Origin of the sequence: Streptomyces sirii (genome assembly GCF_045690365.1) — a bacterium.
GTDB classification, from domain to species: domain Bacteria; phylum Actinomycetota; class Actinomycetes; order Streptomycetales; family Streptomycetaceae; genus Streptomyces; species Streptomyces sirii.
This window is the reverse complement of the sequence record NZ_CP147982.1, coordinates 3,763,736-4,676,001: the sequence shown is the minus strand read 5'-3', so window position 1 is coordinate 4,676,001 and position 912,266 is coordinate 3,763,736. Positions and strand designations below refer to the sequence as shown.

Annotated in this window: 807 protein-coding genes, 17 tRNA genes, 3 rRNA genes, 9 pseudogenes and 3 riboswitches (2 of these 839 running past the window's edge); of the genes and pseudogenes, 502 read left to right on the top strand and 334 right to left on the bottom strand. The window is 71.4% G+C overall.

Annotation, left to right across the window (positions count from 1 at the left end):
* A protein-coding gene (locus WAB15_RS20955; RefSeq protein ID WP_399145882.1) for a MarR family winged helix-turn-helix transcriptional regulator crosses the window boundary here: on the bottom strand, positions 1-197 show its 5' end (the start). Its footprint begins 238 nt before the window's first position; the window shows 197 of its 435 coding nt (coding positions 1-197); its start codon is at positions 195-197; its stop codon lies beyond the left edge, outside the window.
* A gap of 138 nt (positions 198-335) precedes the next feature.
* On the opposite strand from WAB15_RS20955, the gene WAB15_RS20950 reads away from it, so the two are divergent.
* The 4 genes from WAB15_RS20950 to WAB15_RS20935 all read left to right on the top strand — a co-directional run bounded on the left by WAB15_RS20950 (position 336) and on the right by WAB15_RS20935 (position 5,508).
* Positions 336-1,586, top strand: a complete 1,251-nt coding sequence (locus WAB15_RS20950) for an ABC transporter permease (protein ID WP_407287169.1) — start codon at positions 336-338, stop codon at positions 1,584-1,586.
* Between the two features lie 282 nt (positions 1,587-1,868).
* Positions 1,869-3,335: a DUF2252 domain-containing protein gene (locus WAB15_RS20945; RefSeq protein ID WP_407287168.1), complete on the top strand. Its 1,467-nt coding sequence runs from the start codon at positions 1,869-1,871 to the stop codon at positions 3,333-3,335.
* Between the two features lie 738 nt (positions 3,336-4,073).
* Positions 4,074-5,153 (top strand): hypothetical protein, encoded by a 1,080-nt coding sequence (locus WAB15_RS20940; protein WP_407287167.1) that lies wholly within the window; start codon positions 4,074-4,076, stop codon positions 5,151-5,153.
* A 10-nt stretch (positions 5,154-5,163) separates the two neighbouring features.
* Positions 5,164-5,508, top strand: coding sequence for a rhodanese-like domain-containing protein (locus tag WAB15_RS20935; protein ID WP_399145886.1), 345 nt, complete (start codon positions 5,164-5,166; stop codon positions 5,506-5,508).
* Positions 5,509-5,527: 19 nt separating this feature from the next.
* Here the strand turns inward: WAB15_RS20935 and WAB15_RS20930 are convergent, their stop codons facing one another.
* From WAB15_RS20930 to paaA, 6 genes are all read right to left on the bottom strand, one after another.
* Positions 5,528-6,661 carry an acyl-CoA dehydrogenase family protein gene (locus WAB15_RS20930; RefSeq protein ID WP_407287166.1) on the bottom strand — a complete coding sequence of 378 codons (1,134 nt, stop codon included), beginning with the start codon at positions 6,659-6,661 and terminating at the stop codon, positions 5,528-5,530.
* Between the two features lie 153 nt (positions 6,662-6,814).
* Positions 6,815-7,858, bottom strand: a complete 1,044-nt coding sequence (paaE, locus tag WAB15_RS20925; RefSeq protein ID WP_407287165.1) for a 1,2-phenylacetyl-CoA epoxidase subunit PaaE — start codon at positions 7,856-7,858, stop codon at positions 6,815-6,817.
* Positions 7,858-8,355, bottom strand: a complete 498-nt coding sequence (paaD, locus tag WAB15_RS20920; RefSeq protein ID WP_407287164.1) for a 1,2-phenylacetyl-CoA epoxidase subunit PaaD — start codon at positions 8,353-8,355, stop codon at positions 7,858-7,860. The genes paaE and paaD overlap by 1 nt, the downstream gene beginning before the upstream one ends.
* Complete coding sequence (gene paaC, locus WAB15_RS20915; protein WP_399145889.1) at positions 8,349-9,065, bottom strand: 1,2-phenylacetyl-CoA epoxidase subunit PaaC; 717 nt, start codon at positions 9,063-9,065, stop codon at positions 8,349-8,351. The genes paaD and paaC overlap by 7 nt, the downstream gene beginning before the upstream one ends.
* Positions 9,065-9,403 carry a 1,2-phenylacetyl-CoA epoxidase subunit PaaB gene (gene paaB / locus WAB15_RS20910; protein WP_399145890.1) on the bottom strand — a complete coding sequence of 113 codons (339 nt, stop codon included), beginning with the start codon at positions 9,401-9,403 and terminating at the stop codon, positions 9,065-9,067. Before paaB ends, paaC begins: the two co-directional genes overlap by 1 nt.
* Positions 9,400-10,350: a 1,2-phenylacetyl-CoA epoxidase subunit PaaA gene (paaA, locus tag WAB15_RS20905; RefSeq protein WP_399145891.1), complete on the bottom strand. Its 951-nt coding sequence runs from the start codon at positions 10,348-10,350 to the stop codon at positions 9,400-9,402. The genes paaB and paaA overlap by 4 nt, the downstream gene beginning before the upstream one ends.
* Positions 10,351-10,517: 167 nt before the next feature.
* On the opposite strand from paaA, the gene WAB15_RS20900 reads away from it, so the two are divergent.
* The 3 genes from WAB15_RS20900 to WAB15_RS20890 are packed head-to-tail and all read left to right on the top strand — an operon-like array spanning position 10,518 to position 13,272.
* On the top strand, positions 10,518-11,189 hold the full coding sequence (locus tag WAB15_RS20900) for a DUF5819 family protein (protein ID WP_399145892.1): 672 nt from the start codon (positions 10,518-10,520) through the stop codon (positions 11,187-11,189).
* Positions 11,186-12,601: an HTTM domain-containing protein gene (locus WAB15_RS20895; protein ID WP_407287163.1), complete on the top strand. Its 1,416-nt coding sequence runs from the start codon at positions 11,186-11,188 to the stop codon at positions 12,599-12,601. The genes WAB15_RS20900 and WAB15_RS20895 overlap by 4 nt, the downstream gene beginning before the upstream one ends.
* Positions 12,598-13,272 carry a TrmH family RNA methyltransferase gene (locus WAB15_RS20890; protein WP_399145894.1) on the top strand — a complete coding sequence of 225 codons (675 nt, stop codon included), beginning with the start codon at positions 12,598-12,600 and terminating at the stop codon, positions 13,270-13,272. The genes WAB15_RS20895 and WAB15_RS20890 overlap by 4 nt, the downstream gene beginning before the upstream one ends.
* Positions 13,273-13,324: 52 nt before the next feature.
* Here WAB15_RS20890 and paaN read toward each other — a convergent pair whose 3' ends face one another.
* On the bottom strand, positions 13,325-15,007 hold the full coding sequence (gene paaN, locus WAB15_RS20885; RefSeq protein WP_399145895.1) for a phenylacetic acid degradation protein PaaN: 1,683 nt from the start codon (positions 15,005-15,007) through the stop codon (positions 13,325-13,327).
* Positions 15,008-15,154: 147 nt separating this feature from the next.
* Between paaN and WAB15_RS20880 the strand changes: the two genes are divergently transcribed.
* Together WAB15_RS20880 and WAB15_RS20875 are read left to right on the top strand one after the other, a co-directional pair.
* On the top strand, positions 15,155-16,666 hold the full coding sequence (locus WAB15_RS20880) for a 3-hydroxyacyl-CoA dehydrogenase (RefSeq protein ID WP_407287162.1): 1,512 nt from the start codon (positions 15,155-15,157) through the stop codon (positions 16,664-16,666).
* Positions 16,667-16,677: 11 nt separating this feature from the next.
* Positions 16,678-17,268 (top strand): TetR/AcrR family transcriptional regulator, encoded by a 591-nt coding sequence (locus WAB15_RS20875; RefSeq protein WP_399145897.1) that lies wholly within the window; start codon positions 16,678-16,680, stop codon positions 17,266-17,268.
* 11 nt (positions 17,269-17,279) lie between these two features.
* On the opposite strand, the gene WAB15_RS20870 is transcribed toward WAB15_RS20875, so the two are convergent.
* The gene (locus WAB15_RS20870) at positions 17,280-17,798 is read right to left on the bottom strand and encodes an Lrp/AsnC family transcriptional regulator (RefSeq protein WP_399145898.1); all 519 of its coding nucleotides are present in this window, start codon (positions 17,796-17,798) and stop codon (positions 17,280-17,282) included.
* Between the two features lie 224 nt (positions 17,799-18,022).
* On the opposite strand from WAB15_RS20870, the gene pdhA (WAB15_RS20865) reads away from it, so the two are divergent.
* The 11 genes and pseudogenes from pdhA (WAB15_RS20865) to WAB15_RS20815 all read left to right on the top strand — a co-directional run.
* The gene (pdhA, locus tag WAB15_RS20865) at positions 18,023-19,216 is read left to right on the top strand and encodes a pyruvate dehydrogenase (acetyl-transferring) E1 component subunit alpha (protein ID WP_399145899.1); all 1,194 of its coding nucleotides are present in this window, start codon (positions 18,023-18,025) and stop codon (positions 19,214-19,216) included.
* Positions 19,213-20,247: an alpha-ketoacid dehydrogenase subunit beta gene (locus WAB15_RS20860; protein WP_407287161.1), complete on the top strand. Its 1,035-nt coding sequence runs from the start codon at positions 19,213-19,215 to the stop codon at positions 20,245-20,247. Before pdhA (WAB15_RS20865) ends, WAB15_RS20860 begins: the two co-directional genes overlap by 4 nt.
* On the top strand, positions 20,247-21,692 hold the full coding sequence (locus tag WAB15_RS20855) for a dihydrolipoamide acetyltransferase family protein (protein WP_407287160.1): 1,446 nt from the start codon (positions 20,247-20,249) through the stop codon (positions 21,690-21,692). The genes WAB15_RS20860 and WAB15_RS20855 overlap by 1 nt, the downstream gene beginning before the upstream one ends.
* A gap of 118 nt (positions 21,693-21,810) precedes the next feature.
* Positions 21,811-22,737, top strand: coding sequence for a DUF6457 domain-containing protein (locus WAB15_RS20850; RefSeq protein ID WP_399145902.1), 927 nt, complete (start codon positions 21,811-21,813; stop codon positions 22,735-22,737).
* Positions 22,734-24,269, top strand: coding sequence for a molybdopterin molybdotransferase MoeA (locus tag WAB15_RS20845; RefSeq protein ID WP_407287159.1), 1,536 nt, complete (start codon positions 22,734-22,736; stop codon positions 24,267-24,269). The genes WAB15_RS20850 and WAB15_RS20845 overlap by 4 nt, the downstream gene beginning before the upstream one ends.
* Positions 24,266-24,673, top strand: a pseudogene (locus WAB15_RS20840) (potassium channel family protein); the annotation flags it as partial. The gene WAB15_RS20845 and the pseudogene WAB15_RS20840, both read left to right, overlap by 4 nt.
* 180 nt (positions 24,674-24,853) lie before the next feature.
* Positions 24,854-25,414, top strand: coding sequence for a hypothetical protein (locus WAB15_RS20835; RefSeq protein ID WP_399145904.1), 561 nt, complete (start codon positions 24,854-24,856; stop codon positions 25,412-25,414).
* A gap of 148 nt (positions 25,415-25,562) precedes the next feature.
* Positions 25,563-25,751 (top strand): annotated as a pseudogene (locus WAB15_RS20830) (helix-turn-helix domain-containing protein); the annotation flags it as partial.
* A 150-nt stretch (positions 25,752-25,901) separates the two neighbouring features.
* The gene (locus WAB15_RS20825) at positions 25,902-26,471 is read left to right on the top strand and encodes a hypothetical protein (protein WP_407287158.1); all 570 of its coding nucleotides are present in this window, start codon (positions 25,902-25,904) and stop codon (positions 26,469-26,471) included.
* A 209-nt stretch (positions 26,472-26,680) separates the two neighbouring features.
* A complete protein-coding gene (locus tag WAB15_RS20820) occupies positions 26,681-27,052 on the top strand; it encodes a hypothetical protein (RefSeq protein ID WP_407287157.1) in 372 nt (123 codons plus the stop codon).
* Between the two features lie 10 nt (positions 27,053-27,062).
* Positions 27,063-27,278, top strand: a pseudogene (locus WAB15_RS20815) (transposase); the annotation flags it as partial.
* Positions 27,279-27,897: 619 nt separating this feature from the next.
* Here WAB15_RS20815 and WAB15_RS20810 read toward each other — a convergent pair.
* Positions 27,898-29,016: a potassium channel family protein gene (locus tag WAB15_RS20810; RefSeq protein WP_407287156.1), complete on the bottom strand. Its 1,119-nt coding sequence runs from the start codon at positions 29,014-29,016 to the stop codon at positions 27,898-27,900.
* Between the two features lie 328 nt (positions 29,017-29,344).
* Here WAB15_RS20810 and WAB15_RS20805 point away from each other — a divergent pair.
* The 3 genes and pseudogenes from WAB15_RS20805 to WAB15_RS20795 form a co-directional block, all read left to right on the top strand.
* Positions 29,345-29,806 (top strand): annotated as a pseudogene (locus tag WAB15_RS20805) (FtsK/SpoIIIE domain-containing protein); the annotation flags it as partial.
* On the top strand, positions 29,803-29,997 hold the full coding sequence (locus tag WAB15_RS20800; RefSeq protein ID WP_407287155.1) for a hypothetical protein: 195 nt from the start codon (positions 29,803-29,805) through the stop codon (positions 29,995-29,997). The pseudogene WAB15_RS20805 and the gene WAB15_RS20800, both read left to right, overlap by 4 nt.
* Before the next feature lie 312 nt (positions 29,998-30,309).
* Complete coding sequence (locus WAB15_RS20795) at positions 30,310-31,692, top strand: replication initiator (RefSeq protein WP_407289261.1); 1,383 nt, start codon at positions 30,310-30,312, stop codon at positions 31,690-31,692.
* 134 nt (positions 31,693-31,826) lie between these two features.
* On the opposite strand, the gene WAB15_RS20790 is transcribed toward WAB15_RS20795, so the two are convergent.
* Positions 31,827-32,369: a recombinase family protein gene (locus WAB15_RS20790; protein ID WP_407289260.1), complete on the bottom strand. Its 543-nt coding sequence runs from the start codon at positions 32,367-32,369 to the stop codon at positions 31,827-31,829.
* Positions 32,370-32,393: 24 nt separating this feature from the next.
* Here WAB15_RS20790 and WAB15_RS20785 point away from each other — a divergent pair.
* The 4 genes and pseudogenes from WAB15_RS20785 to WAB15_RS20770 all read left to right on the top strand — a co-directional run.
* Positions 32,394-33,134 (top strand): annotated as a pseudogene (locus WAB15_RS20785) (potassium channel family protein); the annotation flags it as partial.
* A gap of 94 nt (positions 33,135-33,228) precedes the next feature.
* Positions 33,229-34,206 carry an NAD(P)H-quinone oxidoreductase gene (locus tag WAB15_RS20780; protein ID WP_393485650.1) on the top strand — a complete coding sequence of 326 codons (978 nt, stop codon included), beginning with the start codon at positions 33,229-33,231 and terminating at the stop codon, positions 34,204-34,206.
* 138 nt (positions 34,207-34,344) lie between these two features.
* Entirely contained in the window at positions 34,345-35,241 is an 897-nt protein-coding gene (locus tag WAB15_RS20775; protein ID WP_407287154.1) for a hypothetical protein, read from the top strand.
* A gap of 169 nt (positions 35,242-35,410) precedes the next feature.
* On the top strand, positions 35,411-35,971 hold the full coding sequence (locus WAB15_RS20770; RefSeq protein WP_399145909.1) for a bacterial proteasome activator family protein: 561 nt from the start codon (positions 35,411-35,413) through the stop codon (positions 35,969-35,971).
* Positions 35,972-36,052: 81 nt separating this feature from the next.
* Here the strand turns inward: WAB15_RS20770 and WAB15_RS20765 are convergent, their stop codons facing one another.
* Positions 36,053-37,714 carry a protein kinase domain-containing protein gene (locus WAB15_RS20765; protein WP_399145910.1) on the bottom strand — a complete coding sequence of 554 codons (1,662 nt, stop codon included), beginning with the start codon at positions 37,712-37,714 and terminating at the stop codon, positions 36,053-36,055.
* Positions 37,715-38,034: 320 nt separating this feature from the next.
* Between WAB15_RS20765 and WAB15_RS20760 the strand changes: the two genes are divergently transcribed.
* The gene (locus tag WAB15_RS20760) at positions 38,035-39,645 is read left to right on the top strand and encodes a protein kinase domain-containing protein (RefSeq protein WP_407287153.1); all 1,611 of its coding nucleotides are present in this window, start codon (positions 38,035-38,037) and stop codon (positions 39,643-39,645) included.
* A gap of 18 nt (positions 39,646-39,663) precedes the next feature.
* Here the strand turns inward: WAB15_RS20760 and WAB15_RS20755 are convergent, their stop codons facing one another.
* The 3 genes from WAB15_RS20755 to WAB15_RS20745 form a co-directional block, all read right to left on the bottom strand.
* Positions 39,664-40,707, bottom strand: coding sequence for a phosphotransferase (locus tag WAB15_RS20755; RefSeq protein ID WP_407287152.1), 1,044 nt, complete (start codon positions 40,705-40,707; stop codon positions 39,664-39,666).
* Between the two features lie 52 nt (positions 40,708-40,759).
* Entirely contained in the window at positions 40,760-41,179 is a 420-nt protein-coding gene (locus tag WAB15_RS20750) for a pyridoxamine 5'-phosphate oxidase family protein (protein WP_407287151.1), read from the bottom strand.
* 117 nt (positions 41,180-41,296) lie between these two features.
* Positions 41,297-41,956, bottom strand: a complete 660-nt coding sequence (locus WAB15_RS20745) for a response regulator (protein WP_399145914.1) — start codon at positions 41,954-41,956, stop codon at positions 41,297-41,299.
* A 327-nt stretch (positions 41,957-42,283) separates the two neighbouring features.
* Here WAB15_RS20745 and pdhA (WAB15_RS20740) point away from each other — a divergent pair, with 327 nt between their 5' ends.
* The 3 genes from pdhA (WAB15_RS20740) to WAB15_RS20730 are packed head-to-tail and all read left to right on the top strand — an operon-like array spanning position 42,284 to position 46,007.
* Entirely contained in the window at positions 42,284-43,501 is a 1,218-nt protein-coding gene (gene pdhA, locus WAB15_RS20740) for a pyruvate dehydrogenase (acetyl-transferring) E1 component subunit alpha (RefSeq protein ID WP_407287150.1), read from the top strand.
* A 2-nt stretch (positions 43,502-43,503) separates the two neighbouring features.
* Positions 43,504-44,487: an alpha-ketoacid dehydrogenase subunit beta gene (locus WAB15_RS20735; protein ID WP_399145916.1), complete on the top strand. Its 984-nt coding sequence runs from the start codon at positions 43,504-43,506 to the stop codon at positions 44,485-44,487.
* A 23-nt stretch (positions 44,488-44,510) separates the two neighbouring features.
* Positions 44,511-46,007, top strand: a complete 1,497-nt coding sequence (locus WAB15_RS20730) for a dihydrolipoamide acetyltransferase family protein (protein ID WP_407287149.1) — start codon at positions 44,511-44,513, stop codon at positions 46,005-46,007.
* A 121-nt stretch (positions 46,008-46,128) separates the two neighbouring features.
* Here WAB15_RS20730 and WAB15_RS20725 read toward each other — a convergent pair whose 3' ends face one another.
* Positions 46,129-46,305, bottom strand: coding sequence for a hypothetical protein (locus WAB15_RS20725; protein ID WP_399145918.1), 177 nt, complete (start codon positions 46,303-46,305; stop codon positions 46,129-46,131).
* 209 nt (positions 46,306-46,514) lie between these two features.
* On the opposite strand from WAB15_RS20725, the gene WAB15_RS20720 reads away from it, so the two are divergent.
* The 3 genes from WAB15_RS20720 (at position 46,515) to WAB15_RS20710 (ending at position 49,569) form a co-directional block, all read left to right on the top strand.
* Positions 46,515-47,387, top strand: a complete 873-nt coding sequence (locus tag WAB15_RS20720; RefSeq protein ID WP_407287148.1) for a GNAT family N-acetyltransferase — start codon at positions 46,515-46,517, stop codon at positions 47,385-47,387.
* Between the two features lie 146 nt (positions 47,388-47,533).
* The gene (locus WAB15_RS20715; RefSeq protein ID WP_399145920.1) at positions 47,534-48,217 is read left to right on the top strand and encodes a GntR family transcriptional regulator; all 684 of its coding nucleotides are present in this window, start codon (positions 47,534-47,536) and stop codon (positions 48,215-48,217) included.
* Positions 48,218-48,315: 98 nt separating this feature from the next.
* Positions 48,316-49,569 (top strand): nitrate/nitrite transporter, encoded by a 1,254-nt coding sequence (locus WAB15_RS20710; RefSeq protein WP_399146095.1) that lies wholly within the window; start codon positions 48,316-48,318, stop codon positions 49,567-49,569.
* 69 nt (positions 49,570-49,638) lie between these two features.
* On the opposite strand, the gene WAB15_RS20705 is transcribed toward WAB15_RS20710, so the two are convergent.
* Both WAB15_RS20705 and WAB15_RS20700 read right to left on the bottom strand, forming a co-directional pair.
* Positions 49,639-50,463 carry a maleylpyruvate isomerase family mycothiol-dependent enzyme gene (locus tag WAB15_RS20705; protein WP_399145921.1) on the bottom strand — a complete coding sequence of 275 codons (825 nt, stop codon included), beginning with the start codon at positions 50,461-50,463 and terminating at the stop codon, positions 49,639-49,641.
* 151 nt (positions 50,464-50,614) lie between these two features.
* Positions 50,615-51,145, bottom strand: a complete 531-nt coding sequence (locus tag WAB15_RS20700; RefSeq protein WP_399145922.1) for an LURP-one-related/scramblase family protein — start codon at positions 51,143-51,145, stop codon at positions 50,615-50,617.
* 65 nt (positions 51,146-51,210) lie between these two features.
* Between WAB15_RS20700 and WAB15_RS20695 the strand changes: the two genes are divergently transcribed.
* Positions 51,211-53,019, top strand: coding sequence for an NHL domain-containing thioredoxin family protein (locus WAB15_RS20695; protein ID WP_407287147.1), 1,809 nt, complete (start codon positions 51,211-51,213; stop codon positions 53,017-53,019).
* Positions 53,020-53,070: 51 nt separating this feature from the next.
* Here the strand turns inward: WAB15_RS20695 and WAB15_RS20690 are convergent, their stop codons facing one another.
* From WAB15_RS20690 to WAB15_RS20660, 7 genes are all read right to left on the bottom strand, one after another.
* Complete coding sequence (locus WAB15_RS20690; protein ID WP_399145924.1) at positions 53,071-53,727, bottom strand: hypothetical protein; 657 nt, start codon at positions 53,725-53,727, stop codon at positions 53,071-53,073.
* A 148-nt stretch (positions 53,728-53,875) separates the two neighbouring features.
* Entirely contained in the window at positions 53,876-54,766 is an 891-nt protein-coding gene (locus WAB15_RS20685; RefSeq protein WP_407287146.1) for a helix-turn-helix domain-containing protein, read from the bottom strand.
* A 176-nt stretch (positions 54,767-54,942) separates the two neighbouring features.
* Positions 54,943-55,968: a hypothetical protein gene (locus tag WAB15_RS20680; RefSeq protein WP_407287145.1), complete on the bottom strand. Its 1,026-nt coding sequence runs from the start codon at positions 55,966-55,968 to the stop codon at positions 54,943-54,945.
* 312 nt (positions 55,969-56,280) lie between these two features.
* Positions 56,281-57,069, bottom strand: a complete 789-nt coding sequence (locus WAB15_RS20675) for a DUF4232 domain-containing protein (protein WP_407287144.1) — start codon at positions 57,067-57,069, stop codon at positions 56,281-56,283.
* Positions 57,070-57,198: 129 nt separating this feature from the next.
* Positions 57,199-59,235: a BTAD domain-containing putative transcriptional regulator gene (locus tag WAB15_RS20670; protein WP_407287143.1), complete on the bottom strand. Its 2,037-nt coding sequence runs from the start codon at positions 59,233-59,235 to the stop codon at positions 57,199-57,201.
* A 1-nt stretch (position 59,236) separates the two neighbouring features.
* A complete protein-coding gene (locus WAB15_RS20665) occupies positions 59,237-60,529 on the bottom strand; it encodes a M18 family aminopeptidase (protein WP_399145929.1) in 1,293 nt (430 codons plus the stop codon).
* 280 nt (positions 60,530-60,809) lie between these two features.
* Entirely contained in the window at positions 60,810-62,636 is a 1,827-nt protein-coding gene (locus tag WAB15_RS20660) for an acyl-CoA dehydrogenase (RefSeq protein ID WP_407287142.1), read from the bottom strand.
* A 167-nt stretch (positions 62,637-62,803) separates the two neighbouring features.
* On the opposite strand from WAB15_RS20660, the gene WAB15_RS20655 reads away from it, so the two are divergent.
* From WAB15_RS20655 to WAB15_RS20645, 3 genes are all read left to right on the top strand, one after another.
* Entirely contained in the window at positions 62,804-63,277 is a 474-nt protein-coding gene (locus WAB15_RS20655) for an SseB family protein (RefSeq protein WP_030411509.1), read from the top strand.
* Between the two features lie 130 nt (positions 63,278-63,407).
* On the top strand, positions 63,408-64,361 hold the full coding sequence (locus WAB15_RS20650) for a pirin family protein (RefSeq protein ID WP_407287141.1): 954 nt from the start codon (positions 63,408-63,410) through the stop codon (positions 64,359-64,361).
* Between the two features lie 109 nt (positions 64,362-64,470).
* Positions 64,471-65,619: an AI-2E family transporter gene (locus tag WAB15_RS20645; RefSeq protein WP_407287140.1), complete on the top strand. Its 1,149-nt coding sequence runs from the start codon at positions 64,471-64,473 to the stop codon at positions 65,617-65,619.
* On the opposite strand, the gene WAB15_RS20640 is transcribed toward WAB15_RS20645, so the two are convergent.
* Positions 65,547-67,712 (bottom strand): SpoIIE family protein phosphatase, encoded by a 2,166-nt coding sequence (locus tag WAB15_RS20640; protein WP_407287139.1) that lies wholly within the window; start codon positions 67,710-67,712, stop codon positions 65,547-65,549. The two genes, WAB15_RS20645 and WAB15_RS20640, sit on opposite strands and share 73 nt — an antisense overlap.
* A gap of 273 nt (positions 67,713-67,985) precedes the next feature.
* On the opposite strand from WAB15_RS20640, the gene aspS reads away from it, so the two are divergent.
* Together aspS and WAB15_RS20630 are read left to right on the top strand one after the other, a co-directional pair.
* Complete coding sequence (gene aspS / locus WAB15_RS20635) at positions 67,986-69,749, top strand: aspartate--tRNA ligase (protein ID WP_399145934.1); 1,764 nt, start codon at positions 67,986-67,988, stop codon at positions 69,747-69,749.
* 143 nt (positions 69,750-69,892) lie between these two features.
* Positions 69,893-71,638, top strand: a complete 1,746-nt coding sequence (locus WAB15_RS20630) for a hypothetical protein (protein WP_407287138.1) — start codon at positions 69,893-69,895, stop codon at positions 71,636-71,638.
* 153 nt (positions 71,639-71,791) lie between these two features.
* Here WAB15_RS20630 and metG read toward each other — a convergent pair whose 3' ends face one another.
* Together metG and WAB15_RS20620 are read right to left on the bottom strand one after the other, a co-directional pair.
* Complete coding sequence (metG, locus tag WAB15_RS20625; RefSeq protein WP_399145936.1) at positions 71,792-73,507, bottom strand: methionine--tRNA ligase; 1,716 nt, start codon at positions 73,505-73,507, stop codon at positions 71,792-71,794.
* Between the two features lie 52 nt (positions 73,508-73,559).
* Positions 73,560-73,781, bottom strand: a complete 222-nt coding sequence (locus WAB15_RS20620) for a hypothetical protein (RefSeq protein ID WP_407287137.1) — start codon at positions 73,779-73,781, stop codon at positions 73,560-73,562.
* A gap of 411 nt (positions 73,782-74,192) precedes the next feature.
* On the opposite strand from WAB15_RS20620, the pseudogene WAB15_RS20615 reads away from it, so the two are divergent.
* Positions 74,193-74,627 (top strand): annotated as a pseudogene (locus tag WAB15_RS20615) (hypothetical protein); the annotation flags it as partial.
* On the opposite strand, the gene WAB15_RS20610 reads toward WAB15_RS20615, so the two are convergent.
* Positions 74,552-76,117 carry a VWA domain-containing protein gene (locus WAB15_RS20610; protein ID WP_407287136.1) on the bottom strand — a complete coding sequence of 522 codons (1,566 nt, stop codon included), beginning with the start codon at positions 76,115-76,117 and terminating at the stop codon, positions 74,552-74,554. The pseudogene WAB15_RS20615 and the gene WAB15_RS20610 overlap by 76 nt on opposite strands.
* A 664-nt stretch (positions 76,118-76,781) precedes the next feature.
* Here WAB15_RS20610 and WAB15_RS20605 point away from each other — a divergent pair.
* Entirely contained in the window at positions 76,782-78,068 is a 1,287-nt protein-coding gene (locus WAB15_RS20605) for an alpha/beta hydrolase (protein WP_399145938.1), read from the top strand.
* A 120-nt stretch (positions 78,069-78,188) separates the two neighbouring features.
* Here the strand turns inward: WAB15_RS20605 and WAB15_RS20600 are convergent, their stop codons facing one another.
* Entirely contained in the window at positions 78,189-79,004 is an 816-nt protein-coding gene (locus tag WAB15_RS20600) for a polysaccharide deacetylase family protein (protein WP_399145939.1), read from the bottom strand.
* Between the two features lie 277 nt (positions 79,005-79,281).
* Here WAB15_RS20600 and WAB15_RS20595 point away from each other — a divergent pair, with 277 nt between their 5' ends.
* From WAB15_RS20595 to WAB15_RS20585, 3 genes are read left to right on the top strand one after another with little or no spacing between them, the layout of a single operon-like run.
* Complete coding sequence (locus WAB15_RS20595; protein ID WP_399145940.1) at positions 79,282-80,031, top strand: ABC transporter permease; 750 nt, start codon at positions 79,282-79,284, stop codon at positions 80,029-80,031.
* Positions 80,028-80,702, top strand: a complete 675-nt coding sequence (locus tag WAB15_RS20590) for an ABC transporter permease (RefSeq protein WP_407287135.1) — start codon at positions 80,028-80,030, stop codon at positions 80,700-80,702. Before WAB15_RS20595 ends, WAB15_RS20590 begins: the two co-directional genes overlap by 4 nt.
* Entirely contained in the window at positions 80,699-81,649 is a 951-nt protein-coding gene (locus WAB15_RS20585; RefSeq protein ID WP_407287134.1) for an ABC transporter substrate-binding protein, read from the top strand. The genes WAB15_RS20590 and WAB15_RS20585 overlap by 4 nt, the downstream gene beginning before the upstream one ends.
* Positions 81,650-81,812: 163 nt before the next feature.
* On the opposite strand, the gene WAB15_RS20580 is transcribed toward WAB15_RS20585, so the two are convergent.
* Positions 81,813-82,970: an ATP-binding cassette domain-containing protein gene (locus tag WAB15_RS20580; RefSeq protein ID WP_407287133.1), complete on the bottom strand. Its 1,158-nt coding sequence runs from the start codon at positions 82,968-82,970 to the stop codon at positions 81,813-81,815.
* Between the two features lie 80 nt (positions 82,971-83,050).
* Positions 83,051-83,728, bottom strand: coding sequence for a response regulator transcription factor (locus WAB15_RS20575; protein ID WP_407287132.1), 678 nt, complete (start codon positions 83,726-83,728; stop codon positions 83,051-83,053).
* Positions 83,729-84,049: 321 nt separating this feature from the next.
* On the opposite strand from WAB15_RS20575, the gene WAB15_RS20570 reads away from it, so the two are divergent.
* Complete coding sequence (locus tag WAB15_RS20570; RefSeq protein ID WP_399145945.1) at positions 84,050-84,991, top strand: NADP-dependent oxidoreductase; 942 nt, start codon at positions 84,050-84,052, stop codon at positions 84,989-84,991.
* 7 nt (positions 84,992-84,998) lie between these two features.
* Here the strand turns inward: WAB15_RS20570 and WAB15_RS20565 are convergent, their stop codons facing one another.
* From WAB15_RS20565 to WAB15_RS20555, 3 genes are all read right to left on the bottom strand, one after another.
* Positions 84,999-85,949 carry a hypothetical protein gene (locus tag WAB15_RS20565; RefSeq protein ID WP_407287131.1) on the bottom strand — a complete coding sequence of 317 codons (951 nt, stop codon included), beginning with the start codon at positions 85,947-85,949 and terminating at the stop codon, positions 84,999-85,001.
* Between the two features lie 112 nt (positions 85,950-86,061).
* Positions 86,062-86,670, bottom strand: coding sequence for a hypothetical protein (locus WAB15_RS20560; RefSeq protein ID WP_399145947.1), 609 nt, complete (start codon positions 86,668-86,670; stop codon positions 86,062-86,064).
* Between the two features lie 108 nt (positions 86,671-86,778).
* Positions 86,779-87,810 (bottom strand): cation diffusion facilitator family transporter, encoded by a 1,032-nt coding sequence (locus tag WAB15_RS20555; protein WP_407287130.1) that lies wholly within the window; start codon positions 87,808-87,810, stop codon positions 86,779-86,781.
* 273 nt (positions 87,811-88,083) lie between these two features.
* Here WAB15_RS20555 and cbiE point away from each other — a divergent pair, with 273 nt between their 5' ends.
* From cbiE to WAB15_RS20540, 3 genes are all read left to right on the top strand, one after another.
* Positions 88,084-89,400 (top strand): precorrin-6y C5,15-methyltransferase (decarboxylating) subunit CbiE, encoded by a 1,317-nt coding sequence (gene cbiE / locus WAB15_RS20550; RefSeq protein ID WP_407287129.1) that lies wholly within the window; start codon positions 88,084-88,086, stop codon positions 89,398-89,400.
* A gap of 139 nt (positions 89,401-89,539) precedes the next feature.
* Positions 89,540-90,301, top strand: a complete 762-nt coding sequence (gene cobM / locus WAB15_RS20545; RefSeq protein ID WP_399145950.1) for a precorrin-4 C(11)-methyltransferase — start codon at positions 89,540-89,542, stop codon at positions 90,299-90,301.
* A 114-nt stretch (positions 90,302-90,415) separates the two neighbouring features.
* Entirely contained in the window at positions 90,416-90,781 is a 366-nt protein-coding gene (locus WAB15_RS20540; protein WP_399145951.1) for a hypothetical protein, read from the top strand.
* Between the two features lie 121 nt (positions 90,782-90,902).
* On the opposite strand, the gene WAB15_RS20535 is transcribed toward WAB15_RS20540, so the two are convergent.
* Entirely contained in the window at positions 90,903-92,117 is a 1,215-nt protein-coding gene (locus WAB15_RS20535) for a cobalt-precorrin-5B (C(1))-methyltransferase (protein ID WP_399145952.1), read from the bottom strand.
* A 17-nt stretch (positions 92,118-92,134) separates the two neighbouring features.
* Here WAB15_RS20535 and WAB15_RS20530 point away from each other — a divergent pair, with 17 nt between their 5' ends.
* Entirely contained in the window at positions 92,135-92,935 is an 801-nt protein-coding gene (locus tag WAB15_RS20530) for a cobalt-precorrin-6A reductase (RefSeq protein WP_407287128.1), read from the top strand.
* Positions 92,936-93,055: 120 nt separating this feature from the next.
* Here the strand turns inward: WAB15_RS20530 and WAB15_RS20525 are convergent, their stop codons facing one another.
* Positions 93,056-93,283, bottom strand: coding sequence for a hypothetical protein (locus tag WAB15_RS20525; RefSeq protein ID WP_407287127.1), 228 nt, complete (start codon positions 93,281-93,283; stop codon positions 93,056-93,058).
* 130 nt (positions 93,284-93,413) lie between these two features.
* On the opposite strand from WAB15_RS20525, the gene WAB15_RS20520 reads away from it, so the two are divergent.
* The 5 genes from WAB15_RS20520 to WAB15_RS20500 all read left to right on the top strand — a co-directional run bounded on the left by WAB15_RS20520 (position 93,414) and on the right by WAB15_RS20500 (position 97,244).
* Positions 93,414-94,235, top strand: a complete 822-nt coding sequence (locus WAB15_RS20520; protein WP_407287126.1) for a helix-turn-helix domain-containing protein — start codon at positions 93,414-93,416, stop codon at positions 94,233-94,235.
* Positions 94,232-94,453 carry a DUF397 domain-containing protein gene (locus WAB15_RS20515; RefSeq protein WP_407287125.1) on the top strand — a complete coding sequence of 74 codons (222 nt, stop codon included), beginning with the start codon at positions 94,232-94,234 and terminating at the stop codon, positions 94,451-94,453. The genes WAB15_RS20520 and WAB15_RS20515 overlap by 4 nt, the downstream gene beginning before the upstream one ends.
* Before the next feature lie 155 nt (positions 94,454-94,608).
* Positions 94,609-94,974, top strand: coding sequence for a type VII secretion target (locus WAB15_RS20510; protein WP_407287124.1), 366 nt, complete (start codon positions 94,609-94,611; stop codon positions 94,972-94,974).
* A gap of 6 nt (positions 94,975-94,980) precedes the next feature.
* Entirely contained in the window at positions 94,981-96,657 is a 1,677-nt protein-coding gene (locus WAB15_RS20505) for an alpha/beta hydrolase (protein ID WP_407287123.1), read from the top strand.
* A complete protein-coding gene (locus WAB15_RS20500; protein ID WP_407289371.1) occupies positions 96,654-97,244 on the top strand; it encodes a hypothetical protein in 591 nt (196 codons plus the stop codon). The genes WAB15_RS20505 and WAB15_RS20500 overlap by 4 nt, the downstream gene beginning before the upstream one ends.
* A 45-nt stretch (positions 97,245-97,289) precedes the next feature.
* On the opposite strand, the gene WAB15_RS20495 is transcribed toward WAB15_RS20500, so the two are convergent.
* Genes WAB15_RS20495 through cobG form a run of 3 tightly spaced genes read right to left on the bottom strand, consistent with a single transcriptional unit; the run spans position 97,290 to position 100,833 of the window.
* Complete coding sequence (locus WAB15_RS20495) at positions 97,290-98,834, bottom strand: precorrin-2 C(20)-methyltransferase (RefSeq protein WP_399145960.1); 1,545 nt, start codon at positions 98,832-98,834, stop codon at positions 97,290-97,292.
* Between the two features lie 2 nt (positions 98,835-98,836).
* Positions 98,837-99,469, bottom strand: a complete 633-nt coding sequence (locus WAB15_RS20490; RefSeq protein ID WP_399145961.1) for a precorrin-8X methylmutase — start codon at positions 99,467-99,469, stop codon at positions 98,837-98,839.
* A complete protein-coding gene (gene cobG, locus WAB15_RS20485) occupies positions 99,466-100,833 on the bottom strand; it encodes a precorrin-3B synthase (RefSeq protein WP_407287122.1) in 1,368 nt (455 codons plus the stop codon). The genes WAB15_RS20490 and cobG overlap by 4 nt, the downstream gene beginning before the upstream one ends.
* A 162-nt stretch (positions 100,834-100,995) precedes the next feature.
* Positions 100,996-101,149: riboswitch (cobalamin riboswitch) on the top strand.
* Between the two features lie 35 nt (positions 101,150-101,184).
* Here cobG and cobN point away from each other — a divergent pair.
* Positions 101,185-104,814, top strand: coding sequence for a cobaltochelatase subunit CobN (cobN, locus tag WAB15_RS20480; RefSeq protein ID WP_407287121.1), 3,630 nt, complete (start codon positions 101,185-101,187; stop codon positions 104,812-104,814).
* A gap of 116 nt (positions 104,815-104,930) precedes the next feature.
* Here cobN and WAB15_RS20475 read toward each other — a convergent pair whose 3' ends face one another.
* A complete protein-coding gene (locus WAB15_RS20475; protein WP_407287120.1) occupies positions 104,931-105,671 on the bottom strand; it encodes a DUF4097 family beta strand repeat-containing protein in 741 nt (246 codons plus the stop codon).
* Between the two features lie 231 nt (positions 105,672-105,902).
* On the opposite strand from WAB15_RS20475, the gene WAB15_RS20470 reads away from it, so the two are divergent.
* Positions 105,903-106,160, top strand: coding sequence for a DUF1876 domain-containing protein (locus WAB15_RS20470; RefSeq protein WP_399146096.1), 258 nt, complete (start codon positions 105,903-105,905; stop codon positions 106,158-106,160).
* A 197-nt stretch (positions 106,161-106,357) separates the two neighbouring features.
* Here the strand turns inward: WAB15_RS20470 and WAB15_RS20465 are convergent, their stop codons facing one another.
* From WAB15_RS20465 to WAB15_RS20450, 4 genes are all read right to left on the bottom strand, one after another.
* Complete coding sequence (locus tag WAB15_RS20465; protein ID WP_407289259.1) at positions 106,358-107,689, bottom strand: LCP family protein; 1,332 nt, start codon at positions 107,687-107,689, stop codon at positions 106,358-106,360.
* A 378-nt stretch (positions 107,690-108,067) separates the two neighbouring features.
* A complete protein-coding gene (locus WAB15_RS20460; protein WP_407287119.1) occupies positions 108,068-108,316 on the bottom strand; it encodes a hypothetical protein in 249 nt (82 codons plus the stop codon).
* A 329-nt stretch (positions 108,317-108,645) separates the two neighbouring features.
* Positions 108,646-109,611 carry a M56 family metallopeptidase gene (locus WAB15_RS20455; protein ID WP_407287118.1) on the bottom strand — a complete coding sequence of 322 codons (966 nt, stop codon included), beginning with the start codon at positions 109,609-109,611 and terminating at the stop codon, positions 108,646-108,648.
* 2 nt (positions 109,612-109,613) lie between these two features.
* The gene (locus WAB15_RS20450; RefSeq protein WP_407287117.1) at positions 109,614-110,117 is read right to left on the bottom strand and encodes a BlaI/MecI/CopY family transcriptional regulator; all 504 of its coding nucleotides are present in this window, start codon (positions 110,115-110,117) and stop codon (positions 109,614-109,616) included.
* A gap of 198 nt (positions 110,118-110,315) precedes the next feature.
* On the opposite strand from WAB15_RS20450, the gene WAB15_RS20445 reads away from it, so the two are divergent.
* Positions 110,316-110,891 carry a TerD family protein gene (locus tag WAB15_RS20445; RefSeq protein WP_399145968.1) on the top strand — a complete coding sequence of 192 codons (576 nt, stop codon included), beginning with the start codon at positions 110,316-110,318 and terminating at the stop codon, positions 110,889-110,891.
* Positions 110,892-111,038: 147 nt separating this feature from the next.
* Here the strand turns inward: WAB15_RS20445 and WAB15_RS20440 are convergent, their stop codons facing one another.
* Positions 111,039-111,494: a tellurite resistance TerB family protein gene (locus WAB15_RS20440; RefSeq protein ID WP_399146098.1), complete on the bottom strand. Its 456-nt coding sequence runs from the start codon at positions 111,492-111,494 to the stop codon at positions 111,039-111,041.
* Between the two features lie 253 nt (positions 111,495-111,747).
* Between WAB15_RS20440 and WAB15_RS20435 the strand changes: the two genes are divergently transcribed.
* The 4 genes from WAB15_RS20435 (at position 111,748) to WAB15_RS20420 (ending at position 114,339) form a co-directional block, all read left to right on the top strand.
* A complete protein-coding gene (locus tag WAB15_RS20435; RefSeq protein WP_399145969.1) occupies positions 111,748-111,975 on the top strand; it encodes a hypothetical protein in 228 nt (75 codons plus the stop codon).
* Complete coding sequence (locus tag WAB15_RS20430; protein WP_407287116.1) at positions 111,972-112,958, top strand: acyl-CoA desaturase; 987 nt, start codon at positions 111,972-111,974, stop codon at positions 112,956-112,958. The genes WAB15_RS20435 and WAB15_RS20430 overlap by 4 nt, the downstream gene beginning before the upstream one ends.
* Positions 112,955-113,389 (top strand): DUF5994 family protein, encoded by a 435-nt coding sequence (locus tag WAB15_RS20425; RefSeq protein ID WP_407287115.1) that lies wholly within the window; start codon positions 112,955-112,957, stop codon positions 113,387-113,389. The genes WAB15_RS20430 and WAB15_RS20425 overlap by 4 nt, the downstream gene beginning before the upstream one ends.
* Positions 113,390-113,814: 425 nt before the next feature.
* Entirely contained in the window at positions 113,815-114,339 is a 525-nt protein-coding gene (locus WAB15_RS20420; RefSeq protein WP_407287114.1) for a DUF6344 domain-containing protein, read from the top strand.
* 211 nt (positions 114,340-114,550) lie between these two features.
* Here WAB15_RS20420 and WAB15_RS20415 read toward each other — a convergent pair whose 3' ends face one another.
* The 3 genes from WAB15_RS20415 to fabI are packed head-to-tail and all read right to left on the bottom strand — an operon-like array spanning position 114,551 to position 117,375.
* Complete coding sequence (locus WAB15_RS20415; protein ID WP_407287113.1) at positions 114,551-116,059, bottom strand: class I adenylate-forming enzyme family protein; 1,509 nt, start codon at positions 116,057-116,059, stop codon at positions 114,551-114,553.
* Positions 116,056-116,598: a MaoC family dehydratase gene (locus tag WAB15_RS20410; protein WP_399145974.1), complete on the bottom strand. Its 543-nt coding sequence runs from the start codon at positions 116,596-116,598 to the stop codon at positions 116,056-116,058. Before WAB15_RS20410 ends, WAB15_RS20415 begins: the two co-directional genes overlap by 4 nt.
* A 6-nt stretch (positions 116,599-116,604) precedes the next feature.
* A complete protein-coding gene (gene fabI, locus WAB15_RS20405; protein ID WP_407287112.1) occupies positions 116,605-117,375 on the bottom strand; it encodes an enoyl-ACP reductase FabI in 771 nt (256 codons plus the stop codon).
* Positions 117,376-117,720: 345 nt separating this feature from the next.
* On the opposite strand from fabI, the gene WAB15_RS20400 reads away from it, so the two are divergent.
* Both WAB15_RS20400 and WAB15_RS20395 read left to right on the top strand, forming a co-directional pair.
* Complete coding sequence (locus WAB15_RS20400; protein ID WP_399145976.1) at positions 117,721-117,975, top strand: acyl carrier protein; 255 nt, start codon at positions 117,721-117,723, stop codon at positions 117,973-117,975.
* A gap of 682 nt (positions 117,976-118,657) precedes the next feature.
* Positions 118,658-119,179: a 4'-phosphopantetheinyl transferase superfamily protein gene (locus WAB15_RS20395; protein WP_399145977.1), complete on the top strand. Its 522-nt coding sequence runs from the start codon at positions 118,658-118,660 to the stop codon at positions 119,177-119,179.
* A gap of 39 nt (positions 119,180-119,218) precedes the next feature.
* Here the strand turns inward: WAB15_RS20395 and WAB15_RS20390 are convergent, their stop codons facing one another.
* A complete protein-coding gene (locus WAB15_RS20390) occupies positions 119,219-120,490 on the bottom strand; it encodes a helix-turn-helix domain-containing protein (protein ID WP_407287111.1) in 1,272 nt (423 codons plus the stop codon).
* A 385-nt stretch (positions 120,491-120,875) separates the two neighbouring features.
* On the opposite strand from WAB15_RS20390, the gene WAB15_RS20385 reads away from it, so the two are divergent.
* Both WAB15_RS20385 and WAB15_RS20380 read left to right on the top strand, forming a co-directional pair.
* Positions 120,876-122,117, top strand: a complete 1,242-nt coding sequence (locus WAB15_RS20385) for an aldehyde dehydrogenase family protein (protein ID WP_399145979.1) — start codon at positions 120,876-120,878, stop codon at positions 122,115-122,117.
* A complete protein-coding gene (locus WAB15_RS20380) occupies positions 122,114-123,838 on the top strand; it encodes a thiamine pyrophosphate-binding protein (protein ID WP_407287110.1) in 1,725 nt (574 codons plus the stop codon). Before WAB15_RS20385 ends, WAB15_RS20380 begins: the two co-directional genes overlap by 4 nt.
* 335 nt (positions 123,839-124,173) lie before the next feature.
* Here WAB15_RS20380 and WAB15_RS20375 read toward each other — a convergent pair whose 3' ends face one another.
* Together WAB15_RS20375 and WAB15_RS20370 are read right to left on the bottom strand one after the other, a co-directional pair.
* The gene (locus tag WAB15_RS20375; protein ID WP_407287109.1) at positions 124,174-125,007 is read right to left on the bottom strand and encodes an ABC transporter permease; all 834 of its coding nucleotides are present in this window, start codon (positions 125,005-125,007) and stop codon (positions 124,174-124,176) included.
* A 14-nt stretch (positions 125,008-125,021) separates the two neighbouring features.
* Complete coding sequence (locus tag WAB15_RS20370) at positions 125,022-125,690, bottom strand: DUF1707 domain-containing protein (protein WP_407287108.1); 669 nt, start codon at positions 125,688-125,690, stop codon at positions 125,022-125,024.
* Between the two features lie 334 nt (positions 125,691-126,024).
* On the opposite strand from WAB15_RS20370, the gene WAB15_RS20365 reads away from it, so the two are divergent.
* A complete protein-coding gene (locus WAB15_RS20365; protein ID WP_399145983.1) occupies positions 126,025-127,272 on the top strand; it encodes a helix-turn-helix domain-containing protein in 1,248 nt (415 codons plus the stop codon).
* A 60-nt stretch (positions 127,273-127,332) separates the two neighbouring features.
* Here WAB15_RS20365 and WAB15_RS20360 read toward each other — a convergent pair whose 3' ends face one another.
* Positions 127,333-127,512 (bottom strand): DUF5708 family protein, encoded by a 180-nt coding sequence (locus tag WAB15_RS20360; protein ID WP_393485512.1) that lies wholly within the window; start codon positions 127,510-127,512, stop codon positions 127,333-127,335.
* Between the two features lie 573 nt (positions 127,513-128,085).
* Here WAB15_RS20360 and WAB15_RS20355 point away from each other — a divergent pair.
* The 16 genes from WAB15_RS20355 to WAB15_RS20280 all read left to right on the top strand — a co-directional run bounded on the left by WAB15_RS20355 (position 128,086) and on the right by WAB15_RS20280 (position 144,480).
* On the top strand, positions 128,086-129,345 hold the full coding sequence (locus WAB15_RS20355) for a beta-ketoacyl-[acyl-carrier-protein] synthase family protein (RefSeq protein WP_399145984.1): 1,260 nt from the start codon (positions 128,086-128,088) through the stop codon (positions 129,343-129,345).
* Positions 129,342-129,473, top strand: a complete 132-nt coding sequence (locus tag WAB15_RS20350; RefSeq protein WP_407287107.1) for a hypothetical protein — start codon at positions 129,342-129,344, stop codon at positions 129,471-129,473. The genes WAB15_RS20355 and WAB15_RS20350 overlap by 4 nt, the downstream gene beginning before the upstream one ends.
* Positions 129,470-130,216, top strand: a complete 747-nt coding sequence (locus WAB15_RS20345) for a GNAT family N-acetyltransferase (protein WP_407287106.1) — start codon at positions 129,470-129,472, stop codon at positions 130,214-130,216. Before WAB15_RS20350 ends, WAB15_RS20345 begins: the two co-directional genes overlap by 4 nt.
* Entirely contained in the window at positions 130,213-132,870 is a 2,658-nt protein-coding gene (lanKC, locus tag WAB15_RS20340) for a class III lanthionine synthetase LanKC (protein WP_407287105.1), read from the top strand. Before WAB15_RS20345 ends, lanKC begins: the two co-directional genes overlap by 4 nt.
* Positions 132,871-132,957 (top strand): class III lanthipeptide, encoded by an 87-nt coding sequence (locus WAB15_RS20335; RefSeq protein WP_199812551.1) that lies wholly within the window; start codon positions 132,871-132,873, stop codon positions 132,955-132,957.
* A gap of 118 nt (positions 132,958-133,075) precedes the next feature.
* Positions 133,076-133,171 carry a class III lanthipeptide gene (locus tag WAB15_RS20330; protein WP_393485503.1) on the top strand — a complete coding sequence of 32 codons (96 nt, stop codon included), beginning with the start codon at positions 133,076-133,078 and terminating at the stop codon, positions 133,169-133,171.
* Positions 133,172-133,238: 67 nt separating this feature from the next.
* Positions 133,239-133,325, top strand: a complete 87-nt coding sequence (locus WAB15_RS20325) for a class III lanthipeptide (RefSeq protein ID WP_199812551.1) — start codon at positions 133,239-133,241, stop codon at positions 133,323-133,325.
* 111 nt (positions 133,326-133,436) lie between these two features.
* Positions 133,437-135,266 carry an FAD/NAD(P)-binding protein gene (locus tag WAB15_RS20320; RefSeq protein WP_407287104.1) on the top strand — a complete coding sequence of 610 codons (1,830 nt, stop codon included), beginning with the start codon at positions 133,437-133,439 and terminating at the stop codon, positions 135,264-135,266.
* Between the two features lie 228 nt (positions 135,267-135,494).
* The gene (locus WAB15_RS20315; protein ID WP_407287103.1) at positions 135,495-135,926 is read left to right on the top strand and encodes an SseB family protein; all 432 of its coding nucleotides are present in this window, start codon (positions 135,495-135,497) and stop codon (positions 135,924-135,926) included.
* Positions 135,927-136,084: 158 nt separating this feature from the next.
* Entirely contained in the window at positions 136,085-136,540 is a 456-nt protein-coding gene (locus tag WAB15_RS20310) for a hypothetical protein (protein ID WP_407287102.1), read from the top strand.
* A complete protein-coding gene (locus tag WAB15_RS20305; RefSeq protein ID WP_407287101.1) occupies positions 136,537-141,228 on the top strand; it encodes a putative T7SS-secreted protein in 4,692 nt (1,563 codons plus the stop codon). Before WAB15_RS20310 ends, WAB15_RS20305 begins: the two co-directional genes overlap by 4 nt.
* Positions 141,229-141,249: 21 nt before the next feature.
* The gene (locus WAB15_RS20300) at positions 141,250-141,471 is read left to right on the top strand and encodes a hypothetical protein (RefSeq protein ID WP_399145992.1); all 222 of its coding nucleotides are present in this window, start codon (positions 141,250-141,252) and stop codon (positions 141,469-141,471) included.
* Between the two features lie 524 nt (positions 141,472-141,995).
* Positions 141,996-142,337: a hypothetical protein gene (locus tag WAB15_RS20295; RefSeq protein ID WP_407287100.1), complete on the top strand. Its 342-nt coding sequence runs from the start codon at positions 141,996-141,998 to the stop codon at positions 142,335-142,337.
* Between the two features lie 162 nt (positions 142,338-142,499).
* Positions 142,500-143,705: a helix-turn-helix domain-containing protein gene (locus tag WAB15_RS20290; protein WP_407287099.1), complete on the top strand. Its 1,206-nt coding sequence runs from the start codon at positions 142,500-142,502 to the stop codon at positions 143,703-143,705.
* A 116-nt stretch (positions 143,706-143,821) separates the two neighbouring features.
* Positions 143,822-144,154 carry a hypothetical protein gene (locus tag WAB15_RS20285; protein ID WP_407287098.1) on the top strand — a complete coding sequence of 111 codons (333 nt, stop codon included), beginning with the start codon at positions 143,822-143,824 and terminating at the stop codon, positions 144,152-144,154.
* A complete protein-coding gene (locus tag WAB15_RS20280; protein ID WP_407287097.1) occupies positions 144,151-144,480 on the top strand; it encodes a hypothetical protein in 330 nt (109 codons plus the stop codon). Before WAB15_RS20285 ends, WAB15_RS20280 begins: the two co-directional genes overlap by 4 nt.
* 54 nt (positions 144,481-144,534) lie before the next feature.
* Here the strand turns inward: WAB15_RS20280 and WAB15_RS20275 are convergent, their stop codons facing one another.
* Both WAB15_RS20275 and WAB15_RS20270 read right to left on the bottom strand, forming a co-directional pair.
* Positions 144,535-145,263: a response regulator gene (locus tag WAB15_RS20275; RefSeq protein ID WP_407289258.1), complete on the bottom strand. Its 729-nt coding sequence runs from the start codon at positions 145,261-145,263 to the stop codon at positions 144,535-144,537.
* Between the two features lie 156 nt (positions 145,264-145,419).
* Positions 145,420-146,658: a sensor histidine kinase gene (locus WAB15_RS20270; RefSeq protein ID WP_407287096.1), complete on the bottom strand. Its 1,239-nt coding sequence runs from the start codon at positions 146,656-146,658 to the stop codon at positions 145,420-145,422.
* 485 nt (positions 146,659-147,143) lie between these two features.
* Between WAB15_RS20270 and WAB15_RS20265 the strand changes: the two genes are divergently transcribed.
* The 3 genes from WAB15_RS20265 to WAB15_RS20255 all read left to right on the top strand — a co-directional run bounded on the left by WAB15_RS20265 (position 147,144) and on the right by WAB15_RS20255 (position 149,187).
* Complete coding sequence (locus WAB15_RS20265) at positions 147,144-147,785, top strand: hypothetical protein (RefSeq protein WP_399145998.1); 642 nt, start codon at positions 147,144-147,146, stop codon at positions 147,783-147,785.
* Positions 147,786-148,028: 243 nt separating this feature from the next.
* Complete coding sequence (locus WAB15_RS20260) at positions 148,029-148,637, top strand: transglycosylase family protein (RefSeq protein WP_407287095.1); 609 nt, start codon at positions 148,029-148,031, stop codon at positions 148,635-148,637.
* 175 nt (positions 148,638-148,812) lie between these two features.
* Positions 148,813-149,187, top strand: a complete 375-nt coding sequence (locus WAB15_RS20255; RefSeq protein ID WP_407287094.1) for a hypothetical protein — start codon at positions 148,813-148,815, stop codon at positions 149,185-149,187.
* A 91-nt stretch (positions 149,188-149,278) separates the two neighbouring features.
* Here the strand turns inward: WAB15_RS20255 and WAB15_RS20250 are convergent, their stop codons facing one another.
* Together WAB15_RS20250 and WAB15_RS20245 are read right to left on the bottom strand one after the other, a co-directional pair.
* The gene (locus WAB15_RS20250; protein ID WP_399146001.1) at positions 149,279-149,686 is read right to left on the bottom strand and encodes a hypothetical protein; all 408 of its coding nucleotides are present in this window, start codon (positions 149,684-149,686) and stop codon (positions 149,279-149,281) included.
* Positions 149,687-149,835: 149 nt separating this feature from the next.
* Positions 149,836-150,123, bottom strand: a complete 288-nt coding sequence (locus WAB15_RS20245) for a hypothetical protein (RefSeq protein ID WP_399146100.1) — start codon at positions 150,121-150,123, stop codon at positions 149,836-149,838.
* An 84-nt stretch (positions 150,124-150,207) separates the two neighbouring features.
* Here WAB15_RS20245 and WAB15_RS20240 point away from each other — a divergent pair, with 84 nt between their 5' ends.
* The 3 genes from WAB15_RS20240 to WAB15_RS20230 all read left to right on the top strand — a co-directional run bounded on the left by WAB15_RS20240 (position 150,208) and on the right by WAB15_RS20230 (position 153,754).
* Complete coding sequence (locus tag WAB15_RS20240; RefSeq protein ID WP_407287093.1) at positions 150,208-151,377, top strand: site-2 protease family protein; 1,170 nt, start codon at positions 150,208-150,210, stop codon at positions 151,375-151,377.
* A 31-nt stretch (positions 151,378-151,408) separates the two neighbouring features.
* Positions 151,409-152,149, top strand: coding sequence for a PP2C family protein-serine/threonine phosphatase (locus WAB15_RS20235; protein WP_399146003.1), 741 nt, complete (start codon positions 151,409-151,411; stop codon positions 152,147-152,149).
* Between the two features lie 87 nt (positions 152,150-152,236).
* The gene (locus WAB15_RS20230; protein ID WP_407287092.1) at positions 152,237-153,754 is read left to right on the top strand and encodes a protein kinase domain-containing protein; all 1,518 of its coding nucleotides are present in this window, start codon (positions 152,237-152,239) and stop codon (positions 153,752-153,754) included.
* 63 nt (positions 153,755-153,817) lie between these two features.
* Here WAB15_RS20230 and WAB15_RS20225 read toward each other — a convergent pair whose 3' ends face one another.
* The 6 genes from WAB15_RS20225 to WAB15_RS20200 form a co-directional block, all read right to left on the bottom strand.
* Positions 153,818-155,374 (bottom strand): serine/threonine-protein kinase, encoded by a 1,557-nt coding sequence (locus WAB15_RS20225; RefSeq protein WP_407287091.1) that lies wholly within the window; start codon positions 155,372-155,374, stop codon positions 153,818-153,820.
* Positions 155,375-155,538: 164 nt separating this feature from the next.
* On the bottom strand, positions 155,539-156,930 hold the full coding sequence (locus tag WAB15_RS20220; protein ID WP_407287090.1) for an MATE family efflux transporter: 1,392 nt from the start codon (positions 156,928-156,930) through the stop codon (positions 155,539-155,541).
* A gap of 3 nt (positions 156,931-156,933) precedes the next feature.
* Positions 156,934-157,962 carry a cysteine synthase family protein gene (locus WAB15_RS20215; RefSeq protein ID WP_399146007.1) on the bottom strand — a complete coding sequence of 343 codons (1,029 nt, stop codon included), beginning with the start codon at positions 157,960-157,962 and terminating at the stop codon, positions 156,934-156,936.
* 28 nt (positions 157,963-157,990) lie between these two features.
* Entirely contained in the window at positions 157,991-159,364 is a 1,374-nt protein-coding gene (locus WAB15_RS20210; protein WP_407287089.1) for a Y4yA family PLP-dependent enzyme, read from the bottom strand.
* The gene (locus tag WAB15_RS20205; RefSeq protein ID WP_407287088.1) at positions 159,355-160,383 is read right to left on the bottom strand and encodes an ornithine cyclodeaminase family protein; all 1,029 of its coding nucleotides are present in this window, start codon (positions 160,381-160,383) and stop codon (positions 159,355-159,357) included. Before WAB15_RS20205 ends, WAB15_RS20210 begins: the two co-directional genes overlap by 10 nt.
* A 29-nt stretch (positions 160,384-160,412) precedes the next feature.
* Positions 160,413-161,408, bottom strand: a complete 996-nt coding sequence (locus WAB15_RS20200; protein ID WP_407287087.1) for a TauD/TfdA family dioxygenase — start codon at positions 161,406-161,408, stop codon at positions 160,413-160,415.
* A 390-nt stretch (positions 161,409-161,798) separates the two neighbouring features.
* Here WAB15_RS20200 and WAB15_RS20195 point away from each other — a divergent pair, with 390 nt between their 5' ends.
* From WAB15_RS20195 to WAB15_RS20130, 14 genes are all read left to right on the top strand, one after another.
* On the top strand, positions 161,799-163,343 hold the full coding sequence (locus tag WAB15_RS20195) for an ABC transporter substrate-binding protein (protein ID WP_407287086.1): 1,545 nt from the start codon (positions 161,799-161,801) through the stop codon (positions 163,341-163,343).
* Positions 163,328-164,350: an ABC transporter permease gene (locus WAB15_RS20190; protein WP_399146012.1), complete on the top strand. Its 1,023-nt coding sequence runs from the start codon at positions 163,328-163,330 to the stop codon at positions 164,348-164,350. Before WAB15_RS20195 ends, WAB15_RS20190 begins: the two co-directional genes overlap by 16 nt.
* Positions 164,347-165,225: an ABC transporter permease gene (locus WAB15_RS20185; protein ID WP_407287085.1), complete on the top strand. Its 879-nt coding sequence runs from the start codon at positions 164,347-164,349 to the stop codon at positions 165,223-165,225. Before WAB15_RS20190 ends, WAB15_RS20185 begins: the two co-directional genes overlap by 4 nt.
* A complete protein-coding gene (locus WAB15_RS20180) occupies positions 165,222-166,748 on the top strand; it encodes an ABC transporter ATP-binding protein (RefSeq protein WP_407287084.1) in 1,527 nt (508 codons plus the stop codon). The genes WAB15_RS20185 and WAB15_RS20180 overlap by 4 nt, the downstream gene beginning before the upstream one ends.
* Positions 166,749-166,880: 132 nt before the next feature.
* Positions 166,881-167,309 carry a nuclear transport factor 2 family protein gene (locus tag WAB15_RS20175; protein WP_407287083.1) on the top strand — a complete coding sequence of 143 codons (429 nt, stop codon included), beginning with the start codon at positions 166,881-166,883 and terminating at the stop codon, positions 167,307-167,309.
* 290 nt (positions 167,310-167,599) lie between these two features.
* Positions 167,600-169,327: a sensor histidine kinase gene (locus tag WAB15_RS20170; protein WP_407289257.1), complete on the top strand. Its 1,728-nt coding sequence runs from the start codon at positions 167,600-167,602 to the stop codon at positions 169,325-169,327.
* A gap of 122 nt (positions 169,328-169,449) precedes the next feature.
* Positions 169,450-170,103: a response regulator gene (locus WAB15_RS20165; RefSeq protein ID WP_399146016.1), complete on the top strand. Its 654-nt coding sequence runs from the start codon at positions 169,450-169,452 to the stop codon at positions 170,101-170,103.
* Between the two features lie 196 nt (positions 170,104-170,299).
* Entirely contained in the window at positions 170,300-171,871 is a 1,572-nt protein-coding gene (locus tag WAB15_RS20160) for an alpha/beta hydrolase (protein WP_407287082.1), read from the top strand.
* A gap of 163 nt (positions 171,872-172,034) precedes the next feature.
* Complete coding sequence (locus WAB15_RS20155) at positions 172,035-173,771, top strand: sigma-70 family RNA polymerase sigma factor (RefSeq protein WP_407287081.1); 1,737 nt, start codon at positions 172,035-172,037, stop codon at positions 173,769-173,771.
* Between the two features lie 176 nt (positions 173,772-173,947).
* Positions 173,948-174,142 carry a hypothetical protein gene (locus tag WAB15_RS20150; RefSeq protein ID WP_399146019.1) on the top strand — a complete coding sequence of 65 codons (195 nt, stop codon included), beginning with the start codon at positions 173,948-173,950 and terminating at the stop codon, positions 174,140-174,142.
* 76 nt (positions 174,143-174,218) lie between these two features.
* The gene (locus WAB15_RS20145) at positions 174,219-175,061 is read left to right on the top strand and encodes a DUF4190 domain-containing protein (RefSeq protein ID WP_407287080.1); all 843 of its coding nucleotides are present in this window, start codon (positions 174,219-174,221) and stop codon (positions 175,059-175,061) included.
* Between the two features lie 38 nt (positions 175,062-175,099).
* The gene (locus WAB15_RS20140) at positions 175,100-175,816 is read left to right on the top strand and encodes a DUF6333 family protein (protein WP_407287079.1); all 717 of its coding nucleotides are present in this window, start codon (positions 175,100-175,102) and stop codon (positions 175,814-175,816) included.
* 289 nt (positions 175,817-176,105) lie between these two features.
* A complete protein-coding gene (locus tag WAB15_RS20135) occupies positions 176,106-177,044 on the top strand; it encodes an NAD-dependent epimerase/dehydratase family protein (RefSeq protein WP_399146022.1) in 939 nt (312 codons plus the stop codon).
* A 92-nt stretch (positions 177,045-177,136) separates the two neighbouring features.
* Entirely contained in the window at positions 177,137-180,592 is a 3,456-nt protein-coding gene (locus WAB15_RS20130; protein ID WP_407287078.1) for an aminotransferase class I/II-fold pyridoxal phosphate-dependent enzyme, read from the top strand.
* A gap of 10 nt (positions 180,593-180,602) precedes the next feature.
* Here WAB15_RS20130 and WAB15_RS20125 read toward each other — a convergent pair whose 3' ends face one another.
* The 6 genes from WAB15_RS20125 to WAB15_RS20100 all read right to left on the bottom strand — a co-directional run bounded on the left by WAB15_RS20125 (position 180,603) and on the right by WAB15_RS20100 (position 185,923).
* Positions 180,603-181,172, bottom strand: a complete 570-nt coding sequence (locus tag WAB15_RS20125; protein ID WP_399146024.1) for a toxin — start codon at positions 181,170-181,172, stop codon at positions 180,603-180,605.
* A 13-nt stretch (positions 181,173-181,185) separates the two neighbouring features.
* Positions 181,186-181,626 carry a helix-turn-helix domain-containing protein gene (locus WAB15_RS20120; RefSeq protein ID WP_399146025.1) on the bottom strand — a complete coding sequence of 147 codons (441 nt, stop codon included), beginning with the start codon at positions 181,624-181,626 and terminating at the stop codon, positions 181,186-181,188.
* Positions 181,627-182,020: 394 nt separating this feature from the next.
* Positions 182,021-183,172 carry an MAB_1171c family putative transporter gene (locus WAB15_RS20115; RefSeq protein ID WP_407287077.1) on the bottom strand — a complete coding sequence of 384 codons (1,152 nt, stop codon included), beginning with the start codon at positions 183,170-183,172 and terminating at the stop codon, positions 182,021-182,023.
* Between the two features lie 40 nt (positions 183,173-183,212).
* Positions 183,213-183,947 (bottom strand): TetR-like C-terminal domain-containing protein, encoded by a 735-nt coding sequence (locus WAB15_RS20110; RefSeq protein WP_407287076.1) that lies wholly within the window; start codon positions 183,945-183,947, stop codon positions 183,213-183,215.
* Between the two features lie 113 nt (positions 183,948-184,060).
* Positions 184,061-185,299: a hypothetical protein gene (locus tag WAB15_RS20105; protein ID WP_399146028.1), complete on the bottom strand. Its 1,239-nt coding sequence runs from the start codon at positions 185,297-185,299 to the stop codon at positions 184,061-184,063.
* 90 nt (positions 185,300-185,389) lie between these two features.
* A complete protein-coding gene (locus WAB15_RS20100; RefSeq protein WP_407287075.1) occupies positions 185,390-185,923 on the bottom strand; it encodes a MarR family winged helix-turn-helix transcriptional regulator in 534 nt (177 codons plus the stop codon).
* A gap of 369 nt (positions 185,924-186,292) precedes the next feature.
* Here WAB15_RS20100 and WAB15_RS20095 point away from each other — a divergent pair, with 369 nt between their 5' ends.
* The 4 genes from WAB15_RS20095 to WAB15_RS20080 all read left to right on the top strand — a co-directional run bounded on the left by WAB15_RS20095 (position 186,293) and on the right by WAB15_RS20080 (position 189,834).
* A complete protein-coding gene (locus WAB15_RS20095; RefSeq protein WP_407287074.1) occupies positions 186,293-187,360 on the top strand; it encodes an alkene reductase in 1,068 nt (355 codons plus the stop codon).
* Positions 187,361-187,670: 310 nt separating this feature from the next.
* A complete protein-coding gene (locus WAB15_RS20090; RefSeq protein WP_399146031.1) occupies positions 187,671-188,024 on the top strand; it encodes a carboxymuconolactone decarboxylase family protein in 354 nt (117 codons plus the stop codon).
* A gap of 157 nt (positions 188,025-188,181) precedes the next feature.
* On the top strand, positions 188,182-189,183 hold the full coding sequence (locus WAB15_RS20085) for a hypothetical protein (protein ID WP_399146032.1): 1,002 nt from the start codon (positions 188,182-188,184) through the stop codon (positions 189,181-189,183).
* A 498-nt stretch (positions 189,184-189,681) separates the two neighbouring features.
* Positions 189,682-189,834, top strand: coding sequence for a hypothetical protein (locus WAB15_RS20080; RefSeq protein ID WP_407287073.1), 153 nt, complete (start codon positions 189,682-189,684; stop codon positions 189,832-189,834).
* Between the two features lie 109 nt (positions 189,835-189,943).
* On the opposite strand, the gene WAB15_RS20075 is transcribed toward WAB15_RS20080, so the two are convergent.
* Both WAB15_RS20075 and WAB15_RS20070 read right to left on the bottom strand, forming a co-directional pair.
* The gene (locus WAB15_RS20075; protein ID WP_407287072.1) at positions 189,944-191,146 is read right to left on the bottom strand and encodes a hypothetical protein; all 1,203 of its coding nucleotides are present in this window, start codon (positions 191,144-191,146) and stop codon (positions 189,944-189,946) included.
* 550 nt (positions 191,147-191,696) lie between these two features.
* The gene (locus WAB15_RS20070; RefSeq protein WP_407287071.1) at positions 191,697-192,647 is read right to left on the bottom strand and encodes a helix-turn-helix transcriptional regulator; all 951 of its coding nucleotides are present in this window, start codon (positions 192,645-192,647) and stop codon (positions 191,697-191,699) included.
* 193 nt (positions 192,648-192,840) lie between these two features.
* Here WAB15_RS20070 and WAB15_RS20065 point away from each other — a divergent pair, with 193 nt between their 5' ends.
* Entirely contained in the window at positions 192,841-193,602 is a 762-nt protein-coding gene (locus WAB15_RS20065) for an SDR family oxidoreductase (RefSeq protein ID WP_399146036.1), read from the top strand.
* 27 nt (positions 193,603-193,629) lie between these two features.
* On the opposite strand, the gene WAB15_RS20060 is transcribed toward WAB15_RS20065, so the two are convergent.
* The 3 genes from WAB15_RS20060 to WAB15_RS20050 are packed head-to-tail and all read right to left on the bottom strand — an operon-like array spanning position 193,630 to position 195,973.
* Positions 193,630-194,808 (bottom strand): winged helix DNA-binding domain-containing protein, encoded by a 1,179-nt coding sequence (locus WAB15_RS20060; protein WP_407287070.1) that lies wholly within the window; start codon positions 194,806-194,808, stop codon positions 193,630-193,632.
* Positions 194,809-194,821: 13 nt separating this feature from the next.
* On the bottom strand, positions 194,822-195,229 hold the full coding sequence (locus tag WAB15_RS20055) for a VOC family protein (RefSeq protein WP_399146038.1): 408 nt from the start codon (positions 195,227-195,229) through the stop codon (positions 194,822-194,824).
* A gap of 33 nt (positions 195,230-195,262) precedes the next feature.
* A complete protein-coding gene (locus WAB15_RS20050; protein ID WP_399146039.1) occupies positions 195,263-195,973 on the bottom strand; it encodes an NADPH-dependent F420 reductase in 711 nt (236 codons plus the stop codon).
* 102 nt (positions 195,974-196,075) lie between these two features.
* Here WAB15_RS20050 and WAB15_RS20045 point away from each other — a divergent pair, with 102 nt between their 5' ends.
* Positions 196,076-197,035 (top strand): helix-turn-helix transcriptional regulator, encoded by a 960-nt coding sequence (locus tag WAB15_RS20045; protein ID WP_407287069.1) that lies wholly within the window; start codon positions 196,076-196,078, stop codon positions 197,033-197,035.
* A gap of 667 nt (positions 197,036-197,702) precedes the next feature.
* Here the strand turns inward: WAB15_RS20045 and WAB15_RS20040 are convergent.
* From WAB15_RS20040 to WAB15_RS20015, 6 genes are all read right to left on the bottom strand, one after another.
* Positions 197,703-198,944 (bottom strand): PP2C family protein-serine/threonine phosphatase, encoded by a 1,242-nt coding sequence (locus tag WAB15_RS20040; protein WP_407287068.1) that lies wholly within the window; start codon positions 198,942-198,944, stop codon positions 197,703-197,705.
* A 399-nt stretch (positions 198,945-199,343) separates the two neighbouring features.
* Positions 199,344-199,766, bottom strand: a complete 423-nt coding sequence (locus WAB15_RS20035; RefSeq protein ID WP_399146046.1) for a YjbQ family protein — start codon at positions 199,764-199,766, stop codon at positions 199,344-199,346.
* 68 nt (positions 199,767-199,834) lie between these two features.
* Positions 199,835-200,107 carry a hypothetical protein gene (locus WAB15_RS20030; RefSeq protein WP_399146047.1) on the bottom strand — a complete coding sequence of 91 codons (273 nt, stop codon included), beginning with the start codon at positions 200,105-200,107 and terminating at the stop codon, positions 199,835-199,837.
* 91 nt (positions 200,108-200,198) lie between these two features.
* Positions 200,199-200,459 (bottom strand): hypothetical protein, encoded by a 261-nt coding sequence (locus WAB15_RS20025; protein ID WP_399146102.1) that lies wholly within the window; start codon positions 200,457-200,459, stop codon positions 200,199-200,201.
* Positions 200,460-200,554: 95 nt separating this feature from the next.
* Complete coding sequence (locus WAB15_RS20020) at positions 200,555-200,779, bottom strand: hypothetical protein (RefSeq protein ID WP_399146048.1); 225 nt, start codon at positions 200,777-200,779, stop codon at positions 200,555-200,557.
* 4 nt (positions 200,780-200,783) lie between these two features.
* Positions 200,784-201,344, bottom strand: a complete 561-nt coding sequence (locus tag WAB15_RS20015) for a DUF5994 family protein (protein ID WP_407287067.1) — start codon at positions 201,342-201,344, stop codon at positions 200,784-200,786.
* A 278-nt stretch (positions 201,345-201,622) separates the two neighbouring features.
* Here WAB15_RS20015 and WAB15_RS20010 point away from each other — a divergent pair, with 278 nt between their 5' ends.
* The 6 genes from WAB15_RS20010 to WAB15_RS19985 all read left to right on the top strand — a co-directional run bounded on the left by WAB15_RS20010 (position 201,623) and on the right by WAB15_RS19985 (position 206,637).
* Positions 201,623-202,147, top strand: coding sequence for a DUF5994 family protein (locus WAB15_RS20010; protein WP_399146050.1), 525 nt, complete (start codon positions 201,623-201,625; stop codon positions 202,145-202,147).
* A gap of 693 nt (positions 202,148-202,840) precedes the next feature.
* Positions 202,841-203,044 carry a cold-shock protein gene (locus WAB15_RS20005; protein WP_069775160.1) on the top strand — a complete coding sequence of 68 codons (204 nt, stop codon included), beginning with the start codon at positions 202,841-202,843 and terminating at the stop codon, positions 203,042-203,044.
* A 344-nt stretch (positions 203,045-203,388) separates the two neighbouring features.
* The gene (locus WAB15_RS20000; RefSeq protein ID WP_407287066.1) at positions 203,389-204,903 is read left to right on the top strand and encodes a DEAD/DEAH box helicase; all 1,515 of its coding nucleotides are present in this window, start codon (positions 203,389-203,391) and stop codon (positions 204,901-204,903) included.
* Positions 204,904-204,964: 61 nt separating this feature from the next.
* The gene (locus WAB15_RS19995) at positions 204,965-205,354 is read left to right on the top strand and encodes a CBS domain-containing protein (RefSeq protein ID WP_407287065.1); all 390 of its coding nucleotides are present in this window, start codon (positions 204,965-204,967) and stop codon (positions 205,352-205,354) included.
* Positions 205,355-205,414: 60 nt separating this feature from the next.
* Complete coding sequence (locus WAB15_RS19990) at positions 205,415-205,723, top strand: SCO5918 family protein (RefSeq protein WP_399146053.1); 309 nt, start codon at positions 205,415-205,417, stop codon at positions 205,721-205,723.
* Positions 205,724-205,983: 260 nt separating this feature from the next.
* The gene (locus WAB15_RS19985; RefSeq protein ID WP_407287064.1) at positions 205,984-206,637 is read left to right on the top strand and encodes a hemolysin III family protein; all 654 of its coding nucleotides are present in this window, start codon (positions 205,984-205,986) and stop codon (positions 206,635-206,637) included.
* Positions 206,638-206,927: 290 nt separating this feature from the next.
* Here WAB15_RS19985 and WAB15_RS19980 read toward each other — a convergent pair whose 3' ends face one another.
* Positions 206,928-207,266, bottom strand: coding sequence for a MerR family transcriptional regulator (locus tag WAB15_RS19980; RefSeq protein WP_399146055.1), 339 nt, complete (start codon positions 207,264-207,266; stop codon positions 206,928-206,930).
* 660 nt (positions 207,267-207,926) lie between these two features.
* Here WAB15_RS19980 and WAB15_RS19975 point away from each other — a divergent pair.
* Positions 207,927-208,331, top strand: coding sequence for an ATP-binding protein (locus tag WAB15_RS19975; protein ID WP_407287063.1), 405 nt, complete (start codon positions 207,927-207,929; stop codon positions 208,329-208,331).
* A 359-nt stretch (positions 208,332-208,690) separates the two neighbouring features.
* On the opposite strand, the gene WAB15_RS19970 is transcribed toward WAB15_RS19975, so the two are convergent.
* Positions 208,691-208,764, bottom strand: a tRNA-Gly gene (locus WAB15_RS19970).
* A gap of 683 nt (positions 208,765-209,447) precedes the next feature.
* Here WAB15_RS19970 and dcd point away from each other — a divergent pair.
* A complete protein-coding gene (gene dcd / locus WAB15_RS19965; RefSeq protein ID WP_407287062.1) occupies positions 209,448-210,023 on the top strand; it encodes a dCTP deaminase in 576 nt (191 codons plus the stop codon).
* 70 nt (positions 210,024-210,093) lie between these two features.
* Entirely contained in the window at positions 210,094-210,591 is a 498-nt protein-coding gene (locus WAB15_RS19960; protein WP_393485403.1) for a phosphoribosyltransferase, read from the top strand.
* 542 nt (positions 210,592-211,133) lie between these two features.
* On the opposite strand, the gene WAB15_RS19955 is transcribed toward WAB15_RS19960, so the two are convergent.
* Positions 211,134-211,937: a hypothetical protein gene (locus WAB15_RS19955; protein WP_407287061.1), complete on the bottom strand. Its 804-nt coding sequence runs from the start codon at positions 211,935-211,937 to the stop codon at positions 211,134-211,136.
* A 168-nt stretch (positions 211,938-212,105) separates the two neighbouring features.
* Positions 212,106-212,660, bottom strand: coding sequence for a hypothetical protein (locus WAB15_RS19950; RefSeq protein ID WP_407287060.1), 555 nt, complete (start codon positions 212,658-212,660; stop codon positions 212,106-212,108).
* A gap of 396 nt (positions 212,661-213,056) precedes the next feature.
* Between WAB15_RS19950 and WAB15_RS19945 the strand changes: the two genes are divergently transcribed.
* Positions 213,057-214,538, top strand: a complete 1,482-nt coding sequence (locus WAB15_RS19945) for a ricin-type beta-trefoil lectin domain protein (RefSeq protein ID WP_407287059.1) — start codon at positions 213,057-213,059, stop codon at positions 214,536-214,538.
* A 96-nt stretch (positions 214,539-214,634) separates the two neighbouring features.
* Here the strand turns inward: WAB15_RS19945 and WAB15_RS19940 are convergent, their stop codons facing one another.
* Both WAB15_RS19940 and WAB15_RS19935 read right to left on the bottom strand, forming a co-directional pair.
* Positions 214,635-215,564, bottom strand: coding sequence for a YIP1 family protein (locus WAB15_RS19940; protein WP_407289256.1), 930 nt, complete (start codon positions 215,562-215,564; stop codon positions 214,635-214,637).
* Positions 215,565-215,808: 244 nt separating this feature from the next.
* Positions 215,809-218,076, bottom strand: coding sequence for a (Fe-S)-binding protein (locus WAB15_RS19935; protein WP_407287058.1), 2,268 nt, complete (start codon positions 218,074-218,076; stop codon positions 215,809-215,811).
* A 299-nt stretch (positions 218,077-218,375) separates the two neighbouring features.
* Between WAB15_RS19935 and dnaK the strand changes: the two genes are divergently transcribed.
* Genes dnaK through WAB15_RS19915 form a run of 4 tightly spaced genes read left to right on the top strand, consistent with a single transcriptional unit; the run spans position 218,376 to position 222,557 of the window.
* A complete protein-coding gene (gene dnaK, locus WAB15_RS19930) occupies positions 218,376-220,235 on the top strand; it encodes a molecular chaperone DnaK (RefSeq protein ID WP_399146061.1) in 1,860 nt (619 codons plus the stop codon).
* The gene (gene grpE, locus WAB15_RS19925; protein WP_399146062.1) at positions 220,232-220,885 is read left to right on the top strand and encodes a nucleotide exchange factor GrpE; all 654 of its coding nucleotides are present in this window, start codon (positions 220,232-220,234) and stop codon (positions 220,883-220,885) included. Before dnaK ends, grpE begins: the two co-directional genes overlap by 4 nt.
* 45 nt (positions 220,886-220,930) lie before the next feature.
* Positions 220,931-222,103, top strand: a complete 1,173-nt coding sequence (gene dnaJ / locus WAB15_RS19920) for a molecular chaperone DnaJ (RefSeq protein ID WP_399146063.1) — start codon at positions 220,931-220,933, stop codon at positions 222,101-222,103.
* Position 222,104: 1 nt separating this feature from the next.
* Positions 222,105-222,557 (top strand): heat shock protein transcriptional repressor HspR, encoded by a 453-nt coding sequence (locus WAB15_RS19915; RefSeq protein WP_384424016.1) that lies wholly within the window; start codon positions 222,105-222,107, stop codon positions 222,555-222,557.
* 103 nt (positions 222,558-222,660) lie between these two features.
* Here the strand turns inward: WAB15_RS19915 and WAB15_RS19910 are convergent, their stop codons facing one another.
* The 3 genes from WAB15_RS19910 to WAB15_RS19900 form a co-directional block, all read right to left on the bottom strand.
* On the bottom strand, positions 222,661-223,065 hold the full coding sequence (locus tag WAB15_RS19910; RefSeq protein WP_399146064.1) for a hypothetical protein: 405 nt from the start codon (positions 223,063-223,065) through the stop codon (positions 222,661-222,663).
* A 408-nt stretch (positions 223,066-223,473) separates the two neighbouring features.
* Positions 223,474-223,878, bottom strand: coding sequence for a pyridoxamine 5'-phosphate oxidase family protein (locus tag WAB15_RS19905; protein WP_407287057.1), 405 nt, complete (start codon positions 223,876-223,878; stop codon positions 223,474-223,476).
* 25 nt (positions 223,879-223,903) lie between these two features.
* Positions 223,904-224,482 (bottom strand): Uma2 family endonuclease, encoded by a 579-nt coding sequence (locus WAB15_RS19900; protein ID WP_407287056.1) that lies wholly within the window; start codon positions 224,480-224,482, stop codon positions 223,904-223,906.
* A 176-nt stretch (positions 224,483-224,658) separates the two neighbouring features.
* Between WAB15_RS19900 and clpB the strand changes: the two genes are divergently transcribed.
* Positions 224,659-227,289, top strand: a complete 2,631-nt coding sequence (gene clpB, locus WAB15_RS19895; protein WP_407287055.1) for an ATP-dependent chaperone ClpB — start codon at positions 224,659-224,661, stop codon at positions 227,287-227,289.
* Between the two features lie 168 nt (positions 227,290-227,457).
* Positions 227,458-227,994 (top strand): YbjN domain-containing protein, encoded by a 537-nt coding sequence (locus WAB15_RS19890; RefSeq protein WP_384424011.1) that lies wholly within the window; start codon positions 227,458-227,460, stop codon positions 227,992-227,994.
* A 102-nt stretch (positions 227,995-228,096) separates the two neighbouring features.
* Here WAB15_RS19890 and WAB15_RS19885 read toward each other — a convergent pair whose 3' ends face one another.
* Positions 228,097-229,275, bottom strand: a complete 1,179-nt coding sequence (locus tag WAB15_RS19885) for a pyridoxal phosphate-dependent aminotransferase (protein ID WP_407287054.1) — start codon at positions 229,273-229,275, stop codon at positions 228,097-228,099.
* Positions 229,276-229,507: 232 nt separating this feature from the next.
* On the opposite strand from WAB15_RS19885, the gene WAB15_RS19880 reads away from it, so the two are divergent.
* From WAB15_RS19880 to WAB15_RS19815, 14 genes are all read left to right on the top strand, one after another.
* Complete coding sequence (locus tag WAB15_RS19880) at positions 229,508-229,810, top strand: hypothetical protein (RefSeq protein ID WP_407287053.1); 303 nt, start codon at positions 229,508-229,510, stop codon at positions 229,808-229,810.
* A gap of 358 nt (positions 229,811-230,168) precedes the next feature.
* The gene (locus WAB15_RS19875; RefSeq protein ID WP_384424008.1) at positions 230,169-230,690 is read left to right on the top strand and encodes a DUF2617 family protein; all 522 of its coding nucleotides are present in this window, start codon (positions 230,169-230,171) and stop codon (positions 230,688-230,690) included.
* Between the two features lie 271 nt (positions 230,691-230,961).
* Positions 230,962-232,680, top strand: coding sequence for a polyamine aminopropyltransferase (locus tag WAB15_RS19870; protein ID WP_407287052.1), 1,719 nt, complete (start codon positions 230,962-230,964; stop codon positions 232,678-232,680).
* A 131-nt stretch (positions 232,681-232,811) separates the two neighbouring features.
* The gene (locus WAB15_RS19865; RefSeq protein ID WP_407287051.1) at positions 232,812-233,672 is read left to right on the top strand and encodes an SRPBCC domain-containing protein; all 861 of its coding nucleotides are present in this window, start codon (positions 232,812-232,814) and stop codon (positions 233,670-233,672) included.
* 486 nt (positions 233,673-234,158) lie between these two features.
* The gene (locus WAB15_RS19860) at positions 234,159-235,013 is read left to right on the top strand and encodes an aldose 1-epimerase (RefSeq protein WP_399146072.1); all 855 of its coding nucleotides are present in this window, start codon (positions 234,159-234,161) and stop codon (positions 235,011-235,013) included.
* Between the two features lie 10 nt (positions 235,014-235,023).
* Positions 235,024-235,566 carry an orotate phosphoribosyltransferase gene (gene pyrE, locus WAB15_RS19855; protein WP_030066140.1) on the top strand — a complete coding sequence of 181 codons (543 nt, stop codon included), beginning with the start codon at positions 235,024-235,026 and terminating at the stop codon, positions 235,564-235,566.
* A 215-nt stretch (positions 235,567-235,781) separates the two neighbouring features.
* Complete coding sequence (fbaA, locus tag WAB15_RS19850) at positions 235,782-236,804, top strand: class II fructose-bisphosphate aldolase (protein WP_407287050.1); 1,023 nt, start codon at positions 235,782-235,784, stop codon at positions 236,802-236,804.
* 87 nt (positions 236,805-236,891) lie between these two features.
* Positions 236,892-238,406 (top strand): MFS transporter, encoded by a 1,515-nt coding sequence (locus WAB15_RS19845; protein WP_407287049.1) that lies wholly within the window; start codon positions 236,892-236,894, stop codon positions 238,404-238,406.
* Between the two features lie 490 nt (positions 238,407-238,896).
* Entirely contained in the window at positions 238,897-239,310 is a 414-nt protein-coding gene (locus WAB15_RS19840; RefSeq protein ID WP_399150524.1) for a DUF3151 domain-containing protein, read from the top strand.
* 148 nt (positions 239,311-239,458) lie between these two features.
* Complete coding sequence (locus WAB15_RS19835; protein ID WP_407287048.1) at positions 239,459-240,301, top strand: tryptophan 2,3-dioxygenase family protein; 843 nt, start codon at positions 239,459-239,461, stop codon at positions 240,299-240,301.
* Positions 240,294-241,565: a kynureninase gene (gene kynU, locus WAB15_RS19830; RefSeq protein WP_399150526.1), complete on the top strand. Its 1,272-nt coding sequence runs from the start codon at positions 240,294-240,296 to the stop codon at positions 241,563-241,565. The genes WAB15_RS19835 and kynU overlap by 8 nt, the downstream gene beginning before the upstream one ends.
* Positions 241,562-242,323 carry an alpha/beta hydrolase family protein gene (locus tag WAB15_RS19825; RefSeq protein ID WP_407287047.1) on the top strand — a complete coding sequence of 254 codons (762 nt, stop codon included), beginning with the start codon at positions 241,562-241,564 and terminating at the stop codon, positions 242,321-242,323. The genes kynU and WAB15_RS19825 overlap by 4 nt, the downstream gene beginning before the upstream one ends.
* 133 nt (positions 242,324-242,456) lie before the next feature.
* Complete coding sequence (locus WAB15_RS19820; protein ID WP_399150535.1) at positions 242,457-243,776, top strand: sensor histidine kinase; 1,320 nt, start codon at positions 242,457-242,459, stop codon at positions 243,774-243,776.
* Entirely contained in the window at positions 243,773-244,429 is a 657-nt protein-coding gene (locus WAB15_RS19815) for a response regulator (RefSeq protein ID WP_399150528.1), read from the top strand. The genes WAB15_RS19820 and WAB15_RS19815 overlap by 4 nt, the downstream gene beginning before the upstream one ends.
* A 115-nt stretch (positions 244,430-244,544) precedes the next feature.
* Here the strand turns inward: WAB15_RS19815 and WAB15_RS19810 are convergent, their stop codons facing one another.
* Together WAB15_RS19810 and WAB15_RS19805 are read right to left on the bottom strand one after the other, a co-directional pair.
* On the bottom strand, positions 244,545-246,185 hold the full coding sequence (locus WAB15_RS19810; RefSeq protein ID WP_407287046.1) for an ABC transporter permease: 1,641 nt from the start codon (positions 246,183-246,185) through the stop codon (positions 244,545-244,547).
* On the bottom strand, positions 246,182-247,141 hold the full coding sequence (locus tag WAB15_RS19805; RefSeq protein ID WP_407287045.1) for an ATP-binding cassette domain-containing protein: 960 nt from the start codon (positions 247,139-247,141) through the stop codon (positions 246,182-246,184). Before WAB15_RS19805 ends, WAB15_RS19810 begins: the two co-directional genes overlap by 4 nt.
* 93 nt (positions 247,142-247,234) lie before the next feature.
* On the opposite strand from WAB15_RS19805, the gene WAB15_RS19800 reads away from it, so the two are divergent.
* Positions 247,235-247,747 (top strand): GbsR/MarR family transcriptional regulator, encoded by a 513-nt coding sequence (locus tag WAB15_RS19800; protein ID WP_407287044.1) that lies wholly within the window; start codon positions 247,235-247,237, stop codon positions 247,745-247,747.
* A gap of 55 nt (positions 247,748-247,802) precedes the next feature.
* Here the strand turns inward: WAB15_RS19800 and WAB15_RS19795 are convergent, their stop codons facing one another.
* Positions 247,803-248,819: a hypothetical protein gene (locus tag WAB15_RS19795; protein ID WP_407287043.1), complete on the bottom strand. Its 1,017-nt coding sequence runs from the start codon at positions 248,817-248,819 to the stop codon at positions 247,803-247,805.
* A 206-nt stretch (positions 248,820-249,025) separates the two neighbouring features.
* Here WAB15_RS19795 and WAB15_RS19790 point away from each other — a divergent pair, with 206 nt between their 5' ends.
* Positions 249,026-250,312, top strand: a complete 1,287-nt coding sequence (locus tag WAB15_RS19790; protein ID WP_399150407.1) for an adenylosuccinate synthase — start codon at positions 249,026-249,028, stop codon at positions 250,310-250,312.
* Positions 250,313-250,466: 154 nt separating this feature from the next.
* On the top strand, positions 250,467-251,054 hold the full coding sequence (locus WAB15_RS19785) for a Uma2 family endonuclease (protein ID WP_407287042.1): 588 nt from the start codon (positions 250,467-250,469) through the stop codon (positions 251,052-251,054).
* A 32-nt stretch (positions 251,055-251,086) separates the two neighbouring features.
* Here WAB15_RS19785 and WAB15_RS19780 read toward each other — a convergent pair whose 3' ends face one another.
* Positions 251,087-252,895 (bottom strand): serine/threonine-protein kinase, encoded by a 1,809-nt coding sequence (locus tag WAB15_RS19780; protein WP_407287041.1) that lies wholly within the window; start codon positions 252,893-252,895, stop codon positions 251,087-251,089.
* A gap of 147 nt (positions 252,896-253,042) precedes the next feature.
* Positions 253,043-254,668, bottom strand: a complete 1,626-nt coding sequence (locus tag WAB15_RS19775) for a serine/threonine-protein kinase (RefSeq protein ID WP_407289255.1) — start codon at positions 254,666-254,668, stop codon at positions 253,043-253,045.
* A 630-nt stretch (positions 254,669-255,298) separates the two neighbouring features.
* Here WAB15_RS19775 and WAB15_RS19770 point away from each other — a divergent pair.
* From WAB15_RS19770 to WAB15_RS19755, 4 genes are all read left to right on the top strand, one after another.
* Complete coding sequence (locus WAB15_RS19770; RefSeq protein ID WP_407287040.1) at positions 255,299-256,093, top strand: polyphosphate polymerase domain-containing protein; 795 nt, start codon at positions 255,299-255,301, stop codon at positions 256,091-256,093.
* A 165-nt stretch (positions 256,094-256,258) separates the two neighbouring features.
* Entirely contained in the window at positions 256,259-257,623 is a 1,365-nt protein-coding gene (locus tag WAB15_RS19765) for an aspartate aminotransferase family protein (RefSeq protein WP_407287039.1), read from the top strand.
* 127 nt (positions 257,624-257,750) lie between these two features.
* Entirely contained in the window at positions 257,751-258,419 is a 669-nt protein-coding gene (locus tag WAB15_RS19760) for a GntR family transcriptional regulator (RefSeq protein ID WP_407287038.1), read from the top strand.
* A 139-nt stretch (positions 258,420-258,558) separates the two neighbouring features.
* Positions 258,559-259,209 (top strand): hypothetical protein, encoded by a 651-nt coding sequence (locus tag WAB15_RS19755; protein WP_399150401.1) that lies wholly within the window; start codon positions 258,559-258,561, stop codon positions 259,207-259,209.
* 423 nt (positions 259,210-259,632) lie between these two features.
* Here the strand turns inward: WAB15_RS19755 and WAB15_RS19750 are convergent, their stop codons facing one another.
* A complete protein-coding gene (locus WAB15_RS19750; RefSeq protein ID WP_407287037.1) occupies positions 259,633-260,394 on the bottom strand; it encodes an SLATT domain-containing protein in 762 nt (253 codons plus the stop codon).
* A gap of 326 nt (positions 260,395-260,720) precedes the next feature.
* On the opposite strand from WAB15_RS19750, the gene purD reads away from it, so the two are divergent.
* The 4 genes from purD to WAB15_RS19730 all read left to right on the top strand — a co-directional run bounded on the left by purD (position 260,721) and on the right by WAB15_RS19730 (position 267,932).
* Positions 260,721-261,995 (top strand): phosphoribosylamine--glycine ligase, encoded by a 1,275-nt coding sequence (gene purD / locus WAB15_RS19745; protein WP_407287036.1) that lies wholly within the window; start codon positions 260,721-260,723, stop codon positions 261,993-261,995.
* A gap of 366 nt (positions 261,996-262,361) precedes the next feature.
* Positions 262,362-264,176, top strand: a complete 1,815-nt coding sequence (locus WAB15_RS19740) for a hypothetical protein (protein WP_399150398.1) — start codon at positions 262,362-262,364, stop codon at positions 264,174-264,176.
* Between the two features lie 287 nt (positions 264,177-264,463).
* On the top strand, positions 264,464-265,942 hold the full coding sequence (locus WAB15_RS19735) for a N,N-dimethylformamidase beta subunit family domain-containing protein (RefSeq protein WP_407287035.1): 1,479 nt from the start codon (positions 264,464-264,466) through the stop codon (positions 265,940-265,942).
* Positions 265,943-267,032: 1,090 nt separating this feature from the next.
* Positions 267,033-267,932 carry a phosphoribosylaminoimidazolesuccinocarboxamide synthase gene (locus WAB15_RS19730; RefSeq protein ID WP_407287034.1) on the top strand — a complete coding sequence of 300 codons (900 nt, stop codon included), beginning with the start codon at positions 267,033-267,035 and terminating at the stop codon, positions 267,930-267,932.
* Between the two features lie 42 nt (positions 267,933-267,974).
* Here the strand turns inward: WAB15_RS19730 and WAB15_RS19725 are convergent.
* The 5 genes from WAB15_RS19725 to WAB15_RS19705 all read right to left on the bottom strand — a co-directional run bounded on the left by WAB15_RS19725 (position 267,975) and on the right by WAB15_RS19705 (position 271,953).
* A tRNA-Gly gene (locus WAB15_RS19725) sits at positions 267,975-268,047 on the bottom strand.
* A gap of 54 nt (positions 268,048-268,101) precedes the next feature.
* Positions 268,102-268,719: a response regulator gene (locus tag WAB15_RS19720; RefSeq protein WP_399150395.1), complete on the bottom strand. Its 618-nt coding sequence runs from the start codon at positions 268,717-268,719 to the stop codon at positions 268,102-268,104.
* Entirely contained in the window at positions 268,716-270,017 is a 1,302-nt protein-coding gene (locus tag WAB15_RS19715) for a sensor histidine kinase (protein ID WP_407287033.1), read from the bottom strand. Before WAB15_RS19715 ends, WAB15_RS19720 begins: the two co-directional genes overlap by 4 nt.
* 2 nt (positions 270,018-270,019) lie before the next feature.
* Complete coding sequence (locus tag WAB15_RS19710; RefSeq protein WP_407287032.1) at positions 270,020-270,841, bottom strand: ABC transporter permease; 822 nt, start codon at positions 270,839-270,841, stop codon at positions 270,020-270,022.
* Positions 270,838-271,953 carry an ABC transporter ATP-binding protein gene (locus WAB15_RS19705; RefSeq protein ID WP_407287031.1) on the bottom strand — a complete coding sequence of 372 codons (1,116 nt, stop codon included), beginning with the start codon at positions 271,951-271,953 and terminating at the stop codon, positions 270,838-270,840. Before WAB15_RS19705 ends, WAB15_RS19710 begins: the two co-directional genes overlap by 4 nt.
* Before the next feature lie 911 nt (positions 271,954-272,864).
* Here WAB15_RS19705 and WAB15_RS19700 point away from each other — a divergent pair.
* The 3 genes from WAB15_RS19700 to WAB15_RS19690 all read left to right on the top strand — a co-directional run bounded on the left by WAB15_RS19700 (position 272,865) and on the right by WAB15_RS19690 (position 273,959).
* Positions 272,865-273,146, top strand: coding sequence for a hypothetical protein (locus WAB15_RS19700; RefSeq protein ID WP_407287030.1), 282 nt, complete (start codon positions 272,865-272,867; stop codon positions 273,144-273,146).
* Positions 273,143-273,520, top strand: coding sequence for a hypothetical protein (locus WAB15_RS19695; RefSeq protein WP_407287029.1), 378 nt, complete (start codon positions 273,143-273,145; stop codon positions 273,518-273,520). Before WAB15_RS19700 ends, WAB15_RS19695 begins: the two co-directional genes overlap by 4 nt.
* 292 nt (positions 273,521-273,812) lie before the next feature.
* The gene (locus tag WAB15_RS19690) at positions 273,813-273,959 is read left to right on the top strand and encodes a hypothetical protein (protein WP_399150388.1); all 147 of its coding nucleotides are present in this window, start codon (positions 273,813-273,815) and stop codon (positions 273,957-273,959) included.
* 140 nt (positions 273,960-274,099) lie between these two features.
* On the opposite strand, the gene WAB15_RS19685 is transcribed toward WAB15_RS19690, so the two are convergent.
* The 3 genes from WAB15_RS19685 to WAB15_RS19675 all read right to left on the bottom strand — a co-directional run bounded on the left by WAB15_RS19685 (position 274,100) and on the right by WAB15_RS19675 (position 274,762).
* A tRNA-Gly gene (locus WAB15_RS19685) sits at positions 274,100-274,175 on the bottom strand.
* Positions 274,176-274,250: 75 nt separating this feature from the next.
* Positions 274,251-274,322: transfer RNA gene (locus WAB15_RS19680), tRNA-Gly, on the bottom strand.
* A gap of 119 nt (positions 274,323-274,441) precedes the next feature.
* A complete protein-coding gene (locus tag WAB15_RS19675; protein ID WP_026170169.1) occupies positions 274,442-274,762 on the bottom strand; it encodes an Lsr2 family protein in 321 nt (106 codons plus the stop codon).
* A gap of 300 nt (positions 274,763-275,062) precedes the next feature.
* Between WAB15_RS19675 and purS the strand changes: the two genes are divergently transcribed.
* The 6 genes from purS to purM all read left to right on the top strand — a co-directional run bounded on the left by purS (position 275,063) and on the right by purM (position 282,331).
* Positions 275,063-275,326: a phosphoribosylformylglycinamidine synthase subunit PurS gene (purS, locus tag WAB15_RS19670; protein ID WP_393499192.1), complete on the top strand. Its 264-nt coding sequence runs from the start codon at positions 275,063-275,065 to the stop codon at positions 275,324-275,326.
* On the top strand, positions 275,323-276,003 hold the full coding sequence (purQ, locus tag WAB15_RS19665; RefSeq protein ID WP_399150387.1) for a phosphoribosylformylglycinamidine synthase subunit PurQ: 681 nt from the start codon (positions 275,323-275,325) through the stop codon (positions 276,001-276,003). The genes purS and purQ overlap by 4 nt, the downstream gene beginning before the upstream one ends.
* Entirely contained in the window at positions 276,000-278,249 is a 2,250-nt protein-coding gene (gene purL, locus WAB15_RS19660; RefSeq protein WP_407287028.1) for a phosphoribosylformylglycinamidine synthase subunit PurL, read from the top strand. Before purQ ends, purL begins: the two co-directional genes overlap by 4 nt.
* 151 nt (positions 278,250-278,400) lie before the next feature.
* The gene (locus WAB15_RS19655) at positions 278,401-279,195 is read left to right on the top strand and encodes a sterol carrier family protein (RefSeq protein ID WP_407287027.1); all 795 of its coding nucleotides are present in this window, start codon (positions 278,401-278,403) and stop codon (positions 279,193-279,195) included.
* Between the two features lie 474 nt (positions 279,196-279,669).
* Positions 279,670-281,229 carry an amidophosphoribosyltransferase gene (gene purF / locus WAB15_RS19650; RefSeq protein WP_407287026.1) on the top strand — a complete coding sequence of 520 codons (1,560 nt, stop codon included), beginning with the start codon at positions 279,670-279,672 and terminating at the stop codon, positions 281,227-281,229.
* A 34-nt stretch (positions 281,230-281,263) separates the two neighbouring features.
* Complete coding sequence (purM, locus tag WAB15_RS19645) at positions 281,264-282,331, top strand: phosphoribosylformylglycinamidine cyclo-ligase (RefSeq protein ID WP_399150383.1); 1,068 nt, start codon at positions 281,264-281,266, stop codon at positions 282,329-282,331.
* A 170-nt stretch (positions 282,332-282,501) separates the two neighbouring features.
* Here the strand turns inward: purM and WAB15_RS19640 are convergent, their stop codons facing one another.
* Positions 282,502-282,753: a DUF3073 domain-containing protein gene (locus tag WAB15_RS19640; RefSeq protein WP_399150382.1), complete on the bottom strand. Its 252-nt coding sequence runs from the start codon at positions 282,751-282,753 to the stop codon at positions 282,502-282,504.
* Between the two features lie 330 nt (positions 282,754-283,083).
* Complete coding sequence (locus WAB15_RS19635) at positions 283,084-284,202, bottom strand: Leu/Phe/Val dehydrogenase (RefSeq protein ID WP_399150381.1); 1,119 nt, start codon at positions 284,200-284,202, stop codon at positions 283,084-283,086.
* 199 nt (positions 284,203-284,401) lie between these two features.
* On the opposite strand from WAB15_RS19635, the gene WAB15_RS19630 reads away from it, so the two are divergent.
* Positions 284,402-285,238 carry a hypothetical protein gene (locus WAB15_RS19630; RefSeq protein WP_399150380.1) on the top strand — a complete coding sequence of 279 codons (837 nt, stop codon included), beginning with the start codon at positions 284,402-284,404 and terminating at the stop codon, positions 285,236-285,238.
* 511 nt (positions 285,239-285,749) lie between these two features.
* The gene (gene bldC, locus WAB15_RS19625) at positions 285,750-285,956 is read left to right on the top strand and encodes a developmental transcriptional regulator BldC (RefSeq protein WP_003949541.1); all 207 of its coding nucleotides are present in this window, start codon (positions 285,750-285,752) and stop codon (positions 285,954-285,956) included.
* Positions 285,957-286,487: 531 nt separating this feature from the next.
* Here the strand turns inward: bldC and WAB15_RS19620 are convergent.
* The 3 genes from WAB15_RS19620 to hrpA all read right to left on the bottom strand — a co-directional run bounded on the left by WAB15_RS19620 (position 286,488) and on the right by hrpA (position 291,326).
* Positions 286,488-286,721: a DUF6274 family protein gene (locus WAB15_RS19620; RefSeq protein WP_407287025.1), complete on the bottom strand. Its 234-nt coding sequence runs from the start codon at positions 286,719-286,721 to the stop codon at positions 286,488-286,490.
* A gap of 349 nt (positions 286,722-287,070) precedes the next feature.
* A tRNA-Asp gene (locus WAB15_RS19615) sits at positions 287,071-287,145 on the bottom strand.
* A gap of 95 nt (positions 287,146-287,240) precedes the next feature.
* Entirely contained in the window at positions 287,241-291,326 is a 4,086-nt protein-coding gene (gene hrpA / locus WAB15_RS19610; protein ID WP_399150378.1) for an ATP-dependent RNA helicase HrpA, read from the bottom strand.
* Positions 291,327-291,510: 184 nt separating this feature from the next.
* On the opposite strand from hrpA, the gene WAB15_RS19605 reads away from it, so the two are divergent.
* The gene (locus WAB15_RS19605) at positions 291,511-291,744 is read left to right on the top strand and encodes a hypothetical protein (RefSeq protein WP_407287024.1); all 234 of its coding nucleotides are present in this window, start codon (positions 291,511-291,513) and stop codon (positions 291,742-291,744) included.
* Between the two features lie 50 nt (positions 291,745-291,794).
* On the opposite strand, the gene WAB15_RS19600 is transcribed toward WAB15_RS19605, so the two are convergent.
* The 4 genes from WAB15_RS19600 to WAB15_RS19585 all read right to left on the bottom strand — a co-directional run bounded on the left by WAB15_RS19600 (position 291,795) and on the right by WAB15_RS19585 (position 293,788).
* Positions 291,795-291,868, bottom strand: a tRNA-Phe gene (locus WAB15_RS19600).
* A 4-nt stretch (positions 291,869-291,872) separates the two neighbouring features.
* Positions 291,873-291,947, bottom strand: a tRNA-Asp gene (locus tag WAB15_RS19595).
* Positions 291,948-291,995: 48 nt separating this feature from the next.
* A tRNA-Glu gene (locus WAB15_RS19590) sits at positions 291,996-292,068 on the bottom strand.
* Between the two features lie 133 nt (positions 292,069-292,201).
* Positions 292,202-293,788 (bottom strand): metallophosphoesterase, encoded by a 1,587-nt coding sequence (locus WAB15_RS19585; protein ID WP_407287023.1) that lies wholly within the window; start codon positions 293,786-293,788, stop codon positions 292,202-292,204.
* A gap of 119 nt (positions 293,789-293,907) precedes the next feature.
* On the opposite strand from WAB15_RS19585, the gene WAB15_RS19580 reads away from it, so the two are divergent.
* The 4 genes from WAB15_RS19580 (at position 293,908) to WAB15_RS19565 (ending at position 297,809) form a co-directional block, all read left to right on the top strand.
* Complete coding sequence (locus tag WAB15_RS19580) at positions 293,908-294,258, top strand: metallopeptidase family protein (protein ID WP_399150375.1); 351 nt, start codon at positions 293,908-293,910, stop codon at positions 294,256-294,258.
* Positions 294,259-294,448: 190 nt separating this feature from the next.
* Positions 294,449-295,093 carry a hypothetical protein gene (locus WAB15_RS19575; RefSeq protein WP_399150374.1) on the top strand — a complete coding sequence of 215 codons (645 nt, stop codon included), beginning with the start codon at positions 294,449-294,451 and terminating at the stop codon, positions 295,091-295,093.
* Between the two features lie 238 nt (positions 295,094-295,331).
* Positions 295,332-297,524 carry a DEAD/DEAH box helicase gene (locus WAB15_RS19570; RefSeq protein WP_407287022.1) on the top strand — a complete coding sequence of 731 codons (2,193 nt, stop codon included), beginning with the start codon at positions 295,332-295,334 and terminating at the stop codon, positions 297,522-297,524.
* A 212-nt stretch (positions 297,525-297,736) separates the two neighbouring features.
* Positions 297,737-297,809: transfer RNA gene (locus WAB15_RS19565), tRNA-Lys, on the top strand.
* Positions 297,810-298,024: 215 nt separating this feature from the next.
* Here WAB15_RS19565 and WAB15_RS19560 read toward each other — a convergent pair.
* The 3 genes from WAB15_RS19560 to WAB15_RS19550 all read right to left on the bottom strand — a co-directional run bounded on the left by WAB15_RS19560 (position 298,025) and on the right by WAB15_RS19550 (position 300,326).
* A complete protein-coding gene (locus WAB15_RS19560; protein ID WP_407287021.1) occupies positions 298,025-298,360 on the bottom strand; it encodes a hypothetical protein in 336 nt (111 codons plus the stop codon).
* 250 nt (positions 298,361-298,610) lie between these two features.
* Entirely contained in the window at positions 298,611-299,753 is a 1,143-nt protein-coding gene (locus tag WAB15_RS19555; RefSeq protein ID WP_407287020.1) for an LCP family protein, read from the bottom strand.
* A 297-nt stretch (positions 299,754-300,050) separates the two neighbouring features.
* On the bottom strand, positions 300,051-300,326 hold the full coding sequence (locus WAB15_RS19550; protein WP_399150412.1) for a hypothetical protein: 276 nt from the start codon (positions 300,324-300,326) through the stop codon (positions 300,051-300,053).
* A gap of 586 nt (positions 300,327-300,912) precedes the next feature.
* Between WAB15_RS19550 and WAB15_RS19545 the strand changes: the two genes are divergently transcribed.
* Positions 300,913-301,701, top strand: a complete 789-nt coding sequence (locus WAB15_RS19545) for a calcium-binding protein (RefSeq protein WP_399150370.1) — start codon at positions 300,913-300,915, stop codon at positions 301,699-301,701.
* Positions 301,702-301,806: 105 nt separating this feature from the next.
* Here WAB15_RS19545 and WAB15_RS19540 read toward each other — a convergent pair whose 3' ends face one another.
* The 4 genes from WAB15_RS19540 to WAB15_RS19525 form a co-directional block, all read right to left on the bottom strand.
* Positions 301,807-302,685, bottom strand: a complete 879-nt coding sequence (locus WAB15_RS19540; protein WP_407287019.1) for a hypothetical protein — start codon at positions 302,683-302,685, stop codon at positions 301,807-301,809.
* 12 nt (positions 302,686-302,697) lie between these two features.
* A complete protein-coding gene (locus WAB15_RS19535; protein ID WP_399150368.1) occupies positions 302,698-303,441 on the bottom strand; it encodes a peptidoglycan DD-metalloendopeptidase family protein in 744 nt (247 codons plus the stop codon).
* Positions 303,442-303,443: 2 nt separating this feature from the next.
* Positions 303,444-304,736, bottom strand: coding sequence for a peptidoglycan-binding protein (locus tag WAB15_RS19530; protein WP_407287018.1), 1,293 nt, complete (start codon positions 304,734-304,736; stop codon positions 303,444-303,446).
* 385 nt (positions 304,737-305,121) lie between these two features.
* A complete protein-coding gene (locus tag WAB15_RS19525) occupies positions 305,122-306,108 on the bottom strand; it encodes a helix-turn-helix domain-containing protein (RefSeq protein ID WP_407287017.1) in 987 nt (328 codons plus the stop codon).
* Positions 306,109-306,377: 269 nt separating this feature from the next.
* On the opposite strand from WAB15_RS19525, the gene WAB15_RS19520 reads away from it, so the two are divergent.
* Positions 306,378-307,460, top strand: coding sequence for a PP2C family protein-serine/threonine phosphatase (locus WAB15_RS19520; RefSeq protein ID WP_407289254.1), 1,083 nt, complete (start codon positions 306,378-306,380; stop codon positions 307,458-307,460).
* A gap of 22 nt (positions 307,461-307,482) precedes the next feature.
* Here WAB15_RS19520 and WAB15_RS19515 read toward each other — a convergent pair whose 3' ends face one another.
* A complete protein-coding gene (locus WAB15_RS19515; protein ID WP_407287016.1) occupies positions 307,483-308,634 on the bottom strand; it encodes a DUF2332 domain-containing protein in 1,152 nt (383 codons plus the stop codon).
* Between the two features lie 280 nt (positions 308,635-308,914).
* Positions 308,915-309,070, top strand: a riboswitch (cyclic di-AMP (ydaO/yuaA leader).
* Positions 309,071-309,081: 11 nt separating this feature from the next.
* Between WAB15_RS19515 and WAB15_RS19510 the strand changes: the two genes are divergently transcribed.
* The gene (locus WAB15_RS19510) at positions 309,082-310,206 is read left to right on the top strand and encodes a M23 family metallopeptidase (RefSeq protein WP_399150364.1); all 1,125 of its coding nucleotides are present in this window, start codon (positions 309,082-309,084) and stop codon (positions 310,204-310,206) included.
* Positions 310,207-310,381: 175 nt separating this feature from the next.
* Positions 310,382-311,341 (top strand): aldo/keto reductase, encoded by a 960-nt coding sequence (locus WAB15_RS19505; RefSeq protein WP_399150363.1) that lies wholly within the window; start codon positions 310,382-310,384, stop codon positions 311,339-311,341.
* A gap of 119 nt (positions 311,342-311,460) precedes the next feature.
* On the opposite strand, the gene WAB15_RS19500 is transcribed toward WAB15_RS19505, so the two are convergent.
* On the bottom strand, positions 311,461-311,766 hold the full coding sequence (locus WAB15_RS19500) for a hypothetical protein (RefSeq protein WP_399150362.1): 306 nt from the start codon (positions 311,764-311,766) through the stop codon (positions 311,461-311,463).
* A gap of 111 nt (positions 311,767-311,877) precedes the next feature.
* On the opposite strand from WAB15_RS19500, the gene WAB15_RS19495 reads away from it, so the two are divergent.
* Positions 311,878-312,831: a YDG/SRA domain-containing protein gene (locus WAB15_RS19495; protein ID WP_407287015.1), complete on the top strand. Its 954-nt coding sequence runs from the start codon at positions 311,878-311,880 to the stop codon at positions 312,829-312,831.
* Between the two features lie 70 nt (positions 312,832-312,901).
* Positions 312,902-313,255 (top strand): annotated as a pseudogene (locus tag WAB15_RS19490) (IS5/IS1182 family transposase); the annotation flags it as partial.
* A gap of 86 nt (positions 313,256-313,341) precedes the next feature.
* On the opposite strand, the gene WAB15_RS19485 reads toward WAB15_RS19490, so the two are convergent.
* From WAB15_RS19485 to WAB15_RS19465, 5 genes are all read right to left on the bottom strand, one after another.
* Complete coding sequence (locus WAB15_RS19485; RefSeq protein WP_407287014.1) at positions 313,342-313,623, bottom strand: peptidylprolyl isomerase; 282 nt, start codon at positions 313,621-313,623, stop codon at positions 313,342-313,344.
* Positions 313,624-313,879: 256 nt separating this feature from the next.
* Positions 313,880-315,235, bottom strand: coding sequence for a PrsW family intramembrane metalloprotease (locus tag WAB15_RS19480; RefSeq protein WP_399150359.1), 1,356 nt, complete (start codon positions 315,233-315,235; stop codon positions 313,880-313,882).
* 28 nt (positions 315,236-315,263) lie between these two features.
* Entirely contained in the window at positions 315,264-316,142 is an 879-nt protein-coding gene (gene trmB / locus WAB15_RS19475) for a tRNA (guanosine(46)-N7)-methyltransferase TrmB (RefSeq protein WP_399150358.1), read from the bottom strand.
* A 62-nt stretch (positions 316,143-316,204) separates the two neighbouring features.
* Positions 316,205-317,416: an L-2-hydroxyglutarate oxidase gene (gene lhgO / locus WAB15_RS19470; protein ID WP_399150357.1), complete on the bottom strand. Its 1,212-nt coding sequence runs from the start codon at positions 317,414-317,416 to the stop codon at positions 316,205-316,207.
* A gap of 220 nt (positions 317,417-317,636) precedes the next feature.
* Positions 317,637-319,085 carry a hypothetical protein gene (locus tag WAB15_RS19465; protein ID WP_030088381.1) on the bottom strand — a complete coding sequence of 483 codons (1,449 nt, stop codon included), beginning with the start codon at positions 319,083-319,085 and terminating at the stop codon, positions 317,637-317,639.
* A 753-nt stretch (positions 319,086-319,838) separates the two neighbouring features.
* Between WAB15_RS19465 and WAB15_RS19460 the strand changes: the two genes are divergently transcribed.
* Entirely contained in the window at positions 319,839-321,938 is a 2,100-nt protein-coding gene (locus WAB15_RS19460) for an asparagine synthase-related protein (protein WP_407287013.1), read from the top strand.
* A 184-nt stretch (positions 321,939-322,122) separates the two neighbouring features.
* On the opposite strand, the gene WAB15_RS19455 is transcribed toward WAB15_RS19460, so the two are convergent.
* Both WAB15_RS19455 and WAB15_RS19450 read right to left on the bottom strand, forming a co-directional pair.
* Positions 322,123-324,066, bottom strand: coding sequence for a sigma-70 family RNA polymerase sigma factor (locus WAB15_RS19455; RefSeq protein WP_407287012.1), 1,944 nt, complete (start codon positions 324,064-324,066; stop codon positions 322,123-322,125).
* Between the two features lie 219 nt (positions 324,067-324,285).
* Positions 324,286-325,179, bottom strand: coding sequence for a TetR/AcrR family transcriptional regulator (locus tag WAB15_RS19450; RefSeq protein ID WP_407287011.1), 894 nt, complete (start codon positions 325,177-325,179; stop codon positions 324,286-324,288).
* A gap of 494 nt (positions 325,180-325,673) precedes the next feature.
* Here WAB15_RS19450 and WAB15_RS19445 point away from each other — a divergent pair, with 494 nt between their 5' ends.
* Together WAB15_RS19445 and WAB15_RS19440 are read left to right on the top strand one after the other, a co-directional pair.
* A complete protein-coding gene (locus WAB15_RS19445) occupies positions 325,674-326,999 on the top strand; it encodes an NAD(P)/FAD-dependent oxidoreductase (RefSeq protein ID WP_399150410.1) in 1,326 nt (441 codons plus the stop codon).
* Between the two features lie 311 nt (positions 327,000-327,310).
* The gene (locus tag WAB15_RS19440) at positions 327,311-329,119 is read left to right on the top strand and encodes a SpoIIE family protein phosphatase (RefSeq protein ID WP_407287010.1); all 1,809 of its coding nucleotides are present in this window, start codon (positions 327,311-327,313) and stop codon (positions 329,117-329,119) included.
* A 123-nt stretch (positions 329,120-329,242) separates the two neighbouring features.
* Here the strand turns inward: WAB15_RS19440 and WAB15_RS19435 are convergent, their stop codons facing one another.
* Complete coding sequence (locus tag WAB15_RS19435; protein ID WP_407289253.1) at positions 329,243-330,541, bottom strand: MFS transporter; 1,299 nt, start codon at positions 330,539-330,541, stop codon at positions 329,243-329,245.
* A 200-nt stretch (positions 330,542-330,741) separates the two neighbouring features.
* On the opposite strand from WAB15_RS19435, the gene WAB15_RS19430 reads away from it, so the two are divergent.
* The 12 genes from WAB15_RS19430 to WAB15_RS19375 all read left to right on the top strand — a co-directional run bounded on the left by WAB15_RS19430 (position 330,742) and on the right by WAB15_RS19375 (position 344,413).
* Positions 330,742-331,302: a MarR family winged helix-turn-helix transcriptional regulator gene (locus tag WAB15_RS19430; RefSeq protein ID WP_399150352.1), complete on the top strand. Its 561-nt coding sequence runs from the start codon at positions 330,742-330,744 to the stop codon at positions 331,300-331,302.
* A 728-nt stretch (positions 331,303-332,030) separates the two neighbouring features.
* Positions 332,031-333,559, top strand: a 16S ribosomal RNA gene (locus WAB15_RS19425).
* A 304-nt stretch (positions 333,560-333,863) separates the two neighbouring features.
* A 23S ribosomal RNA gene (locus WAB15_RS19420) occupies positions 333,864-336,983 on the top strand.
* A 76-nt stretch (positions 336,984-337,059) separates the two neighbouring features.
* Positions 337,060-337,176: ribosomal RNA gene (gene rrf, locus WAB15_RS19415) — 5S ribosomal RNA — on the top strand.
* The 16S, 23S and 5S rRNA genes sit together here, the layout of an rRNA operon.
* A 93-nt stretch (positions 337,177-337,269) precedes the next feature.
* Complete coding sequence (locus WAB15_RS19410; protein ID WP_407287009.1) at positions 337,270-337,920, top strand: HAD family hydrolase; 651 nt, start codon at positions 337,270-337,272, stop codon at positions 337,918-337,920.
* A 126-nt stretch (positions 337,921-338,046) separates the two neighbouring features.
* On the top strand, positions 338,047-339,309 hold the full coding sequence (locus WAB15_RS19405) for an MFS transporter (RefSeq protein WP_407287008.1): 1,263 nt from the start codon (positions 338,047-338,049) through the stop codon (positions 339,307-339,309).
* The gene (locus WAB15_RS19400; protein WP_407287007.1) at positions 339,278-340,453 is read left to right on the top strand and encodes an acetoin utilization protein AcuC; all 1,176 of its coding nucleotides are present in this window, start codon (positions 339,278-339,280) and stop codon (positions 340,451-340,453) included. Before WAB15_RS19405 ends, WAB15_RS19400 begins: the two co-directional genes overlap by 32 nt.
* Positions 340,454-340,785: 332 nt before the next feature.
* Positions 340,786-341,601, top strand: coding sequence for a phosphatase (locus WAB15_RS19395; protein ID WP_399146420.1), 816 nt, complete (start codon positions 340,786-340,788; stop codon positions 341,599-341,601).
* A 128-nt stretch (positions 341,602-341,729) separates the two neighbouring features.
* On the top strand, positions 341,730-341,939 hold the full coding sequence (locus WAB15_RS19390) for a helix-turn-helix domain-containing protein (protein ID WP_014144137.1): 210 nt from the start codon (positions 341,730-341,732) through the stop codon (positions 341,937-341,939).
* Positions 341,940-342,059: 120 nt separating this feature from the next.
* Positions 342,060-342,158, top strand: coding sequence for a 30S ribosomal protein bS22 (locus WAB15_RS19385; RefSeq protein ID WP_003948845.1), 99 nt, complete (start codon positions 342,060-342,062; stop codon positions 342,156-342,158).
* Between the two features lie 198 nt (positions 342,159-342,356).
* Positions 342,357-343,406 (top strand): NAD-dependent epimerase/dehydratase family protein, encoded by a 1,050-nt coding sequence (locus WAB15_RS19380; protein WP_407287006.1) that lies wholly within the window; start codon positions 342,357-342,359, stop codon positions 343,404-343,406.
* A gap of 14 nt (positions 343,407-343,420) precedes the next feature.
* On the top strand, positions 343,421-344,413 hold the full coding sequence (locus WAB15_RS19375) for a lysophospholipid acyltransferase family protein (protein ID WP_399146422.1): 993 nt from the start codon (positions 343,421-343,423) through the stop codon (positions 344,411-344,413).
* Between the two features lie 36 nt (positions 344,414-344,449).
* Here WAB15_RS19375 and WAB15_RS19370 read toward each other — a convergent pair whose 3' ends face one another.
* The 4 genes from WAB15_RS19370 to WAB15_RS19355 form a co-directional block, all read right to left on the bottom strand.
* Positions 344,450-345,655: a DUF5667 domain-containing protein gene (locus WAB15_RS19370; protein ID WP_399146423.1), complete on the bottom strand. Its 1,206-nt coding sequence runs from the start codon at positions 345,653-345,655 to the stop codon at positions 344,450-344,452.
* A gap of 293 nt (positions 345,656-345,948) precedes the next feature.
* A complete protein-coding gene (locus WAB15_RS19365) occupies positions 345,949-346,737 on the bottom strand; it encodes an ECF subfamily RNA polymerase sigma factor, BldN family (protein WP_399146424.1) in 789 nt (262 codons plus the stop codon).
* Positions 346,738-347,067: 330 nt separating this feature from the next.
* Positions 347,068-347,949, bottom strand: a complete 882-nt coding sequence (locus WAB15_RS19360; RefSeq protein WP_393498528.1) for an HAD family hydrolase — start codon at positions 347,947-347,949, stop codon at positions 347,068-347,070.
* Between the two features lie 277 nt (positions 347,950-348,226).
* Positions 348,227-348,505: a glutaredoxin family protein gene (locus tag WAB15_RS19355; RefSeq protein WP_399146425.1), complete on the bottom strand. Its 279-nt coding sequence runs from the start codon at positions 348,503-348,505 to the stop codon at positions 348,227-348,229.
* A 334-nt stretch (positions 348,506-348,839) separates the two neighbouring features.
* On the opposite strand from WAB15_RS19355, the gene WAB15_RS19350 reads away from it, so the two are divergent.
* The 6 genes from WAB15_RS19350 (at position 348,840) to WAB15_RS19325 (ending at position 356,719) form a co-directional block, all read left to right on the top strand.
* Positions 348,840-349,637 carry a redox-sensing transcriptional repressor Rex gene (locus WAB15_RS19350; RefSeq protein WP_407287005.1) on the top strand — a complete coding sequence of 266 codons (798 nt, stop codon included), beginning with the start codon at positions 348,840-348,842 and terminating at the stop codon, positions 349,635-349,637.
* 64 nt (positions 349,638-349,701) lie between these two features.
* Entirely contained in the window at positions 349,702-351,108 is a 1,407-nt protein-coding gene (locus tag WAB15_RS19345; RefSeq protein ID WP_399146427.1) for a glutamyl-tRNA reductase, read from the top strand.
* A complete protein-coding gene (gene hemC / locus WAB15_RS19340; protein WP_407287004.1) occupies positions 351,105-352,121 on the top strand; it encodes a hydroxymethylbilane synthase in 1,017 nt (338 codons plus the stop codon). Before WAB15_RS19345 ends, hemC begins: the two co-directional genes overlap by 4 nt.
* Positions 352,118-353,776, top strand: a complete 1,659-nt coding sequence (locus tag WAB15_RS19335) for a uroporphyrinogen-III synthase (RefSeq protein WP_407287003.1) — start codon at positions 352,118-352,120, stop codon at positions 353,774-353,776. The genes hemC and WAB15_RS19335 overlap by 4 nt, the downstream gene beginning before the upstream one ends.
* 175 nt (positions 353,777-353,951) lie before the next feature.
* Positions 353,952-354,941 carry a porphobilinogen synthase gene (gene hemB, locus WAB15_RS19330; protein WP_407287002.1) on the top strand — a complete coding sequence of 330 codons (990 nt, stop codon included), beginning with the start codon at positions 353,952-353,954 and terminating at the stop codon, positions 354,939-354,941.
* 209 nt (positions 354,942-355,150) lie between these two features.
* Positions 355,151-356,719, top strand: a complete 1,569-nt coding sequence (locus tag WAB15_RS19325; RefSeq protein ID WP_407287001.1) for a CocE/NonD family hydrolase — start codon at positions 355,151-355,153, stop codon at positions 356,717-356,719.
* Between the two features lie 24 nt (positions 356,720-356,743).
* On the opposite strand, the gene bla is transcribed toward WAB15_RS19325, so the two are convergent.
* On the bottom strand, positions 356,744-357,682 hold the full coding sequence (bla, locus tag WAB15_RS19320) for a class A beta-lactamase (RefSeq protein WP_407287000.1): 939 nt from the start codon (positions 357,680-357,682) through the stop codon (positions 356,744-356,746).
* Between the two features lie 98 nt (positions 357,683-357,780).
* The gene (argS, locus tag WAB15_RS19315; protein WP_399146433.1) at positions 357,781-359,547 is read right to left on the bottom strand and encodes an arginine--tRNA ligase; all 1,767 of its coding nucleotides are present in this window, start codon (positions 359,545-359,547) and stop codon (positions 357,781-357,783) included.
* A 187-nt stretch (positions 359,548-359,734) separates the two neighbouring features.
* Between argS and lysS the strand changes: the two genes are divergently transcribed.
* Entirely contained in the window at positions 359,735-361,507 is a 1,773-nt protein-coding gene (gene lysS / locus WAB15_RS19310; RefSeq protein WP_399146434.1) for a lysine--tRNA ligase, read from the top strand.
* Between the two features lie 124 nt (positions 361,508-361,631).
* Positions 361,632-361,847, top strand: coding sequence for a hypothetical protein (locus WAB15_RS19305; protein ID WP_399146435.1), 216 nt, complete (start codon positions 361,632-361,634; stop codon positions 361,845-361,847).
* 426 nt (positions 361,848-362,273) lie between these two features.
* Here the strand turns inward: WAB15_RS19305 and WAB15_RS19300 are convergent, their stop codons facing one another.
* The 3 genes from WAB15_RS19300 to WAB15_RS19290 form a co-directional block, all read right to left on the bottom strand.
* Positions 362,274-363,503, bottom strand: coding sequence for a DUF2637 domain-containing protein (locus WAB15_RS19300; RefSeq protein WP_407286999.1), 1,230 nt, complete (start codon positions 363,501-363,503; stop codon positions 362,274-362,276).
* 187 nt (positions 363,504-363,690) lie between these two features.
* Entirely contained in the window at positions 363,691-364,404 is a 714-nt protein-coding gene (locus WAB15_RS19295; protein ID WP_407286998.1) for a DUF3558 domain-containing protein, read from the bottom strand.
* A gap of 205 nt (positions 364,405-364,609) precedes the next feature.
* Complete coding sequence (locus WAB15_RS19290; RefSeq protein ID WP_399146438.1) at positions 364,610-365,491, bottom strand: hypothetical protein; 882 nt, start codon at positions 365,489-365,491, stop codon at positions 364,610-364,612.
* 162 nt (positions 365,492-365,653) lie between these two features.
* Between WAB15_RS19290 and WAB15_RS19285 the strand changes: the two genes are divergently transcribed.
* Complete coding sequence (locus WAB15_RS19285) at positions 365,654-366,847, top strand: RtcB family protein (RefSeq protein WP_399146439.1); 1,194 nt, start codon at positions 365,654-365,656, stop codon at positions 366,845-366,847.
* Positions 366,848-366,940: 93 nt separating this feature from the next.
* On the opposite strand, the gene WAB15_RS19280 is transcribed toward WAB15_RS19285, so the two are convergent.
* The 3 genes from WAB15_RS19280 to WAB15_RS19270 all read right to left on the bottom strand — a co-directional run bounded on the left by WAB15_RS19280 (position 366,941) and on the right by WAB15_RS19270 (position 370,193).
* The gene (locus tag WAB15_RS19280; protein ID WP_407286997.1) at positions 366,941-368,584 is read right to left on the bottom strand and encodes an alpha/beta hydrolase; all 1,644 of its coding nucleotides are present in this window, start codon (positions 368,582-368,584) and stop codon (positions 366,941-366,943) included.
* A gap of 437 nt (positions 368,585-369,021) precedes the next feature.
* Entirely contained in the window at positions 369,022-369,780 is a 759-nt protein-coding gene (locus WAB15_RS19275; protein WP_407286996.1) for an SDR family oxidoreductase, read from the bottom strand.
* 77 nt (positions 369,781-369,857) lie between these two features.
* Entirely contained in the window at positions 369,858-370,193 is a 336-nt protein-coding gene (locus WAB15_RS19270) for a YnfA family protein (RefSeq protein ID WP_407286995.1), read from the bottom strand.
* Positions 370,194-370,267: 74 nt separating this feature from the next.
* Between WAB15_RS19270 and WAB15_RS19265 the strand changes: the two genes are divergently transcribed.
* Complete coding sequence (locus WAB15_RS19265; RefSeq protein ID WP_407286994.1) at positions 370,268-371,011, top strand: AAA family ATPase; 744 nt, start codon at positions 370,268-370,270, stop codon at positions 371,009-371,011.
* Here the strand turns inward: WAB15_RS19265 and WAB15_RS19260 are convergent.
* On the bottom strand, positions 370,965-372,647 hold the full coding sequence (locus WAB15_RS19260; protein WP_407286993.1) for an FAD-dependent oxidoreductase: 1,683 nt from the start codon (positions 372,645-372,647) through the stop codon (positions 370,965-370,967). The two genes, WAB15_RS19265 and WAB15_RS19260, sit on opposite strands and share 47 nt — an antisense overlap.
* A 149-nt stretch (positions 372,648-372,796) precedes the next feature.
* Between WAB15_RS19260 and WAB15_RS19255 the strand changes: the two genes are divergently transcribed.
* Positions 372,797-373,408, top strand: a complete 612-nt coding sequence (locus tag WAB15_RS19255; RefSeq protein ID WP_399146444.1) for a TetR family transcriptional regulator — start codon at positions 372,797-372,799, stop codon at positions 373,406-373,408.
* 19 nt (positions 373,409-373,427) lie between these two features.
* Here the strand turns inward: WAB15_RS19255 and WAB15_RS19250 are convergent, their stop codons facing one another.
* Positions 373,428-374,276, bottom strand: a complete 849-nt coding sequence (locus WAB15_RS19250) for a DUF6597 domain-containing transcriptional factor (RefSeq protein ID WP_407286992.1) — start codon at positions 374,274-374,276, stop codon at positions 373,428-373,430.
* A 94-nt stretch (positions 374,277-374,370) separates the two neighbouring features.
* Here WAB15_RS19250 and WAB15_RS19245 point away from each other — a divergent pair, with 94 nt between their 5' ends.
* From WAB15_RS19245 to WAB15_RS19235, 3 genes are all read left to right on the top strand, one after another.
* Positions 374,371-375,021, top strand: a complete 651-nt coding sequence (locus WAB15_RS19245) for a TIGR03086 family metal-binding protein (RefSeq protein ID WP_407286991.1) — start codon at positions 374,371-374,373, stop codon at positions 375,019-375,021.
* 115 nt (positions 375,022-375,136) lie between these two features.
* Positions 375,137-375,685, top strand: a complete 549-nt coding sequence (locus WAB15_RS19240) for a cupin domain-containing protein (RefSeq protein ID WP_407286990.1) — start codon at positions 375,137-375,139, stop codon at positions 375,683-375,685.
* Positions 375,682-376,557: an SDR family NAD(P)-dependent oxidoreductase gene (locus WAB15_RS19235; RefSeq protein ID WP_399146448.1), complete on the top strand. Its 876-nt coding sequence runs from the start codon at positions 375,682-375,684 to the stop codon at positions 376,555-376,557. The genes WAB15_RS19240 and WAB15_RS19235 overlap by 4 nt, the downstream gene beginning before the upstream one ends.
* Before the next feature lie 77 nt (positions 376,558-376,634).
* On the opposite strand, the gene WAB15_RS19230 is transcribed toward WAB15_RS19235, so the two are convergent.
* Positions 376,635-377,195: a hypothetical protein gene (locus WAB15_RS19230; RefSeq protein WP_399146449.1), complete on the bottom strand. Its 561-nt coding sequence runs from the start codon at positions 377,193-377,195 to the stop codon at positions 376,635-376,637.
* Between the two features lie 322 nt (positions 377,196-377,517).
* Here WAB15_RS19230 and hemL point away from each other — a divergent pair, with 322 nt between their 5' ends.
* The 7 genes from hemL to ccsB all read left to right on the top strand — a co-directional run bounded on the left by hemL (position 377,518) and on the right by ccsB (position 385,216).
* Entirely contained in the window at positions 377,518-378,825 is a 1,308-nt protein-coding gene (hemL, locus tag WAB15_RS19225) for a glutamate-1-semialdehyde 2,1-aminomutase (RefSeq protein WP_399146450.1), read from the top strand.
* An 8-nt stretch (positions 378,826-378,833) separates the two neighbouring features.
* Entirely contained in the window at positions 378,834-379,514 is a 681-nt protein-coding gene (locus tag WAB15_RS19220; protein ID WP_399146451.1) for a histidine phosphatase family protein, read from the top strand.
* A gap of 146 nt (positions 379,515-379,660) precedes the next feature.
* Complete coding sequence (locus tag WAB15_RS19215) at positions 379,661-380,881, top strand: hypothetical protein (protein WP_407286989.1); 1,221 nt, start codon at positions 379,661-379,663, stop codon at positions 380,879-380,881.
* A 78-nt stretch (positions 380,882-380,959) separates the two neighbouring features.
* Positions 380,960-381,574 carry a TlpA family protein disulfide reductase gene (locus WAB15_RS19210; RefSeq protein ID WP_407286988.1) on the top strand — a complete coding sequence of 205 codons (615 nt, stop codon included), beginning with the start codon at positions 380,960-380,962 and terminating at the stop codon, positions 381,572-381,574.
* A 4-nt stretch (positions 381,575-381,578) separates the two neighbouring features.
* Positions 381,579-382,337, top strand: a complete 759-nt coding sequence (locus WAB15_RS19205; protein WP_399146454.1) for a cytochrome c biogenesis CcdA family protein — start codon at positions 381,579-381,581, stop codon at positions 382,335-382,337.
* 3 nt (positions 382,338-382,340) lie between these two features.
* Positions 382,341-384,131, top strand: a complete 1,791-nt coding sequence (locus WAB15_RS19200) for a cytochrome c biogenesis protein ResB (protein WP_407286987.1) — start codon at positions 382,341-382,343, stop codon at positions 384,129-384,131.
* Complete coding sequence (gene ccsB, locus WAB15_RS19195) at positions 384,128-385,216, top strand: c-type cytochrome biogenesis protein CcsB (protein WP_407286986.1); 1,089 nt, start codon at positions 384,128-384,130, stop codon at positions 385,214-385,216. Before WAB15_RS19200 ends, ccsB begins: the two co-directional genes overlap by 4 nt.
* On the opposite strand, the gene WAB15_RS19190 is transcribed toward ccsB, so the two are convergent.
* From WAB15_RS19190 to WAB15_RS19180, 3 genes are all read right to left on the bottom strand, one after another.
* Positions 385,201-385,902 (bottom strand): DUF4291 domain-containing protein, encoded by a 702-nt coding sequence (locus WAB15_RS19190; protein WP_407286985.1) that lies wholly within the window; start codon positions 385,900-385,902, stop codon positions 385,201-385,203. The genes ccsB and WAB15_RS19190 overlap by 16 nt on opposite strands.
* A gap of 67 nt (positions 385,903-385,969) precedes the next feature.
* Positions 385,970-386,515, bottom strand: coding sequence for a nucleoside deaminase (locus WAB15_RS19185; protein ID WP_384441596.1), 546 nt, complete (start codon positions 386,513-386,515; stop codon positions 385,970-385,972).
* 58 nt (positions 386,516-386,573) lie between these two features.
* Positions 386,574-386,993, bottom strand: a complete 420-nt coding sequence (locus WAB15_RS19180; RefSeq protein ID WP_407286984.1) for a PLD nuclease N-terminal domain-containing protein — start codon at positions 386,991-386,993, stop codon at positions 386,574-386,576.
* An 87-nt stretch (positions 386,994-387,080) separates the two neighbouring features.
* Here WAB15_RS19180 and WAB15_RS19175 point away from each other — a divergent pair, with 87 nt between their 5' ends.
* Positions 387,081-388,538: a menaquinone biosynthesis decarboxylase gene (locus WAB15_RS19175; RefSeq protein ID WP_407286983.1), complete on the top strand. Its 1,458-nt coding sequence runs from the start codon at positions 387,081-387,083 to the stop codon at positions 388,536-388,538.
* Entirely contained in the window at positions 388,535-389,437 is a 903-nt protein-coding gene (gene mqnP, locus WAB15_RS19170; protein WP_399146460.1) for a menaquinone biosynthesis prenyltransferase MqnP, read from the top strand. The genes WAB15_RS19175 and mqnP overlap by 4 nt, the downstream gene beginning before the upstream one ends.
* Before the next feature lie 31 nt (positions 389,438-389,468).
* Here mqnP and WAB15_RS19165 read toward each other — a convergent pair whose 3' ends face one another.
* On the bottom strand, positions 389,469-390,179 hold the full coding sequence (locus tag WAB15_RS19165) for a DUF4870 domain-containing protein (protein ID WP_399146461.1): 711 nt from the start codon (positions 390,177-390,179) through the stop codon (positions 389,469-389,471).
* 88 nt (positions 390,180-390,267) lie between these two features.
* Positions 390,268-390,861, bottom strand: coding sequence for a rhomboid family intramembrane serine protease (locus WAB15_RS19160; RefSeq protein ID WP_407286982.1), 594 nt, complete (start codon positions 390,859-390,861; stop codon positions 390,268-390,270).
* Between the two features lie 142 nt (positions 390,862-391,003).
* On the opposite strand from WAB15_RS19160, the gene WAB15_RS19155 reads away from it, so the two are divergent.
* A complete protein-coding gene (locus WAB15_RS19155) occupies positions 391,004-391,732 on the top strand; it encodes a UbiX family flavin prenyltransferase (RefSeq protein ID WP_399146463.1) in 729 nt (242 codons plus the stop codon).
* Between the two features lie 31 nt (positions 391,733-391,763).
* On the opposite strand, the gene WAB15_RS19150 is transcribed toward WAB15_RS19155, so the two are convergent.
* On the bottom strand, positions 391,764-391,898 hold the full coding sequence (locus WAB15_RS19150; protein ID WP_407286981.1) for a hypothetical protein: 135 nt from the start codon (positions 391,896-391,898) through the stop codon (positions 391,764-391,766).
* 121 nt (positions 391,899-392,019) lie between these two features.
* Between WAB15_RS19150 and WAB15_RS19145 the strand changes: the two genes are divergently transcribed.
* From WAB15_RS19145 to WAB15_RS19125, 5 genes are all read left to right on the top strand, one after another.
* Entirely contained in the window at positions 392,020-392,478 is a 459-nt protein-coding gene (locus WAB15_RS19145) for an Lrp/AsnC family transcriptional regulator (RefSeq protein WP_384441617.1), read from the top strand.
* A 174-nt stretch (positions 392,479-392,652) separates the two neighbouring features.
* Positions 392,653-393,816, top strand: coding sequence for an aminofutalosine synthase MqnE (mqnE, locus tag WAB15_RS19140; RefSeq protein ID WP_399146735.1), 1,164 nt, complete (start codon positions 392,653-392,655; stop codon positions 393,814-393,816).
* A 44-nt stretch (positions 393,817-393,860) separates the two neighbouring features.
* On the top strand, positions 393,861-394,385 hold the full coding sequence (locus WAB15_RS19135) for a GNAT family N-acetyltransferase (RefSeq protein WP_399146465.1): 525 nt from the start codon (positions 393,861-393,863) through the stop codon (positions 394,383-394,385).
* Positions 394,386-394,492: 107 nt separating this feature from the next.
* Entirely contained in the window at positions 394,493-394,783 is a 291-nt protein-coding gene (locus WAB15_RS19130) for a DUF4229 domain-containing protein (protein WP_399146466.1), read from the top strand.
* A gap of 518 nt (positions 394,784-395,301) precedes the next feature.
* Positions 395,302-396,663, top strand: a complete 1,362-nt coding sequence (locus tag WAB15_RS19125; RefSeq protein ID WP_399146467.1) for a dicarboxylate/amino acid:cation symporter — start codon at positions 395,302-395,304, stop codon at positions 396,661-396,663.
* 95 nt (positions 396,664-396,758) lie between these two features.
* Here the strand turns inward: WAB15_RS19125 and WAB15_RS19120 are convergent, their stop codons facing one another.
* Positions 396,759-397,634 (bottom strand): alpha/beta fold hydrolase, encoded by an 876-nt coding sequence (locus WAB15_RS19120; RefSeq protein WP_407286980.1) that lies wholly within the window; start codon positions 397,632-397,634, stop codon positions 396,759-396,761.
* A 145-nt stretch (positions 397,635-397,779) separates the two neighbouring features.
* On the opposite strand from WAB15_RS19120, the gene WAB15_RS19115 reads away from it, so the two are divergent.
* Positions 397,780-398,520, top strand: a complete 741-nt coding sequence (locus WAB15_RS19115; RefSeq protein ID WP_407286979.1) for a TetR/AcrR family transcriptional regulator — start codon at positions 397,780-397,782, stop codon at positions 398,518-398,520.
* Positions 398,521-398,532: 12 nt separating this feature from the next.
* On the opposite strand, the gene WAB15_RS19110 is transcribed toward WAB15_RS19115, so the two are convergent.
* A complete protein-coding gene (locus WAB15_RS19110; protein ID WP_407286978.1) occupies positions 398,533-398,943 on the bottom strand; it encodes a hypothetical protein in 411 nt (136 codons plus the stop codon).
* Between the two features lie 393 nt (positions 398,944-399,336).
* Here WAB15_RS19110 and WAB15_RS19105 point away from each other — a divergent pair, with 393 nt between their 5' ends.
* The gene (locus tag WAB15_RS19105) at positions 399,337-401,193 is read left to right on the top strand and encodes an AMP-dependent synthetase/ligase (RefSeq protein WP_407289252.1); all 1,857 of its coding nucleotides are present in this window, start codon (positions 399,337-399,339) and stop codon (positions 401,191-401,193) included.
* Between the two features lie 116 nt (positions 401,194-401,309).
* On the opposite strand, the gene WAB15_RS19100 is transcribed toward WAB15_RS19105, so the two are convergent.
* Entirely contained in the window at positions 401,310-401,537 is a 228-nt protein-coding gene (locus WAB15_RS19100; protein WP_399146471.1) for a hypothetical protein, read from the bottom strand.
* Positions 401,538-401,654: 117 nt separating this feature from the next.
* On the opposite strand from WAB15_RS19100, the gene WAB15_RS19095 reads away from it, so the two are divergent.
* Together WAB15_RS19095 and WAB15_RS19090 are read left to right on the top strand one after the other, a co-directional pair.
* Positions 401,655-402,509, top strand: a complete 855-nt coding sequence (locus WAB15_RS19095; RefSeq protein WP_407286977.1) for a Scr1 family TA system antitoxin-like transcriptional regulator — start codon at positions 401,655-401,657, stop codon at positions 402,507-402,509.
* Positions 402,487-402,702: a DUF397 domain-containing protein gene (locus WAB15_RS19090; RefSeq protein ID WP_407286976.1), complete on the top strand. Its 216-nt coding sequence runs from the start codon at positions 402,487-402,489 to the stop codon at positions 402,700-402,702. The genes WAB15_RS19095 and WAB15_RS19090 overlap by 23 nt, the downstream gene beginning before the upstream one ends.
* 4 nt (positions 402,703-402,706) lie before the next feature.
* Here WAB15_RS19090 and WAB15_RS19085 read toward each other — a convergent pair whose 3' ends face one another.
* The 4 genes from WAB15_RS19085 to WAB15_RS19070 form a co-directional block, all read right to left on the bottom strand.
* A complete protein-coding gene (locus WAB15_RS19085) occupies positions 402,707-405,331 on the bottom strand; it encodes a hypothetical protein (RefSeq protein WP_407286975.1) in 2,625 nt (874 codons plus the stop codon).
* 156 nt (positions 405,332-405,487) lie between these two features.
* Complete coding sequence (locus tag WAB15_RS19080; RefSeq protein ID WP_407286974.1) at positions 405,488-405,799, bottom strand: hypothetical protein; 312 nt, start codon at positions 405,797-405,799, stop codon at positions 405,488-405,490.
* A 17-nt stretch (positions 405,800-405,816) separates the two neighbouring features.
* A complete protein-coding gene (locus WAB15_RS19075) occupies positions 405,817-405,954 on the bottom strand; it encodes a hypothetical protein (protein WP_399146476.1) in 138 nt (45 codons plus the stop codon).
* 468 nt (positions 405,955-406,422) lie between these two features.
* Positions 406,423-406,626 carry a cold-shock protein gene (locus tag WAB15_RS19070; RefSeq protein ID WP_003984261.1) on the bottom strand — a complete coding sequence of 68 codons (204 nt, stop codon included), beginning with the start codon at positions 406,624-406,626 and terminating at the stop codon, positions 406,423-406,425.
* Positions 406,627-406,875: 249 nt separating this feature from the next.
* On the opposite strand from WAB15_RS19070, the gene WAB15_RS19065 reads away from it, so the two are divergent.
* Positions 406,876-407,772 carry a menaquinone biosynthetic enzyme MqnA/MqnD family protein gene (locus WAB15_RS19065; protein WP_399146477.1) on the top strand — a complete coding sequence of 299 codons (897 nt, stop codon included), beginning with the start codon at positions 406,876-406,878 and terminating at the stop codon, positions 407,770-407,772.
* Positions 407,773-407,794: 22 nt separating this feature from the next.
* On the opposite strand, the gene WAB15_RS19060 is transcribed toward WAB15_RS19065, so the two are convergent.
* Positions 407,795-408,778, bottom strand: a complete 984-nt coding sequence (locus WAB15_RS19060) for an alpha/beta hydrolase (protein ID WP_407286973.1) — start codon at positions 408,776-408,778, stop codon at positions 407,795-407,797.
* Positions 408,779-408,928: 150 nt separating this feature from the next.
* Between WAB15_RS19060 and WAB15_RS19055 the strand changes: the two genes are divergently transcribed.
* The 5 genes from WAB15_RS19055 (at position 408,929) to WAB15_RS19035 (ending at position 416,413) form a co-directional block, all read left to right on the top strand.
* Positions 408,929-410,782: a protein kinase domain-containing protein gene (locus WAB15_RS19055; protein WP_407286972.1), complete on the top strand. Its 1,854-nt coding sequence runs from the start codon at positions 408,929-408,931 to the stop codon at positions 410,780-410,782.
* A gap of 133 nt (positions 410,783-410,915) precedes the next feature.
* Positions 410,916-412,115 carry a cyclic dehypoxanthinyl futalosine synthase gene (mqnC, locus tag WAB15_RS19050; protein ID WP_399146480.1) on the top strand — a complete coding sequence of 400 codons (1,200 nt, stop codon included), beginning with the start codon at positions 410,916-410,918 and terminating at the stop codon, positions 412,113-412,115.
* A 7-nt stretch (positions 412,116-412,122) separates the two neighbouring features.
* Positions 412,123-412,668 carry a hypothetical protein gene (locus WAB15_RS19045; protein ID WP_407286971.1) on the top strand — a complete coding sequence of 182 codons (546 nt, stop codon included), beginning with the start codon at positions 412,123-412,125 and terminating at the stop codon, positions 412,666-412,668.
* Positions 412,669-413,039: 371 nt separating this feature from the next.
* Positions 413,040-413,738, top strand: coding sequence for a demethylmenaquinone methyltransferase (locus tag WAB15_RS19040; protein ID WP_407286970.1), 699 nt, complete (start codon positions 413,040-413,042; stop codon positions 413,736-413,738).
* Positions 413,739-414,121: 383 nt separating this feature from the next.
* Positions 414,122-416,413 (top strand): hypothetical protein, encoded by a 2,292-nt coding sequence (locus WAB15_RS19035; protein WP_407286969.1) that lies wholly within the window; start codon positions 414,122-414,124, stop codon positions 416,411-416,413.
* A gap of 134 nt (positions 416,414-416,547) precedes the next feature.
* Here the strand turns inward: WAB15_RS19035 and WAB15_RS19030 are convergent, their stop codons facing one another.
* The gene (locus tag WAB15_RS19030) at positions 416,548-417,066 is read right to left on the bottom strand and encodes a GNAT family N-acetyltransferase (protein ID WP_399146484.1); all 519 of its coding nucleotides are present in this window, start codon (positions 417,064-417,066) and stop codon (positions 416,548-416,550) included.
* A gap of 97 nt (positions 417,067-417,163) precedes the next feature.
* Between WAB15_RS19030 and WAB15_RS19025 the strand changes: the two genes are divergently transcribed.
* On the top strand, positions 417,164-418,471 hold the full coding sequence (locus WAB15_RS19025) for a geranylgeranyl reductase family protein (protein ID WP_399146485.1): 1,308 nt from the start codon (positions 417,164-417,166) through the stop codon (positions 418,469-418,471).
* A gap of 184 nt (positions 418,472-418,655) precedes the next feature.
* Complete coding sequence (locus tag WAB15_RS19020) at positions 418,656-419,111, top strand: carboxymuconolactone decarboxylase family protein (RefSeq protein WP_399146486.1); 456 nt, start codon at positions 418,656-418,658, stop codon at positions 419,109-419,111.
* Between the two features lie 91 nt (positions 419,112-419,202).
* Here the strand turns inward: WAB15_RS19020 and WAB15_RS19015 are convergent, their stop codons facing one another.
* Positions 419,203-420,000 carry a C40 family peptidase gene (locus tag WAB15_RS19015; protein WP_407286968.1) on the bottom strand — a complete coding sequence of 266 codons (798 nt, stop codon included), beginning with the start codon at positions 419,998-420,000 and terminating at the stop codon, positions 419,203-419,205.
* 724 nt (positions 420,001-420,724) lie between these two features.
* On the opposite strand from WAB15_RS19015, the gene WAB15_RS19010 reads away from it, so the two are divergent.
* The 14 genes from WAB15_RS19010 to nuoN are packed head-to-tail and all read left to right on the top strand — an operon-like array spanning position 420,725 to position 436,911.
* Positions 420,725-421,084 carry an NADH-quinone oxidoreductase subunit A gene (locus WAB15_RS19010; protein ID WP_006604811.1) on the top strand — a complete coding sequence of 120 codons (360 nt, stop codon included), beginning with the start codon at positions 420,725-420,727 and terminating at the stop codon, positions 421,082-421,084.
* Between the two features lie 9 nt (positions 421,085-421,093).
* Positions 421,094-421,648 carry an NADH-quinone oxidoreductase subunit B family protein gene (locus WAB15_RS19005; RefSeq protein ID WP_030416193.1) on the top strand — a complete coding sequence of 185 codons (555 nt, stop codon included), beginning with the start codon at positions 421,094-421,096 and terminating at the stop codon, positions 421,646-421,648.
* The gene (locus tag WAB15_RS19000; protein ID WP_399146488.1) at positions 421,645-422,403 is read left to right on the top strand and encodes an NADH-quinone oxidoreductase subunit C; all 759 of its coding nucleotides are present in this window, start codon (positions 421,645-421,647) and stop codon (positions 422,401-422,403) included. Before WAB15_RS19005 ends, WAB15_RS19000 begins: the two co-directional genes overlap by 4 nt.
* Complete coding sequence (locus WAB15_RS18995; RefSeq protein ID WP_399146489.1) at positions 422,403-423,779, top strand: NADH-quinone oxidoreductase subunit D; 1,377 nt, start codon at positions 422,403-422,405, stop codon at positions 423,777-423,779. Before WAB15_RS19000 ends, WAB15_RS18995 begins: the two co-directional genes overlap by 1 nt.
* Before the next feature lie 50 nt (positions 423,780-423,829).
* Complete coding sequence (gene nuoE / locus WAB15_RS18990; RefSeq protein ID WP_399146490.1) at positions 423,830-424,681, top strand: NADH-quinone oxidoreductase subunit NuoE; 852 nt, start codon at positions 423,830-423,832, stop codon at positions 424,679-424,681.
* A complete protein-coding gene (gene nuoF / locus WAB15_RS18985; RefSeq protein ID WP_407286967.1) occupies positions 424,681-426,063 on the top strand; it encodes an NADH-quinone oxidoreductase subunit NuoF in 1,383 nt (460 codons plus the stop codon). The genes nuoE and nuoF overlap by 1 nt, the downstream gene beginning before the upstream one ends.
* Positions 426,060-428,567 (top strand): NADH-quinone oxidoreductase subunit G, encoded by a 2,508-nt coding sequence (locus WAB15_RS18980; RefSeq protein ID WP_407286966.1) that lies wholly within the window; start codon positions 426,060-426,062, stop codon positions 428,565-428,567. The genes nuoF and WAB15_RS18980 overlap by 4 nt, the downstream gene beginning before the upstream one ends.
* Positions 428,564-429,952, top strand: a complete 1,389-nt coding sequence (gene nuoH, locus WAB15_RS18975) for an NADH-quinone oxidoreductase subunit NuoH (RefSeq protein WP_399146493.1) — start codon at positions 428,564-428,566, stop codon at positions 429,950-429,952. The genes WAB15_RS18980 and nuoH overlap by 4 nt, the downstream gene beginning before the upstream one ends.
* Positions 429,927-430,544, top strand: coding sequence for an NADH-quinone oxidoreductase subunit NuoI (gene nuoI, locus WAB15_RS18970; protein ID WP_407286965.1), 618 nt, complete (start codon positions 429,927-429,929; stop codon positions 430,542-430,544). Before nuoH ends, nuoI begins: the two co-directional genes overlap by 26 nt.
* Positions 430,541-431,407: an NADH-quinone oxidoreductase subunit J gene (locus WAB15_RS18965; protein ID WP_407286964.1), complete on the top strand. Its 867-nt coding sequence runs from the start codon at positions 430,541-430,543 to the stop codon at positions 431,405-431,407. The genes nuoI and WAB15_RS18965 overlap by 4 nt, the downstream gene beginning before the upstream one ends.
* Positions 431,404-431,703 carry an NADH-quinone oxidoreductase subunit NuoK gene (nuoK, locus tag WAB15_RS18960; protein WP_350730467.1) on the top strand — a complete coding sequence of 100 codons (300 nt, stop codon included), beginning with the start codon at positions 431,404-431,406 and terminating at the stop codon, positions 431,701-431,703. Before WAB15_RS18965 ends, nuoK (WAB15_RS18960) begins: the two co-directional genes overlap by 4 nt.
* A 13-nt stretch (positions 431,704-431,716) precedes the next feature.
* Positions 431,717-433,600, top strand: a complete 1,884-nt coding sequence (nuoL, locus tag WAB15_RS18955; protein ID WP_399146496.1) for an NADH-quinone oxidoreductase subunit L — start codon at positions 431,717-431,719, stop codon at positions 433,598-433,600.
* Between the two features lie 3 nt (positions 433,601-433,603).
* Positions 433,604-435,262 carry an NADH-quinone oxidoreductase subunit M gene (locus tag WAB15_RS18950; protein WP_407286963.1) on the top strand — a complete coding sequence of 553 codons (1,659 nt, stop codon included), beginning with the start codon at positions 433,604-433,606 and terminating at the stop codon, positions 435,260-435,262.
* Positions 435,259-436,911: an NADH-quinone oxidoreductase subunit NuoN gene (nuoN, locus tag WAB15_RS18945; RefSeq protein WP_407286962.1), complete on the top strand. Its 1,653-nt coding sequence runs from the start codon at positions 435,259-435,261 to the stop codon at positions 436,909-436,911. The genes WAB15_RS18950 and nuoN overlap by 4 nt, the downstream gene beginning before the upstream one ends.
* A gap of 83 nt (positions 436,912-436,994) precedes the next feature.
* On the opposite strand, the gene WAB15_RS18940 is transcribed toward nuoN, so the two are convergent.
* The 3 genes from WAB15_RS18940 to fahA all read right to left on the bottom strand — a co-directional run bounded on the left by WAB15_RS18940 (position 436,995) and on the right by fahA (position 440,005).
* Positions 436,995-437,480 carry a hypothetical protein gene (locus WAB15_RS18940; RefSeq protein ID WP_399146499.1) on the bottom strand — a complete coding sequence of 162 codons (486 nt, stop codon included), beginning with the start codon at positions 437,478-437,480 and terminating at the stop codon, positions 436,995-436,997.
* A gap of 658 nt (positions 437,481-438,138) precedes the next feature.
* Positions 438,139-438,783, bottom strand: coding sequence for a GPP34 family phosphoprotein (locus tag WAB15_RS18935; protein WP_407286961.1), 645 nt, complete (start codon positions 438,781-438,783; stop codon positions 438,139-438,141).
* Between the two features lie 4 nt (positions 438,784-438,787).
* A complete protein-coding gene (gene fahA / locus WAB15_RS18930) occupies positions 438,788-440,005 on the bottom strand; it encodes a fumarylacetoacetase (RefSeq protein WP_407289251.1) in 1,218 nt (405 codons plus the stop codon).
* 520 nt (positions 440,006-440,525) lie between these two features.
* On the opposite strand from fahA, the gene WAB15_RS18925 reads away from it, so the two are divergent.
* From WAB15_RS18925 to WAB15_RS18900, 6 genes are all read left to right on the top strand, one after another.
* Positions 440,526-441,677 carry an ATP-grasp domain-containing protein gene (locus tag WAB15_RS18925; RefSeq protein ID WP_407286960.1) on the top strand — a complete coding sequence of 384 codons (1,152 nt, stop codon included), beginning with the start codon at positions 440,526-440,528 and terminating at the stop codon, positions 441,675-441,677.
* Positions 441,674-442,879 carry an FAD-dependent oxidoreductase gene (locus WAB15_RS18920; protein ID WP_407286959.1) on the top strand — a complete coding sequence of 402 codons (1,206 nt, stop codon included), beginning with the start codon at positions 441,674-441,676 and terminating at the stop codon, positions 442,877-442,879. The genes WAB15_RS18925 and WAB15_RS18920 overlap by 4 nt, the downstream gene beginning before the upstream one ends.
* A 381-nt stretch (positions 442,880-443,260) precedes the next feature.
* On the top strand, positions 443,261-444,274 hold the full coding sequence (locus WAB15_RS18915) for a polyprenyl synthetase family protein (RefSeq protein ID WP_399146503.1): 1,014 nt from the start codon (positions 443,261-443,263) through the stop codon (positions 444,272-444,274).
* A 258-nt stretch (positions 444,275-444,532) separates the two neighbouring features.
* A complete protein-coding gene (locus WAB15_RS18910) occupies positions 444,533-445,804 on the top strand; it encodes an outer membrane lipoprotein carrier protein LolA (protein WP_399146504.1) in 1,272 nt (423 codons plus the stop codon).
* Positions 445,805-445,896: 92 nt separating this feature from the next.
* Entirely contained in the window at positions 445,897-446,943 is a 1,047-nt protein-coding gene (locus WAB15_RS18905; RefSeq protein WP_407286958.1) for an ATP-binding cassette domain-containing protein, read from the top strand.
* Positions 446,930-447,799, top strand: a complete 870-nt coding sequence (locus tag WAB15_RS18900; RefSeq protein WP_399146506.1) for an ABC transporter permease — start codon at positions 446,930-446,932, stop codon at positions 447,797-447,799. Before WAB15_RS18905 ends, WAB15_RS18900 begins: the two co-directional genes overlap by 14 nt.
* Here the strand turns inward: WAB15_RS18900 and rarD are convergent.
* The 7 genes from rarD to WAB15_RS18865 all read right to left on the bottom strand — a co-directional run bounded on the left by rarD (position 447,789) and on the right by WAB15_RS18865 (position 457,028).
* Positions 447,789-448,784 carry an EamA family transporter RarD gene (gene rarD, locus WAB15_RS18895; RefSeq protein WP_407286957.1) on the bottom strand — a complete coding sequence of 332 codons (996 nt, stop codon included), beginning with the start codon at positions 448,782-448,784 and terminating at the stop codon, positions 447,789-447,791. The two genes, WAB15_RS18900 and rarD, sit on opposite strands and share 11 nt — an antisense overlap.
* A gap of 159 nt (positions 448,785-448,943) precedes the next feature.
* On the bottom strand, positions 448,944-449,810 hold the full coding sequence (locus WAB15_RS18890) for an SDR family oxidoreductase (protein ID WP_407286956.1): 867 nt from the start codon (positions 449,808-449,810) through the stop codon (positions 448,944-448,946).
* 225 nt (positions 449,811-450,035) lie between these two features.
* On the bottom strand, positions 450,036-451,130 hold the full coding sequence (locus WAB15_RS18885) for a 2-oxoacid:ferredoxin oxidoreductase subunit beta (RefSeq protein ID WP_399146509.1): 1,095 nt from the start codon (positions 451,128-451,130) through the stop codon (positions 450,036-450,038).
* Positions 451,123-453,075, bottom strand: coding sequence for a 2-oxoacid:acceptor oxidoreductase subunit alpha (locus WAB15_RS18880; protein WP_407286955.1), 1,953 nt, complete (start codon positions 453,073-453,075; stop codon positions 451,123-451,125). Before WAB15_RS18880 ends, WAB15_RS18885 begins: the two co-directional genes overlap by 8 nt.
* 294 nt (positions 453,076-453,369) lie before the next feature.
* Positions 453,370-454,029 carry a LuxR C-terminal-related transcriptional regulator gene (locus WAB15_RS18875; RefSeq protein WP_407289250.1) on the bottom strand — a complete coding sequence of 220 codons (660 nt, stop codon included), beginning with the start codon at positions 454,027-454,029 and terminating at the stop codon, positions 453,370-453,372.
* A 249-nt stretch (positions 454,030-454,278) separates the two neighbouring features.
* A complete protein-coding gene (locus WAB15_RS18870) occupies positions 454,279-455,592 on the bottom strand; it encodes a sensor histidine kinase (RefSeq protein ID WP_407286954.1) in 1,314 nt (437 codons plus the stop codon).
* Between the two features lie 197 nt (positions 455,593-455,789).
* Entirely contained in the window at positions 455,790-457,028 is a 1,239-nt protein-coding gene (locus WAB15_RS18865; RefSeq protein WP_407286953.1) for a sensor histidine kinase, read from the bottom strand.
* A 235-nt stretch (positions 457,029-457,263) separates the two neighbouring features.
* On the opposite strand from WAB15_RS18865, the gene WAB15_RS18860 reads away from it, so the two are divergent.
* From WAB15_RS18860 to WAB15_RS18795, 14 genes are all read left to right on the top strand, one after another.
* Positions 457,264-458,382 carry a secretion protein snm4 gene (locus WAB15_RS18860; protein ID WP_407286952.1) on the top strand — a complete coding sequence of 373 codons (1,119 nt, stop codon included), beginning with the start codon at positions 457,264-457,266 and terminating at the stop codon, positions 458,380-458,382.
* Positions 458,383-458,521: 139 nt separating this feature from the next.
* Positions 458,522-460,147, top strand: a complete 1,626-nt coding sequence (locus WAB15_RS18855) for a hypothetical protein (RefSeq protein ID WP_407286951.1) — start codon at positions 458,522-458,524, stop codon at positions 460,145-460,147.
* 235 nt (positions 460,148-460,382) lie between these two features.
* Entirely contained in the window at positions 460,383-460,784 is a 402-nt protein-coding gene (locus WAB15_RS18850) for an NADH-quinone oxidoreductase subunit A (RefSeq protein ID WP_399146515.1), read from the top strand.
* On the top strand, positions 460,775-461,434 hold the full coding sequence (locus WAB15_RS18845) for an NADH-quinone oxidoreductase subunit B (protein ID WP_407286950.1): 660 nt from the start codon (positions 460,775-460,777) through the stop codon (positions 461,432-461,434). Before WAB15_RS18850 ends, WAB15_RS18845 begins: the two co-directional genes overlap by 10 nt.
* Positions 461,431-462,705, top strand: coding sequence for an NADH-quinone oxidoreductase subunit C (locus tag WAB15_RS18840; RefSeq protein ID WP_407286949.1), 1,275 nt, complete (start codon positions 461,431-461,433; stop codon positions 462,703-462,705). The genes WAB15_RS18845 and WAB15_RS18840 overlap by 4 nt, the downstream gene beginning before the upstream one ends.
* Before the next feature lie 73 nt (positions 462,706-462,778).
* Positions 462,779-463,744 (top strand): complex I subunit 1/NuoH family protein, encoded by a 966-nt coding sequence (locus tag WAB15_RS18835; protein WP_407286948.1) that lies wholly within the window; start codon positions 462,779-462,781, stop codon positions 463,742-463,744.
* Between the two features lie 107 nt (positions 463,745-463,851).
* Positions 463,852-464,394 (top strand): 4Fe-4S binding protein, encoded by a 543-nt coding sequence (locus tag WAB15_RS18830; RefSeq protein WP_399146739.1) that lies wholly within the window; start codon positions 463,852-463,854, stop codon positions 464,392-464,394.
* On the top strand, positions 464,391-465,005 hold the full coding sequence (locus WAB15_RS18825; protein ID WP_407286947.1) for an NADH-quinone oxidoreductase subunit J: 615 nt from the start codon (positions 464,391-464,393) through the stop codon (positions 465,003-465,005). Before WAB15_RS18830 ends, WAB15_RS18825 begins: the two co-directional genes overlap by 4 nt.
* Positions 465,005-465,376, top strand: coding sequence for an NADH-quinone oxidoreductase subunit NuoK (gene nuoK, locus WAB15_RS18820; protein WP_384429816.1), 372 nt, complete (start codon positions 465,005-465,007; stop codon positions 465,374-465,376). The genes WAB15_RS18825 and nuoK (WAB15_RS18820) overlap by 1 nt, the downstream gene beginning before the upstream one ends.
* A complete protein-coding gene (locus WAB15_RS18815) occupies positions 465,373-467,370 on the top strand; it encodes an NADH-quinone oxidoreductase subunit L (protein ID WP_407286946.1) in 1,998 nt (665 codons plus the stop codon). Before nuoK (WAB15_RS18820) ends, WAB15_RS18815 begins: the two co-directional genes overlap by 4 nt.
* Positions 467,371-467,468: 98 nt before the next feature.
* Positions 467,469-469,109 (top strand): NuoM family protein, encoded by a 1,641-nt coding sequence (locus WAB15_RS18810; RefSeq protein ID WP_407286945.1) that lies wholly within the window; start codon positions 467,469-467,471, stop codon positions 469,107-469,109.
* A complete protein-coding gene (locus WAB15_RS18805; protein ID WP_407286944.1) occupies positions 469,109-470,662 on the top strand; it encodes an NADH-quinone oxidoreductase subunit N in 1,554 nt (517 codons plus the stop codon). Before WAB15_RS18810 ends, WAB15_RS18805 begins: the two co-directional genes overlap by 1 nt.
* A 228-nt stretch (positions 470,663-470,890) precedes the next feature.
* Complete coding sequence (htpX, locus tag WAB15_RS18800; protein WP_399146523.1) at positions 470,891-471,757, top strand: zinc metalloprotease HtpX; 867 nt, start codon at positions 470,891-470,893, stop codon at positions 471,755-471,757.
* Positions 471,758-471,890: 133 nt separating this feature from the next.
* Positions 471,891-472,283, top strand: coding sequence for a YccF domain-containing protein (locus WAB15_RS18795; protein ID WP_399146524.1), 393 nt, complete (start codon positions 471,891-471,893; stop codon positions 472,281-472,283).
* A gap of 17 nt (positions 472,284-472,300) precedes the next feature.
* On the opposite strand, the gene WAB15_RS18790 is transcribed toward WAB15_RS18795, so the two are convergent.
* The gene (locus WAB15_RS18790) at positions 472,301-473,041 is read right to left on the bottom strand and encodes an antibiotic biosynthesis monooxygenase (RefSeq protein ID WP_407286943.1); all 741 of its coding nucleotides are present in this window, start codon (positions 473,039-473,041) and stop codon (positions 472,301-472,303) included.
* A gap of 148 nt (positions 473,042-473,189) precedes the next feature.
* Positions 473,190-473,678: a YajQ family cyclic di-GMP-binding protein gene (locus WAB15_RS18785; protein WP_393487376.1), complete on the bottom strand. Its 489-nt coding sequence runs from the start codon at positions 473,676-473,678 to the stop codon at positions 473,190-473,192.
* A gap of 190 nt (positions 473,679-473,868) precedes the next feature.
* On the opposite strand from WAB15_RS18785, the gene WAB15_RS18780 reads away from it, so the two are divergent.
* Positions 473,869-473,950, top strand: a tRNA-Tyr gene (locus WAB15_RS18780).
* Between the two features lie 100 nt (positions 473,951-474,050).
* On the opposite strand, the gene WAB15_RS18775 is transcribed toward WAB15_RS18780, so the two are convergent.
* Both WAB15_RS18775 and WAB15_RS18770 read right to left on the bottom strand, forming a co-directional pair.
* The gene (locus WAB15_RS18775) at positions 474,051-474,713 is read right to left on the bottom strand and encodes an NAD(P)H-binding protein (RefSeq protein WP_407286942.1); all 663 of its coding nucleotides are present in this window, start codon (positions 474,711-474,713) and stop codon (positions 474,051-474,053) included.
* Between the two features lie 92 nt (positions 474,714-474,805).
* Positions 474,806-476,068 carry an amidohydrolase family protein gene (locus WAB15_RS18770; RefSeq protein ID WP_407286941.1) on the bottom strand — a complete coding sequence of 421 codons (1,263 nt, stop codon included), beginning with the start codon at positions 476,066-476,068 and terminating at the stop codon, positions 474,806-474,808.
* Between the two features lie 182 nt (positions 476,069-476,250).
* Here WAB15_RS18770 and WAB15_RS18765 point away from each other — a divergent pair.
* From WAB15_RS18765 to WAB15_RS18740, 6 genes are all read left to right on the top strand, one after another.
* Positions 476,251-476,323 (top strand) — tRNA-Thr (locus WAB15_RS18765).
* 48 nt (positions 476,324-476,371) lie between these two features.
* Positions 476,372-476,444 (top strand) — tRNA-Met (locus WAB15_RS18760).
* Between the two features lie 89 nt (positions 476,445-476,533).
* Positions 476,534-476,698, top strand: coding sequence for a 50S ribosomal protein L33 (gene rpmG, locus WAB15_RS18755; RefSeq protein ID WP_006604855.1), 165 nt, complete (start codon positions 476,534-476,536; stop codon positions 476,696-476,698).
* A gap of 84 nt (positions 476,699-476,782) precedes the next feature.
* Complete coding sequence (locus tag WAB15_RS18750; RefSeq protein ID WP_399146528.1) at positions 476,783-477,235, top strand: MaoC family dehydratase N-terminal domain-containing protein; 453 nt, start codon at positions 476,783-476,785, stop codon at positions 477,233-477,235.
* 1 nt (position 477,236) lies between these two features.
* Entirely contained in the window at positions 477,237-477,671 is a 435-nt protein-coding gene (locus WAB15_RS18745) for a MaoC family dehydratase (protein WP_399146529.1), read from the top strand.
* A 64-nt stretch (positions 477,672-477,735) separates the two neighbouring features.
* Positions 477,736-478,800 carry a UDP-N-acetylmuramate dehydrogenase gene (locus WAB15_RS18740; RefSeq protein WP_407286940.1) on the top strand — a complete coding sequence of 355 codons (1,065 nt, stop codon included), beginning with the start codon at positions 477,736-477,738 and terminating at the stop codon, positions 478,798-478,800.
* A 75-nt stretch (positions 478,801-478,875) separates the two neighbouring features.
* On the opposite strand, the gene WAB15_RS18735 is transcribed toward WAB15_RS18740, so the two are convergent.
* Both WAB15_RS18735 and WAB15_RS18730 read right to left on the bottom strand, forming a co-directional pair.
* Complete coding sequence (locus WAB15_RS18735; protein ID WP_407286939.1) at positions 478,876-479,952, bottom strand: adenosine deaminase; 1,077 nt, start codon at positions 479,950-479,952, stop codon at positions 478,876-478,878.
* Positions 479,953-480,082: 130 nt separating this feature from the next.
* Positions 480,083-481,318: a pyridoxal phosphate-dependent aminotransferase gene (locus WAB15_RS18730; protein ID WP_399146532.1), complete on the bottom strand. Its 1,236-nt coding sequence runs from the start codon at positions 481,316-481,318 to the stop codon at positions 480,083-480,085.
* A 183-nt stretch (positions 481,319-481,501) separates the two neighbouring features.
* Between WAB15_RS18730 and WAB15_RS18725 the strand changes: the two genes are divergently transcribed.
* From WAB15_RS18725 to truA, 47 genes are all read left to right on the top strand, one after another.
* Positions 481,502-481,574, top strand: a tRNA-Trp gene (locus WAB15_RS18725).
* Between the two features lie 101 nt (positions 481,575-481,675).
* Complete coding sequence (gene secE, locus WAB15_RS18720; protein ID WP_399146533.1) at positions 481,676-481,972, top strand: preprotein translocase subunit SecE; 297 nt, start codon at positions 481,676-481,678, stop codon at positions 481,970-481,972.
* Positions 481,973-482,045: 73 nt separating this feature from the next.
* Positions 482,046-482,933, top strand: a complete 888-nt coding sequence (nusG, locus tag WAB15_RS18715) for a transcription termination/antitermination protein NusG (protein ID WP_407286938.1) — start codon at positions 482,046-482,048, stop codon at positions 482,931-482,933.
* Positions 482,934-483,108: 175 nt separating this feature from the next.
* On the top strand, positions 483,109-483,543 hold the full coding sequence (gene rplK, locus WAB15_RS18710; RefSeq protein WP_128507227.1) for a 50S ribosomal protein L11: 435 nt from the start codon (positions 483,109-483,111) through the stop codon (positions 483,541-483,543).
* An 80-nt stretch (positions 483,544-483,623) separates the two neighbouring features.
* Complete coding sequence (gene rplA / locus WAB15_RS18705) at positions 483,624-484,340, top strand: 50S ribosomal protein L1 (protein WP_399146535.1); 717 nt, start codon at positions 483,624-483,626, stop codon at positions 484,338-484,340.
* 150 nt (positions 484,341-484,490) lie between these two features.
* Positions 484,491-485,345: a hypothetical protein gene (locus WAB15_RS18700; RefSeq protein WP_399146536.1), complete on the top strand. Its 855-nt coding sequence runs from the start codon at positions 484,491-484,493 to the stop codon at positions 485,343-485,345.
* 317 nt (positions 485,346-485,662) lie between these two features.
* A complete protein-coding gene (gene rplJ, locus WAB15_RS18695) occupies positions 485,663-486,190 on the top strand; it encodes a 50S ribosomal protein L10 (RefSeq protein ID WP_399146537.1) in 528 nt (175 codons plus the stop codon).
* Positions 486,191-486,301: 111 nt separating this feature from the next.
* Positions 486,302-486,688 (top strand): 50S ribosomal protein L7/L12, encoded by a 387-nt coding sequence (rplL, locus tag WAB15_RS18690; RefSeq protein ID WP_384429875.1) that lies wholly within the window; start codon positions 486,302-486,304, stop codon positions 486,686-486,688.
* Between the two features lie 624 nt (positions 486,689-487,312).
* Positions 487,313-490,798, top strand: a complete 3,486-nt coding sequence (gene rpoB, locus WAB15_RS18685; protein WP_399146538.1) for a DNA-directed RNA polymerase subunit beta — start codon at positions 487,313-487,315, stop codon at positions 490,796-490,798.
* 99 nt (positions 490,799-490,897) lie between these two features.
* Entirely contained in the window at positions 490,898-494,809 is a 3,912-nt protein-coding gene (locus tag WAB15_RS18680; protein WP_399146539.1) for a DNA-directed RNA polymerase subunit beta', read from the top strand.
* 209 nt (positions 494,810-495,018) lie between these two features.
* Positions 495,019-495,501 carry a DUF1707 and DUF4190 domain-containing protein gene (locus WAB15_RS18675; RefSeq protein WP_399146740.1) on the top strand — a complete coding sequence of 161 codons (483 nt, stop codon included), beginning with the start codon at positions 495,019-495,021 and terminating at the stop codon, positions 495,499-495,501.
* Between the two features lie 388 nt (positions 495,502-495,889).
* A complete protein-coding gene (gene rpsL / locus WAB15_RS18670; protein ID WP_003948652.1) occupies positions 495,890-496,261 on the top strand; it encodes a 30S ribosomal protein S12 in 372 nt (123 codons plus the stop codon).
* Between the two features lie 2 nt (positions 496,262-496,263).
* Complete coding sequence (gene rpsG, locus WAB15_RS18665; RefSeq protein WP_004571813.1) at positions 496,264-496,734, top strand: 30S ribosomal protein S7; 471 nt, start codon at positions 496,264-496,266, stop codon at positions 496,732-496,734.
* A gap of 39 nt (positions 496,735-496,773) precedes the next feature.
* Positions 496,774-498,894: an elongation factor G gene (fusA, locus tag WAB15_RS18660; protein WP_407286937.1), complete on the top strand. Its 2,121-nt coding sequence runs from the start codon at positions 496,774-496,776 to the stop codon at positions 498,892-498,894.
* Between the two features lie 155 nt (positions 498,895-499,049).
* Positions 499,050-500,243, top strand: a complete 1,194-nt coding sequence (gene tuf, locus WAB15_RS18655; protein WP_052859607.1) for an elongation factor Tu — start codon at positions 499,050-499,052, stop codon at positions 500,241-500,243.
* A 419-nt stretch (positions 500,244-500,662) separates the two neighbouring features.
* Positions 500,663-500,971, top strand: a complete 309-nt coding sequence (gene rpsJ, locus WAB15_RS18650) for a 30S ribosomal protein S10 (protein WP_003948644.1) — start codon at positions 500,663-500,665, stop codon at positions 500,969-500,971.
* Between the two features lie 14 nt (positions 500,972-500,985).
* Positions 500,986-501,630: a 50S ribosomal protein L3 gene (gene rplC, locus WAB15_RS18645; RefSeq protein WP_393487424.1), complete on the top strand. Its 645-nt coding sequence runs from the start codon at positions 500,986-500,988 to the stop codon at positions 501,628-501,630.
* An 8-nt stretch (positions 501,631-501,638) separates the two neighbouring features.
* Positions 501,639-502,289, top strand: a complete 651-nt coding sequence (rplD, locus tag WAB15_RS18640; RefSeq protein WP_399146541.1) for a 50S ribosomal protein L4 — start codon at positions 501,639-501,641, stop codon at positions 502,287-502,289.
* Positions 502,289-502,612 (top strand): 50S ribosomal protein L23, encoded by a 324-nt coding sequence (gene rplW, locus WAB15_RS18635; RefSeq protein ID WP_399146542.1) that lies wholly within the window; start codon positions 502,289-502,291, stop codon positions 502,610-502,612. The genes rplD and rplW overlap by 1 nt, the downstream gene beginning before the upstream one ends.
* 39 nt (positions 502,613-502,651) lie before the next feature.
* Positions 502,652-503,488 carry a 50S ribosomal protein L2 gene (gene rplB / locus WAB15_RS18630; protein ID WP_128507206.1) on the top strand — a complete coding sequence of 279 codons (837 nt, stop codon included), beginning with the start codon at positions 502,652-502,654 and terminating at the stop codon, positions 503,486-503,488.
* A gap of 12 nt (positions 503,489-503,500) precedes the next feature.
* Positions 503,501-503,782: a 30S ribosomal protein S19 gene (rpsS, locus tag WAB15_RS18625; protein ID WP_018090899.1), complete on the top strand. Its 282-nt coding sequence runs from the start codon at positions 503,501-503,503 to the stop codon at positions 503,780-503,782.
* A gap of 44 nt (positions 503,783-503,826) precedes the next feature.
* On the top strand, positions 503,827-504,174 hold the full coding sequence (rplV, locus tag WAB15_RS18620) for a 50S ribosomal protein L22 (protein WP_004571827.1): 348 nt from the start codon (positions 503,827-503,829) through the stop codon (positions 504,172-504,174).
* A complete protein-coding gene (gene rpsC / locus WAB15_RS18615; RefSeq protein ID WP_069567069.1) occupies positions 504,174-505,001 on the top strand; it encodes a 30S ribosomal protein S3 in 828 nt (275 codons plus the stop codon). Before rplV ends, rpsC begins: the two co-directional genes overlap by 1 nt.
* 5 nt (positions 505,002-505,006) lie before the next feature.
* Positions 505,007-505,426 (top strand): 50S ribosomal protein L16, encoded by a 420-nt coding sequence (gene rplP / locus WAB15_RS18610; RefSeq protein ID WP_366329817.1) that lies wholly within the window; start codon positions 505,007-505,009, stop codon positions 505,424-505,426.
* Positions 505,426-505,650: a 50S ribosomal protein L29 gene (gene rpmC / locus WAB15_RS18605; RefSeq protein ID WP_046927445.1), complete on the top strand. Its 225-nt coding sequence runs from the start codon at positions 505,426-505,428 to the stop codon at positions 505,648-505,650. The genes rplP and rpmC overlap by 1 nt, the downstream gene beginning before the upstream one ends.
* On the top strand, positions 505,650-505,931 hold the full coding sequence (rpsQ, locus tag WAB15_RS18600) for a 30S ribosomal protein S17 (protein ID WP_030589651.1): 282 nt from the start codon (positions 505,650-505,652) through the stop codon (positions 505,929-505,931). The genes rpmC and rpsQ overlap by 1 nt, the downstream gene beginning before the upstream one ends.
* Positions 505,932-506,035: 104 nt before the next feature.
* Positions 506,036-506,404: a 50S ribosomal protein L14 gene (gene rplN, locus WAB15_RS18595; protein ID WP_003998823.1), complete on the top strand. Its 369-nt coding sequence runs from the start codon at positions 506,036-506,038 to the stop codon at positions 506,402-506,404.
* Between the two features lie 3 nt (positions 506,405-506,407).
* A complete protein-coding gene (gene rplX, locus WAB15_RS18590; RefSeq protein ID WP_030413017.1) occupies positions 506,408-506,731 on the top strand; it encodes a 50S ribosomal protein L24 in 324 nt (107 codons plus the stop codon).
* Entirely contained in the window at positions 506,731-507,291 is a 561-nt protein-coding gene (rplE, locus tag WAB15_RS18585; protein WP_030074789.1) for a 50S ribosomal protein L5, read from the top strand. The genes rplX and rplE overlap by 1 nt, the downstream gene beginning before the upstream one ends.
* Before the next feature lie 2 nt (positions 507,292-507,293).
* A complete protein-coding gene (locus WAB15_RS18580; RefSeq protein ID WP_004571834.1) occupies positions 507,294-507,479 on the top strand; it encodes a type Z 30S ribosomal protein S14 in 186 nt (61 codons plus the stop codon).
* Between the two features lie 239 nt (positions 507,480-507,718).
* Entirely contained in the window at positions 507,719-508,117 is a 399-nt protein-coding gene (gene rpsH, locus WAB15_RS18575; RefSeq protein ID WP_030413019.1) for a 30S ribosomal protein S8, read from the top strand.
* Positions 508,118-508,139: 22 nt separating this feature from the next.
* Positions 508,140-508,679 carry a 50S ribosomal protein L6 gene (gene rplF / locus WAB15_RS18570; protein WP_384429904.1) on the top strand — a complete coding sequence of 180 codons (540 nt, stop codon included), beginning with the start codon at positions 508,140-508,142 and terminating at the stop codon, positions 508,677-508,679.
* Positions 508,680-508,682: 3 nt separating this feature from the next.
* Complete coding sequence (rplR, locus tag WAB15_RS18565) at positions 508,683-509,066, top strand: 50S ribosomal protein L18 (protein ID WP_407286936.1); 384 nt, start codon at positions 508,683-508,685, stop codon at positions 509,064-509,066.
* A gap of 46 nt (positions 509,067-509,112) precedes the next feature.
* Complete coding sequence (gene rpsE / locus WAB15_RS18560; protein WP_006604888.1) at positions 509,113-509,715, top strand: 30S ribosomal protein S5; 603 nt, start codon at positions 509,113-509,115, stop codon at positions 509,713-509,715.
* Positions 509,715-509,897, top strand: coding sequence for a 50S ribosomal protein L30 (gene rpmD, locus WAB15_RS18555; RefSeq protein WP_384429910.1), 183 nt, complete (start codon positions 509,715-509,717; stop codon positions 509,895-509,897). Before rpsE ends, rpmD begins: the two co-directional genes overlap by 1 nt.
* 1 nt (position 509,898) lies before the next feature.
* Positions 509,899-510,354: a 50S ribosomal protein L15 gene (rplO, locus tag WAB15_RS18550; protein WP_393487431.1), complete on the top strand. Its 456-nt coding sequence runs from the start codon at positions 509,899-509,901 to the stop codon at positions 510,352-510,354.
* A 227-nt stretch (positions 510,355-510,581) separates the two neighbouring features.
* Positions 510,582-511,895 (top strand): preprotein translocase subunit SecY, encoded by a 1,314-nt coding sequence (secY, locus tag WAB15_RS18545; RefSeq protein WP_399146543.1) that lies wholly within the window; start codon positions 510,582-510,584, stop codon positions 511,893-511,895.
* On the top strand, positions 511,895-512,551 hold the full coding sequence (locus tag WAB15_RS18540; RefSeq protein WP_399146544.1) for an adenylate kinase: 657 nt from the start codon (positions 511,895-511,897) through the stop codon (positions 512,549-512,551). Before secY ends, WAB15_RS18540 begins: the two co-directional genes overlap by 1 nt.
* A gap of 163 nt (positions 512,552-512,714) precedes the next feature.
* Positions 512,715-513,557, top strand: coding sequence for a type I methionyl aminopeptidase (gene map / locus WAB15_RS18535; RefSeq protein WP_407286935.1), 843 nt, complete (start codon positions 512,715-512,717; stop codon positions 513,555-513,557).
* Positions 513,558-513,781: 224 nt separating this feature from the next.
* Entirely contained in the window at positions 513,782-514,003 is a 222-nt protein-coding gene (gene infA, locus WAB15_RS18530) for a translation initiation factor IF-1 (RefSeq protein WP_003956442.1), read from the top strand.
* Positions 514,004-514,063: 60 nt separating this feature from the next.
* On the top strand, positions 514,064-514,177 hold the full coding sequence (gene rpmJ / locus WAB15_RS18525; RefSeq protein ID WP_003956441.1) for a 50S ribosomal protein L36: 114 nt from the start codon (positions 514,064-514,066) through the stop codon (positions 514,175-514,177).
* 197 nt (positions 514,178-514,374) lie between these two features.
* Positions 514,375-514,755 carry a 30S ribosomal protein S13 gene (gene rpsM / locus WAB15_RS18520; protein ID WP_399146546.1) on the top strand — a complete coding sequence of 127 codons (381 nt, stop codon included), beginning with the start codon at positions 514,375-514,377 and terminating at the stop codon, positions 514,753-514,755.
* 64 nt (positions 514,756-514,819) lie between these two features.
* Positions 514,820-515,224, top strand: a complete 405-nt coding sequence (gene rpsK / locus WAB15_RS18515; protein ID WP_004571845.1) for a 30S ribosomal protein S11 — start codon at positions 514,820-514,822, stop codon at positions 515,222-515,224.
* 27 nt (positions 515,225-515,251) lie between these two features.
* On the top strand, positions 515,252-515,878 hold the full coding sequence (rpsD, locus tag WAB15_RS18510) for a 30S ribosomal protein S4 (RefSeq protein ID WP_384429928.1): 627 nt from the start codon (positions 515,252-515,254) through the stop codon (positions 515,876-515,878).
* Positions 515,879-516,010: 132 nt separating this feature from the next.
* On the top strand, positions 516,011-517,033 hold the full coding sequence (locus WAB15_RS18505) for a DNA-directed RNA polymerase subunit alpha (protein ID WP_003956430.1): 1,023 nt from the start codon (positions 516,011-516,013) through the stop codon (positions 517,031-517,033).
* Between the two features lie 127 nt (positions 517,034-517,160).
* Positions 517,161-517,637, top strand: coding sequence for a 50S ribosomal protein L17 (gene rplQ, locus WAB15_RS18500; protein WP_407286934.1), 477 nt, complete (start codon positions 517,161-517,163; stop codon positions 517,635-517,637).
* 82 nt (positions 517,638-517,719) lie between these two features.
* Complete coding sequence (gene truA / locus WAB15_RS18495) at positions 517,720-518,586, top strand: tRNA pseudouridine(38-40) synthase TruA (protein WP_399146547.1); 867 nt, start codon at positions 517,720-517,722, stop codon at positions 518,584-518,586.
* A gap of 45 nt (positions 518,587-518,631) precedes the next feature.
* On the opposite strand, the gene WAB15_RS18490 is transcribed toward truA, so the two are convergent.
* Positions 518,632-519,501, bottom strand: coding sequence for a hypothetical protein (locus WAB15_RS18490; RefSeq protein ID WP_407286933.1), 870 nt, complete (start codon positions 519,499-519,501; stop codon positions 518,632-518,634).
* A gap of 56 nt (positions 519,502-519,557) precedes the next feature.
* Between WAB15_RS18490 and WAB15_RS18485 the strand changes: the two genes are divergently transcribed.
* The 4 genes from WAB15_RS18485 (at position 519,558) to glmM (ending at position 524,002) form a co-directional block, all read left to right on the top strand.
* On the top strand, positions 519,558-521,186 hold the full coding sequence (locus WAB15_RS18485) for an ABC-F family ATP-binding cassette domain-containing protein (RefSeq protein ID WP_399146549.1): 1,629 nt from the start codon (positions 519,558-519,560) through the stop codon (positions 521,184-521,186).
* A gap of 300 nt (positions 521,187-521,486) precedes the next feature.
* The gene (gene rplM / locus WAB15_RS18480) at positions 521,487-521,930 is read left to right on the top strand and encodes a 50S ribosomal protein L13 (RefSeq protein WP_399146550.1); all 444 of its coding nucleotides are present in this window, start codon (positions 521,487-521,489) and stop codon (positions 521,928-521,930) included.
* Between the two features lie 42 nt (positions 521,931-521,972).
* Positions 521,973-522,485, top strand: a complete 513-nt coding sequence (gene rpsI / locus WAB15_RS18475) for a 30S ribosomal protein S9 (protein WP_399146551.1) — start codon at positions 521,973-521,975, stop codon at positions 522,483-522,485.
* 158 nt (positions 522,486-522,643) lie between these two features.
* A complete protein-coding gene (gene glmM, locus WAB15_RS18470) occupies positions 522,644-524,002 on the top strand; it encodes a phosphoglucosamine mutase (protein WP_399146552.1) in 1,359 nt (452 codons plus the stop codon).
* Positions 524,003-524,049: 47 nt separating this feature from the next.
* On the opposite strand, the gene WAB15_RS18465 is transcribed toward glmM, so the two are convergent.
* Positions 524,050-524,988, bottom strand: a complete 939-nt coding sequence (locus tag WAB15_RS18465; protein ID WP_407286932.1) for a DUF389 domain-containing protein — start codon at positions 524,986-524,988, stop codon at positions 524,050-524,052.
* 14 nt (positions 524,989-525,002) lie between these two features.
* Positions 525,003-525,992 (bottom strand): type I pantothenate kinase, encoded by a 990-nt coding sequence (coaA, locus tag WAB15_RS18460; protein WP_399146554.1) that lies wholly within the window; start codon positions 525,990-525,992, stop codon positions 525,003-525,005.
* A gap of 196 nt (positions 525,993-526,188) precedes the next feature.
* Here coaA and WAB15_RS18455 point away from each other — a divergent pair, with 196 nt between their 5' ends.
* From WAB15_RS18455 to WAB15_RS18415, 9 genes are all read left to right on the top strand, one after another.
* Positions 526,189-526,467 carry a hypothetical protein gene (locus WAB15_RS18455; protein WP_407286931.1) on the top strand — a complete coding sequence of 93 codons (279 nt, stop codon included), beginning with the start codon at positions 526,189-526,191 and terminating at the stop codon, positions 526,465-526,467.
* A gap of 25 nt (positions 526,468-526,492) precedes the next feature.
* On the top strand, positions 526,493-528,340 hold the full coding sequence (glmS, locus tag WAB15_RS18450) for a glutamine--fructose-6-phosphate transaminase (isomerizing) (RefSeq protein WP_399146556.1): 1,848 nt from the start codon (positions 526,493-526,495) through the stop codon (positions 528,338-528,340).
* On the top strand, positions 528,337-528,705 hold the full coding sequence (locus WAB15_RS18445; protein WP_399146557.1) for a holo-ACP synthase: 369 nt from the start codon (positions 528,337-528,339) through the stop codon (positions 528,703-528,705). Before glmS ends, WAB15_RS18445 begins: the two co-directional genes overlap by 4 nt.
* 10 nt (positions 528,706-528,715) lie before the next feature.
* On the top strand, positions 528,716-530,140 hold the full coding sequence (locus WAB15_RS18440; RefSeq protein WP_407286930.1) for an NAD(P)H-hydrate dehydratase: 1,425 nt from the start codon (positions 528,716-528,718) through the stop codon (positions 530,138-530,140).
* A gap of 109 nt (positions 530,141-530,249) precedes the next feature.
* Positions 530,250-531,098, top strand: coding sequence for a L,D-transpeptidase family protein (locus WAB15_RS18435; RefSeq protein ID WP_399146559.1), 849 nt, complete (start codon positions 530,250-530,252; stop codon positions 531,096-531,098).
* A 58-nt stretch (positions 531,099-531,156) separates the two neighbouring features.
* On the top strand, positions 531,157-532,362 hold the full coding sequence (gene alr / locus WAB15_RS18430) for an alanine racemase (protein ID WP_407286929.1): 1,206 nt from the start codon (positions 531,157-531,159) through the stop codon (positions 532,360-532,362).
* On the top strand, positions 532,359-533,711 hold the full coding sequence (locus WAB15_RS18425; protein ID WP_399146561.1) for an alpha/beta fold hydrolase: 1,353 nt from the start codon (positions 532,359-532,361) through the stop codon (positions 533,709-533,711). Before alr ends, WAB15_RS18425 begins: the two co-directional genes overlap by 4 nt.
* Before the next feature lie 85 nt (positions 533,712-533,796).
* Complete coding sequence (gene tsaE, locus WAB15_RS18420) at positions 533,797-534,318, top strand: tRNA (adenosine(37)-N6)-threonylcarbamoyltransferase complex ATPase subunit type 1 TsaE (RefSeq protein WP_399146562.1); 522 nt, start codon at positions 533,797-533,799, stop codon at positions 534,316-534,318.
* A gap of 134 nt (positions 534,319-534,452) precedes the next feature.
* Positions 534,453-534,650, top strand: a complete 198-nt coding sequence (locus tag WAB15_RS18415) for a hypothetical protein (protein WP_407286928.1) — start codon at positions 534,453-534,455, stop codon at positions 534,648-534,650.
* Between the two features lie 40 nt (positions 534,651-534,690).
* Here WAB15_RS18415 and WAB15_RS18410 read toward each other — a convergent pair whose 3' ends face one another.
* Positions 534,691-535,257 carry a hypothetical protein gene (locus WAB15_RS18410; RefSeq protein ID WP_407286927.1) on the bottom strand — a complete coding sequence of 189 codons (567 nt, stop codon included), beginning with the start codon at positions 535,255-535,257 and terminating at the stop codon, positions 534,691-534,693.
* A 90-nt stretch (positions 535,258-535,347) separates the two neighbouring features.
* On the opposite strand from WAB15_RS18410, the gene tsaB reads away from it, so the two are divergent.
* The 4 genes from tsaB (at position 535,348) to WAB15_RS18390 (ending at position 538,224) form a co-directional block, all read left to right on the top strand.
* Positions 535,348-536,007 (top strand): tRNA (adenosine(37)-N6)-threonylcarbamoyltransferase complex dimerization subunit type 1 TsaB, encoded by a 660-nt coding sequence (tsaB, locus tag WAB15_RS18405; RefSeq protein ID WP_399146565.1) that lies wholly within the window; start codon positions 535,348-535,350, stop codon positions 536,005-536,007.
* Positions 536,004-536,615, top strand: coding sequence for a GNAT family N-acetyltransferase (locus WAB15_RS18400; protein ID WP_407286926.1), 612 nt, complete (start codon positions 536,004-536,006; stop codon positions 536,613-536,615). The genes tsaB and WAB15_RS18400 overlap by 4 nt, the downstream gene beginning before the upstream one ends.
* A gap of 5 nt (positions 536,616-536,620) precedes the next feature.
* Entirely contained in the window at positions 536,621-537,751 is a 1,131-nt protein-coding gene (gene tsaD / locus WAB15_RS18395; protein ID WP_407286925.1) for a tRNA (adenosine(37)-N6)-threonylcarbamoyltransferase complex transferase subunit TsaD, read from the top strand.
* A gap of 107 nt (positions 537,752-537,858) precedes the next feature.
* Positions 537,859-538,224 (top strand): hypothetical protein, encoded by a 366-nt coding sequence (locus WAB15_RS18390; protein ID WP_393487473.1) that lies wholly within the window; start codon positions 537,859-537,861, stop codon positions 538,222-538,224.
* On the opposite strand, the gene WAB15_RS18385 is transcribed toward WAB15_RS18390, so the two are convergent.
* Positions 538,208-539,449 (bottom strand): THUMP-like domain-containing protein, encoded by a 1,242-nt coding sequence (locus WAB15_RS18385; protein WP_407286924.1) that lies wholly within the window; start codon positions 539,447-539,449, stop codon positions 538,208-538,210. The genes WAB15_RS18390 and WAB15_RS18385 overlap by 17 nt on opposite strands.
* A 62-nt stretch (positions 539,450-539,511) precedes the next feature.
* Complete coding sequence (locus WAB15_RS18380) at positions 539,512-540,915, bottom strand: FtsW/RodA/SpoVE family cell cycle protein (RefSeq protein ID WP_399146741.1); 1,404 nt, start codon at positions 540,913-540,915, stop codon at positions 539,512-539,514.
* A 466-nt stretch (positions 540,916-541,381) separates the two neighbouring features.
* Between WAB15_RS18380 and groES the strand changes: the two genes are divergently transcribed.
* Positions 541,382-541,690, top strand: coding sequence for a co-chaperone GroES (gene groES, locus WAB15_RS18375; protein ID WP_399146569.1), 309 nt, complete (start codon positions 541,382-541,384; stop codon positions 541,688-541,690).
* Between the two features lie 132 nt (positions 541,691-541,822).
* A complete protein-coding gene (gene groL, locus WAB15_RS18370; protein WP_399146742.1) occupies positions 541,823-543,448 on the top strand; it encodes a chaperonin GroEL in 1,626 nt (541 codons plus the stop codon).
* Between the two features lie 126 nt (positions 543,449-543,574).
* Here the strand turns inward: groL and WAB15_RS18365 are convergent, their stop codons facing one another.
* Together WAB15_RS18365 and WAB15_RS18360 are read right to left on the bottom strand one after the other, a co-directional pair.
* Positions 543,575-544,267, bottom strand: coding sequence for an ester cyclase (locus WAB15_RS18365; protein ID WP_407286923.1), 693 nt, complete (start codon positions 544,265-544,267; stop codon positions 543,575-543,577).
* 61 nt (positions 544,268-544,328) lie between these two features.
* Positions 544,329-545,381 carry a hydroxyacid dehydrogenase gene (locus tag WAB15_RS18360; RefSeq protein ID WP_407286922.1) on the bottom strand — a complete coding sequence of 351 codons (1,053 nt, stop codon included), beginning with the start codon at positions 545,379-545,381 and terminating at the stop codon, positions 544,329-544,331.
* A 91-nt stretch (positions 545,382-545,472) separates the two neighbouring features.
* Between WAB15_RS18360 and WAB15_RS18355 the strand changes: the two genes are divergently transcribed.
* A complete protein-coding gene (locus WAB15_RS18355) occupies positions 545,473-547,410 on the top strand; it encodes a DUF2264 domain-containing protein (RefSeq protein ID WP_407286921.1) in 1,938 nt (645 codons plus the stop codon).
* Here WAB15_RS18355 and WAB15_RS18350 read toward each other — a convergent pair.
* Positions 547,407-548,180, bottom strand: coding sequence for an SDR family NAD(P)-dependent oxidoreductase (locus tag WAB15_RS18350; RefSeq protein WP_407286920.1), 774 nt, complete (start codon positions 548,178-548,180; stop codon positions 547,407-547,409). The genes WAB15_RS18355 and WAB15_RS18350 overlap by 4 nt on opposite strands.
* Positions 548,181-548,336: 156 nt before the next feature.
* Positions 548,337-549,002: an MOSC domain-containing protein gene (locus WAB15_RS18345; protein ID WP_407286919.1), complete on the bottom strand. Its 666-nt coding sequence runs from the start codon at positions 549,000-549,002 to the stop codon at positions 548,337-548,339.
* Positions 549,003-549,163: 161 nt separating this feature from the next.
* On the opposite strand from WAB15_RS18345, the gene WAB15_RS18340 reads away from it, so the two are divergent.
* The gene (locus tag WAB15_RS18340; RefSeq protein WP_407286918.1) at positions 549,164-550,090 is read left to right on the top strand and encodes a LysR family transcriptional regulator; all 927 of its coding nucleotides are present in this window, start codon (positions 549,164-549,166) and stop codon (positions 550,088-550,090) included.
* 107 nt (positions 550,091-550,197) lie between these two features.
* Here the strand turns inward: WAB15_RS18340 and WAB15_RS18335 are convergent, their stop codons facing one another.
* Entirely contained in the window at positions 550,198-550,530 is a 333-nt protein-coding gene (locus WAB15_RS18335; protein ID WP_384430026.1) for a WhiB family transcriptional regulator, read from the bottom strand.
* A gap of 382 nt (positions 550,531-550,912) precedes the next feature.
* On the opposite strand from WAB15_RS18335, the gene WAB15_RS18330 reads away from it, so the two are divergent.
* The 4 genes from WAB15_RS18330 (at position 550,913) to WAB15_RS18315 (ending at position 555,352) form a co-directional block, all read left to right on the top strand.
* Entirely contained in the window at positions 550,913-551,524 is a 612-nt protein-coding gene (locus WAB15_RS18330) for a response regulator transcription factor (protein ID WP_003948568.1), read from the top strand.
* Positions 551,525-551,884: 360 nt separating this feature from the next.
* Positions 551,885-552,457 (top strand): sigma-70 family RNA polymerase sigma factor, encoded by a 573-nt coding sequence (locus tag WAB15_RS18325; RefSeq protein WP_393487483.1) that lies wholly within the window; start codon positions 551,885-551,887, stop codon positions 552,455-552,457.
* A 140-nt stretch (positions 552,458-552,597) separates the two neighbouring features.
* Entirely contained in the window at positions 552,598-554,100 is a 1,503-nt protein-coding gene (gene guaB, locus WAB15_RS18320) for an IMP dehydrogenase (RefSeq protein ID WP_399146577.1), read from the top strand.
* A gap of 136 nt (positions 554,101-554,236) precedes the next feature.
* Entirely contained in the window at positions 554,237-555,352 is a 1,116-nt protein-coding gene (locus WAB15_RS18315) for a GuaB3 family IMP dehydrogenase-related protein (protein ID WP_384430033.1), read from the top strand.
* A 79-nt stretch (positions 555,353-555,431) separates the two neighbouring features.
* On the opposite strand, the gene WAB15_RS18310 is transcribed toward WAB15_RS18315, so the two are convergent.
* Positions 555,432-556,679 (bottom strand): nucleotide sugar dehydrogenase, encoded by a 1,248-nt coding sequence (locus tag WAB15_RS18310; RefSeq protein ID WP_407286917.1) that lies wholly within the window; start codon positions 556,677-556,679, stop codon positions 555,432-555,434.
* Positions 556,680-556,928: 249 nt separating this feature from the next.
* Between WAB15_RS18310 and WAB15_RS18305 the strand changes: the two genes are divergently transcribed.
* Entirely contained in the window at positions 556,929-558,635 is a 1,707-nt protein-coding gene (locus tag WAB15_RS18305; RefSeq protein ID WP_399146579.1) for a glycerol-3-phosphate dehydrogenase/oxidase, read from the top strand.
* Between the two features lie 20 nt (positions 558,636-558,655).
* Here the strand turns inward: WAB15_RS18305 and WAB15_RS18300 are convergent, their stop codons facing one another.
* Positions 558,656-559,897 carry a serine hydrolase domain-containing protein gene (locus WAB15_RS18300; RefSeq protein ID WP_407286916.1) on the bottom strand — a complete coding sequence of 414 codons (1,242 nt, stop codon included), beginning with the start codon at positions 559,895-559,897 and terminating at the stop codon, positions 558,656-558,658.
* 188 nt (positions 559,898-560,085) lie between these two features.
* Between WAB15_RS18300 and WAB15_RS18295 the strand changes: the two genes are divergently transcribed.
* From WAB15_RS18295 to WAB15_RS18285, 3 genes are all read left to right on the top strand, one after another.
* Entirely contained in the window at positions 560,086-562,194 is a 2,109-nt protein-coding gene (locus WAB15_RS18295; protein ID WP_407286915.1) for a protein kinase domain-containing protein, read from the top strand.
* 222 nt (positions 562,195-562,416) lie between these two features.
* Entirely contained in the window at positions 562,417-564,651 is a 2,235-nt protein-coding gene (locus WAB15_RS18290; RefSeq protein ID WP_407286914.1) for a protein kinase, read from the top strand.
* Between the two features lie 126 nt (positions 564,652-564,777).
* Positions 564,778-565,275, top strand: a complete 498-nt coding sequence (locus WAB15_RS18285; protein WP_407289249.1) for a MepB family protein — start codon at positions 564,778-564,780, stop codon at positions 565,273-565,275.
* 24 nt (positions 565,276-565,299) lie between these two features.
* Here the strand turns inward: WAB15_RS18285 and WAB15_RS18280 are convergent, their stop codons facing one another.
* A complete protein-coding gene (locus WAB15_RS18280) occupies positions 565,300-566,826 on the bottom strand; it encodes a class I adenylate-forming enzyme family protein (protein ID WP_407286913.1) in 1,527 nt (508 codons plus the stop codon).
* A 171-nt stretch (positions 566,827-566,997) separates the two neighbouring features.
* On the opposite strand from WAB15_RS18280, the gene WAB15_RS18275 reads away from it, so the two are divergent.
* The 4 genes from WAB15_RS18275 (at position 566,998) to WAB15_RS18260 (ending at position 571,282) form a co-directional block, all read left to right on the top strand.
* Complete coding sequence (locus WAB15_RS18275; protein WP_399146584.1) at positions 566,998-568,197, top strand: amidohydrolase family protein; 1,200 nt, start codon at positions 566,998-567,000, stop codon at positions 568,195-568,197.
* Positions 568,197-569,351, top strand: coding sequence for an acyl-CoA dehydrogenase family protein (locus WAB15_RS18270; RefSeq protein ID WP_407286912.1), 1,155 nt, complete (start codon positions 568,197-568,199; stop codon positions 569,349-569,351). Before WAB15_RS18275 ends, WAB15_RS18270 begins: the two co-directional genes overlap by 1 nt.
* Positions 569,352-569,359: 8 nt before the next feature.
* Positions 569,360-570,349, top strand: coding sequence for an acyl-CoA dehydrogenase family protein (locus tag WAB15_RS18265; RefSeq protein WP_407289248.1), 990 nt, complete (start codon positions 569,360-569,362; stop codon positions 570,347-570,349).
* A gap of 474 nt (positions 570,350-570,823) precedes the next feature.
* The gene (locus WAB15_RS18260) at positions 570,824-571,282 is read left to right on the top strand and encodes an ATP-binding protein (protein WP_399146586.1); all 459 of its coding nucleotides are present in this window, start codon (positions 570,824-570,826) and stop codon (positions 571,280-571,282) included.
* A gap of 272 nt (positions 571,283-571,554) precedes the next feature.
* Here the strand turns inward: WAB15_RS18260 and WAB15_RS18255 are convergent, their stop codons facing one another.
* Entirely contained in the window at positions 571,555-572,481 is a 927-nt protein-coding gene (locus tag WAB15_RS18255; RefSeq protein WP_399146587.1) for a cyclase family protein, read from the bottom strand.
* Between the two features lie 82 nt (positions 572,482-572,563).
* On the opposite strand from WAB15_RS18255, the gene WAB15_RS18250 reads away from it, so the two are divergent.
* The 4 genes from WAB15_RS18250 to WAB15_RS18235 all read left to right on the top strand — a co-directional run bounded on the left by WAB15_RS18250 (position 572,564) and on the right by WAB15_RS18235 (position 577,285).
* Positions 572,564-573,469, top strand: a complete 906-nt coding sequence (locus WAB15_RS18250) for an SDR family oxidoreductase (protein ID WP_407286911.1) — start codon at positions 572,564-572,566, stop codon at positions 573,467-573,469.
* Between the two features lie 57 nt (positions 573,470-573,526).
* Positions 573,527-574,768, top strand: a complete 1,242-nt coding sequence (locus WAB15_RS18245; RefSeq protein WP_407286910.1) for an acyl-CoA dehydrogenase family protein — start codon at positions 573,527-573,529, stop codon at positions 574,766-574,768.
* Positions 574,765-575,835, top strand: a complete 1,071-nt coding sequence (locus tag WAB15_RS18240) for a Zn-dependent alcohol dehydrogenase (protein WP_399146590.1) — start codon at positions 574,765-574,767, stop codon at positions 575,833-575,835. Before WAB15_RS18245 ends, WAB15_RS18240 begins: the two co-directional genes overlap by 4 nt.
* A gap of 112 nt (positions 575,836-575,947) precedes the next feature.
* Positions 575,948-577,285 carry an MFS transporter gene (locus tag WAB15_RS18235; protein ID WP_399146591.1) on the top strand — a complete coding sequence of 446 codons (1,338 nt, stop codon included), beginning with the start codon at positions 575,948-575,950 and terminating at the stop codon, positions 577,283-577,285.
* Positions 577,286-577,404: 119 nt separating this feature from the next.
* On the opposite strand, the gene WAB15_RS18230 is transcribed toward WAB15_RS18235, so the two are convergent.
* The gene (locus WAB15_RS18230; protein WP_407286909.1) at positions 577,405-578,031 is read right to left on the bottom strand and encodes a flavin reductase family protein; all 627 of its coding nucleotides are present in this window, start codon (positions 578,029-578,031) and stop codon (positions 577,405-577,407) included.
* Between the two features lie 203 nt (positions 578,032-578,234).
* On the opposite strand from WAB15_RS18230, the gene WAB15_RS18225 reads away from it, so the two are divergent.
* Entirely contained in the window at positions 578,235-578,816 is a 582-nt protein-coding gene (locus WAB15_RS18225; protein WP_407286908.1) for an RNA polymerase sigma factor, read from the top strand.
* An 8-nt stretch (positions 578,817-578,824) separates the two neighbouring features.
* Positions 578,825-579,475, top strand: coding sequence for a hypothetical protein (locus WAB15_RS18220; RefSeq protein WP_399146593.1), 651 nt, complete (start codon positions 578,825-578,827; stop codon positions 579,473-579,475).
* 24 nt (positions 579,476-579,499) lie between these two features.
* On the opposite strand, the gene WAB15_RS18215 is transcribed toward WAB15_RS18220, so the two are convergent.
* Positions 579,500-580,381 (bottom strand): enoyl-CoA hydratase/isomerase family protein, encoded by an 882-nt coding sequence (locus WAB15_RS18215; RefSeq protein ID WP_399146594.1) that lies wholly within the window; start codon positions 580,379-580,381, stop codon positions 579,500-579,502.
* A gap of 97 nt (positions 580,382-580,478) precedes the next feature.
* Positions 580,479-582,737 carry an acetate--CoA ligase family protein gene (locus WAB15_RS18210; protein WP_407286907.1) on the bottom strand — a complete coding sequence of 753 codons (2,259 nt, stop codon included), beginning with the start codon at positions 582,735-582,737 and terminating at the stop codon, positions 580,479-580,481.
* Positions 582,738-582,959: 222 nt separating this feature from the next.
* Between WAB15_RS18210 and WAB15_RS18205 the strand changes: the two genes are divergently transcribed.
* The 3 genes from WAB15_RS18205 (at position 582,960) to WAB15_RS18195 (ending at position 584,509) form a co-directional block, all read left to right on the top strand.
* Positions 582,960-583,412 (top strand): DoxX family membrane protein, encoded by a 453-nt coding sequence (locus WAB15_RS18205; RefSeq protein ID WP_399146596.1) that lies wholly within the window; start codon positions 582,960-582,962, stop codon positions 583,410-583,412.
* 83 nt (positions 583,413-583,495) lie between these two features.
* Entirely contained in the window at positions 583,496-583,921 is a 426-nt protein-coding gene (locus WAB15_RS18200; protein ID WP_407289247.1) for a Zn-ribbon domain-containing OB-fold protein, read from the top strand.
* Positions 583,922-584,020: 99 nt separating this feature from the next.
* On the top strand, positions 584,021-584,509 hold the full coding sequence (locus WAB15_RS18195) for a GNAT family N-acetyltransferase (RefSeq protein WP_399146597.1): 489 nt from the start codon (positions 584,021-584,023) through the stop codon (positions 584,507-584,509).
* A gap of 66 nt (positions 584,510-584,575) precedes the next feature.
* On the opposite strand, the gene WAB15_RS18190 is transcribed toward WAB15_RS18195, so the two are convergent.
* The 4 genes from WAB15_RS18190 to WAB15_RS18175 all read right to left on the bottom strand — a co-directional run bounded on the left by WAB15_RS18190 (position 584,576) and on the right by WAB15_RS18175 (position 588,366).
* On the bottom strand, positions 584,576-585,619 hold the full coding sequence (locus WAB15_RS18190; protein ID WP_407286906.1) for an aldo/keto reductase: 1,044 nt from the start codon (positions 585,617-585,619) through the stop codon (positions 584,576-584,578).
* A gap of 8 nt (positions 585,620-585,627) precedes the next feature.
* Positions 585,628-586,092: a MerR family transcriptional regulator gene (locus WAB15_RS18185; RefSeq protein ID WP_407286905.1), complete on the bottom strand. Its 465-nt coding sequence runs from the start codon at positions 586,090-586,092 to the stop codon at positions 585,628-585,630.
* A 125-nt stretch (positions 586,093-586,217) separates the two neighbouring features.
* The gene (locus WAB15_RS18180; RefSeq protein WP_407286904.1) at positions 586,218-586,955 is read right to left on the bottom strand and encodes a pyridoxal 5'-phosphate synthase; all 738 of its coding nucleotides are present in this window, start codon (positions 586,953-586,955) and stop codon (positions 586,218-586,220) included.
* 1 nt (position 586,956) lies between these two features.
* The gene (locus tag WAB15_RS18175; protein WP_407286903.1) at positions 586,957-588,366 is read right to left on the bottom strand and encodes an FAD-dependent monooxygenase; all 1,410 of its coding nucleotides are present in this window, start codon (positions 588,364-588,366) and stop codon (positions 586,957-586,959) included.
* A 389-nt stretch (positions 588,367-588,755) separates the two neighbouring features.
* Here WAB15_RS18175 and WAB15_RS18170 point away from each other — a divergent pair, with 389 nt between their 5' ends.
* Positions 588,756-589,931 (top strand): macrolide family glycosyltransferase, encoded by a 1,176-nt coding sequence (locus tag WAB15_RS18170; RefSeq protein WP_407286902.1) that lies wholly within the window; start codon positions 588,756-588,758, stop codon positions 589,929-589,931.
* Positions 589,932-590,008: 77 nt separating this feature from the next.
* Here WAB15_RS18170 and WAB15_RS18165 read toward each other — a convergent pair whose 3' ends face one another.
* Positions 590,009-591,238 (bottom strand): thiolase C-terminal domain-containing protein, encoded by a 1,230-nt coding sequence (locus tag WAB15_RS18165; RefSeq protein WP_407286901.1) that lies wholly within the window; start codon positions 591,236-591,238, stop codon positions 590,009-590,011.
* A gap of 213 nt (positions 591,239-591,451) precedes the next feature.
* Between WAB15_RS18165 and WAB15_RS18160 the strand changes: the two genes are divergently transcribed.
* Positions 591,452-592,888 carry an acyl-CoA dehydrogenase family protein gene (locus WAB15_RS18160; RefSeq protein WP_407286900.1) on the top strand — a complete coding sequence of 479 codons (1,437 nt, stop codon included), beginning with the start codon at positions 591,452-591,454 and terminating at the stop codon, positions 592,886-592,888.
* Positions 592,888-593,358, top strand: coding sequence for a nitroreductase family deazaflavin-dependent oxidoreductase (locus WAB15_RS18155; RefSeq protein WP_399146605.1), 471 nt, complete (start codon positions 592,888-592,890; stop codon positions 593,356-593,358). The genes WAB15_RS18160 and WAB15_RS18155 overlap by 1 nt, the downstream gene beginning before the upstream one ends.
* A 248-nt stretch (positions 593,359-593,606) precedes the next feature.
* Here WAB15_RS18155 and WAB15_RS18150 read toward each other — a convergent pair whose 3' ends face one another.
* Entirely contained in the window at positions 593,607-594,254 is a 648-nt protein-coding gene (locus WAB15_RS18150; RefSeq protein WP_384430115.1) for a TetR family transcriptional regulator, read from the bottom strand.
* A gap of 892 nt (positions 594,255-595,146) precedes the next feature.
* Between WAB15_RS18150 and WAB15_RS18145 the strand changes: the two genes are divergently transcribed.
* Complete coding sequence (locus tag WAB15_RS18145) at positions 595,147-597,762, top strand: PQQ-binding-like beta-propeller repeat protein (RefSeq protein WP_399146606.1); 2,616 nt, start codon at positions 595,147-595,149, stop codon at positions 597,760-597,762.
* 59 nt (positions 597,763-597,821) lie between these two features.
* On the opposite strand, the gene WAB15_RS18140 is transcribed toward WAB15_RS18145, so the two are convergent.
* Positions 597,822-598,799, bottom strand: a complete 978-nt coding sequence (locus tag WAB15_RS18140; RefSeq protein ID WP_407286899.1) for a hypothetical protein — start codon at positions 598,797-598,799, stop codon at positions 597,822-597,824.
* A 197-nt stretch (positions 598,800-598,996) separates the two neighbouring features.
* Here WAB15_RS18140 and WAB15_RS18135 point away from each other — a divergent pair, with 197 nt between their 5' ends.
* Positions 598,997-599,554 (top strand): hypothetical protein, encoded by a 558-nt coding sequence (locus WAB15_RS18135; protein WP_407286898.1) that lies wholly within the window; start codon positions 598,997-598,999, stop codon positions 599,552-599,554.
* 4 nt (positions 599,555-599,558) lie between these two features.
* Here WAB15_RS18135 and WAB15_RS18130 read toward each other — a convergent pair whose 3' ends face one another.
* Genes WAB15_RS18130 through WAB15_RS18120 form a run of 3 tightly spaced genes read right to left on the bottom strand, consistent with a single transcriptional unit; the run spans position 599,559 to position 601,987 of the window.
* Positions 599,559-600,320 (bottom strand): enoyl-CoA hydratase/isomerase family protein, encoded by a 762-nt coding sequence (locus tag WAB15_RS18130; protein ID WP_399146609.1) that lies wholly within the window; start codon positions 600,318-600,320, stop codon positions 599,559-599,561.
* A complete protein-coding gene (locus WAB15_RS18125; RefSeq protein WP_399146610.1) occupies positions 600,317-600,799 on the bottom strand; it encodes a Zn-ribbon domain-containing OB-fold protein in 483 nt (160 codons plus the stop codon). Before WAB15_RS18125 ends, WAB15_RS18130 begins: the two co-directional genes overlap by 4 nt.
* 36 nt (positions 600,800-600,835) lie before the next feature.
* Entirely contained in the window at positions 600,836-601,987 is a 1,152-nt protein-coding gene (locus WAB15_RS18120) for a lipid-transfer protein (protein WP_407286897.1), read from the bottom strand.
* Positions 601,988-602,092: 105 nt separating this feature from the next.
* Here WAB15_RS18120 and WAB15_RS18115 point away from each other — a divergent pair, with 105 nt between their 5' ends.
* Positions 602,093-603,730, top strand: a complete 1,638-nt coding sequence (locus WAB15_RS18115; protein WP_407286896.1) for a FadD3 family acyl-CoA ligase — start codon at positions 602,093-602,095, stop codon at positions 603,728-603,730.
* Positions 603,731-603,766: 36 nt separating this feature from the next.
* Here the strand turns inward: WAB15_RS18115 and WAB15_RS18110 are convergent, their stop codons facing one another.
* The 5 genes from WAB15_RS18110 to WAB15_RS18090 all read right to left on the bottom strand — a co-directional run bounded on the left by WAB15_RS18110 (position 603,767) and on the right by WAB15_RS18090 (position 610,095).
* Entirely contained in the window at positions 603,767-604,354 is a 588-nt protein-coding gene (locus tag WAB15_RS18110) for a TIGR03086 family metal-binding protein (protein WP_407286895.1), read from the bottom strand.
* 139 nt (positions 604,355-604,493) lie between these two features.
* Positions 604,494-606,053 (bottom strand): class I adenylate-forming enzyme family protein, encoded by a 1,560-nt coding sequence (locus WAB15_RS18105; protein ID WP_407286894.1) that lies wholly within the window; start codon positions 606,051-606,053, stop codon positions 604,494-604,496.
* Between the two features lie 249 nt (positions 606,054-606,302).
* Positions 606,303-606,494, bottom strand: a complete 192-nt coding sequence (locus WAB15_RS18100; RefSeq protein WP_399146615.1) for a hypothetical protein — start codon at positions 606,492-606,494, stop codon at positions 606,303-606,305.
* A gap of 223 nt (positions 606,495-606,717) precedes the next feature.
* Complete coding sequence (locus WAB15_RS18095) at positions 606,718-606,921, bottom strand: hypothetical protein (RefSeq protein ID WP_384430147.1); 204 nt, start codon at positions 606,919-606,921, stop codon at positions 606,718-606,720.
* A 237-nt stretch (positions 606,922-607,158) separates the two neighbouring features.
* Positions 607,159-610,095: a BTAD domain-containing putative transcriptional regulator gene (locus WAB15_RS18090; protein WP_407286893.1), complete on the bottom strand. Its 2,937-nt coding sequence runs from the start codon at positions 610,093-610,095 to the stop codon at positions 607,159-607,161.
* 257 nt (positions 610,096-610,352) lie between these two features.
* Between WAB15_RS18090 and WAB15_RS18085 the strand changes: the two genes are divergently transcribed.
* Together WAB15_RS18085 and WAB15_RS18080 are read left to right on the top strand one after the other, a co-directional pair.
* Entirely contained in the window at positions 610,353-611,606 is a 1,254-nt protein-coding gene (locus WAB15_RS18085; RefSeq protein ID WP_407286892.1) for an amidohydrolase family protein, read from the top strand.
* 191 nt (positions 611,607-611,797) lie between these two features.
* Positions 611,798-612,295: a hypothetical protein gene (locus tag WAB15_RS18080; RefSeq protein ID WP_407286891.1), complete on the top strand. Its 498-nt coding sequence runs from the start codon at positions 611,798-611,800 to the stop codon at positions 612,293-612,295.
* Positions 612,296-612,427: 132 nt separating this feature from the next.
* On the opposite strand, the gene WAB15_RS18075 is transcribed toward WAB15_RS18080, so the two are convergent.
* On the bottom strand, positions 612,428-615,265 hold the full coding sequence (locus tag WAB15_RS18075) for a toll/interleukin-1 receptor domain-containing protein (protein WP_407286890.1): 2,838 nt from the start codon (positions 615,263-615,265) through the stop codon (positions 612,428-612,430).
* A 286-nt stretch (positions 615,266-615,551) separates the two neighbouring features.
* Here WAB15_RS18075 and WAB15_RS18070 point away from each other — a divergent pair, with 286 nt between their 5' ends.
* The gene (locus WAB15_RS18070) at positions 615,552-616,424 is read left to right on the top strand and encodes a DUF4231 domain-containing protein (RefSeq protein ID WP_407286889.1); all 873 of its coding nucleotides are present in this window, start codon (positions 615,552-615,554) and stop codon (positions 616,422-616,424) included.
* 7 nt (positions 616,425-616,431) lie between these two features.
* Here the strand turns inward: WAB15_RS18070 and WAB15_RS18065 are convergent, their stop codons facing one another.
* Positions 616,432-616,602, bottom strand: a complete 171-nt coding sequence (locus WAB15_RS18065; RefSeq protein WP_407286888.1) for a hypothetical protein — start codon at positions 616,600-616,602, stop codon at positions 616,432-616,434.
* Between the two features lie 179 nt (positions 616,603-616,781).
* On the opposite strand from WAB15_RS18065, the gene WAB15_RS18060 reads away from it, so the two are divergent.
* The 6 genes from WAB15_RS18060 to WAB15_RS18035 all read left to right on the top strand — a co-directional run bounded on the left by WAB15_RS18060 (position 616,782) and on the right by WAB15_RS18035 (position 625,125).
* Positions 616,782-617,690 carry a TIGR03619 family F420-dependent LLM class oxidoreductase gene (locus WAB15_RS18060; RefSeq protein ID WP_407289246.1) on the top strand — a complete coding sequence of 303 codons (909 nt, stop codon included), beginning with the start codon at positions 616,782-616,784 and terminating at the stop codon, positions 617,688-617,690.
* A 118-nt stretch (positions 617,691-617,808) separates the two neighbouring features.
* Complete coding sequence (locus tag WAB15_RS18055; RefSeq protein ID WP_399146621.1) at positions 617,809-618,594, top strand: SDR family NAD(P)-dependent oxidoreductase; 786 nt, start codon at positions 617,809-617,811, stop codon at positions 618,592-618,594.
* A gap of 146 nt (positions 618,595-618,740) precedes the next feature.
* On the top strand, positions 618,741-619,865 hold the full coding sequence (locus WAB15_RS18050; RefSeq protein WP_399146622.1) for an LLM class flavin-dependent oxidoreductase: 1,125 nt from the start codon (positions 618,741-618,743) through the stop codon (positions 619,863-619,865).
* Between the two features lie 50 nt (positions 619,866-619,915).
* Positions 619,916-621,655: an amidohydrolase family protein gene (locus WAB15_RS18045; protein ID WP_407286887.1), complete on the top strand. Its 1,740-nt coding sequence runs from the start codon at positions 619,916-619,918 to the stop codon at positions 621,653-621,655.
* 121 nt (positions 621,656-621,776) lie between these two features.
* On the top strand, positions 621,777-623,237 hold the full coding sequence (locus WAB15_RS18040; protein ID WP_407286886.1) for an aldehyde dehydrogenase family protein: 1,461 nt from the start codon (positions 621,777-621,779) through the stop codon (positions 623,235-623,237).
* A gap of 322 nt (positions 623,238-623,559) precedes the next feature.
* The gene (locus WAB15_RS18035) at positions 623,560-625,125 is read left to right on the top strand and encodes an APC family permease (RefSeq protein ID WP_407286885.1); all 1,566 of its coding nucleotides are present in this window, start codon (positions 623,560-623,562) and stop codon (positions 625,123-625,125) included.
* 256 nt (positions 625,126-625,381) lie between these two features.
* Here WAB15_RS18035 and WAB15_RS18030 read toward each other — a convergent pair whose 3' ends face one another.
* Entirely contained in the window at positions 625,382-626,905 is a 1,524-nt protein-coding gene (locus tag WAB15_RS18030) for a CehA/McbA family metallohydrolase (RefSeq protein WP_407286884.1), read from the bottom strand.
* A 196-nt stretch (positions 626,906-627,101) separates the two neighbouring features.
* On the opposite strand from WAB15_RS18030, the gene WAB15_RS18025 reads away from it, so the two are divergent.
* From WAB15_RS18025 to WAB15_RS18010, 4 genes are all read left to right on the top strand, one after another.
* Positions 627,102-627,926: a TIGR03619 family F420-dependent LLM class oxidoreductase gene (locus tag WAB15_RS18025; protein WP_407286883.1), complete on the top strand. Its 825-nt coding sequence runs from the start codon at positions 627,102-627,104 to the stop codon at positions 627,924-627,926.
* A gap of 355 nt (positions 627,927-628,281) precedes the next feature.
* Positions 628,282-628,683, top strand: coding sequence for a VOC family protein (locus tag WAB15_RS18020; RefSeq protein WP_407286882.1), 402 nt, complete (start codon positions 628,282-628,284; stop codon positions 628,681-628,683).
* A 135-nt stretch (positions 628,684-628,818) separates the two neighbouring features.
* The gene (locus tag WAB15_RS18015) at positions 628,819-631,479 is read left to right on the top strand and encodes a bifunctional FO biosynthesis protein CofGH (RefSeq protein WP_407286881.1); all 2,661 of its coding nucleotides are present in this window, start codon (positions 628,819-628,821) and stop codon (positions 631,477-631,479) included.
* A 325-nt stretch (positions 631,480-631,804) separates the two neighbouring features.
* Positions 631,805-634,993: a tetratricopeptide repeat protein gene (locus tag WAB15_RS18010; protein WP_407286880.1), complete on the top strand. Its 3,189-nt coding sequence runs from the start codon at positions 631,805-631,807 to the stop codon at positions 634,991-634,993.
* A 242-nt stretch (positions 634,994-635,235) separates the two neighbouring features.
* On the opposite strand, the gene WAB15_RS18005 is transcribed toward WAB15_RS18010, so the two are convergent.
* Both WAB15_RS18005 and WAB15_RS18000 read right to left on the bottom strand, forming a co-directional pair.
* Positions 635,236-635,490, bottom strand: a complete 255-nt coding sequence (locus WAB15_RS18005) for a hypothetical protein (protein WP_384430192.1) — start codon at positions 635,488-635,490, stop codon at positions 635,236-635,238.
* A 182-nt stretch (positions 635,491-635,672) separates the two neighbouring features.
* Entirely contained in the window at positions 635,673-636,632 is a 960-nt protein-coding gene (locus tag WAB15_RS18000) for a D-2-hydroxyacid dehydrogenase family protein (RefSeq protein ID WP_407286879.1), read from the bottom strand.
* A 449-nt stretch (positions 636,633-637,081) separates the two neighbouring features.
* Here WAB15_RS18000 and WAB15_RS17995 point away from each other — a divergent pair, with 449 nt between their 5' ends.
* Positions 637,082-638,203 carry an ADP-ribosylglycohydrolase family protein gene (locus WAB15_RS17995; protein ID WP_399146632.1) on the top strand — a complete coding sequence of 374 codons (1,122 nt, stop codon included), beginning with the start codon at positions 637,082-637,084 and terminating at the stop codon, positions 638,201-638,203.
* A 20-nt stretch (positions 638,204-638,223) separates the two neighbouring features.
* Here the strand turns inward: WAB15_RS17995 and WAB15_RS17990 are convergent, their stop codons facing one another.
* Positions 638,224-638,421, bottom strand: coding sequence for a hypothetical protein (locus WAB15_RS17990; protein WP_407286878.1), 198 nt, complete (start codon positions 638,419-638,421; stop codon positions 638,224-638,226).
* 42 nt (positions 638,422-638,463) lie between these two features.
* Here WAB15_RS17990 and WAB15_RS17985 point away from each other — a divergent pair, with 42 nt between their 5' ends.
* Positions 638,464-638,892: a DUF4345 domain-containing protein gene (locus tag WAB15_RS17985; RefSeq protein WP_407286877.1), complete on the top strand. Its 429-nt coding sequence runs from the start codon at positions 638,464-638,466 to the stop codon at positions 638,890-638,892.
* On the opposite strand, the gene WAB15_RS17980 is transcribed toward WAB15_RS17985, so the two are convergent.
* The 3 genes from WAB15_RS17980 to WAB15_RS17970 form a co-directional block, all read right to left on the bottom strand.
* Positions 638,879-640,492 carry a sodium:solute symporter family protein gene (locus WAB15_RS17980; RefSeq protein ID WP_407286876.1) on the bottom strand — a complete coding sequence of 538 codons (1,614 nt, stop codon included), beginning with the start codon at positions 640,490-640,492 and terminating at the stop codon, positions 638,879-638,881. The genes WAB15_RS17985 and WAB15_RS17980 overlap by 14 nt on opposite strands.
* A gap of 449 nt (positions 640,493-640,941) precedes the next feature.
* On the bottom strand, positions 640,942-641,727 hold the full coding sequence (locus WAB15_RS17975; protein WP_399146636.1) for an SDR family oxidoreductase: 786 nt from the start codon (positions 641,725-641,727) through the stop codon (positions 640,942-640,944).
* A gap of 146 nt (positions 641,728-641,873) precedes the next feature.
* The gene (locus WAB15_RS17970) at positions 641,874-643,097 is read right to left on the bottom strand and encodes a PLP-dependent aminotransferase family protein (RefSeq protein WP_407286875.1); all 1,224 of its coding nucleotides are present in this window, start codon (positions 643,095-643,097) and stop codon (positions 641,874-641,876) included.
* A 183-nt stretch (positions 643,098-643,280) separates the two neighbouring features.
* Here WAB15_RS17970 and WAB15_RS17965 point away from each other — a divergent pair, with 183 nt between their 5' ends.
* A complete protein-coding gene (locus WAB15_RS17965; RefSeq protein ID WP_407286874.1) occupies positions 643,281-644,246 on the top strand; it encodes a hypothetical protein in 966 nt (321 codons plus the stop codon).
* 109 nt (positions 644,247-644,355) lie between these two features.
* On the opposite strand, the gene WAB15_RS17960 is transcribed toward WAB15_RS17965, so the two are convergent.
* The 3 genes from WAB15_RS17960 to WAB15_RS17950 form a co-directional block, all read right to left on the bottom strand.
* Entirely contained in the window at positions 644,356-644,565 is a 210-nt protein-coding gene (locus WAB15_RS17960) for a DUF397 domain-containing protein (protein ID WP_399146639.1), read from the bottom strand.
* 244 nt (positions 644,566-644,809) lie between these two features.
* Positions 644,810-645,676: a helix-turn-helix domain-containing protein gene (locus WAB15_RS17955; RefSeq protein ID WP_407286873.1), complete on the bottom strand. Its 867-nt coding sequence runs from the start codon at positions 645,674-645,676 to the stop codon at positions 644,810-644,812.
* Between the two features lie 362 nt (positions 645,677-646,038).
* Positions 646,039-646,803, bottom strand: a complete 765-nt coding sequence (locus WAB15_RS17950) for a GPP34 family phosphoprotein (protein ID WP_399146641.1) — start codon at positions 646,801-646,803, stop codon at positions 646,039-646,041.
* 239 nt (positions 646,804-647,042) lie between these two features.
* Between WAB15_RS17950 and WAB15_RS17945 the strand changes: the two genes are divergently transcribed.
* Both WAB15_RS17945 and WAB15_RS17940 read left to right on the top strand, forming a co-directional pair.
* The gene (locus tag WAB15_RS17945; protein WP_407286872.1) at positions 647,043-649,925 is read left to right on the top strand and encodes a D-alanyl-D-alanine carboxypeptidase; all 2,883 of its coding nucleotides are present in this window, start codon (positions 647,043-647,045) and stop codon (positions 649,923-649,925) included.
* Positions 649,926-650,165: 240 nt separating this feature from the next.
* On the top strand, positions 650,166-651,611 hold the full coding sequence (locus WAB15_RS17940) for a glycosyltransferase family 39 protein (protein ID WP_407286871.1): 1,446 nt from the start codon (positions 650,166-650,168) through the stop codon (positions 651,609-651,611).
* Positions 651,612-651,716: 105 nt separating this feature from the next.
* On the opposite strand, the gene WAB15_RS17935 is transcribed toward WAB15_RS17940, so the two are convergent.
* On the bottom strand, positions 651,717-652,436 hold the full coding sequence (locus tag WAB15_RS17935) for an ArsR/SmtB family transcription factor (RefSeq protein ID WP_399146644.1): 720 nt from the start codon (positions 652,434-652,436) through the stop codon (positions 651,717-651,719).
* 63 nt (positions 652,437-652,499) lie between these two features.
* On the opposite strand from WAB15_RS17935, the gene WAB15_RS17930 reads away from it, so the two are divergent.
* Positions 652,500-653,330 carry an isocitrate lyase/phosphoenolpyruvate mutase family protein gene (locus WAB15_RS17930; protein WP_399146645.1) on the top strand — a complete coding sequence of 277 codons (831 nt, stop codon included), beginning with the start codon at positions 652,500-652,502 and terminating at the stop codon, positions 653,328-653,330.
* A 29-nt stretch (positions 653,331-653,359) separates the two neighbouring features.
* Here WAB15_RS17930 and WAB15_RS17925 read toward each other — a convergent pair whose 3' ends face one another.
* Positions 653,360-653,644, bottom strand: a complete 285-nt coding sequence (locus WAB15_RS17925; protein WP_399146646.1) for a hypothetical protein — start codon at positions 653,642-653,644, stop codon at positions 653,360-653,362.
* Between the two features lie 542 nt (positions 653,645-654,186).
* Here WAB15_RS17925 and WAB15_RS17920 point away from each other — a divergent pair.
* Positions 654,187-654,777 carry a hypothetical protein gene (locus WAB15_RS17920; RefSeq protein WP_399146647.1) on the top strand — a complete coding sequence of 197 codons (591 nt, stop codon included), beginning with the start codon at positions 654,187-654,189 and terminating at the stop codon, positions 654,775-654,777.
* Positions 654,774-656,048: a sensor histidine kinase gene (locus WAB15_RS17915; RefSeq protein ID WP_407286870.1), complete on the top strand. Its 1,275-nt coding sequence runs from the start codon at positions 654,774-654,776 to the stop codon at positions 656,046-656,048. Before WAB15_RS17920 ends, WAB15_RS17915 begins: the two co-directional genes overlap by 4 nt.
* 74 nt (positions 656,049-656,122) lie before the next feature.
* Here WAB15_RS17915 and recQ read toward each other — a convergent pair whose 3' ends face one another.
* Positions 656,123-658,159: a DNA helicase RecQ gene (gene recQ, locus WAB15_RS17910; RefSeq protein WP_407286869.1), complete on the bottom strand. Its 2,037-nt coding sequence runs from the start codon at positions 658,157-658,159 to the stop codon at positions 656,123-656,125.
* Between the two features lie 125 nt (positions 658,160-658,284).
* Complete coding sequence (locus tag WAB15_RS17905; RefSeq protein WP_399146650.1) at positions 658,285-659,484, bottom strand: PucR family transcriptional regulator; 1,200 nt, start codon at positions 659,482-659,484, stop codon at positions 658,285-658,287.
* 271 nt (positions 659,485-659,755) lie between these two features.
* Here WAB15_RS17905 and WAB15_RS17900 point away from each other — a divergent pair, with 271 nt between their 5' ends.
* Entirely contained in the window at positions 659,756-660,625 is an 870-nt protein-coding gene (locus tag WAB15_RS17900) for an SGNH/GDSL hydrolase family protein (RefSeq protein WP_407286868.1), read from the top strand.
* A gap of 30 nt (positions 660,626-660,655) precedes the next feature.
* On the opposite strand, the gene WAB15_RS17895 is transcribed toward WAB15_RS17900, so the two are convergent.
* The 3 genes from WAB15_RS17895 to WAB15_RS17885 all read right to left on the bottom strand — a co-directional run bounded on the left by WAB15_RS17895 (position 660,656) and on the right by WAB15_RS17885 (position 663,415).
* Positions 660,656-661,687 (bottom strand): DUF3048 domain-containing protein, encoded by a 1,032-nt coding sequence (locus WAB15_RS17895; protein ID WP_407286867.1) that lies wholly within the window; start codon positions 661,685-661,687, stop codon positions 660,656-660,658.
* 27 nt (positions 661,688-661,714) lie between these two features.
* A complete protein-coding gene (locus WAB15_RS17890; RefSeq protein ID WP_407286866.1) occupies positions 661,715-661,849 on the bottom strand; it encodes a hypothetical protein in 135 nt (44 codons plus the stop codon).
* A 429-nt stretch (positions 661,850-662,278) separates the two neighbouring features.
* The gene (locus tag WAB15_RS17885; RefSeq protein WP_407286865.1) at positions 662,279-663,415 is read right to left on the bottom strand and encodes a TIR domain-containing protein; all 1,137 of its coding nucleotides are present in this window, start codon (positions 663,413-663,415) and stop codon (positions 662,279-662,281) included.
* A gap of 166 nt (positions 663,416-663,581) precedes the next feature.
* Here WAB15_RS17885 and WAB15_RS17880 point away from each other — a divergent pair.
* A pseudogene (locus tag WAB15_RS17880) lies at positions 663,582-663,769 on the top strand (helix-turn-helix domain-containing protein).
* A pseudogene (locus tag WAB15_RS17875) lies at positions 663,769-664,276 on the top strand (tyrosine-type recombinase/integrase). The pseudogenes WAB15_RS17880 and WAB15_RS17875 overlap by 1 nt, the downstream one beginning before the upstream one ends.
* 68 nt (positions 664,277-664,344) lie before the next feature.
* Here WAB15_RS17875 and WAB15_RS17870 read toward each other — a convergent pair.
* From WAB15_RS17870 to WAB15_RS17860, 3 genes are all read right to left on the bottom strand, one after another.
* Positions 664,345-664,420, bottom strand: a tRNA-Arg gene (locus tag WAB15_RS17870).
* Between the two features lie 184 nt (positions 664,421-664,604).
* A complete protein-coding gene (locus tag WAB15_RS17865) occupies positions 664,605-664,907 on the bottom strand; it encodes a hypothetical protein (protein WP_399146660.1) in 303 nt (100 codons plus the stop codon).
* A complete protein-coding gene (locus WAB15_RS17860) occupies positions 664,904-665,119 on the bottom strand; it encodes a hypothetical protein (RefSeq protein ID WP_399146750.1) in 216 nt (71 codons plus the stop codon). Before WAB15_RS17860 ends, WAB15_RS17865 begins: the two co-directional genes overlap by 4 nt.
* Before the next feature lie 51 nt (positions 665,120-665,170).
* Between WAB15_RS17860 and WAB15_RS17855 the strand changes: the two genes are divergently transcribed.
* On the top strand, positions 665,171-665,812 hold the full coding sequence (locus WAB15_RS17855; protein ID WP_399146661.1) for a TetR family transcriptional regulator: 642 nt from the start codon (positions 665,171-665,173) through the stop codon (positions 665,810-665,812).
* Between the two features lie 60 nt (positions 665,813-665,872).
* Here WAB15_RS17855 and WAB15_RS17850 read toward each other — a convergent pair whose 3' ends face one another.
* A complete protein-coding gene (locus tag WAB15_RS17850) occupies positions 665,873-667,120 on the bottom strand; it encodes a M6 family metalloprotease domain-containing protein (protein WP_407286864.1) in 1,248 nt (415 codons plus the stop codon).
* A gap of 231 nt (positions 667,121-667,351) precedes the next feature.
* Here WAB15_RS17850 and WAB15_RS17845 point away from each other — a divergent pair, with 231 nt between their 5' ends.
* Positions 667,352-668,014 (top strand): TetR/AcrR family transcriptional regulator, encoded by a 663-nt coding sequence (locus tag WAB15_RS17845; RefSeq protein WP_399146663.1) that lies wholly within the window; start codon positions 667,352-667,354, stop codon positions 668,012-668,014.
* A 199-nt stretch (positions 668,015-668,213) separates the two neighbouring features.
* Positions 668,214-669,740, top strand: a complete 1,527-nt coding sequence (locus WAB15_RS17840) for an MFS transporter (protein ID WP_407286863.1) — start codon at positions 668,214-668,216, stop codon at positions 669,738-669,740.
* Positions 669,741-669,833: 93 nt separating this feature from the next.
* On the opposite strand, the gene WAB15_RS17835 is transcribed toward WAB15_RS17840, so the two are convergent.
* Positions 669,834-670,331, bottom strand: a complete 498-nt coding sequence (locus tag WAB15_RS17835) for a MarR family winged helix-turn-helix transcriptional regulator (RefSeq protein WP_399146665.1) — start codon at positions 670,329-670,331, stop codon at positions 669,834-669,836.
* Between the two features lie 155 nt (positions 670,332-670,486).
* Here WAB15_RS17835 and WAB15_RS17830 point away from each other — a divergent pair, with 155 nt between their 5' ends.
* Entirely contained in the window at positions 670,487-670,630 is a 144-nt protein-coding gene (locus WAB15_RS17830; protein WP_407286862.1) for a hypothetical protein, read from the top strand.
* Between the two features lie 69 nt (positions 670,631-670,699).
* On the opposite strand, the gene WAB15_RS17825 is transcribed toward WAB15_RS17830, so the two are convergent.
* Positions 670,700-671,218, bottom strand: coding sequence for a hypothetical protein (locus tag WAB15_RS17825; RefSeq protein WP_407286861.1), 519 nt, complete (start codon positions 671,216-671,218; stop codon positions 670,700-670,702).
* 532 nt (positions 671,219-671,750) lie between these two features.
* Between WAB15_RS17825 and WAB15_RS17820 the strand changes: the two genes are divergently transcribed.
* The 4 genes from WAB15_RS17820 to WAB15_RS17805 all read left to right on the top strand — a co-directional run bounded on the left by WAB15_RS17820 (position 671,751) and on the right by WAB15_RS17805 (position 676,829).
* The gene (locus tag WAB15_RS17820) at positions 671,751-672,752 is read left to right on the top strand and encodes an RNA polymerase sigma factor RpoD/SigA (RefSeq protein WP_407286860.1); all 1,002 of its coding nucleotides are present in this window, start codon (positions 671,751-671,753) and stop codon (positions 672,750-672,752) included.
* A 237-nt stretch (positions 672,753-672,989) separates the two neighbouring features.
* Positions 672,990-673,763 carry a DeoR/GlpR family DNA-binding transcription regulator gene (locus WAB15_RS17815; RefSeq protein WP_399146748.1) on the top strand — a complete coding sequence of 258 codons (774 nt, stop codon included), beginning with the start codon at positions 672,990-672,992 and terminating at the stop codon, positions 673,761-673,763.
* Entirely contained in the window at positions 673,760-674,707 is a 948-nt protein-coding gene (pfkB, locus tag WAB15_RS17810) for a 1-phosphofructokinase (protein WP_407286859.1), read from the top strand. The genes WAB15_RS17815 and pfkB overlap by 4 nt, the downstream gene beginning before the upstream one ends.
* A gap of 64 nt (positions 674,708-674,771) precedes the next feature.
* Complete coding sequence (locus tag WAB15_RS17805; protein WP_407286858.1) at positions 674,772-676,829, top strand: fructose-specific PTS transporter subunit EIIC; 2,058 nt, start codon at positions 674,772-674,774, stop codon at positions 676,827-676,829.
* An 87-nt stretch (positions 676,830-676,916) separates the two neighbouring features.
* Here WAB15_RS17805 and WAB15_RS17800 read toward each other — a convergent pair whose 3' ends face one another.
* Entirely contained in the window at positions 676,917-678,248 is a 1,332-nt protein-coding gene (locus WAB15_RS17800) for an Ig-like domain-containing protein (protein WP_407286857.1), read from the bottom strand.
* Between the two features lie 81 nt (positions 678,249-678,329).
* On the bottom strand, positions 678,330-679,535 hold the full coding sequence (locus WAB15_RS17795) for a CaiB/BaiF CoA transferase family protein (protein ID WP_407286856.1): 1,206 nt from the start codon (positions 679,533-679,535) through the stop codon (positions 678,330-678,332).
* Positions 679,536-679,788: 253 nt separating this feature from the next.
* Between WAB15_RS17795 and WAB15_RS17790 the strand changes: the two genes are divergently transcribed.
* Positions 679,789-680,103, top strand: a complete 315-nt coding sequence (locus tag WAB15_RS17790) for a hypothetical protein (RefSeq protein ID WP_399146672.1) — start codon at positions 679,789-679,791, stop codon at positions 680,101-680,103.
* Between the two features lie 31 nt (positions 680,104-680,134).
* Here the strand turns inward: WAB15_RS17790 and WAB15_RS17785 are convergent, their stop codons facing one another.
* Complete coding sequence (locus tag WAB15_RS17785) at positions 680,135-680,758, bottom strand: Yip1 family protein (RefSeq protein WP_399146673.1); 624 nt, start codon at positions 680,756-680,758, stop codon at positions 680,135-680,137.
* Positions 680,759-680,927: 169 nt separating this feature from the next.
* On the opposite strand from WAB15_RS17785, the gene WAB15_RS17780 reads away from it, so the two are divergent.
* Positions 680,928-681,644, top strand: coding sequence for a VIT family protein (locus WAB15_RS17780; protein ID WP_399146674.1), 717 nt, complete (start codon positions 680,928-680,930; stop codon positions 681,642-681,644).
* Positions 681,645-681,686: 42 nt separating this feature from the next.
* Here the strand turns inward: WAB15_RS17780 and WAB15_RS17775 are convergent, their stop codons facing one another.
* The 4 genes from WAB15_RS17775 to WAB15_RS17760 all read right to left on the bottom strand — a co-directional run bounded on the left by WAB15_RS17775 (position 681,687) and on the right by WAB15_RS17760 (position 686,356).
* Positions 681,687-682,793 carry a P1 family peptidase gene (locus WAB15_RS17775; protein ID WP_407286855.1) on the bottom strand — a complete coding sequence of 369 codons (1,107 nt, stop codon included), beginning with the start codon at positions 682,791-682,793 and terminating at the stop codon, positions 681,687-681,689.
* 13 nt (positions 682,794-682,806) lie between these two features.
* Complete coding sequence (locus WAB15_RS17770) at positions 682,807-683,640, bottom strand: L,D-transpeptidase family protein (RefSeq protein ID WP_399146676.1); 834 nt, start codon at positions 683,638-683,640, stop codon at positions 682,807-682,809.
* A 423-nt stretch (positions 683,641-684,063) separates the two neighbouring features.
* A complete protein-coding gene (locus WAB15_RS17765) occupies positions 684,064-685,230 on the bottom strand; it encodes a low temperature requirement protein A (protein WP_407286854.1) in 1,167 nt (388 codons plus the stop codon).
* A gap of 94 nt (positions 685,231-685,324) precedes the next feature.
* On the bottom strand, positions 685,325-686,356 hold the full coding sequence (locus tag WAB15_RS17760) for a methyltransferase (protein ID WP_407286853.1): 1,032 nt from the start codon (positions 686,354-686,356) through the stop codon (positions 685,325-685,327).
* A gap of 203 nt (positions 686,357-686,559) precedes the next feature.
* Between WAB15_RS17760 and WAB15_RS17755 the strand changes: the two genes are divergently transcribed.
* The 3 genes from WAB15_RS17755 (at position 686,560) to WAB15_RS17745 (ending at position 690,188) form a co-directional block, all read left to right on the top strand.
* On the top strand, positions 686,560-687,903 hold the full coding sequence (locus tag WAB15_RS17755) for an amidohydrolase (protein ID WP_399146679.1): 1,344 nt from the start codon (positions 686,560-686,562) through the stop codon (positions 687,901-687,903).
* A 144-nt stretch (positions 687,904-688,047) separates the two neighbouring features.
* A complete protein-coding gene (locus WAB15_RS17750) occupies positions 688,048-689,109 on the top strand; it encodes a MerR family transcriptional regulator (RefSeq protein ID WP_407286852.1) in 1,062 nt (353 codons plus the stop codon).
* Positions 689,106-690,188, top strand: a complete 1,083-nt coding sequence (locus WAB15_RS17745) for a hypothetical protein (protein ID WP_407286851.1) — start codon at positions 689,106-689,108, stop codon at positions 690,186-690,188. The genes WAB15_RS17750 and WAB15_RS17745 overlap by 4 nt, the downstream gene beginning before the upstream one ends.
* Before the next feature lie 34 nt (positions 690,189-690,222).
* On the opposite strand, the gene WAB15_RS17740 is transcribed toward WAB15_RS17745, so the two are convergent.
* From WAB15_RS17740 to WAB15_RS17730, 3 genes are all read right to left on the bottom strand, one after another.
* Complete coding sequence (locus WAB15_RS17740) at positions 690,223-691,437, bottom strand: FAD-dependent oxidoreductase (RefSeq protein WP_399146682.1); 1,215 nt, start codon at positions 691,435-691,437, stop codon at positions 690,223-690,225.
* 94 nt (positions 691,438-691,531) lie between these two features.
* Positions 691,532-692,440, bottom strand: a complete 909-nt coding sequence (locus tag WAB15_RS17735) for a sulfite exporter TauE/SafE family protein (protein ID WP_407286850.1) — start codon at positions 692,438-692,440, stop codon at positions 691,532-691,534.
* A 1-nt stretch (position 692,441) separates the two neighbouring features.
* Positions 692,442-693,293, bottom strand: coding sequence for a GntR family transcriptional regulator (locus WAB15_RS17730; protein WP_393487655.1), 852 nt, complete (start codon positions 693,291-693,293; stop codon positions 692,442-692,444).
* 290 nt (positions 693,294-693,583) lie between these two features.
* On the opposite strand from WAB15_RS17730, the gene WAB15_RS17725 reads away from it, so the two are divergent.
* Positions 693,584-695,107 (top strand): rhodanese-like domain-containing protein, encoded by a 1,524-nt coding sequence (locus WAB15_RS17725; protein WP_407286849.1) that lies wholly within the window; start codon positions 693,584-693,586, stop codon positions 695,105-695,107.
* A 23-nt stretch (positions 695,108-695,130) separates the two neighbouring features.
* Here WAB15_RS17725 and WAB15_RS17720 read toward each other — a convergent pair whose 3' ends face one another.
* Positions 695,131-696,528 (bottom strand): MFS transporter, encoded by a 1,398-nt coding sequence (locus WAB15_RS17720; protein ID WP_407286848.1) that lies wholly within the window; start codon positions 696,526-696,528, stop codon positions 695,131-695,133.
* A 314-nt stretch (positions 696,529-696,842) separates the two neighbouring features.
* On the opposite strand from WAB15_RS17720, the gene WAB15_RS17715 reads away from it, so the two are divergent.
* The 4 genes from WAB15_RS17715 (at position 696,843) to WAB15_RS17700 (ending at position 698,703) form a co-directional block, all read left to right on the top strand.
* Positions 696,843-697,388 (top strand): AMP-binding protein, encoded by a 546-nt coding sequence (locus WAB15_RS17715; RefSeq protein ID WP_407286847.1) that lies wholly within the window; start codon positions 696,843-696,845, stop codon positions 697,386-697,388.
* 181 nt (positions 697,389-697,569) lie between these two features.
* Entirely contained in the window at positions 697,570-697,749 is a 180-nt protein-coding gene (locus tag WAB15_RS17710; RefSeq protein WP_407286846.1) for a hypothetical protein, read from the top strand.
* A 39-nt stretch (positions 697,750-697,788) separates the two neighbouring features.
* Positions 697,789-698,265, top strand: coding sequence for a GNAT family N-acetyltransferase (locus tag WAB15_RS17705; RefSeq protein WP_399146688.1), 477 nt, complete (start codon positions 697,789-697,791; stop codon positions 698,263-698,265).
* Positions 698,266-698,436: 171 nt separating this feature from the next.
* Positions 698,437-698,703 carry a hypothetical protein gene (locus WAB15_RS17700; RefSeq protein ID WP_407286845.1) on the top strand — a complete coding sequence of 89 codons (267 nt, stop codon included), beginning with the start codon at positions 698,437-698,439 and terminating at the stop codon, positions 698,701-698,703.
* A gap of 40 nt (positions 698,704-698,743) precedes the next feature.
* Here the strand turns inward: WAB15_RS17700 and mscL are convergent, their stop codons facing one another.
* From mscL to WAB15_RS17675, 5 genes are all read right to left on the bottom strand, one after another.
* Positions 698,744-699,253, bottom strand: coding sequence for a large conductance mechanosensitive channel protein MscL (gene mscL, locus WAB15_RS17695; protein WP_399146690.1), 510 nt, complete (start codon positions 699,251-699,253; stop codon positions 698,744-698,746).
* A 1,204-nt stretch (positions 699,254-700,457) separates the two neighbouring features.
* The gene (locus WAB15_RS17690) at positions 700,458-701,291 is read right to left on the bottom strand and encodes an S-methyl-5'-thioadenosine phosphorylase (RefSeq protein WP_407286844.1); all 834 of its coding nucleotides are present in this window, start codon (positions 701,289-701,291) and stop codon (positions 700,458-700,460) included.
* A gap of 132 nt (positions 701,292-701,423) precedes the next feature.
* The gene (locus WAB15_RS17685; RefSeq protein ID WP_407286843.1) at positions 701,424-701,756 is read right to left on the bottom strand and encodes an FmdB family zinc ribbon protein; all 333 of its coding nucleotides are present in this window, start codon (positions 701,754-701,756) and stop codon (positions 701,424-701,426) included.
* Positions 701,757-701,868: 112 nt separating this feature from the next.
* A complete protein-coding gene (locus WAB15_RS17680; protein ID WP_399146693.1) occupies positions 701,869-703,161 on the bottom strand; it encodes an MFS transporter in 1,293 nt (430 codons plus the stop codon).
* A 327-nt stretch (positions 703,162-703,488) separates the two neighbouring features.
* Positions 703,489-704,970, bottom strand: coding sequence for a potassium/proton antiporter (locus WAB15_RS17675; protein ID WP_399146694.1), 1,482 nt, complete (start codon positions 704,968-704,970; stop codon positions 703,489-703,491).
* 239 nt (positions 704,971-705,209) lie between these two features.
* On the opposite strand from WAB15_RS17675, the gene WAB15_RS17670 reads away from it, so the two are divergent.
* Positions 705,210-707,927: a penicillin acylase family protein gene (locus tag WAB15_RS17670; protein WP_399146695.1), complete on the top strand. Its 2,718-nt coding sequence runs from the start codon at positions 705,210-705,212 to the stop codon at positions 707,925-707,927.
* A 214-nt stretch (positions 707,928-708,141) separates the two neighbouring features.
* Here WAB15_RS17670 and WAB15_RS17665 read toward each other — a convergent pair whose 3' ends face one another.
* The gene (locus WAB15_RS17665) at positions 708,142-708,744 is read right to left on the bottom strand and encodes a 5-formyltetrahydrofolate cyclo-ligase (protein ID WP_407286842.1); all 603 of its coding nucleotides are present in this window, start codon (positions 708,742-708,744) and stop codon (positions 708,142-708,144) included.
* A 111-nt stretch (positions 708,745-708,855) separates the two neighbouring features.
* On the opposite strand from WAB15_RS17665, the gene galU reads away from it, so the two are divergent.
* The 8 genes from galU to WAB15_RS17625 all read left to right on the top strand — a co-directional run bounded on the left by galU (position 708,856) and on the right by WAB15_RS17625 (position 715,018).
* A complete protein-coding gene (gene galU, locus WAB15_RS17660; RefSeq protein ID WP_399146697.1) occupies positions 708,856-709,758 on the top strand; it encodes a UTP--glucose-1-phosphate uridylyltransferase GalU in 903 nt (300 codons plus the stop codon).
* 4 nt (positions 709,759-709,762) lie between these two features.
* Positions 709,763-711,115 (top strand): gephyrin-like molybdotransferase Glp, encoded by a 1,353-nt coding sequence (glp, locus tag WAB15_RS17655; protein ID WP_407286841.1) that lies wholly within the window; start codon positions 709,763-709,765, stop codon positions 711,113-711,115.
* Between the two features lie 59 nt (positions 711,116-711,174).
* On the top strand, positions 711,175-711,657 hold the full coding sequence (moaC, locus tag WAB15_RS17650) for a cyclic pyranopterin monophosphate synthase MoaC (RefSeq protein ID WP_399146699.1): 483 nt from the start codon (positions 711,175-711,177) through the stop codon (positions 711,655-711,657).
* On the top strand, positions 711,654-712,157 hold the full coding sequence (locus WAB15_RS17645) for a molybdenum cofactor biosynthesis protein B (RefSeq protein ID WP_407286840.1): 504 nt from the start codon (positions 711,654-711,656) through the stop codon (positions 712,155-712,157). The genes moaC and WAB15_RS17645 overlap by 4 nt, the downstream gene beginning before the upstream one ends.
* Positions 712,158-712,171: 14 nt before the next feature.
* Entirely contained in the window at positions 712,172-712,786 is a 615-nt protein-coding gene (locus tag WAB15_RS17640; RefSeq protein ID WP_399146701.1) for a GNAT family N-acetyltransferase, read from the top strand.
* Positions 712,787-712,937: 151 nt separating this feature from the next.
* On the top strand, positions 712,938-713,957 hold the full coding sequence (locus WAB15_RS17635) for a hypothetical protein (RefSeq protein WP_407286839.1): 1,020 nt from the start codon (positions 712,938-712,940) through the stop codon (positions 713,955-713,957).
* 102 nt (positions 713,958-714,059) lie between these two features.
* Positions 714,060-714,132 (top strand) — tRNA-Ala (locus WAB15_RS17630).
* Positions 714,133-714,532: 400 nt separating this feature from the next.
* Positions 714,533-715,018, top strand: a complete 486-nt coding sequence (locus WAB15_RS17625; RefSeq protein ID WP_407286838.1) for a hypothetical protein — start codon at positions 714,533-714,535, stop codon at positions 715,016-715,018.
* A 5-nt stretch (positions 715,019-715,023) separates the two neighbouring features.
* On the opposite strand, the gene WAB15_RS17620 is transcribed toward WAB15_RS17625, so the two are convergent.
* The 12 genes from WAB15_RS17620 to WAB15_RS17565 all read right to left on the bottom strand — a co-directional run bounded on the left by WAB15_RS17620 (position 715,024) and on the right by WAB15_RS17565 (position 725,637).
* Positions 715,024-715,368: a hypothetical protein gene (locus WAB15_RS17620; protein WP_407286837.1), complete on the bottom strand. Its 345-nt coding sequence runs from the start codon at positions 715,366-715,368 to the stop codon at positions 715,024-715,026.
* A gap of 124 nt (positions 715,369-715,492) precedes the next feature.
* Complete coding sequence (locus tag WAB15_RS17615) at positions 715,493-716,035, bottom strand: LuxR family transcriptional regulator (protein WP_407286836.1); 543 nt, start codon at positions 716,033-716,035, stop codon at positions 715,493-715,495.
* A gap of 265 nt (positions 716,036-716,300) precedes the next feature.
* Complete coding sequence (locus tag WAB15_RS17610) at positions 716,301-716,480, bottom strand: hypothetical protein (protein ID WP_399146706.1); 180 nt, start codon at positions 716,478-716,480, stop codon at positions 716,301-716,303.
* A gap of 290 nt (positions 716,481-716,770) precedes the next feature.
* On the bottom strand, positions 716,771-717,922 hold the full coding sequence (gene solA / locus WAB15_RS17605) for an N-methyl-L-tryptophan oxidase (protein ID WP_399146707.1): 1,152 nt from the start codon (positions 717,920-717,922) through the stop codon (positions 716,771-716,773).
* Between the two features lies 1 nt (position 717,923).
* On the bottom strand, positions 717,924-718,601 hold the full coding sequence (locus WAB15_RS17600) for an FMN-binding negative transcriptional regulator (RefSeq protein WP_399146708.1): 678 nt from the start codon (positions 718,599-718,601) through the stop codon (positions 717,924-717,926).
* Between the two features lie 40 nt (positions 718,602-718,641).
* The gene (locus WAB15_RS17595; RefSeq protein ID WP_407286835.1) at positions 718,642-720,018 is read right to left on the bottom strand and encodes a lysine N(6)-hydroxylase/L-ornithine N(5)-oxygenase family protein; all 1,377 of its coding nucleotides are present in this window, start codon (positions 720,016-720,018) and stop codon (positions 718,642-718,644) included.
* 138 nt (positions 720,019-720,156) lie between these two features.
* Positions 720,157-721,431 (bottom strand): glycosyltransferase, encoded by a 1,275-nt coding sequence (locus WAB15_RS17590; RefSeq protein WP_407286834.1) that lies wholly within the window; start codon positions 721,429-721,431, stop codon positions 720,157-720,159.
* A gap of 87 nt (positions 721,432-721,518) precedes the next feature.
* Positions 721,519-722,304 (bottom strand): MerR family transcriptional regulator, encoded by a 786-nt coding sequence (locus WAB15_RS17585; protein ID WP_407286833.1) that lies wholly within the window; start codon positions 722,302-722,304, stop codon positions 721,519-721,521.
* Between the two features lie 202 nt (positions 722,305-722,506).
* Positions 722,507-722,902 carry a GntR family transcriptional regulator gene (locus WAB15_RS17580; protein WP_399146712.1) on the bottom strand — a complete coding sequence of 132 codons (396 nt, stop codon included), beginning with the start codon at positions 722,900-722,902 and terminating at the stop codon, positions 722,507-722,509.
* Between the two features lie 170 nt (positions 722,903-723,072).
* Complete coding sequence (locus tag WAB15_RS17575; RefSeq protein WP_407286832.1) at positions 723,073-724,098, bottom strand: ABC transporter permease subunit; 1,026 nt, start codon at positions 724,096-724,098, stop codon at positions 723,073-723,075.
* Positions 724,095-725,027 carry an ABC transporter ATP-binding protein gene (locus WAB15_RS17570; RefSeq protein ID WP_407286831.1) on the bottom strand — a complete coding sequence of 311 codons (933 nt, stop codon included), beginning with the start codon at positions 725,025-725,027 and terminating at the stop codon, positions 724,095-724,097. The genes WAB15_RS17575 and WAB15_RS17570 overlap by 4 nt, the downstream gene beginning before the upstream one ends.
* 94 nt (positions 725,028-725,121) lie before the next feature.
* Positions 725,122-725,637 carry a GNAT family N-acetyltransferase gene (locus tag WAB15_RS17565; RefSeq protein WP_399146715.1) on the bottom strand — a complete coding sequence of 172 codons (516 nt, stop codon included), beginning with the start codon at positions 725,635-725,637 and terminating at the stop codon, positions 725,122-725,124.
* 168 nt (positions 725,638-725,805) lie between these two features.
* Here WAB15_RS17565 and WAB15_RS17560 point away from each other — a divergent pair, with 168 nt between their 5' ends.
* Positions 725,806-726,609, top strand: a complete 804-nt coding sequence (locus WAB15_RS17560; RefSeq protein ID WP_399146716.1) for an exodeoxyribonuclease III — start codon at positions 725,806-725,808, stop codon at positions 726,607-726,609.
* A gap of 119 nt (positions 726,610-726,728) precedes the next feature.
* Here the strand turns inward: WAB15_RS17560 and WAB15_RS17555 are convergent, their stop codons facing one another.
* Both WAB15_RS17555 and WAB15_RS17550 read right to left on the bottom strand, forming a co-directional pair.
* The gene (locus tag WAB15_RS17555) at positions 726,729-726,938 is read right to left on the bottom strand and encodes a DUF397 domain-containing protein (RefSeq protein ID WP_407286830.1); all 210 of its coding nucleotides are present in this window, start codon (positions 726,936-726,938) and stop codon (positions 726,729-726,731) included.
* Positions 726,935-727,774: a Scr1 family TA system antitoxin-like transcriptional regulator gene (locus WAB15_RS17550; RefSeq protein ID WP_407286829.1), complete on the bottom strand. Its 840-nt coding sequence runs from the start codon at positions 727,772-727,774 to the stop codon at positions 726,935-726,937. The genes WAB15_RS17555 and WAB15_RS17550 overlap by 4 nt, the downstream gene beginning before the upstream one ends.
* 110 nt (positions 727,775-727,884) lie before the next feature.
* Here WAB15_RS17550 and WAB15_RS17545 point away from each other — a divergent pair, with 110 nt between their 5' ends.
* A complete protein-coding gene (locus tag WAB15_RS17545; protein ID WP_399146719.1) occupies positions 727,885-728,097 on the top strand; it encodes a hypothetical protein in 213 nt (70 codons plus the stop codon).
* Between the two features lie 575 nt (positions 728,098-728,672).
* On the top strand, positions 728,673-729,848 hold the full coding sequence (locus WAB15_RS17540) for a protein-L-isoaspartate(D-aspartate) O-methyltransferase (protein WP_407286828.1): 1,176 nt from the start codon (positions 728,673-728,675) through the stop codon (positions 729,846-729,848).
* A 182-nt stretch (positions 729,849-730,030) separates the two neighbouring features.
* Here the strand turns inward: WAB15_RS17540 and WAB15_RS17535 are convergent, their stop codons facing one another.
* Positions 730,031-730,540 carry a stress protein gene (locus WAB15_RS17535; RefSeq protein WP_399146722.1) on the bottom strand — a complete coding sequence of 170 codons (510 nt, stop codon included), beginning with the start codon at positions 730,538-730,540 and terminating at the stop codon, positions 730,031-730,033.
* Between the two features lie 318 nt (positions 730,541-730,858).
* Between WAB15_RS17535 and WAB15_RS17530 the strand changes: the two genes are divergently transcribed.
* On the top strand, positions 730,859-732,745 hold the full coding sequence (locus tag WAB15_RS17530) for a BTAD domain-containing putative transcriptional regulator (RefSeq protein ID WP_407286827.1): 1,887 nt from the start codon (positions 730,859-730,861) through the stop codon (positions 732,743-732,745).
* A gap of 24 nt (positions 732,746-732,769) precedes the next feature.
* Here WAB15_RS17530 and WAB15_RS17525 read toward each other — a convergent pair whose 3' ends face one another.
* Positions 732,770-733,588: a MerR family transcriptional regulator gene (locus WAB15_RS17525; protein WP_399146724.1), complete on the bottom strand. Its 819-nt coding sequence runs from the start codon at positions 733,586-733,588 to the stop codon at positions 732,770-732,772.
* A 208-nt stretch (positions 733,589-733,796) separates the two neighbouring features.
* Between WAB15_RS17525 and WAB15_RS17520 the strand changes: the two genes are divergently transcribed.
* The 4 genes from WAB15_RS17520 to WAB15_RS17505 all read left to right on the top strand — a co-directional run bounded on the left by WAB15_RS17520 (position 733,797) and on the right by WAB15_RS17505 (position 737,618).
* A complete protein-coding gene (locus WAB15_RS17520; RefSeq protein WP_407286826.1) occupies positions 733,797-735,323 on the top strand; it encodes a flavin-containing monooxygenase in 1,527 nt (508 codons plus the stop codon).
* Positions 735,320-736,327 (top strand): alpha/beta fold hydrolase, encoded by a 1,008-nt coding sequence (locus tag WAB15_RS17515; protein ID WP_407286825.1) that lies wholly within the window; start codon positions 735,320-735,322, stop codon positions 736,325-736,327. Before WAB15_RS17520 ends, WAB15_RS17515 begins: the two co-directional genes overlap by 4 nt.
* On the top strand, positions 736,324-737,214 hold the full coding sequence (locus WAB15_RS17510; RefSeq protein ID WP_399146727.1) for an SDR family oxidoreductase: 891 nt from the start codon (positions 736,324-736,326) through the stop codon (positions 737,212-737,214). The genes WAB15_RS17515 and WAB15_RS17510 overlap by 4 nt, the downstream gene beginning before the upstream one ends.
* Positions 737,215-737,363: 149 nt before the next feature.
* Complete coding sequence (locus WAB15_RS17505) at positions 737,364-737,618, top strand: hypothetical protein (RefSeq protein WP_407286824.1); 255 nt, start codon at positions 737,364-737,366, stop codon at positions 737,616-737,618.
* Between the two features lie 176 nt (positions 737,619-737,794).
* Here WAB15_RS17505 and WAB15_RS17500 read toward each other — a convergent pair whose 3' ends face one another.
* The gene (locus WAB15_RS17500; protein ID WP_399146749.1) at positions 737,795-741,169 is read right to left on the bottom strand and encodes a S41 family peptidase; all 3,375 of its coding nucleotides are present in this window, start codon (positions 741,167-741,169) and stop codon (positions 737,795-737,797) included.
* A gap of 317 nt (positions 741,170-741,486) precedes the next feature.
* On the opposite strand from WAB15_RS17500, the gene WAB15_RS17495 reads away from it, so the two are divergent.
* The 4 genes from WAB15_RS17495 (at position 741,487) to WAB15_RS17480 (ending at position 745,460) form a co-directional block, all read left to right on the top strand.
* On the top strand, positions 741,487-742,614 hold the full coding sequence (locus WAB15_RS17495; protein ID WP_407286823.1) for an energy-coupling factor ABC transporter permease: 1,128 nt from the start codon (positions 741,487-741,489) through the stop codon (positions 742,612-742,614).
* Between the two features lies 1 nt (position 742,615).
* Entirely contained in the window at positions 742,616-743,377 is a 762-nt protein-coding gene (gene cbiQ, locus WAB15_RS17490) for a cobalt ECF transporter T component CbiQ (protein WP_399146730.1), read from the top strand.
* The gene (locus WAB15_RS17485) at positions 743,365-744,138 is read left to right on the top strand and encodes an energy-coupling factor ABC transporter ATP-binding protein (RefSeq protein ID WP_407286822.1); all 774 of its coding nucleotides are present in this window, start codon (positions 743,365-743,367) and stop codon (positions 744,136-744,138) included. Before cbiQ ends, WAB15_RS17485 begins: the two co-directional genes overlap by 13 nt.
* Before the next feature lie 113 nt (positions 744,139-744,251).
* On the top strand, positions 744,252-745,460 hold the full coding sequence (locus WAB15_RS17480) for a serine hydrolase domain-containing protein (protein ID WP_407286821.1): 1,209 nt from the start codon (positions 744,252-744,254) through the stop codon (positions 745,458-745,460).
* Between the two features lie 488 nt (positions 745,461-745,948).
* Here the strand turns inward: WAB15_RS17480 and WAB15_RS17475 are convergent, their stop codons facing one another.
* The 3 genes from WAB15_RS17475 to WAB15_RS17465 all read right to left on the bottom strand — a co-directional run bounded on the left by WAB15_RS17475 (position 745,949) and on the right by WAB15_RS17465 (position 750,531).
* Positions 745,949-746,800 (bottom strand): EamA family transporter, encoded by an 852-nt coding sequence (locus tag WAB15_RS17475; RefSeq protein WP_407286820.1) that lies wholly within the window; start codon positions 746,798-746,800, stop codon positions 745,949-745,951.
* Positions 746,801-746,947: 147 nt separating this feature from the next.
* Positions 746,948-748,603 carry a penicillin-binding transpeptidase domain-containing protein gene (locus WAB15_RS17470; RefSeq protein ID WP_399149819.1) on the bottom strand — a complete coding sequence of 552 codons (1,656 nt, stop codon included), beginning with the start codon at positions 748,601-748,603 and terminating at the stop codon, positions 746,948-746,950.
* A 188-nt stretch (positions 748,604-748,791) separates the two neighbouring features.
* Positions 748,792-750,531 carry a dolichyl-phosphate-mannose--protein mannosyltransferase gene (locus WAB15_RS17465; RefSeq protein WP_407286819.1) on the bottom strand — a complete coding sequence of 580 codons (1,740 nt, stop codon included), beginning with the start codon at positions 750,529-750,531 and terminating at the stop codon, positions 748,792-748,794.
* 82 nt (positions 750,532-750,613) lie between these two features.
* Between WAB15_RS17465 and rsmI the strand changes: the two genes are divergently transcribed.
* From rsmI to WAB15_RS17435, 6 genes are all read left to right on the top strand, one after another.
* Entirely contained in the window at positions 750,614-751,480 is an 867-nt protein-coding gene (gene rsmI, locus WAB15_RS17460) for a 16S rRNA (cytidine(1402)-2'-O)-methyltransferase (protein ID WP_399149817.1), read from the top strand.
* A gap of 271 nt (positions 751,481-751,751) precedes the next feature.
* Positions 751,752-752,210 (top strand): hypothetical protein, encoded by a 459-nt coding sequence (locus WAB15_RS17455; protein WP_399149816.1) that lies wholly within the window; start codon positions 751,752-751,754, stop codon positions 752,208-752,210.
* Positions 752,211-752,243: 33 nt separating this feature from the next.
* Positions 752,244-753,119 (top strand): TatD family hydrolase, encoded by an 876-nt coding sequence (locus WAB15_RS17450; RefSeq protein WP_407286818.1) that lies wholly within the window; start codon positions 752,244-752,246, stop codon positions 753,117-753,119.
* A 167-nt stretch (positions 753,120-753,286) separates the two neighbouring features.
* A complete protein-coding gene (locus WAB15_RS17445; protein WP_407286817.1) occupies positions 753,287-754,441 on the top strand; it encodes a ubiquitin-like domain-containing protein in 1,155 nt (384 codons plus the stop codon).
* Between the two features lie 22 nt (positions 754,442-754,463).
* A complete protein-coding gene (gene rsmA / locus WAB15_RS17440; RefSeq protein ID WP_399149813.1) occupies positions 754,464-755,342 on the top strand; it encodes a 16S rRNA (adenine(1518)-N(6)/adenine(1519)-N(6))-dimethyltransferase RsmA in 879 nt (292 codons plus the stop codon).
* On the top strand, positions 755,339-756,238 hold the full coding sequence (locus tag WAB15_RS17435) for a 4-(cytidine 5'-diphospho)-2-C-methyl-D-erythritol kinase (protein WP_407286816.1): 900 nt from the start codon (positions 755,339-755,341) through the stop codon (positions 756,236-756,238). The genes rsmA and WAB15_RS17435 overlap by 4 nt, the downstream gene beginning before the upstream one ends.
* A gap of 74 nt (positions 756,239-756,312) precedes the next feature.
* Here the strand turns inward: WAB15_RS17435 and WAB15_RS17430 are convergent, their stop codons facing one another.
* Positions 756,313-756,900 (bottom strand): Uma2 family endonuclease, encoded by a 588-nt coding sequence (locus tag WAB15_RS17430; RefSeq protein WP_407286815.1) that lies wholly within the window; start codon positions 756,898-756,900, stop codon positions 756,313-756,315.
* Positions 756,901-756,967: 67 nt separating this feature from the next.
* Positions 756,968-757,732: an alpha/beta hydrolase gene (locus tag WAB15_RS17425; protein WP_407286814.1), complete on the bottom strand. Its 765-nt coding sequence runs from the start codon at positions 757,730-757,732 to the stop codon at positions 756,968-756,970.
* A 103-nt stretch (positions 757,733-757,835) separates the two neighbouring features.
* Between WAB15_RS17425 and WAB15_RS17420 the strand changes: the two genes are divergently transcribed.
* Positions 757,836-759,635 (top strand): ABC-F family ATP-binding cassette domain-containing protein, encoded by a 1,800-nt coding sequence (locus tag WAB15_RS17420; RefSeq protein ID WP_407286813.1) that lies wholly within the window; start codon positions 757,836-757,838, stop codon positions 759,633-759,635.
* Between the two features lie 254 nt (positions 759,636-759,889).
* Positions 759,890-760,612 (top strand): response regulator transcription factor, encoded by a 723-nt coding sequence (locus tag WAB15_RS17415; RefSeq protein ID WP_407286812.1) that lies wholly within the window; start codon positions 759,890-759,892, stop codon positions 760,610-760,612.
* 12 nt (positions 760,613-760,624) lie between these two features.
* Here WAB15_RS17415 and WAB15_RS17410 read toward each other — a convergent pair whose 3' ends face one another.
* The gene (locus WAB15_RS17410; protein WP_399149808.1) at positions 760,625-760,936 is read right to left on the bottom strand and encodes a hypothetical protein; all 312 of its coding nucleotides are present in this window, start codon (positions 760,934-760,936) and stop codon (positions 760,625-760,627) included.
* Positions 760,937-760,976: 40 nt separating this feature from the next.
* A complete protein-coding gene (locus tag WAB15_RS17405; RefSeq protein ID WP_407286811.1) occupies positions 760,977-762,656 on the bottom strand; it encodes a sodium:solute symporter family protein in 1,680 nt (559 codons plus the stop codon).
* 233 nt (positions 762,657-762,889) lie between these two features.
* Here WAB15_RS17405 and galT point away from each other — a divergent pair, with 233 nt between their 5' ends.
* The 4 genes from galT to WAB15_RS17385 all read left to right on the top strand — a co-directional run bounded on the left by galT (position 762,890) and on the right by WAB15_RS17385 (position 767,179).
* A complete protein-coding gene (gene galT, locus WAB15_RS17400; protein WP_399149806.1) occupies positions 762,890-763,939 on the top strand; it encodes a galactose-1-phosphate uridylyltransferase in 1,050 nt (349 codons plus the stop codon).
* Positions 763,936-764,910, top strand: coding sequence for a UDP-glucose 4-epimerase GalE (galE, locus tag WAB15_RS17395; RefSeq protein WP_407286810.1), 975 nt, complete (start codon positions 763,936-763,938; stop codon positions 764,908-764,910). Before galT ends, galE begins: the two co-directional genes overlap by 4 nt.
* Positions 764,911-764,965: 55 nt before the next feature.
* Positions 764,966-766,135 carry a galactokinase gene (gene galK / locus WAB15_RS17390; protein WP_407286809.1) on the top strand — a complete coding sequence of 390 codons (1,170 nt, stop codon included), beginning with the start codon at positions 764,966-764,968 and terminating at the stop codon, positions 766,133-766,135.
* A 273-nt stretch (positions 766,136-766,408) separates the two neighbouring features.
* A complete protein-coding gene (locus WAB15_RS17385; RefSeq protein ID WP_399149803.1) occupies positions 766,409-767,179 on the top strand; it encodes a LuxR C-terminal-related transcriptional regulator in 771 nt (256 codons plus the stop codon).
* Between the two features lie 25 nt (positions 767,180-767,204).
* Here the strand turns inward: WAB15_RS17385 and WAB15_RS17380 are convergent, their stop codons facing one another.
* From WAB15_RS17380 to WAB15_RS17370, 3 genes are all read right to left on the bottom strand, one after another.
* On the bottom strand, positions 767,205-769,199 hold the full coding sequence (locus WAB15_RS17380; RefSeq protein ID WP_407286808.1) for a beta-galactosidase: 1,995 nt from the start codon (positions 769,197-769,199) through the stop codon (positions 767,205-767,207).
* 61 nt (positions 769,200-769,260) lie between these two features.
* On the bottom strand, positions 769,261-770,055 hold the full coding sequence (locus WAB15_RS17375) for an SDR family NAD(P)-dependent oxidoreductase (protein ID WP_407286807.1): 795 nt from the start codon (positions 770,053-770,055) through the stop codon (positions 769,261-769,263).
* 315 nt (positions 770,056-770,370) lie between these two features.
* Positions 770,371-770,868: a MarR family winged helix-turn-helix transcriptional regulator gene (locus tag WAB15_RS17370; protein ID WP_393487760.1), complete on the bottom strand. Its 498-nt coding sequence runs from the start codon at positions 770,866-770,868 to the stop codon at positions 770,371-770,373.
* A 165-nt stretch (positions 770,869-771,033) separates the two neighbouring features.
* On the opposite strand from WAB15_RS17370, the gene WAB15_RS17365 reads away from it, so the two are divergent.
* Positions 771,034-771,855 (top strand): trans-aconitate 2-methyltransferase, encoded by an 822-nt coding sequence (locus tag WAB15_RS17365; protein WP_399149800.1) that lies wholly within the window; start codon positions 771,034-771,036, stop codon positions 771,853-771,855.
* 26 nt (positions 771,856-771,881) lie between these two features.
* On the opposite strand, the gene WAB15_RS17360 is transcribed toward WAB15_RS17365, so the two are convergent.
* Positions 771,882-772,484, bottom strand: coding sequence for a TetR family transcriptional regulator (locus WAB15_RS17360; RefSeq protein WP_384440393.1), 603 nt, complete (start codon positions 772,482-772,484; stop codon positions 771,882-771,884).
* 109 nt (positions 772,485-772,593) lie between these two features.
* Positions 772,594-773,607, bottom strand: a complete 1,014-nt coding sequence (locus WAB15_RS17355; protein ID WP_399149799.1) for an acyl-CoA desaturase — start codon at positions 773,605-773,607, stop codon at positions 772,594-772,596.
* Between the two features lie 303 nt (positions 773,608-773,910).
* On the opposite strand from WAB15_RS17355, the gene ppc reads away from it, so the two are divergent.
* Complete coding sequence (gene ppc, locus WAB15_RS17350; RefSeq protein ID WP_399149798.1) at positions 773,911-776,676, top strand: phosphoenolpyruvate carboxylase; 2,766 nt, start codon at positions 773,911-773,913, stop codon at positions 776,674-776,676.
* Between the two features lie 93 nt (positions 776,677-776,769).
* On the opposite strand, the gene WAB15_RS17345 is transcribed toward ppc, so the two are convergent.
* From WAB15_RS17345 to WAB15_RS17315, 7 genes are all read right to left on the bottom strand, one after another.
* Positions 776,770-777,288: a hypothetical protein gene (locus WAB15_RS17345; RefSeq protein WP_399149797.1), complete on the bottom strand. Its 519-nt coding sequence runs from the start codon at positions 777,286-777,288 to the stop codon at positions 776,770-776,772.
* 80 nt (positions 777,289-777,368) lie between these two features.
* On the bottom strand, positions 777,369-777,959 hold the full coding sequence (gene pth, locus WAB15_RS17340) for an aminoacyl-tRNA hydrolase (RefSeq protein ID WP_407286806.1): 591 nt from the start codon (positions 777,957-777,959) through the stop codon (positions 777,369-777,371).
* 111 nt (positions 777,960-778,070) lie between these two features.
* A complete protein-coding gene (locus tag WAB15_RS17335; RefSeq protein ID WP_407286805.1) occupies positions 778,071-778,667 on the bottom strand; it encodes a 50S ribosomal protein L25/general stress protein Ctc in 597 nt (198 codons plus the stop codon).
* Positions 778,668-778,852: 185 nt separating this feature from the next.
* A complete protein-coding gene (locus WAB15_RS17330; RefSeq protein ID WP_384440305.1) occupies positions 778,853-779,827 on the bottom strand; it encodes a ribose-phosphate diphosphokinase in 975 nt (324 codons plus the stop codon).
* A gap of 75 nt (positions 779,828-779,902) precedes the next feature.
* Positions 779,903-781,357 (bottom strand): bifunctional UDP-N-acetylglucosamine diphosphorylase/glucosamine-1-phosphate N-acetyltransferase GlmU, encoded by a 1,455-nt coding sequence (gene glmU, locus WAB15_RS17325; RefSeq protein ID WP_407286804.1) that lies wholly within the window; start codon positions 781,355-781,357, stop codon positions 779,903-779,905.
* Between the two features lie 120 nt (positions 781,358-781,477).
* Positions 781,478-781,549, bottom strand: a tRNA-Gln gene (locus tag WAB15_RS17320).
* Between the two features lie 29 nt (positions 781,550-781,578).
* The gene (locus WAB15_RS17315) at positions 781,579-782,433 is read right to left on the bottom strand and encodes a hypothetical protein (protein WP_407286803.1); all 855 of its coding nucleotides are present in this window, start codon (positions 782,431-782,433) and stop codon (positions 781,579-781,581) included.
* Positions 782,434-782,589: 156 nt separating this feature from the next.
* Here WAB15_RS17315 and WAB15_RS17310 point away from each other — a divergent pair, with 156 nt between their 5' ends.
* A complete protein-coding gene (locus tag WAB15_RS17310) occupies positions 782,590-784,035 on the top strand; it encodes a sensor histidine kinase (protein ID WP_407286802.1) in 1,446 nt (481 codons plus the stop codon).
* A 176-nt stretch (positions 784,036-784,211) separates the two neighbouring features.
* On the opposite strand, the gene WAB15_RS17305 is transcribed toward WAB15_RS17310, so the two are convergent.
* Both WAB15_RS17305 and WAB15_RS17300 read right to left on the bottom strand, forming a co-directional pair.
* Positions 784,212-784,775 (bottom strand): SUKH-3 domain-containing protein, encoded by a 564-nt coding sequence (locus WAB15_RS17305; protein WP_399149793.1) that lies wholly within the window; start codon positions 784,773-784,775, stop codon positions 784,212-784,214.
* A gap of 8 nt (positions 784,776-784,783) precedes the next feature.
* Positions 784,784-785,296 (bottom strand): YwqJ-related putative deaminase, encoded by a 513-nt coding sequence (locus tag WAB15_RS17300; RefSeq protein ID WP_407286801.1) that lies wholly within the window; start codon positions 785,294-785,296, stop codon positions 784,784-784,786.
* A gap of 298 nt (positions 785,297-785,594) precedes the next feature.
* On the opposite strand from WAB15_RS17300, the gene WAB15_RS17295 reads away from it, so the two are divergent.
* From WAB15_RS17295 to WAB15_RS17280, 4 genes are all read left to right on the top strand, one after another.
* Entirely contained in the window at positions 785,595-786,602 is a 1,008-nt protein-coding gene (locus WAB15_RS17295; protein WP_407286800.1) for an HNH endonuclease, read from the top strand.
* Positions 786,603-786,607: 5 nt separating this feature from the next.
* On the top strand, positions 786,608-789,457 hold the full coding sequence (locus WAB15_RS17290) for an SUKH-4 family immunity protein (RefSeq protein WP_407286799.1): 2,850 nt from the start codon (positions 786,608-786,610) through the stop codon (positions 789,455-789,457).
* Positions 789,458-789,591: 134 nt separating this feature from the next.
* The gene (locus WAB15_RS17285; protein ID WP_407286798.1) at positions 789,592-790,629 is read left to right on the top strand and encodes an LCP family protein; all 1,038 of its coding nucleotides are present in this window, start codon (positions 789,592-789,594) and stop codon (positions 790,627-790,629) included.
* 99 nt (positions 790,630-790,728) lie between these two features.
* Positions 790,729-791,703: a cellulose-binding protein gene (locus WAB15_RS17280; RefSeq protein WP_407286797.1), complete on the top strand. Its 975-nt coding sequence runs from the start codon at positions 790,729-790,731 to the stop codon at positions 791,701-791,703.
* 7 nt (positions 791,704-791,710) lie between these two features.
* Here WAB15_RS17280 and WAB15_RS17275 read toward each other — a convergent pair whose 3' ends face one another.
* Positions 791,711-793,372, bottom strand: a complete 1,662-nt coding sequence (locus tag WAB15_RS17275) for an MFS transporter (RefSeq protein ID WP_407286796.1) — start codon at positions 793,370-793,372, stop codon at positions 791,711-791,713.
* Between the two features lie 259 nt (positions 793,373-793,631).
* Here WAB15_RS17275 and mfd point away from each other — a divergent pair, with 259 nt between their 5' ends.
* Complete coding sequence (mfd, locus tag WAB15_RS17270; RefSeq protein ID WP_407286795.1) at positions 793,632-797,192, top strand: transcription-repair coupling factor; 3,561 nt, start codon at positions 793,632-793,634, stop codon at positions 797,190-797,192.
* A gap of 532 nt (positions 797,193-797,724) precedes the next feature.
* On the opposite strand, the gene WAB15_RS17265 is transcribed toward mfd, so the two are convergent.
* Together WAB15_RS17265 and WAB15_RS17260 are read right to left on the bottom strand one after the other, a co-directional pair.
* Positions 797,725-799,260 carry a DUF2079 domain-containing protein gene (locus tag WAB15_RS17265; RefSeq protein WP_407286794.1) on the bottom strand — a complete coding sequence of 512 codons (1,536 nt, stop codon included), beginning with the start codon at positions 799,258-799,260 and terminating at the stop codon, positions 797,725-797,727.
* Between the two features lie 211 nt (positions 799,261-799,471).
* Positions 799,472-800,245 carry a DUF4190 domain-containing protein gene (locus WAB15_RS17260; protein ID WP_399149784.1) on the bottom strand — a complete coding sequence of 258 codons (774 nt, stop codon included), beginning with the start codon at positions 800,243-800,245 and terminating at the stop codon, positions 799,472-799,474.
* 286 nt (positions 800,246-800,531) lie between these two features.
* Here WAB15_RS17260 and WAB15_RS17255 point away from each other — a divergent pair, with 286 nt between their 5' ends.
* The 4 genes from WAB15_RS17255 (at position 800,532) to WAB15_RS17240 (ending at position 806,027) form a co-directional block, all read left to right on the top strand.
* Positions 800,532-802,634 (top strand): N-6 DNA methylase, encoded by a 2,103-nt coding sequence (locus WAB15_RS17255; protein WP_407289245.1) that lies wholly within the window; start codon positions 800,532-800,534, stop codon positions 802,632-802,634.
* 222 nt (positions 802,635-802,856) lie between these two features.
* A complete protein-coding gene (locus tag WAB15_RS17250) occupies positions 802,857-803,498 on the top strand; it encodes a hypothetical protein (RefSeq protein WP_407286793.1) in 642 nt (213 codons plus the stop codon).
* On the top strand, positions 803,495-805,240 hold the full coding sequence (locus WAB15_RS17245) for a protein kinase domain-containing protein (protein WP_407286792.1): 1,746 nt from the start codon (positions 803,495-803,497) through the stop codon (positions 805,238-805,240). The genes WAB15_RS17250 and WAB15_RS17245 overlap by 4 nt, the downstream gene beginning before the upstream one ends.
* Positions 805,241-805,355: 115 nt before the next feature.
* Complete coding sequence (locus WAB15_RS17240; RefSeq protein WP_399149781.1) at positions 805,356-806,027, top strand: hypothetical protein; 672 nt, start codon at positions 805,356-805,358, stop codon at positions 806,025-806,027.
* A 312-nt stretch (positions 806,028-806,339) separates the two neighbouring features.
* Here the strand turns inward: WAB15_RS17240 and WAB15_RS17235 are convergent, their stop codons facing one another.
* Positions 806,340-806,669, bottom strand: a complete 330-nt coding sequence (locus WAB15_RS17235; RefSeq protein WP_407286791.1) for a hypothetical protein — start codon at positions 806,667-806,669, stop codon at positions 806,340-806,342.
* A 175-nt stretch (positions 806,670-806,844) separates the two neighbouring features.
* On the opposite strand from WAB15_RS17235, the gene WAB15_RS17230 reads away from it, so the two are divergent.
* The 5 genes from WAB15_RS17230 (at position 806,845) to WAB15_RS17210 (ending at position 812,066) form a co-directional block, all read left to right on the top strand.
* The gene (locus WAB15_RS17230) at positions 806,845-807,669 is read left to right on the top strand and encodes a Scr1 family TA system antitoxin-like transcriptional regulator (protein ID WP_407286790.1); all 825 of its coding nucleotides are present in this window, start codon (positions 806,845-806,847) and stop codon (positions 807,667-807,669) included.
* Complete coding sequence (locus WAB15_RS17225; protein WP_407286789.1) at positions 807,656-807,880, top strand: DUF397 domain-containing protein; 225 nt, start codon at positions 807,656-807,658, stop codon at positions 807,878-807,880. The genes WAB15_RS17230 and WAB15_RS17225 overlap by 14 nt, the downstream gene beginning before the upstream one ends.
* A gap of 127 nt (positions 807,881-808,007) precedes the next feature.
* A complete protein-coding gene (locus WAB15_RS17220) occupies positions 808,008-808,646 on the top strand; it encodes a SurA N-terminal domain-containing protein (protein WP_407286788.1) in 639 nt (212 codons plus the stop codon).
* Positions 808,647-808,752: 106 nt separating this feature from the next.
* The gene (locus WAB15_RS17215; RefSeq protein WP_399149776.1) at positions 808,753-809,766 is read left to right on the top strand and encodes a nucleoside triphosphate pyrophosphohydrolase; all 1,014 of its coding nucleotides are present in this window, start codon (positions 808,753-808,755) and stop codon (positions 809,764-809,766) included.
* Between the two features lie 35 nt (positions 809,767-809,801).
* Positions 809,802-812,066 (top strand): tetratricopeptide repeat protein, encoded by a 2,265-nt coding sequence (locus tag WAB15_RS17210; protein WP_407286787.1) that lies wholly within the window; start codon positions 809,802-809,804, stop codon positions 812,064-812,066.
* On the opposite strand, the gene WAB15_RS17205 is transcribed toward WAB15_RS17210, so the two are convergent.
* Positions 812,056-813,318 (bottom strand): MFS transporter, encoded by a 1,263-nt coding sequence (locus WAB15_RS17205; protein WP_407286786.1) that lies wholly within the window; start codon positions 813,316-813,318, stop codon positions 812,056-812,058. The genes WAB15_RS17210 and WAB15_RS17205 overlap by 11 nt on opposite strands.
* A 141-nt stretch (positions 813,319-813,459) precedes the next feature.
* Here WAB15_RS17205 and WAB15_RS17200 point away from each other — a divergent pair, with 141 nt between their 5' ends.
* The 10 genes from WAB15_RS17200 (at position 813,460) to WAB15_RS17155 (ending at position 825,433) form a co-directional block, all read left to right on the top strand.
* Entirely contained in the window at positions 813,460-814,335 is an 876-nt protein-coding gene (locus tag WAB15_RS17200) for a LysR family transcriptional regulator (RefSeq protein WP_407286785.1), read from the top strand.
* 159 nt (positions 814,336-814,494) lie between these two features.
* On the top strand, positions 814,495-815,769 hold the full coding sequence (locus WAB15_RS17195) for a cytochrome P450 (RefSeq protein WP_407289244.1): 1,275 nt from the start codon (positions 814,495-814,497) through the stop codon (positions 815,767-815,769).
* Between the two features lie 279 nt (positions 815,770-816,048).
* Positions 816,049-817,071 (top strand): transglycosylase family protein, encoded by a 1,023-nt coding sequence (locus tag WAB15_RS17190; RefSeq protein WP_407286784.1) that lies wholly within the window; start codon positions 816,049-816,051, stop codon positions 817,069-817,071.
* A 209-nt stretch (positions 817,072-817,280) separates the two neighbouring features.
* Positions 817,281-817,491: riboswitch (cyclic di-AMP (ydaO/yuaA leader) on the top strand.
* A gap of 7 nt (positions 817,492-817,498) precedes the next feature.
* Positions 817,499-818,149, top strand: coding sequence for a transglycosylase family protein (locus WAB15_RS17185; RefSeq protein ID WP_399149771.1), 651 nt, complete (start codon positions 817,499-817,501; stop codon positions 818,147-818,149).
* A gap of 317 nt (positions 818,150-818,466) precedes the next feature.
* Entirely contained in the window at positions 818,467-819,753 is a 1,287-nt protein-coding gene (eno, locus tag WAB15_RS17180; protein WP_399149770.1) for a phosphopyruvate hydratase, read from the top strand.
* A 244-nt stretch (positions 819,754-819,997) separates the two neighbouring features.
* On the top strand, positions 819,998-820,450 hold the full coding sequence (locus tag WAB15_RS17175) for a septum formation initiator family protein (RefSeq protein ID WP_399149769.1): 453 nt from the start codon (positions 819,998-820,000) through the stop codon (positions 820,448-820,450).
* Positions 820,451-820,551: 101 nt separating this feature from the next.
* Complete coding sequence (locus WAB15_RS17170) at positions 820,552-821,094, top strand: DUF501 domain-containing protein (RefSeq protein WP_399149768.1); 543 nt, start codon at positions 820,552-820,554, stop codon at positions 821,092-821,094.
* Positions 821,091-822,056 (top strand): exopolyphosphatase, encoded by a 966-nt coding sequence (locus WAB15_RS17165; RefSeq protein WP_399149767.1) that lies wholly within the window; start codon positions 821,091-821,093, stop codon positions 822,054-822,056. The genes WAB15_RS17170 and WAB15_RS17165 overlap by 4 nt, the downstream gene beginning before the upstream one ends.
* A gap of 466 nt (positions 822,057-822,522) precedes the next feature.
* Positions 822,523-823,911, top strand: a complete 1,389-nt coding sequence (locus WAB15_RS17160; protein WP_399149766.1) for an NAD(P)/FAD-dependent oxidoreductase — start codon at positions 822,523-822,525, stop codon at positions 823,909-823,911.
* Between the two features lie 199 nt (positions 823,912-824,110).
* Entirely contained in the window at positions 824,111-825,433 is a 1,323-nt protein-coding gene (locus WAB15_RS17155; protein ID WP_407286783.1) for a class I SAM-dependent methyltransferase, read from the top strand.
* A 117-nt stretch (positions 825,434-825,550) separates the two neighbouring features.
* Here WAB15_RS17155 and WAB15_RS17150 read toward each other — a convergent pair whose 3' ends face one another.
* On the bottom strand, positions 825,551-828,085 hold the full coding sequence (locus WAB15_RS17150; RefSeq protein ID WP_407286782.1) for an ABC transporter permease: 2,535 nt from the start codon (positions 828,083-828,085) through the stop codon (positions 825,551-825,553).
* Between the two features lie 51 nt (positions 828,086-828,136).
* Positions 828,137-828,919, bottom strand: coding sequence for an ABC transporter ATP-binding protein (locus WAB15_RS17145; RefSeq protein ID WP_399149763.1), 783 nt, complete (start codon positions 828,917-828,919; stop codon positions 828,137-828,139).
* Positions 828,920-829,398: 479 nt separating this feature from the next.
* On the opposite strand from WAB15_RS17145, the gene WAB15_RS17140 reads away from it, so the two are divergent.
* Positions 829,399-829,480: transfer RNA gene (locus WAB15_RS17140), tRNA-Leu, on the top strand.
* 102 nt (positions 829,481-829,582) lie between these two features.
* Here WAB15_RS17140 and WAB15_RS17135 read toward each other — a convergent pair.
* Together WAB15_RS17135 and WAB15_RS17130 are read right to left on the bottom strand one after the other, a co-directional pair.
* Complete coding sequence (locus WAB15_RS17135; protein WP_399149762.1) at positions 829,583-830,752, bottom strand: glycosyltransferase; 1,170 nt, start codon at positions 830,750-830,752, stop codon at positions 829,583-829,585.
* Positions 830,752-833,598, bottom strand: coding sequence for a CDP-glycerol glycerophosphotransferase family protein (locus tag WAB15_RS17130; RefSeq protein ID WP_407289243.1), 2,847 nt, complete (start codon positions 833,596-833,598; stop codon positions 830,752-830,754). The genes WAB15_RS17135 and WAB15_RS17130 overlap by 1 nt, the downstream gene beginning before the upstream one ends.
* A 577-nt stretch (positions 833,599-834,175) precedes the next feature.
* Here WAB15_RS17130 and WAB15_RS17125 point away from each other — a divergent pair.
* Complete coding sequence (locus WAB15_RS17125) at positions 834,176-835,039, top strand: Bax inhibitor-1/YccA family protein (RefSeq protein WP_407286781.1); 864 nt, start codon at positions 834,176-834,178, stop codon at positions 835,037-835,039.
* A gap of 132 nt (positions 835,040-835,171) precedes the next feature.
* Here WAB15_RS17125 and WAB15_RS17120 read toward each other — a convergent pair whose 3' ends face one another.
* Positions 835,172-835,399 (bottom strand): DUF4287 domain-containing protein, encoded by a 228-nt coding sequence (locus tag WAB15_RS17120; protein WP_399149760.1) that lies wholly within the window; start codon positions 835,397-835,399, stop codon positions 835,172-835,174.
* Positions 835,400-835,497: 98 nt separating this feature from the next.
* On the opposite strand from WAB15_RS17120, the gene WAB15_RS17115 reads away from it, so the two are divergent.
* Positions 835,498-835,857: a hypothetical protein gene (locus tag WAB15_RS17115; protein WP_407286780.1), complete on the top strand. Its 360-nt coding sequence runs from the start codon at positions 835,498-835,500 to the stop codon at positions 835,855-835,857.
* Between the two features lie 73 nt (positions 835,858-835,930).
* On the opposite strand, the gene WAB15_RS17110 is transcribed toward WAB15_RS17115, so the two are convergent.
* From WAB15_RS17110 to WAB15_RS17100, 3 genes are all read right to left on the bottom strand, one after another.
* A complete protein-coding gene (locus WAB15_RS17110) occupies positions 835,931-836,887 on the bottom strand; it encodes a hypothetical protein (RefSeq protein ID WP_407286779.1) in 957 nt (318 codons plus the stop codon).
* Between the two features lie 764 nt (positions 836,888-837,651).
* Positions 837,652-838,872 (bottom strand): acetyl-CoA C-acetyltransferase, encoded by a 1,221-nt coding sequence (locus tag WAB15_RS17105; RefSeq protein ID WP_407286778.1) that lies wholly within the window; start codon positions 838,870-838,872, stop codon positions 837,652-837,654.
* Positions 838,873-839,130: 258 nt separating this feature from the next.
* Positions 839,131-840,144: an SGNH/GDSL hydrolase family protein gene (locus WAB15_RS17100; protein WP_407286777.1), complete on the bottom strand. Its 1,014-nt coding sequence runs from the start codon at positions 840,142-840,144 to the stop codon at positions 839,131-839,133.
* A 193-nt stretch (positions 840,145-840,337) separates the two neighbouring features.
* On the opposite strand from WAB15_RS17100, the gene WAB15_RS17095 reads away from it, so the two are divergent.
* Positions 840,338-841,726, top strand: a complete 1,389-nt coding sequence (locus WAB15_RS17095; protein WP_399149755.1) for a cystathionine beta-synthase — start codon at positions 840,338-840,340, stop codon at positions 841,724-841,726.
* A 354-nt stretch (positions 841,727-842,080) separates the two neighbouring features.
* Positions 842,081-842,686 carry an antibiotic biosynthesis monooxygenase gene (locus WAB15_RS17090; protein WP_407286776.1) on the top strand — a complete coding sequence of 202 codons (606 nt, stop codon included), beginning with the start codon at positions 842,081-842,083 and terminating at the stop codon, positions 842,684-842,686.
* Between the two features lie 13 nt (positions 842,687-842,699).
* Here WAB15_RS17090 and WAB15_RS17085 read toward each other — a convergent pair whose 3' ends face one another.
* The 4 genes from WAB15_RS17085 to WAB15_RS17070 all read right to left on the bottom strand — a co-directional run bounded on the left by WAB15_RS17085 (position 842,700) and on the right by WAB15_RS17070 (position 846,158).
* Entirely contained in the window at positions 842,700-843,116 is a 417-nt protein-coding gene (locus WAB15_RS17085) for a hypothetical protein (protein WP_399149753.1), read from the bottom strand.
* 41 nt (positions 843,117-843,157) lie between these two features.
* Positions 843,158-844,570 carry a purine-cytosine permease family protein gene (locus tag WAB15_RS17080; RefSeq protein WP_399149752.1) on the bottom strand — a complete coding sequence of 471 codons (1,413 nt, stop codon included), beginning with the start codon at positions 844,568-844,570 and terminating at the stop codon, positions 843,158-843,160.
* Between the two features lie 113 nt (positions 844,571-844,683).
* Positions 844,684-845,244: a cysteine dioxygenase gene (locus WAB15_RS17075; RefSeq protein ID WP_399149751.1), complete on the bottom strand. Its 561-nt coding sequence runs from the start codon at positions 845,242-845,244 to the stop codon at positions 844,684-844,686.
* Positions 845,241-846,158 (bottom strand): amidohydrolase, encoded by a 918-nt coding sequence (locus WAB15_RS17070; protein WP_407286775.1) that lies wholly within the window; start codon positions 846,156-846,158, stop codon positions 845,241-845,243. The genes WAB15_RS17075 and WAB15_RS17070 overlap by 4 nt, the downstream gene beginning before the upstream one ends.
* 159 nt (positions 846,159-846,317) lie before the next feature.
* Here WAB15_RS17070 and WAB15_RS17065 point away from each other — a divergent pair, with 159 nt between their 5' ends.
* The gene (locus tag WAB15_RS17065) at positions 846,318-847,367 is read left to right on the top strand and encodes a LacI family DNA-binding transcriptional regulator (protein ID WP_399149749.1); all 1,050 of its coding nucleotides are present in this window, start codon (positions 846,318-846,320) and stop codon (positions 847,365-847,367) included.
* A gap of 39 nt (positions 847,368-847,406) precedes the next feature.
* Here WAB15_RS17065 and WAB15_RS17060 read toward each other — a convergent pair whose 3' ends face one another.
* Entirely contained in the window at positions 847,407-848,006 is a 600-nt protein-coding gene (locus WAB15_RS17060; protein ID WP_407286774.1) for a class I SAM-dependent methyltransferase, read from the bottom strand.
* Positions 848,007-848,151: 145 nt separating this feature from the next.
* Between WAB15_RS17060 and WAB15_RS17055 the strand changes: the two genes are divergently transcribed.
* Positions 848,152-849,231 (top strand): sigma-70 family RNA polymerase sigma factor, encoded by a 1,080-nt coding sequence (locus WAB15_RS17055; protein ID WP_407286773.1) that lies wholly within the window; start codon positions 848,152-848,154, stop codon positions 849,229-849,231.
* A gap of 28 nt (positions 849,232-849,259) precedes the next feature.
* On the opposite strand, the gene WAB15_RS17050 is transcribed toward WAB15_RS17055, so the two are convergent.
* The 4 genes from WAB15_RS17050 to WAB15_RS17035 form a co-directional block, all read right to left on the bottom strand.
* On the bottom strand, positions 849,260-850,186 hold the full coding sequence (locus WAB15_RS17050) for an ABC transporter substrate-binding protein (protein WP_399149746.1): 927 nt from the start codon (positions 850,184-850,186) through the stop codon (positions 849,260-849,262).
* 70 nt (positions 850,187-850,256) lie between these two features.
* Positions 850,257-850,928, bottom strand: coding sequence for an ABC transporter permease (locus WAB15_RS17045; protein ID WP_393487852.1), 672 nt, complete (start codon positions 850,926-850,928; stop codon positions 850,257-850,259).
* 7 nt (positions 850,929-850,935) lie between these two features.
* Positions 850,936-851,613 (bottom strand): ABC transporter permease, encoded by a 678-nt coding sequence (locus WAB15_RS17040; protein ID WP_399149745.1) that lies wholly within the window; start codon positions 851,611-851,613, stop codon positions 850,936-850,938.
* Complete coding sequence (locus WAB15_RS17035) at positions 851,610-852,803, bottom strand: ABC transporter ATP-binding protein (protein ID WP_407286772.1); 1,194 nt, start codon at positions 852,801-852,803, stop codon at positions 851,610-851,612. Before WAB15_RS17035 ends, WAB15_RS17040 begins: the two co-directional genes overlap by 4 nt.
* 237 nt (positions 852,804-853,040) lie before the next feature.
* On the opposite strand from WAB15_RS17035, the gene WAB15_RS17030 reads away from it, so the two are divergent.
* The 3 genes from WAB15_RS17030 (at position 853,041) to WAB15_RS17020 (ending at position 856,517) form a co-directional block, all read left to right on the top strand.
* Positions 853,041-854,525, top strand: a complete 1,485-nt coding sequence (locus WAB15_RS17030; protein WP_407289242.1) for an aromatic amino acid ammonia-lyase — start codon at positions 853,041-853,043, stop codon at positions 854,523-854,525.
* A gap of 195 nt (positions 854,526-854,720) precedes the next feature.
* Positions 854,721-855,704 (top strand): MurR/RpiR family transcriptional regulator, encoded by a 984-nt coding sequence (locus WAB15_RS17025; RefSeq protein ID WP_399149743.1) that lies wholly within the window; start codon positions 854,721-854,723, stop codon positions 855,702-855,704.
* 192 nt (positions 855,705-855,896) lie between these two features.
* A complete protein-coding gene (locus tag WAB15_RS17020; protein ID WP_407286771.1) occupies positions 855,897-856,517 on the top strand; it encodes a hypothetical protein in 621 nt (206 codons plus the stop codon).
* Between the two features lie 104 nt (positions 856,518-856,621).
* Here the strand turns inward: WAB15_RS17020 and WAB15_RS17015 are convergent, their stop codons facing one another.
* The 5 genes from WAB15_RS17015 to WAB15_RS16995 form a co-directional block, all read right to left on the bottom strand.
* A complete protein-coding gene (locus tag WAB15_RS17015; protein WP_407286770.1) occupies positions 856,622-857,956 on the bottom strand; it encodes a diaminopimelate decarboxylase in 1,335 nt (444 codons plus the stop codon).
* Between the two features lie 160 nt (positions 857,957-858,116).
* Positions 858,117-859,106, bottom strand: coding sequence for an ABC transporter permease (locus tag WAB15_RS17010; RefSeq protein ID WP_407286769.1), 990 nt, complete (start codon positions 859,104-859,106; stop codon positions 858,117-858,119).
* 46 nt (positions 859,107-859,152) lie between these two features.
* Entirely contained in the window at positions 859,153-860,058 is a 906-nt protein-coding gene (locus WAB15_RS17005; protein ID WP_407289241.1) for an ABC transporter ATP-binding protein, read from the bottom strand.
* An 80-nt stretch (positions 860,059-860,138) separates the two neighbouring features.
* A complete protein-coding gene (locus WAB15_RS17000; protein ID WP_393487864.1) occupies positions 860,139-860,525 on the bottom strand; it encodes a transcriptional regulator in 387 nt (128 codons plus the stop codon).
* A complete protein-coding gene (locus WAB15_RS16995; RefSeq protein WP_407286768.1) occupies positions 860,522-861,028 on the bottom strand; it encodes a hypothetical protein in 507 nt (168 codons plus the stop codon). Before WAB15_RS16995 ends, WAB15_RS17000 begins: the two co-directional genes overlap by 4 nt.
* Before the next feature lie 267 nt (positions 861,029-861,295).
* On the opposite strand from WAB15_RS16995, the gene hutU reads away from it, so the two are divergent.
* The 4 genes from hutU to hutI are packed head-to-tail and all read left to right on the top strand — an operon-like array spanning position 861,296 to position 866,740.
* Positions 861,296-862,966 carry a urocanate hydratase gene (hutU, locus tag WAB15_RS16990; protein WP_407286767.1) on the top strand — a complete coding sequence of 557 codons (1,671 nt, stop codon included), beginning with the start codon at positions 861,296-861,298 and terminating at the stop codon, positions 862,964-862,966.
* 17 nt (positions 862,967-862,983) lie between these two features.
* Positions 862,984-864,201 (top strand): allantoate amidohydrolase, encoded by a 1,218-nt coding sequence (locus tag WAB15_RS16985; RefSeq protein WP_407289240.1) that lies wholly within the window; start codon positions 862,984-862,986, stop codon positions 864,199-864,201.
* Positions 864,192-865,541, top strand: a complete 1,350-nt coding sequence (locus WAB15_RS16980) for a formimidoylglutamate deiminase (protein ID WP_407286766.1) — start codon at positions 864,192-864,194, stop codon at positions 865,539-865,541. The genes WAB15_RS16985 and WAB15_RS16980 overlap by 10 nt, the downstream gene beginning before the upstream one ends.
* A gap of 17 nt (positions 865,542-865,558) precedes the next feature.
* Complete coding sequence (gene hutI / locus WAB15_RS16975; protein ID WP_399149736.1) at positions 865,559-866,740, top strand: imidazolonepropionase; 1,182 nt, start codon at positions 865,559-865,561, stop codon at positions 866,738-866,740.
* Between the two features lie 129 nt (positions 866,741-866,869).
* Here hutI and WAB15_RS16970 read toward each other — a convergent pair whose 3' ends face one another.
* Positions 866,870-867,682, bottom strand: a complete 813-nt coding sequence (locus tag WAB15_RS16970; protein ID WP_399149735.1) for an RNA polymerase sigma factor SigF — start codon at positions 867,680-867,682, stop codon at positions 866,870-866,872.
* 389 nt (positions 867,683-868,071) lie between these two features.
* On the opposite strand from WAB15_RS16970, the gene WAB15_RS16965 reads away from it, so the two are divergent.
* From WAB15_RS16965 to WAB15_RS16940, 6 genes are all read left to right on the top strand, one after another.
* Positions 868,072-868,440: an STAS domain-containing protein gene (locus tag WAB15_RS16965; protein ID WP_393499903.1), complete on the top strand. Its 369-nt coding sequence runs from the start codon at positions 868,072-868,074 to the stop codon at positions 868,438-868,440.
* Positions 868,441-868,614: 174 nt separating this feature from the next.
* A complete protein-coding gene (locus tag WAB15_RS16960; protein ID WP_399149734.1) occupies positions 868,615-869,118 on the top strand; it encodes an ATP-binding protein in 504 nt (167 codons plus the stop codon).
* A gap of 258 nt (positions 869,119-869,376) precedes the next feature.
* Positions 869,377-870,081 (top strand): LPXTG cell wall anchor domain-containing protein, encoded by a 705-nt coding sequence (locus tag WAB15_RS16955; protein ID WP_407286765.1) that lies wholly within the window; start codon positions 869,377-869,379, stop codon positions 870,079-870,081.
* Positions 870,082-870,127: 46 nt separating this feature from the next.
* Complete coding sequence (locus tag WAB15_RS16950; RefSeq protein ID WP_407286764.1) at positions 870,128-871,117, top strand: hypothetical protein; 990 nt, start codon at positions 870,128-870,130, stop codon at positions 871,115-871,117.
* Entirely contained in the window at positions 871,114-872,244 is a 1,131-nt protein-coding gene (locus tag WAB15_RS16945; protein ID WP_407286763.1) for a hypothetical protein, read from the top strand. Before WAB15_RS16950 ends, WAB15_RS16945 begins: the two co-directional genes overlap by 4 nt.
* Positions 872,244-873,665, top strand: coding sequence for a hypothetical protein (locus WAB15_RS16940; protein ID WP_407286762.1), 1,422 nt, complete (start codon positions 872,244-872,246; stop codon positions 873,663-873,665). Before WAB15_RS16945 ends, WAB15_RS16940 begins: the two co-directional genes overlap by 1 nt.
* Positions 873,666-873,737: 72 nt before the next feature.
* Here the strand turns inward: WAB15_RS16940 and WAB15_RS16935 are convergent, their stop codons facing one another.
* Positions 873,738-875,267, bottom strand: a complete 1,530-nt coding sequence (locus WAB15_RS16935; RefSeq protein ID WP_407286761.1) for a peptide MFS transporter — start codon at positions 875,265-875,267, stop codon at positions 873,738-873,740.
* Positions 875,268-875,753: 486 nt separating this feature from the next.
* Here WAB15_RS16935 and WAB15_RS16930 point away from each other — a divergent pair, with 486 nt between their 5' ends.
* Positions 875,754-876,434: a response regulator transcription factor gene (locus WAB15_RS16930; RefSeq protein WP_033266590.1), complete on the top strand. Its 681-nt coding sequence runs from the start codon at positions 875,754-875,756 to the stop codon at positions 876,432-876,434.
* Between the two features lie 6 nt (positions 876,435-876,440).
* Positions 876,441-877,688: an ATP-binding protein gene (locus tag WAB15_RS16925; RefSeq protein ID WP_399149728.1), complete on the top strand. Its 1,248-nt coding sequence runs from the start codon at positions 876,441-876,443 to the stop codon at positions 877,686-877,688.
* A gap of 10 nt (positions 877,689-877,698) precedes the next feature.
* Here the strand turns inward: WAB15_RS16925 and WAB15_RS16920 are convergent, their stop codons facing one another.
* Positions 877,699-878,217, bottom strand: coding sequence for a GtrA family protein (locus WAB15_RS16920; protein WP_407286760.1), 519 nt, complete (start codon positions 878,215-878,217; stop codon positions 877,699-877,701).
* A gap of 136 nt (positions 878,218-878,353) precedes the next feature.
* Positions 878,354-878,782: a protease inhibitor I42 family protein gene (locus tag WAB15_RS16915; RefSeq protein WP_399149726.1), complete on the bottom strand. Its 429-nt coding sequence runs from the start codon at positions 878,780-878,782 to the stop codon at positions 878,354-878,356.
* 185 nt (positions 878,783-878,967) lie between these two features.
* Here WAB15_RS16915 and WAB15_RS16910 point away from each other — a divergent pair, with 185 nt between their 5' ends.
* The 3 genes from WAB15_RS16910 to WAB15_RS16900 are packed head-to-tail and all read left to right on the top strand — an operon-like array spanning position 878,968 to position 881,815.
* Positions 878,968-880,098: a 5-(carboxyamino)imidazole ribonucleotide synthase gene (locus tag WAB15_RS16910; protein WP_407289239.1), complete on the top strand. Its 1,131-nt coding sequence runs from the start codon at positions 878,968-878,970 to the stop codon at positions 880,096-880,098.
* Entirely contained in the window at positions 880,095-880,634 is a 540-nt protein-coding gene (purE, locus tag WAB15_RS16905) for a 5-(carboxyamino)imidazole ribonucleotide mutase (RefSeq protein ID WP_399149725.1), read from the top strand. The genes WAB15_RS16910 and purE overlap by 4 nt, the downstream gene beginning before the upstream one ends.
* Entirely contained in the window at positions 880,631-881,815 is a 1,185-nt protein-coding gene (locus WAB15_RS16900; protein WP_399149724.1) for a dipeptidase, read from the top strand. The genes purE and WAB15_RS16900 overlap by 4 nt, the downstream gene beginning before the upstream one ends.
* 399 nt (positions 881,816-882,214) lie before the next feature.
* Here WAB15_RS16900 and WAB15_RS16895 read toward each other — a convergent pair whose 3' ends face one another.
* The gene (locus tag WAB15_RS16895) at positions 882,215-883,555 is read right to left on the bottom strand and encodes a UDP-glucose dehydrogenase family protein (protein ID WP_399150900.1); all 1,341 of its coding nucleotides are present in this window, start codon (positions 883,553-883,555) and stop codon (positions 882,215-882,217) included.
* A 209-nt stretch (positions 883,556-883,764) separates the two neighbouring features.
* Here WAB15_RS16895 and WAB15_RS16890 point away from each other — a divergent pair, with 209 nt between their 5' ends.
* Positions 883,765-884,940 carry an acyl-CoA dehydrogenase gene (locus WAB15_RS16890; protein WP_393499870.1) on the top strand — a complete coding sequence of 392 codons (1,176 nt, stop codon included), beginning with the start codon at positions 883,765-883,767 and terminating at the stop codon, positions 884,938-884,940.
* A gap of 74 nt (positions 884,941-885,014) precedes the next feature.
* Here the strand turns inward: WAB15_RS16890 and WAB15_RS16885 are convergent, their stop codons facing one another.
* Positions 885,015-886,301 (bottom strand): LCP family protein, encoded by a 1,287-nt coding sequence (locus tag WAB15_RS16885; RefSeq protein WP_407286759.1) that lies wholly within the window; start codon positions 886,299-886,301, stop codon positions 885,015-885,017.
* Positions 886,302-886,543: 242 nt separating this feature from the next.
* Between WAB15_RS16885 and WAB15_RS16880 the strand changes: the two genes are divergently transcribed.
* Positions 886,544-887,098, top strand: coding sequence for an acyl-CoA thioesterase (locus tag WAB15_RS16880; RefSeq protein ID WP_399150898.1), 555 nt, complete (start codon positions 886,544-886,546; stop codon positions 887,096-887,098).
* On the opposite strand, the gene WAB15_RS16875 is transcribed toward WAB15_RS16880, so the two are convergent.
* The 3 genes from WAB15_RS16875 to WAB15_RS16865 form a co-directional block, all read right to left on the bottom strand.
* On the bottom strand, positions 887,049-887,630 hold the full coding sequence (locus tag WAB15_RS16875; protein WP_407286758.1) for a VanZ family protein: 582 nt from the start codon (positions 887,628-887,630) through the stop codon (positions 887,049-887,051). The two genes, WAB15_RS16880 and WAB15_RS16875, sit on opposite strands and share 50 nt — an antisense overlap.
* 38 nt (positions 887,631-887,668) lie before the next feature.
* On the bottom strand, positions 887,669-888,127 hold the full coding sequence (locus WAB15_RS16870) for a hypothetical protein (RefSeq protein WP_407286757.1): 459 nt from the start codon (positions 888,125-888,127) through the stop codon (positions 887,669-887,671).
* A 227-nt stretch (positions 888,128-888,354) separates the two neighbouring features.
* Positions 888,355-889,818 (bottom strand): LCP family protein, encoded by a 1,464-nt coding sequence (locus WAB15_RS16865; RefSeq protein ID WP_407286756.1) that lies wholly within the window; start codon positions 889,816-889,818, stop codon positions 888,355-888,357.
* Between the two features lie 275 nt (positions 889,819-890,093).
* Here WAB15_RS16865 and WAB15_RS16860 point away from each other — a divergent pair, with 275 nt between their 5' ends.
* Positions 890,094-891,125 (top strand): glycosyltransferase family 2 protein, encoded by a 1,032-nt coding sequence (locus WAB15_RS16860; protein WP_399150894.1) that lies wholly within the window; start codon positions 890,094-890,096, stop codon positions 891,123-891,125.
* A 137-nt stretch (positions 891,126-891,262) separates the two neighbouring features.
* Here the strand turns inward: WAB15_RS16860 and WAB15_RS16855 are convergent, their stop codons facing one another.
* The 4 genes from WAB15_RS16855 to WAB15_RS16840 all read right to left on the bottom strand — a co-directional run bounded on the left by WAB15_RS16855 (position 891,263) and on the right by WAB15_RS16840 (position 897,199).
* Positions 891,263-892,954 (bottom strand): LCP family protein, encoded by a 1,692-nt coding sequence (locus WAB15_RS16855; RefSeq protein WP_407286755.1) that lies wholly within the window; start codon positions 892,952-892,954, stop codon positions 891,263-891,265.
* A gap of 71 nt (positions 892,955-893,025) precedes the next feature.
* A complete protein-coding gene (locus tag WAB15_RS16850; protein ID WP_399150892.1) occupies positions 893,026-894,792 on the bottom strand; it encodes an LCP family protein in 1,767 nt (588 codons plus the stop codon).
* A 237-nt stretch (positions 894,793-895,029) separates the two neighbouring features.
* Positions 895,030-896,244: an LCP family protein gene (locus tag WAB15_RS16845; RefSeq protein ID WP_407286754.1), complete on the bottom strand. Its 1,215-nt coding sequence runs from the start codon at positions 896,242-896,244 to the stop codon at positions 895,030-895,032.
* A 193-nt stretch (positions 896,245-896,437) separates the two neighbouring features.
* Entirely contained in the window at positions 896,438-897,199 is a 762-nt protein-coding gene (locus WAB15_RS16840; protein ID WP_399150890.1) for a TIGR03089 family protein, read from the bottom strand.
* Positions 897,200-897,329: 130 nt separating this feature from the next.
* Between WAB15_RS16840 and WAB15_RS16835 the strand changes: the two genes are divergently transcribed.
* From WAB15_RS16835 to WAB15_RS16825, 3 genes are all read left to right on the top strand, one after another.
* The gene (locus WAB15_RS16835) at positions 897,330-898,670 is read left to right on the top strand and encodes an N-acetylmuramoyl-L-alanine amidase (protein ID WP_399150889.1); all 1,341 of its coding nucleotides are present in this window, start codon (positions 897,330-897,332) and stop codon (positions 898,668-898,670) included.
* Between the two features lie 343 nt (positions 898,671-899,013).
* Positions 899,014-900,096: a sugar phosphate nucleotidyltransferase gene (locus tag WAB15_RS16830; RefSeq protein WP_399150888.1), complete on the top strand. Its 1,083-nt coding sequence runs from the start codon at positions 899,014-899,016 to the stop codon at positions 900,094-900,096.
* 48 nt (positions 900,097-900,144) lie between these two features.
* Positions 900,145-901,050 carry a DNA-3-methyladenine glycosylase family protein gene (locus WAB15_RS16825; protein ID WP_399150887.1) on the top strand — a complete coding sequence of 302 codons (906 nt, stop codon included), beginning with the start codon at positions 900,145-900,147 and terminating at the stop codon, positions 901,048-901,050.
* Between the two features lie 9 nt (positions 901,051-901,059).
* Here the strand turns inward: WAB15_RS16825 and WAB15_RS16820 are convergent, their stop codons facing one another.
* The 3 genes from WAB15_RS16820 to WAB15_RS16810 form a co-directional block, all read right to left on the bottom strand.
* Positions 901,060-902,388, bottom strand: coding sequence for a coenzyme F420-0:L-glutamate ligase (locus WAB15_RS16820; RefSeq protein ID WP_407286753.1), 1,329 nt, complete (start codon positions 902,386-902,388; stop codon positions 901,060-901,062).
* A gap of 64 nt (positions 902,389-902,452) precedes the next feature.
* Entirely contained in the window at positions 902,453-903,463 is a 1,011-nt protein-coding gene (gene cofD / locus WAB15_RS16815; RefSeq protein ID WP_407286752.1) for a 2-phospho-L-lactate transferase, read from the bottom strand.
* Positions 903,464-903,496: 33 nt separating this feature from the next.
* Positions 903,497-904,006, bottom strand: coding sequence for a cysteine dioxygenase (locus tag WAB15_RS16810; RefSeq protein WP_407286751.1), 510 nt, complete (start codon positions 904,004-904,006; stop codon positions 903,497-903,499).
* Between the two features lie 706 nt (positions 904,007-904,712).
* On the opposite strand from WAB15_RS16810, the gene WAB15_RS16805 reads away from it, so the two are divergent.
* The 3 genes from WAB15_RS16805 (at position 904,713) to WAB15_RS16795 (ending at position 910,698) form a co-directional block, all read left to right on the top strand.
* On the top strand, positions 904,713-904,976 hold the full coding sequence (locus WAB15_RS16805; RefSeq protein WP_003983763.1) for a WhiB family transcriptional regulator: 264 nt from the start codon (positions 904,713-904,715) through the stop codon (positions 904,974-904,976).
* 317 nt (positions 904,977-905,293) lie between these two features.
* Entirely contained in the window at positions 905,294-909,106 is a 3,813-nt protein-coding gene (locus tag WAB15_RS16800; protein WP_407286750.1) for a glycosyltransferase, read from the top strand.
* Positions 909,103-910,698 (top strand): DUF5719 family protein, encoded by a 1,596-nt coding sequence (locus WAB15_RS16795; RefSeq protein ID WP_399150882.1) that lies wholly within the window; start codon positions 909,103-909,105, stop codon positions 910,696-910,698. Before WAB15_RS16800 ends, WAB15_RS16795 begins: the two co-directional genes overlap by 4 nt.
* 87 nt (positions 910,699-910,785) lie before the next feature.
* On the opposite strand, the gene WAB15_RS16790 is transcribed toward WAB15_RS16795, so the two are convergent.
* Entirely contained in the window at positions 910,786-911,244 is a 459-nt protein-coding gene (locus WAB15_RS16790; RefSeq protein WP_393499818.1) for a metallopeptidase family protein, read from the bottom strand.
* 268 nt (positions 911,245-911,512) lie between these two features.
* Between WAB15_RS16790 and WAB15_RS16785 the strand changes: the two genes are divergently transcribed.
* A complete protein-coding gene (locus WAB15_RS16785) occupies positions 911,513-911,956 on the top strand; it encodes a DUF3499 domain-containing protein (protein ID WP_399150881.1) in 444 nt (147 codons plus the stop codon).
* Positions 911,957-912,068: 112 nt separating this feature from the next.
* Positions 912,069-912,266, top strand: the start of a protein-coding gene (locus WAB15_RS16780; RefSeq protein ID WP_399150880.1) for a phosphomannomutase/phosphoglucomutase. 1,161 nt of this gene lie beyond the right edge of the window; only the first 198 of its 1,359 coding nucleotides appear in the window; its start codon is at positions 912,069-912,071; its stop codon lies off the right edge, out of view.

Below are 912,266 nucleotides of genomic sequence, written 5' to 3'. Positions count from 1 at the left end.
ACCGTGGACTTGTCCAGGAGGTAGTGCGCCGCGAGGTCCGTGGCGCGGCATCCGTGCTGGTCGTCGAGGTGTGCCAGCAGGGTGTAGGAGACCAGCGACAGCTCGGGATGCATCCGGGCGGCGGCCGCGCGGGCTCGTCGGGCGAACGCGGTCATCTCCTGCTGGATGGTCTCGACGGAGTCGTCGCGGTGGGCCACGGCTTGCCTTCCCTAGAGGTGGTTGTATAGTACAACGTAAATGAGAGTTGTATATGCCAACTAGATGGGGCGGTGGCCGGCGGCGACGGCTGACACCTAGTGGCGACAGCTGAGCCGACGAGCTGAGAAGGCCTGCCCATGAGTACGGTCCGACGTCCCGACCACCGAAGCGAACGACACGGCGACCACCGTTCCGCACGCCCCGCCCACTCCACCGGGCTGCGCCATGTCCTGACGCACCTGATCACCCCGCTGCTGATGTGCATCGGCATGGGGCTGGCGTATCTGGGCGCGTTCGCCAACCCCGCGCCGCACGACCTGCCCGTGGCGGTCGTCGGATCGAGCCGGAGTGCTCAGCTGCTCGCTCAGTCGATCAACGACAAGGCGCACGGCGAGCTGGAGGTGCGGACCGTCGGCAACCGGGCGGCGGCGGTCGAGCAGCTCAAGCACCAGGAGATCTTCGGCGCGTACGTGATCGACGCGAAGGCGCAGGGCGCGAAGGGGGATTCGGCTTGGGCGGGTGCCACAGGGGGTGCGGCGGCAGCGGCGGGCTCCGCGCGGCCGGCGCCCGAGCTGCTGGTGGCGACCGCCGGATCCGATACCAGCGCCTCCGTCGTGCAGAAGATCTTCACTCCCCTTGCCGCGCGGCAGGGCGCCCCGCTGAAGGTCACCGACGTGGCGCCGACCGCCGAGGACGACCCCACCGGGCAGGGTGTTTTCTTCCTCCTGGTCGCGCTCAGCATCGGCTCGTACGCCTCGGTCGCGGTGATCGGCGGAGCCGGAGCAGTGCTGCCGCTCCGGCTCCGGGCGGCGCTGGCGATCGGCACGTCCTTCGTGGTCAGCCTCATCGGCGCGGCGTTCGCGGGCCCCGTCTTCCACCTCGTCGACCACGGCCTGTGGGGCGTGTGGGGCATGGCGTGGCTCTACTCCGCCGGCATCCTGCTGATCGGCACCGGCCTGCACACCTTCCTCAAGCGCTGGACGACGCTCGGCGTGATGGCCCTCTTCGTGATGCTCAACTTCACCTCCTCCGGCGGGATTTTCCGCCCCGAGATGCAGAACGGGTTCTTCGCGGCCCTGCACTCCTTCTGGAACGGCGCGGGCTTCGTGGAGGGCACCCGCAGCCATGTCTACTTCGACGGCTACGGCCTGTCCGGGCACCTCTGGACGCTGGTGTGGTGGCTGGTCGTCGGCGTGCTGATGGTCGGTGCGGCGGCGCTGGCCGAGAAGCGGCGGCGCGCGGCGGAGGCGGAGACGGCGGCCAACGCGGCGGCGGTGGCGGCTGCCGCGGTGGCGGCGACCGTGCCGCCGCGGCAGCCGAGGGGGGCTGCGGGCGAGAGCCTGGACGAGGACTTGGAGGAGGAGTTGGAGGAGGCGGTGGGGGTGTAGCGGGCGGCGGTTGCCGTGGTCGTGGCGATTGTCGTGGCGGTGCTTTCGATTCGGCTGCTTGGTTGCTTGGTCTTGGGATTCGGCTTCGGCTTGGGCTGGAACTGCGGTTGGGGCTCTGGGAGTCCTGGTCCCTGGCGCCGCCGGATAGTTATCCACAGGCTGTGCGGGCTTTGGCGAAGTGTCGGTAACGTCGTTGCTCGTCGGCACGCCGGGACCGCTCGGCGGGCCGACGAGTACGCAGGACACGAGAGACGCAGGTCGTGAAGGGGGAGGTGGCCCGCCATGTCGCGTGTGCCGTATGTACCGGGGTTTGCGAGGGCGGACGCGCAGGGTCCTTCGGGGGCGTCGCCCAAGGCCGCCGGCCGGGCGCTGCGGGAGCGACTGCCCCGTTCCGAGCAGGGCGCGCTCTCGATCGCCGCCGGGCGGCCGGATCCGGTCGGGGCCGTCGAGGCGTCCAACGCCGGACGACTGCCCGAGCTGACGCCGATACGGGTCGGCCGGATGGCCGCCAGCCCCTTCGCCTTCCTCCGCGGCTCTGCGGGCCTGATGGCGTTCGACCTGACGAACAGCCCCGTGACCGGCATCGGCGCGCAGATCTGCGGGGACGCACACGCCGCCAACTTCGGTCTCTACGGCGATGCCCGCGGCGGTCTCATCATCGATCTCAACGACTTCGACGAGACCGTGTACGGGCCGTGGGAGTGGGACGTGAAACGGCTGGCGACGTCGATGGTGTTGGCGGGCCGCGAGGGGGGCGCCAGCGAGGACGACTGCCGCAAGGCGGCGCTGGACACGGTGGGCGCGTATCGGCGCACCATGCGGCTGCTGGCCAGGCTGCCGGTGACCGAGGCGTGGAATGCCATCGCCGACGAGGAGTTGGTCTCGCACACCGACGCCCGGGATCTGCTGGGGACGTTGGAGCGGGTGTCGGCCAAGGCCCGCAAGAACACCAGCGCGCGATTCGCGGCGAAGTCCACGGAGCAGACGGCGGATGGTGGACGACGGTTCGTGGACGCGCCGCCGGTGCTGCGGCGGGTGCCGGATGCGGAAGCCGCAGCGGTGGCCGCGTCCCTCACCTCCTATCTGGAGACGCTGCCCGATGACCGGCTGCCGCTGCTGTCCCGATACGCGGTGCACGATGTGGCCTTCCGCGTGGTCGGCACGGGCAGTGTGGGCCTGCGTTCGTATGTGGTGCTGCTGCTGGATCACCGGGGGGAGCCGCTGGTGCTGCAGGTGAAAGAGGCGCGCGCCTCGGTGCTGGCACCGTATGTGGAGAAGGCCGGGTTCCCCATGCCGTCGGCGATACACGAGGGGCGCCGTGTGGTGCTCGGGCAGCGCAGGATGCAGGTCGTCAGCGACATCCTGCTGGGCTGGACGACGGTGCAGGACATAGCGCCGCCGGGCCGGGCCGGGGCAGTAGCCGGAACGGGCCGCCCGGAAGACGGACTCCTGGACGGACTCCCCTTCCAGGTCCGGCAGTTCAGAAACCGCAAGGGCAGCGTGGACCCGGCGCAGCTGTCCGGCGACCAGATGGACGACTACGCCCGGATGACCGGCGCCCTCCTGGCCCGAGCCCACGCGCACAGCGCCGACCCGCGCCTGCTGGCCGGCTACTGCGGCAAGAACGAGGAGCTGGACGAGGCGGTGGCAAGGTTCGCCCTCGCCTATGCCGACCGCACGGAAGCGGACCATGCAGCCTTGGCCGCCGCGGTGAAGACAGGCCGGATCGCGGCTGAGCTGGGGGTGTGAGGGGCGGGCGTGGCTAGCAGAGGTGCGTGACCTTTGTGGCATGCACGATCTGCGTGAGACGCGTGAGGTGGGGCGTGACGGGTGAGAGCGCGGCTGGATGGCTGTGGTGATCGCTGGGGCTGGGCTGTGGGGCGTCGTCCGGGTTGAGGGGCTGAGCGAGCTGAAGGGGCTGGCTGGTCGTTCGGCTGTGCTTTGACCGGCTGCCCGGGAGGGGGCGCTGGGTCGGTCGACTGGCCCCGGGGCTGGGGATGGCCATCAGGCTGGGCCGGGGGCGTTGGGCGGGCTGAGTGGGCTTGAGGCCGCCGCCCGGGATGGGAGCTGGGTTCGCTGCCCTGGCCTGAAGAGACCGGAGCGGGCGTCCCGGCTGGGCTTCGGTTCGTCGTACGGGCCTGTGCCCTCGGCTGGTGGCACGGGCTGGGGACGGCGTGGGCTGGCCGTCCTGGCCCGGTGGGTGGGGGACGGCGTGGGCTGGCCGTCCAGGCCCAGCGCTCTGGGGACGATGCGGCACTGAGCGTCCGAACCCGGCGGCCTGGGACGATGCCGGGCTGGTTCGTCCAGGGGCTGGCAGGCTCTGGCGGTTGGCTGGGCTGAGGACGTTGGCGGTGGTGGCGGTGGTGGGTGGGGGAGGGGGAGGGCCCAGAGGAAGCGAAGCGAACCGGCGATCTTGAGGGCAGCGCAGGTACCAACCCCGGCATGGGGCGGACGTGCCAGCTCCGGCTTGGGCCGTACGCTGACCGGGTGACGAACTCGCACGCGGAGAACGCGCAGGACGGCCAGCACCAAGCGGACGCACCGGAGACATCGGGCGCCCAGGGTGGTTCGCAGGCACCCGACGCCCGCGGCGGTGGGCAGGACGGTGGTCAGGTCAGGTCCGGCGGCGGCCGGGAAGATCAGGTCGCGGGCTCGGGCGAGCCGGGGGCGCGCCAGGACGCCGAGGCGGGTTCGCCAGCCGGGCCGGCCGGGGCTGGGGACGAGCCGGACGTTGAGGCGGGTGCCGCACCGGGTGCCGCACCGGGCGTCGAGCCGGGTGGGCAGGCCGCTCAGGACGAGGCGACCCGGCGGCTGGCGAAGGCGGTGCTGGCCGCGGAGAAGGCGCTGATCGAGTTCGAGATCGCCGTGGAGACCTTCCGGGTCGAGGTGGAGAACTTCTCCCGCCTGCACCACCAGCGGCTCGGCCCCATGTACGCGCGGCTGGACGAGCTGGACGCGCAGATCGCCGAGGCCGTGGCGGCGCGTACGGGCGACCCCGAGGACATCCGTAAGGCGCGGGAGGCACGGGCGTCGGTGCTGCCGATGCCGGAGGTGGAGGAGTTGTTCCACGGCTGGATGGGGTCGGAGGGGCTGTTCCCCGAGGCGCAGGCGATGCTCACCGAGCGGTCGGTGCGGCCGCCGGAGAAGGTGCGGCCCAGCGAGGGGGCCCGCAAGGTCTACCGCGACCTGGTGCGCAAGGCCCACCCTGACCTGGCACGGGACGAGGCGGAGCGGGCACGCCGCGACGCGTTCATCGCGCGCGTCAACATGGCGTACGGCCAGGGCGACGAGGCGGCGCTGCGGGAGCTCGCGCGGGAGTGGGAGGCCGGTCCCGCGCCGGTCGAGGAGCGGCTCAGCGAGAGCGAGGAGCTCTACGCCCGCCTGGAGTGGTTGGCCGAGCGCAAGGAACTGCTGGCCGCCCTCGCCGCCGAGCTGGAGGACAGCGCGATCGGCTCGATGATCAAGATGGCGCCGGAGGACCCGGACGCGCTGCTGGACGAGATCGCCGAGAAGCTGCTCGCCGATGTCGCAGAGCGCGAGGCGTACCTCGCGCAGCTCGTCGGGTAGCGTCGTGAGCATGCAATTTGGTTCTGTACCCACGGTCGCCGTCGACGCGCTCTCGTCCGGCGACTTCCTCCTGGACGTGCGTGAGGACGACGAGTGGGCGGCCGGGCACGCCGAGGGTGCGCTGCACATCCCGATGAGCGAGTTCGTCGCCCGCTACGGGGAGCTGACCGAGGCGGCGCCCGAGGACGGCAAGGTGTATGTCCTGTGCCGGGTCGGCGGGCGTTCCGCGCAGGTGGCGCAGTATCTGCTCCAGCAGGGCATCGACGCGGTGAATGTCGCGGGCGGCATGCAGGCCTGGGAGGCCGCCGGCCGTCCGGTGTCGGACGGCAGGGGCGGCTCGGGCACGGTCGTCTAGCCGGGTCCCACGCTCCGGCTCAGCCCAGCGGATGCGCCGCCAGCAGGTTGCCGAGGGCTTCCTCGTGGGCGGCGGCGGGGCCGAGGGAGAGCTCGAGCTGTTTTGCCCAGGCGTGGTAGCGGTGCAGGGGGTAGTCGGTGTCCGCGCCGAAGCCGCCGTGCAGATGCTGGGCCGTCTGGACGACGCGGCGTACGCCTTCGGAGGCCCAGATCTTGGCGACCGCGATGTCTCCGGCGGCCGGTAGCGGGCCGGGGGCGTCGGTGGTGATGCGCCAGGCGGCCTGCCAGAGCGTGGCTTCCATGGCGCGCAGGTCGATGAAACGGTCGGCGGCCTGCACGGCGACGGCCTGGAACGTGGCCACCGGGTACCCGAACTGTTCGCGCTTGCCGGTGTAGTCGCCGGTCATCGCCAGCACGCGTTCGCCGAGGCCCAGGGCGAGCGCGCAGGTGCCGGTGGTCAGGACATCGCGCAGCGACTGCCATGCGGCGGGGTCGCCGATCATCTCGCGGGCGCTGATACGCACGGAGTCCAGCCGGACCTCGGCCTGGCGCTCTCCGCTGGTGGAGATCTGGTCGTCGAGCGTGACGCCGGGGTGGGCGCGGGGTACGAGGGCGAGTACGGCGTGGCCGTCGGTGGTGTGGGCGGGCAGCAGGATCCGGTCCGCGGTGCTCCCCCAGGGGACGGCGGTCTGGGTGCCGTCGAGGATCCAGCCGGCGCCCTCCCGGCGGGCGGACACGGCGAGCTCGGCCGGCTCGTGGCCGGTGCGGCCGGCGGAGGCGACGGTCACGACCAGGTCCCCGGCGGCGATGGGGGGCAGCACCTCGGTACGCAGCTCGTCGGCGGCGTAGCGCTGGAGGGTCAGCGCGGCGGCGCCGGACTCCAGCAGTGGGACCCGTGCCAGGACCTTGGCCGATTCGCGCAGGACCAGGCAGAGCGCGATCGGATCGAGGCCCGCGCCGCCGTGCTCGGGCGCGATCGGCAGACTCAGCAGGTCGGCGTCGGCGAGCTTGCGCCACAGGGGGCGATCGAAATCGTCGGCGACCGCGCCCGCGGTGAGCGCGGGGCTGGGCACGCCGTCGGGAGCGACCCCCGAGAAGACGGCCCTCGCCGCCTCTACGGCGGCCTGCTGCTCCTCGGTGAAGGTGAAGTCCACTGGTCTGTCCTCCCACGCGGCGCCTCGATCTGATGAAGCGTCAAGGTAGAACAGGTTGCAGGAATTGGGAATGGTGAGGGCGGGGGGCGGTCAAAGGCGCGGGGCTACGGGCGGGTTGAGGTGTGGTGTGTGCTCGGGGCGCCGCGCCGATTGCTACCGGTCGAAGTCCAGCTCGACCTTCTCCGTGACCGGGTGGGACTGGCAGGCCAGGACGTAGCCGGCGTCGACCTCGTCCGATTCCAGGGCGAAGTTGCGGTCCATGCGGACCTCGCCCGAGACCAGGAAGGCCCGGCAGGTGCCGCAGACCCCGCCCTTGCAGGCGTAGGGGGCGTCCGCGCGGTTGCGGAGCACCGCGTCGAGCAGGGGCTCGCCGTCGTGGACCGGCCAGGTGCCGGAGCGGCCGTCGAGGGTGGCGGTGACGGTGCTGTGCGCGGGGGTGGCGGCGGCCGGGACGGCCGGGGCGCCGTTGTCTATGTGGAAGATCTCTTCGTGGATACGGGATCGGGGCACGTCGAGGGCGCGCAGGGCGCGCTCGGCTCCTTGGACCAGGCCGTACGGGCCGCAGAGGTACCAGCCGTCGACGGAGTCGATCTGCAGGAGGGCGGGCAGGAGGGAGCGCAGTCGGGTCTCGTCGAGGCGGCCGGACGGCAGACCGGCCTGCTGCTCCTCGCGGGAGAGGGTGTGGATGAGCTGGAAGCGCTGGGGATAGCGGTCCTTGAGGTCGGCCACCTCCTCCAGGAACATCGTCGAGGCCGCCGTGCGGTCGCTGCGCAGCAGGCAGAAGCGGGCGTCCGGCTGCTGGGCCAGCAGCGTGGCGGCGATGGAGAGCACGGGGGTGATGCCGCTGCCGCCGACGATTCCGACGAAGTGGCCGGGGCGTGGTGCGAGCGTGAACCGTCCGGCCGGGGCCATGACCTCCACCGTGTCGCCGACCGCCAGTTCCTTGAGGGCGTAGGTCGAGAAGGCGCCGTCCTCGACGAGGCGGATGCCCACGCGCAGCACGGGCTCGTCGGTGGCGGGGGTGCAGATGGAGTACGTGCGGCGGATCTCCTGGCCGTCGACCGTTCTGCGCAGCGCGATGTGCTGCCCGGGGGTGTGCCGGAACGTCGTGCGCAGCTCGGGCGGGACCGCGAAGGTGACGGCCACCGCGTCGTCCGTGAGCCGCTCGATCTCCCGGACCTGGAGCGGGTGGAACATCACAACTCCTTGAAGTGGTCGAAGGGTTCACGGCAGGACTCGCAGCGGCGCAGTGCCTTGCACGCCGTGGAGGAGAACCGGCTCAGCAGGGTGGTGTCGGTCGATCCGCAGTGCGGGCAGCGGATCGTGAAGTCGACGGTGACCGGTCCGCCGGCCGGGCCCGCGGGGCGCGGTGGGGCGATGCCGAATTCGGCCAGCTTTCGGCGGCCCTCGGCGGTGATCGCGTCGGTGGTCCACGGCGGGCTGAGGACCGTGCGGACCTCGACCTCGGGTATGCCGCGGTCGTGCAGTACGCGTTCTATGTCGGCGGACATCGCCTCGATGGCGGGGCAGCCGGTGTACGTGGGCGTGAGCTGGACCTCGACGCGGTCCGGGGCCGTCAGCCGCACGTCGCGCAGTACGCCGAGCTCGGCGAGGGTGAGGACGGGCAGCTCGGGGTCGGGAACGGAGCCGGCGAGCGCCAGCAGTTCCTCTTCGAGGGCGGTGGTGGTCACCATGTCGCTCCCGGGTGGCTGCGGTGGAGGTGCTGCATCTCGGCGAGCAGTCGTCCGAACGGCTCGGTGTGCAGGCCCTGGCGGCCCGCGCCGGCGGTCCAGGCGCCGTGCTGGGGGCCTTCGGGGACGGCGAGGGTGGCCTGCCCGAGTGTGGCGGTGATGCGGGTCGTCCAGGTGTCGTGGAGGGTCGGCCAGGGCACCGACTCCAGTCCTTCCACCGGTGCGAACATCTCGCCGGTGAACTGCCACAGGGCGTCCAGGGCTCGCTGCATCCGGGTGTGGCTCTCGTCGGTGCCGTCGCCCAGGCGCAGCGTCCACTGCTCGGCGTGGTCGCGGTGGTAGGCGACCTCCTTGACGGCCTTCCCGGCCAGCGGGGCCAACTCGCTCTCGCCCTCGGCGAGTCGCTCGTACAGCAGCTCCTGGTAGGTGGAGAAGTACAGCTGGCGGGCGATGGTGTGGGCGAAGTCGCCGTTGGGCTGCTCGACCAGCTGGAGGTTGCGGAACTGCCGCTCCTCGCGCAGATACGCCAGTTCGTCCTCGTCGCCGGCCAGGGAGAGCAGCACCCGGGCCTGGCCGAGCAGGTCCAGCGCGATATTGGCCAGCGCGACCTCCTCTTCCAGGACCGGGGCGTTGCCGGCCCACTCGCCCAGGCGGTGGGAGAGGATCAGGGCGTCGTCCCCGAGGGGCAGGGCCGGGGTGGCCGTGGCGTTCATCAAAGGTGATGCACCCCGTCCGGGATCTCGTAGAAGGTCGGGTGGCGGTAGGGCTTGTCGCCGGACGGTTCGAAGAAGGCGTCCTTCTCGTCCGGGGAGGAGGCGGTGATCTGCGCGGAGGGCACCACCCACAGGGAGACGCCCTCGGAGCGGCGGGTGTAGAGGTCGCGGGCGTTGCGCAGGGCCATTTCGGCGTCCGGCGCGTGGAGGCTGCCGGCGTGGGTGTGGGAGAGGCCGCGGCGGCTGCGCACGAAGACCTCCCACAGGGGCCAGTCCGTGGGCGCGGTGGTCGCTCCCCCGTCGGCTGCCGGGGTCTCGGTGGGGCGGAGTGTCGTCATCGGCCGGCCTTCCCGTGCTTGGCCGCGTGTGCGGCGGCGGCTTCGCGCACCCAGGCGCCTTCCTCATGAGCCCGCCGGCGGCGGCTTATCCGCTGTTCGTTACAGGGGCCGTTGCCCTTGAGGACCTCCCGGAACTCGGCCCAGTCGATCGGGCCGAAGTCCCAGTGGCCACGCTCTTCGTTCCACACCAGGTCCGGGTCGGGGAGGGTGAGTCCGAGGGCCTCGGCCTGGGGGACGCAGATGTCGACGAAGCGCTGCCGCAACTCGTCGTTGGAGTGCCGCTTGATCTTCCAGGCCATGGACTGCGCGGAGTGCGACGACTCGTCGTCCGGCGGGCCGAACATCATCAGGGACGGCCACCACCAGCGGTTCACCGCGTCCTGCGCCATGGCGTGCTGGGCCGGTGTGCCGCGGCTGAGGGTCAGCAGGAGTTCGTAGCCCTGTCGCTGGTGGAAGGACTCCTCCTTGCAGATACGGACCATCGCGCGGGCGTAGGGGCCGTAGGAGCACCGGCACAGCGGGACCTGGTTCGTGATCGCCGCGCCGTCCACCAGCCAGCCGATGGCTCCGACATCAGCCCAGGTCAGGGTGGGGTAGTTGAAGATCGAGGAGTACTTCTGGCGGCCGGAGTGCAGCTTGTCGAGCAGCTCGTCGCGGCCCGTGCCCAGGGTTTCGGCGGCGCTGTAGAGATACAGGCCGTGGCCGGCCTCGTCCTGCACCTTCGCCATCAGGATCGCCTTGCGGCGCAGCGACGGCGCCCGGGTGATCCAGTTGGCCTCCGGCTGCATGCCGATGATCTCGGAGTGGGCGTGCTGCGCGATCTGCCGCACGAGTGTCGAGCGGTAGGCGTCCGGCATCCAGTCCCGCGGTTCGATGCGCTCGTCCGCGGCCACGGTGGCCTCGAATACGGCCTCGCTAGCCGTCTCCTCCGGCGCGATCGTCGTCATGTGGTGCCCCCTCGCTCCCGACCGACCGATCGTTCGGTTCAATGGTGAGTGGGCGGGCCGCGGGTGTCAAGCCTGTGGATAACCCAGGGGAGGGTGTGCCTGGTGCGGCCGCGTAGGTACGGTTCCGAGGCGGAGTCGACCGCATGGAATCTGGGAACGGGGCGGGAATGCAGTCATACGGGGACGAAACGCGGTCGGTGGCCGCGCTCTCGCTGCCCTCGCGGATCGTCATAGGCGTGGCCGCCTGCGCCGTCGCCGTCGCGGTCGCGATCCATCTCGCGATGATGTTTCTGCACGTCGCGCCGTCGAACACGCTCAGCAAGCAGCAGGGCGCCCTGATCAGCGACTACGTCTATCCCGAGTACGAGCAGAACTGGAAGCTGTTCGCGCCCAATCCCCTCCAGCAGAACATCGCGGTCCAGGTCCGCGCGCAGCTGCGCACCGAGGACGGCACCGCGCGGAACACCGGCTGGACCGATCTGACCGCCCGTGACGGCCAGGCCATTCGCCACAACCTTGTTCCCAGCCACACCCAGCAGAACCAGCTGCGCCGCGGATGGGAGCTCCTCGTCAACAGCCACGACGCGCAGAACCGCGCCGTCGGCCCGCGTGGGCAGCTGGCCGAGCGCTACATCCGGCGGATCGTGATGCTCCGAATGTCTCAGGAGTGGACCAGCGGCGGCGCGCGCGTCCAGCAGATCCAGGTCCGTTCGCAGACGACGCCGGTCAGCCCGCCCCCGTGGAGCGCCGAGAAGATCAGCGACAAGCCCGTGTACCGCGTGCTGCCCTGGTGGCAGGTCACCGCAAAGGACCTGCCCGAGGGGGCGAAGAACCAGTGACGTCACCGACGCCGCAGCAACCGCACAGCGCATCGCCCGCACCACTGCCCCCGCACCTCACGGAGTCGACCGACGTGCCGCAGCAGGCGCAGCAAGCCCAGCACGAGCAGCAGGCATCTCGGGAGTCGCAGCCGCCCCAGGAGACGCCCGCTCCCTACCAGGAGACCCGCATCGAGCGCGTGATCGGCCGCGCCTTCGGTCGTGTCACCAGCCGGGCGATGGCCCCGTACCAGACCGCTGTGATCCGGATCGGCTTCTCGGCGGCCTGGCTGCTGTTCCTGCTGCGCGAGTGGCCGCATCGTCAGACCCTCTATGGGCCCGACGGCCCCTGGAGCCTGGACATGGCGCGCCGGCTCCTGGACGCCAATCACGCCTTCTCCGCGCTGCTGTGGTCCGACGGGCGCGGCTGGTTCGAGATCGTCTACCTTCTGGCCATCGCGGCCAGTGCGGCGCTGATGCTCGGCTGGCGCACCCGCACCATGTCGGTGCTCTTCATGGTGGGCGTGCTCTCGCTGCAGAACCGCAGCGTCTTCATAGGTGACGGCGGCGACAACGTCATCCACCTGATGTCGATGTACCTCGTGCTGACCCGGTGCGGGCAGGTCTGGTCGCTGGACGCGCGTCGCGCGAAGCGGGCGGAGTCCGCCGAGGGGGAGCGGCCCGCCCGCGATCTGCCCGGCGTCGTGCTCTGGGCCGTGCTGGGCCTCGGTCTGGCCGTCGCTCAGCTGTCCGGCGGACACGGCCTGAACTGGTTCGACAACGGCCCGTTCCCGCACATCGGCTGGAGCCTGGTCCTGTGGGGCCTGTGGGCGACGCACGGCCTGTGGTGGGCGGTGCGGCGCTACGCCCCCGGGGAGCCGCGCATCGTCCTCGACACGCTCGCCAAGCTCGCCCACAACGGCGCACTGCTGGTGATCATGGTCGAGGTCTGCCTGATCTACGCCACGGCCGGCTGGTACAAGATCCAGGGCACGCGCTGGCAGGACGGCACCGCGGTCTTCTACCCGATGCACCTGGACTACTTCTCGCCCTGGCCGGGGCTGTCCGATCTGCTCGGCAGCAACGGCCTGATGGTCATGCTGCTCACCTACGGCACGGTGATCGTCCAGGTCGCCTTCCCGTTCACGCTCTTCAACCGGCGTCTGAAGAACGTGCTGCTGGTCGTGATGATCTGCGAGCACCTCTCGATCGCGTTCCTTCTGGGGCTGCCGTTCTTCTCGCTCGCGATGATCGCGGCGGATGCGGTCTTCCTGCCGACGAACTTCCTGACCTGGCTCTCCGCCCGCATCGGGGGCCTGCGCAAACGGCTGTTCTCGCGCGGCGGCTCCCCCGGGGCCGGCGCCGGATCCGGCGGCGGTGTGCCGCCGGCCCGTACCGAGCACGGCGGCGATGGCCATACGCTCGTGGGGTGAGCAGTGAGAAAACCGCCCCCGCCGAGCCCCTCCAGTACGACGAGGGCTACGGGACGCAGATCGGCGTCGGTCCGCACCCGGAGCCTTGGCCGCAGGACGCCCGCTACGACCCTGAGCTGCTCGCGCACGGCGACCGCCGCAACGTCGTCGACCAGTACCGCTACTGGACGCGCGAGGCGATCGTCGCCGACCTCGACACCCGCCGCCACGACTTCCATGTGGCCGTCGAGAACTGGGGCCACGACTTCAACATCGGCTCGGTCGTCCGGACCGCGAACGCGTTCCTGGCCAAGGAGATCCATATCGTCGGACAGCGCCGCTGGAACCGCCGCGGCGCGATGGTGACCGACCGCTACCAGCACGTCCGCCACCACCCGGACACGGCGGATCTCACCGCTTGGGCGGCGGCCGAGGAGCTGCCGATCATCGGGATCGACAATCTCCCCGGGTCCGTGCCGCTGGAGACCACCGAGCTGCCGCGCCGCTGTGTGCTGCTGTTCGGCCAGGAGGGGCCGGGGCTGACCGAGGAGGCACGCCGGCACGCCTCGCAGGTCTGCTCGATCGCGCAGTTCGGCTCGACCCGCTCGATCAACGCGGGGGCGGCGGCCGCCATCGCGATGCATGCCTGGATCGGCCGCCATGCGCGGATCGAGGGCCCGGGAGCCGTCTGACGGGCTCCGGGCCCTCACTGGGCCCGGAGGAACGGTCCGGGCCCAAGTCGTTTCACGCCTGCCGGCGCACCTCCACCGTCCGGAAGCGGTTCGCCACGAACGCGCCGTCGCACAGCGCCGCATTGGCCGCCGGGTTGCCACCGGAGCCATGGAAGTCCGAGAACGCCGCGGTCTGGTTCACATAGACCCCGCCGGTCAGGTTCAGCGACAGCTGGGCGCACTCCTCCAGGCAGGCCTGCTCCACCAGCTGCTCCACCTCGGCGGAGGTGGTGTACGCGCCGACCGTCATGGCTCCCTGCTCGCGGACCGTGCGCCGCAGCAGGTCCACCGCGTCGGCGGCGGAGTCGACGGCCACCGCGAAGGACACCGGGCCGAAGCACTCCGACAGATACGCCGCCTCGGAGTCCGGCTTGGCGCCGTCCAACTTGACGATCACCGGGGTACGGACCGTCGCCCCGGGGAACTCGGGGTTGGCCACCTCACGGGAGGCCAGCGCCACCTCGCCCAGTCCGGAGGCGGCCTCGATCCGCTCCTTGACCTGCGGATTGACGATCGCGCCCAGCAGGGCGTTGGCACGTGCGTCGTCGCCCAGCAGGCCGCCGACCGCGCCCGCGAGATCGCTGACCACCTCGTCGTACGACTTCGGTCCGGCGTCCGTCGTGATGCCGTCCCGGGGGATCAGCAGATTCTGCGGGGTGGTGCACATCTGGCCGCTGTAGAGCGACAGCGAGAAGGCCAGGTTGCTGAGCATGCCCTTGTAGTCGTCGGTGGACTCGATGACGACGGTGTTGACGCCGGCCTTCTCCGTGAAGACCTGCGCCTGCCGGGCGTGCGTCTCCAGCCAGTCGCCGAAGGCGGTCGAGCCGGTGTAGTCGATGATGCGGATCTCCGGGCGGACGGCCAGCTCCTTGGCCAGGCCCTCGCCCGGCCTGTCCACGGCCAGGCACACCAGGTCGGCGGGGAATCCGGCGTCGGTGAGCACCTCACGGGCCACCTCGACGGTCAGCGCCAGCGGCAGCACGGCTCGCGGATGCGGCTTGACCAGCACCGGGTTGCCGGTGGCCAGAGAGGCGAACAGGCCCGGATAGCCGTTCCAGGTCGGGAAGGTGTTGCAGCCGATCACCAGGGCGACACCGCGCGGCACGGCCGTGAAGGTCTTGCCCAGCTCCAGCGGCTCGCGCTTGCCCTGCGGCTTGGACCACGGCGCCTGCTCCGGGGTGCGGACCTGCTCGGCGTACGCATAGGCCACCGCCTCCAGGCCGCGGTCCTGGGCGTGCGGCCCGCCGGCCTGGAACGCCATCATGAAGGCCTGGCCGCTGGTGTGCATCACGGCCTGCGCGAACTCATGGGTGCGCGCGCTGATCCGGGCCAGGATCTCCAGGCACACCGCCGCACGGGCCTTAGGGCCCGCGTCCCGCCAGGCGGGGATCGCGGCACGCATCGCCGGCAGCAGCACCTCCACATCCGGGTGCGGATAACTGATGCCCAACTCCGGGCCGTACGGTGAGACTTCCTGGCCCGTCCAGTCGTCGGTACCGGGCTGGTCGAGCTCGAAGCGCTTGCCGCGCAGGGCCTCGAAAGCGGCCAGTCCGTCGGCGGCGGCGTTCTCGCCGTAGGCCTTCGGGTGCTCGGGATGCGGGGACCAGTAGGCGCGGGTGCGGATCGCCTCCAGCGTCTGGTCGAGGGTCGGGCGGTGCTTCTCGATCAACTGCGCTGCGGTCATTTCGGCGGCCATCGATGACCAACTCCTCGTCGAGCTGGGCGGAGAGTGGATAAGGGCTGGGAGCGGACAAGGCAACAGAGTTAGAGTAACCGAACGATCGGTCGGGGCAAGAGGGCCCGGCCAGCCTGTGGAAAAGTCGGTCGCGGAGGAGCAACTGGCATGACGGCAATCGGGACCAGCAGCACCGTGGCAGTGGTGGGGACCGGCACGATGGGCCAGGGGATCGCGCAGGTGGCGCTGGTCGCCGGCCATCGCGTACGCCTCTACGACACCGCCCCCGGGCGGGCGGAGCAGGCCGCCGAGGCGATCGGGGGAAGGCTCGACCGGCTCGTGGAAAAGGGCCGGATTTCGGCGGACGGGCGGGACGCTGCCCGCGCGCGCCTCTCCCCCGCGTCCGCGCTCGCGGAGCTGGCCGACGCCGCGCTGGTCGTCGAGGCGATCCTGGAACAACTCCCGCCCAAGCAGGAGCTGTTCACTGCCCTGGAGGACGTCGTGGCGGCGGACTGCCTGCTGGCCACGAACACCTCCTCGCTGTCCGTGACCGCGGTCGCCGGCCGGCTGCGGCACCCCGGTCGCTGTGTGGGCCTGCACTTCTTCAACCCCGCGCCGCTGCTCCCTCTGGTCGAGGTGATCAGCGGTTTCGCCACCGACGAGGCCGCCGCCACCACCGCGTACGACACCGCCGCCGCCTGGGGCAAGAAGCCGGTGCGCTGCGCCGACACCCCCGGGTTCATCGTCAACCGCATCGCCCGGCCGTTCTACGCCGAGGCCCTGCGCGCCTACGAGGAGCGCGTCGCCGACCCCGCCACCATCGACGCCCTGCTGCGCGAGGGCGCCGGCTTCAAGATGGGCCCCTTCGAACTGACCGACCTCATCGGACAGGACGTGAACGAGGCGGTCACGCACTCCGTGTGGACCGCCTTCTTCCAGGACCCGAAGTTCACCCCCTCGCTGGCGCAGCGCCGGCTGGTGGAGTCCGGGCTGCACGGCCGCAAATCGGGGCGCGGATGGTTCGACTACGCCGAGGGCGCCCGCCGGCCCGAGCCGCGGACCGCCGAGCCCGCCCCCGCCCCGGAGGCCGTCGCGCTGCACGGGCGGTTGCCCGGTCCGGCCGCGGTGCTGCGGGAGCTGATCGAGGAGGCGGGAATCAAGGTCACCCGGGACCGCACGCCCGGGGAGTCCGAAGGCTTCATCCGGCTGCCCGGTGGGGCGTGCCTGGCGCTGACCAACGGCTGTCCGGCGACGAGCGCGGCCTACGACGGGTACATCCGCTTCGACCTCGCGCTGGACTACCGCTCCGCCACCCGGATCGCCCTGTCCACCTCCAAGTCCTGCTCCGAGGCGGATCTCGCGGAGGCCGTCGGGCTCTTCCAGGCGCTGGGCAAACGGGTCAGCGTGATCGAGGACGTGCCCGGCATGATCGTCGCCCGGACGATCGCGATGATCATCGACTTCGCCGTGGACGCGGCGTCCCGTGAGGTGGCGACCGCGGAGGACATCGACACGGCCATGCGGCTGGGCGTGAACTATCCCGGCGGCCCCATGGAGTGGGTCGAGCGGCTGGGCGCCCGGTGGGTGTGGGATCTGCTGGACTCGGTGCACCGCCACAACGCCGGCGGACGCTATGTACCGTCCTGGGCGCTGCGGCGCCGTGCGGACCTCGAGGAATAGGTGCTCTAATCATGACCATGGCCAAGCGCGACACCTACACGCCCGATTCGCTGCTCGCGGTGGCCGTCGAGGTGTTCATCGAGCGCGGCTACGACGGCACGTCGATGGAGCACCTCTCCAAAGCGGCCGGTATCTCGAAGTCCTCCATCTACCACCACGTGCGCAGCAAGGAAGAGCTGCTGCACCGCGCCATAAGCCGCGCCCTGGACGGACTGTTCGGCGTGCTGGAGGAGCCGGGCGCCGGTCAGGGCCGTGCGATCGAACGGCTGGAGTACGTCACCCGGCGCGTGGCCGAGGTGCTGATGGACGAACTCCCCTATGTGACGCTGCTGCTGAGGGTGCGCGGCAACACGGACACCGAGCGGTGGGCCATGGAGCGCCGCCGGGAGTTCGACCACGAGGTCTCCGATCTGCTCCAGCAGGCCGCGGCCGACGGGGACCTGCGGGACGACGTGGACATCCGGCTGGCGACCCGGCTGCTCTTCGGGATGATCAACTCGGTTGTGGAGTGGTACCGGCCGGGGCGCGGGGGCGCGGCGAGCCGTGACGAGGTCGCCGAGGCCGTGGTGCGTACGGCGTTCGCGGGGCTGCGCAAGCCCTGACGGCGCCGGGCCTACTCCTCTTCCGGCCCCAGGTCGGTCTCCTCGAAGACCAGCAGGGTGCGGGTGCTGAGCACCTCCGGTATCGACTGGATACGGGTGAGGACCAGCTCCCGCAGCTCGCGGTTGTCCTTCGTGTGCACCAACAGCAGCACATCGAAATCGCCGCTGACCAGTGCGATGTGGGTGGCGCCCGGCAGCGCCGTGAGCTGCTTGCGCACGGTCCGCCACGAATTCTGGACGATTTTCAGGGTGATATAGGCCGAGGCGCCCTGGCCTGCCCTCTCCTGGTCGACGAGGGCGCTGAAGCCGCGGATCACCCCGTCGTCGATCAGCCGGTTGATCCGCGCGTAGGCGTTGGCGCGCGAGACGTGCACGCGCTCGGCGACGGAGCGTATCGAGGCCCGGCCGTCGTTCTGCAGCATGCGCAGGATCGAGCGGTCGATGGTGTCCAGCGGGCGCGCGGCCGTCGATGGCGCGGCGGGTGCCGCCGGCGGCTGTCCGCCGGTCTGGGCCATCTGTTCGTCCGGCATATGGTCCCGCCTCCCCTTTGTGGACGCCCTGTCTTCATCTCAAGCTGTGGAGAACCGTTTGTCCACAGGCTTGACCCGCCTGTAGCCAAATTGCACCGACGACCGAACAATCGGTAGGGAAGGGCGCACCCGCCCCGACCAGTTCCATCCTGCCCATCCGCCGTCCGCCCACCACCCACATGAGGCGCATCGCGCCACCCCTTCGATCCGAGGAGGTGCTCGACATGACGGTCCTCGAGCAGCCCGGCAGCAGCAGGAACAAAAGCAGCCTGGCCGGCCCGCCGCCCGCCTGGCGCCCACGCGTCGATCCCGCGCCCCTCCTGCCCGACGAGGCGCCGTACCGCGTCCTGGGGACGGACGCCGCCGCCCGGCTCGACTCCGGACTGCTGACCCGGCTCTACGCCCAGCTGGTGCGCGGCCGCCGCTACAACGCCCAGGCCACGGCCCTGACCCGGCAGGGACGCCTGGCGGTCTATCCGTCCTCCACCGGACAGGAGGCCTGCGAGGTCGCCGCCGCGCTGGCGCTCGAAGACCGCGACTGGCTCTTCCCCAGCTACCGCGACACCCTGGCGGCGGTGGCCCGCGGCCTCGACCCGGTACAGGCGCTCACCCTGCTCCGCGGCGACTGGCACAACGGCTACGACCCGCATGAACACCGCATCGCCCCGCTGTGCACCCCCCTGGCAACCCAGCTCCCGCACGCCGTCGGTCTCGCGCACGCCGCCCGCCTCAAGGGCGACGACGTGGTGGCGCTGGCGATGGTCGGCGACGGCGGTACGAGCGAGGGCGACTTCCACGAGGCGCTGAACTTCGCGGCGATCTGGCAGGCGCCGGTCGTCTTCCTCGTCCAGAACAACGGCTTCGCGATCTCCGTGCCGCTCGCCAAGCAGACCGCCGCGCCGTCGCTCGCCCACAAGGCGGTCGGATACGGCATGCCGGGCCGCCTGGTCGACGGCAATGACGCGCCCGCGATGCACGAGGTGCTCACCGAGGCCGTGCAGCGCGCCCGCCGGGGCGGCGGCCCCACCCTGATCGAGGCCGTCACCTACCGCATCGAGGCGCACACCAACGCCGACGACGCCACCCGCTACCGCACCGACGCCGAGGTCGAGACCTGGAAGGCGCACGACCCGATAGCCCTTCTGGAGCACGAGTTGGCGGCCCGCGATCTGCTGACCGACGCCTTCGTCGGCGCCACCCGGGAGAGCGCCGAGCAGCTGGCGGCCGACCTGCGAGACGGGATGAACGCCGACCCGGAGCTGGACCCGATGGACCTGTTCCACCACGTATTCGCCGAGCAGACCAGCCAACTGCGCGCGCAGGCGGCGCAGTTGCGCGCCGAGCTGGATGCCGAGGCCGCCGGAGAGACCGAGGACGCAGCGGGCACCGAAGGGTCCGCCAAGGAGGCCAGGCCATGACGACCACCGCTCCGGCGACCGCGCGCAAGCCCGCCACCATGGCGCAGGCGCTGACCCGCGCGCTGCACGACGCCATGGCCGAGGACCCGTCCGTCCATGTCATGGGCGAGGACGTCGGCACCCTGGGCGGGGTCTTCCGGGTCACCGACGGCCTGGCCAAGGAGTTCGGCGAGGACCGCTGCACGGACACCGCGCTCGCCGAGGCCGGCATCCTGGGCACCGCCGTCGGCATGGCGATGTACGGCCTGCGGCCGGTCGTCGAGATGCAGTTCGACGCGTTCGCCTACCCGGCGTTCGAGCAGCTGATCAGCCATGTCGCCCGGATGCGCAACCGCACCCGCGGCGCGCTGCCGATGCCGCTGACCATCCGCGTCCCTTATGGCGGCGGGATCGGCGGCGTCGAGCACCACAGCGACTCCTCCGAGGCGTACTACCTGGCCACCCCCGGTCTCCAGGTCGTCACCCCGGCGACCGTCGAGGACGCCTACGGCCTGCTGCGCGCCGCCATCGCCTCCGACGACCCGGTCGTCTTCCTGGAGCCCAAGCGGCTGTACTGGTCCAAGGCCGACTGGTCGCCCGACGCCCCGGCCCCGGTCGCCCCGCTGGGACGGGCCGCGGTCCGGCGCCGCGGCAGCAGCGCCACCCTGATCACCTACGGCCCGTCGCTCCCGGTCTGCCTGGAGGCCGCCGAGGCCGCGCGCGCCGAGGGCTGGGACCTGGAAGTGGTCGATCTGCGCTCGTTGATGCCGTTCGACGACGACACGGTCTGCGCGTCGGTGCGGCGCACCGGACGGGCTGTGATCGTCCATGAGTCCAACGGGTTCGGCGGTCCCGGAGGGGAGATCGCCGCACGGATCACCGAGCGCTGCTTCCACCACTTGGAGGCGCCGGTGCTGCGCGTCGCCGGCTTCGACATCCCCTATCCGCCGCCGATGCTGGAGCGGCACCACCTGCCCGGCGTGGACCGGATTCTGGACACCGTCGCCCGTCTCCAGTGGGAGTCGGAGTGGACCGAGGGACGTGGTGAGTGATGGCCGTGGTCCGCGAATTCACCCTGCCCGACCTGGGGGAGGGCCTCACCGAGGCGACGATCGTGCAATGGCTGGTCGAGGTCGGGGAGGTGGTGGCCATCGACCAGCCGGTGGTGGAGGTCGAGACCGCCAAGGCGATGGTGGAGGTGCCCTGCCCGTATGGCGGCGTGGTGACCGCCCGCTTCGGTGAGGAGGGCGCCGAAGTCCCGGTGGGCGCGGCGCTGGTGACGGTCGCGGTGGGCGCGGTGCCGGACGATCTGGCGGACAGCGATCCGCAAGGGGCGCCGCCGGCCGGTGCGCCCGCGGGTGGGGCCGGCGCTCCCCCAGCTGGCACGGCGGACTCCGGGTCGGGAAACGTGCTCGTCGGATACGGCACGAGCGCGGCGGCGGCGCGGCGGCGCCGCATCCGGCCGGGGGGCGGCGCGGGCCCCGAGGCCGGAGTGCCGCGGCCGCCGGAAGAGGCGGCGGCCGTGGCGGAGGCGTTCGGCGGGCAGGCTGCCGGGGACGCCGGTGCGCCCGGCCCGGCCGGGACCGGTGCGGTGGATGCCGGGAGCCGCACGGCGGCCGTCATCTCTCCGCTGGTGCGCCGGATGGCGCGGGAGCACGACCTGGATCTGCGGGAGGTGACGGGATCCGGGCGGGACGGCCTGATTCTCCGCACCGACGTCGAGTGCGCGATCCGGGAGCGGGAGACGGCCGCCGCCGAGGTGACGGGCGTGACGGCGGGCGCGACCGTCGCCGGGCCCGCCACGGCCGGTGAGGAGCGGATCCCGCTGCGGGGGATGCTCGGTGCGGCCGCCGAGAAGTTCAGCCGCAGCCGCCGGGAGATCCCGGAGGCGACCTGCTGGGTGGACGCCGATGCCACCGAACTCCTCGCCGCCCGCAGGGCGATGAACGTGGCGGGCGCTCCCAAGGTGTCGTTGCTCGCCCTGCTGGCCCGGATCACCACGGCCGCGCTCGCACGGTTCCCCCAGCTCAACGCCACGGTCGACACCAAGACCCAGGAGATCGTCCGGCTGCCCGCGGTCCATCTGGGTTTCGCGGCGCAGACCGACCGCGGTCTGGTGGTGCCGGTCGTGCGGGACGCCCAGGCCCGTACGGTCGAGGACCTGTCCGCCGAGATCGCCCGGCTCACGGAGAAGGCCAGGGCCGGCGGGCTGTCGCTGGCCGAGCTGACACACGGCACGTTCACTCTCAACAACTACGGCGTCTTCGGCGTCGACGGCTCCACGCCGATCATCAACCACCCGGAGGCGGCGATGCTCGGCATCGGCCGGATAGCCGCCAAACCCTGGGTGCACGAAGGCGAGTTGGCCGTCCGGCAGGTCGTCCAGCTCTCGCTCACCTTCGATCACCGGGTGTGCGACGGCGGTACCGCCGGCGGCTTCCTGCGCTTCGTGGCCGACTGTGTGGAGCGGCCCGCCGTGCTGCTGCGGGGGCTGTGACCACGCTCCGGACTGCGGTGGCCGGGGTGGGGGCGCCTGCGGCCGCTGTGGTGGAGCCGACAGTCGCGAGACGTACGCGGCCGGTGTGATCGCAGTGCCCCTTGGCGATACTCAGGGGGTGAGCGACCACACCGACCACGACGCCATCGTCCTGGCCGGAGGTGCGGCCCGGCGGCTCGGCGGGGCGGACAAACCCGCCCTGTCCGTCGGCGGCCGCCCCCTCCTGGACAGGGTGATCGCCGCCTGCCCCGATGCGGCGATCACCGTCGTCGTCGGCCCCGGCCGCCCGACCGCCCGCGCCGTGGTCCGCGCCCTGGAGGACCCGCCGGGCGGCGGCCCGCTCGCCGCGCTGGACGCCGGCCTTCGGCACACCACCGCCCCGACGGTGCTCGTCCTCTCCGCCGATCTGCCGTTCCTGACCGCCGCGACCGTACGCGGCCTGCTCGCGGCGGCGACGCGCACGGCGGGCGGCGGCGGGCCGGACGGCGCCGCCCGGCCCCCTGACGGCGCGCTGCTCCAGGACACCACCGGGCGGGACCAGCCGCTGGTGGCCGCCTACCGGGCCGCGTCGTTGCGCCGTGAGCTGGCGCGGGTGCGGGCCGAGCACGGCACCCTGGCCGGTCTGCCGCTGCGCGCCGTAATCGGCCGGCTGGCGCTGGCGCGGGTCCCCGACACCACCTCCACGGCCTCCTTCGACTGCGACACCTGGGAGGACGTCAGCGCGGCACGGGCCCGCATCAGGGAGCATGGGCACGTGTTGGACGAATGGATCACCGCAGTCAAGGCCGAACTGGGCATCGAGCTCGATGTCGACACGGCGGCGCTTCTCGACCTCGCCCGGGACGCCGCACATGGCGTGGCCCGCCCGGCCGCGCCGCTGACGACCTTCCTGATCGGCTACGCGGCGGGGCAGCAGGGCCGGGACGTGCAGGAACTGTCCGACCGGGCCGCCGCGCTGGCCGGCCGCTGGGCGGCGGAGGCCGAGGGGTCCGGGGGCGCTGCCGGGTCCGGCGCCGCGGGGACCGAAGCGAAGCCCGCCGAATGACCGACGTGGAGGGCGGCGACGGGCGCGGCGACCCGTTCGACGATGCACTCGCGCTGGTCAACGGCGTCCGCGCGGTGGTGGCGGCGGACGCGCCGGCCACCGGCGGCGGCGCCGGCACCCCGTCCGGCGACGCCCGTACATCCGCCAAGGGCCGCACGACCAGCGCAGACCACCGCTCCGGCCCGGACGGCCCCGCGGAGCCGTCCTCCCGGCGTACGCCGGCCGACCTGCCCTGGGAAACCGCCCGCCGGATCGCCGCGTGCGCCGTGTCCGGCCCGCCTCCGCCCGCCACGACGGCGCTCGGCGCTGCGCTGGGCCGTACGCTCGCCGCCCCGCTGTCCGCGCTCACCGATCTGCCGTCGTTCGACACCTCGGCGATGGACGGCTGGGCGGTCTCCGGCCCCGGTCCCTGGCGTGTCGATCACCCCGCCGACGCGGCCACGACCGGCCCGCATCACGGCATCCTCGCAGGTCACGCACCCGTCGACGTGCTCCCCGACGGCCATGCGATCCCGATCGCGACCGGCGCGCGCATCCCGGCCGGCGCCACCGCGGTGCTGCGCAGCGAGCACGGCGAGGTCCGCCGGCTGGGCGACGGCGGGCTGCGGCTGTACGCGCCCCGGCCCGCGCCGCCCGGCCAGGACATCCGCCCCCGAGGCCAGGAGTGCCGCCGCGGCGACCAACTCCTGCCCGCCGGCGCCCTGGTGACCCCGCCCGTCCTCGGCCTGGCCGCGGCCGCCGGCTACGACGAACTGACCACCCACCCCCGGCCCCGGGCCGAAGTGCTCGTCCTGGGGGACGAGTTGCTGGAGAGCGGGCTGCCCCGGGAGGGCCGGATCCGGGACGCGCTCGGCCCGATGCTCGCCCCCTGGCTGCGCGCGCTGGGCGTCGAGGCGGCCGCACCGCGCCATCTCGCCGATGACGCCGACGCGCTGTACGCGGCCATCGCCGAGTCCACCGCCGATGTGGTGATCACCACCGGTGGCACCGCGTCGGGCCCGGTCGACCATCTGCACCCCGCGCTGCGCGGCCTGGGCGCGGAGCTGCTGGTGGACGGCGTGGCGGTGCGCCCCGGCCACCCCATGCTGCTCGCCCGGCTCGCTCCGCGGCGGCACCTCGTCGGCCTGCCCGGCAACCCCCTCGCCGCGGTCTCCGGTCTGTGCACGCTCGCCGAGCCGCTGCTGCGTACGCTCTCCGGCCGCCGGCCGGCGGTCACGTACCGCACGCCGGTGAGCGCCGCCGTCCAGGGGCATCCGCGGGACACCCGCCTCGTCCCGGTCGTCTACCGCGACGACGCGCGCCGGGGCCTGCTGGTGGAGCCGCTGCGGTTCCACGGCCCCGCCATGCTGCGCGGGATCGCCGCCGCCGATGCACTGGCCGTCGTCCCACCCGGTGGCGCGGATTCCGGCAGCGAACTCGAACTGCTGGAACTTCCCTGGTCGGCGGGCTGGTCGACGGACTGGTCGCCCGGCTCGACAACGGACCGCACCGGCCCCGACGCCCCGCACGAACCCACTGGAGGCACCGCGTGACGCTGCCGTCCCACGACGCCGCGGCGCGCGAGGTGCCCGAGGACCGCTCCCATCGCGTGATGCTGCCGCGCCGCGCCCCCAAGGCGCCGCTGCGGCAGGTCGCCCGCCGTCTGCTGATGGCGCTGGTCGTCCTGCTCGCGACGGTCTTCATCGTCTGGATAGACCGCGCGGAGTACCACGACAACGCCGACGGCACGGTGGATCTGCTCGACTGCTTCTACTACGCGACCGTCACGCTCTCCACCACGGGCTATGGCGACATCGTCCCGTACGGGGACAGCGCGCGGCTGCTGAACATCCTGCTCATCACGCCGCTGCGGGTGATCTTCCTGATCATCCTGGTCGGCACCACACTGGAGGTGCTGACCGAGCGCACCCGCGAGCAGTGGCAATTGAAACGCTGGAGTCAAGGCTTTTGTGGATGTACCACGGCTCTGCGCTGGTGTTTGCCGTGATGGCTGGCCAGGTTGGTCGTTGGTGTGGTTGTTCTTCGCCCCAGGGAGGTTCCCAGCGACCGGCGCGGGCTCCGCAGATGGCGGCCTGACACGGCCATACCCGGAGCGGTGTAGAGAGGGTGGTGCCAGGTGAGCAGTACGGTGGTTCCGTTGGTGATCGCGTTCCTGGGTATCGTCGGCACGCTCGTATCAGGGCTCATGTCGCAACGGCTCGCCGAGAAGGTCAAGTCCAAGGAGCTGGACCATTCTGAGCGGCAGCGCGCCGAGGAGCGGCAGTACGAGACGGAGCGCGCGGTGGAGGAAGCCTTTCGGGCCTGCTACGTCACACTGAACACTGCTTCTCTGGACTACCACTCCGAGCTGAACAGCTTCTGGCACGCACTTCGGGTCGGCCGCGTCACGGACGACCTAAGGTCACGTCTGGACGACGCGCGGCGCGAGCACCGTGCGCGGTACTCCGAGGCGCAGATGCGGGTCCCGGACAACGTGCTCGCCACCATCGACAAGGTCCATCGGGGGCTCAACCGGATGTATGGGGTCCTCAAACGCCTCGACGGCGGAATCCCGCCCCACCGGGAGGACGAGTCCCTGGAGCAGGTACACACTCAGATTGTGGGGTTCTGGAACCAGCTCGGCGAGATGCGCCAGATCATGCGACGGAGCATTGGTGTCTCTCCAGACGGGGCTTAGTACTGCAACGGCGCCGGTCTCGGTGCCGTGTGGAAAGAGCGGGTGAAGTCGGCTGCCCGGGTGTCGCTGGACAGGACGCTGCCGGGCGGGTCCGGTGCAACTTCGGCCCCCGGCCGCCGCGGCATGAAACCGGGGTGGCCAGCACACCGTCCGCCGCCTGCGCCTGGAGGCGGCTCACCGCGACCTCGCCGACCCGGCGCTCCACGCCACGCCCATCCACGCCATCGCCACCCGCTGGGGTTTCCCTCGCGCAGCCGACTTCACCCGCGCCTTCCGTACCGCATGCGGACTGCCTCCCCGGGAGGATCGCTGTCAGGCGTCCAAGTTCCTGGAGTAGACGCATAGCTAAGCAACTTGTGCTCTGAGTGCTAACGACTTTCAGGTCCGGCACCGGCATCGTTCAGTCAGCCCGCCGAGCAACTCCGCGGCCCGTGACCATGAAGACTCGGGCAGCCTGCGAACGAGGCGGGCAGCCGAAGCAACATCCATGACCTGGGGGATTCTCTTGCTTTTCCGACGTTCTGCCACAGCTGCTGCCGCCGCCATGCTGGGATTGGGCGGGCTGGCAGGCACGGCCCACGCCGACAGCACCATGCCATCGCCGCCGGCGGTGACGAAGGCGGCTGCCTCCGTTCCCTCCGCCGCCGCTTCCCTGGCCAAGGTGCGGCACGCTGGAGAGGCCCGCACCCAAGCCATGTATGTCGAGAACGCCATGCCCGTTCATGGCGCTGAGCCGGGGCCGCGGCTGTCCTGCACTTGGGTCATGTCGGAGGGCGGCACGAAGACCCATGGGAAAGTGTGTTTCGATCCGATCAGCGACTTCTTCTGGGTCAAGGACATGAAGGCCGACGGAATGAGCATCTACATGCGCGCCTTGTACGCCGGCAACCCGCAAACCGTCTTCGACTGCAGGAATTTCGAAGGTGCGGCCGCGGGCTGGACGGCTTGCTCTTTCGACAGTGAGATGAGGGAGGGCCGGACTATCGCCTTCGCCGCCTTGGCTTACAAGGGCAACGTCCCCAAGTACAAGAGCGTGACCGCGACCGCGGAGAACTGAACGACCGAACGGGGCAGGACCTCTTGGTGACGCCGAGGGCGGCGGGACCGCTATGGACTCCAAGAGGTCTGCTTATCCCCTCCGCCGGTGCGGAAGCCGCCGGTTAGCGTGCTTTTCGCATAGGGGGAGCCTCTGACCATCGGTTGTTGCTCGACCATGCCAGGTAGCTGGCCTGTCACGATGCATCTTGCAGTCACTAGAGGGAAGCCATGACGCAAAAGTTCAAGAAGCGAATTGGGATTGCGGTCGCTGCTGCCGCGTTGGCCAGTGCGACAGCTGCCAGCGGCATCGCCTCAGCCAATGCTCCCTCCCTAGCAACCGCCCGACACGGACAAGTGGGAAAGCAGGAAACCATCCACGGCAAGGTCTTGGAAGAGCTCAAAATGCGCAAGATGCCCGACAAGTCTTTCCCTGTAGTCGGACTTCTGGGCAAGGGAGCTCACGTCTACGTCGACGATAGGTCGACCGGCGGTTGGTACACGGCATGCGGCCATCGGGATAATCGCTGGTACCACGCGAACAATGGCTGGGATAACACTTGGGGATGGGTCGCGGCCACCTGCGTGAAGTTCAACTACTAGGGGGTGTCCGATGGGTCCGGTGACCTGCCTGCTGGCGGATCGCTCCGTTCAGCGTGGGGGGGGGGGGGGGGGTGATCTTACGGACGCGCAGTGGGCTCGGCTGGGGTCACGCCTGCCGAAGAACAAGGGACGAGACGGGCGTCGGAAGAACCACCGGACGGTCGTCGATGGCATTCTCTTCCGGCAGCGGACTGGCATCCCGTGGCGCGACTTGCCCGCTCGATTCGAGGTCTTCGGACGTGAGAGGGGCGGCGCTGAGTGCTAACGTGACGCGTACTCAACATTTCGAGGGGAAGGCGCGCAGACAGCAATGTCTGCCGCCGTGTTGTGATGGAAATCGGGGAGGAAAGAATGAAGAATTCGAAGGTAAAGCGCGTGTTTGCAGCCGCGGCTGTGACCGTTGCTGCGTTCGCTGTTCCGATGGCGATGGCTGGACCGGCCGTAGCAGACTCCACTGGGTCGCTTGTCGCGTCTGGGAGTACTTCGACTGTACGTGCGGTCGACCCAAGTGACCCCGATGCGTGTCTCAAGTTCCTTGCGGGCAAGGATTACGCCATTGGCCCCAAGATAAAGAAGGCGTGCAGTATCCACGGGCCTCTTCATGGAGTTCCTGCTGCGGGTTGCGTACGTGGCTTGACTGCCATCGGAGTCAACCGCTTCGACGCCGTGGAAGCGTGCATCCTGGCTTGGTAATGACGCGCAGCACAACCGGTTGACGGGGCTAGGGGCTGTCCGTCGGATTATGACGACCCGACGGACACCCCCTAGAGCTAGCACCTGAGGATGCATCAGTTCCGGCGTCCCGCAAGTTGTGGCGACATTCCTTGCCTTCGGCGGAGTCCTGGTCAGTCCGCGCGATCCCCGGCCGGGGCCCGCTGAATAGTGATTAGTCGGTCCGTGAGCTGGAGCTTCGCGGTTTCCGGCTCGGTGTAGTCCAGCACCTTGCCCCCTCGTACGACGGCTACGACCAGGTCACTGCATTCGCGGGCGGACTTCCCTGTCTCGGCCGCTGACACGGGACGTTCGGTGAGATCCAGGTCGCTGCCGTAGGTCATGAGGCGTTCCAGGACCGCACCCGCGCTGGGGCTGGCCATTGCCACACCAAGCAGCCGACCCGCGGAGCTGGAACTCGTGATGACGGCGTCGGCACCGCTCTGTTTTAGCAGGGGCATGTTCTCGTCTTCCCGGACCGCGGCCACGATGGAGGCGTGCTTGTTGAGCTGGCGCGCGGTAAGCGTCACCAAGGCGGCGGTCTCGTCTCGGTGGGTGGCGACGACCACTTTCGACGCCCGGTGTAGTTCGGCCCTGCGCAGGGTGTCAGAACGAGTCGCATCCCCAAGGACGCCCACGAGCCCGTCATTGCTCGCGGCGTCCAGTGTCTGCTTCTGAGGGTCGACCACGACGATCTTCTGCTTCGAGACGCCCTGGCCGATCAAGCTTTGGGCGGCATGGCGGCCCTTCGTCCCGTACCCGATGACCACGATGTGATCCCGCATGCGGGACCTCCACCGATGAACCCGCACCTGTTGCCGGGTGCGCTCGGTAAGGACTTCCAGCGTCGTGCCGACCAAGATGATCAGGAACAGGACGCGCAGCGGCGTGATGACGAAGATGTTGGTCAGCCGCGCAGCATCGCTGACCGGGGTGATGTCCCCGTAACCCGTGGTCGACAGGGTCACTGTCGCGTAGTACGCCGAGTCAAGGAGACCAACGGCCCCGCCGGCGTTGTCGTGGTACCCGGCGCGATCGATCCACACGACGAACGTCGTGAGAGCCAACACCAGAAGGGCCATGACAAGCCGGCGTAGAACTTGGTGAAGTGGCGGCCTCATGCCTTGCACGGGCATGACGATGGACCGGCCGTCTTCGGCGTCCTCCCCGTTCTGGGTGCGTGAACGCGACCATAGCGAGCCGAGGATGGAGACCTTTCCGGGCCTGCGGGGCGGCCGCTGCTCTTCCCTCATGAGATCGGCCCCTCTTGTGCGGCCTGCGCTGTAGACGTCCGTGCGTAAGGCATACGGCCATCCTCGGGGATCAGCCTTTTCTTTATCTCCCGGTCAGGGGGTGTCGCGGCCCTACTTGCCCTTTGGCGGCTCACGGGGTGGTGGGTGGTCCTCTGGTCCCTGGGCCGTCAGGATTGGGCGCCCGCTGCCCGCTCGGCGGCCTCCAAGGCGAGGTGCCATGGGTAGGCATCCGGTCGTCCCTTGCCCGGCTCGTTGGGTACGAACCCGCCTTCGCCGTACAGAACGTTTACCCCCATGGCGCGAAGGGTCTCGATGCTGCGCGCGAACGATCGTCGATGAGCTGGCGGAGCTGTACTTGACCAATGGCAGCAAGGAGCAGCGCGCCGAAGCCGAGGAGTGCACGACCTACCTCCTGCGCATCGCTCAACTCGGCGCGGCCCTCGGTCTCCACCTGGTCGTCGCCGGCCAACGAGTCGGCTCCGATCTCGGGCCCGGGGTCACCGCGCTGCGGGCTCAGCTCAGCGGCCGGATCTGCCACCGGGTCAACGATCCCGGCACGGCGGAGATGGCGCTTGGCGACTTGAACAAGGACGCGGTGGTGGTCGCGCAGTCCATCGGTGAGGCGGAACGCGGAGTCGCCGTCACCACCGGCGACTTGGGCGGCTGGATGCGTGGCCGGTCCCATCTGACCACGCCGGCCGAAGCACGAGCGGCGGCGGCAGAGTTCGCCAGGATGACGCCTCGCCCGCCGTTCCTGGCACACACACCTGGAGGGGGGACGGTCGTATGAGTGAGCAGTCAGCCGTACTGCTGGCCCTGGTCTTCGGGATCGTCACCGTGCTCCTCGTCCGCTCCCGCGACGTCAAGTGGTGGGAAGCGGCCCTGATCGCCCTGTTCGGCATGTACGTGGGACAGACCCCCTTGGTCTTCGCCGCGGACGGCCTCGTGCACTGGTTCATTTCCATCGCCACCCGCACCTGACAACCAGGGAGGCGCCAAACGATGGCCATGCGCCGCGTCCGCTGCCCCATCTGCAAGGGGGAGCGCTCCCGCAAAACCCGCTCCGGCCGCCGCCAGCGCTGCCGCTGCTGCCGGGGCACCGGAACCATCCGCTAACCCACCCGCCCGACCGAGCACAAGGAGTGATCGCCGTGGACCCATCCCACCCAACCCAACCATCCGTGCCGCCTCGGCGGCCCACCCCGGGAGGTCCCCACCATCACCGCCGAGACCACCTCGGCTGACCGGCGCGCCGCCCTCGACCGCGCGGCGCGCCTCCGTCAGCTCTCAGAGATCGACCGCGACACCATCCTGCTGGCTCAGCATCCGCAGTTTTCCCGCTGGCTCGACCAGGTCACCGCTACCGGTGGCTGCGCCCACCCGATCCACCTCAAGGGCTCGACCACCACCCGCGACGCCTGTACCGGCGAGATCCTGCACCACTACGACACCGCCCACGAACCCGGTGAGCGGCTGCTCGTCCGGTGCCGCAACCGACGCGCAACCATCTGCGCCCCCTGCTCTCGGCTCCACGCCGGCGACACCTTCCACCTCGTCCGCGCCGGACTCCTCGGCGGCAAAGACGTCCCGGCCGACGTACGAGACCACCCCCGGCTCTTCGTCACCCTCACCGCCCCCTCGTTCGGGGCCGTGCACCGCACCACCACAGACAACCAGCGCTGCCGCCCCCGCCGTAGCGCCGGCCACTGCGAACACGGTCGGCCGCTCAGCTGCCCGGCCAGCCACGACACCGCCGATCCGCTCACCGGACAACCCCTGTGCCCCGACTGCTACGACTACCCGGCACACGTCCTCTGGCACGCACATGCCGGGTGGCTCTGGAAGGCGTTCACGGACAACCTCTACAACCACCTCGCCGCCCGCACCGGACGAACCCGCACCGGCCTGCGCCGTGCGGCCCGCATCTCCTACGCCAAAGTCGCCGAGTACCAGAAACGCGCCGCTGTCCATGTCCATGCGGTCGTGCGCCTCGACGGCGCGACCGGCCCCGACGATCCGCCTCCGGCGTGGGTCTCGGCCGAAGACCTGACCGCCGCCGTGCGGACCGCCGCAGCAGCCGTCCACCTGCACACTCCATGCAGCCGGGGCCTGGGAGAACATGAACTGCACTGGGGTTCTGAGCTCGACGTCCGGCCGCTCCGTGCCTTCGGCGGACACGAGGGCCTGGGCGACGACGCCGTAGCCGCGTACGTCGCCAAATACGTCACCAAGGGCTCGGCCGACACAGGCATCGGCCTGGACCACCCGATCACCAGCCCGGACGACATCACCACGGGCTGGTTGTCAGCTCACGTCCGGACCCTTATCCACACCTGCTGGCGGCTCGGCGGCCTCCCGGAGCTGGAGCCGCTGAGACTGCGGGCCTGGGCACACACCCTCGGCTACCGGGGCCACATCCTCACCAAATCCCGTGTGTACTCAACGACTTACGCAGCCTTGCGCGCCGAACGCGCCGAGTACCAAGGCGCCGCTACCGGGGCCGATGTTGCGGACGTCCTCGATGCCGTAACCGAGGCGTCCTGGCGCTATGTCGGTTCCGGTCACACACCTGGCGCCGCCCTCATCGCTGCTGGGATCGCGGAAGACCTGCTACGGAACGGCGAGGTGGCCCGTGTTGCGCTCAGGGAGAGGCGGGCCGATGAAGCTGCCTCTTGACGGCGACGATGACTGGGCGTGGGCTCGTGAACAAGCTCGCAAGGCTCCGGCCTGGTCGGATGCCGACTGGCGGCGGGCGAACGCGATACTTGGCCTTGATGTCGGCTCACACGTCGCCCGCCACTCCACGGATGTCACGGAGAGCCGTCCTGTGCCTGATCCCCCTTCGGACGCCATACCGTGATGTCGATGATCGGGCGCCCGAAGTTCTGCACGACCTCGATCGCGTCTTCGAGGTGCCGGTTGTCGCGGGTGAGTCGGTCGATGTCGTAGACGATCAGACCGTCGAGGCGCTCGCCGTTCGGTGTGATTCCTCGTTTGAGATCTTCCAGCGCACCTTCGAAGACGGGCCGGACGACGCGATAGCCGATTTCTCCGTTGGGCAGGCGGACACGCTTGCGCTTCCAGGCGCTCGTGTCCGGCTCCTCGTAGGTGTAGACGTACCGTCCGCCGCGCGACTCGACGAAAGACCGGTTGTCCTTCACCTGCTCGTCGCGGCTCTTGATGTCGCGGCCCGTCATGGGCCGGTAGGCGGGCTTTGCCTCGGTGTTCTCGGTAGCGTCGTTTCCAGTGGTAGCGGGACCCTCGTCGGTTTCGAACGACAGGCGGACCAGGCCCGCCCAGTTCTGTCCCTTGAGATCGCCCCAACGGGCCCGCTGCACAAGCTCGTTGTCCATGGGCTGCTTAGGTTACTTTCGTCAAAACGCTGGAGAACCGCTTTGCGCGACCACACCGTCATCGTCGGCTTCGGGACCAAGGGCCGCTCCGCCGTCCAGACCCTCTGTGCGACGGGGCTGAGCCGCGACCGCATCGTCATCGTCGACCCCAGCTCCAAGGTGATCGAGGCGGCGGTGGCCGAGGGCTTCGCGGGGGTGGTCGGCGATGCGACCCGCAGCGATGTGCTGGTGCGGGCCGAGATCCAGCGCGCGCACCAGGTCGTCATCGCCACCCAGCGCGACGACACCGCCGTGCTGGTCTCCTTGACCGCGCGTCAGCTCAACAAGAAGGCCAATATCGTCGCGGCGGTGCGGGAGGAGGAGAACGCCCCGCTGCTGCGCCAGTCCGGCGCCGACGCCGTGATCACCTCGGCCAGCGCGGCCGGCCGGCTGCTGGGCCTGTCCGTCCACAGCCCCAGCGCGGGCACCGTCATGGAGGACCTGATCCAGCAGGGCAGCGGCCTGGACCTGGTCGAACGCCCCGTGGTGAAGGCCGAGGTCGGCAGGTCGGTACGGGAGACCGACGACCTCGTCGTGTCCGTGCTGCGCGGCCACCGGCTACTGGGATACGACGATCCGGAGGCCAGCCCGCTGCAGAGCACCGACCGCCTGATCACCATCGTGCGCGCGGCGCCGACGGAGGAGCCGGACCTTCCCGGCAAGCAGTCCATGAAGCCGACACTCCCCGGTACCAGCGTCTCCCCGATGCGCCGGGTGGATGAATAACCGGACTTCGCGGGCGGGTGGGAGGCCGCCCCGGCCGTAGCCGGCGGCCCCCGCACCATCGCTCCCCGCGCGGACGGCGAGTAGCCTCGCGCCCATGCGAGCGATCACAATCCCGGAGCCCGGTGGCCCCGAAGCACTTGTCTGGGCGGAAGTGCCCGATCCGCTGCCCGCCGAGGGCGAGGTCCTGATCGAGGTCGCGGCCAGCGCCGTGAACCGAGCCGATCTGCTGCAGCGTCAGGGCTTCTACGACCCGCCACCCGGCTCCTCCCCGTACCCCGGTCTGGAGTGCTCGGGACGGATCGCCGCGGTCGGACCCGGCGTGCACGGCTGGGCCGTCGGTGACGAGGTGTGTGCGCTGCTGGCGGGCGGCGGCTACGCGGAGAAGGTCGCCGTCCCGGCCGGCCAGGTGCTGCCGCTGCCGACCGGCATGGACCTGGTCACCGCCGCCGCGCTGCCCGAGGTGACCTGCACCGTCTGGTCGAACGTCTTCATGATCGCGCACCTGCGGCCCGGCGAGACGCTGCTGGTCCACGGCGGCGCCAGCGGCATCGGCACGATGGCGATCCAGCTCGCCAAGGCGGTCGGCGCGCGGGTCGCGGTCACCGCCGGCGGCCCCGAGAAGCTGGCCCGCTGCGCCGAGTTGGGTGCGGACATCCTCATCGACTACCGCGAGCAGGACTTCGTCCAGGAGATCCGTAAGGCCACCGACGGCAAGGGCGCGGACGTCATCCTCGACATCATCGGCGCGAAGTATCTGCAGCGGAACGTCAAGGCGCTGGCCGTCAGTGGACGGCTGGCGATCATCGGGCTGCAGGGCGGGGTGAAGGCGGAGCTGAATCTCGCCGCACTGATGGCCAAGCGCGCCGCGATCACCGGCGCCGGGTTGCGTGCCCGCCCGCTGAACGAGAAGGCGGCCATCGTCGCCGCCGTGCGCGAGCATGTCTGGCCGCTGATCGGCAACGGCCAGGTCCGCGCGATCGTGGACCGGACGCTGCCGATGGCGGAGGCCGCCGAGGCGCATCGCGTCGTGGACGCGAGCGCGCACGTGGGGAAGGTCGTGCTGACAGTCTGAGCCGTCGCCGCCCGCCGCCTGCGCCCGCCCCTCCCGCACGGCGGCGGCTCCCCCCCGCCGACAGTCTCAAGATGCCGTGAATCTGATCACATGTGACGCTGGGCTGGTCACCCGACGGCTCGGCACGGGAGGGGCACTGTGGTCGCTCCAGGTTTCCGATCGCGCATCGCCACCGGTCTGTTGGTCGCCGCCGTCGTCCTGCCCGTCCCGGCGGGGGCCACCCCCGCGGCGGCCTCGGACCGGCAGGCCACCCCGGCCGACCACCCTCCGAAGCTCACCCACCCGGGCGATCTGCCCGACGACTACGCATCGGAGATCCTCGGTCCCGAGGACTTCGCACCCGAGGATTTCGGGCCCGGCGACCACCTGAGCGATCTCTCCTCGTTCCACGGGCGAAGCGGAGCGGGCCGGGGCCACGCCGGCCACCCGGGGGCCGCGATGCGCTTTCCTGAGCTGCCGGACGACTTCCCCCGTCTGCCGGACTTCCTGGCGGGTATCCCGCACCTGCCGTCGCACCACCACTTCGGGTACGGACGGTGGCGTCACCACCTGCATCACCCGTTTGGGCCCGGTTTCGCGATGCCGGATCTGCCGCGCTTTGCCCCCTTGCGTGGCGACGGTGAATCCCCGCGCTCCGGCGGCCCCCGGTCGGCCCGGCCGGCGGGTCCGCGGGGCACCGACCGTGCGCACCCCCGCCCCGGCCGGCACGCCCCGCCGCCGAAGCGCCGTGCGCGCTCGGGGGCCGAACCCCGTACCGGCCCCTCCCCCGCCCGGCCCTCGCCCCCGCGACACAAGGCCCCGAAGCGGCCGGGCGAGCGCCGATACGAGGCGATGTCGCCGCACCCCAGGCCGACTGCCGGGCAGAACGGGACCCCCATGCCGGGAAGCACGGATGACGAGTCGGCCGCGACGGCGACTCCGTACGCGCTGGAAGCCCCGCAGGCTCCGGTCGAGCGGGTCCTCCCGATGGGCGCCGGCCTTGCGCTGACCGGCCTGGGACTGGCCTTTCTCGCACTGCGCCTGCGCCGGCGCTGATCTTGCTCCGTTTCACGTGAAACGGGACGTTGCTTCGAACGTTTCACGTGAAACGGCGGGAAACCGTGGTTTCACGTGAAACACCGACCGCCGGAATCGTTCGGAGCGGTGGATCACCTTCTTCCGGGGGCACCACCGTTCAGAAGTCTCCGTACGAGAGAATGGCGGCATGGATATGCCGATGAACGAACGGTCGCAGGAGAACCCGCACGTCCTGGTTGTCGGGCCGGACGGCATGGCCCTCGGCGCTGCCGGCGCCGGTGGCGGGGACGACGGCGAGGAACCCCGCGAGATCCCGGTGACGGACATGGTCGAACAGCCTGCGAAGGTCATGCGCATCGGCAGCATGATCAAGCAGCTGCTGGAGGAGGTGAAGGCCGCTCCTCTGGACGAGGCCAGCCGGGTCCGGCTCAAGGAGATCCACTCCAGCTCGGTCAAGGAGCTGGAGGACGGTCTGGCACCCGAGCTGGTCGAGGAGCTGGAGCGGCTGTCGCTGCCGTTCACCGATGAGTCGGTGCCGACGGAGGCGGAGCTGCGCATCGCCCAGGCTCAGCTGGTGGGTTGGCTGGAGGGCCTCTTCCACGGCATCCAGACCGCGCTGTTCGCCCAGCAGATGGCGGCCCGTGCCCAGCTGGAGCAGATGCGCCGTGCGCTGCCGCCCGGTGTCGCTCCCCTGGAGGGCGATGACGGCCCCGGTCACGGCGGCGCCCGCTCGGGTCCGTACCTCTAAAGAACGGCCGAAGGGGCCGGCACGCAGTCCGCGTGCCGGCCCCTTCGGCGTGTCTGTCCGCAGGGCGTGAGCCCCGTGGCGTCAGCCGCTGCGACCGGTCGAGATGGTCAGCTCGATGGTGTCGTCCTTGCTGGGGTACCACCAGCTGATGGCGTCCGGCTTCTGCTGCGTAACGGTGTTCTTGCCCCAGATCGAGCTGTCCTCCTGCCCGACGATCTTCCACTTCCAGCCCGCGGCCTCGATGCACTTCTTCACCGAGTCCAGGTTCTTGAAGCGGAACGAGGGGATGAGGATCTTGTTCTTGTCCGAGTAGCTCTTGGTCGGGCTCGTGCACTGGGACGTCAGGATCGTCGCCGTCTTGTCCTCGGGCCGGACGCTCTCGCTGGGCGACGGGGTGTAGGAGTACGGCGTGTAGGTCGACGTCGGGGAGTCACCGCCGTTGTCGTCGCTGGAGCCGGCGCTCAGACCGATGCCGATCGCTATCGCGGTGACCACGATCACACCGACTATCGCCGAGACCACGATCACCGGGGTGTTGTTCTTCCGGTTGGCGGGGTTGCCGGCCGTCGGCATCGAGGCCGTCACGGGCGGCGGGGTGTAGGGCGGCGGGGCCTGGAAGCCGCCGGCGTTGAACGGCGCCGGGGCGGGGCCGGGCGCCGGGGTCGGGTAGGCGTTGTTCGGCGGCGCGGGCGTCGACGGTCCAAAGCCGACCGCCTGCGTCGGCTGGTACGGCTGCTGGACGCTCGGCGGCACCGGCGTCTGGGGATTGCCGGACGCGGTGGGGAACACCGCGGAGGACACCGACGAGCCGCTGGTGCGCGCCCGTGGGCCCTCGCCGATGATCAGCGGGGTCGCGCCGGACTGCCCGGACCCGGCGATCCGCAGGCACTCGTCCCGCATCGCCTCGGCGGTGGGGAAGCGTTCGTTGGGGTTCTTCTTCAGCGCCCGGGCGACCAGCGCGTCCACGGCCGGCGGCAGCGAGCGGTTGATGCTCGACGGGACCGGCGGCTCTTCCTGGACATGGGCGTAGGCGATGGCCAGCGGGGAGTCCGCGTCGAACGGCAGCTGGCCGGTCAGCAGCTCGAAGAGCATGATGCCGACGGAGTAGAGGTCGGAGCGGGCGTCCACACCGCGGCCCAGCGCCTGCTCGGGCGACAGGTACTGCGGGGTGCCGACGACCATGCCGGTCTGCGTCATGGACGTCACGCCGGACTGCATGGCGCGGGCGATGCCGAAGTCCATGACCTTGACGACGCCCCGCTTGTTCAGCATCACGTTGCCGGGCTTGATGTCGCGGTGGACCAGGCCCATCTCGTGGCTGACCTCGAGCGCCGCCAGCACATCGGCGGTGATCTTCAGGGCTTTTTCCGTCGGCATCGCGCCGTGCTGGGCGATGTCGGAGTCCAGATCGGAGCGCAGCGGCTGGCCCGCGACGTACTCCATGACGATGTACGGCACCATGCCGCCGTCGAGCTCGTCCTCACCGGAGTCGAAGACCGAGACGATATTGGTGTGCGTGAGTTTCGCCACGGACTGCGCCTCGCGGCGGAAGCGCTCGCGGAAGGCCTGCTCACGGCCGAGTTCGGTGTGCAGGGTCTTGATCGCGACATCGCGGTCGAGCACCGTGTCGTGTGCGAGGTGCACGGAGGCCATTCCGCCGGCCCCGAGAAGATCACGAAGCTGGTAACGTCCTCCGCCGACCGAACGGCCCTCGAATTGGCCCTGAGCGCCGTCCTGGCTCATCGTTCCGCTTCCCCCTAGGCGCACGGCCCACTACCCGCACGTGTAGCGATCAAAATCTGGAATTCCCAGCCAAGTCTGCCCCAGGCCTCGGACACGTCAAGCCGTGTGCCCGTTCCGTGACCAGATGTGCAAGATCCCGTCACGGCGGTGAGGCGTTTGCACCCTTGGTGACCTCGGGTGAACTTGCGATTTCAGGCATTCGGCAGGTTTGATGGCCGGTCCACGGCGGGACCGGAGGGTGCCGCGGAGCCTGTAGCGTGCTCTAGCGAAGACCGATGACCTTACCGCTCTCATGCGGATCGATTCGACGGCGAGGACCGATGGCACCGACGCAGAGCCCCCAGGGCCCGTCCGACCCTGAGGCCACCGGCTCCCATATCCCCGACGCACCGGAGATGTGGGGCAACGGCGGGCTGGTCGGCGATGGCCGCTACCGGCTCACGCGACGGCTGGGTCGCGGTGGCATGGCAGAGGTATTCGCGGCCGAGGACGTACGTCTCGGCCGTACCGTCGCCGTGAAGCTGCTGCGCGCCGACCTCGCAGAGGACCCGGTGTCCAAGGCCCGCTTCACGCGCGAGGCGCAGTCCGTGGCCGGGCTGAACCACCACGCGGTGGTGGCGGTCTACGACTCCGGCGAGGACCTGGTCGGCGGCAACACCGTGCCGTACATCGTGATGGAGCTGGTCGAGGGCCGCACCATCCGCGATCTGCTGCTCAACGCCGACGCCCCGCCGCCGGACCAGGCGCTGATCATCGTCTCCGGGGTGCTGGAGGCGCTGGCCTACAGCCACCAGCACGGCATCGTGCACCGTGACATCAAGCCCGCCAACGTGATCATCACGAACAGCGGCGCCGTGAAGGTCATGGACTTCGGCATCGCCCGCGCCCTGCACGGCGCCCAGTCCACGATGACCCAGACCGGCATGGTCATGGGTACGCCCCAGTACCTCTCCCCGGAGCAGGCGCTCGGCAAGACCGTCGACACCCGCTCCGACCTCTACGCCACCGGTTGTCTGCTCTACGAACTCCTCACGCTGCGGCCGCCGTTCACCGGCGAGACCCCGCTGTCGGTGGTCTACCAGCACGTCCAGGACATGCCGGTACCGGCCTCCGAGGTGGCCGACGCGGTGCCGCCGGAGCTGGACGGCCTGGTCATGCGCTCGCTGGCCAAGGACCCCGACGACCGGTTCCAGACCGCCGAGGAGATGCGCGGCCTGGTCCAGTACTCGCTGCAGATGCTGCAGGAGCAGGGCGGGCACACCGGCACCTGGAACACCGGCCCGGTCGCGCTGCACGAGGGCGGTCACACCCCGTCCATGGGCAACGCCGCCACCACCGCGCTGCCGCACCCCGACGCCGGCCAGACCACGGCCCAGCCGATCCTGTCGTCCCGTATGCGCGAGGACGACGGCGGGTTCGAGGGCGGGCACCGGCCGGCCAAGGGCGGCCGCGGCAAGGTCTGGCTGATCGCGGCGCTCGCGGTGATCGCCATCGCGGTGGGCGTGGCCTTCGCGATGCAGAACACCAAGGAGCCGGACACCAAGCGCCACACCCCCACCTCACAGTCGCCGACGCCGTCCAAGGACGACGAGACCAGCGAGCCGCCGACGGACGAGGCGACCACCCCGCAGACCGAGCCCGGTGGCATCGGCGGCGACGACGGTACCTACACGCCTCCGCCGTCGACGCAGCCGAGCACGCCGGAGACGTCCGAGCCGCCGACCTCGGAGCCCCCGACCTCGGAGCCCCCGACGTCCGAGCCGCCCACCGACGACACCGGCGGGACGGCCGACGGCGGGACCACGGACGGCGGGACGACCGACGGTGGCACCACGGACGGTGGCACCACCGACGGCGGGACGACCACCGGCACGGACAGCGGGACCACCACCGGCACGGACAGCGGCACCACGCTCGGTACGACCGGCTGACCTGCCCGCTCGCCCGCCTCAGCGGGTGAACGCGTCCCGCACGGCGCGGTATTCGCGGGTCCACCACACGGCCAGAGCGGCCGCCGCCGGGAACTGAGGGTCGGTGCGGCGGTCGCCGAGCTGGTAGCGCCAGGTGAGCATCCAGAAGTCGTTCAGCCGCTCCCACCACACCCGGTGGACGGCCGCGGCCAGCTCGTCGGCGTCGGCCCCGCAGGCGCTGCGGTAGGCGCCCGCGTACGCCGCGACCTTGGCCAGGTCCAGCGTGCCGCAGGGGCGTACGAAGAAGATCGCGGCGGCGCGGACCGCCTCCTCGGCGCGCGGCTGGACGCTCAGCCGGTCCCAGTCGACGATCGCGGTCGGTTCATGGCCGCGGTAGAGCACGTTGAGCGGGTGGAAGTCGCCGTGCACCCAGCCGGCGGCGGGTTCCGCGCCGGGGGCCGGGCGGCGGTGCGCCTGCCGCTCCAGCAGGGCGCGGCGTTCCAGCAGGCGGTGCTCGGCGAGTTCGTCGAAGCTGGTGCGCGGGCGGGCGCCGCGGGCCAGGGCCAGCAGTTCGTCGATCATCTCGAAGGTCCGCGCGGGGTCGGCCCCGGCGTCCGTGCAGGGCGGCCGCGCGGGGTGTCGTTCGTCCGCCATGACCTGCTCCAGCGCGGTGTGGACGAGCCCGAGCAGGGCGCCGAGCCGGCGGGACTGGCCGCAGGTCAGCGCGGCGCCGTCGAGGTGCCGGCCCTCGACCCAGGGGTGCAGGGCGTAGCAGCGGCCGTCGAGGACGGTGACCGTGCGGCCGTCCGCGTCGGCGACGGGCGGGGCGACCGGCAGGCCGAGCGCGGCGAGCCGGCGGGTGGCGCGGTGCTGGCGGTTGATGGCGGCCTGGTCGCCGTCGAGGTGGTGCTTGAGGAAGTAGCGGCCGCCGGTGGTGGCGAGGAAGTAGCCGTGGTTGAGCAGGCCTTCGGCGACGGGCTCGCAGGACAGTGGCGCGCCGGCGCCGGTGTAGTGGCGGAGCAGGGATCCGAGGGTGTCTCTGGCGGGCGTCACCGCCGGCCGGACTACAGATGAGCGCAGCACGCGCCAGATGTTAGATCAATTGCACCCGTCTGAGTGGGTCTGCCGGAAAGCCTTACGCAGAGTGCGCATGCCGGAAGGCGGGCACATCGGTGAGGTGGTGCAGGGTCACGAACTCCGGCTCGATGCGCAGGAAGACCGGGTCGAAGGGCACGCCGTCGGCCAGCCGGGGCGTGGGGCCGAAGAGCGCGCGTTCGGCGGGGGTGGGCTCGACGACCCGGCAGGTGCCGGTGAACTGGACCGACCAGGTGTCCGGCGCGCCGCTGTTGATGTTGTCGGCCTCGTACGCGACCACGCTGCCGTCGAGTGCCTGGTGGTAGTCGTAGCCGCGGTGCAGCCGCAGCATCAGGCGTCCGTCGTCCAGGACGAGATGTCGGGTGACGGTGGTGAAGGGCAGCGCCCGCCGACTGGCCGAGACCCGCCCGTAGGGGGTGTGGCCCAGCAGCTCGATGGCACGGAAGTTGTCGGTGGGCATGTCACCACCTTGCCGTTCGGGCCGGGCCGGCCAGTAGGGCCCAGCAGCCCCAGGAAACGGGACGATGGTCCCGAACCGCCAGGAGCCGGGCGGGTGTCGCCGGGCGCCCGCTGCCGGTCAGTGCCGCTCCGCCTGCCTCCGTGCGACATAGGCGGCGGCCTGGGAGCGGCGCTCCATGCCGAGCTTGGACAGCAGGCTGGAGACGTAGTTCTTGATCGTCTTCTCGGCGAGATGGAGCCGCTCGCCGATCGCGCGGTTGGTCAGCCCCTCGCCGATCAGGTCGAGGATCCTGCGCTCCTGTTCGGTGAGGCTCGCCAGCCTGTCGTCGCCCTTGGCGGTGCTGCCGTCGCGCAGCCGCTCCAGGACGCGGGCGGTGGCCACGGGGTCGAGCAGCGACTTGCCGGCCGCCACGTCGCGAACCGCGGAGAGCAGTTCGTTGCCCCGAATGGCCTTGAGGACATAACCGGCCGCACCGGCCATGATCGCATCGAAAAGGGCCTCGTCATCAGCGAACGAGGTGAGCATCAGGCATTTGATGTCCTCGTTCTGCGAGCGGATCTCACGGCAGACCTCGACACCGCTCCCGTCCGGCAGCCGGACATCGAGCACCGCCACGTCGGGACGCGTCGCAGGGATCCTGACCAGGGCGTCTGCGGCGGTGCCGGCCTCGCCGACCACCTCGATGTCCGCCTCGGTCGCGAGCATTTCGTGGACACCGCGCCGGACGACCTCATGGTCGTCGAGTAGGAATACCGTGATTTTTCCGTCTTCGCTCACCGAACCAGTCTCACACATCAAGTCTTCCCGTGCTCCAGGTCACCGATATAACGTGCCGTTGTCCCGGCGGCCTGCAACGCTGTGACCAGGAGTTGTTCCTAGCCTTCGCGATTTACTTGGAAATCCAAGCAAAATCGCAGGTCAGCGCCGTTTCCACTTCGGCTTTGACAATGGGTAACGTGCAATGAGCAGGCCACCTTCCGGGAGCTTTGTTCCACCCGGATCCGGCCGCGATCGCACACACCCCGTGCGCCGTATCGGATACCGGGTGAGCCGCAATACGGCCACCGGCGGACCCCGGGGGCCGGACAGACGGAGGAGCAGCACGTGACCGTGGAAGGCACTGCGCAGCGCAAAAACGCCCGCAGCAGCAGCAAGCGCACCACCGCCAAGAAGGCGGCGCCGGCAAAGAAGGCGTCCCCGGCCAAGGCCCGCACGACCGGCCCGACCGAGCAGGCGGAGCAGGATCAGCTCGTACAACTGCTGACCCCCGAAGGGGAGCGGGTCGAGCACCCGGACTACGCCATCGACCTGTCCCCCGAGGAACTGCGCGGTCTGTACCGCGACATGGTGCTGACGCGGAAGTTCGACGCCGAGGCGACCACCCTCCAGCGCCAGGGCGAACTGGGACTGTGGGCCTCGCTGCTGGGCCAGGAGGCCGCCCAGATCGGCTCCGGCCGCGCGCTGCGCGACGACGACTACGTGTTCCCGACCTACCGTGAGCACGGTGTGGCGTGGTGCCGTGGCGTCGACCCGACGAACCTGCTGGGCATGTTCCGCGGTGTCAACCACGGCGGCTGGGACCCCAACAGCAACAACTTCCACCTCTACACCATCGTCATCGGTTCGCAGACGCTGCACGCGACCGGCTATGCGATGGGCGTGCAGAAGGACGGCGCGGATTCCGCGGTCATCGCGTATTTCGGCGACGGCGCCTCCAGCCAGGGAGATGTCGCGGAATCCTTCACCTTCTCCGCGGTCTACAACGCCCCGGTCGTGTTCTTCTGCCAGAACAACCAGTGGGCGATTTCCGAGCCCACCGAGAAGCAGACCCGGGTGCCGCTCTACCAGCGCGCCCGCGGCTACGGTTTCCCCGGCGTACGGGTCGACGGCAACGACGTACTGGCCTGTCTGGCGGTGACCAAGGCGGCGCTGGAGCGGGCCCGCACCGGCCAGGGCCCGATGCTCATCGAGGCCTTCACCTACCGCATGGGCGCGCACACCACGTCCGACGACCCGACGCGATACCGGGCCGACGAGGAGCGGGCGGCCTGGGAGGCCAAGGACCCGATCCGCCGGCTGAAGGCGTATCTGGAGGCCGAGGGGATGGTCGACGACGCCTACCTCGCGTCGATCGAGGAGGAGAGCGAGGCCCTGGGCAAACGGGTCCGCGACGCCGTACGCGCCATGCCGGACCCGGACCACATGGCGATCTTCGAGAACGTCTATGCCGACGGGCACGCGCTCGTCGATGAGGAGCGCGCGCAGTTCGCCGCGTACCAGGCGTCGTTCGCCGACGCCGATGCCGTCGCGGAGGGGAACTGACCATGGCCGTCTTCGAGAAGATCACCATCGCCAAGGCGATCAACGAATCGCTCCGTGCCTCCATGGAGGCCGACCCCAAGGTCCTCGTCATGGGCGAGGACGTGGGCAAGCTCGGCGGCGTCTTCCGCGTCACCGACGGCCTGCAGAAGGACTTCGGTGAGGACCGGGTCATCGACACCCCGCTCGCCGAGTCCGGCATCGTCGGTACCGCGATCGGCCTGGCGCTGCGCGGCTACCGCCCGGTCGTCGAGATCCAGTTCGACGGCTTCGTCTTCCCCGCCTACGACCAGATCGTCACCCAGCTCGCGAAGATGCACGCCCGCGCGCTGGGCAAGGTCAAGGTGCCGGTCGTCATCCGCATCCCGTACGCGGGCGGAATCGGCGCGGTCGAGCACCACTCCGAGTCCCCCGAGGCGCTGTTCGCGCATGTCGCGGGCCTCAAGATCGTCTCTCCCTCGAACTCCTCCGACGCCTACTGGATGCTCCAGCAGGCCATCGCCGGCGACGACCCGGTCATCTACTTCGAGCCCAAGCGCCGCTACCACGACAAGTCGCGGCTGGACACCGAGTCGATCCCCGATCCGCTGCACAAGGCCCGGATCGCCCAGAGCGGCTCGGACCTCACACTGGCCGCCTACGGCCCGATGGTGAAGGTCTGCCTGGACGCCGCCAAGGTCGCGGCCGAGGAGGGCAAGTCCGTCGAGGTGATCGACCTGCGCTCGCTCTCCCCGATCGACTTCGACACCGTGCAGTCGTCGGTGGAGAAGACCGGCCGGCTGGTCGTCGTCCACGAGGCACCGGTCTTCTTCGGCTCCGGCGCGGAGATCGCCGCCCGGATCACCGAGCGGTGCTTCTACCACCTGGAGGCACCGGTCCTCCGGGTCGGCGGCTTCCACTCCCCGTACCCGCCCTCCCGGCTGGAGGACGAGTACCTGCCGGGGCTGGACCGGGTGCTCGACGCCGTCGATCGCGCGTTGGCGTACTGAGGGTTTGAGGAGAGTTCGTGACCATGACTGCAGGTACCGCCAACGCACAGCGCTTCCGCGAGTTCAAGATGCCCGACGTGGGCGAGGGGCTCACCGAGGCCGAGATCCTCAAGTGGTACGTCCAGGTGGGCGACACCGTCACCGACGGCCAGGTCGTCTGTGAGGTCGAGACCGCCAAGGCCGCCGTCGAACTGCCCATCCCCTACGACGGCGTGGTGCACGAGCTGCGCTTCGGCGAGGGCGTCACCGTCGACGTCGGCACCGTCATCATCTCCGTGGACACCGACCCCGGAGCCGGGCCCGCCGAGGCACCGGCCGCGGGCGGCGCCGCGCCGGCCGCCGAGGCGCCCGACGAGGAGGACGCCGAGCCGCAGGGCCGCCAGGCCGTGCTGGTCGGCTACGGCGCCGCGCCGTCCTCGACCAAGCGCCGGGCCCGCAAGCCGCAGCCCGGCGTGCCGGCCCAGCCGGCGGCCGCGACCGCCGGGCTCCAGGCGGAGCTGAACGGGCGGTCCGCACCCGCACCGATGGTCGCCCCGGTGGCTCCGGCCGCCCCCGCGGCCCCCGTCGTTCCGGCCGCGAGCGCCGCGCCCGCGGTCTCCGCCGGGCGGCCGCTGGCCAAGCCGCCGGTGCGCAAGCTCGCCAAGGACCTCGGCATCGACCTGGCGACCGTCGCACCGACCGGGCCGGACGGCATCATCACCCGCGAGGACGTGCACGCGGCCGCCGCCCCGGCAGCGGCCCCGGCGCCGGCGGTACCCGCCGAGGTCCCCGTGCCGACGGCGGTCGTCCCGGCCGAGCCCGGCATCGTCGACGCCGCCGCCCGCGAGCGGAGGGTCCCGGTCAAGGGCGTACGCAAGGCCACCGCCCAGGCGATGGTCGCCAGCGCCTTCACCGCGCCGCACGTCACGGAGTTCATCACCGTCGACGTGACCCGCACGATGAAGCTCGTCCAGGAGCTCAAGCAGGACCCGGACATGGCGGGGCTGCGGGTCAACCCCCTGCTGCTGGTCGCCAAGGCCTTCCTGGTCGCCATCAAGCGCCACCCGGAGGTCAACGCGGCCTGGGACGAGGCGAATCAGGAGATCGTCTACAAGGACTACGTCAACCTCGGGATCGCGGCGGCCACCCCGCGTGGGCTGATCGTCCCGAACATCAAGGACGCCGGAGTCAAGACGCTCCCCCAACTCGCCACGGAGCTGGGCGATCTGGTCGCCACCGCCCGCGAGGGCAAGACCTCCCCGGCGGCGATGGCCGGCGGCACGGTCACCATTACCAACGTGGGCGTCTTCGGCGTCGACACCGGTACGCCGATCCTCAACCCGGGGGAGTCGGCGATCCTCGCCTTCGGCGCGGTCAAGCTCCAGCCGTGGGTCCACAAGGGCAAGGTGAAGGCGCGCCAGGTCACCACGCTCGCGCTGTCCTTCGACCACCGGCTGATCGACGGTGAACTGGGCTCCAAGCTGCTCGCGGATATCGCGGCGGTGCTGGAGCGGCCGAAGCGGCTGATCACCTGGGGGTGATCCGGGACGCGGCATGGACAGGGCCGGGCGTCGTTTCCTGTGAAACGACGCCCGGCCCTGTTTCACGTGAAACGGTGCCTGAGGCCGGCTCGGCGGCTCGCCCCGGCGATGTCCGGGGTGGTCAGCCCCGGATGAGCTCCACGGCGCGGCTGAAGTGCGCCACCGGACCGGTCGGGCCGGACTGGTCGGTGTGCGCGGCGCCTCGCGTCAGCGTGAAGCCCGCCCACAGGCTGGCGACGATCAAAGCCAGTACGACGGTGTTCCGCGTCCGGCGGCCGGCGTTCGTCCTGGGCTGCATGGTCAACTCCCCTTGAGTGTCGGAGCCTCCCCGGCTCCATGCCTCCATTCACCCATGGGATTCGGGCCGATCCGTACGCGCCAGGTACGGACTCGCGTCAGACTTTAGGTGGACCCTACGTCCCTCTCCGGTCCCCCCTCCCGACGAAGGTGGGCCGCGGCGCCGGAAAGGGTTTGCCGCCCTCGCACACGCTGTCTACGGTCGGCGAAATGACCAACGACATGATCATCCGACGCTATCAGGCCTCCGACCAGGACGTTGTCACCGATCTGTGGTCGCGGGCCGCTCGGCAGGCACACCCCTTCATCGCGGGGGAGGGCGCCGGTGAGCGGGCCCGGGTCCTCCGCGAGGTGTACCTCGTCCAGGCGGAGAACTGGGTCGCCGAGCGTGCCGGCACCGTCATCGGCCTGCTCGGACTCCTGCCGGGCGGGAGCGGGGAGCGCACGGCGGACGGGTCCGGCGCCGAGGTCGGCGGGTTGTTCGTGGCGCCGGATGCTCAAGGCGGCGGCACCGGGCGGCAGTTGATCGAGCATGCGGCGGCCCGGCACGGTGCGCTGGCCCTGGAGGTCTTCGAGGGCAACGCCCGCGCCCGCCGCTTCTACGCGCACCTCGGTTTCACCGAGCGCGGGCGGCGGGTGGACGAGGAGACCGGCCATCCGCTGATCGCCCTGGAGCGGGTCGCGCCGCTGAGGTCGGTGGGCTGGCTGCATCTGCGCGAGGGTCGGCTGCTGAGCGTACGGACGCGGGGGAACGACACGTTCTACCTCCCGGGTGGCAAGTACGAGCCCGGGGAGACCGCCCGTGAGGCGCTGTCGCGTGAGCTCTCCGAGGAGCTGGGTCTGGTGGTGCCCGCCGAGGAGCTGTCGGAGGCGTTCGTCATCCACGACGTCGCGCACGGCAAGAACGGCCGCCGGCTCCATATGACCTGCTTCACCGGAGGACCGCAGGACATCGCGCCGGTCCCGGGCCGGGAGATCGCCGAGTACGCCTGGTTCGACCGCCGGGAGGCGCGTGAGCGCTGCGCCCCCGCCCACTCGCAGGTGGTGGACCGGCTGGTCGCACAGGGGCGGATGCCGGGCTGACGCACGGGGCCCGCCCCGGCCGGCCGGCTGCCGGCCGGCCGTCGAGCGGGGCCCAATAGGGCTGCTACCTGGACAAATACCCTTGTGATCGTCCGCATCGCGGAACCGGGTACCGGACGCATACCTGTTGTATCTATCCTGTGCGCATGCCCTCCGCGTCCGCACCCACCGCCCCCGCAACCGAGCCCGCCGCCAAGCAGCCGCCCGCCGCCGAGCGGGTCTATGCGCACATCAAGGACGCCGTCCTGGACCGCCGCTACGAGGGCGGGATGCTGCTCACCGAGGGTGAGCTGGCCGACGCGGTGGGGGTCTCGCGCACACCGGTGCGCGAGGCGCTGCTGCGCCTGGAGGTCGAGGGGCTGATCAAGCTCTATCCGAAGAAGGGCGCGCTGGTGCTCCCGGTCTCCGCACAGGAGATCGCCGATGTCGTCGAGACCCGGCTGCTGGTGGAGAAGCACGCCGCGGCCAAGGCGGTGCCCGCCGGCGAGCCGCTGATCGGTGAGCTGACCGAGCTGCTGGAGACGATGCGGGAGCAGGCCGCGGCCGGCGATCTGGCCGCCGTCTCCGTCACCGACCGCGCCTTCCACGCCGCCATCGTGCGCAGCGCCGGCAACCAGATCCTGGACCGGCTCTACGAGCAGCTGCGCGACCGCCAGCTGCGGATGGGTGTCGCGGTGATGCACGCCCACCCCGACCGGATCGCCAAGAACATCGCCGAGCACGCGGAGATCCTTCAGGCGCTGCGGGCCGGTGACGCGGCCGCTGCGACCGACGCCGTGCACCGCCACGTCAGCTGGGTCCGCAACCTCGCGCAGGGAGACGTGCGATGAGCGGCGGCACCGGCGGACCGGAGAGCGCCGGCAGCTCCGGCATAGGCGGCGGTCCCGTCCGTCCGCTGCTCGCGGACCCGCCCGGCGGCCGTAAGGCCATGGCGGTCTGGGGCATCGGCGTCGCGGTCTACTTCGTCGCGATCACCTACCGTACGAGCCTCGGCGTGGCCGGCCTGGACGCCGCCGAGCGCTTCCACATCAACGCCTCGGCGCTGTCGACGTTCTCCATCCTCCAACTGCTGGTGTACGCGGGGATGCAGATCCCCGTCGGCCTGATGGTCGACCGGCTCGGTGCCAAGAAGGTGCTGACCCTCGGCGTCGTGCTCTACACCCTCGGCCAGTTCGGCTTCGCGCTCTCCGCGTCGTACCCGATGGCGCTCGGCTCGCGTGCGCTGCTCGGCTGTGGTGACGCGATGACCTTCATCAGTGTGCTGCGGCTGGGAGCCCGCTGGTTCCCGTCCCGCCGGGGCCCGATGATCGCGCAGATCGCCGCGCTGGTCGGGATGGCGGGCAACCTGGTCTCCACGCTCGTCCTCGCCCGCTTCCTGCACACCTTCGGCTGGACCCCGACGTTCGCCGCCAGTGCGGCCGGCGGTGTCCTCGTGCTGATCGTGCTGCTGCTCTTCCTCAAGGACCACCCGGAGGGCTTCGAGCCGCCGCCGGCGCCCGCCGAGCACACCGGCGCCGGCTTCGTGCGCCGGCAGATCGCGGACGCCTGGCGGGAGCCGGGCACCCGGCTGGGCATGTGGGTGCACTTCACCACCCAGTTCCCCGCGATGGTGTTTCTGCTGCTGTGGGGCCTGCCGTTCCTCGTCGAGGCGCAGGGCCTGTCCCGTGGCACCGCCGGTGAGCTGCTCACCCTCGTGGTGCTCTCCAACATGGCGGTGGGTCTCGTCTACGGCCAGGTCATCGCCCGCCACCACGCCGCACGCATGCCGCTCGCCCTGGGCACCGTCGGTGCCACCGCCCTGATGTGGGCGATCGTGCTGTCCTGGCCGGCCGATCATGCGCCGATGTGGCTGCTGATCGCGCTGTGCGCGGTGCTGGGGGCCTGCGGTCCGGCGTCGATGATCGGTTTCGACTTCGCCCGGCCCGCCAACCCGCCCGAGCGCCAGGGCACCGCCTCCGGCATCGTCAACATGGGCGGCTTCACCGCGTCGATGACGACCCTGCTGGCCGTAGGAGTCCTGCTGGACGCGACCGGCGACAACTACCGGATCGCCCTCGCCTCGATCTTCGTCCTGGAGGCGGCGGGCGTCTGCCAGATCCTCCGACTGCGCGGCAGCGCGGCGCGGCGCGAGCGCGAGCGGCTGGTCGTCAGCCGGGTCGAGGCGGTCCACGTCCCGGCGTGAGGTGGTGGCGGGGGCTGTTTCACGTGAAACGACACCGCCGGGACGCCCCCGCCCGTCTCCCGGTCTGCGCTACGGCGTGACCGCGAAGTTGTTCAGGATCGCCTCGGCCAGCTCTTCGTCACCGTCGATCTTGACCTGCTCGGCGACGGCCGCCGGCCGGACCCGGCCGCAGGCCAGCTGGTGGAAGGTGTCCCAGTCCAGGGCGAACGTCACGGTCGGGCCGAGGGAGACGCTGCCGTCGATCGTGGCCTTGCCGTCGGAGCCGACGCGGACCGTGCGCAGGAACTCCAGCGGTCCGCTGACATCGAAGACCACCGCCGAATCGGCGGGCGCCTGGGCCCTCTTGGCGACGACACCGGGCAGCACCTTCACCAACAGATCGCGCGTGGCATGCGCGCCGGGGGAGTCGAGGTTGCCGGGCTTGCCGAGCGCCCGGCGCAGATCCTGCTCGTGGACCCAGACGTCGAACGCCCGCTGCTGCAGCACGAATTCCAGCGACCGCTCCTCGCCGAGCGGGCTGCGCACCACGGCGTCCGGCTGGCGGGACTCGTTGCGCAGCTGCCGGGAGCGCCGGATCACGGTGTATTCGAGCTCGCTGACCATCTCCGGCCCGGTGTGGTGCCGGCGGACGTCGACCTGCACCTCCATGCGGCGCGCCGACTCGCTGCGTACGTGGTAGAGGTCGCGCGGCAGCGTGTGGATCGGCCGCGGGTCGCCCAGCATCTCGCATTCCAGGCCGATGATGTGGGAGACCACATCGCGGACGGACCATCCTGGGAGGTCCGTCGCCCTGTTCCACTCGCCCTCGACGAGCGGAGTCACCAGCTCGGTTATCGCTTCTATGGAGTGAGTCCAGGCATCGATGGAGGACTGAAGGCTGGGATGGACGGTCACGGGACCCCTCGGACGGTTCGTACGCGGGCTGCTGTCTGTGCAGTTAAGTTACGCTGCGCACGGGCACCCCGGCAGTGCTTTCGGGGGACCATCGTAGGCCGATGTGCCACGGCCGTTGAGGGCTGCGGCACACGGTTTCGGCGCCCACGGCTCAGTCCTCCCCGCGCTCCCGCTCCGCCAGCCGGATCACACAGACCGCGATGGCGATCAGCAGTGCCGGATCCGCGTCGTCCCGTACGACATTGACCGCATACGTGTCGCGGACGGTCAGCCAGCGTCGCGAGATCTCGGCGAGCAGCTCGCCGTCGTACTCGATCGCGAACTCCCGGTCCAGGATCTTGCCGCTGACGTCCAGCTGGGTGCCGTCCACCAGCTCGACGCGGAAGTGGTTGCGCAGCAGCGAGAGCCGCTTGCGCTTGATCGTGGCCAGCGCCGCGTCGTCCCGCTCGATCGTCATGGTGTCGCGCAGGGCCAGCATCTTCTTGCGGATGGTGATCAGCACCCGCCGCTCGGGGTCCTTCAGCTCGAAGGTCTCCCGCAGCCGCAGTGCCTTGCCGTCCACGAGGAAGGCGCGTCGCCCGTGCTCGTCCTCGATCCAGTAGTCGTCGCCGATGCCGAAGATCCGGTCGCGTACGAGGTACTTGTGGGAGCGCGGGGGCTGCGCCCCGGGGTATTGCTGCATGTGCTGAGGTCTTCCCCGGTGCCCCTGCGGAATGTGCGGGCACCGGAGTGACGTTGAATGTCCACATGGCTTCACGTGCGCGCGTTCGGGCCCCCGAGCTGATCGGCGAGGGCGGCTGGCTGAACACCGGAAACAAGGATCTGACCCTCTCCGACCTGCGGGGACGCATTGTCGTCCTGGATTTCTGGACGTTCTGCTGTGTGAACTGTCTGCATGTCCTGGACGAGCTGCGGGAGCTGGAGGAGCGGCACCGCGACACCGTCGTGATCATCGGTGTGCACTCCCCGAAGTTCGTGCACGAGGCCGAGCACCAGGCGGTGGTGGACGCCGTCGAGCGCTACGGCGTCGAGCATCCGGTGTTGGACGACCCCGAGCTCGCCACCTGGAAGCAGTACGCGGTCCGGGCCTGGCCGACGCTGGTGGTGATCGACCCCGAGGGGTATGTCGTCGCCCAGCACGCCGGCGAGGGCCATGCCCACGCCATCGCGGGGCTCGTCGAGGAGCTGGAGGCCGAGCACGAGGCGAAGGGCACGCTGCGGCGCGGCGACGGTCCCTATGTGCCGCCTGAGCCGGTCGCCACCGATCTGCGCTTCCCCGGCAAGGCGGTGCGGCTGCCGGACGGCGGCTTCCTCGTCTCGGACACCACCCGCCACCAGCTGGTGGAGCTGGCGGCGGACGGCGAGCGGGTGCTGCGCCGGATCGGCAGCGGCGAACGCGGACTGTCGCCGGACTCCTTCAACGAGCCGCAGGGCCTGGCGCTGCTGCCCGACGGGCGGGTTGCGGTGGCGGACACCGTCAACCACGCGATCCGCGTCTTCGATCCCGCGACCGGTGCGCTGGAGACCGTGGCCGGCACCGGCAAGCAGTGGTGGCAGGGCTCACCGACCTCGGGACCGGCCCGCGAGGTGGCGCTCTCCTCGCCCTGGGACCTCGCCTGGTGGCAGGACCGGCTGTGGATCGCGATGGCCGGGGTGCACCAGCTGTGGACGTACGACCCGGCCACCGGCACGGTCGAGGTCGCGGCCGGCACGACGAACGAGGGCCTGGTGGACGGACCGGCGGCCGAGGCCTGGTTCGCCCAGCCGTCCGGGCTCGCGGCGGCCGGCGACCGGCTGTGGATCGCGGACTCGGAGACCAGCGCGGTCCGCTGGGCGGAGCCCGCCGAAGACGGCGACGGCTATGTCATCCGTACAGCCGTCGGCACCGGCCTGTTCGACTTCGGACACCGCGACGGCGCCGCCGGCCAGGCGCTGCTGCAGCATCCGCTGGGCGTGACCGCGCTGCCCGACGGCTCGGTCGCCGTCGCGGACACCTACAACCACGCGCTGCGCCGCTACGACCCCGCGAGCGGCGAGGTGACGACGCTGGCGACGGATCTGCGCGAGCCGTCCGCCGCGGTCCTCGTCGACGACGACATCGTCGTGGTGGAGTCGGCGCGGCACCGGCTCACCCGGCTGCGGCTGCCCGAGGAGGCGGTCCGCGTCGAGTCGGTGGCGCATCGCACCCAGCGCGCGGCGACCACGGTCGCCCCGGGCGCGCTGCGGCTGGAGGTGGTCTTCCAGGCCCCCGCGGGCCAGAAGCTCGACACCCGCTACGGCCCCTCGACCCGGCTGCTGGTGAGCGCGACACCGCCGGAGCTGCTCGCCGAGGGCGCGGGCGCGGGCACCGACCTCGCCCGGGATCTGGTGCTGGCGGACGGGGTGACCGAGGGCGTGCTGCATGTCTCGGCGATGGCGGCGTCCTGCGACGACGCTCCCGACATCGAGTACCCCGCCTGCCATGTGCACCAGCAGGACTGGGGCGTTCCGGTCGAGGTCGCCGAGGGCGGGGTGGCCCGGCTGGGGCTCGTCCTGGCGGGGCTGGACGCCGAGTAGCCGGCGGCGGGGGCCGTCACGGCCCCCGCCACGGTCGGCGACCGCCGCCGGTCAGTGGCCGGTGTCGGTCTTGAGCTCGGCCAGCTTGTCGGACAGGTACCAGTCGCCGACCTTGGCGGTCTTGCCGACGGACGGCAGGCTGGCGTACTGCGAGAAGTTGACGGTGGTCGACAGACCGCGCTGGGTGGGCTCGCTGGCGTTCATGAAGCCGATCTTCACCAGCTTCTGCTTGCTGCCCTTGTCCGCGGCGTTGGTGGTGGGGATGCTCGCATAGGCGTCCCCGCGCGCCGGGACCTCGATCCGCTGGGAGTCGCCGAACGACGGCGGGCCCTCGAAGTAGCCCAGCGGCTGCTTGGCGGTGCCGAAGTACAGCATCGGCGAGTTGTAGAGGTAGCAGGAGCGGCTCTTGCTGTTGTGGTACTTCACGATCACGTGGCTCGGGTTGGTCCGCGTGGTGAACTTGAAGTCCGCCGAGGTGCCGGTGGTGCAGTAGGTCGGCTTGCGCGACGCCGCCCCCGCGCCTGCTCCCGCCGCGGCCGCACCGCCACCGATGATCTTGCGCTTCTTGCTCTTGGAGGACGAGGAGGAGGACTTCTTCGACTTCTTCGAGGAGTGGCTGTTGCAGCCGGTCAGCGCGAGCGAACCGGCCAGCCCGAGGGCCAGCGCGGCGTACGCGGCGGAGCGGCGGCGGGAGCGGCGTGCGGTCATGGGTGGGTCCCCCAGTGGGTCACTGCGAACAATGCGGCGTGTCTGTCATGGCACGGCCACGATATCGATTGCGGTCCGGTACGCCAGGGCGGGTTCGCCCGGCGGGGTAGTGGTGCGGCGTCTCCGCAGGTCAGAGGGTCGGGAAGGCTCAAGATCCGTTCGGGCAGCTGGGCAGTGAGGTGTTTTCGAGCTGTTCGGGACGGATGCGGATGCCGGGTACCCACATCTGTTTCCCGGCGTGATCCACCCGGAACCAGATGCTGCTGTGCCCGCCCACCTCGTCGGTGACGGTGACCCCGTTGGCGACCCGGCACAGCGCGCGCAGCACATCGCCGTGCCAGACGTGGCCCACGACGTTGGAGCGCCGGTAGACCCGGTAGGGGTCGCGGGCCAGGGCGAGCGCGCAGTTCTCGGTGCGCTGGTGCTGACAGGCGCGTTCGACGTTGTGGACGGTGATCTCGGCGGATGCGGCGCCCTTCGCCCCGGCCTGCGTGCCCCGCGCATCGGCGCCACCGGCGTCCGGTGCATCGCCGGACGAGGTCAGCGCCGGCACCGCCAGCGCCGCGGCGGCGAGCACGGCGGCCGTCCCGAGCGCGGCGAGGACCAGCCGCAGCCGGCGCCGAGTGGCCGTCGGCGCGTCCTCGGCCTCGGTTCCGGCCGGGCGCTCCGCGTCGGAGGCCCCGTCCCGCTCGTGCGCGGGCGGGTCACCCCGCTCGCCCGCGTCCGCCGCTTCCTGGGCCCGGTGCAGGAGCTCGACGAGGGCGGGCAGTCGGTCCTCGCCGGTGAAGGAGAGCTTGCACCACTGCACCAGCAGCCGTTCGTCGGGCAGGCTCTGGCCGCGCAGATAGCGCGACAGGGACGAACGGCTGGCGGGCAGTCGTCCCTCCAACTCCTTCAGGCTGTAGCCGAGTTCACCGTGCATACGGCGCAGTGCGGCGACGAAGTCCCGTGCCGGACCGGAGAGTTCGTCGGGAAGAGGGGCCAGGGGCTTGCGGCGGGAGTTAGCGGCGTGGTTCCGATTGCCAGGCACGTCTCGCATTCCAGCACAGCGGACATGCGCGCGCGAGGGGCACTTCCGCTCCCCTGTGGCGGAAGTGCCCCTCGTTACACGATCCGGATCGGACCCGGATCGGTTGGTGACGTTTCACGTGAAAACCGCGCAGGTTTCACGTGAAACAGCGTGCGGTCCTGCGAGGACCACAGGCCCGGACCGCGTCAGTCGCCGAACTTCACGGGACGGTAGGGCGTGAACTCGGCGTCACCGCCGGGAAGTCCATAGGTCAGCGTCCGGTGGTCGGTGCCATGGTCGCCGCGCTGCTCGTAGGCGGTGTACGAGGAGTGTGCGTCGTTGTTCCACTTCTCGAAGATCACCACATGCCGGTTGTTGTTGTCGCCGGCCGCGTCGATGAGCAGGTCACCGGGCTTGAGTTCACCCAGCGAGATGGGCCGGGTGAGGCTGCGGTTGGTGGCCAGGCCGACGGTGTTGGTGCCGGGCGTCGGCAGTCCGAGCGCCATCGACGCATAGCCGGAGCAGTCCTGGCGGTAGCCGTCCTTCCAGACCTTGGCCTGGCTGTACGGCACCTGGGCGCCGTTGTCGGCGGTCAGCCAGGTGGCGGCGCGGTTGAGCGCCTCCTGACGGGAGCCACCGGGCTGCGGGAGCCCGCCACCGCCCTGGACCGGTACACCCGGCAGCCGGTCCTGCGGGATGTCCACCGCGACCACGCTGAGGAAGCCGGTGACCGGACCGGTGAGGTGCGCCATGTACGTCGAGCAGGCGTTGCCCTCGCACACCTTGCGGCCGGTGTCGACCTGGTAGTCGGCGGTGATCCGGTCCTGCCCCGGCGCGGTCTTGTTGATCAACCCGACCGAGGGGGAGTCGACGTCCGCGGTGGCGTGGACGACCCAACGGGTGCCCCAGGTGGGGAAGTCGGCGGCGGCCGCGGCTTGCCGCACCGACCCGGCGTCCGTGGCGCGAGCGGTGCGGACGGAGCCGGCGGAGGACGTGGCGGTGGTGTCGCGGGAGAGCGTGGTGCCGGCCGTCGCGGCTGTGCCGTCGCTGCCGTGGGCGAAGCCCGCGAATCCGGCGACGCCGATGCCGGCCGCGGCGACCGCGGGCAGGACCCTGCGGAGCACGGTCCGGCGGAACGGGGATCGGCCGCCGCCCGTGCCACCGTCCCCGGCGGTTGTGTGGTCCGCGGGGGTTGTGGAGTCTGCCGGGTGCGTGCCGCTGTGCTCGTACATGCCGAATCCCCTCCGTATGCGGCCGGTTGACCTGCTGGCCGTCGGCCGATGGCGAGCCGCCGGGCGGTCCGTTCGCGGCGACGGGGACCATCGTGGAGTGGGGTGCGGCGGCCGGCCGGAGGGTCTTCGTCCCATGAGATGTCCCGGGCCTGAGCACGGCTGTGACCTGCGAAGGCGTCAACGTCATGGGATATGGCGGGCCGTCGTGCGAGACATGAGGGGACAGCGGGCAGGCGAAAGGGCGCCCGCTGGGGGGATGCGGGCGCCCTGGTCTTGGGGAGGTCTCGCCGGAGGCGGCTCGGTGGAGCCGACTCACCAAGCGGTCGCCTCGCGCGGGTTCGCCTGCCAGTACGTCACCCACGCGCTGTCGTCGACGTACACCGAGCCGCCCGGGAGCGCCACCTGCACGGCGCCGCCGATGCTGCCCTTGCCGTCGCGGCCCGGAAGGCCGACGGACAGGCCGGTCGCGGTCCGGCCGTTGTGGCCGGAACCGTCGGCGGAGGAGGTCAGCACACCGGCGTAGCCGGACTCGCCGGGGGCGAGGGTGACCATGCTCTGCGGCTTGCTGTCCGTCAGCTCGGCGAGCGGGGACTGCTTCTGGCCGAACCGCAGATTCGGGGCGAAGTAGAGGTCGCAGGTGGCGCCGGAGGTGTTGGTGGCGATCAGCAGCAGATGGTTGATCGGCTCCTTGAGCGGCTGGGCGACGATCCGCACCGCGGCCGCGTCGCAGGCGCTGTGCCGGACGGCGGCTCCGTTGCCGCTGCGGCCCGCGTCACCGTTCCCGGTGCCCGACCCGGTGCCGCCGCGCCCCGCGGACGCCTGCTCCGCGACGCCGCCGTCGGGCCGGGTACCGCCCTGCGCGAAGCCGTCACCCTGCGGCGCCGGCTGCTCGCCCCCCTTGGCTCCCGGGCCCTCGGCGGTCCTGGGCGCCGGGTTGAACGGCTTGGCCGCACTGGTCTGGAGGGGGTTGTCCTGGCCACCGCAGGCGGTGAGGGCGAGCGCGGCCACGGCGGTCAGGCCGGCCGCGGCGATCCGGAGCCTACGGCGGCGCAGGCCACGGGACGTACGCGGGCTGCTGACGTGGTCCTGGCTGCGCGGCATGGTCGGTCTCCCCCGGGCGGCGGTCTGGTGCGGTCGGTCCTGCGAGCTGTCCACCAGACTGCCGTTCGCCGCTGCCGTGCCACTAACGTGCGCCTAACGTCCTCGCACGTGAGGCGGGGTGCGCACGGCTCAGCGGCGCCCGTCCCCCTCGTCGCCGGAGCCGCCGCGGTCCTCCGCACCGCCCTTGCCGCCCTCCCCGCGCTCGTCCCGCGCGAAGAGCTGGGTCAGCGTGCTGATCGTGTAGACGTCGGTGGCTTCCTCGTCCACCAGATGCATCTCGGCGAGCCGGTCCAGACCGTCCTGGGTGCGCTCCTGGTCCTGCCCCGCCAGAGCCGCCGCCACGGAGGCGTTGAGATGCCCGTCGGCGCTGGTCGCCAGTGCCCTGAGCAGCCGTGCGTCGTCCGCCGACAGCCGGGCGACGGACATCCGCAGCGCCGCCGCCATCCCGGTGTCCTCCGCCGACAGCAGTGCGAGGCGTCGCCGTTCGTCGCGCAGCGCCGCGGCGAGCCGGGCCAGCCGCCAACGGGGCCGGGCGGTGAGCTGGGCGGCCGCGGCCCGCAGCGCCAGCGGCAGACCCTCGCACAGGTCGACCAGCTCGCGGGCGGCGGCCGGGTCCTCGGCCACTCGCTGCGGGCCGAGCATGGCGCCGAGCAGCGCCGCGCCCTCCTCGTGTCCCAGCGCCTGGAGCCCGACCGGCCGGGCCCAGTCGGTGGCGACCAGGCCGTCGAGCCGGCTGCGGCTGGTGACGACCGTGGCGCAGTGCGCGCCGCCGGGGAGCAGCGGCCGTACCTGCGCCGAGCTGCGCGCATTGTCCAGGACGACCAGCAGTCGGCGCTCGGCGACCAGCGACCGGAACAGCGCCGAGGCGGCCTGCGCCGAGCCGGGCACCCGCTCGGCAGGGGTGCCGAGCGCCAGCAGGAAGTCGCGCAGGATCTCGGCCGGCGGTGCCTCGTCGCCCTCGCCGAAGCCGCGCAGGTCGGCGAAGAGCTGGCCGTCGGGGAAGGCGCTGGAGTACAGATGCGCCCACTGCACGGCGCAGGCGGTCTTACCGACGCCGGCCGGACCCGCGACCACGGCGAGCGGGCTCTCGCCGGTCGTACGGTCCGTCAACACCTCGGTCAGGTAACCCAGTTGCGCCTCCCGGCCGAGGAACCGGGCCGGTGCCCGGGGCAGCAGCCGCGGCGCCGCACCGGCCCGCCCCGAGCCGGGACCGGAGCCCGAGCCGGACCGCGAACCGTCCCGAGCGCCGTCGGCCGAGTCCGCGGACGTGCCCTTCGCGTCGGACCCACCGGCCGTGCCGGTGCTCTGCGCGGGCAGCGGCCCACCGGGGCCGTGTTTCACGTGAAACGCCGACGCGCCCTGGGAGTCGTCACCCGTCCTGTGCGCGCCCGCCGCGGGCTGGGCGGCCGTACGCCCGCCACCCGCCGCCTCTGCCCGCAGGATCTCCTCGTAGGCCGCGCGCAGCCGCTCGCCCGGGTCGACGCCCAGCTCTTCGTTGAGCAGCCGCCGGGTGCGGTGGAACCACTCCAGTGCGTCGGACTGCCGACCTGTACGGAACAGTGCCCGCATCAGCTCGGCGATCAGCCCTTCCCGCAAGGGGTGGTTGACGGCCGCGGAGTAGAGGATCGCGGCGGCCTGCTCATGTTCACCGAGCGTGCCGTGGGCCCGGCCCAGCGCCTCCACCGCCGTCAGCCGGCGCTCCTCCAGGGCGTGCGCCGCGGCCGCGAACGGCGGGCTGGTGACCGTGCCGGTCAGCGCGGGTCCGCGCCACAGCCCCAGCGCCTCGCGCAGCAGCGGTACGGCGTCGGCCGGCGCCGCCTCGGGGCGTGCCAGCGTTACCAGCTCACCGAACCGGTGGGCGTCGATCAGCTCCTCCGGCAGCCGCAGCAGATAGGCCGAGCCATGTGTGGTCAGCTCGATGCCGTAGGTCTGCGCTCCGCCCTCGGCGAGCGTGGCGCGCAGCCGTGAGACATGCCCTTGGACGACCGTACGGGCGTGCTCGGGCGGCTCGTCCTCCCACAGGGAGTCGATCAACTGCTCCAGTGGAACGGTGGTGTTGGGTTGCAGCAACAGCAGCGCCAGCACACTGCGCCGTTTGGCGGGCCCGAGCGACAGCTCTCCGGAGCCGGTCGTCACGGCGATCGGGCCGAGCAGTGAGAATTCCAACTCAGCCCTCCAGGAAGGCCGTCAGGGCGTTCGCCAGCAGGTAGGGGTCCTCGGCGCCGCACAGTTCGCGCGCCGAGTGCATGGACAGGATCGCCACGCCGATGTCGACCGTCGCGATGCCGTGCCGGGCCGCGGTGATGGGCCCGATCGTGGTGCCGCACGGCATCGAGTTGTTGGAGACGAAGCTCTGCCACGGCACATCGGCGCGCTCGCAGGCGGCCGTGAAGACCGCCCGCCCACTGCCGTCCGTCGCATAGCGCTGATTGACGTTCACCTTCAGGATCGGCCCGCCGTTGGGCATCGGGTGGTGTCCCGGCTCATGCCGTTCACTGTAGTTGGGGTGCACGGCGTGACCGGTGTCCGACGACAGGCAGATCGTGCCGGCGAAGGCGCGCGCCCGGTCCTCGTACGAGCCGCCGCGGGCGAACACCGAGCGCTCCAGCACCGTGCCGAGCAGCGGGCCGTCGGCGCCGGTGTCGGACTGGCTGCCGTTCTCCTCGTGGTCGAAGGCGGCCAGCACCGGGATGCTGGTCGGCGCGCCGCTGGCGGCCGCGGCGGTCAGCGCGGCCGTACCGGCGTGCACGGACAGCAGGTTGTCCATCCGAGGGCCGGCGACCAGCTCGTGGTCGCGGCCCAGATAGGACGGTGGCTCGATGCTGTGCACCATCAGGTCCCAGCCCTTGATGTCCTCGGCCGGTACGCCGGTCTCCTCGGCGACGAACGCGATCAGATCGCCCTCGGCCACCTCGCCCAGCCCCCAGATCGGCGTCATATGGCGCTGCTTGTCCAGCTTCAGGCCCTCGGAGTTCACCGAGCGGTCGAGGTGCACCGCCAACTGGGGTACCCGCAGCAGTGCCCGGTCGACGTTGACCAGACGGTTGCTGCCGTCCCGCAGCGTCACCCGTCCGCTGAGCCCCAGATCGCGGTCGAGCCAGGTGTTGAGCAGGGTGCCGCCGTAGATCTCCACGGCGATCTGCCGCCAGCCGCGGGCGCCGGTGTCGGGAATCGGTTTGACCCGCAAATTGGGAGAGTCGGTGTGAGCCCCCACAATTCGGTACGGAGTCGTGGCGCTCGCCCCCTCCGGCACGTACCAGGCGATGATCGCGCCGCCGCGCAGCACGTACTTCCCGCCGCTCTCGCCGTCCCAGGCGTCGACCTCCGCGACCTGCCGGAAACCGGCCTTCTCCAGCCGCTCCGCCGCGTTGGCGACCGCGTGGTAGGGCGACGGACTGGCGGCTAGGAAGGACATCAAGTCGTCGGTGTGGCCGCGATCGAAGCGGGCGGAGTTGGTCATGGATTCAGCATAAGGAGCAAGGCCCCGCATTCCCCGTGCGCGTGCGACGTGACTCCGCTCCCTTCCGGCCAGGATTTCTGCATTCCACGCCGAAAACCGCACTGGAGTGAACGATTCCGGTCGGCCGGTCGGCCGCACCCGCGGTCCGGGCCGCGCGGGTGGCACTCGGCGGACATGACGGAGCCCGCCTCTCCGGGGGAAGAGAGGCGGGCTCCGTCAGTCTGAACGGCGAATCTGAGAGACGTCTAAGAACGCCGCGGACCGGTCGCGGACGGCGCTCTTAGAACGCGGCCTCGTCCAGCTCCATCAGCGACTGGTCGACGGACTCGGCCAGCTGCCGCTGCATGGCGACGCCCGGCAGGACGTTGTGTGCGTAGAACTTCGCCGCGGCGATCTTGCCGGCGTAGAACGCCTTGTCCTTGGAGGAGGCGGCCGCCAGCTTGGCGCTCGCCACCGCCGCGCCCTTCAGCAGCAGGTAGCCGATGACGACGTCGCCCGAAGCCAGCAGCAGGCGCGAGGTGTTCAGGCCGACCTTGTAGATGGACTTGACGTCCTTCTCCGTGGCGGCGAGGTCGGTCAGCATGGCGCCGACGATCGCCTCCAGGTCGGCGGCGGCCTTGCCCAGCTCGCCGCGGGCCTGCTCCAGCTCCGCGCCGCCGGTGCCCTCGGCCAGGAACTTCTTGATCTCCTCGGCGAGGGTGTTCAGCGCCTGGCCCTGGTTGCGGACGATCTTCCGGAAGAAGTAGTCCTGGCCCTGGATGGCGGTGGTGCCCTCGTAGAGGGTGTCGATCTTGGCGTCCCGGATGTACTGCTCGATCGGGTACTCCTGCAGGTAGCCGGAGCCACCGAAGGTCTGCAGGGACTGCGCCAGCTGCTCGTAGGACTTCTCCGAGCCGTAGCCCTTGACGATGGGCAGCAGCAGGTCGTTGAGCGCGTGCAGCTCCGAGGCCTCCTCGCCCGCGGCCTCCTTGAGGGCGATCGAGTCCTGGACGGAGGCGGTGTACAGCACGAGGGCGCGCATGCCCTCCACGTACGCCTTCTGCGTCATCAGCGAGCGGCGCACGTCGGGGTGGTGGGTGATGGTGACCTTCGGCGCGCTCTTGTCCATGAAGTTCGCCAGGTCCGGACCCTGGACGCGTTCCTTGGCGTACTCGAGCGCGTTGAGGTAGCCGGTCGACAGCGTCGCGATGGCCTTCGTGCCGACCATCATCCGGGCGAACTCGATGATGCGGAACATCTGGCGGATGCCGTCGTGCTTGTCGCCGATCAGCCAGCCCTTGGCGGGGTGCTGGTCGCCGAACGTCATCTCGCAGGTGTTGGAGGCCTTGAGGCCCATCTTGTGCTCGACGTTCGTCGCGTACACGCCGTTGCGCTCGCCCAGCTCGCCGGTCTCCCAGTCGAAGTGGTACTTCGGCACGAGGAAGAGGGACAGGCCCTTGGTACCCGGACCAGCACCCTCGGGGCGGGCGAGGACGTAGTGGAAGATGTTCTCCGACATGTCGTGCTCACCGGACGTGATGAAGCGCTTGACGCCCTCGATGTGCCAGGAGCCGTCCTCCTGCTCCACGGCCTTGGTACGGCCGGCGCCCACGTCCGAGCCGGCGTCCGGCTCGGTGAGGACCATGGTGGAGCCCCACTGCTTCTCGACGGCGATCTGGGCGACCTTCTTCTGCGCCTCGTTGCCCTCGGAGTAGAGGATGCCGGCGAAGGCCGGGCCGGAGGAGTACATCCACACGGCCGGGTTCGAGCCGAGGATCAGCTCCGCGTAGGACCAGATCAGCGTGGCCGGAGCGGTGGTGCCGCCGATCTCCTCGGGCAGGCCCAGGCGCCAGTACTCGGAGTCCATGAAGGCCTGGTAGCTCTTCTTGAAGGAGTCCGGGATCGGCGCGGTGTTGGTCTCGGGGTCGAAGACCGGGGGGTTGCGGTCGGCGTCGACGAAGGAGTCGGCCAGCTCGTTCTCGGCGAGGCGGGCGAGCTCGGACAGCACGCTCTTGGCGGTGTCGGCATCCATCTCCGCGAACGGTCCGGTGCCGTACACGCTGTCACGGCCGAGCACCTCGAAGAGGTTGAACTCGATGTCGCGGAGATTCGACTTGTAGTGGCCCATGGGTACGGCTCCGTAAGGGTTCGGGAGAGGGCCCCAAGGGAGGGACCTCAGACGCAATACCGGCTAGTAGTTAAATGATGCTACCCGTGGGTAATAAGAATCAACCCCTTCCACCCATCTGTGACGAGCGTCCCCCGGCGATTCGCCGACTCAGTACGCTGTGGCGCATGTACGGCTACGACCAGAACGCGGGTGCCGGGCAGCAGTACGGTGCGCCACCGCCCCCGCCGCAGCAACCGGCCCCCGGGGGCTATGGCGAGCAGCCGCTGTATCCCGAGCCGTCGCCTCCCTCGCTCGCCGACGCGGTGCGGGCCTTCACCACCGGCTCGATGTCGGCCGAGGACTTCCAGGGCATCTTCTCCACGTCCAAGGTCTATTGTCCCCGCGGTGACAACCCCGGCTTCCTGGCACTGCACAACACCCAGCAGCCGGTGATCCCGATGTTCACCTCGCTCAAGGAGCTGCGGCGGTACGCGGGCAAGGAGTCCAAGTACTTCGTGATCACCGGCGCCGAGGTGCTCGACCTGCTGCCGACCGGTTACGGGTTCGTCCTCGACATGGAGGGCGATCACCGGATGGTCTTCGACGCCAAGGCCGTGGAGCAGATGGTCGACTTCGCGATGCGGCGGATGTACGGCTGACGGCGGCCGTCGAAACCCCGTCGATCCTCTTCCGTACCGACTTTCACCTGCGCAAACGCGGGTGGGAATGCCGCACGCCTTGCAGGTTGTTCAGGATTCAACTAAGTTTTGAGCGACCGAGGAGGCCGTCATGCCCGCTGTGACCGTAGAGAACCCGCTGACCCTGCCGCGTGTGGCGGCACCCGCCGAGGCACACCCCCGCCCCGTGCTGGCCGTCGCCACCGCGCCGAGCGGGTTCGAGGGCGAGGGCTTCCCGGTGCGCCGGGCCTTCGCCGGCATCGACTACAAGTACCTCGACCCGTTCATCATGATGGACCAGATGGGCGAGGTGGAGTACGCGCCGGGAGAGCCCAAGGGCACGCCCTGGCACCCGCACCGCGGCTTCGAGACCGTCACCTATCTGATCGACGGCACCTTCGTGCACCGTGACTCGCACGGTGGCGGCGGCGTCATCAACGACGGCGACACCCAGTGGATGACGGCCGGCTCCGGCCTGCTGCACATCGAGGCGCCGCCGGAGTCGCTGGTGATGTCCGGCGGGCTCTTCCACGGCCTCCAGCTGTGGGTGAACCTCCCGAAGAGCGACAAGATGATGGCCCCCCGCTACCAGGACATCGGCGGCGGCCAGGTCAAGCTGCTGACCTCCGGCGACGGCGGTGCGCTGCTGCGGCTGATCGCCGGTGACCTCGACGGCCACCAGGGGCCGGGTATCACCCACACCCCCATCACGATGATGCATGTGACGGTGAACCCGGGCGCCGAGCTGACCCTGCCCTGGCGCAAGGACTTCAACGCCCTCGCCTACGGCCTGGCCGGCCGCGGCTCGGCCGGCGCGGAGGGGCGCCCGTTCCGCATGGGGCAGGCGGTCGTCTTCGGGACCGGAGACTCGATCACCATCCGGGCGGACGAGTCCCAGGAGTCGCGCAGCCCGAACTTCGAGGTGGTGCTGCTGGGCGGGCGGCCGATCCGCGAGCCGATGATGCACTACGGCCCGTTCGTGATGAACACCCACGCCGAGCTGGCTCAGGCCTTCGAGGACTTCCAGGCCGGCCGACTCGGAACGATCCCGGCGGACGAGCACTGACGCCTCGTCGGATGCGCTGATGGGCCGGGGGCGGTGTTTCACGTGAAACACCGCCCCCGGCCCGTTCCACGCCCCGCTCAGGAGCCGTTCGCCGTGGTGGACTGTCCGGGTGCGAAACGACTCGGATCAAGACTCGCGCGGCGCCGAGGGCGAACGGCCGCCGCCCGGCAAGCCGTTGCTGCCGATCGAGGCCCGCCGCGCCGCGGCCTGGTGCGGGGTGCTGCTGCTGATCGTGGCCGTGCTGGCCCTCGGGGTGTGGCTGTGCGTCGTCCTGAGCGCCGCGGTCACGCCCGTGCTGCTGGCACTGCTCGGCAGTGCGCTGCTCGGGCCGCTCTACCGGCGGCTGGTGGCGATGAAACTCAACCGCTCGCTGGCGGCCGGGCTGACCTGCGCGGTCCTGGTGGTGGTGGTCGGCGGTGCCGGATACATCGTCGTCAGCGCGCTGGTGGACACCGGCGACCAGATCATCGCCTCGCTCAAGGACGCCGCCAAGGGCCTCTCCCAGCACTTCGGTACGGCCGGCACCTCGCTGGACGACCTCGCCTCCAACGCCAAGGGTCTGGTCACCAAGTTCGGAGGCACCGCGGCCTCCGGGGTACTGGCGGGCGTCAGCATCGTCGGCCAGTTCATCGCCGCTTCGGTGCTCGCCCTGCTGCTGACCTTCTTCTTCCTGCGCGACTCCGACAAGGCCGTACGCGCCCTGCACGACTGGGCGCCCGGCAAGTCCGCACCCCAGCTGGAGCGGATGGCCCGCCGCGGCTTCCAGTCCATCGAGGGCTTTATGCGCGGCACCACCTTCATCGCGCTGATCGACGCCATCTGCATCACCGTCGGACTGCTGGTCCTCCAGGTGCCGGGCGCCGTCGGGCTGGGCGCGCTGGTCTTCGTCGGCGCCTATATCCCCTACCTCGGTGCGTTCATCTCGGGGGCGGTGGCGATCCTGGTGGCGTTCGCGGACCGCGGCTTTGTGATCGCGCTGTGGGCGCTCGGCGTCGTACTGGCGGTGCAGGTGCTGGAGGGCCATGTGCTGCAGCCGATGATCCAGAGCCGCACGGTCCAGATGCATCCGGCGAGCGTGATGCTGGCGATCACCGCGGGCGCCAGCGTCGGCGGCATCCTCGGCATGCTGCTGTCCGTCCCGCTGACCGCGGCCGCCACCGGTGTGCTGCACGAGCTGCGCAAGCACTATGCGGCGGGCTCGGACTCCGACGCGGGCTCCGGGGACACCGGGCCGACCGCGTCCCCCGCGTCCTCGTAGAGCTCGAACCACGTCGACTTGCCGTCCCCGCGCGGGTCCACGCCCCAGGCACCGGCCAGCAGCTCCAGCAGCACCAGCCCGCGCCCCGAGGACGCCAGCTCGCCGGGGCTGCGGCGGTGCGGCAGCTCATCGCTGCTGTCGGAGACGTCGACGCGGATCCGCCGGGCGCCTCGGGGGCCGGAGATCTCGGCGACCAGCAGCGCATCGCCGTCGGTGTGCATCAGCACATTGGTGACGACCTCGGAGACCATCAGCACCGCCGAGTCGACCTGGTCGGCGTCGGCCCAGTCGTGGAGTACGTCGCGGATCTGCCGGCGCGCCTCGGCTATCCGCTGCGGCTCGGCCTGGGCGACGGCGAGCACGGTGCGCCGAACGGCCTGCTGGGCCGACGGGCCGCCGGCGCCCACCCCGCAGCTGGCGGCCTCGCGGCTCAGCAGCAGTACGGCGATGTCGTCCTCGCGGCGGTCCACCAGCGGTCCGGTGGTGTGGTGCGAGGAGGGGCCGTGCACAGCCTGGACCAGGGCGTCGGCCAGCCGCTCCAGGCTCTCGTCGCCCTCGCCGACCTCATGCGCCTCGATGATGCCGCGCAGCCGGGCCCAGCCGGTCTCCAGATCGTGGCCGCCGGTCTCGATCAGCCCGTCGGTGCACACCACCATGGTCTCGCCGGGCTCCAGGACGAGTCGGGTGGTGGGGTAGTCGGTGTCCGGGACGATGCCCAGCGGCAGCCCGCCCGCGGTGGGCCGCACCAGCATCGTGCCGTCGCTCAGGCGGATCGCCGGATCGGGGTGGCCGGCCCGCGCGATGTCCAGCAGCCCGGTCGCCGGGTCCACCTCGATGTACAGGCAGGTCGCGAAGCGCTGGTCCTCGCCGTTGCCGCGCAGCGCGGTCTCGTTGATCCCGGCCAGAAAGCGGGAGGCGCGCGAGAGCACCGCATCGGGATGGTGGCCCTCGGAGGCGTAGGCGCGCAGGGCGATCCGCAGCTGCCCCATCAGGCCCGCGGCCCGGACGTCATGCCCCTGGACATCCCCGATGACCAGCGCGATCCGCCCGGACGGCAGCGGGATCATGTCGTACCAGTCACCGCCGACCTCAAGCCCGCCGCCGGTCGGTACGTAACGGGCCGCGACCGTCATCCCGGGGATGTCGGGCTGCACCGTCGGCATCATGCTGCGCTGCAGTCCCAGCGCCAGCTCCTGCTGCTCCTCCTGCACACCGGCCCTGGCCAGCGCCTGGGCCAGCATCCGGGCGACGGTGGTCAGCACCGAGCGCTCGTCGGGTGTGAAGGCGACCGGCTGGGCGAACCCCGCCATCCAGGCGCCGATCGTCCGGCCCGCGTTGACCAGCGGCAGAAACGCCCACGACGTACGGCCGAAGCGGGCGGCCAGCGGCCAGGTGGTCGGGTAGCGGCGGCTGTAGTCCTCGGGGGTGGGCAGATAGATGGCCCGCCCGGTGCGGATGACCTCGGCGGCCGGGTAGTCGGTCGCAAGGCCCATGTTGAGGAACGGCTTCTCGTCGCCGGGGCGGTGGCCGTGGTGGCCGATGACCGAGATCCGGTCGCCCTCGATGCCGAAGACCGCCAGGCCGTCGGGCATGAACCCGGGCATGGACAGCCCGGCCGCCACCCGCAGCACCTCGGCCGTGGACCGCGCCTCGGCCAGCGCCCGCCCCGCGTCCAGCAGGAAGGCCTCGCGGGAGCGGCGCCAGTCGCCGGTTATCGGCGTGATCGCGGCGGAGGTCCCGGGCTGCGGTTCGGGCACCTCCTGGAGCGTGCCGACCAGTTCGAAATCGCCGTCGACGACCTGGGGGCGGGCGCGGGTGCGGACGAGGCGCTGCACCCGTCCGCGCTCGTCCACGATGCGCAGCCGGGCCTCGGCGAGGGTCTCCTCGGACAGCGCGAGCTGGATCACCCCGTTGATCTCGGCGAAGTCGACGGGATGAAAACGGGAGCGTACGGCGGCCTCGCTCAGCTCCGCCGGCTCGGCGGGGAGCCCGAGCAGCCGGGCCGCCTCGGCATCGAGGGTCACCCGGCCCGATGCGTTGTCCCAGCGCCACAGGCCGGTCGCGAGGGCGGCCAGGAGGTCCTTGGTGCGCATTGCCTCACTTTATGTGTGTTTGGCGGAGGCCGACCAGCGAGCGGAGCGTGACCGTCGTCCCCGCCGGGGCGCCCGCCCCGGCTCGGAGAAGCACTGATGCGTATATGTCAACGAAGGGGCGGGGGCCGGGACGGTAACCTGGAGCGGTTATGTCAATCCTGGGGTGGCCTTTCGGGTGACCGCCGGGGAGAGCGACCGGGCGTGCGAGCCCGTGTTCCGATCCCTCTCCTCCGCTCCCGCTCACCTCGACACTCGCGACGACTTGGATGAGCGATGCACCGGTACCGGTCCCATAACTGCGGCGAGCTCCGAGCCGCGGACGTCGACACGGACGTCCGCCTCAGCGGCTGGCTGCACAATCGTCGTGACCTGGGCGGCATCCTCTTCATCGATCTGCGCGACCACTACGGTCTCGTGCAGCTCGTCGCCCGCCCCGGCACCCAGGCCGCCGAGGCGCTGGACAAGCTGACCAAGGAGACGGTCGTCCGCGTCGACGGCAAGGTCGTCTCGCGCGGCGCCGACAACGTGAACCCGGAGCTGCCCACCGGCGAGATCGAGATCGAGGCCACCGAGGTCGAGGTCCTGGGCGCGGCCCAGCAGATCCCCTTCACGATCAACGCCGACGACGGCGTCAACGAGGAGCGGCGCCTGGAGTACCGCTTCCTCGACCTGCGCCGCGAGCGGATGCACCGCAACATCATGCTGCGCTCGGCGGTCATCGCGTCCATCCGTCACAAGATGACGACCCTGGGCTTCAACGAGATGGCGACGCCGATCCTCAGCGCCACCTCTCCCGAGGGCGCACGCGACTTCGTGGTGCCCTCCCGCCTCCACCCGGGCAAGTTCTACGCGCTGCCGCAGGCCCCCCAGCAGTTCAAGCAGCTGCTGATGATCTCGGGCTTCGACCGCTACTTCCAGATCGCCCCGTGCTTCCGGGACGAGGACGCCCGCGCGGACCGCTCGCCGGGCGAGTTCTACCAGCTCGACATCGAGATGTCCTTCGTCGAGCAGGAGGACGTCTTCCAGCCGGTCGAGAAGCTGATGACCGAGCTCTTCGAGGAGTTCGGCGACGGCCGCCACGTCACCTCTCCGTTCCCGCGCATCCCGTTCCGCGAGGCGATGCTGAAGTACGGCTCCGACAAGCCGGACCTGCGCGCCCAGCTGGAGCTGGTCGACATCACCGACGTCTTCGCGGACTCGGCGTTCAAGGCCTTCGCCGGCAAGCACGTCCGTGCGCTGCCGGTGCCGGCCGTGCAGGACCAGCCGCGCAAGTTCTTCGACCAGCTCGGCGAGTACGCGATCCAGCACGGCGCCAAGGGCCTGGCCTGGGTGCGCGTCGGTGCGGACGGCGCGCTGACCGGCCCGATCGCCAAGTTCCTGACCGAGGAGAACGTCAAGGTGCTCACCGAGCGCCTCGGCCTGGAGGAGGGCCACGCGGTCTTCTTCGGCGCCGGCGACTTCGACGAGGTCTCGAAGATCATGGGCGCGGTGCGCGTCGAGGCCGCGAAGCGGGCCGGCCACTTCGAGGAGAACGTCTTCCGCTTCTGCTGGATCGTCGACTTCCCGATGTACGAGCGGGACGAGGAGACCGGCAAGATCGACTTCTCGCACAACCCCTTCTCCATGCCGCAGGGCGGGATGAAGGACCTGGAGGAGAAGGACCCGCTGGACATCCTGGGCTGGCAGTACGACATCGTCTGCAACGGCGTCGAGCTGTCCTCCGGCGCGATCCGGAACCACGAGCCGGACATCATGATCAAGGCCTTCGAGATCGCGGGCTACGACCGTGAGACCGTCGAGGAGAAGTTCGCCGGCATGCTGCGCGCCTTCCGCTTCGGCGCTCCGCCGCACGGCGGGATCGCCCCCGGCGTCGACCGCATCGTCATGCTCCTCGCGGACGAGCCGAACATCCGGGAGACCATCGCCTTCCCGCTGAACGGCAACGCGCAGGACCTGATGATGGGTGCGCCGACGGAGCTGGAAGAGGTACGGCTCAAGGAGCTGCACCTGAACGTCCGCAAGCCGCAGGTCAAGTAGGCGTCACCGGCGAGGCCAGGCCTCGAACAACGGTCTGAGGGCGGTGTTTCACGTGAAACACCGCCCTCAGACCGTGTGAGCCGGGTGCTCCAACCGCACTACACGTGTGGCCGGGCTCGTGCACCGCACGCAGGGTGGTGCTCATGCAGCAAGCCAGCCTCCTCCCCCGGGCGCCCGGCCTCGTCTCACGGCCCCGTACGGCGCACTTCGCCCAGGTCCGCGACCTGCCCTGGATCATCGCCCTGGCCGTCGTCTTCACCGCCGGCCAGCTCTACCTCGCCCTCACCACGCCCGGCCTGGGATGGGACGAGACGGTCTATGTCAGCCAGGTCGACGCCCACGCCCCGGCCGCGTTCTTCAGTGCCCCGCGCGCCCGTGGCGTCACCCTCCTCCTCGCCCCGGCCGCCGTCCTGACGACATCGGCCACCGCCCTGCACTGCTACCTCGCGGTGCTCTCCGGCGCCGCGTTCCTGCTCACCCTGTGCATCTGGCGGCGTCTGCTGCCCGCCCCCGTGCCGGCGCTGGGCGGTGTGCTGTTCGCCGGTCTGTGGGTCACGCTCTTCTACGGCCCGCAGGTGATGCCCAACCTGTGGACCGCCTACGCCGCACTCGTCGCCACGGGCTGCTTCCTGCTGGCCGTACGCCAGCCGTCGGCCCAGCTGGCTCCCCAGGCCGGCCGGGGCGCGGCGGTCGGCCTGGCCGCCGCGGTGGCGCTGGCCGCGCTGATGCGCCCCCTCGACGCGGTGTGGCTGGCCCTGCCGCTGTTCGCCGCGGCGGTGTGCGTGCCCGCCTGGCGGCGTTCGACCGTGCTGCTGGCGATCCCGGCCGGTCTGGCTCTCGGGTGCACCGAGTGGGTCGTGGAGGCGTATGTGTCCTACGGCGGGCTGATGGAGCGGCTGCGCCAGGCCGGGGAGATCCAGGGCGGTCTGGGCTGGCACCCGTCCTTCGGCGACCACGCACGGGCGCTGCAGGGAAAGACCCTGTGCCGCCCCTGCGACCTGGACTGGAAGTACCCGTTGACGGCGGGCTGGTGGTTCGTCCTGCCGCTGGCGGCCGCCGGGGCGGTGTGGGGCTCGGCCCGTGCCCGCGAGCCCGGCGGCACGCTGCACCGGTACGGGCCGGTGTGGCCGACGCCGCGCGGGCGCGAGCCCGGCGGCCCCCACGAGCTGGGACTGGAGCCCGTACGGATGGACACCTTCGGGCTGCACCCCCTCCGGGTGGTCGGCCTCGGGCTTGACGGCGCGCTGCAGCCGCATGCGCCGGTCTGGCCGCCGAGCCTGCGCGATCCCGGCGGCGCGCGGCACCGCTACGGTCCGGGCCCCATCGCCCTCCCGGCCCTGGTCGGCCTCTGCCTCGCCGCCCCCTACCTGCTGACGGTGGACTACGCCGCGCCACGCTTCCTGCTGCCCGCCTACGCCCTGCTGTTTCTGCCCGCCGCGTGGTTCTTGTACTGGATGACGCTGCTGCCCCGCCGCCGGCACACCTGGGCGGTGGCCGTGCTGGTCGTCGCGCTGCTCGGCCATCAGGCGGTGCAGCTGGCGATCCTGCACAGGATGCAGGGGGGAACCGTACGCGCGCAGGCCGACATCGGCCGGATCGGCGACACGTTGCGTGCCGCCGGGGTACGGCCGCCGTGCGCGGTGAGCGGCGAGGAGGCGGTACGGGTGGCGTACCAGACGGGCTGTGCCTCCCGGCAGCCCGGCGGGCACGATGCCAGCATCACCCCCGCCGGCCTGACCCGGCTGGGCGCCCGCAGTCCCGCCGCCGTCGTCCTCGTCGCCGGCGGGGCGGTGCCGGGCTACGCCCGCGGCTGGCGTCCGGTCCGCCTCCCGCCGACGCCGGGCCTGAAGCGGTTGGACGCCTACGTGTCCCCGGCCGCCCGGCCCTGAGACGGGCGCCGCGCTTCCCGAGGAGCGGTCGCCCCCCACATACGCGCGCCCGCCCGGTCCCAAGGACCGGACGGGCGCGCGTATGTGCCGTACTCGTCTGTGCCGGCCACCGGCCGGACCGTCGGCGCTGCCGTGCTCAGCGCACCGCCGTGCCTACTGCTCCGCGCCGCCGAAGCGCTCGCGGTAGGACTCCAGGTCCTCTTCGGTGATCTTCGCGAAGAGCACCGGCGGCACCGTGAACGGGACCCCGGCCGGCACCGAGGCCAGCGCCTTCGCCTCGTCCTGGGAGACCCACACCGCGGTGTCGTTCTCCAGCGCGAACGCGCCCCGCATCGCCTTCGCCGTCGCCGGGATGAAGGGCTCGGAGACCACCGCGTACAGATGGATCAGGTTCATCGCCGTGCGCAGCGTCAGCGCCGCCGCGTCCTTGTCGGTCTTGATCTCCAGCCACGGGGCCTTCTCCTCCAGGTAGGAGTTGCCCGCGCTCCACAGGGCCCGCAGCGAGGCGGACGCCTTGCGGAACTGCAGGGCCTCCATGTGGCCCTCGTACTCCGCCAGCAGCCCGGCGATCTCCTCGCCCAGCTTCTGCTCGGCGGGCCCGGCCTCGGCGCCCGCGGGCACCTCGTCGCCGAAGCGCTTACGGGAGAACGACAGCACCCGGTTGACGAAGTTGCCGAGCGTGTCCGCCAGGTCCTTGTTGACGGAGGACGAGAAGAGCTCCCAGGTGAAGGAGGTGTCGTCCGACTCGGGGGCGTTGGCGATCAGGAAGTAGCGCCAGTAGTCGGCCGGCAGCAGCTCCAGCGCCGCGTCGGTGAAGATGCCGCGCCGCTGGGAGGTGGAGAACTTCCCGCCGTAGTAGTTGAGCCAGTTGAAGGCCTTGAGGAAGTCGACCTTCTTCCAGGGCTCGCGGGTCCCCAGCTGCGTCGCCGGGAACATCACCGAGTGGAACGGGACGTTGTCCTTGGCCATGAACTCCGTGTAGCGGACGTCGTCGGCCTCGTACCACCACGACTTCCAGTCGCGGTTCTCCGGGTCGACGTCCGCCCACTCCTTCGTCGAGCCGATGTACTCGATCGGGGCGTCGAACCACACGTAGAAGACCTTGCCCTCGGCCGCCAGCTCCGGCCACACGTCGGCCGGCACCGGAACGCCCCAGTCCAGGTCGCGGGTGATCGCCCGGTCCTGGAGGCCCTCCGTCAGCCACTTGTGCGCGATGGAGGAGGCGAGCGTCGGCCACTCCTTGCTGCCGTTGCCCGCCAGCCAGCCCTCGACCTCGTGCTGCAGCTTCGACTGGAGCAGGAAGAGGTGCTTGGTCTCGCGCACCTCGAGATCACCGCTGCCGCTGATCGCCGAGCGGGCGTCGATCAGGTCGGTGGGGTCCAGCACCCGGGTGCAGTTCTCGCACTGGTCGCCGCGCGCCTTGTCGTAGCCGCAGTGCGGGCACGTGCCGACGATGTAGCGGTCGGGCAGGAAGCGGTCGTCGGTGACCGAGAAGACCTGGCGGATCGCCCGCTCCTCGATGAAGCCGTTCTCGTGCAGCTTGCGCGCGAAGTGCTGGGTCAGCTCGACGTTCTCCTGGGACGAGCTGCGCCCGAAGTGGTCGAATTCCAGGCCGAAGCCCTCGTAGATCGCCTTCTGCTTGTCGTGCTGCTCCGCGCAGAAGGCGTCGACGGACTGGCCCGCCTCCTTGGCCGCCAGCTCCGCGGGCGTCCCGTGCTCGTCCGTCGCGCAGATGTAGAGCACGTCGTGTCCGCGCTGCCGCATATACCGGGTGTAGACGTCCGCCGGGAGCATGGACCCCACCATGTTGCCCAGGTGCTTGATCCCGTTGATATACGGAAGGGCGCTGGTGATGAGGTGTCGAGCCATTGCCGGCTGCTCCCAAGTCGCTACGGTGAGTGAGGATTTGCTTTACGGAACGTCAATATCGTACTGGACGGGTCGGGGGCTCCGGCGCGGGCTTTTCGGGGAGCGCGGAGGCGGTACCGGGCGTCGTCACCATCGCCCCGGCGACCACGGCGGCGACCAGCATGATCACCGACCCGGTCCCGATGGCCGCGGTGAATCCGTGCACCACCCCGTCCTTGACCAGGGCCTCCCGGACCGTCGGCGTGAGCTGCTGCCCCCCGCTCCTGCGGGCCACCTCGGCCAGTCGGTCCGCGAGATACGCGGCACTCGCCGACGTGGCGATCGTGTTCAGCAGCGCCGTACCGATCGAACCCCGATCTGCTGCGACGTGTTGACCGTCGCGGACGTGACCCCGGAGTCCTGCCCGCGCGACCCGTCGTGGCCGTCGCCATCACCTGGCCGCGCAGCGGCGGAGTTCTCTGCACATCGGTTCTGACCTGTACTTTCTCTGATTGTCAGTGGGCGGGGCTAAGGTCTCGATCATGGCGACGGCACAGGGAAAGGCTGAGGGGCCCGGGCACGCCCGGTACACCTTCCGCCTGCGTGTGTCGTCCACGGCCCGTACCGGTCTGGAAGCGGAGTGGGCACGGTGCCGGTGGGTGTGGAACGAGTGCGTGGCGGTCTCCCGCAAGGTCCCGACACCGCCGGGTATCGCAAAGCCCGTAAGGCCGCGGCGAAGGTGTCAAAGAAGATCGCCCGGCAGCGGCAGGACATGGGACGCAAGTGGGCCAAGAGGATCGTCCGGGACTTCGACCACATCGCGGTGGAGGACTTCCGCCCGAAGTTCCTCGCCAAGACCACGCTGGCTCGTAAGGCGGCCGACGCCGCGATCGGCGCGACGAAGGCGGCGCTGGTCGAGATGGCCCACAAGCACGGCCGTACCGTGCATCTGGTCCACCCCGCGCACACCACCGCCGCTGCCGTGCGCGCGGCGAAAGCGTCGGCCGCGGCGGGCCGTGGGGCCCGGCCGCGGCCGGTGGGGTGCTGGTGGGGGGTGCCTGCGGGTCAGTTGTCCTTGACGACGCCGGCGGCGCGGGCCTCGGTGAGCCACTCGGGGAACTCGACCATCAGCTGCTGGTAGAGCTCGTCGTGGGAGAGGCTGCGCGGGTCGCGGCCGGCGTGGAAGAAGCCGGCGTTGTCGACGGCGCGCTTCTCCGGGACGGCCAGGTCGTCGAGCTTGCGGAGGAAGTCGAAGCCCTTGGCGTCCGGGTCTCCGAAGCCGATGAACTGCCAGAAGATGGGGAGTCCGGCGGCCTCGCACAGGGCCCGCTCGGCGGCCGGCTTGGAGGTCGGGGCGCCGTCGGTCTGGAAGATGACGAAGGCCGGGGCGGTGCTGCCGGACTTCTTGTAGTGCTCGACGACGGCGTTGACGGCCCAGTGGTAGTTGGTGCGGCCCATGTGGCCGAGACCGGCGTGCAACTCCTCGATGCGGCCCTCGTAGTTGGTGAGGTCGATCTCGGCGGTGCCGTCGACGTCGGTGGAGAAGAAGACGACGGGGACGATGGCGTCGTCGTCGAAGTTGGCGGCGAGGCCGAGGGCCTGTTCGGCCAGGTTCTGGACCGTGCCGTCCTTGTAGTAGTTGCGCATCGAGCCGGAGCGGTCGAGGACCAGGTAGACGGCGGCGCGCTGGGTGCCGAGGCCGTGCTTCTCCAGCGTGGTGCCGGCGGCCTTGTAGAGGCTGACAAGGGCGGGGGCGGTGGTGGCCAGGGCGCTCTCGGTGCCCTTGGTGTCCTCGGTGACCGCGGGGCTTTCAGTGCCCTTGGTGTCCTCGGGGCTCTTGGTGCTCTCGCTCGTCTCGGTGGCCTCGGCCTCGGCCTCGGCGGGCTGGGGCTCCGGCTCGGCGGCGGCCTGCGGCTCCGGCTGGGCCTCCGGCTCGGGCTCCTCCGGGGCGGCCTCGGCGGTCGGCTGCTCCTCCGGGGCGGCCCCGGTCTTCGGCTCGGCCTCGGCCTCGGCGGGGGCTTCGGCCTCGGCAGGGGCTTCGGCCTTGGCCTCCTCCTTCGGCTCGGCCTTCTCCTGGGTCTTCTCCTCGGCCTTCGGCTCGTCCACCGCTACGGACTTCGCCTCGCCCTCGACCGGCACCGATTCCGTGGCGGATTCGGTGGCGGTCTCCGTGGCGGACTCGGCGGTCGCCGGCGACGCCGGGCTCGGGTTGTCGAAGGCCCGGCTCACGAGTTCGGAGACGGTGTCGGCCTTGTCCGCGGATGCGGTCGCGGGCTCCTCGTCGGCCTTGGCCGGCTCGGTCGCGGTGGGGGCGGAGTCGGCGGACTCCTCGCGTACGGACGGCGTCTCGGTCCGTACGGGCGTCTCCGCGCGGTCCACCGGGCTGCTCTGGGCCGGCAGGGTCGCGGTCGTCGGCGCCGGGCTCGGGGCCGCGTCCGCGTCCTCCGGGGGCGCCGTGCGGGCGGCGGGGACCTCGGCCTCCGGGGCGGGGGCCGGGGCGGCTTCCTCGCGGGCCTCCGGGATGGTCGCGGACTCCGGCTTGTCGGCCGTGCCGCTCGGGGCGCCGCCGGATTCTTCACGGGTCGCCTTGGAGCGACCGAAAGCGTTGCGCAGCAGACTCCGAATGCCCATCGGCGAACCTCTCTTGCGTGTGGGGTGCGGCGTATGTCCGTGAAGCACGGACATGTCCCTGACCAGGACGGATACGTAAGGGTAGCGGCCGGGGCCGGGCTCATCGTGGGACCCCGCGCCTCGCGTGGTGGGCCATCCGGGGGGTATCGCGGGGCAGGTGGTTTCAGCCGGCGCGCCGGTGTCCTGCCGGTGGTGCATCGCCCCTGCGTACGGGGCTGAACGGCGGTTCGTGCGGAGTGCCGTACGGCGTCCCGGCGGCCGCTCGCGAAGGTCTGCCGCGGTTCCGGATTCACCGCCTGTTCATGTGTGCCGCGTCGTGCCGGCCGGATGGGGTGACGGGGGACGGGGAGGCGAAAGTGGCGAATGGGGGGCATGTTGGCCGAGTTGGGGGAATTAGCGAAGTTAGTGAAGTTAGGAGAATTGGTACGAGTGGTGAGGGGTGGGGGAGTTGGCCGGAGTTGGGAGAGTGCGCCTTTGCGCGACGCCCTCACATCACGCCCCGGAAACGAAGTGGCAAGAGCTGGGTAAGAACTGAGTCGTTCAGGTATCCGATGCGCAGGTGTGCCCGTCTCCTCCGGTGACCATTGTCCTGAGCCGCCCGTTGTGCCTAGGCGGCCAATAAGAAGGCAAGAACCCTTCCGAGGGTGACGGGAGATGTGAGCGCATGGGGCTGACCAGTCAGTCGCTCGAATACATGGTGGTCGTGCTGGCGGTGGCCTGTGTGGCCGCCACGGTGTGGCTCTGGCCCCGGCTGGCCAAGCGCGGGATCCGTGCCGTACTGGGCAGGCTGGGCGCCATCGTGGTCACCCAGGTGTCGATCGTGTGCGCGCTCGCCCTCGCCGTGAATACGAACTTCGAGTTCTACGGCAACTGGGACGAGCTGCTGGGCAACAACGACGAGGCGCCGGTGTCCGTGAGCCAGGGCGGCGGGCAGTACGCCTCGGTCGGCAACCTCAAGGGCGGGCTGATCCAACCGGCGGGCCCGCAGGGTCTCGATCGGGTGACCGGTCTGCCCAAGGGGCCCGCCGACAAGGTGGGCAAGGTCGAGTCCGTACGGATCGTCGGGCGCCGCACCCGGGCCATCAACCCGGGATTCGTCTATCTGCCGCCGCAGTACTTCCAGCAGCAGTTCCGCCGGCAGCGGTTCCCCGTCATGGTCGTCATCAGCGGCTACCCCGGCGGGATCATGAACCTCGCGCAGCACCTCCAGGTGCCGCAGAACGCGGGCCGGCTGATCGCCCAGGGCAAGATGCAGCCGACGGTGATCGTGATGGTGCGGCCGACGATCGCGCCGCCGCGGGACACCGAGTGCGTGGACGTGCCGGGCGGTCCGCAGGCCGAGACGTTCTTCACCAAGGACCTGCCGGACGCCATGAAGTCGGCCTACCGGGTGGGCCGTGACCCCAGTGCCTGGGGCGCGTTCGGCTACTCGTCCGGCGGTACCTGCTCGCTGCAGCTGGCGATGCGCAACCCGAAGGTCTACACCTCGGCGGTCTCGCTCTCCGGCGACTACGCCATCAAGGACGACCTGACCACCGGCAGCCTCTTCGGCGCCGGTGCGGCGGGCGCCCAGCGGGAGCGCGAGCACGATCTGCTGTGGCGGCTGAAGAACCTGCCTTCGCCGCAGGTCTCCGCGCTGGTGGCCAGCAGCCGCAAGGGTGAGGCCAATTACGGCCCCACCATGAAGTTCCTCCATGCGGCCAAGTCGCCGATGACGGTCGACTCGATCATCCTGCCGCAGGGCAGCCACCAGTTCGCGACCTGGCGGCGCGAGGTCGTACCGGCCCTGGAGTGGCAGAGCCAGCAGCTGACGTTCCCGCAGGACACCGAGGCCGTCGTCCCGCCGCGCAAGCAGGGCGCCAAGCCGGGGCAGGGCGGATCGCCGGGCCAGGCGCCGACGTCCGAGGAGAGCGGCCGCCGCCGCGTGGAGGCCGAGCGCCCGCAGGGCTGACCTCACTCCGCGAGGCCGCTCGCGACCGCCGGATGCTCACGAGCCCGGCCCACGTCCCCTGTGCGTGGGCCGGGCTCGCGCGTACCCGCTCGCGGGCCCGGGGGCTGGTGGGGCCGCCCGTCACTCCGGCCGGTAGACCATCCCCGGCTCCGGCTTCGCCGGGGAGAGCAGCTGGGAGACCGTGACGACCGTGTAGCCGCGCTTCTTCAGTTCCTTGAGGATGCCCGGGACGGCCGGCACGGTGCCCTGGTAGATGTCGTGCAGCAGGATGATGCCGTCGCGCTCGGTCTGTTCGAGGACCCGCTTGGTGATCAGGGCCGAGTCGTTGGTCTGGTAGTCCTTGGCGGTCACGCTCCACAGGACCTGGGCCAGGCCGAGGTCCTTGCTGATCTTGGAGACCTCCCCGTCGGTCCTGCCCTGCGGCGGGCGCATCAGCCGGGGCGTCTTGCCGGTGATCTTGCGGACCGCGTCCTGCAGGCGGGACAGCTCCCGCTTCGCCTCGTCGGGCGCGATCTCGGTCAGGATCTGGTGCGACCAGGTGTGGTTGGCCAGCTCATGGCCCTCGGCGTCGATCCGCTTGACCTCGGCCGGGCGCTTGGCGACGTGGTTCTTGCCGAGCATGAAGAAGGTCGCGTGCACCTTCTCCTTCTTGAGGATGTCCAGCAGGCGGTCGGTGTTCTCGCTGGGGCCCGCGTCGAAGGTGAGCGCGACGCACTTGGCCTTGGCGCAGTCGACGTGCGCGTCGCCGCCGGCGGTCCCGTTCTCCGTCGCCTTTCCGTCCGTCGACTTCCCTTCCGCCGCCGAGGCGTCGGCGCGGGCGTCGGCCGGCGCGGTGACGTCGTACGTGGCGCAACCGCTGAGGGCCAGGACCAGGGATGTGGCCGCCAGCAGCCCGGCTGTGGACAGGCTGCGGGCCGTGGACTTCTGCTTCGGCATGCGGGTCTCTCTTCGGGCGCGGATGGTCGGCAAGGAGTCCGTGACCTGCGCTTTCGGGCATGGCGAAGCCGACGCGTACAGGGGTGTGCCCTGCCGCGCCGACCACCGGGTCGCACCGGTCCAACGGACTCCGGGGAACTATACATAGGTAGTACACACTGCGTGTATACGTGGGGTGTCTACATCCCCTGCGGAGGTCTGCGCGGGGTGGGCGAAGGGGTGCCCGATCGGACGCGTCCGCCGCGACACCCCGCCCCCGCCGGGGTGGACTCGTACCGTGACCGCACCGCCGCCGGACGACTGCCTGGCCCGTAACGAATGGATCTGCGGCGACTACCTGAGCACCCGCCGGCAGATCCTGCTCGACGCGGTCGTCCAGCACATCCAGCTGACGGTGGTCTCGGTGGCGCTGGGGCTGGTGATCGCGGTCCCGCTGGCGGTGCTGGCCCGCCGCCGGCGGTGGACGGCCGGGCCGGTGCTCGGCATCACCACGGTCCTCTACACGATTCCGTCGCTGGCGATGTTCTCGCTGCTGCTGCCGGTCTACGGGCTCTCCGCCACCCTCGTCGTGGCCGGCCTCGTCCTCTACTCCCTCACCCTGCTCGTACGGAACATCCTGGCGGGGCTGAACGGCGTCCCCGCCGAGGCCACGGAAGCCGCCCGCGGCATGGGGTACGGGCCGCTGCGCCAACTGCTGACCGTCGAGTTTCCGCTGGCCCTGCCCGCGGCGATGGCCGGGCTGCGGATCGCCACGGTCTCGGCGGTCGCCCTCACCACGGTCGGCGCGATCGTCGGCTACGGCGGGCTGGGCAACCTCATCTACGCCGGGATGAACGGGTACTTCAAGGCGCAGGTGCTCACCGCGTCCGTGCTGTGCGTGCTCATCGCGGTCGTCTTCGATCTGCTGCTGCTCGGCGCGGAACGGCTGCTCACCCCCTGGCGGCGGGCCGGCCGGCGGGCGCGGGTGCGGATCCGGGCCACCGCGGGGACCGAGCGACCGGTCGCGGCTCCCGGGCGGCGGACATGAACACCCTCTTCGAGGTCTGGGCATGGCTGACCACCGGCGCCAACTGGTCCGGTGAGAACGGCGTCTGGCACCGCCTCGAACAGCACCTCGTCCTCACCTTCGCGTGCCTGGTCATCAGCGCCCTGATCGCGCTGCCGATCGCGCTGACCCTCGGCCACCTCGGACGCGGCGGCGCGCTGGCGGTCAACCTTGCCAACGTCGGGCGCGCGGTGCCGACCTTCGCCGTACTCGTCCTGCTGCTGCTCACCCCCCTCGGGCGGCACGGGCAGTGGCCGACGATCATCGCCCTGGTGCTGTTCGCCATCCCTCCGCTGCTGACCAACGCGTACGTCGGGATGCGTGAGGTGGACCGGAGCGTGGTGCGGGCCGCGCGGGGCATGGGGATGACCGGGTGGCAGCTGGTGTGGCGGGTGGAGGTGCCGCTGGCCTTTCCGCTGGTGCTGACCGGCGTCCGGATCGCCGCGGTCCAGCTCGTGGCCACCGCCACGCTCGCCGCGCTGGTGGGCGGCGGGGGCCTCGGCCGGATCATCACCGCGGGGTTCAACCTGGCAAGTACCCCGCAGGTGGTCGCCGGTGCGGTGCTGGTCGCGGTGTTCGCGCTGCTGATGGAGGCCGGCTTCGAGCTCGTGGAGCGGTTCGCGCCGGGGTGGGTGCGGGGGCGGGTCGGGTGAGGGCCGCCGGCACGGCCGTCGCGGCCCTGGCGGTCCTCGGGCTCACCGGATGCGCCACCGGCCCCTCCCTGGAGACCCGCTCCGCGATCACCGCCTCGCCCGGGGACAGTAGCGAACTGGCCATCGGCTCGGCCGGCTTCACCGAGAGCGAGCTGCTCGCCCGGATGTATGCGGCGCTGCTCGACCACGCCGGCTACCGGACCCATGTCCTGACTGTCGGCAACCGCGAGCTGTACGAACCCGCGCTGGAGGCCGGGCAGATCGACGTCGTCCCCGAGTACGCCGCGACCTTCGCGGACTGGCTCAACGCCAAGAACAAGGGCGCCGAGGCGCCGCCCGTCGCCTCGCCCGACCTCGGCACCACCATGGCCGCACTGCGCCGGCTCGCCGCCCGCCGCGGTCTGACCGTGCTGCCGCCCGGCCGGGCCGTCGACCAGAACGCCTTCGCGGTGAGCGCCGCATACGCCCGCAAGCACCGCCTCAAGACGCTCGGCGACCTCGGCCGCGCCAAGCTGCCGGTGCGGCTCGCGGCGGGCGACGAGTGCGTCCAACGGCCCTTCTGCGCGCCGGGGTTGCGGAAGACGTACGGGATCGACGTCACCGCCATCGACCCGAAGGGGGTCGGCACCACGCCCGCCAAGCAGGCCGTGCAGAACGGACAGGACCAGATGGTGCTGACCACCAGCACGGACGCCACCCTCGACCAGTTCGGGCTGGTGCTGCTCGCCGACGACAAGAAGCTGCAGAACGCCGACTACGTCCTCCCCGTCGTCAACCGCGCCCGCGCGGGCGGCCCGCGCCCCGCCGCGGCGCTGAATCGCCTCAACACGGTCCTGACCACCGCCGATCTGGCGCACCTCAACGAACAGGTGGACAGCTGGCGGCGGCTCCCGGCGGACGTGGCACGCACCTACCTCATGGCGAAGGGGCTGCTGCCGAAGAGCTGAACCGCGCCATGTCCGGTGAGTGGGCCGGTGTCTCACGCGCGTCGACGTACCGGCGAGCGGGCCGCTGTTTCACGTGAAACGACGCGCAGGCAAGCACAGCGGACGTTTCACGTGAAACACGCGCCAGGGCCCCTCCGCGCACAGCCCCTCCTCGCCTCCCCCCTCACTCCGTGGGCACCGAGTCCACCCGCGCCCGCTCCCGCGGCACCCCCCGCTCGTCCGAGTCGATGGCGCGGCGCAGCGCCTCATGGAGCTTGGTCGGGGTGAGGACGCCCAGGAACCGCTCGCCGTCCAGGACCGCGATCCAGCCGGCATCGTGCTTGAGCATCTCGCTGAAGGCGGCCTTGAGGGTGCCGGTGACCGGCACCCAGGCCTCCATGCGGCGGGCGTGTCCGGCGACCGTGCCGGCGCCACCGGTCAGCTCCTCCGCGCCCACCCAGCCGTGCAGTTCGCCGTCCTCGTCCAGCACCACCGCCCAGCGGGCCCCCTCGGCCCGCAGTCGTCCCGCCGCCTGCGCGGCCGGCTCGCCGAGTCGGGCGAACGGCGGGCGTTCGAGGTCGCCGCGGTCGATGCCGGTCACCGAGAGCTGCTTCAACGCCCGGTCGGAGCCCACGAATTCGGCGACGTACGGCGTGGCCGGGGCGCCGAGGACGCTCGCGGGGGTGTCGTACTGCTCGATGCGTCCAGCCCCGTAGACCGCGATCCGGTCGCCGAGCCGGATGGCCTCCTCGATGTCATGGGTGACCAGCAGCACCGTCTTGTGGAGGGTGGACTGCAGCCGCAGGAACTCCTTCTGCAGCCGGTCGCGCACGACCGGGTCGACCGCGCCGAACGGCTCGTCCATCAGCAGCACGGGCGGATCGGCGGCGAGTGCGCGGGCCACCCCGACGCGCTGGCGCTGGCCGCCGGAGAGCTGTTCGGGATAGCGGGCGCCGTAGACGGCCGGGTCCAGCCCGACCAGCTCCAGGAGTTCGGCCGCCCGCTCGCGTGCCGCGGCCTTCTTCCAGCCGGTCAGAAAGGGCACGGTGGCCGTGTTGTCGAGGACCGTGCGGTGCGGGAAGAGGCCGGTCTGCTGGATGACATAGCCGATGCGGCGGCGCAGCCGGACCGGGTCGACGCCGGCGATGTCCGCACCGTCGACGTAGATCCGCCCCTGAGTGGGGTCGATGAGCCGGTTGACCATCATCATCGTCGTCGTCTTGCCGCAGCCGGACGGTCCGACGAGGGTCACCAGCTCCCCCTCGCCGACCTCGAAGGAGAGGTCGTCGACGGCGGTGGTCCCGTCGGGGTAGCGCTTGGTGACCGACTCGAACCGGATCATTGAGTCATTGAATCCCGCCACCCGCGACCGGTCCCGTCATGCGGGCAATCGGGTGTGGAACGCCCACGGCCAGGCACTTCTCACCGGCGCTCGCCCGGCGCGTCGCTCATCCGGTACCCGGCGCCGGGCACGGTCTCGATCACCGGCGGGTCGCCGAGCTTGGCGCGCAGCTGGCCGAGCGTGACGCGGACGGCGTTGGTGCGGTAGCCGGTGTGCTCCTCCCACACCTCCTCGATCAGGTCGTCGCCGCTGACCACGGCGCCCTGGGCGCGCAGCAGGACCTCCAGCACCCCGAACTCCTGGCGGGTCAGGGCCAGTGGACGGCCGTCGCGCACCGCCAGGTTGCGCGCGGTGTCGACGGTGACGCCGGCCCGCTCGATGACCGGCGGCAGGGCGGGCCGGGCCCGCCGGCCCAGCGCCAGGACCCGGGCGAGCAACTCCCCGTACGCGAACGGCTTGGTCAGACAGTCGTCGGCCGCCGGCCCGAGTCCGGCCGCCCGGGCGTGGGCCGTGCCGGACGCGGTGAGCATCAGCACCCGCGTCGGCAGCCCCTCCTCCACCACGTACCGGCACACCTCGTCGCCGTGCGGCCCGGGCAGATCACGGTCCAGGACGAGCACGTCGTACGCGCCGAGCCGCAGCTTGGCCAGCGCCTCGCGGCCGTCATGCGCGACGTCCACCGCGAGCGCGTCGCGGCGCAGCCCCGCGCCGATCATGTCCGCGAGGAACTCCTCGTCCTCCACCACCAGCACACGCATACGGTCATGTGTACCCGAGGGCCGCCCTTCCACGACGTAAGCCTCTTGCGCCGCGACGCCCCGGACCAGGGAATTCACCACGCTGGAGCCGGACGCCGCCGAGCGGTCGGGGAAACGAGGGGCGGTCCTGGGCTCCGGCGCCACCGGCAACTCACCACGGTGGCGCCGCGCCCCCGGGGCGGGAACGACTTTTCCGTCCGCCTCGGGGGGCCGTACGAGTTGCTTCCGCCGCACCGCCTTTGCACCTGCCGCGTCCGGCCGCACCGGCGTGCTTACGATCCACTTCGGCCACCGGTCGGAAGGGTGGAAGGGAACGCCACGATGAGAGCCGTAGCAGTCAACGCATTCGGCGCACAGCCGCAGCTCATGGAGCTTCCGCAGCCCGATCCAGGGCCCGGTGAGGTCCTGGTGCGGCTGTCCGCCGCCGGACTCAACCCCATCGACTGGAAGCTCGCCGACGGGATGTTCGGGGACGCCGTCCCCGCATCCTTCCCCCTGATCCTGGGCACGGACGGGGCCGGCGAGGTGCTCGCGATCGGCACCGGCGTACGGCGGTTCACCGTCGGCGACTCGGTGTTCGGCCAGTTCCAGCGCCCGGAGCAGGGTGGGGGCTCGTACTGCGAACTGGCCATCGCCGACGAGGAACGCATCGCGCACGCCGCCCGCAGCGTCACCTACGCGACCTCCGCGGCGCTGCCGACGGCCGGCATGACCGCGTACAACCTCGTCGAGGAGACCCGGATCGCCGACGGCAAGCGCGTGCTGATCGTGGGCGCGACCGGCGGCGTCGGCACCTTCGCCACCCAGCTCGCGGCCGGCCGCGGCGCCGAGGTGATCGCCACCGCCCGCCCGGCCATGGCGGAGCTGATGCGGAACCTGGGCGCGGCGGAGACCGTCGACCACACCGCGGGCCCGCTCGCCGACCAGGTCCTGGCGGCGCATCCGGACGGGGTGGACGTGCTGATCGACATGATCAGCGGTCCCGCGGAGTTCGGCGAGCTGACCCGGACCGTGCGCGACGGAGGCACGGCCGTCTCGCTGATCGGCTCGGCGGACGCGGACGAGCTGACCGAGCACAACCTGCGCGGCTTCAACTTCGTCAACCGGCCCTCCCCGCAGCTGCTGGAGATCCTGGCCGGTCATGTCGACGCGGGCCGCCTGACCGTCCTCGTGGGCCGCGAGGTCTCCCTGGAAGAGGCCCCGGAGGCGCTGGCGGCCAGCCGCACCGGCCGGGCGCAGGGCAAGACGGTCCTGGCGATCTGACCGGTCCTCAGCCGGGGCCGGCGGCGCGCCGTGCGCGCCAGGCCCGGACCGCCGGCGGCCCCGCCGCGGCCAGCACCGCGGTCAGCGTTCCCGCGCCGACGACGAGCCAGACGCCGGTCCGCAGCGGACCGGTCAGCGCGTCGGCGTACGCGTCGGCGGCGGGCCGGGAGACCATCGTGGGCAGCGCGTCCAGGGTGCGGCCGCGGAGCAGCGCGAGCGCCACGGCCAGCAGGGCGGCGGCCGCCGCGCAGCCCGCCCCGGTGCAGATCAGCGCCCGCCGCCGGCGCCGCGCCAGCAGCAGCCCGCCCGCCAGGCACAGCGCCGCGGCCGGCGGCAGCAGCCGAGCCCCGTGCTGGACGACGTCGTAGACGGCCCGGACCCGGGGTACGTACGCGGCCTCCAGCAGCACCACCTCCACGCCGGAGCGCGGCACCCGGCGGACGAAGTCCACCCCCATGCCGGAGCCGTTTTGGGACAGCTGGCGTTTGACCCGTTCCAGGACAGGTGTGAGGTCGAGGGTGACCGCCGAGTTGCCGGGGGCGGCCAGGGTGCCGTCCAGGGACCGGTGGGCGGTCCGGTGCACCCCGTTCCACATGGCGGGGAATCCGCTGCCGGTGACGACCTGGCGCACCTGTTTGGCGACGGATTCCCGGATGCCGTGGGTGAAGTGGCGGCGCACGGCCGGACGTTCCGCGCGGGGTACGGCTCTGAGCAGCCCCTTCAGCAGACCGTCGAGCTGGATGCGCGCCATCACCCCGTCCGTCACGTCGTCGACGACGGCCTGCTGTACGGCCGCGTCGCCGGCCAGCGGCGCCACCGTCTCCACATAGCTGTCGGTCTCGGTCAGTTCGGCGCGGGCCCAGGTGGCGGCCAGCCCGAGCGGCAGCAGGAGCGCACCGACCAGCAGCAGCACCCCGCCGGCCAGGCCCCGCGCCGACGTCGGGCCCCTCGCTGACATCGCGTCGTCCTCCCGTGAGCCCTGCCGTACGGCCACCTTCCAGGCAAGTCCGTAGGGCTGTCGCTCGCGAGCGGGGCCGGTGCCAATGGGTGACCCGGCGCGGGTGCCCGGCTCAGCGCGGGGCCGTCGCCGCCCGCCGCCGGCGCACCGTCCGCACCACCCCGGGCACCAGCAGCGCGGCGGCCGCGGCGGCCACCGCCCACCACCCCCAGCCGTCGTTGCCGTCGCCCGCCGGGCCGGTCTGCGGCAGGTCGTCGAGATCGCCCGAGCAGGCCACCGGAGCGTAGGAGCCGCCCACGTAGACGCAGGCCGTGGCGGCGGCGCGCAGGGTGCCGGGGGCGGCGGTGGTAGTGCGATCCGGGCGGTCGCCGAGTACGGCGGTGGCGGTGAACACCTGGATGTCGTGCGCGGGCAGATCGGCGCGCCAGGTGACCTTCTGGCGCCCCGTCCCGTGGCCCTGGACGGTGCCGCCGGGGGCGGTGGCGGACGTCGTGGTGGCCGGCATCCGCTGTTCGACCCGGGCCCCGTGGACCTGGTCGGCGCCCAGGTTGTGCACGGTGACGCGGTATTCGAGCCGTCTGCCGGTCTCGGTGTCGTCGGCGCCGTCGGTCACCGCGACCGACACCGAGACGGCGGGCGGTGCCTGCGGGGCGGGTACGGCGGCGATCAGACCGGGGGAGGCGGCGGCGCACAGCAGCGCGCGGACAACGGCGGTTCTCATGCCGTCATCCGAGCACCGCGGCGCCCGCCACCGGCGGCACGCGGCCCCTGGCCCGGGCCGGGTTCACCCGAGGGGCGGCGCCCTGGGGTCGCGCGGCGACCCTGGCGCTCAGTGCCGATGCGGCCCCGGTCGGTGCACCGGGCCGTGCGCGTTCTCGCAGTGGTCGGCGGCGGGCTCCGGGGCGGTTCCGGGAGCGGGGCGCGGCCCCAGCGTCAGCACCTCGTCGGCGTCGCCCTGTTCGCCGACGTGATCGACCTGGAGCGTGGCGTGGGTGATGCCGTACTCGCCGCTCAGCAGCTCCTGGAGGTTCCGGCGGACCTTGTGGCAGTCGCCGCCCGGGGCCACCAGGATGTGCGCGGACAGCGCGGGGTGCCCGGAGGTGATCAGCCAGATGTGCAGATCGTGGATCTCGACGACCTCGTCCTCGGCGACCAGGTGGTCGCCCAGCGCGTCCGGGTCGATCCCGGCCGGCGCGGCCTCCATGAAGATCCGCCCGGACTCCCGCACCAGCCCCGTACCGGCCCGCAGCATCAGCGCGACGACCACCAGCGTGGCGATCGCGTCGGCCTGGGCGAAGCCCGTCAGCAGCACGACCAGGCCGGAGACGGCGGTGGCCACGAACCCGAACAGGTCGGTGAGGATGTGCTGGTAGGCGCCCTCGACGTTCAGGCTGGAGCGGTTGGCCTTGGACAGCAGCCAGGTGCAGATCAGGTTCACCACGATCCCGGACAGTGCGGTGATCAGCACCAGCCCGCCGGTCACGTCGGGCGGCGAGATCAGCCGCTGGACCGCCTCGTAGGCCAGCCAGACCGACAGCAGCAGCAAGGTGATGCCGTTGGCCTGCGCGGAGAGGATCTCGGCGCGCTTGAGCCCGTAGGTGTAGCCGCCGCGCGCCGGCCGCGCGGACAGCCGCATCGCGATCAGCGCCAGCACGATCGAGACCGCGTCGGTGAGCATGTGGGCGGCATCGGAGATCAGCGCCAGCGACTGCGCCACCACGCCGATGACGACCTCGACCGCCATGTACGCGGTGAGCAGGACGAGTGCGGCGCGCAGCCAGCGCCGGTCCGCGTCCGGTGAGACCCCGTGGCTGTGGCTGTGGCTGTGGCCGTGCCCGTGGCTGTGGGCGTGCTCGGTCATGGGCGCGCTCCTTCCTGGCTCCTGGCTGCGAAGCAAACCGCACTTCGGCCAAAGATCCAAAGGCTGCACCGGTGACCGTTGTCATTACCGTCGAACGGCCCATCGTGCCTGGTCAGAGCGGTGAGAAGAGAACGGTGCCGCGATGCCCAAACGGAGGCCGACTGTCCGGTCGCCGGAGTCGTGGGGCCGTCCCCGGTCGCCGGCCCCACCCGACCGGTCAGTAGAGTTCGGCTCCCGCCACCGACCCCCATCCGAGGTAAGAGGTAATCGGCAGTGAGCCCCGCACCACCCGCCCCGGCCGCTCCTGAACCCCTCTGCGTCGTCGGCATCGGAGCCGACGGCTGGGACGGACTGCCCGCCGCCTCCCAGGAGGCCCTGCGCACGGCCGAGGTACTGATCGGCGGCGCCCGCCAGCTGGCGCTGCTGCCCGCGGACGTCCCGGGCGAGCGCGTCCCGTGGCCCTCGCCGCTGCGCCCCGCCGTCCCCGGCCTGCTCGCCGCGTATGCCGGGCGCCGGGTGTGCGTGCTGGCCAGCGGCGACCCGATGTTCTACGGGATCGGGCGGACGCTGACCGAGGTACTGGCGGAGCAGGAGGCGGGGGAGGTGCACGGCGCGGTCGCGCCCGGCGGCCACGAGCCGCCCGCCGCGCGGCCTCGGCTCCGCATCCTCCCGCACCCCTCCGCCGTCTCCCACGCCTGCGCGCGCCTTGGCTGGCCGGTCGAGGACACCGAGGTCGTCACGCTCGTCGGACGGCCCACCGACAACCTGGCCCGCGCGCTGTACGACGGCCACCGCCTGCTGGTGCTGTCCGCCGGCGCCGGCACCCCCGCCGAGGTCGCCGCCCTGCTGCGGGCCCGCGGATTCGGCCCGACCCGGATGCGCGTACTGGAGCAACTCGGCGGCGAGCGCGAGCGGATGGTGCGGGGGACGGCCGCCGACTGGGACGCACCGCCCGCCGACCCGCTCAACGTCATCGCCCTGGACTGCGTCCGCGAGCCCGGCACCCCGGCCCTGGCCACCGTCCCCGGCCTGCCCGACACCGCCTACGAACACGACGGCCAGCTCACCAAGCGCCATGTCCGCGCCGCCACGCTCGCCGCGCTGGCCCCCGCCCCCGGCGAACTGCTGTGGGACATCGGCGGCGGCTCCGGCTCCATCGCCATCGAATGGCTGCGGGCGCACCGCGGCTGCCGCGCCGTCAGCGTCGAGCGCGACCCGGTACGGGCCGAGCGGATCGGCCGCAACGCGGGCGCGCTCGGCGTACCGGCGCTGCGCGTGGTGCACGGCGCCGCGCCCGCCGCGCTGGCGGGCCTGCCGGCACCGGACGCGGTGTTCATCGGCGGCGGCCTGACCGCCCCCGGCCTGCTGGCCGCCTGCTGGGAGGCGCTGCCCCCGGGCGGCCGGATCGTCGCGAACACCGTGACGCTGGAGTCCGAGGCGCTGCTCACCGAGTGGTACCGGCGGCACGGCGGCGACCTGATCCGCCTCGCGGTCTCCCACGCGGTACCGGTCGGCGGCTTCACGGGCTGGCGGCAGGCGATGCCGGTCACGCAGTGGGCGGCCGTCAAACCCGTGACGGGGCGGCCGTGATGCCCACGGTGCGGCTGACGTAAGGCCGGCGCCCCAGCCGTACGGCCCGCCTCCCGACCCGGCCGGGCAGCCCCGCCCCACTCGCCCCCTTCCGCTCTCCGCCCGCTCTGTGCCCGCCCTCCCCAGGAGTCCACCCACCATGACCGTCCACTTCATCGGCGCGGGTCCCGGCGCCGCCGACCTGATCACCGTGCGCGGCGCCCGTACGCTCGCCTCCTGCCAGGTCTGCCTCTACGCCGGCAGCCTGGTGCCGCGGGAGCTGCTCGCCGAGTGCCCGCCCGGCGCCCGGCTCGTCGACACCGCGCAGCTGGACCTCGACACCATCACCGCCGAGATGGTCCGCGCCCATGAGGAGGGCCACGACGTGGCCCGATTGCACTCGGGCGACCCGTCCGTCTTCAGCGCGGTCGCCGAGCAGATGCGCCGGCTGGACGCGGCCGGAGTGCCCTACGACGTGGTGCCGGGCGTCCCCGCGTTCGCCGCCGCGGCCGCCGCCCTCAAGCGCGAACTGACCGTGCCCACCGTCGGCCAGACCGTCATCCTCACCCGCGTCGCCCAGCGCGCCACCCCCATGCCCGAGGGCGAGGACCTGGCCACCCTCGGCCGCAGCGGCGCGCTGCTGGTGCTGCACCTGGCCGCGATGTACGTCGACCGGGTCGTCGCCGAGCTGCTGCCGCACTACGGCGCCGACTGCCCGGCCGCCGTCGTCGCCATGGCCTCCCGGCCCGACGAACTCGTCCTGCGGGGCACGCTGTCCGACATCGCCGAGCAGGTGAAGGCCGCGGGCGTGGTCCGTACGGCCGTCATCATGGTCGGCCGCACCCTGGGTGCCGAGCAGTTCCGCGACAGCCATCTGTACTCGGCGGACCGGGAGCGGCCGCACGGATCCTGCGGCGTCTGACTGATCATATGACCGCATCGGGGTGAATATCCGTTATCCACCCTCCGGATGCCGGTAGGGACGGTGCACACCTACGGGGAACCCGCGTTACCCGAGTCAAAGGAGTACGCCGCGATGCGCACCAGACTGGCCGCCGGATCGGTGGCCGCCGCAGCCCTGCTGACCCTCTTCGGCACCACCACGGCCGGCGCCGACGACACCACCAGCCACGCCCGCCCGAAGGCCGCCGCCGCGCCGGCGGGCGACCAGGCGCGCGTGGTGCGCGACGACCCGGAGCGCAAGCACCACGGGAAGCGGCACGACGGCCGCGAGGAGCATCCCGAGCTGCGCGACAGCCCTCTACGGCTGACCGCCTGCGCCCTCGGGACGGCGCTGGGTTCGCTGACCGGATTGGACAACTCCTGCGTGCACGAGCGGCTCGGCGTGAACTACCCGCCCTTCTCGAACGAAGGACCCAGGACCGCCGAGTACCGCAGATGAGGAACCGGCGCCCCGGGGGCGGCCGGTAGGCGGGCGGATTCGCGACGGCAACGGCCGGTAGCCGGAGCCGAGACCGGAACGGCCGGTGAGGGGAGAGGGGAAGCCCTCACCGGCCCACGGATCAACCGCGGCGGCCGTCGTCCCCCGGTCCCCGCGGCCCCGCCTGCCCCACCACCATCCCCGCCCGGTCGATGCAGATCACATCGACCGCGACCGGCGCGCCCCGCAGCACGGCCAGCGCCTCGTCCCGCGCCACCGCCGCCACCAGATCCCCCAGCGGAACGCCGGCCGCCGCGCACAACTGCAGCGCCGCCAGCCCCGTGTTGGCCTCGGCCACCGCCGCCGCCAGCGCCTCGTCCGCCCCGCCCCGCCGGGCCAGCTGCGCGAGGAACCCCTTGTCCACCTGCGACCGCGCCGAGTGCAGATCCAGGTGCCCCGCCGCCAGTTTGGACAGCTTGGCGAACCCGCCGCAGATGGTGAGCCGGTCCACCGGATGGCGCCGGAGGTACTTCAGCACCGCGCCCGCGAAGTCCCCCATGTCCAGCAGCGCGTCCTCAGGGAGGCGGTGCAGCGCGACGGCGACCTTCTCCGACGTCGACCCCGTGCACCCGGCCACATGCGTCCGTCCCGCCGCACGCGCCACGTCCACCCCGCGCCGGATGGAGTCGATCCACGCCGAGCAGGAGTACGGCACCACGATCCCGGTGGTCCCCAGGATCGACAGCCCGCCCAGAATGCCCAGCCGCGGATTCCAGGTACTGCGCGCGATCTCCTCACCGTGATCGACCGACACCTCCACCTCGACGTCGGCCGCCGCCCCCGCACCGCCGTGCCGCCGCGCCACCTCCGCCAGGTGCTCCCGCATCATCTGCCGGGGCACGGGGTTGATCGCCGGCTCCCCGACGTCCAGGGGCAGCCCCGGCCGGGTCACCGTCCCGACCCCCGGACCGGCCTTGAAGCGCACCCCGGAACCGGCCGGCAGGGCCCGCACCCTGGCCCTGATCAGCGCACCGTGCGTCACATCCGGATCGTCGCCCGCATCCTTCACCACACCCGCCAGCGCGCTGCCGCCCTCGGCGTCCAGCTCCTCCACCGCCAGCGCGAAGGACGGCGTCTGCCCCTTCGGCAAGGTGATCGTCACCGGGTCGGGGAAGTCACCGCTGAGCAGCGCTGTGTACGCGGCCGTGCTCGCCGCCGTCGCACACGCCCCGGTCGTCCAGCCGTGCCGCAGCCCGGTGTGCGCGAGCTGCGCGCTGCGCCCGCCCGCGGCCGTGCCCTTGCCCGGCCCCGCACCCCGCGGCTGCCCTCCCGTACCCTTCGTTTGCTCTTCAGCCACGGAGGAACCCACATCCCATGCCCGACGCAGCCCGCCCGCCACGCCACGTACTGATCCTCGGCGGTACGACGGAGGCCCGTCGCCTGGCCGCCACCCTGGCACCGGAGCCGGCCCTGCGCGTGACGACCTCGCTCGCGGGTCGGGTCGCCGCGCCCCGCCTGCCCGACGGAGAGGTCCGCATCGGCGGGTTCGGCGGCCCCGAAGGCCTCGCCCGCTGGCTGTGCGAACACGCGGTGGACGTGCTCATCGACGCCACCCATCCTTTCGCCGGCACGATCAGTCACCACGCGGCCCTGGCCGCGGTCACCGCCCATGTTCCCCTGCTGGCCCTCCGCCGCCCCGGCTGGGTACCGGGACCCGGCGACACCTGGCACCAGGTCACCTCCCTGGCCGACGCGGCCGCCGCCCTCCCCGCCCTCGGCACCCGCGTCTTCCTCACCACCGGCCGCATGGGCCTGTCGTCCTTCGCCCACCTCACCGACCCGTGGTTCCTGGTCCGCTCCGTCGACCCGCCCGAGCCCCCGCACCCGCCCCGTATGACGGTGCTGCTCGACCGGGGCCCCTTCACCCTGGACGGCGAGCGCGAACTGCTGCGCACCCACCGCATCGACGTCCTGGTGACCAAGGACAGCGGCGCCGCGGCGACGGCCCCCAAGCTGACCGCCGCCCGGGAGGCCGGCATCCCCGTCGTCCTCGTCCGCCGCCCTCCGACCCCGGGAGGCGTACCGGAGGTACCGACCCCGGAGGGCGCGGCCACCTGGCTGCGAACCCTTTTCCCCGACCTCCCCGACCTCAACGAGGCCGGCACAACGAGCTGAACCGATTCGCTTCCCGGACCCGATCCTGCAATTCCACACGGCGGCGTGCCGCTGCCACTTCCCGTTCCTCCTCCGGGTCCCGGCCCGCATCGGAGTCCGCCGCCTCATCGCTCTCTTCGTTCACGTGGCGCCCTTGCGAATCGTCTCCGCGAGCCGCCGGGCGAGGTCAGGCGTACAGCGCCCCAGGTCCACGAGCGGACGTGGAATGTCCCCGGCCAGCGAGACACCGTCGAGCGAAAGCGATGGCAAGGTGATCCCCGCCCCCTTCAGAGCCGTCCGCAGATCGTCCCGCGCCTCCTCGGCGTCCTTGACCCGCTCGGCCGCCGGATCACGCTCCACATCTCCCATTCCTTCTCTTCTCCGTTCGAGTCCTGACTGGTCTTCCAATTCCCTTGTGCAGCCCTAGAGTTGTCGCTCCGACGCCGCTCGCGAAAGGGAGTCGGCGTTGTCGCGGGAAAGGGCAACAAGGGACTCGAAGATGGTCGAAAAGAATTCCGAGACCGAGGATTCCGCGCGCTGGGTCCTCGCCTGCGAACTCCGCCGGTTACGGGAGGCGTCCGGCAGATCGCTGGCCCAGCTGGCCGAGGAGACCAACTACGACCGCACGTACCTCCACCGCCTGGAGACCGGCGAACGCCTCTCCAAACTGCCGGTCATGGAGGCGCTGGACCGGGTGTACGGGACGGGTGAGCTGCTCGTACGGCTGTGGAGGCTGGCGCGGCTGGATGCGTTCAAGGACAGGTATCGGGCGTTCATGCGGTACGAAGCCAAGGCCACGATCATCCACAAGTACTCGTTGATCGTTCCTGGCCTGCTGCAGACCGAAGCCTTCGCCCGGCTCGCGTTGTCGCTGGGGCCTACGCCCATAAGCCCTGACGAGCTGGATGAGAACGTTGCGGCCCGCTTGGGCAGGCAGGACCTGCTGCGCCGCAGCCCGTCGCCCAGCGTGCGGTTCATTCTCGACGAGTCGGTTCTACGGCGTCCGGTGCTCGACGCCGAGGTCTGGCATGCCCAGCTGACTCGAATCGCGGATGTCGCCGAAGCGCCAGCCATCGCTATTCAGGTGCTTCCGTTCTCTGCTGGGGTACAACGCTTGTCGGGCAGCCCGCTCGCGCTCCTGTGGATGGCGGATGACAGTGCTGTTGCCTACCTGGAAGGCAACGGATCGGGCGAACTGATCGAGGATCCGGAAGAAGTCCAGCGTTACCGACTGTCTTACGATCACCTGCGGGATGCGGCGCTGACGCCCCGTAACTCATTGTCGCTGATCAGGCAGTTGGTAGAGGAGAGCAGGCCATGAAGACGACGCCCGACCTGACCGGTGCGGCATGGCGCAAGAGCAGCTACAGCGACGGCGGAGACGACAACTGCGTCGAGGTCGCGGACGGACTGGTCACCACCATCCCCGTCCGCGACAGCAAGAACCCCGCCGGTCCGGCGCTGTTCTTTCCGACCGGGGTCTGGTCGGCGTTCATACGCACCGTCAAGGCCGGCCGCCTCGGGTCGACTTCGAACTAGACACAGGTTGGCTGGATCGCGCGTCATTGCGACAAGGGCTCCCCCGACGCCATCACGTATGGTGACAGGTCGTCCAGCCCTGGGGGGGAGCTGGTGTGTGCCCTCCCCGATGCTGGGTCCAGAAGGCCGAAGAAAAACGGGGGATCGGGGAAATCATGTCGACCACCAACGTCGACCCGGCTGCGTTGCGCGCGGCAGCCGTCCACGGCGAAGAGATGCAAGCCGGCGTCGGAACTGCCCTGAGTAGTTTGAACGCGCATCATCAGGCCGTGCCTGGGCAGGCGGAGGGCTTCGCATTCGTCCAAGATCTGCTGAGAACCCAAAAGGCTTGGCATGAACGCCTCAATGATGTCCGGAAAGAGAGCGGTGAGATCGCCCGCTCGCTCCGGTCGTCTGCGGACAACTACGAGAAGAACGACGAAGAAACCGCCAATGCGTTCACTCGTCCTGCCGTCGGCAGCTCTGTTTCCGTCCGCCCGGCGATGCAGAGCGCTGCTCGCCACGACAGCCCCTTTGGGTGATGCCCGATGAGTCTGACCGTGCGAGACCTTCAGAACCTCCGTTTTTCCGCATTGGAGAGCGCCAAAGATGAATGGGCGCAGATCGCCCATCGGCTCGGCGGCTACACCGACCGCGCGGACGTCCATATGCGCCGGCCATTGGCTCATGCTTGGTCGGGCGAGGCCGCAATTGCCGCGCAGAAGCGCATGCGCAGGCTGAGCGATAATTTTCAGTTCGCCGGCGAGGAATGCGCTCTGATCCAGACGACGCTCGACGGGCTCATCACCGAACTCCGGGCGCAACAGAAGGCGCTTCATCAGGCAATGGACGAAGCCATCCGGCGGGGGTATCGGGTGGCTCCGATCGGTGAGGTCATGTACGCCGATGAGGGGGACATACCCACCGGAGACCCGGACGCGGGAGTGCCTGAGAAGGAGCGGGAGCGGCAAACTCTTGAGGAGCACATATTTGACGCCCTGCGGAGTGCAGTGGAGATAGACGGCCGTTATGGAGCCGCCTTCGCGAGGCTCCGGGTCGGCCGAGGGCTTGCCGTGAATGGCCTGGAGTCGCAGCGGGACTCCTCGGACATCTCCAAGATTGCGGGAGTGGCCGTCGGGCTCGATTCTGCCCCCACGAAGGGAACTGACCCGAAAAAGGTCCGGGACTGGTGGAACGGTCTGAGCAAGGAGGAGCAGGAGGAACAGATGGCGCTGAACCCGAGCGTCATCGGAAACCTCAACGGAGTCCCGGCGAAGACTCGCGACAAGGCTAATCGCGTCAACCTCGACCGATTGATCGCTATGTACCCGCCGGGCACACCTATGTCACCGACTGTTCAGCGGCAACGGCAGGGCTTCGAGATGATCAGAGCCCGCCTGGAGCGCGACACCGGAAAGGAACCGGAACCGCTTCTGCTCGGCATCGGGCCGGAGGGGCAGGGGAGGGCAATTCTGTCGTATGGAGATCCCGATACTGCGGACAACGTCGCGGCGTACGTTCCTGGGCTCAATACTCAGCTCAAGGATGTCGCAGACGAAGACGGGGATCGCGCCAAGAATGTGTGGGATTCGGCGCAGTATGCTGACAGGCAGCAGAAAACAGCCTCAATTGTCTGGCTTGGATATGACGCTCCGCAAGGGGGGCCGGACAGGCTCTCTGAGACCGACCTTTCGGTTGCTGACCGGGAGCGGGGCGAGAAGGGCGGGGCAGCCTTCGGGCAGTTCCTAGATGGCATCCAGGCCACTCATCAAGGTGAACGGCCACATGTGACGGCCATTGGGCACAGCTATGGTTCGTTCACGGTGGGGCAGGCTGCCCAGCGTGAGGGCGGAATCCCTGCGGACGACATCGTCCTCGTAGGCAGTCCCGGCACCGGAGCCCAGAAGGCTGAGCAGCTTGGCGTGGGTGCAGACCACGTGTGGGTGGGTGCGGCAGAGAATGACCCGGTTACACATGCTCCATCGCCGTACGAACTCGGCCCCGGCGCCGCCATTGCGCATCTCATGGATCCGCACGAGCTGCATTTCGGCCAGGATCCAGCCAGCAAGGAGTTTGGTGGTCAGCGATTCGGAGTCGCAGACGGGGACCTTGCGGGCTCTCATTCCAGTTACTTCGACGGTGAAGAGGGTGGCGACTCCCTCAATAATATGGGTGCGATTGTGGCCGGACACCCGGAACAGGTTTCCCATCAGGGGAGGCGATGAAGGCGATGAGGCGATGGAAATTTCCCCGGGTGGTCGCCAGCGTGATGCTTGCGTCCGGCTGCCTTGGTGGCTGTTCGGTCTTCGGGGGGGATGATCACGAGCGAGCCAACGTGAAACAGGCCGTCAAGCGGATCGACGCTGTTCTGGATGATACCTTCAAGGCAATACGCCCCAGGATCAAATGGCGCGAGGGTCCTGCCCACATATCGGCGCACAGGAATTCCTTCACGAATACGGCGAATGGTGAAGTGGGCGTTGACCGGAAACGCTATGTGCGCACCAAGGTGTCAAAGGCGAAGCTTGCCGAGCTGATCAAGGCCGTCTATAAGCACTGGTCGGCGGCTGGGTATGAGATCGGTGAAATGAATCCCCGAGGGCCGTCGTTTTCCGCCACGGCCTCAGACGGTTGCGTTGTTCATTTCAGCGTGGGTGGCTACGGCAATATTTCCGTCAGCGCCAGTGTGGATGTCTCATCTGACGCGGTCAGCGGTGACATTTGGGGAGAAGAAGGCGACAAATTTCCCAAGGCGCCCAATGGGGGACCGGACTACGCGCCGGACGTGCGTGACCCCTACTGGTCCAAGTGACGTCGTGTGGCCCCTGCCCATCACAGGGGCGGGGCCACAACCCGGCTACTCCTCCGGGTACCTCCGCGGTGTCCACACCACGTCCTCGTCCCGGCCGTCATCCCGGCGCACCACCTCTGTCTGCGATGAGCCGACGATGAGGAGGGTGCGCATATCGACCTGGTTCGGGTCCAGATCCGTCAGGGCGACGGTGCGGACCGACTCCTCGGGGCCGCCGATGTCGCGGGCGAGGATGACCGGGGTGTCCGGGGCGCGGTGTTCCAGGAGGAGTTCGCGGGCCTTGGCGACCTGCCAGGTGCGGCTGCGGGAGCCGGGGTTGTAGAGGGCGAGGGCCAGGTCGGCACCCGCGGCGGCGCGGAGGCGGGCGGCGATGACCTCCCAGGGCTTGAGGCGGTCGGAGAGCGAGATGACCGCGTAGTCGTGGCCGAGCGGGGCGCCGGCGCGGGCGGCGGCCGCGTTGGCGGCGGTGACGCCGGGCAGGACGCGTACCGGCACGGAGCGGTAGGGGTCCTGGGAGGCGACTTCGAGGACTGCGGTGGCCATGGCGAAGACGCCCGGGTCGCCGCCGGAGACCACGGCCACCCGCCGGCCGCGGCGGGCCAGATCGAGGGCGAGTTCGGCGCGTTCGGACTCGACCTTGTTGTCGGAGCCGTGGCGGCGCTGGCCGGGACGTACCGGGACGCGGTCGAGGTAGGTGGTGTAGCCGACGAGGTCCTGCGCGGCGGCGAGGGCGCCGCGGGACTCCGGGGTGAGCCAGAGCGGGCCGGCCGGGCCGGTGCCGACGACCACGACCTCACCGGGACCGGACGGCTCGGCGGCGGGGTCCGGCGCCGCCTCGGGGGCCTGGTAGGACTGCTCCGCGACGCGGCTGGCGACGACCGAGACGGAGAAGTAGGGGACGGTGTCGGAGTCGATGTCGGCCAGTTTGTCCGTGCGTTCGCCGGACATGGTGGCGCGCTCGACGTAGTGGGCCTCGGCGAGGCGGCCGGCACGTTCCATCGCCCGGCGGACGGTGGGGAAGGTGCGGCCCAGCTTCATCACGACCGCGGTGTCGGTCGAGGCGAGGCGGGCCGTCAGCTCCTCCTCCGGGAGCGTGCCGGGCAGGATCGTCAGGACCTCGTCGGCCTCGGCGAGCGGCTTGCCCAGGCGGGCCGCGGCGGCGCTGATCGAGGTGACCCCGGGGATCACCTCCGTCGGGTAACGGTGCGCCAGCCGCTTGTGCATGTGCTGGTAGGAGCCGTAGAAGAGCGGGTCGCCCTCGGAGATGACGGCGACCGTGCGGCCGGCGTCGAGGTGGACGGCGAGGCGGGCCGCGGCCTCCTCGTAGAACTCGTCGAGCGCGCCGCGGTAGCCGCCGGGGTGGTCGGTGGACTCGGTGGTGACCGGGTAGACCAGCGCCTCCTCGATGTGGTCGGCGCGCAGGTGCTCGGCGGCTATCGCGCGCGCGATGGACCGTCCGTGCCGGGCGCTGTGGTACGCGATGACGTCGGCCGCGGCGATGACCTGGACGGCACGCACGGTCATCAGGGACGGGTCACCGGGGCCGAGGCCCACGCCGTAGAGGCGACCGGTCAGCTGCTGCTCGCTCACTCTTACTCTTCCTCGCTTGCCAGGGCGTTGATCGCGGCCGCGGCCATGGCGCTGCCGCCCCGGCGTCCGCGCACCACGATGTGGTCCAGCTTCGACGGGTGGGCGATCAGCGCGTCCTTGGACTCCGCCGCGCCGATGAAGCCGACGGGTATGCCGAGGACGGCGGCAGGGCGGGGTGCCCCCTCCTCGATCATCTCCAGCAGCCGGAAGAGCGCGGTGGGCGCGTTGCCGACGGCCACCACGGCGCCCTCCATGCGGTCACGCCACAGCTCCAGCGCGGCGGCGCTGCGGGTGGTGCCCATCCGGGCGGCCAGCTCCGGCACCGACGGGTCGGCGAGCGTGCACAGCACCTCGTTGTCGGCCGGCAGCCGCTTGCGGGTGACGCCGCTGGCGACCATGTTGGCGTCGCACAGGATCGGCGCACCGGCGCGCAGCGCCTTGCGGGCGTTGGCCACCACCTCGGGGGTGAACGCCAGATCGCGTACGAGGTCGACCATGCCGCAGGCGTGGATCATCCGGACCGCCACCCGACTGACGTCGGCGGGCAGCCCGGCGAGGTCCGCCTCGGCGCGGATCGTGGCGAAGGACTGGCGGTAGATCGCCGCACCGTCCTTCTCGTAGTCGAAGGCGGTCACTGTGGCCTCGTTTCTTGTGTTGCTGGTGGTGCATCCGGCCGTACGACCGATATCTGGTAGCCGTCGGCCGTTGCCAGGACGTCGACCCAGGTGCCGTGAGGGTGGCCGCAGCGGCGCTCGCAGCCGGACCAGTGGACGGGCGCGCCGCCCGCCCAGGCGGCCGGGGCCGGGCCGCCGTCCGGCGTCCGCGCGCCCGCGGCGACCGCGGCCGCGGCGTCCGCGCGGACGTCCGTAAGGGACTTGGCGCAGCCGGGGCGGCCGGTGCACGCGCCGAGGCGGTGCCAGGGAGAGGACGGGTCGGTGACCAGGCCGGCGGCGGACAGCTCGGCCGACCGGGCGGCGGCCGCGGCGGCCGGCAGACCGGGCAGGACGATTCCGCGCCAGGGCGTCAGGCGCAGTGCACCGGAGCCGTCCTGGGCGGCGATGGCGGTGAGCAGGCGCCACTGGGCGGTGCTCAGCCGGCCCAGCGGAGCCAGCACGCACAGGGCCCGGCGGCCGTCGGCGCCCTCGACCACCCCCGGGGTGGAGGAGTCCGGGAACTCCTCGGCGTGCGCGGTCACCGAGCGCAGAGCCCCTGCCCCGTCCGTCACATGCTCCGCCGTGATGCCCGCCGCTCGTAGCCGCTCGGCGACGTGCCGGGCCGTCAGCGTGTGCTCGTCCGGCAGTTCGCGGATCCGCCAGGCGCCGCTACCGCTCGCCGCGGCGGTGTCCAGGAACGTCAGGGCGGCGGTGAGCGCGGCGCGCGGTGCGTCCGGGCCGGCGATCCGCAGCGCCGCCGGATCGTCACCGACCCGCAGCAGCGCGGTGCCACCGGCGCCGGAGCCGGTCCGCCCGGCCACCGTGGAGGGTTCTGCGACCAAGCTCACATCCCCGCCCAGCGCCGCCACATCGCCCCGTCCGTCGTCCAGGACGAAGAGGAAACGGCCGGACAGCGCGGTCGCCGACCGGCTCGCGCAGAGCGAAGAGTCCAGGTCACGGGCCCACAACCGCACGTCAGCAGGGGTGTGCCGGTCCAGCCCGGCCAGCGGGGAGGCGAGGATGTTGCGGATGCGTTCGTGGTGTTCGGAGGGGAGCAGACCGGCGTCGCGCAGCAGAGCGGCGAGCGGGCCGCCGCAGTCCTCGGCAAGGCCGCGCAGTTCCACGTTCCCCCGGGACGTCAGGGAGAGCCGGCCGTCCCCGAGAGTGTCCGCGGCGTCGGCCAACGCCTCGGCCTGACGTACCGTCAAGTCACCTGCGACTACCCGCACTCGGGCCAGTCGCCCGTCGGCCGCCGGGTGCAGCCGCAGCGCCCCCGGGCAGGCGTCACCGCGGTCCCGTAGGGGCGGTTCGGACCCCAGGGGCCGGATCGAGGGGGAGGGCGGCATGGCGGCGAGCATACCCACGACGCCGGGCGGCCGATCCGGGGCGGATCCGGCCACGGACCGGTCGCCGACCGGCCACCTACGCGGCCGCGGACCCGGCCCGGGCGGAGCGGAGCGGTCCGCGGCGGTCGGCCCCAGGGCCCGCTTACCTTGGCCGTCCGCAGCCCTTACTATGCAGGTCGGTGGGTCGGCTGGCCCACCGGACGCCAGCGACGGCGCCCAAGGGAGGAAGCCCGGTGAGAATCCGGCGCGGTCCCGCCACTGTGAACCCGGCCGGCGCCGGGTGAGCCAGGAACTCCCGCCGTCCATACGACCACCCGGGGCGCGGACACCCCGAGGAAGGCCTGCGCTCGCATGCTTCTGCTGCTGTCGACCTCCGACACCGACCTGCTCAGCGCCCGCGCGGCCACGGGCCCGGTGCCGTACCGTCTCGCCAACCCCGCCCGCCTCGACGTGGCCGAGCTGCCCGCGCTGCTGGAGGGCACCGACCTCGTCGTCGTACGCCTCCTCGGCGGCATCCGCGCCTGGCAGGAGGGGCTGGACCTGCTGCTCGCCGAGGACCAGCACCGGCCGGTCGTCGTGCTCACCGGTGAACAGGCCCCCGACGCCCAGCTCATGGAGCAGTCCACGGTCCCCGTCGGCATCGCGGCCGAGGCGCACGCCTACCTCGCGCACGGCGGCCCCGCCAACCTCGACCAGCTCGCCCGATTCCTCTCCGACACCGTCCTGCTGACCGGCCACGGCTTCGAGCCGCCGGCGCCCGCGCCCACCTGGGGCCCCCTCGACCGGGAGAGCCGCAACGACAGCGGCCCGCTGGTCGCCGTGCTCTACTACCGCGCTCACCACATGAGCGGCAACACCGCCTTCGTGCGGACCCTGTGCGAGCAGATCGAGGCGGCCGGCGGCCGCGCCCGCCCGCTCTTCGTCGCCTCGCTGCGCGCACCCGAGGCGGAGCTGATCGACGCCCTCCGCCCGGCCGACGCGATCGTCACCACCGTCCTGGCCGCCGGCGGCACCAAGCCCGCCGAGGCCTCCGCCGGCGGCGACGACGAGTCCTGGGACGCGGGCGCGCTCGCCGCGCTCGACGTGCCGATCCTCCAGGCCCTGTGCCTGACCGGATCGCGCAGCGCCTGGGAGGAGAACGACGAGGGGCTGTCCCCCCTGGACGCCGCCAGCCAGATCGCCGTCCCCGAGTTCGACGGGCGTCTGATCACCGTCCCGTTCTCCTTCAAGGAGGTCGACGAGGACGGTCTGCCGGTGTACGTCGCCGACCCCGAGCGCGCCGCCCGCGTCGCCGGCATCGCCGTACGCCACGCCCGGCTGCGCCACATCCCGGCCGGCGACAAGCGCCTGGCGCTGGTGCTCTCCGCCTACCCGACCAAGCACTCCCGCATCGGCAACGCCGTCGGCCTGGACACCCCGGCCAGCGCGGTCGCTCTGCTGCGCCGCCTCCGGGCGGAGGGCTACGACTTCGGCGACGAGACCGCCGAGCCCGTCCCCGGTCTGGAGTCCGGCGACGGCGACGAGCTGATCTACGCCCTCATCGAGGCCGGCGGCCACGACCAGGAGTGGCTCACCGAGGAGCAGCTGTCCCGCAACCCGGTCCGCATCCCGGCCGCGGACTACCGGCGCTGGTACGCCACGCTGCCGCAGGAGCTGCGCGACGCCGTCGAGGAGCACTGGGGGCCGGCGCCGGGCGAGATGTTCCTCGACCGCAGCCACACGGGCGAGCCGGGCCGCGACCCCGACGGCGACATCGTCCTGGCCGCCCTGCGCCGCGGCAATCTCCTGATCCTCATCCAGCCGCCGCGCGGCTTCGGCGAGAACCCGATCGCGATCTACCACGACCCCGATCTGCCCCCCTCGCACCACTACTTGGCGGCCTACCGCTGGATCGCGGCCTCCCAGGAGGACGGCGGCTTCGGCGCCGACGCCATGGTCCACCTGGGCAAGCACGGCAACCTGGAGTGGCTGCCCGGCAAGAACGCGGGACTGTCCGCCGCCTGCGGCCCGGACGCCGCGCTCGGCGACCTCCCGCTCGTCTACCCCTTCCTGGTCAACGACCCGGGCGAGGGCACCCAGGCCAAGCGCCGGGTCCACGCCACCCTCGTCGACCATCTCGTCCCGCCGATGGCCCGCGCCGAGTCCTACGGCGACATCGCGCGCCTGGAGCAGCTGCTCGACGAGTACGCGGCGATCTCCTCCATGGACCCGGCCAAGCTGCCCGCGATCCGCTCCCAGATCTGGACGCTGATCCAGGCCGCCAAGCTCGACCACGACCTGGGGATGGACGAACGCCCCGACGACGAGGGCTTCGACGACTTCCTGCTGCATGTCGACGGCTGGCTGTGCGAGGTCAAGGACGCCCAGATCCGCGACGGTCTGCACGTCCTGGGCGGCGCGCCCGCCGGGGAGGCCCGCGTCAATCTCGTGCTCGCCATCCTGCGGGCCCGGCAGATCTGGGGCGGCACACAGGCCCTGCCCGGCCTGCGCGAGGCGCTCGGCCTCGACGAGTCCGCCGCGACCCGTACGACCGCCGACGAGGCCGAGGAGACGGCCCGCGCCCTGGTCCAGGCGATGGAGGACGCGGACTGGGACCCGGCCGCGGTGGCCCGCATCGCCGATGGCCACCCGGACGCGGTCGCCGACATCCTCGACTTCGCCGCCCGCCAGGTCGTGCCGCGCCTCGCCGCCACCACCGACGAGATCGACCACGCCGTCCACGCGCTCAGCGGCGGCTTCGTCCCGGCCGGACCCTCCGGCTCCCCGCTGCGCGGGCTGGTCAACGTCCTGCCGACGGGCCGCAACTTCTACTCCGTCGACCCCAAGGCCGTCCCTTCCCGGCTCGCCTGGGAGACCGGCCAGGCACTCGCCGACTCCCTCCTGACGCGCTACCGCACCGACAACGGCGAATGGCCGCAGTCCGTCGGCCTCTCCCTCTGGGGCACCAGCGCGATGCGCACCAGCGGCGACGACGTGGCCGAGGCCCTCGCGCTGCTGGGCATCCGCCCCGTCTGGGACGACGCCTCGCGCCGCGTCACGGGCCTGGAGCCGATCGCGCTCACCGAGCTGGGCCGCCCCCGTATCGACGTCACCCTGCGCATCTCGGGCTTCTTCCGGGACGCCTTCCCGCACGTCATCGGCCTGCTGGACGACGCCGTACGGCTGGCCGCCTCCCTCGACGAGCCCGCCTCCGAGAACTTCGTACGGGCCCACGCCCAGGCGGACCTCGCCACGCACGGCGACGAACGCCGCGCCACCACCCGGATCTTCGGCTCCCGCCCCGGGACCTACGGCGCGGGCCTGCTCCAGCTGATCGACTCCCGCGACTGGCGCACGGACGCCGACCTCGCCGAGGTCTACACCGTGTGGGGCGGCTACGCCTACGGCCGCGGGCTGGAAGGCCGGCCGGCCCGGGACGAGATGGAGACCGCCTACAAGCGCATCGCGGTCGCGGCCAAGAACACCGACACCCGCGAACACGACATCGCCGACTCCGACGACTACTTCCAGTACCACGGAGGCATGGTCGCCACCGTCAAGGCACTCAAGGGCAAGGCCCCCGAGGCGTACATCGGCGACTCCACCCGGCCCGAGACGGTCCGCACCCGCACCCTCGTCGAGGAGACCTCCCGGGTCTTCCGCGCCCGGGTGGTCAACCCCCGCTGGATCGAGGCGATGCGCCGCCACGGCTACAAGGGCGCCTTCGAACTCGCCGCGACCGTGGACTACTTGTTCGGCTACGACGCCACCACGGGCGTGGTCGCCGACTGGATGTACGACAAGCTCGCCCAGACCTACGTCCTGGACCCCGAGAACCGCGCCTTCCTCCAGGAGGCCAACCCCTGGGCCCTGCACGGCATCGCCGAACGCCTCCTGGAGGCCGAGTCCCGCGGTATGTGGGAGAAGCCGGACGCCGAGACACTGGCGGCCCTGCGCGAGGCCTTCCTGGAGACGGAAGGGGAGCTGGAGGGCGAGGACTGAGCACCGGCGGCCCGTACGGCGGTGGCGACGGAGGGGGCCGGGCGGACGCGCCGGCCCCTGCCGGGTGCGCGCCCGGCGGGCGGGCCCTGCCGGTCGGGCCCGGGCCGCCCCGCTGACTAGCCGGCCTGGGCCGGCTCCGCGGTGATGTCCCCGTTGCTGGTGATCAGGTCCAGCCGGTACCGCGCCGCCGGGTCGCTCGCCACGTTGATGTCCTTGTCGCCGCTGCTGGTCTGTGCGGATATTCGGTAGGGGCCCTTGGGCACCTTCACCGTGACGGAGCCGTTGGAAGTCTTCGCCCGGATGTTCTGCGCGGTGGCGGGGGACAGCTCGATGCTCCCGTTGGAGGTCTCGGCGTCGATGCGCTTGCCCGACATGCCGCGGCCGGTGATCTGGCCGTTGGAGGTCCGTACGTCGACCGCGCCGGTGACGCCGTCCAGCTCGACCTCTCCGGAGCTGGTGGTCACCTCCACCGCGCCCACCTTGCTCAGGCTCACCGAGCCGTTCGAGGTCTCCCCGCTCACCGGGATGCCCGCCGGCACCTCGACGGTGTAGTCCACCGAGCACTCGTCGCCGCAGTCGCCGAGCACCAGGACGCCGTCCTCGACGCGGTACGTCTTACCCTCGGGCCGGTCGCCGTGGTAGGTGACGGCGCGGTGCACCGACACCGCGCCCCCGCCCTTGCCGCCGTGCACCGTGAGCCCGCCGGAGTCGCCGTCTATCCGGATGGCGGTGATCTTCTTCGACACCGTGGCGTCGTCCTTGAAGGTCTTGCTCGGCAGCAGTCCGCAGGCGCCGACGCCCCATGCCCCGACGCAGACCGTCGCGACGGTCCCGATGACGCGGACGCGCTTGCTCATGAAGTCCCCCGGTGTGCTGGAAAGTTGCTGAGGTAAGCGGCCCGGTCCCCACTCCGGCGCCACGAACCTCAGGCTAGGTCGCCCGCCGCGTCCCCCACCATGGGGAAAACCCCACACCTGAGGTGCGGTGATCCCCAGGTGCGGCCCGTCGGCGGTGGTGCGACGATTTTGTTGGGGGCAGGTCCTGTGCTGCGTATGGGGCGTATGAGGAGGCTTCCAGTGACCACGAAGATGTGGGATGCCGAGATCACCATCATCGAGACCGACAGCGAGGTCAGGGCCGAGGCCAGGCTGCGCGGCAAGGAAGGCGGACAGATGGTCGGCCAGGGGACGGCTCGCTGCAACCCCGCCGATGAGAACGTCCCGGCCATCGGGGACGAGTTGGCGGTGGCCCGGGCGATGTCGGACCTCAGCCATCAGCTGGTGCAGCGGGCCGCGCACGACATCGAGGTGCACACGGCCCGGCCGGTGGAGCACCTGCGGGTCTGACGTGGAGCAGCTGCGGGTCTGACGGCGTACGCCCTGCGCCTGCGGTGCCTTGGAGCTGGCCTGACCTGCCCTGTGTGCGTATGGCATGACGTGCCGGCCGGTGCGGACACAGGGCCCTTCGGCATGCGCGGCGACGGCAGTGCCGCACGGCGGGCAATGCCGCCGCACGGCACTGCCCGCCGCACTGCCTTGCGCGCCTACCCGCCGAACTTCGCCGCGAAGTCCGGCCCGATCGTGAGCGTCACCGCGCCCGGTGCCGCGCCGGCCGACTCGGTCGCCTTGGCGCCGGACAGGTGGGCGGCGAGCACCTCGCTCTGGACCTTGAGTCCGGCGGGGTAGGTGAGGGCGGTCTTGTCGGTCGCCGGGGCGTTGCCCGTGGCGATCACCGTGAAGCCGAGCTTGCGCAGCTGCTCGGCGGCGGAGGCGGCCTGGCCGGGGGTGCCGGTGCCGTTGAGGACGCGGACCTGCACGGAGTGCGCGGTGACGGGGTTCTTGGCGGCCTCGGCGAGCTTCTTCTTGCCGGCGGCGCCGATTTCGCGGTCATGGGCGAGGTCGCTGAACAGCTGGCTGGCCTGCGGGTACTGCCAGACCACATTGGCCTTGTCGGTGGGGACGTCGGCCTCGCGGTAGTAGTTGGGCACGGTCACGAAGGTGAGGCGGTCGCTGGGGATGTCCTTGACCGTCGAGGCGAGGTCGGTGAGCGCGTCGATGCCGTCCAGATCCCTGTCGGTGGTCACGGACTTGGTCGCGGAGTCGAGGAAGTCGTAGAGAGACCCGGGGCTGGTCAGCTTCTCCTGCGCCTTTTTGCCCAGCGCCTTCATGAACTCCTGCTGGCGGCCGATGCGGCCCAGGTCGGAGCCGTCACCGACGCTGTAGCGGGTACGCACGTACCCGAGCGCCTTCTCGTCCCGTACGGTCTGGCAGCCCGCCTCCAGGTCGAGGTGGGCCTTCTTGTCATGGATGGCGTGCTTGGGGCAGACCTCTATGCCGTCCAGGGCATTGACCATGCCCTTGAAGCCCTGGAAGTCGATCGAGGCGAAGTTGTCGATGCGCAGTCCGGTGTTCTGCTCGACGGTCTTGATGGTGCAGGCCGCCGCCTTGGAGATGTCGCCGCCGTCGCCGCCGATCGAGAACGCCTCGTTGATCTTGAAGTGGTGTGGGGACGACTTCGTGCCGTTGCCGCGGGTGCAGGCGGGGATCTGCACCCAGGAGTCGCGGGGGAAGGACAGCGCGGTGGCCCACTCGTGGTCGGCGGAGATGTGCAGCACCATCAGCGTGTCCGACTGCATGGTGGTCAGATCCCTGCCGTACTTGGCGTTGGCGCCCGCGCGGCTGTCGGAGCCGACAAGCAGGATGTTCTTGGAGCCGGGGCTGAGGTTGGTCGGCCGCTTGCCGTCGACGCTGATGTCCGCGCCGCGGATGTTGCCGTCCAGCTGGATATAGGCCCAGACGCCGACACCCGCCGCGCCGAGCAGCAGGACGCCGAGCACGCCGCCGGTCCAGGCGACGATGCGCCCGCGGCGGGTCATCCGCACCTTGCCGGTGCCGCCCGCCCGCCGGGACCTGCCGGCCGCGCGGGAGGAACCGTCGGCCGTGCGGGAGGAGCCGTCGCGCCTGCGGCGGGACGTGCCACCGCCCGCCCGGGAGCCGTCGCCGCGGGTGCGTGAGTCATCGTCGCGGGTGCGCGACTCGTCGCCGGTACGCAACGAGTCGGGTGCGCCGCCGCCCCGTCGGGCCGTCTTCTGGTGCGTCTGCCTGTCATGCACGCCGATGGCCCTTCTGGTCCTTCTGTTGCTGGTGATGCGAGCGGTGCTGGTAGTGCGAGTAGTGCTGTGCGGGGGACGGCACGGTTTCACGTGAAACCGCGCCCGCGGTCGGCCTCAGCGGTAACCGGCGGAGGCGGCCGGTCAGATGCCGGTACTGGGCAGGAGCCGGATGGAGTCGGGGTCGTAGCGATACCACTGCGGACCCGTGCCGCCGGGAAGCGTGCGCAGCCGACACCACAGTTCTCCCGCATCGTCGGTCCACCAGGCGCTGATCCGGCCCAATTCCCATGTGTCGTCCGGGTATTGGACCTCCACGGGCTGATAGACCCATCGCACCTCCGCCTCTGGAGGCGGGCAGTCCCAGCTCAGGAGTCCGCACCTCGTCGCCATCTCCCCCTCCGGACGCGCCTGTTGCGCATATGTCCGCGCAACTCTACCGGCGCGTCTACAAGGTTGTAGAAGTTGCCGGTTATGCGACCGCTCACAGCGGTCTGCGGGCGGGTCCCGGTGAGGGCCAGGGATCAGTGTGCCGCTAGAGCGGGCCGGCTGCTCCGGGAACGGCGAACCGGGCGCACTCTGGCGTGTCCGGTCCGGTCCGCCGACCATGCGCGGGTGAACGCACCGGTTGCCGCATCGGCGACCGGACCACCGACGGACCACGGACCGAGACAACCACCGCATCGCCGACCGGACCACCGATCACCCCGCGGCCCGGGGCGTCAGAGCGGCGTCGCCGCCTTGAGGACGAGGAACAGTGCCACCGCCGCGTTGAGCGCGGAGAGCGCGGAGGCGGCCGTGCCCGCGGCGGCTATCAACGCCGCCAGGCCCGCCGGGGTCAGCGCCGGCGGCCAGTGCCGGGCCGGCGGCACGGGCCCGAGCAGCGCCGCCACCCGGCGCGGCACCGGCCCCGGCGCGGGCGCCGCGAAGTGGGCCAGTTCCGGAGCCGGCCCGGGGCGCGAGACCAGCGCGGCCCGGCCCACGGCGCGCGCGGTCAGCCGCCGGTCGCCGACCACCCGCGCCGCCTCCTCGTCCGCCCAGCGCTCGGTGGCGAAGGCGACCGCGGAGCGCAGCGGCAGCAGCAGCGGATTGACGCAGCCGGCCAGGCGTACGGCGAGCAGATATCGGTGGTGGTGGCAGCGCAGATGCGCCCGCTCATGGGCGAACAGGGCGCGCCGCTCATCGCCGTCCAGGCTGCGCAGCATGCCGCGGGAGACCGCGATCCGGCCGGGCCTGGCGGGGCGGCCCGGGCGGCCCGGGGTGCCGGGCACGGCGTAGGCGTACGGATCGTCGTCGGGCAGCACCGCGGGGTCGGCGCCGGCCGGCAGGACGTCCAGCGCGCGGTGCGTACGGGCCCGGATCCGGCGGTGCCGGCGCAGTGCGGCGGCGCAGACGGCGAGCGCGGCGGCCAGCAGCGGGATCGCGGCGGCGCCGGCCACCTCGGCGTACGGGACCGCGGCCCGCACCTCGGGGTCCGACCAGCCGTCGGGCAGCGGATTGCCGGGCAGCTGGGCGGTGCCGACGACCATCAGCAGCGCCAGGCACAGGGTGCTGCACACGCCCAGGACGGTGGCGAGCAGCGTCAGCAGGCGGGTGGTGACGCGCGGGTGGAGGTGCTGCTCCGCGAGCCGGGCGATCGGCAGCGCGGTGAGCGGCAGGACGAGCGGCAGGAACACGAAGACGCCCACCGTCAGCCTCCGCGCGCTTCGTCCGAGGGGTGGTGCCGGGCGGGGGTCGCGGGGGCTTCCGCGGCCGTGGCCGTGGCGTCGGCCGGGTCGCCGTCACCGTCGTCGTCGCCGGTCGTGGCGCGGTCGAGGAGGGCGCGCAGCAACTGCTCGTCGTGTGCCGAGAGCGCGGAGACGAAGCTGGTCAGTACGGCATCGCGGTCCGGTTCGCCGTCCAGGACGCGGCGCATCCGCAGCGCGGCGAGCCCGGCCTCGTCGGCGGCCGGAGTCCACAGATAGGCGCGGCCGGACCGCTCGCGGGTGACGGCCTGCTTGGCGTGCAGCCGGGACAGGATCGTCATCACCGTCGTGTACGCGAGGTCGCCGCCGAGCCGCTCCTGCACCCAGGCGGCGGAGGCCGGACCCGGTGCGTGGTGCAGCGCGGCCAGCACCTGGGCCTCCAGCTCGCCCTGTCCGCGCCGGCGGGCACCCCCAGCGCCGGGCGCCTTCCCGAAGGGCTTGCCGCCCATGCCGTCGCCTCCCATCACGCCGGGTGTCCCGCTGGCCGGGACATCGGGGCATTTTACGGCGTGGCCGGTCGCCGAGTGGCTGGATCCGGGCGCTCGGACACCGGCCTGTCGCCCGGCGCCGCAGACTCGGCCCCTCTACTTCTACACTCCTGTAGATTTTGGCCGATCCCGGAACGCAGGCAACACCTGGAGGAAGCCATGGGAGTCTCGCTGGCCAAGGGCGGCAACGTCTCTTTGTCGAAGGAAGCGCCCGGACTGACCGCGGTCACGGTCGGCCTCGGCTGGGACGTACGGACGACGACGGGCGCCGACTACGACCTGGACGCCAGCGCGCTGCTGTGCACCGAGGCGGGCAAGGTCGCCTCGGACGCGCACTTCGTCTTCTACAACAACCTCACCAGCCCCGACGGCTCGGTGGAGCACACCGGCGACAACCTGACCGGTGAGGGCGAGGGGGACGACGAGTCCCTCAACGTCGCCCTGTCGGCCGTGCCCGCCGACATCGCGAAGATCGTCTTCCCGGTGTCGATCCACGACGCGGAGAGCCGGGGGCAGAGTTTCGGCCAGGTCCGCAACGCCTTCATCCGCGTCGTCAACCAGGCGGACGGGGCCGAGCTGGCCCGCTACGACCTGAGCGAGGACGCCTCGACCGAGACCGCGATGGTCTTCGGCGAGCTCTACCGGCACGGTGCGGAGTGGAAGTTCCGCGCGGTGGGCCAGGGGTACGCGTCCGGTCTGGCGGGCATCGCCGCGGACTTCGGCGTCAACGTCTGAGCGTCGGCGCCCGAGCGTCCCGCCCGGGTGGGAGAGGAGCGGTCGCCGCTGGGCGCCGCACCTCTCCCGCCCTCCCTGGGGGCCGGTCCCGCTTCCGCCCGCCCGGAGGCCGTACGGCGCGCGTGCTCGGGAACCGGACCGCGCGGGTCAGAGATCGAACTCGGCCGGCGCGATGCCCAGCGCGAAGCACACCTCGCGCACCAGCGCCTGCTCCGTCTTGTCGAAGTCCCCGTCGGCGCCGCCGATGACGATGCCGATCTGGATGACGGCGCGCGCCTCGGTCGGCTTCTTCTTCACCTTGCCGACCTCCTGGAGCACGCTGACCTTGCCGAAGTCGAAGTCGGCGGTCAGCTTGTCGAGGTAGCCGTCGAAGCGGCGCTGCAGATCGTCCGCGGCGAAGTTCTGCAGCACCTCGTTGGTCGCGATGAGCTGGGCGACCCGCCGGCGCTCGGCCGGGTCGACGGTGCCGTCGGCGGCGGCCACCAGGGCGCACATCGCCATGCTCGCGTCCCGGAAGGCGCCGCTCTTGAGGTCGTTCTTCCTGGCGACGAGCTGGGTCTGCATCGTCTGGGCGGAATCCTTGATCCGGTCCCACAGCGCCATGAGGGTCTCCTCCATGTGTGAAGCGATGGTCACGCGTGATGGTCATGCGTAAGTAAAATCTACAGTCTTGTAGAAGTTGCTGCGCCGCGGCCCCCGGCGTGGGGTGCATCGGGAGCCCGCGGGGTATCACCACCCATAAGGGGATGTACCGGGCTCCCGAGGGGTACCTTGGAGGCAAACCGGCACACCGAACGGCACCCAGGGACGCCCTGGACGCCCAGGGACCACCCAGGGATTCGGTGAGGTGAGCACGATGCAGACTCTGTTGACCGTGGTCGTGCTGCTGGCGCTGGTCGCGCTGGGGGCGCTGTTCATCGCCCGGGTCAATGCCCAGCAGGCCGGACGGATGGCCACCCACCGGTACGCGGACTGGAAGCAGTCGGTGCGGCATCGGCGGCACAAGCGGCCGCGGGGTGGCGGCCGCGCCGGACCCCGGGTGGCCGGCCCACCGCCCTCCGGTAAGGCGGGTAACGACCTGTGACCTGGACCGCCCGCACCTTCCCGTCGGCGCGGGACTACGACGGGACCTCGCCGTTCCCCGACAGCGGCGCGGACCCTCCGCCGAGCGGCGGCCGGCGGATGTACGTCACGGTCACCGGCATCATCGTCGTCGCCCCCTTCGTCGGCCTGGGCGTCGCCATCCCCCTGCTGTGGGGCAGCGTCGTCCACCTCACCGATCTCGTCCTGCTGGCCGTCTTCTACGTCGTCTCCGGCCTGGGCGTCACCATCGGCTTCCACCGCGGTCTGACCCACGGCAGCTACACCGCCGCCCCCGCGTTGCGCATCGCGCTCGCCATCGCCGGCTCGCTCAGCTTCCAGGGCGATGTCATCGACTGGGTCGCCACCCACCGCCGCCACCACGCCTACACCGACCGCCCCGGCGATCCGCACTCCCCCTACCGCTACGGCACCAGCCTGCGCGGCCAGCTGCGCGGACTCGTCCACTCCCATATCGGCTGGCTCTTCGGCAACGACCCCACCTCGCACCGGCGCTTCGCGCCCGATCTGCTCGCCGACCGCGGTATCCGCGCCGTGGACCGGGCCTTCCCCGCGCTGTGCCTGCTCACCCTCGGGCTGCCGTTCGCGCTGGGCTTCGCGCTCGGCGGCAGCTGGGTCACCGCGCTGACCGCCCTGCTGTGGGCGGGGTTCATCCGGATCGCGCTGCTGCACCACGTCACCTGGAGCGTCAACTCGCTCTGCCATGTCATCGGTGAGCGACCGTTCCGCACCCGGCGCCACGACCGGGCGACCAACCTGTGGCCGCTGGCCCTGCTGTCGTTCGGCGAGAGCTGGCACAACCTGCACCACGCCGATCCGACCTGCGCCCGGCACGGCGTCGACCGCGGTCAGATCGATGTGTCGGCAGCCTTCATCCGGCTCTTCGAACGCCTCGGCTGGGTCTGGGACGTGCGCTGGCCCGACCCCGCCCGGGTCGCCGCCCGTCGCATCAGGAGCACCGCATGACCACCGACTCCGGGAGCCCTGCCCACTCGGCGCACCCCGGGCACCACGCCCCACCGCTCGTCGCCCGCCTGACCATCGCGCCGCACGTCGCCACGGTGCGGCACATCGACGGTGTCTGGTGGCCGCACTCCACCGACCTGCTGGCCGAACTCCCCGAGCTGCTGACCGCGTTGCCCTTCGACTGGCCGCGGATCACCCACGCCACGGTGAACGGCGCGGCCTGGCCCGCCCTGCCCACCCACACCCTCGTCGACGGCCATGTCGTCCGCCTCCGCAGGACCACCGGCCGCCCCGGCCCGGACACCATCTGCCTGGTCTCCCCCGGCCACGGCCGCTGGGACCTACTGATCATCCCGCCCGACACCCCCGAACCCGAGGCCGTCCGCATCATGGCCGAGATGGCCCGCACGGGGGAGCCGGCACCGGCCTGAGCCGGGAGACCCGCCGCCATATCCCAGGAGTCCGCCGTGCGCATCCGCGGCGCTTCGTCCCGTGTGCGCGAAGAGGCCGCGACCGGTCGCCCGAGCGGCCGCCGACCCGCCGCCGACCTGCTGTCCGAGGGCTGCGGCTACTGCGTACGGGTGGTGTTCATCCGAAGAACGCCGATCCGGGGGCGTCGGTCCGCGAATCCTCCCATTGCGTACTCATCATAAGAAAACGCAACAGAAGCGGCGCAACGTAAGCGATACGGGCGGAGCTCCGCAACTGCAGCGACGCAGGAGAAGTACGCGCACCACGAAGCACACGCACGACGAAGTACCCGCACCACGAAGTACCCGCACCACGAAGACACGCACAACAAAGAAGTAGCGGCAACGGATCTCACGGGGAGATCCAGATCGAAAGCGAGGGGACCATGGCTGCGACCAAGGTCATGAAGTTCTGGGCGGTGTGCCTGGCGATGCTCGGCAAGCTGCTGGCGTCACTGGGCGTCTCCGCGGCGGCGTCGGCGGCGCGCCGGGAAGCCGCGCTGTACGAGCGGACCCTGGGCGACGAGAACGGGGGCTCCGACACCCCGGGTGACGAGACGCCCAAGGCGGTGCACCGCGTCGAGCCGGACCAGGACCCGGGAACGGGTGCCCGCAAGGTGCCTGCCGCCAGAGCCGTGCCCACCGTGCCCGGACCGCGCGCCGTACCGGGGCTCGGCCACACCTCGTCCAGCCTGCCGATGTTCGCCCGGCCGGAGCTGCCGCCGACGATCAAGCAGCGGATCAGCGCCGAGGCACACGGAGCCTCGCCCGGCCTGCGCAGCCGCTGCATCCGCGGCATGGAGCAGCTGCCTGCCGCCACGGCCGACGCCGCGCTGCACGCCGACATGGACGCGCGCTCCGCGGTCATCCCGGCGGCCCGTCGTCATACGCACATCAGCCGCAGCGTCTGAGCCGGTCAGCGGCGGTTCTTGAGGCATGCCCGCCGGCCGAAGCAGGCCCGGACACACAGCCGGCACAGCGCCGGCACAGCGCCGGTCGCAGAACCGGCACAGCCCCGGTGACGGCTCCGAGATGTTTCACGTGAAACCCCCGCAGAGCCGGTCACGGTCACGTAGCAGCAGATCCCCACAGACCTGAACGACCCCCACAGCGCCCGGAGTTCTAGCGGCCGCCCCCCTGCCGGGGCACCGGTTCCGGACCCACTCCCAGCTCCAGCCCCAGCTGAGCACGCAACGCGCGCGTGTCCGGCTTGTCGTTGGCCGTGAGCGGGAAGTGGCCCACGACATGAACAGCGTTGGGCTGTTCGTACTCCGCGAGGTGCTCGGCGAGCCGCCGGCGCCAGGTCAGCGGAGCCTCGCCCTCGGGGTCCGCGACGACGAAGTGCAGTGCGCTGCCGCGGCGTTGGTCCGCGACCGCCAGCACCTTGACCGGGCGCCCGCAGGCCTCGGCACGACGCTCCAGGCTCTCGGGGTAGAGCGTGAAGCCCAGCCGGTGCACGGCCTGATTGCGGCCCACCACCCGTACGATGCCGTCGGCGTCGACGCTGCCCAGATCCGCCGTCGGGTACCAGGCGTCCGGATCGACGGGTGTGAGCGAGCCGTCCTCCTGGAGGTAGCCGGCCATCAGCCCGGGGGAGCGCACCTCGATGACGCCCAGCTCGCCGGGGTCGGCAGCGGTGCCGTCGGGGCGCAGCACGCGCAGCCGCACGCCGGGCAGCGGACGCCCGCAGCCGTGCGGTGCGTCGGGGGTGGCCAGTGCGACGTTGCCGAGTTCCGTCAGGCCGTAGCCGTCCAGCAACGGGCGGCCCATTGTCGTGCGGAAGGACTCCGCCAGCGGGGCGGGCAGCGGTGCCCCGCCCACGCCCCAGACGCGGACGCCCGCGAGCCCGGCGCGCACCTCGGGCCGGCGCCGCACCACGCCCAGGAGCGAGTGGTAGGTCGACGGCGCGGCGTCCACGGCGGTGGCGCCGTGCGCGGCGGCCTGGGTGACGGCCGCGTCGAGCCGCTGGTAGGGCGTGACCAGCAGGGTGCAGCGGGCCAGCCACCACAGCAGGATGACGGAGAGGCCGTACTGGTGGGAGAAGGGCAGCAGCGGGGCGAGGACGTCGTCCGCGCGGTAGCCCATGGCCTGGATGGTGCGCAGCGAGTTGTCGAGGACCGCGTGGCCGGGTTTGACGATGCCCTTGGGACGGCCGGTGGTGCCCGAGGACCACAGGACGAGGGCGTCGGGGCGGCGGAACCAGGGCGTCAGATCGACCTCGGACGGGGGCGGCGGCGGGGCGTCGGCGGCCAGTCCGGGGTAGTGGATGACGCGGCGGTCGGGGATACCGGGGAATCCGGTGGCGTGGTCGGCGGCGGTGACCAGCCAGCGGGCGCGGGCCTGGCGGGCGGCCGCGGTGGCGTCGGCGGCGGAGAGCCGGTGGTCGACCGGGATGAGCGAGGTGTCCAGCCGCATCAGGGCCAGCAGCGTCACGACGTAGTCGATGCTGTTGTCGCCCTGGACCAGGATCCGGTCGCCGGTGCGGACACCGAGGCGGGCGAGGGCGTGGGCGGTGGTCTGCACCCGACGGGTGAGCGCCGGTCCGTCGAGCCGGCCGGTGCCGCCGAGCGCGGGCGCGGTGCCGTCGACGAGCCGGGCGGCGGCGACCGGAGGGGCGATGGTGTCGGTCATGGGTGCTCCGATCCCGTGGGGTCGAGGGGGTGCCGGGCACGGGGCCGCCTGCTGCCCGGCCGGGGCTGAGCGGGAGGCGGACCGGGGGCGACGCGGCACAGCAGTGCGGAGGTGGTGGTGGCCACCCACAGTCCGGCCGCGTCATGGAACTCGCAGTCCAGAGTCAGTAGTTCGCAGCCCGCGACGGCGCTGGCCTCGGTGAGGCGGACGGTGGCGTGGAGGGTGTCCCCGGCGTGTGCGGGACGGGCGTGGCGCAACGACTGGGAGCGGTGCACGGCGCCGTCGAGGCTGGTGATCTGGGGCCGGGCGCTGAGCAGGGCGTCCTCGGCGCGTGCGGCGAGGGTGACGAGGTAGGTCGGCGGGGCGATGGTGTCCGGGTGGCCGAGGGCGCGGGCGGCGGCCGGGTCGGTGTACGCGGGGTGGGGGTCGCCGAGCGCGGCGGCGAAGGCGGCGATCCGCTCCCGGTCGATGGTGTACGGGCCGCAGCGCAAGCCGGTGGGCGGTGTGGGGGCGGAGGTGCGCGGGGGCGCGGGCGTCATCGGCCGTCAGCCGCCGATCATGTGGCGGCCGCCGTCCGCGTGCACGATCTCGCCGGTGGTGGCGGGTAACCAGTCCGACAGCAGGGCCACACAGGTACGGGCGACCGGGCTCGCGTCCTCGGGGTCCCAGCCCAGTGGCGCGCGGGTCGCCCAGCTCTTCTCGAAGGACGGTCCGTCGCCGCCTATGCCCCGTGCGGCCAGGGTGCGCAGCGGTCCGGCCGCGACGAGGTTGGCCCGTATGCCCTGTCCGCCGAGGTCCCGCGCCAGATAGCGCGAGCAGGCCTCAAGTCCCGCCTTGGCGACGCCCATCCAGTCGTAGCCCGGCCAGGCGCGGGAGGCGTCGAAGTCCACACCGACGACCGAGGCGCCGGGGCGCAGCAGCGGCCGGCAGGCCATGGTGAGTGCCACCAGGGAGTAGGTCGAGGTGTGCAGCGCGGCGGACACCTCGTGCCACGGCGCGGTCAGGAAGCCGCCGTCCAGACAGGCCGCGGGGGCGTTGGCGACGGAGTGCAGCACACCGTCGATCCCGTCGAGGTGGGCGCCGACCCGGTCGGCGAGCGTGGCGAGTTGCGCCTCGTCGGTGACGTCCAGTTCCACGACGGGGGGCTCCTCCGGGAGCCGCCGGGCGAGCCGGGCCACCAGACTCGGCCGCCCGTACGCGGTGAGGACGATCTTGGCGCCCTGTTCCTGAGCGAGCCGTGCCACCGCGTAGGCGATGGAGCGTTCGGTGATCACACCGGTGACAACCAGCCGCTTTCCGTCGAGCAGACCGCCCATGCGGTTCCTCCGTCTGACTCGTCATCGACTCCAGAGTCACTGAAGATAACTCAGAAGTATTGTCTTGGCATGGTCTTGATAGGTCGTCATTGACAACCTATCGGACCTCCAGTTGACTGGAACTGTCAAGTGCAGTCAAAGGAATGACTCTGATGTCACGCCTTCCGGCCGGTGGTGTAGGCGCAGGCCTCGAACCCGCGCCGGTCCGCACTCGACCGCGCCGGGCCGCACAGGCTCCGGCCGCCCCGGCCGCCGTGCGCCGCACATCCTCACTACCCCGTGCGACCCCCGGGCCCCGCGGCCGACCGGTGACGCACTCCCCCATTCCGCAGAGAGGTGACCGCCGTGACCATCCCGACCCGCGAGGACATCGTTGCCCAACTCGCCGAGATCCTGCACGAGGTGGCCGGTGTCCTGCCGGCCGATGTGACCGAGGAGAAGTCCCTGGTCGAGGAGTTGGACGTGGACTCCCTGGCGATGGCGGAGGTCATCGTCGTCGCCGAGGAGCGATTCGGGATCGCATTGCCCGAAGAGGAGATGAAGGACATGCGTAGAGTTTTGGACATAGTGCTACGAGTCGAGAAGCAGCTGGCGTCCTGATCCCGGCGGCGCCGCGTACACGCCCGGTACCCGATCGGCGCGCTCCTGCCGGGCCGTCCGTCCGGCAGGAGCGCCATTGCCCACGGCGCATGAATAAAAGTCAGTTGCCCCGTTCTCCCTTGGTGCAACGGCGGCCACCCGCCGATCACCCCTCGGAAAGGCCGCAGTTCACCCGGCGCTCCCGTCGCCGTGTACCGGAGAACGCGGCGCCCCGACGAGGGCTCGGCCTGGCGAAATCTGGTAATGCCCGACAGTAAACCGAAGTTGATTTCCGGTCGTCGCTTGTTGACGCAGGCATAGACCAGGGTTACCTTGAGGATCTCCGGAGGGAAAACCAAATCGACTCACTGCACTGCTTTCCCGGATACGACGGTCCGCGGAAAGGAGACATGGTGCGAGGGGATCTATGCGGGGGGACCAGTCTTTCCATGGCGTGCATTCACTCAACCATGAGACCGGCCGCGACGGCGGCAGCGCAAACGGCGGCAGCGGTCGCGCCGACGGCCCGCACGGCACGGCCAACTCGCCCGACTGGTACGGAAGTTGGGACCCGTCCCGCTCCCCCGAATTAGCCGACGGCGGTTTACATATCTTCTCGCCCACGACCGGCGATATTCGAGAGAACGACTGTTTGGCGGCCTTTCTCGGGCGATTACTGCATTGTTCCCCACTTGATATTCCGGTGATCCGGGACGGCTTCGGCCGGCCGGCGTTCGCCGAACCGCCCGACGGCACCGGCTGGCCCCCGGGCGCCCGCCTTTGTCTCGGCGTCACCACCGACCCCGGACGGCAACTCCTCGCCCTGATGCGGGACCTCCCGGTGGCCCTGTCCGTGCACACCGTTCCGCCCGGTCCCGTCCGCGAACTGCTGCTCCCCTTCACCGCGTTGGAGCGCCGGCACATCCAGGAGGTGCCCGCGGACCGGCGGGCGCACCGGCTGGCCCAGCTGTGGACCCGTAAGGAAGCGGCTCTGCGACTGACCGGTCCGGGCGGGCTGGCCACCGTCGACGAGATCGACGCGCTGAGCGAGGCGCGGGACGGCAAGGTCGTGATCCCGGCGTCCCGCGCGCACCCCGGCGGCGTCGCCTACGTCCACGATCTGCCCGCCGGCCCGCAGACGGTGGCCTGCGCGGCCACCACTGCCCCCGCACCCGGCGTGCGCATGTGGCAGCCCGACTCCCCTGAGGCGCGGCCGAAGACGTGACGCCGTACGCCGGCCGCCCGGCTCCCGCCAGGACACGCCCTACGGCATCAGCACCGCATGCGGATCCGGCCCCTCGCCCGTACGGCCGCCGGCGCTCAGCTCGCGCCAGCTCTCCAGCGCCAGCCGGAAGGCGCCGGCCTGCTCGTACCCCTCGGCGGCCTGCTTGAAGTCGGCCTCCGCGGCCTCCTCGGAGCGGTCCGCGCGATGCGCGCGGGCCAGATGGAGCAGGCAGCGGGCGCGGTCCAGGGGCGGGAGTTCACCGGCGCCTAGGTCGATCGAGGCGGCGTGCCCGGCGGCCGCCAGGGCGTCGTCGTGGCGCAGCGCCGCGGCCGTCTCCAGCAGGGCCAGCCAGGTCCCGCCGGACGGGCTGTCGATCAGCGCGGCGGCCTGCCGGGCCCGCGTCATCAGGGCGTCCGCCTCGTCGTCCGGACCCGCCGCGAGCGCCAGCAGCGTACGGGCCCGGGCCAGCCGCAGCCGGAGCCGTACGCCGTCCGTCGCGGCCAGCTGCCGCTCCGCCTCGGCGAGCAGCTCCAGCGCTCGGTCCGCGTGCCCGCCCAGATACCGCGCACCGGCCACCGCCCACAGGGCGCTCGCCCGCAGTTCCCCGGCCGGCAGCGGCGCGATCTCCTCGCTCAGCTCCGCCCCGAGCTGCTCGGCGCGGTTCCACTCCCCGCTGTCGACGGACGCGGACAGCAGTGCCACCTTGGCCTGCGCCCGCTCCGGCCGGCCGGACTCCAGCTCGCCGGTGACCCGCACCGCCTCCTCCGCCAGGCGCACCCCGTCCGAGAGGCGGCCGGCGCAGCGCAGCAATTGGGAGAGTTCGACGGCGACCCGGGCCTGCAGCACGGGGGCGGAGCGGGTGAGCGGGTCGTCGAGCAGCCGGCGCAGGGCGGCCTCATGGCGCTCCGGTTCGTCGAGCCGGCCCAGGACCGTGGCCAGCTCCCAGTGCGCCTCCCAGCGCACCTCGTCCTGGTCGGCGCCGGCCTGCTCCACCACCGACTCCAGCTGGCGCCGCGCCGCGGGCCAGTCGCCGGCCAGCGCACTGGCGCGGGCGGCCACCAACTGGCCCACCAGGCCCAGGCGCTGGGCGAGCCGGTCCCCGACATCCTCGGTGGCGCTGAGCGCCTCGACCGTCGTGCCGAGACGTTCGGCGATGGACCGGGCGATCTTGGCGCTCGGGATTCTGCGGCCGTTCTCGACCAGCGAGACGTAGCTGGGGGAGAGATCGTCCCCGGCGAGGTCCCCCTGGGACAGACCCTGAGCGCGCCGGACCTCCCGCACTCGCTTCCCGAAAGCAGGCTGCTCAATCACCAAGAAAAACGCTCGCAGTTGAGTTGGGGGGACGGACAGTGACGTCTGCGGACGGCCCCGTACGGATGGAGCCAGATGACGGGGAGTCTACTCATCGCGTGCCCGCGCGGGGGTGTTCCGAGGGCGACCTTCCCCCGGTCGAGGAGTCACTTTTTGTCATGTTCGGAGGTCGACATTCCCCTTGCTTCGATGCGGGTGTTGCGACAGATGAGAGGCCGGTTCGAGGTTCTCGCGCAGGAAGATCGGGGGAGTGGCGGGCGCCGTGTGGCAGCCAGGGGTGGCGCCAGTTGTCACATGGGCTAGTCGAGAGCATTGACTTTGCTTGACAATAAATGACAATTGGCTGACGCTGACCCTCCATGGACTACGCCCCGAGGAGGGACATATGAGCTCCGCTCCCGCATGGCCGACCGTGGCCGCCGAGCCGGAGGGCAGCATCGAGCGCCGACGTGCGGCGGCCGTGCACCGGGTCCGGGACTTCCTGGTGAACGACGCCGGCACCGTGCACGACCTGCTGTGCGAGATCTCCACCCACCGCGCCGCGCGCTACGAGATCGAGTCGACCGTCGCCACCCTCGACGGGGCCCTGGACGAGGTGGCCGCCCACCGACCCGGCCGGGTCCCCCGCCTGGCCGCCTTCATGCCGTCGAACGTCATCCTCTACTCCTACGCCCTCTACCTCCTGGTACCCGCCCTCTACACCGACCACCTGGTCTTCCGCCCCTCCAGCCGCGTCAAGGACCAGATGCGCCGGCTGCACACCCTGCTCGCCGAACAGCACGGCCTGCCGATCACCCTCACCGGTGCCAGCCAGCGCGACTTCCTGCACGACCACGTGCTCCCCGCCGACGTCGTGGTCTTCACCGGTGCCTACGCCAACGCCGAGCAGATCCGCGCCCAGCTCTCCCCCGGCCAGCTGTTCGTCTTCCTCGGCTCCGGCGTCAACCCCTTCGTGGTCGCCCCCGGGGCCGACCCCGAGCAGGCCGCCCGCGACGCGATCGCCATCCGGGTCCTCAACACCGGCCAGGACTGCCTGGGCCCCGACCTCTTCAGCGTCCACGAGTCGCTGCTCGACCCGTTCGTCGACGCCCTGGTCGCAGAGCTCAAGGGCCTGCGCTACGGCCCGTACACCGACCCGGACGCCGACTTCGGGCCGATCTTCTACGACAGCGCGCTGGCGGACGGCGCGCAGTTCCTCGCCGGCAACCGCGGCGAGATCGTGCACGGCGGACACGTCGACTTCCGCGCCCGCCGCCTCGACCCCACCGTCGTCGTCGGCACGGAGGTCACCCCGCGCACCCACGTACCGGAGTTCTTCGCCCCGATCTTCAACGTCGCCGGCTACCGCGACGAGGACGCCCTCGCCGCCACCCTCACCACCGGCATGTTCACCGAACGCGCCCTGGGCTCCAGCGTCTACGGCCACGCCCCCCGCCTCGTCGAGGCGCTGCGCCGGCGCACCACCGTCACCCTCGACACCACCCTGATGTCCATCGACGACGGCAACGCCCCCTTCGGCGGCTACGGCCGGATGGCCAACTACATCTCCGACGGCCGGGAATTACGTGCCGAGCCCGTACTGCTCTCCAAGGCCGTCGCCGCCCACCGCCCGGGAGCCGGCCGATGACCGCAGTGACCACCCACCCCACCGCCTGGGCCGCGATCGCCGATCACCTCCGCCACCTCGGCACCACGGCGGTCTTCGGGCTGCCCGGCGACGACATGGCGCTGCTCGGCGAGCTGGAGCGGTCGGACACCGCCGTGGTGCTCTGCCGCGACCAGCGCAACGCCGTGTTCATGGCGACCGGTTACGCGCTCGCCGCGGGCCGCCCCGGGGTCTGTGTGATCGGCAAGGGCCCGGCGCTGACCAACGCGCTCACCGGCGTCCTGGAGGCGCGCTCGGCCGCCGCGCCGCTGATCCTGATCGCCGACGGCACCCGGCTCGACCGGCTGGGCACCGGCGCCTTCCAGGAGCTGGACCAGCTCACCGCGATCCGCCCGTACGTGAAGTGGGCGACCCGCGTCGACCACGCCGAGCGGCTGCCCGCCGCGCTGGAGAAGGCCGCCGCCCTCGCCGTCAACGGCACCCCGGGCCCCGTCTATCTGGAGCTCGCCGAGCAGATCGCGGCGGAACCGGTCACCCGCGGCGGGCCCTGGCGCCCGGTCGCGCCCCAGCGGCCGGCCCCCGACCCGGCCGCGCTGGCCGCCGCCGCGGAGCGGATCGCCGCCGCCGAACGGCCGCTGCTGCTGGTCGGCGGCGGCGCCCGGCACCGCAACACCGGCCGCCGTATCGAGCGGCTCGCCGAGCGGCTCGGCGCCGGCATCTTCACCACCGCCTCCGGCCGCGGCACCGTCGCCGAGGACCACCCCCTCTACTGCGGCGTCAGCGGCCTCTACACCGTCGCGCCGATGGACGCCCTGTGGCGCGAGGCCGGCCTGGTCATCGCGCTGGGCAGCCGCCTGGAGGAGACCGCCACCTTCGGCTGGCCCGACGATGCGACCCAACTGCCGGTGATCCAGGTCGTGTTGGGCGAAGAGAGTCTGGTCATGGAGCGGCCCGGGTCGTACGTCCTCGGGGACGCCGGACGGATCGTGGACGGCTGGACGGAACTGCTGGCCGACCACCGACCCGGCGGCGACTGGCCGGAACGGATCCGCACGGCGAAGACCGCGCTGGCGCAGCGCGCCGCCGACCGGGCCGAGGAGGCCGCGAAGGCGGCGCCAGAGGGCGCCGTGCCCGTCGCCCGGGTGCTGGCGGCCCTCGACCGCGCCGTCCCCGCCGACCGCGTCCTGGTCCAGGAGAACGGCCTGCAGGACATGTGGTCGTACTTCTTCCCGCACTACGCGCTCGGCGCCGGCGGCGGCTCCGTCGTGCCCAGCGAGCAGACGCCGCTGGGCTTCGGTGCGGCCGCCGCCGTCGGCGTACGGCTGGCCGAGCCGGCCGGGCGGCCGGTGGTCGCGGTGGTCGGCGACGGCGCGTTCAACCTGTTCCGCGGCGAACTGCCCACCGTCGCCGACGCGGGCGCCGCCGTGCTCTACGTCGTCCTCGACAACGGCGGCTACGGCTGGCTCCAGTCCAACCTCGACCGCGTCTCCGGCCCGGCCTCGCGCTTCGCCTTCACCACCCCCCGCCCCACCGGCACCGAGGGCCTGGCCGACGCGTACGGCCTGGGCCACCGCCGGGTGACGACCGCCGACGAACTGCCCGCCGCGCTGGCGGATGCCTGGCGCCGGGTCGCCGCGGGGACCACCGCGGTGGTCGAGGTGGCGGTCGCGCTGACCGACACCCCACCGGGGATGACCGGTTCGGCGGGCGACTTCCCGGAGCGGGAGGGCGGGGAGCCTTAGGGGGTCCCCCTCAGGGGCCGGGGCTGGCCGAGGGGGTGGGGCCGGGGAGACCTTAGGGCGTGGGGGAACAGAACCCGTAGGGGACGCGAGGGCCCCCTGCGGGGCCACAACGTGTGGGGCAAGGGCGGTATTCCCGAATCCCTGGCCCCCCGGCCCCCCCGGCCCCCCCCGGCCCCCCCCGTCCCCGATTCCCGGATCCCCGGCGGAAGTTCGCGTGACCCGGCTCCCTCTGGCCCGGGGGTGGCCGGGAGGGGGCCGGGTCACGACTTCTTCGTACGGAGAGTGCCACGCCGGGGGCGTGCACGGGGATGCACTCCGTTCCGTACGGATCGGTGTCAGGTCTTGGTGCGGAACTTGGCGACGGCCAGCGGCGCGGTGACGGCCGTGAGGCCCAGCGACCACAGCAGCGTCCAGGTCACCGGGCCGGCCACCGGGCCCTCGCCCAGGGCGAGTCCGCGGGCCGCGTCGGCCATATGGGTCAGGGGGTTGATACGGGTGAACGCCTGGAGCCAGTCCGGCATGGTGGCCGGCGAGACGAAGATCGAGGAGCCGAACTGCAGCGGCGTCAGGACCAGCACCGACAGGCCCTGGATCGCCTGTGCGGTGCGCAGGGTCAGGCCCAGCAGCATGAAGATCCAGATCAGCGAGGTGCCGAACACGGCGGTCAGGCCGATCGCGGCCAGTACGCCCGGCCAGCGGCCGCTGAAGTCGAAGCCGAGCACGGCGGTGACGGCCAGCAGGACAGCGATGGCGACCAGCATCCGGCCGGTCTCCACCACCACCTTGGCCAGCAGCACCGAGGAGCGGGCGATGGGCATCGTACGGAAGCGGTCCATCACGCCCGTACGGAAGTCGTCGTTGACGCCGAGGCCGACGGCCATCGCGATGGTCATCCCGAGGATGACCATCAGCCCCGGCATCAGAAAAGCGGTGTACTGCGCGCGGGAGCCGCCGATCGAGCCGCCGAAGACGAAGACGAACAGCACCGTCAGCACGATCGGCATCAGCAGGGCGTCGGTCATCGACGCGGGGTTCTGCCGGATCTGCAGGAGGTTGCGGCGGACCAGCGCGCCGGTGTGCCGGGCCGTGGCCCGCAGGCCGATCCGGCCCTCGTCGGCGAGGGCCGCCGGCGGGTCGGTGCGGGGCAGCAGGGCCCGATACGACGTCACGGCTTCCCCTCCGGTCAGGCCGCCCGTCCGCGGCGCTCGTCGAGCCACTTCTGCCAGTACGTGCGCCGGTCGGAGCTGGGGTGGGCGACGATGATGTCGCCGAGGACGGCGGAGCCGGTGACGCGCACGCGCGGAGTGACGGCCTCCGGGCCGGAGTGCGCCCGGGTCAGATCGCGCACATCGCCGAAGACGTTGCCGCAGTTCATCTCGACCCGCACGCCCTCGGGGAGGAGCAGATGCACATCGCCGATCAACGCGCGTGCCGTGACGGTCAGTTCGCCGGTCGGCGGCGCGGGGGAGGCGCACAGGTCGAGGGTGACGTCACCGAAGACCGCGGTGGCCTCGATGCCGTGCTCCAGGGAGGGGCTGTGGTGGACGATGTCGCCGAACAGCGCGCGGAAGCTGCGCTGTCCGGTCGCGGAGCCGGCCGACTCCGGGGGCGTCACATGCGGCAGGTCCTCGCCGATGGACAGCAACTCCTCGCGGGTGCGGGCCAGATACGCCGCCTCGGACCGCTCGGCCAGTTCCTCCAGGGTTAACCGGCCTTCGGCCGTGGCCTCCCTGAGCCGTTCGACCATGTCCTCGCGCTCGGCGTCCGAGGCCAGTACCGAACGCGACGAGGTGCCGGTGGCGGGCGGGGCGGCCGGATCCTTGTGCAGATCGGGGCGTTGGGGCTGCGTCATGGGTGGTGCCTCCGCAGGGTCCGGCGGTGAAGGGGTGGTGAGGGCTTCATCCGACCACGTCAGGGCGGGCCCGGACATCGGCGTGGGGTAGTACATCGAAAGGTTGACCCCGGGATCCGGCGCACATAGTTCGGTGTACTGGGCGGCCGGTTTTTCTGTCCCGGTCTACTCGGCGAAATGATCTCGGTAGGCCGGGTGAAGACCGGTGAAGGAATCAAAACATCGGTCGACTTCTTCTTGACTGGTTGGTAAAGTGCCCAGCACTCATTGTGACTCGCCGATTTGGTGTAGCCGGCAGGAGTCATCCACCGTTGAAATCCGGAGGGTTTGTCGAATGCCTGAGCTGGCGGACACCGGGCGGCGAATCAAAGAGCTTCGGGTCAGCGCGGGAATGACGCAGCACGACCTTGCCGGGTCCGAAATGTCGTCCAGCTACATCTCGCTCGTCGAACGCGGTAAGCGCATTCCCAGCGGCCGGGCACTCAAGATCCTGGCGGCCCGCCTCGGGGTCGGCGTCGACGAAATATCCGCGCCCGGCGCGCCGGTGGAAAGCACCGGCCGGGCGCGCAGGCTCGACCTGGTCGGACGATTGGTGGCGGCCCGTCGGCAATGGGAGGGCGGCGACGCCGAGGGTGCGCTGTCGGAATTCCGCGCACTGGCCGAGAGCGATCCGGCCGGCCGGCAGGACGACGTATTTACCGAGGCGCAGCTCGCCATTGCCGAAATACTGGGCACCCTCGGCCGCGCCGACGAGGGCGCCGAGGTCCTGCTGCGGATGCTGGACGCGCTCGCCCCCGCGCCGTACGCCGAGGCCCGGCTACGGGCCCTGATCGCGCTCGCGGACCTGCTGGAGTCGGCCGGCCGGGTCCAGGACGGGCTGCGCTATGCGCTCACCGGCTCGCTCGAATGCGCCGACCGGCACCCCGGTACCGGATTCCACTCGCTGCTCGTCCTCGATGTGCTCACCCGCTGCGCCTATTGGAGCGGCTGCCCCGACTGGGCGCCCGACACCGACCACGGCCGGCCGCCGGCGGACGGCGTGTTCCCGGGGCCGCGGGCCGTCGTCGATCTGCACCGGGCGCTCGACCTGCGCGACCGGGGCGAGGCGGAGCGCGCCGCGGCGCTGCTGGGGGAGTGCGCCCGCCGGGTCACCCCGGCCGCCGGCTTCCCGCTCTGGGAGAAGATCAACGGGCGTTACGCCCTGCTGCTGCTGGACCGCGGTGAGGCGGCGGCGGCCCGCGGTCTCGTCGAACGCGGCCTGGTCGTCGCCTCGGTGGCGCAGGAGCCGGACTTCCCGCTGTGGCTGACGACCGCCGAGGCGGTGTGCGCGGCGGCGGCCGGCGACCGGGGCCGGCTGGCGGAGCTGGGCGAGGAGGTGGCCGCGCTGCCCGACACCGGCCGCAGCCATGAGAAGGCCGCCGCGCTCCTGGAGATCGCGGCGGCGTGTGAGCGGGCGGGGGACCGGGAAAGGGCGGCCGGGCACTTCCGGTATTCCGCGGAGCTGTTCCGCCGGGCCCAGGCGTACCGGCACGCCGAGCGGGCCCGGGAACGGCTGGCGGACCTCCTCGAAAAACGGGGCTGACGCCCGCCCGGCCCCACGTGCCCAGGCGGCGCAAATGCCGTTATTGCGCGCAATGCGCAATTATTTATTGGCCTTCTTTCCCAGCCCCAGTAGCGCGAACAAGGCCTCCGCGCCACCGACGATCGCCAGCACCAGCCCGACCTTGGAAAGCGAGACGTACGGCGTCTCCACTTCCTTTGTGGTCAGCCACATGATCAGGCCGACGATCGCCAGGAGAATACCTACCGCAATACCCTTCATCAGTTCCCTCGTCCCTTGGGATGGAGCCCCGCGCAAGCGGGCGGGGCCGGTTGTAGGGACCAGCGTCCCGGTCGACCCGGGCATTCGGATCATCCGCAGGTAGGCACTTTCCACCCCGCCGTCTGTCACTTTCTATGTACGCCGGGCCCTGCTGGGGGGCGACGAGGGGCGATGGGGGCCGATGGGGCCTGACGAGGTTCGGCGAGGGGTCTGGACGGCGGCCGCCACCAGCCGCCACCGGCCGCCATCAGCCGTCACCCGGGCGGCACTTGGCCGGCGCTCGGGCGGACACCCCGGGGGCGACGGCCACCCTCCGGGCCTGCCAGGGCCGGCCCCTCGCGCACCCCCGCACACACCGCATAGTCAATTTTCATGACTCGACGAGTCACGTCCCTGAGAGCGTTTTCGCTGGTGCGAGGCCTGATGGCTGCGCGCGCCACGCCTCGGCTGAGAACGCTCCCCTGACTCCCCGTCGGTCAGCCTGTTGACAAGCCAATGACTCCCCTGTCATGTTTCTGGTCATGAGGACGCCCCAGAGGCAACAACGGGGCTGAAAATCAGGAGGCGGGTTTCATGGAGTTACGCACGGATCGGCGGCGCGTTGTCGTCACCGGCTGCGGCGTGGTGTCCCCCGTGGGAAACACCACCGCGGACTTCTGGGCCGCTCTGCTCGCCGGTCGCAGCGGGGTACGCGCCCTTTCCCGCTTCGACGCCTCCGGCCTCCCGGTCCGTATCGGCGGTGACCTCACCGGATTCGACACGACCGGCCACCTCACCCCGCAGGATGCTCGGCGCAGCGACGCCTTCACCCAGTACGCGGTCGTCGCCGCGGCCCAGGCGCTGCGCGCCGCCGGCCTCGAACCGCCGGCCGGCATCGACCCGTACCGCTTCGCCGCGGTCATCGGCTCCGGCTACGGCGCCGCGCCCGCGATCCAGCAGCAGTACGACGTACTGAAGGAGCACGGCCCGCGCCGGGTCTCCCCGTACCACTCGGTCCTCACCGCCATCGACCACCCGACGAGCCTGCTGTCCATCAAGTACGGGATCGCCGGCCCCAGTCACGCGGTCTCCGCGGCCTGCGCCACCGGAGCGGTGGCCATCGGCGAGGCGGCCGCGCTGATCCGCAGCGGCCGCGCCGACCTCGCGCTGGCCGGCGGCACGGACGACTCGCTGACCGCCGTCGACCTGGCCGGTACGGCCAACGCCCGGGCCCTGTCCCGCCGCAACGACGACCCCGAGGGCGCCAGCCGGCCCTTCGACCGGGACCGCGACGGCTTCGTGATGTCCGTCGGCGCCACCGTCCTGGCCCTGGAAGAGGCCGGGCACGCCGAACGCCGCGGCGCACGGATCCTCGCCGAGGTGGCCGGCTACGCCGCCACCACCGACGCCCACCACGCCACCGCCCCCGACCCCACCGGAGCCGGCGCCGTCCGCGCGATGCGCGGCGCGCTCGCCGACGCCGGCTGCGCCCCCGAGGACGTCGGGCAGATCAGCGCGCACGGCACCGGCACCGTCCTCAACGACCGCATCGAGGCGGCCGCCCTGCGCGAGGTGTTCGGCTCCGACCACCTGCGCCGTACGCCGGTCACCGCCGTCAAGAGCATGACCGGGCACATGCTCGGCGCCTCCGGTGCCGCCGAGGCCGCCGCCGCGGTGCTCTCGCTGCGGGACCGCCGGATCCCACCGATCCGCAACTGCGACCACCCCGACGAGGAGGACCTCGACCTGGTCGTCAAGGGCGCCCGCGACTGGGACGGCGACGTGGTGCTCAGCAACTCGTTCGGATTCGGCGGCCACAACGCCGTCCTTGTACTGAAGCGCCACGCCGCGTGAGGCACGCGGCTCCCGCTGCACCGCACCCCCAGATCCACGACACCCAGTTCCACGTCACGCAGAGCCACGACATCGAGATCCACGACACCACCGAGGAGGTAGACGCACCGTGCAGGGACGACTGGTGACCTTGGAATGGCCCGGCGACGACGACTGGGCCGCGATCGCCTCCTGGCTGCGGCCCGGTTCGCCGGCGGCCGTGCTCAGCGGCGACTGGGAGCTGTTGGGCGCCGCCGAGGTCGAGCAGGCCAACCGCTCGGGGCGGGTCCACCACCTGGTGATCCGCACGAAGGACGGCGAACGCATCGGCACCGTCAGCTACCAACGCTCCGGCCGGATCGGCGGCTTCACCGTCGGCGGCGCGATCGGCTCCCCCGAGCTGTGGCGCCGCGGCTACGGGGCGGAGGCCGTGGTGCTGCTCGTCGACTACCTCTTCCACCAGCTCGACGCGCACCGGGTGCAGGTCACCACCGCCGGCTACAACAAGGGCATCATCCGGCTGATGACCAAGACCCCGTTCACGGTCGAGGGCATCCTGCGCGACCACTGCTACCTCGACGGCCGGTACCACGACGCGATCGTGTGGGGCCTGCTGCGCGACGAGCACTACGCCTCGCTCAAGCCCAGCGACGACAACCGCGTACTGAACGTCGGGCTCGACGACTTCGTCCCCGAGGACGACAAGACCCAGGCCCGCGCCATCCTGGCCGCGCACCTGGCGACGCCCGGCCGCCGCACCGCGCTGACGGCCTACCTGGACGACCACACCAGGACCGCAGAGGCCGCAGAGACCACAGGGACCGCAAAGGCCATAGAGGCCACCGCGTCCGAAGAGGCCGACGGCCCCGCACCCGCCCGAGGTGCCGCATGAGAGACGGCGCCGAGAGCTTCGCCCTGGCCGACCGCACCTTCTTCGACTGGCCCGGCAACTGGGACCTGGAAGCCACCCGCTTCCCCGTCCCGCCCCTCCCCGACGGCTGGACGCACGACGAGAACGAGGCCTGGGCCTTCTGCCGCCCGCCCGAGGACCGACTCCCCGACCAGGGCTGGAAGATCCACGTCAGCGCGGCCCCCGAGGACGCCCACCGCACCATCGCCGACGTCGCCGCCCACTGCACCCGGCACGGCCTGACCTTCAAGTACCTCAAGAGCGCCAACGTCCTGCGAGCCCTGAGCCGCAAGTACGCCCAACGCTCCTCCGCCGGCAAGCTGCTGACCGTCTACCCGGCCGACGAGGCCGAGTTGGCCCGCACCCTCGACGGGCTGGAAGCGATCGTCGGCGGCCGCCCCGGCCCGTACGTCCTGACCGATCTGCGCTTCCGGCAGGGTCCGCTCTACGTACGCTACGGAGGCTTCCGCACCTCCTACATGGAGGACGCCGACGGCGACCTGGTCACCGCCCTGCGGCGCCCGGACGGCTCCCTGGAGCCGGACCGCCGCACCCCCGTCTTCCACACCCCGGACTGGGTCGCGATCCCCGACATCCTCAAGGACTCGCTGGCCGCACGCCAGACCGTGGACGACTTCCCGTACCGGATCACCGGGGCGCTGCACTTCTCGCACGGCGGCGGTGTCTACCGCGCCGAGCCGGTCGGCGACAAGGCGCTCGGCGCCGGGCAGCGCAGCGTCGTCCTCAAGGAGGGCCGCCCCTACTCCGGTACGGACGGCGTCGGCCGGGACGCGGTCAGCCGGCTCGCCCACGAGCACCGCATCCTGACGAAGCTGGCCGGACTGCCCGGCATCCCGCGCACCTTCGGCACCCTCCAGGTCCGCGACCACCTGTTCCTGGTCCTGGAGGACATCGAGGGACAGGACTTCCAGTCCTGGCTCGCCGGGCTCTACCCGCTGACCGTCCCCGAGCCCGACGAGGCGGCCGTGGCCGCCCACCGGGACCGCGCGCTGGCCCTGTTCGGTCGGATCGAGGCGCTGATCGCCTCGGTGCACGGACGCGGTGTGCGCATCGGCGATCTGCACCCGGGCAACTTCATCATCCAGCCCGGCGACATCCCCGTCCTCCTGGACTTCGAGGTGGCCGACGCGATCGACCGGGCCACCCCCAGCAGCCTCGGCGCCCCGGGCTTCCACCGGGCCGACGCCACCGGCACGGACGGCGACCACTACGCGCTGGCCGCCATCGCACTGTGGCTGTTCCTGCCGCTCGCCGCGCTCGGCGGCCTGGCCCCCGACAAGCCGCCGGCGCTGCTCGACACCGCGGCACGGCGGTTCGGCCTCCCCGGCCACCTGGTAGCCCGGCTGGCCCCGCAGCTCGCCCCCAACGACAACACCACCGCCGAGATCCGCGGCGTCCAAGGCCCGTTCCCGCCGTCCGACGTCCTGGCCTCGATCGGCCGCGGGCTGCGCGACAGCGCCACCCCGCACCGCACCGACCGGCTCTACCCCGGCGACTTCGCACAGTTCGCCGAGGGCGGCGCGGGCTTCGCACACGGCGCGGCCGGCGTCCTGTGGGCCCGGCACACCGTCCTGGGGGAGCGCGACGAGCAGGGCGCGGCCTGGCTGCGCGCCGCCGTCGACCGGGTCCCCGCCGAGCGCATCGGCTTCTACGACGGACTGCACGGATTGGCCTACGTCTTACGGGAGTTGGGCGAGAACGAGGCGGCCCTCGGCGCCCTCGACCGAGCCGCCGACCGGCTCCCCGTACGCCACTGCCCCAGCCTCTACCGCGGCCTGTCCGGCGTCGGCCTCAACCTCCTGCACTTCGCCGACGCCCTGGACGACGACGCCCTGCGCCGCCAGGCCCTCGACCTCGCCGACCGCGTCACCGAGCGGCTCACCGCGGCCCGCCGCGAACCCGTCGAGCGCAAGCGCCGACGCGGTTCCACCCACGCCGGCGGGCTGATGTACGGCTGGTCGGGACCGGCGCTCTTCCTGCTCCGTGCCCACCAGGCCACCGGCGATCCGGCCCTCCTGGACGAGGCGTTCCGCGCCGTCCACCGCGACCTGGACCGCTGCGCGCCGGGCCCGCAGGACACCCTCCACGTAGACGAGGGATTCCGCCTGCTGCCCTACCTGGACAACGGCAGCGCGGGCATCGCCCTGGTGGCGGCCGAACTCCTGCGCCACCGCGACGACGCGCGGCTCCGCGAGGCTCTGCCGGGCCTGCTGCGGGCCTGCTCCTCCGACTTCACCATCGAGTCGGGCCTGTGGGGCGGCCGCGCCGGACTGATCGGCGCCCTGGCCACCCTGCGCGAGCACGTACCGCTGCCCCCGGCGACCGCCGAGCGGCACCTGCGGCGCCATCTGACCAACCTCCACCAGCACGCCATGACGCTGAACGGCGCGACGGTCTTCCCCTGTGACGGCCGGGCCCGGATCTCCATGGACGTGGCCACCGGCGGGGCCGGCGTACTGCTGGCCCTCGCCGCCGCCGAACGGGGCACCGAGCTGCTCCCGTTCCTCACCGACCCGCGGTCCGCCGCGGCCGTTCACTCGGCCGTCCCGGAGCGCGCCACCACCGCCCCGTCCGGGGCGGCGGCCACTACGGACGACGGAAGGGAGGTGTCGTAAATGACCATCATGGATCTTCAGGGTCTGGAGGTGCCGGGCGAGCGTGAGGCCCAGGCGCTCGGCTCCACCGTCAGCACCGGCTGCTGACGCGGCGCCCGGCGGCCCGTGCACCGCTGTGCACGGACCCGGGGCTCCAGGTGTCCCGCAACGGCACCTGGCACGTCAGTACCGCTGTCCACCGTCACTGCCACACCACCGGAGGGAGGTGTCGTCAATGACCATCATGGATCTTCAGGGTCTGGAGGTGCCGGGCGAGCGTGACGCTCAGGCGCTCGGCTCCACCGTCAGCGGCGGCTGCTGACACCGAGTTCGGTGTCCAGTACGCACGGTACACATCAGGACCGGACAACGGAAGGGAGGTGTCGTCGATGACCATCATGGACCTTCAGGGCCTGGAGGTGCCGGGCGAGCGTGAGGCCCAGGCGCTCGGCTCCACCGTCAGCACCGGCTGCTGACCCGGCGCCCGGTGGTCCCGCGCCTCGGCGCGGGCCACCGGGCCCTTTGTCGTTCGGGGTAGGGAGGGCTGCAGAGTCCGAGGTCTGCAGCGTCCCAGGGAGGGAGGGCAGTTGAACAGCGGCCAGTTGAACAACCCGGCGGGCCCCGCCCGCTCCCTCTGCGTCATCGGCTGCGGCCCCCGCGGCGCCTCCATCGTCGAGCGGATCCTCGCCAACGTCCCCGCCCTGTACGGCGACCGGCCCCTGGACCTGCACCTCGTCGACCCCTACCCACCGGGCGCCGGCCGCACCTGGCGCACCGACCAGCCCGGCCTGCTGTGGATGAACTCCGCCGCCGAGCACGTCACCATGTACCCCGACGAGAGCGTCACTTGCGCCGGCCCGCCGCGCCCCGGCCCCACCACCGCCGGTTGGCTCGACGCCCCGCTGCACGACGGTGCCTACGCCGCCCGCCGCGACCAGGGCCGCTATCTGCGCCACTTCTTCGCAACGGTGACCCGCGACCGGCCCACGTCCGTCCGGCTGTTCCTCCACCGTGCACGCGCGGTCGACCTACGGCGTACCGATATGGACGGGAACTCGCCCTCCGGCCGTCGCCAGCAGGTGATCCTCGACTCCGGCCAGCCGCCCTTCCTCGCCGACCGGGTGGTCCTCGCCCAAGGCCATACCGGGGCCCGCGCCGAACCCGCCCCGTCTGGCCTGACCCGCATCGGCCCCGGCCCCGCCGACCCCGACGCGCTGGAGCGGATACCGCCGGGCGCACCGGTCCTCGTCCGTGGCCTGGGCCTGGTCTTCATCGACTGCCTGGCGCTGCTGACCGAGGGCCGCGGCGGCCGCTACGAACGCACCCCCGACGGCCGCCTGCGCTATCTGCCCTCCGGCCGCGAGCCCCGCCTCCACGCGGGCTCCCGCCGAGGCGTCCCGCTCCCCCCGAAACCGGCGCTCCTACCGGCCCCCTCAGCCCCACCGGCCCCACGCTTCGCCACCCTCGACGCCTGCCGCGCGCTGCTCGCCCGTCCCGGCGCCTCCTTCACCCGCGACATCTGGCCCTTGGTACTGGCCGAGTTGGCCTGGTGCCACTACCGCGCGCTCTTCGCCGAACAGCCCGACCGCACCCGTATGACCTGGGACGACTTCGACGCCCAATACGCACTGCTGCTCACCGACGCCGAACGACTGGCCAAACTCGCCCGCGAGGCGGTCCCCGACCCGGCCGACCGCCTCGACCTGGAGCGCCTGACCGCCCCCCTGGCCGGACGGAGCTTCCCCGACGCCGACGCTCTCCAGCGCCACTTCCACGCCCACCTCGCCGCGGTCCTGCGCAGCCGTACGGGAGCCGCGCGCGGCGTCGCCGCCGCCCTGGTCGATGCGCTCGCGCGACTCGGCACGGTCATCGAGGAACTGTGGCGCTCCGGCGCCCTGCCACCCGACCAAGTAGGCGAGGCACTGGCCAAGTTCACCCTCGGTAGCTACCTCAGCTCGGGCCCCCCGCCCCTGCGCGCCGAACAACTGCTGGCCCTCGCCGAGGCGGGCGTGGTGACGTTCGTGGGCCCCGACATGCGGGTGGAGATCGCCGAAGCGGGGCCGACCGGCGAGCCCGCCCGCTTCCGCGCAAGCAGCCCCGCCCTCCCCGACACCGTCCACGAGGCGACCGTCCTCCTCGACGCGCGACTGACGGACCCCGACCCCGCCCAGGCCGCCGACCCACTGCTGCGGGCGCTGACCTCCCGCGGCGAACTCGTCCCGGCCCGCGCCCCGGACGGCACCCCGACCGGCCAACTCCACCTCTCCGGCGCCGACCTGCACCCGGTCGACGCACAAGGCGTCGAGCACACGGACCGCATCATCGCCGGCCCGGCCCAGTTCCCGCGCCCGGGGTCGAACGCCGTGTACTTCCGCCAGAACGACGCGATAGCGCGGAGCTTGCTCGGCGTCGACTGAGGGCGAGGGTGACGCGGTGAGGTCGCCGCTTCCCTTGCGCCCGAAATCCGCACCCGATCCCAACTCACCCCATTTGCCACCCCAAACCGCGTCGCTTATTTGAAAACAAAAAGAACCGGTGGCCGGTTTTTCTGCCGAGTGTCCCCGGCGGCGTTGTCAGTGCCGTATGCCAAAGTGGGTGGAACAGTTGAGCGGGGTATCGGGAATCGGGGGAGGGGCCGGACTGTCATGTCATTGGCCGAAGAAGTAGCGGCAATTCACGCGGGACAGCCGGATCCAGCCGCGCTGGTAGGCGAATTCCGCCGCACCCATGTCCTGATTCCGACGGTCGACGACACACTCCTCTCCACGGAGTTGGACGGCATCCGCTGGCTGTACGCCTTCACCGACGAGGACGCCCTCTCGCGCTTCGCGGTCTCCCGCGGCAGTGAGCCCGGCGCGGAGTGGCAGTACGTCACGGTGTCCGGCGCCCGCGTCCTTGACGTGCTGATTCCTGCCGTCGAGGGCCCGACCGGGGTGGCACTGGACGCCGGCAGCGAGCACGGTGCGCTGTTCCCGCCGGTAGCCGGGATCGTCCCCGACAGCGCGGCCATCGACACCATCGACAGATCAACGGGTGACGGGTCGGACGACGTCGCGGCACGCAAGGGGGAAGCGTAGGAATGGGCCTGATAGGCGGGAACGGGTACCAGCTGGAGCCCGAGGCTTTCGAGCAGCTCACCAAAGGACTCAAGGCCGCGACGGCCGAACTCAAAGAGCTGGGCTTTGACGTGGAAGCCCAAATTGGGCGCGGTTTCGACAAATTGTCCCTGGATAACATGGAATGCGGCGACGACGGCCTGGCCACCGTCCTGGAGTCCTTCTGCGACCGCTGGGGCTGGGGCGTGCGCACCTTGATGCAGGACGCCAACCAATTCTCCAAAAAGCTGGGCCTGACCGCCGGCATTTACTACGAGCAGGAGCAGTACGTCTCGGACGCGCTGAAGCAGACCGCGAACGCCGCCATCGGCGACCCGTCCAAGACGGCCGAGCAGCTGCACAAGACGTCATGGGGCGACATAGCCGCCGACAACCCCTTCAACGTCGACTTCGACCCGACGTCCGCGGAGTCGTTGGAGTCCCGTGACCGGATGCTGCAGACGGCCGACAAGCTCGGCCAGGACGTCCAGTCGATCCCTGAACGGGTGAAGCACCCCTTCGACGACCCCGCCGACGTCACCACGGAGTTCCACGAGCCAAACGGTTCGCACGGTCAGAGGAGTGAGGCCAAGTGAACTGGCTCGGCGATGGTCTGAACGCGATAGGCGAGGGCGCGAGCAAGTTCACGAACGCCGTGGAGCGGGGTGCGGGCGAGCTGGTCGAGCACGGCTCCGACCTGGCGGGCGATGCCCTGGAGACCGTCGGCCTCGACGACGCCGGACACGCGGTCCGCTCCGCCGGCGCCGACGTGGCCGGCGCCCTGGGCGCCCACGTCGACGAACGCCAGCTCGGCGAGACCGAAGACCCCAAGGAACTCATCCACGGCGACGTCTCGAAGATCAACGAAACGGCGTCCCACCTCAAGGACTTCTCCGCCGCCTTCGACCGCGTCGCCGAGGGCATGCGCAAGATCGGCTCGCACCAGCACTGGAGCGGAAAGGCCGCCGACGCCTTCCGCGAGAAGTTCGATATGCACCCCAAGCAGTGGATGCACGCCGCCGACGCCTGCGACGACGCCTACAAGGCCCTGAAGTCGTACGCGGAAACCGTGTCCTGGGCGCAGGGCAAGGCATCCGACGCCATCGACAAGTACCGCGACGCGACGGAGGCCACCCGGCGCTCCCTCGACGCGTACAAGTCCAAGCTCGACACGTACAACGCGCAGGTCGATTCCTACAACTCGGCCATCGAGAACGGGCAGAACCCCGGCGCCCAGCCGCAGAAGCCCGGTGCCTATGCAGACCCGGGTGGCGAGGGCCGCGAGGCCGCCCAGGACATGCTCAAGAGCGCCCGCCACCAGCGCAACGAAGCCGCCGAGCGGGCCCGTAACGCCATCAAGGGCGCCTTGGCCCATGCGCCGGAGAAGCCCGCGTTCACCGAGCTGGCGGGGGCGGCCCTCAAGGACGGCGGCGAGGCGTTCGTCCTCCAGAACGCGCACATGGTCGGCGGAGCCCTCAAGGCCGGGGCCGAGACCATCAAGCTGGCCCGGACGGTCAACCCACTGGACCCCTACAACATCACCCACCCCTGGAAGTTCGCCAACAACGCCTCCACCCTGCTCATGGGCCTGGCCCAGGCCCCGCTCCACCCCATCGACACCGCCAAGGGCATGCTCGGCTCCGGTTGGGGCAGCGACCCCGGCGACGCGTTCGGGGCCCTGGTCGTCAACGCGATCGGCGGCAAGGGCGCGGGGGGACTGGCCAAGGGGGCGGCGAAGGCAGGTGCAAAGAACGCGGCCAAGACCGCGGCCCGCACCGCCGCCAAGGAGGGCGGCAAGCGCACCGTCCGGGACCGGCTGCGTACCGCCTGGTGCAAGACCTTCGGCAGCGACCCCATCGACATGGCCACCGGCCGCATGCACCTGCCGCAGACCGACATCACCCTCCCCGGCAGTCTCCCGCTCTCCTTCTCCCGCACCTTCGAGTCGTCCTACCGCCAGGGCCGCTGGTTCGGCCCGACCTGGATGTCCACGGTCGACCAGCGCCTGGAGATCGACTCCGAGGGCGTCATCCTCATCGGCGAAGAGGGCAACTTCCACCTCTACCCCCACCCCGCCGTCGGCGTCCCCACCCTCCCCGTCGAGGGCGACGGCGCACCCCTCGAACTCACCCCCGACGGCGACTACCTCCTCACAGATCCACTCACTGGCACCCGCCGCTACTTCACCACCTACACCGAAAACCTCGCCGTCCTCGACGAGATATCCGACCGGCACGGCAACCACCACACCTTCGACTACACCGAAGAGGGCACGCCGACCGCCATCACCCACAGCGCCGGCTACCGCCTCCTCCTCACCACCGACGAGGGCCGCATCACCGCCCTCCACCTCGCCGGCGCGGCCCCCGACGGCACCGACCAGCTCCTGAAGACGTACGGCTACGACGACGCGGGCAACCTCACCACCGTCACCAACTCCTCCGGCCTCCCCCTCCGCTTCACGTACGACGAAGCGGGCCGCATCACGTCCTGGACCGACACCAACAACAGCAGCTACCACTACGTCTACGACGAACAGGACCGCTGCATCTCCCAGGGCGGCATCGAAGGCCACCTCCGCGGCCACTTCACCTGGGGCGACCCCGACCCGGTCACCGGCCTACGCACGAACCTCCACTACAACTCCCTGGGCCAGCTCACCACCTACCAGGTCAACGACCACCACCAGATCGTCGCGACCACCGACCCGACGGGCGCCACCACCCGCACCGTCCGCGACGCGCGGCACCGCATCCTGGCCACCACCGACCCGCTGGGCCGCACCACCCACATCGAGTACGACGATGAGGGCCGCCCGGTGACGGTCACCCTCCCGGACGGGTCGACCTCCACCACCGCCTACAACCCCGGCGGCTACCCCGTCAGTGCCACAGGCCCGGACGGCACCACCTGGACCCACACCTACGACTCCGCCGGAAACCGCACCTCGTCGACGGACCCACTGGGCGCGACCACCACCTACACCCACGACAACCGAGGCAACCTCGCCTCGGTCACCGACGCCCTCGGCAACACCACACGCCTCTACTGCAACGCGGCTGGCCTCCCGGTATCAGTCACTGACCCTCTGGGCGCCACCACCCACTACCGCCGCGACGCCTTCGGCCGCACCACCTCCGTCACCAACCCCCTCGGTGAAACCACCCACATGGTGTGGACAGTGGAAGGCAAGCTCGCCGCCCGAATAGACCCCACCGGCGCAAACGAGGAATGGACCTACGACGGCGAGGGCAACCGCCTCACCCACACCGACGCCATCGGCCAAACCACCCACTACGAGTACGGCCACTTCGACCTGCTCACGGCCCGCACCGACCCCGACGGCGTCCGCCACGAGTTCACCCACGACACCGAACTCCGTCTCACCCGGGTCACCAACCCCCAGGGCCTGACCTGGAACTACGCCTATGACCCCGCCGGTCGCCTAGCCTCTGAGATCGACTTCGACGACCGCACTCTCACCTACACCCACGACCCCGCCGGCCAACTCACCACCCGCACCAACACTCTCGGCGAAGTCACGACCTACACCCGCGACACCCTCGGCCGCATCACGACCAAGGACGCCGCGGGCCTCATCACCACCTACGCACACGACGCCAGCGGCAACCTGGAGCAGGCAGCCAACCCGGACGCGACGGTCACCTACACCCGCGACATCCTCGGCCGCGTCACCGCCGAATCGGTCAACGGCCGCACCATGACGTTCACCTACGACGCCCTGGGCCGCCGCACCTCCCGCACTACCCCCACCGGCCACACCACCACCTACACCTACGACACCGCCGGCAACCGCACGGCGATGGACATCGCCGGCCACGTCCTCACCTTCGACCACGACGCCGCCGGCCAAGAAGTCACCCGCACCATCGGCGACACGCTCCAGCTCGCCCACACCTGGGACCCCACCGGCCGCCTCACCGCCCAATCCCTCACCACCATCGGCACAGGCACGATCCAGACGCCCGACACCGCCGCTGCAGAGGTCCAGAACGTCCTCCACCGCGCCTACACCTACCGCCCGGACGGCAACCTCACCGCGATCGACGACTCCCACACCGGTCGCCGCACCTTCGACCTCGACCGCGCCGGCCGCGTCACCGCTGTCCGTGCCACCGACTGGACCGAGACCTACGCCTACGACGCAGCCGGCAACCAAACCCACGCCACCTGGCCCGACCATCACCCCAGCTCCTCAGCACGAGGCGAGCGCACTTATACCGGCACTCGAATCACCCGCGCCGGCCGAATCCGCTACGAACACGACCCTCTCGGTCGCGTCACTCTCCGTCAAAAAGCCCGTGCTTCCCGTAAGCCCGACACCTGGCGCTACGCCTGGAACGCAGAAGGCCGCCTCACGTCGGTCATCACCCCGGGCGGCATCACCTGGCGCTATCTCTACGATTCATTCGGCCGCCGGATTGCGAAACAGCGCCTGGGTGGGGACGGGCAAACAGTCCTCGAGAAGACAGCCTTCACGTGGGATGGCCCCACCCTGACCGAACAGAGCACCCAGGTCGCTAATGCAGCTGAGGCGATCGTTCTTACCTGGGACTACCAGGCGCTAACCCCGCTTACCCAGACCGAACGCAAAACCACGGGCGCAGGCCGGCTGCATGACTCCCAACAGGTCATAGATCAACGTTTCTTCGCCATCGTCACCGACATGATGGGTACGCCGACCGAACTATTCGCACCCTCCGGAACAAGCACCTGGCAGGCTCGCGCAACTCTCTGGGGTACCACCGCGTGGAGCCGAGACGCAGAGGCCCACACCCCTCTCCGATTCGCTGGACAATACTTCGATCCAGAAACCCAGCTGCACTGCAATTTTCATCGGCATCACGAGCCGGATACGGCACGCTACCTCAGCCCAGATCCTCTCGGCTTGGAAGCAGCAGACAATCCAAACACCTACGTTAAAAATCCACATCGATGGGTCGATCCCCTGGGCCTGTCACCGTGTGAGCATCCAGCAATCCCCGAAACGCGGGCGGGCAAGGGTAGCATTGTCGGGCAACATCCCATGTCTCCCGACGAGGCCTTGACGGCTGGCGAGCAATTCCTGGGAGATGGATATAAGGAAATGGGGCGGAATCGAGGTGTCTTCCGGAGTGCAGATGATTTGAGGCAATTCCGCATGGATCAGGACTCTCTGGCTGGCGGCCATTGGCCGCATGTGCCGCACGTGCATTTTCAGATCTTTGAGAATGCAGGAGACAAGAAGTCATTCGTCAACAACCATGTACCGCTGATCGAATAGGCGGGGCAAAGTGAGGCAAGTGTGATCAAAATCGGAGTGATTGGGTACATCGCATCAGGTGATGATCAAGGGAAATATGTGAAGATCCAGGAGCTTCCAGATGACCCTCCCAGCTACCTGGTACTTACGGCGGCCGACCGTGAATTCATGGCGGAGGGTGGGGATGAATGGGTCGAGGATGAAGATTCCCTCCGTCAATTCTTCGAGGAAGCGCGATGGATTATCGAATGGGATAAAGGCTGATCCTGGAATCCGGGAAAAGATCCTGCGAGTGTTTCGCAATGGGAAGCATTCCGCGATTCGCGGGCGGGCCGCAGCCTGGGCCGCCGGGCGGGTATCAGGCGGGTATCAGCAGCAGGCGCCTGGTATGCAGGTGACGCCAGTCCCTGGGCCGTTTGCCCCGCAAGACCCCTATGGGGTGCCGCAGCAAGCTCCCTATGGATATGGCGGGCCGGGAGTGGTGCCGCCGCTTCCGTCGAAGAGTAATGCGGGGAAGATATGTGGGATTATCGGGGCAGTTGTTGGAGTGCTGGTCGTTGGGAGCGTGGCGTCGGCTGTGATTTTCGGGGGCCGCAGGATGGGGGTGTGAGCGGGCCTTCCGGCGGTCCGAAGTGCAAGCTCACGGTGCCGTAGTCCCTTGTCGGTGGGAAGTACACCCTCGACAAGGACATATCTCAGCAGGCAGATTCGCAGGTTCCGCATGACGGGGTGAATGCGCATGGTGTGCGCTCGGCTGGCGGTCAGTACATCGGGGCACCAAGTCATTGGTGCTGCTGGGTTTTTACGGCACCATCGATGACCCCGAAGAGGGTGTTGACCACATGATTCAAGGGATGATGAATTCCCCGGACGTCGACGTCGCCGTTCCTGAGAAGAAGTTCAGGCCTAGTGGAGGTGGGGATGCGCTGACCTGCGGGGTGGGCGTGAAGAGCGTGGCGGGGCAGAAAGTTACCCTGCCGTACTGTGCCTGGGCGAATTCCGGTACGTCTGCCAGCGTGGCTGAGACTGATTCCGTAGATTTGGCGAAGGATCCGAAGCCTGTCGATCTGCAAGCGTTTGCGGACAAGGTGAGCAAGATTCGCTCCGAGGCGCAGGCGTCAATGGGCTGAGGCAAAGCGGTCGGTCCGCGGGTGACACCGGACGTGTCAGGCGCCGTGGGCCAGGGCCGTCGTCGGTGAACACCGGTGGTAAGGGCGCGCGTTGACAACGCCTCGTTCCCCCTGCCCGACCCGCGGTACCTTCGGAGTGTCGAGATCCGGAGGGGTGCCAGGATGCCCTACGCCAGTGACAGCGCCAGCGAACGCATCGGACAGCGCATCGCGGAAGCACGTAAGGCGCGCGGCTTGACTCAGCTCCAGCTTGCGCAGCGCATCCCGTGTTCGAAGTCGCTGATTGCTCAGGTGGAGCGTGGACACAAGCCCGCCTCGCCGTCGCTCACCGCCGGTGCCGCTCGGGCGCTCGGTGTCCGGCTGGAGCAACTCACCGGGCAGCCGTACGAGGATCCGCAGCGGGGGCGGGTGCACGCGACGGTCCCGGACATCCAGACGGCCATGCTGTCGTGGGATCTGCCCGACGAGGATCTCCCCGTCCGTTCCTTCGACGAGCTGGCCGGCGATGTCGCACGCGCCTCCGCACTCGGCCGCAAGGCCCGCTACGCGAACCTCGGCCGGCTGCTCCCTCCACTCCTCGACGAGCTGTCGACCGCCTGTCATTCCGCCGAGGGCACCGAGCGGGAGAGGTTATTCGGGCTGCTCGCGGAGGCGTACAGCGGTGTGACCGCCATCGCGTACGCCGTAGGACTGTTTGATCTGCGCTCGCAGGCGATGGACCGGGTGCAGTGGGCGGCGCGGGAGTCGCAAGACCCACTGCGCATCGGCCGTACGCAGTGGCAGCGGGCGACCTTGTTCCTCCAAGCCTCCGCTTACGACCGCGGCATGCGGCTTCTCGACCGGTTACGGCACGACCTGGGAGAGGACATCGGCCGTATGGACGGACCGACGCTCAGCGTGCATGGCTCCGTACACCTGCGCTCCGCGATGTTCGCCGCGCGGGCCGGGAACGCGCCTACTGCGCGTGCACACCTCGACGCCGCAGCGGACGCCGCTCGGTGTCTCGGACGGGACGCGAACCACTACGGCCTGGAGTTCGGACCGACCAACGTCGCGATGCACCGGCTCGGGGTGGCCGTGGAGATGTACGACGGGCCTGAAGTCGTCCGGCGGACCCAGCGCACCCGACTCCCGGCGAACGTGGCACCCGTACGGGCGGGCCGGTGGTACATGGACGCCGCGAAGGGCTGGCTCGACTACGGGAATCGGGAGAAGGCGTTTGCCGCGCTCCAAGCTGCGCGCAGTGTGGCGCCTGAGCAGACCCGGAATCATCCCCAGGTGCGCGAGACCGTGAAGACGTTGATCCATCTGGAGCGATACGGCAAGCAATCCCTCTCAGGCTTCGCCTCGTGGCTCGGCATCACGTGATGTTTCACAAGGCGTGAAACTCGCTCCGCAGACGCGGCAGCAGCATGAGGCCGTCAGACCCCGGCGAGGTGGTGAGACCCCCCGGGGCGTGGTCAACGCTGCTAAGGAGCGTCAACATGGCAGAGCGTATCGTCCGAATCTTCGAGCCGCTGTTGCGGTTGTTATTTCCTGCGCCGGACCGTCATCGTGCGGCCGAGGAGTGCGTGTCCGTCCGACATGGGGAGGCATCGACGAACACGCTGCGTCGTGTACCCGTACGCGGGCCCGAGCTGCTGCGCGGCGAGGACACGGCTCTGCTTCGGCCGTACGTCCTCACGCCGGAGGAGCGGCGGGAACGACGGTTGGAGCGTGCGTCGCAGTGTGGGCGGCGGCGGGCCCTGTGGCTTGCGGTGAGCGGGATGGATGCCGGGTCGCGCTGGATTCACGGTGTGGAGGTGGCGGGCCGATGAGTCCCACGGACACCGCGCGGCTCCTTCCGTGGCTGAGCCCAGACGGGAACCCGTGTTTCCTTGTAGGTGACGGGGCGGGGTTCGTGTCGCGTCTTGCTGATGAGGTGGAGGCGGCGCAGCTTCACTTGGCCGCCGAACTCAGCGAGGAAGCACGATGCGTCCTGGACGCCCGGATGTGGACGCCCGGCGAAATCCACCTCTTGGCCGTCGAGTTGACCGCATCCCTGGTCGACGTGCGCCGGGTGGCCGAGAGCAGGGGTGCGCGGCTGCCCGTTCCGGACGATGACGGCCTCGATGCCGCCGTGGGGACACGACGACCGGGGTAGACGCCGGAGGGGCGGGCCCAGGGCAAGCAAGGGCCCGCCCCAGCCCCCGCCCCCTCACCCCCGCAACACAACCCCATGCTGCTGAGCCAAGATCGCTGCCTGTACTCGACTCCGCAGGTTCAGCTTGGACAGGATCCGGCTCGTATGTGTCTTCACCGTGCCCTCGGCCAGGTTGAGGGTCTCGGCGATGGCGCTGTTGGCCAGGCCCTGGGAGATGCAGGCCAGGACCTCCAGTTCGCGTTTGGTGAGGGTTTCGAGGGCCCGGGAGGAGCCGTCGGGCAGGGTGGGGATGGGGACCGCCGACGGGGGGCGGCCGGCGAATTCGGTGATCAGGCGGCGGGCGATGGCGGGGGTGAGGAAGCCGTCGCCGTGGGCGACCTCGCGTACGGCGCTCACCAGGACGGCGGGCTCCGCGTTTTTGAGGATGAAGCCGCCGGCTCCGGCACGTAAGGCGCCGAAGATGTACTCGTTGAGGTCGAAGGTGGTCAGGACCAGGACCTCGGCGAGACCGCGCTCGACGATGCGGCGGGTGGCGGCGACGCCGTTGAGCTGGGGCATCTGGACGTCCATGAGGACGACGTCGGGGCGTAGTTCGGCGGCCAGGCGGACCGCCGTCTCGCCGTCGCCGGCCTCGCCGACGACCGTGATGTCCGGGTCGGTCTGCAGGACCAGGACCAGTCCGGAGCGTACGGCGGCCTGGTCGTCGGCCACCAGGACGCGGATGCGTGGGGTGGGGCTTGACGATGTCGGCGCAGGGCCTGCTGTCGGTGTGGGTCCTGCCATCCGTTCGGGCGCGGCATCGTCGTTCACTAACTCGTCCACCGGCTCCTCCACTTGCTGATCCACCTCTCGTCCTCACCGCCCCCGTCCTGGTACCCGGAGCGGCACCGCCCCGGGAGTCTGTGTGTTGCCCTAGGGGACTGCCCTAGGTGCAGTGCCCTAGGTGTTCTGTGTCAGTGGCAGTACCGCCCGTACCCTCCAGCGGCCGGGGGCGGTGCGGTCCGGGCCCGCGTCGAAGAGGCCGCCGACCAGGGCGGCCCGTTCGGACATGCCGGTGAGGCCGGCTCCGGCGCCGGTGGCCAGCCGCTCCACGGGGTGCTGCCGGGTCCGGGGGTCGGGGCGGGCCAGCGGGCTGTCGACGGTGATCGTGAGCTGTTCGGCGCCGGCCTGGCAGCGGATCCGCACCCGCCCCGCCGAGGCGTGCTTGAGGACGTTGGTCAGCGCCTCCTGCACGATGCGGTACGCCGTCACCTCGATGACCGAGGAGACCTCGGGGAAGTTCTCGGGGAAGTCGGTGTGCAGGGTGAGGGCCGCGGCGTCGGCGGCCGGGCGGGCCTGTTCCACCAGGGCGCCCAGGGCGTTGAGTTGCGGGCGGTCCCAGTCGTCGTCCACGCCGCGGTCGGAGCGCAGCAGCACCACCATGCGGCGCATTTCGGCCAGTCCCTGCACGCTGTTCTCCCGGATCACGGCCAGGGCCTGCAGTATCGGGTCGTCGTCGGCCTTGACCCTCACGGTGGACTCCCCTCCCGCGTCGCTGTCGGCCTCGGCCACCGCCGCGCTCTGCGCCGCCCGCTTCGCCTCCGTCAGGGACAGCACCGCGCTGGAGTGGATGGCGATCGCGCTGAGGTGGTTGGCCACCAGGTCGTGCAGTTCACGGGCCATGCGGGTGCGCTCGGTCTGCAGGACTGTCTTGCGGTCCAGCTCCGCCAGGCGGTTGATCTGTGCGGCGCGCTCGCGCTCGGAGTCCGCGCGCTCCTTGTGGTTCCTTATCAACAGCCCGGTCCATACGGGGGAGATGAGCAGCATCGCGACGATGACGCCGGTCGTCACCCCCTCCGAGCGGTCGCTGATGGCGACCAGGGTGACGGTGGTGGCGATGGTGACGGCCACGGTTCCGAATTGCAGGACGCGGCACAGCCATTGGGCGCCGTAGAGGGCGGCCGCGTAGAGGAGGTCCGTATAGATCAGCACGGGGCCCAGGCCGCCGCTGGAGGTCATCTCCACGGTGACGGTGACGGTGCCGACGGCGACCGCCATGGGCGGCAGCGCACTGCGGAACGCCGTCGCCGTACACAGCACGAGCACCGGGAGGACCGCCTGCCAGGCGGGAATGTCGCTGCCCATGACCCGGGGGCCGCCCAGGACATACAGAATGAGACAGCCGGCGAAGAAACCCACCGCCATTCTGAGGTCACGGAGCGGTATGGGCCGGCGGCGTGCGTGCGTACTGGGGAAAGGGCGTAACCACACACGAGGACAGTACTTCGGTGCTCCGCCCGTTCTCTTGGCCCTGGCGCCCGAATTTGGGACGGTCTCCCGTACATCGAAGTATGTAGCCGTACATCAGCAGGAGGGAGGACCCGAAGGCTCCGGAGGATCTGCAAACCTTGGGCTGTCTGTATCGATCGATGTAGGCGAAAAAGGGGGAGACAGCATCTGTATGACGGGCCGCCACTCACCCAGTGCGGCCTTGGCACCGTTCAACTGTGGAGGACGGAAAGTACGTGGAAACGAACGCCGCTCTTCTCGAACTCTGTCCGGAGCGTCTTGACCAGGACGTTTCTGACCACCGGCACCACCAGCACCACCGGGCCCCGGCCCGCCCCGCATCGCTCGCACCCGCGCAACCGCCCGCTCGGCCGTACCCGCATCCGCACCCGGGCGTGGCAGCCACCCCCGTACCCGTATTCGTCGTCCCCATGGGTTCCCCGTCCGCCGCGTCCTCCCCGCGCGGCGGAGCCAAGGGCACGCTGTCGCCGGACAACTGCCTGGGCCTGAACGGCCATTCCAGAGCCACCCTCGACACCGCGTCCCGCCGCTGGCTGCTGGCCAGGCTCCCCGACCGGGTGAGCACCGCGATGGCCGCCGCCGGCCACTGGGAGCTGTACGGCACCCGTGGTCTGCTGGTCGTGGCGTGCGGTGAGGACGCCCGCCGGATGGGCTTCTCCGTGGAGTCCGTCCGCCGTGACGACTGCCCGCCCGACACCCCGTACGAGGTGCTGACGGCCCGGGAGTCGCAGCTGGCGGCGAGCCGCCCCGCCGACGAGCGGGAACGTCTGATCACGCGCTTCTGGGTGCGCAAGGACGCCGCCATGCAGGCCGTCGGGCGCGGTCTGTCCGTGTCTCCCGAGCGCATCGAGGCGGGTTTCGGCGCCGACCACGGCACGGTCACGGTGCCGGATCCCTACGGCCTCGAAGTCCGGGTTTCGGTAAGGAACTTCGCCTTCTCGGCGGCCTACGAGTTCGCCGTGGCGACCCCCGAACCGCTTCCGCTCACCCCGTCCTTCGCCTATTCGGTCACGTAATTGCCCGTTTCCAGCCGTGTCCGCGACCGCACCGCCGTCAATTCCCCGGTGATGGCCTGAATTCGGTCCTTGACGCGCTATCGGGGCGACGGCTCAGGCAATGGTCCACCCGGGTGAATCGCCCGCATGTCGCGCTCTCCCGGCATGCAGAAAACCATATTTCCGGGTTAGTTGGTGTGTGCCCACCGTTCGTGGCGTGCACTGCGCCGCGGCGCTGCCGGAGCACTGCGGAGGATGCCCGTGATGCCGTCGCCCCTCGCCAAGCGGTCCGCCGAATCGGTCCTGTCCGTGCTGCTGGCCGTGCTGGGCATCTTAGGCCCGGCCGGCCCGAGCGCGGCGCAGGAGGTGTCGTCCGGGCCGGTGCCCGACTGGGAGCGCATCGCCGCCTGCGAGAGCAGCGGCCGCTGGCACATCAACACCGGCAACGGCTACCACGGTGGCCTGCAGATCGCCCTCAGCACCTGGCGCGCCTACGGCGGCCGCCGCTACGCCCCGCGGGCCGACCTCGCCACCCGCGCCGAGCAGATCGCCATCGGCCGGCGCATCGTCCGCGACCAGGGCCTGTCCGCCTGGCCCAGCTGCGGCCAGGCCACCACCCGCACCACCCAGCGGACCCCCGCGAACGCCGGCGGGGACAGCGGGGACAGCGGGGACGGCAGGGACGGTGGAAGCCCGCGTGAGTGCCGTCGTGAGAGCGCCGAGCGCACCGAGGCCGCCGCACGTACCGAGAGCGCCAAGCGCATCGACAGCAGCGACACCCCCGACGGTCCCAGGACCCGCCAGGAGCAGAACGAGCACCGGCTGCCCGAGGGGCCGGACCACCTCTACCCGGGGCACCAGCTGCGGGGCTGAACGGGGCGGCCGGGCACGGCCGTGGCCAACCGGAGGGCCGTCACGGTGAATCCGGTGGTCGGAGAGGGTGAATACGGGCAACGGGCCGTTGCTCAGGCTTGGTGGAGACCGGCCCGCCCGGTAGCAAGTCCGCGGGTGACCAAACCGCGAGGTGCAGGAGCACACAGTGAAGAACATGGCACGCGTCAAATATGTGATCGCAGGAGCTTGCGGCCTGCTCCTGGCCGTCGGTGGGGCGTCGCCGGCACAGGCGTGGGACGGATTCGACGGGTACGGCGACGGCGTGTGGAACAGCGACACCATCGCCAGCTTCCACGCCATCCTCCGCTGCGGTCCCCGGGCCAAGATCTGTGTCAACGGGCCCGTGAACAGCGGTAACGTCAAGTACGCGCAGAACGTCGACATGACGGGCAACCCGAACAACAGCGGCAGCCCGACCAACGTCAACGGCAACACCAACGACGACGCCGGCGGTACCACCGGCGCCGAGAGCAAGACCAGCAACAACGTCCAGCACATCGGACGGGCCACGGGCTCCACGCACTTCTGACGTCCACGCGCAGCGAAGCGGCCCCGTTTTCCGGTACGTACCGGGAACGGGGCCGCTTCGCTGCGCCCGCTGTGACCGTGCTCGCTCGGTCTCAGTGGTGCAGGCCGAGGATCTTCTGGATGTGGTTGCCGCTGCCCTCCGAGGCGCCTGTGGTCGAATTGGAGCTGTTGGTGGAGCCGTTGGAGCTGTGGAGGTTGCCGCTGTTGTTCGGGTTGCCGCGGTTGAGGAAGTTCCCGCTGTTCTTGCTGTTGCCGCTGCGTACCGGGCCGTTGATGCAGGGGTGCGGCGCCTTGCGTACCGGTGACTTGTAATTGAAGTCGGCGAGGCGGTTGTTGCAGACCACCCCGGAGATCATGCCGGTGACGGTGCCGACATCCGCGCCCGCGACGGCCGACAACAGGGATTCGCCCGGGACGGTCACGGCCTGCGCGGCCCCGGCGCCGAACAGCACCAGTCCGCATGCCCCGATGACACTTCCCGCCTGTGCAATTCTTCTCACGGTGCTCCTCGCCTGTTCATCGTTTCGATGCCAGACGTATCGTGCTGCCGTTGTCCATCGGCATCGTCGTTCAACCCGCAGGGAATAAAACGCTCGAAGCCGAGAATCAGCCGGGTGGCCCAACCCCTCCTCAGAGCACCGCCCCCTCCTCAGAGCACCAGCCGCTCCGGCATCGGCTGCTCCACGCCGTCCAGCTCCAGCGTGCAGCGGGGCATGGACGGGACGAGGTGCGGCTGGCGGAGCAGCACGCGGAAGGGGTGGGCGGGCTGCTCGGGCAGCTCGCCGGCCAGGACGTTCATCCCCGGGCCGTGCTCCTTCTGGTAGGCGATCACCTTGCCGTCGACCAGCAGCTCGATCTCCCCGTCGCGGCCGGGGCCGACGTTCACGGTGATCGAGTGGCCGTCCTGATCCACGTGGAAGTGGTGGCTGTGCCCCATGGCGCACCTCCGGAGGTCCAGCGCTCCCGTCATTACGTCCAGCGTAGATTCCGCGAGCGACAATTGGGGTGGGTGAGGACAAAGATGAACGGATCGGTCCAGGTAGGACAGGTTGTCGGCGTACCACTGCGGATGCACTGGAGCGTTCCGCTGCTGGTGGGCCTGTTCGCGGTCGGACTCGGGCGGCAGGCCCTGCCCGCCTGGACCCCGGGCCGCTCCGGTGCGGTCTACGCCCTCGCCGGCGTCGTGGGAGCCGCGCTGCTCACCGGCAGCCTGCTGCTGCACGAGGCGGCGCACGCGGCGACCGCCCGCCGGAAGCAGATCTCGGTCGAGGACGTCACGCTGTGGGCGCTGGGCGGTATGACGCGGATGGGCCGGCCCAAGACCGCCGCGGCGGCCTTCCTAGTGGCCGTCAGCGGCCCGCTGACCAGCCTGGGCATCGGGGGCGCCGTGCTCGGTGCGGGCTTCGGCCTGCAGCTGCTGTCCGGCTGGGCGGAGATCCCCGCGGTGGTCGCGATGTGGCTGGGCTGGGCGAATCTGTTCCTGGGCGCGTTCAATCTGCTGCCCGCCGTGCCGCTCGACGGCGGACGGGTGGTGCAGGCGGTCATGTGGTGGCGCACCGGCGACCGGGAGCGGGCCGATCTGGCGGCCTCCCGCAGCGGCCAGGTCATGGGCGTGCTGATGGTGGCCGTCGGCTGGATCTCCGTGCTGCGCGGGGCGCCGGGCGGACTGTGGATCGTCTTCGTCGGCCTCTTCATCATGATCGTCGCCGGTGCGGAGCGGCGCCGGGCCGCGCTGCACACCGCGCTGCGCGGCGTAAGGGTCGCCGACGCCATGTCCAGCCCGGTGGTGACGGGTGCCGACTGGCTGACCGTCCAGCGCTTCATCGAGGACGTGGCGGTGCCCTCCCACCACTCCGCGCTCCCGCTGCTCGACTTCGAGGGTCGCCCCAGCGGCGTGGTGCAGCTGCGCCGGCTCGCGGTGGTGCCGCCGGCCGAGCGGGAGAACCTGCGGGTGCGCGAGGTGGCGACCCCGCTGTCCCAGTGCGCGATCGCCGCCCCGGACGACCTGCTGAGCGAGGCCCTCGAACGCCTCACCCTCCGAACCGGCACCCGTCTGCTGGTCGTGGACGGGGGCCGGCTGGCCGGGATCGTCACCGGAAAGGACGTCGCCCGGCTCATGCGGCGGCAGACCCTGGGCGGCGGTGAGGCGCCTGGTCCGACGCCCGGTCCGACGACCGAGCCGGGCGACTGAACCCGACGACGCAGAGAGGCGGCATCCTGCCATGCGGTACATCACCGTGACGGCCCTCAGCCACCCCGGCCTGCTCCGCGACCACAACGAGGACAGCCTGGTCGCCGGCCCCTGGACGTTGTGCGGCACCGCGACCGAGAACCCGCAGACCCTGGTCTTCCCGCTCGGCACCCCGCTCGTCGTCGCGGTCGCCGACGGCATCGGGGGCCAGCCGGCCGGCGAGGTGGCCAGCGCCCTGACCGTACGGCAGCTGGCCGCGCTCGGCCCGTCCCTCAGCAGCGAGCAGGCCGTCCGCGAGGCCCTGAACCTGTGCAACCGCGCGGTGTACACGGCGGCCGGCCGCGACCCGGACCTGATGACCATGGGGACGACGGTCGCCGGCGCGGTCGTCCTCGCGGAGTCGCTGCTGATCTTCAACGTCGGTGACAGCCGGGTGCTCGACGTGACCGGGGACGGTCTGCGCCAGGTCAGCGTGGACGACAGCCCGCCCCTGCCGCCCGGCCGCCGCACCACCTCCCTCGTCACCCAGGCACTCGGCGGCGCCACGCGGTTCAGCGCCATCACCCCGCACGTCGCCACCGCCCCGCTCACCGCCGGCGACCGCTATCTGATCTGCACCGACGGTCTGACCGACCCGGTGCCCGAGGACGAGCTCGACGACCTGCTGCGGACCCATGAGAACGGCCGGGCCGCCTTCGAACTGTGGAAGTCCGCCATCGAGGCGGGCGGCCCGGACAACATCACGCTGGCCCTGCTCGGCATCGGCGAGTGACCCCGCACCGTCCCTGGCCAGGGGAACCCCGCCGCGCTCCAGCCCGTCTTCCGCCGTGTTGGCGTTTTCGGTCCGTGGAGGAATCCGGTGGAGCACAGAATCCTGGGGGAGCGGTACGAGCTGGTGGAGCAGCTCGGACACGGCGGGATGGGGACGGTCTACCGGGCCGTCGACCGCCGGCTGCGCCGTACCGTCGCGGTGAAGACCCTCTCCGCCGAGCTGGCGCTGCAGCCCGAGTTCCTCGCCCGGTTCCAGCGCGAGGCGCACGCCGCGGCCGCGCTCAACCACCCCGGTGTGGCCACCGTCCACGACGTGGGCGAGGACGCGGGGGGCGGCGCCGCCGAGCCGTATCTGGTGATGGAGTACGTGGCGGGCCAGACCCTCGGCCAGGTGCTGAAGGACGGTGCGCTGCCGGTGGCGCAGGCGGCCGACATCGTGGGTCAGGTGCTGGAGGCCCTGGACCACAGTCACCGGCACGCCATCGTGCACCGGGACATCAAGCCCGCGAACGTCATGCTCACCGACGGCCGGAAGGTCAAGGTCGTCGACTTCGGGATCGCCAAGGCGCTCAGCGAGGCCGTCACCCGGCTGACCGGGACCGGCGTGGCGGTCGGCACCCCCGCCTATCTGGCGCCGGAGCAGATCAACGGAGCCGAGACCGACCACCGTACGGATCTGTACGCCGTGGGCTGCCTGCTGTACGAGCTGCTGACCGGGCGTCCGCCGTACACGGGGGACTCCCCGTTCTCCGTCATGCACCAGCATCTGGCCGCGGAACCCGTGCCGCCCTCCCGGCTGCGCCCGGAGCTGCCGCCCGCCGTGGACGAGGTGATCGCCCGGGCGCTGCGCAAGGACCGGCAGGACCGTTTCGCGGACGCCGCCGCGATGAAGGCGGCACTCACCGCGGCGGTCGCGGCCCCGCAGGCCGTCCCGCTGCGGACCCCCACCACCGTCGACCCCGCGGCCGGGGCGGCGGTCGCGGCACCGTCCGGCGCCGAGCGGGCGTCCGGTGGCGGGCGGGCGTCCGGTGGCGGGCGGGCGTCCGGTGGCGAGCCGGCCCCGCAGTCCCCGCCGCACTCGCAAGTCCCGCAGTCCCCGCCCGCCCCGCGCCGGAGCCCGGCGCGGGTGGTGTTCCGGCCGACGGCGGAGGGCGCGGTGGCGCTGCTCGGCTGCCTGCTGACGCTGGTGATCGCCCGGGCCGATGTGATCGAGGTCGGCCAGTTCTCCCGGGTCGCCCTGCTCGCCGGTGTGGCGGGGGCGGTGCTGCTGCTGTGGTCGGCGCGGCTGGCGTGCGCGGTGGTGTGGGGGCCGGTGGCGGAGGCGGTGGTGGTCTGGTCCGAGCTCGCCCGCGGCTACCTCGGCTGGGACACCCACTACGTCATCATCGCCCTGGTCCTGGGCGTCGTCGCCGCGCTCTGCCTCGTCGCCGGCTACAAGGACGCCCGCGCCGGCGGATTCGCGCTGGTGGCGTTCTGGTTCACCGGTCTGGGCTCCGTCTGGTTCTTCCTCGACGACCTGCAGAAGATCGGCGTCTTCTACGTCCTGCTGCTGGGCGTCACCCTCGCCATCGGCACCCAGGTCCTCAAGGCGCGCATCCGGGCGTGATGTCGGCATGGCGGGGCGGGCCCGCGGTGCGGACGCGGGGCCTCAGACCCACGTGCGAAGCACCTAGGCGCGCAGCCGGATCCCCTTGACCGCGTTGTCGAAGACCGGCCGGTATGCGTTCCACTGGGCGTTCGGCGCGGAGAGGTAGACGACGTACTGCGTGCCGTCCGTGCCGGTGAAGGACAGCTCCACGGCCCGGAAGTCCCGCGCCTGGCCCGGGAAGGTGAACTCCCAGTACCCGGCGGGCCGTCCCCGGAAGGTCGTCGGGCCCATCCGGACCCGCTCATAGCCCGGGTTGTCGCGGCGCGTCTGCTCCTCCTCGGTCTGCTCCCAGTGCCGGACCGGGTCGGATCCCCCGAACTCCACGACGTCGACGCGCAGTCCCACCAGCCGGGTCGGGTCGACGTAGGCGACCTCGCCGCCGGCCACGTCCTTGGGGGCCCAGCCGTCCGGTACGGGCACGGAGAAGCCCTCCCCGGCCTTCTCCAGGTGGTATCCGGCGGGCAGCGGTGGCGGGGGCGAGGGGCGGGGGCTCGGGCTGTCGGAGGCGGGGGCCTTGGACGGAGCGCTGGCCGTCGCATCGGTGTCGCCTTGGGGCCACAGCAGGGTGGCGCCGGTCACGGAGGCGGCGACCGCGGCCGCCACGGCCAGCCACAGTGCCGCCCGGCGGCGTCGGCCACCGCGCGCCGGGGCCACGGGGTCCGCCACCGGCTCCGGGCGCGTGGCCGGGTCGTCGGCGGCGGCAGGCGCGACAGAGGCGGTGGAGGCGGTGCCGGGCGCCGCCGTGGTCCGGCTGCCCGCCGCGGCCGCCTCGGCCAGCAGGCGTTCGGCCTCGTGCGCGTCCATCCGCCGCCCCGGCTCCTTCACCAGCAGCCCCTCGATCACCGAGGTCAGCGGTCCGGCGTTGCGCGGCGGGTGGTAGTCCTCGGCGGCGATCGCGTACGCCGTCTCGATCGCGGTGTCCCGCTGGAACGGGTGGCGCCCCTCGACCGCCTGATACAGCGTCGCTCCCAGGGACCACAGGTCGCTCGCGGGGCCGGGCTCGGCGATCCCGGGCCGCAGGCGCTCCGGCGCGAGGTAGTGGATCGATCCGACCAGCTCGCCGGTCTTGGTCAGCGTGGAAGTGCCGGACTCCACGGCGATGCCGAAGTCGGTCAGGACGATCCGCCCGTCGTGCCCGAGCAGGACGTTGGCGGGCTTGACGTCCCGGTGCAGCACTCCGACGTCGTGTGCGGCGCGCAGTGCGGCGGCCGTGCTGCGGCCGATCCGGGCCGCCTCGCCCGGCGACAGCGCGCCCTGCCGCTTGACCACGTCGCTCAGCGTGACCGAGGGGATGTACTCCATCACGATGCACGGCAGGCCCTCGTCGTCGACGACGTCGTGCACCACGATCACGTGGGGGTGGGTGACCCGGGCGGCGCTGCGGGCCTCGCGGCGGGTGCGTTCGTGGAGCCTGAGGACCTCGTCGTCGTGCAGCTGCGGCGGGATGTGCAGCTTCTTCACGGCGACGTGCCGGCCGAGCAGCTCGTCCTCGGCCCGCCACACGGTGCCCATACCGCCGCGGCCCACCCGCTCCACCAGTCGGTAACGGCCGGCTATGAGCCGCCCCGGATCGGACACCGTCAGACCTTCCCCTCATCGCATGCCTGAACAGTTCGCGGGAGCACCTTAGCCGGTGCGCGTGATCCGGCCAGGATGGCGGATTCCCTGCGATCCGGCAGGGCGTTCCACGCGCCGAGACGCAACCGGGCGGGGGCGGAGGCGGGCCGCCACGGCACGTGATGTCACGCTGGGTGATCGAGGGTCTGTCGGTGCAGGTGGCCGGGCAGATGGCTGTCGTAGCGGCGCAGGAGCAGTACGGCGGTGGTGGCCAGGCCGGTGAGCAGGCCGAGCCAGATGCCGAGCGTGTCCAGGTGCAGGGGGTAGGCCAGGAGCCAGGCCGCGGGCAGCCCGACCGCCCAGTAGCCGACGAGGGTGATGCGGAAGCCGCTCTTGGTGTCGTCGAGTCCGCGCAGCAGCCCGACGCCGATGTTCTGCGCGCAGTCGAAGAACTGGAGCAGCGCGGTGACCATGAGCAGCCGGGTGGCGAGGGCGAGGGCCTGGCCGGAGTCGGGGCCGGAGTCGAGGAAGGGGGCGAGGACGAGCCGGGGCACGGTCAGGTAGGCCGCGCCGACGACGGTCATGACGGCCGCCGCGCAGGCGAGCGCGGTGTTCTTGATGCGGCGCGCGGCGTCGGCGCGGCCGAGGGCGAGTTCCCGGCTGACGTGGATCGACGCGGCGTGGGAGAGGCCGACGGCGACCTGGAAGACGATGTAGACGAGCTGGTTGACGGCGGTGTGCGCGGCGAGGGCGGCGGGGCCGAAGGAGCCGGCCATCAGCGCGGTGAGGGAGAAGAACCCGGCTTCCGATCCGTACGTCGCGGCGATCGGTACGCCGAGGCCGACGAGCCGTTTGACGGTGGCCGCGTCGGCCCTGGCCGCGTTGAGCGTGAGCAGGGGCGCCAGCCGGCCGTCCTTGCGCGCCGAGGCGTACAGGGCGAGGAAGGACAGCAGGTGGACGGTGGTCGTGGCGACGCCGATGCCGGTCAGGCCCAGCCGGGGCAGGCCCCACATACCGTGGATCAGCAGCCAGTTCAGGCCGGCGTTGACGGCGATGGAGGCCAGCGTGATCCGCAGCAGGGCCTGGGGGCGGCGCATGCCGACGGTGAACTGGCGGACGGCCTGGAACCACAGGCAGGGCAGCAGCCCGGGGGCCAGCGCGAGCAGCATGGTCCGGGTGCGGGCGACGACGGCGGCGTCCTGGCCGAGCCAGGTCAGGCCCTGGCCGATGAGGATCAGCGCGACGGCGCCGGCGAGACCGGCGAGCGTGGCCACCGCCAGGCTCGCGCGGACGAGCGCCCGGACCTCCCCGTGCTCGCCTTGCGCGTCCGTCCGCTCGGCGCGCGCCGCCGCGGCCGCTGTCTGATTGCCGACGGCGGTCACCAGGCCGACGCCCATCGTGCGCAGCTGGTTGAACAGGACCAGGGCCAGACCGCCGGCCGCCAGCTCCTCGGTGCCGAGCAGGCCCATCATCACGGTGTCGGTGGTGGTCAGGGCGACTTGGGCGAGCTGGGTGAGGACCAGCGGGACGGCGAGCGTGGCCAGGGCGCGGCTGTCGCGCAGCAGAGTGGTCGGCATGGGTCAGCGGCTCCCGCGGAGCTTGCCCAGCAGCTCTTCGATCTCCCGCTCCGCGGCGGGGTCGAGGAGGCCGCGGTCCTGCATCCAGGCGTCGTCGAAGACGGTGTCCAGGTATTTCTCCCCGCCGTCGTTGACGAGCGCGACCATGGTGCTGCCGGGCGGCAGCAGGGGCAGCCGGACCAGGGCCTCGTGGACGACGCCGCCGGCGGAGCCGCCGATGAGCAGGCCGGTGCGGGCGACGGCCCGGCAGGTGGCGAACGCCTCGACGTCGCCGACCTTGACGCCCTCGTCGATGAGTCGGAAGTCGACCAGGGCACCGATCTCCGCGCCCTCGGGGGTGCCGGTGCCGGACTGGTAGTAGTCGTGGGCGGGGCCGCCGAAGGCGATCGACCCCTTGGGTTCGACGCCGATGGTGGTGAACGACGGCAGCAGCGTGCGCAGTTCGCGGGCCGTTCCGCAGAGCGCGCCGCCGGTGCCGACCGCGCCGATCAGCACGTCGAGCCGGCCGTCGAGGGCCTCGTACAGCTCGTGTGCGACGGGGAAGTAGCCGACGCCGTTGCTGGGGTTGTTGTGCTGCTCGGTGAAGACGGTGTTGTCCCGGCCGCGGGCGAGGTCCTCGGCGAGCTCCTCCCGTGCGGCGGTGGCGAGTTCGTCGGTGCCGCGGTCGGCGACGTGGACGAGCTCGGTGCCCAGGGCCTTCATGGCGCGCAGCTTGTCCGCACACGCGTGGTGGTCGACGACGGCGGTGAAGGTGTAGCCGCGTTCGGCGGCGATGACGGCGAGGCCGAGGCCGGTGTTGCCGGACGTCGACTCGACGATGCGGCCGCCGGGCCGCAGCGCGCCGCGCTCCTCGGCGTCGAGGACCATCTGGCGGGCCATCCGGATCTTCGCCGTACCGGTGGGGTTGAACATCTCCAGCTTCAGCAGCAGCCGGCTGCCGGTCTCGGAGGCGGCCACCTCCAGCAACGGGGTGCGGCCGATGAGGTCGGATATGAGGGAGACCACGGCGGGGCGGTGAAGTGCTCCGGGCATCGGATACTCCTGTGAGGGGGCGTACGGGTCAGCTGCGCTGCCGGTCCAGCCGCCAGCGCGGCCGCGGTCGTTCGGTGCGGTCGATGACGACCTTGGGCGGCAGCGGCAGGTCGTGGAAGGACGACTCGTTGGAGTCCATCTGGTAGCCGGCCGTGTTGGGGTAGACCAACAGGTCGCCGATGCGGGGCCGACGCGGGAAGGGGATCTTCCGCCAGCTGATCAGGTCCGACTCCAGGCAGGTGGCCGCGCCGACGCTGGCGGGGTGCAGGCCGGCGGGGGCGTCCGGGTCGTGGGAGAGCAGGTGGGGGTCGGGCAGGTACTCGCTGTGGAACCACTGCTCGGACAGGCTCAGGCTGGTGCCGTCGACGGTCAGCAGCTGGTAGCCCGCGCGGTCCTTGACCCCCTGGATGCGGAACACCGTCGCGCCCGCCTGGTCCAGCAGGGCGCGGCCGGGCTCCAACAGCAGGGTGAGCGCGGCGTCCTGGAGCAGTGCGGCCAGGTTGCGGTGGTGCCCTTCGGGCCGGGCGGCGAGCAGGGCCCGCAGCGCCCCGGCTCCGGCGGCCGGGGAGTGGTAGGGGTAGAAGTCGCCGGCGGTGAAGGACTTTCCCGCGTGGTAGTGCCCGCTGTGCTGACCGGCGAGGAAGCCGCGCCAGCTGACGGCGTCGGTGTAGCTGACCGCCAGGCCGCCGCCGATGCTGATCCGGTCGGCCACCAGCCCCCGGGCGCGGGCCTTGAGGCACCGCTCGACCAGGCGCCCGGCCAGATCGGCGCGGGGCTGCACGGCGTATCCGGACAGGTGGAAGCTGAAGCCCTCCATCCGCACCGCGTCGGCCGCCCGCGCACAGCGCTCCAGGGCGGCCTCCAACTCGGTGTCGTGCAGGCCGAAGCGGCTGTGCGGCTGGGCCGGCGGCAGGCAGCGCAGGACCACCCGCGCCGGGCGGACCGGGTCCGGCCCCACCGTGGCGATCAGCGCGTCGAGTTCGTCGAGCGCGTCCACGGCGATCAGCGCGCCCTGGCGCACCGCCAGGCGCAGCAGGGCGCCGTCCTTGGCCGGTCCGGTGACGACGAGGTGCTCGCCGCGGACCCCGTGTCCGAGGGCGTCGCGCAGCTCGCCGACGGAGGCGGTGTCGACTCCGGCGCCGTTCGCCGCGCAGCGTTCGCTCCACACGGCGGCCTTGTTGGCCTTCTTCGCGTAGTACACGAAGCCCGCCACGCCCGCGTCCGACAGCGCTGACCGCAGGGTCCGCAGATTGGCGTCGAAGGCGTCGGGCAGCAGGAAGTGGAACGGCCCGCCGAGTGCGTAGGAGAGCTCCGCCAGCAGTCCGCTGTCCAGCACCGCTCTGGTGGCGGGGTCGGGCAGGGCGGGCAGCGTCGGCCAGCCGGACGCGCCGCTCACCGCCACAGCGGCACCTCGGTTCCCAGGCCCTGTGCCAGCGCGAGCTGGGCGAAGCGGTGGCCGAGGGCGATGTCGGTGACGACCAGGCCGCTGTTGTACGCGAAGATCTGCTCCTTGTCCGAGCCCCGGCCGAGCGCGGCGCCGGCGAGCACGGGTGGGAACTCGACGTCCACCGAAGGGAGTTGGCCGTCGGAGTCGGCCATGTCGGTGCCGGTGACGTTCATCTGCGCCTCGCTGGTGGCGACGACCCGGTCGGCCCGGTGCAGCGTCGAGGGGGCGAGGCCGTGGCCGACCAGGACGGACAGCGCGCCGGGCCGCAGCCAGTCGGCCTCGACGGCGGCGGGGGTGTGGGCCCCGGCGGTGGCGACGATGACATCGGCGTCCGCGGCGGCGGCCCGCAGATCGCCCACGACCTCCACCTCGCGGTCGGGGAAGTGCGCGCGCAGCCGCTCGCGGACCGCGGCGATGCCGTCGGGGTGGGTGCCGGACAGCATCAGCCGGTCCAGGTCCGGCAGGGTGGTCAGCAGGAACGGCAGGGCCAGGCGGCCCTGGGTCCCGGTGCCGATGACCAGGGCGCTGCGGGCACCGGGCGCCGCGCATTCGCGGGCCAGCAGCGCGGAGGCGGCCGGGGTGCGCAGCGAGCCGATCCGGGAGCAGTCCATCATCGCCACCGGCAGGCCGGTGACGTCGTCGTAGAGCGTGAGCGCGGTGTAGTAGTGCTGCTCGGTGCGGTCCTTGTCCAGGCCGTGCTTGTAGGAGGTCTTGATCGCGACGACGTCGCGGGAGCCGTCGCGGCCCAGCATCGCGTAGGAGACCGAGTGCCCGTCCGGCGGTTCGACGGTCAGCTTGCGGGGGTTGTCGGACCGCCCGGCGTGCAGGGTGCGGTAGGCGCCCTCCACGGTGGCGACGACGTCGGCCAGGGAGATGTCGATCCCGGCCAGGTCGGTGGTGGTCAGGATCCGCAGGTGCCGGTCGCCGCCGGATATCGGGGGGTCGGCGGGGGCGGTGGTCGAGGTGCCGGTCATCGTGTGGTGCCTCCAAACCGTACGAGCTGTCAGCTGGTGTGCGCTTCGAGGGCGGCCTGACCGTAGCCGTGCTCGCCGGCTTCGGCCAGGGGGCGGCTGCGGCGTCCGGGAACGCGGACCAGGGCCCGTTTGAGCCACCGGTCGCTGCCGTCGTAGCGGGCCTGGAAGGGCACCCGTCCGTGCACCACCAGGTCGTTGTCGACGACGAGGACCTCGCCGGGGGCGAGCCGTACGGCGACCGACACCCGGGCGAGTTCGGCCGTGAGCCGGGCGTAGGCGGCCCGGTAGGCCGCGTCCGCCGGGTCGAGCGGGGTGTACGCGGGGTCGAAGCGCAGGGTCAGGCCCGCGTCGGTCGCGAAGAGGGCGGGCACCGCGGGCGGCGCCTGCGCGGTGTAGCTCTGCGCCGCGGTGTAGGCGTCGTCGGGGAGGATCGGGGCCACCGGCCGGGTCAGTACGGCGATGTCCTCGTCCGCGAGGCGGGTTCGGCGGATGCTGGCGGCGGTGGTGGCGACGGCGTCGTGGTTGCGCAGGCAGCAGAGCATCAGCAGGTGGGCGCGGCCGGGGTGGAAGGCGTCCTCGGTGTGCGGGCTGAGCAGCACGGTGCTGCTGGCGCCGGTCTGCTCGCTCTCGTGCCCGGCCGAGGGGACGATGTTGTGGACGAACCGGCCGTCCTGCTGGCCCTTCCAGGCGAGGGGGTTGCCCATCACGGCGGCTAGCAGCAGCAGTTGGACGTCGTAGCGGGCCCCGCTCTCGCCGGCGGTGGCCCAGTCGTCGGGCGTCGGCCCGAGGGCGTCGTCGTCGACGTCGATGCCGCGCAGGACGAACAGGCCGTCGGCGGTGTCGACGGGGCGGCAGTGGTGCCGCAGGGCGTCGCCGAATGCGGCGGCCGCCTGCTCAACTCGCCGCAGGAGCGGGGGTGATGGGGTGGAGGTGTCGGATTCGGCGAGGATCTGCTCAGCGGCCTCGCGGAGTTCGCTCACGGTGCGCTCGTCGAGCTGGCGGACAGGTGCGGCTGCCGTGCTCATGGCAAGGGTCCGTTCCGTCGTTCGGCAGGGGGAATCGCGGCCTGCGGGGAGCCGGGGTCAGGGGCGGCGCTGATCCGAAGTGGGCAGGGCGGAGCGGCCGCTCGGGGGCGGTCGGTGCGGTGGTTCGCCGACGAACGGCCCGAACGCTAGACAGTGGACTTAGGCAAGGCAACCCTTACTGGCCGGTCCGGTCGGTTTTTGGCTGAATCTCTGATGTGCCGTCAAAAAGTAGGTGTTGAACGGCACTTCGCCGACACCTCGGCAAGCGGAAGTGCCATTCGACCATCCGTTCATCGGCGCCGGACCCCTTGCGGCAATGGTTGTCATTAGGGTAGGCAAACCTAAGCACCGCCACCCCCCCAGTCGCCCCGAAGCGGATCGAGGACGAACGTGGATGTGAACAGGCGTCAAGTTCTGTGGGCCGGTGGAGCGATAGGCGCGGCGGCACTGCTGGCCGCATGCTCGGGAAGCGGCGAGACCTCCGCCGGCGCCACGGGCGGCACACCCCGGCGGGGCGGCACGCTGCGGGTCGGCGCCCTCGGCCGGGCCTCCGCCGTCACCCGCGACCCGCACGCCACCCAGGCCAACGAGAGCGACTACCTCATCATCGCCCTCGTGCACGACACCCTCACCGCCCCCGGGGCGAAGACCAACACCGTGCCCCGGCTGGCCGCGCGCTGGCGGTCCTCGGACGATCTGAGGACCTGGCGCTTCACCGTCGCGAAGGGCGCGACGTTCCACGACGGCAGCCCGGTCACCGCCGAGGACATGGCCTGGTCGCTGCGCCGGCTGCGCGCCACCCCCACCGGCGCCACCCGCCTGCCCGGCATCAGGGCCGAGAACATCAAGGCCGAGGGCGCCGACACCGTCGTCCTGGTCTCCGACTACGCCAACGCCGATCTTCCCCTGCTCACCCGTCTGACGACCTTCGTGCTCAAGAAGGGCACCACCGACAAGGAGTTGGGCAAGGCGCCCGGCGCCGGCCCGTTCAAGCTGGACTGGTTCCGCTCCGGCAACGCCCGACTCGTCCGCAACGAGCACTGGTACGGCGGCGAGGTCCTCCTCGACGCCATCGAGGTCAAGATCTTCGAATCCCCGCAGGCGATGTCCAACGCACTGCTCCAGGGGCAGATCGACCTCGCCTCCAACGCCGGCGCGGTGGCCGCGCGCACGGCGAAGAAGCGCAAGGACATCCAGATCGTCCGCCGCCCCGACGACATGGCGCTGCCGATCGTCATGCGGACGTCCGACGGCCCCTTCGCGGACGCGAAGGTGCGCCGGGCGCTGCGGCTGGCGGTGGACCGCGAGGCCATGGTCGAGCAGGTGCTGTCCGGCTACGGCACCGTCGCCAACGACATCCTCGGCACCGGGGACCCCGCCTACGCCGCGTCCGTCCCGCAGCGCACCCGCGACCTCGCCGGGGCCAGGTCCCTGCTGAAGGAGGCGGGCTTCGACACCTCGAAGACGTACCGGCTGCTGACCACCGAGGACATCCCCGGCCTGGCCGAGTCCGCGACCCTGTTCGCCACCCAGGTCCGGGAGGCCGGGGTGAAGATCGACGTGGTCCGGCAGGAGTCCGCCACCTTCTGGGACAAGACCTGGCTCAAGGCCGATCTCTACACCACGTACTGGGGCACCAACGACTCCGTCGTCTTCTTCGCCAGCAAGACGATGGTCTCCGAAGCGGCCCAGAACGAGGCGGGCTGGAAGAACGCCGCGTTCGACAAGGCGTACCGCGAGGCCATCGGCACCAAGGACACCGACCGGCGCGCCAAGGCGCTGAAGAGGCTGCAGCGGATCGAACACGACGCGTCCGGCTACCTGCTGTGGGGCATGGCCGACGGTATCGACCTGGCCACCGCCCCGGTGCGCGGCCTGCCGACCCTGCCCGGCTACGGACGTGTGCAGCTGGAACGGGCATGGCTGGACCGCTGAGCGGTACGGCGAGCGGACCGGCCGGAGGGCCGACCATCCTCCGACCGGCCCGGCCCGCGCTGTCCGCGGCGCTGCGCGCGGGCGGCCTGCTCGTCGTGCCGGCCCGCCGGCTGCTGCTGCTCACCGTGCTGCTCGCCGCCGTCTTCGCCGCCGTCGAACTGCTGCCGGGCGACGCCGCCACCGCCACCGCCGAACGCGGCGAGAGCGCGGCCGACCTCGCGCAGCGCCGCCACCTCCTCGGCCTCGACCGCCCGCTTGCCGCCCGCTTCGCGGACTGGATGACCGGTCTGCCCACCGGTGACCTCGGCACCTCGGCCCACGGCGAGACCGTCGCCGACCTGCTCGCCCGCCCCTTCCCCAACACCCTGCTGCTGGGCGGACTGGCCCTGCTGGTGACCCTCGCCGTCTCGCTCGGCCTGGGCTGCCTGGCGTCGCTCAAGCCCGGCGGCACCGCCGACCGGGCCGTGTCCGCCACCGCCACCGGCATCCTGGCGCTGCCCGAATTCGTCGTCGCGGTCGCCCTGGTCCTGGTGTTCGCGCTGACGGCGGGCTGGCTGCCCGCCGTCACCCTGACCGGCGCCGACGGCGCACCCGCCTCCTGGCGGATGCTCGTCCTGCCCGTACTGGCGCTGTCGATCCCGCAGATCGGCTGGAACACCCGCATCGTGCGGGCCGCCCTCGCCGACGAGGCCAAGGCGCCGCACATGGAGACCGCGGTGCTCGACGGGCTGCCGCGGCACCGGATCTTCATCCACCATCTGCTGCCCGGGGCGCTGCCCACCATCGCGGCGGGCATCGCCACCTCGACCGGCATGCTGCTGGGCGGCGCCGTCGTGGTGGAGACGATCTTCAACTACCCCGGTATCGGCGGGGTGCTGGCCGGCGCCGTCACCGATCGGGACAGCCCGGTCGTCGCGGGCGTCGTCGCGGTCACCGGAGCCGTCATCACCGGTGTGCTGCTGCTCGCCGACCTCGTACGCGCCTGGGCTTCCGGAGGCCGCGTATGACCGCCCCGACCGCACCGCACGCCACCGCCCCGCAGCCCGCGGTCCGCAGCGCGCCGCCGCGCCGCCGAGTCCGCCGCGGCCTCGTGCTGCGCACCCTGCCCGCCCTGCTGCTCATCGCCGTCGCCGTCGCCGGGCCGTGGCTCGCCCCGCACGCCCTCGACACCCCGGTCACCGCCCCGTACGCCGAGCCGGGCGGCCAGGCGCCCCTCGGCGGCGACCAGCTCGGCCGGGACGTGCTCTCCCGCCTGCTCGCCGGGGGCCGCGCGCTGATCTCCACCTCCCTGCTGGTCGCCTTCCTGGTCACCGCGGCCGCCGCGCTGCTCGGCGCGCTGGGCGCCCTGCGACCGGCCCTCGGCCGGGTCGTGGAACGCTCCGCGGACGTGCTGATGCTGCTGCCGGCCGTGCTCGGCATCCTCCTCGTCGCGCTGTCGTGGCCGGGCGGCGGCCGTCTGGCGGTGGTCGCCACCGCCGTCGTGCTGGGGGTGCCCTACGCGGTGCGCCTGGTCTCCGGCGCCGCGGCGCCGGTCGCGGCGTCCGGCTACATCGAGGCGGCGGCGGTCGGCGGCGAGCGGCTGTGGCACCTCGTCGTCCGCGAAGTCCTGCCCAACCTGCGCGCCACGCTGCTCGCCCTCTTCGGGCTGCGCTTCGTCGCCGCCGTCTACGTCGTGTCCACCGCCGGCTTCCTCCAGGTCGGCCCGCAACCGCCCACCGCCGACTGGTCGTTGATGATCCGGGAGAACGCGGGCGGCATCGTCCTCAACCCCTGGGCCGTACTGGCCCCCAGCATCGCCATCGGCCTGCTGGCCATGAGCGTCAACCTGGCGGTCTCGGCACTCGTACCGCAGACCGGCCGGAAGGCGGTGACCGCGCTGTGAACCACCAGCCCGACCGGTACCCCGAGGACCGGGCCCCCGCCGTGGGAACGGCGGTGACCGTCACGGACCTCACCATCGCCGCCCCGGACGGCCGGCTGCTCCTCGACGGCGGCAGCCTGTCGGTCCGCCCCGGCCGCATCACCGCCCTCACCGGCCCCTCCGGCTGCGGCAAGACCACCCTGCTGCGCGCCGTGGCCGGGGTGCTGCCCGCCGGCGCCCGGCGCACGGCCGGCCGGATCGACGTCCTCGGCCAGGACGTGCTGACGCTGGGCGCGGCCGAGCTGCGCGCGCTGCGCCGCCACCGTCTCGCCTACGTCGGCCAGGACCCCGGCCCCGGCCTCAACCCCCGGATGAAGGTCCGCCGGCTGCTCGCCGAGGTCGCCGTGGACCGCGGCCCACAGGCGCTGCACGACCTGCTCGCCGAGGTCCAACTGCCCACCGGCGAGGGGCTGTCGGGCCGTCGCGCCGGCGAGCTGTCCGGAGGCCAGCAGCGGCGCCTCGCGCTGGCCAGAGCGCTGGCCCGGCGCCCCGCCGTACTGCTCCTCGACGAGCCGACCGCCGGCCTCGACCCGGAGCTGCGCGACGAGATCGCCGCCCTGCTGCGGCACCTGGCGGCCCATCACCGGCTCGCCGTCGCCCTGTCCTGCCACGACGGGGACCTGGTCGCCCGGCTGGCCGACGACATCGTCGACCTCTCCCGGGCGACGCCCGTACCGCCCCCCGCGCCCCGTACCGCGGCCCGGCCGCTCCCCGCCGGCGAGCCGACGCTCACGGTCTCCGGCCTGCACGCGGCCTTCACCCGGCGCGGCGGCCGCCACCCCGTCCTCCACGGCATCGACCTCACCGTGGCCGCCGGCTCCAGCACGGGCATCGTCGGAGCCTCCGGCTCGGGCAAGACCACCCTGGTGCGGGCGATGGTCGGCCTGCACCGCCCCACCGGCGGCGCCGTGACCCTCGACGGAGTCCGCCTGGCCCCCACCGCCCACGGCCGCACCCGCGAACAGCGCCGACGCCTCCAGCTCGTACCGCAGGACCCGCTGGGCACCCTCAACCCCAGCCGTACGGTCGGCGCGGCGGTCGGCCGCCCGTTGCGCCTGCACCGGCGCACCTCCCGAGGGCAGACCGCCGCCCGGGTCCTGGAACTCCTCGAACGCGTCGGCCTGCCCGCCCACTTCGCCGACCGCTACCCCCACGAACTCTCCGGCGGGCAGCGCCAGCGGGTCTCCATCGCCCGCGCCCTGGCCGCGGACCCCGACGTCCTGGTCTGCGACGAGGTCACCTCGGCCCTCGACGCCGGCACCGCCACCGCGATCATGGACCTCCTCGGCGACCTCCGCGACAGCCGCGGCCTGGTCCTGATCCTCATCAGCCACGACCTCCATCTCGTCGCCGACCGCACCGACACCCTCCTGGTCCTCTCCGCCGGCCGGTCCGTCGAGTCCGGCCCCACCGCGCGGCTCTTCGCCTCCCCGGCCCACCCGGTGACGGCGGCGCTGGTGTCGGGGGCGACCCAGCCGGCGTAGGGCGATCCCGGGGACCGATGGGCTATTCAAGTTTGACTAGATCCTTCGGGGTCGGTATCTTCACCCGGAGTAGTCAAGCTTGAATAGCCCTGCCTGGGTGCTGGGCGCCTTCGACGACCGTGAGGAGTCTGTGTGACCTTCCTGCCCGACGCCGGGTACGTGCCGACCGCCGAGGACCGCGCGAGCCTGGAGGCCTGGTTCGCGGAGTACGACGCGCACAGCGCGCGGCGCGACGTGGCGCGGATGGCCGATATGGCGGTCTTCCCGCTCAACCTCGTCAGCGACGACACGGCCGGCGACGGCCGCTCGGCCCAGTGGGACCGGGAGCAGTTCGTCGCGACGATGACACAGGTCATGGGGGACGGCAGCGAGGACATCACCTTCGAGTCCACGCGGACGCCCGTCTTCCTCTCGCCCGCCATGGCCGTGGTCTTCTCGGACTCGGTCATGACGGCACAGGGCCGCACCCAGCGGCTGCGCTACGCCGACATCCTGATCAGGCGGGACGGGACCTGGGCGTTCCAGACCATGATCCAGGGCGGCTGGGGCGACAACCTCTAGGCCACGACATCCAGCGGATGCCCGTCAGGCGCCCGGACCCGGATAGCCGTATCCGGAATGCCGGGCGTCGACCGGTTCCGAGGGCCGGGCGGCCGCGGCCGTGGGACTTTGGTTGCTGCCGGTCGCGACGAAAGGCGATGTCGTCGGCGGGCGGGCTTGCCTAACGTAGCCGCGTGACAGGTGTGGAAGGCAAGGACCGTACGGAGCCGGCGGACCGGACGTCGGCGGCGAGGCTGGGCGCGGCGGCCCGGCGGCTGGCCGATCCGGTCAGGACCCTCCTCGACCCCGGTATGTGGCCGCCCAGGCGCATCGCGGGCGAGGTGCTGCTGAGCCTCACGATGGGGTTGATGGCGGCCGGAATCGAGGGCCTGGACGACAGCAGCGGCACCGTGCGCACCGTCGCCGTAGCCCTGGCCGCCGTACTGCTGCCGCCGCTGCGCCGGGCGCTGCCGGCGACCGTGCTGCTGGTGACCGCCGTCGCCTCCGCCGGGCTCGACGGCCTCGCCCCGCTGCTCCTGGTCGCCGGCTGGTCGGCCGGGCGGCGGATCGCCGCCGTCGGGCGGGCGACCTGCACCTTCGTCCTCGCCTACGTCCTCAACATCGGCCTGGCCCAGGTGTGGGAACTGCCGCACTTCTCGCCGGGAATCCTGATCATGAGTGCCCTGGCGACGCTGGTCGCGGTCATCGTGCCCGGCCTCGCCGGCCGCTATTGGTCGCAGCGCCGCACCCTGGCGGACACCCTCCGCGAGTACCACGCCCATCTGCAGCGCGAACGCGAGATGATCGCCGTTCAGGCCCGGATCCGCGAGCGCCAGCGCATCGCGCAGGACATGCACGACAGCCTCGGTCATCAGCTCGCGCTCATCTCGGTGCACACCGGTGCCCTGGAGGTGGACCGCGAGCTGACCGGGCGGCAGCGGGAGGCCGTGGGCGTGCTGCGCGAGGCGTCGGTGGCCGCGATGCACGAGCTGCGCGAGGTGGTGGGCCTCCTGCGGGACGGTACGGAGGCCCCCGGCCAGGGCCTCCCTCCGGTGGCCGCCGGGGGAGCCCCCACCCCCGCCCTCGCGGCGCTGGGGGAGGAGGAGGCCAAGGCGCCCTCGCGGGGCGTGGCCGGCATCGACGGCTTGATGGAGGCGTCCCGGGGCGCGGGTGCGGCCGTGCGGCTGCGGCGCTCGGGCGAGGTGCGCCCGCTCGCCCCGACCGCCGATCACGCGGCGTACCGCCTCGTTCAAGAGGGCCTGACCAACGCTCACAAGCACGCCCCGGGCGCCCCGATCACCATCGAGCTGCGCTACGAACCGGACTCGCTGGTCGTGGAGGTCACCAACGGTCCCGCACCCGAGGGCGGCGCCCGGAACGTGGTGAGCGGTGGTCAGGGGCTGACCGGCCTCGGGGAGCGGACCCGGCTCGTCGGCGGCATGGTGCACGCCGGCCCGACGGCGGACGGCGGCTTCCGGCTCGCGGGCGTGCTGCCCTACACCTCGCCGGAGGGCGCCCCGGGCCCCGCGCCCGGCGGCACGGCGACGACGTTCGTCGACGGCGCAGGAGACTTTCGGCAGCAGCTTCCGGCGGGCTCGCCGGGCGACGCTGATCCGGTCAACGACTGGAACGGCATGCCGAAGGAGCTGGCCAAGGCAATGAGCAGGAACAGGCCTGGACGTGGGATAGCCGTCGGCTGCGGGGTGGCGGCGTTGGTCGCCCTGTTGCTGGTGATCGTCGCGGTCCTCGGGCTGGTCGTCGCGGCGGGCGAGGCCGACAAGGCCATGATCGAACCGAAGTTGTACGACACGGTGACGGTGGGGCAGCCGGAGTCGGAGGTCCGCAAGAAGCTGCCCGACGGAGCCTCGTTCCTCACCGAGGGGCTGGAGAAGGGCGCCCCACCCGTGCCCAAGGGGGCGAAGTGCCTCAGCCTGAACTCCACGGAGTTCGGCAGCAGCCTGGACAAGAGCCCGGTGTACCGGTTCTGCTTCAGGGACGGCAAGCTGATCGAGAAGGAGTCCTTCGAGATCAAGGACTAGCGGAGATCGGAGCGACACCCCCCTGAGGGCGGCGCACAGGCCGCCCGGCGCTCCGGGCGGGCGGATCGGGGATGATGGCGAGTGGCCGCAGGCAGGACCGCTCAAGACCGCGCAGGAGAGTCGTGATCAGGGTTCTCGTCACGGATGACGAGCCGCTCATTCGGGCGGGCATCAGGATGATTCTCACCTCGGCCGACGACATCGACGTCGTCGCGGAGGCGGCCAACGGCCGCGAGGCGGTCGAACTGGCCCGCGCCCAGCGCGTCGACGTCGTACTCCTCGACATCCAGATGCCGGTCATGGACGGGCTGACGGCCCTGGCCGAACTCCGCCGGACCGTCCCCGACACCCGCGTGCTGATCCTGACGACGTTCGGGGAGCAGCAGAACGTGCTGCGCGCCCTGACCGAGGGCAGTGCGGGCTTCCTCCTCAAGGACTCGGCCCCCGCGGAGCTGATGGGCGCGGTACGGGCCGCCGCGGCCGGGGACGCGTACTTGTCGCCCGGCGCCACCCGCCACGTCGTGGACTCCCTGGCGTCCGGCCAGACCACGCGCCGCACCGAGCAGGCCCGCCGCAGGCTGGAGACGCTGACGGACCGCGAACTGGAGGTCCTGGCGCTGCTGGGCGAGGGCCTGTCCAACGCGGACGCCGGAGCCCGGATCCATATGAGCGAGGCCACGGTCAAGACGTATGTGAGCCGGATCCTGTCCAAGCTGGGCTGCGAGAACCGGGTACAGGCCGCCCTCCTGGCACGGGACGCCGGCCTGGGAACCTGACCGCCCCACCAGCGCACTCGATCACGCCCGCCGCGGGTCCGTCGGCAGTCGCGCAGCAGCTTCGGCGCCTCCTCACCCGTGACCTTCCTACCGGGCGGCGTACGGCACAGCACGACACGGCCTGCCGACCCGCCCCCTCCGAGCAACAGCCCCCAGCCGCCCCCCTGTCACAGAAACCTGTCACAGAAAGACGACCATGCCCGGATCGCGTTCTCTCCGTACCACCACACTCCTGTCCGCATCCGTCCTCCTCGCCCTCACCGCCACCGCCTGCGGCCCCCGCCAGGACGACACCGGCCCCCTGACGCCCCGCCCCACCGCCTCCTCCCCTGCGGCCGGTGCACTGCCCGCCTCGCTCACCGCCCAGAAGCTCAGATGGCGGCCCTGCCCGGCACCGTCCACCGCTCAGGGCGGCGGCACGGCACCCGGCAAGCTGCCGGACGGCACGGTGTGGGAGTGCGCGCACCTCAAGGCGCCCCTGGACTACGGCAAGCCGACCGGCGACACCCTCGACCTCGCGCTGATCCGCGCCAAGGCCGAGGGCGGCGGCAAGCGGATCGGCTCGCTGCTGTTCAACTTCGGCGGACCGGGCGCATCGGGCGTGGCCACCCTGCCGGGCTACCCGCCGGCCCAGTCGCTGCGCTCGCGCTACGACCTGGTCAGCTTCGACCCCCGCGGCGTCGGCGACAGCGCCGGTGTGAAGTGCCTGAGCGACAAGGAGTTCGACGCGCTGCGCGCCGAGACCCTCGATCTGGACGGGACGGCCGAGCAGACCAAGAAGGCCGCGGCGGCCTGCGCGAAGCACTCCGGCAAGGTGCTGCCATACGTCGGCACCGAGAGCGCGGCCCGCGACATGGACCTGATACGCCAGGTCCTGGGGGATGCCAAGCTCAACTACTTCGGCATGTCCTACGGGACCGAACTCGGTGGTGTCTACGCTCACTTGTTCCCGAAGAACGTGGGCCGTACGGTCCTGGACGCCGTGGTCGACCCGACCAAGGACCCCGTCCAGGAGTCCCTGGGCCAGGCGAAGGGCTTCCAGCTGGCGCTCGACGACTACCTCGCCGACTGCGCCGAGAAGCCCGGCAGCTGCCCGTACCCGAACCGCGAGGACGGCCGCAAGCGGATCGCCGCCCTGCTGGCGAAGACGGAGAAGCGGCCGCTGCCGACCCGGAGCGGGCGCAAGCTCACCCAGGAGCAGGCGGTCGTCGGCATCGTCGCGATGCTCTACTCCAAGGAGAGCTGGCCGAGCCTGTCGATCTCGCTGTCGGACGCGGAGCAGGGCAGCGGCGACAACCTGCTGATGATGGCCGACAACTACAGCGGCCGCGACGACAAGGGCCACTACAGCACCATGCAGACGGCCAACTCCGCGATCAACTGCGCCGACATCAGGCAGCGCCCCACCCCCGCGGAGGTGCGGACCAGACTGCCCGAGTTCCGCAAGGCGTCACCGGTCTTCGGTGAGCTGACCGCGAAGGGCCTGCTCGGCTGCACGGGTTGGCCGGTCACCGGCAAGAGCGACACCCCGGAGGTCTCGGCGCCGGGCGCCGCCCCCATCGTCGTCATCGGCAACGCGGGCGACCCGGCGACCCCCGTCGAGGGCGCCCGGAAGATGGCCGACAAGCTCGGCAAGGGCGTGGGGGTGCTGGTCACCGTCAAGGGCGAGGGGCACGGCACGTACGGCGTGAACCAGTGCGCCACCAAGGCCGTGAACGGGCATCTGCTCGACGGCAAGGTCCCGACGGACGGGACCGTCTGCTCCTGATCACGACGTGGCCGGCGGCGGGGGGCCCGCACCTGAGCCCCCCGCCGTCCGAGCATGCGCTCGGTTCGCGGCGCACTTTCCGTTATCGTGCACCGCCGCCGGCGGTCTCCCTTGTGCCGGGCAGGAAAGGCGAGGACCGGAAAGGGAGTGGGCAGGCGTGGGCGTGAGCACGGAACACGACAGCGTGGTGGAGGCGGCGCGGCGAGGGGACCAGCGGGCTCAGGACGAGCTGGTCGCCGGCTATCTGCCGTTGGTGTACAACGTCGTCGGCCGCGCGCTGAACGGGCATGCGGACGTCGACGACGTGGTGCAGGAGACCATGATCCGCGCGCTGGGCGGCCTCGGCTCGCTGCACGATCCGGGACGTTTCCGGTCCTGGCTGGTGGCCATCACGATGAACCAGATACGCAGCCACTGGCAGAAGCACCACGCCGCACCAACCGACTCCGGTCTGCAGGACGCCTACGACGTGGCCGACCCGGGTGCGGACTTCGTGGACCTGACGATTCTGCGGCTGGGGCTGGAGGGGCAGCGGCGCGAGGCGGCGGAGGCCACCCGCTGGCTGGACACCGACGACCGCGCACTGCTCTCGCTGTGGTGGCTGGAGGCCACGGGCGAGCTGAGCCGGGCCGAGGTGGCCGCGGCGCTGGAACTGTCGCCGCAGCACACCGCGGTGCGCGTACAGCGGATGAAGGCGCAGCTGGAGACGGCCCGACTGGTGGTGCGGGCGCTGTCCGCGACGCCCCGCTGTGTGCTGCTGGACGATGTGATCGCGTCCTGGGACGGCCTTCCGTCGGCGCTGTGGCGCAAGCGGATCGCGCGGCACGCCCGTGACTGCACGGTCTGTTCGGGCTTCGAAGCGGGACTGGTGCCCGCCGAGGGGCTGCTGGTGGGCCTCGGTCTGGTGCCGGTGGCCGGGGTGCTGGGAGGGCTGGCGGGGCTGGCCGCCCTCCACGGGGCCAGGGCGTCCGCCGAGACGGTGACCTTCGAGGCGGTAGGGCAGGTCGGCCACACGGACCTGGGCGGCCACGCGGACCTGGTCGGCCGCACCGTCCCGGTCGACCCCGCCGGTGCGCCCGGCTCACCGGGCGCGGGCCCGGGCGACACCGCAGTCACCCCCTCCGCGGGCGGTGGCCATCGAATACCGAACCGCACACAGAGCCCGGGCCGCGCACCGAGCCGCACGCAAAGCCGCAGGCAGAAACAGGGCCGGCGGCGGGCGTCCCGGACGGCCGCCGGTCTCGCCCTGCTGGTCATAGGCGGCACGGTCGGCGGGATAGCCATCCTGTCGCCGGGCGAGGAGCGGGAGACGGTGCGCTCGGCGCCCGCCAACGTGCCGGACCTCACCCGGCCCTCGACCCCCGCCGCCCCGCCGTCGCGCACCGCCTCGAAGTCCCCCTCTCCCAAGCCCGCCAAGTCCGCTTCCCGGAAGCCCTCGTCGGCCCCCTCGTCCGCCGCCCCGAGCCGGTCGAAGAGCAAGCCGCCGACGGCGAGGCCCGCGCCGCCCGCCACGCCCGAGGCGGACCCCGCCGACACCCCGGCCGAGAAGGTCCTGGCACTCGTCAACGACGAACGGGCCAAGGCGGGCTGCGGCAAGCTGACCTCCGACGACCGCCTGGCCCGCGCCGCCCAGCTGCACAGCGAGGACATGTCCGACAACGGCTACTTCGACCACGCCAGTCGGGACGGCCGGAGCTTCGTCGACCGGGCCCAGGCGCAGGGCTACCAGAACCCCGGCGCCGAGAACATCGCCCAGGGCCAGAGCTCCCCGGAGAGCGTGATGCAGTCGTGGATGAACTCGCCCGGCCACCGCGCGAACATCCTCAACTGCGACCTGAACACCATGGGCGTCGGCCTGGTCCAGAAGGACTGGACCTGGACCCAGCTCTTCGGCTTCTAGCGACGCCCGGTTCCCAGCCCTTGACGCCCGGCGCCCGAGGCCGGACGACGGCACCACACCCCGCCGACGAACGAACACCTCACCCGCGAAAGCCGGTTGGCCGGTAGTCGACCCATTCCTTACGATGTCCCGACCGTGCCCGACCGTCGGAGACATGAGACAGCGCCGAGGGAATAGTGAACGTCAAAAGGGTTCTTGGGATCGTCCTTATCGCCGTCGGGGCCGTCCTGGCGATTTTCTTCTGGGGCCTTGAGTACCTCTGGTTCCAAGGCGGACCGCTCGGTCTTGCGCTGGTGGTCATCGGCGCAATCGACCTGGCCGAGTCCTTCAGGTCCGCCGAGCGGAAGAAGAGGGCCGCGAGCGACTCGTGAATTCGCCCTCGAAATAAAGGCCAGGTAAACCGCTTGTTAGGGTGATCTGTCCAGGAGTTCCCGAGAAGGACCACGAATGACGATGCCCGAGAACACCCCCGGCCCGGACCCCTGGGCCCCGCCGGCCGAGGACCAGCCGCACGACCGGCCGCCCTTCGCGTACCCGGCGATGGTTCCGCCGGCGCCCGGGCAGACGGGCAACGGCCTCGGCGTCGCCGCGCTGACCACCGGCATCATCGGCACGGTCCTCGGCTTCATCCCGTTCCTGTTCTGGCTCTCGGGCATCCTCGGTGTACTCGCCCTGATCTTCGGCCTGGTCGGTCACAGCCGGGCCCGCAAGGGCCTGGCCACCCACAAGGGAATGGCCCTGGCCGGCGCGGTCCTGGGCGGCCTCACGATGGTGCTGGCGGTCGTCGGCCTGTTCCTCACCGTGCTGTTCGTGAAGAACGCCGTCGACGACGCGAGGGCGAAGAACCGAGAGTGGCACGGCCCGACCGCCGCCCCCTCGGACCCGGGTGCCGACCGTCCGCTGCGCTTCGGCCGGCCGCGGAGGTACGAGGACGGCGTCACCATCACCGTCGGCAAGCCCGAGCCGTACCGGCCGGACAGCGTCGCCGTCGGCCACGAGAAGGGCGATCTGGCGGTCCGGTTGAAGGTCACGATCGTCAACGGCGGCAAGAAGCCGATCGACATCACCAGCGCCCTGCCGTCCGTACGGGATGCCGACGGCGCACCGGCCGGGAACATCTTCGACGGCAACGGCGCGACCAAGCCGTTCTCCGGCACGCTGCTGCCCGGCAAGCGCGCGGTCAGCCAGTTCTCCTACTCCGTCTCCCCCGGCGGCGCCAAGGAGCTCCAACTGGAGGTCTCCCCCGACGGCCGCCACGAGGACGCCATCTGGACGGGGCCGGCCCGCTAGGGCGCTAGGCCGGGCGGACACCCCCTAGGGTCACCGTCATGACTGAGGAAAGCTTCTGGGATGCCGACGAGGACCAAGAGATAGTCAGACACGGTGAGTTCGGGCTCACCGTCGTCCACGCGCCCCATCCGGGGAACGCCGCGACGCTGCCCGCGCACGACCCGGACCGGGCCCGTGAGTTCGTCGCTTCCTTCGGCACCGTCGACGCCGTCCTGGAGGAGCTGGACCCCGTCCGTGCGGTCGACGCGGTTCCCCTGGAGACGCGCCGCGACCTGGACCTGGTCAGTGTCGGGTGCTGGGGCGGTGTGACCGAGATCGTCGACCCCGCCCTGGGGCACCGCGGAGACAGCTTCCCCGTCCTGGAGCAGGCGGAGGCGCTTCGCGTGCGCTTCCCCGACGCGGTGATCGTCGCGTCGGCCACCATCGACTACCACATGACCTACGGCGCCTGGGCGATCTTCCACCCGGACGGGGCCGGGCTCTTCGCCGCCGGCTGGCACGGTGAGGACCACTGGGACTTCGACGGAGACATCGCCGCCGTCGTCCGCTCCTTCGGCATCTCGCCGGAGGACCTTGCCGCGGCGGACGTCGACCTGGACGCCGACGTCAACGTCTTCCACTGGTCCGGACTGGCGCAACTCGCCCTCGCCAGTGTCGCACCGCTGCACAGGGGCGGCCGGACCATGTCCGCCTTCCGTGTCCGCCATACCGAAGACGCCACGTTCGACATGGAGGAGACCTGGCTCGAAATGTGAGGAGACCTGGCGCGAAATGGAGCGGCCGGCATGCGCGGCGGATCGGCGATTTCGAGACGTCATGCGAGACGTCTTCGGAGAATGCGTCAGGGGACCGTCAGCCGCTGATCGGCCACGTTTTCCCTGCCTTGGCCAGCGTCCTACGGCACGGATCCCAGAAGCACGGAGTCCCGGGGTAAGGATTCTGGCCGACGTGCGGCCGACCGAAAGCATCGGCATCCGGCCCCGCGTGGCGCGGCCCCGACTCACCAGGCGGAGGGCTCACAGGCGCCCGCGCTAGTGTGCGCTCGTGAGCCTTTATGTCGTAATAGGATTCGGGCCCGCCGGAATGGCCACCGCTCGGCTGCTGGTCGAAAAGGGTCATTCGGTGCGGGTGATCACCAAGACAGGCCGGAGCCCGGAACCCGGTATCGAACATGTCGCGCTGGACGCGGCGGACAGTGCGCGGCTGACCGAGGCGGCACAGGGCGCGACGGCGATCTTCAGTTGTGCCGCACCGCCCTACCACCGCTGGGCGAGTCAGTGGCCACCGCTGGCCTCGTCGCTCTGTGCGGCGGCCGAGGCGACCGGCGCCACCCTGGCCATGCTGGGCAACCTCTACGGCTACGGCCCGGTGGACGGCCCCCTGACCGAGGAACTGCCGCTCGCCGCGACCGGCCCCAAGGGGCGGGTGCGCGCCGCTGTATGGGAGCAGGCGCAAGAGCTGCACGGGCAGGGGCGTATCAAGGCGGTCGAGCTGCGGGCCTCGGACTTCTTCGGGCCGGGCGTGACCGACGCCGGACACCTGGCCGCCCGGGTCATGCCACGGCTGCTGCGCGGCAAGCCGGTCTCCACGCTCGGGGACCCGGACGCCCCGCACAGCTGGAGCTATCTCCCCGATGTGGCCCGGGCCCTGGTCGAGGTCGCGGGCGAGGAACGGGCCTGGGGGCGGGCCTGGCACGTCCCGACGGAGCCCGCGCGGTCCGTCCGGGAGATGGTCGACCGCCTCGCCGCCCAGTCGGGAACGGGGCCGGTCGCGGTGCGCGGGCTGTCGCCGGCGGTGCTGGGCGTCGTCGGGCTCCTCTCCCCGCTGATCCGGGAGATGAAGGAGATCCGCTACCAGTTCGACCGCCCGTTCGTGGTGGACGCGAGCGCCTACGAAGCCGAGTTCGCGGTCCGCGCCACCCCCGTCGACGAGCAGATCAAGGCGACGGTGGAGTGGTGGCGCGAGCGGCTGGGCACCGCGTGACGCCCGCGACGGCGAAGGACTCCCCAGCGGGTGCGGCTCCTTCACCCGCGGGGGAGGCGGGCGCGCGGCGCGATGACGTCGCGATCGTGGGGATGGCCTGCCGGTTTCCGGGGGCGCGGAACGTCAACCAGTACTGGCGGCTGCTCACCGCCCCGCAGCCGCAGTTCTCCCCCGTCCCGGACTCGCGGTGGCACTCCGCCACCTTCCTCAGCGACAACTTCCGCGAGGCGTCCGCGGCCTATACGGACACCATGGCGCTGCTGCCGGACGTCGGCCACTTCGACGCGGCGCACTACGGCATCCCGCCGCGCCGGGCCAGGTCGATGGACCCGCAGCACCGGCTGCTGATCGACCTCGCCCGTGAGGCGATCCAGGACGCGGGGTGGGAGGCCGACGGCTTCGACCGCGAGGAGACCTCGGTGATCACCTCGCTCACCGAGAGCGGCTACCGCGAGATCAGCACCCTGCAGATCCGAATGCGCCAGCTGGCCGGCGGTGAGTTCGGGGCGCGGGCGACCGACCCCGGGTGGCCGGAGACGGCCCGCGCGGTCGACGGGCTGCACGGCACATCCGTGGCCGGACTCCTGCTCAACATGGGGCCGAACACCATCAGTTCGGTCTTCGACCTGCACGGCGAGAGCTATGCGCTGGACTCGGCGTGCTCCGGTGGACTGATGGCCGTGGCCAACGCCGTGTACGCGCTGCGCGCGGGCCGGAGTCGGATCGCGCTGGCGGGCGGCGCCCAACTGATCCTCACCCCGGACCTGTTGGTGGGCCTGTGCCGGATCGGCGCCGTCTCGCGCAGCGGCCGATGCCTGCCGTTCGGCGCGGCGGCCGACGGCTTCGTCCTGGGCGAGGGCGCCGGAGTACTGGTGCTGCGGCCGCTGGCCGATGCGCTGGCGGCCGGCGATCGGGTCTACGCGGTGATCCGGGGAGTGGGCACGGCCAACGACGGGACCGTGCAGGGCGGTATGCACCCGCAGGCGTCCGGTCAGCTCCGCACGCTGCGGCGGGCCTACCGCGATGCCGGCCTGCCTCCGGACGCGGCCGGGTATCTGGAGGCGCACGGCACCGGGACCACGGTCGGCGATCCCGTCGAGGTCGAGGTGCTGCGCGAACTGCGCGGTGCCCGGGGCGCCCCCGCCTACCTCGGCGCGGTGAAGGCGGTGGTCGGCCACTCGCTCAACGCCGCGGGGACGGCCGGACTCATCAAGACCGTCCTGGCCGTGCAGCGGGGAGTGATCCCGCCCCAGCCGGAGTTCGACCTGGCCGACCGCTCCGGGCTCGACGCCGCGCGGCTGACCGTCCCGACGACGCCGACCCGATGGCCCGATGCCGACCGGCCGCGCCGGGCGGGAGTGAGCGCCTTCGGCTTCGGCGGTACCGGTGTCCATCTGGTGGTCGAGGAGTGCACCACGGCACCGGCCCGTCCGGCACCGGACGCGGGGCCGCGGCTGCTCGTGCTCAGCGCCCGCGACCGGGCCGGGCTGGCCCGCTACGCCCGGGAGCTGGCGCACACCCTCGCCGACGACCGGCCGCCGCTGGCCGGGGTGGCGGACACCCTGGCCCGCCGGGCCCCCTTCGCCGAACGTCTCGCGCTGGTGGCGGAGGACGCCGCCGACGCCGCCATGAAGCTGAGCGCCGCGGCCGAAGCCGTCGCGGTGGGCCGTACCGGAGAACTCGGGCCGGGGCAGACGACCGGCACGGTGCCGCCCGGCGAGCCGGAGGAGGTCGCCGTTCCCGCGCCGGGCTCGTTGTCCGCCGAGCCGCACAGGGCCGCGTTGGCGCAGCTCGCGGCGCGTGCGGTCACCGGCTCGGGGCTCCGCCCGGTGGGCGAGCGGATACCCCCGTGCACCCTGCCGCCGAGTCCACTCGCCCCGCGCCACCACTGGGCGGTGGACGAGTCGGCCCGCGAGGGCGGTGGTGTGTCCCCCGCTGCTGCCGAGGGCGCCCCCGTCCCCGCCCTTGCCGGCAAGGCCGTAGGGGAGGACCCGCCGGGGCCAGGTCCGGTGGAGCCGCCCGAGGACGCACCCGAGGCGATCCGGGCCGGTGGCGCGGCCGCCGCGTCCCTCGTGCTCGAAGAGGTCTCGCGGACCGGTGTCTTCCCGCTCTCCGACCTGGACGAGCGGATGGCGCTGGTGGCCGACCTCGGCTTCGACTCCCTGATGCTCCAGGAACTGGAGGTCAACATCGGCAAGCGGATACCGGACTTCCGCACCGAGGAGATCTTCTCGCCCGACCTCACCGTCGAGCGGCTGATCGCGCTGGTCGATCCGCACCTGACGCGGCCGCCGGCCCCGGGCGGGCTGCTGCCCGAGCAGACGCGGCCGGACTTCGACGCCGCGACCGCGAGCGTCGACGCCTTCCCGGAGGTGCGGCAGTTCGAGGAGCGCGCCCGCGCGATCGTCGACAGCGGTGCGGAGTTCCCGTACTTCCGGGTCCATCAGGGCAACATCCGCGATACGACCGTGATCGGCGAGCGGACGTATCTGTCCTTCGGCAGCTACAACTACCTGGGGCTCTCCGGCCATCCGGTGGTCAACGAGGCCGTGCACCGGGCGGTGGAGCGCTATGGGACCTCGGTCTCCGCGAGCCGGCCGCTCTCCGGCGAACGGGACCTGACCGTACGGCTGGAACGGGCGCTCGCCGACTTCCTCGGCGTCGGGGACTGCCTGACGCTGGTCAGCGGCCATGCCACCAATGTCACCGCGATCGGGCATCTCGTCGGCCCGGGGGACCTCGTGGTGCACGACGCGCTCGCCCACGACAGCATCCTTCAGGGCTGCGCCCTGTCCGGGGCGGCGCGGCGCCCGTTCGCCCACAACGACATCGACCGGCTGGAGCAGATGCTGCGGCTCAACCGCTCGCGGTTCCGCAGGGTGCTGATCGCCGTCGAGGGCGCGTACAGCATGGACGGCGACCTGGTCGATCTGCCCGCGGTGATCGAGCTGAAGCGGCGCTACGGCGCCCTGTTGATGGTCGACGAGGCGCACAGCATCGGGACCGTGGGCGAAGGCGGCCGCGGCGTCGGTGAGTTCTTCGGCGTGGACCGGTCCGACGTGGACCTGTGGATGGGCACCCTGTCCAAGTCCTTCGCCAGCTGCGGCGGTTATCTCGGCGGCTCGGCCCGGATGGTGCGGTGGCTGCGGCATACGCTGCCGGGCTTCGTCTACAGCGTCGGTCTGACCCCGGCCAACGCGGCCGCGGCGCTGGCCGCCACCGAGCTGATCGCCACGGAACCGCACCGGGTGCGGGCCCTGCGGCGCAACGCGGAGCTGTTCCTGGGCCTGGCCGCCTCGGCCGGTCTGGCGACGGGCTCCAGCGCCGGCACCCCGATCGTGCCGTGCGTACTCGGTGACTCGGCGCGGACCCTGCGGGTCGCGGACCGGCTGTTCGACCGGGGTGTCATCGCCGATCCGATCTTCCACCCCGCCGTGGACGAGGGGCTCGCCAGGCTGCGGTTCTTCGTCACCAGCGAGCACCGCGAGGACGACATCCGGCGTGCGGTGTCGATCCTGGCCGAGGAGGTGGCGTCCACCGGGGGGTAAGCAACTCACGTCAGATCAGGGTGCGTTCGATCCGATGAAGCATGGCGGTCCTGCCGGCCTCCGCGCCGTCCTCGGCCGGGGACGCGTCACGCCGCTTCTCGGCGCTGCCCACCTGCTGCGAGAGCAGATAGGCGATGATCTCCGCTTCCTGTTCCTGTACGTCGTCGTACGTCGCGCGCAGGAGCATGTCGCGGACGAGGTCGGGGTCGAGGTTGGGGAAGAGGAGGCGGGCGCTCGCCTCGTCCAGCCAACCCGCCCCGCGATGGCAGCAGATGATGTGACCCAGCTCGTGCAAGATGATGTGCTCCTGATGCGCGCTGGTCGTGTTGGCGTCGTAGAAGATCAGGTCCTCGTCGCGGGCGGCTACCCACATGCCGCACGGGTGCGACGAGGGCATCTGCATCGGGACCAGGGTGATCGGGCGGTCGCGCACCTCACCTAGATGGCGGCAGAGTTCGGCGACATCGGCGACCTTCGGCAGGTCGAGTTCGGCGATCTTTCGGGCGCCGGCCGTGCGGAGCTTCTTGAGCCGGCTGCGGCGGTCCTGATCGGCCGACCGTCCCTTCCTGGCGCCCCTCACTCCCCTGTGCCCCTTACTCCGCGTCGGAGTTGTCGGCGACGGGCGGCAGTCCCTGCATCTGCCGGTACTGATCCATGATGGCCGTGATGGCCTGGAGGTTCTCCTTCTTCATCCCGGCGGCCCGCATCGCCACGGAGCGGACTCCGGCCTGTCTCAGGGCCTCGATGGCGGCGACCTCGCTGAGCACCGACTCGGCGACCTCGTCGTCGAAGAAGTAGGCGACGGACACGCCGAAGAAGCGTGCCAGGGCGGCCAGTAGATCCGGTGAGGGGTTGGAGCGCTTGCCCGTCCGCAGCTGCGACAGATAGACACCCCCGACTCTGAGTTCGGGGTTGGCCTGCTTCAGTTCCTCCGCCACTTCGGCGTTGGTCCAGTGCTTTCCCTTGGGACGAACCGTCTTGAAGAGGTTGTCCAGACGCACTGCCAGCACGGGCCGGTCATCAGTCTCAGACATCGCGAATCTCCCTCCCGTCACCTCCCTGGCATTGCCCTCGGCTAATCGCCAGTTTCGCAGATTAGCGGTCAGTTGACAATCGGGCTGGACTCCGCCAACGTGGACCTTGCCGATAGCTGATAGCTAACTTTGCTTACGGGGGTAGCCGAGTTGGTTGCCGGTCTTGTCGGTCTGGCCCGGCTCTCGGGGGAGAGGCCGGGCCAGGGGCCGGGTGGGACACACCCACCCGGCACGACAGGAAAAACGGGGGAACACGGGGGAAGCACGGGGGATACGGGGAACCCCCCGGGGATCCACGGGGGATCCGCGGGGGGAACCACGGGGGAACGGGGGATCCACGGGGGAAATGGGAGAAACCCGCCCGGCCTGACGGGGGCAGACCGGGCGGGAGCTCTCATGCGCTACCGAGCTTCCGGTAGGCGGAGGCGACCTGGGTCAGCCAGGCGACCTCCGCGGTCAGGTTGTCCGTGTCGCGGTCGTCGAAGTCGCCGTCGTCCTTGTTGTCGTCGGGGATGGTGCCGGCCCGCTTGGCGTGCAGGGCCTGCCGGATCTGGGCCGCTTCGGCGAAGGCCTGCCGGGACTCCTCGCTCGCCTCGGGGCCCGCTCCGGCCGTGCCCGTGGCGGTGCGGTCTATATAGGGGCGCAGGTCCCGCCAGCCGTCCCGGATCTCGATCACCCGGCGGTGGAGGCGGTAGTTGAGGTCGGAGACCGCGGCCCCCGGCGGCTCCAGGACGATGTCCGGCGAGGACTCGTACAGATCCCGCCACAGCGGATACAGGACGCGGTAGGACCGGTAACTGCGCGCCCACGCCAGCAGTTTCGCGGCCGAGGTCCCCCAGGAGGAGATCGTCAGGGCGAGCGAGAGCGTGAGGATGCCCACCGCGCTGAAGACGTTGGAGGCCAGCTGCCAGACGCCGATGTCGATCCCGGCCGCGGCGGTGAGGATGTTCACCGTCCTGGCCAGGCAGTAGAGGAAGAGGATCACCGCGGCGACGGAGAGCATCCGCAGGGCCTGCCGCAGCTCGGCCTTGCCGGCCATCCGGGCATACGGGCCGCACTGGCGGAAGATGGTCACGCACGGAACCGCCTGGGAGAGGATGAAGACCAGGAGGTAGGTGAGGACCAGCGGTTGGCCGCTGCCGGTGTTGAAGTCGGTGGCGGGCCGGCCGGGGCCGTCGGCGATCAGGAAGAGCGCCAGCAGCAGCGCGTTGAGCGCGATGCCGGTGATCAGCCAGTAGCGGGTCTTGCGCACCGCCTCCTCGGCGTCGGTCGCCCAGCGCAGCAGGATGATCTGCGCGCTGACACAGAAGGCGACCGCCGACAGGTGCATCACCAGGATGGCGAGGTTGCCGACGCCCAGGAAGCTCTGACCTCCCATGGCGACGGCGCCCATCGTGAAGGTGAGGCACTGCAGCAGCAGAGTGATCACCAGCGTGCGGTAGGCGTTGTCCCGCCAGCTGCGGCGTACTTGGCTCAGCCGGTAGACGAGTGCGGCATACGACGAGAGTGCCGCGATGACGAAGCAGAGGGTTCTAGTGGTGTTCACGGCCTGATTCCCCGGCGGCGCCGCGCATGCGGCGGACGGTCTAGTCGGTGTTCTCGCCCAGGGGGACCACGAGCCCGATGCCTTCGGCCGCCACGGCGATGGCGTAGTCGAAGAACGCGGACTCGTCCCGGACGCTGTCGTGGGTACGGCTGAAGACCTGGAACACCAGGAGCCCGATCAGATTGCTCCACAGCACGATGCCGCGCTCGATGATGTCCGAGAAGGGAGCCTCGGGCACGCCGCCGAAGAGCTCCACGGCCTCGGGCAGCAGCAGCGGCGGACCAGGAGGCGCCACCGTCCGCCGGGGCGGGGTGAGGTCGCCGGCCTCCAGTGCCGCACGCACGATGCCGGCCAGTACCCCGGGGGTACGCGACGCGGGCGGGACCGTGGCCTGCGGGGCGTGGTAGCCCGGCACGGGCGAGCCGTAGATCAGCGTGAACTCGGCGGGGTTGGCGAAGGACCACCGCCGCAGCGCGCGCGTCACCGCCAGCAGCCGTGCGCCCGCCGCCCCACCGGCGTCCCCGGCGGCCTGATCGGCCTGCTCCATGGCGGCGCCGGACTCGTTGTAGGCGTCGATGACCAGCGCGGTCAGCAGATCGTCCCGATGCGGGAAGACGGCCGCCACGTCGGCGACGGCAAGCCCGCCCTCGGCGGCGACGGCCTCCAGGGTCAGCCCGCCGGCGCCCAGTTTCACCAGCAGTTGGCGCGCGGTGGCCTTGATGACCGCCGGCGGCCTGGTGTTGTCCTCGGCCGCGAGCGTTCCGGAAACATCCATGGCCAAACCGTACCTGTCTGCTACAACGGCCATAAGTGCGATCACCCGAGCACCTCGGCCCTACGCTGCGATCCGGCCACGCGCCGATCACGCCGCTACGGGGGCCCGGCCCGTCACCGACCCGTGCGACGCCACCCCTCCCCACGTCCCTCGTGCTGACGCCTCCGGGTGATCCACCACGTCCCGCCGACTATCAGCAGCGCGAACACCGCGAGGCCCACGCCCTGCGCGGCCAGCAGGTAGAGGCGGTCGGACAGTGGGAGCTTCCCGGTCAGGGTGACCTGGAGGGATCCGACGGCGAAGGCGATCGCGGCGGTGAAGACGGCGACGACTTCGACGGCCCGCACGGAGGACGTGTGCAAGGAGCGCTCCAACTGGGCGTTGGCGGCGATCTGCTGGTCCCAGCGCCGCTGCTGCTCGGCGTCCCGCAGGGCCCGCAGCCGCCCCTCCTGGATCGCGTCCCGCTTGGCGAGGTACTGGTCCTGCAGGATGTTGTGGCTGAAGGCGGGTTTCGTTCCCAGCAACGCGAGCGCGGTGTCGATGCGCGCCAGCGCGTCGTCGTGCCGTCCGCACATGTGCAGACCGGCGGCGAGCCGGGCGTGGAACATATGGTCGCGCGGATACTCCTCGACGGCCTCCTCGGCGTGCCTGCGCAGCAGCTCCCCCTGGCCCTCGAAGGGGACGGCGAGCGCCAGCCCGTTGAGGCAGAGGTCCACGGTGTCCCGGGTGCGGCGCGGCGAGGCCCAGGCCCGCGTCAGCAGATCGGTGGCGTACTCGACGGTCAACGCCCGGCTGCCGAAGGCGGCGAACGACCTGAGGGCCAGGAAGAGCGGCTCCTCGCGGTGGGCGCCGGCGGCGAGGGCCGGCGGCGAGGACGCGAGGAAGTCGTGCAGCTCGTCGAAGCAGAAGTTCGAGCGCAGCCTGCCGCCGTGGAAGAGGGCGACGAGGTAGGCGACGCGTTGCCCCGCGGTATCGCCGAGTTCGCCGATCTCCCGTGCCACCGCGGTGAGTTGACCCACCGACTCGGCACTGTGCCGGTTGATGAACCCGTTCCCCAGCCCCCAATGCTCTGCGACCGCGATCCAGCTCCCGTCCGTCACATGACCCGCTATCCACCGCCCGCATTCGAGCGCCGTGGCGACCGACGGCCGGTCCTGGAGCCGCTGCCGCCAGTACCGGCCGGCGGCCATGACGTACGGGTCCGTGTCGAAGTCGGCGGAGTCCACCTCGAACTCCGGCGGGGACCCGGCGGCCAGGAGCTCGGCGGCCACCTCGTCGCAGATCCGGTCGCGCGCCGTGGAATCGGCGGCGCGAGCCTCTTCCAGGCGGGCCAGGATGCTAGCCGTGTCCATACGTCCCCTCGTCCTCGGCGGCCCCGCCCCCGCGGCGGTGGCCGTTGCGAACATACCGGCCGACGTGGGGAGTCAAGGCTCGGCCGTGGGTCAGGGGCCGGTCCAGGAGCCGAGCGCCTGGCTGAGGTTGTCCTCCACTTTGCGCAGCAGGGCGGTGAGGGTGTCGCGCTCGGCGTCGGTGAGGCCGCTGACGGTGGTCTGTTCCAGCTCCTGCCAGGCGCTCTCGACCTGGCGGCGCAGGGCCTGGCTGGCGGTGGTGGCCTCGACCGTCATCACCCGCCGGTCGGTGGCGGAGGGCCGGCGGCGGACGAAGCCGCCCTGCTCCAGGCGCTTGACCATGCGGGTGACGGTGGACGGCTCGGCGTCCAGGAGGCGGACCAGCTCCGACTGGGTCTGCGGTCCGTTCTCCCACAGGTGCATCATCAGCAGCTCCTGCCCGGTGTAGAGGCCGGTGGAGCGCAGCAGGTGCGCTGCGGCCGCCCGGTGCAGGCGGGCGGTGCGGAAGACGGCGTGGCTGAGGGGGCCGCTGCGCGCCGTCGTGGGCAGGGCGCCGCTGGGCGGCGGGGCGGTGTCGCGGGCGGACCGTCGGCGTGCCGCGGGCGGCGGGGTGGGCTCATCGGCCACGAGTGACTCCTTACGTCTCTGGCGGGCGGACCAGAGGTTCGTCCCTGACGGGCGGACCAGAGGGCAGTGCGCGATGCGTCTGGGCATCGTACTTGCTCGGACAAGCGGAGACCCGCCTGCCCCGTGACGGGCCGGGTGTGCCCATGCCCATAGCCACACGTCCATGCCCATTCCCATGCCCATTCCCATGCCCATTCCCATGGCTGGCGTCGGAGGTGAGGCCCGGTGCGGCTACGGCGACAGCTCCGGCGGCAGCTCTGGCGAGCGTGCTCGCGAACGATGTTTGTTGCTCGGGCAAGTAATATGTGATGCTGGTGGTGCTGCAGCACCCGTTTCCCGCCCCTGCACCACCCCCTGGAGGAGTCAGTCATGTCCACCGCTTTCGACTCGTTCGATCTGGCCGGCGCCAAGCTGGCGAACCGGATCGCGATGGCCCCGATGACGCGGAGCCGCGCCTATGGCCCCGGCGCGACCCCCACACCCGAGATGGCCGTGTACTACGGCCAGCGGGCGTCGGCCGGGCTCATCGTCACCGAGGGCATCCAGCCCAGCGCCGTCGGACAGGGCTACCCGGACACCCCCGGCCTGCACAGTCAGGCTCAGGTCGAGGCGTGGCGGCCGGTGACCCAGGCGGTCCACGAGCGCGGCGGGGTGATCTTCGCCCAGCTCATGCACACCGGCCGGGTCGGCCACCCCAGCCTGCTGTCCGACGGCCTGGAGCCGGTCGGGCCCTCGGCCGTGGCCGCCCAGGGGCAGGTCTTCACCCATGAGGGCCCGAAGGACTTCGTGGTGCCCCGGGAGCTGGGCGAGCAGGAGATCGCGCAGACGATCGCCGACTTCGCCGCCGCGGCCCGCAACGCGATCGCCGCCGGCTTCGACGGAGTGGAGATCCACGGCGCGAACGGCTACCTGATCCACCAGTTCCTCTCCGTCAACGCCAACCAGCGCACCGACGGCTGGGGAGGCTCCGTCGAGGGCCGCATCCGCCTCGGCGTCGAGATCGCCGCGGCCGTGGCCGACGCCATCGGCGGTGAACGGGTCGGCTTCCGGATCTCGCCGGGCAACCCGTACAACGACATCGCCGAGGTGGGCCTCGCCGAGCTCTACGGTGCCCTGGTGGCGCGGCTGGCGCCGCTGGAGCTGGCCTATCTGCACCTCATGGAAGGCCCGGACCGGGAGCTGACCCGGCAGCTGCGGCGGGCCTGGCCGGCGGCCTTCGTCCTCAACCCCTTCACCCACCCGCAGCCCACCGGCCACGACGTGCTGCCCCTGGTCGAGGAGGGGCTGGCGGACCTGATCGCCTTCGGCGCGCTGTTCCTGGCCAACCCCGACCTGCCCCGCCGGCTGGCCGTGGGCGGACCGTTCACCACGCCGGACCCGGCCACGTTCTACGGCGGCGACGAGCGCGGCTACACCGACTACCCCACCCTCGGCTGACGCCGCCCCCTCCCTGCGCCGGCCATGGCGCCGGCCGGGACCCCGGGCCTCTGCGGAGATGTTTGCTCGGACACAAGATTGCGCGGCCCCTGTGGCGTCGGGAGCACCGGCCGCTCTCTCTGCTCCGGCTGCTCCCTCTGCCGCCTCCGCTCCCTCCGTCTCGCGAACCGGCAGCATTTGACGCCGAGCCCGCGAAGGAATGCCATGGACGTAGGGCACTTTCTGCGTTGAGGTCCATCCTGCTCAGCCTTCCCTGCTCTCGCGGCCTGTGTGGTTCTGCAGGACACATGGAGTGAGAAGGTCACTGATCATGACAGCAGCACGAACTCCCGAACGAGACCTGGGTGCCCTGGCTCAAGGTGAGCACCCCGTCTTCGAGCAGCTGGCTCGAATGACCATCGAAACGCTGCCCAACTCCGGCCTCGACGAGCGCACCTACCACCTCGTGCGGTTGGCGGCGCTCATCGCGATGGACGCCGCGCCCGCCTCGTACCTGGCCAATCTCAGCGTGGCGAAAGAGGCCGGTCTGACCGCCGAGGACGCCAAGGCCGTCTGTGTGGCGATCGCACCGATCGTCGGCAGCGCGCGGGTGGTCGATGCGGCAGGCAGCGTTCTGCGCGCGCTCGGCTTCGCGGAGATCGTCACGGAGCTGGAGACGGCGTGACGAGGCTGCCGGTCGAGGGCTGACGAAGCGGGCGGCGTCCCGTCTTCCGTAGCCGTAAACGGGGGGAAAGGGGGCGAGAGGCCGATGGTGCGTGCCAAGGGTCCACGGGGCGGCCGGGCCGAGGGCCCACGCGACGGCTGAGGAGAGCCGGCACCGGATGAACGGCGGCGAACGCAACAGTGCCAACAGCTCCGGGTCGCGCTCCGACCGCGCGGACGGGTCGGTGACGGTCGAGGCCCAGGCGCTGCTGCCGATGATCTGGGCGGACCCGCAGCACATGCCCGAGCAGCTGGCCTTCTTCGCCGTACGGCGGTTCGGTCCGCGGGCCGCTACCGCGGTGGCCCGCCGGAGAGAGCGAAAGCCGCAGGCCGGAGCCGATGAGCTCGGCCATGACGCCATTGCCAGCGGCACGCGGACGACGATCGTCGAGGGTGCCGCCCTGGGTGGACCGTTCATCGTCCTGATGCCCGTGAGCTTCGTGGCGGCCCTGCTGTCGCAGGCGACGATGGTGCTCGAACTGGCCGCCGTCGCAGGTCACGACCCCTGCAGCGAACGACGGGTGGCCGACATCCTGGTCCTGCAGGACGTGTACCCCTCGACCGAGGCGGCCGGCCGGGCCCTGACCGAGGTGAGCCGCCATCCCACGGGCGGACACGGCCACCTCCCCCGACGCACACGCTGGTCACTCATCGTCAGGATGGCCGCCGTGCTCGGCCTCACGGGCGGCGAGAAGCCCAGCAGACTGCGCCGAGCCCTGTCGACGGCCGTGATCAGCGCCCTGTTCCTGGTGGGCATGGTGCTTCCCCTGATCTGGGTGCCCGCGCTCGCCGTGCTCTACCGGCAGAGCACCCTGGGACTGGGGGACAAGGCCGTGCAGTACTACTCGCCCGGTGCCACCGGAGACCGGCTCAGGCACCGGAGGCCGTTCACCCGCCTGCCCAGGGTCGCCGGCGTGGCCGTCATCCTGCGCTTCCTGGCTCTGACCCTGCTGCCCTTCCTGGCCGCCGCCGGGATCGTCCTCGCGGGGGTCCGGCTGATCGGCGGCTTCTGGGGTACCGCGCTGATCGCCCTGGTGGTGCTCTCCCTGCTCCTGGGAGGCCTGTGGTTCCTCCACCGGCGCTCACACGGCACCGGCCGCCGGCAACGGCACGTGCTCTGAACGTGCTCCGCAACGCCACCTGCTCCGCAACGCCACCTGCTCCGACACGGCCCGGACGAACGCGGCACATGCCGACATCGGTGCGACGAGCCGATATCGCCGCATGAGCGGCTTGTGAGCCGGACATGAGCGACCTGGCCGAGCCTCGTGCTGTGAACCACAACGCCGGACGCGGTCCGCGCTGCAGGTGGAAGGCAAGGGGAGCAGCAATGAAAAGAACGACGCGCAACGTTCGCTCGTCCGGCAGGGGCTGGCGGGCAAAGGTCGCCACGGTGGGATCGGTGGCCGTCGCGGTGGCCCTGGGGCTGTCCGTGACCCCCGCGCAGGCGGACGGCGGCGGAGGCGGCTGGATCTCCCACGACCCGCTGCCGCCCGCCCCCCCAGGGCCCCGACTGGAGCACTCCGGAGGCGGTCGCGAGGTTCCTCTCCGACTGCGGCGACTCGTGCACCTTCACGCCCACCGAATGGGTCGGGGAGCCGACCGAGGGCACGCCGACGATGCTGGGCACCGCCCGCGACAACTGCACCACCGAGAACGCCGACTTCAACGACGTCGAGTCGGACATCAGCTACAAGGTCATCAGGGTCCAGTCCCGCCCGATGACCGAAGAGGAGAAGGTGTCGCGCTGCGGCAACGCGAGCCCCAGCTGAGGCGGTCGGCGCGTCACCAGCCCCAGGTCGCTGCCGACCTGGGGCTTTCGCATGGAGTGAGGAGCGGAGCGGGGAACGGCGCGGGGCGGAACCTGGCCGCCCGGAGCCGTCAGCCGCGCCCGGTGAACTGCTGACCCACCCCGAGCCGGCGCAGGTCGGCGAGGACCTTCGGGTCCTGGGCGTCCATCCAGTCGCAGAGCTGGCGGAAGGAGACCAGCCGGACGTCCTTGTGCTTCTCGTCGGCGATGTGCTTGATCGCCTCCTCGACGGCGTCCATGTAGATGCCGCCGTTCCACTGCTCGAAGTGGTTGCCGATGAAGAACGGCGCCCGGTTGGTCTCGTAGGCCCGCTGGAAACCGGCGATGTAGGCCCCCGCGGCCTGCTTGCGCCAGCCCGGGTAGTTGGCCGGCGGGGCCTTGGTGGAGCTCTTCGACTGGTTGGCCAGGATGTTGTAGTCCATCGAGAGGACCTCGAAGGAGTGGCCGGGGAACGGCATCGCCTGGAGCGGGAAGTTCCACACGCCCTGCTTCTTGTCGGGCCAGACCTGCAGGCCGCCGGGCGAGCTGGCGTCGTACCGCCAGCCGAGCTTGCGCGCCGTGGGAAGCAGGTTGTCCTGGCCGAGCAGGCACGGGGTACGGCCGCCGACCAGTTCCTTGCTGTAGTCGAAGGGCAGCGGTTCGACGTCGGTGAAGCCGGTGTTGGTCCGCCACTTGGTGACGAAGGACATCGCCTGCTCGATCTCGTCGTTCCACTGGGCGGGGGTCCAGTGCTTCACCGAGCCCCGGCCATCGCCGCAGAAGTGGCCGTTGAAGTGGGTGCCTATCTCGTGGCCCTCCAGCCACGCCGCACGCAGGTTCTTCAGCGTCGCCTTGACGTGGTCATCGGTGAGGAAGTCGATGGCGGCGGAGCCGACGGGGTTGTTCGGCGGGCGGTACATGCGCCTCTTCGACTCGGGCAGCACATACAGCCCGGAGAGGAAGAAGGTCATCGCGGCGTTGTGCTCCTTGGCGAGCTTGCGGAACCGCGGGAAGAGGCCGTTGCCCACCTCGCCCGCCCCGTCCCAGGAGAAGACGACGAACTGCGGCGGCTTCTGGCCCGGCGCCAGCTTCTCCGGCGCGGGCGGCTGGTTGGGCTGCTTTCCGGTGTACGCGGTCGAGCCGTCGCCGATGGGCTTGCCCTTCGGCGTCTTTCCGGGCTTGGTGCCGACCTTGTCGGAGGTCGACGACCCGGAGGAAGAGCAGCCGGCCACGGAGAGCGCGGCCGCCGCCCCTATTCCGAGCCCGACTATGCCCCGACGGCTGAATTCGCGCATCACGGTCCCCATCGCATTCGTTCGCAGTTCTGGTATGTGGGTCGCCCAGAGAATTGGGACGCCCAGAAAGATGGGGTGGCGGATGTCGAGGTTCCGCTACGGCCCCGAAAAGGAGAATTCTCAACGGAGGGTCGACGGAGGATTACGCTCCGAAGCCCGAAATGGTCGGCGAGGGCTCTTGGCGGCCCCGCACGCCTCCGCAACGCGGCTGAGCGCGCCCTTCGCCTCGGCGGACTACGCCGAGGTCACCTTCGAAATGGAAGTTCCGATTGCGCTGCCCGCCCCCGCGCCTGGAATCGACAACCTCGGTAACGCGCGCGTAGCACCGGCGCGACGGCCGGTGCCCGGCGCCGACGTCTTCGGCGTCTTCCGCATATCGTGCTCCCCCGGTCAATGGGCGGGCGAGAAGCCGAAGACCCCCGCGGCCCTCAATCAACGCCCTTGGACGCACATGACTCTGACGGAGATCACTAGCGCACCGATAACGCCTCACTAACAAGCGTTGCCATAGCCGGTTGCGGGACTCGGTTGCCGTACTGAGGGGTTCCCCCTACGGGGTGTCCGACAGGTCGGTCCGGTCGGTGGCGACCCGGACCGACCTGTCGGACCCGTCCGCTCCGTCAGCACCGTCGGCGCCGTCCGAGGGTGTCGCCGCCCAGCTGGCCAGGAGCCTGAGCCGCTCCTCCGTCTGCGTACCGGGCTTCGGCGTGTAGACCACCAGCATCTGATCCGGCTCGCCGGTCACGGTCAACGTCTCGTACGGCAGGGTGAGTTCGCCCACGACGGGGTGCCTCATGCGCTTCGCCCCGTAGGTCTTCTCCTTGACCTGGTGGTCCGCCCACAGCCGGCGGAAGTCCTCGCTGCCCAGCGACAACTCGCCCACCAGCGTGGCCAGTTGGCGGTCCAGCGGATGGTTCCCCGCGTCCAGGCGCAGCTGGGCCACCGTCTCCGCCGCCACCGCCGGCCAGTCCGGGTACAGCTCACGCGACCGCGGGTCGAGGAACACCTGGCGTGGCATGTTGCGGTCCTCGGGCGCCATCTGCGAGAAGCCGACGACGGCGTCGCCCAGGGCGTTCCACGCGAGCACGTCCATGCGGCGGCCGAGTACGAACGCCGGGGCCCGGTCGATGGTGTCCAGGAGGATTCGCAGGCCGGGGCGGACTCTCTGCGGCGCGGAACCGGGGGCGGACGTGCGACGGGCCGCGGAGGTACGGCGGGTGGCGGGCCGGGCCACCGTACGCAGGTAGTCCTGCTCGGTGTCGTCGAGGCGCAGGACGCGCCCGATGGCGTCGAGGACCGCGTCCGAGACCGAGGGGCCGCGGCCCTGTTCGAGGCGGATGTAGTAGTCGACGCTGACGCCCGCGAGTTGGGCGACCTCCTCACGGCGCAGGCCCGGCACCCGCCTCCTGCCGTGACCTGGCAGTCCGACCTCTTCGGGCTGGATGCGGGCGCGCCGCGAGCGCAGGAAGTCGCCGAGTTCCCGGCCGGGAGGTATGTCCATGCCGGCGATCCTAGGGTCTGTCCGATGGGTCAGGGACCGGCCCGTTCCTGGTACTGCCGGACCCAGGAAAACGGCAGCCCTGGGTACGCGCGGCGGCCGGCCGCAGGGTGGTGGTCGTGGCCGGGAGACACCCGGCGACACCCGTCACGGACCATCACGGACCACGTCCGACCCTCACCGACCAGGAGTCCCCATGTCGTACGACACCCTCACCGGCCGCACCGCAGTCGTCACCGGAGCCGCCAGCGGTATGGGCGAGGCCACCGCCCGGCTGCTCGCCTCGCACGGCGTGCGGGTGGCGCTGCTCGCCCGCCGGGCCGAGCGGTTGACGGAGCTGGCCGCCGAGATCGAGGCGGACGGCGGGCAGGCCCTCGCGGTCGCCACCGACGTCACCGACGCGGCTTCGGTGGACGCCGCGGCGGATCGGGTCCACACCGCGTACGGCGAGGTGGACCTGGTGGTCAACGCGGCGGGCGTGATGCTGCCGAACCCCGTCACCGAGGGCCGCGCCGACGAGTGGCAGCGCATGCTGGACACGAACGTGGCCGGCGCGCTGCGCGTCATCCGCGCGTTCACGCCGGACCTGATCGCGGTGGCGGCGGCCGGCCGGACCGCGGACCTGGTGAACATCTCCTCCATCGGCGCGCACGTCCCCTTCCCCAACTACGCGGTGTACGGCGCGACCAAGGCCGCGCTCACCTACCTCTCGCAGTCCCTGCGCACGGAGCTGGGCCCGCGCGACGTCCGCGTCACCAACATCGAACCGGGTCTCACGGACACCGAGCTGGGCGGCCACATCGACAACGCCGAGCTGTCCGGCCAGCTGGACGGCATGTTCGACGCGCTGCTCGGCCTGTCCGCGGACGACATCGCCGACCTGATCGCCTACACGACGAGCCGCGCCCGCCATGTGAACCTGCGCCAGGCGATCGTGCTGCCCACGCGGCAGGCCTGACGCCCGGCCGGGCGGGGTGTCATGTGGTCATGCCGCGAGGCTGCGTTCGAGCGGCGTGCGGTAGCAGGGGGTGACGCGGGTGCCGTCGAGGAAGGCGGTCAGGCGGGCGATCTCCCGGTCCACGGCGGTGCGGGCCGCGCGGCCCGGGTCGGCGAGGAGGCGGTAGCGGATGGTGGCGTCCGGGCGTTGGGCCCAGGCGCCGATGATGCGGCCGTGCCACCACACGGTGGGGCCGATGTTGCCGTTGCGGTCGAAGAGGGCCTTGGTGTGGTCGGGGTCGAGGTACCAGTCGCGGTTGCGCCAGCCCATGGCCGTGGGGTCGAGGCCGGGCAGCAGGGCCGCGGCGGGCTCCGCGGTGGCGGGTGCCGGTTCGAGGTCCTCGGGCAGGAGGTAGCCGGTGCCCTGGTCGAGTTCGGCCGCCTGGGCACCCGTGGCGGTGAGGGCCTTGCGGGTGTCGGTGAGATTCCAGCCGGTCCACCACTTCAGGTCGTCCACGGTGACGGGGCCGAACGCCTTGAGGTAGTGGCGGGCCAGCGTGGTCCTCGCCCCGGCGGCGGGCACGTCGGCCGGCGGCCGGGCCAGGGTCCAGCGGAACTGTGCGGACGTCCACGAGCCGGTCGGGCGGGCTCGGCGGATGCGTCCCTCGGCGGCGAGGACTCCCAGGACCGGTGTGCCGGCGCGCTGCCGGGACTCGTAGGACTTGCCGGGGAAGGTGGCGAACTGTTCGCGCAAGTCGGGTATCTCGGCGGTGAGTTGGGCGGCGGTGGTCGCGCCGCGGGCCGCGAGGGTGTCCAGGACGGCCCGTTCCGCGGTGGCGTAGCGGTGCTCGTCCCAGCCGAGGGCCTCGCGCAGTTTCGCCATGGCGTCGGTGCGGTGCCGGTGGCTGTCGCGGACGGTCGCGGACCGGACCGCGGGGGCCAGGTGGCCCGGGACGACGAACATGGTGCCGCGCATGCACCGAATGCGCTCCAGCGCCGGGCCGCCGGCGGGCGCGTCGTAGAGGGACCGGCCGATGGCGGCGGCGGTGGGGGTGTGCAGGCGCGCGGCCACCGCGAGGAAGACCGTGGCCGGGTCGGTGGCGTGCAGGCCTATCAGGGCCGCGGCCACCGCCTCGGCTGTCTTCTCCCGCACGGAGGGTGCGAGGAGATGACGGCGGACGAGGCGGGCGCGGCGCTGGGCTGCGGTGATGCGGGGCAGAACGGTCATGCTCGCTAACGGGTCAGTAGGTGCCATGGATGCAGAAGGGCTGGCCGGAGGGGTCGAGCAGGACCGTCCAGTGCTTTCCGCCGGGCTGGTGGGCGGGCTTGGTGGCGCCCGTCTGCAGCAGTCGCTTCTCCGCCGCTTGGACGTCGGGGAAGGAGAAGTCCATGTGGAAGGGCAGTTCCTCCTCGGGCCAGTTGGGGGCCTGGTAGGAGGCGGAGGTGTAGAAGAGGTACATCGCCCCGTTCACGTGGAGGGCGAAGGCGACGTCGTTGCCGTCCTTGTCGGGGAAGGTCTGAGAGACCTTGGTGCCGAGGGCGGTGGCGTAGAAGTCGGCGAGCTGTCGTCCGTCCTGGGCCCACATGGCGTGGCACATGATCTTCCCGGACAGGGCGAGGGGGCTGGTGCTGGTGTTCTCGTTGCTCATGGGAGTGCTTTCTCGCGTGGCGGGAGGAGTCGGTCAGCGGACGACCTTGACACCGAAGTGGGTGCCGAAGCCGAGGGCGAAGCCGATGGCGCTGTGCATGTGGGCGTACATCTCCATGCCGCGGGCGGCGACGATTCCACCGAGGTCGAGGACGTCGTTCCAGCCGTAGGACGTGAGCAGGTCGGTGGCCTGCTGCCGGGCGTCGGCGTCCTCGCCGGCGACGAACATGGTGTGGTCCCCGCCGCCGATGGCCTTCGGGTCGACGACAGTGGCCTGCTCCTGGGTGACGAACGCCTTGACGACCTTGGTGCGCGGCAGGGCGCGCTGGATCTGCTCGCCGAGGCTGTCGCTGTCGCAGGGGTCGAGGACGGGCATGGCGCCCCACGGGGTGGGCCAGGGGTGCTCGATGTCGGGGTTGTAGACGAACGGGACGGCGTAGTCGATGAGCGTCTTGCCGGCGAGCTGGTCGGCGATGGCGGACAGGGCGGCCACCGCGTTGTGGCCGTCGATGCCGTTGATGACGAGGTCGCCCTCGGCGGCGGCATCGCCGAAGGTGTGCAGCCCGGTGCCGGGGTGCTCGGCGAGGAACTGCTGATAGGGCGGGGTGCCCATCATGTCGGGCTCGGTGCGCGCCAGGGTGGCCTTCGGGGCACGGGTGCCGACGTGGACCTCGTGACCGAGTTCGGCGAGCTTGGCGATGTGGGCGCGGGCACCGCCACCGGTGCCGAGAACAGCGATCTTCATGGGGAGCCTTCCGGTTTGATCTGTTTTGATCCGTTCGGACAGGTCCACCGTAGAGGGCATTCAGGACAGTGGGTGTCCTTTGACGGCGGCATCATGGAATTCATGACCAGCGATATGACCGCCCGGGTGCTGCGGCTGCTGTCCCTGCTGCAGACCCGTCGGGAGTGGTCCGGCGCCGACCTCGCCGAGCGCCTCTCGGTGACCGTGCGGACCGTCCGCCGGGACATGGACCGGCTCCGCGAACTGGGCTACCCCGTAGACAGCGCCCGCGGCCACGCCGGCGGCTACCGCCTCGCCGCCGGCAGCGATCTGCCGCCCCTCCTCCTCGACGACGACGAGGCCGTCGCCATCGCCGTCGCCCTGCGCACCGCGGCCGGCGGTCTGACCGGCATCGAGGAGACCGCCCTGCGCGCCCTCGCCAAGCTGGAGCAGGTCCTGCCCCGCCGCCTGCGCGGCCAGGTCACCGCCCTCCAGACGTCCCTGGCCGACATCGGGTGGGAGAACCGGGGGCCGCGCGCCGACCCCGCTCACCTGGCCGCCCTCGCCGTCGCCTGCCGCGACCACGAGATCGTCGGCTTCGACTACACCACCCGCCACGGCGGCACCGCCGCGCGCCGCGTCGAGCCCTGCCACCTGGTCGCCTCCGGCAGCCTGTGGTACCTCCTCGCCCACGACACCGACAAGGACGACTGGCGCCTCTACCGCCTCGACCGCATCAGCCACCCCACTCCCACCGGCCGACGCGTCCCGCCCCGCCCGGTCCCCGGCGACGACCCCGCCGCCTTCGTCGCCGCCCGGCTCTCGGCCGCCCCCACCCGCTACCGCGCCATCGCCACCGTCCAGGCACCCGCCGAGCACCTCCGCACCCACACCCCCGGCCTGGCCACCCGCATCAGCCCCCTCACCGAACACACCTGCCGCGTCGACGCCTCCGACGACCACCTCCCCCGCATCGCCCGGACCCTCGCCGGCCTCGACACCGACTACAGCCTCGATGCGGACCGCGAGGTTCTCGATCACCTTCGCGACGCCGCCCGGCGCATGTTGCGGGGGGCGGGGTGATCGGCGCTCGGCGGAGTCGCGACGGTTAGGCGAAATCCCGGACGAGGTGCTCGCGAAGCGCGAGGAGGCCACCAAGCAGTGGCTGACCGAGCACGCGCCGGCCGGAGTCCACGGGCCGAATTCAGAAGCGCTCGTTCAACGCCGGCGGATGCGCACGCGGCATTCTGCTCGCGGTCGGCTCCAACATCTTCGCCATCGCCAAGGTCTACAAGGTGGCGTGTTCGCAGTGACCGGGCGAAGTCGGCATCGCTGCCGCAAGCAGTGGCTTGGCCTGCGGGGCTGGGCGGCGTGACGTACGCAGTGACAGTGGATTCGCAGATCCCTGGCGGCGCTCAGGAGTTGGGCGAGCTGCATCGGGTCGGTGCTGGGGCCCTCTTGGAGCAGGGCTTCGACTCGGTGGAGTCGATCGATGGCGACGGCGGTTGAGCCTTTGAACCCACGACCTCTTCGTCCCGAATGAGTTCGGAGCCGATACGGGGACGCAGCCCGTACGGGACCTTGGCCGTGCCGTCGTGTTCGCTCCACAGCCGTGTTCCCGAACGCATGAGTGCCCAACCGATCTTCTCGTAAGGCCTGAGCTCGCCGACAGGGCTCGTAAGCCGGCTTTGTGTGGCAAGGCAGCGTCCTGCGCGCTGTCGGCTCCGTCAACGATGATGCGAGTACCGGCTCAGTCCAGGACGGTGAGGTGGTCGGCGGCGCCCCCGCGCCACTCGATCAGGAAGAGGGTCGCGTCGTCACTGGTGCTCCCGCCCCGTTCCTCCTTCAGCCTGTGGGAGAGCGATCGCACCACTGCCCGCACTCCCTTCTCTGTGTGCTCGATGCGGTTGACCCAGTGGACGAGTTGTTCCTCGCCGAACTGTTCCTCGCCGGCTTTGTGCTCCTCGATCAGGCCGTCGGTGAAGCACAGCACACGGTCGCCGCGTTGCAGTCTCTGCTCGCTGACCTGGGGCTTTTCGCCTCCGAAGCCGACCGGCAAGGTGGTCGGGCTCTCCAGCTGCCGGAGGACCTGGTGGTTGCGGATCAGCAGCGGTGCGGGGTGGCCCGCGTTGACCCACTGCATGCGGCCCGTTGCGATGTTCAGGCGCATCATCTGCGCGGTGACGAAGTGTTCGGGCCCGAACTGCTCGGCGATGGCCTGATCCATGAACGCGTAGATCTCGGACAGGTCGATGCCGGCACGTCTGGAGTGCCGGTAGGCGCCGATGGCGACGGTGGCCATGGTGGCAGCGTTCAAGCCATGGCCCATCGCATCAACCACGGCCACGTGCAGGATGTCGTCGTTGAGTGCGTAGTCGAAGCTGTCGCCGGCGACGCTGTAGGCGGGCTCCAGGATTCCGGCCACCGCGACCTGCGGTACGGACATTGCCAGCGGCGGTAGCAGAGACCACTGGATCTCCGCAGCCACGCTCATGGGTGCGCGGCGCCGGGTGAGGAAGAACTGGTCGGTGTAGCTGTGCTTGGTGACCAGTATGTCGGCGATCAGGCCGGCGAGTCTGCGCAGCAGGCGCCGGTCGTGGTCATCGACGGTCTCCAGGGTGAGGGCCAGCACTCCCACCTGGTCACTGCCGTCCAGCAACGGTAGATACATCCGGACGCCGTCAGCCTGCGGTACCTCGATGGAGGTCGCGTTCAGGAAGGCCGTGCCGGCTTGGGAGTCACCGATCGGCTCGGGCTCGCCGACGGCCAGACGCCTACCCGGCAGCGGCACCAGTAGCAGCTGTGCATAGTCCTGCAGGAGGATCGAGATGTCCCGGCCACCGACCCTGGCGACCTCTTCCGCGATCAGCGGGGCGATCAGCTGCGGCGGCATCTCGTGTGCCCGGTCCAGCAGCACCCCCAGCAGCCGCTCGCCGAACCCCTCCGACCGGTCCACCGAGTCCTTGCCAGGCTGCCGATCACTCTCCGCCATAGCCTTGCCCTTTCGCCTCACCCGCCTGATTTCGCCTTCATCTGCCGAGCCGGCGGTCTCCAATGGGTGGGTCACAGGGCAGCCTGGTGCCGGGCTTCGGTGCATGTGCTCGGCCGGCATACGCGCCAGGATCCGCTCGTTCCCTGCCGTCGCGCCGACAGTGCGCAAGGCCCCGATGTCTACGCACCGGGGCCGACCCATTCATCATGTTATGCCTGTGCCGCTTATCCGGCATAAGGCGCTTTTTGGGCAATTCGATCCTTGATCGGAAAGGGCGGAGCTGAGCGAGGCCATGGTCACGTTCTTCGAGACGTTCGATCCGGGCAGAGGAGACTTTGGGGTGGTCGGCCGGAGAATCGCCTCGTCAAGGGGGCGAAGGCCAGGTGCAGGGTCGTGTGGTCAGCTGAGGAAAGACAGCCGGACTTGGCGTTCCGGGTTGTCCCGGTCGGTGTTCACCAGTACGACGGACTGTGACGCCCCCAGCTCCAGCTCACCGTCGACTACGGGCAATGTGGCGTGCGGTGGGACCAGAGCCGGGAGCATGTGGGCGCTGCCGTGGCCTGGACCGCCGTGGCGGTCTTGCCAGCGGTCGTCCGCCGGAAGAATGTCGCGGAGAGCCGCCAACAGGTCGTCGTCGCTGCCCGCGCCGGTCTCGATGACGGCCAGGCCGGACGTCGCGTGGGGGGTGAAGATGTTCAGCAGTCCGTTTCGCCCGTGAGCGGCCTCCCGGAGGAACGCGGAGCATGCGTTCGTGAGGTCGTGCAGGGTCTCGGTGGAGCCGGTTGTGATGTTGATCGTGCGGGTGGTGAAGGTGCCAGCCATGGTTCACCGGTACCCGTCGCGGAGCCTGAGCCCTGACGGCCGGATGGGTGAACAGCATTCGCTTCGCGTCAGCCCCGCTTCTCCTCTTCGGCTTCCATGAGCCGGATTCCCTGGTGCGTCAGTGTGACCATAATGGGTGTGTTTCCTTGTTCCCAGTCGACGGTGACGAGCCCTTCGCCCACCAGATATGCGCAGGCGGCGGCCAGGTCCTGCTCGGGGACCTGAAGATCGTCGCGTAGCTTTGCCCCGGTGACGCCAAGGAAGCGATTGCCTTCCGTGGTCTCGTACAGGGCCTTCATGATCACCTCGCGGTAGTGCTTCCGCTCGTGCAGTGTTGCCATGATCACTGTCCACTCTTGCCGGCGCCGACTCGGAGCCTGTGGGGCAGGCGAGGCAGTACGCCCGCCCCGCCGCCCGTCGCCGGCTCCGGCTTCAGATTTCATCCGCCTGTGTGCGGGCGTCCCCGGAGGATCGACTGGTCACCAGCCAGGGCCGCGCCGGCTCTGGCGTGTGAGCGGTGTCGACAGTGAGGTGGAGGCGGGTTCCGCCTGAGTCGTCGACGGGGTAGCTGCGCTGTTCGGTGGCGGCGAAGCGACGACGGAGAACGTCTGCGACCTGCCGGGCGGCTTCGGGTGACGCGGCGACGATGCGCACGTCAGCGCGCCCGGCTGTGGGGAGTTCCGGTGGCTTCATGGTGACCTCGCTCATTTGGGACGGCAGGATGACGTGTCGATGGGTGTGATGCCGTCGCGTCACACCCACCGCCCCCGATCAGGGAAAGGTCGGTGTCATCTGCGGCCCCCGGCGCGGTGCTCGTGGTGGGTGGCTACGGGCGGTTCAGTGGGCTCGGTCGGCTGTCGGTTCGGGCGGCTCCGCCGTCCGGATCCTCGCAGGGCTTCGCTGTAGGGGAAGGCCGCGATCCGCTCGTCGTGCTGCGCGTTGAGCAGATGGATCATCCTCATGCCCGCGACGATCATGAGGATGATCACGGCTACGGTGATGACCGTCTCCATGTCCTTACATCCCTCCGGCGGAGGTCAGGAGCTCGGCTGGGTTCCCTGTCGCCGAGGCAGCCCCGCCGTCGGTCTCCCACTCTTCTTCCTGCCACAGCGCCTCCTGCGCGTCATGGGCGGTGTCCTCGCTCGTCATCAGCGCGCTGGCGGTGCAGAGGCCGCCGGGGGTGGCCGCGGCGGACATCAGCCGGGCGGCGGCAGCAGCGTCGGTCTCCGGCGGGATCACCAGCAGGTCCCAGCGGCCCGCGGTGTAGGAGAGGAGGATCAGCTTGTTCGCGTCCTGCTCTTCGGCGAACCAGCCCACATGCACCGTGTGCCCGCTCACCGGCACCTTTCGCGGCACCACTGGCCAGTGAGTCGGGTTCACCGTGACATGAGTGATCCGGCCCCAGCGCGCGTCCAGCACGTCGGTCAGAGCGGGGAGTTCGCGGAAGAGATCGCGAGAGCGGGGCCACCAGGCGCCGTCCAGGAGCCCCGGAGGTGATCCTGCCGGAGTGAAGCAGAGGCGGGCCGGTGACGAAAGTACGCGCTCGCTGATGATCGTACGGTCGATGGTCGCGGCCATGGCGCGGACCTGTCCCCGGGGCTCGTCTTCGACGTCCCGGTATTGTTGCTCGCCGAGAACGACACCGGCGTGGCAGCCGGTGTGCGAAGTACTCCCGGTCTCTTCACTCTACTCCGGCCAGCGGTCCGAAGGTGCGCGTGACCAGGAACTTTCCTGGGCAACGCGGGTCCGGCTCCGCCACCGCGCGGCGCACCCGCGCCTCGGCGCGCGGAGTACGGTGAAGTGACGAGGTCACCTCGCCGGGCGGACGCACCGCCCGGGAAGACGGGTGAACACACATGGCTGACTCCGAAGCTCCCCGCGTCCCGCAGCTTCTGCCGGACGCGGTCCACCAGGCGGTCAGGCCCGGGACGGCCCTCTTGAGGCTGGTGACCACGCACGCCCGCGAGCAGGTTCTCGACGGCGCGTGGTGGCCGCGTTCACGCGACATCGGCGCCGAGCTCCCCGGTCTGATCACGGCGCTGACCGAGCACCTTGGCCCCGTCCTGCGCGTCGGCCTGGACGCCGGTGCCTGGGAAGAACTGCCGACGCGTCTGGTCATCGACGACCGGGTCGTGCACATCGAATCCTTCCCGATCGGTGACGACACCGTCCTCATCACCCGAGGCGACCAGGACTACTTCTCCCTGCTGGTGGTTCCGCCGCACGCGACACCTGAAGCGGCCCGCGCCGCGATGGCCAGGGCCGTCGAGGCCGGCAACGTCACCCAGGCCGAGCAGATCCTCATCGACACCGGCACCCGTCGCGCACACCCGGTTCTGGCGGAAGAGCCTCGGACGGGCCGCGAACGCGGCGAGCGGTGAGGAAGCCGTCGATGCTTCGACGCTCCTTAGACGACGGGGGATACAGGCTGCCTCGAAGGTGCGGCTCCGACAGGCCCCCTACGGATCGGCCGATTCGTACTGGCCAGATGGCGTTCGCGACTGCATCGGAACCGAGTCCACGGCAAGGAATGACGCAGACCACAGAAAGTCGCTCTCGTTCGTCGGGGTTTCGTCCTCCCGGGTGTGACCATGAGTGCTCTGACCTCGCGCCCGCTGGACTGCTGATTCGGCGGACCGGTACAGGCCGTGCCGCGCCGCGATCCGCCCCCGACGGTTGTGCGGTGTGGTGTGGTTCGGCCAGGCACGGCTGGTGCTCGGCCCGTACCTGCGGAGCCTGGGCGGTGGCCGAGGGGGTCGACGCATTTCCGGTCGAATAGGGGCGAGCGCCGATACTGAATATCTCATGCCGCAACTGCAGAAATGGCCACCGGTGCGGTAAGGGTTTTTTGCCCTCTCGAAACCGTCGGGGTCATGTGCCGCGCATGGCCGCCAGTACCGTGCTACCGTCGATCTCAGTTGCAGTTGTGGTTCCCAAGACTTCAAGCGTGCTCGCTGTCGTACAGGGCGGAGCGCTTTCGTATTTCCGGTGTTTATTTCCGGACGGGCAATCAACGCAGCGACACGGAGGCCGCATGGTGTGGGCTCCGGGCACTGCCCCGAAGGAGATATGACATGGCTACTGGCACCGTGAAGTGGTTCAACGCGGAAAAGGGCTTCGGCTTCATCGAGCAGGATGGTGGCGGCGCCGACGTCTTCGCCCACTACTCGAACATTGCTGCCCAGGGCTTCCGCGAGCTGCAGGAGGGCCAGAAGGTGAACTTCGACGTCACGCAGGGCCAGAAGGGCCCGCAGGCCGAGAACATCGTTCCCGCCTGACGCTGACGCGTACACCGTAGCTGGGGCCCGCACCTTGGGTGCGGGCCCCAGCTCGTTGCTTTTCGGTGTTTCCCGTGTGCCCCGCAACGGCCGCACAAGCGGCGTGGGGGCAACGAGTTCGATTTCCCGACCGCTATCCCGCGACGGGCAATCCGCCCGGATCCGTGATCCGGCAACTGCTTCGCTCTTCTTTGCGGCGTTGCCGGTCCCGCTTCGGCGTGCAGGGGCGACATATTCCGCCCCGCTTCGTTTCATCTCATTTCATCGGTTCGTTCTGGCGATTCTTGTGTGCGGCTTATTGTCACCTTGAATTCCTCGACGTATCGCATCGAGGAAGGTTCTCCATGAACCGCACAGCTCGCACGAATGACCGCTACTCCCGCTCTGCCGGCTCGTCCGGCTCAGGCCGCGGCGGCTACCGCTCCGGTGGGCCGAACCGCTCGGGCACGAGCCGTTCCGGAGGCCCTGGACGGCGTCCCGCGACTCTGCAGGGAGAGTTCGCCCTGCCCGTCACCCACACTCCCGCCCTGCCCCCGGCCGAGACTTTCGCCGCGCTGGACATGCCGCCGGCACTGCTGGCGGCCCTCGGCGCGGAAGGCGTGTCCGCCCCGTTCCCCATCCAGGCAGCCACGCTGCCCAACGCCCTCGCGGGACGCGACGTCCTGGGACGCGGGCGCACCGGATCGGGCAAGACACTCGCCTTCGGCCTGCCGCTGCTCGCACGGACGGCCGGGCGGCGCGCGGAGCCGAAGCAGCCCCTCGCCCTCATCCTGGCGCCTACCCGGGAGCTGGCCCAGCAGGTAACCGAGGCACTCGCGCCGTACGCCGAAGCGCTCCGGCTGAGGATGGCCACGGTCGTCGGCGGCATGTCGATCGGCCGGCAGGTCGCTGCGCTGCGCGACGGGGCCGAGGTCGTCGTCGCCACGCCCGGCCGCCTGCACGACCTCATCGAGCGCAGGGCCTGCCACCTGGGACGCGTACGGATCACCGTCCTCGACGAGGCCGATCAGATGTGCGACATGGGCTTCCTGCCGCAAGTCACCGAGGTGCTCGACCAGGTGCACCACGACGGCCAGCGGATGCTGTTCTCGGCCACCCTGGACCGCGACGTCGACCAGCTGGTCCGCCGCTACCTCCACGACCCGGTCGTCCACTCCGTCGACCCGTCCGCGGCCGCGGTCACGACGATGGACCACCACGTGCTGGTCGTCCACGGCCCCGACCGGTACGCCGTCACCACGGAGATCGCCGCCCGCGACGGCCGCGTACTGCTGTTCCTGGACACCAAGCACGCGGTCGACCAGCTCACCCGGCATCTGCGAGCCAGCGGAGTACACGCCGCGGCCCTGCACAGCGGCAAGTCCCAACCGCAGCGCACCCGCACCCTCGCACAGTTCAAGAACGGCCAGATCACCGCCCTGGTGGCCACCAACGTCGCGGCCCGCGGTCTGCACGTCGACGACCTCGAACTCGTGGTCAACGTCGACCCGCCCACCGACCCCAAGGACTATCTGCACCGCGCGGGCCGCACCGCCCGGGCCGGCGAGTCCGGCCGCGTCGTCACGCTGGTGCTGCCGGGCCAGCGCCGCGAGACGAGCCGACTGATAGCCGGAGCCGGCATCGAGCCGACGATCACCAAGGTGCGCTCGGGCGAGGCGGAGCTGAGCCGGATCACCGGGGCCAAGGCCCCCTCCGGCACCCCGGTCACCATCGCCGCACCAGTCGTCGAACGCGCCAAGCGCAGCGGCTCCTCCACGCGCGGCCGCCGCAGCCGCCCCGCCCAGGCCCGCCGTGCCGCCGGATCATCCCGAACCGCGACCCCGACGGCGCGGCAGACCTCCTCGGCCCCGGCCGCCTAGGCCGGTCCCGGACGATCACGCTCAGCTCGTCGGATCACCATCGTCACGGAGGCTTTCGTTGATGCTTCAGAGCTCCCCCCAGGCGGACCGCTCCGGCAAGTCAGCCGGCGACGTCATGACGTCGCCGGGACCACAGGTCGGCGACGACATGATCGTCGACCTGGCGCTGTCCGTCCTCATCGGGGCCCGTGCCGACCACCTCCTCGTCCGTGACGAGGACGGGCGATGTACGGGCCTGATCACCCGTTCCCAGATGGCAGCCCACCACCAAGGGGCCTGGTACACCGAGGAGACCCGGTTGCGGGACATCGTCTACGACCGGGGGCCCTTCACTTCGCCCGTGATGTCTGTACACGACGCCGAACGCGCCATGCGCCAACGCGCGCTGCGGGCCTCACCCGTGATCGGTGAGGACGGGCACGCCCTGGGCGTAGTCGTCCTCCCCCGTTGATACCTCTCCGCCCGGGCCGGTGATCCGTTTCCGGCTTCTCTTCGACCTTGTAGAGGCACTATGCGCGTCGTCATCGCCAGCTTCCCCTTCAACCTGCTCAAGACCGAGGTGCAGGATGCGATGAAGGGCATCAAACCCGAACCCGTCACGGGTGAGTCCGTGCTCATCGGCCGCCGCCTTTACCCCGTCAAACAGGTCGGGGAGATCATCACCCGGCAGGACCGTCGTGACTTCTCCGCCGGCGAAGTGACCCGAGCTCTGAGCCGCCTCGGCTTCGTGTGCCGCCCGGCTGCCGCGCTCGTGCCACCGACCGGTCTCACACCACTGGAGACGGCGTCGGCCTTGCTGGGGCACCCGGCCCGAGCCTGACCGGACCGCTGTGGCAATGCAGGCCCGAAGGTCCGAGGCTGACCTCCCCACACGGTGTTGCGGGGTGACTCCTGCCGTGGCTGCCTGGTTGTCAGCGAGGCCCGACAGTCCGAAGGAGGACGGAAGCTGTGTCCCGCGACGCCGCCGAATCCGGAAGTGTGCCCCTCGCCCCGGTGAGGGGAGAACGTGCTCCAGCCGGCCAACCCCGCGGAGCGCACCGTGACAGTGCCGGGGAGGGCTCTCACCCGGCTGCCGCTCTGGTGGAGCGGGCGGCCGGCCTGGTGGAGCCGATCAAGCCGAAGCTTCGTGGCTGGCTCCACGCCGCAACGGTCCCCGCCGCGCTGATCGCAGGCGTCGTCCTCATCAGCCTGGCCCGGACCCCGCAGGCCGCCCTGGCCTGCACCGTGTACTCCCTCACCGCGTTGCTGCTGTTCGGGACGAGCGCCATCTACCACCGCGGCACCTGGGGGCCGCTCGGCGAGGCCGTTCTGCGTCGTCTCGACCACGCCAATATCTTCCTCATCATCGCCGGCACCTGCACCCCCCTGGCCGTGCTCCTCCTCCCTACGGACCAGCGGTCCGTCCTGCTGTGGATCGTGTGGACGGGGGCGCTGGTCGGCATCGCCTTCCGCGTCCTGTGGGTCGCAGCTCCCCGATGGCTGTACACCCCCTGCTACCTGGCCCTGGGCTGGGCACCGGTGCGCTACCTGCCCGACTTCCTGCACACCGGCGGAGCGGCCGTACTCACCCTGATCGTGACCGGCGGTCTCCTCTACAGCGTGGGCGCGGTGGTCTACGCCCTCCAGCGCCCCGACCCCTCACCTCGCTGGTTCGGCTTCCACGAGGTCTTCCACGCCCTGACGGTGGCAGGCTTCACTGCGCACTACATCGCCATCTCCCTCGCCGCCTGCTGACCACAGCCGTGTCCTGGCGCGTGGGCCTCGTCCGTCGCACGTCCCGATGGCCCGCCCGGCTCCCGGTGAATCAGAGGCGCGGAGCCTCGGACGCTGCCGCGAGATCAGGGCATACCTCGACCGTGGCGCTCAACCCGGTTGGCGTCAGGCTGACGGCGAAGAGCTCCGGCGACGATATCGACGGAGCTCGTCTGCGTGGTTGCTGTGGGTCGGCTGTGACTCCGGCCTGTCCGACGGTGACTGAACGTCCCCGGGGCGCGGGCGGCCGTGCGCGGGCGCGGAAGCGGAGTTCAGGCGTCGGTCTCGCGGCGGGGCCCGGAGGGTGAAGCGCGCAGTTCTTCGTTGATGCGCTGAGCTTCGTCGAGCTGGTCTTCGAGGATGATGATGCGGCAGGCGGCTTCGACGGGGGTTCCCTGGTCGACGAGTTCGCGGGCGCGTGCGGCGATACGCAGCTGGTAGCGGGAGTAGCGGCGGTGGCCGCCCTCGGAACGCAACGGCGTGATCAGCTTGGCCTCACCGAGGGCCCGCAGGAAGGCGGGGGTGGTGTCGAGCATTTCGGCGGCTCGACCCATGGTGTAGGCGGGGTAGTCCTCGTCGTTGAGACGGTCGTGAGAGATTTCTGCGGTCATTTGCACCTCTGATGGGGGAATGCATCGTGGGGCCCTGGTGCCGAACACGCACCAGGGCCCCGAGGGATTGAACACCATCTGCCGGCTTACTGTGGTGCCGGCTTTCTGTTTCCGCACCGTCGCCCGGGAGAGGGCGGGAAGTGCGGGGATCGCGGATGTGTGACCGGGGACCACCTTCCATTCCGGGGCCTGCGGTACCCGAGCGGACTCACTTCCTCGCCCGGGCGATCCTGATGGCGTCTGCCTCCTTCTCATCCTTCTGCCGGCCTGCTTGCTACTGCGGATCCTGCGATTCCGCTCGCGGCCCCGGGGGCCGCCCGGCCCGGCAGTCAGTCGCGGGGCCCACCTGCATACCTTTCGGCCCCGCGACTCCACTGCCGTGCCTCTTCTGGCACTGCACGCGCGGCAGTTCGACCTCTGCCGCGCCTTTCGATCTCTTGGCTACGACGAAAAGCCTAAACCCCGAGAGGCCGCATGTCTACCGCCGCCATGACAGATTTTCTGTCAAGGTGATGGCCGAGCTTCTGTCATCCGCGCCTGATGGAAACGGCACCAGGAAGCGCGTTGTCCGGGGTGTGGGAACCGAAGGGGCGGGCACACTGCCTGCCACGGCAAAAAGGGCGCAACAGATCACAGGCGGGGTGTACGCGCATGAACGGTATGAAGATCACCAGCGCCCCTCATCCCGTGCCGACCGTGGTGCGGGGCGAAAGCCTGGACAGCATCCACCGGGCCCGCGAGGCGACCCGCGCATTCACTGACAGCCTCACTCCAGCACCGGATCCCGAGCGCGCGGACACCTTCCTCCTGGTGGTCTCCGAACTCGCCACCAACGCATTGCGCCACGGCGGTGGCCGGTACACCCTCCAACTCTTTGCCGGCCCGGACACGCTGACCGCCGCGGTCAGCGACCTCAGCTCAGCGGCCCCCCGCGAACGCGCACCTGATCTCAACGGTGGCGGCGGTGGCTTCGGCTGGCACATGGTCCGCCACCTCGCCAGCCACCTGGCCATCACCCCCGCCCCCGGAACCGGCAAAACCATCCATGCCCAACTCCCCCGGTAGCGGGGCCTGTCGACGAGCTGTGCATCGGGAGTCGTCCGTCGAACGGCAGATTGCCACGGTCGGCCAGGTCGACGAGTTGGCCAATGCCCTCGGGCCTCGCTGGCGTCCGATGGTCTTCCTCGGCGCGTACGGTCCTATGCGGCTGGAGGAACAGGCCGAGTTGCGCCGTAAGGGTGTGGGCCTTGAGGCGACGACCAGGCTCTTGAGCGGCAGCAGGAAGTCGCGAGCGGGCTGGACGACCTCGTGCGTGCTGCTCGCAGCGAGGCCCGCCAGAAGCCTTCTGGTGCGGATCTGGTGCGCGACGCCTGAACTGGTCCAGACAACAACAAGGCCCAGGTCGCTGACCTGGGCCTCAACTATGGAGCGGGTGACGGGAATCGAACCCGCGCTCTGAGCTTGGGAAGCTCATGTTCTACCATTAAACTACACCCGCGTAATCCCGCCTCGGATCGAGTGCGGAACATCGTCGCACACTCTACCTCATCGCCACCGGGCGGTGCATTTGGCATGCCCGGGTGGGGGCTGTTGGCATGTCCGGTGGGGGCTGCGAGGGGCCTGGTGAAGGTGGGGGCGGAGTGCGGCCCGTGGGTGGGATGCGGGTGCGGGGAGCGGGAGTTGAGGCGTACGGTTGGGCGTCGGAGTGCCGCGTGTAGTAGCACCCAGTTCATCCCCTAATGTGGCTTTTGTTGTCCACGCAGTTGGGAGAGGGACTTGATGGAGCGCACCGTCGTACGTTGTGCCGAGGGCCACGTGTTCAGCACCGCTTCGTTCCCCATGCAGACCACCGACCGGCTTGGTCCCGGACGGCTGTTGCGCTGCCCGCGCTGTGCTCGGCTGCGGCATTCGGTGCCCGTGGAGCACACCAAGCGGTAGAGAACGAGAAGACGTAGCGGTAGGGAGCGGCAGTAGGGGGGCCGCGGTGGTGACGAGGTAGCGGCGGAGGGCCGGCGGAGTCGCAAGAGGCGCCGGCAGAGCGGCGAGAAGAGTCGGCAGAGGTCGAGGGAGATCGACAAGGGTCCGGAAGGATCCGGAGATGGATGGGTGGGCCCGGTTCCCTGGTGGGGGCCGGGCCCTCGTCGTGCGGTGGGGGTGGTGCGGGCGCGTATCCTCGTGTGCGTGCTTCTCTCAGACAAGGACATCCGGGCCGAGATCGACGCTGGTCGGGTGCGCATCGACCCCTATGACGAGTCGATGGTGCAGCCGTCCAGTATCGACGTGCGCCTCGACCGGTACTTCCGGGTGTTCGAGAATCACCGCTATCCGCACATCGACCCCGCCGTCGAGCAGGCCGATCTGACCCGTGAGGTCGTTCCGGAGGGGGACGAGGCGTTCATCCTGCATCCGGGCGAGTTCGTGCTGGCCTCGACGTACGAGGTCATCTCGCTGCCGGACGACCTTGCTTCCCGGCTGGAGGGGAAGAGCTCGCTGGGGCGGCTGGGGCTGCTGACGCACTCGACCGCCGGGTTCATCGACCCGGGCTTCAGCGGGCATGTGACGCTTGAGCTGAGCAATGTCGCCACACTGCCGATCAAGCTGTGGCCGGGCATGAAGATCGGCCAGCTGTGCATGTTCCGGCTGACCTCGCCGGCCGAGCACCCGTACGGCAGCGAGCGCTACGGCTCGCGATACCAGGGACAGCGCGGTCCGACGGCGTCCCGCTCGTTCCGGAATTTCCACCGTACGCAGGTGTGAGGCAGGCGCAGGCGCACAGCGGGCGCCGGAGCGCGTGGGCACGGGGACACAGAAGGTCTGAGAGAGATACGTGAGTGACGTGCGGGAGAACCTGACGTACGAGCGCTTCGGCGGCGCGATCCGTGAGCTGGCGCAGATGGTCGCCGACGACGGGTACGAGCCCGATGTCGTGCTGTCGATCGCCCGGGGCGGGGTCTTCGTCGCCGGCGGCCTGGCGTACGCGCTGGACTGCAAGAACATCCACTTGGTGAACGTGGAGTTCTACACCGGGGTGGGGACCACCCTGGAGATGCCGGTCATGCTGGCGCCGGTGCCGAACGCGATCGACTTCTCGGACAAGAAGGTGCTGATCGCCGACGACGTCGCCGACACCGGCAAGACGCTGAAGCTGGTCCACGACTTCTGCGTGGGGACCGTGGCCGAGGTCCGCAGCGCGGTGATATACGAGAAGTCGCACTCGCTGGTGAAGTGCGAGTACGTGTGGAAGCGCACCGATGACTGGATCAACTTCCCGTGGAGCGTCGAGCCCCCGGTCGTGCGCCGTGAGGGGCAGATTCTCGACGCGTGAGGGCGGGTCCGCGGGGCCTGTGCGGAGCGATCTTCCGGCGCCGGCAACGCACTCCAGAGGCTCCGGTGATTTCTCACCAGAGCCTCTGGATCACTGTGCGTTCGGTGGGATGTGAACCTGCAATCTTCTGATCCGTAGCTTCGGGCTCACTCCCACGTCCGACTTCCCCGGCCTCAGGGTCGGGTCGTTCCGGGGAGTGGTTGTCGGCCGGGAACGCTCAAGCGGACCCTGCGGACGCCGGACAACCGGAACCAGTACTGGGTGTTCTCGGGCGGTCGGTTTGCGCAGGTGGAGATCGCTGATGGGGGTCATGCGGACAAGGTGGTGGTGGAGCCGCATCCGTTGAGCGACTGGAAGGACAGCTTTCCGCGATCGGAAGAGCGGGCACGCTAGGTGCTCGTCCTCGGGGCGCCGGTAGTCCTCCCCAGCACGCACGCCCTCGGTTCCTCGTCGGAATCGGGGCGTGCGTCACAGGTGACGGGCTGCGGTCCAGGCGGGTGATCTGGATCCCCACCCCGGTCCTGCCACCCCGCGGGTGACTGTCATGCGGGGTGCGGTTGCCGCATCTCGTTCCGAATCGTGAACGTGGCGTGGGTCAGTTCGTTGGTGTCCATCACGTCGGACTTGATGCCCATCCCCTGCTGCTGCACGATCCCGACGGCGCTGGTGTCACCCCACACGCAGCGGGTCACCGTCACGTCGTTGTCGAGGCCGTGCTCGGGCTGCATCATGATCGACTCGCACATCATGGTGGTCCCGTCGAACGTGTCGCCCTTCCACGCGGTCTTCTTGGTCCCTTCGATGATCTCGATCTTGACCCCGAGCGCCTTCGCCTTCTTCTTGTCGTCCTTGTGCATGCGCGTCAGGACCGCGTCCACCGAGGTGGTCGGGTTGGTGACCTGTCCCTGGATGCCGATGACGGTCATCGTCGGCCGCGTCTTGGGGTCGCCGACCGGGGGCGCGTAGGAGGCCGCCCAGGGGAACGCCTTCTTGATCCCCAGCTTCTTGATCTCGGTCGCGGACGTCAGGCAGTCGGAGTGGGGACAGACGTTGCTGATGTCCTTGTCCTTGTAGTAGTCGCCGCGGAGGATCTTGTTCGGAAGGGCGATGGTGTAGGGCACCATCTCGCTGTCCCGGTTCTGGAACCACACCACGCCACCGACCACGAGGGCGAGCACGAGCGCGGCCGCCACGGAGACGACGGCGATCAGTGCGCCCTTGCCTTTCCGCTGCGGGGGCGGGGCGACCGGTGGGCCGCCCCAGTTGTTCGGTCCGCCCGGTCCGCCGGGTGGCGGACCGCCAGGGGCGGGGTAACCGGACGGTGGCGGTGGGTGGTAGTTGCTCACTCGCGGGTCTCCTAACGGAAGATCAATAACCTGATCCTGTCATGTCAATCACTGGGGGAGACGGCGTCCGAGGAAGGGTCGGACGTGCCGGTTGTCGCGCAGGGGAATGCCTGTGGGGCGCGGCGGATCCGCAGCGACCCAGGGGGATTTCGTGGCGTACGCGGACGGTCAGAACAGCCAGGCCAGGTAGGCCGAGACGGCTATGCCGGCGACGGAGGCGAGGGCAAGTCGCTTGGCGAACCAGGCGGTTCGGGTGCCGCGTACGGCTGCGAAGACGTCCTGGCTCGGCGTGCCCCTGCGCGGCAGGACGCCGCTCACCGCTACGGGGAGCGCCGCCGAGCCGATCAGTAGGCCCAGGAAGGCGAAGGCGATGAGGGTCCAGGCCGCGCCCATGCCGGCGACGACGTAGCCGGCGCTGCCCTTGCGGACCTCGATCGTGTCGCCGGGGGCGGCCTCCCGGGTGTTCACGCGGGCGTGCGGGTCGCCGGGCAGATCGTCGCCGTCGTCGGCCGCGGTCGGGCGGAAGGTGCCGTAGCAGTGGCGTGTGCCTCCGCTTCGGCTGTGGCAGTCGCTGACGGTCAGCTTGCCGCCGGTGCCCGAGAGGCCGGTTGCGGCGGCGGCCTGGGAGAGGGATACGCCGCAGATGGCGAGGGCTACCAGTAGGCCGAGGATGCCGGCGGTGCGGCCTGCGAGGGTGGGCCACACGTCACTGGTTGTTGGCATGGACAGACCCTATGGCAGAGGCCGCGGATGATCGTGGTGGGGGCGGTGAGGATGGTGGGGGCGGCCCGTGGGGTGCGTGGGGTGCGTGGGGCCGGCGGGGCCGGTCGTGCGCTGTGGCGGCGGATCCCCGACTCGGGAGGGGCGAGGGGGGGGAGTCCTCGGGGTGCTGATTGTGCGTCGCGGTAAGGGAGTTGGCCGTTGGTCGGCTCCCTTTCGCATGTGCGTGGGTGGCAGGTTTCGGCCAATCGCGTTCCCGGTGTTCCGGAGTTGCTTACCTGCGAGTAAATACCGGCGGTAACAGCGGGCGCAGAGGGAACGGCTGACCCGCGGAACCGGAGGGGAGGCCCTGTGGTGCATGCGAGACGCAGGCGGCGGGTGAGGGCTGGGCTCGCGGTCGTGACCGCGGCCTTGGCGGTGGCGTTCACCGGGGTGGCGGGCGGGGCGAGCGCCGCCGAGCCCGGGGCGGCCGGTGCCACACCGCTGCCGCCCGACCTGGAGGCGGTCCGTGCGCAGCAGGCCGTCAAGCTCTACGGCGATCCGGCCGAGCGGCCCGTAGGGGAGCGGAAGACCTCGTTGATCTCGCTGGGGGACAGCGAGATCTCGGGCGAGGGCGTCGGGACGTACGAGCCGGGGACCGACGGGCCCGACAACTGGTGCCACCGGTCGCCGGACTCGGCGATCCACCGGACCGGGATCGCGGCGGATGTGACGTACAACGTCGCCTGCTCGGGCGCGTACAGCGGCAACATCGTGATCGGCGGGAGCAAGCAGTACGCCGACGAGCTGGTGCAGAGCGACAGCCTCGCGATCGCGGCCCGCAACACCCGGCTGAAGATGGTGCTGCTGGTGGCCGGGGCCAACGACGATCTGCAGTTCGGGCCGGTGATGACGGACTGCGTGGAGCGCTGGTTCCTGCTCCAGGGGACTTGCGAGCCGAAGTACCAGCCGGGCTGGCAGGCGCGGGTGGACGGGCTGGTGCCGAAGGTCGAGCGGACGGTCGGCGATCTGCGGACCGTGATGCGCGACGCCGGGTACGCGGACGGCGACTACCGGCTCGTGGTGATGTCGTATCCGAGCCCGATCGGACCGGACGTGGAGGACAACCCCCACTACCCGGGGAAGCTGCCGGGCGGCTGCACCGGTTACACCTCGGACGCGGCCTGGGGCCGCAACGCCGCGGTGCCGGCCTTCGAGCGGGGCGTGCGCAAGGCCGCGCGGGACTCCGGGGCGACCTACCTCGACGCCTCGCGGCTGTTCCACGGGCACGAGGTGTGCATGGAGGAGACCTGGGCCCGCGGGCTGTATGTGAACCTCTCCAACCCCTTCCCGCCGAACGCGAATTCGGTGCGGCAGTCCTTCCACCCGAACGCGCGCGGGCACGGCGCGTTCGCCTCGTGTCTGACCCAGCTGTACGCGGCGTCGGGGCTGCGCGAGGCGTCCTGCGCGGATGTGGCAAGCACCGGGCGGCCGAAGCTGTACGCGGGGGCCTGGGACGACGCGTACCGGCCGCTGAAGAACGCCGGTACGGGCAGCTGTGTGGACGCGACGGGCGGCTCCAGCCGCAACGGCACGGCGGTCGGCGGCTGGGACTGCAACGGGCAGCGGCATCAGGACTGGTGGTACGACGGCGAGCAGGGTTCGGTGCATGTGGGGCTGACCCAGGACCGGTGCCTGGACGTGCCGGGCGCGCGCTATGAGGCCGGCGCCGGGCTGGTGCTGTGGAACTGCTCGGGCGCGGCGAACCAGCGGTTCCAGCGGGCGGACGGCGGGTCGATCCGGCCGGCCGCGGCGCCGTCGCTGTGCCTGACGCTGGGCGGGGCGAAGGAGCCGCTCAGGCTGCGGGCCTGCGACGGATCGGCGGGGCAGCGGTTCGCCTGAGGCCGGCGGCGCGGGGAACCCGTCCGCGGTACGTCGAAGGGGCCCGTCCCGGAGTCGAGTGCTCCGGGACGGGCCCCTGACGTGGCCGGGTCGGGCCTACAGCGTGCCGAGCTTGACCAGGGCCAGCAGCGCCACCAGCTGGATCGCGGAGGCGCCCAGCGCCTTGGGCCACGGCAGGTCGTGCGACTTGCCGACCATGGACGTCAGCAGATAGCCGGTCGCGAGCCAGGTCAGCCAGCCCAGGACCTGGACCAGGGTGGAGTCGCCGCCGAGGAACATGGCGAACAGCAGGCGGGGGGCGTCCGGGATCGTCATGATCAGCATGGACAGGCCGACGGTCGGCTGCCAGGCGCCGTCGCCGCCGAGCTGGCGGGCCATGGTGTGGGTGACCGCGCCCAGGATCAGACTGCCGATGATGAACATGGCGGCCGTGATCAGCACCCAGGGGATGCTGTTGGAGAGGGTGGCGTTGAGCACATCCTCGCGGGCCTTGTCGAAGCCGAAGATCGCGAGCAGGCCGTAGACGAAGGCGACGATCAGCGCCGGGGTCCAGACCGAGTGGTCGCGCATCTGCCAGAACGTGGCGTCGGGGCGCAGCACGATGCCGGGCAGCAGCTGCTTCCAGTGCAGCCGGGGGCCGGCCGGCGGCGCGGAGGCCTGGCCGGCGCGGTAGGTGCCGCCGGCCGCGTACGCGCCGTCGTCGTACTGGTCGGGCTGGGCGCCGTAGGCGTCCGGGGCCTCACCGATGCTGAACTGCCGGGTGGCACCCGGGTTGTTGTCCTGGGCGTACGGCGCGTAGGACTGCTGCTGGGGCTCGTAGCCGCCGTCGCCGAAGTACTCCGGCTCGCCGTACTGCCCCTGCGGCTGCGGCCGCCCCTGCGGGCCGCCGCCGTACTGCTGCGGCGCCTGCTGCCACTGCCCATGCGGTGGTGGGGGCTGCTGCCCGTACGGTCCCTGCTGTCCGTACGGGGCCTGCTGCCCCTGCTGTCCGTTCTGCGCGGAGCGGGCATCCCGTCCGCGACCCATCCTGAATCCAGCCACGCCTTCGAAAGTACCTGGTCCGCGCGGAACACGTGGACGAGCCGGGGTATCGGGCCGGGGTTTGCTGCGGAGCTGTGACATCCCCTAGGGGGACCCCGGAGGGGTGCGGCGCCGGGTACGGAGTCCGGCGGCCGCCGAGGCCGGTGCGGCGGGCTTCCCGGATACGCCGACGGCCGGCCCCCCGTACCTCTGGGGGACCGGCCGTCGGTCAACGCTCCTACGGGCGCCCTTACTTCACCGGCTCGGGCTCCGGAGCCGTCTCCGACTCCTCGTCACCCGCCGGATCGATGGGGCTCTTGACGGAGTCCAGCAGCAGCTGGGCGACGTCGACGACCTGGATCGACTCCTTCGCCTTGCCGTCGTTCTTCTTGCCGTTGACGGAGTCCGTCAGCATCACGAGGCAGAAGGGGCAGGCCGTCGAGACGATGTCGGGGTTGAGCGAGAGGGCCTCGTCGACACGCTCGTTGTTGATGCGCTTGCCGATCCGCTCCTCCATCCACATGCGGGCACCACCGGCGCCGCAGCAGAAGCCGCGCTCCTTGTGGCGGTGCATCTCCTCGTTCCGCAGGCCCGGCACCTTGGCGATGATCTCGCGCGGCGGGGTGTAGACCTTGTTGTGGCGGCCCAGGTAGCAGGGGTCGTGGTAGGTGATGAGCCCCTCGACCGGGGTGACGGGGATGAGCTTGCCCTCGTCGATGAGGTGCTGCAGCAGCTGCGTGTGGTGGATCACCTCGAACTCGCCGCCCAGCTGGGGGTACTCGTTCGCGATGGTGTTGAAGCAGTGCGGGCAGGTCGCGACGATCTTCTTCTTGGCCTTCGGCTTCTTCGTCGACTCGTCCTCCGAGTCCTCGCCGAAGGCCGTGTTCAGCATCTCGACGTTCTGCTGACCGAGCTGCTGGAAGAGGAACTCGTTGCCCAGGCGGCGGGCCGAGTCACCGGTGCACGCCTCGTCGCCGCCCATGATCGCGAACTTCACGCCCGCGATGTGCAGCAGTTCGGCGAACGCCTTGGTGGTCTTCTTCGCCCGGTCCTCCAGGGCGCCCGCGCAGCCGACCCAGTACAGGTAGTCGACCTCGGTGAGGTCCTCGATGTCCTTGCCGACGACCGGGACCTCGAATTCGACCTCCTTGGTCCAGGCGAGGCGCTGCTTCTTGGCCAGGCCCCAGGGGTTGCCCTTCTTCTCCAGGTTCTTGAGCATCGTGCCCGCCTCGGACGGGAACGAGGACTCGATCATGACCTGGTAGCGGCGCATGTCGACGATGTGGTCGACGTGCTCGATGTCGACCGGGCACTGCTCGACGCAGGCGCCGCAGGTCGTGCAGGACCACAGCACGTCCGGGTCGATGACGCCGTTCTCCTCCAGCGTCCCGATCAGCGGGCGCTCGGCCTCGGCCAGCGCCGACGCGGGCACGTCCTTGAGCTGCTCCTCGGTGGCCTGCTCCGTGCCCTCCATGTCCTTGCCGCCGCCGGCGAGGAGGTAGGGGGCCTTGGCGTGCGCGTGGTCGCGCAGCGACATGATCAGCAGCTTCGGCGAGAGCGGCTTGCCGGTGTTCCAGGCGGGGCACTGCGACTGGCAGCGGCCGCACTCGGTGCAGGTGGAGAAGTCGAGGATGCCCTTCCAGGAGAAGTGCTCGATCTGCGAGACGCCGAACTGGTCGTCCTCGCCCGGGTCCTCGAAGTCGATCGGCTTGCCCTGGCTGGTCATCGGCTGCAGCGCGCCCAGCGCCACGTCGCCGGAGGCCTCGCGCTTGAACCAGATGTTGGGGAAGGCCAGGAAGCGGTGCCAGGCGACACCCATGTCGGTCTTCAGGGCGACCGTGATCATCCAGATGAAGGAGGTCGCGATCTTCAGGCCGGCGAAGAAGTAGGTGAGGTTCTGGAGCGTGGAGACGTCCATCCCCTCCAGCCACGAGACCACCGGGTACGAGACGAAGAACGAGGCCTCGTAGCCGTCCACGTGGTGCTGGGCGCCTTCGAGCGCGTGCAGCATGAAGATGCAGACGCCGACGATGAGGATCACGGCCTCGACGAAGTACGCCTGGCCGATGTTGGAGCCCGCGAAGCGGGACTTGCGGCCCGGCTTGTTCGGCCTGTTCAGCTGCCGGATGACGATCAGGGTCAGGATGCCCAGCGCCGTCATCGTGCCGAGGAACTCGACGAAGACGTTGTACGGCGTCCAGTCGCCGATGATCGGCAGGAGCCAGTCGGCCTTGAAGAGCTGCCCGATGGCGTTGACGATCGTCAGCAGGAGCGAGAAGAAGCCCACCGCCACGAACCAGTGCGCCACACCGACGATGCCCCAGCGGTTCATCCGGGTGTGGCCGAGGAACTCCTTGACCACTGTGACGGTGCGCTGCGTGGGATCGTCGGTGCGGGTGCCGGCGGGCACGGGCTGGCCTAGCCGCATGAAGCGGTAGATCTGCAGGATGGCGCGGCCGAACAGCGCGACGCCGACCGCGATTAGGACCAGCGACACGATGATCGCGGCGAGTTGCATGACGGGCTCCTCGAACCTGCGAGAGCGGAAGACTGAGAAAGCTGAGCGGTAACTACTAAGCGGTAACTTTTTAGTTCTGCGGCTGAGGTTACCCATTCTCCCGGGCGCCATGAAGCCGCCCGGCCGGTGATCTGTGTCGCGAAGGCAACCCTGTGCGGCGGTCCGACGTCTTCGCCGACGGCCGGGTGACGATAAGGGCGACATAAAAGTTGAGCGGCTCAGACTCAGGTCTGTTGACAGGTTTTCCTCGGTGTTGCACTCTTGAGCCTGTTCCACTCAAGTCAGCTGGAGGAATTGAAATGGCACGTGCGGTCGGCATCGACCTGGGTACGACGAACTCCGTCGTCAGTGTTCTCGAGGGCGGTGAGCCCACCGTCATCACCAACGCCGAGGGCGCCAGGACCACGCCGTCCGTCGTCGCCTTCGCCAAGAACGGCGAGGTGCTGGTCGGCGAGGTCGCGAAGCGCCAGGCGGTCACCAACGTCGACAGGACCATCCGGTCGGTCAAGCGCCACATGGGCACCGACTGGAAGATCAACATCGATGGCAAGGACTTCAACCCGCAGCAGATGAGCGCCTTCATCCTGCAGAAGCTCAAGCGGGATGCCGAGGCGTACCTGGGCGAGAAGGTTGTCGACGCGGTCATCACCGTTCCGGCCTACTTCAACGACTCCGAGCGCCAGGCCACCAAGGAGGCCGGTGAGATCGCGGGCCTCAACGTCCTGCGCATCGTCAACGAGCCCACCGCGGCCGCCCTGGCATACGGCCTGGAGAAGGACGACCAGACCATTCTCGTCTTCGACCTCGGTGGCGGCACCTTCGACGTCTCGCTGCTGGAGATCGGCGACGGCGTCGTCGAGGTGAAGGCCACCAACGGTGACAACCACCTCGGTGGTGACGACTGGGACCAGCGCGTCGTCGACTACCTGGTCAAGCAGTTCGCCAACGGCCACGGCGTCGACCTGGCCAAGGACAAGATGGCGCTGCAGCGTCTGCGCGAGGCCGCCGAGAAGGCGAAGATCGAGCTGTCGTCCTCGACCGAGACGACGATCAACCTTCCCTACATCACCGCCTCCGCCGAGGGCCCGCTGCACCTGGACGAGAAGCTCACCCGCTCGCAGTTCCAGCAGCTGACCGCGGACCTGCTCGACCGCTGCAAGACCCCGTTCCACAACGTCATCAAGGACGCCGGCATCCAGCTGTCCGAGATCGATCACGTGGTCCTGGTCGGTGGCTCGACCCGTATGCCGGCCGTCGCCGAGCTCGTCAAGGAGCTGACCGGCGGCAAGGACGCCAACAAGGGCGTCAACCCCGACGAGGTCGTCGCCATCGGCGCCACCCTCCAGGCCGGTGTCCTCAAGGGCGAGGTCAAGGACGTCCTGCTGCTGGACGTCACCCCGCTGTCCCTCGGTATCGAGACCAAGGGCGGCATCATGACCAAGCTCATCGAGCGGAACACGACGATCCCGACCAAGCGCTCGGAGATCTTCACCACCGCCGAGGACAACCAGCCCTCCGTGCAGATCCAGGTCTACCAGGGCGAGCGCGAGATCGCGGCGTACAACAAGAAGCTCGGGATGTTCGAGCTGACCGGTCTGCCGCCGGCCCCGCGCGGCGTCCCGCAGATCGAGGTCTCCTTCGACATCGACGCCAACGGCATCATGCACGTGACCGCGAAGGACCTGGGCACGGGCAAGGAGCAGAAGATGACCGTCACCGGCGGCTCCTCGCTGCCGAAGGACGAGGTCGACCGGATGCGCCAGGAGGCCGAGCAGTACGCGGACGAGGACCACCGTCGCCGCGAGGCCGCCGAGACCCGCAACCAGGGCGAGCAGCTGGTCTACCAGACCGAGAAGTTCCTCAAGGACAACGAGGACAAGGTCCCCGGTGAGGTCAAGACCGAGGTCGAGACCGCCGTCGCCGAGCTGAAGGAGAAGCTCAAGGGCGAGGACACCGCGGAGATCCGCACCGCCACCGAGAAGGTCGCGGCCGTCTCCCAGAAGCTCGGTCAGGCCATGTACGCCGACGCCCAGGCCGCCCAGGGCGCGGCCGGTGCCGAGGGCGCCGCTCCGGGGGCCGAGCAGGCCAAGGCCGAGGACGACGTCGTGGACGCCGAGATCGTCGACGACGAGAAGCCCAAGAAGGACGGTGCCGCGTGACGGAGGAGACCCCGGGTTTCGACGAGAAGCCTGACGTCCCCTCTGACGCCGCTTCCGAAGACGCGGCGCAGGAGGCCGAGTCCGCCGACAAGGCGGGCTCGGCCCCGGCCGGGGACGTACAGGACGTAGCGCTCCAGGCGCAGCTGGACCAGGTGCGTACGGCGCTCAACGAGCGCACCGCGGACCTCCAGCGGCTCCAGGCGGAGTACCAGAACTACCGCCGTCGGGTGGAGCGGGACCGGGTCACGGTCAAGGAGATCGCCGCGGCGAACCTCCTGTCCGAGCTCCTTCCCGTGCTCGACGACGTCGGCCGTGCCCGCGAGCACGGTGAACTGGTCGGCGGCTTCAAGTCGGTGGCCGAATCGCTGGAGACCGTGGTCGCCAAGCTCGGTCTGCAGCAGTTCGGCAAGGAGGGCGAGCCCTTCGACCCGACGATCCACGAGGCGCTGATGCACTCGTACGCGCCGGATGTCACCGAGACGACGTGCGTTGCGATCCTGCAGCCCGGGTATCGCATCGGTGAGCGAACGATCCGCCCCGCGCGGGTCGCCGTCGCCGAGCCGCAGCCGGGCGCGCAGAGCGCCAAGTCCGGATCCGAGGACGAGGCCAAGGCCTCGGACGAGGAGAGCGGTGGCCCGGACGAGGGCTGACGTGAGGACCGACGAGAAAACCGCAGGAAAGGAGGGACGTCGGGGATGAGCACCAAGGACTTCGTCGAGAAGGACTACTACAAGGTCCTCGGCGTCCCCAAGGACGCCACCGAAGCGGAGATCAAGAAGGCGTACCGCAAGCTGGCCCGGGAGAACCACCCGGACGCCAACAAGGGCGACGCCAAGGCCGAGGAGCGCTTCAAGGAGATCTCCGAGGCCAACGACGTCCTGGGCGACGCCAAGCGCCGCAAGGAGTACGACGACGCCCGGGCGCTGTTCGGCAACGGCGGCTTCCGCCCCGGTCCCGGCGGGGGCGGCGGCAGCTTCAACTTCGACCTGGGCGACCTCTTCGGGGGCTCGGGCGGAGCCGGCAGCGCCGGGGGCTTCGGTGGCGGGCTCGGGGACGTCTTCGGCGGCCTGTTCAACCGCGGCGGCGCGGGTACGCGTACCCAGCCGCGGCGCGGCCAGGACATCGAGTCCGAGGTGACGCTCAGCTTCACCGAGGCGGTCGACGGGGCCACGGTTCCGCTGCGGATGTCCAGCCAGGCGCCCTGCAAGGCGTGTTCGGGCACCGGCGACAGAAACGGTACGCCCAGGGTCTGCCCGACCTGTGTCGGCACCGGCCAGGTCAGCCGGGGCGCGGGCGGCGGCTTCTCGCTGACCGACCCGTGCGCCGACTGCAAGGGCCGGGGCCTGATCGCCCAGGACGCCTGCGAGGTCTGCAAGGGCAGCGGACGCGCGACGAGCGCCCGCACGATGCAGGTCCGCATCCCCGCGGGCGTGTCCGACGGGCAGCGCATCCGGCTGCGCGGCAAGGGCGCCCCGGGCGAGCAGGGCGGCCCGGCCGGCGATCTGTACGTCGTCGTGCACGTCGGCGGCCATCCGGTCTTCGGCCGCAAGGGCGACAACCTCACCGTCACGGTGCCGGTCACCTTCCCGGAGGCCGCGCTCGGCGGCGAGGTGAAGGTGCCGACGCTGGGCGGCCCGCCGGTCACGCTGAAGCTGCCGGCCGGCACTCCCAACGGACGCACGATGCGAGCCCGTGGCAAGGGCGCGGCCCGTAAGGACGGCACCCGGGGTGATCTGCTGGTCACCATAGAGGTGCTGGTCCCCGAGGACCTCGGCGACAAGGCGAAGGAAGCGCTGGAGTCCTATCGCGAGGCGACCGCGGGCCACGACCCGCGGGCGGAGCTGTTCCAGGCCGCGAAGGGAGACTGAGATGGACAGCCGGGGCGGGCAGCGTCGTAACCCGTATGAACTGACCGATGAGTCGCCGGTGTACGTCATCTCCGTCGCGGCTCAGCTCTCCGGCCTGCATCCGCAGACCCTGCGCCAGTACGACCGGCTGGGGCTGGTCTCGCCCGACCGCACGGCCGGGCGGGGCCGCCGCTATTCGGCCCGGGACATCGAACTGCTCCGTACGGTGCAGCAGTTGTCCCAGGACGAGGGCATCAACCTCGCCGGTATCAAGCGCATCATCGAGCTGGAGAACCAGGTCGCGGCCCTGCAGCAGCGGGTCGCCGAACTGCAGGGCGCCCTGGAGGGCGCGGCCAGCGCGATGCGGCAGCGGGAGGCGGCGGTGCACGCCTCCTACCGGCGCGATCTGGTGCCCTATCAGGACGTCCAGCAGACCAGTGCGCTGGTGGTGTGGCGGCCCAAGCGGTCCGAGTAGCGGACGGCCGGGGCGCGCCCCGCACCTACGTGGCGAAAAGGGCCGGGTGATCCCGGCCCTTTTTGTCATCCGCGTGAGTGTGCCCGCCGGCGCGCCGAGCCGGTCAGCAGCCGTTGTACCCGGCCGTCGGCATCGACAGCCGCCGGTGCACCTGCGACTTCATCGCCAACGTGTAGACCGGCTCGTCGAAGTCGGCGGTCTCCAGCCGTACGCCGGCTGCCGCGCACCGTGCGGAGAACTCGTCGGCGCCGTCGATGGCGTACTCCAGGGCCCGGCGGTTGGGCGTGACGAACACGTCGACCAGGCCCTCTTCGACGTCCCGCCACAGCGCGCGGTGGTCGGCGCGCAGCTGGTGCAGGCTGAGCTGGCAGGTCAGGTGGTAGTCACGGGCCGCCGCCCACTGCTTGCACATGTCGTGCTGGCTGCGGTCGTCGACCAGGAACGGATCCTCGTCCAGCTCGGACAGCGGCATCAGGCAGGCGATCGCCGTGACTCGGACCGAGTTCATCGTGCCCTCCGGGGCGTGGCGACTGTGGGGGCGACGATACCCCCGAGGGCGGCTCGTGGTGGAGGGGCTGTGCCGGGCGGCGAGGCGTAACCGCAGGCGTGGCAGATCTTCCAGCCGTCCTGGTTGACGGCGAGTTGGCCACCGCAGCGCGGGCAGAGCTCGGCGTGCGGGCGTGGTGGGGCGGGGCGCGGTGGGCGCGGAACGGTCGTGACGATGCTCAATGCCGACGCCATACGGCCTCCAGCTGCCGTCTCATGCACGGGACAGGTCCGATCCCGCCCGTTCATTGCGCGGAGCTGTTCGGTTTCCTGTCGTACCTGGGTACCAGTCGGGCGGTTGTTGCCTGCTGTGGAGGGTGTGTTTTCGGCCAGGTCCGGACCGGGGTGTGCGCCGTGCGGGTACGGGCTCTCAGGCCCGCCCCATCGCCCTGGTCACCGCGATCTCGATCATGACTCGATCGGGGTTCGGCGTCGGCGTCCGCCCGTACCGTTCGGCGTACCTGCCGACCGCGTCGGCCACCGTCTCCGCGTCCGTACGCACCCGCGCGATGCCCTCCAGGGTCGCCCAGCGCCCCTTGTCGACCTGGCACACGGCGACCGTCGCGCCGTCCGCCCCGGCGGCGAGAACGTTCTTGACCTTGGTGCTGTCCTTGCGGGTGATGATCCGCGCGATCTGCTGCCCGGCGTCGTAGGTGACGCCCACGGGGACGACGTGCGGCGTCCCGTCCGCACGCAGCGTGGTGAGCGTCGGCATCAGGTACTCGCCCCAGAAGGCGAGGTACTCGGGGGTGAGGGCGGAGAGGTCGTGAGGCATGGGGGCAAGGGTAGGCCCGGCCCACTCAGAGGAAGTCGGTGGTGTCCAGGTCGAAGGAGAAGGGGGCCTGGATGGGAACCGGCTTGCCGAAGGGGGACCGGTGGATTCCGGTGTAATCCTCGCCTGCCGGCTCGCTGAACAGCGTCATCGTCGACTTCTCGCGGTCGACGAGCAAGTAGAGCGGGATCCCGGCACGGGCGTAGCAATGCCGCTTCGTCACGCGATCCCCTCGGGGGCGGCTGGAGGTCACCTCGATGACCAAGGCGACTGCGGAATTGGGGATCCAGTTCCCCGGCAGATCGAAGATGTCCGCTTCGTAGGGCACGAACACGGCATCGGGGATCACGTAGTTCTTGGGGCATAGCCCCCCGCGCGGCATCTCCACGCCCTTGTTGCCGGAGAAGTCCATGGCGGTTTCGGACTTCGCCAGGATCTGCTGGGTGATCCTGCTGATGAACCGCTCATGCCTGTTGTCCGGCGATGGCGACAATACGATCTCCCCCTCGATCAACTCAGCCCGGAGGCCCTCGGGAGGCTCCAGGGCAAGGAAGTAATCCAGGAGGTTCTCGTCGGTCACCATCGGCTCATGTGCCATAGCCGTCATGCTGCCCCTCCTTATGGTCGAAGGCCAGTGTCACCGGCCATCACCGGCAGCGAAGGCGTGTTCGGCGCCGTTCCCTCATACGGGCAGCCTTGAGTGGAATAGACTCAACTTATTGCACGTTGGTACCTGCAAGTAGAAGCATCCGAACAGCACGCACACAGGGAGGACACCGGGCCGTGGACGCCGAGCTGACCAACAAGAGCCGGGAGGCGCTGAGCGCCGCCAATGACCGGGCGATCACCGCCGGGCATGCGGACATGACGTCCGCGCATCTCCTGCTGGCGCTGCTGGCCGGGCAGGACAACGAGAACATCATGGACCTCCTGGCGGCCGTCGAGGCGGACGCCGCCGTGCTGCGCAACGGCGCCGAGCGCCAGCTCGCCGCGCTGCCCAGCGTGCAGGGCTCGACGGTCGCCCCGCCGCAGCCGGACCGCGATCTGCTCGCCGCGATCGCGGACGCGACGCAGCGGGCCAAGGAGCTGGGCGACGCCTACGTCTCGACCGAGCACCTGCTGATCGGGATCGCCGCCAAGGGCGGCCGCACCGGCGAGCTGCTGGAGCAGCAGGGCGCCTCCGCCAAGAAGCTGCTGGCCGCCTTCGAGGCGAGCCGCGGCGGCCAGCGCGTGACCAACGCCGACCCGGAGGGCACGTACAAGGCGCTGGAGAAGTTCGGTACGGACTTCACGGCGGCCGCCCGCGAGGGCAAGCTCGACCCGGTCATCGGCCGGGACCACGAGATCCGCCGGGTGGTGCAGGTGCTCTCCCGCCGGACGAAGAACAACCCGGTGCTGATCGGCGAGCCGGGTGTCGGCAAGACCGCCGTCGTCGAGGGCCTGGCCCAGCGGATCGTCAAGGGCGATGTGCCCGAGTCGCTGCGCAACAAGCGGCTGGTCGCGCTCGACCTGGGGGCGATGGTCGCGGGCGCGAAGTACCGCGGTGAGTTCGAGGAGCGGCTGAAGACCGTCCTGGCGGAGATCAAGTCCAGCGACGGCCAGATCATCACCTTCATCGACGAGCTGCACACGGTCGTCGGCGCGGGCGCCGGCGGCGACTCGTCCATGGACGCCGGCAACATGCTCAAGCCGATGCTGGCCCGCGGCGAGCTGCGGATGGTCGGTGCGACGACGCTCGACGAGTACCGCGAGCGGATCGAGAAGGACCCGGCGCTGGAGCGGCGCTTCCAGCAGGTGCTGGTCGCCGAGCCGACCGTGGAGGACACGGTGGCCATCCTGCGCGGTCTCAAGGGCCGCTACGAGGCGCACCACAAGGTGCAGATCGCCGACTCCGCGCTGGTCGCCGCCGCCACTCTCTCCGACCGCTACATCACCTCCCGCTTCCTGCCCGACAAGGCCATCGACCTCGTCGACGAGGCCGCCTCCCGGCTCCGTATGGAGATCGACTCCTCGCCCGTGGAGATCGACGAGCTCCAGCGCGCCGTCGACCGCCTGAAGATGGAGGAGCTGGCCCTCAAGAACGAGACCGACGCCGGCTCCGTCCAGCGGCTGGAGAAGCTGCGCAAGGACCTCGCCGACAAGGAGGAGGAGCTGCGCGGCCTGACCGCCCGCTGGGAGAAGGAGAAGCAGGGCCTCAACAGGGTCGGTGAGCTGAAGGAGAAGCTCGACGACCTGCGCGGCCAGGCCGAGCGCGCCCAGCGCGACGGTGACTTCGACGCCGCCTCCAAGCTGCTCTACGGCGAGATCCCGGCCGTCGAGCAGGAGCTTCAGGCCGCGGCCGCCGCCGAGGCCGAGCAGGAGGCCTCCAAGGAGTCCATGGTCAAGGAGGAGGTCGGGCCGGACGACATCGCCGATGTGGTCGGCGCCTGGACCGGCATCCCGGCGGGCCGCCTGCTGGAGGGCGAGACCCAGAAGCTGCTGCGCATGGAGGACGAGCTCGGCCGGCGGCTGATCGGTCAGTCCGAGGCCGTACGGGCGGTCTCCGACGCGGTGCGGCGTACCCGCGCCGGCATCGCCGACCCGGACCGCCCCACCGGCTCGTTCCTCTTCCTCGGCCCGACCGGCGTCGGCAAGACCGAGCTGGCCAAGGCGCTCGCGGACTTCCTCTTCGACGACGAGCGGGCGATGGTCCGGATCGACATGTCGGAGTACGGCGAGAAGCACTCCGTCGCCCGCCTGGTGGGCGCGCCGCCCGGATACGTCGGCTACGAGGAGGGCGGCCAGCTCACCGAGGCCGTACGCCGCCGCCCGTACTCCGTCGTCCTCCTGGACGAGGTGGAGAAGGCCCACCACGAGGTCTTCGACGTCCTGCTCCAGGTGCTCGACGACGGACGGCTCACGGACGGCCAGGGCCGCACGGTCGACTTCCGCAACACCATCCTGATCCTGACCTCCAACCTCGGCTCCGCCTTCCTGATGGACCCGCTGCTGAAGGAGGACGAGAAGCGGGAGAAGGTGCTGGAGACGGTCCGGTCCTCGTTCCGGCCCGAGTTCCTCAACCGGCTCGACGACGTGGTGGTCTTCCACCCGCTCGGCACGGACCAGCTGCAGCGGATCGCCCGGCTCCAGCTCGACCACCTGCAGCGCCGCCTGGGCGAGCGCCGTCTGACGCTGGACGTCACCGACCGCGCCCTGACCTGGCTCGCCTGGCTCGGCCGGCAGCCGGTCGACGGCGCGCCGGCCCCCGACATGTCCTACGGGGCGCGCCCCCTGCGCCGCCTGGTCCAGACGGCCATCGGCGACCAGCTCGCCCGCGCCATCCTGGCGGGTGACGTGCTGGACGGGGACACCGTGCGGGTGGATGTCGACGGTGACCGGCTGTCGGTGCTGCCGGTGCGAGAAGGGGCGGCCTGAGCTGCGCGGACGGTCCGCCGGCGGGTCCGGCGGGCCGGCTCGGGTGCCTGATCGTGCCGCCGGATCGTTGCCTTGAGCGACACCTTGCCCGCACCCGCCCCTCTGGGGTTGCCAGGACGGGGCGGATGTGGGGGAGGATGGCAAGGACCATACGAAGGGAATTCCACGGTGAGCATCGACCCGTCCTCGATTCCGAATTTCGGGGGCCAGCCCGAACCCGAGCCGTCGGGGCCTGATGGTCCCGTCGTGCCAGACCAGGACCTGGTCAAGCAGCTCCTCGACCAGATGGAGCTGAAGTACGTAGTCGACGAGGAGGGTGACCTCGCCGCCCCGTGGGAGCAGTTCCGCACGTACTTCATGTTCCGGGGCGAGGAGGAGCAGCAGATCTTCTCCGTCCGTACGTTCTACGACCGTGCCCACGGCATCGACGAGAAGTCGAAGCTGCTGGAGGCGATCGACGACTGGAACCGCCGGACGCTGTGGCCCAAGGCCTACACCCACACCCATGACGACGGCACGGTCCGTCTGATCGGTGAGGCATCGATGCTGATCGGCACCGGCGTCTCGCTCGAACACTTTGTGTCGAGCACGGTCAGCTGGGTCCGCGCCTCGATCGAATTCGACAAGTGGATCGTCGAGCAGCTCGGCCTGGAGGCCGAGATCGAAGGCGACTCCGACGACAAGCCGGGCGACGACGAGGCCTGAGCCCCGTACGTCCCACACCCACCCGGCTGCGAAGGCCCCGGAGCTGCCGGCTCCGGGGCCTTCGTCTGTCCGGGGGCCGGAGAAGGGCGTTCTACGGACCCTTCACAGCCGCTTGAGCCGTCCCGCCGCCTCCTCCAGCAGATCGACGCTCTTGCAGAAGGCGAAGCGGACGTACGGGGCGCCGCGGTCCTTGTGGTCGTAGAAGACGGCGTTGGGGATGGCGACGACGCCGGCGCGTTCGGGCAGGGCGCGGCAGAAGGCGAAGCCGTCCGTTTCGCCGAGGGGGCGGATGTCGGTGGTGATGAAGTACGTGCCCGAGGGGCGGAAGACCTGGAAGCCGGCGTCGGCGAGGCCGGTCGCCAGGATGTCGCGCTTGGCGCGCAGATCGTCGCGCAGGCCGGTGTAGTAGTCGTCGGGCAGGGCGAGGGCCTCGGCCACGGCGTACTGGAAGGGGCCGGCGGAGACGAAGGTGAGGAACTGCTTGGCGGAGCGGACCGCGCTCACCAGTTCCGGCGCCGCGGTGACCCAGCCGACCTTCCAGCCGGTGAAGGAGAAGGTCTTGCCGGCCGAGCCGATGGTGACCGTGCGGTCGCGCATCCCGGGGAAGGACGCGAGGGGCAGGTGCTCGCCCTCGAAGACCAGGTGCTCGTAGACCTCGTCGGTGATGACGAGGAGGTTGCGTTCCACCGCCAGCTCGGCGATGGCCGTGAGCTCGGCGCGGGTCAGGACCGTACCGGTGGGGTTGTGGGGGGTGTTGAGGAGGATGAGGCGGGTGTCATCCGTGACGGCGTCGCGCAGTTCGTCGAGGTCGAGGCGGTATGTCGCGGATTCCGGATCGGCGTGCAGGGTCACCGGTACCCGCCGGCCGCCGGCCATCGCGATGCAGGCGGCGTAGGAGTCGTAGTACGGCTCCAGCGCGATGACCTCGTCGCCCGGCTCCAGCAGCGCGAGCAGCGAGGCCGCGATGGCCTCGGTCGCGCCGGCCGTGACCAGGACCTCGGTGTCGGGGTCGTACGCCAGGCCGAGGTGGCCGTAGAAGCGCTCCTGATGGGCGGCGACGGCGGTGCGCAGTTCCGGGACGCCGGGGCCGGGCGGGTACTGGTTGCCGCGGCCGTCGCGCAGGGCACGGACCGCTGCCTCTCTGACTTCCTCCGGGCCGTCGGCGTCGGGGAAGCCCTGGCCGAGGTTGATGGAGCCGGTCCGTAGGGCGAGTGCTGACATCTCGGCGAAGATCGTGGTGCCGAATTCGGCGAGGCGGCGGTTGAGCAGCGGTCGGTCCATGCGCGCCATCCTCCGCCGAACCTCTGGACTTCCTCAACTGTGCTTTGAGACTCCCGGGCTCGGGCATCAGCCCCGCATACAGGACTGAGACGGTCGTCGACGCGGACGGCCGGCGGCGCGAACGGCGCCGCGAGCGGCGCACGGGGCGCCGGACGGAGCGATGTGCCCCCACTGCCTAAAGGGCGTGGGAGGTGCCCCACGCTTCGGGGGACTGAAAAGGAGTGTGAGGCAGATGGGAATCGTGGTCTTCCTGGTGATCTGCGCGGTGGTGATCGGGCTGGTGGCCCTGGCCTCGCGGAGCGGCACCGGCGGGCGGAGCGGGAGCGGCTACCGCAAGTCGAGCGGTTCGAGCGGTGGCAGCTGGTGGGCCGCCGGTGGCGCGGGTTCGAGCGGCGGCCACCACGGGGGCGGCCACCACGGGGGCGGGCACCACGGTGGCCACTCGTGCGGCGGCTCCTCCTGCGGCGGGGGTTCCTCCTCCTGCGGCGGGGGCGGCGGTGGTGGCTGCGGCGGTGGCGGCGGCGGGGGTTGCTGAGTCGGACGCGGCACCGTCGCGCGGCGCCGACCGGACCGGCCGAGGGGCCCGTTCAGCTGCACACATGCGGGTGGCTTGTGCCCCTGCGCATATGCGCCCGGTGGATGGTGGCGAGGCGCCAACACCCGCCGGGCGTAAGAATGTTGAACAGTTGAACTGCATGGCCCTCTAGGGGATGGAAACCCGGCGAAGATGGGTAAAAACGCTGTGGGCGACCGGGCTTTCATGATTCCCTCTTCATAGAGAATCCCCCACGTTCTCCGATCCCACGTGGGCACGAGCCGGCAGGCAGACGTACATCCCTGGACCCTCGGGCGGGCCGGCCCACCCTTCCAATGCGTGCTTGCGGAGCCGACCCATGCTCACCACTTTGACGACGGCGTACACCGATACCCGTGCATCCGACCTGGCCTGGGCGCTGGGCAGGGAACCCCTGCCGGCCCTTGCCGTCCTCGATCTCCAACTCCATGGCGCCCAGGTGCAGTTGAGGCTGCTCGGCGCTTCTCATCAGGTGCTTCTCGAAGAGGAGCACGGCACCTGTTCCGAGACGGTCGCCTGTATGCCGGGCAGCAGCACCCCGCTGCCGCTCGGTGTGGCGAAGCGTCTGGGCGACTGGGAGTACGAATTCGCCGCGCATGTGGAGACGCTCTCGCGCGGCTCGTTCGCGGGCCGTGCACAGGAGTTGCTCGCGCTGGTCGCCGAGCATCCGCACGGCCTGGCCGGTACGTTCCCCGGCTCGCCGCACGCCTTCACCGCGATGCTGGCGCAGTGCCAGCAGGGGCAGGTGCGCTGGCGGACCTGGCACGCGTATCCGCAGGAGGGCCGCCTGGTGGCCACCCGTACCCGCGTGGGCGTACGCGCGGCGGTCGCGGCGGTCTAGCGGGCCACCGGCGAAAGTGGCCAGGAGGGTCCCGCGCCGCCGGCGGTCGTGCGGGGAGTGGGGGCGAGGGAGGCGTGGCGCGCACTGGGAGTGCATGCCCAGGGTGCGGAGGTGCGTTGAGGCGCGTGCGGCATGGTGTGCGCCGGGCGCGCGGCGCGGACGCCCCGCTCTGTCCCACGCATCGACATCGCTCCAACTGACGCGTGTAGCCCGCAGAGTGCACTCGTGTGGGTGACCTAGAGGCGTCGAATCGTCACGTAGCGTTCATTTCATGATCGACCCGCCAGAGTCCGCTCTTACCGGAGCCCTCGGGCCGCCGGAGGCCATGACGCCTGCGCGACTTCCCGTGCCGGCCGGGCTCGGCAGGCTGCTGGTCCTCGCCGTGGTCTTCGTCTGCGCCGCCTGCGGCCTGGTCTACGAACTCGAACTGGTCGCCCTGGCAACGTACTTGGTCGGCGACTCGGTCACCCAGGCGTCGGTCGTGCTGTCCGTCATGGTCTTCGCGATGGGCGTCGGCGCGCTGCTCGCCAAGCGGCTGCGCTGCCGGGCGGCGGTCGGCTTCGGCGCTGTCGAGGCCGCCCTCGCGCTGGTCGGCGGCTGCTCCGCGATGGCGCTCTACGCCTGCTTCGCCTGGTACGGCCAGTCCCGCTCCGCGCTCGTCGGCTTCTCCCTGGCCATCGGCGTGCTGATCGGCGCCGAGGTGCCGCTGCTGATGACGCTGATCCAGCGGGTCCGCCGGCAGGACGCGGGCGGCGCGGTCGCCGACCTGTTCGCCGCCGACTACGTCGGTGCGCTCGTCGGCGGACTGGCCTTTCCCTTTCTGCTGCTGCCGTGCTTCGGCCAGTTGACCGGCGCGCTGGTCACCGGCGCGATCAACGCGACGGCCGGCGGCGTGCTGGTGCTGTGGCTGTTCCGCCACGATCTGACCGTCCGTGCCCGATGGGCGCTTCTCGGCGTCAACGTCCTGGTGCTCGTGCTGCTGGCCGCGGGGGTGCTGCTGGCCACGCCGTTCGAACGCGCCGCCCGGCGGGCGGTGTACGGCTCGTCGGCGCGGGTCGCGGTGCAGACCGGCGTCCAGGAAGTGGTGATGACCGGTGGCACGGGGCCCGGAGTCGGTGCGGGGCGGGGGAGGAAAGGTTCCGGCCCGCCGCTGGAGCTGTATCTGGACGGGCGGTTGCGGGTCAGCGCGGACACCGAGTTCCGCTACCACGAAGCGCTGGTGCACCCGGCGCTCGCGGGCGGGCCGCACGCCCGGGTGCTGGTACTGGGCGGGGGCGACGGCCTGGCGGTGCGCGAGATCCTCCGCCACGGCGGGGTCCGCTCGGTGACCGTCGTCGAACTCGACCCCGGCGTCGTGCGGTTGGCGCGCACGGACCCCGGGCTCTCCCGCCTCAACCAGCACTCGATGGACGATCCGCGGGTGCATGTGGTCACCGCCGACGCCTTCGACTGGCTGCGGCGGCAGGGTGCGCACGGCCGGCACCCGGCGCCGTACGACGTCGTCGTCTCCGATCTCCCCGACCCCGGCATCACGGCCAGCACCAAGCTCTACTCCCAGGAGTTCTACGGCATGGCGGCCCGGATGCTGGCCCCCGACGGGCGGCTGGTGGTGCACGCCGGGCCGCCGGGCACGCGGGCGCGGTCGTATTGGACGGTGGAGGCGACGGTGCGGTCGGTGGGCCTGGCGACCGTCCCGTACCGCCTGCCGGGCCGGCCCGCGGACGTCTCCGGCGGCCCGGACCGCCTGGGCGGACCGGCCCGCTCGGCGGCCGAGGAGGAGCACACCGCCGCCCCGCCGCCCGGCGGGCCGCGCTACTGGGGCTTCGTACTGGCCGCCCGGCACCCGCCGCGGTTCGTGCACGCCTCTGATGCGCCGCATCTGGGCGGTCTCACCGTCGATGAGCTGCTGGCCGGCCGGAGCGGGGTGGCCCGGGCCCGGATCCCCGGCCTGCGGGCGTCGACACTGATGCACCCGCAATATCTGGACTGATACGACGGGCCACCGTGCGCGCGGGCGAAGGGCTCGCAGCAGGCCCTGGGGCGGGCGGACCCGACGCGAACACCGTCCACACCCGCCAGGGGGTCCCCTCGGCGCTGGAGAAGGAATTAGGCTCCCATGTCATGGAGCATGAGGTGTACGTTCCGTTTCCCGTCGGGACCGTGCGGCAGGCGCTCACCGAGCCGGAGCGGGTGGCGCGCTGCGTCCCGGGAGTCCAGCTCGACGCCGACGCGGCCCCGCACTGCCCCGAGGGCCGGCTGCGGCTGCGCATCGGAAGCTCCACCATCACCTATCGCGGCACGCTGACGGTCAGCGGCGCCGCGGACGACAGACCCGGCGAGGACGGCGCGCCCGCCACGGTGACCGTGGAGGCGAAGGGCACCGAGGCGCGGGGCGACGGCGCGGTCGTGCTGACGCTGGTCGTACGCCTCTCCCCGGCCACCGAGCCCGGGCCCGGTACGACCCTGGCCTGCTCCGGCACGCTGCACAGCGACGGCCGGCTCGCCGAGGCCAGCGACCAGGCCGCCCGATCCGCGGGCCGCCGGCTGCTGGACCGCTTCGCGGAGAACCTGGCGGCGGATCTGCGGCAGCGGCCGGTGACCGACGCCGACGACTCCGCCCGGCACAGCGTGTTCGACGCCGAGGTTCCGCCGCCCTCCCTCGATCCGCTCAGCGACGAGAACGCCATCGGAGCGACGGACGACCTGGCCGCGGACGCCGCGGCACAGGACGCGCACCCCGAGCACGCCTACGGCGAGGACGCGGACGGCGCCCCCGCGGAGGCCGCGCACGCCCGCCGGACGATGATCGGCCGCAGCGCGGAGGAGGTCGACCACGCTCCGCCCCGCGGCCGCTACGCGCCGGTGCCCGCCCCCGAGACGAACAGCACCTCCGCGACCCTGCGGTGGGCGGCCCCGGCCGCGGCGGTCGTTCTGGCGTCGGCGGTGGTGGTGGGGCGGGTTTTGCGGCGTCGACGTCTGTAGCTGCGGTTGGGGCTGCTTCCCACGTTGTCGGCTTTCCCGCCGTGGGGGTTTCGCGTGGTTCGCCTGCGGCGGGCTTGTTGCCGCTGCGCGGGGCTGTTCGGCTGCCGGTGACGGGCCGGAGGGGTAGGGGTGTGGGACTGCTGCGCTTTACGTCCCACACCCCTACCCCTCCGGCCCGCCCCCTCCCGTGGGTGGGTGGAAAAAGACCGTGGGGGTGAACGTCAGCCTTCGTGCGCGCGCGGTCGACGGATTCGGCCCGCCCCCACCGGGCCTTCCCACTCCCACCCACGGGAGGGGACAGACCGTAGGACGGAGTCCGTAGGGCTGTCACCGCACCCGACAACCCACGCCCGCCGCAGGCGCAACGGCGAACAACCAGCACGGCGCCGCAGCCGACAACGTGGGAAGCCAGCCAAGCGCAGCGAAAGGGCGAAACGGCGAACAACCCCCACGGCGCCGCAGCCGAAAACATGGGAGGGTCGGACCGTGAGCACCGACAACCCCACTCAGCCCGCGCCGCAGGCGGCGGGCGTGCGGCTGGCGGCCGGGGCCGCCGAAGTGACCGTTCAACCGGACAACGGCTGCCGCATCGGCAGCCTCCGTGTCGGCGGTACGGAGCTGCTGCGGCAGGGCGACCACTACGGCTGCTTCCCCATGGTCCCGTGGTGCGGCCGGATCGAGGACGGTCGGTTCCGCAACGGCGGGGAGCTGCACCAGATGCCGGTCGACGCCGCACCGCACGCCATCCACGGCACCGGCCGCAACCTCCGCTGGCGCACCGCGCGTTCGAGCGCGACGCAGGCGGTCTTCACCTACGACCTCGCGGACCCGGCGGCTCCGTGGCCGTACCCGGGGCAGGTCACCCAGATCGTCGAACTGGCCGAGGACGGCGGTTCGCTCACCCTCACCATGGGCGTCGAGGCGACTGCCGACTCCTTCCCGGCGCAGGCCGGCTGGCACCCCTGGTTCCGGCGGAACCTGGGCGAGGGCGGCGAGGACGCGCAGCTCGACTTCGCGCCGGAGTGGCAGGAGGAGCGGGGCGCCGACCATCTGCCGACCGGGCGGCGGATCATGCCGAAGCCGGGGCCCTGGGACGACTGCTTCGGTATGCCGCGGGGCGTCGATGTCACGCTCACCTGGCCGGGCCGCCTGGAGCTGAGGGTCGCCAGCCGCGCCGAGTGGGTCGTGATCTACGACGAACAGGAGGCCGCGGTCTGCGTCGAGCCGCAGTCCGGCCCGCCGAACGGCCTCAACACGGTGCCGTGCCTGGTCACCCCCATCGATCCGCTGGAGATCTCCACTACCTGGAGCTGGCGGAGCCTGTCCCCGGGCACCGCCTAAGCTCATGGGCATGAGTGACGACGTGCGTGGCGAGCTGCTGCAGCAGATCAAGGACAAGGCCGTGGTGCACGGCAAGGTGACGCTTTCCTCCGGCAAGGAGGCCGACTACTACATCGACCTGCGCCGGATCACCCTGGACGGCGAGGCCGCGCCGCTGGTCGGTCGGCTGATGCTGGACATCACCGCCGATCTTGACTACGACGCGGTGGGCGGGCTGACGCTCGGTGCCGACCCGGTCGCCACCTCGATGCTGCACGCCTCCGCCGCCCGCGGCCGCCGGCTGGACTCCTTCGTCGTCCGCAAGGCGCAGAAGGCGCACGGTATGCAGCGCCGTATCGAGGGCCCGGACATCAAGGGCCGCCGGGTTCTGGTCGTCGAGGACACCTCCACCACGGGCGGCTCGCCGCTGACCGCCGTCGAGGCGGCGCGCGAGGCGGGTGCCGAGGTCGTCGCGGTCGCAACGATCGTCGACCGTGGCGCCGCCTCGGCGATCGCCGAGGCCGGGCTGCCCTATATCACGGGCTACCAGCTCGGTGACCTCGGCCTGGCCTGAGACCGGCCAAAGGACCGGGAGAGCGGGTACATGCCGCTCTGACCTGCGCCATTGCTAAGGGGTGCGGTGTTTCACGTGAAACACCGCACCCCTTTCGCATGACGGCCGGATGGGCGATGTGGAGCTGCCGACGGAGTCTGGAAAGATGTGGCCCGGCGAAGTCCTCGCCTGGTCAGGGCCAAGAACGCACACCCGCATACACAAGGAGCGGACAGATGCCCATCGCAACCCCCGACGTCTACAACGAGATGCTGGACCGGGCGAAGGCCGGCAAGTTCGCCTACCCGGCCATCAACGTCACGTCGACGCAGACGCTGCACGCCGCGCTGCGGGGCTTCGCCGAGGCCGAGAGCGACGGCATCATCCAGATCTCCACCGGTGGTGCGGAGTTCCTGGGCGGCCAGTACAGCAAGGACATGGTGACCGGCGCCGTCGCGCTCGCCGAGTTCGCGCACGTCGTCGCGGCCAAGTACGACATCACCGTCGCACTGCACACCGACCACTGCCCCAAGGACAAGCTGGAGGGGTACGTCCGCCCGCTGATCGACATCTCCGCGGAGCGGGTGGCCAAGGGCCAGAACCCGCTGTTCCAGTCGCACATGTGGGACGGCTCGGCCGAGAACCTGGCCGACAACCTGGCCATCGGCCAGGAGCTGCTGGCCAAGGCCTCCGCCGCCAAGATCATCCTTGAGGTCGAGATCACCCCGACCGGTGGCGAGGAGGACGGCGTCACCCACGAGATCAACGACGAGCTGTACACCACGGTCGACGACGCGCTGCGCACGGCCGAGGCGCTCGGTCTGGGCGAGAAGGGCCGCTACCTGCTCGCCGCCTCCTTCGGCAACGTCCACGGCGTCTACAAGCCGGGCAACGTCGTGCTCCGCCCCGAGCTGCTGAAGGACCTCCAGGAGGGCGTCGGCGCCAAGTACGGCAAGGCCGCCCCGTTCGACTTCGTCTTCCACGGCGGCTCCGGCTCCACCGAGCAGGAGATCGCCACCGCGCTGGAGAACGGCGTGGTCAAGATGAACCTGGACACCGACACCCAGTACGCCTTTACCCGCCCGGTCGCGGACCACATGTTCCGCAACTACGACGGCGTGCTGAAGATCGACGGCGAGGTCGGCAACAAGAAGACCTACGACCCGCGCAGCTGGGGCAAGCTGGCCGAGGCCGGTATGGCCAAGCGGGTCACCGAGGCCTGCGCCAACCTGCGCTCCACGGGCACCAAGATCAAGTAGTCCCGTACGGCTCGAAGGCCCCGCATCTCGGGTGAGGTGCGGGGCCTTCGCCGTGCGCGGCTCGCCGCCGCCGGGCAAGCTCGCCGTATGAGCGAACGGCAGGGGTCCCAGGCTCCCGGCGAGGTCCGGCTGGCCTCGGCGCGGGGCCGGTGGGTGCTGACCACGGCCGTGCTGGGCTCCGGCATGGCGCTGCTCGACAGCACGGTCGTCAATGTCGCGCTGCCGAGGATCGGCGAGGACCTCGACGCGGATCTGGCGGTCCTGCAGTGGACCGTGACCGCGTACCTGCTCACGCTCTCCTCGCTGATCCTGCTGGGCGGGGCGCTGGGCGACCGCTACGGGCGGCGCCGGATCTTCGTGATCGGCGTGGTCTGGTTCGCCGCGGCCTCGCTGCTGTGCGGCCTCGCGCCGGGCGCCGGGGTGCTGATCGCGGCCCGGGCGCTGCAGGGCGTCGGCGGGGCGCTGCTCACCCCCGGCTCGCTGGCGCTGATCCAGGCCGTCTTCCACCCCGACGACCGGGCGCGGGGCGTCGGCGCCTGGTCGGGGCTGGGCGGGGTGGCGGCGGCGGTCGGCCCGTTCGTCGGCGGCTGGCTGGTGGACGGCCCCGGCTGGCGCTGGGTGTTCTTCCTGAACGTGCCGCTCGCGGCGGTGTGTGTGCCGGTGGCGCTGCGGCACGTACCGGAGACCCGGGAGCGGGACGCCCGCGAGCGTGGCGGCTTCGACGTACGGGGCGCGGTGCTGGGAGCGCTGGCGCTGGCCGGGGTGACCTATGCGCTGATCGCCGCGCCGGACCGGGGGGCCGCTCCGGGCGTGCTGGTGCCCGCGGTGGCCGGGATGCTGCTCGGGGTGGTCTTCGTGCGCGTCGAAGGGCGCCACGCCGACCCGATGCTGCCGCCCGCGATCTTCCGTATCCGGCTGTTCTCCGCCATCAACGCGGTGACGGTGTGCGTCTACGCCGCGTTCAGCGGCTTCTTCTTCCTCTCCGTGCTCCAGCTGCAGGTCGTGGCGGGCTATTCGGCGTTGCAGGCGGGTACCGCGCTGCTGCCGACGACCGTGCTGATGCTTCTGCTGTCCGCCCGCTCCGGGGAGCTGGGGCAGCGCGTCGGGCCGCGGATCCCGCTGACCGTCGGCCCGGTGCTCTGCGCCGTCGGGATGCTGCTGATGCTGCGGGTGGGCCACGAGGCGTCGTACTTCGCCGATGTACTGCCCGCGATGGTGGTGCTCGGCGCGGGCATGGTGACACTGGTCGCGCCGCTCACCGCGACCGTGCTGGCGTCGGTGGACGTGAACCGGGCGGGCCTGGCCAGCGGTATCAACAACGCGGCGGCGCGGGCCGCGGGCCTGATGGCGGTGGCCGCGCTACCGCTGCTGGCGGGCATGGGCCCGGAGGCGTACCGCTCGGCGGACGAGTTCGAGGCGACCTTCCGGCGCGCGATGCCGCTGTGCGCCGGCGTGCTGGTGGTCGGCGCACTGATCGCCTGGTCGACGGTCCGCCCCGCGGCGCTGAGGGGGCCTGAGCCGGCCCCCGAGAAGCGGTGCCATCCCGAGTGCACCTACCACTGCGGGGTGAGCGCACCACCGCTGGATCCGGGGGATCGCTAAGCCTGTCCGCTGCGCTTGGGCTTGCTTCCCACGTTGTCGGCTTTCCCGCCGTGGTGGTTGTTCGCCGTTGCGCCTGGCGGCGGGCGTTTGTTTGTCGGGTGCGGTGACAGCCCTACGGACTTCGTCCTACGGTCTGTCCCCTCCCGTGGGTGGGGGGGAGGACAGGCAGGTGGGGGCGGGCCCCGTCCGTCGACCGCGCGCGCACGAAGGCTGACGTTCACCCCCACGGTTTTTTCCCACCCCCAACGGGAGGGGGCGGGCCGGAGGGGTTGGGTGTCCGGACGTAAAGCGCAGCAGTCCCACACCCCTACCCCTCCGGCCCGTCACCGGCAGCCGAACAGCCCCGCGCAGCGGCAACAGCCCGCCGCAGGCGAACCACGCGAACCCCCACGGCGGGACAGCCGACAACGTGGGAAGCAGCAAAGCGCAGCGGAAGGGCGGGAAAGCCGACAACGTGGGAAGCAGCCCCAAGCGCAGCGATACTGGTCCCATGGCCATTCACGAGAACCTGCTCGGGGGACCGCCCCCGACCCATCTGCCCGACGACCCGGAGCCCCGCGATCTGCTCGCCGCGGGCACCGCACCGACCGATGTCGCCGCGAAGTACCCGACCTCCTGCCTGGCCTGGGCGCAGCTCGCGGACGACGCCTTCGAGCAAGGCCGGGTCGTCGAGTCGTACGCCTATGCCCGCACCGGCTACCACCGCGGCCTGGACGCACTGCGCCGGGCCGGCTGGAAGGGCCACGGCCCGGTGCCCTTCGAGCACGAGCCCAACCGCGGCTTCCTGCGTGCCCTGCACGCCCTGGCCCGCGCCGCCCAGGCGATCGGCGAACAGGGCGAGTACGAGCGCTGCACGACCTTCCTGCGCGACTCCTCGCCGACCGCGGCCGACACCCTCTCCTGAGCCGTGAACGGGCCCGCCTGGCTCTCTGACCAGGCGGGCCTTGCCATCTGCGGGGACCATTGCGGAAGATGCCCGGTGGGGACCGGGGCCCCCGTGCCGGCATGGCAGGGGCGGACCGCTACCCGGAGTACGTTTCGAGGAGACAGCGATGTCCCACGAGGTAACCGGCGGGGCTCAGGAGCCTGAGACCCCGAACCTCGACTTCGCAGGTACCACCCCGTACGAGGACTACGTCCAGGCGGACGTTCTCACCCACCTCCAGCACCCGCTCTCCGACGACCCGGGCGAGATGGTCTTCCTGGTCACCACACAGGTCATGGAGCTGTGGTTCACCGTCATCGTCCATGAGTGGCAGACCGCCGCCGCGGCGCTGCGCCGCGACGAGCTGACGGTGGCCATGGACGCGCTGCGCCGCTCCGCCTACGAGCTGGAGGCGCTGAACGCCGCCTGGAAGCCGCTCGCCAAGCTGACCCCGGCGCAGTTCAACGCCTACCGCAGCGCGCTCGGCGAGGGCAGCGGGTTCCAGTCCGCGATGTACCGGCGGATGGAGTTCCTGCTCGGCGAGAAGTCCCCGTCCATGCTGGTGCCGCACCGTGGCGCGCCCCGGGTACACGCCGAGCTGGAGAAGGCCCTCCACGAGCCGAGCCTGTGGGACGAGGTGCTGCGGCTGCTGGCCCGCCGCGGCCATGCCGTCCCCGAGGCCGTACTGCGGCGGGACCCGTCGCAGCGCTACGAGCCGGACCCGGCCGTCGAGGCGGCCTGGGGCGAGATCTACGCCGGTCCGCAGGAGTCGGAGCTGGTCCGGCTCGCCGAGGCGCTGACCGACGTCGGCGAGCTGGTGTGGCGCTGGCGCAACGACCATCTCGTCGCGACCCGGCGGGCCATGGGGGCGAAGATGGGAACAGGCGGTTCCGCGGGTGTGGCCTGGTTGGAGAAGCGGGCCCGCAAGAACGTCTTCCCCGAGCTGTGGACGGCGCGCAGCCATGTCTGAGACTTACCGAACCCCCGACAGCACCGGCGTCCCCGAGTCCGCCGGCGAGCGGGAACAGGCCGTCCGCGCCCGGCAGTTGGACGCGGCCGATCCGCTCGCCGCGATCCGCGACCGCTTCACCCTCGACGACACCGTCTACCTCGACGGCAACTCCCTGGGGGCGCTGCCCCGCGCGGTGCCCGGCCGGATAGCCGAGGTCATCGGCCGCGAGTGGGGCGAACTGCGCATCCGCTCCTGGACGGAATCCGGCTGGTGGACCGCGCCCGAGCGGGTCGGCGACAAGATCGCCCCGCTGATCGGGGCGGCCCCCGGCCGGGTGGTGGTCGGCGACTCGACCAGCGTCAACATCTTCAAGGCCGTGGTCGGTGGCGTCCGGATGGCCGGGAAGGGCTGCACGGAGATCCTGGTCGACGCCGCGACCTTCCCGACCGACGGCTATATCGCCCGGTCCGCGGCCCGGATGACCGGCCTCGCGGTGCGGCCCGTGGAGCCCGCGCGGATCGCCGACGAGGTCACCGAGCGGACCGCGTTGGCGCTGGTCAACCACGTCGACTACCGCACCGGCGAGCTCAACGACCTGCCCGGCATCACCCGCGCGCTGCACTCCGCGGGCGCGCTCGCCGTCTGGGACCTGTGCCACAGCGCCGGCGCCCTGCCGGTCGGCCTCGACGCGCACCACGTCGACCTCGCCGTCGGCTGCACGTACAAGTACCTCAACGGCGGCCCGGGGTCGCCCGCGTACCTCTACGTCCGCGAGAGCCTCCAGGAGCGGTTCGAATCGCCGCTGCCGGGCTGGAACTCGCACGCCGACCCGTTCGCCATGGACCCCGCCTACACCCCGGCGGACGGCGCGGTACGCGGCCGGGTCGGCACCCCCGACATCCTGTCGCTGCTCGCGCTGGAGGCGGCGCTGGAGGCCTGGGACGGCGTCGCCATCGAGGACGTCCGCGCCAAGAGCCTCGCCCTGACGGACTTCTTCCTGGAGTGCGTCGGCGCCTACGTACCGCCGGGCCGGGTCCGGTCGGTGACACCGGCGGACCACCGGCGGCGCGGCAGCCAGGTGTCGCTGGCGTGCTCGGGTGCCGGCGCGGTGATGGAGGAGCTGATCCGGCGCGGGGTGGTCGGCGACTTCCGCCGGCCCGACGTGCTGCGCTTCGGCTTCACCCCGCTCTACACCTCGTTCGCGGAGGCGGAGCGGGCGGCGTGGACGCTCGGCGAGGTGCTGGGGGCGCTGCCCGAGGGGGAGCCGGGAGCGGCCGGGTGAGCGTGACGGACGAGGAGACGGCGCTGCTGGGGCTCGCCCCGGTGGCGCCGGACCGCACGGTGGCGTACGGGCCGCATCCGGACCAGATCGTCGACCTCTACGAGCCGCGGGCGGACGCGGGCACCCCCTCGGGGGAGCCCGGTCCGCTGGTGGTGTTCCTGCACGGCGGGTTCTGGCGCGCGGCGTACGACCGCCGCCATCTGTCGCCGCTCGCCGCCGAGCTGGCCGGGCGGGGGCTGCCGGTGGCGCTCGCGGAGTACCGCAGGGTCGGTGCCGGGGGTGGTGCGCCACAGACGTTCGAGGACGTCGAGGCGGCCGTCGAGGCGGCGGTGCGCGAGGTCCCGGGCACCGAGGGCGTGGTCCTCGTGGGGCACTCCGCGGGCGGCCATCTCGCGTTGCTGGCCGCCGCCCGTCCCGGCACCCCCGTGACCCGGGTGATCGCCGTCTCGCCGGTCGCCGATCTCGCCCACGCCCATGAGCTGCGGCTGAGCAACGGCGCGGTCGCCGAACTCCTGGGCGCGGGCCCCGGGCTCCCGGAGCGGCTGGCCGCCGCGGACCCGGCCCGCCGCCCGCCACCGGGCGTCCCGGTGACGATCCTGCACGGCGCCGACGACGACGATGTCCCGCTCGGCGTCTCCCGGCGCTACGCGGCGGCGCACCCCGACGGTACGGACCTGCGCGAGCTGCCCGGTGTGGGCCACTACGCGCCGGTCACGCCCGGCACGCCCAGCTGCCGCCTGCTGTCCGCGCTGTTGTGACCGACGGGTAGTACTTGAGACGGACCCCCGGAGATCCCCACTGGTGGGGACGCCCGGGGGCCGGTCTCTGCTTACCGTTGTCAGCGTGAATGAGAAGACCCAGACGCAGAGCACCCTGCGCTCCGAGGCCCGGATGGCTCATGGCGCGCTGCACCGGCTGCGCCAGGACCTGTTCGTCGACGCCTTCGCCTTCCGCCCGATGCCGCCGCTGGAGGACGCCAAGGTGTCCCGGTGGGTGCCCTGGCTGCCCGAGCGGATCCGGTACTGGGCGCGTTGGCTGCCGCACTTCATCGTGGTCGGCTTCGCGGCGCTGGTCTTCCTCGCGACCTTCGCGATGAGCTACGGATACGGCCCGCTGCGGGGCGTTCTGGTGGCGGGCTACTGCCTGCTGGTGGCCGTCCCGCCCGCGCTGACGCTCTTCCGCCCGGTGGGTGCCTACTGGATCTCGCTGTTCGCGGTGGTCGTGGGGTGGTTCGCCACGTCGGCCTTCTCCCCGTACGGCAGTCCTTTCGGTGAGGCGGCCTTCCCCACCCACCTGGCCGTGATGACCCTCGTGGTGCTGCGGACCCGGCCGCGGCTGGCGATGGAGATGTGGCTGGTCACCTTCGGTGTGACGACCGTGCTGTCGGTGTTCAGCGGAAGCGGTGCGGGCGATGTGCCGCCGGTGGCGTTCTTCTCCGGCCTGGTGCTGATCGCCGCCGCGGCGGTGCGCGCCTGGCGCGAGGAGCGCCGACAGGTCGTCGAGACCCAGACCGCCACCGCCGAGGAGCGGTCCCGGCGCACCCTCCTGGAGGAGCGCGCCACCATCGCCCGCGAGCTGCACGACGTGGTCGCGCACCACATGTCCGTGATCGCCATCCAGGCCGAGGCCGCCCCGTACCGGGTCGAGAACACCCCGCCGGAGCTGGCCACGTCCTTCGCCACGATCCGGGAGAACGCCGTCGCCGCGCTCACCGAACTCCGCCGCATCCTGGGCGTGGTCCGCTCCGAGGACCCGGACGCCTTCGCCGAGAGCACTCCCGAAGCCCCGCAGCCGACGCTGGCCAGCATCGACTCGCTGCTCGACAGCGTCCGCAGCACGGGACTGAACGTGGAGGCCGTGATCACCGGCTCGCCCCGGCCGCTGCCGCAGGGCGTGGAGCTCTCCGCGTACCGGATCGTCCAGGAGGCCCTGAGCAACGCGCTGCGCCACTCGCCGGGTGCCGACGCCCGGGTGGAGATCTCCTACGTCCTGGGCGGGATCGGCCTGCGGATCGTCAACGGCACCCCGAGCCGGCTGGCCAAGCCGTCCCCGGGCGCGGGGCACGGCGTGCTGGGCATGCGCGAGCGGGTACAAATGCTGGGCGGCGAGATGACCGCAGACCACACCGAGGACGGCGGCTTCGAGGTCGCCGCGTTCATCCCGGTGTCGAACGCGGCGGGGGAGACCACGCCCAAGGGGAGCGGCGCATGATCCGGGTACTGATCGTCGACGACCAGGTGATGGTCCGCGAGGGCTTCTCCGTCCTGCTCAACGCCATGCCGGACATCGAGGTCGTCGGCGAGGCCGTCGACGGGCGCCAGGCGGTGAGCAAGGTCGCCGTCCTCAAGCCCGATGTCGTCCTGATGGACATCCGGATGCCGGAGATGAACGGCCTGGAGGCGACCCGCGAGATCGTCGCCGCCAACGCGGACGCCAAGGTCCTGGTGCTGACCACCTTCGACCTCGACGAGTACGTCTATCAGGCGCTGCGCGCCGGAGCCAGCGGCTTCCTGCTCAAGGACGCCTCGGCCGGCCAGCTCGCCGAGGGCGTGCGCATCGTCGCCTCCGGGGAGGCGCTGCTCGCCCCGACCGTGACCAAGCGCCTGATCTCCGAGTTCTCCCGCCTGGGCACCCCGCGTGCCCCCGCCCAGGAGCGCATCGCCGATCTCACCGAGCGGGAGACGGAGGTGCTGGTGCTGGTGGCTCAGGGGTTGTCGAACGGTGAGATCGCCGAGCATCTCGTCGTCGCGGAGTCCACGGTCAAGACGCATGTCAGCCGCATCCTGGTGAAGCTGGGGCTGCGCGACCGCACACAGGCGGCGGTGTTCGCGTACGAGGCGCGACTGGTGACGCCCGGGGGCTGAGGATCCGCCGTCCACAGGCTGTGGGCAAGCAGGGGTGCGCCGCCGGAGTCCGCTACGGCTCCGGCGGCGCACGCATGTGGGGGTGGCGGTTTCACGTGAAACCGCCACCCGGGGCTCAGCCGATGTCGCGCCGGCGGAAACCGGCGAGTCCGACGGCGGTGAAGACGGCGGTCAGGCCCAGGAGCCAGAGGAACGGGGCCGCGGTGGCCTCGGCCCCGGGGAGCTTGGGCAGATGGCCGTACGGCGAGAGGTCCATGACCCACTGGGGGAACTTGAGGCTGGGCCCGATCCACCCGATGGCCAGGCAGCCGCCCACCGCGGCCCAGACGGCGGTGGTGGCCTTGGGCAGCACCCCGAAGACCAGGACCGCCAGGCCGGTGAGCGTCCAGACGGCCGGTACCTGTGCGAGCGCGGCGGCCAGCACCGGACCCAGGTGGCCGCCGACATCGCCGACCGAGACGCCGTACGACAGGCCCAGGGCCAGGCCGCCGGACGCCAGGATCACGGCGGTGCCCGCGAAGGCGACGGACAGATGGCCGGCGGCCCAGCGAATCCGGCCCACCGCGCCGGCCAGCACGGGCTCCGCGCGCTCACCGATCTCCTCGCCGCGCAGCCGGAGCACCGCGCCGGCCGCGTAGATCGCCGCGATCATGCCGAGCATGCCCAGCATCGTGGCCAGGAAGGCGTCGGTCAGGCCCTGCTGCCCGCCCATCCGCTCGAAGATCTCCCGCGTCTGCCTGTTGTCGCCGACCAGGTCGGCGGCGCCCTTGGCGATGCCGCCGAAGATCCCGCCGGCGCACAGGAAGCCGAGCGTCCAGCCCAACAGGGTGGTGCGCTGCAGCCGCCAGGCCAGGCCGAAGGGGCCGCTCAGGGAGCGCGGTGCGGCGGCCGGTCCGGGACGGGCGGGCAGAAAGCTCATGCCGATGTCGCGGCGGGCGGTCAGGGCGTAGGCGGCACCCACCGTCAGCGCGGTCGCCGCGGCGAACGGCAGCAGCACCCACCAGCGCTCCCCGGCGTACGGGCGGAGGTTCTCCGACCAGCCGATCGGCGAGATCCAGGTGAGCGGGGAGGTGGCGTCGGCGGTGGCGGCGTCGCCGGCGGCGCGCAGCGCGAAGGCGAGTCCGAGGACCGCACCGGTCAGCCCCTTGGCCATCCGGGCGCTCTCGGTGAGCTGGGCCGCGATGGCGGCCAGGCCGGCGAAGAGCATGCCGGTGCAGCCGATGGCCAGGCCCAGCGCCAGCGAACCGGCGGCCGGCCGGCCGGACTTGGCAAGGCCGGCCGCGATCAGCACGGCGAGTACGGCATTGGCGAGCAGCGCCGCCAGCAGGGCCGCGGTCAGCGGTGCGCGGCGGCCCACCATGGCGGCGGAGAGCAGCTCCTGACGGCCCGTCTCCTCCTCCTCGCGGGTGTGCCGGACGACGATCAGCAGGCTCATCACCGCGGCGAGGACGGCGCCGAAGCCGGCCATCCGCCAGGCGATCAGGCCGCCGACGGAGTCGCTGAAGACCGGTCCGTACAGCGCCCGCATCGAGCCGTTGGCGTTCATCGAGCCGGCCAGCTCGACGCGCTTGGCGGCGGTGTCGTAGAGCGCTTCGAAGGACGACCCCATGGAGGCGACGGCGACGCCGAGCGCCAGCACCCAGGCCGGGATCATCACCCGGTCGCGGCGCAGCGCGAGGCGCAACAGGGCGCCGGTGCCCGCCAGATGGCGGGGGCGTGCCGGGCGGGCGGAGAGGTGTGCGGCCGCGGCGGTCATCGTGCGACCGCCCCTTCGGCGGCGACCTCGCCGTGCCCGTCGTCCTGGTAGTGCCGCAGGAAGAGCTCTTCCAGGGTCGGCGGGGTGCTGGTCAGGCTGCGGACGCCGGAGGTGCCGAGCGAGCGCAGTACGGCGTCGAGCTTGTCGGTGTCGACCTGGAGCCGGACGCGGTGCGCCCGGCCCTGCTCGATCGGCTGGGTGGCGAGGCCGTGCACGCCGGGGAGCGCGGCCAGACCGTTGGGCGGGCCCGAGAGTTCGGCGATGACCGAGGTACGGGTCAGATGCCGCAGCTCGCCCAGGGAGCCGGATTCGACGGTCCGCCCCTTGCGGATGATGCTGACGCGGTCGCAGAGCGCCTCGACCTCGGACAGCACATGGCTGGAGAGCAGGACCGTACGGCCGCGGTCGCGCTCCTCGGTGACGCAGTCCTGGAAGACCTCCTCCATCAGCGGGTCCAGCCCGGAGGTCGGCTCGTCGAGGATCAGCAGATCGACGTCCGAGGCGAACGCGGCGACCAGCGCGACCTTCTGGCGGTTGCCCTTGGAGTACGTCCGCCCCTTCTTGGTGGGGTCGAGTTCGAACCGCTCCAGGAGCGTGGCCCGCCGAGTGGTGTCCAGCCCCCCGCGCAGCCGCCCGTAGAGGTCGATGACCTCGCCGCCGGAGAGGTTGCGCCACAGGGTGACGTCGCCGGGGACGTAGGCGATGCGGCGGTGCAGTTCGACGGCGTCGTGCCAGGGGTCCTTGCCCAGGAGCCGGGCGGTGCCGCCGTCGGCGCGCAGCAGGCCGAGCAGGACGCGGATCGTGGTGGACTTCCCGGCGCCGTTGGGGCCGAGGAAGCCGTGTACCTCGCCGGCCTCGACGCCGAGGTCGAGGCCGTCCAGTGCGTGGGTCCGCCCGAACGACTTGTGGAGGCCGTCCACCCGGATGGCGGGAGCGGGAGCGATTGCCGTGGTCATGATTTGGAAGCTACGCTAGTTTCACAAATTTGTGAAGTTAAGAAACCGTATAAAGTCGGGGGAGCGGGTCTGATCAGGGGAGATGATGCGGATATGAGTGAGCAGCGGCAGCAGAGCGACGAGGGACGCACCCAGGAGGCGGTCTCGCAGTTCGTCGAGCGCTTCGCGGCCCAGCTGGTCGAGGCGGGCATGGCGCGGATGCCCGCCCGGGTCTTCGCCTGCCTGCTCTCCTCGGACTCCGGCGTGCTGACCTCGGCCGAGCTCGGCGAGCGCCTCCAGATCAGCCCCGCCGCCGTCTCCGGCGCGGTCCGCTACCTCTCCCAGGTCGACATGGTCAGCCGGGAGCGCGAGCCCGGCTCCCGCCGCGACCGCTACCGCGTCCACAGCGACCAGTGGTACGAGGCCATGGCGCGCCGGGAGAACGTCCTCACCCGCTGGGAGGGCACCCTGCGCGACGGCGTCGACAGCCTCGGCGCGGCCACCCCGGCAGGCCGCCGGCTCAACGAGACCGTCGTCTTCTTCGAGTTCCTCCAGAAGGAGCTGCCCGTCATGCTGGAGCGCTGGCGCGAGCACCGCGACGAGCTGCGCAGCCGGTACGAGGGCTAGGCCGTCTCTTCCCGCGGGGTGCCTCCCCGGCCCCCGTGGGCCGTGGCCCTCACCCTCACCCGTTGCGCGGGAGCTGAAGCCGCCAGGCCCCCGGCTGCACGGTCCAGGTCCGGGTCCTGACCGGGCCGCCGACCACCGCGTCCGCCCGGTAGTGGAAGTCCGCGCCGGAGACCGTCACCGCCCGCGCCCGGGCCCGTACCGGCCGCCCCTCGTCCGGCCAGTGCACCACGACCTCGGCCAGCTCCGGGCCGCCCTCGACCCGGCCGCACCGTGCCCCGGCCTGGGCGCCCGGGACCACCGACACCCCGCGCACCGGCCGGTCCAGATCCGCCAGCACCACCCCGTCCGCCTCGATCCGCAGCCGCTGGCCCGGCACCCGGGCGCGCCGCCCTCCCAGGCCCGCCGCCGGCGCCAGCAGCGACAGCGCCGTACGGGCGGTCCGCGCGGCCGGCCCCCACCAGGGCCGATGCTCCTCCGGGCTGCCGGTCCCGCTCGGGTGCGGGGACTCCCACCGCCCGTCCGCCGTCCCGCCCCGCGCGGCCCCCGGCCGCGTCGGGTCGGCCGGGGCCGCCGCGCCGGGCACGAACGCCCCGGGACGCCCGTGCCGGGCGCCGCTGCCGCCGCCCCCGTCGCTTCCGCACGGGATGCGCAGCCCGCCCAGCACGATGCCGTCGCTGTCGTCCGTGAGCAGGTCCATCGGCCGCTCCCCGCCGTCCAGGACGGCCCGGGCGGCGGCGACGGTGTCCGTGGGCACGCCCAGCGTCCGGCTCAGCGTGACGGCCGCCGGCGCCCCGACCGGGACCATCGAGACCGGCACCCCGGCCAGCTCCCGTTCCTTGTGCAGCAGGCCCACGATCCGTAGCAGCGCCCGGTCGTCGCCGATCACCACCGGCCGCCGCTGCCCCCGCCGGGCAAGAATCCGCGCGAATTCCTCCGGCCCCTCGGGCAGGCAGATTTTCGTCCCCGCGCCCGCGCACAGGACGTCCTTCGCGATCCGCACGGATTCCCCGTCGGTACTGCGGGCGACCGGGTCGATGACCACGAGCAGGGAATGCCCCCGAACGGAGTCCACGGGAGAGTGCCCAGAAGGCTGCGCCGACACCTCGGTCCTTCCTCAGGTAGCATCTCGGTGCAAGAGCCCCTTGCGCTATTGCGCCAGGGGCTTCGTCTATTCCGGGGCACCGGTTCGACGGCTCTAGCGATGACGGACGCGTGAACACGCACGCTGACGCCATCCACGCACGTTGGACATGCCCCGCCCGGAAGGGGTGTACGCCTGTGCCCGCACTTGTGCTGCTCGGTGCTCAGTGGGGTGATGAGGGCAAGGGAAAGGCCACCGACCTGCTCGGTGGATCCGTTGACTATGTGGTGCGCTACCAGGGCGGCAACAACGCCGGCCACACGGTCGTCGTCGGCGACCAGAAGTACGCGCTGCACCTTCTCCCTTCCGGAATCCTCTCGCCGGGGTGCACCCCGGTCATCGGCAACGGCGTCGTCGTCGACCCGGCGGTCCTGCTCTCCGAGCTGAGCGGACTCAACGAGCGTGGCGTCGACACGTCCAAGCTGCTGCTCAGCGGTAACGCGCACCTGATCACCTCGTATCACACGACGCTCGACAAGGTGACGGAACGCTTCCTCGGCAAGCGGAAGATCGGCACCACCGGTCGCGGCATCGGCCCGACCTACGCCGACAAGATCAACCGCGTCGGCATCCGGGTGCAGGACCTCTACGACGAGTCGATCCTGACCCAGAAGGTCGAGGCGGCCCTCGACGTCAAGAACCAGCTGCTGACCAAGCTCTACAACCGCCGCGCCATCGAGGCGCAGCAGGTCGTCGAGGAGCTGCTGGGCTACGCGGACCAGATCAAGGGCTACGTCGCCGACACCACGCTGATCCTCAACAAGGCGCTCGACGACGACAAGGTCGTGCTCTTCGAGGGCGGTCAGGGCACGCTGCTCGACATCGACCACGGCACGTACCCCTTCGTCACGTCCTCGAACCCGACCGCGGGCGGCGCCTGCACGGGTGCCGGCGTCGGTCCCACGAAGATCAACCGCGTCATCGGCATCCTCAAGGCCTATACGACGCGCGTCGGCGCCGGACCGTTCCCGACCGAGCTGTTCGACAAGGACGGCGAGGCGCTGCGCACCATCGGCGGCGAGCGCGGTGTCACCACCGGCCGTGACCGCCGCTGCGGCTGGTTCGACGCGGTCATCGCCCGCTACGCGACCCGGGTCAACGGTCTGACCGACTTCTTCCTCACCAAGCTGGACGTGCTGACCGGCTGGGAGCAGATCCCGGTCTGCGTCGCGTACGAGATCGACGGCAAGCGCGTCGAGGAGCTGCCCTACAGCCAGACCGACTTCCACCACGCGAAGCCGGTCTACGAGATGCTGCCGGGCTGGTCCGAGGACATCACCAAGGCGAAGACCTTCGCCGACCTGCCGAAGAACGCCCAGGCCTACGTCAAGGCGCTGGAGGAGATGTCCGGCGCCCCGATCTCCGCGATCGGCGTCGGCCCCGGCCGCGACGAGACGATCGAGATCAACTCGTTCCTGTCGTAGGACCGTCGGCCCGAGGGCCCGCCCACCGTCGTCCGGCGGTGGGCGGGCCCTTGTGCATGGGCGCGTGTGCTCGAACGAGTGGTCTGCTGGGGAACGCCCCTCCGGCCCCGACTGCGCCTGGCAACACTGGCTTTCGCTCAGAAAGGAGTGCAGCATGACGGTTATGGCCGAGCGCACGTCTCACATGTTGGTGGAGGAGTTCGAGGAGATCGCCTCCGCTGCGCCCGAGACCGTCACGTTGGAGTTCATCAACGGACGGATCGAGGAGAAGTGCATGCCGGATGGGGATCATCGGGAGATCGTCAGGTGGCTGCAGAAGCGCTGCATGCAGCACCGTCCCGATCTCTGGCTGTACGCGAACGACACCGGCCTGAAGGTCGAGGCGTACCGTAATGGCCGTGCCCGGCCGGACGGGGCTCTGGCGCCCGAAGGACACTTCGCAGGGCACGGTGAGTGGTCTGATCCAGACGGCGTCCTGATGGCCGTCGAGGTCACCTCGCACGACGGGGACACCGACCGCCGCGACCGGAAGGAAAAGCCGGCCGCCTACGCGGCGGCGGGGATTCCCGTCCATCTCCTCGTCGACCGAGACAACTGCGCGGTCGTGGTCCACACCGACCCCGACCCGGAGCAGGGCCGCTACCTCGATATCCATGAGGCGCCCTTCGGCAAGGAAGTGATCCTCCCCGACCCGGTCGGCATCGCCCTCGACACGGAAACCCTCAAGAACTACGTCCGCTGACGACGTATGCCACTGGAGCACCGGTCGCGCCGCTATCCGGCCCTGGAGTAGCGGCGCGGCTGTTCACCGCCTCCCAGGAACTCGCGGTCCAGGGTCCCGTCGCCGGCCAGGTGGAAGACGGAGGTGTTGCTCGGCGTGCAGCCGGGGGCGGCGGTCCGGTCGAGGACCGCCGGGCCGACGGTGAGCTTGCCGTCCTGGGCCGCATACAGCGTGGCGTGCGCCGTACAGCGCCCGGTAGGCCCCTCGACGACGGTGGTGAGGACGGTGCTGCCCGCCGGGGCCTGGCGGATGGTCAGGCGCTGGGCGGCGCCGGCGGCGGTGTCCTGCCAGGTGCCCAGGTAGCCGGCCTGGACGGTGCCGTCGGACGGCGCGGAGCGGTGCAGTGTCGCGGTGCGGCCGGCCGCAGCCCACTTCAGGGTGCCGGCGCTGCCCGCCTCCAGGGTGTGCTCGCCGAGCGCGGTGCAGCGGCCCTCCGGGACCGACCGGACCACCTTGGTGTCCAGCCGTAGCGCCGGGCGTCCGTCGTGCGCCGTGACGGACACCAGCGTGCCGTCGCTGCGGCACTCGTAGGTCGCGCCGAGGCTGGTGCTGTTGGCGACCACCTCGCCGACCGTGCCGTTGCTGATCACGAACCGCCGTTCCTGCCCGGTCGGTTCGCCGTCGCGCAGTACCGGGCCCGCCCAGGTGCCGAGGTAGCGGGCGGGGATGTCGGAGGCGCGGTCGCGGCTGTCGGCGTCCGCGCCGCTGATCAGGGGCACGGCGACGGCGGTCGCGGCGGCGGCGACCACGGCGGTGGCGGCGAGCGGCAGCCAGTGTGGACGGCGGCGGGGCCGCTCCGCCGCGGGCGCCGGGGCCGGCCGGGGCGCGACCCTGGTGGTCGCCGGCGTCGGCGGCTGGCCCCCGGGCGGGGTGTCGGTGTCCAGGAGCCGTACGGCGTGCTGCCCCAGGCTCGCGATCAGCTCGGCCGGCAGCCAGGGGGCGGACGACGCGCCGCCGGGGACCGGCCCGAGCCGGCCGGTGATCTCCTCGGGCGCGGGCCGCGCCGCCGGATCCTTGGCCAGGCAGTCCTCGATCAGACCGCGGATCCCCGCCGGCGCCCCGGCAAGGTCCGCCTCCTCCTGAGCGATCTTGAACATCACCGCGTGCACCCCCGAGGCGGCGCTGCCGAACGGCTGCCGCCCGGTCGCCGCGTACGCGAGCACCGAGCCCACGCAGAACACGTCGCTGGCCGGTCCGACGCGGTGCCCCTGGACCTGCTCGGGCGACATGAAGGCGGGCGAGCCGACGACCGTGCCGCTGCGGGTCTGGGTCTGGTCCCCGACCGCGTCCAGCGCCCGTGCGATGCCGAAGTCGATCACCCGCGGACCGTCGATGGTCAGCAGCACGTTGGACGGCTTCAGATCGCGGTGCACCAGCCCCACGCCGTGGATGTCGAGCAGCGCGCAGGCCAGCCCGTAGGCGAGCCGGCGCAGCGAATGCTCCGGCAGCGGACCGTGGCTGCCGCGGCGGCCGTAGGTACCGCCGACGACCTCGCTCAGCGTCGGGCCGGCGATGTAGCCGGTGGCGACCCAGGGCACCTCGGCCTCGGTGTCCGCGTCCAGCACCGGCGCCGTCCAGCGCCCGCCGACCCGCCGCGCGGCCGCGACCTCGGCGCGGAAGCGGTCGCGGAACTCCTCCTCGGCCGCCAGCTCGGCCTTCACCAGCTTCACCGCGACGGTCCGCCCGCCCTCGGAACGTGCGAGGTAGACCCGGCCCATCCCGCCGCTGCCGAGCCGGCCGATCAGCCGGTAGTCGCCGATCCACTGCGGATCGTCGGCCGTCAGCCCACGCAGGCCGTCCATCCGGGCGCCTCCCCCCGTCTCGTCGCCACGCCTGAGGCGCGTTCCGGCAGCAGGCGTCCCCCGAGCCTAGGCGGCCGCGGATCGCGGGCCGGACGACGGACCGTTACGAGGGGGGAACGATCCGGGCGGCGGCGCGGGCCCCCGCCGTCACCCCGTCCTGCGGTACGACAGCGCCTTGCCGTCGTCGGAGACCCGGCGCAGCGCCCCGCTCACCATCTCCAGGGTGCTCGGCCGGCCGGGGGTGCAGCTGTCGGACGGACCGGAGATCACGGTGGACGGGCCGAGCCGGACCGGCGGGCCCGCGCTGGTGAGGGTGGCGGTGAACTCGCAGCGGTAGCTGGCACCGGTGGCCGTCATCGTCAGCACGGTGTCGCCGGCCTTGCCCTGGGTGAGGGTGAAGCGCCGGACGTCGGTGCCGGAGTCGTCGACCGTCGTCTCCCAGGTGCCCAGGTAGTCGGTGGGAATCCCGTCGTGCGCGGGCTGCCCCGGACCCGAGTTCGGCTTGCCGCCGTCCTCCTCCGCCGACCGTACGCCGCTGTCCCGGTCGCTCAGCAGCGAGTACGCGGTGGCCGCACCGGCCCCGGCGAGCGCCAGCGCGGCCACCGTGAGCAGGGCGGTGCCGATCCGGCGGCGGGGCCGGGGCGCGGCGGGAGCGGGCGCCGGGGCGGCGAAGGCGGGCTGCCCCTGGGCGGCGGGCGGCGGGTGGGGCATCGGGGTGCGCGGGACGGGGCGGGGCGGCGGGGTGCCGCCGGGGGTGGGCGAGACGCTGGTGGGCAGGGCGTGCACACCGGGGTCCGCGGGCGCGGGGGGCGGTGTGCCGGCCGGGTCCGTCGCGCCGTCCGCCGACTCCTCCCCGTGCGGGTTCTCCGCCTCCAGCAGCTCCACGGCGTGCCGCCCCAGCCGGGCGGTCAGCGCACCCGGCAGCCACGGCTCCTCGTCCGCGCCCGGCCCGGCGCCGTCCCGCTCCGCCAGCTCCACCAGCCGGTCCGGGGTGGGCCGCTGTGCGGGGTCCTTCGCCAGGCAGCCGCTGATCAGCTCGTGCAGTCCCTCGGGCAGCGCGGACAGGTCCGGCTCCTCCTGGGCGACGCGGTACATCAGCGCGTGCGCCGCGCTGTCGGCCGTCCCGAACGGCTGCCGCCCGGTGGCCGCGTAGGTGAGCACCGACCCGAGGGAGAAGACGTCGCAGGCCGGCGTGAGCGCTTCGCCACGCACCTGCTCGGGCGACATGAAGCCGGGCGAGCCGACCGCCCCGCCGGTCCGCGTGACGCCGCTGCCGGTGAGCCCCTCCAGCGCCCGCGCGATGCCGAAGTCGATGACCCGGGGCCCGTCGATGGTGATCAGCACGTTGGACGGCTTGAGGTCGCGGTGGACGATGCCGGCGGCGTGGATCGAGCGCAGCGCGCGGGCCAGCCCGGCCGCCAGGATCCGCACCGTGCGCTCGGGCAGCGGAGTACCGCTGCCGCCGATGACCTGCTGGAGGGAGAGGCCGGCGAGATAGCCCGTGGCGAGCCAGGGGGTCTCGGCCTCGGTGTCCGCGTCCAGTACGGGCGCGGTCCACTCCCCGCCGACCTGCTGCGCGGCCCGCACCTCCCGCCGGAAGCGCGCCCGGAACTCCTCCTCGTCGGCCAGCTCCGCGCGCACCAGCTTGACCGCGACGGTACGGCCGCGGTCGGAACGGGCCAGGAACACCCGCCCCATCCCGCCCTCGCCGAGCCGCCCGATCAGGCGGTACTCACCGATCTGCCGCGGATCCCGCGCCCCCAGCGGCGCCAGCCCCGCGGGCCGCCCCTCGCGCCCCGGCTGCCCCTGCCGCCCAGCACGTCCCGGCTCTTCCACGATCCGTCGTCCTTCCCCCCGAATTCGCCCTGTGGGCGATCAGGCGCGGGCGCGTTCGCACACGGGTCCCCGCCACCCGCTTCCCTGGTGAGGATATCGAGGGGCCCCGGGCCGCCGGGAGTCCGTAGGCCCCGCCGGCGGCGGGATCTGATTCCGGCCCATCCGGCGCTGAACGTCGCGCTGTTCTCCGTGGTCGCGGCCCTCGCGCGGACGCCGGGACGGCGCTCGGCTTCGGGGTCGTGCACGCCGACCACGACGCCCTGCGCGCGGACTTGGCGCGGCGCCCGGGGGAGCCGCCGAGCCGGACCGCGCACACGGTGGATTTCGTCCGGGACTTGATGGTGGTGGATATCTGTTTCCGAGTGCCGGAACCTTCCCGGCCCGCCAGGCGTAGAACGCCTACGACGGCAACACCCACGACGGCAACACCCACGACGGCAACGCCCACGACGGCAACACCCACGACGGCAACGCCCACGATCCCCCTCCCTCCGGCTACCGACACTTCCCCAAGGGGACCCCGTGCGCCGGGGGAGACCCCCGTCACCCGCCCGCCAAGGAGACCGTGTGATCCCCGCCGTACGCGCCCTCGCCCGCGCCGCCATGGCCGCGCGCCCCGTGCCGCTCGCCGACGTCCAGGCACGGGCCGAACTCCTCGCCCGCTTCGACCGCAGCTACCTGGTCCCGGTGGAGGTCTTCGCCGCGTTCGCCGCCGAACTCACCGACCATCGCCGGCCCGGCGGCCCGTTCGCCGCGCTGTGCATCAACGGGCGCCGCTGGTTCCGCTACCACTCCGTCCACTACGACACCCCCGACCTGCGGTCCTTCCACGACCACCGGCAGGACCGCCGGCTGCGCTACAAGATCCGCGAGCGGCTCTACGAGGACACCGGGGAGCGGCAGTTCGAGATCAAGCTCAAGGGGCGGCACGGCGAGACGGTCAAGCACCGCCGGCCGCTGCTGCCGGGCGACGCGGCCCTCGGCGCGGCCTCGCGCGGCTTCCTGGCCTCCGTACTCGACCGTCGCTACGGCCTCGCGGCTCCCACCGAGCTGACCCGCTCGATCGAGACCGACTACATACGAGCCACCTTCGTCGCGGACGGACAGCGCGTCACCTGCGACGCGGCGCTGGAGTGCCGGGACCCGGCCACCGGGCGCACGGTACGGGCCGACGGCGGACTGGTCCTGGTCGAGATCAAGACCACCGGCCGTCTGACGGCGGCGGACCGGCTGCTGCACGGCCACGGCCTGTGGCCCGCCGAATTCACCAAGTACTGCGGCGCGTTGGCGGCACTGCGCCCGGACCTGTCCGCCGACCACTGGCGGCGGGCGGTCCGCACGGCCTTTCCCGCGGCCGCCTGATGCCGCCGGCGCGGGAAGCCCGCGGTACCGGACAGTGTGTCCGTCGGCCGTGGGTGGAGTCACACAGACTGTCGGTACCGATCGGCGGACGGTGATCCCTAGGCTGAGGCCGTTCGCCGCGACCGTCCCCGGCGGACCCGAGCGACCCGATCCGAGGTACTGACCGTGACCACGACGCACTCCGCTGCCGACCCTGCCGCCGGGCGGGCCGTAAAGGCCGACGACCGCGCACACGTCTTCCACTCCTGGTCCGCGCAGGGCCTGATCGACCCGGTGGCGATCGCCGGCGCCGAGGGCTCGTACTTCTGGGACTACGACGGCAACCGCTACCTCGACTTCTCCTCCCAGCTGGTCAACACCAACATCGGCCACCAGCACCCCAAGGTCGTCGCCGCGATCCAGGAGCAGGCCGCGAAGCTGTGCACCATCGCGCCCGGCTTCGCCGTGGACGTCCGCTCCGAGGCCGCCCGGCTGATCGCCGAGCGCACCCCCGGGGACCTCGACAAGATCTTCTTCACCAACGGTGGCGCGGAGGCCGTGGAGAACGCGGTGCGGATGGCCCGGCTGCACACCGGCCGCGCCAAGGTGCTCTCCGCCTACCGCTCGTACCACGGCGCCACCGCCGCCGCGATCAACCTGACCGGCGACCCGCGCCGCTGGCCCTCCGACACCGCCTCCGCGGGCGTCGTCCACTTCTGGGGCCCGTTCCTCTACCGCTCCGCCTTCCACGCCGACAGCGAGCAGCAGGAGTGCGAGCGCGCCCTCGCCCACCTGGAACAGACCATCGCCTTCGAGGGCCCGCAGTCGATCGCCGCGATCGTCCTGGAGACCGTGCCGGGCACCGCCGGGATCATGGTCCCGCCGGCCGGCTACCTCGCCGGCGTCCGCGAGATCTGCGACCGCCACGGCATCGTCTTCATCCTCGACGAGGTCATGGCGGGCTTCGGGCGCACCGGCCACTGGTTCGCCGCCGACCACTTCGGCGTCACCCCGGACCTGCTGACCTTCGCCAAGGGCGTCAACTCCGGCTACGTCCCGTTGGGCGGCGTGGCGATCAGCGCCGAGATCGCCGCCACCTTCGACCAGCGCCCCTACCCGGGCGGTCTGACGTACTCCGGCCACCCGCTGGCCTGCGCCTCCGCCGTCGCCACCCTCAACGCGATGGCCGAGGAGCGGATCGTGGAGAACGCCGCGGACCTCGGCGAGCGGGTCATCAGCCCAGCGCTGCGCGAGATCGCCGAGCGGCACCCGTCCGTCGGCGAGGTCCGCGGCCTGGGCGTCTTCTGGGCCCTGGACCTGGTCAAGAACAAGGAGACCCGCGAACCGCTGGTGCCCTACAACGCCTCCGGCGCCGCCAACGCTCCGATGGCCGAATTCGCCGCGGCCTGCAAGCGCGGCGGTCTGTGGCCGTTCGTGAACATGAACCGCACCCATGTCGTCCCGGCCTGCACGATCACCGAGGCCGAGGCGAAGGAGGGCCTGACCGCCCTCGACGAGGCGCTGACGGCGGCGGATGCGCACACGGGCTGAACCCACTGCCCGCAGCCGTACGGCGCCGACAGCCCACACTGTCCGAGACGCCCGCGCGGCCCTCGCCTATCGTGGGCGGGGGCCGCTCCCACCTGCGCGGTCATGGACGTCGAAGGAGACGCACACGATGGCCGCCGGCGGAGACAGCTCAGTCATACGTCGCAGCACCCTGCGCCAGCAGATCGCCGACGCGCTGCGCGACGAGCTGCTGGCGGGCCGGCTGCCCTCCGGCCACCCCTTCACCGTCAAGGAGATCGCCGACCAGTACGGCGTCTCCGCGACCCCGGTGCGCGAGGCCCTGCTCGACCTGAGTGCCCAGGGGCTGCTCGACGTGGAGCAGCACCGCGGTTTCAAGGTGCACGCCTTCACCGCCGGGGACTTCCGCGCCATGGTCGAGGCCCGCACCCTGATCATCGAGGGCATCTTCCGCAGCGACGCCGACCGGGCGCTGCGTGCCACCCCCGGGCAGGTGCTGATCTCCATCCGCCGCCGCGCCGAGGAGGCCGAACGGGCCGCCCGGGCCGGCGACCTGGACGTGCTCATCGGCTACGACCTGCGGTTCTGGCGCGAGCTGAGCAGCATCGTGAACAACCCCTACATCAGCGACTTCCTCGACCGGATCCGCGTGCAGACCTGGATGTTCGCGGTGCCGCTGCTGCGCCGCGAGGACGACCTCAAGGGTCACCTCTGGCAGGGCCACAGCGCCCTGGCCGACGCCCTGGTCCGCCACGACCTGCCCGCCGCGCAACGGCTGATCGCCGAGTACAACGAGCACTCCCTCGCGCTCGTCCGATAGTGGCCCACCGTCGCCCGACGCTCCCCTCGTCGGATCGCGCGGCTGGCACTACGCTGTCCCGACTCGGCCCTAATGGGCCGTACTCGTAGCTGTACGTGCGCCGGTGTCCCCGTCCCCGACCGGAAGCGAGCCCTCACTCGTGGCATGTGACCTGTGGCTGGTACCCCTCGTCGATGTGCTGTGCCACAGCCCCGACAACCCGTTCTCCGAAGAGATCGCCGCCTACGACAAGGCCCTGACGGAGGCGGGACTGCCACCGGTCCCGGTCTTCAGCTACATGCCGGGCCTGTCCGGTGACGTCGCCCCCATCGCCGGGTTCGACTACGACGCGCTGCACTTCCTGCGCCGCGCCTACCTGCTGCGCCTGTGCGGCCTGGAAGTGACTCCGGTCGACGAACTGGGCGGCGACTACGAGCAGTTGCTGGAGATGTTCGAGACCACCGCACAGCAGTCCCACCTGGTGTGGCACTACGACCACGCGGGCGCCTACGTCCCGGTCGACTTCCCGCATCCGCTCGCCAACGACGAGCTGTTGGAGGGCGGCGGCCCGCTGGGCTCCTCGCACGGCCTGCTGCGCGACCTCGAACTGGTCGCGCCGTCCCTGGGGATCGATCCGGCCAATCCTCCGGCAGCCCCCGCACCGCCGTCCGGTCCCACTTCCCTGGAGGAGCGCGCGGGCGCGGTGCCCCTGGACGACGGCCCCTTCGCCAGGGAACGCCATGTGTGGCTCGGACTGCACGCGGCCGCGACCCGAAGCCTGGGCCAAGGCTCGATGATCGTCTTCAGCTGAGGCGCTGCGCTTGGGGCTGGCTTCCCACGTGTTCGTCTGCGGCGCCGTGGTGGTTTCTCGCCGTGGCGCCTGCGGCGGGCGGTGCCGCTGCGCGGGGCTGTTCGGCTGCCGGTGACGGGCCGGAGGGGCAGGGGTGTGGGACTGCTGCGCTTTACGTCCCACACCCCTACCCCTCCGGCCCGCCCCCTCCCGTTGAGGGTGGAAAAGGACCGGTGGGGCTGAACGTCAGCCTTCGTGTGCCGACAGTCGACGGATCAGGCCCGCCCCCACCGGGCCTTCCCACTCCCACCCACGGGAGGGGACAGACCGTAGGACGGAGTCCGTAGGGCTGTCACCGCACCCGACAACCCACGCCCGCCGCAGGCGCAACGGCGAACAACCACCACGGCGGGACAGCCGAAAGCGTGGGAGGCAGGCCAAGCGCTAGCGACCCGGCTCCGGAGGCCGCTGCCGCGGCATGTTCGGCCGCGCCCGATGCGGCACCGCGAAGCGCCCCGGCGGCCCCGCCCCGTCCAGCCGCGCCGGCGCCCACGGCACCATCGCCTGCGTGGCCTGCGGCACCGGCCCGGCCCGGAACTCCGCCATCCAGTCGGCAGTCTCGGTCCGCACCAGCTCCCCGACGTCCTCGTTGAACCGCCGCAGCACCCCCAGGCAGCGCTCCACCGCCTCGCTCGCCGTCCCCTCCGTCGGCCCGAGCACCTCGCGTACGCCCTCCGACGCCCAGTCGAACTGCAGCGCCTCCAGCCGCCGGTGAATGGCCTGGGCGGTCGCCAGATCCCGCATCCAGCCGGCCGTCACCCCGAAGTACCGGTCGCCGGCCACGCACACCGCCGCCAGCAGCAGCGACAGACAGCCCCAGGACGCCCCGCCCTCCCAGACCCGGGCCAGATCCAGCAGCGGCAGCGCCCCGCCCACCGTCACCCCGGCCGCGGCGCCCAGCCGCAGCGCCCGCGCGCCGCGGCGCTTGGCCAGCCGGTCGTGCAGATACCAGTCGGCGGCGCGCAGCGCACCCTCCTCGGTCCAGAGATAGAGCGCCTGCAGGCGGCCGCCCGGCTCGCCCCAGTCGCCGAGCGGAAAGGCCCGCCCGGCGAGGTCCCGCCGGGCGCGGCCCCGCCTCCCGTACCGCCGAGGGGAGCGGCCGCCCTCCCGAGGGGGCCCCTCGGGCTGCATCTCCTGCTGACTCACCCGTGCACTCCCTCTCTGCGCTCTCTGCTCCACCCCGCCAGAACGTGCGGTGCGCGCGTGACATACGTGGTGCACGCGTGACATAACGTGACGACCGTCACGCACAGCACCCTTCCTACCGCCGAACGGCTGGCGTCGGCCGCAAGATCACGCTATTTCCGCCCAGAAGTGGTGCTGCGTCGGCTATAGGGACATCGGGGATCTCACCCGAAAGAGTTGCCGGGGCCGCGCAGGGACTCCGTTGCTTTCCGGCCGCCGCGCGGTCCTTGTGCGATCGGCGCAAGGCCGCCGTCGGGCCGCCTGGTGCATTCGTCTAGGCTGCCACCGTGAAGGTCCTCGTCATCGGCGGCGGCGCCCGCGAACACGCCCTGTGCCGCTCTCTGTCCCTCGACCCCGACGTCACCGCGCTGCACTGCGCTCCCGGCAACGCCGGTATCGCCGAGGTGGCCGAATTGCACGGGGTCGACGCCCTCGACGGCGCGGCCGTCGCCGAACTCGCGGCCGGCCTGGAGGCCGACCTGGTCGTCGTCGGCCCCGAGGCCCCGCTGGTGGCGGGCGTCGCGGATGCCGTACGCGCCCGCGGCATCCCGGTCTTCGGCCCCTCGGCCCAGGCCGCCCAGCTGGAGGGCTCCAAGGCCTTCGCCAAGGACGTGATGGCCACCGCGGCCGTCCCCACGGCCCGCAGCTATGTCTGCACCACCCCGGAAGAGATCGACGAGGCCCTGGACGCCTTCGGGGCGCCGTACGTCGTCAAGGACGACGGCCTGGCCGCCGGCAAGGGCGTCGTGGTCACCGAGGACGTCGAGGTGGCCCGCGCCCATGCGCTGGCCTGCGACCGCGTGGTCATCGAGGAGTTCCTCGACGGCCCGGAGGTCTCGCTCTTCGCGATCACCGACGGCGAGAGCGTCGTCCCGCTCCAGCCCGCCCAGGACTTCAAGCGCGCCTACGACGGCGACCAGGGCCCCAACACCGGCGGCATGGGCGCCTACAGCCCGCTGCCCTGGGCCGACCCCAAGCTGGTCGACGAGGTCATGGCCACGGTCCTGCAGCCCACGGTCGACGAACTGCGCCGCCGCGGCACCCCCTTCTCCGGGCTGCTCTACGCGGGCCTGGCGATCACCTCCCGCGGTGTGCGGGTGATCGAGTTCAACGCCCGCTTCGGCGACCCCGAGACCCAGGTCGTCCTCGCCCGCCTCAAGACCCCGCTCGGCGGTCTGCTGCGGGCCGCCGCCACCGGCGAACTGGCCGCCCTCCCGCCGCTGCGCTGGAGCGACGACGCGGCCGTGACGGTCGTCATCGCCTCCCACAACTACCCGGACACCCCGCGCACCGGCGACGCCGTCGAGGGGCTGGCCGAGGTCGCCGAGCAGGACGCCCCGGAGGCGTACGTCCTGCACGCCGGCACCCGGCGCGACGACTCCGGCGCGGTGCTCAGCGCGGGCGGCCGGGTCCTGTCGGTCACCGCCACCGGCGCCGACCTCACCACCGCCCGGCAGCGTGCCTACCGCGCCGTGGGCCGGATCTCCCTGGACGGCTCCCAGCACCGTTCGGACATCGCCGCCAAGGTCGCGGACGAGGCGGCGCAGGCACCGGGCGCGTAGGGCGTGTCCGCCGGGGCCACCTGCGGCCCCGGCCGCACGGCCCCAGGGGCCCACACCCCCTTGCCGCGGGTTCCCGGCTTTACCCAAAGCCATTCCATCGAGTGACCACACCAGATTCCGGCTGACGAGGGCCACACCCCCAACTAGGGTGCCGCGCAAGCGTCCTGCGAATGCCGTGCCTTGATACGGCGCGGTCGCCGCGGCGGCGTCCGGCAAGTGGCTCACCGGCATTGCGATGTCAGTGGCCAGTGCCACAGTGGTGATGGGCGAGCTCGCTCGCACCACTACAAAGCGCAATGTTCGAAGGCGTCCGTCCCGTGTTCTCTCCGTCCGGCTCCATCAGGACAGCAGGGGGTGTACAGGCTCGTGGCAAGTCCGGAAACAGGCGTCCTGGCGGCGCGTGCCCGCGCCCTCGCCGTGCTGCGGGTGCGCGGCGCGGCGCTGGCGGTGGCGCTGCTGCCCGCGGCCGCGGCGGTGGTGCTGTTCGCCGGCAGGGCGAGCGGCCATCTCGGCGCGGGCGGCGGCTGGGACCTCGCCCGCTGGATCGTCAGCGGTGCAGCGGTGCTCAGCCTGCTGCTCGCGGCCCTGGTGGCGACCGTCGTCGCGCGCGCCCGGCCCGCGCTCAGCCCCTCGGTGCCGATCTCCGAGAAGTCCGCCCCCGACCTCTACCGCCTCGTCCGCGACCTCGCCGAGCGCCTGGAGGTCCCCGCGCCGTCCGCGATAGCGCTCACACCGGACTGCGACAGCTGGCTGGAGGACCGTACGCACCGCGCCCACGGCCCGCCCGACCGAGGTGAGCGCCCTCCGACCGAGGCGCGCCGGTCGCCGAAGGCACCGGTCCTGGTCATCGGCTCCCCGTTCCTGTGGTGGATGCGCGTCGCGGAGCTGCGCGCCCTGCTGGCCCCCGTCGTCGCCGGCACCGGCCCCTCGGCCCACCCCGACATAGCCGCCGCCCGCCGCTTCATCCGCGGCCTGGACGCCGCGGCCGCGGTCTCGGCCCGCGCCCGCGGCCCACTGCGCGGCCCGGCGCTCCGCTTCGTCGGCCAGGTGGCACGGCTGCTGCTGCGAGCCTGCCGCGAGCACGCCACGATCATGGAACGGGCCGTCGCGGCCGCCGCCTCCGAGCGCGCCCAGACCGTCGACTACGGCCTGCGGATCGTCGCCCAGGAGCAGGTCGGCCTCGCCTACGCCGGCTGGGACCGGCTGCTGACCCGGGTCGCACTGCCCGCCTGGCGGATGGGCCGCTGGCCTTCCCGGCTCGACGCCGGCGTGGTCTCCGCCCTCACCGAACTCTCCCGCCGCGACCGCCTCGCCGACGGCTTCGCCTCCCGTCTGGGCGAGCGCCCCGCCTGCGACCTCCTGGAGGAGCCGGGCGCCATCGACCGCGCCGCCTCCCTGCTGGCCGCCCGCCTCTTCCACGGCGGCCCGGCCGAGCCGGGTCCCGACTGGTCACCGGTCGGCTGGCACCAGTACCCGGAAGAGGTCGTGGACCGCAAATGGCGCCTGGAGGCCGCCCGCCTCCACCGCGTCCTCGACGACCTCCCGGCGGCGCTCCCGACGACCCCGCCCGCGGCCCCGGAGGCGGCTCCCGCCGCCCCGACCCTGTCGTACGCCAGCACCCCGGCCCGCGGGCCCGCCGGCCGCCGCCCCGGCGACGGCCCGCCCACGAACCCGGCGGCCGCCGCCCCCGCCGACCGCCGGGCGGGCGAGCCCGCGGGCCCGACCCTGGCCCGGGTCATCGACCGGCTCGCCCATGACGAGCAGGCGGGCGACCTCGTCGCCGCCCGGCTGGGCGCCGAGGTCGAGCGCGAGGAGCGCGAGGAGGCGGCCCGCCAGGCCGCTCTCGGCAGCCGTGCGCAGGACGCCGCGGTGGGCGTGGCCTGGGGCGACGGCATGGTCGAGGGCGGCCTCCCGCTGTTCCCGCTGCAGCCGCCCCGGACGGGCCGCGAGCTGCTCGCCGACCACGTCACGGCCATGGTCTGCTGCGCCGCCGTCGACACCGCCGGCGCCGCCCCCGGCCTCGACTGGCTCGACGGCCCGGCGCTGCTGGTCGACGGCGCCCGCCGTGTCGACCTCGGCCGCCCGGTGCTCAGCCTGGTCGACGACGGTGACGCGGAACCGCTCCGGGGCTGGCTGACGACGGTCGGCGTACGCCCCGAGAAGCCGGTCCGGCTCGTATGACACGGGCGACCGACCGGAGCGTGCGCCGGGGCCCGCGCCCGCCCGTGCCCCGACCGCCGCTCCGATCGGCGAACACGAGCCCGAGGCCGTCACCCGCAACCGCCCGGAGAACCGGCTGAATGTTCCCTTCCAGTTCATGCTTCGGGGCGGTGGCATCTAAATTCACAACGAAGGGTGACGAAGTGAGTGCGTAATGTGATGTGCTGGGGGTGGCCGGGTCCGCTCAGTGGACGCAGCACCGGCCCGATCGGCCCAGGCCGACGGGGGACGCGGGAGGGGAGCGGAAGGTGGCGACGGAACAGATCAGGCGATGGGAATCGGGCGCCCTCGCCCACGCGGTCACGGACCCGTTCGGGCAGGGCCCGCTGCCCTGGCTGCGCGGCAGCGAGAACTACTTCGAATCCGGCCAGATCATTCCCTGGTACGTCGATCCCGCCGTCGCCCAGGGAGACCTGCGGCTGCCCGCACCCCGCAAGCACAACGGCCCGCGCAGCGCCGACGACGTCCACCGCCAGATCAAGGGCTTCGCCGGCACCGGCGCGGTGGCCCCCGGCGAAGCGATCGACTTCCGGGTCTCGGTCGACCCACCGCAGCCCTTCAGCATCGACGTGTACCGCATCGGCCACTACGGCGGCGCCGGCGCCGCCAAGATCACCACCAGCCCGCGGCTGGCCGGCATCGTCCAGCCGCCGCCGCTGACCGTCGACCGCACGGTCTCCTGCCACCACTGGTGGCTCTCCTGGCGTCTCCAGGTCCCCACGTACTGGCAGCTCGGCGCCTATGTCGCGGTGCTGACCACCGCCGACGGCTACCGCTCCCACATCCCCTTCACGGTCCGCGACGACCACCCCGCCGACCTGCTCCTGCTGCTGCCCGACATCACCTGGCAGGCCTACAACCTCTATCCGGAGGACGGCCGCACCGGCGCCAGCCTCTACCACGCCTGGGACGAGAAAGGCGCCCTGCTCGGCGAGCGGGACGCCGCCACCACCGTCTCCTTCGACCGCCCCTACGCGGGCGCCGGCCTGCCCCTCCACGTCGGCCATGCCTACGACTTCATCCGCTGGGCCGAGCGCTACGGCTACGACCTCGCCTACGCCGACGCCCGCGATCTGCACGCCGGCCGGGTCGACCCGTCCCGCTACCGTGGCCTGGTCTTCCCCGGCCACGACGAATACTGGTCGGTGCCCATGCGCCGCACGGTCGAGCTGGCCCGCGACACCGGCACCTCGCTGGTCTTCCTCTCCGCCAACACCATGTACTGGCAGGTCGAGCTCTCCCCATCGCCCTCGGGACCGGACTCCCTGCTCAACTGCCGCAAACGCCAGGGCCCCGGCCGCCCCGCCCTCTGGCGCGAGCTCGGCAATGCCGAGCAGCGCCTGATGGGCATCCAGTACGCCGGCCGGGTGCCCGAACCCGCCCCCATGGTCGTCCGCAACGCCGACCACTGGCTGTGGGAGGCCACCGGCGCCCACGAAGGCGATGAACTCCCCGACATGGTCGCCGGCGAGGCCGACCGCTACTTCCCGCGCACCAGCCTCCCCGAGCACACCGGCCGCATCCTCCTCGCGCACTCCCCGTACCGCGATGGCGAGGGCGCCCCCCGCCATCAGGAGACATCCCTCTACCGCGCCCCCAGCGGCGCCCTGGTCTTCGCCTCCGGCACCTTCGCCTGGTCCCCCGCCCTGGACCGCCCCGGCCACGTAGACGAACGCATCCAACGCGCCACCGCCAATCTCCTCGACCGCATCTGCAAACGGGATTAGCGCCCTGCCTGGCCAGGAGGCAGGCTGGCCTCCGGTGCCATCCGCGCGTCGGGCCCCTGGCCCTGGCCGCGCGCCGGACCTCTGCTCCCGCCCGCCCGATCTCTGGGCCCGGCCTTCGGCCCCGGCGGCCCGTCCGGTCTCCGCTCCCGGCCATCTACCCGGCTTGGGACGCCGACCGCCCGTCCAGCCTCCGGCCCCGGCTGCCCGGCTACCCGCCGGTCCTTCGGCCTCGGCGCCCCGTCCGGTCTTCAGTCCCGGTCATTCGTCCGGCCTCCGGCCTTGGCCACTCGGCTGCCGACCTCCGGCCCCGGCCGTCAGGTCTCCGGCCTTGGCCACCGGTCCACCCGGCCCCTGGCGTTAGGCCGTCTCTTCCGGCTCTTGCCTGACCCGTGGCGTCTGACACGGCACCTCTCCCCCACGCCTGAACGGCGCGGGGGGACCCCCATCGTTGTCGGGTCGCCCGAGTACGCCCAGTACGCGGGCGACCCTCCGCCTTGCGCTCCGCTTCGCTCCGCCTCGGCTCTTCATGCGACCTCCGGAAGCCGAGCTGCACCGCGCCAGCCCCCCACGGGCTCAACCGGCAAGATCCGAAAGAGACGGCCTAGCCGCCCGTCCGCTCGCTTTCCGGTCCCGGCCACCCACCGTCTGGCCTCCGGCCCTGTGGTCTCCCGCCCTGGCTGCCCGCGGCCTTCGGCCCCAGCCAGCTGCCCCGGCCGGTCTTCGGCCCCACCCACTCACCCCGGCCGGCCTTCGGCCCCAGCCACCCACCCCGGCCGGCCTTCGGCCCCACCCACTCGCCCCGCCCGGCCTTCGGCCCCAGCCAGCCGCCCGTCCGGCATTCAGCCTCGGCCCCCCACCCGCCCTCCGACTCCCGCCCGCCACAAGGGAATCCCCTCCGCCTCCACCGCGTTGTGGCCCGCAGGGGGCCCGCGTGACCCCTACGGGATCTGTTCCCCCACCCCCTAGAGGCCGCCCGCCCCGAACCAGAGGCCGCCCGCCGCCCCAGCAGAGCCCCCGCCCCCATGCGGCGTCGCCTCTCCGTATACGGGAGAATCAGACCGACTCCTGGATCAACCTACGCGGAGGAAGCGTGTCCGGTTTTGTAGAAAAGCCTGAGCCTGTGGAGGTCCCGGGGCTCACCCACCTCCACACCGGCAAGGTGCGCGACCTCTACCAGAACGCCGCCGGCGATCTGGTCATGGTCGCCAGCGACCGCATCTCCGCCTACGACTGGGTGCTGCCCACCGAGATCCCCGACAAGGGTCGCGTGCTGACCCAGCTGTCCCTGTGGTGGTTCGACCAGCTCTCCGACCTGGCCCCCCACCACGTCATCTCCACCGACCTCCCGGCCGGCGCGCCCGCCGACTGGGCGGGCCGCACCCTGGTCTGCAAGTCGCTGCGGATGGTCCCCGTCGAGTGCGTGGCCCGCGGCTACCTCACCGGCTCCGGCCTCGTCGAGTACCGCCAGTCCCGTACGGTCTGCGGGCTGGCCCTGCCCGAAGGCCTCTCCGACGGCTCCGAACTCCCCGCGCCGATCTTCACCCCGGCCACCAAGGCCGCCGTCGGCGACCACGACGAGAACGTCTCCTACGAGGAGGTCGCCCGTCAGCTCGGTGCCGAGGACGCCGCCGAGCTGCGGCAGGCCACCCTCACCATCTACAGCCGGGCCCGCGACATCGCCCGCGAGCGCGGCCTCATCCTGGCGGACACCAAGTTCGAGTTCGGCTTCGACGGGGAGCGGCTGACCCTGGCCGACGAGGTGCTCACCCCCGACTCCTCGCGCTTCTGGCCCGCCGACCAGTGGGAGCCGGGCCGCGCCCAGCCGTCCTTCGACAAGCAGTTCGTCCGCGACTGGCTGACCGCGCCCGCCACGGCCTGGGACCGTACGGGCGAGCTGCCGCCGCCCGCCCTCCCGGACGAGGTCGTCGAGCACACCCGCGCCAAGTATCTGGAGGCGTACGAGCGCCTCACCGGCCTCAGCTGGTCCTAACGGAAAAGCCCCCGGTCACCGACCGGGGGCTTTGTCACCTTGAGCGGACGACGAGGCTCGAACTCGCGACCTCAACCTTGGCAAGGTTGCGCTCTACCAACTGAGCTACGTCCGCATGCTCCGCGTCACGGCTCCTGAAACCAGTCGCCATCGTGCGGTGCGGGGTCCACTATAGCCAACCGCGCTCGCGGGCGAGGCGTGCCGCCGCATGACGATTCTCCGCGCCCAGCTTCGCGGTCGCCGACGAGAGGTAGTTCCGCACCGTCCCCGGCGACAGCGACGCCCGCTCCGCGATCTCCGTGACCGGGGCCCCGGCCTCGGCGAATTCCAGCACCTCCGCCTCCCGGACGGTCAGTGGCGAATCCCCGGCGCTGATCGCGTCCGCCGCCAACTCCGGGTCCACATAGCGGTTTCCGGCATGGACGGTGCGGATGATCTCCGCCAGCCGCTGCGCCGACACGGTCTTCGGCACGAACCCCCGCACCCCGGCTTCCAGCGACCGCTTCAGATGGCCCGGCCGCCCATGGCTCGTCACGATCATCGACCGGCACTCCGGCAGCTCACCCCGCAGAGATGTGGCCACCGCCACACCGTCCGCCCCCGGCATCTGCAGATCCAGCACCGCTATGTCCGGCCGGTGCGCTCGCGCCATCGCCAGCGCCTCGGGCCCGGTAGCCGCCTCGGCCACCACGAGCAGATCGTCCTCCAGGGACAGCAGCGCGGCCAGCGCGCCCCGGATCAGATGCTCGTCGTCGGCCAGCAGCACCCGGATCGGTGCCCCGCTCATATCGCCCCGCCTTCCTGTATGCCGGCGGCCGGCACCGGAAGCTGCGCCGTCAGGCGGTACGAGCCGCCCGGCCGCCGCTCCGCCTCCAGCGTGCCCCCCAGCGGCAGGAGCCGTTCCCGCAGGCCCTTCAGCCCGCTGCCCCCGCCGCTCGCGTTCGGCCCCGGCGCGGCGTCCCGTGCGCCGTCGTTCTCCATCACCAGTACCGCCTGCCCGGCGCTCACCCGCGTCCGGATCACACAGCATCCGGCGTCCGGCGCATGCCGCAGCACATTGGTGGTGCCCTCCCGCGCGACCCAGCCCAGCGCCGACTGCACGTCGGCCGGCAGTCCGGCCCCGCCGTCACCCTCGATCTGGCAGCCGACCCCGGCCGCCTGGAGTACGGAACGCGCCCCCGCCAGCTCCACCTGTAGATCGGCCTCCCGATAGCCGCGCACTACCTCGCGCACCTCCCGCTGCGACTCCTGCGCTATCCGCTGCACCTCCACCATCTGGTCCACGGCCTCGTCCCGCCCCCGCCGCGCCAGCTGCACGGCCAGCTCGCTCTTCAGCGAGATCACCGCCAGATTCCGCCCCAGTACGTCATGCATGTCCCGCCCGAACCGCAGCCGCTCCTCGGCGACGGCGAGGCGGGACTGCACGTCGCGGGCGGCCTCCAGCTTCCACATCACGGCGAGGAACCAGCCGACGGACCGCCCGGTGGAGCTGGCCATCAGCCCTACGGTGACCACCAGCGCCGCCACGATCCCCCAAAGCGGCCAGCCGCCGCTGAGCGCGCCGCCCGCGAGGAGCAGCGCCGCTGCGAACAAGCCGCATCCCCCCAGGAAGACCCGCTTGCGGATCAGCAGACTCAGTGCGGCGCCGCTCGGTATCAGGGCCGTCACCATCGTCCCGCCCACCAGCATGCCGAGGGTGCTGGCGTTGGCGCTGTCGGCCGGGCCGACGAGCGCGCTGAGCGCGGTCAGGGCGGCGAACACCGCGATGGTCAGCACCATCGAGACGGCGAGCAGGCCCCACGGCGCGGGCCCCTTCCCCATATACCGGTCCAGTGCCCGGCGCCCCAGCGGCACGAACACGACGGCCTGCAGAGCGCCCAACGCGAGGATGGTGCGGACGACGGCGAGTTGCGCGGCGGTGAGGTGGTCCGGGACCACCAGCATCAGCGAGGCGAAGGCCAGGCTCAGCCATGGCTGCCCCTGGAGCATCCAACGCGAGTAGATGTCGATCCAGACCAGGGTGCTGCGCCCCCGCCATTTCCGCCGCACCCGCCCGATCACACGATCCCCGCCCTCGTCGTCCATCTCTACCGCCGTGGCTCCCAGCGGAACCACCGCTGTCCAGCAAACACCGCGATTCCGCTCCACACCAACCCGATGACCAGCTGCTTCACCGTCTCACCCGGAGCGGCTCCACCGGTCCATCCGGCCTGCAGCAACCCCATCACCGGGGACAGCGGCAGCAGTTCGAGCACCTGGGCCAGGCGGTCCGGCAGCATCGCCAGCGGGAAGAACACCCCCGATCCCACCAGCGACACCATGAACAGCGGGGTCGGCGTCAGCTGTGCGGCCTCCGCGGACTTGGTGATGCCCGCGGTGAGGGCGGCCAGTCCGGCCATCACGACCACACCGATCACGATGCCCAGCGCGACCAGATGCGGAGCCTTGGGCATCCCCACCCCCAGCACCAGGCTGCCGCCGGCCACATAGAGCACGCACTGCGCCAGCGTGATCAGCACGGCCGGCAGCGCGCCGCCGGCGAGTATCTCCCAGTCGGCCAACTCACCGGTCCGCAGCCGCTTGAGGACCAGGTCCTCACGCCGGGTCACATACACCCCGACGAGGTTGTTGTAGACGGCCATGAGCAGAGCCATACCGAGCGCCGCGGGCAGCATCAGCGCTCCGATGGACAGCCCGGTTTTCTCCGGATCCAACTGCTCGCTGAAGTACGCCTTCATGCCATACGTGATCAGCAGGGGAGCGAACACCCCCGAATAGATCATGAGCTTGCTGCGCCCCAGCAGCGTCAGCTCCGCCCGTCCCAGCGCGATCAGTCGCCCCGCCGCGCTCGTCGCGCCGCTCGCCCGCGCTCCCGTACGAGCTCCCATCTCACCGCCGACAACACTCACTTGCTCTCCGCCCCCTTCTCCATTCCGTTCCCGAACCCGCCTTCGAAACCGCTGTCCGTGCCGTCGTCGATGCCGCGCGATATCTGCAGATACGCCTCTTCCAGCGACGCCGCCCGCACGTCCAGGCCGTGCAGTTCGACGCCCTTGTCGCGGGCCCAGACCAGCAGCCCGGTAGCGGCCCGCTGCAGCTCACCGGTCTGCAGCCGCACCGTGCGCCCTCTCTGCTCGTGCCCGGTGACCCCCAGCTCCGCCAGCGGCGGGAGATCGCCCACCAGGAACCCGGCGGGCAACTCGAAGGAGACCCGGGACGGCTGCGCGGCCACCACCTCACTGACCCGCCCGGTCGCGGCTATCCGCCCGGCATGCATGATCGCCAGCCGGTTCGCCAGCTCCTCGGCCTCTTCGAGGTAGTGCGTGGTCAGCAGCACTGTCGTCCCGACGTCGCACAGCGAACGCACCAACTCCCAGGTCTCGTGCCGCGCTTCGGCGTCCAGCCCGGTCGTCGGCTCGTCGAGGAACAGCACCTCGGGCCGCCCCAGCAGCGCCAGCGCCAGGTCCAGGCGGCGCCGCTCCCCGCCGGAGAGCTGCTTGACCCGTACGTCCTTGCGCGGGGTCAGCCCGACGATCGCCAGCGCTTCGTCCACCGGCCGTGCGCCACTGGTGCAGCCGGCCCACATCCGCAGGGTTTCGGCGGGCGTCAACTCCGAGGGGAAACCGCCCTCCTGGAGCATCACCCCGATCCGCGGCCGTACCTTGTCCCGCTCCCTGTACGGGTCGTGTCCCAGCACCCGCACCTGCCCGTCGCTCGGTGGGGCCAGCCCCTCCAGCAGTTCGAGAGTGGAGGTCTTGCCCGCCCCGTTGGTCCCCAGCAGCGCGAACAACTCCCCGCGGGCGACCGAGAAGTCGACGCCGCGCACGGCTTCGTATCCCTGCCTGCCCCCGCTGCGTTCCCCGCCCCCCTCGGCAACGGACCTGGGCCGCCCCCCGCGCGGTCCAGATCCGTTGCTCCCCCTGCCCCCGCCGCTGCGGCCCCTGCCCGACGTCCCATAGCGCCGCCGCAGTCCGCCGACCTCGATCACGGTCTCGGTTCCGCCGAATTCCCCGGTTTTCATGGCTCAAGACTCCCGTGCCATCGACGGGAAGACCGGTGAGCGGTGTCATCGCTATAGATGACAAATGTCAGTTGACCGCGCACAGGCCACGTTGACCGCGCACAGGCCACTTCGACCACGCACGGGCCCCCTTCGACCGGGCACAGGCCACCACCGCACCCCGCCGGCCACGGCCGTACACACGCCGACCCGGCCGCGATCCCATGTCCCCTGCGCCCGTCGGCCCCACCATCCGACGCGCGTCCGCTGCCGCCTCCTTGGAAAAGGGGGATTTGTTCCTATTTGCTTGATCGCCCCTGGCAGGGGCCGTTACGGGGAAGGCGGGGAAATTCCCCCGATGCACGACCCATGCGCGAACCCGTGTAGTACTCGTTGAGGCGCAGTGGACCGGGAATGATCGCGGGGGAGCTCTGCGATTCGGGTGCACATACTGGCGCGGAATCCATTGCTGCGAGCCGGTCTCATCAGCTCTCCTGGAAAGCGCAGTGACGCGGCAGTCGGCAAAGGCGCCGATCAGGGGCGTCCGGCGCTTCCCGGCGCCGGACTTCGGACTTCTCACGGCCCGCGAGCGCGAGGCGCTGCTGCTCCTGGCGGCGGCCCCGCGAACCGTTTGCCGGCCCGGCACCTCGGTGTCGCCGAGCGCACCGTGCGGGCCCATCTGGCCGGCATCACCCGCAAGTTGTGCGTCCGGCTCCGACTTGAGGTGGCCCTGCTCGCCGCCGTCCCTCATGACGCCCTCCGGCCGGAAGCGGCATAGCCCAAGAGGCAATGGAGCGGCCACCGCAATCGTGATGAGCTGCTGGTGGCCCGATTTCCTCCAGGCCTATCGGGTCGGGCGGGACCGGCTTCGTTTGGTCACGGACCTGCGGCCTTCACCGGCCGGGGTCGCGAATACCGGGGTAGATCGAGAAGTGCCGAGAAAGTCCGAGCAACCGCGAGAATCCACCTTCTCCCTGATCTTCCTGCGCGCCGGCCGCTACGCCGCCGTCATGCCGGCCACAACGGCGACCTTCCACGTGGTCAACGCCCGGGTGATGGGGCCGTCCCGGTTCGTCTGTGCGTTCCTGGCGACCTACTCGGCGGTGCTGTACGCGGTGCACGGCTCCCGGCCACCCGGCGGTGCTGTACGCGGTGCACGGCTCCCGGCCGCCCGCACCGCAGGCGTCCACAGCCTCCCGGCCCACCTCCGGTGAAGCCGCAGTCACCGCGCAGTGAGATCGCTCGGTGCGCGGCCGAGGCGAGCCCGGCCGGCTGGTTCACCGCGGCCGTCCTGAGCTGGCACCCGAACTCCACCCTGGACCGGCTGCGCCAGTACGACCCCTTCAGCATGCTCATCCCGAACTGGCGCTTCTTCGCCCCGAACCCCGCCCGGTACGCCTACCACCTGCTGTACCGGACGCTGTCCACCTCGGGCGAGCAGTCGCGGTGGCGCCCGGCCTCGGAGATCACCGTGCGCACCCGGACCCAGGCCGTGTGGTTCCCGCGCCGCCGCGAGAGCAAGGCGGTCTTCGACCTGTGCGGCCAATTCGCCCTGTACGTCAGCGCGATGGGCGAGTGGGCCCCGTAGTCCGTCCCCTTCCGGCTGCTGCGGGATTGCGTGCGCCGGCACATCCAGGAGTCGGACCCGGCGGCCTGGCCGACGGTCCGGCCTGATGCCCGGCCCCGGATCCGGCCCCGGCCCCGGCGCCGCCCTCGAACTCGGCGTCGGCACCGGCCCGGATCGCACTGCCCCGCCGCCGGCATCGGCTCCGTCGTGGGCGTGGACTCCTCGCCCGAGACGCTCCAGTGCCTGCGGGCCGCGGTCGCCGAGTCCGGCGCCGCCGTCGTTGGCGAACGGCACCTTCCGCATCGGCGCCGAGGTGAGCCGTCTCACAGCTCCCGGCGAGGTGGGTTCCCACGCGGCCGAGGTGGGCCTGGAGCCCGTCCGCCGCAGCGCCGACCGGGCCGGCACGCCGTACGTCGTCGGGTCGCCGATGTACGTCGCGATCTACCGGAAACCGAATTAGGGGACGTCCGCAAAGACGCCGGCCGGGCAAAGGCACTCGGCCGGCGGGGCCTGGCCCGTCACCGGGGGCCGAGCCTCGGGGCGGAAACCACCACTGGCGACAAAAAGGCCCCGGTCACGATGACCGGGGCCTTTTCTTTCTGGAGCGGACGACGAGGCTCGAACTCGCGACCTCAACCTTGGCAAGGTTGCGCTCTACCAACTGAGCTACGTCCGCAGGCATCCACTCGGCTTTCACCGAGCGGCGCGACAGCTACTCTACCTGATCCATTGGAGAGGTCGAGACTGTCAGAGCGGGTGACAGGGATTGCACACTGCGCCTCCCCCTTGGAAAGGGGGCGCTCTACTACTGAGCTACACCCGCGTGACTCCGTGAGGTCCGGCCTTCCGGCCTCGCCCCTCGGCGTGCTCCAGACTCTAGCTGATCAGTAGGGGTGCTGTGCAAGTCGGCTGTGCTCGCTCCGCGGGACGCCGGCAAGTCGGTTAGTGATTGGCGGCGTTGAAGGCCTCGTAGACCTTCTTCGGGATCCGGCCGCGCGGCGGGACGTCCATCTGGTTCGAACGGGCCCAGGCGCGGACGGCCGCGGGGTCGGGGGTCACCGCGGTCCGGTGGTAGGCCTTGCCGGACTTGGCCCGCTTGCGGCCGGCCTCGACGAAGGGAGCGAGCGCGCCGCGCAGTTTCTTCGCATTGGCGGGATTGAGGTCGATCTCGTACGACTTCCCGTCCAAACCGAAGGCGACCGTCTCTGCGGCTTCTCCTCCGTCGATGTCATCGGAGAGCGTTACTACTACGCGCTGCGCCACGGATATCGGTCCTTTCGTGGAGCAACCCCTTGTTGACATGGAGTGATGCTCCGGATCCGGCTGATTGGGATCAATGCTTTTTCATTTGTACAGCGATGGGCATTGCATTGTGAAGCCCAGTTAATTTTGTCAGCGTGTCTTCCCGCAATCCCGACTCTGGATCTTTTCGAGAATTTTCCCTGGGGTGCACTCCCGTCGATACCGGACCGTGATCGGGCGCCCAGGATATCTATGCGCGTAGATTTTCGAACGCGGTACTGTGATGTCACCGCCTTACGCACCACACCACCGGGAGTGCCAGTGGCACGCGTCGTAGTCGACGTCATGCTCAAGCCGGAGATCCTCGACCCGCAGGGGCAGGCGGTGCAGCGCGCACTGCCACGCCTGGGTTTCGAGGGGATCGCCGACGTCCGTCAGGGCAAGCGTTTCGAACTTGAGGTGGAGGGTCCGGTCGACGACGCGGCCCTCGCTCGCATCCAAGAGATGGCCGAGACCTTCCTCGCCAACACCGTCATCGAAGACTTCACCGTTCGCGTCGACGAACCGGCCGAGGCCGGATCATGACCGCTCGTATCGGAGTCGTCACCTTCCCCGGCACGCTCGACGACCGCGACACCCAGCGCGCTGTCCGGGTGGCCGGCGCCGAGGCGGTGCCGCTGTGGCACCGCGACAAGGACCTCAAGCAGGTCGACGCCGTGGTGCTGCCCGGCGGGTTCTCCTACGGCGACTACCTGCGGGCCGGGGCCATTTCCCGATTCTCGCCGGTGATGGAGACCGTTATCGAGCAGGCCAAGGCCGGTATGCCGGTCCTGGGCATCTGCAACGGCTTCCAGGTGCTCACCGAGACCCACCTGCTGCCGGGCGCCATGCTGCGCAACAACCATCTGCACTTCATCTGCCGCGACCAGAAGCTGCGGGTGGAGAACGCGGACACCGCCTGGACCACCGATTACTCGGCCGGCCAGGAGATCTCCGTACCGCTGAAGAACATCGACGGCCGCTACGTCGCCGACGAGCGGGTCCTCGACGAGCTGGAGGCGGAGGGCCGGGTCGCCTTCCGCTATCTCGACGGCAACCCGAACGGTTCGCTCCGCGACATCGCCGGCATCACCAACGAGGCGGGCAATGTCGTCGGCCTCATGCCGCACCCCGAGCACGCCGTCGAGCCGCTGATCGGTACGGGTCGTACCGACGGGCTGGGTTTCTTCACCTCGATCCTGAAGAAGTTGGTCAACGCATGACGCTGGACACGGTCAAGCACGCCGCCGAGACGCCGGACGTCGACCAGCCGTGGGCCGAACTGGGCCTGAAGCAGGACGAGTACGCGCGCATCCGGGAGATCCTCGGCCGCCGTCCCACCGGCGCCGAGCTCGCCATGTACTCCGTCATGTGGTCCGAGCACTGCTCCTACAAGAGCAGCAAGGTCCATCTGAAGCAGTTCGGCGAGAAGGCCCCGGAGAACGACGCAATGCTCGTCGGCATCGGGGAGAACGCCGGCGTCGTCGACGTCGGCCAGGGCTACGCGGTCACCTTCAAGGTCGAGTCGCACAACCACCCCTCGTACATCGAGCCCTACCAGGGCGCGGCCACCGGCGTCGGCGGCATCGTGCGCGACATCCTCGCGATGGGCGCCCGCCCGGTCGCCGTGATGGACCCGCTGCGCTTCGGTGCCGCGGACCACCCCGACACCAAGCGCGTCCTGCCGGGCGTCGTCGCCGGCATCGGCGGCTACGGCAACTGCCTGGGCCTGCCCAACATCGGCGGCGAGGTCGTCTTCGACCCCTGCTACCAGGGAAATCCGCTGGTCAACGCGCTGTGCGTCGGCGTGATGAAGCATGAGGACATCCACCTCGCCAAGGCGTCCGGCGCCGGCAACAAGGTCATCCTCTACGGCGCCCGCACCGGCGGCGACGGCATCGGCGGCGTCTCCGTGCTCGCCTCCGAGACCTTCGACGACAGCAAGCCCGCCAAGCGGCCCGCCGTCCAGGTCGGCGACCCCTTCCAGGAGAAGCTGCTCATCGAGTGCACCCTGGAGATCTTCAAGGAGAACCTGGTCGACGGCATCCAGGACCTCGGCGGCGCCGGGCTGTCCTGCGCCACCAGCGAGCTGGCCTCGGCCGGCTCCGGCGGTATGCGCGTCGAGCTGGACACCGTGCCGCTGCGCGACTCCTCCCTCTCGCCCGAGGAGATCCTCATGAGCGAGTCGCAGGAGCGGATGTGCGCGATCGTCGAGCCCGGCAAGGTCGACCGCTTCCTGGAGATCTGCGAGAAGTGGGACGTCATCGCCACCGTCATCGGTGAGGTGACGGACGGCTCGCAGCTGGAGATCTTCTGGCACGGCGAGCAGATCGTGGACGTACCGCCGCGCTCCGTCGCCCACGAGGGCCCGACCTACCACCGGCCCTTCGCGCGCCCCGAGTGGCAGGACGCCCTCCAGGCGGACGACGCGGCCGAGCTGGCGCGGCCGGCGAACGCCGAGGAGCTGCGCGCGCAGGTCCTGACGCTGGTGGGCTCGCCCAACCAGGCGTCCAAGGCGTGGATCACCGACCAGTACGACCGGTTCGTCCAGGGCAACACCGTGCTCGCGCAGCCGGAGGACTCCGGCATGGTGCGGATCGATGAGGAGTCGAACCTCGGCGTGGCGGTGGCCACCGACGGCAACGGCCGGTACGCCAAGCTCGACCCGTACGCGGGTGCCCAGCTGGCGCTGGCCGAGGCGTACCGCAATGTCGCCGCGTCCGGTGCCAAGCCGCTGGCGGTGTCCGACTGCCTGAACTTCGGCTCGCCCGAGGACCCGGCGGTGATGTGGCAGTTCGCCGAGGCCACCCGCGGTCTCGCCGACGCCTGCCAGACCCTGGGCACGCCGGTCACCGGCGGCAACGTCTCGCTGTACAACCAGACCGGTGACGTGGCGATCCACCCGACGCCGGTGGTCGCGGTGCTCGGCGTCATCGACGACGTCGACCGCCGCACGCCGATCGCGTTCGCGGACGAGGGCCACCTGATCTACCTGCTGGGTGACACCCGGGAGGAGCTGGGCGGCTCGGCCTGGTCGCAGGTCGTGCACGACCACCTCGGCGGGCTCCCGCCGAAGGTCGATCTGGCCCGCGAGCAGCTGCTGGCGGAGATCCTGATCTCGGCCTCGCGCGACGGCATGATCGACGCGGCGCACGACCTCTCCGACGGCGGCCTGATCCAGGCGCTGGTGGAGTCGTGCCTGCGGGGCGGCAAGGGCGCCCGCCTCGTCGTGCCCGACGGGCTGGACCCCTTCGTCCTGCTCTTCTCCGAGTCGGCGGGCCGGGCGATCGTCGCCGTGCCGCGCAGCGAGGAGCTCCGCTTCACCGACATGTGCGGTGCGCGGGGGCTGCCGGCCACCCGGATCGGTGTGATCGACGGCGAAGAGATCGACATCCAGGGGCAGTTCGGCATCCCGCTGAGCGAGCTCCGCACCGCCCACGAAGGCACCATTCCCGGCCTGATCGCCTGAGTGCCTGACCGCCTGGCGCCTCATGCCCGGCCGGCTGATCGGCCGGCCGGGATGGCGTCAGGCCCTGCGGATCGAGGCTCCCTCCACCCCCGAAACCTCCCGTCCCCAAAAGGGGAGGTTTCGGGGGTGGAGCCGCCAGTACCCTCGGCCCATGTCTCCCGCCCGCGGTACGTCCCGCACCCGTAGCTACGACCCCGCCAAGACCCGCGCCGCGGTCATCGCGCAGTTCGCGCAGGTGCGCACGGCCGTGGGGGAGTTGGCGCCGGAGCAGTTCGCGCTGCCGACCCGGCTCGGCGACTGGACGGTGCGGGAACTGGTGGCGCATCTGTCCATGGCGGTCGGCAGTGTGGCGCGCGGTCTCCGGCAGCCGGCCCCGGCTCCGGCGGACACCGCCTTGCTCGACTGGCCGTTCGCCACCGCGCCGCTGGCCTCCGGCATCGACGACGACACCCGGGCCGTCGCCGCCGACGAGCCCGTGGAGCTGCTCGCGCGCACGGCCGAACAGTTCGCCGAGGCCGTGCCGCCCTCCTTCGAGGACCGGCCGCTGCCCACCCGGGTCGGCGCGATGCGGCTGGCCGACTTTCTGGTGACCCGCTGTGTCGAGCTGGTCGTCCACACCGACGACCTTGCCGCGGCGACCGGCGTGCAGATCCCCTACGACCGCCAGGCTCTGGCCGTCACCACCCGGCTGCTGGCCGACGCACTGGCCGCCAAGGCGCCCGGCGGGTCGGTGGAGGTCCGGGTGCCGCCGTTCGCCGTCGTCCAGTGCGTCGAGGGCCCCCGGCACACCCGCGGCACCCCGCCGAACGTCGTCGAGACCGACCCGCTCACCTGGATCCGCCTGGCGACCGGCCGTACGACCTGGGCCGAGGAGCTGGCCGCCGCGCAGGTCACCGCCAGCGGCGAGCGGGCCGACCTCGCGGCGTATCTGCCCGTGATGAGCTGAAGCCCGGGCGGGCCGTCAGCGGGCGCCGTTCCTACGACCTCCCCCCTTCCGCGGGGCGTCGCGTATCTCACACGGCGGCGCGAGAGCGTGTATGCGATATAAGCCGCATACACGGAAAACCCGCCATACGGGGTGAGCGGCTGAAAGCGCGAGAAGGTGCAGCTCAGTGCGGGTGCCGAGGGCGGGTGGACGCGCGCGCCGTTACCCGCGGCCACCACGTCCTCGCTCAGTGGCAGGCGTCCCCGGTGGTGCGCCCGAAGCCGGCACGACGCCGTCGTACGGGGTGCTCGGCGCGGCGGCGCACCCGGCGACTGGCCAGGCGCGCCAAGGGCTGTGGGGTCTGCAGGGGGCGGGAATCCGGTCCGTATGGCCGTGCTCACGTCAAGTGCACCTCGCCCGCCGTTCATGCACTCCTCCAGATCCGCACCCATCCCCGGTTCGGATGAATCCGCGACCTGCCCTAGACTCGGGGGCGTGCCACGTGGTGACGGACGACTCAACCACGACCTGCTCCCCGGCGAGAAGGGCCCCCAGGACGCTTGCGGCGTCTTCGGTGTCTGGGCTCCGGGTGAAGAGGTCGCCAAACTCACCTATTTCGGGCTGTACGCGCTGCAGCACCGTGGACAGGAGTCCGCGGGCATCGCAGTGAGCAACGGCTCCCAGATCCTCGTCTTCAAGGACATGGGCCTGGTTTCCCAGGTCTTCGACGAGACTTCGCTCGGCTCCCTCCAGGGCCATATCGCCGTGGGCCATGCCCGCTACTCCACCACCGGTGCCTCGGTGTGGGAGAACGCCCAGCCGACGTTCCGTGCCACCGCGCACGGCTCGATCGCGCTCGGCCACAACGGCAACCTGGTCAACACCGCCGAGCTGGCCGAGATGGTCGCCGCGCTGCCCCGCGAGGGCGGCCGCGCGACGCAGGTCGCGGCCACCAACGACACCGACCTGGTGACGGCCCTGCTGGCCGGCCAGGTCGACGAGGACGGCAAGCCGCTGACCGTGGAGGAGGCCGCCCCGCGCGTCCTGCCCAAGGTTATGGGCGCCTTCTCGCTCTGCTTCATGGACGAGCACACGCTCTACGCCGCCCGTGACCCGCAGGGCATCCGCCCGCTGGTCCTGGGCCGCCTGGAGCGCGGCTGGGTGGTCGCCTCCGAGACCGCCGCCCTGGACATCTGCGGTGCCAGCTTCATCCGCGAGATCGAGCCCGGCGAGATGGTCGCCATCGACGAGAACGGTCTGCGCAGCAGCCGCTTCGCCGAGGCCCGCCCCAAGGGCTGCGTCTTCGAGTACGTCTACCTGGCCCGCCCGGACACCGACATCGCCGGCCGCAATGTGTACCTCTCCCGGGTGGAGATGGGCCGCAAGCTGGCCGCCGAGGCCCCGGCCGACGCCGACCTGGTGATAGCGACGCCGGAGTCCGGCACCCCCGCCGCCGTCGGATACGCCGAGGCCAGCGGTATCCCCTACGGATCCGGCCTGGTCAAGAACTCCTACGTCGGCCGGACCTTCATCCAGCCCTCGCAGACCATCCGCCAGCTCGGCATCCGCCTCAAGCTCAACCCGCTCAAGGAAGTCATCCGCGGCAAGCGCCTGGTGGTCGTCGACGACTCGATCGTCCGCGGCAACACCCAGCGCGCGCTGGTGCGGATGCTCCGCGAGGCCGGCGCCGCCGAGGTCCACATCCGGATCTCCTCGCCGCCGATCAAGTGGCCCTGCTTCTTCGGCATCGACTTCGCCACCCGCGCGGAGCTGATCGCCAACGGGCTGAGCGTGGCGGAGATCGGAAAGTCGCTGGGCGCCGATTCGCTCGCGTACATCTCCATCGACGGCATGATCGAGGCGACCACGATCGACAAGCCGAACCTCTGCCGGGCCTGCTTCGACGGCGAGTACCCGATGGAGCTGCCCGACCCGGAGCTGCTGGGCAAGCACCTCCTGGAGTCGGAGACCGCGGCGCCGACCAAGTCCGACGTGGACGGCGTCCAGACGCTCACGGCCGGGGTCGGCGGCGCCGATGCTCTGCGTCGCCCGTAGAGCTCGTACACACACGACACGAAAGTTCTCCGCCATGTCCGAGACCACTGGTGCCAGCTACGCGAGCGCGGGCGTCGACATCGAAGCCGGCGACCGCGCCGTGGACCTGATGAAGCAGTGGGTGAAGAAGGCCACCCGCCCCGAGGTCGTCGGCGGGCTCGGCGGCTTCGCCGGCCTCTTCGACGCGTCCGCCCTCAAGCGCTATGAGCGTCCCCTGCTGGCCTCGGCCACCGACGGCGTCGGAACCAAGGTCGACATCGCCCGGAAGATGGGCGTCTACGACAGCATCGGCCACGACCTCGTCGGCATGGTCGTCGACGACCTGGTCGTCTGCGGCGCCGAGCCGCTGTTCATGACCGACTACATCTGCGTCGGCAAGGTCTACCCCGAGCGGGTCGCCGCGATCGTCAAGGGCATCGCCGAGGGCTGTGTGCTGGCCGGCTGCGCGCTGGTCGGCGGCGAGACCGCGGAGCACCCCGGGCTGCTGGGCGCGGACGAGTTCGACGTCGCCGGCGCCGGTACGGGCGTCGTCGAGGCGGACCGGGTGCTGGGCGCGGATCGCATCCGTACGGGCGACGCGGTGATCGCGATGGCCTCGTCCGGACTTCACTCGAACGGGTACTCGCTGGTCCGCCACGTGCTGTTCGACCGGGCCGGCATGACCCTGGACCGTGAGGTCCCGGAGTTCGGCCGCACGCTCGGCGAGGAGCTCCTGGAGCCCACCAAGATCTACTCGCTGGACTGCCTGGCGCTGACCCGGACGACCGAGGTGCACGCCTTCTCGCACATCACCGGCGGCGGGCTGGCCAACAACCTCGCCCGGGTGATCCCGGACGAGCTGCACGCCACGGTCGACCGCTCCACCTGGACGCCGGGCCCGGTCTTCGACCTGGTCGGCACGGCCGGCTCGGTCGAGCGCCTGGAGCTGGAGAAGACCCTGAACATGGGCGTCGGCATGATCGCCGTCGTTCCGCAGGAGTCGGTGGACGTCGCCCTGACCACCCTCGCCGACCGCGGCGTGGACGCCTGGATCAGCGGCGAGATCGTCGAGCGCGGTGACCACGCGGAGGCCGTGACCCTGACCGGTGACTACGCCGGCTGATCACCTGGGCCGCACCGGCAGTCGTCGGTGCGGCCACCGCATCAGCGGTTCACGCCGCACCGGCAGTCTCTGCTGTGACAGCGGACTTCTGGGCAGCACAGAACCCGGTCCGGGCGATGCCCAGGACCGGGTCCGTGATGCTGTTATGGGTGCCGCTGGCGCACGGCGCGTCAAGCGCGACGACGCTGCTGGGACGAGTCGCCCTCGTCCTCATCGTCGTCGTCTTTGTTGTACAGATCTGCGTACCGTGCGTACGGGTCGTCGTCCTCGTCATCCTCGAACGGCTCTGCGTTCGGAGGCTGCTGGTTCGACGGTGATGCACCCAGCTCGTCGGCCAGTCGTGAGAGATCCGTCCCACCGCTGCTGTACTTCAGCTGGCGGGCGACCTTTGTCTGCTTGGCCTTGGCCCGGCCGCGCCCCATGGGTCGACCCCCTCAATGACGGGGCTCGATGGCCCCAGAGTCTTGACACGCGTTCATGGATCAGAGCGGGCTCTCGACAGAGAGACCGGCCCGTAGGGCTTTAACGGTACCTGCTTCCGCGGCCATACGGTACGTCGCCCGCATCACCCGCCGCTCGGCATGACCGGCAAGGCGCCCCGTCCCCGCTGGTCAACTGCGATTTTAACCTGTCCCGTACGGCGACCCGCCGACGGGTGGTGAGGGATGTCTCCTCGACCACCCGTGGCGGGCCGCGCAAGGCCGTGTTTCCGGCCGACGAGGCCGAATGGCTCCGCCGGTCGGGGCGCTCGGTCAGACGTGCCGCGCCTCCGCCATGCGCTGCTCGGCGATCCGGTCGGCGGCCGCGGCGGGCGGAATGCCGTCGGTCTTCGCACGAGCGAATATCGCCAGCGTGGTGTCGAAGATCTTGGCGGCCTTGGCCTTGCAGCGGTCGAAGTCGAAGCCGTGCAGCTCGTCGGCCACCTGGATGACGCCGCCGGCGTTCACGACGTAGTCGGGCGCGTAGAGGATGCCGCGGTCGGACAGGTCCTTCTCGACGCCCGGGTGCGCGAGCTGGTTGTTGGCCGCGCCGCACACCACCTTCGCGGTCAGCACCGGCACCGAGTCGTCGCTCAGCGCCCCGCCCAGCGCACACGGCGCGTACACGTCCAGGCCCTCGGTGCGGATCAGCGCCTCGGTGTCGGCCACCGCGGTGACCTGCGGGTGATCGGCCAGGACCCGCTCCACCGACGCACCGCGCACGTCCGTGATCACGACCTCGGCACCGTCCTTGAGGAGGTGCTCGACGAGGAGGTGCCCCACCTTGCCGACGCCCGCGATACCGACCTTGCGGCCGCGCAGCGTCGGGTCGCCCCAGGCGTGCTGGGCCGAGGCGCGCATGCCCTGGAAGACGCCGTAGGCGGTCAGGACGGAGGAGTCCCCGGCGCCGCCGTTCTCCGGGGAGCGGCCGGTGGTCCACTTGTTCGTACGGGAGACGACGTCCATATCGGCGACGTACGTACCGACGTCGCACGCGGTGACATAGCGGCCCCCGAGGGAGGCCACGAACCGGCCGTAGGCGAGCAGCAGTTCATCGGTCTTGATCAGATCGGGGTCACCGATGATCACGGCCTTACCGCCGCCGTGGTCCAGCCCGGCGAGGGCGTTCTTGTAGGACATACCGCGCGACAGATTCAGGGCGTCCACTACGGCCTCCTCCTCGGAGGCGTAGGCGTGGAAGCGGGTGCCGCCGAGGGCGGGCCCCAGGGCGGTGCTGTGGATGGCGATCACTGCCTTCAGGCCGCTGGCGCGGTCCTGGCAGAGAACGACCTGCTCATGGCCCCCCTGCTCCGTGCGGAACAGGGTGTGCAGAACGCCGCCGTCGGTGCCGGCGGGGGCCGGACGTACGTCAGTCACTGTGGTGACTCCCATAAGTCGCGAAGGACGCCCTCCTGTGGGTGGGGAGGGCCGGTTGAAAAGAGCGTAAGACCTGCGGGGCGGGTTGATCCGTCAGGTGCCGAGGATCACCCTCTCCCGGGGGACGGACGTGGGACGATCTGGTCGTATCGCAGGCCGGCCGGGGCCCTTGGGCGCGTCTCCCGGCAGTGGACTTCCCTATGGAGGAGCGGGCGTGGCCGTGGCGTCGTCGGTGAAGGTCCCGTACATGGCATATCTACGGGTCTATGAGCCGCTGGCAGCGTTTCCCGAGCCGGAGCGCTCCCACTGGGCGCGTTATGCCAAGCGGGCGGACACCCCCACCGCCCAGGACGAGCAGCGCCGGGCGCTGGCCGATCTGCTGCCGACCCCGCCGGTGCCGGTGCCGGTCCATGAGAGCGCGGACGCGTTCGTCACCGTCGTCAACGAGGTGATCTGCGTCTGCCCGTGGCGCACCCGGCTGCGCGGCTGGCAGGCCCTGGAGGGTCTGGAGGAGCTGCTGCCGACGGCCGTGCTGGACGCGGCGCTCCCTCCGGTGGTGCGCCGGCAGGCGGCCACCGACTACGAGCGGTGGCGGGAGCGCAATCCGGACGCCCGGCCCTGGATCCGCGGGGCGTCCTGGCACGTACCGGTCCGGTGGTTCGTCCTCTTCGACGACGGCGAGCGGGAGTACACGAAGGGTGAGCGGTCGCCTGTGCTGCGTTACCGGACGCCGATGGTCCAGGCCAGACGCCGGGTCGCGCGCGGGCTGCGTACGCTGCGGGACGCCCTGGAAGAGGGGCTGCTGATCGACGGCCTGGTAGATGTGGGGCGCTGGCTCGAGGAATTCCATCCGCGTTCGCTCGTGGAGCTGGACTACGGAGGGCTGGTGCACGCGGTGCCCGAGGGGCAGCTCGCCGAGGACCGTTCCGCCGCGGAAGTGGCGGAGGGGTTGGCGGCGCTGCGCGAGGGGGACGGCGAGCGGGCCGGGGTCGCGTACGAGAAGCTTTCTCAGCGGTGGCGTGCGGTGCGCGAACGCCAGTTCTCCAGCTGAGGGTCGAGAATGCCGAAGGTTCGGGGCGCGGAAGAGCGGTGTTCGCTTTTCGGTGGTCGGGCGGTAAGGGACGTAGGTCCTTAACCGGGCGATTGCCTCAAGCGTGACCTAAAGCACTGACTTCGGGTCTTGCGGCCAAGGCGCACCCTCGTGCCAAAATAGGACAAGGAGCCCGACCTGGGCTCCTTCCGTCCAACTAAGGGCGGGTAGATCGGTATTGCGGTCCTTGAGGGGTCTGTGGCGACTGATCACGCTGTGACTGATCGTCACGGCCGTGTGACTGTCCGCTATGGCACGGTCCATCGGCATCCGCCGAGGTTGAACACCTGAGAGGGCAATTCCATCGGTTTGGCCGACGTGGCTGGACAGATGGTGTAGTTGTAGTGCCGAGGACAAGCCGTTCGTCCTATAACCGACTCGGCCCGCGTCCGCCATTTCGGGCAACGTGGGTCAAGGTGCAGAATTTAGAGGAAAGAACCGTGATGGTTCGGTTCTCCCGAGGAGGCCGCTCATGACCGCTCGCACCCCTGACGCCGAGCCGCTGCTGACCCCTGCCGAGGTTGCCACGATGTTCCGCGTGGACCCGAAGACGGTCACCCGTTGGGCCAAGGCAGGCAAGCTCACGTCCATCCGCACGCTCGGAGGACACCGGCGTTACCGCGAGGCTGAGGTCCGCGCACTGCTCGCGGGTATCCCGCAGCAGCGCAGCGAGGCCTGAATAACCGCATAACCAGGCCGTTTTCGGGGCCCCCAACCCGAAAACGCCTACTTCGCACCACCTAGCTCGACCTGCTCCACCCACGCTCCATATAGCTCCATACGACGCGGTGTCTGCCCCAACAGGCCCCTCACCCGCTCCATCTGGGTACGTCATCGATCGCGCTGGACTCCGCCGGGTCCAGCGCGATTTTTTTGTGTGCGGCCGCTCCCGGGCCCGTCGGGGCGGTTGGGCCGGCGTGCCGCCGGAGTCACCCATGGCGGCGTCCAGGGGGCCTTCAGGGGGTCGTGGAGGGCCTTTCCGCGCGGACCCCGCGGCTCCCTTTTGAACCCGTTCGAGGGTGGTGCAATTGCATATATTAAATTGACTGGTTGTAGGGAGGGTGTAAGTTCCCTGGCCCGTCAAACTTGTTCGGTGACACCCGTCACACGGCGCGTCGCTTGAAGCCGATACGTCCCCTGGGGTAGTGAACTTTCCCCGTCCTCGCTCAACAGCCTGCCACCGCGCGGGCGGTGGCGCAGGCGCCCTTGGTCACCGGGTGGCGGGACTTTTGTCCTCGGTCGCGGGCGGCTCGGAGGCGGCCGGAGACGGGGCGGGGGCGGACGCGGGCGCCGGGTGCCCGGGGCGGGGCGTGTGCGGCTCCATGGCGAGCCGCAGCAGCTGGTGGCAGATGGGGCAGTGCCGCGTCAGATGGCGGTAGCCCGTGGCCGCGGACAGATGTGCCCTCAGCAGCGCCCTGGTCTCGTGCCGTACCGCAGTCGTCATCGCGAACCCCTCCCCGGCCCCACACCTTCCCATGTGAGTACCGGCGGGGGCGCCCGCCGTCAATACAGCGGGCGGCAAAGCAGTCACGCTGCGCTGTGCCTGCTTTGCGTGTTCTCGGCCGTTCCGTGGTGGGGGCTTGCCTCCCGTCGCCTCCTCGCCGCCTCACGGGCGTGGGAGGCAGCGCCACGCGGCGGGGAGGAGGCGCCACGGAGGGACGGCCGAAAAGAGCGGAAGTTGTGAACGCCGGAAGCCTGTGAACGTGGGAGGGCCATGGGCGTCGGCGGGCGGTGACCGTTCGAAGGGCCGCAAAAAAGAAGCGGCCCGCATCGCTGACGATGCGGGCCGATTGCGGTCCTGACGGGATTTGAACCCGCGGCCTCCACCTTGACAGGGTGGCGAGCACTCCAAACTGCTCCACAGGACCTTGCGTTTGCTTTCCGCTTGCGGCGGGCTGCGAAGCAAGACTGTACAGCAGGTCAGGGGGTGCGGTCGAACTCGATACCGGTGGCCACCCGCCGGTCAGGGCGCCGCGGCGTCCACCGCCTTCACGATGCGCTTGTCGGAGACCGGATACGCGGTCCCCAGAGCGTGCGCGAAGTAGCTCACCCGGAGTTCCTCGATCATCCAGCGGATCTCCAGGGCCGCGGCCGGCACCGGGCGGCCCGGCGGGAACTGCTCCAGCAGCCAGGCGTATTCGTCCTGCATCTCCTTGACCTTCGCCATCCGGGTGCGGTCCCGTTCGGCGTTGGTGGGCAGCTGCTGCAGCCGGCGGTCGGCGGCCACCAGATAGCGCATCAGGTCCGGCAGCCGCTTGGCGCCGTGCGTCGTCACGAAGCCCGGCTTGATCAGCGCCGCCAGCTGCTCCTTGACGTCGGCGAGCGAGGGCAGCAGCGAGGGGAAGGTGGTGTCCTTCAGCCGGCGCTCGCACGCCTGCCAGGCGGCGAGCACCTCCTGGACCTGCTGGATCGTCTTCAGCGTGACGTCCACCAGATCGGCCCGGACCGCGTCGAACAGCTTGCGGAAGGACTCCTCGTCCCACGCCGGGCCGCCCCGGGCCGCGATCAGGCGGTCGGCGGCGGCGGTCACGCAGTCCTCGAAGAGCGCCCCGATCGAGCCGTGGGGATTACGGGACAGCGCGAGCTTCTGCTGATTGCTCAGCTTGTCCTGGGCGAACTTGGCGGGGTTACTGGGGATGTTGAGCAGGATGAGGCGGCGGGTGCCCGCCCACATCGCCGTCAGCTGCTCGGCCTCGGTGTCGAAGAGGCGTACGGCGACGCTGCTGCCCTCGTCCACCAGCGCCGGGTAGGCCTTCAGCGGCTGGCCGGCGCGCCGGGTCTCGAAGGTGCGCGGCAGTGCGCCGATCGTCCAGGACGTCAGCCCGGTGCGCTGCTCCGGGCCGGCCGTGGCCGCCCCCTCGCCGGCGCGGCCCTTGCCGCCCTTGGCGGGCCGTTCGGCGGCCTGCTCGAAGGCCTTGGAGATCGCCGCGCGGGTCTTCGGCTTGAGCTTCAGCCGCAGCGCCTCCAGGTCCTTGGCCTCGGCGAGCTTGCGGCGACGCTCGTCGACCACCCGGAAGGTGATCTTGAGGTGGTCGGGGATCCGGCTCGGGTCGAAGTCCGCGGCCTCGACGGGGACGCCCACCATCCGCTGCAGCCCGGCCGCCAGAGAGGCCGTCAGGGCGCCCTGCAGCGGCACCGTGGAGTCCAGGAAGCGGGCCGCGAAGTTCGGCGCCGGGACGTAGTTGCGCCTGATCGGCTTGGGCAGCGACCGGATCAGCTCGGTCACCAACTGCTCGCGCAGGCCCGGGATCTGCCAGTCGAAGCCTTCGGAGGAGACCTGGTTGAGCACCTGGAGCGGGATGTGGACGGTCACGCCGTCCGCGTCCGCGCCCGGCTCGAACTGGTAGGTGACCTTGAACTTCAGCTTTCCCTGGCGCCAGGAGTCCGGGTAGTCGTCCTTGGTGACGGCCTCGGCGGACTCGTTGATGAGCATCGACTGCTCGAAGTTGAGCAGTTCCGGCTCGTCCCGGCGCTTCTGCTTCCACCAGGAGTCGAAGTGCGCCCCGGAGACGACGTCCGCCGGGATGCGCTGGTCGTAGAAGTCGAAGAGCGTCTCGTCGTCCACGAGGATGTCGCGGCGCCGGGCGCGGTGCTCCAACTCCTCGACCTCGCCGAGCAGTTTGCGGTTGTCATGGAAGAACTGGTGGTGGGTACGCCAGTCGCCCTCGACCAGGGCGTTGCGGATGAACAGATCGCGCGAGGTCTCCGGGTCGATCCGGCCGTAGTTCACCTTGCGCTGGGCGACGATCGGGACGCCGTAGAGGGTCACCCGCTCGTAGGCCATCACCGCGGCCATCTTCTGTTCCCAGTGCGGCTCGCTGTACGTGCGCTTGACCAGGTGCTGGGCGAGGGGTTCGACCCACTCGGGCTCGATCTTGGCGTTCACCCGCGCCCACAGGCGGGAGGTCTCGACCAGCTCCGCGGACATCACCCAGTGCGGGGGCTTCTTGAAGAGCGCGGAGCCGGGGAAGACCGCGAACTTGGCGCTGCGGGCGCCCAGATACTCGTTCTTGCCGGCCCCGTCCTTCCCGCCCTCGGTCCCGCCGTTCTTCAGTCCGATGTGCGAAAGCAAACCGGCCAGCAGGGAGGTGTGGATACGGTCCGGTGCCGCGTCCTCCTCGTTGAGGTGGATCCCCATGGTCTTGGCGACCGTACGCAGCTGGGAGTAGATGTCCTGCCACTCGCGTATCCGGAGGTAGTTCAGGAACTCGCTGCGGCACATCCGGCGGAAGGCCGAGGAGGACAGCTCCTTCTGCTGCTCGCGGACGTAGCGCCAGAGGTTGAGGAAGGCGAGGAAGTCGGAGCTCTCGTCCTTGAAGCGGGCGTGCTGCTGATCGGCCTGCTGTTGCTTGTCGGAGGGCCGCTCGCGCGGGTCCTGGATGGACAGCGCCGCCGCGATCACCATGACCTCGCGGACACAGCCGTTGCGGTCCGCCTCCAGCACCATCCGCGCCAGCCGCGGGTCGACCGGCAGCTGGGAGAGCCGCCGGCCCAGCTGGGTCAGCCGCTTCCCGGGGTCCTTCTGCCGGGCGTCGAGCGCGCCCAGCTCGCTCAGCAGATCGACGCCGTCCTTGATGTTGCGGCGGTCGGGCGCGTCGATGAACGGGAACTTCTCGATGTCGCCCAGGCCGGCCGCGGTCATCTGCAGGATGACGGAGGCGAGGTTGGTACGGAGGATCTCCGCGTCGGTGAACTCGGGCCGGGAGAGGAAGTCGTCCTCGGAGTACAGGCGGATGCAGATGCCGTCGCTCGTACGGCCGCAGCGGCCCTTGCGCTGATTGGCGCTGGCCTGCGAGATCGGCTCGATGGGCAGCCGCTGGACCTTGGTGCGGTAGCTGTAGCGGGAGATCCGGGCCATGCCCGGGTCGATGACGTACCGGATGCCCGGGACGGTCAGCGAGGTCTCGGCGACGTTCGTGGCCAGCACGATCCGCCGGCCCGTATGCCGCTGGAAGACGCGGTGCTGCTCGGCGTGTGACAGCCGCGCGTACAGGGGGAGCACTTCGGTGCGGGGCAGCGCCTTCTTGTTGAGCGCGTCCGCGGTGTCGCGGATCTCCCGTTCGCCGGAGAGGAAGACCAGGATGTCGCCGGGGCCGGCGGCCTGCAGCTCGTCCACGGCGTCGCAGATCGCGGTGATCTGGTCGCGGTCGGCGTCCTGGCCGCCCTCTTCCAGCAGCGGGCGGTAGCGCACCTCGACCGGGTACGTACGGCCGGAGACCTCGACGATCGGCGCGCCGGGCTTCTCGGCCCCGCCGTCGCCCTCCGGGGCGTCCGCGGACGCGGCCACAGAGGCGAAGGAGCCGAAGTGCCGCGCGAACCGCTCCGGGTCGATGGTCGCGGAGGTGATCACGACCTTCAGGTCCGGGCGCCGGGGCAGCAGCTGCGACAGATAGCCGAGGATGAAGTCGATGTTGAGGCTGCGCTCGTGCGCCTCGTCGATGATGATCGTGTCGTACTGGCGCAGCTCGCGGTCCGTCTGGATCTCGGCGAGCAGGATGCCGTCCGTCATCAGCTTGACGAGGGTGTCGCCGCCGACCTGGTCGGTGAAGCGGACCTTCCAGCCGACCGCCTCGCCCAGCGGGGTCTTCAGCTCCTCGGCCACCCGCTCGGCGACCGTACGGGCCGCGATCCGCCGCGGCTGGGTGTGCCCGATCAGGCCGCGTACGCCCCGCCCGAGCTCCAGGCAGATCTTCGGGATCTGCGTCGTCTTGCCCGAGCCGGTCTCACCGGCGACGATCACGACCTGGTGGTCGCGGATCGCGGCGAGGATGTCGTCCTTCTTCTGGCTGACCGGCAGCTCTTCCGGATACGTGATCTCCGGCACCGCGGCGCGCCGCTGGGCGACCCGCAGCTCCGCCTCGTCGACGCCGTCGGCGATCTCGGCGAGCACGGCGGCCCGGGCTTCGGGCTTACGGATCCGGCGCGCGCCGTCGAGCCGGCGCCCCAGCCGCTGCTGATCGCGCAGCGTCAGCTCGGGCAGACGCTCCAGCAAGGAGGGCAGGGTGGGGGCAGCGCCGTTGGGCAGGGCGGAGGCAGGCTGACTGGACATACGTCCCCCAGGATCTCACCTCACCGAATCGACTGGCGAACCATTTGACCGCACGGCCGATCGCGGGCGCCGGGGACGCGTCGGAGGCGGTACGTCCGCGCCCGCGGTGATCATGGGTGCGCCAGATGTCGCACCCGCGGCAATCGGGTGGAACCCGCCCCCGCGCACCAGGGACGATGTCCACATGGACAAAGGAATACGACGGATCGCGGGCGGTCTCCTGACGGTCGCCGGCATCGCTCTGGGCGCGTGGCTGGTCTTCGGTGCGCCGCACGACTGGGAGGGCGCGGGAGAGCGGCTGCTGAAGTTGGCGATGGGTCTGGGCTCCACGGGCGCCATCACCGGTGGCGCCCGGCTGATCTTCTGGCAGCCGGAGAGCGAGCTCGCCCGGTCCGCCGAGGAGGCCGCCGCCGAGTAGGCACGAAGAAGGCCCCGATTCGAGGAATCGGGGCCTTCTCCCAATGGGTGTGGCTGGGGCCGGGGTCGAACCGGCGACCTATCGCTTTTCAGGCGATCGCTCGTACCAACTGAGCTACCCAGCCGCAGCGGTCCTGACGGGATTTGAACCCGCGGCCTCCACCTTGACAGGGTGGCGAGCACTCCAAACTGCTCCACAGGACCTTGCATTGCGCGAGAGCGGCGTGAACCAGTCTCGCACACGGTGATGCGTGCCCCCAACGGGATTCGAACCCGTGCTACCGCCTTGAAAGGGCGGCGTCCTGGGCCACTAGACGATGAGGGCTGGTGGCCACCTTGGCGTCGTTACCGGCGCCGTCGGGGACGTGAGAAGCATATGGGATGGGAGGACCGTTCGCCAAAACGGTTTACCCGGGGCCTGCGGAGGGGCTCCCGGCCGGGTGCGAAAGGGCGCCCGATCAGGGCTTGGAGGAGGACGGGGAAACGGGCGGGGAGGCGGGCCCGGACGCGGGGCCGGACGGGTGAGGCGGGCGACTCCTCGCCGGTGTGGCGCCGGGCTGGTTCTCACGGGGGAGGTGGCGGCTGACCTCGGCCCGGGACAGCCCCAGCCCGCCGAGCGTGATCTCGTCCCACGCCTGCAGCCGCTTCGTCCTGCGGTCCAGGTAGAGCACCGACGCCTGGACCGGCGCGGGCTTGTCGTTCTGCACCGCGCGCAGCCCGCCGCCGCCCGTCGACCCCTCCACCATCAGCCGGGTGCCCTGGGGCAGTGTGGTGTTCTCCCGGTGGTGGACGTGGCCGGCCAGCGTCAGCGGGACCAGGCCGTCCGCCTCGGTCGCGGCGGCCGGGTTGTGGGCCAGCGCGATGTCGACCGGCGTACCGGCCAGCCGCTCGGTGCGCAGCGCGTCGGCGAGCCGGCCGCCGGCGGTGCGCTCCGCGGGGTCGCCGGCCGCCACCACGGAGCGGTCCGGGGTGAACTGCGGGTCGCCGACGCCCGCGATGCGCACCCCGGCGACCCGGGCGACCCTGCCGTTGTCGAGGACGGTGACGTGCTTCCGGCCGGCCAGGTACTTCTGCGTGGTGCGCGAGTCGTGGTTGCCGCGCACCCAGACGTACGGCGCGCCGAGGGTGGAGACGGGGTCCAGGAAGTGGTTCTCGGCGGCCGAGCCGTGGTCCATGGTGTCGCCGGTGTCGACGATCACGTTGATCCGGTACTGCTTCACCAAGGAGGCGATGATCTGCCAGCTGGCCGGGTTCAGATGGATGTCGGAGACGTGCAGGACCCGCAGGGTGGTGGGGTCGGGCTGGTAGGCGGGCAGCGTCGAGGTGGCGTCGTACAGCTTGGTGACGTTGGTGACCAGGCGGGCCAACTCCTTTTGGTAGACGTCGAATTCGCTGACGATGTTGCGCGCGTTGCCGACCACGGACGGGGCGGAGGAGAGCAGTCCGGAGAACTTCGGCTCCAGTACGGACTGGGGGTTCCAGGTGGCGTACGCGGTGCCCGCGCAGGCGGCGAGCACGGTGAGCGCCAGACCGCCGGCGGCCAGGGCGCGGCGCGGGCGGCGGTAGACGGCCAGGCCCAGCGCGGTGGCGCCGGACACCACGGCGACGCAGGAGTGCAGCGCCAGCCCCAGGGCGCCGCGGGTCACGTCGCGAGTGACCTCGGCCTGCAGGCCGGCGAACCGCTCGGGGTGGTCGACCAGCGCCTGGGAGCGGGCCGGATCCAGCCGGTCGACGTCGACATCGAGTCGTATCGGCGCGTGGTGGCTGCGCAGCTCCAGATCGCCGAGCGGCGAGACGTTGATCCTGGTGCCGCCGGCCAGTGAGGGGCGCAGGGCCATGGCGGTGTCCATCGGGCCGACGGGGACATGGAGGGTGCCGAGGAGCAGCAGTCCCAGCCAGGCGCCGAGGACGGTGACGGCCATCAGGCCGAGTGCGGAGTGCACAGGGCGGTGCGGGCCGCCGTCGAGCCGGGTGCGGAGCGGCGGGAGCGGCGGGGCTTTCGGTGTGCCGGTGTGCGGTGTCCGGGAGCGCGCTGCGCGGGCCATTGGTCCCGTATGCCCCGGCATGATGGTCGTTACGCCGGGGGCGGCGGCTCCGGTTTTGCGGCGGCGGGCGGACGGTCCGCGGCCGTCGGTTGCCGGGTCCGGTAGCGGAGAATGGTGGTGTGCTGGAAATGACGCGCGAGGAGTTCGAGGAACTGGTCGCCGAGGCGCTGGACCGGATCCCGCCGGAGCTGACCCGGCTGATGGACAACGTGGCGGTCTTCGTCGAGGACGAGCCCCCGGCCGCCGACCCCGAGCTGCTCGGGCTGTACGAGGGGACTCCGCTGACCGAACGCGGGGAGTGGTACGCGGGCGTGCTGCCGGACCGGATCACGATCTACCGGGGGCCGACGATACGGATGTGCGCGACGCGCGAGGACGTGGTCGCGGAGACCGAGGTGACGGTCGTTCATGAGATCGCGCACCACTTCGGGATCGACGACGAGCGGCTGCACGCGCTGGGCTACGGCTGACGGGCGGTCGCGGGCGGGACCGGACTCCGGCGGAGGCGATCTGCCGGGCGGTGCGTGGGCGATCGGCCCGGCCGTACGCGTGTCCTCGGGCGGGGGGCGGGAGTTGGGCAAGGCGTCCGTGCCGCCGTCCCTGCGCTCCGGATCCGGAGGTCCCGCCGTGCGCCCGAGCCCCTGCCGCTACCAGTCTTCGATGCCGCCCCCCGCTGTCCCGCTCCTTGACCCCGACCCCGCTCCCGCCGCCCGCCCGGCAGCACCGCCGGCGGGCCGGGTGCGGGCCCGTGCCGCGGCCGCCGCCCTGGCCGTCTCCGCGCTGGCCGCGTCGCTGGCCGGCTGCATAAGCGTCAGCGACGCACCGCAGCCCAAGCCGTCCGGCGCCACCGCACAGCCCGACGGAAAGGGCCCCGGGCCCGGCCCCGGCGGGGTCGCCCCGGACAGCCCCGGCGACGGGCCGCGGCGGATGGGGCGCAACGGCGAGGCGCAGCCGGCCGGCGGTGACGAGAAGGCGGGCGATCCCTCGGCCGACGCCGAGCCCACGCCGTCCGAGCCCGCCACACCGTCCCGCCCGGTGAAGCCGTCAGGCCCGGAGCCCGGTCCGGGACACGGCCACGGCGGCCACGGCGACCGCCCCACCGCGGACCCCTCGCCGTCCCACTCCGAGCAGCCGTCCTCCCCTCCCGTCTCGACCCCGCCCAGTACGCCCACCGCGCCGGCGACCCCGCCGCCCAGCAGCCCCGCGCCGCCCCCGCCGAGCGCCCACGCCTCCGGACCGTCGCCGGTCGCGCCGATGACGTCCGAGGGCGAGCTGGGCGCGGAGGAGGTGGAGCAAGGGGCGTAAGGGGCGCGGGGGCCCGTCAGGAAGGGGGTGGCGGGCGGTGGCCGGAAGGCAATTTGCCATCCGGGGGGCGGAGTGCGTATGGTGGTAGATCGTTTGATCCAATTTGCCCGGCGCCAGAAAAGAAGCGCGCCGCGTGGCGCGTTCTCTCCCTTGCCGTGGCTGACCGCATTGAGGCGGTCGTTGTGAAACACACGGAGTTTGGGCGCGTGCCGAGACTCCGGAAGGTTTCGCATTTCGCATGTCCATTTCCACTGAGCAGTCCGTCATGCCCGCGTTCGATGAGCACGACGAGCAGACGGCCCCCGAGGTGACCGAGTCGGCCGAGCCGGCCGAGTCCGCCGCCGACACCGACACCGTCACCTTCGCCGACCTCGGACTGCCCGAGGGCGTCGTCCGCAAGCTGGCCCAGAACGGCGTCACCACCCCCTTCCCGATCCAGGCCGCGACCATCCCGGACGCGCTGGCCGGCAAGGACATCCTCGGCCGCGGCCGTACCGGCTCCGGCAAGACCCTCTCCTTCGGTCTGCCCACCCTGGCCCGGCTGGCCGACGGCCGCACCGAGAAGAAGAAGCCGCGCGCCGTCATCCTCACCCCGACCCGTGAGCTGGCGATGCAGGTCGCGGACGCCCTCCAGCCGTACGGCGATGTCCTCGGCCTGAAGATCAAGGTCGTCTGCGGCGGTACGTCCATGGGCAACCAGATCTACGCCCTGGAGCGCGGCGTCGACATCCTCGTCGCCACCCCGGGCCGGCTGCGCGACATCATCAACCGCGGCGCCTGCTCGCTCGAGGACGTCCAGGTCGCGGTCCTCGACGAGGCCGACCAGATGTCCGACCTGGGCTTCCTGCCCGAGGTCACCGAGCTGCTGGACCAGGTGCCCGCGGGCGGCCAGCGGATGCTGTTCTCCGCCACGATGGAGAACGAGATCGGCACGCTGGTCAAGCGCTACCTGACCAACCCGGTCAGCCACGAGGTCGACAGCGCCCAGGGCAATGTCTCGACCATGACCCACCACGTCCTGGTCGTGAAGCCGAAGGACAAGGCGCCGGTCACGGCCGCGATCGCCGCCCGCAAGGGCCGCACGATCATCTTCGTCCGTACGCAGCTGGGCGCCGACCGGATCGCCGAGCAGCTCGTCGAGGCGGGCGTGAAGGCGGACGCGCTGCACGGCGGTATGACGCAGGGCGCCCGTACCCGCGTCCTCGCCGACTTCAAGGACGGCTACGTCAACGCGCTGGTCGCCACCGACGTCGCCGCCCGCGGCATCCACGTCGACGGCATCGACCTGGTGCTGAACGTCGACCCGGCCGGCGACCACAAGGACTACCTGCACCGCTCGGGCCGTACCGCCCGCGCCGGCCAGTCCGGCACGGTGGTCTCCCTCTCCCTGCCGCACCAGCGCCGCCAGATCTTCCGCCTGATGGAGGACGCGGGCGTGGACGCCTCGCGCCACATCGTCGGCGGCTCCGGCGCCTTCGACGAGGACGTCGCCAAGATCACCGGCGCGCGCTCGCTCACCGAGGTCCAGGCCGACGGCGCCAACAACTCCGCCAAGCAGGCCGAGCGTGAGGTGGCCGAGCTCACTCGCGAGCTGGAGCGCCTCCAGCGCCGCGCCACCGAGCTGCGCGAGGAGGCCGACCGGCTGACCGCGCGTGCCGCCCGTGAGCGCGGCGAGGACCCGGCCGAGGCGCTGGCCGCCGCCGCCGAGACCGCCGAGGCCGAGGCCGAAGCCGCCGCCGCGGCCGCGGTGCCGGCCCAGGCCACCGCGCCGGACGAGCGCCGTCCGGCCGCCCGTGACGAGCGGGGCAACTTCGAGCGCCGCGACCGTCGTGACGACCGCTCCGGTGGCCGTTCCTTCGACCGTGACCGTCGTGACGACCGCTCCGGTGGCCGTTCCTTCGACCGTGACCGTCGTGACGACCGCTCCGGTGGCCGTTCGTTCGACCGTGACCGTCGTGACGACCGTGGCGGCTTCAACCGTGACCGTCGTGACGAGCGGGGTGGCTTCAACCGCGACCGTCGTGACGACCGCTCCGGTGGCCGTTCGTTCGACCGTGACCGTCGTGACGACCGCTCCGGTGGCCGTTCGTTCGACCGTGACCGTCGTGACGACCGCTCCGGTGGCCGTTCCTTCGACCGCGACCGTCGTGACGACCGCGGCGGCTTCAACCGCGACCGCGGCGAGCGCCCCAGCCGCCCGTTCAACCGCGACGACCGCTCCGGCGGCCGCCCGTCCTCCGGTGGCTACCGCTCCGGTGGCGGCGACCGTCCGTTCAACCGTGACGACCGCTCCGGCGGCCGCCCGTCCACCGGTGGCTACCGCTCCGGTGGCGGCGACCGCCCGTACGGCCGCCGGGACGACCACCGCGGCACCACGACCGGTTCCTTCGGCCGCCGCGAGGACAAGCCGCGCTGGAAGCGCAACGGCTGATCGCCGGCGCTGACCGGCAGGGCGGCGTCCCGCGCTGACCCACCGCACCGAACAGGGCCCGTACGCACGCAAGTGCCGTACGGGCCCTGCGTGTTGTGCGGGTCAAACGCCCGGACGCCCGGCTCGAGGACGGGTCCGTGGCGCACTCATGACCGGTCCGATCCCTAATGCCTTCGGGCTGTGGCCGATCCTCGGGCTATGCTGCTCGGTGCGGGCCATTAGCTCAATTGGCAGAGCAGTGGACTTTTAATCCATTGGTTCAGGGTTCGAGCCCCTGATGGCCCACCGAATCCATCCCGCGGCAGGCTCTCCGACCTGCGGTCCAGCGCCTCGACCGGCAATCGCCGGCCGGGGCGCGTCGCTTTTCCCGCCGCATGCGCGCGGGAGGGGTGGGGCGTGCGTCTGCGTGGGCGGGCGGCCCGGCAGGCGGGGCGTCAGATGTCGGGCGGGGGCGGGGAACGAGCCCCGGGGCCGTTCCCGAGGGTGTGGCGAAGACTTGGTCAGAGGCGGCGTACCCGCCCGGCGATCAGATGTCCGGCGAGGAGGTAGATCGCGCCGGGCAGCGCGTAATTGAGGACGACGCGCAGGGCCTCGGTGTCCATGGTGAAGACGTCCCGTGCCCACCAGGCGAGCGCGTCGGCCACGCCCTGCACGAACTGGACGAAGACGTTGGCCCGGTTCGCTTCGAGCAGGTAGAGCAGGATCCACAACCCCAGGAACCCGGCAGCGATGTCGGCGATGGTGTGGATGATCAGGGCTGCCCGCTGTGCGGCGGTGCCGCCACGGCCGCCGCCGTAGTGGTCGCCCACGGGCATGGATTCGGACCGGTGGCTCATGGGAGTCGCAATCCGGCGCACGCTGCGCCTCGACGGCAGGGAAGTGCGACCACGGCCAGGGTGGCCACCCCCCACAGGAGTCACCCTGGCCGTGAGTGCACTCGGGGGCGTCGCGCGCACCCGTATGCAGTTCTGCGCCGCGGAGCGCCGTCGTGTTACCCGGCCGATCGGTACGTCCCCTGTGTGCGGACATATGCGCTCTACCGGGAGGTGCCTTCCGCGCGGACCGCTCGCGGCCGGACCGGTGTCGTCAGCGGTCGCTGGTGACGGTGACCGGGGCGTCGTTCTTCAGCTCGGCCACCAGCTGCCTGACCTTCGGCCGGTCCCACTGGAGGTTGCCGCCGACGCTGCCGGAGATCGGCACGTTCATGGACGTGCCGTCGCCGCCGGAGACCTCCTTCATGGCGAAGAACATCTTGCCGAGCAGGTAGGGGTTCATGTCCTTGTCGACGACGAGGGTGTCCAGGCCCGCGCCCGCGACCCGGTAGAACCTGAACGGGTTGAGGAGGGTGCTGGGGGTGGCCACCTGGCTGGCGAGCGTCGAGAGGAACTTCTGCTGGTTCTTGGTGCGGTCCAGGTCGCTGCCGACGAAGGCGTGCCGGGTACGGACGAACGCGAGCGCCTGGGCGCCGTCGAGGCTCTGCACGCCGGGCTGGAAGTCGGCTCCCGACCACTTGTCCTTGAAGCCCTTGCCGAGGTTCATCTGGACGCCTCCCATGGCGTCGACGATGTCGGCGAAGCCGGTGAAGCCGATCTCGGCGTAGTGGTCGATGTGCAGCCCGGTGTTGTACTCGACCGTGCGGACCAGCAGCTGCGGACCGTCGTAGGCGTAGGAGGCGTTGAGCTTGTTCGCGCCCATCGGGGCCCTGATCTTGCCGGACTCGGAGCCGCGGAACTCCGGGATGGTCACGTTCGAGTCGCGCGGCAGGGAGATCAGCGTCGGGCCGCCTGCGCCGACGTGCAGGATCATCATCGAGTCCGTCCGCTGCCCGGCCTCCGGGCTGCCACCGGTGTGCAGGCTCCTGCGCCGGGCCGCCGACATGCCCTTGCGGCTGTCCGAGCCGACGATCAGGTAGTTGGTGCCCTCGCCCGCGGCCGGGCGGTCGATGACCTTGCCGAGATCGACTTCCTTGCGCAGTTTGGAGTCGGCCCAGAAATACGTGCCGACCCCCACCAGGAGCAGGACGACGAGGAGGGATATCAGAAAGCGCCTGACCTTGCGGCCGCGGCGCGGCGAAGGCTCGTAGTCATATCGATCATCCTCTTCGTAGTGGGGCGGCACTCCGAGCCGCTGGCCGGGGAGGACATGGGCGGAATTCGGGGGGCGTGCGGCATGTGCGCCCTCATATGATTCCTGGAAGTCGGCGTACCTGCCGTGGGGCCTGTGATTCATGCCCGGCAGTGTGCATTCTCCGGTCGCCTCGAAGGCAAAGCGAGGGAGGGGCTCCGGGCAGACTGTGTCCGATCTGATGCACAGCGCCCGAGGGGAGCGGCTGTAATGTCCCGCCAAATGCGTAAGCGAGGCCACTGAACGGTCAGTCGCGGTCGATTGCGAGAATTCGGACAAGCCGAATTCGGCGCCCCCGTTCCCGGCTCGGCGCGGAACCGTCCGGCTCGGGGCGGGCGCCGGCCTCGTTGCTCAGGGGGCAGGGGCGGGCGGTCTGCGCCCCTGAGCTCGGCACCGGCGCGGTCAGAGGCGGCGCAGCCAGGCGGCTGCGCCATGACCGACCGCGAGGTAGATCAGCGCGGGGAGGGCGTAGTTGAAGAAGACCCGCAGCCCCTCCGTCTCCATGATGAAGATGTCCTGCGACCAGCCGGCGAGCCAGTCGGCCACACCGCGCACGAAGTCGACGAAGACATTCGCCTGATTCGCCTCGAGCAGATACAGCAAGATCCACAGCCCGAGGAATACCGCGGCGATATCCGCAAGGCTGTGAATGATCAAGGCGAGTCGGTCCGCTCCGATGCCCCGTCGGTTTCCTCCCCGACTTCTCCTGGAGTTCGCGCCGGAGTCCGGAACGGCGTTGTACGGGGCGGCCGGTGCGGGGTCGTAGTGCGAGGGCGGGGGTGAATTTCTGCGCGGCGGTGCGGGGGGACCGGTAACGGGCAGCGGAGCAGTATCGCCGCCATCCGGCGAGTTTGTTCCACCGTGGTAGGGAGAGTTTGGACTGGAGCCGTATGGGCGATTTCGCGGTATGCCGCCATTGGGGTAACTCATGGTCCCGCACATTGCCCATCAAGCGATTCCGAAACTCCCTTCACCGCTATTTCACATTGCTGCCCTGGGGCCGCCACCGCGCAGTCGGCCGGCCGATGGCGCGGACGGTCGGCTGGAGGCCGCCCGCGCCGCGCGCGGCGACCCGAGGCGGGGGGACCGCGGACATCGAGCCACCGCACGGCCGATGACGACCGGCACTCCCCCCTGCGGCGCGGCGGGCGAAAGTGTCACACCCGGCGGCTGCCTCGTAGGGGAGGGCGGCCCTTAAGCTTTGCGCTTCAACTACCCGCCGAGCCTGTTCGGCGGGGCTCTGTTCACTCCGTGAAGGAGATACATGCGCAAGCGCGCTGCCTTTGCCGTGCTCACCGCCGTCACCGCGCTGGCCGGGGTCGTCATCCCCGGTGCCTACGCGGGCGAGAGCCAGGAGGACGTCCAGATAAGCGACGTCGTCCTCGACGGCGGCAAGAACGTCGTGGTCGACGTCTACGACAAGACGATCACGGTGGAGGGGACCTTCACCCACCCGACCGGCATCCAGGACGCGGACTTCGTCCTGTGGCGCGGCCCGGACGGGGCGAACCCCTATCAGACCTACGACGACCGCATCATCTCGAACGAGTACTACGTCCACGCGGACTGCGTCGCCTCGAGCGCCACCACCTCCACCTGCTCGCAGACGTTCACCCTCCAGCCGGACTGGAACCTCACGAACGCCGACGCCGGCACCTGGAAGGTCAGCGTGCAGGGCGTGGCCAACGACGACAGCGGGACCCAGCTGGCGGACTACACCACGACCCGTCTGCAGCGGCACGCCGAACTGACCGTGAACGCGGGCCCGGAGCCGGCCGCCAAGGGGCAGCCCCTCAAGGTCACCGGCAAGCTCACGCGGGCCAATTGGGACACCCTCGACCACCGCGGCTACACCAACCAGCCCGTCAAGCTCCAGTTCCGCAAGGCGGGCACCACCACCTACACCACGGTCAAGACCGTGAACACCTCCAGCACCGGCGACCTGACGACCACGGTCACCGCCTCCGAGGACGGCTACTGGCGCTGGAACTTCGCCGGCACCTCCACCACCCCGGCCGTCAAGGCGACCGGCGACTTCGTGGACGTGCAGTAACCCCCAGGCCCGCCCGCGCCGTGGTCGGCGGCGCGCATCCGCACGGTGTCCGCGCGAACGCCCCCGGCTCTACGGGAGAGCCAGGGGCGTTTTCCCAGGGTGGCTTCAGCACTGCTTCCCTTGTGGGCACACCGGCGTGGTCATCGCCTGGAAGACGCTGGTGTCGGGCGGGCCGGGCCAGGCGACGTCGGGCTTGTTACCGCCGTCCTGGTGGTAGGGCGTTGCCCACAGGCTGAGTTCGAGCACGTTGTCGCCCACCACCGCGAGGTACTCGTGCAGCGTCGTGGGCCGGGCCGTGTCCTTGTCGAGGACGATGGTCGCGGCCACATGCCGGGAGTCCCGGGTGGTGTACGTCACCGAGGTGTGCGCGGACCCGCACGCCTGGAGTTCCTTGGCCAGGCCGCCGAACAGGGCGGACGCCTTCCGTTTCCCGTCCTGCAGGTGTGCGGCGATGGTCTCCTGGGCCAGCCAGTTCTGGTCACCGTCGTTCTTGCCCGGCCGGGCCTTCTCCATCCACGCGGCGCGCGCCAGGGAATCCGTCTCGGGCGTGCGCCGCGCCCCGCAGTGCTCCTCGAAGAGGAACTTCTCGCCGTCGGCGAGGCGGGCCGAGGTGTCCAGCATCGGCCAGTGGTACGACGCGTTCATCGGGATGGAGCCGGACTCCATCCACTGGTGGAGGCGGTCGTCCGGGTCGTCCGGGTCACGGCCGGCGGCCGGCGACGAGGACGCAGTGTGACGGGTGGTGGGCCCGGTCCCGGCCGTCTTTCCGGCGGCCGGGACCGACGGCGCACCCGGAGCCGACGGACCTGAGGCGGACGGGCTCGTGACGGACGGGCTCGTGACGGACGACGGCCGGGTGCCGTCGGCGTGAGGGCCGTCGTCGGTGGGACCGCAGGCCGTCAGCGAACCGACGGAGAGGATCAGGGCCAGGGGCGCGGCGAGCAGCCGGCCGGTACGGGACGAGGCGGCGGTGGTCTCGGGCATGGTTCTCCCCGCTCACCAGGCCGGCTTGCGATCGTGGCCGTAGCGGAACGGGCCCGCGGGGTGGTCCTCGAAGTGCAGGTGCGGACCGGTGACGTTGCCGGTGGACCCGACCCGGCCGAGCCGCTGGCCCGCCTTGACCTTCTGGCCGGGGTGGACGTCACGCCAGGACAGGTGGCAGTAGACGTAGACGCGGCCGTTGTCCGCCTGGAGACCGATCCAGTTGCCGTAGGCACCGCCCCGGGCGTCCGACCACTTGACGGTGCCGTTCCGGACGGCGACGACCGGCGTTCTCTCCGGTGCCGCGTAGTCGTCCCCGGTGTGATACCCCGTCTGGTACCGGGCGTTCGGCACGCCGTACGCATAGTTGACGCCGTGCCCCGGCACCGGTGAGCCGACCCGGCCGCCCGTCGAGCCTCCGTCGCCCTCCCGCACCTTGAAGCCGTACTCGGCCCCGAGCTTCTTGAGGGACGTCCTCCCCGGAACGCCGTCGGCCGCGCTGCCGGTGTAACCGAGGTGGCGCTGCCACTTGGCGTAGGCCTCCTTCGTACGCGGGCCGAAGGTTCCCGGGGCGGACGAGTAGTCCAGGCCCACGGCCTTCTCCAACGCCTCCTGCACCGTCAGGACGCTGCCGTTCCTCGCGCCGGGGTGGACGTCGGACAGGGACACCACTTCTGCTCGCTGCACGCTCGGCTCTCCCGTGAACAACTCGGCCACACTGCCGGCCACACTGTCGAATATCTCTCCGATGCCAGGCATGATCAGTAGCCCTTCGGAGGCCGGCTCGGGTCGAACTGCTGGACCCGGCCGGCGAGGTTGGAACCGTCGCGGTACACGCCGTACCTGACCATCACGTAGTTCATGGCCGCGCAGATGTTGGCCACACCGTCGTAGATGTTGTGCGAGGTCCCGGGCTGGTGGTTCTCGGCGAAGGTCTCCGGCATGACCTGCAGCAGCCCGCGCGTGCAGCTCTGCGGATGCCCGTCGCTCTGCTCGGGCCCGTGGGCGTTCGCGTCGTAGGTGTTCACCGCGTTGAAGCGGTAGGTCGACTCCCGCTTGGCCGCGGTCATGATGCCCTCCACCCAGTGGGTCTCGGGGACCTTGAGGATGTGGCAGGCCTCCTTCGCCGCCCTCGACGCGCTCCCGTCCGGTACGTGCTTGTACTCCACCGAGTCCAGGGGGATGGCGATGCGTCCGGTGCCCGGCTTGCCGTCGTCGTCCCGCTTGCGGTCGAAGAAGTCCAGCCCGTACACCCTGAACTTGTGCCGCTTGCCGAGCTCGACGAGCGAGTGGCGGCCGAAGACGCCGTCCGCGTCCGCGCCGGTGAAGCCGAGCTCGCGCTGGAACGCGGCCACCGCGGCCTTGGTCCGGGGGCCGAACGTTCCCGGCGCCGAGCTGTAGTCGAGCCCGACCTCCGCCTTCAGAGCGGCCTGCACGATCCGTATGGAGACGTTCCGCGCCCCGTAGACGACCTCGGAGGCCTTCACCTTGTGGTCCTCGTGGGGGAGCCGGTGCCCCTTCCAGCGCCACTCCTTGCGCGCCGCACCGCCCCGGTGATCGTGCGGATCGGCGGTCGGCGGGCACTCGTCGCCGGGGAACTTGGGCGCGAAGTACCCGACGATGCTCGCGCTCTTCCGCTCGGTCTTGTGCGAGTACACGCCGTTGCCCTGGTTGGCGTCCGTGGCGCCCGCCTCCACGGTGTTGCCGCCCTTGGTGTACACGTACGTCTCGTCGAAGCCGACCACGAGCTCCGTGTGACCGCCGTTGTGGAGGTTGACCCACGCCCCGACCGACGGGTACTCGGACCACTGGTCACGCTGCTTGGCCCAGTCGGTGAACCCGTTGACGTTGGCGATGTGCGGCACGAACTCTTCCAGGCCCGCGTCCGCGTACATGTCCCAGTCGAACATGACGCACCACGGCTCACCGTCCATGCCGTACTGCTTCCCGAACCGCGTCCGGTTGTTGTAGTCCCCGTCCACATTCGTCTCGTAGACGCCCTCCTTGATGCTCTGGACGTGATCGACCAGCTTTCGCCACTTCGGCGTCGTCATTACCGTTCCACCATCTGAAATAGTCGGCTTTCGCGTGTGCATGTTTCCGCCCCTTTTGAAGCGGAAAGCCGCGACTGGACACATGACGGGGGAAAGGGATGCGGGAGCGACCCCGGCGGGCAAAGTCCCCCTATGCCATCGGGAAGTTCGCCGCCTGCTGCGGACGGGACCGCCTTCGTCTCCTCCGTTGACGAAGACGGTCGGTTTTCCGCGTGCCCGGCGTCGGCCGGAACGCCAAGCCCCGGCGCACCGCCGGACGTTGTCGACATGCGCACTCAAATCCCCCTGTAGCACCGGTTCGACGGAAGCTTTTCGTCGAACCGGCGCCAGTCAAGAGTCCGGGAATCCGGCGGGGTTGTCGTTAGCGCCTGGTGCACAGGTTTTCTTAACCAGGAGTCGACTTCCCGGCAGTCAGTGCATGGCGCCGGTAGTCCTTCGGCGGAGTGCCGTACGCATTGCGGAAAGCGCGGCTGAAGTCGGCCGCGCAGGAGAAGCCCCGGCGGGCGGCGAGGGCGTGGATGGGGGCGGAGCGCAGCGCCGGGTCGGTGAGGTCGCGGCGGGCCGCCTCCAGCCGTCTGAGGCGTATCCAGGAGGCGACGGTGGCCTCCTCGTGCTGGAAGAGGCGGTGCAGGTAGCTGACGGAGATGTGGTGGGCGGCGGCGATCACGGCCGGGGAGAGGCCGGGGTCGTGCAGGTGCTCGTGGACGAAGCGCTTGATGCGCAGCATGAGGGTCCGCCGCCGGGTGTCCGGTGGGAGGGCGCTGTCGGTTTCGAGGGCGTGCGCGAAGAGCGCGATGACCAGGTCGGTCAGGACCGTGCCCAGCCGGGGGCCGTCGGAGGGCCGGTAGGGGGTGGTGTCCGCGCTCAGCCGGAGGAGGAACTGCGCCAGCAGCGCGCCGATCCCCGACCGGGTCGTCATCCGCCGTGGGACCGTGCGACGGGCCCCACCGCGCGGTAGGGGCAGCAGCGCCTTGGGGATCTCCGCCCCCACCGTGGTGACCGGGGCCCTGTCGCCGCGGATCTCCCACGGCAGCGAGGAATCGTTGATGACCAGGTCGGACGGCTGGTAGACGACCTCGTGGTCGTCCCACCTGCCCGCCCCCGTCCCGCCCACGACGAAGGAGAGGTGGTAGAGCTCCGGGTCGGACTGCCGGATCAGTCGCGGTGTGCGCCGCATCACCACCTGCGGGATCGTGGCCGGCCACACGGACACGGCGCCGAGGTCCAGCACGCGCTGGGTGGCCCGGAAGTCGTCGGAGTGGTCGCTGCTCAGGTGCATCGGAGCGTGGGTCTGCTCCAGACGCTCCGCCCAGTAGGACAACCGGTCCGCCGCCGGCACGTCCTCGCTCCGGAAAACCATCTCGTTCAGCATGTTTCCCCCTTCAAGCTGCACGCCCGAAGAGATGATCACGGACCCGGATAAGCGTCTGATGAACGTCTCCGACGGGGCCCGTCCCGTGACCCGTCCGGCCCCCGACGGCTCGCCGCACGGCCTCGCACCGGCAACCCTTGGGGAGTCGAGGCGGCCGACACGCCGCTGCTCGTACGGAAGACGGGCGGGAGCGGAAGAGGCCGGTGCGGATGCGGCAGGTCGACGGGCGCCCTACGGGCGACGGGGAGCGGCGGGCGCGCCGTGAGCGGATGCCCCCGCCGGTGCGGCGCCTGGCGCGCTGGCTCCCCGCCCTGCTGATCGCCGCCGGCCTCGCCTTCGACCTGGGGACCCCGCCCAGCTACACCGCCTCCCCCTTCTTCGCCGCCGCGCCCCTGGTCGCGGCGCCGCTGCTGTCGTTGGCCAGCACCGCCCTCACGGCCGTGGCCGCCATGGCCGGCGAGGTCTGGGGGGTGACGTACCGCAGCACCGCCCCGAACTACCACGAGTCGGTGACGGAGCTCGCCACGGTCTTCGTCGTCGCCCTGCTGGCGCTGGGCATCAACCGGGTCGTGCGGACGAGCGATGCCCATCTGGCGTCCGTACGGGACGTCTCGGAGGCCGCCCAGCGCGCCGTACTGCCGCTGCCGCCCGAGCGGCTGGCCGGGCTCGCGATCGCCGCCCGCTATGTGGGCGCGCGGGCGGACGCCGGGATCGGCGGCGATCTCTACGCGGTGCAGGACACCCCGCACGGCGTGCGGCTGATCGTCGGCGACGTACGCGGCAAGGGCCTGGAGGCGGTGGAGGCCGCGGTGGTCGTCATCGGCGCCTTCCGGGAGGCGGCGGAGCAGGAGACCACCCTGGAGGCGGTGGCCGGCCGGCTGGAGCGGGCGCTGCAGCGGGAGGGCAGGCGGCGCGGAGGGTTGGACCGGTTCGAGGGGTTCACCACCGCCGTGCTGGCGGAGATCCCCGCCAACGGGCGGCCCGCGCTGCGGGTCCTCAACCGGGGCCACCCGGCTCCCCTGATGCTCACCCCGGACGGCGGGCTGCGCGAGCTGGCCCCAGGGGCGCCGGCGCTGCCCCTGGGGATGAGCGAGGTGGCGAGCTGGCCCGACCGCTCGGACGAGACGTTCCTCCCGGCCGGCTCGCTGCTGCTGTTCTTCACCGACGGCATGACCGAGGCCCGCGACTTCCGCGGCCGCTTCTACGACCCCTCGAACCGGCTGCGCGGCCGCCGCTTCCCCGGCCCGGACGCCCTCCTGGACACCCTCGTCGAGGATGTGGCACGGCATACGGGCGGAGCCTCGGCGGACGACATGGCCCTGCTGGCGGTGCAGCGGCCCATGGGGGAGTAGGGGCGCGGCGCGTGGGGGCCGGTCAGCCTCTCCGTGCCGCCGCTTTCGGCAGCCGGTGCAGGCTCTCGCCGTGCGGGCCGGTGAGCGCGACCGGCCGCCCGTCCAGGGCGAGGGTCAGCCGTCCGTCCTCCGGGCGCCCGGAGTGGTGCTCCGGCGCGGTGATCCACGGCAGGACGGAGTGGTGCTCGTTGGAGATCCAGTGCCCACCGCCGGGCCGTCCGTCGAGCAGCGACCGTACGAGGCGCGCGAACTCCTCGCTGCGGGCGGGCGGAAGGTAGTTCAGCACGGCGCTGTGGAAGACGACCAGCGTCGCCTCGGGCGGTGCCGCGGCGGCCAGCGCGGGCAGCTCGTCGATCAGATCGCCGCGTACGATCCGCGGCCGCGGCGCCGCCCGTACGGCCTCGACGGCGGCGGAGAGCCGCGCCGTGCGCTCCCCCTCGCCCGGCCAGACGAGCGACTGGAGCCAGCGCAGATCGTCCGGTGCGCCGACGGGGTCGAGCGGGTTCAGATCGATTCCGGCCCGCCAGACGATCTCCGGCAGCCGGCCGGGCAGCTCCTCGGGCGCCCAGTCCGTGCGGCAGCGGAACTCCACCGGGCCGTCCGGCGCCCCCACCTCGACGGTCCGCGGGGTGCCCGCGGGCTGCCCCTCGTACCGGGAGGCGGACTCGTACCGGTACCGGTAACTGTCGGGATGCAGGCACAGCCCGGCCGACGCGCCGACCTCCAGCAGAGCCAGCGGCTGCGGCAGCCGGGCGAGCAGCGGCAGCAGCGTGGCACAGCGGGCCGGCTCGTTGGTCTGGGTGGCGCGCTGCATGATCACCGCGCGGACCTCGTCCCAGTGCCGGACCGTCCACTCGCGCCAGCGTCCGTACGCCGCCTCGTCGCGCGGGCCCTGCTCCGCGTGCGGGCCGTCGAGCTGGCGGACGGCGGCGAGCAGGAGGTTCGGCTGCTGCTTGTTGCCGGCCGGCAGCGACCCCGACAGCAGATCGCAGAACTCCGGGTCCTGGCTGATCCGCGCGGTCAGCTCCGCATGGGCGTCGGACCGTCCCCGCGCCTCCCGCCAGGAGAACTCCCGGTAGCGCTCCGCCAGATCCGCCGCCGCGCTCCGGCCGATACCGCCCTTGACGTTTCCGGAGCTCACGGTGTTCCCCGCGCTCTCGACGTTGACGACCATGATCCGACGTTACGCCCTCACGTTCCGTAACTGAGGGGCGCCCCTCCGCATAACGACTGACGCACAATCAGCACGAGATCGTTTAGGGGTGCATGGTCAACTCGCCCGCTTTGTTGGCATGGTGACCGAAAAAGTCCCCGCCACCTCTCATGCGGAACGGATAAGGATTCCCGGGAAGGCTTGGAAAACAGTCGCGACCTCTATTACTGTCCGATAACGCAGCGCGGTCGTCCCAGCCGTCGCAAGAGGCGGCACCGCGCGCCGACGCCGAATCCCGCATGCGCTTTTCACGCTCCTCCAGCACTTCGAACTGCACCAAGGGAACCGGGGAACCACCACCTTGGGGTGAATCGGGCGCCTCCGCCAGAGTGGCCCGTAGGAGACCTTCCTGCTCCGAACCCGTCAGCTAACCCGGTAGGCGAGAAGGAAGGAAAGGAGTGCGCCCCCGTGGCGTCCAACAGGCCTGCCCCCGAGGCTCCGTCCGCATACCGACTCGACCACCGAGGTGCCTTCGAAGGCCCGGGTGATCCGGAGGGCATAGCGGACATAGACGGCGACGGCGCATGGGAGGAGTGGAACCCCACAGAGGAGTCGCTCCGCCCGGTCCGCGGCAAGCACCGGGTGGCCAAGCAGCGCGGCGGCGGACTCGCCCGTAGCGGCACGGTCCTGGGTGTCGGCGTCATCGCGGCGGTCGGCGCGGGTGGCATGGCCACCGCCGAGGACCGACCGCCGGTCCCGATCTCCATGCCCGACATCGGCGGCATGGCCCACGAGATCTCCGACAGCCTCCCGGACGCCGAGGCCCTCCCGGGGATCGGCGGCCTCATATCCGACTCCGGCGGATCGGACTCCGGAAGCGACTCCACCGGCCCGCTCACCCAGGTCAGCCAGACCGGTACGACCGGTACGGGCGCCAACGCCGGCGAGGCGCTGCGCAGCCGCATCCTCCAGCAGGCCGACGCGCAGCAGGGCGCCGCCGAGGAGCAGGCCCGCGAAGCGGCCGAGGACGCCGCGGTCAAGCAGGCGGCGACGCGAGCGACCGCAGCCCAGAAGACGGCCCAGGACGCGGCGGACAAGGCTGCTGCCGCCAAGAAGGCGGCGGAGTTGGAGGCCAAGCGCAAGGCCGAGGAGGCGGCGCGCCGGAAGGCGGAGGCCGAACGGCTGGCCCAACTGGCGAAGAGCTTCATCACCCCCGTCGCCTCCTACACCCTGACCGCCAGCTTCGGGCAGGCCGGCGACCGCTGGGCCGCCGACCACACGGGCCAGGACTTCGCCGCACCGACGGGTACGCCCGTCAGGGCGGTGCACTCCGGCACCATCACCCAGGCCGGCTGGGCCGGTTCGTACGGCTACCGCATCGTCCTCACCCTCGACGACGGCACCGAGCTGTGGTTCTGCCATCTGTCCTCGATGGTCAAGACCTCGGGCAAGGTCAACACCGGCGATGTGATCGGCCGCGTCGGCGCCACCGGCAATGTCACCGGTCCCCACCTCCACCTGGAGGTACGCCCCGGCGCCGGCGACCCGATAGACCCGATGCCGTGGCTGCGCGATCACGGCCTGAACGTCTGAGGACTCGGCCCGCCGGAAGACGGGTCTGAGGGCCCACCGTGAGGTGGCGGCCTCAACGCGTCTCGGGAGGTTTTCCGAGTGCAAGCCCCGGGGGAATCCCCGGGGCTTCCCTCATTGCACCCCCCTTAACTCCTCCCCGGGAATAACTCCCTTCCTCCCCGCGCTGCAACAACGCATGACCTCGACACACCCCACCCCCCAGAACCGCCGGAACCTCGGCTCGCTCGCCGTCTCCCCGCTCGCCCTCGGCGGCAATGTCTTCGGCTGGACGGCCGACGAAGCCGAGTCGTTCGCCGTGCTCGACGCGTATGCGGCAGGCGGTGGCAACTTCATCGACACCGCCGACGCCTATTCCGCCTGGGCACCCGGCAACAAGGGCGGCGAATCCGAGGCCCTCATCGGCAACTGGCTGGCCTCCCGCCGCAATCGCTCCGAGGTCGTCGTCGCCACCAAGGTCGGTGCCCACCCCGACTACAAGGGCCTGAGCCCGGCCACCATCAAGTCCGCGGTCGACGAATCCCTCACCCGTCTCCGCACCGACTACATCGACCTCTACTACACCCACTACGACGACGAATCGGTCGAGGTCTCGGAGATCATCGGTACGCTCGACGAGCTCGTCCAGGCCGGCAAGGTCCGTGAGATCGCGGCCTCCAACATCTCCGCGCGGCGCCTGGAGGAGTCCCTGGCCTTCTCCGCCCGCGAGGGCGTGGCCCGTTACGTCGCCCTCCAGCCGCACTACAACCTGGTCTCCCGCGACACCTACGAGGGCGAACTCGCCGACGTGGCCGCCCGTGAGGGCGTGGGCGCCGTCCCGTACTGGGCCCTCGCCGCCGGCTTCCTCACCGGCAAGTACCGCCCGGGCACCGATGTCGACAGCGCCCGCTCCGCGAAGGCCGGCCAGTACCTCGCCACCGAGCGCGGGCTGCGCGTCCTTCAGGCCCTCGACACCGTCGCCGCCGCGCACCAGGCCGAGGTCGCCACCGTCGCCCTCGCCTGGCTGGCCGCCCGGCCCACCGTCGCCGCGCCCCTCGCCAGCGCCCGCACGGTCGGCCAGCTGGCGCCCCTCCTGGCCGTCGCCGACCTGACCCTCACGGAGCCCGAACTCACCCTCCTGAACGAGGCTTCGGCCTGATCCACCCACCGCGCACACGAGGGCGGGGGCAGGGCACGCCTGGTGCCCTGCCCCCGCCCTCGTCCGTGCGCCGGCCGCCGGCTTCGCTCACCCCGCCGGCCTCACTTCCCCCGCCGGCCTCACTTCCCCCGACGGTCGACCGCGGCCCACGACGCCAGCGCGACCCCGCCCGCGACCGCGAACACCGAAGGCCAGGCCCCGATCTTCTTCGCCAGCGGATGCGACCCCACAAAGGCCGCCACATACGCCCCGCTCAACGCCGCCGCGGTCTTCGCCCCGGCCTTCTCCTGCCACCCCTTGGCCGCCACGACCCCCGCCGCCGCGAGCGCCACCCCACCCAGGGGCCGCTTCTTGGTCCACCGGGCCACGCCGTAGCCGCCCAGCAGCCCACTCGCCGCCACCACACTCGTCGGTACGCCGGCCATCACAAACCTCCCACTCGGAGTCAACTGCCCCGAGCCTACGCGCGGGCGTAGTGCGTGGGGGGTACGGCGATCGGGGTGACGTGACGATCAAGCAGTTGGCAGTATTCATCTATGGCGAAGGCGAAATCGCGGAACCCCGTCACGTTTGGCGCCCCAGCGGGGGTCTATGAAGGTCAGCACTTCAAGGGGCATGCGGAGTTGCATGCTCGGGGCGTGCATCGGCAACTCGGACGGGGAATCTCCGGTACCGCGACGGAAGGCGTCGACTCCATCGTTCTCTCCGGTGGCTACCTCGACGATGAATATGGCGAAGACGAGATCACTTACACCGGCGAGGGCGGGCGCGATAGGTCTACCCAGAGCATGGTCGCCGATCAGACCATGGACGCGAGTGGAAACGCCGGCCTGTTGCTCAACCAAGCTCTTGGCAATCCGGTTCGTGTGATCCGGGGCTTGAACATCAAGCGCCAGAAGGCCACCGGTGGCTATGTGTACTGCGGCCTCTTCCGGGTGGCCGAGAGCTGGACCACGATGGGCAAGGAGGGCTTCCGGATCTGCCAGTTCCGACTCCTCAAGATCGAAGCTGGCGAAACGGTGAAGCCGCAACCCGTGTCGCCAGACGGTGACAGAGAAACCGACCTGGAAGAACAGTTCCGTCGGACCGTCGCCTATGAGCGCCTCATGCGCGACTCGAAGGTGGTTCGAAAAGTCAAGGACATGTACGACGATGCCTGCCAGGTGTGCGGTATTCGGCTGGTGGTCTCGCCCGATGGCAAAGCAATCAGTCAGGCGGCTCATATCCAGGCTCTAGGGAAGCCGCACAACGGTCCGGACACGGTGGGAAATGTGCTGTGCCTTTGCCCGAACTGCCATGCACTCTTCGACCGTGGCGCCCTCCAGCTCACCGACGGATTGGAGGTGATCGATGGGCTGACCCAGAAGTTCATTCGCGCGCTGACGCGGGTCAAAGGGCACCAGATACAGGTGAACTGTGTCCGTCAGCACCGAAGTCGATGGGCCGACCGGGCAGCGGTGCGCACCGCTGAGGGCGATGGGTCGTCGTAACGAGCCCCGTGCAGGGTGACACCCATGCCTAGGTCGCATCCGGTTGGTCGTGTAACGGCCTCACCAGCGGATCGTTCAACGCAGTAGGGGGCGGGGCGATCTGTCTGATCGAGAGCGGGCTCGGCTGGAGCCGCACCTTCCGAAGAACACCGGTTGGGGCGGACGTTGGAAGAAGCGCCGCATTGTCATGAACGACATTCTCTTCCGATTCCGGACCGGGACGGCACGTGGAACCAGGTCCTGCGTGCCGTCCAAGCTGCCGCGGATGCGGGAGGCCGGATCGACTCGAGCATGGAATTCCACGGAGTGCCGTGCACACCAGCATGCTGCCGGAGCTCGCCACCGGCCGGCCCGGATTCCGCGGCGACGCGTATCCCGGCGCGGCGTCTCCCGAGCTATGGCAACAACATCAGCCCACGCCGCGCCGTCCTGATGCCGACGAGCGCCTATCCGGTCGCTCTGTCAGGCGGAACCGGGCTACGCCTCCACGACGCAGCCTGGCCCATCGCCTCAGTCCTCCCGGCTGGTCACCTCAAGGAGGTGGAACCCGAACTGGGTCTTCACCGGACCCTGGACCGTGCCGACCGGGGCGGAGAAGACGACCTTGTCGAATTCGGGGACCATCTGTCCCGGACCGAACGAACCGAGGTCGCCGCCCTGGCGCGCCGAGGGGCACGAGGAGTGCTGCTTGGCGAGCTCGGCGAAGTCTGCTCCGGCCTCGATCTGCGTCTTCAGCTCCGACGCCTTGTCGGCGCTGTCGACCAAGATGTGACGTGCGGTTGCCTTAGCCATTTGTTACACCCTTTCGAGTACATATCAACGCTGCCAAGGGTTACGAGCCCAGGGACCTTCCAGGCGGTGGCGATCACGGCCCCAACCCGCCACAGGTCCCTTTGCCCTCCCATAGGCCGCCTTCGTAAGTCAGGCTGCACCATCTCATAGACGATCACACCTTGACCGATCAGGCAGGACCTTTCCCTGTTGTCGGTGCGGGGCCGCTGGTGCGAGGCGACGCCTCGGCGGCACCGCGTGATCCGCCGGACAGAACCTAGGCCTCCGGCGTTGGGCTCGTGTCGCAGTCCCCGTCCTTCTGCCCCAGCGCGCACGTCAGGGCCGGACGCCCCCACGGCTGGTAGTGCCGCAGGTGTTCCAGGAGGTGCTGCTCGCGGGTGGTGAAGTCGGGGGTGGGGCCGGTGAGGTGGGCGCGGCGACGGTGGAAGGAGAGGGCGGTGGCGACGGCGGTGTATTCGGTGACGGCGCGGGCAGCGGCGGGGCCCTGGGCGCGGTGGGCCAGGTCGCGGGCCAGGGCGCGGGTCGTGAGGGAGGACAGGGCGGCGGGCTCGGTGGGGGCGAGCCAGCCGGCGGTGATGTACGGGGCGAGGTAGCCGCGCAGGGAGAGGAGCTCCTGGCCGCGGGTCCAGACCGCCAGCCAGGTCAGGGCGAGCAGGACGGGGACCATGAAGAGCCCGTAGACGACCAGGAATCCGAGGTCGCCCAGTGTGGAGGCGGCGTTCCAGATGGCGTGCAGGAGGACGGCGGTCAGCAGGCCCAGGGCGGCGAGGGCGATACGGGCGGCGCGGCGGCGGGGGTAGCGGGTGGCGGCTATGCCGAAGGCGAGGCCCGTGAGGATGGTGAAGAGCGGGTGCGCGAAGGGGGAGACGACGATGCGGACGAAGAAGGTGCCGGCGGTGAGCGAGTCCAGGCCGGAGTGGCCCATGGACTGGTCCTGGCCGAAGGCGTTGCCCAGATAGAGGATGTTCTCGGTGAAGGCGAAGCCGGTGGCGGTGATGCCGGCGATGACGATGCCGTCGGTGATGCCGTCGAAGTCGGTTCGGCGGAAGCGGTAGAGGAGGAGGACGGCGGCGGCCTTGACCAGCTCCTCGATGACCGGGGCGAGCACCGCCGCGCCCCAGGCCTCGGCCTCGGTGGGGGACGTGGAGGCGATGTTGGCGGCCAGCCAGTCGGTGGCGAAGCCGTTGGCCAGCAGCGCGACCAGCGTGGCGGCGCAGGCGCCCCAGGTGAAGGCGAACGCGAGATTGCGCCAGGGCTCGGGCTCGATGCGGTCGAGCCAGCAGAACGCCGCGACGAGGAGCGGTACGGGGAAGACGGCCAGCCCGAGGCCGACGAGGAAGCCCTCGGTGCCGGTCTCCTGGCGGACCACGCCGACGATGATCACGCCGGAGAGCGCCAGCAGGGATATCAGCGCGACGGCGCGGATGGTCTTGCTGTGCCAGGGCGGTGTACGGCGGCGTGGACGGAGAGGCCTCTGCGCGGCGGCCGGGTCGGAGGTGTCGGACCCGTGGGCGTGGGGCCCCGGGGCGTGCGGTGCGTACGGCGGATGGGGTGTGTACGGCGGAGGGGCCGGCGGGCCGTGCGGGTGCGGGGACGGCTGGGACGAGTACACCCGTCGACCCTAACCAGGGCCGTGCGTCTTACTCGCCGAGGCGGCGGAAGAGCAGGTCGTGGACGACATGCCCCTTGTCCAGTCCCTGGCCCTCGAACTTGGTCAGGGGCCGGAAGTCCGGGCGCGGCGCATAGCCGGAGTGGAGGTTCTGCAGCGTCGGCTCCGCGGAGAGGACCTCCAGCATCTGCTCGGCGTACGGCTCCCAGTCGGTCGCGCAGTGGACCAGGGCGCCGGGCCTGAGCCGGGTGGTCGCCAGCGCGATGAACTCCGGCTGGATGAGGCGGCGCTTGTGGTGGCGCTTCTTGGGCCACGGGTCGGGGAAGAAGACGCGCAGGCCGGCGAGGGAGCCGGGGGCGAGCATCTCGCGCAACAGGATGATCGCGTCGCCGTTGGCCACCCGGATGTTGGACAGGCCGTTCCGCTCCGCGAGACCGAGCAGATTGCCCTGCCCCGGGGTGTGCACATCGCAGCCGAGGATGCCGGTGGCCGGGTCGGCGGCGGCCATCTGCGCCGTGGCCTCGCCCATGCCGAAGCCGATCTCCAGGACGACCGGCAGCCCGCCGAAGAACTCGTCGAGATCGATACGGGAGAGCCCGTCGATGTCCCGCCCCCACTGGGGCCACAGGCGGCGCAGCGCATCGGCCTGGCTGGGCGAGACCCGGCTGCGGCGGGGCTGGAAGGAGCGGATCCGCCGCTCGTGATGCGACCCCGCGGGGTCGGCTGCGGGACCGGTCCCGTCGGGGAACATGGGCGCACCGCGCCGGGGCGTGGCGGCGGATACGGCCGTGGCGCCGAGGCCGCGGGCCTCATGAGCGGCGGATGCCTGCGCGGGGGCCTGTGGGGCGCCTGCTTCGGCGGCACCGGCTTCCAGCGGGGTGGCTTCGGGGGTGACGGGGTTCTCGGACACAGTGTGTCGATTCTACGGATGGTGGCGCGGCGGGCGGGAACCGCCGACGGGAGGACCGCCGGTCACCCCCTCAGCACCCCTAGAGCCCGGCGTGCCACCTCCCTGCCGATGGGCAGCGAGGCCGTGGCCGCGGGGGAGGGGGCGTTGAGGACGTGGATCATGCCCGGGGACTCGCTGAAGAGGAAGTCGTCGACGAGGGTGCCGTCGGGCAGCACCGCCTGGGCGCGGACGCCGGCCGGCGAGGGGAGCAGGTCCTCCTCGCGGGCGGCCGGCAGGAGGCGGCGGACCGCGTCGGCGAAGGCGTGCCGCGACAGCGAGCGGTGCAGCTCGCCGGCGCCGTAGCGCCAGTGGCGGCGGGCTATCCGCCAGGAGCCGGGGTAGGCCAGGGTGCCGGCCAGCTCGGTGGGGCGGACCGTGCGCCAGTCGTAGCCCTCGCGGGCCAGGGCGGGGACGGCGTTCGGGCCGATGTGGACGGCGCCGTCGATGCCGCGGGTCAGATGGACGCCCAGGAAGGGGAAGGCGGGGTCGGGGACCGGGTAGACCAGGCCACGGACGAGGGCGGCGCGCTCCGGGGCGAGGGTGAAGTACTCGCCGCGGAACGGGACGATCCGCATGCCCGGGGCGTCGCCCGCCAGCCGGGCGATCCGGTCGCAGTGCAGCCCGGCGCAGTTGACCAGGGCGCGGGCCCGGTGGACCGTGCCGTCGGCGGTACGGACCGCCACCCGCCCCGGGCGGCGGCCGATCGTGGTCACCTCCGCGCCGTAGACGATCCGGGCGCCGGCGTCCGTGGCGAGCGCGGCGAAGCGGCGGGCGACGGCGCCGAAGTCGCAGACGCCGGTCGTGCCGACATGGATGGCGGCCAGGCCGCGCACCTCGGGTTCGTACTCCGCTATCTGGGCGGGGCCCAGCTCGCGCACCGGCAGGCCGTGCTCGCGGCCGCGCTGGATCAGGCCGTGCAGCCGCGGCAGCTCACTGCGGTCCGTGGCGACGATCAGCTTGCCGGTGACCTCGTGCGGAATGTCGTGTTCGGCGCAGAACTTCACCATCTCCGCCGAGCCCTGCAGGGCGAAGCGGGCCTTGAGCGAGCCGGGTGGGTAGTAGATGCCGCTGTGGATCACACCGCTGTTGCGCCCGGTCTGATGGCGGGCCGGACCGGGCTCCTTCTCCAGGACCACGACGCGCGTGCCCGGCGCGGCACGCGTGATCGCATGGGCCGTAGAGAGCCCGATGATGCCGGCACCGATCACCAGCACATCGCAGTCGTACGCCGCCACTGCACCTCCCCAACCGCATGACCGCAGGCCCGACCGTCGCCGCGGACCCGCGCATCATTCGCCGACGACGTATCCCATCATGACGGTCGGCACTGACAGCGCGGTTCGGGCCGTGGCGGACGAGCCCGCCTGCGGCCCGGCCCTGTCCGCCCCCGCTCCACCGACAACCCTGCTCCACCGACCCCCTGATCCGTCGGCGCCGCCATCCACCGGCCCGGCCCTATGCCGGCGCCGCCAGCAGCGGTCGCGCCCGCTCCCGCAGCTCCACCACCCGGGGCTCGTCGCCGTACGGCTCCAGGCGGTGCAGCAGATCGCGGACGTACTCCGTCGTGCGGGCCGAGGAGATCCGGCCGGCCACCTCGACCGCCCGGGTGCCCGCGGCACACGCCGCGTCCAGGTTGCCGGACTCCAGTTCGGCAACCGCCGACACCACCAGACGCAGCCCGTGGGAGCGTACGAACTCCTCCGTGGGGCGCGAGAGCGCCTGCTCGGTGAAGCGGCGGACCTGGCGGGGCAGCCGCAGATCCCGGTAGCACTCGGCGGCGTCGGCGGCGAAGCGCTCGTAGGAGTAGAAGTCCAGCCACGACGGGTCGGGGTCGCCGCTGCGGGAGCGCTCCAGCCAGCCCTCGGACGCCTTCAGCGCCACCTCGCAGGCGCGCGCCTCCCCGGCCTTGGCCTGCGCCCGAGCCTCCACCAGGCGGAAGAAGCTCATGGTGCGGGCCGTGGCCAGGCCGCGGTTGCGCTCCAGGGCGGCCTGGGCGAGGTCGACGCCCTCGTCGGCGAAGCCCCGGTAGGTCGCCTGGAGGGACATCGAGGCCAGTACGTACCCACCCAGGGGGACGTCGGCGGCCGCACGGGCGAGCCGCAGCGCCTGGATGTAGTAGCGCTGCGCGGCCTCCTGCTGGCCGGTGTCGAAGGCCATCCACCCCGCGAGCCGGGTGAGTTCGGAGGTCGCCCCGAAGAGCGCCCGGCCCACCTCGTCGCTGTACGAGGCGAGGAGCAACGGCGCCGCGTCCACGCGCAGACACTCCGGCACCATCGACGAACGCCAGTCCCCGCCACCGTACTTGGAGTCCCAGCGGCGCGCGTCCTCCGCGGCCTCGCGCAGCTTGCTGACGTCACTGTGGCCGACGTGCTGCGGGATTCCGCCGTCCCCGGCCGCCGCGGCGTCCTTGTCGCGCGCCTCGGCCGCCTCCCGCGCCACCGAGCTGTCGGCCGGGGATATCAGCCAGCGCGAGGCGGGAGTGGCGTACGCGCTGACGGCGAAGGATCCGGCCAGGCTCTGCCAGATGCCGCCACCGCCGGCCCGCCGTCCGGCCAGATCGAGACGGTAGAGCTCGGTCGCGGAGCGCACCGCGGCGCCCACATCGCGGGGGAACGCCAGGCCGACCTCGGGCGCCGGATCGGCGTCCGCCAGCCCGATCTCGTGCAGCGGCACCGGGCGGCCCAGTTTGCTGCCGATGGCGGACGCGATCAGATGGGGCGCGGCGCCCTGGGGCACCATGCCCTTGGAGACCCACCGTGCCACCGACGTCTTGTCATAACGCAGCGTCAGCCCACGCTGCGCACCGAGGTCGTTGACCCGGCGCGCCAGTCCGGCATTGCTGATACCCGCGAGGGCGAGTACGGTGCCGAGCTTTTCGTTCGGCCCGCGTATATCCCTGGACATGCGCACCCCTCGACACACCGACAGCCGCCCCGCTACCCCGGGGCATGCGTCCACCCAGAGTAGTTCGCTGAATCCCGACCGTTAAGAGCCGGTGTCCCGGATGGCGAGATTCATGTTCAAACAGGGGTACGGGAGTTGGCATGTGCTCCGGGTACGTGTGCCCGTGCGCCCGTCCGTGCGCGCTGGCCGCCCGTCTTCGGGAGCGCTTCCATGGCTTCTGCGTGGGTCGGCCCGCTGCACTGGATCCAGTGGGCTGGGGGACACCGTCACCTCATTCCCCGCGGGTGACGGTCCGGTCCGGGGGGCGAAGCCCGCCTCCCGGACCGTCGCGCAAGCCGGTCGCCGACCGGCCGCCCACGGGTTGACACGACGCCCGAACGTGTCAACTCGACTACAGGGAACGGACTTTGGCCGAAAATCGACGGATGGTGATTTCGCGCCGCGGCGCACTCGGAGCCGCCCCGGGGGCCACACGGGGGGCCTCCCGGGGTCGATGCGACGACGTACGCGTCCGAGTCCGTGGCGCATCGCTCCGCGGCCGCCCGTCCGTCCCGCGGCCCGCCGCCGGCCCGTCGATAGCGCGTCCGTACCGCGCGCCTGCCGCGAACTGCTCGTATACAGGCCCGCCTCGGCGCCTCCTCCGCGCCCCCGTCATGGCAGCATGGTCGCCGCAACGGCTTGGCGACAGCTTGGCAATCCGCTGTACGGGGCGGCCCTCGGCCCCGGCGGACGGGGAATCGGGTGGAGGCGGCGATGCGCTGGTTGGTGGGGTGGAGCAGTGCCCCCACGGGATCGTCCCCCACAGGGCCGGCAACGGGTGCGGAGAGCCGCACGGTCCTGCCCGTAGGCGCCCAACTCCTGTGGGGCGACCCGGATCCGCTGTGGGCGGTCGGCGACTGGCGGCCCGACGAGGTCCGCGTCGTACAGGCCGACCCCGAGACCCGGCTCGCCGTGTTCGGCGTCTGCGGGGCCACCGACGACCAACTGCGGGTCGGCCTCTTCGCGGCGCGCGGGGGCGCACTGCGCCACCTCACCGCCTGGGCCGGCAGCTACACCGCCGTCGTCCAGGTGGGACGGCGGATCACCGTCACCGGCGACCTGGCCGGCGCCCGCCCGGTCTTCCACGCCCCCTGGGCCGGCGGCACCGCGTACGCCACCGCCGCCCTCCCGCTCGCCGACCTGATAGAGGCCAGCCTCGACGTCGGGCACCTGGCCGCGCTGCTGGCCTGCCCGGACGCCCCCGAGGCGCTCGGCGCCGGCACGCCCTACGAAGGGGTGCGCAGGATCCCGCCGGGCCACGCCCTGGTGCTGCGCGGCGGCGTCCGCGACATCACCTCCTACGAGCCGACCGCCTCACTCGCCGTCGCCGCACCCCAACTCGCCCCGGAACAGGCCGTGGACGGCGTCCGCGACGCGCTGGTCGAAGCAGTCCGCGCCCGGCTGGCCGGACCCCGCCACGCGCCCGATCCGGACGGCCTCGACGGCCTCGACCCCGGCCCGGTGCCCGGTATGGGGCCCGCCGAGCGGCGCGCCGCACGGGGCGGGCCGGCCCCCGGCATCGGCGCCGACCTCTCCGGAGGAAGCGCCTCGGGGACCCTGGCACTCCTGGCCGCCGGCCTCCCCGGCCAACCCGGACGGCTCAACGGCCACGGCGAGCGCCTGCTGGCTGTCACCTTCAACGACCGTGCCACCAAAGGCGTGCAGGCCCACCGGGACGCCGAACTGGAGCGCGCCCGCAGCATCGCCGACAACCCCCGGCTGCACCATGTCGTCGTCGCGGCCGGCGAAGAGGCTCTCCCGTACGCGGATCTCGAAAGCGGCCCGCTCACGGACGAGCCGGGCCCGTCCCTCACCACCGCGAGCCGCCACCGCCGCCGGCTGCTGGCCGGCAGCGCGGACCACTTCGTCGGACACGGCGCCCGTCAGGTCCTCGACGCCCACCCGGCCCGGCTCGCCGACCTCCTCATGGACCGCCGTCGGCGCCACCTTCTGCGCCCGGTCACCGCGCTGGCCAAGGCGGACGGCCCGTCCGCGCACTCCGTGCTCGTGCCCTTCACCGTCTACCGCGCCGCCCGCAGGCTCGCCCGTACGCCGTACCCGGCCGGTGTCGCCGAGGCCGCGCGCCGCCTGCTGGAGCGGCAGTTCGCCGACGAGCCGGTGGCCGCCGGGGCGGTGGACGCCTCGCTGGCCGCGCTCGCCTGGTGCCGGCCGGGGCCCGCGGCGCGCTGGCTCACCGGAGAGGCGCTGGCCGAGGTGTCGGTGCGCCTCAGCGACGCGGCGAACCGCTCGTCGGCCGCGGGCCGCCCCGGCGAGCGGCGGGCCCGCGCGGCGCTGGCCCGCCAGGCCGCCGACCACCGCGTCTTCGAGCAGGCCGCCGAGGTCCGCAACCAGCGGCTGCACGCCCCCTTCCTCGACAATCAGGTGGTGCTCGCCTGCCGCGCCCTGCCGGACACCCTGCGGGTGCAGCCGGGGGCGCGGGCGGCCGTACTGCGCTCCGTACTGGCCGGCGCCGGCGTCCGGGACCTGCCGCCCGGATGGGGCGCCACCTCGCACCTCACCCAGGCGGCAGCGGTACGCGCCGGACTGCGCGGCGCGATCGGCGAACTGGTGCGGCTCTTCGACGCACCACTGCTGGCCGACGCGGGGCTGATCGAGGCGCGGGTGGTCCGCAAGGCGCTGCGGGCCGCGGCGGAGGGAGCACCGCTCCCGCTGGACGGGTTGGCCGAACTGGTCTCCACGGAGCTGTGGCTGCGACGGCTGGTCGCGCGACGGGGAACGTGCTGGACGGGAGCGGAGGGCGCGCGCCAACGGGCGCTCGCGCAGGGCGTGGTCCCCCGGGCGCGGTTGTCCTGAGGCGGGCGGGACGGGCCCGCGGCCCGGCGGCCCCGTCCCGCGGGACCCGGTAGCCCTCCCCGCAACGTCCCCTCACCGACAGCCGATCGCGGCCTCCACCTCAACGACAGCCGATCTGCGACTCCACCTCAACCGCAGCCGATCTGCGGTGCCATCTCAACGACAGCTGACCTGCGACCACGCCTCAACGGCAACTGATCTGCGACTGCGCCCAGTCCCCCACCACCGCCACATCGAGCGGCGACACCGGCTCGGCCACCAGCCGCAGCGTCTTGCGGCCCGCCAACGGGACATGCACCGGCACCGCGCGCTTCCCGCCGCGCACCACCGACGACCGCCACAGCCGCTCCCCGTCCGCGTAGACGGAGAAGCGCAGCGCACCCCGCCCCAGGTTCAGATCGTCGACGCCCACGACGGCGTCGTACGCGGTGCACTGGCGGTTCAGGTCGATGGTCACCGAGGACGGCGCATGCACGCTCACACCGTGCCCGTACGTGGTCCCGGCGATCTCCGGGGACTGCCGCTGCCACAGCCAGCTGCTCCCGAAGGTGCGCACCTCCGGTTTGCTGCCGTCGCCCATGAAGTCGTGGTCGAGCGTGTTGAGTTGGTACGCGGTCGGCTCGGGCAGCGGCGGCTTGGGGGAGGGCTTGGGCGGCGTGGGTGTGGGCGTCGGAGTGGGGGTCGGCGTCGCAGTCGGCGTGGGCTTCGGCGACGGCTGCTGCGGCGTCGGATCCGGCGTCCGCGTGGGGCTCGGCCGATGCGTCGGGGCCGGCTTCGGGGCCGGTGCGGCACCGGACGCCGGCGGCAGCGGCTTCGGCGGCGCCGGCGAGGGCTTCTGCGGTGCGGCCGGGGCCGGCCGCGGGGGTCTGGCCTGTGGCTGCGGCGCGGGCTGCGGGCTACCGGTCAGCGTCAGCGCGAGCGCCGCGCCCGCCACCACCACCGCCCCGACCCCGACACCGACCTTCACCGGCGCGCCGAGCCCCTCACCCAGGGCGGCACCACCGGCACCTCCTGCACCACCCGCACCGGAACCACCACTTGCGGCCGCGGCCGCGCCGGCACCGGCCGCCGCACCCGCCCCGGCGGCCCCCACCGCCGCGGCGGCCGCCTTGACGGCGTACCCGGCGGCGAACCAGCCGATGACCGCGACCGGCAGCAGCGCCCCGATCCGCTGATTGACGTCCGCGACCTCCAGCGCGGCCATCCGGCACCGGCCGCACTCGTCCAGATGCTTGCGCAGCCCCCGCTCGGCCCGCATCCGCAGCCCGCCACGGGCGTACGCGCCGAGCCGGTCGGCGTACCGGGCGCAGTCCCCGCCGGCCGTCAGCGACCGGCTGACGTGTGCCTGGAGGTACGCCTGCCGCAGTCCCTCCCGGGCGCGGTGCGCCAATACAGCGGTGGCGTTCGCGGTCAGCCCGAGCAGTGGGGCGACCTGGCTGGGCGACTCCTCCTCCACCGCGGTGTGCCACAGCACCGTCTGATAGCGCTCCGGCAGACTGCGGAACGCCTCTATGGCCATGGACTGCTCGGCCTCGTGCATGGCGCGCACATCCGCGCCCAGATCCAGCGTGTCGTCGTCCCTCGACGAACCGGCCGATGTCACCGCGAACACCGCGAAGTCCTCGACCAGCTGCTCGCGCCGCGAGGTCTTCGCCCAGGAGGCGGCGACCCGTCGGACCGCCGTCAGCAGATACGCGCGCACCGCGGAATCCGGGCCCGCGCCGCCGCGCACCGCCTGGAGCGTACGGGCGAAGACCTCGCCGGTCAGATCCTCCGCGGTGTGCACGTCCCGGCAGCACCGGCGGGCGTAGCGCCGGATCGCGTCGGCGTGCCGGCGGTACATCTCCTCGTACGCGCCGTCGTCGCCGGCCCGCATGTTCGCGATCAACTGGGCGTCGGACGGCGGGAGTTCACCACTCTCGGAGCCGACGGACGAGACCGCACGGCCACCCGGACCGCGCTGCGGCGGCACACTGTGGCCGTCGCCCGCCGGACCGCCGGCGCGGTCGTGCCGCTCGGCCGGCCCGGCCGCCGGGGGAGTGGCCCCCAACGGCCCGGTCTGGCCAGGAACCTGCCGCGACGGCGTCGTCCCGCTGTCGCGCCGTTCGTCCCGCCCGTCAACACCCATCGCCGAGGCCCCCGAAGCCGCCGTCACACCCGAATACCGCGCAAGAGTGCCACATCGCGCCCCGGCGCCCGAGGGGGCGGCCGGCCAACCACTCGTCCGGGGCGGGTACGCGGACGACCGCACGGGCGTTCACCCGTACGAGCCGCACCGACCCGCCCGGCCGCCCCGTCCGGCGGACCCGGCCATCGGGCCCGTCCGGACGCGGCCGGCCGGCGGACGTCACCGGGCGGGGCGCGAGCGCAGCCCCTCCAGCAGGATCTCCAGCAGCCGCGCGGAGGCGGCCTGCTGATGAGCGGGGTCGGGCAGCGCGGGCGCGCCCGTGGCGATCACCAACAGGACGTCGGAGACCGTCACATCGGCCCGCAGCTCACCGGCCGCCCGGGCCCGCTCCACCAGCCGCCCGACGACCTCCAGCAGCGCCTCGGCGCCGGCCGTGTCCCCGGCCGGGCCCGGCGCGCCCTCGGCGGCCGCCGGCTCCTCCCGCCGGTCGACCAGCCGGAGGTCGGCCGGCGCACCGTCCGCACCGGGCGCCATCCGCTGCTGCGGCACCCGGGCCTCGCCCAGGCCGTCCGGCAGCCGCGCCGCGTCCGCGCCGTCCGATGCGGGCCGCGCGGACCGGTCGGTCTCCGCACTCACCCGCAGGATGCCCGGCGGCAGCAGCCGTCCGGCACCCGAGGCGACCGATGTCCGCAGAAAGCGGGAGAGCGCCGACCACGGGTCCTCCTCCTGACCCAGCGCCGCGCGCGCCTGGTCCGTCAACCGGGAGGTCTCCTCCTCGGCTATTCGGCGGACCAGGATGTCCTTGCTCGGGAACCGGCGGTAGACCGTGCCGACCCCGACCCGGGCCCGGCGCGCCACGTCTTCCATCGGGGCGCCGTACCCCAACTCGCCGAAGACCTCGCGCGCGGCGCGCAGCACATGCTCCAGATTCCGCTGCGCGTCGACCCGCAGCGGCGTGCTCCGGCCGCCCGCGCCCGTACCGGCGCCGTTGCCGCCGACCCCGTTGGTGTTGCCGTTTCCCTTACCGGCGTTGCCGCCGATGCTGCCGCCACCGCCGTCCGAGGCATGTGCCATCGCGACGGCTGCCGGCCATTGAGAGCCCTGAATGTGCATATTGATCCCCCGGTTATGACGTCTCCCCCCGGAGACTCCCCGCCCTGACGGTCGGGGCGTACCGACGAGAGGGTGCACCCCAACGAGATACGAACATAGTTGAGCCCGGGTCAAGATTGAAGGGGGCGTTCCGCGCACTGCGCCCCCCGATCGGCCCAACGGGCCGGATCCGCCCGGATTTCGCCCCTGCCCACCCGTGCCACCCACGCCTGACCAGCACGCCTTCTCCAAGGTGCACGGAATCAGCCGTTCCGTCCCCAGAGCCGCGCCCGGTCACACATTTCGACGAGCCTGTGGACAAAGGCGCGCCGGCGGTGCGTCATGGAACAGTGCTGTGCTTTCCCGGGGGCACAGCGCCCGATAGGGGCCGCGCCGGCCGGCCTACGGATCGGTGGCGCCCCGGGGCTGGTCGACCCGCGAGGAGAACCCCTGTGAAGGCAGTGTCTTCGAACGATGTGGCGCGCATTCTCGTTGTCGGCGGCGGCTACGTGGGGATGTACACCGCCCTGCGGCTGCAGCGGAAGCTGAAGCAGGAGCTGCGCCAGGGCACCGCCGAGATCATCGTGGTCGACCCCGAGCCGTACATGACCTACCAGCCGTTCCTGCCCGAGGCCGCGGCCGGATCCATCTCCCCGCGCCATGTCGTCGTGCCGCTGCGCCGCGTGCTGCCGCAGTGCAAGGTCGTCGTCGGCGAGGTCACCGCCCTCGACCACACCGAGCGCAAGGCCACGATCACCACCCTGGCCGCGGAGGAGACCGGCACCGGCGCCATCGAGGTGGCCTACGACGAACTGGTCCTCGCACCGGGCTCGGTCTCGCGCACCCTGCCCGTCCCGGGCCTGGCCGACGTCGGCATCGGTTTCAAGACCGTCGAAGAGGCCATCGGACTGCGCAACCACGTCCTCGAACAGCTCGACATCGCCTCCTCCACCCGTGACCCCGCGGTCCGCGACGCCGCGCTGACCTTCGTCTTCGTCGGCGGCGGCTACGCGGGCGTGGAGGCGCTGGCCGAACTGGAGGACATGGCCCGCTACGCCGTCCGCTACTACCACAACATCCAGCCCGAGGACATGAAGTGGATCCTGGTCGAGGCCACCGACCGGATCCTGCCCGAAGTGGGCCCGGACATGGGTCGCTACGCCGTACGGGAGCTGCGCGGCCGCAACATCGACGTACGGCTGGAGACCAGGCTGGAGTCCTGCGAGAAGCGCGTCGCCGTCCTGAGCGACGGCTCCCGTTTCCCCACCAGAACCCTGGTGTGGACCGCCGGCGTCAAACCGCACCCCATCCTCGCCGCCACCGGACTGCCGCTGAACGGCCGCGGCCGCCTGAAGTGCACCGCCTCCCTCCAGGTGGACGGCGTCGAACACGCCTGGTCCGCGGGCGACGCGGCCGCGGTCCCCGACCTGACGGCCGAACCGCCGGACAAGCCCGACGAGCCCCGCACCGTCTGCGCGCCCAACGCCCAGCACGCCCTGCGCCAGGCCAAGGTCCTCGCCGAGAACGTCGCGGCGGCCGTGCGCGGCGGCCCGATCGTCGACTACGAGCACAAATACGCCGGCTCGGTGGCCTCGCTCGGCCTGCACAAGGGCGTCGCCCACGTCTACGGGCGCAAGCTGCGGGGCTACCCGGCGTGGTTCATGCACCGCGCCTACCATCTCGGCCGGGTGCCGACCTTCAACCGCAAGGCCCGGGTCCTGGCCGAATGGACCCTCGCGGGCCTGTTCAAACGCGAGATCGTCTCGCTCGGCTCGCTGGAGAACCCGCGCGCCGAGTTCGAACTCGCCGCTGGCACCGGCCGGCACAACGAAGCCAGCTGACGCGCCGGAACACCGGCGAAGTCGAGGCACCGTCACCCGTCCGGCGGCCGGAGAAGGCGGAGCGCGGAACTCCACACCGGCTCCCGGGTATCTGACGGATGACCGTCCGGTCGGCCACACTGGACGTGTGACCATGGGTGGGCTCGTATCTGCAAAGAGTGACAATCACGAGGATTCTGGACGTTTGCTGCATTCTGCAAAAGGGCGCCGAGAGTGTCCCCAGCCGCCCCTCCCCCGGCCGACGGCCGGGAGGTCCCGCCATGCCGACGGCCCGATCCCGCGCGACGACGCGAAGTAAGAGGTACCCCTCCGTGATCTTCACGCGCTGGAGCGCCAAGTTCCCCGGCACGCAGCGGCGCGCCGCCGCCCGGTCCGACCGCGCCGCACCCCGCCCCGCCCCCGGCACGCCGGCCGCCCCGCCCGCCGACGCCTCCGAGCCCGCCGCCGCGACCGTCGACGGCCCGCCGGTCCCCACCGCGGCCGCCACCGGCTCCGTCCCCGCGGCCCGCGACGAACGCGCCGACCCGGACACCTCCCAGGGCGCCACCCCCGTGGCCCTGCCGCCCACTGTCGACGCCCTGTCCGTCCATCAGATCCTCGGCACCATTCCCGCCCTCGTGGCCGTCGTCTACGGCCCCGAGCACCGCCTCGCCTACGTCAACGGCGCCTACGCCACCGTCTTCGGCTCCCGCCCGGCAGGCCGGACCGCCCGCGAAGCCCTCCCCGAACTCGACGCCCTGGGCCTGCTCCCCCTGATGGACCAGGTCCTGCGCAGCGGCAAGCCCCGCACGGTCAAGTCCCGCAAGGTACCCGGCGGCGCCGGCGGCGACCGCACCCGCGACGGCTACTACACCTTCACCTGCACCCCGATCGAGGTCGCCGCCAGCGGCCCGGCGCCCGACCCCGAAGTCGCCTGCGTCGCGCCCCACAAGGGCGTGCTGGTCTTCGGCGCCGAGGTCACCGACCAGATCGAGTCCGCCGAACGGCTGCGCGCCAGTGAGGCCCGCCAGCGCGAGGCCGCGGTCACCCTCCAACGCTCCCTGCTGCCCCAGGAACTGGAGCAGCCCGACGACCTCCGCGTCGCCGCCACGTACCAGCCCGGCGGCATGGACGCCGCGGTCGGCGGCGACTGGTACGACGTCATCACCCTCGGCGCCGGCCGCACGGCCCTGGTCATCGGCGACGTCATGGGCCGCGGAGTGCGCGCCGCCGCAGTCATGGGCCAGCTGCGCACCGCCGTACGCGCCTACGCCCGCCTCGACCTCCCGCCGCACGAGGTACTGCAACTCCTGGACGGCCTGGCCGCCGAGATCGACGCAAGTCAGATCGCCACCTGCGTCTACGCCGTCCACGACCCCAACGAGGGCCGTCTGGTCTACGCGTCCGCCGGCCATCTGCCGATCCTCGTACGCGACCCCGACGGCACGGTCCGCCGCGCCGCCGAACCCACCGGACCGCCCCTGGGGACCGGCGGCTGGCTGCACACCTCGGGCTCCGTCCCCCTCGGCCCCGGCAGCAGTGCCGTCCTCTACACCGACGGCCTGGTCGAGCGCCGCGACAAGGACATCGACCACGGTGTCGAGGCCCTGGAGCGCGCCTTCGCCGGCGCCGCCGGCGACCCCGACATCGTCTGCGACCGCCTGCTCCGCGCCCTGGGCATCACCGCCACACACGACGACGACGTCGCCATCCTCGTCCTCCAGCACCCCGAGCGGACCGGCCACGACGCCGAGCTGTTCCACAACGCCGCCCTCGAACTGCACGGCGGCGTCGAAGCGGCCCCGCGCGCCCGCGCCTTCGCCTCCGGCGTCCTGGCCTCCTGGCGCTTCTCGCCCGAGTTGCACGACCTCGGCGTCCTCGCGGCCAGCGAGCTGGTCGCCAACTCCCTGCAGCACGGCACGCCCCCCATGCGGCTGCGTCTGCGCCGCACCGACCGCCGGCTGATCGTCGAGGTCACCGACGGCGACGACCACCTGCCCCGGCGGCGCCGCGCCGAACCGGTCGACGAGGCCGGCCGAGGCATCTCGATCATCGCCACCATCGCCTCCTCCTGGGGCTCGCGCCGCACCCCAGGCGGCGGCAAGGCGGTGTGGTGCGAATTCGCCCTGCCCAGGGGGTAGCAGCCGCCCGCACATGCAGACGCCGCCCCGCCCCCCACTACAGGGGGACGGAGCGGCGCTTCCGCAGGGAACCCGGATCCCTTACGACTCAAGGCACCCACGGCTCCAGGCGCTCAAGGCCACTCAGGCCCGGCAGGCCACGGCCTCCGGCTCCACCGGAACCCGAGCCGCGGGCACCGGCGCGACCGCACGATGCGGATTGTCCTGCGCGGGCCGCAGCATCCGCCCCAGCCGCAGCGACAGCACACTGATCCCCACGGCGCACAGCGCCAGCATCCCGATGTACGCCGCGTACATCCCGTGCCCCACCATCAAGGCACCCACCGCCGGCCCCACCGCCAACGCCAGCTGCTTGACCAGCGCGAACGCCGAGTTGTACTGGCCTATCAAAGAGGCCGGCGCCAGATCGGCCACCAGCGGAGCCACCGTCGGCGACAACATCGACTCACCGATCCCGAACAGCGCATACGTCGAGATCAGCAGCGTTGTCGCCACCGCCTGCGCACCATGCACCAGCCCGGACAGCCCGGCGGCTATCCACGCCACGGTCCATATCAGCCCGACCAGCGCCATCACCCGGCTGCGCCGCCGCCGCTCCACCAGCTTGAGCACCACGAACTGCGCCGCCACGATCGCCGCCGTGTTGGCCGCCAGCGCGATCCCCAGGCTCGACGGCGGAATCCGCGTCACCTCGGTCGCATACGCCGCCAGCCCCGACTCGAACTGCCCGTAGCAGGCGAAGAACAGCACGAACCCCAGCACGCACAGCCACACCATCCGCCGGTCCGCGAACAGCGCCCGCCAGGCACCCTTGGCCCGCTCCTCACTGGGCACCGCGTCCTCGACCTTCGGCGCATGCGGCAACCGCACGGTCGCCACCGTCGCACCGAGCACCAGGAACATCACGGCCTCGATGGCGAAGAGCCGCATAAAGCTCGACGCATGCGACTCGTCGACCAGCAGTCCGCCGACCAGCCCACCGACGCCCAGGCCCAGGTTGTTCAGAAAGAACTGGGTGGCGAACGCCCGCGACCGGGTCACCGTCGTCGAACACCACACGATCATCGTCGCCAGGGCCGGTTGAATGACCGCTATACCCGCACCGAGCGCGACCGCGGACGCGATGACCAGCGGCTCGGTGGCGGACAGCCCGATACCCAGCGCACCGATGGCGGCGGAGACCGTACCGACGATGGCCACCGGCAGGGGACCGCGCCGGTCGATGACCCGACCGGTCAGCGGCAGGACGACCAGCGCGGCCACCGCAAGCATCGCCAGCACGACACCGGCCGTGTTCGCGCCGAGATCCCGCACCTTCGCCACATAGACGTACAGATACGGAACCGTGAAGCCGTTCCCGAACGCGCTCAGCGCGTTCCCGAGCTGGATCCGGCGCAACGCGGCGCCCATCGCGGTGGTCACACTCACCTACCTAGGTCAGGTCATCAGACGAACAAGGGGGACGAACCGACGAGTCGCACACGCACCAGGGCGAGACCGCGCGACCGGACAGTCCCAAGCCGGACAGTCTCACCCTGAAGACTTCAACTCTAAAGTTCGAAGCTAAAGAGTACACGGCGAAGAACTTCAACGCCAATGACTTCCATGTCATACTGCGCCGCATGCCTGAGCCCTCCGATGCGGCCGCCAGCGCCGCCGAGCCGAGCCTCGAGGAACAGATCGCGGCCTACCAGCGCGAATTCCAGGACCTCGACCCCCAGGTGGAGCAGGTCGTCTCCGCACTTCAGCGCCTCAACCGGCGGATGAACGTCGCCTACGGTCGGCAGACCGCCACCCTCGGCATGAGCAACGCCGAATGGGAGGTCCTCAAGGCCCTCGTCGTCTCCGGCGCGCCCTACCAAATGGGCCCCGGCGAACTCGCCAAGCACCTCGGCCTCACCCCGGCCGCCATGACCCATCGCATCGACCGCATGGCGAGCGAGGGCCTGGTCACCCGCGAGCGCGACGAGGCCAACCGCGTCCGCGTCATCGTCGAGCTGACCCACGAGGGTCGCCAGAAGTGGCTGGAGGCGATGCGCCTGGCGTCGGTCTTCGAAGAGGACCTCCTCCAGGACCTCTCCGGGGCGGAACGTCAACTCCTCGGCCAGGTGTTGACCCGTCTGCTGCGCCGTGTGGAGGACGCGCAGCCGGACGCCGGCGGACGTCTGAGTGACCTCGACTGACGCGAGTTGACACTGCTGTACCCGATCTGTAGTGTCCTCCGAGTTGCCACAGCGCCGGAACGGTTCTGCGGCAGCCATCCCGCCGCTTCGCGGCACACCACTACTGCACGGCCCCTCACCGGGAACAATTTCGGCATGCCGAAATTCGGACCGCGGCGCGATTATGCGCCGACGAGGAATTCCGCTAAAGTAGTGATCACGCCGAAAGGCGCGAACGAACCCCCTCCGACGGGGAATCGGAAACAAATTCGGACCGGCAACGGAACGAAACGGATCTGATAGAGTCGGAAAGGCCGAAAAGTGAAAGCCGAACGGCCGACCCCGCTCCAACAGGGGCCAGAGACGGAAACGGATCTGGTAAGGTTGGAAACGCGAAGAAGCCGAAAGGCCGAAACGCACCGGCGAAAATCGGAGCCGCAAGGATCTGATAGAGTCGGAAACGCAAGACCGAAGGGAAGCGCCCGGAGATCCTGGTGAAACAGGAACAAAGGAAGCGTCCGTTCCTTGAGAACTCAACAGCGTGCCAAAAGTCAACGCCAGATATGTTGATACCCCGTCGACCGGAAACATCCGGGAGATGAGGTTCCTTTGAAAGTCCTACCAGCACAATGTGCGGGTAGGCAACACACAGCGAGGACGCTGTGAACGAGCAGGCTTATTCCGCCTGCTTGTTCCGCTCAACGCGAGTGTCACCCGCCGTTTTTCATTAAACGCAGTCGGGTAAAGCATTCACGGAGAGTTTGATCCTGGCTCAGGACGAACGCTGGCGGCGTGCTTAACACATGCAAGTCGAACGATGAACCTCCTTCGGGAGGGGATTAGTGGCGAACGGGTGAGTAACACGTGGGCAATCTGCCCTTCACTCTGGGACAAGCCCTGGAAACGGGGTCTAATACCGGATATGACGCGCGACCGCATGGTCTGTGCGTGGAAAGCTCCGGCGGTGAAGGATGAGCCCGCGGCCTATCAGCTTGTTGGTGGGGTAATGGCCTACCAAGGCGACGACGGGTAGCCGGCCTGAGAGGGCGACCGGCCACACTGGGACTGAGACACGGCCCAGACTCCTACGGGAGGCAGCAGTGGGGAATATTGCACAATGGGCGAAAGCCTGATGCAGCGACGCCGCGTGAGGGATGACGGCCTTCGGGTTGTAAACCTCTTTCAGCAGGGAAGAAGCGAGAGTGACGGTACCTGCAGAAGAAGCGCCGGCTAACTACGTGCCAGCAGCCGCGGTAATACGTAGGGCGCAAGCGTTGTCCGGAATTATTGGGCGTAAAGAGCTCGTAGGCGGCTTGTCACGTCGGATGTGAAAGCCCGGGGCTTAACCCCGGGTCTGCATTCGATACGGGCAGGCTAGAGTTCGGTAGGGGAGATCGGAATTCCTGGTGTAGCGGTGAAATGCGCAGATATCAGGAGGAACACCGGTGGCGAAGGCGGATCTCTGGGCCGATACTGACGCTGAGGAGCGAAAGCGTGGGGAGCGAACAGGATTAGATACCCTGGTAGTCCACGCCGTAAACGTTGGGAACTAGGTGTGGGCGACATTCCACGTCGTCCGTGCCGCAGCTAACGCATTAAGTTCCCCGCCTGGGGAGTACGGCCGCAAGGCTAAAACTCAAAGGAATTGACGGGGGCCCGCACAAGCAGCGGAGCATGTGGCTTAATTCGACGCAACGCGAAGAACCTTACCAAGGCTTGACATACACCGGAAAACCCTGGAGACAGGGTCCCCCTTGTGGTCGGTGTACAGGTGGTGCATGGCTGTCGTCAGCTCGTGTCGTGAGATGTTGGGTTAAGTCCCGCAACGAGCGCAACCCTTGTTCTGTGTTGCCAGCATGCCCTTCGGGGTGATGGGGACTCACAGGAGACTGCCGGGGTCAACTCGGAGGAAGGTGGGGACGACGTCAAGTCATCATGCCCCTTATGTCTTGGGCTGCACACGTGCTACAATGGCCGGTACAATGAGCTGCGATACCGCGAGGTGGAGCGAATCTCAAAAAGCCGGTCTCAGTTCGGATTGGGGTCTGCAACTCGACCCCATGAAGTCGGAGTTGCTAGTAATCGCAGATCAGCATTGCTGCGGTGAATACGTTCCCGGGCCTTGTACACACCGCCCGTCACGTCACGAAAGTCGGTAACACCCGAAGCCGGTGGCCCAACCCCTTGTGGGAGGGAATCGTCGAAGGTGGGACTGGCGATTGGGACGAAGTCGTAACAAGGTAGCCGTACCGGAAGGTGCGGCTGGATCACCTCCTTTCTAAGGAGCACTTCTTACCAAGCCTGGCTTGGTCAGAGGCCAGTACATCAGCGAATGTCTGATGCTGGTTGCTCATGGGTGGAACGTTGACTATTCGGCACGGTTTCTGAGGGTTCATTAGTACTGCTTCGGCGTGGAACGTGGGTCTTGGGGGATCGTGTCGGGCACGTTGTTGGGTATCTGAGGGTACGGACTGTGAGTCTGGACCTTCGCGATGCCGGCCCCGGTGTAGCACCAAGTTGCTTGGTGTGTGACGGGTGGCTGGTCGTTGCTTGAGAACTGCACAGTGGACGCGAGCATCTGTGGCCAAGTTTTTAAGGGCGCACGGTGGATGCCTTGGCACCAGGAACCGATGAAGGACGTGGGAGGCCGCGATAGGCCCCGGGGAGCTGTCAACCGAGCTTTGATCCGGGGGTGTCCGAATGGGGAAACCCGGCAGTCGTCATGGGCTGTCACCCATACCTGAACACATAGGGTATGTGGAGGGAACGCGGGGAAGTGAAACATCTCAGTACCCGCAGGAAGAGAAAACAACCGTGATTCCGGGAGTAGTGGCGAGCGAAACCGGATGAGGCTAAACCGTATTGGTGTGATACCCGGCAGGGGTTGCCAGTGCGGGGTCGTGGGAGTTCTCTTTCATCGTCTGCCGGCGATGAGACGAGTCAGAAACCGTTGATGTAGGCGAAGGACATGCGAAAGGTCCGGCGTAGAGGGTAAGACCCCCGTAGCTGAAACATTGACGGCTCGTTTGAGAATCACCCAAGTAGCACGGGGCCCGAGAAATCCCGTGTGAATCTGGCGGGACCACCCGTTAAGCCTAAATATTCCCTGGTGACCGATAGCGGATAGTACCGTGAGGGAATGGTGAAAAGTACCGCGGGAGCGGAGTGAAATAGTACCTGAAACCGTGTGCCTACAAGCCGTGGGAGCGTCGCACAAGGACTTGTCCTTGTGTCGTGACTGCGTGCCTTTTGAAGAATGAGCCTGCGAGTTTGCGGTATGTTGCGAGGTTAACCCGTGTGGGGAAGCCGTAGCGAAAGCGAGTCCGAATAGGGCGTTGAGTAGCGTGCCCAAGACCCGAAGCGGAGTGATCTAGCCATGGGCAGGTTGAAGCGGAGGTAAGACTTCGTGGAGGACCGAACCCACCAGGGTTGAAAACCTGGGGGATGACCTGTGGTTAGGGGTGAAAGGCCAATCAAACTCCGTGATAGCTGGTTCTCCCCGAAATGCATTTAGGTGCAGCGTCGTGTGTTTCTTGCCGGAGGTAGAGCACTGGATAGGCGATGGGCCCTACCGGGTTACTGACCTTAGCCAAACTCCGAATGCCGGTAAGTGAGAGCGCGGCAGTGAGACTGTGGGGGATAAGCTCCATGGTCGAGAGGGAAACAGCCCAGAGCATCGACTAAGGCCCCTAAGCGTGTGCTAAGTGGGAAAGGATGTGGAGTCGCAGAGACAACCAGGAGGTTGGCTTAGAAGCAGCCACCCTTGAAAGAGTGCGTAATAGCTCACTGGTCAAGTGATTCCGCGCCGACAATGTAGCGGGGCTCAAGCACACCGCCGAAGTCGTGTCATTGCAGCAATACTCCCAACGGAGGCTGTGATGGGTAGGGGAGCGTCGTGTGCCGGGTGAAGCAGCCGTGGAAACGAGTTGTGGACGGTTCACGAGTGAGAATGCAGGCATGAGTAGCGATACACACGTGGGAAACGTGTGCGCCGATTGACTAAGGGTTCCTGGGTCAAGCTGATCTGCCCAGGGTAAGTCGGGACCTAAGGCGAGGCCGACAGGCGTAGTCGATGGACAACCGGTTGATATTCCGGTACCCGCTTTGAAACGCCCAATATCGAATCCATTAATGCTAAGGCCGTGAAGCCGGCCTGGAGTCTTCGGACAAAGGGACGTGGTGGAGCCGCCGATCCAAGGTGGTAGTAGGTAAGCGATGGGGTGACGCAGGAAGGTAGTCCAGCCCGGGCGGTGGTTGTCCCGGGGTAAGGGTGTAGGACGCTGTCTAGGCAAATCCGGACAGCATGAAGTCTGAGACCTGATGCCGAGCCGATTGTGGTGAAGTGGATGATCCTATGCTGTCGAGAAAAGCCTCTAGCGAGTTTCATGGCGGCCCGTACCCTAAACCGACTCAGGTGGTCAGGTAGAGAATACCGAGGCGTTCGGGTGAACTATGGTTAAGGAACTCGGCAAAATGCCCCCGTAACTTCGGGAGAAGGGGGGCCATTTCCGGTGATGGGATTTACTTCCTGAGCTGGGGGTGGCCGCAGAGACCAGCGAGAAGCGACTGTTTACTAAAAACACAGGTCCGTGCGAAGCCGTAAGGCGATGTATACGGACTGACGCCTGCCCGGTGCTGGAACGTTAAGGGGACCGGTTAGTCACATTTCGGTGTGGCGAAGCTGAGAACTTAAGCGCCAGTAAACGGCGGTGGTAACTATAACCATCCTAAGGTAGCGAAATTCCTTGTCGGGTAAGTTCCGACCTGCACGAATGGCGTAACGACTTCTCGACTGTCTCAACCATAGGCCCGGTGAAATTGCATTACGAGTAAAGATGCTCGTTTCGCGCAGCAGGACGGAAAGACCCCGGGACCTTTACTATAGCTTGATATTGGTGTTCGGTTCGGCTTGTGTAGGATAGGTGGGAGACTTTGAAGCCGTGACGCCAGTCATGGTGGAGTCATTGTTGAAATACCACTCTGGTCGTGCTGGATGTCTAACCTGGGTCCGTGATCCGGATCAGGGACAGTGTCTGGTGGGTAGTTTAACTGGGGCGGTTGCCTCCTAAAGAGTAACGGAGGCGCCCAAAGGTTCCCTCAGCCTGGTTGGCAATCAGGTGTTGAGTGTAAGTGCACAAGGGAGCTTGACTGTGAGACTGACGGGTCGAGCAGGTACGAAAGTAGGGACTAGTGATCCGGCGGTGGCTTGTGGAAGCGCCGTCGCTCAACGGATAAAAGGTACCCCGGGGATAACAGGCTGATCTTCCCCAAGAGTCCATATCGACGGGATGGTTTGGCACCTCGATGTCGGCTCGTCGCATCCTGGGGCTGGAGTCGGTCCCAAGGGTTGGGCTGTTCGCCCATTAAAGCGGTACGCGAGCTGGGTTTAGAACGTCGTGAGACAGTTCGGTCCCTATCCGCTGTGCGCGTAGGAGTCTTGAGAAGGGCTGTCCCTAGTACGAGAGGACCGGGACGGACGAACCTCTGGTGTGCCAGTTGTCCTGCCAAGGGCATGGCTGGTTGGCTACGTTCGGAAAGGATAACCGCTGAAAGCATCTAAGCGGGAAGCCTGCTTCGAGATGAGGGCTCCCACCTCCTTGAGAGGGTAAGGCTCCCAGTAGACGACTGGGTTGATAGGCCAGATATGGAAGCCGGGTAACCGGTGGAGTTGACTGGTACTAATAGGCCGAGGGCTTGTCCTCAGTTGCTCGCGTCCACTGTGTAGGTTCTGAAGTAACGACCGTTGAGTCATGCTCCGGTTGGTTAACTTCATAGTGTTTCGGTGGTCATAGCGTTAGGGAAACGCCCGGTTACATTCCGAACCCGGAAGCTAAGCCTTTCAGCGCCGATGGTACTGCAGGGGGGACCCTGTGGGAGAGTAGGACGCCGCCGAACTAATTTTGAAAAAGCCTCGTTCCCCGAGTTTCGACTCGGGGAACGAGGCTTTTTTGCGTTCTGGGACCGTGAGCCGTACATACAGTTCGGGGTATGCGCTATGACCTGGTCATCTTTGACAACGACGGTGTGCTCGTCGACAGCGAGCCCATCTCCAACACCATCCTGGCCGGTTATCTCACCGAACTCGGCCACCCCACTTCGTACGAGGAGTCGATATGCGACTACATGGGTTCGGCGATGCACCGTATCCACGAGCTCGTCAGGGAACGCACCGGACACCGCCTGCCGGAGGATTTCGACGAGGTCTTCCACGGCCGGGTTTTCGCGGCGTTCGAGCGTGAGTTGCAGCCGGTGCCCGGTGTGACGGAGACGCTGGAGAAGCTGGCCGCGGACGGTGTTCCGTACTGCGTCGGTTCGTCGGGAAGTCATGAGCGGATCCGGAGAGGGCACCGGAAGACCGGCCTGGACCGGTGGTTCGAGCCCGGGCGCGTCTTCTCCTCGCAGGATGTGGGGCGGGGCAAGCCGGCGCCGGATCTCTTTCTGCACGCGGCACGGGAGATGGGGGTGTCTCCGGAGCGGTGTGTCGTCATCGAGGACAGTCCGCTGGGGGTGCAGGCGGCGGTCGCCGCGGGGATGGACGTCTACGGGTTCACCGGGATGACGCCGGCGGAGAAGCTGACGGCGGCCGGGGCGACCGGGCTGTTCGGCCATATGGCGGAGGTGCCGGAGCTGCTGCAGTAACGGGGCTACGTGGCAGCGGGGGCGTGGGTGTCGTCAGTGACTCGGGATCACCTGTCGGGCATACGTCGGAATTGACGGTGTGCGGCATCTACCCAGCGGTAGGGGCGAGTTCTAGGCTGAGCGGCCATGACGGCTCCTCCGGCACCAACGGACCCTCTGGCACCAGGGGTGCAGCTGCGGCGCGGCCGGGCCTCGCTCGCCGTCAGCTTCCTCGTCCAGGGAGCGGTCTTCGCCCTCCTCGTGACCCGAATACCCGCGATCCAGGACCGCTACGGGATCTCGGACGGCCTGCTGCCGGCCTTCCTGGCCGCCGTGCCGGTCCTCGCGGGAGTGGGCAGCGTCGTCACCGAGCAGCTGGTGAAGCGGGTACGGCCGAGCCGGGTGTTGCGGCTGGTGCAGCCGGTGGTGTGCCTGGCGCTGCTGGCCGTCGGGGCGGTCCACTCGATGGCACAGGCGGCGGTGGCGCTGGCGGTCTTCGGGCTGGCGGTGGGGGCGTTGGACGCCTCGATGAACATGCTCGGGGTGAGCCTGCAGCGGGCCTACGGGCGCAGCATCATGCTCGGCTTCCACGCCGCGTACAGCCTGGGCGGCATCGTGGGGGCGTCGCTGGCCTGGGCCGGAGCGCACTGGAAGCTCTCGCTGGCGCTGCTGTACGGGCCGGTGGTGGCCGTCCTGGTACCGCTCGCGCTCGTCGCGGGCCGGTGGTTCGTGGACCGGCCACGAGGGCACGAGGCGCAGGGGCAGGACCCCAGGGGGACGGGGGAGGCCGGCGCCCCTGTCGCCATGAGGCTGCTGTTGCCGCTGTGTCTGGTGATGGCGTTCGCGTACATCGGGGACTCGACGGTCTCCAACTGGAGCGCGAAGTATCTGCAGGACGTCCTGGGGAGCTCGGAGCAGCTCGCCACGGTTCCGTACAACGTCTATATGGTCACCACGCTCCTCGGGCGGGCGGTGGGCGACCTGGGGGTGCGGCGCTTCGGGGCGGTCGCGGTGGTGCGGTGCGGGACGGTGCTCGCGGCGGGTGGCTTCGCGGTGGTTGCGGCCGCGCCGGGGGCCTGGGCGGGGATGGCGGGGTTCACGCTGCTGGGGCTCGGGCTGTGTGTGATCGTGCCGCAGACCTTTGCGGCGGTGGGGCGGTACGCCTTTGAGAAGCAGGGCGCCGGAGCTTCGGATATGGCCGTCGCACGACTGAACATCTTCAACTATGTCGGCTTCTTGATCGGTTCTCCGCTGGTGGGTGCGCTCGGCGATGCCTGGAGCTATCGGGGGGCGATGCTCGTACCGATGGCACTGGTGCTGGTGACGCTCGTGTATGCCCGCTCGTTCGGGGGGCCGGAGGCCCGATACGGTGACGGGCATGAGCGGCCGCGCACAGCTGATGTGGGATGAGGCAGTAACGGGCTACGACTTCGGGCCCGGGCATCCGATGGACCCGGTCCGGCTCGCGCTGACCATGCGTTTGGTGGAGGCGTACGAGCTCGACCGGGGGCCGCTGGAGGTGGTCGCGGCCAAGCCTGCCGGGGACTCGACCCTGCGGCTGGTGCATCGTGAGGACTACATCGCGGCGGTCCGCCGGGCCTCGGCCGATCCTGCCGCCGCGGACCCGTCGTACGGACTGGGCACGGCGGACGATCCGGCGTTCGCGGGGATGCACGAGGCGTCGGCGCTGATCGCCGGGCAGTCGGTCGGCGCGGCGGAGGCCGTCTGGCGCGGCGACGCGGCGCATGCGGTGAACTTCGCCGGCGGCCTGCACCACGCCATGCCGGGCGGCGCGTCCGGCTTCTGCATCTACAACGACGCGTCGCTGGCGATCGCCCGGTTGCTGGAGCTGGGCGCCGAGCGGGTCGCGTACGTGGATGTGGATGTGCACCACGGCGACGGGGTGCAGGCGGCGTTCTGGGAGGACCCGCGGGTACTGACGATCTCGCTGCACGAGCATCCGCGGACGCTCTTCCCGCAGACCGGCTGGGCGGAGGAGACCGGTGGGGAGGGCGCGGAGGGCAGCGCGGCCAATGTGGCGCTGCCGGCCGGGACTGGGGACGCGGGCTGGCTGCGGGCTTTTCACGCGGTGGTGCCGGAGCTGCTGCGGGCCTTCCGGCCGCAGGTGATCGTGACGCAGCACGGTGCGGACACCCACTTCGAGGATCCGCTGGCGCATCTCGCGGTGAGCCTGGACGCGCAGCGGATGGTGGCCGAGTCGTGCCATGAGCTGGCGCATGAGCTCGCGGACGGGCGGTGGGTCGCGCTCGGGGGCGGGGGCTATGCGGTGGTGGACGTGGTGCCGCGCAGCTGGACACATCTGACCGCGATCGCGGCGGGCCGGCCGATCGACCCGGGGTCGATGGTGCCGGAGGCCTGGCGGCACGAAGTGTTCCGCCGGACGCGGCAGTTGGCGCCGCAGCGGATGACGGACGGGCGCACGCCGAGCTGGCGGGACTTCGTCGACGACGGCTACGACCCGGCCGATCGGCTGGACCAGGCGGTGCTGGCGACGCGCCGGGCGGTGTTTCCGGCGCACGGGTTGCTGCCTTAGGGGTGGGGCGAACACTTCCCGTAGGGGATGCGAGCGCCCCCTGCGGGGCCACAGCGTCGGGGGTTCGGGGGGTATTCCCGGGTTCGGTGCGTGGCTTGCGCAGACGGTTCGTCAAGGTGTGTGCCTGAGGGGGCGGCTGGTCGACGTGCGCGCCCGAGAAGGCGGCCAGTCAAGGCGGAGTCGCCGGCAACGGGCATGCCTGAGAAGACGGCTGGCCCAAGCCGCCCAGTTGGCCGCTCCATCAGCCCGTTCCGGCGCCCCGTTGCCTCGGAGGTGTGACTACCCGTCGGTTGGGGCAACCGTAGGGCGGTCAACGGGACAGCATGGGGCCCGTGTTGGGCACCGGGGAACTGCGGGCGCATCTGGTCGAGGCGCGGCTCGCGGGGACGATCGCGACCATGCGGGAGAAGAGCCTGGGGCGATATCGGCTCTTCGCGGCGCGGGACCCGCGGGTGCTGTTGGGGCTGGATCCCGAACGGGACTGGCCGCTTGGTGAAGTACTGCGACTGATGGGGCAGAAGTGCGGGGTTGCGGTCGATCCCGCGCACACTTCCGGGCCGGATGTGATCGATCCGGACCGTACGATCGCGGCTCTCGATCGCTTCGCCGACCGGATCGGCGCGGCTGCCGGCCGTCGGACACCGGTGCTGCTCGGCACCGGTCATCCGCACCGGTTGCTGGAGTTCTACGCCGCCCTGGCAGACGCCCTCTCGGCGGCGGGCTGCCCCGTACTCACCCCGGCGTATGGCTCCTGTGTCGACATAGCGACCCGGTTCGGCGTACGTACCCGTGTCCTGGACTACGTACGGGGAGTCGCGCTGATGCGAGAAACCGGCGTGCGGGGCGCGCCCGGGGTGGGGGGCGTACACACCCATTCGCCGCTCCCCGTACGGACCGCTCTGGGGGTCGCCGCGGCTGCCGGAGGGCCACTGCCGGGGCTCGTGATCGGGGACCACGGCTGGGTCTGCGGGGCAGGTCAACTGGGCATCGAGGCGATCGGGCTGGCCGACACGGACGACCCGGCGCTGTTCGTCGGGCAGGCGGAGGGGCGGGTGGCCGAGGTAGTGCCTCTCGATGACGCCGCCCGGGCGGCGTCCTACCGACCGCTGATCCGTTATGTACTCAATCGGGCGTATCTTTCACGTTAGGCGGCAGTTCGCTGCTCCTCTTCCCCACTCGCATCACCCGCCCCTAATCTGGGGAGTGAGCGCATAGCGACGAAGAGTCACCGGAGGGGAAGCCGGTGACCGTCTTATGCGGAAGGTGCAGGTGTGGCATGGCTGCAGACCAGAGGCCTCTGAACGAGGTCGTGTTCCTGACAGTGGCGGAAGTCGCCACGGTGATGCGAGTGTCCAAGATGACCGTGTACCGCCTGGTGCACAGCGGTCATCTGCCCGCTATTCGCGTGGGGAGGTCTTTCCGGGTTCCGGAGCAGGCCGTTCACGACTATCTCCGTGAGTCCTATGTGGGGGTGGAATCAGCCTGACGGGTCCGTCGCCGACCCTCGGATTACGCCGTTCGCCCGGCGCCGGGTAGGCTGGCCCGATGTAGGTAGTGTGGGCTCGGACGCCCCGCACCGAGTGATTCGAAGTGAGCGAGGGTAGTCGTGGGCTCTGTTATCAAGAAGCGGCGCAAGCGGATGGCCAAGAAGAAGCACCGCAAGCTGCTCAAGCGCACCCGTGTTCAGCGCCGTAACAAGAAGTAAGCGGCGCTGATCGCGATTTCGCAGCCCCCCATCGCCTGTGTGCGACGGGGGGCTGCGGTGTTTGTGGGCCGTATGGACGGTGGTCGGACGGAAATGTCGCCGCGGGCATCCCGCGGTCATCACCGCGCAACACCGACCGGCTAGCGTGGTCGGCACAGCTGGGCCAGGGGAAGTCGCGGCGGGAAGGAAGGGCTGATCTTGGGCAAGGTCGTGCTCGTCACGGGAGTCGCACGGCAGCTGGGCGGCCGGTTCGTCCGCCGGATCCAGCGCGATCCCGATGTCGACCGGGTGATCGGGGTCGACGCCGTGCCACCGGAGCACCATCTGGGGGGCGCGGAGTTCCTCAAGGCCGACATCCGGCATCCGGCGATCGCCAGGGTCCTGGCCGAGACGGGTGTCGACACGGTCGTCCATATGGACATCAACGGCGCACCGCTGGGCAAGCGCGGCGGCCGCTCCTCGGTGAAGGAAACCAACGTCATCGGGACGATGCAGCTGCTCGGCGCCTGCCAGAAGGCCCCGAACGTGCAGCGCCTGGTCGTCAAGTCCAGCACCAGCGTCTACGGCTCCGCGTCCCGCGACCCCGCCGTCTTCACCGAGACCACCTCGCCGAAGTCGCTGCCGAGCGGTGGCTTCGCCAAGGACGTCGTCGAGGTCGAGGGGTATGTACGCGGCTTCGCGCGGCGCCGGCCCGATGTGGCGGTGTGCGTACTGCGCTTCGCCAACATCCTCGGGCCGTGCGCGGACTCCCCGCTCGCCGAGTACTTCTCGCTGCCCGTGCTGCCCACTGTCTTTGGCTACGACCCGCGGCTGCAGTTCGTCCACGAGGACGACGCCATCGAGGTGCTGCGGATCGCCGCCGCCGCGCCGCGCCGCGGCACCCTCAACAGCGGCACCTTCAACGTCGCCGGCGACGGCGTCCTGCTGCTGTCGCAGACCTCCCGGCGGCTGGGGCGGCCCACTCTGCCGCTGTTCCTGCCGACGGTGACCTGGGCCGGTACGGCGCTGCGGTCCATCGGCATCACGGACTTCTCGCCGGAACAGATCCGGCTGCTCACGCACGGCAGGGTCGTCGAGACGACGCAGATGCGCGAGACACTGGGCTTCCACCCGAAGTACACGACGGCGGAGACCTTCGCGGAATTCGCCCGCAGCCGCGGACCCGGGCTGCTGCCGCCCGAGTCCCTCGCCCGTACCGTCGACCGGCTCGCCGGCGTGCTGCCCGCACCCGGCGGCCCGACCCAGTGAGGAGTTCACCCACGATGGCGGACGCCAAGGTCATTCCCTTCGGCGAGGAGCCTCGGGCGCGCAGGAAGGCCCGGCGGGCCGGGCGCGCGGGGCGCGGAACGGCGCTGGCGCCCGTCCCGGAAGCGCGGACCGAGCACCCGCCGGCGGCACCCCCGCCGCCGAGCCCGCGGACCCTGGACCAGCGGATCGCGGGCGGGCTGGCCTTCCTGCGCCGCCGGATCACCGGCGACTACGAGGTCGACGACTTCGGCTACGACGAGGAGCTGACCGACCAGGTCCTGATGTCGCTGCTGCGGCCGTTCTACGAGAAGTACTTCCGGGTCGAGGTCAAGGGCGTCGAGAACATCCCCTCCGACGGCGGGGCGCTGATCGTCGCCAACCACTCCGGGACACTGCCGCTGGACGGGCTGATGCTCCAGGTCGCGGTGCACGACAACCACCCCGCACAGCGCCATCTGCGGCTGCTGGCGGCCGATTTGGTGTTCGTCCTGCCGGTGATAAACGAGCTGGCGCGCAAGGCGGGGCACACCCTGGCCTGCGCGGAGGACGCACAGCGGCTGCTGGAGCGCGGCGAGATCGTGGGCGTGATGCCGGAGGGCTTCAAGGGCATCGGCAAGCCCTTCGCGGAACGCTACAAGCTGCAGCGCTTCGGGCGGGGCGGCTTCGTCTCGACGGCGCTGAAGGCCGGGGTGCCGATCGTGCCGTGCTCGATCGTGGGCGCGGAGGAGATCTACCCGATGATCGGGAACGCCAAGACGCTGGCGCGGGTGATGGGGCTGCCGTACTTCCCGCTCACGCCGACGTTCCCCTGGTTGGGGCCGCTGGGCGCGCTGCCGCTCCCGACGAAGTGGACGATCCAGTTCGGTGAGCCGATCCCGACGGACGGCTATCCGCCGGAGGCGGCGGACGATCCGATGCTGATGTTCAACCTGACCGACCAGGTGCGGGAAACGATTCAGCACACCCTCTACAAGCTGCTCGTGCAGCGGCGCTCGGTGTTCTTCTGAGAGAACACCGAGCGCCGCCGCGGCGGGCCGCCCGAGCTACTTCGAGAGGTCCTCGCCGTCGATGCCCAGGCGGGGGAGCAGCCCCGGGAGCAGCGGCGGAAGGGTGACGTCGGGCCGGCTGTCGGCGTCATGGCCCTTGCCGCCGTCGTGCGGCGACGGGCTGCCGCCCTTGGCCGGCGGGTCGAGCAGGCCGCCCGTACCGCCGCCGAGCAGACCGCTCTCCTGCGACGGTGAGGACGACGGGCGCGGGGCGTGCGAGCCGCCCGCGTGCTCGCCGGAGCGGGCCCGGCTGCCGGACGGTGCCGGGCGGCCGTCGTGGCCGGAGCCGGCGCCCGCGGAGGCCGGCGTGTCGTGCGGGTGGTTCTTGCCGTCCGGGGCGGTGGGAAGCAGCGAACGCAGCGGACCGACCTCTTGGTCTATGGCGTCGAAGACCGAACTGACCTCGTCGCGGACGTCCATGAGCTGCAGCGGGAGCCTGTCGCGCAGCTGCGACCAAGTTCCGCGATGGGACTTGGTGAAGGAGTTCAGCGCCTGGATGGGGCCGAGCGAGCCATCGCGCTCGTACGCTTGGTGCAGCAGGCGGTGTCCCTCGCCCGCGTCGTGTTTGACGCCGGAGAGCGCCTTGCGGACCTCGCCGAGGGACTCGTGGTCGAGGTCGGCGACCCGGCCCCGCTCCATCAGCCGGCGGGCCTCCATCATGCGGGTGGAGGCCTGGTCCAGATAGAGCCGGCCGCGGTCGGAGTCGTCGTCGGCCATGCCGAGCTTGAGGTCCTCCATGCCGCGCTTGAGGCCGTACAGGGAGTCGCCCGGGAGGGCGTCGGAGCTGGCGGCGGCGACGCCGCTGAAGGCTCCGGCTGCGACGCCGACCGTCAGACCGCCCGCGGCCAGCCCCTTGGAGAGGCGGGAGCGCGGCCGTAGCCGGCCGATCGATTTCGTGGCGCGGTGCGCGCCCCTGTGTTCACGCTGCTCGGGTGCCCCGACGCCGTCGGACGGAGCGCCTTCGGCGAAGGCGGCCTCCATCGCGGCCAGGAGCTGTGCGCGCTGGACAGTCTTGACCTCGGTGGCCATCTCCGGCCTCGGGAGCTTCCCGAGGCCGTCGGCGACCGCCAACAGCCGTGCTTCGCCCGGCGCCGGCGCCGGATTGTCGACCTGTTCCTCGGCCGCCGCGCCCTCGAGGACCTGGTCCTCCAGGGCCTGGGCGAAGGCGTTGGCCCGCCGGTGCACCGAGACATTCGCGATCACGGGCGGCACCTCCTCTCGTCATCCCGCTCGACTCCCCGGACTGGCTTTGACTATCCAGACGGACCGGACGGTTGCACGCCGATTGTCCACGGCCACTCGATCGAGTGAGAGGCAGCGGGCATGGCGTGACCGCATGGAGCCTGCATCCCGCACAACGAGCGGCTCGGCACTCGGGTTACGCACTCACGATGATCTGACCGACCGGTCATGGTCGGTCACCAAACGTGAGCGAACAGCGGCGTGCGGGCGGTCGGAAGAGGGGCGTACGGGGGGTGGGGCGGGGGTGGGTCGGGTCAGCGGGCGTCTTCGGGCAGGAGGCGCGCCAGGGTGCGTACGGCGCGGTACTGGAGGGTCTTGATCGCGCCCTCGTTCTTGCCCATCACGCGGGCGGTCTCGGCGACCGAGAGGCCTTGCAGAAAGCGCAGCGTGACGCATTCCTGCTGTTGGGGGTTGAGCTTGCGTACCGCCTCCAACAGGGCGGCGTTGGAGAGGGATTCGAGGACCGAGTCCTCGGGGCTGCGCTCGACCTCGTTGGCGTCGAGCATCTCTCCGGTGGTCACTTCCAGGCGGAAGCGCGAGGACTTGAAGTGGTCGGCGACGAGATTGCGGGCGATGGTCACCAGCCAGGCGCCGAAGTCGCGGCCCTGCCAGGTGAAGGTGCCGATGCGGCGCAGGGCGCGCAGGAAGGTCTCGCTGGTGAGGTCCTCGGCCGTGGCGCGGCCACCCACGCGGTAGTAGATGTAGCGGTAGACCGTGTCGGCGTACTGGTCGTAGAGGCGGCCGAAGGCCTCGGCCTCGCCGGCCTGGGCTCGTTCGACGAGGTCCATCATGCGACGGCTGTCGCTGTCGGCGGGGCGTCGGGCGGTGGTCGTGCCGGCGCCGGAGCGGCGGGTCCGGCCGGCGGCGGGCTTGCTGACCGCGGCACTCCCGTCGGCCAGGGCGTAGCAGTGTCCGGAGGTGGGGACGGTTGAGGCGAAGGCGGGGACGGCGTACGCGGTGGGGACGAAACTGCGCAGGTGGTCGACGAGTGTCGTACGCAGCGTAGCCAGGCCCGAGGCGTCAACCCCGACGTGTGGGTACACGGGACTCCCAGAGGCAGAGCTTCCATCACGTGCAGTGCGGGACCGTTCACTCGTCGTAGGGACGTGTGGGTTCCGGATTGCGTCTGAGGAGAATAACGCTTCGTACAGGCAGCGCTACACCCAGTTGCTCAAATCATCGATTACTTACGGTCCGTGCCGGGTTGGTGGCAGATCAAGTATCGAATACTGAGCAACTTTTGATCGGAAGGGTGTGCAATCTGCCTGGTTGGAGGGCGTGTTGTGGCTGACTGCAAGCAACGGGACTGACGGGGCGGCGGAGGGGGTATGGAGGGTGGATGGTCCCCGCCGCCGCCCGGCGATCACGACTGGTCAGCGGCGGCGGCGCTGCAGGGCGACCGCGGCGGCGGCACCGCCCGCCAGGGCGCCCACTCCGGCCGCCGCCGGAATACCGATCTTGGCCGCCTTGCGGCCGGTGCGGTAGTCGCGCAGCCGCCAGCCGTGCGCCCGGGCGTGCTTGCGCAGCCGGCTGTCGGGGTTGATGGCGTAGGGGTGTCCGACGAGCGAGAGCATCGGGATGTCGTTGGCGGAGTCGCTGTAGGCGGCGCAGTGCGACAGGTCCAGGCCCTCGGCCGCGGCCAGTGCGCGCACCGCCTCGGCCTTGGCCGGGCCGTGCAGCGGCTCGCCGACCAACTTGCCCGTGTAGACGCCGCCGACGGATTCGGCGACGGTGCCCAGAGCTCCGGTCAGGCCGAGCCGGCGGGCGATGATCGTCGCGGTCTCGACCGGGGCCGCGGTCACCAGCCAGACCTTCTGGCCGGCGTCGAGGTGGGCCTGGGCGAGCGCGCGGGTGCCGGGCCAGACGCGCTCGGCCATGTACTCGTCGTAGATCTCCTCGCCGATGGACATCAACTCGGCGACGCGATGGCCCTGGACGATGGACAGCGCGCTGTTGCGGACGTCCGCCATGTGCTCGGGGTTCTCCGAGCCGGCCAGCCGGAAGTAGATCTGCTGCCAGGCGAAGCGGGCCAGGTCGCGCTTGTGGAAGAAGTGCCGCTTGTACAGGCCGCGGCCGAAGTGGAAGAGCGCGGCGCCCTGCATGACCGTGTTGTCGAGGTCGAAGAAGGCGGCGGCCGCGGTGTCCCCGACGACCGGGAACTCCGGCTCGGCGGGGGTCGCCTCGGCGGCCTGGGCCTCCTCGGCCTCCTGTGAGGTCTTGCGGGCGGCCTCGGCAGCGGCCTCGCCGGCGAGCACGCTGCGGGCCGTGGTGGGCTGTCGGCGGCGCGGGAACCAGCCCAGCGGGAAGAGCGCCCCGGAGGGCCTCCAGCCGGACCGGCGGGCGCTGGAGGCGCCGGAGGGCGTCCCGTGGGGACTCCTGCCGGGGTGCTGGTCGGGAGACGGGAGGGACATGGCGCTAGCGTAGCCAGTTTGTTCGGGGGTTCCGGTTACGGGCGCGTGTCCGCGAGGCCTGGAGCGGCGGACGGTTGCGTTACGGCCATCCGCGAGGCGTTCCTACCGCCGCCCGGGAGGCTCAGGCGCCCAGGGCCGTACGCAGCCGCTTGGGGTCGACGCGCCAGAAGTCGTGCTGGGCGCCGTCGACCAGGACGACCGGAATCTGCTCCCAGTACTTGTGGTGCAGCTCGGCGTCCTCGGTGATGTCCTTCTTCTCCCACGACGCGCCCGTCTCGGCGCACACCTGCTCGATCACCGCCTGCGCGTCGTCGCACAGGTGGCAGCCCGGCTTGCCGATGAGGGTGACCATCCGGTCGGCGGGGCTCTTGCGGGGGCTGCGGCTGAACAGAGGGGCCATGGAGCCCATTGTGCCGGGTCGCGGGCGGTGCTCCCGGGGGCCTGGGTCGACTACCATCGGTGGGCGATTTGTAGGCGTGTGGGGGTATAGCGGTGAGGAGTGAGGGCCCGTGCTCCCGTCGGTGCTGCCGTGTTTCACGAGCGGCGCGAGTGAACGGTGTGACGTGGGAGTTGGTTCCGCGAAGGCCCGTAAAAGCCGCGTGACCCCCATCACTTTGGCCGGGCAAAACGGACACCATCTTTGTGCACGCGTTCACAAAGACATAGCCTGCAGTGGACAGGGCGGTCGGGTTCCGTACGGGCGCCCGCAGCCCCGCTCTACCCGCAGGAGCACCGTGGCAACTGGCCGAACTCACCGACCGGCGACCCGAAGCCGAGGGATTCCCGAGGCCACCGTCGCCAGGCTTCCGCTGTATCTGCGCGCACTGACCGCGCTCTCCGAGCGCTCGGTGCCCACGGTCTCCTCCGAGGAGCTCGCGGCCGCGGCGGGGGTCAACTCCGCCAAGCTGCGGAAGGACTTCTCCTACCTGGGCTCCTACGGGACCCGGGGCGTCGGCTACGACGTGGAGTACCTCGTCTACCAGATCTCGCGGGAACTGGGCCTGACCCAGGACTGGCCGGTTGTGATCGTCGGTATCGGTAACCTCGGCGCCGCCCTCGCCAACTACGGCGGCTTCGCCTCCAGGGGCTTCCGCGTCGCCGCGCTGATCGATGCCGACCCGGCCATGGCCGGCAAGCCCGTCGCCGGTATCGCGGTCCAGCACACCGACGAGCTGGAACACATCATCGGGAGCAACGGCGTCTCGATCGGCGTGATCGCCACGCCGGCCGGGGCCGCCCAGCAGGTCTGCGACCGCCTGGTCGCCGCCGGCGTCACCTCGATCCTCAACTTCGCGCCGACCGTGCTGACCGTCCCCGACGGGGTCGACGTACGCAAGGTCGACCTGTCGATAGAGCTGCAGATCCTCGCCTTCCACGAGCAGCGCAAGGCGGGCGAGGAGGGCGGACCCGAGAGCGGCGCCGCGGCCCCGGCCGACCGTGCCGAAGCCGCCGCCGTCGGCGACGCCGCCGCTGCCGTCGGCGGCGACCGCAAGGGACCGGACGGGGACGTCCCCGCCGTGATGCCGGCATGAGCGAGCGAATCATCGAAAGGTGCGTCACAGGCGCAGGCTGTGCCTCGCGAAGCGAGGTGCGAGCATGAGCCTTCTTGTCGTCGGACTGAGTCATCGCAGCGCGCCGGTGAGCGTGCTGGAGCGGGCCGCGCTCGCCCCGGAGGCGCGCGGCAAGCTGCTGCAGGACGCGGTGTCGGCCGAGCCGGTCACCGAGTCCGCGGTGCTCTCCACCTGCAACCGCATCGAGGTCTACGCCGACGTGGACAAGTTCCACGCCGGTGTCGCCGAGCTGTCCACCCTCCTGGCGCGCCACGGCGGTGCCGCCCTGGAGGAGCTCACCCCCTACCTCTACGTCCACTACGAGGACCGCGCCGTCCACCACCTGTTCTCGGTGGCCTGCGGCCTGGACTCGATGGTCATCGGCGAGGGCCAGATCCTCGGCCAGATCAAGGACGCGCTGGCCGTCGCCCAGGAGCAGCACACCGCCGGGCGGCTGCTGAACGACCTGTTCCAGCAGGCCCTGCGGGTCGGTAAGCGCGCCCACAGCGAGACCGGCATCGACAAGGCCGGCCAGTCGCTGGTCACCTTCGGCCTGGAGCAGCTGGCGGCCGGCCGGGACGTCGAGGCCTGGGCACGCGGTAAGCGCGCGCTGGTCATCGGCGCCGGTTCGATGTCGTCGCTGGCCGCCACCACCCTGGTGCGGGCCGGCATCGGCGAGCTCGCGGTCGCCAACCGTACGGTGGCGCGCGCCGAGCGGCTCGTCGAGATCCTCACCGAGCCGGGCGGGCCCGGCGCCGGTGGGGGTACCTCCCTGTTCGAGCGGAGCCGAGAACTTGGGGGAGGGCTGCGCGCCCGGGCGGCGGCGATGAGCTGTGTCGAGCACGAGCTGGCGGTCGCCGACATCGTGGTCTCCTGCACCGGCGCGACCGGCCTGGTCCTCGGCGGCGAACTGGTCGCGACCGCGCTGGAGGGCCGCGAGGCGCCGCTGGCGCTGCTCGACCTCGCCATGCCGCGCGACATAGACGCCGCGGTGCACCGCATCGAGCGCGCGCACCTCGTCGACATCGAGTCGCTGGCCGACGCCTCCGCCGACGCTCCGATGGCGGCCGACGTGGACAAGGTGCGCGCCATCGTCTCCGACGAGGTCGCGGCCTTCGGCGCCGCCCAGCGCGCCGCGCACATCACCCCGACCGTGGTCGCCCTGCGCACCATGGCCGCGGACGTCGTCGCCGGTGAGATCGCCCGGCTCGACGGCCGCCTGCCCGACCTGGACGACAAGCAGCGCGCCGAGATCACCCAGACCGTGCGCCGCGTCGTCGACAAACTCCTGCACGCGCCCACCGTGCGGGTCAAGCAGCTCGCCAGCGAGCCCGGCGGCGCCGGGTACGCCGACGCGCTGCGCGAACTCTTCGACCTCGACCCCCAGACGGTTGCCGCCGTCAGCCGGGCCGACACGCGCGGCGGCAGCCACGATGCACGGGAGCGGTCATGAACGACAGCACTGACAGAGCCCTCAGGCTGGGCACACGGCGCAGCAAACTCGCCCTGGCCCAGTCCGGACGGATCGCCGAGGCGGTGCGCGAGCTGACCGGCCGCCCCGTCGAGCTGGTGGAGATCACCACCTACGGCGACACCTCCCGCGAGCACCTCGCGCAGATCGGCGGTACCGGCGTCTTCGTCTCCGCGCTGCGCGACGCGCTGCTCGCCGGGGACATCGACTTCGCCGTCCACTCGCTCAAGGACCTGCCCACCACGCAGCCCGAGAACCTCGCCCTGGCCGCGATCCCCGTACGGGAAGACCCCCGTGACGCGCTGATCGCCCGGGACGGGCTCACGTTTGAGCAACTGCCCGACGGCGCCCGGGTGGGGACAGGGTCCCCCAGGAGGATGTCGCAGCTCAACGCCTGGGCCAGGTCGCTGGGCCGGCGCGTGGAGACCGTGCCGATACGCGGGAACATCGACACCCGCATCGGTTTCGTCGAGAAGGGCGAACTGGACGCGGTCGTACTGGCCGCCGCCGGACTCACCCGGATCGGCCGCATCGACGAGGCGACGCAACTGCTGTCGCCCGACGTGGTTCTGCCCGCCCCCGGCCAGGGGGCACTGGCGATCGAGTGTGCTGCGGCCAACGCAGACCTCGTCGCCACGCTCGCCGAGCTCGACGACCCGGACACCCGGGCCGCCGTGACCGCCGAGCGTTCCCTGCTCGCCGCCCTGGAGGCCGGCTGCTCCGCACCCGTCGGAGCGCTTGCCGAGCTTTCCCCAAGCTCTCGACTTCGCTCGAGCAGGGGAGGCCCCAAGGCTGACGAGCAGGCTGTCACCGAATTGCACCTGCGCGGTGTCGTCGGCTCGACCGACGGCAGCACGCTGGTGCAGATGTCCACCACCGGGCACGTACCCGCCTCTCCCGACGATGTCTCGACCCCGCAGAACATGGGCCGGGAACTCGCCGCCGAGATGCTCGCGAAGGGTGCGGCCGGTCTTATGGGGGAGCGAGCACTTTGAACCCCACCGCCCCAAACCACTCCGCCTCCGGTCAGGTCACCTTCCTGGGTGCCGGGCCGGGAGACCCGGGTCTGCTGACGCTGCGTGCCGTGGAGGCGCTGGCCTCCGCGGACGTACTGATCGCCGACCCGCAGGTGCTGGACGTCGTGCGTGCGCATGCGCGCGCACACGTGGACACACCACTGCAGGCGTCAGCTGACGAGGCGTCAAACCCCGTCTCCCCAAACGGTGTTTCCACCCTTCGGGACACCGCCAATCTTGTCATGACGGCCGCCCGTGCGGGCAAGCGGGTCGTACGGGCGGTCACCGGCGACCCCGGCCTGGACGGAAACGTCGCCGAGGAGATGCTGGCCTGCGCCGCCGAGGGCATCGTCTTCGAGGTGGTGCCCGGCATCGCCGCGGCCGTCGGCGTGCCCGCGTACGCCGGTGTGCCGCTGCGCGACGCCCAGGGCACCGACGTGCGCTTCATCGACGCACGCTGCGCCGATGACCGCTGCTGGGCCGAGCTGGGCACCAGCGACGCCACCGCCGTGGTCTCCACGACCCTCGACGCCGTCGCCGCGGCCGCCGGCGAACTGGTCTCCGCGGGCCGCAAGCCGGACACCCCGATGACCGTCACCGTCGCCGGCACCACCACCCGCCAGCGCACCTGGACCGCCACCCTCGGGTCCATCGCCCAGGTGCTCAAGGCCGCGAAGGTGCTGCCCTCGGCCGACGGCGGCCAGCCGGTCATAGCCGTGGTCGGTGAGCGCAGCGCCGCCGCGCAGCGCGACCGCCTTTCGTGGTTCGAGTCCAAGCCGCTCTTCGGCTGGCGGGTGCTCGTGCCGCGTACGAAGGAGCAGGCCGCGTCGCTCTCCGACCAGCTCGTCTCGTACGGCGCGGTGCCGCACGAGGTCCCGACCATCGCCGTCGAACCGCCGCGTACCCCGCAGCAGATGGAGCGCGCGGTCAAGGGCCTGGTCACCGGCCGCTACGAGTGGATCGCCTTCACCTCGGTCAACGCGGTCAAGGCGGTGCGGGAGAAGTTCGAGGAGTACGGGCTCGACGCCCGCGCCTTCGCCGGGATCAAGGTCGCCGCGGTCGGCGAGCAGACCGCCAAGGCGCTGGTCGCCTTCGGCGTGAAGCCCGACCTGGTGCCGAGCGGCGAGCAGTCCGCCGCCGGGCTGCTGGAGGACTGGCCGCCCTACGACCCGGTCTTCGACCCGATCGACCGGGTGTTCCTGCCGCGCGCCGACATCGCCACCGAGACGCTGGTGGCGGGCCTGATCGAGCTGGGCTGGGAGGTCGACGACGTCACCGCCTACCGGACCGTGCGCGCCTCGCCGCCGCCGGCCGAGACCCGGGAAGCCATCAAGGGCGGTGGCTTCGACGCGGTGCTCTTCACATCGTCGTCGACCGTGCGGAACCTCGTCGGCATCGCCGGCAAGCCGCACAACGTGACGGTGATCGCCTGCATCGGCCCGGCCACCGCCAAGACGGCCGAGGAGCACGGGCTGCGGGTGGACGTCATGTCGCCGGAGCCTTCGGTGCACAAGCTGGCCGAGGCCCTCGCGGACTTCGGCGCGGCGCGGCGCGATGCCGCGATCGAGGCCGGTGACCCGGTCACCCGGCCCAGCGAGCGCCGACCGGGCTCGCGGCGGCGGGCTCGCAGCTGACGCTGAAGCCGACATCGAACCAGGAAGGGCGCCTCGTTATCGGGGCGCCCTTCCTGTGTGTCCGGCCGGCTGTTCGTCCGCCGTCGGTGCTCGGCGGCGTACGGCAGGAGGTCCGTTCAGGCGGCCGACGCGGCGTCGGCATGGGAGGGTGCGGGGCGGGCGTAGCGTGGGCGGTATGACGAAGTACGGAAGCTTTCCGGGGGCGCGGCCGCGGCGGCTGCGTACCACCCCCGCCATGCGACGGATGGTCGCGGAGTACCGCCTGCACCCGTCCGATCTGATCCTCCCGGCGTTCGTGCGGGAGGGCGTCGACGAGCCGGTGCCGATCGGCGCCATGCCGGGCGTCGTCCAGCACACCCGCGACACGCTGCGGAAGGCCGCGGTCGAGGCGGCCGCGGCCGGCGTCTCGGGGATCATGCTCTTCGGCGTCCCGCTCGACGAGAAGAAGGACGCCGCGGGGACGGCCGGTACGGACCCCGACGGGATCCTCCAGCTCGCCATCCAGGACGTGCGGGCCGAGGTCGGCGACGACCTCGTGATCATGTCGGACCTGTGCCTGGACGAGTACACCGACCACGGCCACTGCGGTGTGCTGGACGCCCAGGGCCGGGTCGACAACGACGCGACGCTGGAGCGGTACGCCGAGATGGCGCAGGTCCAGGCCGACGCCGGCGTCCACGCCGTCGGGCCCAGCGGCATGATGGACGGCCAGGTCGGCGTCGTCCGCGACGCGCTGGACCAGACCGGCCACGAGGACGTCTCGATCCTCGCCTACACCGCGAAGTACTCGTCGGCGTTCTACGGCCCCTTCCGCGAGGCCGTGGGCTCGTCGCTGAAGGGCGACCGCAAGACCTACCAGCAGGACCCGGCCAATCTCCGCGAGTCGCTGCGCGAGCTGGCGCTCGACCTCGACGAGGGCGCCGACATGGTCATGGTCAAGCCGGCGCTGCCGTACCTGGACGTGCTGGCGAAGATCGCGGACGCGGTGGACGTGCCGGTGGCGGCGTATCAGATCTCGGGTGAGTACGCGATGGTCGAGGCGGCTGCCGAGAAGGGCTGGATCGACCGGGACAGGGCCATCCTGGAGACGCTGACCGGCATCAAGCGGGCCGGGGCGAACATGATCCTGACCTACTGGGCGACGGAGGTCGCGCGGGGGCTGTGATCCCCCGCCGGTGGTTCATCGCCGGTGATCCGCCGGCTGTGATCCATCTCGCCCGACGGTGCTGTTTGGGGGAGTCGAGGTGCGCGCATTCATGATCGTACGCAGCGGTTCTGCGCCTCAATTCCCCTGAAGAGAAGAGCACTTCGGACGTGTTACGTTCCCGCTTGGTCAGATGCGCGGTGGTCCCGGCCACCGCGCTTGCCCTTTCCATGGCCACCCCCGCCGTCGCCGAGGCCCGGCCGTCGGCTCCGGCCGCACCGGCCTCGGCCGCGGCGCCCTTCCAGCTGGTGAAGATCCCCGGTGTCAACGGCGACAAGCTGGACGGCGCCGCCTGGATCCACCCGGACGACGCGCCGCGCCCCGCCATCGTCCTGCCGTCCCCCTGGACGCAGGCGGGCTGGCACACCTACGCGGTCATGGCGACGAAGTACGCGCTGTCCGGCTACAACGTCCTGGCCTACTCCGCGCGCGGCTTCGGCTCCTCGGAGGGCGAGGTCGACGCGGGCGGCCCGCTGGACGTCCAGGACGGCTCCAAGGCGCTGGACTACCTCATCGCGCACGCGCCGGGGCGTACCACCAAGGTCGGCTTCGCCGGACTGTCGTACGGCTCCGGCCTCAGCCAGCTGATCGCCGCCCACGACTCCCGGGTGGACGCGGTCGCCGCGCTGAGCACCTGGGGCGACCTGGGCGAGTCGTTCTACGAGAACCGCACCCGGCACCTGGGCTCCGTACGGGCCCTGCAACTCGTCGCGGGCAACGCCCGTCTCAGCGCGAGCACCCGCCAGGAATTCTCGGACCTCCTCGCCAACCGCAACATCCCGCAGGCGCTGGCCTGGGCGAAGCAGCGCTCCCCGCAGACGTACCTCAACCAGCTCAACAAGCGTAAAGTGCCGGTCCTCTACGCCCAGGCGTGGCACGAGACGCTCTTCCCCTCCAACCAGTCGCTGAAGACGTTCAACGCCCTGACCGGGCCCAAGCGGATCGACCTGTCCGTGGGGGACCACGCCGGCCCGGAGATGACCGGCCTGGGGGGCCTGCCCAACCACGTCACCAACGACGCCAAGCGCTGGTTCGACCGCTTCCTCAAGGGCGAGCGCAACGGCATCGACACCGAGGGCCAGGTCAACAGCCAGGTGATGTGGAAGTACTGGCCGTGGCTGCGCGAAACCCGGCCCACCTGGGGCGCGTTCACCGAGCGCACCCAGCGCCTCAACCTGGCCGCACCCGGGCGCGAACGCACCGACGGTGTGCTGCGCGCCGCGCCGTCCACCGGCTGGCAGATGCCCATCACCTCCGGCAAGGACACCACCGCGAGCGTCGCGGGGAAGATCGTCTTCGCCGCGGGCTACGCGGAGATGGCGGGCCTGCCCAAGACCTACCGGACCGACTCCATCTCCCGTGAGAACGCGGCCGTATGGACCGGCGCGCCCCTGGAGGCCACCACCCGGCTGCGCGGCGCCCCCAAGCTGCGGCTGACCTACACGCCCACCACGGCCCGGTCGACGGTCATCGCCCACCTCTTCGACGTCGACGCCGACGGCAAGGCGCACATCATCACCCATGCGCCGTTCACCGCACCGGAGGGCAGCGCGGGCCGGCCCGTCACCGCCGACATCGCCCTGCAGGCCGCCGCGTACGACGTCCCGCAGGGCCATCGGCTGATGCTGGTCGTCGACACCAAGGACCCGCTCTACGGCGACGCGAACGGCGCCGGCGGCGCCCTCACCTTCGGCTCGCCCCGGGCCGCGCCGTCCTATCTGGACGTGCCGACCGGCTGACGGTGCCGACCGGTTGACGTGCCCTCAGCCCGCCACCGCCCGGGCCAGCACCCTCGTCACGTCCGCGATCAGCGGGTTGTCGTAGGTCGCGGCCCGGTCCGCCTTGCGGGTCAGCACCGCCAGCACGATCGGGGTGCCGTCCGCGGTCCAGGCCACGCCCACGTCGTTGCCGGTGCCGTACGCGCCGGAGCCCGTCTTGTCGGCGATCGCCCAGTCCTTGGGCAGACCGGCGCGGAAGCGCTCGACGTTCGTCTCGTTGGCCTTCATCCACGCCGTCAGCCGGTCGCGGTCGGCGGCGGGCAGGACGTCGCCGACCAGGACGCGGGCGAAGGTGCGGGCGATGGCGTACGGGGTGGTGGTGTCCGTCCGGCGCCAGGGCTCGGCGGTGTTCAGCTCCGGCTCCCAGCGGTCCAGGCGGGTGACCGGGTCGCCGAGGGAGCGGGCGAAGGCGGTGACCGCCCTCGGCCCGCCCAGCTCGCGCAGCAGCAGGTTGCCGGCCGTGTTGTCGCTGGTCCGCAGGGTCGCGTCGCACAGCTCGGCGACGGTCATCCCCGTCGCGACGTGGTACTTGGTCACCGGGGAGCCGTCGATCACGTCGTCGGCGGTGTAGTGGATGCGGCGCGCCAGCGTCTCGCCGTCCTGGTCGAGATCGCGCAGTACGGCGGAGACGGCGAGGGCCTTGAAGGTCGAGCACATCGCGAAGCGGGTGTGCGGCCGGTAGGCGACGGTCGCACCGGTGGCGGTGTTGTGGGCGAAGGCCCCGACGCGGGCCCGGTGCGCGCGCTCCAGGCGGCGCAGCGCCGCGTGCGGGCCGGTGGCGGGGGTGGCCGCGCCGGCGGGTGCGGCGGTGGCGGGTGCGGCGGTGGCGGCCAGGAAACCGGCTGCCAGGAGGCCGGCTCCGGTGCCCAGCGCGGCGCGCCGGCTCGGTGCGGTGTGCGTCGTGGGACTGCTGTGCTCGTACATCGCTTGATGCGCCTCCCCGGGAGAAAAAACGGCGCGGCCCCGTACAACACCGTGGTGGTACGGGGCCGTTGGCCTTCGGAGCCTAGGCGAGATAGGCCTCAGAGGCGCTCGGGAGTACGGATTCCGAGCAGGGCCATGCCCTTGTGGAGGGTGCGGCCGGTCAGGTCGACGAGGAAGAGGCGGTTCTCGACCACCTCGACGGGGTTGTCGGCGCTGACGACCTGGCACTTCTCGTAGAACGCGGTCAGGTGCGAGGCGAGCTGGTACAGATACGCGGCGAGCCGGTGCGGCTCGTAGGACGCCGCGGCCTCGGCGAGCACCTCGCCGAACTGGTCGAGGTGGAGGCCCAGGGCCCGCTCCGCCGGGTGCAGCGGCAGCTCGGGGTGGGCGGCCGGGCGGGTGTCGCCGGCCCTGCGCTTGATCGACTGGATCCGGGCGTAGGCGTACTGGAGGTACACCGACGTGTCGCCGTTGAGCGACACCATCTGGTCCAGGTCGAACTTGTAGTCCCGGGCCGGGGAGGTCGACAGGTCGGCGTACTTCACCGCGCCGATGCCGACGTACCGCCCGTTCTCGACGATCTCCGCCTCGCTCAGGCCCACCTTCTCGGCCTTCTCCCGCACGACCGCGGTCGCCCGCTCGGCGGCCTCGTCGAGCAGGTCCTCCAGGCGGACCGTCTCGCCCGCACGGGTCTTGAACGGCTTGCCGTCCGCGCCGAGCACGGTGCCGTAGCCCATGTTGTGGGCCTTGACGTCGTCGCCGAGCCAGCCCGCCCGGCGGGCCGTCTCGAAGACCATCCGGAAGTGCAGGGACTGGCGGACGTCCACGACGTACAGCAGCGTCGTCGCGTCCAGGTCGAAGACCCGGTTGCGGATCGCGGAGAGGTCCGAGGCCGCGTAGCCGAAGCCGCCGTCCGCCTTCTGCACGATCAGCGGCACTGGCTGGTCGTCCTTGCCGCGGATCTCGTCGAAGAAGACGACGAGCGCGCCCTCGGAGCGCTCCGCGACACCGGACTCCTCGAGCAGCCGCGCCGTCTCGGCCATCATGTCGTTGTACGCCGACTCGCCGACGATCTCCTCGTCGCGGATCTCCATGTCCAGCTTCTCGAAGACCGAGTAGAAGTAGACCTTCGACTCGTCCACGAACCGCTGCCACAGGTCGAGGGTCTCCTTGTCGCCGGACTGCAGGGCGACGACCCGCTTGCGCGCCCGCTCCTTGAACCCCTCGTCGGAGTCGAAGACCGCGCGCGAGGCCTTGTACACCCGGTTGAGGTTGCTCATCGCCTGCTCGCCGTCGACGTCGGCCGCCGGGGCCAGCTCGCCGGGGTTCTCGATCAGGTACTGGATGAGCATGCCGAACTGGGTGCCCCAGTCGCCGATGTGGTGCCGGCCGATCGTCTTCTCGCCGGTGAAGTCGAGCATGGCGCGCAGCGCGTCGCCGATGACCGCCGAGCGCAGGTGGCCGACGTGCATCTCCTTCGCCACGTTCGGCTGGGCGTAGTCGACGACCGTGACGCCCGGGTTCTCCTTCAGCGGCACGCCGAGCCGGTCGCCGTCGGCGGCGCGGGCGGCCAGCGTCCTGACGATCGCCTCGTCCGCGATCGTGATGTTGAGGAAGCCGGGGCCGGAGACCTCGATCTCCTTGATCAGATCGGCGGCGTCGATGCCGTCCACGACCTTGCCCGCCAGCTCCCGGGGGTTGCCCTTGAGCTTCTTGGCCAGCGCCAGCATGCCGTTGGCCTGGAAGTCGGCCCGGTCGCTTCGTCGCAGCAGCGGGTCGGCGGCACCGGCCTCCGGCAGGGCTGCCGAGAGGGCGTCCGCGACACGCTGGTTGACGGAGGCTGCGAGGGAAGGGACCGAGGCCATGAAGCTGCACTCTCTTCTACGAGGAGGTGTCGTCGGAGTGGAAAGGGTTTGCCAAGGAGTATCCCACGCCACTACCACTGAATTTTCGTACGGCGGGTGTCTGGGAGAATGGCACCGTCAGGCTTTTGCGCGTCATCCGGCGCAAGAGGGCGCAGCCGGAAACCACCAGGAAGAGGAAGGGCCGATCGTGGCTCAGCAGAGCACCGAGACCGACTGGGTCTCCAGGTTCGCGGACGAGGTCATTGCCGAGGCGGAGCGCCGCGCCCCGGGCAAAATGACATCGGGTGCTTCCGCACCGGGCCCGGCGGACGCCTCCGCCCCGGTGATCGTCTGCGCCTCGGGCCTGAGCCCCTCCGGCCCGATCCACCTGGGCAACCTCCGCGAGGTCATGACCCCGCACCTGGTCGCCGACGAGATCCGCCGCCGCGGGTACACGGTGCGCCACCTCATCTCCTGGGACGACTACGACCGCTACCGCAAGGTCCCGGCGGGCGTCGCGGGCATCGACGAGTCCTGGGCCGAGCACATCGGCAAGCCGCTGACCTCGGTCCCGGCCCCGGCCGGCTCCGCGTACCCGAACTGGGCCGAGCACTTCAAGGCCGCCATGATCGAGGCGCTGGCCGAGATGGGCGTGGAGTACGACGGCATCAGCCAGACCGAGCGGTACACCTCCGGCGCCTACCGCGAGCAGGTCCTGCACGCGATGCGGCACCGGGCGAAGATCGACGGGATCCTCGGCCAGTACCGCACGAAGAAGGGCCCCGCGAAGAAGTCCCAGAAGCCCGTCGACGAGGCCGAGCTGGAGGCCGCCGAGGGCTCCGGCGCGGCGAGCGAGGACGACGGCAGTGGCGGCTCGTCCGGCTACTTCCCGTACAAGCCCTACTGCGGGCAGTGCGAGAAGGACCTCACCACCGTCACCGCCTACGACGACGAGACCACCGAGCTGTCCTACACCTGCACGGCGTGCGGCTTCGGCGAGACGGTCCGGCTGAGCGAGTTCGACCGCGGCAAGCTGGTCTGGAAGGTCGACTGGCCGATGCGCTGGGCGTACGAGGGCGTGGTCTTCGAGCCGTCCGGTGTCGACCACTCCTCGCCCGGCTCCTCCTTCGTCGTCGGCGGCCAGATCGTCCGCGAGGTCTTCGACGGCGCCCAGCCCATCGGCCCCATGTACGCCTTCGTCGGCATCAGCGGCATGGCCAAGATGTCCTCCTCCAAGGGCGGCGTGCCCACCCCGGGCGACGCGCTGAAGATCATGGAGGCGCCGCTGCTGCGCTGGCTCTACGCCCGCCGCAAGCCCAACCAGTCCTTCAAGATCGCCTTCGACCAGGAGATCCAGCGGCTCTACGACGAGTGGGACAAGCTGGCGGGCAAGGTCGCCGACGGCGCCGCCCAGCCCGCGGACGAGGCCGCCTACGTCCGGGCGGTCGGCACCGCGGCCGGCCCGCTGCCGACCACCCCGCGTCCGCTGCCGTACCGCACCCTGGCCTCGGTCATGGACATCACCGCCGGGCACGACGAGCAGACACTGCGCATCCTCAGCGACCTCGACCCCGACAAGCCGGTCACCTCGCTGGACGAGACCCGGCCCCGGCTCGACAGGGCCGAGTACTGGATCACCACCCAGGTGCCGGCCGACCAGCGCACCATCGTCCGCGACGAGCCGGACAAGGAGCTGCTGGCCACCCTCGACGAGCAGGCCCGCGGCTCGCTGCGGCTGCTGCTCGACGGCCTCGACGAGCACTGGTCGCTGGACGGTCTGACGACCCTGGTCTACGGCGTGCCGAAGGTCCAGGCGGGTCTGGAGCCGGACGCCAAGCCGACTCCGGAACTCAAGGCCGCCCAGCGCGCGTTCTTCGCGCTGCTCTACCACCTGCTGGTCGGCCGGGACACCGGGCCGCGGCTGCCCACGCTGCTGCTGGCCGTCGGTGCCGACCGGGTGCGCAAGCTGCTCGGCGGCTGACGTTGCGGCGATGAGCCGTTGCCGCTGAGTCGTAGACGCCGTCTCGGGCGTGCGACTCAGGGGTGAGAAGGGGTTCGGCCCCGGGGAGGAGGATCCCCGGGGCCGAACCCTTCACGCTGAAGCCATGAGGGGATTCATCGGTTTCATCGTCATGATCCAGGGCGCTGCGGGCTTCATCGGGCAGACGTTCTTCGACCATGCCTGGGGCCTGCTGCCCCACTGGTTCGAGCTGCCGTCGATCGCCTACGTCGGCCTCTTCGCGGTCGGCGCCGCGCTGGCCGTATGGGGCGACATGGACAAGAAGCGCAGGCAGAAGCGGGCGGAGTCGGGGGCGGCCTGAGGAGCGGTCGGGCTGAGGTCTTCCCGGTCCAGGCGCCTACCGGGCTGGGGCTGGTCGGCCTTGGGATCGGCCTGATGGGGCGCTGGCCGGCCAGGCGGGAATTCTCCTTCACCTACGCCTTGTTGTGGCCTGCAAGGGGCGCGCGCGACCCCTACGGGACGTGCCCCTACGGGCTGCGCTTGTGACGGGACGTGCCGCTTCGGGACGTGCTCGGTCGTGCAACTGCTCGGTATCCGGCGGGAGTTCGGGTCCGGGCGTGGGCTCCGGGTCGCGGTCGCGCTGTTCGGGGATCGGCGGCGGGTCGCCGGCGTTGCCCGGCGGGCGGATACGGCCGGGGCCCTGGGCGGCATCAGCCGATTCGCAGGTATGCGGGCCAGAAGTAGGTAAGAACCGGTTGGCTTCCAACGGGCCCGATACTGCGGCGCGTTACGCGATGTGCTCTTCCATCAGCTCCGCGTTGAGGCGGTCGCTGAACTGGTCCACGTAGCGGTTCAGGTCCCGCCCCGGCAGCCGGATCGCGTACTGCGCCTCCAGATTCGCCGCGAACGCGCCCGGCGTCGGCATGCCTTCGCCTTCTATCGAGCGCCGGAACACCTGGTAGAGGTCCTCGTCGGTGGGGGACGCGGCCGGCTCCGGGGAAGGCCGCGGGTCCGCCTCCGGGATGCCCTTGCCGAGCGGGCGCGTCCCACCGGCACCGGTCGGCACCGGGATCTGCGGCTCGGGCTCCGCAGCGGGCTGCGGCATACGTGGCGCCGGCACCGGGACCTGGCCGTGCGCCGGCACCGGCTCCTGCTCGTCGTACGCGGGCTGATGCTCCCGCTCCGCGACGTACGCCGGGTCGTAGTCACCCTGGTACGACACGCGCTGCGACGCCGCGAACCACTGGCTCGGCAGCTCCTGGCCCGGCTCCTGGGCCTGTGGCTCCAAAGCGGGCGTCACGGACCGCTCCGGCGCCGGCAGCAGCTGCGGTTCGATGCCCGCGGCGGCGAGCCCCGCGGGGGCGGTCTCCGCCAGCGGCACTCCGTACCGGGCGAGCCGCAGCGGCATCAGGGACTCCACGGGAGCCTTGCGACGCCAGCTCCGCCCGAACCGCGAACGCAGGCGCGCCTGGTACACCAGCCGTTCCTGTTCCAGCTTGATCACCGCCTCGTACGACCGCAGCTCCCACAGCTTCATCCGCCGCCACAACAGGAACGTCGGGACCGGCGACAGCAGCCAGCGCGTGATGCGCACACCCTCCATGTGCTTGTCCGCCGTGATGTCGGCGATCCGCCCGACGGCGTGCCGGGCGGCCTCGACGGTGACGACGAACAGCACCGGGATGACGGCGTGCATGCCCATGCCCAAGGGATCGGACGCCGCCGCGGCATTGAACGCGACCGTCGCGACGGTCAGCACCCACGCCGTCTGCCGCAACAGCGGGAAGGGCATACGGATCCAGGTCAGCAGCAGGTCCAGCGCGAGCAGGACGCAGATGCCCGCGTCGATCCCGATGGGGAAGAAGTAGGCGAAGTCGCCGAAGCCCTTCTTGACGGCCAGGTCGCGTACGGCCGTGTAGGAGCCGGCGAAGCCGATGGCGGCGATGACCACCGCACCGGTGATGACCACTCCGATGAGTATCCGGTGTGTGCGTGTCAGCTTCAGTGGCGCGGCCACCCGAGACCCCTTCTCGTCGGTCTGTTGCGAGCGACAGCCTGGCACATGCGTACGGGCGCGTGTGTGGCGGTGCGGACAGAGCCGGGTCGCGAGGACGAACGGGGCCGCGTAAGGAGCCGGTGAAGCCGGCCGCGGTGATCACCGCGGCCCCGGCCGGGCCGGAGCGCGGCCGGGGCGGTGTGCTGCGTCAGGCGTTCGCCTTGGTGGCGGCGGTGACCGCTTCCTTGGCGGCGGCCTGGGCCTGCTTGAGCAGGTCGGCGGCCTTGGGGGCGTCGGCGCCGGCCAGGCCCGCGCCGTTGAAGTTGATGGTGACGACGATGTTGGACAGGCGGGCGACGACCGTCGTGTTCTTGAAGTCGTTGCCCTCCTTCTTCACGTCGTAGGTGATCGCGGTGGACTCGTCGCCGGTGCCGGCCGTCTTGGCGGTCTTCAGCTTCTTGGCGCCCTTGACGGCCTGACCTGCGGAGACCTGCTTGGTGTAGAACTCGGTGGCCCGCTTCTCGGCGGAGCCGACGCCCGGCTCGGAGTCGTAGCGCTGGTAGCCGATGTCCAGCCAGCGGAACTGGGTGCCGTCGACGCCCTGCTCGTCGGAGCTGTTCCAGGAGCAGGTGCCGTGCGCGGAGTTGTCCGAGGACTTGCCCTGCTCGCCGGAGGCGTCCTTCACCTTGGGCAGCATCTTCTTGATGGAGCCCTTGGCGAACGCCTCGCACGGGTTCGGCAGCTGCTTGTACTTCGCGGGCGCGACGGTCGGCGACGGCTTGCCCGTCTTGCCGGAGGCGGACGCGGAGGAGGAGGCATCACCGGAGCTGTCGCTGTCCGAGCCGGAGCAGCCGGCGACGAGCAGCACCGGTACTGCTGCGCAGGTGAGGAGGCTGGCGAGGCGCTTGGCTGAACGGTGCATGGTTCCTTCGCTGTTCGTCGTCGTCGGTTCGGCCCGGCCGTGGGGTCGGCCGTGCGGGCCGCCCCACCGCGCGAACGGGGCGGGGCTAGGGGGCACGGTACGCGGCGCGGCGGGATGTGTGACGGTTTCGTGTTGATGAAAAGGAAGGGTGAATCGGGTATTTGAGGACTTAGGTGGATGGTTGGGGTGATATGCCCAAACCGGACTATTCGCTGAGGCTCTCGACCAGCTCGCCGGCCAGCGAACGGGCCTTGTCCTGCAGTTCCTGGCTGTCCGGCAACATCGTCTTGTCCGTGGACCACTGGTCGTACGCGATCGTCACGATGACGTTCGACGTGCGAAAGACCACAGTTACGTCACGGTGTACACCGGAGTCCGCGGTGACCAATTTGTCATTGAGGAACGCCGCGTCCCCCAGGTCGTCCAGCACGCGCGGAGCGGTCGAACCGCTCGGGTCCGCGCTCGGCTCGGACGCCTCGGACTCCTTGCCCGCCTTCCCCTTTTCGTCCGCCTTGCCCGTCTTGTCTGCCTTTTCGGCCTTGTTGGCCTCGTTGGCCTCGGCGTCCTGCGGCTTCGCGGTGGTGGAGGGGGGTGGGGTGCCCGGCGACGCCGAGCCGGTGGCGCCGGCCGGGATCTGCGCGGCCAGCTCCTTGGCGTCGTAGGTCTCCTGCGCCTTGTCGTCATCGCTGACCGCGGAGTCGTAGGAGACCACGCGCTGGATGTCGACGGTCAGATGGCGGGTGCCGGCGGTGGTCTCGCGGGTCCAGCGGCAGCCGACCCGGCGGTCGGTGTCGTAGGTGATGTCGGCCTGCCCGCCGTAGACCTTGTCGGCCTCGGCGCCCGAGAGGTGCTGGCCGTCGCCGGGCAGCATGCCGCGCACGGTGCCGCGCGCGGGCAGCCCGCAGGCCTCCGGGAGGGTCTGGTAGCGGCCCGGTTCGGCGGCCTGACTGGCGGCGGTGGCGTCACCGCTCTTCGCGTCGACGGCGCCGGCGTCGGTGCCGGAGCCGCCGGTGCAGCCGGTGAGGCCGGCGGCCAGCGCCGCGGCGGCCACCAGTACGGCACCGGGTACGAACGGCTTCCGTGGCATCGTTCGCGGCTCCTTCCCCTGTGAAATGCGGTTGCCGCCGGGCGGCGGCCGATGGACACAATGTCTATCGCACGTTTTGCCGCGCACGCCGGTCCGGCGTCCAAGATCGTATATCTTGTCCGGCTTTTGCGTTTTTCATGTTTTCGGGGGAATGAGGAAGTTATGTCGTACGTCGAAGTGCCAGGAGCGCAGGTACCGATCCGGATGTGGACAGACCCGGCCACGGTCGAGGACGTCGCGATGCAGCAACTGCGCAACGTCGCCACGCTCCCGTGGATCAAGGGCCTGGCCGTGATGCCCGATGTGCACTTCGGCAAGGGCGCTACGGTCGGCTCGGTGATCGCGATGCGCGGCGCGGTCTGCCCGGCGGCGGTCGGCGTCGACATCGGCTGCGGGATGAGCGCGGTGCGGACCTCGCTCACCGCCAACGACCTGCCCGGCGACCTCTCCCGGCTCCGGTCGAAGATCGAGCAGGCGATTCCGGTGGGCCGGGGGATGCACGCCGATCCGGTCGACCCCGGGCGGCTGCACGGCTTCCCGACCGCGGGCTGGGGCGACTTCTGGGCGCGCTTCGACGGCGTCGCCGACGCGGTCAAGTTCCGTCAGGAGCGTGCCACCAAGCAGATGGGTTCGCTGGGGTCCGGCAACCACTTCTGGGAGTTCTGCATCGACGACGACCAGTCGGTGTGGATCATGCTGCACTCGGGATCGCGCAACATCGGCAAGGAGCTGGCCGAGTACCACATGGGCGTGGCCCAGAAGCTGCCGCAGAACCAGGGGCTGGTCGACCGCGACCTCGCCGTCTTCATCGCGGACACCCCGCAGATGGCGGCGTACCGCAACGACCTGTTCTGGGCGCAGGAGTACGCCAAGCACAACCGCGAGATCATGATGGCGCTGTCGCAGGACGTGATCCGCCGGGAGTTCAAGAAGGCCAAGGTGACCTTCGACGAGGTCATCTCCTGCCACCACAACTATGTGGCGGAGGAGCGGTACGACGGCATGGACCTGCTGGTGACCCGCAAGGGCGCGATCCGGGCGGGCGGCGGCGACTACGGCATCATCCCGGGCTCGATGGGCACCGGCTCGTACATCGTCCGCGGCCTGGGCAACGCCGCGTCGTTCAACTCCGCCTCGCACGGCGCCGGCCGCAGGATGAGCCGGAACGCCGCCAAGAAGCGGTTCTCCACGCGGGACCTGGAGGAGCAGACGCGGGGTGTGGAGTGCCGCAAGGACTCCGGAGTGATCGACGAGATCCCGGGCGCCTACAAGCCGATCGAGAAGGTCATCGATCAGCAGCGCGACCTGGTCGAGGTGGTCGCCCATCTCAAGCAGGTCGTGTGTGTGAAGGGCTGAGCCGGCGAAGAGCCTTGCCGCCCCGCTTCGGCTGACCTGCGGTGCTCCGCCGGCTGAGCTGCCGCGCTTCGGCCGGCCGGCGTGGCCGTCGGCTCAGGGGGGCGAGGTCCGCCGTCGCTCGCCGCCGGTGGCCCCGCCGCCGCTCGGTTCGGGCGCGGCGAAAGGGGGGCGGTCCTGCCGACAGGTCGTTCCGGCCGGCGGGAGGGTGCCGTCGATGAGGTAGCGGCTCTCGTGGTCCTTGACGCAGGCGCTGGGGTTGATCAGTTCGGTGTGGCCGTATCCGTCGTGGGTGAGCAGGCGGGCGTCGGCCAGCTCCCCGGCCAGGGCCTGCGCGTCCGCGTAGGGAGTGGCGGGGTCGTAGCGGGTGCCGACGACCAGGACGGGGTGTGGCGTCGGCCTGTTCCACGGGCCGCGGTAGCGCTCGGCCGCCCCGGCCGGCCAGGAGGTGCAGCCGGCGGTGGCCCAGGTCCAGTAGCGTCCGGCGTCGCCCGCCCGGACGGCGGCGGCCTCCTCCAGGGCCCGGTAGGCGCCGGGGGCACGCGGATTGGGGCTTTCGCCGCAGACCACCGCACCGGCCTGTTCTTCGCCCGTGTACGGATTCGGCCACGGCACCGGTTGTTCGGGCGGGGCCGGGGGCGGCTTGGGGGTACGGCCCTGCCAGAGGCTCTGCAGCCGGCCGGCGAGGTCCGTCCAGCCGGGGCGGACGACGTAGAGGCTGCTCACCACGTCGCCGACCGTACGGCCGTAGGTCCACTCGCCCACGGGGTGTGCCCGCAGCCGCCGCATCAGCCGGTCGAACTTCTCCCGGGTCGCCTTGGGACTGCCGGCGGAGAAGGCGCAGCCGGCGCTGGTGGCGGACCCGCACAGGGCGAGGAACCGGTCCAGGACCGCCGCCGCGCCGCGGTCCGATCCCATGCGCAGGAACGTGGTGAGCCGGGGGGCCGCGTCGGAGGCGTGGTTCGTCCAGGCCTGCGGGTCGATGTTGCTGTCGAGGACCATGGCGCGGACCCTGCCGGGGAAGAGGTTGGCGTAGGTGGCGCCCAGGATCGTGCCGTAGGACGTTCCGAGGTAGGTCAGTCGCGGCTCGCCCACCGCCCGGCGGAGCCCGTCGAGGTCGCGGGCGGTGTCGGCGGTCGACACATGGCGCAGCAGCGCGGGGTCGCGCCGCTCGCAGCGCCGGGCCAGATCCCGGTACGCGGCGAACCAGGCGGCCCGCTGCGCCTCGCCCACCGGGAGGCCGGCCGGCTTGCTCGCCGCCCACGCGTCGGCCTCCTTGCGACTCGCGAAGCAGTTCACCGCGGTGCTGCTGCCGATGCCGCGGGGATCCCAGCTGACGATGTCGAACCGCTCGCGCACCTCGCGCGGGAAGAACGCGTAGTTCTGCGGCATCTGCACGGTTCCGGGTCCGCCGGGTCCGCCCGGGTTGAAGAACAGGGTGCCGATGCGCCGACCGGGGCCGGTCGCCTTCCGCTTGACGAGCGCCAGCTCGATGGTGCGGCCGCCGGGGTTGCGGTAGTCCAGCGGCACCTTCGCGGTCGCGCAGTCGAACCGGCCGCCCGGGACACAGGGGTGCCATGCCGGCCGCGGGGCGGGCGACGGAGGTGCCGGCGGGCCGCCGACCGCGGAGGCCAGTACTGCCGAACAGGTCACCACCGCGGCGACGACCGCGCCCTGGCATCTGCGGCCCACCAAGGGCCCGGATGCCCAGGCCATCCCGGCTATCCCGGATATGCGCACGTCCTGTCCTTTCGCGGCTGTGGGCTCTGCCCTCTCGCGGCGGAGTGGCCGACGCCGTCCCCGCGCGGAACGCCGGCGGGCATCCCGGTCCACGACGCCGGGCATCCGTGTCCACGACACCGTGGACCGGGGGCGCGCGCGAGCCGACCGCATCCGAACGGCCGACCGGGGCCGGACCGGGGGCCTCGGCGCGCCGGGCCGCGATGCGCACTCGTACCGGCGGGCTCCGCGGGGTCTGCGGGCCTCGTATCGATCGAACCCACGGCTGCATGAATGCCGCGTGGCATGTCATGGGGCGGGCTGTTCTTCCCGGTCATGCTGAAGTCCAACCGGGCGGCGCTGGAGACCGAGCCGGGAGAGACGAGCACCTTTCGGTGCTGACCACTGCGGCGCGGTGTGGTGCGGTGACCGTCGTGCCGCGCCGCGCGGTCGGTGCCTCAGGAGGTGCGGTGGACCTTCGTGTTGGAGGCCTGGGCGCGGGGGCGGACCACCAGCAGGTCGATGTTGACGTGGGCGGGACGGGTGATGGCCCAGGCGACGGTGTCGGCGACGTCCTCCGCGCTGAGCGGCTGCTCGACGCCTTCGTAGACCTTGGCGGCCTTGCCGGCATCGCCCCGGAAGCGGGTGGTGGCGAACTCGTCGGTCTTGACCATGCCGGGGGCGACCTCGATGACGCGTACGGGCTCGCCGCACAGCTCCAGGCGGAGCGTTTCGGCGATGACATGCGCGCCGTGCTTGGCGGCGACGTATCCACCGCCGCCCTCGTAGGTGCCATGGCCCGCGGTGGAGGACAGCACGACGACGGTGCCCTCGCCGGAGGCGGTGAGCGCGGGCAGCAGGGCCTGCGTCATATGGAGCACGCCGAGCACGTTGACCTCGTACATGGCACGCCAGTCGGCGGGGTCGCCGGTGGCGACCGGTTCCGCGCCGAGGGCGCCGCCGGCGTTGTTGACCAGGACGTCGACGGAGGGGAGACGGTCGAGCTCGGCGGCGAAGGCGTCGACGGCGGCGCGGTCGGTGACGTCGAGCGCATAGGCCCGGGCGTGCGGGAGTTCGGCGGCGAGGGCCTCGATGCGGTCCTTGCGGCGGGCGGTGAGGACCACGTGGTAGCCGGCGGCGGCCAGCGCCCGTGCGGTCGCGGCGCCGATGCCGCTGCTCGCTCCGGTGACGACGGCGGTTCGGGCCTCGGCGGTCATGGCGTTCTCCTCGGGCGGTGGGGTCCCTGCTCGCTCCCCGCTGCGGGGGCGTGCGCGGCCAGGATATGCGGGTGCGGTCAGCGGCTTCTGGGGGCGTACATGATCACTGCCATGCCGGCCAGGCAGATCAGTGCGCCGATGACGTCCCAGCGGTCGGGTCGGTAGCCGTCGGCGACCATGCCCCAGGCCAGCGACCCGGCGACGAAGACACCGCCGTACGCGGCGAGGATGCGACCGAACTCGGCGTCCGGCTGGAGGGTGGCGACGAAGCCGTACACCCCGAGGGCGAGGACTCCGGCACCGATCCAGGCCCAGCCGCGGTGTTCACGGACGCCTTGCCACACCAGCCAGGCGCCGCCGATCTCGAAGAGCGCGGCGACGGCGAAGAGGGCGGCGGAGCGGGCGATCTGCATGACGGAAGCCTAAGGAGGAGCGGCGGGCGTCGGGCGCGGGGCGGTTGTCAGTGGGGTGTGAGAGCTTCGAAGTCATGCTGATCGAGCGGGCTTATGTGGATGTTCCGGAGGGGGAGGGGACGGCCGAGGGCGGCTGGCCCTGGACGGTGCCGTGTGTGCGTCAGCTGGCCGAGGAGGGGCTGGCCTTCCGCGCTCCGGTCACTTTTCTGGTGGGCGAGAACGGCTCGGGGAAGTCGACGTTGGCCGAGGCGCTGGCGGAGGGGTTCGGACTGGATTCCTACGGCGGTTCGGCGGGCTACAAGTACGCCAGCTCGCGGGAGTCGTCGCTGCTGGGCGGGCTGATGCGGTTCGATCCGACCCGCGAGGGGCGCCGGATGGTGCGGGGGCCGCGGACCCGCCGCAAGGGTTTCTTCCTGCGGGCCGAGACCGCGCTGGATGCGCTCAGCGGGGAGCACAGCTCGCTGCGGCTGTCCCGACACCCGGACGAGATGAGCCATGGCGAGGGCTTCCTGCTGGCTCTCCGGGAGCGGTTCACGCAGCCGGGGCTGTACGTGATGGACGAGCCGGAGGCCGCGCTGTCGTTCTCCTCCTGTCTGGAACTGGTCGGGCTGATGAGTGAGCTGGGCCGCGGCGGCGCGCAGATCATCTGCGCCACGCACTCCCCGCTGCTGACCGCGTTGCCCGGCGCGGAGATCGTCGAGGTCGGTGAACACGGCATGCGGTCGGTGCAGTGGGCGGAGCTGGGGCTCGTCGACCACTGGCGGCGCTATCTCAACGATCCGCGGGCGTATCTGCGGCATGTGCTGGCGCCGGGCTGACCGCTGAGGGACGCGGGCCCGTCCCGTCGTCCTCGGGTGCGGCGCCGGTCCACTGCAGCAGGGCGGCGCGCAGGGCCGTGGCGCGCTCGGCGGGGTGGGTGGCGTCGGTGGCCCAGGCGATATGGCCGTCGGGGCGTATGAGAAGAGCGGTACGGCGATCGCTGTCCCAGGCGGCGCGGACGACGCGGCCGTCGGCGGGGAGCGGGCCGGCCCCGTTGCCCGTCGGCTGGGGGGCGGTGGGCTCATCGGCGGGAGCGATGAGCACGAACCTGCCCTGGCGCAGCAGCGCGTAGAGGCGGCTGCCGTCGGCCAGGCGGATGTCCGGGGCGCGGTGCCCGGCGAGCCGGTGGGCGCCCGGCCCGGCCGGATAGGCGATGTCGATGCCGGAGACGGTGCCGATCGCGCGGCGGGCCAGCGGCCGCAGATGAGTGAGGAGCCGGCCGGCGAGTGCGCGGGCCGCCCTGCCCGGCGCGGAGTGCAGCAGCGCGATCCGGAGGATGGCGCCGCTGCTGCGCAGCACCATCTTTCCGACGGGGTGGCGCTCGGCCTGATAGCTGTCCAGGAGCGCGGCGGGGGCGTGGCCCTGGAGCACTGCCGCCAGCTTCCAGCCGAGGTTGGCGGCGTCCTGCAGGCCGGTGTTCATGCCCTGGCCGCCGGCCGGGGAGTGGACATGGGCGGCGTCGCCGGCGAGGAAGACACGGCCCACGCGGTACTGCGGGGCCTGGCGCTCGTCGCTGTGGAAACGCGAGATCCAGCGGGCGTCGTGCATGCCGTAGTCCGTACCGAGGGTGAGCCGGGTGATCTCGCGGACCTCGGCGAGATCGGCGGGGGCGTCGTCATCGGCCTGGCGGTGGCGGTGCCAGCCGATGACGCGGTACCAGCCGTCGCCGAACGAGGCCACCAGGCCGAAGGCGTCCCCGGTGGCGTTGAACGTGAAGGGGGACTCGGGCTCCTGGGCCAGCCGTACGTCGGCCAGGACCAGCGAGCGGATCACGGACTTGCCGGGGAAGGGCAGACCGACGGCCTCGCGGACCGCGCTGCGCACACCGTCCGTGCCGACCAGGTAGGCGGCGCGGGCGCTGCCGCCGCCCCCGGCGCCGCGCAGCCGCACGGTCACTCCGTCCGCGTCCTGGTCGAGGCCGGTCACCTCGGAGCCGTACCGGAACGTCACGCCGGCCTCCCGGGCCCGGCGCTCCAGCAGCCGCTCGACCTCGAACTGGGGCGTGATCAGCACGAACGGGAAGCGGGAGGGGAGCCGGGACGGGTCGAGGGTGGCGGCGCCGAAGAGGCGGAGGCGGGAGATCGGGTGGCCGCCGGCGACCAGCTCGTCGGCGAGGCCGCGGGCGTCGAGCTGCTCCAGGGTGCGGGCGTGGACGGCCAGGGCGCGGGTGAGGTTGCTGGTCGTTTCGGGGCGGCGTTCGACAAGGGTGACGGCGAGGCCGGCCTCGGCGAGGTCTCCGGCGAGCAGCAGGCCCGTCGGGCCGGCGCCGACGACGAGGACATCCGCGTCGCGGGCGGCGTGCCCGGTCCGGGCCGCGGTGCCGCCGCTACTGCTCATGCCGCTACCGCTGTCGGTGCCGCTTCCGCTGCCGGTGGTGCTGTCGGTGGTGCCGGGCTTGCGGTTGATGGCATTCATGGCTGCTGCCTCCTACGCCTCTGCCTGACCACGTCGACGCCTCGTGCGGGTCAACGCATGTGTGCCAACACTTGTTGGTCAACGCTCGTTGGCAAGCGTAGGGCTCCTCGCGCTGGCATGTCAACGGGCGTTGGCCTACAGTCGTGGGCATGGTCGACCATGCGCCTCTCACCAGCAGCGACGCCGCGTCCGGCGCCGGGCAGACCCCCCAGCCCCGCTCCGCCGGGACCCGGGCCGCGATCCTGGCCGCCGCCCGCGACCGCTTCGCCGCCGAGGGCTACGAGCGCGCCACGATCCGCTCCATCGCCAGGGAGGCGGGCATCGACCCGTCGATGGTGATGCGCTACTACGGCAACAAGGCGGGCCTGTTCGCCGCCGCCTCCGAGATCGAGCTGCACGCCCCGGACCTCACCCACGTACCGCACGACGAGCTCGGCGCCCGTCTCGTGCGCCACTTCCTCGAACGCTGGGAGAGCGACGAGGCGCTGACTGCCATGCTGCGCGTCGGCGCCACGAACGAAGCCGGTGCGGAGCGGATGCGGGGCGTGTTCGCCGAGCAGATCGGCCCGGTCGTCAGCGCGGTCTGCCCCGTCCCCGAGGAGGCGGCGATCCGCTCCGCGCTGCTCGCCTCGCAGATGCTCGGGCTGGCCCTGTGCCGCTACGTCCTGCACCTCCCGCCGGCCGTCGACCTCGGCGACGACGAGATCGTCGCCTGGCTGGCGCCCACCGTCCAGCGCTATCTGACGGCCGAGCTGCCCTGAGGCCCGGGCGGAGGCCGCCTCAGCGCGGGTAGGCGGTCGGCGGCACCCCGACCGTCGCCGTGACATCGCGGACCAGATGCGCCTGATCGCTGTAGCCCAACTCGGCGGCCAGCGCGGCCCAGTCGACCTCCGCGTCCGCCGCGGCCCGCTCCAGGGCCTCATGGATGCGGTAGCGCAGCAGTACCCACTTGGGGCTCACCCCGACGTACCCGGCGAACAGCCGCTGCAGCGCCCGTACGGACATCCCCTCGGCCCGCGCGAAGTCCGCGACCCGCCGGATCGTGCGGTCCGTCCGGATCCGGTCGGCCAGCCGCATCGCGAGCCCGGCCTGGGCCAGGACCCGCGGATCGGCCCGCAGCAGAGGCGTCAGGAAGGCGTCGAGCGCGGCCACCCGGGCGTCCTCGTCCGCCGGCTGCACTACGGCTCGCGCGGCATCGGCGACCGCGTCCGCAACCTCCGCGTGCGCGTCCGGGCCCGGCGGAGCGGCGAAGACCGCCGCCGGCGGCAGCCTGCGGCCCGTCCAGTCGGTGACCGGTCGCTCCGGGGCGAACGGCCGGAATCCGCCGGGCCGGAACTGCACCCCGCACACCCACCCCCGCCCCACCAGCGTCTGGGAGAACAGCTCCAGCCCGACGCCCGCGACCTCGCCGAAGGCGGGCCGGTCGGCGTGCCGCTGGAAAACCACGTTCACGCACGGGTGCGGCACGACCTGGCTGGTGTACGGCTCGGGCAGATCCCAGTCGATCAGCCAGTAGTGCTCGACATACGGGCGCAGCGGCAGGGCGGGGGAGCGGCGCCGGAACCGCACCCGCGCCAGGAGCTCCGGGGCGGCGACGATGCCCCGGGTGTCGCGCCGTGGAGCGGCCATGCCCGGATCCTAAAGCGGTGCGCGCCGAACACCACCGCGCGGCCTGTCGCATTTCTTCAAGCCGCGGCCGGCGGCGGCCCGTAGCGTCATCGAGATGACGGACACCAGGGATATACAAGACAAGTCGGTCGGCTCGGTTGAGCCGGTTGAGTCGGACGGTGCGGACGGGCCCGGGACGGTCCCACCGATCAGCGAGTTGCTGGACGCCGCCGGCCGGGCCGCGCTGCCGGTGCTGCGCGGAGTGCGCGACGACCAACTGGGGCTGCCCACGCCCTGCGCCGAGTACGACCTGCGGGCGCTGCTGAACCACCTCTTCCATGTCGTCGTCGCCTTCCAGGCGCTGGCCGCCAAGCAGGAGGCGGACTTCAGCCGGACCCCCGACCGGCTCGGCGAGTACGGGGCCCAGTGGACCGACCGGTTCGCCCGGGAGGCGGCGCGGCTGGTCGAGGCCTGGGCGGCGCCGGGCGCGGAGCAGGGCGTGTCCGGTGGGATGCGGCTGCCGGCGCGGACCGTCGGTGCGATGGTGCTGCTGGATCTGGTGGTGCACATCTGGGACGTGGCGCGGGCGACCGGGCGGCCGTACGAGGCGCCCGCGGGATGCGTGGCCGAGCTGCGGGCGCTGGTCGCGCGGATGGCCCCGACGGCCCGGCAGATGAACGTCTTCGCCGAACCGGTCCCCGTACCGCCCGGCGCCACCGAACTCGACGCCCTGCTGGCGGAGACGGGCCGCGACCCCCTCGGCTGACGGATCGTCGGCGGGCTCTCGGACATGGCCCGATTGCGCCCGCCGCGGCGCCGCCTTCGTGCCTAGGCTGGATCACCTCCGACGGACGGCGACGAGTGGGAGGGGCCCAGCCCGTATGAACGAGCACCCAACGCCCCGCGACCGGCTCCCCGAGGCACTGATCGAGTTCTACGGGCTGGCGCCGCTGCCCCGTGAGGGCGGGCGGTTCCGGCAGACCTGGGCGGGCCCGCCGCGCCCCGACGGACGGCCCGAGGGAACGGCGATCGTGATGCTGCTCACCGCCGGGCCGGGCGACTTCTGCGCCCTGCACCGGCTGCCGACCGACGAGATCTGGCACTTCTATACGGGCGACCCGCTCACCCTGCTCCTCCTCTCCGAAGGCGGCGGACACGCCGAGGGCGGCGGTCCCTCCGGCGGCGCGGGGCGCTCGGCCCGTACGGTCGTCCTCGGGCCGGACGTCCTGGGCGGGCAGCACGTCCAGTTCACCGTGCCCGCCGGTACGTGGATGGCCGCCGAGGTCGCCGACGGCGGCGCCTGGACGCTCTTCGGCTGCACGATGGCGCCCGGGTTCACCTTCGCCGACTACGAGCACGGGGACGCCGCCGAACTGACCGCGCGCTTTCCCCAGGAGGCAGCGCGGATCGCCGCGCTGAGCCGACCATGACAGAGCCGTCGACCCCCGCAGAGCCGTCGCCCCCGGATGCGCCGACCGGCCATGACGCGCCCACCGGACGCGACGAGCCCACCGGACGCGACGCTCCGGGCGGCCGCCGCGACCTGCCCGACCTCACCGGCCAGGTCGCCCTCGTCACCGGCGCCGCGGGCGGTGTCGGCCGCGGTATCGCGCTGCGGTTCGCCGCCGCGGGCGCCGCGGTCGTGGCGCACTACCGGACGGGCGGCGACGCGGCCCGCGCACTGGTCGCGCGGATCGAGGAGGGCGGCGGGCGCGCGCTGGCGCTGCGCGCCGATCTGGCCGACGAGGGGGAGTGCCACCGGCTGGTGGCGCGGGCGGCCGAGTGGCGCGGGCGGCTGACCGCGCTGGTGAACAACGCGGCGGTGCAGCCGACCCAGGAGCTGGCGGGGATGTCGCTGGCCGACTGGCGGGCGGTGGCGGATGTGAACGTGCACAGCGTCTTCGCCTGCACCCAGGCCGCGGCGGCCGTGATGCGCGCGCAGGGGGCCGGTTCGATCACCCATATCGCCTCGATCGAGGCGGACCGTCCGGCGCCGCTGCACGCCCACTACTGCGCGTCCAAGGCGGCGGTGGTGATGCACGCACGCTCGGCGGCGCTGGAGTACGGGCCCCACGGGATCCGCGTCAACAGCGTCTCGCCGGGGCTGATCGCGCGCCCGGGCCTGGCGGAGGACTGGCCGGAGGGGGTGCGGCGCTGGGAAGCGGCGGCGCCCGCCGGGCGGTTGGGCCGGCCGGAGGACATCGGCGACGCGTGTGTGTTCCTCGCCTCACCGATGGCGTCGTGGATCACCGGACACGAGCTCGTCGTCGACGGCGGTGTCTCGGCCCGCCCCACGTGGTGACCGCGGACACACCCGGCCCGCCCGATTCCGTGGCCGAGGGCGCGACGGGCCGTGGCCCGCCGCGCCCTGCCGAACCGTTACGGCCAGACCAGGCAGTACGCCTGATGCCCCGCCTCGTGCAGCCGGTGGCTGAAGTCCTGCCACTCGTGCAGCAGCTGGTAGACGGTGAAGGCGTCGCGCGGGCCACCGCGGTCGGGGACGGTGGACCAGATGAAGGCGGCCGCGCCGACCGACTCCTCGCCGACGCCGCGCAGCGGGTCGACCACGGTCATGGGGAGCTTGACGACGGCGTAGTCGGGGTGGAGGACGACGAGTTCGAGCGGCGGAACCTTATGGAGCGGTATGCCCTCTATACCGGTGAGGACCATGGCGGCCATCGTCTCCGGCTTGATCTTGGTGAACATACCGCCCATGCCGAGCTCGTCACCGCCGAGTTCCTCGGGGCGCATGGAGATCGGAACACGGGCCGCGGTCGCGCCGTTGGGCGCACCGAAGTATTTGTATGTCACCCCCATGCGGCCGCCTCTGATGTCCCCGCCCTTGGTCTCGTCGGTTTCCTCGCGCCGGTGACGGCCGCGCTGGGCGCGCTCGGGACCCCGGTCATCGGTTCCCTCGCCCAGTTCGCCACCGCGATGCATATCTCCACCCGACCACTCGCAGCCCTAGCCGCGCAACCCGATCATCGTCTCAGAGACCTCCCCCGTCGCAGGCGCGTGAAACGCCCGGGCGCACGCCCCCGTGCGCCTCTGAGACCATTGCTTGCGTGACTTACTCGTACGTCGCCCCAGTTTCGCAGACGACTGGGGGCTGACGCCCGGTCGGAAGCGAGAGGAATCAAAAAAGGATCGAACGGGAACCGCGCGGCACCTTGGGTGGTCCAAGCGGGGATTCCCGCACCCTTGTCAGCCGGGCCGTGTCCGTGCGTCGCCGCCCTCCCCGTTTATGCAGGTCAGGATCCCAGTGTCTTTTCCGTATGAAGCCCCTGTTTCGCAGTCGCTGTTCGAGCGCGCGTCCGCGGTGACGCCGGGCGGCGTCAACTCTCCGGTGCGGGCGTTCCGGGCCGTGGGTGGTACGCCCCGGTTCATGGTGTCCGGTACCGGTCCGTACCTCACCGATGCCGACGGCCGTGAGTACGTCGACCTCGTGTGCTCCTGGGGGCCGATGATCCTCGGTCACTCGCACCCCGAGGTGATCGCCGCGGTCCAGGAGGCGGTCACCCGCGGTACGTCCTTCGGCACGCCCGGCGCGGGCGAGGTCGAGCTGGCCGAGGAGATCGTGGCCCGGATCGAGCCGGTCGAGCAGGTGCGGCTGGTCTCCAGCGGCACCGAGGCGACGATGTCGGCGATCCGTCTGGCGCGCGGCTTCACCGGCCGCCCCAAGGTGATCAAGTTCGCCGGCTGCTACCACGGGCATGTCGACGCGCTGCTGGCCGCGGCCGGCTCGGGTGTCGCGACCTTCGGTCTGCCCGACACGCCGGGTGTGACGGGCGCGCAGGCCGGCGACACGATCGTGCTGCCGTACAACGACCTGGAAGCGGTGCGGGCGGCGTTCGCCGCGCACCCGGGCGAGATCGCCTGTGTGATCACCGAGGCGTCGCCCGGCAACATGGGCGTGGTACCTCCGCTGCCCGGCTTCAACCAGGGGCTCAAGGACATCTGTGCCGGCGACGGCGCGCTGTACATCTCCGACGAGGTGATGACCGGCTTCCGCGTCAGCAAGGCCGGTTGGTACGGAATCGACGGCGTACGTCCCGACCTGATGACCTTCGGGAAGGTGATGGGCGGCGGCTTCCCGGCCGCGGCCTTCGGCGGCCGCGCGGACGTCATGGCGCACCTCGCCCCGGCCGGCCCGGTCTACCAGGCGGGCACCCTGTCCGGGAACCCGATCGCCACCGCCGCCGGCGTCGCGCAGCTGCGGCTGCTGGACGACGCCGCGTACGAGAAGGTCGACGCGGTCTCCGCCGAGCTGCGCTCGCTGGTGACCGGTGCGCTGGCCAAGGAGGGCGTCGCGCACCGCCTCCAGGTCGCGGGCAACATGTTCTCGGTCTTCTTCACCGGCCGGGACGTCACGAACTACGACGAGGCCAAGGCGCAGGAGTCCTTCCGCTTCACCGCCTTCTTCCACTCGATGCTGGCGCAGGGCGTCTACCTCCCGCCGTCCGCCTTCGAGTCGTGGTTCGTCTCGACCGCGCACGACACGCAGGCCGTGGAGCGGATCGCGGCGGCGCTGCCGGCCGCCGCCCGGGCCGCCGCCGAGGCGACCGAATGAGGGGTGACATGAGCAGCGAAGACATCACCGTTGTCCATCTGATGCGGCACGGCGAGGTGCACAACCCCGAGGGCGTGCTCTACGGGCGCCGGCCCGGCTACCACCTGTCCGATCTGGGGCGGAAGATGGCCGACCAGGTCGCGGAGCACCTCGCGGGGCGGGACATCACGCATGTCGTCGCCTCGCCGCTGGAGCGCGCGCAGGAGACCGCGACGCCGATCGCCGGTGCGCACGGTCTGGACCTGGCCACCGACGAGCGGCTGATCGAGGCGGGCAACGTCTTCGAGGGCAAGACCTTCGGCGTCGGCGACGGTGCGCTGAAGAAGCCGGGGAACTGGAAGTACCTGACCAATCCGTTCCGTCCCTCCTGGGGCGAGCCGTACATCGAGCAGGTCGTTCGGATGATGGCGGCGCTCGGTGCGGCGCGGGACGCGGCGCGCGGGCACGAGGCGGTGGCGGTCAGCCATCAGCTGCCGATCTGGATCGTCCGCAGCTTCGCGGAGCGGCGGCGGCTGTGGCACGACCCGCGGAAGCGGCAGTGCACGCTGGCCTCGCTGACGTCGTTCACGTTCCACGGCGACAAGATCATTTCGGTGGGGTACAGCGAACCGGCGCGCGACCTGGTTCCCTCCCATCTTCTGGCGGGCGCCAAACCCGTCAAGGGGAAAGCCAAGGCTTTTGGGGCCTGACGCTGCATCACTGGGCGGAATGCCGAAGGCGAGAAAAATAAAATACCTGAGCGATTAACTCGGTTCTCCGACGCTCGACATGCCCTTCACTCGGTTGTCCGTTTATATGGATATTGAGTTCGGCGAGCACGGATGGGGTCGAGGGTATGCGCGCGATCAGTCGGCGAAACCTGCTGAGTATGGGAGTCGGTGCGGCCGCGGCGCTGGGCGTCGCCGGCTGCACCTCGTCGTCGGACGCGGGGTCGGACAAACAGAAGGCGAAGAACTCCGTCCAGGCCCGCCCTCAACTCATCGGTGACGGCTCGACAGCGATATATGGCCCACAGCCGCATCAGCCGAAAGCACCCGAACGGCTGGAACCCGGACAGACTCCTCCGCAGTTCGTGGTCTTCTCCTGGGACGGTGCGGGAGAGGTCGGCAACGGCCTCTTTCCGCGCTTTCTCCAGCTCGCCAAGGACCACGGCGCGGCCATGACCTTCTTCCTGTCCGGGCTCTATCTCCTGCCCGAATCCCAAAAGCACCTCTACGAGCCCCCGGGCAACCGGCGCGGCGCCTCCGACATCGGCTACCTCAGCGACGAGCACATCAAGGAGACGCTGAAGCACGTGCGCCAGGCCTGGCTGGACGGTCACGAGGTCGGCACCCACTTCAACGGCCACTTCTGCAGCGGTTCGGGCGCCGTGCGGCACTGGAGCCCCCAGGAATGGCAGTCCGAGATCGACCAGGTGATGGACTTCGTCACCAAATGGCGTACGAACACCGGCTTCCGGGATCTCGACCCGCTGCCTTTCGACTACCGCCGGGAACTCGTCGGCGGCCGCACCCCGTGCCTGCTCGGCCAGGAAAATCTGCTGCCCATCGCCAAGGATCTCGGCTGGCGCTATGACGCCAGCTCGCCCGGCGGCCGGCAGATGTGGCCGAAGAAAAGGATGGGAATCTGGGACTTCCCGCTCCAGCAGATTCCCTTCCCGGGTCACTCTTTCGAGGTGCTCTCGATGGACTACAACATACTTGCGAACCAGTCCAGGAGATCCACCAAGGCCCCGCCCGCCAACTACCCCGGCTGGCGGCAGCAGGCCACCGACGCGTATATCTCCGGATTCCGCCGCGCCTACGAGACCAATCGGGCGCCGTTCTTCATCGGCAACCACTTCGAGCAGTGGAACGGCGGCATCTATATGGACGCCGTCGAGGCGGCGCTCAAGCACATCGCCAACGAGCAGAACCGGGATGTCCATCTCGTGTCGTTCCGCCAGTTCACCGACTGGATCGACGCCCAGGACCCCGAGGTGCTGTACAAGCTGCAGCAGATCCCCGTGGGCCAGCGCCCCAAGGAGGGCTGGAAGGCCTACCTCTCCACGGCCTGACACGCCCCTTCGATCCGGCGGCGGGCCCGGCGAGGGGGGTGTGGAAGATCCGGAAAAGGCCCATGCGAAACTTTTCACATGAGTGCTAGCCGCGCCCCACGCCGCCTCGCGCGCCGACGCCGTACCACCCTGCTCGCCGCGGGCACCGCGGCCGCCGCACTGGCACTGAGCGCCTGCGGCGACGGCGCCTCCGGCGGCTCCGCGCAGACCCGGTTCGTCCAGGGCAAGGACGGCATCGACACCGTCAAGCGTGCCAACCGGCAGCCGGCGCCCGCACTGTCCGGCGAGACCACCACCGGCAAGAACCTCGACGTCGCCGACTACAAGGGCAAGGTCGTCATCCTCAACGTCTGGGGGTCGTACTGCGGCCCCTGCATCGCCGAGGCGCCGAACTTCGCCAAGGTCTTCAAGGAGACCAAGAGCAAGGGCGTGCAGTTCATCGGGATCAACACCCGCGACACCGACAAGTCGCTGGCCACCAACTTCGAGGACGAGCACAAGGTCCCCTACCCCAGCCTGTACGACCCGACCGGCAAGCTGATGCTGCGCTTCCCCAAGGGCAGCCTCAACCCGCAGGCCATCCCGTCCACCATCGCCATCGACCGGCACGGCAAGATCGCCGCGCGCTCGCTCGGCCCGCTCACCGAGGACGCGCTGCGCAAGATGGTCACCCCGCTGATCGCCGAGAAGTGATCACGTGATCCAGCTCGCCGTCGCGGAGAACCAGACCGTCCTCAACGGCACTCTGCTCGCCGCCGTCCCCATCGCCCTCCTCGCCGGGCTCGTCTCCTTCTTCTCGCCCTGCGTCCTGCCGCTGGTCCCCGGCTATCTGTCCTACGTCACCGGCGTCACCGGCACCGACCTCGCCGAGGCCCGCCGCGGACGGATGTTGGCCGGCGCCTCCCTCTTCGTCCTCGGCTTCACCATCGTCTTCGTCTCCGGCGGCGCGCTCTTCGGGTTCTTCGGCCAGACCCTGCAGACGTACAAGGGCGTCCTGTCGAAGATCCTGGGCGTGCTGATGATCCTGCTCGGGCTGGCCTTCGCCGGAGTGCTGCAGCGCTTCGGCCAGCGCGAGCTGCGCTTCCACATGAAGCCCGCCATGGGACTGGCCGGCGCGCCCGTGCTCGGCGTGCTCTTCGGCATCGGCTGGACGCCGTGCCTGGGCCCGACCTTCGCCGCCGTCAGCGCGCTCGCCTTCTCCGACGCCAGCGCCGGCCGCGGCGCCCTGCTCACCGTGGCGTACTGCCTGGGCCTGGGCGTACCGTTCCTGGCCGTCGCCCTCGCCTTCCGCCGGGTGCTCGGCGCGTTCGGCTGGGTCAAGCGGCACTACCAGTGGGTGATGCGGATCGGCGGCGGCATGATGGTCGCGCTCGGCATCCTCCTCGTCACCGGCCTCTGGGACAGCCTGATGTCCGAGCTGCAGAGCTGGACGCAAAGCTCCACCGTTGGGATCTGACTGATGTCCACCAAGACCGACACCCCCCGCGAGCCCGGTTCCACCCCCGAGCCGGGCGGCGACCTCGGCGCCGCCGGATCCCAGCTGTCCACCGCGCCCTTGGAGGACGTCACCTTCCCCTCCCTCGGCCCCATCGGCTGGGCGCGCTGGTTCTGGCGGCAGCTGACCTCGATGCGGGTGGCGCTGCTGCTGCTCTTCCTGCTGTCGATCGGCGCCATCCCCGGCTCGCTGATCCCGCAGACCAGCATCGACCCCGTCAAGGTCGACCAGTTCAAGGCCGACCACGCCACCCTCGGCGACATCTACGACAAGCTCGGGATGTTCCACGTCTACAGCTCGGTGTGGTTCTCCGCGATCTACCTGCTGCTGTTCATCTCGCTGATCGGCTGCATCGTGCCGCGCAGCTGGCAGTTCGTCGGACAGCTCCGCGGCCGCCCGCCGGCCGCCCCGCGCCGGCTGACCCGGCTGCCCGCCTACACCACCTGGCGCACCGACGCGGACCCCGACGAGGTCCTCGCGGCGGCCCGGCGGATGCTGAGGAAGCGGCGCTTCCGCGCCCACCGGGCCGGTACCGCCGTCGCCGCCGAGAAGGGCTATCTGCGGGAGGTCGGCAACCTCGTCTTCCACGTCGCGCTGATCGTGATGCTGGTGGCGTTCGCCGTCGGCAGCCTGTGGAAGTCCGAGGGCGGCAAGCTGATCACCGAGGGGGACGGCTTCGCCAACAACCTCACCCAGTACGACGACTTCACGTCGGGCCCCTTCTTCGACACCGACACCCTGGAGCCCTTCGGCTTCACCCTGGACAAGTTCGAGGCGACCTACGAGCGCACCGGACCGCAGAAGGGCACCCCGCGCGTCTTCCGCGCCCACATCACGTACTTCTCCGGCGCCGACGGCAAGGAGCACAGGACCGCGATCGAGGTGAACACCCCCCTCGACATCGCCGGCTCCAAGGTCTACCTGCTCTCCCACGGCTACTCGCCGGAGGTCACCGTCAAGGACGGCCGCGGCAAGGTCGTCTACAAGGGCGCGGTGCCCTTCCTCCCGCAGGACAGCAAGAACTTCACCTCGACCGGCGTGGTCAAGGTCCCCGGCGCGCAGACCAAGGACGGCAAGCGCAACCAGCTCGGCTTCCAGGGCTTCTTCGTGCCGACGTTCGGCGGCAAGGGCTCCGGCTCGATGTTCTCCCAGTTCCCCGCGCTGGACTACCCGGTGCTGACGCTGACCGCCTACCACGGCGATCTGGGCGTCTCCTCCGGGGTGCCGCAGAACGTCTACCAGCTGGAGAAGAAGAACCTCAAGCAGTACAAGACCAAGGGCCGCCCGCTCGCCCAGATGATGCTGCCCGGCGAGACCATGAAGCTGCCCGACGGCGACGGCAGCATCCAGTTCACCGGCGTCAAGAGCTGGGCCAGCTTCAAGATCTCCCACCAGCCGGGCAACGGCCTCGCGCTGACCGGCGCGGTCGCCGCGCTGCTGGGCCTGGCCGGCTCGCTGTTCATCCAGCGGCGCCGGGTGTGGGTGCGGGCCGAGCGGAGTGCGGACGGCACCACCGTCGTCGAGCTGGCCGGACTCGGCCGCAGCGAGTCCGCCCGGCTGCCCGAGGAGCTCGCCGAGCTCGCGGCGGCACTGGAACCCGACGCCCCGATCGCCCCGGAAGCCGCCCCCGGCACCGAGACCGGTGCCGGCAGCGAATCCGGCACCGAGACCGATGCCGGCACCCCCTCCGAAGACCCCGCGGAGCCCACTGACTCTGACGGTCCTGCTGACCCCTCCGAAGGAGCGCGCGCGTGAACATCGCGGCCGCAGCCAACGAGACAATGGCGCACAACAGCAACCTGCTGGTCTATTCGGCGATGGCGATCTACACGCTCGCCTTCCTCGCGCACATGGCCGAGTGGGTGTTCGGCAGCCGCAGCAAGGTCGGCCGCACCGCCGCCGCCCTGACCGCACCGGCCGCGGCGCCCGCCGCCCCCTCGGCCCGGGCGGCGCAGCAGCGCGGCGGCACGGCCGTACTGGAGCGGCCCAAGGTCATCACCAAGGCCGTCGCCGGCAGCCGCGACGTCCCCGACGGCCCCGGTGCCGCCGGCGGCACGGAGAAGGGCGACCTCTACGGGCGGATCGCCGTCTCGCTGACCGTCCTGGCCTGGGCCCTGCACGTGGGTGGCGTCGTCACCCGCGCCCTGTCCGTGGAGCGTGCCCCCTGGGGCAACATGTACGAGTTCTCCACGACCTTCGCCGCGGTCGCGGTCGGCCTCTACCTGCTGCTGCTCGCGCTCAAGAAGAACGTCCGCTGGATCGGCCTGCCCCTGGTCACGACCGTCCTGCTCGACCTGGGACTCGCCGTCTCGGTCCTCTACACCGCCAGCGACCAGCTCGTCCCGGCCCTGCACTCGTACTGGCTGTGGATCCACGTCAGCTGCGCGATCATCTCGGGCGCGGCGCTCTACCTCGGCGCCGTCGCCACCCTGCTGTTCCTCTTCCGCGACCGCTACGAGGCCAAGCTCGCCGACCCCGCCGGCAAGCAGCCCGGCGCCTTCGCCGCGTCCGTACTGGAGCGGCTGCCCGCGGCCGCCTCGCTGGACAAGTTCGCCTACCGCGTCAACGCCACCGTCTTCCCGCTGTGGACGTTCACGATCATCGCGGGCGCCATCTGGGCCGAGGCCGCCTGGGGCCGCTACTGGGGCTGGGACCCCAAGGAGGTCTGGTCCTTCATCACCTGGGTCGCCTACGCCTGCTACCTGCACGCCCGCGCCACGGCCGGCTGGAAGGGCCGAAAGGCCGCCTGGCTGGGCCTGATCGCGTTCGTCTGCTACCTGTTCAACTACTACGGCGTGAACATCTTCGTGACGGGCCTGCACTCCTACGCGGGAGTCTGATCCGCGGCCGCATCCGTACCCGGCGTCCCCTCGGGCGCCGGGTACGGGCGCTCCTCGGGCAGCAGCGCGGCGGCCGCCGCCAGGTCCCCCGAGCGCACCCGCGCATGGACCTCGTGGGCGAGCGCCGTGACATCCGTGATCGCCACCGTCCACTCGTCCGCGTACCGCCGCGACGCCTCCCCTGCCAGCCCCAGCTGCAGCGAGCGGAACGGCAGCGGCCGCAGCCGCAGATCACGCTCCGGATCCCACTGCACCCGCACCGGTGAGCCCTTCAGCCGCCGCCTGAACTCGTCGCGGTCGGCGTGCTCGCCCGGGTCGTAGTGCGACAGGCAGGCATTGCGCAGCGCCCAGTCGAAACCGGCCCGGTCGATCTCGACGGCCAGCACGGTCTCCTGGTCGGCCTTGGTGCCCCATCCGCAGCGGTACATCATCCACAGGAACGACGGCTTGATCCACGTCATCCGCTCCCGCTTCCACGCCGCGGGAAACCGGCCGTCGCGCGCCGCCGGGAGGCCCAGTGCGGGAGCATATGCCTGATAGACCGTGACGGTCCGTTCGGTGTACCGGGCGCGGATACGGCGGTACGGCTCGCCGTGCGGCGCGTCCGGGTGCGGCGCGGCCGGGTGGTGGGGTGCGGTGGAGTGCGGGGAAACCCGTACGGGGACGTCGGAACCGGTGCTGCTCATGGCGCGCCATCCTGGCGGACGCCCGGCGCCGCGGCCACCCAATTCCCGGGCGGACACGCCCGAGCGCTCACCCGCCCCCGATGTCCTCACGCCACAGCGCCGGCCGCGCCTCGATGAAGTCCCGCATCATCCGCGCGCACTCGGGGTCGTCCAGCACCACGATCCGCACACCGTGCCGGGCGAGCCAGTCATGCCCGCCGTGGAACGTCCGGGCCTCACCGATCACCACCCGCGAGATCCCGAACTGGCGCACCAGACCGCTGCAGTACCAGCAGGGGGAGAGGGTGGTGACCATCGTCGTACCGCGGTAGCCGCGCTGCCGGCCGGCGGCGCGGAAGGCCGCCGTCTCCGCGTGCAGCGAGGGATCGCCGTCCTGGACCCGGCGGTTGCGGCCGCGGCCCAGCAGCGCGCCGTCCGGCCCGTACAGCGCCGCGCCGATCGGGATACCGCCCTCGGCCAGCCCGGCGCGCGCCTCCTCCAGCGCCGTCGCCAGCATGGCGCGGGCCTGCTCCTGCAGATGGTCGGGGTGCCCGGACGGGTCGCTGTGGCCGTCGACGCCACCGCGCAGCCGGAACTCGTCGCGGTCCTGACCCCAGTCCTGCGTACGGTCCATGAGATCACCGTACGCCGCGCCGGACCGCCTCGGCGGCGCCGAGCGCCCCGGCCGGCCGTCAGCCCTTGGCCGGCGGGGTGTCCTCGGGGCCGTCCGCCGCCTCGCCGCTCTTGCGCCGCAGCTCCTCCTCGCGGCGGCGCAGATCGGCCTCCCAGTCCTTGAGCAGGGCCTCGTCCTTCTTGTTCTCGTCCTTGAGGGACCTGAGGAACTCGGGGTTGTCGTCCGGCGCCACGAACGTCGAGCGGTGGTTGCGGTGCCACTCGGCGGGCGTGCTGCCGCCACCCCCCACCGGCTGCCGCTGCTTGCCCGCCACCAGCCACGCGATCGGCCCGATCAGCACCTCGCCGAAGAGCAGGATGATGATCACCCAGATCACCTTGGGCAGGCCGCGCACCTGGGATTCGGGGGTGTTGAGGCAGTCGATGAACGCGTAGATCCACAGCGCCAGCACCAGTAGGAACGGCAGATACCTGAGCATTGCGGAACGAGCCCCCTGCGAACGAAGGCGAGCCCTCGCCGGGCCCGGTGACCCGCCCAGGGTAGTGCGTACCCGATACTGGAACGCATGGCTTATGACGATCTCCGCTCGTTCCTGCGCGCACTTGAGCGCGAAGGTGATCTCAAGCGCATCAAGGCCGAGGTCGACCCGCATCTGGAAGTCGGCGAGATCGTGGACCGGGTGCAGAAGTCCGGTGGCCCGGCGCTGCTCTTCGAGAACGTCAAGGGCTCGGCCATGCCGCTCGCCATGAACGTCTACGGCACCGACCGCCGGCTGCTGAAGGCGCTGGGCCTGAAGGCGTACGAGGACATCAGCGGCAAGATCGCCGGCCTGCTCAAGCCGGAACTGCCGCACGGCTTCGTCGGCGTGCGCGAGGCGTTCGGCAAGCTCGCCGGCATGACGCACGTCCCGCCGAAGAAGGTCAAGAGCGAGAGCGCCCCGGTGCAGGAGGTCGTGCTCACCGGCGACGAGGTCGACCTCGACAAGCTCCCCGCCCTGTTCACCTGGCCCAAGGACGGCGGCTCCTTCTTCAACCTGGGGCTGACGCACACCAAGCACCCGGAGACCGGCGTACGCAACCTCGGCCTCTACCGGCTGCAGCGCCACGACAAGCGCACCATCGGCATGCACTGGCAGATCCACAAGGACAGCCGCAACCACTACCAGGTCGCGGCCAAGCGCGGCGAGAGGCTGCCCGTCGCCATCGCCTTCGGCTGCCCCCCGGCCGTCACCTACGCCTCCACCGCCCCGCTCCCCGGCGACATCGACGAGTACCTCTTCGCCGGCTTCCTCCAGGGCAAGCGGATCGAGATGGTCGACTGCAAGACCGTCCCGCTGCAGGTGCCGGCCAACGCCGAGGTCGTCGTCGAGGGCTGGCTGGAGCCCGGCGAGATGCTCCCGGAGGGCCCGTTCGGCGACCACACCGGCTTCTACACGCCGCAGGAGCCCTTCCCGGCGCTGACCATCGACTGCGTGACGATGCGCAAGCGCCCGCTGCTCCAGTCGATCGTGGTCGGCCGCCCGCCGACCGAGGACGGCCCGCTCGGCCGCGCGACGGAGCGGTTCTTCCTCCCGCTCCTCAAGATCATCGTCCCGGACATCGTGGACTACCACCTCCCCGAGTCCGGCGGCTTCCACAACTGCGCGATCGTCTCGATCGACAAGAAGTACCCCAAGCACGCACAGAAGGTCATGCACGCCATCTGGGGCGCGCACATGATGTCGCTGACCAAGCTGATCGTGGTCGTGGACGCGGACTGCGACGTCCACGACCTCCACGAGGTCTCCTGGCGCGCCCTGGGCAACACGGACTACGCCCGCGACCTGACCGTCGTCGAAGGCCCCGTCGACCACCTCGACCACGCCTCCTACCAGCAGTTCTGGGGCGGCAAGGCGGGTATCGACGCCACGAGGAAGTGGCCCGAGGAGGGCTACGTCAGGGACGACGGCTGGCCGGACATGGTCGAGTCCGACCCCCGCACGGCGGCCCTGGTCGACCGCCGCTGGAAGGAGTACGGCCTGTGAGCGCCTCCGCCGCCGCGGTACCGCGGCCGGGCAGGACCAAGGCGTTCCTGCGCCTGGTCGTCATCGAGCACTCCGTCTTCGCGCTCCCCTTCGCCTACATCGCGGCGTTCACCGCGATGTACCAGCTCGACAAGCGCATCCACTGGGTCCCGCTGCTGCTGGTGACCCTCGCGATGGTCGGTCTGCGGACCTTCGCGATGGCCGTCAACCGCATCATCGACCGCGAGATCGACGCCCGTAACCCGCGCACGGCCGGACGCGAACTCGTCACCGGCGCGGTCTCGGTCAAGTCCGCCTGGACCGGCGCGCTGGTCGCCGTGGTCGTCTTCCTGGGCGCGGCGGCCCTGCTCAACCCGCTGTGCCTGGCGCTGGCCCCGGTCGCCGTGGTCCCGATGGTGGTCTATCCGTACGGCAAGCGGTTCACGAACTTCCCGCATGCGATCCTCGGCCTGGCCCAGGCGATGGCCCCGGTCGGCGCGTGGATCGCGATCACCGGCGAGTGGTCCTGGGAGGCGGTGATCCTCGGCCTCGCGGTCGGCATCTGGATCGGCGGCTTCGACCTGATCTACGCCTGCCAGGACGTCGAGGCGGACCGCGCCAACGGTGTGATGTCCGTACCGGCCCGCTTCGGTGTGCCGGGCGCGCTGTGGGGCGCGCGCTGGTGCCACGTGGTGACGACCGCGCTGCTGGTCTGGTACGCCCTCGCCATCGGCGCCGGTGTCTTCTTCTGGCTCGGGATGGTGATCGTCGCCGCGGCCTTCTGCTACGAGCACGCGATCGTCCGCCCGCACGACACCTCCCGGCTGAACCGGGCCTTCTTCCAGGTCAACAGCTTCATCGGCATCGCGCTCTTCGTCTGCGCGCTGCTGGATCTGGTCGTACGCGGGTTGTCGGTCTGACGCGGTGTCGGGCTGATCTGCTGCCGGCCGGTCAGCCCTTGCTGACCGGCCAGGCGATCAGGCGGGGGTAGGTCCACAGTTCGCCGCGGGTGGCCTTCACGGTGGCGATGATGGCGCAGACCATGCCGGAGATGCTGTAGGCGGCCATCATGCCGAGGACGGTCAGCAGCGGGACCGCGAGTCCGGAGCTGTTGCGCTGGGTCTCGTCGGCGGCCGCCGCGAAGATGAAGGCGCTGGCGAAGTAGAGGACCGTGCCGAGGGCCGCCATGACGGCCTGGGTGATGCCGAAGTTCACCGCCTGGGTGGCGTGGTGGCGGACGTACGGGTCGTGCTTGTGGCGCTCGTTGGCGCGGATGGACATCGGGAGGATCCAGCCGACGAACGCGCCGAGGCCGCAGCACACCATGGAGCCGGCCGTGACGGTGAGCAGCGCGCCCAGATGGGACCACATCGCGGGGCTCGTGGAGGGGCTGGGCGGCGGCTGGGTGCCGTACCCGGGCGTCGGGCCGTATCCGGGGACGGGCTGCTGGTACGCGGGGCCGGGCTGCTGATAGCCGGGGCCGGGCTGTGGGTAACCGGGGCCGGGTTGCTGGTAGCCGGGGTCCGGCTGCTGGTGTCCGGGGTCGGACGGGTAGCCGTAACCGCCGCCGGGTGTGGCGCCGTTCGGCCACCCGGGAGACCCGTAGGGCTGCTGCGGCCCGTCGCTGTGCGGTCCGTAACCCGGCTGGTGGTAGTCGGACATACTCTGCTCACCCCGTGTGTGCTGCGTGCTTCGCCCGCGCGGTGCGTGGTGTCGCGTAACGCCTCGGCGGCTCCCGTTCGTTCCGAGGCTACGGGACCGGTCGGACAGCGGCCGCGGCGGTGGTGCCGCGGGCGCGCTCCCGGAAGGCGAAGGCCGCCACCACGCCGCCTATCAGGCCGAAGAGATGGCCCTGCCAGCTGATGCCGCTGTCGGTCGGCAGCGCCCCCCACAGGATCGAGCCGTACACCGCGCCGACCACCAGGCCGATGCCGATGTCGAGCGGCTTGCGCTCGATGAAGCCGCGCACCAGGAGGTAGCCGAAGAGGCCGAAGACGACACCGGAGGCACCCGCGGTGTTGCTGTACGGGGCGGCCGTGAACCAGACGCCCAGTCCGCTGGTGAGGATGATCAGGGCGACGACGGCGAGGAAGCGCCGCGCCCCGCTGCGCAGTGCGGCGATGAAGCCGAGCAGCAGCAACGGCACGGTGTTGGCCGCCAGATGGCCGAAGCCGAAGTGCAGGAAGGCGGCGGGCACCACGTCGACCAGCTCGGCGGGCTCGCGCGGCTGTATGCCGAAGGTGTCCAGCGCGCCCCCGGTGACGAAGTCGACGCCCTCCAGCACCCACAGCAGCGCGACCCAGCCCAGCATCAGGCAGATCGCGGGCTTGGCTCGTGCGGTCATCCCCGGCCCTCCCTTCTCCTCCCCCGGCGGGTGGCCCCGCGGGCGGCCTCCCCGGTCGGCCCCCGGCGGGTCCGAGCGCGAGGGGCGCACAGGTAACAACGGCCGTGACGGGGTCTGTGGTTCCGCCGGATAGGCTCGATGCGTGGAGCCGCCGCACAACAACACCAGCAAGCAGGACTCCGGCCGACGCCGTCCGTGGGTCGTGGGGATCTCCGGCGCGTCCGGCACGCCGTATGCGGCTTCCGTGCTGCGCGGGCTGCTCGCCGCGGGGGAGGCGGTGGACCTGGTCGTCAGCCGGGCTTCGCGGCTGACGCTGCTGGACGAGACCGGGATCGCGTTCCGGGATGCTCATTGGCGCGCCGACCTGCGGGAATGGCTGGCGCGCGGGGCGGACGGCAAACCGGCGACGTTTCCGGTGACGGAGGCGGACCTGGCGGATGTGCGCTACTGGGCGGCCGGGGATCTGGCGGCCGGGCCGTCGTCGGGCTCGTATCCGGTGAAGGGGATGCTGATCGTCCCGGCGAGCACGGCGTGTGTGGCCGGTGTGGCGCTCGGGCTGTCGAAGGATCTGCTGCAGCGGGTGGCGAGCGTGACGCTCAAGGAGCGGCGGCGGCTGGTGGTGGCGGTGCGGGAGACCCCGCTGAACGGGCCGACGCTGAAGCATCTGGTGGCGCTGGACGAGGCGGGCGCAGTGGTGCTGCCCGCCTCGCCGGCGTTCTACGCGGGAGCGACGCACATCCAGGATCTGGTGGACTTCGTCGCGGGCCGGGTCCTCGACGCGGCGGAGGTGCCGCACGGGTTGTACCGGCGCTGGGAGGGGGAGCTTCGGGGTGGCTCCAAGGAAGAGGAGGAGGCCCCGGACGCTCCTTAGTCGGCGCCAGAGTCGGCGCTTCTTCGGTCGGTCAGCGCTTCTTCGCCGCGGCGGTGCGGCCGAAGCGGCGCCGGGCCCGCGGTTCAGCGGGCTTGTGGGCACGTGAACGATTGGCCTGGTCCTGCAGCTCGCGCATGCGGGCATAGGCCATGTCGATCGAGTACACGGTGACAGCTCCTGTGAGATCGTCTTTGATCGTTTAGAAGATTCGCAGGGTCTAGGCCCTGTGTGCCTTAGATTCTACATGTAGAACTCGAAAATGCATAAAGATTGGAAGGCTTGAGGGCATGGACGCGGTGGATAGGCAGCTCATCCAGGCACTTCGCGAGAACGGCCGGGCCTCGTACGCGGAGCTCGGCCGGCTCGTCGGCCTCTCCGGGCCCAGCGTCACGGACCGGATCAACCGCCTCGAAGCGGCCGGTGTGATCACCGGCTACCGGGCGACGGTCGACGCCGCCTCGCTCGGCCTCGGCGTCACCGCGCTGGTCGGCATCTCGCTGTCGGACGCCGCCGACCATGAGGACGTCGCCCGCCGGCTGCGCGACCTCGCCGAGATCGAGGACTGCTGGTTCATCGCCGGCGACGACTCGTACATGCTCAAGGTGCGGGTGGGCGATGTGGACGGGCTGGAGCGCACCATCCGGCGGCTGTCCGGCACCAAGGGCGTCTCCCGTACGCGCACCACGATCGTGCTCTCCACCAAGTGGGAGAACCGCGTGGGCGAGCTGCCCGAAGAGGTCGAGTAGACCACCGGATCCAGGCGGGGCGCGGCAGGGCGGACGGGTGTGCCAAGGGGCCCCCGTCCGCTGTCATTACGGGGGAGTACGCTCGACGAAGCCCGTTTCCTGCACAGAAGCGGCACAGATTACGGCCGGCACAGATTACGGCAGAGACTGGGAGGCGACCCGATGGCTGCGTCGATGGATGCGGGCCTCAAGCGCGAGCTGGAGGCGAAGGTCCACGCCGGGGAGCGGCTGACCCGCGAGGACGGTATCGCCCTGTACGAGTCCGACGACCTGGCGTGGCTGGGTGGCCTGGCCCACGAGGTGCGCACGCGCAAGAACGGCGACGTCGTCCACTTCAACGTCAACCGCCACCTCAACATGACCAATGTGTGCACCGCGTCGTGCGCCTACTGCTCCTTCCAGCGCAAGCCGGGCGAGAAGGACGCGTACACGATGCGCATCGAGGAGGCCGTCCGCCTCGCCAAGGCGATGGAGAACGACAACCTCACCGAGCTGCACATCGTCAACGGGCTGCACCCCAATCTGCCGTGGCGGTACTACCCGCGGTCGCTGAGCGAGCTCAAGAAGGCCCTGCCGAACGTATCGCTGAAGGCCTTCACCGCCACCGAGATCCACCACTTCGAGACCATCTCGGGCCTGTCCGCCTCCGAGATCCTCGACGAGCTGATCGACGCCGGTCTGGAGTCGCTGACCGGCGGCGGCGCGGAGATCTTCGACTGGGAGATCCGGCAGCACATCGTCGACCACCGCACCCACTGGGAGGACTGGTCGCGCATCCACCGCCTCGCGCACGAGAAGGGTCTGAAGACCCCCTCGACCATGCTCTACGGGCACATCGAGGAGCCCCGCCACCGCGTCGACCACGTGCTGCGGCTGCGTGAACTCCAGGACGAGACCGGCGGCTTCCAGGTCTTCATCCCGCTGCGCTACCAGCACGACTTCGTGGACATGAAGGACGGCAAGGTCCGCAACCGCCTCCAGGCGCGGACGACCATGGCCACCGGCGCCGAGGCGCTCAAGGTCTTCGCCGTCTCCCGCCTGCTGTTCGACAACGTCCCGCACGTCAAGTGCTTCTGGGTGATGCACGGTCTGCAGACCACGCAGCTCGCCCTGCAGCACGGCGCCGACGACATGGACGGCTCGGTCGTCGAGTACAAGATCACCCACGACGCGGACAACTACGGCACGCCCAACAAGCTGACCCGTGAGGACCTGCTGGAGCTGATCCGCGACGCCGGCTTCCGCCCCGTCGAGCGCAACACCCGCTACGAGGCCATCCGCGAGTACCCGGGCCCGGACCCCGAGCGCCGCGAGTCGCCCCAGCCGATGCGCGTCTGAGCCGGCCGGAGCCCATTGTCGGAGGGCGGGGTTAGGGTCCGGGTATGAGCGTGCGCTTCGACCCGGACCCTTGCGTCACCCCCGAACTCCGCGACGGAATCTGCGCGTTGTGGGCCGAGGTCTCCAACGCCGACGGCGCCGTCGGCTTCGTCCCGCCGGTGACGGAGCAGGACGTCCGCCCCGAGCTGCTCGGGCATCTGACGGCCATGGCCGAGGGCCGGGCGCGCCTGGTGGTCGGGCGGGACGCGGACGACCGGGTCGTGGCGACGGCGTTCCTCACCCTCAACACCCACCGGCTGATGCGGCACTGGCTGTGGGTCTACACCGTCATGGTCCACCCCTCCCTCCAGGGCCGCGGCGCGGGCCGCCGGCTGATGACCGCCGTCGCCGAGACCGCCCGCGGTATCGACGGCATATCCGGCATCCGGCTCACCTGCCGCGGCGGCACGGGCCTCAGTCGCTTCTACGAGGCCTGCGGCTACAAGGAGGTCGGACGGGTGCCCGGCGCGATCAAGGTCGCCGACGACGACTTCCGCGACGACGTCACGATGTGGCTGGAGCTGGGCTGACCAGGGCGCCGGGCCGGCCCCGGGCGGGGGCCCGGAAGATCGCCGGTGGCGCTGTGCTTGACTGGAAGAAGAACCTTTCGGTTGCCGTTGAGAAGAAGGTCCCGTCCGTGAGTAGCCCCAAGTTCGCCACGCTCCGCTACACCGCCCTTCGCATCGGCCTGTTCGTCGCCTGCTTCGCGGTGGTGTGGGCGCTGGCCTACTTGCACGTCATCCCGCTCGCCGTGGGCGCGGCCAACACCGTGTGGATGCTGCTGCTCGCCATCGTGATCTCCGCGCCGCTCAGCTTCGTGCTGCTGCGCAAGCAGCGGGACGCGATGTCCGAGCAGATCGTCGCCAAGGTCGACCGGCAGCGCGAGCGGCTCGCGGCCAGTGCCGGCCAGGAGGACGGCCTGCTCTAGCGGCCGCCCGCGTGGCACACGTCTTCCGCGTGGCACGCACCTTCCGCGTGGTACAGACCTTTCTGTAAGACGCCTCACAGTCGGCGCGCACCCCGCCGGCGCAGTTCACGACACCTTCCAGGCACCCGTCGCCGTGGGCATCGCTCCACGGCCGGGCGCCTGCCGCGTTGTTGACGGATTTCCGGCTGCCGCCGCGCTCCTCGGTGGACGGCCTCGACGCCCTCGGGCCGCTCCGCCCCCACCCTCCAGCGCCGCCGGAGCTCAAAGATTTTCTTTGGGTCTCTCAAAGTTCAAGTGTTAACGTACGTGACATGAAGACCGCAGCCGCGCCCCCGTCACCCATGAGCGTTCCGCTCGTGGCGCGCCTGCACGTCGATCTTTGCCGCTGTATGTCCGCGGCCTGTTGCCGCCGCTGACCGACCTCGTCCAGCGGCCGGAGATCCCGTCTGAAGCACGGACCTCCTGGCGCTCTTTTCTGCCGTTTCCCCACGTCTTCACCTGTCCCCGGAGTGTGTCCGTTGTCCACGTCTGCCGAGACCTCCAAGTCCGCACAGACCCCCAAGTCCTCCCGAATACCCAAGGTCCCGTTCTGGGCCCAGATCCTCGCCGGCCTCGCCCTGGGCGTGCTGCTCGGCGGGATAGCCAAGAGCGGTGACATCGGCTGGCTGACCTCCACGCTGGCGCACATCGGCGACCTCTTCGTCCAGCTGCTGAAGCTGGCCGTCGCCCCGCTGGTCTTCTTCGCGATCCTGGTGTCGATCACCAACCTGCGGCAGGTCAACAACGCCGCCCGGCTCGCCTCCCGCACCCTGCTGTGGTTCATGGCCACCTCGCTGATCGCCGTCGCGATCGGCCTGGCGATCGGCCTGCTCACCAACCCCGGCGCGGGCACCGGCCTGACCCCCAAGGACGGCAAGCTCCCCGAGCACGCCGGCTCCTGGATCGACTTCCTGACCGGCATCGTCCCCACCGACATCATCACGCCGTTCACCGAGCTCAACGTCCTGCAGATCGTCTTCATGGCGGCCGTCGCCGGTATCGCGGCGCTGCAGCTCGGCGAGAAGGCCGAGCCGGTCCTCAAGGTCAGCCGCTCGTTCCTGGAGCTGCTCCAGAAGGCCCTGTGGTGGGTCATCCGGCTCGCCCCGATCGGCACCGTCGGCCTGATCGGCAACGCCATCGCGACGTACGGCTGGAACCTGATCGGCAAGTACGCGACCTTCACCGTCGACATCTACGTCGGCTGCGCCCTGGTGCTCTTCGGCGTCTACCCGCTGCTGCTGTCGACCGTCGCCAAGGTCAACCCGCTGCAGTTCTTCCGCGGCGCCTGGCCCGCCATCCAGCTGGCCTTCGTCTCCCGCTCGTCGGTCGGCACCATGCCGGTCACCCAGAAGGTCACCGAGCGCCTCGGCGTGCCGCGTGAGTACGCCTCCTTCGCGGTGCCGTTCGGCTCGACGACCAAGATGGACGGCTGCGCCTCGATCTACCCGGCGATCGCCGCGATCTTCATCGCGCAGATCTTCGACATCCCTCTCGGCATCGGCGACTACCTCCTGATCGCGTTCGTCTCGGTCATCGGTTCCGCCGCCACCGCGGGTCTGACCGGCGCCACGGTCATGCTGACCCTGACCCTCTCCACCCTGGGCCTGCCCCTGGAGGGCGTCGGCCTGCTGATGGCCATCGACCCGATCCTGGACATGATGCGCACGGCCACGAACGTTGCCGGTCAAGCGCTGATCCCGATCCTGGTCGCCGCCAAGGAGAAGATCCTGGACCGCGAGGCGTACGCCGCGGCCACCAGCATCCGCATCGGCGACAGCGGCGCGACCGCGACCGTCGAGCCGGAGCCCGCGGCCGTCCCCGCCGCGGCCGCCGCGAGCTGACCCCCGGCACATACCGAACGGCGCCCCCGCAGCCAGTGCACACCGGCTGCGGGGGCGCCGTTCGTATGGCCGGGCGCCGGGCGCCGGGCGGCGGGTCAGCGGACCGCCGCCGTGTGCGACAGGATCGCGTCGGCCAGTGGGGTGTGTACGGCCGGCGGCAGCGCGTGCCCCATGCCCGGGATCTCGACCACGTGTGCGCCGTTGACGCACTGGGCGAGGTGCTGGGGGTGCGGTAGCGGGAAGACCGGCTCCGCCGGCCCGGAGAGCACGAGGACCGGTACGCGGTTGGCGGCGAGTTGTTCCGTGCGCAGCATCCCGGAGTCGTCCGCGCGGGCGTGTGCGGTGCTCACCCGGTGGTGCCCCGTGTGCGCGATGACGCCCTGTTCCAGGGAGCGGAAGAAGCCCGCGTCGAAGGGGAGTTGGTCACCGGCGAGTACCCGCCAGTGTTCGAGCCGGCGCCGCACCTCCGCCTCCGGGCCGTGATCCTCCATCGGACGGGCCCACAGCTCCAGGACCTCGGGCGCGATACCAGGGAGTTCGCCGACCGGGACGGTGCTGCCGTCGGGGCGGGTGTAGGAGGTGGTGCTGAGGGCACAGGTGCCGAAGAGAGTGGCGCTGAGTACTCGGTCGGGGTGGTCGGCGAGCAGCATCTGGGCCAGCATGCCGCCCAATGACATGCCGACGATGTGTGCCCGCTCGATGCCCAGCCCGTCCAGGACCGCGATCGCGTCTTCGGCGAGGTCCGCGATCCGGTAGGGGCGCTCCTCGAACGGCCAGGTGGAGCGGCCGGTGTCGCGGTGGTCGTAACGGATGACCCGGTGGTGCGGGGCCAGCGACTCGACCAGTGGATCCGGCCAGCCGACCCCGGTGGCCTGGGCGCCCATGATCAGCAGCAACGGGGCTGCGTCGGCGGCGCCGCGCTGCTCGGTCCACAGCCGGATGCCGGGGGCGGCGTCGATGAACTGCTGCACGGTCTGTCCTCCAGGGGAGAGGTGTAGGGGCGCACGGCCACCAGGGCAGCGTGACGAGACGTATCGTCTCGTTTGGCGGGGATTCTGTCAAGGAGCCAGGGGCGGGAGGCGAAGATCGTAAAATTACTCGTCAGTAACGGGGGGGATGGAGGGACTTCCAGGGGTGGGAGCTGTGAAGAGCAAGCGGGTGCCACGTGCGATCCGGGAGCAGCAGATGCTCGACGCCGCGGTGCTGACGTTCGCGCGGCGCGGTTACCGGACTGCTTCGATGGACGAGATCGCCGAGCTGGCCGGAGTCTCCAAGCCGCTGGTCTATCTCTACCTGAATTCGAAGGAAGAGCTGTTCAGCGCGGTGATCCGGCGGGAGGCCGCGGCGCTGGTGGCGGCCGTGACGGCGGCCGTCGAGCCGGCGGCGACGGCCGACCGCCAGCTGTGGAGCGGCCTGCAGGGCTTCTTCGCGCACACCGCCGAGAACCCGGAAGGCTGGGCCGTACTGCACCACCAGGCCCGGACGCACGGCGAGCCGTTCGCCCGCGAAGTCGCCGCGCTGCGGGCGGACATCGTCGCCTTCGTCACGGAGGTCATCGGTATGGCCGCCAAGGAGGCGGGGTGCGTCGGCGAACTGGCCGACCGCGAGGTGGCGGGCCTGGCGCACGCCCTGGTGGGCGCGGCCGAGTCGCTCGCCGAATGGGCCAACGCCCGTACGGACGAAGGGCCTTCGGGGGAGCGGGAGCATCCGACGGCGAGGGACGCCGCGGCCACGATGATGAATTTCGCCTGGGCGGGCCTCGGCAGCCTGATGGGCGGGCAGCGCTGGACGCCGGGCGGACTCGCCGGTCGCGAGGGCCGCTCGGCGCCCATGGGTGAGCGGGAGGGCACCCGCTAGAGCGGACGCGATCTAGCGCCGGTCGCCCCGCTGGCCGGTGGTGAGCAGTCCGCCGCCACCGGCCAGTGCGGCGGCCGCTCCGCTGCCGCCGACTATCAGGGCCGCGTCGGTCCCCCGCTGCGTGGCGCTGTCGGCACCGGCCCCGCGGGCGGCGGTCGCGCCGCAGGCGGGTCCGGGGGCGGTGGGCTTGCGGTGCAGGACGCCCGCCGCCCGCCGCCCGCCGCGCTTCGCCGGGCGCTCGGACCCCTTCTCCTCCGGCTCCTCCTCCACCTCCGGCGGCTTGCGCTCCTCCTCCGGCTGCTTGCCGAGGTAGGAGATCTGGGCCTGCACGCCCTTGGGGTGCGAACCCCCTCCGACGGCGAACGCGCCGACCGGGACCGTCGCCGCCCCGGAGAGGATCACCGCGACGACGTCCCCGCCCACCCGGCCGGAAGGACCAGGTCACGCCCCTTCGGGCCGGGCCTGAAGTCCCGGACTTTGCGCCCGGGGCATTGGCCCGCTCCCGCTCCTCGCGTAAATTTACTGCGAAGTAAGGTTACTGGCGCGTCAGGAGCATGGGGGGCAACTCCACGGCGCTGTCAGGCAGTTGGGCCGCATCTGCCGCCTTCCCAGGGCGGTCGGCGCGCGTCCTTCACCGCACTCCGCAGGAACCACATCGCACTCCGCACGAGAACCGAGGAGCCGCTTGTGTCCCACCAGGAAAGTGCACCCGCCGGAACGGCCGAGACCCCCCGACGCGCCCCCGGAACCACTCCCCGAACGAACCCGGGAAGGAACACGGGAAAACCCCCCGTCCCCACCCCCGCCGAGCCCCGGATAACCCTCCACAACGGCGAAGTCCGCGAGGTCTACGTCCCCCCGCTCGTCCCGCCCGTGGACCGCGGCTCACTCGGCGACCTGCCCTTCGTCAACGCCGCCGAGGCCCCCACCGACATCGCCCTCGCCCGCAAGCAGCCCAGCGGCACCTGGCGCGACATCACCACCGCCGAATTCGCCGCCGAGGTGCGCGCCGTCGCCAAGGGGCTGATCGCCTACGGCCTGCGCCCCGGCGACCGCCTGGCGATCATGGCCCGTACGACCTACGAGTGGACGCTGATCGACTTCGCCGTCTGGGCCGCCGGCCTGGTGACCGTCCCCCTCTACCCCACCTCCTCCGCCCACCAGGCGCAGTGGATCCTGCGCGACTCCGGCGCCCGCGCCTGCGTCGTCGAGAACGTCGAGGACACCCGTCTGATCAGCGGTATCCGCACCGAACTCCCCGCCCTCGACCACCTGTGGCAGTTCAACACCGGCGCCGTCTCCCAGCTCGTCTCCGCGGGCCGCGACCTCCCGGACGAGGCGGTGGACGAGCGTCGCGCCGCCACCGGCCCGTACGCCCTCGCCACCCTCATCTACACCTCGGGCACCACCGGCCGCCCCAAGGGCTGCGCCCTCACCCACGCCAACTTCTTCGCCGAGGTCGACAACGCCGTCGAACTCCTCCACCCCGTCTTCAAGTCGGTGAGCGCGGAGCCCGCCTCCACCCTCCTGTTCCTGCCCCTCTCCCACGTCTTCGGCCGGATGGTCGCCGTCGGCTGCCTGCGCGCCCGCGTCCGCCTCGGCCACGCCCCCAGCATCCAGACCGACGACCTGTTGGCCGATCTGGCGGCCTTCCGGCCCACGTTCCTGCTCGCCATCCCCTACGTCCTGGAGAAGGTCTACAACACCGGCCGGGCCACCGCCGAGAAGATGGGACGCGCCTCCTCCTTCGACCGCGCGGCTCGCGTCGCCCGCTCCTACGGCGAGGCCGTCGAGGCCGTCGAGCACGGGGAGGGCCCGGGCCCCGGCGTCGCCCTCAAGGCCGCCCGCAAGCTCTACGACCCCCTGGTCTACCGCCGCATCCGCGCCGCCCTGGGCGGCAAGGTCCGCTATGTCATCTGCGGCGGGTCGCCCCTCGGTCACCGCCTGGCGGCCTTCTACGCCGGCGCCGGCATCGAGGTCTTCGAGGGCTACGGCCTGACGGAGACGACGGCCGCCGCGACCGTCACCCCACCCCTGCGCCCCCGCATCGGCACGGTCGGCTGGCCCCTGCCCGGCACGGCCGTACGCATCGCCGACGACGGCGAGATCCTGCTGTACGGCGGCCATGTCTTCGCCGGCTACTGGGACCCGGCCCTCGGCGCGGCCCGCCCCGCGACCGACCTGCAGGGCTGGCTGCCCACCGGCGACCTCGGAGCCCTGGACGCGGCCGGCTATCTGACGATCACCGGCCGCAAGAAGGAGATCATCGTGACGACCGGGGGCAAGAACGTCGCCCCGGCGCCCCTGGAGGACCGCCTCCGCTCCCACCCCCTGATCGGCCAGTGCATGGTCGTCGGCGACAACCGCCCGTACATCACCGCGTTGATCACGCTGGAGCCCGACGGCCTGGCCCACTGGCGCCAGATGCACAAGAAGCGGGATGTGCCGCTGGCGGCGCTGGTCCGCGACGAGCGGCTGCTCGCCGATCTCCAGCGCGCCGTCGACGACGCGAACGAACTGGTCTCCCGCGCCGAGTCCATCCGCCGCTTCGCCGTCCTCCCCGCGGACTTCACCCCGGAATCCGGGCATCTGACCCCTTCGCTCAAGCTCCGGCGTACCGCCGTGACCCGCGACTTCGCCAAAGACATAGCGGCGCTTTACGAAACGAGGTGACAACGGAAGCGCATCTGCTCTGGAGCGAAAGCCCTCGGCGCGTCAAACTGGAACCCCGTGTCACCTCTGTGGGGGAGGTGGCACGGGGCCTTTTTGCCTGCCACTTTTCCGGCCCCTCACCCCGCGGCCGCCTTGCGGAGCGCTTCGGTGAGCTTGCGCGCCGTGGCCGTATTGCAGTTACCGAGCGCGACCAGCGCCGGCAGGTAGGTACCGGCGAGCGACGGCAGCTCCACGCCGAGCGACGGCAGCGTGATCCCGTTGTCGCTGAGCGCGGCACGAAGCCGCTCGGTGCAGCTGTGTACGTCGAGTCCGTGGGTGTCGTCTTCGTGGAGGTGAGCGGCCATGGTGCGTACGCCTTCCTGTGCGCTTGGTGACGAAGTGCTCACAGCGTGACGTGACTCGGCGTAGCGTGGAAGACGATCGGGTTGCGCAGCGCAACTTGCGGACAGCGGTGGTGAGTTATGCCTCCTCGTAAAGACCCCGATGGCTCGGCGAGCGTTCCGGCCTTTTACGGCGCCGAGTTGCGCTACCAGCGCGAGGCGGCGGGCCTGACGCTCGAACAGCTCGCGGAGGGCAGCTTCCGCGGCATCTCCTTCCTGAGTCAGATCGAACGCGGCGAGCGCCGCATGCCGGAGGATCTGGCCCGCCACGTCGACGAGAAGCTGAAGACGGACGGGTTTTTCGCGCGGCGGTGTGAAGATGCGCGCAAGGCGCGGAGTGCTGGGCATCCGGCGTACTACGCGGATATGCCGGACCTGGAGAGAAGCGCGGCGACGATCGAGGACTGGGCGCCGATGCTCATCCCTGGGCTCTTCCAGACCGAGGCGTACATGTACAGGCTGGTAGAGGTCAGTACACCGTGGAGGCCGCGCGCCGAGGTCGAGAAGATGGTCCGGGCGAGGCTGAAGCGGGCGGAGTTCTGGGAACGCGATGGCCGCGCGACGTACTGGGGGATTCTGCACGAGCAGCTGATCCGTAGGCCGATGCTCCCACCGCTGCAGATGGCGGAGCAGTTGGAGCACATCGCTGAGGTGATCCGGTCCTCGCGCAGTGTTCTGCAGATCGTTCCGGAAACGACCTATGGGCACCCACTGATGATGGGACTGGTCAAGATCGCGACCTTCTCGGACGCACCGCCGGTGATCTGGACCGAAGGGGCGTACAGCGGCGAACTCATCGACTATCCGCCGCTCGTGGCCAAGTACCGGAAGGCCTACGATCTGCTCAGGGCCGTCGCGATGCCGCCGGAGGCGACCCTGGCACTCATCGAGGAAGCGGCGAGGGGCTACAGAGATGAAGCGCAGCAGCAGGATTGACCTCGGTCCCGCCAACTGGCGTAAGAGCAGCTACAGCAACGACGACGGTGCCGACTGCGTCGAGGTAGCCGACAACATCCCCGGCCTCGTCCCCGTACGCGACTCCAAGAACCCCGAGGGCGGGGCCCTCATCCTCCCCGCCGGCGCCTGGCACCACTTCATCACGGCCGTGAAAGCCGACTCGCTCCGCTAGCGCGTCACACCGGCAGGAGCCGCCTTCCGTGCGGTGGTGTGGGGACGCGCCGCGTCAGCTGCGGAACGTCTTCCAGGGCCTGGCGGAACGGCCGGTGGTCCTCGACTTCTCGTTCCAGCCAGTCGTCGAGGGTCTGCCAGGCCGCCGCGTATCCCGTGGACAGCAGGCGGACCGTCCGCGCGTTCAACCGGGCGACGCCGTCCGCGGCGGCCTCTCGCAGCACCCTCTGGCCCTCGTCGCTGAGCGAGTGGGCGTCTTCCGCGTCCACGTCGCGCTTCAGGTCCGAGAGCGTCTGATGAATCTTCTCCGCATCCGGGAGACCGTTCGGCGACATGGCCTCAACCTGTGCCAGCGGGGGCGGGAAGTCCGGTGAAGAGGCGGAAGCCGACGGGCAGTTGGTCTGGATGTAGCGGATGAGGCTCACCCGGTCCTGCCACTTGCGAATGTTCGCGTCGGCGGAGATCTGCCGTATGGACTTCCAGATCTTTCGCTCGATGCGAAGCCATTCCGTCGCACACTGAATGTCGACCCCGTGTGTCTCGCTCCGTCGGGTCCAGACCTCCTGCATCACCTTGGCGATTTCCTCAAGGAGTCGGTAGTCGTACTCCCTGAGCTGTTCGTCGGACCGCATGCTGGGAGAGAACGGCTGGAGGGCCTCCGCGCTCGGGTACGCGGTCCGCACGAAATTCCTGAAGAGGTCCTCCTCGCGGAGCAGGGCCAGATCGGGGTCCTCCTCGACCATCCATGACCGCTCCACCACCGCGAAGCTCCCACGCGTGGACAGCACCGCGCACTCCAGTTGTTCCACGGCGAGTCGGGCGAGGTCTTGCTGGTAGCCGTGGTTGCGGCGGTTGGCGTGCATGGCGACGGCGTAGACGCATGCCGCGTTGTAGAGGGTGAGCCAGTCACGACGCGACCGTCTTCCCGGTACACGGGCAAGGAGGCTGCGGAGGGTTTCGGGCTTCAGGTCGGTCCAGCTCATTTCCTTGCGGGGGCGTCGCCGGGCGTAGGGCTCTCGCCATTTCTGGGGCGCCGCGATCTTCCCGTACTGCCAGCTGGCCCAGGCCAGGCGCAGCGGTGCCCATACCTCCCGGTTGACCCGGAAGGCGCCGCGGGTGACGGGCTGCTGCGGGCCACGCACGCTTTGGTAATAGGCGGCAGGCCAGATACATCGTACGAAGCTCCACAGCGAGGCCGGCCAGTAGAGCCAGACCCGGGCCCAGGCGTCATCCGCGGCGAGGCGATGCGTCTCCTGCAGGGCGGCTCGCTGGAACACCAGTCGGACCTCTTTTTCGTCCGCGCTCTTCCGCAGAGTGCGCCTCAGTGATTGCCGGCCCAATTCCTCCCGCTCTTTCGGGTCTTGGGGGGCTTTGGGGGAGTCCAGGGCGACGGCGGTCGGCCAGTAGCGATCCACGAGGAGGGGAATCAACTGCTCATGTGTGGAGGCGCCGGTGGTTCCCTTTCGTCGGCACCACTGTCGGGCCGTCGCCTCGGACGTGCCGAGGATGATGGAGTTGCGATAGCGCAGGCCGAGGAGGTCGCGGTACAGGCGCGGGTGCCGGAAATAGCGGAACTCGCTCCGGCGGAGTTTCTTCAGCCACAGCCGTTCGCGGTATGCGCGGGCATCCTGCCCGTCGAGAGTGAGTGCCCGCTGGCAGGTGTCCAGTGCATCGATGTGCAGTCCCATCTTCTCCTGGGTCTCGGCCAGTTCGGCCCGCAGATAGGAGTTCGTGGGGTCGAGCCGTATCGCGGTGAAGTACTGCTCCAGGGCCTCGTGGTGGCGTCCCGCACGGCTCAGCTCGTTCGCCTCCTGGTATGCCTCGTAGAGCTCGGGCTTGATCTCCCGGCCCCACCATTGGCGCCAGGGCGGCAGCCTTCCGGCGCGGGTCACCGGCAACAGCGTGCTGACGACCCAGTTGCCCGCTTGGCGAATGACGTCGTCCCAGTCGCTGCCCCATACGCTCGCCGCGCGCGAGCCGCCGAAGAGGAATGCGGTGACGGTGACCGTCATGCCGTACTGATCCGGGCCGGTGTCGCGGAACTGGAGGAGTCCGCCGACCCGGTAGGCCAGCTTCGGGCGCAGCCGGCCGAGCAGTTTCGGCAGCGCGGCCCCCAGCTTGTCGGGGTCGATCTCGATGTCGCCGAGCAGTTCCAGGAAGGACTCGGCGGGTGCCTGTGCGGGGAGCGTGGCCGGTGGGTACATGCTGCTGTCGGACAGGCGTCGGCGCAGCTTGGCGGTGAGGTCGGCGTCGGACGGTTTGGGGGTGCCCTCCGGGGTGGCGTCCTCCAGCTGCTGCACGTCCACCGCCCCGGGTTTGTACGCCAGCCAGGCGCGCGTCGCCCTCCACAGCACGTACAGGAGCAGCAGCACACCCAGGAGGAACGCCAGTCGTGCGCCGATGGAGGCGCCCTTGCCGGCGCCCGGCTGGAAGACCGCTCCCAGTCCGCCGAAGACTTGCCCGAGGAATCCGAGGGGTCCGTCCCAGGCCCTGCGACCGGATCCCGCCGACGCCAGTGCGGCGATGAGTACGGCGAAGCCCGCCGCGCTCCACACCCACCACGCGAGGAAGCGCGGAGCGGGCAGTGGCGCCGTCAGACTGCGTTCGTTCTCGGCTCGGCCGTTGAACATGGCGGACTTCGGATCGTGCGGCGGTGCGGCACTCAAGCGCACCGGAGCCGTGCGGGCGAGGTGCGTCCCGCACCATCTACGTTACTCAGGAAGGCTGTTGTAGACACGGCAACTGTAGACGGGGCAACCAATCCACCCCGCTCGCATCAGGGGCCGCTAGCGCGGCGGTAACGCCACCGCCGTCTGCATCTCGCAGGTGTTGCACCAGAACGCCCAGCCGTTGGCGTCGACGGAGCGCGAACCGCACGCCAGGCACGGGTCGCCGACGAAGCTCGCGGCGACCCAGGCGCCGGCCGTCGCCGCCCGCCGTCCGGCGGCCGCGCATTCGTCGGCGTAGCAGGGGATGCAGACGCCGCCCTGGCGGCCGGGCAGCTTCATGGACCGTATGCCGCAGGTGGAACAGGGGAGTTTGCCGACGTACTGCGCGTCCAGGCCGACCGGCTTGCCGTTTCTGCTGAAGGCTGCCACGTCGCCTCCGCCTCCTCTTACGCCAGGACGGTTCCGGTGCCACCGCATCCGGAGCACTGCGTGATGACCTCGTCGCCGGTCGGCGTCTCCCAGACCACGGTGCCTCTGCCACCGCAATCGGGGCAGGGCTTCTGCGGGGGCAAGTGCTCGCTCATTCTGCCCACGGTAGGCCGCCCCATGTCCCGATGTGACCACTTTCCGTGATCGGTTCGATACGCGGGGGCGGGGGCGGTGGCGGTGGGTGGCCGGCCCGTGTGCGTTGGGGGGCGCGAGGGCGGGCTCGTCGCTGGGGCGCCGGACGGTTGGGGTGCCGGAGTCGCCGTAGCGCCGGAGTCCCGGAGTGAAGGGGCGTCGGCGGTAATTTTGGCGCGTTCCGGTTGTTTGGCGTTTTGTGTTTCCCGGTGCGCAATGGGGTGGGCGGGGAAATGTCATGTAGCTGCCATTTCCGTGCCGTGCGTGGCGCGGCAGGCGTAACGGCGAAGGCGGGTGCCGGGAGAGACAAAGGCCGCGGTGAACGGGAACGGCGGACAAAAGGCAGGAGCCCCGCTCGCCACCGGAGTGGCGGAGCGAGGCTCCTTAGGTACTACGTTGAAGCGACCTGGAAGAATTCCGGGCCGGGCAACTTAGACCGGCGTAACGTTCTCCGCCTGCGGACCCTTCGGGCCCTGCGTGACGTCGAAGTTCACCTGCTGGTTCTCCTCCAGGGAGCGGAAGCCAGAGGCGTTGATCGCCGAGTAGTGGACGAAGACATCCGGGCCGCCGCCGTCCTGGGCGATGAAGCCGAAGCCCTTTTCAGCGTTGAACCACTTGACGGTTCCGGTAGCCATAAGCCCTCCTTGGGCCAAAGGGTTGCCCTGCTCCAGAACCTGCAAACAAGTCTGAAAACTACAAAAGCCTGCGGGTCACATGCTCCGCAGGCTTTGTACTGCAAGGGAAACCAAACTGCAACTTGCGCTGAGCGTAGCATGGGGTCCTCGTGAGGCGGAAGAGCCAAAGATCACGTTTAACACTCAGCACTCATGTCCGTACGCGGCCCCGCCTCGTCGGCCCCTGAGCGGCGGGTCTAGCCTCCGCATGTGGACAATTCAACCTTCGGAGACACGCCCGCAGGCGTCGATGGCGACCACCGTCGCAGCCGACCGCGGGTGGGCCACATCCAGTTCTTGAACTGCCTGCCCCTTTACTGGGGCCTCGCCCGTACGGGCACCCTGCTCGATCTGGACCTGAGCAAGGACACGCCGGAGAAGCTCAGCGAGCAGCTGATCCGCGGGGAGTTGGACATCGCGCCGGTCACGCTCGTGGAATTCCTGCGCGCCGCCGACGATCTCGTCGCCTTCCCGGACCTCGCGGTCGGCTGCGACGGCCCGGTGATGTCCTGCGTGATCGTTTCGCAGAAGCCCCTGGACCAGTTGGACGGCGCCCGGGTCGCCCTCGGCTCGACCTCGCGGACCTCCGTACGGCTGGCGCAGCTGCTGCTGGCCGAGAAGGTCGGGGTGCGGCCCGACTACTACACCTGCCCGCCCGACCTCGGCCTGATGATGCAGGAGGCGGACGCGGCGGTGCTGATCGGGGACGCGGCGCTGCGGGCCAATCTGCACGACGGGCCGCGGCTCGGCCTTGAGGTGCACGACCTCGGGCAGATGTGGAAGGACTGGACGGGCCTGCCGTTCGTCTTCGCCGTATGGGCGGCCCGGCGCGACTACCTGGAGCGCGAGCCGGCCGTGGTGCAGAAGGTGCACGAGGCGTTCCTCGCCTCCCGCGACCTTTCGCTGGACGAGGTCGCCAAGGTCGCCGAGCAGGCGGCCCGGTGGGAGACCTTCGACGAGTCGGTGCTGGAGCGCTACTTCACCACTCTGGACTTCCGCTTCGGGACCGATCAGCTGCGGGGCGTGGCGGAGTTCGCCCGGCGGGTCGGGCCGACGACCGGGTTCCCGGCGGACGTGCGGGTGGAGCTGCTGGGAGGCGCCCGGTAGGCGGGTGCCCCGGCGCCCGAGGTCAGTCCGTCGGTGTCGGGCCGCGCAGGAGCTTGCTGACGGCCTCCAGGCTCCCGTCCCGCATGCCCCGGATGTAGCCCTTGGCGTTGTGGCCGCCGTCCTGGATGACGTGCAGGTCGGCCGTGATCGGGCCCTTGGCGTACCGGCGGATGAAGCGCTCCAGGTTGGCCCGGCCGCCTTCCTTCGTTCCTATCTGGAACTGGAGGTGGACGGGCGGGGCGTCGGGGCGGCGGGCGAGGCGGGCGGCGAGGCGCTCGGGGTCGTTCGCCCGCTTCTCCTTCTCGTGGCCGCGCCACAGGGGGGAGTCCGGGCGGGTGTCCGGGCCGCTGGCGATCACCGCCCGGAAGCGGTCCGGGTGCTGGAGTACCTGCTTGAGGCCGGCGAAACCGCCGGACGAGGAGCCCATGAACGCCCAGCCGTCGCGGCCGGGGAAGGTCCGGAAGGCGGCCCTGGCCAGGTCGGGGACGTCGTCGGAGAGCCAACTGCCCATCTTCGGCTGCCCCGGTATGTCGCTGCCGTCGTAGTAGTGGTGCCGGTCGGGGTTGAGGACCGGCATGACGACGATGAAGGGCTTGCTGCGGCCCAGCGCGGCCAGGTCGGTGAGGGTGCTGGGCAACTTGAGGTCGGTGCGCGTCCAGTAGTTCGTCGGGTAGCCGCGGCCGCCCGGCAGCGCGATCAGGACCGGGAACGCGCTGTGGCGGTAGCGCTCCTCGTAGTACTCCTTGGGCGCCCAGGCCCACACCTTCCCGGTGAAGCCGGACTTCTTCCCGTGCAGCGTCGTCACGCCGATCCTGGTGCCGTCGGCGAGGGTGTCGGCCGTACGGAACGGGGGCTGCGGGCCGGCCAGCGGTCGGCCGAAGGACATCGGCTCGCCGGTGTCGGGGAAGACGTTGCCGTATTTGACGACGGGGAAGGCGCCGAGCCCCAGGGCCGTGATGATCGCGCCGATGAGGAGCGCCCGTCGCCTGGTCTTGCGGATGTGCACGGGTTCGTTCTCTCCGGACGATCACGCTGCCGCTGGAGGCAGGAAGGGCGAGTTACTCCCTGTTTGACGGGGAAAGTGGGGGAGCGGGTTCACGGGGCCGGGCATGACATGGGTCATAAGCTGGGTGCGCCGTATCGAGGGGGAGGCGCTATGGAGCCGCTGACGGGGAGCGACCCACGGGTCCTGGGCGGATACCGGCTGCTGGGCCGGCTCGGCGCGGGCGGGATGGGCCGGGTCTACCTCGGGCGCAGCGCGGGCGGGCGTACGGTCGCCGTCAAGGTCGTCCATGCGCACTTCGCCGTCGACGACGAATTCCGGGCCCGCTTCCGGCGGGAGATCGAGTCGGCACGACGGGTGGGCGGCGCCTGGACCGCGCCGGTGTTGGACGCCGACCCGGACGCCGAGGTCCCCTGGATCGCCACCGGCTATGTCGCCGGCCCCTCGCTCGCGCAGGCCGTCGCCGATGTCGGGCCGCTGGCCGAGCGCTCCGTACGGGTCCTGGGCGCCGGGCTGGCCGAGGCGCTGGCCGCGGTGCACGCGCTCGGGCTGGCGCACCGGGACGTCAAGCCGTCCAACGTGCTGCTGACGCTGGACGGGCCGCTGCTGATCGACTTCGGTATCGCGCGGGCCACGGAGGGCACGGCCTCGCTCACCTCGACAGGGGTGTCGGTGGGGTCGCCCGGCTACATGGCGCCCGAGCAGATCCTCGGCAAGGGGGCCGGGGGCGCCGCCGACGTCTTCTCGCTCGGCGCGGTGCTGGCCTTCGCGGCGACCGGTACCAGTCCGTTCCCGGGGGACTCGTCCGCCTCGCTGCTCTACAAGGTCGTCCACGAGGAGCCGGAGCTCGGCCCGGGGCTCGCCGGTGAGCTGCGGGAGTGGGTGGCCACCTGCCTCGCGAAGAACCCCGCGGACCGCCCGGCGCCCGAGGCGCTGGCGGCCCGTCTCGCGGGGGAGGGCAGCGGTGGCGCGGCGGGCCTGGTGCGGGCCGGCTGGCTGCCGGGGCCGCTGGTGGAGCGGGTCAGCCGGCAGGCGGTGGAGCTGCTGAACCTCGATGCGGGGGAGGGGACGGGCGGGCACTCGGGGACCGCGGCCGGTGCGCCCGGCGGGGTGTTCGGGCCGCCGGACCCTTCGTACGGGGCGGCCGGCGGGGTCGCGTCCGGTAGGGGCGCGTCTGACGGATCGGGTGGGGCGGCGTCCGGTTGGGTGGCGTCGGGGCTGGTGCCCTTTGACGCGCAGGCGCAGGTCGCGGGTGCCTCGGGGGTCTCCGCCCAGGCGCCCGCCCAGCCGCCCGGCCCGCCGCCGCGGCCCGCGTCCTGGCCGGCCGCCGGCGGCCATGCGGCGCCACAGGGGTCCGCCCATCCCCCGACCGCCCCCGGTATCGCCGACCTGCCGACCGGGGCTCCGAGTCCCGCCGCGCCCAAGGAGCGGCGGATCGCGCTGACCGGTGCGGTGGCGGGCCGGGACCGGCCGCGGCGGGTGAGTTGCACGCTGGTGCTGTCGGTGGCCGGTGCGCTGGCCGCCGCGACGACGGCGGGGTTCGTCTTCCGCCTGCTGCCGGGGACGGGCGCCGACGCCGACGCCGGACCGAAGGCCGGCGCCAAGCCGCCGGCCGACGGCACGCCCACGGCCGGTCCGACCGTCCCCGGGACCGAACCCTCGGTCGCCAAGCCGTTCCTCGGCACCTGGACCGGCAGCATCACCACGTCGCACGGGATCCCCAACGGCACGATGACCAGCACCATCGAGGCCGGCGGCAAGGGCGACTACGTCATCCACACGGTCTACGACGCGGTGCTGGTGCGCTGCGAGGCCAAGGCGAAGCTGGAGTCGGCCACGGCCGGCCGGCTGGTGCTCGTCGAGCGCCCGGACGGCAAGCAGGGGCCGGGCTGCACGGGCAACAAGTCCCGTGTGACGTACACCCTCGGCAAGGGGGGCGCCACGATCGCGTTCGCCTCGGACGACGACGCGGGCGGCACGCCGAAGGCGACGCTGACCAAGCGATGACCGAAGGCCGGACGGGCACCGGGCGAGGGCGGGGTGAGCACCGCGTGCGTGCGGACCGGCCGCCAGCGAGCCTGTCGGACCCCTGACGTACGCTGGTTCAGTCGTGATGCCCGCCTGCGAAAGGGACGCCCCGGTGACCGAGAACGCCGACCTCCAGTCCGTACTCGACCGCGCCGCACAGGGCGGCCGCATCACGCCGGAGGAAGCGCTCGACCTGTACCGCTCCGCGCCGCTGCACGCGCTGGGCCGGGCCGCCGACGCGATCCGCCGTCGCCGTTACGCCGGCACCGAGCACATCGCGACGTACATCATCGAACGCAACATCAACTACACCAACGTGTGCGTGACGGCCTGCAAGTTCTGCGCCTTCTACGCCCCGCCCAAGGACACCGCCAAGGGCTGGACCCGCGACCTCGACGACATCCTGCGCCGCTGCGCGGAGACCGTCGAACTGGGCGGCACCCAGATCATGTTCCAGGGCGGCCACCACCCGGACTACGGCGTCGAGTACTACGAGAAGCACTTCTCCGCCATCAAGAAGGCCTTCCCGCAGCTGGTCATCCACTCCCTCGGCGCGTCCGAGGTCGAGCACATGGCCCGGATCTCCAAGGTGTCGGTCGAGGAGGCCATCGAGCGCATCCACGCCGCGGGGCTGGACTCCTTCGCGGGCGCCGGCGCCGAACTCCTCCCGGCCCGCCCCCGCAAGGCCATCGCGCCGCTGAAGGAGTCCGGCGAGCGCTGGCTGGAGATCATGGAGGCGGCCCACAAGCTGGGTGTGGAGTCGACGTCCACGATGTTGATGGGCACCGGCGAGACCAACGCCGAGCGGATCGAGCACCTGCGGATGATCCGCGACGTCCAGGACCGCACGGGCGGCTTCCGCGCCTTCATCCCGTACACCTACCAGCCGGAGAACAACCACCTCAAGGGCCGGACGCAGGCCACCCTCTTCGAGTACCTGCGCATGATCGCCATCGCCCGGATCTTCTTCGACAACATCGCGCACATCCAGGGCTCGTGGCTGACCACCGGCAAGGAGATCGGCCAGCTCTCGCTGCACTACGGCGCGGACGACCTCGGCTCGATCATGCTGGAGGAGAACGTGGTCTCCTCGGCCGGCGCCAAGCACCGCTCCAACCGCATGGAGATCATCGACCTGATCCGCAAGGCGGGCCGGGTCCCGGCGCAGCGCGCCACGACGTACGAGCACCTGCTCGTCCACGACGACCCGGCCAACGACCCCGTCGACGACAAGGTCGTCTCGCATCTGTCCTCGACGGCCATCGAGGGCGGCACGGCCCACCCGGAGCTGAAGCTCGTCGAGGCGAACTGAGTCTGCGGTGCTGACACTTCACCGTGTGCGGGGTGTCCGGCTCGTGCACGACGGTGAGTTGGCCGAAGGGCATGCGGTCGTCGTGGACGGCGCCCGCCTCGCCGCCATCGGCCCGTACGAGGAGCTGCTGGCGGTCTACCCGGCGCGTGTCCGCGAGTGGGACGGCGTACTGACCCCCGGGCGCTACGAACCGGACGGCGCCGCGCTGCTGGAGGCCGCCTACCACCCCGATCCGCGCGAGGCCGACGAGCTGGGCGGCGAGCCGATCACGGGCGAGGCGCTCGCGGCCCTCGACATGACCGATGCCCGCTGGGGCGCGAGCGCCCGCCGCGGGCTGCAGCGCCTGCTGGCCGCCGGGACGACCGCGCTGACCGGTCCGTTCACCCGGCCCGCGGTCCGCACGGCCGTCCGGCGGTCCGGGCTCGCGGAGCTGCCGGGCCCCCGGCCCCGCGCACTGACCGTCGGAGGCCCGGCCGACTTCGCCGTCTTCGCGGCGGACGGCAGCGCGCTGGCCACCGTCCTCGCCGGCCGCCTGGTCCATCGCCGCCGCTGAGCGCGGCCCGGCCGCGCGGCCGGTGCCGTCAGGGCCCCGTCAACGCGCCCCCGCCGCACGTCAGGGCGGCGTCAACGCAAGCGGAACGAGGGATTCGGGGCGGCATGATCGTTGCCGCGGGGACGGCCGGCGCCGGCCGCTCACGATGCACTGCGCACCGCTCGACCGCCCGGATGTTCTGAGGGGGGCAGCCGGCCGTCCCCGACCAGACCTCCGCACCCCGCACCCGCCGGGCCGTGCCCGGTGCGGGTGCCGGTCCGGACGGGCTTCCGCAGATGAACGTGCCCGGTGCGGGTGCCGGTCCGGACGGGCTTCCGCAGATGAACGTGCCCGGTGCGGGTGCCGGCCCCCGCACGGTGGACAATAACCGAGTGACCCGAGCATCCCTGGACAAGCAGCCGCACGAAGTCGCCGCGATGTTCGACGACGTGGCGGCACGGTACGACCTCACCAACGACGTGCTCTCCCTGGGGCAGGCGCGGCTGTGGCGCAAGGAGGTGGACCGCGCGGTGGCCGCCCGGCCCGCCGAGCGGGTGCTCGACCTCGCGGCCGGCACCGGCACCTCCTCGCTGCCGTTCGCCCGGACCGGTGCGTACGTCGTGCCGTGCGACTTCTCCGTCGGCATGCTGAAGGAGGGCAAGAAGCGGCATCCGTGGCTGCCGTTCACCGCCGGTGACGGGACCCGGCTGCCGTTCGCGGACGATGTGTTCGACGCCGTGACCATCTCCTTCGGGCTGCGCAACATCCAGGACACCGATGCCGCGCTGGCGGAGCTGTACCGGGTCACCAAGCCCGGCGGCCGGGTCGTGATCTGCGAGTTCAGCGAGCCGACCTGGGCGCCGTTCCGGACGGTCTACACCGAGTACCTGATGCGTGCGCTGCCGCCGGTCGCCCGCGCGGTCAGCAGCAACCCGGACGCCTACGTCTACCTCGCCGAGTCCATCCGCACCTGGCCCAACCAGCCCGAACTCGCCGCCCGGCTGCAGGGCGTGGGCTGGACCAAGGTCGCCTGGCGCAACCTGACCGGCGGGATCGTGGCGCTGCACCGGGGGAGGAAGCCGGCGAACTGAGGCGGAGCCGGCGGGCCGCGGCGCCCGGGTCCGGCGGGGTTCGGAGCCGCTCGGACTCGCTTGGGTAACTCCGCACCACCGGGAGCGCACCGACGGGAACCATGCGTGGGGCAGTGATGTCCCTACGTTCGCCCGCGGTAGCTGTTCGCGCTGCCCGTTGACCTCCGGAGTCCGTTTTGTCGTCGTTCTGCCCGGACTGTGGTTCTGCCTCGCCACCCGAGGCACGCTTTTGCATGGGCTGCGGCCGGGAGCGGCAGGCCGCCGCGCCACCCGCCCCCGACGGGCCGCCGCCCCCGCCGCGGCCACCGGTCCCGGGGCAGCCGCCGGCCCCCGCCGCGCCACCCGGTCCTCCCGGGTACGCGGCGCCCGCCCGGCCCTCGGCCGTGGGCGCCCTGCTCGCCCGCACGGTGCGGGGCGACTGGATATCGGCGGCCAAGGTCGCCGCCGGGCCGACGCTGCTGTTGCTGGTACTGGCCTCGGTGCTGGCGATGTTCTCCTCGGACAACGCGCACTCGGGCGGGCTCGGCTGGGGCGTACGGATGCGGATCGCGCTGGCGCTGCTGCTGCAGAGCGTCGGCGGCGGGGTCACCCTCGCCGGAGACGCCGGGGCGTCCCTGGGGCCGTTCGGCGAAGGGCTCTCGGGCGAGGCGACGCTGTCGCTGGTGCCGCTCGTGGTCACCATGGCGTGGGCGGGCCTGCTGGCGGCGGGCGCCCGCCGGTTCGCCGCCGTCCGGCCGTCCGGCGCCGCCGGGGCGCCCCTGACGGGGCCGGCGGCCGACGCCCGGACCGCCGTCCCGGAGACCGTGCTGCGGGTGGCCGCGCTCTGCGGCGCCGGCACCTTCGCCCTGGGCCTGCTGGCCCAGCCCTCCTACAGCGGCGTCGAGTTGTCGTCCGCGCCGTTCCTCACGCTGCTGTGGTCCTTCCTGCTGGCGGCCGCGGTGTGCGGCGTCACGGTGGGGCGCGGCGAGGCGGGGGCCTGGCTCGCCGCCCGGCCCGGCCGGCGGATCGCCCTCGGTGCGCTGCGCACCGCGCTGCTCGCGCTGCTGGCCGTCGTCCTCCTGGCAGGCGTCGTCGCCGTCGTGGTGCTGCTCACCAACGCCAAGGACCTCGACGGCGGCGGGGTCGTCGCGGCGCTGGTGCTGCTGCCCAACATCGGTGCGCTGGCGCTCGCGATGGCCTGGGGTGCGCCGGTGAACGCCGAGTGGAACCTCCCCGCCATCCCGTTCCTGGACTCCGGCCGGCAGTCGCTCGGCTACGGGGAGCTGAGTCATCTGGGCGGCGGCTGGGTGCTGTTCGGCGTGCTGGCCGGCGCTCTGGCCGGTGCGCTGCTGGTCGGCTTCCTGGTCGTACGGCGCAGCGCCGACCGCCGCGAACAGCTGCTGTCCGCGGGCTTCTTCGTCGTCTCGCTGGTGCTGCTGGTGCTGGTCGCGGGCGCGAGCGTGAGCGCGACGTTCCGTGCCGGAGGCGGTGACGGATACGGCTACGGGGACGGCTACGGCAGTGGCTACGGCAGTGGCTACGGCGGCGGTTACGGGAGCGGGTACGGCGGCCGCCTCGCCGGCGCGCACGGTGAACTCGCCGCGGGCGGCGCCGAGACGCTGCTGTTCGCGTTGCTGTGGACGTTCGGCGCGGTGCTGGTCGTGCCGTATCTGCTGCGGATGGTGGGGCGCGGCGGCGGGCCGACCGCACCGGTGCCCGGCTCGTACGGTGCCGCCCCGGCCGCGCCGTACGCCGCCCCGGGTGCCGCCGCTCCGGGCGCGCCCATGGCGGCCGCTCCGGTCGCTCCCGCGGAGGCCACCCCGGCCACCGCCCACCCCGCTGCGCCTGCCGCGCCCGTACCCTCGGCGCCCGCTCCCGCCGCGCCCAACCCCGCCCCGCCGACCCCCACCGCGCCGGATCTGCCGCTCGTGCGGTCCGGGCAGGAACCGGTGCCGGAGCCGTCCAAGCCCCGCCGCCGGGTGCTGAAGTGGCTGGCGCTGGCGCTGGCGGCGTTCCTGGTCGGCGGCGGGGCGACGGCCGGTGCGCTGTACTTCGGCAACCACCGCGGCGGCGACAACCGGAGCGCCGACGGCGGCGACGACAAGAAGGCCGACCAGCCGGCCCCGGTCAAGAGCGCACCGCCCACGCCGGGACCGTCCGCGACCCCGACCTCGCCCTCGTCCCCCGGGGCCACCGCGAGCGGAGAGCCGACCGGTACCCCCACGGACGGGCCCACCGCCGGTCTGCCCGACGGCTTCGTCCAGAAGTACGACCCCAACGGCTTCTCGATCGCCGTACGGCACGACTGGAAGCGGGAGCCCAAGGGCACCCAGACCGACTACAAGGCTCCGGTCGGCAAGCAGTACCTGCGCATCGGCGTGATCGCCAACGCCCCGCAGTCCTCCTACGACAACTTCCTGACCATGGAGAAGGGCGCCAAGAAGCGGCTGAACTACCAGCGCACGGAGCTGAAGCGGAACACCTTCCAGGACAGCCCGGGCGCCCGCTGGGAGTTCACCTACGTCAACGACACGGGGAACACCGTCCACGCCGTCGACCAGGCCTATCTCGCCGCCGACGGCACCGAGTACAGCATCTACTACGAGTGCCTGGAGGCGCAGTACGACCCGGAGGCCGACAAGGTCTTCAGCACGGCGCTCGCCACCTGGTCCGTCAGCGACGCGGACGTGGACTAGGGGACGTGGACCAGGGGCGGACCAGGGGGCGTTCCCCGGTCCGCGTGGGACGCGCGAGGGCGCCGCGGGAGGACCGCGGCGCCCTCGCGCGCGTCGTCAGGCGGCGCCGGCCGCCGGCCCGACGGCGCCGGGACTCACACGTCCAGCCGGTGGCAGTAGGCCGTCCGCTTCCCCTGCGGCGTGACCACCGTCTCCGCCCGCCGCATCCCCAGGCGCCGGGTCACCGCGAGCGACCGCTCGTTGCGGGCGTCGACCATCGCCACCACCTGACGCACCCCGGCCTTCCGTACGCGTTCCAGGGCCAGTTGCGCGGCCGCCGTGGCGTACCCCTTGCCCCAGTACGCGCGGCCCAGCCGCCAGCCGATCTCGATCTCGCCCTGGGGGCCCCACTCGTGCGGCCAGGGCTGGGCGCCGGTGAAGCCGATGACCGCGCCGTCCGCGGGGTCGAGCATGGTGTAAAGACAGAAACCCCGTTCCGCGTCGTGGAGCCGCTGGCGGGCCGTCAGCTCCTCGTACACGGACAATTCGGCCGATGTGCCGCCGTGGAACTCCATCACGTCGGGGTGGTCGAAGACGCGGTGCCAGTTCAGTGCGTCCTCGTCGGTGGGGACGCGCAGTTCGACGACCGGGAGTGACTGCGGAGGTCTGTTCATGGACCAACCCTTCAGGTTCTGATCACATACGCCCCCATAGACTGCACGTGCCCAGTGCCGGTCGGCACCCAGATATCGACTTCCGGGAGACCTCGCCGTGACGGAGTCCGTGACCGCGTCAAAGACCACGCCCCGCTCCGAGCACAGCGCGGACGTGATCGTCGTCGGCGCCGGGCCCGCCGGCTCGACGACCGCCTACCACCTGGCCAAGTCCGGACTGGACGTCCTCCTCCTGGAGAAGACCGCCTTCCCGCGCGAGAAGGTGTGCGGCGACGGCCTCACCCCGCGCGCCACCAAGCAGCTGGTCGCCATGGGCATCGACATCTCCGAGGAAGCGGGCTGGCTGCGCAACAAGGGCCTGCGGATCATCGGCGGCGGCTCCCGGCTCCAGCTCGACTGGCCGGATCTCGCCTCGTTCCCGGACTACGGACTCGTCCGCAAGCGCGACGACTTCGACGAGCAGCTGGCGCGGCAGGCGCAGAAGGCCGGCGCCCGGCTCTACGAGCGCTGCAACGTGGGCGCCCCCGTCATCAATGAGCTGACCGGCCACATCACCGGCGTGCACGCCAAGCTCGGTGAGGACAAGACCCCGGTCACCTTCCACGCCCCGCTCGTCGTCGCCGCGGACGGCAACTCCACCCGGCTGTCGCTGGCCATGGGCCTGCACCGCCGCGAGGACCGCCCCATGGGCGTCGCCGTCCGCACCTACTTCACCTCGCCCCGCCACGACGACGACTACCTGGAGTCCTGGCTGGAGCTGTGGGACCGGCGCGGCGCGCAGGACCGGCTGCTGCCCGGCTACGGCTGGATCTTCGGCATGGGCGACGGTACGAGCAACGTCGGTCTCGGCGTGCTGAACACCTCCGCCTCCTTCAAGGAGCTGGACTGGCGCGAGATCCTCAAGGCGTGGTGCGCCTCGATGCCCGCCGACTGGGGCTACACGCCGGAGAACATGACCGGCCCGATCCGCGGCGCCGCGCTCCCGATGGCCTTCAACCGCCAGCCGCACTACACCAAGGGCCTGCTGCTGGTCGGTGACGCGGGCGGCCTGGTCAACCCGTTCAACGGCGAGGGCATCGCCTACGCCATGGAGTCCGGCAGCATCGCCGCCGAGGTCATCGTGCAGGCCCAGGCGCGCGCCACGTACGCCCAGCGCGAGCTGGCCCTGCAGCGCTACCCCAAGATCCTCAAGGACACCTACGGCGGCTACTACTCGCTCGGCCGCGCCTTCGTGAAGCTGATCGGCAACCCCAAGGTCATGAAGATCGCCACGCAGCGCGGTCTGACCCACCCGCTGCTGATGCGCTTCACCCTCAAGATGCTCGCCAACCTCACCGACCCCACGGGCGGAGACGCGATGGACCGCATCATCAACGGCCTGTCGAAGGTCGCGCCGAAGGCGTAGACGTCCTGGTGGCAGCCCTGGTGGGCGGTCTTGGGGGCGGTCCGGGAGAAATTCCGGGCCGCCCCCCGTCACATTCTCCGGCCGGCATCCGTCAGTGCGGTGACGAGGAGATTCCCGGACGGGATCTCCCGGCGCGCGGCCTCCCGGTGGGGGCCGCCGGACGGCACTTCGGAGGAGAGCAGTGATGGAAGCACGCATGAAGAACCCCGCGGTGGTCATCCCCGAGGCCATGCAGCCCCTTCTCGACGTGGTGAAGGCGACGCGGCGGGGCGGGGTTCCGGAGGAGACGCTGGAGCTGGTGCATCTGCGGGCCAGCCAGATCAACGGCTGCAGCTTCTGCGTCGACGGCGGCGTCAAGAGCGCCCGCAAGTCGGGGGTGAGCGACGACAAGCTGTTCGCGGTCGCGGCCTGGCGGGAGGCGCCGTACTTCTCGGACGCCGAGCGCGCCGCCCTCGCGCTCACCGAGTCGGCCACCCGGCTCGCCGACAGCTCCGACCCGGTGCCGGACGCCGTGTGGGACGCCGCCGCCGACCACTTCGACGAGCGGCAGCTGTCGGCGATCGTGCTGACGATCGGGATCACCAACCTGTTCAACCGGCTCAACGCGACCACCAAGCAGCCGGCGGGCGCGGGCTGGTAGCCGCCCCACCACCCCGTACGCCCTACGTCAAAGGACCGCCCCCCGAGCTGCGGGAGGGGCGGTCCTTTTCAGCACCTGGTGTGCGGCGGTCCTACAGGACGCGCACCGCGCCGGTGGGCATGTCGTAGCTGAGCGGGCGCTCGACGATGCCGGTGCTCGAGTTCTGGGCGCCGATGAACTTGCCGTCGCCGATGTAGACGCCGACGTGGTAGGCGCTGCCCGCGCTGCCCCAGTAGAGGATGTCGCCGACCTGCAGGTTGTCCAGGCCGACCTGGGTGCCGGTGGTGGACTGGTCCTGCGAGACGCGCGGCAGGTCGATACCGACCTGGCGGAACGCGGCCTGGGTCAGGCCGGAGCAGTCGTACGACGAGGGGCCGGTGGAGCCGAGCACATACGCCTTGCCCAGCTGCGCCTTGAGGAAGGCGATCAGGGTGGCGGTGGAGCCGGTGGCGTTGGAGGTCGACGGCGCGGACAGGGTGGTCCGCTCATCGGAGCGCGAGGCACGGGCCTGGGCGGCCTCCTTGGCCTTGCGGGCCTCCTCGGCCTTCTTCTTCGCCTCGGCCTTGGCCTTCTTTACCGCCTCGGCCTTGTCCTTCTCCGCGGCCTTGGCGGCCTTGGCGAAGACGCTGTCCTGGAGCGCCTGGCGCTCGTAGTTGAACGCGACCTGCTCGGCGGTGTCGGCGCTCTTGGCGGCGCTGGTCGCCAGCGCCGTCGTGATCGTCGGCATCTCCTGGGTCTCGGAGACGGGCTTTTCCGCGGCGTTGGCCGGCACGGTCGCGCCGGTCACCGCGAGAGTGAGGAAGCCACCGGTCACGCCCGCACGCAGTGCCCGCGAGGACGCGGAACGGCGGGGCTTCCGGTGGCTGGGTATGAGTGCGTTCGGGGACATGGCAATAACGGCTATCAGGCGCCGGAGGTTGCTGCCAAGAAAGGTGCAGTGCGCCACACTTGACGCGTACACGGCGAACAAAACGGACTTTTGACTGTCCGTCGGCTCGCCGGCGCGATGTCCGAATTTCGCGATCATGTTCCTACGCACGGCATTTGCTGCTCCGTGCGGGGCCGGCGGGGGCCTATCACTTCCTCACGCGCCACGCCAAGGCTTCCCAGGCGTCAAGAACTCAGTGCCCGAAATAGCGTGGGATAGGTCACTCTTGAGTGTCCGTTATGTTCCCGTGATCCGGCGCGGCCGGTCGCTCGTGAACGGGGGCACGTACCGACGATCACGGCCGGGTCACGAGCGGGTCACGCCGACGGGTCCGGCTCCACTAGCAGTTGGGCGCGTCCAGCACCAATTTGCCTGCGATCGCCACTACTTGATAATGGCATCACCACCCTGACCAGCGGTAACCCGTGTGAATGTCACCTCTCGTGATCACTCGCGCGCTTCGCGTATGAAGATCACCGCTCATCCGACTTCATGATCCTTCGCCGGGTGGTGGAGATCACAAAGGCGTTGTCCACCCCCGTGTCGCAGATCACACACCAGCGGGCATAAGATGCAGGCGACTCGGGCTTGTGAACTGCCTCACATGTGCACGATCTCCATGGGGCGATCAGAGGGCCCGAGCGGACCGCCAACCAGTCATCGTCGACTGAAGGGAGCGGGGACGGTGAACGCTTACGCGCCCATCCTCGTACTGGGAGCCCTAGGGGCAGGCTTTGCGATCTTCTCCGTCGTCATGGCCACCCTCGTCGGGCCCAGGCGCTACAACCGGGCCAAGCTCGAGGCGTACGAATGCGGAATCGAGCCGACGCCACACCCGTCCGGTGGCGGTCGCTTCCCGATCAAGTACTACCTGACGGCGATGCTCTTCATCGTCTTCGACATCGAGATCGTCTTCCTCTATCCCTGGGCCGTCACCTTCGACGCCCTGGGACTGTTCGGGCTCGTCGAGATGCTCCTCTTCGCGCTCACCGTCTTCGTCGCCTACGCCTATGTCTGGCGTCGTGGCGGCCTGGAATGGGACTAGGGGTCACACATGGGACTTGAAGAGAAGCTGCCGAGCGGCTTTTTGCTGACCACTGTCGAGCAGGCCGCGGGCTGGGTGCGCAAATCATCGGTCTTCCCGGCGACCTTCGGGCTGGCCTGCTGCGCCATCGAGATGATGACGACCGGCGCCGGGCGCTACGACCTGGCCCGCTTCGGCATGGAGGTCTTCCGGGGCTCGCCGCGCCAGGCGGATCTGATGATCGTGGCCGGCCGGGTGAGCCAGAAGATGGCCCCCGTACTGCGGCAGGTCTACGACCAGATGCCGAACCCGAAGTGGGTGATCTCCATGGGGGTTTGCGCCTCATCGGGCGGAATGTTCAATAACTACGCGATCGTGCAGGGCGTCGACCACATCGTGCCCGTCGATATCTATCTGCCGGGCTGCCCGCCGCGTCCCGAGATGCTGATGGACGCCATCCTCAAGCTCCACGACAAGATCCAGCACACCAAGCTCGGGGTCAATCAGCAGCAGGCCGCCCGCGAGGCGGAGGAGGCGGCACTCAAGGCGCTCCCGCTGATCGAGATGAAGGGGCTGCTGCGATGAGTGAGCAGACGAACCCCGAGCGTCCGGACGCCTCGGACGAGGCCGTACCGGCACAGCGCGACGACACCGGCGAGGTGATCGCCACCCGCCGCGGCATGTTCGGCGCCGACAACGGCGGGGACACCACCGGCTACGGCGGCCTCGTACGGACCGTCCGGCTGCCCGGCGCGTCCCAGCGGCCGTACGGCGGACCGGGTGCCGACGGGGGAGGGTACGGCGACTTCGACGAGATCGCCGACGAGCTGGAGGGCGCCCTCGACGAACAGGGGCTGGTCCCCGAGAACGTCATCGCCAAGACGGTCGTGGACCGCGACGAGCTGACCTTCCACATCGAGCGGGAGTACCTGCCGGCCGTCGCCAAGATCCTGCGCGACGACCCGGCGCTGCGCTTCGAGCTGTGCACGGGCGTGAGCGGGGTGCACTTCCCCGGGGACACCGGCCGCGAGCTGCACGCCGTCTACCACCTGCGCTCGATCACCCACAACCGGCTGATCCGGCTGGAGGTCTCCGCCCCGGACGCCGACCCGCACGTGCCCTCGCTCGTGGCGGTCTATCCGACCAACGACTGGCACGAGCGCGAGACGTACGACTTCTTCGGCCTGATCTTCGACGGTCATCCGGCGCTGACCCGGATCATGATGCCCGACGACTGGCAGGGCTTCCCGCAGCGCAAGGACTACCCGCTCGGCGGCATCCCCGTCGAGTACAAGGGCGCCCAGATCCCGGCTCCCGACCAGCGGAGGTCGTACAGCTGATGACTACTGCACCGCACTCCCACTCCTCGAACGGCCACCGCACCTCAAGCGACTTCGACACCCGGGAGTCGCTGGGCCGCGAGACCACCGAGGGCACGGTCTACAACGTCTCCGGCGGCGACTGGGACGAGATCGCGGCCGCCGCGGTCAAGTCCGACGACGAGCGGATCATCGTCAACATGGGGCCGCAGCACCCCTCGACGCACGGTGTGCTCAGGCTGATCCTGGAGATCGACGGGGAGACCGTCACCGAGGCCCGCTGCGGCATCGGCTATCTGCACACCGGTATCGAGAAGAACCTCGAATACCGGACCTGGACGCAGGGCACCACCTTCGTCACGAGGATGGACTACCTCACCCCCTTCTTCAACGAGACGGCCTACTGCCTGGCCGTGGAGAAGCTGCTCGGCATCACCGACGACGTCCCCGACCGGGCCTCGGTCATCCGCGTGCTGCTGATGGAACTCAACCGGCTCTCCTCCCACCTGGTGTGCATCGCCACCGGCGGCATGGAGCTGGGCGCCACCACGATCATGATCTACGGCTTCCGCGACCGCGAGCTCATCCTCGACATCTACGAGCTGATCACCGGCCTGCGGATGAACCACGCCTACATCCGGCCCGGCGGCCTCGCCCAGGACCTGCCCCCGGGGGCGGTCGACCAGGTGCGCGCCTTCGTCAAGAAGATGCGCAAGAACATCGGCGAGTACGACAAGCTCGCCACCGGCAACCCCGTCTTCAAGGGCCGCATGGAGGGCATCGGCTATCTGGACCTGGCCGGCTGTATGGCCACCGGAGCCACCGGCCCCATCGTGCGCTCCGCCGGACTCCCGCACGACCTGCGCAAGACGCAGCCGTACTGCGGCTATGAGGACTACGAGTTCGAGGTGCCGACCGCCGACACCTGCGACTCCTACGGCCGGTTCCTGATCCGGCTGGAGGAGATGCGCCAGTCGCTGCGGATCGTCGAGCAGTGCCTGGACCGCCTGGAGCCCGGCCCCGTGATGGTCGCGGACAAGAAGATCGCCTGGCCCGCCCAGCTGGCCCTCGGCCCGGACGGCCTGGGCAACTCCCTCGACCACATCAAGAAGATCATGGGCACCTCGATGGAGGCCCTGATCCACCACTTCAAGCTCGTGACCGAGGGCTTCCGGGTCCCGCCCGGACAGGCCTACGCGGCCGTCGAGTCCCCCAAGGGCGAGCTGGGTGTGCACGTGGTCAGCGACGGCGGCACCCGTCCCTACCGGGTGCACTTCCGCGATCCGTCCTTCACCAACCTGCAGGCCATGGCGGCGATGTGCGAAGGCGGCCAGGTCGCCGACGTCATCGTCGCCGTCGCGTCCATCGACCCCGTGATGGGAGGCGTCGACCGGTGACCACCGCGTCTTCTCGGGGCGGAACCCCCGAAACCCCCACCAGCCTGGGGATGCCCATGCTCCCGGCCCCCGACTACCCGGCCGAGGTGCGGGCCCGGCTTGAGGCGGACGCCAAGGAGGTGATCGCCCGCTACCCCGGCGCGCGCTCGGCGTTGCTGCCGCTGCTGCACCTCGTACAGGCCGAGGAAGGGCACGTCACCCGCACCGGCATCCGCTTCTGCGCCGAGCAGCTGGACCTGACCACCGCCGAGGTCACCGCGGTGTCGACCTTCTACTCCATGTACCGCCGCAAGCCGAGCGGCGACTACCAGGTCGGCGTCTGCACCAACACCCTGTGCGCGGTGATGGGCGGCGACGCCATCTTCGAGGAGCTCAAGGAGCACCTCGGCGTCGGCAACGGCGAGACCACCGAGGACGGCGCCGTCACCCTCGAACACATCGAGTGCAACGCCGCCTGCGACTTCGCCCCGGTCGTGATGGTCAACTGGGAGTTCTTCGACAACCAGACGCCGCAGTCCGCCCGGCGGCTCGTCGACGACCTCCGGGCGGGCCGCACCGTCGAGCCCACCCGCGGCGCACCGCTGTGCACCTTCAAGGAGACCGCCCGGATGCTCGCCGGATTCCCGGACGAGCGGCCGGGCGCCGTCGAGGCCACCGGCGGCGCCGGATCCGCCTCCCTGATCGGACTGCGCCTGGCCAAGGGCGAGGCCGCACCGGGCCGCGGCGCCGACCACGTCATCGCCCCGCGGACGACCACCGACCACCCGACGGACGAGCCCCCGTCCGGGCACTCCGCCGAGCAGGCGCCCTCGGGCCACCCCAGTTCCCACGACGCACCGCACGAGACCTCGGCCTCCGACGACCAGCACCCGGCCGGGCCCACAGCAGAGGAGGGGGAGTGATGACAGTGGCAGCCGAGCACGGGGGCACCTCCCGGCCGCACGCCGGGGGAGAGGCGAGCCCGGAGAAACTCCTCATGCCCGTCCTGTCCGCCTTCTGGGACCAGGCCGAGTCCTGGACGCTGGAGACCTACCGCCGGCACGAGGGCTACGAGGGCCTGCGCAAGGCGCTCGCGATGCCTCCCGACGACGTCATCGCCTACGTCAAGGACTCCGGCCTGCGCGGCCGCGGCGGCGCCGGCTTCCCCACCGGGATGAAGTGGCAGTTCATCCCGCAGGGCGACGGCAAGCCGCACTACCTCGTCGTCAACGCCGACGAATCGGAGCCCGGGACCTGCAAGGACATCCCCCTCCTCTTCGCGAACCCGCACTCCCTCATCGAGGGGATCGTGATCGCCTGCCATGCGATCCGGTCGCACCACGCCTTCATCTATCTGCGCGGTGAGGTCGTACCCGTCCTGCGCCGGCTGCACGAGGCCGTACGCGAGGCCTATGCGGCGGGCTTCCTCGGGAAGAACATCCTCGGCTCGGGACTCGACCTGGACGTGATCGTGCACGCGGGCGCCGGCGCGTACATCTGCGGTGAGGAAACCGCGCTGCTCGATTCCCTGGAGGGCCGTCGCGGACAGCCCCGGCTGCGTCCTCCCTTCCCCGCGGTGGCCGGCCTCTACGCCTGCCCCACTGTCGTGAACAACGTCGAATCCATCGCGTCGGTTCCCGCGATCATGAACAAGGGCAAGGACTGGTTCAGGTCGATGGGCAGCGAGAAGTCCCCGGGCTTCACGCTCTACTCGCTCAGCGGCCATGTCGCGAGCCCCGGCCAGTACGAGGCCCCGTTGGGCATCACCCTGCGCCAGCTGCTCGACATGAGCGGCGGTATGCGCCGCGGCCACCGGCTGAAGTTCTGGACGCCGGGCGGCTCCTCGACGCCGATGTTCACCGACGAGCACCTCGACGTCCCCCTCGACTACGAGGGCGTCGGCGCCGCCGGCTCGATGCTCGGCACCAAGGCGCTGCAGTGCTTCGACGAGACCACCTGCGTCGTACGGGCGGTCACCCGCTGGACCGAGTTCTACGCGCACGAGTCCTGCGGCAAGTGCACACCCTGCCGCGAAGGGACGTACTGGCTGGTGCAGTTGCTGCGCGACATCGAGGCCGGCAACGGCCGGATGGACGACCTCGACAAGCTGAACGACATCGCCGACAACATCAACGGCAAGTCCTTCTGCGCCCTCGGCGACGGCGCCGCCTCGCCGATCTTCTCCTCGCTCAAGTACTTCCGCGAGGAGTACGAGCAGCACATCACCGGCAGGGGCTGCCCGTTCGACCCCGCCAAGTCGACCCTGTGGGCCGACAACGACGCTCACCTGGGGGTGAATGCATGACCGTCGTGACAAATGCTCCCTCGGGGGGCGGCGAGGCGGCCGTCCCGCCGGAGGACCTCGTCACCCTGACGATCGACGGCATCGAGATCTCCGTCCCCAAGGGGACGCTGGTCATCCGCGCCGCCGAACTCCTCGGCATCGAGATCCCGCGCTTCTGCGACCACCCGCTGCTGGACCCGGCGGGCGCCTGCCGGCAGTGCATCGTCGAGGTGGAGGGCCAGCGCAAGCCGATGGCCTCCTGCACCATCACCTGCACCGACGGCATGGTCGTCAAGTCGCAGCTGACCTCCCCGGTGGCCGAGAAGGCCCAGCGCGGCGTGATGGAGCTGCTGCTGATCAACCACCCGCTGGACTGCCCGGTCTGCGACAAGGGCGGCGAGTGCCCGCTGCAGAACCAGGCCATGCAGGTCGGCGACCCGGAGTCGCGCTTCGAGGGCAGGAAGCGCACCTTCGCCAAGCCGGTGCCGATCTCCACCCAGGTGCTGCTGGACCGCGAGCGCTGCGTGCTGTGCGCGCGCTGCACCCGCTTCAGCAACCAGATCGCCGGCGACCCGATGATCGAGCTGGTCGAGCGCGGCGCCCTCCAGCAGGTCGGCACCGGAGAGGGCGACCCGTTCGAGTCGTACTTCTCCGGCAACACCATCCAGATCTGCCCGGTCGGCGCGCTCACCTCCGCCGCGTACCGCTTCCGCTCCCGCCCCTTCGACCTGGTCTCCTCACCGTCGGTGTGCGAGCACTGCGCCGGCGGCTGCGCGACCCGCACCGACCACCGGCGCGGCAAGATCCTGCGGCGGCTGGCCGCCAACGACCCCGAGGTCAACGAGGAGTGGATCTGCGACAAGGGCCGGTTCGCCTTCCGGTACACGCAGCAGCGCGACCGGCTGGAGCACCCCCTGGTGCGCGACTCCGAGTCCGGTGAACTGGAGCCGGCGAGCTGGCCCGAGGCCCTGGAGGCCGCGGCCCGCGGACTGACCGCGGCCAAGGGCCGCACCGGCGTACTGACCGGCGGCCGGCTGACCGTCGAGGACGCCTACGCCTACGCCAAGTTCGCCCGGATCGCCCTGCAGAGCAACGACATCGACTTCCGGGCCCGGGTGCACAGCGCCGAGGAGGCCGACTTCCTGGCGGCCAAGGTCGCCGGCCGGGGCCGCGACCTGGACGGCAGCGGGGTCACGTACACCACCCTGGAACAGGCGCCGGCCGTACTGCTGGCCGGGATCGAGGCCGAGGAGGAAGCGCCGGGCGTCTTCCTGCGGCTGCGCAAGGCGCACCGCAAGAGCGGCCAGCGCACCTACGGGCTGGGCAGTTACGCCTCACGCGGGCTGATCAAGGCCGGTGGGACCCTGCTGCCGGCCGCACCGGGCACCGAGACCGAATGGCTGGACGCGCTCGCGGGCGGCGTCAGCCTGGAGGGCGAGGGGCGCGCGGCGGCCGAGGCGCTGCGCGCGGACGGTGCGGTGATCGTCGTCGGCGAGCGGCTGGCAGGGGTGCCCGGGGCGCTGACCTCCGCGGTGCGCGCCGCCGCCGCGACCGGTGCGCGCCTGGTGTGGATTCCGCGGCGGGCGGGCGACCGCGGCGCCGTCGAGGCCGGCGCGCTGCCCGGTCTGCTGCCCGGCGGGCGGCCGGCCACCGACCCGAGGGCCCGCGACGAGGTCGCCGCCGCCTGGGGCGTGGCCGCGCTGCCGCACCGGCACGGCCGGGACACCGGCCAGATCATCGAGGCCGCCGCGACCGGTGAGCTCAGCGCGCTCCTGGTAGCGGGCGTCGAGGTCGCCGACCTACCGGACCCGGCCCGCGCGCTGACCGCCTTGGACGAGGTCGGGTTCCTGGTCAGCCTGGAGCTGCGGCCCTCGCAGGTCACCGAGCGGGCGGATGTGGTCCTCCCGGTGGCGGCCGTGGTGGAGAAGGCCGGCACGTTCCTCAACTGGGAGGGCCGGGCGCGGCTGTTCGAGGCGGCGCTCAAGCCGGACCAGATGACCCGCCGCCAGCTGCAGCCGGACTCCCGGGTGCTGCACATGCTCGCCGACGCCATGGACGTCCATCTGGCCCTGCCCGACATCCGCTCCGTACGCCGCGAGCTGGACCGGCTCGGCAACTGGGACGGCCCGTACGCCGGTGAGCCCCTGGAGACCGGGCGTCCGCTGCCCCGGCCCGCCGACGGTGAGGCGGTCCTCGCCGGGCACCGGCTCCTGCTGGACCAGGGGCTGCTCCAGGAAGGCGACGAGGCGCTGGCCGGCACCCGGCACGCCGCGCTCGCCCGGCTGTCGCAGGCCACCGCCGAGGAGGCCGGCGTCAAGGACGGCGACCTGCTGGAGGTCGGCGGACCGGCCGGCTCGGTCCGGCTGCCGCTGAAGGTCACGCCGATGCCCGACCGGGTGGTGTGGCTGCCGCTCAACTCCACGGGCGGTGGCGTCGCCGCCGACACCGGGGCGCGCCCCGGTGACCTGGTGAAGATCTCCGCCGCCCCGGGCACGCCGGCGCCGGCCAAGGAGGTGGACGCATGATGCAACTCGGCCAACTGGCCACCGCGCAGACCGTGCTGGCACAGGAAGACCTGTCGATGTTCGGCCGCGATCCCTGGTGGCTGATCGTCATCAAGGCGGTCTTCTGCTTCGCGTTCCTGATGCTGACGGTGCTGTTCTCGATCGTCTGGGAGCGCAAGGTCGTCGCCTGGATGCAGCTGCGCATCGGCCCCAACCGGCACGGCCCCTGGGGGATGCTCCAGTCGCTGGCCGACGGCATCAAGCTGATGCTGAAGGAGGACCTGGTCGTCAAGCGCGCCGACAAGGCGGTCTACATCCTCGCGCCGATCGTGGCGGCCATCCCGGCCTTCATGGCGATCGCGGTGATCCCCTTCGGCCCGGCCGACAACGAGATCTCGATCTTCGGCCAGCGCACCCCGATGCAGCTGACCGACCTGCCCATCGGCATCCTCTACATCCTGGCCACGGCCTCGGTCGGCATCTACGGCATCGTGCTGGCGGGCTGGTCCTCCGGCTCGACCTACCCCCTGCTCGGCGGCCTGCGCTCGTGCGCGCAGATGATCTCGTACGAGATCGCGATGGGCATCTCGTTCGCGGCGGTGTTCCTGTACTCCGGGTCGATGTCGACCTCCACCATCGTGGAGTCGCAGCAGAGCCGGTGGTACGTCCTGCTGCTGCCGGTGTCCTTCATCATCTACATCGTCGCCATGGTCGGCGAGACCAACCGTGCGCCGTTCGACATGCCGGAGTCCGAGGGCGACCTCGTCGGCGGCTTCAACACCGAGTACTCGTCCATCAAGTTCGCGATGTTCATGCTGGCCGAGTACATCAACATGGTCACCGTCTCGGCGGTCGCGATCACGCTCTTCCTGGGCGGCTGGCGGGCGCCCTGGCCCGTGTCGACGTTCTGGGAAGGCGCCAACCACGGCTGGTGGCCACTGCTGTGGTTCACCCTCAAGGTGCAGCTGCTGCTGTTCTTCTTCATCTGGCTGCGCGGCACCCTTCCCCGGGTGCGCTACGACCAGTTCATGAAGCTCGGCTGGAAGGTCCTCATCCCGGTCTCGATGGTCTGGCTGATGCTGGTCGCCACCGTCCGGGCGCTGAAGAACGAGGGCTACGACTTCTCCCAGATCGTGCTGTACGTCGCCGGCAGCGCCGTCGGGCTGCTGCTCATCTCCCTGGTCGTGGACTTCTTCCGACGAGGTGAGGAAGAGCCGGAGACGGACGGCGACGGCGCCTTCGACCCGATGGCCGGCGGCTTCCCCGTACCACCGCTGCCCGGGCAGAGCCTGCCGCCCGTGCCGCGCCGACGGCCCCGCCGGGAGCGGGAGTTGATTGTCAGTGGTCGGATGGACACTGTCAGTGACGGAAATGAGACCGATGGAAAGGGGGGCGACGGTGCCTGAGTTCCAGAACCCCGTGGCCGGCTTCGGCGTGACCTTCAAGGCCATGTTCAAGAAGCGGCTGACCGAGCAGTATCCGGAGGAGAAGAAGCCGACGGCGCCGCGTTTCCACGGCCGTCATCAGCTCAACCGCCATCCGGACGGGCTGGAGAAGTGCATCGGCTGCGAGCTGTGCGCCTGGGCCTGCCCGGCGGACGCGATCTATGTCGAAGGCGCGGACAACACCGAAGAGGAGCGCTACTCCCCGGGCGAGCGCTACGGCCGCGTCTACCAGATCAACTATCTGCGCTGCATCCTGTGCGGCCTGTGCGTGGAGGCCTGCCCGACCCGCGCGCTCACCATGACCAACGAGTACGAACTCGCCGACCGGTCCCGCGAATCGCTCATCTACACCAAGGAGGAGCTGCTCGCGGGCCTGCAGGACACGATGGTCGACTCACCGCATGCGATCTACCCCGGCATGACGGAGAAGGACTACTACAACGGGCTGGTGACCGAGGCCGCGCCCGGCACCGTCCGCCAGGTCGCCGTCTCCAAGGGGGAGCGCCCCGACGAGCAGCCGGACCGGACCTCCGACGAGGAGGTGCAGGCATGACCGGCCTCGCCGCCGCGGCCGCCTCCACGGGGGAGGCCGTGCAGTTCTGGATCCTGGGCAGCGTCGCCGTCATCGGCGCGCTGTGCACGATCCTGATGAAGCGGGCGGTGCACAGCGCCCTCTCGCTCGCCGGCACCATGATCGTCCTGGCGGTCTTCTACCTCGCCAACGGCGCGTACTTCCTCGGCGTCGTGCAGATCGTGGTCTACACGGGCGCGATCATGATGCTGTTCCTGTTCGTCGTCATGCTGGTCGGTGTCACGGCCGCGGACTCCCTCAAGGAGACGCTCAAGGGCCAGCGCTGGCTCGCCGCCGGACTGGGCATCGGCTTCGGCATCCTGCTGATCGCCGGCATCGGCAACGCCTCGCTCAAGGAGTTCAACGGCCTGGGCGAGGCGAACGCCGGCGGCAATGTGCAGGGCCTGGCCGCGCTCATCTTCACCAAGTACGTCTTCGCCTTCGAAGTCACCGGCGCGCTGCTGATCACGGCGGCCGTCGGCGCGATGGTGCTCACCCACCGGGAGCGCACGGAGCGGGCCAAGTCGCAGCGCGAGCAGTCCGAGGCGCGGATCCGCGAGGGCAAGCAGGTGCCCCCGCTGCCCGCCCCGGGGGTCTACGCCCGGCACAACGCCGTCGACATCCCGGGCCTGCTGCCCGACGGCACCCCGTCCGAGCTGACCGTCAGTCCCACGCTGCGCGAGCGCGGCCAGATCCGCGATGTCTCGGGTGAGTCGCTCGCCGAACTCAAGGCGCTGGAGCAGCGCTCCGAGGAGTGGCTGGGCCGCGGCACCGAGGACGAGCCCGCGCCGCCGCCGTCCGGTGGCGCGCCGCGGAAGGAGCACAAGGAGGGGGCCAAGAAATGAACCCGGTCTACTACCTCTACCTCGCCGCCCTGCTGTTCACCATCGGCGCGGCCGGGGTGCTGATCAGGCGGAACGCCATCGTGATGTTCATGTGCATCGAGCTGATGCTCAACGCCTGCAATCTCGCCTTCGTCACCTTCTCGCGGATGCACGGGAATCTGGACGGCCAGATCATCGCCTTCTTCACGATGGTCGTCGCCGCGGCCGAGGTCGTGGTCGGCCTGGCGATCATCGTGTCGATCTTCCGCACCCGTCATACGGCCTCGGTCGACGACGCCAGTCTGATGAAGCTGTAAGGGGTCGCACAAAGTGGAGAACTTGATCGCGCTGCTTGTCGCGGCACCGCTGGTCGGTGCGGCCCTGCTGCTGTGCGGCGGCAAACGACTCGACCGCACCGGCCACTGGATCGGCACCCTCCTGGCGGTGGCGTCGTTCGCCGTCGGGGTGGCGCTCTTCGTCGACATGCTCGGCAAGAGCCCCGAGCACCGTGCGCTGCATCAGCATCTGTTCAGCTGGATCCCGGTCGGCGGCTTCCAGGCCGATGTCGCCTTCCAGCTCGACCAGCTGTCGATGACCTTCGTCCTGCTGATCACCGGTGTCGGATCGCTGATCCACATCTACTCGATCGGCTATATGGAGCACGACGAGCGGCGCCGCCGCTTCTTCGGCTATCTCAACCTCTTCCTCGCGGCGATGCTCCTCCTGGTCATCGCCGACAACTACCTTCTGCTGTACGTCGGCTGGGAGGGCGTCGGTCTCGCCTCGTACCTCCTGATCGGGTTCTGGCAGCACAAGCCCAGCGCGGCCACCGCCGCCAAGAAGGCGTTCATCGTCAACCGCGTCGGCGATATGGGCCTGTCCATCGCGATCATGCTGATGTTCACGACGTTCGGGACCTTCGCCTTCGGGCCGGTGCTCGCGGCCACCGCAGACACGTCCGAGGGCAAGCTCACCGCCATCGGGCTGATGCTGCTGCTGGCCGCCTGCGGCAAGTCGGCACAGGTGCCGCTGCAGTCCTGGCTGGGGGACGCGATGGAGGGCCCGACCCCGGTCTCGGCCCTGATCCACGCCGCCACGATGGTCACCGCCGGCGTGTATCTGATCACCCGCTCCGGGGCGATCTTCAATGCCGCGCCGGACGCGCAGACCGCCGTCGTCGCGGTCGGCGCGGTCACCCTCCTGTTCGGTGCGATCGTCGGTTGCGCCAAGGACGACATCAAGAAGGCCCTGGCCGGCTCGACGATGTCGCAGATCGGCTACATGGTCCTGGCCGCCGGCCTCGGCCCCATCGGCTACGCCTTCGCGATCATGCACCTGGTCACCCACGGCTTCTTCAAGGCCGGCCTCTTCCTCGGCGCCGGTTCGGTGATGCACGGCATGAACGACGAGGTCGACATGCGCCGTTACGGCGGCCTGCGCCGGTACATGCCGGTCACGTTCGTCACCTTCGGCCTCGGCTATCTGGCGATCATCGGCTTCCCCGGACTGTCCGGCTTCTTCTCCAAGGATAAGATCATCGAGGCGGCCTTCGCCAAGGGCGGCACCGAGGGCTGGATCCTCGGCGGCGCGGCCCTCCTGGGCGCCGCGATCACCGCGTTCTACATGACACGGGTGATGCTGATGACGTTCTTCGGCGAGAAGCGCTGGAATCCGCAGGAAGTGCATCCGCACGAGTCGCCGAAGGTCATGACGCTCCCGATGATCGTGCTGGCCGTCGGATCGGTCTTCGCCGGCGCGCTGTTCAGCGTCAACGACGCCTTTGTGAAGTGGCTGGAGCCGGTCACCTCGTTCGCGCACGGCCACTCCCCGGTCAGCGCCACCACCGTCACCGCCTCGACCGTCGTCGTCCTGCTCGTCGGCGTCGGCGTCGCCTGGATGATGTACGGCCGCAAGCCCGTCCCGGAGCTCGCCCCGCGCGGTTCATGGCTCACCCGGGCCGCCCGCCGCGATCTGCTCCAGGACGACTTCAACCACGTCGTCTTCGTGCGCGGCGGCGGCGAGGTCACCACCACGCTCGTCCAACTCGACCGCTCCCTGGTGGACGGGGCGGTCAACGGCACGGCGGCCTCCATGGGCGGACTCTCCGGCCTGCTGCGCCAGTTGCAGAGCGGCTTCGTCCGCTCCTACGCGGTCCAGATGCTGGGCGGGGCCGCCGTTCTCGTCGCCGCGACCCTGCTGATGAGGGGTGTCTGAGCCATGTCGTTTCCCCTGCTGACGGCAACGGCCGTGGTGCCGGCGGTCGGCGCGATCGCCACCGCCGCGCTGCCCGCCGCCAAGCGCACCGCGGCCAAATGGCTCGCGCTGCTGTTCTCGCTGATCACCTTCGCGCTGGCCCTGGTCGTCGCGTTCCGCTTCGACCCCGGCGCCAAGAGCCCGTATCAGCTCACCGAATCGCACGCCTGGATCCCGGACTTCGGCGTCCGCTACGAACTCGGCGTGGACGGCATCGCGGTCGCCCTGATCGCGCTGACCGCCCTGCTGATCCCCTTCATCATCCTGGCGGGCTGGCATGACGCCGACCCCCTCGAAGAGGCCACGCCCAACCGGCGCTGGCGGCCCACCCATGGCTTCTTCGCGCTGATCCTGGCCGTCGAGGCGATGGTGGTGATCTCCTTCGAGGCCACCGACGTCTTCCTCTTCTACATCTTCTTCGAAGCCATGCTGATCCCGATGTACTTCCTCATCGGCGGCTTCGGGGACCGCGCGGGTGCGGACGGGGAGGAGCAGGCCGCCGGCCGGCGGTCGTACGCCGCGGTGAAGTTCCTGCTCTACAACCTCGCCGGCGGCCTGATCATGCTGGCCGCGGTGATCGGGCTGTACGCTGTCACCGCCGACCAGCTCGGAGGCGGCACGTTCTCGCTCCAGCAGATCGTCGAGGCCCGGGCGGCCGGCAAGCTGGACATCGCCGCCGGCACCGAGCGGCTGCTCTTCCTCGGCTTCTTCTTCGCCTTCGCGGTCAAGGCGCCGCTGTGGCCGCTGCACACCTGGCTGCCCGGCGCCATGGGCGAGTCGACCGCGCCGGTCGCGGTGCTGATCACCGCGGTCGTCGACAAGGTCGGCACGTTCGCGATGCTCCGCTTCTGCCTCCAGCTCTTCCCGGAGGCCAGCAGCTGGGCCACCCCCGCCATCCTGGTGCTCGCACTGATCAGCATCGTCTACGGCGCGCTGCTCGCGGTCGCCCAGCGGGACATCAAGCGGCTGATCGCCTACGCCTCGATCTCCCACTTCGGCTTCATCATCCTGGGCATCTTCGCGATGACGTCTCAGGGCCAGGGCGGCGCCACGCTCTACATGGTCAACCACGGCATCTCCACCGCCGCACTGATGCTGGTGGCCGGCTTCCTGATCAGCCGCCGCGGCTCGCGCCTGATCGCGGACTACGGCGGCGTCCAGAAGGTCGCCCCCGTCCTCGCCGGCACATTTCTCATCGGCGGCCTCGCCACCCTGTCGCTGCCGGGCCTGGCACCGTTCGTCAGCGAATTCCTGGTCCTGGTCGGCACGTTCACCCGCTACCCCGTGATCGGCATCATCGCCACCTTCGGCATCGTCCTCGCCGCGCTCTACGTCCTGGTCCTCTACCAGCGGACGATGACCGGGCCGGTGAAGGCCGAGGTGACCGGCATGCCCGACCTCAGGGTGCGGGAGCTGGTGGTCGTGGCGCCGCTGATCGCGCTGCTGATCTTCCTGGGGGTGTATCCGAAGCCGCTCACCGACATCGTCAATCCGGCTGTCGACCACACCCTGTCCGTCGTGGACAAGCGAGACCCCAAGCCCACTGTGCAGGTGAACGCCGTGCCCGGTGGAGGCCGGCACGGCCACGCCGCGAACGATCAAGACGTGGAGGCCGCGAAGTGAGTTCCGTGGCAAGTGTCCACAGCCTGTGGACGGTGGCGGCCGGCGCACCGGGCAAGATCCCGGGGCCGCACATCGAGTACGCCCAGCTGTCGCCGACGCTGATCGTCCTCGGTGCGGCGGTGATCGGCGTGCTGATCGAGGCGTTCGTGCCGCGCCGCGCCCGCTACCACTCCCAGTTGCTGCTGTCCCTGGTGACGCTGGCCGCCGCGTTCGCCGCGGTGATCGGCCTGGCGGCCGGCGGCTTCGGCTCGTCCAAGGCGCATATCGCCGCCATGGGTGCGATCGCCGTCGACGGCCCCGCCCTGTTCCTGCAGGGCACGATCCTGCTGGTGTCCCTGATCGCGGTCTTCACCTTCGCCGAGCGCCGGCTCGACCCGGCGGCGCACGGCAAACGGGTGGACTCCTTCGCGGCCCAGCCCGCCGCCGTCCCCGGTGGCCCGGCCGAACAGGCCGCGGTCAAGGCCGGGTTCACCACCACCGAGGTCTTCCCGATCGCCCTCTTCGCGATCGGCGGCATGCTGATCTTCCCGGCCGCCAACGACCTGCTGACGCTCTTCGTCGCCCTGGAGGTCTTCTCCCTCCCGCTCTACATCCTGTGCGCGCTGGCCCGCCGCCAGCGACTGCTGTCGCAGGAGTCCGCCGTCAAGTACTTCCTCCTCGGCGCCTTCTCCTCCGCGTTCCTCCTCTTCGGCGTCGCCCTGCTGTACGGCTACGCCGGCACCGTGACGTACGCCGGGATCGCCGAGGTGATCTCGGACGGCGCCAAGCAGATCGACCCGGCGCTGGCCGGCACCATGGGCAACGACGCGCTGCTGCTGATCGGCGCGGCGCTGGTACTGATGGGCCTGCTGTTCAAGGTCGGCGCGGTCCCGTTCCACATGTGGACCCCGGACGTCTACCAGGGTGCGCCGACCCCGGTCACGGGCTTCATGGCGGCCGCCACGAAGGTCGCCGCCTTCGGCGCGCTGCTGCGGCTGCTGTACGTCGTCCTGCCCGGCATGCGCTGGGACTGGCGGCCGGTGCTCTGGGGCGTCGCGATCATCACGATGCTGGGCGGCGCGATCATCGCCATCACCCAGACCGACATCAAGCGGCTGCTGGCCTACTCCTCCATCGCGCACGCCGGCTTCATCCTCGCCGGTGTGATCGCCACCAGTGAGGACGGCATCTCCTCGGTGCTCTTCTACCTCGGCGCCTACTCCTTTGTGACGCTCGGCGCCTTCGCCGTCGTCACCCTGGTGCGGGACGCGGGAGGCGAGGCCACCCAGCTGTCCAAGTGGGCCGGGCTCGGCCGCCGTTCGCCACTGGTGGCCGCGGTCTTCGCCGTCTTCCTGCTGGCCTTCGCGGGTATCCCGCTGACCTCCGGCTTCGCCGGGAAGTTCGCGGTCTTCAAGGCGGCGGCGCAAAGCGGCGCGGGCTGGCTCGTGGTGGTCGGTGTCATCTCCTCCGCCATCGCCGCGTTCTTCTACATCCGCGTCATCGTGCTGATGTTCTTCAACGAGCCCAAGGCGGAAGGCCCGACCGTCGCGGTCCCCAGCCCGCTGACGACCACGGCCATCGCCATCGGCGTCGCGGCCACCCTGGTGCTCGGTCTGGCGCCGCAGTACTTCCTCGACCTCGCCGGGCAGGCCGGGGTCTTCGTGCGCTGAGGCACGGCAGCCGACACGCACAACGGCCGCCGCCCGCAACCCACTCGGGTTCGGGCGGCGGCCGTTGCCGTGCAGGGCCGCGGTCAGCTCTTGGGCATACCGCTCGGCAGCTCGGGCATGTCCGGGATCTTCACGCTGCCGTCGCTGGACTTGGTGTACTTCTCGGTGGGGCCGCTCTTCCAGTCGACGGTCAGGGTCTTGCCGTCCGAACCGGGCTTGAGGGTGCCCATGGTGCGGGTGGTGTCCCCGTCGGTGCACTTGAGCGCGGCCATGGTCATTCCGGCCATCGTCTGGACCTTGCCCAGGCAGGCGGCCTTGTGGCCGTTGCTGAACGCGACCGTGCCCTCCTTGATCACGAGGATCAGCGGGCTGCTGTCCGATCCGGCCTTCCAGGCTCCCTCGATCGCGGTGGGGCTGGCGGGCTTGTCGGCGTCTCCCGGAGTCGACGGCGCGGCCTCCGGCGTCTTGCTCGGCTTGCTGTCGCTGCCGTTGCCGCCGCTGCTTCCGCAACCGCTGAGCAGCATCGCGGCGATGGCCGCCGCCCCGGCGATCTGCGCTGCCTTGCGCACGTACGTCTCCTCCGTTGTGGGACAGGGAGACGTGAGGCTAGCAGTGCCCTCCACGGCTCTCGGTCCCGTCACCGTATTGCGGCAACGCCGGTACGGAGTTGGTGTGGGGCTGTGACGCAGAAATGGGGCGATAGGGAGTAAAGGGTTCGAAGTGGGCGGGGGGTGAGGGTAGGGGAAAGCGGGCCGGGGGAGCGGGCCTGGGCGAGGGCAGGGACGCGGCGCGGGTGAGGAGGGAAGCGGGTGTTGGCGAGAGCAGGGGGCGTGGGTGGGGGGGAGAGCAGGGGGAGTGGGCCGGGAGCGGGCTGGGTTGGGTTGGGCTGAGTGGTGGGGGACGGGCTGGGTTGGGATGGGCTGAGTGGTTGGGGGCGGGGAGGGGGCGGGGCGCACAGCTACTGCCTTAGGGGCTCCTCTCCCCCCGCCCCCTCCCCACCCCACCCCTCCACCTCCCGCTCCAGCAGACGCTGCCGAGGCAACCGCGACCGCCAGAAGCTCCGCCAAGACCTCTGCCGAGGCCCGCCGCCGGAACCTCTGCCAGGGTCCTGCCAGGTCCACTCCGGGCCCTCTGTCAGGGCCGCGGCCAGGACCCTGCCAGGCGCTCCGTCAGGCCCTCCGCCGCGGCCACCGGCGGACGCATCGCACTCTCCGGCCCTCGTCCGCCCTAAGCCCCGCCCCCGGCGCTCTGGTCGTCCTGGACTGCGCGGAACGCGGCGTGCGCTGTCCACTCCTCCTTGGCCAGGCGTCGCAGATCGCGGCGGAGTGGGCGGAAGGAGCTGCCCGGCAGGAGCTTGGCGTCCAGACCCGTCGCCGAGGAGTACGCCGCCAGGAGGCGGGCGCGCCGGTCGGGGAGCCTGGCCTCGACCGCGGCCTTGAAGCGGGCGCGGGCCGGACCGGTCAGGTCCACCGCGCCCGACGGGAAGCGCTCGTATGGGAAAAGGCCCAGGGCGCGGTGGGTCTGTCTGCGCAGTGCGCCGCGCTCCTCCAGCCGGCGCAGGCACAGCTCCTGGACGGGGCGGCCGGCGCCGCGTACCCAGCGGTGGGCCCTGACGCCCCGGCCGCCCTTGGCGGCGGCGGGCAGCGTTGCCAGGGCGCCGTCGAGTATCGGGTCGCCCAGCGGCAGTGGATTGGCCACCCTGACGCGGTCGCCGCGCTCGACCGCGATCCGCCCGGTCGCCTCCAGGTCGGCCAGCGCCGCACCGGCCAGCCCGTACCGCAGGTACCGGGGGTTGTTCAGGGGGCGGCCGCGGGCCGGGTCGAGGGCGAGCAGCAGCAGCTCCTCGGCGAGGGTGAGGGGCGCGTCGGTCATATCACTACGGTGTCCCCACCGCGGGTGCGGGCAGGATGCGGCCGGTGACCTCGCCCAGCTCGATCCGGGCGCCGCCGGGGCCCGGGGCCCAGGCGGTGAGGGTGACCTCGTCGCCGTCCTGGAGGTAGGGGCCCTTGCCCTGGGTGAGTTCGAGCAGGCAGCCGAGCTGATCGGGGTCGGGACCGGAGACCGTGCCGGAGGCGAACAGATCGCCGGTGCGGAGGGAGGCACCGTTGACGGTCATATGGGCAAGCTGCTGGGCGGCTGTCCAGTACATGCTGGCGAACGGGGGCCGCGAGACGACCTCGTCGTTGATCCGCACCTCCATGCGGATGTCGAAGCCGCCCGGCTCCACGCCCGAGTCGTCGAGGTAGGGCAGCGGCGGGACGTCCCGGGCGGGAGGTGGCGTACGGGCCTCGTCGAGGGCGTCGAGCGGGGTGATCCAGGCGGAGACGGAAGTGGCGAAGGACTTGCCGAGGAACGGGCCGAGCGGCACGTACTCCCAGGCCTGGACGTCGCGGGCGGACCAGTCGTTGACGAGGCAGACGCCGAATACGTGGTCACGGAAGGAGCTCAGGCCGACGGGCTCATGGAGCGTGGAGGGCGTGCCGACGACGAAGCCGACCTCGGCCTCGATGTCGAGGCGGGCGGACGGGCCGAAGGTCGGGGCCTCGTCCGCGGGCGCCTTGCGCTGGCCGTTGGGCCGCACCACCGGGGTGCCGGTGGCGACGACGGTGCCCGACCGGCCGTGGTAACCGATCGGCAGATGCTTCCAGTTGGGCGGCAGTCCCGCGTCGTTCGGGCGGAAGATCCGGCCGACGTTGGTGGCGTGGTACTCACTGGAATAGAAGTCGACGTAGTCGGCGACCTCGAAGGGGAGGTGCAGGGTGACCTCCTCCAACGGGTGGAGCAGCGGCGCCACTTCGTCGCGGTGCGCGGGGTCGGTCACGGCGGTGTGCACGGCCGCGCGGATCTGCTGCCAGACGGGCCGGCCGGCGGCGAGGAGGGGGTTGAGGGTCGGCGCGGTGAGGAGCTCGGCGTGCGGATGGATGGCGGCCGGCAGGGCGCTGGGCAGGGCGCTCAGGTCGAGGACATGGGCGCCGTAGCGGACGCCGATGCGGTGTTGGTCGGGCGCATCGATGGTGCTGAAGACGCCGTAAGGGAGATTGTGCGGGCCGAAGGGATCGCCTTCCGCCAGCTCGAACGGGCTCTGCTCGGGCATGGACAGCTCCTCGCGTTCGTCGTCGCCGGTGGGCAGCCGGGCCGTCCGGGGGCTGGTGCGCCCCGAGCCGGTGGCTGTGTTGATCAGAGTACGGCCGGGCACGTCGCGGTGAAGAGGCCTGTGGATAACTCGCGCGGACGGTTGCGCCGGGCGAGCGGGCGGCGGTCGGTGCGGCCGAGGTGCCGGTCGGCCGATCGGATGGGCGGGGCCGCTCGGTGGGGCGGTCGCGGGGCGCGAGCGCGGCGTATGCGTAGGAAGTCGGCCCGCGGCCGTAGCCCGGTACGCCCCAAGTATTGGCAATGTCCGGAAAGGTCTTGCCGCCCTATGCAATTCGGTCCTAGCTTCCTTTCCTGGCACGGGCCGGGGAGGGGCAGTTCCGTTGGGGGGACACGTGGCTCGCAATGGCGCACGGCTCGCGGTCGACCGGAGTGTTCCGGGGCTGATCGTGAAGATCGGGGCTTACCCCTTGCATCACGGCGGTGTGGGGGCGATTCGCAGCCTGGGGCGGCTCGGTGTCCCCATGTACGCCGTGACGGAGGACCGCTTCACGCCGGCGGCGGCCTCCCGCTATCTCCGCGGCCGCTTCGTGTGGCCGACCACCGGGCGCGAGGAGCCGGACCGCCTGGTGGCGGGGCTGCTGCGGATCGGCCGCCGGATCGGCCGGCGGACGGTGCTGATCCCCACCGACGAAGAGGCCGCGGTGCTGATCGCCGAGCATGCCGAGGCGCTCGCCGGATCGTTTCTCTTCCCGCGGGGGGCGGCGGACCTGCCGCGCAAGCTGGCCAGTAAGCAGGGCCTGCACGAGCTGTGCGTGGCGCACGGCGTGCCCTCGCCGGCGGCCGCCTTCCCCACGTCCTACGGGGAGATCGAGGCGTACGCCAGGCAGGCGCGCTTCCCGGTGGTGGCCAAGAACCGCGAGGCGTTCGTACGGCGCAGAAGCCCCGCGGTCGCCGGCACGACCCGGATAGAGGGGCCGGGGCAACTGCTCCACCTGGCGCGGGGCTGGGGGCCGCGGCCCAGCGTGGTCCTCCAGGAGTACCTGCCCCGCGAGCAGGCCGAGGACTGGATCGTGCACGGCTGCTTCGGCGCGGACGGCGCGCCGCTGGCGCTGTTCACCGGCGTCAAGGTGCGCTCCTGGCCACCGCACGCCGGCATGACGGCCTGCGCGTATGTCGTCGACAACCCCGAACTCGCCAGGGCGTCCGCACAGTTCATCCAGCGGATCGGGTTCACCGGGATCGCCGACCTGGACTGGCGGTTCGACCGCCGCGACGGCCGGTACCGGCTGCTGGACTTCAACCCCCGTATGGGCGCGCAGTTCCGGCTCTTCGAGAGCACCGCCGGTGTCGATGTCGTACGCGCCCAGCACCTGTACCTCACCGGGCGCACCGTCCCCGAAGGCGCCCAGCGGGCCGGGCGCCGCTTCGTCGTCGAGAACGTCGATCTGCCCGCGCTGGTCGCCTACCGGCGCGGCGGCTCGGGCACCGCGCACGTACCGGCGCGGGCCTCGGGCACCGAACTGGCCTGGCTCGCCGGGGACGACCCGCTGCCGTTCTTCACCATGCTCGCGCGGTCCGTCAGGCCGGGCGCCCAATACCTGATGCAGCTGCGCCGGGCGGGTCGCCGGGCGGGCACCGACGCACCACCTAGGCAAGGGGAGGAACCCAAGTGAGCACTCCGGTAGCGGTCATCGGGGCCGGCCCGTACGGCTTGTCGACGGCCGCGCACCTACGGGCGCGCGGCCTGCCGGTGCGGGTCTTCGGCAGCCCGATGGTGAGCTGGCACGCGCAGATGCCCGCGGGCATGCTGCTCAAGTCGACGCCCGCGGCCTCCACCATCCACGCCCCGCAGGGCGGGCACACCCTCGGTGATTACTGCGCGGCCACGGGGGAGGGGCGCCGCTACGAGTCGGACTGGGACATCATCCCGGTGGAGGCGTTCGTCCGGTACGGCCAGTGGGTGCAGCAGCGGCTGCTGCCGGATCTGGAGCAGGTCAGGGTGGTCTCGGTCGACCGGCGGGCCGACGGCTTCGAGCTGAAGCTGGACAGCGGTGAGCAGTTCGGCGCACGGGCCGTGGTCGTCGCCACCGGGCTGAGCGGTCTGGCGCACCTGCCGCCGGAACTGGCCGCCGCGATCCCGGACGGGCCGTCCGCCACCGGGCCCGTCTCGCACAGCTCGCAGCACCACGACCTGTCGGCGCTGGCCGGCCGGGAGGTGGTGGTGATCGGCGCGGGGCAGTCGGCCCTGGAGAGCGCGGTGCTGCTGGCCGAGGCGGGCGCGGCGTCCGTAAGGGTGGTGGCGCGTGGGTCCGCAGCCGTGGGCTTCGGCGCTCCACCGGACCGTCAGCCGCGGCTGCGGCCGCCGTCCCCGTTCGGCAACGCCTGGTCGTTGTATGCGCTGTCGTACCACGCCGACGCGTTCCGGCGGTTGCCGGCGTCGCTGCGCCGGTACCTGGTGCGCAGGGTGCTCGGCCCGCTGGGCGCCTGGTGGCTGCGGGACCGCTTCGCCGGCCGGGCGCAGGTCACGCAGGGGCGGCGGATCGTACGGGCGACGGTGCGCGACGGCCGTCCCGTACTGGCGCTGCGTGGCGCCGACGGCCAGGGCGGGGAGCTCGCGGCCGACCATGTGCTGGCCGCGACCGGCTACCGGATGGACCTTGCGGCGCTGGACTTCCTGGGCCAGGGGCTGCGCACCGAGATCGTGATGCGGGCCGGCGGGCCCCTGTTGGACGCCGGTTTCGGCTCGTCGGTATCGGGGCTGTACTTCACGGGGCTGCCGGCGGCCGCCTCGTTCGGCCCGGTGATGCGCTTCGTCTGCGGCACGGAGTTCGCCTCGCCCCGGCTGGCGCGGGCGGTGGCGCGGGCGTACGGGTGACCGGCAGGGGCGTCCGGGCAGGTGCCCGGCCGGGCGCCCCAGGAGTCATGAAGTCCCGCCGTCGCCTCTGGGGGAAGGCGCGAGTGGCCCGTGAGGATGGCTGAAGAACGCCTCTTTAGGGGCGGGTATTCGGCTCTTAGATCAGGGCTGTGGCTCGTGGGGTGGGTGGGAAACCGGATGCCTTTGTTGCCCCGTTGACCGGAGTCAAACCCGCATCAAAAGGTGATCCGCAACGTACCGGCCGGGGGCCGCCGCGCTTCGCGGGCGGTTCGGGGGGCGGGCGCTCACTGTGATCGAACTGAGACCGGATACGCTGGCCAATGGTGGAGACAGCGACAGATCGACATTCAGTTTGATCGTCAGCAGACAGGAGTACCCCTCGTGACCGTCGTCGGGCCCTTCGGGCTGAGCGTGCGGGACCAGGCTCTTGAGGCCGATGTCCAGGCCGGGTTGGCGGCTGTCGAGGAGGGCCTGCTGGAGGCCACCAAGAGCGACGTGCCGTTCATCACCGAAGCCGCGCAGCATCTCGTGCGCGCGGGCGGCAAGCGGTTCCGGCCGCTGCTGGTGGAGCTGGCAGCCCAGTTCGGTGACCCCCACAGCCCGGGCGTGGCGCCCTCGGCCGTCGTCGTGGAGCTGACGCATCTGGCGACGCTCTACCACGACGACGTGATGGACGAGGCGGATGTGCGCCGCGGCGTGGCCAGCGCCAACGCCCGCTGGGGCAACTCCGTCGCGGTGCTGACCGGTGACTTCCTCTTCGCCCGGGCCTCGCACATCCTCGCCGACCTCGGCCCCGAGGCGGTCCGGATCCAGGCCGAGGCCTTCGAGCGTCTGGTGACCGGCCAGATCCTGGAGACCGCGGGGCCGCGCGACGGCCGGGACCCCGTCGACCACTACCTGGACGTCCTCGCCGGCAAGACCGGTTCGCTGGTCGCCGTCGCCTGCCGCTTCGGCGCGATGATGTCGGGCGCCGACGAGGCGACGGTCAACATCCTCACCCAGTACGGCGAGCGGCTGGGCACGGCCTTCCAGCTGGCCGACGACGTCCTCGACATCGCCAGCGACTCGCACGAATCGGGTAAGACGCCCGGCACGGACCTGCGCGAGGGCATCCCGACGCTGCCCGTCCTGCATCTGCGGGCGCGGGCCGAGAGCGCCTCCGGCACGCCGGAGGACCGCGCGCTGTGCGAGCTGCTGTCCGGCGATCTCACCGACGACGCCCGGCACGCCGAGGCGCTGGCCGGCCTGCGCGCCCACCCGGCGCTCGAAGAGGCCCGCCGGGACACCGTGCGCTACGCGGAGGAGGCCCGCGCGATGCTGGCGCCGCTGCCGCAGTGCCCGGCCAAGGAGGCCCTGGAGGGGCTCTGCGACGCGGTGGTGCACCGAGCCGGGTGACGTTGGGCGGGCAGAACCCTGAGGGGTCGCCCGTCCGTCCCCTAGGGAGTGATCAGACTCCCGTCGTACGTGCAACGCCGTGCGGTGACCCGGCGTCATACCTCAGCAGTACGACGAGTTGGCCCCGCGGGCTGACGCGATACGCCGCGGGCTTTGGTGAGATGGAAAGCACCAGAGCGCGGCGGACGGGTCACCTTGAGCCCAGGGGTGGGCGAGCGGACAGCGCAGCAACCGCCGCATACGACGGAGGTAGGCAAGATGCCACGGTACGAACCGACAGAGGTCACCGAAGGGGACGGGGGACACTCCCCGAAGCGCCGTAAAGCGGTGCGGTACGCCGTGCCGGTCGCGGTGGCGGGAGTGGCGGCGGCCACGATCGGGCTGGTCCCGGCGTTCGCCGGCGGCTCTCCGGACCTGCCGAAGATCTCGGCACAGGACCTGATCGCCAAGATCGCCAAGTCGGATGTCCAGCAGCTCTCCGGCACGGTCCGGATCACCACCGACCTTGGCCTGCCCGCCCTGCCGGGCATGGCCGGAGGGGCCGGCGGCTTCGGCGGCGGCCAGGGCGGCGGCGAGAAGAAGGGCGACGGCGCGTCCGCGGCGCCCGAGAGCAAGCTGATGGAGCTGGCGTCCGGTGCGCACACGCTGCGCGTCGCCGCCGACGGCCCCGACAAGCAGCGGCTGTCGATCGTCGACAAGGCCGCCGAGTACAGCCTCGTCCACAACGGCAACGACGTCTGGGCGTACGACAGCGGCAGCAACACCGCCGTCCACAGCACCGCGCCGGACGCCGGCCGGCACGGCAAGCAGCGCCAGGCGCCCAAGGACCTCCCCAAGGACCTGAAGAACGCCACCCCGCAGGACCTGGCCAAGCAGGCCCTGGAGGCGGCCGGGGACACGACCTCGGTCACCGTCGACGGCACCGCCAAGGTCGCCGGGCGGGACGCCTACCAGCTGCTGATCAAGCCCAAGCAGGCCGCTTCGACGGTCGGCTCGATCCGGGTCGCGGTGGACGCCGCCAACGGCGTCCCGCTGAAGTTCACCCTGACCCCCAAGAGCGGTGGCGCGGCCGCCATCGACGTCGGCTACACCGATGTCGACTTCGCCAAGCCCGCCGCGAGCCTGTTCTCCTTCACCCCGCCCAAGGGCGCCGAGGTCGTCAACGGCGACCAGGAGCGGGCGAAGGCCGAGCGCGAACACGGCAAGGGCGCCAAGGACTTCGGGTCCCGCAAGGGCATGAAGGACGTCGAGAAGGACCTGGGCGGGCTGAACGTCATCGGCAAGGGCTGGACGTCCATCGCCACGATCAAGGGCGCCGGCCCCGGCCTGCCCTCGGGCAAGGACCAGGGCGCGGGCGGCGACGTCGGCAAGTTCCTGGACAGCCTCGGCGACAAGGCCAGCGGCTCCTTCGGCACCGGCCGGATCTTCAGCACCCGCCTGGTCAACGCCCTGATAACGGACAACGGCACGATCTACGTCGGTGCCGTCGACAAGCAGGCCCTGATCGACGCGGCCAACGCCGCCAAGTAACGGGCCGCCACAGCACCAGGGACCGCCGCGCCGCCTCTACCCGGGTGGCGCGGCGCGGCCCGCAGGCCAGCCGTACGACATTGGGGGAGCCGATGCGACAGCCGCCCGCCCCGGGGGCCGCCGGCGCGCGCCCGTCCGCCTCCGACGACCCGCCGGCCGGGGACCGGGCGATCGAGACACGGGGGCTGACCAAGGCCTACCGCGGTGGCCAGCTCGCCGTCGACGGCCTTGATCTGGCCGTACCGCGCGGCAGCGTCTTCGGCTTCCTCGGCCCCAACGGCTCCGGCAAGACCACCACCATCCGCATGCTGATGGGCCTGATCGACGCGACCGCCGGCAGCGCCCGGGTGCTCGGGCAGCCGATGCCCGCCGCGGGCCGCCGGGTGCTCCCCAAGGTCGGCGCCCTCATCGAGGGGCCGGCGCTCTACGGCTTCCTCAGCGGCCGCGACAATCTGTGGCGTTTCGACGCCGCCGACCCCGGCGCCGACCCCCGTACGCGCACGCAGCGGGTCGGCAGCGCCTTGGAACGGGTGGGCCTGGCCGCCGCGGCCGGCAAGAAGGCGCGGGCCTACTCCCTCGGCATGAAGCAGCGCCTCGGACTGGCCGCGGCGCTGCTCCAGCCCCGTGAGCTGCTGGTGCTCGACGAGCCCACCAACGGCCTGGACCCACAGGGCATGCGGGAGATCCGCACCCTGGTCCGGGAACTGGCCGCCGACGGTACGACCGTCTTCCTCTCCTCCCACCTCCTCGACGAGATCGAGCAGGTCTGCACCCATGCCGCGGTGATGGCCCGCGGCCGGCTGATCACCCAGGGCACGGTCGCCGACCTCTCCGCCACGGTCCTCGGGCCGCACGGCCACGGCCGGCTGACGGTGACGACTCCCGACGGGGCGGACGCGGTGCGGGTGCTGAAGGAGCACGGTGTGACCGGACTTCAGGTCACCGACGACCGGGTGACGGGCGACCTGCCGGCTGGTCCTTCGGACCGGCCGGGCGATCAGGCGCCCCTGGAGCCGGCGGATGTCAACGCCGCCCTGGTGCACGCCGGAGTCCGGGTCCGCGCCTTCGGCACCGAACGCGCCTCGCTGGAGGACGTCTTCGTGCATCTGACCGGGGAGGGATTCGATGTCGCAGGCTGAGGCGGTGCCGCGCCGGCCCCGACCGCTGTGGTCGCTGGGCCTGCTGCGCAGCGAGATCACCATGACCTTCCGGCGCTGGCGCACCCTGGCGCTGCTGGCGGTGCTCGCCGGCGTACCGGTCCTGGTCGGCATCGCCGTCAAGATCGAGACCGGTGACGGCGGGGCGGGCGGCGGCGGTGCGGGCGGCCCGGCGTTCATCTCCCAGGTCAGCAACAACGGCCTCTTCCTGGTCTTCGCCTCGCTCGCGGTGACGCTGCCGTTCTTCCTGCCGATGTCCATCGGAGTGATCGCGGGCGACTCCATAGCCGGCGAGGCGCACGGCGGGACGCTGCGTTACCTCCTGGTCGCCCCCGCGGGCCGCAGCCGCCTGCTGCTGGTCAAATTCGCCACGGCCATGACGTTCTGCCTGGTGGGCACCCTGGTCGTGGCGCTCTTCGCGCTGGTGACCGGCGCTCTGCTCTTTCCCCTGGGCGAGATCACTCTGCTCTCCGGCACGACCGTGTCCTTCGCCGAGGGGCTGCTGCGGGCGCTGGCCATCGCGGGAGCGGTGGCGCTGTCCCTGACGGGCGTGGCCGCCGTCGGCCTGTTCATCTCGACGCTCACCAGCAGCGGTATCTCCGCCATGGCGACCACGGTCGGGCTGCTGATCACCGTGCAGATCCTGGACACCATCCCGCAGCTGGACGCCATCCAGCCGTACCTCTTCCCGCACTACTGGCTGTCCTTCGCGGACCTGCTGCGCGACCCGGTCTACTGGGACCAGCTGCAGAAGAACTTCGGCCTGCAGGCGCTCTACGCGGCGGTGTTCGGGGCGGCGGCCTGGGCGCGGTTCACCACCCGCGACATCACGGCTTGAGGCCGGGGGGCTGCGCGGTGGCGGGTTGTGCCGCCGACGCCAGCGCCTCGGTCGCGGCCGCCTCGCCCGCGCGGGCCGCTGCGGCGGCCAGCTGCGTCCGCGCCCGCCGCGCCGTGCGCAGCGCGTCCCAGGTCAGCACCACCAGAGCCACCCACACCAGCGCGAAGCCGGCCCAGCGCTCCGGCGGCATCTCCTCGTGGAAGACCAGGAGCCCCAGCGCGAACTGAAAGGTCGGCGCCAGGTACTGCAGCATCCCGATCACGGTCAGCGGCAGCCGTACCGCCGAGGCGCCGAAGCAGATCAGCGGCACCGCGGTCGCCACTCCGCAGGCCGAGAGCAGCAGCGCCTGGCCCACTCCGCCGCTGACGAAGCTGGACCGGCCCTGTGTTCCGAGGTAGATCAGAAAGCCCAGCGCGGGCAGCAGCTGCATGGCCGTCTCGGCGCTGAAGCCCTCGATGCCGTCGAGCTTGATGCCCTTCTTGACCAGCCCGTACGTCGCGAAGGACAAGGCCAGGCCGAGCGCGATCCAGGGCACCTTGCCGTAGGCGACGGTCATCACCACGACGGCCAGGGCGCCCACGCCCACGGCCGTCCACTGCAGCGGCCGCAGCCGCTCACGCAGCACGAGCACGCCGAAGGCGATGCTGACCAGGGGGTTGATGAAGTAGCCGAGCGACGCTTCCAGGACATGCCCGGCGTTGACCGCCCAGATGTAGAGGAACCAGTTGGCCGAGATGACCACGGCGCAGACCAGGACCAGGCCGAGTCGCTTGGGCTGCCGCAGCAGCGGGCCTATCCAGGCCCAACGGCGCAGCACGGCCAGGATGACGACGGCGACGGGCAGCGACCACGCCATCCGGTGGGCCAGGATCTCGGACGGCGCGACGGTGTCCAGCAGATGCCAGTAGAGGGGCAGCAGGCCCCACATGGTGTAGGCGGCGACGCCATAGGCGAGTCCAGCGCGCTGATCGGCTCGATGCTGCAAGGGGACCCTCCTGATGTGCTTCGTCGTCCCTGTGAAGGTAGCGCCGCACCAGCCCACCTGTCATGTGTGTATCGATAGACGGTCATGACACGGGGGGAGGCGGAAGAACGACGGCGGGGAGCCGCCTCGGAACGGGGCCGCCTCGGGCCGGTAGTCGCCTCAGGTCTGCAGTCGTTTCAGGGCGTCCGCGATCGACCCGGCGATCGGTGTCGTCGGGCGGCCGATGAGCCGGGAGAGGTCGCCGGGCGTCGCCGCCAGCTCGCCTCGGGCGATCCCGGCGTCCGCGTCGGCGACCAACTGCGCCCCCAGGGCCGGCACCCCCGCCTCGATCATGAGGGCCACGTACCGCTCCTGGGGCAGATCGCGGTACGGGATCCTCCGGCCGGTCTGCCGGGACACCTCGGCGGCGTACTCCGCCATCGACCAGGCGGTGTCACCGCTCAGCTCGTACACCGAGTTCTCATGGCCGGTGCCGGTGAGTACGACGGCGGCCGCCTCGGCATAGTCCCGGCGCGCGGCGGAGGCCACCCGGCCCTCGCCCGCGCTGCCGACCACCGCGCCGGCCTTCAGCGTGCCGGCCAGCGCACCGGTGTAGTTCTCGTGGTACCAGCCGTTGCGCAGCAGGCAGTACGGCACACCGGACGCGAGCAGCGCCTGCTCGGTGGCGATGTGTTCCTCGGCGATGGAGAAGGTGGCGGTCGGCCCGCCCAGCACGCTGGTGTATGCCAGCAGCCCCACGCCCGCCTCGCGCGCCGCGTCGATCACGTCGCGGTGCTGCGTGAGGCGCTGACCGGCCTCGTTGCCGGAGATGAGGAGCGCTCGGTCGCCGGTCGCGAAGACCCCCTCGAGCGTCTCGGGCCGACCGTAGTCCGCGATCTTGATGCCGACCCCGAGCGCCGCCAGGCCCGTGGTCTTGGCCCGGTCCCGGGCGACCGCGACGATGTCGCCCGGTGCGGTGCGCTTGAGCAGCTCGTCGATGACCAGCCGGCCGAGCGCCCCGCTGGCGCCGGTGACCACGATGCTCATGTCTTGCCCCTTGGCGGTTGGAGGCCGCCAGCATGGCACTCGTACGAGACGCGCAGAAGAGACGCGCCGCGCCCACGTCGAACGGGGCGCTGCACCCCGCAACCGCAAGCGGGTGCCCGTACGGGGACGCCATGGGACGTTCCCGTACGGACACCCGCAGCGGTATCCGTAGGCCCTGCACGCATCGGCCGCGCCCTGCGGCACGTCCGCCGTGGACCGTGCTCGTCAGCCGACGACCGTCCAGGTGTCGTTGCCGGTCAGCAGCGCGGCGAGGTCGCCCTTGCCCTGCTGCTCGATGGCGGTGTCCAGCTGGTCGGACATCAGGGTGTCGTAGACCGGCCGTTCGACATTGCGCAGCACACCGATCGGGGTGTGGTGGAGGGTGTCGGGGTCCGCGAGCCGGGAGAGCGCGAAGGCCGTGGTGGGGGAGGGGCTGTGTGCATCGTGCACCAGCACCCCCTCCGTGCCCTCCTGCTGCACGTCGATGATCTTGAGGTCGCCGGTGGCCGGGTCGCGGACCACGCCCTTGGAGCCGAGGCCGTCGGCGGCCGGGGCGCCGAAGCGGATCGGCTGGCCGTGCTCCAGGCGGATGACCGCCTCCTGGGCCTTCTCCTTGTCCTTGAGGACCTCGAAGGCGCCGTCGTTGAAGATGTTGCAGTTCTGGTAGATCTCCACCAGCGCCGTGCCGGGGTGGGCGGCGGCCTCGCGCAGTACCGAGGTGAGGTGCTTGCGATCGGAGTCGACCGTACGGGCCACGAACGTCGCCTCGGCCCCGAGCGCCAGCGAGACCGGGTTGAACGGCGCGTCCAGCGAGCCCATCGGCGTCGACTTGGTGATCTTGCCGACCTCGGAGGTGGGGCTGTACTGGCCCTTGGTCAGACCGTAGATCCGGTTGTTGAACAGCAGGATCTTGAGGTTGACGTTGCGCCGCAGGGCGTGGATGAGGTGGTTGCCGCCGATGGACAGCGCATCGCCGTCGCCCGTGACGACCCAGACGGACAGATCGCGCCGCGAGGAGGCCAGGCCGGTGGCGATGGCCGGGGCGCGGCCGTGGATGGAGTGCATCCCGTAGGTGTTCATGTAGTACGGGAAGCGGGAGGAGCAGCCGATGCCGGAGACGAAGACGATGTTCTCCTTCGCCAGACCGAGCTCGGGCATGAAGCCCTGCACGGCGGCGAGGACGGCGTAGTCACCGCAACCGGGGCACCAGCGCACTTCCTGATCGGACTTGAAGTCCTTCATGGACTGCTTGGCCTCGGCCTTGGGCACCAGGGAGAGCGCCTCGATCTGCGAGGGCCTCTCCGAGATCGTCTCAGTCATTGATGGCCTCCTTAAAGACCTCCGCGAGCTGCTCGGCCTTGAACGGCATTCCGCTGACCTGGGTGTGCGAGCGGGCGTCGACCAGGTACTTGGCACGCAGCAGAGTGGCGAGCTGCCCGAGGTTCATCTCCGGCACGATCACCTTGTCGTAACGCGCCAGGACCTCGCCCAGATTCCGGGGGACGGGGTTGAGGTGGCGCAGATGGGCCTGCGCGATGCGCTCCCCTGCGCCCCTTACGCGCCGTACCGCCGCGGTGATCGGTCCGTACGTCGAACCCCAGCCGATGACCAGGGTGCCGGCGCCCCGGCCGCTGTCGTCGGCGGGGTCGTCGACCACCAGGTCCGGGACCTCGATGCCGTCGATCTTGGCCTGGCGGGTGCGCACCATGAAGTCGTGGTTGGCGGGGTCGTAGGAGATGTTTCCGGTGCCGTCCTGCTTCTCGATACCGCCGATGCGGTGCTCCAGGCCCGGCGTGCCCGGCACCGCCCAGGGGCGGGCCAGGGTCTGCGCATCGCGCTTGTACGGCCAGAAGACCTCCGTGCCGTCCGCCAGCTCGTGGTTGGGGCCGGAGGCGAACTGCACGCGCAGATCGGGGAGTTCCCCGACGTCGGGGATCCGCCAGGGCTCGGAGCCGTTGGCCAGATAGCCGTCGGAGAGCAGGAAGACGGGGGTGCGGTACGTCAGCGCGATACGGGCCGCGTCCAGCGCCGCGTCGAAGCAGTCGGCGGGGGTCCTGGGCGCCACGATCGGCACCGGCGCCTCGCCGTTGCGTCCGTACATCGCCTGCAGCAGGTCGGCCTGCTCGGTCTTCGTCGGCAGACCCGTCGAGGGCCCGCCGCGCTGGATGTCCACGATCAGCAGTGGAAGTTCGAGGCTGACCGCGAGACCGATGGTCTCCGACTTCAGCGCCACACCCGGGCCGGACGTGGTCGTCACCGCCAGGGCGCCGCCGAACGCCGCGCCCAGCGCCGCGCCGATACCGGCGATCTCGTCCTCCGCCTGGAACGTCCGCACACCGAAGTTCTTGTGCTTGGACAGCTCGTGCAGGATGTCGGAGGCCGGGGTGATCGGGTAGGAGCCGAGATACAGCGGCAGATCCGCCTGCTGGGAGGCGGCGACCAGGCCGTAGGACAGCGCGAGGTTGCCGGAGATGTTGCGGTAGGTGCCGGTCGGGAAGGCCTTGGTGGCCGGTGCGACCTCGTAGGAGACCGCGAAGTCCTCGGTCGTCTCGCCGAAGTTCCAGCCCGCCCGGAACGCGGTGACGTTCGCCTCCGCGATGTCCGGCTTCTTGGCGAACTTGGCGCGCAGGAACTTCTCGGTGCCTTCGGTCGGGCGGTGGTACATCCACGACAGCAGCCCCAGCGCGAACATGTTCTTGCTGCGCTCGGCCTCCTTGCGGGAGAGCCCGAACTCCTTGAGCGCCTCGATCGTCAGCGTCGTCAGCGGCACCGGATGGACGTTGTAGGCCGCCAGCGAGCCGTCCTCCAGCGGGCTGGTCGCATAGCCGACCTTCGCCATCGGGCGCTTGGTGAACTCGTCGGTGTTGACGATGATCTCCGCGCCGCGCGGGACGTCGGCGAGGTTCGCCTTGAGCGCGGCCGGGTTCATCGCCACCAGCACGTTCGGAGCGTCACCGGGCGTGAGGATGTCGTGATCGGCGAAGTGCAGCTGGAAGCTGGAGACGCCCGGCAGCGTGCCGGCGGGCGCCCGGATCTCGGCGGGGAAGTTGGGCAGCGTCGACAGGTCGTTGCCGAACGACGCCGTTTCTGAGGTGAACCGGTCTCCGGTGAGCTGCATTCCATCACCGGAGTCACCGGCGAACCGGATGATCACCCGGTCCAGGCGCCGGACTTCCTTGCCTTCCCCGCCGTTACCGGAAGAGCGCTGTTCCCCGACTAGCGCTGCGTCGGTCTGCTCGGCTGGGCTACTGACCTGGCTGGTCACTGCTTCGGACCTCCCTCGAGGGGTGCGGCGTCCCCGCCGGAGGCAGGGCTCGGGACGAGTCGTACCGGACGGTTGTCCCATAACCATCGTACGTGGGTAAGGGTGACCTTCCCTGGGTCGATCACATGGTGGACGTCAAGATGAGACACCGATCTGGCGCGTTTTGTCATGAAATCATCGCCCCCGCAACCCCTTATTCGTGACGCTCCGGACTCCTCCATTGGTTCTACGTCCAAAGTCCCGGGCCGGGGCGAAAATGGCCTCGGCCTGCCAAACTGACACACTGTCAGGCGGTTAGGAGTTGAGATAGGTGAGTACGGCAAGCACTCTGCGGTGATCCCCGTCACTCTGCGCCAGCCCCAGCTTCAGGAAGATGTTGCTGACGTGCTTCTCGACCGCACCGTCGCTGACCACCAGCTGCCGGGCGATGGCGGAGTTCGTCCGGCCCTCGGCCATCAGGCCCAGCACCTCCCGCTCGCGCGGCGTCAGATTGGCCAGCACATCCTGCTTACGGCTGCGGCCCAGCAGCTGCGCCACCACCTCCGGGTCCAGCGCGGTGCCGCCCTCGGCGACCCGGACCACCGCGTCGACGAACTCCCGCACCTCGGCGACCCGGTCCTTGAGCAGATAGCCGATACCCCGGCTCGACCCGGCCAGCAGCTCCGTGGCGTACTGCTCCTCGACGTACTGCGACAGCACCAGCACCCCCAGGCCCGGATGGTCGCGACGCAGCCGGATCGCGGCCCGCACCCCCTCGTCCGTATGCGTCGGCGGCATCCGTACGTCCGCCACCACCACGTCCGGCAGCGCGTCCTCGTCCTCCAGCTCCCCGATCGCCTTGATCAGTGCCTCGGCGTCCCCCACGCCCGCCACGACCTCATGCCCACGGTCGGTGAGCAGCCGGGTCAGCCCCTCCCGGAGCAGCACCGAATCCTCGGCGATGACCACCCGCACCTTGTCCTCCACGACTTCCGATCCCCCATGCCTCATCGCACCCACCCTGCCGGTCCCCAGCATTCCAGCATTCGGACGCGGGCGGGCGGATCAGGGGGAAGGGGGAGGCAGCGGCGGTGCCGAGGCGGGGCGAGCGGCGTCGGAGGGAAGAACGGCGCAGGCGTGGCGGGCGAGCGGCGTGGGTTTCGGGGCCGGACCCCCGTCCCGGCCCCGGCCGCCGCCCGTTTCCCCGCTCCGGCGTCCCCGTGGTCACCCGCGCCAGGGCAGTTCGGCCGTGATGGACGTCGGGCCGTCGATCGGGGAGTCCACTATCAGCAGGCCGTCGACGGAGCCGAGTCGCTCCGCGAGACCGGCCAGGCCGGTGCCGGCGTCGGTGCGGGCGCCGCCCCTGCCGTCGTCCGTCACCAGCACCACGAGCCGGTCCGCGGTGCACCAGACATCCACCGTCGCGCGGGTGGCCCGGGCGTGCTTGGAGACGTTCTGCAGCAGCTCGGAGACGGTGAAGTAGGCGATGCCCTCGATGGCCGCCGCCGGGCGGTGGTCGAGGTCCACCGTCACCTTCACCGGAACCGTGCAGCGGGCGGCCAGCGCCGACAGCGCCGGGCCGAGACCCCGGTCGGTGAGGATCGCCGGGTGTATCCCCCGGGCCAGATCGCGCAGCTCCTGGAGCGCGATCTTCACCTCGCCGTGTGCCTCGTCGACCATCCGCGCCGCGGCTTCCGGGTCCTGTGCCAGCTTCTCCTTGGCCAGGCCCAGATCCATGGCGAGCGAGACCAGCCGTGCCTGCGCACCGTCGTGCAGATCGCGCTCGATGCGGCGCAGATCGGCCGCCGCGGTGTCCACCACGACGCCGCGGTCCGACTCCAGCTCAACGACCCGGGTGGCGAGCGAGGAGGGGCCCAGCAGACCGTGGACCATGACCCGGTCCACCTGCGTCAGCCCGCGGATCACCCACGGCCCGGCCAGTACGAGCAGCAGCCCCATCCCGCTGGTGATCCAGATCTCCGCGGTGGTGTCGAGGTAGAAGCCGTTGCCGCTGCCGTCGCCCCACATCTGGATGCCCGGCTGGTCGAGGTAGGCGGGGAACGTCCACCGCCACAGCGGATAGGCCAGCAGCGCCCAGCCGATGGTCCAGAACGTCACCGAGAGGACGAAGGAGAAGACCGCCCACGGGAAGTGCAGCAGGGAGTAGAGCAGGTGCCGCCAGGACACCCCGCTCTTCAACACGGCCCCGACCCAGCCCATCACCCCCGGCTTCGAGGGACGCACCGGCTCAGGATCGGCCACGTCCAGCGCCAGCAGGCCCCGGGCCCGCGCACGCTCCACGCTGCCCAGCCCCCGGTTGCCGGCCAGGCCGCCCGCCAGCAGCGGAATGCCCAGGAACGTCACCAGCAGACCGGCGCCGAGCGAGATCACCGCTATCGCGTACGTGAACATCACGATGGACATCGGGAGGCTGAGGAAGAGGTAGAGGAACTCCCGCCAGGTGCGCCCGGAGAACGGGGCGCGCACTCCCACGGGCACTCGTGAGCCGCGGGGCTGCGGTGCGTATGCCGTATCCATCGTCTCGTCGTCCGTTCTGTCGTATGCGGTTCCTGCCCGTCGGCGCCGCTGCGTGATCTGCCGGCCCTGCGCGGGCCCAGCGGTTTTCCGCTACGACAAGCCTCCGCGAGCTGAGCCCGGCGCACCATGAGGGTCTTCGCAGTCTTTTCCTGGGGTTTTCCCCACCCCCTGACCTGGGGTTCAGCGCAACTCGCAGGTCAGCGGCCCCTCGGCCGCCGCTCCCGCTTCGACGCCGGCGCCGGCGCCGCCCCGTCAGGCGCCCGCCACGGCAGCTCCGCCGTCACCCGCGTCGGCCCGCCGACCGGCGAATCCAGCACGAACAGCCCGTCCACCGACCCCAGCCGCTCGGCGAGCCCGGCCATCCCGCTGCCGCCGTCCAGCCGCGCCCCGCCCCGCCCGTCGTCCACCACCTGGATCAGCAGACGGTCCTCCGCCTGCCACACCTCGACGGACGCCCGCCGCGCCGCGCTGTGCTTGGAGACGTTCTGCAGCAGCTCGGAGACGGTGAAGTAGGCGATGCCCTCGATGGCGGGCGCGGGCCGCTCGGCCAGGTCGACGGAGGTCGTCGCGGGCACCGTGCAGCGCCCGGCCAGCGAGGCCAGGGCGGGCCCCAGCCCGCGGTCGGTGAGGATCGCCGGATGGATGCCCCGGGCCAGATCCCGCAGCTCTTGGAGCGCCAGCTTCACCTCGCCGTGCGCCTCGTCCACCATCGCCGCCACGGTTTCGTCGGCCTGCCCCTCCAGCAGCTTCTCCTTCGCCAGCCCGAGCCCCATGGCCAGCGCCACCAGCCGGGCCTGCGCGCCGTCGTGCAGATCCCGCTCGATCCGCCGCAGATCGGCGGCCGCGGTGTCCGTGACCGTCACCCGGTCCGACTCCAGCTCGGCGATCCGCCGCTCCAGCTCGTCGGACGGCGACAGCAGGCCGCGCACCATCGCCCGGTCGACGTTCGACAGCCAGCGCGCCACCCAGGGGAGCGCCGGCCATCCCACGAAGAGCGAGGCGAAGACGACCGTGAAGGTGAGAAGCGCCCACGGCAGCCGGACGAACGCGAACAGCGCGTGCCGCCAGGCGACCGGGTCCTTCAGGCGCGTCCACAGCCACGGGAAGAACCCGGACTCCCGCGCCCGCAGCGGGCTCGGCTCCTCGACCCGCACCCCGAGCAGCGCCCGCGCCCTGGCCCGCTCCAGCTTCCCGTACTGCCGGCACACCATCAGTCCCGTGGCCAGCAGCGGCAGCCCGATCACGGTGACCGACAGCCCGAGCCCCAGCGCCAGCCAGACGACCACCACCGCGAAGGCCGGGACGCCCAGCGGGAAGTTGGCCAGCAGATAGGCGATCTCCTGCCATGTCGCCTTGCTGAGGGGCGCTTTGGGCGGCGGGGGTGAGGCACCGTCAAGGTCGTCAGCAGCGGCACCGGGTCGGGAACTGTCCGTCATGCCCCCCAGCCTGCCCGGCCGCGGCTGCGGGTGCCATGGGGTGGCTGGGGTGGCGGATGGTGGGGTTTTCCCCACCATCGCTTCCCACGCCGTCCGCACCGTCGCAGGTCAAGGCCCCGGCCCGGCACGGAGCGGGGGCAGTGGTCGATGCTCGTTTCGTTGTCCACAGCGGTGGACAGGGCGCGACGCCGGGACCGTATTGTGTGGCGATGCACAACGGGAGGGGCGGGTGGCGATGGCGCGCAGTGACGACGGCCGGTTGCTGAGGCCGGATTTCGCCGCGCGGCAGCCGGAATCCGCGGCGCGGGACCTCACCGACGCCGTGGCCGACCCCCTCGATGTCCACGGCTGGGGATGGGGCGAGCGGAGCAGGGCCTGGACCGCTACGGCGGCGAGCGTGCTGCTCGGCGCGGTCGCCGGGATCTGCGCACACAGCTGGTACGGGAACGGCGGCGCCGCCCTGGGGCTCGGCATCGCCGCCGTCGTCATCACGGCCGCCGCGGCGGCCCTCGGCACACGCGCCGGACGGACGGGGCAGCCCGTCCCCCCAGTCGCCCTGCTGCTCGGCGGCACCCTCGGGGTGGCCGCGGCCTGGCAGGCGGTCCCGGACGGCGGCCCCAGGTTCGCCGCCGTCGGGCTGACCGTCGCGGCCGTGCTCGCGCTCCTCGGACTCTGTGCGGGGCTCGGTCGCGCCGGCCTGATAGGCGCGGCGTCGGTCGCGCTCGCCGTGGGCGCCTGGGAGCTGGGACTGGCCATGACCACCCCCGCGCGTACGGGAGTTGCGCTCGGCTTCGGCTCCGTACTGGTCCTCGGCTATCTGCCGCGGCTCGCCCTGATGGCGGCCGGTCTGACCCGGCTCGACGACCAGCGATCCGGCGGCACACCGGTCAGCCGGCATCAGGTGGCGGGCGCGCTGGGCGCCGCCCATCGGGAGCTGGCCCTGGCCACGGTGGCGATGGCGGCCTCGGCCGGCGCCGCCGGTGTGCTCACGGTGCGCACGCCCGACCTGTGGACGGTGCTCGCCGGGCTGCTGCTGTGCGTCGTCCTGTGCTCGCGGGCCCGCGCCTACCCGCTGGCCGTGGAGGTCGTCGCGCTGCTGGCGGCGGGTCTGGTGGTGGGCGTACGGCTGGTGCTGCTCTGGGCCATCGACGGCGGGGCGCCGGCGTTCGCGCTGGCCACGCTGGGTGTGCTGGCCGTCCTGCCGGTCGCGGTGCTCGCCGTGCGGGTGCCGGAGGCGCTGCGGGCGCGGCTGCGGCGGTGGCTGGACCTGGCCGAGTCGGTGAGCGTGGTGGCGCTGATCCCGGTGGCCCTCGGGGCCTTCGGGCTCTACGGCCTGCTGTTCGGCACGTCCTGACCCGGAGGGTGGTGCAGGGGTCTTGTCATCGTCGGGAGCGAACCCGGACCGAGCGATTCCGGACGGAGCGAACGTGGACGGAGCGGGAGTGGGCGAGGGGGCCCGAGTGGGAGCCGGAGCGGCAGAAGGCGGGGACGCGGTGAACGCGAGCTACGGGCCGGGTGCCGTTCCGGCGGCCGAGCCGGTGTCGGCCACCGAGCCGGTGCAGGCGGCCGGGCCGATACCCGCCGCCGGGCCGATGCCCGCGCCCGCCGCCCCCGCCCCGGGCGGCCCGCCGCCCGCCCAGCCCTCGGCGCCGTCTCCCCAACCCTCGGCGCCGTCTCCCCAGCTCTCGGTGCCGTCCGCCCAAGCCCCCGCCCCCGGCCGCTACGGCCGGTCCGGGCTGCCGGCGCGGACGCCCGTCTCCGTGCCCCTTCTGCCGCCGGAGCTGGCCGACGGGCAGCCCAGGCCGCGCCGCGGCGACCCGCTGGCCCGGCGCGCCGGTCGCGCGCTGCGCCGGGTCTTCGCCTCGTCGCCGGCCGCCGAGACGGCCGCCGTCACCCAGGCCGCGTACGCCATCCAGCAGCCCGTGACCACGGGGCGGCAGATCGCCGTGTCCAGCATCCGGGGCGGTGCGGGCAAGTCCACCGTCGCCGCCCTCCTGGCGCTCACCTTCGCGCACTACCGCTCCGACCCCGTCCTCGCCGTCGAGGCGGACCCGGCGCTCGGCACGCTGCCGCACCGCCTCGGCGCCCGTGAGGTGCGCTGGTCGGGCAGCGATCTGGCGCAGATCGTCGATCCGTCGATGCTGATCACGGACCTGACCGGCTATCTCCTGCCGTTCGCCGGTGGCGGCTGGCTGCTGCCCGGCAGCCAGGGCGCCATCGGCACCCGTCTGGACATCGACACCTACCGCGTCGTGATGACGTCCCTGCGCCGCCACTTCGCGGCCACCGTCGTGGACTGCGAGACGCTGCCCGCCGAGGTGGCGCGCACGGCGCTGGTGACCACACACGCGCGGGTGCTGGTCACCCCGGCGACCCCGGAGGGCGTGGCGGCCACCCGCTCCGTACTGAACTGGATCGGCGGCCTGCACCCCGGACTGCTGCCGACCACGGTGGTCGTGCTCACCCACTCCTCGCCCGACAGCGGTGTCGATGTCCGCAAGGCGGCCGAACACCTGGGTGCCGGCGGCGCGGCGGTGCTGCCCCTGCCGTACGACCGCCATCTGGCGGCCGGTGGCGCGATCCGTACGGAGCTGCTCGGCGAACGGACACGGGAGGCGGCGGCGCGGATCGCGGCCGAGGCGATGAACCGGTCCGTCGGCCGGCGCCGGCAGCAGACGGCGCCCGCCGGCGCGCCGGTCCAGACGACGGCCAACGGACCGGTTCAGGCCACGACGTACGTGGAGGGCCCGGCTCCGGCGTACGCCCCGGGGCAGCCGCCGGCGACCGCGCCCGGCCAGCCGCCGGCGTACGCACCGGCACAGACGCCGCCGCAGTCGCCGCCGCCGACTCAGCCACACATGCCACCTCCGGCACAGCCGCAACCGGCGCCTCACGCACCGGCGCCGCTCCAGCCCCAGCAACCCCAGTCGCCGCCCCAGCAGCACTACCTGCCCCAGCCCGTGCCCCAGGCCTCACCTCAGCCGGGGCCCGCGCCCCAGGCCCCGGCGCCCCAGTCGCCGGCCTCACCCCCGATGCCGACGCCCCAGGCCCCGGAGCCCCCCGCGCCCGCCGCCGGCCCCGACACCCGGAGCCCCTTCGACGGCGGTCCGGTCCGCTGATCCCACCCCCTCCCGCCCCGGTGGGCAGGGCACGGCATCCCGCTCTGTGAGACACCTGCTGAGACAACCGCGCAGGATGTCTACGCTGCCTCCCGCCCAGGTAGGGCGAAGTACGGACAAGCTCACCGTTGGCGACGACTCGGCTGCTCGGGCGGGCCTGACAGGGCCTAGACTCCCGTCCGTACAGATCGTCGAAGTCGTTGAATCAAGCGCAGTCAGGGAGCGAGGGGCGGACGTGCCGGACGCGACCGTACGCACCACCATCGCCGCGGACTATTTCCAGGGCTATTCGGTCGTGGGTCTCATCGCCGTGGTCGGTGTGCTCTTCGTCGCCGTGGCCTTCGGGGCCGGGCGGCTGCTGCGCCCTGTCGTGCCGACGCCCGAGAAGCTGCTGACGTACGAGTGCGGCGTGGACCCGGTCGGCGAGGGCTGGGCGCACACCCAGGTCCGCTACTACGTCTACGCCTTCCTCTACGTCGTCTTCGCCGTCGACTCGATCTTCCTGTTCCCCTGGGCGACGGTCTTCGCCGCCCCCGGCTTCGGCGGCGTGACGCTCGTGGAGATGTTCATCTTCCTCGGCTTCCTCGCCGTCGGCCTGCTCTACGCATGGAAGAAGGGCGTCCTGGAATGGACGTGACCCCCGCCTCCAACGACTCGGCAGCCGCGCCCGAGGGCGCCGCCCCCGAGTTCCTGCCGGAGCCGCGGCGCCTGGGCACCCTGGCCCGGCTCGCGCCCGAACCGATGAAGGTGGTCCTCAACTGGGGCCGCCGCTACAGCCTGTGGGTCTTCAACTTCGGCCTGGCCTGCTGTGCCATCGAGTTCATCGCCGCCTCCATGGCGCGCCACGACTTCATCCGGCTCGGCGTGATCCCCTTCGCGCCCGGCCCGCGCCAGGCCGACCTGATGGTCGTCTCCGGCACCGTCACCGACAAGATGGCGCCCGCGGTCAAGCGGCTCTACGAGCAGATGCCCGAGCCCAAGTACGTCATCTCCTTCGGGGCCTGCTCCAACTGCGGCGGTCCCTACTGGGACTCGTACTCGGTCACCAAGGGCGTCGACCAGATCATCCCGGTCGATGTGTACGTACCGGGCTGCCCGCCGCGGCCGGAGGCGCTGCTGCAGGGCATCCTCAAGCTCCAGGAGAAGATCGCCCGCGAGTCGCTGGGGGAGCGGTACGCGAAGGGCGCCGCCCGGCCCTCGGCGGCCGCGCTGCGCAGCGGGCTGGTGGCGCCGCCCGCCCCGAAGCCGGCGCAGGAGCCGACGGCACCGGGGGAGGAGCCTCGATGAGCGAGCAGCCGGACCAGCCCCAGCAGCCGGCCGAGCAGCCGGAGACCGCCGAGCAGCTCGCCGCCGAGCCCGTGGTCGGCTGGCTGCCGCGGCCCGCGAGCGAGATCTTCGGCGCGGGGGCCACGGCGGAGCTGGCGTACGACCTGCTGACCGTCGACGTCCCGGTGGACGGCTGGCTCACCGCGCTGACCGCGGCCCGTGACGACCTCGGCTGCAGCTACTTCGACTGGCTGAGCGCCGTCGACGAGCCCGGCACCGGCTTCCGGATCTGCGCGCACCTCGCGGACGTCGCCCACCCGGGGACCGTCCGGCGGCTGATCGTGCGCACGACGGTCCCGCACGAGGCGGCCGCGCTGCCCACCGCCGTCGGCGTCTACGCGGGCGCGGGCTGGCACGAGCGCGAGACCCACGAGATGTTCGGCGTCGATTTCACCGGTCACCCCCACCTCGTACCGCTGCTGCTCCCCGAGTCCTTCGAGGGGCACCCGCTGCGCAAGGACTTCGTGCTGGCGGCGCGGGTCGCCAAGGCGTGGCCGGGCGCCAAGGAGCCGGGGGAGCCTGCGGCGGGTGCGGCGCACGGCGGGCCCAAGCGCCGCCAGATGCTGCCGCCGGGTGTCCCGGACCCGAATGAGTGGGGTCCGCTGAAGGGCCAGCTGCCGCCGGCGCCCGCGCGTCCGGCGCGGGGTGCACGGGCGGCGGGCGGTGCCCGCGCGGCCGGCGCCGCCGCGGGCGAGCGCCCGGCGCGGCGTACCCGGACCGCGAGCGCGGGTTCGGCGAGCCAGCAGGCCGCGGGGGAGGGGGCCGCGACCCCGGAGACCCCGGCGGCCGCGGAGACACCGGCGACCCCGGCGCCTACGGAGCGGCCGGAGCGCCCGGCCCGCCGTACGCGCTCGGCCGGCGAGGGCTCGGCGAGCCAGCAGCGCGCGGCGGAGGCGGCCGGGCCCGAGCAGGCTCCGGCGGCGAAGGCCCCCGAGGCGGCCGCACCGCGCTCCTCCGACGCACCGTGGCACCACGCGCGCCCGGCCTTCGACGAGCGGGAGCGCGAGGGGGAGCCGGAGCAGAAGGCGGCACCGGAGAAGGCGGCCCCGCAAGGCCGGGCGGAGCCGCAGCAGCAGCCCGCGCCCGAGGACAAGCCCGAGCCGGCCCCGGAGCCGAAGGACGCGGCCGAGCCGCAGACCGCCCCGGTCCAGCAGCCCGAGCCCGAATCCGCGCCCGAGCCCCGCCCCGACCAAGCCACCCCCCAAGACCCGGCAGGAGGCGACACCCCATGAGCGAGCGCAGCGAGCGAATCGTGGAGAGGTGCGCGCCTCGCGAATGCGGGGCCGAGCGAAGCGAGGTGTCGGCATGAGCGACGCCCTCGACATCGCGCTGCGCCTCGTCGCCGTCTTCGCCGTGTTCCTGGTGTTCCCCCTGGTCATCGGGCAGACCGAGCACAAGGTCATGGCCCATATGCAGGGCCGCCTCGGTCCGATGTACGCGGGCGGTTTCCACGGCTGGGCCCAGCTCGTCGCCGACGGTGTGAAGTTCGCGCAGAAGGAGGACATCGTTCCGGCCGGTGCCGACCGGCGGATCTTCCAGCTCGCCCCCGCCGTCGCGCTGCTGCCCTACCTCCTGGTGCTCGTCGCCATCCCGATAGGGCCGCACAACGCCGTCGGACAGGCCCTGGACGCGGGGATCTTCTTCGTCCTCGCCGTCATGGGCGTCGGCGTGCTCGGCTCGCTGATGGCGGGCTGGGCCTCGGCGAACAAGTTCTCGCTCCTGGGCGGTCTGCGGACGGCCGCACAGCTGCTCGCCTACGAGCTGCCGATGCTGCTGGCCGCGGCGTCGGTCGCGATGGCCGCCGGCACGCTCTCGCTGCCCGGCATCGTCGAGGCCTTCCACTGGTGGTGGGTGCCGTGGCAGATCGTCGGCGGGGTGGTCTTCTTCACCGCGGGGCTCGCCGAGCTGCAGCGCCCGCCGTTCGACATGCCGGTCGCCGACTCGGAGATCATCTTCGGCGCGTACACCGAGTACACCGGACTGCGCTTCGCCCTCTTCTTGCTCGCCGAGTACGCGGGCATCGTCGTGCTCTGCGCGCTGACCTCGGTGCTCTTCCTCGGCGGCTGGCACGGCCCGTTCGGCGCCGACGGCCTGGGCTGGCTGTGGACGCTGCTGAAGACCGTGGTCCTCGCCTTCGGCGTCATCTGGCTGCGGGTGACCTACCCGCGGCTGCGCGAGGACCAGCTGCAAAAGCTCGCCTGGACGGTGCTGATCCCGCTCGCTCTCGCCCAGATCGCCCTCACCGGCGTAGTGAAGGTGGTGATCTCCTAGTGTCCCTCCCGTCTTCCGACCACCACCCCTCTTCGACGCCCTCCGGGCGGCCCCGTAAGTTCCCCGGCAGCGGCCTCGCCAAGGGCCTGGCCGTCACCCTGCGGACGATGACGAAGCGGTCGGTCACCGCGCAGTACCCGGACGTCCAGCCCGACCTGGCGCCCCGTACCCGCGGCGTCATCGGCCTGTTCGAGGAGAACTGCACGGTCTGCATGCTGTGCGCGCGCGAGTGCCCGGACTGGTGCATCTACATCGACTCCCACAAGGAGACGGTGCCGCCGGCCGCACCCGGAGGCCGCGAGCGCAGCCGCAATGTGCTGGACCGCTTCGCGATCGACTTCGCGCTGTGCATGTACTGCGGTATCTGCATCGAGGTGTGCCCCTTCGACGCGCTCTTCTGGTCGCCGGAGTTCGAGTACGCCGAGACCGACATCCGCGAACTGACCCATGAGCGCGACAAGCTCCGCGAGTGGATGTGGACGGTGCCCGAGCCGCCGGCTCTCGACCCGGCGGCCGAGGAGCCCAAGGAGGTCGCCGCCGCCCGTAAGGCCGCGGACAAACTCGCCGCCCAGCAGGCGGCGGAGGCCGAGGCGCAGGCCGCCGCGGCCCCGGACCAGGAACCACCGAAGACCTCAGAGGAGGAAGCGTGACGCTCGCCGCCACCGCCGCAGGCCACGGCTTCCTTTCGCCCACCGGTGTCGAGATCGCCTTCGTCCTGGTCGGTATCGCCACCCTCGGCGCGGCCCTGGTCACCGTCACCACCCGGCAGCTGGTGCACGCCGCCCTCTGGCTGGTGGTCGCCCTCGGCGGGGTCGCCGTCGAATACCTCCTCCTCACGGCCGAGTTCATCGCCTGGGTGCAGGTGCTGATCTACGTCGGTTCCGTCGTCGTCCTCCTGCTCTTCGGGCTGATGCTCACCAAGGCCCCCATCGGCCGCTCACCGGACGCCGACTCGGGCAACCGCTGGGCCGCGCTCGTGGTGGCCCTCGCCTCGGCCGGCGCCCTGGTCTGGGTCGTCGTCGACGCCTTCCGCGCCACCTGGATCAACCTCGACGGCGCCGCCCAGGGCTCCACCGAGGTCTCCGGACGCAGCCTCTTCCAGTACTGGGTGCTGCCCTTCGAGGCGCTGTCGGTGCTGCTGCTCGCCGCGCTCGTCGGGGCGATCGTGCTGTCCCGCAAGGGCGGCGAGGGCCGGGCCCCGGCGGCGGCTCTCGGGAACAGCTCCTCCGGTGCCCCCGCCCCGCGAGAGGAGCAGCGCTGATGCATCTCGCCTATCCGGCCGTCCTCGCCGTCCTCCTCTTCTGCACCGGTCTGTACGGCGTGCTCGCCCGCCGCAACGCGATCCTGGTGCTGATGTCCGTCGAGCTGATGCTCAACGCCGTCAACCTCAATCTCGTCGCCTTCGACGTCTGGCTGCGCGACACCCTGCACGCCGGCCAGGCGCTCACCCTCTTCACCATCGCCATCGCCGCCGCCGAGATCGGCATCGGCCTGGCGATCGTGCTGCTCGTCTACCGCAACCGCGGCAGCTCCGACATCGACCGGCTCCGCGACCTCGCCGAGCAGCCGGCCGGGGCGGACGCCGCGGACGGGACCCCGCAGCCGGACACCAAGGCGGAGGCCACCGCGTGACGCTCACGACCACCGCCGTTCTCGTTCCCCTCCTGCCCTTCCTCGGGGCCGTCGCCGGCCTCCTCCTGGGGCGCCGTACGCCCGGTTTCGTACGGCCGCTGGCCGTGCTGCCGACGCTCGCCGCGGCCGTGCTCACCGTGGTCGTCGCCGTCGGGCAGGGCGGTGGACCGGCCACCGACGTCGCCACCCGGCTCACCCCGACCGGCTCGGTCCCCATCGACCTGGCCCTGCACATCGACGGCTTCGCCGCGCTGATCGCCGTCCTGGTCGGTGTCGTGGCGACCTGTGTGCAGATCTACTCCACCGCCTATCTGCGCGACGATCCGCGCTACCCCTCCTACGCCGCGCTGGTCTCGCTCTTCACCGCCGCGATGCTGCTCGTCGTCTACACCGGCGACCTGATGATGCTGCTGGTCGGCTGGGAAGTCATGGGCATCTGCTCCTACTTCCTGGTGGGCCACTACTGGGAGACCGAGACCGCCCGCGCCGCCTCGCTCAAGGCCTTCCTCGTCACCAAGCTCGGCGATGTCCCCTTTCTGTTCGGCATCTTCGCGCTGGCCGCCGACGCCGGCACCTTCAACATCACCGGCATCCTCGGCTCCGTCGCCGGCGGCGGCCTGGACCACCCGACGCTGATCGCGCTGCTGCTGCTCGGCGGTGTCGCGGGCAAGTCGGCGCAGTTCCCGCTGCACACCTGGCTCCCGGACGCGATGGCCGGCCCGACGCCGGTCTCGGCGCTGATCCACGCCGCGACGATGGTGGCGGCCGGTGTCTATGTCGTGGCCCGCCTCCTCCCGGTCTTCGCGGCCTCCGCGGCCGCGCTGGTCGTGCTCGCCGTCATGGCCGCGATCACCATGGTCGGCTCAGGACTGGCCGCGCTGGCCCAGGACGACATCAAGCGCGTCCTGGCCTATTCGACGGTCGGTCAGCTCGGCTACATGCTCGGCGCGCTGGCCGTCGGCGACCGCGGCGCTGCCGTCTTCCACCTCCTGACGCACGGTGCGTTCAAGGCCCTCCTCTTCCTCGGCGCGGGCGTGATCATCCACGCCGCGGGCACCAACTCGCTGGCCGCCATGTCCCGGATGAGCGGCCTGGCCCGGCGGATCCCGGACGCGTACTGGACCGTCACCGTCGCGCTGTTCGCACTCGCCGCCGTCCCGCCGTTCGCCGGCTTCTTCTCCAAGGAAGCCGTCCTGGGGGCCGCCGAGCACGCCGCCACCGGAGAGGCGGCCGCCATCCCCGGCGCCGCCGGCTGGACCGTACTGGTCTCCGGTCTGCTCACCGCCCTCCTCACCGCGGCCTACGCCGCCCGCCTGTGGCTGCTGGCCTTCAAGGGCAAGGGCGTCGAAGCCCCCGACCACGGCCCGCAGCCGTTCGTCATGAACGCCGCCCTGTGGGTGCTCTTCGTGCCCACCCTCGCGCTCGGTCTCGCCGCCCCCCTGCTGCCCGAATGGTTCGACGGGCGCTCGCTCGCCCCGACCCTGAACACCTCCGTCCTGGGCACCGGACTCGCCCTCATCGGCGGCCTGGTCACCTACGCCACCTGGCGGCACACCAGCGCCCTAGCCGCCCGCACCCCCATCGGTGCGGTCGTCACCGCCCCGGACGCCGCCCCCGGGCTCGCCGAGGAGACCGCGATCGCCACCCACGCCCCGGTCTACGGGAGCGTCTCCGGCGCCGCCGACCCCGCCGACCCCGGCCGCCTCCTGCTGGGCCCGCTGCACCGCCACGCGGCCGTCGGCTTCCACCTCGACGCCGTCTACTCCGCTCTCTTCGTCCGGCCCGTACGCGCCGCCGCCACGCTGGTCCGCTTCCTGGACCGCGAGGTCGTCGACACCTACGTCCGCGGCGCCGGCACCGCCCCCCGCCTGCTGGGCGCCGCCGTCCGCCGCGCCCAGACCGGGAACGTGCAGACCTACCTCGGCGCGCTGCTCGCGGGCTCGCTCGTCCTGGCCGTCGCCGCCGTCCTCGTCGCCACCGGCACGGGAGCCTGACCGTGCCGCCATTGACCGGGGGCCGATCCCCGCATCCCCAGCCGACAGCCCCCGTGGCCTGCCTCGCCGGAGCCGAACCCCTGAGGAGGGCCTGACCCGTGAACCACACCGCTCTGCAGCTGCTCCTCGCGGGGACCGTCGTCCTGCCTCTCGTCGGCGCGCTCGCCGCGCTGCTCCCGGCACCGCCCGGACTGAAGGGCAAGGACCCCGACCAGGCCGTACTGCGTCACGGCGTGACCGTCACCGGTGTCGTGCTGGCCGCCACCATCGCGCTGGCCGCCGGCTTCGACCACGCTCACCCGGCCCGTATGCAGGCCACCACCGACATCAGCTGGATCCCGGCGCTCGACATCCGTATCCACCTCGGCGTCGACGGCATCTCGCTCCCCCTTGTCGTCATGACCGCGCTGCTGACCTTCCTCTGCGCGCTCTACAGCTACTTCCACATGCCGGCGGGCCCGTCTCCCAAGGCATTCGTGGCCCTGCTGCTCACGTTGGAGGCCGGCACCCTCGCGACCTTCGCCGTCCTCGACCTGATGCTCTTCTTCCTCGCCTTCGAGATGGTCCTCATCCCGATGTACTTCCTCATCGCCCGCTGGGGTGGTGCGGAAAAGCAGGCGGCGGCCTGGAAGTTCATCCTCTACACGCTGCTCGGCTCCGTCGTGATGCTGCTGGGCCTCCTCCTCATCGGCGTGAAGTCCGGCACGTTCGACATGGTCGCACTCGCCACTGACAACGGCCCGAACGCCCAGCTCAGCCACACGGTCCAGCTGCTCGCGGTGCTCGCGATCGGCATCGGACTGGCCGTCAAGTCCCCGCTGTGGCCGCTGCACAGCTGGCTGCCCGACGCGCACACCGCCGCCCCCACCGTCGGCTCGGTGCTGCTGGCCGGCGTCCTGCTGAAGATGGGCACGTACGGCTTCGTGCGGATCGCGCTGCCCATCACGCCCGAGGGCATGCACACCTTCGCCCCGTACCTGGCCGCGCTGGCCGCCGTCGGCATCATCTACGGCTCGCTGGCCTGCCTCGCCCTCGTGCGCAAGGGCGCCAAGGGCGACCTCAAGCGCCTGATCGCCTACAGCTCCGTCGGCCACATGGGCTTCGTCCTGCTCGGCATCGCCAGCATGACCCCCACCGGCGTCAACGGCGCGCTGTTCGCCAACATCGCCCACGGCCTGATCACCGGCCTGCTGTTCTTCCTGGTCGGAGCCCTCAAGGACCGCTACGGCAGCACCGACCTCGACACCCTCGCCGGCACGACCGGCGCCGCCCTCTACGGCAAGGCGCCGCGCTTCGGCGGTCTGCTCGCCTTCGCGGCCGTCGCCTCGCTGGGCCTCCCCGGCCTGGCCGGCTTCTGGGGCGAGATGCTCGCGATGTTCGGCGCCTTCCGGCCGGCCGCCGGCCTGAGCCGCCCCGCCTTCCTGACGTTCATGGTGCTGGCCGGCCTGGGCACCCTGCTGACCGCGGCGTACCTGCTGCTCGTCGTCCGCCGCGTCTGCATGGGCGGTACCCCGCACCTCGCACCGACCGCCCCGCTGGGCGACGGCAGCGACCCGGACGACGCCGCCCCCGCGGACCCCGCACCGGCCGCGGCCCCCGGCATCCCCGACATCGCGCGCTACGAGTACGCGGCCTGGAGCCCCCTCGCCGTCCTCACCGTCCTCGCCGGACTGTGGCCCGCGACCCTCCTCGGCCTCACCGACCCGGCCGTCCAGCAGCTCCTCGGAGGCGGTAAGTGATGAGCTCGGTCACCTCATTGGTCCAGTCCGTCGACTGGCTGGCCATCGCGCCGCCCACCCTCGCCGCGGTCGTCGCCCTGGTGGTGCTCGTCGCCGACCTCTTCCTCCCGGCGGCCCGCAAGCCGCTGCTGGGCTGGATCGCCACGGCCGGCCTCGCGCTCGCCGCGCTGACGCTGCTGCCCCTCCTGAACGGCGACCGCCGCACCTTCTGCCTCCCCGGGCACCCCGATGCGTGCAGTTACGTGGCCGACCCGTTCACCCTGGTCATCCAGTTCCTGGTGCTCGGCGGGGCGCTGCTGACCGCCCTGCTGTCCATCGACACCATCAAGGACCACGACCTGCCCACCGGCGAGTACTGGTTCCTGCTGCTGTCCTCGGCCGCCGGCGCCGCCCTGCTGCCCGCCTCCCGGGACCTCGCCACCCTCGTCATCGCCCTCGAAGTGGCCTCGCTGCCCGCCTTCGCCCTTGTGGGGCTGCGCCGCGGCGACCGACTCTCCTCCGAGGCGGCGCTGAAGTTCTTCCTGTCCTCGGTGGCCGCCACCGCCGTGATGCTGCTCGGCGTGAGCTTCCTGTACGCCGCCACCGGCAGCCTGTACCTCTCCCGGGTGGCGAGCGGCCTGGCCGACCTCCCCGACCCGCGCCTGGCCACCCTGGCGAGCGCCGGCGTCGCGCTCACCCTGGTCGGCTTCGCCTTCAAGACCGCGGCCGCCCCGTTCCACTTCTGGGTGCCGGACACCTACGTCGGCGCACCACTGCCCATCGCCGGCTACCTCTCCGTGGTCGGCAAGGCGGTCGGCTTCTCCGGCCTGATCCTCGTCACGGTCCAGGGCTTCCCCGCGTACGCCGACGTCTGGGGCCCGGCGCTGGCCGTCCTCGCCGCGCTCACCATGACCGTCGGCAACGTCGCGGCCCTGCGCCAGGACCCGCGGCGCGCGCACAGCGCCGTACGCCTGCTCGCCTGGTCCTCGGTCGGCCAGGCCGGCTACCTCCTGGTCCCGCTCGCGGCCGCCGGATACGTCCACGATCCGGCGCGCGCCATCGGCTCCACGGTGGCCTACGCCCTGATGTACGCGGCCGTGAACCTCGGCGCCTTCGCCGTCGCCGCCCTGGTCGCCCGTACGAGCCCGGACAACCGCATCGCCGACTACCGGGGCCTGTACGCCCGGCGCCCTCTGGCGGCGCTCGCGCTCGGCTTCTTCCTGCTCTGCCTCGCCGGTCTGCCGCCGGGCATCATCGGCCTGTTCGCCAAGGTCACGGTCTTCGCCGTGGCCGTCGACGCGGGGCTGGCCTGGCTCGCCGTCGTCATGGCGGTCAATGTCGTGATCGCGCTCTACTACTACCTGCAGTGGACCGCGGTGCTCTTCCGGGGCGCGAAGGAAGCCGAAGGCGCCGAGGGTACTGGGGCGGCGGGAGCCCCCCGGGCCGCGGAGCCGTCCCGCGCCAGGATCCCGGGCCCCCTCGTCACGGCCATCGCCCTGGCCACCGTCCTCGGCGTGGCCCTCTCCGGCGCTCCGCAGCTCGTCCTGCGCTTCGCGTCCGTGGCGCTGCTCTGACGGCCCGCCACGAGCCGTAGGGGACCCGCACGGGCCCCTACGGCCTTTCGCCCACCCGTACGGCGGTACGGCACCACGCCCCGCACTCCCGCGCCCCGCCCGGCCCCGCGGTCCGCGCGCCGGGGAACCAGCCCCGTTCATCTCGCGTTGACCAGTGCGTAAGGGTCCACTGGAGAGTGGAGCAACAAGGCACAGGGTTCCCCTGCCGCACCGTTTGGAGGGCGTACCGTGCACCGCCGGCACAACGGGCTCAGGACCGCCGTACTCCTCGGGGGGCTGTCCGCACTCATCATCGTCATCGGCAGCCTCTTCGGCCGTACGGGCCTGATCATCGCCGTCCTCGTCGCCCTGGGCACCAACGCCTACGCGTACTGGAACAGCGACAAACTGGCCCTGCGGGCCATGCGGGCCCGCCCGGTCAGCGAGTTCGAGGCCCCGCAGCTCTACAGGATGGTCCGCGAGCTCTCGACGACCGCCCGCCAGCCCATGCCGCGGCTGTACATCTCGCCGACCCAGGCGCCCAACGCCTTCGCCACCGGCCGCAATCCTCGCAACGCCGCGGTCTGCTGCACCGACGGCATCCTTCAGCTGCTGACCGAGCGCGAGCTGCGCGGCGTCATCGGCCATGAGCTCAGCCATGTCTACAACCGCGACATCCTGATCTCCTCGGTCGCCGGCGCACTGGCCTCGGTCGTGATGTTCCTGGTCAACTTCGCCTGGCTGATTCCCATAGGCCGCTCCGACGACGACGAGGGCCCCGGCATCCTGGGCATGCTGCTGGTCGCGATCCTCGGGCCGATCGCGGCCTCGCTGATCCAACTGGCCGTCAGCCGCTCCCGCGAGTACGAGGCGGACGCCTCGGGCGCCCAGCTCACCGGCGATCCGCTCGCCCTGGCCTCCGCCTTGCGCAAGCTGGAGGCCGGCACCCAGCGGCTCCCGCTCCCGCCCGAGCCCCGGCTGGAGACCGCCAGCCACATGATGATCGCCAACCCCTTCCGCGCCGGCGGCGGCATGTCCCGGCTCTTCTCCACACACCCCCCGATGCGCGAGCGGATCAGCCGCCTAGAAGAGATGGCGGGCCACCACGGCCGGTGAGGCCCCGGGCGCCGGACGGGACGGGTGGCCGTCCCCTCAGCCCCGTCGCATCATGAGGGCAACGTTTCACCAGGCTCGGTGCGTCTAGCAGAGCAGTTACGTTCTGTGCCGTGCCCGTGGAAGGCTGCCGATCATGAAAACCCTCCTCAATGTCCTCTGGCTGATCCTCAGCGGCTTCTGGCTGGCGCTCGGCTATGTGCTCGCGGGCATCATCTGCTGCATCCTGATCATCACGATCCCCTTCGGCATCGCGTCCTTCCGGATAGCCGGCTACGCCCTGTGGCCCTTCGGCCGTACGACGGTCGTCCGGCACGACGCCGGTGCCGGCTCGGCGATCGGCAATGTCATCTGGTTCGTCTTCGCGGGCTGGTGGCTGGCCCTGGGGCACATCGTCACCGGTATCGCCCTGTGCGTGACGATCATCGGTATCCCCTTCGGCATCGCCAACTTCAAGATGATCCCGCTCTCCCTGCTGCCCCTCGGCCGCGAGATCGTCCCCACCGACCAGCCCTTCGCCACCCGCTGACGCGAGGGGCTTTCGCGTCACACCCGTACGAGCCCCCTGGGGGTCGCATACCGCCGGAACCCGAGCGGTTCGACCCCCGGCAGGCTCGTGATGAAGTTCATCACCGGACCGCCGGCCCGGAGGCTGGTGCCGATCTGCCGGGCGTGCGACTCCGGGTCCGCCCACTCGCTGTAGTTGACGACCCGTGTGCCGTCCTGGCTGATGTGGAAGTGCGAGGCGATCCCGCCCTCGCCCCGCTGCACCCCGCCGAGCCGGTCCAGCAGGCCGTCGACGAGCCCCCGCGCGGCGTCGTGCCCCGTCGTGCGGAAGGCGACGCGTACGACGCAGCCCGGCGTCCCCGGCTCCCCCTGGGGCAGCATGCTGCGGTACAGCCGGTAGCGGGTGGGCCCGGCATCACCGACGTCCCCCACCGCCTTGAGCGCCGCCGCGACCCGCTCGCTCAGCCCGGTGTCCTCGCTCCGTACGAACACCCGGTGCGCCGCGTCGCTCGTCCACTGCGCGTAGTTGAGCACGCTGCGCCCGTCCGTCCCGGCGAACAGCACCCGCGACAGGAAGCCCGCCGGCAGCGGCGTCTCCTCCCAGGCCCGGGCGACGCCGTCCAGGACGGCCCGCTGCCCCTCGGGGCTGCCGGCATCCCACTCGCTGATCAGTACCGCCCCGGCGTCCGGCCGCCGGACCTGCGGGAAGACATCCGTGGCGAAGCCGCTCCCGGGACCGTTCACCGGGGCGGCGCTGCGTTGTGCGTCAAGAGAAGTCATGCCGGGAGACTGCAATCTCAAGCGCGGTTGAGGTCAAGCTCTCCCGTAAGACCGCCCGCCGGCAGGGTCTCCTGCGGGTGCCCCAAAGCCGGTGGGGCGGAACGCCGCAGCGCACCGCCCCATCCACTGGCACCCGGAGGCCGGGCTGCTACCGGTAGTTCACGAACTGGACGGCGAAGTCCAGGTCCTTGCCCTTCAGCAGCTGCTGCACCGCCTGCAGGTCGTCCCGGCTCTTGGAGCTGACCCGCAGCTCGTCGCCCTGCACCTGCGCCTTGACGCCCTTGGGGCCCTCATCGCGGATGATCTTGGCGACCTTCTTCGCGTTCTCCTGCGAGATCCCCTCCTCGATGGAGGCGAAGATCTTGTACTCCTTGCCCGAGGCCTGCGGCTCGCCGGCGTCCAGCGCCTTCAGCGAGATCCCGCGCTTGACCAGCTTGGTCTCGAAGATGTCGAGTACGGCCTTGACCCGCTCCTCGGCGTTGGCCCGCATCTCGATCTTCTCGCCCGACCACGCGATCGACGCGCCCACGCCCTTGAAGTCGTAGCGCTGCGAGATCTCCTTGGCGGCCTGGTTGAGGGCGTTGTCGACCTCCTGCCGCTCTACCTTCGAGACGATGTCGAAACTGGAGTCGGCCATGTTGAGTTGGCTCCTCGTACCTAGATCCGTCAGGGGTGCGGACCGTGCCCGGACCGCCTGCCAAGCCTAGCCACCCGGCCAAGATCCAGCGCTCCGGAATCGAGTGGCGAACCACCCCCAGCCATCGGGTATGGTTTACGTCGTTGCCACGGAGCGCCGCCCCAAAGCGGATCTCCCGGCAGCAAACCCTGGCGGTGTGCCCGAGCGGCCAAAGGGAGCAGACTGTAAATCTGCCGGCTTCGCCTTCCCAGGTTCGAATCCTGGCGCCGCCACAGGTGTGAAAAGGCCCCTGAGTTGTAGCGATACGACTCAGGGGCCTTTTTCGTACGCCGAGCCCCGCAGGCGCCGGCCGGGCCCTCGCGGCCGCGCCTCTCAGCGCCGTGCCACCGCCCGCACCGCCTCCGCCACGGGCACCTCGCCGCCGATCAGCTCCAGCGTCCGGCCGATGGTGCCCGGCTCGTCGAGCAGCTCCACGAGAGCGGCCGCCACATCGTCGCGGGGCACCGCGCCGCGTCCGGTCGCGTCGGCCAGCGCCACCAGGGACGTTCCGGGCTCGTCCGTCAGTAGGCCCGGCCGCAGGATCGTCCAGTCCAGTCCGGCGCGGGCCCGTACGTCCGCATCCGCGGCGCCCTTGGCCTTCAGATAGGCCGCGAAGACCGGGTCGGTGCCCTCGGGGGGCTCGCGGTCCGCGCCCATCGCGGAGATCAGGAGAAAGCGGCGGACGCCCGCCGCCTCGGCCGCGTCCGCGAAGAGCGCCGCCGCGCCCCGGTCCACGGTGTCCTTGCGGGCGATGCCGCTGCCCGGCCCGGCGCCCGCCGCGAAGACGGCCGCGTCCGCGCCCTCCAGATGCCGGGCGAGATCCTCCACCGACGCCGACTCCAGATCGCAGACCACCGGCTCGGCCCCGGCGGCCAGTACGTCGCCGGCCTGCTCCGTCCGGCGGATGATGCCCGCGACCTCGTCCCCGCGCTTGGCGAGCAACCGCTCCAGCCGCAGCGCGATCTGACCATGTCCACCTGCGATGACAATGCGCATGATCCCGACCGTACGCCGAAGGGCCGCCGCGGGGCGCGGGACCGGCCGCACGAGGGGCGCCTTCTGGCCGCCGGACCGGCACCCACAGGCGCTCAGCGCTGCGACTGCCGCGGCAGCTCCAGCGCCACCTCTCCCGTCGCGTCGCAGTACTCGCGCACCGCGCTGGTGCGGGCGACCACCCGCCCCCGGTGGATCACGATCCGGCTGTACGCCAGCGAGAGCACCCCGGCGATCCGCTCACCGCGCACCGCCAGCAGCTCCGCGGGGAAGCCCGCCTCCACGCGCACCTCCGGCAGCCCCAGCGTCGCCCGCGCCGCCGCGCTCACCGACTCGTACGCCGCCTCCGGCGTGGCCTCGCCCAGGGACGCCAGGAGGTACGCGGCCTCCAACGGGTCGCCGCGCCCCACCGGGTTCGCCACGTCCCGCAGCGCCCCGCTGCCGGCCGCCACCCGCACCCCGGCCGCCCGAAGCAGCCGCACGGGAGCCGGCCGCGACACCCGCGAGCCGTACCGCTCCAGGCCCGCGCAGTCGCCCTGCGGCAGGCAGACCACCGCGACGTCCGCGGCCGCCAGCTGCTCGGCGACCCGGGCCGCCACGCTGCGCGGCATCCGCGTCATCCCGGCGCACGGGCCGAGGGCGACACTCGGCCGCAGGCCGCCGGACATCGACGCGAAGCGGGCCAGCCGCGCCGGATCCTCGCCGTCGGTGTGCAGGTCCACCGGGCAGCCGTGCTCGTCGGCCAGTTCCAGGACCGCCTCGACATAGCCGGCCGGATCGGGGTCCAGGTCCGGGCAGCCCCCGATGACCGAGGCGCCCATCTTCACCGCGTCCCGCAGCATCGACAGGCCGTCCGCGCCGGCCACCCCGGTCAGCACCCGCGGCACCGCGACCGCCGCCAGATCGGCCATCCCGCGCAGCGACCTGCGGGCCTGCAGCACCGCCTGGAGGGAGCGCAGCCCCTGTACGTCGCCGATCCTGACGTGACTGCGGGAGGCGGTGGCGCCGTGCCCCAGTTGCAGCAGCGCGGCCTCGGTCGTCCGCCGCTGGACGTCCTCGGGGGAGCCGGAGGCGGGGCCGTCACAGTCCGCGGTCAGGGCCGTGTCGCAGTGCGCGTGCGGCTCGGCGGGGGCGGGGAGCAGCAGGTAGCCGGAGAGGTCGAGGCGGGCGCCCTGGAGGGCGAGGCTGCCGGCCGTCCCCACGGCCTCGATGCGCCCGTCTCCGAGCCGTACGTCCACCGTGCGGCCGTCGGCGAGCCGGGCGCCACACAGGACCAGCGAACCGCCGTCCGACCTGATGTGCCGGCCGGGGTTGCCCGGTCTTCCCGGCTGGGGCTGCGGCGGACTGCTGTCGGACATCGCGCTCCTCGAAGGCCCGGGCGTGCAAGATCACGCAGCGTGCCTCCGAGACTAGGGCGCCGCCGGGGGAGCTTCGCGCAGGCGCGAAATAGTCGTACCGGTGTGGTGCGCGGGGCCGTTGGGGCGCGGCCCGGATACGGATTTCACGTTTGGCGGCGGGCCGTGTAATGTCTTCATCGCTCGCCCCAATAGCTCAGTCGGCAGAGCGTCTCCATGGTAAGGAGAAGGTCTACGGTTCGATTCCGTATTGGGGCTCTGATGTGTGAGGCACCTCGCCTTCGGGCGAGGGACTTCCCGCATCGCAGCGGTGTAGCTCAGTCGGTAGAGCAAGCGGCTCATAATCGCTGTGTCACCGGTTCAAGTCCGGTCACCGCTACTGACAGTAGCCGATTGTGGGGTCGGTCCTCTCGATCGGCTACTCTTTTCTGCGTTCATCCGTCCATCCGTCCGTCAAGGAGCACTCACGTGGCTGCCACAGACGTCCGCCCGAAGATCACGCTGGCCTGCGTGGAGTGCAAGGAGCGGAACTACATCACCAAGAAGAACCGGCGTAACGACCCGGACCGTCTTGAGATGAAGAAGCACTGCCCCCGCTGCAACTCGCACACCGCGCACCGCGAGACGCGATAACACCAGGCTCGTTCGTGAGGCCGTCCCCATTCTGGGGGCGGCCTCACGGCGTTATCACCATCAGTACACGGAGGTTGCGAGCCCATGGCGCTCGACCAGTCTTTTGTCGGACGCACGTACCCGCCCACCGACCCCTATGAGGTCGGCCGGGAAAAGATCCGCGAATTCGCCGAGGCGATCGGTGACCCCAACCCGGCTTACACCGACGCCGAAGCGGCCAAGGCCCTCGGTCACCCCGATGTGATCGCGCCGCCGACTTTTGTGTTCGCGATCACTTTCAAGGCGGCGGGGCTGGTCATCCAGGATCCGCAACTGGGCCTGGACTACAGCCGGGTGGTGCACGGCGACCAGAAGTTCGCCTACACCCGGCCGGTGCGCAGCGGCGACCGACTGGCCGTCACCTCCACCATCGAGGCCGTCAAGACCATGGCGGGCAACGACATCATCGACATCCGCGGCGAGGTGCACGACCAGGCGGGCGAGCACGTCGTGACCGCCTTCACCAAGCTGGTGTCCCGTCGCGCCGAGGAGGCCTGAGATGACCGCGAAGATCTCTTACGACGATGTCGAGGTCGGTACCGAACTCCCGGCGCAGGCCTTTCCCGTGAGCCGCGCCACACTCGTGCGCTACGCGGGCGCCTCCGGCGACTTCAACCCGATCCACTGGAACGAGAAGTTCGCCAAGGAGGTCGGCCTGCCGGACGTCATCGCCCACGGCATGTTCACCATGGCCGAGGCGATCCGGGTGGTCACCGACTGGACCGGCGACCCCGGTGCGGTCGCCGAGTACAGCGTGCGCTTCACCAAGCCCGTCGTCGTCCCCAACGACGACAACGGCGCGCTGATCGAGGTCGGCGCCAAGGTGGCGGCCAAGCTCGACGACGACGCCCGTACGGTCCGGGTCGACCTCACCGCGATAAGCGCCGGCAAGAAGGTGCTGGGTATGGCCCGTGCGGTGGTCCGCCTCGCCTGAGCGGGCGGCGGACGCAGGGGGCGGCCGGACGGCACTGTCGGACCGCCCCCGTACCCTTGGGCGCGTGCAGGAACGCCACGTAGAACACAACGCCCCCCTCGCCCCGCTGACCACCTTCCGGCTGGGCGGCCCGGCGACCCGCCTCGTCACGGCCACCACCGACGAGGAGGTGATCGCCGCCGTCCGCGCGGCCGACGAAGCCGGCACCCCGCTGCTGATCATCGGCGGCGGCAGCAACCTCGTCATCGGCGACAAGGGCTTCGAGGGCACCGCCCTGCGCATCGCCACCAGCGGCTTCTCGCTGGACGGCACGTCCCTGGAGCTCGCCGCGGGCGAGAACTGGTCCGACGCCGTCGCCCGTACGGTCGAGGCCGGGCTGGCCGGCGTCGAGTGCCTGGCCGGCATCCCCGGCTCGGCGGGCGCCACGCCGATCCAGAACGTGGGCGCGTACGGCCAGGAGGTCGCCACGACGATCACCGAGGTCGTCGCCTACGACCGCCGGGCCGGCGAGACCGTCACGATCCCGGGCGAGGAGTGCGGCTTCTCCTACCGCCACAGCCGCTTCAAGGCGGACCCCGACCGGTTCGTGGTGCTGCGGGTGCGCTTCGCCCTGGAGGACGCCGGCGGCCTCTCCGCGCCCCTGAAGTACCCCGAGACCGCCCGCGCCCTCGGCGTCGAGGCCGGCGACCGGGTCCCGGCAGCCATCGCCCGGAAGACCGTCCTGGCCCTGCGCGCGGGCAAGGGCATGGTGCTGGACGCGGCGGACCACGACACCTGGTCGGCCGGCTCCTTCTTCACCAACCCGATCCTCACCGAGGCCGAGCACGCCGCCTTCCTGCAGCGCGTCCAGGACCGCCTCGGTCCCGATGTCGCCCCGCCCGCCTTCCCCGCCGGCGACGGCCTGGTGAAGACCTCGGCGGCCTGGCTCATCGACCGCGCCGGCTTCACCAAGGGCTACGGCAGCGGCCCGGCCCGTATCTCCACCAAGCACACCCTCGCGCTCACGAACCGCGGCGCGGCCACCACCGAGGACCTGCTCGCGCTGGCCCGCGAGGTCCGCGACGGCGTCCACGCCGCCTTCGGCGTCACGCTCGTCAACGAACCGGTGACGGTCGGCGTCAGCCTCTAGCAGGGGCGTGAGGCGCCTGGAGGGGCCCAAGGGCCCAGCGGCCCCGGAAGGCCCTGCACGGGGCCGGCCGGGGCCCTACCCGGCCAGCCAGCCGTCGATCTCCGCGAGCAGCCGCTGCTGCTCGTCCTGCGGCGCGCGTGAGCCGCGCACCGACTGGCGGGCCAGCTCGGCGAGTTCGGCGTCGGTGAAGCCGTGCGCGGTGCGGGCGATCTCGTACTGCGCGGCCAGCCGCGCGCCGAACAGCAGCGGGTCGTCCGCGCCCAGCGCCATCGGCACCCCGGCGTCGAAGAGCGTCCGCAGCGGCACGTCCTCCGGCTTCTCGTAGACCCCCAGCGCCACATTCGACGCCGGGCACACCTCGCAGGTCACCTCGCGCGAGGCCAGCCGGCGCAGCAGCGCGGCGTCCTCCGCGGCCCGTACGCCGTGCCCGATCCGGCCGGCGTGCAGATCGTCCAGGCAGTCCCGGACGCTGGCCGGCCCGGACAGCTCACCGCCGTGCGGCGCCGCCAGCAGGCCGCCCTCCCGGGCGATGGCGAAGGCACGGTCGAAGTCCCGGGCGAAACCCCGGCGTTCGTCGTTGGAGAGCCCGAAGCCGACCACTCCCTGGTCGGCGTAGCGCACCGCCAGACGCGCCAGCGTACGGGCGTCCAGCGGGTGCTTCATACGGTTCGCCGCGACCAGCACGCGGATGCCCAGCCCGGTCTCCCGCGAGGCGCTGCGCACCGCGTCCAGGATGATCTCCAGCGCCGGGATCAGTCCGCCCAGCCGCGGCGCGTACGAGGTCGGGTCGACCTGGATCTCCAGCCAGCGCGACCCGTCGCGGACGTCCTCCTCGGCGGCCTCGCGCACCAGCCGCTGGATGTCCTCCGGCGTGCGCAGACACGAGCGCGCGATGTCGTACAGCCGCTGGAAGCGGAACCAGCCGCGCTCGTCCGTGGCCCGCAGTTTGGGCGGCTCACCGCCCCGCAGGGCCTCCGGTAGATGGACGCCGTACTTGTCGGCGAGGTCCAGCAGGGTCGACGGCCGCATCGAACCGGTGAAGTGCAGATGCAGATGGGCCTTCGGCAGCCGGCGCAGGTCTCGTACGGCGGCCTGGCCGCGGTCACGAGTGCTCGTGGGGTTCGGGGGACGTCCCCCTGACAAGGGCTCCATCAGCCGATCTTGCCGCATCCGGGCGGCGCGCCGGTAGGGCCTTTCCCGAAGGGGTGTCCGGGAGAACGCGCGAGCGGGGGACCGGAATGCGTTCCGGCCCCCCGCTGTCACCTACCGAGTCAGCAGGTCCCTACTTGGCCTCCGCCAGCAGCTTCTGGATCCGGGACACGCCCTCGACCAGGTCCTCGTCGCCCAGCGCGTACGAAAGCCGCAGGTAGCCGGGGGTGCCGAAGGCCTCGCCGGGAACGACGGCGACCTCCGCCTCCTCCAGGATCAGCTCGGCCAGCTCGACGCTGGTCTGCGGGCGCTTGCCGCGGATCTCCTTGCCCAGCAGCTCCTTGACCGACGGGTACGCGTAGAAGGCGCCCTCCGGCTCCGGGCACAGCACACCGTCGATCTCGTTGAGCATCCGCACGATGGTCTTGCGGCGCCGGTCGAAGGCGACCTTCATCTCCTCGACGGCCGTGAGGTCGCCGGAGACCGCCGCGATGGCCGCGGCCTGCGCGACGTTGGAGACGTTGGAGGTGGCGTGCGACTGGAGGTTCGCGGCCGCCTTGATGACGTCCTTGGGGCCGATCGCCCAGCCCACCCGCCAACCGGTCATCGCGTACGTCTTCGCCACGCCGTTGACGATGATGCACTTGTCGCGCAGCTCGGGCACGACCACCGGCAGCGACGAGAACTCGGCGTCGCCGTAGACCAGGTGCTCGTAGATCTCGTCGGTCAGCACCCACAGACCGTGCTCGGCGGCCCAGCGGCCGACCGCCTCGACCTGCTCGCGGGTGTACACGGCGCCGGTCGGGTTCGACGGCGAGACGAACAGCAGCACCTTGGTGCGCTCCGTACGGGCCGCCTCCAGCTGCTCCACGGTCACCCGGTAGCCGGTGGTCTCGTCGGCGACCACGTCGACCGGCACGCCGCCCGCGAGGCGGATCGACTCGGGGTAGGTGGTCCAGTACGGCGCCGGGACGATGACCTCGTCACCCGGGTCGAGGATGGCCGCGAACGCCTCGTAGATGGCCTGCTTGCCGCCGTTCGTCACCAGCACGTTCGCGGCCTCGATCTCGTAGCCGGAGTCGCGCAGCGTCTTCGCGGCGATCGCGGACTTCAGCTCGGGGAGGCCGCCGGCCGGGGTGTAGCGGTGGTACTTCGGGTTGCGGCAGGCCTCGATCGCCGCCTCGACGATGTAGTCGGGCGTGGGGAAGTCGGGCTCACCGGCGCCGAAGCCGATCACCGGGCGTCCGGCGGCCTTGAGGGCCTTGGCCTTGGCGTCGACGGCCAGGGTCGCGGACTCGGAGATCGAACCGACGCGGGCCGATACCCGGCGGTCGGTGGGGGACGATGCGGAAGGGGTTGCAGCGCTCATACATGCATCGTTGCAGACCCCCGACGAGCCCGGCACACGGGTTTGCGGGGCACCACCGGGACAATCGTGTTCGACGCCCGGCCCGGAACCACGTACACTCGCTGACCGTTGGCTCCTAACAGGTCGCCGCGGCGCATGCACCTAGTGCAGTCGACCGCATGCGGTAGGTTGGGGGAACCACAAAGGGTCGTAGCTCAATTGGTAGAGCACTGGTCTCCAAAACCAGCGGTTGGGGGTTCAAGTCCCTCCGGCCCTGCTACACGCACTCTCACCGTAGTGCGTGCAGGCGTACGTATGCACCGCCGTGCGGCTCCACCGGGCGCGGCACGGCCACGACCCGGATTCAGGTGAGGACGAGTGACGGACGCCCTGGGCTCCATCGACATGCCTGAGCGTGGCCGTTCCGAGGAAGAGGCTTCGGAGTCCCAGAAGAAGCCCCGCCGCGGCGGCAAGCGCGGCAAGAAGGGCCCCTTCGCGCGTCTCGCTCTCTTCTACCGCCAGATCGTCGCGGAGCTCCGCAAGGTCGTCTGGCCCACGCGTACCCAGCTGTCGACGTACACCAGTGTGGTGATCGTCTTCGTTGTCATCATCATCGGTCTCGTAACCGTGATTGACTTGGGAATCAACCGAGTCGTCGGGTACGTCTTCGGCTGATCCCGCGGAGGGCGCCTACGCGGGCGCCCGTTTCGCATGTTCAACCCCTTGAAGCCAGGAAGAAGCAGCCACCGTGTCTGACCCGAACCTGAACGACGCCGCAGACTCCGCCGAGACGGCAGCGGCCGACGTTGACGCGGCTGCCCCGGCCGAGGTCGAGGGCGACGCTGCAAACATCGACGAAGAGGGCGCGCGTCAGATCGCCGAGAACGCCGACGACGTCGACGAGCTCGATGCCGAGGACGCCGCCGCCAGCGAGCCCGCAGAAGAGGCCGCGGTGCACGTCGAGGACGAGGCCGCCGCCGAAGAGGCCGAGGACGAGACCGCCGAGGAGCAGGAGCCGGTCGACCCGGTGGCCGCCCTCCGCGACGAGCTGCGCGGTCTGCCCGGCGAGTGGTACGTCATCCACACCTACGCGGGTTACGAGAACCGCGTGAAGACCAACCTCGAGCAGCGCGCCGTCTCGCTGAACGTCGAGGACTACATCTTCCAGGCCGAGGTGCCGCAGGAAGAGGTCGTCCAGATCAAGAACGGCGACCGCCGCACCGTCCGCCAGAACAAGCTGCCGGGCTATGTCCTGGTGCGCATGGACCTGACGAACGAGTCCTGGGGCGTCGTCCGCAACACCCCGGGTGTCACCGGCTTCGTCGGCAACGCCTACGACCCCTACCCGCTGACGCTGGACGAGATCGTCAAGATGCTCGCCCCGGAGGCCGAGGAGAAGGCCGCCAAGGAGGCCGCCGCGGCCGAGGGCAAGCCGGCGCCGTCCCGCAAGGTCGAGGTCCAGGTCCTGGACTTCGAGGTGGGCGACTCCGTCACCGTCACCGACGGTCCGTTCGCGACGCTGCAGGCCACGATCAACGAGATCAACGCCGACTCGAAGAAGGTCAAGGGTCTGGTGGAGATCTTCGGCCGGGAGACCCCGGTCGAGCTCTCCTTCGACCAGATCCAGAAGAACTGACCCCGAGCGGTCCTCAGTTCCAGTCTTCCGAGCAGGTCGGACGGGCCCCTCAAGGCCTGTCTGACCTGCTCGGTTTTTGGCCGCACCGCTATACCCGTTATCGTTGTGCGGTATGCCTCCATCCGGATGACCGGGTGGAATGGCGAAACACCTCTCACTAGGACCCGGAGAGAGCATGCCTCCCAAGAAGAAGAAGGTCACGGGGCTTATCAAGCTCCAGATCAGCGCCGGCGCCGCAAACCCGGCCCCGCCGGTCGGCCCCGCGCTGGGCCAGCACGGCGTCAACATCATGGAGTTCTGCAAGGCCTACAACGCCGCGACCGAGTCGCAGCGTGGCATGGTCGTGCCGGTGGAGATCACGGTCTACGAGGACCGCTCCTTCACCTTCGTCACCAAGACTCCGCCGGCCGCGAAGCTCATCCTGAAGGCCGCGGGCGTGGAGAAGGGCTCCGGCGAGCCGCACAAGACCAAGGTCGCCAAGATCACCGAGGCGCAGGTCCGCGAGATCGCCACCACCAAGATGCCCGACCTGAACGCCAACGACCTGGACGCCGCGTCGAAGATCATCGCCGGCACCGCCCGTTCCATGGGCATCACGGTCGAGGGCTGATCCCAGCCCCTTTTGGCACCCCGTGGCAGGACCAGGCGCTGGTCCGCACCACGACTCCACCCACTGCACCAGGAGCAGAAGTGAAGCGCAGCAAGACTCTTCGCAACGCGGACGCGAAGATCGACCGGGAGCGCGTGTACGCCCCGCTCGAGGCCGTCCGTCTCGCCAAGGACACCTCGTCCGCCAAGTTCGACGCGACCGTCGAGGTTGCCATGCGTCTGGGTGTCGACCCGCGCAAGGCCGACCAGATGGTCCGTGGCACCGTGAACCTCCCGCACGGCACCGGTAAGACCGCCCGGGTCCTGGTCTTCGCGACCGGTGACCGTGCTGCGGCCGCGGAAGCCGCCGGCGCCGACATCGTCGGCTCGGACGAACTGATCGACGAGGTCTCCAAGGGTCGCCTGGACTTCGACGCCGTCGTCGCCACCCCGGACCTCATGGGCAAGGTCGGCCGCCTCGGTCGCGTGCTCGGTCCCCGTGGTCTGATGCCGAACCCGAAGACCGGCACCGTCACCCCGGATGTCGCCAAGGCTGTCACCGACATCAAGGGCGGCAAGATCGAGTTCCGCGTGGACAAGCACGCGAACCTCCACTTCATCATCGGCAAGGTCTCCTTCGACGAGACCAAGCTGGTGGAGAACTACGCCGCGGCGCTCGAGGAGATCAACCGCCTCAAGCCGTCCGCCGCCAAGGGCCGCTACATCAAGAAGGCCACCATCACCACCACGATGGGCCCCGGCATCCCGCTGGACGCCAACCGCACCCGCAACCTCCTCGTCGAGGACGAGGCCGTCTGATCTTCCTGATCGACGACGCCTCGTAGCGCGCGCACATCGCCGTCAGGCCCCGTTCTCCGGCCAGGAGAACGGGGCCTGACGCATGCGGTGTCACCCCTCTGGTCTAAGGTCGTCCGAGGTCCATAAGGGAGATTTAAAGGGGGAGTCCCAGTGCGCAGCACGCGTATGGCCGCCGTGGTGGCGGGAGTCGTCATGGTCGCCGGTCTGACCGCCTGTAACGGCGGCAAGAGCGACAATGCCGGCGGGAGCGGCGGCGGTTCGGGCAAGTCGCCGCTGGAGGCGGCGCTGGCCTCGCTGAAGACCGCCTCGGAAAAGACCGACGGCAAGAAGTCCGCCAAGGTCGACGGCGAGATCAAGAACGGCCCGTCCACCCAGACGATGAAGGGTGCGATGGACTGGTCCGACGGCATGCGGATGGACGTCGACATCACGCAGGCCGGCGGGCAGTCCCCGGTGGCCGGCAAGCCCATGAAGGCGCTGTACACGCCGACCGCGATGTTCATGAACATGGGCGCCGCCGGGATGCCGGTGGGCGGCAAGAACTGGGTGAAGTACGACTACGACGCCCTCGCGAAGAAGATGGGTCCGGCCGGCGCGCTGCTCAAGGACCAGATGAACAACAACAACCCGAACCGCGCGATGCAGCTGCTGATCGCCTCGGGCAAGGTCAAGGAAGCCGGCAAGGAGGACGTCCGCGGCGTCCAGGCGACCCACTACACCGGCACGCTCTCGGTGTCCGAGCTGACGCGCATGCAGTCCAAGAGCCTCAGCGAGCAGGACCTGAAGGCGCTGGAGGCGCAGCTGAAGGCGGCCGGCACGGAGAACGAGACCATCGATCTGTGGATCAGCTCGGACAACCTGCTGGTCAAGAAGCGCGAGCAGATGACCGGTGGCGCCACCACGTTCGACTCGACGGTCTACTACTCGGACTACGGCACCAAGGTCACGGTGACCGAGCCGCCGGCCGGTGACACCGTGGACTTCGACAAGGTCTCCCAGCCGTAACGCGCGGCGACACGCAGGTTCGGCCCGTCGGCCGGGAGGGGGCGCCCACCGCCCTTTCCCGGCCGATTTGCCTGACGCGGGCCGCTCCCGTACCGTATCCGCGAAGCCAAAGACCGCTGGTTGTCTCTGTGCGTCCGACCACGGATGTGCGGTGGCCGAAGGATCCGCTAGCTGCGGACGGCCTGCGCAGGTGTGAATGTGGAAGAACTCCCGGGTGTATGCCTGGTCGAGTCTCGCCCCGTGCGCCTGCGCCGGGGCGTTTGTTTTGCCCAGCCCCTTCTGCGCGGTCCTCATCACCCGGAAGGAGGCCGAGGCTCATGGCGACGTCTGACAAGAACGCAGCCGTCGAGGAGATCACGCAGAAGCTGCGTGACTCCAACGCAGCTGTTGTGACTTCTTACACCGGACTGACTGTGGCGCAGCTCAAGGAGCTGCGTCGTTCTCTCGGCGAGAACGCTCAGTACCGTGTGGTGAAGAACACGCTGACCAAGATCGCGGCGAATGAGGCCGGGATTCAGCTGGACGAGCACCTCAAGGGCTCGACCGCTGTCGCCTTCGTGACCGGTGACCCGGTCACGGCGGCGAAGGGTCTTCGTGACTTCGCCAAGGAGAACCCCGCTCTCGTCATCAAGGGCGGTGTCCTTGACGGCAAGGCGCTGTCCGCCGACGAGATCAAGAAGCTTGCGGACCTCGAGTCCCGCGAGGTTCTGCTCAGCAAGCTGGCGGGTGCCATGAAGGGCAAGCAGTCCCAGGCTGCTTCGGTCTTCCAGGCGCTCCCGTCGAAGCTCGTCCGCACCGTGGACGCGCTTCGCGCCAAGCAGGCCGAGCAGGGCGGTGCCGAGTAATTCGGCTCGCGCAGTGATCGTCGCCGCGTGAGGCGACGGTCGTAGCGGGCCCTGTACGCCCGCCTTTTATGTACATCCGGCACCAGCCGAATTAGTGGAAGGACCGCCACCATGGCGAAGCTCAGCCAGGAAGACCTGCTCGCGCAGTTCGAAGAGATGACCCTCATCGAGCTCTCCGAGTTCGTGAAGGCGTTCGAGGAGAAGTTCGACGTCACCGCCGCCGCTGCCGCGCCGGTCGTCGTCGCCGGTGCCGCTGGTGGCGCCGCCGCCGAGGCCGCCGAGGAGCAGGACGAGTTCGACGTCATCCTCACCGGCGCCGGCGACAAGAAGATCCAGGTCATCAAGGTCGTGCGTGAGCTGACCTCCCTGGGCCTGAAGGAGGCCAAGGACCTCGTCGACGGCACCCCGAAGCCGGTCCTCGAGAAGGTCGCCAAGGACGCCGCCGAGAAGGCCGCCGAGGCCCTCAAGGGCGCCGGCGCCTCCGTCGAGGTCAAGTGACCCCACTGAGTCTCTGACTCGGGTCCTGAGCGCCTGAGGCGTAACGGACGACAGCGAAGGGCGATCACCCATGCGGGTGGTCGCCCTTCGGCGTGCTCGCCACGGCTGCATTGCCCCGGGCCGGAGTGCGAGTATGGTGATCATCGTTGCCCGGACGTGCCCCCATGTGACGATCTCGCAGAGGTGGGGGGCCTTGACGAACCGCACGCGGCGCGCAATTCTCGGGACGCGACGCAGAAGCGATCCAGGGTTCGAGGCATGGATCGCCGACGAAGAGGGAAGCATCGGTGTGCGCCACTGGCGCAGGGCTTTCGGCAGGCGCAGGGCATTGAGAAGAACAAACAACGAGGGGATCCTCCGTCGCGGAGGGCGCGACCTCCCGGAGGGAGAAGATCGGTATCACGGTGCTGTACCGGTCTCCGGAAACTCGCTCTGGACATCAGTGTGCCAAGTGGCTACACTGACCCTTTGCGCTGCCTGTTAGCTGCTCCCTGCCCGTCACCAGGGGCATATCCGAGCCTGAGCAAAGCTGAATGATCCGCCCTGACCTGGGCTTTCTCTCAGTCTGCTCGATTCGGAACCGGTACGCGCGTAGTGAGTCCGAGCCCTCGGAAGGACCCCCTCTTGGCCGCCTCGCGCAACGCCTCGACTGCCAATACGAACAACGGCGACAGCACCGCCCCGCTGCGCATCTCTTTTGCGAAGATCAAGGAGCCCCTCGGGGTTCCGAACCTCCTTGCGCTGCAGACCGAAAGCTTCGACTGGCTGCTCGGCAATGCCGCATGGAAGGGTCGCGTCGAGGCTGCGCTGGAGAGTGGGCAGGAAGTCCCCACCAAGTCCGGTCTTGAAGAGATCTTCGAAGAGATCTCCCCGATCGAGGACTTCTCCGGGTCGATGTCGCTGACGTTCCGCGACCACCGCTTCGAGCCCCCGAAGAACTCCATCGACGAGTGCAAGGAGCGCGACTTCACGTACGCGGCTCCGCTGTTCGTCACCGCCGAGTTCACCAACAACGAGACCGGTGAGATCAAGTCCCAGACGGTCTTCATGGGCGACTTCCCGCTCATGACGAACAAGGGCACCTTCTGCATCAACGGCACCGAGCGTGTCGTCGTCTCGCAGCTGGTCCGCTCGCCGGGTGTGTACTTCGACAGCTCCATCGACAAGACGTCCGACAAGGACATCTTCTCCGCCAAGATCATCCCGTCCCGGGGTGCCTGGCTGGAGATGGAGATCGACAAGCGCGACATGGTCGGTGTGCGCATCGACCGCAAGCGCAAGCAGTCCGTGACCGTCCTGCTCAAGGCGCTCGGGTGGACCACCGAGCAGATCCTCGAGGAGTTCGGCGAGTACGAGTCCATGCGCGCCACCCTGGAGAAGGACCACACCCAGGGTCAGGACGACGCGCTGCTGGACATCTACCGCAAGCTGCGTCCGGGCGAGCCGCCGACCCGTGAGGCCGCGCAGACGCTGCTGGAGAACCTGTACTTCAACCCCAAGCGCTACGACCTCGCCAAGGTCGGCCGCTACAAGGTCAACAAGAAGCTCGGCGGCGAGGAGCCGCTCGACGCGGGCGTGCTGACCACCGACGACGTCATCGCCACCATCAAGTACCTGGTCAAGCTGCACGCCGGCGAGACCGAGACGATGGGCGAGAGCGGCCGGGAGATCGTCGTCGAGACCGACGACATCGACCACTTCGGCAACCGTCGTCTGCGCAACGTCGGCGAGCTCATCCAGAACCAGGTCCGTACGGGTCTGGCTCGTATGGAGCGCGTCGTGCGTGAGCGCATGACCACCCAGGACGTCGAGGCGATCACGCCGCAGACCCTGATCAACATCCGGCCGGTCGTCGCCTCCATCAAGGAGTTCTTCGGCACCAGCCAGCTGTCCCAGTTCATGGACCAGACCAACCCGCTGTCGGGTCTGACCCACAAGCGCCGTCTGTCGGCGCTGGGCCCGGGTGGTCTCTCCCGTGAGCGGGCCGGCCTGGACGTCCGTGACGTGCACCCGTCGCACTACGGCCGCATGTGCCCGATCGAGACCCCCGAAGGTCCCAACATCGGTCTGATCGGCTCGCTGGCCTCTTACGGCCGGGTCAACGTCTTCGGCTTCATCGAGACGCCGTACCGCAAGGTCGTCGACGGTCAGGTCACCGAGGAGGTGGACTACCTCACCGCCGATGAGGAGGACCGCTTCCTGATCGCGCAGGCCAACGCCAAGCTCAGCGACGACATGCGCTTCTCCGAGCAGCGTGTGCTGGTCCGCCGCCGTGGCGGCGAGGTCGACCTCGTCCCCGCCGACGAGGTGGACTTCATGGACGTCTCGCCGCGCCAGATGGTGTCGGCCGCGACCGCCATGATCCCGTTCCTCGAGCACGACGACGCCAACCGCGCGCTCATGGGATCGAACATGATGCGCCAGGCCGTTCCGCTGATCAAGGCGGAGTCGCCGCTGGTCGGCACCGGCATGGAGTACCGCTGTGCGGTCGACGCCGGTGACGTCATCAAGGCCGAGAAGGACGGTGTGGTCCAGGAGGTCTCCGCGGACTACATCACCGTCGCCAACGACGACGGCACGTACACCACGTACCGCGTCGCCAAGTTCACCCGCTCCAACCAGGGCACCTCCTTCAACCAGAAGGTCGTCGTGGATGAGGGCGCGCGGGTCATCGAGGGCCAGGTCCTCGCCGACGGTCCGTCCACGGACGAAGGCGAGATGGCGCTCGGCAAGAACCTGCTCGTGGCGTTCATGCCGTGGGAGGGTCACAACTACGAGGACGCGATCATCCTGTCGCAGCGCCTCGTGCAGGACGACGTCCTCTCCTCGATCCACATCGAGGAGCACGAGGTCGACGCCCGTGACACCAAGCTCGGCCCCGAGGAGATCACCCGGGACATCCCGAACGTCTCCGAGGAGGTCCTCTCCGACCTCGACGAGCGCGGCATCATCCGGATCGGTGCCGAGGTCGTCGCCGGCGACATCCTCGTCGGCAAGGTCACGCCCAAGGGTGAGACCGAGCTGACCCCCGAGGAGCGCCTGCTCCGCGCGATCTTCGGTGAGAAGGCGCGCGAGGTGCGCGACACCTCGCTGAAGGTGCCGCACGGTGAGATCGGCAAGGTCATCGGCGTCCGCGTCTTCGACCGCGAGGAGGGCGACGAGCTTCCCCCGGGCGTGAACCAGCTGGTCCGCGTCTACGTCGCCCAGAAGCGCAAGATCACCGACGGTGACAAGCTCGCCGGCCGCCACGGCAACAAGGGTGTCATCTCCAAGATCCTCCCCGTCGAGGACATGCCCTTCCTCGAGGACGGCACCCCGGTCGACATCATCCTCAACCCGCTGGGTGTCCCGTCCCGAATGAACCCGGGACAGGTCCTGGAGATCCACCTCGGCTGGCTCGCCAGCCAGGGCTGGAAGGTCGAGGGCGTCGAGGAGGAGTGGAAGAAGCGCCTCCACTCCATCGGCGCCGACGAGGTCGCCGCCGGCTCCAACGTCGCCACTCCGGTGTTCGACGGTGCGCGCGAGGACGAGATCTCCGGACTCTTCGAGTCCACGATCCCGAACCGCGACGGCGAGCGCATGGTCAAGGGCTCCGGCAAGGCGCGGCTGTTCGACGGCCGCTCCGGCGAGCCCTTCCCGGACCCGATTTCGATCGGGTACATGTACATCCTCAAGCTGCACCACCTGGTCGACGACAAGCTGCACGCGCGTTCGACCGGTCCGTACTCGATGATCACCCAGCAGCCGCTGGGTGGTAAGGCTCAGTTCGGTGGCCAGCGGTTCGGTGAGATGGAGGTGTGGGCGCTGGAGGCTTACGGCGCCGCGTACGCCCTCCAGGAGCTGCTGACGATCAAGTCCGACGACGTGACCGGCCGCGTGAAGGTCTACGAGGCCATCGTCAAGGGCGAGAACATCCCCGAGCCCGGCATCCCCGAGTCCTTCAAGGTGCTCATCAAGGAGATGCAGTCCCTGTGCCTCAACGTGGAGGTGCTGTCCTCGGACGGCATGTCCATCGAGATGCGCGACACCGACGAGGACGTCTTCCGCGCTGCGGAGGAGCTCGGCATCGACCTGTCCCGGCGCGAGCCGAGCAGCGTCGAAGAGGTCTGACGGGAGTTCGGCCGGGGAGCCAGTGATGGTTCCCCGGCCGGCCCCAGGACCCCCGTTTCAGACCCCAAGACTTACAACCCTGAGAGGGATTGACGCATAGTGCTCGACGTCAACTTCTTCGATGAGCTCCGGATCGGTCTGGCCACCGCTGACGACATCCGTCAGTGGAGCCACGGCGAGGTCAAGAAGCCCGAGACCATCAACTACCGCACCCTCAAGCCCGAAAAGGACGGACTCTTCTGCGAGAAGATCTTCGGTCCGACCCGGGACTGGGAGTGCTACTGCGGTAAGTACAAGCGCGTCCGCTTCAAGGGCATCATCTGCGAGCGCTGCGGCGTCGAGGTCACTCGCGCCAAGGTGCGTCGTGAGCGGATGGGGCACATCGAGCTGGCCGCTCCCGTTACCCACATCTGGTACTTCAAGGGTGTGCCGAGCCGGCTGGGCTACCTGCTGGACCTCGCCCCCAAGGACCTCGAGAAGGTCATCTACTTCGCCGCCTACATGATCACGTGGGTGGACGAGGAGCGCCGCACGCGCGACCTGCCCTCGCTGGAGGCGCACGTCTCCGTCGAGCGTCAGCAGATCGAGCAGCGCCGCGACTCCGACCTGGAGGCCCGCGCCAAGAAGCTCGAGACCGACCTGGCCGAGCTCGAGGCCGAGGGCGCCAAGGCCGACGTGCGCCGCAAGGTGCGCGAGGGTGCCGAGCGCGAGATGAAGCAGCTGCGCGACCGTGCGCAGCGCGAGATCGACCGCCTCGACGAGGTCTGGAACCGCTTCAAGAACCTCAAGGTCCAGGACCTGGAGGGCGACGAGCTCCTCTACCGCGAGCTGCGTGACCGCTTCGGCACGTACTTCGACGGCTCCATGGGCGCCGCTGCTCTGCAGAAGCGCCTGGAGACCTTCGACCTGGACGAGGAGGCCGAGCGCCTCCGCGAGATCATCCGGACCGGCAAGGGCCAGAAGAAGACCCGTGCGCTCAAGCGCCTCAAGGTCGTCTCCGCCTTCCTGCAGACCCGCAACAGCCCCAAGGGCATGGTGCTGGACTGCATCCCGGTGATCCCGCCGGACCTGCGTCCGATGGTGCAGCTGGACGGTGGCCGCTTCGCGACCTCCGACCTGAACGACCTGTACCGCCGTGTGATCAACCGCAACAACCGTCTCAAGCGTCTCCTTGACCTCGGTGCCCCCGAGATCATCGTGAACAACGAGAAGCGGATGCTGCAGGAGGCCGTCGACGCGCTGTTCGACAACGGCCGCCGCGGTCGCCCGGTGACCGGTCCCGGTAACCGCCCGCTGAAGTCGCTGTCCGACATGCTCAAGGGCAAGCAGGGCCGCTTCCGTCAGAACCTGCTCGGTAAGCGAGTCGACTACTCGGCGCGTTCCGTCATCGTCGTCGGCCCGCAGCTCAAGCTGCACCAGTGTGGTCTGCCCAAGGCCATGGCGCTGGAGCTGTTCAAGCCGTTCGTGATGAAGCGCCTGGTGGACCTCAACCACGCGCAGAACATCAAGAGCGCCAAGCGCATGGTGGAGCGCGGCCGCACGGTCGTGTACGACGTCCTCGAAGAGGTCATCGCCGAGCACCCGGTTCTGCTGAACCGTGCTCCCACCCTGCACCGCCTCGGCATCCAGGCCTTCGAGCCGCAGCTGGTCGAGGGCAAGGCCATTCAGATCCACCCGCTCGTGTGCACCGCGTTCAACGCGGACTTCGACGGTGACCAGATGGCCGTCCACCTGCCGCTCTCCGCGGAGGCGCAGGCCGAGGCCCGCATCCTGATGCTGTCCTCGAACAACATCCTCAAGCCGGCCGACGGCCGTCCGGTCACCATGCCGACCCAGGACATGGTGCTGGGCCTCTTCTTCCTCACCACAGACGAGGAGGAGCGCGAGGTCAAGGGCGAGGGCCGGTCCTTCGGCTCGGTCGCCGAGGCGATCATGGCGTTCGACGCCCGCGAGCTGTCGCTCCAGGCCAAGGTCGACATCCGCTTCCCGATCGGCACCGTCCCGCCGCGTGGCTGGACCCCGCCGGCCGCGGACGAGGCCGACGGCTTCGGCGCGACCGAGTGGCAGCAGGGTGACAGCTTCCGCCTGCGGACGACCCTGGGCCGTGCGCTCTTCAACGAGCTGCTGCCCGAGGACTACCCGTTCGTCGACTACTCGGTGGGCAAGAAGCAGCTCTCCGCGATCGTCAACGACCTGGCCGAGCGCTACCCGAAGGTCATCGTCGCGGCGACCCTGGACAACCTGAAGGCGGCCGGTTTCCACTGGGCCACCCGCTCGGGCGTCACCGTCGCCGTCTCCGACATCGTCGTGCCGGAGGCCAAGAAGGCCATCGTCGCGGGCTACGAGGCCCAGGACGAGAAGGTCCAGAAGCAGTACGAGCGCGGTCTGATCACCAAGGACGAGCGCACTCAGGAACTGATCAACATCTGGACCAAGGCGACCAACGAGGTCGCCGAGGCGATGAACGAGAACTTCCCCAAGACCAACCCCATCTTCATGATGGTTGACTCGGGTGCCCGAGGAAACATGATGCAGATGCGGCAGATCGCCGGTATGCGTGGTCTGGTGTCGAACGCGAAGAACGAGACCATCCCGCGTCCGATCAAGGCGTCGTTCCGCGAGGGTCTGTCCGTGCTGGAGTACTTCATCTCCACGCACGGTGCCCGTAAGGGTCTGGCGGACACCGCTCTGCGTACCGCCGACTCCGGTTACCTCACCCGTCGTCTGGTCGACGTCTCCCAGGACGTCATCATTCGCGAGGAGGACTGCGGCACGGAGCGCGGCCTCAAGCTGCGGATCGCCTCGAAGGGCGCCGACGGTGTCCTGCGCAAGGCGGACGACGTCGAGTCCAGCGTCTACGCCCGCATGCTCGCCGAGGACGTCGTCGTGGACGGCAAGGTCGTCGCGCCGGCCAACGTGGACCTCGGTGACGTGCTCATCGACGCGCTGGTCAACGCGGGCGTCGAGGAGGTCAAGACCCGCTCGGTCCTGACCTGTGAGTCCGCGGTCGGCACCTGCGCCTTCTGCTACGGCCGTTCGCTGGCCACCGGCAAGCTGGTCGACATCGGTGAGGCGGTCGGCATCATCGCCGCCCAGTCCATCGGTGAGCCCGGCACCCAGCTGACGATGCGTACCTTCCACACCGGTGGTGTGGCCGGTGACGACATCACCCTGGGTCTGCCGCGTGTCGTCGAGCTCTTCGAGGCCCGTACGCCCAAGGGCGTCGCCCCGATCTCGGAGGCCGCCGGCCGCGTCCGGATCGAGGAGACCGAGAAGACCAAGAAGGTCATCGTCACTCCGGACGACGGCAGCGACGAGATGGCCTACGGCGTCTCCAAGCGTGCCCGTCTGCTGGTCGGCGAGGGCGACCACGTCACGGTCGGCCAGCCGATGACCGTGGGTGCCGTCAACCCGCACGACGTGCTGCGGATCCTCGGCCAGCGCGCCGTCCAGGTCCACCTGGTCGGCGAGGTCCAGAAGGTCTACAACAGCCAGGGCGTGGCGATCCACGACAAGCACATCGAGATCATCATCCGGCAGATGCTGCGCCGTGTGACGATCATCGAGTCCGGCGACGCGGAGCTGCTGCCGGGCGAGCTGGTGGAGCGCACGAAGTTCGAGGGCGAGAACCGTCGCGTCGTGGCGGAAGGCGGCCACCCGGCCTCCGGCCGTCCGCAGCTGATGGGTATCACCAAGGCTTCGCTGGCCACCGAGTCCTGGCTGTCGGCGGCGTCCTTCCAGGAGACGACCCGGGTTCTGACCGATGCGGCGATCAACGCCAAGTCGGACTCCCTGATCGGCCTCAAGGAGAACGTCATCATCGGTAAGCTCATCCCGGCCGGTACGGGTCTGTCCCGCTACCGCAACATCCGGGTCGAGCCCACCGAGGAGGCCAAGGCCGCGATGTACTCGGCCGTCGGTTACGACGACATCGACTACTCGCCCTTCGGTACCGGCTCCGGCCAGGCGGTCCCGCTGGAGGACTACGACTACGGTCCGTACAACCAGTAATCCTGGTCCGTACGACAGCAACAGGGCGGTCACCCCTTGGGGGTGGCCGCCCTGCGGCATTGGGGGCCGAGCGGGGGAACTTGTCTCCCCATTGCTGCGTCTGTGATGAGAAGATGGGGAGAACTGTCGAGCGGGGGGAGGTTCGCGAAGTGGCATTCCAGCCTTGGCAGGGTGGACAGCCCGCTCAGCCGCCGAATCAGGTGCCGGCCATGCGGGCTTCGCACGCCGATCGTGAGCGGGCGGTCGATGTGCTCAAGGCGGGATTCGCCGAGGGGCGGCTGCAGCAGCCGGAGTACGAGCAGCGGATCGGCCGGGCCTACAAGGCTCAGACGCATTCCGAGCTCCAGATGCTGGTGGCGGACCTGCCGATGGGACCGGTGCCGCAGGCTCAGTTCATGCCGCAGCGTCCGATGGTGCCGGCGACGTTCATGCCGATGCAGATGCCGATGCCGGTGACGACGAACAGCTCGGCGACCGGCGCGCTGGTCTGCGGGATCATGACGCCGGTGACCTGGGGGCTGACGGCGATCCCGGCCGTCATTCTGGGGCACAAGGCGCGGGCCGAGATCCGCCGGACCGGGCAGGGCGGGGACGGGCAGGCCATCACGGGGCTGGTGCTGGGCTGGCTGGCGATCGGCGGCTGGGCGCTCTTCCTGCTGATCTTCATTCTGTCGGCGGCGGTCGGCCTCTGACGGCACGGGTGGATCACAGGGGTGGCCGGGGCGTGTCGCAGGGGTGTGGCGCCTTCTTCCGTACGGCCGTGGATCGCACTACGGTGGCCGCAACGCCGTGACGAGTCCGGCGTGTCCTTCGCGTGTGCATTTGTTTTGACCGCAGCCAATGCGGTAGGTACGCTCTGACCTTGTGCCTGGGGTGTCCCTGGGCTGCCGTGCGCGCATTCTCCCCAAGCCTCCGGGCCGGGAGCGGCGTCCACACGGGAGCCAGGTTTTGACACCGCAATCTGCCGCCTCACTCGTTCCAGCGAGGACCGGACTGCAGTATTCGACACACCCGACCGCGTGGGTCGGGGACGTTCCAGGTTAGCTTTACCGAGACTGGCACACAGAAACCGGAGAAACGGTGCCTACGATCCAGCAGCTGGTCCGCAAGGGCCGGCAGGACAAGGTCGAGAAGAACAAGACGCCCGCGCTCGAGGGTTCTCCCCAGCGCCGTGGCGTCTGCACGCGTGTTTTCACCACCACCCCGAAGAAGCCGAACTCGGCCCTGCGTAAGGTCGCGCGTGTGCGTCTGACCAGCGGGATCGAGGTCACCGCTTACATTCCGGGTGAGGGCCACAACCTCCAGGAGCACTCGATCGTGCTCGTGCGCGGCGGCCGTGTGAAGGACCTGCCGGGTGTTCGGTACAAGATCATCCGCGGCTCCCTCGACACGCAGGGCGTCAAGAACCGCAAGCAGGCTCGCAGCCGCTACGGCGCCAAGAAGGAGAAGTAAGAATGCCTCGTAAGGGCCCCGCCCCGAAGCGCCCGGTCATCATCGACCCGGTCTACGGCTCTCCTCTGGTGACCTCCCTCATCAACAAGGTTCTGCTGAACGGCAAGCGCTCCACCGCCGAGCGCATCGTTTACGGCGCCATGGAGGGGCTGCGCGAGAAGACCGGCAACGACCCGGTCATCACCCTCAAGCGCGCGCTCGAGAACATCAAGCCGACCCTTGAGGTCAAGTCCCGCCGCGTCGGTGGCGCGACCTACCAGGTCCCGGTCGAGGTCAAGCCCGGCCGTGCGGCCACGCTCTCGCTCCGCTGGCTCGTGGGCTACTCCCGCGCCCGCCGCGAGAAGACCATGACCGAGCGCCTCATGAACGAACTGCTCGACGCCTCCAACGGCCTCGGCGCTTCGGTCAAGAAGCGCGAGGACACGCACAAGATGGCCGAGTCCAACAAGGCCTTCGCGCACTACCGCTGGTAGTCGCAACCCACATCGAGACCGAGAGAAGATTGAGCCACTATGGCCACCACTTCGCTTGACCTGGCCAAGGTCCGCAACATCGGGATCATGGCCCACATCGACGCGGGCAAGACGACCACCACCGAGCGGATCCTGTTCTACACCGGCGTTTCGTACAAGATCGGTGAGGTCCACGACGGCGCTGCCACGATGGACTGGATGGAGCAGGAGCAGGAGCGCGGCATCACGATCACGTCCGCCGCGACGACCTGTCACTGGCCGCTCGAGGACGTCGACCACACCATCAACATCATCGACACGCCGGGCCACGTCGACTTCACCGTCGAGGTGGAGCGTTCGCTGCGCGTGCTCGACGGTGCCGTGACGGTGTTCGACGGCGTCGCCGGTGTCGAGCCGCAGTCCGAGACCGTTTGGCGTCAGGCGGACCGCTACGGCGTGCCGCGTATCTGCTTCGTCAACAAGCTGGACCGTACCGGTGCCGAGTTCCACCGCTGCGTCGACATGATCACGGACCGCCTCGGCGCGACCCCGATCGTGATGCAGCTGCCGATCGGCACCGAGGCCGACTTCAAGGGCGTGGTCGACCTCGTCCGCATGAAGGCGCTTGTCTGGTCCGCCGAGGCCGCCAAGGGCGAGATGTACGACACCGTCGACATCCCGGCCACGCACGCCGAGGCCGCCGACGAGTGGCGCGGCAAGCTGCTCGAGGCCGTCGCCGAGAACGACGAAGAGATCATGGAGCTGTACCTGGAGGGCCAGGAGCCCACCGAGGACCAGCTGTACGCGGCGATCCGCCGTATCACGATCGCTTCCGGCAAGGCCGACGTCACCACCGTGACCCCGGTGTTCTGCGGTACCGCCTTCAAGAACAAGGGCGTGCAGCCCCTGCTCGACGCGGTCGTGCGCTACCTGCCCTCCCCGTTGGACGTCGAGGCCATCGAGGGCCACGCGGTCAACGACGCGGAGCAGGTCGTCGCCCGCAAGCCGTCCGAGAGCGAGCCGCTGTCCGCCCTCGCGTTCAAGATTGCGAGCGACCCCCACCTGGGCAAGCTCACCTTCATCCGGGTGTACTCGGGCCGCCTTGAGGCCGGCTCGCAGGTGCAGAACTCGGTGAAGGGCAAGAAGGAGCGCATCGGCAAGATCTACCGGATGCACGCGAACAAGCGTGAGGAGATCGAGTCGGTGGGTGCCGGTGACATCGTCGCCGTCATGGGTCTGAAGCAGACCACCACTGGTGAGACCCTCTGCGACGCGAGCCACCCGGTGATCCTGGAGTCCATGGACTTCCCGGCGCCGGTCATCCAGGTCGCCATCGAGCCCAAGTCCAAGGGCGACCAGGAGAAGCTGGGTGTCGCCATCCAGCGCCTCGCCGAAGAGGACCCCTCGTTCCAGGTGCACACCGACGAGGAGACCGGCCAGACCATCATCGCGGGTATGGGCGAGCTGCACCTCGACGTGCTGGTCGACCGTATGAAGCGCGAGTTCAAGGTCGAGGCCAACGTCGGCAAGCCGCAGGTCGCCTACCGTGAGACCCTGCGCAAGCCCGTCGAGCGTCTCGACTACACGCACAAGAAGCAGACTGGTGGTTCCGGCCAGTTCGCGAAGGTGCAGATCGCGATCGCGCCGCTCGAGGGCGACGGGTACGAGTTCGAGAACAAGGTCACCGGTGGCCGTATCCCGCGGGAGTACATCCCGTCCGTGGACGCGGGCTGCCAGGAGGCCATGGAGTTCGGTGTTCTCGCCGGCTACCCGCTGACCGGCGTCAAGGTCACCCTCCTCGACGGTGCGTTCCACGAGGTCGACTCTTCCGAGATGGCCTTCAAGATCGCCGGTTCGATGGCCTTCAAGGAGGCCGCCCGCAAGGCCAGCCCGGCCCTGCTGGAGCCGATGATGAAGGTCGAGGTCACCACGCCCGAGGACTACATGGGCGATGTGATCGGCGACATCAACTCCCGCCGTGGTCAGATTCAGTCCATGGAGGAGCGCGCCGGCGCCAAGCTCGTCACGGGCCTGGTTCCGCTCTCGGAGATGTTCGGCTACGTCGGAGACCTCCGCAGCAAGACCTCGGGTCGCGCAAGCTACTCGATGCAGTTCGACTCCTACGCCGAGGTTCCCCGGAACGTCGCCGAGGAGATCATCGCGAAGGCCAAGGGCGAATAGGTCCGTCTCGCAAGAGTCGGAACACGCTTTAGGCTTGACACCGTCTGCCGGGGTAACCCCCGCAATCCGTGAGGAACGCCCCGGCAGCCGGCATCCCAGCAAAGATCACCTGGCGCCGATGAGTAAGGCGTACAGAACCACTCCAGGAGGAACCAGTGGCGAAGGCGAAGTTCGAGCGGACTAAGCCGCACGTCAACATCGGCACCATCGGTCACATTGACCACGGTAAGACGACCCTCACGGCCGCCATTACCAAGGTGCTGCACGACGCGTACCCGGACCTGAACGAGGCCTCGGCCTTCGACCAGATCGACAAGGCTCCTGAGGAGCGCCAGCGCGGTATCACCATCTCCATCGCGCACGTCGAGTACCAGACCGAGTCGCGTCACTACGCGCACGTCGACTGCCCCGGTCACGCGGACTACATCAAGAACATGATCACGGGTGCGGCGCAGATGGACGGCGCCATCCTCGTGGTCGCCGCCACCGACGGCCCGATGCCGCAGACCAAGGAGCACGTGCTCCTGGCCCGCCAGGTCGGCGTTCCCTACATCGTTGTCGCCCTGAACAAGGCCGACATGGTGGACGACGAGGAGATCCTGGAGCTCGTCGAGCTCGAGGTCCGTGAGCTCCTCTCCGAGTACGAGTTCCCGGGCGACGACGTCCCGGTCGTCAAGGTCTCGGCGCTCAAGGCGCTCGAGGGCGACGCCGAGTGGGGCAAGTCCGTCCTCGACCTGATGAAGGCCGTCGACGAGTCGATCCCGCAGCCCGAGCGCGACGTCGACAAGCCGTTCCTGATGCCGATCGAGGACGTCTTCACGATCACCGGCCGTGGCACCGTTGTCACCGGTCGTATCGAGCGTGGTGTCCTCAAGGTCAACGAGACCGTCGACATCATCGGCATCAAGACCGAGAAGACCACCACCACGGTCACCGGCATCGAGATGTTCCGGAAGCTCCTCGACGAGGGCCAGGCCGGTGAGAACGTCGGTCTGCTCCTCCGCGGCATCAAGCGCGAGGACGTCGAGCGCGGCCAGGTCATCATCAAGCCGGGCTCGGTCACGCCGCACACCTCCTTCGAGGCGCAGGCGTACATCCTGTCGAAGGACGAGGGTGGCCGTCACACCCCGTTCTTCAACAACTACCGCCCGCAGTTCTACTTCCGTACCACGGACGTGACCGGCGTCGTGACCCTCCCCGAGGGCACCGAGATGGTCATGCCGGGCGACAACACCGAGATGACGGTCGAGCTGATCCAGCCGGTCGCCATGGAGGAGGGCCTGAAGTTCGCCATCCGTGAGGGTGGCCGGACCGTCGGCGCCGGCCAGGTCACCAAGATCAACAAGTAATTGTTGATCCGGTTGATCCGGTAGCAGTTCTTCGAGGAGCCCCGTCCACCAGCAGGTGGGCGGGGCTCCTTGACAGTTGGGGTCCGATTGGCCTTACGCATCCCACGTATGGCACACTGTCCAGGTTGCTCGGTTGAGTGCCGATGCTGCGCGCCTCCCGCCGGGAGGACTGGAAGCGAGTCCCAGGTATTCGTCGTCCCTTCTCAGGGCCGGAAATACGGGAATCTTCCGGGAAGCGTCAGCGGGGTGCCTCGGCCAGGCGCCCGGTGGGTGTTCTTCCCCTGCCTTCTCCTTCTTGAAGGATCTCTCGTGCGGAGATTTACGAGAAGGGGTGCGACACGCCCGACCGCGTGGGTCGGAGAAGAACGCGAACCTTCCGGGTCCCAGAGCGTTACGAGAGACAGGACTACGAAGTAGCCATGGCGGGACAGAAGATCCGCATCCGGCTCAAGGCCTACGACCACGAGGTCATCGACTCCTCGGCGAAGAAGATCGTCGAGACGGTGACTCGCACTGGTGCGTCGGTCGCGGGCCCGGTGCCGCTGCCCACTGAGAAGAACGTGTACTGCGTCATCAAGTCGCCGCACAAGTACAAGGACTCGCGCGAGCACTTCGAGATGCGCACGCACAAGCGCTTGATCGACATCCTCGACCCGACGCCCAAGACCGTTGACTCGCTGATGCGCCTGGACCTTCCGGCCGGCGTTGACATCGAGATCAAGCTCTGAGAGGCGCGGAACAGATGGCTAAGCAGATCAAGGGCATCCTGGGCGAGAAGCTCGGCATGACCCAGGTCTGGGACGAGAACAACCGTGTCGTCCCGGTGACCGTGGTGAAGGCCGGCCCCTGCGTCGTTACCCAGGTGCGCACCAATGACCAGGACGGTTACGACTCCGTCCAGATCGCCTTCGGCGAGATCGACCCGCGCAAGGTGAACAAGCCCCTCAAGGGCCACTTCGCGAAGGCCGACGTCACCCCCCGTCGTCACCTCGTCGAGGTCCGTACTCCCGATGCCGGTGAGTACTCCCTCGGCCAGGAGCTGACCGCTGAGACCTTCGAGTCCGGCGTCAAGGTGGACGTGACCGGCAAGAGCAAGGGCAAGGGCTTCGCCGGCGTCATGAAGCGTCACGGCTTCCACGGCGGCAAGGCGTCCCACGGTGCCCACCGTGTGCACCGTAAGCCTGGCTCCATCGGTGGCTGCGCCACCCCGGGCCGCGTGTTCAAGGGCATGCGGATGGCCGGCCGTATGGGCAATGAGCGGGTCACCACCCAGAACCTGACCGTCCATGCCGTTGACGCGGAGAAGGGTCTGCTGCTCATCAAGGGCGCAGTTCCTGGTCCGAACGGCGGCCTCGTCCTGGTCCGTACCGCGGCCAAGGGGGCCTGAGGTAACCGATGAGCACCATTGACATCCTTTCGCCTGCTGGCGACAAGGCCGGTACCGTCGAGCTCCCCACGGAGATCTTCGACGCCAAGGTCAGCGTTCCGCTGATCCACCAGGTCGTTGTCGCGCAGCTGGCCGCTGCCCGTCAGGGTACGCACAAGACCAAGACTCGCGGCGAGGTCCGCGGCGGTGGCAGGAAGCCGTACCGCCAGAAGGGCACCGGCCGCGCGCGCCAGGGTTCGACCCGTGCGCCGCAGTTCGCCGGCGGTGGCGTCGTCCACGGCCCCGTGCCGCGTGACTACTCGCAGCGGACGCCCAAGAAGATGAAGGTCGCCGCCCTGCGCGGTGCCCTCACCGACCGGGCCCGCAACAGCCGTATCCACGTCGTTTCCGGCGTGGTCGAGGGCGGGGCCTCCACCAAGGCCGCCAAGGCGCTCCTCGGCAAGGTCAGCGAGCGCAAGAACGTGCTCCTGGTCGTCGAGCGCAGCGACGAGGCCGCGTGGCTGTCCGCCCGCAACCTGCCCCAGGTTCACCTCCTGGAGCCGGGCCAGCTGAACACGTACGACGTGCTCGTCTCCGACGACGTGGTCTTCACCAAGGCCGCCTTCGAGTCCTTCGTGTCTGGCCCCAAGGCCGCTGAGACCGAAGGGAGCGACGCCTGATGACTGAGGCCGTCGTCACCAGCAAGACCTTCTCGGACCCGCGTGACGTGCTCGTCAAGCCGGTTGTCTCGGAGAAGAGCTACGCCCTGCTGGACGAGAACAAGTACACGTTCATCGTCGCGCCGGGCTCGAACAAGACCCAGATCAAGCAGGCCGTCGAGGCGGTCTTCTCGGTCAAGGTCACCGGGGTCAACACGATCAACCGGCAGGGTAAGCGCAAGCGCACCAAGACCGGTTTCGGCAAGCGCTCGAACACCAAGCGCGCCATCGTGACCCTCGCCGAGGGCGACCGTATCGACATCTTCGGCGGCCCGGTCTCCTAACGGAGTCCGAGTCGTCCGGAATCGGACGAGGACTGAGAAATGGGTATCCGCAAGTACAAGCCGACGACCCCGGGCCGTCGTGGCTCCAGCGTCGCCGACTTTGTCGAGATCACGCGGTCCACGCCGGAGAAGTCGCTGGTCCGCCCGCTGCACAGCAAGGGCGGCCGTAACAACGCCGGTCGTGTGACCGTTCGCCACCAGGGTGGTGGCCACAAGCGCGCCTACCGCGTGATCGACTTCCGTCGTCACGACAAGGACGGCGTGCCGGCCAAGGTCGCGCACATCGAGTACGACCCGAACCGCACCGCGCGCATCGCGCTGCTGCACTACGCAGACGGCGAGAAGCGCTACATCATCGCGCCCCGTGGCCTGAGCCAGGGTGACCGGATTGAGAACGGCGCTGGCGCCGACATCAAGCCGGGCAACAACCTGCCGCTGCGTCACATCCCCGTGGGTACGACGATCCACGCGATCGAGCTGCGTCCGGGCGGCGGTGCGAAGTTCGCCCGCTCGGCCGGTGCCTCCGTGCAGCTGCTGGCGAGGGAGGGCTCGATGGCCCACCTTCGTATGCCGTCCGGTGAGATCCGCCTGGTCGACGTGCGCTGCCGCGCCACCGTCGGCGAGGTCGGCAACGCCGAGCAGTCGAACATCAACTGGGGTAAGGCCGGCCGTATGCGCTGGAAGGGCGTCCGCCCGACCGTGCGTGGTGTCGTGATGAACCCCGTCGACCACCCGCACGGTGGTGGTGAGGGCAAGACCTCCGGTGGTCGCCACCCGGTCTCGCCGTGGGGTCAGAAGGAGGGTCGTACTCGTTCGCCGAAGAAGGCGAGCAACAAGTACATCGTCCGCCGCCGCAAGACGAACAAGAAGCGCTAGGAGCGGGTTTAGATGCCGCGCAGTCTCAAGAAGGGGCCCTTCGTCGACGACCACCTTTCCAAGAAGGTGGATGTTCAGAACGATGCCGGCACCAAGAACGTCATCAAGACCTGGTCCCGCCGCTCCATGATCGTCCCGGCCATGCTCGGCCACACGATCGCGGTGCACGACGGCCGCAAGCACGTCCCGGTGTTCGTCACCGAGTCGATGGTCGGCCACAAGCTCGGCGAGTTTGCGCCGACCCGCACCTTCCGCGGCCACGAGAAGGACGACCGCAAGTCGCGTCGTCGCTGATCGACCGGAGTGCGAAGACTATGACTGACACTGAAGGGACAACCATGGAAGCCAGGGCCCAGGCGCGGTACATCCGCGTCACGCCCATGAAGGCCCGCCGCGTGGTGGACCTTATCCGTGGCATGGATGCCACGGAGGCTCAGGCGGTCCTGCGTTTCGCCCCGCAGGCCGCGAGCGTGCCGGTGGGCAAGGTGCTGGACAGCGCCATTGCCAACGCCGCGCACAACTACGACCACACCGACGCCTCTTCGCTGGTCATCAGCGAGGCGTACGTCGACGAGGGCCCGACCCTGAAGCGGTTCCGTCCGCGTGCCCAGGGTCGTGCCTACCGGATCCGCAAGCGGACCAGCCACATCACCGTGGTCGTCAGCAGCAAGGAAGGAACCCGGTAATGGGCCAGAAGGTAAACCCGCACGGGTTCCGGCTCGGTGTGACGACGGACTTCAAGTCCCGTTGGTACGCCGACAAGCTGTACAAGGACTACGTCAAGGAAGACGTCGCCATTCGTCGCATGATGACGAAGGGCATGGAGCGCGCCGGTATCTCCAAGGTGGAGATCGAGCGCACCCGTGAGCGCGTCCGCGTTGACATCCACACCGCTCGTCCGGGCATCGTCATCGGCCGCCGCGGCGCCGAGGCGGACCGCATCCGCGGCGAGCTGGAGAAGCTGACCGGCAAGCAGGTCCAGCTGAACATCCTCGAGGTCAAGAACCCCGAGACCGATGCGCAGCTGGTGGCCCAGGCCGTCGCCGAGCAGCTCTCGTCCCGCGTCTCCTTCCGTCGCGCCATGCGTAAGAGCATGCAGTCGACGATGAAGGCCGGCGCCAAGGGCATCAAGATCCAGTGCGGTGGCCGTCTCGGCGGCGCCGAGATGTCCCGCTCGGAGTTCTACCGCGAGGGCCGTGTGCCCCTGCACACGCTCCGTGCGAACGTCGACTACGGCTTCTTCGAGGCCAAGACCACCTTCGGCCGCATCGGCGTGAAGGTCTGGATCTACAAGGGCGACGTCAAGAACATCGCCGAGGTGCGCGCCGAGAACGCTGCCGCCCGTGCGGGTAACCGCCCGGCTCGCGGTGGCGGCAACGACCGCCCGCGTCGCGGTGGCGAGCGCGGCGGCCGCGGCGGCCGCAAGCCGCAGCAGCAGAGCGCCGCTGCCGAGGCCCCCAAGGCCGAGGCCGCTGCCGCTGCTCCGGCGGAGACCCCCGGAACGGAGGCCTGACCGACATGCTGATCCCTCGCAGGGTCAAGCACCGCAAGCAGCACCACCCGAAGCGCAACGGTATGGCCAAGGGTGGCACCGAGCTGGCCTTCGGTGAGTACGGAATCCAGGCCGTCACTCCGGCCTACGTGACGAACCGTCAGATCGAGTCCGCTCGTATCGCGATGACCCGTCACATCAAGCGTGGCGGCAAGGTCTGGATCAACATCTACCCGGACCGCCCGCTCACGAAGAAGCCCGCCGAGACCCGCATGGGTTCCGGTAAGGGTTCGCCGGAGTGGTGGATCGCGAACGTCAAGCCCGGTCGGGTGATGTTCGAGCTGTCCTTCCCGAACGAGAAGGTTGCTAAGGAGGCGCTGACCCGCGCCGCCCACAAGCTTCCGATGAAGTGCCGCATCGTTCGGCGCGAGGCAGGTGAATCGTGATGTCGGCCGTTACCAAGGCGTCCGAGCTGCGCGAGCTGAACAACGAGGACCTCGTTGCCAAGCTCCGTGAGGCTAAGGAAGAGCTGTTCAACCTCCGCTTCCAGGCGGCGACCGGACAGCTCGAGAACCACGGCCGGCTGAAGGCCGTCCGCAAGGACATCGCCCGGATCTACACCCTGATGCGTGAGCGCGAGCTGGGCATCGAGACGGTGGAGAGCGCCTGATGAGCGAGAAGAATGTGACTGAGACGAACGAGCGCGGTTTCCGCAAGACCCGTGAGGGTCTCGTCGTCAGCGACAAGATGGACAAGACCGTCGTCGTCGCTGTCGAGGACCGCGTCAAGCACGCGCTGTACGGCAAGGTCATCCGCCGTACCAACAAGCTCAAGGCGCACGACGAGCAGAACGCTGCCGGCGTCGGCGACCGCGTCCTCCTGATGGAGACCCGGCCGCTGTCCGCCAGCAAGCGTTGGCGCATCGTCGAGATCCTCGAGAAGGCCAAGTAATCCCTCCTAGGGGGACCCCCTAGGAACAGTTCCGCCAGGCTCGGCGAGAAGCGCGAAGCACTCGCGCTTCTCGCCGGGAACCGGCAGACATTCAGGAGATAGACGTGATCCAGCAGGAGTCGCGACTGCGGGTCGCCGACAACACTGGTGCGAAGGAAATCCTTTGCATCCGTGTTCTCGGTGGTTCCGGTCGCCGCTACGCGGGCATCGGTGACGTCATCGTCGCCACCGTCAAGGATGCGATCCCCGGTGGCAACGTGAAGAAGGGTGACGTCGTCAAGGCGGTCATCGTTCGCACCGTCAAGGAGCGCCGCCGTCCCGACGGCTCGTACATCCGCTTCGACGAGAACGCGGCCGTCATCCTCAAGAACGATGGCGACCCCCGCGGCACCCGTATCTTCGGCCCCGTGGGCCGTGAGCTGCGCGAGAAGAAGTTCATGAAGATCATCTCGCTCGCGCCGGAGGTGCTGTAACCGATGAAGATCAAGAAGGGCGACCTGGTCCAGGTCATCACCGGTAAGGACAAGGGCAAGCAGGGCAAGGTCATCCAGGCCTTCCCCCGCGAGGACCGCGTCCTGGTCGAGGGTGTCAACCGGGTCAAGAAGCACACCAAGGCCGGCCAGACCGCTCGTGGTTCGAAGACCGGCGGCATCGTGACGACCGAGGCCCCCATCCACGTCAGCAACGTTCAGCTGGTTGTGGAGAAGGACGGCCAGAAGGTTGTCACCCGCGTCGGATACCGCTTCGACGACGAGGGCAACAAGATCCGCGTTGCCAAGCGGACCGGTGAGGACATCTGATGACTGCCACCACCAACGCGCCGCGTCTGAAGACGCGCTACCGCGAAGAGATCGCCGGGAAGCTGAAGGACGAGTTCTCCTACGAGAACGTCATGCAGATCCCCGGTCTGACCAAGATCGTGGTCAACATGGGTGTGGGCGACGCCGCCCGCGACTCCAAGCTGATCGAGGGCGCCATCCGCGACCTCACCACGATCACCGGCCAGAAGCCGGCCGTCACCAAGGCCCGTAAGTCCATCGCGCAGTTCAAGCTGCGCGAGGGCCAGCCGATCGGTGCCCACGTCACCCTCCGCGGTGACCGCATGTGGGAGTTCCTGGACCGCCTGCTGTCGCTCGCGCTGCCGCGCATCCGCGACTTCCGTGGTCTGTCCCCGAAGCAGTTCGACGGTCGGGGCAACTACACCTTCGGTCTCACGGAGCAGGTCATGTTCCACGAGATCGACCAGGACAAGATCGACCGGACGCGGGGCATGGACATCACCGTGGTCACCACGGCGTCCAACGACGATGAGGGCCGCGCCCTGCTTCGTCACCTCGGCTTCCCGTTCAAGGAGAACTGACCGTGGCGAAGAAGGCTCTGATCGCTAAGGCGGCTCGTAAGCCGAAGTTTGCTGTCCGCGCGTACACGCGCTGCCAGCGCTGCGGCCGTCCGCACTCCGTCTACCGCAAGTTCGGCCTGTGCCGCGTGTGCCTTCGTGAGATGGCTCACCGTGGCGAGCTGCCGGGCGTGACCAAGAGCTCCTGGTAATCCCCCACTTGGGATGACCGGGGCTCTCGGTAAGCAATCGGTCGGCGGGATTCCTGCCCCTTTTTTCCCGTAGGGTAGAGGGGTTTGGGCGTCCCGCCGCCCGAGACCGACCGCGGGTGAAGCCCGCATAACGTCGCTTACTACGCCGTAGGTCCCCGCGCCGCACCCGTCCCGACTCTGATCGGGGAGAGGGATGGCGCACATAGGAAACCCCGGCGAGAGAGGCCGAAGGCCAATTCATGACCATGACTGACCCCATCGCAGACATGCTGACCCGTCTGCGGAATGCGAACTCGGCGTACCACGACACCGTCGTGATGCCGCACAGCAAGATCAAGTCGCACATCGCGGAGATCCTCCAGCAGGAGGGTTACATCACCGGCTGGCGCGTCGAGGACGCCGAGGTTGGCAAGAACCTCGTCCTCGAGCTGAAGTTCGGCCCGAACCGCGAGCGCTCGATCGCCGGCATCAAGCGGATCTCGAAGCCGGGCCTCCGGGTCTACGCAAAGTCCACCAACCTGCCGAAGGTGCTCGGCGGCCTGGGCGTGGCGATCATCTCCACGTCCCACGGTCTGCTCACCGGCCAGCAGGCGCAGAAGAAGGGCGTGGGTGGGGAAGTCCTCGCCTACGTCTGGTAACCCGGGAACGGAGGAATAGCTAATGTCGCGCATTGGCAAGCTGCCCATCCAGGTTCCCGCTGGTGTGGACGTCACCATCGAGGGCCGCACGGTCAACGTGAAGGGTCCCAAGGGCTCCCTTTCGCACACCGTGGCCGCTCCCATCGAGGTCGCCAAGGGTGAGGACGGCGTCATCAACGTCACCCGCCCGAACGACGAGCGTCAGAACAAGGCCCTGCACGGCCTGTCCCGCACGCTGGTGGCGAACATGATCACCGGCGTGACCCAGGGATACAGCAAGGCGCTCGAGATCAGCGGTGTCGGTTACCGCGTCCAGGCGAAGGGCTCCAACCTGGAGTTCGCCCTGGGCTACAGCCACCCGATCGTGATCGAGGCCCCCGAGGGGATCTCCTTCAAGGTCGAGTCCCCGACCAAGCTCAGCGTCGAGGGCATCGACAAGCAGAAGGTCGGCGAGGTGGCGGCGAACATCCGTAAGCTCCGCAAGCCTGACCCGTACAAGGCCAAGGGCGTCAAGTACGCCGGCGAGGTCATCCGCCGCAAGGTCGGAAAGGCTGGTAAGTAAGCCATGGCATACGGTGTGAAGATCGCGAAGGGTGACGCCTACAAGCGCGCCGCCGCCAAGCGTCGCCACATCCGCATCCGTAAGCGGATTTCGGGTACCACGGAGCGTCCGCGTCTGGTCGTGACGCGGTCCAACCGCGGCATCACCGCGCAGGTCATCGACGACATCAAGGGCCACACGCTGGCCTCTGCGTCGAGCCTGGACGCGTCGATCCGTGGTGGCGAGGGCGACAAGAGCGCCCAGGCCCAGAAGGTCGGCTCCCTGGTCGCCGAGCGTGCCAAGGCCGCCGGTGTCGAGGCTGTCGTGTTCGACCGTGGTGGCAAGCAGTACGCCGGGCGGATTGCCGCTCTGGCCGACGCCGCCCGCGAAGCCGGGCTGAAGTTCTAAGCCCCGGTTCCGGAGCTAGCGGACGTAACAGAGAGAGGTAAATCCAATGGCTGGACCCCAGCGCCGCGGGAGCGGTGCCGGTGGCGGCGAGCGGCGGGACCGGAAGGGTCGCGACGGTGGCGCTGCCGCCGAGAAGACCGCGTACGTTGAGCGCGTTGTCGCGATCAACCGCGTCGCCAAGGTTGTCAAGGGTGGTCGTCGCTTCAGCTTCACCGCGCTGGTCGTGGTGGGCGACGGTGACGGCACCGTAGGTGTCGGTTACGGCAAGGCCAAGGAAGTTCCGGCTGCCATCGCCAAGGGCGTGGAAGAGGCCAAGAAGAACTTCTTCAAGGTCCCCCGTATCCAGGGCACCATCCCTCACCCCATCCAGGGCGAGAAGGCTGCGGGCGTCGTCCTGCTCAAGCCGGCTTCCCCCGGTACCGGTGTGATCGCCGGTGGCCCCGTGCGTGCCGTTCTGGAGTGCGCGGGCATCCACGACGTGCTGAGCAAGTCGCTCGGTTCGTCGAACCCGATCAACATCGTGCACGCCACGGTGACCGCGCTTCAGGGCCTTCAGCGCCCCGAGGAGATCGCGGCCCGTCGTGGCCTGCCGCTGGAGGACGTTGCTCCCGCCGCTCTGCTGCGGGCGCGTGCAGGGGTGACCGCGTAATGGCGCACCTCAAGATCACGCAGACGAAGTCCTACATCGGTAGCAAGCAGAACCACCGCGACACCCTTCGTTCGCTGGGCCTTAAGAAGCTCAACGACGTGGTTGTCAAGGAGGACCGTCCCGAGTTCCGCGGCATGGTGCACACCGTCCGCCACCTCGTGACGGTTGAGGAGGTCGACTGACATGGCGGAGCAGAACCCGCTGAAGGTCCACAACCTCCGTCCTGCCCCGGGCGCCAAGACCGCCAAGACCCGCGTGGGTCGTGGCGAGGCGTCCAAGGGTAAGACCGCTGGTCGTGGTACCAAGGGTACGAAGGCCCGTTACCAGGTTCCGGAGCGCTTCGAGGGTGGGCAGATGCCCCTCCACATGCGCCTCCCGAAGCTGAAGGGTTTCAAGAACCCCGCTCACAAGCAGTTCCAGGTCGTGAACCTGGACAAGCTGGCCGCGCTCTACCCGCAGGGTGGCGAGGTCACGGTGGCCGACCTGGTCGCCAAGGGCGCGGTGCGCAAGAACGAGCTCGTCAAGGTCCTGGGCCAGGGCGAGATCTCCGTGGCGCTGCAGGTTTCGGTTGACGCCGTTTCCGGCTCCGCCAAGGAGAAGATCGCCGCTGCCGGCGGCACCGTCACCGAACTCATCTGAGTTCGTTGGTTCAACTGACCGGGGATGCCCATCGTTTGGGGCATCCCCGGTTGGTCGTTCCAAGGGGGTACGGTCGCCGGTAAGGTGGCAGGCACTGCTGTTTTCCGGGGCTCAGGCCCCGGGCCCCCGCCGCGTGGGCCATGTCCGCGCGGTTTTTGGCCTATGTATTCGTCGATCCTCAAGACCGTCACCTCTCGCCCAAGGGGCGAAGAGGCGCAGGAGGCACCGTGCTCACCGCGTTCGCCCGAGCGTTCAAGACGCCCGACCTGCGCAAGAAGCTGCTGTTCACATTGGGCATCATCGTGCTCTACCGGATCGGAGCGCACGTCCCGGTCCCAGGGGTGAACTACGCGAACGTCGAGACCTGCATGCGGCAGGCCGGCGGCAACAGCGGGTTGTTCGCCCTGGTGAACATGTTCAGCGGTGGTGCGCTGCTGCAGATCACGATCTTCGCGCTGGGGATCATGCCGTACATCACGGCGAGCATCATCCTCCAGCTGCTGACCGTGGTGATCCCCAGGCTGGAGGCCCTCAAGAAAGAGGGGCAGTCCGGCACGGCGAAGATCACCCAGTACACCCGGTACCTGACCGTGGCGCTCGCCATCCTGCAGGGCACCGGCCTGGTGGCCACCGCCCGCAGCGGCGCGCTCTTCCAGAACTGCCCGGTCGCCACCGAGATCGTGCCCAGCGACTCGATCTTCACCACCATCACGATGGTCATCACGATGACCGCCGGCACCGCCCTGATCATGTGGCTCGGTGAGCTCGTCACCGACCGCGGTATCGGCAACGGCATGTCCATCCTGATGTTCATCTCGATCGCCGCCGGCTTCCCGGGCGCCCTCTGGCAGATCAAGCTCACCGGCAAGCTCGCCGACGGCTGGATCGAGTTCTTCGCGGTCATCGCGGTCGGGCTGGCGATGGTCGCCCTGGTGGTCTTCGTCGAGCAGGCCCAGCGACGCATTCCGGTGCAGTACGCGAAGCGGATGATCGGCCGCCGGTCCTATGGCGGTACGTCCACGTACATCCCGCTCAAGGTGAATCAGGCGGGTGTGATTCCCGTCATCTTCGCGTCATCGCTGCTCTACATTCCAGCCCTCGTTGCACAGTTCAGCGGGTCGAAGGCGGGATGGGCGACCTGGATCGCCACCAACTTCACCAAGGGAAATCACCCGGTTTACATCGTTACGTACTTCCTGCTGATCGTCTTCTTCGCGTTCTTCTACGTCGCCATCAGCTTCAACCCCGAAGAAGTTGCCGACAACATGAAGAAGTATGGTGGCTTCATCCCGGGTATCCGGGCTGGTCGCCCGACGGCCGAGTACCTCAGCTACGTGCTCAATCGGATCACGTGGCCGGGCTCGCTGTACCTGGGGCTGATCGCGCTCGTACCAACAGTGGCGTTGGTGCTTTTCAACGCGAACCAGAACTTCCCGTTCGGCGGGACGAGCATCCTCATCATCGTGGGTGTGGGCCTGGAGACCGTGAAGCAGATCGAGAGCCAGCTTCAGCAGCGCAACTACGAAGGGTTCCTCCGCTGATGCGAATCGTCCTCGTCGGACCCCCGGGGGCCGGCAAGGGTACGCAGGCTGCGTACCTTGCCAAGAACCTCGCGATCCCGCACATCTCCACGGGGGACCTGTTCCGCGCCAACATCAGTCAGGGCACGCCCCTGGGTGTCGAGGCGAAGTCGTACATGGACGCCGGAAACCTGGTGCCCGACTCGGTCACCATCGGCATGGCCGAGGACCGCATGGAGCAGGCCGACGCCGCGGAGGGCTTCCTCCTCGACGGCTTCCCGCGCAACCTCGGCCAGGCCGAGGCGCTGGACGAGTACCTCAAGACCCACGGCCTCAAGCTGGACGCCGTCCTGGACCTGGAGGTCCCGGAGGACGAGGTCGTCAAGCGGATCGCCGGCCGGCGGATCTGCCGCAAGGACAGCAGCCACGTCTTCCACGCCGAGTACAACAAGCCGAAGACCGAGGGCGTCTGCGACGTCTGCGGCGGCGAGCTGTACCAGCGTGACGACGACCGCGAGGCGACCGTCCGCAAGCGGCTGGAGGTCTACCACACGGAGACCGAGCCGATCATCGACTACTACAAGGCCCAGGACCTGGTCGTGACGATCCCGGCCCTCGGCAAGGTCGAAGAGGTCACGCAGCGCGCGATGGCCGCGCTGCCCTCGCGCGACGCGTAGCAGCAACCGGCTTCGATACGGCCGCGGTGCCCCGACGGGGCGCCGCGGCCGTATCGCGTACGGGTACCGTGGTAGCCGCAATCATCAATTGAGCAACCACGAGGGCGACCGGCCACCTCCGCGAGAGCGGCGGCGGCCCAGCCGCAAGGGAGAGCCAGCCGCAATGGTGGAGATCAAGACCCCCGAGCAGATCGCGAAGATGCGCGAGGCGGGGCTGGTGGTCGCCGCCATCCACGCGGCCACCCGGAAGGTCGCGGTGCCGGGGGCCACGACGAAGGACCTGGACGACGCGGCGCGCAAGGTGCTCGCCGAGCACGGCGCGAAGTCGAACTTCCTCGGTTACGGCGGCTTCCCCGCGACCATCTGCACCTCGGTGAACGATGTCGTGGTGCACGGCATCCCCGACACCGAGACGGTGCTGCAGGACGGGGACATCATCTCCATCGACTGCGGCGCGATCATCGACGGCTGGCACGGCGACGCCGCGTACACCGCCTTCGTCGGATCGGGTCACTCCGCGGAGCTGATCGAGCTCAGCCGGGTCACCGAGGAGTCGATGTGGGCCGGTATCGCGGCGGTCGCCAAGGGCAACCGCCTGGTCGACATCTCCAAGGCGATCGAGGGCTACATCCGGCGCCAGCCCCGTCCGGTCAGCGGCAAGTACGGCATCGTCGAGGACTACGGCGGCCACGGCATCGGCTCGCAGATGCACATGGACCCGCATCTGCTGAACTACGTCGACCGCAAGCGCGGCCGCGGTCCGAAGCTGGTGCCCGGCTTCTGCATCGCGATCGAGCCGATGGTCAATCTCGGTACGCCCAAGACCCACGTCCTCGAGGACGACTGGACGGTCAAGTCGAACGACGGCAGCTGGTCCTCGCACTGGGAGCACTCGGTCGCGCTGACCGAGGACGGTCCGCTGGTGCTGACCTCGCCGGACGGCGGCAAGGCGAAGCTGGCCGAGCTGGGGATCACGGCCGCGCCCGACCCTTCCGCACGGTCTTAAGGGCCGGGGGAGACCCCATCGCCCGAGCGGCTTGCGCCTCGGGGCGCCCCCTGGGCGTAAGGATCACCCCTGGTGGGCAATAATCCAGGATTCGTCTTTTCCTGGGCGCTGGCGTAGACTGACGCGTCGGCTCTCGTGCATCCGTATGCCCGTAAAACGGTGGCGTTCGGTGAATGTCACGGCGCACAGGAGTCGATCAAGGTAGCCGATTCGAAGGGCGAAGCGTGGCCAAGAAGCAAGGTGCCATCGAGATCGAGGGCACCGTGATCGAGTCCCTCCCGAACGCCATGTTCAAGGTGGAGCTCCAGAACGGTCACAAGGTCCTCGCGCACATCAGCGGCAAGATGCGGATGCACTACATCCGTATCCTCCCGGATGACCGGGTCGTCGTGGAGCTTTCTCCGTACGACCTGACGCGTGGCCGGATCGTCTACCGCTACAAGTAGATCTTGTCGACGCCCCGCTCCCGTGGGGTGACGGCACTGACCCGGAGAACCTCACATCCCATGAAGGTCAAGCCGAGCGTCAAGAAGATCTGCGACAAGTGCAAGGTGATCCGCCGCCACGGCCGGGTCATGGTCATCTGCGACAACCTGCGCCACAAGCAGCGCCAGGGCTGACGCACGCCGACCACCTGCATTTCGCAGTTCGCGCGACGCAAGCACATACGTACATACGCAGTCACCCGACCCCCCGCACTACTCGCGTGGGGACGACACCCCCGGCTCGGAGGCCGGGGACCCGGCTCGTAATTCTGCAGAGTCTTACGGGAACGGTGCTGTGGAAGACCTCCGAATAGCCATCAGGAGCCACATCAATGGCACGCCTCGCAGGCGTTGATCTCCCGCGCGAAAAGCGTGTGGAGGTCGCCCTCACCTACGTCTTCGGTATCGGGCGGACGCTCTCGCAGGAGACTCTCGCCGCCACCGGCGTGAACCCGAACACCCGGGTCCGCGACCTTGCCGAGGAAGACCTCGTCAAGATCCGCGAGTACGTCGACAACAACCTCAAGACCGAGGGTGACCTCCGTCGCGAGATCCAGGCCGACATCCGCCGCAAGGTCGAGATCGGCTGCTACCAGGGTCTGCGGCACCGTCGCGGTCTGCCGGTGCACGGTCAGCGCACCAGCACGAACGCCCGTACCCGCAAGGGTCCGCGTCGCGCGATCGCCGGCAAGAAGAAGCCGGGCAAGAAGTAGTCCTCAGCAGGACGCTCACCAGCGGTCTTCGCTGTAGGACCGACCACCTCCACGGGAGAAATTCATGCCTCCGAAGGGCCGTACGGCCGGCGCCAAGAAGGTGCGCCGCAAGGAGAAGAAGAACGTCGCCCACGGGCACGCTCACATCAAGAGCACGTTCAACAACACGATCGTCTCGATCACCGACCCGACCGGGAATGTGATCTCTTGGGCCTCTGCCGGCCACGTCGGCTTCAAGGGCTCGCGCAAGTCCACCCCCTTCGCCGCGCAGATGGCCGCCGAGTCGGCCGCCCGCCGCGCGCAGGAGCACGGCATGCGCAAGGTTGACGTCTTCGTCAAGGGCCCGGGTTCGGGTCGCGAGACGGCCATCCGTTCGCTCCAGGCGACCGGTCTTGAGGTCGGCTCCATCCAGGACGTCACCCCGACCCCGCACAACGGATGCCGCCCGCCCAAGCGTCGCCGCGTCTGACCACCTGAAGTAGGAGACAACTAGACAATGGCGCGTTACACCGGGGCCGACTGCAAGCGATGCCGTCGGGAGAAGCAGAAGCTCTTCCTCAAGGGGAGCAAGTGCGAGAGCGCGAAGTGCCCGATCGAGATCCGTCCTTACCCCCCGGGTGAGCACGGTCGCGGGCGCACCAAGGACAGCGAGTACCTGCTCCAGCTTCGTGAGAAGCAGAAGTGCAGCCGTATCTACGGTGTCCTTGAGAAGCAGTTCGTGAACTACTACAAGGAAGCGAACCAGAAGACCGGCAAGACCGGTGAGAACCTTCTGCGCATCCTTGAGACCCGCCTCGACAACGTGGTCTACCGGGCCGGCTTTGCCAAGTCCCGGGACCACGCCCGTCAGCTGGTGCGTCACGGACACATCACCGTGAACGGCCGCAAGACCGACATTCCGTCGGCTCGTGTGGCAGTGAACGACATCATCGAGGTCCGCGAGGGCTCTCGGAACCTGACCCCCTTCGAGGTGGCCAAGGCCGAGGCCGGCGAGAAGACCGTTCCGGCCTGGCTGGAAGCGATCCCGTCGAACCTCCGGATCCTGGTGCACAGCCTGCCCGAGCGCCAGGTGATCGACACCCAGGTGCAGGAGCAGCTGATCGTCGAGCTTTACTCGAAGTAAGGCTCGTCGGCTCTACTCAGGTAAGAGCTGGCCGGTGTGGGCGGTACGGGGCCTTTGGCGCCGTACCGCCCGTACCCTTGTCAGTACAGCGGGCGTCAAATAGCGGGCGCCCACGACTGAAGGACCAAAAACATGCTGATCGCTCAGCGTCCGTCTCTGACCGAAGAGGTCGTCGACGAATACCGCTCCCGGTTCGTGATCGAGCCGCTGGAGCCGGGCTTCGGCTACACCCTCGGCAACTCCCTGCGTCGTACGCTCCTCTCCTCGATCCCGGGTGCGGCGGTCACGTCCATCCGCATCGACGGTGTCCTGCACGAGTTCACCACCGTGCCGGGCGTCAAGGAGGACGTCACCGACCTCATCCTCAACATCAAGCAGCTGGTCGTCTCCTCGGAGCACGACGAGCCGGTCGTGATGTACCTGCGCAAGCAGGGCCCCGGCCTGGTCACCGCTGCCGACATCGCGCCCCCGGCCGGTGTCGAGGTCCACAACCCGGACCTGGTCCTCGCCACGCTCAACGGCAAGGGCAAGCTGGAGATGGAGCTGACCGTCGAGCGCGGTCGCGGCTATGTCTCCGCCGTGCAGAACAAGCAGGTGGGCCAGGAGATCGGCCGGATCCCGGTCGACTCGATCTACTCGCCGGTCCTCAAGGTCACCTACAAGGTCGAGGCGACCCGTGTCGAGCAGCGCACCGACTTCGACAAGCTGATCGTCGACGTCGAGACCAAGCAGGCCATGCGGCCGCGCGACGCCATGGCGTCCGCCGGTAAGACGCTGGTCGAGCTGTTCGGTCTGGCGCGTGAGCTCAACATCGACGCCGAGGGCATCGACATGGGCCCGTCCCCGACGGACGCCGCCCTCGCCGCCGACCTGGCGCTGCCGATCGAGGAGCTCGAGCTCACCGTTCGTTCGTACAACTGCCTCAAGCGTGAGGGCATCCACTCCGTGGGTGAGCTCGTGGCGCGCTCCGAGGCCGACCTGCTCGACATCCGCAACTTCGGTGCGAAGTCGATCGACGAGGTCAAGGCGAAGCTGGCCGGCATGGGCCTGGCGCTCAAGGACAGCCCGCCCGGATTCGACCCGACCGCCGCCGCCGACGCCTTCGGCGCGGACGACGACGCGGACGCCGGGTTCGTGGAGACCGAGCAGTACTGAGTTCGACCGGTCGGGGTCCGGGGCGATGTCCCGGACCCCGACCGTGTGATTCTTCCGCGGGGCGACCGCCTCGTGGGAACTGACACCGGTACCTGATACGGCCGGTGCAGCAATGAAGGAGATACACATGCCGAAGCCCGCCAAGGGTGCCCGTCTGGGCGGCAGCGCCGCACACGAGCGTCTGATGCTGCGCAACCTGGCCACCGCTCTCTTCGAGCACGGTCGCATCACCACGACCGAGGCCAAGGCGCGTCGTCTGCGTCCGTACGCGGAGCGTCTGGTGACCAAGGCGAAGAAGGGTGACCTTCACAACCGCCGTCAGGTCATGCAGCTGATCTCGGACAAGAGCGTCGTGCACACGCTCTTCACCGAGATCGGCCCGCGCTTCGAGAACCGCCCGGGTGGCTACACCCGCATCACCAAGATCGGCAACCGCCGCGGCGACAACGCGCCGATGGCCGTTATCGAGCTGGTGGAGGCGCTGACCGTGGCGCAGCAGGCCACTGGTGAGGCCGAGGCCGCCACCAAGCGTGCGGCCAAGGACGCGGAGGCCGCAGCGGCCGAGACCACCGAGGCCCCGGCCGAGGAGTCGAAGGACGCCTGAGGCTTCGCCTCGCGTTGAGCGGGTCCGTCCCTTCGGGGGCGGGCCCGCTTCCGTATGCCGGGAGCTTGAGAGGATGGTGGGTGTGAGCGACGAGGTGAAGCCCGGGTACGTCCGGGTGCGGCTGGACCTTTCCTACGACGGGAAGGACTTCTCCGGGTGGGCCAAGCAGGCCGGGGGGCAGCGGACGGTCCAGGGGGAGATCGAGGACGCGCTGCGGACGGTGACGCGGTCGGGGCAGACCACGTACGAGCTGACCGTGGCGGGCCGGACCGACGCCGGGGTGCATGCGCGCGGGCAGGTGGCGCACGTCGACCTCCCCGCGGAGCTGTGGGCCGAGCATCGGGAGAAGCTGCTCAAGCGGCTGGCCGGGCGGCTGCCCAAGGACGTCCGGGTGTGGTCGCTCAGCGAGGCGCCGGAGGGCTTCAACGCGCGGTTCTCGGCGATCTGGCGGCGGTACGCGTACCGGGTCACCGACCACCACGGGGGCGTCGATCCGCTGCTGCGCGGCCATGTGCTGTGGCACGACTGGGCGCTCGACGTGGACGCCATGAACGAGGCGGCCGGTCCGCTGCTGGGGGAGCACGACTTCGCGGCGTACTGCAAGCGGCGTGAGGGCGCCACGACGATCCGGACGCTGCAGGAGCTGAGCCTGGAGCGCGGCGCCGACGGGATCATCACCGCGACCGTGCGGGCGGACGCCTTCTGCCACAACATGGTGCGGTCGCTGATCGGCGCGCTGCTGTTCGTCGGGGACGGCCACCGTCCGCCGGAGTGGCCGGGGAAGGTGCTGGCCGCGGGCGTACGGGACTCAGCCGTGCATGTCGTACGGCCGCACGGGCTGACGCTGGAGGAGGTCGGGTACCCGGCCGACGAGCTGCTGAGGGCGCGGAACCTCGAAGCGCGCAACAAGCGGACCCTGCCGGGGGCCTCCGGGGGCGGCTGCTGCTGAGCCGGCCCGGTGGTGGCGCTGCCCGGAGCGGCGCCACCTGGGGCGTCAGGACTGGCCGGCCTTCTTCTGGGCTTCCTTCAGCTGCCGCTCGGCGGCCTTCTCGGCCTGGTCCTTGCCGCGCTGGGTGATCCGGGTGAAGGCGTAGGAGCCGCCGTCCCGGGCGATCTGCTGGGCCTTGGTCTCGGACGGGACGACGTCCTTGCCGTTGAGGTAGCCGGCGATGAGGAAGTAGGCATAGCGGCCGGTGGCGTTGGTCGCCATCCGGCACTTGTGGCCCTGGCAGAAGTCCGAGGGGACGCCGCCGCCGGGCAGCGGCATCAGGTTGGTCTTGGCCTCGTTCATGACCTTGGTGGCCTTGGCGGGCGAGTCGAAGACCGCGATGCCGACGGTGACCGCGACGCCGCCCTTGGAGTACGTGGCGCGCACCAGCTGCCGGCAGCCGTTGTGGGTGAGCGAGGAGACCAGCGCGCCCTGGGCGGCGGCGGTGCAGTCCTTGGTGGTGGCGGTGTTGGTGCGCGGGTAGCTGTGCTCGCCGATGACCATGGTCTTCTGCCCGAAGAGGGAGGCCGGCGTGAGCGGCGCGGTGTCCTTCTTGGGGTCGGAGATGTAGTCCTGCGGGTTGGGCGGGGGCGGCACCGAGACGTCGGGGAAGGACGGCTTGTCGTCCGGCTCCGCGGCCTGGCCGGACGCGGTGGGTGTCGCCGACGCGCTGCCGCCCGGCGAGCCGCCGCCGCCGGCCAGGACGGCGCCGGTGACGATGCCGGCCACCGCGAGGACCGCCAGCACGCCGCCGCCGATCCACATCCAGCGCTTGCGGCGGTCCTGTGCCTCAGTCTCCTCGGCGAGTGCGCCCCAGTCAGGAGTGGACGATGATCCCCCGGGGCCGTCGAAGGGCCCACCTTGCCCGAAACTCATGCCGCGCATCCTAATGCGGTTGGTGGAACGGGTGGAGGCCGGTCACAATCCCGCTCATGGGACATCTAGAGGCCGGCCATCTCGAGTACTACCTGCCGGACGGGAGGGTCCTGCTGGGAGATGTGTCCTTCCGCGTGGGGGAGGGCGCGTCGGTGGCGCTGGTGGGGGCCAACGGCGCCGGCAAGACGACGCTGCTGCGGCTGATCGCCGGCGAGCTGGCGCCGCACGGCGGATCGGTGACGGTCAGCGGCGGGCTCGGGGTGATGCCGCAGTTCGTGGGCTCCGTGCGCGACGACCGTACGGTGCGCGACCTGCTGGTCTCCGTCGCGCAGCCGCGGATCCGGCAGGCCGCGGCGGCGGTGGACGCCGCCGAGACGGCGATCATGACCGCCGACGACGAGGACGCGCAGATGGCGTACGCCCAGGCGCTCAGCGACTGGGCCGAGGCGCGCGGCTACGAGGCCGAGACGGTCTGGGACATGTGCACGACGGCGGCGCTGGGGATGCCGTACGAGAAGGCCCAGTGGCGCCAGGTGCGCACGCTGTCCGGCGGCGAGCAGAAGCGGCTGGTGCTGGAGTCGCTGCTGCGCGGCACGGACGAGGTGCTGCTGCTGGACGAGCCGGACAACTATCTGGACGTGCCGGGCAAGCGGTGGCTGGAGGAGCAGCTGCGGCAGACCCGTAAGACGGTGCTGTTCGTCTCGCACGACCGGGAGCTGCTGGCGCGCGCCGCGGAGAAGATCATCAGCGTCGAGCCGGGCCCCGCGGGCTCCGACGTGTGGGTGCACGGCGGCGGCTTCGGCACCTACCACCAGGCCCGCAAGGAGCGCTTCGCCCGCTTCGAGGAGCTGCGGCGGCGCTGGGACGAGAAGCACGCCCAGCTCAAGAAGCTGGTGGTCTCGCTGCGGCAGGCGGCCTCGGTCAGCCATGAGCTGGCCTCCCGCTACGCGGCGGCGCAGACCCGGCTGCGGAAGTTCGAGGAGGCCGGCCCGCCCCCGGAGCCGCCGCGCGAGCAGGACATCACCATGCGGCTGCGCGGCGGGCGCACCGGCGTACGGGCGGTGACCTGCGAGGACCTGGAGCTGACGGGGCTGATGAAGCCCTTCTCGCTGGAGATCTTCTACGGCGAGCGGGTCGCGGTCCTCGGCTCCAACGGCTCGGGCAAGTCGCACTTCCTGCGGCTGCTGGCCCAGGACGTCGAGCGGCCCGTCCCGCACACCGGCACCTGGAAGCTGGGCGCCCGCGTCGTGCCCGGCCACTTCGCGCAGACGCACGCCCACCCCGAGCTCATGGGCCGCCCGCTGCTGGACATCCTGTGGACCGAGCACGCCAAGGACAAGGGCCAGGCGATGTCCGCGCTGCGCCGCTACGAGCTGGAGAAGCAGGCCGAGCAGCGCTTCGAGCGGCTCTCCGGCGGTCAGCAGGCCCGCTTCCAGATCCTGCTGCTGGAGCTCTCCGGCACGACGGCGCTGCTCCTGGACGAGCCGACCGACAACCTGGACCTGGAGTCGGCGGAGGCGCTGCAGGAGGGGCTGGAGGCGTACGAGGGGACGGTGGTGGCGGTGACGCACGACCGGTGGTTCGCGCGCTCCTTCGACCGGTTCCTGGTGTTCGGGGCGGACGGGGTGGTGCGGGAGTCGGCGGAGCCGGTGTGGGACGAGCGCCGCGTCGAGCGGAAGCGGTAGGGCGGCCGGGCGGCGGAACAGGGGGCCGCTGTGCGGACCCGGTGCCCGTGCGGGGGGCGTTTTGACCCCGCCGGGGACGGCCCGGTATTCTGCTGGTTCGTTATGCGTATTGGCTTGCTCTATCTCACGTGAGGGGCCCTTACGCCGGTCCATGCGGGCCGATGACCAGCGGCGGACGATCGGGTTGCGTCACCCGTAGTACCGCCCTGCTGTGTGATCGACCACGGGACCAGTACAGGACCCGTCCCCAAGGTCTTCACGACCAGGGGATACCCCACTCCAAGAAGCGAAGGCTAAGACGTGCGTACGTTCAGCCCCAAGCCCGGCGATGTCCAGCGCCAGTGGCACATCATTGACGCGCAGGACGTTGTCCTGGGCCGTCTGGCCAGCCAGGCCGCGTCCCTCCTGCGGGGCAAGCACAAGCCGGTCTACGCGCCGCACGTTGACATGGGTGACTTCGTCATCATCGTCAACGCCGACAAGGTGCACCTGTCCGGCAACAAGCGGACCCAGAAGCTGGCCTACCGCCACTCCGGTTTCCCGGGTGGTCTGCGTTCGGTCCGCTACGACGAGCTTCTCGACAAGAACCCCGAGAAGGCCGTCGAGAAGGCCATCAAGGGCATGCTCCCCAAGAACACCCTCGGCCGTCAGATGCTCTCGAAGCTGAAGGTCTACGCGGGCGCCGAGCACCCGCACGCTGCGCAGCAGCCGGTCCCGTTCGAGATCACCCAGGTCGCGCAGTAAGTCCGGCCACCCCCTAAGACGACAGAGAATCTGAGGAGCATCGTGGCCGAGACCACTCCCGAGACCGTCATCGAGAACGAAGACGTCGTCGAGGAATACACCACCGAGACCGAGGTCGTGGAGTCGGAGTACACCTCCGAGTCCCTCGCCTCCCGCTTCGGCGACCCGCAGCCGGCCGCCGGCCTGGGCCGTCGCAAGAACGCCATCGCCCGCGTCCGGATCGTCCCGGGCACCGGCCAGTGGAAGATCAACGGCCGCACCCTTGAGGGCTACTTCCCGAACAAGGTGCACCAGCAGGAAGTCAACGAGCCCTTCAAGGTGCTCGAGCTCGACAACCGCTACGACGTGATCGCCCGCATCTCCGGCGGCGGCATCTCCGGCCAGGCCGGTGCGCTGCGCCTGGGCGTGGCCCGTGCGCTGAACGAGGCGGACGTGGACAACAACCGCCCCGCGCTGAAGAAGGCCGGGTTCCTCAAGCGTGACGACCGTGCGGTCGAGCGCAAGAAGGCCGGTCTGAAGAAGGCCCGTAAGGCGCCGCAGTACAGCAAGCGCTAACCCGCTCGCTGCACTACGCAGCTCTTGCGAACGCCCCGGTGGCACCTCGGTGCTGCCGGGGCGTTCGGCTATCCGGGACCTGGAGCGTATATCTGAAGCCAGGGGCGTATACCTGGACGTAAAGCTCTGGTCCAAGCTCGACAACTCGGAGGACACCAGTGGGACGACTCTTCGGCACGGACGGTGTGCGCGGCGTCGCGAACGCGGACCTGACGGCGGAGCTGGCGCTCGGCCTGTCGGTCGCCGCGGCGCATGTACTCGCCGAAGCGGGCACGTTTGAAGGGCACCGGCCGGTGGCGGTGGTCGGACGCGATCCGCGAGCGTCGGGGGAGTTCCTGGAGGCGGCGGTGGTCGCCGGGCTGGCCAGCGCCGGTGTGGACGTACTGCGGGTGGGGGTCCTGCCGACCCCGGCCGTCGCGTATCTGACCGGCTCGCTGGGCGCGGACCTCGGCGTGATGCTCTCCGCGAGCCACAACCCGATGCCCGACAACGGCATCAAGTTCTTCGCCCGCGGCGGCCACAAGCTCGCCGACGAGCTGGAGGACCGGATCGAGCAGACCTACCGCGCGCACAGCTCCGGCGAGCCGTGGGAGCGGCCGACCGGCGCGGGCGTCGGCCGGGTCACCGTCTACGACGAGGGCTTCGACAACTACGTCGCGCACCTGGTCGGCGTGCTGCCCAACCGCCTGGACGGGCTGAAGATCGTCATCGACGGCGCGCACGGTGCGGCGGCCCGCGTGTCGCCCGAGGCGTTCGCCCGGGCCGGCGCCGAGGTCGTCACCCTCGGCACCGAGCCCGACGGACTGAACATCAACGACGGCTGCGGCTCCACCCACCTCGGGCAGCTGCGCGCGGCCGTCGTCGAGCACGGTGCCGACCTGGGTGTCGCCCACGACGGCGACGCGGACCGCTGCCTGGCCGTGGACCGCGAGGGCAACGAGATCGACGGCGACCAGATCCTGTCCGTCCTCGCGCTCGGTATGCGCGAGGCCGGGACGCTGCGCAAGAACACCGTCGTCGCCACCGTCATGTCCAACCTGGGCTTCAAGTTGGCCATGGAGCGCGAGGGCATCGACTTCGTGCAGACCGGGGTCGGCGACCGGTACGTGCTGGAGGAGATGAAGGCGCACGGCTTCGCGCTGGGCGGCGAGCAGTCCGGGCACGTCATCGTGCTCGACCACGCCACCACCGGCGACGGCACGCTGACCGGTCTGATGCTGGCGGCCCGGGTCGCCGCCACCGGCCGTTCGCTGGGGGAGCTGGCGGGCGTCATGGAGCGGCTGCCGCAGATCCTCATCAACGTCCCCGACGTCGACAAGTCGCGGGTGGCCAGCTCGCCGGAGCTGACCGCGGCGGTCGCCGAGGCGGAGCGGGAGCTGGGGGCCACCGGCCGGGTGCTGCTGCGGCCGTCCGGTACGGAGCCGCTGGTCCGCGTCATGGTGGAGGCGGCCGACATCGAGCAGGCGCGGGCCGTGGCGGAGCGGCTGGCCGATGCGGTGAAGTCCGCGCTGGGCTGAGGAGCGACCCCGAGGGTGCTTTCGGGCGCGGCCCGTCGTCGGCATGGCTAGCGACGGGCCGCGCTCGTTTCGTGTCGTGCCCACAGGAGTTTTTGGACGGCCAGGGTCAGGGAGCCGGCGACGATGATGCCCACCAGGTTCAGCAGTAGTTGCTCCATGGAGTGCCAGGCCTGGCCGTACTCCTGGTAGCTGAGGGCGACCGCGGCGTTGGCGGCGGCCGGGACGGTGGTCACGGAGATCGCCACGCCGACCAGGGCGCCTGATTTGGCGGACGTCAGCGAGAGCACTCCGGCGATGCCGGCGAGGACGGCGACGACGAAGGAGAACCAGTCGGGCCGGTAGATGAAGTTGGTGTTCGGCCGCTCGGCCTCCAGCGCCTCGACGTCGAAGAGTCCGACCGCGTCCATGAAGAGGCTGAAGCCGACGGTCACCACCATGGCCACGGCGAACCCGACCAGCAGCGCCTGCGTCGAGCGCCATGCCAGCCGTGGCGCCCGCTGGACGAGGGCGGTACAGATGCCGGCCAGCGGACCGAACTCCGGGCCCACGGCCATCGCGCCGACGATCAGGATGGCGTTGTCCAGGACCACACCGCAGGCCGCGATCATCGTGGCGACCGTCAGGAACGCCAGGTAGGTGGCCGAGAGGGTGGACTCCTCGTGGGTGGCGTCGGTCAGCGACTCCCACAGCACGGCGTCGGCGCCTTCACCGGGAGCCTCGTCCTCCGCCCGGTCCGCGCGCAGCGACAGCGAGAGGTCGATGTTCTCGATCGCGATCGAACCGGTCCTGTCCAGCTCCAGCGCCCGCAGCTCGGCCAGCAGCCCGTCCCCGGCCTCCCGGGCGACGTCGCACAGCACCACATCGCCCCGCGGATCGCGGGCGGCTCCGCTCAGCACCACCAGATGGGTGGTGCCGACGGTCGTCTCCAACAGGCGCAGGACCTCGTCCGTACGGTCGGCCGGGACGATCAGGCGCAGATGCAGCACGGCGGTGGCACTCCCTAGAGTTTGCGCAGCGACAGCCGCTGCACCTTGTGGTCGGGCCCCTTGCGCAGCACCAGGTTCGCCCGGCCGCGGGTCGGGGCGACGTTCTGCAGCAGGTTGGGCTTGTTGATGGTGCGCCACATCATGCGGGCGTAATCCAGGGCCTCTTCCTCGGAGACCTGGGTGTACTTGCGGAAGTACGAGAACGGGTTCTGGAAGGCGGTCGCGCGCAGCTTGCGGAAGCGGCCGAGGTACCACTGCTCGATGTCCTCGGTGCGGGCGTCGACGTAGACGGAGAAGTCGAAGAAGTCGGCGAGGCCCAGGCGGGTGCGGCCGTCCTTGCCGGGCAGTGCCGGCTGCAGGACGTTGAGGCCCTCGACGATGAGGATGTCGGGGCGGTGCACGGTCAGCCGCTCGCCGGGCACGATGTCGTAGATCAGGTGGGAGTAGACCGGGGCGGTGACCTCGGCCTTGCCGGACTTCACATCCGCCACGAAGCGGGTCAGGGCGCGGCGGTCGTAGGACTCGGGGAATCCCTTACGGGACATCAGACCGCGCCGGTGCAGCTCGGCGTTGGGGAAGAGGAACCCGTCGGTGGTGATCAGCTCGACGCGCGGATGCTCGGGCCAGCGGGCCAGCAGCGCCTGCAGGAGCCGGGCGGTGGTGGACTTGCCGACGGCGACGCTGCCGGCCACTCCTATGACGAACGGGGTGCCGGGCTGTGAGCCCTGGCCGCCTCCCGCGTCGCCGAGGAAGGTGTTCAGCGCGCCGCGCAGATTGCTGGTCGCGCCGACGTAGAGGTTGAGCAGGCGGGAGAGCGGAAGGTAGACGTCGCGCACCTCGTCGAGGTCGATGACGTCGCCCAGGCCTCGCAGCCGCTCGACCTCGTCGGCCGTCAGGGGCAGGGGGGTCTTCTCCCTCAGGGCGCTCCACTGAGCGCGCGTCAGATCGACGTACGGCGAGCGCTCGGCGCGGCGTCGTTGCTGCGGATCGGTCGTCAGGGGCACGCGCCCATTGTGCGCAGCCGACACACGCCGTTCATCTCGGGGTGGCCGACCGGGGCGTCGGGGCGGTCTTGTGGCAGTCGGGGCGGGCTTGGGTGCTTCGCTGCCTGCGTGTCTGTACCCGAGGGATTTTGCCCGGTACGGTCGGCACCGGGGCGCGGCCCGGCTCGTGGGCCGCGGACGAGACAGGGGGGTGCGGGTGCGAGCGCGTAAGGCCGGTCTGCTGGGACAGCGGGCCTGGGGGAGGAACACGCGGACGGCCGGCGACGAATGGGCGGACACCGCCTCGGGCGGCTTCGCCGCGCGGATGTTCGCCGAATTGGCCGAGGACCTTCCGGACGAGGACCTGGGCGAGGACCTCTGCGACTTCCTGGAGCGCTACGAGCCGCCCAGCGGCCCGGGGGCGGACGCGGAGGCCGACGAGGAGTTCCTGGAGACGGTGCGCGAGGCACAGCACCGGATAGAGCGCGGCTATTGATCGGTGGGCGTCGTAGGCTGCCTCCATGTGCGGAATCGTGGGATATGTGGGTGGGCAGAGCGCCCTTGACGTCGTACTGGCCGGGTTGAAGCGGCTGGAGTATCGCGGCTATGACTCCGCGGGGGTCGCCGTACTGGCCGATGGCGGGCTGGCCGCGGCCAAGAAGGCGGGCAAACTCGCCAACCTGGAGAAGGAGCTGGCGGACCGTCCGCTGCCGACCGGGTCGACCGGGATCGGACACACCCGGTGGGCGACCCATGGCGGGCCCACCGACGCGAACGCGCATCCGCATCTGGACAACGCGGGGCGGGTTTCGGTCGTCCACAACGGCATCATCGAGAACTTCGCCGGGCTGCGCGCCGAACTGACCGATCGAGGGCACGAGTTGACGTCCGAGACGGACACCGAGGTCGTCGCCCATCTGCTGGCCGAGGCCTACTCGTCGTGCGGTGAGCTTGCGGAGGCGATGCGGCAGGTGTGCCGGCTGCTGGAGGGCGCGTTCACGTTGGTCGCGGTGCACGCGGACGAGCCCGACCTGGTGGTCGGGGCGCGGCGGAACTCGCCGCTGGTGGTGGGCGTCGGGGACGGCGAGGCGTTCCTGGCCTCGGACGTCGCGGCGTTCATCGCGCATACCCGCGAGGCGATCGAGCTGGGCCAGGACCAGGTCGTGGAGCTGCGCCGGGACGCGGTGACGGTCACCGACTTCGACGGCGCGCCCGCGGAGGTCCGCGAGTACCACGTCGACTGGGACGCGTCGGCCGCCGAGAAGGGCGGCTACGACTACTTCATGCTCAAGGAGATCGCCGAGCAGCCGAAGGCCGTCGCGGACACCCTGCTGGGGCGGATCGACGCCTCGGGCGTGCTGTCGCTGGACGAGGTGCGGATCCCGCCGGAGGTGCTGCGCGAGGTCGACAAGGTCGTCATCGTGGCGTGCGGGACGGCGTACCACGCGGGGATGATCGCCAAATACGCGATCGAGCACTGGACGCGGATCCCGTGCGAGACGGAACTGGCCAGCGAGTTCCGCTACCGCGATCCGATCCTGGACCGGCACACACTGGTGATCGCGATCAGCCAGTCCGGCGAGACGATGGACACCCTGATGGCGCTGCGGCACGCGCGCGAGCAGGGCGCGAAGGTGCTGGCCATCTGCAACACCAACGGGTCGACCATTCCGCGGGAGTCGGACGCGGTGCTCTACACGCACGCCGGGCCCGAGGTCGCGGTGGCGTCGACGAAGGCGTTCCTGACGCAGCTGGTGGCCTGCTATCTGGTGGCGCTGTTCGTGGCGCAGGTACGGGGCACGAAGTGGGGCGACGAGATCCGCGACGTGGTGCGCGAACTGGCCGCCATCGGCACCCAGGTCGAGCAGGTGCTCGCCACGATGGAGCCGGTACGGGAGCTGGCACGCGGCCTCGCCGACAAGAACACGGTGCTCTTCCTGGGCCGGCACGTGGGCTACCCGGTGGCGCTGGAGGGCGCGCTGAAGCTCAAGGAGCTGGCGTACATGCACGCCGAGGGCTTCGCGGCCGGGGAGCTCAAGCACGGGCCGATCGCGCTGATCGAGGAGGATCTGCCGGTCGTCGTCGTGGTGCCGTCGCCGCGCGGGCGGTCGGTGCTGCACGACAAGATCGTGTCGAACATCCAGGAGATCCGGGCCCGCGGGGCGCGGACGATCGTGATCGCGGAGGAGGGGGACGAGACGGTCGTGCCGTACGCGGACCATCTCGTGCGGATCCCGCGTACGCCGGTGCTGCTGCAGCCGCTGGTGTCCACCATCCCGCTGCAGGTCTTCGCCTGCGAGCTGGCCACCGCCCGCGGCAACGAGGTCGACCAGCCGCGCAACCTCGCCAAGTCGGTGACGGTGGAGTGATCATCGGGGTGGGCATCGACGTCGCCGAGATCGACCGCTTCGGGGCGGCGCTGGACCGTACGCCGGAGCTGGCGCACCGGCTGTTCATCGAGTCGGAGCTGATGCTGCCGAGCGGTGAGCGGCGCGGCATCGCCTCCTTGGCGGCGCGGTTCGCCGCCAAGGAGGCGGTCGCCAAGGCCCTCGGCGCGCCGGCCGGGCTGCACTGGACCGACGCCGAGGTGTACGTCGAGGACAGCGGGCGGCCCCGGCTGCGGGTGCGGGGCACGGTCGAGAGCTGCGCGCAGGCGCTGGGGGTGCGCTCGTGGCACGTCTCTCTCAGCCATGACGCGGGGGTTGCTTCCGCCGTGGTGATCGCCGAGGGGTGAGACTGGCGCCATGAGGACTGCCTACAGCGTTCAGACCGTGCGGGCCGCCGAGCAGGAGCTGATGGCCCGATTGCCCGAAGGCGCCCTGATGCAGCGGGCGGCGGCCGGACTGGCCGTCGCCTGCGGGGACTTGCTGGGGCGGGTGTACGGCAGCCGGGTGGTGCTGCTGGTGGGCAGCGGGGACAACGGCGGGGACGCGCTGTACGCCGGTGCCCGGCTGGCGCGGCGCGGGGCCGGAGTGGTCGCGGTGCTGCTGACGCCCGAACGGGCGCACCAGGGCGGGCTCGCCGCGCTGCGCCGGGCCGGGGGGCGGGTCTCGCACGACGCGCTGCGGGACATCGCCTGGGCCGATCTGGTCGTCGACGGGATCGTGGGGATCGGCGGCCGCGGGGGGCTGCGCCCCGAGGCGGCCCAACTGGCGCGGTCGGCACGGGAGTCGGCCCTGGTCCTGGCGGTCGATCTGCCCAGCGGGACGGACGCGGACAGCGGTGAGGTGAGCGGGGAGGCTGTACGGGCCGATGCGACGGTGACGTTCGGCGCGTACAAGCCGGGGCTGTTGATCGATCCGGCGCGGGAGCGCGCGGGGGCGCTGCGGCTGGTCGACATCGGGCTCACGCTGCCCGAGGACGCCGAGGTCGAGGCGCTGCAGCACGCGGACGTGGCGGAGCTGCTGCCGCGCCCGGTGGCGGAGAGCGACAAGTACCGGCGGGGCGTGGTGGGGGTGGTCGCCGGGTCGGCGCGCTATCCGGGGGCGGCGGTGCTGGCGGTGGCCGGTGCGCTGCGCGGCGGCGCCGGTGCGGTGCGGTACGTCGGGCCGGCCAGGGACGCGGTGCTGGCGAGGTTCCCGGAGACGCTGGTGCACGCCGGGCCGCCGGACAAGGCCGGCCGGGTGCAGTCGTGGGTGATCGGGCCGGGCATCGGGGACGAGTCGGGGGCGCTGGAGGACGTGTTGGCGTCGGATGTGCCGGTGCTGGTGGACGCCGACGGGCTGCGGCTGCTGACACCGCAGCGGATCCGGCGGCGCACGGCCGAGACGCTGCTGACGCCGCACGCCGGGGAGGCGGCGGCGCTGCTCGGCCGCGGCCGCGGGGAGATCGAGGCGGCGCGGCTGGCGTCGGTGCGCGAGCTGGCGGAGCGCTATGCCGCCACGGTGCTGCTCAAGGGCTCCACGACGCTGGTCGCGGCGGCCGGCGGGCCGGTACGGGTCAACCCCACGGGCACCGGTTGGCTGGCCACGGCCGGGAGCGGGGACGTGCTGTCGGGGCTGACCGGGTCGCTGCTGGCCGCGGGGCTCACGGCACATGACGCGGGGTCGGTCGGTGCGTATCTGCACGGCCTCGCGGCGCGCCGGGCGGCCGGGCCGGACGGCGCGCCGATCACGTCCTTGGAGGTCGCGGACCATCTGGGCGCCGCCTGGCGGGATGTGACGGTCTGACAGGCGGCCGGGGGCGGCGTTAGGCCCTGTGGGGGGAATGGCGCGGGCACCAGGGCGAACCTGGCGCCGCCCGGGCCGTCCGGCGGCCCGGGCGCGGCATCGTGAAGGCATGAAACGCACCTTGGTGGCGCTGCTGGCCTGCGCCTCGCTGCCCGCTCTGGCCGGATCCCCCGCGGTGGCCGTGGCGCCGTCGCCCGCCGCGCACGCGGCGTCCGGCCTGCTTCCCGGTGCCGCGTACGCCCCGCAGCGGGCCGAGCGGCACCACACGCCCGACCCGGTGCGGGCGGCGCAGGCGCCGGACGCGCCGGTCGAGGAGCCGCTGCACCTGGAGGACGTACCGCGGTCCGAGACGGAGCGGGGTGCCAGGGCGGCGAGTTGCAGCGGGTCCACCGGGCCCTTCCAGCGGCAGGCCGAGCGTTATCTGCGGCGGGCGGTCGACGGGCTGCAGAGCGAGGCGGACTGCCGGGCGATCCGCCGCTTCCAGCGGGCGCACCGCATCGCCCCGGCGAGCGGCTTCGCGGGGCCGGTGACCGGTGCCATGCTGCGGCTGATGCGGGCCCAGAAAGACCCCAACCGGGACGGGCACTGCCCCGAGCGCCGCGAGCGGACCGTGTGCGTCGACCTGGACCGGCAGCTGCTGTGGGTGCAGCAGGGCCGGCGGGTGGTCTTCGAGCCGGTGGCGATCCGATCCGGCCAGCCGACGAACGAGACCCGTACGGGTACGTACCGCATCTATCTACGGAAAAGGGCCCACACCTCGAACCTGTACCACACGCCGATGCCGTTCGCGCAGTTCTTCGACCGCGGGGAGGCGCTGCACGGTGTCTACGACGACATCTACCAGGGGCTCGGCTCGCACGGCTGCGTCAACCTCGGGTGGCGGGACGCGAGCCGGCTGTGGGGAGCGCTCAGGCACGGCGATGTGGTGCACGTCTGGGGCCGCAGGCCCAGCGGGTGAGAGCGGTTTCGCGCCGGTCCCCGGGGGTGCCGCGGCGTCGCCTGCGACACTGAGGGGGATGAACGAGACAGCGAAGCGCGCCCGTGCCGTCGTCGACCTCGCCGCCGTGCGGTCGAACGTCCAGGCACTGCGGGCATGCGCACCCCGGGCAGAGCTGATGGCCGTGGTCAAGTCCGACGGCTACGGACACGGAGCGGTGCGCTGCGGGCGCGCCGCCCGTGAGGCCGGTGCGGACTGGCTGGGCACGGCGCTGCCCGAGGAGGCGTTCGCGCTGCGCGCGGCCGGCGACACCGGGCGGCTGATGTGCTGGCTGTGGACGCCGGGCGGCCCCTGGCGCGAGGCCGTGGAGCAAGACATCGACGTCTCGGTGAGCGGGCTGTGGGCGCTGCGCGAGGTCACCGCCGCGGCTCGCGCCTGCGGTCGCACCGCCCGGGTCCAGCTCAAGGTCGACACGGGCCTGGGCCGCAACGGCTGCCAGCCCGCCGACTGGCCGGAGCTGACCGCCGCGGCCCGCGCAGCCGAGGCCGAGGGCGCGGTGTCCGTCACCGGCGTCTGGTCGCACTTCGCATGTGCCGACGAGCCCGGCCACCCCTCGATCGCCGTCCAGCTCGCCGCCTTCCAGGACGCGCTGAAGACCGCCGAGGCGGCCGGCCTGCGCCCCGAGGTGCGGCATCTGTCCAACACCCCGGCGACGCTGACGCTGCCGGAGGCGCACTTCGACCTGGTCCGCGCCGGTATCGGTGTCTACGGCATCTCGCCCAGCCCGGAGCTGGGCACCTCCCGGGACTTCGGACTGCGGCCCGCGATGACCCTGGAGGCCGCGCTGGCGTCGGTCAAGCGGGTCCCGGGCGGCCACGGCGTGTCGTACGGCTACGCGTACACCACCCCCGGGGAGACCACCCTCGCGCTGGTCCCGCTCGGCTACGCCGACGGCGTCCCGCGGCACGCCTCCGGCACCGGCCCGGTGCTGGTCGCCGGCAAGTGGCGGACGGTCGCCGGGCGGATCGCGATGGACCAGTTCGTGGTCGACCTGGGCGGCGACAGCGCCGCGGCGGGCGATCCGGCCGTGCTCTTCGGCCCCGGAGACCGCGGCGAGCCGACCGCCGAGGACTGGGCCCGCGCGGCCGGAACCATCGGCTATGAAATCGTCACACGGATCGGAACCCGGGTGCCGCGCGTCTATGTGGACAGCGGCATAGGGAACGGAGCAGCAGAAGCCGAAGAAGCCGAGGGAGATACCGCGCTCACGGGGGGTACCGCATGACCGAGGGCAAGGAGGCCGCCGCGCAGGCGGTCGAGACGGCCGCCGAGGTGGCGGTCGAGGCAGCCAACAACTGGGCCAGGGCGGGCCGGCACGCGGGCCTCGCCGGCGCCGCGATCGGCGTGGTCGCGGCGGGCGCCGCGGCCGGTGTGGCGATAGAGCGGATGACGGTCGGCCGCGGGATGCGCCGCCGCGCCCGGCTCGCGCTGGACGCCGCCGGCCCGTACGGCACGCTGCGCGGCACACCGGGCGCGGCGATCGCCGAGGACGGCACCGAGCTGTACTACGAGGTCGACGAGCCGGGCGCGGAGGCCGGCCGGCCGGACAAGGACGAGCGGCCGGGCAAGGGCGCCGCCAGGAACGGCCGGGGGGCCCCGCACGACCGGTCCGCCAAGCCCGCCCGCGGCAAGGAGGCCCGCGCCGTGCAGGAGGCCCAGAGCGGCCTGCGCAAGCGGCTGACGGCGGCGCTGGGGCGGCGCTCGGCGGCCCCCACGGTCGTCTTCAGCCATGGCTACTGCCTCAGCCAGGACTCCTGGCACTTCCAGCGCGCCGCGCTGCGCGGCACGGTGCGCACCGTCCACTGGGACCAGCGCAGCCACGGCCGTTCGGCGCGCGGGCACGGCCAGATCGACGGCACGGAAGAGGTCACCATCGACCTGCTGGGCCGGGATCTGAAGGCGGTGCTGGACGCCGCGGTGCCCGAGGGGCCGATCGTGCTGGTCGGGCACTCCATGGGCGGGATGACGGTGATGGCGCTGGCCGACCAGTTCCCCGAGTACGTCGCGGAGCGGGTGGTCGGGGTGGCCCTGATCGGCACGTCCGCGGGGCGGCTCAGCGAGGTCAGCTACGGGCTGCCGTCGATGGGCATGAAGGCCTTCCACTGGCTCGCGCCGGGCGTGCTCAGGGCGCTGGGCTGGCAGCACGAGTTCGTCGAGCGCGGGCGGCGGGCCACCGCCGATCTGTTCGCCGGGCTGATCAAGCGGTACTCGTTCGGGTCGCCCGAGCAGGTGGACCCGGGCATCGCGCGGTTCGGGGAGCGGCTGATCGAGGCGACCCCGATCGATGTGGTCGCCGAGTTCTTCCCGGCGTTCGCGGTGCATGACAAGACCGAGGCGCTGGTGGCGTACGACGCGGTGCCCGCGCTGGTGCTCGCCGGGGAGAACGACCTGATCACCCCCGCCGACCACAGCCGGACGATCGCCGAGATGCTGCCCGACGCGGAGCTGGTGTGCGTCCCCGGCGCCGGGCATCTGGTGATGCTGGAACGGCCAGAGCTGGTCAACGAGCACCTGGTGTCGCTGGTGGAGCGGGCGAGCGCGGCGGCCCGCAGCTCACGGCACGCGCGGGCCTGAGGCCGCGGGCGCGCAGCGTGCCGCCGCACGGCGGTGTCGATCAGGGGTGGTGGTCGGGCGAGGGGCAGGACGTACCATTTGCGGCATGAGCTCCACCGGCGCGATCGCCCATGTAACCGTCAAGTCCCCCGACCAGATGCAGGAGTTGGGCCGCAGGCTGGCCCCGCTGCTGCGCCCCGGCGACCTGGTGCTGCTCACCGGTGAGCTGGGCGCCGGCAAGACCACGCTGACCCGCGGCCTGGGCGAGGGGCTGGGTGTGCGCGGCGCCGTGACCTCGCCCACCTTCGTCATCGCCCGGGTGCACCCCTCGCTGACCGGCGGCCCCGCGCTGGTGCACGTCGACGCCTACCGCCTCGGCGGCGGGCTGGACGAGATGGAGGACCTGGACCTCGACGTCTCGCTGCCGGAGTCGGTGGTGGTCGTGGAGTGGGGCGAGGGCAAGGTCGAGGAGCTGTCCGACGACCGGCTGCACGTCGTCATCGGCCGCGCGGTGGGCGCCGACGCGCCCCACCCGGAGGACGAGGTCGACGATGTGCGCGAGGTGACGGTCACCGGACTCGGTGCCCGGTGGTCGGGCGCGGAGCTGGACGGCCTGCTCGTACCGTAGTTTCCGACAAGCCGTCGGTAAGATGTTGCGCAGTCGGTATCGCGCGTGGTGACATGGGTGGAGACCCCAGTTAGGTGTGCCTAAGTAGCGAGCCTAGCTTCTGTCGCTTGCCCCAGGAGCCCCGGGAGGCGTCCATGTCCGCCCACCAGCACGATGCGCGCGAGACGCCGACGATGAATGAGCTGCTGGCGGCGTGTGCCGCGGCCAGCGCCGTCTCCACGCCCCCTGACGCCCCCGAGGAGGCCACCGCGCCCCGCCAGGGCAAGCCCGCGGACGAGCCCACGGAGGGCGAGGAGACGCCCGCGTCCACCCGGGGGCGCGACGCGGCGTAGCCCGTATGGGCCAAGAGGGAGCCGGCCCGAGGGCGCGCGGTCAGGCGACCACGACGACCTTGGTGCCCTGCAGCGCGAAGTCCCACATCGCCTTGCCGTCCTCCCGCGACTCACGGATCCCGCCGGTCCGCTTCGACGAGCCCGGGTCGGGCCGGGAGCCGTCGACCGCCGCGCTGAAACCGATGGTGACGGCGTCGACCGTGGTGAACCGCACGACGTGCTCGATCGCGATCCCGTCCGAGCCCGTGACGCTCACCGACCGCGAGCCGACCGTGTACGTCCCCAGCGGCGGGTGCACCGTGCTCGGCGTGACCGTGAACGTACGCAGCGCACCGCCCTTGGCGTCGACCAGCCAGATCCGCTTGCCGCCCAGCGAGTAGACGACCCGCCGGCCCTTGCCGGAGGCGGCGGGGACCGAGACCGGGGCCGACGTCCCGGCCTTCTTGCCGGGCCGGTCCGAGTGGCCCTTGGAGGCGCTGTGGCCGTCCTTGCGGGCCGGGGTGAGGCTGTCCGGAGCGGACGCCGCGGCCTGGTAGCCGAGGAAACCGACCACGACGACGGCAGCCGTGGTCAGTGCGGTGACGATCGTGCTGCTCTTAGAGGGCACCGCTGTGCCACCTTTCCGTACGTTCCCCTGCTTCGGGGGCGACGGTAGCAGGGGACGGGGCACCGCCGGCCGCGCCGTAGGCTTGAGGGCGTGCTGCTGCTTGCTCTTGACACCGCCACCCCCGCCGTCACCGTCGCGCTGCATGACGGGACGGACGTCCTCGCCGAGTCCCGCGATGTGGACGCGCGCCGGCACGGCGAGCTGCTGCTGCCCGCCGTCGACCGGGTGCTGCGCGCGGCCGGCCGCAAGCTCGACGAGGTCAGCGACATCGTGGTCGGCGTGGGCCCCGGGCCCTACACCGGTCTGCGGGTCGGCCTGGTGACCGCCGCCACGTTCGGGGCCGCGCTCGACGTGCCCGTCCACGGCCTGTGCACGCTGGACGGCCTCGCCTACGCCGCCGAACTCACCGAGCCCTTCGTCGTGGCCACCGACGCCCGCCGCAAGGAGGTCTACTGGGCGCGCTACGCCGACGCCCGTACGCGCCTGACCGAACCGGCCGTCGACCGCCCCGCCGACATCGCCGACCAGGTGGCCGGCGTCCCGGCCGTGGGCGCGGGCGCGGTGCTCTACGACGGCGTCTTCACCGGTCTGCGGCGCGAGGCGCCCGAGCACCAGTCCGCCGCGGCGCTCGCCGCGCTGGCCGCGGAGAGACTGGCCGCGGGCCAGGAGCTGCTGCCGCCGCAGCCGCTGTATCTGCGCCGCCCGGACGCCCAGGTGCCCGCCAACTACAAGGTGGTCACCCCGAAGTGACGGCCGGCCCCTCACCCGACCACCGCCCCTCAACGGCGCCACTGCGCGGCGGCAGCCCTGAACCTGCTGCGCTGCGCGAGATGCGCTGGTGGGACATAGCGCCGGTGCTGGAGCTGGAGCGCGAGCTCTTCCCCGAGGACGCCTGGTCGGCCGGCATGTTCTGGTCGGAGCTGGCCCACGCCCGCGGGGATTTCGCCACCCGCCGCTACCTCGTCGCCGAACTGGAGGTGCCGCCGCGCAGCGGCGCCGATGAGGGGCGGAGGTCGGGTGACGGGCGGGAAGGCCGGATCGTGGGCTACGCCGGGCTGGCCGCCATCGACGGCACCGGCGACGTCCAGACCATCGCCACCGCCCGCGACCAGTGGGGCAGCGGCCTCGGCGCCCGGCTGCTGACCGAACTCCTCGGCGCCGCGACGGACTTCGAGTGCCATGAGGTGCTGCTGGAGGTGCGGGTCGACAACCTCCGCGCCCAGCGCCTCTACGAGCGCTTCGGCTTCGAGCCGATCGGCTTCCGCCGCGGCTACTACCAGCCCGGCAACGTCGACGCCCTCGTGATGCGCCGTACCACCCAGACCTCCTCCGAAGCACCCTCCGTACAAGGAACTTGAGAATCATGGCTGACTCACGCGGCGGACCGCTCGTCCTCGGCATCGAGACCTCCTGCGACGAGACCGGTGTCGGCATCGTCCGCGGCCACACGCTGCTGGCCGACGCGGTCGCCTCCAGCGTCGACGAGCACGCGCGCTTCGGCGGAGTGGTGCCGGAGGTGGCCTCCCGGGCCCATCTGGAGGCGATGGTCCCCACCATCCAGCGGGCGCTGAAGGAGGCCGGGGTCGCGGCGAGCGATCTGGACGGCATCGCGGTCACCGCCGGACCGGGCCTGGCCGGTGCGCTGCTGGTCGGCGTCTCGGCCGCCAAGGCGTACGCCTACGCGCTCGGCAAGCCGCTCTACGGCGTCAACCACCTCGCCTCGCACATCTGCGTCGACCAGCTCGAACACGGCCCGCTGCCGGAGCCCACGATGGCCCTGCTGGTCTCCGGCGGCCACTCCTCCCTCCTGCTGGCCCCCGACATCACCTCCGACGTGCGGCCGCTGGGTTCGACGATCGACGACGCGGCGGGCGAGGCCTTCGACAAGGTCGCGCGGGTGCTGAACCTCGGCTTCCCGGGCGGCCCGGTCATCGACCGCTACGCCCGCGAGGGCGACCCCGAGGCGATCCGCTTCCCGCGCGGTCTGACCGGCCCCCGCGACCCGATCTACGACTTCTCCTTCTCCGGCCTGAAGACGGCCGTGGCCCGCTGGATCGAGGCCAAGCGGGCGGCCGGCGAGGAGGTCCCGGTCGCGGACGTCTCGGCGTCCTTCCAGGAGGCGGTGGTCGACGTCCTGACCCGCAAGGCCGTACGGGCCTGCAAGGACAACGGTGTGGACCACCTGATGATCGGCGGCGGGGTCGCGGCCAACTCCCGGCTGCGGGCGATGGCCCAGCGCCGCTGCGAGGACGCCGGGATCACCCTGCGGGTGCCGCGGCCCAAGCTGTGCACCGACAACGGCGCGATGGTCGCCGCCCTGGGCGCGGAGATGGTGGCGCGCGGGCGCGCGGCCTCGCACTGGGACCTGTCCGCGGACTCCTCGCTCCCGGTCACCGAACCGCATGTGCCGGGGCAGCCGGCCGAGGACGACCACGGTCACGGCCACAGCCATGATCACGTCCACGAGACGAGCAAGCGGAACCTCTACCCGTGAGCATCTTCTGAGGATCGGTGACAAGGTCCGCCTCCCCCGGACCCGCGCCCGCCCCGAGGTCTTACCCTGGAGCGGCACCGGGCGCGCGCGTGGGGAGGCGGCAGGCTGTGGACTGGTTCTGGTGGGTCTTCATCTTCTTCATGGCGGGTGGCTTCGCGAAGGTCGCCGACACCGCCCGTACGGCGCTGCGCACCCGCCACGAGCGCAAGATGGAGCGCCTGGAGACCGCGCGTGCGGAACGTCAGGAGCTGGCGGCCGCCCAGAAACCGCCGGAGCCGGTGTGCGGCTGCACCCACCACCTCGCCAAGCACGACAAGAAGGGCAAGTGCCATGAGCGGGTGGAGGTCGCGGTGGCCTGGGACGCCGACCACAAGCCGGTCCAGTACGAGGCCGGCCAGTGCACCTGCCAGCAGTACGTCGGCCCGCAGCCGCTCTCCCAGATCTACGCCGAGGACCTCACCGACCTGGCGTGAGTGACGGCCCGGGCGCGTCCGCGGGGTGCCCCAGCAGCATGGTGGGGGCGCCGGCGACCCGGGTGAGGAAGATCGTGCAGGAGTTGCCGCCGCCGCCCAGCTTCAGCTTCCTGCGCAGCTCCTCGGGCTCGACCGCCGAGCCGCGCTTCTTGATCACCGCGGTGCCGACACCCCGCTCGCGCAGCAGCGCCTTGAGCTTCTTGACGTTGAACGGCAGTACGTCGGTGAGCGCATAGGCGGTCGCGTACGGGGTGGCCGTCAGCCGGTCCGCGGTGATGTACGCGATCGTCGGGTCGATCAGCCGCCCGCCGAGTTGTTGGGCGACATCGGCCACGAGGTGGGCGCGGATGACCGCGCCGTCCGGTTCGTAGAGCCAGTCCCCGACCGGACCCGGCTCGGGGTCCGGCAGGCCGGTGCCCAGCAGGGAGTCGCCGGCCGGCAGCAGGGTGGCGCGGCGGCCGCCGGGCATCGGAGCGGGGGTGCCGCCGGGGGACCGGGCGAACCACACCACCGCCTCCTTCACCTCGCCCGCGTCGGAGATCCACTCCGTCTCGGCGTCCTCGGGAAGCGCGTCGTGCGGCACCCCCGGCGCGATCTTCAGCGCCGCGAACGGGGCCGTACGGGCCGCCTCGACGGCCCAGGACAGCGGCGGCGAGTACGCCTCCGGATCGAAGATCCGCCCACCCCGGGCTTTACTGCGCCGCGCCGGATCCACGAACACCGCGTCGTATCCGGCGGTGTCCACCTCCGCCACGTCCGCGCAGCGCACCTCGATCAGCTCCGCGAGCCCCAGCGCCTCGGCGTTCGCCCGCGCCGCCGCGCAGGCCAGCGGGTCGCGGTCGACGGCCAGTACGCGGATCCCGGCGCGGGCCAGCGCGATCGCGTCGCCGCCGATGCCGCAGCACAGGTCGGCCAGTGAACGCACGCCCAGCGCGGCGAGCCGGGCGGCGCGGTGGGCGGCGACCGCGGTACGGGTGGACTGCTCGACGCCGTTGGGCGTGAAGTACATCAGCCGCGCGTCCGCCCCGAACTTGGCCGCCGCGCGCTGCCGCAGCCGGGCCTGGCCGAGCGCGGCGGAGACCAGCGGGGCGGGGTGGTCGCGGCGCAGCCGGGTCGCGGCCGCCAGCTCGTCCGCCGGGTCGTGGTCGCGCAGTTCGGCCAGCAGTGCCTGCCCCTCGGGGGCCAGCAGCGCGGAGAAGGTGTCGAGGTCGGTCACCTGCACCATTGTGGTCCAGGCGAGGTGCGGTGCCGGACACCGCAGGCCCACGGAGACCGCACAGACACGCCCTACGCCGCCCGGCGGCCGCGCCGTCCCCGGCGTGGCCGGTCCTGGCCCGCGCCCTCCGGCTCGCGGCGGCGCTGTGCATGGTCGCTGATCCGCAACAGCAGTGCCACCATCACCCAGTTCGCGACCAGCGACGAGCCGCCCTTGGCCAGGAACGGCAGGGCCTTGCCGGTCAGCGGGATCAGGCCGGTGACGCCTCCGGAGACGACGAAGACCTGGAGCAGCAGCGCCCCGGCGAGCCCGACCGCGAGCAGCTTGCCGAACGGGTCGCGGGCGGTCAGCCCCACCCGCAGCCCGCGCTGCGCGAGCAGCACGTACAGCATCAGCACCGCCATCACCCCGGCCAGGCCCAGCTCCTCGCCGACGGTGGTGAGGATGAAGTCGCTGTTGCCCGCGAAGCCGATCAGCTCGGGGTGGCCCTGGCCCAGGCCGCTGCCGCCGATGCCGCCGCTGCCGAAGCTGAACATCGCCTGGCCGAGCTGGTCGGACATGCCCTCCGCACGGCCTTCCTTGGTGAAGGCCCGCATGGGGTCCAGCCAGGCCGTGACCCGGCCGTGGACGTGCGGCTCCAGGGAGCCGACGACGGCCGCGCCGACCGTGGCCATCAGCAGGCCGCACAGCACCCAGCTGGCGCGGTCGGTGGCCATGTAGAGCATGATCACGAAGACGCCGAAGAAGATCAGCGAGGTGCCCAGGTCCCGTTCGAAGATCAGCACCAGCAGGCTGATCGCCCAGATCGTGAAGATCGGCCCGAGCTGCCGTCCCGGGGGCAGCTGGACGCCCATGACGCGGCGTCCGGCCAGCGCCAGCGCATCGCGGTTGACGGTGAGGTAGCCGGCGAAGAACACCGAGATCATGATCTTCACGAACTCACCGGGCTGCAGCGACAGCGGTCCGAGCAGGATCCAGCGCTTGGCGCCGTACATGTCGGCGCCGAAGAAGGCCGGCGCCATCAGCAGTACAAGGGCGACCGCCATCGTCAGATAGATATAGCGCTGGAGGATGCGGTGGTCGCGCAGCACCAGCAGGATGGCGATGCAGACCGCCACCCCGATCACCGTCCACACCAGCTGGCCGCTCGCCGCCTCGGCGATCTTCAGACGCGGGGTCTGCGCGTAGGTGATGTCCAGCCGGTGCAGCAGGATCAGGCCGATCCCGGTCAGCAGGGTCGCCAGCGGCAGGATCAGCGGATCGGCGCGCGGGGCGAAGCGGCGCAGGACCAGATGCGGCACCAGAGCCACGAAGAGCATGCTGACGGCGAAACCGGCCAGGCCGCCGGGCAGCCGGCCGGTCATCGACAGACCGGTGTAGGCGTAGCCGAAGACGGCGATCAGCACGACCAGGGCGAGCAGCCAGGCCTCGGTCCGGCGGCGGTCCGGTGCCCGTTCGAACGCGGCGAACGTCATGGTGCGCTCGGCGTCGCTCTCCGGCTCCCCGGCCGGCCGGGGAGCGCTGGTCAGTCCACGCACGGGTTCCTCCGCCTTCGATGATCAGGGTCGCGGACCGGTCCGGGCTGATCCACAGGGCACGCCGGGCCCGGTTCGCGGGCCCGGCAGTCGGGGAAGTAGACGAGGTGGCCCGGGGGGTGGTTGCCAAGAAACGGGAAGGTGTGTCCGATTTGGCAGGGAACCCGCCCCCGGCGCCGGACCCGTTGGCCGCGGCGCGGTCAACCGGCGTCATGGAACCCGCCCCCGGCGCGCTGGCACTCCGCTTGACCGAGTGCTAACCGCGTCATAGTCTCGGCGTTGGCACTCTCCAGTGGGGAGTGCCAAACACAGCGACGGGCAGGTCCGGCACCCGCGACGACGGATCCACCTGGTCGCCACCTCAGACAGTTAACCCCGTGAGATCTCCGAAGGGGGAGGTCGGATCGTGACGACCGCCAGCTCCAAGGTTGCCATCAAGCCGCTTGAGGACCGCATTGTGGTCCAGCCGCTCGACGCCGAGCAGACCACGGCCTCGGGCCTGGTCATTCCGGACACCGCCAAGGAGAAGCCCCAGGAGGGCGTCGTCCTGGCCGTGGGCCCGGGCCGCATCGAGGACGGCAAGCGCGTCGAGCTCGACGTCACCGTTGGTGACATCGTTCTCTACAGCAAGTACGGCGGCACCGAGGTGAAGTACAACAACGAGGAGTACCTCGTTCTCTCGGCCCGCGACGTGCTCGCGATCGTCGAGAAGTAAGTCACCAAGAATTGCCGTGATCTGCGCCCCTGGTTCCCGCGTCTAAACAACCCGGGGCAGGGGCGCAGTTCGTTTGACCCAGCGGTCCCCACTGCGTGCCGAGGATCGCAATGAGAGGACTTGAAGCACCCCATGGCGAAGATCCTGAAGTTCGACGAGGACGCCCGTCGCGCCCTTGAGCGCGGCGTGAACAAGCTTGCCGACACGGTGAAGGTGACGATCGGTCCGAAGGGCCGCAACGTCGTCATCGACAAGAAGTTCGGTGCCCCCACCATCACCAACGACGGTGTCACCATCGCCCGTGAGGTCGAGGTCGACGACCCGTACGAGAACCTGGGCGCCCAGCTCGTCAAGGAGGTGGCGACCAAGACCAACGACATCGCGGGTGACGGCACCACCACCGCCACCGTGCTGGCCCAGGCGCTGGTCCGCGAGGGCCTGCGCAACGTCGCCGCGGGCGCTTCCCCGGCCGCCCTGAAGAAGGGCATCGACGCCGCCGTGCAGGCCGTGTCCGAGGAGCTCCTCGCGACCGCCCGCCCGATCGACGACAAGGCCGACATCGCCGCCGTCGCCGGCCTGTCCGCGCAGGACAAGCAGGTCGGCGAGCTGATCGCCGAGGCGATGGACAAGGTCGGCAAGGACGGTGTGATCACCGTCGAGGAGTCCAACACCTTCGGTCTGGAGCTGGACTTCACCGAGGGCATGGCCTTCGACAAGGGCTACCTCTCGCCGTACATGGTCACCGACCAGGAGCGTATGGAGGCCGTCCTCGAGGACCCGTACATCCTGATCCACCAGGGCAAGATCGCCTCGATTCAGGACCTGCTGCCGCTGCTGGAGAAGGTCATCCAGGCGGGTGGCTCCAAGCCGCTGCTGATCATCGCCGAGGACGTCGAGGGCGAGGCCCTGTCGACCCTGGTCGTCAACAAGATCCGTGGCACCTTCAACGCCGTGGCCGTCAAGGCCCCCGGCTTCGGTGACCGCCGCAAGGCGATGCTCGGCGACATGGCCACCCTCACCGGTGCCACCGTCATCGCCGAGGAGGTCGGCCTCAAGCTCGACCAGGCCGGTCTGGACGTGCTGGGCTCCGCCCGCCGCGTGACCGTCACCAAGGACGACACCACCATCGTCGACGGCGGCGGCAACGCCGAGGACGTCGCCGGTCGCGTCGCCCAGATCAAGGGCGAGATCGAGACCACCGACTCCGACTGGGACCGCGAGAAGCTCCAGGAGCGCCTCGCCAAGCTCGCCGGTGGCGTCTGCGTCATCCGTGTGGGTGCGGCCACCGAGGTCGAGCTCAAGGAGAAGAAGCACCGTCTGGAGGACGCCATCTCCGCGACCCGCGCCGCGGTCGAGGAGGGCATCGTCTCCGGTGGTGGCTCCGCCCTGGTGCACGCCGCCAAGGTGCTGGAGGGCAACCTCGGCAAGGAGGGCGACGAGGCCACCGGTGTCGCCGTCGTCCGCCGCGCGGTCGTCGAGCCGCTGCGCTGGATCGCGGAGAACGCCGGCCTCGAGGGCTACGTCATCACCGCGAAGGTCGCCGAGCAGGACAAGGGCCAGGGCTTCAACGCCGCCACCGGCGAGTACGGCGACCTGGTCAAGGCCGGCGTCATCGACCCGGTCAAGGTCACCCGCTCCGCCCTGGAGAACGCCGCGTCGATCGCCTCCCTGCTGCTCACGACCGAGACCCTGGTCGTCGAGAAGCCGGCCGAGGAGGAGTCGGCCGAGGCCGGCCACGGTCACGGGCACGCGCACTGACGCATAGCCGCGCAGCCGGCTGATCGCCGGCGGTAGCCGCTGGAAGGCTCCTGTTCCCGCTCATGAGCGGTGGGAACGGGAGCCTTCTCGCGTGCTGGCGGAAGCCGCGCGGCCGGCACGCTCCGGTCAGACCGCGCCGAGCTGCCGCATCAGGCCCAGGACGTCGTAGTGCCACCAGCCTTCCTGGACCACTCCGTCATGGAACCGGAAGGTCGTGGTGCCGGTCATGGTGCACTTCCGGCCGGTCGGCTCGACGCCCATGAACGCGCCCTGGTGCGTGCCGTACCAGGTCCACCGGGTCACCACGTCGTCGCCCTGGGCGATCTGGGATTCCAGGTTGAACGTGAAGTCGAAGGCGGCGCGCCATCCGGTGACATCGCGCCGCAGCGCGTCGGACCCGATCACGGTCTCCTCCTCCTTGAAGACGTCGTGGTCGCGGTAGTCGGACGCGAACACCTCGTCGATGGCGTCGAGGTTGCCCCCGGTGGCGATCTCGTGGAAGAACCGGCGGGCGGTTGCGGTGTTCAACTGCTCGTCCCGGACGACGTCGAGGTCGGTGAAGGACGGCATCCCGTCGCAGAGCGCCACCATCTCCTGGAAGATCCGGTCGGTCTCCGGGAGGTGGGAGTTCTTCACCGCCTCCTCGTGCGAGGGGAATTCGACGATCTCGACGTAGTGGGAGGCGTCGGACCGGTCCTTGCCGATGACGCTGTGGGTGGCGGTCCGCTTGCCCTTGGTCTGCTCGACCCATTTGTCCATGAGTTCGTTCATGCCGTCCGGCCGCTCGGTCCGGTAATCGATTATCTGTACGAATTTCATGGCGCCTCCCGGGGTGGGTGGGACGCGTCCATTTTAGTGAGGAATGCGGCGTATCGTGCGGTCAGGCCGAGTGGTCCTGGCCCGCCGGGTGCACCGGGTCCGCGAACGGCAGGCCGGCCGCGAACCGCGCCACCTCGTCCAGCGCCCGGTCGGCCAGCCGGTGCAGTTCGCCGCCCAGGGAACCGGCGATATGCGGCGTGAGCAGGACGTTCGGGAGGTCGTACAACGGGGATTCGGGGGACGGGAGTTCGGGGTCGGTGACGTCCAGGACCGCGTGCAGCCGGCCGGGCACCAGCTCGGCGAGCAGCGCCGCCTCGTCGACGAGCGAGCCCCGGGCGGTGTTGATCAGGGTGGCGCCGTCCGGCATCAGCGCCAGCTCGCGGGCGCCGAGCAGATGGCGGGTGGCGGGCAGCTCGGGGGCGTGCACGGTGACGATGCCGCTGTCGGCGCAGAGCGTGTCGAGGGGGACCTGCGCCACCCCCAGCCGGGCGGCCTCGGCGGCGTCGACGTACGGGTCGTACAGCAGGACGCGCAGGTCGAAGGGGCGCAGGAGTTCGATGAGGCGGCGGCCGATGCGGGAGGCGCCGACGACGCCGACGGTGCGGTGGTAGTTGCCGGCGCCGGACAGCTCGTGCTGCCAGTCGTGCGGGGCGCGCAGGGTCCGGTAGCGGTGGGCGGTGTGCAGCACCCGCTTGTTGGCGAAGAGGATCGCGGCGAGGGTGAACTCGGCGACCGGCAGCGCGTTGACCGCGGCCACCGAGGCGACCGCGATGCCGCGCTGCCAGCAGGCGTCGGTGATGTGGTGCTTGACCGAGCCGGCGGCGTGCACGACGGCCCGCAGCCGTGGTGCGGCGGCCAGCACGCGGTCGGTCAGCGGCGGCGCGCCCCAGCAGGTCAGCAGCAGCTCGGCGTCGGCGAGGGCGGCGGCGACGGCGGGCGCGGGGTCGGCGAACTCGTGGGCGACGAGACGGGAGTCGGTATGGGCGAGGGCCGCGAGGCGGGAGTGGTGACGGGCGTCGAGGAGCCGCTCGGCGATACCGGGGCCCATCGACAGCAGCACCTTCGGGCGCCTCGCCGGGCGCTCGGCCGTCCCGACGGGGGGTGGCGTGGTCATGTGTTCTCCTTCGTACTCCCTTGACGCCCGGTCAGCCGTACCCGAAGGATGCCCCGGCGGCCGGCCGTCATCCTCCGTCCGAGGGGAACCCATGTCTGCACCTCGCCCCGTCTCCCTCCCCTTCCCCCTCCCGCCCGAGGACCGCCGCCTCAGCCCGTACACCGGCTGGACCCGCGCCCACTGGGAGGCGGTGGCCGACGGCCTGCTGCGCGCCACCCGCCGCCACGCTTCCCCGGGCCGCGGCCTGATCACGCTCCCCGGCGCCCGCCCCAGCTCCTCCGGCCCCCGCTCGGACGGCCTCGAAGGCTTCGCCCGTACCTTCCTGCTCGCCGCGTTCACCGTCGCCGGCAGCGGCGGCCGCGATCCGCACGCCCACCTCGCCCGCTACGCCGAGGGCCTGGCCGCCGGCACCCGGAACCCCACCGCCGACCGTGAGTCGACCTCCGCCGACCCCGATTCCTGGCCCCGGATCGACGCCGTCCGCCAGGCCCGGGTCGAGGCGGCCTCCCTCGCGCTCGGCCTGCGCGTGACCCGCCCCTGGCTGTGGGACACCCTCGACGACGCGGTCCGCGCCCGCGTCGTCGACTGGCTGCTGCCCGCCCTCGGCCCGTCCCCGGTCGACAACAACTGGTGGCTCTTCGGCCTCACCGTCGGCGGCTTCCTCCACGACGCGGGCATCGAGACCGTACGCGCCCGGGCCGCCGTCGACCGCGCGCTGACCCGCATCGAGGAGTGGTACCGCGGCGACGGCTGGTACTCCGACGGCGACAACCGCGCCTTCGACCACTACAACGCCTGGGCGCTGCACTTCTACCCCGTCCTGCACGCCCACCTCGGCGCCGACCGGGCGCTGCTGGCCACCTACGGCGACCGCCTGCGCGCCCAACTGGACGACTACACCCGCCTCTTCGACTCAAGCGGCGCGCCGCTGCCCTTCGGCCGCTCGCTCACCTACCGCTTCGCCGCCACCGCCGCTCCCTGGCTGGGCGCCCTCACCGGCCACACCCCGCTGTCCCCGGGCGCCGTCCGCCGCCTCGCCTCCGGGGCGCTGCGCCACTTCCTGGACCGCGGTGCCGTCGGTGCCGACGGTCTGCTGCCGCTGGGCTGGTACGGGCCCTACGCGCCGATGCTCCAGGGGTACTCGGGCCCGGGCTCGCCCTACTGGGCGGCCAAGGGCTTCCTCGGCCTGCTGCTCCCCGCCGACCACGCCGCCTGGACCGCCGAGGAGGCCCCGCTCCCCGCCGAGACCGCGGACGCCGTCGGGCCGTTGGGCGGTACCGGCCTGTTGCTGCACTCGACCGCGTCCGACGGCCTGGTCCGGGTCCACAACCACGGCAGCAACGCAACGCTCGGCGCCCCCGACCCGTACTACGCCCGCTTCGCCTACTCCACCCGCACCGGCCCCACCACGCCCACCGCCGACCGGGCCCTGCCCGACAACGACTTCGCGCTGCTGATCGACGGCCGGCCCACCACTCGCGGCCCCGCCACGCCGCACTCCGCCGGCCCCGACCGGGCGCTGTCCACCCACACCCCCCGCCGCGCCGACGGCACCGCACTCCCCGGGGTCCGGGTCCTGTCCGCCACCCTCGCCCACGGCCGCGCCGAACTCCGCGCCCACCTGGTCACCGGCGCCGCCCCCGGCACCCCCGTACGCCAGACGGGCTGGGCCACCACACCCGGCGGCCCGACCGCCCAACTCCACCCCGTCCACGGCTACGACACCCCGCGCGCCCGGCCGATCCCCACGGGCAGCACCCTCTTCGGCCCCCGCACCGAAACCGCCGTCCTGGAGGGCTCCGTCGGCCCGGCCCCCGAGGGGACGCTCTTCGTCGCCCTGGCCTCCCTCACCGGGGACCCGGAGCCCGCCCCCGTCCACACCCTGGCGACCGCGCGCCTCACCCGCCACGGCGGCCGCCACACCCTCGCCCTCACATGGCACGACGACGGCACCACCGGCCACCTGGTCCTGCCCCCGCCCGCCGAAGGGCGCGCCCAGGACCGGGCGGCACGGCACTGTCCCCGCTAACGGGGCCCGTACTTGCGCCCGGTACGGGACGCGACCCCGCCCAGCACCGCGCGGGGCACCAACTTCAGCGCCCCGGTCAGCGCCTTGTACCGCGGGTCGGGGATGGACAGCGACTTCCCCCGCATCAGGTCCTTCATCGCCGCGTCCACCAGCTTGTCCGCGTCCAGCCACATCCAGCCGGGGATGTTGTCCGTGCCCATCCCCGCCCGCTGGTGGAACTCGGTGCGTACGAACCCCGGGCACAGCGCCATCAGCCGTACCCCGCTGCCCGCCAGGTCCCGCGCCGCGCCCTGCGTGAACTGCACGACCCACGCCTTGCTCGCGCCGTAGGTGCCGCGCGGCACGAACGCCGCCACCGACGCCACATTGACCACCGCACCGCGGCGCCGCTCCCGCATGCCGCGCACCGCGGTCGTGGTCAGCCGCAGCACCGCCTCGCAGTGCACCTTCAGCATCGTCAGCTCGTCGGCCAGCGGCACTTCGAGGTACTCGCCCTTGTTGCCGAAGCCGGCGTTGTTCACCAGCAGATCGACCGGGTGCCTGGTGTCCGAGAGCCGCGCCTCGACCGCGGCGATGCCCTCCTCGGTGGACAGATCGGCGCTCAGCACCTCCGCCTCGATGCCGTGCCGGTCGTGCAACTCGGTGGCCTGCTCCCGCAGTCGCTTCTCGTCGCGCGCCACCAGCACCACGCTGTGGCCGTCGCCGGCGAGCCGCCGGGCGAACGCCGCCCCGATGCCCGCCGTCGCTCCCGTGATCAATGCAGTCGTCATACCGGCACGCTATCCGCCCGGACGACGGCACCCGAGACCCAGGGCGTGTCCGCGCCGGCCCCCGCCGGCCCCCGCCGACCCGGCCGCACCGCGCGCCGCCGGCGCCCGGACCGCCGGCGCCGCAGCCGGCCGGACCGGCCCCCGCCGGCCACCCGGTCAACCGCCCTGTCGCGCCAGATACTTCGCCACCACGTCCCGCGCCACCTCCGGAAGCGCCTCCCCGGCCTCCAGCAGCCGCGGCAGCAGCTCCCGCCGGGTCGTCAGGGCCCGGAACATCAGCTCGATCGTCACCTCGTGATCGGGCCGGTACACCCGCTCGACACGGTCCCCGGCGCGGATCTCGCCCGGCTCGATCACCCGGAGGTAGGCACCGGGCACCGCGGCCCGGGTGAACCGCTTCATCCAGCCGCGCTCGCCGAGCCACCCCTGGAACGTGCGGCAGGGGATCCGCGGGCAGCTCACCTCCAGCAGCACCCGCGGGCCGACGCGCCAGCGCTCGCCGATCCGGGCGCCGGTGACCTCGACGCCCGAGGTGGTGAGGTTCTCGCCGAACGAGCCGTTGGGCAGCTCGCGGCCCAGCTCCCGCTGCCAGAGGTCCAGGTCCTCGCGGGCGTAGGCGTACACGGCCTGGTCGTCGCCGCCGTGATGGCGCAGGTCGACCACCGTGTCGCCGGCCACCCCGCTGCCCCCGACGCCCGCGGGGCCGGGAGCGCAGACCGCCACCGGGCCCGCCACGGGCCGCTTGTCGATACCCGTGCCGCCCTCGGCTTCGGTGTGCTCGGACGGCATGGGCCGCCCCACATTGACGGTCAGCAGTTTCATACGGTCCTCCGCCGTTGCCGTGCCTGGTCCGCGGAGCGCCCCTGCCGGCGTCTCCGTACCTGATCAAAACCGCGGCCGGGCAGGGCAGACGCTAGCCACTCCACCCAAAAGCGGCATCCTGATTTTCCCCGATCAGCCCAAGACTCGCTTATGCTCAGAGCGTGATCGAGGCCCGTCATCTCCGTGTGCTGCGCGCCGTCGCGAGGACCGGCTCGTTCTCCGCCGCCGCGCGGGAGCTGGGCTGCACCCAGCCGGCCGTCAGCCAGCAGATGAAGGCGCTGGAACAGTCCGCCGGGACCCCGCTGCTGGTCCGCGCGGGCCGCGAGATGCGGCTGACGCAGGCGGGCGAGGCCCTTGTACGGCACGCCGTCGGCATCCTGGCCGGGCTCACCGCCGCCGAGGAGGAGGTCGCGGCCATCGCGGGCCTGCGGGCGGGGCGGGTGCGACTGGTGTCGTTCCCCTCGGGCAGCTCGACGCTGGTGCCCACCGCCCTGGCGAAGATGCGCGCCGCCCACCCGGGCACCCGGGTCTCGCTGGACGAGGCCGAGCCGCCGCGTTCGATCGAGATGCTGCGCAACGGCGACTGCGAGATCGCGCTGGCCTTCCGCTACCCGGAAGTGCGCGGCGCGGACCCGGAGGCCGCGGCCGAGTGGGACGACCTGGTGATGCGGCCGATCCTGGTCGACCGGCTGATCGGGCTGGTGCCGGACGGCCACCGGCTGGCGAAGGCCGGTAGCGCGGGGTTCGCGGAGCTGGCGGACGAGCCGTGGATCGCGGGCTGCCCGCGCTGCCGCAGGCACCTCGTCGAGGTCTGTGAGAGTGCGGGCTTCACCCCGCGTATCGACTTCGCCACGGATGACTATCCGGCCGTGATCGGCCTGGTGGGCGCGGGGCTGGGGGTGGCCGCGCTGCCGGAGCTCACGCTGGAGTCGGTGCGCCCCAAGGGGGCCACGGCGATACGGATGGAGCCCGCCGTGCACCGCGAGATCGTCGCGCTCACGCTGCCGGATCTGGCCCATGTCCCCGCCGTCGCGGCGACGCTCGATCAGCTGGCGGACGCGGCGGGCCGGAGCGGCCACGCGCGCTGAGGGGTCACGGGGCGTGCCGAGGGGCGGCGAGAGCAGCCCGAACCCCTGCTCCCCGCAGTCGAAGCTGCGAAGGAACGATTCTTCAGGGAGTGCATGCGCTCCCTGGGTCAGGCGCCTGAGGTGCCCGAGTTGCCGGTCATGGAGGTCGCGGGGATCAGCCGGTGGCGGGCCCGGCCCATGAGCTCCTCGCGTTCGTCCTCCGTCAGACCGCCCCAGACCCCGTAGGGCTCGCGGACGGCCAGTGCGTGCGCCGCGCACTCGGCTCGCACCGGGCAGCGCATGCAGACCTCCTTCGCCGATGTCTCACGCGCGCTACGGGCCGCTCCGCGCTCGCCCTCGGGGTGGAAGAACAGAGAGCTGTCCACGCCACGGCAGGCGGCCAGCAGCTGCCAGTCCCAGAGGTCTGCGTTCGGGCCCGGGAGGCGGGAGAAATCTGCCATTGCTTGTCCCCTCGAAGCGATGCTGATTCGGGCTCGGTGCTCAAGACCGTACATCTACTATCGAAGTAGATGTAAATATGACTCATTGCGAATCTAGTCGCAGTCAACGCGAAAATGGAAGAAAGAGAGCCAAATAGGGCATAGGGTGCACGCGCGGATGCGGGCCGCCCGACGAGTCGTCTGCGTATCCGGCTCCTCACGGAGCGTGCTGAACTCGGTCACCGAAGCCGTAACTCTTTCGAGTGACCGTCGTTGAGTGTGCGGAGGCGATTGGCAGAGGTAGCCCTCGGGCACATGTCCGAGGCGGCCGTCAATCGCACAGGTGACGATATGTACCAGCCTGGAGGCTCAAGGTGACGCGCATCAGCTGCGGAGGGCGGTCATGACTTCCGTCCTCGTCTGCGACGACTCCCCGCTTGCCCGAGAGGCGCTCCGTCGGGCGGTTGCGACCGTGCCCGGCGTCGAGCGTGTGACGACCGCGGCCAACGGCGAGGAAGTCCTCCGCCGCTGGGGTGCCGATCGTTCGGACTTGATCCTGATGGACGTGCGGATGCCCGGTCTCGGCGGTGTCGAGACCGTGCGCCGGCTGCTGTCCGCCGATCCCGGCGCCCGGATCATCATGCTCACGGTGGCCGAGGACCTCGACGGTGTCGCGCTCGCGGTCGCCGCCGGTGCCCGCGGCTATCTGCACAAGGACGCCTCGCGCGCCGAGCTGCGGGCGACGGTGACCCAGGCGCTGGCCGACCCGACGTGGCGGCTCGCCCCACGTCGGCTGCGGTCCGCCGAGATGGGTGCCGCCCCGACGCTCACCGCCCGCGAGATCCAGGTGCTGGAGGGCATGAGCCACGGCCGCTCGAACGCCGAGATCGGCCGGGAGCTGTTCCTGTCCGAGGACACGGTCAAGACCCACGCCCGGCGCCTGTTCAAGAAGCTCGGCGCCTCCGACCGGGCGCACGCGGTCGCGCTCGGCTTCCGCTGGGGACTGGTCCGCTGACCTGCTGTGCAAACGGGGTTACGGCGCCCGCCCGCGGAAGCGGGTAGCGAACGTCGTAACCCCGCTGCGTCGACGCCGGCGCCGAAACCTCACGGGATGCCGCATCCTTGGAGGTGTGACTCCTCCCCGGCGGAGGCCGGGGCTTCTCACTCGGCCAGAAGAGACCTCATGACGGACAAGGCCTGCCCGGCGCCGTACGGCACGCAGACAAGCTACCGGCGAGGGCTCGCGGTCGGTATGGGTACAACCCGAACGGGGGAGGCGTGGAACGTGGGTGCAAGCGCGACGGCTCGTAACGGTTCGGGGCACAACGACGGGGGTAGTGCCGCGGATCGTTCGGCACCAAGGCACCATGGACCGATGCGCGATGACGGGAAGCAGGAGATCGGCGATCTCGTCGCACGCGCAGTCGAGGGCGACCAGCGGGCCACCCACGACCTCCTGGCCCATGTGCACCCGCTCGCCCTGCGCTACTGCCGTACGCGTCTGTCGAGGCTGCCGGGTGACGCCCGGCACTTCGTCGAGGACCTGGCGCAGGAGGTCTGCGTGGCGGTGCTCTGCGCGCTGCCGCGCTACCGCGACACCGGCAAGCCCTTCGAGGCGTTCGTCTTCGCCATCGCCGGGCACAAGGTCGCCGATCTGCAGCGGGCCGCGATGCGGCACGGCAGCACGGCCGTGCCGTCCGACGAGATGCCCGAGCAGCCCGACGACTCCCTCGGCCCCGAGGAGCGGGCGCTGCTGAGCAGCGACGCCGAGTGGGCCAAGAAGCTGCTGGCGAACCTCCCGGAGAACCAGCGCGAGCTGGTCCTGCTGCGGGTCGCCGTCGGGCTGACGGCCGAGGAGACCGGTCAGATGCTGGGGATGTCGCCCGGTGCGGTGCGGGTCGCCCAGCACCGTGCGCTGAGCAGGCTGCGGGCGCTCGCCGAGCAGTAGGCGCGGGCCCGGAGCGGGCGGCGTGATGTCGCCGTAGGAATGCACAAGTGACGAGGCACTCATCGCTCGTGGATTGGGACACTTCTCTAGGCCGTTAGCATGGGAGTCCGCGCTGAGGCAAGAGCATTGGGGAAGGTGTCATGAGTGACAACGTCGACGGTATGCCCGCCAAATTCGCCATGCTCGGGCTGACGTACGACGACGTGCTGCTGCTGCCCGGCGCGTCGGAGGTGCTGCCGAACGCGGTGAGCACCGCGTCCCGGGTCTCGCGCAACGTCACGGTGAACATCCCGCTGCTGTCCGCGGCGATGGACAAGGTCACCGAGGCGCGCATGGCCATCGCCATGGCGCGGCAGGGCGGTGCGGGCGTGCTCCACCGCAATCTGTCCATCGAGGACCAGGCCAACCAGGTCGACCTGGTCAAGCGCTCCGAGTCCGGCATGGTCACCGACCCGATCACGGTCCGCCCGGACGCCGACCTCGCCGAGGCCGACGCGCTGTGCGCCAAGTTCCGGATCAGCGGTGTGCCGGTCACCGACGCCGCGGGCAAGCTGCTGGGCATCGTCACCAACCGCGACATGGCCTTCGAGATGGACCGCAGCCGGCAGGTCCGCGAGGTCATGACGCCGATGCCGCTGGTCACCGGCAAGGTCGGCATCTCCGGCGAGGACGCCATCGAGCTGCTGCGCCGCCACAAGATCGAGAAGCTGCCGCTGGTCGACGACAACGGCGTGCTCAAGGGCCTGATCACGGTCAAGGACTTCGTCAAGGCGGAGAAGTACCCGAACGCCGCCAAGGACGCCGAGGGCCGGCTGGTCGTCGGTGCCGCGGTGGGCGTCGGCGACGCGGCGTACGACCGGGCGCAGGCGCTGGTCGAGGCCGGTGCCGACTTCCTCGTCGTGGACAGCGCGCACGGCCACAGCCGCGGCATCCTCGACATGATCTCCAAGGTCAAGTCCAACACCACCGTCGATGTCGTCGGCGGCAACGTCGCCACCCGGGACGGCGCCCAGGCGCTGATCGACGCGGGTGCGGACGGTGTGAAGGTCGGCGTCGGACCGGGCTCGATCTGCACCACCCGGGTCGTCGCCGGCATCGGCGTCCCGCAGGTCACCGCGATCTACGAGGCCGCGCAGGCGTGCCACGCGGCCGGGGTCCCGCTCATCGGTGACGGCGGTCTGCAGTACAGCGGCGACATCGCCAAGGCCATCGCGGCCGGCGCGGACACCGTCATGCTGGGCTCGCTGCTGGCCGGCTGCGAGGAGTCGCCCGGCGAGATGGTCTTCATCAACGGCAAGCAGTTCAAGTCCTACCGGGGCATGGGCTCGCTGGGCGCGATGCAGTCCCGTGGCCAGGGCAGGTCCTTCTCCAAGGACCGCTACTTCCAGGACAACGTGCTCTCCGAGGACAAGCTGGTCCCCGAGGGCATCGAGGGCCAGGTGCCCTACCGCGGCCCGCTCGCCTCGGTCGCCCACCAGCTCGTCGGCGGTCTGCGCGCCTCCATGGGCTACGTCGGCTCCGCCGACATCCCCGAGCTCAAGGAGAAGGGCCGCTTCGTGCGGATCACCGCCGCGGGCCTCAAGGAGAGCCACCCGCACGACGTCCAGATGGTCACCGAGGCGCCGAACTACGCACGGCGCTAGCAGGCGACCGCCGGGCCCCGCTCCGCTGGAGAGGGCCCGGCACGGCCTACCGTGGAGCCCGCGGCCGGACCCCGGCCGCGGGCTTCGGCGCGTCGGGGATACTGGAACGGCAGACAAAGAGGGAAAGGCCACACACGTGACTGAGATCGAGATCGGGCGCGGCAAGCGCGGCCGCCGGGCATACGCATTCGACGACATCGCCGTCGTACCCAGTCGCCGCACCCGCGACCCGAAGGAGGTCTCGATCGCCTGGCAGATCGACGCCTACCGCTTCGAGCTGCCGTTCCTGGCCGCTCCCATGGACTCGGTGGTCTCCCCGCAGACCGCGATCCGCATCGGTGAGCTGGGCGGCCTGGGCGTCCTCAACCTGGAAGGGCTGTGGACCCGCTACGAGGACCCGGAGCCGCTGCTCGCCGAGATCGCCGAGCTGGACGGCACCGCCGCCACCAAGCGGCTGCAGGAGATCTACGCCGCGCCGATCAAGGAAGAACTGATCGGCCAGCGGATCAAGGAGGTGCGCGACGCGGGCGTCGTCACCGCCGCGGCGCTCTCCCCGCAGCGCACGGCGCAGTTCTCCAAGGCCGTCGTGGACGCCGGTGTGGACATCTTCGTGATCCGCGGGACGACGGTCTCCGCCGAGCACGTGTCGTCGGCGGCCGAGCCGCTGAACCTCAAGCAGTTCATCTACGAGCTGGACGTCCCGGTGATCGTGGGCGGGTGCGCCACGTACACCGCCGCGCTGCACCTGATGCGGACCGGTGCCGCCGGTGTGCTGGTGGGCTTCGGCGGCGGCGCCGCGCACACCACGCGCAACGTCCTGGGCATCCAGGTCCCGATGGCGACCGCCGTCGCCGACGTCGCCGCGGCCCGCCGCGACTACATGGACGAGTCCGGCGGCCGCTACGTCCACGTCATCGCCGACGGCGGTGTGGGCTGGTCCGGTGACCTCCCCAAGGCGATCGCCTGCGGCGCCGACGCGGTGATGATGGGCTCCCCGCTGGCCCGTGCGACGGACGCGCCCGGCCGCGGCCACCACTGGGGCATGGAGGCGGTCCACGAGGACGTGCCGCGCGGCAAGCGGATGGACCTCGGTGTGGTCGGCACGACGGAGGAGGTGCTGCTCGGCCCGTCCACGACGCCCGACGGCTCGATGAACTTCTTCGGTGCGCTGCGCCGGGCGATGGCCACGACCGGCTACTCGGAGCTGAAGGAGTTCCAGCGGGTGGAGGTCACCGTCGCACCGCGGCGGTAGTCCCCGCGTTCTCCCACTTCGCAGAGCCCGGTCGCACCACGGTGCGGCCGGGCTCTCGCCGTGTGCGGCCCACGGCGCGTCACAGCCGGTGGGCCGCGCCGGTGGGGGTGGCGCCCCGGGTGTCCAGCAGCAGCTGGGCCTTCACCGACAGGCCCTGGAGGTCGTAGGTGCGGTGGGGCTGGAGCAGCACCGTCAGATCCGCGGCGGCGGCGGAGTCGTAGAGCGAGTCGGCGCGGGGGACGGGGCGGTCCAGGACGGTCCAGCGGTGGACGTAGGGGTCGTGGTAGGTGATGTGCGCGCCGAGTTCCATCAGGCGCGAGGCGATCTCCCAGGCCGGGGAGCCCGCCAGGTCGCCGACGTCCGGCTTGTAGGTGACGCCGAGGAGCAGGATGCGGGCCCCGCGCGCGGACTTGCCGTGTTCGTTCAGCAGGGTGGCGCAGCGCTGGATGACGTAGCGGGGCATCCGGCCGTTGACCTCCTGGGCGAGTTCGACCATGCGGAGCGGGTAGCCCAGTGAACGGCCTTTGTAGGAGAGGTAGTTGGGGTCCACCGGCGCGGCGTGGCCGCCCACGCCGGGGCCGGGGCGGAAGGACTGGAAGCCGAACGGCTTGGTCTCGGCGCAGCGGATGACGTCCCAGAGGTCGACGCCGATGTCGTGGCAGAAGACCGCCATCTCGTTCATCAGGGCGATGTTGACGTGCCGGTAGTTGGTCTCCAGCAGCTTGGCGGTCTCGGCCTCGCGGGGGCCCCGGGCGCGTACGACCTTGTCGGTGAGGCGGCTGTAGAACGCCGCGGCGGCCTCCGTGCAGGCGGGGGTGAGACCGCCGATGACCTTGGGGGTGTTGGCGTAGCGGTGGGTGCGGTTGCCGGGGTCGTGGCGGCCCGGGGAGCAGGCGAGGTGGAAGTCGCGGCCGGCGACGAGGCCCGAGCCCGCTTCGAGCAGGGGGCGCAGGAATTCCTCCGTGGCGCCCGGGTAGGCGCTGGATTCGAGGATGACGGTGGTGTGCGGGCGCAGTTGTGCGGCCAGGGTGCGGGCGGCGTCGGCGATGGCGGTGAGGTCCAGGGCGCGGTCCTCGCCCAGTGGCGTGGGCGCGCAGATGACGGCGGTACGGACCCGGCCGAGGGCGGTGGGGTCGGTGGTGGTGCGAAAGCCGGCCGAGAGCAGCCGGCGGAGTTCGGCGGCGGACAGCGGCCCGTCGGTGCCGGTGAGGGCGGCGGCGTGCGGATCGGGGTCGTAGCCGAGGGTGCCGATGCCGGCGGCGGTGGCCGCCTGGGCGAGGGGGAGGCCGAGGTGACCGAGTCCGATGACGGCGAGATCTGCGGGCATGCTGCGGCCTTCCTTTCCGAGCGACTGGGGATGGCGTATTCGGATGAGGATGCGGAAAGCGCATGACGGAGATGGATGGTGCATAAGTAGACTAAGCGGATATTTGGCCCAGAATAGGGATTGGTGGATCAAGGTGGCCGGGTGTTGCCGCCGTGAGCGGAGGGTGGCTCGCGGCACGTAGCGCGGACAGAATCGACGGACGGGGGCGCGCCCCCGACCACAGTGGCCCGACGGCAACGGGAGGCAGCGGTGAAGACAGCGACACTGGGACCGGCGCAGCGGGCCGAGGCGCTCGCCCGAATGGCGGAGCGGGAGCTGGACATCCTTGTGGTCGGCGGCGGGGTCGTCGGAGCCGGGACCGCTCTGGACGCGGCGACGCGCGGTCTGTCCACCGGGCTGGTGGAGGCGCGCGACTGGGCCTCGGGCACGTCCAGCCGGTCGAGCAAGCTCATCCACGGCGGTCTGCGGTACCTGGAGATGTTGGACTTCGCGCTGGTGCGGGAGGCGCTGAAGGAGCGGGGGCTGCTGCTGGAGCGGCTGGCGCCGCATCTGGTCAAACCGGTGCCGTTCCTCTACCCGTTGCAGCACAAGGGCTGGGAGCGGTGGTACGCGGGATCGGGCGTCGCGCTGTACGACGGGATGTCGGTGTCGTCGGGACACGGCCGGGGGCTGCCCGTCCACCGCCATCTGTCGCACAAGCGGGCGCTGCGGGTGGCGCCCTGCCTGAAGAAGGACGCGCTGGTCGGCGCGCTGCAGTACTACGACGCGCAGATGGACGACGCGCGGTATGTGACCACGATCGTGCGGACCGCGGCCGCCTACGGGGCGCAGGTCGCCAACCGGGCGCGGGTGGTGGGCTTTCTGCGCGAGGGCGAGCGGGTGGTCGGCGCGCGGGTGCAGGACGTCGAGGGGGGCGGCGAGTACGCGATCCGGGCGCGGCAGATCGTCAACGCCACCGGAGTGTGGACGGACGACACCCAGGCGCTGATCGGTGAGCGCGGGCAGTTCCACGTACGGGCGTCGAAGGGGATCCACCTGGTGGTCCCCAAGGACCGGATCCACTCGACGACCGGTCTGATCCTGCGGACCGAGAAGAGCGTGCTGTTCGTCATCCCGTGGGGGCGGCACTGGATCGTGGGGACGACGGACACGGACTGGGACCTGGACAAGGCGCACCCGGCGGCGTCCAGCGCGGACATCGACTATCTGCTGGAGCACGTCAACGAGGTGCTGGCGACGCCGCTGACCCGGGACGACGTGGAGGGGGTGTACGCCGGGCTGCGGCCGCTGCTGGCGGGGGAGTCGGACGCCACCAGCAAGCTGTCGCGCGAGCACACCGTCGCGCATCCGGTGCCGGGCCTGGTGGTGGTCGCGGGCGGCAAGTACACGACGTACCGGGTGATGGCCAAGGACGCCGTCGACGAGGCGGTGCACGCGCTCGACCAGCGGGTCGCGGAGTGTGTGACGGAGGACGTGCCGCTGGTCGGGGCCGAGGGCTACAAGGCGCTGTGGAACGCGCGGGCCCGGACCGCGGCGCGCACCGGACTGCATGTGGCGCGCATAGAGCATCTGCTGAACCGGTACGGGTCGCTGACGGAGGAGCTGCTGGAGCTGGTGGTGGCCGACCCCTCGCTGGGCGAACCGCTGGCGGCCGCGGACGACTATCTGCGCGCCGAGGTGGTGTACGCGTGCACGCACGAGGGGGCGCGGCACCTCGACGACGTGCTGACGCGGCGCACCCGGATCTCGATCGAGACCTTCGACCGGGGCACCCGCAGCGCCCGCGAGGCGGCCGAGCTGATGGCCCCCGCGCTGGGCTGGGACGGCGACCAGGTCGAGAAGGAGATCGCGCACTACCAGAAGCGGGTGGAGGCGGAGCGCGAATCGCAGCGGCAGCCGGACGATCTGACGGCGGATGCGGCGCGGCTCGGGGCGCCGGACATCGTTCCGCTGTAGGCAGTGGGGCCCCGAGGACCTCAGCTGCGCCGTCGCGCGCAGAACTCGGCCGTCAGCACGGCGGTGCCGTGCGCCGGACGGGACAGTGCGTCGGTGTTGACCCGGTAGCTGACGAGGTGGCGGCCGTCGGCGGTGCCCGCCGTCTGGGCGAAGGAGCCGTTGATGTCGCCGGTGTGCCCCCAGACGGTGACGCCGCAGGGCAGTTCGGTGGCGAAGAGGCCGAGGCCGTAGGCGCCGCCGGTGTGCTTCTCACTGCGCAGCTGGGCCATCTGGCGCGGTGCCAGGAACGCGCCGCCGAGCAGCGCGGAGTAGAAGCGGTTGAGGTCGCCCAGGGTGGTGACCATCTCGCCGGCCGCGCCGGCCCGGCTGGGGTTCAGGGACGTGGCGTCCACCCGCCGGTCGCCGACGGCGGAGTACGCGCGGCCGTGCGGCGCGGGCAGCACCGGATCGGTGCCGGGGAAGGAGGTGTGGTCGAGCTGGGCGGGGACGATGATGCGGCGGTGGATCTCGGTGGCGTACGGGTGGCCGGTGACCGCCCTGATGATCAGGCCGAGCACCAGGTAGTTGGTGTTGGAGTAGGAGTAGCGGGTGCCGGGGGCCGCCACCGGCGGATGGCCCAGGGCGATCCGCAGCAGTTCGGCCGGGGTGTGGCTGTCGTAGCGGTGGGCGCCGAAGCCCCTGCCGTAGAGCTGCCGGGAGAGCCGGGGGTCCTCGGTGTAGTTGAACAAGCCGCTCGTATGGTCCAGCAGCTGGCGGACCGTCACCGTCCGCAGGTCGCTGCGGTCGCCCGGCCCCGCGACCGGTGTGTCCTGGGGCAGGTGCGCGGCCGCGGTGTCGTGCAGGGTCAGCCTGCCTTCGGCGACCAGTTGCAGGACCACGGTCGCGACCAGGGTCTTGGTGAGGCTGCCGGCCCGGAAGTGGTCCGGCTCGCCCATTGTGCGGCCGCTGCGCAGATCGGCGACGCCGGCCGCGGAGAAGCGTGAGGCGGTGAAGCGGCCGTCGCGGGTGATGAGGGAGGCCGCGCCCGGCGCGCCGTCGGCGACCAGACGGCGCAGCGCGGGCAGCGTCGTCGCCGGCGGCTTCTGGACGGTTCCCACCGGAGGGACGGGCAGGGTCTGGCCGCGCGCGGTGCAGGCCGCCAGGGCCAAGGCGGCCAGGGCGGCGAGCACGCCCGGACGCGCCGGCGCGCGGCGGCGGCCGGTCGGCCGCGGTGCCGGACCGAGGACGCCGCCGGGAACCGGGCGGGGCGGGCGCATCGTCATCCAGACTCCCGTTCGTCGGGGCCATCATGACGGGTACGCGACGGTGACCGGCACCGACCCGGGCCTTCCGCACGGCCGCGGATGAGGGAGAATGAAGGCTCTGCCAGGGTGGGTTGTCCGAGTTGGGCCAGTTTGGTGATCGATGTTCATCGACGCTGCCAACTCGGCTGGATTGCAGAGGGGATTCAGTGGGCGAGAAGGTCGAGATGGACGGCAAGGAGGGCAGGCTGCTCGCCGGCCGGTACCGGCTCGCCGATGTTCTCGGCCGGGGCGGCATGGGCACCGTATGGCGGGCACGCGACGAGGTCCTGGGCCGTACGGTCGCAGTGAAGGAACTGCGCTTCCCGGGCGGGGTCGAGGAGGACGAGAAGCGTCGTCTGATCACCCGCACGCTGCGCGAGGCCAAGGCGATCGCCCGGATCCGGAACAACGGCGCGGTGACGGTCTTCGACGTGGTCGACGAGGACGACCGGCCGTGGATCGTGATGGAGCTGGTCGAGGGCCGCTCGCTCGCCGAGGTCGTCCGTGACGACGGGCCGCTCACCCCGCGGCGCGCCGCCGAGGTCGGTCTCGCCGTGCTCGACGTGCTGCGCTCCGCGCACGGCGAGGGCATCCTGCACCGCGATGTGAAGCCGTCCAACGTCCTGATGTCCGACGACGGCCGGGTCGTGCTCACCGACTTCGGTATCGCCCAGGTCGAGGGCGACCCCTCGGTGACCTCGACCGGCATGCTCGTCGGCGCCCCCTCCTACATCTCGCCCGAGCGCGCCCGCGGCCACAAGCCGGGCCCGCCGGCCGACCTGTGGTCGCTGGGCGGGCTGCTGTACGCCTGCGTCGAGGGCGTGCCGCCGTACGACAAGGGTTCGGCGATCGCCACGCTGACGGCCGTGATGACCGAGCCGGTCGAGCCGCCGAAGAGCGCGGGCGTGCTGGAAGAGGTCATCTACGGTCTGCTGGTGAAGGATCCGGCGGCCCGGCTGGACGACGAGGGCGCGCGGGCGCTGCTGCTGGACGTCGTGCACGCCCCGGAGCAGACCGCGCCGGAGCCCCCGATGGACGCCACCCGGGCGATGGTGCTGCCGACGGCGCCCGAGAAGCGCGCCACGGCCAAGCCCAAGAGCACGGCCAAGCCGAAGGCCGCCCCCAAGACGCGGGTGACGCGGTCGAAGGCGAAGCCGGCGGCCGGCCCGGAGGCGGAGCCGGGGGCGAAGAGCCCGGCGGGTACGAACGGCAAGAGCGCGGCGGGTGCGGCCAAGGCCGGCGCCGCCAGGACGGCGAGCGCCGCGGCGCGTGCACCCGAGCGGAAGGCGGCCGAGGGCTCGGCCCCTGCGCGTACCTCGTCCTCCGGCGGCTCGGCGGCCGGGGGCGGCTCGTCCGCTCGCGGCGGCTTCGACACCGACGCCGCCAAGGACCGGCTGCGCGGTGCCCTGCAGTCCGTGCGCAACGCCGCTGCCGCCGCGGCGGCCCGCTCGGATTCCAGACCCGGCGACGGGAACCGCCCGTCCACCGCCCGCGCGTCGCTGACCGATGTCGTCCCGCGCCGCACGCTGGTCATCGTGGCCGTGGTCGTCGCCCTCGCGGTGCTGGGCACGGTCCTCGCCCTCGCGCTGAGCGGCGGCGACACGGCGGACAAGGGCGGCAAGGCGTCCGGCGGCGGCGACAAGGCGTCGTCCTCGGGCCGGTCCAAGCCCTCGACCGAATCGGCCGAGGGCGGCGACGACGCGAACGCCGGCGGCGACGAGTCGGAGCAGCCCGGTGGGCAGCAGCCCGGCACCCCGGCTGCCGACAAGGGCGGCGAGAAGGGCGACGGCGGCAAGGGCGGCGGCGACGGCAAGGCCGTGCCGGCCGGCTTCGCCGAGGTCTCCAACGGCGGCTTCCACTTCCGTATGGCGATGCCCAAGGGCTTCCACCAGACCGATACCGCGGGGGCGAACTCCGGCGCCATATACAGCGCCTCGGGCGGTTTCCCGCGCGTCCAGGTCGACTACAACGCCAAGCCCGGGAACGACGCCGCGGCGGCCTGGCGCAGCCTGGAGCCCAGCGTGCGCGGCTCCAGCGACGACTACCACCTCATCGGCATCAAGTCGGTGAAGTGGCGGGGCTATCCGACCGTCGCCGACTGGTCGTTCACCCGCAAGCAGGGCGGCCAGAAGGTGCGGGTCCTCAACCGCGGGTTCCGAGCCGATGACCAGCACGGTTACGCCATCATGATCACCTGCAAGGCGGACGCCTGGTCGGACAAGGAGTGCCAGGAGCTGATCGCGACCGCGTTCAGGACCTTCGCGGTGAAGGACTGAGCGAAGGGCGTGGTGTGCGCCGTGCCGGGCGGAGATGACGCGCGTCGTTCGGCCGAGCGGGCCGCAACCTCCGGTGCGGGCACGTATCGTGAGACATCTGAGACATCGAGACCGTACGCATCCGCAATCGGCGGGAATACGACCGGAAGTGACCATCGGCTTCGGCGCCGGCGGGCGGCTCCGGCGCGACGGTAGACACAGCGCGCGCTGCGGGGAGGCGTCGTGGACGAGTACGCAGGAAGGGTGCTCGCCGAGCGCTACCGCCTGCCCGCGCGGCCCCTCGGCGACGACGACTTCACCGAGACCCGGGCCTTCGACACCTACAGCGGGCAGGAGGTCCTGATCCGTCAGGTCCCGCTGCCGGAGGTCGTCGAGGCGGAGGTGGTGGGGGCTCCGGCGGCCGGACACGCCGAGCAGCGCTCCGGCGGCACCCGCTTCGGCGCCGGGCGGGCGGCGGGGGTGGCCGACCGAAGCCCCAGGGATCCCGCCGTGCGACGGGCGCTCGAAGCCGCCACGGCCGTGGCGCAGCTGCCCGACCACCCCCGGCTGGAGCAGGTCTTCGACGTCTTTGCGCAGGACGGCAGCCTGTGGATCGTCGGCGAACTCCTCGCCGCCCGTCCGCTGGCCGCGCTGCTCGCCGAGCGGCCGCTGTCCCCGCACCGCGCCGCGGAGATCGCCGCGGATCTGCTCACCGCGCTGCGGGTGCTGCACGCGGACGGCCGGCTGCACCGCAACATCACCACCCGTACGGTCCTGGTCTGCGACGACGGCCGGGCGATCCTGACCGGGCTGGCGGCGGGCGCGGCCCAGGAGGCTATGTGCGGAGACGATGCGCCGGCCGAGGCCGGGGTGACGCTGACCAAGGCCGGCTCCGCCCCGGGCGGCGGCGCCGACGACGGTGAGGCGCCCGCATACGGCCGTCCCACCACCGCACTCGCCGCCGAGCGCGCGCGGCAGGCCCGGCTGACCGTCATCGGCCCGGTCACCGAGCGCTGGGCGCCCGAGCAGGCCGGACCGGTGCACGAGAACTGGCAGTTGGCGCCGCCGGTCGGCCCGGCCACCGATCTGTGGGCGGTCGGCGCGCTGCTGTTCCGCAGTGTGCAGGGGCATCCGCCGTTCCCCGAGGACAGCGCCGGCGAACTGGTGCGGCTGGTCTGCTCCGAGCCGCCCGCGGTCGCCGAGGAGTGCGGGGCGCTGCGGCCGGTCGTGGAGTCGCTGCTGCGTCAGGACCCCGCCGACCGACCCGACTTCGAGGAGCTGCGCGGCTGGCTGCGCTCGCTGATCCGTACGGCGCCGGAGCCGGCGGGCGGCACCCGGCTGGTGACGATGCCCGCGCTGGAGCAGGGCGGCGATCCACGGCGGCTGCCGATCCTGCGGCGCCGCGGCGAACTCGTCCGCAGAGGGCGGCACAAGAAGGGCCGGACCCCCCGGCGCGCACAGCCCCGGCCGGCGTCCGCCGCCCCGGCGCGGCCCCCCGCCACCGCGTCGGTGCCACCCCGGAGGACGGCGCCGGCCTCCGAGCAGACCTTCCCTCCCGCAAGCTCATGGGAGCAGGGGGGACCCCCCTCGCCGCCGCCTCGCCTGTCCCGCCCCCCGAAGCAGCCCAAGCCGCTGCGCGAGCCCCGGCCGGCCCGCACCGTCCGGCTCGGCAGACCGCCGAAGCCGCCGGTCCGGTCCAGAACCTCCGACCGGGACCTGTACGAGCAGCAGATGCTGGGCCAGGTGGGCGTGACGGCCGAGGCGCGGCCGGCCCGTCCCCCGCGCGGCGCCCCGCGCAACCTCGGCCGGCTGCTGCTCACCGCGATCCTGCTGCTCCTGGTCTGCGCGGTGATCTATGCGATGGCATTCATGCCGAAGGCCGGCGAGAACGCCAGGGCCGGACGGGGCGGCGCGGACCGCACGGCCACGTCCGGCGCGGCGCCCGACGCCGGCCACACCCCGTCCGGCGGCCAGGACGGCGAGGCGCCCGGCACCCCGGCGCCGGGCACCACCGCGCCGGCGGACGTCGCCGAGGGCTTCGAGGTGCGCAAGGACCCCAAGGGCTTCCAGGTCGCGGTCCGCAAGGGCTGGCAGCGGCGCGGTGCGAACGGCCAGGGCCAGGTGCGCTACGTCGGCGGCGACTACGAGCTGCTGGTCGTGCCCGGCCGCGACACGACGGCGAAGTACGGCGCGGACCCGATGGCGTATCTGCAGAACAAGGAGCCCGAGCTCGCCCCGTACCGCTCCTCCAGCTGGGCCTCGGCCTCCGGCCTGCGGCGGATCGACGTCGGCCGGACGGCGATGGCGGAGGGCACGTTCTCGTGGCGCGACGGCAGCGGCCGCGAGGTCTACGTCCGCAACCTCGCGATGATCCACCAGGGCCGCTACCACCTCGTCCTGGTCATCGGCCCGGACGGCGGGCGCCGCGAGGTGGACCGGCTGTACGAGCAGGCGACCAGCGCGTACCGGCCGGGCTGAGCCGCGCGCGCCACCGGCGCCGCGCCGGCGCGAGCGCGATGGCACGATGGCGGTGTGACGACGCAAGACGAGACGGCTGCCGAGCGCCGGGCGGCCGGCACGAGCGGTTGGCTGAGCGCGGGGCCGATGCACGACGAGCTGCTGGCCGCGCAGGCCTCGGTCTACGACCCGTGCGGATTTTGCTGCTCGCGGCCGGTGCCCGAACCGGAGAGCGCCGAGTACGGCGCGCACGCCTTCACGCTGGACGGCCGGGCCGTCAGGTTCCGGGTGGGCAAGACCACCCCGACCAAGGTCGGCCAGTTCGTCACGGTGTGGAAGCGGTCCGACGGCGGTCCGATCGAGCCCTTCGACGCCGCCGACGCGGTCGACCTCTTCGTCATCAGCACCCGGGAGGGAGCGCACTTCGGGCAGTTCGTCTTCCCCCGCGAGGTGCTGGCCGAACGGGACATCGTGTCGCGCGACGGCGCCGGCGGGAAGCGGGGATTCCGCATCTACCCGCCGTGGGCGGACACGACCAGCCGCCAGGCCCGCCACACCCAGAAGTGGCAGACGGCCCACTTCCTGCCCATCCCGGAAACCGGCCCGGTCGACCTGGCCCTGGCCCGCGCGCTCTACCGCGCCTAGGGGGTGCCGGGCCCGGTACCGCGCCTAGCGGGCGCCCCCGAGCCGGTCCCGCAGCTCCCCCTTCAGCACCTTCCCCAGGGTCGCCCCGCGCGGCAGGGCGGCCAGTACCTCCAGCTGCTCGGGGAGCTTGTGCGGGGCGAGCCCCTGGGAGCGCAGGTGTGCCACGACCGCGGTGAGGGTCAACGGTGCGGTGCCCGGGGGCTGTTCGACGACGGCGCAGACCCGTTCGCCGCGGTCCGGATCGGGCAGGCCGATGACGGCCGCGCCGGCCACGTCCGGGTGCCGGTGGAGCAGCTCCTCGACCTCCTGGGCGGAGATGTTCTCGCCCTTGCGGATGATGACGTCCTTGAGCCGGCCGGTGACCACGAGGTGGCCGGTGGCGGTGAGCCGTCCGAGGTCGCCGGTGGGCAGGAAGCCGTCGGCGTCGAAGGGGGCGGGCTCGCCGAGGTAGCCCCGGCAGACCGCCGGGCCGCGCAGCAGTATCTCCCCGGTGCCGGCGGCGATCCGGACCTCCATGCCGGCGGGCGGGCGTCCGGCGGTCGTCGCGAGCCGGCCGGGACCGTCGAGCGGGTCGCCCATCGTCACCATCGGGGCCTCGGTCATGGCGTAGCCATGGGCGAGCCGGCAGCCGAGGGCCGCGACGACCTCGTGGTACAGGGCGGGCGGCAGCGCCGCGCCGCCGCCGGCCAGCAGCCGCAGCGACGGCAGCAGCCTGCGCCCCGGCGGCAGCTTGCGCGCCTCGGCGAGGAAGAGGGAGTAGAAGGCGGTGGAGCCGCCGGCGACGGTGACCTGGTGGCGGCGGTAGGCGGCCAGTGAGCCGGGCGGCTCGAAGCGCTCCAGCAGTAGCGCGGGGATACCGCGCAGCAGGAGCATGACGGTGTAGTCGGGGCCCGCGACATGGGCGTACGGGAAGGCCATCGAGCCGATGTCGGACGGGCCCAGCCGCAGCGCGTCGGCCAGCTGGCGGCCGGCCGTGCGCAGGCTGCGGTCGGTGTGCAGCACGCCCTTGGGGCCGGCGGTGGTGCCGGAGGTCCAGTAGATCCAGCGGACCTCGTCGGCGTCGGTGGGCGGCGCGGGCAGCCCGGCGGGGTCGGCGTCGGGCAGGCTGCCGGGGCTCCGGTCGTACGCCGTGACGACGGTGGGCGGGCCGGGCAGGGCGGCGGCCAGGCGGTGTGCCATCGCGCCGTGGTCGAAACCCCGCCGGACGCCGGGGACCAGGACGAAGTCCGCCGCGGTCCGGCGCAGCACCTGCCCCACCTCCAGGTCGCGGTAGAGCGGGACGACCGGGCTCTGCACGGCGCCGATCCGGGCCAGCGCGAGGCTGAGCAGCACGGTCTCGATGCGGGTCGGCAGCTGCCAGACGACCCGGCTGCCGGGTCGTACTCCTCGCTCGTACAGGCCGGCCGCCACCCGTTCCGCGCGCCGGTGCAGCGCGCCGAAGGTGATCCGCCGCTCGTCCCGGGCCGCCGCCGCTCCCTGGACGAGGGCCGCGGCGCCGGGGGTGCGGGCGGCCCGCCATGTCACCAGGTCCCACAGGGTGCTGCCGGTCATCCGCCCACCCTCCCGCCGATGCTGACGGTACGTCAGGTTCGGTGCAGAGGTTAGGGGTCGGCTCCTTGTCGGTCCAGAGGGTGCGGGGCTAGCCTCTATCTGACGGTGCATCAGATATCGCCCGACCCGGCCGCCCGGACACGGGGTGAGGGGACAACGATGGGGAACCCGATGGAGCTACCGCGCATCATCAGCGTCGACGACCATGTGATCGAGCCCGCGCACCTCTTCGAGACCTGGCTGCCGAAGAAGTACCGGGACCGGGGGCCGAAGCCGCTGACCACCGGCATCGGCGAGCTCGCGTACGTCGGGGGCAAGTACCAGATCACCATGGACCCGGACGGGCCGCCGGCCGACTGGTGGATCTACGAGGACCTGAAGTTCCCGTACAAGCGCAACATCGCCGCCGTCGGCTTCGACCGGGACGACATGACACTGGAGGGGATCACCCGCGAGGAGATGCGGCGCGGCTGCTGGGACCCCGAGGCGCGCCTTGCGGACATGGACCTCAACCACGTCGAGGCCTCGCTCTGCTTCCCCACCTTCCCGCGCTTCTGCGGCCAGACCTTCGCCGAGGCGCACGACAAGGAGGTCGCCCTCGCCTGCGTGCGCGCGTACAACGACTGGATGGTCGAGGAGTGGTGCGGCGACAGCGGCGGCCGCCTCATCCCGCTGTGCCTCATCCCGCTGTGGGACATCGACCTGGCCGTCGCGGAGATCAGGCGGAACGCGGCGCGCGGGGTCCGCGCGGTGACCTTCTCCGAGATCCCCACCTACCTGGGGCTGCCCTCGATCCACTCCGGCTACTGGGACCCCTTCTTCGCGGCCTGCCAGGAGACCGGCACGGTCGTGAACATGCACATCGGCAGCAGCTCCCAGATGCCGGCCGCGTCCCCCGACGCCCCGCCCGCCGTACAGGCCTCGCTCTCCTTCAACAACGCGATGGCCTCGATGATGGACTTCCTCTTCAGCGGGGTCCTGGTGAAGTACCCGCGGCTGAAACTCGCCTACTCCGAAGGGCAGATGGGCTGGATCCCCTACGCCCTGGAGCGCGCCGACGACGTCTGGGAGGAGCACCGCGCCTGGGGCGGGGTGCGCGACCTGATCCCCGAGCCGCCGTCCACGTACTACTACCGGCAGATCTTCTGCTGCTTCTTCCGCGACAAGCACGGGGTGGCGTCGCTGGACGTGGTCGGCCGGGACAACGCGACCTTCGAGACCGACTACCCGCATGTCGACTCGACCTTCCCGCACACCAAGGAGGTCGCCCTCGACCATGTGAAGGGCCTGGACGACGAGACGGTCCACAAGCTCATGCGGGGCAACGCGATCCGCATGCTCGGCCTGGACCTCGACGACACGGTCCGCTGATGGACCTGGCCTACGCGCCGGAGGAGGAGGACTTCCGGGCGCGGCTGCGGGCCTGGCTGGCGAAGGTGCTGCCGACGCTCCCCGCCAAGCCCGCCGCGACCGACTGGCCCGGCCGGCGGGCGTACGACACCGCCTGGCAGCGGATGCTGTACGACGCCGGATACGCCGGGCTGCACTGGCCGCGGGACGCCGGCGGGCAGGGCGCCACCCCCACCCAGCACCTGATCTTCCTGGAGGAGACCGAGCGCGCCGGCGCCCCCTATGTGGGCGCCGGCTTCGTCGGGCTGCTGCACGCCGGGCCGACCATCGCCGCCGAGGGCACCGCCGAGCAGCGCGCCCGCTGGCTGCCGCCGATCCTGCGCGGCGAGGAGGTCTGGTGCCAGGGCTTCAGCGAACCGGACGCCGGCTCCGACCTCGCGGCGCTGCGCACCAAGGCGGTACGGGACGGCGACGGCTATGTCGTCAGCGGCGCCAAGATCTGGACCTCGCACGCCGAGGTCGCCGACTGGTGCGAGCTGCTGGTCCGCACCGACCCCGAGGCGCCCAGGCATCGCGGTATCAGCTGGCTGGCGATGCCCATGGACGCGCCGGGGGTGACCGTCCGGCCGCTGCGCACCCTCGCCGGGTCGACGGAGTTCGCCGAGGTGTTCCTCGACGAGGTCCGGGTGCCGGTCTCCCATCGCCTCGGCGCCGAGAACGACGGCTGGCGGGTGACGATGGTGACGCTGTCCTTCGAGCGCGGCACGGCCTTCGTCGGGGAGGTGGTGGCCTGCCGACGGGTGCTCGGCGCGCTCGCCCGTACGGCCCGCGCCAACGGCCGCTGGGACGACGCCGTGCTGCGCCGCAGACTCGGCCGGCTGAACGCGGACTTCGCGGCGCTGTGGCGGCTGACCCAGTGGAACGTGAGCGCGGCCCAGCGGGGCGGCGGCGTCCCCGGCGCCGGCGGCTCGGTCTTCAAGCTGCGCTACTCGCACGCCCGCCAGGAGCTCTACGACGCGGCGGCCGAGGTGCTGGGCGCCGGGGCGCTCGACGCCGACCAGGAGTGGATCGCCGATCGGCTGTCGTCCCTCTCGTACACCATCGCGGCCGGTACCTCGCAGATCCAGCAGAACATCGTCGCCGAGCGGATCCTCGGCCTGCCGAAGGGGCGGTGAGCCGGCCGGTGGACTTCCAACTCACCGACGACCAGCGGGCGTTGCGGGACGGCACGCGGGAGCTGCTGGCCGGCCGGTTCGACCGGGAGCGGCTGCGGGCGGCCGTCGACGACCCGGCGCTGGACCGTGCGCTGTGGCGGGAGCTGGGCGCGGCCGGGTTCTTCGCGCTGCGGCTGCCGGAGGCGGCCGGCGGGGTGGGGCTCGGACTGCCGGAGGCGGCGCTGGTCTTCGAGGAGGCCGGGCGGGCGCTGCTGCCCGGGCCGCTGGTGGCGTGCCAGCTGCTGGCCGGGGTGGTGGACGGCGTCGCGACCGGCGAGCGGATCGTCTCGCTGTGCGACGGCGCGCGGCAGCCGATGCTGTGGGAACACCCGGACGACTGCGACGAGTTGGTCGTCGTGACGGGGGCCGCGGCCGGGGCGGGGGCGGATGCGGGGGTCGCACAGGGGCGCGCGAGCGGTGCGCACCGTAGCACGCCGGACCAGGTGTCCTGCGCCCCGTTCACCTCCGTCGACCCGCTCACCCCGCTCGCCCGCATCGCGCACGCTCCGCGCACGGCCCCCCTCGCCGGCCTGGACCTTCCCCGGCTGCGGCGTGAGGCCGCGCTGTTCACGGCGGCCCAGCAGCTCGGCAGCGCGGCCCGCACGGTCGAGATGGCGGTCGCCCATGCCCGTGAGCGGGTGCAGTTCGGTGCGCCCATCGGCTCCTTCCAGGCGGTCAAGCATCTGTGCGCGCAGATGCTCGTACGTGCAGAAATCGCCCGAAGCGCCGTATATGCCGCGGCGGTCACGGGTGGTGGTCCGGACGTGACGGGCGCCAAGCTGCTCGCCGACGAGGCCGCGGTGCGCAATGCGCGGGACTGCCTTCAGGTCCACGGCGGTATGGGCTTCACCTGGGAGGCCGATGTGCATCTGCACCTCAAGCGGGCCTGGCTGCGGGCCGAGTGCTGGGGTACGGCGGCCGAGGCGGAAGAGGCGCTGGCGGCGGACCTGGCCGACTGACGGCGGGTGTGTGCGGCGGTGAGGGTGGTGAGCGGGGTGGCCGACGAGGTCAGACTCTGGCAACCCGTGTGCGAAATGTCGGACCCACCACACAGAAGCGGTCACGGAGGGTCGATATCGGGTTGTGTCCTAGGTGTGACTCGTCACAGGGGGGAGTCGGCGTTCCGCTCGGGTACTCTCCGTTGGGTGCGAGTGGTTCTGTGGCGCAACGAACCCGGTGCCGTCGAAGCGACGGTTCCGGGGTACGGACTGCGCGCCGCTCGCCTTGGGTGCGGGCCCGATAGCCCCCCTTGTTCGACTCCCCGCAAAGTGCGTCGCACAGTATGCAGCACGCATACTCCCTTGCGCTGGAATATGCCCGAAGCGCTTGTTGGGGTGACTGAACGTCAACCATGCTGTGCTTCACCGGGGTCACGCACCGTGACTCCGCGGAGGCGCGAGGCGATGTTTCCGCCGGTTCGGATGGTGTGAGCGGTGCAGGTGCTTCAGGTGCAGTTGGACGTACGACCCGACCCCGCTGAGGTCGGCAGAGCCCGGCGGTGGGCCCGCTCGCGGCTCGTGGGGTCCGGCATAGGGCCCGATGAACCACTTGCGGAGACGTTGATCCTGCTGATCTCCGAACTCGTCACCAACGCCGTGGTGCACACCGGCTCGGCGGCCGAGCTGCGGATGTGCTTCTCGGGCTCGGGCGCGGTGGTGGGGACGGTCCGGGTGGAGGTGGTGGACGCCAGTGCCCGCCCGCCGCGCCAGCGGCACGCCGACGGCGACGACACCAACGGGCGCGGCCTGGAGCTGGTCGACGGCCTGGCGGACCGCTGGGGCTGGCAGCAGGAGGGTGCCGGCAAGCGGATCTGGTGCGAGGTGGACCGCGGTCGGCCGCTGCTGATGGCGACGGGTACGGATCTGGGGCATTTGAGCCCTATTGCCCCTTAATGGATCTGCATCAAGGCGGATAAATCGGACGCGAAGTGCCGCGCGCCGGGAAAATAGTCCAGACCAGGTGTTGACGTGACGTGCCCAGTTGATCACTCTTGGGTGGGGCGGTTCGCCGGGAGGGGACGCCGAGGGTGTGGGGGGAATCGGGTGTATGCCCGGTCCTGGCCTCGGCGAGTGCGGATCGCGGCCTGGCGGGTGGCGGTCCGCGGTGCCGTGCTCGGGGCGCGCATGAGCGCACCGCCACCTGGCCGGCCGGGTGCCGGTCGGCCTCAGAGGATCGCGACGGGTGCGACCGGTGCGCCGGATCCGCCGACGAACGGCTCGGCCGTCGCCGAAAGGAAGAACGCATGGCGCCCCGCTTCCGCGCAGGCCGTCGACAGCTCCTCCAGGTTCCAGTTCTGGCCCTGCAGCATGCCCATCTCGACGAGGTGCAGCGCATGCACCGGCAGCCACAGGTCCTCGATCTCCGGGGGGAAGATCTCGAAGGTCAGGGTGTCGTTGGCGACCGCCGCGACATCGCGCGCGCGGAACCACTCGGGGGTGCGCAGCGACAGTCCGGGTGAGGGGAACGCGTACGCCTGCCGGTCGCCGTCCAGGTAGTGCCGCAGCTGCCCGGTCCGCACGAGGGCGATGTCGCCGGCCCGGACCGTCGTGCCGGCCAGCTCCTCGGCGGCGTCCAGGTCCTGCGGGGTGACGGCGTACCCGCCGGGCAGCCGGTCGGTGCCGTGCGCGCGGGCCACGTCCAGGAGGATGCCGCGGGAGGCGATCGGGGTGGCCTTCTCGATGCCGAGGGCGGTGGCCCCGCGGTGGGCTGTGATCGAGTCGGCGGGGCGGTTGTTGTAGAGGCGCCCGGAGTGGGAGACGTGGGTGAGGCCGTCCCAGTGGGTGGCGGCCTGGAGGCCCATGGTGACCGCGTCGTCCGAGGTGGCGACCGTGCCGGGGCCGAAGATCTCCTGGTTGATGGCGATCATGGTGTGCAGCGGGTTGACCCGGCCCGGGATCATGCCGGTCTGCACGCCGTCCTGCTGGAGCGGGAGGGCGAGCGGGATCCGGCGGCCGCTGTGGACGCAGCCGGCGGCCTCCCGTACGACCTGCTCGGTGATCAGGTTGAGGGTGCCGATCTCGTCGTCCGCCCCCCAGCGACCCCAGTTGTTCACGCGCTTGGCGATGTCGTGGAAGTCCTGCGGCAGGGGCATGGCGGCCTCCGGGGTCTTGTGTTTGACGCGCGGCTGCCCAAAAATCTAACGGTCCGTCAGAAACTGCGGGAAGGGGCGCGGCATGGGGAACTTCTTGGCCGGCAAGGTGGTCGCCGTCACCGGCGCGGGACGCGGCATCGGGCGCGCCGTCGCGCTCGCCTGCGCCGCGCACGGCGCCCGCGTCGTGGTCAACGACTACGGCGTCTCGATCGAGGGCGGCGCCCCGAGCAGCGAGGTCGCCGACGCGGTGGTCAAGGAGATCGAGGCGGCGGGCGGGGAGGCGACCGCGGTCGCCGACGACGTCTCCACCATGGCCGGCGGCCAGCGGATCGTGGACACCGCGCTGGCGCGGTACGGGAGGGTCGACGGTGTGGTGTGCGTGGCCGGGATCCTGCGCGAGCGGATGCTGTTCAACATGTCCGAGGAGGAGTGGGACCCGGTGGTCGCCACGCACCTCAAGGGCACCTTCACCGTCTTCCGGGCGGCTGCCGCGGTGATGCGGCGCCAGGGGTCGGGAACCCTGGTGGGCTTCACCAGCGGCAACCACCAGGGGTCGGTCTCCCAGGCCAACTACGCCTCCGCGAAGGGCGGGATCATCTCGCTGGTGCGCAGCGCCGCGCTGGGCCTTCACAAATACGGGGTGACCGCCAACGCGGTGGCGCCCGTCGCCCGGACCCGGATGTCGGCGAACGTGCCGATGGAGCTGAAGGAGATCGGCGAGCCGGAGGACGTGGCGGCGTTCGTCGTCTATCTGCTGAGCGAGCGGGCGCGCGAGGTCACCGGGCAGGTCTACACGGTGGCCGGCCCCAAGATCGCGGTGTGGGCCCAGCCGCGGGAGCTGCGCTCGGTGTACGGGGACGGCGGGTGGACGCCGGAGAAGGTCGCCGAGATGGTCCCCGGGGCGGTGGGGGCCGATCCGATGCCGATGCTGGAGCAGCTGGAGCAGATGGCGGCGGCCGCGGCGGCCAAGGCCCGGCCCAACCGGTAGCGGTCCGGCCCGCGTTGCCGGGCGGCGGGACGGGGCATTCGACGTCGGGAGGTCGGCGTGGACTTTGAGTTCGGGCGGGCGGACGAGGAATTCCGGGCCGAGGCCCGCGCCTGGCTGGCGGAGCATCTCGTGGGGCCCTACCAGACGCTGGCGGGGCGGGGCGGCCCCGGCAGCGAGCACGAGGCGCCCGCGGCGCGCCGCGCGTGGGAGCGGGAGCTCGGGGCCGGCGGATGGGTCGGCATCGGGTGGGACCGCACCCACGGTGCGTACGGGAACCGGGCGGCGAGCCTGACGCAACAGGTGGTGTGGGCCGAGGAGTACGCGCGGGCCGCGGCGCCCGGTCGGGTGGGCCACATCGGGGAGAACCTGCTGGCACCGACGTTGATCGCGTGCGGCGACGAGGCGCAGCGGCGGCGGTTCCTGCCGGCCGTCGCGCGCGGTGAGGAGCTGTGGTGTCAGGGCTACAGCGAGCCGGACGCGGGGTCGGACCTGGCGGGGGTGCGGACGGCGGCGGTCCGGGACGGGGCCGCCTACCGGGTCAGCGGGCAGAAGATCTGGACGTCGCTGGCCGGGGAGGCCGACTGGTGCTTCGTGCTGGCGCGGACGGACCCCGGTGAGCGGCGGCACCGGGGGCTGTCGTTCCTGCTGGTGGCGATGGACCAGCCGGGGCGCGTCGAGGTGCGGCCCATCCGGCAGATGTCGGGGACGGCGGAGTTCAACGAGGTGTTCTTCGACGGGGCGGTGGCGCGGGCCGAGCATGTGGTCGGCGGGGAAGGGGCCGGCTGGCGGGTGGCGATGGGGCTGCTGGCGCTGGAACGCGGGGTCTCCACGCTCGTCCAGCAGATCGGGTTCGCCGCGGAGCTGGCCGAGGTGATCGCGGCCGCGGTCCGTTGCGGGGCGCTGTCGGATCCCGTGCTGCGCGATCAACTCATCACACAGTGGGCGGAGTTGAGGGTCATGCGGTGGAACGCGCTGCGGACCCTGGGCGCGGCCGGGGACGCGGGTGGGCCGAGCGTGGCGAAGCTGCTGTGGGGCGGCTGGCATCAGCGGCTCGGGGAGCTGGCGATGCGGGTGCGGGGCGCCGCGGCCGCACGGGGACCCCTCGACTGGACCCCGCACGAGCCGTACGAACTGGACCCGCTGCAGCGGCTGTTCCTGTTCACCCGGGCCGACACGATCTACGGCGGCTCGGACGAGATCCAGCGCAACATCATCGCCGAGCGCGTGCTCGGCCTGCCCAGAGCGGAGCGGTCGATGACCGGAGTGGAGCGGGGAATGACCAGAGCGGAGCGGGGATGAGGGGCGTCATATTCGACGGCGAGCGGCCCCGGGTCGTGGACGATCTGCAGGTGCGCGACCCCGGGCCGGGCGAGGTGCTGGTCGGGATCCGGGCGGCCGGGCTGTGCCACAGCGATCTGTCGGTGATCGACGGGACGATTCCCTTCCCGGTGCCGGTGGTGCTGGGCCACGAGGGAGCGGGCGTGGTGGAGGCCGTGGGCGCGGGCGTCGAGCATGTGGCGCCCGGCGACCATGTCGCCCTGTCGACGCTGGCCAACTGCGGGGCGTGCGCGGAGTGCGATCGCGGGCGGCCGACGATGTGCCGGCAGGCGATCGGGATGCCCCGCAAGCCGTTTCGGCGGGGCGGCGGCGAGCTGTACAACTTCGCGTCGAACTCGGCGTTCGCGGAGCGGACGGTCGTCAAGGCGGTGCAGGCGGTGAAGATCGCCGAGGACGTTCCGCCGACGTCGGCCGCGCTGATCGGGTGCGGGGTGCTGACCGGCGTCGGAGCGGTGCTGAACCGGGCGAGGGTGGACCGCGGGGAGTCGGTCGTGGTGATCGGGGCGGGCGGGATCGGCCTCAACGTGCTCCAGGGAGCGCGGCTCGCGGGTGCGTCGGTGATCGTGGCGGTGGACGCCAACCCGGCGAAGGAGACGGCGGCGCGGCAGTTCGGGGCGACGCACTTCGTCGACGCCTCGGCGGTGGCGGACACCGTCACGGCGGTCAAGGAGGTCCTGCCGACCGGCGCCGACCACGCCTTCGAGTGCGTGGGCAGCACCCGGCTGATCCGGCAGGCGGTCGATCTGCTGGACCGGCACGGCCAGGCGGTGCTGCTCGGGGTGCCCCCGGCCTCGGCGGAGGCCTCGTTCCTGGTGTCGTCGATGTATCTGGACAAGTCGATCCTGGGCTGCCGCTACGGGTCGTCGCGGCCCCAGCGGGACATCGCGCTGTACGCCCGGCTCTACCGCGAAGGGCGGCTGCTGCTGGACGAGTTGGTGACCCGGACGTATCCGGTGGAGGACTTCGCGAAGGCGGCGGACGACGCGCACCGCGGGCGGGTGGCGCGGGCGGTGTTGACGTTCGACTAGAAGGATGCCGCCCGGCCTCCGGGCCACGGGCTTCGCCCCCTGGCCCGATCCTGGCGAACCCTGGCCTTCCGGCCACTCGTTCCGTAGGGGTGATCCCGGCGAAGCTGCTCCGGTGACCCAGACACCCGAACTTCCCCTACGGGCGAGCGGCTCCCGCGAGGGGGGTGCCCCCGCACCCGTGCCCTCGCGGCGCCGGCGGCCGCACCGCGCCTGGTCCGTCGCCGCCGTCACCTTCCTCACCATCATCGGCGCGGCCGGTTTCGCCTCCCTCCCCGGCCTGCTGATCGACCCGCTGCACGCCGAGTTCCACTGGTCGCGCGCCACCATCGGCTTCGCGGTGTCGGTGAACCTCGCGCTGTACGGGCTGACCGCGCCGTTCGCCGCCGCCCTGATGGACCGGTTCGGCATCCGGCGGGTGGTCGCGGTCGCCCTGGCGGTGATCGCGACCGGCGCCGGTCTGACCGTCTTCATGACGGCGAGCTGGCAACTGGTGCTCCTCTGGGGCGTGCTGGTCGGCCTGGGCAGCGGCTCGATGGCGCTGGCCTTCGCCGCCACGGTCACCGGCCGCTGGTTCACCGATCGGCGCGGGCTGGTCACCGGCATCCTCACCGCGGCCGGCGCCTCCGGCCAGCTGGTCTTCCTGCCGCTGCTGTCCTGGATCGTCGACCGGTACGAGTGGCGGCCGGCCGCGGTGACCGTCGCGCTCGCCGCGGTCGCCGTCGTCCCCCTGGTGTGGTTTCTGCTGCGCGACCACCCGGCGGATGTCGGCCTCGCGCCCTACGGGGCGACAAAGTTCGTGCCCAAGCCGCCGCCACAGCGGGGCGCGGCCCGGCGGGCGCTGCGGGCCCTGGCCACGGCGGCGGGCACCGGCCCGTTCTGGCTGCTCGCCGGCACCTTCGCGATCTGCGGTGCCACCACGAACGGTCTGGTCAAGACCCACTTCGTGCCCGCGGCACACGATCACGGCATGCCGATGACGGCGGCCGCCTCGCTGCTCGCGGTGATCGGCGTCTTCGACATCGCCGGAACCATCGCCTCCGGCTGGTTCACCGACCGCTTCGACACCCGCCGGCTGCTGGCCGTCTACTACGGCCTGCGCGGACTGTCCCTGATGTTCCTGCCGCTGCTGCTGGCCGACACGGTCCGTCCGCCGATGGTCTTCTTCATCGTCTTCTACGGCCTGGACTGGGTGGCCACCGTCCCGCCGACGATCGCCCTGTGCCGCGAGCACTACGGCGAGGACGGCGCGATCGTGTTCGGCTGGGTCCTCGCCGCCCACCAGGTCGGTGCCGCGCTGATCGCCTTCCTGGGCGGCCTCGCCCGCGACCTCTTCGGCACCTACAACCCCGTCTGGTACGCCTCGGGCGCCCTGTGCGCCCTCGCGGCCCTGATGGCCCTGGTCATTCAGCGGCGGGCGGAGCCGGGGCAGATGCGGCCGGCCGTGGCGTAGCCCTGGTGCCAGGGTGCAATTCCGGCCACTGGACGATCCCCCTGAGAGGCGCCTCCTGGGCGACCCCGACGAAGGGGACCGGCACGTGCTGACGCGGAAGTGACCGGGCCGGGCGCGCCTCAGGAACTGAAGTGCCCGAACCCGCCCCGGTGGAAGAGGAGCGGACCGGCTTCGGCCGCGCCGGGGTCCGTGCCGAGGGCTTCGACGCGGCCGACGACGATCAGGTGGTCGCCGCCGGTGTGCACCGCGTGGATCGTGCAGTCGATCCAGGCGGGGACGCCCGTGAGCCGGGGCGAACCGGTCGCGGGGGCCGGTCCGTGGGGGACACCGGCGAACTTGTCGGCGCCGCTGACCGCGAAGGCGCGGCACAGCTCGCCCTGGCCGGCGCCGAGGATGTTGACGCAGAACACCCCGGCGCGGGCGATCCGCGGCCAGGTCGTCGACGTACGCGCCACCATGAACGTCACCAGCGGCGGGTCCAGGGAGAGGGAGGCGAAGGACTGGCAGGCGAAGCCGGCCGGGCCGGGCTCCGAGGGCGCGGTGACGACCGTGACGCCGCTGGCGAAGTGCCCCAGGACGGAGCGGAATTCGGCCGCGTCCAGCGGTGCGCGCTCGTCCTCGCGTACGGCGCGCAGCGCGGGCCGCGGGTGGGGTGCGGCGGGCGCGGGTGAGGGGGCCGTGGTCGGTGCGCCGACGGAGCGCAGATACCGCACGGCCGTGGCCGCCATTCCAGCGTGTCCCATCATGCCCTCATTGAATCTGATGGAGCGTCAGTTGTGAAGCCGGAAGCGGCGACGGCCACCCGGACGTGTGGTTTGCCGGTCTATCGCGGCGATCTTCGATGGACTCGCGGGAGATTGGGTAGCGGAATGCTGATTGTGCGTCGCCCGCATGGGTAGCGTCCACCTCGGCCGCGACCGTAGCCGAGCACGGGGGAGAGTTCCGGTACATGGCCGATGCGACACCGTCGTCAGCTTCGTCTGCCGCGTCACCCACCTTCGACGAGGTCTTCTGCGGGCTGCTGCCCCGGCTCTACCGAAGAGCGGTGATGCTGGCCGGTTCCCGACAGTCGGCGGAGGACGTGGTGCATGAGGCGTACCTCAAACTCGCCGCCCGCCCGCAGCGCTTCCTCGCCCATCCGGAGCCGTACGCCTATGCCTTCACCGCCGTGTTGAACATCGCCCGCGACGCCTACCGCAAGGACCGGCGCCAGGTGCTGGTCGACGGCCTGGAGGGGGTGGAGGAGGCGGGTGCGGACGGCGCCGCGGCCGGGTCCGGTGCGGCGCCGGGCGGCTGGGACGGCGGGGTGGAGCGGCGGCACGCCGAGATCGAAGCGGTGCGCCTGTTAGGGCGGTTGTCGCACCGGCAGGCCGGCATCGTCATCCTCGTCGACCTCGACGGCTACACCATCGACCAGGCCGCCAAGATCATGAAGGTGCATCGAGGCACCGCCGCCCGGCATCGCGCCCGTGCGCTGGACAGGCTGCGCGCCTACCTCGTTGAATCGGAGCACGGGCAGGCCGGGAGGTGAGCGGCACGGTGGGTGTGGGGCCACGGTTCGACGGTGGCGTCGGCGGCGCGGGCGGCGGCCCGGGGTCCGGCGGCGGCCGGGGCGACGGCGCCGGCGACGACGCGGAGGCGCTGCTGCGCGCCCGGCTGCGGTCGGCGGACGAGCAGATCGAGACGCCACCGGGCCTGTGGAACCGCATCAAGGAGACCGGCCGCGAGCCGGTGCCCGCCGCGGCCGCGCTGCCCCGCAGACGCCCCTACGCGGTCGCGCTGGCGGTTGCCGCGGCGGTTGCCGCGGTCGCGCTGGGGGTGTGGTGGCTGGTGCGCCCCGGGCCGGTCGGCCTGCAGCCGGCGGGGCCGACCCGGACGGTGAAGATCAAGGTCCACAACAGCGAGAAGGCCTGCCGGACGGGCCGCCTGCTGGAGTGCGCGCTGCGGCTGGCCAGGGACCCGTACGCCCCGTACGCGGCGCGCGACAACTCCGCCGGTCGGGTCTGGCACGGCGACGCACTGGCCGCGCGCTGCGTCGTCACCGACGGCCGCATGGTCCGCGACGAGGCCGGCATCACCTCCACCCGCTGGTATCTGGTCACCACCGGGCAGGGGGTGCGGGGGTGGCTGCCGGGGGTGCGCACGCGCAACACGCGTGAGGTGCCGGTGTGCCCGGCGGAGGTGAAGTAGGCCGGCGCGCCCTCGGGCGGGGCGTCACCGGCCCCGGTAGGAGGGGCTGCGCCGCGCCACGAAGGCGGCGACGCCTTCCTGGGCGTCCGCCGTCGTCATGGTGATCTCCTGGGCGGCGGCCTCGGCGGCGAACGCCGTGGCCCGGTCGGTCTCGAAGGAGGCGTTGACCAGCTGCTTGGTCAGAGTCAGCGCGCGGGTCGGGCCGGCCGCCAGCCGCTCGGCCCACTCCCGGGCCGTCTTCGCCAGCTCGCCGTCCGCGACGACCCGGTTCACCAGCCCCAGCCGCTCCGCCTCGGCGGCCGGTACGGCGTCCCCGAAGAACATCAGCTCCTTGGCGCGCTGCGGGCCGATCAGCCGCGGCAGGAGGTAGGCGCCACCGCCGTCCGGGACCAGTCCGCGCCGGACGAACACCTCGATGAAACGGGCCGATTCGGCCGCCAGCACCAGATCGCAGGCGAACGCGAGGTGGGCGCCGATCCCGGCCGCGGTGCCGTTGACCGCGGCGATCACCGGCTTCTCGCAGTCCAGCACCGCGCCGATGAACCGCTGGGCGCCGCGCCGGATCATCCGGGCGACATCGCCGGCGACCCGTTCGCCCGCCGGCGGCGAGCCGCGCAGATCCGCGCCGGCGCAGAAGCCCTTGCCGGTCGCGGTGATCACCACGGCCCGTACGTCCGGGTCGGCCGAGGCGTCGGCGAGCCGGCCGATGATGCGTTCGCGCTGGTCCCAGGTGAGGGCGTTGAGGGCGTCCGGGCGGTTGAGGGTGATCCACGAGACGCCGTTGTCAGTGGCGTGCAGTACCCATGAATCGACGGGGTCGGCGGCGGAGCCGGCGGGCCCGGCCTGATCGCCGCCGGCGGCCGGCCCGGCGGGGGGAGTGGAAGCGGGGGACGGGGAGGACGTCATGGGGGAGCGGCTCCAAAGGCTGCGGTCGGGGTGCCTACGGCGGTCGGGATGCTTACGGCGGTCGGGCGGGCGGCTGCTGTGGCGGTCGGCGGCGCGGTCAGTGGCAGACGGCGAGCGCGTCGAGGGCCACCGCACCCTGCCCGCGCGGCAGGACCACCAGCGGATTGATGTCCAACTCGGCCAGTTCACCGCCCATTTCGAGGGCCATCCGCTGCACCCGCAGCACGACCTCGACGAGCGCGTCGGTGTCCGCGGGCGGTGCGCCGCGTACGCCGTCCAGCAGGGCGCGGCCGCGCAGTTCGTCGAGCATCGCGCGGGCCTGGTCCTCCCCGAAGGGCGGTACGCCCACCGCGACATCCCGCAGCACCTCCACGAGCACTCCGCCGAGTCCGACGGTCACGGTCGGTCCGAAGAGGCCGTCGTGGGTGACGCCGACGACCATCTCGACGCCGCGCTCGATCATCTGGCAGACCAGCACACCATCCAGCGGGAGGTCCTCGTAGCGGGCGATGTCGATCAGCTCGCGGTAGGCGTCGCGGACCTGGCTGGCCGAGGTCAGCGCGACCTTGACCAGGCCGAGTTCGGTCTTGTGCGCCAGCTGCGGCCCGGAGGCCTTCATGACGACGGGGTAGCCGACCAGGCTCGCCGCCCGTACGGCCGCCGCCGCGCTGGTCACCAGCTGCTCGCGCGGGACCCGGATGCCGTAGGCGCGCAGCAGCTGCTTCGCCGCGTGCTCGCTGAGCTGCTGGCCCGGGCGCATCAGCGCCTGCGCCTTGCGCGCCGAAGGGGACGCCGCGCGCGGGGCGTCGTCGAAGGGGGAGCGGTAGGCGGCGGCGAAGCGGTGGTGGTCGAGGTAGGCGCGGACGGCCGTGATGCAGTTGGCGAAGGTGCGGAAGGTCGCCACCCGCGAGGAGCCGAGCAGGGTGGTGCGGTAGGCGTCCTCCGTGCCCACCGGCGAGCCCCACACCACACACACCAGCTTGTCCGTCCGCTCCGCCGCGTCCACGAGGTCCTGGGCGAGCCTGTCGCTCATCGGCGGGAAGGGCCCGGTGATCGGGCAGATCAGTACGCCGATGGACGGGTCGGCCAGGATCGCGTCGATGATCTTGCGGCCGCGCCAGTCGCCCACGGGGTGACCGCCGTTGTCGATCGGGTTGGCGACGTTGAGGTAGTCCGGTATCCACTGGTGCAGCTCGGCCTGCTTGGCGGCGTCCAGAGTGGGCAGCCGCAGTCCCGCCGCGGTCGCCAGGTCGGAGAAGTGGGCGCCGGTGCCGCCGGAGATCGAATAGACCGCGATGCCCTCGGCGGCCGGCTTCCTGGCGCGCGCCAGCAGCGCCGCGGTGTCCTGCAACTCGTCCAGCCCGTCGACCCGGATCACGCCGAACTGCCGCATCGCGGCGTCCACGACCTCGTCCGCGCCGGTGAGCTTGCCGGTGTGCGAGGCGGCCGTCCGGGCGCCGGTCTCGGTGCGGCCGACCTTGACGGCGACGACCGGGACCTTGTTGCGGGCCGCGCGGTCGGCGGCGAGCAGAAAGCTGCGGCCGTCCTTGAGGCCTTCCACATATGCGGCGATGGCGCCGACCTCGGGGCGGGTGGCGAAGTAGGAGAGGAAGTCGGCGGTCTCCAGATCGGCCTCGTTGCCGGTGGGGGCCCAGTGGGAGAGGCGGATGCCCAGTTCCTGGAGCGTGAAGACGGGCCGGCCCTGGTGGCCTGACTGGGTGATCAGGGCGATGGCCGGGCCGTCGAGGTCCTCGCGGAACTCCTCGAAGGCGTTGAGGTTGGTGTTCGGGCCGAGCAGCCGCAGCCCGGAGCGTTCGACGGCCTCGGCGAGCCGGGCCTGGGCGACCGCGCCCCGCTCTCCGGTCTCGGCGAAGCCGGAGGCGAAGGCCACCGCGAACTTCACCTTGGCCTCGGCGAGTTGCTCGATGAGCGGCAGCGGATCGCCGACCAGCAGTACGGCGAGGTCGACGGGCTCCGGCAGCGCGGCGACCGAGGCGCAGCAGGGCCGCCCGAAGACCTGCGTCCGTCCCGGATTGACGGGGTGGAGCCGGGCGCCGACCCGCTCCGCCCAGGCGATCAGCTGGCGGGTGATCCCGGTGTTGGGGCGGCCTTCGCTGTCCGAGGCGCCGATCACGGCCACCGACTCGGGCCGGAAGAACCGGTCCAGGTCGGGCACCGGAGCGTGCAGCGGCCGGCCGCTGACATCCCGGTCGACCGCGGCCCCGGCGTCCTGCCCGCCGCTGCCGCGAGGCGGTGCGCTCATGCCGTGGACGGTGTGTGGTGGTTGCTCCCCACAGGCCACGACGCGGGCCGGCCGGGAGTGCGTGGTGAGGCTGCCGTGAGTCGATCCAAGCATCGCAGACGCCCGCTCCTGTGTGACGGCTCTCAGTTACCTGGCTGTAGTGACTGCATTACCTGACACTTAGTCAGATTACTGAACTGACGTCGCGTCAGGAATGGGGCTGCGGGGGAAAGCTCGGGCGGTCGAGGCGACGGGCCGGATCGTGCGGGCCCTCTTGCGCGGGCGCGAACCATGGGCTGAACTGACGTACCGTCAGAATCGTGAGGGGTGTGCGGGATGCAGACGATCTGGCTCGGCGGGGCGGAGTGGCTGGCCGTGCTCCGCATCGGCCTCGGCCTGTGGTGGCTGGAGAGCTGGCGCCACAAGGACAAGAAGGGCTGGTTCGAGCGCGGTACGGGCATCGCCTGGGCGGCGGACGTGGCCGGCAAGCACCGCTGGAGTGCGGTGCGCACCGGCTTCGACAAGGTCGTACGGCCCCGGCCCAAGGCGATGGCGTACGTCGTGGTCTACGCCGAACTGGCGCTGGGGCTCGGCCTCGTCCTCGGCTTCCTCACACCGATCGCGCTGGCGGGCGGCCTGGTGCTCAACCTGCTCTACCTGGTGCTGATGATCCACGACTGGGCCGAGCAGGGGCAGAACGCGATGATGGCGCTGATCTCCCTGGTCGCCCTGTTCGGCGTGAGCTGGCAGACCTGGTCGCTCGACGCCGTAGTGGGGGTGTTCTCGTGAGGGCCGGTGGCGGCGGGAGCGCGGCGGAGGCGGGTGCGCGCGGTGCCGGGCGGGACGCGGCACACCGAGCGACGGGGTTCGATCTGCCGGAGGTGGACGCCTTCACCCGGCCGTACTGGGACGCGGCGGCGGAGGGGCGCCTGCTGCTGCGGCGCTGCCGGGCCGAGGGCTGCGGTGCGGCCCATCACTACCCGCGTGAGTTCTGCCCGTACTGCTGGAGCGAGGAGGTCGGCTGGGAGCCGGCCGGCGGGCGCGCCACGCTCTACACCTGGTCCGTCGTGCACCGCAACGACCTCCCGCCGTTCGGCGACCGGGTGCCGTATGTCGCGGCCGTGGTCGATCTCGCCGAGGGGCCGCGGATGATGACCGAGATCGTCGACTGCCCGGAGGCGGAGCTGCGGATAGGGATGCCGCTCCTGGTGCGGTTCCGCCGGGCGGGGGCGGCAGTCGGGGGCGGTGCCGGTGGCGCGGTCGGCGGCCTCGCCGTGCCGGTCTTCCGGCCCGCGTGACGCCGGCCGGGGGCCCAGCCCCGGCCGGGCCCCCGGCCGGACCTGGAGCCGGGGCTAATCCGGTGGCGGTCCGACCGATGGCGGCGTCATGCTGGGGTCGTGCTGATCCGTGAGGCGACCGCGGCCGACTGGCCCGCCATCTGGCCCTTCTTCCACACCATCGTGGCGGCCGGCGAGACCTACACCTACCCGCGCGACCTCGACGAGGCGACGGGCCGGGAGATGTGGCTGCTGGAGCCGCCCGGCCATACGGTCGTCGCCGTCGACGACTCCGGGACCGTCCTGGGCACGGCCAAGATGAACCCCAACCACATGGGTGGCTCCGCGCATATCGCCAGCGCCAGCTTCATGGTCGATCCGCGGTACGGCGGACGCGGCGTCGGGCGGGCGCTGGGGGAGTACGTACTGGCCTGGGCCCGCGCCGAGGGCTATCGGGCGATGCAGTTCAACGCCGTCGTGGAGACCAACACCGGCGCCGTCGCCCTCTGGGAGTCCCTGGGCTTCACAATCATGACCACCCTCCCCGAGGGCTTCCGGCACCCCACCAAGGGCTATGTGGGACTGCACATCATGTATCGGCGACTGTGACGACGGGGAGGGGCGGCAGGGACCCGCATGCCCTGGGAGTCGTCGCCGACGAGCCGCCGTCCCAGATCACTCCGCTGACGGGCCCTGGGCCTCCCGGGCCGCGGACGTGAGCGACATGTCCGCGTAGCGCTCGCCCGCCACCCGCCCGGCGATCGGCTCCAGCAGCGCCAGTTCCTCGGCGGTCAGCAGGATCCGGGTGGCCGCGGCGTTCTCAAGGAGGCGGCCGCGCTTGCGCGTCCCGGGGATCGGCACCACGGACAGGCCGTGCGCCTGCGCCCGCTGCTGCACCCAGGCCAGGGCGATCTGCGCGGTGGTGGCGCCGTGCTCGGCTGCGATCTTGTGCAGGGGCGCGAGGAGGGCGGCGTTCGCCCGGGCGTTGTCGCCGCTGTAGCGCGGCAGCGACTGCCGGAAGTCGCCGCCGGAGAGCTCCTTGCCGGCGTCGGTGAAGGCACCGGTCAGAAAGCCCCGGCCGAGCGGCGAGTACGGCACGAAGGCGACACCGAGCGCGGCGGCCGCCCCCACCGCGCTGTGCTCGACGTCCCGGCTGAAGACCGACCACTCCGACTGCACGGCGGTGATCGGGTGCACCGCGTGCGCCTCGTGCAGCTCGGCACCGGTGACCTCGCTCAGACCGAGGTGCTTGACCTTGCCCTCCCGCACCAGCTCGGCCATCGCGCCGACGGACTCGACGAGCGGGACGGCGGGGTCGCGGCGGTGCATGTAGTAGAGGTCGACGACCTCGACGTCCAGGCGGCGCAGGCTCGCCTCGACGGCCCTCTTGATGTAGGCGGGATCGTTGCGCAGGGCCCGGTAGGCGGGGTCGTCGGCCCGGTACTCGATGCCGAACTTGGTGGCCAGCGTGATCTCGTCGCGGTGCGCGGCGACGAACGGCGCGAGGAACTCCTCGTTGGCGCCGACGCCGTACATGTCGGCGGTGTCGATGAGGGTGACGCCCGCCTCGACGGTGGCCTCCAGAGTGTCGCGGGCCGCCGTGTCGTCGGTCTCCCCGTACGCGGCACTGATGCCCATGGCGCCGAAGCCCTGGACGCCGACGAGGGGGCCGCCGCTGCCCAGTTCGACCTTGCCGATCTGCTCGATGGTGTGGTCCATGATGGCGCTCAGGCCCCTTCCGGCGCCCGGCGGGCACCCTCATAGAAGTTGATCTTGGCGTTGAGTACGGCGAGGGTGTCCTGCAGCTCCGCGATGCGCGTGACGACCTCGCCGCGGGCCTGTTCCAGCACCGACTGCCGTTCGCCGTAGGTGTCCTCGCCCTGGCGGACCAGCTCCGCGAAGCGGACCATGTCGGCGACCGGCATCCCGGTCAGCCGCAGCCGGGTGACGAAGGCGAGCCAGTCCAGGTCCCGGTTGTCGAAACGGCGCTGACCGGTGTGCGACCGCGCCACGTGCGGCATCAGGCCGATCTCCTCGTACCAGCGCAGGGTGGGCGCGCTGAGCCCGGTGTACGCCGCGACCTCGCGGATCGTGTAGTGGTCCTGGCCGTCGGGGCGCGGATGGGTCGCCCCCGCGGACACGCAGGCGTCCACGGGCGGGGACTTCACGGGAGTGCTGCCGATCACCGTCATGCCGACCACGCTAGGACCTTCAAGTGCACTTGAAGCAAGTGCTCTCCGCATGACGTTACGGGGGCGACCGGCGGCCCGTCGGCCCCGGCGCTGCGCCGCTCCCCGCCGCCCCGTGGCCCGGCGACCTACGGCCAGAGCAGCTCCGTGGTCCAACGGCCGCCCTCATGGCGGTAGTTCAGGCGTACGTGCCGGCGCCGTGCGTCGCCCTGGAAGAACTCGACCTCCTCGGGGTGCAGTACGTACAGCGTCCAGCTGGGTACCGCCGCGTCCGGCTCCCGCTGCGCGCGCTCCCAGGCGGCTTCCGAGACGCGCGCCAGCTCCTCGGTCGAGTCCAGCACCTCGCTCTGCCGGCCGACCAGCGCCGCGGCCAGCGCCCCCGTGGAGCGTCGGTGCAGGTCGGCCGCGCTCTCCTCGGGCCCCGCCTCGGTCACCGGCCCGCTGACCCGCACCTGGCGGCCGACCGCCGGCCAGTAGAAGCCGAGCGCCGCCCGCGGCCGGGCCGCCAGTTCACGGCCCTTGCGGCTGCCGCGGTGCGAGGCGAAGTGCCAGCCGCGCTCATCGGCGTCGTGCAGCATCAGGGTCCGTACGGAGGGGGCGCCGGCCGCGTCCGCGGTGGCCAGGGTCATCGTGTGCGGCTCGGGCTGGCCCGCTTCGGCGGCCTCCCGCAGCCACTGCCGGAACAGCGGCAGCGGCTCGGCCGGCGCCCTCGCCGGGTCGAACGCGGGCAGTTCGCAGTCCCAGACCCGCAGCCCGCGCAGCAGCTCGCGGAACGCGCGGCCGGCGGCGTCCGCCTCGCCGGTGGGGGCCGTGCCGTCGGCGGGGGCGGCGTCCGGTGTGTCCTGGTGCGCGGGGTGATCGCTCATGTCAGGCAGCGTACGTGCGGGCCGCGGCGGCCGGCACGGGACCGGCCGCGGCACCCGGTGCACCGTCCGCCGCCCCGCCCTGCGCGGGAACCCGCCCCCGGCCGGGCAGCGGATAGTCCTTGAGCGTGATCGCACAGGCGCCCCGCTGCACATCCTCCGCGATCTTCTTCGCCACGAAGTTCTTCCACGGCATGTGCGGCAGGATCCGCAGCATCAGATGCCGCAAGCGGATCTGCCCCCGGGTGTCCGCCGTCATCTCCTTCGCGAACTTCCGCGCCAGCGCGTGATTGACCGCGACATAGCCGCGCATCTCCGCCTCGTAGCGCGCAAAGGCCGCCTCCGGCTCCCCTCCGGCCGCCAGCTCCCCGGCCAGGACGTACGCGCCGACCAGCGCCATCCCCGTGCCCTGCCCCGATGCCGGCGAGGCGCAGTGCGCGGCATCGCCGAGCAGCGCCACCCGCCCGCGCGACCAGCGGTCCATCTCGATCAGATGCAGCCCGTCGAAGTAGAGGTCGTCCGCCTCGCGGGCCGCTTCGAGGAGCCGCGGGACCTGCCAGCCGACGCCCTCGAACGCGTCCTGGAGCAGCGCCAGTTGCCGGGCGCGGTCGCGGTGGTCGTAGGTCAGGCGGGGCGAGCGGAAGACCAGCAGGCCCGTGGCCCGCGGATCCCCTGCCGAGCTGTAGGCGCAGATCAGCTTGCCGGGTACGGCGTGGTACAACTCCTCGCGGTCCAGGCCGAGTTCGTTCGGCATGGAGAAGGCCGAGATATACCCGCCGAGGTGCCGGACGAACTGCTCCTCCGGGCCGAAGACCAGGCGCCGGACGGTCGAGTGCAGGCCGTCGGCGCCGACGACGAGGTCGAAGCGGCGCGGAGCGCTCCGCTCGAAGGTGACGTCGACGCCTTCCGGCGCGGCGCCCGAGTGGTCACCCGGACGCGGTGCGCCGGTGGCGCGCGCCGCCGTGGGCGTGACGGGAGTGATCGAGGTGATCGAGTCGCCGAAGAGGTACTCGACGTCGGTCCGGGTGCGCTCGTAGAGGATGCGGGCCAGTTCACCGCGCATGATCTCGTCGTCGCGACCCACCCGCGCGCCGAAGATGTCGGCCGGGAGGGTGGCGATCCGCTTGCCGTCGTCGTCCACGTACGCACCGGTCCGCATGTCCGTGCCGGCGCGCTGGACGTCCTCCAGGATCCCCATCCGCTCGACGACCTCGATCGCGGCGCCCCGGATGTCGACCTTGTAGCCGCCGGTGCGCAGCTCGGGGGCGCGCTCGACGACGGTCACCGCGAAGCCGTAGCGGTGCAGCCAGTAGGCGAGCGCCGGGCCGGCGACGCTCGCGCCGGAGATCAGCGCGGTGCGGGGCGCGGTGCGGGGGCTGGAGCCGGTGCGGGCGTGCGGGGCGGTTCCGGACATGGCGGGGTTCCCTTCGGGCGTGCGGTGGAGGGTGCTGCTGAGCGGGCTGCGGCGCGCACTTCGCGGCGCTCGGTCGCGGTGTGCGCGCCGCCCGACGTCTCGACTATACGAGCGTCTTAAACGCTTGTCTATGACGCTTGTATGGACGGGCTTGCCGGCCCGCCGAAAAACCGGTCGCCCCGCGCCGGCGTCCCCGGCTAGGTTTTCCGCATGCATCACTTCCACCAGATCTACGGCTGACTCGGCCGAGGGCGGTCGTCCGCCCCGCCCGCACCCAGGCGTGCCCGGCGCGCCACCGGCCTTGCGGCCGGTGCTGCACGCCGCCGCCCGGGCCGTCGGGCTTTCCGTGTTCCCCGCCGTGAATTCTGTTGTGAAGGAAGTGCCTTTCCATGCGCCGTACCGCCCATATCGCCATGCTCGGCTCGCCCATGGTCAGCCATGTGCTGCCCAGTCTGGAGATCATCCGAGAGCTGGTGGCCCGCAGTCATCGCGTCACGTACGCCAACAGCGACCACGCGGCCGAACTGATCGCCTCCACCGGCGCCGAGTTCGTCCGCTGCACCACCACCCTGCCGGTCGCCGAGAACGACTGGCCCCAGGACCCCATCGCCGCGGCCGCGCTCTTCCTCGACGAGGCCGTCGAGATGCTGCCGCAGCTGCGGGCCGTCTACGACGAGGACCCGGCCGACCTCTACCTCCACGACGTCTGCTCGTTCGCCGCCCGTGCCCTGGCCGAGTCGCAGGGCCGCGAACTCGTCCAGCTCTCCCCGACGTTCGTGACGTGGGAGGGCGCCCAGGAGGAGATCGGCGCGGCCTACGCCGAACTGCCGGGGGCCGAGGCCTATCAGGCCCGCTTCGGCGCCTGGCTCGCGCGCAGCGGTGCGGTGACCACGGACGTGGAGGAGTTCTCCGGCCGGCCGCGCCGGGCGCTGGCGTTGATCCCGCGGGCCATGCAGCCGCACGCCGACCGGGTCGACGCCGACGCCGTGACCCTCGTCGGGCCGTGCCTCGACGGCCGTGCGGAGCAGGGCGGCTGGGTGCGGCCGGCCGGTGCGCAGAAGGTGCTGCTGGTGTCGCTCGGCTCGGCGTACACCCGTCAGCCGGAGTTCTACCGGCAGTGCGTGGCGGCCTTCGGGGACCTGCCGGGCTGGCACGTGGTGCTGCAGATCGGCAAGTACATCGACCCGGCGGAGCTGGGGGCGAAGCTCCCGGAGAACATCGAAGTGCGGTCGTGGGTCCCGCAGTTGGCCGTCCTGGAGCAGGCGGACGCGTTTGTGACGCATGCGGGGATGGGCGGCAGCAGTGAGGGGCTGTACGCCGGGCTGCCGATGATCGCGGTGCCGCAGGGCGCCGAGCAGTTCATCAACGCCGACCGGCTGGTCGAGCTGGGCGTCGCCCGCCGTATCGACACCGCCGACGCCACGGCGGAGGCGTTGCGTACGGCCCTGGTGGAGCTCACGGCCGATCCGATGGTCGCCGCGCGTTCGGCCGCGCTGCGGGCCGAGGTCCGCGCACAGGGCGGAGCCCGCCGGGCCGCGGATCTGATCGAGGAGCTGTTGGGCTGACGGAACAGGGGCGGGCGGTCCGGGGCCCGGGGCTCAAGCCCGGGCCCCGGGGCCGCCCCTCGCCACCCCGCCCCTCGTCAGCCCCGCCCCAGCACCACCGTCCCCGACGAGCAGAACCAGCCGCCCGTTCCCGAGGCGACCGCGAGCTGCGGCGGCCCGCCGTCGGCCCGATGGACCTGGCGCTTGGGCCCGGCCTCGCCGCGGAGCTGGCGTACCGCCTCGACCAGCAGGAACAGGCCGCGCATGCCCGGGTGGCAGGCAGCCAGGCCGCCGCCGTCGGTGTTGACCGGCAGTTCGCCGTCCCGCAGCAGCCGCCCCTTCTCGACGAACGCGCCGCCCTCGCCCTTGGCGCAGAAGCCCAGGTCCTCCAGCGTCACCAGGGTCATATAGGTGAAGGCGTCGTAGATCTGCGCGAGGTCGATCTCGGCGGGGCGGACACCGGCGCGGGCGAAGGCGAGGCGGCCGGAGACCGCGGCGGGCGAGACCGTGAAGTCGTCCCACTCGGACATGGTGGTGTGGGAGACCGCGGTGCCGGAACCGAGCACCCATACCGGGGGCTTGGCGAGGTCGGGCACATAGTCCTCGGCGACCAGCAGGACCGCGCAGCCGCCGTCGGAGCGGATGCAGCAGTGCAGCTTGGTGAACGGGTCGGCGATCATCGGGCCGGCAAGGACGTCGTCGACGGTGATCGGGTCGCGGTACATGGCGTCCGGGTTGGCCGCCGCGTTGGTGCGCGCCTGGACCGCGATCTGGGCCAACTGCTCCAGTGTGGTGCCGTATTGGTGCATATGGCGGCGGGCGGCCATGGCGTACTTGGCGATCAGGGTGTGCCCGTAGGGGACCTCGAACTGGAGCGGGCCGCGGGCGCCGAAGGAGAGGTTCGCGGTGCGGCGGCGGGCCTTGATGTCGGCGCGGGCGGTGGAGCCGTAGACGAGGAGTACGGCGCGTGCCTGGCCGGCGGCGATCGCGTCGGCGGCGTGCGCGGCCAGCACCTCCCAGGTGGCACCGCCGACCGAGGTCGAGTCGACCCAGGTGGGGCGCAGTCCCAGGTACTCGGCGACCTCGACGGGGGCGAGAGTGCCCAGCCCGGCCGAGGCGAAGCCGTCGATCACCGACCGGTCCAGTCCGCTGTCGGCGAGCGCCCGGCGGGCGGCCTGCGCGTGCAGGGCGTACGGGGTGGCCTCGTCCACGCGGCCGCAGTCGGAGAGGGCCACCCCGGCTATGGCGACCTTGCGTTGCCCCGACGGGGCCCTGGAAGACACCGGCGGACCTGAAGCAGCTGACGGCACTGGCGGCGCTGAAGGCATAGATCTGACGGTACATCAGATTCTCTCGGGCGGGCAGGGCGCGGGGCGAGCGTGAGTGGCTGTGGAGGGGGTCCGGGAGCCGGGTGTCCCCAGGAACCGGGAAGACCCTAGGAAAGTGCACCCCCCGTCCCTACTATGACGCCCCGTCAGATCGGAAGCCGGGGCCCGTTCGGACCGGACGGGCGTTGTCGCACGGCCGGGAGGAGCCCGCCGATGGATGCCGCGTTCACCGAGGAGCAGCACGAGATCCGCCGCACGCTGCGCGAGCTGCTGCACAAACACTGCGGCCCGGACGAGGTCAAGGCGGCGGTACGCACCCCGCCGGGCTACGACGAGCGGCTGTGGCGCCGGCTCGCCGCCCAGCTGGGCCTCCCCGGGCTGGCGCTGCCCACCGCGTACGCGGGGGTGGGCTGCGGGCCCACCGAACTCGCCCTGGCCTGCGAGGAGACCGGCCGTGCCGTACTCCCCTCGCCGCTGATCGCCACCGCGGCGCTGGCCGCCCCGCTGATCCTCGCACTGGGCAGCGAACGGCAGCGCGCCGAGCTGCTGCCCCCTCTGGCGACCGGGGAGCTGACCGGGACGCTGGCCGTACCGGGCGGACGGCTGGCCACCGCGCTGGCCCTGACCGGGGCCAACGACGGCGACTGGGCGGGCGGCGGCCGGGCCGGCGGCATCCAGGCGCGGCGCGTGGCGCCGGAGGGCGCGGCGGCCGGGCCGGAGGGCGGCGGCTGGCGGCTGTACGGGGAGGCCGGGCAGGTGCTGAACGGGCACACCGCGGAGGTGCTGGTGGTGGCCGCGCACACCGGCGGCTTCGCGCGCAGCCGCACACTGCTCTTCCTCGTACGGGCGGACGCCGTTGGACCTGCGGACACCGCCGGACGGGCCGACGCTCAGGTGCGGGGCGAGGGACCGGCCGGCCTCCGGGGGCTGCTGCGGACCCGGCAGACCGCGCTGGACGAGACCCGGGCCCAGGCGCGGCTCGAACTGCGCGATGTCCCGGCGGAGTTGCTGGGCGAGGGAGCGGGGGAGGACGAGTGGGGAGGTGACGGGGCGGCGGTCGCGCGGGCGCTCGCCGCGACCGGTGCGGTGGCCGCCGCGGCGCTGGCCGCCGAGGCGGTCGGGGCGGCCGATACGGCGCTGGCCCGGACCGTCGCCTACGTCCGCGAGCGCGAGCAGTTCGGCCGGCCCATCGGCTCCTTCCAGGCGGTCCAGCACCGGCTCGCCGACCTGTATGTGACGCTCCAGGCGGCGCGCTCGGCGGTGTACTACGCGGCGTGGTCGGCGGGGCGCGGAGGGTCCGGGGAGCACACCGCGGCCCCATACGGTCCGCACGGGACGGCCGAGCCCGGGGTGGCCGCGCTGGCCCTCGCGCAGGCGCTGGAGGCGCTGCGGGCGGTGGCGGCCGAGGCGGTGCAGCTGCACGGCGGCATCGGCTTCACCTGGGAGCACGAGGCGCATCTGTACTTCAAGCGCGCGGCCTGCGACGAACTGCTGCTGGGGCCGGTGCACCGGCTGCGCGCCCGGGCCGCCGAGGAGGCGGGGCTGTTCCCCGGCGGGGCGGGCGCGGTGGACGGCGGCGCGCCGGCCGGGGCCGCGCGGCCGACCGGTGCGCCGGCGACGGACCGTGCCCGAGAGGCGGTGGATGCGTGATGCCACCAGGTGAGCGGCTGGTGCAGAAGGTCTCGTCGACCCGTGCGTTCGCCCGGGTCGCACCGCACCTCATTCCGGCTCTGGACCGCGCGGTGCATCGGCTGACCCGCGGGAAGGTGCTGCTCAGCGCCCGGATGCTGCCCGGGTTGATCCTGACCGCGACCGGCGCCAGGAGCGGGCAGCCACGGCGTACGCCGCTGGCCTGCCTGCCGCGGGAGGACGGCGGGTGGCTGCTGATCGGCAGCAACTTCGGGCGGCCGGGCCATCCGGCCTGGACCGGAAACCTGCTCAGGAATCCGGAGGCGGAGGTCAGTTGGCGGGGCGAGGACATTCCCGTACGGGCCCGGTTGCTCACCGGTGAGGAGCGGGCGCGGGCCTGGCGGGCGGCGCTTGAGTTCTGGCCGCCGTACGCCGCGTACCAGGCGCGGGTGGAGCGGGAGATCCGATTGTTCCGGCTGGAGCGGCGCTGAGCCCGCCGAACGCGGACGGTTCCCACGCACACACAGCGGGTGCCTCGCGTACCCCTCGGGGGACGTGCGGCACCCGCTGTGTGCGGTACGGCTATGGCAGGACGAGTACAGGACCAATACGGGCCGACGGCGAACCGGCTCGGGTGCACCGGGACTTGGAGGCGCGGCTGTTGCCTGGCCGCTCCCCTGGTAGCCGGTGCGGTTGCCTGGTGGTGTTCCGTTAGGAAGTCCGCTTCATATGGTCCGCTTCATTTGGTGGGCTTCTTGCCCGTGATGCCGAAGTGCACCAGCAGCGCCAGATTCGGCTTGAGCTCGGCCTGCTTGACGCCCCAGCTCTGGAAGCCCTTCTGGTGTCCGGCGACCGCCGCCAGCATCGCGACGATGGAGCCGGCCATGGCCGCCGCGCTCACGTCCTTGTCGACCTTGTTCTTGCTCTGGAGTTCCTGGATGGAGTCCGTGAGCGAGTTGGTGACGGCGTTGAGGATCTTCATGCGGATCTTGTAGAACCGCTTGTCGCCCTCGGCCGCGCCCAGGTCGACGACGCGGAGAATCGCGTCGTGCTTGCGCCAGAAGGAGAGGAAACCCTCGACCAGGTCCTCTGCCGCCTGCCAGCCGGACTTGCCCACCCAGGAGCGTTCGGCGACAAGATCGGTCAGAGTGGCGCCTTCCTTGGCCATCTCCTCGGCGATTTCGAGGACGGCTCCTTCGACGTCCGGGAAGTACTGATAGAACGTAGCGGGAGAAGTCCCCGCTTTTCGGGCCACATCGATGACCTTGACGTCCCGGTAGGGGGACGAACTGAGCATTTCACTGAGGCAGTCGAGAAGCTTTTGCCGCGTCGCCTGTCCGCGGCGGCCAGCAACTCTGCCGTCGACGGTTCGAACTTGTCCTGTCATGCCGTCAGCTTACCGAGGGGTGATCGGAGCGCGATTTGGCTGCCTGCAAATGGGGATGGGGAGTTAGGGGTGCGCGCTTCCGCGTGAGTGCGCTGGTGGCGGGCCTGCTGGGGGCGGTGGATTGGGTGCGGGGGCTTGATCCGAAGCAGTGAATGGCCTTATCAACAGGCTGTGGACAACTTTGGTGGATAAGCGGTCACCCTCTGTGCATGAAATAGGCAATCGCGGACGTCAGTTGGGCGCTCGGTGCGCATATCGCGCATCGATTCTGCTTTCTCGCGCGGAAACGACCAGTATCCACCGGAATCGAGTTCGCGTTCGATTGATTGTGTTTGATTGCTCCGCGAGCGCGCGGCGCGAACCAGCGCTAGCTTGGACATATGGCCACCACGGCGGCCGGCGATAATCCCTGCGCGGACGGCGATCGCACGCCGCGCGGGGTGTCCTGGCATCGAAGTGGCCGTCGGCGGCGCAGAATTGAGGCGTCGGGCAGGGGAGGGTGACGGGGGGCGACGAGGGGCAACGGTGCCGGGCACGGCCGGTGGCCGTCGAAACGGAGCGGTGAACGTCCGTATATCGGGCGGTGTCGCGCCCGGGGGGAAGCCGCAACTCATCGGTAACCCCTAGGTGACCACCCGTCGGCGGACGAATCGGAGCACGTCAGGCCAGGTTGGGTTACGTCGGGTAACGGGCCTGTTGCGGGTCGCGGGGGGTATGCCATGACACGGCGGACAGGCCCCGGGTTCGCAACCGTCGGCTCGGCCAGGAAGAATCAGCACGCGGACGGCCGTTTCGGCCAGGCGGTGAGACGCTGCATCGGGGCAGTGGCTCTCGGCGGCTCGTGGCTTTTGAGAGTCTCTTTTTTTACGCCCCACGGGGAGGTGGCAGGCAAGTGGTGGAGCAGCTGAAGCAGCTGACGCAGCACGATCCCCGGCGGATCGGGCCGTTCGAGGTGCTCGGCCGTCTCGGGGCCGGCGGCATGGGACTGGTCTATCTGGCGCGCTCGGCGTCCGGCCGGCGCGTGGCGATCAAGACGGTGCGTACCGAGCTCGCAGAGGACCAGCTGTTCCGGGTCCGCTTCACACGCGAGGTCGAGGCGGCCCGCGCGGTCAGCGGTTTCTACACCGCGGCGGTCGTCGACGCCGATCCGCGCGCCGCGGTGCCGTGGCTGGCGACGGCGTACGTCCCCGCGCCCTCCCTCGAGGAAATAGTCAATGAGTGCGGGCCGCTGCCGGCCCAGGCGGTGCGCTGGCTGGCGGCCGGTATCGCCGAGGCGCTGCAGTCCATCCACGGCGCGGGACTGGTCCACCGCGACCTGAAGCCGTCGAACGTGCTGGTCGTCGAGGACGGCCCCCGGGTGATCGACTTCGGTATCGCCTCCGGGGTGTCCAACACCCGGCTGACCATGACCAACGTGGCCGTCGGCACACCCGCCTACATGTCGCCCGAGCAGGCCAGGGACTCGCGCAGCGTCACGGGCGCGAGCGATGTCTTCTCCCTCGGCTCGACCCTGGTCTTCGCCGCCACCGGGCACGCCCCCTTCCACGGCGCCAACCCCGTCGAGACCGTCTTCATGCTGCTGCGGGAGGGCCCCGACCTGACCGGGCTGCCGGACGAACTGCGTCCGCTCCTGGAGTCCTGTATGCAGATGGAGGCCGGCCACCGCCCGTCCCCCGCCGATCTGCAGTCCCAGCTCGCCCCGCACCTCTTCGGCTCCGGCAGCGACGACAGCGGTACGGCCTCGGCCTGGCTGCCGCCCGGTGCGGTGGCGCTCATCGAGGGCCGGCGCGGCGGGCGCTCCACCGTGCCGAAGGACACCCAGCGGGCGGGCTCCGGGCGCGCTGCCGGCCGTCCTGCGCCCGTGCCGCCGCCGTCGCCCCCGATGCCCGCACCCCGGCCCGTACAGGCGCCTCCGCGGCCCGCGGGAGCCCCTGCGGGGGCCGCCGCGGAGTCCGGCTGGCCCGGTCGGATCGGCGCCGGTCCCGGTGTGGGCCCCCGCGGCGGTGACCCGAGGGGCAACCCCGGCCCGATGCCGCAGCCCGCACCGATCGGCCCGGACATCTCGACGGCCCGGATGACCCCGGTCTCCGCGGCGCCGCCCGCCACCGCACCGCCTGTCGCCGCGCCGCCCGCCGAGGGCGCCGCCGGTCCCGTGCACCTCGGCGGCTCGCCCGCCCCGATAGGGCCGGGGCCGCGCGCCGAAGCCCGCGAGCCGCAGCCGCGCGGGCAGGCCGGTGCCGCCACGAACTGGGTACGGCCTCCCGGTGGCGGCCCGGCGGCCGGTGCGCAGCAGGGCGCGGCGCCCGCCGGTGCCCCGGTGGCCGAGGGCGCCGCGGCGCAGCCCGCCGCCCCGTCCGAGTCGCCGTCCGCCGAGCCGGGCCGCTGGCGCCCCTGGCGCTTCCGCATGTCGAACGATGTATGGGGCACCCCCGCCGTGGACGGCGAGCTGCTCTATGTCACGTCCTTCGAGGTGCACGCCCTCGACGTGGCGAGCGGGCGCCGCAAGTTCAAGACCCGTGACGTCGCCTGGGCGATGGCGGTCGCGGACGGGCGGATCCACGCCTCGGACGGTCCGAGCCTGTACGCGCTGGACGCCGTCGACGGCACCGAGCGCTGGCGCCTGAACACCGAGGGCTGGGTCTACGCCCTCAAGGTCGACCGCGGGACCGTCGTCACCAGTACCCGTGGTGGCGGCGTCCAGGCGTGGGAGGCCGGCAACGGCGAGCTGCTGTGGGAGATCGGCGGCGTCCAGACCGACTTCGAGACCGCCGAGGCCGGGCCCGTGGTGCACGAGGGCACGGTGTTCGTGTGGGCCGATGCGCGGCTGAAGGCGCTGGAGGCGCGGACCGGCGCCGAACGCTGGTCGTACCCGGTGGGCGACGCGGCGGCCTGCGGCGGGGTGCCGATGCGGCTGCTGCCCGCGTCGGACGGCGCGGTCTACGTGGTGGCCGGGACCCGGGTGCTGGCGATCGACATCGCGCGTGGCGATGTGCGCTGGCACTTCGAGGCGCCCGCGGTGTTCCTGGGCCCGCCGGCCTTCGCCCCCGGACCGGCCGTCACCGGCGGCGGGGTCTATCTGGCGGACTATCTGGGCACGGTCTACGCGCTGGACCCGGCGGACGGCCGCGACCGCTGGCGGATCGCCACCGAGGCCCGGCAGTCCACCGAACCGGTGCTGGTCGCCCACGGCGCGGTCCACCTGGGCAGCGGCAAGGCGCTCTACACCCTGGACGCGGTGACCGGCACCCCGCGCTGGCGCTTCCAGGCCGGCGCGGAGGTCGTCGGCGCACCGGTCGTCGCCGAGGGGCGGGTGCACTTCGGCTCGGCCGACCACTGTCTGTACACGCTCGATGCGATGGGTGGCCAGCTGCGCTGGAAGCTGGAGACCGGCGGCGAGATCACCGGCTCGCCGGTGGCCGTCGGCGGAGTCGTCTACGCGTGCAGCAAGGACCGCTGCGTGTACGCGCTGGACGCGGCCAAGGGGACGGGGCTGGCGCGCCGGGCGTAGCGCTGTGCGACGCGCGGCGGACGTGGTGGGGCGAGGCGCGACGCCCGTCTCCCCGCGCCCTACTCCCGTTCCTCCGGGGGCGGTTGAGGCCTGTCCGGCTTTGGTTCCTGGGGCTGCCGCGGCTGTTGAGGCTGCGGGCGGCGGTGCTCCCGGCCCCATTCCACCGGGGGCGTGGGCGGCAGCCGACGGGACGACATGATCGGCGGTGGCTCCTGGGGCTGTTGCCGGGTCTGTTCCTGGGGCCGTTGCTGCCGGGGTTGCGGAGAGAAGGGGCGCCGTTGCCGTTCGGTCGGGGGCGGCTCGGTGACCGGCAAGGGGGCGGTCGGGGTGTCGCCCTGTTCGCGGTACGTGCCGCCGGCGCCGCCCGTAGGCGGTCCGGCCGGTCCCGCGACGTACGGTTCCGGGTCCCACTCCTCCGCGCCCGGGCGGCCCGCGTCCCACGGTTCGGGCGTCCCCGGGGGGTAGGCGGCCGGCGAAGCGGGCCTGCGCCTGTCATAGGGAGCGTCGGGTCCGTAGCCGCCGTAGTACCCGTCGTCGTACGGCCGGTCGTCATAGCGTCGGTCGTCGTAGTACCCGTCGTCGTAGCGCCGCTCGTCGTGCCGTCGGTCGGCTCCGCGGCCGTACCCGGCGCGTTCGCGGCCCCGCATGATCAGGGCGCCGAGCAGGATCAGCGCACCGCCGCCGAGGGCGTTGGCGACGCCCACGCCCAGCCCGCGGGCCCCGGCGGTCAGCTCGTTCGCGGCCTGCCCCTGGCGGACCATCCACAGGATCGTGAAGCCGAGGACGACCAGGCCCGCGAGGGCGACCAGCAGTCGGGAGCGCAGTGCGACGCCGATCAGGGTCAGCAGGGCGGCGAAGGCCATGGGGAGCAGGACGGATCCGAAGAGCGGGGCGCTGTCGGGGGTGATGCCGTCGAAGAGGTCCTCGATCCGGATGTCCCTGCCGTGACGGCCGTCGTACCAGGGACGGAAGGGGCTCCAGACGGCGGCCGTCGCTCCGACGAGGGCGATCAGGGACCCGAGAACGTTGCGCACCACGGGCGTCGCCTCGCTTCGAATTGTCCTGTTCGTCCTCCGTGACCGACGCTACGCCTGCCCGTCTGCACCCGCTAGACAAGTACGGCCACCCGCGTCGCAGGGGCCTGCGGGGGCTGTCACCGACTCTTGCTAGGGTGCCGTGCACGCGTCAATCCATGGGGTGGCGGGGCTCAGAGGTTTCCACGGGGGACAGTCGCATGAAGCAGCGCACACGCACAGGCATGGGCATCCGCGGCGGTGCCCGTACGGGTATCAGGGTGGCGGTCGCGGGCGGGCTGGTGCTGGCCACGGTCGCCACGGTCGGCGGTTGCGCCCTGACCAGGCCCCGGGTCCAGGTGCCGACCAACTTCCCGAGCCCCTCGTCCAGCAGCAGTTACGACCCCTACAGTCCGACGCCTACGGGATACCCGTCGGACACCTACTCGCCCTCGCCGACCCAGGAGACCTTCGACCCCGACGGGCGGAACGACGTCAGGGGCAGCAACTGCGACTTCTCGAACTCGCTGCGCCAGTTCACGTACACGGTCTCCATCACCAACCCGTCGTCCACCGACAGCTTCTCCTACGACATGGCCGTCAACTGGATGAAGGCCAGGCCGGCCGATGGCAAGGCGTACGGGCTGCACGAGCGGTCGATCATCGTGGGCCCCGGCGACACCGAGACCTACACCGCCAAGTACACGGTCAACCAGTCCTCCATCGGGCAGTTCTGGTACACCTGCCAGATCACCCGGGCGCAGAAGACCCGGATGTGACGGGTCAGGGGGCGGGGTCCCGCTTCCGGGCGGCGAACAGCTCCGCCTGACGGTCCGGCGGCAGACTGCCCAGCGCGATCAGCTGGGGGGCGTGCGCCAGGGCCTGCGCTCTGGCCGCCTCCTTGGCCGCCCAGAGGGCGCGTACGGTGCCCTGGACGGCCCCGGTCGGCTGCGCGGCGACGGCTGCCGCGCGGCGCAGCGCCACCTCGGCCGCGGCGCCCGGTGCGGTCAGCTCGGAGACCAGGCCGATCTCGTGGGCGCGCGCGGCGCCCAGCCGTTCGGCCGTGCCCATCAGCGACAGCCGGGCGATCTCGCCCAGGGGCATCCGCTGTGCCATGTAGATGGACTCGTAGGCGCTGACCATCCCGTAGGTGGTGTGCGGGTCGAAGAAGGTGGCGCTCTCGGAGGCGATGATGAACTCGGCCTCGCCCAGGAGGTAGAAGGCGCCGCCGCAGGCCATTCCGTCGACGGCGGCGATGACCGGCTTCCACAGGTCGTTGGCCTTCGGGCCGATGCCCAGCAGCGGGTCGTCGACGGAGTAGGGGGAGGACGGCTGGGGGACGTCGACCGAGCGGTCGATACCGGTGCAGAAGGCCCGGCCGCCGGCGCCGGTGACCACCGCCGCCCGTACGGAGTCGTCGAGGCGGAACGCCCGCCAGGCGGCGGCGAGTTCCTCGGCGGTGTCGAGGTCGATCGCGTTGTGCCGCTCGGGCCGGTCGAGGGTGACCAGCGCGACGCCGTCCGTGATCTCGATGCCCACCGTCACGGCCGCTCCAGGATCCAGCGGGGTACGGTCACGCCACCGGGCATGGGGTGGAAGACGGCCTTCACCGGGGCGCCGATGCGCAGCCGCGAGGGGGCGACGGAGTTGAGGGGGGCGTCGGCGGCGGCGACGAGGTTGCCCGCGAGGCGGATGCGGGGGGCCTCGGCCAGCTCCACGATGATCGCGTTGTAGCCCGGGAGCGCGGCGTAGGCGGGCAGCAGCGGCGGATGCGGCAGCACATAGGACCAGATGCGGCCGCGGCCGGTCATCCGCTGCCAGTGGGCGGCGAAGGACTGGCAGTGCGGGCAGCAGGGCCGGGGCGGGAAGCGCAGTTCGTCGCAGCCGGAGCAGGCCTGGACGCGCAGTTCGCCCTCGGCGGCGTACTCCCAGAACGGTGCGCCGTCCTCGTCGGGGACGGGAAGCAACAGGTCGGCGGCGTCGCCGGGCCCGTTGTCAGTGGCGGGTGCCACGCTGGGTGCCATGGACCCACGAGCGGACTCAGGTGCACTCATCGCGTCTCAACTCCTCAGCAGCAGGGCCGAGGTGGGGACGCCCTCGCCCGCGGTGACCAGGCAGGTGGCGGCGTCGGGGACCTGCGCCGTGCTGGTGCCGCGCAGCTGCTTGACGCCCTCGGTGATCAGGTTGAAACCGTGTACATACGCCTCGGAGAGGCCGCCGCCGCCGGTGTTGAGGGGGAGCCGGCCGCCGATCTCCAGCGCGCCGCCCTCGGTGAAGGCCGCTCCCTCGCCGCGTCCGCAGAAGCCGTAGCCCTCCAGGGAGAGGGGGATCAGGGGGGTGAAGGCGTCATAGATCTGTGCCACGTCGACGTCCTGCGGTCCGAGGTCGGCGCCCTTCCACAGGTGCCGGGCGGCGGTCCAGGCGGGGCCGGTGAGCGGGTCGTCGTTCCAGTAGTTGACCATGCCGTGGTGCTGGGCGGGCAGGCCCTGGGCGGCGGAGTGGATGTAGACGGGCCGCCGGCGGCAGTCCCGGGCGCGCTCGGCGGAGACCACGACGCAGGCCAGCGCGCCGTCCGTCTCCAGGCAGTTGTCGAAGAGGCAGAGCGGCTCGCTGATCCAGCGGGCGGTCATGTACATCTCGCGGGTCAGCGGGCGGTCGTACATGATCGCCGCCGGGTTCTGGTTGGCGCGGTTGCGGCAGGCGAGCGCGACGTTGAAGAGGTGGTCGCGGGTGGCGCCGTATTCGTGCATATAGCGGCGGGCCAGCATGCCGATCTCGTCGGCGGGACGCAGCAGTCCGAAGGGGCGGGTCCACTGCCCCGGGGTCGGCAACTGGACCTGGGTGTTCTTCCAGGGGCGCGGCCCCGAACCGCGTTTGCGGGACCGCCAGGCCACTCCGACGCTCGCCTGTCCGGTGGCGACGGCGGCGGCCAGATGGGCCACCGTCGCGCAGGAACCCCCGCCGCCGTAGCCGACCTTGGAGAAGTGGGTGACGTCGCCGGCGCCGATGGCCTTGGCTATCTCGACCTCGTCGGTCTCCTCCATGGTGTAGGAGGCGAAGGCGTCCACCTCCGAGGGGGCGATCCCGGCGTCGTCCAGCGCCGCGACGATCGCCCGGCAGGCCAGGGTCTTCTCGGATTCGGGCAGCCGCTTGGCGAACGGGGTCTGCCCGATGCCGACTATCGCCGTAGCGTCCTTGAGGGTCACCGCCATCGCCACCTCCGTGGCCGGTCGCCAGTGCTGACAGCGGAGGAGGCTACCGCTAATCTGACGGACAGTCAGCTAGTGGTCGTCAGCTCTTTGGCGGGAGGCAGTGCGATGCACGACGACGTGGACGCGCGGGCGGACCTGGCGTACGGCACCATTCCTCGGCTGGTGCGCGAAGCCGCCCGGCGTCACGGCTCCCGGGAGGCCGTCGTCGAGGGCCGCACCCGCATCTCCTACGCCGAGCTGGGCGAGCGGGTGGAGCGGGCCGCGGCCGCCTGCATAGCCTCCGGGGTCGCACCCGGCGACCGCGTCGCCGTATGGGCGCCCAACACCCTGGACTGGATCGTCTCCGCCCTCGGGGCGGTGGCCGCCGGCGCCGTCCTGGTCCCCGTCAACACCCGCTTCAAGGGCGCCGAGGCCGCCTACGTCCTCGCCCGCACCCGCGCCAAGCTGCTCTTCGTCACCGGCACCTTCCTCGGCACGTCCTACGTCGCCTCGCTCCGCCGCGCCGCCCAGGAGGGCGACGGCCCGGGCCCGCTGCCCGGACTGCCGCACCTGCACAAGGCCGTGGTGCTCTCCGGCGACGCCCCGGCCGGCTTCGCCACCTGGCGGGACTTCCTCGACGAGGGCGCCGCCGTCCCCACCGAGACGGTCCGCGACCGGGCCGACGCCCTGCGCCCCGAGGGCCCCTCGGACATCGTCTTCACCTCCGGCACGACGGGGCACCCCAAAGGCGCCGTGATCACACACGCCCAGACCCTGCGCGCCTACGACGTCTGGAGCGAACTGGCCGGTCTCCAGGCGGGCGACCGCTATCTGATCGTCAACCCGTTCTTCCACACCTTCGGCTACAAGGCCGGGATCATCGCCTGCCTGCTGCGCGGCGCGACGATGGTCCCGCAGCCGGTCTTCAGCGTGCGGACCGCGCTCGCCAACATCGCCGCCGAGCGGATCTCGGTGCTGCCCGGCCCGCCCACCCTCCATCAGCAGCTCCTCGACCACCCCGACCGCGCCCTGCACGACCTGTCCGCGCTGCGCCTGGTGGTCACCGGCGCCGCCGTCGTCCCCCTGGAACTGGTCGAGCGGCTGCGCGGCGAGCTGAGGATCTCCACGGTCCTGACGGCGTACGGCCTTTCGGAGAGCTCGGGCATCGTCACGATGTGCCGCCGCGGCGATCCGCCCGGCGTCATCGCCGCGACCTCGGGCCGCGCCCTGCCCGGCACCGAGGTCCGGGTCGTCGACGCCGAGGGCCGCCCGACGGCGCCCGGAGACCCCGGCGAGGTGCTGGTCCGCGGCTACCACGTGATGTCCGGCTACTTCGAGGACCCGGCCGCCACGGCCCGCGCGATCACGCCCGACGGCTGGCTGCGCACCGGCGACGTGGGCACCCTGGACGCGGCCGGCAACCTCCGGATCACCGACCGCATCAAGGACATGTTCATCGTCGGCGGTTTCAACGCCTACCCCGCCGAGATAGAGCAACTCCTCGGCCGCCACCCGGACATCGCCGATGTCGCCGTCATCGGCATACCCGACCCCCGCCTGGGCGAGGTCGGCAAGGCCTACGCGGTCCGCCGCGCCGGCTCCTCCCTCACCGCCGACGACCTGATCGCCTGGTCCCGCCGGGAGATGGCCAACTACAAGGTCCCGCGGGAGGTCGCCTTCGTCCCCGAACTCCCGCGCAACGCCGGCGGCAAGGTCCTCAAGACCCGGTTGCGCGACGGAGTCCCGGGACCCGCTCCCGCGTGATCCGCGCGAGTCCTCCCGAGCCCGCCCCGACGCGGGCTACGACCCCGGTGGCGTCCAGTCCGGCCGGCGGCCGCTGAGCGCCACCACCTTGTCCAGCAGCGGGGCGTCGCCGGGCACCGCGACCACGGCGCCGAACAGCGGGCCCGTCTCGCCCTCGGCCCAGGACGACAGCAGCCCGTAGGAGACCCCCAGGCTGTCCGCGTCGGGCGCGTAGTCCTGGCCGGTGGCGCGCGCCAGGTCCCAGCCGTGCACCACCAGCTCATTGAGCGCGATCCGGCCCGCCAGGGCGCCCGGCAGGGGCACCCCGCCCGCCTGGGTCTCGCCCTGCCAGGCCTCCGGGGCGCGCCAGGCCTCCGCCATTCCCACGAGGTTCCGGTCCAGTTCGGCGCGCCAGTCGGGCCCGACATCCGGCCGGAACGCGTCGGGGGAGGTGCCGGTCGTCGGCCCCAGCTCCTTGCTCGCCACGTCCTGGAAGGCGGCGGCCAGCCCGACGAGATGGCCCAGGAGGTGGCGTACGGCGTACTCCTCGCACGGTGTGGGCGCCTGGAGCTGCCCCTCGGCGGTGTGCTCCGCGATCCGTGACACCAGCCGGGTCTGCGCGCCGAAGTCGATCATCTCGGTCATCGTCCCTGGTTCCTTCCGCCCTGGGGCCTGCACTGCGGTCCGGGGCCGCCCGTGCCCGGCACTGCCCCTGCCAGTGAAGACTCCGCGGCCGCGCGGAACTCATCGCCACACCGCCGAAGACCCTCGCGCGGGGCACCGGCTACTGCGACTGCGTATACCGCTCCCGCAGTGCCGCCTTCAGGACCTTGTTCAGCGGTCCGCCGCGCGGCAGCTCCTCGGCGATCTCCAGCTGCTCCGGCAGTTTCTGCGTCATCAGCCCGGCCGCCCGCAGATGCGCGGTCAGCGCGCCGAGCGTGAGCGGCGGAGCGGCCGGATCGGCGGGCGTGACCACCGCGCACACCCGCTCGCCGCGCTCCCGGTCCGGCAGCCCGATCACCGCGGCCTGCGCCACCGACGGATGGGTGTGCACCAGGTCCTCGATCTCCTGCGCCGAGATGTTCTCGCCCTTGCGGATGATGATGTCCTTCAGGCGCCCGGTGAGCACCAGGTGCCCGTCGGGCCGCAGCAGCCCCAGGTCACCGGTGTGGAAGTAGCCCTGTACGTCGAAGGCCTCGGCGGTCAGCGCGGGGTCGGTGTAGCGCCGCAGGAGCATCGGCCCCTTGAGCGTCACCTCACCGGTCTCGCCCGTCGCGGCCTCGCTCCCGTCCGGCCGGGCGATGCGTATCCGCGCCCCCGCCACCGGCCTGCCCACCGTCCGCGCCAGCTGCTCGTCGCTGTCGTACGGCGTCCCCATCGCGATCATCGGGCACTCGGTCATCCCGTAGCCGTGCACGAGCGCGCACTCCAGCTCCCGTCCGGCCGCGGCGTACAGCTCCGGCGGCATGGGTGCGCCGCCGCCGGACAGCAGCCGCAGCGAGGGGATCAGCCGTCCGGCGGTCGGCCGCTCCTTGCGATAGCGCCGCGACTCGTCCGCGAACGCCTGGTAGAAGGCGGTGCTGCCGCCGGCCATGGTGACGCCCCGCCGCCGGTAGACGGCCGCCGCCCGGCCCGGCTCGAAGCTGTCCAGGATGACCGCGGGAAAGCCGCTGACCAGCATGGCGATGACATAGTCCGGGCCGGCGATATGCGCGTAGGGGAAGGCGATCGAGCCGATGTCGTGCGCGGACATCCCGAGCGCGGTGGCCAGCCCCACCCCACCGGCGATGAGCGTGGCATCGGTGTGCTCGACGCCCTTGGGCGAGGTGGTGGTGCCGGACGTGTAGTAGATCCAGGTCGTCCGGCCGTCCCCGCTCGCCGCGGCCGCCGGGTCCAGCCCGCCCGGATCGCCCACCGGCAGCCCGCCCGCCACCGAGACCACCCGTACCCCGTCCCCGGCGAGCCCGCGCACCATCGCGGTGTGGTCGAAGCCCCGCCAGGTGCCGGGCACCAGGACGTACTGCGCCGCCGACTCCGCCAGGATGAAGCCGACTTCGCGCTCGCGGTGCAGCGGGATGACCGGCGTCTGCACGGCTCCGAGCCGGGCCAGCGCCAGCGAGGCGACCACGGTCTCGATCCGCGACGGCAGCTGCCACGCCACCCGGGTCCCGGCCCCTATCCCCAGCTCACGGAACCCGGCCGCGACCCGCAGCGCCTCGTCGCGTACGCCGTCGAAGGTGACGGTCCGCCCGTCGCCGTCGAAGAACATCGGCGCCCCGCGCGAGGCCCGCGCCCGGTACTCGACCAGTTCCCAGAGCGTCTGCACACGAGCGGGTTCGAACACGGCGCGCCTCCTGACTGCGAGCAGGACGGTACGGGCCCGGTCGGATGACCTCGCCGGGCCGGGTGGCGCGACTGTACCAACGAAACTGACGGAGTGTCAGGAGTCGGGAAGTGGCGGAAAGGAAGCGGTGCCGTGAAGGGAGGCGAGGGGGCCGCGGTGCGGAGAAAGCGACGGCAGCGGGGCCATGCCCTGCGCATGGTCTCGCTGCCGGCTCGCTGTGCGGTGCCTGGTGCCGAAGTGCCCCGTGGATCAGGAGTGAGGGGCCTTGGGCGCGACGTCTTCGGAGGTGCCGAGGTTTCCGACTATCGGCACGTGGTGGTCGAAGGTGGAGATCGTGCCCGGCCGGGCGTGGTGCGCGTCGGCCATCGCCGGTGCGGCGGCCGCGGTCGCGGCGGCGAGGGTGAGTGCGGCGAGGACAACAGCCTTGCGTGTGCGGGTCATGCCGGTTCCTCCGTGACGGGTGGCGTGGTGGTGCGTGTTGTGCGTAGAGAGTAGAGAGCGACCGGCACGGAACGAGCGTTTGTTCGAACGCGTGGCCGGAAAGTGCCGTGGCTCGGCCGGATGACGAATTTCCGTGCGGATACGCCGCAGGGGCCGATTTCGATGGCTTCCCCTCCATGCCATCGAAACGGCCCCTGCGATCCCCCGAACCTTGTTGCGGTTCTTACTTGGGCTCACCCAAGGCATCGCCGAGCGGCTTGCCGATGGGCTGGTGGTGGTCGAACGTCGTGATCTCTTCCCCGGGCGTCACCGGCTGGTCCTTCTTGCCGGCGATACGGCGCCCGTTGGGGCCGAGGATGGGCTGGTGGTGGTCGAGCGGCTTGATGATGTCCCGCTCGTCCGGCTGCTGGGTGTTCTCGGTGGCCAAGCTGATCAACTCCAGTGTTTGGGCGCTTGTTACCGGCACACCCGGCCGGCGACTCCCCCGTGGGTCGCCGGTCAGGTGTATCGGGGCCGAACACCATAACGGTGGGGCCAACTCACCGAACCGCTTGCCCCCCGAGGCGGCGGGTCGGTAAGTAGAGATTGGCGTGACGCGATGAACGATCGATAAACGTCCGCGTCTACTTCCGCCACCGACCGCCCGTACGAGCGTCGTTGCTGGTCATACGGCCGCGACGGGCCGCAGCAGGCCCTGCACCACCGCGCACTCCGGCGAGCCCAGGCGCTCGAAGACCGCCAGCGCCTCCTGCCAGCACACCCGGGCGCGCCCGGACTGCCCGACGCCGTCCAGCGCCCGCCCCAGCAGTGTGAGGACGTTGGCGTGCCACCACTCGCCGCCGATGGCGCGCAGCGCGGTGAGCGCCTGCTCGGCGTGGTTGGCGGCCGGCGCCGGGTGACCGGCGGTCAGATCCGCCTCCGCCAGCCGGAAGTAGGTCATGCCCTCCCAGAAGCGCTGCCGGCTCGCCTGGAAGATGGCCAGGGCCTTGTTCAGCTGCTCGGTGGCGTCGTCCAGCCGCTTGGCGCGGGTGAAGGCCAGACCGAGCGCGTACATGCCGTTGGCGAGCCGGCGGGTGGCGCCCAGCTCCCGGTATATCGCGATGCCGTCCTGAGCCAGCCGGATCGCGGTGTCCACCCGGCCCGTGGCCAGATGGACCCGCGAGAGGTTGCACAGGGCGCTGGCTTCCGAGGGCTTGTTGCGGTCCGCGCGGAAGGCGGTCAGCGCCTGGGTGAGGTAGGCCTCGGCGTCGGCGTGCCGGTTCTGCGAGTTGGCGATGATCCCGCGGTCGTTGGGGGCGTAGGACGAGGCGAACGCGTCATCGGTCGCCAGGCCGAGGAGCATGGCCGACTGGGCGTGCTCGTCGGCCTTGTCGAAGCGTCCGGCCAGGGTGTGGACGTTGGTCAGCGCGACGTGGATGCGGGCCTGGGCGCGCTGGTCGTCCATCGCGCGCGCGGCGTCCAGCAGCGCCATGTTGACCTGTTCGTACTGCCGGGAGTCGGCCCCCGACTCGGCGAGGTCCTGCGCCAGCAGCAGCAGGTCCGCCGCGCGCCGCAGGGTCTGCGGACCGGCGGACTGCTGTGCGCAGGCCATCAGGCACCGGGCCTCCCCGAAGAGCCATTCCAATGCCCCTATGCGGTCGGTGAAGACCAGCCCCGCGTACTGCGGACGCGCCATGTGGTCGGCGAGCCGGTCGCCCGGACGCTCAAGGGTGTAGACCTCCTTGGCCGTCGCCAGATAGAAGTCCAGCAGCCGGGAGAGCGCCGCGTCCCGCTCGGCCGGCGGCTGCTCGTCGCGTTCCGCACAGGCCCGGGCGTAGAGCCGGACCAGGTCGTGGAAGCGGTAGCGGCCGGGGGCGGCGGACTCCAGCAGACTCGCGTCGACGAGCGACTCGATGAGGTCCTCCGCGGACTCCAGGTCCATGTCCAGGAGGGCGGCCGCGGCGGCGAGCGAGATGTCCGGGCCGTCGGCGAGGCCCAGCAGCCGGAACGCGCGGGCCTGGTGGGGCTCCAGCTGGCCGTAGCCCAGCTCGAAGGTGGCCGTGACGGCGAGGTCGCCGGCGCGCAGCTCGTCCAGCCGGCGCCGCTCGTCGGCGAGCTTGCGGGCGAGGGTGGAGACGGTCCATGTACGGCGCGCGGCCAGCCGGGAGGCGGCGATACGGATGGCCAGCGGCAGGAAGCCGCAGGCGCCGACCACGGCCATCGCGGACTGCCGTTCGGCGCTGACCCGCTCCTCGCCGACGATGCGGGTGAAGAGGTTCAGCGCCTCCTCGGGGCTCATCACATCGACGTCGATCAGGTACGCGCCCGCCAGGTCGATCAGCCGGGCCCGGCTCGTGACCAGCGCCGCGCAGCCCTCCTGCCCCGGGAGCAGCGGCCGCACCTGGGCGGCGTCCCGGGCGTTGTCGAGCAGCGCCAGCACCCGCCGCCCCGCCAGCGTGGAGCGGTAGAGCGCCGAGCGCTCCTCCAGGCCGTCCGGGATGGAGGCGTCGGGGGTGCCCAGCGCGCGCAGGAAGGCGCCCAGTACCGCCTCCGGTTCGGAGGGGGTGTGGCCGGCGCCCTGGAGGTCGACGTAGAGCTGGCCGTCGGGGAAGTGCTCGCGGGCGGCGTGGGAGACGTGCACGGCGAGGGTGGTCTTGCCGACGCCGCCGATGCCGGTGAGCGCGGAGACCGCCATCACGCTGCCCTCGGCGGTGGCGAGCTGCCGGCCGAGTTCGGAGACGAAGGCGCTGCGGCCGGTGAAGTCGGCGACCGTGGCCGGGAGTTGCTGGGGGCGTACGACGACGTGGTCGGCGGCGTCCGGCCCGTCGATGACCACGGGCGGCGCGTCCAGATCGGTGTCCGCCCGCAGGATGCGCTGCTGGAGGTCGGAGAGCGAGGCGCAGGGGTCGACGCCCAACTCGTCGGCGAGCAGCCGCCGGGTGTCGGCGTACACGGCGAGCGCCTCGGCCTGCCGGCCGCTGCGGTACAGCGCCAGCATCAGCAGTTCGCGCAGCCGCTCGCTCAGCGGGTGGGCGGCGGTCAGCGCGGTCAGCTCGGAGACCGCCTCGGCGTGGCAGCCGGCCTCCAGGACCAGTTCGAGGCGGGTCTCGGTGAGGGACAGTCGCCATTCCTGCAGGCGGGTGCGCTGGGTCTCGGCGTACGGACCGGCCAGGCCGGCCAGCGGCTCGCCGTCCCACAGTGCCAGTGCCTTGTCCAGGAGTTGCCGGGCGCGGCCGCGGTCGCCGGCGGTCTTGGCCTTCTCCGCCTCGGCCGCGTACTGCTCGGCGTGGTCGTGGTCGAGGTCCAGGGGGTGGCCGTCCACCGGACGGAGCGCATAGCCGCCGGACTCGCTGACCAGCGCGTCGGCGTCGTCGCCCAGCGCCTTGCGGAGCCGGGAGGCGTAGGTGCGCAGTGCCGCCAGCGCGGCGTGCGGCGGTTCGTCGCCCCACAGGGCGTCGACGAGCTCGTGCGCGGTGGCGGTGCGTCCGCCGCGCAGCAGTAATGCCGCCAGCAGTGCGCGCTGCTGCGGGGAGCCCGCTGCCAGCGGCGTTGCGCCGCGCCAGGCCCGTACGGGACCGAGCACGGTGAAGCGGAGCCGCTCCCGACCCGGACCGTCGTCCATGGTGTCCCCCTGCTCTGTGCCAAATTGACCACGCTGTATGCACCATCTCGCTGTGTGCAACGGCCAGTCTGCCTTGTCACGCCCGCTTCCGTCAGTAGGGGTCCGGACCGTGCACAAAGCCTCCTCGGCTGCTGGGGGCGGGGGCGGGGCGGCGCACGGCGGAGTGGTGGAGCCGTAACTTCCGCGCTCCTCGCCGTTCCTCCGCGGCGGCTCGCGGTTTACTGACGGATCGTCAGATCGGCGCTACGGTAGCGGGTATGGAGACCTTCCCCAAGATCATTTCGGTGGACGACCACACGGTGGAGCCCCCCAACGTCTGGCGGGACCGACTCCCGTCGAAGTACCACGGCATCGGCCCGCGCATCGTCCGCGCCCCCCTGAAGGAGATGACCTTCGTGGGCGGGAAATTCGCCCCGAAGATGGGTGCCCCGGGTGACGACGGGCCGATAGCCGACTGGTGGGTCTACGAGGACCTGCACCGCCCCCTGACCCGGCTCGACACCGCCGTCGGCTACTCCCGCGACGAGATCAGGCTGGAGGGCATCACCTACGAGCAGATGCGCCCGGGCTCCTTCAGCGTGCCCGAGCGCCTCGCCGACATGGACGTCAACCACGTCCAGTCCGCCCTGTGCTTCCCCACCTTCCCCCGCTTCTGCGGCCAGACCTTCACCGAGGCCGAGGACCGGGAGCTGGGTCTGCTGGGGGTGCGGGCGTACAACGACTGGATGGTGGAGGACTGGTGCGGCCCGCAGGCCCGGGGCCGTCTGATCCCCCTCACCCTCATCCCGCTCTGGGACGCGGAACTGGCTGCCGCGGAGGTGCGGCGCAACGCGGCCCGCGGCGTCCGCGCGGTCTGCTTCAGCGAGATTCCGCCGCACCTGGGGCTGCCCAGCGTCCACACCGACTACTGGGACCCGTTCCTGCGCGCCTGCGACGAGACCGGAACGGTCATCGCGATGCACATCGGCTCCTCGTCGAAGATGCCGTCGACCTCCGCCGACGCCCCGCCCGCCGTGGGCTCCACCATCACCTTCGCCAACTGCTGCTTCTCGATGGTCGACTGGCTGATGAGCGGCAAGTTCGACCGCTTCCCCGACCTGAAGATCATGTACGCCGAGGGTCAGGTCGGCTGGATCCCGTACATCCTCGAACGTGCCGACGTGGTCTGGGAGGAGAATCGCGGCTGGGGCGGCGTCGCGGACAAGGTCCTGCGCCCACCGTCCGAACTCTTCACCGAGCACGTCTACGGCTGCTTCTTCGACGACGCCTTCGGGCTGCGCAACCTGGACGCCATCGGCGTCGGCAACGTCCTGTACGAGACCGACTACCCGCACTCGGACTCGACCTGGCCCAAGTCCCGGCAGGTCGGCGAGTCCCAGATGGGCCACCTGGCACCGGACGTGGTGGAGCGCATCGTCCGGGGGAACGCGATCGACCTGCTCGGGCTCACGCGGGACGGGCTGTGGGGGCCGTCGGCGCCGAAGGGCCAGGGGGTGTCTTCCGGTGCGTGAAGTGAGCTGACGGGCGGGCAGGTCGAGCTACCGCGCCTCCGCCGGCCGGCGGCCCGCTTAACATGTCCAGGTCAACTGATCACGGCGGGGGGAACGGGGGGAGAGCAGTTGGCTTTCTTCACCCCTGCGGTCGTGGCGCGCCGCATCCGGTCGGCGAACCCGGCCCACAGCCACATCTGCAAAGGAACGTCATGCGTTTCCATCGAACACTCGCCATCGTCGCAGCCGTCGTCGCCCTGGGATCGGTCTCCGCCTGCGGGCTGCCCTCCGCGGACTCGCCCCAGGGAGCGGGGGAGTTCCTCAAGACGGCGCTCGGCTGCAAGGTCGTGGACATCGCCTCGCCCCACGAAGTGCAGCAGGTCGAGGCCATGGGGATGACGGGCATCAACGGCGGCGGCGAGTGCGACGACCCGGCGGGCGGTGGCGGGGACGTCGACTTCCTGACCGTCGAGGACATGGAGGCGTTCCAGACCGCCGTCAAGGGCAACGAGGACGAGCAGGACGATCTCATGATCGGCGATGACTTCGCCGTCGATCCGAGCGGCGACGACCAGCGCCATCAGCTCCTCAAGGCCGGGCTGCTGTTCCTCAACTGCACCTCGGACTTCAAGGCGCCGGAGGGGCTATCGGTCGACGAGGGCGAGATCGACGGCTGCGTCACGACCGAGTACTCCAAGGACCTCGACTGACGTCCTGGCCACGGATCCGCGCGGATGCCGTCTGAGCGGATGTAGTCCGCGGCGGGGGTAGTCCGTGCGGACCCCCGCCACCCCGTCCTCGCCGGGACGGGGTGGCCGAGGCCGCTGTTCGCAGCCGCGCCGTCAGTCGCAGGTGGGCCGGGACGGCGGGGTGGTCCCCACGTACCGGCGCCATTCGGCGTCGGTCAGACCGTGGCCGCCGGCGATCCGGCAGAGGCCCTCGATCCAGGAGTCCACGGAGAAGTCCCAGGACAGGACCTCGCCGCCCTCGGTGGCGGTCCACAGTGTGCCCGCGTCGTCCACCACGAACCCGGTGTGCTCGCCGATGCCGCCGTTCCCCGACAGCGTGCGGGGCGGGATCGGGATCTCGGGGCCGCCCAGCCGGTCGCCGGTGTCGACGTCCCAACGGGTCAGAGTGCCGCCGTCGGTCAAGGTCGCGACCGTACGGCCGTCCTTGCTTACCGCCACTCGGGCGCCGTTCGGCTCGTCGCTCCGCCAGCGCAGCCGCCGCTCGTCCAGGTCCCAGCGGGCGAAGGCGCGCTCGGTGCCGTCGAGGAAGAGCGAACGGCCGTCGGCGGCCAGCGCGAAGGAGCCCACCGCCTCGTCCGGCAGGCGCGCCGTCTGCACCTTGCGCCCGGTGGGGAGGGTGTGGATGTCGACGCCGCCCTCGGCGTTCTCCACCGCGGCGGCCCGCCCGTCGGCGCTCAGCGAGGCCAGTCGCGGCCGATGGGGATCAGCGGATGACGGCGGGACCACGATCCGGGTGCGCCGCGCCGAGGGGTCGGCGAGGTGCACCGCGCCGTCGCCCGTGGTCACGGCCAGGGCGCCCGCCCCGAGCGGGGCGATCTCGCGCGTGGCCGCGTGGAAGCCCTCGCGCGACCCGGAAAGGGCGATCGTGCGCCGCTTCTCCAGGCGCTTGCCCACGATCCGCCATTCCTGGATCTCACCGTTGGTCCCCGCGTAGAGCGTGCGTCCGTCGCCGCCGAAGGCGACGCACTCGTAGTACAAGGCGTCCCCGCCGACGGCGGTGCCGCCCTTCGGGCTCCAGACGTGCAGATCCTTCGGCGGGTCGGAATCCAGCTCGCTCTCCAGCCGGTTGCTCCAGGCGATCCGGCCGCCCGGACCGGTGGCCAGCGGCGGAGCAACGATCATGTTCTGCATGTCGACGAGGGACAGCCCGTGCGTGTGCGCGGTCCGGGACGCCTGGCCGAGGTTCCACAGCGCGGCCGTCCGGCCGTGCGCGGAGGCGAGCCTGCCGCCCGTGGCGGAGAACTTCAGCAGCGTGGGCCGGCCGACGCCGGTGAGCTTGCGGACCTGGTTGGGCTCCCCGTCGGTCTCCCCGTCCTCCTCGCCGTCGGCCTCGCCGTCGACCACCGTGATGCCGGACGCCGTCCCGACGGCCATCCGGCTGCCGTCGGTCAGCGCCAGCATCAGCGCCTCCTCGTTGGGGAGCATGGGGAACTTCCCGCAGGTGTCGGCGAGGGCCTCGCGCCCCTTGGCCTTCGGCAGTCCCGTGCTGGTGAAGATCCCGTATTTGAGGTATCCGAAGCAGTGCCCTCCAGCGGACACGGCGACCGCGGCCTGATTGGCCGGCAGCTTGAACGTCTGGTCATCCATGACCGTGCGCAGGTCGGGCACGGTGTACAGGGCGCCGCCGCCGACCGCGTCGCGGACCAGCAGATAGCTCTCCTCGTTCTGGAAGACCACCAGGCTGCCAATGTGGCCGGTGCGCTTGGAGCGGAACTTCTCCCGGGCCTGCTCGTAGAGCGTCACCGTGCCGTCCTCGTCCGCGACGGCCAGATTCCCGCCCATGCTGAACTCCAGCGAGGAAACCGCCTTCGGCATCGGCGCGAGCCGCCGCAGCTTCCTGCCCGCCAGGTCGTAGACCCCCAGATTGCCCTTGCCGTCGCCGACGGCCAGGCGCTTGCCGTCCTCGCTGAAACCCGCCGCCGTGATCCGGCCGGGCAGCTCGGTACGGGCGCGTACCGCGCGGCCGTCGCTGCTCCACACCGTCACCGCGCCGCCCTCGTCCCCCACGGCGACGGCGGTGTCGTCCCCGCTGAAGGCCAAGGTGCTGATCGGCTTCGCGCTCGACACCATCCTCACCAAGTACGGGCTGTCGGTGGCGAGTCGATTCAGCGTGGCGATGGCCTCGGGCGACTTCTGCATGCGGTACGCCTCGATGCCCAGCAGCGAGGCCAGCCGCAGGTTGCCGTCCTTGAGGTTCAGCGCGGTGGCCGCGAGCTGCCGCGAGGTCGCCAGCCGGGCCTGCCTGCGGGCCTCGTCCCGCTGCAGCACCGCGACCACCGACGCCGCACCGGCCAGCACGGCGAGCGTGGTGATGACGGCGAGCGCGCCCCGCGCCAGCCGTCGGGTCTTGCGGTGCTGGGCGACGTCCGCACCGATCAGGTCCTCTTTGGGGCGGCCGTGCAGGGGCGCCGCCAGATCGGCCACACACTGCTGGAACCGGGGGTCGCGGAGCGAGCCGGGGTCGTCCTCCGACATCCAGCGCAGATCGACCCAGCGCGGCTCGTCGGTGAACATGCCCGCCATGGTGCGCGGCAGACACGTGGTGCGCTCCCAGTCGAAGTCCCCGCGCTCGTGGTCCCACACCAACTCCCCGCCGGTGACCGCGATGAGCATCTTGCGCGGCCCCAGGCCGGTGCGCCACCACTCGGCCTCCTTCTGCACCCACACCGAGTCGGCCGAACCCGGGCAGGCCAGCAGGATGAAGGCGCCGGAATCGGCGAGCTGGCGCTCGATCTCCGGCCACAGCCCCGGATTCGCGGACAGCGAGTCCTTGTCGAGAAAGACCCGCAGCGCGCGTAATTGCCGCCAGCTGCGGGCGAAATTCTGCAGCCCGCGCCGCAGATGGGCGGCCTTCGCGCTGTCCGACGCATGGTGGTAGGAAATGAAGGCGTCATTCCGGTACGGCCGCTCCGCCGCGTTCCCGTCTCCCAATCCCGCTCCCCCGTCCGTTCAGGCCGTTTCGGGCCCGCTGCCGGACCCCGGTCGCCGCATCATCCTCAGTGCCGGATGCACTCGCAACAGGGCCTGTGGGCAGGGTGGTTGGCGCAGAAACGTCCAGATCGCCCGGCGCCCGCGAGGCCGCGGGGACGGCCGCCGCCCGGCCATGGCCCGTAACCTCCCCATTCCCCGCCCGAACGCCCCCGATCACCTCTAGACTCCTCACTTCTCCGGTATTTCGGACGCATGCTGCGAGTGCGAGGGGCGGGCGGGGCTGCGGATGGGCGAGGTGCGCACACTCGGCGACGAGGATTTCCCGGCGGTATTCCGGTCGGCGGACACCGCTTCCCTCTCGGGGCAGCGGCGCTATATGACGGGCACGAAATGGCGCCTGCTGCTGGCGATCGCCGCCGCGGTCTGCGCGGTGTCGAGCGCGGACGCGGCGGTGGCGATGGTGCTGCTGGCGTTCCTGGCGACCGTCTATTTAGAGGTCTGGATGCTCACGGACCGGCCGGAGCGGGCCTGGTACGACGGGCGGGCCCTGGCGGAGTCGGTGAAGACGCTGTCGTGGCGGTACGCGGTGGCCGGCGACCCGTTCCCGGTCACCCTGCCCGCGGCCGACGCGGAGCGCAGGTTCCACGAGCGGCTGGAGGTCCTGCTGCGGGAGGCACCGAGCGACAGCCTCGTCCCGGTCGGCTCGATGGCCGCGACCGAGACCATGGGCGAGCTGCGCCAGAGCCCGTTCGCGGTCCGCAAGCAGGCGTATCTCACCGGCCGGATCGCCGATCAGCAGCAGTGGTACGGGGCCAAGGCGACCACGAACATCAAGCTCGCCCGCCGCTGGCGGATCGGCCTGATCACCGTGGAGGCACTGGGCGTGCTCGCCGCCGTACTGCGCCTGCTGGAGATCGTCACCTTCGACCTGCCCGGTGTGCTGGCGGCGGTGCTGGGCGCGGGGGCCGCGTGGTTCGCGGTACGCCAGCACGAGTCGCTGGGCCGGGCCTACACCTTCGCGGCGACCGAACTGAGCATCGTGCACCAGCGGCTGTCCGCGGTGCGCGACGAGTCGGAGTGGGCCCAGGAGATCGCCGACGCCGAGGAGGCGATCAGCCGCGAACACACGATGTGGCGCGCGTCCCGGGGCGCGGTGTAGGCACCCCCTAGACCTCCGGCTTCCGCCCCCAAGCGGAGATCAACGGCGCCGTCGCGGTGTCGAGGTGCCCGGCTGCGGTGCGAAAGCCGCGCCGGATCCGGTTCGCGAGCCGCTGCTCGGGGCCGTACTCGTCGGGGCAGGCCGGCGGCTGCAGTGCCGGATCGGCATCGGGTGACATCGGGTCCGTCCCTCCCCGGCTCTTGTCTGATGGCAGGTAAGGCACGACCATGACCCGGCAAGCTATATGACGGTCCGTCAGGTATGGCTGGAGGGCGCGTGAGTGGCGACGTGGGCAGCGACGTGGGCGGTGCGGGGGAAGGCGTATGGCGGCCCGAGCTGGGGCGGCTGGCGTACGGGATGCAGCTTCCGGTGCAGTCGCAGAGCACGCTCTACGCGGAGAGCTGGGAGGTCGCCGCGGGGCCCGCCGACCTGGTCGAGATCGCGCGGGCCGCCGACCGGCACGGGTTCGCCTACCTCGCCTGTTGCGAGCACATCGCGATCCCGCGGCGGCTGGCCGAGGCGATGAGCACCGTGTGGTACGACCCGGTCGCCACGCTCGCGCATCTGGCCGCCGTGACGGAGCGAGTGCGGCTGCTGAGCCACGTGGCGGTGGTCGGGCTGAGGCATCCGCTGGTCACGGCCAAGCAGTACGCGACGCTCGATCACCTCTCCGGCGGGCGGCTGATCCTCGGGGTCGGCGCCGGGCACGTCCGGGAGGAGTTCGAGGCGCTCGGGGTGGACTTCGTGCGGCGCGGGGCGGTGCTGGACGAGACGGTGGATGCGCTGAAGGCGGCGCTGGGGGGCGAGGAGTTCCCGAAGTTCGCCGGGGAGCGGTTCGCGTTCGAGGGGCTGGGTCAGGCGCCGCGGCCCGCGCAGCGGCCGCGGCCGCCGATCTGGGTGGGGGGATCCTCGCCCGCCGCCGTACGCCGGGCCGCGGAGCGCGCGGACGGCTGGCTGCCGCAGGGCGACCGGCGCGAGCAGCTGCCCGGGCAGATCGCCAAGCTGCGGGCGGCGAGGGAGGCGGCCGGCATCGAGGAGCCGGCCGTGATCGGGGCCATCGTCGAGCCGGTGTACGTGGGCGATCCGGGGTGGGAGGTCGGGCGTCGGACCCTGTCCGGGGAGCCCGAGCGCATCGCTGCGTCGCTGCGGGAGTACGCCGCGATGGGCGTGCACCAGATCCAGGTGCGGTTCAGGTCCCGTAGCCGCGGCGAACTGACGGATCAGATGGCGGCGTTCGCGGCCGAAGTCGCCCCTCACCTGGATTGAGCGGCCGCGGACACCCGAAGCGGCCGTCCGTACCTGCACCGGCCGTTTGTGTCCGCACCGGCGATCCCGCACCTGTACCGATCATCCGCACCTGAACCGAGTGGCCAAGGAGGCTGCCATGGGCAAGCTGGACGGACGCGTCGTCATCGTCACCGGTGCGGCGCGCGGGCAGGGCGAGCAGGAGGCGCGGCTCTTCGCGGCCGAGGGGGCGCGGGTCGTGCTCGCCGACGTTCTCGACGATCAGGGCGAGGCCCTCGCCAAGGAGATAGGGGAGGGGCGGGCCGCGTACGTCCACCTGGACGTGAGCCGGGAGGACGACTGGCAAGCGGCCGTCGCCGCGGCCAAGCGGGCCTTCGGCAAGGTCGACGGGCTGGTCAACAACGCCGGCATCCTGCGCTTCAACGAGCTGACCAGCACCCCGCTCGACGAGTTCCAGCAGGTCATCCAGGTCAACCAGATCGGTGCCTTCCTCGGGATCAAGAGCGTCGCGCCCGAGATCGAGGCCGCGGGCGGCGGGACCATCGTGAACACCGCCTCGTACACGGGCGTCACGGGTATGGCGTACGTCGGCGCGTACACCGCCACCAAGCACGCGATCGTGGGCCTGACCAGGGTCGCCGCGCTCGAACTCGCCGCCAGGGGGATCCGGGTGAACGCGGTGTGCCCGGGGGCCATCGACACCGCGATGAGCAACCCGGCGCAGCTCGATCCGGAGGCGGACGGCGAGGCGGCCGCGCAGGCCCTTGGGGAGCTCTACGCGAAGCTCGTGCCGCTGGGGCGGGTCGGGCAGCCGGAGGAGGTCGCCAGGCTGGCGCTCTTCCTGTCCTGCCAGGACTCGTCGTACATCACCGGGCAGCCGTTCGTCATCGACGGCGGATGGCTGGCGGGGGTCAGCGTCCTGTGACGGCGGGAAAAGCCCATCCAACGAATCTGACGACTAGTCAGGTATCCCGTGCGGCGGCTATTGACGCCCCTGGCGTGCGATGGAACAGTCGGCTCACACATCGAATCTGACGCTACGTCAGAAATAGCTCGGGACGGTGAACCTCCTTGGAATTCGGGCTCTTTGTACAGGGATACGTGGGCAAGCGGGCCGAGACCGATCCGCTCGCGGAGCACAAGGCGCTGATGGAGGAGACCGAGTACGTCATCCAGGCGGACGCCTCCGGCTTCAAGTACGCCTGGGCGTCCGAGCACCACTTCCTGGAGGAGTACTCGCACCTCTCCGCCAACGACGTCTTCCTCGGGTACCTGGCGCACGCGACCGAGCGGATCCACCTGGGCTCGGGGATCTTCAATCCGCTCGCCCAGGTCAACCACCCCGTGAAGGTCGCCGAGAAGGTCGCCATGCTCGACCACCTCAGCGAGGGGCGGTTCGAGTTCGGCAGCGGGCGCGGCGCCGGATCCCACGAGATCCTCGGCTTCCTCCCCGGCATCACCGACATGAACCACACCAAGGAGATCTGGGAAGAGACCATCGCCGAGTTCCCGAAGATGTGGCTCCAGGAGGAGTACCCCGGGTTCCAGGGCAAGCACTGGCAGCTGCCGCCGCGCAAGATCTTCCCCAAGCCGTACGGGGCCTCGCACCCGGCGATGTGGTACGCGGCCGGATCGCCGTCCTCGTACGCCATGGCGGCCAAGAAGGGGCTCGGCGTGCTGGGCTTCAGCGTCCAGAAGGTCTCCGACATGGAGTGGGTGCTGGAGCAGTACAAGACGGCCATCCGAGACGCCGAGCCGATCGGCGACTTCGTCAACGACAACGTGATGGTGACCTCGACGGCGATCTGCGCCGAGACACACGAGAAGGCGGTGGAGATCGCCGTCAACGGCGGGCTCAACTACCTCCAGTCGCTGGTCTTCCGCTACCACGACACCTTCCCGCGGCCCGAGGGCATCCCCGAGTGGCCCGAGCTGCTGCCCGACTACACCGCCGAGATCATCGAGCTGCTGATCGCCGAGGAGCTGATGATCTGCGGCGATCCGGACGAGGTGCTCCGGCAGTGCAAGCGCTGGGAGCAGGCCGGCGCCGACCAGCTGAGCTTCGGGCTGCCGATCGGGGTGTCGTACGAGGACACCATGAACACGATCAAGCTCATCGGTGAGCACGTGATCCCGAAGATCGACACGGACCCGGTGCATCGGACGAGCCGGTTCCGGCGGGCGGCCGGCGACTGAGGCGTCCGGAAGGGTTCGGCAACCGCAGGGGAAGGGGAGGCACTGCCGTCATGCTCGACCACCTGATCAAGGGCGCGACCGTCGTGGACGGGACGGGCGCGCCCGGGTACGTCGCCGACGTCGGGATACGCGACGGGCGCATCGCCGTCATCGCCGACCCCGGGACGGTGCGCGAGGAAGCCGTGACGAGCGAGGACGCCCACGGCCGGATCCTCGCGCCCGGATTCGTCGATCCGCATACCCACTACGACGCCCAGCTCTTCTGGGACCCCTATGCCACGCCCTCGCTCAACCACGGCGTGACGACCGTCGCGGGCGGCAACTGCGGCTTCACCCTGGCCCCGCTGAACCCCGCGCGGCCCGAGGACGCCGACTACACCCGCCGGATGATGTCCAAGGTGGAGGGCATGTCCCTGGTGGCGCTGGAGGAGGGCGCGCCCTGGGACTGGAGTTCGTTCGGGGAGTACCTGGACGCGCTGGAGGGGCGCATCGCCGTCAACGCGGGCTTCATGGTGGGGCACTGTGCGCTGCGCCGGTATGTGATGGGCGCGGACGCGGTGGGCGGGCAGCCGAGCGAGCAGCAGATGGCGCAGATGCTCGCCCTCTTCCACGAGGCGATGGAGGCGGGGGCGTGGGGGCTGTCCACCACCCAGTCGTCCACCCACTCCGACGGCGACGGCGAGCCGGTCGCGTCCCGGCACGCGAAGCCGGCCGAACTGCTCGCCCTGTCGCGGGCCGTCGCCGAGCACGAGGGCACCCAGATCGAGGCGATCGTGGCCGGCTGCCTCGACCAGTTCAGCGACGCGGAGATCGAGCTGTTCGTGGAGATGAGCGCGACGGCCGGGCGGCCCCTGAACTGGAACGTCCTCACCATCGACGCCGCCGTCCCCGAGCGTGTGCCGCGCCAGCTCGTGGCCAGTGAGCGGGCCCGGAAGACGGGCGGCCGGGTCGTGGCGCTGACGATGCCGATCCTGACGCCGATGAACATGTCGCTGGGCACCTTCTGCGCCCTGAACCTGATCCCCGGATGGGGCGAGATCCTCGGGCTGCCGATCGACGAGCGGATCGCCAGGCTGCGCGACGCGGCCGTGCGCGCCGAGATGCTGCGGCGCGCGGACAGCAAGGAGGCCGGCGTCTTCCGACGGCTCGCCGACTTCGGCCGCTATGTCATCGGCGATACGTACAGCGAGGCCAACGAGGGTCTGACGGGGCGGGTCGTACGGGACATCGCCGCCGAGCGCGGGCAGGAGCCGTTCGCCTGCCTGGTGGAGATCTGCGCCAACGACCGGCTCCGCACGGTGCTGTGGCCCATGCCGACCGACAACGACCCGGATTCCTGGGCCCTGCGCGCCGAGACCTGGCGGCACGAGGACGTACTGCTGGGCGGCTCGGACGCGGGCGCGCACCTGGACCGGATGTGCGGAGCCCCGTACACGACCCGGTTCCTCGGCGACTGCCTGCGCGGACGCAAGCTGGTCGGGCTGGAGCAGGCCGTGAAGATGCTCACCGACGACCCCGCGCAGCTCTTCGGCCTGCGGGAGCGGGGACGCGTCCGGGAAGGCTGGCACGCCGATCTGGTGCTCTTCGACCCGGAGACCATCGACGCGGGCAAGGCGACGCTCGTGCACGACCTGCCGGGCGACAGCCCCCGCCTGGACTCCGCGGCGATCGGCGTGAACGCGGTGTGGGTCAACGGCGTCGAGGTGATCCGCGACGACGCGGTGACCGGCGCCGTGCCGGGCAGGGTGCTGCGGTCGGGGCGGGACACCAGGACGGTGGCCACCAAGTGACGGGCGGAGAGTGCCGAGGTGCGGCAGGGGAGCGTCGAGTGGCCGCCGGGGAACATCAGGCGACGACTGGCCGGCGCCAAGTGGCGGCAGGGGTGGACCAAGTGACGATCGGGGGCGCCACATGACGGTCTTGGACGGCAAGTTGTTCATCGGCGGAGAGTGGGTCGAGCCGGCCGGCGGACACTACGACGTGATCGATCCGGCGTACGGGGCGGTCGTCGGGCGCGCGCCCGAGGCGTCCCGGGCGCAGGTGTACGAGGCGGCCGCGGCGGCGCGCGAGGCCTTCGCGGCCTGGTCCCGTACCCGGCCGGAGGAGCGCGCCGCGATCCTCGACCGCGCCGCGGACGTCATCCAGCGCGACTTCGCCGCGAACGCCGAGCTGGCGCAGGCCGAGAGCGGTGCGACGACCGCGACCGCGCGGGGCATGCAGGTCGGGGTGGCGGTGGCGCGCTTCCGCCGCTACGCCAAGGGGGCCCTGGAGCCGGTCGAGCAGGCACTCGTGCCGCAGATCAACGAGGCCGGACCGATGGGCGGGGCGGCGGTGATCGGAGCGCTCGCGGTGCGCCAGCCGGTCGGTGTCGTCACCTGCATCACCTCCTACAACAACCCCTGGGCGAATCCCGCGGGCAAGGTGGCCCCGGCCCTGGCGATGGGCAACACGGTCGTGGTCAAGCCCGCCCCGCAGGATCCCCTGTCGGTGTACCGGATGGCGGCCGCGCTGGCGGAGGCGGGGGCGCCGCCGGGTGTGGTGAACGTGGTGAGCGGCGCGTCGGTGGAGGTCGGTGAGGCGGCCGTCGACTCGCCGGACGTGGACATGGTGAGTTTCACCGGCTCCACGGCGGTCGGGCAGCGCATCGGCGAGGTCTGCGGCCGCGGCATGAAGCGCCAGCTCATGGAGCTGGGCGGCAAGGGCGCGGCGGTGGTCTTCGACGACGCGGACCTGGAGTCGGCAGTCCGGGGCATCGGCACGACCTTCTCCTTCTACAGCGGGCAGATCTGCACGGCGCCGACACGGGTGATCGCACAGCGGGGTGTGTACGAGGCCCTGGTGGACGGCCTCGCGCGGTACGTCGGGCGGCTCGAGGTCGGCGATCCGAGGGAGCGGGGCACGGTCGTCGGGCCGGTGATCTCGGCCGCGCACCGGGACCGGGTCGAGTCGTATGTGGAACTGGGCCGCAAGGAGGGCGCCCGCCTCGTCGCGGGTGGTGAGCGGCCCGCGCAGGAGGAGGGGTGCTATGTGGCCCCCACGCTCCTTGCCGACTGCACCCGCGATATGCGTGTGGTGCGGGAGGAGATCTTCGGCCCGGTCGTCGTGGTCGTCCCCTTCGACGAGGAGGACGAAGGGGTGGACCTGGCCAACGACAGCGACTACGGACTGATCGACTACGTCTGGTCGGGCGATGTGGCCCGCGCCTTCCGGGTGGCCCGGCGGCTGCGGGCCGGCGGGGTCGGGGTCAACACCGTCGGCCGGAACATGGAGGCGCCGTTCGGCGGCTTCAAGAGGAGCGGGGTGGGGCGGGACGTGGGCTCGTACGCGCTGCATGCGTACAGCGAGCTGCAGGCGATCGTGTGGCCGGGGTGAGGCGGGGGGCGAGGCGTGGGTGCGGCGGAGGCGGGTGAGCCGGGGGGAGGCTGCCGGGCCGAGTGGGGAGAGCCGGAAGCTCCGGTGAGCGAGATGTGGTGTTCAAAATCCGGACGGGAAAATTTCGAATCGTGACAAAACGGACAGTGCTGCGATTCCCGCAATGTGGAAGCGATGGCGCCCGGCCATCGAACCAAAGGTTGATCCCGCAATTAATCTTGACATCGCCTGACTGCTTCGCCAATTCCCCTGCGCAGCGAAGGCGTCAGTTCCGGAGTTTGATCTTCCGGATGCGAATACAGCAGCGCTTAACGTCCTGTTCATGGTTCAGGTTGACCTCCGGCCCCAAACCGGAGACACGGTAACGAGCGTCGGCGCTACCGGCGGTGACACCCGCAGCAAGGGCCTCAGCGGCAACTCCGTAGGCCTGCTCGGCAGCGCGGTCATCGGCATCTCCACCGTCGCCCCCGTCTACTGCCTCACCTCGACGCTCGGCCCCACGGTCGGCGAGGTCGGGCTGCAGATGCCCGCCGTCTTCCTCGCCGGCTTCCTGCCGATGCTGCTGGTCGCCTTCGCCTACCGCGAGCTCAACCAGGCCGTACCGGACTGCGGCACCTCCTTCACCTGGACCGTCAAGGCCTTCGGGCCGCGGATCGGCTGGATGTGCGGCTGGGGACTGGTGATCGCGACGATCATCGTGCTCTCCAACCTCGCCGGCGTGGCCACTTCGTTCTTCTATCTGCTGCTCGGCGAACTCACCGGCAGCCAAGCCATCGCCGACCTCGACGGCAACAAGGCCGCCCACATCCTGACGTGCCTGGCCTTCATCGCCGCCGCCACCGCGATCAGCTACCGCGGGATGACCGCCACCAAGGGCGTCCAGTACGCCCTGGTCGGCCTCCAACTCGCCGTCCTCGCGGTCTTCGTCGTGATGGCCGTGATGAAGGCGCAGTCCGGCGACTTCGCCGGCTCCGTCCACTTCTCCTGGACCTGGCTCGACCCGTTCGCCGTCCAGTCCTTCTCCGCCTTCACGGCCGGCCTGTCCCTCTCGATCTTCATGTTCTGGGGCTGGGACGCCTGCCTCACGGTCAACGAGGAGACCGCCGGCAGCGCGAAGACGCCCGGCCGCGCGGCCCTTCTGGCCATGCTCGTGCTGATCGGCTCGTATCTGCTCACCGCCGTGGCCTCCCAGATGTTCTCCGGCGCCGGCGACAAGGGGCTCGGCCTGGGCAACCCGGACACGTCCGACAACGTCTTCGCCGCCCTCGCCAACCCCGTCATGGGCACCGTGCTCGGCGTACTGCTCTTCGTCGCGGTCCTCGCCTCGGCCGCGGCCAGTCTGCAGACCACGTTCATCCCGGTGGCCCGCACGGTCCTGGCGATGAGTGCGTACGAGGCGCTGCCGGCGTCCTTCGCCAAGATCCACCCGCGCTTCCGCTCCCCGGGCCGGGCCACCGTCGCCGCCGGTGTCGCCACCGGCGTCTTCTACGCCGTGATGAGCCTCCTCAGCGAGAACGTCCTCATCGACACCATCTACGCCCTCGGCCTCATGATCTGCTTCTACTACTCGATCACGGCCTTCGCCTGCGCCTGGTTCTTCCGCCGCGAGCTGCGCACATCGGTCCGCGACCTGCTCTTCAAGGGTGTCTTCCCGTTCCTGGGTGGCCTCCTGCTCGCGGCCGTCTTCGCCAAGACCCTGATCGATATGTGGAACCCCGCCTACGGGTCCGGCAGTTCGGTCTTCGGCGTCGGCTCGGTCTTCGTCATCGGGGTCGGCCTGCTCCTACTGGGCGCCGTCCTCATGCTCGTCATGCAACGCCGCAGCCCCGCCTTCTTCCGGGGCGAGGTACTGACCCGAGCCACACCGGCGTTGGTGGTTGAGGAGTAGTTGCCGGTCGAGGAGTGGCTGAACGGTGGGGGAGTGGCTGAACGGTGGGGGAGTAGTCGAGGACGTGCGCTTCCCGCCCCCCTCCCCTCCCCTCCCCTCCCCGCCTCCGCCCCCACCCGGCATGTTGCTCTCAGAAGTCGCAGATGCCTGCAACACCCCAGGCGCCGGTCACGCCTCAGGCGTCTGCCACGCCTCAGGCGTCTGCCACGCCTCCGGCGCCGGCGACGTGCCCCTCACCCCACACCCCGCACACCTCTCAGGCCTCCCACCGCCCCAGGAAGATCGGGTTGGTCATGGCTGCCATCGGGCCCGGGAGGCCCGCTGTGGTCGGCGGGTGGCGGACTTCCGCGCGTATATAGGCGGCGTAGTCCGGGGTGGTCTGCCACGTCACGGTGCCCTCACCGGACGGCGGAAGCGCGGTCGTGTACAGCCGGCCCTGGTCGGTGACGAAGGAGACCGTGCAGCCCGGGGCGCCGGACACCTTCAACCGGGCGGTGACCCGCGTCGTGCGGGGGACCTCCAGGCGCTCGCCGATTCCGGCGTGTTCGCCGCGCTCGCCGGTGACGGAGAAGGCCAGGTCGACCTTCGAGGACTCGGCGATCCAGACCCGGCCCGCCCGTATGCCGTCCTGGAGGGCGCGGCGGGAGAGATCGTCGGCGAGCACCACGGTCTGCGGCAGACCGACGACGTCCGGGTCGCGGTGGGCGTCGCTGTGGCCGACGGCCGGCAGCCAGCCGGCGCGGCCCTGGGTGTGCGCGACCAGCGCGTTGTCCCACTCGGCGAGGGTGACCTCGTCATCGGGGGTGTACGGGCCGTTCCAGACCTCCACCGCGTCCGCTTCGTTCAGCCCGAACTTCCAGTTGCAGCCGATGCACGTGGCGTGTGGATGCGCCGGGATGACCAGTCCCCCGGCCCGTCGGATGGCACGCGCGAACTTCCCGAAGGCGTTGTCGCGCGCCCGGTAGCGCCAGTCGATGAAGACCCCGGGGTCGGTGCCCATCGCCACCACGTGCCCATTGCGGGTGGTCACCTCCTCGCCGGTCAGGATCAGCAGGTCGTCGCCCCACAGGCCTTCCCAGGCGCGGTGCGCGGAGGTGGTGTTGTGTTCGGAGGTGGTGATGAAGTCCAGGCCGGCGGCGCGGGCCAGCGCCGCGATCTCGGCGGGTGTGCGCTTGCCGTCGGAGTGGACCGAGTGCAGATGGCTGTCGCCGCGGTACCAGGCGCGTCCGCGGCCCCGGGCACGCTGGGGCGGATAGACGGGCGCCGGGGTGTGTCGCCGGGGGCCGTACCGCAGGGTGATCGTGACGTCGTAGGACAGTCCCTGCGGCGCGACCGTGTACGGGCCGAGGGCGATGTGCCAGGTGCCGGCGTTGACGGGGCCGGGAAGGTATCCCGGGGTGGCCTCGTCGGCGCGCAGGAAGAACTCCGAGCGCGCGCCGCCCGACCAGCCGCGGAAGCCGGAGCCGCCCAGCTCCGTGCCCCGCTCGTCGAAGATGCCGATGTCGCAGGCGTTGCCGGTCGTGCCCTCGGGCACAGGAGGCTTGTCGTAGCGGTAGGAGACGGCGATCTCCCTTACCCCGCGGGGTACTTCGACCGGCAGATAGACGAAGTCCGGCGCGCCCGTCGGCAGATGGCCGGTAACCCGGCGGGTCTGCTCACCCGGCTCGCCACCGGGTCGCCCGGCCGCCGGCTCCGCGTCGGCGAAGCTCACACGTCCGAGCGTAAGCGCGCCCGTCGTGCCCGCAACCGCCGAAAGTCTCAGAACATCGCGTCGTTCCATACCCGCCCCCCGTGTCGTCTCGTGTCGTCTAGGGCTGTCTCGCGTCGTATCGGTCTCGTATCGCTGCGCGGTCGTTTCGTTGCGCCGCGTGAAAACTGTTGTACGCGGCTGTGACGCGGAGGGAAAGGCCTGTGGATAACTGTCGGGCGCTGAGGCAACATGCCGTCACCCACACGCCTGACGGAGGTGTCCACAGATGCGGATCGCGACCACGATCTTCCTGACCGACGAGACGATCCGGCCGGACCAACTCGCCCGTGAGCTGGAACAGCGCGGATTCGCCGGCCTCTACCTCCCCGAACACACCCACATCCCCGCCAGCCGCGACACTCCCGCGCCCATGGGCGAGCCGCTGCCCCGCGAATACGGCCGCACCCTCGACCCGCTCATCGCCCTGGGCCAGGCCGCCGCGGTCACCGAGCGCCTCGCCCTGGGCACCGGCATCACCCTCGTCACGCAGCACGACCCGGTCGACCTCGCCAAGCAGATCGCGACCCTCGACTTCCTCTCCGGAGGCCGCTTCACGCTCGGCATCGGCTACGGCTGGAACGTCGAGGAGGCCGCCGACCACGGAGTGGAGTGGTCGACCCGGCGCGAGCTGACCCGCGACCGGGTGGCGTTGATGCGCGCCCTGTGGGCCGACGAACCGACCGCGTACAAGGGGGAGTTCGGGTCCGTACGGGCGTCCCTGGCCTACCCCAAGCCGGTGCACGGCGCGCCGCGCATGCTGCTCGGTGGCGCGGCCGGCCCCAAACTCTTCGGGCAGATCGCCGACTACGCGGACGGCTGGCTGCCGATCGGCGGCCGAGGGCTGACCGAGACCCTTCCGGTACTACGGCAGGCCTGGTCGGACGCGGGGCGCGCGGGCGACCCGCTGGTGGTGCCGTACGGAGTGCGGCCGTCGGCCGGAAAGCTGGCCCACTACAGCGACCTGGGCCTGCAGGAAGTCGTCCTGCAACTGCCTGCCGCCGGGGAGGCGGAGGTGCTGCGAACCCTGGACGACTTCGCGCGGTACCTGTGACCCGACAGCGCGCCGGGCAGCCGGGTCACGGGGACCGCGCCAGCACCCGTGACGTACGGGAGCGCGCCGTGCGAGGTGGGTGACGGGCGGGTCGGGTGGCCGAGGCGCGTGCCCGGGAGAGGGCGGGGGCTTCGGCTTGCCCTAGGACCATCGGCGTACGGCCCGGACCGGCCCGGCCGGTACCGCAGACCGATCCGCGTCGGCGCCCGCGGTCGTACCGTCGAAGGTGAAGGACCCGCAGATCCACGGTCCACAGGAGATCGATCACCGGCCCCGGAGGCCGGCGCCCCGAGCCGAACCAGGGGCTCACGGGACGCCGCCGATCGCCGGACCATAACGATCAAGGAGATCCCAGATGCCTCGCCTCGACCACACGATCGTGCAGAGCACCGACCGTTTCGCCTCCGCCCGCTTCCTCGCCGACCTGCTCGGAGTGCCCGAGCCGAAGTCGTTCGGACCCTTCGCCGCCCTCAAGCTGGACAACGGGGTCGCCCTCGATTACGCGGAGCATCTGGGCGGCGGCGGTGAGTTCGTCCCCACGCACTACGCGTTCCTGGTCACCGAGGAAGAGTTCGACGCCATCATGGGCCGCATACAGACGCGCGAACTGCCCTACTGGGCCGACCCCATGCACAACAAGCCCCAGCAGATCAACACCCTGGACGGCGGCCGCGGCGTCTACATCAACGACCCCGACGGTCACAACATGGAGTTCATGACCCGGACGTACTCCGACGAGCTGCTGGCCAGCATGTAGGCATGCGGGGAGCCGCCGCCGGGGAATTGCCCGCTTTGGGCGCGGACATAACCTCCGTCCGCAGTGATCAGCGGCACATGGACCACCCCACTCTCGGGTGGGGGTGCGGTCGGCGGGCGCTCGTATGCTCGGGGAATGACTACCAGCGCGCAGGGACCTGACCAGGCATCCGACCAGGTGACCGACCGAGGGACGAGCGCCGGGCCCACCCAGGGCCGCCCCACGGCGAACGCGATGCGCCGCGCGCTGAAACGGGCTCGCGACGGCGTGGCGCTGGACGTCGGCGAGGCCGCGGTGCTGCTGCAGGCCCGTGGTGAGGACCTCAAGGGCCTGTGTGCCTCCGCGGCCCGGGTGCGGAACGCCGGCCTGGAGGCCGCGGGCCGCCCCGGCGTCATCACGTACTCGCGCGGAGTCTTCATCCCCCTGACGCGCCTGTGCCGGGACAAGTGCCACTACTGCACCTTCGTCACCGTCCCCGGCAAACTGCGCCGTGACGGCCACGGGATGTTCATGTCGCCGGACGAGGTGCTGGACATCGCGCGCCGCGGCGCGGAAATGGGCTGCAAGGAAGCCCTGTTCACCCTGGGGGACAAGCCTGAGGACCGCTGGCCGGAGGCCCGTGAATGGCTGGAGGCGCACGGCTACGACGACACGGTCTCGTACCTCCGCGCCATGGCCATCCGCGTCCTGGAGGAGACCGGACTGCTGCCGCACCTCAACCCCGGGGTGATGTCCTGGACGGACTTCCAGCGCCTCAAGCCGGTAGCCCCGTCGCTGGGGATGATGCTGGAGACGACCGCCGAGCGCCTGTGGAGCGAGCCCGGCGGTCCGCACTACGGATCGCCCGACAAGGAGCCGGCCGTCCGACTGCGGGTCCTGGAGGACGCCGGCCGCTCCAACGTCCCCTTCACCAGCGGGCTGTTGATCGGCATCGGCGAGACCTATGAGGAGCGGGCCGAGTCCCTCTTCGCGTTGCGTCGCATCCAGCGCGCGTACCACGGCATCCAGGAACTGATCATGCAGAACTTCCGCGCCAAGCCGGACACGGCGATGCGCGGCATGCCGGACGCCGAACTGGAGGAGCTGGCCGCGACGATCGCGGTGGCCCGGCACATCATGGGCCCCTCGACCCGCATCCAGGCCCCGCCCAATCTGGTCGACGGCGAATACGCGCTGCTCATCGACGCCGGGATCGACGACTGGGGCGGCGTCTCCCCGCTGACCCTCGACCACGTCAACCCCGAGCGCCCCTGGCCGCAGATCGAGGAGCTGACCGAGCGCTGCGCCACCGCCGGTTTCGAGCTGCGCGAGCGGCTCCCCATCTACCCGGAGTTCCTCCAGCGCGGCGAACCCTGGCTCGACCCCCGCCTGCTGCCCCATGTCCGCGCCCTCGCCGACCCGGAGACGGGCCTGGCCGTCGAGGACGCCCCGGTGGTCGGACGCCCCTGGCAGGAGCCCGACGAGGGCTTCGCGATGCACTCCACGGGCCGTACGGACCTCCACCGCACCATCGACACCGACGGCCGCACCACCGACCGCCGCGACGACTTCGACGAGGTCTACGGCGACTGGGAGGCGCTGCGTGAGGCCGCCGCCCCGGGGATGGCGCCGGAGCGCATCGACGCCGACGTACGGCAGGCCCTGTCGCAGGCCGCCGACGATCCCACCAAGCTCACCGACCCGGAGGCGCTGGCGCTGCTGCACGCCGACGGGCCGGCGCTGGACGCCCTGTGCAAGATCGCCGACGATCTGCGCCGCGCCACGGTTGGCGACGACGTCACCTACATCGTCACCAGGAACATCAACTTCACCAACGTCTGCTACACCGGCTGCCGCTTCTGCGCCTTCGCCCAGCGCCGCACGGACGCAGATGCCTACACGCTCTCCCTCTCCCAGGTCGCCGACCGCGCCCAACAGGCATGGGACGTGGGCGCGGTGGAGGTCTGCATGCAGGGCGGCATCCACCCCGACCTGCCCGGTACGGCGTACTTCGACATCGCCCGCGCCGTCAAGGAACGCGTCCCCGGGATGCATGTGCACGCCTTCTCGCCCATGGAGGTCGTCAACGGCGCGACCCGCACCGGCATGTCCATCCGCGAGTGGCTCAGCGAGGCCAAGGCCGCCGGCCTGGACAGCATCCCCGGCACGGCCGCCGAGATCCTCGACGACGAGGTCCGCTGGATCCTCACCAAGGGCAAGCTGCCCACCGCCACCTGGGTCGAGGTCGTCAAAAGCGCCCATGAGCTGGGCATCCGCTCGTCATCGACGATGATGTACGGCCATGTCGACCAGCCACGGCACTGGCTCGGCCACCTCCGCCTGCTGGCCGAGATCCAGCAGTCCGCGCTGTCCCACAATGTCGAAGGCTTCACCGAGTTCGTCACCCTTCCCTTCATCCACACCAACGCCCCCGTCTACCTCGCCGGTATCGCCCGCCCCGGACCCACCACCCGTGACAACCGCGCGGTGACGGCCATGGCCCGGCTCCTGCTCCACCCGCACATCACCAACATCCAGACCAGCTGGGTCAAGCTCGGCGCGGACGGCGCCGCCGAGATGCTCCGCTCGGGCGCCAACGACCTGGGCGGCACCCTGATGGAGGAGACCATCTCCCGGATGGCGGGTTCGAGTTATGGCTCCTACCGCTCCATTCAGGACCTCATCGCCATTGCCGAACAGGCCGGCCGTCCCGCCCGCCCCCGCACGACGACTTACGGCCCGGTGCCGCAGGAACGTCACAGCACCGCCCTCGCGTCGGACGGCCATCTGCCGGAGCTGCTGCCGGTGGTGGAGTAGGGCTGGAGCAGGGGTGGAGCGGGCGGTGGCCCGGGGCTGACGGGTCGACGAAGCAGATGACGCAGATGACGCAGACGAGGCAGGCGACGCAGATGAGGCCGGCAAGGTCGGTGACGCCGACGAGGTCCACTGCGCCGAGGAACTCAACAGGCGGGATATGGGCGTGAGTTGACCAGCTCCTAGCGTGGTGGCGGGCCGTAAGGACATCGCCCGATCCGGAGTTATCCACAGGCGCCGACGCTCGATTTCGCTGAAGGTTAATCTGCGTGAGCAGGGCGGCAAAGCCGTCAGGATCGACAGACGCTGACGCGGAGGGGGTGGAGGCGTGGACCGCAGCAGGATGTCGCGGCAGGAGTTGATTCGGCTGCGACGGCGGGAGGGGTTCGTCGGGCGGCAGGGCCAGATCGCGGCCTTTCGCGACAATTTCGCGCGGGCCGTGGAGGACCCGGCGTTCCAGTTCCTGTTCCATGTGCACGGTCAGGCGGGCGTCGGCAAGACCTCCCTGATCCGGCAGTTCGAGAACGCCGTGCGCGAGCGGGGCGCGCCGACCGCGTACATCGACGAGGCAGTGCACGGCGTGCCCGAGGCGATGGCCGCCGTGAGCAGCCAACTCGCCGCGCAGGGCCGCCCCTTGAAGGCGTTCGACAAGCTGTTCGCGATATATCGGGAGCGGCGGCACGAGGTCGAGGCGGCGGCCGTGGCGGCGCAGGAGGGGCCGTCCGGGCCGGTGGAGCCGGGCGATTCGCAGGGCCCCGCCCCCTCGCCCGGCAGCGTGATCGCCGCCCAGGCCGGGCTCGCCACCCTCAATCTGGTGCCCGGCGTCGGAGCCGTCACCGGATCGCTGGACCCCCGCCAGGTGGCGCGCGGTGCGGAACGGCTGCGTGGTCTGCTCAGCGCCCGGCTGCGCAACCACGACGATGTCCGGCTGGTGATGTCGCCGCAGGAGGTGCTGACCCCGGTCTTCGTCCGTGAAGTGAGCACCGTCGCCGACGAGGTGCCCTGTCTTGCCCTCTTCTTGGACACCTACGAACGGACCGGGCCGCTGCTGGACGTATGGCTGCGCGACGTCCTGGTCACCGACCGGTACGGCCCGCTGGCTCCCAACGTGATGGTGACGCTGGCCGGACAGACGGCCTTGGACCGCCGATGCTGGGCCGACTACCTCGACTGTGTGGCGGAGCTGCCGCTGGAGGCCTTTACCGAGGCTGAGGCGCGGCAGTTCCTGGCGACCAGAGGCATCGTCGACGAGCGCATCGTCGAGGTGATCCTCCGACTGTCCGGCGGGCTGCCGGTGCTGGTCTCCACCCTCGCCGAGAACCGCCCGCGGGCGGTCGAGGCCGTCGACGACCCCAGCGACACGGCCGTCGAGCGCTTCTTGAAGTGGGAGACGGACCCTGTCCGCCGGGAAGCGGCACTGGCGGCCGCCCTGCCACGCCATCTGGACGAGGACATCTTCCGGGCCGCGGTCGACCCGGACGCCGCCGAGCAGTTCGGCTGGCTGCGCGGGCTGCCGTTCGTCGCCGACCGGGCCGGGCGGTGGCAGTACCACGAGGTGGTGCGTACGGCGATGCTGCGCCTCCAGCGGCGCCGATCACCGCAGACCTGGACGGCCCGGCATCGCCGTCTCGCCGAGGCCGCCCGCCGCCGCCGTGCGGAACGCGCGGTCGACGCCGACCCGGAGCGGTCCTGGACCGACGAGCGCTGGGTGGAGTACCGACTGAGGGAGACCTATCACCGGCTCTGCGCGGATCCCCAGCAGGCTCTGTCCCAGGCGCTGGCCGACATCTTGGACGCGGCCGAGTACGAGCGGCCCGTTGTGCGCAGAGCGGCGGAGAGCCTGCGTCAGGCCGGAGAGGATGCGGGCGCGGCCGAGGCCGGGGCATGGGGAGATCGGCTGGTCGCCGCACTCACCGAGGACGGGGACGGCCTCATCGCGACGCTCACCGCGCTGCTCGCCCGGTCCGGTCTGGAGGTGGCCGAGCAGGCCCGCATCCACCGCATCCGGGGCCGGGAGTACCGCAAGTCCGAAGCCTGGCCGCAGGCGTTCGCCGACTTCGACCGCTGCCTGGAGCTGGCGCCGCACGACGTACCCGCACTGCTCGGCCGAGGGCTGACGCACCGGTATATGCGCTCCTTCGAGCGAGCGGCCGAGGACTACACCCGTGCCCTGGACATCGCCCCGGACTCGGTGGATGCCGCCTCCCAGCTCGGCGAGGTCTACCGCCTCATGGGCCGCTTCGAGCAAGCCGTCACCGAATTCGACCGAGCCCTGGCCGGCCGGCCCCGACATGCCTTCACCATCGCCAGCCGGGCCGTCTGCCATCGTCGTCTCGGGCGCCATGAGGAGGCGCTGGCGGGCCTGGAGCGCGCCATCGAGATCAACGCGGAGTACGCCTGGGCGATGGCCGAGCGCGGCGCGACCTACCGGGACTTGGGGCAGTACGACCTCGCCCTCGCGGAGTTCGACCGCGCCCTGGCGATCAACCCTCACTACGTCTGGGCCTACGCTCGCCGCGGTCTCACGCTGAGAGCGATGGGCCGCTACGAGGAAGCGCTGACCGCCTTCGGGCGCGCGGCCGAACTCCAGCCGGACGACCCCTGGATATGGGGGGTGCGCTGCAACACCTACCTGGAGACGCAGCGTTACGAGCAGGCGCTCGTGGAGGCCGAGCGGGCCCTCGCCGTCGAACCTTCCTACGCCTGGGCGCATACGGCGCGTGAGTTCGCTCGGTGCGCGGCCCGGGGGAGGACCAATCTGCTCACGGGGCGACTGGCGGAAGCGCTGGCGGACTTCGACCGGGTCATCGAACTCGGCGCGGAACGGCCGCCCGGCGGTGCCTCCGCTTTCGTTCTGCGCGGCAAGGTCCGTCTCCTGCTGGGCGACGATCTCCACGCCTTGGCCGACGTCGATCGTGCGCTCGCCGTGGCCGGCCCGACCGAGGCTCTCCTGGCCCTCAAGGCAGGCTGTCTACGCCGCCTCGGGCGCCTGGAGGAGGCAGGGGAAGCGGTCGGTGCGGCGAGGCAATCGGCCGGTGCGCTCGCCGGCCCGGTGGTTCGGTACGAGGCGGCGCTGCTGGCCGGGGCGGCGAGCGAGTCGGACGCGGCCGGGTCGGCCTCCGCCTGGGAGGACCTGCGGTCCGACGGCATACGTCCCGCCCCCGAGCCCGACGGCAGCGATCTGAACGGCGACGGGCTGAACGGCCGTGATCTGAGTGATCTGAACGACAGCGCTCCGAACGACAGCGCTCTGGACGACAGTGCTCTGAACGCGGTGCACCGGTTCATGGGTGCGGCCGCTGTGGCGGTTGCCAGCTGTTGTGCCCTCGGGGACTGGGCGGGTGCCGAAGGAGTCATCGGGGAGCTGCTGGAGGTGGGTGCTTGGGAGCCCATAGCCGAGACCGAGTTGGGGGTGCGTGAGCTGGCTCGGCTTCCGGGGGCGGACGCCGAGCGGCTGGAGGCGATACGCGAGGCGCTGATACGCGGGATGGCTGCCGCGGCGGGCCGGCCGGGCTGAGCGGCAGGGCTCGGCTGAGCGGCGGGGCGGGGCTTCCGTCCTGCGGGGCGAGCGGGGCCGCCCGTGCCCTGCCCGGGTGGTACGGCCCGAGTCACTCCTGAGCGGTGTCACCTGCGCCGTGCCGGGGCGGTGCGGCCCAAGCCACTGGTGAGCGGGGCCGCCCGCGCGGTGCCTGAGCCGTGTGTCCCGAGCTACTCCTGAGCGCGGTGGCCCGAGTTACTCCTGAGCAGGCGGCGGCCGCGTCACTCGCCGTCGTACTCGGCCTCGTGCTGGAGGATGCACTGCTGCCACTGCGACAGGGCCTCCTCGCGGTCGCCTCCGCTGTCCTGGGCGGCGACGATCAACGCGTCGGCGGCCATGGCGGCGAGCCGTACGGCGATGTGGCAGACATCGCGCTGAGGGAGCGGCCGAAGGAGTTCCACCGCGCCGTCGCTGTCTCCGGAGAGCGCGGAGGCGACGACGGCCATGGTGGTGCGATCCCACTCGTACTCGGACATGGGGAGAGCATGCCCAGCGGGCGCCCTCGCCATCATCGAATGGATGAGCGGCACGGCGGCGAGGCATGGGACGGCGAAGGGAGGCGCCGAGCCGGCGGTGGAGGGAGGGAGGGCGGGGGGAGGGGAAGCGGGGGAAAAAGGCCAGGCCCGCTCGTGGCGGCTCGGTCGGGCAAGCGCGCCCGTCAGCCCAGTCGTCGGAGCGGGCTGCCTTGCAGGAAGGCGGTGATGTCCTCGACGGCCTGCTGGAAGTAGCCCTCGTAGTTGCGGCGGGTGACATAGCCGAGGTGGGGGAGGGAGAGGACGTTCGGGAGGGTGCGCAGTGGGTGGTCGGCGGGCAGCGGCTCGTGGTCGAAGACGTCCAGGCCGGCGCCGGCGAACCAGTTCTCGCGCAGTGCCTGGAGCAGGGCGGGTTGATCGACGATGGCGGCACGGGAGGTGTTGATGAGATAGCCGGTGGGCCGTATCCGGCGGAGTTCGTCCGCGCCGAGCAGACCGCGGGTGCGGTCGCTGAGGACGAGGTGTACGGAGACGAAGTCGCTGGTTTCCAGCAGCTCTTCCTTGGTGGCGGCGATGCGTACGCCCGCCTCCTTGGTGCGCTCGGCGGTCAGGTTCCGGCTCCAGGCCACGACGTCCATGCCGAAGGCCTGGCCGATCCGGGCGACCCGGGTGCCGATCTTGCCCAGGCCGAGCAGTCCGAGCGTACGGCCGTGCAGGTCGGCGCCGAGCGTGCTCTGCCAGGGGCCGCCGGCGCGCATCGCGGTGTTCTCGGTGACGAGGTTGCGGGCGAGGCCGAGGATCAGCGCCCAGGTCAGTTCGACGGGCGGTTCGGTGTTGCTGGCCGTACCGCAGACGGTGACGCCGTGCCGGGCGGCGGCTTCCAGGTCGATGGCGGCGTTGCGCATACCGGAGGTGATCAGCAGCCGGAGGCGGGGCAGCCGCGCGAGGAGCGAGGCGGGGAACGGGGTGCGCTCGCGCATCGCGACGACGATCTCGCAGTCGCCGATCGCCGTGACCACGTCGTCCTCGGAGTGGAACGGCTCCCGCAGCGTACGGACGTCCACGGTGCCGGCCAGGGGGGACCAGTCGGCCATGGAGAGCGCGAGGCCCTGGTAGTCGTCGAGTACGGCGCACCGCTGTGTCATGCGATTCTCCGGAGGTCAGGGTCACGGGCACGGGCACGGGCAGTGGCAGGGGCGGAAGGACGGGCATGTTCACGAGCCCGGCACGGCCACAAGCGGGGCACGGACAGTGGCAGGGTGGTGGCGGACGGTGTATGTCGTCGTGTCCGCCCCTTCCGGACCGTACCGCCCAAAAGCCTCCTAGCGAGTGACTGTTCGCATACTCACCTGGCCTGAAATTGATCAATCCTGGTCGATTACAGTGCTGCGCCAGGGGTCCCACAAGGCCTCGGCACTTAGTGAGCTTCGGGAGGGCGCAGTGAGCGAGCGCAGCGAGTGTGCCGTTCGGAGGTGCGCGCCGCGCGAATGCGAGGCCGAGCGGAGCGAGGTGTCGGGGTGAGCGAGCGCAGCGAGTGTGCCGTTCGGAGGTGCGCGCCGCGCGAATGCGAGGCCGAGCGGAGCGAGGTGTCGGCATGAGCGCAGTGGGAGGCGGCGGCGCTATCTGGGGGCGCGCGGAGCAGCAGGACTTCCGCAGTCGGGTACGCGGCTGTCTGCTCGGCGGCGCCATAGGGGATGCCCTCGGTGCCGGGATCGAATTCGAGTCGCTCGACGCGATACGTGAGGCGCACGGCCAGGAGGGCGTGACGGATCTTGTGCCCGCCTTCGGGCGGCGCGGCGCGGTCACCGACGACACGCAGATGACCCTGTTCACCGTCGACGGGCTGATACGGGCGCAGGTGCGCCGTGACACCGGCGCCTGGCACCCGCCCACCGACGTGCACCGTGCCTACCTGCGCTGGGCCGCCACCCAGCACGACTGGGGCCCGGACGAGCGCAGGAAGGACGACGGCTGGCTCGCCCGCGAGGAGTGGCTGTACTCCCGCCGCGCCCCCGGGAAGGCCTGCCTGTCCGGGCTCGGCGACGAGGTGATGGGCACGCTCGAAAAGCCCAAGAACCCCGACTCGAAGGGCTGCGGCGCGGTGATGCGCTCCGCGCCGTTCGGGCTGCTGGTCGGCTGGGAGCCGCAGCTGGTCTTCCAGCTCGCCGTCGAGTGCGCGGCGCAGACGCACGGCCACCCCACCGGCTATCTGGCGGCCGGCGCGCTCGCGGTCATCAGCCACTCGCTGGCCCGCGGTGAGGACCTCGACAGCGCCGTGCAGAAGGCCCTGGCGCACCTTGCCACCCGCCCCGGCCACGAGGAGACCACCGACGCCCTCAAGCGCGCGCTCGGCGCCGTACGGCAGGGCATGCCGACTCCCGCCCGGGTGGAGTCGCTGGGGGAAGGCTGGACGGCCGAGGAGGCGCTGTCGATCGCCGTGTACTGCGCACTGGTCGCCGAGGACATCCGGCACGGCCTGCTGCTCGCCGTCAACCACAGCGGCGACAGCGATTCCACCGGCGCCATCTGCGGCAATCTGCTGGGCACACTGCACGGCGAGACGGCGCTGCCGCCGGTGTGGCTGGTCGAGCTGGAGGGCCGGGACACGATCCTGCAGCTGGCCGACGACTTCTCCATGGAGATGACGCAGGGCGCCGCGCTGCACGGTCCGGCCGGCTCGTCGCCGGGGTGGCTCGCCCGTTACCCGCGAGCCTGAGGCAGCCGGGTCGTACACGGTTACCCGCGAGCCTGAGGCAGCCGGGTCGTACGCGCTGGGCCCGGGAAGGGCAGCCCGCCCATCGTGAACTCCACCTCGTCGCCGACGCCGAGGCAGGGCACCGAGCCGGAGTGCATGTCCAGTTCCAGGGAGGGGCCGCTGTACCGGGCGCGGCCGGGCCACAGGATCAGCCGGGCCTGCGGCTTCGGGCAGCACATGGTGAAAGCGCGTCGTCAGCCACGAACGGCATCCTGGCCGACATGATGATTCCTCTCACACCCCCATTGGCGATCAGCCCGGGCATGTCCCATACGTCGACCGCCGTACAGATCGTCTTCGCGGTCTTCTTCCTCGTGATGGGGCTGGGCGGGCTGGCCGCCCCCGCCCGGGTGCTGCGCCCGTTCGGAATCACCCTGGAAGGGGCCACGGCCCGGACCGAAGTCCGGTCCGTCTACGGCGGTTTCGGGCTGGCGATGGCCGGGCTGCTCGGCTGGGCGGCCATCGAACCGGCCGATCCCATGCGGCGCGGTGCGACGCTCGCGGTCGCCGTCGCCATGCTGGGGATGGCCGGCGGCCGGCTCGTGGCCCGGTTCGTCGAACCGCCGGAGTCCTGGTACCCGTCATGGTTCTACTTCTGGGTGGAGGTGTTCGCCGGAGGCGCGATATTGGCCACCGTCACGGTGACCTGAGCCCCGCGTCCGGCACATCGCCCGTACCGTCTCCCCGCGCAGGAGCCCCACCGTCCCCCTGCGCGGGGACCGCCCTCGCCCCCGCGGCCGCCGCCCCGTCTCCGTCCCCGTCGGCATCGTCATCGTCCTCGGAGTTGATCCGCGCCAGCACCGCATCCCGTTCCGCCGTGGCCTCCGGCCGGACGAGGCCGATCACGACGAAGAGCACGAGCGAGGTGGCGACCGGCGAGACGATCTGGATCTGCAACTGGACCTCGCTCAACCCGTAGTTGGTGAGCCAGAAGGCGAACAGGCCGGCCGCCCAGGACCCCAGTGCCGCCGTGGGCCCGGACCTGCGGAACGTCCGCAGCATGCCGAGCAGGAACGGGATGGAGATCGGGCCGACCAGGCCCGCCACCCACTTGATGACGACGGTGATGATGTCCTTGAACGTGGGCGAGTCGACCTGGGTCGCTATCGCCATCGACAGGCCCAGGAAGGCGACCGTCGACAGCCGCGCGGCCAGCAGCCCGGCCCGGTGCGACCAGCCGCGCGCCCTCGCCGAGAGCGCCGGTGCGATGTCGCGGGTGAAGACCGCGGAGACGGCATTGGCGTCCGAGGAGCACATGGCCATCGTGTGGGAGAAGAATCCGACGACGACCAGGCCCAGCAGACCGTGCGGCAGCAGCCGTTCGGTCAGCAGCGCATACGCGTCGGAGGCGTCCGGCTTCTCGGCCCTGACCAGCAGCGGCGCGACCCACATGGGGAAGAACAGCACCGCGGGCCAGACGAACCACAGCGCCGCCGACAGCCACGCCGAACGCCTGGCCTGCCGCGCGCTGCTGGTGGCCATGAAGCGCTGCGCCTGGTTCCACATGCCGCCGCTGTACTCGAAGGTCTTGATGAAGAGATAGGCGAGCAGGAAGGTCAGCGTGTACGGGCCGACGGTCGGCTCGGTGTGGCTGTCCGGCAGCCGGTCCCATACGGCCCACAGCGAGCCGACGCCGCCCAGCTCGCCCATGACGGTGACCAGCATCGCGACGCCGGCCAGCAGCTGGATGACGAACTGCCCCAGTTCGGTCAGCGCGTCCGCCCACAGGCCGCCGACCGTGCAGTAGACACCGGTGATCAGGCCCGTGAGGAGAATGCCCTGGTTGAGCGAGATGCCGGTGAAGACGGACAACAGGGTGGCGATCGCGGCCCACTTGGCGCCCACGTCCACGATCTTCAGCAGCACCCCGGACCAGGCCAGCGCCTGCTGGGTCGGCAGGTTGTAGCGGCTCTTGAGGTACTCCAGAGGAGAGGCGACACCGAGCCGCGACCGCAGCCGGTTGAGCCGCCCGGCGAACAGCCGGGCCCCGATGGCGATGCCGATCGCGATGGGGAAGGACCAGGTGACGTAGGACGTGACGCCGTACTGGTAGGCGATGCCGGCGTACCCGGTGAACATCACGGCGCTGTAGCCGGACATGTGGTGGGAGATGCCGGACAGCCACCACGGCATCCTGCCGCCCGCGGTGAAGAAGTCGCCGACGTCGTCCACCCGCTTGTGCGACCACACCCCGATCGCCACCATCACGCCGAAGTAGCCGATCAGCACGGCCCAGTCGAGACTGTTCATGCCCCCTCCAGGGGTCCGCCTTGTGAACGTGCCGGGGACGTTCCGCATCAGGAACCACTTCGCCGTGACGTCCTGTGGGGCGTGTTGTCCCCATGCGGGAGCGGGGACTTCGGGGATTGAACCGTCCGGCGAGCGGGCCGGTCAAGACTTCATGGGTCATGAGTGTGAACCACGATCAGCAAAGCGAACGATTTTGCGTTCCCTTGACCAATCGAGGCGTTGTCTGGACCACATCGCCGCCCCGCGATGAACGGACACTTCGCCGGTCCCTGTGGACCCGAACGCCGGGCTCCGCCGGCCGTAACGCGTCAGCCGCACGGGAGCGGGATCCCGTGCGGCTGACGTTGGTTGAGGCGAGCGCGAGGAAGGGGGCGGAGGGGGGCGAGGAGAGAGGAGGGGGCGGGACAGGCGGGAGAGAGGGAAGGGTGGAGCGGTGCCGAACGGCCCGGCTACCGCATCAATTCCCCCGCGTTGACCAGCAGCGACTGGCCCGTGATGGCGCGCGCCCGGTCGGAGGCCAGGAAGACCGCGGTCTCCGCCACGTCCGCGTCCGTCGCCAGCTCGGGCAGCGCCATCCGCTCGGTGAGCCGGGCGAGCACCTCGGACTCCGGGACGCCTTCGCCGTGCGCCTGGAACCGTACGTACGCCTCGACGGGCGGGCCCCACATCCAGCCCGGTTGAACGGTGTTGACCCGTATGCGGTCCGGGCCCAGCTCACGCGCCAGCGAGTACATCGCCGATACCAGCCCGCCCTTGGACGCCGCATACGCCGCCTGCTGCACCTGTGAAGGTGCGGCGACCGACGACTGGGTGCCGATCATCACCACCGAACCGCCGCCGCGCGCCGTGAGCGACGGCAGGCAGGCCCGGGTCATCCGCAGTGTGCCGAAGAGGTTGACGTCCACGACGTCGCGCCAGGAGTCGAAGTCGGCCTCGCGCAGGCCGCCGAAGAGCGAGTCCAGCGCGGCGACATGGATCACCGCGTCGATGCCGCCGAACCGTTCCACGGCGAGTGCGGCCAGCGCCTCGCACTGCGCCTCGTCGCCGATATCGGTCGCCCGCCAGGCCGTACGCTCGCCCGAAGGGTCGATCTGCGCCGCCGACTTGGCGAGATTGGCCTCCGTGCGGGCTCCCAGCGCGACCGAGGCGCCGTCGCGCACGCAGGCCGCCGCGACCTGATGGCCGAGTCCGGCCCCGACGCCCGAGACGATGACGGTCTTGTTCCGCAGCAGCATGTCCGCCTCCCGGCCGGGCCGCCCAGCACGATTCTGACGGTGCGTCAGAGTAGGGGTGGGGGCCCGGAAAGGCCATAGCGCGCGCTCACCAGGCTTTGGCCGCTACCGGGATCTGCCCGCTACCGGGCGCTGGCCACCTACCGGACTCACCCGTTCCGGTGCGCGCCCTCCAGCGCCGTACGCAGTCGGCCCAGCCCCTCGCGGATCTCCTCCGGGGAGTGCGTCACGAACGACAGCCGGACGGCCGTGGCGTCCGGGGTGCCCGCGAAGAACGGTGCCCCGGGGACATAGGCGACGTCATGCCGTACGACCTCGGGCAGCAGGGCCGTGGCGTCGTAGCCCTCGCGCAGCGTGGCCCAGACGAACATGCCGCCCGCGGGGCGATTCCACCGCGATCCCTCGGGGAGCGCCGCGGCCAGCCCGTCGACCAGTGCGTCCCGCCGCTCTTGGTAGGCGCCGCGCACTCGCGCCAGATGGGCGTCCAGGTCCGCGTCCGCCAAGTACCGCGCCGCGGCCGCCTGGTCGACGGTCGAGGTGTGCAGATCGGCGGCCTGCTTGGCGATGACGCAGGCGCGCCGCAGCCCGGCCGGCAGCCGCAGCGTGCCCAGCCGCAGCCCGGGTGCCATCACCTTGGAGAACGACCCCAGAAGTGCCGTACGGTCCTCGGCCCCGGGGAAGGACGCCACCCACGGCATCGGCTCGCCCTCGAAGCGCAGCTCCCCGTACGGGTCGTCCTCGGCGATCCACAGGCCGCGGCGGGCGGCGACCTCGGCGACCGCGGCCCGTCGTTCGGCGGGCAGGGTGCGGCCGGTCGGGTTCTGGAAAGTGGGGATGACGTAGAGCAGCTTGGGCCGCTCGCGCGCGGCGATCTCGTCGAGCGCGGCCGGGTCCAGCCCGTCGTCGTCGGTCGGCACCGGCACGACCCGCGCTCCGGCGAGCGAGAAGATCTGGAGAGCCGCGAGGTAGCAGGGGTCCTCGACCAGCACCACGTCGCCGGGCTCCAGCAAGGTGGTGGCCAGCAGCGACAGGCCCTGCTGGGAGCCGGTGGTCACCAGCAGATCGGCGGCGTCGGTGGGCAGCCCGCGTGCGCTGTAGCGGGCCGCGACGGCCGTGCGCAGCGCCGGATCGCCCTCGCTGGTGGAGTACTGCAGCGCCCGCTGCGGCTGTTCGGCCAGTACCTGCCGGAAGGCGTCGGCTATCCCCGCCACGTCGAACAGCTCGGGGGCGGGCAGTCCGCCGGCGAACGAGATGACCTCGGGCCGGGCGGTGAGCGCCAGGATGTCGCGTACCGGCGAGCTGCCGGTACGCGCCGCACGCGCGGCCAACTCGGGGGCGGGGGTGCGGGCGTCGGTAAGGATCGCGTCCGGCATGGCGGCTCCCATCGCTCAGGTCTGCGATTAACCAGCGTTAGCTGCAGATGACAGGCATCCTAGGTGCGGCGGGTCGCGACGTGCAGAGGTGCCCGCATGGTGAACGCGCGCGGTGCACCCACCCCCTGCCCTGCGCGGCGCACCCCTCCACTTCTGATGGAACGTCAGCTACACCTGTCTGTCATGACCACAGACGCGACTGGAGACGCGACCACAGGTACGACCGCAGACACGACCCCAAGCGCGACCGCACACGGCACGACCGCACACGGCACGACCGCACACGGCCAGGGATCCCCGGAGGCCGCGGCCGCCGTGGACACCCGGGCCGCCGCCTACGCGGAGCTGGCCGCCGTGGGCCCCTACGGGGTGCGCCCCGGCCATGCGCTGATCACCATGGTCGAACCGCATCCGGGCCACGAGTACGCCTACAACCGCTGGTACGAGGACGACCACTTCATCGCCGGCGCGATGGCGATGCCCTGGATGTTCGCGGGCCGCCGCTGGGTCGCCACCCGCGAGCTGCAGTTGCTGCGCTACCCGGAGGAGTCCGCCGTCGCCCGGCCGGTCACGGCCGGCTGCTACCTCTCCACGTACTGGCTGACCGAAGGTCGCTACGACGAGCACATGAAGTGGACCGTCGGCATCAACAAGCGCCTCAACCGGGACGGCCGGGTCTATCAGGACCGTACGCACGTCTTCACGGCCTTCCAGGACCATGTGGCGACGGTCTACCGCGACGGGGCGGCGGGGCCCCGGGACTTCCATGCGCTGGACCACCCGTACGCGGGGCTGGTGCTGGAGGTGATCGACGCGGACGGCCCGGACGGGCGGGCCGCACTGCTGGAGTGGCTGCGCGCCCGGCGTCTGCCGCGGCGGCTGGCGGGTTCGCCGGCGGCGATGGTCACGGTCTTTCGGCCCACTCCGCTGCCGGGGGACCGGATGACGTACGTGAAGCAGGTCGAGGGCGTCGACACCCGGCTGACGCTGCTGTGGTTCCTCCAGCGGGACCCGCGCGAGTGCTGGGCGGCGCACTTCGCCGGACTGGGGGAGGAGGTCGCGGAGTCGGGGCTGGGGCGGGTGGAGCTGGTGGCGCCGTTCCTGCCGACCGTGCCCGGCACGGACCGGTACGTGGCTGAATTGCGCTGAGGTTTGCTCACAGGGCGTGGGCACCCGGGCATGGCCGAGCCCCCTCGGCCGGGACGGCGATCCAGTCGAGAGGGCTCTGTCTGCGGTGTGCGAACCGTGAGGGTTCAGGTCACGCCACGTCGAACGCGCCGCCGGCGACGTCCGACACGAAGCGGCTCCAGGACGAGTTGTCGAACGTGAGGCGCGGGCCCTCGGGGTCCTTGGAGTCGCGCACCGCGATGGCTGCGGTGGTGGGGACGGCGATCTCCACACAGGCGCCATTGCCACCGGAGTACGAGGACTTGGTCCAGGAGAATGCGGAATTCGGCTGCACGGCCATGTTCACTCCAGATCACTCTGAGTTACCGCGGATTCGGTAGTGACGACGCTACGCGCCAACATCACTAGCCGCAGAGGCCGTTCACCCGTCCGAATGGCATATTCCTTGATCTCTTTTCATGGAAGAGTCGGCGGGTGTACCGTGCGAACCCGGTTTCCGGAATCTCGCATTCCGCCCTATTTCTCCCCTGTCCGGAGCCGGCCCTCCTTCGCGGCCGGGGCCCATTTCCTTCCGCGGTCGGAGCTCATCCCATCGCGTCCGCATGGGATTTCGCCGCGACGGCGATGAACTCCCGGCTCTGTTCCGCGCTCAGCGCCTGTGCGCGCAGGTGCTCATACATGATCGTGTATTTGTGCACATCGTTGGTTTTCTCCAGATAGAGGTCGCTGGTGACCCCCTCGATGTACACCACGCTGGAATCCGAGGCGTCGTCGAATTCCAGGATCGAGAACGTTCCCGACATTCCGGCATGCGCGCCGGTGCCGTAGGGAAGAATCTGAATCGTCACATGCGGCAAATTGCTCATCTCGACGAGATGGTCGAGTTGCTCGCGCATGATCAGATGGCTGCCGACCACGCGCCGCAGCGCGCTCTCGTCCAGCACCACCCACAGCCGCAGCGGGCGCTCGGGGTCGTTGACCCGCTCCTGGCGTCGCATCCGTACCTGGATCCGCTTCTCCAAGTGGTCCGGCGCCAGTTCGGGGACCGTGCCGGGAATGACCGCCTCGGCGTAGCCGGGGGTCTGCAGCAGGCCGGGCACCAGCAGCGACTCGTAGATCCGCAGCGAGGCCGCCTCGGTCTCCAGGCCGATGTAGACGCTGTACGGGATGTCGCCGAAGGCGTGCCACCAGCCCTGCTGGCGGGAGTCCTTCGCCATCTGCATCAGCGAATCGACTATCCGGTGGTCCTCGACCTCGTAGACCCCGCACAGATCGCGGACGTCGCGCTGGCTGATGCTGCGGCGGCCGTTCTCCAGTCTGCTGATCTTCGATTGGGAGACCAGCAGCCGCTCGGCCACCTCTTCCGCCGTCATGCCCTTGAGCTCACGGAGCCTGCGCAGCTCCTGGCCCAAACGGCGTCGCCTGACGGTGGGATTGACAATGGACGCCACGGGAAGTGCACCTCCGGCTCCGTACTGCTGTCGTTTCTGTTCAGCAGACTGCCACTCCGAGGTCACACCGCGCAGTGAAACGCACACAGAAGGCGAGCGAGCGTGTGCGCGGGGTGGCGGGCAGGCCGTCGTCCAGAACGGCCGGCCCGCCACCCCGCGCTCCTTGCTGCGGCTCCCGAACGGGATGGTGGGGACGGTGGTGCGGGTGGTGCGGATGCGCGCCACATCGCGCCGTGGTGCGCGTGTCGCATCGCGGCGTGTTGCGAGTGCCGTACGGCGTGTCGTGCGGTGTACGGCGGCGGTACGGGGCGTCGCACGGCGCGTGCCGGGTCGTGCGGCACGCCGTACGGCGCTTTACGGCGTCAGCGGGCGCCCACGCGGGCCATCCTGCTGTGGCCGCCGTGCCGTGACTGGCCCGGCGCGCCGGCCGCGTCGGCCGTGGCACGGGACGCGGGTTGCCGTGGGGCTCCCGCGCCGGCGGCCTGCGGCCGCCGGGGCTGCGCCGCGGCACCGTTCTGTACGTCCATGACGGCGTGTGCGACCAGCCCGCCCATCGGATCGTGGCGGATCAGATCCCGGAGACGGGAGCGCGATGACCGCCCCTCGTTGCCCGGGTAGAGGTGCTTGCCGAGTCCGACCGCATGGGCCAGCGCGGCGAGCGCCGCGGTCCGCGGGTCCGGGGGTACGCCGGTGCGGATCGCGTTGTCCAGCCGGGCCCTGATTTCCCGGCTGATGGCCGTCTCCGTCGCCTGGTAGCGCGTCGTCGGCAGTACCCCGCACATCTGTCCCGCCACGGCATGGACCATGCCGCACCGTTCGAGATGCGTGAGGTAGGTCTGGCGCAGCCCCAGTCGGGGCCCGCCGATCCAGTGGACCGCGCGCACCGGACTGCCGCGTCGGCGCAGCAGTTCGAGCGCGGAGTCCAGAGTCGGATCTCCTGTCGGCCGTGCCATCACCACGGCGATACGATCCCCGTCTGGGGCTATCCGTCCTGCCAGAGCCAGCTCTACTAGCTGGGCCCCGGCCAGGCCGAGGTCGAGCGACTGCGGCTGCGCTGTGGTACCCGTCGTCGGGTCCAAAGCGAGCAGCAGAAGCTCCTCCGGAATTGTTCTGCGGCTCCTGCCCATCCATGCCTCCCCGCGTGGATGAATGACAGGGTGACCCCTCTCACATTCATCTGTCGAGAGTGCGTGGGGGGTTCGGTAGGGAACCAGTAGGTATGTCGTTCTCGTCTTGCACGTCGGCGACAGCTATCCGTGGGGTGCGGCGGGTACCGGTTCGCGTGGCGGCGGGGTGGCGTCGCGCGGACACAGGACACTTGGGAACACTTGGCCAGGCAGCAGTGCGACGTATGAAGGAGACATCGGTGGCGGGCGAGTCCCCCGACAAGTCGGACAAGAAGCAGGCGTCGGGGAAGACGTCGCGGAGCGAACGCGATCCGCGCCTGTCCGTTTTCCGAGGGGAGCCGGACGAGCCGGCGAAGGAACCGGGCGCGAAGCGGACGTCGGAGCCCGAGGAGAAGCCCGATGGGAAGGCCGATGCGGAGTCCGGTGGGAAGTCCGGGGCGAAGGCCGATGCGGAGTCCGCGGTGAAGGCCGGAGCCACGGACGCGGATGAGTCCTCGGCTGAGTCCTCGGTGGAGCCGGAGGCGTCTGAGGGGGCTGAGGAGGCCGCTGGGGACGGCGAGGTCGCCGAGGGCGGTGACGACCGTCTGCGGGCCGCTGTGGCCGCCTGGGTCGCGGAGAAGGGCGATGAGGGCGGCGCGGACGGCGATGCCGATGCCGACGACGCGGCCGACGAGGCGGCCGACGACGCTTCCTCGAAGTCGGAACCGAAGTCGGAGCCGGAGCCGGAGCCGAAGTCGGAGAAGCGGGCGGACGCGCCGGGCAAGGCCGAGGAGAAGCCCAGGGCCGAGGAGAAGCCCAGGGCCGAGGAGAAGCCCAGGGCCGAGGAGAAGCCCAGGGCCGAGGAGAAGCCCAGGGCCGAGGAGAAGCCCAGGGCCGAGGAGAAGCCCAAGGCCGAGGAGAAGCCCAAGGCCGACGAGAAGCCCGCGGTTGACGGGAAGTCCGAGGCCGAGTCGAAGCCCGAGACCGAGCCCGCAGCGAAGGCTGAGGCCGAGTCCAAGTCTGAGCCCACGGCCAAGCCCAAGGTTGTCGATCAGCCGACTGCCGTCTTCAAGACCGTCGGGCCGCAGAAGGGCAAGCCGGACGAGGTCCAGGCCGACGCCGAAGCCGACGAGTCGGCGGTGGATGACGCGACCCGAGTCTTTGCTGTCGCGAAGGCTAAGGGGAAGGGTGCGGCGGCCGAGTCCGTCGACCAGGCGACCACCGTCTTCAAGATCCCGCCGTCCGCCAAGGACAAGCCCGCGGCCAAGTCGAAGCCCGAGGCCGAACCGGAGCCCAAGCCCGCCCCCAAGGGTAAGAGCGAGGGCAAGGACAAGGGCAAGGAAGAGGCGACCGAAGCCAAGAGCGGTGCCAAGGTCGAGGCCAAGGGCAGCGCCAAGGCCGACGCCAAGAGCGCCCCCGAGCGCGACGCCGAGCGGACCAGCCAGTTCATCGCGCTGAAGTCGGCGGACGACGGCACGGCGGACAAGTCGCTGGGCAAGACGGCGCCCAAGACGCCCACCACCCGTACGCCCGACAAGGCGGCGGAGCAGGCCGCGGAGAAGCTTGCGGAAAAGCCGACCGCAAAGCCGACCGCAAAGCCGGGCGCAAAGCCGGGCGCAAAGCCGGGCGCAAAGCCCGCGGACGAGGCATCCGGCGGTGCGACCGCCGACAAGGCCTCGGGCTCCCTGCCGTCCGCCGCCCCCGCGAAGCCGACCGCGTCACCCCGGCCCGCCGGCCGGCCGGGCGCCATGCCGCCCGCCTCCACGGGTGCCACGGCCGAGGCCGGTCCCGCCGCGATGCCCGAGTCGGAGCGGACCAAGCAGGAACCCCTGCCGCCGCTCGACCTCCTGGCGAAGCTCACCAACACCCCGCCGCCGCCCGAGACCACGCTGCGCACGGTCGTCCGCCGGTTCAAGATCTGGACCCCGCTGGCGGTGCTGCTGGCGATCATCTTCGTGATCGTCCAGGCGGTGCGCCCGCTGCCCGCCCCGGCGGTCGTCCTCGGCGACGCCAAGTCCTCGTTCGTCTTCGAGGGCGGCAAGCTCTCCATCCCGTGGCCCGAGCACGGGCAGGCGGCGGTCAAGGTCGTGGGCTCCGGTGACGTGGGGACGTTCGGCGAGCAGAAGCCGGTGCCGACCGCGAGCGTCGCCAAGATCATGACGGCCTACGTGATCCTCAAGGAGCACCCGCTCAAGAAGGACGACAAGGGCCCGCAGGTCGAGGTCGACGACAAGGCGGTGACCGAGGGCGGCTCCACCGACGAGTCGCGGATCGAGGGGCTCAAGGCGGGGCAGAAGTTCAGCCAGCAGGACATGCTCAAGATGCTGATGATCCCGTCCGGCAACAACATCGCCCGGCTGCTTGCCCGTTGGGACACCCAGTCCGCCAATGAGGGCGCGTTCGTCAAGAAGATGAACGCCGCCGCCAAGGACCTGGGCATGAAGAACACCACCTACACCGACCCCAGCGGTCTGGACCCCAAGACCGTGAGCACCGCCGTCGACCAGATCAAGCTCGCCGAGGCCGTCATGAAGTTCGACGCCTTCCGGCCGATCGTCGCCATGACCAACGCGGAGATCCCGGGCCTGCCGGGCCGGATCAACAACAACAACGACAACCTGCTGCTGGAGCCCGGACTGAGCATCAAGGGCATCAAGACCGGCTCCAGCACCGCGGCCGGCGGCACGCTGTCCTGGGCGGCCTACAAGACGGTGGACGGCAAGGACCGCCTGATACTCGGCGCGATGCTGGACCAGCACTTCAAGGGCCTGGACCCCAACGCCGAGAACAGCCTCACCATGGTCAAGAACAACAGCCAGAAGGTCATCGCCGCCGTACGCGAAGCGCTGACCTCGGCCACGGCGGTGAAGAAGGGGCAGGTCGTCGGCTATGTCGACGACGGCCTGGGCGGGCTGACGCCGGTCGTCGCCACCAAGGACCTGAAGGCGGTCGGAGTCTCCGGCCAGAAGCTGAAGCTGAGCATCGGCGACGGCGGCAAGACCGTCGCGCACGAGGTGAAGGCCGGGACCACCGTCGGTGTGCTGACCGTCGGCAGCGGCCAGCGGGCCCAGAAGGTGCCGGTGGCCCTGCAGAAGGACCTCGTCGAGCCGTCCTTCGGAGCGAAGCTGACCCGGATCGGGTGAGTGGGCCGGGGCTCCGGGCCGGCGTGCGGCAGCGCCGCCGTGCCGGCCGGAGCCCCGGCACCCTGCGCTTCGCCTCCGTCCCCCCCCGGTCTTCTCCGTCGCCGGAGCCCGTCACCGGAGCCCGTCATCGACGTAGCGCAGACAGAGCAGGCGGCGCCACGGCAGCCGCAGGAGGCGGAGGCGTGCGCCCCCGCCACGCCCCCCCGCCGCGCGCGGCTGGCCCAGGGCGCGGTGGTGCTGATGCCCTCCGGGCTGATACTGCTCCTGGGGGCGTGGGGGATCCGCCGGCAGGACGCCGTCTGGCGGGACGAGGCGGTCACCTACGACATGGCGCACCGCGCCCTGGCCGACCTGTGTCGCACGCTCCAGCACGTCGACGTCGTGCACGGCCTGTACTACGCGCTGATGCACGGCTGGTTCCGCCTCTACGACGCCACCCTCGGCGACGCCCTCGGCGCCGCGGCCGGCCTGCGGCTGCCGTCCGTGGTCGCGATGACCGCCGCCGCGGCGGGCGTCGCCCTACTGGGGCAGCGGCTGGTCGGGCGGCGGGCGGGTCTGCTCGCGGGCCTCACCTTCGCGCTGATCCCGGTGGTGCAGCAGTACGCGCAGGAAGGGCGCTCCTACGCGACGGTCTGCGCCCTGGTCGTCTGGGCCACGCATCTGCTGGTGCGAGGCGCCGCCCGTCCGCGCCGACGGTGGTGGCTCGGGTACACGGCGCTGATGCTGTTCGCCTGCCTGCTGCACGAGTTCGCGTGTCTGGCACTGCCCGCACACGGCGCCGCGGTGATCCTGGCGCGCCTGCCGCGCCGCATGCTGCGCGCCTGGGCCCTGTCCGCCGTCACCGTCCTCGCCGGTCTGGCCCCGCTCGCGGTCTTCAGCACCCGCCAGTCCGCGCAGATCGGCTGGCTCATGTGGCCGGACCCCCTGCAGTTGCTGACCTTCGCGGTGCTCGCGGTCCTCGGCCTGGCCTGCGCCCGTGTCCGGGTGCGCTCCCGCGGCCCCATCGGCCTGCGCGCCCTGGGCATTCCGCTGCTCCTGCTCCCCACCCTCCTGCTGCTCCTGCTGTCGCACGTCGAACCGGCCTACGTCGACCGCTACGTCCTCTACTACGTCGTCGGATTCGCGCTGCTCGCGGGCGCCGCGCTGGCTCGCCTCCTCCGCCCCGCGGGTGAGCCGGGCCAGACCCGGCCGCGTCGGCTGCGCCGGACGCTGGCCCTGGCCGCCGCCCTGGCCGCGCTCCTCCCCGTCGATGTCCGTCTGCGCAGCCCCGACAGCCGGGTCGACGACGTCAGCGCGGTCGCCCGGGCGGTACGGGAGATCGCCGAGCCGGGCGACGGCCTGCTCTTCATGCCGTCCCGGCGCCGCATCTGGACGGCGACCCGGCCGCACGACTTCCGGGGTCTGGCCGACCTCGCTCTGTCCAGGAGCCCCTCGGCGTCCCACACCCTCTACGGGACGGAGCTGTCCGGCGACGCGATCCGCGAGCGGATACTGGTCAGCCGCCGCATCGTGGTCGCCGGGGACCCGGCCGGGCAGCTGTCGGACGACAGCGACCAGGAGATCGCCAAGCGGGCCACGCTGCGCTCGTCGTTCGTGGAGTGCGAGGTCACGGAGGTCCGGGGGGCCCGGATGGCGCTCTACGCACGGGCGGGCGGTACGGGCGACGGGGGCGCGGGAGGGTGTTGAGGCGGAACGCCTCTGTTCGTGGGGCGTGGCCGCGCCCGCGGTGTACCTCAGAGACAGGAGACCGGGGGGCGGGCCCCAGGGGCCGCCCCGAGCGCGTCGCCCTCGTCACAGAAGGTCCGCCCCCACCCCGTCGATCCCCAGCAGGTCCCTCAGCGCCGTCGCCCCGTCGTGGGTGAGGCGGACCGCTCGGCCGCTGCCGACACGGCGGACCCAGTGGCGGTCCAGGAGGCGGTCGCAGAGGCGGGCGCCGGCCGCGCCCGCGAGATGGGGGCGGCGCTCGGTCCAGTCGAGGCAGCCACGGGCCTGCGGGCGGCGGCCGGTGCGCAGTGCGGTGGGGTCGATGCCCAGCTCGTCGGTGAGCCAGTCCCGGCCGGCGTCGGTGAGCGCGAAGCCGCCGTCCTGGTCGAGCAGGCCGCGCCCGGTCATCGCGTCGGTGATCGTCACGCCGAGTCGGCCGGCCAGATGGTCGTAGCAGGTACGGCCGCGGGCGAGGGCGGCGGAGGCGTTCACCGCGCGCAGCCCGCGCGGCTTCTCGGCCGGCCGGTCGAGCTGCGCGGTCAGCGACTCCAGCAGCTCGGCGACGTGCGGGCCGGCGAGCTGGACGTAGCGATGGCGGCCCTGGCGCCGCTCGACGAGCAGCCCGCCTTCGATCAGCCGGGTCAGATGCTCGCTCGCCGTCGAGGGCGCGACCTGCGCATACGCCGCCAGCTCGCCGGCCGTCCAGGCGCGGCCGTCCAGCAGCGCCAGACAGAAGGAGGCACGGGTGCGGTCCGCGAGCAGCGCGGCCAGCCGCGCGAGCTCGATGCTGTACGCCGGAGTGGTCATGACTCGATTGTCCGCCGCGAGTCTTCGGTGCCTACCGAAGGAAGACATGCCTACGGTGCCCGTATGAGTGCCTCTCCGGAGTACGCCACCTTCCATTTCCACGCGCTGCACCACGCCGACCAGCCGCTGCTGCTGCCCAACGCCTGGGATGTCGCCTCGGCCGTCGCGCTCGCCGGGGCCGGGTATGCGGCGATCGGCACGACGAGCCTGGGGGTCGCCGCCGCCCACGGCTACCCGGACGGGCGCGCCCTCGCCGAGGTCCGGGACGCGACGCTGGCCCTGGCGCTGCGCCTCAACGGCCGGCTGGCCTGTCCGTACACCGTCGACATCGAGGGCGGCTTCGGCGGCGATCCGGCCCAAGTCGCCGAGCTGGCGGGCGAGTTGGCGGAGGCCGGGGCCGCGGGGCTCAATCTGGAGGACGGGCTGCCCGGTGGTGCGGGGCTGCAGGATCCGGTCCGTCAGGCCGAGTTGATTACCGCGGCGAAGGAGCGCGCGCCGGGGCTGTTCCTCAACGCCCGGATCGACACCCACTGGCTGGTGGACGCTCCGCCGCCGCTGTCGGCGACGCTCGCGCGCGCCGAGAGCTATCTGGCGGCGGGCGCGGACGGCATCTTCGTACCGGGCGTGGTGGCCGACGACGATGTATCGGCGCTGGTCAGCGAGGTTCCCGCACCGCTGAACATCCTCTTCACGCCCGGGCGGCACACCCTCAGCCGACTGGCGGAACTCGGTGTGCGCCGCATCAGCACCGGCTCACTGCTCTTCCGTACGGCCCTGTCGGCCGCCCTCGGGGCAGCGGATGCCATCCGTACGGGACGGGAGCTGCCGGATGTGGCTGGAGGGGCCGGTGCGGTGCTGGGGTATCAGGAGGTGCAGCGGCTGCTGGGGGAGTAGTGCCCGGCGGGGAGCGCCGGGCCGGCGGCTCAGGCCTGCGAGCTGCGGGCCCCGTGGCGGCGGCGGTGTACGGCGATGACCGTCCCGGCCACGCCCAGCGCGCCCGCGCCGCCCAGCAGCCCCGCCTTGGGCAGGTGGCCGGCCCTCTCGGCCAGTCCGGCCAGACCGTTGTCGGGCAGCATGATCGACGTGCGGCTCTCCGTGGGCGCGGTGGAATCGGCGGCGGAGGCGGCGCCCGCGGGAAGCAGCAGGACGGCCAGCGCGCCGGTCGCGACGGTGGCGGTACGGATCACGGTGCGGCACTGGGCCCGCATGGGTACTCCTCGTCGGGGCGGCTCGGCTCGGGCCGCCGTAGGGGCGCGGTAACGAGACAGCACGTTACGGAGCGTCCTTAACGGCGATCCATACGTTGTGTAACAGTCAGCGGGATCTCTGGGATCGGTCGTGTGACGGGGCGTCCGATACGGCCCGGTCAAAGACGGCAAAGGCCACCAAGGCGCCTTCGAGCGTCACGCGTCACGCGTCGCGCCGCACGGCGGTACCGCTATCGGCAGCGACATGGGCAGCGACATCGGCAGCGCCGCGCCGTCGGAATGGCCGCGCTGAAGATTCCCCCTCCGGCCACCTTGGTTAGCTTGGTGTCGCTGGGTCAGTTGATTCCCGTTCATGGTGTGGCGCGTGTGTGGTGGTACGCGCGTACGGAGTCCAGGGAGGCGGTGGCGATGCCATGCGGCGGTGGCGATGCCGCGGGTGGCGGGGACGATGCCGTCTGCGGTGCCGGCGGTGGTGGCACCCCCGCGCGCACCTGACCGGCCGGGGCGCGCATACGGCTCGCGTCGCCCTCGCCGTGCTGGCCGTGCTCCCCCTCCTCCCGCTCCTCGGCGGATGTGCCGGCCTGGAGGGCCTGCGCAACGACGGGCGGGCCAGGGACGTCAGGGCCCCGCTCGCGCTGTGGCCGGAGTACACGCCCGCCCCGCTCGGCCGGGACGACAACCCCGCGGCGGTCAAGCCCGTACGCGGTGTCCCGCGCATCCCCAGCGGCAGCATGGCGGACGCGGACGCGCTGGCCGTCCTCGACGCGGACCTCACCGCGGAGGGCCGGCGTCCGCCCGCCCCGAAGACCGTACGCGGCCCTCGCTTCTACGACGTCACGCACGACGGCAGGCCGGACCTGATCACGGTGATCGACCGCGACCCCCGCAACAGCGAGCTGCGGGTCTACAGCGCCCGGAACGGGGTGGTGACCCGGGTCCTGGCGCTGCCCGGCGTGCTCGCCGGGGTGGAAGTGGCGGCCGGCCACCTCTCCATCCGTGAGCCCACCAAGGACCCGCGCTATGTCGCCGTCACCGACTACGTCTGGGACGGCGACTCGCTGGCCCTGTGGGACCTCACCCTGGACGAGCCTCGCAAGCGGCCGACCGCGTCCACCGGCGGCGGCAGCCCGTGAGGCGCCCGGCGGTCTCCCTCCGCTGGAAGATCGCGCTGACCGTGATGGCGGTGAGCTGCGCGGTCGCCGCGGCCCTCGGCGTCCTGGTGCACAACGCGGTGGCCCGTCAGACCGTCGGCCAGCTGCGCAAGGAGACCCGCGTCAACCTCGACACCGCCCTGGACGCCTTCGAGTACGGCACCTCGCGCGAGGGCGTCAACTCCGTCCTCGATCCACCGGAACTGCCGGACGGGCTGAGGGAGTTGGTGCGCTCCGGCAACCGCGGCAGCATGGTCGGTACCTATCGCGGCCACCCCGTCATGTGGGCGGCGGCTCCGGCCGACAGCCAGGTGATGGCCGTCTGGTCGCCGTACGGCACCACCCGCGGCTCGCTGGAGACCCTCGACACCGCCATCCTCGGCTCGGCCGTGCTCGCCGCCACGGCCGTGGCCCTGGCCGGGCTCTTCCTCGCCCACCGCATCAGCCGCCGGCTGACCACCACGGCGGCGGTGGCGCGCCGGATCACGGCCGGCGACCTCGACGCCCGGGTCGGCAGCGGTCCAGGTCGGGGGGCCGGCGGTGGCCCTGCGGGGCAGGACGAGGTGGCGGCGGTGGCGGCCGCCCTGGACTCGGTGGCCGGTTCGCTGCAGAGCCGGCTGCGGGCCGAGCAGCGCTTCACCGCCGATGTCGCCCATGAACTGCGGACGCCCCTCACGGGCATCCTCGCCTCGGCCGAGCTGCTCCCGGAGGGCCGCCCCAAGGAGATGATCAACGACCGGCTGCGGGCGCTGCACCGCCTCACCGAGGACCTGCTGGAGATCTCCCGGTTGGACTCCGGCACCGAGCACGCCGACCTCGCCGCATACGAGCTGGGCGCGCTGGTCGAGCGCTCGGTGCGCGCCACCGGTCTCGACACCGAGATGCGGATCCGCTCCGAGCCGGTCGTCGACACCGACCGGCGCCGCCTCGACCGCATCGTCGCCAACCTCGTCCTCAACGCACACCGGCACGGCCGGCCCCCGGTCGTCGTCACCGTCGACGCCCCGCCCGACGGCCCGCCGACCATCGAGGTGCGCGACCACGGGCCGGGCTACCCGGTCGATCTGCTGCGCGAAGGGCCGCAGCGCTTCCGCACCGACGCACCCGGGCGCGGCAAGGGCCACGGACTGGGCCTGACCATCGCCGTCGGTCAGGCCGCCGTCCTGGGTATCGACCTGCGGTTCTCCAACGTCCCCGACGGCGGCGCCCGTGCCGTCCTGCGACTACCGCAGGGTGCTGCGGACACCCCCTGACCTAGAGTCTGTCCGATGGTCAGGGCCGGGCCCGCGGCGTCCGGCACGGCGCCTCGCGGCGTCCGCAGGTCCGCCTACCAGTCGATGTCATCCGGCGGCTCCGGCAGCGCCTCGTCCTCCTCCGGCTCCGGCTCTGTCGCCGTAAGGCCGCCTCGGGCCGGCGCGGCGCCCGCCGCGACCGCCGCGGAGTCCGCCTGTCCTGCCCCGCCTTCGCCTGGCCCTTCCGCGTCTGCTCCGTCGCCGTCCCGCCCCGCCAGTACGTCCAGGATCTGCTGGCCGTACTTCGCGAGCTTGTTCTCGCCGACCCCGTTGACCGTGCCCAGCTCGGCGGCCGTCGCGGGGCGGGCGGTGGCGATCTCCCTGAGCGTCGCATCGTGGAAGATCACATACGCGGGCACGCCCTGCTCCTTGGCCGTACGGCCCCGCCAGCCGCGCAGCGCCTCGAAGAGCGGCAGCGCCTCCGGCGGCAGGTCCACCGGCGCCCGCTTGGCCTTCGCCTTGGCCTTGGCCGCCCGCGCGGCCTTCTCCGGCTCCCGGCGCATCGGCACCTCGCGCTCACTGCGGAGGACCTCGCCGCTGGTGTCCGTGAGCACCAGCGTGCCGTAGTCGCCCTCGACGGCGAGCAGGCCCTGTGCCAGCAACTGCCGTACGACACCCCGCCATTCGGCCTCGCGGAGATCGGCCCCGATCCCGAAGACGCTCAGGGCGTCATGGTCGAACTGAATGACCTTGGCGGTCTTCCGGCCCATCAGGATGTCGATGATCTGCCCCGCACCGAACTTCTGCCCGCGCTCCCGCTGCAGCCGTACGACCGTCGACAGCAGCTTCTGCGCGGGGACCGTGCCGTCCCAGGTCTGCGGCGGGGTCAGGCAGGTGTCGCAGTTGCCGCAGGCGGTGCTCTCCTGGCCGAAGTAGGCCAGCAGCCGGACCCGCCGGCACTCCACGGCCTCGCACAGCGCCAGCATCGCGTCGAGGTGGGCCGACAGCCGCCGGCGGTGTGCCTCGTCCCCCTCCGATCCGTCGATCAGTTTCCGCTGCTGCACCACGTCCTGCAGCCCGTAGGCCAGCCAGGCCGTCGACGGCTGGCCGTCGCGCCCGGCGCGCCCGGTCTCCTGGTAGTAGCCCTCCACCGATTTCGGCAGGTCCAGATGCGCCACGAACCGCACGTCCGGCTTGTCGATCCCCATCCCGAACGCGATCGTGGCCACCACGACCAGCCCGTCCTCCCGCAGGAAGCGGGCCTGGTTGGCGGCGCGCACGCGGGCATCGAGCCCGGCGTGATACGGCACCGCGTCGATGCCGTTGTCCACCAGGAACTGCGCGGTCTTCTCCACCGACGCACGCGACAGGCAGTAGATGATCCCCGCATCGCCCGGGTGCTCGGTCCGCAGCAGCTCCAGCAGCTGCTTCTTCGGCTCGCTCTTCGCCGCGATGCGGTACTGGATGTTCGGCCGGTCGAAGCTCGCCACGAAGTGCCGGGCGTCCGCCATCCGCAGCCGTGAGGTGATCTCGGCATGGGTGGCCTCGGTCGCGGTGGCGGTCAGCGCGATCCGCGGGACCTCGGGCCAGCGCTCGTGCAGCATCGACAGCGCCAGATAGTCCGGCCGGAAGTCGTGGCCCCACTGCGCGACGCAGTGTGCCTCGTCGATCGCGAACAGTGAGATCTTCCCCCGGTCGAGCAGGCTCAGCGTCTGCTCCACCCGCAACCGCTCCGGCGCCAGATACAGCAGGTCCAGCTCCCCGGCCAGGAACTCGGCCTCGACGAGCCGCCGCTCCTCCAGATCCTGTGTCGAATTGAGGAACCCGGCCCGCACGCCGAGCGCCCGCAAGGCGTCGACCTGGTCCTGCATCAAGGCGATCAGCGGGGAGATCACGACCCCCACACCGCCTCTGACCAGCGAGGGAATCTGATAGCACAGCGATTTGCCGCCACCGGTCGGCATCAGGACGAGGGCGTCCCCGCCCCCTATGACGTGGTCGATGATCTCCTGCTGGCTGCCGCGGAACGCCTCATACCCGAACACCCGGCGCAGCACCTGCACCGCCTCGTTCGCTTCCGAAGCGTTTTCCACATCCATGTCCACGACCACTTCCACGTCCGCCAGAGCCATTCCAGAAGCCTACGAGGTTCCGCGGGCCCGCCGCCGAGCCTGTGGATAACTCCTGTCATGGACGGCGCCGGTCCGCACCGGTCCGGTGGGCGCGCGGACGCGCCCCAGCCCTGCGCGGACGCGCCTCATCCCTGTTCGAAGGACAGCAGCGGCAGCGCGTGCAGCGCCACGGCGAGGTCGGCGGTCGCTCGGGGATCCTTCAGGGAGCGCCCGGTCAGCTCCTCCAGCCTGTGCAGCCGGTAGCGCACGGTGTTGCGGTGGCAGTACAGCAGCTCCGCCGCGCCGGCCGTCGAGCCGGCGGAGGCGAACCAGCACTCCAGGGTCTCCAGCAGCCGGTCCCGTTCGACGGCCGGCAGCTCCAGTACGCCCTTGAAGACCGCCCGCGCGATCCGCCCGGCCTCTTCCGGGGCCGCGGCGACGAGCAGGGCGGCCGGGCTGTCGTCGAACCGCGCGATGCCCGTCGACCGCCCGCGGCCGCCCGCCAGCGCCAGCCGCGCCAGCCGCAGCGCTCTGGGGGTCTCCCGCAGGTCGCGGTACGCGGGACTGACGCCCACCCGGGAGGCTGCGGATCGCCCCAGCACCCGCAGGGCGGCCTCCTCGGCCCCCGGATGGTGCACGGCGATCACACCGACCTGGAGGTCGGGCAGCAGGCGCCAGGCCGACCGCAGCTGCTCGGCCAGGAGGCGCGCCTCGATCCCGGGGACCGCCTCCCGGCCCGGGGCGGGCACCTCGGCCGCCACGACCAGATACGGCCCGCCGGCCGGCAGGCCGAGCACGTCCGCGGTCTCCCACAGGGTCGTGCGATCGGTGAGCATCCCGGTGAACAGGGCCTCGACCAGGGCGGATCGTTCGCGCTCCCGCTGGAGCACCAGCTCGGACGCCTCCTCGCGGTAGGCGTCGCTGGCCGCCGCCGCGAGGCCCTCGTTCACCCACCACGCGGCCAGGGACACGATCGTGTCGGTGGTGACGCCCTCGGCGGAGCGGGCCTCGTCGGCCAGCTCGGACCACAGGAACTCGGACCCGACACGGTAGGCGTGCAGCATCTCGGCCAACGGCTCTCCCTGGCGGGCCCGTTCGCGGCCGGTGTCCTGCGCGGTGGTCATGTCGGAGGTGTCGCAGCCGGTGATGAGGCTCTGGAAGACCAGCTCGGCGTTGCTGAGGCAGGACGCCCTCAGCTCCTCGAAGGACACCCGCTCCTCACTGCCGTAGTACGTCACCTCGGCGCGGATGCGGCGGGCCATCCGCACGCTCAGTTCCGGTGCGCGGGCCAGCAACGAGGCCGCTATGGGGGTGATTTCGGCAGGCGGGACCGGTACACGGGGCATGAACCGCAGATTACAAAGACCGGCCCGCCGATGAACGGAGTTGTGCCCGGGGACAACGGGGACGGTGGTGCTGCTGTGCGCCGGCACATGGCCCGTACGGCGGGTGGCCGCGACGATGTCGGAGACGTTACCGGCCGGTATCGGACCCAGCTTCCGTCTCGCTGCCTTCTCAGGGGGAACTGTGCCCAGAGCCGTCACACACAGCACCGCGAACACCGACGCACCACACAGCACTGCGAACACCCGTGCACCACAGAGCACCACGCGCACCATGAAGTGGTCATCCGCCCTGGCCGGTGCCGGGCTCCTGGCCGCCACCCTCACCACCGGCGTCTCGCCCGCCCACGCCGCGGACAGCGCCGGGACCGGCAAGTACGTGGCGCTCGGCGATTCCTACGCCGCCGGCGCCGGGGTCCTGTCGCAGTCCGCGGGCCTGTGCATGCGCTCCGACCACAACTACGGCCATCTCGTCGCCGCGGCGCTCGCCCCGTCCTCGTACGTGGACAAGACCTGCGCCGGAGCGAAGGTGAGCGCGCTCAGCACGCCCCACAAGGACGCCGGGGTGGTGGTCAACGGCCCCCAGCTCGACGCCGTCACCGCGGACACCTCCCTGATCACGCTCACCATCACCGGCAACAACCTCGGCCGCTCCGACTTCGGCTTCGGCGATGTCGCGGTCGTCTGCTCGGCCGTGTCCCTGACCAACCCCTTCGGTACTCCCTGCCGCGACCTGTACAAGGACACCCTCAGCACCTGGCTGGACGAGGCGACCGCCCAACTGGCCAAGGACCTCGGGACGATGCGCGCCAAGGCGCCGAAGGCCAGGGTGCTGATCGTCGGCTACCCGTCCGTGCTGCCCGACGACCCCACCAAGTGCCTGGGCCAGATGCCCGTCACGACCGGGGATCTGACGTTCCTGCGCTCCGTACTCGGCGAACTCAACGACAAGGTCGCCAAGACCGCCACCGCCGCGGGCGCCACCTACGTCGACACGCTCGGCCCGACCAAGGGGCATGACAGCTGCTCGGCGGACAAATGGGTGGAGGGCCTGATCCCGACCAAGCCGGCCGTCCCACTGCACCCCAACGCCACCGGCGAACGCGCCATGGCCGACGCGGTGTTGCACGCGCTCGGCCGCTGAGCCAGGCGCCGGCTGGCGTCCGGGTCGTGCTCACCGGCCGCCGGTGAGCACGACCCAGACCTGCCCCGGGGCGAAGTTCAGCGGCGCCCCGGACGGTGTGGTGAACTCCGTGCCGTCCTGCGCCGCGGTCCGGCGCCACCGCGCGTCGTACGCCCTGCCGTCGCGCAGGACCAGGGCGGAGCCGGAGCCCACGGTCTGGGTGTACGGCGACACCGCGCCCCACCGGTCCCGGAACTCCGAGTCGCGGACGTTCACCCGCTGCACGACCACGGTCGAGGCGGCGAGCCGGCCGCCGTCGGTGGTGCGCGAGGCCACGCCGTCCATCGCCACCAGCCACTTCTTGCCGGCGGAGGACCAGGTGAAGTCGTAACGGGCGGCCGGATACCGCACGGTGTACCCCGTCTCGTGCCGCCCGCCCTCAGGGGGCGGCCCGAACCGGAAGCCGATGTCCGCCGCCGCGGACGCCTGCGGCGCCTGGCCGAGGAGCCGTTCGGGCCGCAGGTAGAGGTTGTGCGGCGCGGCCCGCCCGCCGTCGCGGAAGTAGGCGCCCGGCGCCTTGCCCGGCGGCAGCGCGTACAGCGGCGCGGCCATGATCTGCGGATTCAGCCTCGACTGCGCCCCGGAGTAGGCGAGCGCGGGCCTGCCGAACTGCCCCAGCAGCTCTATGTCCGACGCCCGCGCACTGCGCACCGGCCCCAGCTTCGGGGGCAGCCGCGACGAGAGAACGGCGAGTATCCGGGTCTGCCCGGCCTCCACCTGCTCGACGTAGACGAGGTCCGCGGCACCGAGGCCGGTGTGCGGCCGCGCCGGACCGACATTGTCGATCTTGACGGCGAGCACCGGCCCGGACCGCGCCGCGAGCCCCGTGAACGGTGAGACCACCCGTCCTCCGGGCCGCGCCGGACCCGCACCCTCCATGGAACCGGACCGCGTACACCCCGAGACACCGAGGGCCGCCACCGCCGAGACCAGCCCGGCCACCGCCGCCGCACGGGCCGGCAGCGGCCCGCGGCGCTCGCCCCGGAGGAACGGCCGCGGCCCGAAGGGGAATCGAAGGTGCACTCTCGCTCGGTACACCCCTTCAGAATGTCACCACTGACCGAATTCGCACCCGATCCGAAACACCCGACCCGAGCGAATGAGCCACATGGGTCCGGCGTCCAGCGCGGCCGTCTGAAGATCCCCGATGATGCCGTGCTCGGCGATGGGCGCGTAACGGTTCACAAGCCCTCCTTCGCCGGCCCGGCGCAGCGGCTCCGCCGGAACGCCCCCACGGTCATAGCGTGCGCCGCAGCTCAGCCCCGCGGATTCGGAACGGGCGGCTCTGCCGCGTGGAGAACGGAAACCCGGGCCTGAGGACCCGCCCGCTCAAACACCGCTCTTGCACCGCTCACGCAAACGGCCTCGGACGAGAAGTCCGAGGCCGAGTCGATCGCCTTCCCGGGGGCCCCGGTTCAGCGGCTTGGTGCATTGCCCCCGGCAGGATTCGAATCTGCGACACCGGCTTTAGGGGTTCGATCTGCGGAGCCTTGAAGGCTGTGCCTTCTTGAGTGGGGAGGCCGTCGTAGGTCGCTCGCGGGCGGGGGCGTCTGCCGTCGTTGAGGTCAGGTGGGGATGTCAGCACGTGGCAGGCTCGCCATGTGGCACGCCCTGCTACTGCTGGTCACCGTCGCCGAGATCGACGTCATCGACCATGCGACTCCATTCGTTGATGATCGTCTGGCTGTCGATGACCTTCTGAACCGCGGCCTGAATCGTCCTGAACTGCGGCCGGAGTCGGCCGCTTCCTTGTGCGGCGCCTTCAACGCTGTTCGAGAATTCTTGGAGCTGGGTGGTTGTCGTAGTAGTGACGCCCATCAGTTCCTTGATCTCTTTGAAGAAGGTGCGAGCAGCCTCTCTGTCTTCGGCCGAAATGTCTTCTTCCGACGCACGCCTGATGATGCCAATAACTCCTGGGTCGATAGCGGCCAGTTCGGCCCAGTACTTTGCCCCGAGGGCGTCGACCTTCTCCACTGGCTCGGCTAGTCGTTTGGCTAGTTCTTCGGCTACGCGCATGCGGCCGGCGAATCCTCCACCTCTAGCATCGGATGCGGTGATTTCTGTCGCCGCCCAATTCGACTCCTCGCCAATGCTGGCGATGATCTCCCCGAACTGTTGGACGGTTTCGTGCCAGGCGGGGAGGGCTTCCTCCATTTTCGCCATGACCTCAATGAATCCAGGCGGCTCTTCATCGACCTGATTCAGTGGATCAAGCTCTACCGGCAGGGCGGGAGGTGCTGTATCGATGATTTCCGCGAGTCGCCGAGCTAGCTCATGGACCGCTTTTCGATACGCTGGAGAATCTTCGTCCTCTAGGCGAAGCTCGCGCCAGTCTACCCATTGCCGCTTTGAGATGAGTTCCACAACCTCGTCGGCTGGGCGTTCGTCGGCTTCTTGCGCCAGTTGAGGCACGTTCACGTAGTGGATGGGCAATAAGAGCTCACCCAGGCCGAGGCTGGCAGCGTGTCCCACAAATGTGATTACTTCACGCCTGCACTCCTGGCTCATCAGGAACTTTGGCGTCACGATCGGAATGAGGAAGGTGGTGTTGGTAAGTGCGGAGTCTAGCCGCATCCGCCAGGCATCGCCCCACTCGAGTGACTTCTTGTCGAGAAAGATTTCGAGAGGCTCGCCTGTGATGATTTCGAACGCGTTGGCGATCTGTTCGGACAGTCGTGCGATGCGGCCGCCATCCAAAAGATCATCGCGATGAGTGTAGCTCCAGAACCCAACGGGCTGTGCGTTAGTCACGTTGTGAAAGGTTAGTGCGATGTATGAGAGATCACTCGAGGTTTCGCAAAATGGAGTCGGCGGTACGGCTTTGGGCTGGAGCTGCTTTGGCGCGAGTGATCATATTCAACCGTGAGACCGCCTGCGAAGAACTGCCCAGCCGCCTAGCCCTTAAAGGAGCCGCAGCATGACCACCGCCACCGCCGAGCGGCTGACCGTGCCGGAAGTAAGGGCGCGGCTCAAGCTCGGCCGCTGCAAGGCTTTCGACCTCATCCGCTCGCATCGCCTGGTCTCGATCAAGATTGACGGCGCCCGCCGCATCCCCGCGACGCCGTACGGGACTTCATCCTCGGCCCGATCGAGGAGGCTGCTTGATGGCCAGTCAGCGCAAGCGCAAACCGAACAGCGCCGGCACGATCACCAAGCGGAAGGACGGCCGCCGCCAGTGCGCGGTCTACGTCCTACGGCCAGACGGCACCCGCGCCCGCAAGTTCGCCTAAGGCAAGACCTGGGCCGAGTGCGACGCCAAGCACCGCGAGCTGCTGGGCAAGTCGACCAGGGCGTCCCCGTGCCGACGCGATCGGCGAAGCTCGCCGAGTGGCTGCGGCACTGGCTGGACAACGTCAACGCGCAACGTCTGCCGTTCCTCAACCCGCGTCGCCCAGTCCGCTGGCCTCCGCGTCATCTGGCTCCACGACGCTCGCCACGGCACCGCCACCCTCCTCACGGCGGCCGGAGTCGCGCCCCGTGTCGTGATGGAGATCCTCGGGCACTCTCAGATCGGCATCACGATGGACGTGTACACGCACGTTGCCAGGGCATCCAGCGCGAGGCCATGAGTCACATGGACGGCTGCTGCGGAGGCGCCCTGGTCGTCAGTGACCGCCCTTGTTGATGTCAGACCTGGATGTCAAAGGCCCCCTACCAAGATCGATAGGGGGCCTTTCCGCTGGTGCCCCCGGCAGGATTCGAACCTGCGACACCCGCTTTAGGAGAGCGGTGCTCTATCCCCTGAGCTACGGAGGCGGGCCTTGTGGGAGATGGGGATGACAGAGATCATCCGGTCTCGGCAAGGGCCGGGGCGCCCCCGAGGGGAGCCCAGGACAGCGTAGCGGATGGGGGCAGGGTGATGAGGGACGGCCGGTGCCTCAGGGGGCGTACCGGGGGAGCGGTGGCCGTCCCTGGGGGCGTGTGCGTGCGGGCGTGGTCGTCAGCCGCCGATGTGCCAGCTGACCGTGCCGTCGAGGGTGACCAGGAGGGCGAGCAGGAGCAGGTCGGCGGCGCCGAGGGCGAGGCCGAGGAGGGCGCGGCCGCGGCGGGTGGTGCCGCGGGCCAGGGCCAGGCCGCCGAGGATCAGGGCGCAGGGGCCGAGGACGAGGTTGAGGACCAGGGTGCCGAGCAGTCCGAGGACGAAGGAGGCCACGGCCATGCCGTCGGCGTGCGAGTGCGAACGCTCCGACCGGCGGGCGGACTTGGCCGCGGCGGTCGAGGTGGCGTGGGTGAGCGTGGTCATCGTGCGCTCACCTCGGCGTGGTGGCGGCGTTCGCGCAGGGAGAAGACGAGCAGCCAGCCGGCGATGACGGCGGCCGCGACGAGGGTGACGGGGAGGGGGAGGTGTGCCGCGGTGCCCAGCGCGATCCCCATCAGGAGGAGGGCAGCGACGAGGAAGAGCATGATCCGCCTTTCCGATTCGGAGGACAGTTGTTCACTCAGTGACTCCAGCATACGACTCCCCACGGGTGGAGAAGTTCGGAGAACGGTTGTTTACTGGATGACATGAGTCACACCCTTGGGGTCCGGCAGGCCCAGAAACAGAAGACCCGCCAGGCGCTGCTCGATGCGGCGCTCGGCCTGCTGGAGGAGCAGAGTCTGAGCAGCCTGGGGCTGCGGGAGGTGACGCGGGTGGTGGGCATCGCGCCGACCGCGTTCTACCGGCACTTCCGGGACCTGGGCGAACTGGGCGTCGCGCTGGTCGAGGAGGCGCTGGGGAGTCTGCATGCGATGGTGCGGGCGATCCTCGCCGAGCAGGACGGGGCCGAGGAGCGGATCGACCGCACGGTCGCGGTCGTCGAGCGGCATGTGCGCAGCTACCCGCTGCACATCCGGTTCGTGGCGCGGGAGCGGCACGGGGGCGTACGGGCCGTGCGGCAGGCCATCGCGGGGGAGCTGGACCGGTTCGCGGAGGAGGTCGCCGCGGCGCTGAAGTCCCAGCCGGTCTCGGAGGGCTGGCGCGACGACGAGGTGCGGATGCTGGCCGAGCTGTATGTGGACCGGCTGGTGACCACGGCCGCGGCGCTGCTCGACGCCGAGGAGGACGGGGCCGAGGGCGCTGCCGAACGGGTGGTGCGCACGGCCCGCCGGCAGCTGCGGCTGATCAGCATCGGCCGGCGGCACTGGCGGGAGGAGGGCGGGGAGTAGGGGGGAACGGTTCCCCGAGTGGGCCCGGTGGTCCCGGCAGCGGGGGCGCGGCGGCAGGCGTCAGGAGCGGGCCGGGGTCACGCGTATGCGGTAGGTGCCGTCGGGGTTTTCGGTGAGGACGGTGACCGAGGTGCCGCTGGTGTGGTCGGTGTAGGTGCTGCCGGGGCGGAAGGTGGCGTCGCTGAGTTCCGAGTCGACGTACTTGTCCGTTCGGTAGCAGCCGCCGCTGCGCGGGGTGGCGTCCACGACGCGGAGCGGGCCGCGGCCCGAGGGGACGTCGGTGGCGACACGGTAGACCAGGACGCCGGGCCGGCAGACCGCCGGTTCGAGCAGCCCCCGGGCGCGGGCCTCGACCACCAGCGCGGTGTGCGGCGAGGTCGGGATGACGACGATCTTGGTGCCGCCGGGGACGGAGATCGGCGTGAGGGTGTGCTCGGCGGGCGTCCCGCGGGGCGGTGCGCAGTGCACCTGGTCGGCGGTGAGCCAGCCCAGCTTCCACTTGTGCCAGCCGACGAAGTCGTTGCTCGGCCCCCAGTCCTCGTCCATCGGGTCCCAGTGGCCCGCGGGGGGCGGGGCGCGGCGCGCGTCGTTGTAGTAGAGGTCCGGTAGGCCGAAGCTGTGCGCGTTCTCGTGGTTGAGGACGCGATAGGCGCTCGCTCCGATCTGCCGGCTCCAGATGAACGACACGTTCCGGAACTGCGCCCCGTCGGCCGTCCTCATCCCCATGTCGCCACCGCTGAAGGTGACCGAGAGGACCGTACGGGTCGCGGGCGGGCCCGCGTTGGGTGTGGCGAGGATGTTGACGACGTCGTAGTCGTGGAAGTCGACGATCCCGTCGACGGCGCGGACGACCTCCTGGGCCAGGGCGTGATAGCCGCCGTCCGAGGCCGGGTCGAAGCTGGCGCCGCGCTCGATGCCGTACGCCGCGACCGGCCGTGACATTCGGATCCAGCGGAAGAGGGGGATGGGCAGATAGCTCAGCCGGTCGTACGAGCTGGTCCGGAAGTAGTCCGTCGCGGCGGGGAAGAACTCGGCGAAGCGGGCGTGGGGCGATATCGGGGCGTGGGCGTCGGGGAAGTCGATGAAGAGGGTCAGCGCCCGTACGACGCCGGATGAGCGGGCGAAGCCGGCGGGGGTGTCGGCGGATTCGGCGACGTCGTCGGTGATGCCGCGCAGCGCGCAGGGGCCGGTCGGGGTGGTGCCCGGCCCCGGAGGTATGGCCACGGCGCTGGGGGGCGAGCCCAGTGTGACGGCCGCGGTCGCGGAGGCCACGCCGGCGGCCAGCACCGCGGATATCTTGCGCCTCATAGCGATCACCTTGGATCGCCGGGCGATGCCCCGCGCGCGCAGTTGCGTCAACTGGAGTCATGACGCCATCCGGATGCGGGAGGCCCAAGGGGCTGTGTGGCAGGTCACATCGGGGCGTGAAATATCCGGGGAGGCTCTCCCCGTTTAACCAGACGTCCGACAGAAACGGGGAACCCCTCCCCGGTTCGCCCACCGGCGTCCGGACCCGAAGCACCGAAAGGAGTGAGCCGCATGACCGCCGTCGCACACTGCGCGAAGACCGGGAAGCAGGGGCCCTCGCCCCGCCTGCGGGCCGATGCCCTGCGAAACCGGGAGCGGATCATCGCGGCCGCTCGCGAGATGGTGATGGAGTTCGGGGCCGAGGTCCCGCTCGATGAAATCGCTCGACGTGCGGGTGTCGGCAATGCGACGCTCTACCGTCACTTCCCGGATCGACTGGAGTTGATCCACCACGTCACGCTCTCCGTCATGTCCCGTACGGCCGACCGCGCGGAGAGTGCCCTTGCCGAGGAGCCCGATGCCTTCCAAGCGCTGAGGCGCTTCGTCCACGACGCGGTGGAGGAGCGGATCGGGGCCCTGTGCCCCATGCTCTCCGACAGCATCGATCGTGACCGCCCCGATCTGCTCGCGGCGCGCGAACGCCTGGAGGCGGCCATCGAGGCCGTCATGGGCGCCGCGCGCGACAGCGGCCAGCTGCGTGCCGACATCGCCGTCGGTGACCTGATGGTCGCGCTCACCCAGCTCACCCGGCCGTTGCCGGGCAGTGGCTGTATGGACTTCGACCGGTTCGTGCACCGGCATCTGCAGCTGTTCCTGGACGGCCTGCAGGCGCCCGCCCGCTCCGAACTGCCCGGGTCCGCCGCCACCTTCGAAGACCTGAGGCGCCGCGGGTAACCGGACCGGCCGCCGGCCCAGGTCCCACACACCCCGCACACGTCACACCCCCCCACACACACGCCATACCTCACACCCGTCTCACCCGTCCCAACTCGTCGTTCTTACGGGGCCCGAGCGTCCCGTGCGTTCGTCCCTGCCTTCGCTCCAGTTCGCTCACGCCCCCGTCCGCTCACCGCACCACTAGGTGGATCCCGCCATGCCTGAAACCGTCCCGTCTGCCGATCCCCGGCGCTGGAAAGCGCTGATATTCATCGCTCTCGCCCAGCTGATGGTCGTCCTCGACGCGACCATCGTGAACATCGCGCTGCCCTCCGCCCAGGAGGACCTCGGTATCACCGACGCCAACCGGCAGTGGGTGATCACCGCCTACGCACTGGCCTTCGGCGGTCTGCTGCTCTTCGGCGGCCGCGTCGCCGACCTGTGGGGACGCAAGCGGACCTTCATCATCGGGCTGATCGGATTCGCGCTCGCCTCCGCGCTCGGCGGGGCCGCGGCCAACCAGGGGATGCTGCTGGGCGCACGCGCGCTGCAGGGTGCCTTCGGCGCGCTGCTGGCGCCGGCCGCGCTGTCCCTGCTCGCGGTGACGTTCACCGAGGCCAAGGAGCGCGCCAAGGCGTTCGGCATCTTCGGTGCGATCGCCGGCGGCGGCGGCGCCGTGGGCCTGATCCTCGGCGGTGTGCTGACCGAGTACATGAACTGGCGCTGGACCTTCTTCGTCAACATCCCCTTCGCCGTGGTCGCCGCGACCGGCGCCTTCCTGGTCATCCGTGAGCCCGCGGACGGCCGCAACCCCTCCCGGCTGGACGTCCCCGGCGTCATCCTGGCCACGCTCGGCCTGGTCTCGCTGGTCTACGGCTTCACCCGCGCCGAGTCCGACGGCTGGCTGGCGACCCCGACCCTGGGCCTGTTCGCCGCGGCCGCCGTGCTGCTGCTGGCGTTCGTGCTGGTCGAGTCCAGGGTGAAGGCCCCGCTGCTGCCGCTGCGGGTGGTCGCCGAGCGCAACCGCGCCGGTGTCTACGCCTCGCTGGGCCTCGCCGTGATCGGCATGTTCGGCCTCTTCCTCTTCCTGACCTACTACCTGCAGATCGTGAAGGGGTACACGCCGGTCGTGACCGGCCTGGCCTTCCTCCCGATGATCGTCGGCATGATCACCGGCTCGACGCAGATCGGCGCCCGGCTGATGAACCGGGTCCGTCCGCGACTGCTGATGGCGCCCGGATTCACCGTGGCCGCGGTCGGCATGCTGGTGCTGACCCAGATCGACCTGGACACGTCCTACCCGGCGCTGATCCTGCCCGGCTTCCTGCTGATGGGCCTCGGCATGGGTACGGCGTTCATGCCGGCGATGTCGCTGGCCACGCACGGGGTCCAGGCGCGTGACGCCGGTGTCGCCTCGGCGATGGTCAACACCTCGCAGCAGGTGGGCGGTGCGATCGGTACGGCGCTGCTGAACACCATCGCCGCCAGCGCCACCAGCGCGTACGCCACCTCGCACGCGGCCGGCGCGCGCTCGGCCGACCTGCTCAAGCTCCAGTCGATGGTGCACGGCTACACCACCGCCATCTGGTGGGCGGTCGGCATCCTGCTCCTGGCCGGGGTGATCGCCTTCACCTTCATCAACACCGGGCGGCCGGGCGTCGGTTCGCCGGTGGCCTCGTCCGAGGACGGTGCGGGCAAGGCCGTGGCCGAGGACGAGGTGCCGGTTCCGGTGCTGGCGCACTGAGCCCGTCCCGGTGCCGGCGCACTGCCGCCGACCCGGACAGTGGCGCACTGAGCCGACCCGCAGGCGCCGGCCTCTTCCGGTTCCCCTGATACGTCAGCGGAGCCAGGGGAGGTCGGCGCCTTGCGGCTGCAGCCCCTCGGTCATCACCTGGCATATCTCGGCGAGTTGGCGGACCTGCTCCGGGGAGAGGCGGTCGAAGATCGCGGAGCGGACGGCGGCGACATGGCCGGGGGCGGCCTTCTCCAGCACCCGCATCCCCTCGTCCGTGAGGTAGGCGTTCTGCCCCCGCTTGTCGGAGGGGCAGTTCTCGCGGCGGACCCAGCCGCTCTTCTCCAGGCGGGCGACCGCGTGGGAGAGCCGGGAGCGGGTGATCTTGGCGTTCTGGGCCAGCTCGGTCATCCGCATCCGGCGCCGCGGGGCCCGGGACAGCTGGACGAGCAGGCCGTAATAGACATGCGGCATCCCGGCGTCGCGCTGCAGCTGACGATCGAGGTGGTCCTCAAGGAGCGTGGTGGCGTGGAGGTAGCACTGCCAGGCGTATTGCTCCTCGTCGGTGAGCCAGCGCGGCTCGGCTGCGGGTTCGGTGCTCATAGCATCCACTCTCTCACCGCTCAGAGAGTTCTTTAAGTTTTAACAACGTCGGGTTGGGCTGGATTCCTACGCTTGAACATTCAAGTACTGCGGAGTGCGGTGGCTGAAAGTTTCCGGTGTGCCGATACCGCCCAGTGTGACGCCGTGGAGTCGATATGTCGCCCATGCCGGCGCTCGATCTCGTGCGGTACCCGGCCCCCGGTGTGCCGGAACTGGCCGCGCGGATACGCAGGACGCTCCGTACGGCGGGTATGCCTGTGGTCGACATCCCCGACCGCGGGCTCGATCGGCTGACCTGAGTCGAGGGTGGCGGCCCGTCCTGACCCATCGTCAGGGGGGCCGCCGCTCACCCGCCCTCCGTCGCCACGTCAGCCGAACGCGGTGGACCTATGCCGGCCGTGCGGCTCGCGGTTGCGGTGGGTGCGGAAGACGTAGAGCGAGACGACGAACATGATCAGGCCCATGACGAGCCCGAAGGCGCACGACTTGAGGATCGTCTCCCCGCCGAGGCTGTAGTTCCAGCCCACCGCCGCGCCGAAGAGCGCGCCGTAGGCGAGCGCCCGGGTCTCGGTGAGCATGGACGACTGGTAGTGGACCAGGAGGAGTCCGAGCGCGCCGGTGACGACGGCCGCGGCCACTCCGTACAGCAGCGCGGGGCCGCCCTTGGTGCCGGCGGTGTGGGTGCGGAAGATCGTGAAGCAGCCGAAGGCGAGCGCCGCGATGATCGGCAGCGAAACGGTCGCCGGAACGCGCTCGGCCATGGCGGTCAGCCGTGAGGGCCGCTGCGGGGTCCGGCCGCCGGCGCCGGCCGTCGCGCCGTGTTCGAGCTCGACGCTGCCGTGTGAGCGGGCGGCCCTCGCGCCGTGCCGCTGAGCGTGCTGGTCCATGGCGGGCTCCTCTCGATCGCCCCTGCGCCCGGTGTCCTGCTGCTCCCGTGCCCTTCTGTCCAGGCGACACCCGGGGGTCGCCGCCGTCAACTGGATCAGCCCGGTGGACCGGTACGGATCGGCGGGTGGCGCGCCGTCCGCCGCCTCCTGGGCAACCAGAACGCGGTGCGGCTCGTCTTGAGGGGTGGAAGAGCGATGCGCGAACGGCGTCGGTAGGGAGTGAAGGACGCTGCGCCGAACGTGATGCACCTCTCATGAATGTGGCCCCGATAAAGATCCACAAGAGGTGGGGGATCCGCTTCCGCGCCCGCTCTGACCTGCACTTCCCTCTGTTCGTGCAGCGTAGGACCCCCCTGTGCGGGGTGCAGGGTACTGCATGATCAGAAAAATAGAAGCGCGGTGTGGGAATTCTGTCCGGATTCCAGCCGTTGTTTCCTTCGGACGGGCCACCCGGCAAGCATCGCAGTGGGTGCACCACCAATCGGCTCGCCCCATCGTCCCGCGACCGACTCATCGCAAAGGGAGCACACGCATGGCAACCCGTGCCGTCGCCCGTCGTCAGGAAAGCAGCAGCGATTCTGCCGGGGCCAACAGTGTTCGCGCCGTAGGCGGGGAGATCGCCGACCGCGACCTGGTCGGCATGTACCTCGACGAGATCGCGCGTACACCCCTGCTCGACGCCGCCAAGGAGGTCGAGCTGTCCCAGACCATCGAGGCGGGCGTCTACGCCCGGCAGATCCTGGACGGCGAGATCACCGACGGCAATGCCGCGGGTGCCGGCCGCGAGGAGCTCGAGGCGCTGGCCGAAGAGGGGGCCAAGGCCAAGGACGTCTTCATCCGCTCCAACCTCCGGCTGGTCGTCGCCGTGGCGCGCCGTTACCCGCGCGCGGGGCTGCCGCTGCTGGACCTGATCCAGGAGGGCAACGCCGGCCTGGTCCGCGCCGTGGAGAAGTTCGACTACGCCAAGGGCTTCAAGTTCTCCACGTACGCGACGTGGTGGATCCGTCAGGCCATCACCCGCTCCATCGCCGACCAGTCGCGCACGATCCGGCTGCCCGTGCACCTCGTCGAGGAGCTGGGCAGGATCCGCCGGGTGCAGCGCGAGTTCAACCGCGAGAACGGCCGCGACCCGGAGCCGGCGGAGGTCGCCGGCGAGCTGGGCTCCACGCCCGCCCGCGTCACCGACGTGCTGGACTGGGCGCGCGACCCGGTCAGCCTCAACATGTCGGTGGACGACGACGGCGACACCCAGTTCGGCGATCTGCTGGAGGACACCTCCGCCGCCTCTCCCGAGCAGTCGGTGCTGACGCTGCTGCGCAGCGAGGAGCTGGAGGATCTGATCGACCGCCTCGACCACCGCACCGCCTCGATCATCAAGGCGCGCTACGGCATCGAGGACGGCCGTGAGCGCACGCTGACCGAGGTCGGCAAGCAGCACGGTCTGACCCGCGAGCGGATCCGGCAGATCGAGAAGCATGCGCTGCTGGAGCTGAAGCGGATGGCGCGCGACACGGGATTCGACGCGGCCGCGTAGGACTCCCCTTCCGGTAGGACGAGCCCCGGTGCCAGGTCTGGCGTCGGGGCTCCCTCGTGTCCGGGCGCGCGCCTGGCTCGTGTCCGGGGGCCCGGCGCCCGCCCCGCCCGCCGCCCCGCAGCGCACTTGATGCCCGTTTGAGTCCGTCTCAAGTCCGAATCCATTTACTTCTCGGAACTCCAGGCGTAAGGTCGCGGTGAAACCACAGGTTCGGGCATGGAACGGACACACACGCTGATGTATGCACCGGAGCGCCAGCAGGAGATTCTGCGGCTCGCCCGTGAGGGCGGACGGGTCGATGTGCTCTCCCTCGCCGAGCAGTTCCAGGTCACCGCCGAGACCGTACGGCGCGATCTGAAGGCGCTGGACCGGGCCGGTCTGGTGCGCAGGGTGCACGGCGGCGCCATCCCGGCCGGCCGGCTGGACTTCGAGCCGGACCTCGCCGAGCGGGACGCGGTCGCCGCCGACGAGAAGCAGCGCATCGCGCGGGCCGCGCTGGCCGAGCTCCCCGCAGGCGCGAGCGGCACCGGAAGCGTGATCCTGGACGCCGGCACGACCGCCGCCCGGCTCGCCGCCCAGATCCCGCTGGAGGCCGAGCTCACCGTCGTCACCCACGGCCTGCCGGTCGCCGCCCGGCTCGCCGATCACCCCGGCCTCACCCTCCACCTCGTAGGCGGCCGGATCCGGCACCGTACGCGCGCCGCGGTCGACGACTGGGCGCTGCGCGCCTACCGAGAGATCAACGCCGATGTGCTGTTCCTGGCCACCAACGGCTTCTCCCTCGACGGCGGCCTGACCACTCCGGACCTCGCGGAGGCGGCCGTCAAACGGGCGCTGATCCGCGCCGCCCGCCGGGTCGTCCTCCTCGCCGACTCCGCCAAGTTCGGGCAGCAGCAGTTCGCCCGCTTCGGCGAGCTGTCGGACGTGGACCTGCTCATCACCGACACCGGGCTCAGCCCCGACGACGCCCTCGCCATCGAGAGCGCGGGCACGGAAGTAGTACGCGCATGATCCTCACCGTCACCCCCAACCCCAGCCTGGACCGTACGTACGAGGTCCCGGCGCTGGACCGCGGGGCCGTGCTCCGGGCCACCACCGACCGCATCGACCCCGGCGGCAAGGGCGTCAACGTCTCCCGGGCGCTCGCCGCCGGCGGGCACCGCACGCTGGCCGTACTGCCGCTGGGCGGCCCCGCGGGCGCGGCGCTGGCCGGGCTGCTCGGCGCCGAGGGCATCGAGGTGGCGGGGGTGCCGGTGGCCGGCCAGACCCGCTCCAACATCTCGGTCGCCGAGCCCGACGGCACCCTCACCAAGGTCAATGCCGCCGGGCCCGAGCTGACCGCCGAGGAGGCCGAGGCGCTGCTGCGGAAGGTGGGCGAGCGCTGGGCGGGCGCCGACTGGATCGCCTGCTGCGGCAGCCTGCCGCGCGGTCTGGCGCCCGAGTGGTACGCGGAACTGGTCGCCCGCGCCCATCGCGCCGGCACCCGGATCGCGCTGGACACCTCGGGGCCGTCGCTGACCGCCGCGCTGCGCGAACGCCCGGACGTCATCAAGCCCAACGCCGAGGAGCTGGCGCAGGCCGTCGGCCGTCCGCTCGCGACCCTGGGCGACGCGGTCAAGGCCGCCGAGGAGCTGCGGGACTGTGGCGCCCGCGCCGTACTGGCCTCCCTGGGGGCGGACGGCCAGCTCCTGGTCGACGAGGACGGCACCCACTTCGGCGGCGCCCCGGTCGCCGCCGTGCGCAGCAACGTCGGGGCCGGCGACGCCTCGCTGGCCGGGTTCCTCGCGGCGGGCGGTACGGGCGTGGCCGCGCTGGCCGCCGCGGTGGCCCATGGCGCGGCGGCGGTTCAGCTGCCGGGCAGCCTGATGCCGGCGCCGAAGGACCTGGATCCCTCGGCGGTGCGGGTGACGGACGCGGTGCCGCTGGACCGGGAGCTCACGGAGCCGGCGCCATGAACGGCCGCCGGTCCGGCCGGGGGCTCACGGGTTTGTTGCCGATCGCGAGCAAGGGAGCCGCGTGATGAGTGAGTTGATCAGCGCGGAACTGGTCGACCTCGACCTGTCCGCCGAGACGAAGGACGCCGCGGCGCGGTCGCTGGCCGAGCGGATGGTCGCGTCCGGTCGCGTCACCGACCTGGAGGGCTTCCTCGCGGACGTGGCCGCGCGGGAGGCCCAGATGCCGACCGGCCTGGACGGCGGGATCGGGATTCCGCACTGCCGCAGTGCGCATGTCACCGAGCCCACGCTGGCCTTCGGACGCAGCGCCGGCGGTATCGACTTCGGCGCGCCGGACGGTCCGGCCGACCTGATCTTCCTGATCGCGGCCCCGGCGGGCGGCGACGCGGACCATCTGTCGATCCTCTCGACCCTCGCCCGCCATCTGATGGACGAGGACTTCACCGGCGCACTGCGGTCCGCCACCGAGCCGGCCCGCGCGGCGGCGCTGATCCGCGGCGACGAGCCGGAGGCGGCGGAGCCCGCCCCGGCCACCGAGGAGCCCGCCCCGGCCACCGAGGAGCCCGCTCCGGCCACCGAGAAGCCCGTCGTGCCCGCTCAGCAGCCCGCCCCGGCCGCCGAGCCCGCCGAGGAGGCGCCGTCCGCCCCCTTCCGTATCGTCGCCGTCACCTCCTGCCCCACCGGCATCGCGCACACCTACATGGCCGCCGAGTCGCTGGAGAAGGCCGCACAGGCCGCCGGCGTCGAGGTGTTCGTCGAGACCCAGGGCTCGGCCGGGTTGAAGCGGCTCGATGCGCAGCTGGTCGCGGACGCGGACGGCGTGATCTTCGCGCATGACGTCGAGGTGCGGGACAAGGAGCGCTTCGCCGGCAAGCCGACCGTCGACGTCGGGGTGAAGGCGGGCATCAACCGCCCCGCCGAACTCATCGCCGAGGTGCGCGAGAAGGCCGAACGCGGAGAGGTGACCGCCCCCGCACGGGCCGCGGCCCCCATGGACAAGGACGCCCGAGCCACCGACGGCTTCGCCACCCGCCTGCGCAAGTGGCTGATGACCGGCGTCAGCTACATGGTCCCCTTCGTCGCCGCGGGCGGTCTGCTCATCGCGCTCGGCTTCGCCATCGGCGGCTACGCGATCAACAAGGCGCCGTCCGTCGCCGACCACTTCATCTGGACCGAGTCCGCCAGCTGGGCCGCCCTGCTCTTCCAGATCGGCGGTGTCGCCTTCGGCTTCCTCGTCCCGGTCCTGGCCGGCTTCATCGCGTACGGCATGGCCGACCGGCCCGGCCTCGTCCCGGGGTTCGTCGGTGGCGCGGTAGCCCTCACCATCAACGCGGGCTTCCTCGGCGGCCTGATCGCCGGACTGATCGCGGGCGGGGTGGTGCGGGCGATCCAGCGGGTCGGTGTGCCACCCGTCCTGCGCGGCATCATGCCGGTCGTCGTCATACCGCTGGTCTCCTCCGCGATCGTCGGCTTCCTGATGTTCCTCGTGGTCGGCAAGCCGATCGCCGCGCTGCAAAAGGGGCTGACCGACTGGCTGTCCGGCCTCTCCGGCGCCAACGCGATCATGCTGGGGGTGCTCCTCGGCCTGATGATGTGCTTCGACCTCGGCGGCCCGCTGAACAAGGTCGCCTACGCCTTCGCGGTCGGCGGCCTGGCCCACCCCAACGAGGGGAGCCTGAAGGTGATGGCCGCGGTGATGGCGGCCGGTATGGTCCCGCCGCTGGCGATGGCGCTGGCCACGACCGTGCGCGGCCGGCTCTTCACCAAGGCCGAGCGGGAGAACGGCAAGGCGGCCTGGGTGCTCGGCGCCTCCTTCATCACCGAGGGCGCGATCCCCTTCGCCGCCGCCGATCCGCTGCGGGTCATCCCCTCCGCGATGGCCGGCGGCGCGGTCACCGGCGCCCTGTCGATGGCCTTCGGCTGCACCCTGCGGGCCCCGCACGGTGGCGCCTTCGTCGTCCCGCTGATCGGCCAGCCGCTGCTGTATCTGCTCGCCATCGCCGCGGGCACGCTCGTCAGCACGGCCCTGGTCGTCGTCCTCAAGGGCCTGCGCAAGCCGTCGCCCGAGGGCCCGGCCGCCGCCCCGGCCGCGGACGGCTCCCAGGTCGCGGTCGCGGCCTGACTCCCGGCGCCGCATACGCAAAGGCGGTGGCCGGCCCCTCACAGGGCCGGCCACCGCCTTTGCGCTTCGTGCCGCGAGTACCGTTCGTCAGGCCTCGCTGCCCGCCTGCCACGCCGACCACGAGAGGTTCCAGCCGTTGAGGCCGTTGTCGGGCTGGACGGTCTTGTCGTGCGAGTTCTTCACGATGACGACGTCGCCGACCAGCGACTCGTCGAAGAACCACTTGCCGGGGGTGTCGCCACCGCCGCCCTTCTTGTCCTGCAGGCCGACGCAGCCGTGGCTGGTGCCGGCCTTGCCGAAGATGGACGGCGAGCCCCAGTAGTTGCCGTGGATGAACGTGCCGGACGACGACAGCCGCATGGCGTGCGGGACGTCCTTGATGTCGTACTCACCGCCGAAGCCGACCGTCGAGCCGTCCATGCGGGTCTGCACGAACTTCTCCGAGATGACCATCTGGCCGTTGTAGGTCGGGTTGTCGGGGCTGCCGCCGGAGATCGGGATGGACTTGAGGGTCTTGCCGTCCCGCTTGACCGTCATCATCTGGGTGTCCATGTCGACGGTGGAGACCTGCGAGCGCCCGATGGTGAAGGTCACCGTCTTGGACTGCACGCCGGTGATGCCTTCGCCGCCCTTCACGCCGTCCAGGTCGATCTTCATGGTGACCTTGGAGCCGGCCTTCCAGTAGTCCTCCGGGCGGAAGTCCAGGCGCTGGGCGCCGAACCAGTGGCCGACGACCTGCTGGCCGCTGCTGGAGGTCACCGTGATGTGGGACTGGACGTCCTTCTTGTTGGTGATCACCTTGTCGAAGTTGAAGGACACCGGCATGCCGACGCCGACGGTCTTGCCGTTGTCGGGCGTGTAGGAGCCGATGAAGCTGTTGGCCGAGGAGACCGTCGTGAAGGTCGCGTTCTCGGTGGCCGAACGTCCCTTGGCGTCCTTGGCGTTCGCCACGATCTTGTACTTGGTGCCGCGCTCCAGCTGGACGCCGGGCTTCCAGGACTTGCCGTCGGACGATATGGCACCGGCCACGGTGGCCCCGGTGTCGGCGACGGTGAGCTTCACATCGGTCAACTTGCCGCCGGTGACCTTCACACCGGTGTCGTTGATGCTGGCGTCCGTCGCGCCGTCCTTCGAGGACACCGTGATCTTGGCGTCCGAGGCGTCCTTGGCGGCTGCGGCGTCCGCGCCCGCCTGGCCGTTCTTGCCGTCGTCGTGGCCGCCCGCCTCGGCGTTGCCGCCACAGGCCGACAGGGCCAGCGCACCTGCCGCGAACAGGGCGGTCACGGCCAGCGTGCGGCGCATCCGACGGGTGCGGCGCGGCGTGCCCGGCGTCTGCTGCTCGTCCGACAGGAGCAGCTGGTGCGGGGTGCGGGACCGAGCGGGCGCGGAGTTGTCCGGCGATGTCACTAGCTGCTCCATACCAGGGTGTTGTGATTCCGTGCTGGTAAACAGCACCTACGGGCGGATTCGGTTGCGGACGGGGTGTTGTTGTGACGAAGGTCACATTCTTGGGGGTAGTGGATGGTCGTCCGGTCCCGACAGCCAGGTTCGCAGCGGAGCGCCGTGTTCGTCCAGGCGGGGTGGCGCGGCGGGTTGGGCCACGGGCGTGTCCGAGAGGCGTAGCGGGCTGGTGATTTGGGGAATCCGGCCCTCGCCGACGGGGGTCACCGGATCGAGCCCGAGCCGGGCCGCCAACTCCAGGGCGTCGGAGAGCGTGTTGACCGGGCCGCACGGTACCGACACCGCGGCCAGCCGCCCGGCCCAGCCCTGCGGAGTGTCGGCCGCCAGCCGGGCTTCCAGTGCTTTGATCAGATCCGTCCGGTGGTGTACCCGGTCCTGATTGCGGGCGAACCGGACGTCTTCGGCGAGCTCCGGCGTGCCCAGCGCCTCGACCAGCGCCCGGAACTGACGGTCGTTCCCCACCGCCACCGCGAGCAGCCGCCCGTCCCGGCAGGCCAGCGTCTCGTACGGGGCGATGCTCGGATGGCGATTGCCCATCGGGCCCGGATCGCGGCCGGTGGCCAGATGGCCGGACGCCTGGTTGACCAGCGACCCCAGCAGCGACGAGAGCAGATTCACCTCCACCAGCTGGCCCCGGCCGGTGCGGTCGCGGTGGCGCAGCGCGGCGAGGATGCCGGTGGCGGCGTCCTTCGCGGTCAGTACGTCCACCAGTGCCACGCCCGCCTTGAGCGGGGTGCCGCCGGGCTCGCCGGTGATGCTCATCAAGCCGCCGACGGCCTGTACGACGAAGTCGTAGCCGGGCAGGTGGGCGCCCGCGCCGGAGCCGAAGCCGGTGATGGTGCAGTGCACCAGGCCTGGGTTGGCGGCGCGGGTGGCGGTGTGGTCCAGGCCGTACTTGGCGAGCGAACCGGGGCGGAAGTTCTCGATCAGTACATCGGCCCGGCGGGCCAGTTCGCGGGCCGCGGCCGCGTCCTCGGGATCGCCGAGGTCGAGGGCGAGCCCGCGCTTGGAGCGGTTCGCGGCGTCGAAGTACGCGGCCGTCCCGTCGGCGGCGAACGGCGGGCCCCAGGCGCGGGTGTCGTCGCCGGCGCCCGGCCGCTCCACCTTGATCACCTCGGCGCCGAGGTCGGCGAGCGTGGCGGCGGCCAGCGGGCCGGCCAGTACGCGGCTGAAGTCGGCGACGAGGACGCCCTCCAGCGCGCGGGCCGGGGGCCCGGAGGGCGGGGCGGGGGCGGGCGGCGGCACGTGCGTACTCCTGACGTCGCGGACGAGGTGGCGCCATCGTCGGCGACGGCCGGTCCCGCGGGGAAGCCGCCGCGGTGTCCAACGGGCCGGGTGCGACCCTGCCGGGCCGGCCGTGTGTGGTGCCGGTAATGTGACGAAAAGTCATAGGAGATGCGTCACTTCAGGACTTAAGTCCCAAGATCCCCTGTCAAAAGTCCCGAGGTGTGGTGTCTACTGACGTAAGCCCAGCGCCTCATCCGTCCGGGAGGACTGCATGCTTCCCTCCGCATCGATTCTGCAGCAGATCGGCCTCGGCGTGCTCTTCGCGTTGGGGGTGGTCTGGGTCGTCGCGATGGCCAGACTGCTGCGACGGGGGCGGTACGAGGCGGCGATGCGGCGGGACCGGCGGGAGATGCGGATGCGCTACGCGGTGCGCGACCGGGAGGAGCCGCCCACGGCGCCGGAGCTGCTCGGCTCGGTGCCGCGGCAGACCGGGGCGGCCGGCCCGCCGGCGGAGTGCGTGGAGCTCAGTGCCGCGGAGCGCGCGGCGTTCGAGGGGCTCGTACGGCAGCTGTCCAGCCGGAGCTGAGCCGGGGCGGCCCGGCGCGCGCCCCGGGCGCTCAGTGGATCGGAGCCAGCCTCAGCAGCGCCAGCGCGGCCAGCATCTGCACCGACACCGACAGCGCGGACTTCCACGTCGGCAGATGGTGCTGGCCGCGTATGAGCAGCACCGCGAGGACATAACCGAAGCCCCAGGTCGTCCAGGTCGCGGCCTGGACGAAGGTGGCACCGGGCGGCAGCCAGGCGGCGATCGCCAGCCGCGGCAGGTCCGTCACCCAGAACAGCACGATGAACAGGCTCGCGGTCGGCGCGAAGCGGCCGCTGCCGCCGAGGGTGCGGGCTATGGCGTGGGTGACCACGCCCAGGGCGAGGCTGGCGGTCAGCACCCCGGCCTCGGCCAGTCCGACGAGTTGCAGCGCCTCGGTGCGGTCGGCCGCCCACTGGCCGGGGAACGCGTCCATCGACACGACCCCGATACCGCCGCTGATCAGGGACAGCAGTATCGCCGCGCTCCAGGCGCTGCGGTCCCGCGCCTCGTCCATGACGTCCACCGGCCGGTACCAGAGCCCGAGTATCAGCCGGTGCCACCACAGCCGTCGGCGCGGTGCCGGCTCGCGCGGCGCCGGCTGAAGGAGCGTGGGCTGCGGGGGCGGCGGAGGATGAGAGGGGGGTGGTGCGGACATAAGGCCGTTTCTACCACCGGCACATGAGGGGTGCCGCAGGGGCGTCGGGCGCGGGGACGGCCGCGTTGACGGCCGCCGGGGCCGGTTGACCAGGCACGGACGGGGCGAGCGGGGCGCCGTGCGGTCGCGTCGGAGGAGATGCTTCCGCCGAGGATGAGACGCTCTCCCGGTGACCACGCAGACACCGGAGCACGACGAGGCGCACGGCGGCGGGCTCGGAAGCCGGCTCAACTGGCTGCGGGCCGCGGTGCTCGGCGCCAACGACGGCATCGTCTCCACCGCCGGACTGGTCGTCGGCGTCGCCGGAGCGACCGACTCCCGCGCCACGTTGCTGACCGCGGGGCTGGCGGGGCTGCTGGCCGGGTCCATGTCGATGGCGGCCGGCGAGTACGTCTCGGTCTCCACCCAGCGGGATTCGGAGAAGGCCGCGCTCGCGCAGGAGAAGCGGGAGCTGGCGACCGAGCCGCAGGCCGAACTCATCGAGCTGACCGAGATGTTGGCCGGCAAGGGGCTGGAGCGCCGGCTCGCCCGGGAGGTCGCCGAGCAGCTGACCGAGCACGATGCGCTGCGCGCCCACGCGGAGGTCGAGCTGGGCATCGACCCCGACGAACTCACCAACCCCTGGCATGCGGCCGGCGCCAGCTTCCTCGCCTTCACCGCCGGTGCGCTGCTGCCACTGCTGGCGATCGTGCTGCCGCCCGCCGCCCACCGGCTGTGGATCACCGTGCTCGCGGTGCTCGCCGCGCTCGCGCTGTGCGGCTGGAGCAGCGCCCGGCTGGGTGCCGCCCCGGCGGGCCGCGCGGTGCTGCGGAACGTGGGCGGTGGGGCGCTGGCGATGGCGGTCACCTACGCCGCGGGCTCGGCGCTGGGCGCGGTGGGGGCCTGAGGCCGTTCGCCTCGGTGGGGCGCTGAACCCGTTCGCCGCGGCTCAGCCGGCCGCGTTGCCGTACAGCTCGCGGTACGAGGGGAAGACGCCCCCGGGGCCGTCCACCGACTCCGCCGCCAGGGCGGCGCGTACCACCGCGCGGGTCAGGACGTCCGCGCCGGCGGCCAGCACGGCGTTCAGGGCGCCGGCCTCCGGGTGGACGCCGAACGCCGGGGTGGCGAGGGCCTCTTCGGAGGCGAGCGGGCGGGCGGCGGTGGACAGGGCGAAGACCGTGTCGCCGTCGGTGAGCTGGTGGACCGGGCGGATGGCGCGGGCCAGACCGTCGTGGGCGGTGCCGGCGAGCTTGTGGGCCTGGGCGCGGGTGAGGGCGGCGTCGGTGGCGACCACGGCGAGGGTCGTGTGGAGGGGCGGGTGCACGGACGCGGCCGAGCGGGCCCGGGATATCCGCCCGGCCTCCTCCAGTCGGCGCAGCGCGGCGGCGTGCCGCTCCGGAGCGGGCAGGGTCACCGGGCCTTCGTACAGCCGGCCGTAGAGGGCGCCGGTGAGCGGGTCGGCGAGGGAGCCCGCGGCGTTGACGGCGACGAGGGCGGCGACGGTGGCGCCGGAGGGGAGTACCGCGCTCGCGGTGCCGATGCCGCCCTTGAGGCCGCCGGCCACCGCGCCGGTGCCGGCGCCCGCGATGCCCTGTGCGACCGGGGCGCCGGGGGCGGTGACCGCCGCGGCCTCGACGGCGGCGCGGCCCAGCGCGGCGTCGGGACGGGCCCGCCAGTCGCCGCCGCGACCCAGGTCGAACAGGGCCGCGGCCGGGACGACCGGCACCACCTGGGCGGCGTCCGGTCCCACCCGGAAGCCGCGGCCCCGGTCCTCCAGCCACCCCGCGACACCGGACGCGGCGTCAAGGCCGAAGGCGCTGCCGCCGGTCAGCACGACCGCTTCGACGCGCTGGACGAGGTTGCGCGGGTCCAGCGCGTCGGTCTCCCGGGTGCCGGGCCCGCCCCCGCGTACGTCGACGCCCGCGACGGCGCCGCCCTCGGGGGCGAGGACGACGGTGGTGCCGGTCAGGGCGCCGTCGCCGATCCGCTGGGCGTGGCCGACCCGCAGGCCCGCGACGTCGGTCAGCGCGTCCTGCGGGCCCGCGGGGTACGGCACGGCGCCGGCCCGGTCAGCGATCGGCCGGTCCCATCACGATGACCGGGTGCAGCCCGGGGTCGAGGGTGCGCAGCAGCTCCCGCATCGCCTTGGGCTTGAGGCTCACACAGCCCTGCGTGGGGCCGTCGTGGTCGACGTGCAGCCACACACCGCCGCCCTTGGCGTCGCCCATGGGGCGCCGGGGGTCCAGGGGGGACGCACCGGTCTCCCGGTTGTAGTTGATGGCGATGACGTAGTCGAAGGCGCCGGCCAGCGGCTCGCCCTCCACGCCGGTGCCGTCGGCGACGAAGCTGTCGTTGCGGTCGTAGGGCAGCTTGGTGCCGTCGGGGGCGGGCAGCCGGCCGCCGGCGTCGGTGAGGGCGTAGACGCCGATGGGGGAGCGCAGATCGCCGTAGCGGTGGTCGCTGGTCCAGCCGCGCGCGGCGTTGTGCGCGGCCCAGGAGGGACCCGGCTGCCAGTCGTTCGAGCCCTCCTCGCGGGTGTAGAGGACGACCCGGGACTGGAAGGAGTTCATGTCCTGGCCCGAGACGACGAGCACCTGGCGGGCGCTCGCCGGTATCCGCTTGCGGGCGGCGTCGCTGAGGCCGGGGATCCGCCGATCGGATGAGGCGTTGCGTGCGGCGTTCGGGGCGGATTTCGCCGCGACGGCGGGAGTGCGTGGCGTGTCCGGGCCGGATGCCGTCGTGGACGTGGTGCTCTTGGCGTCGGTCCGGCTGTCGTGGTCGTCACCCGATGCGGGCCACGCCCACAGGGCGGTACCGACCAGTGTGGAGAGGGCGAGACCGCCCACGGCCTTGCTGCGCCGGGACAGTCTCGTCCGCGCGCGGGACTGAGCGTGGCGGGCCATGGCTGACGTCTCCTAGAGGTGCGGGCGGCGGTCGGCCCCGGGGGCTTCCCGTAGGAGTCCCCCTGTCATAAAAAGGGCAATCTGCACCCTACCGCGTCTGTGTCGGCGCGCCTCCGGAGGCCATCGTGGGCGGTGGGGAACAAGAGGGCGACTCCCCCGGAAGTGAGGTCCATTGGTGGGTAATTGACGGGGAATGGGGTAACGGCCGGGTGCGGCCGTGCTGGTGAAGGCCTTCTTCGGGCCATGGCTGAAGATGGCTGAATCTGATGCGGAATCAGGGTGATCTCGCGGCCTGTACGGCCGTTCGGCACGCTTATGGGGGAAGCATCGGGGCCGGCTTCCGCGGGGCGCCCGGATCGGCGCCGGCCGGCTCGTCGAGACGGGTGACGCGGCGGAGTACGGCCGGCCGTGCGAGCGGACGGCTTACGGCTGCGGCTCCTCCAGCGCGGTTCCCTGACGTGCCGTGAGGGTGACGCCCACGGCGACCGTCGCGGAGGCCACCAGACCGGCCGCCGGCACCGCCCACTGCCCGGCGAAGGTGCACGCCAGGACCAGCACGGACGACACCGGCAGCACCAGCTGCTGGGCCGGGCCGCGCTTCTGGTGGCGGGAGTGGATCAGCCACACGGTGAACATGTACAGGGCGGCGGGCACGGTGACGCAGGCGGCCGCCCCGAACGCCGACAGATGCGCCGTGCCGAACGCCTGCTCCACCGCGATCTCGATGCCCGCGCCCACCGCGGCCGCCGAGCCGAAGACCAGGTAGTGGCCGTAGCCCCACAAAAACGCCTGGGTGTTCGAGCGCAGATGGAGGTGGATGGGCACCGCGAAGTAGATCCAGTACGCGGCGAAGACCACCAGCAGCCCGCCGCCCGCGATCGGCAGCAGCGTGCTCAGCTCGCCGTGCTCGTCCAGCGCCGACTGCACGGCCACGGTGGCCGCCGCGACGGTCTCGCCGAGCACGATGATGGTGAACAGGCCATAGCGCTCGGCGATGTGATGCGGATGCCAGGCCGTCTGCCGCTCGCGCTCGGCCCACACCGGGACGGCCAGCTCCATCAGGCCCACGACCACGAACACCCAGAGCAGCTCGTCCTGGGGCAGGACGAGCAGGCCCAGCCAACCGACCTGGCACACCGTCACTCCGAAGGCGTAGCGCCGCGCGGTGCGCCGCTCGGCGCCGCGGCTGCCGTGGGCGGCCCGCAGCCACTGGGCGACCATGGCCAGCCGCATCACCAGATAGCCGAACCAGACGACGGTGAAGTCGCCGTGATCGAACGCCCGCGGCACCCCGGCGGCCAGTACCAGCACCCCCGCCATCTGGACCAGCGTCACCACGCGGTAGAGCGCGTCATCGTTGTCGTACGCCGACGAGAACCAGCTGAAGTTCATCCACGCCCACCAGACGGCGAAGAAGAGCATCAGATAGCCGGTGATGCCATGCCCCGGATGGCCCTCGGCCAGCGCGTGCGCCAGCTGGCCGCCGGCCTGCGCGACGGCCACGACGAAGCACAGGTCGAAGAAGAGCTCCAGCGGGGTGGCGGCGCGGTGCGCCTCCTCGCGGCTGCGGGCACGCATGAGGGCCGGCATGTCAGCTCCTCTCGTCGACCGGGGCGGCGGGATCAGTAGAGCGCGGGTCGGGGGTGCCGCCAATGAGGGGAGCGGGTGTGTCGCGGGGCGGCCGTCATTCGGCGACGGCCTCCACGATCGACGGATAGGCCGCGGTCGGCAGCACCCGCGTCAGCCGGAAGCCGTTCGCGCCCAGCAGCGTCGCGAACTCCTCGGCGGTGCGCTCCTGGGCGTCGAGGATCGCCATCATCGCGACGTCCAGGGTCTTGCCGAAGTGCGGGCCGTTGCCCGCCGGCAGGACGGAGTCGACGACCAGCAGCCTGCCGCCCGTCGCCATGGCCGCGTGGCAGGCGCGCAGGATGCGCCGGCAGGCGTCGTCGGACCAGTCGTGAAGGATGTGCTTGAGGATGTAGACATCGCCGCCGGACGGCACGGAGAGGAAGAAGTCGCCCTCCTCGGTGCGCCAGCGCCCCTTCAACTCGTCGCCGTCCAGCAGATGGTCGGCCAGCGGCGGCGCCTGGTCGAAGAGCACCCCCGTCAGCTTCGGGTGGCGGCGCAGCACATCGCGCAGCAGGCCGCCGCGGCCCCCGCCGACGTCCACGACCGTGCCGGTCTCGGGGAACGGGTACGCGGCCACCACGGCCTCGTCCACCGGACCGGAGATGGACGACATCCCGCTGTCGAAGAGCGCACGGGTGGTCGGATCCGACAGCAGATGCTCGAAGAAGGGCGCCCCGAAGAGCCGCTCGAAGGAGGCGCCGCCATGCTGCACCGCCTCCGGCATACCGGCCGACGCCTGAAGGAACATGTCGTCGGTCATCATCATGACGGCGGGGTGCAGCGACTGCGGGGCGTTCGTGCGCAGCGCCTCGGCGGTCGGCGTCAGCTGGAAGGCGCCGCCGGCGTCCTCCCGGAAGATGCCGCGGGTGGCGAGGTAGCGCAGTACGCGGCGCAGATGCGGGGCGTGGGTGCCGGTGGCGGCGGCGAGCTGCTCGACGGTGCGGGGGCCCTCGCCGAGGTGGTCGGCGACGCGGTGGTGGGCGGCGGTGCGCAAGGCCGCGGAGAAGAGGTGGCCCATGGCGTGTTCCATCAGATGGGCCGAGATGTCATGGGGCTCGCCGGTCGGGTGGTGGGATGAAGTGGCCAACGTCAGCCTCCGGTCGTCGACTTGAGGCCTGCTGAGCGGCGGTCGCAGGCTGGGTGATCCACGGTTGCAGCCTGGGGCTGCGGTGTCACGGTGAGTGGGGTGACCAACCGCTAAGTCCGGCCAGTGGACGGGGTGTCCGGTGGGTGGGCCGGCAGCGGGCGGGCGCTTCGATGGCGGGTGACGCTTCATGGTCGAATGCGTGTATGAGCGACAGCGACACGTACGGAAAGACCGGAGAGACCGCCACGGCCGCAGAGACCGCCACGACCGGAGCGAGGCCGACGACCGGACGGGCGACCGCGCCCGCCGCCGTCCTCGCCCCGCTCGACGACCGCCTCACGGACCTCGTCGCCCTCTACGAAGACCTCCACCGCCACCCCGAACTCGGCTTCCAGGAGACCCGTACCGCCGCCGAGGCCGCCCGCCGGCTGGCCGAGCACGGCTACGAGGTCACCACCGGCATCGCCCGGACGGGCGTCGTCGGGGTACTGCGCAACGGCCCCGGTCCGGTGGTCCTGCTCCGTGCCGACATGGACGCGCTGCCGGTCACCGAGAACTCCGGCCTGGACTACGCCTCCACGGTCCCCGGCGTGATGCACGCCTGCGGCCACGACGTACACGTCACCTGTCTGCTGGGCGCCGCGGACCTGCTCGCGGCCGGCCGGGAGCACTGGTCCGGCACGCTGATCGCGCTCTTCCAGCCCGCCGAGGAGGTCGGCAGCGGCGCCCGCGCCATGGTCGACGCCGGGCTGTACAGCAAGGGCCTGGTGCCCACCCCCGACGTGGTGCTGGCCCAGCACGTCGCCCCGTTCGGCGCCGGGCTGATCGCGTACTGCCCCGGCGCCTGCATGGCCGCCGCCGACAGTCTGGAGATCACCTTCCACGGCACCGGCGGCCACGGCTCACGCCCCGAGACCACCGTCGACCCGATCCTGATGGCGGCGTCCTTCGTCCAGCGGGTGCAGTCCGTGGTGGCCCGCGAGGTCGCACCCAAGGACCGGGTGGTGGTCACCGTCGGCTCCTTCCAGGCCGGGGACACCGCCAACGTCATCCCCGACCGGGCCGTCGTACGGCTCAGCGTCCGCACCTTCGACGAGACCGTGCGCACCGCCGTACTGGCCGCCATCGACCGCATCGCCCGCGCCGAGGCCGCCGCCTCCGGCGCGGACCGCGCTCCCGAGACCGAACTGCTGGACTCCTTCCCCGTCACCGTCAACGACGCGGCGACCCTGCGCGGCGTCAACGCGGAGTTCACCCGGCTCTTCGGCGAGCAGCGGCTGTTCGCCTACGAACCGGCGACCGGCAGCGAGGACGCCGGACTCCTGGCGACCGCCGCCGAGGCGCCCCTCTACTACTGGTGGCTGGGCGGCTGGGACCCCGAGGAGTTCCGGACGGCTTTGGCGACCGGGCGGCTGGCCCAGGACATCCCCTCCAACCACTCACCGCACTTCGTACCGGTGGTCCGGCCGACCCTCACCATGGGCGTCGAAGCGCTGACCGCGGCGGCACTGAACCAGTTCGCCCCGGGGGCCGTATCGGCTGGTTGACCTTGTCCCAGGGGAAAGCCCCAGCATCGGCGGTGCCGGGCCCCGAGCGCCCGGTACGAGGAAGAAGGCGAACGGCCGGACGGGCTTTTCGGCTGACGGACAGTCGGCCGGACCGCCGGCCGGGACCCGGGAGGAGCACGCCGCATGGCCGCCGAACTGCTGACCATCGGAGCGTTCGCACGCGCCTCCCGGCTCTCGCCGAAGGCACTGCGCCTCTACGACGAGCTCGGTCTGCTGCGCCCGGCGCACGTGGACCCGTTCAACGGCTACCGCCACTACGCCCCGGCCCAGCTGGAGCGGGCCCGGCTGGTCTCCTGGCTGCGCCGGCTCGGCATGCCGCTGGCCCGCGTCCGCGAGGTGTGCGAACTGCCCGGGGACGCGGCGGCCGAGGCGGTCGCCGCGTACTGGGCACAGGTCGAGGCCGACACCGCCGCGCGCCGTGAACTGGCCGCCTTCCTCGTCGATCAGCTGCAGCGGAAGGACATCGCCATGACCACTTCACCCGCCATAACCCTGCGCTACGCCGCCCGCACCGACCGGGGGCTGGTCCGCCCGACCGACCAGGACGCCGCCTACGCCGGACCGCGGCTGCTCGCCGTGGCCGACGGCTTCGGCCCGAGCGGCGGCCCGGCGGCGGCCGCCGCGATAGCGGAGCTGAGGGCCCTGGAGGCCGCGGAAGCGACCTCGACGGACCCGCTCACCGCGCTGGAGGAGGCCGCCCAGCGCGCCAACCGCGCCGCCCCGTCGGCGGACGAGGCGACCGGCAGCACCCTGACCGCCCTGCTCCGCTCCGGCTCGCAGCTGGCCCTGCTGCACATCGGCGACTCCCGCGCCTACGTCCTGCGCGACTCCGGCCTCTTCCGCATCACCCACGACCACAGCCTGGTCCAGTCCCTGGTCGACCAGGGACGGCTCACGCCCGAGGAGGCGCCGTCGCATCCGCAGCGCGCACAGCTGCTGCGGGCGCTCGACGGGGGCCCGGAGTTCGCCCCCGATCTGCAGTTGCTTCAGGCGCGGCCCGGTGAGCGGTACCTGCTGTGCACCGACGGGCTGTACGGGGTGGTGCCGATCGAGGCCCTCCAGGACGTGCTGACCGCGGCCACCGACCCCGACCAGGCCGTACGGGACCTGATCGGGCTCGCCCACCAGGCCGGCGCACCGGACAACGTCGGTTGCGTCGTCGCGGACGTGGCCGCGGTGAAATGACGGTATTCGTGTGCGCGGGCTGCGACGCCGTGTTGAGCGCCCCGGTGTCGCAGGTCGCGCTCCCCGTCCACGCCCACCAGGAATGGGGGAACGGCGTACTGCTCCCGGTGCTCATGGAGTCGGGCACCTACGCCGTGGACCCGGCTCCTTGGGGGCCGCCGTGGCGGCGGTGGAGCGAGGTCGGGGAGCACGAGGCGGCCGCCCGCGGCGTGTTCGCGCCGGTGTACGCCCTGTCCTACGGCATCCCGGGAGCGATCGTCGTCGCACCCGGGGACACCCGCGGCACCGTCCTGATCCCGGATCGTTGCAGCGGCTACTGCTGCGGGTTGGACGGCGGCGACGGCCCGAACCTCGCCTGCGAGAGATGCGGCCGGGCCGTGGCGACCCGCATCGACGACTGTTCGCTGTGGCAGGTGGTGTGGTTCGCCCCGGACGCGGTACGCGGCCTGCCCGCCGACGAGCCGGCCGCTCGTACGGTCGGCTGGGAGGTGGCGCCGACGCGGGAGCGGCAGGGCCCGCCGCCGGTCGATCAGACCGGGCAGTGGAGCCCGCAGTGGGAGGCGGCCGCCGGAGCGGGACTGGCGCATCTGCTGGCGGCCTCGTCGGGGACACCCGTGGACGTCCCCGACGGCCTCCTCTCGGACCTGTTCGGCCGTGCTCTCGACGCGCTGCTGCCGGGCGGGGCGGCGCCGGCTGGGGCGCCGGCGAAGACCATGGCGCCGGCCGGACCGGGCCTGCCCGTCCCGGACCCCGCCCCCGACATCGTCCTGGTGCCGCGGCACCCGCGGACGGGGGACCCGTGGCAGCCCTCCGGCACCGTCCAGGCCGTGCCGCTGCCCGCCGAGGTATGGGCGCACCTGGCCTTCCCCCGCGAACGGCTGCCGGTCCCGGTGACCGGCGGGCTGCCGGACGGAGTCCTCCGCGACGACCCACCGCCGATGCGTCCGTGGCGGCCGCTGTGGCCGGACCGGGAGATCTTCCTCGACACGCTGGCACGGCTTCCCGCCGTCCGGAAGCCATGGCTGCGCGGCGTCTACGACCGCGTGCGGGACCGCCGCTCCTACCCTCACCTGTTCTAGGGCGCCCTAGGGGGCCGCGCTAGGAGTGTCCGCCTCAGGCGATCCCCTTCAGCATCCCCTTGAAGTACAGCTGCGGCAGGCCGTAGCGCTTGAGGAACCACATGTCGGTGCGCTCGCGGGTGGTGTCGAGGAACGGGATGGAGGGGGTCGGCCGCAGGTCGTAGTCGAACTCGGCGAGCAGCATCTTGTGGCGGGCGGTGACCAGGGGGCAGGAGGTGTAGCCGTCGTAGTGGGCGGTGGCGGGGCGCCCGCGCAGACCGGCAAGGAGGTTGGCGACGACGACCGGGGCCTGCTTGCGGATCGCCGCACCCGTCTTGGAGGTGGGCAGGTTGGCGACATCGCCGAGCACGAACACCTCGGGGAAGTCGGGGTGTTGGAGGGTCCGCCGGTCGGCCTTGACGTACCCGTAGGGGGAGTCGGGGTCGGCGAGCGGGCCGTTGGCCAGCCACTCGGGGGCGCGCTGCGGCGGTACGGCGTGCAGCAGGTCGTAGTGGACGGTCTCGGCCTCGCCGGTGGCGTGATCGGTGATCACCGCCGTGCGTGCCGCGCCGTCCAGAGCGGTCATCTCGGAGCGCAGACGTACCTCGATGCCGTACCGCCGGGCGGTCTCCTCCAGCGCGCGATTGAAGACCGGCACCTTGAACATGGTGGGTTCCGGGAGCACCAGGATGGTGCGGATCGCGCCCAGTACGCCGCGCTTGCGCCAGTGGTCGGCCGCCAGGTACGCGATCTTCTGCGGGGCGCCGCCGCACTTCACCGGCCCGGACGGCATGGTGAACAGCGCGGTGCCGCGGCGCGTCCGGCGGATCATGTCCCAGGTGAGCGGGGCGAGATCAGGTCGGTAGTTACTGGTCACGCCGCCGTGCCCGAGGGCCGCGGCCAGGCCGGGCACGCCGTCCCAGTCGAGCCGCAGGCCGGGCGCCAGGACCAGCCGCTCGTAGGACAGGACCCGGCCGGAGCCGGTGGTGACCGTACGGGCGGCCGGATCGACGGCGGTGGCACGCTCGCGCAGCCAGCGCACGCCGGGCGGTATGAGCTCCGCCTCGGTGCGCAGCGAGGCGCGCAGCGGGGCCTGACCGCCGCCCACCAGCGTCCACAGCGGCTGGTACCAGTGCGTCTCGGAGGGCTCCAGCAGGGCGATGTCCCGGAGCCCGGCGCGGCGTAAGCGGGCGGCGACGGTGATGCCCGCGGTGCCGCCACCGACGATCAGAACGCGGTGGTGGGCCTGGGCGGCGGTGGGGGACGACATGCGGTTCCTCCTGGTGGTCGGCTCGGACATGCCGGTCGGCATGCCGGTCGGAGTGCCGGGGTGGTGGCTTCGACGGTCGATTCTTGACGGTTGGTCAGAGGCGGGGTACGGCGGTGGCCGCCATGACGACGGCGACGACGGTGACGAGGCACGCGAAGGCCGTGGCCAGCGTCTGCGGGCGCAGCCGGGCGGTGAGCCGCGGGCCGAGATGGCTGCCGAGCGCCGCGCAGGCCGCGAAGCCGGCCAGCAGCGGCCAGTCCAGGGCGATCGTGCCGGCCCGAGTGCCCAGCGCGGTGAGGGAGTTGATCAGGACGACGAGGAGCGAGGTGCCGATGGCCACCGGCATCTCCAGGCCCAGGACCAGGGTGAGCGCGGGGACGACCACAAAGCCTCCACCGACTCCGAAGAAGCCGGTGAGCAGCCCTATCGCGGATGCGGTGGCGGCGACACGGGAGACCTTCACGGGGACCCGTACGGGGTCCGGGGCGGGATGGTCCCGTACGGGCTCCGGTACCCGTACGGGCTCCGCTATGAGGTCGTCCCGTACGGGGTCCCGTAAGGGAGTGGTCGCCGCCGGGGCTCCCGTCACGTCTCCCGTCGCGCTTTCCGTCGGGGTGTCGGTCGTGCGCCGCTCGCGCAGCCCCCGTCGCGCCAGCATCGCCGCCACCACGAGCATCAGCGCCGCGAACGCCGCCATCAGGACGCCGGGTGGCAGCGCCGCGCTCCAACGGGAGCCGAGGTAGCTGCCGGCCGTACCCAGTACGCCCAAGGCGGTGCCGGCCGCCCAGTGGACCCGGCGGGCACGGGCGTGGCAGACGAGTCCGGTCACCGCGCCGACCGTGACGACGATCAGCGCGCCCGCGGTCGCCTCGTGCGGTGACTGCCCCAGCAGATACACCAGCGCGGGCACCGCCAGCACCGAACCGCCACCGCCCAGCGCCCCCAGCAGCAGCCCTATCAGCAGCCCGCACGGCAGCGCCGCGACGGCTAAAAGGACAGACACGCTACGCGGACGGACAGGAGGCCGAGGACGGATACCCGTCCGGGGACGGGGCGGCGGCGCGCGGCGCGAGGGCGACGTTCCGGCTGTCGTCCGACCACTCCGCGACGAAGGTGAACCGGTCGCCGCGGACCACCGTCTCCCGCCACTCCACCGGCCGCTCCCCGGCCCGGCCCAGCCGCTCGATGGCGAAGGCCGCCTCCCGGTCGGCCAGCCCCAGCAGCCACGCCTGCCGGACGTCCGGCAGGAACGGCTGGATCCGCTCCCGGCCGCCGGTGACCTTCACCGAGCAGCGCCGCGACAGCTCACCGTAGAGCGAGGTGTGCCCGAAGTCGGCCTCCAGCAGCGGCTCGGCGATCTCGGCGGGCAGATAGGCGGTGTCGTGGGCGAGCGGTTCGCCGTCCGCGAGCCGCAGCCGCTCCAGTACGACCAGCGGCGCGTCCGGGACCAGCCCCAGATGGCCCGCGATCGTCCCGTCCGCGGTCCGCTCCAGCCGCAGCACCTCGCTGCGCTGCTCGACGCCCTGCCCCTCCAGCTCGCGGAAGAGGCTGTAGAGCGAGCCCAGCGGCTGCTGTATGCGGCGGGTGTCCAGCCGGCTGGCGCGGCCGCGTTCGGCGATCACCAGGCCGTCGGCGCGCAGTTTGCGCAGCGCCTCGCGGACGGTGTGCCGGCTCACCGCGTACTCGCCGGTGAGCCGGTGCTCGGCCGGGAACTCGTCGGTGAACGCACCGGCTGCCATCCGGCGGCGCAGATCGTCGAAGAGCTGCGCCCAGAGAGGGAGCGGTGAGCGCCGGTCCAGGGGGCGCGGTCCGTGCCCGCCGGGGGCGGCGCCGTCCGGCGGCGGCTCGGTCGTCATGGTGGCTCCTCCGGAGCGTACGGGTGGGTGCGCTGGTGGTCGGTGGTGTCTCACACGTCTCGTCAGCTGACGCCGCATCGGGCTGAGGCGACGTCAAGCTGATGCGGACTGCGGGCTGATGCGAGGGATGCGGTGGATGGCGTGAGAGTCCACCCCCCGCTTGTCGCCCGCCGACCAGGCTCCTTAATGTACGTACATCCGTGCATCCGCACAACGCACTCCACCCGCACCACGCTCAAGCGGACCCCGCCCACGCGCCCGGCGTCCGCCCGCCCCCCTGGAGGCCGACCGTGCATTTCGCCCAGTACTACCTCGACTGCCTCTCCCAGGCGTCGTACCTGATCGGTGACCGCACCACCGGACGCGCCGTCCTCGTCGACCCGCGCCGCGACATCGACGACTACCTGCGCGACGCGGAAGCCGCCGGCCTGCGCATCGAACTCGTCATCGAGACCCACATTCACGCCGACTTCCTCTCCGGCCACCTGGAGATCGCACGGGCCACCGGCGCCACCATCGCCTTCGGCGAGGCCGCCGAAACCGGCTTCCCCATAAGGCGGTTACGAGACGGTGAGCGCATCCGGCTGGGGGCGCGAGAAGGCGAGGGGAACACCGAAGGAGCCGGTGAAGGGGCCGCTGAGGAGGGCTCTGTAGGGGGCTTTGGAGGGGTCACCCTCACCGTCCTCGCCACCCCCGGCCACACCATGGAGTCCATCTGCCTGGTCGTCCACGAAAACCCCGACGACGACGTGCCGTTCGGGGTGCTCACCGGCGACACCCTCTTCGTCGGCGATGTCGGCCGCCCCGATCTGCTCTCCGCGGCCGGCCACTCCCCGGAGGACATGGCCCTGCGCCTGCATCACTCCCTGCACACCAAACTCATGGTTCTCCCGGACGCGACCCGGGTCTTCCCCGCACATGGCGCCGGCTCGGCCTGCGGCCGGAGCCTGTCCACCGAGACCAGCTCCACCATCGGCGACCAGCGCCGCCTCAACTACGCCGTGCAGCCCATGCCGCAGGACGCCTTCGTCCGACTGGTCACCGCGGGGCAGCCCGCCACCCCCGGCTACTTCGCGCACGATGCGGCCCTCAACCGGGACGGTCACCCCCTCCTGGAGGCCGTCCCGCTGCCCGCCCTCACTCTGGAGGAGGCGCTCGCGGCCCGCGACCAGCAGGGCGCCGCCCTCCTCGACTGCCGCCCGCTGGCCGTGTACACCCGCGCGCATCTGGCCGGATCGCTGCATACGAGCCTGGACACCCGGTTCGCGGAGTACGCCGGCAGCGTGGTGGCCCCGGGCACCCCGATCGTGCTGCTCGCCGACCCCGGCAAGGAGCAGGAGGCCCGCCTGCGCCTGGCCCGCATCGGCTATGACCGCGTGCTCGGCCATCTGCCCGACCCCGCCGCCGCATTGGACCGCGCGCCCGCGCTGGTCCGGCACAGCCATCGCATCCGTCCCGAGGAACTGCCGCCGGAGGCAGCCGGCTTGGGTGGTGAGGGAGCCGTCGACACGGAGGCGGCCGACGACCAGGTGGCGCACGCCCAGCTGGTCGACAACCGGGGGGCGCACGCCCAGCTGGTCGACGTCCGCAATCCGACCGAGTACGCGGTGGGCGCCCTCCCCGGTGCCCGCAGCATCCCGTTGGCCAGCCTCACCGACCGCATCGCCGAACTGGACCCGTCGCGCCCGGTCGTCCTCTACTGCCGCAGCGGGAACCGGTCGGTGATCGCGGCGGCGCTGCTGGAGGCGCACGGGTTCGGGGACGTGTGCGATGTGGTGGGCGGATACGAGGCGGCGGGCGCGGCGAGGCGGTGAACGCCCGCGCCGAATGCGTTCGTTCACCCTTGGCGGCCCTCCCGGCGAAGTGCGCGTAACCGCACGCGTACCAGCACGATGGCCACGGCGGCGACGGCGAGGCAGGCGGCAGCGGGCAGGGCCAGGGACGGACGGGCGTCACTCCCCGCTCCGCCGCCACCGACAAGGGCCAGCCCCACTCCCGCCGTGGCCGTCATCACGGCCTTGGTCACTCCGGAGGCCTCGCCCGCGCGCTCGCGGCGTACGACCGCCTGGGTGCCGGTGAGGGCCGGCCCGCCGGCCACGCCCAGCGCCGCCGCGGCGGCCGTCGAGGCCGCCACCAGGGCGCGCGTGCCCGTACCGGGCCCGACGGCGCACAGCGCGGCCGCGGCGGTGGTCAGGCAGACCGCCATCGCCGGCACGGCCCGTACCGGCCGCACCCGGCCGGCCAGCGGGCCACCGGCGGCCAGGGCGACCGCCGGAGCCAGGAAGGCCGCCCCCGCGTCCAGGGCGGACCACCCCCGTTCCTGTTGGAGCAGCAGTGGGACCACGTACAACAGGGCCACGGTCGCGGAGTTGGCGGCCGCACCGGCCACGGTCAGGGCCACATACGGGCGGTTGCGGAACAGCGCCGGGTCCACCAGTGGGCCGGGGGAGCGGCGCTCGGCCCGTACGAACAGCGCGCCGAGCACCAGCGCGGCGGCCGCCCGGTGCCAGGCCTCGGGGTGTTCCAGCCAACGAGCCAGGCAGACCAGCGCGCCGGTGGCGGCGACCGCTCCCGTGAGGTCGAGGGGGTGCTTTCCCGCATCCGGGGCACGTGATTCGGCCGTCCGGAGGGCGCAGGCGGCGGCCGCCACGGCCAGCGGCACCGTCAGCCAGAAGACGGCCCGCCAGGACACGAACCGGGCCAGCGCGCCGCCGACGAACGGGCCGCAGACGGTGGCCAGTCCGGCCAGGCCCAGCGCCCGGCCGATCGCCCGTTGCCCGCGCCCCGGTGGGCAGGCGTTGGTGAGCAGGGCCAGACCGGCGGGCATGATCAGCGCGCCGCCCGCACCCTGGAGCAACCGCGCCGCCACCAGGAGCGGCATCGACGGCGCGAGCGCGCACAGCGCGGCCGCGGCGGCGAACAGCGCCAGCCCCAGGGCCAGCATCCGGCGGCGCCCCCACAGGTCGGCCAGCCGGCCGGCGACCGGCATCAGGGAGCCGGCGGTGAGCAGATAGCCGCCGACCACCCAGGGCAGGGCGGTCCGGGAACCGTCCAGTTCGGTGCGGATGACCGGGAGCGCCGGGTTCAGCGCGAAGGAGTCCAACTGCACACAGAAGGCGCCGGTGGCGACGGCGGCCAGCGCCCAACGGGCCCGGGAGCGCACAGACGAGGGCGAGTGCGCGGGCGGGCGCGAGCGCGGACGCGGGGGCGGTACGGATTCCGGTGTGACGGACATGAGGGCACCTCTCACGAGCCCCTCGGGCACGGATGCTCAGGGGTTGGCGGAAAACGGCAGGGGAGAGGAGGGATGGGGTGCACCAGAAGGGGGAAGGACCCGTACGCGGCGAGAGCCGTGGGCAGCAGTAGCCGTAGGCGGCAGGGCGGGGGACCGTAGGCGGCAGGAGCCTGAGGAGGCAGTCCCGTAGGGGAAGTCCCTCTGGGGGAAGAGCCCGTAAGGGTGTCACCGCCGTGGTGCGGGAAGGGGCGGGCGCCGGCCCCGTACAGCGGACGTTCAGCGATCGTTGATCGGTGATCTACATGCTGATCCGCATGTTGCGCCGTGTGATCTCAGAGCATGTAGAAGACGCCCGCGAAGTTCAAGAGCCGGACGCGTCGCGGGTCGCCCTCACCTGGAGTGGGGAGCCGGGGCGTCTGGAGGAACTGACGCACGGCATGCTTCTCGACCAGGCCGCCCGGGCCGCTGCCGCGCTGGCCCGGCTCGGGGTGCGGGCCGGCGACCGGGTCGCGGTCCATCTGCCGCTGGTCCCGGAGTCGGTGATCGCCACCCTCGCCTGCGGCCGGCTGGATGCGATACGTACCACGCTGCCGGTCTCGCTGACCGTGCCCGAACTGGTCGCGCGCACCCGGGAGTCGGACGCCCGAGTGGTGATCACGGCGGACGCGGCGTTCTGGGACGGGGCCGTACGACCGGTGAAGGCTCTGCTCGACCATGCACTGGCGCGAGGCGCGGCCGCGGGGGGCGCGTCCGATCGCACGGTGCTGGTGGTGAACCGCTGCTCGCGTCCGGTGTCCTGGAAGCCCGGCCGCGACATGTGGTGGCACGAGGCGCTGGAGGGGGCGGTGAAGAGCCGCTGACGGCCACGGCCGTCCTGACTTCCGCGGACACCCGACACCCTTAGGGGCACTCACCCGATAAGGCCGCGAAAACAGGCAGTCGGCTCCCTCGCTGCCTAGCGTGGGACCTGTGTGCCACAGCCGACAGGCCTGTGCCACACCCACCGGACCTGTGCCACGGCCAACGGAAGGGTGATCACCCATGCCCCACGACCAGGCCTACGCGCGCCATCCCCTGCCCGGCATCGACCGCAATCGCCCCCGCAGACGCAAACACGCCTCCCAGAGCCCGCCGACCCGGCCCCATGACGGGCAGCGCCCGCACCCCGTACCCACCCATGACAAGGGCAGCCAGGGCCGGTCCGCCGCGGGCGCCGATTAACCAGTCGAGTCTTCGGCGAGCGGCCGGTAGCTTCCCGGCATGACGTCCTCATCGCTACGCCTGGAGAAGGTCACGCCGGACAACGTCGAGGCCGCATGCCGGCTGGCGGTGCGGCCGGACCAGGAGGGGCTGGTGGCGCCGGTGGCGCGGTCGCTGGCCGAGGCGTATGCGCAGCCCGAGATCGCCTGGCCCCGGTTGATCTTCGACGGCGCACAGCTCGTGGGCTTCGTCATGGGCTTCTTTCTCGTCCGCTTCGACCCGGAGAACCCGCGGGACAGGCTGCGCTCGGGAATCTGGCGCCTGAACATCGCCGCCGATCAACAGGGCCGGGGCTACGGCCGGTTCGCCGTGGAGTCCGTGTGCGAGGAAATCCGCGGGCGCGGGCAGAGCCGGGCGACGGTGACCTGGGTCCCGGGGGAGCACGGCCCGGAACGGTTCTACCGGCGACTCGGCTTCGTGCGGACCGGAGAGCTGAGCGGCGACCAGGTCGTCGGGGAGCTCTCCTTGACCGACTGACTGTCTCACCGACCGGCCGACCGGCCGAGTGGCTGGCCGACCGGCTCACTGGCCGACTGACCGAGTGGCTGGGCGGCCGACCGGCTGCGTGGCCGTCCGGCTCACGCTCGCCGGCCGGCGTACGTGCGTGCTGAACGGCGGCAGTGCCCGGCCCGCCCGTACCCTGGAGACGTGAGCACCACCCCCGAATCCGAGCAGACCCCCGGGCCCGAGGCCGCCGCCGCTACCGATGGCGACGGCAGCGGCGTCCAGGCTCCGGCCGCTGCGCCGGTACCGCGCCCGACCCGCAAGCCCGCCGCGAGGCTGATCTTCGACGACCCGCTGAGCCAGCAGTCCTCCGACGACACCGATCGCGGCTGGGGCGAGCGCCCGGCCGGCGGTGACAGCGCCGCCGATCTCGCCCGCTTCCTCGACGAAAAGCCGCCCCACCACCTCTGAGCGAGGCGAGGGGGCGGCATGTGCCGGCCTCTGGCGCCTGCTACTCGTGGGTCTTCTGGGAGCCGATGGTCCCCGAGGCGGAGGGCGGCAGGGTGGGCGAGCCGCCGCGCTGGGCGATCAGCGCATCGCGGATCTCGGCGAGCAGCTCGACCTCGGTCTGGGACACCGGGGTGTCATCGACCGGCTTCTTGGCGTCCTGGCGTTCCTTCCACTTGTTCATCGGAAGGATCATGAGGAAGTAGACGACCGCTGCGGTGATCAGGAACGTCAGCGCGGCGCTCAGCACCGAGCCCCAGAGGATGTAGATGCCGTCGGTGAACGCGCCCGTCTTGGGGTCCTTGGCGCACGTCTCGGTCAAGCAGGACTGGTAGTGGTCCAGGTTCTGCGAGCCGAGGGCGCCCACGATGGGGCTGATGACGCCCTTCACCACCGCGTTGACGATGTTGGTGAACGCCGCACCGACGACGACCGCGACCGCGAGTTCGACGACGTTGCCTCGCATCAGGAATTCCCGGAAGCCTGCGAGGACGCTTCTCTTCTCCGTGCTCACCTATGAGGACCCTTCTTGTCTGGCCGATGCGCCTCGAAGGATGATCCCGGACCTGCTCAGGCTGCGCAACTCGGGTCATGTGAGATGCTTTTCCATAAGGCTCCCTTTTGGTGCTGGTCGAGATATGGGCGATCTCCGCTTTGCTTCATGGTTCGGTGTGGTGAGGCGAGTGGAGCGTGGGTGCGTGGTCGAATGCCTGCCTTTCCGTTTCATAGTCACGTATGGACATTTGAGTTCCGACTTGCTGCCAGGTCAGGTCGGAAGAAGAGGGGAAGGGGAAATGCTTGCTCCGCAGGGGTTGGAAAGTCGCTGCCCGCCGGGCCGGCTGTCCCCGCGCCGTCCCCGTCCGGAGGCTGCTCCCTCCCCGGGCGGGCGCCCACGGTGTCGGGCGGCTCGTCGTCGTCAATAAGTGATTCTCTGACGACAAGGCGGGGTTTAAGGAGGCGGTGATCGTCTCGTGTGTGCGACCGACTTGAGGCGGGTGGTGACAAGCTCAAGGAAGTCCGCGGGTGAGGGGGAAAGAGAGACGGGAAGAGCCGGGGAGAAGTGGACGAATATGGCCGTCGCCCACGGAAGTTCGTTGAAAGTTCTCTGAAATATCGCCGCTGTCATGAGCGCTTTGGCGATCAGACGTGCGCCGAGGCGAAGACTTTCGATTGGTGACGCACTTCTCATTTCCGGGCTATGGGTCCGTGCGGACGTCCGTCGGGTCGCGTAAATCGATCTTTGTGTGTGGCGATGTGCGCTGAGCACCGCGTGCTTGCGTCGTCGGCGTCTGTCTGCACGGAAACGATCAGTGCGGCCGCGGTCATGGCGGCTCCCGCCAGGGCTGCACGGCGCTGTCGCGTGAACCTTCGTAACCGATGACGAGCGGGCGTGGCCCGCACCGGCGCGAACTGCGCCACTTCGCGGCGCGGCGGTGTGGGCAGCGGGGGGTCGGGCTGAGGGGCGCAGCGGAGGGTCTGCGGCGTCGGGTCGGCGAAGGTGCTGGGCATGGAGGACCGCCTGTGAGGAGGGGTTTGCCTTGGGCTACGTCTCACCGTGCCGCAGTTCGCCCCCGCCCGCTCCGGTCTGTGGACGACCCCGCCTTTGTGGATAACCCGGCCACCCGGGAGAGGCGCCTGGCACCAGGCTCACGTCACCACGTCGCCAGGGACACCCCGTCGCGACGTGCACCCGTCACGACGTGCACCCCGTCGCCGCCTCACGGCAGCTCGATGCCCAGCTCCCAGCCCGCGTGGGCGTCGACGCACAGGCAGTCCCTGGCGGTGTTGTCGGGCAGTGCGGCGACCGCGTCGAAGAGCACCTCGCGCAGTCGGCCGACGTTCTGGGAGAAGACGGCCAGCACCTCTTCGTGGGAGACGCCATCGCCGGTCTCGGTGCCCGCGTCCAGGTCGGTGACCAGGGACAACGAGGTGTAGCACAGGCTCAGTTCGCGGGCCAGGACCGCTTCGGGGTGGCCGGTCATGCCGACCACCGACCAGCCCTGGGCGGCGTGCCAGCGCGATTCGGCGCGGGTGGAGAAGCGCGGACCCTCGATGACGACGAGCGTGCCGCCGTCGACCGGCTCCCAGTCGCGGCCGCCGGCGGCCGTGAGAGCGGCCTGACGCCCGGTGGGGCAGTACGGGTCGGCGAAGGTGAGGTGGACGACGTTGGGGACGCTGCCGTCCGGCAGCGGGTGGCCGTCGAAGTAGGTCTGCGGGCGCGCTTTGGTGCGGTCGACGAGCTGGTCGGGGACGAGCAGCGTGCCGGGGCCGTACTCGGGGCGCAGACCGCCGACCGCGCACGGGCCGAGGACCTGCCGTACGCCGACGGAGCGCAGCGCCCACAGGTTGGCGCGGTAGTTGATGCGGTGCGGCGGGAGGTGGTGGCCGCGGCCGTGCCGGGGCAGGAAGGCGACCTGGCGGCCGGCGATCTCGCCCAGGAACAGTGAGTCGCTGGGGGGACCGTAGGGGGTGTCCACCGTGATCTCGGTCACGTCGTCGAGGAAGGAGTAGAACCCCGAGCCGCCGATGACACCTATCTCCGCGTCAGCCATGCGGGTCACACTATCGGGACCCGGTGCCGGCCGGCCCCGCGTTCAGCGATCCCGCCGCCTCCGGCGGGCACCGGAACGACCGGACCCCGCCGTCCAAGAAGACGGCGGGGTCCGAAGAAGTGCGGGGTGCGGTCAGGCCGCGGAGCTGGTGCTCGACGTGCTGCTGGAGGCCGCGGCCGGGGTGGAGGACGCGGAGTCGGAGCTGCTCGACGAGGAGCCGGCGGAGTCCGAGGAGGACGTGCCGCTCGACGAGGAGGAGCTCTTCGCGGGGCTGCTGCTGGACGACGAACCGCGGCTGTCGTTGCGGTAGAAGCCGGAGCCCTTGAAGACGATGCCGACCGCGGAGAACACCTTCTTGAGGCGTCCGTTGCAGCTGGGGCACTCCGTGAGCGCGTCGTCGGTGAACTTCTGCACCGCCTCGAGGCCCTCGCCGCACTCGGTGCACTGGTACTGGTAGGTCGGCACTTGACTTCCTCCTGGCACTCTCACTCGATGAGTGCTAACGACGCTCCATCTTGCAGTATTCCGGCCCGTCAGTCCACCGTGACGGGGATACGGTGACCGACTCCACGTCCGTTCAGGCGCTCGTCAGCTCCCGCTCCCGGTCGTCGGCGGCAGCGGGGGAGACGGTGGCGTCGCCCTGGGAGGCGACCACGGTCGAGGAGCGCGGCCGCAGGTGGGCGCGGAGTGCGACCAGCACCACCAGGGCCAGCGCCGTGCCCGCCAGCGGCACCAGGAAGCCGGTGCTCGGGCCGAAGCCGTCCGCCAGCTGGCCGGCGGAGGTGGCCGCGGCCGCCTGGCCCAGCGCGACCGCGCCGGTCAGCCAGGTGAAGGCCTCGGTACGGGCGGCGGCCGGCACCAGCGACTCGACGAGCGTGTAGCCGGTGATCAGGGCCGGGGCGATGCACAGGCCGACGACCAGGCCGACGGCGCCCAGCAGCGGCACGGCGGTCACCGCCCACAGGGGAGTGGTGGCCAGCGCCAGCAGGCCGTAGGCGACCAGCAGCCGGCGCCGCGGGCCGACCTTCCAGGCGATCGCGCCGCAGGCGATACCGGCGAGCATGTTGCCACCGGCGAAGATCCCGTAGAGCACGCCGTTGATGCCGGGCTGCCCGATGTCCTGGGTGAACGCGGTCAGCGAGACCTGCATACCGCCGAAGACGGCGCCGATGCCGAGGAACGCCACGATCAGGACGCGGACGCCGGGCACCGACAGTGCCGAGACGCGCGGCCGGTCGCCGGCCCCGGCCCGGTGCACCGGCGGCTGGCTGCGCCGCTGCGAGGCGAACAGCAGCCCGCCGGCCAGCGTCAGCGCGGCCTCGGCGATCAGGCCGGCCGCCGGGTGGATGCCCGTGCACAGCGCGGTCGCCAGGACGGGGCCGACCACGAAGGTGAACTCGTCGGTCACCGACTCGAAGGCGGCGGCCGTCGGCATCAACGGGCTGCCGCCGAGCCGGGAGGCCCAGCGGGCCCGCACCATCGGGCCGACCTGCGGGGTCGAGGCGCCCGTGGGGACGGCCACGGCGAGCAGTGCCCACAGGGGGGCGTGGGCGAGGGCCAGGGTGATCAGGGCCGTGACGCCGGCGACATGGACCAGGACGCCGGGGATCAGCACCGCGCGCTGGCCGAAGCGGTCGGCGAGCTTGCCGCCCTGCGGGGCGAAGAGCGCCATCGAGACACCGGTGGCGGCCGACACCGTGCCCGCGGTGCCGTACGAGCCGGTGGTGGACTCGACGAGCAGCACGATGCCGATGGTCAGCATCGCGAAGGGCTGCCGGGCCAGAAAGCCGGGCAGCAGGAATGTCCATGCACCTGGGGTGCGGAGCAGTTGTCCGTAACCGGGACGGGAGTCCTTGACCGCGGATGCCACGGCCGGGCCTTTCTGCCGCCTGGTAGCGCGCCACCCGCGAGGTCGTCACAGGTACGCGCCGAGAGCTGTCCTCTCGCGCAGGACCGAGTGATACCGCATGGTCCGCACCCCGAGAGGTGGCTGCGTGTGGCAGGGGACCGCGGCCGCCGAGCGGTCGCGCCAGCTCTGCGTCAGGCAGAGTTGGTTCGTCATTGTTCCTTTTCATACTACAGGCCCAAGCGCGTGAAGCCCTGGGATTAACCAGGGCTTCACGCAGATTTCCTTGGGTTCCGTGGAGATCTGCAGCACATTTCCGGGGCGGCCGCGCCGCGAGGCCAGGGCCCGCGGTCAGTGCGGCCCCTGCTCGCGGTGGTGCCGCCCCGGGGCGCCGCCCGTCCCCAGCCAGCCGGCGAGCTTGCCGCCCTGGGAGACCGCCTGCAGCCGCTGCTCGGCCGCGTCGCGCACCTGATCCGTGGCCACCACCAGCAGCTCGTCGCCGCGCCGCAGCACCGTGGTCGGCGAGGGCACGAAGCTGGAGTCCTCCCGGACGACGAGGGTGACCGCGGCACCCGCGGGCATCCGCAGCTCGCCGACCTCGACGCCGTGCATACGGGACGTCGGGCCGATGGACGTCGACAGCAGATGGCCGCGCAGCCGCTCCAGGGGAGCCGACTCGATGCCCAGGTCGGCGGCCTCCTTGCCGTTGCCCAGCTTCAGCCGCCGGGCCAGCCACGGCAGCGTCGGCCCCTGGACGAGGGTGTAGACCACGACCAGTACGAAGACGATGTTGAAGACCCGCTCGCTGCCGGGCACATCGCTCACCATCGGAATGGTGGCCAGCACGATGGGGACCGCGCCGCGCAGCCCGGCCCAGGACAGCAGGGTCTTCTCCCGCCAGGGCACCCGGAACGGCAGCAGCGCGGTGAACACCGACGCCGGTCGGGCCACGATCGTCAGGATCAGCCCGATGACCAGCGCGGGCACGAAGTCGTCGATCAGCTTGTGCGGCGTGACCAGCAGGCCCAGCAGCACGAACATGCCGATCTGGCCGATCCAGCCGAGGCCCTCGGCGAAGCCGCGGGTGGCCGGTGCGTGCGGCAGTTTGGCGTTGCCGAGTATCACCGCGGCCAGATAGACGGCGAGGAAGCCGGAGCCGTGCGCCAGTGCGCCGGCCGCGTACGCCGACACCGCGATGGCCATGACGGCGATCGGGTAGAGGCCGGAGGCGGGCAGTGCCACATGGCGCATTCCGTATGCACCGAGCCAGCCGATGGTCAGTCCGACGGCGGCGCCGATCGCCAGTTCCAGGGCGATCGTGCCGAGCAGGACGTACCACTCCTCGACCGGCCCCACTGTGGAGAAGGCGACGACGAGGATGACCACCGGGGCGTCGTTGAAGCCGGATTCGGCTTCCAGGACACCCGTCAGGCGGGACGGGAGCGGCACGTTGCGCAGGACGGAGAAGACCGCTGCGGCGTCGGTCGAGGAGACCACGGCGCCGATCAGCAGCGCCTGGTGCCAGTCGATTCCGGCCAGATAGTGCGCTCCGGCCGCGGTGACCCCCACGCTCACCGCGACGCCGATCGTCGAGAGCGCCGCCGCCTGGGGCAGTGCCGGTTTGATCTCTTTCCACTTCGTGCCCAGGCCGCCCTCGGCGAGGATCACGACCAGCGCGGCATAGCCGAGGATCTGGGTCAGCTCGGCGCCGTCGAAGGCGACGCCGCCGATGCCGTCCTGCCCCATGGCGATGCCTATCCCCAGGTAGATGAGCAGGCTGGGGAGCCCGCTGCGCGAGGAAACCCGTACTGCGACGACGGCGATGAGCAGCACGAGTGAGCAGATCAGCAGGAGTTCGTTGAGGTGTTCGACAGTCAGGAGCTGGTCCTTCCTCGCACAGGTTCGGGCGGTGGGCCGTTGGGTAGCTTTCCTTACCGTATCTAGTTACTGAGACTAACAATTTACCATTGCTTGAAAGTCGGATGTGCTGGTGGTGACTCCGCGTAGGGGTCGCCGAACCCGTGCGCCTATGGTTGCTCCAGCACTCCCACCCTGCCCCTCGAAGGACCGAGATGCCCGCCAACAAGTCCGGCCCAGTCCCCAGGAAGAAAAAGGGGCGGCGCGGCCGTCTCGTCGCGATCACTGTCGTGCTGCTGCTCGTGGCGGGCATCGGTTTCGGCGCGTTCTGGGGGGTCAGCACCGTACGCGCCTCCATCCCGCAGACCACCGGCTCGCTCAAACTCCCGGGCCTGACAAACCCGGTGGACGTGGTGCGCGACGCCAACGGCATCCCGCAGATCTACGCCGACACCGACGAGGACCTCTTCCGCGCCCAGGGATACGTCCAGGCCCAGGACCGCTTCTGGGAGATGGACGTCCGGCGCCATATGACCGCGGGCCGGCTGTCGGAGATGTTCGGCAAGAGCCAGGTCAAGACCGACTCCTTCCTGCGCACCCTCGGCTGGCACCACGTGGCGCAGAAGGAGTACGACACCAAGCTGTCCCCCAGCACCAAGAAGTACCTCCAGGCCTACTCCGACGGCGTCAACTCCTACCTCAAGGACCACGAGGGGTCGGCGCTGTCCCTGGAGTACGCGGCGCTGGACTTCGAGAACGACTACAAGCCCGGCAAGTGGACGCCGGTCGACTCGGTGGCCTGGCTCAAGGCGATGGCCTGGGACCTGCGCGGCAACATGCAGGAGGAGATCGACCGCTCCCTGATGACCAGCCGCTTCACCCCGGAGCAGATCGCCCAGCTCTACCCGGCGTACCCGTACAAGCGGAACCAGCCGATCGTCGACGGCGGCACGGTCGACCCGGCCACCAAGCAGTTCACGCCCAAGCGCTCGGCCAACTCCGCCCCCGCCGGCACCGCCGTCGGCGGTCTGCAGACCCAGCTGTCCTCGCTGTCCAAGACCCTCGACGAGATCCCGGCGCTGCTCGGCCCCAACGGCAACGGCATCGGCTCCAACTCCTGGGTCGTCTCCGGCGCGCACACCACCACCGGCAAGCCGCTGCTCGCCAACGATCCGCACCTGGCGCCGCAGATGCCCTCGCTCTGGTACCAGATGGGCCTGCACTGCCGTAGCACCGGCCCCAAGTGCAACTACGACGTCTCCGGTTTCACCTTCTCCGGGATGCCCGGCGTCGTCATCGGTCACAACCAGAACATCTCCTGGGGCATGACCAACCTCGGCGCGGACGTCACCGATCTGTACCTGGAGAAGATCAACGCCGACGGGTACCTCTACGCCAACCGGCAGCGGTCCTTCACCACCCGCAAGGAGACCATCAAGGTCGCCGGCGGTGAGAGCCGCCAGATCACCGTCCGCTCCACCAACAACGGGCCGATCGTCTCCGACCGCGACGACGAGCTCGGCAACGTGGGCAAGGACGCCCCCGTGGGCAACGCCGCACCGGACCGCGGCGACGGCTACGCCGTCTCGCTGCGCTGGACCGCCCTGGACCCCGGCAACTCCATGGACGCCGTCTTCGAGCTCGGCCGCGCCAAGGACTGGAGCGGCTTCCGCAAGGCCGCCGAGCACTTCGAGGTCCCCTCCCAGAACCTGATCTACGCCGACACCAAGGGCAACATCGGCTACCAGGCGCCCGGCCGGATCCCGGTCCGCGGCAAGGGCGACGGGCACTTCGACGGCACCTTCCCGGCGCCCGGCTGGGACCCCGCCTACCAGTGGAAGAGCTACATCCCGCAGAAGTCCCTGCCGTACGAGTACAACCCGCAGCGCGGCTACATCGTCACCGCCAACCAGGCCGTCGTCGACGAGAAGTACCCCTTCCTGATCACCAAGGACTGGGGCTACGGCTCCCGCAGTCAGCGGATCAACGACCTGATCCAGTCGAAGATCAAGGACGGCGGCAAGGTCTCCACCGACGACATGCAGACCTTCCAGAAGGACAACAGCAGCGAGATCGCCCGGCTGCTGACGCCCTACCTGACGAAGATCGACATCAAGGACGCCTACGTCCGCGACGCCCAGCAGCTGCTGGAGGGCTGGGACTTCACCCAGGAGCCCGACTCCGCCGCGGCCGCCTACTTCAACGCCGTCTGGCGCAACACCCTCAAGCTCGCCTTCGGCAACAAGATGCCCAAGGAGCTGCGGGTCCAGGGCCAGTGCCTCAACGTCCGCCCGGCCGACGAGACCGGCCCCGCCGACGAGAACGACACCTACGTCCGCGAGTGCGGTGAGCGGGACGGCGACACCGCCCAGCCCGACGGCGGCGACCGCTGGTACGAGGTCGTCCGCAACATCCTCGACGACCCCGACAACGCCTGGTGGAAGACCGAGGACCGGCCCGGCCGACCCGGCGACAAGAACCGCGACCAGCTCCTCGCGCACGCCATGACCGACGCGCGCTACGAGCTGACCTCCAAGCTGGGCAAGAACATCGACAACTGGAGCTGGGGCCGGCTGCACCAGCTGTTCCTGAACAACCAGACCCTGGGTACGGACGGGCCGGGCATGCTCCAGGGCCTGTTCAACCGCGGCCCGTGGAACCTCGGCGGCGGTGAGGCCGCGGTCGACGCCACCGGCTGGAACGCCGCCGGCGGCTACAAGGTCACCTGGGTCCCGTCGATGCGCATGGTGGTCAACCTCGCCGACCTCGACAAGTCCCGCTGGATCAACCTCACCGGTGCCTCCGGGCACGCCTACGACACCCACTACTACGACCAGACGGACAAGTGGGCCAAGGGCGAGCTGCTGCCCTGGGCGTTCACCGAGGAGGCGGTCAAGAAGGCGGGGAAGGACACCCTGACGCTGTCCCCCTAGGGCAGACGCCGCCCCACTGGGGCACCGCCGTCCTCCGACACCGACGGGCGGGCCGGAAGATCTCCGCGAAGGTCTTCCGGCCCGCCCGTCGGTGTTCCGCACCGCCCGCCCGCCCGTGCGGAGGCCTTCGTGCACGGCGCCGGCGTGCGTAGCGCTCCCGTACGCGGCGCGTCCGCCCGTGGTGCCCCGTACGCGGCCCTCCCGCCCGTAGTGCTCAGTGCCGGAAGCGGTGTACCGCCGACGGCGTCACCGCGGCGTGCACATACCGGTCGTGCGGCTCGGCCGGCACCTCGGGCAGCACCTCCGCGTCGTAGAGCAGCACCACCAGCGACGCCTGCGCACCGGCGCGCTCCAGCCGCGCCAGCACCCGGTCGTACGAGCCGCCGCCGCGCCCCAGCCGCAGCCCCCGCCGGTCCACCGCCAGTCCCGGCAGCAGCACCACCTGCGCCTGTGTGACGGCCTTCGGGGTCAGCCGCTCGCCGTCCGGCTCCAGCAACCCCCAGCCCGCCGGTACGAGCCGCTCGGCGCCCTCGTAGAGCGCCCAGTCCAGATCGTTGTCCGGGAGCAGTACCGGCAGCAGCACCCGCACCCCGGCCGCCCGTAGCCGGTCCAGCAGGGCACGGGTGGACGGTTCACCACCAATCGAGACATATGCGGCAACGGTCGGCGGGTTCTCGGGTCGCGGGGCGTCCGGAGGCGGGGCGACATAGGGTGCCAACTCGTCCAACTCCAGCGTCCGTCGGGCCAACGCCTCGCCCGTCGCCGCGATGACATCCGCCGGCAACGCTCTCCTCACCTCCAGGAGATCGCGCCGCAACCTGCGCTTTCTATCGTGGTTCGTGCTCACTGTGTGCCCTTGCTCCCGCTCTCGTGCTCTATTGACCGGACCCTCATCATCGTTCCGATAGGGCCGGTTATGGTGTCGCGCATGACCCCATCGCACACACGGATCAGCAAGGCTGTCATCCCAGCAGCCGGCCTCGGCACCAGGTTTCTCCCCGCTACGAAGGCCACACCCAAGGAGATGCTCCCGGTCGTCGACAAGCCCGCCATCCAGTACGTGGTGGAGGAGGCGGCCGCCGCCGGGCTCTCCGACGTCCTGATGGTGACCGGCCGCAACAAGCGCCCCCTTGAGGACCACTTCGACCGCAACTACGAGCTCGAAGAGGCCCTGCACCGCAAGGGCGACGAGTCCCGCCTCGCCAAGGTGCAGGAATCCAGCGACCTGGCGACCATGCACTACGTACGCCAGGGCGACCCCAGGGGCCTGGGCCACGCTGTACTGTGCGCCGCTCCCCACGTCGGCGACCAGCCCTTCGCGGTCCTCCTCGGCGACGACCTGATCGACCCCCGCGACCCGCTGCTGGCACGCATGGTCGAGGTCCAGGAGCAGTACGGCGGCTCCGTCATCGCCCTCATGGAGGTCGACCCGGCGAACATCCACCTCTACGGCTGCGCGGCCGCCGCTCCCACCGGCGACGACGACGTCGTGACCGTCTCGGACCTGGTCGAGAAGCCCGACCCGGCCGAGGCCCCCAGCAACCTCGCGATCATCGGCCGCTACGTCCTCGACCCGGCCGTCTTCGAGGTGCTGCGCAAGACCGACCCGGGCCGCGGCGGCGAGATCCAGCTCACCGACGCCCTCCAGGTGCTGGCCGCCGACCCCTCCCTGGGCGGTCCGGTGCACGGCGTGGTCTTCAAGGGCCGGCGCTATGACACCGGTGACCGTGGCGACTATCTGCGTGCCATTGTCAGACTTGCATGCGAACGTGAGGACCTGGGCCCGGACTTCCGGACCTGGCTGCGCAGTTACGTCACCGAGGAGATGTAGGACGTTGAACAACGCCACCGGCCGGACCAGCCACCAGGACCGCGTCTGGTCGGTGGCCGAGCATCTCGACGACGTCCTGTCCAAGATCGCCCCGCTGGACCCGATCGAGCTGCAGCTCCTCGACGCCCAGGGCTGCGTCCTGGTCGAGGACATCACGGTCGCCGTCGCCCTGCCGCCCTTCGACAACAGCTCCATGGACGGCTATGCGGTCCGCGCGGCCGACGTGGCGGGCGCCACGGAAGCCGCCCCGGTCGCCCTGACCGTCATCGGCGATGTCGCGGCGGGCAGCGGCGAGCCGCCGGAGGTCGGCCCCGGCCAGGCCGCCCGGATCATGACCGGCGCCCCCGTGCCCCCCGGGGCCGAGGCCGTCGTCCCGGTCGAGTGGACCGACGGCGGCGCGGGCGGTGGACCGGCCGCCACGATGCGCGCCCACAGCGCCGCCCCCCAGGACGCCGGCGGCGAGGTCCGCATCCACCGCCCGGCGGCCGCCGGCGCCCATATCCGCCGCCGCGGCAGCGATGTCACCGAAGGCGAGCCGGCCCTCGCGGCGGGCACGGTCCTCGGCCCCTCCCAGATCGGCCTGCTCGCCGCTCTCGGCCACGGCACGGTCCGGGTCCGCCCCCGCCCCCGGGTCGTGGTGATGTCGACCGGCAGCGAACTGGTCCAGCCCGGTGAGGCGTTGGGCCCCGGCCAGATCCACGACTCCAACAGCTTCCAGCTCGCCGCCGCCGCCCGCGCCGCCGGCGCCATCGCCTACCGCGTGGGCGCCGTCGCCGACGACGCCGAGACCCTCCGCGCCACACTGGAGGACCAGCTCATCCGGGCCGACATCCTCGTCACCAGCGGCGGGGTCAGCGTCGGCGCGTACGACGTGGTCAAGGAGACCCTCGCGGGGCTGTCCGCCGCCGAGCCCGACGGCTCGCCCCTCGCGGGCGGCGGCGTGGAGTTCCGCAAGCTCGCCATGCAGCCGGGCAAGCCCCAGGGCTTCGGCCTCATCGGCCCCGACCGCACCCCGCTCCTCGCCCTGCCGGGCAACCCGGTCAGCTCGTACGTCTCCTTCGAGGTGTTCGTACGCCCCGCCATCCGCGCCCTGATGGGCCTGGCCGACGTACACCGCCCGACGGTCACCGCCCGGTGCACCGAGGCCATCGCCTCCTCGCCCCAGGGCAAGCGGCAGTTCCTGCGCGGCTCCTACGATGCCGAGGCCGGCACGGTCGCCCCGGTCGGCGGCGCCGGCTCCCACCTGATCAAGGCCATGGCACACGCCAACGCGCTGATCATCGTCCCCGAGGACACCACCGAGGTCGCCGCGGGCGGGAGCGTGGAGGTCGTCCCCCTGGGACAGCCCGCCGGGTGACCCCGAGCCGCCGGGGGTACGGTGTCGTCCCACAGGCGGCAGTTTCCACCGGGAGAACGATGAGCAGCGGGCAGAACCACCTCACCCATCTCGACGCGGCGGGCGCGGCGCGGATGGTCGACGTCTCCGCGAAGGACGTCACCGCCCGCACGGCCAGGGCCCGCGGCCGGGTCCTGGTATCGCCGCAGGTCATCGAGTTGCTTCGGGGCGAGGGCATGCCCAAGGGCGATGCCCTGGCCACCGCCCGGATCGCCGGCATCATGGGCGCCAAGCGCACTCCCGAGCTGATCCCGCTCTGCCACCCCCTCGCCGTCTCCGGTGTGAAGGTGGACCTCTCCCTCACCGATGACGCCGTCGAGATCGCGGCCACGGTCAAGACCACCGACCGCACGGGCGTGGAGATGGAGGCGCTGACCGCCGTCTCGGTGGCCGCCCTCACCGTCGTCGACATGATCAAGGCCGTCGACAAGACCGCGGTGATCTCCGACATCCGCGTCGAGGAGAAGACCGGCGGCAAGTCCGGCGACTGGAGCCGGTCATGAGACCCGCCCGCGCCCTGGTCGTCACCGCCTCCAACCGCGCGGCGGCCGGCGTCTACCCCGACAAGGGCGGCCCGCTGCTCGCCGAGGGCCTGACGGCCATGGGCTTCGAGGTCGACGGCCCGCGGGTGGTTCCCGACGGCGACCCGGTGGAGGCCGCCCTCCGCGAGGCCGTCGGCGCCGCCCGCTACGCCGTCGTCCTCACCACCGGCGGTACGGGCCTCTCGCCCACCGACCGCACCCCCGAGGCCACCCGCCGGGTCCTGGACTACGAGGTGCCCGGCATCCCCGAGGCGATCCGCGCCGCGGGGCGCGAGAAGGTCCCCACCGCCGCCCTCTCCCGCGGCCTGGCCGGTGTCGCCGGCACGACGCTGATCGTCAACCTCCCCGGCTCGACGGGCGGCGTCCGCGACGGCCTCGCCGTCCTCGCCGACCTCCTCCCGCACGCCGTGGACCAGATCCGCGGCGGCGACCACCCCCGCCCCTCCGGGAGCCCGAGCTGAACGCGCCGTGGCCGGTGGTCCTGACGGACGGTGAGGTCACCCTCCGCCCGATAAGGCTGCGCGACCAACGGGCCTGGCGCGAGGTCAACCGCCGCAACCGCGACTGGCTGCGCCCCTGGGAAGCCACCGTCCCGCCACCCCCGCCCGGACTGGCCCCGCCGCACCGCCCCACGTACCGTCAGATGGTCCGCCATCTGCGCGCGGAGGCACACGCCGGCCGGATGCTGCCGTTCGTCGTCGAATACCGCGGACAGCTCGTCGGACAGTTGACCGTCGCCGGCATCACCTGGGGCTCGATGTGCTCGGGACATATCGGCTACTGGGTCGATCAGGAGGTGGCCGGCCGCGGTGTGATCCCGACCGCCGTGGCGCTCGCCGTCGACCACTGCTTCCGCGCCGTGGGGCTGCACCGCATTGAGATCTGCATTCGCCCCGAGAACATCCCCAGCCGCCGGGTGGTCGAAAAGCTCGGCTTTCGCGAGGAAGGCATCCGGCCCCGCTACCTGCACATCGACGGGGCCTGGCGCGACCACGCGGTTTTCGCCCTCACCGCGGAAGAGGTGCCCGAGGGCCTGCTCAACCGCTGGCGCCGCCAGAATCCCAGCAGGCCCGGCGCACCCCACAAATGAAATAAATGTTCGAATAAAATTCCCGATTGGCCGGATTGGTGAGGGCGCGGATCTCTACCATCACAAAAAAGTTCGAGATATCAGCCAGATCGTGCGACACACCGGCCCAATTGGCGGATGGCCCCCTGCAAACCCCTCTACCGTGTGAGTCGTGAGAAGCAGCGGCCTCATCTACGCAGTCATCGTCGGGGCCTGGGCCGCCTACTTGGTGCCGATGTGGCTCCGTAGACAGGATGAGCTCAACGAGGCCCGTCCGACCGAGCGCTTCAGCACCGCCATCCGGCTGCTGTCCGGACGCGCGGCCATGCAGCGCCGCTACGACAAGGAGCGCGGGGAGTACCCCGCCGACGATGAGGGCGAGGAGCAGGACCCGGACGCCCCGGCCGACGAGGCCGCCGCCGGGCCCTTCGGTGACCCCGCGGCCGATGAGCCCGAGGCCCACCACACCCGGGTGCAGCCCGCCCCGCCGCGCCCGTCGCTCTCCGAGCGCGCCAAGCGGGCCAAGGTCCTCGCCCGCCGCCGGCGCACCATCACCGTCCTCTTCCTCGCCTTCACGGTCGGCGCCATCGTCGCCGCGGTGGGTGGCCTGCCCTTCCTGTGGGCCCCCGCCCTGCCCGCCCTGCTGCTCACCGCCTACATCATTTACCTGCGCGCCCAGGAGCGCCGCCGCTTCACGTTCACCATGGACCAGCGCAAGGCGGAGGCGGCGGCGCAGCGGCTGCGGGAGGGTCGGCCCCGCCCTCGGCAGGCGGCCGAGCAGCCGCCCGCCGACGACCACCCGGCCGACGCCCGCGCTGAGGTCCCCGTCGACGCCGCCCCGGAACCGCCCCGCGCCGCGCCGCCCGCGCACACCGCCGGCCGCCGGGCGGTGGTCGAGGAGACCGACCACGCCGAGTGGGTCGACCAGCAGCGCGAGCGTGAGCGCCCGCGTCCCGCGGCCGGCAGCTGGGAACCCGTCCCGGTCCCGCTCCCCACCTACGTCACGGCCCCGGTCGCCCCGCGCGCCACCAGCCACGTCGACCTGGAGGCCGACGACGCCTGGAGCTCCGCCCGCTCCAGCGCCGCCCCCGACCACCCCCGGCCCGACGCCCCGGCCCGCCGCCCCCGCGGCCGCACCCCCCTCTTCGACCAGTACGAGAACGAGGACCGCCCGCGCGCCGCGAACGAGTGACCCGCGCCGCATCGGCCGCGCGTGTCACGCTCCTCCGCTGACCAGCATCGAAAGCGATTTCCGAGCACCGCGACCGGGATGCTAGAGTTTCATTCGTCGCAAGGGCCTGTGGCGCAGCTGGTAGCGCACCTCGTTCGCAACGAGGGGGTCAGGGGTTCGAATCCCCTCAGGTCCACCGCACAGCAAAGCCCCCTCCGGGAAGATCCGGTGGGGGCTTTGTCGTGTTGTGCCGCGGCGAGGGTCGGACCCGGCCGATCATCTTGAGCGGCCGGTCGGGCGTCGTGGGTGTCGTCGCGCCCGCGCTCAGGGCGATCATCCGCACCGTCCTCGGGATGCTCTCCTGATGTGCGACGAGCGGCTGGACGAAGTTCACGATCTCGGCTTGCCGCCATCGGTCGCCCGGTGCCACCATAATGGGGCGTTTCGCATGCGAGATCGACGCCGGTCGAGCGCGAACTACTGTGTGAGGACCAGCCGCTGATGAAGAACCCGTCACATTAGGCAGCCGGCGAGCGGTCACGGGAACAGCGGGCCTCATGCGGCGCAGGCGCCTTCGCCGTCAGTGCCGGGACCTTTTGCGGACCATCGACTTCCCCCGCCCTTTCGGCATCGCGGTGCTGTGCCGCCAGTTGGGCGAGAGCCGCGACCGGCCTATTCGTCTCGTTCCGGTGGCGCTGGCCGCCGAGGACCCCTGCGGTCTCCTTGTCTCCACCCATGACGCGGATTACGTCTGCTACGAATCGGAGACCTCGGCCCTGCATCAAGTCCATGTGATTGCCCATGAGTTAGGGCACCTGTTATGGGACCACGAGCCGTGCGATTCCGTGGGCGGCGGCGTGCAGGCGTATCGCGCTCTTCCCGGAGACCTCGATCCCGTACTGGTACGGCGGATGCTGGGGCGCACTCAGTATGCCGATCCCGAGGAATGGGCGGCCGAGTACTTCGCCACGCAGCTGTTGCGCCGGGTGAGCGAGTGGACTCCCCGGCCGCCGTCGGTACCGGCGGAGATGGCCGAACTCGTGGGCCGTCTGGAGCGTTGCCTCAATTCAGGCCGTGAGTGAGGGCCTCAGTGCGGCTCTCCGCTTGGCCGCAGGTCAGGCGGCCGGGCGGTCCAGCAGGGCGGACAGCCGTTCGGGTGCTCGCCCGGCAGCGGAGTGCGCAGGAAGAGAACGATCACCGTGGCCGGCGCCAGGGCGTAGGCCGCACCGGCTCGTACGGCCCTGCGCCGGACGGCTTCCGGTGGGGTGAACCATCCGATCACGGTCAGGTGCGAGGAGAGCGCACCCACGATGAGCAGACCGTGGCCCAGCAGGGACGTGAGGAGAGGGCCGGGAGGGGCGGTCGGGTGCGTCGGGGGTCCCGTGGGCACCGCGGTGACGCCTCCGCGCTGGTGGTGGGACCGCTTCCGCACGACGACGCGCCCCTCCCGGCATCGCGGGCTTCTGCCCGGTCCAGTGTGGGGTACCCGGCGCATCGAGGTACGCCCTTTTCGACCTGGTCCTTCGCGGTGGCAGGGTGTTGCCAGAAGGGGCTGATCAGTCCGGGAGATGTGCTGCGGCGAGGCGGAACGCCACCCGGCGCCCCGGTGCGCGCAGCCCGCCCGTCACCGCGTACAGGGCGGCTTGGGTGCGGTCGGCCGCGCCGATCTTGGTGTAGATCGCGCTGAGGTGGTTCTTGACCGTCTTCTCCGAGATGCCGAGGTCACAGGCGATCATCCGGTTGGTCATCCCGCGGGTGACCAGCCGAAGGACGTCCATCTCCCGAACGGTCAGGCCGGCGGGCCGGCTGCGCGGTCCGGGGTGCTCCTCGTGATCCGCCGCTCCCTCCCGTCGCCAGGCGCGGCGCTCCTCGTCGCGGACGCCCGTCCGCGGGGCGCCGGTGGCGTCGGCGGCCAGGGCGAACATCGCCGCCTGGGTGCGGTCGGCCGCGCCGATCTTCGCGTAGATCGCGCTGAGGTGGTTCTTGACGGTCTTCTCCGAGATGCCCAGGCCGCGGGCGATCTGGCGATTCGCCAGTCCCCGGGAGATGAGCCGGAGGACGTCGAGTTCACGAGGGGTGAGGGGGGCACCGGCGGCCACTCGTTCGGTGCTGCCGCGGTGCCCGTCTAACGCAGGTGATCTCGCCACGCGTACGTCCTCCACATCGTTCCGTCGCTCTGCGGTCGGCATGCGAGGTCACGAGCGCGGACGGCTGCGAGGTCGGCGACGGTCCCCGAGGGTTCAGCTGCCGGCGACGCTACCGGGGCAAGGGCCCCTGGAGCCGAGGCCGACAACTTCCTGCCAGGGGGCGAGGAGCAGCGCGCGCCGTCGGCAGCACCATGGTCGACGCGGAGCCGCCGCAGGGTCAGGCGCGATCGGACTGCTTGGGCGGCAGCCCTTCCATCAAACGGAGTTGATCGAGGAGCGCCGAGGCGAACCGCAGGCCCCTGGGTGACAGCCCGACGGCCCGCATCGCGATCTGGGTGACCCCCGCGTCCTTCAGCGCCAGTAGATCGTCGGCGTGGGGGTACTGCTTGGAGATCACCGCCCTGCGCGCGGATCGCCTTGGCCACTTCCTCGTTGCTGTACGGTCCGCGTCCGGGCGGATGGACCGTCTCGAACAGCCGGTTGAGGCGGTTGGCGAGCCGACTGGGCGGCACCTCTGTCACCGGGCCTCCCCTCAGGGGAAGCCGTGCGCCCCGCCGCGGGCAGTGCCGCGAGGCCCGCCGACGGCAGCGCCGCCGCGGCGAGGAAGGGAGGCACGGTGTTCTTGCCGATGACCGCCTTCCGCACCGCGGCGAGCCTGATCGCGGGACCGTTCACCCTCCGCTGCGGTCAGCGGCTGACCGCGAAACGAGCCGGGTCGAAGATCGAGAGATTCTGGCCGGCGGATCCCTTCGTCACGATCTCCATGACGGATTCGCCGATGGCCGGTAGGAACTTGAAGGCATGGCCCGAGGTGCCGGCCGCCACGACGACGCGGCCGTGTGCGGAGGCCGGACCGATGACGAACGCCTGGTCCGGGGTGTTGTCGTAGAGGCAGACGGCACTCTTGCGGTAGCGGCCGCTCGCGCCGAGGCGGGGGATGCGGGTGCGCAGGAAGTCCTGGATCTCGGCGATCTCGCGGTGCTGCACATAGCGGTCCACGCCGTCCGCGTCGGTGGGCGTGCCGCCGCTGTGCACGCCCGCCTTCACCCCGCCGTGCAGGCCGTTCGCGGCCGGGTGCCCGTATCCGACCATGCCGTCGCCCTCCCATATCCAGTACGGGAAACGACCGGGCTGGAAGTCCTGTGCGCCGCCGTCCGGTTCGAACCACAGCATGACCTTGCGCAGCACGTCCACGGGGAAGGTGAGCTCCGGCAGCAGGCCCGGCGACCAGCAGCCCGCGGTCACCACGACATGTCCCACGTCGTAGGTCCCGCGGTCGGTGGACACCCGCGCGCCACCGGGGTTCTCGGTGATCTCCCGCACCGTCTCGTTGAAGTGCAGGTCGGCGGAGTGCCGCTGGGCGAGGGCCAGCCCGACCCGGACGGTCTGCTCGGGCTGGACGTAGCCGGAGCCCGGGTCGTACACCGCGACGCAGTCCGGCGCCGGCTCGAACTGCGGGTAGCGGGCGTGCACTTCGTCCGCGGTGAGGTACTCGTGCTCCAGTCCGCACTTCTCGGCGCTCTCGCGGGCCGCGGGTATCAGCGCGCCGTCGGCCGGCCCGAGGCACAGACCGCCGGTGCGGTGGAAGAGGCGCTCGCCGCTCGCCTCCTCCAGCTCCGACCACAGGGTGTAGGCGCGGCGCAGATACGGCACGTACTCGGGGCCCATGAAGTACGCCTGCCACACGCCGCGGGACTCGCCGTGGCTGGCGCCCAGGTCGTGGACCGGGCTGAAGCGCTCCAGCCCCAGGACCTTCAGGCCGGCCGTGGCCAGCGCGTTGGCGGCCGCGCTGCCGAGACCGCCCAGGCCGACGACGGCGACGTCATACTGCTTGCCCATTTCAAAGGCTCCCCTCGGACGGCCGGCCCTCGGCGCCGGTCCACCGCTCCATGGCGCACGCCAACTCCCGATGCGTTCCTTCGGGGCTGGCGGCGAAGTGCTCAGTGGTCTTGTCCTTCGTCTCCGGGTCCAGTTCCTGACTGAGTTTGAACATCCCGTCGACGTCTTCCACATGCAGTTCGAACGCCCCCACCGCGGGCAGGATCTTGTCGAAGTAGTCGAGCGACCCCGCCATGTCCCACTGGCGCCCGAAACGGCCCTCCAGTTCGCGCACCGTCCGGTGGATGACGCGGCGGGTCTCCTCGCCGGCCGGCAGCGGCTGGATCGTCCCCCGCAGATGGACGGCCGTGAAGTTCCAGGTGGGCGCGGCCGGTGTGTATCCGTAGACCTCGGGTGAGACATATCCGCCGGGGCCGCGGAAGATCAGCAGGGCGGGTTGCCCGGCCGAGAGGTGGCGCCAGTGCGGATTGGCCCGGTTCAGATGCCCGATGACCCGGTGGCCGCGCAGATCCGCGGGCCCGTTGTCGACGGCGTCGGCCACGTCCTCGGGCAGCACGACCGGCAGGTGGGTGGCGAAGGGCACCGGTTCCGCTCCGGTGACGAGAGTGGCCAGTGGGCTGGCGCGCACCGTGGCCACCGCTGCCGCCGAACTCCCCTTGTAATGTGCGGGAACGTACATAGCGCGGTCCTCCTTCGAGGCCGAAGTTCTGCGCCGGCGTCTATACGTGGCGCAGGAGCGAGTCGGCGACCTCTCCGGCCCGGACCGCCGTGTTGGACAGCAAGGTCGAGGACAGGCCGTGCGTGTGCTCGGTGGCACCCTGCAGATAGATTCCGTAGCGCACCCCGTCCTCCATGTGGATCCGGTAGTCACGGTCCACGCGCAGTCGGCCCGTGACATCGCGCTTGCACAGGCCGAGCAGCTCGGGGCTCAGCAAATCGTCGGGCGGGACCGGGCGATAGCCGGTCGCGTACACCAGATAGTCGGACTCCAGGCTGCGCTTCTCGCCCGAGGTGAGGGATTCGACCGTCAGCGAGAGCGGGCTGCCGGCGGTCTCCTCGACGTCGATGAGGCAGGAGGTGTGATCGATCAGCAACCGCTGCTCGGCGGTCACCTTCTCCTGGTACCAGATGCGGTAGAGCTCCGAGATCAGCTCGTTGTCGACCACCGAGTAGTTGGTGTTCCGATGCCGGTCGACGAGCATGTCCCGCACGGAGTGCGGAGCCCGGTGGAAGTCGTCGACGGCGACCGGGTCGAAGATCCGGTTGGCGAACGAGGAGTCGTCCGCGGGGCTGTATCCGTAGCCCGCGAAGACGGCCCGTACCCGCCCGTTGGGAAAGCGCTCGTGGAGGTGGGCGGTGACCTCGGCCGCGCTCTGGCCCGCACCCACGACGGTGAAGCGCAGGGGCGCCGCGCTCGGTATGCCGTCGAGCCGGTGGAGCAGGCCGCCGCTGTGCCACACCCGCTCCGACTCCCGTACGCCGTCCGGCAGGGACGGCCGCAGACCGGGCGCCAGCACCACGTTCCTGGCCCGGCGCACGATCTGCCGGGTGCCGTCGGAACCGGGTATGCCGATCGTCACGTCCAGTCGGTCCCGCCCCGCCGATGCCGCCGGTTCGATCCGCAGCACCTCATGGCCGTAGCTGACCCGGTCCGCCAGCGCGCCCGCGGCCCATTCCAGGTAGTCGTGGAATTCCACACGACTCGGAAAGAGGGCCTTGTGGTTGATGAAATCAACCATCCGGTCCCGGTCGTGCAGATAGTTGAGGAAGGTGAATTCACTGCGCGGGTTCCGCAGTGTCACCAGGTCCTTGAGGAAGTGCACCTGCATGGTGGCGTTCTTCAGCAGCATGCCGCCATGCCAGGAGAATCCTGGGTGCCGTTCGTAGAAGTGCACCCCGGACCGCGGGTGGGAGGTTTCGCGCAGAGCTATGGCGAGGGCCAGATTCGAGGGGCCGAACCCGACACCCAGTACGTCGAGCGGCGCTCGTTCCTCATCGGATAAGGATGAAGTGGAGCGCCCTGTTTCCAGGCTTTCCGGCAAGACGTGCTCCAGGGGGTGATTACCTGAATGCTGAGGGCGTGAGCATTTCAGCATGAGCCTGCGGGAACGCCATCCGGCCGTCAAGGATCTCCCGTATGAGAAATTGGTCCTATATCGGTGCGTCGGGAATTTGGCTATTGTGCCGCCCTGCGTGGTGGGGGCTTACGCGACGGGGCCTCACGGCGTGCGGCCTTACGCGGTCAGGCGGGCCACCGCCTCGGCGACCGCGCCGGCACCGTCCTCGACGGCGAGGCGGCCGGCGGCGCTCCGGGCGCGTGCGCGGTGGGCGGGGTCGGCGGTGGCTCGGGTGAGAGCGTCGGCCAGCCGGTCCGCGGCGTGTTCGGCGGCGAGGTCCCGGAAGGGGATCGGGGCCGTGGCGGCGCCCATGGCGGCCAGCCGGGCGGCCCAGAAGGGCTGGTCGGCGGTGACCGGTACGGGGACGGTCGGGACCGCGGCGCGCAGGCCCGCCGCGGCGGTGCCGGCGCCGCAGTGGTGCACCACGGCCGACATGTGGGGGAAGAGCAGGGCGTGCGGGACCTCGCCGATGGTGAGGATGTCGTCCGTGGCGAGGGTGTCGGGGCCGGTGGTCAGACCGGCCCAGCCGGACTGGAGGACGCCGCGGACCTTGGCGCGGCGCAGCGCCGCCACCGCCAGGGCGCCCAGCCGCTCGCCCGCGCCGCCCGCCATGCTCCCGAAGCCGATGAAGACCGGGGGCGGTCCGGCCGCGAGGAAGTCCTGCACAGATGAGGGAAGTTGGGCCTCGGGCGCGTGCCAGGGCCACCAGTTCCCGACGATGTCCAGGCCGCCGGGCCAGTCCTCGGGGCGGGGCACCAGGACCTCGCTGAAGCCGTGCAGGACCGGCGGGCCGGCTGCTTCGGCGCGGCGGCGGAGCGTACGGGGCGTGGCGGGCGGCAGATCGAGGCGGGTCCGCAACTCGCGGCTGGCGTCCGCGTAGAGGCGGTCGACGACCCGGTGGGAGAGACGGCCGACGGCGCGGTTGCCCCAGCGGCCGAGGGAGCGGGTGCCGCTCACGGGAGGGGCGAAGTCGCCGGTGGGGGCGTTGGGGTGGAGGGGGAGGTCCCAGCACGGGATGCCGTAGGCCTCGGCGAGGCTCCGGCCGAGCGGCGCGGTGGTGGTGGACAGCAGCAGCAACTCGGTGCTGTCGGTGGTGGCGTCGGCAAGTCCCGTGCCCAGTTCCCGGATGAAGGCGGCCGCCTTGCGCAGGAGGGCGCGCCGGTCGCCGGGGGAGGCCTCCGGTGCCGGGCCGTCGCCGTCGCCGTCCGGACGCCCGGCGCGCGGGTCGGCGGGCAGTCGGCGAAACTCCATCCCCGCGGTCCGTACGAGCGGGGCGTAGGCGTCGTGGGTGGCGAGGGCGACGTCGTGGCCGGCCTCGCGGAGCCGGGCGCCGAGGCCGGTGTACGGGGCGACGTCGCCGTACGAGCCGGCGGCCGCGATCACGATCTTCATGGGGCGTCAACAGCCTTCGGTGTGCGGGCCCCTGAGGCCGGGGCCGGAACCAGGATGTGCGGGAGCGGTCGCGGGGTCGCCCGGCGCTCAGTCGTCGTCGGGCCTCGACTGGCGTACGGCGTTGGCGTGGACGGCCGTGCGCAGGTAGGAGGCGAGGCCCGGGCGCTGTTCGCTCGGGGGGACGATCAGGGCGAAGGCCCGGGGGTCGGCCGCGAAGTCGTCGGCGATCCGGCCGTGCATATCGGTGGGGCACGGGGTGAACCAGCGGCTGACGCTCTGCCGGTGCTCCTCCGCGAGGTCCATGGCGCGTTCGCCGTCCGCGGGGGCCCCGGCGTCGAAGGCGGCGGTCAGCCGCGCCCGCCACTCGGCGGCCTCGGCCATGATCTGCGCCCAGTCCTCCTTGGTGTGGGCGGCGGCGCTGGCCATGGAGCGCTGGTGCCCCGCACGGTCGTGCCACCGCAGCTGGGCGTCCGTGGCGTAGGTGAGGTCGAAGGCGACCTCGCCGAACACCTCGAACCGCTCCTCGGGCGTCAGCTCCACGCCGGTCTGCTGGACCTCCATGGCCTGTTCGGCGACCTCGACCAGGCGCTGCAGCTTGGTGATCTGCTCGTTGAGCAGGCGGTGCCGGGCCCGCAGCTGGTCGAGGGCGTTGGCCTGCGGGTCTTTCAGGATGGTGGCGATCTCGTCGAGCGGGAAGCCGAGTTCCCGGTAGAAGAGGATCTGCTGGAGCCGGGCCAGGTCGGCGTCGCTGTAGAGGCGGTAGCCGGCGGGGCTGCGGTCGGTGGGGGAGAGCAGTCCGGTCTTGTCGTAGTGGTGCAGGGTGCGCACGGTGATCCCCGCGGCGGCGGAGACCTGCCCGACCGAGTAGCCCACTCTCGGCGCCTTTCGCTCGTGGTGACGGGAGGACGGCGATGACGGCCAAGAAGCCGTCCGCACCGCCGCCAGGCTGCGGCCTGACGCTACGTGAGGGTCAAGCGGGGCGGGAAGACGGGGACGCGGCCGGACGAAACGCGAAGGAGGGGCGGCCGTCCGCCAAGACGACCGCCCCTCCCCGCACTCCGTACTCCCGTACGTCTCACTCCTGCGCGTACCGCTCCTCCAGCACCGAGTTCACCAGCGCCCGGACGTCCTCCCGGTCCAGGCCCTCGGTCCGGGCCCGCGCCATCCAGGAGCGCAGTTCCTCGCGCAGCCGGGCGTCCGCCGCGGACTCGGGGCGGGCCAGCGTGCGGCTGACGAAGGTCCCCAGGCCGGGGCGCGGCTCGACCAGGCCCTCGCGTTCCAGCTCGCGGTAGGCCTTCAGGGTCGTATTGGGGTTGACCTTGGTCGTGGCGGCGACCTGCGCGGCGGTCGGCAGGCGGTCGCCCTCCACGAGGATCCCCAACCGCAGCGCCTGGTGGACCTGTTGGACGATCTGGAGGTAGGTGGCGACACCACTGCGGCGGTCGATGCGGAACTCGACGACGCTCACCACCTCTCTGCTGCTCTCGCCCGTAGGGCCGATGCTCTCGCCCCTAGGGCCGACCGTGCCGCCGACCGGGCCGGTGGCTGCGCCGCCGCGGCCCGGCCCCCCCGACCGCTTGATGATCCGGCCGCCGGTGCCGGGTGTCAAAGCGCCGCCCGGTGTGTGCCGCGCCCGGCCGTTCAGAGCGGCCGCCGGTGGGCCCGCCACACCACGAACGCCAGCACCACGGCGGTCAGCGCCAGCAGGGTCCCCGCGCCCAGCCACTGCATCCCGGCCATCTGCTCGTAGTCGAAGTACTGGGTCACGCGGTTGACGATGCCCAGCTTGGCCCGGCAGGCCTCGGCATCGCTGTTGACGCAGGTGCCGTAGCCGTAGAGCTTGCCGTCGGCGGTGGACACCCACTCGTCGATGCGTACGGAGCCGGGCGGCAGGTCGGGGCCGCCGCCGTCGTACGGATAGCTGACGCTGCGCAGCGTGCCGAGGCGGTCGCGCACCTTCGCGCTCCAGATCACGGAGGCGACCACGGCGAAGACGGTGGTGGCCGCCATCGCCGGCACCGTGCGCTTGACCAGCATGCCGATGGCGATGCCGCAGGCGGTCAGGAAGAGGGTGGTGGCCACCGGTATCGGGCCGGTGATGTCGAAGGCGCCGCCCGTCAGCCAGTCGCCGCCCAGGGCCAGGTTGCGGGCCGGCGTCCACAGCCAGGTGAAGGCGGCCGACAGCAGGCCGGTGCACAGCGCGGCGACGGCCAGCGGCAGGCCGAGCGTGGCGGCGATCCAGCGGCCGCGGCTCACCGACTGGGTGGTGACCAGCTTGAGGGTGCCGTGCTCCTGCTCGCTCGCGATCAGCGGGGCGCCGAGGAAGATGCCGACGAAGAACGGCAGGAACTGCAGGAACTCGGCGTCGAGCGCGAAGGCCGAGCCGAAGTGGTTGTGGAAGTCGTTGAGCAGCTGCCCTTCCGCGTCCGGGGTGGCGCCCTTGCGGTCCAGGAACTCCATCACGCCGATGCGCTGGTAGGCGAAGAGCGCGCAGGCCGCGAGAGTGACCAGCAGGCCGGTCCGCAGGAAGGCGCGGTGCCGGTGCCAGACCAGCCAGGGCAGGCCGCGCAGCAGGGCGCGGCGACGGTTGTCCGCGGTGGCGGACGTGGGCGGGCCGGCCGCCGGGGCCGCCGCGACGGCGTCGTCGGTGGTGCCGATCGGGCTCATGCCGCCGCCTCCTGCGTTCCGCCGTCGATCCGGGCCCCGTCCGCGATCAGGTCGGGCGCCTCGGGCGAGCGCAGATAGGCCAGCAGGACCTCCTCCATGCTCGGCACCAGGGCCTCCCAGCGCTCGGAGACCGGTCCGCCGGACCGGATCAGCGCGCTGAACTGCCGCCCGGTGACCCGGGACTCGACCACGGTGTGCTGCCGCCGCAGCTCCTCGGGCACCCCGCCCTCTCCGTCGGCGACGCCCGTCACCAGCAGGTGGGAGGGCACCAGCTCCTCGGTCGGGCCCGCCATCCGCAGTCGCCCCTCGGCGAGGACGACGAGGTAGTCACACATCTCCTCCATCTCCGAGAGCATGTGGGACGACATCAGCACGGTCGTGCCGTGCTCGGCGGCCTCGGCCATCAGCAGGCCCGACAGCTCGTGCCGGGCGAGCGGGTCGAGGTCGGACATCGGCTCGTCGAGCAGCAGCAGCTCGGGCCGCTTGCCGAAGGCGAGGGCGAAGGCGACGCGGGTGCGCTGGCCGCCCGAGAGGGTGCCGATCCGGGCGGCGAGCGGCACGTTCCCGGACCGTACGATCCGCTCGGCCAGCGCCTGGTCCCAGCGCGGGTTCAGCTCACGGCCGAGCCGCAGCGTGTCGGCCACGGTGAAGCGCGGGTAGAGCGGCTTGTCCTGCGCGAGGAAGGCGATCCGCTCCAGGGCGGCCGGGTCACTCACCGGGACGCCGAACAGCCTCAGCGTCCCGGTGGTGGGCTGCACCAGCCGGGTCGCGGTGCCCAGGAACGTGCTCTTGCCCGCGCCGTTGGGGCCTACCAGCGCGCAGATGTGGCCGGCGGGGAGCCGGAAGGAGCAGTCCCGCAGCGCCCACCCGCGGCGGTACTTCTTCCCCAGTCCTATGGCCTCGATGGCCCACGGGCTCGGGTCGCTCACCCGGATCCCCCCTTTAGCTAGTTCATTAGTGGAATGAGTATGGGGAGCGGCCCGGACGCCTGTCAACAAAGCCGGTGAGCGGGTGGGGCGCCCCTCAGCCGGCCGTCCCCGTCAGCGGCTTCGCCATGCACCGACTCTCCTCGTACGTCCGGTAGAGGCCGAACTTCTCCACCAGCGCATAGCCGCAGGACGCGTACAGCGCCAGCGCCTCCGGCTGCTTGATACCGGTCTCCAGCACCATCCGGGACCGCCCCGCGGCCCGCGCGTCCGCCTCCAGCACCTCCAGGATCCGTCGCGCCAGCCCCCGGCCCCGCGCCTCGGGCAGCACGAACATCCGCTTGATCTCGGCGTCCCCGACCGCGTAGCCCTTGCCGGTGTCGTCCTGCACCCGCCAGCCTCCGCTGGCCAGCGCCCGGTCGCCCTCGTACGCGATCAGATACGCGCCGTGCGGGGGGTTGAACATCTTGGGATCCAGCGGCGTCATATCGCCGTCGCCGTAGCGCCGGGCGTACTCCTGCTGGACCAGCCCGTCGAGGGCGACGGCGTCGGGGTGGTCGTAGCGGACGGCGCGTATCTCGACGGGGGGCGTCCCGGTGGGGCGAGTCTCCATGCCATGAAGCGTACGGGTGTGCGAGTGGCCGGGTGCGGAGAGACGGGAAAGCGACCCGGGCCACCTCGACCCGGGGTGCCCGGCCGTCATCGGGGCGGATACCGGTATGGGAGCCTGGCCCCCGGCCCGACGAGAGAGCGGCGGCCGGAAAGGGATAGGGCGAGCGTTGTGATCACAGTGACCTCCGTGAATGTGAACGGGCTGCGCGCCGCGGCCAAGAAGGGCTTCGTCCCGTGGCTGGCGCAGACCGCGGCCGACGTGCTGTGCCTACAGGAGGTACGGGCCGAGACCGCGCAGCTCCCGGACGAGGTGCGCGAGCCCGCCGGCTGGTACACGGTCCACGCCCCGGCGGCCGCCAAGGGCCGCGCCGGCGTCGCCCTCTACACCCGCCGCGAGCCGGACCGCGTCCAGGTCGGCTTCGGCTCGCCGGAATTCGACGGCAGCGGCCGCTACGTCGAGGCCGATCTGCCCGGGGTGACCGTCGCCAGCCTCTACCTGCCCTCCGGCGAGGTCGGCACCGAGCGCCAGGACGAGAAGGAACGCTTCATGGCGGAGTTCCTCCCCTACCTCGTCGACCTGCGCAAGCGCGCCGCGGCCGACGGCCGCGAGGTCGTGGTCTGCGGCGACTGGAACATCGCCCACCAGGAGGCCGACCTGAAGAACTGGAAGGCCAACCAGAAGAAGTCCGGCTTCCTCCCGGAGGAGCGCGCCTGGCTCACCGACGTCCTCGACGAGACCCACGGCGGCTACGTCGACGTCGTCCGCTCCCTCCACCCCGACACCGAGGGCCCCTACTCCTGGTGGTCCTACCGGGGCCGCGCCTTCGACAACGACGCGGGGTGGCGCATCGACCTCGTTTGCGCCACCCCTGGTATCGCGTCCAAGGCGGTCAAGGCGTATGTGGAGAAGGCCGCCAGTTACGATCAGCGCTGGTCAGACCATGCGCCTGTGACGGCAGTCTTTGATCTGTAAGGAGCTCACGCTCTAAGACGGAGGAGACCACTCCGAGAGTCGGCCCCATGTAGTCGAGAGCCCCCCGCCGCGTGCTGGCGGGGGCTCTTGTGCGTTCGCGCACAGGGACGCCGGAACGGTCAGACAGCGCCGAACTCTCCGGCCTGGATGCTTGCCACGAAGGACGCGAACGCATCGGCGGCGACGTTCAGAACCGGACCGCTCGGGTTCTTGCTGTCACGGACGGGGACCACGCCGCGCGAGGCGACGAGGTTTGCGGCGACCTCGATGCAGGCGCCACCGTTGTTGCTGTACGAGGACTTGAACCAACGGGGGGATTCGGTCGTCACGGAGTGCCCTTTCGTAACCGGCTGATCAAGGCCACAGATGCCGCCTGAGAGGGCGCTTCGGCCTGTAGCTGATGGTAGGCCGTCAGTATGGGCAGCACGGAAGTGCTTTCCCGTTCCAGGTGGCCCCGTTGCGCGGACTCGGTGTACGCCATGAGCTGGCGGTCCGGAAGCGTCAGTACGTACAGCGGCAGGTCGAACGGGCGGCGCTCCCCCATGTCGAACGGGGCAACCTGGACCACGGTGTTCGGTAGCTCGGCGTACTCGATAAGTCGCGCCAACTGGGCTTCCATGACGGCGGCCCCGCCGATGGGCCGACGGATGCAGCTTTCGTCCAGCATCACGAAGACCAACGGCGGGGGCGTCCGGAGGAGCGCGGCTTGCCGCTCCGCAACAAGCGTCACCCGCTCGTCTGCCTGGTCTGTCGTGATCGCTCCCCGCTTCACGGCACTGTTCGCCAGCACCGACGCATACTCCGGGGTCTGGAGCAGACCAGGGATAACGCCCACTTCGTACAACCGGATCTCTGCCGCCCGGCCCTCGTGACCGACGTACTCCGGGAACCCCTCCAGTAGCGAGCCGTGCCGGATCTCTCGCCATTCACGCTCGAACGAGTCGGCGGACCCGGCAGTTCCAAACGCAAGATCAGCTTTGCGCGAGAACGGAAGGGTCGGCGGTTTCCGGGCAGTTTCAACAGCTGAGACATGCTGGCTGGTACAGCCCAGGAATCCCGCTAACGCTTCCTGGGTCCAACCACGTACCTCCCGCAGCCTACGCAGACGGGCGCCGTAGGCCGCTTCCGGGCTGCCCCCAGGGTTCAACTCCTTGCGGTTGACCATGTCAACTCCCAACTCACCCATCGATCCTGATTAGTTGATGGATGCCCGACTGTAGGCCACGCTGAGTCACTCCGGTAGCGGAAGCGCTACAGAGAGGCAAGGAGGGCGCCATGACCACCCCTGCCCACACGCCCTACTCGGCGTGTGCCGAAGAGGGAGCGAACCTTGACGCCGCGCTGAAGGATCTGGGCATTGCCGCCCCGCCCAGCACGGTGCAGATGACGGAGGAAGGAGGCATGAAGGTCGCGCGGGTAGCCCCGCCGCTGCTCACGCCGAGGCAGACCGCCCGGCTGACGCGCGTGGTGAAGGCGGCGCGGCGATGAGCGGCAACCGTTACCAGGAACGCCCCGTATCGCTCGGCGAACCGTACGCCGACCTCAACCCCACTCCTGTCCCTGGCTGTGTCGAGTGCAGCGCGTTGGACAAGGAACGCCACGAGGCCCGGAAGCTGCGGCAGTTCGCTACTGCTGTCGTGGCGAGCCAACGGATCAGGAACCACGAGCGTGGTCACTGTGCCTGAGCAGCCCATGCGCCGTCGTCGGCGACTCCCCTTGACCCCCGGCTGGCCATGAGGCCGGGCGCGCTCCCCGCGGAGGGCCCGACCATTCCCCGGCCCCAGTCCCTTTTCAAGGGAGGGACGAAGTGAGGAGCGCGAAGCGGTCGCTCGGTTGGAGCGGGCCGGGCGACCGCCATAAGCCCCCGACTCCCCACGCCACCCCATGGCTTGGATCGGGTTACTCACAGCACGCCGACAATGGAGAAAACAGGAGGAAGCGTGAACGCAGTACTTCGGAACGACGGTGGCGACAAGCTCCCCGGAGAGCCGTACCCCGGTCCGCATCAGCCTCCGTCCCCCGACGGGGGCCCAGGGCAGCCGAACCCGCCCAAGGCTGCCTGAGTGACGGCCGACGCACACCAGGAGCGCCCCAGCCTTGACGGGCTGGGGCACGTCCTCATGTCATCTGGGGCCCTCTCCTCCGACTGGGCCCCCACGTACGCGGCCGTACCCCGCTCCACCGTCCTGCCAGACCTCATGTGGCCATTCGACATGGAGGCCGGCCGGAGCGTGGCCGTGTCCAAAGCGGACGACCCCGCCAAGTGGCAGGAGTTCGCGGACTCCGACGTACCGATCGTCACCCAGTGGGACGACGGGAAGCACTCCGGCACCGAACCCGGCCACGTCCCCACCAGCTCTTCGTCCATGCCCTCCGTCGTGTTCCGGATGCTCCAGGCCCTGGACCTCCACCCGGGGCATACGGCTCTGGAAATCGGCACGGCCACTACCTGGAACGCGTTGCTGATGGCCCACCGCGCGGGGCCAGGGAGCGTGACCACGATGGAGGTGGACCGGGCGGTGGCCACGGCTGCCATGGCGACGGTGGAGCGGCTGGGAAGCCCCGTCCACGTCGTCCATGGCGACGGGTTCCAGGGCTACCCGGAGGGGGCTCCGTACGACCGCGTCATTGCTACGTGCGGCCTCCGCTCCATCCCCTTCGCGTGGGTGGAGCAGTGTCGGCTCGGCGGCGTCATCGTGGTCCCCTGGGGGACGAACTACAGCCACGGCGACGCGGTGGCCCGCTTGGTCGTGGCGTCGGACGGAGAGAGCGCGTCCGGGAAGTTCACCGGGCCCGTGGAGTTCATGAAACTCCGGTCCCAGCGGATTTCGCCCGTGGTCCACAAGGAGTACGTCACGGGCAGCGTGGCCGACGGTGACGAGTCGTCCACGACCATCACGGAAGGGGAGTTCGTCGGGGAGCAATTCGGCCCGGAGCGGTTCGCCCTGGGCCTTCGCGTCCCGCAGTGCTGGCACTTCGTGGCGCAGAAGAGCGACGGCGCCCGGCCGGTCTGGTTCTACAGCCTGAGTGACCGGTCCTGGGCGTGTTGCATGTTCCGGGACGGGGACACTGCGCGCGTCTGGCAGTACGGACCCCGCCGACTGTGGGACGACGTGGAGGCCGCGTTCCGATGGTGGGATGGCCATGGACGGCCGGACCCGTCGCGGTTCGGGCTGACCGTGAGTGCCAAGGGTCAGCGGGTATGGCTGGACGATCCGGCCGACTCCTGGATCGTGTGACAACGCCCCCTCCGCCTGCCGGTCCATGACGCTGTGAGGTGGGGCGCCCTCCGGGGGAGTACGAGGGCGCCCCGGTTGGGGGACGGCCCGCCGGGGTGGGGCGGGCCGTCGGGGTGGGGCGGGCCGTCGGGGTGGGGCGGGCCGTCGGTGGCCGTGGTGGCGGCCGATTGGGGGAGGGTGGGTCAGGGGCGGGTGAACTTGACGTAGCCGCCGTTGTTCGGGCGGTCGAACCAGCCCTTGAAGGCCCAGTTGATGAAGCCGCCGTCGCCCTGGTTCGTGAACTCGCCGTCCTCGAAGACCCAGATGCCGTAGACGACGCCGTCGTAGGTGGCGGAGCCGTACGCCTTGACGCCGTTGACGTGCTCCTCGTAGGGCTGGCTGAGATTGTGGACCATGACGTTGTACTGGCCGTTGCTGGCGTAGAACGCCGACTCCATCAGGTTCTTGACGAAGCCCTCGCGGTTCTGGGCGGTCTTGATCGAGGACTCGATCTTGTTGGCTATGCCGAGCACGTCGACGTTGAAGTTGAGGTTGGCGTTGGCGCCGACGTCGACCGGCGAGTCACCCGCCGGCGCCGCGGCGGCGGCCGGTGCGGCCATGGCGGTCGCCGGGAAGGCGGCACCCGTCGCGGTGAGCGCGGCGCACAGGGCCACCGCTGCCAGGCTCTTCTTCACGATGCCCGTAGTGGACATGGTTCTCCTCCATGTGTGGGGGGTGCGACCTCTCCGGACCGCGGGGAACGGAGAGTTGGCCGGAGCGGCGGGAAGGGGTGGGCCGCCACGACCGGTACGGCAGTAATGCTCGGCGGGGCCGCTCATGATCGGCTCACGTGAGGCTCATGGGGCGGGTGTGTCCGATCGGGACTTGCGTTGAATTTTTGTCAACTCGGGGAGTATGTCCACATAGTGAGAGGGGCGCGATGAAGCGGAACCCGACCTTCCTTCCCGTGGTCCTTGCAGACAGGGGGCGGATTGCACGCGCCCGTTCGGCGTCATGAACTTGAGGGCACGATGGTTCAGTTGAAGCTGCTGGGGCCGGTGGAGTGCGAGACCGACGACGGTCGGCCGCTGGCCTTGGGGTCGGGGCGGATCCGTACCGTGACCGCGGTGCTGATCAGCGAGGTCAACCAGGTGGTCACGCTGAGCAGGCTGATCGATCTGGCCTGGGACGTGGAGCCGCCGGCCAGTGCCCGCGGTGTGGTCCACAACCACGTGCACCGGCTGCGGCAGCTGCTGGCCGGCCATGCCGAACTCGCCACCCGAGGGCAGGGCTATGTGCTGCTCGCCGATCCGTGCACGGTGGACGTCCACCGCTTCCAGAGCCTGGTGTCCGCCGCGCGGGAGGCCGAGCCGCAGGCCGCGGTCACGATGCTGGGCCGGGCCCTCGGCCTGTGGCGGGGCGAGGCGCTGGCGGATGTGCCCGGCGACCGGGTGCGCCGGACCGTGGGCGCGGGCCTGGCCCAGGCGCGGGTGGCCGCGCTGCACGAGCTGGGTGCGCAGCTGCTGCTGCTCGGCCGGTACGGCGAGGTGGTCACCGAGCTGACCGCGTGGATAGCGGAGCACCCCCTGCACGAGGAGCTGACCGCGCTGCTGATGCGCGCCCTGCAGGCGAGCGGCCGGCAGGCCGAGGCGCTGGAGCACTACCACCGGACCCGCCGGCATCTGAAGGACCAGCTGGGCATCGACCCCGGCCGGGTGCTGGGCGAGGCGTACCTGGCGGTGCTCGGCGGGAGCGGTGCCGCCGCGCCGCAGGGCCCCGCCCGCCCGCCGACCGCGCCGCCGCCCGCCGTGCCGTACACCGTCGACCACGGGCCGGCTCCGTTGCCGCTGGTGGCCCAACTGCCGCCCGGCATTCCGGACTTCTGCGGTCGCGAACGGGAGCTGGCGGTGCTGGACCAGCATCTGGAGCGGGTGCCGCGGCCGCACTGCGTGGTGCTGGCGGGCGGGGGCGGGGCCGGCAAGACGACGCTGGCGGTGCAGTGGGCGCACGGGCTGCGGGCCGAGTTCCCCGACGGCCAGCTCTTCGCCGATCTGCGGGGCTTCGAGCGCCCCCCGATGCGGGCGGGCACCGTGCTGTCGTCGTTCCTGCTGTCGCTGGGTGTCCCGGAGGCGAGGATCCCCGAGTCCGTGGCGGAGCGCGCGGCGCTGTACCGGTCGCTGCTGGCCGGGCGGCGGATGCTCGTACTGCTGGACAACGCGGGTACGGCCGAGCAGACGCGCCCTCTGCTGCCCTCGACGCCGGGCTGTCTGGCGGTGGTCACCAGCCGGCGGCGGCTGAGCGGGCTGGTGGTCCGGGACGGAGCCGTACTGGTCACGGTGGGGGCGCTCGCGCCCGGTGACGCCATGCAGCTGCTGGGCAACGCGCTGGGGCGGCAGCGCATCGAGGCGGACCCGGCGGCGGCCCGGGCGCTCGTCGAGTGGTGCGAACGGCTCCCGCTGGCGCTGCGGATCGCCGCGGCACGGCTGATGGCCCACCCCGAATGGCCACTGGAGTGCTGGACGAAGAAGCTGGCCGACGAGCGCCGCCGTCTACAGGAGCTGTCCGCGGACGACGCCGATCTCGCCGTGGAGGCCAATCTCTATCTCAGCTACCGCGCCCTGTCGAGCGGCGCCGCCCGGCTCTTCCGCGTCCTGGGTCTGCACCCCGGCCCCGGTGTGGAGCTGCCCGCCGCCGCGGCGCTGGCCGGGCAGGACCTTGAGCGCACCCGCCGCCACCTCGCCGAACTGTGCGACGCCCATCTGCTCCACGAGCAGGCCCAGGGGCACTTCGTACGCTCGGAGTTGGTGCGGCTGTACGCCGCGCAGCGCGTCGCCTCGGAGGAGTCGCGGTCCGCCCAGGACCAGGCCGTGCGGCGGCTGCTGGACCACTTCACCCGGCCCCGGCCGGCGCGCGGCTGAGCCGCGGCCGCCCGCACCCCGAGGTCAGGTGCCCGGCTCGTCCTTCTCCTGGTGCTCCCGCAGCCACTGCTCCAGCTCCCTGCGCACCCGGCGGTCCATGGCCATGGACAGCTCGGCCTCGACCACGCCCTTGGACAGCGGGCGGAGCTTCTCGATGGTCTGGGCTATGCGGTCGATCTCCCGGGGGTCGGGCAGGCCGTCCGCGCCGGCCTGCGGAAGGACGTCGGCCAGGAGGTGGGTGCGGATGAGGGTGGTGAAGATGTCGGCGAGGGCGTCGGCGTGCGCGCGCACCCGGCGGCCGGCCTCCAGGACGGCGGCCAGTGGGATCCCCTTGTTGACCAGCTCGGTGGAGGCGTCCAGGAGACGGCGGCTGATGTGCACGAACTCGTCGCCGTCGACGGCCAGATAGCCGATGTCCAGGGACGTGGTGAGGTTCTCGGGGGTGATGTCCCGGCTGAAGTGGTCGGCGAGCTGCTCCGGGGTGAGGCGGACCGGGGTCTCCTCGGACCATGGGGGGAGCAGCGGGGTCTGGAGGCCCAGAAGCTCGCCGACGTCGCGCCCGGACTCGAAGGCGGCGAGGAGCTCGGCGATGCCGCCGAGGGTGTGGCCGCGCTCCAGCAGGGCGCCGATGGTGCGCAGCCGGGCGAGGTGGTGTTCGTTGTACCAGGCGATCCGGCCGTCGCGGCGCGGTGGCGGGATGAGCTTGCGCTCGCGGTAGAACCGCAGCGTACGGACCGTGATGCCGGCTTCCCCGGCCAGCTCGGCCATACGGAATTCGCGCGCGGCGGGGGTGTGGGCGGTGGGGGCCGGGCGCTCGTCCTGGGAGTTCTCGTTCGCTGCCACGGGGTCAGCCTATGCCGGGGGTGTGACGGCGGGCCGTGGTGCAACCGGCGGTAACTTCCTGGCGCCGGACCCCTACCGCTCAGTACGCGGCTGCCCTACTCTCCCCTCTGTGCCCAACTGTGCCAGTGATTGCTGGCGCGATCGGGCGGCCTGCGGCTGTCGGCGTCGTAGGTTTGCGGTGCAGAACGTCGAACTCGGGAGGCGGCGGATGGCCGAGCGCGAGCGGAAGCATGTGCGCGTGGCGGTGATCGGATCGGGATTCGGTGGCCTGGGGGCGGCCGTACGGCTGCGACGCCAGGGGATCACCGACTTCGTGGTCCTGGAACGGGCCGGCTCGGTGGGCGGCACCTGGCGGGACAACAGCTATCCGGGGTGCGCATGCGATGTGCCCTCGCATCTGTACTCGTTCTCCTTCGCCCCCAACCCCGAGTGGCCCCGGAACTTCTCCGGGCAGCCGCACATCCGGGCGTACCTGGAGCGGGTGGCGGACAGCTTCGGGCTGCGTCCGCACATCCGGTTCGATGCGGAGGTGCGCAGTCTGCGCTGGAGCAACAGCGCACTGCACTGGGAGCTGGAGACGGCCGGCGGGCCGCTGACCGCCGACGTGGTGGTGTCGGCCACCGGACCGCTGTCGGACCCCAAGCTTCCGGACGTGCCGGGGCTGGACTCCTTCCCGGGGAAGGTCTTCCACTCCGCGCGCTGGGATCACGACTACGACTTGCGCGCAAAGCGCGTGGCCATGATCGGCACCGGTGCGTCGGCGATCCAGATCGTGCCCGCCGTCCAGCCGGACGTGGAGCGGCTCACGCTCTTCCAGCGCACCCCGCCCTGGGTGCTGCCGCGTGCCGACCGCAGGATCAGCGCGGCCGAGAAATGGCTGCACACCAAGCTGCCGGCGACCCGGGCGGCGCGCCGCGGACTGCTCTGGGGCATCAGGGAACTCCAGGTCAGCGCCTTCACCAAGCGCCCCAACGAGCTGGGGATGATCGAGTTCCTGGCCAGGAACCACATGAAGAAGGCGATCAAGGATCCGGCGCTGCGCAGCGCGCTGACGCCGGACTACCGCATCGGGTGCAAGCGGATACTGCTCTCCAACACCTACTACCCGGCGCTGGCCAGGCCGAATGTGGATCTCGTCGCGTCCGGGCTGAAGGAGGTGCGCGGCAGCACCCTCGTGGGGGCCGACGGGAGCGAGGTCGAGGCCGATGCGATCGTCTTCGGCACCGGCTTCCATGTGACGGACATGCCGATCGCGCACCGGGTCACCGGCGCCAAGGGGACGACGCTGGCGGAGGAGTGGAAGGACGGGATGGCGGCGCTGCGCGGAGCCAGCGCGGCCGGCTTCCCCAACTTCCTGACGATCATCGGGCCCAACACCGGTCTCGGCAACAGCTCGATGATCCTGATGATCGAGGCACAGCTGAACTACATGGTGGACTTCCTGCGCCAACTGGACATACTCGGCGGAAAGATCGCACTGAGCGCCCGGCAGTCCGCCGTGGACGAGTGGACGCGCCACATCCAGCGGCGGATGGAGCGGACGGTGTGGAACACCGGCGGCTGCGACAGCTGGTATCTGGACGCCAACGGGCGCAACACCACCGCCTGGCCGGGGACGACCGCGGAGTTCAAGAAGGTGACCCGACAGGTCGACCTCGCCGAGTACGAGGTGCTGCGGCCACCCGGGGCCACGGCCGGGCGGTCCGCCGGCGCGCGTGCGGAGGTGGCCGCATGAGCCGCCGCCCCGGACACGTCACCAGAGGTCCCTACGCGCCGCCGGTGCCGCGCCGGACCACGACCGTCACCTCCGCCGACGGCACACGGATCCACGCCGAGTTCCACGGGCCCGAGCAGGCCCCGGCCGTCGTGCTGGCGCACGGCTGGACCTGCTCGACCGCCTTCTGGGCCCCGGTCGTCCGCGAGCTGGCCGCCGATCACAAGGTCGTCGTCTACGACCAGCGCGGGCACGGCCGCAGCCCGGCCGTCGCCCCGGCCGGCTACAGCACCCATGCGCTCGCCGACGACCTCGTCGCCGTACTGGAGGCGACCCTGGAGGCGGACGAACGCGCCGTGGTGGGCGGCCACTCCATGGGCGGCATGACGATCATGGCCGCCGCCGACCGGCCGGAGCTGCGCGCACGGGCCGCCGCCGCGCTGCTGTGCAGCACCGGCTTCTCCCAACTCCCCGCGGAATCCCGCGTGTTCCCCCTGCGCGGCCCGGCCGCCCGGCGCCGCGCGCACCGCCTGCTGCTGGGCTCCCGCGCGCCGATGGGCCCCGTGTCGCCGCTCACCAAGAGCGCGCTGAAGTACGCGACGATGGGCGCCGGCTCCACCGCCGAGCAGGTCGAGGCCTGTGCGCGCATCGTGCACGGCTGCCCGCCGGGCGTCCGGGCCCGCTGGGGCAAGGTGCTGGCCGAACTCGAACTGACCGGCGAGATCGGCCGCCTGGAGGTGCCGACGGCGGTCATCGCGGGCAGCGCCGACCGGCTCACCCCGCCGGTGCACGCCCGCCGGATGGCCTCCGTGCTCCCCGACTTCCTGGGGCTGACCGAGCTGCCGGGGCGGGGGCACATGACACCGGTCGAGGACCCGGGCGCGGTCGCCGGCCGGCTGCGCGAACTCGTCGACGATCACCTGACGGCGGCCGGCACCGGTGTCGGCGTAGCGGCGGCCGGCTCGGAAGTCCCCGCCCAGGCCCCCCGTGGCAAGCAGCGGCAGAAGAAGGAGCGGACGGCATGAGGACGAGCGGAAAGCTGGACGGCCAGGTCGTGGTGGTGACGGGCGCGGCGCGCGGGGTCGGCGCGCTGCTGGCCCGCAAGCTGTCGGCCCGCGGCGCGACGCTGGCGCTGGTCGGCCTGGAGCCGGACGAACTGCGCGAGGTCGCGGCCTCGTTGCACGGTCCGGCCCACCACTGGCACGCCGATGTCACCGACCACGAGGCGATGGCCCGGGTCGCGGCCGGGGTCAAGGACCGCTTCGGGAAGGTCGATGCGGTCGTCGCCAACGCCGGTGTGGCGACCGGCGGTCCGTTCGTCGACTCCGACCCGGTCTCCTGGAAGCGGGTCGTCGAGGTCAACCTGATAGGCAGCGCGGTCACCGGCCGGGCCTTCCTGCCCGTCCTGATGGAGTCCCGCGGCTACTTCCTGCAGATCGCCTCGCTCGCGGCGATCACCCCGGCCCCGATGCTGAGCGCGTACTGCGCGTCCAAGTCGGGCGTCGAGGCGTTCGCGCACTGCCTGCGGGCCGAGGTCGGCCACAAGGGCGTACGGGTCGGCGTCGGCTATCTGAGCTGGACCGACACCGACATGGTGCGCGGCGCCGACCAGGACGACACCATGCGCGAGTTGCGCTCCCGGCTGCCCTGGCCGTCGAACAAGACCTATCCGCTGGGCCCCGCCGTCGACCGGATCGTCGCCGGCATCGAGCGCCGCTCCGCGCATGTCTACGGGCAGTGGTGGCTGCGCGGGATGCAGTCGCTGCGCGGGTACCTGCCGGCCGTCATCGGGTCCGTGGGCCAGCGCGAGATCCGCAGGTTCGGGGACCGGCTGGACGGGATGCGGATCGGGCTGGTCGGTGCGGGCGGCGAGGCCGACGAAAAGGCCCGCGCCGCCGAGAAGGCGCGCTGACCTGCGAGTTCGTCTTCCGAGTCGGCCCTGTCCGGCCGCCCCGTGGGTCACGGAGGGTAGCCGTTCGTGATCGAAATGCGAGCAATGTCCGGGCGTGTCACGCTGTTTCGGGGCCCAAACCCCCCTACACCCCACTAGGAGTGAACAGCATGGGCATCAAGGACCAGTTCCAGGACAAGGCCAACGAGCTCCGGGACCAGGCGAACCAGGCCGCGAGCGGCGCTCGCGCCAACGCCTCGGAGCGCGGCCGGCGCGAGGAGCAGGAGCGCGGCCGGCGCCAGGGCGGCCAGGAGCGCGACCCGCAGCGCGACCCGCAGCGCGACCCGCAGCGTGACCGCGGCCAGCAGGGCCGCCGGACCGCTCAGGACGCGCTGGACGACGCCGAGGGTCGCTACCAGAGCTGACGCCACGTCCTGAAGACCACGCGCGGCGACGTACGCGCCATGCGTGAGGGGCGCACCCGGTCGACCGGGTGCGCCCCATCGTCGTGTCGGTCGACGGCCTGTCGGTCGACGAGGTCGACGAGTCGACGACTTGAATCGAACTCGACGAGTCGACGACGTGAACCGAAGCGGCCCGCTCAGGCCCCCGCCGCCCCCGCGGCTCCCGTCGCGCCCCCGCTCCGTGGCGGCAGTGCCGGCCGTCGCCGGTCCGGGACGTCCGACAGGTCCGGAGGCGTCGCCGCCGGATGCCGCTCCAGCAGTTCCAGAGCCGTGCGCACCGCCACCCCCAGCGTCGGGTGCTTGCCCTCGGCCCAGTGCAGCGGGGAGCGCAGTGCCTCGATGTCCACCTCCACACCGTGGTTCTCCACGCCCCAGCCGTAGAGCCGGAACCACGCCGCGTTCATCGGCACGGTGATCGTCGTCCCGTCGGCGAGCCGGTGCCGCCCGGTCATGCCGACCACCCCGCCCCAGGTGCGCATGCCGACCACCGGTCCGATGCCCTGGAGCTTGAAGGCCGCGGTGATCATGTCGCCGTCGGACGAGGTCATCTCGTCGGCGACCGCGACGACCGGGCCGCGCGGCGCGTTGCCGGTGTAGGAGACCGGCTCGGCGTCGCGGGTCAGGTCCCAGCCCATGATGGTGCGGGTCAGCTTCTCGATCACCAGCTCGGAGATGTTGCCGCCGGCGTTGCCCCGTACGTCCACGATCAGCGCGGGCCGGGAGACCTCCATCCGCAGATCGCGGTTGAACTGCGCCCAGCCGGAGCCGCCCATGTCGGGGATGTGCAGATAGCCGCACTTGCCGCCGCTCAACTCCCGTACGACGGCCCGGCGTTTGGCCACCCAGTCCTGGTAGCGCAGCGGCCGCTCGTCGACCAGCGGGACCACCGCGACCCGGCGGGCGTGGCCGTTGCCGGCGTCCGAGGGCGGCAGGGAGAAGGTCAGCTCGACGGTGGTGCCGCCGGCCGCGGCCAGCAGCGGATACGGCCCTGCGGCCGGGTCCACCGGCCGGCCGTCGACATGGGTGAGCGCCGCGCCGTCGCGGATGCCCGTACCGGCCAGCGGGGAGCGGGCCTTGGAGTCCGACGACTCGCCGGGCAGGATCCGCTGGACGATCCAACGGCCGTCCCGGCAGGTGAGGTTGGCGCCGAGCAGCCCCATCGCGCGCTGGTAGTGCGGCGGCCCCTCGTTGCGCCGGGCGCCGGTGACGTACGCATGGGAGGTGCCCAGTTCGCCCAGCACCTCGCGCAGCAGATCGGCGAACTCGTCGGGGGAGGCGACCCGTTCGACCAGCGGCCGGTACTGCGCGAGCACCGCGTCCCAGTCGATACCGCACATCCGCGGCTCCCAGAAGTACGCCCGGATGATCCGGCCCGCCTCGTCGAACGCCTGGCGCCACTCCGCCTCGGGATCGACGTCGTGCAGGATCCGCCGCAGGTCCAGGTAGACCGTCGAATCGCCGTCCGCCGGCTCGGTGGCCGGCACCGCGCGCAGCTCGCCGTCGTCGTTGACGACCAGCCGGGAGCCGTCGCCGCTGAGCGCGAAACCGTCCAGGGAGCTGGTGAGTTCGGTGCGCCGCGCCTTGGGCAGGTCGAAGTGTTCGAGGGTGGGCTTGCCGGAGGTGTTGTCGGGGTTGGCGAAGGTCTCGCCCAGCGCGCCGGAGATCGGCCAGCGCAGCCAGACCAGGCCGCCGCCGTTGACCGGTTCCAGGGAGGAGTACTTGGAGGCGGCCACCGGGAACGGCGTGACGCGGTTCGCCAGCCCCTCCACCTCCACCAGCACCGGCCCCTCGCCGGTCGGCGGCGGAATCTCGTCCGGGTCCAGACCGCCCGCCGCGGGCCGCCCCTCCGGCGACAGCGCGAACGGGGAGGGGGTCGCCGACGACAGCGGTACGAGGTAGGGCCGGCAGCCCAGCGGGAAGGACAGGTCCCCGGTGTGCACGTCGTAGACCGGGTCGAAGCCGCGCCAGGACAAAAACGCCAGATAGCGGCCGTCGCGGGTGAACACCGGCTGCTCGTCCTCGAAGCGGCCGTTGGTGACGTCCACGATGTGCCGGTCGGACAGCCGGGCCATCTTGATCTGCCGCAGCGAACGGCCGATGCCCGGATGGGACCAGGTCAGCCAGCGGGAGTCGGGGGAGAAGGCGAGGTCGCGGACCGGCCCGTTGGTGGAGCGGATCAGTTCGGTGACACCGCCGGGGCCGGCCGCCTCGTCCTCCTCGGACCGGTCCTCCTCGGTCGAGCCCTCCTCCGGCCGGGTCACGTCCACCAGCAGCAGCCGGCCGTCGTGCGCGGCCACCGCCAGCCGCTCGCCGTCCGGTGAGGCGGTCATCTCGTGGACCCGGCCCAGTCGCCCGGCCGCCAGCCGGCGCGGTTCGCCCGGCGCGCTGGCCCGCGGCAGATTGGTGATCTCCACGGCGTCCTCGCCCTCGGCGTCGGTGACGTAGGCGATCCGGCCGCTGGAGCCGAGCATCTCGGGCAGCCGGACGCGCACGCCCGGGGTGTCGTGGATCGTCCGGGCCGGGCCGTCGCGGTGGGTGAGCCAGTACAGGCTGCCGCGGACGCCGACCGCGCTGGCCCGGCCGGTGGTGTCCACCGCGAGCGAGGTGACGTGCGAGGCGGCCGGGACCTGGTAGCTGCGGCGGCCGGCCCGCGGGCCGCCCAGGCGCACCGCCAGCTTGCGTGGAACGGCGTCGGGGCTCAGGTCCTCGACCAGCCAGAGGTCGCCCGCGCACTGGTAGACGATCCGCTCGCCGTCGGTCGAGGCGTGCCGGGCGTAGAAGTCGGCGTGATCGGTGTGCCGGCGCAGGTCGGTGCCGTCCGGCAGACACGAGTACACATTGGCGACGCCCTCGTGGTCGGACAGGAACGCGATCCGCTCCCCGACGAACATCACCGAGTCCAGATGCCCGTACAGATCCGGCAGCAGCCGGACGCCGTGCAGCCACATCCGGCCCATCGCGCCGCCCCGGTAGCGCTTCCAGGAGGCGGGCTCGTGCGGCGGGGTGCCGCTGAGCAGCAGCGTCTTGTGCTCCCCGGCGACATCGGCGACCGCGATGTCGGAGACCGGACCCCAGGGCAGCTTCCCGCCCGGACCGCCGTCGGTCGGCAGCTTGTACGCCCAGGAGTAGTACGAGAACGGCTGCCCGTGCGAGGACACCGCCAGGACGTGCCCGTCCGGCGTCCACCCGCACACCCGGGCGTCCGTGCTGCCCCAGTACGTCAGCCGGCGCGCCGGGCCGCCGTCGACCGCCGCGAGGTGCACCTCGGGGTCCAGGCTGCGCCAGGTGGTGAAGGCGATGTGCCGCCCGTCGGGGGAGAAGCGGGGGTGGCCGACGCGGGTGCGGTCGACGGTCAGCCGCCAGGCGCGGCCGGGTTCCTGCCCGGCCGGGGCGATCGGGGCGACCCACAGGTCGTCCTCGGCGGCGAAGCAGAGCAGGTCGCCGTGCAGATGGGGGAAGCGCAGATACGAGCCGGGAGGTGCGTCGGGCGGTGCGTCGGGCGCGGTCGGCATGCGGCGCAGCCGGCCACGCGGCTTGGCCTTCGACTCCGTTCGCGGCCCGACGGCCTCGGGTACATCGCTCACCCATCCATGGTTTCGGCCGGGGGTAAGGGTGGCAACTCGGGCCGGCGGGTCTCGGACAGCGGCGGCCCCGGGCCGCGAGCGCGCGGTGAGCGGCGCTCCTCGGGACCCGCCGGCGGAGACGGCTCTCTCGTGGGGGGCGCGCATCCGCATGATGGGCGCTCTTGCGAATTAGTTGCAGTAGCCACGACGATGGCTGGTTGCACCACCCCTGGCTGGTTTGCAGAGCCCGAAGCGGAGAGCCCCAGATGCATGTACCCGATGGATTCATCAACGCGCCGGTGTCGGTGGCGGCCGGCGCGGTCGCCGCGGCCGCGGTCGCGGTCAGTCTGCGCGGTGCCCGCCGGGAGCTGGCGGGGGCGGGGCAGGGCGGCGCCGCGGCCGCGGAGCGCACGGCGCCGCTGGCCGGGCTGGTGGCGGCGTTCATCTTCGCCGTGCAGATGCTGAACTTCCCGGTCGCGGCCGGTACGAGCGGGCATCTGCTGGGCGGGGCGCTGGCGGCGATACTCGTCGGCCCCTACACCGGCGTGCTCTGCGTCTCGGTCGTGCTGCTGATGCAGGGGGTGCTGTTCGCCGACGGCGGGCTGACCGCGCTGGGCGTCAACATCACCGATATGGCGATCGTGACGACCGTGGTCGCCTACGCCCTGTTCCGCGGGCTGGTGAAGGTGCTGCCCCGGCGGCGGAGCTCGATCACCGTCGCGTCGTTCGTCTCCGCGCTGCTCTCGGTGCCGGCCGCCGCGGTCGCCTTCACCGCCCTCTACGCGCTGGGCGGGACCGCGGACGTGGCGATCGGCAAGGTCTTCACCGCCATGGTCGGCGTGCACGTCCTGATCGGGATCGGCGAGGCCGCGATCACCGCGCTGACGGTCGGGGCCGTCATCGCCGTACGGCCCGATCTCGTCTACGGCGCGCGCGGGCTGACCAAGCCGCTGGAGCTGCGGACCTCGCCGCTGGCGTCCCCGGGCGCCGCCGAGCCGGTGGCGGCGGCCACCGCCGCACCCGCTGCCGACGACGCCGCCCCGGCCCCCGCCACCCCCCGCCGTTCAACCCGCCACGTCTGGTTGGCCGGGATCGCCGCCGCCCTGGTGTGCGCCGGCGGCGTCAGCTACTACGCCTCCGCCAGCCCCGACGGCCTGGAGAAGGTCGCCCACGACCAGGGCATCGACGCCAAGACCGAGGACCACGCCACCAAGGACTCGCCGCTCGCCGACTACAGCGTCAAGGACATCGCCGACCCCCGGCTGTCCGGCGGCCTGGCCGGTGTCGTCGGGGTGGGCGCGACGCTGGCGGTGGGCACCGGGGTGTTCGTGGTCCTGCGCCGCCGCAGGAACACCGGCGCTCAGCCGGCCGCGCGGCAGACGGAGAACGCCTGACATGGGAGCCGGCCACGCCCACAAGCTCTACCGGCACGGGCACTCGCCGGTGCACGCCCTGCCCGCGCACTGCAAGCTCGCCGCGGTGTTCTGCTTCGTCCTGACCGTCGTCGCCACCCCCCGCGCGGCGGTCTGGGCGTTCGGGCTCTACGCCCTGCTGATCGCGGCCGCCGCCGCGACGGCCCGGATCCCGGCCGCCTTCCTCCTCAAACGGCTGCTGATCGAGGTGCCGTTCGTCGCCTTCGCCCTGCTGATGCCGTTCGTCGCCGAGGGCCCGCAGGTCCACGTCATCGGACTGGAGCTGAGCCGGTCCGGGCTCTGGGGCGCCTGGAACATCCTCGCCAAGGGCACGCTGGGCGTCGCCGCGTCCGTGCTGCTCGCCGCCACCACCGAGCTGCGCGAAGTCCTGCTCGGTCTGCAGCGGCTGAAGATGCCGCCGCTGCTCGTCCAGATCGCGTCCTTCATGATCCGCTACGGCGATGTGATCACCGACGAGATGCGGCGGATGCGGATCGCCCGGCTCTCGCGCGGCTTCGAAGCCCGCGGCGTACGCCACTGGGGCGTGCTCGCCAAGTCCGCCGGCGCGCTGTTCATCCGCTCCTACGAGCGCGGTGAGCGGGTCCACCTCGCCATGGTCAGCCGCGGCTACACCGGCACGATGCCCGTCATCGACGCCACCACCGCCACCCGCACACAATGGACCCGCGCGGCCGCGCTCCCGCTCGCCGCCCTCGCCGTCTGCCTCCTGGGATGGACCCTTTGAGCACCGCCACGCCCGCCCCCTCCCTCGCCGTCTCCGGGCTCGCCTACGCCTACCCCGACGGCCACCAGGCGCTCTTCGGCGTCGACCTGACCGTCGGCCGCGGCGAACGGGTCGCCCTCCTCGGCCCCAACGGCGCCGGCAAGACCACCCTCGTACTGCACCTCAACGGCATCCTCGAAGCGGGCGCCGGCAGCGTCGCGGTGGCCGGGCTCCCGGTCGCCCGGGAGAACCTCGCCGAGATCCGCCGCCGGGTCGGCATCGTCTTCCAGGACCCCGACGACCAGCTGTTCATGCCCACCGTCCGCGAGGACGTCGCCTTCGGCCCGGCCGCGGCGGGGCTGCGCGGCGACGAACTTCAGGCGCGGGTCACCGAGGCGCTCACCCGGGTCGGCATGGAGGGCTTCGCCGACCGCCCACCGCACCACCTCTCCTTCGGCCAGCGCCGGCGGGTCGCGGTCGCCACGGTCCTGGCCATGCGCCCGGAGATCCTCGTCCTGGACGAGCCCTCCTCCAACCTCGACCCGGCCTCCCGCCGGGAACTCGCCCACATTCTGCGGTCGTTGGACGTCACCGTGCTGATGGTCACCCACGATCTGCCGTACGCACTGGAGCTGTGCCCGCGCTCCGTCGTGCTCTCCGGGGGCGTGCTGGTCGCCGACGGCGGCACCCAGGACCTGCTCTGCGACGAGGAACTGATGCGCAGCCACCGCCTGGAGCTGCCCTTCGGCTTCGACCCCCGATCGGTCACCGTCCCCCGGTGACCCGGAGCGCAGCCCGGCCCCCGCGCCGCCGTGTGACGAACGCCACGGGCCGTGGCCCTGGTCATCAGCACTGATCCGCGCGTTGCACCATTGATGGGTCACGAAAGCGACGGATGAGTGGGAAGCGGGAATCAGTGGTGGACGTCCAGGGCACGGTCGAGGACGGCTTCGAGCCGGTCCGGGACGCCTTCATGGCCAACTTCGCGCAGCGCGGAGAGCGGGGGGCGGCGGTCGCCGTCTACCGGCACGGGCGGAAGGTCGTCGACCTGTGGGCCGGTACGAAGGACGGGGACGCCGACGGCGCCGCGCAGCCGGCCGCGCCGTGGGAGGCCGGCACCGCCCAGGTGATCCGGTCCGCGACCAAGGGCATCGCCGCGATCGTCCCGCTGCTTCTGCACCAGCGCGGACAGCTCGACCTCGACGCGCCGGTCGGCACGTACTGGCCCGAGTTCAAGGCCGCCGGCAAGGAACGGGTGCTCGTCCGGCACCTGCTGTCGCACCGCGCCGGGCTGCCGGTCCTGGACACCCCGCTCACTCCCGCCCAGGCCGTCGACGGCGTCAGCGGCCCCGCCGCGGTCGCCGCCCAGGCGCCCGCCTGGGAGCCCGGCACGGACCACGGCTACCACGCGCAGACCTACAGCTGGCTGATCGGCGAGCTGGTGCTGCGGGTCACCGGACGCACCATCGGCAGCTGGATCGCCGAGGAGATATCCGGGCCGCTCGGCCTCGACCTGTGGATCGGGCTTCCGCAGGCGGCACAGGAGAGGGTGGGCCGCCTCGCGGCCGTCGAGCCGCCGGCGCCGCCGGCCGCGTCCGGCCTGCGGGCCCGGCCGAAGCGGTCGGTGGCCGACGCCTACGCCGACCCCTCCTCCCTCACCAGCCGCGCCTTCGGCGCCATCTCGCCGGGCCCCGACGAGAACGACCCCGCCTACCGGGCCGGCGAGCTGCCCGCCTCCGCGGGCATCGCCACCGCCCGCTCGCTGGCCCGCTGCTACGCCGCGCTGATCGGCGCCGTCGACGACCAGCCGCGCCTCTTCGCCCCGGCCACCCTCACCCTCGCCCGCACCGAGGAGTCCGCCGGTCTCGACCGCACCCTCCTGGTCAACACCCGCTTCGGCCTCGGCTTCATGCTGCACGGCCCGGCCTCGCCGCTGCTGGCACCCGGGTCGTTCGGACACCCCGGGCGCGGGGGTGCGCTGGCCTGCGCGGATCCCGAAAGCGGTATCGCCTTCGGCTATGTCACCAACGGCATGCAGCGCAATGTGACCGCGGACCCACGCGCGCAGGCGCTGCTGCGGGCTGTTTCCCACGTTGCCGGCTGACCCGCCGTGGGTCTTCTGTGCGTTGTTGCCCGCCTTCGGCGGGAGCGGGGTGGGTTGTGGGGGGCCCCGGGTGGGTGGTGGGTGCCGGTGGTGGGGGCGGAGGGGTGTGTTGTCGGACTGCTGCGCTTTACGTCCGACAACACACCCCTCCGCCCCCACCACCTCCCGTCCGCGAACGGGACCCCACCCCGGCGGGGGGAGAAGAAAAGCAGAAGCTCGGCCGCGTCACGATGCGGCCGAGCTTCTGGCTTTTTGACACTTTCCCCCACCGGGGCGGGGGCTGCTCCACCGGGCGGGAGGGGGCGGGCCGGAGGGGCCTGTTGTGTGGACGTAGAGCGCAGCAGTCCACACAACAGGCCCCGCAGGACCGCACCCGGCACCCACCACCGACACAGCGCCCCCGGCCCACAACCCACCCCGCTCCCGCCGAAGGCGGGAAAGAACAACAGAAGACCCACGGCGGGCCACCCGGCAACGTGGGAAGCAGCTCACCCCGTGTGCAGCATCAGCCCGATCCCGATGACCATCAGCCCGGCCGCCGCGATCCGCGGTGCGCCGAAGCGCTCCTTGAAGAAGAGGGCGCCGATGGCGGCGCCGACGATGATGGAGGACTCCCGCAGGGCGGCGATGGGGGCGAGCGCGGCGCGGGTCTGGGCCCACAGCACCAGGCCGTAGGCGAAGACCGACAGCACGCCGCCGGCCAGGCCCCGGAGGGCGATGGGGCGCAGCTCGGCGAGGAGCCGCCGGCGGCGGGTGGCGAGCGCGTAGGCGGGGATGGCGAGGCCTTCGAGGATCATCAGCCAGGCGATATAGCCCAGGGGGGTGCCGGAGGCGCGTACACCCAGGCCGTCGACGGTGGTGTAGGCGGCGATGGACAGGCCGGTGGCGAGTGCGGCGATCAGGGCGGGCCAGTGGGGCCGGGCGCCCGAGCCGCGGATGCCCCACAGGGCCACGCCGACCAGCCCCGCGGAGGCGAGCGCCACACCGGCCAGCGCCCAGGCGTCGGGGATCTCGTGGACGAAGACGGCCGCGAGGACGGTGACGACCAGGGGGGCGGTACCGCGGGCGATGGGGTACATCTGCCCGAAGTCGCCCAGCTGGAACGACCGCATGAGCAGCGCCTGGTAGACGACGTGCAGCACGGCGGAGGCCAGCAGGAAGGGCCAGGCGCCGGCGGCCGGCAGCGGGGTGAAGCCGGCCAGCGCCGCGCCGCAGAGCGCACCGCCGCCGCCGACCAGGGTGAAGGCCAGCAACTGGTCGCGTATCCCGTGCGCGATGGCGTTCCAACTGGCGTGGGTGACGGCGGCCAGCAGGACGGCCGCGACGACGAGCGGGGTCACTCGGAGTGCTCGCGCACGTCGGTGGTCTGCGGTGTGGGGGAGGCGGAAACGGTCATGGCCCGCACGCTAGCGAAAGCTGTACGGGCCATGCGAAGGAGATTCCAGCCGATGAGACGAGGCGAGGGACCCGTGGGCCCCCGCCGACGCTCAGTTCGCGGTGAGGATGGCGCGGACCACCGGGCCCGCGTTGCTGCCGCCGTGGCCGCTGGCCGGGACGACGGCCGCCGCGGCGAGGTCGTCGCGGTAGGCGGTGAACCAGGCGTTGGGCTTCTTCTGGCCGTCGACCTCGGCGGAGCCGGTCTTGGCGCCGATGTCACCGCCGACGCCGGACATCGCCTCGGCGGCCGTACCGGACGTCGCCGTCAGCTTCATCAGCGACTTCAGGGCCGAGGCGGTGCCCGGCTTCATCGTCCGGGCGGCCTTGGCGAGCGTCCGGTTGTCCAGCGACGGCGAGACGATGTACGGCTGGTGGAAGGAGCCGGCGCGGACCGTCGCGGCGAGCGTGGCGACGTTGAGCGGGTTCATCCGCACACCGCCCTGGCCGATCAGCGAGGCCGCCATCTGCGCGTCCTGCTGCACCGGCACCGCGCCGTCGAAGGTCGGGATGCCGGTCTGCCAGTTCAGGCCGATGCCGAAGACGTCCCGGGCCTCCTTCGTCAGGTCGTCGTCCTTGAGCTTCTCCGCCTGCGAGATGAAGGCGTTGTTGCAGGACGCCGCGAAGCTCTGCGCGAAGGTGCCGGACTTGATCTCGGACTTGTCGAGGTTCTGGAACTTCCAACCGCCGACGGTGACGTACTTGGGGCACGGGTGCGACTTGCCCGGCGCGGTCATGCCCTTGTCGATCAGCAGTGCCGAGGTCACGATCTTCATCGTGGAGCCGGGGGCCAGCGACCCCTGGGTGGCGAGGTTGAAGCCCTTCTCCGGGGCGTTGGCGATCGCCAGGATCTCACCGGTGCTGGGCTTGACGGCCGCGGCGGCCGCGGACTTCTTGCCCTTGACCGCCCGCTCGGCCGCCGACTGCAGCGTGGCGTCCAGGGTGGTCTTGAGGGTGCCGGGGGTGCCCTTGGAGAGCACCTTCAGCGTCTTCTCGGGCTGCTGCTCGGCCGGCTTGGCGCTCTTGGCGCGGTGGATGAACAGCTCCACGCCGGGCTTGCCGCCGGTCTTGTCGCCGTACTTGTCGCGCAGGCTGTCCAGCACCCCGGCCAGCGTCGGATGCGCCTTGGGGGTCAGCTCCTTGCCGTTGCGGTCCACGGCCTTGATGGGGGGCGCCTCGGCCTCGCCCGTACGCAGTTCGTCGCCCTTGGCCAGGTCCGGGTGCAGCACCGTCGGCCGCCAGGCGATCCGCGGCTCACCGGTGGCCTTGTCGCGCTCGACGGTCGCCGATGTGCGGTACGAGTAGGACGCCTTGGTGCCGTTGTAGTCGATCTGCGCGGCGACGGTGTACGGGACCTTGTCACCCGTCGGGGTGCCCGGCGTCACCGTCACCTTCGAGAACTTCGCCTGCTTGCTGAAGGCCGCGAGCGCGCTCTGGGCCTCCTTGGGGCTGTCCGTCAGCCCGGCCGCCTTCGCCGCGTCGCCGGACTGCCAGGCGGTCAGGAACTCCTGCCCCGCCGTCTGCACCTCCTTGGCCGACAGCGGACCGGTCGGAACCTTGGGCCCGGAGTCGCCCGGCTTGGCGTCCGCCGACCTGACCTCCTGCGGGGAGTCGTCGTCCGAACCGCCGAACAGCGTCAGGCCGCCCACGACGCCCGCCACCAGGGCCACCGATCCGCCGATCAGCCCGTACTTCACCTCACGGCGCATGCCACCGATCCCCTCCCAGGAGTCTCGTCCTTGAATACGCACACAAGAACGTGCATCGCACTCTAAGGGACACGGGGAAATCGCCGAGTCTCGATCCGGGCACGGTCCGGTGACGCGCTGTTGTAGGTCTGTTACAGAATTGTCGAACTCTTCCCGGGGCCCTCACCGGGCCCCGCGCGGCCCTCCGCTCAGACCCAGCTGTCGAACCACATCCGCTGATGCCAGGCCGACTTGGGGATCGGCATACCCGTATAAAGCGGGTAGAAGTAGATGAAGTTCCAGACGATCAGGAGCGCCAGGACGCCGGCGCCCACCGCGCCGATCGTGCGGCGGCGCTCCGTCGAACCCGGCGGGCCGATGATCGCGCCGATCATCATCGCCAGCGCCAGACACAGGAACGGGACGAACACCACCGCGTAGAAGAGGAAGATCGTCCGCTCCTGGTACAGGAACCAGGGCAGATAGCCGGCCGCGACGCCGCAGGCGATGGCGCCGGCCCGCCAGTCCCGCTTGAACAGCCAGCGGTAGAGCACATAGAGGAGCGCGAAGCAGGCCGCCCACCACAGCAGCGGGGTGCCCAGCGCCAGCACCTCGCGGGCACAGCCCTCGGCCGCGGTGCAGCCGTCCTGGCCGGCCTTGGGGTCCTCGTAGAAGTACGACACCGGGCGGCCCAGGACCAGCCAGCTGAAGGGGTTGGACTGGTAGGTGTGCGGGGTGGTCAGTCCGGTGTGGAAGTTGTAGACCTCGGTCTGGTAGTGCCACAGGCTGCGCAGCCAGTCCGGCAGCCAGGTCCAGCCGCCCAGCCGGCCCTCGGGGGAGGTCGCCCAGTCGCGGTAGTAGCCGCCCTTGGTGGCGATCCAGCCCGACCACGATGCGAGGTAGGTGGCCAGGGCGACCACGACCGTCGAGCCGAACGCGGGCAGGACGTCGCGGCGCAGCGCCGAACGGAAGGGGTGGCGGGCGCCGGCCGTCCGCCGGGCCGCGACGTCCCACAGCACCGACATCAGGGCGAACGCCGCGAGGAAGTACAGACCGTTCCACTTCGTGGCGGCGGACAGGCCCAGGCACAGGCCGGCCGCGATCCGCCAGGGCCGCCACCCCAGCCGCAGCCGGTCACCGACGGCGTCGTCCGGGCGCGCCACACCGTCCGGTCCGAGCGGCAGCGCCGCCGCCAGCCGGCCCCGGCTGCGGTCCCGGTCCACCAGCAGGCAGCCGAACGCGGCCACCACCCAGAACATCACGATCAGATCGAGCAGGGCGGTGCGGCTCATGACGAAGTGCAGCCCGTCCACCGCGAGCAGCGCCCCCGCCAGGCAACCCAGCGCCGTGGACCGCATCAGCCGCCGCCCGATACGGCAGATCAGCAGCACCGACAAGGTGCCCAGCAGCGCCACCGTGAACCGCCAGCCGAACGGGTTCATCCCGAACGCCCACTCGCCGACCGCGATCAGCCACTTGCCCATCGGCGGGTGCACGACATAGGAGTGCTCCGGCGAGAGCATGATCTCCGGCGGATGGGCGACCAGCGCGTCGTTGGCGGTCTTGGCCCAGGTGCCCTCGTAGCCGTACTGCAGCAGCGACCAGGCGTCCTTGGGGTAGTACGTCTCGTCGAATATCACCTTCCGCGGGCTGCCCAGGTTCCAGAACCGCAAGCCCCCCGCGACCAGCGCCACCAGCAGCGGACCGGCCCAGCCCGCCCAGCGGGTGAGCCTGGCCGCGGCGGCCGGGCCCGCGCCGAACACCGCCCACATCCGGCCGCTCGGCTCCGGGAAGCCGGGCACCAGCCGGGTCCGGACGTCGGCCTGCGGGCGGGCCGGATACCCGAAGCGGCGCAGCCGCCGCTGCCACACGGGGGGCGCCTGGGCCGGCTCCGGGGCGCGGTGCGCGGCGGCGTCGGTCGCGGTGGTGTCACTCGTCACCCGGCCCATCGTAGGGAAGGGCCCTGTGGACCGGTGCGGAGCGCCACCCGGGGATGCCGACCGGTCCGCCACGTCCTGGGAGGATGGGCGGGTGACTGGAACGCTGGTACTTGCAGGGACGCCCATCGGAGAGATCGCGGACGCGCCGCCGCGGCTCGCCACCGAACTGGCCGCCGCCGACGTGATCGCCGCCGAGGACACCCGCCGGCTGCGCCGGCTGACCCAGGCGCTGGAGGTGACGCCGTCCGGCCGGATCGTGTCGTACTTCGAGGGCAACGAGGCGGCCCGGACACCCGAGCTGGCCGATGCGCTGTCCGGCGGCGCACGGGTGCTGCTGGTCACCGACGCCGGTATGCCCTCGGTCTCCGACCCCGGCTACCGCCTGGTCGCCGCGGCCGTCGAACGCGGCATCAAGGTGACCGCCGTACCGGGCCCCAGCGCGGTGCTCACCGCGCTGGCCGTCTCCGGCCTGCCGGTGGACCGCTTCTGCTTCGAGGGCTTCCTGCCCCGCAAGGCCGGCGAGCGGCGCTCCCGGCTGCGCGAGGTCGAAGGCGAGCGGCGCACCCTGGTCTACTTCGAGGCGCCGCACCGGCTGGACGACACCCTCGCCGCGATGGCCGAGATCTTCGGCGCCGAGCGCCGCGCCGCGGTCTGCCGCGAACTGACCAAGACCTACGAGGAGGTCAAGCGCGGCCCGCTGGGCGAGCTGGCGGCCTGGGCCGCCGAGGGTGTACGCGGCGAGATCACCATCGTCGTGGAGGGCGCCCCCGAGAGCGGGCCCGAGGAGCTCGACGCCGGGGAGCTGGTGCGCCGGGTGCGGGTGCGCGAGGAGGCCGGGGAGCGGCGCAAGGAGGCCATCGCGGCGGTCGCCGCGGAGGCCGGGCTGCCCAAGCGGGAGGTCTTCGATGCGGTGGTCGCGGCGAAGAACGCTATGAAAACGCCCACATCGGAGGGGTGAACCGACCCTTCGGAAGGTAAATGGCTGCCCTGAAAGGTAAAGCGAAGGGCGGCGCGCTCGGACCTTTTATATGCCTACTGCCAAATCTGGGCCAATAGGGTCCGTGATCCGATGCGTTTCGGCCGGGAAAGGCGTCCACTGGGGGTGGGACGAACGGTTCCCGGACGCCTTGTCCAGCGGACAAGAGGAGCGCAATGAGCGAGCGTAGAGAGCGAATCATCCAGAGGTGCGCGCCGAGCGAGTGCGAGGCCGAGCGAAGCGAGGTTTCGGCATGAGCGAGATCGTGAAGACCACTGGTACCCCCGCCAGCGGAGTCCACCCCGCCCCCAGGCCCGAGCCCGCAGCGCACGAGGCCTACTCCTTCGCCTGCATGAAGTGCGGGTACGGCTGGGAGCAGGCGTACGAGATAGTCCACCAGATCGACGGCAAGGGCGAACAGCACGTCGTCTACTACGCGGACGGCGAGCGGGTGCCCTCCCCGCTGACCCGCCCCACCTGCCTGAACTGCGGAACCAACGTCGTACGCATCATGCGCTCCGGCCAGGTGTCGATGGTCTCCGACGCGATCGCGCACATGCACCAGCGCCAGCCCGCCGGCGAGAAGAACGGGAAGAAGAAGGCGATCCCCAAGGAGCGCACCGGCAGCACCGCCGAGGACGCCCCGGAGACCGGCCGGCACCACTGGCACCTCTCCGACCTGCTGCACCCCTTCCAGCACCACCGCAGGTGAGGCCCCGGCCGCGGCCCTCGTAGGATCGCGGCCATGGCCCCGCAGGACAAGAACACCCCGCCGCCGCTGCCCGAACCCCTTCGGGTGGCGGTCGCGGACTCCCACACCCACCTGGACATGCAGGACGCCACCGTCGAGGACGCCCTCGCCAAGGCCGCCTCCGTCGGGGTGACCACCGTCGTCCAGGTGGGTTGCGACCTGGCCGGTTCGCGGTGGGCCGCGGAAACCGCCGCGGCCCACGAGGCCGTGCACGCCACCGTCGCGCTGCACCCCAACGAAGCGCCCCGCATCGTCCTGGGCGACCCCGACGGCTGGTCGCGGCAGGGCGCCCGCGAGGCCGGCGGGGACGGCTCCCTGGACGCCGCGCTCGCCGAGATCGACGAGCTGGCCGGGCTGCCGCAGGTCCGCGGCGTCGGCGAGACCGGCCTGGACTACTTCCGCACCGGCCCCGAAGGCATGGCCGCCCAGGAGCGGTCCTTCCGCGCCCACATCGAGATCGCCAAGCGGCACGGCAAGGCCCTGGTCATCCACGACCGCGAGGCGCACGACGACGTGCTGCGGATCCTGCGCGAGGAGGGCGCCCCCGAGCGGACCGTCTTCCACTGCTACTCCGGCGACGCCGCGATGGCCGAGGTCTGCGCCGCGGCCGGCTACTTCATGTCCTTCGCCGGCAACGTCACCTTCAAAAACGCCCAGCCGCTGCGGGACGCGCTCGCCGTCGCCCCGCCCGAACTGGTCCTCGTCGAGACCGACGCCCCCTTCCTCACCCCCGCGCCGTACCGCGGACGGGCCAACGCCCCGTACCTCATTCCGGTCACCCTGCGGGCGATGGCCGAGGTCAAGGGGATGACGGAGGACGCACTGGCCACCGCGATCGCCGCGAACACCGCGCGCGCCTTCGGCTACTGAGCCCAGACGGGTCGGGCCGCGCGGCTCCCGACGGCCCGCCGGCCCCGGCACAAAGCCAATCGGGGTACCCCGAATTGACTACTTCACGTAACTGATCGACTTTGGAGAGTCACCGACTCTCCGCTACATTCCGGCCGTCAACCGCATCCGGGCATGTGGAGCGCGCCGTGAGTCAGTCACCAAGCAGCCACCGCGCCGCGCGCGGCCGTCGCAGGCGCCGCGCCGAACCCCCCGATGCGCTGCGCCGGGTACTGCCCAGGGCCCTGGTCGTGGCCTTCCTCGCCGGCGGCACCACCGCCTTCATCGCGCACGACAAGGCGGTCCGGCTCAGCGTCGACGGCGCCCCCCGCACCCTGCACACCTTCGCCGACGACGTCGACGACCTGCTGGCCGACGAACAGCTCGACATCGGCGCCCACGACATCGTCGCCCCCGCCCCCGGCACCGAGCTGACCAGCGGCGACGAGATCCACGTCCGGCACGGCCGGCCGGTCGTCCTCACCGTCGACGGACAGCGCCACCAGGTGTGGACCACCGAGGAGACCGTCGACGGCGCGCTCCGCCAGCTCGGCGTGCGCGCCGAGGGCGCCCATCTGTCGGCCTCCCGCTCCCGGCGCATCGAGCGGCACGGCATGGAGCTGGCGGTCCGCACCGAACGCTCCGTGGTCTTCGTCGCCGACGGCCGCGAACACCGGGTGCGCACCAACGCCGCCACCGTCCGCGAGGCCCTGGCGGAGGCCGGACTCGCACTGCGCGACCAGGACACCACCTCGGTGCCGCCGGACAGCTTCCCGCGCGAGGGCCAGACCGTCTCCGTCCTGCGCATCACCGGCTCCAAGAAGGTCCGCGAGGAGCCCATCGCCTTCCGCACGGTCAAGCGGGTCGACCCCTCGCTGACTCGCGGCACCGAAGCCGTCGTCCGGCAGGGGCGGCCCGGGGTCCGGCGGGTCACCTACCGGCTGCGCACCATCAACGGAGTCAAACAGAAGCCGAAGCGGACACACGCCGAGGTCGTGCGCGCCCCCCGCCCGCAGATCGTGCACATCGGCACCAAGGAGCTGCCCGACTCGGTAAGCGGCGCCGACCACCTCGCCTGGGACGCGCTGGCCCAGTGCGAGGCGGGCGGCCGGCCGGACGCCGTCGACGCCTCGGGCACCTACGGCGGGCTCTACCAGTTCGACGTCGGCACCTGGCACGCCCTCGGCGGCAGCGGCCGCCCCCAGGACGCCCCGGCGCAGGAGCAGACCTTCCGGGCCAAGAAGCTCTACGTCAGCCGGGGGGCGAGCCCGTGGCCGCTCTGCGGCCGTAAGCTTCACGGGTGAACGAGCGCAGCGAGGCCCTGGCATGAGCAAGAGCAGCACCGACGATTCCGGCCCCCTCCTGGGCCCCGCCGACATCCGTGAGCTGGCCGCCACGCTGGGCGTACGCCCCACCAAGCAGCGCGGCCAGAACTTCGTCATCGACGCGAACACCGTCCGCCGTATCGTGCGGACCGCCGACGTCCGGGACGATGACGTCGTCGTCGAGATCGGCCCGGGCCTGGGCTCGCTGACGCTGGCGCTGCTGGAGGTCGCCGACCGGGTCACCGCCGTCGAGATCGACGAGGTGCTGGCCGCCGCGCTGCCGTCCACCGTCGCGGCCCGGATGCCCGACCGCGCCGACCGGTTCGCGCTGGTGCACAGCGACGCCATGCACGTCACCGAGCTGCCCGGCCCCGCGCCCACCGCGCTGGTCGCCAACCTCCCCTACAACGTCGCGGTCCCCGTGCTGCTGCACATGCTCGCGACCTTCCCCTCCATCGACCGCACCCTGGTCATGGTCCAGGCCGAGGTGGCCGACCGCCTCGCCGCCCGCCCCGGCAACAAGGTCTACGGCGTGCCCTCGGTCAAGGCCAACTGGTACGCCGAGGTCAAGCGGGCCGGCGCCATCGGCCGCAACGTGTTCTGGCCCGCCCCCAACGTCGACTCCGGCCTGGTCTCCCTGGTACGCCGCGACAAGCCGATCGAGACGACCGCTTCCCGCGACGCGGTCTTCGCCGTCGTCGACGCCGCGTTCGCCCAGCGCCGCAAGACGCTGCGGGCCGCGCTGTCGGGGTGGGCCGGCTCGGCCGCCGCGGCCGAGGCCGCACTGCTCGCCGCCGGAGTCTCCCCGCAGGCCCGTGGCGAGGCGCTGACCGTCGAGGAATTCGCCCGTATCGCGGAGAACCGGGAGGCGGGAAAGTGACGGCGTCGGTGACGGTACGCGTACCCGCGAAGGTCAACGTCCAGCTGGCGGTCGGCGCCGCCCGCCCGGACGGCTTCCACGACCTGGCCAACGTCTTCCTCGCCGTCGGCCTCTACGACGAGGTCACCGCCACCCCGGCGGACACCCTGCGGATCACCGCCGAGGGCCACGACGTCGACCGGATCCCGCTGGACCGGACGAATCTGGCGGCCCGCGCCGCCGAGCTGCTCGCCGCCCGCCACGGCATCGAGCCCGACGTCCACCTCCACATCGTCAAGGACATCCCCGTCGCCGGCGGTATGGCCGGCGGCAGCGCGGACGCCGCCGGCGCCCTGCTGGCCTGCGACACCCTCTGGTCCACCGGCGCCTCCCGCACCGAACTCCTCGACATCTGCGCCGAGTTGGGCAGCGACGTACCCTTCAGCCTGGTCGGCGGCGCGGCCCTGGGCCAGGGCCGCGGCGAGCTGCTGACCCCGCTCCCCGTCGGCGGCGCCTTCCACTGGGTCTTCGCGGTCGCCGACGGCGGCCTGTCCACCCCGGCCGTCTACCGCGAGTTCGACCGCCTGACCGCGGTCACCGACGTGCCCGAGCCGACGGCGTCCCCCGAGCTGCTCGCCGCCCTGGAAGCCGGTGACGCCACCGCGCTCGCCGCCGCCCTCACCAACGACCTCCAGCCCGCCGCGCTCTCCCTGCGCCCGGACCTCGCCGCCACCCTGGAAGCCGGCACCGCCGCCGGCGCACTGGCCGCACTGGTCTCCGGCTCGGGCCCGACCACGGCGTTCCTGGCCAAGGATCCGGAGTCGGCAGCGGAGGTGGCAGCGGCCCTGCTGAGGTCGGGCACCTGCCGCCAGACCCGCGTGGCGCAGGCCCCGGCGGCGGGGGCGACGGTCCTGTAGGGCCCTTCCGCACGCCCCGGATCTGACGTCGTCAGCGCCGGGGCGGCCGTCGGCGACGATGACCTGAGGACCGGCTACAGCTCGTCGACGGCGGTCAGGTCGATGTCGATGGGGTAGGGCGCGCTGACCTTGACGCGGTCGTGGTAGATGCCGGTCAGCGCGTACGTGCCGGTGGCCTCGCCGCGTTCGTAGACCTGGACGACCGGGGCGTCGTCCTGGCCCGCCATCTCGACCAGCCAGAAGTGGGGGATGCCCGCCGCGGCGTACTTGTGCGGCTTGGCGTCGCGATCACGGGCTTCCGAGTCCGGTGAGACGACCTCGATGGCAAGGAGGATGTCGGCTGCCGCGTAGCGGGTCTGCCGTCGGCCGGTGACAGCTTCGGCGCGCACGACTGAGACGTCTGGCTCGGGACCGTTGCGCTTGTCGATGACTACCGTCATCTCCCGCCGCACTTTCAGCTCGGGCGGCGCGGTGGAGCGCAGGCCGTTGACCAGCAGGTCGATCACGACGCTGTGAAAGTCTCGCTGGGGACTCACGAAAACGAGGCTCCCGTCGATCAGCTCCGTGTGCGGCGGGAGATCCGGCAGTGTGAACAGGTCGTCCACGGTGTAGCCGTCCGGAGGCGGCACCGGCCAGTGGTGCTCTGCGGACTCGGCGGTCATGGTTCCTCCCACGGACGGGATCCTGCTGCCTGCCCTCCACGGTAGCGGCCGCATCCCGATCACGTCATCACAAAGAGTGACCAGCGCGCGCCGCGCCTCCGGCAGCCTCGGTCAGCACCCCCGCCACCAGCCGCCCCGCCGCCACCGCATGCCCGGCGCCGGTCGGAACGCAGCGGTTCACCGCCGGGTCGAACTCGGTCATGATCACGCCCGCGTGGTCGGTGGCCGGTTCCCGGAGCGTCACGGGACGGCCCGCGGCGCGCAGGGCCTCCGCCAGGTCGCGGGAGTGCCGGGCGTCGAGGACCGCGTCCCGGCTGCCGTGGACGAGGTGGACGGGGACGGCCGGGTCCAGGCCCGCGGCGAGGTCGGTCAGCGGGGCGGTGCCGGTGGTGCGGGCCGGCAGGTCGTAGCGGCCCGCGAGGCCCACCACCGCGCTCGGCCGCCAGCCGTCGGCGACCTCGGGCCGCAGGGCGACGCCCAAGGTGGCTCCGGCGCCCGCCGACCACCCGGCCAGCGCGAACGATTCCCCGTCGCCGCCCAGCCCGCCCGCCTCCTTGCGGACGAAGCAGAGCGACTCCAGCAGATGTGCGCGGCCGCCGTCCGCGGCGTCCGGGCGCCAGTCCGGTACGAGGACCAGCAGGCCGCGTGCCGCCGCGGTGCGCGCCAGAGGGGCGAGGACGTCCCGTTCGTCGGGGCCGGCGCCGTGCCACAGCAGGACGGTCGGCACCGGGCCCGGTGCCCCCGCCGGGCGGTAGAGGTCCAGTCGCTTGCCGCTGGGGCCGTAGACCAGCCCGTTTTCCGTCTCCACCGCCGTGCCCGTGTCGGATGTCATGGTGATCACGCTAGCCAACGGGCGGGGAGATCGGCTCCGGACCGGGGGTTTGTGCACGCCGACTACGCTGGGAAGGTCGATCGACCCGAAGCGCAGGAGTGAGATGGCCGTCAACCTCGTCAATCTGGAAGCCGTCAGCAAGGCGTACGCGCTGCGTTCGCTGCTCGACGGTGTCTCCCTCGGCGTCAACGAAGGGGACCGGATCGGCGTCGTCGGACGCAATGGAGACGGCAAGACCACCCTGATCCGGATCCTCGCCAAGCTGGAGGGCCCGGACGAGGGCCGGGTCACCCATGTCGGGCATCTGCGCCTGGGCGTGCTGACCCAGCACGACTCCCTCGACCCGGCCGCCACCATCCGGCACGAGGTCATCGGCGACCTCGCCGACCACGAGTGGGCCGGCAACGCCAAGATCCGAGATGTGCTGACCGGCCTCTTCGGCGATCTGCACATGCCCGGCTTCACCCAGGGCCTGGACACCGTCATCGGCCCGCTGTCCGGCGGTGAGCGCCGCCGCATCGCGCTGGCCAAGCTGCTGATCGCCGAGCCGGACCTGATCGTCCTCGACGAGCCCACCAACCACCTCGACGTCGAGGGCATCTCCTGGCTGGCGCGGCATCTGCAGGCCTGCCGCTCCGCCCTCGTCGTCGTCACCCACGACCGCTGGTTCCTCGACCAGGTCTGCACGCGGATGTGGGACGTCCAGCGCGGTGATGTGCACGAGTACGAGGGCGGCTACAGCGACTACGTCTTCGCGCGGGCCGAACGGGAGCGGATCGCCGCCACCGAGGAGGTCAAGCGGCAGAACCTGATGCGCAAGGAGCTGGCGTGGCTGCGGCGCGGCGCTCCGGCCCGTACGAGCAAGCCCCGCTTCCGCATCGAGGCCGCCAACGAACTGATCGCGGACGTCCCGCCGCCGCGCGACAGCGCCGAGCTGATGAAGTTCGCCAACTCCCGCCTGGGCAAGACGGTCTTCGACCTGGAGGACGTGACCGTACAGGCCGGCCCCAAGGTCCTGCTCAAGCACCTCACCTGGCAGCTGGGCCCGGGCGACCGGATCGGCCTGGTCGGCGTCAACGGCGCCGGCAAGACCTCGCTGCTGCGGGCGCTGACCGAGGCGGCCCGCACCCAGGGCGACGCGCAGCCCGCCGGCGGCCGCATCACCGTCGGCAAGACCGTCAAGCTCGCCTACCTCTCCCAGGAGGTGTCCGAACTCGACCCCGACTGGCGGGTGCTGGAGGCCGTCCAGCGGGTGCGCGAGCGCGTCGACCTGGGCAAGGGCCGGGAGATGACCGCCGGCCAGCTCTGCGAGAAGTTCGGGTTCACGAAGGAGAAGCAGTGGACGCCGGTCGGCGACCTCTCCGGCGGTGAGCGGCGCCGGCTGCAGATCCTGCGGCTGCTGATGGACGAGCCGAACGTGCTCTTCCTGGACGAGCCGACCAACGACCTCGACATCGAGACCCTGACGCAGCTGGAGGACCTGCTCGACGGCTGGCCCGGCTCCCTCATCGTCATCAGCCACGACCGCTACTTCATCGAGCGCACCACCGACCGGGTCCAGGCCCTGCTGGGCGATGCCACCCTCCGGATGCTCCCGCGCGGCCTGGACGAGTACCTCGAACGCCGCCAGAAGGTCATCGAGGCCGCCACCCCCTCGCCCGCCCCGCAGGCCGCGGCCCCCAAGAAGGCCGCCGCCGTCAACCGCGCCGCCCAGAAGGAACTGCAGAAGATCGAGCGCCAGTTGGACAAGATCGGCGACAAGGAGGCGAAGCTCCACACCCAGATCGCCGAGAACGCCACCGACTTCGAGAAGGTCGCCGAACTCGACGCCCGACTGCGCGAACTGACCGCCGAGCGGGACGAGTTGGAGATGCGCTGGCTGGAGCTGGCGGAGGACGCTTAGGGGCGCGCTGCGCGCAGGAGGGTCTCCGCGTAGAAGGTCCCCGGAACGCGGCCGATGGCGTCCCGGGCGCGGCCGGTGGCGGCCCGAAAGTGGCCGACGACGGCGGCAATCGGCCCCGATTGGCCGGGATTCCAGCATTCCGGGGGTCTTCTCCCCGGTAGGGGGCGCGCGCGGCGATCTGAGCGTGTAGCTTCCCGGGGACGAGCGGCCCGGCGGGGGCCGCGCCGGGGCCGCCGAAGTGGAGGGGTTGCTCGATGGGCGTGCGGCTCATGGTGGTCGACGATCACCGTCTGCTCGCGGAGGCGCTCGCCTCGGCGCTGAAGCTGCGCGGGCACCGTGTGCTGGCCGCCGCCGCGCCGAGCGCCGGGGCCGCGGACCTGGTGGTGAGCCGGGCGCCCGAGGTGTGCCTGCTGGGATGCGCCCAGCCGGCGGAGCCGGGCGCCTTCGACCCGGTGGTGCGGATCAAGAAGGAGCGGCCGCAGGTCGCGGTGGTGGTGCTGGGGCCGGTGCCCAGCCCGCGCGGGATCGCCGCCGCCTTCGCGGCCGGCGCCTCGGGGTATGTGCGCAACGACGAGCGGATCGAGGGCGTGGAGCGCGCCATGATGAAGGCGCGGGCGGGGGAGACGGCGGTCTCGCCGCAGCTGCTCCAGCAGGCCTTCGAGGAGCTGCTGCACCCCGCCGCCCAGCCGGACGACGAGGGCGCGCGGCTGCTGGAGCTGCTCACCCCGCGCGAGGTGGAAGTGCTGATGCGGGTCGCGGAGGGCGAGGACACCCGGCTGATCGCGGCCGGGATGGACATCGCGCCGAGTACCGCGCGTACGCACGTCCAACGGGTGCTGATGAAGCTGGAGGTGGGCTCCCGGCTGGAGGCCGCCGCGCTGGCGGCGCGCACCGGGCTGCTGGACCGGGCGGGCGGCGGCCGCGGCGCCTCGGCGACGGCGGCGGGAGCCGGTGATCAGGTCCCGCCGCCGCGGTGACGGCAGCTCGGCTCAGCCTTTCGAAGGGGCCTCGCTCCCGGTGCCGTCCGCCGACTCGGCCGCGGCCGGCGGGACGGCCGGGCGCAGCTTCAGCCAGACGAGGAAGAACAGGCCGAGGGCGAGCATGCCCAGGCCGGTCCAGAGGTTGATGTTGATGTCCTGGGCCTTCCTGAGGTCCGCGTCGCTGGCGGTCAGTCCGGCGATGGTGACGATCACGCCGTAGACGACGAACAGGCCGCCGATGATGCGCCGTACGTCGAAGAGCCGCGCGGCGGTCGCCGATTCGCGCTCCAGCTCCTCGACCTCGTGCTGGTAGTCACTCATGGTGGGTCAACTCCGCTGTGGGGACAGGTGCGGGCGGCTTTTAGAAGGAGAACGGGACGTAGCAGACGGCGGCCAGGACGATCGCACCCCAGCCCAGCAGGGCCGGCTTGCGGTACCAGGCGTCGTCGCCCTCGGCCGGCAGCTCCGCCATGCCGGGGGACCTGGTGCCGTAGACCAGGCCGGCCAGCGACTCGGCGGTCTTGGGCTTGGTGACCAGGGTGACCACGAACATCACCAGCGCGCCGACGACGAAGGCGACGATCGAGGAGACGAAGTTGGCGCCCTGGTCGGAGGGGATCGAGATGACGCCCTGCTTGTAGAGCCAGAAGTAGTTGACCATCGCGGCAGCGGTTCCCGAGAGCAGTCCCCAGAAGCCGGCCGCGGCGCTGGTCCGCTTCCAGAACATGCCGATGATGAAGACGACGAACAGGGGCACGTTGAAGAAGGAGAACAGCGTCTGGAGGTAGTTCATGATGTTGCTGAAGGACGCGGCGATGAAGGCGGTGCCCATGCCGATCAGCACGCCGACCGCGGTGACCACCCGTCCGGTCTTGAGGTAGTACCCGTCCTCGCGGCCCTTCTTGAGGTACGCGGCCCAGATGTCGTTGGTGAAGACCGTGTTGAAGGACGACACGTTGGCGGCCATACCGGCCATGAACGCGGCGAGCAGGCCGGTCACCGCGATGCCGAGGACGCCGTTGGGCAGCAGGTCGCGCATCAGCACCGGGATGGCGTCGTTGTACTGGAGCCCACCCGTCGAAGGATCAGCCTTGCCCAGCGTCGGCTCCATGACCAGTGCGATCAGACCGGGGACGACCACCACCATGGGTATGAAGATCTTGGGGAAGGCGGCGATCAGCGGGGTGCGCCTGGCGGCGGAGAGGTTCTTCGCGGACAGCGCGCGCTGCACCTCGGCGAAGTTGGTGGTCCAGTAGCCGAAGCTCATCACGAAGCCGAGGCCGAGGACGATGGTGAGCCAGTTCGCGCCGAGCGGGTTGCCCTCGCCGATGCCGGTGCCCTTCCAGGCGGTCAGGAACGCGTCGCCGTGCGAGGAGGTCAACGAGTCGGTCAGCCCGTCCCAGCCGCCGACGCGCTTGAGGCCGACGACGGTCAGCGGGATCAGCGCGGCGAGGATGACGAAGAACTGCAGCACCTCGTTGTAGATCGCCGAGGACAGCCCGCCGATGGTGATGTACGCCAGGACGAAGAAGCCGGCGACGACGATCGCGACCCACTCGGGCCAGCCCAGCAGCGCTTCCAGCACGATCGCCATGGCGTACAGGTTCACGCCCGCGATCAGCACCGAGGAGACGGCGAAGATGACCGACGACAGCAGGTGCGAGGAGGGGCCGAAGCGGTGCAGCAGGAACTCGGGCACCGAGCGGACCTTGGAGCCGTAGTAGAAGGGCATCATCACCAGGCCGAGGAAGACCATGGCGGGGATGGCGCCGATCCAGTACCAGTGGACGGTGTAGGCCCCGTACTGCGCGCCGTTGGCGGCCATACCGAGGATCTCGGTGGCGCCGAGGTTGGCGGCGACGAACGCCAGGCCGGTGACCCAGGCGGGCAGCGACCGCCCGGAGAGGAAGAAGTCCAGGCTCGTCTTCACGCTGCGCTTGGCGGCGAATCCGATGCCGAGGACGACGACGAAGTAGAGGGCCAGGATCGTGTAGTCGAGCCCGTTGGTGGGCAGCCGTAGCCCTTCGGCCAGGGTGATCATGTTGGGTACTCGCTTCTTTGCGCGACCGGAACGCACAGAAAGCTACGCCCGGGCGGTCAGAAACTGAATACTTTTGTTCGGTTGAGTTGTTGGATCGTGATGGGCAGGGGCGGTATGCCCCGGTGCGGTGCGGGCTGCGGGCCGCGCCGGGCCCGCGTTGACGCAACTGTTTAGTTGTGCTTCATTGTGTTTGTTTGTGTTTGGTCGGCGTGTGGTGTGTGAGGAGCTCCCCGGTGAAGAAGACGACGACCCGGCTCGCGGACGGACGGGAGCTCATCTACTACGACTCGCGCGACGACGCCGTACGCGACACCGTCGACCGGCGCCCTCTCGACCCCGTCGCCACCTCCTCCGAGATCCGTCACGACCGCCTCCTCGGCGACTTCGTCGCCATCGCCTCCCACCGCCAGGCCCGCACCTACCACCCCCCGGCCGACGAGTGCCCGCTGTGCCCCTCCCGCGACGGCCGGCACTCCGAGATCCCCGCCGCCGACTACGACGTCGCGGTCTTCGAGAACCGCTTCCCCTCCCTCGCCGGCGGCAGCGGCCGCTGCGAGGTCGTCTGCTTCACCTCCGACCACGACGCCTCCTTCGCCGACCTCACCGAGGAGCAGGCCGCCCTGGTCCTGGCGGCCTGGACCGACCGCACCGCCGAGCTCTCCCAACTCCCGGGCGTGGAACAGGTCTTCTGCTTCGAGAACCGCGGCGCGGAGATCGGCGTCACACTCGGCCACCCGCACGGCCAGATCTACGCCTACCCCTTCACCACCCCACGCACCGAGCGGATGCTGCGCGCGCTCGCCGACCACCGCGAGGTCACCGGCGGCAACCTCTTCGACGACGTCCTCGCCGAGGAGCTCGCCGACGGCCGCCGCATCGTCCTCGAAGGCGAGCACTGGGTGGTCTTCGTGCCGTACGCCGCCCACTGGCCCTACGAGGTGCACCTCTACCCCAAGCGCCGGGTCCCCGACCTGCTCGCCCTCGACGAGGCCGCGCGCACGGAGTTCCCACAGGTCTATCTGGAAGTCTTGCGGCGCTTCGACCGGATCTTCGACACCGCGGACGGCGGTGCACCGACGCCGTACATCGCCGCCTGGCACCAGGCGCCCCTGCACGCCGAGGCGCGCGAGGACTTCGCACTCCACCTCGAGCTTTTCACCATTCGCCGCACTTCCGGCAAGCTGAAGTTCCTCGCGGGTTCCGAATCCGGCATGAACGTGTTCATCAACGACGTGCCGCCGGAAGCCGCGGCCGAGCGACTGCGAGAGGTAGCGAGCGAGTGAGCAAGAAGTACCTGGTCACGGGTGGGGCGGGATATGTCGGCAGCGTCGTCGCCGCGCATCTTCTGGAGGCCGGCCACGAGGTGACCGTGCTGGACGACCTGTCCACCGGGCACCGCGTGGGCGTCCCCGAGGGCGCGCACTTCATCGAGGGCCGCATCCAGGACGCCGCCAAGTGGCTCGACGCCTCCTTCGACGCGGTGCTGCACTTCGCCGCGTTCTCGCAGGTCGGCGAGTCCGTCACCCACCCCGAGAAGTACTGGTGCAACAACGTCGGCGGCACTATGGACCTGCTCGCCGCCATGCGCGACGCCGACGTCCGCACACTGGTGTTCTCCTCCACCGCGGCGACCTACGGCGAGCCGGTGAGCACCCCGATCACCGAGACCGACCCGACCGCCCCGACCTCGCCGTACGGCGCGAGCAAGCTCGCCGTCGACCACATGATCAGCGGCGAGGCCGCGGCACACGGCCTGGCCGCCGTCTCGCTGCGCTACTTCAACGTCGCCGGCGCCTACGGCAGCTGCGGCGAGCGCCACGACCCCGAGTCGCACCTGATCCCCCTCGTCCTCCAGGTCGCCCAGGGCAGGCGCGAGGCGATCTCCGTCTTCGGCGACGACTACCCCACCCCCGACGGCACCTGCGTGCGCGACTACATCCACGTCGCGGACCTGGCCGAGGCGCACCTGCTGGCACTGGACGCCGCCACCGCCGGCGAGCACCTGATCTGCAACCTCGGCAACGGCAACGGCTTCTCGGTCCGCGAGGTCATCGAGACCGTCCGCAAGGTCACCGGCCACCCCATCCCCGAGATCACCGCCCCGCGCCGCGGCGGCGACCCCGCCGTCCTGGTGGCCTCCGCGCAGACCGCCGTCGACCGGCTCGGCTGGCGGCCCAGCCGCGCCGACCTCGCCGGGATCGTCGCGGACGCCTGGGCGTTCGCGCAGGCGAACTCCAGCACCTCCGGCGACTGAGGACCGGGGCGCGGGGCAAAGCCCCGACAGCAGCCAGAAAGGACGAAGGTTCCACGTGACACAGACGGCACACGGCGCACCCCGGACGGCGGTGGCGTTCGGCGAGGCATACGGGGCGGAGCCCGAGGGGGTCTGGGCCGCCCCCGGCCGCGTCAACCTGATCGGTGAACACACCGACTACAACGACGGCTTCGTGATGCCGCTGGCCCTGCCGCACACCACCCTCGCCGCCGCCTCGCCCCGCACCGACGGGGTGCTGCGGCTGCACTCCGGCGGCGCCGACGGCGGGGTCGTCGAGCTGCGGATCGACGAGCTGCGCCCGGCTCCCCAGGCGGGCTGGGCGGCCTATCCGGCGGGTGTCGTCTGGGCGATGCGCGAGGAGGGCCTGCCGGTCGGCGGCGCGGACCTGCACTACGACAGCACGGTGCCCACCGGCGCCGGGCTCTCCTCGTCCGCCGCCCTGGAGGTCGCCACCGTCCTCGCGCTCAGCGACCTCTACGGCCTGGACCTGCCCCCACAGGACCAGGCCCGGCTCGCCCAGCGGGCCGAGAACGCCTTCGTCGGCGTCCCCTGCGGGATCATGGACCAGACCGCCGCGGCCTGCTGCACCGAGGGACACGCGCTGTTCCTGGACACCCGTGACCTCACCCGGCGCCAGGTCCCCTTCGACCTGGCGGGGGAGGGGCTGCGCCTGATGGTGGTCGACACCCGGGTCAAGCACGAGCTGGGCGACGGCGCGTACGCCGAGCGGCGCGCTGGCTGCGAGCGTGGTGCGCGGGCGCTCGGGGTGCGCGCACTGCGTGATGTGCCCCGCGGACAACTGCCCGAGGCGCTGGCGAAACTGGCCGACGAGCCCACCGTCCAGGCCCTCGTACGCCATATCGTCACCGAGAACCAGCGCGTCGAAGCGGTCGTCGCCTGCCTGGACGCGGGCCGCACCCGCGCCATCGGGCCGCTGCTGACGGCCGGCCACGCCTCGCTCCGCGACGACTTCAAGATCTCCTGCCGCGAACTCGACCTCGCCGTCGACACCGCCAACGCCGCCGGCGCCCTCGGGGCCCGGATGACCGGCGGCGGATTCGGCGGCTCGGCGATCGTGCTGGTCGAGGAGGCGGCCGCGGCGGCCGTCGGCGCGGCCGTCACCGAGGCGTTCGCGGCCGCCGGGCACACCGCGCCGCGGATCTTCGAGGCCGTCCCGAGCGCGGGAGCGCGCCGCATCGAGTAGGGCGCGCTGGACGGCGTGCGGCCACCGGGCGGCGGCCAAACGGCCCGGGAGCGGGAGCAGTTTGGCCAATCACCTTCCCTTGTCGCACCCTGTCCGTACTCTGAGATCCTGCACCGGTGGGGGCCGGTGTCGATCAGGGGGGCGAGACCGTTTCGGGTACGGCGCCCCGGGTGGGGGTAGTCATGCCCGCACGGCAGCGGCCGTGCGGATGAGGCGATCTTCAATCCGGGCGTCGTGCCCGCTATGGTCCGTTCACCGAGACAGGGGGTCTCTGTGCAACGCATCCGGGTTCTGGTGGTCGACGACCACCGCATCTTCGCCGAATCCCTGGCGGCCGCGCTCGCCGCGGAACAGGACGTGGACGTCGCGGCCGCCGGCAGCGCGCCCGCGGCCCTGCGCAATCTGGACCGGGCGGCCACCGAAGGCCGCCGGTTCGACGTGGTGCTGGCCGACGCCGACCTCGCCGCGCCGCTCCTGGCCGTGCCCGCCCAAGTGCCCGGACCGGCCCGCGACGCGGTCCCGCGCAGCTGCCCGCGCGACGGCATCGCGCTCGTCTCCGGCCTGCGCACCAGCCACCCGTATCTGCGCACGGTCGTCCTCGCCGACCGCGACGACCCGCGCCGGGCGGCCGCCGCCCTCCAGGCCGGCGCCTCGGGCTGGGTCGCCAAGGACTGCTCGCTCTCCCGGCTGCTCGCCGTGATCCGCGGCGTACTGCGTGATGAAACGCATCTGCCGCCGGCCCTGCTGACGGGAGTGCTGCGCGAGCTGACCGCCGCCCGCAAGCACCGCTCGGAGAGCGAGCGGCTGGTGGAGTCGCTGACGCCGCGTGAGCGCGAGGTGCTGCGCTGCATGGTGGCGGGCCTGGGGCGCAAGGCGGTCGCCGAGCGGCTGTTCCTCTCCCCGCACACGGTCCGCACCCATATGCAGAACGTGCTCGGCAAGCTCGGTGTGCACTCGACCCTCGCGGCGGTGGCGCTGGCCCGCCGGGCCGGCGTGGGCCCGGTCGAGCTGGAGGCGGCGGCGACCTCGGTGCCGGTGCCCTGAGACCGCGGCGCGGCGGGGCGCGGCCTCACCCGTCGGTCAGCACGGCCACGCCCCGGGCCGCCAGCGTGACCCGGTCGACGGCGGCGGACCGCGTGCCGTCCGCCGCCGGCGCCTCGCGCATCGGCTCCGGCAGCCCCACCTCCACGGCGGCCGCGCCGTGGTTGAGCAGGAACAGATACCGTCCGCCGGCGCCCTCGCGGACGGTGGCCTGGACGCCGGCCGGCAGCCCCGGCACCACGGGCGCCGCACCCGCCTCCCGGCGGACGTCGTCCAGCAGCGCCCGCATCAGCGCCGGTTCGGGCCGGGTGCCGAGGTACCAGACGGTGCCCCGCCCGTAGGCGTGCCGGGTCAGCGCGGGCCGCCCGGCGAGGTCCCCGTCCGTGAAGCGGGCGAGCGCCTCGGCCCCTTCGAGGTCGATGGCCTCCGACCACAGGTCGGCCCGCCCCGCGTAGGCCCCTCCCCCGACCCCCACCGTACGGCCCTCGTCCAGCGGCCAGAACTCCTCCACCCGCAGCCCCAGCAGCTCCCGCAGCGGCGCCGGAGCGGCGCCGGGGTGCACCCGGTCGTGCTCGTCGACGATCCCGGAGAAGAACGACACCACCAGCCGGCCGCCGCCCTGCACATAGGCCGTCAGCCGCTCGGCGTCGCGGGCGGTCAGCAGATACAGATTGGGCACCACGACCAGCCGGTAGCCGGACAGCTCCCGCTGCGGCGGCACCACGTCGCAGACCACGCCCGCCTCGAACAGCGGCCGGTAGTGCTCCAGCGCGATCCGGGAGTGCTCCAGCGCGGTCGACGGCTTGGAGTCCAGCTCCAGCGCCCACCAGCTGTGCCAGTCCGCCAGCAGCGCCACCTCGGCCCGCGACCGGGTCCCCTCGATGCCCGGAAGCGACGCCAACTCCCGTCCCAGCTCCGTCACTTCGCGAAAGATCCGGGTGTCGGTCCCGCCGTGCGGCAGCATCGCCGAGTGGAACTTCTCCGCGCCGCCCAGGGACTGCCGCCACTGGAAGAACAGCACCGCGTCCGCGCCCTGGGCGACGGCCTGCCAGCTCCACAGCCGCATCGCGCCGGGCGGCTTGGGGCCGTTGCGGGGCCGCCAGTTGACCGCGCTCGGCGCCTGTTCGAGCAGCAGCCAGGGCTGCCCGGAGCGCGCCGAGCGCATCAGGTCGAAGACGTAGCCGGCCCGGATGTGGTCGTCGTCGGCGTAGGGGTCCTGGTAGAAGTCCAGTGCCATCGCGTCCATGTGCGCCGACCAGGCGAACGCGTCGACCGGCTTGTGCTGCGGCATCAGGTTGGTGGTGACCGGGACCTCGGGCGTCAGCCGGTCCAGCACCGCCTTCTCGGCGAGGTAGCAGGCGCGCAGCGCCTCGTCGCCGAAGCGCAGATAGTCCAGCTGCTGCGCGGGGTTGGGGAAGGTGGGCGCGGTGCGGGGCGGCAGCACCTCGTCGAAGTCGCCGTACCCCTGCGACCAGAAGGCCGTCGACCAGGCGGCGTTGAGCGCCTCGATGCTCCCGTAGCGCTCGCGCAGCCAGCGCCGGAAGTCGTCGGCGGACACCGCGCAGTAGCACTGGCGGGTGTGGCAGCCGTATTCGTTGCCGATGTGCCACATGGCGAGCGCGGGGTGGTCGGCGTAGCGGGTGGCGAGCCGCTCGACGAGGCGTACGGCATGTGCGCGGTAGACGGGGCTGGAGGGGCAGTAGTGCTGCCGGCCGCCGGGCCAGCGGCGCTGCCCGTCGGGGCCCTCGGGCAGGATCTCGGGGTGCGCGTGGGAGAGCCAGGGCGGCGGTGAGGCGGTCATCGTCGCCAGGCAGACGTCGATACCGGCGCCGGCCAGGTTGTCCATGACCCGGTCGAACCACCCGAAGTCCCACTGCCCGGGCCGGGGTTCGACCCTCGCCCAGGAGAAGATCCCGGCGGTGACCATGGTGACGTGGGCCGCCTTCATCAGCTTCAGATCCTCGGCCCACACCTCCTCGGGCCACTGCTCGGGGTTGTAGTCGCCGCCGAATCGGATGCCCATGGATCCCCCTACGGATCGAAGCTCGGACGGGCCGTCGCGGGCCGCCGTCGGCGGACCCCGCTCATGACGAGTTCTTGTACACGCTCCAGCCGCCGTCGACGACGAGGCTCGCGCCGGTGACGAAGGACGCCTCGTCGGAGAGCAGGAAGGCGATGGCGGCGGCGACCTCCTCGGGCCGCCCCAGCCGCCGCGCCGCCGTCTCCGCGGCGCTGGCCTGCCGCTGCTCCTCGTCGATGCCGTCCCAGGCCGCGGTCAGCACCGGGCCCGGCAGCACGCTGTTGACCCGCACCCGCGGCCCGTACTCGACCGCCAACTGCCGCCCCAGTCCGGTCAGCCCGGCCTTGGCCGCCGCGTACGCGGGCCGCCCCGGCAGGCCCACCAGCGCGTGCACGGACGAGGTCAGCACCACCGCGCCATGGCGTTCGCTCAGGTCCTCAAGGGTGGCGCGGACGCCGAGGAAGGAGCCGGTCAGGTTCACCGCGAGCTGGCGGTCCCAGTCCGCGAGCGAGGTGGCGTCGGCGGCCGCCAGATGGGGCAGGAAGGCGTTGCTGACCAGTCCGTCGACCGGTCCGTAGCGCTGCCGTGCGGCCTTCGCGGCCCGCCGCCAGTGGTCCTCGTCCGCCACATCGCAGTGCTCGTACGAGGCCCGGCCGCCGGCCGCCCTGATGCGCCGTGCGAGGTGCTCGCCGCGGGCGTCGTCGATGTCCAGCAGCAGTACGCCGGCGCCCTCGGCGGCCAGCCGGTGGGCGGTGGCCGCCCCGATCCCGGCGGCGGCCCCGGTCACCAGGACCGTACGGCCCTCGAACCGCCTGCCGTACGGGCCGTTCGGCGGGTGGGGTGGTCGCTGCTGGCTCATGGCGCGATCCAAGTGCACAAGGCGAGCGGGGGGCAAGGGGACGTGGTATCAGAGGGGCGCACGCCAATTCGAGGGGCGCGCGTTACATGCTTGCGCGCCGTCAAATATGGCGCGCGGCAATCCCTCGCGCGCCGTCGTGGATCTCTCCCGGGGGTGCGTGCATCCGGTTCTGCCACCTCGGACGCTAGCGCCCGCGCCGTATGCCCGGGAGCGCGCGCCCCTCACCCACCTCGGAAAGTTGGCGGACCTCCGGCCCGGAAGGCTGCCGGGCGCCACCGCCCACCGCTCCTTGCCCGCCCCGCGCGCCGCCGCGCGCTACCCGGGGGTGTTGTCGAACGGACCCGTCAACCGCCTTAGCAGTCCGGCCAGTTCGCCGCGCTGCTGGCGGGAGAGTTCGGCGAGAATCGCACGCTCCTGGACCAGCAGTCCGGCCAGCGACTGGTCGGCCTTGTCGCGGCCCTCGGCGGTCAGCCTGACCAGCACTCCCCGTCGGTCGCTGGGGTCCGGCAGCCGCTCGACGAGGTCCTTCTTGGCCAGCCGGTCGATGCGGTTGGTCATCGTCCCGGACGTGACCAGTGTCTGCGTCAGCAGCGCGCCGGGGGAGAGCTGATACGGCGCCCCGGCCCGGCGCAGCGCGGTCAGCACGTCGAACTCCCAGGGCTCCAGCCCCACCTCGGCGAACGCCATGCGGCGGGCCCGGTCGAGGTGTCTGGCCAGCCGGGAGACGCGGCTGAGGACCTCGAGCGGTTCCACGTCGAGGTCCGGGCGCTCACGGCGCCATGCAGCGACCAGTCGGTCGACCTCGTCCTCCATGACGATCAGTGTAGAGGGTCTGTCGACATGAAGTCTCTTGACGTCAAGATATATTTCGCTGGACTATGGGGCATCGTCGGCGGGAGCTCGGTTTCCAGCCGAGACGGCCCGAACCAGACCGTGCCAGCTTCGAGTCAGCCCTGCACCAGCAAAGGGGTTCAGAACATGCACGACGCGCCCACCTGGGATCCGCAGCAATATCTCCGCCACTCCGGGCACCGTACCCGCCCCTTCCACGACCTGCTCGCGCGGATCCCGGAACTCCCCCGGCAGGGACGCCCCGCCCGGATCGCCGACCTGGGCTGCGGACCGGGCAACGTCACCGTCCAGCTCGCCACCCGCTGGACCGACGCGCATATCACCGGATACGACAACTCCCCGGAGATGCTCAAGGAAGCCGAGAACCACGCCGGCCCCACCCCGGGCGGCGGCCACCTCGACTTCGCGCCCGCCGACGCCGCCGACTGGGCTCCCGACGAGCCCTACGACCTGATCGTCTCCAACGCGGCACTGCAGTGGGTCCCCAACCACCCGGACTCCTTCGCCCGCTGGGTCGACGCCCTCACCCCCGGCGGCACCTTCGCCTTCCAGGTCCCCGGCAACTTCACCTCGCCCAGCCACGCCCTGCTCGGCGAACTGTGCGACAGCCCCCAGTGGCGCGAGCGCCTCACCACCCACGGCCGGCGCTTCGTCCACATCCTGGAGCCCGCCGAATACCTCGAACGCCTCACCGACCTCGGCTGCACCGCCGATGTGTGGGAGACGACCTACGTCCAGCTCCTGGAAGGCGACGACCCGGTCCTCGACTGGGTCAAGGGCACCGCCCTGCGCCCCGTCCTGACGGAACTGGAGGACGACCCGCTCGCCCGCGAGGCGTTCCTCACCGAATACCGCGACGCCCTCCGCAAGGCCTACCCCACGGGCCGGCACGGCACGGTCTTCCCGTTCCGCCGCATCTTCGCCGTCGCCCAGAAGTCGACCGGCTGACCCCCCGCCCCTCCCACGCCCCGACCTCAGTTCTTGCGATGCCCTATCAAGCGCGGCTTCGCCTCCAGGTTGCCCAGGCCGTGCCAGGCCAGGTTCACCAGGTGGGCCGCCACCTCGGCCTTCTTCGGTTTGCGGGTGTCCACCCACCACTGGCCGGTCAGGGCGACCATGCCGACCAGCGCCTGGGCGTAGAGCGGGGCCAGCTTCGGATCAAAGCCGCGGGCCTTGAACTCCAGGCCCAGGATGTCCTCGACCTGGGTGGCGATATCGCTGATCAGGGAGGCGAACGTACCCGTGGACTGGGCGACGGGGGAGTCGCGGACCAGGATGCGGAAGCCGTCGGTGAAGGTCTCGATGTAGTCCAGGAGCGCGAACGCCGCCTGTTCGAGGAGTTCGCGGGGGTGGCCGGCGGTCAGGGCGCCGGTCACCATGTCCAGCAGCTGGCGCATCTCGCGGTCCACGACCACCGCGTACAGCCCCTCCTTGCCGCCGAAGTGCTCATAGACCACCGGCTTGGAGACCCCGGCCTTGGCCGCGATCTCCTCGACCGACGTGCCCTCGAAGCCGCGCTCGGCGAAGAGTGTGCGACCGATGTCCAGCAGCTGCTGCCGGCGCTCCGCACCGGTCATCCGTACCCTGCGGGCGCGCCGGGTGCTCGCAGACGCGGAAGGCTTGCCCTTGTTGCTGCTCGTACTGCTGCTGTTGTCGATCGCCACCCGTCAATCATGCCTTCCTCGGCTACCGCGGGGAGGTACCCCCGGCGGCCGTCTCCTTGCGCCGTGCGTCGATGCGGGAGGCGTCGGGCCACCGCACGTCGTACGCCCAGCCCGCCTTCTCGAACCAGCGGATCAGCCGGGCGCTGGAGTCCAGCTGCCCGCGCAGCACACCGTGCCGGGCGCAGGTGGGGTCCGCGTGGTGCAGGTTGTGCCAGGACTCGCCGCAGGACAGCACCGCCAGCCACCAGACGTTGCCGGACTTGTCGCGGGACTTGAAGGGGCGCTTGCCCACGGCGTGGCAGATGGAGTTGATCGACCACGTCACGTGGTGCAGCAGCGCCACCCGCACCAGCGAGCCCCAGAAGAACGCGGTCAGCGCGCCCTGCCAGGACCAGGTCACCAGACCGCCGACCAGCGGCGGGATCAGCAGCGACACCGTCGTCCACACCACGAACTGGCGGGAGATCGTCCGGATCGCATCGTCCTTGATCAGGTCCGGTGCGTACTTGTGCTGCGGGGTCTGCTCCTCGTCGAACATCCAGCCGATGTGGGCCCACCACAGGCCCTTCATCAGTGCGGGCACCGTCTCGCCGAAGCGCCACGGCGAGTGCGGGTCGCCCTCGGCGTCGGAGAACTTGTGGTGCTTGCGGTGATCGGCCACCCAGCGCACCAGCGGCCCCTCCACCGCCAGCGAACCCATGATCGCCAGGGCGATCCGCAGGGGGCGCTTCGCCTTGAAAGCGCCATGCGTGAAGTAGCGGTGGAAGCCGATCGTGATGCCGTGGCAGCCGATGTAGTACATCGCGGTCATCAGGCCCAGATCCAGCCAGCTCACCCCCCAGCCCCAGGCCAGCGGCACCGCGGCCACCAGCGCCACGAACGGGACGATGATGAAGAGCAGGAGCGTGATCTGTTCCACCGACCGGCGCTGTTCGCCACCCAGCGTCGCGGACGGCATCGGGCCACCGGCAGCCGGATCAACGGGCGAATCGGCAGGAATCGGTGATTCTTCTACGGCTTCAGGGCCAGCGGTCATGGTGTCCCTCGTCGGGGGCTCGGGGGCACGGCTACGGCTACGGGACCGTAACCTACGGTCTCGTAAGTATGGCAGCGACACCGCCACGGGCAAGGCCGTGACAGGCCTCACACCCGCACCACCCGCCACAGATGCCCACCCATCGGACGGTGTGATCCGCTGACAGCGGGCAGATCTATCCTGGGCACCGTCGGACAGCGCGGTCCGCAACCCGCCCGCATCAGACCTGCCCACCCGTCGCCCGCCACCACCCCTCCGCGAGTCGCGGCGCGACGTCCCTGAATGCCGCAAGGAGCCGCACCAGTGAGCAGTGCCGACAACACCCCCGCCGAGATCGCACCCACCGACAGCCCCGAAGCCGGCCCGAGCGACAACATCGCCCTGCGTGCCGACATCCGCCGCCTCGGTGACCTCCTCGGCGAAACCCTCGTCCGGCAGGAAGGCCCCGACCTCCTCGACCTCGTCGAGCGGGTCCGCGCCCTGACCCGCTCCGACGGCGAGGCCGCGGCCCGGCTCCTGGGCGACACCGACCTGGCCACCGCCGCCAAGCTGGTACGCGCCTTCTCGACGTACTTCCACCTCGCCAACGTCACCGAGCAGGTCCACCGCGGCCGCGAGCTGCGCACCCGGCGCGCCGCCGAGGGCGGCATCCTCGCCCGCACCGCCGACATGCTCAAGGACGCCGACCCCCAGCACCTCCGCGAGACCGCGGCCCACCTCGGCGTACGCCCCGTCTTCACCGCACACCCCACCGAGGCCGCCCGCCGCTCCGTCCTCACCAAGCTCCGCAAGGTCGCCGAACTCCTCGACCGCACCGACGCCACCGAGCGCCGCCGCGCCGACCTGCGCCTGGCCGAGAACATCGACCTCATCTGGCAGACCGACGAGCTGCGCGTCGCCCGCCCCGAGCCGACCGACGAAGCCCGCAACGCCATCTACTACCTCGACGAGCTGGGCCGCGGCGCCGTCGGCGACGTCCTCGAAGACCTCGCCGCCGAGCTGGAGCGCGCCGGCACCGAGCTGCCCCCCGGCACCCGCCCGCTCACCTTCGGCACCTGGATCGGCGGCGACCGCGACGGCAACCCCAACGTCACCCCCCAGGTCACCTGGGACGTCCTGATCCTCCAGCACGAGCACGGCATCACCGACGCCCTCGAACACGTCGACGAGCTGCGCGGCGCCCTGTCGAACTCCATCCGCAACTGCGGCGCCACCGACGAACTGCTGGCCTCCCTCCAGCACGACCTCGAACTCCTCCCCGAGATCAGCCCCCGCTACAAGCGCCTGAACTCCGAGGAGCCCTACCGCCTCAAGGCCACCTGCATCCGGCAGAAGCTCGTCAACACCCGCGACCGCCTCGCCGGCGACACCCCCCACGTCCCCGGCCGCGACTACCTCGGCACCGCCGAACTCCTCGACGACCTCACGCTCATCCAGACCTCGCTGCGCGCACACCGCGGCGGCCTGGTCGCCGACGGCCGGCTCGAACGCACCCTGCGCACCATCGGCGCCTTCGGCCTGCAGCTTGCCACCATGGACGTCCGCGAGCACGCCGACGCCCACCACCACGCCCTCGGCCAGCTCTTCGACCGCCTCGGCGAGGAGTCCTGGCGCTACGTGGACATGCCGCGCGACTACCGCCGCAAGCTCCTCGCCAAGGAACTGCGCTCCCGCCGCCCCCTGGCCCCCACCCCGGCCCCCCTCGACGAGGCCGGCGCCAAGACCCTCGGCGTCTTCCGCACCATCCTCAAGGCCAAGAAGACCTTCGGCCCCGAGGTCGTCGAGTCCTACATCATCTCCATGTGCCAGGGCTCCGACGACGTCTTCGCCGCCGCCGTCCTCGCCCGCGAAGCCGGGTTGATCGACCTGCACGCCGGCTGGGCCAAGATCGGCATCGTCCCGCTGCTGGAGACCACCGACGAGCTCAAGATCGCCGACCAGCTGCTCGACGAAATGCTCGCCGACCCCTCCTACCGCCGCCTGGTCGCCCTCAACGGCGACGTCCAGGAAGTCATGCTCGGCTACTCGGACTCCTCCAAGTTCGGCGGCATCACCACCTCCCAGTGGGAGATCCACCGCGCCCAGCGCCTGCTGCGCGACGTCGCCCACCGCCACGGCGTACGACTGCGCCTCTTCCACGGCCGCGGCGGCACCGTCGGCCGCGGCGGCGGCCCCTCCCACGACGCGATCCTCGCCCAGCCCTACGGCACCCTCGAAGGCGAGATCAAGGTCACCGAACAGGGCGAGGTCATCTCCGACAAGTACCTGGTGCCGTCCCTGGCCAGGGAAAACCTGGAACTGACCGTCGCCGCCACCCTCCAGGCCTCCGCCCTGCACACCGCACCCCGCCAGTCCGACGAGGCCCTCGCCCGCTGGGACGCCGCCATGGAGACCGTCTCCGAGGCCGCCCACGGCGCCTACCGCCGCCTCGTCGAGGACCCCGACCTCCCCGCGTACTTCTTCGCCTCCACCCCCGTCGACCAGCTCGCCGAGCTGCACCTGGGCTCCCGCCCCTCGCGCCGCCCCGACTCCGGCGCCGGACTCGACGGCCTGCGTGCCATCCCGTGGGTCTTCGGCTGGACCCAGTCCCGCCAGATCGTCCCCGGCTGGTTCGGCGTCGGCACGGGCCTGAAGGCCGCCCGCGAAGCCGGCCTCGACCCCGTCGTCGACGAGATGCACGAGCACTGGCACTTCTTCCGCAACTTCCTGTCCAACGTCGAGATGACGCTGGCCAAGACCGACCTGCGGATCGCCCAGCACTACGTCGACACCCTCGTCCCCGACGAGCTCAAGCACGTCTTCGACGTCATCAAGGCCGAGCACGAACTCACCGTCGCCGAGGTCCTGCGCATCACCGGAGAGAACGAACTCCTCGACTCCAACCCGGTCCTGAAGCAGACCTTCCACATCCGCGACGCCTACCTCGACCCGATCTCCTACCTCCAGGTCTCCCTGCTGCACCGCCAGCGCACCGCCGCCGAACGCGGCGACGAAGCCGACCCCGTGCTGGCCCGCGCACTGCTGCTCACCGTCAACGGCGTCGCCGCCGGCCTGCGCAACACCGGCTGACCCACCCCGCACACACGACGGCGGCCGGCCCCTCACCCGAGGAGCCGGCCGCCGCCGTCGTCACCACGTCACACGCCTACATCGCGACACGCCCTACATCGCGGCGAACGCCGCCCCCAGCAACACCGCCCCCAACAGGCCCATCACCCACGCCGTACGCCGCATCCGCATCCCCCCGGCCACCACCAGCGCCGCCAGCAGCAACGACCCCGCGAACGGCACCCAGGCATGCAGCACCCCCGCCGTCCCCGACCGCACCGCATGCGACGACCCCGGCTTCAGCACCACCTCGACCCGCTCGCCCTTGTCCGGCGCCGCCGCCTCGGCGATCGACACCTTCCGCGGCCCTTGGCCCTCCTCCGGCACGAACGGACCCGTGCACCGCTCACCCGCACACGACGCCACCGTCATCGAACCGCGCTCCCGCCCCTTGGCGAGCATCGCGTACTGCGCCGTGCTCCACGACGTCCACACCCCCGCCACCAGCAGGAGCAAAGCCAACAGGCCCATCACCCCCGTCCGGGCGACGAGCAGCGCCCCATAGGCACTCTCACCGGCCCGCCGGGAACGGCTTCGTTTGACCGAACTCGTGCGCGTACTGCTTCTGGGCATGGCGGCGATCCTTGGCCATCCACCAGCGCCCGGTCAACCTCGGGCAACAGTTCGTCAGCCCCTGACCCGCACTGTCCCCTTCACGTGTTGTACGTGCTCTGTGCCCGTTCCAACCCCTCCACGATCAATGTCTCCACCGCATCCGCCGCACGATCCACGAAGTAATCCAGCTCCCGGCGCTCCGCCGAACCGAAATCCTTCAACACGAAATCCGCCACCTGCATACGACCCGGCGGACGCCCGATCCCGAAACGCACCCGGTGGTACTCCGCACCCAGCGACTTCGTGATCGACTTCAGACCGTTGTGACCGTTGTCACCGCCGCCCAACTTCAGCCGCAGCGCACCGTAATCGATATCCAACTCATCATGAACCGCCACGATGTTGGCCACCGGGACCTTGTAGAAGTCCCGCAACGCCGTCGTCGGCCCACCCGACAGATTCATGAACGACAACGGCTTGGCCACCACCACCCGGCGACTGCCAGGCCCCGGCGGACCGATCCGCCCCTCCACCACCTGCGCCCGCGCCTTGTGCGCCTTGAAACGCCCACCCATACGCTCGGCCAGGAGATCGGCCACCATGAAACCGACATTGTGCCGGTTGCCGGCGTAGTCGGGACCGGGATTACCCAGCCCCACCACCAGCCAGGGGCTGACTGCATCCGTCATCTGCACGCTCCTTCAACAGCGCGACCGTCGCCCCACGCCAACAGCGCGGGACGACGGTCACAAAGACGAACCCCGAGGCACACGGCGAGCGCCGCCCACCCCGGAAGAGGATCAGGCCTCGGCGCCCTCGGCACCCTCACCCGCGGTGGCCTCCTCGGCCGGAGCCTCGGCCTGCGCCGCCACGACCTGCAGCACCACGGCGTCGTCCTCGACGGCCAGCGAGACACCCGACGGCAGGGTGATGTCCTTGGCCTGCACCGACGAACCGGCGTTCAGACCCGCGATGGAGACCGTGACCGACTCCGGGATGTGGGTGGCCTCGGCCTCGACCGGCAGGGTGTTCAGCACGTGCTCGAGCAGGTTGCCGCCCGCGGCCAGCTCGCCCTCGGTCTGGATGGGCAGCTCGACGGTGACCTTCTCGCCCTTCTTCACGGCCAGGAAGTCCACGTGCACCAGGAAGCGGCGGATCGCCTCACGCTGCACGGCCTTGGGGATGACCAGCTCGCTCTTGCCGTCGAACTCCAGACGCAGCAGCGCGTTCGGGGTCTTCAGGGCCATCATCAGCGCGTGGCTGTCCACGGCGACGTGCTTCGGCTCGGCACCGTGACCGTAGATGACGCCGGGAACCTTGTTCTCGCGACGGGTCTGGCGGGCAGCGCCCTTGCCGAAGTTGGTGCGTACCTCAGCGGTGAGCTTGATCTCGGCCATAACAGCACTCCTCGTATCGCAGAAAAATCTGGTGGGCGTCACCCGGCCCACGACAGACCTGCTACGAAGAGCGCGTCGATAACGGACAGCCACCACAAAAGGGCGGCCTCCCTCGCCGAGCAACTCCATGAGTCTACCCGGCCGGAAGGCCGCCCCAAAGTCGATCAATCAGAGCGAGAGATCGCTCACTGCTCGTCGAACAGACTCGTCACCGAGCCGTCCTCGAAGACCTCACGCAGCGCCCGCGCGATCGTCGGCGCCATCGACAGCACCGTGATCTTGTCCAGCTCCAGCTCGGACGGCGTCGGCAGCGTGTTGGTGAACACGAACTCGCTCACCTTCGAGTTCTTCAACCGGTCCGCCGCCGGACCCGACAGCACACCGTGCGTCGCGGTCACGATGACATCCGCCGCACCATTGGCGAACAGCGCGTCGGCCGCGGCGCAGATCGTGCCACCGGTGTCGATCATGTCGTCGACCAGGACACACACCCGGCCCTCCACATCACCGACGACCTCATGGACCGTGACCTGATTCGCCACGTCCTTGTCCCGGCGCTTGTGGACGATGGCCAACGGAGCACCCAGCCGGTCGCACCAGCGGTCCGCGACCCGCACCCGGCCCGCGTCCGGAGAGACGACCGTGAGCTTGTCGCGATCCACCTTCGCGCCCACATAGTCCGCGAGAACCGGCAGCGCGAAAAGGTGATCCACCGGGCCGTCGAAGAAGCCCATGATCTGGTCCGTGTGCAGATCCACCGTCACCACACGGTCCGCACCCGCGGTCTTCATCAAATCCGCGATCAGCCGCGCCGAAATCGGCTCACGGCCACGGTGCTTCTTGTCCTGACGCGCATAGCCATAGAACGGCACGACCACCGTGATGCTCCGAGCGGAAGCCCGCTTCAACGCATCAATCATGATCAGCTGCTCCATGATCCACTTATTGATCGGAGCCGTGTGGCTCTGAATCAAGAAGCAGTCCGCACCACGCGCGGACTCCTGATAGCGGACATAGATCTCACCGTTGGCGAAGTCGAAAGCCTTCGTCGGGACCAGGCCGACACCCAGCTGATGCGCGACCTCCTCCGCCAGTTCGGGGTGGGCGCGGCCGGAGAAGAGCATCAGCTTCTTCTCGCCGGTCGTCTTGATCCCGGTCACAGCAAATCTCCTCGAATCACAGTTTGCGTGCGCTCATCACGGTACGCCCCGCACGGCGCACCTTTTGCACGATCACTACTCGCCCTCGGGCTCCCGGCGAGCAGCCGAAGCGGCCTGCGCGGCGGCGCTTCCGGGCCGCTTGCGCGCGACCCAACCCTCGATATTCCGCTGCTGGCCACGCGCGACCGCCAGCGAACCCGGGGGCACATCCTTGGTGATGACCGAGCCGGCCGCCGTATAGGCGCCGTCCCCGATCGTGACAGGAGCCACAAACATGTTGTCCGACCCGGTCCGGCAATGCGAACCGACGGTCGTGTGGTGCTTGGCCTCACCGTCATAATTCACGAACACACTCGCCGCGCCAATATTGGTGAACTCACCAATCGTCGCGTCCCCCACATACGACAGATGCGGAACCTTCGTGCCCTCGCCGATCGACGCGTTCTTCATCTCCACATACGCGCCGGCCTTCGACTTCGGACCGAGATCCGTCCCCGGACGCAGATACGTATAGGGGCCGACATTCGCCCCCGCGCCGATACGCGCGCCCTGCGCGACCGTGAACGACACCACGGCACCCGCACCGACCGCCGTATCCGTCAGCCGCGAATGCGGACCCACCTCGGCGCCGGAGGCGACACTCGTCGCCCCCAGCAGCTGCGTCCCCGGGTGGATCGTCGCGTCCTGCTCGAACACGACCGACACGTCGATGAACGTCGAGGCCGGGTCGACGACCGTCACACCGGCCAGCATCGCCCGCTCCAGCAACCGCTCGTTCAGCAGTCGACGAGCCTCGGCCAGCTGCACCCGGTTGTTGATCCCGAGGATCTCGCGGTGATCGCCGGCCACGGCCGCACCCACCCGGTGCCCCGCCTCCCGCACGATCCCCAGCACATCGGTGAGGTACTCCTCGCCCTGGCTGTTGTCCGTACGCACCTTGCCCAGTGCGTCGACCAGCAGCCGGGCGTCGAAGGCGAAGACCCCGGAGTTGATCTCCCGGATCGCCCGCTGGGCGTCGCTCGCGTCCTTGTGCTCCACGATCGCCGTCACCGCGCCGGTGTCCGCGTCACGGACGATCCGGCCGTAGCCGGTCGCATCCGGCACCTCGGCGGAGAGCACGGTCACGGCGTTCTTGTCGGCGGCATGGGTGTCGCCGAGCCGCCGGAGGGTCTCGCCGGTCAGCAGCGGGGTGTCGCCGCAGACCACGATCACGGTGCCGTCGAGAGTGACACCGCTGCCGCTCAGCTCCTCCAGCGCCGTGCGGACGGCGTGGCCGGTGCCCTTCTGCTCGTGCTGCACGGCGGTGCGCACGTCCGGATCGATCCCGGCGAGGTGCGCCTGCACCTGCTCACGGGCGTGGCCGACGACCACGACGAGGTTCTGGGGGTCCAGCTCGCGGGAGGCGGCGACGACATGCCCGACGAGGGAGCGGCCGCAGAGTGTGTGCAGGACCTTTGGGGTCGCCGACTTCATGCGGGTTCCCTCACCCGCTGCGAGAACGACGACGGCTGCCGGGCGGTTGGCGCTCACGGGGATGCCCTTCGGCTTCTTGGCTACTTCGGGTGGTGGTCATCCGAAGGATACCGGGGCGTATTGCGGCCGAAACGACAGCGGGTCCTGATCTTGCGATCAGGACCCGAACTTTTGCGGCTCCCCCGAGAGGACTCGAACCTCTAATGGTCGGACCAAAACCGACAGTGTTGCCAATTACACCACGGGGGACCATGAAGCAGCCCAAACCGGACATTCTGTCAGGCTGACCGCTTGGCACCCAACACTATGCCGTACCACCAGCCTTCGATGCGACGGTATAGCTCTGCACTTTGTAGCACCCTGATCACCAGGCAGCCGTGGTACTCCTCCCCGACGTTCTTCCGCACGGTCTTGGGGTTGTGTTTCTTGAGTGTCGTCTTGCATAGGGCGGAGACGTCAACGCCGACCAGGTCCGCCCAGTGGCGCTCGGAGGCCGCCACGTCGGCGGACTCGTGGATCATCACGGCGAAGCGCAGGTGCTCGCGCTCGACGCCCAGCAGTTTCAGCCATGCCAGGTAGACCTCGATCATGTCGGGGTCGCTATTGATGAAGATGACGCGCTCGCTCCTGCGGTGGGGCTTGCTCTTGCTGCCCTCCGACCAGTAGAGGCCGACGCCGATCAGGAACAGGTCCCGCTCGGTGAGGTCGCCGATCTGGTTGATCGCCTCCGCCCTGGTCTCCTCGATCTGCCGATCCCGCGCCTCGCGGTACGGCGCCCACCGCGCCTCGCGCATCTGGTGCATCGCCTCCGGGGATTTCCTCGGCTTGGGCAGGTCGCGTACCCAGAGGGAGACCGAGCTCTTGGCTACTCCCAGCTCGGCCACGATCTCGTCGTAGGTCCGCCCCTGTTTGCGCAGCTCGCGGGCCCTCTCGCGCAGCTGGTCCTTGGCGTTGGGGCGCTTGGTCCACTCCGGAGGCGGTTCGCCCTCCAGGAGGTAGGTCAGAGTGGCGTCGGTCAGTGACACGCCCAGCCGGTCGCGGATCTGGCGGCGGCTGAGGCCGGCGCGGCGGAGGGCGACGGCTTGGGGGCGTAACGCCTCGTAGTCGGGGTGGTCCCGATGGGTGTTCGGCATGGGAACAGGGTGTCGCTCTCCCGCGCGCGAAAGGGTCGAAAATGTGGGCGATTCAACACTTCGGGGGATAACCCGCGGTAACGGCTGGTAATGGGCCAGAACCGTGCTCGGGAACTCGGCGGGGGAACCGGCGCGGGCGCCCGTACGCTGGTCGGTATGACCGCGACGGGGGCAAGTGAAAGCGTGGGCGCGCGGGGTGCGCCGGTGACGGGGCCGTGGTGGTGGGCCCGGCGGCGCAGTGCCGTGCTGGACGTGTTGCTGGCGGTGGCCTCGGGCCTTGAGTGCATGTTCGAGGGCGTGCGGTTTGCGCAGGAGGCGCAGCTGCCGGAGTTGCTCGGGCTGTTCTTCGGCCTGGTGGCGGGGCCGGTGCTGCTGGTGCGCCGGCGGTGGCCGGTGGCGGTGGTGCTGGTTTCGATAGCGGTGATGCCTGCGGAGATGGGCGGGCTGCTGAGTGTGGTGGGGCTCTACACGCTCGCCGCGTCGGAGGTGCCGCGTCGGATCACCGCGTTGCTGGCGGGGATGACCGTGGCGGGGACGTTGGTGACGACGTTCCTCAGCATGCGGCAGGACATCGCGGCGCAGGAGGACTTCAATCCGCCGGTGTGGTTCGTACCGGCGATGTCGCTGGCGGTGGGGCTGGTGCTGACGGCGCCGCCGGTGCTGTGGGGGCTGTACGTCGGGGCGCGGCGCCGACTGGTGGAGAGCCTGCGGGAGCGGGCGGACGGTCTGGAGCGGGAGCTGTCGCTGCTGGCGGACCGGGCCGAGGAGCGGGCGGAGTGGGCCCGTAACGAGGAGCGGACGCGGATCGCGCGGGAGATGCACGACGTGGTGGCGCATCGGGTGAGTCTGATGGTGGTGCATGCGGCCGCGTTGCAGGCGGTGGCGTTGAAGGATCCGGAGAAGGCGTCGAAGAACGCGGGCCTGGTGGGCGACATGGGGCGGCAGGCGCTGACGGAGCTGCGGGAGATGCTGGGGGTGCTGCGGACGGCCGAGGGTTCGGCGGTGCGTGGCGCTGCGGGGTCGGATGCGCCGGAGCGGTTGGCGGCGGTGGCTTCGCGGGCGCGGCTGAAGGCGGAGCCGGAAGCGGCGGAGTCGGGGGCCGGGGCGCGGGTGGCGGCTCCGGTGCGGCCTGTGGGGTCGGCGGCGGCGCCGGTGTCCGGGGCGGAGGTGGACCCCGAGGGGCCGTGCCTGGCCGATCTGGGGGTTTTGGTGGGGGAGTCCCGGGCGGCCGGGATGGCGGTGGAGTTGTCGGTGGAGGGGGCCGGCGAGGGGGAGTCGGCTTCTGGGCGCCGGTATGGGGCGGGGGTGGAGCAGACGGTGTACCGGGTGGTGCAGGAAGCCCTGACGAATGTGCACAAGCACGCTCCGGGTGCGCGGGCGCGGGTGCGGCTGGCGCATCGGGAGGGCGAGCTGGCGGTGCAGGTGGAGAACGGGCCGAGCGAGGGCGGTGCGGCGGACGCGGGTCTGCCGAGCGGCGGCAACGGCCTGGTGGGGATGCGGGAGCGGGTGACGGCGCTGGGGGGCGTGTTCGTCTCGGGTCCGACGGAGGCGGGTGGCTTCCGGGTGTCGGCGGTGGTGCCCGCTCCGGTGCCGGCCGGGTGAGTCTTCGTGCGCTCCGGTTGCGGCCGGGCGGCTCCTCGCGCCTGGTGCGCGGGTTCACTTCCGTCGGGTGGCGTGCCTGACGGGTGGCGTGCCTGACGAGCGGTGTGTCTGGCGGACGGTGTGGCTGGCTGGCTGGCTGGCGGGCGGGCGGGCGGGCGTCGGCGGAGGGCGGTGGGTCACCCGCCGCTTGGCGGGGTGAGGCCCAGTCGGCTCGGCCGCGTACCCAGGACGAGGGTGCCCAGCGCCGTGTCGATGTCGGCTCCGAGGTACCAGTCGCCGGTGTGGTCGAGGCTGTAGACGCGGCCTTCGGTGTCGATGGCGAGGGTGGCCTGGCCGTAGGCGGTGCCGTCGGGGCCGGAGAGTTCCTCGCGGCCCAGGGGGGCGACGTCGGTTTCCAGGGCGCGTCCGAGGTCGCCGAGGGTGCGGGCGAGGTGGAGTCCGTGCAGGGGGTCGAGGGCGAAGGGGGTGGGGGCGATGTGCCGGCCGGGTCCGGGTCCGGTGATGCGCAGGCCGCCGAATTCGGCCCATGCTTCGACGGCGGCGGGGAAGACCGTGTGGCGGTGGCCGGCGGGGGAGGTGTGGGCGCGGAGGGTGTCGGCCCAGTGTTCGGCCTGCTTTATGTCCCAGCGGCCGGGCTGCCAGCCGGCTTCTTGGAGGGCGACGTCGACGGCGGCGGAGAAGCGGGTGGAGCCGGTGCGGTCGTGGGTGGGGGTGCGGGGGCCGGGGGTGGTGGGCGGCATGTCGGGGGTCAGCTTCCTGTGGGCGTCGCGCCGATGGGCATGACGCCGAAGTGGGCGAGGAGTGCGTCGCAGGAGCGGCAGGGCGGGGCGTAGCCGCCGTGCTGGGGGTCGCCGTCCTCGCGGATGTGGCGTGCGGTGATCTTGGAGTGTTTCAGGGAGCGGCGGGCTTCTCCGTTGGTGAGGGGTTTGCGGGCGGCTCGTTTGGAGCGGTTGGCCTCGACGGCGGTGAGGTGGCGGGAGAGCAGCACGGCTTCGGGGCAGCGTCCGGTGAAGCGTTCGCGCTGGGCGGTGGGGAGGGCGTCGAGGAAGTCCTGGACGAGGGGGTGCAGTGCGGGGGGCTGTTCGGCTTTGCTCGCGGTGCAGGTGAGGGTGTGTCCGCGTACGGACAAGGCGGCGCCGACGGTGGGGAGGATGCCGTCGCGTCGGTGGTGGAGGGCGGGCGCGCGATGGGTGTCGCCGGTGCCGCTCCAGCCGATGCGGGGGTCTCCGGCGCCGGTGCCGTGGCGTGCAGTGGTGCTCATAGTGGTGTGCGTTTCCCTCCCTGCAATCCCCCGGTTTGCGGGGGTCAGCCTGCCAAATGTCCTGGGTGTTCCGGTAGTCGGACGCACTGTCGGTGATCTCACGGGGGGCTGACGGGGTGTCGGTTCGCGGATAACGGGGCTGGTGGGCGGGGTGGTGAGCGGGGGGCGTGGGGGTGGCGGGGCGGTGGGTGACGTCGGTGTGTCGCCGTGCTGACGTGCGAGGGCGGGGGCGCGGGCGGGTGTTGCGGTACGGCATAGGCTGTGCCCCAAAGCCAGCTTCAGCCAGGGGGCAACCGCGATGACGACAGGTCGGCCAGGGCTGGGGGTACCACCCGGCCCCCAGGCGGCGGGACGTGCCGCGCCACCGAATTCGGCCTATGCCGGGCAGGTCGTGCATTTTCCGGACCCGGTCCGTGCGGCGCGGTATCCCGCCGGGGTGCGGGTGGACGGGCAGGGCTTCGCGGAGTTCTCGCCGTATGCGCGGGCCGCGGCGGAGATCGCCGAGCCGCCGGAGGGGTTCGGGGTCGATGAGCTGCGGTTGACGGACTATGTGTCGGCGAATGCCGCGCTGCACGCGCAGGGGCACGAGCTGTGGATAGACGTGCCCGCGGTGGCGACGCCGCACGGCTGGACCTGGCATCACGTGGCCGGTACGCGGCGGATGGAGCTGGTCCCGGTCGAGGTCAAGGCGCTGCTGCGGCATCACGGCGGGCTGGCGACGGCTCCGGTGGCGCACGACAAGCGCGGTACCCGGCCGCTGCAGGAGACCCGGCCGGTGCACTTCGGGCTGCCGCACCGCGATCTGTCGGTGGGCGAGGAGCAGGTGGTGCAGGCCGAGGAGGCGCTGGGCTACCGCCTGCCGGGTGCCTACCGCTCGTTTTTGAAGGCGGCGGGCGGGTGTGCGCCGGTGGGTGCGGCGCTGGACGCGGAGCTGGGGCTGCTGGTCGACCAGCCGTTCTTCACGGTGCGGGACGACGCGGCGGTCAATGATCTGGTCTATGTGAACAAGTGCCTGCGGGACCACTTCACCAAGGACTATCTGGGTGTGGCGTTCGTGCAGGGCGGTGTGGTCGCGGTGAAGGTGCGCGGCGAGGCGCCGGGCTCGGTGTGGTTCTGCCCGTATGACGATGCGCGGGATCAGGACGGCTGGTCGGTGCAGGAGCGGGTGGAGCGGCTGCTGCTGCCGTGCGGCGCGGATTTCGATGAGTTTCTGCAGCGGTTGGCGGGAAATCCGCCGGAGCTGGAGACCGTGGCGAACCTGATGGTGGACGGCGGTTTCGCCTATGCGGTGCCGGTGGGGGGTTGAGCGCGATGGTGACGTTTGCGCAGGCGCAGGAGCGCGCGGAGCGCTGGGTGAACGGCGATGTGCCGGCGCCGCAGCACCGTGAGGTGCGGGTGCGGGAGTTCGATCTGGGCTTTGTGGCCTGGGCCGAGGACCGGGATGGGGGTCCGGCGACGGACGGCGGCCGGGCCCGGCTCGTGATCGCGCGGGACAGCGGTGAGACGACGCTGTGGCCGGGGTTGCCGGTGGGTGAGGTGATCCGGCGGTACGAGGAGGTGTACGGCGCTTCCGCGGACGGTGGGTCCGGTGCGGCCGAGGCCGCGCCGCAGCGGATCGATCTGGAGGCCACGTCGTTTCTGCTGACGCCGCCGGAGTGGTTGCAGCAGGCGGCGGATGCGATCGGTATACCGGACCGGCGGGGCGGCGGCGCGGAGCCGGCCGCTCCGGTTCCTTCGCCGGCGGCGTCCCCTGAGCAGGCGCCGGCCGCCCCGCCGGCTCCGGTGGCTCCTTCGGCGTCGGACGCCTGGGCCGAGGTGAGCGTCAACGGTGCCGACGGCGTGGTCGCGCAGACCGGTGCGGATGCGGTGGAGGCGGGCCGGGCGCCGGCCGCCGCTGCCGGTTCCGTCGGTTCCGGCGTGGACGCGACGCCGTGGGCGGCGGCGGACACGACGGGGTCGGTCGCGGGGTCGCAGGACCGTTCCGTGGGGCTGCCCGAGACGGTGTTCGCGCCGCCGCTGGCGGGTTACGACGCGGAGGACGACGCCCCGGCCGCGCCGCGTGTGCGTCCGGAGGCGAAGACCGAACTGCTGCACGGCGGCAGCCAGTTGCCCCGTACTCAGGTGGCGCCCGCGGTGGAGCTGCCGGACGGGGCCGGGCCGGGCGCCGGTCCGGCCGGCGGGCCCGATGGTGGGCCGCTGCCCCCGCCCCCGCCCCTGCCGTCGGCGCCGCCCGCGGCCGCGGGGCTGCCGAATCTGCCGCCGCCGTCCGGGACGCCGGTCGCCGACGTACCGCCCCCGCCGGGTGCCGGTGTGCCGGGTGTGCCCGGTCCCGGTATGCCGCCTCCGCCCGCGCCGCCCGCGGGCGGTGGGGTGCACGCCGCGGCGACGATGCTGGCCGACGGCTCGTCGCTGCCCGGTAACGCCGCGGCGGGTCCGCCGCCGCCTCCGGGTGCGCCGGGCAGGCCCGGTGCGGGCCGTGGTGGTGCCTCGCAGGACCCGGCGCGGCTCGCCGAGGCCGACACCGGCAAGGCCGATGTGCGTCCGGGCGCCGGTCCGGGTGCGCCCGGGGCGCCGGCCGGTGGCTATGTCCCCACGCAGCTGGTCTCGCAGCTGGATGCGGCGGATCTCGATCTCAGTGCGGTGGACGGGACGGACGGTCCCGGCGCCGAGGGCGCGGGTGCCGGCGGGGCCGGCTCCGGTGGTACGGGTGCCGGTGGCCCCGGTGGCGGGGTGCACGCCGCCGCCACGATGCTCGCCGACGGTGCGGCCTTGCAGGCCGGCCTCGGTGGTCCCGGTGTGCCGCCGCCGCCCGGTCCGCCCGGCGCGCCCAAGCCGCCCGGTCCGCCCGGCGCGCCCAAGCCGCCCGGTCCGCCCGGCAGGTCCGGCGCGGCCGCGGCCGGCCGGGGCCCGGCGGGGCAGGGCGGCCAGGACGGTCCGCCGCCTCCGCCTCCGGCGCCGCCCGCCGCGGGCGGCACCGGCGGCGGTGGGGTGCACGCCGCGGCGACGATGCTCGCCGGCGGTGCCGCGCTGGGCGGTCCCGGTGGAGGGGGCGCTCCCGCCATGCCGCCGGCCGGCCACGGTGCCCCGCCCGCGGGCGCGCCCGCCCCGCCGCCGGGAACGCCCGCGCCGCCCGGCCCCCCTGGTGCGTACGGCTATCCGCCGGCCCCCAGCGGTCAGCCGACCGTCGGCCCCGGCTACATGGCCGTGCTCAGCTACCGCGGGCCGGACGGCTCCGAGCAGAAGATCGTGCGCCGTTCGGCGCCCGGTACGCCGCATCCGGAGTGGCAGCTGCTGCACGAGCTGCGGGCGATGAACGTCCCGCCGCAGCAGGTGCTGGAGCTGCACACGGAGCTGGAGTGCTGCGATCTGCCGGGCGGCTACTGCGCCCGGATGATCCGGGACAACTGGCCGCAGGTGCGCATCAGCCACACCGCCGCGTACGGCAGGGACCATGCCTCGCGTCAGCAGGGCGTACGGCATCTCGTCGAGCATCAGGGCGAGTTGCACCAGGTCGCGGACGGTCCGGCGCGGCCGGCGCCGGTGCGGGTGCCGCTGCCGCACCCGTCCCAGGTGCAGCCGGTGCCGCCGGTGCCGCCGCAGGCGATCGGCCAGGAGCTGGAGCAGGCCTTCGGTCCGCAGGGGATCTTCCGCTTCGACCAGCGGGCGGTCTCCCGGCACGGTGTGCCCGATGTGGTGGCGCAGATGCTGGTGTGGGCCGGGTTGCCGGTCGACTTCGGGCCGTTCTTCTGGGCGCAGGCGCAGCCGGGCCGCCCGGTGCCGACGCTGGCGGAGCTGGCGGCGGAGCGGGGGGTGCACCCGGCCTCGGACGCCGGGTCGTATCTGGTGATGGGCAACGACTTCGGCCGTCAGCTGTGTGTCCAGTACGGGACCGCGCACATCGTGGCGGTGCCGATGGAGGCCGGGCCGGGCGGTCAGCCGGCGGCGCCGCAGTTCGTCAACAGCGGGCTGCCGGAGTTCGTGCGCTGTCTGGCGATGCTGGGGCGGATGTGGCGGCTGCGCTACGGGCTGACGCCGGAGCAGGCGGGCCGCTGGACCGTCGACTTCCAGGCGCAGCTGGTCGCGCTGGATCCGCCGGCGCTCGGTTCGCCGGAGACCTGGTGGTCGGTGCTCCTCGAGCAGATGTGGGACGGGCTGCTGTAGCCCTCGTCCGCGCCGCGCGCCGTACGGCGGGTGCGCGGCGCGGTGGGAAGCACCGCCGTGGTGGGAGGCGCCGCCGCGGCGACGGTCCGGGTGCTCGACCTGCGCGACGGGTCGGGCGCCGGGACCATGCCTGTATGGGCCGTCCGATACCCCCGCCGTACCGGGCGGGGCGGTTGCGGCCGCCGCGCGGGACGGGTCCGCGGTGGCGCCGGTGGTCGTGGCTCAGCTGGTTGCTGGTGTCGCTGCTGTTGCTGGTCGTGCTGGTGGTGTCGGCCGGGGCCGGGCTGTACGTCCGGGCGGGGCGGGAGCTGCGGCACACCGAGGCGGTGGCGGACTACGCCGGGCGGCCGGCTGCCGGCCGGGGGACGAACTGGCTGCTGGTCGGCTCCGACAGCCGCGCCGGGCTCACCCCGCGGCAGCGCGCGGAGCTGCACGTCGGCAACGGCCGGGTGCAGAACACCGACACGATCATGGTGCTGCACTACGGCGAGCACGGCCCCTATCTGGTCAGTCTGCCGCGCGACAGCTACGTCCCCGTTCCCGGCCACGGCGGCCGGAAGATCAACGAGGCGTATGCGGACGGCGGTCCGCGGCTGCTCACCCGAACGGTGGAGCGGGCGACCGGGCTGCGCATCGACCACTACGCCGAGGTGAACTTCCTGGGCCTGGTGCGGGTCGTGGACGCGCTGGACGGCGTACGGCTGTGCCTGGAGGCGCCGCTGAGGGACGAGCGGTCGGGGGCGGACTTCCCGGCCGGCTGCCGGCGGATGGACGGCGGGCAGGCGCTGGCGTACGCACGGGCGCGCTATGCGGACCCGGAGGGCGACCTCGGACGGGTGAAGCGGCAGCGGCGGCTGATCGGCGCGGTGGCGGACGCGATGGTCGGCCCCGATGTGTACCTCGACCCGACCCGGCTCAAACGGGTGCTGGACACCTCGCTGGCGGCGCTGACCGTGGACCGGGGCGCGGGGACGGCGCAGGTGCTGGACATGGGCTGGGCGCTGCGGCGGATCGCCGGGGGCGAGGGGGCGGCGACGACGGTTCCGGTGCGGCGGCCCGGGGTGATGGTCGCGGGCGCGGGGGCGGTACTGCTCTGGGACGAAAACGGGGCGAAGCGGTTGTTCCAATCCTTGTGCAAGGATGATCCAATTCCGACTTCTGCCGATAAATGACGCATCCTGGGGGGACGGTCCGGGCGAAGTGCCGCAAGGGTGGGGCTATGCACCGGTCCGAAGGACAAGCGCGCGTAACTGCACAGAGGGGCTTGAGGGATGAGTGCACCGGTTTCGCCTCACGGGTTCGAGACCGTACGAGGGCGTGGGTACCGGCCGGAGGACGTCGACCGCCGGTTCGAGGGGCTCTCCATCGACCGCGACTCCTGCTGGGAGCGTGCCGCGCGGCTCACCGTCCTGTGCAACGAGATGACGGACGAACTCGCCGGGCTGCGGCTCTATCTGGCACAGCTGCCGCCGCAGACGTACGAGTCCCTCAGCGGCGAGGCCCGGCTGATCCTGACCACGGCGGAGTCCGAGGCGGAACGGCTGCGGGCCGAGGCGGAGCAGGCCGCCGAGCGGGCCCGTGACGAGTCCGACGACTTCGGGCACCAGGTCCGGGCCGCGGCGGACCAGGCCGCCTCCGCCCTGCGCACCGAGGCCGACGAGCTGGCCCGGCGCACCGAGGAGCGGGCGCAGGAGGACGGCGCGAAGCGGGTGGCCGCGGCGGCCAAGGACGCCGGGCAACTGCGCGCGGAGGCGGCCGAGGAGCTGGGGCAGGCGGTGCGCGACACCGCGCGGATGCTGCGCGAGCAGGAGAAGCAGCACGCCGAGGCGGGGGAGGCGGCCGGGCGGGAGCTGGCGAAGCTGGCCGCGGAGATGGACCAGCTCGTCGCGGAGCGGGACGCCCGCGGTCAGGCCGTGCTCGCCGACCGGCGCCGGCTCTACGCGGAGGCCGAGGAGGCCGCCCGGCACCGGCAGGAGGACGCCGAGGACCGCGCGGCCGGGCTGCTGGCCCAGGCGCGGGTCGAGGTGGAGCGCATCGAGCGGGCCACGGAGCGGGTCCTGCGCGAGCACGCCGAGCAGCGCGAGGAGGTCCGCACCCATATGACGCACGTCCGCAACAGCCTGGCGGCGCTGACCGGCAAGCCGCCGGTGGCGGACGGGGCGGACGGCGGGCCCGCCGCGGGGTCCGGCGGCGATCCCGACAACGAGGACACCCTGACCACCGAGCTGCCCCGGCCGCGCGGCTGACCGCCCCCTACCGTCCCGGCGCCGCCTCGCCCGCGCTCTCCGCTTCGCCCGCACGGGCCCGGCCGTCCCGGTCGCCGCGGGCGTCGGCGTGCACCGGGAAGTGCCGCGGCGCCAGCAGCACCAGGGCGATCAGGGCGAGCGCGGCGGCCGCGGCGGCGCCGAGGTAGACGTGGTCGACGGTGGCGTCGACGGCCCGGCGCAGGTAGTCGGTGGCGCGGGCGGTGAGCGCGCCGGACTGCTCCAGGGCGTGCGAGACCGCGTCGAGGTCGCCGGGGAGGCCGGGGCGGATGTCCGCGGGGGCGTGCGCGAGGCGGTCGTTGAGGGTGGCGTTGGCCAGGGCGCCGAAGAGCGCGGCGCCCACCGACTGGCCGACCTGGCGGCAGAACAGTATCGAGGCGGTGGCGGTGCCGCGCTCGGCGTAGCCGACCGAGGACTGCACGCCGATGATCAGCGGCAGCTGGAAGAGCCCGAGGGCCGCGCCCAGCGCCAGCATGATCAGGGCGGGCTGCCAGGCGGCGCCGGGGTAGGGCAGCAGCGGGAAGGCGAGCAGGGTCGCGCCCGCCGCGCCGATGCCGAGCATCGCGCAGGTACGGATGCCAGTACGGCGGTAGACGTGGCTGCTCAGGGCGGCCGACACCGGCCAGCTCAGCGTCATCACCGACAGCACGAATCCGGCGGCCGTCGGGCTCAGGCCCAGCACCGTCTGGGCGTAGGTGGGCAGGAAGACGGTCGGAGCGACCATCAGCAGGCCCAGCGCGCCCAGGGCGAGGTTGACGGCGGCGATGGTGCGGCGGCGCCAGACCCAGCCGGGGATGATCGGCTCCGCGGCGCGGCGTTCGATCAGGACGGTGGCCGCCGCGCCCACCGCGCTGCCGGCGAGCAGCAGCAGCGACGGCGTCGAGAGCCAGGGCCAGGCGACGCCGCCCTGGACCAGTGCGGTCAGCAGCAGCCCGCCACCGGCGAAGATCGCCAGCGCGCCGGGCCAGTCGACGCGCGGACGGCGGTCTCGGGTGCCGCGCCGCGCACGGGCGTCCTCGTGGAAGTGCCGCACGATCAGCCACAGCGCCACCGCGCCCACCGGCACGTTGACCAGGAAGATCCAGCGCCAGTCGGCGTAGGTGGCGAGCAGTCCGCCCAGGGCGGGGCCGGCGACCGCCGAGGTGGCCCAGACGCTGGAGAGCCTGGCCTGTATGCGGGGGCGCTCCGCCATCGGGTAGAGGTCGGCGGCGATGGTCTGCACGGTGCCCTGGAGGGCGCCGCCGCCCAGTCCCTGCAGCACCCGGAAGGCGATCAGGGACGCCATGCTCCAGGCGCCCGCGCAGGCCAGCGAGCCGACGAGGAAGAGCGCGATGCCGGCGATCAGGATGGGCCTGCGGCCGAAGGTGTCGGAGAGCTTGCCGTAGACGGGCAGGGTGACGGTGACGGCCAGCAGGTAGCCGGAGAAGAGCCAGGAGAAGACCGCGAAGCCGCCGAGGTCGCCGACGATCTGCGGAATGGCGGTGGCGATGATCGTGGAGTCCAGCGCGACCAGCGCCATGCCCAGCATCAGGGCCGCGACGACCGGCCCGCGCCGCGCGGTGCGCGCGGGTGGGTCCCCCGGTGCCGGGGAGCCGGTGCCGCCCGTTCCGCGGTCCGCCGGGCTGTCGCTGTCCTTGGTCGTGCGGCTCACGGGTCTCCCTCCTCGGTCGGGCTGCGGCTGTCCGGTGTGTGTATCGGACACCGTTCCAGTCGACACCCAACCACGCGGGGCCGCGATGCGGAACGGCGCTTCTCGGCAGGTGTGCACGCCCCGGGCGCACGCGGCACCCCGGGCCCCGACCGCTTGGTCGGCGGGTTGTCGGTGGTCGGGCGTATCGTGGGCAACCCGCCCGTGTGACGCCGCGGGCTGTTCGCGTTGTTCGCCTCGCTTGCTGGGACGGAACCTTTTCATGAGCCTGACTGGTCTGCTCGACGCCGTCGTACGGGACCCGGCGCTCGCCGAAGCGGTGCAGGCCGCGGCCGACGGCCACCGCCCGCACGTGGACCTGGTGGGTCCGCCGGCCGCCCGCCCGTTCGCGGTGGCCGCGCTCGCCCGGGACACCAAGCGCCCCGTGCTGGCCGTGACCGCCACCGGCCGGGAGGCCGAGGACCTCGCCGCCGCGCTGCGCAGCCTGATGCCCGCCGGCGAGGAGCACCGCGTCGTGGAGTTCCCGTCCTGGGAGACGCTGCCGCACGAGCGGCTCTCCCCGCGCTCCGACACCGTCGGCCGGCGCCTGGCGGTGCTGCGCCGGCTCGCCCACCCGCGCCAGGACGACCCCACCGCCGGCCCCGTCTCCGTCGTCGTCGCCCCCATCCGCTCGGTGCTCCAGCCGCAGGTCAAGGGCCTGGGCGACCTGGAGCCGGTCAGCCTGCGCACGGGCCGGAGCGCCGATCTCGAAGAGGTCGTCGACCGGCTGGCCGCGGCCGCCTACGCCCGCGTCGAACTGGTCGAGAAGCGCGGCGAGTTCGCCGTCCGCGGCGGCATCCTGGACGTCTTCCCGCCCACCGAGGAGCACCCCCTGCGGGTCGAGTTCTGGGGCGACGACGTCGAGGAGATCCGCTACTTCAAGGTCGCCGACCAGCGCTCCCTGGAGGTCGCCGAGCACGGCCTGTGGGCGCCTCCGTGCCGTGAGCTGCTGCTGACCGAGGACGTCCGCACCCGGGCCGCCGCCCTGGCCGAGCAGCACCCGGAGCTGGGCGAGCTGCTCGGCAAGATCGCCGAGGGCATCGCCGTGGAGGGCATGGAGTCGCTGGCTCCCGTCCTGGTCGACGAGATGGAGCTGCTGCTGGACGTGCTGCCCGAGGGCTCCATGGCCGTGGTGTGCGACCCGGAGCGGGTCCGCACCCGGGCCGCCGACCTGGTGGCGACGAGCCAGGAGTTCCTCCAGGCGTCCTGGGCCGCCAGCGCCGGCGGGGGAGCGGCACCGATCGATGTCGGCGCGGCGTCCCTGTGGGGCATCGCCGACGTCCGCGACCGGGCCCGCGAGCTGGGCATGATGTGGTGGTCGGTCTCGCAGTTCACCTCCGGTGACATCGCCGACGAGGACCTGGCCGCCGGGGACGGCGACACCCTCAAGCTGGGCATGCACGCCACCGAGACCTACCGCGGCGACACCCAGCGGGCGCTCGCCGACACCAAGCAGTGGCTGGCCGACGGCTGGCGGACGGTCTACCTCACCGAGGCGCACGGCCCCGCGGCCCGTACGGTCGAGGTGCTCGGCGGCGAGGGCATCGCCGCCCGCCTGGACGCCGGCCTCGCGGAGATCACCCCCGCCGTCGTCCATGTCGCCTGCGGCTCCCTCGACAACGGCTTCATCGACCCGTCGCTCAAGCTCGCCGTCCTGACCGAGACCGACCTGTCGGGCCAGAAGGCGGCCGGCAAGGACGCGGCCCGTATGCCGGCCCGCCGCCGCAAGACCATCGACCCGCTCACCCTCCAGGCCGGCGACTTCATCGTCCACGAGCAGCACGGCGTGGGCCGCTACATCGAGATGGTGCAGCGCACGGTCCAGGGCGCCACCCGCGAGTACCTCCTCGTCGAGTACGCCCCCGCCAAGCGCGGCCAGCCCGGCGACCGCCTCTACATCCCCACCGACCAGCTGGAGCAGGTCACCAAGTACGTGGGCGGCGAGGCCCCGACCCTGCACCGCCTGGGCGGCGCCGACTGGACCAAGACCAAGGCGCGCGCCAAGAAGGCCGTCAAGGAGATCGCCGCCGACCTCATCAAGCTCTACTCCGCCCGGATGGCGGCCCCCGGCCACACCTTCGGCCCGGACACCCCCTGGCAGCGGGAGCTGGAGGACGCCTTCCCGTACGCCGAGACCCCCGATCAGCTCACCACGATCGCCGAGGTCAAGGAGGACATGGAGAAGTCGGTCCCGATGGACCGGCTGATCTGCGGTGACGTCGGCTACGGCAAGACCGAGATCGCGGTCCGCGCCGCCTTCAAGGCCGTCCAGGACGGCAAGCAGGTGGCGGTCCTGGTGCCGACCACCCTCCTCGTCCAGCAGCACCACGGCACGTTCACCGAGCGCTACGGCCAGTTCCCGGTCAACGTCCGGGCGCTGTCCCGCTTCCAGACCGACACCGAGGCCAAGGCCGTCCTCGAAGGGCTGCGCGACGGCTCGGTCGACCTCGTCATCGGCACCCACCGCCTGTTCTCCTCCGAGACCAAGTTCAAGGACCTGGGCCTGGTCATCGTCGACGAGGAGCAGCGCTTCGGCGTCGAGCACAAGGAGCAGCTCAAGAAGCTCCGCGCCAACGTGGACGTGCTGACCATGTCCGCGACGCCCATCCCCCGCACCCTGGAGATGGCGGTCACGGGCATCCGCGAGATGTCCACCATCACCACCCCGCCCGAGGAGCGGCACCCGGTCCTCACCTTCGTCGGCCCGTACGAGCAGAAGCAGATCGGCGCCGCTATCCGCCGTGAACTCCTGCGCGAGGGCCAGGTCTTCTACATCCACAACCGCGTCGAGTCGATCGACCGGGCCGCCGCCCGGCTGCGCGAGATCGTCCCCGAGGCCCGCATCCAGACCGCCCACGGCCAGATGGGCGAGTCGCAGCTGGAACAGGTCGTGGTCGACTTCTGGGAGAAGAAGTTCGACGTCCTGGTCTCCACGACCATCGTCGAGTCCGGCATCGACATCTCCAACGCCAACACCCTGATCGTCGAGCGTGGCGACAACTTCGGCCTCTCCCAACTGCACCAGCTGCGCGGCCGGGTGGGCCGCGGTCGCGAGCGCGGCTACGCCTACTTCCTCTACCCGCCGGAGAAGCCGCTGACCGAGACCGCCCACGAGCGGCTGGCGACGATCGCCCAGCACACCGAGATGGGCGCGGGCATGTACGTCGCCATGAAGGACCTGGAGATCCGCGGCGCGGGCAACCTCCTCGGCGGCGAGCAGTCCGGCCATATCGCGGGCGTCGGCTTCGACCTCTACGTCCGCATGGTCGGCGAGGCGGTCGCCGACTACCGGGCGTCCCTGGAAGGCGGCGCGGAGGAGGAACCGCCCCTCGAAGTCAAGATCGAACTCCCGGTGGACGCCCACGTCCCGCACGACTACGCGCCCGGCGAGCGGCTGCGCCTGCAGGCCTACCGCGCGATCGCGTCCGCCAGCTCGGAGGAGGACATCGCGGCCGTCCGGGAGGAGCTGACCGACCGCTACGGCAAGCTCCCCGAGCCGGTCGAGAACCTCCTCCTGGTCGCCGGCCTGCGCATGCTCGCCCGGGCCTGCGGCGTCAGCGACATCACCCTCCAGGGCGCCAACATCCGCTTCGGCCCGGTGGAGTTGCGCGAGTCCCAGGAGCTGCGCCTCAAGCGCCTGTACCCCCGCACGGTCCTCAAGCCGGCCACCCGCCAGATCCTGGTACCGCGCCCGACCACCGGCAGGATCGGCGGCAAGCCGCTGGTCGGCCGTGAGCTGCTCGCCTGGGTGGGCGAGTTCCTCACGACGATCTTGGGCTCGTAGCGGCTTTGGGCTCGTAGCCCCGCTTCCCACGTTGCCGGGTGGCCCGCCGTGCCTCTTCTGTTGTTCTTTTCCCGCCTTCGGCGGGAGCGGAGGGGGTTGTGGGGTGGGGCCCCGGGTTGGGGGTGGGTGCCGGTGGTGGGGGCTCCGGGGTGTGTTGTCGGACTGCTGCGCTTTACGTCCGACAACACACCCCTCCGCCCCCACCCCCTCCCGTCCGCGAACGGGACCCCACCCCGGGGGGAGGAGAAAAGACCAGAAGCTCGGCCGCATCGTGACGCGGCCGAGCTTCTGGCTTTTTGACACCTTCCCCCACCGGGGCGGGGGCTGCTCCACCGGGCGGGAGGGGGCGGGCCGGAGGGGCCTGTTGTGTGGACGTAAAGCGCAGCAGTCCACACAACAGGCCCCGGAGGACCGACCCCGGCACCCACCACCGACACAGCGCCCCGGCCCACAACCCACCCCGCTCCCGCCGAAGGCGGGGAAAGACAACAGAAGAGGCACGGCGGGTCAGCCGGCAACGTGGGAGGGCCGCTCAGCGCGCAGAGGTTCGGTGCAGGACGAGGATGTCCGCCGCGCCCCCGACGATGACGTACGTCGACTTCGCGTGGCGGGCCATCGCGTCGGCGAGGGCCTGGCGCGGGGTGCGGTTGTCGCGGAGCTGCAGGGCCACGTAGTCGGGCGCCAGCCCGTCCGTGTCGCCGGTCCAGAAGACCCGGGTGCGCTGGGTCAGACGGCTCAGCGGGCGGATGTCGGACTCGACCGTCGCGTTGTCGGGTATCCGATCCAGCAGCCGTTCGGCGGCGGTGACGGACGCCGGTACGCGGTAGGTGGCGGGCTCGGTGAGGCGGGCCAGGGGGAGCGTGGTGGACAGGGCGAGGGCGGCGGCCAGCGCCGCGGCCGGCAGGTGGTGGGCGTAGGAGCGCAGCCAGGGGCGGGCGGAGACCCGGGCCCGGGGCAGGGCGTCGACCAGGGCGAGGAAGACCACCGGCATCAGGACGGCGTTGTAGTGCCAGTCGATGCCCCAGTAGTGCGGCTCGTGGGAGAGGAAGCGCCAGCCGAGGGTGGGCAGCGCGACCAGCAGGAGCGGGGAGCGCAGGGCGAGCAGGCCGGTGGTGGGCAAGAGGACCCACAGCGTGGTGCGCAGGGCGGTGCCCAGGGGGATGGTGGCGCCCTGGCCGTCGGCGCCGAACTTGCTCCAGTAGTCGTAGGAGCCGGAGCCGTTGAAGGCCGGGATCAGCAGGCCGAGGGTCAGGGCGGTGGCGGTGAGGCCGAAGGCGACCAGCGCGATGGGCAGCGGGCTGGCGCGGCGGGTGCGCAGCAGGGCGAGCGCGCCGATGGTGGCGGCGGTGACGCCCAGGTCCTCCTTGACCAGCACCAGGGGCGCGGCCCAGCACACCGCGGCGGTCCAGCGTCCGCGCAGCACCGCTTCGAGGGCGAAGGCGATCAGTGGGAGCGCGAAGGCGATCTCGTGGAAGTCGAAGTCGACGGCCTTCTGCACGCCCCAGGACGTGCCGTACGCCAGGCCGATGGCCAGTCCCGGGAGGCGGCCCAGGTAGCGGGCGGCGGCGCGGGTGACCGGGAGCGCGGAGAGCGCGAACAGGGCGGCCTGGGCGATCAGCAGGGTCAGGGGGGAGGGGAAGAGCCGGTAGAAGGGGGCGAGGACGACCAGGACGGGGCTGAAGTGGTCGCCGAGGATGTTGGTGCCGGGGCCCTTGAGGTCGACGATCGGGGCCTGGAAGTGGGCGTAGCCCCGTATGGCCTGTTCGAAGATGCCCAGGTCCCAGGAGGAGCTGGACATGCCGCGGAAGCGGGACACCGACAGCACGGCGAAGCAGAGGAAGAAGAACGCGGCCGTCCAGTAGGGGTCCCATCGAGGGGCGCGCAACGGGGCGGTGCGGGTGCGAAGGCGCTGGGCGGCGCGGCGCAGGGGGCCGCGGTCGCCCGGGGATATGGGGGTGGTCGCGGTGGTCGCGCCCGGCCCGGCGGTCCGGGGTGGCGGCACGGTCGCGCCGCCCTCCCCCAGGATCGGTCCGGGTCCGCCCCCGGCCGTTGCTGCGGCCGTGTCCATCAGGGTCCTCACTCACTGTCAACTGCCGGAAAGATACTCGAACCGGCGCTGCGGGCGGCCCGGCGGTGGGTGCGGTGCCGGCCGTGCAGTGGGTGAGACGGCGCTGCGGTGCCGCCCGTTCCCGGAGGCGGACGGCCGACGGCCCGGCACCGCGGGGTCGCGGTGCCGGGCCGTCGGCGAGGAAGGGGAGGGCGCAGGGGAGCCGGGCGGCTCAGAGGGCCAGCTTCCAGTTCGCGGGGTCGAGCAGGATGTCCGGGGTGATCTTGATGGAGAGTTCCTTGGCGGACGGCGGTGCGTCGAAGACCATCTCCACGCTGTCGGTCTCGTTGGGGTCGAGCGTCTTCTCCCAGTCGTGGTGGAGGATGCCGTGCTTGTCGTCGGCGACCTCCTCGGACTTCTTGCCGTCGGCCTCCGCGTCGGTCAACATCAGCGGGTTGGTGGCCGCCTTGTCGCCGGTGTTCTTGAGCGTGACGGTGACCTTGTACGCCTTGTTGCCCTCGGTGTGGCCGCTGATCAGGGTGTTCTTGTCGACGGTGAACGGGGTCGGCTTCGAGACGGTGACCTCCAGGCCGTTGTTGTACTTCGCGGCCTGCCCGGCGCCGAGGTCCTTGATGTTGCTGCTGCTGCCCGACTTCTTGTCGAACTCCTCGTTCACCTCGTCGACGGCCTTGTTGACCGCCAGCACGGTGACGATGACTCCGACGACCGCGAGGACGATGCCGAGGGCGCCCAGGATCGTGCCGGTGATCGCCACGCCCTTGTTGGTGGCCTGGCCCTTCTTGACCCGGCTCATGCCCACCAGGCCGAAGATCAGGGCCAGCAGGCCGAGCGGCCCGGCCAGCCAGAACAGGATCATCGGGATGCCGCTGAGCGCGCCGATGATGCCGAGGATCAGGGCGGCGACGCCGAGCCCGTTGCGGGGCGCCTGGTGGGCGTGGCCGGTCGGCCCCTGGGGGGTGGGCTGGTAGTGCATCTGCTGAGACATGCGTAGGGGCCCCTTCCGGGCACTCGTTGCGAATTCCGCTGAAGCGATGGGTCAATAAGAGCAGAGGCTGTGAACCGAGTCAACATGAAAGTCTGTGAATGGTTTGTTCACGCTGTGAAGGGGGAGGTTGTTTGATGATGGGTATGCTTGCCGACACAGAGTCGGGGATCACGGGAGGTCGGGGGTCACGCGGATGGGAGTCAGCCAGGTGCCGGACTACGCAGCACCGGACAACGCGACGGACACCACGGCGACGGACACCGCCGAGGCGGGCCGTCCGACCGAGGTGACCGCCGCCGGTATCGCCCGGCTCGCCGGCGTCGGCCGCGCCGCGGTCAGCAACTGGCGGCGGCGGCACGCGGACTTCCCCAAGCCCGTCGGCGGCACCGAGACCAGCCCCGCCTTCGCCCTCCGCGACATCGAGCAGTGGCTGCGCGACCAGGGCAAGCTCGCCGAGGTCCCGCTGCGTGAACGGGTCTGGCAGCAGCTGGTCGGACACCCCGCGGGCGCCGCGGCCGCGCTGCGGCAGGCCGGCGCCGTACTCCTGCTGGTCCGCGACCGCCCCTCGGCCTGGCGGCAGCTGCGCGCCGCCACCGACGACGCCGAACTGACCGGCGTACTGCCCGCGATGCTCGACTCCGTCCTCGTCGCCCGGCTCGGGTCCGAGCACCCCGTAGGCGGGCTGACCCGCGAGGCGCTCGCCCCGTCGGCCGCGCTCGTACGGGCCACCGGCGATCTCGCCGCCGTCGACGGCGCGGACCGGGCCTACGCCTTCCTGCTCGGCCGCCACCTGGACGCCAACCCCCGGCAGTACACCCTGACCCCGCCGGGACCGGCCGCACTGATGGCCGAACTCGCCGCCCTGGCCGGCCCGTTGGGCACCGTCCTCGATCCGGCCTGCGGCGCCGGCGCGCTGCTGACCGCCGCCCAGGAGCGCGCCGCGAAGGACACCGCGGAGCCCGCCGACGCCCCCGTCACCCTCCACGGCCAGGAGGCCGACCCCGACCTCGCCGCGCTCAGTGCGCTCCGCCTCGCCTTGGACGTGCCCGGCACCCAGGTCCGCGTGCGCGCCGCCGACACCCTGCGCGCCGACGGCTTCCCGCAGCTCGCCGCCGACGCCGTCCTGGTCCACCCGCCGTTCAACGAACGCAACTGGGGCCATGACGAACTCGCCTACGACCCCCGCTGGGAGTACGGCTTCCCGGCCCGTACGGAGTCCGAACTGGCCTGGGTCCAGCACGCGCTGGCCCGGCTGCGCGAGGGCGGCACCGCCGTCCTGCTCATGCCGCCGGCCGTCGCCTCCCGCCGCTCCGGCCGCCGGATCCGCGCCGACCTGCTGCGCCGCGGCGCGCTGCGCGCCGTCATCGCGCTGCCCGCCGGCGCCGCCCCGCCCAACGGCGTCCCGCTGCACCTGTGGGTGCTGCGCAAGCCCGGCGGCGGCGCCCCGCCCACCCCGCAGCTGCTCGTCGTCGACACCGCCGATCTGGCTACCGGCCAGACCGCCGGCCGCGACAAGCCCGACTGGCAGACCGTCCACACCACCGCCGTCGACGCCTGGCAGGCCTTCGACCGCGACGGCGACATCGAGGAAGTGCCCGGTGTGCGGCGGTCGCTGGCCGCCATCGACCTCCTCGACGACGATGTCGACCTCGCCCCGGCCCGGCACCTCCCGCCGCCCGCCGCGGCCGGCGGCCCCGCCGAACTCGCCCGGGTGCGCGACCGGCTGACCGCCACCCTCGCCCGTACGACCGAGCTCACCCCGCGCCCCAAGGCCGGCGACACCCTCCCCGACCTCACCGGCAGCGCGCGCTGGCCGCTGACCACCGTCGGCGAACTCGCCCGCTCCGGCGCCCTGGTGCTGCGCTCGGGCGGCGCGGGCACGGCGCCCGCCGAGGGAGCGCCCGCGGTGCTCACCGACCACGACGTCATCGCCGGTGGCGCCCCCTCCGGCACCCTCCCCGAAGCGTCCGCCTCCGGGCCCGCCGAGGAACCGGTCCTGGTCCGCGCGGGCGACGTCGTCGTCCCCGTCCTCGGCGGCGGCGCCATCGCCCGGGTCGTCGACGACGCCACCGCCGGGGCCGCCCTGGGCCGCAACCTCACCCTGCTGCGGCCCGACCCGGCCGCCGTCGACCCCTGGTTCCTCGCCGGCTTCCTGCGCGGCACCGCCAACAACCGCCAGGCCAGCAGCTACGCCTCCACCGCCACCCGACTCGACGTCCGCCGCCTCCAGCTGCCCCGTCTGCCGCTCGCCGAACAGCGCCGCTACGGCCGCCGGTTCAGCGACCTGGCGACCTTCGAGGAGGCGCTGCGGCAGGCGTCGCGGCTGGGCGAGCAGCTGGTGCGGGGCCTGTACGACGGGCTGACGGACGGGTCGGTCGGCCCGGACTGAGTCGACGGACCGGCATACAGGGGCAAACGGCGCGGCGGCGTCTCCCCGGGGCGGGCCGTCGGCCGGGCCATTCCGCGCAACCCCGCACGCGCGCGCGTCGTCGTATATACGCTCGCAAGCACGTATGCGCGCCGTGCCCGCCCGCGCGAGGGGGTGGCGCCGACCCCACGGGCCGCTACGGAGACCGCCTCGTCCGCCATGTCCGATCCGTCAGGAGCAGCGATGCACGGCCCTGTCCCCGCCCACTCGCCGTACCGTCCCCCGGCGCGGGGGACGGTCATCGCGCTGCGGGTGGTCCTCGTGGCCGCCGCGGTGCTCAGCCTGGGACTGCTGTCCTGGGCGCCGCTGCTGCGGGCCGCGATCGTGCAGCGCGGACGGCTGGGCTGGTGGCTGTTCGCCGGCGACCTGGTGGCGATCGTCGGCGCGTGCGCGCTGATCACCGGCTACGACACGACGGACTGGCGCACCAACCTCGGGGTGGGGCTGCTGCTGATCCAGATCGCCGCGGCGGTGGCCTACTACCTGGTCGTGGACATCCGCGTCGAGCAGGCCACCGCCCACGGCCCGGCGGCCGGCCACCTCGGCATGCCGCCGGCCGCACCCGCCTACGGCCCGCCGCAACCGCCCGCGCCGCTCCCGCTGTACGCCCAGGAGACCCAGCCCTACGGCGCGCACGGCGCGGCCCCGGTCAACCCGTACGCCATGACCGAGACCCGGCTGCCCGCACCGCCGGCCCGCCCCGCACCGGCGCCCGCCAACCCCTACACCGTGCCCCAGGAGCGCCCGCAGCCGCAGCGCATCGACCGCGTACGGGCCGAGCTGGACGAACTCAGCGACTACCTCCGCAAGGAGGAGGGACGTTGAACGGCCGGGTCATCGGCGGGCGTTACGAACTCTCCGCGCTGCTCGGGCAGGGCGGTATGGGCCAGGTCTGGATCGGCTACGACCGCCGCCTGGACCGCCGGGTCGGCGTGAAGCTGCTGCGCCCCGACCGGGTGGCGGGAACCCCGGACGGCGAGGAGATGCGCCGCCGCTTCGTCCGCGAGTGCCGCGTCACCGCGCAGGTCGACCACCCCGGCCTGGTCACCGTCCACGACGCCGGCAGCGACGACGAGGACCTCTATCTGGTCATGCAGTACGTCGAGGGCGCCGACCTGTCCGACCACCTCGCCGAGCACGACCCCTACCCGTGGCCCTGGGCGGTCTCGGTCGCCGCGCAGCTGTGCGCCGTGCTCGCCTCCGTCCACGCCGTCCCGATCGTCCACCGCGACCTCAAGCCCCGCAACGTCATGATCCGGCCGGACGGTTCGCTGGTCATCCTCGACCTCGGCATCGCCTCCGCGCTGGACACCGACACCACCCGCCTCACCCACACCGGCTCGCCCATCGGCAGCCCCGCGTACATGGCGCCCGAGCAGGCGATGGGCGGCACCGTAGGCCCGCACACCGACCTCTACGCTCTGGGGATCCTGCTCCACGAACTCCTCAGCGGCGAGGTCCCCTTCGCCGGCTCCACGGCCCTCGGCGTCCTGCACCGCCACCTCCACGAGGAGCCCGTCCCGGTACGCAAGCTCCGCCCCGACGTCCCCGAGGCCCTCGAAGCCCTCGTCCTGCACCTCCTGCGCAAGGACCCCGAGGCCCGCCCCGCGGACGCCCAGGAGGTCTACCGGGCGCTGGCCCCCCTGCTGCCCGCGGCCGCCACGGGCCCGCACGCCGCCCAGGCCCCCGCCACCCCGCTCGCCCCGATGGACCCCACCCGCCCCTTCCGCCAGCCCCACGCCCCCTGGCCCGTACGCTCCTCGGGAGGCCCCGCCCCGGCCCCGACGCCGACGGCGCTGTCCACGCCGCTGGTCCCGGCCCCCGAGCCTCCCTCCACCGGCGCCCCCGTGACCACCGGCGGCACCGGCCCCGCTCGCCCGGGCCCCGACCCCCGCACCTCCGTCGCCCGCTCCTCCGCCCCCCACCCCGGCGCCTGGACCTCCGCCGCAACTCCCTTCCCCAGCCCGGCCCCCTCCTCTGCCTCCTCCCTCTCCTCCCCCGCTCCGGGACCGGACGTCGCGTCCGCCGTCGACGAGGTCAAGAGCCTGCTCGACCAGGGCCGGATCACCCGCGCCGTGGACATCCTCGGCGGCATCCTGCCCGCCGCCGCCGAACGCCACGGTGCGCACTCCCCGGTCGTCCGCACCCTGCGCAAGCAGTACGCCGCCACCCTCATGGACGACGGCCAGTACCGTCGCGCCCTGCCCGAACTCCGCATCCTCGCCGAGGAGTTCGGACAGGAATCCGGCGCCGGCGCGACCCGCCAGGCCCTCCAGTTCCACTACGAGGCCGCCCAGTGCCTGGAACAACTCGGCGAGGTCGCCCAGGCCCTGGAGGAGTACCGTGCGCTGCTGCCGTACTTCGAGCACTACGCCGACGACCCCGTCCGCCCGCTCGAAATCCGCCGCTCCATAGGCCACCTGCTGCTGGCCCAGGGCGAACGCGGCGCCGCCCAGGAGGCCCTCTCCCGCCTCCTCTACGACGCCGAGCGCCTGCACGGCCCCCACCACGCCTTCCCGGAGGAACTGCGCCGCACGCTGTACTGGCTGAGCCAGGTGCAGGGCTGAGCGGGGATCCGTCCGGTCGACCGAACCCCCACCCACACCACTGGGTTCACCAGCGAGTTATAGTCGTCGGCGCTCGCTGGAGCGGGCGATTCCACATCACGGGGGACGACACATCATGCGTACGAAGTACACGGCTCGGGCTGCCGCCTCGGCCGCCGTCCTGGCGCTCGCGCTCACCGCTTGCAACGACCCGGCGGGCGCGCCTGTGCCGCCCGCCAAGCCTTCGGCGCCCAGCACTCAACAGGGCATGGGTAGCTCGGCAGGTGCGAGTGGTGGCGCCGCCGACACCGGCAGCAAGGACGACGCCCCGGCGGCCGAGGGCTTCGGGAAGACGCTCGCCATGAACGAGCCCGCCACCGCGACCTACAAGGACGACGACGGCCCCACCCAGCTGGAGATCAAGCCCACGAAGGTCGAAAAGGGCTCCTGGGACGACTTCAAGGGCTTCGACCTCAAGGACACCGACACCAAGAACCTGGTGCCTTACTACCTCGTCATGTCGTACACCTCGAAGGGCGGCGCCGAGCCCTGGATCACCACCTGGGACGCCAAGCGCGACGCGCTGGTCGCCCCGGACCAGGAGGTCGGGCGGCTGACGATGCTCGACGACTTCAAGAAGTGCCCGAACGTCGACCCGGGCCACAAGCCCGGTCAGTTCAAGAAGGGCATGACCGAGAACGCCTGCAAGGTGTACATGGTGCCCAAGAACAAGCCGCTGTACGTGCGGTGGGGCGTCGGCGGAACCGGCGAGGACGTGAAGCCGATCGTGTGGAAGGTCCTCGACTGACGCGGTCGGTGACACTCGGCTGACGCAGCAACAGACGCCGCGGGCGACAGGTGCGGGACCTCCGACCTGTCGCCCGTCGCGTCATCTGACTACGGCCCGGCCGGGAGGCGCGCTTCGGTTGCCATCAGCGCACCGCCTTCGGGTGGGGATGGCGGCCGATCTCGACGTTGCAGTCGGTCACCTTCGACCTGTCTCCTACGGCGTAGGCCTTCGCGCGCTGCTCGGCGAGGGCCCCGCACACATCGCACCCGGCAACCGGTAAGGGATCCGACGCCGGTTCCCCCAGGTGAACGGGGCGGCAGATGCGGGGCATCAGCCCGTCACCTCCACACCGTGAATCCGGGGCGGCCCGGCGTCGTATCCGTGCACGGCCAGCCACAGCGCCCGCCGTCGTCCGCGCTGCAAGCGCCGCTCCCGCCGTTCCTGCCACTCCTCGGGAGTCAGAACGTAAGGGCGGACCAGGGGTGCGCCTTCGTCGCGCGCCAACAGCAGCACCGGGCGGCTGGAGGAGGTGAAGGGCGCGAATGCCGGCGCCCCTCCGGTCTCTACTGATGGGGACGGGGCGGCGGTGCGGTGTCGGCCCGACGAGGGCAACAGCCATCGCAACAGCAGTGCGATGAGCCTTTGGATAGGCTCGGTCATGTCGTCAACCTCCAGGGGGTTGGTGGCCACGCCCTCGGGCCGGTGCACGCCGGTCGCGAGGGTCCTGCGTTTCATCACGCTGTGTGGCGCTTCCCTCACAGAGTCGAGGTCTTTCTGGCTACGCTGCTAGTAGGGCGAGCCTGACAACGCACCTTTCAACTCGGGGAGTTAGCCCATGGAGATCGACCGCAGGCCACGCACTCCTAGGGAGAAGTACGGGGAAGAACTGCGGCTGCGCCGTGTAGCCGCCGGCATGACGCAGGAAGAACTGAGTGAGCGCGTGGTGTGCTCGCCCACGTTGATCAGCCACTTCGAGGCCGGGCGCCGGTTGCCCAAGCCGGATGATGCGGCGCGGATCGACCGGGCGTTGGGGACGGACGGGTTCTTCGCCCGGTGGCTGGAGGATCTGGAGTCGAAGTACGCCGACCATTTCGCTGCGGCTGCCGAGTTGGAGCAACAGGCCACGCTGATCCAACAGTTCGCGCTCTCGCTGGTCCCCGGTGTGCTTCAGACCGACGACTACGCGCGTGCCCTCTTCCGTGCATACCGGCCGAATCACACCGCCGAATCACTTGACGAGGCCGTTGTCATCCGAACAAAGCGCCGTCGGATTCTCGATGGGCCGACGCAGCCGGTCGTCTGGACACTGCTGGATGAGGCCGTACTGCGGCGCAGCGTCGGCGGCCCCTTGGTCATGGCGGAACAGCTGGGCAAGATCGCAGACATGGCGGAGGCCGGGCGGCTGCGCCTACACGTCATTCCGTACGGCGTTGGGGCGCATTCGCTCATGGAGAGTCTGCTCACGCTCATGAGCTTCGAGGACTCCGCCCCAGCGGCCTATGTCGAGGGCTTCCTGAGCGGGAATCTCATGGACGATCCGGCTCTGGTGAGTACCTGTCAGACCGCCTACGCTCTGGCCCTGAGCGACGCGTTGTCGCAACAGGAGTCACTGGCCCTCGTCAGGGCGGCAGCAGAGGAACACGCGCATGGTCAGCAGTGAGCACACGGTCTCCGACTCGTCGACCCTCTTCGGGTGGTACAAGTCCAGCTACAGCGGTGGCGGTCAAGGTGAATGCCTTGAAGTTGCCCGTGGCCACGCCGACGTGCCCGTACGCGACAGCAAGCGCCCCACCGGCCCGGCACTGCTCTTCCCGGCGGAGAGCTGGTCGTCGTTCGTCTCAGCCGTCAAGCGCGGGGAGCTACCTCTCTAACTGAGCCGGACCGAGAAACCGACCTCCCCCCAGATCGTTGGCCGAAGCAGTGGCCTGGGCCACAACGACTGCTTAGCATCGATCACTAAAGGTCGAGACTCCGTCGCACGATCTGCCGGGAGGCCATGTGTTCCGCCGTAGGACAGCGCTCTCCGTATCCGCCACCGCCGCCCTGCTGGTGGCGGCCCCGCTGCTCGCCGCCTGCGGGGGCGAGGCGCACCCCGGTGCCGCGGCCATCGTGGACGGGAAGCGGATCACCGTCGCGCAGCTGCAGGCGAAGGTGAAGGACGTACGGGCCGCGCAGGCGAAGTCCCCGCAGGGCGCCCAGCTGATCATGAACACCGGGCGGCTGAGCCTGGCCACCCTCAACGGCATGATCTTCGACGAGGTGCTGGCCCGCAGCGCGAAGGACGCCGGGGTGACGGTCACCCGCGGCGACATCCAGAAGTGGCGGGACAAGGCCGAGAAGCAGGCCGGTGGCGCCGAGCGGCTGAAGGCGCTCTGGCTCCAGCAGGGCATCGCGCCGCAGGAGGCCGACGGCATGGTGCGCAACCAGCTGCTGCTGGACGGCGTCGCCAAGCACCTGGGCGCGGACCGGGGCACGCCGGAGGGGCAGCGGAAGCTGGCCCAGGCGCTGGCCGCGACGTCCCGCTCGCTGGGCATCGACGTCAATCCGCGGTTCGGGAAGTGGGACGACCAGCAGGTCATCCTGGGGGAGACCAAGGAACCGTGGATCACGACGGAGCCGGTGCGGCAGCAGGCCTGAGCGCCGCCGCGCGCGGGACCCGCGTCCCGCCGTGCTCCCCGCCGGGCCGGGCGGGGAGCGCTGACCGGCGCCGGGCGGTGTCGGTAGGGTGCGTTACGTTCGATGCGTGAACGCTGACGCCTCTGCCGCCGACTCCGGCGCCGACGCCCGCCCCCAGGGCACCGGCACCGGACGCCTGGTCCTGCTCACCACCAGCCACCGGGTCGCCCCCGGGCTCCTGTCCTGGCCCGCATGGCAGGTGCTGCGTACGGCCGAGCGGGTGCTGTGCGCCGACGCCGGCCATCCGCAGCTGCCCTATCTGCGCGAGACCGGCATCGACGTCGAGATCGCCGCCCCCAGCGCCCGTGAACTGGTGGACTACTGCGTGCCCGAGTGCCGTACGGCCGTGGTCCTGACCTCCTCGGAGGGGGAGAGCGCGCTGACCGACGGCCTGGCCCGGCTGGCCGGCTCGGGCCGGGAGACCATGCCCGACCTGGAGCTGCTGCCCGGCTCCTACGACCTGCCCGGGGCTCGCCTTCTCGACCTCGTCCAGGTCATGGACCAGATCCGCGCCGAGTGCCCGTGGAGCAGCATCCGCACACACCAGGACCTCGCCAAGTACGGCCTGGAGGAGGCGTACGAGATGGTCGAGGCCATCGAGGCGGGCGACCGGGTGGAGTTGCGCGAGGAGCTGGGGGACGTACTGCTCCAGGTCGTCTTCCACGCCCGGATCGCCCAGGACGACCAGGACGAGCCGTTCTCCATCGACGACGTGGCGGGCACGATCGTGGAGAAGCTCATCCACCGCCACCCCCATGTCTTCGGGGAGGAGACGGCGAGCACCCCGGAGGACGTCAAGGCGCACTGGCTTCGGACGAAGGCCGAGGAGAAGCAGCGCGAGTCGGTGACCGAGGGCGTTCCGCTGGGCCAGCCCGGACTCGCGCTGGCGGCGAAGCTGGCGTCGCGGGTGCGCACGGCGGGCCTCGACGTCGCCCTGCCGACCGGCGCGGGCATCGGCTACGAGCTGCTGGCGATGGCGGTACGGGCCGAGGAGGAAGGGGTGGACCCCGAGGCGGCCCTGCGGGCGGCGGCGCGGGCCTATCGGGATGCCGTAGTGGCGGCCGAGGGCGGTGCGGATTAGTACCGTTGGGGGAGGGACGGGCTTGAGGGGGCGCGGTGGAACGGGAGTTACTGAAGCTGGCGGCCTGGGGGGCGACGGCGCTGGCCCGGGCCGCGGGCACGGACGCCTGGGCGGCTGTGCGGCCACGCCTCGACGAGCTGTTCGCGAGGTATGACCTCGTCTTCCCGGTACGGCGCGGGGAGGACGAGGTGTTCGCCCCGTACTTGGAGCTGAGCCTGTACAACCTGTTGAAGGTCGATCCCGAGGCCGCCGGGGAACTGCGCGCCATCCTGGCCGAGTTGCCCGCGGGGCCGCCCGGTGCACCCCCAAGCGGCCCCCCTGCCGGCCCCGGCGTGCACAACGCCCTCTCCGGCGGCACTCAGGGCAGCGTCATCCAGGCGGGCTCGGTCGGCACGATCACCGTGCAGGCGCCCGTGTACCACCAGGGCACCCACATCGACCCCGAGAGCTGGCCCGCGGCAGGGGACGCGGACCCCATCGCGCTGGGGGTTCGGCCGACCCACCGGGGGACCGGCCTGCCACCGCTTCCGCCGTACGTCGGCCGCGACCGTGACCGCGAACTGACCGCGGCGGTGGCGCAGGCCCGTACGCGGGGCGGGCTGGTGCTGGTGCTCGGGGAGCCGTTCGCCGGCAAGTCGCGTACGGCGCTGGCAGCGCTGGCCGACCAGCTCGACGGCTTCCGGGTGTACGCGCCGGCCCGGGGCGCGGATCTGCGGGGGCTGCCCGCGCTCCTGCAGGGCCGCCCCGGACGGTACGCGGTATGGCTGGACGACCTGGACGGGCACCTCGGCGAGGGCGGGCTGGAGCCGCGGCTGCTGGCGCAGTTGAGCGCCCTGCGGGTGGTCGTGCTGGCCACCATGCGGGACGAGGCGTACGACGAGCACCGCCATGAGCCGCACGGCCGGGTGCTCGACCTCGCGCAGACGGTGGAGCTGGCACGGGAGTGGAGTCCGGCCGAGCGGGCGCTGCTGACGGAGAGCGCCGGGCGCACGGGGGACTTCCGGTTGACCGCCGCGGCGGCTTCGAGCGGAACGGAAGGCCTCGCGGCGTATCTCGGCCTGGGCCCGCTGCTCTGGGAGGAGTGGTGGCGCGCCCGCCGGGCCGACCGGCATCCGCGCGGCCACGCCCTGGTGCGGGCGGCCCTCGACCTGGCCCGCTGCGGACTCGACGGGCCGTTGCCCATGGACCTGCTGCTGAAGGTGCATGAGGGCTACGCGGACGTGACCGGGATGGACCGCGAGTCGGCGGCGGACGCGGTCGCCTGGGCGGCGGAGCGGCGGCACGGGCTGCGCCTGCTCGTCCGGGTCACCGGCGACACCTGGCGGGCCGCGCCCTTCCTCGTCGAGACCGCGGCCCGGCACGAGACCTTCCCGCCCGTGGACGGCCAGGTCTGGGGCTGCGCTCTGGAAGCGGCCCGCGAGGACGGGGCGCGGGACTTCGCGAAGATCGCGGCGGGGGCGCGCGAGGCTTTCCGGCGGGCCGCCGACGAAGGCGACAGCCATGCCCTGCACAACCTCGGCGTCCTCGCGGAATCCCTCGGCGAGGGGGAGGAGGCCGAGGAATGGTTCCGGCGTGCGGCGGAGGCCGGGCAGTCGCGGTCCGCCGGCAGGCTGGGACGGATGCTGGCCGAGCGGGGCGAGGGCAAGCTCGCCGAGCGATATCTGGAGCAGGCCGCCGAGGTGGGGGATGCCGAGGCGGCGACGCTGCTGGGCAAGGTGCTGCGGGAGCGGGCTCAGCGCTGGCTGACGGTGGGCCGGGAGGGCGGCAGCCTGGAGGCCGCCCAGCTGCTGGCGGAGCAGCTGCTGGGGGCCGGGGACAACGACGGTGCCTTCGATTGTTACTGGGAGGCGGTCACCGCCGGGTATGCGCCGGCGGTGGCGGGCTATGCCACCTTGTTGTTCCTGTGGAACTCGCGTGAGTACGCCGAGGTCTGGCTACGGCGCGCCGCGGACGCGGGCGACAAGCGGGCTGCCGAGGTGCTGCACGACGCCTACGACAGCCCCGCGCCCACGGACACCGACGAGCAGGAATTCCGGTCGCACGCCGACGAAGGAAGGGAGTTCGCGCCGGGCAACCTGGGCGTGTTTCTGGAGTTGCGGGGACGCACGGACGAGGCTCAGCGCTGGTACCGGGAGGCGTACGAGACGGGCGACGCCCACGGCGCCTTCCGTCTCGCCGAGCTCCACAAGAAGGCCGGAGAGCCCGATCAGGCCCAGGCCTGGTACCGCAAGGCCGCCGAGATGGGGCACCTGGGCGCCGAGCATGCGCTGGCGGAGAAGCCGGACGCGGTCAGCGAGTGACCGGCACCGAGGCCGGTACGGGCTTGCGCTCCACCCCTGTACCGCCCGGCAGCCCGCGCCGCCGCCGCAGATCCGCGACCCACACCGCCACGACGGCCACCGCCAGCCCCGCGCCCAGCGTGCACACCCCGCCCCAGCCCCCCGCGCCCCACACCACCGACGTCAGCGCCGACCCAGCCGCCCCGCCGACGAAGTAGCTGGTCATATAGGCCGAGTTGAGGCGGTTGCGGGCCTCCGGGCGGACCCCGTAGACCAGGTTCTGGTTGCTGACGTGGACCGCCTGGGCGGCCAGGTCCAGTACGACCACCCCGGCGAGCAGCGCCACCAGCGACCAGGCGCCGCCCGCGCCGCCGGCCGCCAGCAGGCCCCACGAGCCCAGCAGCAGGAACGCCGCGGCGCCGGTGACGCGGTGCGCCAGGCCGCGGTCCGATAGCCGCCCCGCCATCGACGCGGACAGCGAACCGGCCGCCCCGACCAGACCCAGCAGCCCGATCGCCGACTCCTGCCAGCCGTACGCCGGGCCGGACAGCAAGAACGCCACCGCGGTCCACAGCACGGAGAAGCCCGCGAAGGTCAGCGCGCCCAGTACGGCCCGCCACCGGAGTACCGGCTCCTGGGCGAACAGCGCCAGCGTCGAGCGCAACAGCGCCGGATAGCGCAGTCCGGCCGCGGTGCGCAGGGCCGGCAGCCGGAGCCGCAGCAGCAGAGCCATCAGCAGCATCAGCGCGGCGTTGACCCAGTAGACGGTGCGCCAGCCGCCCAGTTCGGTGAGCAGCCCGGCGGCCGTACGGGCCAGCAGGATGCCCAGCAGCAGTCCGGTCATGACGGTGCCGACGGTTCGGCCGCGCTCGGCGGGGGCCGCCAGGGTCGCCGCGTACGGCACGACGACCTGTGCGGCGACCGAGGTCAGGCCGGTGAGGGCGGTGCCGGTCAGCAGCAGGGCGGCGTTCGGTGCGCTCGCCGTGACGGTCAGGAACACGGCCGTGGCCGCGCAGAGCGTCACCGCGAGGCGGCGGCGCTCCAGGAGGTCGCCGAGGGGGACGAGCAGCAGCAGGCCGAGGCCGTAGCCGACCTGGGCGACGGTGACCACCAGCGCGGCGGTGGCGGCGGAGAGGTGCAGGTCGTGGCCGATGGTGCCCAGGAGGGGCTGGGCGAAGTAGTTGCCGGCGACCGACAGGCCGGTGGCGACCGACATCAGCAGCAGGGTGCCGCGACCCAGTCGGCGCTGCTCCGGTCCCTGTTCGGGTTCCATGGACGACCTCCCCGTGATGCGCCCGCGGCCACTGCGGCGGCGGGCATCTCCCAGCCTGGGGCCCCGCCATCGATGAGTCCAACACATCGTTGTCATCTCATCCATCGTGAATCGAGATCGATGCGCCTAGGATCGGTGGGCATGGAGCTGCAGCAGATGAGGTACGTGGTCGCGGTGGCCGAGACCGGCGGTTTCACCCGGGCCGCCGAGCGCTGCCATGTGGTGCAGTCCGCGCTCAGCCATCAGATCGCCCGCCTGGAGAAGGAGCTCGGTGCCCGGCTCTTCGACCGCACCAGCCGCAGCGTCCGGCTGACGACCGCCGGCGAGGCGTTCGTCCCGGTCGCCCGGCAGGCGCTTGAGGCGGCCGAGCGGGCCCGCGCCGAGGTGGCGGCGGCGACCGGCGAGGTGCGCGGCCGGCTGGCGGTCGGCGCCATCTCGACCGTCGCGGCCGTCGATCTCGCCCGTGAGCTGGGCGCCTTTCGCAGCCGCTATCCGCGGGTGCGGGTCAGTCTGCAGATGGAGATGAGCGATCCGCTGATCGAGAAGGTGCGGGAGGGGACGCTGGACGTCGCCTTCGTCGGGCTGGTGCCCGGTGCGCGCACCGACGGCGTACGGGAGCGGGAGCTGGCGCGCGGTGAGCTGGTGGCGGTGGTGCCGCCGGGGCATCCGCTGGCCGACCGGGAGTGGACGACGCTGGCGCGGCTGGCGCGGGAGACCTTCGTGGACTTCACGGCGGGTTCGGCGGCGCGGCGGCAGCGCGATGAGGCGTTCCGGGCCGCGGGGCTCGCCTCGGAGGTGGCGTTCGAGGTCACCACGGTGGAGTTCCTGGCGAAGCTGGTGCGGGCCGGGCTGGGCATCGGCATGGTCCCGGAGGCGATCGCCGCCGATCTGCCGGGGCTGCACATCGTGCGGGCGCGGCCGGCGCCGGAGCGCACCGAGCGGGTGGTGTGGAGCGGTCTGGGCCCGTCGCCGGCGGCCGTGGCGTTTCTCGCGGGGCTGGGGGTGCAGGCGGGGTAGGACGGGTGGACGCGCCGTGGTGCGCCCACCGGTTACGGTCGGAAGGTGCACGACGAGCCGGACGCCACTCCTGATCCCACCGCCCCCGCCGAAGCATCGGCCGACGCCCGCGCGAGCGCGCCGGCCGGCGCCGGGGCCGAGGCACCCGCGGGCTGCCCCGTGACGTCCTCCGCCGGGGCCGCCGGCCCGGCTCCCGAGCTGTTCACCTGGGAGTTCGCCGCGGACCCGTACCCCGCGTACGCCTGGCTGCGCCGCCATGCGCCGGTCTACCGGACCGAGCTGCCCAGCGGTGTCGAGGCCTGGCTGGTGACCCGTTACACCGAGGCGCGGCAGGCGCTCGCCGACGCCCGGCTGTCGAAGAACCCGGTGCACCACAGCGAGTCCGCGCACGGCAAGGGCAAGGTCGGCATCCCGGGGGAGCGCAGCGCCAACCTGATGACGCATCTGCTCAACATCGACCCGCCCGACCACACCCGGCTGCGCCGGCTGGTGTCGAAGGCGTTCACCCCGCGCCGGGTCGCGGCCTTCGCCCCCCGCGTCCGGGAGCTGGCCGACCAGCTCATCGACGGCTTCGCCGACCGCGGCGAGGCCGACCTGATCCATGAGTTCGCCTTTCCGCTGCCCATCTACGCGATCTGCGACCTGCTCGGGGTGCCGCGCGAGGACCAGGACGACTTCCGCGACTGGGCGGGCATGATGATCCGGCACGGCGGGGGCCCGCGCGGCGGGGTCGCCCGGTCCGTGAAGAAGATGCGCGGCTATCTCGCCGAGCTGATCCACCGCAAGCGGGCGTCCCTGGGGGAGACGGCGGAGCCGGACGAGGACCTGATATCCGGTCTGATCCGCGCCTCCGACCACGGCGAGCACCTCACGGAGAACGAGGCCGCCGCGATGGCGTTCATCCTGCTCTTCGCCGGTTTCGAGACCACCGTCAACCTCATCGGCAACGGCACCTATGCGCTGCTGCGCCACCCCGCCCAGCGCGAACTGCTGCAGAAGTCGATGGTGGCGGGCGACACCGAGCTGCTGGCCACCGGCATCGAGGAGTTGCTCCGCTACGACGGGCCCGTGGAGCTGGCGACCTGGCGGTTCGCGACGCAGGAGCTGACGCTCGGCGGGCAGCGGATCGCCGAGGGCGATCCCGTACTGGTGGTGCTGGCCGCCGCGGACCGTGATCCGTCACGCTTTGTCGAACCCGATGTTCTCGATCTGACCCGACGTGACAATCAGCATCTGGGATACGGGCACGGCATCCACTACTGCCTGGGCGCACCGCTCGCCCGGCTCGAAGGGCAGACCGCGCTCGCCACGCTCCTGACCCGGCTCCCGGACATCCGGTTTGCCACGGATCCTGATGATCTGCGCTGGCGCGGCGGGCTCATCATGCGCGGACTGCGGTCCCTTCCGGTGGAGTTCACGCCCGAACGGTCCTGACCGGGGGTATCGCCGAAGGTGACGCAGCGTCAGCAGCGTGACCTCCGCGTGATCTGCGCTACACCGGCTTGTGACTACCCGTGACCCCGGCTACCTTTCGATCGACGGTCGACAGGATTCACGATTCGTTCACGCGGGCGCACGCATAAGCGGACGTCCGATGGGGTGGGGAATCGAACGGTCGTCGAACAACTCAACCGCCGCGCGAAAGGCATCCGCATGCGTTCCGGGAACGGCCGACATCGTCGCCCCCGTCAAGCACCGGCCATCTTTGTCACGGTGGGAGTGACCGGCGCGGGGCTCGCACTGCCCCTGGTCTCCGCCAGTGGGGCACACGCCGCCGACACCGCGACCTGGGACCGGGTCGCCCAGTGCGAGAGCGGCGGGGTGTGGAGCGCCGCCTCGGGCAACGGCTTCTACGGCGGGCTGCAGCTGACCCAGGAGATGTGGGACGACTACGGCGGCGGGGCCTACGCCTCGCGCCCCGATCTCGCCAGCCGCGCCCAGCAGATAGCCGTGGCCGAATCGATCCTCGACGACCGCGGCCCGGACGCCTGGCCGAGCTGCGCCGTCAACGCCGGGCTCACCAAGGACGGCCGCGCGCCGAAGGTCGACCCGGGCAGCACGAGCACGCCGCGGCCCGACCCGTCCGACGAAGACGCCGACCCGGCGCCCTGGGACCAGCCCCCGTCGACCGGCTCGTCCGATGACCCCGGCGACCCGGACGACTCCAAGGCTCACGAGGGCGACCACGAGGCCGAGCCCAAGGGGTCCCATGACGGATCCCAGGGCGGCTCCCACGACGGATCGTCCGACGACTCGCGCGACGACGCGGGCGACGAGCCGTCCCAGGAGACGCCGGCGCCGTCCGAGTCCGACGGCGGCGACACCCCCGAGACCCCGGAGCCGTCCGACTCCGCCACCCCCGGCGACCAGGGCGACGACGCCTCCCGCCCCACCGACCCCGCCGGCGACGCCGGCCGTACGGACCCGAGCGGTACGCCCGGCCAGACGCCCGGCAAGGGCAAGCACCGCGGCGACGCGGACCCGGGCGAGGACGACGGCGGCGACCGGTCGCCCGGCGGCCGGCACGCCTCGCGCGGCGACGACGGGCGCCGCACGGACCCGGCGGACGGCGACTACACCGTGCGCCCGGGTGACAGCCTGTCAGCCATCGCCGCGGCCCACCGGCTGCCCGGCGGCTGGCCCGCGCTCTACGAGCGCAACGAGGGCGTCATCGGGGCCGACGAGAACCTGATCCAGCCGGGTCAGCGGCTCGATCTCGGGCATGCGGCAGGCTAGTTCGCCGTATTCGTCCCCTTTGGGAAAGTGAGACAAGGCTCTCGTTGGGCGGCGGGCGGGCAGATCCGCCCGCCGCCGTCATAACGGGTCCCACCTGCAGATATGTGACCAACCCGTGATCAAAAACGGTCAACTTGGTTCAGAAGGTGGGGTTTGAACACCAAGGGGATTACTGCTTACGGTCAGGACCGCTCGCCAAAGCGGGCCCCTTCGATCACACGCCGAATCCTGCCGGTGGTCGGAGGTAGTTGACGCGCAAGCGCCGAAGGCAGGAGCGGGGGAACCAAGGTAGGCGCCGGCCCGGTCCGTGAAAGCGGGTCAGTCGGCTTGGGGTGAAGCCAGGTGCGCCACGCGCGCCCGGCCGGGCGACTCACAGCCCGAACCCGACAGCTCACCTCGTAGGCGTCGGTGAGGAAACGAACGAACCATGCTGATCAACAAGGGCAAGCACCGTCGTCCCTCCAAGGCCGTCCGCGTCGCCACCCTCGCCGGTGTCGCCGGTGCCGCCGTCGCCGTCCCGCTGATGGGCGCCACGTCCGCCTCCGCCGCCTCGGTCGCCACCTGGGACAAGGTCGCCCAGTGCGAGTCCGGTGGCAACTGGTCGATCAACACCGGTAACGGCTACTACGGTGGCCTGCAGTTCTCCAACTCCAGCTGGGCCGCCGCCGGTGGCACCCAGTACGCGGCGCGCGCCGACCTGGCCACCAAGGCCCAGCAGATCGCCGCCGCCGAGAAGCTCCTCGCCATCCAGGGCCCGGGTGCCTGGTCCTGCGCCGGTGCCGGCGGCCTGACCTCCGGTGGCCCGTCCCCCGACCTCGACACCTCCACCAAGTCCGCCCCCAAGCAGGACGAGGCCAAGCCCGAGGTGAAGAAGGCCCCGGCCCCCAAGGCCGAGAAGGCCCAGCCGGCCCCGAAGAAGTCCGAGCGCGGCGGCGACTACACCGTCAAGTCCGGCGACACCCTCGCCAAGATAGCCAAGGCCCACGGCACCAACTGGAAGTCGCTCTACGAGGCCAACAAGTCGGTCATCGGCGGCAACCCGAACCTGATCTTCCCGGGTCAGCAGCTCAGCATCTGAGCCGTCCGCTCACCGGGACTCCCGCCCGCCGAAGCGGCGGGCCCCGTTCCTCCGTGAGACCGCCCCGTCCGGCGCGCCACTCCCCCCAGCGCGCCGCGGCGGGGCTTCTCCATGCGCCGCGGTCCGCACCGCCGTGACCAGCTGCGTCTCGCGCTTTTACCCGCTCAGCGAACAGTGTGGCGAAACATCCCGTGAACTGCGCCTTTGGGCTCTTTGTTCCGTCATTCCGTCCCACGGAGCGGGCCAAGGGCAAGCGCACGCGCCCCGGGCCGTTAGGCTCGTGCTGCAGAACTCCAGACACCCACGAAGGAGACAACGTGCCGTCCATCGACGTCGTCGTAGCCCGCGAAATTCTCGACTCGCGAGGTAATCCCACGGTCGAGGTCGAGGTCGGCCTCGACGACGGCAGCACGGGCCGTGCCGCCGTGCCGTCCGGCGCCTCGACCGGCGCCTTCGAGGCCATCGAGCTCCGCGACGGCGACCCGAACCGCTACCTCGGCAAGGGCGTCGAGAAGGCCGTCCTGGCCGTCATCGAGCAGATCGGCCCGGAGCTCGTCGGCTACGACGCGACCGAGCAGCGGCTGATCGACCAGGCGATGTTCGACCTGGACGCCACCGACAACAAGGGCTCGCTCGGCGCCAACGCCATCCTCGGCGTCTCCCTCGCCGTCGCGCACGCCGCCTCCGAGGCCAGCGACCTCCCGCTGTTCCGCTACCTCGGCGGCCCGAACGCGCACGTGCTGCCCGTGCCGATGATGAACATCCTCAACGGCGGCTCGCACGCCGACTCCAACGTGGACATCCAGGAGTTCATGATCGCGCCGATCGGCGCGGAGTCCTTCTCCGAGGCGCTGCGCTGGGGCGCGGAGGTCTACCACACCCTCAAGAAGGTTCTCAAGGAGCGCGGCCTGTCCACCGGCCTCGGCGACGAGGGCGGCTTCGCCCCGAACCTGGGCTCCAACCGCGAGGCCCTCGACCTCATCCTGGAGGCCGTCAAGCAGGCCGGTTACACCCCCGGCCAGGACATCGCGCTCGCGCTGGACGTCGCCGCCTCCGAGTTCTACAAGGACGGCACGTACCAGTTCGAGGGCCAGTCCCGCTCGGCCGCCGAGATGACCGAGTACTACGCGGAGCTGGTCGACGCCTACCCGCTGGTCTCCATCGAGGACCCGCTGTTCGAGGACGACTGGGCCGGCTGGAAGGTCATCACCGACAAGCTCGGCGCCAAGGTCCAGCTGGTCGGCGACGACCTGTTCGTCACCAACCCCGAGCGCCTCGCCCGCGGCATCGAGGAGGGCTCCGCCAACGCGCTGCTGGTGAAGGTCAACCAGATCGGCTCGCTGACCGAGACCCTGGACGCCGTCGAGCTGGCCCAGCGCAACGGCTTCAAGTGCATGATGTCGCACCGCTCCGGTGAGACCGAGGACGTCACCATCGCCGACCTGGCCGTCGCCACCAACTGCGGCCAGATCAAGACCGGTGCCCCGGCCCGCTCCGAGCGCGTCGCCAAGTACAACCAGCTGCTGCGCATCGAGGAGATCCTCGACGACGCCGCGGTCTACGCCGGCCGCTCCGCCTTCCCGCGGTTTCGCTCCGCGAACTGAAATCAGTACAGCGCTCCGCGAACTGATTCAGTACAGCGCTCCGCGAACTGAATCAGTACAGCGCTCCGCGAACTGATTCGGTGCAGCGCCCGGCGAACTGACGCGGAGCGGAGCTCCGCGTCACGGCTGATCGGCTGACGTTACGGCCGAGCACCTCCGTACGTCCCCGGCGACGGTCCCGTACCGTTGCCGGGGACGTACCTGCTTGATGCAGTCCGGCGTCAGTCAGTGAAGGGGAGACGACGTGCCCGCGGACCGGTTCTCGACCGCGACCCGACTCAAGGCGCTCGGCGAGCAGGCCGCCGCCCGCGTCTACCGAGCCCGCCCGCCCCGCCGCAACCGCCTCACCGGCCGCGCCGCCCTGCTGGCGCTGGTGATGTGCTCCCTGGTGGTCGCCCTCGCGTACCCCATAAGGCAGTACATCTCCCAGCGCTCCGACATCGCCGAACAGCGCCGCAAGGCCCAGGACGCCGGTGCCGAGCTGGACCGGCTGCGCGAGCAGCGGGCCCGGTGGCAGGACCCGGAGTACGTACGCCAGCAGGCCCGCCGGCAACTGCACTACGTCATGCCGGGGGAGACCGGCTACCTCGTCCAGGACGGCTCCGGTTCCGCCGCCGCCCCGAGGGGACCGCAGGCGGCGCGGCGCCCCTGGTACGAGAATCTGTGGAGCGCCGTCGACGCGGCCGACAAGCGCTAGGGGGTGCGCCTCGGGCCGTACCGCCGGCGCGGGGCAGCCCGTACTGTCGACACCAGGCGGTCCGCACCGCCGCCCCACCACCCACCTCACCGAAAGCGCACATGGAAACCCCTCCGCCCCAGACCGAGCCCACCGAGCCCACCGCCGCGGACATCGCGGCCTTCAAGGAGCAGCTCGGCCGCCCGCCCCGCGGGCTGCGCGCCATCGCGCACCGTTGCCCCTGCGGCCAGCCGGACGTCGTCGAGACGGCGCCGCGCCTGGAGGACGGCACGCCCTTCCCCACGCTCTACTACCTCACCTGCCCGCGTGCGGCCTCCGCGATCGGCACGCTGGAGGCCGACGGCGTGATGAAGGAGATGTCCGAACGGCTGGCGTCCGACCCGGAGCTGGCCGCCGCCTACCGCGCGGCCCACGAGGACTACATCCGGCGGCGGGACGCCATCGAGGTGCTCCAGGGCTTCCCGAGCGCGGGCGGCATGCCCGACCGGGTCAAGTGCCTGCACGTCCTCGTCGGCCACTCGCTGGCGGCCGGTCCCGGCGTCAACCCGCTCGGGGACGAGGCGATCGCGATGCTGCCGGAGTGGTGGAAGAAGGGGCCGTGCGTGAGCCCCTGCGCCGAGGACGACAAGGGAGGGTCCCAGTGAAGCGGGTCGCCGCCATCGACTGCGGTACCAACTCCATCCGGCTGCTGGTCGCGGACGCGGACCCGGAGACGGGCGAGCTGAAGGACCTCGACCGCCGGATGCAGATCGTCCGGCTGGGCCAGGGCGTGGACCGCACCGGGCGGCTGGCGCCGGAGGCGCTGGAGCGGACCTTCGCGGCCTGCCGGGAGTACGCCGCGGTGATCGGCAGCCTGGGCGCGCAGCAGGTCCGCTTCGTGGCCACCTCCGCCTCCCGGGACGCGGAGAACCGCGAGGACTTCGTCCGCGGTGTCGTGGACATCCTGGGTGTGGAGCCCGAGGTGATCACCGGTGACCAGGAGGCGGAGTTCTCCTTCAACGGCGCCACCAAGGAGCTGGCGGGTCGCCCGGACCTGGCCAAGCCCTTCCTGGTGGTGGACATCGGCGGCGGCTCGACCGAGTTCGTCCTCGGCGACTCCCAGGACGCCTCGCCGCGCAGTTCCTACCGCGCCGCCTGCTCCGTCGACGTCGGCTGCGTGCGGATGACCGAGCGGCACCTGCTGCACGGCGGCGAGATCACCGACCCGCCGGCCCCGGGGCAGATCACCGCCATGAAGGGGGACATCGCCGCGGCGCTGGACCGGGCGGAGCGGACCGTCCCGCTGAGCGAGGCCGCCACGCTGGTGGGCCTGGCCGGTTCGGTCACCACCGTCGCCGGTATCGCGCTGGGCCTGGACCACTACGACTCCGAGGCCATCCACCACGCGCGGATCTCGCTGGCGAAGGTTCGCGAGATCACCGAGCATCTGCTGTCGGCCACCCACGCCGAGCGGGCGGCCATCCCCGTCATGCACCCGGGCCGGGTCGATGTGATCGGCGCGGGCGCGCTCGTACTGCTGTCGATCATGGAGCGCACGGGCGCCGAGGAGGTCGTGGTCAGCGAGCACGACATCCTCGACGGCATCGCCTGGAGCATCGCCGGCTGAAGTCGCCGGCCGGGGCGCCGCGGAGGTGCGGCAGGGGTCGGCAACGGCCTCTGCCGACCGGCGTCTTGAGCGGGCGGGAGCCCTTGTCCGAGCGCGTTCCGGGGGGCTTCGGAGGGTTCCGTGGAGGGGGCCGCGAAGAAAGTTCGTGAAATCCTTCACATGAAAAAGCCTCCTGTTGGGCGAACAATCTGCTTGTCCGACCCTCATTCGAAGGTCCTAAGACCCTTCGACCCGGAGGATGCGTGGGTGCCGGAGCGTGAGCGATGCGCTCCCGGAGGGAGTGGTTCGGCCGGCCGGGGGCCGACAAGCCCTGATCAACGGGGGTCTCCAACGCCTTGGGCCCTACGGTGGTTCCGGTCCGGACTATGGCGTCGGTCACGAAGCCGGCGGAGTGTAGCAGATACCCCCTCGTTGCTTGTGAAGGGGCTCACGAGCGACCCCCCATGTGGGGGTGGATACTCGATGCATGAGCACCACGGAGCGTCCCAGGATCCTCGTAGTAGGCGGTGGGTACGTAGGCCTGTACGCAGCTCGGCGCATCCTCAAGAAGATGCGCTACGGCGAGGCGACCGTCACGGTCGTCGACCCGCGGTCGTACATGACCTATCAGCCCTTCCTGCCCGAAGCCGCCGCCGGCAGCATCTCCCCGCGGCATGTCGTCGTCCCGCTGCGACGCGTGCTTCCCAAGGCGGAGGTCCTCACCGGCCGGGTCACCACCATCGACCAGGACCGCAAGGTCGCCACGATCGCCCCGCTGGTGGGCGAGGCGTACGAGCTGCCCTTCGACTACCTGGTCATCGCGATGGGCGCGGTCTCCCGCACCTTCCCGATCCCCGGCCTGGCCGAGAACGGCATCGGCATGAAGGGTGTGGAAGAGGCCATCGGCCTGCGCAACCACGTCCTGGAGCAGCTGGACAAGGCCGACTCCACGACCGACGAAGAGGTCCGCCGCAAGGCCCTGACCTTCGTCTTCGTCGGCGGTGGCTTCGCCGGCGCGGAGACCGTCGGCGAGGTCGAGGACATGGCCCGCGACGCCGCGAAGTACTACAGCAACGTCAAGCGCGAGGACATGCGCTTCCTGCTGGTCGACGTCGCCGACAAGATCCTCCCCGAGGTCGGCCCGAAGCTCGGTGCCTACGGCAAGGACCACCTGGAGAGCCGCGGCGTCGAGATCTACCTCAAGACCGGCATGGACTCCTGCGTCGACGGCCATGTGAAGCTCAACAACGGCCTTGAAGTCGACTCCAACACCATCGTGTGGACCGCGGGTGTCAAGCCCAACCCGGCGCTGTCCCGCTTCGGTCTGCCGCTCGGCCCGCGCGGTCACGTCGACACCGGCGCCACCCTCCAGGTGCAGGGCACCGACTACATCTGGGCCGCGGGCGACAACGCCCAGGTCCCGGACCTGGTCGGCCGCAAGAACGGCAACGAGAACGCCTGGTGCCCGCCGAACGCGCAGCACGCGCTGCGGCAGGCCAAGGTCCTCGGTGACAACGTGGTCTCCGGCATGCGGGGCTTCCCGCAGAAGGAGTACAGCCACGCCAACAAGGGTGCGGTCGCCGGTCTGGGCCTGCACAAGGGCGTCGCGATGATCGTCATGGGCAAGATGAAGATCAAGCTCAAGGGCCGCCTCGCCTGGTACATGCACCGCGCGTACCACGGCATGGCGATGCCGACGTTCAACCGCAAGATCCGGGTCTTCGCCGACTGGACGCTGGCCATGTTCCTCAAGCGCGAGGTCGTCTCGCTCGGCGCCATGGAGAACCCCCGCGAGGAGTTCTACGAGGCGGCCAAGCCGGCCCCCGCGCCGGCCGCTGCCGGCGCCGGCGACAAGCCGAAGGCCAAGGCCTCCTGAAACACCGGTCGGCTACTCCGACCAGCCCGAAGGGCGTCCGCCATCCGTGGGGCGGGCGCCCTTCGGCGTGTCCGCTCTGGCGAAAACCGGGCGGTTTGCGGTTCTCTTACGTGTGAACGGGACTATCTGGGCGCCCCATTGGCGTTTACGTGGTGGGTGAAACTTCTTTGCCCGACTCGTCAACACGGAGGTGTGCGACATGGCCGACGCCGCTGGACGGCTCACCAAGCTCGCCGAGGAGGTGCTGGGAAGCCCCCTCCCGGTGCGCATCCGCGCCTGGGACCGCAGCGAGTCCGGCCCGCCGGGGGCACCCGTACTCGTCATCGGCAACCGCCGCGCGCTGCGCCGGATGCTGTTCAAGCCCGGTGAGCTGGGCCTGGCCCGCGCCTGGGTCGCCGGCGACATCGACGTCGACGGGGACCTCTACAAGGCGCTCGATCTGCTCGCCGGGATGATCTGGGAGCGCGACGACGACGCCCCCAAGCCGCAACGCGCCGCCGTGCTGCGCGCGCTGGCCCGGCCGGAGATCCGCTCCGCCGCCCGGGAGCTGCTCGCCCTGGCCGGCGCCCCGGTACCGCCCACGCCGCCCGCCGAGGAGGTCCGGCGCCGCCGCGGACCGCTGCACACCCTGCGCCGCGACAAGGAAGCCATCAGCCACCACTACGACGTCGGAAACGACTTCTACGCGCTGGTCCTCGGCCCGTCCATGGTCTACTCCTGCGCCTACTGGGAGGGCCCGGACGCCACCCTGGAGGACGCCCAGCGCGACAAGCTCGACCTGATCTGCCGCAAGCTCGGGCTCAGGGAGGGCCAGCGGCTGCTGGACGTGGGCTGCGGCTGGGGCTCGATGGTGCTGCACGCGGCCCGCGAGTACGGCGTACGGGCGGTCGGCATCACCCTCTCCGAGGAGCAGGCCACCTTCGCCCGCAAGCGGATCGCCGACGCCGGGCTCGCCGACCGGATCGAGATCCGGGTGCAGGACTACCGCGAGATCAAGGACGAGCCGTTCGACGCGGTTTCCTCGATCGGGATGGCCGAGCACGTCGGGCGGGCCCAGTACGCGGAGTACGCGAGCGCGCTGTACTCCCTGCTCAGGCCCGGCGGGCGGCTGCTGAACCACCAGATCGCCCGGCGTCCGCTGTCGGACGAGGAGACCTACCGAGTCGATGAGTTCATCGACCGCTATGTCTTCCCGGACGGGGAGCTGGCGCCGGTCGGCCGGACGGTCGGCCAGCTGGAGGAGGCCGGTTTCGAGGTACGGGACGTGGAGGCGATCCGGGAGCACTACGCGCTGACGTTGCGCAGCTGGGTCGCCAACCTGGAGGCGCGCTGGGACGAGGCGGCGCGCCTGACGTCCGCGGGGCGGGCCCGGGTCTGGCGGCTGTACATGGCCGCGTCGGCCCTGTCCTTCGAGCGGAACCGGATAGGAGTCAACCAGGTCCTGGCCGTCCGGACCCCGGAGGGCGGGGGTTCCGGGGTGCCGTTGCGGACGCGGGTGTGGGGTTCCGCCGGGCTCGGCTGACCCCCGTGCCGCAAGGCCCTCCCACCGTCGTCGCCGCTGCTCCCCACGCCCTTGAGGCATGGGGGAGCAGCGGCGGGACGAGCCCCGGCGCCGCGGTCGGCGCCGGGTGGCGGTCGGCTACTCCGCCTTGATCGCCGCCAGCATGTTGAGCTTCGCCGCCCGGCGGGCCGGCCACAGTGCGGCCAGTACGCCGACGAGTGCGGCCAGGGCGAGGAAGACGCCGATCCGGGCCCAGGGCAGGATCAGCTCGTACGTCGGCAGCGAGCCGCTGATCAGTTCGCCGGCCGCCCAGCCGAAGAACACGCCCAGGCCGATGCCGAGCACCCCGCCGAACAGCGAGATCACCAGCGACTCCAGGCGGACCATCCGCTTGATGCCGCGCCGGTCCAGGCCGATGGCGCGCAGCATGCCGATCTCCTGCGAGCGTTCGAAGACCGACATCGCCAGGGTGTTGATGACCCCGAGCACCGCGACGATCACGGCCATCGCCAGCAGCCCGTAGAGCATGTTCAGCATCAGGTTGAACATCTTGGCTATGCCGTCGGAGACGTCCTGCTTGTCCGCGACGGTGATCGCCGGGTTCTTGCCGAGCGCCTTGACCAGCGAGTCCTTGGCGGCGTCGGTGGCGCCGTCCTTGGTCTTGACCATCACCTTCATATCGGTGATCTGCTTCTGGTGCGGGGCCAGCGTGGCGGTGTCCAGGATGACGCCATTGATCATCTCGTTGCCCCGGTAGACACCGGAGACCGTCAGCGTGCCCTTCTTGCCGTCCTCGAACGTCACCGGGAAGCGGGAGCCGGGCTGCCAGCCCTTCTCCTTGGCGGTGGCGTCGTCCACCACGGTCCGGTCGCCGCGCAGGTCGCCCAGCGATCCCTTGACGAAGTCGAGCCGGGTGAGCTTGCCGAAGTCCGCGCCGTTGACGCCGGTCAGGGACTGGGGGTCGGTGCCGATGCGGGACGGGGAGTTGCGCAGCGGGCTGGACGCGGTGACCCCGTCCAGGCCGGCGATCTTCTTCGCCACGTCGGGGGAGAGGGGCGTCGGGCTGGCCATGGAGACGACGTAGTCGGCCTTGAGCGCGTCGGTGGCCATCTTGTCGATGCCCTTCTGCACGCTGCCCGCGATCACCGTCATGCCGGTGATCAGCGTCAGCCCGACCATCAGCGCGGAGGCCGTGGCGGCCGTACGGCGCGGGTTGCGGACCGCGTTCTGCCGGGCGAGCGCACCGGAGATCCCGAAGGCGCGCAACACGGGCGCGGCCAGCGCGATCAGCGGGCGGGACAGCAGCGGCGTCAGGATGAACACACCGATCAGCAGCAGCACCGCGCCGCCGACCATCACGGCCTTGCCGTCGTCCATACCGGTGGCCACCAGGACACCGGCCGCACCGGCGCCCGCGAACAGCGCACCGATGGTGTTGCGGACCACCAGCGACTTGGCGGTGGCGGTGGCGTGCACGCTGTTCATCGCGGCGACCGGCGGGATCTTCGCGGCGCGCCGGCCCGGCAGCCAGGCGGCCAGGACGGTGACGACGATGCCGACGAGCAGCGAGATCAGGACCGTGGAGGGCGAGACGACCAGCGGGCCGTCGGGGAACCTGGCGCCGGTGGCGCTCATCAGGGCGCGCATCCCGGCGCCGATGCCGATGCCGGCGACCAGGCCGGTGACCGCGGCGACCGCGCCGACGACGAACGCCTCGATCAGCACCGAGCGGGTCACCTGCCGGCGGCTCGCGCCGACCGCACGCAGCAGCGCCAGCTCCTTGGTGCGCTGGGCGACCAGCATGGTGAAGGTGTTGGCGATGATGAAGACGCCGACGAAGAGCGCGATACCGGCGAAGACGAGCAGGCCGGTCTTCATGCCGTCCATGCTCGCGGCGATCATCTTCGCCTGCTCGTCGGCGAGCTGCTTGCCGGTGGTGGACTCGGCGCCGTCCTTGGGCAGCACCTTGTCGATCGCGGCCTTCAGGGCGCTCTGGGAGGTGCCCGGCGCGGCCTTGACGTCGATCTCGCTGAAGGCGCCGGGCGTGGCGAACAGCTGCTGGGCGGTGCGGGTGTCGAACAGCGCGAGGCTGCCGCCGGCCGCGACCGCGCCGTCGTCGGTGGTGAAGACGCCGGTCAGCTTCTGCTCGCGGACCGGTCCGTCGACGGAGAGCCGGACGGTGTCGCCGACCTTGTAGCCGGCCGTGTCGGCGGTGTGCGCGTCCAGCGCGAACTCGTGCGCGCCCTTGGGGGCGGCGCCACTGCGCATCGGATAGCGGGCGTCCTTGCCGTCGGCGCCGGGGAAGTAGTTGCCGCCGCGGGTGGGGAAGCCGTCGCCGATCAGCCCGCCTTTCTTGTCGGCGATGGCGGTGAAGCCGGAGACGGTGCCCGTGACGGAGGCGGCGCCGGGGACCCGGCCGGCCTTGTCGAGCAGCTTCTGGTCGAGGTGGGGGACCGCGCCGGGCGCGCCGCCGCCGTTGTCCGGGGACTTCGGCTGGATGGCGACGTCGACATTGTCGTAGCCCTTTTGAGAGCTGGCCTGGGTCGCTTCGGAGAGGGTCGAGGTGAAGACCAGGGTGCCGGAGACGAAGGCCACGCCGAGCATCACGGCGAGGACGGTCATCAGCAGCCGGGCCTTGTGCGCAAGCACGTTGCGCAAGGCGGTACGGAACATGGGTGGGTCAGTCCTGGAGGAGAGGTCCGGGTTGCGGGTGGCTGCTGCCGGTCAGCTCGTACGGCCCTTGGCGTCGAAGCCCTTCATGCGTTCGAGCACCATGTCGGCGGTCGGGTCGGGCATGTCGTCGACGATCCGGCCGTCGGCGAGGAAGATCACGCGGTCCGCGTAGGAGGCGGCGACCGGGTCGTGGGTCACCATCACCACGGTCTGGCCCAGTTCGCGTACGGAGTTGCGCAGGAAGCCCAGCACCTCGGCGCCGGAGCGCGAGTCGAGGTTTCCGGTGGGCTCGTCGGCGAAGATGATCTCGGGCCGGGACGCGAGCGCGCGGGCGACCGCGACGCGCTGCTGCTGGCCGCCGGAGAGCTGGCTGGGGCGGTGCTTGAGGCGGCCGCTCAGCCCGACGGTCTCCACCACGCGGTCCAGCCAGGCGCGGTCCGGCTTACGGCCGGCGATGTCCATGGGCAGGGTGATGTTCTCCAGGGCGCTCAGGGTCGGCAGCAGGTTGAACGCCTGGAAGATGAAGCCGATCTTGTCGCGCCGCAGCTGGGTGAGCTTCTTGTCCTTCAGGCCGGTCAGCTCGATGTCGCCGAGCCTGGCCGAGCCGCCGGAGATCGAGTCCAGCCCGGCCATGCAGTGCATCAGGGTCGACTTGCCGGACCCGGAGGGGCCCATGATCGCGGTGAACTGGGCCTGCCGGAAGTCGACGGAGACCGCGTCCAGGGCGACCACCTGGGTCTCGCCCTGTCCGTAGACCTTGGTGAGATCCGTGGCGCGGGCGGCCACCGCGGTGGCGCGGCTGGCGGTGGAGACGCCGGAGTGGGTGGTGGTCACGGGAAGGAGCTCCTGTCGGGACGAGGGGACCATCTGCTCCGCGGGCGGCCCGTGGGCGCACACCGCGGACATCAAGCGGACGGTTTCCATCGTGGGTCAGGAGAAGGGGGGTGGACGTCAACCCCTGTGCCCGTCCTCGACCAGCCCTGGGGCGTATCCATGGACCGTGCGGTCATCCCTGGGGAGGAGACGGAACCCTGACGCCGGCTCGGCGTCGCGGGCGGTCCGAGGGGGGACACCCGCAGGGGTGAGAGCGGGGCTGACGGGGCGTCGAGTTTACGTCAATTCGGGCACGAATTTGCGCCGCGGGGGGTCCTGGCTAAGACAGACCTCAGGCATGTGCCTAAGGCCTGTACCAGCGCTGATGCACCCTCAGTTGCCAATAAAATAAGACAACCTCGGGATGAGTGGCCGATCGGCGTCGTGCACTGCGGGCTACGCTCGTGCTGCCCTCTTTGAGGTGGCATGGGGGATCCCAGGCCCGGATGGTGGAATGCAGACACGGCGAGCTTAAACCTCGCTGGCCTACGGGCCGTGCCGGTTCAAGTCCGGCTCCGGGCACTCCCGCGAGCGGCGGGCCAAAGACGGGCGATTGGCTGAAAATTCAACGAGGAGGGCCGCCGGTGAATGCCGGCGGCCCTCCTCGCTTTGTGTGTTGTCGGCTCAGCGCTCGACAAGCGCGAACAGGCTCTCCCAGCGGCCGACAATCTCCTCCGTGGAGAACCGCTGGATGTTCTCCCGCGCGGCTTCCCCCATAGCGTCCCGAAGCTCCTTGTCGGACATGAGGGTGTCGAGATGCCGGGCGAATTCGGTGATATTGCCCGGAGGGGCCAGCAGTCCGTCCTCGCCGTCCGTGATGATCTCGTGGACGCCCGGCGCCACATCGAAGGCCACACACGGCACGGCGGTCGCCATCGCCTCCATCGGAGCCAGCGGGAAGCCCTCACCGCGCGAACTCAGCGCGAACACCGCGCTCTCCCGCAGGGCCCCGGGGACGTCGCCGGTACGCCCCATCCACTCGACCGACGCGGCCACCCCCAGCTCCGCCGCCAGCTTGCGCAGCGCCTCGGCCTCCTCACCGGAGCCGTAGATCCGCAGCGTCCAGTCCGGGTGCTGCGGAGCGACCTTCGCCCAGGCCTCCAGCAGCAGGTCCACGCCCTTCTCCTCGTGGAGCCGGCCGATGCTGACCACGCACTTGCGCGACCGGTCCGAGGGGACGTCGGGGAAGAACGGCAGCGGGTTCGGCATGAAGCCGACATTGTCCATCCGCTGCCGGATCCAGCGGTCGGCGTCCTCCCGGGTGAGCGTCAGCATCCGGTCGACGTCCGCGTAAAACCGCTTGACGCGACCGAAGCGGGACGACTTGCGGCAGGTATCGAAGGATTCATGGCTCATACCGATCACCGTCAGCCCCGCGGTGTCGGCCTCCGCCACCCACTCCATCGCCCAGACCTGGGTGACGATCACCACTCCGCCCGGCTTGGCCGCCCGGAACAGCGCGCTCATCTTGGCCGCCTGCTCGCGCATACCGGCCTCCCGGGCCGTCCGGCGGCGCTGCTCGGCGAGGTTGAGCCGGTCCTTGAGGCCGCGGACCGGACGCACGGCCGGCGGGTGCTCGCTGTAGAGCGTGGTGGTCCGGAACGGCAGGTCGTCGGCGAGTTCGTGGACCCGTCCCTCGGGCGGCGGCACGATGCCGACGATGTGCACCCGGTGGCCCCGCTCGCTGAACAGGCGCGCCATCTGGTGCGACCAGCTGGTGATGCCGCCCATCTCGTTGACGCTGTTGGAGACGAAGAAGATGTCCCGCGGTTCGGCTGCGTACGACTTGGTCATCAACGGCTCCACTGCGCAAAGAACTGATCGACGATGCTCTTGGCGGCGTCGCCCCGGTCGTATTCCCCGAACCTGGCGACGAATTCCTGGCGGCGCTTCGCGTATTCCAGCGCCTGCGTCTCGAACGACTTGATCGTCTCGTGGAATTCGTCCTCGGTGCGGACCACCGGGCCCGGCGCGTGCTCCGGCAGATCGAAGTACGTCCCCCGGCCCTCGTGGACGTATTCGTCGTAGTCGTAGGTGAAGAACATCAGTGGCCGGTCGAGCAGCGCGTAATCGAACATCACCGACGAATAGTCCGTGATCAAACCATCGGCCAGCTCCAGGATCGGCGTCACGTCATGGCGCGCCGATACGTCGATGACCCGGCCCTGCACGGTCGGCGGCAGCACCACGTGATTGAGGTAGTGCGAACGCACCAGCAGGACATAGCGGTCGCCGAACTGGTCGGCGAAACGCTCCACGTCGAAGGGCAATGCGAAGCGCCCGTGCCGGCCCCCCGCCTTGCGGAACGTCGGCGCGTAAAGCAGGACGGTCTTGTCCTCCGGAATGCCCAACTCCGTGGCCAGCGCCCCGCGTTCGCGCTTCCCCAGCTCCGCCTCGCGCTGCCGGGCGCGCACCAGCGCGTCGTTGCGCGGGTACCCCACGCGCAGCAGCGTCTTCTCCTGGAGCCGGAACGCCTTGGCCAGGGTGTGGACATCGTGCTCGGAGCGGATCAGGAAGCGGTCGAAGCGGTCCAGTGAGCGCTGCTGCTCGGCCTGCTGCTGGCGGGTCTGCGCCTTCAGCGACGGCTGGTCGAAGCCCATGTTCTTCAGCGCCGAGCCGTGCCAGGTCTGGATGTAGGTGGTCTCCGGGCGCTTGGTGAGCTTGAGCGGGTAGCTCTGGTTGTCCACCCAGAACTCGGCCTGGGCCAGCGCCTTGAGGTACGGCAGCGACCAGCGCCGTACGAGGGTGACGTCCTTGGGGAAGTCCTTCGGGGAGCCGGCGTACGACCAGATCGCCTCGAAGTCCAGGCCCTGCCGGCGCATCTCCTCGTAGATGGCGCGCGGGCTGTCGCTGTACTGCTTGCCCAGATGGCTCTCGAAGACCACCGTGCGCTTCTTGATCGGCAGCCGGCTGAAGACCTCGTGGTAGGCGCGGAGCTTGGTGTCACCCGAGGTGACCTTGCTGCGCAGCGCCTTGGCCTTGCGGAAGCCGGTCTTGGCCAGCGTCCCCGGCGTGCCGCGCACCCCGCGGGTGATCAGCTCCTGTACGCGCTCGGCGTTGCGGCCCTCGCTGACCAGGCGGAACGCCAGATGCCCCTTGGCGGAGGCGTGCGGCTCCAGGTGGTCGGCGACCATCCGCGTCAGCCGCGGGCGGATCGGCAGCCCGCCGGACAGCTCGGTGTCGGCGACGGTGAGCCGGGTGGTGGTGCGCACCCCGTCCACGTCCAGGCGCAGCCGGACGTCCCAGATGCTGTCGACGATGCCCAGCGGGCGCAGCTTGGCGGTGAGGTCCGCCGCGGTCTCCCAGTGGATGCCGTCGCCGTCGTGGCGCACCGCCCGCACGGGGAACTGGAAGGACTGCAGACTGCGCCGCCGGGCGCTGAACTCCAGCTCGCCCTTGAGCCGGGCACCCGGCGGGATGACGCCGAGCGGATTGGTGATCCGGCCCGTCAGGGAGACGGCTCCGCCCGACTGGCGGTAACTGGTCAGCTGGTTGCGCAGGAACAGCCGGCTGACCGGCTTCTCGTGGTAGCCGAGATCGGTGACGTCCAGCACCTCGCGGCCGAACGCGTCGTCGAGGTGGCCGCCGCACCAGTAGATCCGGCCGTCGTGCTCGGCGAGCGGCGAGGAGAGCTTGTCGCGGTTGATGAGCGTGTCGACCGCCGGGATCAGGTTGTCCCAGTCACCCTGCTGGAGCAGGTAGGCGCAGATGGCCTGTATCGGCTGAACGCGCTCGTACGCCTCGGGAGAGATGCCCGCGAGGTATTCGCGGGAGAGTTCGGCGAATTCCCGGCGGTAGGACTCGTCCCGGAACGGCAGGTCCCGCAGATGCAGCACCAGGTCGTGCTTCAGGAACTTCACGTCCTTGGCGAGCCGCATCTCGGTCAGCCCGCGTTCGGCCAGCAATGCGTCGATGCGCCGGTGGATTTCCAGCCGGTGCGCATAGTTCGTCATTTCGTGCCGGCGGTTCGTCACCGATTTCACGGCGGCCCGCTCGAACACATGCCAGAAGTAGACCTGATTGGGAATCAGGGTGATGCGCCGCGCCGCGAGATAGGCGTCGGCGATAAACATCAGGTCCTCGTAGAACATTCCCTTGGGGAAGCGGAGATCGTTCTCGATGAGGAAATCGCGCCGATAGCACTTGTTCGTGGACAGGGTGTCCCAAACGAACAGGTCCGGCAATTCCGTTACGGATTCGAGGGTCCGGGTCGTGGAATAAAGCCAGGCGTACCACTCGTCCCGCTTCTGGTTGCGGGTGTCCTTGTGCAGCCGGACGCACAGACCGGAGACGATGTCCGATCCGGTTTCCTCGGCGGCCTCCAGCATGTTCCGGCACGCGTTGAGTTCCAGGACGTCGTCGCTGTCGAGGAACATGACGTAGCGGCCCGCGGCGTGCTGGATGCCGGCGTTGCGCGGCTCGCCTCCGGCACCGCTGTTCTCCGGTAGCTGGAAGGCTCTGACGCGGCCGGGGTGGGCGGCCGCGAGGTGTTGCGCCACTTCGAAAGAGCGGTCGGTGCTGCAGTCGTCGACGATCACCACCTCGACGTCCCGGAGCGTTTGGTCCAGCACGGACTGGACTGCGGTCGGCAACCGGTCGGCGTCGTTGTAGACGATGACGACTACTGAGACGTCAGGCACAGGCACCTCAACCCTCTTTCGCTACTGTTTTCCGCCAGAATAGCCCCGTTTGTACCCTCGGATTACAACCGATCGCGCCCGAACCGCTACATACAGTAAGGCATCGGCGCGGCGAGAAGGGGCACTCCGGTGTTCGGATCTTGACCATGCGTCATCTCAGGAGATCCACCCACCAGGGCAGGTTCCGGCCGGAAGGGAAGACGGCTCCTCCGGTGAATCGGTTGCCTGCGGGCATGTGACGTGCGTTGCCCGGCGGCGCGCGGAGCACTTGCGATCAGACATTTATCGGATTCCACCCGGCGGCGGTGCGGAGGGAAATGGCCGTTCGATCACGGCGGACCGAGATCGAATACCCGGAATGTCGGAAGCGGGGGGTGCGCGCAGGCGGCGGAGCGGCCCGCGCCGCGCCGCCGCCCGCCGCCTCCCGGGCACCTTCGCGGCGTCCCGGACGTCCTCCTTCTGGAGGACGCGTTGCACCCGGTTCGGGGAAAGATCCTGCTCAAGAACTAGCGACGCGCCTTTGCCAAGCCATTACGCTTGCCGTCAAGGCCGCGCAGGGCGGCCATGGAGGAGTGAGATGAGGAGCAGCAACCCGGTCTTCTCGCGTCGGGGGTTCAGCCGCGACACCGGCTACGCGGGCTTCAACGCCCCGCCGCAGGCCGGGGGCCCCACCGCGAACCCGTACGCCGGCACGAACCCCTACGCGCAGGGCGGCAACCCCTACGCCCAGGACCAGCAGCCCGTAACCCAGGCACCGCCGCAGTACGCGCCGCAGTCCCGCCCGATGACGATGGACGACGTCGTCGCGCGGACGGGCATGACGCTCGGCACGGTCGTCGCCGGTGCCACCGTCGGCTGGCTGTTCCTGACCAAGAGCCTCGGCTTCGCCATCGGCGCCGGTCTGGTCGCGATGGTGCTGGCGCTGGTGCAGTCGTTCAAGCGCAAGCCGTCGCCCGCGCTGATCCTGGCGTACGCGGCGCTGGAAGGCGTCTTCCTCGGCGCGCTCAGCGGCTTCATCAACGACCTGCCGAAGCTCGGCGGCGCCCCCATGCAGGCGGTGCTGGGCACGATGGCGGTGTTCGTCGCGATGCTGGTCGCCTACAAGACGCGGATCGTGCGGGTCACCGCGCGCTTCACCCGCTTCGTGATGATCGCCGCGATGGGCTTCGTCCTGCTGTCGCTGGTCAACCTGATGTTCATGGTGTTCGGCGGCGGCGAGGGCCTCGGCTTCCGCAGCGGCGGCCTGGGCATCGTCTTCGGCATCGTGGGCGTGGTCCTCGGCGCGCTGTTCCTGGCCCTGGACTTCAAGCAGGTCGAGGACGGCATCGCCTACGGCGCCCCGCGTGAGGAGTCCTGGCTCGCCGCGTTCGGCCTGACCATGACGCTGGTGTGGATCTACATGGAGATGCTGCGGCTGATCTCGATCCTCCGAGGCGACTGACCCGGTCGGCCGCCACGGCGCACGACACACGAAGGGCCCGCAGGCGTTCGCCTGCGGGCCCTTCGGCCTTCGTTGTGTGCGTGAGTGTGTCGCGTGTCCCGAACCGGACAGGCCTAAGCCCGTCATCGCGGGTCAGAACTTCCGCGCAGCGCGCCTGAGGTCGTGTTCATGGACGATCGCCTTGGCGTGCCCGTACGCGAGGTTGTGCTCGCCACGGAGCCAGCTGACCTTTTCGTCGAAACGGAAGAGGGCCGGGCCCTCGTCAACGGTGCGGAGCCATTCGGAGATTTCCCGGCCGGTGCAGTCCGGGATACGGGAGAGCAGATTCCGGTGGGTCTCTTCGGAGAAGAGCTGAGACATCGGCGCCTCCGGACGCGGTCGATGCTGGTTCTTCAGCACACCGTGCCTGAGCGTTCTGCCGTTGGCAACCACCCGGGAGTGGCGCATAGGCTCACGGCGTGCTTGACGTGACCCCTTTGCAGACCGCCGTGGACGCCCTGGCCGACCGCCTCCGATCGCTGCCGCAGAGCAGACTCGGCCGCGGCGCGGCGGCCGAAGGGCTGGAGCTGGCACGGCGGTTGGCGACCCGTGCGCAGCTGATCGAGCGGCCCGAAGAGCCCCCGCGGGAGCTGCCGGACGCCGGGATGTTCGCGGCCGGCGACCAGCTGGCGGTGGCCGGACACGACCTGGTCGAGGCGCTGCGGGCGGCGGCCGCCCGACCGGCCGGCGACGCCGGGGACTCTGACGCGAAAGTGGCCCCCGCCGAGGAGCTGGCGGAGGCCGTGCGATGCGTCCGGGCGGTGGCGGAGCGCTGCTAGGGGGTGACTCGGGTGTCTCCCCCTGGGGACAGGCCCCGGGGAGCCGCCCCCGGCTGAGCTGCCGCGCGTCCGGTCAGAGCGAGGCGATGACGCGGTCGGCGAGGATGTAGACGCTCTCCTCGCGGCTCTCACCCCAGGAGAAGGTCAGCGCGTACGCGCCGGAGATCCCGGAGCCGCCCAGCAGCACCGGCGTACGCCCGGAGTGCAGAGCGCCGGCGACGCGTTCGGCTGACTCGCGCTGCCCGGGGGTCAGGCAGAGCGTGGTGCCGTCGGCGAAGACATAGACGTCCAGGGTGCCCAGCGGGCCGGGGCGGACGTCGGCGACCGGGGTGCCGTCCTGGGCCAGCTCCTCCAGGCGCGTGACGGTGCGCTCGTGATCGCTGATCACCGGGTGCGGCGAGAAGTCGGGGTGCGAGGGGTGGCGCCGGCGGGCGGCGGCCAGCTCGGCGGACTCGGCTTCCTCGACGGGCTCCAACTCCGGTGCGTCGAGGGCTTCGAGCGCCTCCACGGACTCCAGGGCGTCCGGCCCCAGCAGCGGCTCGATACCGGCGAAGTCCGCCTGGCGGGGCAGGAACGGCTGGGTGTCGAGCCGGTCGAACTCCGGGCGCTCGGACAGTTCGCGGTGATCGGCACGGGCGTCCAGCGGGCTCTCGTCGCCGAGGCCGGGCAGGCCGCCCATCAGCGACGGGGCGTCGGCGGCGTCCCTGGCCTCCTGCGCGGCCCAGAAGGCGCGCGCCTCGGCCAGCTCGCGCTCCCGCTCCTCGGCCAGTGCGTCGGCGACGGCGGCGCGTATGTCCGCGAGCGGGGTCTCGGCCGCCGGGGTCGTACGGGCCGCCGGGACGGCCGCGGTGGCCGCCGGTGCCGCGTCCGCGGCCTGGGCGCGGGCGACGGCGTCCCGACGGGCGGTGACGAGCTCGGCGTGCAGCTCGGCGATCTGGCCGCGCAGCGCGCGGGCGGTACGCAGGGCGGCGCCGCCCAGCGCCACGGCGACGGCCGCGGCCACTAGCAGGACGAGGGTGGTGACGCTCATGCCGAAACCTCTCTTCGCTCGGTCCCGCATGCGCGAGACGCGCAGCGTTCGGTGATTCGCCCGCGGCGCTCGCTCATGCGTCCTCCCCACTTCGCTCGGCGACCCGCTCGGCACGGGCCGCGCCTCGGTACTCGGACTTCCCCCGGCCGTCGGCCGGGGTGCCCCCCTTGACGCGCCTGCTCACGGGGCGACTGCTGGTGACCACGAGATCACCGGCGTACTCCCGTTAACAGAATGTTCTCCGACTTCCTACATCAGCCTGCCGGGGGTCGGCGACCGCACCCGGTGCACTATGTCCGGAAATGCTGGGGGCAGTGGGCCTCCCGGAGGCCGGTCACCCCCTGCTGACCTGCAAGAACGCTGCTCCCCCAGGGCGTTGGTCACAATCCTGGGGGAGATTGGGTCGCGATCTTGTTAACGCGTGACACGGCTCACGCCGTGTCGCCGCCCGTGTCCGTTCGACAGCGAAGGGTGTGCGCGGGGCGGGAGTTGGTCCGTTTGCCCGCGCACACCCCGGGGGGTGAGGGGCAAGCCGTCAGCTGGGCCGCTCCGCTGCGGCTCGGCTCAGCCGCGCGTGCCTTCTGGTCGCGCTGAGCTTCGCCTCCGCTCCGGGCAGGTGCCGGGCACTCGTACCTCGCGCCCGACCCCTACCCTCCGCTTCAGCTCAGCCGCTCGTGCCTTCTGGTCGCGCTGAGCTTCGCCTCCGCTCCGGGCAGGTGCCGGGCACTCGTACCTCGCGCCCGACCCCTACCCTCCGCTTCAGCTCAGCTCAGCCGCTCGATCACCATCGCCATGCCCTGGCCGCCGCCCACGCACATCGTCTCCAGGCCGAACTGCTTGTCGTGCCACTGGAGGGAGTTGATGAGGGTGGTGGTGATGCGGGCGCCGGTCATGCCGAAGGGGTGGCCGACGGCGATCGCGCCGCCGTTGACGTTCAGCCGGTCGATGTCGATGCCCAAGTCCCGGTAGGACGGGATCACCTGGGCGGCGAACGCCTCGTTGATCTCGACCAGGTCGATGTCGGAGATCGACAGGCCGGCGCGCTGGAGGGCCTGCTTGCTGGCCTCCACGGGGCCGTAGCCCATGATCTCGGGGGAGAGGCCGGAGACGCCGGTGGACACGACCCGGGCCAGCGGGGTCAGGCCCAGCTCGCGCGCCTTGGTGTCGGACATGATGACCAGCGCCGCGGCGCCGTCGTTGAGCGGGCAGCAGTTGGCGGCGGTCACCAGGCCGTCGGGGCGGAACACCGGCTTCAGGCCGGAGACGCCCTCGACGGTGACACCGGCGCGCGGGCCGTCGTCCTTGGAGACGACCGTGCCGTCCGGCAGCTCGACGGGGGTGATCTCCCGCTCCCAGAAGCCGTTCTTGATCGCCTGCTCGGCGAGGTTCTGGGACCGTACGCCGAACTCGTCCATGTCCTGGCGGGTGACGCCCTTGAGGCGGGCGAGGTTCTCCGCGGTCTGGCCCATGGCGATGTACGCGTCCGGGATCAGGCCGTCCTCGCGCGGGTCGTGCCAGTCCGCGCCCTCCTGCTCGGCGCGCGCGGCGGTGCGGGCCTCGGCCTCGGCGAAGAGCGGGTTGTGGGTGTCCGGCAGGCCGTCGGAGCTGCCCTTGACGCTCCGCGAGACCGTCTCGACGCCGGCCGAGATGAAGACGTCGCCCTCGCCGGCCTTGATGGCGTGCAGCGCCATGCGGGTCGTCTGGAGCGAGGAGGAGCAGTAACGGGTGATGGTGCAGCCCGGGAGGTGGTCCATCCCCATCTGGACGGCCACGATGCGGCCGAGGTTGTGGCCCTGCTCGCCACCGGGGAGGCCGCAGCCGAGCATCAGATCGTCGATGTCGGTGGGGTCCAGCTCGGGGACCTTGGCGAGGGCGGCCTCGATGATCTTCGCGGTCAGGTCGTCCGGACGCAGATCCTTGAGCGAGCCCTTGAAGGCGCGGCCGATCGGGGAGCGGGCGGCTGAGACGATCACGGCTTCGGGCATCACACGGCTCCAAGGGAAACGGCCCGGCGCGCTGGGGTCCCCCGGACGAGGTCTGCGGGAGCCTCGTTGAGGGGCGGTGGTCGGGCGACGGGCGGGAACAGTACTGGACTGTGAGGGAAGTTACCTGTGCGTACTGCCGAGGTCACGGGGTGCGGGCTGTGATGCGGGCCTCTTTTCTAAGCGAGCGCTTATGAGAACGGGGAGGGAGCCCCGGGTATTCCCGTCCGGCTCCCTCCCCGCCGCCCGCCGCGGAGACCCTCAGCCCGTGAGCGACGAGGGGTCCGTGGACTCGGGCTCCGGCAGCTGGCGGCGCCGGCGGTGCTTGAGCAGCGCCCAGGGCGCACGGGAGGCGGTGACCTCCGTACCGCCCTCGGAGGCCGCCTCGGCGGCCGCCTGCTCGACCGGCAGCAGCCCCTCGCCGCGGGCGGGCTCCGGCCGCTCCTCCTCCGGCCACAGGCCCAGTGCGGCGCACAGCGTCGGCAGGACCGCCATCGCGGCGGTGGCATAGCCCTCCGCCGACGGGTGGTAGTTGTCCGGCCCGAACAGCTCCCGGGGACGCGCCTCGAACTCGGGCCCGAGCAGATCGCCCAGCGAGACCGTCCGCCCGCCGCTCTCGATCACACCGATGGTCTGGGCGGCCGCGAGCTGCCGGGAGAGCCGCCGGGCCACCCAGCGCAGCGGCTGGTAGACCGGCTCGATGGTGCCCAGATCAGGGCAGGTGCCCACCACCACCTCGCAGCCCGCCGCGTGGAGCCCGTGCACCGCCTCGGACAGGTGGCGTACGGACTGCGCGGGCGGCATCCGGTGGGTGACATCGTTGGCGCCGATCATGATGACGCAGACGTCCGGGGTCTCGGTGCCCTCCGCCAGCAGCAGCTCCACCTGGCGCGCCAGATCGTCCGACTGCGCGCCGGGCAGTGCCACATTGCGGAATTCGACGGGCAGTTCGGCGACGGCGGCCAGGCCCGAGGCGAGCAGCGCGCCCGGCGTCTGGGAGGCGCGGTGCACGCCCTGGCCGGCGGCGGTGGAGTCGCCGAGGAAGCCGAGCCGCAGGGGCGGTCGGTCGGCGCGGTGGCCGAAGGCGGCGCCGTAGCGGCCGTCGGCGCAGGGCGGGATGTCGCTGGAGCCGCCGACCGTACGGCGGGCCAGCCGCACCTCGGTCAGCAGCACCCCGACGGTGGCGACGCCGAGCAGGCCGATCCCGCCCCCGCCGAATGCGGCGGCGGTCGCGATCCGCCGGGCCACCCTCGCCCTGGACATCGTCATCGGCATCGGCCGGGCACCTCCCCGTGCAGCGCGGGCGCGCCGCGGCGGAGCCGGGCGCGCTCTTGAATCGGCAAGAACTCCCACAACAGGGTGTTGCCCGTTCCCGCACGGAACGCAACGCATCCGCCGTCCAACCCACCCGGGCAATAGGCTGGCGGCACGGGCGCAGGAGAGCGTGCCCCCGACCGCGGAGACCACCGTGCAGTTTTACGATTCGATGATTGAGCTTGTCGGCAACACCCCGCTGGTGCGGCTCAACAGCGTCACTCGAGGAATCCAGGCCACCGTCCTGGCGAAGGTCGAGTACTTCAACCCCGGAGGTTCGGTCAAGGACCGGATCGCCGTGCGGATGATCGAGGCCGCCGAGCAGTCGGGTGAGCTGCAGCCGGGCGGCACCATCGTCGAGCCGACCTCCGGCAACACCGGCGTCGGCCTGGCGATCGTGGCCCAGCAAAAGGGCTACAAGTGCATCTTCGTCTGCCCGGACAAGGTGTCCACGGACAAGATCAATGTGCTGCGGGCCTACGGCGCCGAGGTGGTGGTCTGCCCCACGGCCGTCGACCCCGAGCACCCGGACTCGTACTACAACGTCTCGGACCGCCTGGTGCGCGAGACGCCCGGCGCCTGGAAGCCCGACCAGTACAGCAACCCGAACAACCCGCGCTCGCACTACGAGACCACCGGCCCCGAGCTGTGGGAGCAGACGGACGGGCGGATCACCCACTTCGTGGCGGGCGTGGGCACCGGCGGCACGATCAGCGGCACCGGCCGCTATCTGAAGGACGCCAGTGAGGGCCGGGTCAAGGTCATCGGCGCCGACCCGGAGGGCTCGGTCTACAGCGGCGGCTCCGGGCGCCCGTACCTGATCGAGGGTGTCGGTGAGGACTTCTGGCCGACCGCCTACGACCGTACGGTCGCCGACGGGATCGTGGCGGTCTCGGACAAGGACGCCTTCCAGATGACCCGGCGGCTGGCCAAGGAGGAGGGCCTGCTGGTCGGCGGCTCCTGCGGGATGGCCGTGGTGGCGGCGCTGGAGGTCGCCTCGCAGCTCGGTCCGGACGATGTGGTGGTCGTGCTGCTGCCGGACAGCGGCCGGGGCTATCTGTCCAAGATCTTCAACGACGAGTGGATGGCCGACTACGGCTTCCTGGAGGAGGGCGGCACGGCTGCCCGGGTCGGCGATGTGCTCCAGCACAAGGAGGGCGCGCTGCCCTCGCTGGTGCACATGCACCCCGAGGAGACCGTCGGCGAGGCGATCGAGGTGCTGCGCGAGTACGGCGTCTCGCAGATGCCGATCGTCAAGCCGGGCGCCGGGCACCCCGACGTCATGGCCGCCGAGGTCGTCGGCTCCGTCGTCGAGCGCGAGCTGCTGGACGCCCTGTTCACCCAGCGGGCCTCGCTGACCGACCCGTTGGAGAAGCACATGTGCCCGCCGCTGCCGCAGGTCGGCTCCGGCGAGTCGGTCTCCGACCTGATGGCGGTCCTCGAAAACGCGGATGCGGCGATCGTCCTCGTCGAGGGCAAGCCGAAGGGCGTGGTGAGCCGGCAGGACCTGCTGGCCTACCTGGCGCGCGAGGCCGGCAAGTAGCGGAGGTCGGGGCGGTCGCTCGTGGGGGCGGCCGCCGCGGCCCGCGCTCTTGTCGCGGCGTCAAGTTGCCGTCAGGAAACGGGCCGACGCCGCAAGGTGTACGTATGCGTCATGTGCTGGCAGCACGGGCTTAACACTCGTCAGGCACATTGATGTGCACGGCGATACGGACCTCCGGAGCGGCTCCCGGACCTCCTCGATCGCCACCCGGATGCGACGACCGGCCCTGACCCGGAGCGCGTCCCTTGCGGGGACCGCCGTCGTCCCGCCCCCGGCTCCGGCCGGGGTGCGGCGGTCCCCGCAACACTTCCCCGCTTGACCTCAAGTGCGGTTGACGTATGAGGGTTGGCGCTCATGACGCACTTTCTGGATCTCGTCCACCCGCACGCCGGTACGGCGTTGATGAGCGAGTGGCTCACGGGCACCGCCGAGCGTTCGCGCGCGGCCGTCGACGCGGCGATCGACGAGTGGGCGGCGGCCGAGCCGCCCGCCGCGCTCCTCGCCCAGCATGTGTTCCTCTCCACGGACGGCGCCGGCCTGCTCTACTACGCCCAGTGGACCAGCGACGAGGCGCACCTGGCGTGGGCCCGCGCCCGCCGCCCCGCGATGGTCGGCCGCGTGGACGCGCTGGTGCCCGGTGTCGAGCGGCCGGGGCTCCACCGGACCCGCCTGCACCGCAGCGTGGTGCACGACGCGGGGCGGGAACCCGGTGTCCTGGTGGTCGCCACGACGGCGGCGGACCAGGCGGCGGGCGCCGTCAGGGCGGCGCCGGGCCTGCTCGCCGGGCACATCCATCTGACGGCGGACGGTGAGCGCGCGATCGTCGTCACGGAATGGACCGACGCCGCCGCGCATGAGGCGGCCGCCGCCGACGGCCCGGCCTTCAAGCGCTACACACTCCTTCACGCCTTCCGCGACGACCGCGCCGAGGACGCGGCCGGCGGGCCGGAGCGCTTCTGAGGGTCGGTCCCCGTCAGACCCACTCCCCGCCCCGGCGCTCGTCGCGCCGTCGCAGCAGTCGGCGGATGCCCACGCTGTGCACGGCGTTGACGGCGGCTATGCCGGCCCAGCACACCACCAGGCCCGGCAGCTCCGCGCTGCTCACGGCTATCGCGGAGAGCGGGACGGCCAGCACCAGCGAGAGGGCGGCGACCCCGAAGCGCTCCCAGAAGTCGCTGTTGCCGCTCTGCGCGGTATGCGGTGGCCGGGCGCCGCGCGCCACGTGCAGCTGCTGCTCGGCGAGCTGCCGCCGCACCCGCCGCTCCACGCTCTCGTCCAGCTTCTCCAGGAAGGACTCCACCAGCTCCGACTCGTACGCCGGGCCCAGCTCCTTGCGGGTCTGGAGGGTCGCGTCGAGTTCTTTGCGCAGTTCGGGGTCGTGTGTCGCCATGCTGATGAGGTTACGGACCCCAAGGGCGCGGCGCGGTAGGGCTAACCCCCCGATCCGGCGGGAGCCCTCCGCCCGTCGTCCGCCGCCGCGTCCGGGATGCGCGCGGTGTCGCGGCGGGCGGCCAGCCAGTACCCGACGGCCGGTACGGCGAGTCCGACCAGCCAGGAGACGTCGGCGCCGCCGAGCCGGGCCACCAGGGGACCGGTGTAGAAGTGCGTGGCCAGGAACGGGAGTTGGACGAGCACACCGAGGGCGTAGACGGTGAGCGCCCGGACGTTCCAGGCGCCGTAACGGCCGGTGGGGTCGCTGAGCGCGGGAATGTCGTAGCGCTCCTTGGAGATCAGGTAGTAGTCGACGAGGTTGATCGCCGACCAGGGAGTGAAGAAGGCCAGCAGGAAGAGCAGGAAGTCCTTGAAGGACGTCAGGAAGGAGTCCTTGCCCAGGAGGGCGACGGCGGTGCCGGCCACCATGATCCCGGCGATGTACGCCGAGCGCCCGCGCGGCGTCAGCGTGCGCTGCCCACGGAAGCCGCTGACGCTGGTGACCAGCGACATGAAGCCGCCATACGTGTTGAGGATGTTGATGGTGAGCTTGCCGAGGGCGATGACGAAGAAGAGGAACGAGGCGATCAGTCCGGTGCCGCCCAGGCCGACGACATAGCCGACCTCGTGGCCGACGAACGCGGTCGGCGCCGCGGCGGCCGCCAGTGCGCCGAAGGTCATCGACCACTGCGAGCCGAGCACCGAGCCGGACAGCGTCCACCAGAACGTGGCGCGCGCCGAGGTGTGCCGCGGCAGGTAGCGCGAGTAGTCCGCGACGTACGGGCCGAACGCCAGCTGCCAGGAGGCCGAGAGGGAGACCGCGAGCAGGAAGACCGGCAGCCCGAAGCGGTGGTCGGCCAGGAGCGCGCCGAGGTCGGCGTGCTGCGCCAGGCGGATGCCGAGGTAGACGAAGGTCAGTGCGCAGACCAGGCCGGCGATCTTGCCCAGGGTGTGGATGAGGCGGTAGCCGACGGCCGCGGCGAGGGCGGTGACCGCGGCGAAGAGCACGATCCCGGGTGTCTCGCCCAGGTGCGTCAGCTCGCCGACCGCCTGTCCGGCCAGCACGCTGCCGCTGGCGAAGAACCCGATGTACATCACGATGACCAGGGCGAGCGGCACCACCGCGCCGCGGACGCCGAACTGCGCCCGCGAGGTGATCATCTGTGGCAGTCCGAGCCGCGGTCCCTGCGCCGAGTGCAGCGCCATCACCGCACCGCCCAGGAGGTTGCCGAGCAGCAGCCCGACCAGCGACCAGAAGGCGTTCGCCCCGAAGACGACGGCCAGGGCGCCGGTGATGACGGCGGTGATCTGGAGGTTGGCGCCCAGCCAGAGCGTGAACTGGCTGACCGCGCTGCCGTGCCGTTCGTCGTCGGGGACGACGTCGATCGAGCGCCGTTCGACCACACCTGCCATGAGTGCCGCCTCGCCTTGTCGCATGTATGAGTTCATGCAGGATCGGCGTCTGTGAATGGAAGGTCAATGGGTGGGGCCGGAACGGCGGTGGGGATGTGGCGGCGGCCCGGCGCTCAGGCGGCGGCCGGCGGACCGTCCAGGGGCCGCAGCTCGTCCGCGTACGAGACCGAGACCCGCCGCATCAGCCCGTCCTCGGTGATGTCGTACTGGCCCAGGCGCCACAGCGGCGGCGAATAGGCGTGCACCGACACCGCGTCGTCGGTCGCGCCGGTGAGGCGGTGGATGTGCTCCGGCCCGAAGCAGAAGGAGGCGCCCGCGCCGACGGCGGTGGCCGGATGCTCCCCGCCGATCCGGGGGTTGGACTCGGTCAGCACCCCCTGGACGACCCGGACCGCCCCCGAGGACAGGTCGTGGTCGTGCCAGCCGGTGTCGTTCTGCCGGGTCCAGCACAGCAGCCACACGTCGACGAACTCGTCGCGGTACAGGGACGCGTAGTGCCGCTCGGTGTCGGAGAACGCGACCTGCTCGCGCCACAGGTCCGGGCGGGCCGCGAGGTGGTCGACCAGGGACCGCAGCTCGCGCTTGTCGAGGTTGCGCTCGGGCAGCGTGGCGAACGGCTGCTCGCCGTCGGGGACCTCACGGGCGGCGTCGGCCTGGGAGGCGGCGGACGTCATGGGCGGGCTCCTCTCGTCGGGCCCAGCAGGCGGGCCGGGTTGGCGGTGCGCAGGGCGTGGACGGCGGCGTCCGCGCCGAGGTCGGGGAGGACGGGGGCGGCATAGGGGCGGTCGCTGCCGCTGACGACGACGTCGATGCCGACGGCTCGTACGAGGGCGTCCACCGCGCGGGTCCCGTACGAGGACGTCTCGTAGAAGGCGCCGTGGTCCACCCGGCCGCGGTCCCGCCCGCCGCCGCGGGCCACCAGCCGCTCGCCGTGCAGCGGCGCCAGGCCCGCCAGCGCCGCGAAGCAGACCCGCAGATCCGGATGGCGCGGCCGGCCGAAGGCGCGGAAGGCGAACCAGGAGGCGTGCATCTGCTGGACGTACGGCACGAGCGCGGGCCACCAGGTCGGTGCGAGGCCGTCGGCGGACGGGGTGGCGCCGGGGTGGACGAAGAGCGGTTTGCCCAGCTCGGCGGCGACGTCCAGCAGCGGCGCGCAGCGGGCCCAGCCGTCGGCGTCGAGCAGCGCGGTGGCCGGGAGCTGCAGCCCCGCGCAGCCGCGGGCCAGCTCGCGCCGCAGCGCGGCGGTGTCCGGTTCGGGGGCGGACAGGCAGGCCGAGGCCCAGACGCCGAAGGGGGCGGGCAGCTCCAGCGCGCCGTCGTGGAACGCGGCCAGCAGCGGCGCGGCCTCCTCCGGCGGGAGGTACTCGATGCCGAGCGGGCTGGAGAGCGACACCAGGGCGAGGTCGAGGCCGTCGGCGCGGGCGAGGGCGGTGCGGGCCGCGATGTCGTGGTCGGCGGGGTCGACGGCGTACGGCGGCTCACCGGGCAGGTGCAGCGTCCAGCCGTCCAGCCGCGGCGGTGCGCTGCGGGCCCGCAGCAGTGCGCGGAACGCGGGGGGCCAGATGTGCTGATGGACGTCGGTGGGCACCGTCGGCGACCTCCTCAACCGCTTCACTTAACCGCTTAACTGATGCGATTAAGTGAAGCGGTTAACCGACTGGGCTGTCAAGAGAACGACGGGTCCGCCCGAGCCCGCGGCCCGCCTCGTACGCGGGATGCGACCGCCTCCTTGGGTAGGCTTCCGGACATGGCCAGGCCCAATAAGCGCACCACCCTCCGCGAGGTGGCCGAGGCCACCGGACTCTCCACCGCCGCCGTCTCCTACGCGCTGCGCGGCAAGCACGTCTCCAAGGAGACCGAGGAGCGGGTGCGCAAGGCCGCCGCCGACCTCGGCTACGAGGCGGACCCGATCGCCCGCGCCCTGGCCAGCGGCCGCACCAGTACGGTCGGCGTGCTCGCCGGAGACCTGCAGGACCTGTGGCAGCAGCAGCTGATGGCCGCCATAGGGCGCGAACTGCTGGCCGGCGACCGCTATGCGCTCATTCTCGACGCGGGCGGCGACCCCGAGCGTGAGCTCGCTCTCGCCAAGCAGCTGCGCGACCAGCGCGTCGACGGCCTGTTGGTCTCGCCCGTCGACCCCTCCGCCGAAGGCTGGTCGAAGATCGCCGAAGCTGTGCCGGTGGTCTCCATCGGCGACGCCCTGAGCCGGGCGCGCACCGCCGGCGAGGTGCTCTTCGACAACCGCGCCGGCATCGATGCGGTGCTGGACTACCTCCGCGGCCTGGGCCACCGCCGTGTCACCGTACTGACCCCCACCGGTCCCTCCACCCCCGACCGCCCCGCCGACGTCTACGTCCGCGAGGCCGCCGACCGCCTCGGCATCGAGGTCGAGGTCCTGCCCTGCGCCCAGGAGCTGGGCGAGGCCACCGCCGTCGCCCGCCGGGTGCTGACCGGTGACCCGGACGGCCGCCGGCGCCGCGCGTCCCGTCCCACCCCGCCCACGGCCGTCTTCTGCTTCTCCGACTCCATCGCCTACGGCGTCTACGCGGCCGCCGCCGAGGCTTCCTTGGCCGTCGGCCGCGACCTGTCCGTCGTCGGCTTCGACGACCACCCCGTCTCCCGGGTCCTCACCCCGCCCCTGACCACCGTCGACTGGGGCCTGACCGAGATCGCCAAGGAGGCCGCCCGCCTCGCGGTCGCCGCCATCGAGGGCCGGCGGGTTCGCCGCAAGCGCATCCTGTGCGCCCCGCGGCTGTCCGAGCGGGGCTCGGCGCTGCGCGCGGCCGAGCCGGGCTGATCGGACACCCCCTAGGGGGAGCGGGTCGCCGCGGACCCCTCACCCCCGTCGCGCGTGCAGCATCAGCCAGTCGCGGTGGGTGCTCCAGCGGGTGTGGTCGGTCACCTCGAAGCCCGCGTCGGCCAGCAGCGCGGTGAACGGGGCGAGGCGGTGCCCGACGTACCAGCGCCGCAGCTCCGGCGCGTACGACACCGGCTCCCAGCCCTCGTCGTCGCCCTCCGCGAGGCTCAGCGCGAGCAGGCCGCCAGGCCGCACGACGCGGGCGAACTCGGCCAGTGTCAGGGGGACTTCGGGCCGCGGGACGTGCAGCAGGGCGGCCACGCACCAGACCGCGTCGACGACGGACGCGGCGAGCGGGAGCGCACGCATATCGGCCTGGACGAGGCCGGGGACGGCGTCGGCGGCGAGCATCTCGCGGGAGAGGTCGAAGCCGGTGGCGTTCAGGCCGCGGTCGCGCAGCAGCCGCGTCTGGTGCCCGGGCCCGCAGCCGACGTCCGCGACCCGGGCGCCCGGAGGCAGCAGGCCCGCGAGGTGGTCGGCCGCGGCCACCACCGGCGGCGGTGCCGAGCGCCAGCGTCGGGCGTAGTCGGCGGCGATGGCGTCGTAGGTCTCGCGGGTGGTGGCGGCTATGTCGGTCATGGCGGCACCTTAGGGCGCCCCCGCGGCCCCAAGCGCCCACCGCTCGCGAGGGGCATGCCGCGGGAGCAGACTGGTGCCGGGCGCTCCGGTAGCGTCGGAGCGCGGCGGCCGGTGGTCGGTCGGCGGGCGGATGGGCAGGTCCTCGATGAAGCGGTCCTCGGCGAGCGGTACGACGGCGGCGGGCGGATCGGCGGCGTCGGCGCCGAACGAGGGTGAGCGCGGCGAACAGGCTGCGCCGCAAGGGGAGGTGGCGGACCGCCTGGAGGCGCACCGCACCGAGCTGACCGGGTACTGCTACCGGATGCTCGGCTCGGCCTTCGAGGCCGAGGACGCCGTGCAGGAGACCATGGTGCGGGCCTGGCGCGCACACGACCGGTTCGAGGGGCGGTCCTCGCTGCGGTCCTGGCTCTACCGGATCGCCACCAACGTCTGCCTGGACCTGCTCAAGGGCAGTCAGCGCCGGGCCCGGCCGATGGACCTCTCCTCCCCGTCGAGTGTGGACACCCCGATCGGGACGGGGCTGCCCGAGGCGACCTGGATCGGACCGGTGCCGGACGAGCGGGTCCTGGCGTCCGCCGGGGACCCGGCCGAGACCGCCGTCGCCCGGGAGTCGATCCGGCTGGCGTTCGTCTCCGCGCTGCAGCGGCTGGCGCCCCGGCAGCGCGCGGTGCTGATCCTGCGCGAGGTGCTCAGCTGGTCGGCGGCCGAGGTCGCGGAGCTGCTGGGCAGTTCGGTCGCCTCGGTCAACAGTGCGCTGCAGCGGGCCCGGGCCACCCTCGCCGCCGGCGGTGAGTCCGCCGACGCACCGCCGCGCCCCCTGGACGACGCCCAGCGGTCGCTGCTCACGCGGTATGTCGACGCCTTCGAACGCTTCGACATGGACGCCCTGACGGCTCTGCTGCACGAGGACTCCACGCTCTCCATGCCGCCCTACGAGCTGTGGTTGCGCGGCCGCGCGGACATCCTGAAGTGGCTGCTCGGACCGGGCTGCGGCTGCGAGGGCTCGCACCTGGTGCCGGTCGCGGCGAACGGCCGGCCGGCGTTCGGCCAGTACCGCGCGGACGGCTCGCCCTGGGCGATCCAGGTCATCGAGACGGAGGGCGGGCACGTCACCGCCCTGCAGTCCTTCCTCGACACCGAGCGGCTCTTCCCGCTCTTCGGGCTGCCGCCGCGCTATGCCGGCCCGCCGGAGGGGGACCGGACACCGGCCGCGGCGGGCTCATAAGGCCCGCCGGCCGCCCGCGCCGCCTTTCTCAGGCCAGCTTGTGCTTCTTCAGCCAGGCGTCGGCCACCCGGTCCGGGTCCTGCTTCTCCTTGTCGACGAGGCGGTTGAGCTCGGTGAGGTGGGCGGTGGTGAGGGTGTTGCCGAGGCGGGCGAGGGCCTTGCGGACCTTGGAGTCGGCCTTGCGGGCGGCGATCAGCGGGACGATGTGCTGGGCGGGGATGAGGTGCTCGGGGTCCGCCAGCAGCACCCAGCCGTTCTCGGCGATGTCGACGTCGGTGGTGAAGACGTTGGCGACGTCGACATCGCCCTTCTTCAGCGCGCCCTTGACCAGCGGCCCGGACGAGTCCAGCGCCTTGAACTCCTTGAACTCCACGCCGTACACGTCCTTGAGCCCGACGACCCCGACCACCCGCTTCTTCATCTCGGCCGCCGCGCCGAAGACCAGCTCGCCGTCGACCTTGCGCAGATCGGCGAGCGTGCGCAAGCCGTACCGGTCCGCGGTCGCCCGGGTCACCGCGAAGGTGTCGCGGTCCTCGGCGGCCGCGTACGGGAGCACCTCCAGGCCGTTGGGGAGCACGGTGGCCAGCGCGTTCTGCATCGCGCCCGCCTCGGTCTCGGTGGCCTTGTGGTCGAGGTAGAGCAGCAGGCTGCCCTGGTACTCGGGGAGCAGGTCGATATCGCCGGAGCGCAGCGCGGGCACCACGATCTCGCGGGAGCCGAGGTTGGGCTTGACCGTGGTGCGCACACCGGCGGCGGACAGCACGCCCGCGTAGAGGTAGCCCAGGATCTGGTTCTCGGTGAAGTTGGCGGTGCCGATGGTCAGTCCGCCGCCGCTGCTGCCGCTGTCGCCGCCGGCGCCGTCCCCCTTGAGGGAGGTGATGCCGGAGGAGCAGGCGGCCAGCAGCGGGGCCGAGGCGCCGGCGAGGAGGGTGGTCAGGACGGTACGACGGTTCATGGGAGGGGCTCCTCGGGACGTACGTACGGGGGCGGGGCGGGGCGGGCGCTTCGCGAAGGCGGCGGGCGCTTCAGCGGGCGGTGGCCGGGCGGCCGCGGAACAGCAGCCGGGTCAGACCGCCCAGGGCCAGGTCGGCGAGGACGGCGAGCACGGCGACCAGGGCCGCGCCGCCGAGCACCTGCACCAGGTCGCGCTGCGCCAGGCCGTCGAAGACATAGCGGCCCAGCCCGCCGAAGCTGACGTAGGCGGCGATGGTGGCGGTGGCGACGACCTGCACGGTCGCCAGCCGGACGCCGGTCATGATCAGCGGGAGGGCGAGCGGGAGTTCGACCTGCCAGAGGATCTGGTGGCCGCGCAGCCCCACGCCCTTGGCCGCGTCCTTGACCTCCGGGTCGACCGCGGCCATCCCCGCGTAGGTATTGGTGATGATCACGGGCACCGCGAGCGCGACCAGCGAGACGTACACCGGCCAGACGCTCAGCCCGCCGGCGAGGAAGACCAGCGTGACCAGTCCGACGGTGGGCAGCGCCCGGCCGAAGGAGGAGAGGTTGACGGCGAGGAAGGCGCCGCGGCCGGTGTGCCCGATGAGCAGGCCGATCGGCAGCGCGATCACCGCGGCGGCGAGGGTGGCGAGCACCGAGTACTCCAGGTGCTCCAGGACGCGGGTGGCGATGCCCTCGGGGCCCGACCACTGGGCCGAACTGGTCAGCCAGGACGCGAGGTTCTTCAGGAGTTCGAGCATCGTCGGGTCACGCTCGCTTCCACAGCTTGAGGGCGGACGTCCGGGAGGTGCGGCCGCGCCGCCAGGGGGTGCACAGCCACTGGAGCGTCACCAGCAGGGCGTCGGCGACCAGGGCGAGCAGCAGGGTCAGCAGCACACCGGCGACGACCGGGGTGGGGAAGTTGCGCTGGAAGCCGTCGGTGAAGAGCTGTCCGAGGCCGCCGTAGCCGATGTAACTCGCGACGCTGACGAGGGAGATGGACATGACGGTGGCGACCCGTACGCCCGCCATGATCACCGGGAGGGCCAGCGGCAGTTCGACGGTGAGCAGGGTGCGCAGCGGCCGGGTCCCCATCGCCTTCGACGCCTCCCGGGCCTTGACCGGCACCGCGTCCAGCCCCTCGACGGTGTTCCGTACCAGCACGACCAGGGTGTACGCGGTCAGGCCGACGATCGCGGTGGTGCGGGTCAGCCCCGTGACCGGCAGCAGCAGGACGAAGAAGGCGAGGGAGGGGATGGTGTAGAGGATGTTGGAGGCGCCGAGGAGGAAGCCGCGCAGCGGCCGTACGCGGTGCGCGAGGACCGCCAGGGGCAGTGCGATCAGCAGCCCGAGGAGGACGGCGGGCACGGCGGTGGCCAGGTGGTCGAGGGTGAGCCGGGTCAGTTCGTCGGCGTGGTCGGGGAACCAGCCCCATTCGACGGTCATGCGGGGCGCTCCGTGGCCGGCACGGTCTTGAGCAGGGGGGCGCCCTCGGACGTGCCCGCGGCGGCCTGCGGGGTCGCCGTGGGCGGCGCCGCCCGGCCCGCCTCCGCGTGGCTGCGCTGCGCCCGGTGGTGGATCGCCTCCCGTGAGGTGACACCGGCCAGCACGCCGTCCGCGGTGACGCGGGCGACGGCGCCCGCCGGCGAGGACACCGCCTCGTTGAGTGCCGAGAGCAGCGAGTCGGTGTCGCGCAGCGGCCGTACGACCTCCAGGGCGGCCTCGCCGGCCGTACCGGAAGCGGGCAGCGCGTCGGTGTCCAGCCAACCCAGCGGTTCGCCGCGCGGGGAGGTCACCAGGCGCCAGCGGTCGCCGTCGCGGGATATCGCGCCGACCGGCTCGTCCGCGCGTATCGCCCGGCCCGGCGCGTGCGGGACCTGGGCGAGGCTGGTGAGGGTGAGCAGCTTCAGACCGCGTTCGGCCCCCAGGAAGTCGGCGACGAAGTCGTCGGCGGGGCGGGCCAGCAACTCGGCGGGCTCGGCGCACTGGACGAGCCGGCCGCCGGTGCGGAAGACCGCGATCCGGTCGCCCAGGCGGACCGCCTCGTCGATGTCGTGGGTGACGAAGACGACGGTCTTGCGCAGCTCCTCCTGGAGCCGCAGCAGCTCGTTCTGGAGCTGGGTGCGCACGACCGGGTCGACGGCGCCGAAGGGCTCGTCCATCAGCAGCACGGGCGGGTCGGCGGCGAGCGCCCGGGCCACGCCGACGCGCTGCTGCTGGCCGCCGGAGAGCTGGTGCGGATAGCGCTTTCCGGCGTCCGAGGGCAGCCCCACCAACTCCAGCAGTTCGGCGGCGCGGGCGCGGGCCCTGCGTCTGCCCCAGCCCAGCAGCAGCGGGACGGTCGCGATGTTGTCGAGGATCGTACGGTGAGGGAAGAGACCGGACTGCTGGATGACGTAGCCGATACCGCGGCGCAGCTCGGCGGCGTCCGCCTCCAGAATGTCGCGGCCGCCGACGCTGATCGTGCCGGACGTCGGCTCGACCATGCGGTTGACCATCCGCAGGGTCGTCGTCTTGCCGCATCCCGACGATCCGACGAGGACGGTGACGTCGCCCTCGGGGAGATCCAGGGTCAGTTCGTCCACGGCGGTGGTGCCGTTCGGGTACCGCTTGCTGACTGCGTCGAACTTGATCATCCGCTGCCCCTTGCCCAGCCTGCATAGTGTCATGCAGAGTCTTAGGTGCGTGAATAGAAGTCAATAGGCGGGACTAAACAACCTGCTACATCGCGTCTTACCGCGTGCTACTCATGAGTTATTGCTTTTATGTCGCCGGTTATCGCCCAATGCTTCGACTCACCGTACGGAATGTGGTGTCGGACTTCGGTCCACAAAGAGCGTTATAAGAGGGAGTTGAGCCCCTTGCTTTCCCGCATGCTGGACAACGGCCGACGAGCCGGGACGCGTATCGCACTCGACGGCACCGGTTTGCACACCGCCGATATCGCCGCCCTCGCGGAGCGCACCGCACGCCCCGCCCCGCCCGACCCCAAGGCCCTGGCCCGCGCCGCGGATTCCTGGGACACCGCCCGCCGCCTCGCCGCGACCGGACGGGTCTACGGCCGCAGCACCGGCGTCGGCGCGAACCGCACGGAGGACGTGGGGGCCGCCGACGCCGCACACGGACTCCGGCTGCTGCGCAGCCACGCCGGCGCCATCGGCGACCCGCTGCCCGCCCGCGAGGTCCGCGCCATGCTCGCGGTCCGCGCCAATCAGCTGCTGGCGGGCGGCGCCGGCCTCAACCCCGCCGTCATCACCGCGCTCCTGGACGCGCTGGACTCCGGCGCCCACCCCGTCGTCAACGAACACGGTGCGGTCGGCACCGGCGACCTGGCCGCGCTCGCCCAGACCGGCCTCGCGCTGGCCGGCGAACACCCCTGGCACTGCACGCCCGGAGCCCGGCCCCCGGCCCCCGTCGCCCTGGACAACAACGACGCCCTCGCGCTGATCAGCAGCAACGCCCTCACCCTCGGTCAGTCCGCGCTGGCCCTGGACGAGATGCGCCGGCTGCTGGCCGCCGCGCTCCCCGTCGCCGCGCTCTCCCTCCTGGCCGTCGGCGGCTCCCACGAACCCTTCGCCGAACCGGTCATGCTCGCCCGCCCGCACCCCGGCTCCGCGGCCGCCGCCGCCCGGATGCGCACTCTGGCCGGCATACCGGTCCGTCCCACGGCGCCCCTCGGCCGCATCCAGGATCCGTACGGTTTCCGCTGCATCCCGCAGATCCACGGGCCCGCGCTGGACGCCGCCGACACCCTGGACCACGTGCTGACCGTCGAGGTGAACGCCGCCGCCGAGAACCCGCTGATCAGCATCGAGGACCAGGCCGCCTACCACCACGGCAACTTCTACGCCGCGCACGCCGCGCTCGCCCTGGACACCTTCCGGCTCGCCGTCCTGCAGACCGCCCGCCTGTCCACCGCCCGCCTCGCCGCGCTCTCCGAACCGGACTTCACCCGGCTGCGGCCCTTCCTGGGCGACGCCTCCGCGGCGAGCTCCGGCGTGATGATCCTCGAATACGCGGCGGGCGCCGCCCTCGGCGAGATGCGCGCCGTCTCCCATCCGGCCTCGCTCGGCCACGCCGTGCTCTCCCGCGGCGTCGAGGAACAGGCCAGCTTCGCCTCCCTGGGCGCCCGCCAGACCCTGCGAGCCTGCACGTACTACCGCCAGGTCCTGGCCTGCGAACTGGTGGCCGCCCTGCGCGCCCTGCGCATGCGCTCCCTCGAACCCGAGCCCGCACTGCCCCTGGCCACGGCCTACGCCCTCGCGGCGGACGCCCTCGACCCCCGGATGGAGGACCGTCCGCTGACGGACGATGTGGCCGTGGCGGCGGGGCTGCTGGACGCGCTGGCACAGGTGTGAGGGGCGCCCGGGCGCGGCCCCGGGCGGTCGGGCCGATCCGGGGCGCGGGGGAGCGCCCCGAAGGCCTCCGCGAGCCGGGACGGCATGCGACCGCGGCCGGATTGCGACGCGTACCGCGGCCCGGTGTGCGCAAGAAGTTCCGTACAGTCGGTCGACACAGGACAAGGCCCCCCACCGGGCCGGGAAGAAGAGGCGATGAGCGGGGACGGGGAGAACGCCGGCGGCACCGGCACCGGCGGCGCGGCCGAGAGCCGGCCGGCCGGCACGACGACGGAGCGGGAGCCGGCCGGGACGGCACCGGCCGGGCAGGCGCGGCCTGCCAAGGCCGGCGCCGCCGAGGGCGCGGACACCGGCACCGCCGCCCGCCTCCAGAAGCTCTTCGAAGGCCACCGGCTGACACCCACCCAGCGCCGGATCGCCCACTGCATGGTGCGCCGGGCCGCCGACGCGCCCTTCCTCTCCAGCGTCGAACTGGCCGAACTGGCCGGCGTCAGCCAGCCGTCGGTCACCCGCTTCGCCGTCGCCCTCGGCTTCGACGGCTATCCGGCGCTCCGCCGCCATCTGCGCGAGGTCGCCCCCACCGGCAAGCGCGGCGACACCGGCACCGCCAACGAGTACCAGCAGGCCGTCGAGGCGGAGATCGACAACCTCCGCCAGCTGGCCGCCGCCCTCGCCGACCCGTCGCCGGTGATCGAGGCCGGCCGGCTCTTCGCCGCCTCCCGCCCGCTGCCCGTCCTCGGCCTGCGCGCCGCCACCGCCCAGGCCGCCGGCTTCAGCTACTTCGCCCGCAAGGTCCACCCCGACGTCCGCCTCCTGGACGAGGGCGGCACCATGCTCACCGACCGCATCGACGCCGCCGTACGCGCCGGCGCCAGTGCCCTGCTCTGCTTCGCCCTGCCCCGCCACCCCCGCGAGGTCCTCGACGCCCTCGCCTACGCCCGCACGGCCGGCCTGACCGTCGTCACCGTCGCCGACAGCGCCTTCGCCCCCGTCGCCCACCACACCGACCTGCTGCTGCCGGCCCCCGTCGGCACCGGACTGGCCTTCGACACCGCCTGCGCCCCCATGCTCCTGGGCCGCGTCCTGCTGGAGGCGATGTGCGACGCCCTCCCGGACGCCCAGGCCCGCCTGGAGGAGTTCGACGCGAAGGCTGCGGCGCGGGGGCTGTTCGTGGAGTGAGGGCGGGGCCTGGGACCTCGCGCCGTCTCAGGGAATCCTCATCCGGACCGGCTACGCTCCGGCGCCGATGGCGGTGTGCCGCCGGGGCGTGCCGCCGTACGGGCACCGGGCGACGCGAGGGCGTTCGCCGGCGTACGGGCACGACACGGCGGCCGGATGTCCCGGATGGTCTTCGGGGTGAGGAGGTCTGTCGTGGGGCGCGGGGCGTATGCGCTGGCGCGGGTCGCGGTGGTGGTGCGGGCGCCGGCCGGCTGGCTGTGGTGGCCGGGGCTGCTGGCCGCGGGGATCGGCGCGCTGGTGCCGGGGCCGACCGGGCGGGCGATCGGGCTGCCGGCGGGGGCGGCGCTGTTCGTGATCGCGGCGTTCGGGGTGTTCGCGGTGCGTCGGGGGCGGTATACGGCGCTGGCGCGCGGGGCGTCGCGCGCCGGGAAGGCCGTCGTCCTGCAGGACCGTTCGGTCACCATCCGGGTCTGGCGGCGGGCGCACCGCTGGTGGCTGCTGTCGGCCTTCCTGGCGGCGGTCGGCTCGTCGTTCGCCCTGCCGGCGGCCGGTGGTCTGCTGATGGCCGGGGCGGCGCTCGGGCTCTGGGCCAAGGCCCTGTGGCTGGGCCACTGGGAGCGGGAGCACGAGGCGCTGCTGTGGGTGCGTACGGAGTCCGCCCGGCGGGGCGGCGCCGCGGGCAAGGAGGTCCGCGGATATGTGCTGACCGGGCTGGCGGCCGGGGACGCCCGAGCCGGGGGAGCGCGGGCAGGAGGCGCGCGAAGCCAGAGCGCGCGGGGCGGAGCGGCACGGGCGGCGCGGGCCGGCCGGTGACGAGGGGCGGCGGGCGGCGCGGGCGCGCCGACGAGGAACGGTGGCGGGCCGGGCGGGCCGGCCGCTGAGGAGCGGCGGTGGGCGGCTCCCTCGCCCGCTCCTCCTTACTCGTTCCCGAGGTCGCGCAGCGCCTCCGTGTGCGCGCCGCCGCTCTCCGCCGTGAGCTCCTCCAGCGTCTGCGGGGTGCGGATGGTCGCGAACCGGACGGTGCCGTCGGGGGCGGCCGCATAGCCGTGGATCCCCGGGCGGGGCAGCGAGTTGTAGGCGAAGTGGGTGGAGAAGTAGTACGCGCCGGTGTCCAGGAGGGCGGCGTGGTCGCCGGACTCCAGCAGGGGCAGCGGGCGGTTCTCGGCGACCAGATCGCCCGCGAAGCAGCACGGCCCCGCGATGTCCTGCGCGACCGGCTCGCCCGTCTTGGGGCGGCCCTCGACGTCGTACGCCGCGACCCTGAGCGGCCAGGCCTCGGGCACGAAGACCGTGCGGGTGGCGACCTGGGCGCCGGCGTGGGTGACCGCGATGGGGCGGCCGCCCGCCGACTTGGCGTACTCGACGCGGGCGAGCACCGTGCCGTGCTTGGCCAGCAGCGAGCGGCCGAACTCGGTGACCAGGCCGTAGCGGCCGGACAGCAGCCCGGGGACGGCCGAGCGCAGCAGCGCGACGTACTCGCGGTAGGTCGGGGCGGTGGTGTCCGACGAGAAGTTGACCGGCAGACCGCCACCGATGTCGAGGGTGTCGACCTGGCGCCGGCCGGCCCGGTCGTTGATCTCCTCGGCGAGCTCGTACAGGCTCCGCACGCCCGTCGCCATCAGCGCCAGCGGCATGCCCTGGGAGCCGACGTGGGCGTGCAGCCGGGTCAGCCACGGGCGGTCGAGGAAGGCGCGTACGACCCAGTCGCGGGCACCCTCGTCGCGCAGCGCGACCCCGAACTTCGAGGTGTCGGTGGCGGTGCTCATCGCCCCGATGCTGCCGCCGCCGATCTGGGGATTGACCCGCAGGCCGATGGGGGCGGTGCCCGGCGCGGCGGCCAGCAGCCCGTCGATACGGGCCAGTTCCTCGGGGTTGTCGGCGTTGACGGCGATCCCCAGGGCCAGCGCCTCGCGCAACTCGGCGGTGGTCTTGGCGGGCGAGTCCAGGACCGTGCGGGCGGCCGGCACCCCGGCGGCGCGGGCCAGTGCCAGCTCACCGGGGCTGGCCACCTCGCAGCCGAGCCCCTCCTGCGCGAGCAGCCGCAGTACGGGCACCAGCGAGGCGGCCTTCACCGCGAACGCATGCAGGACCGGAGTGCCGGGCGCGGTGAACTCCGCGAAAGCGGCACGGAGTTCTCTCGCCGCCCGGCGGATCCCGGCCACGTCCAGCAGCCCGGCGACGGGCTCGCCGGCCCCCACCAGCCCCTGCGCGACGGCTGCCCGTACGGCACGGTCTCGGTCCGTGAAGCTCATGCCCCAAGTGCACCATTGGCCAGGGCGCCCGCGCCATCGCATACCGGCCTGCGGCGGGGTGTGCGAGACCGTATTCGGCCGCGCGGACGCCTGCGTCGGACGGCGCGGGTGGTGCTGTCGGACGGTGCGGGTGCGGCTGTCGGACGGTGCGGGTGGTGCGTCAGACGGTGCGGGTGCCGCCCGCGCTCGCCTTGCGGTGGCGTTCGGTGAGCCGGGAGCCGGACTCGCGGCGGGCGGCGCGGCGCAGCAGGGGTATGGCGAGCAGGAAACCCGCAACCGCCCAGGCGGCCAGGACGAGGGCCACCGTCGGCAGCTCCCAGGAGCCGGCCGGTTCCGCGGCGCGTGCGGCGTCCGGCAGCAGGGCCGAGCGCAGCCCCTGCGCCATCCACTTGAGCGGGAAGACCGAAGCGATCTTCTGGACCAGTGCCGGCATGGAGGAGAGCGGGAACATCGCGCCCGAGGTGACCAGCAGCCCCATCGCGGGCAGCATGATCAGCGCAAGCGCCTCGCGCGGGTTGGGCAGCACGGCACCGATGGCCGCGCCCAGTGGCACGACGGCGAGCAGCCCGAGCGCACTGACCCACAGCAGCGTCAGCCAGTCGCCGGCGTCGTGCGGCAGCGGTCCGTCCACCAGCAGCGCTGCGGTGGTGAGGAGGAGCACCAGGGTGCCGAGGGCCATGGTGGCCACCAGCAGCGACTTGGCCACGAGATAGGCCGGTATACCGCCGGGGGTGGCGCGCAGCCGCAGCAGGGCGCCCTCCTCCCGCTCGGTCACCAGGATCTGCGGCAGGTTGATCAGCCCGATCTGGAACAGCAGATACGCGGCGAAGCCGGCGAGCGTCAGATGAGCCATGGGCGTGTGCGTGCCGGGCACGTCGCCGCTGATATAGCCGGCGAGCAGCAACGCCACGACGATGTTGACCAGATGGCCGCTCATCTCCTTGGGGTTGCGCAGGAGATGGCGCAGCTCGATCCCGCCGCGCTGAAAGCCGGCTCGCCAGTAGCGGCGGCGCGGGGCAGGCCCCGCCCCGGCCGGCCCGGTGCCGTTGGCGTGGGTGTTCCCGGCCGTCGTGCGGGTGCCGCCCCCTGCGGTCCCGCCCGCCGGTGCGCTCGGCTCGACGGCGGTGGCTGTGTGCGGTGCTGTGGTCACTTCTGTCCCCCTGTTTGTCGCGTGCCGCTCTTGCGGCGTGTGCCCCTCATGCGGCCCGCCGCTCCCCGTCCGGTGCCCCGCCCTCGGTACCGTTCCCGCCCTCGGTGCCGGCCCCGGCCGTGCCCTCGGGCGTCTCGTCCCGGTGCACCATGTGCAGGTAGGTGTCCTCCAGCGTCGGGCGGCGGACCTCCAGGTCGGGCACCGGTCCGCCGGTGTCGCGGTGGAGCTCCCACACCAGCCGGGACGGGTCGTCGGTGCGCTCGCGGCGGGCCGTGCCGTCGGGCGCCGTCCAGCGGACCTCGGCGTGCGCGGCGGCCCGCCGGGCCAGCTCCGTTGGGGTGCCGCAGGCCCGGATCCGGCCCTTGACCAGCATCGCTATGCGGTCGGCGAGCCGTTCGGCCTCCGCCAGATCATGCGTGGTCAGCAGGACCGTGACGCCCTCGTCGCGGGCCAGCCGCTCCACCAGGTCGTGGAAGTCGCGGCGGGCCTCCGGGTCGAAGCCGGTGGTCGGCTCGTCCAGGAAGAGGAGTTCGGGGCGGCCGACGATGGCGAGCGCCACGTCCAGGCGGCGGCGCTGGCCGCCGGACAGCCGGTCGACCTGCTGCCCGGCCTGCTCCGTGAGGCCGACCAGTTCCAGGAGCCCGGCCGGATCGCGCGGCTGCGGGTAGTACGCGGCGAAGTGCGTCAGCAGCTCGGCGACCTGCCAGCGGCGGTGGTCGCGCCAGGACTGCAGGACCAGCCCGATCCGGCCGCGCCAGGCGTCGTCGCCGCGCGCCGGGTCCGTCCCCAGGACGCCGACCTCACCGGCGGAACGCTGCCTGAAGCCCTCCAGGATCTCGACGGTGGTGGTCTTCCCGGCGCCGTTGGGGCCGAGCAGCGCGAAGATCTCGCCGCGGTGGATGTCCAGATCGACGCCGTGCAGCACGTCGGTGCCGCCGTACGACATCCGCATGTCGCGGGCCCGGATGACGGGCGGTGCGGCGGCCGGCGGGGCGCTCGGCGCCGGCTGTGCCGTCAGGTGTTCGGTCGTCGTCATCGGCCCGCCTCCGCGTGCTGCTGGTCGTGCCGGGGGGCCGAGGTCGCTCCCGCGGCGGATGGTGTCGGGGGTGTCGGCGCCGTCGTGGGACCCGCGCCCTCGACGATCGCGCGGAGCGCGGCCACATGGCCCTCGAATGCGGTGCGGCCGCGGCTGGTCAGCCGCACCTTGGTGCGGCGCTTTCGGCCGCCGCCCTCCTTGCGGATCTCCAGATATCCGGCCTCCTCCAGCGTGTGCAGCTGCTTGGAGAGCGCGGAGTCGCTCAGCGAGAGGCTGTCGCGGATGAAGGGGAAGTCGGCCCATTCCGTCGCGGCGAGCAGCGCCACCACCGACAGCCGGGTGGAGGGGTGGATCAGTTCGTCGAACCCGCTCGGGGTGCTCATCGGCCCACCTCTCCCTGGACGGCTCTCGCGCCGTGGGCACGCAGCGCGCCGGCCGCCCAGCGGTTGGCCGGTCCGACGAGCAGCACGAACGCGGCGGCCGAGACGGTGGCCTGGATGACATGGCCGAGCGGCAGCGCCAGCGACTCGACGACGTAGCCCGAGACCAGGATCGTCGCGAGGGTCACCGCCCCGCCCGCGAAGAAGGTGGCGAGCGAGCGCCAGCTGTGGCGCGAGCGGTGCAGCTGCACCCTGCTGCGGCGGTTGTGGAGCACCCCGAGGGTGCTGACCAGGACCACATACGCGGCGAGCACCAGCCAGAAGGCCCAGTCGGGGAGGTCGATCCCCCAGCTCGCGATGAAGATCCACATGATCGCGGCGATGGTGTACGTCGACCGGGCGTCGCCCTGCGCGCATCTTTCGACCTCGTCGTACACCCGCTCCTGCGGCACCCGGATCCGCTGCAGATCCTGCCAGGCCCGCTCGGCATCCACCTGCGTGTTCATGGTCATCGCCTCCCCAAGGCGGCCCGGACCGTTCGGCCGGGCGATCCCCGTTGCTCGTCCCCGTTTACTTTCCTACTGGGAAAGTTACCCCAGACTTTCCTGCCGGGCAAGTCGAATGTTCGACGTCCGGCCGCCGGGTCTCCCTCGCCTGCGCGGCCGGTTCGCGACGCTCGGACGGGTGGTCGACCGCGCCCTGTTGACTAGTGCTATTCAGTAGCGCCACTATGTGAATAGCTCAATCCATTCGAAGTCAGGGAGGCACGGCCCATGTCGGGACCGCGACCCGTGCGGGCAACGCGCGGTACGGAGCTGAGTACTCGGGGATGGCAGCAGGAAGCCGCGCTGCGCATGCTGCAGAACAACCTCGATCCGGAGGTGGCCGAACATCCGGACAAGCTCGTCGTCTACGGCGGCACGGGCAAGGCCGCCCGTGACTGGCGCTCCTTCGACGCGATGGTGCGCACCCTCACCACGCTCAAGCAGGACGAGACGATGCTCGTCCAGTCCGGCAAGCCGGTCGGCGTGATGCAGACCCACGAATGGGCCCCGCGCGTCCTGATCGCCAACTCCAACCTCGTGGGCGACTGGGCCAACTGGGAGGAGTTCCGCCGCCTGGAGGCCCTCGGCCTGACCATGTACGGGCAGATGACGGCCGGCTCCTGGATCTACATCGGGACACAGGGCATCCTGCAGGGCACGTACGAGACCTTCGCCGCCGTCGCGGCGAAGAAGTTCGGCGGCACGCTCGCCGGGACGATCACCCTCACCGCCGGCCTCGGCGGCATGGGCGGCGCCCAGCCGCTCGCCGTCACCATGAACGACGGCGTCGCGATCTGCATCGACTGCGACCCGCGTGCCATCGAGCGCCGGATCGAGCACCGCTACCTGGACGTGCGGGCGGACAACCTCCAGCACGCGCTCCAGCTGGCCGTCGAGGCCCGCGACCAGCGCAAGCCGCTGTCCATCGGACTGCTCGGCAACGCCGCGGAGCTGCTGCCGCAGATGCTCGCCGAGGGCGCGCCGATCGACATCGTCACCGACCAGACCAGCGCCCACGACCCGCTGTCGTACCTGCCGACCGGCATCGACTTCGCCGACATGGCCGACCACGCCGCCAAGGACCCGGCCGGCTTCACCACCCGCGCCCGCGAGTCCATGGCCAAGCACGTCGAGGCGATGGTCGGCTTCATGGACGCCGGCGCCGAGGTCTTCGACTACGGCAACTCCATCCGCGGCGAGGCCCAACTCGCGGGCTACCAGCGCTCCTTCGCCTTCCCGGGCTTCGTGCCCGCCTATATCCGCCCGCTGTTCGCCGAGGGCAAGGGGCCGTTCCGCTGGGCGGCGCTGTCCGGTGACGCACGGGACATCGCGGCAACCGACAAGGCGATCCTCGACCTGTTCCCGGAGAACGAGTCGCTGGCCCGGTGGATCAAGTTGGCCGGGGAGCGGGTCCACTTCCAGGGCCTGCCCGCACGGATCTGCTGGCTCGGCTACGGCGAGCGGGACAAGGCCGGCGAGCGGTTCAACGAGATGGTCGCCGACGGCACGCTGCGGGCGCCGCTGGCCATCGGCCGCGACCACCTCGACTGCGGCTCCGTCGCCTCGCCCTACCGCGAGACCGAGGCCATGAAGGACGGCTCGGACGCGATCGCCGACTGGCCGCTGCTCAACGCCATGGTCAACGTCGCCTCCGGCGCCTCCTGGGTCTCGCTGCACCACGGCGGCGGCGTCGGCATGGGCCGCTCCATCCACGCGGGCCAGGTGACCGTCGCCGACGGCACGCCGCTGGCCGGCGAGAAGATCCGCCGGGTGCTGACCAACGACCCGGGCATGGGCGTCATCCGGCATGTCGACGCGGGTTACGAGCGCGCCGACGAGGTGGCCGCCGAGCGCGGTGTCCGCATCCCGATGCGCGAGGGCGAAGGCGAGGGCGCGTGACCGCCTCGTTCCACGAGATGTGGCAGGAGTTGCGGCCGATCGGCCGCAACTCCTCCTCCGGGGGCTACCGCCGCTACGCCTGGACCGGCGCCGACGCCGACTGCCGGGCGTGGTTCCGGGCCCAGGCCGAGGCCCGCGGTCTCGCCTACGAACTGGACCGCAACGGCAACCAGTGGGCCTGGCTCGGCGCCGGCGGCTACCAGGACGTGGCCCCCGGTGACGCCGTCGTCACCGGCTCCCACCTGGACTCCGTACCGGACGGCGGCGCCTTCGACGGCCCCCTCGGCGTGGTCTCCTCCTTCGCCGCGCTCGACGAACTGCGCAGCAGGGGAGCCGAGCTCGGCAAGCCGCTGGCGATCGTCAACTTCGGCGACGAGGAGGGCGCCCGCTTCGGTCTGGCCTGCGTCGGCTCCCGGCTCGCCGCCGGTGCGCTGACCGCCGAGGCCGCGCACCAGCTGCGTGACGGGGAGGGCACCACCCTCCCGCAGGCCATGGAGCGCGCCGGATACGACCCCGACGCCATCGGCCCGGACCCCGAACGGCTCGCCCGGATCGGTGCGTTCGTCGAGCTCCACGTCGAGCAGGGCCGCGCGCTGGACCTGTCGGGCGACCCGGTCGGCATCGCCTCCGCCATCTGGCCGCACGGCCGCTGGCGGTTCGACTTCCACGGCGAGGCCAACCACGCCGGCACCACCCGCCTCGACGACCGCCGCGACCCGATGCTCAGCTACGCCGCGACCGTGCTCGCCGCCCGCGAGCAGGCCCGGCTGGCCGGCGCCCTGGCCACCTTCGGGAAGATCAGCGTGGAGCCGAACGGCGTCAACGCCATCCCCTCGCTCGTCCGCGGCTGGCTGGACTCCCGCGCCGCCGACCAGGACACGCTGGACACCGTGATCCAGGGGATCGAGCAGGCGGCCGCCGAGCGCGCCGCCCGCGACGGCGTGGACCTGACCGTCGTGCGCGAATCCTTCACCCCCGTCGTGGAGTTCCAGCACGCCCTGCGGGAGGAGCTGAGCGCGATCCTCGGCAAGACGCAGGGGCGCACCGTGCCCGTCCTGGGCACCGGCGCCGGGCACGACGCCGGAATTTTGTCCGGCACCATCCCCACGGCCATGCTGTTCGTCCGCAACCCCACCGGCGTCTCGCACTCACCCGCCGAAGCGGCGGAGGAGGACGACTGCGTCGCCGGGGTCACCGCACTCGCCGACGTTCTGGAGGGGCTGGCGTGCCACTGACGACACCCACGAGCTACTGGCTCGAACACGCCTGGCTCGGCACGCATGTCGAGCCGGGCGTGAGCGTGGACGTCGCGGACGGGCGGATCACGGCCGTGCGCAAGGGGGCCGACGCCCCGCCGCCCGGCGCCGTCGCGCTGCGCGGCCTGACGATCCCGGGCCTGGCCAACGCCCACTCGCACGCCTTCCACCGCGCGCTGCGCGGCACCGTCCAGGTCGGCTCGGGCACCTTCTGGACCTGGCGCGAGGTGATGTACGGCGTCGCCGACCGGCTCACCCCGGACAGCTACTTCGCCCTCGCCCGCGCTGCCTACGCCGAGATGGCGCTGGCCGGCATCAGCTGCGTCGGAGAGTTCCACTACCTCCACCACGCGCCCGGCGGCACCCGCTACAGCGACCCCAACGCGATGGGCGAGGCGCTGATCGCGGCCGCGGCCGACGCCGGTATCCGCATCACCCTGCTCGACACCGCCTACCTCTCGGCCGGCTTCGGCACCCCGCCCAACCGGCACCAGCTGCGCTTCTCCGACGGCACCGCCGACCAGTGGGCACAGCGCGCCGACGCGCTCAAGGGCGGCCGCGAGCACGCCCGCATCGGCGCCGCCATCCACTCCGTGCGCGCCGTCCCCGCCGAGCAGTTGGGCACCGTCGCGGACTGGGCCCGCGAGCGGCGGGCGCCCCTGCACGTCCACCTCTCCGAGCAGACCGCCGAGAACGACGCCTGCCAGGAGGCGCACGGCCGCACCCCGACCCAACTCCTCGCCGAACACGGCGCGTTGGGCCGCCGCACCACCGCCGTGCACGCCACCCACCTCACCGGCGAGGACATCGGGCTGCTCGGCGACTCCACCACCGGGGTGTGCATGTGCCCCACCACCGAACGCGATCTGGCCGACGGCATCGGCCCGGCCGTCCGGCTCCAGGGCCGCGGCAGCCCGCTGTCGCTCGGCAGCGACAGCCACGCCGTCATCGACCTGCTCGAAGAGGCCCGCGCCATGGAGCTCGACGAGCGGCTGCGCTCCCGCACCCGCGGACACTGGACGGCCGCCGCCCTGCTGCGCGCCGCCACCGCCGACGGCCACGCCGCCCTGGGCTGGGACGACGCCGGCCGTATCGAAGCCGGCGCGCTCGCCGACCTCACCACGATCGCGCTGGACTCCGTACGCACCGCCGGACCACTGCCCCGGCTGGCCGCCGAGACGGCCGTATTCGCCGCCTCCGCGGCGGATGTGCGACACACCATCGTCGGCGGGCGGCAGATCGTCCGGGACGGTGTGCACACTCTTGTCCCCGACGTGCCCACAGCACTCGCAGAGTCCATCGCCGCCGTGCGCGGCTGAAGGAGAACACCCCCGCGATGACGACGACCTCCGCGCCGACCACCGCCATCACCCACATCGCCCAGCTCGTCACCAACGACCCCTCCCTCGGCGAAGGCCCCCTCGGTCTGATCCAGGACGCGGCGGTCGTCATCGACGGCGACCGCATCGCCTGGGTCGGTACCTCCAGCAAAGCACCCGCCACCGACAACGCCGTCGACGCCGGCGGCCGGGCCGGCATCCCCGGCTTCGTGGACTCCCACTCGCACCTGGTCTTCGCCGGCGACCGCACCGCGGAGTTCAACGCCCGGATGTCCGGCCGCCCGTACTCCGCCGGCGGCATCCGCACGACCGTGGCGGCCACCCGCGCCGCCACCGACGAGGCCCTGCACGCCAACGTCGCCCGCTACCTGGCCGAGGCGCTCCGCCAGGGCACCACCACCCAGGAGACCAAGTCCGGTTACGGCCTGACCGTCGAGGACGAGGCGCGCGCGCTGCGCATCGCCGCCGAGCACACCGACGAGGTCACCTTCCTCGGCGCGCATATCGTCTCCCCCGACTACGCCGACGACCCGGCCGGCTATGTCGATCTCGTCACCGGCCCGATGCTGGACGCCTGCGCCCCGCACGCCCGCTGGATCGACGTCTTCTGCGAGAAGGGCGCCTTCGACGGCGACCAGGCGCGCGCCGTCCTGACCGCCGGTCAGGCCAAGGGGCTCCAGGTACGGGTGCACGCCAACCAGCTCGGCCACGGCCCCGGCGTCCAGCTCGCCGTCGAACTGGGCGCCGCCTCCGCCGACCACTGCACCCACCTCAGCTACGCCGACATCGACGCCCTCGCCCAGTCCGAGACCGTCGCCACCCTCCTGCCGGGCGCCGAGTTCTCCACCCGCGCCAAGTGGCCCGACGCCCGCCCGCTGCTCGACGCCGGCGCCACCGTCGCGCTGTCCACGGACTGCAACCCCGGCTCGTCCTTCACCAGTTCGATGCCCTTCTGCATCGCGCTGGCCGTCCGCGACATGGGGATGACGCCCGACGAGGCCGTCTGGTCGGCCACCGCGGGCGGTGCCCGCGCGCTGCGCCGTACCGACGTCGGCCGGATCGCCCCCGGTGCCCGCGCCGACCTCGCCCTCCTGGACGCCCCCTCGCACGTCCACCTCGCCTACCGCCCGGGCGTCCCGCTCGTATCGGCCGTGTGGCACAAGGGAGTTCTGGTCTGACGGGTCTTCCGTCGGGTCGTCGGACGGCCGCACAGCAAAGGAGGGCCCGCCCCCAGTAAGCCTCGGGGCAGGCCCTCCTCCGCGCGGGCGACTGCCGGCCGCGGTGGGCCGGCAGGGACCGCGGGTTGCTCACTCCTCGACCATCAGGCCCTTGCGGAGCCGCACGAGGGTGCGGGAGAGCAGACGGGAGACGTGCATCTGGGAGATGCCCAGTTCCTCGCCGATCTCGGACTGCGTCATATTGGCCACGAAGCGCAGCGAGAGGATCTTGCGGTCGCGCGGCGGCAGTTCGGCGATCAGCGGCTTGAGGGACTCGACGTACTCGATGCCCTCCAGGCCGTGGTCCTCATAGCCGATGCGGTCCGCCAGCGCGCCTTCGCTGTCGTCCTCCTCGGGCTGGGCGTCCAGCGAGCTCGCGGTGTAGGCGTTGCTCGCGGCCATCCCCTCGACGACCTCGTCGTTGGTGATGTTGAGGCGTTCGGCGAGTTCGTGCACCGTGGGGGCGCGATCCAGCTTCTGCGCCAGTTCGTCGCCGGCCTTGGCCAGGTCCAGGCGCAGTTCCTGCAGACGCCTCGGAACGCGCACCGACCAGCTGGTGTCGCGGAAGAAGCGCTTGATCTCGCCGACGATGGTCGGCATCGCGAACGTCGGGAACTCGACGCCACGGCTGAGTTCGAACCGGTCTATCGCCTTGATCAGGCCGATCGTGCCGACCTGGACGATGTCCTCCATGGGCTCGCTGCGGGAGCGGAAGCGGGAGGCCGCGAACTTCACCAGGGCGAGGTTGAGCTCGACCAGGGTGTTGCGGACGTACGCGAATTCGTGCGTGCCTTCCTCAAGCGTCTCAAGCCGCTCGAAGAGGGTTTTGGACAGAGCCCTCGCGTCCACCGGACCCACCTCGTCGAACGGCGGGATCTCGGGCAGACCGTCGATCTCAGGCATTCCTGCCGGGTCTGATTCGGCAGGGCGCGACTGGGAAGGGATCTGCCCGGTCGGGTCGGACAGGGGTGTCGACGATGCGGGCTGCCGGTGGTCGTCGGTGCGCAATTCGTCGAGCCGGGGTGACATGGTCTCCTCCATCGTTCTCGGCATATGGCTGCCGATGCCTCTCCGTGATGCTGCGGTGTGCGGCGCCTCCAAAGCCGGCCGTTTCGAATGTGTCCTTACTACGCCTACCTGGGTTTGCCTGAAGATGGCAAGTGCGTGTTGTCCGTATATTGGGCAATATGCGGATTGTTCGGCTACCAGCGGGCGTCAGGAAGGCGTAGGGTTCGACGAGCGCAGTCGTCAGCAATCAGTCGTCGTCGAGACAGCAAAAGGGGTGCGCGCGCATGGACCGCGGGACGGTCGGCAGTGCGAGCCGGGGTCGGCTTCACGTCGAGATCCGCCATCACGGCGCCAGCGCGGTCGTGACGGTCGCGGGTGAGCTTGACCACCACACCGCCGATCTGTTGCGTGAGTCACTCGAAGGCTGTGTGGACGACGGATACGCACGCCTGGTGGTGGATTGCTCACGCCTTGAGTTCATGGACTCCACCGGCCTCAATGTCCTGCTCGGCGCGCGCCTGAAAGCCGAGGCCGAAGGGGGCGGGGTCCACTTGGTGGAGATGCAGCCCGTGGTCGCCCGGGTCTTCGAGATCACCGGCGCGGAGGCGGTTTTCACGGTGCACGACTCCCTCGATGCGGCGCTGGCCGACTGACATGGCATACGGCGCCCGGAATGATGCGTTCCGGGCGCGTAGTACGTGTCACAACTTCCGTACCCAACAAGTGGGTGTTCTCACGGTCCGGTCGGGCAGGAGACATCTGAATCCGTTGCAACCAGTCAGCTATCTGTTCTCCGTGAATAGGCGAATCGGTGAGGTGAAGCGCTGATGAGCACCACCCGGCCGTACCCGCCGGGCGATCTCGGCCCGGAGCCGGGCGGCGCCGGCGCCTCCGCCGCCGTTCCGGCCGCCGCCGCGCCGGTGGGCCAGATCCGCCGGCTGCGCCTGGCGGGCACCCGGGGCGCCGTGGCGCGAGGCCGTGACTTCGCCCGGCAGGCCCTGCACGACTGGGGCTGGCTGCCGGCCGCCACCGCCGATCAGCGCGCCGCCGCCGAGGATGTGCTGCTGGTCGTCTCGGAGCTGGTCACCAACGCCTGCCTGCACGCCGAAGGGCCCGAGGAGCTGCGGCTGCGCTGCACCGCCAAGGTGCTGCGCCTGGAGGTCAGCGACCTCGGTGCGGGGTCGCCGGCGCCGCGCAGCCCGCACCGTCCGGGCCGCCCCGGTGGTCACGGCATGTTCATCGTGCAGCGGCTGTGCCTGGACTGGGGCGTGGTGCGCAACGCCGACGGCGCGGGCAAGACCGTCTGGGCGGAGCTCGCCGCGCCGTCCTGACGGGCCGGCGGATCGGGCGGCGGAGAGGCGAGCGCGGGCCTGCGGGCCCGCGCTGTGTCGTCTGCGTCCTCTGCGCCGCGGGTGTGCCCCGCGACCGCCGCCGCCACGGCCGGTTTTTCCCCGCCGCCCCCGGGCCGTACGGATCGGGGCTGTGCTTTGCCTTCCCTCGACAAGGTCCCCGGCGTACCTTGAGCGGCCAATCTGATGTGCCGTCAGTAACGTCCGGCGGTGCGCCCACCGGGAGAAGGGGAACGGAAGGTGACCCGCTTCTACGAACAGCACGGCAGGCGTCCGCGCCGGGCGGCGTGCCTCGCCGCCGCGGTGGCGATGGCGGCGGGGTCCGCGGTGATGCTCACCGCGCCGGCCGCCCACGCCGAGGTCGTCGACGTCGACTACCAGTGCAAGACACCGATCGGGAACAAGGGCGCGGTCTCGCCCATCGACATCAAGAGCACCCCCAGCGGCAGTGCGTACAAGCTGGTGATGTCCTTCGAGAAGGGCGTCTCCTCCAGCCCCGTGGAGCTGGGCAAGGGCGCGATGAAGCCGAGCGCGCTGATCAAGCTGGGCGGCGCGGAGAGCGGTACGGTGCCGGTCGCCGGGCCCCCGAACGACCAGCCGATACCGGCCAACACCCCCATCAAGATCAGTGACTTGAGCGGTACGTACACGCCCAAGGGCAGTGGCAAGGTCACCTTCACGGCCGCCACGCTCACCATCAAGGCGCTGGGCACCACCACCACCTGCACCCCCAGCAACAACCCGAAGCCCTCGCTGACCCTCGACGTGAAGGGGTCCGGCGGCTCGGGCGGCAGCGGCGGCGCGGCCGCCGGAGGCTCCTCCGGGCAGCTGCCGCAGACCGGGCCCGCGGACTCCGCGATCGCGCTGGGCACCCTCGGCGGCACGGTGCTGCTGGCCGGCGCGGCCGGTGCGCTCTGGCTGACCCGCCGCCGGCAGCGGGCCTGACGCTCCGGTAGTCCCGCCCCACGCGTACGAGCACCAGGAGCCGCCGATGCCGTTTCGTCCGCGCACAGCGGCCAGCGGGGTGATCCTCGCGGCCGCCGCCGTGCTGCCGTGCCCCGCCGCGGCCGGGGCGCAGCCGTCCGCCCCAGCCGCGGACCCGCGCTGGTCCGCGGCGCCCGCGCCCGGTGACGGCGCCGAGCCGAGCGCACAGGACCGCCCGTACTTCTATCTGGAGGGCGCGCCGGGCACCGTCATGAACGACCGGCTCGCCCTCGGCAACCCCACCGGCCACGCCGTCACCGTACGGCTGCGCGGCTCCGGATCCGGCTCCGGATCGTGGATCGCGTTCGCCGCGCGCGAGGTGAAGGTCCCGCCGCACACCCGCGCGGGCGTCCCGTTCTCGGCGACCGTGCCGCGCGACGCGCTCCCCGGCGACCACACCGGGGCGATCGTCGCGACCGGCGGCGGTGCGGGTGGGCGAGGCGGGCGGGTCACCGTACCGGTCCATCTGCGGGTGACCGGACCGGAGCTGTCCGCGCTGACCGTGGAGAACGTGGCGGTGCGGGGCCGGGGGAGCGCGGCCGTCATCCGGTACACGCTGGTCAACCGCGGCAACACGGCGCTCACCCCGCGGCTGGCGGTGCGCGCCGAGGGGGTGTCCGGCCCGGTGCTGCGGCGCGCCGCCCGCACCCTGCCGCTCACTCTGAAGCCCGGCCAGAGCGTCGACCTGACGGAGAAATGGCCGGATCCGCCCGATCTGGACGCGGTGGACGTACGACTCGCGGTGACGGCCGAGGGCGGTGCGCACGCGTCCGCCACGGCGTCGTACACGGCCCTCCCGTGGGGCGCCGGCGCCGGTGCGGCGCTCGTCGTGGCGGCGGGGGTGGGCGGCGCGGTGGCCCTCCGGTGGCGCCGCACCCAGGGCCCGGACCGGCCGCCGGGCGAGCGGGACGCCGCCGGCGGCGAGCCGTCGTCCGGTGGCGAAGTGGCCGACGCGGCAGGTCGGTTGACGCACACGGGGTCAGGAGCGCGATCGTGAACGGCGAGCAGGGCAGGTCGACGGCCGGCGCGGCAGCCGGCGCCGGAGCGCCCCGGAGGGCGGGCGCGGGCCGGCGGCCCCGAGGGCCGAGGCGGGTGGCGGCCGTACTGGCCCTGTGCGTGGCCCTGGCACTGGCCGTCACACCGGACGCCGTGGCCGGTGCGCGCTCCCGGGCCGACGGCGAGCCCACCGTCCGGCTCTCCGAGAAGGAGGCCGGCAAGGGCGGTGCCCTCACCGTGACCGGCCGCGGCTGGCGGCCCAAGGTGCTGCTCACGCTGCTGATCTGCGGACAGAACATGATCGGCGGCACCAACTCCTGCGCCAACGGGGACGGACGGGCCGTCAGAACGGACGCACACGGCGCCTTCCGCAAGAGCCTTCCGGTCGCCGAGCCGCCCAAGCCCTGCCCCTGTGTGGTGCATGTGGCGACGGTGACGGGTGCGGCGGCCGCCGCGGACGCCGCGTTCAAAGTGGCGGGCCACCCCGTGGCGCCGCTGCCCGAGGAGCGCACCGGTGGCCGTCTGGCGGTGCTCGCCCAGCCGCGGCTGTCGGGCAGCAGCGGCCTGCTGACCTGGTTCGGCGCCCCGCCGCAGCGCGAGTTGACCGTCACGGTCGGCAACCTCGGCTCGACGCCGGCCAAGGACCCGGTCTTCGAAGTCGGCACCTCGCACGGCGTCTTCGCGCCCCAATGGGAGGAGCAGCAGTGGCGGGGGACCGTCCCCGCCGGGAAGAAAGCCGAGGTCAGGCTGCCGGTCGAGCTGGCGGCCGGCGCGCACGGGGACTACCTGGTCTCACTCAAGTACGGCGGCAAGGTACTGGTCGAGCAGCCCTGGGGGGTCGGCAGGCCCTGGGGCGTGACGCTCTTCTGGGTGCTGCTGTGCGTCGTGGTCCCGACGGCGGTGTTCCGCGTCGGGATGGCGATCGTGGACCGGGTGCGCCCGCGCCGTACGGCCCGCCGCGCCGGCCGCCGCAGGACACGTACCGCGGGCGGCCGCAGGACACGCACCACCGGCAGAAGCGCTGCCACGGAGGACGGCGACGGCGCCGCCCTGCCGTGGTTCACCCAGGACACCGCACCGTCCACCACCACATCAACCGAACGACCGACGTCGAAAGGTTCTGCGTGATGAGGCAACGGAGGAGAGCCGCGGTGGCCTCGGCGGCCGCGCTGGTGCTCGCGGGTGCGGGCGTCATGGCCGCGGCCGGTACCGCCCAGGCGGCGGAGGTGTCGTACAAGACGGAGTGTCTGCCGCCGCCGATATCGGGGATGCCGCCGATCGAGGGCACCACGAAGGTGGCCGTCAGCGCACCGGCGACCGCGAAGGTCGGCGACGAGATCGAGGTGGTCTGGAAGACCGTCGAGGCCGCGTCGAAGAACCCCGACATCCTCGACCTGGGGGAGAACACCGTCCAGCCCACCGGCACGATCACGGTGGCCGGGGCGCAGACCGGCGAGCTGCCGATGGAGGGGCCGCGGGAGAATCCGCCGATCCCCAAGGGCGGCGCGATGAAGCTGTCCGACATGAAGGGCAAGCTGAAGCTGACCAAGCCCGGTGAGATCACCCTCACGCCCGGCTTCTACAACATCAACGTCAACAAGCCGATCTCCACGGACACCAAGTGCTCGGCCAAGGAAGCGGTGAAGCCCGCGGTCACGGTGAAGGTGACCGACGGCGGAGGCGACTCCGGGGGCACGTCCTCCGGCGGCACCACGAGCGGCGGCACCACGAGCGGCGGCACCGACGGCGGCAGCACGACCGGGGGCACCGCGAGCGGCGGCACCACCGGGGGCGGCGACGACGGCGGCACCAGCACCGGCACCTCGGGCGGTACGACCGGCTCCGGCGGTTCGACCGGCGGCTCCGGCGGCGACCCCGACGGCACCGCGTACAAGGGCAAAGAGGTGATGGTCCCCTACGCCTGCAAGACGCCCATCGGGGACAAGAAGGCGACCTCGCCGGTGCAGATCGACGCGGTGAAGAAGGGCGGCGGTTACGACCTGACGGTGCAGTTCAAGAAGTCCGTCATGGACAGCCCGGCCGATATCCCCAAGGACTCGGTCAAGCCGTCGATGGACGTCAAGGTGGGCGGCGCGGACAAGGGCTCGGTGAAGGTCGAGGGCCCGACGAACCCCGGGCCCATCAAGTCCGGCGACCCGATCGAGATCCCCGACCTGAAGGGCACCTACAAGCCGGGTGCCACCGGCAAGGCCACGCTGACCCCGGGCGTGCTCACCGTCAACGCCCTGGGTACGACCACGACCTGCACCCCGGAGAAGGACCCGGGCGCCTCGCTCACGCTGGACACCGCGGCGCAGCCGGGCGGCACCTCCGGCGGTTCGTCGGGCGGCGCGGCGGCCTCCGGCGGCGGCACGGCGGGACCGGCCGGCGTCTCGGGCGGCAGCGGCAGCGGCAGCGGCGGCGGTCTCGCCGAGACCGGAGCCAGTGATCACGGCTCGCTGACCGCGCTCGGCCTGGTCGCCGGCACGGTCATCCTGCTCGGCGCGGCGGTCTTCACCTTCACGCCGTGGCGGCGGCTGAGCCGGTAGGACACCGGCCAGGACACCGGAAGGGCCCGGTACGCAGCGGCGTACCGGGCCCTTCCATGGTTGCGGGTCGCGTCAGCGGACGTCGCCCATGAGCGCAACGATCTTCTTGCGGCTCAGGTAGATCGCCAGACCGGCCAGCACCGCCATGGCGGCCTCGACGGCCAGCACCGGGATACCGCTCAGGTCCGCGCCGCCGGTGGACAGCAGGGTGACGATGCAGTCGCCCGCGGTGACGGCCAGGAACCACACGCCCAGCATCTGGCTCGCGTACTTCTGCGGCGCCATCTTGGTGGTCACCGACAGGCCGACCGGGGACAGGCACAGCTCGCCGATGGTCTGGATCATGTAGATGGAGAGCAGCCACATCGGGCTGACCTTCGAACCGTCCGAGGCCATCATCATCGGGACGATGAAGACGGCGAACGAGGCGCCGATGAAGACCATCGCCATCGAGAACTTCACCGTGGTGCTCGGCTCGCGGTCGCGGCGTGCCAGCCGCAGCCACAGCCAGGCGAACACCGGGGCGAGGGCCATGACCCACAGCGGGTTCACGGACTGGAACCACGAGGAGGGGAAACTCAGCCCGAAGACCTCGCCGTTCGTCTTCTTCTCCGCGAAGACGGACATCGTCGAGCCCGCCTGGTCGAAGATCATCCAGAACACCGCGGCGGCCACGAAGAACCAGATGTAGCCGCTGACCTTGGTCTGCTCGGTGTCGGTCAGCTCCTTGTCGCGCTTGATGCGCGCCAGGACCGTGATCGGGATGACCAGGCCGAGCAGGGCGAGCGGGACCAGCGCCCAGTTCAGGGTGAAGTGACCGGTGAAGCCGAGCACGCCGTAGAAGACCGCGGCGATGGCGGTCCAGATCAGGCCCTTGCGCAGCCACGCGGTGCGCTCCTCCGCCTGCAGCGGGGTCGGCACGACGCTGGACTGCGGGCTGAAGTGGCGGGTGCCGACCAGGAACGACACCAGGCCCAGGGCCATGCCGAGCGCCGCCAGCGCGAAGCCCATGTGCCAGTTGACGCTCTGGCCGACCGTGCCGATGGCCAGCGGCGCCGCGAAGGCACCGATGTTGATGCCCATGTAGAAGACGGTGAAGCCGCCGTCCCGGCGCGGGTCCTGGGGGCCGTTGTAGAGGTGGCCGACCATGGTCGAGATGTTGGCCTTCAACAGACCGGAGCCCACCGCGACCAGCGCCAGACCGACGAAGAACATCGCCTGGCCCGGTACCGCCAGCGCCAGGTGGCCGGTCATGATCACGCCGGCCGCGACCGCGACGGTCTTGCGCGGGCCCCAGATGCGGTCGCCGATCCAGCCGCCGGGCAGGGCCAGCAGATAGACCATCGCCACATAGATGGAGTAGATGGCCGAGGCGGTGACCGCGTTCATGGCCAGACCGCCGGCCTGGGCGCCCTTTTCGGCGTCCGGGCCACCGGAGATCAGATAGACCACGAGCAGGGCGCGCATGCCGTAATAGCTGAAGCGCTCCCACATCTCGGTCATGAAGAGAGGGGCCAGTCCGCGGGGGTGGCCGAAGAAGGTCTTGCCGCCGTCCACAGGGGTTCCCTGCTTGGCGTTGTCCTTCGTCAGGCTTGACGCCATGGAAGTTTCCTTGGTCTGCTCGGGACGCGTTCGAGAATCCCGATACGCGCCCTGTGGGGGTTGACCGGCACCGGTGCAGACATGCCCGCCCCCACGCCCGGGGGTTCGGCACCACGCGAGGCGGTTCCGGCAGGACGGTCGTACACCGGGATCCACGCCCCCCGTGCTGCTGCGCGGCGGACCCGGTCGTCAGGTCATTCACTGTGTTCAGGACTGGTGGTGCCAGCCTGCACACAACAGGGACCGCCGACTCCCGTTAAGAGCCTCGGTCCCGGAGTTGTGCGACGGACGTCTGGCCACCATACGTCTCGTTAACGCGCGTTTGTATGCCGTGAGACAACGCTCACATTCGGGTCGGGAACCTTCCCTTGCCGCCCCTTCGAAGGGTCCGCAGCTCACGGCCGTGATGGTCGCGGAAACGGTCCGCCAAGAGCCATCCGCGCTGGTCCGCCCCTCGGGCGCGATACATCGGACTACCATCGGGCCATGACCCGTGTACTGCTCGCCGAGGATGACGCGTCCATCTCGGAGCCGCTCGCCCGCGCACTGCGCCGCGAGGGTTACGAAGTCGAGGTGCGCGAGGACGGCCCGACGGCGCTCGACGCCGGTCTCCAGGGCAATATCGATCTCGTCGTCCTGGACCTGGGGCTGCCCGGTATGGACGGCCTGGAGGTCGCCCGCCGGCTGCGCAACGAAGGCCATTCCTTCCCCATCCTGGTGCTGACGGCTCGGGCCGACGAGGTGGACACCGTCGTCGGCCTCGACGCCGGCGCCGACGACTACGTCACCAAGCCCTTCCGGCTCGCCGAACTCCTCGCCCGCGTCCGGGCCCTGCTGCGCCGCGGCTCCACCGCCGAGCCCCAGCAGCCGCCCGCCACCCACGGCGTACGGATCGACGTCGAGTCGCACCGCGCCTGGATGGGCGAGGAGGAACTCCAGCTCACGGCGAAGGAGTTCGACCTGCTGCGGGTGCTGGTGCGCGACGCCGGCCGGGTCGTCACCCGCGACCAGCTGATGCGCGAGGTCTGGGACACCACGTGGTGGTCGTCCACCAAGACGCTCGACATGCATATCTCCTGGCTGCGCAAGAAGCTTGGGGACGACGCCGCCAACCCCCGCTACATCGCCACCGTCCGCGGCGTCGGCTTCCGCTTCGAAAAGAGCTAGGGGCCCGTGCGCCGTCGCCTGATCAACTCCACGCTCGCCGTGGTGCTCGTCGTGATCGCCGTCTTCGGCGTCTCGCTGGTGATCGTCGAGACCCGGACGATCCAGTCCGGTGCACAGGAGAGCGTGTCGTCCGAGGCGGTACGGCTCGTCGGGATCGTGGAGAGCCGGCTGGGCAGCGGCGAGAAGATCACCCCGGACGTGCTCTCCGAGCAGATCACCGCCAAGCGGTACGCCGAGATCAAGGTGCCCGGCAAGGCGCCGATCGAGATCGGGCAGCGGCCCTCGGGCGATGTCATCGAGTCGACGGTGCGCGGGGACCGCGGCGAGTCCGTCACGGTCGAGGAGTCGCGTTCCACGATCAGTTCGGAGATCGGCCGGACGCTGCTGGTCATCCTGGCCGTGGCGGTGCTGGCGATCCTCGCGGCCGTCGTGCTGGCCGTGCGCCAGGGCCGCCGGCTGACCGCGCCGCTGACCGATCTCGCCGAGACCGCCGAGCGGCTCGGCTCGGGCGACCCGCGCCCCCGCCACCGCCGCTACGGCGTCCAGGAGCTGGACCGGGTCGCCGACGTGCTCGACGCCAGCGCCGAACGCATCGCCCGGATGCTGACCGCCGAGCGGCGGCTGGCCGCGGACGCCTCCCATCAGCTGCGTACGCCGCTGACCGCGCTGTCCATGCGGCTGGAGGAGATCACCGTCACCGACGACCCGGAGACCGTGAAGGAAGAGGCCACCATCGCGCTGGCCCAGGTCGAGCGGCTGACCGACGTCGTCCAGCGGCTGCTGACCAACTCGCGGGATCCGCGCAGCGGCTCCGCGGTCGCCTTCGACCTCGACGAGGTGGTCAAGCAGCAGATCGAGGAGTGGCGGCCGGCCTACCGCAGCGCCGGGCGGGCCATCGTCCGCTCCGGCAAGAAGGGCCTGCGGGCGGTCGGCACACCGGGCGCGGTCGCCCAGGTGCTGGCCACCTTGATCGAGAACTCGCTGATGCACGGCGACGGTACGGTCGCGCTGCGCACCCGCGTCACCGGCAACCAGGCGGTCGTCGAGGTCACCGACGCCGGACCGGGCGTTCCGCCGGACCTCGGCTCGCGGGTCTTCGAACGGACCGTCTCCGGCCGCAACTCCACGGGGCTCGGCCTGGCCGTCGCCCGGGACCTCGCGGAGGCGGACGGCGGGCGGCTGGAGCTGCTCCAGCAGCATCCGCCGGTCTTCGCGCTCTTCCTGGCCCGCGAGGCGGATCCCGTCGAAGGGTGAGCGGCCCCGGCTACTTCCGGGAGCCGCTGCGCGGGTGCGAGGGGCGGTGGGCGTCGTCGTCGAGGAAGGACTCGGCGGTCTCTATCGCCTCCCGCGCGGGCAGCGTGCGGAAGACCCAGGTGCGGTAGGACCAGAAACGGAAGAGCGTGGCGATGCCGATGCCGAGGAACTTGAAGACGTTGCTCTGCAACCGGCTGTCCCAGCCGAACCCATAGGTCGCGATGTAGAGCAGGCCGTTCTCGATGATCAGGCCGACCGCGCTGAACAGCAGGAACAGCGTCAGTTCCTTGGTGCGTCCCCGCTTGTCGCGGTCGCGGTAGGTGAAGTAGCGGTAGCCGAGGTAGTTGGTGCCGGTCGCCACGACCGTCGCGATGATGCTGGCCCGGACGACGGGCACCTCGGTCAGCTGCCGTACGAGGTTGAACACCGCGAAGTTGACCACGACCCCCGCGCCGCCGACCGCGCCGAACTTGACCAGCTCGCGAGTGAGCGCCTCCAGCTGCGTCCGCAGCGCGCTCCGTTCACTCATGGTGGTCGTTCAGCTCCCCGTTGTGGGCGGTGTTCGCGGCCGTCAACCCTGGTCCGCTCCCTCATGCTAACCACGCCTCGAACGGCGGTGCCCAACTCCCGGCCATTGTGTGCGGACGGCCCCCGGGCGCATGCGGTCAGCCGACGGTCACGCGGAAGTTGAGGGTGCGGGCGCCCGGCTCCTCGGCGCCGGTGGCGCAGCTGCGGCAGCGCAGCAGCCGTAAGTCCGTACGGCCCGCACGGACCGCCTCGAAGTCGAGGTAGCGGGCGGGGCCGCTGCCGGACGGCGCGGCGCCGCCGGGGACCTCGCGGGCACCGGCCGCTGCGAGGACGCCGGGGTCGGGTCGGGGCGGGGCGATGATCCAGTGGTAGCGGCCGGCCGGGTCGTCCTCGACCCGCACGCTGAAGCGGTCGCCGGCCTCGACCGCGATCTCGGTGTCGTCCGCGTCGAAGACCTTCGGCGCGGACAGCTGACTGACCACGGAGTGCACGGCGACCACCAGCGCGGCGATCGCCACGCCGATCACCAGCGCCCGGGCGCCCCTCGATATGCCACTGCTTTCCATCCGGCCTCCCCTTGGCCGGGCCGCAGCCCGGCACCGGTCGCACACCCGTGCCCGAGACTAATGGCCGATGTCGATCTTCCACCGGCGATCTTCGAACGCGCGAACTCGGAGGATCATCCAAGCCGGGGTCGGGGCAGCGGCGCGGGGCGGATACCCTGGGGGGCGTGACGTTCCCGGTAGTCGGCATGGTCGGCGGCGGTCAGCTCGCCCGTATGACCCACGAGGCGGGTATCCCCCTCGGCATCAAGTTCAAGCTTCTCAGCGACACTCCGCAGGATTCGGCGGCCCAGGTGGTCAGCGAAGTCGTCATCGGCGACTACCGCGATCTGGACACGCTGCGCTCCTTCGCGCGCGGCTGCGACGTGATCACCTTCGATCACGAGCACGTCCCCACCGAGCATTTGCGGGCCCTGGAGGCCGACGGCATCCCCGTCCGGCCCGGTCCCGACGCGCTGGTGCACGCCCAGGACAAGGGGGTGATGCGCGCCAAGCTGGACGCGATCGGCGTCCCCTGCCCGCGCCATCGCATCGTCTCCGACCCCGCGGACGTGGAGCGCTTCGCGGCGGAGGGCGACGGCTTCCCGGTGGTCCTCAAGACCGTCCGCGGCGGCTATGACGGCAAGGGGGTCTGGGTCGTACGATCCTCCAAGGAGGCCGAGGAGCCCTTCCGTGCGGGGGTGCCCGTCCTTGCGGAGGAAAAGGTGGAATTCGTCCGCGAACTGGCCGCCAACATCGTCCGCTCACCGCACGGCCAGGCCGTCGCCTACCCGGTCGTGGAGTCCATCCAGGTCGACGGCGTGTGCGACACCGTGATCGCGCCGGCGCCCGACCTCGACCCCGAGCTGGCCGGCCAGGCCCAGGAGCTGGCGCTGCGGATCGCCAAGGAGCTGGGGGTCGTCGGCCACCTGGCCGTCGAGCTCTTCGAGGCCGTCACGGCCGATGGCGCCCGCCGCATCCTCGTCAACGAGCTGGCCATGCGCCCGCACAACTCCGGTCACTGGACCCAGGACGGCGCGATCACCTCGCAGTTCGCCAACCACGTCCGTGCCGTGCTCGACCTTCCGCTCGGCGATCCGCGCCCGCGCGCCCGCTGGACGGTCATGGCCAACGTCCTCGGCGGCGACTACCCCGACATGTACTACGCGTACCTGCACTGCATGGCACGGGACCCGCAGCTGAAGATCCATATGTACGGCAAGGACGTCAAGCCCGGCCGTAAGGTCGGACACGTCAACACCTACGGCGACGACCTGGCGGATGTGCGCGAGCGCGCCGCACACGCCGCCGGCTATCTGCGAGGGACGATCACCGAATGACTTCAGCCGCGAACCCCGTGATCGGCATCGTCATGGGCTCCGACTCCGACTGGCCCGTCATGGAGGCCGCCGCCCAGGCTCTCGCCGAGTTCGAGATCCCCTACGAGGTCGACGTCGTCTCGGCCCACCGCATGCCGCGCGAGATGGTCGCGTACGGCGAGGACGCCGCCGATCGTGGCCTGAAAGCGATCATCGCCGGCGCCGGGGGAGCCGCTCACCTCCCCGGGATGCTCGCCTCGGTCACCCCGCTGCCGGTCATCGGCGTCCCCGTCCCGCTGAAGTACCTCGACGGGATGGACTCCCTGTTGTCCATCGTGCAGATGCCGGCCGGTGTGCCGGTCGCCACGGTCTCGGTCGCCGGCGCCCGCAACGCCGGACTCCTCGCCGCCCGGATCCTCGCCGCCCACGACCCCGAACTCCTCGCCCGGATGCGCGACTTCCAGCAGGAGCTGAACGAGCAGGCCACCGAGAAGGGCAAGCGGCTGCGCAACAAGGTCGCCACCCCCAACGGCTTCGGCTTCGGCGGCGCCAAGTGAGCTCCTCCCTGGAGGAGGCACGGGCCCTGCTCGCCCGCTGGCCCGTCGTCGACGGCCACAACGACCTGCCCTGGGCACTGCGCGAACAGGTCCGCTACGACCTCGACCGGCGCGATATCGCCGCCGACCAGTCCGCGCATCTGCACACCGACCTGCCGCGGCTGCGGGCCGGCGGCGTCGGCGCGCAGTTCTGGTCGGTGTACGTACGCGCCGACTACGCGGGTGACACGGCGGTCAGCGCCACCCTCGAACAGATCGACGTCGTACGGCAGTTGACCGACCGCTACCCGGGCGAGCTGCGGCTGGCGCACACCGCCGACGAGATGGAGGCGGCCCGCGCCGAGGGCCGCATCGCCTCCCTCATGGGCGCCGAGGGCGGCCACTCCATCAACAACTCGCTGGCCACGCTGCGCGCGCTGTACCGGCTCGGCGTGCGCTATATGACGCTCACCCACAACAACACCATCGACTGGGCGGACTCCGCCACCGACGAGCCGCGCCACCAGGGCCTGAGCGCCTTCGGCGAGGAGGTCGTCCGCGAGATGAACCGCTGCGGGATGCTGGTCGACCTCTCGCACGTCTCGGCCGACACCATGCGCGACGCGCTGCGGGTCAGCACCGCACCGGTGATCTTCTCGCACTCCTCCGCCCGCGCCGTCTGCGACCATCCGCGCAACATCCCCGACGACGTGCTCGCCCAGCTGCCCGCCAACGGCGGCGTCGCGATGGCCACCTTCGTCCCGAAGTTCGTGCTGCCCGAGGCCGTCGAGTGGACGCTGCGCGCCGACGAGAACATGCGCGCCCACGGTCTGCACCACCTCGACACCACCGAGGCGGGTATGACGGTCCAACGAGCCTTCGAGGCCGCCAACCCGCGGCCCAGGGCCACCGCGGCCACCGTCGCCGACCACCTCGACCACATGCGCGAGGTCGCCGGCGTCGACCACATCGGCATCGGCGGCGACTTCGACGGCACCGCCTTCACCCCGGACGGCCTGGCCGACGTGGCGGGCTACCCGAACCTGCTCGCCGAACTACTGGACCGCAACTGGTCCCCGTCCGACCTGGCCAAGCTGACCTGGCAGAACGCGGTACGGGTGCTGCGCGCGGCGGAGGATGTGTCCCGGGTCGAGCGCGGGCGGCGGGGGCCGTCGCATGCAACGATCGCTGCGCTTGGCTAGTCCTCCCACGTTTTCGGCTTTCCCGCCGTGGGGGTTTCGCGTGGTTCGCCTGCGGCGGGCTGTTGCCGCTGCGCGGGGCTGTTCGGCTGCCGGTGACGGGCCGGAGGGGTTGGGTGTCCGGACTGCTGCGCTTTACGTCCGGACACCCAACCCCTCCGGCCCGCCCCCTCCCGTTGGGGGTGGGAGAAGGCCGGTGGGGGTGGACGTCAGCTTTCGTGTGTGCGCGGTCGACGGACGGGGCCCGCCCCCACCTGCCTGTCCTCCCCTCACCCACGGGAGGGGACAGACCGTAGGACGGAGTCCGTAGGGCTGTCACCGCACCCGACAAACAAACGCCCGCCGCCAGGCGCAACGGCGAGAAACCACCACGGCGGGAAAGCCGAAAACGTGGGAAGCAGGTTAGGCCTTCGGCCGACCAAGCGCCCGATACGTCCAGCCCGCCTTGCGCCACAGCTGGGCGTCCAGCGCGTTGCGGCCGTCCAGGATGCGGCGCTCGGCGACGACCTCGGCCAGGGCGGCCGGATCCAGTTCGCGGAACTCCCGCCACTCCGTGAGGTGGAGCACGACGTCGGCGCCGCGTACGGCGTCCAGGGCGGTGTCGGCGTAGCTCAGCGTCGGGAAGACGCGCCTCGCGTTGTCCATGCCCTTCGGGTCGTAGACGGTGACCTGGCCGCCCTGGAGGTGGATCTGGCCGGCGACGTTGAGCGCGGGGGAGTCGCGTACGTCGTCGGAGTCCGGCTTGAAGGTGGCGCCGAGGACGGCGACCCGCTTGCCGAGGAAGCCGCCGCCGACCGCGTCGCGGGTCAGCTCGACCATGTGGCCGCGGCGCCGCATGTTGATCGAGTCGATCTCGCGCAGGAACGTCAGCGCCTGGTCGGCGCCGAGCTCGCCGGCGCGCGCCATGAAGGCCCGCAGGTCCTTGGGCAGGCAGCCGCCGCCGAAGCCGATGCCGGCGCGCAGGAACTTGTTCCCGATCCGCTCGTCGTGCCCGATCGCCTCGGCCAGCTTCACCACGTCGCCGTCGGCCGCCTCGCACACCTCGGCCATCGCGTTGATGAAGGAGATCTTCGTCGCCAGGAAGGAGTTGGCGGAGGTCTTGACCAGCTCGGCCGTCGGGTAGTCCATGACGATGAACGGCGAGCCCTCGGCGATCGGCGTGGCGTACACCTCGCGCAGCAGCTCCTCGGCCCGCTCGCCGGCCACGCCGGCCACGATCCGGTCCGGGTGCAGGGTGTCGTCGACGGCGAAGCCCTCGCGCAGGAACTCGGGGTTCCAGGCCAGCTCGGCCGTCGCCCCGGCCGGGGCGTTCTCCGCCAGCCGCTTCGCGAGCCGGGCGGCGCTGCCCACCGGTACCGTCGACTTGCCGACCACCAGGGCCGGGCGGGTCAGATGCGGCGCCAGCGCGTCGAAGGCGCTCTCCACGTAACTCATGTCGCAGGCGTACTCACCGTGCTTCTGCGGAGTGTTCACGCAGACGAAGTGCACATCGCCGAACGCCCCGACCTCCTCGTAGGAGGTGGTGAAGCGCAGCCGGCCGCTGGACCCCTCGATCCCGGCGACATGGCGGCGCAGCAGCTCCTCCAGGCCCGGCTCGTACATCGGGACCTCGCCGCGCTGCAGCATCTCGATCTTCTCGGGGACCACATCGAGCCCCAGCACCTCGAAGCCGAGCTCGGCCATGGCCGCGGCGTGGGTGGCGCCAAGGTAGCCGGTGCCGATCACGGTGATCTTGAGGGCCATGGATGCTCCAGACGCATACTGAGGAAAACGGCGCTGACCGAGCATAGTCGCGCCTGGAAAGGTCGACTCCAGCTCTAGCGGGAGCAGCTCTGTAACTGTCGGCAACCTCACGTATCCGCAGGCCGGGGTCGGCACCTAGAATCCGGAGAGGTAAAGGGTTACTTAACGGTAGTTAGCACTGCCGGGAGCTCACAGGGGAGTGAGAGTTAGTGGCGGGTTCCGCTGATTTCGATCTGTACCGGCCGTCGGAGGAGCACGACATGCTCCGTGAGTCGGTGCGCTCGCTCGCCGAGGCGAAGATCGCGCCGTTCGCCGCCGCGGTGGACGAGGAGGCCCGCTTCCCGCAGGAGGCGCTCGACGCGCTGGTCGCCAACGACCTGCACGCCGTCCACGTACCGGAGGCCTACGGCGGCGCCGGCGCCGACGCGCTGGCCACCGTCATCGTGATCGAGGAGGTGGCGCGGGTGTGCGCCTCGTCCTCGCTGATCCCGGCGGTCAACAAGCTCGGCTCGCTGCCGGTGATCCTCTCCGGCTCCGAGGAGCTGAAGAAGAAGTACCTGGGCCCGCTCGCCAAGGGCGACGCGATGTTCTCGTACTGCCTGAGCGAGCCGGACGCCGGCTCCGACGCGGCCGGCATGAAGACCAAGGCCGTGCGTGACGGCGACTACTGGGTCCTCAACGGCGTCAAGCGCTGGATCACCAACGCCGGCGTCAGCGAGTACTACACGGTCATGGCCGTGACCGACCCCGAGAAGCGCTCCAGGGGCATCAGCGCGTTCGTGGTGGAGAAGGGCGACGAGGGCGTCTCCTTCGGCGCCCCGGAGAAGAAGCTCGGCATCAAGGGCTCCCCGACCCGCGAGGTCTACCTGGACAACGTCCGCATCCCCGCCGACCGCATGATCGGCGCCGAGGGCACCGGCTTCGCCACCGCCATGAAGACCCTGGACCACACCCGCATCACGATCGCGGCCCAGGCGCTCGGCATCGCCCAGGGTGCCCTGGACTACGCCAAGGGCTACGTCCAGGAGCGCAAGCAGTTCGGCAAGCCGATCGGCGACTTCCAGGGCGTCCAGTTCATGCTCGCCGACATGGCCATGAAGCTGGAGGCGGCCCGTCAGCTCACCTACGCCGCGGCCGCCCGCTCCGAGCGGATATCGGCCGGCGGCAAGGGCGAGGACCTGACCTTCTTCGGCGCCGCGGCCAAGTGCTACGCCTCCGACGCGGCCATGGAGATCACCACGGACGCCGTCCAGCTGCTCGGCGGCTACGGCTACACCCGTGACTACCCGGTCGAGCGGATGATGCGGGACGCCAAGATCACCCAGATCTACGAGGGCACCAACCAGGTGCAGCGGATCGTGATGGCGCGCAACCTCCCGCAGTAGAGCGCAGCGGGCACGGCGAAAGGGCCCCGGACCGCAGTCGCGGTTCGGGGCCCTTCGCCGTCCCGGTGCGCCGGTCAGTCGCCGGAGACCGTGACCTTCTCGTCGTTCTTCAGCTGGGTCACCAGCTGCTGGAGCTTGGCCTTGTCCCAGACGAGGTTGCCGCCGTTGCTGCCGGAGACCGGCATGTTCATCGACTTGCCGTCGCCGCCCGTGACGTCCTTCATCGCGAAGAACATCTGGCCCAGGTCCCACAGGCTCATGTCCTTGTCGACGATCAGCGTGTCCAGGCCGGCGCCCATCGTCGGGTAGAGCTTGAAGGGGTTCAGGACGGTGCCCGGGGTGGCGGTCTGGCTCGCCAGGGTGGCCAGGAACTTCTGCTGGTTCTTGGTGCGCTCCAGGTCCTGGGTCGCGAACGCGTGCCGGGTGCGGACGAAGGCGAGCGCCTGCTGGCCGTCGAGGGTCTGCTTGCCGGCCTTGAAGTCGGCGCCGGAGTCCTTGTCCTTGAACGCCTTGGGGATGTCCATCTCGACGCCGCCGATCGCGTCCACGATGTTGGCGAAGCCGGCGAAGCCGATCTCGACGTAGTGGTCGATGTGCAGCTTGGTGTTGTACTCGACGGTGCGCACCAGCAGCTCCGGCCCGTCCTCGGCGTAGGCCGCGTTGAGCTTGGTGTGCCGGCCGGTGCCCGGGTACTTCTTGCCGGAGTCGGAGCCGACGAAGGACGGGATCTCGACGTCCGAGTCGCGCGGCAGCGAGATCAGCGTCGGGCCGTTGCTGCCGTCGTGCAGGATCATCATCGAGTCGGTCCGCTTGCCCTCGGCGGAGCCGGTGTGCAGCTTCTTCTTGTCCTCGGCGGACATGCCCTCGCGGCTGTCGGAGCCGACGATCAGGTAGTTCGTGCCGTCGCCCTCCTCCGGCCGCTCGATGACCTTGCTGAGGTCGACCTGGCGGCGGAGCTTGCCGTCGGCCCAGAAGTACGTGGCGACCGAGGCGACCAGCAGCACCACGACCAGGGCGATGAGGGTCCGCTTGATGCGGCGGCCCCACTGGGGACGCGGCCGGCCGCCGCCGTAGCCGTCGTCGTAGCCACCGCCGCCACCGCGGCCGCCGCCGTAGACCTGGCCGGTGTTGTAACCGTCGTCATAGGCGTCGTCGTAGCCCTGGGACTGCTGCGGCGGCACGGTCGCTCCCCGGCGCGGGGACATCGACGGCGGCATCGCGGGCTCCTGCCGCTGATAGCCGGGGCCCGCGTCGCGCCTCACCTGGGGCATGGCGCGCGCGCCCTCCGGATCGCCGCTGCTGCCGCGTCCGTACCGGTTGCCGTTCTGGTCGCCGGACCACCCATTGGGCCACTCATTCATACCGGGAAGTGTGCATGCCACAGGGGGGTGCTCCATAGGGCGGGTGCCGGATCGGGCCAGGGCTGTTGCAGAGCTGATGCAAAGCCACGGCGGCCTTCCGCCGCATACCCGAAGGGGCCGTGACCATTCCGGCGGGGCTGAACGGAAGCATCCATTCCGGAAGGTTTCCGACGGGGACCAGGAGACCTGTGTCACGTACCGAGCGGGGCGGTGGCCCCCCGGCCGCCGCTTAGGCTGGCCGCATGACCGAACTCGTCACCAACGACCCCGACGGTGAGCTCGTGGGCAAGCCCACCTCCGTGTCCCGCATCACGCTCAGCCACATCATGACGGCCGGCGACACGAACCTGCTGGGGACCGTGCACGGTGGCGTGATCATGAAGCTCGTCGACGACGCGGCGGGCGCGGTGGCCGGGCGGCACTCCGGCGGGCCGGCCGTGACCGCCTCCATGGACGAGATGGCCTTCCTGGAACCGATCCGGATCGGCGACCTCGTCCATGTGCGCGCCCAGGTCAACTGGACCGGCCGCTCCTCGATGGAGGTCGGCGTACGGGTCCTGGCCGAGCGCTGGAACGAGTCCAGCCCGGCCCAGCAGGTCGGCTCCGCCTACCTCGTCTTCGCCGCCGTCGACGAGCACGGCAAGCCGCGCCAGGTGCCGCAGGTGCTCCCCGAGACCGAGCGGGACAAGCGCCGCTATCAGGAGGCGCAGATCCGCCGCACGCACCGCCTCGCCCGGCGCCGCGCGATCAAGGAGCTGCGCGAACGGCGCGCCGCGGAAGGCCTCGACGACGCATAACGGCCGCGGCCAGCTGCCCGAGCAGGGTCAGTCCCGCGCCGACGACGGTGCCGGCCGCCGCGCACAGCACATCGTCGATATCGGCGATCCGCCCGGCCCGCATCAGCAGCTGCGCCGTCTCGACGGCCAGGCACAGGCCCACCCCCAGCAGGAACGCCGCGGCCAGCGGGGTGCGCGGCGCCGCGAACCGCAGCAGCAGCGGTACCGGCACGAACAGCGCGGCGTTGGCCACCTGCCGCCGCACCAGCATGCCCAGCTCGCCGGGTTCGAGCTGGGCGCCCAGCTCGAACAGTCCCTCACCGGGCCGCCACCACACCGTCGCGTCCCCGGAGCCGATCGGCTGGGTCGGCGCCAGCGTCGCCACCAGGAGCACCAGCAGCCAGACCGCCAGCAGCGCCCGGGCGGTGGTGCGTGGCCGGCCGTCGGCGGGGACGGCGGCGGCCCACAGGGCGAAGGCGGCCGCCAGGGCCAGCGCCACGATGAGGAAGAGCGTCACCGTGGTGGGGGTGATGCCCAGCACAACCTGCCACACGATGCGCACCTTTCAGGAAAGTCCGGGCATACCGGACGTCAACTGCAGCTCCATTTTGTGACGTAGACCGTCTCCCCGTGCTCCATGACGCCCCGGATGCATTCGTCCGCAAGCATCTCGACCCGGCCGCTCAGCGTGACCGCGCCGCCCCGCGTCCGCCCGGTGCCGAACCAGCCGGGGAACGCGGTGATACGGACGTTCTTGCGCTGATAGCCGAGCCGCACGGAGATCTCGCCCAGGCCGGTCGCCGCTCCCTGCCGGCGGTAGGTCGCGGTGTACATGCCGTCGGCCCCCACCGGGCCACGCAGACACAGCTGGCCGCGCACCAGGTCCCCGCAGCCGGTCGGGGCGGCGGGCGCCGGGGGAGCCGCGGCGGCGGTGGCCACGACCAGGCACATCGCCGCGACGGCCACCGACACCCGGCGCGCGGAGCGGCGCGCGTCGGGACGGCTCGCGGGCGGCATGGGCGTGGTGCGACGGGGCGCGGGGACACTCATGCCGAATCCTCGCTCCGCTCGTCATCGCCTTCGCGAAGCACGCACCTCTCGATGATGAGCTCACTTCGTTCGCTCATGCCGAATCCTCGCTCCGCTCGTCATCGCCTCCGCGAAGCACGCACCTCTCGATGATGAGCTCACTTCGTTCGCTCATGCCGAATCCTCGCTCCGCTCGTCATCGCCTCCGCGAAACACGCACCTCTCGATGAGGGGCTCGCCTCGTTCGCTCATGGGCACACGGCCTCGTCGCCGGTGATCGCCGAGATCCCGCCCGGCCGCTGCCCCGGCTCCTCGGCCCGCACCCGCCGCACCGTGTGGTGCTGCCGGCCGACCGTCACCCGCATCACCGGCCCCTGCCCGGCCACCGGGCGCAGCTGTGCGCCCGGCAGCGCGGCGGCCAGCGAACGGGCCGAGCGGTCCCAGCGCGGGTCGTAGGCGATGACCGTACGGGCCACCGCGCCGGGGGAGCGGGCGGGGGCGCCGGTGACGGCGAAGCCGGTGGCCCGCAGCGCACCGGCCACCGACGCCCCAAGCCCCGCCCGGTCGCTGCCGTCGTCGACCTTCACCTTCACCTGGTCCGGCGGGACCTCCACGGCCGTGGCGGGCGGCTCCTTGTGCTCCCGGTGCACCGCGATCGGCCGGTCCTCGCGGATCGCCTGGAACAGCTTCGGCGCCCGCACCGGATCCCACCGCACCGTCGAGCCGACCCCCGGCACCGGCTGCGCCAGATCGGCCAGCGGTACGGAGGTGAACTCCGAGGACGACGGGGTGAAGCCGCGCATCGCCTGCCCGAGGTCGACCAGGTCGTTGGCCCCGAAGCCCGAGTCGGCGCGTACGGACTTGAGCATCGTGTCGGCGACGTCCTTGAAGCGGATCGGGTTCATCAGCACTCCGGAGGAGGTGATCTTGTGGATGAGGGCGGCCAGGAAGCGCTGTTGGCGCTGCATCCGGCCGAGGTCGGCGGAGCCGTCGATATGCCGCGAGCGCACGTACTGCAGCGCCCGGCCGCCGTTGAGCTGCGACTTGCCGACCGGCAGGTCCAGCCCCGTATAGCTGTCGCGCAGCGGACGCGCGGTGCAGATCTCCACCCCGCCCACCGCGTCCACGCCGTGCATGAAGCTGGTGAAGTCGACCTCCAGGTAGTGGTCGATGTGCACCCCCGTCATGTGCTCGACGGTCCGCACGGTCAGGTTGGGGCCGCCCTCCGCGTACGCCGCGTTCAGCTTGATGGCGTGCTGGGCGCGCTGCCGGCCGGTGGCGGCGTCCCGGTGGGCGGGCACCTCGGCGTAGGAGTCGCGCGGCAGGCTGACGACGCTGGCGCGGTCGCGGTCGACGGAGAGGTGCACCAGCATCAGCGTGTCGGTGCAGTGGCAGGGCGCGCCGCCCAGCCGGTACGTCCGCTTCTCCCGCGGGGTGAGCCGGTCGCGTCCGTCGGTGCCCACGACCAGGAAGTTCAGCCCGTCGCCGCCGCCCGGCCGGTTGCTCATCCCGGTGAAGGCGTCCACCCGCCCGATGCCGCGTTCCACGCCGGTCACCATCGCGTGCCCGACGCCGCTCGCGGCCAGCAGCAGCACGGACGCGACGGCACTGCTCCGCAGCCCCCACCGCGGGCCCGACGCGCGCCGGGACGCGGCCGCCCGGGCGGACCGGCGTCGCCCGGCCGGGCGGGGGGAGCGGAACGGCGCGGTCACGGGGGACACCTCCGCGGCTGGCCGGGCGTGATCGGCGCCCGGCGGGGGAGCGGTCGGGGTAGTGGTGAGTGACGAACGGGGATGAATCGGGAGAGAACACCGTAGGTCAATATGATCTGCTGCAAAGCGCCACACGCCGGTCATCGATCGCCGGGCCACCCGACCGCGTCCGACCGCGTCCCCCATTCGCGGTAACGTGAGGCGCGATACCGCAGTCACCCGGCGGGCGCCGCCGTCCCTGGCGGCTCCGTCACGGGCCGTACCCCCGAGGAACCATGCCGCAGCAGCAGCCCCCGGCCGTCTCCGTGATCATGCCGGTGCTCAATGAGGAACGTCACCTGCGCAATTCGGTCCGGCACATCCTGGAGCAGGAGTACGCCGGCGAGATGGAGGTGGTGATCGCCCTCGGCCCGTCCACGGACCGCACCGACGAGATCGCCGCCGAGCTGGTGGCCGAGGACGCCCGGGTGCACACCGTGCCGAACCCGACGGGCCGCACCCCCGCCGCGCTCAACGCCGCCATCAAGGCCTCCCGGCACCCCATCGTCGTACGCGTCGACGGCCACGGCATGCTCTCGCCGAACTACATCGCCACCGCCGTGCGCCTCCTGGAGGAGACCGGCGCGGCGAACGTCGGCGGCATCATGCACGCCGAGGGCGAGAACGCCTGGGAGGACGCGGTCGCCGCCGCGATGACCTCCAAGATCGGGGTCGGCAACGCCGCCTTCCACACGGGCGGCCAGGCCGGCCCCGCCGAGACGGTCTACCTCGGCGTCTTCCGCCGTGAGGCCCTGGAGCAGCAGGGCGGCTACAACGAGGAGTTCATCCGCGCCCAGGACTGGGAGCTGAACTTCCGCATCCGCGAGGCCGGCGACCAGATCTGGTTCTCGCCGGAGCTGAAGGTCCAGTACCGCCCGCGGCCGAGCATCAAGGCGCTGGCCAAGCAGTACAAGGACTACGGCAAGTGGCGCCATGTCGTCGCCCGCTACCACTCCGGCTCGATCAACCTGCGCTACCTGGCGCCGCCGACCGCGGTCGGCGCGATCGCCGCGGGCGTCCTCGTCGGCGCGACCCTCACACCCTGGGGCTTCGTCGTCCCGGCCGGCTACCTGGCGGCCATCACCGCGGGCTCGCTGCCCGCCGGCAAGGGACTGTCGCTCAAGGCCCGCGCCCAGATCCCGGTGGCGCTGGCCACCATGCACATGTCCTGGGGCGTCGGCTTCCTCACCAGCCCCCGCTCCCTGGCCAAGCGGGTCATCGCCAGCCGCCGCCCGGCGGTCGTGCGACCGGCGACGGGGGCGGAGTAGGCGGGTCCCGCCGGGGCGCCCCACGCGCGGGCGCCCCGCGTCCCACGGCCTTTGCGGCGGCCCCTAGGGCCGCCGCTTCGCCGCCCGCCACTCCGGCGCCGGCACCGACCACCTGACGGGACCACACATCCGCACCCCTAGAAGGTGTACTGCGGATTCACCGTCATGCAGGCCTTTTTCTCGCCGTTGAGGGCGTCCGCGCTGGCCGGGGCCTTGTCGGTGGGCTTGTCGCCGGGTTTCTTCGGGTACGTCACGCCGGCGCGCCAGTCGTTGCCGATCACCAACCGCATCCCGGTGGCCGAACTCGACTCCCGGACGGCGCTCTTGGGCAGGCCGAGCGCCTTGGCCACGGCCAGCGCGTCACCCCGCCGGGAGGCGTCGTGGTAGGTGATCGTGGTGTCGGCCTGGCTGGTGAGGACGGAGTTGGTGGCGGCCGCGGTGTAGCCGAGGCCCGCCAGTTGCCGCTGGATGTCGGAGGCGCGGCCGGAGGCCGGTCCGTTCACCGTGCTGCCGGTGCCGTTCTGCACCACGACGTTCAGCTGGCCCTTGGGAGTTGACGGCTTGGGGTCCGGCGTCGCCTTCTTCTTCTGGTCCTTGCCGTCCAGCGCGGTGTCGTTGCGCAGCATCGCGAAGGTCGTCTCCGCGTCGCCCGGCTTGGGCACGACGTACTCCTCGCCGGGGCCGTACTGCCAGGGCATGGTCACCATCGTGATGCGCTTGGTCGGCACCCGGCTCAGGTCACCGCCGAGGTCGTAGAGCTTCTTGACGGTGTCGAGGCCGTCGTCGACGGTCAGCGCCTCGGTCGCCGCCTCCGCCAGATCGCGCAGCTCCCCGGGGTTGGTGAGCTTGGCGTCCGACTTCAGCTGGCGGACCATCGAGTTCATGTACATGTGCTGGGCCTTGGCCCGGCCGATGTCGGTGTTGTCCTCGAAGCCGTAACGGGTGCGCAGCCACTGCAGGGCCTGGACGCCCTTGACGGGGTGGGTGCCCTTGGTGAGCCGCAGCCCGCTGCCGTGCCCCTTGCTGTCGTGCGAGTAGACGTTCCTGTCCACGCAGACCGGGACCCCGCCGATGGCGTCCGCCATGGACACCACGCCGGAGAAGTCGACCATCATGAAGTGGTCGATGTAGATGCCGGTCAGCTCCTGCCAGGTCGCCAGCGTGCAGCCCGGACCGCCGTGCTGGAGCGACTCGTTGATGGCACTGGTGGTCTGCGGGTAGACCTCGTGGGTCTTGGGGTCGGTGCACTTGGGGATCGTCACCCGGGTGTCCCGGGGGATGGAGATCACCGACATGTTGCTGCGGTCGGCGGAGACGTGCAGCAGCATCTGCACATCGGCCAGCGGCTTGCGGTCCGCGTCCTGCCGGGCGCCGCCGAGCTCGATGTTCTTCTTGCTGTTCCGGCCGTCCGAGCCCAGCAGCAGAATGTTGAGCGGGCTCTGGCCGAAGGCGTTGGGGTCCGGCTTCTTCAGACCGCCGCCGCCCAGGGAGCGGGGGGCCTTGCGGAGGTTGCCGTTGAGGTGCTCGTAGTACCAGTAACCGGCGCCCGCCGCGCCCACTATCAGCACGGCGAGGCTCAGGGCGGTCCAGCGCAGCGCCTTGCGGCCCTTGCCGCGGCGCGGCCGGCCCCCCTTGCGGTGGCCGCCGCCCTCGGCCGGCACGTCGCCGTCACCGGTCGGCACGTCGCCGCCCTCGGCGGGAGTCCACCCGGGGGCGTCCGGAGGCAGCCCCTTGTCCTCGTAGAGGCTGTCGTCCCAGCCCAACTCCTGTGCGTCCGGCTCGCGCCGGCGCCGCCGTGATCTGTCGCCACGCACACTGCTCTGCCGCAATTGGGCCCTCTCCCCGTTGTCAGTTCGGCGGTGCGCTCGGCGCCGTCACCGGCGGCCGGATTCCGCTCCGGTCACTTCGCGCAGACGTTCTTGTCATCCGCATTGACGTTCTGCACCCCGTCCGGGGTTTCCGTCGGCGCGTCGATCGGCGTGCCCGGCGCCTTGAAGTCCTTGCCGAGGACGAGCTTCATCGGCTCCCGGGCGCCGGCGTCCTGCGAGGACTTCTTCAGCGCGCTCTTGGGCAGGCCCATCCAGTCGGCCAGGGTCGCGGCCTGGTCGGCCTGGTTGGGCGCGTATTCCAGACGGGTGGCCGCCAGCTTGGCGGGGGCGTTGCCGGCGTTGGTGGAGAGCTTGGCGGCCTTGGTGTTCTGCAGCCAGTCCACGGTCTCCTGCGCCGAGCCGATCGGTCCGCCGCCGTTGGTCACATCGACCCGTACGAGCTCCGGCGGGGCCTTCTTGACCGCCCCCTTCTTGCCCTTCTTGTGCTTGGCCAGGGCGTGGTCGGCCCGCACCATCGCGAACAGCGGGTCGGCCTTCGCCTGGTCCAGGATGACGGTGGCCGGGTCGTTGGGGTTGTCCAGCACCGGCACCGTGGCGAAGGTGACCTTGTCGATGTCGACCTTCTTGAGGTCGGTGCCGAAGTCCAGCAGCTTGTTCGCGGTGCCGATGCCGGTGTCGACGGTCAGCGCCTTGGTCGCCGCCTGGCTGACGTCGTAGAGCTTGCCGGGGCTGGAGAACGCGTCGGACTTCAGCTTGCGGATCAGCGAGCTGAGGAACTGCTGCTGCATCTTGATCCGGTCCAGGTCGCTGCCGTACCCGATGGCGTGCCGGGTGCGGACGAACGCCAGCGCCTGCTCACCCTTGACGACGTGCCGGCCCGCCTTCAGGCGCAGATGCGACTTGGGGTCGTCGATGTCCTTGGCGGCGCAGACCTCCACGCCGTCCACCGCGTCGGTGAGCTCCTTGACCGCGTTGAAGTCGGCCATCATGAAGTGGTCGATCTTCAGTCCGGTCAGCTTCTCGACGGTGCGCCAGGTGCAGCCGGGGTCCCGGCCCTCCTGCCCCAGGCTGGTGTTGAAGCGCACCCCGTGCTCACCGGGGATGTCCTTCTTCGGACCGTCCTCGGGCCGCGTCGTGCAGTTCGGGATGTCGGTGATCAGGTCGCGCGGGATGCTCAGCGCGGTGGCGTTCGACCGGTCCTTGGAGATGTGCATCAGGATCGTGGTGTCCGCGTGCCCGACGCTGCCGGCGTCGCCGTAGCCGGAGTTGCCCTTGCCGGAGCGGGCGTCCGTCCCGATGATCAGCAGGTTCACCGGCCCGTCGGACACCGCGTCGTTCTCCACGCCGACGTCGACCTTGGAGATGTTGCCGTTCAGCTGCTGGTAGAGGTAGAACGCGCCGCCGCCGACGGCGACGAGCACGAAGCCCAGCACGCCGGACGTCCAGTACAGCGCCTTCTTCTTGCCCGACGCCTTCGGCTTGCGCTTGCGCCGCCCGGCCGGGCCCGCCGCGGCCGGCGACGCCGTCGCCGTACGGCCGGCCGCCCGGCGCGCCGCGGCCCTGCCGCCGGCGGGGCGCTCGCCCGCGCCGTCCTCGGGGCGCTCGCCGCGGCGGCCGCGCTGGGTCGGCAGCGGGCGGGTGTCGGTGTCACCGACCTCGCCGCGCTGCTGCCGCGCGGCGCGTCTGGAACCGGGCGCCTTGCGGTCGGAAGGCCGAGCGGGGGCTTGACCGGCGGGGTCAAGCCGCAGCTCGTAATTGCCGGTGTTCGGATCGAACACCCACTGATCGGCGGGGTCGACGTTGTCGTCGCCCGCCCGCCCACGGCCTTGCGCGTCCACGGTGCCTTGAGTCCTCCGTCGGTGCCACGCGGCGCCATCCCCTCAAGGCGCTCGGTAGGTCGATCGTGCAGTGCATGTCAATGGTGCATGGTCGTCGGTCAGCCAAACGTGCGGACCGGATCGCTCACACTATCCGCCCAGTTCAGCGCCCCGCGACGCGCGTGACAAATTCCACTGACCTACAACTGGGCAATCCGCCCAATCCATTCGAGTACCCGGGCGTACTTTGCGGCATCTTTATTCGCAGATCCCGTGTTCCGCGGTCGTCCCGGGAAAGGTCGGGCCCGAACTCGCCGACGGCGCGGGGGAGGCCGCCGGCTTGTCGTCCGGTGATCCGCTTCCGGCGCGCAGGGGCTCCTCACCGGCGTCCCGCGTGGGCTGCACCGTGACCGGAAGATCGCTGCGCAGCTGCCCGAAGAGTCGGCCGGCATCCGGTTGCACCAGCTCATCGCGGTTGGGGTCATAGCGGTACTCCTGACGTGGCACGGTCAGGAACTGGACCCGCTCGGTGGGAATGCCGCGGGTGCTGCGCACCAATTCGTACAGGCCCCGCAGGGAGGCCAGCCCGGGATCCGTGGTCAGAGAACTCGTCGCGGCATCCAGCACCGGATACAGCCGGGTCGGATTGAGCAGGACACCATTACTCTGCACTTTCTTCACGAGAGCACCAAGAAATCGCTGTTGTCTCTCCATGCGCTGGGTGTCACTGCCGTTGCCCAAGCTCTTTCGCGCCCGTACGTATCCGAGCGCGTCCTCGCCGTGCAGTGTCTGCCGGCCCGCGGGCAGCCTGAGGTGCGCCTCGTCGTCGCGAACGGCCTGCGGCAGGCAGACCTCCACGCCGTCCACCGCGTCCACCATCTTCTTGAAGCCGACGAAGTCGATGATCATGTAGTGGTCGATCCGGATCCGGGTCGCCTTCTCGGCCGTACGGATCGCGCAGGCCGCGCCGCCGAAGGCGAACGCCCAGTTGAACTGGGCGGTCTGCGGTGCGGACTCCCCGCCGTCGGCGCGTTTGCAGTGCGGCACCGTCACCATCAGATCGCGCGGGATGCTGACCGCGGTGGCGCTCTTCCGGTCCGCCGCCAGGTGCAGCAGGATCGTGGTGTCCGAGCGCTGGCCGCGGCTGCGGCCGTATTTGCCGTTGCCGCCCTGGCGGCTGTCCGAGCCGATCAGCAGCAGGTTCTGCGCGTTCGGCGGGCCGGCGGGAGGCCGCTCGGACTCCCACTTGCGCAGCTCCCGCTCGGTGGCGCTGTCGGTGTGGATGTTGCTGCTGAGCTTGGCGTACAGCGCCCAGCCGGCACCGGCCCCGGCCAGTACGGTGCCGGCCGCCCCCGCCGCGGCCCAGCGCCGCCAGCGCCTGCGGCGGGGCGGCCCCGGCCGGTCCGGTTCCGGCCCCCCGGCCGGGTGCTCGGCCCGGCCGGGGGGCCTGGGGGGCTCGGGGGTGTCGGTCACCTGGCGTCCATCCCTCACGGAGTCGGCATCGCGCCCGCCCGCGGGGCCCGGCGGAACAGCAGACGGACAAACCCCGCATGGTGGTACGTAACTTAAGATCATGGACCGAAACGGTCGTACCGTCCCGCAAGGTGCGGGGTCCCTCCCCCGTCCGGAGGACGCGGGAGGGGACGCGGGGAGGAAGAGGGAGCCCTCAGGCCGCCGGCGGCGCCCTGAACGTGATCTTCTCGCTGGTCTCGCGGGTCGCCGCGGCCTCGGCGCCCAGCCGGTCGAGATGGCGGCACAGCACCACCGAGCCGCCGGTCGCCAGCGGCGCGTACAGCCCGTACGACAGGCCCTGCCAGGTGTCGTACCCCAGCCCCGACAGCACCCGCGGCGCATCCGGCATCCCGGCCGCGCCCGCGTCGGCCAGCGCGCGCGCCCCGATCCCGGCGCCGGTCAGCTCCTCGCCGCCGACGGACAGCGCCACCGCGCCCGGGTCCACCGGCGCGAACGGCGCGAAGCGGTCGCCCTGGCCGGGCACCTCCACCGCGTAGTCGGCGAAGCCCTCGGGAGGCTGGGGGAAGCGGCCGCCCAGCGGGCGCAGCGCCAGCGCCACCCGCTCTCCGGAGCACGCCCGCGCCGCATCGAGCCGGTCGGGTCCGGCGACGACGAGGTCGGCGGCGGCCGGGTCGCCGCCCACGTCCGCGACCACGCCCACCGACGAACAGGCCAGCAGCCATACGGCGGTCTGCCAGTGCGCGGGCAGCAGCAGCGCGAGCCGGTCGCCGGGCTCGGCGGCCAGATCGCCCTGGAGGTAGTTGGCGGTCTTGGCCACCCAATTGGCGAAGGTCGCGACGGACAGTTCCACGCGCTCGCCAGTGGCGTCGTCGTAGAAGGTCACCAGCGGGCGGGCCGGGTCCGCGGCGAGCGCGGAACCCAGCAGGTCGGCGGGGGTGCGATCGGTGGCGTTCATCGCCGCCAGAGTACGCGCGGCACACCACCGGCGACGGCCCGGGCACCGGGGGAGCGGGCCACCGGATCGGCCGATGCGCCGTCAGATCCGCGTTGGCGCGTTCCGTCCGGCCGTGTTCACGATGGTGCCCATGCGCCCCTTCCTCGCGAGCTGCCTCGGCGCGGCGTGCACCGCCGCCATCGCCCTGCCCTTCGCGCCGGACGCCGGAGCCGCCGCCGGCCGGCCGCCCTCCCCGACTACGGTGCGCGCCGGCGATCTGCCGGGCAGCACCCAGTCCCTACCGGTGGCGGTGCTCGGCGCGGTGGCCCCGCAGAGCACCGACCGCGACACCGCCGCCGCGTCCCGGACACTCGGTCTGCCGGCCCGCACCGTACGGCCGTTCTCCCTCCTCGGGGTCGTCTGGGACGACGCCGGCGCCGCGTTGCACGGCCGGGTCCAGGTCCGTGCCCGCGCCACCGGCAGCGGCGCCTGGTCCGGCTGGCAGGACGTCCAGACCCACAACGACGACGTCCCCGACCCCGGCGCCGCCGAACGCCGTGACAGCGGCGTACGGGGCAGTACCGCGCCCCTGTGGGTCGGCGACTCCGACGGCGTCCAACTGCGCATCACCCCCGAGTCCGGCGACCGCGCACCCTCCGCCCCTCCGGCCGGACTCCGGCTGGAACTCGTCGACCCCGGCACCCGGCCGGGCACCGACCGCGGCGCGCAGGCCGACCCCCCGACCCCGCTCACCCCCGAAGCCACCGCGGCCTCCGCCGCCAACGCCCCGCTCGCCCCCCTCGGCGCCACCGAGATCCCCGCCCTCGACCAGGCCGCCTCCCAGGCCGACGCCGCGGCCGTGGAAGGCTCGCCGCCGGGGCCCACCCACGTCGGACCGCGCCCGCGGATCGTCACCCGGGCCGGCTGGGGCGCCGACGAGCGGCTGCGCGAGAAGGCCTTCATCCACACCCGCACCGTGCGCGCCGCCTTCATCCACCACAGCGGATCGGGCAACAACTACACCTGCGCACAGGCCCCTTCACTGATCCGCGCCATGTACCGCTTCCACGTCAAGAGCAACCACTGGCGGGACATCGGCTACAACTTCCTCGTCGACAAGTGCGGCACGGTCTACGAGGGCCGCGCGGGCGGCGTCGCCAAGCCCGTCATGGGCGCCCACACCCTCGGCTTCAACTCCGACAGCACCGGCATCGCCATCCTCGGCGCGTTCACCGGCACCGAGCCGCCCAAGCCCGCCGTCGACGCGGTCTCCAAACTGGCGGCCTGGAAACTCGGCCTCCACGGCGTCGATCCGCGCGGCACCGTCCAGATGCTGTCCGGCGGCGGCAACCGCTACCCCAAGGGCGCCAAGGTCCAGATGCACACCATCGCCGGCCACCGGGACGGCTTCCACACCGACTGCCCCGGCGCCCGCCTCTACAACAAACTCGCCACCGCCCGCGTCGCCGCCGCGCACCTACAGGGCCGCTGACCCGTTTTCAGCCGGTCGAGGCGGCACCTGGGGGTTTGCGCAGGTCTGCCGAGGTGCAGGCTTAGTCACCACTGAACCGTTTCTGCCGTGGACACGTCTTAGCGACCACGACGTGTGCGCCCCGCGGCCTTGCGCGTCCCGCCTCGGGCGACCGGAAAGCCGTCTGCCTACACTGGTCGGCCGGTCGGCCGACCCCAGCAGGAAGCAGTGAAGACACCGTGAGCGTCGCACGTGCAGCCGCCGGCAGCAGTCGGCGACGAGAGCCGCACCGCTGCTCCCTCCTTGCCCGCCATCGGGCAGGAGGGGCCCAGCGGGCGGAGAAGCGAAGCGAACAGAGGACACAGTGACAGAAGCGATCCTCCTGGTCGGCGGCAAGGGCACCCGGCTGCGACCGCTGACGGTGCACACGCCCAAGCCCATGGTCCCGGCGGCCGGTGTGCCGTTCCTGACCCACCAGCTGGCCCGCGCCCGGGCCGCCGGCGTCGAGCACATCGTCCTCGCCACCTCCTACCTCGCCGAGGTCTTCGAGCCGTACTTCGGCGACGGATCGTCGCTCGGCCTGCACCTGGAGTACGTCACCGAACAGGAGCCGCTGGGCACCGGCGGCGCCATCCGCAACGTCGCCGAGCGGCTGCACTCCGCCCCCGGCGACCCCGTGCTGATCTTCAACGGCGACATCCTCACCGGCCTGGACATCGCCGCCCTCGTCGACACCCACCGCACCTGCGGCGCCGACGTCTCCCTGCACCTGACCCGGGTCGAGGACCCGCGCGCCTTCGGCCTGGTGCCCACCGACGACACCGGCCGGGTCACCGCCTTCCTGGAGAAGCCGCAGACCGCCGAGGAGATCGTCACCGACCAGATCAACGCCGGCGCCTACGTCTTCAACCGGTCGGTCATCGACACCATCCCGGCCGGCCGCCCGGTCTCCGTCGAACGCGAGACCTTCCCCGGACTGCTCGCCGACGGCGCCCACCTCCAGGGCATGGTCGACTCCACCTACTGGCTCGACCTCGGCACCCCGCAGGCCTTCGTCCGCGGCTCCGCCGACCTGGTCCTGGGCCGCGCCCCGTCCCCGGCGGTGCCCGGCCGCCACGGCGAGGCCCTGGCCCTGGAGACCGCCGAGGTCGCCGCGGACGCCAAGCTCAGCGGCGGCACCGTCGTCGGCCCGCGCACCGTCGTCGGCGCCGGCGCCCGGATCCACGGCAGCGCCGTCCTCGAAGGCGCGGTCGTCGAAGAGGGCGCCCAGATCAACGACTCGCTGATCGGCGCCGGGGCCCGGATCGGCGCCCGCACGGTCCTCGACGGCGCGGTCATCGGCGACGGCGCGACGATCGGCGCCGACAACGAGCTGCGCGACGGCATCCGCATCTGGTGCGACGCCGACATCCCGGCCGGCTCGGTGCGGTTCTCCTCCGACCAGTAGCCCGCAGCGGCCCCACCACGCGGCCGGCGCGTCGCCTACGCTGGCCGCATGCCCGCCCGTACCTGGGTCCCGCCCGGCCCGTTCGACCTGCACCGCACGCTGGGGGTGCTGCAGCGCGGCCCGGGCGACCCCGCGTTCGCGGTGCGCGGCGGCGAGCTGTGGCGGGCCTGCCGCACCCCCGAGGGGGCCGGCACCCTGCGCCTGGCCGCCCGCCCGGCCGCCGGCGAGATCGAGGCCGAGGCCTGGGGTCCGGGCGCCGACTGGCTGCTGGAGCGGCTGCCCGACCTGCTGGGCGAGCACGACGACCCCGCGCGGCTGACCGCCCGCCACCGCATCGTGCACGAGGCGCGCCGCCGCCACCCCGGCGTCCGGCTCGCCCGGACCGGCCTGGTCCTGGAGTCGCTGATCCCCTCGATCCTGGAGCAGAAGGTCACCAGCGACGAGGCCTACCGCGCCTGGCGGCTGCTGCTCCAGAGGCACGGCGAGCCGGCCCCCGGCCCCTGGGAGCGGATGCGGGTGATGCCCGACCCGCGCGCCTGGGCGCTGATCCCCTCCTGGGAGTGGCACCGCGCCGGCGTCGACGCCAAGCGTTCCTCGGCGATCCTGCGCGCGGTACGGGCCGCGCGCCGGATGGAGGAGGCCGCGCGGATGGACCTCGCCGACGCCACCCGCCGGCTGACGGCGATACCGGGCATCGGCCCGTGGACCGCCGCCGAGACCCTCCAGCGGGCCCTGGGCGCGCCGGACGCGATCACGGTCGGCGACCTCCATCTGCCGAAGATCATCGGCTATGCGCTCACCGGCCGCCGCGGTACCACCGACGAGCAGATGCTCGCACTCCTCGCGCCCTACGAGGGCCAGCGGCACCGCGCCGCCCGGCTGATCCTGCTCTCCGGCATCACCCCGCCGCGGCGGGCGCCGCGCTTCCCGGTAGGGGACATCGCCCGCCTGTGACGGGGCGGCTCAGCGCACCACGACGAAGTCGTCGGCGGCGCGCGGCGGCCGCTCCTTCGGCGCCCCGGCCGGGCGCCCGATGGCCACCGCGCCCATCGGCTCCCAGTTCTCCGGCAGCCCGAGGACGTCCCGTACGACGTCCCGGCAGAACATCGTCGACGACACCCAGGCGGAGCCCAGCTGCTCGCCCGCCAGCGCCACCAGGAAGTTCTGGATCCCGGCGCCGCCGGCCACGAGGAACATCTCCCGCTCCGCCGCGGCGCGCCGCGCGTCGGGGTAGCTGTGCGCGCCGTCCGCGACCACGCACGGCACCGCCAGATACGGGGCGTTGCGCAGCACGTCGCCGCGCCGCACCCGCTTGGCGATGGACTCCGGCGACTTGCCGTCGGCACGCAGATCGGCGATCCACGCCTCCCGCATGGCGTCCAGCAGTCGCCGCCGCACCTCGGCCGACTCCAGCAGCACGAACCGCCACGGTGTGGTGTGGTGCGGCGCCGGTGCGGTGATCGCCGCCGCCACCGCCCGGCGCACCGCCCCGGGATCGACCGGCTCGTCGGTGAACGCCCGGACCGTGCGCCGCAGCGTCACCGCCTCCCGTACGGCCTCCGAGGTGCCCAGCCGGAACATGTCGCTCCCGGCGTCGCGCACCAGCGCGCGCGCCCCGTCGCCGTCGCCCGCCGGCTCGACGACGTGCCCCAGCCCGCGCACCACCGCGACCGGCAGCCCGGTCGCCTTGCCCTTGACCAGGTCGCCCGCCGCGGCCAGTTCGTCCGCGGTGGCCACCACCGTCGCGCTGAGCGGATTGCCGTACGCGTCCGTGCCGCCGCGCAGGTCGTCCAGCACCCGCACACCGGCCGCCCCGATGGCGACGTCGGTCAGGCCGGCGCGCCAGGGCCGCCCGAAGGTGTCGCTGACGACCACCCCGACGTCCACGCCGAGCGCGGTGCGCAGGCCCGCCCGGATGGCGCGGGCCGAGGCGTCCGGATCCTCGGGCAGCAACAGCACCGTCCCGGCCCGCGTGTTGGAGGCGTCGACGCCGGCCGCCGCCATCACCAGGCCCTGCCGGTTCTGCACGATCCGCAGCGTGCCCCGGCGGGCCACCACCCGCACCGTCTCCCGGTCGATCGCCGCCTCCCGGTCGGTGGCCTCCAGCACCCGACCCTCGGCCTTGCTGACGATCTTCGAGGTCACCAACAGCACATCGCCGTCGGCGAGTTGCGGCAGGCCGTCGGCGGTCGCCGCGGCGGCGATCAGCTTGACCAGGTCGTCACCGGGCCGTACCTCGGGCATCCCCGGCAGCGCCCACACCCGATACCCGGGCACCTGCTCCGCACTCATGCCGCCACCTCGCTCCGCCCGGCCCCGCACGCGCGCGGCGCGCCGCCGCCCATGGCTCGCTCGCTCACGACGCGCGGACCTCCTCGGCCAGCGCCAGCGCCTCGCGGGCCATCGCGGCCGTGGCGTCCAGGTCCGTCATCATCAGCGGCACGGCGCGGCAGCGGATCCCGGCGGCCGCCACTTCCTGGACCGCGCCCGCGTCGACGGAGTCGACCAGCCAGCCGTGCAGCAGCCCCGTACCGCCCGCGCCCCGCTCCTCGCCGTCCCGCGCCGAAAGCGGCCTCGCCGCGCCGTAATGCCGGGCCACGGCCGCCGCCGTCGACTCCACCCCCACCGCGGCCAGCACCTTGTCGGCCATACCGCGCACGGGGGCGTCCCCGACGATCGGGGAGAGGCCGATCACCGGCACCCCGGCCTCGGCGATCGCCTCGCGGATGCCCGGCACCGCCAGGATCGTGCCGACGCTGACGACGGGGTTGGACGGCGGGAAGAGCACCACGTCCGCCTCGGCGATCGCCTCCAGCACGCCCGGCGCCGGCTTGGCCTGGTCGGCGCCGACCGGCACCACGGCGTGCGCGGGCACCGAGGCGCGCAGCCGCACCCAGTACTCCTGGAAATGGATCGCCCTGCGCTCGCCGTCTTCGTCGACCGCGACATGGGTCTCGATCCGGTCGTCGGACATCGGCAGCAGCCGCACCCCGGGCTGCCAGCGGTCGCACAGCGCCTCGGTGACGGCGCTGAGCGGATAGCCGGCGCTCAGCATCTGGGTGCGCACGATGTGCGTGGCGAAGTCCCGGTCGCCGAGCCCGAACCACTCGGGGCCGACGCCGTAGGCGGCCAACTCCTCCTTCACCCGGAAGGTTTCGTCGGCACGGCCCCAGCCCTGCTCCTCGTTGATGCCGCCGCCGAGGGTGTACATCACGGTGTCGAGGTCGGGACACACTTTGAGCCCGAACAGATGGATGTCGTCGCCGGTGTTGCCGATGACGGTGATGTCCGCGTCCGGAGCCGCTGCCTTCAGTCCCCGCAGAAAGCGGGCGCCGCCGATACCGCCGGCCAGAACCACGATTCGCATGACCCCAGGATGTCAGGGGCCCGCGACCGTGCGTCAGGGGGCCGGTACCTCGGGCGAGGCGGCCGCGGCCCGGTCGGCGGCGGCCTGGCTCGGGTGCATCGGCATGTCGGTCAGGCCCGGGAAGTACACGTGCAGGCTGACGGCCGGCGTGAGCGAGTCGTTGACGACCTCGTGCACATAGCCGGGGGCGAACACCCGCTGGGCGCCGGCCGCCAGCGTGCGCGGCCCGGTCTCGACGCGCTCGGTCAACTCGCCTTCCAGGACGGTCAGTACGCCGGAGGACGCCCCGTGGTCGTGCCGGCCGCTGCCCTGGCCGGGCACCCAGCTCAGCAGCCAGACCTCATAGCCCGGGCCGGTGCGCAGCCGGTGGTACCAGCGGGTGGTGGCGTCGTAGCGGACCAGCGGGGCCCACGCGGCACGGTCGGCGGCGATCGAGCGGGCCAGCCCGGCGAAGCCGGCGACGGTGGCCGGGTGCGCGGGGACGGGCGGCAGCAGGTGGGGGATGGCGAGGGGGTCGCCGGCGATCTGGACGTCGCTGTTCATCGGTGTCGGGTTCCTCGGCGGAAGTGCTGGGGTGGCGCGCCCGGGGCGGCGCGGAAGGGGTGCGGCACGGCGCGGGCGTTCCCTGTGGGGGGCACGGCGCGGTGGTCGCGAGGCAGAGGTGCTGCGGGGTGGTGCGAGCGAAAAAGCTGGAGCTCAGTGGCTACGACAGCTGGAACAGCGACAGCGAGCCTGCGCAGCGCAGAGCGACCCGTAGGCACGGGTCAGTCGGGGCGCGGGAGTCACTGGCATGGGGACAAGGAGACCGGGTTCAGGGCGCGATGTCAACCAGACGTCTGGTTTGCCGCGAATCTTTCACCACATCCGGTTGCTCCGGTCGGAGAAAGGTTTGTGCAGTCTCGGCTCCGGAGACATCGGCCGGTATCCGCACCCACAAACGCCGTTGCGGCTCTGTGATCCGTCTGTGATCTTCCCCGCTTCGGTGCGCGGGGTGCAACGCGAACGCCGCCTGATCGCGTCTTGGTGAACGACGCGGGCGTGCCAGGCGGTACGCCCGAGGAAGTGTCCTGGTTTTTACTGATTTGAACACTTTCTGCATCCGCTTGGTTCCGCCGAGTGAATAAGAGGCTCAATAGCAGATCTCGGCTTGACTGGCCCGGATCACCACACTTGTAATTTCACTCGTGTCGTTCAGCCGAAATCGATCACGGCTTGATCACGGGGACGTAAAGACAGACGAGGGGCGCACATGACCGAGCTGTTCCAGGAATTGCTGGTCGAGGAGGCGGACGAGGAGCTCGGCTGGCAGGAGCGCGCACTGTGCGCCCAGACCGACCCCGAGTCCTTCTTCCCGGAGAAGGGTGGGTCCACCCGCGAGGCCAAGAAGGTCTGCCTCGCCTGTGAAGTCCGGTCCGAATGCCTCGAATACGCCCTCGCCAACGACGAGCGCTTCGGTATTTGGGGCGGTCTGTCCGAGCGCGAGCGGCGCCGGCTCAAGAAGGCCGCCGTCTGACCATGACCAGGCAGCCGTCCGGACCGACGGCGCGCGGCCCCGTGGACCACGCCGCCGTACCGCCCCAACTCCCCATATCCCCCTATAACGAACACTCCGCCTCCAGCGCCCCGGCCGCCGGAGGCGGACTGCTGTGCGGGGATCCGGCCGGGGCGGTGGCACGAACCATTAGTGTGGGGCCCCGTCCGAGATGCGCCGCCGCCCCGCCGGGCGCGCGCGTCGCCTCGTAGTCCGTCGCAGTGTCTTCCGGGGGCGGGGGCCTTGAGCGACTTCGCCGCGGGCCTTCGAACTCCCGGGTCCGGAGGGCCCGTACCTCGATGTCCTTGCACAGCCAGTCGGCGGCCCAGGCCGCCTCACACGCAGCCGCCACCCCAGAGTTCCCACGGCACGTGGTCACCGCCGTGATCGTCTCCCATGACGGTGCCCGCTGGCTGCCCGACGCACTCACCGGCCTGCTCGGCCAGGAGCGCCCGGTGCAGAACGTCATCGGTGCCGACACCGGCAGCGCGGACAACTCCGCCCAGCTGCTCGCCGAAGCGATCGGCGACCAACGGGTGCTGCACCTCGCCCGCCGCTCCGGATTCGGCACCGCCGTCGACGAGGCCGTCCGCACCGCCCCCGTGCTCACCCCCGACGACCTGCCCTATCTGCGCCGCCCCAGCGGCTGGGACCCGGTCAGCCGCACCTGGCGCGACGAGGCCTACGACATGCCGGAGTTGCCGCACGGCGAACCGGTCCAGTGGCTGTGGCTGCTGCACGACGACTGCGCACCGGAGCCGGACGCCCTCGCCGAGCTGCTGCGGGTCGCCGACGCCAGCCCCTCCACCGTCATCGTCGGCCCCAAGCTGCGCAGCTGGTACGACCGCCGCCAGTTGCTCGAAGCCGGGGTCAGCATCGCCCGCAGCGGTCGCCGTTGGACCGGCCTGGACCGCCGCGAGCAGGACCAGGGCCAGCACGACCAGGTACGGCCCGTGCTCTCCGTCTCCAGCGCCGGCATGCTCATCCGTCGCGACGTCTACGAGGAGTTGGGCGGCTTCGACCGCCGGCTGCCCCTGATGCGCGACGACGTCGACCTGTGCTGGCGCGCCCAGGCCGCCGGTCACCAGGTCCTCGTCGCGCCGGACGCCATCCTGCGGCACGCCGAGGCCGCCGCCCGCGAGCGCCGCCCCATCGACTGCGTCGGCCGCTCGGTCGCCAACCCGCACCGCGTCGACAAGGCCGGCGCCGTCTACACCCTGCTCACCAACACCCGCGGCGCGACCCTCCCCTACGTCCTGCTGCGGCTGGTGATCGGCACCGTCCTGAGGGTGCTGGCCTACCTCGTCGGCAAGGTCCCCGGCCAGGCGCTGGACGAACTCGCCGGACTCTTCGGCACCCTGCTGCGCCCCGGCAAGATCCTCGCCGCCCGCAAGCGCAGAGGCCGCCCCGCGGTGGAGGCGAGCGAACTGCGGTCGCTCTTCCCGCCGCCCGGCGCGACCGTCCGGGCCACCGTCGAACAGGTCGCCGGCAACCTCGCCGGGCGCGCCGCACCCGACGTGGCCTCCGCCGGCCGGCACGGCGCCGTCGAGTCCGGGCCCGGCGGCGACGACGCCGACTTCCTGGAGGTCGAGCAGTTCGCCCGGCTCAAGCGGATCGCCCGCAAACCCGGGCCGGTGCTCTTCCTCGTCCTGCTGCTGGTCTCGCTGGTCGCCTGCCGCGAGCTGCTCGGCTCCGGCGCGCTGACCGGCGGCGCACTGCTGCCCGCGCCCGGCAGCGTGACCGACCTGTGGTCGGCGTACCTCGACAGCTGGCACGCCGTCGGCGTCGGCGACAGCGCCTTCGCACCCCCCTACCTGGCGGTCGTCGCCCTGGTCTCCAGCGTCTTCGCGGGCTCCACCGGCTTCGCCCTGACCCTGCTGCTGGTCTGCTCCGTCCCGCTGGCCGGCTGCACCGCCTACTTCGCCTCCCGCCCGCTGGTCGCCTCCCGGCTGCTGCGGGCCTGGGGCAGCATCGCCTACGCCTTCCTGCCCGCGGCCGCCGGCGCGCTGGCGGGCGGCCGCCTGGGCACCGCGGTGCTCGCCATCCTGCTGCCCCTCATCGCGCGCGCCGCGATCGCCGCGAGCGGACTGCGCCTTCCGGCGGGCACCCGGCCCAGCTGGCGCGCCACCTGGGCCTACGCCCTGCTGATCACCTTCACCGCGGCCTTCACCCCCGTCGTCTGGCCGCTCGCGGCGCTCCTGGGCGCCGGCCTGCTGGTGCTGCGCTTCGTCGAAGGGCACCGCGACCAGCTGTTCGCCTACGTGCTGCGCTTCCTGGCCGTGGTGCTCGCCCCGCTCGTGGTGCTCGCCCCCTGGTCGCTGTCGCTGCTGACCAGCCCCTCCCGCTTCTTCCAGGAGGTCGGACTCGGCTACGGCGCCGGCTCCGCCTCCGTCCTCGACCTCATCGGCCTCAGCCCCGGCGGCCCCAAGGCAGCGGGCGGAGTGCTGCTCTTCGGCATCGTGCTGGCCGCGCTCGCCGCCACCCTGCGCGACGCGCGGCAGCTCGCCATCCGCGTCGCCTGGGCCGTGGCGCTGATCGGGCTGCTGTGCGCGGCGCTCGGCAACGGCTCCGGCTGGACCGGGCCCGCGATGCTCGTCTACGGCCTGGCGCTGCTGTGCGCCGCCGCGATCGGCGCGGAGGGCATCCGCACCCGCATGGCCAGCCTCGGCTTCGGCTGGAAGCAGCCGGTCGCCGTGCTGATCGCGCTGGCGTCCGTCCTCGCCCCGCTCTACGCCGCGGCCAGCTGGATGATCACCGGCGCGGCCGGCCCGCTGGAGCGCCGCAACCCCGAGCAGGTCCCGGCCTTCGTCGCCGAGGAGTCCGGCAGCTCCGACCGGCCCCGCACCCTGGTCCTCGACGGCCGCCCCGGCCACGTCGACTACACCCTGGTCCGCGGCTCCGGAGCCCGGCTCGGTGACGCCGACCTGGCCGCCCAGGCGGGCGAGGACAAGCGGCTCGGCACCATCGTCGCCCACCTCGTCGCCGGCTCGGGCGCCGACCAGACCAACCAGCTCGGCGGCTACGCGGTCCGCTACGTCCTGGTCAGGGACGGCGCACCGCGCGAAATGGGCCGGGTGCTGGACTCCACCCCGGGCCTGACCCGGCTCAGCCAGGAGGACGGCAGCGCCCTGTGGCGGGTCAACCGCCGGGTCTCGCGGGTCTCGATCGTGTCCGGGCAGGCCGCGGACGGCACCGCCGCCGGGGAGGTCGCCGCGCCCGTCCCGGTGGCGTCCGAACCCGTCGAGGCGCACACCAAGATCCCCGCCGGGCCCGCCGGGCGGGTGCTGCGGCTCGCCGACACCGCCGACGAGGGCTGGCAGGCCACCCTCGACGGCACTCCGCTCAAGCCCGTCACGGTCGACGGCTGGGCGCAGGGCTTCACGCTGCCCTCGAACGGCGGCCGGCTCGACCTCACCCACCACAACCCCTTCAGCCACACCCTCTGGCTGTGGGCGCAGGGCCTGCTCGCCGTCGTCCTGGTCGTCCTCGCGCTGCCCGGCCGCCGCCGGGAGATCGACGACGACCTCCCCGAGGACGCCGTCCCCGAGCAGACCGCCGCGGCCGCCGGCGAGGGCCGCCGGGCCCGCCGCCTGCGCGCCCAGGCCGAGGCCGCGGGCCCCGGCGAGCAGGCCGGGCCCACCATCCCGGCCGCGCGGACCGGCGAGCAGACGGCGGACCCGATGGCGGGGCCGGTCCCGGTCCATGACGCCGCCGCGACCGGCGACCCGTATGCGGCGGTGCCGCAGCAGCAGCCCTACGAGGACTGGCAGACCGCCCAGCAGGCCGCCCCGCTCGCACCGGACGTCCCACCGGCGCAGGCCGGCGAGCAGCAGCCCTACCCGGCCGTCGACCCCTACCAGGCGGACCCCTACGGCCGGCAGTACCCGCAGCAGGGGCAGACCGCCGCCGACCCCTACGGGGCCGGAAACGCCGGAACCTATGCCGTCGACCCCTACCAGGCCGGCGCCTACGACCCGTACGGCTACGGCGGTCAGCAGTACGCCGACCCACCGCCGCAGCCCCAGCAGCAGCCCTACGACGACGGCACCGAGTACCCCGGGTACTCCGGCTCCTACCGCGAGCCGCGCCGTGACGGGAGCGACCCGCAGTGAAGCGCACCATGATGTCCCTGGCCGGCGTGGCCGTCGCGCTGGCCGCCGTCACCGGCGTCGCCGCCGTCGCGGCCCCCGGCGGCGGCAGCCAGGACACCGCCGGCAGCGGCACCCGGCTGCCCGTCCAGCGCTCCGCGCTGCTGTGCCCCGCCCCGACCTCCTCCGAGGTCGGCGAGACCACCTACACCGCCTTCGCGCCCAAGGGCGCCGCCGCCGGCGCCGGCACCAAGAAGGGCACCGCCCAGCTGGTGCCCGCCGCGACCGTCAAGGACGCCGGCAGCGACGACCGCGGCAGCGGCAAGGGCAAGAAGGACGGCAAGGACGGCAAGGGAGCCACGGCCGGCGCCGCCGGCTCCGGCAGCCTCACCGTCCCGCCCCGCGACACCAAGCCCGTCCTCCCCCTCCAGGAGGCCGGGAAGCCGGTCACCACCACGACCGACCGCGCCGACGCCCCCGCCCTCGTGGGCGCCGCGGACGGCACCCTCGCCCCCGGCTGGACCGTCCAGCAGACCAGCGCCGTCGCGGCCGGCTCCGGGCGCGGCCTGCTCGGCCTGAGCTGCACCACCCCCGACACCACGTTCTGGTTCCCCGGCGTCAGCACCGACACCGACCGCCAGGACTACGTCCACCTCACCAACCCCGACGCCTCCCCGGCCGTCGTCGACCTCGAACTGCACGGCAAGGACGGCTCGCTGGGCGGCTCCGCCGGCGAGGACATCACCGTCCCCCCGCACGCCACCGTCCCGGTGCTGCTCTCCACCCTGACCACCACCCCCACCACCAACGCCTCCCTGCACGTCGTCGCCCGTGAGGGCCGGGTCGGCGCCGCCGTCCAGGCAAGCGACGGCAAGCTGGGCAGCGACTGGCTGCCGGCCGCCGCCGACCCGTCGCCGAGCGCGGTGCTGCCCGGCATCCCGAAGGACGCCACCTCCGTCCGGCTGGTCGCCATCGCCCCCGGCGAGTCCGACGCCGACCTGAAGGTGCAGCTGGCCACCCCGACCGGGCTGATCACCCCGGCCGGTCTGGAGACCCTGCACGTCAAGAGCGGGATGACCACGGCGGTGGACCTCAAGGACGTCACCAAGGGCGAGGCCGGCTCGCTGGTCCTCACGCCCGCCGACGGCGGCTCCAAGGCCCCGGTCGCGGCCGCCCTGCGGGTGACCCGCGGCAAGGGCGCCGCCCAGGAGATGGCGTTCATCCCCGCGACCCGCCCGGTCGACAAGCGGGCCACCGTCGCCGACAACCGCGACAAGGGCGGCACCCTGTCGCTGGTCGCGCCCGAGAAGGGCAAGGACGCCAAGGTGAAGGTCACCGCGTCGGCCGGCAGCGGCGGCGGCACCCCCGTCACCAAGACGTACACGGTCAAGGGCGGCACCGCCCTGGACATCGACCCGCCCCGCCCCCAGGGACTCAAGGGCGGCTACGCGCTGACCGTGGAGCCCGAAGCGGACAGCGGCCCCGTCTACGCGGCCCGGATGCTGGCCCGGCCCCAGGGCCGGCTGCCCGCCTTCACCATCCAGCCGATGCCCGACGACCGGGGCTCGGTCCTCGTCCCGACCGCCGGCCAGGACCTGTCGGTGCTCACGGACTGACCGGCGGCACCGGACCCGCGAAGGGCCCGCCCCGGCGCGCTCCAGCCCTGCGAAGGGCCGGGCAGCCAAGGGCGGGCCCTTCGGTTCTCACTCCTGGCCGTAGCGCGGATCCACCGACTCCGGGGCGAGCCCGAGCAGCTCGGCGACCTGCTCGACCACCACCTCGTGGACCAGCAGCGCGCGCTCGTCGCGGCTCTTCGTACGGATCTCCACCGGCCTGCGGTAGATCACGATCCGGTCGCGATGTCCGCCCGCCGCGGGCAGCACGCGCCCCAGTGGGACGGTCTCCTCGCCGTCGCCCGCGTCCGGCCCGTCGTCCGGGCCGAAACCGGGCACCTCCAAGATCATGAAGTCGACCTGGGAGAGCTGCGGCCAGCGCCGCTCCAGGCGGTCCCGGGAGTCGTACACAAGATCCACGAAGGCGTCGGCGCGGGTCACCGACAGCGGCACCTGGGGTGGCGCGATGGGGCCGCGCATGCCACGGCCGTGGCGGTCGCGGCGGCGGAGCCGCGGCTCCGACGGTCGGGGAGGTACGGGGCTGTCCATCAGCATCGAGCGTAGCCGTCACGGGCCTGACGGCACGCCAGAGCGCGACGATCCGCGGCAAGAAGCTGCCGTCGTCCACTGACCGGACCGATGCGTGTCGGTTTCGTTTACGTCCCCGCATCAGATCGCGGAACTCGCCCGGAATGGCCGGAAATGCATGGAGTGGTGACGGGTTTCATCGCCGCCTACCGCTCACCGCGGCCCGCCCGACCCAGGTCAGGTCGAGCGGGTGCAGGTCAGACGCATCGGACGAAGCGGGACGACACGGTTGGGTGAGCCGAGGGAGAGTCGTCGCGGCCCGCTCAAGAGTGCGGTACCGTCCAACGTCGTGAGCCCTGTACGTCGCTGTTCGCGCACTGCGTGCGGCCGCCCCGCCGTCGCAACGCTGACGTACGTCTATGCGGACTCGACCGCCGTGCTCGGACCGCTCGCCACCTACGCCGAACCGCACTGCTATGACCTGTGCGCCCAGCACTCCGAGCGGCTGACCGCGCCCCGTGGCTGGGAGGTCGTCCGCCTCGCCATCGACTCCGGCCCGGCCCGCCCCAGCGGCGACGACCTCGAAGCCCTGGCCAACGCCGTCCGCGAGGCGGCCCGCCCCCAGGAACGCGCCGCCGGCGACGGCTCACCGCCCCCCGGCGACCGCGACGGCCGCCCCATGGAGGTCGCCCGCCGCGGCCATCTGCGGGTGCTGCGCTCGCCGGACTCCTGAGCCGGCCGGCCGCGCCCGGCCGCCCCCGCGCGACGCGAGGGGACCCCCGGCCCCCGCACCGACCCGCCCGGTAGGTTGGAGCCACCCCAAAGACTCCACAGGAGGGTTGGCTGTGACTGATCTGTCGCAGATCGTGAAGGCGTACGACGTGCGCGGTGTGGTCCCCGATCAGTGGGACGAATCGCTCGCGGAGCTGTTCGGCGCGGCCTTCGTCGAGGTCACCGGCGCGGACGCGATCGTGACCGGGCACGACATGCGGCCCTCCTCGCCCGGACTGTCGGGCGCCTTCGCCCGCGGCGCGGCGGCCCGC

Bases quoted from the DNA above. Each gene is read 5' to 3' on its own strand.
- WAB15_RS19935 (WP_407287058.1), bottom strand. From the start codon at position 218,076: ATGCAACTCGCCGCGATCATCGTGTCGCTGGTCCTAATCGCGGTCGGC.
- WAB15_RS20605 (WP_399145938.1), top strand. From the start codon at position 76,782: ATGGGGCTGACCAGTCAGTCGCTCGAATACATGGTGGTCGTGCTGGCG.
- WAB15_RS16985 (WP_407289240.1), top strand. From the start codon at position 862,984: ATGTGGCAGGAGTTGCGGCCGATCGGCCGCAACTCCTCCTCCGGGGGC.
- WAB15_RS18425 (WP_399146561.1), top strand. From the start codon at position 532,359: ATGACCGAGGGCAAGGAGGCCGCCGCGCAGGCGGTCGAGACGGCCGCC.
- WAB15_RS18250 (WP_407286911.1), top strand. From the start codon at position 572,564: ATGGGGAACTTCTTGGCCGGCAAGGTGGTCGCCGTCACCGGCGCGGGA.
- WAB15_RS20700 (WP_399145922.1), bottom strand. From the start codon at position 51,145: ATGCAGCAATACCCCGGGGCGCAGCCCCCGCGCTCCCACAAGTACCTC.
- WAB15_RS20685 (WP_407287146.1), bottom strand. From the start codon at position 54,766: ATGCGAGACGTGCCTGGCAATCGGAACCACGCCGCTAACTCCCGCCGC.
- rplQ (WP_407286934.1), top strand. From the start codon at position 517,161: ATGCCGAAGCCCGCCAAGGGTGCCCGTCTGGGCGGCAGCGCCGCACAC.
- fabI (WP_407287112.1), bottom strand. From the start codon at position 117,375: ATGGGCGGTCTGCTCGACGGAAAGCGGCTGGTTGTCACCGGTGTGATC.
- WAB15_RS18310 (WP_407286917.1), bottom strand. From the start codon at position 556,679: ATGCCCGCAGATCTCGCCGTCATCGGACTCGGTCACCTCGGCCTCCCC.
- WAB15_RS20825 (WP_407287158.1), top strand. From the start codon at position 25,902: ATGACCTGGGGGATTCTCTTGCTTTTCCGACGTTCTGCCACAGCTGCT.
- WAB15_RS20520 (WP_407287126.1), top strand. From the start codon at position 93,414: ATGGTCGAAAAGAATTCCGAGACCGAGGATTCCGCGCGCTGGGTCCTC.
- WAB15_RS19285 (WP_399146439.1), top strand. From the start codon at position 365,654: ATGTCGTACGTCGAAGTGCCAGGAGCGCAGGTACCGATCCGGATGTGG.
- WAB15_RS19290 (WP_399146438.1), bottom strand. From the start codon at position 365,491: ATGCCACGGAAGCCGTTCGTACCCGGTGCCGTACTGGTGGCCGCCGCG.
- WAB15_RS18790 (WP_407286943.1), bottom strand. From the start codon at position 473,041: ATGACTTCTCTTGACGCACAACGCAGCGCCGCCCCGGTGAACGGTCCC.
- kynU (WP_399150526.1), top strand. From the start codon at position 240,294: ATGTCTGAGACTTACCGAACCCCCGACAGCACCGGCGTCCCCGAGTCC.
- WAB15_RS18795 (WP_399146524.1), top strand. From the start codon at position 471,891: ATGAAAACCCTCCTCAATGTCCTCTGGCTGATCCTCAGCGGCTTCTGG.
- WAB15_RS18505 (WP_003956430.1), top strand. From the start codon at position 516,011: ATGCTGATCGCTCAGCGTCCGTCTCTGACCGAAGAGGTCGTCGACGAA.
- WAB15_RS19405 (WP_407287008.1), top strand. From the start codon at position 338,047: ATGACGGCTCCTCCGGCACCAACGGACCCTCTGGCACCAGGGGTGCAG.
- rplD (WP_399146541.1), top strand. From the start codon at position 501,639: ATGAGCACCATTGACATCCTTTCGCCTGCTGGCGACAAGGCCGGTACC.
- WAB15_RS18900 (WP_399146506.1), top strand. From the start codon at position 446,930: ATGTCGCAGGCTGAGGCGGTGCCGCGCCGGCCCCGACCGCTGTGGTCG.
- WAB15_RS17045 (WP_393487852.1), bottom strand. From the start codon at position 850,928: ATGCTCGAACTCCTGAAGAACCTCGCGTCCTGGCTGACCAGTTCGGCC.
- WAB15_RS19265 (WP_407286994.1), top strand. From the start codon at position 370,268: ATGCTGATCGAGCGGGCTTATGTGGATGTTCCGGAGGGGGAGGGGACG.
- WAB15_RS17225 (WP_407286789.1), top strand. From the start codon at position 807,656: ATGGTCAGCAGTGAGCACACGGTCTCCGACTCGTCGACCCTCTTCGGG.
- WAB15_RS17970 (WP_407286875.1), bottom strand. From the start codon at position 643,097: ATGCCGGACGCGATCCTTACCGACGCCCGCACCCCCGCCCCCGAGTTG.
- WAB15_RS18040 (WP_407286886.1), top strand. From the start codon at position 621,777: ATGACGGTCTTGGACGGCAAGTTGTTCATCGGCGGAGAGTGGGTCGAG.
- WAB15_RS20255 (WP_407287094.1), top strand. From the start codon at position 148,813: ATGGCACGCGTCAAATATGTGATCGCAGGAGCTTGCGGCCTGCTCCTG.
- WAB15_RS20665 (WP_399145929.1), bottom strand. From the start codon at position 60,529: ATGACCAACTCCGCCCGCTTCGATCGCGGCCACACCGACGACTTGATG.
- WAB15_RS17530 (WP_407286827.1), top strand. From the start codon at position 730,859: ATGGTTCAGTTGAAGCTGCTGGGGCCGGTGGAGTGCGAGACCGACGAC.
- WAB15_RS20900 (WP_399145892.1), top strand. From the start codon at position 10,518: ATGCAGTCATACGGGGACGAAACGCGGTCGGTGGCCGCGCTCTCGCTG.
- WAB15_RS19620 (WP_407287025.1), bottom strand. From the start codon at position 286,721: ATGACGACTGCGGTACGGCACGAGACCAGGGCGCTGCTGAGGGCACAT.
- WAB15_RS17535 (WP_399146722.1), bottom strand. From the start codon at position 730,540: ATGTCCACTACGGGCATCGTGAAGAAGAGCCTGGCAGCGGTGGCCCTG.
- WAB15_RS18485 (WP_399146549.1), top strand. From the start codon at position 519,558: ATGGGACATCTAGAGGCCGGCCATCTCGAGTACTACCTGCCGGACGGG.
- WAB15_RS20435 (WP_399145969.1), top strand. From the start codon at position 111,748: ATGCAGACTCTGTTGACCGTGGTCGTGCTGCTGGCGCTGGTCGCGCTG.
- WAB15_RS18540 (WP_399146544.1), top strand. From the start codon at position 511,895: ATGCGAATCGTCCTCGTCGGACCCCCGGGGGCCGGCAAGGGTACGCAG.
- WAB15_RS18770 (WP_407286941.1), bottom strand. From the start codon at position 476,068: ATGTCCGACAGCAGTCCGCCGCAGCCCCAGCCGGGAAGACCGGGCAAC.
- WAB15_RS17150 (WP_407286782.1), bottom strand. From the start codon at position 828,085: ATGTTCCGTACCGCCTTGCGCAACGTGCTTGCGCACAAGGCCCGGCTG.
- hemB (WP_407287002.1), top strand. From the start codon at position 353,952: ATGACGAAGTACGGAAGCTTTCCGGGGGCGCGGCCGCGGCGGCTGCGT.
- WAB15_RS20145 (WP_407287080.1), top strand. From the start codon at position 174,219: ATGACGATGCCCGAGAACACCCCCGGCCCGGACCCCTGGGCCCCGCCG.
- WAB15_RS19705 (WP_407287031.1), bottom strand. From the start codon at position 271,953: ATGAAAACCGGGGAATTCGGCGGAACCGAGACCGTGATCGAGGTCGGC.
- WAB15_RS20460 (WP_407287119.1), bottom strand. From the start codon at position 108,316: ATGGCGACGAGGTGCGGACTCCTGAGCTGGGACTGCCCGCCTCCAGAG.
- WAB15_RS18005 (WP_384430192.1), bottom strand. From the start codon at position 635,490: ATGTCCGAGTACGAGTGGGATCGCACCACCATGGCCGTCGTCGCCTCC.
- WAB15_RS19870 (WP_407287052.1), top strand. From the start codon at position 230,962: ATGATCGACCCGCCAGAGTCCGCTCTTACCGGAGCCCTCGGGCCGCCG.
- WAB15_RS19175 (WP_407286983.1), top strand. From the start codon at position 387,081: ATGGCTTATGACGATCTCCGCTCGTTCCTGCGCGCACTTGAGCGCGAA.
- WAB15_RS18300 (WP_407286916.1), bottom strand. From the start codon at position 559,897: ATGACGATGCGCCCGCCCCGCCCGGTTCCCGGCGGCGTCCTCGGTCCG.
- WAB15_RS17975 (WP_399146636.1), bottom strand. From the start codon at position 641,727: ATGCTGCTGCGGAACAAGACCGTCATCGTCTCGGGCGTCGGGGCCGGA.
- WAB15_RS19235 (WP_399146448.1), top strand. From the start codon at position 375,682: ATGACAGAGCCGTCGACCCCCGCAGAGCCGTCGCCCCCGGATGCGCCG.
- WAB15_RS17465 (WP_407286819.1), bottom strand. From the start codon at position 750,531: ATGGGCCGGGTGACGAGTGACACCACCGCGACCGACGCCGCCGCGCAC.
- WAB15_RS19715 (WP_407287033.1), bottom strand. From the start codon at position 270,017: ATGGACGACGAGGGCGGGGATCGTGTGATCGGGCGGGTGCGGCGGAAA.
- WAB15_RS20095 (WP_407287074.1), top strand. From the start codon at position 186,293: ATGTCCACCGCTTTCGACTCGTTCGATCTGGCCGGCGCCAAGCTGGCG.
- WAB15_RS20365 (WP_399145983.1), top strand. From the start codon at position 126,025: ATGCCTGAGCTGGCGGACACCGGGCGGCGAATCAAAGAGCTTCGGGTC.
- WAB15_RS20660 (WP_407287142.1), bottom strand. From the start codon at position 62,636: ATGGGCCACTACAAGTCGAATCTCCGCGACATCGAGTTCAACCTCTTC.
- WAB15_RS19815 (WP_399150528.1), top strand. From the start codon at position 243,773: ATGATCCGGGTACTGATCGTCGACGACCAGGTGATGGTCCGCGAGGGC.
- WAB15_RS16970 (WP_399149735.1), bottom strand. From the start codon at position 867,682: ATGCCTGAGATCGACGGTCTGCCCGAGATCCCGCCGTTCGACGAGGTG.
- WAB15_RS19115 (WP_407286979.1), top strand. From the start codon at position 397,780: ATGGAGGGACTTCCAGGGGTGGGAGCTGTGAAGAGCAAGCGGGTGCCA.
- WAB15_RS20875 (WP_399145897.1), top strand. From the start codon at position 16,678: ATGACCATGGCCAAGCGCGACACCTACACGCCCGATTCGCTGCTCGCG.
- WAB15_RS17690 (WP_407286844.1), bottom strand. From the start codon at position 701,291: ATGGCTGACGCGGAGATAGGTGTCATCGGCGGCTCGGGGTTCTACTCC.
- WAB15_RS19500 (WP_399150362.1), bottom strand. From the start codon at position 311,766: ATGGCCGGCGTACCGACGAGTGTGGTGGCGGCGAGTGGGCTGCTGGGC.
- WAB15_RS20325 (WP_199812551.1), top strand. From the start codon at position 133,239: ATGACCATCATGGACCTTCAGGGCCTGGAGGTGCCGGGCGAGCGTGAG.
- WAB15_RS19760 (WP_407287038.1), top strand. From the start codon at position 257,751: ATGGCCGCCGGCGGAGACAGCTCAGTCATACGTCGCAGCACCCTGCGC.
- rpsK (WP_004571845.1), top strand. From the start codon at position 514,820: ATGCCTCCGAAGGGCCGTACGGCCGGCGCCAAGAAGGTGCGCCGCAAG.
- WAB15_RS17110 (WP_407286779.1), bottom strand. From the start codon at position 836,887: ATGAGCGTCACCACCCTCGTCCTGCTAGTGGCCGCGGCCGTCGCCGTG.
- WAB15_RS17720 (WP_407286848.1), bottom strand. From the start codon at position 696,528: ATGTCCGTCACACCGGAATCCGTACCGCCCCCGCGTCCGCGCTCGCGC.
- WAB15_RS18440 (WP_407286930.1), top strand. From the start codon at position 528,716: ATGAGGACTGCCTACAGCGTTCAGACCGTGCGGGCCGCCGAGCAGGAG.
- WAB15_RS20410 (WP_399145974.1), bottom strand. From the start codon at position 116,598: ATGACGCCCGCGCCCCCGCGCACCTCCGCCCCCACACCGCCCACCGGC.
- WAB15_RS18870 (WP_407286954.1), bottom strand. From the start codon at position 455,592: ATGGATACGGCATACGCACCGCAGCCCCGCGGCTCACGAGTGCCCGTG.
- WAB15_RS19260 (WP_407286993.1), bottom strand. From the start codon at position 372,647: ATGAATGCCATCAACCGCAAGCCCGGCACCACCGACAGCACCACCGGC.
- rpmJ (WP_003956441.1), top strand. From the start codon at position 514,064: ATGAAGGTCAAGCCGAGCGTCAAGAAGATCTGCGACAAGTGCAAGGTG.
- WAB15_RS17345 (WP_399149797.1), bottom strand. From the start codon at position 777,288: ATGCCCAGAAGCAGTACGCGCACGAGTTCGGTCAAACGAAGCCGTTCC.
- WAB15_RS17510 (WP_399146727.1), top strand. From the start codon at position 736,324: ATGAGGACGAGCGGAAAGCTGGACGGCCAGGTCGTGGTGGTGACGGGC.
- WAB15_RS17035 (WP_407286772.1), bottom strand. From the start codon at position 852,803: ATGATCAAGTTCGACGCAGTCAGCAAGCGGTACCCGAACGGCACCACC.
- WAB15_RS17765 (WP_407286854.1), bottom strand. From the start codon at position 685,230: ATGCCGGCCCTCATGCGTGCCCGCAGCCGCGAGGAGGCGCACCGCGCC.
- WAB15_RS20310 (WP_407287102.1), top strand. From the start codon at position 136,085: ATGGAATGCGGCGACGACGGCCTGGCCACCGTCCTGGAGTCCTTCTGC.
- WAB15_RS16820 (WP_407286753.1), bottom strand. From the start codon at position 902,388: ATGAGTGCGGAGCAGGTGCCCGGGTATCGGGTGTGGGCGCTGCCGGGG.
- WAB15_RS18860 (WP_407286952.1), top strand. From the start codon at position 457,264: ATGGCGCGCAGTGACGACGGCCGGTTGCTGAGGCCGGATTTCGCCGCG.
- WAB15_RS17595 (WP_407286835.1), bottom strand. From the start codon at position 720,018: ATGCTGAAATGCTCACGCCCTCAGCATTCAGGTAATCACCCCCTGGAG.
- WAB15_RS19030 (WP_399146484.1), bottom strand. From the start codon at position 417,066: ATGAACAGACCTCCGCAGTCACTCCCGGTCGTCGAACTGCGCGTCCCC.
- WAB15_RS20020 (WP_399146048.1), bottom strand. From the start codon at position 200,779: ATGGAGACGGTCATCACCGTAGCCGTGATCATCCTCATGATCGTCGCG.
- WAB15_RS20845 (WP_407287159.1), top strand. From the start codon at position 22,734: ATGACCGACGTGGAGGGCGGCGACGGGCGCGGCGACCCGTTCGACGAT.
- WAB15_RS19570 (WP_407287022.1), top strand. From the start codon at position 295,332: ATGTCCATTTCCACTGAGCAGTCCGTCATGCCCGCGTTCGATGAGCAC.
- WAB15_RS20275 (WP_407289258.1), bottom strand. From the start codon at position 145,263: ATGGCAGGACCCACACCGACAGCAGGCCCTGCGCCGACATCGTCAAGC.
- lanKC (WP_407287105.1), top strand. From the start codon at position 130,213: ATGAGAGACGGCGCCGAGAGCTTCGCCCTGGCCGACCGCACCTTCTTC.
- WAB15_RS19575 (WP_399150374.1), top strand. From the start codon at position 294,449: ATGCCGCCCCCCGCTGTCCCGCTCCTTGACCCCGACCCCGCTCCCGCC.
- WAB15_RS18865 (WP_407286953.1), bottom strand. From the start codon at position 457,028: ATGACGGACAGTTCCCGACCCGGTGCCGCTGCTGACGACCTTGACGGT.
- WAB15_RS18835 (WP_407286948.1), top strand. From the start codon at position 462,779: ATGAGCGACGCCCTCGACATCGCGCTGCGCCTCGTCGCCGTCTTCGCC.
- WAB15_RS18180 (WP_407286904.1), bottom strand. From the start codon at position 586,955: ATGAGCGATCACCCCGCGCACCAGGACACACCGGACGCCGCCCCCGCC.
- nuoH (WP_399146493.1), top strand. From the start codon at position 428,564: ATGATGCAACTCGGCCAACTGGCCACCGCGCAGACCGTGCTGGCACAG.
- WAB15_RS18165 (WP_407286901.1), bottom strand. From the start codon at position 591,238: ATGCCTTCAGCGCCGCCAGTGCCGTCAGCTGCTTCAGGTCCGCCGGTG.
- WAB15_RS20945 (WP_407287168.1), top strand. From the start codon at position 1,869: ATGTCGCGTGTGCCGTATGTACCGGGGTTTGCGAGGGCGGACGCGCAG.
- tsaE (WP_399146562.1), top strand. From the start codon at position 533,797: ATGAGCTCCACCGGCGCGATCGCCCATGTAACCGTCAAGTCCCCCGAC.
- WAB15_RS20080 (WP_407287073.1), top strand. From the start codon at position 189,682: ATGCTGGGCACCGCCCGCGACAACTGCACCACCGAGAACGCCGACTTC.
- WAB15_RS19885 (WP_407287054.1), bottom strand. From the start codon at position 229,275: ATGGACCGACCGCTGCTCAACCGCCGCCTCGCCGAATTCGGCACCACG.
- WAB15_RS19880 (WP_407287053.1), top strand. From the start codon at position 229,508: ATGGGAATCGTGGTCTTCCTGGTGATCTGCGCGGTGGTGATCGGGCTG.
- WAB15_RS18215 (WP_399146594.1), bottom strand. From the start codon at position 580,381: ATGACGTCCTCCCCGTCCCCCGCTTCCACTCCCCCCGCCGGGCCGGCC.
- WAB15_RS20510 (WP_407287124.1), top strand. From the start codon at position 94,609: ATGTCGACCACCAACGTCGACCCGGCTGCGTTGCGCGCGGCAGCCGTC.
- tsaD (WP_407286925.1), top strand. From the start codon at position 536,621: ATGGCTGACTCACGCGGCGGACCGCTCGTCCTCGGCATCGAGACCTCC.
- WAB15_RS19085 (WP_407286975.1), bottom strand. From the start codon at position 405,331: ATGTTCAACGGCCGAGCCGAGAACGAACGCAGTCTGACGGCGCCACTG.
- rplV (WP_004571827.1), top strand. From the start codon at position 503,827: ATGGAAGCCAGGGCCCAGGCGCGGTACATCCGCGTCACGCCCATGAAG.
- WAB15_RS20655 (WP_030411509.1), top strand. From the start codon at position 62,804: ATGTACGGCTACGACCAGAACGCGGGTGCCGGGCAGCAGTACGGTGCG.
- WAB15_RS20950 (WP_407287169.1), top strand. From the start codon at position 336: ATGAGTACGGTCCGACGTCCCGACCACCGAAGCGAACGACACGGCGAC.
- purL (WP_407287028.1), top strand. From the start codon at position 276,000: ATGACGCTGGACACGGTCAAGCACGCCGCCGAGACGCCGGACGTCGAC.
- WAB15_RS18360 (WP_407286922.1), bottom strand. From the start codon at position 545,381: ATGACCACGCCACCCCCCGTCGGGACGGCCGAGCGCCCGGCGAGGCGC.
- WAB15_RS17985 (WP_407286877.1), top strand. From the start codon at position 638,464: ATGATGATTCCTCTCACACCCCCATTGGCGATCAGCCCGGGCATGTCC.
- WAB15_RS20650 (WP_407287141.1), top strand. From the start codon at position 63,408: ATGCCCGCTGTGACCGTAGAGAACCCGCTGACCCTGCCGCGTGTGGCG.
- WAB15_RS18330 (WP_003948568.1), top strand. From the start codon at position 550,913: ATGACTTCCGTCCTCGTCTGCGACGACTCCCCGCTTGCCCGAGAGGCG.
- paaN (WP_399145895.1), bottom strand. From the start codon at position 15,007: ATGGCCGCCGAAATGACCGCAGCGCAGTTGATCGAGAAGCACCGCCCG.
- WAB15_RS18030 (WP_407286884.1), bottom strand. From the start codon at position 626,905: ATGGAACGACGCGATGTTCTGAGACTTTCGGCGGTTGCGGGCACGACG.
- WAB15_RS20730 (WP_407287149.1), top strand. From the start codon at position 44,511: ATGACTGCAGGTACCGCCAACGCACAGCGCTTCCGCGAGTTCAAGATG.
- WAB15_RS17290 (WP_407286799.1), top strand. From the start codon at position 786,608: ATGGTGACGTTTGCGCAGGCGCAGGAGCGCGCGGAGCGCTGGGTGAAC.
- WAB15_RS18065 (WP_407286888.1), bottom strand. From the start codon at position 616,602: ATGTCACCCGATGCCGATCCGGCACTGCAGCCGCCGGCCTGCCCCGAC.
- WAB15_RS17805 (WP_407286858.1), top strand. From the start codon at position 674,772: ATGAGTGAGTTGATCAGCGCGGAACTGGTCGACCTCGACCTGTCCGCC.
- WAB15_RS19460 (WP_407287013.1), top strand. From the start codon at position 319,839: ATGCGCTGGTTGGTGGGGTGGAGCAGTGCCCCCACGGGATCGTCCCCC.
- WAB15_RS17050 (WP_399149746.1), bottom strand. From the start codon at position 850,186: ATGAACCGTCGTACCGTCCTGACCACCCTCCTCGCCGGCGCCTCGGCC.
- WAB15_RS17505 (WP_407286824.1), top strand. From the start codon at position 737,364: ATGGGCATCAAGGACCAGTTCCAGGACAAGGCCAACGAGCTCCGGGAC.
- WAB15_RS19655 (WP_407287027.1), top strand. From the start codon at position 278,401: ATGTCTCCCGCCCGCGGTACGTCCCGCACCCGTAGCTACGACCCCGCC.
- WAB15_RS18125 (WP_399146610.1), bottom strand. From the start codon at position 600,799: ATGGCACCCAGCGTGGCACCCGCCACTGACAACGGGCCCGGCGACGCC.
- WAB15_RS19940 (WP_407289256.1), bottom strand. From the start codon at position 215,564: ATGGGTCGCGGACGGGATGCCCGCTCCGCGCAGAACGGACAGCAGGGG.
- rplR (WP_407286936.1), top strand. From the start codon at position 508,683: ATGGCATACGGTGTGAAGATCGCGAAGGGTGACGCCTACAAGCGCGCC.
- WAB15_RS18805 (WP_407286944.1), top strand. From the start codon at position 469,109: ATGAGCTCGGTCACCTCATTGGTCCAGTCCGTCGACTGGCTGGCCATC.
- WAB15_RS20870 (WP_399145898.1), bottom strand. From the start codon at position 17,798: ATGCCGGACGAACAGATGGCCCAGACCGGCGGACAGCCGCCGGCGGCA.
- WAB15_RS20675 (WP_407287144.1), bottom strand. From the start codon at position 57,069: ATGCCGCGCAGCCAGGACCACGTCAGCAGCCCGCGTACGTCCCGTGGC.
- WAB15_RS20420 (WP_407287114.1), top strand. From the start codon at position 113,815: ATGGCTGCGACCAAGGTCATGAAGTTCTGGGCGGTGTGCCTGGCGATG.
- WAB15_RS17295 (WP_407286800.1), top strand. From the start codon at position 785,595: ATGACGACAGGTCGGCCAGGGCTGGGGGTACCACCCGGCCCCCAGGCG.
- WAB15_RS17075 (WP_399149751.1), bottom strand. From the start codon at position 845,244: ATGACGTCCGCCGCCTCCCAGGCCGACGCCGCCCGTGAGGTCCCCGAC.
- WAB15_RS17850 (WP_407286864.1), bottom strand. From the start codon at position 667,120: ATGAGGCGCAAGATATCCGCGGTGCTGGCCGCCGGCGTGGCCTCCGCG.
- WAB15_RS18775 (WP_407286942.1), bottom strand. From the start codon at position 474,713: ATGCGCATTGTCATCGCAGGTGGACATGGTCAGATCGCGCTGCGGCTG.
- WAB15_RS17550 (WP_407286829.1), bottom strand. From the start codon at position 727,774: ATGGTCAACCGCAAGGAGTTGAACCCTGGGGGCAGCCCGGAAGCGGCC.
- WAB15_RS17315 (WP_407286803.1), bottom strand. From the start codon at position 782,433: ATGCCGAACACCCATCGGGACCACCCCGACTACGAGGCGTTACGCCCC.
- rplP (WP_366329817.1), top strand. From the start codon at position 505,007: ATGCTGATCCCTCGCAGGGTCAAGCACCGCAAGCAGCACCACCCGAAG.
- WAB15_RS20000 (WP_407287066.1), top strand. From the start codon at position 203,389: ATGAACCGCACAGCTCGCACGAATGACCGCTACTCCCGCTCTGCCGGC.
- WAB15_RS19800 (WP_407287044.1), top strand. From the start codon at position 247,235: ATGAGTGAGCAGCGGCAGCAGAGCGACGAGGGACGCACCCAGGAGGCG.
- WAB15_RS18225 (WP_407286908.1), top strand. From the start codon at position 578,235: ATGGCCGATGCGACACCGTCGTCAGCTTCGTCTGCCGCGTCACCCACC.
- WAB15_RS20035 (WP_399146046.1), bottom strand. From the start codon at position 199,766: ATGGCTGGCACCTTCACCACCCGCACGATCAACATCACAACCGGCTCC.
- WAB15_RS16930 (WP_033266590.1), top strand. From the start codon at position 875,754: ATGACCCGTGTACTGCTCGCCGAGGATGACGCGTCCATCTCGGAGCCG.
- WAB15_RS18230 (WP_407286909.1), bottom strand. From the start codon at position 578,031: ATGATGGGACACGCTGGAATGGCGGCCACGGCCGTGCGGTATCTGCGC.
- WAB15_RS20610 (WP_407287136.1), bottom strand. From the start codon at position 76,117: ATGGGCATTCGGAGTCTGCTGCGCAACGCTTTCGGTCGCTCCAAGGCG.
- rpsH (WP_030413019.1), top strand. From the start codon at position 507,719: ATGACCATGACTGACCCCATCGCAGACATGCTGACCCGTCTGCGGAAT.
- WAB15_RS17005 (WP_407289241.1), bottom strand. From the start codon at position 860,058: ATGCGGATGTCGTACGGCGGCACCGACGTGCTGCACGGCGTCGATCTG.
- WAB15_RS20765 (WP_399145910.1), bottom strand. From the start codon at position 37,714: ATGAGCCAGGACGGCGCTCAGGGCCAATTCGAGGGCCGTTCGGTCGGC.
- WAB15_RS20245 (WP_399146100.1), bottom strand. From the start codon at position 150,123: ATGGGGCACAGCCACCACTTCCACGTGGATCAGGACGGCCACTCGATC.
- WAB15_RS19910 (WP_399146064.1), bottom strand. From the start codon at position 223,065: ATGAACTCGGTCCGAGTCACGGCGATCGCCTGCCTGATGCCGCTGTCC.
- WAB15_RS20200 (WP_407287087.1), bottom strand. From the start codon at position 161,408: ATGAGCACGGCAGCCGCACCTGTCCGCCAGCTCGACGAGCGCACCGTG.
- WAB15_RS17040 (WP_399149745.1), bottom strand. From the start codon at position 851,613: ATGACCGTCGAATGGGGCTGGTTCCCCGACCACGCCGACGAACTGACC.
- WAB15_RS16835 (WP_399150889.1), top strand. From the start codon at position 897,330: ATGCGCCCCTTCCTCGCGAGCTGCCTCGGCGCGGCGTGCACCGCCGCC.
- WAB15_RS16950 (WP_407286764.1), top strand. From the start codon at position 870,128: ATGCCGTTTCGTCCGCGCACAGCGGCCAGCGGGGTGATCCTCGCGGCC.
- WAB15_RS16940 (WP_407286762.1), top strand. From the start codon at position 872,244: ATGAGGCAACGGAGGAGAGCCGCGGTGGCCTCGGCGGCCGCGCTGGTG.
- WAB15_RS20380 (WP_407287110.1), top strand. From the start codon at position 122,114: ATGACCGCAGTGACCACCCACCCCACCGCCTGGGCCGCGATCGCCGAT.
- WAB15_RS20315 (WP_407287103.1), top strand. From the start codon at position 135,495: ATGTCATTGGCCGAAGAAGTAGCGGCAATTCACGCGGGACAGCCGGAT.
- WAB15_RS19780 (WP_407287041.1), bottom strand. From the start codon at position 252,895: ATGGACGGCCTGCGTGGGCTGACGGCCGACGATCCGCAGTGGATCGGC.
- rpsD (WP_384429928.1), top strand. From the start codon at position 515,252: ATGGCGCGTTACACCGGGGCCGACTGCAAGCGATGCCGTCGGGAGAAG.
- WAB15_RS17280 (WP_407286797.1), top strand. From the start codon at position 790,729: ATGAGTGCACCGGTTTCGCCTCACGGGTTCGAGACCGTACGAGGGCGT.
- WAB15_RS20760 (WP_407287153.1), top strand. From the start codon at position 38,035: ATGGCACCGACGCAGAGCCCCCAGGGCCCGTCCGACCCTGAGGCCACC.
- mfd (WP_407286795.1), top strand. From the start codon at position 793,632: ATGAGCCTGACTGGTCTGCTCGACGCCGTCGTACGGGACCCGGCGCTC.
- WAB15_RS20600 (WP_399145939.1), bottom strand. From the start codon at position 79,004: ATGCCGAAGCAGAAGTCCACGGCCCGCAGCCTGTCCACAGCCGGGCTG.
- WAB15_RS19495 (WP_407287015.1), top strand. From the start codon at position 311,878: ATGGCGAAGGCGAAATCGCGGAACCCCGTCACGTTTGGCGCCCCAGCG.
- WAB15_RS20590 (WP_407287135.1), top strand. From the start codon at position 80,028: ATGAACACCCTCTTCGAGGTCTGGGCATGGCTGACCACCGGCGCCAAC.
- rpsM (WP_399146546.1), top strand. From the start codon at position 514,375: ATGGCACGCCTCGCAGGCGTTGATCTCCCGCGCGAAAAGCGTGTGGAG.
- WAB15_RS16965 (WP_393499903.1), top strand. From the start codon at position 868,072: ATGGACCGCGGGACGGTCGGCAGTGCGAGCCGGGGTCGGCTTCACGTC.
- WAB15_RS20105 (WP_399146028.1), bottom strand. From the start codon at position 185,299: ATGGACACGGCTAGCATCCTGGCCCGCCTGGAAGAGGCTCGCGCCGCC.
- WAB15_RS17265 (WP_407286794.1), bottom strand. From the start codon at position 799,260: ATGGACACGGCCGCAGCAACGGCCGGGGGCGGACCCGGACCGATCCTG.
- WAB15_RS19915 (WP_384424016.1), top strand. From the start codon at position 222,105: ATGGACAGCCGGGGCGGGCAGCGTCGTAACCCGTATGAACTGACCGAT.
- argS (WP_399146433.1), bottom strand. From the start codon at position 359,547: ATGGCCTCGGTCCCTTCCCTCGCAGCCTCCGTCAACCAGCGTGTCGCG.
- WAB15_RS20075 (WP_407287072.1), bottom strand. From the start codon at position 191,146: ATGCGCGAATTCAGCCGTCGGGGCATAGTCGGGCTCGGAATAGGGGCG.
- WAB15_RS20720 (WP_407287148.1), top strand. From the start codon at position 46,515: ATGACCAACGACATGATCATCCGACGCTATCAGGCCTCCGACCAGGAC.
- WAB15_RS20570 (WP_399145945.1), top strand. From the start codon at position 84,050: ATGAGAGCCGTAGCAGTCAACGCATTCGGCGCACAGCCGCAGCTCATG.
- WAB15_RS17310 (WP_407286802.1), top strand. From the start codon at position 782,590: ATGACCGCGACGGGGGCAAGTGAAAGCGTGGGCGCGCGGGGTGCGCCG.
- WAB15_RS18280 (WP_407286913.1), bottom strand. From the start codon at position 566,826: ATGACCGGCAGCACCCTGTGGGACCTGGTGACATGGCGGGCCGCCCGC.
- WAB15_RS17370 (WP_393487760.1), bottom strand. From the start codon at position 770,868: ATGGAGGACGAGGTCGACCGACTGGTCGCTGCATGGCGCCGTGAGCGC.
- WAB15_RS18675 (WP_399146740.1), top strand. From the start codon at position 495,019: ATGCGGGCTTCGCACGCCGATCGTGAGCGGGCGGTCGATGTGCTCAAG.
- nuoK (WP_350730467.1), top strand. From the start codon at position 431,404: ATGAACCCGGTCTACTACCTCTACCTCGCCGCCCTGCTGTTCACCATC.
- WAB15_RS20470 (WP_399146096.1), top strand. From the start codon at position 105,903: ATGTGGGATGCCGAGATCACCATCATCGAGACCGACAGCGAGGTCAGG.
- WAB15_RS18745 (WP_399146529.1), top strand. From the start codon at position 477,237: ATGACCGCGAAGATCTCTTACGACGATGTCGAGGTCGGTACCGAACTC.
- purQ (WP_399150387.1), top strand. From the start codon at position 275,323: ATGACCGCTCGTATCGGAGTCGTCACCTTCCCCGGCACGCTCGACGAC.
- paaA (WP_399145891.1), bottom strand. From the start codon at position 10,350: ATGACGACGATCGCGCCGGAGGAGACGGCTAGCGAGGCCGTATTCGAG.
- recQ (WP_407286869.1), bottom strand. From the start codon at position 658,159: ATGGCTCTGGCGGACGTGGAAGTGGTCGTGGACATGGATGTGGAAAAC.
- WAB15_RS18735 (WP_407286939.1), bottom strand. From the start codon at position 479,952: ATGGAGCCCTTGTCAGGGGGACGTCCCCCGAACCCCACGAGCACTCGT.
- WAB15_RS20735 (WP_399145916.1), top strand. From the start codon at position 43,504: ATGGCCGTCTTCGAGAAGATCACCATCGCCAAGGCGATCAACGAATCG.
- WAB15_RS17060 (WP_407286774.1), bottom strand. From the start codon at position 848,006: ATGACCGACATAGCCGCCACCACCCGCGAGACCTACGACGCCATCGCC.
- WAB15_RS17235 (WP_407286791.1), bottom strand. From the start codon at position 806,669: ATGACCGAGCCTATCCAAAGGCTCATCGCACTGCTGTTGCGATGGCTG.
- WAB15_RS17815 (WP_399146748.1), top strand. From the start codon at position 672,990: ATGTATGCACCGGAGCGCCAGCAGGAGATTCTGCGGCTCGCCCGTGAG.
- hrpA (WP_399150378.1), bottom strand. From the start codon at position 291,326: ATGTCCAGTCAGCCTGCCTCCGCCCTGCCCAACGGCGCTGCCCCCACC.
- WAB15_RS20060 (WP_407287070.1), bottom strand. From the start codon at position 194,808: ATGACCGTTCTGCCCCGCATCACCGCAGCCCAGCGCCGCGCCCGCCTC.
- WAB15_RS17840 (WP_407286863.1), top strand. From the start codon at position 668,214: ATGCCTGAAACCGTCCCGTCTGCCGATCCCCGGCGCTGGAAAGCGCTG.
- WAB15_RS20710 (WP_399146095.1), top strand. From the start codon at position 48,316: ATGGCGGTCTGGGGCATCGGCGTCGCGGTCTACTTCGTCGCGATCACC.
- WAB15_RS20140 (WP_407287079.1), top strand. From the start codon at position 175,100: ATGACTGAGGAAAGCTTCTGGGATGCCGACGAGGACCAAGAGATAGTC.
- WAB15_RS18345 (WP_407286919.1), bottom strand. From the start codon at position 549,002: ATGAAACTGCTGACCGTCAATGTGGGGCGGCCCATGCCGTCCGAGCAC.
- WAB15_RS19210 (WP_407286988.1), top strand. From the start codon at position 380,960: ATGAGTGCTAGCCGCGCCCCACGCCGCCTCGCGCGCCGACGCCGTACC.
- WAB15_RS19445 (WP_399150410.1), top strand. From the start codon at position 325,674: ATGTACACCGCCCTGCGGCTGCAGCGGAAGCTGAAGCAGGAGCTGCGC.
- WAB15_RS19485 (WP_407287014.1), bottom strand. From the start codon at position 313,623: ATGGCTAAGGCAACCGCACGTCACATCTTGGTCGACAGCGCCGACAAG.
- rpmC (WP_046927445.1), top strand. From the start codon at position 505,426: ATGTCGGCCGTTACCAAGGCGTCCGAGCTGCGCGAGCTGAACAACGAG.
- WAB15_RS20880 (WP_407287162.1), top strand. From the start codon at position 15,155: ATGACGGCAATCGGGACCAGCAGCACCGTGGCAGTGGTGGGGACCGGC.
- WAB15_RS20045 (WP_407287069.1), top strand. From the start codon at position 196,076: ATGACCAGCGATATGACCGCCCGGGTGCTGCGGCTGCTGTCCCTGCTG.
- WAB15_RS20505 (WP_407287123.1), top strand. From the start codon at position 94,981: ATGAGTCTGACCGTGCGAGACCTTCAGAACCTCCGTTTTTCCGCATTG.
- WAB15_RS16805 (WP_003983763.1), top strand. From the start codon at position 904,713: ATGACCGAGCTGTTCCAGGAATTGCTGGTCGAGGAGGCGGACGAGGAG.
- WAB15_RS19185 (WP_384441596.1), bottom strand. From the start codon at position 386,515: ATGGACCGTACGCAGGACTGGGGTCAGGACCGCGACGAGTTCCGGCTG.
- WAB15_RS16910 (WP_407289239.1), top strand. From the start codon at position 878,968: ATGGTCGGCGGCGGTCAGCTCGCCCGTATGACCCACGAGGCGGGTATC.
- pyrE (WP_030066140.1), top strand. From the start codon at position 235,024: ATGAGTGACGACGTGCGTGGCGAGCTGCTGCAGCAGATCAAGGACAAG.
- WAB15_RS18035 (WP_407286885.1), top strand. From the start codon at position 623,560: ATGGTTCAGGTTGACCTCCGGCCCCAAACCGGAGACACGGTAACGAGC.
- WAB15_RS16860 (WP_399150894.1), top strand. From the start codon at position 890,094: ATGCCGCAGCAGCAGCCCCCGGCCGTCTCCGTGATCATGCCGGTGCTC.
- WAB15_RS17160 (WP_399149766.1), top strand. From the start codon at position 822,523: ATGAGCACCACGGAGCGTCCCAGGATCCTCGTAGTAGGCGGTGGGTAC.
- WAB15_RS18785 (WP_393487376.1), bottom strand. From the start codon at position 473,678: ATGGCCGACTCCAGTTTCGACATCGTCTCGAAGGTAGAGCGGCAGGAG.
- dnaK (WP_399146061.1), top strand. From the start codon at position 218,376: ATGGCACGTGCGGTCGGCATCGACCTGGGTACGACGAACTCCGTCGTC.
- WAB15_RS19135 (WP_399146465.1), top strand. From the start codon at position 393,861: ATGAGCGTGCGCTTCGACCCGGACCCTTGCGTCACCCCCGAACTCCGC.
- WAB15_RS19005 (WP_030416193.1), top strand. From the start codon at position 421,094: ATGGGACTTGAAGAGAAGCTGCCGAGCGGCTTTTTGCTGACCACTGTC.
- aspS (WP_399145934.1), top strand. From the start codon at position 67,986: ATGCACCGGTACCGGTCCCATAACTGCGGCGAGCTCCGAGCCGCGGAC.
- WAB15_RS19530 (WP_407287018.1), bottom strand. From the start codon at position 304,736: ATGACGACGCCGAAGTGGCGAAAGCTGGTCGATCACGTCCAGAGCATC.
- WAB15_RS18270 (WP_407286912.1), top strand. From the start codon at position 568,197: ATGGACCTGGCCTACGCGCCGGAGGAGGAGGACTTCCGGGCGCGGCTG.
- WAB15_RS17990 (WP_407286878.1), bottom strand. From the start codon at position 638,421: ATGTGCTGCCCGAAGCCGCAGGCCCGGCTGATCCTGTGGCCCGGCCGC.
- WAB15_RS17830 (WP_407286862.1), top strand. From the start codon at position 670,487: ATGTCGCCCATGCCGGCGCTCGATCTCGTGCGGTACCCGGCCCCCGGT.
- WAB15_RS20235 (WP_399146003.1), top strand. From the start codon at position 151,409: ATGCGGTACATCACCGTGACGGCCCTCAGCCACCCCGGCCTGCTCCGC.
- WAB15_RS20555 (WP_407287130.1), bottom strand. From the start codon at position 87,810: ATGACCGAGCACGCCCACAGCCACGGGCACGGCCACAGCCACAGCCAC.
- WAB15_RS20360 (WP_393485512.1), bottom strand. From the start codon at position 127,512: ATGAAGGGTATTGCGGTAGGTATTCTCCTGGCGATCGTCGGCCTGATC.
- WAB15_RS19055 (WP_407286972.1), top strand. From the start codon at position 408,929: ATGGAGCCGCTGACGGGGAGCGACCCACGGGTCCTGGGCGGATACCGG.
- WAB15_RS20010 (WP_399146050.1), top strand. From the start codon at position 201,623: ATGGCTGACTCCGAAGCTCCCCGCGTCCCGCAGCTTCTGCCGGACGCG.
- WAB15_RS17960 (WP_399146639.1), bottom strand. From the start codon at position 644,565: ATGGCCGTGCAGCCGAATTCCGCATTCTCCTGGACCAAGTCCTCGTAC.
- WAB15_RS17785 (WP_399146673.1), bottom strand. From the start codon at position 680,758: ATGTCCGCACCACCCCCCTCTCATCCTCCGCCGCCCCCGCAGCCCACG.
- WAB15_RS20565 (WP_407287131.1), bottom strand. From the start codon at position 85,949: ATGTCAGCGAGGGGCCCGACGTCGGCGCGGGGCCTGGCCGGCGGGGTG.
- WAB15_RS17935 (WP_399146644.1), bottom strand. From the start codon at position 652,436: ATGACCACTCCGGCGTACAGCATCGAGCTCGCGCGGCTGGCCGCGCTG.
- WAB15_RS16800 (WP_407286750.1), top strand. From the start codon at position 905,294: ATGTCCTTGCACAGCCAGTCGGCGGCCCAGGCCGCCTCACACGCAGCC.
- WAB15_RS19345 (WP_399146427.1), top strand. From the start codon at position 349,702: ATGAGCCTTCTTGTCGTCGGACTGAGTCATCGCAGCGCGCCGGTGAGC.
- WAB15_RS19075 (WP_399146476.1), bottom strand. From the start codon at position 405,954: ATGAGCGAGCACTTGCCCCCGCAGAAGCCCTGCCCCGATTGCGGTGGC.
- WAB15_RS16840 (WP_399150890.1), bottom strand. From the start codon at position 897,199: ATGAACGCCACCGATCGCACCCCCGCCGACCTGCTGGGTTCCGCGCTC.
- WAB15_RS18205 (WP_399146596.1), top strand. From the start codon at position 582,960: ATGCAGACGATCTGGCTCGGCGGGGCGGAGTGGCTGGCCGTGCTCCGC.
- rpmD (WP_384429910.1), top strand. From the start codon at position 509,715: ATGGCGCACCTCAAGATCACGCAGACGAAGTCCTACATCGGTAGCAAG.
- WAB15_RS20335 (WP_199812551.1), top strand. From the start codon at position 132,871: ATGACCATCATGGATCTTCAGGGTCTGGAGGTGCCGGGCGAGCGTGAG.
- WAB15_RS17085 (WP_399149753.1), bottom strand. From the start codon at position 843,116: ATGGCGACACACGACCCCGAACTGCGCAAAGAACTCGACGCGACCCTC.
- WAB15_RS20715 (WP_399145920.1), top strand. From the start codon at position 47,534: ATGCCCTCCGCGTCCGCACCCACCGCCCCCGCAACCGAGCCCGCCGCC.
- map (WP_407286935.1), top strand. From the start codon at position 512,715: ATGGTGGAGATCAAGACCCCCGAGCAGATCGCGAAGATGCGCGAGGCG.
- WAB15_RS18115 (WP_407286896.1), top strand. From the start codon at position 602,093: ATGCACGACGACGTGGACGCGCGGGCGGACCTGGCGTACGGCACCATT.
- rplJ (WP_399146537.1), top strand. From the start codon at position 485,663: ATGGCGACGTCTGACAAGAACGCAGCCGTCGAGGAGATCACGCAGAAG.
- WAB15_RS19635 (WP_399150381.1), bottom strand. From the start codon at position 284,202: ATGGGAGTCACCACAGTGACTGACGTACGTCCGGCCCCCGCCGGCACC.
- rplW (WP_399146542.1), top strand. From the start codon at position 502,289: ATGACTGAGGCCGTCGTCACCAGCAAGACCTTCTCGGACCCGCGTGAC.
- WAB15_RS18190 (WP_407286906.1), bottom strand. From the start codon at position 585,619: ATGGACCACACCATCGAGCAGATCGGCAAGGTCGAACTGGGCAGCGGC.
- WAB15_RS19375 (WP_399146422.1), top strand. From the start codon at position 343,421: ATGGCGGACGCCAAGGTCATTCCCTTCGGCGAGGAGCCTCGGGCGCGC.
- nuoE (WP_399146490.1), top strand. From the start codon at position 423,830: ATGCCCATGCTCCCGGCCCCCGACTACCCGGCCGAGGTGCGGGCCCGG.
- paaE (WP_407287165.1), bottom strand. From the start codon at position 7,858: ATGTTCCACCCGCTCCAGGTCCGGGAGATCGAGCGGCTCACGGACGAC.
- WAB15_RS18365 (WP_407286923.1), bottom strand. From the start codon at position 544,267: ATGAAATTCGTACAGATAATCGATTACCGGACCGAGCGGCCGGACGGC.
- WAB15_RS18750 (WP_399146528.1), top strand. From the start codon at position 476,783: ATGGCGCTCGACCAGTCTTTTGTCGGACGCACGTACCCGCCCACCGAC.
- groL (WP_399146742.1), top strand. From the start codon at position 541,823: ATGGCGAAGATCCTGAAGTTCGACGAGGACGCCCGTCGCGCCCTTGAG.
- moaC (WP_399146699.1), top strand. From the start codon at position 711,175: ATGAGCAGCGGGCAGAACCACCTCACCCATCTCGACGCGGCGGGCGCG.
- WAB15_RS20280 (WP_407287097.1), top strand. From the start codon at position 144,151: ATGAGTCCCACGGACACCGCGCGGCTCCTTCCGTGGCTGAGCCCAGAC.
- WAB15_RS18830 (WP_399146739.1), top strand. From the start codon at position 463,852: ATGACGAAGCGGTCGGTCACCGCGCAGTACCCGGACGTCCAGCCCGAC.
- rpsS (WP_018090899.1), top strand. From the start codon at position 503,501: ATGCCGCGCAGTCTCAAGAAGGGGCCCTTCGTCGACGACCACCTTTCC.
- WAB15_RS18060 (WP_407289246.1), top strand. From the start codon at position 616,782: ATGCAGCTTCCGGTGCAGTCGCAGAGCACGCTCTACGCGGAGAGCTGG.
- WAB15_RS20185 (WP_407287085.1), top strand. From the start codon at position 164,347: ATGACCGCCCCGACCGCACCGCACGCCACCGCCCCGCAGCCCGCGGTC.
- WAB15_RS20450 (WP_407287117.1), bottom strand. From the start codon at position 110,117: ATGGGCGGCAAGCCCTTCGGGAAGGCGCCCGGCGCTGGGGGTGCCCGC.
- WAB15_RS16790 (WP_393499818.1), bottom strand. From the start codon at position 911,244: ATGGACAGCCCCGTACCTCCCCGACCGTCGGAGCCGCGGCTCCGCCGC.
- WAB15_RS18965 (WP_407286964.1), top strand. From the start codon at position 430,541: ATGACCGGCCTCGCCGCCGCGGCCGCCTCCACGGGGGAGGCCGTGCAG.
- WAB15_RS17485 (WP_407286822.1), top strand. From the start codon at position 743,365: ATGGACCCTTTGAGCACCGCCACGCCCGCCCCCTCCCTCGCCGTCTCC.
- WAB15_RS18910 (WP_399146504.1), top strand. From the start codon at position 444,533: ATGCCACGGTACGAACCGACAGAGGTCACCGAAGGGGACGGGGGACAC.
- WAB15_RS17155 (WP_407286783.1), top strand. From the start codon at position 824,111: ATGGCCGACGCCGCTGGACGGCTCACCAAGCTCGCCGAGGAGGTGCTG.
- WAB15_RS20695 (WP_407287147.1), top strand. From the start codon at position 51,211: ATGGCTTCACGTGCGCGCGTTCGGGCCCCCGAGCTGATCGGCGAGGGC.
- WAB15_RS20030 (WP_399146047.1), bottom strand. From the start codon at position 200,107: ATGGCAACACTGCACGAGCGGAAGCACTACCGCGAGGTGATCATGAAG.
- WAB15_RS19845 (WP_407287049.1), top strand. From the start codon at position 236,892: ATGAGCGAACGGCAGGGGTCCCAGGCTCCCGGCGAGGTCCGGCTGGCC.
- WAB15_RS20820 (WP_407287157.1), top strand. From the start codon at position 26,681: ATGACGCAAAAGTTCAAGAAGCGAATTGGGATTGCGGTCGCTGCTGCC.
- WAB15_RS17335 (WP_407286805.1), bottom strand. From the start codon at position 778,667: ATGGCCGAGATCAAGCTCACCGCTGAGGTACGCACCAACTTCGGCAAG.
- WAB15_RS19820 (WP_399150535.1), top strand. From the start codon at position 242,457: ATGGCTCATGGCGCGCTGCACCGGCTGCGCCAGGACCTGTTCGTCGAC.
- WAB15_RS20120 (WP_399146025.1), bottom strand. From the start codon at position 181,626: ATGTCTGAGACTGATGACCGGCCCGTGCTGGCAGTGCGTCTGGACAAC.
- WAB15_RS20680 (WP_407287145.1), bottom strand. From the start codon at position 55,968: ATGTACGAGCACAGCGGCACGCACCCGGCAGACTCCACAACCCCCGCG.
- nuoF (WP_407286967.1), top strand. From the start codon at position 424,681: ATGACAGTGGCAGCCGAGCACGGGGGCACCTCCCGGCCGCACGCCGGG.
- rplF (WP_384429904.1), top strand. From the start codon at position 508,140: ATGTCGCGCATTGGCAAGCTGCCCATCCAGGTTCCCGCTGGTGTGGAC.
- WAB15_RS19430 (WP_399150352.1), top strand. From the start codon at position 330,742: ATGCCTGAGCCCTCCGATGCGGCCGCCAGCGCCGCCGAGCCGAGCCTC.
- WAB15_RS19400 (WP_407287007.1), top strand. From the start codon at position 339,278: ATGAGCGGCCGCGCACAGCTGATGTGGGATGAGGCAGTAACGGGCTAC.
- bldC (WP_003949541.1), top strand. From the start codon at position 285,750: ATGACCGCTCGCACCCCTGACGCCGAGCCGCTGCTGACCCCTGCCGAG.
- WAB15_RS17380 (WP_407286808.1), bottom strand. From the start codon at position 769,199: ATGGGCATCCGATTCGGCGGCGACTACAACCCCGAGCAGTGGCCCGAG.
- WAB15_RS17415 (WP_407286812.1), top strand. From the start codon at position 759,890: ATGGGCGTGCGGCTCATGGTGGTCGACGATCACCGTCTGCTCGCGGAG.
- WAB15_RS18980 (WP_407286966.1), top strand. From the start codon at position 426,060: ATGACCGTCGTGACAAATGCTCCCTCGGGGGGCGGCGAGGCGGCCGTC.
- WAB15_RS17080 (WP_399149752.1), bottom strand. From the start codon at position 844,570: ATGGCAGGTGTGGTCGAACGGCGCTCGATCGACGTCGTCCCCGACGAC.
- WAB15_RS18415 (WP_407286928.1), top strand. From the start codon at position 534,453: ATGTCCGCCCACCAGCACGATGCGCGCGAGACGCCGACGATGAATGAG.
- WAB15_RS20055 (WP_399146038.1), bottom strand. From the start codon at position 195,229: ATGAGCAACGAGAACACCAGCACCAGCCCCCTCGCCCTGTCCGGGAAG.
- WAB15_RS20070 (WP_407287071.1), bottom strand. From the start codon at position 192,647: ATGGACATACCTCCCGGCCGGGAACTCGGCGACTTCCTGCGCTCGCGG.
- WAB15_RS20205 (WP_407287088.1), bottom strand. From the start codon at position 160,383: ATGACCGGCACCTCGACCACCGCCCCCGCCGACCCCCCGATATCCGGC.
- WAB15_RS18890 (WP_407286956.1), bottom strand. From the start codon at position 449,810: ATGAGCATCGTGGTCACCGGCGCCAGCGGGGCGCTCGGCCGGCTGGTC.
- WAB15_RS17100 (WP_407286777.1), bottom strand. From the start codon at position 840,144: ATGCCGATGACGATGTCCAGGGCGAGGGTGGCCCGGCGGATCGCGACC.
- WAB15_RS19270 (WP_407286995.1), bottom strand. From the start codon at position 370,193: ATGCAGATCGCCCGCTCCGCCGCCCTCTTCGCCGTCGCCGCGCTCTTC.
- WAB15_RS20525 (WP_407287127.1), bottom strand. From the start codon at position 93,283: ATGGGAGATGTGGAGCGTGATCCGGCGGCCGAGCGGGTCAAGGACGCC.
- WAB15_RS20800 (WP_407287155.1), top strand. From the start codon at position 29,803: ATGAGTGAGCAGTCAGCCGTACTGCTGGCCCTGGTCTTCGGGATCGTC.
- WAB15_RS20515 (WP_407287125.1), top strand. From the start codon at position 94,232: ATGAAGACGACGCCCGACCTGACCGGTGCGGCATGGCGCAAGAGCAGC.
- WAB15_RS17980 (WP_407286876.1), bottom strand. From the start codon at position 640,492: ATGAACAGTCTCGACTGGGCCGTGCTGATCGGCTACTTCGGCGTGATG.
- WAB15_RS19020 (WP_399146486.1), top strand. From the start codon at position 418,656: ATGGAAGCACGCATGAAGAACCCCGCGGTGGTCATCCCCGAGGCCATG.
- WAB15_RS19250 (WP_407286992.1), bottom strand. From the start codon at position 374,276: ATGGCCGCTCCACGGCGCGACACCCGGGGCATCGTCGCCGCCCCGGAG.
- WAB15_RS17090 (WP_407286776.1), top strand. From the start codon at position 842,081: ATGACGCACTTTCTGGATCTCGTCCACCCGCACGCCGGTACGGCGTTG.
- cobM (WP_399145950.1), top strand. From the start codon at position 89,540: ATGACCGTCCACTTCATCGGCGCGGGTCCCGGCGCCGCCGACCTGATC.
- WAB15_RS18905 (WP_407286958.1), top strand. From the start codon at position 445,897: ATGCGACAGCCGCCCGCCCCGGGGGCCGCCGGCGCGCGCCCGTCCGCC.
- WAB15_RS18240 (WP_399146590.1), top strand. From the start codon at position 574,765: ATGAGGGGCGTCATATTCGACGGCGAGCGGCCCCGGGTCGTGGACGAT.
- WAB15_RS18110 (WP_407286895.1), bottom strand. From the start codon at position 604,354: ATGACCGAGATGATCGACTTCGGCGCGCAGACCCGGCTGGTGTCACGG.
- WAB15_RS19525 (WP_407287017.1), bottom strand. From the start codon at position 306,108: ATGCTGAACGAGATGGTTTTCCGGAGCGAGGACGTGCCGGCGGCGGAC.
- WAB15_RS19950 (WP_407287060.1), bottom strand. From the start codon at position 212,660: ATGCCAACAACCAGTGACGTGTGGCCCACCCTCGCAGGCCGCACCGCC.
- WAB15_RS20025 (WP_399146102.1), bottom strand. From the start codon at position 200,459: ATGAAGCCACCGGAACTCCCCACAGCCGGGCGCGCTGACGTGCGCATC.
- WAB15_RS20065 (WP_399146036.1), top strand. From the start codon at position 192,841: ATGTCGTACGACACCCTCACCGGCCGCACCGCAGTCGTCACCGGAGCC.
- guaB (WP_399146577.1), top strand. From the start codon at position 552,598: ATGAGTGACAACGTCGACGGTATGCCCGCCAAATTCGCCATGCTCGGG.
- WAB15_RS18380 (WP_399146741.1), bottom strand. From the start codon at position 540,915: ATGACGTTCGCCGCGTTCGAACGGGCACCGGACCGCCGCCGGACCGAG.
- WAB15_RS19295 (WP_407286998.1), bottom strand. From the start codon at position 364,404: ATGCACCGTTCAGCCAAGCGCCTCGCCAGCCTCCTCACCTGCGCAGCA.
- cobG (WP_407287122.1), bottom strand. From the start codon at position 100,833: ATGCCGCCCTCCCCCTCGATCCGGCCCCTGGGGTCCGAACCGCCCCTA.
- WAB15_RS17715 (WP_407286847.1), top strand. From the start codon at position 696,843: ATGTTGCGCCGTGTGATCTCAGAGCATGTAGAAGACGCCCGCGAAGTT.
- WAB15_RS19555 (WP_407287020.1), bottom strand. From the start codon at position 299,753: ATGAATCACAGGCCCCACGGCAGGTACGCCGACTTCCAGGAATCATAT.
- WAB15_RS20725 (WP_399145918.1), bottom strand. From the start codon at position 46,305: ATGCAGCCCAGGACGAACGCCGGCCGCCGGACGCGGAACACCGTCGTA.
- nuoK (WP_384429816.1), top strand. From the start codon at position 465,005: ATGCATCTCGCCTATCCGGCCGTCCTCGCCGTCCTCCTCTTCTGCACC.
- WAB15_RS18285 (WP_407289249.1), top strand. From the start codon at position 564,778: ATGCACGACGAGCTGCTGGCCGCGCAGGCCTCGGTCTACGACCCGTGC.
- WAB15_RS20530 (WP_407287128.1), top strand. From the start codon at position 92,135: ATGCCCGACGCAGCCCGCCCGCCACGCCACGTACTGATCCTCGGCGGT.
- WAB15_RS18995 (WP_399146489.1), top strand. From the start codon at position 422,403: ATGACTACTGCACCGCACTCCCACTCCTCGAACGGCCACCGCACCTCA.
- WAB15_RS20190 (WP_399146012.1), top strand. From the start codon at position 163,328: ATGGCTGGACCGCTGAGCGGTACGGCGAGCGGACCGGCCGGAGGGCCG.
- WAB15_RS19605 (WP_407287024.1), top strand. From the start codon at position 291,511: ATGGACAAAGGAATACGACGGATCGCGGGCGGTCTCCTGACGGTCGCC.
- WAB15_RS17025 (WP_399149743.1), top strand. From the start codon at position 854,721: ATGAGCGGGGACGGGGAGAACGCCGGCGGCACCGGCACCGGCGGCGCG.
- WAB15_RS17590 (WP_407286834.1), bottom strand. From the start codon at position 721,431: ATGAAGATCGTGATCGCGGCCGCCGGCTCGTACGGCGACGTCGCCCCG.
- WAB15_RS20465 (WP_407289259.1), bottom strand. From the start codon at position 107,689: ATGACCCGCCGCGGGCGCATCGTCGCCTGGACCGGCGGCGTGCTCGGC.
- WAB15_RS20630 (WP_407287138.1), top strand. From the start codon at position 69,893: ATGCAGCAAGCCAGCCTCCTCCCCCGGGCGCCCGGCCTCGTCTCACGG.
- WAB15_RS19230 (WP_399146449.1), bottom strand. From the start codon at position 377,195: ATGCATCGCGGTGGCGAACTGGGCGAGGGAACCGATGACCGGGGTCCC.
- WAB15_RS20040 (WP_407287068.1), bottom strand. From the start codon at position 198,944: ATGGCGGAGAGTGATCGGCAGCCTGGCAAGGACTCGGTGGACCGGTCG.
- WAB15_RS19220 (WP_399146451.1), top strand. From the start codon at position 378,834: ATGAGCAGCGAAGACATCACCGTTGTCCATCTGATGCGGCACGGCGAG.
- WAB15_RS19900 (WP_407287056.1), bottom strand. From the start codon at position 224,482: ATGACGGCTATGGCACATGAGCCGATGGTGACCGACGAGAACCTCCTG.
- WAB15_RS18055 (WP_399146621.1), top strand. From the start codon at position 617,809: ATGGGCAAGCTGGACGGACGCGTCGTCATCGTCACCGGTGCGGCGCGC.
- paaB (WP_399145890.1), bottom strand. From the start codon at position 9,403: ATGACGACACTCCGCCCCACCGAGACCCCGGCAGCCGACGGGGGAGCG.
- WAB15_RS20085 (WP_399146032.1), top strand. From the start codon at position 188,182: ATGAACGGCGGCGAACGCAACAGTGCCAACAGCTCCGGGTCGCGCTCC.
- WAB15_RS17845 (WP_399146663.1), top strand. From the start codon at position 667,352: ATGACCGCCGTCGCACACTGCGCGAAGACCGGGAAGCAGGGGCCCTCG.
- rplX (WP_030413017.1), top strand. From the start codon at position 506,408: ATGAAGATCAAGAAGGGCGACCTGGTCCAGGTCATCACCGGTAAGGAC.
- WAB15_RS17405 (WP_407286811.1), bottom strand. From the start codon at position 762,656: ATGATCACCCTGGCCGAAGGGCTACGGCTGCCCACCAACGGGCTCGAC.
- WAB15_RS17600 (WP_399146708.1), bottom strand. From the start codon at position 718,601: ATGTACGTTCCCGCACATTACAAGGGGAGTTCGGCGGCAGCGGTGGCC.
- WAB15_RS17200 (WP_407286785.1), top strand. From the start codon at position 813,460: ATGGAGCTGCAGCAGATGAGGTACGTGGTCGCGGTGGCCGAGACCGGC.
- WAB15_RS18080 (WP_407286891.1), top strand. From the start codon at position 611,798: ATGCGTTTCCATCGAACACTCGCCATCGTCGCAGCCGTCGTCGCCCTG.
- WAB15_RS17565 (WP_399146715.1), bottom strand. From the start codon at position 725,637: ATGGAGACTCGCCCCACCGGGACGCCCCCCGTCGAGATACGCGCCGTC.
- WAB15_RS19215 (WP_407286989.1), top strand. From the start codon at position 379,661: ATGCGCGCGATCAGTCGGCGAAACCTGCTGAGTATGGGAGTCGGTGCG.
- WAB15_RS17705 (WP_399146688.1), top strand. From the start codon at position 697,789: ATGACGTCCTCATCGCTACGCCTGGAGAAGGTCACGCCGGACAACGTC.
- WAB15_RS16880 (WP_399150898.1), top strand. From the start codon at position 886,544: ATGACCGAACTCGTCACCAACGACCCCGACGGTGAGCTCGTGGGCAAG.
- WAB15_RS20050 (WP_399146039.1), bottom strand. From the start codon at position 195,973: ATGAAGATCGCTGTTCTCGGCACCGGTGGCGGTGCCCGCGCCCACATC.
- cofD (WP_407286752.1), bottom strand. From the start codon at position 903,463: ATGCGAATCGTGGTTCTGGCCGGCGGTATCGGCGGCGCCCGCTTTCTG.
- galU (WP_399146697.1), top strand. From the start codon at position 708,856: ATGACCCCATCGCACACACGGATCAGCAAGGCTGTCATCCCAGCAGCC.
- WAB15_RS18255 (WP_399146587.1), bottom strand. From the start codon at position 572,481: ATGCCCCTGCCGCAGGACTTCCACGACATCGCCAAGCGCGTGAACAAC.
- rplO (WP_393487431.1), top strand. From the start codon at position 509,899: ATGGCGGAGCAGAACCCGCTGAAGGTCCACAACCTCCGTCCTGCCCCG.
- WAB15_RS17030 (WP_407289242.1), top strand. From the start codon at position 853,041: ATGCTGGACAACGGCCGACGAGCCGGGACGCGTATCGCACTCGACGGC.
- WAB15_RS17545 (WP_399146719.1), top strand. From the start codon at position 727,885: ATGACCACCCCTGCCCACACGCCCTACTCGGCGTGTGCCGAAGAGGGA.
- solA (WP_399146707.1), bottom strand. From the start codon at position 717,922: ATGGGCAAGCAGTATGACGTCGCCGTCGTCGGCCTGGGCGGTCTCGGC.
- WAB15_RS18155 (WP_399146605.1), top strand. From the start codon at position 592,888: ATGCCACCAGGTGAGCGGCTGGTGCAGAAGGTCTCGTCGACCCGTGCG.
- WAB15_RS16935 (WP_407286761.1), bottom strand. From the start codon at position 875,267: ATGGCGTCAAGCCTGACGAAGGACAACGCCAAGCAGGGAACCCCTGTG.
- WAB15_RS19305 (WP_399146435.1), top strand. From the start codon at position 361,632: ATGAGGGGATTCATCGGTTTCATCGTCATGATCCAGGGCGCTGCGGGC.
- WAB15_RS19905 (WP_407287057.1), bottom strand. From the start codon at position 223,878: ATGCCTCACGACCTCTCCGCCCTCACCCCCGAGTACCTCGCCTTCTGG.
- WAB15_RS18335 (WP_384430026.1), bottom strand. From the start codon at position 550,530: ATGGCAGATTTCTCCCGCCTCCCGGGCCCGAACGCAGACCTCTGGGAC.
- WAB15_RS17205 (WP_407286786.1), bottom strand. From the start codon at position 813,318: ATGGAACCCGAACAGGGACCGGAGCAGCGCCGACTGGGTCGCGGCACC.
- WAB15_RS17300 (WP_407286801.1), bottom strand. From the start codon at position 785,296: ATGAGCACCACTGCACGCCACGGCACCGGCGCCGGAGACCCCCGCATC.
- paaD (WP_407287164.1), bottom strand. From the start codon at position 8,355: ATGGTGACCACCACCGCCCTCGAAGAGGAACTGCTGGCGCTCGCCGGC.
- WAB15_RS20285 (WP_407287098.1), top strand. From the start codon at position 143,822: ATGGCAGAGCGTATCGTCCGAATCTTCGAGCCGCTGTTGCGGTTGTTA.
- WAB15_RS19835 (WP_407287048.1), top strand. From the start codon at position 239,459: ATGTCCCACGAGGTAACCGGCGGGGCTCAGGAGCCTGAGACCCCGAAC.
- WAB15_RS20445 (WP_399145968.1), top strand. From the start codon at position 110,316: ATGGGAGTCTCGCTGGCCAAGGGCGGCAACGTCTCTTTGTCGAAGGAA.
- WAB15_RS18085 (WP_407286892.1), top strand. From the start codon at position 610,353: ATGGAGACCTTCCCCAAGATCATTTCGGTGGACGACCACACGGTGGAG.
- WAB15_RS19995 (WP_407287065.1), top strand. From the start codon at position 204,965: ATGCTTCAGAGCTCCCCCCAGGCGGACCGCTCCGGCAAGTCAGCCGGC.
- rpsG (WP_004571813.1), top strand. From the start codon at position 496,264: ATGCCTCGTAAGGGCCCCGCCCCGAAGCGCCCGGTCATCATCGACCCG.
- WAB15_RS20500 (WP_407289371.1), top strand. From the start codon at position 96,654: ATGAAGGCGATGAGGCGATGGAAATTTCCCCGGGTGGTCGCCAGCGTG.
- WAB15_RS17470 (WP_399149819.1), bottom strand. From the start codon at position 748,603: ATGCGCCGTGAGGTGAAGTACGGGCTGATCGGCGGATCGGTGGCCCTG.
- WAB15_RS17135 (WP_399149762.1), bottom strand. From the start codon at position 830,752: ATGACCAAGTCGTACGCAGCCGAACCGCGGGACATCTTCTTCGTCTCC.
- WAB15_RS17375 (WP_407286807.1), bottom strand. From the start codon at position 770,055: ATGAGCCAGCAGCGACCACCCCACCCGCCGAACGGCCCGTACGGCAGG.
- WAB15_RS17670 (WP_399146695.1), top strand. From the start codon at position 705,210: ATGCCCGCCAACAAGTCCGGCCCAGTCCCCAGGAAGAAAAAGGGGCGG.
- rpsC (WP_069567069.1), top strand. From the start codon at position 504,174: ATGGGCCAGAAGGTAAACCCGCACGGGTTCCGGCTCGGTGTGACGACG.
- WAB15_RS20750 (WP_407287151.1), bottom strand. From the start codon at position 41,179: ATGCCCACCGACAACTTCCGTGCCATCGAGCTGCTGGGCCACACCCCC.
- WAB15_RS20935 (WP_399145886.1), top strand. From the start codon at position 5,164: ATGCAATTTGGTTCTGTACCCACGGTCGCCGTCGACGCGCTCTCGTCC.
- WAB15_RS18120 (WP_407286897.1), bottom strand. From the start codon at position 601,987: ATGGCGGTGACCCTCAAGGACGCTACGGCGATAGTCGGCATCGGGCAG.
- WAB15_RS19560 (WP_407287021.1), bottom strand. From the start codon at position 298,360: ATGAGCCACCGGTCCGAATCCATGCCCGTGGGCGACCACTACGGCGGC.
- WAB15_RS17750 (WP_407286852.1), top strand. From the start codon at position 688,048: ATGGCCGCCGAACTGCTGACCATCGGAGCGTTCGCACGCGCCTCCCGG.
- dnaJ (WP_399146063.1), top strand. From the start codon at position 220,931: ATGAGCACCAAGGACTTCGTCGAGAAGGACTACTACAAGGTCCTCGGC.
- WAB15_RS17860 (WP_399146750.1), bottom strand. From the start codon at position 665,119: ATGCTGGAGTCACTGAGTGAACAACTGTCCTCCGAATCGGAAAGGCGG.
- WAB15_RS19245 (WP_407286991.1), top strand. From the start codon at position 374,371: ATGACGGACACCAGGGATATACAAGACAAGTCGGTCGGCTCGGTTGAG.
- WAB15_RS17365 (WP_399149800.1), top strand. From the start codon at position 771,034: ATGCACGACGCGCCCACCTGGGATCCGCAGCAATATCTCCGCCACTCC.
- mqnE (WP_399146735.1), top strand. From the start codon at position 392,653: ATGGATGCGGGCCTCAAGCGCGAGCTGGAGGCGAAGGTCCACGCCGGG.
- WAB15_RS20260 (WP_407287095.1), top strand. From the start codon at position 148,029: ATGCCGTCGCCCCTCGCCAAGCGGTCCGCCGAATCGGTCCTGTCCGTG.
- WAB15_RS19070 (WP_003984261.1), bottom strand. From the start codon at position 406,626: ATGGCTACCGGAACCGTCAAGTGGTTCAACGCTGAAAAGGGCTTCGGC.
- WAB15_RS18160 (WP_407286900.1), top strand. From the start codon at position 591,452: ATGGATGCCGCGTTCACCGAGGAGCAGCACGAGATCCGCCGCACGCTG.
- WAB15_RS17745 (WP_407286851.1), top strand. From the start codon at position 689,106: ATGACGGTATTCGTGTGCGCGGGCTGCGACGCCGTGTTGAGCGCCCCG.
- WAB15_RS16870 (WP_407286757.1), bottom strand. From the start codon at position 888,127: ATGAGTGTCCCCGCGCCCCGTCGCACCACGCCCATGCCGCCCGCGAGC.
- WAB15_RS20015 (WP_407287067.1), bottom strand. From the start codon at position 201,344: ATGGCCGCGACCATCGACCGTACGATCATCAGCGAGCGCGTACTTTCG.
- rplL (WP_384429875.1), top strand. From the start codon at position 486,302: ATGGCGAAGCTCAGCCAGGAAGACCTGCTCGCGCAGTTCGAAGAGATG.
- WAB15_RS17260 (WP_399149784.1), bottom strand. From the start codon at position 800,245: ATGTCTCAGCAGATGCACTACCAGCCCACCCCCCAGGGGCCGACCGGC.
- WAB15_RS19535 (WP_399150368.1), bottom strand. From the start codon at position 303,441: ATGCCTGGCATCGGAGAGATATTCGACAGTGTGGCCGGCAGTGTGGCC.
- WAB15_RS18275 (WP_399146584.1), top strand. From the start codon at position 566,998: ATGGAGCTACCGCGCATCATCAGCGTCGACGACCATGTGATCGAGCCC.
- rpsQ (WP_030589651.1), top strand. From the start codon at position 505,650: ATGAGCGAGAAGAATGTGACTGAGACGAACGAGCGCGGTTTCCGCAAG.
- WAB15_RS19545 (WP_399150370.1), top strand. From the start codon at position 300,913: ATGCGCAAGCGCGCTGCCTTTGCCGTGCTCACCGCCGTCACCGCGCTG.
- WAB15_RS20170 (WP_407289257.1), top strand. From the start codon at position 167,600: ATGTGGCCGCCCAGGCGCATCGCGGGCGAGGTGCTGCTGAGCCTCACG.
- WAB15_RS19240 (WP_407286990.1), top strand. From the start codon at position 375,137: ATGAACGAGCACCCAACGCCCCGCGACCGGCTCCCCGAGGCACTGATC.
- WAB15_RS20220 (WP_407287090.1), bottom strand. From the start codon at position 156,930: ATGCCGACCACTCTGCTGCGCGACAGCCGCGCCCTGGCCACGCTCGCC.
- WAB15_RS17065 (WP_399149749.1), top strand. From the start codon at position 846,318: ATGGCCAGGCCCAATAAGCGCACCACCCTCCGCGAGGTGGCCGAGGCC.
- WAB15_RS17495 (WP_407286823.1), top strand. From the start codon at position 741,487: ATGCATGTACCCGATGGATTCATCAACGCGCCGGTGTCGGTGGCGGCC.
- WAB15_RS17575 (WP_407286832.1), bottom strand. From the start codon at position 724,098: ATGAGCCCGATCGGCACCACCGACGACGCCGTCGCGGCGGCCCCGGCG.
- nuoI (WP_407286965.1), top strand. From the start codon at position 429,927: ATGGAAAGGGGGGCGACGGTGCCTGAGTTCCAGAACCCCGTGGCCGGC.
- WAB15_RS18000 (WP_407286879.1), bottom strand. From the start codon at position 636,632: ATGACACAGCGGTGCGCCGTACTCGACGACTACCAGGGCCTCGCGCTC.
- WAB15_RS20810 (WP_407287156.1), bottom strand. From the start codon at position 29,016: ATGAGGGAAGAGCAGCGGCCGCCCCGCAGGCCCGGAAAGGTCTCCATC.
- WAB15_RS19190 (WP_407286985.1), bottom strand. From the start codon at position 385,902: ATGAGCAGCACCGGTTCCGACGTCCCCGTACGGGTTTCCCCGCACTCC.
- rplK (WP_128507227.1), top strand. From the start codon at position 483,109: ATGCCTCCCAAGAAGAAGAAGGTCACGGGGCTTATCAAGCTCCAGATC.
- glmS (WP_399146556.1), top strand. From the start codon at position 526,493: ATGTGCGGAATCGTGGGATATGTGGGTGGGCAGAGCGCCCTTGACGTC.
- WAB15_RS17940 (WP_407286871.1), top strand. From the start codon at position 650,166: ATGCCCTCCGGGCTGATACTGCTCCTGGGGGCGTGGGGGATCCGCCGG.
- WAB15_RS17515 (WP_407286825.1), top strand. From the start codon at position 735,320: ATGAGCCGCCGCCCCGGACACGTCACCAGAGGTCCCTACGCGCCGCCG.
- WAB15_RS20110 (WP_407287076.1), bottom strand. From the start codon at position 183,947: ATGGATGTTTCCGGAACGCTCGCGGCCGAGGACAACACCAGGCCGCCG.
- WAB15_RS19200 (WP_407286987.1), top strand. From the start codon at position 382,341: ATGTCCACCAAGACCGACACCCCCCGCGAGCCCGGTTCCACCCCCGAG.
- WAB15_RS18730 (WP_399146532.1), bottom strand. From the start codon at position 481,318: ATGAGCGCTGCAACCCCTTCCGCATCGTCCCCCACCGACCGCCGGGTA.
- WAB15_RS18015 (WP_407286881.1), top strand. From the start codon at position 628,819: ATGACTACCAGCGCGCAGGGACCTGACCAGGCATCCGACCAGGTGACC.
- WAB15_RS17800 (WP_407286857.1), bottom strand. From the start codon at position 678,248: ATGGAGCAGCTAGTGACATCGCCGGACAACTCCGCGCCCGCTCGGTCC.
- hutI (WP_399149736.1), top strand. From the start codon at position 865,559: ATGACGACGACCTCCGCGCCGACCACCGCCATCACCCACATCGCCCAG.
- WAB15_RS18170 (WP_407286902.1), top strand. From the start codon at position 588,756: ATGCGCCGTACCGCCCATATCGCCATGCTCGGCTCGCCCATGGTCAGC.
- WAB15_RS20005 (WP_069775160.1), top strand. From the start codon at position 202,841: ATGGCTACTGGCACCGTGAAGTGGTTCAACGCGGAAAAGGGCTTCGGC.
- WAB15_RS20130 (WP_407287078.1), top strand. From the start codon at position 177,137: ATGGCCTGCCGGTTTCCGGGGGCGCGGAACGTCAACCAGTACTGGCGG.
- WAB15_RS16915 (WP_399149726.1), bottom strand. From the start codon at position 878,782: ATGGAAAGCAGTGGCATATCGAGGGGCGCCCGGGCGCTGGTGATCGGC.
- WAB15_RS16825 (WP_399150887.1), top strand. From the start codon at position 900,145: ATGCCCGCCCGTACCTGGGTCCCGCCCGGCCCGTTCGACCTGCACCGC.
- WAB15_RS18490 (WP_407286933.1), bottom strand. From the start codon at position 519,501: ATGAGTTTCGGGCAAGGTGGGCCCTTCGACGGCCCCGGGGGATCATCG.
- WAB15_RS20160 (WP_407287082.1), top strand. From the start codon at position 170,300: ATGCCCGGATCGCGTTCTCTCCGTACCACCACACTCCTGTCCGCATCC.
- pth (WP_407286806.1), bottom strand. From the start codon at position 777,959: ATGACGGATGCAGTCAGCCCCTGGCTGGTGGTGGGGCTGGGTAATCCC.
- WAB15_RS19515 (WP_407287016.1), bottom strand. From the start codon at position 308,634: ATGGTCGTCAACGTCGAGAGCGCGGGGAACACCGTGAGCTCCGGAAAC.
- WAB15_RS17105 (WP_407286778.1), bottom strand. From the start codon at position 838,872: ATGCCCGAAGCCGTGATCGTCTCAGCCGCCCGCTCCCCGATCGGCCGC.
- WAB15_RS20560 (WP_399145947.1), bottom strand. From the start codon at position 86,670: ATGAGAACCGCCGTTGTCCGCGCGCTGCTGTGCGCCGCCGCCTCCCCC.
- WAB15_RS18070 (WP_407286889.1), top strand. From the start codon at position 615,552: ATGGGCGAGGTGCGCACACTCGGCGACGAGGATTTCCCGGCGGTATTC.
- WAB15_RS17930 (WP_399146645.1), top strand. From the start codon at position 652,500: ATGAGTGCCTCTCCGGAGTACGCCACCTTCCATTTCCACGCGCTGCAC.
- WAB15_RS19540 (WP_407287019.1), bottom strand. From the start codon at position 302,685: ATGCCCGAGACCACCGCCGCCTCGTCCCGTACCGGCCGGCTGCTCGCC.
- WAB15_RS18950 (WP_407286963.1), top strand. From the start codon at position 433,604: ATGTCGTTTCCCCTGCTGACGGCAACGGCCGTGGTGCCGGCGGTCGGC.
- WAB15_RS17730 (WP_393487655.1), bottom strand. From the start codon at position 693,293: ATGACGACCGAGCCGCCGCCGGACGGCGCCGCCCCCGGCGGGCACGGA.
- WAB15_RS19865 (WP_407287051.1), top strand. From the start codon at position 232,812: ATGGAGCATGAGGTGTACGTTCCGTTTCCCGTCGGGACCGTGCGGCAG.
- WAB15_RS20580 (WP_407287133.1), bottom strand. From the start codon at position 82,970: ATGATCCGGTTCGAGTCGGTCACCAAGCGCTACCCCGACGGGACCACC.
- pfkB (WP_407286859.1), top strand. From the start codon at position 673,760: ATGATCCTCACCGTCACCCCCAACCCCAGCCTGGACCGTACGTACGAG.
- WAB15_RS17755 (WP_399146679.1), top strand. From the start codon at position 686,560: ATGAGCGACAGCGACACGTACGGAAAGACCGGAGAGACCGCCACGGCC.
- WAB15_RS20855 (WP_407287160.1), top strand. From the start codon at position 20,247: ATGGCCGTGGTCCGCGAATTCACCCTGCCCGACCTGGGGGAGGGCCTC.
- WAB15_RS17410 (WP_399149808.1), bottom strand. From the start codon at position 760,936: ATGAGTGACTACCAGCACGAGGTCGAGGAGCTGGAGCGCGAATCGGCG.
- WAB15_RS19520 (WP_407289254.1), top strand. From the start codon at position 306,378: ATGCCCCCGCCGGTGCGGCGCCTGGCGCGCTGGCTCCCCGCCCTGCTG.
- WAB15_RS18325 (WP_393487483.1), top strand. From the start codon at position 551,885: ATGCGCGATGACGGGAAGCAGGAGATCGGCGATCTCGTCGCACGCGCA.
- WAB15_RS19095 (WP_407286977.1), top strand. From the start codon at position 401,655: ATGCCTCCTCGTAAAGACCCCGATGGCTCGGCGAGCGTTCCGGCCTTT.
- WAB15_RS20425 (WP_407287115.1), top strand. From the start codon at position 112,955: ATGACCACCGACTCCGGGAGCCCTGCCCACTCGGCGCACCCCGGGCAC.
- WAB15_RS19585 (WP_407287023.1), bottom strand. From the start codon at position 293,788: ATGGCCCGCGCAGCGCGCTCCCGGACACCGCACACCGGCACACCGAAA.
- WAB15_RS19465 (WP_030088381.1), bottom strand. From the start codon at position 319,085: ATGTCCAGGGATATACGCGGGCCGAACGAAAAGCTCGGCACCGTACTC.
- WAB15_RS17965 (WP_407286874.1), top strand. From the start codon at position 643,281: ATGACCACAGACGCGACTGGAGACGCGACCACAGGTACGACCGCAGAC.
- WAB15_RS16810 (WP_407286751.1), bottom strand. From the start codon at position 904,006: ATGAACAGCGACGTCCAGATCGCCGGCGACCCCCTCGCCATCCCCCAC.
- WAB15_RS20690 (WP_399145924.1), bottom strand. From the start codon at position 53,727: ATGACCGCACGCCGCTCCCGCCGCCGCTCCGCCGCGTACGCCGCGCTG.
- WAB15_RS20770 (WP_399145909.1), top strand. From the start codon at position 35,411: ATGGATATGCCGATGAACGAACGGTCGCAGGAGAACCCGCACGTCCTG.
- WAB15_RS20415 (WP_407287113.1), bottom strand. From the start codon at position 116,059: ATGACCGACACCATCGCCCCTCCGGTCGCCGCCGCCCGGCTCGTCGAC.
- WAB15_RS17825 (WP_407286861.1), bottom strand. From the start codon at position 671,218: ATGGACCAGCACGCTCAGCGGCACGGCGCGAGGGCCGCCCGCTCACAC.
- purM (WP_399150383.1), top strand. From the start codon at position 281,264: ATGTCCGAGACCACTGGTGCCAGCTACGCGAGCGCGGGCGTCGACATC.
- WAB15_RS17450 (WP_407286818.1), top strand. From the start codon at position 752,244: ATGGCCCCGCAGGACAAGAACACCCCGCCGCCGCTGCCCGAACCCCTT.
- WAB15_RS18925 (WP_407286960.1), top strand. From the start codon at position 440,526: ATGTACGCCGTGACGGAGGACCGCTTCACGCCGGCGGCGGCCTCCCGC.
- WAB15_RS20780 (WP_393485650.1), top strand. From the start codon at position 33,229: ATGCGAGCGATCACAATCCCGGAGCCCGGTGGCCCCGAAGCACTTGTC.
- WAB15_RS17125 (WP_407286781.1), top strand. From the start codon at position 834,176: ATGAGGAGCAGCAACCCGGTCTTCTCGCGTCGGGGGTTCAGCCGCGAC.
- WAB15_RS17905 (WP_399146650.1), bottom strand. From the start codon at position 659,484: ATGCCCCGTGTACCGGTCCCGCCTGCCGAAATCACCCCCATAGCGGCC.
- WAB15_RS17950 (WP_399146641.1), bottom strand. From the start codon at position 646,803: ATGGGCAGGAGCCGCAGAACAATTCCGGAGGAGCTTCTGCTGCTCGCT.
- WAB15_RS17820 (WP_407286860.1), top strand. From the start codon at position 671,751: ATGGCAACCCGTGCCGTCGCCCGTCGTCAGGAAAGCAGCAGCGATTCT.
- WAB15_RS20215 (WP_399146007.1), bottom strand. From the start codon at position 157,962: ATGCCCGGAGCACTTCACCGCCCCGCCGTGGTCTCCCTCATATCCGAC.
- hutU (WP_407286767.1), top strand. From the start codon at position 861,296: ATGTCGGGACCGCGACCCGTGCGGGCAACGCGCGGTACGGAGCTGAGT.
- WAB15_RS17480 (WP_407286821.1), top strand. From the start codon at position 744,252: ATGAGTGGGAAGCGGGAATCAGTGGTGGACGTCCAGGGCACGGTCGAG.
- WAB15_RS20385 (WP_399145979.1), top strand. From the start codon at position 120,876: ATGAGCTCCGCTCCCGCATGGCCGACCGTGGCCGCCGAGCCGGAGGGC.
- WAB15_RS16920 (WP_407286760.1), bottom strand. From the start codon at position 878,217: ATGAGTGAACGGAGCGCGCTGCGGACGCAGCTGGAGGCGCTCACTCGC.
- rplE (WP_030074789.1), top strand. From the start codon at position 506,731: ATGACTGCCACCACCAACGCGCCGCGTCTGAAGACGCGCTACCGCGAA.
- WAB15_RS19840 (WP_399150524.1), top strand. From the start codon at position 238,897: ATGGCCATTCACGAGAACCTGCTCGGGGGACCGCCCCCGACCCATCTG.
- WAB15_RS20240 (WP_407287093.1), top strand. From the start codon at position 150,208: ATGAACGGATCGGTCCAGGTAGGACAGGTTGTCGGCGTACCACTGCGG.
- WAB15_RS19100 (WP_399146471.1), bottom strand. From the start codon at position 401,537: ATGGCCGCTCACCTCCACGAAGACGACACCCACGGACTCGACGTACAC.
- WAB15_RS19505 (WP_399150363.1), top strand. From the start codon at position 310,382: ATGACCTCGACACACCCCACCCCCCAGAACCGCCGGAACCTCGGCTCG.
- WAB15_RS19180 (WP_407286984.1), bottom strand. From the start codon at position 386,993: ATGCTCAGGTATCTGCCGTTCCTACTGGTGCTGGCGCTGTGGATCTAC.
- WAB15_RS19640 (WP_399150382.1), bottom strand. From the start codon at position 282,753: ATGGGGCGCGGCCGGGCCAAGGCCAAGCAGACAAAGGTCGCCCGCCAG.
- WAB15_RS19980 (WP_399146055.1), bottom strand. From the start codon at position 207,266: ATGACCGCAGAAATCTCTCACGACCGTCTCAACGACGAGGACTACCCC.
- WAB15_RS19390 (WP_014144137.1), top strand. From the start codon at position 341,730: ATGGCTGCAGACCAGAGGCCTCTGAACGAGGTCGTGTTCCTGACAGTG.
- WAB15_RS17230 (WP_407286790.1), top strand. From the start codon at position 806,845: ATGGAGATCGACCGCAGGCCACGCACTCCTAGGGAGAAGTACGGGGAA.
- WAB15_RS19015 (WP_407286968.1), bottom strand. From the start codon at position 420,000: ATGTCCCCGAACGCACTCATACCCAGCCACCGGAAGCCCCGCCGTTCC.
- WAB15_RS18845 (WP_407286950.1), top strand. From the start codon at position 460,775: ATGGACGTGACCCCCGCCTCCAACGACTCGGCAGCCGCGCCCGAGGGC.
- WAB15_RS16995 (WP_407286768.1), bottom strand. From the start codon at position 861,028: ATGAACACGCAGGTGGATGCCGAGCGGGCCTGGCAGGATCTGCAGCGG.
- WAB15_RS16960 (WP_399149734.1), top strand. From the start codon at position 868,615: ATGAGCACCACCCGGCCGTACCCGCCGGGCGATCTCGGCCCGGAGCCG.
- WAB15_RS19455 (WP_407287012.1), bottom strand. From the start codon at position 324,066: ATGGGTGTTGACGGGCGGGACGAACGGCGCGACAGCGGGACGACGCCG.
- fahA (WP_407289251.1), bottom strand. From the start codon at position 440,005: ATGCCCGAGCAGAGCCCGTTCGAGCTGGCGGAAGGCGATCCCTTCGGC.
- WAB15_RS17185 (WP_399149771.1), top strand. From the start codon at position 817,499: ATGCTGATCAACAAGGGCAAGCACCGTCGTCCCTCCAAGGCCGTCCGC.
- WAB15_RS17285 (WP_407286798.1), top strand. From the start codon at position 789,592: ATGGGCCGTCCGATACCCCCGCCGTACCGGGCGGGGCGGTTGCGGCCG.
- WAB15_RS17360 (WP_384440393.1), bottom strand. From the start codon at position 772,484: ATGACCGGTGCGGAGCGCCGGCAGCAGCTGCTGGACATCGGTCGCACA.
- cobN (WP_407287121.1), top strand. From the start codon at position 101,185: ATGCTTCTGCTGCTGTCGACCTCCGACACCGACCTGCTCAGCGCCCGC.
- WAB15_RS20790 (WP_407289260.1), bottom strand. From the start codon at position 32,369: ATGGACAACGAGCTTGTGCAGCGGGCCCGTTGGGGCGATCTCAAGGGA.
- WAB15_RS17925 (WP_399146646.1), bottom strand. From the start codon at position 653,644: ATGCGGGCCCAGTGCCGCACCGTGATCCGTACCGCCACCGTCGCGACC.
- WAB15_RS17250 (WP_407286793.1), top strand. From the start codon at position 802,857: ATGCACGGCCCTGTCCCCGCCCACTCGCCGTACCGTCCCCCGGCGCGG.
- WAB15_RS19355 (WP_399146425.1), bottom strand. From the start codon at position 348,505: ATGGCCCCTCTGTTCAGCCGCAGCCCCCGCAAGAGCCCCGCCGACCGG.
- WAB15_RS18210 (WP_407286907.1), bottom strand. From the start codon at position 582,737: ATGCTTGGATCGACTCACGGCAGCCTCACCACGCACTCCCGGCCGGCC.
- WAB15_RS17855 (WP_399146661.1), top strand. From the start codon at position 665,171: ATGAGTCACACCCTTGGGGTCCGGCAGGCCCAGAAACAGAAGACCCGC.
- WAB15_RS17420 (WP_407286813.1), top strand. From the start codon at position 757,836: ATGGCCGTCAACCTCGTCAATCTGGAAGCCGTCAGCAAGGCGTACGCG.
- WAB15_RS20860 (WP_407287161.1), top strand. From the start codon at position 19,213: ATGACGACCACCGCTCCGGCGACCGCGCGCAAGCCCGCCACCATGGCG.
- WAB15_RS17995 (WP_399146632.1), top strand. From the start codon at position 637,082: ATGAGCGCAGTGGGAGGCGGCGGCGCTATCTGGGGGCGCGCGGAGCAG.
- WAB15_RS18100 (WP_399146615.1), bottom strand. From the start codon at position 606,494: ATGACCCGCACACGCAAGGCTGTTGTCCTCGCCGCACTCACCCTCGCC.
- WAB15_RS19810 (WP_407287046.1), bottom strand. From the start codon at position 246,185: ATGACCGCCGCGGCCGCACACCTCTCCGCCCGCCCGGCACGCCCCCGC.
- WAB15_RS20090 (WP_399146031.1), top strand. From the start codon at position 187,671: ATGACAGCAGCACGAACTCCCGAACGAGACCTGGGTGCCCTGGCTCAA.
- WAB15_RS17425 (WP_407286814.1), bottom strand. From the start codon at position 757,732: ATGACATCCGACACGGGCACGGCGGTGGAGACGGAAAACGGGCTGGTC.
- WAB15_RS19000 (WP_399146488.1), top strand. From the start codon at position 421,645: ATGAGTGAGCAGACGAACCCCGAGCGTCCGGACGCCTCGGACGAGGCC.
- WAB15_RS18135 (WP_407286898.1), top strand. From the start codon at position 598,997: ATGAAGCAGCGCACACGCACAGGCATGGGCATCCGCGGCGGTGCCCGT.
- cbiQ (WP_399146730.1), top strand. From the start codon at position 742,616: ATGGGAGCCGGCCACGCCCACAAGCTCTACCGGCACGGGCACTCGCCG.
- purE (WP_399149725.1), top strand. From the start codon at position 880,095: ATGACTTCAGCCGCGAACCCCGTGATCGGCATCGTCATGGGCTCCGAC.
- WAB15_RS17000 (WP_393487864.1), bottom strand. From the start codon at position 860,525: ATGAGCACCCCGAGCGGGTTCGACGAACTGATCCACCCCTCCACCCGG.
- WAB15_RS20640 (WP_407287139.1), bottom strand. From the start codon at position 67,712: ATGCGCACCAAGGACCTCCTGGCCGCCCTCGCGACCGGCCTGTGGCGC.
- WAB15_RS19805 (WP_407287045.1), bottom strand. From the start codon at position 247,141: ATGACCACGGCAATCGCTCCCGCTCCCGCCATCCGGGTGGACGGCCTC.
- WAB15_RS17900 (WP_407286868.1), top strand. From the start codon at position 659,756: ATGAAGTGGTCATCCGCCCTGGCCGGTGCCGGGCTCCTGGCCGCCACC.
- WAB15_RS16885 (WP_407286759.1), bottom strand. From the start codon at position 886,301: ATGAATGAGTGGCCCAATGGGTGGTCCGGCGACCAGAACGGCAACCGG.
- WAB15_RS17305 (WP_399149793.1), bottom strand. From the start codon at position 784,775: ATGCCGCCCACCACCCCCGGCCCCCGCACCCCCACCCACGACCGCACC.
- WAB15_RS17790 (WP_399146672.1), top strand. From the start codon at position 679,789: ATGCTTCCCTCCGCATCGATTCTGCAGCAGATCGGCCTCGGCGTGCTC.
- WAB15_RS18435 (WP_399146559.1), top strand. From the start codon at position 530,250: ATGAAACGCACCTTGGTGGCGCTGCTGGCCTGCGCCTCGCTGCCCGCT.
- paaC (WP_399145889.1), bottom strand. From the start codon at position 9,065: ATGAACGCCACGGCCACCCCGGCCCTGCCCCTCGGGGACGACGCCCTG.
- WAB15_RS17015 (WP_407286770.1), bottom strand. From the start codon at position 857,956: ATGAGCTTCACGGACCGAGACCGTGCCGTACGGGCAGCCGTCGCGCAG.
- WAB15_RS19785 (WP_407287042.1), top strand. From the start codon at position 250,467: ATGACGGTTATGGCCGAGCGCACGTCTCACATGTTGGTGGAGGAGTTC.
- WAB15_RS18885 (WP_399146509.1), bottom strand. From the start codon at position 451,130: ATGACTGAGACGATCTCGGAGAGGCCCTCGCAGATCGAGGCGCTCTCC.
- WAB15_RS17455 (WP_399149816.1), top strand. From the start codon at position 751,752: ATGAGCGAGATCGTGAAGACCACTGGTACCCCCGCCAGCGGAGTCCAC.
- WAB15_RS18185 (WP_407286905.1), bottom strand. From the start codon at position 586,092: ATGACGGTGATCGGCAGCACTCCCGTGAAGTCCCCGCCCGTGGACGCC.
- WAB15_RS18350 (WP_407286920.1), bottom strand. From the start codon at position 548,180: ATGACGACTGCATTGATCACGGGAGCGACGGCGGGCATCGGGGCGGCG.
- WAB15_RS18150 (WP_384430115.1), bottom strand. From the start codon at position 594,254: ATGACAGGACAAGTTCGAACCGTCGACGGCAGAGTTGCTGGCCGCCGC.
- WAB15_RS19255 (WP_399146444.1), top strand. From the start codon at position 372,797: ATGGTCGACCATGCGCCTCTCACCAGCAGCGACGCCGCGTCCGGCGCC.
- WAB15_RS18385 (WP_407286924.1), bottom strand. From the start codon at position 539,449: ATGGTGCAGGTGACCGACCTCGACACCTTCTCCGCGCTGCTGGCCCCC.
- WAB15_RS18175 (WP_407286903.1), bottom strand. From the start codon at position 588,366: ATGTCCGGAACCGCCCCGCACGCCCGCACCGGCTCCAGCCCCCGCACC.
- hemC (WP_407287004.1), top strand. From the start codon at position 351,105: ATGAACGACAGCACTGACAGAGCCCTCAGGCTGGGCACACGGCGCAGC.
- bla (WP_407287000.1), bottom strand. From the start codon at position 357,682: ATGTACGAGCACAGCAGTCCCACGACGCACACCGCACCGAGCCGGCGC.
- WAB15_RS19090 (WP_407286976.1), top strand. From the start codon at position 402,487: ATGAAGCGCAGCAGCAGGATTGACCTCGGTCCCGCCAACTGGCGTAAG.
- WAB15_RS19160 (WP_407286982.1), bottom strand. From the start codon at position 390,861: ATGACCGCACGAGCCAAGCCCGCGATCTGCCTGATGCTGGGCTGGGTC.
- WAB15_RS17430 (WP_407286815.1), bottom strand. From the start codon at position 756,900: ATGACCGCCGAGTCCGCAGAGCACCACTGGCCGGTGCCGCCTCCGGAC.
- WAB15_RS20540 (WP_399145951.1), top strand. From the start codon at position 90,416: ATGCGCACCAGACTGGCCGCCGGATCGGTGGCCGCCGCAGCCCTGCTG.
- WAB15_RS20440 (WP_399146098.1), bottom strand. From the start codon at position 111,494: ATGGCGCTGTGGGACCGGATCAAGGATTCCGCCCAGACGATGCAGACC.
- WAB15_RS17865 (WP_399146660.1), bottom strand. From the start codon at position 664,907: ATGACCACGCTCACCCACGCCACCTCGACCGCCGCGGCCAAGTCCGCC.
- WAB15_RS18025 (WP_407286883.1), top strand. From the start codon at position 627,102: ATGCGGATCGCGACCACGATCTTCCTGACCGACGAGACGATCCGGCCG.
- WAB15_RS19875 (WP_384424008.1), top strand. From the start codon at position 230,169: ATGCTCACCACTTTGACGACGGCGTACACCGATACCCGTGCATCCGAC.
- WAB15_RS17500 (WP_399146749.1), bottom strand. From the start codon at position 741,169: ATGCCGACCGCGCCCGACGCACCGCCCGACGCACCTCCCGGCTCGTAT.
- WAB15_RS19720 (WP_399150395.1), bottom strand. From the start codon at position 268,719: ATGAGCGGGGCACCGATCCGGGTGCTGCTGGCCGACGACGAGCATCTG.
- WAB15_RS17770 (WP_399146676.1), bottom strand. From the start codon at position 683,640: ATGGCCCGCCACGCTCAGTCCCGCGCGCGGACGAGACTGTCCCGGCGC.
- WAB15_RS20355 (WP_399145984.1), top strand. From the start codon at position 128,086: ATGGAGTTACGCACGGATCGGCGGCGCGTTGTCGTCACCGGCTGCGGC.
- metG (WP_399145936.1), bottom strand. From the start codon at position 73,507: ATGGCTCGACACCTCATCACCAGCGCCCTTCCGTATATCAACGGGATC.
- WAB15_RS20290 (WP_407287099.1), top strand. From the start codon at position 142,500: ATGCCCTACGCCAGTGACAGCGCCAGCGAACGCATCGGACAGCGCATC.
- alr (WP_407286929.1), top strand. From the start codon at position 531,157: ATGAACGAGACAGCGAAGCGCGCCCGTGCCGTCGTCGACCTCGCCGCC.
- WAB15_RS20370 (WP_407287108.1), bottom strand. From the start codon at position 125,690: ATGACGCAGCCCCAACGCCCCGATCTGCACAAGGATCCGGCCGCCCCG.
- WAB15_RS19145 (WP_384441617.1), top strand. From the start codon at position 392,020: ATGGACGCGGTGGATAGGCAGCTCATCCAGGCACTTCGCGAGAACGGC.
- WAB15_RS17645 (WP_407286840.1), top strand. From the start codon at position 711,654: ATGAGACCCGCCCGCGCCCTGGTCGTCACCGCCTCCAACCGCGCGGCG.
- WAB15_RS18020 (WP_407286882.1), top strand. From the start codon at position 628,282: ATGCCTCGCCTCGACCACACGATCGTGCAGAGCACCGACCGTTTCGCC.
- WAB15_RS18090 (WP_407286893.1), bottom strand. From the start codon at position 610,095: ATGGACGACGGTCCGGGTCGGGAGCGGCTCCGCTTCACCGTGCTCGGT.
- WAB15_RS19325 (WP_407287001.1), top strand. From the start codon at position 355,151: ATGGCCACCCCCGCCGTCGCCGAGGCCCGGCCGTCGGCTCCGGCCGCA.
- WAB15_RS17170 (WP_399149768.1), top strand. From the start codon at position 820,552: ATGGAAACCCCTCCGCCCCAGACCGAGCCCACCGAGCCCACCGCCGCG.
- WAB15_RS17055 (WP_407286773.1), top strand. From the start codon at position 848,152: ATGAAGCGGTCCTCGGCGAGCGGTACGACGGCGGCGGGCGGATCGGCG.
- WAB15_RS17835 (WP_399146665.1), bottom strand. From the start codon at position 670,331: ATGAGCACCGAACCCGCAGCCGAGCCGCGCTGGCTCACCGACGAGGAG.
- rpsE (WP_006604888.1), top strand. From the start codon at position 509,113: ATGGCTGGACCCCAGCGCCGCGGGAGCGGTGCCGGTGGCGGCGAGCGG.
- WAB15_RS18935 (WP_407286961.1), bottom strand. From the start codon at position 438,783: ATGACCGACGCGCCCCTCACCCTCGCCGAGGAGCTGCTGCTGCTCGCC.
- WAB15_RS19410 (WP_407287009.1), top strand. From the start codon at position 337,270: ATGCGCTATGACCTGGTCATCTTTGACAACGACGGTGTGCTCGTCGAC.
- WAB15_RS17120 (WP_399149760.1), bottom strand. From the start codon at position 835,399: ATGTCTCAGCTCTTCTCCGAAGAGACCCACCGGAATCTGCTCTCCCGT.
- fusA (WP_407286937.1), top strand. From the start codon at position 496,774: ATGGCCACCACTTCGCTTGACCTGGCCAAGGTCCGCAACATCGGGATC.
- WAB15_RS16895 (WP_399150900.1), bottom strand. From the start codon at position 883,555: ATGGCCCTCAAGATCACCGTGATCGGCACCGGCTACCTTGGCGCCACC.
- WAB15_RS17710 (WP_407286846.1), top strand. From the start codon at position 697,570: ATGCCCCACGACCAGGCCTACGCGCGCCATCCCCTGCCCGGCATCGAC.
- WAB15_RS20475 (WP_407287120.1), bottom strand. From the start codon at position 105,671: ATGAGCAAGCGCGTCCGCGTCATCGGGACCGTCGCGACGGTCTGCGTC.
- WAB15_RS20575 (WP_407287132.1), bottom strand. From the start codon at position 83,728: ATGCGTGTGCTGGTGGTGGAGGACGAGGAGTTCCTCGCGGACATGATC.
- fbaA (WP_407287050.1), top strand. From the start codon at position 235,782: ATGCCCATCGCAACCCCCGACGTCTACAACGAGATGCTGGACCGGGCG.
- rplB (WP_128507206.1), top strand. From the start codon at position 502,652: ATGGGTATCCGCAAGTACAAGCCGACGACCCCGGGCCGTCGTGGCTCC.
- WAB15_RS19450 (WP_407287011.1), bottom strand. From the start codon at position 325,179: ATGCACATTCAGGGCTCTCAATGGCCGGCAGCCGTCGCGATGGCACAT.
- WAB15_RS17740 (WP_399146682.1), bottom strand. From the start codon at position 691,437: ATGTCGTCCCCCACCGCCGCCCAGGCCCACCACCGCGTTCTGATCGTC.
- WAB15_RS19275 (WP_407286996.1), bottom strand. From the start codon at position 369,780: ATGACCGCCGAGGCCCGAACCGCCGTCGTCACCGGAGCGAGCAGCGGC.
- WAB15_RS19975 (WP_407287063.1), top strand. From the start codon at position 207,927: ATGAAGATCACCAGCGCCCCTCATCCCGTGCCGACCGTGGTGCGGGGC.
- WAB15_RS17355 (WP_399149799.1), bottom strand. From the start codon at position 773,607: ATGACCGCTGGCCCTGAAGCCGTAGAAGAATCACCGATTCCTGCCGAT.
- WAB15_RS17240 (WP_399149781.1), top strand. From the start codon at position 805,356: ATGCGTACGAAGTACACGGCTCGGGCTGCCGCCTCGGCCGCCGTCCTG.
- WAB15_RS19990 (WP_399146053.1), top strand. From the start codon at position 205,415: ATGCGCGTCGTCATCGCCAGCTTCCCCTTCAACCTGCTCAAGACCGAG.
- WAB15_RS18355 (WP_407286921.1), top strand. From the start codon at position 545,473: ATGTCTGCACCTCGCCCCGTCTCCCTCCCCTTCCCCCTCCCGCCCGAG.
- rpsJ (WP_003948644.1), top strand. From the start codon at position 500,663: ATGGCGGGACAGAAGATCCGCATCCGGCTCAAGGCCTACGACCACGAG.
- rplC (WP_393487424.1), top strand. From the start codon at position 500,986: ATGGCTAAGCAGATCAAGGGCATCCTGGGCGAGAAGCTCGGCATGACC.
- pdhA (WP_399145899.1), top strand. From the start codon at position 18,023: ATGACGGTCCTCGAGCAGCCCGGCAGCAGCAGGAACAAAAGCAGCCTG.
- rsmA (WP_399149813.1), top strand. From the start codon at position 754,464: ATGAGCAAGAGCAGCACCGACGATTCCGGCCCCCTCCTGGGCCCCGCC.
- WAB15_RS17520 (WP_407286826.1), top strand. From the start codon at position 733,797: ATGGCCGAGCGCGAGCGGAAGCATGTGCGCGTGGCGGTGATCGGATCG.
- WAB15_RS18840 (WP_407286949.1), top strand. From the start codon at position 461,431: ATGAGCGAGCAGCCGGACCAGCCCCAGCAGCCGGCCGAGCAGCCGGAG.
- WAB15_RS19165 (WP_399146461.1), bottom strand. From the start codon at position 390,179: ATGTCCGACTACCACCAGCCGGGTTACGGACCGCACAGCGACGGGCCG.
- WAB15_RS18045 (WP_407286887.1), top strand. From the start codon at position 619,916: ATGCTCGACCACCTGATCAAGGGCGCGACCGTCGTGGACGGGACGGGC.